Origin of the sequence: Pseudomonas sp. IzPS59, assembly GCF_014863505.1 — a bacterium.
In the GTDB taxonomy this organism is placed as follows: Bacteria; Pseudomonadota; Gammaproteobacteria; order Pseudomonadales; family Pseudomonadaceae; genus Aquipseudomonas; species Aquipseudomonas kribbensis.
In genome coordinates, this window is sequence record NZ_CP062251.1 from 1,384,567 (window position 1) to 2,295,045 (window position 910,479).

Genomic DNA, 910,479 nt, shown 5'->3' on the forward strand with positions numbered 1-910,479 from the left:
TTCACCCTGAAGTTCTACCCCGACCGACCGCTGCCGTTTCCGACGGCGACGGTCAGCACGCAAAAAGTCCTGCTGATCAAGGCCGACGGTTTGCTCGGTTCGGCGGTGGCGCGCTTCGAACAGGCGATGACCCTGATCAAGGCCGCGCGGATCGGCATCACCAATCTGCGCAACAGCCTCACCGGTGTGTACGACGTGATCAAGGAGCAACTCAAACCGCTGATCGCGCAATACAAGCAGATCACCGAACTGGTCAGGGCCGTCAAGGAACTGCCCAAGGAAGTGGCGGCGGAGTTCAAGGGCTTGCTCGGCGATATCAAGGAGCTGAAGGAGTTCGCGAAGGAGGGTTACCGTGGCGTGATTGCCGACGTGTCCCAACAGATCGAAGCCATCCGCAAGGCCGACGCACCGAAAATCACCACCGGCAAGGACACCACCGCTGCGGCGCAGGCCCTGGCCAATCTGGTGCAGGACACCCTGATCGTCAAAGTGGCGCAGTGGGTGGCGTCGATGCCGGTGGCGTCGACGCCGGTGAAACTGTCGTCGACACCTTCGCTGGACCAGCAGTCGAAACAGCCGGTCAGCCGTCAGGAAGTGCCCGTCACGGATGATCTGCAAACGCTGCAAAAAGCGTTGAACGAAGTGCTGCAAATGGCTCAGGACAAGGCCGATCCCGCGCACTACCAGGCCATCGGCGATCTGAAGGAGGCGCTGAATGGGCACTTCAAGGCTGTGGCGTCGTCCGGTGTGCGACTGGTCAGCAAGACTTTCCAGGAAACCTTTCCGGCACTGGTCGTGGCCTACAAGCAGTTTGGCGACGCCACTCGGGTGACCGAGGTCATTCAGCGCAACGGGCTGTCTCACCCGAGCTTCCCACCCAACGAAGTCAAGGTTTCCAGGGAGTGAGCCATGAGCGAGACTGACAACCGCGTCACGCTCACCGTCGGCAACCTGGAATTCGGCGGCTGGAAAAGCGTGGAGATCACCGCGGACCTGGAGCGCCAGTTCCGCACCTTCAAACTCGACATCACCTGGCAATGGCCGGGGCAGACCGTGGATCAGCGGATCAAGGCCGGCGACCCGTGCGAAGTGCGGATCGGCCAGGATCTGGTGCTCACCGGTTATGTCTTCAAGGCCCCGATCAGTTATGACGGGCGGCAGATCAGCCTGAGCATCGAAGGCAGCTCCAAGACCCAGGATCTGGTGGATTGCGCAGCGCGAAACAACCCCGGCCAATGGCAGGATCAGTCGCTGCTGAGCATCGTCCAGGCCCTGGCCATGGAGTACGCGTTGATGGTGGTCAACGAAATTCCCGAGACCGCACGCCTGAGCAAACATACGATTGTGCCGGGTGAAACGGCGTTTCAATCGATCGACCGTTTGCTCTCGCTCTACCGGGTGTTTTCCACCGATGACGCCGAAGGCCGGCTGGTGCTCGCCAGACCCGGCAGCGGCGGCCGCGCCAGCGATGCACTGGAGTTGGGCAAGAACATTCTCTCGGCCAATGCGCCGATGGATTTCAGCCAGGTGTTTTCCGAATACCGGGTGATCGGCCAGCAGAAGGGCAACGACAAGAAGAGCGGGGCGGCGGCCAGCGAAGTGGAATCGACGGCGGCCGACCTGAGTTTCAAACGCCGGCGTACCACGATCATCAACGAAGGCTCGCAACTGACGTTCGAACTGGCCCAGCAACGGGCCCAATGGGAGAGCGCGACGCGCATGGGCCGGGCGCTGACCACGACTTATCAGGTGCAGGGCTGGCGTCAGTCCAATGGCGATCTGTGGCGTCACAACACGCTGGTGCGGGTCAAGGATCCGGTGCTTGGCTTCGATGAAGACATGCTGATTTCCAAGGTGACGTATTCGCTGTCGGCGCAAGGTTCGGTGACCACCCTGCAAGTGGCGCCACCGCATACCTTCGACGCGAATCCGACTCCCCCGAAAAAGACCTGAGCCCGCCACCGCCCTCCAAGGAAAACCCTATGAGCCTACTGACACGCCTGCTGGCGCGCGGCACTGTCGTGCTCGCCAGTTCGGCCTCCAAGCTGCAATCGCTGCAAATGCGCCTTACCGCCGGCGAAGTGAACGACGACATGGAGCACTTCGAACCCTACGGCTTCACCAGCCATCCGCTGGCCGGCGCCGAAGGTGTCGTCACGTTCCTCGGCGGCGACCGTTCCCACGCCATCGCCCTTGTGGTCGCTGACCGCCGTTATCGCCTGCAATCGCTGGCGGCCGGCGAAGTGGCTATCTACACCGACGAAGGCGACAAGATCCACTTCAAGCGCGGGCGGATCATCGATATCGAAACCGCCACGCTGAATATCCGCGCCAGTACGGCGGTGAACTTTGACACGCCGGTGATCAACCAGACCGGCAAGATCGTTTCCAAAGGTGATCAGCTGGCCGGCGGCATCAGCCAGATCAAGCACGTGCATGGCGGCGTGCAGGGTGGCAGCGGCCAGACCGGCGTGCCGGCGGGAGGTCAATGATGCTCTTCAGTCAAAACCTCCACGCCGCGCTGACCCGCTCGGTGCTGATCAGCCTGTTCTCCTGGCGCCGTGCGGCCGACGACGATGCCCTCGACGACGAGGAGCGTTACGGCTGGTGGGGCGACACCTTTCCCACCGTGGCCGACGACCGCATCGGCTCGCGGCTGTGGCTGCTGCGTCGGGTCAAGCTGACCCGGCAGACCCAGATGGACGCCGAGTTCTATGCCCGCGAAGCCCTGCAATGGCTGATCGACGACGGCCACTGCAGCGCCATCGACATCATCAGCGAACGCCTCGACGCCCAGCGCCTGAACCTGCGTACGGTCCTGACCCTGGCCGACGGCGAACGCCTGGACATCAACCCCGATAACAGTTGGCAGGTGATCTATGCCGTTTGAAACCCCTTCGCTGCCGGTGCTGATCAAGCGCACCCAAAGCGACCTGGCCGGCGATTCGCTGCGCCAGTCCGATGCGCAAGTCCTGGCCCGCACTGTCGGTGGTGCCGCTTACGGTCTGTATGGCTACCTTGACTGGATTGCCGAGCAGATCCTGCCCGACACCGCCGACGAATCGACCCTGGAACGCATCGCCGCGCTGCGCCTGAACCAGCCGCGCAAACCGGCGCAAGTCGCCACCGGCAGCGTCAGTTTTACTGCAACCGCGGGCGCGGTACTGGACGTAGATACGCTGCTGCAATCGAGCGATGGCCGTACCTACAAAGTCACCACCGCGCGCACCACCGTCAATGGCAGCAACACCACCACCATTGCGGCGCTGGATGCCGGCAGTCTCGGCAATGCCGACGCCGGACTGGCGCTGACCCCGGTGCAGCCGGTTGTCGGCGTTGTCGGCAACAGCTTTGTGGTGCTGGCGCCGGGACTCAATGGCGGTGTGGCACGGGAAAGCCTGGAGTCGTTGCGCTCGCGAGTGATCCGTTCCTATCGCGTCATTCCCCATGGCGGCTCGGCCAGTGACTACGAAACCTGGGCACTGGAAGTGCCGGGCGTAACCCGCGCCTGGTGCCGTGGCGGTTTTCTCGGGCCGGGCACCGTGGGCGTGTACATCATGCGTGATGACGACCCGCAACCGGTGCCGAATGCCGATCAACTGGCAGAAGTACAGGCCTACATCGAACCGCTGCGCCCGGTGACCGCCGAAGTCCACGTGCGTCCTCCGGTGCAGAAACCGGTGATCTATCAGTTGAAGCTGACACCCGACACCACCGCCGTACGTGCCGCCGTCGAAACCCAGTTGCGCGATCTGCACAACCGCGAAGCCGACCTGGGTGAAGACCTGCTGATCAGCCATATCCGCGAAGCGATCAGCAGTGCGGCGGGTGAAACCGACCACGTCCTTTCGGCCCCTGTGGCGAACGTAGCCGCCGGTGACAGCGAACTGCTGACCTTCGGGGGTTGCGTATGGCTGCCATAAGAACCGCCGCGCAATACCAGGCGCAACTGCGCGCCTTGCTGCCCAGCGGCCCGGCATGGGACCCGGAGCGGGTGCCGGAGCTGGAAGAGGTGCTGCAAGGCGTCGCTGCCGAACTGGCGCGTCTCGATGCCCGCGCCGCCGACCTGCTCAACGAGATGGATCCGGCCGGCGTCAGCGAACTGGTGCCGGACTGGGAGCAGGTGATGAACCTGCCCGATCCGTGCCTCGGCGCCACACCGCTGTTCGACGACCGCCGCCTCGCCGTGCGCCGCCGCTTGCTGGCGGTCGGCAGTCAGGCCGTCGGCTACTACCTGGAAATCGCCAAAAGCCAGGGTTACCCGAACGCCACCATCACCGAATTCGAAGCCCCGCGCATGGGCCGTTCGCGTTTCGGTGCGGCGCATTGGGGCACCTGGGAAGCGCAGTTCATGTGGACGCTCAACACCGGTGGCCGGCTGTTGCTCGGCCGGCGTTTCGGCGCGAGTTACTGGGGCGAACGCTTCGGCGTGAATCCGGGCTCGGCGCTGGAGTGCCTGATTCATCGGGCGGCACCGGCGCACACCAGGGTGCACATCAATTATGACTAGGGAATAACGTAATGGATTATCCGAAGAGTGTGCCCAGCGCCGGTCTGGTGGATGGGAAATTTATCGATGAAAACCCGCTGACCGGGACACCGGGATCGTTGATCCCGGCGAACTGGGGCAACGGTGTCACGCAGGAAATTCTTAACGTGATCACGGCCGGGGACCTGACTCCGGACGAGAAGAAATACGATCAGTTGTTGCAGGCGATTCGCAGCGTTTCGAGCAAGGGCTGGACGCTGGATTCGGCACTGCCGATTGGCTCGTTGCCGTTGCCGACGATCGCCAGTGCAGAGGGTCGACTTTCCGCGACCGGCAGCGCGGCGGCTACCAGTGGCGGCAAGGTCACGGTTCCCCCCGGTGTGCCGGTCAGCCTGGGCCAGGAGGTTGTGGACGGTCAGTTGGGCAGGTCGCGTACTTTCACCACGCAAAGCTGGACCAGTGCAGATCTTTTACCTAACACGGGGTATTTTTTGCGTGCTCAGGTGATCGCCGGTGCACTGACGTTTTATGTGCAGCGTGGTACGCCGACTGACACAGTGCCTGCTTCTCTCAAAGGCACTGCAGATGGGGTGGGAGGCGGCGGGTTTCCGTCTACCAGTCTGGATATGTGCGTTGCCTGGATTCTGACCGGAACCGTTGGAACCTTGCCTTCGGTTCTGACGATCTATAACCGGGCACGGCTCACCTGGAGCCAGACGGTCAATGGGACCGGCGTGATTTATCTGCCTCTGGATCCGCATGCACGAGCGGCACGACTGACGGTCGGCAATCCAACGCCGTCAGCCACGTTGGTAACGAACGTAGGGTTCTCGGAGGTCGGCTGGGTGGGGTCCAGTTACACCTTTCTTTCGCCTGGCACGCAGGCGATCTCGGGCAATCCGGCAGGATGGACTGGCAAATATCCAACCGTCATTACCACCAACAATGAGGTAGGGGATGTCACGGTATCGACATTGTCTGCCAGCTTTGATCATTCGCAACTCCGCTCGTTATGGCAGACGTTCCAGTCTCAGCATGGCCTTGGCTCCACGAGCGCATTGAAAGACGAGGCGTTGCATGGCATCGGCATCAAAAATCATCCTGTCACCGATTACACCTCGGGTATCGGGGTCAATTTCAGCAATGCCGTCAATGTTCATATTGTGTGGGAGTTGCTCCGATGAAAGTGATTCAGGACCTTCATCAGTTCGGTGACGAGTTGCGTACGCCACAACCTGCGCCCGACCACGAGTGGGACGGTCAACAGTGGGTGTCGAACCCTTTGAAACTGGCTGCACTCGAACAACAAGAGGCCGAGAGCCTTTGTTCCCGAGTCGATGCTGTCGCCGACAGTGCGCGCAGCGTGTTGGCAGGTGATCCGCTCAAGGCATTGGAGTACGCCCAGGCAGCTATTGACGCTCAGGTCTATCAGGATGCCGGCTACCCGAAAAAGGAAGTACCGCTGTCCGTTGCTGCCTGGGTCGCCAAAGGCCGGTCGGCCAGGCAGGCGACCGAGCAGATCCTCGACAAGGCTGCCCAGCTCAGCGAAAACCTGCTGAACCTGCGAACCGTGCGCCTGAAAGCCAAGACCCAGATCCGTGCGTACGCTAGCAAAAGCCAGATGGATCAGGCTCGCGCTGCCGCCGATGAGGCGCTGCAGGCCATTCGTGAACTGGTGGCGCCTCCAGCCCCGTAATCGCAGTCCGCCTTACCCAAGCCCACTTCATGTGGGCTTTTTATTTTCAGAAACAGAAATGTTTGCGCCGTTGCGAAATTCTTCGCGCCGCCACGTTTCATTTGTCATTACAGAGGAACGAGTACCCATGGATTACCCAAAAAGTGTCCCCAGCATCGGCCTTGTCGATGGCCGCTTCGTCGATGAAAACCCGGTGGCAGGAACGCCGGGCTCGCTGATTCCGGCGGTGTGGGGCAACAGTGTCACCGAAGAGTTGCTGGGGGTGATCAAAGCGGCCGGCATGACGCCGGCCGAAGGCATCAACGATCAACTGCTCTCGGCTCTCAAGAAGCTTCTGAGCCTGGCAAGCCCCATGACCTCGCGGGTGACGGAGGTGTCTGCCTCGAAAGCGTTGATCGCCGATGAGCTTGGGCTCGTGCTGATCAGCGCCAATGCGGCTGATACCACCATTACCTTGCCGGCAGTGAGTGCGCTGGCGGGAGTACGGGATGTGATCGTCCGTCGTACCGACAACAGTGCCAACCGATTGGTGGTTCAGGCCGCCGGTAACGACCGCATAAGGTTTCACACGCATTTGTCCGCCAGCGGTTATCCGTTTCTGGTGCTGGTGGGGGCGGGTGACTGGTGGCATCTGCGCAGCGACGGTTCGGGCAACTGGTGGCCGGTTGGGCGCTTCGATACGACGCCTTTGGGGCGGATTGTGTTCGAAAGTTCGACCAACTTGAACCCCGGTGGTTATGGCGCGTTGAACGGTCGGGAATTCCTGCGCGCCGAATGGCCGTGGTTGTGGGATCACGCCGTTCAATCCGGAATGCTGCGTGCCGAAGCCAGTCGTGCTGGCGGCTGGAGCAGTGGTGACGGCATCAAGACATTCCGCGGGCCGGAGGTTCGGGGCGAATTCATCCGGGTGCTTGATGAACAACGCAACATTGATACCGGGCGAGTGGCCGGCTCCTGGCAAAACGGCACCAACATAACCGGTGATAACGGATACGCGCCGGCCGTTCACGGGATCGGCGACCTTTCGACGGTCGGAACCGATCCGACAACGTTCGCGGGTCTGGTTTATTGGACCGGTGCTACGACGGCGGAAAATCTGGTGAGTGGCTATTGGGGGATGACCCGTCCCAGAAACGTTGCGTACCCCGGTCGATTGAAACTTATTTGAGGTGCATATGGCTTATTACTATGTGAATGAAAGAACACAGGAATTGAACGGCCCGGTCGAGTTGCCGGTCATCCCGGGCATGGGTGTCGTTCTTCCGGGCAACGCTATCGAATTGCCCGAGGTGCTGCCACCGGCCGAGTCGGGTCATGTCTGGGTGTGGCGTGACGGAGCGGCGTTGCAACTGATCGATTTGCGCAACCGACCGGTCTATCGCAAAGACAACGGCAACTTTTTCTACTGGAACGAACTGGGCCCGTTGCCCGAGTACCTGACGCTCAAACCGCGCCCGAGCGAATTTTACGTCTGGGGCACCGATGACTGGGTCCTGGATGTCGCGGCGGAGCGCGCGGGTAAAGTCGCCGAGGCTGACGTCGAGCGTGACAATCGCCTGCGTGAAGTGGTCATTCGTGTCGCACCGCTGCAATACGCCTATGAGTTGGGCGAGGCTTCCAACGAACAGTTGACCGCTCTGCAGGCGTGGAAACGCTACACCGTCAAGCTGGCCCAGATTGAGTTGCAAACGGATTATCCGTTGACCATCGACTGGCCTGTAGCACCGGCCAAAGCGGCTGTTTCGCCTGCTGCCTGACTGAACCTATCCCCTTATCAATCTCGCAGGCGGACGATTGCTGCCGGCATCCGGCTGCCTGTAGAACCTCGGAAGTGCAGACGTGGACTATCCAAAAAGCATCCCCGGCGTCGGCCTGGTCGACGGTGGTTTTATCGATGAAAACCCCGTTGCCGGCACGCCCGGATCGTTGATCCCCGCCGCCTGGGGCAACAGTGTCACGCAAGAAATTCTCAACGCCATCAAGGCGGCCGGGCTGACGCCGGACGAGAGCAAAACCAATCAACTGGCCACGGCCATCGGTGCGCTGGTTGACTTCACCAAACTGAAGAACACCCCGACCACCCTGGCCGGTTACGGCATCACCGATGCGGTCGGGCGACTGCTGGCGGTCAGGCAGATCGAAACCGTCGGGATCACGGTTTACAAGCCAAACCCGCGGGCGAAGCGGATTCGTGTGCGGTTGATCGGGGCGGGTGGTTCGGGTGGCGGCTGCGAACCTGTTCCGGCGGGTACCCAGATCCTCGGCGGTGGCGGCGGGTCCGGCGCGTATGCGGAAAGCCTGTATGACGTCACCGCACAAATGCTCGCCGGCGTACCGGTTTCGTTGGGCGCCGGGGGCGCAGTCAGCAACACCACGGGCCTTGCGGGTGGCGGAGCGTCCTTTGGTAGCTACATGAGTGTTTCGGGCGGCGGTGGCGGGCAGAAACTGGGGATCGTGGTCACAGGCACTTCGTCAGGATTCATTCAGGGCGGGGTAGGTGGGTTGCTGACTGGGGGCAATCTCTGCAGCGCTCGCGGTATCACCGGAGGTTTTGGAATGAGCAACGCCAATTGGGGATTGCTGTCGGGTTGCGGAGCTCCGAGTCCGTTCGACGGCGGCGGCTCTTTCAGCGGGTCAAACACCGTTGGCAATGCAGGTGTTCGAGGCTCGGGCGGCAGTGGCTCCTGCTCGATTCACGCTACTGCGTCAATCGTAAGCGGCGCCGGCGGCAATGCCTTCTGTGAAATCTGGGAGTACGAGTAATGGCCCGTTATGCACGTATTGAAAACGGTGTCGCGGTCGAAGTGATCGACACCGGTGACTACGCGATCGAGCAACTGTTTGCGCCGGCGTTCGTCGCGGCGATGGTGCAGGTGCCCGAAGGTGCTGATGTTGAAATCGGCGCGCCGATGTCTGAGTTGACGCCCGCTGTCGAGCCTCTGCGCGAACCGCCAGGTCCTGAAGTCGCTCAGGCCGCAACGGTTGAGGACAACGAGTCTTTGACGGCTGCGCGCGCCTGGCGCCAATCCGCACTTGCGGCCACCGAATGGCGGGTCACCCGCCATCGCGATGAGCAGGAGCTGGGGCGTGGGACAACGCTCAAGGCCCAGCAATACCTGGAGCTGCTCGAGTACCGCCAGGCATTGCGCGACTGGCCCGATTCCGGCGCATTCCCGTCATCCGTTTCTCGGCCATCAGCGCCGCAGTGGCTGGCCAACCCGATTGGCTGAAGCCGTCACGCTACCCATGTTTTCAGATAAGGAGATAAGCCTTGGACTATCCCAAGAGTGTTCCCAGCGCAGGTCTGGTGAACGGACAGTTTGTCGATGAAGACCCGCTCAAAGGCTCGCCGGGTTCATTGATCCCTGCGAGCTGGGGCAATGGTGTCACGCAGGAAATTCTTGGTGTTGTGCGTGCGGGCGGCCTGACGCCGAGTGAGGCGTCAAATACTCAATTGTTGGGTGCTCTTCGCGGTTCTCAACTGTTCCAGACCGCTGCGCCATTCGATGTCAGTCGTTCGGCGGCGACGTCCGAGTTTGTTCAGCGAGCACTTGGCAACTATGCCAGCGCGCGCGGTGTGTCTGCGGCCACGCAACTGACGGCTGCGGATGTCGGATGTTCAATCGGCCTGGGTGGCAATTCGTCATACACCGTGACCTTGCCGGACATCCTCAGTGTGCCCAACGGCGCGACGATCGGCTTTCACTGTCGCAGCAACGCAGCGATCACCATTGCCTGCATGGGCAGTACGCAGATAAGCCCGCAAGGCGCTTATCTGAGTTCGATTGTGATGAACAGTGGCGAGAGTGCCAACGTTGTCAAAGAGAACGGTATCTGGACGGTACACGGTACGGCCAGTCTGAAATATGCCCCACTGTTTTCCGGCCTGGTGGCCAATCCCGGTTATCAAAAGCACCTCAGTGGGAATATCGATCAGTGGGGCTCAGGTATGTCGAATGCCAGCGGGAATGTCGTGGTGACGTTTCCGATCTCGTTTCCCAGGGGATTCTTTTCGCTCGTGGCCACTCACGCCGGAGGTGATGCAGCGATGCTCGCGTTGATTGCAGTCAACCAACAGGGCTGCACGCTGAGAATCCGTGATGCGGCCGGCAGCCTCGCCGCCAATTGTTCCGTGAGCTATTTTGCAAAGGGCTATTGAATGAACCCCTTCAACGTGTTGTTCAGCGCCAGTACCCGGGGCGCCTATGTACCGGGTATCAACTCGTCGGACATTCCCGACGATGTCATCGAAATTCCTCAGGCCTACTGGACTTCGCTCCTGCAAGAGTTGGCGGTCACTGCGAAGGTGATTGGCGTGCGGGCGGATAACGGTTTTCCGGTGCTGGTCGATCCACCACCGCCGACGGCAGACGAAGCCGCTGACATCGAGCGCCGCTGGCGCACCACACAACTGGCAACCACCGATGGCCTGGTGGCCCGCGACCGCGATGAACTGGAGGATGGCGGCGGCACCACGCTGACCACCGAGCAATATGCCGAACTGCAAGCGTTTCGGCGCGCGCTGCGGGACTGGCCACAGGCTTCGTTTTTCCCGTTCAGCGAGCATCGTCCGGTGACGCCGCGCTGGTTGGCAACGGCACTCTGATGGACCAAGGAGACTGAAATGGATTATCCGAAAAGCGTTCCCGGCATCGGACTGGTGAACGGCAAGTTCGTCAATGAAGACGTCGTCGGCGGGTTGCCGGGATCGCTGATCCCCGCGACCTGGGGCAATGGCATCACCGATGAGCTGCTGAATGTCGTCAAGTCTGCCGGACTCGAACCCAGCGAAAACGATGCGACGCAGTTGTTGCTGGCGATCAGGAAAATCAGCCAGAGCGGTGAAGATAAACACGCAGCGGATATTGGCGCTGCCAACCTTTACATGGCCAATTATGTGCCGGCCATCAGTGCGTTGAAGGACGGGCTGACGCTGCGCTTCACGGCAGGCAATGCCAATACCGGAGCGAGCACTTTTGCGCCGAATGGTCTTCTGCCCAAACCGCTATTGAGTCTGGCGTTGAGTGCGTTGCGACCTGCGGAGATTGTTGGTGGCAGCATGTGTTCGGTGATGTACAGCGCAGCGCGGGACAGCTGGTTGCTGGTATATGCCAGCGGTGGCAACGCAACCAGTGGCCGCTTGTTGAATGTAAAAACCTTCACTGCATCCGGTGTCTATGTACCGACGGCGGGAATGAAAAATGTGCTGGTCAAGGTCGTTGGCGGTGGCGGTGGAAGCGCGGGCGTCAGTCCGGCGACTTCCACTCAGTATGGTGTTTCCGGTGGCGGCGCTTCTGGAAGTTATGCCGAGGCATGGCTGGATGCGAAAACGATCGGCATCAGCCAAGTGATCACCGTAGGGATCTCTGGAGCGGCAGGTGCCATTGCGAGCAGTGGAGCAAGCGGCGGGACAAGTTCCTTCGGCTCGCTGGTCAGTGCTCCTGGAGGTGGTGCGTCGCCCTGGATCGATCTGGTTTCACCGGGGGGTAATGGCCTGTATTTCGGCGGTACACCAGGCGCCGTCGCTTCCGGAGGGAACATCGTCAACTGTGCCGGCACATCCGGTGCGCCGGGCATCTCGGTTGCAGGCCCTACGCTCGCTGGACATGGTGCCAGTTCGCCGCTGGGCGCAGGAGGAACGGGCAACAGTTTCGGCGGCCCGACAAGCGTCGGAACCGGTTACGGTGCTGGCGGCGGCGGAGTTGCCAATGCCCCGAACCAGCCGGGACGATCCGGTTCAGCCGGCGCGCCCGGTGTCGTGATCATTTACGAGTACGCCTGATGAAAACCTACGCACGCATCGTCAACGACACGGTGGTCGAGCTGTTCTCGACCGACGGAAACATGGTCGAGATGTTTCACCCGGATCTGCTCTGGGTCGATATCACCGAGATCACTCCAGCACCACAAATCGACTGGTCGGCGAACTTCGGCACCCTCGGCTGGGTGTTTTCGTCGCAAGAAGACAGTGCCCCTGATGGCGCCCTGAAAACCCTGGCAAAGAAATGGCTGACCGGATTCGGTCTCCAGCCGTGATTCAATCGGCGCAATCCAGGGAGGATCAAGCATTATGCAAATCACTGAAAACAACCTCAGCAACATCATGCCCAACGCCCGCTCCCAAGCGGGCGTTTTTGTTTCACCGCTCAACGACGCCATGGCGCGTCATCGCATCGATACGCCCAAGCGCGTCGCTGCGTTTCTCGCCCAGGTCGGCCATGAATCCGGGCAACTGCGCTACGTGCGCGAACTGGGCAATAACCAGTATCTGAGCAAGTACGACACGGGGACGCTGGCCCTGCGTCTGGGCAATACGCCGGAAGCCGATGGTGATGGACAGAAGTATCGCGGTCGCGGGCTGATCCAGATCACCGGCCGCACCAACTATCGCCAGTGCAGTCTCGGACTGTTTGGCGATGAGCGTCTGTTGTCGTTGCCTGAATTGCTCGAGCAACCGCAGTGGGCGGCGGAATCCGCCGCGTGGTTCTGGGAGCAGAACGGTTTGAACGAACTGGCGGACCGCGATCAGTTCAACACCATCACCCGTCGAATCAACGGCGGGTTGAACGGCTTGCAGGATCGCCTGGATCTCTGGGCGCGGGCGAGGGCGGTGTTATGTCCATCTCCTGGCGTGTAATCGGTATTGCGTTGCTGGCCCTGGGGGCGGCAGCGCTGGCGTGGCAATTCCAGGACTGGCGCTACGGTCGCCAACTGGCCGAGCAGGCCCGACAGCATGCCGAAACCCTCAACCAACTGACTCAGGCTGCTGCCACGGCGCAACAGGCCGAACAGGACAAGCGCCTGGCCATGGAGCAACGGCTCGCGGCCAGTGAACAAACCCACTATCGAGCACTCAGCGATGCCCAACGTGATCAGGATCGCCTGCGCGATCGCCTTGCCACTGCTGATCTGCGCCTGTCAGTCCTCATTGACGCAGGCGACGCTGCCCAAGGCTGCGGTGTGCCAGCCGCCTCCGGCACCGGCGGCGTGGATCATGCAACCGTACGCGCCCGACTTGACCCGGCGCATGCTCAACGAATTATCGCCATCACCGGTGAAGGCGATCGCGGACTGATTGCCCTGCAGGCCTGTCAGGCCTATATCAGAGCGCTGGCGCCTGCACATTTTGAATGAGTCTGTGTATTGAAAGCGCAACCGGCTCGTGTACGGTGGTAGGCATTCCACCCGATCCGGAGAGTGCCGTGAAAGACCTCACCCAACTGGCGGCCGAACTTGGCCGACGCCTGCAGTTGCTCAATGCCCACGTCACCACGGCCGAGTCCTGCACCGGCGGCGGCATCGCTGAAGCGATTACCCGGATCCCGGGGAGCTCCGCCTGGTTCGAGGCCGGTTATGTGACCTACTCCAACAGACAGAAAACCCAGCAACTGAACGTGCCTGCCGAACTGTTCGGGACGGTGGGCGCAGTCAGTCGCGAGGTGGTCGAGGCGATGGTGCGCGGTGCGCAGAAACACAGCCGTGCGCGATTTGCCGTGGCGGTCAGCGGTATCGCCGGGCCGGACGGCGGCTCGCCGAACAAGCCGGTGGGCACGGTGTGGCTGGCGTGGGGTGTCGGCGACGCGGTTTCCAGCGAGGTGCAACACTTCCCTGGCAACCGCGACGACGTCCGCCGACAAACGGTGAAGGCCGCGCTAGAGGGGCTGCTGCGACTAGCGGCACGAGAAATCGAAAATCAGGGGTAGGCGATCCGCGAACGCTGTGGAATAATACTGGCTACTTATACAGGTGTTGGCCGTCAGGCCTTATTGATTACGTGAGGACTTTAATGGACGACAACAAGAAGAAAGCCTTGGCTGCGGCCCTGGGTCAGATCGAACGTCAATTCGGCAAGGGTGCCGTAATGCGTATGGGCGATCAGGACCGTCAGGCGATCCCGGCCATTTCCACCGGCTCTCTGGGTCTGGACATCGCGCTCGGCATCGGCGGTCTGCCAAAAGGCCGTATTGTTGAAATCTACGGTCCTGAATCTTCCGGTAAAACCACACTGACGCTGTCCGTGATCGCCCAGGCCCAGAAGGCCGGCGCGACTTGCGCATTCGTCGACGCCGAACACGCCCTCGATCCTGAGTACGCCGGCAAGCTGGGCGTCAACGTCGACGACCTGCTGGTTTCCCAGCCGGACACCGGCGAGCAGGCCCTGGAAATCACCGACATGCTGGTGCGCTCCAACGCCGTTGACGTGATCATCGTCGACTCCGTGGCGGCACTGGTGCCGAAGGCGGAAATCGAAGGCGAAATGGGTGACATGCACGTGGGCCTGCAAGCCCGTCTGATGTCCCAGGCGCTGCGTAAGATCACCGGTAACATCAAGAACGCCAACTGCCTGGTGATCTTCATCAACCAGATCCGCATGAAGATCGGCGTGATGTTCGGCAGCCCGGAAACCACCACCGGTGGTAACGCGCTGAAGTTCTACGCTTCGGTTCGTCTCGACATCCGCCGTACCGGCGCGGTGAAGGAAGGCGACGAAGTGGTCGGCAGCGAAACCCGCGTCAAGGTCGTGAAGAACAAGGTGGCTTCGCCGTTCCGTCAGGCCGAGTTCCAGATTCTCTACGGCAAGGGTATCTACCTGAACGGCGAGATGATCGACCTGGGCGTGCTGCACGGTTTCGTCGAGAAGTCCGGCGCCTGGTATGCCTACGAAGGCACCAAGATCGGTCAGGGCAAGGCCAACTCGGCCAAGTTCCTGGCAGACAACCCGGAAGTCGCGGCGAAGCTCGAGAAGCAACTGCGTGACAAGCTGCTGTCGCCAGCCGTGATCGCTGACTCCAAGGCTTCTGCGGTCACCGAGACCGAAGACGACCTGGCTGACGCTGACATCTGATTGCACCGATGACAACCGCCGTACTCGATACCCTCGTCGCGGTGCGGCGAACCGCAATGGACCTGCTCGCACGCCGCGAGCACGGTCGAGTTGAACTGACGCGTAAACTGCGTCAGCGCGGCGCTCCACCCGAAATGATCGAAACAGCTCTCGACCGATTGACGGAAGAAGGGCTGCTTTCCGAAGCCCGTTATCTGGAAAGCTTTGTTTCTTATCGCGCCCGTTCAGGTTACGGCCCGTTACGGATTCGTGAGGAACTCAGTCAGCGCGGCCTGCAGCGTGCCGATATCGAACTCGCCTTGCGTGAGAGCGCTATCAACTGGCAGGAGCAGCTGACAGACACGTGGCAACGGAAGTTCTCCGGACAGCTTCCCGCCGACGCCAAGGAGCGAGCCAGACAAGGCCGGTTCCTGGCGTATCGGGGGTTCTCGATGGAGATGATCAACCGCTTGTTCAGCGGCAGAGGGATGGACGATTAAATCGGTTCCAGCTTCAATCAAAAAATAAAAAAGCGGCCCGCTATCGAAATAGCGGGCCGCTTTTTTTTGCCTTCAGATTACCTTCGACGGTTCGCGGGAGGGTTGCGCCGTTTGTGGTCTGGATTGGGCCCAGTTCTCCGGCAGGTTGATGAAGTCCACCAGTTCCCGCAGGCGCCCATGGTCCCGGGCGTTGAAGGCGAAGGACAGTCGCGCCAGATGGCTGAATTGCGCCTCGTCGTGCTCCTCAGCGCTGTAGGCGTGTTGATGGAACCGGTCGCTCAGGCACAGATCGGCGAAGGCTTCCTGCATGTGGTCCAGTGCCCGGTCGCTGAGCCTGTTGTTCATGCGAATCACGAACTGCCGTTTGAGCCAGCGGCTGGAGTGGAAGTTGCCGTAGAACTGATTGATCTGTTCCACCGCCTCTTCAACGCTGTAGACCAGACGCATCAACTTCAGGTCAGTTGGCAGGATGTAACGGTTGTCCTCCAGTTGCTGGCGAATGAAATCCAGTGCCCCTTGCCAGAATGTGCCGCCCGGCGCGTCCAGCAGCACCACCGGCACCAGCGGGCTTTTGCCGGTCTGGATCAGGGTCAGCACTTCCAGCGCTTCGTCCAGCGTACCGAAACCGCCGGGGCACAGCACCAGTGCATCGGCCTCTTTGACGAAGAACAGTTTGCGCGTAAAGAAAAAGTGGAATGGCAGCAGATTCCCGGTGCCGTCCACGGTAGGGTTGGCGTGCTGTTCGAAGGGCAGGGTGATGTTGAATCCAAGGCTGTTGTCGCGGCCGGCTCCTTCATGGGCGGCGGCCATGATTCCACCACCGGCACCGGTGATGACCATCATGTCTGACCGGGCCAGGGCTGCGCCCAGTTCACGGGCCATGGCGTACAGCGGATGCTCGACGGGCGTGCGCGCCGAGCCGAATACGGTGACCTTGCGCCGGCCCTTGAACTGTTCGAGCGTGCGAAACGCCTGTTCCAGTTCACGCAGGGCTTGCAGGGTGATCTTGGCATTCCAGCGATTGTGATCTTCCTGGGCCATGCGCAGCACGGTCAGGATCATGTCGCGGTAGATGGGAATGTTCGGGCTGTTGGGGGAAACCAGGTTGAGTTGTTCTTCGACCTTGCCGGTAAGGTCGTGGCCGCTTTCCTGAAAATGACGGCTGAGCAGGTCATTCGGTTGGTAAGGCATGCAACTTCTCCTTCTGCACAGAGCCTTCGGCCCTGACGTGCGGCGTCAGTGCCGCGCTGCAAGAAAAACAAACGTCCGGCAGCTCCTTTCCTGCCGTTGATAAAATGATCGGGAATACTTTGAATCTAGACCCTCAAAGCATTTCTCGCTCATTGAGCATTGCGCCACAAAGTCTTGCCTGGCAACTGCTTATTGTCGTTTTGCGAAGTGCTTTCACCGCTCGTCCGATGGCGCACCGAGGGCAAAATGCTCTGATTTACTAAGTTAAAGGCGCCGTACGACAACTTTGCGTCAGCGAGCGTACGCAAGGTGCACGCGATTCAAGGATTTGCGGGTGGCAAGGAGGCGGGACACATGACCAGAGTCATTCTGGAGATCGATACGCAGCTGTATCGAATGTTGAAGGCATCGGCCGAGACCAATCGTGTCAGTCTCGAAGAGGAGTGCTGCCGACGTCTTTCGGGAGGGGAGCGCCGCTCGCGCTATCTGCAGGCCTTGCTGGCCGAACTGCGCGCCGAGGATGAACAGCGGCGCGCCAATTCTCGTTGATTACTTCTTCTTCGCCGGACCCGCTTTCGGGCAGTCCGATTCCTGATAGCTGGCCGAACCGATCGCCCGGTTGGTCTTCACTTCACTGAAGTCATAACGCATCACGGCGCCCTTGGCCATCAGCTTGCGGTACGACGGGTTGTTGCAGACCGAAGCACCCAGCTGGAAATACACGGCTTTGGGGTCGGCGCGCATCTTCTCGGCATGGCTTGCCTGGACGCTCAGGTGGTTGATCAGCGTGGTGCCTTCGACGGTGTAACCCTGATCGAGGATGTCTTCGTTGATCGCCCGTGGTGTACCGACGCTGCTTTGGGCGGCGACGTTTTGCAGCTCTTTGTTCAGGTTCTGCTCTTTCAGGGATGCAGCCTGTGCGCTGAAGGACAACGCCAGCGCAATGGCCGCGGTAGGAACGATAAGGCGCAGCATGAAACTCTCCTGATTCAGTGACTGGTGGTTCGACCAGCCCCGGGGCTGTGCGTTCAGTGGCGGCGAATTATAGGGGAGCCGGTCGGGAGGGTACAGGCTTGTGCCCGTTGCTCTGATAAACTGCCGGCCTTTATTGCCTTGCCGAGAGTTGTTCGTGTCGAGTTTTCCTGTCAGTCGGCGTCGCCCGCAATGAACCATGCCCCCAACGCCGTGGCCCGCCTGCGCGATCAGCGCGAGGACGAGGGCATCAAGCCGATTCAGGCCCGCGGCTTTCGCTCCGAGCGTTGCCGCGACTGCCGGGTGATCATCAGTCATTGCCTGTGCGCCTGGCGCCCGACCGTTGAAACCCGCTCCGGTGTCTGCCTGATCATGACCGGCAAGGAAGTGTTCAAGCCGAGCAACACCGGTTGGCTGATCGCCGACATCGTGCGGGACAATCATGCCTTCATCTGGTCGCGAACCGAACCTGACGAACAACTGCTGGCGCTGCTGAACGACCCGCAATGGCAGCCGTATCTGGTGTTTCCCGGCGAGTACGTCGAGCCTTCGCGGGTCACCAACACCGTGGATCTCGATAGCAGCAAGCGTCCGTTGTTCATTCTGCTGGACGCGACCTGGACCGAGGCGCGCAAGATTTTCCGCAAGAGCCCGTACTTCGATCGCCTGCCGATCCTCAGTCTGTTACCCGACAAACTGTCGCGTTATCGCCTGCGTCGTTCGACCCGCAGCGAGCACCTGTGCACCGCCGAAGTCGCGGCGCTGTGCCTGGAACTGGCGGGCGACACGGATGCCGCCTCGGCGCTGGACGCCTATTTCGATGTGTTCAGCCAGCATTACCTGGGCGCCAAGCAGCAGCTTGAGGTGAATGTGTCGACACCGGCCCATGCCGAGTTGCTGCCTTTTATAGCCAACCCGCAGCCGGTGCCGGCCTGATCCTGGCCCATACTGCTAAAGCAGTGGCCGTGTTGCTTGACCACCCCGGCTTCGCTGGGCATGCTTGGCGCCGATTGGGGTGCGGCCAAGGTTTGAAACGCCGTTTTTTGTCCGTGATTGGCGTTGAACGTGCCCCTGTGGATGCCGCTGCACAAGCGCCGGCATCTTGATTTGCCTTGGTGAGCCCCGAATGCATCGGGTCTGCCATCAAAAACAGGATCATTTGAAAAATGGCCACATACGACATCCTGATTGCCGATGATCACCCTCTTTTTCGTAGCGCACTGCATCAAGCGGTGACGATGGGCCTTGGTCCGGATGTACGAATGGTGGAAGTGGCGAGCATCGCCGAGCTGGAGACGCGCCTGACCGAGAAGGCCGACTGGGATCTGGTGCTGCTGGACCTGAACATGCCGGGCGCCTTCGGGTTTTCCGGGCTGGTGATGCTGCGCGGTCAGTACCCGCAGATTCCGGTGGTGATGGTCTCGGCGCAGGAAGAAGCTTCGGTGATGGTCAAGTCGCGGGAGTTCGGTGCCAGCGGTTTCATTCCCAAGTCGAGCGACCTGAGCGTGATTCAGGAAGCGGTGCGCAAAGTGCTGGATGGCGATGTGTTCTGGCCGCCCCAGGCGTTCGAAGCCGTCAGCGTATCCGACGAGGCCAAAGCCGCCAGCGATGGTCTTGCGAGCCTTACGCCCCAGCAGTTCCGGGTGTTGACCATGGTCTGTGAAGGCCTGCTCAACAAGCAGATTGCCTATGAGTTGAGTGTGTCGGAAGCGACCATCAAGGCCCACGTCACGGCGATCTTTCGCAAGCTGAACGTGCGGACTCGCACCCAGGCGGCTTTACTCTTGCAACAACTTGAGTCAATTCCAAGCCAGTAAAGGCTGGCGTCTTCACGCTTTTTTGACTTTCGTTGAACTAGCTTCCCCACTTCTTTTTGGTCGGTTGTTTACTTTATGTCACCTTTCAAGGGCCAGACGGGCCTGAAACGCATCCTCAACGCTTCCGGTTACTCGCTGGACGGCCTGCGCGCAGCCTTCACCGGCGAAGCGGCGTTTCGTCAGTTGGTGCTGCTTAACGTGGTGCTGATTCCACTGACGTTCTTCCTGAACGTCAGCCGTGTCGAGCAGGCGTTGCTGATTGCCGTGTGCCTGCTGGCGCTGATCGTCGAGCTGCTGAACTCTGCGGTGGAGGCGGCCATCGACCGCATTTCCCTGGAACTGCACCCGCTGTCCAAGAACGCCAAGGACATGGGCAGCGCCGCGCAATTCGTGGCACTGAGCATGATTGCCCTGGTATGGGCGGTGATTCTGCTTTAAGCGATTGTCGGCAGGACGATCTCGTCGCTGCGCTGGACCCCGGCGGTGAAGGCGCGGCACAGATCGAGAAACTCGCGCATGGCGGAAGTCTGGTACTTCTGTTTGTGCCAGATGAAATAGAACTGCCGCGCCAGATCCAGATCCGGCGTCTCCACCGGCACCAGGCTGCCGCGCCGAAAGGCATCGCGTAGTGCCAGGCGCGAGATGCAGCCAATCCCCAGACCAGATTCCACGGCGCGCTTGATCGCTTCCGTGTGTTCCAGCTCCAGACGAATATTCAGCGCACTGCGATGGTGACGCATGGCCTGATCGAAGGTCAGGCGGGTACCGGAGCCTTGTTCGCGCAGAATCCACGCTTCGTGGGTCAACTCCTCCATGGTCGCGCTGCCGCGTTTGGCCAACGGATGCTGCGGGGCGCAGAACACCACCAGTTCATCCTCGACCCAGCTCTGCACTTCGATGTCCGGGTGGCTGCAATCGCCTTCGATTAGACCCAGATCAATTTCGTAATGCGCCACTTGTTGCACGATATTGGCAGTGTTCTGCACATGCAGCTTCACCTGGCTTTCCGGGTGACGTTGCATGAAGCCGCCGATCAGCAACGTCGCCAGGTAATTGCCGATGGTCAGGGTCGCGCCCACCGACAGCGAGCCGAAACCGGATTTGCCGTTGAGCAGGTCTTCGATTTCCTTGGCCTGATCAAGCATGGCCACCGCTTGCGGCAGCAATTGTTTGCCGAGGGCGTTGAGGCTCAGGCGTTTGCCGGCGCGGTCGAACAGCTGGCAGCTGGATTGACGCTCCAGTTCGGTGATGGAAGTGCTGGCGGCCGATTGCGACAGGTTGAGCAGACCCGCAGCACGGGACACGCTCTCCTGCTGGGCGACAGCGACGAAGACTTGCAGTTGACGAAGAGTAAATCGCATATCGATATAACCGATAACCCTTATCTTAATAATCCAGTTAACAGATATTGTCGGCGCTATTAGAATGCGATGCAATTGCGCACCGTCGGCATCCTTCAACGCGAGCCGGGCAAGCGCAGATCAATCTCCAGGAGTCCCACGTACATGAGCAACATGAACCACGAGCGTGTCCTCAGTGTTCATCACTGGAACGACACTCTGTTCAGCTTCAAGTGCACCCGCGATCCGGGCCTGCGCTTCGAGAACGGTCAGTTCGTGATGATCGGCCTGCAACAGCCAAATGGCCGCCCGCTTATGCGCGCTTACTCGATCGCCAGCCCGAACTGGGAAGAGCATCTCGAGTTCTTCAGCATCAAGGTGCCTGATGGTCCGCTGACCTCCCAGTTGCAGCACCTGAAGGAAGGCGACGAGATCATCATCTCGAAGAAACCTACCGGCACCCTCGTTCTGGACGACCTGAACCCGGGCAAGCACCTGTACCTGCTGAGCACCGGCACCGGTCTGGCGCCGTTCATGAGCGTGATCCAGGACCCTGAAACCTACGAGCGCTTCGAGAAAGTGATCCTGGTTCACGGCGTTCGTTACGTCAACGAAGTCGCCTATCGCGAATTCATCACCGAGCACCTGCCGCAGAACGAGTTCTTCGGCGAGGCGCTGCGTGACAAGCTGATCTACTACCCGACCGTGACTCGCGAGCCGTTCGAGAATCAGGGCCGTCTGACTGACCTGATGCGCAGCGGCAAGCTGTTCAGCGACATCGGCCTGCCACCGATCAACCCGCAGGACGACCGCGCGATGATCTGCGGCAGCCCGAGCATGCTCGACGAGACCAGCGAAGTGCTCGACAGCTTCGGCCTGAAGATCTCGGCGCGTATGCGCGAGCCGGGTGACTACCTGATCGAGCGCGCGTTCGTCGAGAAGTAATCCCGACGATGCCAAAGAAAAGCCCGCGTTGCCTGAGAAGGCAGCGCGGGCTTTTTCGTGTTTGGAATTCAGTCAGCGGCGGGGATGACTTCCAGGACGCGGATCTGCTCCGGTGTCGGGTAATGCCAGCGCACGTCCAGATCCCAGAACTGCGCGCCGTATTCGCGCTCTGGCGCGGGCGTCTGATAGGCCGGGCGCGGATCCTGGGCCAGGCATTGCTCGATCAGCTCGACCAGAGGCTCGGCGAGGCGCTGAGCGTGTATGTGCGCCTGTTGCAGCGCCGCGTCCGTCCACTGCACGTCGATCAGGTGCGGCGCGGCACTGGCGATGCTGTTGGAGGCCTCGGGGATGATGTCGGCGTAAGGCACGTAGGGTTTGATATCGAGAATCGGCGTGCCGTCCAGTAGATCAATGCCGGAGATGAACAAACGATTGGCCTCGACCTTGTCCAGTTTCACCACTGACTGGCCGATACCGTTCGGCCGATGCGTGGCGCGGGTGGCAAACACCCCCATGGACTTGTTGCCGCCCAGGCGCGGAGGGCGGACTTTCAGTCGCGGCTTGTCTTCCAGCGCCTGATGGAACAGGAACAGCAGCCAGACATGGCTGACCTGCTCCAGTCCCTGCACCGCATCGCCCTGGTCGAACGGTGCCACCAGCTCCAGCACGCCACGGGCGGCGGGGGCCAGTTGCGGCTGGCGCGGGATGGCGAACTTCTCCTTGAAGCAGGAGCGGACGAAGCCGATGGGGGAAACGCTGTAAGTCATGGTTTGCATTCGAAACGGAGCAGGGCGGGCATGATAACCCGCCCGACCCGGTCACTGACCTAAAGACTGAACCCGCCATCCAGCGGTATCACATTCCCGGTCATGTAGGCCCCGGCGGTACTCGCCAGACTGATCGCCAGCGCCGCCATCTCTTCCTCGCGGCCCCAGCGTTTCATCGGGATCAGCGCGGTGTCCTCGGCCAGTGCCTGCTGGTCGTTGCCGATGTGCTGGGTCATCTTGCTCGGAAAACGGCCCGGCGCGATGACGTTGACGTTGATGTGCTGGCTCACCAGTTCCCGGGCAAGAATCCGCGACAGTTGATGCAGGGCCGCTTTGCTTGGCCCGTAGGCATAGGCCTGCTCGCCGAACGAAGAAATCCCCGCCACCGAGCCGATGTTGATGATCCGCGCCGGATTCGCTGCCGAACCGGCCTTGCGCAGCAGCGGTAGAAACTGCTGGATGCAACTGAACACCGAAGTCACGTTGAGCTGCATGACCTTCTCCCAGCCCTTGACCGGGTAGCTCTCCAGCGGCGCACCCCAGGTGGTGCCGGCGTTGTTCACCAGAATGTCCAGATGAGTGATCTGCTCGCCCAGCCGGGCCGCCAGTTCTTTTACACCCTCTTCGGTCGCCAGATTCGCCGCCACGCCCTCACAAGTGCCCAACGCACTGAGTTCTTCAGCGGTCTGATGACAGGCTTCAGCGTCACGGGAGCAGACGTAGACACGGGCGCCGGCCTCGACAAAGGCCTTGGCGATCATTTTGCCGATACCACGGGTGCCGCCGGTCACCAGGGCGGTGCGGCCTTGCAGGGAGAAATACGGGTGCATGGCGAATCCTGAGGGCTAGGGTTCAGTACACCCTAGTCGCCGGCCGCGAAAAGCGGAGCCACTATTTTTCGAGGGAATGGAGGGGCATGCATGAAAACGGCGACCGAAGTCGCCGTTTTTTCAAGGATCAGCCGCGAATGCGCAGCGTCAGGCCCTTGAGGAAATTGCGCAGCAACTGGTCGCCGCACGGGCGGTAGTTGGTGTGGCCGACCTTGCGGAACAGCGCGCTCAGCTCAGGCTTGGACACCGGGAAATCGGCAGCCTTGAGGATCGCATGCATGTCGTCTTCTTTCAGTTCGAAGGCCACGCGCAGTTTTTTCAGGATGATGTTGTTGGTCACCGGCACTTCGATGGGCTGCGGCGGACGGCTTTCGTCCTTGCCGCGCTTGAAGATCACCAGACCGTCGAGGAAGTGCGCGATGACTTCATCCGGGCAGCGCACGAAACCTTCTTCGTCTTCTTCTTTCTTGTCGAGCCAGGTCACCACGTCGGCGAGGGTCACGTCCATGCCGCCGAGTTTGATGATTTCGACGACTTTCTTGTCGCTGATGTCGAGCATGTAGCGCACGCTGCGCAGTACGTCGTTATGAACCATGTTTGCAATCCTGATCGTTCGCTGTGGGCACCGCGCAGGCGCGATGCCGGAATGTGTGGCGGCAACGGAGGCCTTAGAACTTCTCTTTGCCGGACAGGTAGCGCCATTGGCCGGCCGGCACCTTGCCGATCGATACGCCGCCGATGCGGATACGGCGGATGCCGACGACCTTCAGGCCGACCGCTTCGCAGAACTGGGCGATGATCCCCGGCTGCGGGTTCTTCATGGCGAAGCGCAGGCGGTTTTCGTTCTGCCAGCTGGCCTTGACCGGCGGCAGCTCCTTGCCCTTGTGGGTGAGGCCGTGCTGCAGGCGATTGAGGCCGTGGGCGACCATTTCGCCTTCGACTTCAACGACGTATTCCTGCTCGATCTTGGCCGCGTCGGCGGTGAGCTTGCGCAGCACCTTCCAGTCCTGGGTGAACACCAGCAGGCCGCTGGCCTTGGGTTGCAGGTCGGCGCTGGCGGTCAGGCGCAGGAAGTGCCCGCGCAGCGGACGCTTGCCGTAGCGGTGTTCTTCGCTGAGGGTGTCGGCGCTCAGCGACTGCATCGCAGTGTCGACATCCATGCCCGCCGGCACGTTGAGCAGGATGGTCACCGGCTCCGGCGCGGTGGCCTTGGCGTCCTTGTCGAGCTCGACTTTCTGGTCGCCGACCTTGAACTGCGGCTCGTCGATGACCTCGCCGTCCACGGTGACCCAGCCGCCCTCGATGAACAGCTCGGCCTCCCGGCGGGAGCAACCGACCAGTTCGATGAGGCGTTTGGAGAGGCGAATCGGGTCAGTCATGACAGGGCCGTAACAAAAAAGGGGTGGGCATTGTACCTGCCTGGCGCCGGTTAATCGCGATTGCATTTGTACCGTGTGGCTTTTAGCCGCGTACGGCCCGCTGTTCCGGCTGTTTCTGACGCATGTGCAGCAGAGGATAAGGCTGGCCCATGCCATCGACTTCCGACCGGCCGATCACCTCGAACCCCTGCTTGAAGTAAAAGCCCAGGGCCTGCGGGTTCTGCTCGTTGACGTCCAGTTCATCGGCGTTCAGGTGTTCCATGGCGTATCTCAGTAGCTTCTTGCCCAGGCCCTGGCCGCGATGCTCGGGGTCGATGAACAGCATTTCGATCTTGCCCGCCGCCACGCCGGCAAACCCGGTGATGCGCTGGTGGCTGTCCCTGGTGCAGATCAGCATCACCGCATCGAGGTAGCGGGTCAGCACCAGATTGCGCAGCAGCTCGATATAGCTGTCCGGCAGAAAATCATGTGTGGCACGAACCGAGGCCTCCCAGACCCGGGTCAGTTCCTGATAATCGCTGAGTTTCGGCGTGTGAATGACCGAATGGTGGCGCATGCCCGATAGCCTCTTTGTCATTTATGAGGGAGTCCTTCCCCTCACAAACGATAGCCGTAAAAAAGCCCCGCATCTCGTAAAAGAGAGCGGGGCTTTTTGTATTTTTCGCGTTTAGATCTGTTCGGCCCAGAGGTCGTATTCGTCGGCGTCGGTCACCTTGCACCAGACCTTGTCGCCCGGCTTGAGGTTGCTGCCGTTGTCGATGAACACGTTGCCGTCGATTTCCGGGGCGTCAAAGAAGCAGCGGCCGACTGCGCCTTGCTCGTCGACTTCGTCCACCAGCACTTCGATTTCACGGCCGATGCGCATTTGCAGGCGGGCCGAGCTGATTTCCTGCTGGTGCGCCATGAAGCGCTCCCAGCGATCCTGCTTGACGTCGTCCGGGACGATGTCGAGGTTCAGGTCATTGGCCGGTGCGCCTTCGACCGGCGAGTACTGGAAGCAGCCGACGCGGTCGAGCTGGGCTTCGGTCAGCCAGTCCAGCAGGTACTGGAAGTCTTCTTCGGTTTCGCCGGGGAAGCCGACGATGAAGGTCGAACGGATGATCAGGTCCGGGCAGATTTCGCGCCAGTTCTTGATCCGCGCCAGCGTCTTGTCTTCGAACGCCGGGCGTTTCATCGACTTCAGGACTTTCGGGCTGGCGTGCTGGAACGGGATGTCCAGGTACGGCAGGATCTTGCCGGCGGCCATCAGCGGGATCAGCTCGTCGACGTGCGGGTACGGGTAAACGTAGTGCAGACGGACCCAGACGCCGAGGGTGCTCAGCGCTTCGCACAGTTCGGTCATGCGAGTCTTCACCGGCGCGCCGTTCCAGAAACCGGTGCGGTATTTGACGTCAACGCCGTAGGCGCTGGTGTCCTGGGAAATCACCAGCAGCTCTTTGACGCCGGATTTGACCAGACGCTGGGCTTCGTCGAGCACGTCGCCGACCGGACGGCTGACCAGTTTGCCGCGCATCGACGGGATGATGCAGAAGCTGCAGCTGTGGTTGCAGCCTTCGGAAATCTTCAGGTACGCGTAGTGACGCGGGGTCAGCTTGATGCCTTGCGGCGGCACCAGGTCGATCAGCGGGTTGTGATCCTGTTTCGGCGGCACGACTTCGTGCACGGCGTTGACCACTTGCTCGTACTGCTGCGGACCGGTGACGGCCAGCACGCTCGGGTGCACGTCACGGATGTTGCCTTCTTCGACGCCCATGCAGCCGGTCACGATGACCTTGCCGTTTTCCTTGATCGCTTCGCCGATGACTTCCAGGGATTCGGCCTTGGCCGAGTCGATGAAGCCACAGGTGTTGACCACGACCACGTCGGCGTCCTGATAGGTGGACACCACGTCATAGCCTTCCATGCGCAGCTGGGTCAGGATGCGCTCGGAGTCGACCAGTGCTTTCGGGCAACCCAGAGATACGAAGCCAACCTTTGGATTGGCCGGCGCAGGAGTGGTGGACATGTCTAACCTCGGTATTTTGTGACGCCGCTTGCCTGATGGCGGAAGCCGACGGACGGGCGCTTGAACTGCGCCTCTGATCAAAAAGTGCGCAATTCTAGCGATGAGCAGCGCACTTGACCAGCTTTATGCAGGGAAATACGACGAGTGCTGCGCTATGCTTCGCGCCGTTGGGCTTTACCAATTTTTTACAGTCAACAAAACGACTGTAACAACAGGTAAAACAGCGCATGCTGCATCAAAAAGCATAGTGCTTCGTTCAAAGAAGCCGGTCTGGAAATCAGGAGTGTTGGATGGGTCAGGCAAGTAGTCAGGCGGCGGGCGCCGAGCATTCGGCTGCAAAACCGCTGAGCATGCTGGTCGCGGCAGTCGGGGTAGTTTACGGCGACATCGGCACGAGCCCGTTGTACACCCTCAAAGAAGTGTTTTCCGGCGGTTACGGCGTACCCGTCAATCACGATGGAGTGCTGGGCATTCTGTCGCTGATCTTCTGGTCGCTGATCTGGGTTGTATCGATCAAGTACATGATGTTCGTCCTGCGCGCCGACAACCAGGGCGAAGGCGGGATCATGGCACTGACCGCGCTGGCGCGGCGGGCGGCAGGGGAGCGCAGGAAGTTGCGTTCGCTGCTGGTGGTCTGCGGCCTGATCGGCGCGGCGCTGTTCTACGGCGACAGCATGATCACCCCGGCGATTTCCGTACTCTCGGCCATTGAAGGTCTGGGTCTGGCGTTTGACGGGATCGACCACTGGGTGGTGCCGCTGTCGCTGGTGGTGCTGGTGGGCCTGTTCCTGATCCAGCGTCATGGTACGGCGCGGATCGGCATTCTCTTCGGGCCGATCATGGTCACCTGGTTCCTGGTGCTCGGCGCCCTCGGCGTCTATGGCATCAGCCATTCCCCGGAAGTGCTGAAGGCGCTGAACCCGATCTGGGCCATCCGTTTCTTCATGGTGCATGCCGGCATGGGCGTGGCGATCCTCGGCGCCGTGGTGCTGGCGCTGACCGGTGCCGAAGCGCTGTACGCCGACATGGGCCACTTCGGTCGCAAGCCGATCGCCCGGGCATGGTTCCTGCTGGTGCTGCCGGCGCTGGTGCTCAACTACTTCGGTCAGGGCGCCTTGCTGCTGGACAACCCTGAAGCGGCGCGCAACCCGTTCTATCTGCTGGCGCCGAGCTGGGCGCTGATTCCGCTGGTGGGTCTGTCGACCCTGGCTACGGTGATCGCCTCGCAAGCGGTGATCTCCGGTGCGTTCTCCCTGACCCGTCAGGCGATCCAGCTCGGCTACATTCCGCGCATGTACATCCAGCACACCTCCAGCGATGAGCAGGGGCAGATCTACATCGGTGCGGTGAACTGGACGCTGATGGTCGGTGTGGTCCTGCTGGTGCTGGGCTTCGAGTCTTCCGGCGCCCTGGCCTCGGCCTACGGCGTGGCGGTGACCGGGACCATGCTGATGACCACCATTCTGGTTTCGGCGGTCATGCTGTTGCTGTGGAAATGGCCTCCGGTGCTGGCCGTGCCGGTGCTGATCGGCTTCCTGCTGGTGGACGGCCTGTACTTCGCCGCCAACGTGCCGAAGATCGTCCAGGGCGGTGCGTTCCCGGTGGTCGCCGGTATCGCCTTGTTCATCCTCATGACCACCTGGAAGCGCGGCAAGCAATTGCTGGTCGAGCGCCTGGACGAAGGCGCATTGCCGCTGCCGATCTTCATCAGCAGTATCCGCGTGCAGCCGCCACATCGCGTGCAGGGCACCGCCGTATTCCTGACTGCGCGCTCCGACGCGGTGCCGCATGCGCTGTTGCACAACCTGCTGCACAACCAGGTCTTGCACGAGCAGGTGGTGCTGCTGACCGTAGTCTACGAGGACATCCCGCGTGTGCCGCCATCGCGCCGCTTCGAAGTCGAGGCCCACGGCGAAGGCTTCTTCCGGGTGATCCTGCACTTCGGCTTCACTGACGAACCGGACGTGCCGCAGGCGTTGAAGCTGTGTCATCTGGACGACCTGGACTTCAGCCCGATGCGCACCACCTACTTCCTCAGCCGCGAAACGGTCATCGCCTCGAAACTCGAAGGCATGGCCCGTTGGCGTGAAGCGCTGTTTGCGTTCATGTTGAAGAATGCCAACGGCAACCTGCGGTTCTTCAATCTGCCGCTGAACCGGGTGATTGAATTGGGGACGCAGGTGGAGATGTAGGTTCTGCCTCGAATGAAAAGCCCCCGTCAGCCTTTTGGCTGGCGGGGGCTTTTTCGTTTCTGTGCCGTTTACATGCTTTCGGGCAATTCTGCTTCAGACTCGGTTTTCGTCCGCGTTACTCGTGGCATCAGGGATTTCGTCACATCATCCATCAAGGCCTTGCCCATGATTGTCAGGTAATGCGCAGCCCAGGCGTGGCGGTCGTTTTCCTTGTCATAGGCGGCATCCTCGGCGAAGGATTTGGCGAGGAACAACAGATCTGAAGCCTGTGACAGGGCTTCGAAGATGGGGACGCCAGAGCGGACGTTGAATAGCGCCATATCCGAGTTGTAGAGGAAAGAGGTAAAGCCGACTGTTGTGAGGTCTGAAGGTGATGAAGGACTTTGTTTGCTCATTGTTTCGCTCCATAAAACGAGGAGCTGCCGCATTCGTTACCACACGAATGGGTGGCAGCTGTACGCAGGGTGGTAAACCGGGGGAGCAAAGAAACCGGCAGACCCGAAGGTCTCCCACGCACAGCCGCCATGACTCGAATTGCAGGCGTAAAAACACCTGAGTCGTGTTGGGAATGCTGTTGCACTTTGCCTTGCCGGGTTACCACACCCGATCACTGAAATAGTCAGCGACCTCTGGAGAGTATCCCGTCGAAAAACAGCGCAACAGGGCGGCAAAGTGCCCAAACACGAGATTAGGAGTTTGCCTACAAGGTACTCGGACGTCATCTGATATTGCGCCACCGGAAGTAAGCGAAACTATGCGTCGGACAGAATCAATGCGCTAAGCAGGTGTTGATTCTTCAATTAGCTTCGCTTGGCAACTGTCCTTTGTTCCAGGACTGAGGGCAGTTCGAGTGAAAGGCGGCATCTTGGAAAAGGGTGTTCATGAAGAAATGCTTGAAACAAGAAAGGCTGGATGAACGCGAGAGTCTCCGGGTTAAAGAGGTAGCCGAGGCACGATTGATCAATTTCAATCCGGCTCAAGCAATTAGCCATGACGACATGCGGGCGAGGTATGTCCAAGAAGCGCTGACAGTCAGCTGAGTTCTGTATGGTTCTCTGTGGGAGCTCCGAGAATGAAAAAGCCCCCGCAACCGTGAGGTTGCGGGGGCTTTTCATTGGAGCGCCTCAGATCACTCTGCAGGCTGATCCTTGCTCTGACGCTTCTCGATCAGATCCACCAACCGCTTGGCCAGTGCCGGGTAGTTCTCGTCGAAGTGGTGGCCGCCAGGCAGCTTGACCGCTTCGCCCACCGCGGTCTTGTCGGTGCAGCCGCTTTCATCCTTCTCTTCTTCGCCGTAGATGCACACGACCTTGGCCGGTGGCAGCTTGGCCATTTCCGGGCCGGTGGCGGCTTCTTTGCCGGCGTTGCCGAGCCAGCCTTCGACTTCGATTTCGAAGCTGCCGGTGCGGGCGAAGGCAAGCAGGATGATTGCGTCGACGCGTTGCTGCTCGGTTTCCGGCAGGCGGTTGTAGATGGCCGGCAGGACGTCGGCGCCGAACGAGTAACCGGTCAGGATGAAGCGTTTGGTGCCCCATTTCTGGCGGTAGTGCTGCATCAGTTCGGTCAGGTCCAGCGCGCTCTGTTCCGGGCTCTTGTGTTGCCAGTAGTAGCGCAGGGTGTCGATGCCGACCACCGGATAGCCAATCTTGGCCATTTCACCGGCCACGTCGCGGTCGAGATCTCGCCAGCCGCCGTCACCGGAGAGGAACAGGGTGACGGTGTCCTTGGCCTGGCCGGCCGGGACTTCCACCACCGGGATCTGCAGGCCGCCGTTGGCTTTGTCGCCACCGACGAGGATCTTGCGCAGTTCGTTGTTCAGCACTTGCGGCAGGTTGATGTCGTAGTCGCTGATGCTGGTTTCGGCGTTCGGTTGATCACGCACGAAACCGGCGCTGGTGTCGTCCGGGTTGTCGTTCCAGGCCACCAGCCAGTGGCCGTGGGCGGCGGATTTTGGCAGCAGGTGAGTGCAGCCGCCTTTTTCCAGGGCCAGATCGACCGACACGGCCTGGGCCTTGTCGTCCTTCTGTTCCGACAGCCAGCGCCAGGCCAGCACCGCGCCAGGGCCGATGCCGCTGACCAGGGTCGCCGGGCCGTTCAGTTCACGCAGACCGCTTTGCAGTGCGCGGCTTTGCAGCAGGCAGTCCTTGGGCAGAATCACCTGGACGATCTGCGCCGAGGCGCTGCGGCTCAGGGTGGTCAGCTGATTGTCGGTGAGTTTCTTGTCGTCCTCGACCGCCACCAGCACCTGGGCCTTGGGCTTGGTGCCGGGGATGACCCGGGTCATGACCGTGCCGTCAGCCGGCGTGAGCTGTTCGAGGGTCGGTTCCGGTGCCGGGCGTTTGAGGTACCAGTAACCGCCGCCGGCAATCACGGCCAGCACGATCAGTGCGGCCAGGATGTACTTCAGGGAGCGTTGAATCATCAGCGTTTCACCAATCCAGTCAAGCCGCCCGCGATCAGGGCAGCAGTATCGGCCAGTGCCACCAGCGGATCGAGTCCGGCGGGCACTGCCATATAACGGGGTTCCCAGTCAGGCTGGAACTTGTCTTTGAAGCGGCGCAAGCCTTGGAAGTTGTACAGCTGCTCACCACGGCGGAAAACCATCGAGCCCAGACGCTGGGTCAGCGGTGCACCACGACGGGGTTGCAACCCCGACAACGGCACCATGCCCAGGCTGAAACGCGCGTATCCGTGACTCTTATAATGTTGAATCAGACCGACCATCAAAAACTCCATGGTCAGCTTGGGGGCGTCCGGGTGCGAGCGCATCAGGTCGAGGCTGGCCAGGTCATGGCTGTAGGTCTCGAGCAGGTTGGCGAACGCCACCGGGCGGCCTTCGAAGCGAATCACCGCGATGCGGAAATGCTTCAGGTAATCGTCGCTGAAACGGCCGAGGGAGAAGCCTTTCTCGCGTACGTTCTTGCCGGTCAGCCAGGCATCGGAAATCACCTTGAGCTCATCCATCGGCGCCTGGCCCGGCTCGAAGATCTCCAGTGACAGACCGTCGCGGGTACCACGGTTCCAGGTGTAGCGCAGGTCCTTCATCTCCTTGCCCTTGGCATCCAGGTCAAAGCGATGCAGATCGACCCGGGCTTCTTCGCCCAGCTTGATCGCGGTCAGGCCGATGTCCATGTAGTACGGCAGGTTCTCGGCGCGCACTTGATAGAACACGGGACGGGCATGGTGGATGTCGCACAGGTCGCGGAACTGCCAGATCATTTCCGCCCGTTGCTGGCCGGGGCCGATCGGGTCGTACAGCGCCACCAGACTGCGGCCGCGACGGGCGTACATCAGGAAGGCTTCGTCGTTGGGATGGAACAGCAGCGCCTTGTCACCGGTCAGGGCCAGGCCGCCGTCCGGTTGCGAGGAGGCCATCAGCACCTTCGAGGCGCGCTCCAGTTCGTCCGGGGTCGGAAGATGAATCACCGGGCGGGCGGTGCGCAGCAGCCAGGTCAGGGCGATCACCAGCAACAGCACCGCAGCACCGAGCAGCGAACGCAGACCGCGCGGGGCATCGGCGTCGAGGGTGAACTGCCACCACAACTGATGGCTGTACGGCACGTCCTGGTAGGCGAACAGCAACAGCCAGGTCGAAGCGCCGAGTACGCACAGGCTCGCCACCAGATACAGCGGCGAGAACGGTACTTCGGTCAGACGGCTCGGGCGATAGAACGAACGACGGAACACCCCCAGCAGCGCGGCGGTGAGGGTCATCAGCGTGGCTTCTTCCCAGTCGAAACCCTTGAGCAGCGAGAGCAGGGCACCCACCAGCAGCAGAATGGTGGTCAGCATCCACGCCGCCGACAGTCGGCGACGCAGGCCCTGGGCGAGCATCAGGCACAGCACGCCGATCAGGCTGGCGCCGAAGTGCGAGGCGTCGACCAGGCGATGGGGAATCAAGTAGGCGATGTGTTCCAGGCGCGTGTCGATTTCAGGGGTGGCGCCGGAGAACAGCAGCACCACGCCGGACAGGAACACCAGCACCGCGAGGATCGGTGCAGCCAGACCGGAGGCGGCGCGCATGGTCTGGGTCTGGAACAGGCGCTGACCTTCGTTGATCAGCAGCAGTACGCAGGCCACCAGCAATGGCAGCACAACATAGATCATGCGATACAGCAGCAGGGCGGCGGCCAGTGGTGCTGCGCCGAGCTTGTCGGCGAAGGCCGCCAGCAGAATCGCTTCGAATACCCCGACACCGCCCGGTACATGGCTGAGCACGCCGGCCGCCAGGGCCAGCAGGTACACCAGCAGGAATGCGCCGAATGGCGGTGCTTCCGGCAGCAGCATGTAAAGCACGGTGGCGGCAGCGGCGACGTCGAGGGCGGTGATGACCAGTTGCAGGAATGTCAGGCGGCGGCCCGGCAGGCGCAGGGTGCGGCGGCCGACCTTGACCAGCAGGTTGTCGCGATAAGGCTGTTCCGGCAGACGCCGACGATAAATGCCCATGGCCAGAATTGCGCCGAGCAACAGCACGGCTGAGGCAATGGTTGCTAGCAGTCCTTCGGACAGGCCCAGGGCCTGGGAAGCGGCTGGCAGGTCACTCAGGGTGGCCAGCGCCGCCAGCGGGGGCAGGGCGCAGCCCAGCGACAGGCTGGCAAACAGGGTCATGTGCGCGACTTCCGAAGCGCCCAGGCCAAGCCGTGCATATAAACGGTAACGCACCGAGCCGCCGGACAGCATCGACAGGCCGATGGCATTGCCGATCGCGAATGCCGTGAAGCCACCGAGCGCCAGCGTGCGCGGCGGGATGGTCACGCCGGCATAGCGGCTGGCCGACCATTCGTAGCCCAGCAGAATGATGAAGCCGACGACGGTCGCGCCGAAAGCGCCCAGCAGGGCCGGCTTCGGCACGTCGAGAATCGAATCGTGCAAGGCATAGAGGTCGAGTTCGCTGAGCAGATGGCGACAGGCAATCAGCGCAATAGCGAACAACAGCAAAGTGACCGCCAGACCAATCGGTTGCCGGTATTTGCTGATTCGATCCAGCAAGCGCATGCGCTCGGGCTTGATCGATGGATTCACGGTGAGGGTGTCTTGTGGATCAGACGAGTTGGCGCGCATCAATCACCTCTTGGATTGTGCGCGACAGGATGGGGGTATCCAGCCAAGTTACCAATCCCTGTAGAAAAAAATAATCACAAAATACTACGCCTCTCGTCGGGTATCGGCGAGGGCAGGTCCCGGATTGCAGACCTCTTGCCTGCGACTCAAGCATAGTCGCAACTCGGCGGGTCTGAAGATCCTGAGCGGTTCACTGCACAGTGACAGATCATTGTTGCGAAAGGACTTTTTCCACAGATACAAAAAAGGCCACTCTTTCGAGCAGCCTTTTTTGATGTTTGGTTGCGGGAGCCGGATTTGAACCGACGACCTTCGGGTTATGAGCCCGACGAGCTACCAGACTGCTCCATCCCGCGTCTGTGTGGCGGCATTCTACAGGCGAACGGCGGGGTGTCAACCGTTAATCCCGCGAAGGGTCAAATAAGCGTGAAATCGCGTCAATCCGTCGCAGGAGGGCGGTAAGTTTCGGAATTGCAAAGAATTCCTGTTTGGCCCATAAGGTTGCTCGAATGAAAAACAGACGCGCACAAAAAAGGCCAATCTTTCGATTGGCCTTTTTCGATGTTTGGTTGCGGGAGCCGGATTTGAACCGACGACCTTCGGGTTATGAGCCCGACGAGCTACCAGACTGCTCCATCCCGCGTCTGTGTGGCGGCATTCTACAGAGGATCGCCGGGGTGTCAACCTTGAATCCGGATAAAATCTGTTCTGGTTCAATTGGTTAGCTATTTTTTGAGGCCGCCGGCGGGGCCGCAGGTCAGGCAGGGCGCGGGTTTCAGCTCTATTGGTCAGCGATTTCCGATTGAGAAAATAAATTCAACGGACGTTTCCTACCGCTGGAAAAGAACCTTCATACCACTGGTGCTATATACAGGTGTCAGTGAGATACTGCCCATCCGGCTTGCCACGTTTCCTTTTCTGTCATGACCCAGCGAAAAATCATCCACATCGACTGTGACTGTTTCTACGCCGCCATCGAGATGCGTGACGATCCGCGTCTGGCCGGCAAACCGCTGGCGGTGGGTGGTTCGGCAGACCGGCGCGGGGTGATCGCCACCTGTAACTATGAGGCGCGGGCTTACGGCGTGCGATCGGCGATGTCTTCCGGGCATGCCCTGAAACTGTGTCCGGACCTGACCATCGTCAAACCGCGAATGGACGCCTACCGTGAGGCATCGAAGGAAATTCACACGATCTTTCGCGATTACACCGACCTGATCGAACCGCTGTCGCTGGACGAGGCCTACCTCGATGTCTCGGACAGTGCGCATTTCGGAGGTAGCGCCACGCGGATTGCGCAGGACATCCGGCGCCGGGTTTCCAATCAATTGCACATCACGGTCTCGGCGGGGGTGGCACCGAACAAGTTTCTGGCCAAGATCGCCAGCGACTGGAAAAAGCCCAACGGCTTGTTCGTCATCACGCCGGATCAGGTCGAAGACTTTGTCAGTGGTCTGCCGGTGAGCAAGCTGCACGGCGTCGGCAAGGTCACTGCGGACAAACTGGGCAAGCTCGGTATCAACGACTGCTCGCAACTGCGCGAGTGGGACAAGTTGGCGTTGGTGCGCGAATTCGGCAGTTTTGGCGAGCGACTCTGGAGTCTGGCCCGTGGGATAGATGAGCGGCAGGTGCATAACGATAGTCGTCGTCAGTCGATCAGTGTCGAAAACACCTACGACGTGGATCTGCCGGATCTGCGCAGTTGCCTGGACAAGCTCCCTGAACTGTTGGAAACCCTGAAAACCCGCATGGCGCGGATCGACAGCAGCTACCGGCCGGGCAAGCCGTTCGTCAAAGTGAAATTCCATGACTTCACCCAGACCACGCTGGAGCAGGCCGGGGCAGGGCGGGATCTGGGCAGCTATCAGTTGATGTTGACGCAGGCGTTCAATCGCGGTGGTAAACCGGTGCGGCTGCTCGGGGTGGGTGTGCGGCTGGAGGATTTGCGCGGCGGTTTTGAACAAATGGAGCTGTTCGAGCGGTAGCGTAAATAAAAAAGCCCGAAACAGGTTCGGGCTCTTCTATAAGCGTTGTCAGTTCGGACCGGGGTCCGCCACCAGTCGCCCGGCATCCTTAGTCAGCGACTTGAGGAACTCGGCCTGCAACTCGGGATCGTTGCGTGTCAGCTCGATCAGGCTCTGTTCCAGCTCGCTGGCTTCTTCTTCCAGACCCAGTTCCGAAAGACGTTTGACCCGGTGCACCCACTGGCTCACTTCGTCGTCTTCCAGATCGTCGTAAATCAGGCCGTGGGCTTCCAGCAGCTTGCCACGCAGGTGACTGCTGATCGTCAGGGACGAGTCGGAATGCACGTCATCCTTGGCATCCTCGACGCTGATCTGCAGTTTGCCGACATGGTTCAGATCGTTTTCGGCGAACGGACTGTCCAGCAGGTTCAGGCGCAGCACGCCGTTGCGGTCGGTGGTCATGTCGAAGGTCTGCTTGCCGGCCTTGACCTGCACCGGGCGCTCGCTCCACGGTAGGCTCGAATACTCCATGCGCTTGTCGCGCTGGACTTCATCGATACCGGCCAGGTTCTGCTGCGCACGACCGTGGGACTGCACGTTCATGAACGGGTTGAGCCCGGCGAACCCGTAGCTCAGCCAGTCCTTGGTCACGCTGTCCGGCAGGGTACCGAAGGCGAACACGTTGACCACGTTGGCCCCGACGCCTGCCACCACCGCCACGGCACCCAGCGGAATCTCGTAGATTTCGCGCCAGGGCTGATAAGGCGTGTAGCGGTCATAACGACGGGTCACTTCGTATTCAGTGACTTCGAAGGTTTTCTGCTCGTTGATCTTTACGCGTCTCTGCGGCAGCTCAAGCACCTTAGGCTCACCGACATCGATCTGCAGGCTGTGATCGAGCAGCTTTCGCTCGACCCGCTCTTCGTGCTCGCTGCGCTGTGACATGTGATTGGCACAGCCGCTGACCAGCAGGGTGCCGCACAGGGCGGCACCACCGAGGCCTAAGGTGTTTCGCTTGAACATGAGGACTCTATCTGGTTTCAGCGGCGGATACGGGCCTGCAGGAAGGACAGTACGTCGGCAACCGGCAGCGCTTGCGCCTGGCCTTCGGTACGGCTCTTGTATTCCAGGTTGCCTTCGGCGAGGCCGCGGTCGCTGACCACGATCCGGTGCGGAATGCCGATCAGCTCCATGTCCGCGAACTTGATGCCCGGGCTGGTTTTCTTGTCGCGATCGTCCAGCAGCACTTCGAAGCCGGCCGCGGTCAGTTCCGCGTACAGCTTGTCGGTGGCTTCGCGCACCTGCTCGGTTTCATAGCGCAGCGGTACCAGGGCGATCTGGAAAGGCGCCAGGGCGTCGCTCCAGATGATGCCGTTCTCGTCGTTGTTCTGCTCGATGGCCGCAGCCACCACGCGGGACACGCCGATGCCGTAGCAACCCATTTCCAGAGTCACAGGCTTGCCGTTCTCGCCCAGCACTTCGCACTTCATCGCCTTGCTGTACTTGTTGCCCAGCTGGAAGATGTGTCCGACTTCGATGCCGCGCTTGATTTCCAGGGTGCCCTTGCCGTCCGGGCTTGGGTCGCCAGCCACGACGTTGCGCAGGTCGGCCACGGTCGGAACCGGCAGGTCACGCTCCCAGTTCACGCCGAAGTAGTGCTTGTCGTCGATGTTGGCACCGATGCCGAAGTCGCTCATCAGCTCGACCGAGCGGTCGATGATGATTGGCAGCGGCAGGTTCAGCGGGCCGAGGGAACCGGCGCCGGCGCCGATGGCGTCACGCAGTTCGGCGTCGGACGCCATGACCAGCGGGCTGGCGACGCCAGGTTGCTGGGCAGCCTTGATTTCGTTCAGCTCGTGGTCGCCACGGATCACCAGGGCGATCAGCTTGCCTTCTTCCTCGGCGTGCACGATCAGGGTCTTGATGGTCTTTTCGATCGGCAGACCGAATTTTTCCACCAGGGCCGCGATGGTCTTGGTGTCCGGGGTGTCGACCAGACGCAGTTCTTCGGCCGGCGCAGCGCGGGAAGTTTCACGCGGTACGGCTTCGGCTTTCTCGATGTTCGCGGCGTAGTCGGAGCCGTTGCTGAAGACGATATCGTCTTCGCCGGACTCGGCCAGCACGTGGAATTCGTGGGAGCCGGCACCGCCGATGGAACCGTTATCGGCTTCCACCGGACGGAACTTCAGGCCCAGACGCGTGAACACATTGCAGTACGCCTCGTGCATGCGGTCATAGGTGACCTGCAGCGACGCCTGGTCGGCGTGGAACGAGTACGCGTCCTTCATGATGAATTCACGGCCGCGCATCAAGCCGAAGCGTGGGCGGATTTCGTCACGGAACTTGGTCTGGATCTGGTACAGGTTGATTGGCAGCTGCTTGTAGCTGCTCAACTCGTTGCGCATCAGATCGGTGATCACTTCTTCGTGGGTCGGGCCCGCGCAGAAGTCGCGACCGTGACGGTCTTTGATGCGCAGCAGCTCAGGGCCGTATTCTTCCCAGCGCCCCGATTCCTGCCACAGCTCGGCCGGTTGGGTGCTCGGCATCAACACTTCCAGAGAGCCGGCGGCGTTCATCTCTTCGCGAACGATGGCTTCCACCTTGCGCATTACCCGCAGGCCCATCGGCAGCCAGGTGTACAGGCCCGAGGCGAGTTTGCGGATCATGCCGGCACGCAGCATCAGCTGATGGCTGATGACGACCGCGTCGGAAGGCGTTTCTTTCTGTGTGGCGAGCAAAAATTGACTGGTGCGCATGGTTGGCCGTTGTCGGTTGCTATGACTGGAAATGACGGAGCAGTGTACCGGCGAGAGTTGCCGACGTACAGAAGTGCAGGCCCGGCGGAAACCCTTCCGCCGGGTGCGAGATGTCTTACGACTCTTCGGCGACGGGCGTCGACACGGGTTCCGGTGTCGGTGTCGGCCCTTCGCGGCGACTCTCCTGGAACCAGTGCAGGGCGATCAGCACCAGGGTCGGCACGCCGAGCGCCGCTGTGATGATGAAGAAGTTATGATAGCCGAACTTCTCCACCATGACCCCGGAGTAGCCGCCGATGAGGCGCGGAAGCAGCAGCATGATCGAGCTGAGCAGGGCGTACTGGGTCGCGGAGAACTTCAGGTTGGTCAGGCTCGACAGATAGGCGACGAACGCCGAAGTGGCCATGCCCGAGCTGAAGTTGTCGAGGGAAATGGTCACCACCAGCATCTGCAGGTTCGGGCCCATGTCCGCCAGCATCACGAACAGCAGGTTGGTGGCTGCCGACGCGGCACCGCCGATGAACAGGATCGGCAGAATCCCGAAGCGCACGATCAGCAGGCCGCCCATGCCGGCGCCCACCAGGGTCATGATCAGGCCGAAGATCTTGCTGACGCTGGCGATCTGGTCCTTGGTGAAGCCCTGGTCGATGTAGAACACGTTGGCCATCACGCCCATCACCGTGTCAGACATGCGATAGGTGGCGATCAGGCCGAGCAGCAGCAGGGCCTGCCAGCGGTAGCGCAGGATGAAATCGTTGACCGGCGTCAGCACTGGCGCCAGGCCACGGCGACCCATGGTCGACAGGCACAGGCCGGTCAACAGGGTGTAGAGAATGGCGCGCAGGAATGCCCGGTCTTCCAGCAGCAGGTCCAGCGGGCTCATGGTGCCGAACAGCACGCTGGCGAAATCGGTGTTGTAGAGCTGGGTGAACATGGCTGGTACGGAAACCAGCAGGACGATCAGCACGAACACCGACATCAGCTGGTGCATGAAGGTGTAGCGCCCGGCCTGCAACTGGGTACGCAGCGGCACTGGCGGCTCGCGCATCAGCAGGGTGGTGATCAGCGCAGGCACCATCAAGGCGCCGAACAGCGCGTAAGTGCCGGTCCAGGCGGAATGCTGGTAGTTGAAACCGGTGGAACCGAAACCTTCGGCGAAGAACAATGCGCCGGCTGTCGCCAGCAGAGCCGCGACCCGATAACCGGACATGTAACTGGCGGCCAGTGCGGCCTGGCGGTTGTCTTCGGCGATTTCCAGCCGGTAGGCGTCGACGGCGATGTCCTGGGTGGCGGAAGCGAAGGCGACGATCACGGCAATGGCTATCAGCCAGGACAGGTGTTTCTGCGGGTCGCAGAAGCCCATGCCGATCAGGCCGAGGATCACCAGCGACTGCGCAAGCACCAGCCACGAACGGCGTCGGCCGAGTTTGCCGAGCAGCGGCAGGCGCCACTGGTCGAGCAGCGGCGACCAGACCCATTTGAAGGCATAGGCCAGACCGATCAGGCTGGCATAGCCGATCGTCTCGCGGGCTACACCGGCTTCACGCAGCCAGACCGAAAGTGTCGAGAACACCAGCATGTACGGCAGGCCGGCGGCGAAACCCAGCAACAACAGCACGAGCGTCGAAGGACTGGCATAGGCGGCGAGCGCGGCGCGCCAGGTTTTACGGGGCATGGGCTGAAGTCTGCCTCAAGATTGCGAAAACAAAGCGCGCACTCTAACCGCTGTGCTCTACCGGACGCCAGCCATGGCGCCGAATATCCACACGATTGTTCAGGATCGTAACGCCCTCCATACGCAATCGTGCCCGCTGCTCATCACCCGAAGGGCTGCCTGCCGGAAGGCTGATCCGACCGCCGGCACCGAGTACGCGGTGCCACGGCAGCTTGGTGTCGCCCGGCAACTGGCTCAGGGTGCGGCCGACCCAGCGGGCGGCGCGCCCCAACCCGGCCAGTTCGGCCAACTGACCATAGCTGACCACCTTGCCCTCAGGTACCTGGGCAAGGGTCGAGTAGAGTGCCGTGCGTCGGATTTGCGGATCGTTTTCGCAGGCTTGTATCGGGTCTGTCACGTGCGCCGTTCCTGAACAGGGTCGATTCATGGATTAAAGGTTAATCCGTGATCGGGCAATTGAGAAATGAACTCAACAGAAATAGCCGGGTCACTCCTTGTCAGAGGATTATTCCTACGGATAATGCCGACCCTTTTTTTCGCAACCCCGAGCCCCAGATTCGCTTATGTTGTCCAGAACCCTGTTGTGCCTTGCTGTCTTCAGTGCGTCCACGCCCTTGCTTGCCGATACCGTCTGGTTGAAGAACGGAGACAAGCTGAGCGGCAAAATCACCCTGTTCGACGGCGGCAAGTTGCTGGTCCAGACCCAGTACGCCGGCGCGGTCACCATCGACTGGAAACAGGTGAAGACCCTGGAAAGCGATCAGGAACTGCTGGTCAAGCAGGACGCCTACAGCGGCGAGAAAGCCAAGTCGCTGACCGCCGCTGACGATGGCAAGGTCACCCTGGCCAACGGCGAGGCACCGAAAACCGTCGAGCTGGCGAGCATCCAGCAGATTCTCAAGCCCAAGCCGGTGGTCGAGGATCTGGTCTGGAAGGGCAATGTCGATCTGGCCCTGGATTATCAGCGTGCCGAAAAAGACACCAATGACTACGACATCGGCTTCAAGACTTCGGCGCGCCATGGCCGTTGGCGTCATACCGCTGAAGGCGAGTACAACCGTGAAGTCCAGGATGAGGTGGTGACCACCAACAACTGGCGCGCCGAATATGCACTGGACCGCTTCCTGACCGACAAGTGGTTCTGGCAGGGGCGATTGAACTACAAACGTGATTACGTCGAAGAGCTGTCGCGCCAGCGGGTGGTCGGTACCGGTCCGGGCTATCAGTTCTGGGATGACGAGCTGGGCGCGTTCTCCCTCGGCTCGCTGCTCAACCGCACCGATTACGAGTACAGCGACGGCGGCACGGACAACTTCTATTCCGTCGCCATGAAATGGGACTACAACCGCTACCTGATCGGAAAGAAGGTGCAGTTCTTCACCACCGGCGAGATTGGCAAGCCGCTGTCGGACGTTGCCAACTATGCCCTGGATTCGGAAGTGGGCCTGCGCTACAAGGTGACGGACTGGGCCTCGCTCAATCTCAAGGCCGAGCGTGACATCATCAGCGGCACCAAGGATGCGGATCTGAACAAGACCCGCTACACCGCCGGGTTTGGCGTGGCCTGGTAACGCCGCACACAAAAAACGCAGCCTTGGTCGGGCTGCGTTTTTTTTTGCCTGTACAAAACAGGCGGACACAAAAAAGCCCCGCTTTTAAGGGCGGGGCTTCTTAGCCAGGAAGCTACAAGTTAGATAACTTGTACTTCTTCAGCTTGCATGCCTTTCTGACCGCGGGTAGCGATGAAAGAAACCTGTTGGCCTTCTTTCAGGCTTTTGAAGCCGTCGGACTGGATAGCTTTGAAGTGAACGAACAGGTCGTCACCGGATTGTGGAGTGATGAAGCCGAAGCCTTTTTCATCGTTGAACCACTTAACGGTACCGGTTTGGCGATTAGACATGGTGTAACTCCTTGAACAAAGATAACTGCGACTCAGGAAGAACCCTGGCCGAGACTGAGTGCAAAGAGCAGGAAAAATTCTTGTAGATGGTTGGATCGAAATTCAACATATCGTGTAGAGATTCTCAGTGACACAAGCAGCACAGTGGCGCCACCTTAACCCTTTTTCCGGAACGTGCCAATGCTTCTTGCGAAGGTTTCTCCGTTTTAAGGATCGGCGGTGTGACGGTTCGTCGCGAAGCCGCGTATTTCCTGCATGTTCGGCGAGATTTGCACCCTGGACTTTGAACCCGGCGGCGCGCCCGGTAAGATGCCGGACAGATTTTTTCCACCTCGCTATTCAGGACACCCCGCCATGAGCATCAAATCGGACAAGTGGATTCGCCGCATGGCGCAGGAACACGGCATGATCGAGCCGTTCGTCGAGCGCCAGGTACGCGGCAGCGACGACAGCCGGGTGATCTCCTACGGTGTGTCGAGCTACGGCTACGATGTGCGTTGCACCAACCATTTCAAGGTGTTCACCAACATCAATTCGGCCATCGTCGATCCGAAGAACTTCGACGCCGGCAGCTTCGTCGATGTCCACAGCGACGTTTGCATCATCCCGCCGAACTCCTTCGCCCTGGCCACGACCGTTGAATACTTCCGTATTCCACGCAACGTGCTGACCATCTGCCTGGGCAAAAGCACCTACGCCCGTTGCGGCATCATCGTCAACGTCACTCCGCTCGAGCCTGAGTGGGAAGGTCAGGTGACCCTGGAGTTCTCCAACACCACCAACCTGCCGGCGAAGATCTACGCCAACGAAGGTGTGGCACAGATGCTGTTCCTGGAGTCCGACGAGGAATGTGAAGTTTCCTACAAAGACCGTGCGGGCAAGTACCAGGGCCAGCGTGGCGTGACCCTGCCACGTACCTGAGCCGTCCATCCGGCAGTTACCGGGAATTCTTCGGCGGGTAGACACTCTATGGGGTGTACTGCCCGTTTCGCGAACAGCGGGGCGGGCCTTCGCCGAGGAGTGCTCCATGAAGATCGATCCGCAAATCACTGCCGAACTGGCAAGGCTCGAGCCCAATCAGGTTGGCGTATTGGCCTGGTCGTTGCTGGCACACCCGCCCGTCACCCTGGCTGGCGGAATTCCTCACCAGCCTGATCCCGACACCCCCAACGAAGAACCGACCGAGCCCGGCGAGCCTACGTTGCCGGACAAACCGCCACCCGCGCCCGTCGCGTGATTGAATGTATGGCCCGTCGGCTGATTCCTGAACAGGACGTCAGCCGACGGGCCATATTTCGTTGTCGCCAATGACAAAGATCCGACAGCTGTCTTCTTTCTCCACCGGATAACCGCCGGTGAAGGCACCGAAGGCCGGTAGCAGGCTGATGCGTTCTCCCAGCCTGAAACACGCCAGCCGCAGACGCTGACGCCCCTTGCCGGTCAATCGATAAACCGGATGTAGATGTCCTGCGAGGACGTGGCGTTCAGGGTGCGGATCGGGTTCGTGCTGCAAGGCGAAGGGCCCGAGCAGCAAGGGCTCCGGCACCACACGAATATTCAGCGCCGTTGGTGGATCGCCGGCACGTTTATCGTGATTCCCGCGAATCAGCGTGATCGGCAGATCGGCGTGACGCACCCGCCACTGCGCCAGTGACTGCAAGGTGCCGGGGGCGTGGGAGCCGGGCCCGTGCAGAAAATCACCGAGGAAGATCAGTTGCCGACACGGCAGTTTCGCCAGCAACTGTTCGATCAGCGCAATGTTGCTGGCCGTGGTGCCCTGCGGCACCGGTTGTCCCAGGCGCCGGTAGGCGGCCGCCTTGCCGAAATGCACGTCGGCAATCAGCAGCGCCTGTTGCGCCGGCCAGTACAATGCCTTTTCCGGCAACAGCCAGAGTTCTTCGCCCGCCAGACGCACAGGGTAGGGCGCATTCATCAGGATTGACCCTTGTCGGCGGATTTCTCCAGATCGCCGACCATGCGCCGGATGCGATCGGCGAGTTTTTCCGAACTCATGCTTTCGCGCATGCGCTCCACCAGCAGCGGGAAGCCGAGCGGTGTAGGACGTTTGATCAGGTGCATGTCCAGTTTCATCCGGTTGATCCGTTCCAGCGTCTGTTCCAGTCGACGAATATCCAGTTCTTCTCGTAAGACTTCTTCCCCGGCCTGCGCCAGCAACAGATTGTCGGCGTCGTATTGTTTGAATACTTCGAAAAACAGTCCGCTGGAGGCCTGTACCTGACGGGTACTTTTTGGCGCGCCGGGGTAACCGGCGAACACCAGGCCCGCGATCCTCGCGATTTCCCGGAAACGCCGCAATGCCAGTTCGCCCGCGTTGAGGCTGGCAAGCACATCCTTCAACAAATCCTCGGGACTGAGCAGGGCGCCATCCAGTTGCACAGACCAGTCAACGGGCGTGGCGCTGAGCAGTTCCAGTCCGTAATCATTGACCGCAATCGAGAAGGTCACAGGCAGGCGCTGGCTGACCCGCCACGCCAGCAGGCTGGCCAGCCCCAGATGCACCTGACGTCCGGCAAACGGATAGAGAAAAAGGTGCCAGCCTTCGCGGGATTTCAGCACTTCGGCAAGCAGATTGTTGACTGTCGGCAAACCCGACCAACGCATCTGCGTTTCCAGCAGCGGGCGCAAGGCCTGCATTTCCGGGCCGGCAAACTCACCGTGTGCCGCCGCGCTGAACCGGTTGACCACCGCTTCAGCCAGTTCGCTGGACAGCGGCATGCGTCCGCCATTCCAGCGTGGCACGGCGGCTTTTTTCGCGGCGCTGCGTTTGACGTAGGCGGTCATGTTTTCCACGCGCACCAGTTCAAGCAAGCGTCCGGCGAACAGGAAACCGTCACCGGGTTTGAGGCGGGCGATGAAGCCTTCCTCGACGCTGCCCAGTTGCTTGCCGCCTCCGCCCTTGCTCCAGAATTTCAAATGGATAGAGGCGTCGCTGACGATGGTGCCGATGCTCATCCGGTGCCGCCGGGCCAACCGGGCATCGGGGACGCGCCAGATCCCGTGCTCATCCGGCTCGACCCGGCGGTAATCCGGGTAAGCCGTCAGCGATATCCCGCCATGGCGTACGAATGCCAGCGCCCAGGCCCATTCCACCAGCGTCAGGTCGCGATAAGCCCAGGCTCCCCGGACTTCTTCGTACAAGTCCTCGGGTAAAAAGCCACCGCCCAGGGCGATGCTGACCAGATGCTGTACCAGCACATCCAGCGGTTTGTGCGGTGACAGTCGCGGTTCGATCCGTCGCTGTGCCACCGCATCGCGGGCGGCAGCGGCTTCGATCAGTTCCAGACTGTGGGTTGGCACCAGGGTGACCCGCGATGCTCGACCGGGCGCATGGCCCGAGCGTCCGGCACGCTGCATCAGGCGCGCCACGCCTTTGGCCGAACCGATTTGCAGCACCCGCTCCACCGGTAGGAAGTCCACTCCAAGATCCAGGCTCGAAGTGCAGACCACCGCTTTGAGCTGACCATTCTTCAACGCCTGCTCGACCCAGTCCCGGGTATCGCGGGACAGCGAGCTGTGGTGCAAGGCAATCAGGCCGGCCCAGTCCGGTCGTGCTTCCAGCAAGGCCTGATACCAGATTTCCGACTGCGCCCGAGTATTGGTGAACACCAGGCTGCTGGCGCACACGTCCAGTTCGGCAACCACTTGCGGCAACATTTTCAGACCTATATGCCCGGCCCAGGGAAAACGCTCGATCTGCGGTGGGAGCAGGGTATCGACCCGCAGCGTTTTTTCGCTTTGCCCCTGAATACTCACGCCACTGCCCTGTGGGATCAGGACTTGTTCAGCGTGGGACTGATTGCCGAGCGTCGCAGAAACACCCCAGACGATCAGTCCCGGATGCCAGCGCCGCAGGCGGGCGAGGGCCAGTTGCAATTGCACGCCGCGTTTGTTGCCGAGCAGTTCGTGCCACTCATCCACCACGACCATGCGCAAGGTCGACAGCGCCGTTTGCGCGTCGGCGCGGGCGAGCATCAGGGTCAGGCTTTCCGGGGTGGTGATCAGCGTGGTCGGCAGGCGTCGGTTCTGGCGGGCGCGTTCGCTGCTGCCGGTGTCGCCGGTACGCAGGCCGACGCTCCAGGGAATGTGCAGATCGTCCAGCGGCGTTTGCAGGGCACGCGCGGTGTCGGCGGCCAGCGCCCGCATCGGCGTGATCCACAGGACAGTCAGCGGTTCGGCAGGCGGCGGGCGTTTGCGGGTGGTTTCAGCAACAGGCCCGGAGCGGGCAAATCGATCGAGCGCGGCAAACCACACCGCGTAGGTTTTACCGGCGCCGGTGCTGGCGTGCAGCAGTCCCGACTCGCCTCGCTTGACCGCCGCCCACACCTGCTTCTGAAAGGTGAACGGCTTCCAGTCGCGGGCGCTGAACCAGTGTTTGGCGAAGTCGGTGGAAGTGCCCATGCCGGCGACGTGTGCTCTGAAGGTGTTCCTTCAGTGACCGCGCCGGCCGGGCAATAGTTTTACTTGAGATTGCCGCTGAGGAATTGCTTCAGGCGTTCGCTTTTCGGATTGCCCAGCACGTCTTCCGGCGCGCCTTCTTCTTCCACCAGCCCTTGGTGCAGGAACAGCACCTGGCTCGACACCTTGCGCGCAAAACTCATTTCGTGGGTGACCATGATCATGGTCCGGCCTTCTTCAGCCAGACCCTGAATCACCTTGAGCACTTCGCCGACCAGTTCCGGGTCGAGCGCCGAAGTCGGTTCGTCGAACAGCATGACTTCCGGCTCCATGGCCAGGGCCCGGGCAATGGCCACCCGTTGTTGCTGGCCACCGGAAAGAAACGCCGGGTACTGATCGGCGACCCGGGCCGGCAGGCCGACCTTGTCCAGATAACGCCGGGCCCGATCGTCAGCCTCGGCCTTGCTGCAACCCAGCACCCGGCGCGGGGCCATGGTGATGTTTTCCAGCACGGTCATGTGGCTCCACAGGTTGAAATGCTGGAACACCATGGCGAGGCGGGTGCGCAGACGCTGCAGTTCCTCGGCGTCGGCGACGTGCATGCCGTGACGGTCGGTGACCATGCGGATCGCCTGGCCGTCGAGGCTCATCGCGCCGTCGTTGGGTTGTTCGAGGAAGTTGATGCAGCGCAAAAAGGTGCTTTTGCCCGAGCCGCTGGCGCCGATCAGGCTGATCACGTCACCGGTTTTGGCTTTGAGCGAAACGCCTTTGAGCACCTGATGGTCGCCATAGCTTTTATGCAGGCCTTCTACGGTCAGTTTGTACATGGGACAGGCATCCTCAAGGCGAAAGTAAGTAGCCGCTGCGATAGGCTTCGGCGCCCGCGACGTGGGCGATCACCATGCCGGCGGTGGCCATGCGCCGCAGCGAGCGGGCATAGAGCAGACCGGAAGCGGTGCAATGGACTGGCGTGACCCGATCGTTGATCGGGTCGATGATTTCGGCGATTTGCTGCCCGGCTTCCAGGTGCTGCCCGGGCGTGGCGGTGTACACCAGCAGGCCGCCGATCGGAGTGGTGACAGGTTCGACACCGGCCAGCGGAGTGGCCGGGAATGACAGCTCCGGCAGCGGTTTCGAAGCGCCGGCGATGGCACCGAAGTGAGTCAGGTAATCGAGCAGCGCCTGGCAGTCACGGCTGGCCACCGGATGGCTGACGTCGCCCTGGCCGCGCAGCTCGACCGTGACCGAGAAACTGCCGAGGGGGATCTCGAAGTGCTCGCCGAAGCGTTCCTTCAATTGCCACCACAACAGGGTGAAGCATTCGTCGAACGACTGACCGCCGGAGTCGGTGGCCAGCAGGCTCGCCTTCGACTCGATGTAGCGCGCCAGCGGCTCGACCTGGGGCCAGGCCTCGGGCGTGGTGTAGAGATGAACCACGGATTCGAAATCGCAGTGCAGGTCCAGCACCATGTCCGCGTCACAGGCCAGCCGTTGCAGGGTCAGGCGCTGGGATTGCAGTTGAGTCGTGGCGGTATGGCGGGCAAGGGCGCTGCGCAGGCTGGTGCGGATCAGTTCGAGGTTGCGCTGCGGGTCGTCGCACAGTTGCGATTCGATTTCGTTGCCGATCTCTTCGCTGAGGTCGACGAACCAGCGGTTGAAATTCTGCCCGCTCTCCAGCTCGTAGCGGCCCAGCGGCACGTCCATCAGCACTTGTTCGAGGCCGACCGGGTTGGCCACCGGCACCAGCACGATTTCGCTGATCAGGCGGCCGGCGGCTTCCAGCTCCGCCAGGCGTTGCTTGAGGTGCCAGGCCACCAGCATGCCGGGCAGTTCGTCGGCATGCAGCGAGGACTGGATGTAGATTTTGCCTTTGGCCTTTTCCGGGCCGAAGTGAAAACTGTGGATCTGTCGTGCGGTCCCCGGCAGCGGGGCCAGCAGGTCATGTATCTGGTGGCGCATTGCAGAGAGGTCCTAGTGAGTCGGCCCGAGGAAGGCCAGCCATCGGCGTTCGGCAAGACGGAACAGGCCGACCAGCGCAAAGGTGATGGTCAGGTAGATCAGCGCAGCGATGCCGAACGACTGGAAGGTCAGGTAGGTCGCCGAGTTGGCGTCCCGTGCGACTTTCAGGATGTCCGGGATCGTTGCGGTGAACGCCACGGTGGTCGAGTGCAGCATCAGGATCACTTCGTTGCTGTAATACGGCAGCGAGCGACGCAGTGCTGACGGCATGATCACGTAGGCATACAGCTTCCAGCCGGTCAGGCCGTAGGCCTTGGCCGCTTCGACTTCGCCGTGGTTCATGCTGCGGATCGCCCCGGCGAAAATCTCCGTGGTGTAGGCGCAGGTGTTGAGGGCGAAGGCGAGGATCGTGCAGTTCATCGCATCGCGAAAGAATGCATCGAGCATCGGCTGGGCGCGCACGGCGGCCAGGCTGTAGATCCCGGTGTAGCAGATCAGCAGCTGGATATAGAGCGGCGTGCCGCGGAACAGGTAAGTGTAGAACTGCACCGGCCAGCGAATGTAGAAGTGCGGGGAAACCCGGGCAATCGACAGCGGGATCGACACGATGAAACCGATGAAGATCGACGCACTGAGCAACCACAGGGTCATGGCCAGCCCGGTGATGTTGTTGCCGTCGGTATAAAGGAAGGGTTTCCAGTATTCCTGCAGGAGTTCGATCATCGTACGGCCTCCCGGGCACCGGCGGCGTAACGCCGTTCGAGCCAGCGCAGGATGACGTTCGAGGCACTGGTGATCAGCAGATAGATCAAGGCGGCGAGTACCAGGAAGTAGAACAGTTGATAGGAGCTTTTGCCGGCGTCCTGGGCGGCCTTGACCAGGTCCGCCAGGCCGATGATCGACACCAGCGCGGTGGCCTTGAGCATCACCATCCAGTTGTTGCCGATGCCCGGCAGGGCGAAGCGCATCATTTGCGGAAACACCACGAAGCGAAAGCGCTGGCCGCGTTTGAGGCCATAAGCCGTGGCGGCTTCAACCTGACCCCGTGGCACCGCGAGGATCGCGCCGCGGAAGGTTTCGGTGAAGTACGCGCCATAAATGAAGCCCAAGGTGATCACGCCGGCCGTGAAGGAGTCGATTTCAATGTAATCCCACTCCATGACATCGGTCAGCGCGGTCAGCCAGGTTTGCAGGCTGTAGAAGATCAACAGCATCAGCACCAGGTCCGGCACCCCGCGAATCAGCGTGGTGTAGAGCTGGGCAGGCAGGCGCAGCAGTTTTGATTTGGACAGTTTGGCACTGGCGCCCAGCAGGCCGAGCAACACGGCCACCAGCAGCGACAACGCCGACAATTTGATGGTCATCCAGGTGCCTTCCAACAGCAGCGGACCGAAGCCCTTGAGGCTGAAGGCGGAGAGCCCCAGATTTTGTAAGAGGTTTTCGAACATAAATCAGCAACCTGAGCGGATGAAAAAGGCGCCCATCGAAGGATGGGCGCCGGTGCATTATTTGCCGCTGTACAGATTCAGATCGCCAAAGTGTTTCTTTTGAATCTCGGCGTATTTGCCGTCGTCGTGTAACGCTTTGATACCTTTATCTAAAAGCGCCTTCAGCTCTTTGTTACCTTTCTTAATACCGACAGCGGTTTTGGCTGGCAGCAATTCGCTGTCAACCGGCTTGCTGACTTCGTATGCGGCACCGTCCGGCGACTTCAAAAAGCCCAGTTCGGCTTGCAGCATGTCCTGGATCGAGGCGTCGAGACGGCCGTTTTTCAGGTCGGCGTAGACCTGATCCTGGTTGGCGTAAGCCTGGATTTTCACCCCGGCCTTCTCCAGCACGGCCTTGGCGTAGGCTTCCTGGATGGTGCCTTGCTCGTAACCGACGGATTTGCCCTTCAGCGAAGCAACGTCATCGGTCAGGCCGGAACCCTTCTTGAACACGTAGGCCGTCGGGCCGGAGAACAGCTCGCTGGAGAAGTCGATGGCCTTTTCACGGGCCGGTGTTACCGTCATCGACGAGATCACGCCGTCGAATTTATTGGCGTTGAGGCCTGGAATCATGCCGTCGAAGTCGCTTTCGACCCACTTGCACTTGACCTTCAGCTCGGCGCAGATCGCGTTGCCCAGATCGATGTCAAAGCCCACCAGGCTGCCGTCGGCCGCTTTCGACTCGAACGGTGCGTAGGAAGGATCGACGCCAAAACGCAGCTCTTTGTATTCCTTGGCCAGCGCGGAGCCGGCGGCCATGCACAACGCCAGTGCAGAAAGGGTCAGCAATGCTTTTTTCATTATTCAATCCCTAAGAACCAATATGAGCGCTTGTGGCGCAGAATTATTGTTACTGGAACGCTTACGACTTATAGAAAGTAGCAATTTCCGAACCAGAGTCCCGAACAAGTGTTTTAAAAGGTGTAGGAAGGGAGGGCGCAGCGGGAGGAATGCCCGAAAACGGGCACGGAAAATCCGGTGCACCCTTTCAGCGCAGGAAGGGCTTTTCCGGGGCAGGAGTCAGACCAGCAGATTCTGCAACGTCGCCAGGTTGTCGGCTTCCTCCACGGTCTTGTCCTGGCGCCAGCGCAGCATGCGCGGAAAGCGCACGGCGATGCCGCTCTTGTGCCGGCGCGACAGGGCGATGCCTTCGAAACCCAGTTCGAACACCAGGCTCGGTGTCACGCTGCTGACCGGGCCGAATTTTTCCACGGTGGTCTTGCGCACGATGCTGTCCACCTCGCGCATTTCCTCGTCGGTCAGGCCGGAATAGGCCTTGGCGAATGGCACCAGGGCGCGGGCGCTGGAACCGGGCGGCCCGTCCCACACCGCAAACGTGTAATCGCTGTAGAGGCTGGCGCGCCGGCCATGGCCGCGCTGGGCGTAGATCAGCACGGCGTCGACACTGAACGGGTCGACCTTCCATTTCCACCACACGCCCATGTCCTTGGTGCGCCCGACGCCGTACATCGCGTCGCGGGCCTTGAGCATCATGCCTTCGACCCCCAGTCGTCGGGAGGCTTCGCGTTGCCGGGCGAGGTCGAACCAGTCGCTGCCGGTCAGCACCGGGGAGGGCAGCAGCACCGGGTTGTTGCAGCGGGCGATGACCTGTTCCAGTTGTTCGCGCCGTTTGATCTGCGGCTGGTTGCGCCAGTCTTCGCCCTGCCACTCCAAAAGGTCGTAGGCGAGGACCACCACGGGTACGTCTTCGAGGATTTTCCGGTCGAGTGTCTTGCGACCGATCCGTTGCTGGAGCAGGGCAAAAGGTTGCACCGCCGGTGGCGCCGTCGAATCCGGATCAAAGGCTTCGGCGTCAGGCCGGGTGTTTTTCCAGACCACGATTTCGCCGTCGATCACCGTACCGTCAGGCAAACCTTCAACCAGCGAGTCGAGTTCGGGAAAGCGTTCGGTCACCAGTTCCTCGCCCCGGGACCAGATCCACAACCGCCCGTCACGCTTGACCACCTGCGCGCGTATCCCATCCCACTTCCACTCCACCTGCCAGTTGCTGGCCGGGCCGAGCACGTCTTCGAACTGCTCGACCGGTTGCGACAGGCCGTGGGCGAGAAAGAACGGATACGGCTGGCCGCCACGCTGGGCGTGTTCGTCGCTGGACTCGGGGGCGATCAGTTTCAAGTAGCTGGCGGCGTTCGGCCGGTTGGACAAGTCGGTGTAACCCACCAGCCGTTGTGCCACGCGTTTGCTGTCCAGCTTGGCCATCGAGGCCAGAGCGCGAGTCACCAGTAATTTGGAGACGCCGACCCGGAAACTGCCGGTGATCAGTTTGATGCACAGCATCAGGCTCGGCCGATCCAGTTGCGCCCACAGCGCTGGCAGCTGACGAGCAAGGTATTCCGGGGTTTCACCGCGCAGCGGCAACAGCTTGTGCTCGATCCATTCGGCAAGGCCGGCTTCGGAGGTGTGCGGGTTTTCCGGGAGCACCAGCGAGATGGTTTCCGCCAGATCGCCGACCGCTTGATAGCTCTCCTCGAACAGCCACGGTGTGAGTCCGGACACTTCGACGGCGAGTTCGCGCAGGATCCGTACCGGCACCAGTTGTCGTGGTCGGCCGCCGGACAGAAAGTACACCGCCCACGCGGCATCTTGTGGTTCCGCCTGGGCGAAGTAGGCCTGCATGGCCGCCAGTTTCGCGTTGCTGGAGGTGGTGGCGTCGAGTTCGGCGTACAACCCGGCGAAGTCTTTCATGGTTGCACCTCGGCGACGACGGGTTCGACGGCGAGATTGTCCTGTTCATCATCACCGTATTCGGTGTTGAAGCCTTGGGCATCCAGTCCCTTTTCGCGCAGGTGGCGGACCAGCACACCGATCGAGCCGTGGGTAACCATCACCCGTTCGGCACCGGTCTGTTCGATGGCCCACAACAGGCCGGGCCAGTCGGCGTGATCGGAAAGCACGAAACCGCGATCCACGCCGCGCCGCCGACGGGTGCCACGCAAGCGCATCCAGCCGCTGGCGAAGCTGTCGCTGTAGTCGCCGAAACGCCGCATCCAGCTGCTGCCGCCGGCTGAAGGCGGGGCGATGACCAGCGCCTGACGCATCAGCGGATCGTTTTTCTTCACGTCGCCGGCGTAGATCGTCGGCGGCAGATACACCCCGGCCTCGCGGTAGACCCGGTTCAGCGGTTCCACCGCGCCGTGGCTGAGGATCGGGCCGAGGGTTTCGTCGATTCCGTGGAGGATGCGCTGAGCCTTGCCGAAGGAGTAGCAGAACAGCACGCTGGTTTTGCCCGCCGCAATGTTGGCCTGCCACCACTGATTGATCTCGGCGAACACCTGCGCTTGCGGCTGCCAGCGGTAGATCGGCAGGCCGAAGGTCGATTCGGTGATGAAGGTGTGACAGCGCACCGGTTCGAACGGCGCGCAGGTGCCGTCGGGTTCGATCTTGTAGTCGCCGGAGGCGACCCAGACTTCGCCGCCGTATTCGAGTCGCACCTGAGCCGAGCCCAGAACGTGTCCGGCAGGGTGAAAACTCAAGGTGACACCGTGGTGGGTCAGGCGCCGGCCGTACTCAAGTGATTGCAGGTTGATGTCCTGACCCAGACGCGCACGCAGAATCCCTTCGCCGGCGCTGGCAGCCAGATAGTGTGCGTTGCCGGTGCGGGCGTGATCGCCGTGGGCATGGGTGATCACCGCGCGCTCGACCGGGCGCCACGGATCGATATAGAAGTCCCCGGCGGGGCAGTACAGGCCTTCGGGGCGGGCGATAACAAGGTCCATGGCGTTACCGGAATGGAGGGACTTGTTAGCTATGAGGTTTGCGCGAAGTCAGAAGTTCGATTGATTTTGCGGGTCATTGCAAAACCCGTGTGGGAGCCGGGCTGGCTCCCACACGGGGATCGCATTTACTTGCCTGGAGTCAGCGTCAACCGCGTCTTCCCATACACCCGCTCAAAGTTCTGCGGCTGCATCGGCAAACCGATGTACTGACCCTTGAGCCACGGATCAATGCCGTTCAGGTAGTTCGGGCTGGCCGGGTTACCCGATTGCCCCGTGCCGTTCTGGCCCATCAGCGGTTCGCTCTGGCTGAAGTCGACGATGAAACGCATCGACGGCGCCCGGGTGGTGTTGAAGTCCTGCCCCCAGGCAAACGCCGCCGTGTTCAGAGTGGTGTGGTCACCGCCCGCTGCGACTGGACCGCGAACGGTCTGGCCGTTGGCATTCTTCCATTCGTAGCGGTGCAGTTTGCCCCACTGCCAGGCTTTGCGGTCGCCACCCAGTTGACTGTCGCCGGCGCTGATCGCCGCTGCCAGACTGCGGGCGAGGATGGTCGGTTTGTCTTCTTTCTGCGGCGTGCGGGCGTCGTCCCAGAACGGGCTGTCCTCGCGGCCCAGCAAGTGATCGGCCTGCGCCGAGTAGGACAAGTCGCCGTTGGCGATAAACGCTTTCCACGCCGGGCTGCTTTGCGGGCCGAGTTCGTCGAGGAAGATCTGCTTCATGCTTTCCTGCAGGAACAACTCGTAGATCGCGGCATCTGCAGAGGTCGGACTGAGCTTGCCGTCGAACGCCATCAAGCGGGTGTAGGCCTCGCGGGCCTTGCTGCGGTCGGCTTCCGGCAGGGCGTCGATCGCCTGTTTCAGCGGCTGCGCCATGCCCGGGGCTTCGAACATTTTCTTCAGCTTGGCGGCGAAGGTGGTGGTCTGGTCGTACTGCATGGCGATCATGCTGCGACCGTCCTGTTTACCGCTGCCGGCCAGTTCCGCGAGGCGCTCGCCACGCTCCGGCGCGGCCCAGGAGTTGGACAACTGCATGCCGTAGCCGTGAGGGATGACCCGCTGGTTGGCTGTGCCGAGCCAGCCTTGGGCAGGATCCTGATCGTACGGGTGCAGCATCGGGTCGGCGTAACCGTCCCAGTCGTAGCGACCGTCCCAGCCCGGCGACGGCAGCAAACCTTCGCCTTCGCGGCGGTTCGGGAAGCGCCCGGTGACCTGCCAGCCGATATTGCTGGCGTCGGCAAACACCAGGTTCAGCGCAATGGCGCGGATTTCCCGGCTGGCGTCCGAAGCGCGTTCAGCGGTTTGCGCGCGGCTCAGATCGAAAAACGCATCGAGGGATTTGTCGTCGGTGAAGCTCGGCGTCTGCAACGCCAGACCGAAACCAGCGCCCTGTGCAGCGGCCTGGGTGCTGTTGAGCAATGCGCCGTGGCGGGTTTCGTATACCGCCTCGCGAATCGGCCGCTGGCCTTTGACGAAGTAGGTTTCGTTGCGCACGCCTAGCGGCTGCCATTTGCCGTTGACCTCGTAGGTCAGGCTGCTGCCCTGGCGTCGGATTTTTTCCAGGAACAGGTCCTGGTTGTCGCCGAAGACGCTGGTCGCGCTCCACGCCACTTTGCCGTTGAAACCACCGAGCACCATCGGCAGACCGGCCACGGTCACGCCGGCGGCCTGGTATTTCGGCGCGTGAATCTGCACGAAACTCCACAGCGACGGTGCGGCCAGCGGGCCATGACTGTCGCTGGCCAACAGGCTCTTGCCGCTGCGGCTGCGTTGCGGGGCAATCGCCCAGTTGTTGGAAGTGCTGGCGCCGAGCAGGTTCATCGCCGCCAGTTGTTCGCTGGCGTTGCTCAGTTCGCTCAGGCCCGGAATCTGCCCGTTGAGTTTGATGCCTTGCAGCTTGTCGGCTTCGGCCACCGGCAGGTTTTCGTCGGGGGCGGACGGGGTCAGCCAGGCGAGCTTGTCGGTGGTGACGGTCTGCGCCAGTACCAGCGAAGCGATTTCTTCCGGCAGGTTGGCCGACTGGCTGAAGTTCAGCAGGCAGAAAATCAGCGCCGAGTCCTCAGGTTTCCAGTATTCAGGCTTGTAGCCGCTGGAGGCCAGATCCCCCGGCAGCTTGTCGGCGTAGCGGAACAGGTAGGCGTTGACGCCCCGCGCATAGACTTCGAAGAAGCGCTTGAGCCGTGGCGACGAGGCCTTGTACAGCTCGCCGGCGCTTTTCTTCAGGTTGACGGCGCGCATGTAGCGGTCGGCGTCGAGCATCGAAGCGCCGGACATTTCCGCCAGACGCCCCTGGGCCAGCAGGCGCAGGGTGACCATCTGATTGATGCGGTCGCTGGCATGCACATAACCGAGGGCGAACAAGGCGTCGTGGAAGCTGTTGCTTTCGATCAGTGGCATGCCCATGGCATTGCGGCGTACCGAAACGTTCTGCGCCAGGCCCTTGAGCGGCTGCACACCGGAGGTCGGCGGGAGGGAGTCCTGAGCGTTCCAGGTCTGGCAACCGGAGAGGCTCAGGACACCGGTCACTGCTGCGGCAACGCCGAACCGGGGAAGAAAGTGTGAAAGGGCTGGCGAGGCCATGGCAAAGCTCCTGCGGGGGTGTAGAGGCTGGGGGCGCAATAAAGCCGCTACGTTAGTGAGCAGGAGGGGGCCGCGCAAGCGGGGCGAGCGGTTATTTCTTCCCGTTGATCGTTCCCGCGAACGGGAACGATCAGGCCGGATGACTCAAGCCTTCGGCGGATTGATCTTCTGCACCAGCGCGTAGGCCTTCACGGTCGCCGGGCGATCCTTGATGTGGTTGAACCAGCGCTGCACATTCGGGAAGTCTTCCAGATTCTGGCTCTGCCATTTATGGGAGACGATCCACGGGTAGATCGCCATGTCGGCGATGCTGTATTCGCTGCCGGCGACGAACTCATGGTTGGCCAGTTGCTTGTCCAGAACGCCGTACAAACGTGCGGTTTCATCGATGTAGCGCTTGATCGCGTAGGGGATTTTTTCCGGGGCAAACTGGCTGAAATGATGGTTCTGCCCGGCCATCGGCCCCAGCCCGCCCATCTGCCAGAACAGCCATTGCAGCGCCACCTGACGGCCACGCAGATCCTTGGGCAGGAACTTCCCGGTCTTTTCCGCGAGGTACAGCAGGATGGCGCCGGACTCGAACAGCGACAACGGCTCGCCGCCATCGGCCGGCTCATGATCGACGATGGCCGGGATGCGATTGTTCGGCGCGATCTTCAGGAAGTGCGGCTGGAACTGCTCGCCCTGGCTGATGTTGATCGGGTGCACGTTGTAGCGCAGGCCGGCCTCTTCGAGGAACAGGGAAATCTTGTGGCCGTTGGGCGTGGTCCAGTAGTACAGGTCGATCATGGAAAGCTCCAAATCAGGAAAGGTACGGACAGCAAACGCCGGCTTCAGGTTGTCCTGTGTGCGTTCGATAGCTTGCTTAGTGACAGGAGGTGATGCTCAAGTACGGGAAATTCAATGACCCCGCGTGAGAAAAATCGCCATGGAGCTTCAGGCCAGCGCTGCACTGATCATCATCGACCAGCAAAAGGGCATTCTGGAGCCGCGTCTGGGGCGACGGAATAATCCGTTGGCCGAACAACGGATCCTCGAACTGCTGACCTTTTGGCGGCGCTGCGGGCGGCCAGTGATTCACGTGCAGCACCTGTCGCGCTCACCGGATTCAGTATTCTGGCCCGAACAGTCTGGGGTGGAATTTCAGGACAGGTTTCTTCCGCAGCACGGCGAGTGGCTGATCCAGAAACAGGTGCCGGACGCATTTTGTGCGACGGGGCTTGAAGTGAAATTGCGTGAGGCCGGGATCGGACAGCTGATCATCGTCGGCGTGGCCACGAACAATTCGGTGGAGTCCACGGCGCGCACGGCGGGCAATCTGGGGTTTGAGGCGTGGGTGGCGGAGGATGCGTGCTTTACCTTCGACAAGGCAGATTACTTCGGCACGCTGCGTTCGGCTGAAGAAGTGCATGCCATGTCGCTGGGGAATCTGGATGGGGAGTATGCGACGGTGGTCGGGGTTGAGCAGATTCTGGCAGCAGGCTGAAAGCTGCGGAGGAGAGTGCTATCGCGAGCTGGCCCGCGATAGCGATCTATCGGGCGAAACGAATGTCCGCCCGAAACATCAAGCGCCGTGGCACTTCTTGAATTTCTTGCCGTTGCCGCATGGGCAAGGGTCGTTGCGGCCGACGTCTTTCAGGGCGTTGCGCACCGGTTCCTGGTGGGCGTGGCCGCAGTTCGGGCCGTGGACATGGCCATGGTCGTGATCATGGTGATGGTCATGATCGTGGTTGCAGTCTGGGCCATGGACATGAGGTTGCTGGGTCATCGGGGTCACTCCGTAATCAAATCGGCGGGGATTATCACGCCATTGCGTTCCAGGTGCACGTAGTGAGCGATGAATAAACCGGTTTCCATCTCGCCTTGCAGCCGGTAGGGAACCTGCTGGTGCGGATTCTTCAGCATTTTCACCACGTCCTTGACCTTCGGCCACAGGTTGGTGCGGATCGGCACCTTATAGAAAGCACTGCTTTTGGCACCGACGGTGATCCAGTGCTCGTGCTCGCCCTCGGCCAGCAGCATGTCCGCCAGATGTACGCTGTATTCGAGGCCGCGCACGGTCAGCTCGCTGTCATTGGGATTGTCGATGCGAAAGTGCAGGATGAATTTCTGCTCGAGCAGTTTGGCGCGCACCACTTCGACTTTTACCAGGTGCACGGCGGGGTCGAGGGTGTCGTCGGCGAACCATGAGGCACAGCCGCCGAGCCCCAGAAACAGCAGCAGCGTGAAGGTTTTGAATGTGTGCCATTGACCGACCATCGCAGAACTCCCTTTTGCGCCCAGTCTAGTCGCCACTCACCTCACGCGCCGAAATAGCCCGCGCAACACTTTTTGAACTTCTGCCCGCTGGCGCAAGGGCAGCTGTCGTTGCGCCCGAGCTTGAGCTGTACGGTCGGGTCGATGAAGTACCAGCGTCCACTGTTCTGCACGAACGAAGACCGCTCGCGGTGACTGTGCTCACCCTGGCTGTCGTGCCAGCGCGCGGTGAAGGTGACGAAGGCGTGTTCCGGCTGGCCGCCGAAGACTTCCGAACTTTCCACGTTGAGGCCGAGCCAGGTGCTCGATGCGCTCCAGTTGCTGATCGACTGCCGATCAAGTCCGGCCTGCTGGGCGGGCAGGGTGGTCGACACCAGATAATCGATCAGGCCCAGCACATAGGCGCTGTAGCGCGAACGCATCAGGGCTTCGGCGCACGGTGCCGGATGGCCGGCGTGATAATGGCCGCAGCAGGCATCCAGCAGGTTGCCGCTGCCGCAGGGGCAAATGGCTGTACTCATTGCATTACCACCAGTATTTCCCGAAGTTTTCCGGATTGGCCCAGAACCGCGAATTGAGCCAGTCGGGGACTTGTTTGTAGTCAAGCAGATCATAGGTGAACAGGGTCAGCACCTGCTCATCCCGGGCGAAGCGTTCGCTGGCCTGCAGAGCCAGAGAATAGAAATCGGTTTCCTGCCAGCCACTGGCCGGCAGGTCGGCCAGCACGGCGATGCGGCTGGCGTTGAGGTTGCGGATCCCGCCGAGCAGATTCAGGCCATCACGCTTGGGCAAATGCTCCAGGCAATCGACCACCAGCGCCAGATCGAAACGCTGTGCGGCGAGGTCTGCGGGCAAGGCGCCGGGCGCGGCGTGAGCAACGCAAGTGTCCGGATGTGCATCCTTGAAAGCGGCCAGTGCCGGAAATTCGCTGGCGCCGATCAGCAGCAGACGTGCCGGGGCGTAGCGGTCGAGCAGAGCGGCCAGTGCCTGCTGTGGCGTGCGGGAAGAAATCGCGACGTTCATCGAAGCTCCTCAATCAGATCGCCAAGACTAGCCTGCCCGAGCGTCGAGGCCTAGATCTCTGTTCTGCGGGTTTGCGGCAAATGCATTGAAGCCCTGTGAACACGCTCGCAAACAGCAGTGGCCTATTGCTGGCGGAGATTAAAACTCCGGTCTTTACTCCCTGAATCGGTTCTAAGCCGATCCCTCAGGAGAAAACTAGATGAGCATAGTTCGGACAGCATTACCCTTGGTTCTGCTAACCAGTGTGTTGACTGGTTGCGCAGGTTTGCAGAAAACCGACTGGCCGACCTGTGCGGCAGTCGGCGGTGTCGTCGGTGCGGGTCTCGGCGCGACGGAAAGCTCTGCATGGGCAGGCTATGGCGCATTACTCGTTGGCGGTACGGCGGCAGCCTATTGCTGGGTGCACGGTGATGGCGATGAAGACGGCGACGGTGTGCCGGACAGTCGCGACAAGTGCCCGCACACGCCTCGCGGCACCAAGGTCGACGCAGACGGCTGCCCATTCCCGGCCCCTGCACCCGTGGTTGAAGAAGCTGTAGTGGTCAAGGAAGAAACCATCGTCATCCGCGATGTGCACTTCCAGTTCGACAAGGCCACCCTGACGCCTTCCGACAAGCTGGTTCTCGACAAGGTCGCCACGCGCCTGAAACAGGAATCGAGCACCGCGCGGCTGACCGTGACCGGTCATACCGACAGCGTGGGCAGTGATGCCTACAACAAGAAACTGTCGGATCGTCGTGCGCACTCGGTGGTGGAATACCTGATCCATGACGGTGTGCCACGTTCCAGCTTCGTTTCGGTGACCGGTGCCGGTGAAAGCCAGCCAGTGGCGGACAACAAAACCGCCGATGGCCGCGCGCTGAACCGTCGCACGGAGATCAAAATCGAGCGTTGATGCCCTCGCATCCGCGGCTTGTGCAGTCGCGGATGCGGGTCTTTACTCCTGTGTAACCGGTATGGGCCGGTGACACAGGAGCTTTCATATGAGTGTTCTCTCACGGTCCGTCTTACCGGTGCTGCTGGCAGGCAGCCTGTTGACCGGCTGCGCTACCCACAGCGATGGCACTGCCCCCCTCAATCAACGTACCTGGCCGATCTGCAGCGTCATTGGCGGACTGGTCGGTGGCGGACTCGGCGCCATTGAAAACGGTGGCTGGGCCGCAGGCGGTGCGGCACTGGGTATCCTCACCGGCGGGCTGATCTGTTATGCCCAGGATGGCGACGAAGACGGCGATGGCGTATTCGATCGCCGCGACCGTTGCCCTGACACCCCGGCCAACACCCCGGTTGACCATCGCGGCTGTCCGCTGCCGCAATACCCGGTCACCGAGAAGCCGGCCGAGCCGGCCCCGCAATCCGAAGTCATCACCCTGAGCGATGCCGGCAACGTGCTGTTCGCATTCGACAAGTCCGACCTGACCCCGGCCGCGAAAAGCCAGCTCGATGCGCTGATGGACAAGTTGCGCAATGCCGACGTGGTGAGCATCAAGGTCATCGGTCACACCGACAGCAAGGGCACCGATGCCTACAACCAGGCTTTGTCGGAACGTCGCGCGAGCAGCGTGGCGGCCTATCTGCTGAGCCAGGGGCTGGCGCCGGAAAAACTCACCAGTGAAGGGCGTGGCGAGCGCGAACCGGTTGCCGACAACGAGACCGAAGAAGGGCGCGCGCAAAATCGCCGCGTGGAACTGCACATCAATCGCTAGGACTCTTCTGTAGTCCGCAGGCTAGAGCTGTCGGTCGACGATCAACGTCGAACCGGCAGCCATCCGACGAGTGCCCGGAACTTTTTTATTTGCCCCTCTGGCTTATCCCGTACGGAAGCCGTTACTGTGCGCCCAAAGAATAATTCGCAACACGGGGGAGCGTATGAAGGTGTTCTGTGGGCTGGGGCGATTGTTGACCCTGGTGTTCTGCTGCGTGGTACTGGCCAATCAGCTGGTGCCGTTTGTTCATCCGTTGCATCTGCTGGTCAATGTGGCTGGCGTCCTGCTGCTGGCCATCCACCTCCTTGAAGTGCTGCTGTGCAACGCCAGCCTCAAAGGTCGGCCGCACCCGTGGCGTGATCGTGGCCGTGTCCTGCTGTTCGGCGTTTTCCACCTGCAAACCATCCCGGCCCCGGCCGCTCCGGAGGCTTCCCATGCGTAAACTCTGCCTGCTCGCTGCATTCATCAGTCCTCTGGCCTGCGCCCAGGTGGTCAGTGTCGAAGCCAACTCCCTGATGCGTCTGCCCAACACGGCCAGCACGTTGCAGCTGGAAAAACTGGTGGTCGCCGATTACGGCACCTTGCTGGTGCCCTCGAACGTAACCGAGCTGAGCGTCGGCGAACTGCAGCTGGGCCACGAAGCGCGGATTGCCATCGTGCCGGGCGAACAGGCGCTGGACATGAAGGTCATCCGCGCCCGGTTTGCCGACGGGAGCCGCATCACGGCCCACGGCGCGCCGGGCACTTATGAAAAAGCGGCTCGCGCCGGGCGTAACCTGAACCTGCAATTCAAGGCGCTGGAGGCTCCACGGCTGATTGTCGATGCCCGTGGCGGCACCGGTGCGCCGGGCTTTGTCGGGCTCGACGGGGCCAACGGTCAGGAACCGGGCTGCACCTGGGGCCAGGCCGGGCACGGCTTCGACGGCAGTGATGGCAGCAACGGCCAGCCGGGTGCGCCGGGCGCGCTGGTGCGGCTGGAAGTGCCACGGGAGTTTCCGGCGGAGCTGATCAAGGTCGATGTGGCCGGTGGTGCCGGCGGGCCGGCAGGGCCGGGTGGCAAACCGGGAGCCGGTGGCAAGTCCAAGGGCTGCCTGGTGTATCGCGCCGATGGCGGCAAGAGCGGCAAGCCGGGGGCTGACGGTCAGCCGGGGCCGGCCGGTGCGGCGGGTTCGGTTACGGTTCAGCGCCTGTAAGCGAATTTCTAAATGATCGTTCCCGCGTTGCGGGAACGATCAGCACCCCATCAGAACGAAGGTCGCGCCGCCGCAATTGCCACCAGCAGCACGCCGACCAGCAAATTGATCCCCACCACCCGACGAATCCGTCCCAGCACCGCCGCACCTGTCGGCCAGTCCTTCGCTGCAACCGCTGTGCGCAGCTCCGGCAGCATCAGCCCCTGAACCCGGATGAACAGCGCGGTCATCACCACGTATAACCCCATCATCACCTGCACGTACTTCGGCGCGGTCTCAAAGCCGATGTGCTGCAGATGCAACATGCCGACTCCGGTCACCGGCAGCAGAATCACCGCGCCCCATACCCAGCGGAAAAAACCTTGAAACACTTCCACCCACAGGGTCAGCCGTCCGGGGCCGTCCAAAGCCTTCACAGCCGCGGGGCGCAGCACCATCCAGGCGAAAAACATGCCGCCGACCCACACCAGGGCGGCGAGGACATGAAGGGGGTAAACGAGGCTAAAAGGTGTCATTGGGGTACTCCGTTCTGCGCGGGACTGATTAGCGGGGTATGATAGCCGCCGAACCGAACCACTGAAAATTTATCCAGCGTTTTTGCGCCCGACACTCAATGATCAGCACTGAACTCAAAACCACGATCCAGGGCGCCTACTCGCGTTTTCTAGAGGCCAAAAGCCTCAAGCCGCGTTACGGCCAGCGCCTGATGATCGCTGAAGTCGCCAAGGTCCTCGGGGATATCGACACCGACGACGAAGGCCGGCGCAGTGGCGACCCCGCGATTGTCGCTGTGGAAGCCGGCACCGGTACCGGCAAGACCGTGGCCTACAGCCTGGCCGCGATCCCGACCGCGAAACTGGCCGGCAAACGCCTGGTGATCGCTACCGCCACCGTCGCTCTGCAAGAGCAGATCGTCTACAAGGATTTGCCCGACCTGATGCGCAACAGCGGGCTGAATTTCAGCTTCGCCCTGGCCAAGGGCCGTGGCCGCTACATGTGCCTGTCCAAGCTCGACATGCTGTTGCAGGAAGGCCACGCGCAGACTGCCACGGCGCAGCTGTTCGAGGAAGAAGGCTTCAAGATCGAGGTCGATGAGGCCAGCCAGAAGCTGTTCACCAGCATGATCGAAAAGCTCGCCGGCAATAAATGGGACGGCGATCGCGACAGCTGGCCGAACGCGCTGGAAGACGCCGACTGGGCGCGCCTGACCACCGATCACAGCCAATGCACCAACCGTCATTGCCCGAACTTCGGCCAGTGCGCCTTCTACAAGGCCCGCGAAGGCATGGGCAAGGTCGACGTGATCGTCACCAACCACGACATGGTGCTGGCCGACCTGGCACTGGGCGGCGGGGCAGTGTTGCCCGATCCGCGCGACACCATCTATGTGTTCGACGAAGGCCATCACCTGCCGGACAAGGCCATCGGCCACTTCGCCCACTACACGCGCCTGCGTTCCACCGCCGACTGGCTGGAAACCACCGCCAAGAACCTCACCAAACTGCTGGCCCAGCATCCGCTGCCGGGCGACCTCGGCAAGCTGATCGAGCAGGTGCCGGAGCTGGCGCGGGAGATCAAGACCCAGCAGCAATTCATGTTCACCGCCTGCGAGCAGATCGCTGATTTCAAACCCGGTGAAGATGTCGAAGGCCGCGAGCGCCCGCGCCATCGTTTCATCGGCGGGGTGATTCCCGAGCACATGCGCGAGATGGGCATCGAGTTGAAGAAAGGCTACGCCCGTCTCAATGACCTGTTCACCCGCCTGACCGACCTGCTCAAGGAAGGCATGGACGGCGAGGTCAACATCGGCATCGCCAGCAACCAGGCCGAAGAATGGTATCCACTGTTCGGCAGCCTGTTGTCCCGTGCCTCCGGCAACTGGGAGCTGTGGACCGCGTTCACCGCCGAAGACCCGGAAGAGAGCCCGCCGATGGCCCGCTGGCTGACCCTGGCCGAAAGCGGTTCGTTGTTCGACATCGAGGTCAACGCCAGCCCGATCCTCGCTGCCGAAACCCTGCGCCGCAGTCTGTGGAACGTGGCCTATGGCTGTCTGGTGACCTCGGCGACATTGACCGCGCTCGGTACGTTCGACCGTTTCCGCATGCGTGCCGGCCTGCCGAAAAAAGCCGTCACCGCCGTGGTACCGAGCCCGTTTCATCACGCCGATGCCGGTGTGTTGCGAGTGCCGGACCTGAAAGCCGACCCGCGTGATGCCGCCGCCCACACCGCTGCGATCATCCGCGATCTGCCGGAGCTGGTCGAAGGCTCGCGAGGCAGTCTGGTGCTGTTCTCTTCGCGCAAACAGATGCAGGACGTGTTCGACGGTCTCGACCGCGACTGGCGCAAGCAAGTGTTCATTCAAGGCAACCTGTCGAAACAGGAAACCCTGAACAAGCACAAGGCGCGGGTCGATGGCGGTGATTCCAGCGTGCTGTTCGGTCTGGCCAGTTTCGCCGAAGGGGTGGACTTGCCGGGTGCCTATTGCGAGCACGTGGTGATCGCCAAAATTCCGTTCTCGGTGCCCGACGATCCGGTCGAGGCCGCGCTGTCGGAATGGATCGAAGCCCGGGGTGGCAATCCGTTCATGGAAATCTCGGTGCCCGATGCCTCGCTGAAGCTGGTTCAGGCCTGTGGCCGTCTGCTGCGTACCGAAGAAGACCGCGGCACCATCACCTTGCTGGACCGGCGACTGGTCACCCAGCGCTACGGCAAGGCGATCCTCAATGCGTTGCCTCCTTTCCGTCGTGAAATATCCTGAGACATCGGTGGGCAGTTTTGCCCGCCGCGTTGTCTATCTCTACGCCATCGCTTTTCCATTGGCCATTGCTGGTCGTTAGGGAGAAATCCGTTCTCATGATTCGTCGTTCGTTGCCTGCCCTTTTTGCCCTGGTTTTCGCTGCGCCTCTGCTGGCGGCACCTGCCGGGCAGCAGACCTTGTTCAACTTTGTCCGCCCCGCCGATGTGGTGAAAGTGGCGACCGAAAACGCCGACCTGCCACAAGCCAACGCCGAGCAGACCCCCGAGGGCGAAGTGTTGCGCCGGGTGACTTTCAACCCGGTGGCGCGCCCGACCCTGCGCCTGACTCCGCAGACCGGTGCCTGGGACTGGTCGCAGTCCGGGATGATGAGCCTGCGCATCCAGAGCGCGATGAACTGGGCGGTGACCGTTTACGTACAAATCCAGAGCAACGACGGTAAGACTCTGGTCAGCCGCGTCGATCTGCCGGCCGGACCGGCGCAGACCTTGCTCGTACCGTTGACCGCAACCTCGCCGCTGAGCCAGGGCATGAAGGCCGGGCCGTTGATGCCGATGACCATCGACGGGCAGCGCATCCTGCTGGCCAGCAGTTCCGGCGAGCTGGATCGCAGCCAGGTGGTATCCGTCAGCCTGTCGATGGATCAGCCGAAAGCCGCGCAAAGCCTGTTGCTGGAGCGCTTCGGCGTGCAGGACGAGGGCGAGGTGATCAAAGCCGCCTACGGCAATCTGGTGGATGCCTACGGTCAGTCGACCCGCAGCAAATGGCCAGAGAAAGTCGCCAATGACGAACAGCTGAAATCAGCCGCCGCCCGGGAACAGCAACAGCTGAAAACCTGGCTGGCTGAACGCGAGAAGTCGTCGCTGGACAAGTTCGGCGGCTTGAACAAAGGCCCGACGTTCAAGGCCAGCGGCTTCTTCCGCACCGAAAAACTCGACGGTCGCTGGTATCTGGTGACGCCGGAGGGCCATCCGTTCTATTCCCTGGGCGTAAACACCGTCAGCCCCGAGGTCAACCAGACTTACGTGGCCGGGCGCGAGTACATGTTCGAGTCCCTGCCGAAACCCGACGAACCACTGGCCGTTCACTTCGGTGAAGGCGACAACCGTGGCGGCAACGGGTCCGATCAGGGCCGTGGCTACGGCAGCGGACGCTGGTATGACTTCTATGGCGCCAACCTGCAGCGCCTCTATGGCGAACCTTGCGCAACGCCGGCGGCCACCGAGAAAGCGCCTGCTGCGCCGTGCAAGGCCGCCATCGACGAGCAGAAGTGGGCCAGCCATACCCTCGACCGCCTGCAGGCTTGGGGCTTCAACACCGTCGGCAACTGGAGCGCACCGCAACTGGGCGACGCCGAGCGCGTGCCGTACACCTTGCCGCTGTCGATCGTCGGCGATTACACCAGCATCAGCACCGGCAACGACTGGTGGGGCGGCATGCCTGACCCGTTCGATCCGCGTTTCGCCATGGCCACCGAACGCGCCGTGGCGATTGCCGCCCGTGATCATCGCGACGATCCGTGGCTGATCGGCTACTTCGCCGACAACGAGCTGGCCTGGGCCGGTCCCGGTGATGACCCGAAATCGCGTTACGCGCTGGCCTACGTCACGTTGAAAATGACCACCGACGTACCGGCCAAGCGTGCGTTCCTCAAGCAGTTGCGCGACAAGTACCGCAATCAGGCGGGGCTATCGAAGGCCTGGGGTATCGATCTGCCGGCGTGGGAATTGATGGAAGACCCGGGGTTCGAGGCACCGTTGCCGAATCCGGAACACCCGGAAATCGAGGCTGACTTCAAATACTTCCAGAAGGTCTTCGCCGACACTTACTTCAAGACCATTTCCGATTCGCTGAAATGGCACGCGCCTAACCAACTGCTGCTCGGCGGTCGCTTCGCCATCAGCACCCCGGAAGCCGTGGCCTCCTGCGCGCAGTATTGCGACGTGCTGAGCTTCAACATGTACACCCTGAAACCGCAGGACGGTTATGACTTCGCCGCGCTGCGCAGCCTCGACAAACCGGTGCTGATCACCGAATTCAACTTCGGTTCGACCGATCGTGGCCCGTTCTGGGGCGGCGTGACGCCGTTGAACAAGGAAGAGGATCGTGGCCCGGCCTACGCCAACTTCCTCAAGCAGGCGCTGAGCGAGCCGTCGATTGTCGGCGTGCACTGGTTCCAGTACCTCGACCAACCGGTGACCGGGCGTCTGCTCGATGGCGAAAACGGTCACTTCGGTCTGGTGGGCGTGACTGACTTGCCGTATCAGGGCTTCGTCGAAACCGTGCGCAAGAGCAATCTGGCGACTCTCGATCAGCTCGGCAAAGAAGCCGAGAAAGCCGCTGCGGCGGCGGACAAGGCCGGTCACGAGACCGAAGGCGGCCGCAAGGGCGAGGCCGGCAAAGGCCCGGGGCAGGGCGCCGGCCATACCGGCGGGCACTCCGGCAACGGTCATTAAGGCAGGACCGCCCGGCCCGCCGCTGTTCCCAAAACCCTCAAGGGCTGGAACAATGCGGGCCACTTTGTAGAGCGTTTTCGCGGGGGAGTTGCGGGTGCAGATTCAGGGACATTACGAGCTTCAATTCGAAGCGGTGCGCGAAGCCTTCGCGGCACTGTTCGACGATCCCCAGGAACGTGGCGCCGCGTTGTGCATCCGGGTCGGTGGGGAAACCGTCCTCGACCTCTGGGCCGGCACCGCCGACAAGGACGGCAGCGAAGCCTGGCACAGCGATACCATCGCCAACCTGTTCTCCTGCACCAAGACCTTCACCGCCGTCACCGCGTTGCAACTGGTGGCCGAAGGCAAGTTGCAACTCGATGCGCCGGTCGCCCGTTACTGGCCGGAATTCGCGGCCGCCGGCAAGGAGTCCGTGACCCTGCGCCAATTGCTTTGCCATCAGGCCGGCCTGCCGGCCCTGCGCGAACTGTTGGCCCCCGAAGCCCTGTACGACTGGCAAACCATGGTCGACGCCCTCGCGGCGGAAGCACCATGGTGGACGCCGGGCACCGGTCATGGTTATGCCGCAATCACTTACGGCTGGCTGATCGGCGAGTTGCTACGCCGTGCCGACGGCCGTGGGCCGGGAGAATCCATCGTGGCGCGGGTCGCCAAACCGTTGGGGCTGGATTTCCATGTCGGTCTGGCCGACGAAGAGTTTTACCGCGTCGCGCATATCGCCCGTGGCAAAGGCAATGTCGGCGATGCCGCCGCCCAGCGCCTGCTGCAAGTGACCATGCGTGAACCCACCGCCATGACCACCCGTGCCTTCACCAATCCGCCGTCGGTGCTCACCAGCACCAACAAACCGGAATGGCGGCGCATGCAGCAACCGGCGGCCAACGGCCACGGCAATGCGCGCAGCCTGGCCGGGTTCTACGCCGGTCTGCTCGACGGCAGCCTGCTGGAAAGCGAAATGCTCGACGAACTGACCCGGGAACACAGCCTCGGCGAGGACAAGACCTTGCTGACGCGAACCCGTTTCGGTCTCGGTTGCATGCTCGATCAACCTGATGTGCCGAACGCCACCTATGGCCTCGGCCCACGGGCGTTTGGTCATCCAGGCGCGGGCGGTTCCATCGGTTTTGCTGATCCGGAGCACGATGTGGCCTTCGGATTTGTGACAAATACCCTGGGGCCGTACGTCTTGATGGATCCGCGTGCGCAGAAGCTGGCACGGGTACTTGCCACTTGTCTGTAAAGCGTTACCCGAGGATCCAGGGCCGGAACCTCATACGATTTTTCGATTCAAAGCGTCTGTTTATCCGGGCGAAAGTCCTCTGATAGTCCATTACTAATTTTTGTGGGTTTCCAATGTCGTCCAAACAAACTCTCGCTCTGGCCCTGTGTTTCGCGATCACCGGTTGCGCTCAGACTCCCAAGAATGACGCCGATGGCGGCAGCTGGTGGCCGTTCGGCTCCTCCGACAAGGTCGCGGCCAAGGAGCCGGCTCCAGCGTCAGCACCGGTGAAACCCGCCGCTACCGCCCCTGTCGCCAAGACCGAGAGCAGCAGCCACTGGTACTGGCCGTTCGGCTCCGACGATTCGGCCGACAAGGCCAAGGCCGACGTGAAGCCCGAAGTCAAACCGCAAGCCGCGCCTGCTGTCGTTGCCAAGGCTGATTCCGACACCGGCACCAAGTGGTGGTGGCCGTTCGGCGGCAAGTCCCAGGACACCGCCAAAGCCGTGCCAATGCCCGACCCGAAAGTCACCCAGGCCTGGCTCGACGACTACGAGCCGCGCCTGCGTGAGGCGATCAAGGGCAGCAACCTGCAATTCGAGCGCCGTGAAAACGTCCTCGTGGTAACCGCGCCGGTTGAAGGCTCGTTCAACCCGAAACGCCCGGCCATGCTGTTGCCGGTGACCCTGAGTCCGTTCACCAATATCGCCAAGATCCTCGAAGCCGACCCGAAAACCGCGGTCCTGGTGCTGGGCCACAGCGACAACGCCGGTGTCGCGGCAGACAACACCAAACTGAGCCAGGAACGTGCCCAGTCGGTGGCGGCAATCTTCCGCCTCAGCGGCTTGCAGCGTGACCGCCTGATGCTGCGCGGCATGGGCGCCGATGCCCCGCGTGCGGCCAACGACAGCGTTGAAGGCCGTGCCCTGAACCGTCGCGTCGAGCTGCTGGTGACCCCGCAGAACACCATGGTTGCGCTGCTGAGCAAGTACAACATGCCGGCACCGAAGCCGGTGACCATGGTCGCTGCCCAGGACGTCAAGCCAGTCGCCAAGCCTGTGACTCCGGCACCTGCGGCGAAGAAAGCCGCTGTCCCGGCCACCAAAAAGGCACCGGCCAAGAAGGCTGCTGCCAAGGCTCCAGTGAAGAAGGCCCCGGCGAAGAAAACCGCTCCAGCCAAAGCCGCCGCCAGCGACAAGAAAGTCGCGGCGACCGACGCGGCAAAACAGTGATCCGCTAACGAAAAGGAATGCGCCATGACCCAGGCTCTGGCAGATATGCGTCGTGATTACACCCGGGATGGCCTGACCGAGGCGCAAGCCCCGGCCGAGCCTTTTGCGCTGTTCCACCAGTGGTTCGCCGACGCGGTGAAAACCGAGCAGGCGCCCGTGGAGGCCAACGCCATGACCCTGGCCACGGTCGATGCGGACGGGCGTCCGCACTGCCGCATTCTGCTGCTCAAGGGCCTGGACGAGCAGGGCTTCACCTTCTTCACCAACTACGAAAGCGCCAAGGGCCAGCATCTGGCCGCGAATCCGTTCGCGGCCATGACGTTCTTCTGGCCGACCCTGGAGCGTCAGGTGCGTATCGAAGGGCGGGTGGTGAAGGTCACGCCCGAGGAGTCCAACGCGTACTATCAAGTGCGCCCACTGGGCAGTCGTCTGGGCGCTTGGGCGTCACCGCAGAGCCGAGTGATAAACGGTCGGGGTGAACTGGAAGATTTGCTCAGGGCAACCGAGCAACGTTTCACCGACACCCAGCCCGACTGCCCGGAACACTGGGGCGGCTACCGCTTGCTCCCCGAGCGCATCGAATTCTGGCAGGGCCGCGCGAGCCGCCTGCACGATCGCCTCAACTACCGTTTGCAGGGCGCCGACTGGATTCTTGAACGTCTGGCACCTTAAGCAGTCTACCGAGCGGGATAGCCTGCCGCAGCGGCCTCAAGCCACTTCGGCAGATCCCGACGCCTGATCTTCTGTGATCGGGCTTGCGCCAGCCGTTCGAGCATGTAGGCGCGTTTGCCTTCATCCTTGCCGGCCAGCGACAATGCCAGATCGCGGTCCATCCAGCGTTTGATCCGCACGTACAACCACCAGTGGAAGTACAAACCGGCGACGGTTGTGACGACAATGATGAAGTAATCCATGAAAATCCTTGGGGTCGGCGGCGCAAGCTCTGTATTTTGGCGCTACTGTTGGGTGAGTTCGTGGAGGCCCTGTACCGGGCCTGAATGAAACCAAATTTATCCGGGCGGCGCCGTGACAGGCGTCAAGCTGCGGAGTTTAATGAATACCTGTCCTTTGGAGTTGATCCTATGCGTAAGTCTGTTCTGCTGGTTGCTTCCTTTTCCACGATGGCGATGTTGCTTACCGGCTGCCAATCGAGCCTGACCGGTGACTCCTACTCCCGTGACGAAGCGCGTCGCGTGCAGACGATTCGCATGGGCACCATCGAATCCCTGCGTCCGGTGAAAATCGAAGGCACCAAGACCCCGATCGGCGGCGCAGCCGGTGCAGTGGTCGGCGGTGTCGGCGGCAGCGCCATCGGCGGCGGTAAAGGCAGCATCGTTGCAGCCGTTATCGGTGCCGTGGCCGGCGGCCTGATCGGCTCCGCCACCGAAGAAGGCCTGACCCGTACCCAGGGTGTTGAAATCACCGTGCGCGAAGACGACGGCAGCATGCGCGCCTACGTGCAGCAAGTGCAGGAGAACGAAGTATTCCGCGTCGGTGAGCGCGTACGGATTTCGACTGTCGGCGGGACCAGCCGCGTTTCGCACTAAGCGGGAACGAGCGGTAAAGGAAAACCCCGATCAGGTGACTGGTCGGGGTTTTTTGTATACCTCCGAATTGACGAATCAATATTCGGCACGGGTGCCCACAAAGTACTCCAAGTCCTTTGGGAAACTGACGTTTAAAAGATTCTCTAGCGCGGCTATCTGATCTTGATTCAACAACAACTCGCCCGGCTCGACCTCGCTAAGAGGTTTGGATTCTGAGAGCTGGGCAACTTTTTCATTCATCTCACTACCCGTGATATCCAGTTCGAATTGCAAAGAGTCGTCTTGAACTTCATCAGGGAAAAAACCGGTGATCGAAAGGTAGCGCATTAAGGTCTATCAGCCTGTCTGTCGGTGTTAACTGTAGTCAAACGAAATTTGATAGTCGTTGGTACTCAGAGCGATTTGATGTTGAAAGTACGGCTGAATGGTCGCAACCCACTCTTCTACGACATTGAAGCTGCCATTATTGATGTTGCCCTCCACAGGAATGCCTAAGGCATTCAGTACTGATTCATCATCCCCCAGATCTTTCGACGACTCCTCGCCTTGGAATTGCTGGGTTGCTGTGTCGTACCACTCCAGTCTTAGTTCCAGTCCCATCTCGTCCTCACAGATATCTTTTTTTGATGCTTCTTTTTTTTATAGGCCCTTCGCGCTGCTCACCTGTGTAGGGATCGAAGGCTCCGAGGTGAGTTCCATCGCTTCGGTACATTTCTAACTCTCCATGTCTTGAGTCCCATTCGTAAATTGTCTTTCCTTTAGCATCAGTCCAGCGCTTGCGAAGTCCTCCTCCACCCTGAACCGGATTCATGTCTTTAACTTTTTTCAGGTCTGGAAATGCGGTGATTTGGTCGGTCTTCGGCGGTTTATGGTAGCTATGGCCTGCGGGTGCCAAGCCTTTGCGTGATGTGTTCAGTACAACGTATAACGGTTTTACCCCCGAACTTGCCGGAAAAACCAATATGAAATCCCGATACTCCGGCGGATAAACCGGATTCACCAGAATCCCGTCCGCCGCTTTCGTCGGCGGATACACCCAGATATGCGGTGCCTGCGGAGCGGCTTCCAGCGCGGGGATGCCGAGGATGTCGGAGCCGTCCACGGCGGGCGTCCAGATCAGTTCGATGCCTTCGCCGAGGTCTGCGACAAACCGGTTACCGCGTGCGGTGAACTGCACGACATCGACCATTTCCCAGTCGCGGTTCTTGCCGGTGTAGAAGCCGTAACCCTTGAGGCCGCCGTCGGCCTGCTGTTCGACGTGCAAGCGCACGCGGGTTCGGGCCTGTTTGAGGGCGAGCAACTGGTCTTCGGTGTAGAGGGCGCTGTCGCCCAGGTTCGATGGCATGAACATCGCCACCAACCCGATCAGCGGGGCCACGACAGCGGCGGAGGCCATCGCGGGCAATGCCTTGAACGCCTCACCGGCGAGAGCAAAGGTGCCCAGGCCAGCAGGAATGGCAGTGCCGCTGATTTTCTTGAGTGCAACGCCGCCGCTGTCATCGGCTTCACGTCCGCCGAGCAGGATCAGATCGCCGTAATCTTTCAGGCTGTCAGTCGGCACCATCCCCGAAGGATTCGCGTAATCGATGATCGCGTCCGGCAACTTGCAGGACTTGGCAAACGTGCAGCCGGCGCGTACCGGCTCAGGCTTGTTTGACGCGACCTCACGGCTGCGTTCGAAGGCGTCCTGCCGTGCCAGCATGGCGTCGTACTTGTTTTGTCGCTCGTCCTGATCGGCCAGCTCGGTGGCAGTCAGGTAGCGGTAGGTGACGTGATGCCCGTCGCCTGCCGGTGGGTTGGGAACCCGGGGAATGTCCTTTTGACCAGCCACTGATTGTCCTTTCGTTCATGCATCGGCAGCCCCTCGAAAGGGGCTGCACGACGTTAACGAAGCAGGAAAAGCGTGGCTGTAGGACGCGTCTCTAAAGACGTGGGGATTGTTCGCTACGGCATCATGAAGGCAGCGCGGTGTTCTTTCTGCTTGCCGCGAGGGTCACCGCATAACCGATCAATGCGGCGAACACCGAGCCGGTGAGAATGCCCATCCGGTCCATCCCGGCGTATTCACTGGCACCCGGCACGAAGGCGAGGGAGCCGACAAACAGGCTCATGGTGAAGCCGATCCCGCAGAGTATCGCCACGCCCAGCACCTGGCCCCAATTGGCGTTCTGGGGCAGGGCGGCGATGCCGGTTTTCACGGCGAGCCAGGTCAGGCCGAACACGCCGATGGTCTTGCCCAGCAGCAGGCCGACGGCGATGCCCATCGGTACGTGGTGGGTGAAGCTTTCGGCGGTCACACCGGTCAGCGACAAACCGGCGTTGGCGAAGGCGAACAGCGGCAGGATGCCGTAAGCCACCCACGGGTGCAGTGCGTGTTCCAGAGTCAGCAGCGGCGAAGGTTCGGCGTTTTTCGTGCGCAGCGGAATGCAGAACGCGAGAGTCACGCCGGCCAGCGTTGCGTGGACACCGCTCTTGAGCACGCAGACCCACAGGATCAGGCCGATGATCATGTACGGCCCGAGCTTGACCACCCCGAGCCGGTTCATCGCCACCAGCGCCGCAATGCACGCCGCCGCCAGACCCAGCGACAGGGTCGAGAGTTCGCCGGAATAGAAGATCGCGATGATTACGATGGCGCCAAGGTCGTCGATGATCGCCAGGGTCATCAGGAACAGCTTCAGCGACACCGGCACCCGCTTGCCGAGCAAGGCCAGCACGCCGAGGGCGAAGGCGATGTCGGTGGCGGTCGGAATCGCCCAGCCATCGAGGGCGGCCGGGTTGTCACGGTTGAGGAACCAGTAGATCAGCGCCGGCACAAGCATGCCGCCAATGGCCGCCGCACCGGGCAGGACGATCTGTGACGGTTTCGACAGCTGGCCGTCGAGCACTTCGCGCTTCACTTCCAGGCCGATGAGCAGGAAGAACAGCGCCATCAGGCCGTCGTTGATCCACAACAGCAGGGGTTTGGCGATTTTCAATGCGCCGATCTGCGCGACCACCGGGGTGTCGAGCAGGCCGGTGTACAGCCACGACAGCGGCGAGTTGTTGATGATTAGAGCCAGGATGGCCGCGGCGATCAGTAACAGACCGCTGGCAGCTTCCAACTGAAAGAAACGCGTGAAAGTGCTACGCAGAGGCAAGGTCGCTCTCCATCGATAAAGTCAAAAGGTGGGACACCCTAACCCGTACTGTTAGTTGTTAAAACAAAAGTTATATTCTTTTTTGTTATATATGGTTACAAGGCGCATGCCAGACCTGCAGCAGAGCCTAGCAGTTGCCGACGGTATTGAAGTTCAGCTGTATCTGTCAGTGCGGTGGGATTTTTCCTAAGCTTGGGGGCTAAGCCTGTGAAGGCACTTCTGCCCGATTCAACGAGAACGACAGCCATGAGCGACAACCGACAGTGGGCCCGCGAAGCCATCCGGATCATCGAAGCGGACTTCCAGCGCAGCGCCGACACCCACCTGATCCCATTGCCGCTGCCGGGGTTTCCGGGTATCGAGTTGTACTTCAAGGACGAATCCAGCCATCCCACCGGCAGCCTCAAGCATCGCCTGGCCCGTTCGCTGTTTCTCTACGCCTTGTGTAACGGCTGGCTCAAGCCCGGCGCGCCGGTGATCGAGGCCTCCAGCGGTTCGACGGCGATTTCCGAAGCGTACTTCGCGCGGATGCTCGGGCTGCCGTTCATTGCGGTGATGCCGGCGACCACCTCCAAGGAAAAGATCGCCCAGATCGCCTTCTATGGCGGCAAAAGTCACCTGGTGGACGATCCGACCCAGATTTACACCGAGTCTGAACGCCTGGCCCGGGAACACGACGGCCACTTCATCGACCAGTTCACCTACGCCGAGCGCGCCACCGACTGGCGGGCGAACAACAACATCGCCGAGTCGATCTTCCAGCAGATGCGCTACGAGCAGCACCCGTGCCCGGCGTGGCTGATTTCCAGCCCCGGCACCGGCGGTACCACCGCGACCCTCGGCCGTTACGTGCGCTATCGCCAGCACTGCACCCGCGTGCTGTGCGCCGATGCCGAGCGTTCGGTGTTCTTCGACTTTTACCAGACCGGTGATGCCAGCCTGCGTCTGGACCACGGTTCGCGGATCGAAGGCATCGGCCGGCCTCGGGTGGAGGCGTCGTTTCTGCCCAAGGTAATCGATGCGATGGTCAAGGTGCCGGATGCCTTGTCGCTGGCCGCCATGCATTACCTGGCGCAGCGTCTGGGCCGGCATGTGGGCGGGTCGAGCGGCACCAACCTGATCGGCGCGCTGATGGCGGCGCAGCAGATGAAAGCGGCGGGGGAGTCGGGGTCGATCGTGGCGATCCTGTGCGATGGTGGCGAGCGCTATGCGGACACCTATTACGATCAGGCGTGGCTCAAGGCGCAGGGCTATGAGCTGGAGGGATTGATGGCGGCCGTGGCGGCGAGTGCCGAGAAGGGTGAGGCACTGCCGGCCTCGGTTCTGCGTGCCAATATCTGACGCAGAATACGACTGTGGGAGCGAATTCGCTCCCACAGTTTTTGGTATCGCTTCAGGTGTGGCGTATCAGGCCTCGAGGCCCAGGATGTCACGCGCCACAGCTTCCGCAATCCGGATCCCGTCAACACCCGCCGACAGAATCCCGCCCGCATAACCCGCGCCTTCACCGGCCGGGAACAGACCTTTGACGTTCATGCTCTGCAGCGACTCGTTGCGGGTGATCCGCAGCGGCGACGAAGTCCGCGTCTCGATCCCGGTCAGCACCGCATCGTGCAGCGAATAACCGCGAATCTGCTTCTCGAATGCCGGCAGGGCCTCGCGGATCGCCTCGATGGCGAAGTCCGGCAACGCCAGGGCCAGATCGCCCAATGCCACGCCCGGTTTGTACGAAGGCTCAACTTCGCCCAGCTCGGTGGAAGGCGTGCCGTTGATGAAGTCGCCGACCAGTTGCGCCGGCGCCTTGTAGTCGCTGCCGCCGAGGATGAAGGCGTGGGATTCCAGACGCTCCTGCAACTCGATCCCGGCCAGCGGACCGCCCGGATAATCGACTTCCGGCGTAATGCCGACGACGATGCCGGAGTTGGCGTTGCGCTCGTTACGCGAGTACTGGCTCATGCCGTTGGTGACCACGCGGTTCGGCTCGGAAGTCGCCGCCACCACGGTGCCGCCCGGGCACATGCAGAAGCTGTAGACCGAACGGCCGTTCTTGGCGTGGTGCACCAGTTTGTAGTCGGCGGCGCCGAGTTTCGGGTGACCGGCGTACTTGCCCAGTCGCGCACGGTCGATCAGTGATTGCGGGTGCTCGATGCGGAAACCCACCGAAAACGGCTTGGCTTCCATGAACACGCCACGGCTGTGGAGCATACGGAACGTGTCACGGGCACTGTGGCCCAGCGCCAGGATCACGTGTTTCGAATGCAGGGTTTCGCCGCTGGCCAGCTCGACGCCGACCAGTTGGCCGTCTTCGATCAGCACGTCGGTGACGCGTTCCTGGAAGCGCACTTCGCCGCCCAGGGCACGGATCTCTTCACGCATGGTTTCGACCATGCCGGTCAGACGGAATGTACCGATGTGCGGCTTGCTGACGTAGAGGATTTCTTCCGGCGCGCCGGCCTTGACGAACTCGTGCAGGACTTTACGGCCGAGGAATTTCGGATCCTTGATCTGGCTGTACAGCTTGCCGTCGGAGAACGTGCCCGCACCGCCTTCGCCGAACTGCACGTTGGACTCGGGGTTGAGTACGCTTTTGCGCCACAGGCCCCAGGTGTCCTTGGTGCGCTGGCGCACTTCGGTGCCGCGTTCGAGGATGATCGGCTTGAAGCCCATCTGCGCCAGCAGCAGGCCGGCGAAGATCCCGCACGGGCCGAAACCGACCACGATCGGGCGCTGGCTCAGGTCGCTCGGCGCCTGGCCGACGAATTTGTAGCTGACATCCGGCGCCACGTTGACGTTGCGGTCATCGGCGAACTTGCCCAGCACCTTGGCCTCGTCGCGCACTTCGAGGTCGATGGTGTAGATGAAGCACAGTTCGGAGGACTTTTTGCGCGCATCGTAGCTGCGCTTGAACAAGGTGAAATCGAGCAGGTCATCGCTGGCGATGCCCAGGCGTTGCACGATTGCAGCGCGCAGGTCTTCGTCGGGATGGTCGATCGGCAGCTTGAGTTCAGTGATTCGTAACATGACAGGATCCGGTTCGCGGGGCGCACAACTGCGCCAGGGCGTTTGAAGGCGGCGATTATAAGCCGCAACGGCCGGATCCCGTGAGGGTAAAACGATCAGTCGTTGCGCGAACCGCCGAAATACCCGCAGCCGCGCTGCACCTTGCCGTCGATACGCAGCTCGGCGCTCATGTGCTGCACGCTGCCGGTGTTGCTGTCGACGCAGCGCTGCGGCGCCACCCACAACTCGATGCGCTGGTTGTTGGCTTCACTGCTGAGGTTGAAACGGCCGTCGCCCAGTTGCTCTTCGACATAGGGCACAGCGAGCGGTGGCTGGCCTTCGCGATCGATGACCATGCCTTTGCCGCTGACCTTGACGTTCCATTCCGGGCCATGGCCGGCGGCGCGCAGGATCAGTTGCTTGAAGTTCGGATCATCGCAAGCGGTGCCGGAGCGTTCGACGCGGTATAGCTGGGTCAGGTCGAGACGGTCACCGGCGATCTTCCCGCGCACGTCGGCGAACAGCTTGCCCTGCTGATCGGCCAGGGTGGCGGCCTCTTGCAGAATGCTGGTGCCGCCGATGTCGTTGACCACGTACTGGCGCTGCTCGCCGCACGACTGAAACACCAGTTTGCCGTCGGCAGCGGTCAGTTGGCCCTGCATCCGCGTCTGGCCGACGTGGGAGGCGCTTTCCCGCGCGCCATCGAACAACTGGCACGCGGCAAACAGAGGGAGCAGGGCAACAACGATCAAGGAACGGGCAACACGCATCTTCGGCTCTCCAGACAAGTGCCGTCACGTTACGCAGGCTGACCGCTTATCACAACCTTGAGTTGAACTTGCCACGTAGCGGAAACATTTGGCTTAACTTTGGAAGTCGGGACGAAGGACATTTGGCCGTACCTTGTCCGCCTTTTGGATGCGCGAGGTTTTTATGAAAGGATCAGGCAGGGTGCTATTGGCGGTACTGGCAATGATGGCTGCATGGCCGTCGATGGCGGCAGAAATTGCTTTTTCATCAGAGGCGGATTTCTCCGAAATGAGCCTCGAGCTCAAACGAATCGATGATCCGAATCCGCAAGCCGTCATGCTCAATGTTACGTTGAGCCCGGATGCGCAGCGTCGCCTGCAGCAGGTGACGATTGAGGGAATGCACCAGCCCCTGCTGTTGTCCATCAACGGCGTTCAAGTGTCGAGCGCAACGATTCAATCGGTGATCAATGGCCCGAGCCTGAGAATAGCCGTGCCCCGCGAGGTCGCCAGCAAGCTGCTTCCGACGCTGCTGGAGCACTGAAACCTTGATGCGACGCTAACCCAGCGCCGCATGCCGAGGCTTTTCAGCCCACGTGAAATGTCTGACCTGTCTGCAGGCCTTCGACACTTTTGGCGTAGGCCAATGCCACATCCGCCGCAGGAACCGGCTTGTAGCCGCGGAAGTACGGGGCGTAGCTGCCCATGGCTTCCACCAGCACGGTCGGGCTGATCGAGTTCACGCGCAGGCCCCGTGGCAGCTCGATGGCGGCGGCACGGACGAAGCTGTCCAGTGCACCGTTGACCAGTGCTGCCGAAGCACCGCTGCGGATCGGGTCGTGGCTGAGGACGCCGGTGGTGAAGGTGAACGATGCGCCGTCGTTGGCGAATTCACGGCCGATCAGCAGCAGATTGACCTGGCCCATCAGTTTGTCTTTCAGGCCGAGGGCGAAGCTGTCTTCGTTCATGTCGCCCAGCGGGGCGAAGGTCACGTTGCCGGCGGCGCAGACCAGTGCGTCGAACTTGCCGGTCTTTTCGAACAGCTTGCGGATCGATGCGCTGTCGCTGATATCCACCTGGAAATCGCCGCTGCTGCGGCCTATGCGAATGACTTCGTGACGCTGCGACAGCTCTTTGTCCACGGCCGAACCGATGGTGCCGCCGGCGCCGATCAACAGAATTTTCATCGTGCTTGCCTCAAGTGATTGAACGAGCTTTCAGTCTAGAGTGGTTTTTTCCGCTGATAAGCGCGCTAATGGGCAACCTTTGGTTTTCAAATGGAAACAATCCATGAGCGAGATGGATGATCTGGCGGCGTTCGCGGTATTGATCGAGGCCGGCAGTTTTACCCTGGCGGCGCAGCAACTGGGGTGCAGCAAGGGACAGCTGTCCAAGCGCATCAGTCAGCTGGAGGCGCAGTTTTCCGTGGTGCTGCTGCAACGCACCACACGTCGGCTCAGCCTGACGGCGGCCGGTGCGGCGCTGTTGCCCCAGGCTCAGGCGCTTGTCGTCCAGGTCGAAAGGGCGCGTCAGGCATTGGCGCGTTTGAAGGACGATATGGCAGGCCCGGTGCGGATGACGGTTCCGGTGTCGCTGGGGGAAACTTTCTTCGACGGCCTGGTGCTGGAGTTTTCGCAGAAATACCCCGAAGTGCAGATCGAGCTGGAGCTGAACAACAGCTATCGCGATCTCTCCCGCGATGGCTTTGATCTGGCGATCCGCACCGACGTCGCCAACGACGAGCGTCTGGTGGCCAAGCCTTTGCTGGCCTGGCAGGAAATGACCTGCGCCAGCCCGGCCTACCTTGAGCGTTTCGGCGAACCGGCGACGCCACAGGCGCTGGCCGACCATCGTTGCCTGCTCAACAGTCACTACGGCGGTCGCGAAGAATGGCTCTATCACCAGCAGCACGAACTGTTGCGAGTGCGGGTGTCGGGGCCGTTCGCCAGCAATCACTACAGCCTGCTGAAAAAAGCCGCACTCGCTGGCGCCGGCGTCGCTCGCCTGCCGTCCTATCTGTTGCAGACGGAATTGGCTGACGGCCGATTGCGCTGGCTCCTGCGGGATTTTCAGACCCGGCGCATGCCGATGTACCTGGTGCACCCGTATCAGGGCGGGCTGCCGAAGCGCACTCAAGTGCTGGCGGACTACTTGATCGACTGGTTCAAGCGCAGCGGCGAGGCCCTGGACCGGCTTCAGCGGTAACGTCGGGCGATCAGATGATCGATCGACAGTTTGCCCGGACCGGTGGTCATCAGGTACAGCAACACTGCCGCCCAAGTTCCGTGGGTCGGGTAGGCGTCGGGGTACACGAACAGCTCGATGACCAGCGTCATGCCCAGCAGTGCCAGCGCTGAAAACCTTGTGGCGAAGCCGACGAGGATCAGGATCGGGAAAAAGTGTTCGGCGAACGCCGCCATGTGCGCGGCGATTTCCGGTGACAGCAGCGGCACGTGGTATTCGCTCTGGAACAGCGGAATCGTCGAATCGGCCAAGTGCGGCCAACCGACCTGGAACGTGCCGTCGATCAGGTCGATGGCCAGGCCCTCGACCTTGGTCTGCCCGGATTTCCAGAACACCGCCGCGATGGAAAAACGGGCGATGAAGGCGATCAGGCTGTGCGGGATTTTTTCCAGCAGCGCAATGGCGCGGGCAATGAGGCTGTTCATGGCGAAACCTTGTGATGTAAATGGGTAATGGTCTGGCGGCTGATCAACAGGGCCAGGGTCTGGCTGAGATCGAAGGCGTCTGCGGATGCCAGCGCCTCGGTCAGTGACAGGCCGGCCTTTAGCTGGCCGATGAACTGGCTGACGCCGGGATCCACGGCGAACACCTCGACCTCCAGGCCGTTGCGCAGGATCAGCGCGTGCTGGGCCTGATTCAGATCGATCCCGGCCAGCGTGGCGTCGTGCTGGTGCGCGGCCCAGATATCCACCACGGGAAAGACTGAGTCGAGTATGTGCAACGAAGGGTGCAGGCCGATTTGCAAGCGCCTCAGGCCTTCCTGATCCGCGAAGGCCGCAGCGATCCGGTCCTGGCTGAGCGGCGCGATATCGGCGGCGTGATAGGCCAGCGTGCGCAGGCGTTCCAGTCGCGCGACATCGGCCAGATAAGGCACGCTCGACGCCGGTTCGAATCCGCTGATGAAGTCCGCCAGATCACTGCCGTAGTCGCTCATCAACGGGCTTCGTGGCGGGTGGTTTTGAATGAAAACGCCGGCCATGGCGCGGAAGAATTCTTCTCCCACCAACTGCCTCACCACGGGATAACTGTCGGCCAGTGCATTGCTCAACGAGCCTTGCACATTGTTGCGGTACACCGCGAATCGACTGGCCGGATCGGCCCCGTTGGTGCTGCACAATCCGTCGGGGCAGGGCAGGCCGATATCGAGCAGTGCGGCGCTGAACACGGCTTGGGTGCTCATGGCCGACCTCCTGCGCAAAGCAGAAGCTCGTCGGCCTGTTGCGCTTCGGCCAGCAGCACGTCGAAGGCCGGCACCTGATTGTCCCGTTCGATCAGCGTCGCCACCGGGCCGACGCGTTCCAGCGCCTGCCGGTACAGCGACCAGACGGCCTGATCGATCGGTGCGCCGTGATCGTCGATCAGCAAGCGATCACCGAGGCTGTCGGAGTCTTCGGCAAACCCCGCCAGGTGGATCTCGCCAACTGCGTGCAGCGGCAGTGCGTCGAGGTAGGCCAGGGGATCGCGCTGATGATTGATGCACGAGACGTAGACATTGTTTACGTCCAGCAACAGACCGCAGCCGCTGCGCCGGATGACTTCACGGATGAAGTCCGCTTCGTCGATTGTCGAACGCTCGAACGCCAGATAGGTCGCCGGGTTTTCCAGCAGCATCGGACGCTTGAGGGTGTTCTGCACCTGGTCGATGTGATCGCAGACGCGATTCAGCGTCGGCGTGTCGTAGGCCAGGGGCAATAGATCATTGAGAAACACCGGGCCGTGAGTCGACCAGGCCAGGTGTTCGGAAAAGGAGTGGGGTTGATAACGCTCGATCAGCGCGCTCAGGCGTTTGAGGTGTTGCACATCCAGCGGGCCTTCGGCACCGATGGACAGGCCGACGCCATGCAGCGACAGCGGATACGCCTCGCGGATCAAACCCAGAAAGTGATGAAACGGGCCGCCGGCCACCATGTAGTTTTCGGCGTGGACTTCGAAGAAACCGATGTCCGGTAGAGAACCGAGCACTTCACGGAAGTGCCCGGTCTTGAGCCCCAGTCCGGCACGGGGCGGGAGCCCGGTGAGGGCTGCCCGAGTGCGGGGGGAGGCATGGTCGCAGGAAGTGATCATGATCGACACTCGGGCAGCCTCCGGATCAGGACTTGGCCTTGAAGGCTTCCATCTGACCGAAACCGGTCGGCGAGGTTTTGCTTTCGGTGGTGGTGCAGGTGCCTTTCGGAACGAACTTCCAGGAGTTGGCCTGGTAATCCATTTTTGCAGTGCCTGCACAGGTGGTGCCGGCGCCGGCGGCACAGTCGTTATGACCTTTCATGGCCACGCCGAAGCATTTTTCCATGTTGCTGTTGTCGGCCGCCTGAACGGTCGAAACGGCGGCCATGCTCAGGGCGGAACCAAGGGCCAGAACCAGGGCGGTGGCGGACAGGGTACGGGTGGTAGCAGTCATGATGTTTCTCCGATTTTTGCTTGGGTTGGAACAAGCGATGTGCGCTTGCTTACCCCACTAGAGAAACGACCTGGCGATGCGTTACAGCGAAAGGCAAAATAATTTATCGAATACAAAAAAACGGCCCGAAGGCCGTTTTTTTGTTTGAAGCGATCAATCAACCGCCGAGGTACGCCTCGCGCACTTTCGGGTCGGTCAGCAGCGCTTCGCCGGTGCCTTGCATCACCACCCGGCCGTTCTCCAGAACGTACGCGCGGTCAGCGATTTTCAGCGCCTGGTTGGCGTTCTGCTCGACCAGGAACACCGTCACACCGTCCTTGCGCAGCTGTTCGATGATGTCGAAGATCTGCTGGATGATGATCGGTGCCAGACCCAGCGACGGCTCGTCGAGCAGCAGCAGCTTCGGCTTGCTCATCAGCGCCCGGCCGATGGCGAGCATTTGTTGTTCGCCGCCGGACATGGTGCCGCCGCGCTGGTTGAAGCGTTCTTTCAGGCGCGGGAAAAGTCCGAGAACCTTGTCCATCTGTTCCTGATAGTCGCCCTTGTCGGTGAAGAATCCGCCCATGGACAGGTTCTCTTCGACAGTCAGTCGGGCAAACACCCGGCGGCCTTCCGGCACCACGGCGATGCTCTTGCGCATGATCTGCGACGAGTCCTGGCCGACCAGTTCCTCACCCATGTAGCGGATGCTGCCGCTGTGGGCCTGCGGCGAACCGCAGAGCGTCATCAGCAGGGTGGACTTGCCGGCACCGTTGGCGCCGATCAGGGTCACGATCTCGCCCTGGCGGACTTCGACGTTGACGCTGTGCAGGGCCTGGATCTTGCCGTAGAAGGTGGAAACGTTTTCGAACTGCAGCATTTACGCTTCCCCCAGATAGGCTTTGATCACTTCAGGATTGTCGCGGATCTGTTCCGGCGTGCCGTCGGCCAGAGGCGTGCCCTGGTTGATCACGACGATGTGGTCGGAAATGCTCATGACCAGTTTCATGTCGTGTTCGATCAGCAGCACGGTCACGTTGTGCTCTTCACGCAGCACGCTGATCAGCGCCTTCAGGTCTTCGGTTTCCTTCGGGTTCAGACCGGCGGCCGGTTCGTCGAGCATGAGGATCCGTGGACGGGTCATCATGCAGCGAGCGATTTCCAGACGACGCTGCTGACCGTAGGCCAGGGTGCCGGCCGGACGGTTGGCGAACTCCTTGAGGTTGACCTTTTCCAGCCAGTATTCGGCGTATTCCATGGCCTCGCGCTCGCTTTTGCGGAACGCCGGGGTCTTGAACAGGCCGGACAGGAAATTGGTGTTCAGGTGACGGTGCTGGGCGATCAGCAGGTTCTCGACCGCCGTCATGTCCTTGAACAACCGCACGTTCTGGAAGGTACGCACCACGCCCTTGAGGGCGATCTTGTGGCCAGGCAGGCCTTCGATCGGTTCGCCATCGAGCTTGATGCTGCCGCCGCTCGGCTTGTAGAAACCGGTCAGGCAGTTGAACACGGTGGTCTTGCCCGCGCCGTTAGGCCCGATCAGCGCCACCACTTGTTTCTCTTTCACGGTCAGGGCCACGCCGTTGACCGCCAGCAGGCCGCCGAAGCGCATGCTCAGATTTTCGACTTTCAGGATCTCGCGGCTCATTTGCGCAGCTCCATGTGAGGACGTTGCATGGGCAGCAGACCTTGAGGTCGCCAGATCATCATCAGCACCATCAGGGCGCCGAACATCAACATGCGGTACTCACTGAACTCACGCATCATTTCCGGCAACAGGATCATCACGACCGCGGCCAGTACCACGCCCAGCTGCGAACCCATGCCGCCCAGCACCACGATGGCGAGAATGGTCGCCGACTCGATGAAGGTGAAGGACTCCGGCGTCACCAGACCCTGACGGGCAGCGAAGAAGCTGCCGGCGAAACCGGCGAAGCAGGCACCCAGGGTGAATGCCGAAAGCTTGATGATCGTCGGGTTCAGACCCAGCGCGCGGCAAGCGATCTCGTCTTCGCGCAACGCTTCCCAGGCACGGCCCAGGGGCATGCGCAGCAAGCGGTTGATGACGAACAGCGCGAACAGCGACAGCAACACCGCGATCAGGTAAAGGAAGATCACCTTGTTCACCGGGTTGTAGGTCAGGCCGAAGTACTCGTGGAAGGTCTGCATCCCCTCTGCGGCCGTCTTGTCGAAGGTCAACCCGAACAGCGATGGCTTGGGAATGTTGCTGATGCCGTTCGGGCCGCCGGTGATGTCGGTGAGGTTACGCAGGAACAGACGGATGATTTCACCGAAGCCCAGCGTCACGATCGCCAGATAGTCACCGCGCAGACGCAGGACCGGGAAACCGAGCAGGAAGCCGAAGGTGGCCGCCATCAGTCCGGCGATCGGCAGGCAGATCCAGAAGCTCAGGCCGTAGTAGTGCGACAGCAGCGCATAACTGTAGGCGCCGACGGCATAGAAGCCGACGTAACCGAGGTCGAGCAGGCCTGCCAGGCCGACCACGATGTTCAGGCCCAGGCCGAGCATCACGTAGATCAGCACCAGCGTCGCGATATCCACCGCGCCGCGAGAACCGAAGAACGGCCAGACCAGTGCACCGATGATCAACGCAATGATGATCCAGCGCTGAGTGGTCGGCAGGGTCAGGAAGCTGCTGGCCTTGGCCGGCATCTTGGGCAGGCTCGGCGAGGATTTCCACGCCGCGCCGATCTGCTGGTCGAACAGCACGCGCAGGAACATCAGTACCGAGCAGACGGCAATGGTGATCAAGGTCGAGGTACTTGTGCCATGCACTTCGAGGTTGATGCCGACGATGGTCAGCTTCAGACCGAGTACCGGGTAGGCCACCGCCCACACCAGCAGGGCGCTGAACAGCGCCTGTTTAAGATTCCTAGTCATACTTTCTCAACCTCCGGACGACCCAACAGGCCGGTTGGCCGGAACAACAGCACCAGAACCAGCAGGCCGAACGCCACGACGTCCTTGTACTGGTCGCCGAAGATATCGGCACCAAAGGCTTCCGCCACACCGAGCACCAGCCCGCCGAGCATGGCGCCGGGGATGCTGCCGATGCCGCCCAGTACCGCGGCGGTGAAGGCCTTGAGGCCGACGAGGAAACCGGCGTTCGGGTTGATCACGCCGTATTGCATGCTCAGCAGCACGGCCGCGATGGCCGCCAGCGCAGCACCGATGACGAAGGTCAGGGCGATGATGTTGTTGGTGTTGATGCCCAGCAGGTTGGCCATCTTGATGTCTTCGGCACAGGCGCGGCAGGCGCGGCCCAGGCGAGAGCGGGAGATGAACAGCGTCAGGCCGAGCATGGCGACCAGGGTCACCACGAACACCACGATTTGCATGTAGGAAATCAGCACTTCATGTGCGCCACCTGGCCCGATGGAAAAGTTTCCAGGGATCAGGTTGGGGATGGATTTGTCCTTGGAGTCTTGCGCCAGCAGAACCGTGTTCTGCAGGAAGATCGACATACCGATGGCGGAAATCAGCGGGATCAGACGGTTGCTGCCGCGCAAGGGGCGGTAGGCGACCCGTTCGATGCTGTAACCGTAGGCACTGGTCACGACGATGGTTGCGAGAAAAGCGGCGGTCATCAACAGCGGAACGCTGTCGAGTCCCATCATGGACAGCCCGGCGATGGCGATGAATGCCACGTAGGAGCCGATCATGTACACCTCGCCATGGGCGAAGTTGATCATTCCAATGATGCCGTAGACCATCGTATAGCCGATGGCGATCAGGGCATACGTGCTGCCAATGGTCATGCCATTAACCAGCTGTTGGAAGAAGTGATAGATGTCAGGCATTACAGCGCTCCTAAAAACCTGATACGCATTTCACTGGTGGAGTCATTTTCCCGCCCGGCCCCGTGGATCTTTATCCACTTCGAATCCGGGTTTTGCCAGCGAACCGCTGATGACGGTTTTGAGATTTTCAGGTGGGGAGACTGGCGGATCACGCCAGCGCGGCCCAATACATTCGTAAAACAAAGCCCACGGCACGCCGTGGGCTTTATTGGCAGTCAGTCAGGCAGCGCCTTACTGAGGCGAAACTTCGGTTTTAGGTTTGCCGAAGTGCCACTCGTAGACCACGAATTTGAAGTCCTTCAGGTCGCCCTTGGCGTCGAAGCTCAGATCGCCGGTCGGGGTCTTGAAGGTGCCTGCGTGAATGGCGGCCGCCACTTTGGCAGGGTCTTCGGATTTGGCAGCGGTGATACCTTGTGCAATCACTTCAACCGCCGAGTAGGACGGGAACACGAACGGGCCGCTCGGGTCTTCTTTCTTCGCCTTGAAGTCTTCAGCCAGTTTCTGGTTGGCCGGATCCTGGTCGAAGGACTTCGGCAGGGTCACCAGCAGGCCTTCGGACGCATCCTTGGCGATCTGCGAGATGGAGTCGTTACCCACGCCTTCCGGACCCATGAACTTGGCTTTCAGGCCTTTTTCCTGGGACTGACGCAGGATCAGGCCCAGCTCAGGGTGGTAGCCGCCGTAGTAGACGAAGTCGACGTTGGCTTGCTTGAGCTTGGAGATCATCGAGGAGAAGTCTTTGTCGCCGGCGTTGACGCCTTCGAACACGGCAACCTTGACGCCTTTGCCTTCCAGGGTTTTCTTCACGGCGGTGGCGATGCCTTCACCGTATTGCTGTTTGTCGTGCAGGACAGCAACGATTTTCGGTTTCACGTGATCGGCAATGTAGTTACCGGCGGCAGGGCCCTGGGCGCTGTCCAGACCGATGGTGCGGAACACCATTTTGTAACCACGGCTGGTGATGTCCGGGCTGGTGGCAGCCGGGGTGATCATGATCACGCCTTCGTCTTCGTAAACGTCCGAAGCAGGCTGAGTGGAGCTGGAGCACAGGTGACCGACCACGAACTTGACGCCGTCGTTGACGACCTTGTTCGCAACGGCTACCGCTTGTTTCGGGTCGCAAGCGTCATCGTATTCAACGGCTTCGAGCTTCTTGCCGTCGACGCCGCCCTTGGCGTTGATCTGTTCGATGGCCATTTTGGCGCCACTGAACTGCATGTCGCCGTACTGGGCTACCGGGCCGGTTTTAGGGCCGGCGATACCGATCTTGATGGTGTCAGCTGCGAACGAATGGCTGGCAACCCCGGCCAGTACCATAGCGGCAAACAGTTTGGAAATCTGCTTAGTAGCCTTAGTCATAGTGCTCCACTCTTACTGTTGTATTTTTTTAGAGTCCTGACGCCGTAGCAGCAGAACCGGGCTGGATATCTTCGCGATACCTTCCGGAAATGCCCCCGGCAACTGTACCGGTACAGTGTAGAGCGCCGGTTGTTGGCCTGGGAAGCTGGCGCCCAGGGGCAAATTCTGGAGATGTCGCTTTAATGAAAGAAAAAGACAGAATTGCGGCGGGGCTTTCAGAGGGCTTATGCCCCAATCATCAGCATTCCTTGGCTTTCCTGCGCTTTTCGTTCGGTACAGCCTTTTGCTACCGGGTTTTTCTGCCGGACCACCGACGTTATCATTCGCGCCGATTTCTTTTCCGGACAGTCCCATGAATCAAGAACCTAGCACCCTCTATGCCAAGCTGCTTGGTGAAACCGCATCTATTACCTGGAAGGAGCTGGAGCGCTTCTACGCCCAGGGTGCCCTATTGTGGGTCGACGCTGACCTGGATTTGATCGCCGTGGCCGAGGCCGTGGCATCGGATCAGGGCGAGAAAGTCGCTGCCTGGCTGGCCGAAGACAAGGTCGCCAAGCTGTCTGAAACGCGGGCGCTGGATATTTTCGAACGTGATCCCGAGATGTGGGCGGTGGTGGTCCGGCCGTGGATTCTGGTCCAGGAAAGGGCGTCGGCCTGAGGGGTTGCACCTCGTTGGTGCGCATGATGGCCGAGGAAAAGTGTGTAGCCGAGTAGCGTGATGGCACGTTGCCGTAGAGAAATGCCACAAGCGCGGGTGGCATAACGGTGACGTAAACGTAACGGGCACAGTTTAGTAAGCAGCCTAACGGCTGCTTAATTGTTTCGGGATGTTGGAAAGGCTGAAATTTTCATCGAATTTGAAGGCCTCTTCGCGAGCAAGCCCGCTCCCACATTCAACCGCGTTGTGTCAGTAGACATACGGTCAAATGTGGGAGCGGGCTTGCTCGCGAATGGAGGCTACTCGGTCTTCGATCAGACCGAGTAAGTCTTGCCGGTATGGTTATTCAGCGAAATAACCTTGGTCTTTCCGATCCGGTGGCGATAAATCTCGCGCAGGTACTTGATCGACTTCTTCACGCAATCGCGCGACAGACGAATGTCGTTGATCGAGACAAACTTCTCTTTGTCGTTGATCAGTTCGCGGTACTTCTTCTCGTACATCGGTTTGATCGCGTACCAGTTGGTATCGAGGATCTTCGCCGGGTTCTCGAACTCGTTGAGCAGGTCGTCGATGCGTTCCTCGTCGAATTCTTCATTGATGATGAAGTCGAGGATCGAGTTGTCGAGGGTCTCGTCGAAACGGTACGGATTCTTCGCGAAGCAACGCTTGATGAACGCCACGATCAGGGTCAGGAAATCGTCCGACAGGCACGGGCTCTTGGCGATCAGGGTGGTCAGCGACAGGTTGGCCGAAGCGCCGATCACCAGCGCGTAACGCTTGAGCGTGGTGTTGGGGAACAGGCTGTTGAGGTGGGTCTTCAACCGGTTCAGGTCCATGTACGACAGCTTGTAGTCTTTCGGCAGCGAAACGATCGAGACCACCGACGAGCAATTCTTGAAGAAGTGCAGGTCATGCAGCGCGGCGGCGTCGTAGCCGGAATTCTTGTACTGCTCCAGCGAGGCGCGATAACGCTTGGATTCGATCGGCAGCAGGCTGATGCCTTCGATGGCCTGGGTGACCTTGTTGAAGTGCGGCAGGTCGATCGAGCGGAAGAACAGGTCGTCGATGTTCAGGCGCTGTGGCTCTTTGTCGAACACCTTGAACTTGTCGCTGCTCGGCGGCGGCGTTTCCGGCACCACGGATTCGGCGTAGGCAATGGCGACCGGGCCGGCCAGACTCATGAACAGGTCGTTGGCGTCCAGGCGAATGGTCTCGCCGATGTCGATGCCGGCGCGACGGAAATAGTTCTGGTCGTAGTCGGTGGTGACGGCCTGGGCCGTCAGGATGTTGAAGATCTGCTGCGAGATGTACTGGTTGGCGTGCTTTTCCATCGCATTGACATCAATGTTCTGGATGTTGCCGTCATCGCTTTCTTCGGCGTAACGCATGATGTCGTTGGAGATCAGCATCATCGCGTTCCATGGACGGATACGGCCCATGACGCTGGCTTCGCTGCTGTCTTCGTTGGCGAAGTTGTACGAGAAATCCCATTCTTCCGACAGGTATTTGCACAGCAGGCGACCGGCGTTGATGTGCAGCGCCTCGGACATTTCGCTGCGGTGGTCGGAAATGTTCGGCAGCACGCAGATGCCGCTGGTGAAGATCGGCTCGAACACGAACGAATGACCGCTCTTGCCGTCATGTTCGTCCATCGGCTTGGTGTCGAACGTCTTGTTCATGTACGAGTGCTGCTGGGCCAGGCCGAATTCCGAGGCCATGCCCGAACCGGTACCGCCGCCGGCACTGAAGATCGAGAAGTACAGGCGCGACTGGTTGGCCTTGATGCCGCAGCTGTCGATCAGGTACGAGTGGATCATTTTCCAGTCGGGGCTGGAGAAGCGCTGGGTATCCTTGTTCAGGATGATCTTCGCCAGGTACTGGCCGAGAATCGGCGCGTTACCGGCGCCACCGGCGTGGACTTCGGACAAGTCCATGATCTTCATTTTGCTGTAGTCGCGCAGGAAGCCGCTCTTTTCGCCCTTGCGCGAGAAACGGATGCGTCCGGCAATGTCCTTGTCCAGGTCGCCGAGCATCACCAGCGGCTCGACCAGGAACACCGGTTTGGTCGACTTGTTCGGGCCGATCCGCAGGTTCTGCTTGATCCACTGGGCCGGGCTGTAGCCTTTGTCGGAGGCCAGGCGACGGTCAGCCACGCGGTCTTCGTTGTTGAATTCGTTGAGGTAGAACTTGCGCGCGTTGTACACCAGCTCCGCCACGTCGAGGGCGATGTTGGAGCCGCAACGACCGAGGCCGATCAGGCACACCGACGGGAATTCCTGGTCGTTGTGCTGCTCGTTGTCGCCTTCCAGGTGCGGTGGGCGCGGGAATACCAGGTCACGCAGGCCGTCGAGGTTGTCGAGGATGCGGTCGGTGTTGGTTTCGGTGAAGTACAGGTATTGCTGGGTGCCCAGAGGGCGCGAAGGAGGCAATGGCTTCATCGGGGCAGGGCTGTTCGCCGCAGGGCTCAGGGTCAGATCGGATACCGCAGTGGCCGGATTGTTTTTAGAAGTCATTGTGCGCCATTTACCTGGACTGGTTGGCTCGGCGACCACTGTCGTCGAGCCTCACGGAATGGGAATCTCGCGTCTTTTTGCTGCGCGTATTTGGCCCGTGCGTCAGGTGCTTTGCCTGTGTGTCGCACGGGGGAATCCTTTCCTGATTGATGATGGATCGGCCATTATTCGGCGATCTTTAATCAAAAGGAGGCTAAATGATGTCAACGCTACCTTCGTTGGGGTTTGCCGGAATCGGACTGATGGGGCTCCCGATGTGCCGGCGTCTGCTGGCGGCGGGTTATCCGCTGACGGTGTGGAACCGCAACCCGGACAAGTGCGCGCCGCTGGTCGAGGCGGGTGCCCGGCAAGTCGCGACCCCGGCCGAACTGTGCGGGCAGGCCGACGTGGTGATGCTCTGCCTGGCCGATACGGCGGTGGTACGCGAAGTAGTGTTTGGCCCGGCCGGTGTTGCTGAAGGCGCAAGAAACGGTCAGCTGCTGGTGGACTTTTCCAGCCTTGAACCGACGGCGACTCGCGAGATGGCAGCAGAACTGGCGCAAAAGACCGGCATGGCCTGGCTCGACTCACCGGTGTCCGGCGGTGTCGTTGGCGCGGAGGCCGGCAGCCTGGCGATCATGGTCGGTGGTGAGGCCGCAGATCTTGATCGGGTTCGCCCGGTGTTGCTCGCCCTCGGTCAGCGCGTCACGCACATGGGCGGCATCGGTGCCGGCCAGGTGACCAAGGCCTGCAACCAGATGATCGTTGCCTGCAATGCGCTGGTGATCGCCGAAGTGGTCGCGCTGGCCGAGCAGTCCGGCGTCGACGCCAGCCTGATTGCCGAGGCGCTGGCCGGTGGTTTTGCCGATTCGAAGCCGCTGCAGATCCTCGCCCCGCAAATGGCCGAAAGCCGTTTTGAACCGGTGAAATGGCATGTGCGCACGCTGCTCAAGGATCTCGATACGGCGGTGAAGTTTTCCCGTGAAGTCGGCTCGGCCACGCCGATCAGCGGATTGGCCGCACAACTGATGCGCCTGCATGGGGCGCAGGGCTTTTTGGAGAGAGATCCGTCGACACTGGTGAAAATGTACCGCGAGCCAGCGTCAGCGGATTGACCGAGTGGGCGTGTTTGCGCTGATTGATCTCTTCGAGGACCGGGCGCAGTTCGTGCAGCGGCACCGGACGGCTGAGCAGGTAACCCTGAATGAAGTCGCAGCCGGAACGCTCGAGGAATTCATATTGCTCCAGGCTTTCCACGCCTTCGGTGACGACCTGCAAGTGCAGGGTGTGGGCCATGACGATGATCGCCTGCACAATTTCCATGTCGGCGGTGGCCTTGGGAATGTCGAGGATGAAGGAGCGGTCGACCTTCAAGGTGTTGAGCGGCAGTCGTTTGAGATAGGCCAGCGACGAGTAACCGGTGCCGAAGTCATCGATTGACAGCGACACGCCCAGGGCACGGATCTGCCGCAACAGCACCAGCGTATTGGCGATGTTGCCCATCAGGGCGTTTTCGGTGACTTCCAGTTCCAGCCGTTCAGGGGCAACCCCAGCGCTGCGCAAGGCGCGTTCGATTTCATTGGCCAGTTCTTCCCGGGCCAGATTCAGAGGTGAGCAGTTCCAGGCGATCTTCAGGTCGCTGCAGCCGTGGCGCGACAGTTCGCCAAGGTCTTCACAGGCCTTGCGCAGCACCCAATTGTCCAGTTCGGCGATCAGGCCATTGTTTTCGGCGATGGCAATAAAACGGTCCGGGGTCAGCAGGCCATGTACCGGATGCTGCCAGCGAATCAGCGCTTCGAGCTTGGTGACCTTGCCGGTCTTCAATTCGAAGATCGGCTGGTAATACAGCATCAGCCCGTTCTCTTCGCGCAGGGCATGGCGCAGTTCTTCCTCCAGTTGCAGTTCCAGGCTCGCGCGGTTTTTCAGGTTGGAATCGAAAAAGTGCACGCCGTTGCGCCCGGCGCCCTTGGATTGATACAGCGCCAGGTCCGCGTGCTTGAGCAGTTCATCGCAGGTGGTGCCGTCTTCAGGAAACAGACTGATACCGATGCTGGTGGTCATCACCATGCGCCGCCCGGCCAGTTCGATCGGCTCCTTCATCTTGAGCATGATGCGCTGGGCCAGGTTGCGAGCCTCCTCGCGGTCGCGCAGGCCGATGAGGATGCAGAATTCATCGCCGCCAAAACGCGCGACTACATCTTCATGGCCGCGCACCGAGCCTTTGATGTGCTGGGCGATGACCTTGAGCAACTCGTCGCCGGCGTCATGACCGAGGCTGTCATTGATGCGCTTGAAATGGTCGATGTCGAGAAACATCACCGCGAGCATGCCGCCCTCGGTGGATTTCTGGCTGAGCTTCTCGGCAAAGAGCTGGTTGAAGCCGCGACGGTTGATCAGGTTGGTCAGGGCGTCGTAATTGGCGGCCTGTTGCAGCGACATCCGCGCCTGGTCGAGCTGGCTCAGCAGCATGTTGACCCGGCGCAGGTCTTGCTCCTTGTTCTGCAGTTTCTTGTCGGCGAGTGCGGCGCTGATGGCGCTGCCGAGGATCAGCAGGGTGATGAAGGCGACGGTGAGCCCCAGCTGCAGGTGGCTGGTTTCGGCCCTCAGTGTGGGAATGCTTCCCTCCGGCAGGACCAGATGCAAAGCCGCCATGCCGGTGAAGTGCATGCTGATGATGCCGGCCCCAAGAATCAGGGTGGCCACGTATTTGAGCATCTGGTTATGCAGGCCGCTGCCTTCACGCAAATTCCCGGCCACCCACAGGGCGGCGAAACTGGCACCGATGGCAATCAGGATCGACAGTCCGAACAGGGTCGGCTCGTAGTAGGCCGTGGCCGCTGATTGCATGGCGGCCATGCCGACGTAGTGCATGCCGGCGATGCCCAGGCCGATGACGATGGCGGTCTTGAAGTATTGCAGCAGACTGGGCTGCGGTTCGCTGAGGGTGTGCATCGCCAGCCAGGACGCCAGCACGGCGATCACCAGGGAGAACAGGGTAATGGCCAGGTCGTACTGGATGTCGATCGGTGTCTGGAACGCCAGCATGCTGATGAAATGCATGGCCCAGATACCGCCGGCCAGGCAAGTGGCGCCGATCCAGCGCCAGAGCCTGCGCGATCCGGGGTCTTCGGCATGGCCGACGCGTTCCGCCATGTCGAGGGTCGCGAAGCTTGCGGCGCAGGCCACCAGATAGGCGACCAGCACCAGCAAGGGGTTGTGTGTGCAATTGAGAATGACCTGCCCGCTCTCCGGCAGCTCGGCAACAAACTGCAAACCAAGCCACTCCATAGCATGCCCCGTCTCTGAGTGCTTCCTTACTGCGTCATCAACGCAGGCGAATGAATGCAGTATAGAGGCCGATTTCGGGGCGCAAGCCGTGGTGGCACATTGGTTCTAATGATTTTGGCATGAGCGCCATAGCGATTGGCGCTAAGGCTCAGGCGACCTCGTTCCAGTGCGGTTGCAACGGCGGCAGGCCGAAGCGGGCACGGGCCTTGTCGCAGTCAATGTTCTGCTCGCCGTTTTCCCACGATGCCTCGAACTCGCGGCAGGGGCTGGAGCGCTTGTCGTAGATCGTGCAATTCACGGCTTTTCCGACTTCGCCTTCCAGCGCGGTGCAGCGCGGCGCCTTGCGGTCGGTACCGATCATGGCGACCCGGCTGGGCGTGATCTGGGTGACCAGTTTATCAGGCACGGTTCCACCGGAGGATGCGCATTCACCCCAGAAAAATGACACACGAAAATGGGAACAGCAGGCACCGCAATTCAGACACGGACTGACATCGGACATGGGAGGGGCATCAAAGGGATTGATCGGCTGGATCCGGACGGATCCGGCGGCCATTCTAGGCTTTGCCACGGCGTTGGGAAGGGGGGCGCGAAAGTATTTTTTCATTGCCGGATTTTTCCGTAAACCCCCCCTGTTTTCGGGGGATTCGAGCCTTTTCAAGGGCTTACGTTTCGTTACAGTGCCATGGCTCCCTATCAGGCTGGCGAATGATCACAGACAGCCCCGACGGCCGTGACTAGATTGCAGGTTCCGGGCTCGGATGCGTCGGCAGTGAAGCCCTATAACAATAAAAGAGACGGACCCATGCAGAACTCGACCCAAGCGGCGAATGCCTGGCGCATTCTGTTCCTGTTGTTCCTCGCCAACCTGTTCAATTTCTTCGATCGCACCATTCCGGCAATCATCATCGAGCCGATCCGCATGGAGTGGCACCTCAGCGACTTTCAGCTGGGGATCGTCGGCACCGCGTTCACCATCGTCTACGCCATTGCCGGTCTGCCATTGGGGCGCATGGCTGACACCGGCTCGCGCAGCAAACTGATGGGCTGGGGCCTGGCGACCTGGAGCGCGTTGACCGCAGTTAACGGACTGGTCGGCAGTTTCTGGAGTTTCCTGCTGGTGCGCATGGGCATCGGCATCGGTGAGGCCAGTTACGCGCCCGCCGCCAACTCGCTGATCGGTGACCTGTTCCCGGCCCACCGTCGGGCGCGGGCCATGGGCATCTTCATGCTGGGCCTGCCGTTGGGGCTGTTGCTGGCATTCTTCACCATCGGTGCGATGGTCAAGGCGTTCGATAGCTGGCGTGCGCCGTTCTTCATCGCTGCGGTGCCGGGGCTGCTGCTGGCGGTGTTCATGTTCTTCATCAAGGAACCCAAGCGCGGCGCGGCGGAAACCGTGCAGGTGTCGCAAGAAAAAGTCGACAAGCCGATCCGCCGGGTGCTGGCGGTGCCGACGTTCCTGTGGCTGGTGCTGGCGGGGTTGTGCTTCAACTTTGCGACCTACGCCTGCAACTCGTTTCTGGTGCCGATGCTGCAGCGCTATTTCCTGATGCCATTGCAGGAGGCGGCGGTGGCCACCGGGATGATCGTCGGGGTGACCGGCTTGATCGGCCTGACCCTGGGCGGCTGGATCGCCGACAAGATTCACCAGCGCGTGGCCAGCGGCCGGCTGTTGTTTGCGGCGTTCAGCCTGATCATCTCGACGGTGTGCACCGCCTGGGCGCTGCATGCCGGACGGATCGAGATCGGTGTGTTTGTCGCGCTGTTCAGTGTCGGCTGGCTGTTTGCCTATAACTTCTACACCTGCGTCTACACGGCGATCCAGGACGTGGTCGAACCGCGTCTGCGGGCTACGGCGATGGCGCTGTTCTTTGCCGGGCTGTATCTGCTCGGCGGCGGTCTGGGGCCGGTAGTGGTGGGTGGTTTGTCGGATCATTTCGCCAAGTCGGCCATGATTTCGGCGGGGGCCGAGCAGATGACCGAGGCGTTCAAGGCTGTCGGCCTGCATGACGCGATGTACCTGATCCCGGTGGCGCTGTTCTTTACGATGGTGTTTCTGTTTCTGGCATCGCGGTGTTTTGTGCGGGATGCGAAGCGGATGAAGGAGGGGTTGTCGGCAGTGGTGGAGCCGGATGGCGCAGCGGTGACTGCGTAACCTCAGACAAACAAAAAGGCCCGCATCGCTGCGGGCCTTTTCGTTTTTGGCGATGGAGCAGGGCGGTTTAGCCTGCGACCAGCACCCGAATCGCTTCCAGTCGCAGCGCAGCCTTGTCGAGCATGGCCAGGCCTTGCTCGCGCTGTTTGCGCAGGGCCACCAATTCGCTGTCGCGCACGGTCGGGTTGACCGCCTGCAACGCGGTCAAGCGTGCCAGTTCTTCATCGGTATCGGCTGCCAGACGACGGCGGGCCTCGGCCACGCGCTCGGCGTGACGCGGGGTGACCTTGTCTTCACCGGCGTTGATCCGTGGCGTCAACTGATCGCGCTGAGCCTGGATGAACTTGTTGGCGCTGGCGCGCGGCACGCTTTCCAGCTGATCGTTCAGGGTTTCGAACGCCACACGGGCCGACAGGTCGTTGCCGTTGGCATCGAGCAGGCAGCGCAGGGCGGCCGGCGGCAGGTAACGGCCCAGTTGCAGCGAGCGCGGCGCAACCACTTCGCTGACGTACAGCAGTTCCAGCAGTACGGTGCCCGGCTTGAGCGCCTTGTTCTTGATCAGCGCGACGGCGGTGTTGCCCATCGAACCGGACAGCACCAGGTCCATGCCGCCCTGCACCATCGGGTGTTCCCAGGTGATGAACTGCATGTCTTCGCGCGACAGCGCCTGGTTGCGGTCGTAGGTGATGGTCACGCCTTCGTCGTCGCCCAGCGGGAAACTGGCGTCGAGCATCTTCTCGCTCGGCTTGAGGATCAGGGCGTTTTCCGAATGGTCTTCGCTGTCGATGCCGAATGCGTCGAACAGGGTTTCCATGTAGATCGGCAGGGCGAACTGATCGTCTTGCTCGAGGATGTCCTCGACCAGCGCGTCACCTTCGCCGGCACCGCCGGAGTTCAGCTCAAGCAGACGGTCGCGACCGGTGTGCAGCTCGGCTTCCAGACGCTCGCGCTCGGTCCGCGCTTCGTCGATCAGCGTCTGCCACTCGCCGTCGTCAGCCTCTTCCAGCAGCGGCAGCAGGCGCGGGCCGAACTGGTGCTGCAAGGCGTTGCCGGTCGGGCAAGTATTGAGGAACGCGTTCAGCGCCTCGTGATACCACTGGAACAGGCGCTCTTGCGGGCTGGTTTCCAGGTACGGCACGTGCAGTTCGATGATGTGTTTCTGGCCGATCCGGTCCAGACGACCGATCCGCTGCTCCAGCAGGTCCGGGTGCGACGGCAGATCGAACAGCACCAGGTGGTGAGCGAACTGGAAGTTGCGGCCTTCACTGCCGATTTCCGAGCAGATCAGCACCTGTGCGCCGAACTCTTCGTCGGCGAAGTAGGCGGCGGCGCGGTCACGCTCGAGGATGTTCATGCCTTCATGGAACACCGTGGCCGGGATGCCGGAACGTACGCGCAGGGCGTCTTCCAGGTCCATCGCGGTCTCGGCGTGGGCGCAGATCACCAGCACTTTGGTGCGCTTGAGCATTTTCAGCTGATCGATCAGCCACTCGACGCGCGGGTCGAATTTCCACCAGCGTTCTTCTTCGCTGGCGTCCGGCTGGGCCTGGAAGCTGACTTCCGGATACAGTTCGGCGTGATCGCCCAGTGGCAGTTCGAGGTATTCGTCCGGGCACGGCAGCGGGTACGGATGCAGTTTGCGCTCCGGGAAACCCTGCACGGCGGCGCGGGTGTTGCGGAACAGCACGCGGCCGGTGCCGTGGCGGTCGAGCAGTTCGCGAACGAGGCGGGCGCTGGCTTCGGTGTCGCCATCGTTGACGGCGGTCAGCAGGGCTTCGCCTTCGTTGCCGAGGAAACCGTGAATGGTCTTGTGCGCTTCGGCCGAGAGACGGCCCTTGTCCAGCAGTTCCTGAACGGCTTCGGCTACCGGGCGATAGTTCTCGCTTTCGGCGCGGAAGGCGGCCAGGTCATGGAAGCGGTTCGGGTCGAGCAGGCGCAGACGGGCGAAGTGACTGTCCTGGCCGAGTTGTTCCGGGGTGGCGGTGAGCAGCAGCACGCCCGGGATCGTCTCGGCAAGCTGCTCGACCAAGGAGTATTCCGGGCTGACCTTGTCTTCGTGCCACACCAGGTGGTGCGCTTCGTCGACCACCATCAGGTCCCAGCCGGCGGCGAACAGCGCGTCCTGGGCCTTTTCGTCTTCAACCAGCCACTCCAGGGCCACCAGGGCCAGCTGGGTGTCTTCGAACGGGTTGGAGGCATCGCTTTCGATGAAGCGTTCTTCGTCGAACAGCGCAACCTGCAGGTTGAAACGGCGGCGCATTTCCACCAGCCATTGGTGCTGGAGGTTTTCCGGCACCAGGATCAGCACGCGATTGGCGCGACCGGAGAGCAACTGGCGATGGATCACCAGACCGGCTTCGATGGTCTTGCCCAGACCCACTTCGTCCGCCAGCAATACCCGTGGCGCGATGCGGTCGGCGACTTCACGGGCAATGTGCAACTGGTGCGCGATCGGCTGCGCACGCACGCCGCCCAGGCCCCACAGGGAGGACTGCAACTGGCGGCTGGTGTGTTCCAGGGTGTGGTAGCGCAGGGAGAACCACGACAGCGGGTCGATCTGCCCGGCGAACAGACGGTCGCTGGCCAGACGGAACTGGATGAAGTTCGACAGCTGGGTTTCCGGCAGGGTGACGGCTTCGTTCTCGGCGTTCAGACCGTGGTAGACGAGCAGGCCATCGGCATCCTCGACTTCGCGCACGGTCATCTTCCAGCCTTCGAAGTGAGTGATGGAGTCGCCCGGCGAGAATCGCACGCGGGTCAAAGGCGCATTCCTTAGCGCGTACTGGCGGGTTTCGCCAGTGGCCGGGTAAAGCACGGTCAACAAGCGGCCGTCCTGTGCCAGAACGGTGCCTAAACCAAGCTCTGCTTCGCTGTCACTGATCCAGCGTTGCCCCGGTTGATACTGCTGCGCCATGCTGCCTGACTCCCACCTTGAAAAAGCGGGCTATCTTAACGGAATGAGGCCCTGAGGCCAAAGGATTAGGCGTCGTTGCGGCCATTAAATGCCGACGGCCGACTGAGGGAAGATTAGGTCATGCGTCGGTTCCAGGAGCGCTGGCGGCACGATTGAGTGCCAACCCGGTCACAAGTTTTCGACCGATGGCTCAAGGCCCCGATGCCGCAGCCGATAGCCTGCTGACAGGAGACCCTTCATATGCTGCCACCGATGCTCCCCTTGAGCGCCGTGCCGATCACATCCCAGCAGGATCCGATCCGACAGCGGCCGGACATTCCCCCGGTGGTGCCGGTGCAGGAAAGCTCCAACGAAAGCACCATCGACCTGCAAAAGCGCGATCCGGAAGAGGATGGTTATCTGCTGCGCGAGGAGCAGCGGCGCCAGCAGGAGCGTGAGCGTCGCAAGCGCGAAGCCGACGAAGATCCGGAAGAACACCTCGCCGTGCCGGGCACCGAACTCAATGCCGACAACACCGTGCCGGTGGTACCGCTGATGGAAGACCAGCCGCGTCAGGGCCTGTGGGTCGACATCGAGATCTGAGGCTGCCCGACCACCGCGTCTTGAATACACGATTTGTTGTACGTCGATGGCTGGTCAGCGCCGGCGTGAGGCCGCATTATTGGCGCAGTCCTGTCGGCGATCCGGCAGTTGTGATTCAGTCCAAGCGATGCATCGAACGCCATGAGCCAAGACGACAAACTGATCGACCTCAGCACCGAACGCGCCAAGCGGGTTCACGACCTCAACGAAAAACGCCTGAATGAAGTGCGCAAGGCCTTCGAACAGGCCATGCCGTTGGGAAAACCGAAGAAAAAGTCGAAAAACAAACCGAAAAAGCGTTGATCTCCCCCTGTATCCGTTGATGCAGGTCAGTTATTTCCCTTCCTTTCCTCCGCACCTTGACCGGTATTGATCCCGGTCAATTCCTGCGCCTGCCTGATTGGTTAACTTAGCTCCATCGCAGCAAAGCAGGGGCCAGGAGGCCAGTCATGTTTTTCGATAACGTGGTGTTTGCCGGGGTTCTGACGGTGGGGCTCATGGTTCTGTTTTTTGCAGGGTTTGGATTTTTTATCTGGAAGGATGCGAATAAGCGCAAGAAGCCTTAGTTCTTCCGGGTTTGATGAGCACGCAAGGCATTTTGGGCAACTTCGGTTGCCCTTTTTTTTTTGTGTCTTGGCGGCCTTTGGGCCGACCATGCTTTGGGTTGTTTTGGGTGAATATCCGTTTCTTTGGGTGTTGCGGCTGGCGGTTTCGCCCTTACGGCGAGTCACTTTTTCAAACGCCAAAAAGTAACCAAAAGGCTTGGCCCCGGCGTTCGGCACCTCGCTGAGGCTCGGCGTTCCTTCGTTCCGGGATTCATCCGGGGGCATCGCCTCCGGTTTGCTTCGCTGCACCTCCTCTCGATGTGTTCGACTTCGTCGAACGGCGCTACGCGCCCACCCCCGGATAAATCCCTCCACTCAGCCTTCCGATGGGGCCGGCACGTCAAAAGCTTTACTCGAGCTAACGCTCATCGTGTTGAGTGGTGGAAGCCAAAGCCAAAGCCAAAGCCAAAGCAGGTGCGGGATGTGGGCTTTTGAGGACCGGAGTTCACCTCGGTATCTCACGTCGGCGTATTTCTCCAAAACACCTCGGTCAGTCCCCTCTCCCTACGGGCGGTCCGACGTTTCGGGAGGGCTAGGGTGAGGGCGCTTTTGATGTTAACCATTCCACGCTCTGTATTCCCTTTCTAAAACCAACAAAAAAGGCGTGATCCTCTCGAATCACGCCTTTTTCATTACCACGATCTATCAGCTACCCAGCGCCTTCGACGCCAGCCAGAACAAGCCGGCCGACAGGGCCACGGTGGCCGGCAGGGTCAGGACCCAGGCCAGCAGGATGGTTTTCACCGTGCCGCCTTGCAGGCCGCTTTTGTTGGCGACCATGGTGCCGGCCACGCCCGAGGACAGGACGTGGGTGGTGGACACCGGCAGGCTGAAGATGTTGGCCAGGCCGATCATGCTCGCAGCGGTGATCTGTGCCGACATGCCCTGGGCATAGGTCATGCCTTGCTTGCCGATTTTTTCGCCGATGGTCAGCACTACGCGTTTCCAGCCGATCATGGTGCCGAGGCCCAGGGCCAGGGCGACCGCCAGAATCACCCAGAACGGGGCGTATTCGGTGGTGGTGGTCAGGTCTTTGCGCAGCTTGTCCAGGTCGGCCTTTTCACGAGCCTCAAGGCCCGGGAGTTTGGCGACTTTCTTCGCGGTGTCGTCCAGGCAGAGCAGGTAGCGGCGCACTTCGATGCGGCTTTCCGCCGGCAGCGAGTGGTAGTCCGATACACCTTTGAGGGTGTGGAGCAGGGCGGAAATGGTCGGTTCGGTCTGCTGCGGGTTGCAGCGGAATTTCTCCGGCAGGTCGCCTTCTACGCTTTTGCCCAGGGCCAGGAATTCGCCAAGGGTGGCGGCGTTGCGCTGGTAGAACTGGCTCAGGTGCAGGGTCGCGTCGCGGGTGCGTTCGATCTGGTAGGTGGTGCTGTTCAGGTCGAGCACGAACTGCGCAGGCACGATACCGATCAGGACCAGCATGATCAGGCCGATGCCTTTCTGACCATCGTTGGAGCCGTGCACGAAGCTCATGGCCATGGCGGACATCACCAGCACTAGGCGATTCCAGAACGGTGGATGCTTCTTGTCGTCGATCTTGCGGCGTTGTTCCGGGGTCTTGTGCATCTTCGACAGCGGGCGCCACCACTTCAGGCCGATCAGCACCAGTGCGGCTACCAGGAAGCCAGCCATCGGCGAGAACACCAGCGAAGCACCGATATCGATCGCTTTCTGCCAGTTCACGCCATCACCCAGCGGAATGTCGTTGATCAGGGCATTGGCCAGGCCGACACCGAGGATCGAACCGATCAGGGTGTGGGAACTGGAAGCCGGGATACCGAAGTACCAGGTGCCCAGGTTCCAGGCGATGGCGGCGGCGAGCAGCGAGAACACCATTGCCAGACCATGGCCGGTGTTCACGTTGATCAACAGTTCTACTGGCAGCAGGTGGACGATGGCGTACGCCACGCCGACGCCGCCCAGCAATACGCCGAGGAAGTTGAACACGCCCGAGAAGAACACCGCCAGGTGAGGCGGCATCGCTTTGGTGTAGATAACAGTGGCTACCGCGTTAGCGGTGTCATGAAATCCATTGATGAACTCGAAGGCGAGGACAAATGTCAGGGCGAGCAGGAGGCTCACAAGCACCCAGGCATCCAGTCCGCTGAATAAATCGATCATGAAGGTTTTCTGACCCGGTCATAAGGGGGCGCGATTATGCCAGAAAAGACTGGAAATCGATCCCCTACCTGCTCATCGGTAACCTTCTTCGCCAAATTAATTTGTATCAAGGTGCATTACCCAAGCTTTTTACAGGGTTTTGCAAGGCATTGATTCGATTGATAAAAATGCGAATAGCCGGCGGATCGACCGGGGGGCGGGAGGGGGCAGAAGCTTGTATGAAATATCTGAGAAACGTGTCTGACATGCTCCAGACCTGTGCAATACAGGGGAGTTGGCCGCTGCCCGCGGGTAGCGGGCGCGCAAGGCATCGTCAGTCCACCGTGCTTGTAACCCGGTGAGTACGCTTACCCTCGAAAGTCTCAAAGGAAGGCATCAAGGCTCTTCGGCTTTGAGTTCCTCTTCCATTTTTTTCAGTTCTTGCTGGAAGACCTGATCCTGAACGGTCGGGCGTTTACGCCAGGCTTTGCGTTCCGGTTCCGGTTGAGCGGCGTAGGTGGTGACTTCCCCGCCGTAAACTTCCTTGTAACGTTGTTCCTGGCGCTCAAGTTCCGCGCGCAGTTCGTCTTTCGTCACAGTGCTACCTGTATGAGTTGAGATAAATGTCTGGTGAAACGCACTGCAACGAATCAATTGAACCGGTTCGCCAACAAGACGCGGCCTGAACAGGCAGCGGTGTTGTCGGCAGGGCGGTCAAGACTTCCATGTTGCAGGCGGCTACGGCACCAGATTAAAACTGACGCAGCATCAGTTTCCTGTTTCAGCGAGCGCGCTGGCGGTGCATGGGTAATGAACATCAGGCGCTGGCCGGGGCTGAAGGCAATGGACATTGCCTCAGCGAATGACGTCGACGGCCAATAAAAGTGCGACGCCATTGAGGTGCATTATAGCGGCCGATTCGGGATTGACTATCTTTGCCAAGTTAAAAACGGTTCCGGATGTGTGATTGTTTTGTGACTCGCAACTTTTACCGGTAGTTGCGTCGTTGTTGCCGGGTGTTGTGTTTCTGGCGTCATTTAGTCGATCAACTAAGGGGGCGGGCGCATGAGTGATATCGCGTTGGAAACTTTACAGAGTCGCTTCATCCGGGTCGGAGGGCGCGTTTGCGATTATCGGTCGACGGTTCGATAATCGCCCGGTGTTGGCGATCTGGCGCTTGTGCATCTGTCTGCGAGCCGCTTGTATAGCCGTTGATCCGAACAAGAAAAAAGGACCTGACATGAACGATCAAATGCGCAATTCCTTCACCTCGGTAGCGCCGCCGATCGTCGCCTCGCCGGCCAAACGCATCCAGGCCCTGACCGGCGATCCGGACTTCATGACTTCCCTGGCCCGCGGCCTGGCCGTGGTCCAGGCGTTTCAGGAGCGCAAGCGCCACCTGACCATCGCCCAGATCAGTCACCGTACGGAAATCCCCCGCGCTGCCGTACGCCGCTGCCTGCATACCTTGATCAAACTCGGTTACGCCACCACCGACGGCCGTACTTATTCGTTGCTGCCCAAAGTGCTGACCCTTGGTCACGCCTATCTGTCTTCGACGCCGCTGGCAGTCTCCGCCCAGCCGTACCTCGACCGCATGAGTGAGCAGCTCCACGAGGCCTGCAACATGGCCACGCTGGAAGGCGACGACATTCTTTACATCGCTCGCTCGGCCACCACCCAGCGCCTGATTTCGGTGGACCTGTCGGTGGGCGGGCGGCTGCCGGCGTATTGCACGTCCATGGGGAGGATTCTGCTGGCGGCGCTGGACGACACGTCGCTGCGTGAATACCTCGACCATGCCGAACTGGTGGCCAAGACCAGTCGCACGCTGCACACCCCCGAGTCCTTGCTCGAATGTCTGCAGGAAGTGCGGCAGCAGGGCTGGTGCATCGTCGATCAGGAACTGGAGCAAGGCCTGCGTTCGATTGCCGTGCCGGTGTATGACGCCTCCGGCCAGGTGGTGGCCGCGCTCAACGTCAGCACCCACGCCGGTCGCGTCAGCCGTACCGAACTGGAACAGCGCTTTCTGCCGGGTCTGCTGAGCGCAAGTCGCGACCTCAGCGCGCAGTTGTTCGCCTGATGAAGCTGTTCGATAAACGCACAGAGTTGCGTTTATCGAATTGACGCTAAAACCCCCGGATCATTAATGTCGCGGCAGCGTCATCCGGCGCTGTTGTGAATGAGCCCGCCGGATCGTCGACTCCCATAATAATGACAAGAGGCAACTTCCCATGCGCACGTTCCCCGACTGTCGCCGCTCCCGTTCCTGTTGCCGGTTTTAGCGCAACGCCCGATTTCCTCCTTATATGCTTGTGTCCGTGCCAGTCTTTGGCCGGTCGCCGTTCGACTGCGTTTTTTGCGTGGAATAAAAATAATGAACCAGCCTCAGTCCGCTGTAGGTCACTGCCTCGACGTGCAGTCCTTTATCAATGCCCAACCGATCTCGCGCTATCAGTGGCGGGTGGTGATTCTGTGTTTCCTGATTGTGTTCCTCGATGGTCTCGACACGGCGGCCATGGGTTTCATCGCGCCGGCCCTGTCCCAGGACTGGGGCATCGATCGTGCGAGCCTCGGCCCGGTAATGAGCGCCGCGCTGATCGGCATGGTCTTCGGCGCCCTGGGCTCCGGGCCGTTGGCTGACCGCTTCGGGCGAAAAGTCGTACTGGTCGGCGCGGTCTTTCTGTTCGGCGCTTTCAGCCTGGCGTCGGCCTACGCCACCAACGTCGAGCAATTGCTGGTGCTGCGTTTTCTCACCGGTCTGGGGCTGGGCGCCGGCATGCCGAACGCCACCACGCTGCTGTCGGAATACACCCCGGAGCGCAAGAAGTCGTTACTGGTGACCAGCATGTTCTGTGGCTTCAACCTTGGCATGGCGGGTGGAGGATTCATCTCGGCCAAGCTGATTCCGGCGTTCGGCTGGCACAGCCTGTTGCTGATCGGCGGGATTCTGCCGCTGATCCTCGCCGTGGTGTTGCTGCTCTGGCTGCCGGAATCGGCGCGTTATCTGGTGGTGCGTAACCGAGGCACCGACAAAGTGCGCAAGACCCTCGCGCCGATCGACCCGGCCACCGTCGCCCAGGCCGCAAGTTTCAGCGTACCGGAACAGAAAACCGTAAAAGCGCGCAACGTGTTCGCGGTGATTTTCTCCGGCACCTACAGCGTCGGCACGTTGCTGCTGTGGCTAACCTACTTCATGGGCCTGGTGATCGTGTATCTGCTGACCAGCTGGCTGCCGACCCTGATGCGCGACAGCGGCGCGAGCATGGAGCAGGCGGCCTTCATCGGCGCATTGTTCCAGTTCGGCGGGGTGTTGAGCGCGGTCGGCGTAGGCTGGGCGATGGACCGGTTCAATCCGCACAAGGTCATCGGCATTTTCTACCTGCTGGCCGGGGTGTTTGCCTACGCGGTCGGGCAGAGCCTGGGCAACATCACGTTGCTGGCGACGCTGGTGCTGGTGGCGGGCATGTGCGTCAACGGTGCGCAATCGGCGATGCCGTCGCTGGCGGCGCGGTTTTATCCGACGCAGGGCCGGGCGACCGGGGTGTCGTGGATGCTCGGGATCGGCCGTTTCGGTGCGATTCTCGGCGCATGGATGGGCGCGACCCTGCTGGGCCTGGGCTGGAATTTCGAACAGGTGCTGACAGCTTTGGTGATCCCCGCCGGGCTGGCCACGGCTGCGGTGGTGATCAAGGGTCTGGTCAGTCACGCGGACGCGACCTGATACCGGGGTGATCATTAGGTTGATAACAATCTGTTCGATAAACGAACACTCAGTCGATTATCGGATTGTTTGGCGAAAATCAGCGGCTTAATCTTCAGTGACTCCGGCGCACAACCTCGCGCCTTTTTATCACTGGCGATCCACTACAAAAACGGGAGCCCGCTCCATGGCTGAGATCCTTTCGCTGCACGACGCGGTGAAGCAATTCGTCAATGACGGCGACACCGTCGCGCTCGAAGGCTTCACTCACCTGATCCCTACGGCGGCGGGTCATGAAATCATTCGTCAGGGCAAGAAAGATCTGACCCTGGTGCGGATGACGCCTGACCTGATCTACGACCAACTGATCGGCGCCGGCTGTGCACGCAAGCTGATCTTCTCCTGGGGCGGCAACCCGGGTGTGGGGTCGCTGCACCGACTGCGCGATGCGGTCGAGAAACAATGGCCACACGCGCTGGAAATCGAAGAACACAGCCACGCCGACCTGGCCAACGCTTACGTCGCCGGCGCCTCCGGCCTGCCTTTCGCGGTGCTGCGGGCCTACGCCGGTTCCGACCTGCCGAAGGTCAACCCGCTGATCAAGTCCGTGACTTGCCCGTTCACCGGTGAAGTGCTGGCGGCGGTGCCGTCGGTGCGCCCGGACGTGACCGTGATCCACGCCCAGAAGGCAGACCGTCAGGGCAACGTGCTGCTGTGGGGCATCCTCGGTGTGCAGAAAGAAGCCGCGCTGGCCGCCAAGCGTTGCATCGTCACCGTCGAAGAGATCGCCGACAACCTCAACGCGCCGATGAACGCCTGCGTGCTGCCGACCTGGGCCCTGAGCGCAGTCTGCCATGTACCCGGTGGCGCGCATCCATCCTACGCCCACGGTTACACCGAGCGTGACAATCGTTTCTATCAGGCGTGGGACCCGATCGCCCGCGACCGTGAGACGTTTACCGCGTGGATCAACGAATACATCCATGGCTGCGCTGACTTCAGCGAGTTCCAGGCCAAGTTGGCCGCTGCTTCGGAGGCCAAGTAATGACTTACACCACCAATGAAATGATGACCGTCGCTGCGGCCCGTCGCCTGAAGAACGGCTCGGTGTGCTTCGTCGGCATCGGCCTGCCGTCGAAAGCCGCCAACCTCGCGCGCCTGACCTCGTCGCCGGACGTGGTGCTGATCTACGAGTCGGGCCCGATCGGCGCCAAGCCAAGTGTGTTGCCACTGTCGATCGGTGACGGCGAACTGGCGGAAACCGCCGATACCGTCGTTCCGACCGGTGAGATTTTTCGCTACTGGCTGCAGGGCGGACGCATCGACGTCGGTTTTCTCGGTGCGGCGCAGGTCGACCGTTTCGGCAACATCAACACCACGGTGGTCGGCGATTACCATCAGCCGAAAGTCCGTCTGCCGGGTGCCGGTGGTGCGCCGGAGATCGCCGGTTCCGCGAAAAGCGTGCTGATCATCCTCAAGCAGTCGGCGCGTTCGTTTGTCGACAAGCTCGATTTCATCACCTCGGTCGGCCATGGCGAGGGCGGCGATTCGCGCAAACGCCTGGGCCTGCCAGGTGCAGGTCCCGTCGGCATCATCACTGACCTGTGCATCATGGAACCGGAAGAGGGCACTCACGAATTCGTGGTCACCGCACTGCACCCGGGCGTGACCCGTGAGCAGGTGGTCGCCGCCACCGGCTGGGCCATCCGTTTTGCCGACAGTGTAGCCACCACCGCCGAACCGACCGAGGTCGAGCTGACCGCTTTGCGCGATCTCGAAGCCCGCACCGCAGCGGCCCACGGCCAGGCACCGGGAGAAGCATGATGCGCGACGTTTATATCTGCGATGCGATTCGTACCCCCATCGGTCGTTTCGGTGGCGGTCTGGCGGCTGTTCGCGCCGACGACCTGGCCGCCGTGCCGATCAAGGCCCTGATGGATCGCAATCCGTCGGTGGACTGGAGCGCCCTCGACGAAGTATTCCTCGGCTGCGCCAACCAGGCCGGCGAAGACAACCGCAACGTGGCACGCATGGCGTTGTTGCTGGCCGGTCTACCGGAGAGCGTTCCCGGCGTCACCCTCAATCGCCTTTGCGCGTCGGGCATGGACGCCATCGGCACGGCGTTCCGCGCCATCGCCAGCGGCGAAATGGAGCTGGCGATTGCCGGCGGTGTCGAGTCGATGTCCCGCGCGCCGTTCGTAATGGGCAAGGCTGACGCGGCGTTCTCGCGCAACATGAAGCTGGAAGACACCACCATCGGCTGGCGTTTCATCAACCCGTTGATGAAGGCGCAGTACGGCGTCGACGCAATGCCGCAGACCGCCGACAACGTCGCCGACGACTATGAAGTGTCGCGCGAGGATCAGGACGCTTTCGCCCTGCGCAGTCAGCAGCGGACGGCCGCCGCCCAGGCTGCCGGCTACTTCGCCGAGGAAATCGTCGAAGTGCGGATCTCCCACAAGAAGGGTGAAACCGTGGTCAGCCAGGACGAACATCCTCGCGCCGATACGACTATTGAGGCCCTGACCAAACTGAAACCGGTCAATGGCCCGGACAAGACTGTTACCGCCGGCAACGCGTCGGGTGTGAATGACGGTGCCGCCGCGCTGATTCTGGCCTCGGCCGAAGCTGTAAAAAAACACGGTTTGACCGCTCGGGCCAAAGTGCTGGGCATGGCCAGTGCCGGGGTGGCGCCACGGGTGATGGGTATCGGCCCGGTGCCGGCGGTGCGCAAACTCACCGAACGCCTCGGCGTGGCGGTCAGCGATTTCGATGTGATCGAACTCAACGAAGCGTTTGCCAGCCAGGGTCTGGCGGTATTGCGTGAGCTGGGGCTGGCGGATGACGCGGCGCAGGTCAACCCGAACGGCGGGGCGATTGCCCTCGGCCATCCGTTGGGCATGAGCGGCGCACGTCTGGTGCTGACTGCCCTGCATCAGTTGGAAAAGACCGGTGGCAAGAAAGGTCTGGCGACCATGTGCGTCGGTGTCGGCCAGGGTCTGGCCCTGGCCATCGAACGCGTCTGACGCAAGCCGTGACGAACAAGAACAGAGGAAAGCGAAATGACTGACAAGCCTGGTTACCGCCGCCCACAGGAAGGCACCCAGCCGCCGTACCTGCACCCGAATTATCAATCCACCAATCTGCGCTCACCGTCCAAGCCGTTGGTGTTTCTGCCGCATTCGCTGTCGGAAATCACCGGCCCGACCATCGGTGCCGAGCGAGTGGCCGACACCGACAACGATCTGACCGCCCAGCATCAGGGCGAACCGCTCGGCGAGCGAATCATCATTCACGGCCGTGTGCTCGATGAAGACGGTCTGCCGGTGCCGGGGATTCTGGTGGAAATCTGGCAGGCCAACGCCGCCGGTCGCTACAACCACGCCCGCGACCTGCACGACGCACCACTGGACCCGAATTTCACCGGCACCGGCCGCACCGTGACCGACGCCGACGGCTGGTATCAGTTCCAGACCATCAAGCCCGGCGCCTATCCGTGGGGCAATCACCATAACGCCTGGCGCCCGGCCCACGTGCATTTCTCGCTGTTCGGGCCGAGCATCCTGACGCGTCTGGTCACGCAAATGTATTTCCCCGGCGACCCGCTGCTGCCCTACGACCCGATCTACAACTGCGTGCCGGACACTTCGGCCAAGGAACGCCTGATCGCCGCTTTCGATCTGGAAAAAACCATTCCGTCCTACGCCCTCGCTTATCGCTGGGACATCGTGCTGCGCGGCCGCGAAGCCACGCCGATGGAGAAATGAGATGACCCTGACTGCGACCACGTCCCACACCGTCGGGCCGTATTACCACATCGGCCTGACCTGGCTGAACCGCGAACACCTCGCCAACGAGTTGACCCTCGGCCAGCGCGTGGCGATCACCGGGCAAGTGGTGGACGGCAACGGCGATGTCGTCAACGACGCCATGCTCGAAGTCTGGCAGGCGAACGCCGCCGGCAAATACGATCACCCGGAAGACGAGCAGGCCAAACCGCTGGACCCGAATTTCGAAGGTTTCGGCCGGGTGCCGGTGGACGCCGAAGGGCGCTTCCGATTCACCACCATCAAACCGGGCACGGTCGAAGGCCTGAAAGGCTCGACCCAGGCGCCGCATCTGGTGGTGCTGGTGTTTGCGCGCGGTCTGGTGAAGCACTTGCTGACGCGGATTTATTTCGAGGGCGATCCGGCGAACGTGAATGATCCGCTGCTCGAATGCGTACCGGCCGAGCGCCGCAGCACGTTGCTGGCGAAGCCGGATGCAGAGGGTGTCTATCAGTGGAATGTGATTCTGCAGGGCACTGATGCGGAAACCGTGTTCTTCGATTACTAGAACACCACTTAACCCTGTGGGAGCGATCTTGCTCGCGATGGCGGTAGATCAGTGACCTATGTGCTGAATGTCACACCGCATCGCGGGCAAGCCCGCTCCCACAGGGATTTGCAGCGCTTGAGTATCTGTGGAACGGGACTGTTGCGAAGTGTGTCTAGACTCTCACTGTCCCTATCGAGTGAAAAACAATGACAACCACCACCTCTCATTACACCGGCGAAGAGCGCAGCAAGCGCATCTTCGCCATTGTCGGCGCCTCGTCCGGCAACCTCGTCGAATGGTTCGACTTCTACGTCTACGCCTTCTGCGCGATCTACTTCGCCCCGGCGTTCTTCCCCTCCGACAACCCCACGGTGCAGCTGGTCAACACCGCTGGCGTGTTCGCCGCCGGATTCCTGATGCGACCGATCGGCGGCTGGATCTTCGGCCGGGTGGCGGACAAGCACGGGCGCAAGAATTCGATGCTGATCTCGATTCTGATGATGTGCTTCGGCTCGTTGCTCATCGCCTGTCTGCCGACCTACAACAGCATCGGTGTCTGGGCGCCCGTGCTGTTGCTGTTCGCGCGTCTGCTGCAAGGCTTGTCGGTGGGGGGCGAGTACGGCGCCACGGCGACCTACATGAGCGAAGTCGCGCTCAAGGGCCAGCGCGGATTCTTCGCCTCGTTCCAGTACGTGACCCTGATCGGCGGGCAACTGCTGGCGGTGCTGGTGGTGGTGATCCTGCAGCAGTTTCTTTCTGAAGACGAACTGCGGGCCTACGGCTGGCGGATTCCGTTCGTGGTCGGGGCGGTGGCGGCGCTGATTTCGCTGTTCCTGCGTCGCACCCTGAAAGAAACCACCAACAAGGAAACCCGTGAGCACAAGGACGCCGGCAGCATCGCTGCGCTGTTCCGCGATCACAAAGCCGCGTTCATCACCGTGCTGGGTTACACCGCCGGTGGCTCGCTGATTTTCTACACCTTCACCACGTACATGCAGAAGTACCTGGTGAACACCGCTGGCATGCACGCCAAGACCGCCAGTTTCATCATGACCGGCGCGCTCTTCTTATATATGTGCATGCAGCCGCTGTTCGGCATGCTCGCCGACAAGATCGGCCGGCGTAACTCGATGCTCTGGTTCGGTGCCCTCGGTACGCTGTTCACCGTGCCGATCCTGCTGAGCCTGAAAAGCGTCAGCAGCCCGTTCCTGGCTTTTGTGCTAATCACCGTGGCGCTGGCGATCGTCAGCTTCTACACCTCGATCAGCGGCCTGGTGAAAGCCGAAATGTTCCCGCCGGAAGTGCGCGCCCTTGGCGTCGGCCTGGCCTATGCGGTGGCCAACGCGATCTTCGGCGGTTCGGCGGAATATGTGGCTCTGAGCCTCAAGGCCGGGGGCATGGAAAACGCCTTCTACTGGTACGTCACGGTGATGATGGCGGTGGCGTTCCTGTTCAGTCTGCGCTTGCCGAAACAGGCCGCGTATTTGCACCACGATCTCTAAACCGAAGTGCGCGGGCCGCGATGGCCCGCGCCGGCAAGGACTGTTTATGACTCAGCGACCGGGCAATCAATTGTTCGATGCCTACTTCACTGCCCGCGAAATGCGCGAGGTGTTCTGCGATCAGGGCCGGGTGCAGGCGATGCTCGATTTCGAAGCCGCGCTGGCCCGGGCCGAAGCGCGGGTCGGGGTGATTCCGGATAGTGCTGTGGCATCCATCGAGAATGCATGTCGCGCCGAGCTGTTTGATTTCGCAGCCTTGGGCGAAGCCATCGCCACGGCGGGCAACTCGGCGATTCCGCTGGTCAAGGCGTTGGGCAAGCGGATCGCCGCATCCGATGCTGAAGCCGAACGTTATGTACATCTGGGCGCCACCAGCCAGGACGTGATGGATTCCGGGCTGGTGCTGCAATTGCGTCAGGCGCTGGCGCTGATCGAAGCGGAGCTGGCGCAACTGGCCGACTCCCTCGCCACCCAGGCGCAGCGCCACGCCGCGACGCCATTGGCCGGACGCACCTGGCTGCAACACGCAACGCCGGTCACTCTCGGTATGAAGATCGCCGGCTGGCTCGGGGCTGTGACCCGCAGCCGTCAGCGTCTGCGCGAGCTCAAGCCACGGCTGCTGGTGCTGCAATTCGGCGGTGCGTCCGGCACCCTCGCGGCGCTGGGCGAACAGGCGTTGCCGATTGCCCGTGCGCTGGCCGAAGAACTGCAACTGACCTTGCCGGAACAACCCTGGCACACCCAGCGCGATCGCATCGTCGAGTTCGGCGCAGTGCTCGGTCTGATCGCCGGCAGCCTCGGCAAGCTCGGCCGCGACATCAGCCTGTTGATGCAGACCGAAGCGGCGGAAGTGTTCGAACCGTCGGCGCCGGGCAAGGGCGGCTCCTCGACCATGCCGCACAAACGCAACCCGGTGGGCGCGGCGGTGCTGATTGGCGCAGCCACCCGCGTGCCGGGGCTGGTCTCGACCTTGTTCAGCGCCATGCCCCAGGAACACGAGCGCAGCCTCGGCCTGTGGCACGCCGAATGGGAAACCCTGCCGGACATCTGCTGCCTGGTGTCGGGCGCGCTGCAACAGGCGCGGCTGTTGGCCGACGGTCTGGAGGTCGATGCCGCGCGGATGGCCCGCAACCTGGAACTGACCCAAGGCCTGGTGCTGGCCGAAGCGGTGAGCATTGTGCTCGTGCAACGGGTTGGCCGCGACGCCGCGCATCATCTGCTCGAACAATGCTGCAAACGGGCGGTGGCCGAACAACGCCATCTGCGTGCGGTACTCGGCGATGAACCGCAGGTGACCGCCGAACTCAGCGCAACCGAACTGGATCACCTGCTCGATCCCGCCCGTTACCTCGGTCAGGCGCAGGTCTGGGTCGAGCGGGCGCTGGCCGAACACAACGCATTGTCTGACTGAAAGGAGAGGGCTGTGGCTTTCATTCAACTCGCCGATGGCGAACTGCATTACTCATTGGAAGGCCCGGTCGATGCGCCGGTGCTGGTGCTGTCCAACTCGCTGGGCACCGACCTGCATATGTGGGACGCCCAGATGCCGGCGTTCACCGAGCACTTTCGGGTGCTGCGTTTCGATACTCGCGGTCACGGCCAGTCGCTGGTGACGCCGGGCCCTTACAGCATCGAGCAACTGGGCCACGACGTGCTGGCGCTGCTGGATGCGCTGCACATCGAACGTGCGCATTTCTGCGGTCTGTCCATGGGCGGCTTGATCGGGCAGTGGCTGGGAATCAATGCCGGCCAGCGTCTTAACAAACTGATCGTGTGCAACACGGCTGCGAAAATCGGCGATCCGTCGGTGTGGAATCCGCGCATCGAAACCGTGTTGCGTGACGGCCCGGCGGCGATGGTCGCGTTGCGCGATGCTTCGATTGCCCGTTGGTTCACGCCCGATTTTTCAGCGGCCAATCCGGCAGCGGCCAAGCAGATCACCGACATGCTCGCGGCCACCAATCCTGAAGGTTACGCCGCCAACTGCGCCGCGGTGCGCGATGCGGATTTCCGCGATCAACTGGCGTCGATCACGGCTCCGTTACTGGTGATCGCCGGTACCGAAGATGCGGTGACGCCACCGTCCGGCGGGCATTTCATTCGGGAGCATGTGCGGGGCGCCGAGTACGCCGAGTTCTATGCCGCACATCTTTCCAACGTTCAGGCCGGCGACGCGTTCAGCGACCGCGTGCTGACATTCCTGCTGGCCGCTTGAGGGGACTTTTGTGGACGAGAAACAACGTTATGACGACGGCATGCAAGTACGCCGTGCGGTTCTGGGTGATGCCCATGTCGACCGCAGCCTGACCACGCTGACCGAGTTCAACTCGGAGTTCCAGGAGATGATCACCCGTCACGCCTGGGGCGACATCTGGACCCGTCCGGGTCTGCCGCGCCACATCCGCAGCCTGATCACCATCGCCATGCTGATCGGCATGAACCGCGAAGGTGAACTCAAGTTGCACCTGCGGGCGGCGGCCAACAATGGCGTGAGCCGTGGCGAGATCAAGGAAGTGATCATGCAGAGTGCGATTTACTGCGGGATTCCGGCGGCGAATGCAACCTTTCATCTGGCCGAATCGGTGTGGGATGAACTGGGTACCGAATCACGCGAGTAATCGTTGAATTCGAGGGATCGCAGCCTGTGGAAGGCTGCGATCCTTTGAATTTCACACCTTGGCAACAAAGAATATCCGCTTGAACGCAAACAGCGTATGCCCGTTTTCCTCCTGCGGATAATACGCATGCAGACGCATCAAGTAGTGATAAATGAAGCGTGCCTGTTCCTCCGGCGTCAGTCCCTGCATCACCGGCCGCAGCGCCGACACCTTCACCCAGTCATAAACCGGCGACTTGCCGTCGACCACCTGCAATTGCTCGGTTTCCCAGATATCCAGCGACCGGGTCAGCGGTGCGAGCAAACGGTAGTAATCCTCCAGCGACAACAACGGCCGCGCCGCCATGCGCTGGCGCAGTTGCGGGCTGCCCAGCGGTTGGCCACCGGGGCCGGCATCCTCGAGGGTCTCGAGCATCAGGCGATACCAAAGCGCATCACGCCAGTCGGGCATATGGGCGGCCAGGCAGCCGCCGGGGTTGAGGTGGCGGAGCAATCCCGGCAACAGCGTTTGATGGTCATCGATGAAATGCAACACGGCTGCGGCGAACAGCAGGTCAGCCGGCTTGCGGGGTTTCCAGTGTTGCAACTCGGCGTGTTGCCAGCGCGCCTTGATCGGCAGGCAGCGCGCGACCTGAAGCATGTCTTGCGAACTGTCGATGCCCTTGATATCTGCCCGGGGCCAGCGATCTGCAAGAACCTTCGTGGCAATTCCGGTGCCGCAACCGAGATCGTAGATGCGTTGAGGATTGTGCAGATCGACGCGACCGAGCAGTTCATCGACCGGTTGTTGCCTGAGACGGGAAAACTGCTGATACGCCCTGGCATCCCAATCGGGAGCCGGTTTGACTCGAGTGATCATGAGGTGGTCCTCCGATGATCGGCAGTGTCTTCCGGTGACAGCCTGGCTCAAGTCCCGGGGGACCAACATCAACAGATAACGGAAGCGGGAAGGGTGGAGCGCCTGAGTCCTTCAGGTGCATCCACTGTACTCAACGATGGGTGACGATCCGTGAATCCTGACGGATGGCGCAGCCCTCTAGAGCAGGTTGATCGGGTAGCTGACGATCACCCGGTTTTCGTCGAACTCGTTATTGCTGTAGTCACGGCGCATGGTCGAGTTGCGCCACCGCACATTCAGGTTCTTCAGCGTGCCGCTCTGCACGGTGTAGCCCAGTTCCGATTCGCGGCCCCATTCCTTGCCGTCGGTGATCGTGCCTGTATGGACGTTGTCACCGCTGATGTAGCGGTTCATCAGGGTCAGCCCGGGAATGCCGAGGGCGGCGAAGTTGTAGTCGTGGCGGATTTGCCAGGAGCGCTCCTGAGCGTTGTCATAGCTTGAGTTGTAGCTGTCGTTGGCCAGGGTTCCGCCGCTGGTGCCATTGACCCGCATCCAGTTGCTGTCGCCGGTGAGTTTCTGCAGGCCGACATAGAAGGTGTTGCCGCCGTAGCGCGCGGAGAACAGCCCCGACCAGGTCTTGTTGTCGAGCTTGCCGGCCCGGGCGCTGCCGTCGTCCTTGCCGTAGAAGAAACCGAGGTTGGCGCCCAGGGTCCAGTCGCCGAGCGGCTGGCTGTGGATCAGGTTGATGTATTGCTGGCTGTAGATGTCCTTGAGTTCGGCGTTCCACAGGCCGATCTGCGTGCGCTTGCCGTTGAACGCGTATTCACCGCCCTGGAAGTTGAAGCGATCCGAAGTGAACGCCGCTTTGCCGAACATCGACATGTCGCTCATGCTGCTGTCGTCGCGCGGGCTGTTGGCGCGGAACTGGCCGCCGTACAGGGTCAGGCCATCGATTTCCTTCGAGGTGATCTGCCCGCCGCGAAAGGTCTGCGGCAGTGAGCGACCGTCGTCCGAGCGCAGGATCGGCAATACCGGCATCCACTCGCCGACCTTGATTTCGGTCTGCGACAGTCTGGTCTTGAACGCCACGTTGGTGCGGCCGAAATTGTCCGCCGGGCGACCGTCATGATCCAGCGGCAATAGTTGCGTGCCCCCCGTGCCTTTGCCGCCATCGAGTTTCACCGAGTACAACCCCAATACGTCCATGCCGAAACCGACGGTGCCCTGGGTGAAACCGGATCTGGCGTCGAGGATGAAACTCTGCGTCCATTCCTGCGCCAGGCCCTGGGCCTTGGTCGGGTTGGTGAAGTTGCGGTTGATGTAGAAGTTGCGCAGGTTCAGGTCGGCCTTGGCCCCGTCGATGAAACCCGTCTCTTCGGCGGCCACCGGCAAAGCGATGCCGGTCAGTGCCAGGGCGATCAGACTGAGTGCGCAAGGTGTTGTAGAACGTGTCATGGGCTCGGGTCTCTCTAATTGTTTGGGATGAAGCGGTTCGCAGCCGCAACCGGAGGTTGCAGACAGGAAACGGAGTCGATGAAACGAAGGGCGGGATCAGCCCGAGCGGGGAGGACGCGTGATCATGGGGGTGAACCTGTTTTTATTGGTTTTGTTGGTGTGGGCAATGGTGAGGGGGATCGGCACGGGGATTCAATCGGGGTAAACAGGGTTTTGTGCGATTATCGAACGCTAATCGGAGAGGGTTATATTTTTTGTTCTCAGCGCATTCTTAATGAAATCCCGTGTTTATGTTTCGTATTAAAGAGTTGCTCCGGCGGCGTTCTATTAATGGCGATTGTGGATGTGCTTATTTCTTTAGTGGTAGGAAATTACCTACAGTAATTGTTGCAATAAAGGCTCTCTCAATCATCGCTGGTTCAACTTAATAATTGGCGTTATCGCTTATCGTGAAAAGGTTTAACGGGAAGTTGTGTTGTAACTGGCAAAGGAAACAGGCATTGCTATATTCAGAATTCTCGAAAGGGGCAGGGAGGTTAATTGTCCCTTTGAGAGGATTAATTATTGATAACAAGGAGAGATAACATGCCTGCAAAAGTGAATCAGGAACGTCTCGCGACGGTGGTCGGTCGTGCCCTTATTGATAAGGACTTTGCGGAACAGTTGCACAAGGATGCTGAAGGCGCGGCCAAGGGCATCGGTGTGCATCTGAGCGCATCCGAACTGGGCGCCGTCAAGAGTATTGATGTAGCAAAACTGGGCACCGCCGGGGCGGGTATTCGCGACAAGCTGGGAGCGGCTGCGATATTTGACCAGCAACAACAGGTTCAGGCACGGATGGACTGATGCCCGGGGGGCTGTTTGGCGTGTCGTGGAGCGGCGATCCGGCTCTGCGTGCGCCAAATGGCCCGATTGCAAAGTGCTTGCACAGGGAGTGAGCGACGTATGTCAGTCACCTTGATTCCCATGGACGACGCGGACTTTGTGACGTTCACCGAAAGGGCGATCGAAGAGTACGCCCAGGGCATGGTCGCCTCGGGAGAGTGGAGCCAGGCAGAGGCCCCACACCGTTCCGCCACGGCTTTCACACAGTTGCTGGACAAGGGAAGGCTGACCGAAAACCATCAGCTCTGGGTGATCAGGGCCAACCAGCGACGCATCGGTGAGTTGTGGATTGCCCGCAGGCATGTCGGTGCAAAGCCGATTGCCTTCATTCTGGATATCTACATCGAACCCGGCGAGCGCCGTCAGGGTCATGCCCGGCAATCGATGCTGGCCGCCGAAACCTGGGCGCGCCAGAACGGCTGCGAGGAAATGCGTCTGCATGTGTTTGGCCGCAACCTGCCGGCGCGCGGTCTTTATGAACAATTGGGCTATGACATCGCCAGTCTGACCATGGCGAAACCATTGCCGCCTGCCTGAAAGGATGGTTGAAAAATGGATATTGGAAACCACGGCGAATTTGATTCGACGGTTGATGACTTGTTTAAAGGGAACACATTTCTTGCCGATGCCAGATATTCAAGGTTTGAAATATTACTTGAACATGTCAGTCGCAATCGTTTCACCATCTTCATGGTTTTATATGCCGAGTTATTCAAGTTGTTTTCCGGGGAGTCGCGGTTCTCGGTGTTTTTCGATCAGGCGGTGGAACTTGTATTGCTGCCACCCCGTGAGCAGGCGTCGATTATCAATGACCCGGTCTTTCAGATATGGACCGGGCAGGCGTTTCGTTTAACCAATCACTTTCTGGTCGGAAAGTCAGAGAGTGCTGCCGAACTGGAAAAGACATTATTCGAGTTTCCCGAGATGCTCGACAGGGTCAAGGCCCGAAGCAAGTCGGTCGTGGTTCAGAACGATCCGCCGGTGTACCGGTTCGACGCCGATCCGCTGATCATGAAGGCCACGCCGCCCAGTTATGAATTCCCGGAAGACGAAGCGACCCGCAAACGTCTGGAGCGCGGCGGTGTTTCCAGCCGGTTCTTCGCTGACGTAGTGAAGATTGCCTTGTTGCGGATCGAACACACCTGGCCGGCCTGCCGTGAACAGATGAAGTCTCTGATCAAATCCATTTGTTACCTGCCGGACGGAACCTTTCGCAGTTGTTCGGCTTCGCGCTACACCGGCGTCATCCTTCTGGCGAGCCGGGATGACTCGATTCTCGATCTTGAGGAATCCCTGGTGCATGAGGCGACTCACCAGTTGCTTTATCACGTCGTCGAGGTGTCTGCGATTGTCGACCCTGGTGCTTCACAGGAGGCGTCATTCAGCTTGCCGTGGTCGGGCCAGAAACGTGACCTGTATGGCTACTTTCATGCGTTTTACGTGTACATCGCGCTGGTCAAGTACATGGAGCGGGTGCGGTCGCGTTCTGCCGAGGAATTGCAGCGGGCGCAGAACCGTCTGCTGTTCATTCTGCGCGGGCTGATCCGGGCCTTGCCCGACCTTCAGGGCTGTGAGGATTTCACGCCCCATGGGCGCCAGTTGCTGGAAAACCTTGCCGCCGAGGTGCGGGCCATGGAGAGCAAATACGCCGGGCGGCTGGCCGCTGCGGCGCCACTGCCGACGACGCCACCGGTATTGGGTGCGACGGCTTGAGCCCGGGAGGCAATCATGACGATGTTCGATGCTTCGCGGTTTCCCGAGGCCGGGGTAGGGCTGGAGTATCACTTGCCCCGGCACCGGGTGGTGGATCATGCAGTCGATCCGGCCCTCGAACGGATCCTCGCCGAAGGGCTGCCGCATTTCGATTACCTGGAGTTTCAGCCGACCCACAGCATCCTCGAACCACGCCTGCTTGAAGTGGGGGAGCAGACGCCCAGTCTGTTGCATTCCTCCAGCCTGTCTCTCGGCAGTGTAGGGATCGCGATGGATCGCGAGTTTCTGCAGATGACCCGGCGGCTGTGCGACAGAACCCGCTCACCCTGGCTGGCGGAGCACATTTCCTGGTCGCGGTTTCATGGCGGCGACACCCAGCACTTCATTTTGCCCACCCTGGCAGCGGAAGTGGCCGACACGGTGGTCGCCAACGCCCTGGAACTGCAAGCACTGACCGCGACGCCGCTGGTACTGGAAAACGCGCCACGACTGTTTTCATTGGTCGACGCCCACGAGCAGCCGGAAGGCGAATTCATTTCCAGCGTGGTGCAACGCAGCGGTGCGGGGTTTCTGCTGGATCTGGACAGTGCCATTACCACTGCCAAAGCGCTGGGTTACGACCTCAAGGACTATCTGCGTTCGTTGCCGCTGGACCGGTTGATTGAAATCCACACCGGGCATCCGCGTCGGGACTGGGATCTGTTGGCGCAGCTGTTTGCGGTGTCTCCCGTCCGGGCGGTGACGCTGGAGTGGGACATCGCCGACAGGGCCGGTGATGCGCAACTGGAGGTCTTGATTCGCGACATCAAGCGTCTCAAGCCCAGGGATATGTTCTGGCAGGGCCGCGAGCCGCCGCCAGCGCCGGACACTCAGGCCCTCGAGCCCGGCTCGTTGCTCAAACTCAGGGAAAGCGTGTGGTTCAGTGTCGGGTCTTCATTCTTTGTGATGCGGGATCGGCAGTCGGGCCTGAGTCTGGAGTTCTGCCAGACTTTGTTGCCACTGTTGAACCACTTCATGACTCCGCACACGCTGGAAAGTGCGCTGATGCTGCCGGGCGTTTTGAACAGCCCGGAGCAGGGCAGTCATCTGGCTTTTTTGCAGGCGCTGGTGAGTTACGGCATTGTGCAAACGGTAGACGGCCCGACGGACGGGGCGCACAGGCAGCCGCTCCAGCTCTGGTCCCGCTGGGAAGCAGCGCTGGAGTTTTACCTCAGCACCCGCACCGGTTTGCAGACGCCCTATGTCAGCGTCGTCGAGCTAGAGGCCGAACTGGAACAGAAAGCCTCGCAGCAGCGTCAGCCGTCATCTTTCAAGGACTATCACTCTCATCCCTTCATTGCTCTGGAAAATCCGCTGCTGGTGCCCGGCGAGACCCTCGCTGAGACGACGCTGCTCGATTCGCTGTGTGCCCGGCGTACGTCTCGGGCATTCAGTGGCAAGCCGTTGACCCCGACGCAGTTGTCCTTGCTGCTCTATTACACCTGGGGCGTGACGGCGATGGAACCGAACGGTATGGGTGACTTTTTCCTGAAGAAAACCTCGCCTTCCGGCGGCTCGCTGCAAGCCACCGAGGTGTATGCGGTGCTGATGAATGTGCAGGGTTTCGAGCGAGGGCTCTACCACTACTCCGTGCGCCGGCATGGACTGGAATTGCTGTCGCGGGAGGATCCTCGGGCCTGGATCAGTGAAGCCTGCGGCGGACAACCCTGGGTGAAGGACGCGGCCGCGGTGTTCGTGTCCACCGCGCGGGTCGAGCGGTTGGCCTGGAAGTACGAGTTCAGCCGGGCGCTGCGGGTGGCGTTGATGGATGCCGGGCACCTGAGCCAGACGTTTTCACTGATGGCCACGGCGCTGAACCTTGGGTGTTTCACCACGGCGGCGCTGCGCGATGAAATGTTCGAAAACCGCCTGGGGCTCGATTATCTGGAAGAACCGGTGTTTTTGCTCAACGGTGTCGGCGGCTGAAGGCGTTGCGCAGACAACAAAAAGCCCACCGGATGGTGGGCTTTTTGTTTATCGCGAGACGATCAGAACAACTTCATCTTCGGCGCTTCTTCTTTCAGCGGCTCGTTCTGCGCGGTTTGCGCATTCCAGCCGCCACCCAGGGCCTTGTACAGGTTGACCGCACTGGTCAGCTGCGCGAGGCGGTCGGTGATCAGGGCCTGTTGGGCGCTGAACAGCTGACGCTGGGCATCGAGGAAGGTCAGGTTGCTGTCGACGCCGATGCGGTAGCGACGTTCGGCCAGACGGTAGTAATCCTGGTTGGCCTGAACGAAGTCACGCTGGGCCTGCAGCTGCTCGGTGTAGGTCTGGCGCGCGGCCAGGCCGTCGGCGACTTCCTGGAAGGCCGTTTGAATGGACTTCTCGTAGTTCGCCACGCCAATGTCCTTCTGGATCTTGGCGTAGTCGAGGCTGGCGCGCAGGCTGCCGGCGTTGAAGATCGGCAGGTTGATCTGCGGCTGAAACAGCCACGTGCCCGAACCGCCCTTGAACAGGCCGGACAGGTCCGGGCTCAGGCTGCCTGCGTTGGCGGTCAGGCTGATGCTCGGGAAGAACGCTGCACGGGCCGCGCCGATGTTGGCGTTGGCGGCCTTCAGGTTGTATTCGGCCTGAAGGATGTCCGGACGACGCTGCAGCAGATCCGACGGCAGACCGGCCGGCACATCGCTGAGCAGGTCATCCGACAGCGGTTTGGCCGCTTGCAGGTTGGCCGGCACGCCGGTGCCGAGCAGCAGGGTCAGGCTGTTTTCGTCCTGGGCCACCTGGCGGGTGTAACGCGCCAGTTGGGCACGGGCGTTCTCGACCGAGGTACGCGACTGCGCCAGGTCCAGCGCCGAGGCCACACCGACCTCGTTGCTGCGACTGGTCAGCTTGTAGCTTTCCTCGAAGGCACCGAGGGTGTCTTGAGTCAGCTTCAGCAGTTCCTTGTCGGCCTGCCAGGTCAGGTAGGCGTTGGCCACGCTGGCCACCAGGCTGATCTGGGTGCTGCGGCGCGCTTCTTCGGTGGCGAAGTATTGTTGCAGCGCTTGTTCGCTCAGGCTGCGAACCCGACCGAACAGGTCGAGTTCGTAGGCGCTGATGCCGACGGTGGCGGTGTAGGAACTGGTGATGTTCGCTTCACCGGTCTGCGATGCACGGGCCGGAACCCGCTGACGGCTGCCGCTGGCATTGGCCGACACGGCCGGGAACAGGTCGGCACGCTGGATGCGGTATTGAGCCGCGTAGGCGTCGATGTTCAGCGCCGCGACGCGCAGGTCGCGGTTGTTTTCCAGGGCAACCTGGATCAGCTGTTGCAGGGCAGGGTCATGGAAAAACTGCTTCCAGCCCTGCTCGGCAGCGGCCTGCGCCGGTGCCTGGGCCGGCGAGTACGCAGGCCCTTGCGGGAATTGCGCGGCCACCGGTGCTTCAGGCTGCTGATAATCCGGTATCAGCGAGCAACCGCTCAGCACGAAGGCGGCGACTGCGATGGAGAGTAGCGACTTGCTCATTGGCCAGCCTCTTTAGGAGTTTCTTTGGTGTCATCCTCGCCAGCGATTTTGCGCTGACCCATGGACGACACAGTGACGAAGAACAGTGGGACCCAGAAGATCGCCAGGATCGTGGCAGTGATCATACCGCCAATCACCACAGTGCCGATTGCGTGCTGGCTACCCGAGCCTGCCCCGGTGGAAATCGCCAGAGGCACCACGCCGAGGATGAACGCCAGGGACGTCATGATGATCGGACGCAGACGCATGCGGCAAGCTTCGATGGCGGCATCGCGCAGGCTGCTGCCCTGTTCGTGCAGTTCCTTGGCGAATTCGACGATCAGAATGGCGTTTTTCGCCGCCAGACCGATGGTCGTCAACAGACCTACCAGGAAGTACACGTCGTTGGACAAGCCGCGCAGGCTGGTCGCCAGCAATGCCCCGATGATCCCCAGCGGTACGACGAGCACGACTGCAATCGGAATCGACCAGCTCTCGTAGAGGGCGGCCAGGCACAGGAACACCATCAACAGCGACAGCGCGAACAGTGCCGGCGCTTGCGAGCCTGCCAGACGTTCTTCATAGGACAGACCGGTCCAGGAGATACCGACACCTTTCGGCAGCTTGGCGGCAATCGCCTCGACCTCGGCCATGGCTTCACCGGTGGAGTAGCCAGGCGCCGGGGCGCCGAGGATCTCGATTGCTTCCACACCGTTGTAACGCGACAGCTTCGGCGAACCGTAGATCCACTCGCCCTTGGCAAACGCGGAGAACGGAACCATGGTGCCGGCGGCGTTGCGCACGTACCACTTCTTCAGATCCTCCGGGCTCATGCGCGAGTCCGGCTGGCCCTGCACGTACACCTTCTTCACCCGACCGCGGTCGATGAAGTCGTTGACGTAGCTACTGCCCAACGCAATCGACAGGGTGTTGTTGATGTCGGCGATGGTAATGCCCAGTGCACTGGCCTTCTCGTCATCGATTTCCAGCTGGAACTGCGGCTCGTCGTTCAGACCGTTCGGACGTACCTGCGACAACACCTTGCTCTGAGCAGCCATGCCAAGGAACTGGTTGCGCGCGGCCATCAGCTGATCGTGACCGATACCGGCACGGTCTTGCAGGAACACGTCGAAACCGGTGGCGTTGCCCAGCTCCAGTACCGCTGGCGGGGCGAAGGCAAACACCATCGCATCGCGGAAGGTAAAGAAGTGCTGCTGGGCGCGGGCGGCGAGTTTGAACACGCTGTTGTCGGCGTTCCGTTCGTGCCACGGTTTGAGCATGATGAACGCCATACCCGAGCTCTGGCCACGGCCGGCGAAGTTGAAGCCGGTTACGGTGAACACCGACGCTACGGCATCGCCTTCACCGCCATCCTTGGTCGGACGCAGCAGGAACTCGCGCATTTCATCCACGACCACCTGAGTGCGCTGGGCACTGGAACCGGCCGGAGTCTGCACCTGGGCGAACAGCACGCCCTGGTCTTCTTCCGGCAGGAAGGAAGATGGAATACGCAGGAACAACCAGATCATGCCGACGACGATGATCAGGTAAGCCAGCAGGTACGGGGCCTTGTGACGCAGGATGTTGCCAACGCCACGCTCATAGCTTTTGACGCTGCGGTCGAAACCACGGTTGAACCAGCCAAAGAAGCCTTTTTTCGGGGTGCCGTGTTCGCCGTGCGGAATCGCCTTGAGCATGGTGGCGCACAGCGCCGGGGTGAAAATCAGCGCAACCAGTACCGACAACGCCATGGCCGACACGATGGTGATCGAGAACTGCTTGTAGATCACACCGGTGGAGCCGCCGAAGAACGCCATAGGCAGCAATACCGCCGACAGCACCAGGGCGATACCGACCAGGGCGCCCTGGATTTGCCCCATGGACTTCTTGGTAGCTTCCTTGGGTGACAAGCCTTCTTCGCTCATCACCCGCTCGACGTTTTCCACCACGACGATGGCGTCGTCCACCAGCAAACCGATGGCCAGCACCATGCCGAACATGGTCAGGGTGTTGATGCTGAAACCGGCGGCCGCGAGGATGCCGAACGTACCGAGCAATACCACCGGCACGGTCATAGTGGTGATGACCGTGGCGCGGAAGTTCTGCAGGAACAGGAACATCACCAGGAACACCAGCACGATCGCTTCGACCAGGGTTTCAACCACACCCTTGATCGACTCGGTCACCACGGGGGTGGTGTCGTACGGAAACACCACTTCCATCCCTTGCGGGAAGAACGGCTTGAGGCTGTCGATGGTGTTGCGCAGTGCCTTGGCGGTGTCGAGGGCGTTGGCGCCGTTGGCCAGTTTTACCGCCAGACCGGAGGCCGGGCTGCCGTTGAACTGGGCGCTGATCGCATAGTTCTCGCCACCCAGGCCGACGTCGGCGACGTCTTTGAGGCGAACCTGCGAGCCGTCCTTGTTGACCTTGAGCAGAATCTCTTTGAATTGCTCGGCGGTCTGCAGACGGGTCTTGCCGATGATCGTGGCGTTCAGTTGCTGGCCCTGCACGGCTGGCAGGCCGCCGAGCTGACCGGACGAGACCTGGACGTTCTGCGCTGCAATCGCGGTTTTCACGTCGACCGGCGTCAGGTTGAAGTTGTTCAACTTGGCCGGGTCGAGCCAGATCCGCATCGCGTACTGGGCACCGAAGACCTGGAAGTCACCGACACCGGCGGTCCGCGAAATCGGGTCCTGCATGTTCGACACGATGTAGTTGGACAGGTCGTCCTTGCTCATGCTGCCGTCACGCGACACCACGCCGATCACCAGCAGGAAGTTCTTCACTGCCTTGGTCACGCGGATACCCTGTTGCTGCACTTCCTGCGGCAACAGCGGGGTGGCCAGGTTCAGCTTGTTCTGGACCTGGACCTGCGCGGTGTCGGAGTTGGTGCCTTGCTCGAAGGTCGCAGTGATGGTCATGCTGCCGTCGGAGTTACTTTCCGAGGACACATAACGCAGGTTGTCGATACCGTTGAGCTGTTGCTCGATCACCTGCACCACGGTGTCCTGGACCGTCTGAGCCGAAGCACCCGGATAGGTCACGGAGATCGCAATGGCCGGTGGCGCAATGCTCGGGTACTGGTTGATCGGCAGTTTCAGGATCGAAAGTGCCCCGACCAGCATGATCACCAGGGCAATTACCCAGGCGAAAATCGGACGGTCGATGAAAAATTTTGACATGGATTACTCCCCTTTGCCGCCGGCGGCTTTGTCAGCTGCCTGAGCGGGGGCCGGGTTCTTCTTGCCGACGTTGGTCGCTTCGGTCGGTTTGACCTCAATACCCGGTTTGACGAATTGCAGCCCTTCGGTGATCAGACGATCGCCGGCTTTCAGGCCGTCTTCGATCAGCCATTGGCTACCGACGGTGCGGCTGGCCTTGAGCTGACGCAGTTCGACCTTGTTGTCCGGGCCGACGACCAGTGCGGTCGGGGTGCCTTTGAGGTCGCGGGTAACGCCTTGCTGCGGTGCGAGGATCGCGGCGCTGTTCACACCGGCCTGCAACTGCGCGTGGACGAACATGCCCGGCAACAGGGTGTGATCCGGGTTCGGGAACACGGCGCGCAGGGTCACGGAACCGGTGGTCTGATCGACCGACACTTCGGAGAATTCCAGCTTACCGTCAAGCTTGTACTGGCTGCCGTCTTCCAGGGTCAGCTTGACCGCAGCGGCGTTGTCACCGGCCTTCTGCAGACGGCCGCTTTCCAGTTCGCGACGCAGTTCCAGCAACTCGACCGAGGACTGGGTGACGTCGACGTAGATCGGGTCCAATTGCTGGATCACGGCCATTGCGTCGGTCTGTCCGTTGCTGACCAGTGCACCTTCGGTGACCGAAGAGCGACCGATACGCCCGGAGATCGGCGCGTAGACCTTGGTGTAACGCACGTTGATCTGCGCGCTCTGCAGCGAAGCTTCCGATTGCAGGCGGTTGGACACGGCCGTGTCGTATTCCTGACGGCTTACGGCCTGCTCGTCGACCAGTTGCTTGTAGCGATCGGAGATCGACTTGGTCGAACGCAGGTTGGCTTCGGCGCTTTTCAGGGTCGCTTCATATACCGACGGATCGATCTGATACAGCTGCTGGCCGGCTTTGACATCGCCGCCTTCCTTGAACAGGCGCTTGAGAATGATGCCGTTGACCTGCGGACGGACTTCAGCGATGCGGAACGCACTGGTGCGGCCCGGAAGTTCCGACGTGAGGGTAAAGGCTTGTGGTTGCAGGGTGACGACGCCGACCTGAGGAGGTGGTGCGGCGGGAGCCGCCTCTTCCTTTTTACATCCGCTGAGCAGCGATGCCAGGGCGACGGCAGTGACCAGAGCGGTAACAGCTGGCTTGAATTGCATGAAGATCCTCGGGTCAGGCGCGCGAAAAGCGCACAAGAAGTGTGGAAGGGTAAAAAATGAGTGCCGGGTGGATAAGTAGCTTGCTAAGGAATATACTTACGTTCATGGTTGTTTGTAAACACCTTGGCTGCGTACCCACTTGGTTACAAAAGTCGTGGCAAGGTCTGAAATTGTAGGCCGGGGGAGTCGATCCGCGAGAGATCCACCCCTTTTTATTCAGCGGATATTCAGCCATCCCTGAAACATCCTGTTTGAGGTTTTACTGCCATGGTTCGTCGCACCAAAGAGGAAGCTCAGGAAACGCGAAGCCAGATTCTGGAAGCCGCCGAAAAAGCTTTCTTCGAGAGGGGAGTGGCCCGCACGACGCTCTCCGATATCGCGAGCCTGGCCGGCGTGACGCGGGGTGCCATCTATTGGCACTTCAGCAACAAGGCCGATTTGCTGCAGGCGATGCTCGATACGCTGCATGAGCCGCTGGATGAGCTGGCCAAGGCCAGCGAAAGTGAGGACGAACCCGACCCGCTGGGCTGCATGCGCAAGCTGCTGATTCATTTGTTTCATCAAGTTGCGCTGGACCCGAAGACCCGGCGTATCAACGAAATTCTGTTTCATAAGTGCGAATTCACCGATGAAATGTGCGACCTGCGCCAACAGCGCCGGACCGCCAGCCTCGATTGCAATGTGCGGATCGCGCTGACATTGAGTAATGCGGTCAATCGTGGGCAACTGCCGGCGGACCTCGACACCGCCCGCGCTGCCATCAGCATTCACGCCTTTATCGATGGCATCCTGTATCAGTGGCTGCTGGCCCCGGACAGTTTCGAGCTGTACGCCGAAGCCGAGCGCTGGGTCGATACAGGGCTGGACATGCTGCGCTGGAGCCCCAGCCTGCGCAAATGAAACAAAATGCGTAATTGGATCAGGTTATGTCAATGAAGCAGGCGGATGAAGATCCCTGTTCGATCGCCTCGCCGCAGTGGATTGCTTTTATATACCTCAACCCATCGAGTTGATACGTAGCGAACTACGTATTTTGTAGGGATTTTGTGTCAAACCTGTGAGCGATTCGCGAACCCCGCGCCCAATAAAAAGCCCCCGGCTCTCACGAGTCGGGGGCTTTTTGCGTTTCTGCGGTGCGATTTACAGCGTCGGGTAGTCGAGGTAACCGACTGCGCCTTTGCCGTAGAAGGTTTCCGGGTGCGGTTGGTTCAGCGGCGCGTCGGCCTTCAGACGGGCCGGCAGGTCCGGGTTGGCAATGAACGGGATGCCGAACGCCACGGCGTCAGCCTTGCCCTCGGCCAGCCACGCGTTGGCGCTGTCCTTGGTGAAGCGCTCGTTGGCGATGTACGCGCCGCCGAAAGCTTCTTTCAGCTGTGGGCCGAGGCTGTCGGCGCCTTCTTTCTCGCGGGAGCAGATGAAAGCAATGCCACGCTTGCCCAGTTCGCGGGCAACGTAGGTGAAGGTCTCTGCCAGGTTGTCGTCGCCCATGTCATGGGAGTCGGCACGTGGTGCCAGGTGTACGCCGACACGGCCGGCGCCCCAGACTTCGATGGCGGCGTCGGTCACTTCCAGCAGCAGGCGGGCACGGTTTTCCAGGGAACCGCCGTAGTTGTCGGTGCGCTGGTTGGTGCTGCTTTGCAGGAACTGGTCGAGCAGGTAACCGTTGGCGCCGTGGATTTCCACGCCGTCGAAACCGGCAGCCTTGGCGTTTTCCGCACCGACGCGGTAGGCATCGACGATGTCGGCGATTTCAGCGGTTTCCAGCGCGCGTGGCGTCGGGAAATCGGCCAGTGGGCGAACCAGGCTGACGTGGCCTTTAGGCTGGATGGCGCTCGGTGCAACCGGGGTTTCGCCGTTCAGGTACGACGGGTGGGAAATCCGGCCCACGTGCCACAGTTGCAGGACTATCTTGCCGCCTGCCGCGTGAACAGCCTTGGTCACGTTGGTCCAGCCGCGCACCTGATCGTTGGACCAGATGCCCGGGGTGTCCGGGTAGCCGACGCCCATCGGGGTCACCGAGGTGGCTTCGCTGAGGATCAGGCCGGCGGAGGCGCGTTGTACGTAGTACTCGGCCATCAGCGCGTTCGGCACGCGGCCTTCGTCGGCGCGGCAGCGGGTCAGCGGCGCCATGATGATGCGGTTGGACAGCTCGAGGTCGCCCAGTTTGATCGGATCGAAAATTGTTGCCATGAGATACAACCCTCGTGAAGTAAGTGAGTGAATCAGTTAGCGGTGGCCAGCTCGGGATTACCGTTCCGGCGGAATGTGATCAGGGTTACCAGCAGTGCCAGGATCGCCAGCGCCGCAGCGGCGAGAGGTACGCTGGTCAGGCCGTAGCCGTGGGCGATGACGCTGCCGCCGACCCAGGCGCCGAGGGCGTTGCCGACGTTGAAGGCGCCGATGTTCAGGGTCGACACCAGGTTCGGTGCGGCCTGGCCGTAGGTCACGACGTTCACTTGCAGGGCCGGCACGGCGGCGAAACACGCGGTGGCCCAGAGGAACAGGGTGATTTCGGTCGGGATCAGCGCGACGCTGGTCCAGGTCAGGACGGTGGAGGTCACGGCCATGGCGATGAACACGCCGATCAGCGTCGCGGCCAGGCCTTTGTCGGCCATCTTGCCGCCGATGATGTTGCCGACGGTCAGGCCCAGGCCGATCAACATCAGGGTCCAGGTCACGCCACGGGGCGAGACGCCGGTGACATCGCCCAGCAGCGGTGCGACATAGGTGAACAGGGTGAATACCGACGCAGCGAACAGTGCAGTCATGCTCAGTGACAGCCAGATACCGGCGCCCTTGAGCGCGGCCAGTTCGGCGCGCATGTCGAGTTTTTCTTCGTCACGCTTGGCCGGCAGGAAGCGGATCAGGCCGATCAGCGCGATCACACCGATCACGGTCACTGCCCAGAAGGTCGAGCGCCAGCCGGCTTCCTGACCGAGGGCGGTGCCCAGCGGTACGCCAAGGACGTTGGCCAGGGTCAGGCCGGTGAACATCAGGGCCACGGCCGAAGCACGTTTGTTAGGCGCCACCAGGTTGGCCGCGACCACCGAACCGATGCCGAAGAACGCACCGTGGCAGAGGGCGGTGACCACTCGGGCGAACATCAGCACCTCGTAGTCAGTGGCGATGGCGCAGAGCAGGTTGCCGATAATGAAGATGCCCATCAACGCCACCAGTGCAGCCTTGCGCGGCAGTTTGGCGGTTGCCATCGCCATGAACGGTGCACCGATGGCCACGCCCAGAGCGTAACCGGTCACCAGCCAGCCGGCGCCGGGAATCGACACGCCGAGATCCGCCGCCACATCGGGCAACAGGCCCATGATGACGAATTCCGTGGTGCCGATGGCGAAGGCGCTCAGGGCGAGTATGAGGAGCGAGAGGGGCATCATTTAGTCCTTTTCGGCTGGCTGACGTTAAGGGTCAGAGCTCTTTACTGAGAGTGCTGAGGAACGCCTGGATCACGTCCTCGTTGCGTTTGAAAAAGTGCCACTGCCCGGCCTTCTGGCTGCTGATCAGCCCGGCCCGTTGCAGGGTGGCCAGGTGGGCGGAGACGGTCGATTGCGACAGGCCGCAGCGTTGATCGATCTGCCCGGCGCAGATGCCGTACTCGTGGTTGTGGATCTGTTCCGGAAACTGGGCTTTCGGGTCTTTCAGCCAGTTGAGGATGTCTCGCCGTACTGGGTGTGCCAGGGCTTTTATTATTTCGTCGAGGTCAATGTTCATGGCTGGTTGCTCGTGATGTGTGTAGCGCTATATCGCGATGAGGCGAACTTTAAATCGGTATTTCGCGATATACCAATATGAATTCGATCTGACGACCGCATAAATCGGTATATCGGGTTATAACGATATGTGAGGTGTAAACAAACGCGGGCGCGGTGCTAAGCTGCGCCCATGAACTATCTCGCACATTTGCACCTCGGTGGCCAGCGCCCCGGTCAACTGCTCGGCAGTCTGTATGGCGATTTTGTCAAAGGACGGCTGCAAGGGCAGTTCGATCCGGAGATCGAAGCGGCAATTACCTTGCATCGTCAGATCGATGTGTTCACCGATCGCCACCCGTTGGTCGACGCTTCGCTGGCGCGGTTTTCCATGACCCGCCGCCGTTACGCCGGCATCGTCCTCGACGTGTTTTTCGACCATTGCCTGGCCCGAGACTGGACGCTCTACGCCGACCGGCCGCTGGGACAATTCACCACGGACGTTTACCGCGTGCTGTCCAGCGAGCGGCAATTGCCCGAGCGCCTGGCGAAGATCGCCCCGCACATGGTGGCCAATGACTGGTTGGGTTCGTATCAGGAATTCGAAGTGCTGGAACAGGTGCTGCGCGGGATTTCCCGGCGCCTGAGCAAACCTGAAGAACTGACGGGGGCGATGCAGGAATTGCGGCGTCTGTATGAACCGCTCAGTGATGACTTTCGCTTGTTCTACCCACAGCTGCAGGACTTCGCCGGCCGGCAGCTGTAGGCAGAGGATGACGATCAGGCAGCGATCAGCTCGCCTGTACGACGCGGCTCGGCCGGTTTGGCCACCTCGCCGAACAACGCTTTCTGCACCGCTTGCTGGGCTTCGTACGCCAGTGCTGCACGTTCCCGACCCTGACAGGCAATCGGCTTGAGCAGGTGAACTTCCACCTCGCCGCAATCGTTGCTGAACAGACGCATCAGGTGCGACAGCAGATCATCGTCACCAATGAACGGTGCCAGCGTATCGATTTCGCCGTCGCGCAGATAACGGATCGCCACCGGTTGCAGCATCACTTCGGAATCAATCGCCGCCGACAGCAGGCGACCATGGAAGGTACGCAGCGAGCGGCCGTCGGTGGTGGTGCCTTCCGGGAACATCAGCAGCGGATGATCGGTTTGCAGGTGACGGGTCATCTGCTTGCGGATCAACTGGCTGTCGCCCGAACCGCGACGAATGAACAGGCTGCCAGCCTTCGCCGCCAGCCAGCCGGCCACCGGCCAGGTGCGCACCTCGGCCTTGGACAGAAACGACAGCGGCGTGAGCATGCCGAGCAGCGGAATGTCAGTCCACGACACGTGGTTGCTGACCCACAGCATTGGCTGCTTCGGCAGTTCACCATGGACGGTTACGCGAAAGGGCAGGGCATTGCTCAGGCGCGCCATGAAAAAACGCGACCAGCGCTGCCGGCGTTGCATCGAATGGGCCAGCCCCAGACGTTCGAAAACCCCGAAGACACTGGCCATGCTCAGGCCCAGCGTCACCACCAGCAGCACCCGCGCGATCCGCGCGTACACCCGCAGCCGGCTCATCACACGGCCGCCTTGAAGTGCTTGGCGTAGCGCGGGCAGAGTTCGTCGCGCTTGAGCAGGATGAACACGTCGGCGACCTGGAAATCCTCGTCCCAGCATGGCTCGCCGCAGATCTTCGCGCCCAGGCGCATGTAGGCCTTGAGCAGCGGTGGCATTTCGGCGATCACGTTCGAAGGAAGATCCAGCGTTGGCAGCGGATTCTTCGGCTCGGCGCGCAGGTGTTCGGTGCACAGGTAACGTTCGCGCAGGCGTTGCATGATCGCGTGGGCCTGTACGCCGCCGTCCTGCATCGGAATGCTCGCACAACCCATCAGGTAGCTGTAGCCGCCCTGATTGAGGACTTCGGCCAGTTCGCCCCAGAGCACGGCGATGGTGCCGCCGTTGCGGTAGGCCGGGTCGACGCAGGTGCGACCGATTTCCAGGATCGGGCCTTGCAGACCGGCGAGGCCGTGCAGGCTGAATTCTTCTTCACTGTAGAACTTGCCCAGGCTGCTGGCGGCGGTGTGATCGAGCAAGCGGGTGGTCGCCACCAGGCGGCCGGTGTTCAGGTCACGCACGCCGATGTGGCTGCAGTGAACATCATAGTCATCCATGTCCAGACCCAGTTCCGCGCCTTTCAGCTTGGCGTTGAACTCGCCGCTGAACACGTTGAAACGCAAGGCCTGGGCTTGCTGCAAGGCCTCGGCGCCGATCAGGCGTTCGGCTTGCAGGCGGCGTTCATTGCCGGTGTCGCTGATGCGGGCGATCTGAGTCATTTGAATCTCCGTACGGGCCTTTAACCCGTCGTGGGTTACAGCCGATCGACTTTCTTTATGCAGCTGTGTTGTGCAAAGTCAGGCTATGTAGCCCCGGTGTCATCGCCATGAATGTTTGGTGATGCTTATATGACAGCCCACGAGGAGCCTCTGATGACCTGGTCGACCCTGCTTGAATGTCGCGAACGCCTGCCCGCCGTTGCCGATCTGGCGGAGGGTTTCGCCACGCTGCTGCATCAACTGGGCAGCGTCACGCCGTTCGAACTGGCGGTGGCGGGAGGGCGGCGGATGGCGACGCCGGGGCTGGCATTTCTGGTGGGCTATCAGGCCGCGTTGCGCATGCTTTGGCCGAGCGCACCGCCGAGCCTGGGCGCGTTATGTGCGACCGAACAGCGCAGCCTGCGCCCGGCGGACATGCAGACTCGGCTCACGGATCTGCGCCTCACCGGGCAAAAGGATTTCGTTACCGCCGGCGACGCGGCGGACTGGCTGCTGATCGCCGCCCGCAGTGAACAACCCGGCGAATCACCGCGCCTGAGCCTGGCGGTGGTGTACCCCGGCGAATCCGGTGTGCGTGTGGAAAAACTCCCGGCACTGCCGTTGATGCCGGACATCAGCCATGGCCGCTTGCACCTCGACGACGCCCTGTGCGAGCTGCTCGCCGGGGACGGTTGGGACGCTTACGTCAAACCGTTCCGCACCCTTGAAGATGTTTACGTGTTGAGCGCAATGACTGCATGGCTGTACGGCGTAGGTCAGGACAGCGGCTGGCCGCAGCCGCTGCAATTGCGCTTGCTGGCGCTGTTGGCCGGGTGTGCGGAAGTCAGTCGCCAGCCGCCGAACAATCCGGCGGGGCATGTGTTGCTCGGTGGCTTGTTTGCCCAGTTCGACGGGCTTAAACCGGAAGTCGATCAGGCGTTGCGCGACAGTCATCCGGAGTGGGCGGCGATGTGGCAGCGTGATCAGGCGCTGATGCAACTGGCAGCAGGCGCACGGGCCAAACGACTGGCCAAGGCGCTGGCGGCAAGCCAAAACACATCTGTCATGAACGCCGGCTAGTCTTGGCAGGTTCATCCCCAGAGCCCTCACCATGTTCAAAGGCCTGTCCCTGTTTCTGCTGTTGATCAGCTTCACGGTTCAGGCCGAACAATGGCCGGGTGAGCAGTGGCCGACCGGTCCGAAAATCGCCGGCCAGGCCGTCGAGGCACTGGAGGCCTACGCCTTCCCGACCCGCGATGACAACACCCGCAAAGGCATCCGCACCGATGCGTTGCTGGTGATCCGCGACGGCCAGCTCATCTACGAACGCTACGCCGCTGCAACCACCGCCGACACCCCACACCTGACCTGGTCGATCAGCAAAAGCCTGATGGCCACGGTGTTTGGCGTGGCCTACGGCGAAGGCTTGTTCAAGCTCGATGATCCGGCGGCGAAGTTTTACCCGGTGCTGGAAAAACACCCGGCCATCAAAATCCAGGATCTGCTGCACTGGGCCTCGGGCATCGACTGGCAGGAAGACTACGAATATGCCCCGCTGAAATCCTCGGTGGTGGCGATGCTCTACACCCGTGGTCATCGCGACATGGCCGCCTTCACTGCCGATCACGACAGCTACGCGCCAGCGGGTCAGGCGTTCCGCTATTCCAGCGGCGACAGCAATCTGTTGGCAGCGGCGCTGAAAACCATCGTCGGCCCGCAGCGCTATCCGGACTATCCATGGACAGCGCTTTTCGATCCGCTGGGCATCCGCCACGCCACCTGGGAAACCGATGCCACGAGCACTTTTGTCGCGTCTTCCTATGCCTATCTGACCGCCCGGGATCTGGCGCGAATCGGCCTGCTGATGGAACGGGACGGACGCTGGAACGACCGGCAGTTGTTGCCCAAGGATTGGGTTGCCTTCAATCGACAACCCTTCGCCGGCTACAAGGCCCATCAGGACGAAGCCGTGCCCGGCGGCCACTGGTGGCTCAATCGCCCGGCGGACGGCGCCGCTTCGCCGTGGCCCGACGCACCGCCCGACACCTTCGCCGCCCTCGGCCATTGGGGCCAGGCGCTGTACGTGATCCCGAGCGAAAAACTGGTGATCGTGCGCTACGGCGATGACCGCGACGGCAGCTATCGCCACAACGAATTGCTCAAGCGTGTGCTCGCGGCGGTGCGACCATGAAACTGTTCAGACGCATCCTGCTGGTGTTGCTGGTCGTGCTGCTGGGCTGGGGCTGGCATGAACGGGAAAATCTGTGGGCCTTCCCCGACATCATCAGTGCCTATACCGCCAAGGAATACTGCTCGTGCCGCTACGTGATGAACAACGACGCCGAGTATTGCCGAGGCTACGTCAAGCAGTGGTTGCCCAGCGAATTGACCGATGACAGCACGCAAAAACTCGTCAGCGCCAGTGGCATGGGCCGTAGCAACAGCGCCCAATGGCAGGGCGAACGTCAGGGCTGTCGCCTCAAGCCCTGATCCGAAAATGAACTACCGGTTTGCATCCCGGCTTCAGGCAGTTAAGGTTCGTGCAGGTTTATCGGCCCCACGAGTCTTCAATGTTCAACCGTTCTCTGTGCAACGCCTTCGCCGGCCTGCTGCTGGGCGCCGCTGCGCTGCCGGCCCAGGCCAACTGGTATCTGGACGGCGAGTCATCGCGGCTGTCGTTCGTCAGCACGAAAAACGCCAATATTTCCGAGGTGCAGCGCTTTCTGGTGTTGCACGGCAAGGTCGATCCCGATGGCCGCGCCGAAGTCGAGGTCGAGCTGGACTCGATCAACAGCGGCATACCGCTGCGCGACGAGCGCATGCGCAAGGAGCTGTTCCAGATCGAGCAATTCCCCGAGGCGACCATCACCACGCAAATCGACCTGCGCCCGATCAATGACCTGGCCCCCGGCGCGCAGCTTGAATTGCGCCTGCCGCTGACCGTCAACCTGCACGGCAAACAGCACGAATACCCTGCCGAACTGCTCGCCACGCGTCTCGATGACCGACGCTTTCAAGTGGTGACCCTGGAGCCGCTGGTGATCAGCGCTGAGGATTTCGATCTGCTGCCGGGCCTGGAAAACCTGCGAAAAATGGCCGGCCTGTCGGCCATCAGTCTGTCGGTGCCGGTGGGTGCGGTGCTGATCTTCACGGCGCGCTGACATGCGTGGCGCAGTGTTCCCGTGGCGGGACGGCAATCGCTTCGAACTGTTGATCGACGGTCCGCAATTTTTCCCGCGCATGCTGGAGGAAATCGCCGCCGCTCGTGAGCAGATCGAACTGGAGCTGTATCTGGTGGAGGCCGGCGCCTGCGCCGAAACCGTGATTCAGGCGCTGGTGCTGGCGGCCGAGCGGGGCGTGCGGGTGCGTTGCCTGTTCGATGATTACGGCAGTCTCGCGCTCACTCTGACCCTGCGTCAGCGCCTGACCCTCGCCGGGGTCGAGCTGCGTTTCTACAATCGCTTGAGCTGGCGGCGCTGGGTCGGCAATTTCTATCGCGATCACCGCAAACTGTTGCTGGTCGACCAGCGTCTGGCGGTGGTCGGCGGCACCGGGCTCACCGACGAGTTCTGGCAGCCGGGCCACGACACCAGCGAATGGCACGAAGTGATGGTGCACATCACCGGCCCCCTGGTGCTCGACTGGCAGTTGCTGTTTGACCGCCAATGGATCGCCAACCGCCATCGTCGCGCCTGGAAGCCTCACGCGAATTTCGGCCTGCCGCGATTGCCGCGTGTACCTGACACGGGCGAGGGCATGGGCCGCGTGGCCTATGCCGATGCCCGCCAGCATCGCGACATTCTGCAATCGCTGTTCCGTGCCCTGAACAGCGGCCAGAAACGCATCTGGCTGGCCACGCCGTACTTCCTGCCGACCTGGAAAATCCGCCGCTCCCTGCGCAAGGCCGCCGCCCGTGGCCTCGACGTGCGCCTATTGTTGACCGGGCCGCGCACCGATCATCCGTCGGTGCGCTACGCCGGGCATCGCTACTATCCGCGCCTGCTCAAAGCCGGGGTGAAGATCTTCGAATACCAGCCGTGTTTCCTGCACCTGAAAATGGTGCTGGTGGACGATTGGGTGAGCATCGGTTCGTGCAACTTCGACCACTGGAATCTGCGCTTCAATCTTGAGGCGAATCTGGAGGCGCTGGATCCGTCACTGACGGCAGCGGTGGTGGCGAGTTTCGAGAAGGACTTCGGCCTGAGTCAGCAGGTGAGTCTGGAGGAATGGCAGCGTCGGCCGTTGTGGCGGCGAGTGAAGCAGCGGGTGTGGGGCTGGGTGGATCGGGTGGTGGTCAATCTGCTGGATAGACGCGGATAGTCGCCAACTCCCGATTGATCGTTCCCACGCGGAGCATGGGAACGATCGGAGCGGAGAGAGGATTACAGCAACTCAAAGCTCTGCTGCGTCACATCCTGGGAGTCCAGGCCGATCTGCACGTTGAACTTGCCAGGTTCTGCCGCGTACTTGAGCTGGGCGTTGTAGAACTTCAGGTCATCTTCGCTGATGGTGAAGTGCACGACCTTCTGCTCGCCGGCCTTGAGCATGATCTTCTGGAAGTTCTTCAGCTCCTTGACCGGACGGATCATCGAACCGGTGACGTCCTGGATGTACAGCTGCACCACAGTTTCGCCGTCACGCTTGCCGGTGTTTTTCACCGTGACACTGGCGTCGAGCTTGCCGGTGGCGTTCAGGGTGGTCGACGACAGCGCCATGTCGCTCAGGGCGAAATCGGTGTAGCTCAGGCCGAAACCGAACGGGAACAGCGGCCCGGTGGTGTCATCGAAATACTGCGAGGTGTAGTTACCCGGTTTGCCAGGCGTGAACGGCCGGCCAATGCTCAGGTGGTTGTAGTAGGTCGGGATCTGGCCCACGGAACGCGGGAAGGTCACCGGCAGTTTGCCCGACGGGTTGTAGTCGCCGAACAGCACGTCGGCAATGGCGTTGCCGCCCTCGGTGCCGCTGAACCAGGTTTCCAGGATCGCGTCAGCCTGTTCTTTTTCCTGAAGGATCGTCAGCGGACGGCCGTTCATCAGCACCAGCACCAACGGCTTGCCGGTGGCTTTCAGGGCGCGGATCAGCTCACGCTGGTTTTCCGGGATGTTCAGGTCGGTACGGCTCGACGACTCGTGGGACATGCCACGGGACTCGCCCACGGCCGCCACCACAATGTCGGCGTCCTTCGCGGCTTTTACCGCCTCGTCGATCAACACATTGGCCGGGCGCGGGTCATCGACCACTTCCGGCGCATCGAAGTTGAGGAAGTTCAGGTAATCGAGGACTTTCTTGTCGCTGGTAATGTTAGCGCCACGGGCGTAGATCAGGTTCGACTTGTCGCCGATCACGTTGCTCATGCCGTCGAACAGGGTCACCGATTGCGCCGGACGGCCGGCGGCGGCCCAACTGCCCATCATGTCGATCGGGGCCTTGGCCAGCGGGCCGACCAGGGCGACTTTGGCGGTCTTCTTCAGTGGCAGGGTTTCGTTCTGGTTCTTCAGCAGCACCAGGCTGCGACGCGCCACTTCGCGGGCTTCGGCGCGGTGCAGGCGGCTGTCGGCGTAGGTGTCCGCCGGATCGTCTTCTGCCTTGCCGATGCGCAGGTACGGATCCTTGAACAGGCCCATGTCGTACTTGGCGGCGAGGACTTCACGTACGGCGTTGTCGATGTCTTTCTGTTCGATTTCGCCGGACTTGAGCAGCCCCGGCAGCTCTTTGCCGTACAGGGTGTCGTTCATGCTCATGTCGATGCCGGCCTTGATCGCCAGCTTCGCCGCTTCGCGACCGTCGGCGGCCACACCGTGCTTGATCAGCTCGAAGATCGCGCCGTGGTCGCTGACTGCCAGACCCTTGAAGCCCCATTCCTTGCGCAACAGGTCGTTCATCAGCCAGGTGTTGGCGGTGGCCGGGATGCCGTTGATCGAGTTCAGCGCGACCATCACGCCACCGGCGCCGGCATCGATCGCGGCGCGGTACGGCGGCAGGTAGTCCTGGTACATCTTCACCGGGCTCATGTCCACGGTGTTGTAGTCGCGACCACCCTCGACCGCGCCGTACAGGGCGAAGTGCTTGACGCTGGCCATGATGCTGTCGGCCGCGCTCGGTGTGTCGCCCTGATAGGCCTTGACCATGACTTTGGCGATGCGCGAGGTCAGGTAGGTGTCTTCACCGAAACCTTCGGAGCTGCGGCCCCAGCGCGGGTCGCGGGAAATGTCGACCATCGGCGCGAAGGTGATGTCGAGGCTGTCGGACGCCGCCTCTTTGGCGGCGATGCGCCCGGACTGGCCGATGGCGTCCATGTCCCAGCTCGATGCCAGGGCCAGGGGAATCGGGAAAATCGTACGGTGACCGTGGATCACGTCGTACGCGAAAAACATCGGGATCTTCAGGCGGCTGCGCATGGCAGCGTCCTGCATCGGACGGTTTTCCGGGCGGGTGATCGAGTTGAACGTGCCACCGATGTTGCCGGCGGCGATCTCTTTGCGGATCAGCTCGCGGGGCATTTCCGGGCCGATGCTGATCAGGCGCAACTGGCCGATCTTCTCGTCGAGGGTCATTTGTTTCATCAGGTTACTGATGAACGCGTCCTTGTTTTCCAGAGGTACCGGGGTCGTGGCGGCCAGTACCTGATGACTGGCCAGGCTGACGAACAGGCCCAGCAAACACAGCTTCTTCATGAATAGTTTTCTCAAGGGCCTAAACGGCGTTACAACGCCGGCCAGCCAAAATTTAGGGAGCGACTATTGTTGTTCGGGTGCTGATTCAAAAAACGACAGCCGAATGTACGTCGACAGTTTCGGCGACGTGATCGCGCAGGGCCTCTTTTTAGCCCATCGGCCCGCTGCAATCCAGTGGCGCGGGCGATTATGCCCCAAGAGCCGGTCCAGAAGGTTTCACGCGTGATCATTCATGAAATGTGCAAGGGAGCTCCCGAACGATGAATGTCAGTCCTGTCTACCGCTCGCGTTTGCAGGTCGCCACCTTGCTGGTGCTGGCCGCGTTGTTGACCGCTTGCGGCATCAATAACATTCCCACCCTGGATGAACAGGCCAAGGCCGCCTGGGGACAGGTGCAGAACCAGTACCAACGGCGTGCCGACCTGATTCCCAACCTGGTGGAAACCGTGAAGGGCTATGCCAAGCATGAAGAGGCCACGCTGACGGCGGTGGTCGAGGCCCGGGCCAAGGCGACGTCGATCCAGGTTGATGCCAGCACCCTCGACAACCCGGAAAAGCTCAAGCAGTTCCAGCAGGCCCAGGATCAGCTGACCGGTGCCTTGAGCCGGTTGATGGTGGTGTCCGAACGTTATCCGGACCTGAAGGCCAACCAGAACTTCCTCGCCCTGCAATCGCAACTTGAAGGCACGGAAAACCGCATCGCCGTGGCTCGCCGGGATTTCATTCTGGCGGTGCAGAAGTACAACACCGAGATCCGCACCTTCCCCGGTCGCCTGTGGCACAGCGTGATGTACAGCGACTTGCCGATCCGCGAGACCTTCGAAGCCACCAGCCTCGGCGCGGACAAGGCCCCGGAAGTGAAGTTCTGAGCCGGTGATGCCCATGCGCGTGTTGAAGATGGGCCTGGTGCTGATGCTGTGGCTGTTCGCCGTCAGCGCCCGGGCCGAGTTGACCTTCCCGGCGCTGACAGGGCGGGTGGTGGACGATGCGCAGATGATCGAGCCGGCGGTGCGCGCGCAGTTGAGCCAGCAGTTGCAGGCCCATGAGCAGGCGACCGGCGAGCAGATGGTGGTCGTGACGTTGCCGAACCTGCAAGGCGCCACCATCGAGGACTACGGCGTCGAACTCGGCCGGCACTGGGGCATCGGCCAGAAGGACAAGAACAACGGCGCCTTGCTGATCGTCGCCCGGGACGAGCGCAAGTTGCGCATCGAAGTCGGCTATGGGCTGGAGGATCGCCTGACCGATGCCCAGAGTTCGGTGATCATCCATCAGGTCATCACACCGGCGTTCAAGGCCGGCAATTACAGCAAGGGCATCAGCGACGGTGTGGCGGCGATGCTGGTGGTGCTGGGCGGCAATCCGCTGGACGAGCCTTCCACGGTGTACGAATCGTCCGGCGATCCTTCGGACGACTTTGTCTCGCGGCATCCGGGAATTTTCGTATTTCTGGTGATGTTGTTCATCCTGACTGTTTTTGTCTGCCAGATGCTCGGTATCCTTCCCGCCGGCCGTGGTGGCTCCGGAGGAGGGGGCGGCTTCGGTGGCGGTGGTTTTGGCGGCGGCGGTGGAGGCGGGGGCTTCAGCGGCGGCGGTGGCAGTTTCGGCGGGGGCGGTTCCTCCGGCGGCTGGTGATAACAATAATGAGCAGGCACTTTACGACATGGCATTACTGACTGAACACGAACAACGCAAGGTCGCCGAGGCCATCGCCCGGGTCGAGCGCGACACCGACGCCGAACTGGTGACGGTGCTCGCGGCCCGCGCCGATGACTACGCGTACATTCCGTTGCTGTGGGCCAGCCTGCTGGCGCTGGTGGTGCCGGGCGTCCTGCATTACCTGACCGGTTGGCTGACGATGCATAGCCTGTTGCTGGTGCAATGGATCAGTTTTGTCGTGCTGTGCCTGGTGTTCCGTCTGCCCAGGATCACCACCCATCTGATCCCGCGTCACGTCCGGCACTGGCGCGCCTCGAACCTGGCGCGGCGGCAGTTTCTCGAACAGAACCTGCATCACACGGTGGGCAGCACCGGCATGCTGATCTTTGTCTGCGAGGCGGAGCGGTACGTGGAGATTCTGGTAGACGAAGGGATATCCAGACGGCTGGACGACAAGAGCTGGGACGCGATTGTCGCGGCGTTTACCGAGCAGGTGCGCCAGGGCCAGACGTTGCAGGGGTTCGTGACCTGCATCGAGGCGTGCGGCGAATTGCTCAAGGTGCATGTGCCGGTGACGCAGGTGCGCAACGAATTGCCCAATCGCCTGGTGGTGCTGGGATAAGCCGTTCGGGAAATTAGCCGTGCCCTCGAACGCCATCCCCCCTAAACTAGCGGCCATTCCCGATTTGCCCGTCCGAGGCCGTTTTCTGCATGTCTGCCACCGCCGTTTCCACCCCCGATCACCACACCCGGTTCATCGAGCTGCTGCAAACCAGCCTCGAACAGAACGGCTTCATCAAACTGGTGCTGGCCAAGTACGTCGGCGAAGAAGCGGACCTGCAGCGGATCACCATCAAACCGGTGACGGTCAAGGCGCAGCCGAACCTGTCGTTCGTGTATCGCTACAAGACCCGCGACATCACCAAGAACCTGCCGTTGGACGAGGCGGTGGCGACGATCGCCGAGCTGCTGCCGACAGCGTTCAAAAATGCGCATTTGCTCACATTGACCGACGAAGCCCAGCTCGAATACAGCAAAAAGGGCAAGAGCTCGCTGTTCATGAGCAAGCCCCAGCAATTGCGTGAAGTGCCGTCCGCCGAGCACAACCGCGAGAAAAACCGCTTCCTCGAGTTGAGCCGTCCGTTCCTCAAGGATCTGGGCGTGACCAATGCGCAACACGAGCTGATCCCGGCGATGTCGCGCAAGTGGAAGCAGATCAACAAGTTCATCGAAGTCTTCAGCCATGCCCTGACGTCCTCGCCGCTGGCTCTGGACAAACCGGTGCGGGTGGCGGATTTCGGTTCGGGCAAGGGTTACCTGACGTTCGCCATTCATGACTATCTGCGCAACACCCTGAAGGCCGAGGGCGAAGTCACCGGCGTTGAATTGCGCGAAGAGATGGTCAACCTGTGCAACACCGCCGCACAGAAACTCGACCACCCGGGGCTGGTGTTCAAGTGCGGTGATGTGCGCAGCGTGGCGCCGAGCGAGCTGGAAGTGATGATCGCTTTGCATGCCTGCGATATCGCCACCGACTACGCGATCCACACCGGCATCCGTTCTGGCGCCTCGATCATCATGTGCTCGCCGTGCTGCCACAAACAGATTCGCCTGCAGATCCAGAGCCCGGCGCTGCTCAAGCCGATGCTGCAATACGGTCTGCATCTGGGCCAGCAGGCGGAAATGGTCACCGACAGTCTGCGTGCGCTGTTCCTCGAAGCCTGCGGTTACGAAACCAAAGTGTTCGAGTTCATCTCGCTGGAGCACACCAACAAGAACAAGATGATCCTCGCCGTGAAGCGCGCCGAGCCGGTGGACCCGGCCCAGTTGCTGGTGAAGATTCAGGAACTCAAGGCGTTCTACCAGATCAGCGAGCACTGCCTGGAAACCCTGCTGCTCGCCGATGGATTGCTGCCGCTCAAGGCTTGAGCTGAACCCCGGCCGGTAAGGTGCCCGGTTGAGCCGGGCGCACTGCGGTCTTGCGCCCGAGCATCACCGTCGCGATCACCCCGCAGGCGAACAGCCAGGTGATCGGTTCCACATGTTCGCCGAAGAACAGCGCGGAAAAGGCGATGGTGAAGAAAATCTGCAACAGCTGGATCTGACTGACCCGGGCAATGCCGCCCATGGCCAGCCCGGCGTACCAGGCGAAGAACCCCAGGAACTGCGAAAACAGCGCGACGTAACCAAAAGCCCACCAGGTCTTCGTCGACACCGCGCCCTGATGCTGGATCGCCAGGTACAGCACCGGGCCGATCAGCAACGGCGTCGACAGCACCAGCGCCCAGCAGATCACCTGCCAACCGCCCATTTCCCGTGCCAGGCGTCCGCCCTCGGCATAACCCAGACCGCCCACCGCAATCGCACCCAGCATCAGCAAATCACCGGCCTGAATGCTGCCGGCGCCGGTGTACAACGCATAACCCAACACCAACGCACTGCCCAACGCGGCGCAGGCCCAGAAGGCTTTTGATGGTCGTTCATGGGACAGCCACGCGGCATACAGCGCCACGCACAGCGGCTGCAAACCGTTGACCAGCGCGCCGTGGGATGCCGGCAAGGTCTGCATGGCCCACGCCGACAGCACCGGGAAACCGAGAATCACCCCGGCGATCACCAGGCTCAGGCCTTTGACCTGCTGCCGGGTCGGCCACTTTTCCCGGCGCCACAACAGCAGCAACGCCGCCGGAATTGCCGCGAACAATGCGCGGCCCAGACCGTTGAGAAGCGGGTGCAGCTCCTGCACCACGATGCGGGTGAAGGGCAAGGTAAGGCTGAAAATCACCACGCCGAGCAGGCCGAGGGCCATGCCGGTGTTTTCGCGCGAAGACATTTTGGCAACCAGATTCGAAAGTGGCAGGGAGGTGCATTCATCTAGCCACAAACCATGGCAACCGGGCTGTTACAGCTGAGCGCAGACTTATCCATACAGTTTGCGAACGCCATCGCGGTCCTTGGACTACTTTGAATACTCCTGTGCATTCACCAGAGGAGTCCTGTCCATGGCCGCGAAAAAGATTCTGATGCTGGTCGGCGATTACGTCGAAGACTACGAAGTGATGGTGCCGTTCCAGGCCCTGCAAATGGTCGGGCACACCGTGCACGCCGTGTGCCCCGATAAAGCCGCCGGCAAAACCGTGCGCACCGCGATTCATGATTTTGAAGGCGACCAGACTTACAGCGAAAAGCCCGGTCACCAGTTCGCCCTGAACTTCGATTTCGCCAAGGTCGACGCCAAGGACTATGACGCGCTGCTGGTGCCCGGTGGTCGTGCGCCGGAATACCTGCGGCTGAATGAAAAAGTCCTGGAATTGGTGCGAGCCTTCGACAAGGCCGGCAAGCCGATTGCTGCCGTCTGTCACGGCGCACAACTGCTGGCGGCGGCGGGGATTCTCGAAGGCCGCGAGTGCAGCGCCTATCCGGCCTGCGCCCCGGAAGTACGCCTGGCCGGCGGCACTTACATCGATATCCCGGTCACGGACGGCCATGTCCAGGGCAATCTGGCCACCGCTCCAGCGTGGCCGGCGCACCCGAAATGGCTGGCCGGGTTCCTGGGTTTGCTCGGGACTAAAATCACCCTGTGACCCATCGATAAGGAGACGCAGCATGTCCGGATGGTATGAATTGAGCAAAAGCAGCAACGGCCAGTTCAGGTTCGTGCTGAAAGCGGCGAATGCCGAAACCATTCTGACCAGCGAGTTGTACACCTCTCACAGTGCCGCCGAAAACGGTATCGCGGCGGTGCAGGGCAACAGTCCGCTGGATGAGCGCTACGAGAAGAAAACGACGAAGGACGGGCATCCCTATTTCAACCTCAAGGCGGCCAATCACCAGATCATCGGTAGCAGCGAGTCCTATTCGTCGGAAGCGGCGTGCGCCAAAGGCATCGCCGCTGTGAAGGCCAATGGACCGACCAAGGTGATCAAGGACAAAACCCTGCCGGTACTTTGAATCCAGCACAAAACCCTGTGGGAGCGAGCTTGGTCCCACAGGTTTTTTTGTGTTGCGTGAAATCAGCGCAGGGTTTTGAGAATGGCCTGCAACTGAGTGCGCCCGGCCTCACTCAACGGGGACACCGGCAGGCGTGGATCACCGACTTCCAGCCCGGTGTCACGCAGTCCGGCCTTGATCGTCGCCGGCAAACCACCCTTGAGGATGAAATCCAGCAGCGGCAACTGGCGGTAGAACAGCTCCCGCGCCTTGCCCAGATTTCCCGCCAGCGTGGCTTCGTACAGATCCAGGTTGAGTTGCGGAATCAGGTTCGGTGCCGCCGTGCACCAGCCCTTGGCTCCGGCCGCGAAGGCTTCCAGCGCCAGCGGGTTGCAGCCGTTGTAGAACGGCACCCGGCCTTCGCCGAGCAGTTGCAGCTTGTGCATGCGCTGGATGTCGCCGGTGCTCTCCTTGACCATGGTCACGTTTTCCACGCCGTTGACGATGCGCAGAATCAGTTCCACCGACATGTCGGTGCCGCTGGTGGCCGGGTTGTTGTAGAGCATGATCGGTACGCCGATGCTGTCACCGATGGCGCGGTAATGGGCGAGGATTTCTGCTTCGGTGAGCTTCCAGTAGGACGCCGGCAGCACCATCACCACGTCGGCGCCGTGGGCTTCGGCGAAACGTGCGCGACGCACGGCGTTGGCGGTGGTCAGGTCGGACACGCTGACCACGGTCGGCACCCGTTTGGCCACGTGCTTGATGCTGAATTCGGCGACCTGATCCCACTCCGCATCGCTCAGGTAGGCGCCTTCGCCGGTGCTGCCCAGTGGCGCGATGGCGTGGACGCCGCCGGCGATCAGGCGGTCGATCGAACGGCCGAGGGCCGGCAGATCAAGACCTTTGCCGTTGGCGCCGAACGGGGTGATGGTGTAGCCGATGATGCCGTGAATGTTGGACATGAGAGTGCTCCGCAAGGATAGGGTATTCAGTTCAGGCAATCGGCGTGCTGGCGCAGGTTCTGCCGGGCGTAGTAGTTGAAGGCAGCGGCGTGGCGTTTGGGTTTCGAGACCCAGTCATGGGCCTCGCGACCCAGTTCGGGAATGATCGGTTTGATCGTCCCGGCGGCCATGGCCAGCAATTGCAGTTTGGCGGCGCGCTCGATCAATTGCGCGATGACACAGGCTTCCTCGATGGTCGTGCCGGTGGACAGCTGACCATGGTGGGAAAGCAGGATCGCCCGTTTATCGCCCAACGCCCCGGCAATCAGTTCGCCTTCTTCGTTACCCACCGGAACGCCTGGCCAGCCTTCAAGGAACGCGCAGTCGTCGTACAGCGGGCACAGGTCCATGTGGGAAATCTGCAACGGTACTTCCAGCATCGACAGCGCGGCAATGTGCGTCGGGTGGGTGTGGATGATGCAGTTCACATCCGGCCGGGCGCGGTACACCCAACTGTGGAAACGGTTGGCCGGGTTGGCCATGCCGTGACCTTCGAGCACTTCCAGGTCTTCGTTGACCAGCAGCAGGTTGCTCGCGGTGATTTCATCGAACCCCAGCCCCAGTTGCTGCGTGTAGTAAGTGCCCGGCTGCGGGCCACGGGCGGTAATCTGTCCGGCGAGGCCCGAATCGTGGCCGTTTTCGAAGAGGATCCGGCAGGTCAGGGCCAGCTTTTGCCGGTCCGTCCACGTATTATCCGCCAGGCTTTTTTGCATCTGGGTCAGCGCTTGCTTGACCAGTTGGTCTTTGGGTAGTGCTAATGTCTTCGCCATATCCGTGTCCTGTGGTGGTTGCCATGGATGACACTTAAGAGGCTATATGACACTTTGTGTCATTGGCAAGGACAAATCGTCTTTCCTTTGCTGGAATAATCGCTTCGCATGTCTATCCGTTTGAAATTATTGAGAAAAAAACTTGGCGTAACCCTTGAGGCGCTGGCCGAGAAATCCGGCATGACCAAGAGTTATCTGTCGAAAGTCGAACGCGGGTTGAACACGCCTTCGATTGCCGCCGCGTTGAAACTGGCGAAAGCGCTGAACGTGAAGGTCGAGGAGCTGTTCTCCGAAGACAACGTCAGCCTTGACAGCTACAGCCTGGTGCGCAGCCACGAACGCCAGTCACTGGCGGCCAACGATCACAGCCCCGGTTACGCGGTGCTGGCCCATCAGGTCAGCGAGCGCAGCCTGCTGCCGTTCATCATCTATCCGCCGACTGAATTCACCGACAAGACCTTCAAGGAGCATTTGGGCGAGGAGTTTTTGTTCGTCCATGAAGGCCGGGTCGAAGTCGACTTCATGAACGAACGGGTACTGCTGGAGCGGGGCGACGCGCTGCACTTCAATGCGCAGAAACCGCACCGGATCCGCTCGGTGGGCGAGGAGCAGGCACAACTGCTGGTGGTGGTGCACAGCAGCGAAGAGTGATCAGACCTCGACCGGCACCGACAGCTTCGGATTCCCCAGCGCGTGGCTCTTGGAATCAAAGAACCGCAACTCGGCGCCCGTGCCCTCGAACACCTTCGCGTAATGCCGCTTCTGGTGCTGGATGAACGCCGCGCTGCGCGGGTAGATCGAGATCGCCACGGTTTTCGGTTTCGCCAGCCGCAGGGCACGCACGATGTGGCTGTCCTGCTCGCCCAGGGCGTGGCCGAAGATGCACAGACTGTCGCCGTGCGCGAGTAGCTGGTCGTAGCAGAACGACAGATAATCGGAGCTGCGGATGGTCTTGAGCTTGTCCGCGCTCGGACCTTCGTTGACGAACAGCGGCACATCGTCGAGGGTCTTGAGGGTGTTGTTGATCGCAAAACTGCCAAGCAGCGTGCCTTCGGTCGCGGTCAGTTTACGGGCGCTGCCGTCCTGGTTGCGCACCAGATGCAGACCGCCGTGCAGGTACAGCAGACGCGGTTTTTCAGTGTGGCTTTCGCACAGGTCGAAGCTGGCGTCGGTGCCGTTGAACAGATCGTCGATGGCCTCGCCCTGATGTTGCAGGGCCCAGTAGTTGAGCAGGTCGTAATTGGTGGTGAACACCGTGCGATAACTGGCCAGTTCGCGGTTCAGGATCGTCAGGGTCGACGCTTCGACCAGTCGCCACGGAATGTGCAAATCGTGGACGGCGTTGATCAGCGCCTCCTTGATCGCGTAATAGCGATTGCGCGGCGCGGCGGAGCTGACGGCCAGTGCCTTGTTGACCCGGCTGGTGGTTTTCAGCGCGCCGAGCACCTGCTCGAAACTGCGCGTCTGCAGGGCGTCGAACACGCTCAGTTCCGACGGGCTCAGGGGTTTTTCTTCCACCGTGCGCGCGTTTTCGAACAGCGAGTCGTAGCCGAAATCGTCCCACACCGCGCGGCTGGCGCCGTTGCCCACCAGCAGACCACTGAAGTCGGTGGTGGCGCGCAACGCGTTCCAGTCTTCGAGGGTGGCGTCGACATCCAGAAAATCGGTCATTGCAGGGCACGTCTCAAAACAAGGGGCAGATGGGCGGCGACTTTATCACGAGCGGGCATTGAGCCAGATCAACATCCGCCGTGACCGATCGGTCGATCCTGTATGCATCCGCCGGATCGCAGGAGTCGATCCGGCCCCTGTCAGGAGACGCGCCATGAGCAGCACCTTTTTCATTCCCGCCGTAAACATCATGGGCAGCGGCTGCCTCGACGAAGCCATGAATGCCATCCGCAACTACGGTTTTCGCAAGGCGCTGATCGTTACCGACGCAGGCCTGGCCAAGGCTGGCGTGGCGACGATGATCGCCGAGAAACTGGCGATGCAGGACATCGATTCGGTGATCTTCGACGGCGCCAAACCCAATCCGAGCATCGCCAATGTCGAGGCAGGGCTGGCGCTGCTCAAGGACAGCCGCTGTGATTTCGTGGTGTCCCTCGGCGGCGGTTCGCCCCATGACTGCGCCAAGGGCATCGCCCTGTGCGCGACCAACGGCGGGCAGATTCGCGACTACGAAGGAGTCGATCAATCGGCCAAGCCGCAACTGCCGCTGATCGCCATCAACACCACCGCCGGCACGGCCAGCGAGATGACCCGCTTCTGCATCATCACCGACGAAACCCGCCACGTAAAAATGGCCATCGTCGACCGTAATGTCACGCCGCTGCTGTCGGTCAACGACCCGGCGCTGATGGTCGCCATGCCGAAAAGCCTGACCGCCGCCACCGGCATGGACGCACTGACCCATGCGATCGAAGCCTACGTGTCCACGGCCGCCAACCCGATCACCGACGCCTGCGCGCTGAAGGCGATGACCCTGATCAGCAACAACCTGCGTCTGGCGGTACGCGACGGCAGCGATCTGGCGGCGCGGGAAAACATGGCGTATGCGCAGTTCCTCGCCGGTATGGCGTTCAACAATGCGTCCCTTGGCTACGTGCATGCGATGGCGCACCAGTTGGGCGGTTTTTACGATCTGCCTCACGGGGTGTGCAACGCGGTGTTGTTGCCCCATGTGCAGACGTTCAACGCGCTGGTCTGCGCCGATCGCCTCACCGATGTGGCCCACGCCATGGGCGCCGACATCCGTGGTTTCAGCCCGGAGGAGGGCGCAAAAGCTGCGATTGACGCAATCCGCTGTCTGGCCAAAGACGTCGACATCCCCGGCGGCTTGCGTGACCTAGGCGCCAAATGCACCGACATCCCTGTTCTTGCCGCCAATGCCCTGAAAGACGCCTGCGGTTTCACCAACCCGCGGGCGGCGGATCAGCGGCAGATCGAGGAAATTTTCCGCAGCGCGTTTTAAGCGCACTGGCGCTCGGGCGTGAACCTCGTGCAGAGCACCGCACCCGCCGCCAGAACGCAACACAGCAGCGACAGCGGCCACGCGTGTGGACCGGCCAGCAGGCTGGCCACCGCGCCGATCAACGCGGCCATCAATTGGTGGATGAAACCGCTCAGGGCCATCGCGTAAGCACCGGCAATCGGCGCGCCATCGTTGGCCCGTGACAGGCTGATCGGATAGTTCAGCGACTGGCCGAACACGGCGACGCAGTAAGGCAGCCAAAGCAGCCAGGCAACGGAGCTGGCCAACAGGCTGCCAGCCAGCATCACCCCGCTTCCGGCCATCACCAGGCCCACACCCAACGCCATCAACCGATGCTGACCGGTACGCAGCACAAAGCGATTGACCGCCAGCGCCCCCAGAAAATACGCCGCACTGATCGGCCAGCCCAGCAGTCCGTATTCGGTTGTCGACCAACCGAACGGGCCTTGCAGAATCAACGGCGCAGCGCTGTTGAACGCGATGATCACGCCATAACCCAGACCGCCCGCGAGCGCAGGCAGAAGAAACGCCCGATGGCTCAGGATCGTTTGGTAGACCGCCCAGGGCGACGCGGTTGTCGGGGCTTCGACGAGCTCCGGAAAGCTCAGGCGCGAGACAATCGCGGCCATCGACAGGCTGACCGCACCCAGCAGATAGAAGATCGCCTGCCAGCCCAGCGTCACCTGAATCAGCGAGCCGGCGTATTGGCCGATCCCGAGCGCGACAACGAACGAAATCGAAATCCACGACAACGCCTTCGCCAGCAGATCGCCCCGGAAACTGTCTCGGATCAGCACCCGCGCCATCACTGAAATACCGCTGGCGCCGATCCCTTGAAGCAGTCGCAGCAGAAGGAACGACTCCAGCGTCGAACCCAGCGGCAAAGCCAGATTTGCCAACCCATAAATCCCCAGCGCCGCCAGCAACACCGGTTTGCGCCCGATGCGTTGTGCAAGGCTGCCCCAGAGCAACATCGGCAATGCCATGCCGATCAGGTACAGCGACAAGCCCCAGGCCACCTGCGTTGCATCGACCTGCAAATGCCCGGCGATCTGCGGCAACGCCGGCAGGTAAATGCTCATGCCCAGTTGAGCGAGGAACACAGTGGAGCAGGTGATGAGCAGGATGAGTCCGGGGTTCATGAGTCGTCCGTGAAGGTTCAGCGGTCGCGATGGCCGCCGTAAGTCAGTAACAGTCCGGTGATCAAATCACAGAAGTGATGGATCAGTGTCGATTCCATGTCGGCACGCAGGGTCACGCGGATCGCGGCTTTACCTTGCGCCACCACCGGGAAGAACACGGCGCTGGTGAAAAAGCCGTGTTCGGCCAGTTCAACGGCGATTCGAGTGGCCAGGGCGGCCTCGCCGCAGTTGATCAAACGGATGGCCATGGGGCTGCCGTGCTGTTCGGTGCACAACAGGCTGTCGAACAGGCGAATATTGGCCTGGAGCCGAATCTGCAACGCGCGCAGCTCTGCACTGCGATGCAGCTGGATCGAGGCCAGGCCTGCACCGATGGCCGCGCAATTGAGGCTTTGCGACCAGTTGCTCGGCCCGCCGTAACGCTGGATCAGTTTCCGCTGCCGCTCATTGCCGAGCATCACCAGACCGCCGCTGGCCCCGAACGATTTGGCCAGTGACGCGACGATCAGACAGTCCTCATCCAGCGTCGGCATTCTTGGCCGTACCAGACCGGCGCCGTTACTGCCGACCGCCGACAACGCGTGGGAGTCATCGAGATAAAGAAACAGTCCGTAACGTTCTTTCAGATACAGCAGACCGTCCAGATTGGCCACGCCGCCCATGCTGTAGGCACCGTCGGCTATGTAGGCGACCGTTGTGTGGCGCTGGCACACCGACTCGAGAAAATCCATGTCGTTGTGGGGGCAGGTCAGCACGCGGGTTTCATCGGCGCAACTGGCCTTCAGGTGATTCATCGAATAATGGGCCAGGCGATCGAACACCATCACTGGTGGACGACCCTGGGTAAACACACCGCTGGCCAGCAGCGGCAGGATCCCCGCACTCGCGGCGCTGCAGGACAGAGTGCTCAGACACACGGCACCAAACAATTGCGACAGCTCGCTTTCGTATCGCTCGAGCAGCGCCAGTTTGCAGCGGTTTTTCGAATTGGCAACGCGCAGTGTGCCGGTTTCCCGTAACGCCGCGATGGCGCCTTCCAGCAGGGCGGGATGGTGATCGAGACCCAGATAGGACGTAGTGCAGAAGTGATGGAACCGGCGCCCGTGCTGATCGAGCAAATGGTTGCAGCCTTTGACTTCGACGTTTAGAGCGGCGATTTTTCCGGCTTCGGCGGCCTCCCAGTCGTGGTCGGCCAGCGCGATGACTTTGCGGTAGTTGGTGAAGGTGTGGGCGGTGGTATCGGGCAGATGGTTCAAAGCAGCTCTCCTTGAGCATGGCAATCCATGGGGTGTTTCAATTTGTGTGTGTTGCCAGACTTTACAGAGAGCGATGCGGGGTCAGAATCGGCCATATCCGATAGCGCTGAGGGCTGTTGGAGTTTTGCTTGTAGGGCGATACCTCGCAGGGTTGTAAGGCGGTGAAATGCCCGACAACCCTGGTAGTGAAGGGCTTACCTTTGCCCTGTTATCCAACGGCGGTGGCGCTCTTTTCCAGCGCCGGGGAAAACTGGATCAGCACCACGCCCGCCATCAGCAACACCGCGCCGAATACCCGGGGCAACGTGAGTTGCTTCTCCAGCAGCCCGAACATCCCGAAGTGATCCAGCACCATCGAAGCCAGCACCTGTCCGGCCAGTGCCAGCGCGACAAAGCCCGATGCCCCGAGTTTCGGCACCAGCATCACCGCCAGTGCCACAAAGCACACTCCGAACGCGCCACCGGCCCACATCCACAGCGGCGCCTTGCCGATGAATGCCAGCGATGGCAATGGCAAGCGCAGCGCGATAATCACCGGCAACAACACCAGCACGCTGACCAGCAATGACGCCAACGTCGCCCACAAGGGATGGCCCAACCCTCGGGCCAGATTGGTATTGATTGCACTTTGAAACGGGACGACAGCCCCGGCCACTGCCGCCAGTAGCAACAGACCGGCCCACTGCAACGTACTCATGATCGTTCTCCAGCAAAGGTTTTGCTGGACTCTAGGGTATTCGTCGCGCAGATTTAAATTCTGTTTTCTCATGCGGAACATGCATCAGATGAATGATCTTCGGCGCATCGATCTCAACCTGCTGGTGATCCTCGACGCTTTGCTCAGCGAGCAGCACGTCACCCGCGCTGCCGAGCGTCTGCACTTGAGCCAACCGGCGGTCAGCCATGCGCTGGCCCGATTGCGCGATTTGCTTGGTGATCCGCTGCTGGTGCGGGCCGGTTCGGGGCTGGTGCCTACCGCCCGGGCGCTGGAACTGGTTGCACCTCTGGCCGAAGCCCTGGCCCAGGTGCAATCGCTGCTGGCGCCGAACACCTTCGACCCGGCCAGCGCGCGTCGGACCTTTCGGCTTGCGATGTCGGATTACGGAGCGGCAATTATCCTGCCCGGCCTGATTCGCACGTTGCGCGCGGAGGCTCCGGGCATTGATCTGCAAATCAGCCATGCCAGTCGCGAAGGGATGGTCGAGGGGCTGCTCAACGGCGACATCGACCTGGCTGCCGGTGTGCTTCCGGAATTGCCCGGTGAGTTGTGCAGCACGTCGCTGTTCGAAGAACGTTATGTCTGCCTGCTGGATCGCCAGAGCCTTCCCGCCGAAGGTGTTCTCGACCTGCCAACCTACCTTTCCCGACCCCACGTTCTGCTGGAAATGCGCGGCAGCGGCACGCCGGAAATCGAACGTACCCTGACCGCCCTGCGCGAGCGCCGCCGAGTTGCCGTCAGCCTGCCGCACTGGAGCGTCGCGCCGCAGTTCATCAGTGGCACGGATCTGATCCTCACGGTGGCTTCGCGGGCGTTGAATGATATTGATGAGGAGGCGCTGATCGTCGTGCCGCCGCCGTTCGAGATCGCACCATTTACCTTTGTCTCGGCGTGGCACAAGCGGCGGGGTGGGGATCAGGCGTTGAACTGGTTGAATCGGCGGATCGGGGAGGGGATAGTGCGCGGCTGAAAAACATCAAGGAGTGGGGCGTGACAGTGAAGTCTGGGGTGATGGGGTGTCTGGCGCTTTGCGGGGCGTTGATGGCGGGGCAGGTGTTGGCTGATTGTGTGCCTGCGCCGGTGACCGGTGATTTGGATTTCTCCGTGTGCAAGGAGTGGCCGGCGTATCCGGGGCTGACTATTGGCGCCAAGGCTCTGTTCAAGCGCAAACCTACGCCGGGTGGCGTCGACTCGAACGGCATCTATGACTTCGACTTGTCAGTTTTTCAGGACGGCAAAACAGAGCCACTTGCTACCTATCACCAAGCCGCTGCGTTTGAGCAGAATGGTGTGGCGGTGTATGAGCTGACTCTTGATACTGCCCGTTACAAGCTCACTTCCGACCTTCGAGCGTTTGGTGTCCGAGTGCGGCTTTCAAACGGATCTCGCCTTACTCCGGTGGATGAAACTCAACTCTCGCTCTATGTGAAAGAGGGCGAAAAACTACGCCCGGTCCTGCGTCAGTTGGTTGTTTCTGAATATGGTGGCGAATGGGATGGCAATTGCGATAGCCAGCGCTTTGAGGTTTCGAGGACAGTCGAAATCGCTAAAACCAGCTCCCATGGTTATGCGGATTTGATCGTCAAAACCCAGCAAACAAATACGACCAGTGTGGGAGAAGGGGATGCCTGCGAAGATAAAACCAGTGTCAGCAGCCCTGAACTGACAACCCTTCGCTACGACGGAAAATCCTACGTCTTGCCTAAAGGTTTCCAGGCCATCGAGTGATACAGAACCAACGCGACTTTTATCAAGGAAGAACAATGCTCACCCCAACCCGACTTTTCATCGCCCTCGGTTTTCTGGCTATCACCACTCAGGCCCACGCCGCCTGTGAGGTCAAGAAACTCGACGGCCATTCCCTGTCACGCTGCAAAGTGTGGCCGGCCTTCCCGGACAAGGCGATCTCGGCGAAGTCCACATTCGTGTCCGACTCCGAAGGTGATCACGACGGCGTGTTCGATCTGGAGTTGTCGCTCCTCAACGCCGCGAATGCCAAGCCGTTGGCGACTTACGCCAAGCCTGGAGCCTACAACTCCGATGCCATCCGTTTCGAGGACCTGACCATCGACACGGCTCGCTACCGCCTGGCGTCCGACGTTCGCGCATTTGGCCTGCGCTCAAAGTTTGCCGATCAGCTTTCCCGGGCCAACCCCTACGCAAAAACCGATCTGGCGCTGTATGTGCGCGAAGGCAGCAAGTTGCGCCCGGTGCTGGAAGGTCTGGTTATTCGGAAGGAGTTTGGCGAGGGCACTGGTGAGTGCGATACCAAGGACACGAAAATCCTCAGGACTGTGGAAATCGGCCCGGCCAGCCATAACGGTTTCGCTGATCTGATCGTTTCCTCAAGTGGTGTGGTGTACACCTCGACCCAATCAGGCAAAGAGTGCGTTTCCAAAACCACCGACCTGAAAAACACCCAAATCACCCTGACCTACGACGGCAAGCAATACACCATCCCCGAAGACCTGCGAGGTTACTGACCGATGCTCACGGGCCTCAACCACCTGACCCTCGCCGTCAGCGACCTGGACCGCAGCCTGGCGTTTTACCGCGACGTCCTCAAGCTGCGAGTCGAGGCCACGTGGGACGCCGGTGCCTACCTGTCGCTCCCGGGCCTGTGGTTGTGCCTGTCCCTCGATGCGCAACGCCAACCCGAGCCCGCCGCCGACTACACCCACTACGCCTTCAGCCTCGGCGCTGCGGATTTCCCGCTGTTCGTGCAGCAGCTTCGTGCCGCGAACGTGCAGGAGTGGCGCGACAACCGCAGCGAAGGTGCGTCGTTCTACTTCCTCGACCCGGACGGTCACAAGCTCGAAGCCCATGTCGGCGATCTGGCCTCGCGACTGGCCGCGTGTCGGCAAAAGCCCTACGCGGGGATGCGTTTTTTCAACGAGTCGTGAATATTCACAAACCGCTGGGATAGACTGGCGGCCACGTTTTCCGGCGCTTGCAGGTATTCCATGACTCCATCGTTGCTTATGGCCGTGCTGGCCTCGGGTTTCATCTACGGCATCACGCCGGGGCCGGGTGTGCTGGCGGTGTTCGGCATTGGCGCCGCGCGCGGTCGTCGGGCCGGGGCGGGATTCTTGTGCGGGCATCTGCTGGGCGATGTGATCTGGTGCAGCACTGCGCTGATCGCGATTGTCGGCGCCCGGGAAATCGGCAGCACTGCGTTCGATGTGCTTGGCGTACTCAGCGGTCTGTACCTGTTCTGGCTCGGCTGGCGTGCGGTGCGGGCCAAACGCAGCAACGGCGATCAGCCCCAGGGTGCGGCGCGTCAGCCGTTCTGGCACGGCATCCTGTTCGGCCTGACCAACCCCAAGGCCTACCCGGTGGCGGTGGCGACGTTCACCGCGCTGCTGTCGAGCCGTGCCGAACTGCTCAACTGGTCGATGCTGCCGATGCTGATCGCCTTGAGTTTCCTCGGCGGATTGCTCGCCTACGCTATTCTCATTGGCGTTGTCGGCGCCCGTCAGGTGCGCACGCTGTATCAGCGCCATGAACTGGCCATCACCCGGCTGTGCGGGGTAATGTTCATCGGTTTCGCCATCAATGCTCTGGTGCACGCGTTGCCGGGGCTGATGCCGAGCAAGACTTGAAGAAAATCGCTGGGACGCGAGGTCGAGGTCAGGGACGGTTGATCAGTGCTGCATTGCCCGGACACCCACGCTGAACCATGGAAAGCCGAAATTCTGCGCCCTTGGCGAGTTACATCGATCTGTTGCTGGACGCCGTTTGCGCGGTCGACAAACAAGGTCGCTTCGTTTTTGTCAGCGCAGCCTGCGAGCGGATTCTCGGCTACACCCCTGACGAGCTGGTCGGCCAGTCGATGATCGACTACGTCTATCCCGCCGACCGTGAACGCACCCTGGCCGCCGCCAGCGACATCATGGGCGGCGAGCCCAAGCACAATTTCGAAAACCGCTACGTGCGCAAGGACGGCAGCCTTGTGCACATACTCTGGTCCGCACGCTGGTCCGAAGTCGATCAACTGCGCATCGCCGTGGCCCGGGACATCACCGAGCGCAAACTGGCCGAGTCCCGTCAGGCCGCGTTGTATGCGATCTCCGAAGCGGCCCATGCAGCGGAGGATCTGCTGGCGCTGTTCAAACGCATCCACCTGATCATCGGCGAGTGGCTGCCGGCGCTGAATTTTTCCGTGGCGCTGTACGACGAACACTGCGCAAAACTGAATTTCCCCTACCACGTCGACGATGACGAGTTGCAACCGGAGCAACCCGGCACCGTGACCGGTCGCCTGTGCGCCGAGGTCATCCGCAGCGGCCAGCCGATCCTGCTGACCCCGGATTGCCCGCAGGCCCCGGCAGGCTTCGAAGCGCTGGTGGCAGGGCAGCAATCACCGTGCTGGCTCGGCGTACCGTTGAACTCGAAGAACGGCACCATCGGCGCCCTGATCGTCAAAAGCCTGCCCGGCGGCGAACGCTACACCGAGCGCGACAAGGAACTGCTGCAATACGTCTGCGCCCAGGTCGCCACCGCCATCGAACGCCAGCAGTTGCACGCCCGCCTGCGGCGCATGGCGCAATACGATCAATTGACCCAATTGCCCAATCGCGAATTGTTGCGTGATCGGCTGAAGGCGGCGCTGGCCAGCGCGCGGGAAACATCGGGGCACATGGCGCTGCTGTATGTCGATCTGGACCGCTTCAAGCAGGTCAACGACACCTTCGGCCACGGCGTCGGCGACATGCTCCTGCAGACCGTGGCCAACCGCCTCAAGGGCTGCGTGCGCGAGACCGACACCGTGGCGCGGATCGGCGGCGACGAGTTCGTGGTGCTGCTGCACAGCGTCCACGCCCCCGACGATGCCGACAGCGTGGCGGAAAAGATCCGACAGGTGCTGGTGCAACCCATGCGTCTGGATGGGCACAACCTGCACATCGAGCCGAGCATCGGTGTCGCGCGTTTTCCCGAACATGGCCATCACGAGCAGCAGCTGTTTCGTCACGCCGATCAGGCGATGTACGCCGCCAAACGGGAAAATCATCGGGCGCGGGATATCTGACTGGCGGTCGCCGTTCGTCGCGGCAACGGCAACTTTTCTAAACCTTTGGGGGCTGGCGAATTCTCAATCCAGGCGGGCAGTTGCTCGCTGACGATCAATACCAAGAGGAAGAGAATCATGCCTAACTCAAGAAACTCGAACTCGGGAAACTTTGCCAACGATCGAACGAAGGCCTCTGAAGCCGGTCGCAAGGGTGGGAAAACCACCACCACGACTGTCGATAAAGAGCCTAAAACTGAAATGGGCCGCAAGCCCGCTCAGAAATCGAAGTAGTCGGCGAAGGTTGTTTTGATTGAGAGGCGGGGGCGCAAGCTCCCGCTTGAATTTGCCGAGAAGGAGGGCGCGACCATGAGCCGGATGGCCACCCGAGTACGCAACATCAGTTTTGTCACCCTGCTGGGCCTGAGTGCCGGCAGCGCATTTGCCCAGTCGCCCGCCGACTTCATCAACGAAGCCTCGGCCAAAGGCATGGCCGACATCGAGGCCAGCCGCCAGGCCCACAGCAAGGCCGAGTCCAAAGAGGTCAAGGATTACACCATCGTGGTCATTAACGACCGCACCACGGCCAACCAGCATCTGGCGAAAATCGCCAAAAAACTGGACCTGCCCATCGCCCCCCGTGAAGAAATCGCCGACAAGGCCAAGACGCTGATCCCGGAAGTAAAGGACGGCGCGTCTTTCGATCAGGCCTATGCCGCGAGCCAGGTCAAAGCCACGGAAGAAGCCATCGAACAGATCCAGCAGGAAGCCCAGACTACCGACGTGCCGGAGATCAAGGCTTTCGCCGACGAGACCCTGCCGAAACTGCAAAGCCACCTGGAAATGGCGCGGGCGCTGCAAGCCAGTCGCTGAAACCGGGTCGAACAAAAACGGCGCTCAAGGCGCCGTTTTTTTGCTCAGCAGTCATTCAGGTCCTGCTTCGGTTTGCTCTTTTCACCCAACCCGTCAAGGTTGAAAACCTCGCCTTCACCCAATGCCCGGTAGTGTTTGCGCAACGCTTCAAGTTGTTTGAGATCCAGCGCTTCAAGCCCGAGCATCGCGTTCTGCGCTTCTTTGGTTACCAGCAACAACTCGTCGATCTTCAAATGCAGGATGTCGGTATCGCGGTTCTGGGTGTTCTGGATCAGAAACACCATCAGGAACGTGATGATCGTGGTCGAGGTGTTGATGATCAGCTGCCAGGTGTCATTGAAATGAAAAATCGGCCCGCTCAACCCCCACAACCCGATCAGAATCAAAGCCCCCATGAACGTCTTCGGACTGCCGGCCCAGAGTGCGAGCGTCTGGGAAATCTTTGCGAATTTCATGGCGGTGTTCCTTGTGGGGGGAGCTTGAAATTCAGACAGCGGGGGAGGGAGGAAAATTCTGCTTACAGTTTTCTGTTCTCTATGGAAGTCGCCGCAGACCGTAATCCCGGCGATATCGGACGTAGGTAGGGGAAGGCAGATAAACACGTTCGTTGTATCGTGACGGCAGCCGCTTTTTCCACGTTTCGCCAAAACGTCCAAGACAGGAGAACGCAATGACCTGGTCCGCCAAACAATACGTCGCTTTCGAAGATGAACGCACCCGCCCGGCCCGTGACTTGCTGGCGGCGATTCCCACGCGGGAGGCGCGTTCTGTGGTCGATATCGGTTGCGGCCCCGGCAACTCGACCGAGCTGCTGGTGGAGCGTTTTCCGGGGGCGAAAGTGCAGGGTCTCGACAGTTCGCCGGACATGATCGACGCCGCGCGCAAGCGTCTGCCGCAGTTGCAGTTCGAGGTGGCGGACATTGATAAATGGGCGGATGCGGGGCCGTTCGATGTGATCTTCGCCAACGCGGTATTGCAGTGGGTGCCGGATCACGGGACGTTGTTGCCGGCACTGGCGGGCAAGCTGGCGCAGGGTGGCAGCCTGGCGATTCAGATGCCGGACAACCTCAACGAGCCGTCCCACAGGCTGATGCGTGAAGTGGCTGCCAACGGGCCGTGGGCCAGCAAACTGGCGGGCGCGGCGGGGCAGCGGACCGAGATGGCGGATGCCAGTGCTTATTTCTCGATGCTGCGTCCGCATTGCTCGCGGGTCGATGTGTGGCGTACGACCTATCACCATCAGTTGGCGGGCGGTGCTTCAGGTGTTGTCGAGTGGTTCAAGGGCAGCGGACTGATTCCGTTCCTCAGTCCGCTGACGGAAACGGAGCGGGCGGAGTATCTGGCGCACTATCTGGCGGAGGTTGCGAAGGCTTATCCGGCGCTGGCGGATGGTTCGGTGTTGTTGCCGTTTCCGCGATTGTTCATCGTCGCCACGCGTTGAAATGAAAAAGGGCCGATTTGATCGGCCCTTTCTTTTTGCGGTCAGCGCTGTACGGCGACCAGCATCATCATCGGCCGCTCGCGTTCTTCGGCGAGCGCCGGTTGCGCGGCCACCTCGGCATCGCTCGGGCCCCATTCGTTGACGTGTTGAATCGTGAAGCCTGCGCCAATCAACGCGTTGAGCAGTGTCCCGACCGTGCGATGTTGCTTGATCACACCGTCCGCCAGCCAGTTCGTAACCCGTTCGCCTTCCATCTGATAGCTGTCCAGCGGCCAGCGCTTGTGGCCTTCGCTGTCGACCAGCCAACCCGGATTGCGCGGCGCCATGAAGATCGGGTGCTCGATGGAAAACACGAAATGCGCACCGGGTTTCAGCGCCGCATGCAGCTTGGCGAACAGCCCCGAGAGATCCTTGATGTAGTGCAGGGCCAGCGAGCTGTAGGCCAGATCGAAAGTGCACGCAGGCAAGTCGAGCTGTTCCAGGTCGGCACGTTCGTAGCGGATGTTCGCGGCCGAGGTGGGTTCCTTCGCCCGTTCGAGCATTTTCTCCGAGACATCCAGCCCCAGCACTTCAGCAGCGCCTTGCTCGCTGGCCCAGCGGCAGAACCAGCCATAGCCGCAGCCCAGATCCACTACCTGCAAACCGTGGAGGGAGGGCAACAAGGCTTTCAGCGCCGGCCACTCCGGCGCGGCATCGAGGCCGCCGATGGAGCGGTTCATCTGGCTGTAGCCCTGGAAGAATTCGGGGTCGTCGTAGATGTTCTGGGTCATGGTTTGATGCTCATCTGAATTTGATTTGGGTGGCTCAACGGCCACGATTTGAAGTCCCTCGAAACGTGATGGCGCGTATTCGTCGATGGCCGCGCAGGGGGAGGGTGGTGGGTGATGGGGAAATGCTAGCGGGTCGTGGCGAGTGTGAGAACAGAGGGAGTGTTGGGGATCTGTAAACGCGGTTTTTCGATTCGGGATGTTTAAAGAATGGGTCCTGTTTACTGATCCTTCCCACAAGGTTTTCAGGTTGTCCGTCGGAAGTGCGGGCTCTAGCCTGTGAAGGTCGCTGATGAATCGGCGATCGGGATTGGAACCCCGCGGAGAGTTGGAACGTACAATCGTTATTCATGACGTATGCTGCGCACCTTGAATGTGTGCACTCTGTTATGGCGGCTGTGCGCGGGAGACCTTCGGGTCTGCCGGGTTGTCTCTCCCCGGGTTCCAACCTGCGTACAGCTGCCTCCTTTCGCGTGGAACCGAATGGGTCAGCTCAAACTTGTACTTTGAGAGATGAAATCATGTTCAAACCAACTCCGAACCCACCTGAAGTCGAAACCGACCCGACGTCCCCCTACACCTCAATCGACTCCAGAAAACTCAACGACGCCGCCAACCGCGCCCTCGATCACTATCTCTGTCCCGGCACCCATGTCATGGGCACGACCAATCAGCCTGAACCGATGTTCCTCGCCAACCCGGCCTACAACACCGAATCCCTGCTCGCCAACGCCTGCGAATCCCTGGGCTCGGCCAGCGAAATGCTCAGCAACTTCGCCGCCGTGCTCGAACCGTCCCATCGTAAGACGGCACTGGGGATCGCGCAGGTCGTGATGCTGGGAGAATTGGCGGTGAATCAGGCGCTGGATCATGTTGAGGTGAAGAGCTGAATTGCAGTTGTTCTGGCAGGCATAAAAAAACCGGCTCATTGAGCCGGTTTTTCTTTACGAAGGTTGTCTCGTATAAATCTTCAAGGTGAGCAGGGCTCCAGCTGATCGACATCAGTGCCACTGCCAGCGCTACGGTCAACCTCGCCATTGTTCCCGATATGAATTTTAGTCGCGGGCCATTTCGGAGTGATCCTGATGCAATGGTTCTGCCCGGAATTACGCCAATCAAATTCCATAAAAAAATCATCATCGGGAAACAGATGCCCTGGTCCGCCCGTAGACTCTCCGGGGGCAAGGTTTCCGTGAAAGATCTCATTTTGCGTATTCAGCACAAACCTCAAATCCCCTGTGCCTTCTTTCGAGAAATCAATCTCGACGCGTGGCACTGCGACGTACCAAACCAGATACGTCAACACCACCAGAATAAGTAACCGCATAACGATATAGAGCGGGTGTCGCTTACTTGCATTCGTGGACACTGACTCCATCTCCCCATGTCCTGGCAACGGGCAAACGTGTTTATCGCCCAAGCGTGCGGAAGAAAGCATGAGCCGTCCTTGTTGAGTACGTCCGTTAACCCCAAGCGTCCTCTTGGGCGTGCGAATGCTAGCGGAATCTCAAGAACTGATCGCTGGGAAACGTCTGAAAACATGGCAAGCATCAAGCCATGTTTATGTGCGGCGATTCCTACAGGATTACTGGTCGGCCGTTCGGATGTCGTTTATTTCAGTGGGCATTGGATAGTGCTCGTTCTCATATTGCTCGATAAGCACTGCGAGGTTTTCCAGTTCATTTCCATCGGACGATCCGGGCTCAGCCCCCCAGAGCTTTTCCATCCGTACAAATGCAATGTTCAAGTCTTGTCGGTTACGGATGGTTTCGCTGTTCATGGCAGATTCTCCGTGCAGATCAGATCCATCGGGGTCGATAGACTATTCACGAGCTCAACATACGTAACGCAGCCGAAGCCAAAAACGCGGAACGACTCTTTTCCTCCGAATGCTGGCTGACGTGAAGGTCAATGCGGCTCAACAAATAGCCTGGGAGTGTGATGTTGACCTTTTGCGTATTCCCCAGGCACTGACTGATGTCCACATCCACCAACGCCCATACGCAGTTTTCAAACCTCGGATCGGAAACATGGTTACTGATCTTGCTGGCGGCAGGTATCACGGCACCGCTCTCAGCGAGAATCGCGATGTGGGTTTCTATCGCCTCTTTGGCCATTTCCAACGCATGGTCCTGATCGTTTCCGGCGGAGAAACAACCGGGGAGGTCCGGTACTTCAACACCCCATGTTGAGTCGCCTTCGCTGGAAGATATTGCGATTGGATAAAGCATGCGGATTCGCCCCTGAATATGGTTCTACATATTGGACTCCGCCTCATAGGACGGATTTAGGTCTCGGGTGGAAGCCTAAGGCGGAGTAGGGGATCTGCAATCAACGCTTTGTTTCTGAATTATTCAATGGAGCAAATCACGCTCTGTATTTGATGAAACCCTGCAAAAACACTTTTTTAGACGGTTGAAAAATCTTAAGCGGTAAGGGGCGTAGGGCAAGGACTCAGCAGGCAACCTTATTTTGGTCGGGGCTCCCATTCTTATTTCGAAGCTGGGAAAGGGTGAAGTGTTTGTGGGCAGTTGGGCCAATAGCTTCTTTGGCGCCCAGGCGCCGCTGCAAATCTCCACGGAGCTATTCGACGGCTACCAGGGCAATCTGAGCGCGATGATCGCGACCCTTCCCGGGTTGCGACTGCGACCAGGTGCAACGGTCAACAACGGCGAGCGCGTCACCGGCTAAATTTCAGGTTAAGTCAGTGACGATATAATGTTTTAACTTGGTAAGGGCTTGAGGTTAGTTTGTCAATGTCTTGTTGTATTGACACCAAAAGCTCTCCCAATTCACTAGTCATAAACTTGAGTCCGTTCGCAGTTCCACCCATTCCAAGTTGCTTGGCTTCTTGTTCAATATAGAAATCGTGGTATTCATTGATCCTTCTCGCGCCATCTTCATCTATGGCTTGGCCATCAGAAATTGCTTTGCCTATGAGATTCTGAACCGCGTAGCGCCCGGCATTGTAGGCAGTTTGACAGTCTGCATTATTAAGTTTAATCATTGTGATTAAGCCCTTAATCCTCATATAAATTCTTACAATTTTCGCGGATATTGCTGGATCTACACTTGCCAAACACGGAGGCGCCGAATCATAGATGGGAAAAGTGTTATCACCAATTGGCAGCATTATTATATATGGCGTATCCTCAGGCACAAGAATCAAGCCCTTGCCATATTCAAACATGTAAATATCCCATGCCGTTGTCAGTTCGGCCCTTATAAGTCGCAGCGTGTTGTGAGTTAACTAAACTTCTTCTCTTTTAGACTTCTGAGTCGCAAGCTCGTGCGATTGCAAGGCAGCTTTACTTGTTGCTCTAGCACCGATATATGCAGCAATGAGGGCAATAGCAACTTCTTTAGATAAAAGAGCTTCGAGTAAATCTTTCACGATTTCAACGATCTGCATGCTTAATCTCCAAGCGAAATCCGCCATCATATACCTAATAGCCATCTACCCCTAAAGACTGCAATATTGACCTGCGGGGGTCTCCAAGCTTCCTCGATATCTCACAGAAGTATGCCGAAACCTCTAAATCTTTTTGATCGATTCCAGGCCAAAAAAAAGGAACATTTTGATTTTCAAGACTTTCAATAAACATTATATGAACCAGGCAAATGAATACTCTGACAAAGTTTGCTGGGCTCTTAAAATCATTCTTGAGCAAGTGCATTATGATATGCCGATTAAATCCATCAACCTCCCCGTAACTTGGCTTGTATAAAATATTTTTAAAATAAAGTCTGAACGCATTGATTACATCCGATTGCGGGCAGATGTGCGTTAGAAAATCGATTTCCATTATCTGGCTAGAGTTAAGTCCCGGATACCAAACGTACGCCCCCAGCCTTCGCCGCCCCCAAGCAATTATTAAGTCTCTGAGGTAGCGCTCAAATTTTTCACCGCTAATATTGTTTGGTTCAATCTTAAGACGTGAGTTTTGAATGTTTCTTAGTCCAGCCTCGAACACTGGTATTAGAGACATGATCGCCACATGATCCATGCCGATATAGTAGGCTTCAAGTGCCTCGAAAACGATAAGTCGATAATCACTCAGCGAATCGCTTTTGGAGAAAAGCTTATTAAAGTACGCAGCTGCAATTTCTGGAGCAAAGTATTCTTGTAGCCAAGTGTCTGCTGCTTCTTTTGGATTCTCGGCCCTATTCATTTCATGTATTGCCTTAATCAATGTTCCTTCACCTACAACATGAAGTGGTACTGGAAAAGACAAAGGCAAGGCTTGTTCTTGCGCCCCAGTTATCCGTCCGCACCTTTCGTTGTAAAACTCTATCGGACGTTCCGTGATAAAGCACAGGCCAACATCGGTCGCGATCTCAAATCCTGGCTTTCCTATATCTTTTGTACAGACATCAACATCTTTATCATCGTATTTGTTGAAAGCTGCAACTATTAACTCTTCCGTTAGCTTTGGGGATCTACTCAATTTCTTAAGCGTTCTTTCATACTTCATTCCGAAATCCCTTTTGATGAAGAGTGAATTTTTTGTAGAACTGGAATCACCCTTCGCGACACCACCATGATTGAGCATAGGCACAGCCATCAACGTATTCGATCCACTGAGAACAAATCCGGTAACTGCCGTTCCTGCAAGCGTGGCATCCAGTAATGGTGGAAATGGATCAGGATCAAGTGGCATACCTACGCCAATCCGAGCCATATTTGTAGCATGACCCAAGAGATCACAGACCTTAGAGTTGACGGATTTAAAGGGGACTGACCCTAAAAATATCCAAAAACCGGTACAAGACCAGTTGGATTCGGGGGGGGGGGGGGGGACTACTGCGGCACCGCGAACACTGCACTGGCACGGGCAACCATTCGATCACCGACATGCAACCCGACAGTGGCAAACGCAAGTTGCCGTCCTTTCTTGGAGTGCTCAACGCGTACCTCGAGCCATTCATTGATCTGCACCGCGCTGAGATAGTCCAGGGTCATACTCGCCGTGATCAATGGCAGGGGAGGGTCGCTGGAGAATGCCATGGCGTAACCCATGCCGACATCCGCCAATGTCGCCAATACACCGCCATGCAACGTGCCCCGTCCATTGGCATGTCGTGAGTCTGTCCGCAGACCGATTTCAAGTTGCAAACCGGTGCCTCTGGTATAGATCGGGCCAAGCAAGTCGAGCAGCGGGCTGCTGCGAGTCAGTGGAGTGAAGCCCTCGGGAATAGCAGTGTCGTTCATGGTCAATCCCTGTGCCGGTTGGTTACCGGCTTCTTTGGCCTGAAAACGGAGCGTTGCTTATGAGGGTTTAAACCTGACTTCGCCGTCGGAGAAGGATCATACGTATGCGGAATTTGCAGCGATAAGCTGATCACGATGGAGCAGTAAGGGCAGCAGCCCCATGGTTCGTGCTGAACCACAAAGCCTCACAACCCGAGACTGAGCGGAAAAAGCACAACTACGCACATCCATTAGGTGAGCGTTGGACGGAAGAAGCGTGGCGGACGGCGTCGGTGCAGCCGCTCATCAAAGAGAATACATCCCAAGCCGCTGAGTAATGTGAGACCTCCGCCAACAATGTCAGATGTACACCAGAGCACGTAAAACACGTCAACGGCAGAATGAAAAAGCCCGGCACTTGGCCGGGCAGTTTTGGAATCCACTAACGTAATCAGGCTTGCTTTTCACGTGCAGCCAGCATCACTTCATTCTGTTTTTTGGTGGCTTCGGTCAGCACTTCACTGTAAACGCGCTTTTTTTCTTCCGATTTCGCATTACGAATGAAGTCTGCGAATGGACTCGTGGACTCCTTTGGGGATCCGAGTTTCATGGAAAACATGGGGTTACTCCGTTATTTATCCCAAGCATGACCATCAGGTCGTGTTTCGTATGCTTCTCCGGGATATGGTAGTCGATCTTGTCAACACCAGCCTTGTAGAGACGGCCAGAATTATCAATGTGCTTCACAAGCAGATCGACATGAAGATCCTTGCCAAACTCTAGCTTAAGCATGTTAACCACGTCACGTGCTGCAAAATACTGGTCGACGAAATGCTCCGGTCGAATCCTCCGTCCTTCGGCTTCCTCACGAGCCGTGACAAAAGACCAAGCAAGCCTGGGGTCTTGATAGACATAGAGAATTTGAACGAATCTCCCCTTGTCCAGGCAACGCCGCACATTGTTCCTTGCGATCTCTATATTCGAAAGCGTCCCATCGAGCAGGAAAGATTGGTTTCGATCCAGGGCAAGATCAATCAGCTTCCCTACCAGAATTGAAACGGCGCCTTGGAAAAGCCAGGCATTGCCCCCTTGGTAGGCTTCAAATTCGGTTCTGAGTTCGTCTGGATCAATTCGCAGGATGGGCGTATCAGAGAAAAGGTTCAGCAGGGCTAATGATGCCTCTGTCTTGCCAGCGCCGGGCGATCCAGCCATAAAAACTGAAACAGGCTCTTTTTCGGGCGGATACCGGGTCTGATCCGTGAGTCGCTTGCCAATAGCCTTCTTGTTTGATCTTGCGAACCTGATCGCATCGTCCCAGATGGCCTGTTCCTCATCCGTCATTCCAAGCCTTTTGTCTTCCTGCACTGGATATGAACCCTCTGCGGTTGAAAGGTCATTTACCGTTTGCGCTCTGGATTTACCGCGGTGTGGTGGCTTCCAATCGGTCAAAGCCTTGATGGGAAAACCGTGCGCATGGATCATTCCTTTGAGCAAACTGTATTTTTTGTCGCTGGAGAGAATGAAGAGTAGAGAGGGATACGGTATCTGCAATCAACGGTGTGTTTCTGAATTGTTCTTTGCCGGACGAGCAGCAGACCTCAAACCCCAGACACAAAAAAACCGGCCATCAAGGCCGGTTTTTTCTGTTTGCGCATTCCCCGTCAAACCACGACGCAGGACATGAATTCGATTGGAGCGGGTGAAGGGAATCGAACCCTCGTTATCAGCTTGGGAAGCTGGAGTAATGCCATTATACGACACCCGCTCAGAGCGGCTGACTTTGTACCAGACTCGGCCACGGATTTGAAGTTTTCTTTGCGTGTGGCGAGCGGAAAAGCCTGAATCAGAGCCGGATCGGTCAATCGCGGGCAAGCGTTGCGGGCTGGAGGACGGCTATATCTCAGACCCGTAGGCTTGCTCGCGACGACACTGTTTCAAACGGCCAATGCATGGTGATCCTGAGTAAACGGGTGACGCGTTCGGCTGATAGGCTGCTGTGCAGGTTTCAGGAAGCCGAGCAGGGCGTTCTGGCTGTCCCGGCAAGCGGACTTGTGTTCCATGTCGAGGAAGTGCCCGGTGGCCTGCAGGGTGGTGAAGGTACTTTGCGCCACGTGGTTGCCGAACAGCCGGGCGTCTTCGGCGGCGGTGTATTCGTCCCATTCGCCATTCATGAACAGCACCGGCACGTTGATCTTCTTCGCCGCGTTCAGATAGCACTGGCGATCACTGTTCAGCACGTTGCTGATGTGAAAGTGCATCTGCCCGTATTCGTGTTCGGCGAGGCTGCTGACGTGGCGATAGTTGAAGCGCTTGAACAGCGACGGCAGGTGCTTGCCGATGGTGTTGTTGACCAGATGGCCGACCCGGTCGCCGTCGCGTTTGCCGAGGCATTCGACGCCGCGCTCGAGGTAATCGAGCATGTGCGCGTTGACCACCGGAGAGAACGAGCTGATCACGGCTTTTTCGATGCGCCGGGGCTGGTGCGCGAGGGCGACCATGGTCGCGGCGCCACCCCAGGAAAACGACAAAACATGTTCGGCGGCGAAGTGGTCGATCAGCTCCAGCAGGATCAGGCCTTCGACTTCTTTCGTCAGATGTTTCTCGTGGCGATTGTGAATTTTCGACCTGCCCGCGTAGGGCTGGTCGTAGCAAACCACGTTGAATTGCGGGTGCAGATTTTTCACGGTCTGTGCAAACGACGCAGTCGTGGCCATCGAGCCGTTGACCAGAATAATGGTCTTTTCCGCGGCGTCTGCGCGATAGAACTCCGTGTAAACCCGATACTGACCCTGTATATCCAGCACAGCGATTTCTGGCCTCATGTCATAAGACTCCTGGCAAGCGGGTATGCGCGCAAATAGAGATTGCACGAGCTTTGTGACAGGTAGGCATACGCCTGGAATTTTGGAGCCCATGTCGATCCGGAACGGCAGGTCGACGGGTATTGTTATTGGCGGGCAATCTGCCGGCTGAGGCGGAGCCCTGAGGGCTCTCTACCGGCAAAAGGTTTCTTAGAAGTTATGTGTGACTCATCGGTCACAATTTGGCCGACGTCCTGATTCAAGCAGGGGGATCCGGATCGCGCAAGTGCCGTTGGTAAATTGTTCGACAACTTCTGCTGAGCGGTCGGCGGCTTAGAACAAATGGATCTCTTCGGTGCGCAGGGCGCGGTATTCGCCTGGTTTTAGCGCGTTATCCAGGTGCAGCAGGCCCATGGATTCGCGGTGCAGGCGCAGCACTTTGTTGTTGAAGTGTCCGAACATGCGCTTCACCTGATGGTAGCGACCTTCGACGATGCTCAGACGCGCCGTTCGCGGTCCAAGCACTTCCAGCTGCGCCGGTTGCGTGGTCAGGTCCTCGAAGGCGAAGTAGATCCCTTCGGCGAACTTGACCGCATATTCCGGGCCGATTTCCTGTTCGGTCTCGACGTAATAGACCTTCGGCATTTTGGTCTGCGGCTGGGTCAGACGCCGCGACCAGGTGCCATCGTTGGTGATCAGCATCAGACCGGTGGTGTTGAAATCCAGGCGCCCGGCAATGTGCAGGTCATCCTTGTCCGGCTCATGGATCAGGTCGAGCACGGTCGGATGCTCGGGATCGCGCGTCGCGCTGACGCAGCCCTGGGGTTTGTGCAGCATGAAGTAGCGCGCCGGTTTCCCCGTTTGCAGCACTTCGTCGTCGACTTCGACGCGGCTGAATTCCAAGACTTCGCTGTGGGGATCGCTGACGACTTTTCCGTCAATGCGCACGCGCTTTTCCACCAGCAACAGGCGAACCTGCTTACGGTTGTAGCGGGGCAGGTTACTGAGGAAACGGTCGACGCGCATGATCAGGAATCGGCAGGAAGCGGGGCGCGCATCTTACGGGATCGATGGCTTGGCCGCTTGCAGTTGCGCCTCGACCCGGGCGCAACGCGGGCACAGGCAGGACTTGTCGCGCAGGTCCGCTGGCAGCGCTTCGAGCACTGCCGGGTCAATGGACACGCCGTAGCACCAGCAGGCGCGGTCGGCGGTGCGCGGATCGGCCAGGGCGCAGTCGTTGCGGGCGCCGCAGGCCGGGCAGAGGTCAGGTTTGTTCATGAGGCTCAGGCATAGGTCGATTGATGCATTTCCACGCAGATGCGGTTGCGGCCGGTCTGTTTGGCCCGGTACATCGCATGATCGGCCCGGGACAGCAGGCTGTGCAAGGTGTCATCCCGTTGCAGAGTGGTGGCGCCGATGCTGACCGTCAGATTCAGGGTGTGACCGTTGTAGGCATATTCATGCTGTTCGACGTGCTGGCGGATCTTTTCGGCAATCTTCTGACCGGTCTCGCCGTCGGTGTCCTTCAGCAGAACGATAAATTCCTCACCGCCCCAACGGCAGACGATGTCGGAATGCCGCAGGCAGCTTTGCAGGTCCCGGGCAAAACCGATCAGCACCTGATCGCCGGCCATGTGCCCGTAGGTGTCGTTCAACACCTTGAAGTGATCGAGATCCAGCAGCAGCGCCGTCAGCGGTTTCGGCTCGCGATGGGCTTCCTGCAAGGCCTGCCCGGCGAGCAGGTCGAAGCCCCGGCGGTTGGGCAGTTCGGTGAGGCTGTCGAGGGTGGCCTGAGCGTGGATCTTGTCCTGATAGCGTTTGATCAAGCGATTGACCAGCGCCAGCACGATCAACGTCACCAGCAGGCAGATCAGCAGGTTGAGGTACAGCGACTGGCGAATCTCGCTCAGGGCCCCGTCTTCGCGTTTATCGACGAACAGGTACCAGTTCAGCTCCGGAATAAACCGCACGTTGAGGAAATGTCCCTGGCCGTGGGCGGAATATTCGTAGCTGCCGCTGTGGGGTTTGGGTAACTGGCTGACCAGACCTTTCATGCTGTCGAGATCCGTCAGGCTTTTCCCGACCCGCGCACCTTCCGGCCCGCCTTCGGCGCCGGTCAGTACCAGTCGGCCGAAAGTGTCGACGAAGTAAACGCTGCGTTGATAACGCTGCTGGTACTTGTCGATCAGCTTGATGACCGCGTCCACGGTCAGTCCCACGCCAGCGGCGCCGATGAAGCGATCGTTGTAATCGAAGACCTTGTAGTTGATGAAGAAGGTCATGTTGTCTTTGTTGGCCAGATCCGGGTCGACGTTGATCTCGTAGGGATCTTTCATGTCGCGCACACGGAAGTACCAGGCGTCGCGCGGCTCGTCGATCTTCACCTGCTTGAGCACACCCTTGGCGTGGTAGTAGGTGTGACTGCTGTTGGAGACGAAGAACGCGGTGTAAGCGCCGTAGTGGGTCATGACCTCGTCGAGGTAGCGGATCATCTGATCGCTGTCTTTCTCGCCGTTCACCACCCAGTCGCGCATGAAGGTGTCGCGAGACATCATCGAGGAAATCAGGATCGGTCTGACAAGGTCTTTCTGGATTTCCGAATAGACGGTGTCGGAAGTCAGCGGCAGTTCGGTGTTGACGATGTTGTCGCGGATCGAGGCGCGCGAGGCGTAGTAGCTGAGCAGCGAGGTGGCGAGGAAGCCTGCGCCGAGGAGGGCGACCAGCGTCAATACCAGCGAACGTTGGGAGTAAAACGCAGATCTGAGCGGCATTGGCAATTCCGTTGACGGTGGCCCGATGGCAGCATTCTAGTGGCAGTGACGGGGAAAAGGTTGCGGCATATTTGCCTGAAATGAGCAGCCTGTTGCGCCGCTGATCCGACGGGCGATGGAAGTTGGCACTCGGCAGCGGTCAGCCAGTCAAAACTGTTGTCAGCCGGTCTGTGCCGACTGCTGTCACAGGTCTTCCAGGAGGCCGTCATGAGAACTGCAAAATTGCTGCGTCGGGTGCTGCTGGGAGCAGTGCTCGGTCTGGGGCTGTCCGGCTGTTATTACTACGGTGGCGGCTACGACGTTTACTCCGCGCCTTATTACTATCCAGGCTATTACTCGCCCTATTACTACGGTGGCTACTACGGCCCGCGCTATTACGGTGGCGCCCGTTACTACTATGGCGGTTACGGGTATCGAGGCTACGGGCGAGGTTATCGCGGCGGCTATCACGGCTGGCATCACTGATCGGTGGCTGAGTGCGGCGTCGTTTTCGTGAACAAGGTTTCATCAATCACATGTTTCAAGTTGTTACAGAAACGCACCAGATTCCGAAAACGCTGTCAGATATTTCGTCAGTCGCCGAATGAAAGACTGACGCCTGCCAGCGTCGCTGGTGTGGCTACCCGCGGTCCAGGAGGCCGCCATGTATCGCCGAATTCTTCTGCTTGCCGCGTTGCTTTTTTCCGTTGCCGGTTGCGTCCCTTATTCCTACGGAGACAGCTATTACAGGTCAGAGGTCTACACATCCCCCGCACCGGCTTACTACACAGGTGGCGGCACTTATTACAGCGGTGGCAGCACCTATTACTCGGCCCCGCGTTACTACCAGCCAGCACCACGCTATTACCAACCGGCGCCACGTTATTACTCGGCGCCCCGGTACTACCAACCGGCCCCGCGCTACTACGAGAGCCGCCGCTGGCACGGCGATGATCGTGGACGCTGGGATGGCCACCGTCGTGGTGGCTGGGACGATCACCGCGGTCGTGGTAACCATGACCGTGGCGATCACTGGCGCGGTAACCGCTGGTAACCCTCCGCAAAAAAGCGGCGCATTGAGCGCCGCTTTTTTATGCCCGGATTTCAGTAACTGGAGAGATCCGCCAACGGATGCCGCCCCTCCCAGACCTTGTGAAAGTGCGCCTCGACCACCGCGTCCGGCACCCGTGTGATGTCCGGCCAATGCCAGTGCGGTTTGTGATCCTTGTCGATCAGTCGCGCGCGAACCCCTTCGCTGAACTCCGGATGCCGGCAGCAATTGAGGCTCAGGGTGTATTCCATCTGAAAGACTTCGGCCAGTGACAAGTGGCGGGCGCGGACGATCTGTTCCCAGACCAGATGCGCGGTCAGTGGTGAACCTTCGCTCATGGTTTTCGCCGCCCGGGCAATCAACAGGTCGTTGCTGTCCCGTTGCAGGCTGATGGCTTTCCAGGCGCAGGTCACGTCGCTGACATCCAGCAGATCATCGATTGCCTGACGACGCGGCAGCCATTGCGCCTCAGGCATTTGCGCCACAGCTTCCTGCTGCAAAGCCTTCAGCAAGCTGTTGAGCTGCATCGCGGTCTGTTCCTGCCAGTTCAATTGCAACAGGCCATCGATCAGTTCCTGTTGCTGTTCGTCGAGCAGGAAGCGGTCGGCCAGATCCAGGTCCAGCGCGTCACGACCGTTCATGTGCGCGCCGGTCAGGCCCAGGAACAAACCGAGCTTGCCTGGCAGGCGCGACAGGAACCAACTGGCACCGACATCCGGGTATAGGCCGATGCTGATTTCCGGCATCGCCAGTCGACTGCTTGGCGTGACGATCCGGATGTGTGCGCCTTGCAAAAGGCCCATGCCGCCGCCGAGCACATAACCATGGCCCCAGCAGATCAACGGTTTCGGGTAGGTGTGGAGGCTGTAGTCGAGACGGTATTCCGCGCTGAAAAACTGCGCGGCCAGCGGCGGTACTTCGCCGGGATGGGCGCGGCAGGCTTCCACCAGGCTGCGCACTTCGCCGCCGGCACAGAAGGCCTTGGCGCCGTTGCCGCGCAGCAGCACGCAGACGATTTGCGGATCCTTGGCCCAGGCGTTCAGTCTGTCGCTCAGGGCGTGGATCATCGGCAGGGACAGCGCGTTGAGCGACTTTTCGGCATCCAGAGTGGCCATGCCGATACGCGCGCCGTCGGTGCCGGTCAGTTCTTCGAAGTGCAGATTCATCGTGACCTCGATCGGGAATTTGAACGATCAGTATGATCGCTGTGTGGGAAAGTGCCGGATCTGCGTCAGATCAATTGACAAGCGTGGTCGGCTTTCCTAGGGTTCGCCCCATTGTTTTTGCCGGGTATGACCATGACTGCTGACGACCGTATCAAACTCGAACCGAGCTGGAAGGAGGCACTGCGTGCCGAATTCGACCAGCCCTACATGGCAGAGTTGCGCAATTTTCTGCAGCAGGAGCGGGCGGCCGGCAAGGAAATCTATCCGCCGGGCCCGCTGATTTTCAACGCGTTGAATTCCACCCCGCTGGACAAGGTAAAAGTGGTCATCCTCGGCCAGGACCCGTACCACGGTCCGGGCCAGGCCCACGGCTTGTGCTTCTCGGTGCAGCCGGGCGTGCCGGCGCCGCCGTCGCTGGTCAACATCTACAAAGAGTTGAAACGCGACCTGAACATCGACATCCCCAACCATGGCTATCTGCAGAGCTGGGCCGATCAGGGCGTGTTGATGCTCAACACCACCATGACCGTCGAGCGCGCCAATGCCAACGCGCACAAGGACAAGGGCTGGCAGTTTTTCACTGACCGGATCATCGAAGTGGTCAGCCAGCGGCAGCCGCATCTGGTGTTCATGCTCTGGGGGGCCCATGCCCAGAGCAAGCAGAAGCTGATCGACGCCACCAAGCATCTGGTACTGACTTCGGTGCATCCGTCGCCGCTGTCGGCCTATCGCGGCTTCCTCGGCTGCGGGCACTTCAGCCGCACCAACAAGTTCCTGGAGCAGAACGGTGAAGCGCCGATCGAGTGGCGCCTGCCGTCGGTGGTCTGAAATTCAGGGCTGGCGGCTAATCTCGTTCCCACGCTCCGCGTGGGAACGATCACTAACCGGATCAGGCTTCGGGATTACGGTTCCAGTATTTGAACAACGGTTCCGCCAGAAACAACACGAACAACAGCCGCATCACCTGCATCGCCGTCACCAGCGGCACCGACAGTTGCAGGGTTTCCGCCGTCAGGCTCATCTCGGCGATTCCGCCGGGCATCATGCCCAGGGTCAGCGAACGCAGATCCAGATGGGTCATCGCACTCAACCCCAACGCCGCCAGGGTTGCGATCAGCATGGTCAGCGCCGTGCCGATCAACGTACGCCCCATGAACGACGGCGCGCGACGGAAAAACTGCCGATTGAAGTGACAGCCCAGTCCGCTGCCGATCAGCCACTGACCAATCTGGCTGCCGCCGTTGGGCAGGCCGATATGCAGATCCCAACCGATGCTCACCGCCGCGCTGACCAGCAACGGCCCGAACAGCCATGGATTGGGCTGGCGCAAACGTTGCCAGAGCCAGGCGAGCAAACCACCCGCCGGAAACAGAATCGCCAGCCAGCGCCAATCGACGCTGCCGGCGTGAGAAATCGGGGCGCCATCGCCCAGCAGATATTTGAATGCCGCCGGCACACACAGCACCACCACCAGCACCCGCAGGCTTTGCCCCGCCGCGACATGGCTGAGCATCGCGCCGTTGCGTGCGCCGAGGTTGACCATCTCGCCGGAGCCGCCGGGCATGCTGGAGAAAAACGCCGTGGCGCGATCCTCGCCGGTGCGGCGCATCAGCCACACGCCGACTACCGCCGACAGGCTGGTGACCAGCGCGCCGAAGAAGATCAGGCCGAAGTGGCTCAGCACCTGCTCCATCACCAGCGGGGTGAAGTGCAGGCCGATGCCGATCCCGACAATCCACTGGCCGCACTTGCGGCCGCCAGGGATTTCGGTGAGTTGCCACGGGGTCAGGCAGCGCACCAGGATGATCGCCAGCAACGAGCCGACCATCCACGGCAGCGGCCAGCCGATCTGGCTGGCGATGAAACCGCCAAGCAGACCGACCAGCGGGGTTCCCCACCAGGTTTTGAAGGACCGATCAAACATCGGCGATTGCGCGTCGGGCGACCGAACGTTTGCGCCAGATCCGCAGCAGCGGCATCAGCAACATGATCGCGGTCAGCACCCAGACGCCGAAGGTGATCGGGCTCGACCAGAGGATTTCCAGCGCACCGTTGGAGATCGACAGCGCACGACGCAGGTTCTGCTCCATCAGGCCACCGAGGATGAACCCCAGCAGGACCGGCGACAGCGGGAAGTCCAGCTTGCGCAGGATGTAGCCGAATATGCCGATGCCGACCATCAGGAACAGGTCGAACGTGGTGGCATGCACGGCGTACACGCCGATCCCGGTAATGATCGCGATCACCGGCACCAGCGCCCAGTTCGGCACGGCGAGGATGCGGGTGAAGATGCGGATCATCGGGATGTTCAGGATCACCAGCATGATGTTGGCGATGAACAGCGAGGCGATCAGGCCCCAGACGATGTCCGGTTGTTGCTGGAACAGCAGCGGGCCCGGAGTGATGTTGTACAGCGACAGCGCGCCGATCATCACCGCCGTGGTGCCCGAACCCGGAACACCGAGGGTCAGCATCGGCACCAGCGCGCCGCAGGCGGATGCGCCGATGGCGGTTTCCGGGGCGGCGAGACCGCGCTTGTCACCTTCACCGAATTTACCGTCGGCACCGGCGATGCGTTTCTCGGTCATGTAGGCCACGGCACTGGCCAGAGTCGCGCCGGCGCCCGGCAATACGCCCATGATGAAACCGAGCAGGCCGCAACGGATGTTCACCACGAACACCGACGCCGCTTCCTTGAAGTTGAACATCATCCGCCCGGTGGCTTTCACTGCTTCCTGGCCGCGATGGGTTTTCTCCAGCAGCAGAAGGATTTCGCTGATCGAGAACAGGCCCAGCACCAGCACCACGAACTGAATGCCGTCGGTCAGGTGGATGTTGTCGCCGGTAAAACGGTACACGCCGCTGTTGGCGTCGATGCCGACGCTGGACAGGAACAGGCCGATCAACGCTGCAATGAACGTCTTCAGCGGTCGGTCACCGGCCATGCCGCCGAGGCAGACAATCGCGAACACCATCAGTACGAAATATTCCGCCGGCCCGAAGGCAATCGCCCATTTCGCCAGCAGCGGGGCGAACAGCACCATGCCGCAAGTGGCGATGAACGCACCGATGAACGAGCTCCACGCCGACAGCGACAGCGCGACCCCGGCCAGACCCTGGCGCGCCATCGGGTAGCCGTCGAGGGTGGTCATCACGGTGGAGGCTTCGCCGGGAATGTTCAGCAGGATCGAACTGATCCGGCCGCCGTATTCGCAGCCCAGGTACACCGCCGCGAGCAGGATCAGCGCCGACTCCGGCGGCAGGCCAAGGGCGAAGGCGATCGGAATCAGCAACGCCACACCATTGATCGGGCCCAGGCCCGGCAACAGGCCGACCACGGTGCCGATCAGCGTACCGGTCAGCGCCGTGACCAGGTTGTACGGGCTCAGCGCGACGCCGAAGCCCTGTCCCAAATATCCGAGCGTATCCATATCAGTTCTCCAGAACGTCGAGCAGGCCGAGGGGCAGCGGTACGTCCATCAGACGGTCGAACAGCAGGTACAGACCGATGGCCATCAGCGTGGTCACCACGATGCTGGGCAACCATCGGCCGCCGTACAGGCGCGCCATCGGGATGCCGATCAGGCAACTGCTGAGGATGAAACCCAGCGGCTCGAACAGACCGGCGAACACCAGCAGCAACAGCACGCAGATGCTGATCTTGGTCAGGGTTTCGCGGTCCAGCGGCGGCTCGTCTTCGCTGTGTTTGATCGGTGCCGGGCGAAACACCATGTACAGCAGCGCCAGGCTCATCAGGCCGAGCATCAGCAGAGGAAACGCCCGCGGGCCGACCGGCTCGTAGGAAAACGCAGCCTGATAGGGCCAGGCCATCAGTGCCAGGCCGGCACAGGCCAGCAGCAACACCGAGGCAAAAATGCGTTGAATCAGCATGAGGAACTCCTGGGCCATGGCCTCGATGCGCGAGGCCATGGCCGCTAGACAGAGACGATCACTGGATCAGGCCGAACTCTTTGGCCAGCACTTTGTAATCCGCGACTTGCTTCTTCACGTAGGTGTCCAGCTCCGGGCCGGTCATGGCGAACGGGAACAGTTCACGCTGATCGCGCAGCTTGGCGAACTCTTCGGAAGCCAGCAGTTTGTCGAAGGCGCCTTTCCACCAGGCGTAGTCTTCATCGCTGACTTTCGGCCCGAGGTAGAAGCCGCGAACCACCGGCCAGACGATGTCGTAGCCTTGCTCGCGAGCGGTCGGGATGCCTTTCATTTCCGGCTCGTCCAGACGGTTTTCAGCGAACACGGCCAGCAGGCGCATGTCACCGCTCTGGATGTGCGGCATGGAGTCGGAGATGTCGGTGCTGCCGACCTGGATGTGGCCGCCGAGCAGGGCGGTGGCGATCTCTCCGCCACCTTCGAGGGCGACGTAACGCAGGTCGCGCGGGTTGATCCCGGCGGCTTTGGCGATCAGTGCGGTCTGCATCCAGTCCTGGCTGCCGACGGTGCCGCCGGAACCGATGACCACGGCGCTCGGATCTTTTTTCAGTGCCTGAACGAGATCATCAAGGGTTTTGTAGGGCGAATCGCTTTTCACCGCGATGGCACCGTAGCTCGTGCCGACCGCCGCCAGCCAGCGCACATTGGTTTCATCGAAACGGCCGAACTTGCCCTGCGCCAGGTTCAACAGCGAGCCGCTGGACCAGGCCACCAGCGTACCCGCGTCCGCCGGGCGCTGCGCCACAACGGCGTTGTAAGCCACCGCGCCGACACCGCCGGGCATGTAGGTCACGCGCATCGGTTTGGTCAGCAGTTTTTCGTTGACCAGCGCGCTTTGCGCCAGTTTGCAGGTCAGGTCGAAACCGCCGCCGGGGGAGGCCGGGGCGATGCATTCCGGACGTTTCGGTTCAGCCATCAGTTGACCGGCGAACAGCATGACGCCAGCGGCCAGAGCGACTTTACGCAGTGATAAGTTCATCTATGTCTCCTTGGGAGTTGTTGTTATGGACGTACTGAATTACCAAAGGGCAACGCTATAGCTCACCAGCAGACGCACTTCATCGGCATCGCGAGCGGAGTAGTTGGAACGGTAAGTGGCATTACGCAAACGCACGGCAACGTCCTTCAGGGCGCCGCTTTGTACTACATATTTGATCTCGGTGTTGCGCTCCCACTCCTTGCCTTCATCGCCGTTCTTGAGCTTGATGTTGTCACCGCTCAGGTAGCGGCTCATGAAGCTCAGGCCGGGGATGCCAAGGCGTGCGAAGTCGAAGTCGTAGCGCGCCTGCCACGAGCGTTCTTCAGCGCCGGCGAAGTCGTTGATCTGCACGAAGTTGACCAGGTACGGGTCGCTGCCATCGACATAGGGGAAGGCGCTGTCGCCGGACATGTGCTGATAACCGGCGGTGAACTTGTGGCCGCTCAGGGCATAACTGACCAGACCGTTGAGGGAGCGGTTGTCGATCTTGCCGCCACGGGCTGCGCCTTGATCGTCACTGACGGCGAAACGCAGGTCGGTGGCGAAGGTTCCCGGGCCCATCGGCCGCGACGCGACCAGTCCGAAGAAGTGCTGGTTGTAGACGTCATCGAGCTGGGCGAAGTGGTAGCTGCCGGTGATCTTGTCGGTGAACTTGTAGTCCACGCCGGCAAAGTCGAAGTGCTTGCCGGCGACGGTGCCGGCGAAACGGCCGTTCTTGTTGTTGAGGGCAATGTCCTCGAAATCGGTGCTGTCGCGGTCCTTGGCCTTGTCCAGGCGTCCGCCGGTGAAGGTCAGGTTCTTGATCTCTTTGGAGGTCAGCAAACCACCTTCGAAAGTCTGCGGCAGGATGCGCCCGTCGTTCGGCTTGAGGATCGGCAGTTCGGGAATCAGGCTGCCGATTTTCAGTTCGGTGGCGGAGATCTTCACTTTGCCGGTCAGGCCGACCTTGGAGTATTCGTTTGCCGCGCGCCCGTCATCGTGGGTCGGCAACAGGCCGGTGCCGGTGCGGTCCGGGCTTGAATCGAGCTTGACCCCCAACATGCCCAACGCATCGACACCGAACCCCACGGTGCCGTCGGTATAACCCGATTGCAGATTGAGCATGAAACCCTGGGCCCACTCGTCGCGCTTGGACTGTTGGGCGCTGGTGCCGTCGCGGAAGTCGCGGTTGAAATACATGTTGCGGGTTTCGAAGGTGGCGGAACTGTCTTCGATGAAATCGGCGTAGCTCATCGGTGCAAAACCGGCGAGGGCGGCGGCACTGGCAAGGGCGGTGTGGCTGAAACGGGAAGGACGGACAGGCGTAGGAGCCTTGGTCTGCAAGGACGGCATGCGGGGTGTACTCCGTTTATTGTTCTTATTGGTCGAAAACGCTTCGAGGCGTTTTTCGTATCGCTGTGTGGCAGCAGCGACGGAAGCCGAAACATTCCGTAACCCGACTCTATCGGCCAAACCTTTCGCTAACCTTTCAGCGGGTTTTAACGCGTTTTCGGGCTTCACAGTGGCGGTTGCGGCTGTAAACTCCGCGGCAAAGAATGGCGCCGGCCATCCCTGAATGAGGTAGAGATCCATGCGTGTTCTGCTCGTCGAAGACCATCTGCAACTGGCCGAAAGCGTCGCCCAGGCGCTCAAGAGCACCGGTCTGACCGTGGACGTGCTGCACGATGGCGTGGCCGCCGACCTCGCGCTGGGCAGCGAGGAATACGCGATGGCGATCCTCGATGTCGGCCTGCCGCGCATGGACGGATTCGAAGTGCTGGCGCGCCTGCGGGCCCGGGGCAAGAATCTGCCGGTGCTGATGCTGACGGCCCGTAGTGACGTCAAGGATCGGGTCCACGGGCTCAACCTCGGCGCCGACGATTATCTGGCCAAACCGTTCGAACTGACTGAGCTTGAGGCTCGGGTCAAAGCCCTGCTGCGTCGCAGTGTGCTCGGCGGTGAACGCATCCAGCGCTGTGGCGTGCTGGCCTATGACCTGGAGACCCGGCGCTTCACCCTCGGCGAAGAATTGCTCACCCTGACGTCCCGCGAACAGGCGGTGCTTGAGGCCTTGATCGCGCGTCCGGGGCGGGTGATGAGCAAGGAGCAACTAGCGTCGCAAGTATTCGGGCTCGACGAAGAAGCCAGCCCCGACGCCATCGAAATCTATGTGCATCGCTTGCGCAAGAAACTCGACGGTCATGCAGTGGCCATCGTGACCTTCCGAGGCCTGGGCTACCTGCTGGAAAGCCGCGATGCATAAGCCCAGCAGTCTGCGCTGGCGGTTACTGTGGAACCTCGCGCTGTTGCTCGTGGTGTTGATGCTGGCCAGCGGCCTGAGCGCTTACTGGAACGGTCGCGAAGCTGCTGACACCGCTTATGACCGCACACTGCTGGCGTCGGCACGGACCATTGCCGCCGGCCTTTCGCAGCGGGACGGCAGCCTCAGTGCCGACGTGCCTTACGTGGCGCTCGATACCTTCGCCTACGACAGCGCGGGGCGCATCTATTACCAGGTCAACGACATTCACCAGAAGCTGATTTCCGGTTACGAAAACCTGCCGGGCCCGCCGCCGGGAACGCCGAGAACCGACAGCTATCCGGCACTCGCGCGCTTTTACAACGCCACGTATCAGGGCCAGAACGTGCGCGTCGTCAGTCTGTTGAAAGCGGTGACCGAGCCGAACATGAACGGCATGGCGGAAATCCGTGTCGCCGAGACCGACGAGGCACGCGTCAGCATGGCCCGCAGTCTGGCGGCCGATACTTTGTTGCGGCTGGGCATGTTGGCAATCGGCGCATTGCTGCTGGTGTGGTTTGCCGTCAGCGCTGCATTGCGTCCGATCGAGCGTTTGCGCACCGCGGTCGAAGAGCGTCAGCCCGACGATCTGCGGCCCTTGCCGTTGGTGGAGGTGCAGCACGAATTGTGGCCGTTGGTGCGGGCGCTCAATCACTTTACCGAGCGCTTGCGCGGGCAGTTCGAGCGGCAGGCGCAATTCATCGCCGATGCGGCCCACGAACTGCGCACGCCGCTGGCGGCGCTCAAGGCGCGTCTTGAATTGGGGTTGCGCTCGAGCGAGCCGCAGACCTGGCGCGACACGCTGGAATCATCGGCACAAAGCACCGATCGCCTGACCCATCTGGCCAACCAGTTGCTGTCGCTGGCCCGGGTGGAAAACGGCGCCCGGGCGATTGCCGAGGGTGGCGCGCAGTTGCTCGATCTGAGCCAGTTGGCGCGGGAGCTGGGCATGGCTATGGCGCCGCTGGCTCATGCGCGCGGCGTGGCGTTGGCACTGGAAGCGGACGAACCGGTCTGGCTGCGCGGCGAGCCGACCTTGCTCAACGAGTTGCTGAGCAATCTGGTGGACAACGCGCTGGCCCACACGCCGTCGGGGGGCAACGTGATTTTGCGAGTGAAGTCGCCGGCGGTGCTGGAGGTTGAAGACGACGGCCCGGGCATTCCCCAGGATGAGCGTGACCGGGTGTTCGAGCGTTTTTACCGGCGAAATCAGCAGGTCGCCGGTTCCGGGCTGGGTCTGGCGATTGTCGGGGAAATCTGCCGCGCGCATCTGGCGCAGATCACGCTGCATGATGGCGAGCAGGCGGGGTTGAAGGTGCGGGTGAGTTTTATCGCGGGTTGAGACTCAGTAGAACATCGACCGCGATTCTTCCAGATCCGCGCACAACACCTTGTTGTCGATGTCGATCCCGAGCTTGCGAAAGGCCGGCACGCTGAGCGGGTCGATCCGGGCGAGGGGATGATCGCTGTCCTTGTGGCAATACAGGCTGGCCACTTGCACCAGATCCACGTAATCGACCTGGGGCGATTCGCGTTTCAGATCCTGATACAGCCCCGGCAACTCCACGAGGCGCTCGGGGAATTCCCAGACCCGCAGCAACTTGTCGCCGATCAGCGGATGAATGTGGTCGATCACATGATTGAGGCTGACGGGGTCCGACAGCAGTTCGTAATGGTCTTCGGCGTAGGTCAGGATCGGCAGCACGCCAATCTGATGCACCAGTCCGCCCAGCGCAGCCTGGTCGGGCTTGAGCTGGGTATAGCGGCGGCACAGGGCATAGCTGACCCCGGCGATTTCCAGACTCTTGCGCCAGACTTCGCGCATTTTCTGTTCCACTACCTCGGAGCGGGCGTGGAAGATCTGCTCCATCACCAGACCGATCGCCAGGTTACTGCTGTAGTTGACGCCCAGCCGGGTGATCGCGGTGTGCAGGTCGGTGACTTCCTGGGTGGCGCGCAGCAGCGGGCTGTTGACCACTTTGATCAGGCGCGCCGACAGCGCCGTGTCACGGCCGATCACTTTGCTCAGGTCGCTGACGCTGATATCCGGGTCTTCGGCGGCCTTGCGAATCTGCAGGGCCACTTCCGGTAACGTTGGCAGAACCAGGTCATCGTTATCGATGGCCTCAACCAAATCCTGTTGGACCTTATCCGCCAGATCACTCATGTCATTTCTCTAGGGTGTTGCAACAAATGCTGCGATCAACGCTGGATTTCGCGGTCGCGATCCAGTTCGTAAGGCAGGTCGAGCAAGTGCAGCGCCGGACCTTCGGCCGTGCCCAGATGCAAATCGCCTGCGTCGGCAGCTTCGGCCTGCAACACCGCCAGCAGTTCAATATTTTTCTCGGCGCGGGCGGCCAGTACCACTTCGCCGATGGAACTGCCGTGGCTCGGGGCGAACAGCGGGGTGCCCGGTTCCGGCAATTCACTGGCGTCCAGTTGCACGCGGTACAGGCGACGCTTCAGCTTGCCCAGATACTGCATGCGCGCAACGATTTCCTGGCCGGTGTAGCAGCCTTTCTTGAAGCTGACACCGCCGACGGCCTGCAGATTGAGCATCTGCGGGATGAACAGTTCGCGGGTGCTCGGCATGACCTGGCCGATACCGGCACGGATCTGGCCCAGCAGCCATTGATTGAGTTCGGCTTCGGTCAATTGCGCAGACAGCTTGCCTTTGATGGCGTCGGCCTGATCGGCTGGCGCCCAGAGTTCGGCACGGTCGGGGGAGACGCGAATCGCGATCAGCCCTTCGTGGCGAACCACGCTGTCGGTGTCCGACGGCAATTCCAGACCCAGGCTGCTCAGGGCTGCGTCCCCATGCTCCAGACCGAAGCGCACCCATGAGGCACTTTCGTCGGTCAATTTCGATTTGGAAAACACCGCGTACTTTTTCAGGTCCGCCAGTTGCGGCTCCAGCAACTCGCCGGCCATCGCCAGCAGCACACCGTCGCTCTCGAGCACAATGCGGAAACTCGACTGCATCCGGCCTTTCTGCGTGCAACGGGCGCCGAGGCTGGCCCGGTCGTCACTCAGGTAATTGATATTGCAGGTCAACTGGCCTTGCAGGAATTTGCCGGCATCCGCGCCGCGAACCGCGAGAACGCCTTCATGAGAAAGGGTGCAGAAAAAAGCAGAATCGGCCATGGGTCATCGCAGGGTAAATAGACTGGGGCACATCATAAGGGGGTGGTGTTGAAATGGGTAGTTCATAAAGGATCGGTGGTGCCCGACCAAAGCCGACTGTTCGACCCGTCTCGGGCCTGTATACTTGCGGCCTATTTGAGGAGCGCTCCATGGTCGAACAAGTTGAACTGAATCGCCTCTTTTGGCACAGCCGCCGCGGCATGCTCGAGCTTGACGTGTTGCTGGTGCCGTTCGTGAAAGAGGTCTACTCGAATCTGAACGAGGTGGACCGCGCGCTGTATGTCCGCCTGCTGGAATGCGAGGATCAGGACATGTTCGGCTGGTTCATGGAGCGCAGCGAATCCGAGGATCCCGAGCTGCAACGCATGGTTCGCATGATTCTGGATCGTGTCCAGCCCAAGTAACACGTTCGAATGCCGCTGGCAGGCCTCACGGCAGTTGCTGGCGGCGTATCTCCTGGCCCAGGCGTTCGCCCTGTGCGCCCTGTTTCTGCTTGTCATCCCTTTCTGGGTCAGTCTGCTCGGTGGTGTCGCTTGCCTGATCCATGCGGCCTGGGTGTTGCCCCGCCAGATTCTGCTGAGTCATCCCAAGGCATTCTGCGGATTGCGCCGCGACGCCGATGGCTGGCAATTGTGGAATCAGGCCGATGGCTGGCAGCCGGTGCAGTTGCGCCCGGACAGCCTGGCGCTGCCACTGATCGTGGTGCTGCGCTTTCGGTTGCGCGGCGAGCGTCGGGTCAGGTCGATCTGCGTGCCCCGGGATGCGCAGGCGGCGGATCTGCACCGACGCCTGCGTGTGCGGCTCAAGTTCAGCCGGCGTAGGTGGGCGGCACCAGAATAGTGTCGAGGGCCTCGGGCAGCAGATCCGGGTAATCGAGGGTGTAATGCAGGCCTCGGCTCTCCTTGCGCTCCATGGCTGAGCGGATCATCAATTCCGCCACTTGGGCCAGATTGCGCAACTCGATCAGGTCGCGGCTGACCTTATAGTTGCTGTAGAACTCGTCGATTTCGTCCAGCAGCAGGCGCACGCGATGTTGTGCCCGTTGCAGACGTTTGTTGGTGCGCACGATGCCGACGTAGTCCCACATGAAACGCCGCAGCTCATCCCAGTTGTGCGCGATGATCACGTCTTCGTCGGAGTCGGTTACCTGGCTCGCATCCCAGGCTGGCAGGGCACGAGGGATGGCGACGTCGGACAGTTGTTCGAGAATATCCGCGGCTGCCGAACGGGCATAAACGAAGCACTCCAGCAGCGAGTTGCTGGCCATGCGGTTGGCGCCGTGCAGGCCGGTGAAGCTGGTTTCGCCGATGGCGTACAGTCCTGGCACGTCGGTGCGGCCCTGTTGGTCAACCATGACGCCGCCGCAGGTGTAGTGCGCCGCCGGGACGACCGGGATCGGCTGCTTGGTGATATCGATGCCGAATCCGAGGCAGCGCTCGTAGACGGTCGGAAAGTGCGATTTGATGAAGGCTTCGGGCTTGTGGCTGATGTCGAGATAGACGCAATCGACACCCAGACGCTTCATCTCATGGTCGATGGCCCGGGCGACGATGTCCCGTGGCGCCAGTTCGGCGCGTGGGTCGAAACGCTGCATGAAGCGTTCGCCGTTGGGCAACTTCAAATGTGCGCCTTCACCGCGCAGGGCTTCGGTCACCAGGAAACTCTTGGCCTGCGGGTGATAGAGGCAGGTGGGGTGGAACTGATTGAACTCCAGGTTCGCTACCCGGCAACCCGAACGCCAGGCCATGGCGATGCCGTCACCGCAGGCGCCATCGGGGTTGCTGGTATAGAGGTAGACCTTGGCGGCACCGCCGGAAGCCAGAATCACGAATCGGGCGCCGTAGGTATCGACTTCGCCAGTCTTGCGATTGAGCACGTAGGCGCCGAGGCAGCGGTCGCCGTCCAGGCCCAGGCGGCGTTCGGTAATCAGGTCCACCGCGACCCGCTGCTCCAGCAGTTCGATGTTCGAACGCTGTTTGGCCTGGCTCAGCAAGGTTGTGAAGATCGCGGCGCCGGTGGCATCGGCGGCGTGGATGATGCGGCGATGGCTGTGGCCGCCTTCGCGGGTGAGATGGAATTCGAATCCGCCGTCTTCAGTCCCGGACTGTTCATCACGGGTGAAGGGTACGCCCTGGTCGATCAGCCACTGGATCGCCTCTTTGCTGTGCTCGACGGTGAAACGCACCGCATCTTCATGGCACAGACCGCCGCCGGCATTGAGGGTGTCATCGACGTGGGATTCGACGGTGTCTGTGTCGTCCAGCACGGCCGCCACGCCACCCTGGGCCCAATAAGTCGAACCGTTGGCAAGATCGCCCTTGCTCAGTACGGCGATGCGCAAGTGACCGGGCAGGGTCAGCGCGAGACTCAAACCGGCAGCGCCGCTGCCAATCACCAGAACATCGTGTTGAAACTGTTGGCTCATTTCAGGATTCCGCTCAATGCGACCCGGGTCGGGGTTGGCGCAAGACAGGCGGATGGGCGAGTCGAGACAGCCACACAGCCCACTAGTATATAGAGGGGTGGGGCGGCACAATAGCCGGGTGGATATGGCATTGTGAAACTACTGTGACGGTCAAATGCCGACACTTTGTCGGAAGATTTTTCCGCCGGTTTTGGGAAAAAGCGACTGTATCGCAGATGAAACATGCTTTTTCCGCTCACGGTTGCCCAATGTCGGCGTGGCCCGTCTATAAATATTTGGAACTTTTGCCAGAGGCCCAAGATCAATAGACAGTTGCCCGAAACAAGGGACAGTGTCGGCTTCAATGCAGAACCTGCGGTTGGGTTCTAGCCGGTGAGCCGATGAAAAGATTATTCGCGCAGCCGGTTTATCCCGCGCTGCGTTTTTCGTGCGTGCCAAATCAGAGCCCGCAGGAAACTTGCTTGGAGGGGGAGAACTTTTGCGAAAAGCCCGAGTCTATGTTTGCAAGTCCGGTCGTTTAGTCATGCAAGCTTCCTCCGAGTTTATCGAGGAGTGTTCATGCTAACCCAGGAAGAGGATCAGCAGCTGGTCGAGCGCGTTCAGCGCGGTGACAAGCGAGCTTTCGATCTGCTCGTGTTGAAGTATCAACACAAAATTCTCGGGTTGATCGTGCGTTTCGTGCACGACACCCATGAAGCCCAGGATGTTGCTCAAGAAGCCTTTATCAAGGCTTACCGGGCACTAGGAAATTTTCGCGGAGACAGTGCGTTTTATACGTGGCTTTACCGCATCGCCATCAACACGGCGAAAAACTATCTGGTTTCACGCGGCCGCCGGCCGCCGGATAGCGATGTCAGTTCCGAAGATGCAGAGTTCTATGACGGCGATCACGGCCTGAAGGATCTCGAATCTCCTGAACGCGCATTGCTGCGGGATGAGATCGAAGGCACTGTCCATCGAACCATTCAGCAACTGCCAGAAGATTTGCGCACGGCATTAACTTTGCGCGAATTCGACGGTCTAAGTTACGAGGACATCGCGAGCGTCATGCAATGTCCGGTTGGTACCGTGCGCTCCCGGATTTTCCGCGCCCGGGAGGCCATCGATAAAGCCCTGCAGCCGTTGTTGCAGGAAAACTAAAGACAGCGGCGACAGCCAAGAGAGGAACGCCATGAGTCGGGAAGCCCTGCAGGAATCGCTGTCCGCAGTGATGGATAACGAAGCGGACGAACTGGAATTGCGTCGAGTGCTCAACGCACTGGATGATGTTGAAACCCGCGAAACCTGGGCTCGTTACCAGATCGCTCGGGCAGCCATGCACAAGGATCTGCTGCTCCCACGCCTGGATCTCGCTGCGGCAGTGTCTGCTGCGCTGGAAGATGAAGCCACTCCAGCCAAAGTGTCCCGCGGTCCATGGCGCAGCCTGGGTCGTCTGGCCGTTGCAGCCTCGGTGACCGTTGCAGTTCTGGCAGGCGTTCGTCTGTATAACCATGACGAAATTGCCGGTGTCGAACTGGCGCAGCAGTCCAATCAGCCAGCGCTGGCGACTCCTCAGGTCAAGGGGCCGGCTGTACTGGCAGGCTACAATGAGAGTTCTGAAGCCACTGGTCCTATGGCCAATGGTGTGCTGCAAGGCCAGCCAGGCTGGCACGATCAGCGTTTGCCGGGTTACCTGCGTCAACATGCTCAGCAAGCTGCGCTGAAAGGTACTGAAAGCGCACTGCCTTATGCACGAGCAGCCAGTCTGGAAAACCGTTAAGGAGGATCATGCGCGCCATACCTCTACTTTCGCTTCTGCTCAGTGGCTGGTTCATCGTTCCAGCCCAAGCCGATGAGGCCCAGGATTGGCTGACCCGCCTGGGCCAGGCCGAGCAGCAGCAAAGCTTCCACGGCACATTCGTTTACGAGCGTAACGGTAGTTTTTCTACCCACAGCATCTGGCATCGCGTCCAGAACGGGCAGGTTCGCGAGCGGTTGCTCCAGCTCGACGGTTCGGCACAGGAAGTCGTACGCATTGATGGACATACTCAATGCGTCAGCGGAACCCTGATTGCGGGGCTGGGAGATTCTCCAAATTCTGCCGCTCGTCCACTCGATCCACAGAAGCTGAAGAATTGGTATGAGCTTGCCGTGATCGGCAAGTCGCGTGTGGCCGGGCGTGACGCGGTAATCGTATCGCTGACGCCACGGGATCAGTATCGCTACGGATTCGAACTGCACCTGGACAAGGAAACGGGATTGCCACTCAAGTCGTTGCTGCTCAACGACAAGGGCCAGTTGCTCGAGCGGTTCCAGTTCACTCGACTCGATACTGCCGAGGTTCCATCCGACAAGGATCTTCAGGCAGCCTCCGACTGCAAGCCTGTCAACCTCGACAGTGACAAGGCTTCAGCCGTCAAGACCGCACAGGTCTGGCGATCCGACTGGTTGCCGCCGGGTTTTGAACTCACCAGCAGTTCCTCGCACAAGGACCCAGACACCAAGACCCAGGTCAACAGTCTGCTGTATGACGATGGTCTGGCGCGTTTCTCGGTGTTCCTGGAACCACTGAACGGTGCCGTCGTCACGGATACCCGCACTCAATTGGGTCCAACGGTTGCCGTATCCCGCCGTCTGACGACGCCCCAGGGCGAGATGATGGTGACGGTGGTCGGCGAAATTCCAATCGGTACTGCCGAACGGATTGCCTTGTCGATACGCAACGATGGCGCTGCAACCAGCAAGCAGTGAGCTGATTTCAGCAGTTTCCACTTCGTGTTCGAGACATGAAATGTTTGCTGAGCATTTTCATTTGCAAATAATCCGAAAATTTTTTATAGGTCAGAGCCTCACGGCTCTGGCCTTGTTTTGTTGTTCCCGGAACAAAAATGCCGGCCTGTAGTTCCCGGTGTTCCTTGCTCCATATCGCTTAACCCTGCTCGTCGTAACGGGAGCTGTATGTCGATACCAAGCTTGAAGTCTTATCTCTCCATTGTCGCCACCGTGCTGGTGCTCGGTCAGGCTGTTCCTGCAGTCCAGGCGGCTGATGCGGCCAGTCCGGTCAATCTGCCGGATTTCACCCAGCTGGTCGAACAGGCCTCGCCTGCGGTGGTGAACATCAGTACCACGCAAAAGCTGCCGGATCGCAAAGTGAACCAGCAGATGCCTGATCTGGAAGGCTTGCCACCGATGCTGCGCGAGTTCTTCGAACGGGGCATGCCGCCGCAACAGCGTTCGCCGCGTGGTGATCGCCAGCGTGAAGCGCAGTCGCTGGGGTCGGGCTTCATCATCTCGCCCGACGGCTACATCCTGACCAACAACCACGTGATTGCCGATGCTGACGAAATCCTCGTTCGTCTGGCCGATCGCAGTGAAATGAAAGCCAAGCTGATCGGCACCGACCCGCGCTCCGACGTGGCCCTGCTGAAAATCGAAGGCAAGGATCTGCCGGTACTCAAACTCGGCAAATCCCAGGATCTGAAAGCAGGGCAGTGGGTGGTCGCGATCGGCTCGCCGTTCGGCTTCGATCACACGGTGACCCAGGGCATCGTCAGCGCCGTTGGCCGCAGCCTGCCAAACGAAAACTACGTGCCGTTCATCCAGACCGACGTGCCGATCAACCCGGGTAACTCCGGTGGTCCGCTGTTCAACCTGAATGGTGAAGTGGTGGGGATCAACTCGCAGATCTACACCCGCTCCGGTGGCTTCATGGGCGTCTCCTTCGCCATCCCGATCGACGTTGCCATGGATGTATCCAATCAGCTGAAAAGCGGTGGCAAGGTCAGCCGCGGCTGGCTGGGCGTGGTCATCCAGGAAGTGAACAAGGATCTGGCCGAGTCGTTCGGTCTGGAAAAACCGGCCGGTGCGCTGGTGGCTCAGATCCAGGATGACGGCCCGGCTGCCAAGGGTGGTCTGCAAGTGGGTGACGTGATTCTGAGCATGAATGGTCAGCCGATTGTCATGTCCGCAGACCTTCCTCATCTGGTCGGTGCACTGAAGGCTGGCGCCAAGGCCAATCTGGAAGTGATTCGTGAAGGCAAGCGCAAGAATATCGAGCTGACCGTCGGCGCGATTCCGGATGAAGACAAGGAGCTGGATGCCCTGCCGAAATCCGGTGTCGAGACCAACAGCAATCGCCTCGGTGTTTCGGTCGCTGAACTGTCTGCCGAACAGAAGAAAACCTACGACCTCAAGGGGGGTGTGGTGATCAAGGACGTGCAGGACGGTCCAGCCGCCCTGATCGGCCTGCAGCCAGGCGATATCATTACTCACTTGAACAACCAGGCCATCAGCTCGGCCAAAGAGTTCTCCGAGATCGCGAAGGCGCTGCCGAAGAATCGCTCCGTGTCGATGCGGGTTCTGCGTCAGGGTCGTGCCAGCTTCATTACATTCAAGCTGGCTGAATGATCCAGTAGCGGTTGAGTAAAAAGAAACCGCCTCGAAAGAGGCGGTTTTTTTTGTGTCCGGAGTTTTTCCTGGATCGGGCTTATCCCATCATGTCCTTGATCATGCGTTCCTGTTCCATCAGTTCGCGCTGACGCGCATCGATCCGTGACGACAGCGGGAAATTGCTGCCAGCCTTGCGTTTGGCGAAGTCCAGTTGCTGGATGGCCTGGCGGTAATCGCCGACCAGCGCGAAGTACTCGGCGCGGGCCTGATGCAGGCCGATGATGTTGCCGGACAAGCCGCGGGTCTCCGCCACCTGATACCAGACGTCCGGATCGTCCGGGCGCGATTTCAACAGGCCTTCCAGGGCCTTTTCCGCATCGGCGGTACGGTTCTGTTTCAGCAACAGATCGACGCGTACCTGATTCAGCGGGTAGTTGCCTGGGTATTGAGTCAGCATGCGGTCGACGCGCGACTGCGCATCCGCCAGACGATTGTTGGTGATATCCAGATCGACCTGGGCGAGGTTGTAGATGATCTCGTTCGGGGATTTTTCCAGCAGTTGCTTCAGGTTTTCCCGTGCTTCATTCAACTGGCCACCCTTGATCTGGGCAATCGCCAGGCCGTAACGGGCCACATCGTTTTTCGGGTTCTCGTCCAGTTGTGCCCGGAAGCGCTTGGCACCCATTCCCGGGGTTTCTTCGTAGATCAACTGTACCCGTGCGCGGATCAGTTGATAGCGCATGCTGTCTTCAATGCCGCCGGGCTTGGCCTGTTCTGCACGGTTGCGGGTGTCGGCGATCCGCGATTCGGTCACCGGGTGAGTCAGCAGGAATTCGGGAGGCTTGGCGTCGTAGCGATACTGGCGCATCAAACGTTCGAACATGGTCGGCATCGAACGCGGGTCGTAACCGGCTTTTTCGAGGTTGAGGATGCCGATGCGGTCGGCCTCTTGTTCGTTCTGGCGCGAGAAAGTCCGTTGCGACTGGATCGCCGCTGCCTGGGTGCCTGCAATAGTCGCGATCCCGGCCTCGCCGCCACCGGCGGCTGCAATGACGATCCCGGCCAGCAGCGCGGCCATCATTGGCACCTGCATCCGCTGCGACGCTTCGACGCCTCGGGCGAAGTGGCGTTGGGACAAGTGAGCCAGTTCGTGCGCCAGTACCGAGGCATATTCACCTTCGGTCTGGGCATTGAGGAACAGGCCGCCGTTGACCCCGACAATCCCGCCCGGTGCCGCGAAGGCGTTGAGCTGCGGGCTGTTGATCAGAATGAATTCCAGGCGTCGGTCATTGACCTGGCTGGTTTCAACCAGCTTATAGACGCTGGACTCGACGTAGTCCTTGAGTTGCGGATCGTTGAGCTGTGAAACCTGGCTGCGCAGCAATGCCAGCCAGGCGCGGCCCAGTTGGTATTCCTGTTGTGGCGAGACGATGGCAGAGCTGGCGTCACCGAGTGACGGCAGGTCGTCGGCGAAGCCCGGTGAGGCGAGCAGGCAAGCGAGCGTCAGCAGGGTAGGGCGCAAAAATGTCATGCACAAAGCCTTAGTCGACAAAGACCTTACTGTAGCCGGACACCGGGCCTGCGACCAGATATTCTAGGCAGCCTGACCCTCTGAACCGGAGTAACGCATGACCGACGCTGTAGCCCACGACTGTGAACTGGACGCCAGCGGCCTGAATTGCCCGTTGCCGTTGCTCAAGGCCAAGATGGAGCTGAACAAGCTGCCCAGTGGCGCAGTGCTCAAGGTGATCGCCACTGACGCTGGCTCGCAGCGCGACTTTCGCACCTTTGCCCGGTTGGCCGGTCATACGCTGCTGCGTGAAGAAGACGAGGCTGGCGTTTACCGGTACTGGTTGAAAAAAGCCTGAAATCGACAGCGTAAAAGACCTAAGGATTATTGATGTTCAAAGTGTTACGCGACTGGATTCAGCGCTACTTTTCCGATGAAGAGGCGGTGGTGCTGGCGGTGTTGTTGTTTCTCGCCTTCACCGCCGTGCTTACCCTTGGCGGAATGCTCGCGCCCGTGCTGGCCGGGATGGTGCTGGCGTATCTGATGCAGGGGCTGGTGGTCACGCTTGAGCGCCTGCGCATGCCCGGTGGCGCGGCGGTGGGGCTGGTGTTTGCGCTGTTCATGGGCGTGCTGCTGTTGTTCATCGTTGTGGTGCTGCCGCTGCTCTGGCATCAATTGATCACGCTGTTCAACGAGCTGCCGGGCATGCTCGCCAAGTGGCAATCGCTGCTGTTGCTGCTGCCGGAGCGCTATCCGCATCTGGTGTCCGACGAGCAGGTGCTGCAAGCCATCGAGGCGGCGCGCGGCGAGATCGGTAAATTCGGCCAGTGGGCGCTGACGTTCTCGTTGTCGAGTCTGCCGCTGCTGGTGAACATCATGATCTACCTGGTCCTGGTGCCGATCCTGGTGTTCTTCTTCTTGAAAGACCGGGTGATGATCGGCGAATGGGTACGCGGGTATCTGCCGCGTGAGCGAGCGCTGATCACTCGGGTTGCCGAGGAAATGAACCGGCAGATTGCCAACTACATTCGCGGCAAGGTCATCGAGATCGTGATCTGTGGCGGGGTGACCTACATTGCATTCGTCGCCCTCGGGCTCAACTACGCGGCACTGCTGGCGTTGCTGGTGGGCGTGTCGGTGGTGGTGCCGTATGTCGGGGCGGTGGTGGTGACGGTGCCGGTAATGCTGATTGCGCTGTTCCAGTGGGGCTGGAGCGATCAGTTCATCTATCTGATGGCGGTCTATGGGATCATCCAGACACTGGATGGGAACGTATTGGTGCCGCTGCTCTTTTCCGAAGCGGTCAACCTGCACCCGGTGGCGATCATCTGCGCGGTGCTGTTGTTCGGCGGATTGTGGGGCTTCTGGGGTGTGTTCTTCGCGATTCCGCTGGCGACGCTGTTCAAGGCTGTGCTCGATGCGTGGCCGCGCAAGGAACCGGTGGTGGCGCCATTGCTTTGAAAGTAATTCGGCGCCCGCCAGGGCGCCGAAAGGATCAGGCCTTGTTCAGCGTCTGAGCAGCGGCCAGCACTGCATCCACGTGACCCGGCACTTTCACGCCGCGCCATTCCTGACGCAGAACGCCATTCTTGTCGATCAGGAACGTGCTGCGATCTACGCCCAGGTATTCCTTGCCGTAGAGTTTTTTCAGCTTGATCACGTCGAACAGCTGGCAGACGGCTTCGTCCTTGTCGCTGATCAGCTCGAACGGAAACTCCTGCTTGCACTTGAAGTTTTCGTGCGACTTCAGGCTGTCGCGGGAGATACCGAAGATTTCCGTGTTGGCAGCCTTGAACGCGGCGTACTGATCGCGAAAACCCTGGCCTTCGGTGGTGCAGCCCGGGGTGCTGTCCTTCGGATAGAAGTAGATCACCACTTGCTTGCCCTTGAGGGCCGAGAGGCTGACGGTCTGCCCGCTGGTGGCGGGCGCTTCGAAGTCGGCAACCGGTTGATCGATAGCTACGGCCATGAAAGCTTCCTTACATTGGGTTCTGTGGGCGCCACGGTTCGATCAGCGCGTCGAGGTTCATGGCATCGGCGAAGTCCAGGAACTGGTCGCGCAGCCAGCTGATCTGGGTACCGGCCGGCAAGGTCACGGTGAACGTGGCGTTGAGCATGGTGCCGCCGGTCTGTGGTGCCTGATAGGTATCGCAGGTCAGGTTTTCCAGCTCGACGTTGTGATCCATGAAGAACTGGCACAGCTCGTTGATGATGTCCGGGCGGTAGGCCGACGACACGTAAGCCACATACGGCAGGGCTTGCGGACGGTTTTCCAGGGCGGCACTGCGCACCACGTTGACCGTGAACGAGTGACGTTTGGCCAGGGTCGGCAGGCTGCCTTCCAGGCGGGCCAGGGCGTCCCAGCTGCCGGAAACTTCGAGCACCAGTGCACTGCACTCGCCGTGGCGGGTCAGGCGCGAAGTGACGACCGCGCAGCGGTTTTCATGGCTGGCGCGACACAGGACGTTGGTCAGCTCCATGGGATTGGCGCCGAGGGCACTGATGACAAGGAATTGTTCGCGAACTGTGGGGGTGGACATGCAGCATTCCTAAAGCGATGAGCGGTCGGTAGGGTGAGGGCGTTGAGTGCCGGGACATACCTGTCCGGAAGACCCGGTTCGCCTGTCGCCACGGCTCCAATAAAGGAAGCGTAAGGCGGCGACGCTGGAACGGGGTCTGGAAGGCCGAAACGGGGGGCAGGAACCCGGCGCACAAGCTGATCAGTACCGATCAAAGTCTGAAGGGTAGCGAAAAGCGGCGCCAAGGGGAATGGCGGCGCAGTACTTCGCTTGTGCAAGCATCTTGGCGCCAGTACCATTACCGCTCTCTTTTTCCGGCAGGAGCGGTTTCATGATTGCGGGCAGTATGGTGGCACTGGTCACACCCATGGATGCACAAGGGCGTCTTGACTGGGACAGCCTCAGCAAACTCGTGGACTTCCATCTCAAGAACGGCACCCATGCCATTGTCGCGGTCGGTACAACCGGCGAGTCGGCAACCCTTGATGTAGAAGAACACATTGCCGTCATCAAAGCCGTGGTCAAACAGGTGGCAGGCCGCATTCCGGTGATCGCCGGTACCGGCGCCAACTCGACCCGCGAAGCCGTCGAGCTGACCCGCAACGCCAAGGAAGCCGGCGCCGATGCCTGCCTGCTGGTCGTCCCGTACTACAACAAGCCGACCCAGGAAGGCCTGTACCAGCACTTCAAACACATCGCCGAAGCGGTCGACATTCCGCAGATCCTCTACAATGTTCCCGGCCGCACCTCCTGCGACATGCAGGCCGAGACCGTGATCCGCCTGTCCACCGTGCCGAACATCATCGGTATCAAGGAAGCCACTGGCGACCTGAAACGCGCCAAGGCAATCCTCGACGGTGTGAGCAAGGATTTCATCGTGCTGTCCGGCGATGATCCGACCGCCGTAGAACTGATCCTGCTGGGCGGCAAAGGCAACATCTCCGTCACCGCCAACGTCGCCCCGCGCGAAATGGCCGACCTGTGCGAGGCCGCGCTCAAGGGCGACGCCGAGACCGCACGGGCCATCAATGAAAAACTGATGCCGCTGCACAAGGACCTGTTCATCGAAGCCAACCCGATTCCGGTGAAATGGGCTTTGGTCGAAATGGGCCTGATGCACGAAGGCATTCGCCTGCCGCTGACCTGGCTGAGCGCTCCTTGTCATGAAACGTTGCGCTCGGCTCTGCGCCAGTGCAGCGTCCTGGTTTAATTGAGGAAGTACAACGCATGAAGCGAATGGCCGGACTTTCCGCACTTGCCTTGATTATCTCCAGCACCAGTGGCTGCGGATGGATCTGGGGCCCGGAAGGTTATTTCCGTGACCGTGGTAGCGACTACCTGGAAGCGAAACAGACTGCACCGATGCAACTGCCAGAAGGTGTCAGCACCTCCAAGCGTCTGGATCCGCTGCTGCCGATCCCGCGCAACGTCGCCGACGACACCGCTACCGGCGAATACGTGGTTCCGCGTCCTCAGCCGCTGTCGGCGATTGCCGACGCCAGCGACTACTCGCTGCAGAAGAGCGGTGATTCGCGTTGGGTCATGGGTCAGCATCCACCGGCCGAAGTCTGGCCAGTGGCTGTGCAGTTCTTCCAGGACAACGGTTTCCGTCTGGATGAACAGCGTCCGCAAACCGGTGAGTTCACCACCACCTGGCAGCATTCCGACGAACTGTCCGCCGCCATGGCCAAGCGCCTGAGCGCCGCCGGCGTCGGTGCCGACAGCGAAACCCGCGTGCGGGTGCGCATCGAGCCGGGCGTGCAGCGCAATACCAGTGAAATCTACGTGGTCAGCGCCGAGCGTCCTGCCGGCAGCACCGCCAATGTCGATTTCACCAACCGTTCGGTCAACACTGGCCTGGACGCTGCCCTGGTCGACGACATGCTCGCGAGCATGAGCCGTACTTCCGAGAAGGGCGGTTCGGTGTCGATGCTGGCATCCCGTGATTTCGATACCCCGAGCCGCGTCAGCCTCAGCGAAGACGGCAGCGGCAACCCGGTGTTGAACGTCGGTTCGGATCTGGATCGTGCCTGGTCGAGCGTCGGTCGTGCGCTGGAGCAAGGTCAGTGGCGCGTTGAAGACATCAACCGCAGCCTGGGCCTGTACTACATCAACCTGGCCGAAAAGGCCGAGAAGAAAGACGAGAAGCCTGGTTTCTTCAGCAGCCTGTTCGGCAGCGCGCCGACCAAGGAAGAAGTTGAAGCCCGTGCCGAGCGTTATCAGGTTCGCCTGAGCAAGGTTGGCGACAGCGTTCAGGTCACCGTCGAGAAAAACATCAACACCGTTGCCCCGGCCGATGTGGCCCGCAAAGTGTTGAGCGTGATTCAGGACAACCTGGGCTGATCCAATGCGTTTTGCCGTTCTCGGCAGCGGTAGCCAAGGGAACGGCACGCTGATCGCCAGTGCTGATACGTATGTGCTGGTGGATTGTGGTTTTTCCCTGCGGGAAACCGAAAAACGCCTGTTGCGCCTGGGTGTGAACCCGGCGCAACTGAGCGCGATACTCGTGACCCACGAACATGCCGACCACGTGCATGGCGTGGGTTTGCTGTCTCGGCGCTACAATCTGCCGGTCTACCTCAGTCGCGGCACACTGCGCGGGATGCGCAAACCGATTGAACCCGCAGGCTTCGTGGCCGGCGGCGAGCAACTGCAGATCGGTGCTCTGGACATCCGGGTCATTGCCGTGGCCCACGATGCACAGGAACCGACCCAGTATGTCTTCAGTGATCAGGAACAGCGGCGCTTCGGCCTGCTGACCGATCTGGGTTCATACTGTGAGCAGGTGCTGGACGGTTATCGGGACCTCGATGCGTTGATGATCGAGTCCAATCATTGCCGAGACATGCTGGCCCGTGGTCATTACCCGTACTTTCTCAAGCAGCGGGTGGGCGGCGAGCTGGGACATCTGAACAACCATCAGGCGGCATTCCTGGTGGCCGAGTTGGGCTGGCAAGGCCTGCAACACCTGGTCCTGGCCCATCTGAGCAGCAAGAACAACCTGCCGCAGCTGGCCCGGCAATGTTTTGTCGACACCCTCGGGTGCGACCCGGACTGGCTGCAACTGGCCGATCAAGATTCAGGGCTCGACTGGCGCCACATCGCCTAGCCCATCTACTTAGCAAGCGGAGCCCATCATGGAAAAACGTGAAGAACTCTACCGCGGCAAAGCCAAATCGGTTTACAAGACCGACGACGCTGACCGCTTGATCCTGCTGTTTCGCAACGACACCTCGGCGTTCGACGGCAAGCGCATCGAGCAGCTCGACCGCAAGGGCATGGTGAACAACAAGTTCAACGCCTTCATCATGCAGAAACTCGAAGCGGCCGGCATTCCGACCCAGTTCGACAAGCTGCTGGCCGATAACGAAGTACTGGTGAAAAAACTCGACATGATCCCGGTCGAGTGCGTCGTGCGTAACTACGCCGCCGGCAGCCTGGTCAAGCGCCTGGGCGTCGAAGAGGGCATGAAGCTCAACCCGTACACCTTCGAACTGTTCCTGAAGGACGACGCCAAGGGCGACCCGTTCATCAACGAATCCCACGTTGTGGCATTCGGCTGGGGCACCGCCGAGCAACTGGTTCGCATGAAAGAACTGTCGCTCAAGGTCAACGAAGTCCTGAGCAAGCTGTTCGACGACGCAGGCCTCTTGCTGGTGGACTTCAAGCTTGAATTCGGCGTGTTCAGCGACGGCTCCATCGTCCTGGGCGACGAGTTCAGCCCGGACGGCTGCCGTCTGTGGGACAAGGACACCAAGAAGAAGATGGACAAGGACCGCTTCCGTCAGGGCCTCGGTGACGTCATCGAAGCCTACGAAGAAGTCGCCAACCGTCTGGGCGTACCGCTTTAATCGACGCAAGCATCTGATAGCACGGAGAAATTTTCGAAAGAGGGTTTGCTTTCGATAAAAGTGTTGTTATGATGCGCGCCGTTGGAGAGATGCCAGAGTGGCCGAATGGGACGGATTCGAAATCCGTTGTACCTTCACCGGTACCTAGGGTTCGAATCCCTATCTCTCCGCCATACATAGAAAAAGCCCCGTAGATGAAGATCTACGGGGCTTTTTTTCTGATCAGTCCACCCTGCACCAATGTACGGAGCGCAATGCTCCAGCGCATCCAGGCCGCTCACACTCCGAATTAACTGACTAAACTCCTGCATTCCAGCTCATGGGCCGCCAGCCATCCGGCGGTCAGCCCCTTCAATGCATGAGGTTCGGTCATGGCAAAGGGAAGGAAGAAAGACTCACCCAAAGACACCCCCGCAGATCGCCCGAAGCTGTCGAGCAAAGACTATCTGGCGGAGTTGCGTCGACTGCACGTTGAGCTCGTCAAGCTGCAGGAATGGGTGAGGGCCGAGGGCATCAAGGTTTGTGTGATTTTCGAGGGGCGTGACGGGGCGGGGAAGGGGGGGACGATCAAGGCGCTTACTGATCGGGTCAGCCCTCGGGTGTTCCGGGTGGTGGCGTTGCCGGCACCGAGCGAGCGTGAGAAGAGCCAGATGTACATGCAGCGTTACCTGCCTTATCTGCCGGCGGCGGGTGAGGTGGTGATCTTTGATCGCAGTTGGTACAACCGCGCCGGCGTCGAGCGGGTGATGGGGTTCTGTACCGAGGATCAGGCCGAAAAATTTCTCAGGACGGTTCCTCTGGTGGAGCATGCCATCGTCGATTCCGGGGTGATTCTGCTCAAATACTGGTTGAACGTCAGTCAGGAAGAACAGACCCGTCGGCTGGAAGAACGTATCAAGGACGGTCGAAAAATCTGGAAGCTCTCGCCCATGGATCTCAAGTCGTACAGCCGCTGGTACGACTACTCGTGGGCGCGTGACGATATGATCAAGGCAACCGATACCGAATATGCGCCATGGCTGGTGGCCGATTCCAACGACAAACGGCGAGCGCGCCTGAATATCATCTCCGATCTTCTCAGCCGCATTCCGTACAAGAGTGTTTCGCGCGAGAAGGTCGAACTGCCCAAGCGGCAAAAACCGGGTGGTTACAAGGAATCGGATTATCCCTACAGGCACATCCCTGAAAAATTCTGAAGAGTGTTTTTCCATCGCTATTCAAAAAGCCCCGCAGATGAGAATTCACGGGGCTTTTTCATTTCTGCAGGGTAATCAGCCAGCCCTCAAATCTCCTTCACCGGCGTATCCCCCTGCACGCCCTTGATCAACTCGATCACGTGCAGGCAATCCGCCTTGTTCACATACGACTCGCCACTGGCAACCGTCTCATGGTTCCCTGCCCGTAGCCGCCAGCGCCACTGGCCTTTGCCGGTACTCGGGGTGCCTTTGGATTGCCTGTAAATCTCGAAATACATTCAGTTCGCTCCATGCGATGGGATATTGCGACAAGCTGTTTGACGCATGCTCGCAAGCCTAGCGGAGCTTTCTCATTTGGCTATCGGGGATTTGTTTCCAATCGTTCGACAATGTTTCTGCAAGGCGCGGGGCAGAGCGTCGGGATCAGCCTTCGGATTGGCGAGTACGTCCTTTTTTCACCCTTGCATGAGCACCAGTGGTGCTGCTTAATACGGGGCGGCTCATGGCGTCGAAATTTGTTCGGCGACCGACAAACACTATAAGAAAAGAGCAGTCCATTGACCCATTCGCATGGAACGCAACATGCGGGCCCGGTGACGTTGTCGCTGGTGGTTCCCGTATTCAATGAAGAGGACAGCCTCGACGGCTTTCTCCTGCGCATTCGTCAGGTGTTCGAGCGTGAGGCGCAGATCAGCCTTGAGTTGGTGTTCGTCAACGACGGCAGTACCGATTCGACACTGGAGCGCCTGCTGCTCTGCCAGCAGAGCAATTCGCAGATCCGTATCGTCGATCTGAGCCGCAACTTCGGCAAGGAAGCAGCGCTTTCCGCCGGTTTGCAGACGGCCACCGGGCAGATTGTGGTGCCGATCGATGTCGATCTGCAGGATCCGCCCGAGGTCATTCTGCAAATGATCGAGCGCTGGCGTGAAGGTTATGAAGTGGTGCTGGGGCATCGCATCAGCCGCCGCAACGACTCTTGGGCCAAGCAGACTTCCGCCACCTGGTTCTATCGTCTGCACAACCGGATCGCCGATCAGTCACTGCCCGAGAATGTCGGCGATTTCCGTTTGATGGATCGTTGTGTGGTGGACGCGCTGCTGACGCTGCCAGAGTCCCGACGGTTCATGAAAGGCCTGTTTGCGTGGGTCGGATTTCGCACCACCCAGATCGAGTACGAGCGCCCGGAACGGGCGGTCGGAACGAGCCGGTTCAATGGCTGGCGGCTGTGGAATTTTGCGCTCGAAGGCATCACCAGCTTCAGCACCGAGCCGTTGCGGATCTGGACGTATCTGGGAGCGCTGGTGTCCCTGATATCGTTCGCCTTTGCCATGTTCATTGTGGTCCGCACGCTGATGTATGGCATCGACCTGCCCGGTTATGCGTCGCTGATGGTCGCCGTGACCTTCCTTGGCGGCTTGCAGTTGATCGGCATCGGTGTGCTTGGCGAGTATCTGGGCCGCACTTATATCGAAGCGAAGCGCCGGCCGGTTTTCCTGGTGCGCCGCATTTATGACCCGAAGGACTGAAGCATGGATCTCAAGGAAACCGACATCCTCGGCGACAGCATCGGCGAGCATTGGTATTACTGCTCCAAAGCGGCAGCGACCCGCCGATTGCTGGGTGAGGCACCGATCAAACGCATTCTCGACGTCGGCGCCGGTTCGGGGTTCTTTTCCCATCATCTGTTGACTCACACCGCCGCGCGAGAAGCGTGGTGCGTGGACATCAGCTATCCGGCCGACTCCAGTGCCACCACTGTCGGCAAACCGGTTCATTACCGCCGCTCGATCGACGCCGTGGACGCCGATCTGGTGTTGCTGATGGATGTGCTGGAGCACGTCGATGACGACCTCGGCCTGCTCAAGTCCTACGTCGACAAAGTGCCCTCCGGCAGTCGCTTCCTGATGACCGTGCCGGCGTTCCGGTTCATGTGGAGCGGGCACGATGATTTCCTCGAGCACAAACGTCGCTATACCCTGGGACAGTTCGAGTCTCTGACAAGGAACGCCGGACTGATGGTCGAGCGGGGCACCTACTACTTCGGTGCGGTGTTCCCGATTGCCGTCGCGTCACGCCTGATACCTGGCGCTTCACGCGGTTCGGCGCCACGTTCGCAGTTGAAAAAGCACCACCCGCTGGTCAATACGCTGCTGAAAACCCTGTGCCGTCTCGAGTTGCCGTTGATGGGCATGAACCGTCTGGCCGGTCTCAGTGTATTCGTGCTGGCGCGCAAACCCTGATGGCGACACAGCGCTCCGAACTTATCCGGCGCGGCTTGCGCTTTGCCGTGACGGGGCTGTTCGTCACGGCCCTGCATGCGCTGGTGGCCGTGTTGTTCATCAATTTCGTGAGCCCTCAACCGCCGCTGGCCAACGGCGTGGCTTTTGTCGTGGCGACGGTGGTGTCCTACGTGATCAACACCACCTGGAGCTTTTCCGCGAGGTTGCATGGCAAGACCCTGCTGCGATTCCTGATGGTCTCGGCAGGAGGCTTCATGCTGGCGATGTTCGTGGCCTGGGCCGCCCAGATGGCCGGCCTGCACTATCTGCTGGGAATCGTGGCGGTCGCGCTGACCATTCCGGCATTCACTTTTGTATTGCATAACTTCTGGACGTATCGATGAAGGACTCGGCAAGGCGCCTGGCTGTCACTCTATTGCCGTTGATGATCGGCGTCCTGGCCTTTTTCATCGTGGTCGGCCCGCGCGCGCTCAACCCGCAGAACATTGCCTGGCTGGGGCAGGGGGATCCTGCAACGCATTATCTGGGGTGGGTGTTCTTCCGTCAGTCACCCTGGACCTTTCCGCTGGGCCTGAACCCTACCTATGGGCTGGAACTGGGCAACGGCCTGATCTTCTCCGACTCCAATCCGCTGCTGGCATTGTTGTTCAAGCCTTTCGCCGGGTTATTGCCCGAGACGTTCCAGTATTTCGGCCTGTGGTTTCTCGGCTGTTTCATGCTGCAATCGTGGTTCGCCTGGAAACTGCTGGGGCTGATCACGCCAAACGTGACCTTGCGCGCCTTGGGCGCTGCGCTGTTTCTGTTTGCACCGCCGATGATCATGCGCATGCCGATACATCTGTCACTGGCCGGACATTTCTTGATTCTGGCAGCGCTATACCTGGCGCTGCGTCCAGGCGATGAGCGCCGGCGTCTGGCCTGGGGAGTATTGCTGGGATGTACGGCGCTGATTCACGCCTATTTGCTGGCGATGGTCGCGCTCATCTGGGTGGCGGATCTTGCTGCCCGTTGCTTCAAAAGCAGAATGACGGTGCGCAATGCAGCGGTCGAGCTGGTCGCGCTGTTTGCTCTGGTCAGTGTCTGTTGCTGGCAAGCCGGGTATTTTTCAGTGAGTGGTGCCGATGCAGCGTCTGATGGTTTTGGTTTGTACCGGGCCAATATCCTGACTCTGTTCAGCGCCAATGCATGGTCTTACACCCTCAAAGACATACCGGGCAGCGTGGGGGACCTGGAAGGCTTCGGGTTTCTCGGGCTGGGGCTTTTGCTGTTGGCCATCTGTGGGTTAGTCGGTGGGTTGCAGGGGCAGACAGGCGTGGGCACGAGATTGCGCCGATATCCTTTTTTGCTGCTGGCCATGGTCGGACTGACTGTTTTTGCCGTGTCCAACAACATTGCACTGGGGCCGTTGAATTTCTCTTATCCGTTGCCGGAAAAAGTCATCGCGATCGCCAATATTTTCCGGGCTTCAGGGCGGATGTTCTGGCCGGTCTACTACGCAATCATCCTGCTGATCATTTTTCTGGTGATTCGTGCCAACAAGCCGCGCACGGCAATCTGTCTGCTGGCATTGGCCCTCGTGGTTCAGGTCGCGGACACCCGTAGCGGCTGGTCTGTGGTACGCAAGCATCTGATGGTCGAGCCGTCGGCTCAGTGGGCCAGTCGTTTTGTCGATCCGTTCTGGAGAAGCGCGGCCGCGCATTACCCGAAGATTCGCTGGATCCTGCCGCAGAACTACTCACCGCAATGGCTCGATATCGCCGCGTTTGCCGCGAGCCATGGTTTGTCGACGGATGCGGTTTACCTCGGACGCATGAGCACCGGGCAACGAGTTCGCGCCGATCAACACACGTCCGAGATATTGGCGTCCGGGCACTACGATGCCGACTCGTTGTACCTGGTCAGTGATCGCGCTCTGTTGCAGGCGGTTCAGACCGTCAATACCCAAAACGATCTCTTGACCGAAATCGATGGCTTCACCGTGCTGGCGCCGGGCTGGAAGCAGTGCCGAGAGTGTTTGCAGTTGCCCGCTGGAAAAGCCCCGCAGCAACTGATCACTGAACTTCCGGCCGGTCAGAAGACGCCGTTCGGCTTTGGCGCTGCCGGCAATGTGTTTCTTGCACAGGGCTGGTCGGTTCCCGAGCCGTGGGGCGTATGGTCCAGTGGCCAGGACGCTGAACTCGTGATGCGGATCCCGGAATCGGCTCGAACGCTGCACCTTGAAACCACGGCGTTCCTTGCACCGTTCCATGTCCGCCAGGGTGTCGTGGTCAGGCTCAATGGCCTCGAGGCACTGTCGACCTCACTGGACAAGGCTGATGGCAACACGCTCGAACTGAGCTTGACCCCGGCAATCCGCCAACGGATCAAAGAAGAAGGTTTGCTGCGATTGCAGTTGCAGTTCGCCGACGCGATCAGCCCCCAACAGTTGGGCATGGGGCAGGACCCGAGAAAACTGGCCCTGGGATTGAAGACGCTGACCGTCAACTGATCCATGGGCGCATAGACGATATCGGCGGGGCTTTCTACACTGCCCGCATTCCGGGGACAGGGGGCAATGGATGAACCGCAATGAACTTCGCAAGGCCGACATCAACCTGATGGTGGTGTTCGAGACCTTGATGCTCGAACGCAACGTGACCCGGGCCGCCGAAAAGCTGTTTCTCGGACAGCCGACCATCAGCTCGGCGCTCAATCGCCTGCGCACCATGCTCAACGATCCGCTGTTCATTCGCGTCGGTCATCGCATGGAGCCGACGGCCCGCGCCGAAGATATCTATCGCCATTTGAAACCCGCGCTGGACTCGTTGTCGGTGGCGCTGAGCCTGACCCGTGATTTCGATCCTGCCGTCAGCACCATGACCTTTCGCATCGGCCTGTCGGACGACGTCGAGTTCGGTCTGTTGCCGCCGCTGTTGCGCGCCTTACGCCAGGAAGCACCGAACGTGGCGTTCGTGGTGCAACATGTCGATTACTGGCGAATTCCCGATTTGCTGGCCGCTGGCGACATCACCGTCGGCATCAGCCAGACCCGTGGCCTGCCGGCCAATGCCAAGCGCAAACTGCTCCGGCATATCCAGCCGAGCATCCTGCGCGCCGACAAGTCCGCCACCCCGCTGACCCTAGACGAATATTGCGCACGGCCCCATGTGCTGGTTTCCCACACGGCCAATGTCAGTGGTTATGCCGATGAGTGGCTGGCGGACCTCGGTCGAACCCGTCAGGTGGTGTTGTCGGTGCCGCAATACAGCGCACTGCCGGCGCTGCTGGCGGGCACCGATCTGATCGCCAGCCTGCCGGACTACACCGCCGAAGCCATGGCCGCCTCGGGCCTGCTGTTCAAGGAACCGTTTCCGTTCAAGACCCCGACGCTCGACCTGTCGATGGTCTGGCTCAGCCATGTCGACAGCGACCCGGCCGAGCGCTGGCTGCGCTCGCGGCTGGAGCAATTCATGAGCGAGCGGCCCCACTCGCCGCTCTGACTTGCCGAGCTGTGGTCCGGCTGCTTTGCTGAGTAACATCTGAATTCGGCGGAGCCTCGACCCATGAGCATTTCCCGTGGTTTGTTGCGTGGGCGCGGCAGTCTCGACAGCGGCAAGGTCGGCATGGTCGAGCTGTTCTTCGATCTGGTGTTCGTGTTTGCCGTGACTCAACTGTCCCACACCTTGCTCGCGCACTTGTCGGTTATCGGTGCGGTGCAGGTGACGCTGATGATGGTCGCGGTGTGGTGGGTGTGGATCTTCACGTCCTGGATCACCAACTGGCTCGACCCGGAAAAACTGCCGGTGCGCCTCGGGCTGTTCGGTCTGATGATCGCCGGTTTGCTGCTTTCGTCTTCGATTCCCAAGGCATTCACCGAGCGCGGCCTGATGTTCGCGGCGGCGTTCGTGTTCATGCAGGTCGGGCGCACGCTGTTCGCGATCTGGGCGGTGCGCGGCGAGTCGCTGAACATGACGCGCAACTTCCAGCGCATCCTCGCGTGGCTGACGTTGTCCGGGGTGTTCTGGATCGGCGGGGCGTTTGTCGAAGGCGAGCAGCGACTGCTTTGCTGGGCGCTGGCGCTGCTGATCGAACTGATTTCGCCGTCGCTGTATTTCTGGGTGCCGGGGCTGGGACGCTCGTCACTGAGCGACTGGAATGTCGAAGGCAATCATATGGCCGAGCGTTGTGCGCTGTTCGTGATCATCGCTCTGGGTGAGTCGTTGCTGGTGACCGGTGCGACCTTCGCCGAGCTGGTTCCGGGCCACGATGGACTGCTGGCGTTTCTGGTGGCGGTGCTGGGCAGCATCGCCATGTGGTGGGTGTACTTCGACAGCGGTGCCGAGCGCGCGCACCACCGTATCGCCCATTCCGCCGACCCCGGGCGCCAGGCGCGAATCGCCTACACCTACTTGCATGTGCTGATTGTCGCCGGGGTCATCGTCAGTGCGGTGGCCGACGAACTGGTGCTGGTGCATCCGGATCACGCCAGCGACGCCGGTATCGTCGTGATCATCGCCGGGCCATGGCTGTTTCTGCTCGGCAATGCGCTGTTCAAGTGGGTCATGGCTGACCGACCGTTTCCACCCCTGTCCCATGTATTCGGGCTGGTGGTGCTCACGCTGTTGTTGCCGCCGGCACTGAATCACTGGTTTTCGGCGTTGGCGCTGGGTGCGTTGACCACAGCAGTCGTGGTGCTCGTGGCGATCTGGGAAACCCTGGCACTGCGTCGGGAGCTTCCCGTTCCTGTGTCGGAAAAAGCCGCAGGAGAGTAGGGCGTAGCTGTGTTATATGTACGGCCTTTCTGCCGACCGACTGGAGTCTTGCGATGCCACACCTGCACATGGAATACACCGCCAACCTGCCGCAACTGAACGCCGATGTGGCGTTGATCCGGCTCAACAACACCCTGGTGGGTTCCGGTCAGTTCGCGGCGGAGTTCGATATCAAGAGCCGTGCGGTCAAGGTCGAAACCTTCAAGGTCGGCACCGCCATGAGCGAGCGGGCCTTTGTGGCGGTGAGGCTGGCGCTGCTCAGCGGTCGTTCCCCGGAGATCAAGAAGCAACTCTCGCAAAACCTGTTGGCGGTGCTGCAGGACCTGTGCGAGTGGCCGGCCGGTGTCGAAGTGCAGTTGAGCGTGGAACTGCTCGATATCGACCGTGAGTCCTACAGCAAAGTCGCCATCGGCGTGTAAGACTCAGGCCGCCTCCAGCTCCGCGCAGGTCTTGATCACCTGCTCGCGCAGCCAGAGGTTGGCGCTGTCCTGATCGACGTTGTGGCTCCACTGCATGTCGAGGGTGAACCCCGGCAGGCCATTGGGGGCCTCGCAGTGATTGAACACCGCGTCGTTGGTCAGCAAGCGCTGGATCCGCCGGGGCAGGGTGAGGATGAAATCGGTGCCGGTGATCATCTTCAACGCCGCGCTGTAACTGTTGGAGCGGGCGACGATCTGGCGTTTCTGCGCCTGCCGCGCCAGCCAGCCATCGACCATGTTGGTGGTCGACGTCCACGGTGTCGGGAACACATGTCGGCGTTCGGTGAAGGCCTGCAGGCTGAGGCGTGGTTCCAGCGGCGTCGCACGTTTGTCGAAGACGCAGACCAGATCATCCTCCAGCAGCATTCGCGATTTCAGGTCGGTATGGCTGCGGTGGAAATGCGGGCCGAAACAGATCACCAGATCGAGGCTGCCATCGCGCAACTCTTGCGCCGGCACGTCGGTTTCGAACTTGTGCATGTTGACCATCACCGGCAGATCGTCGAAGTCGAAACGTTTCAGCATGCGCGGCAGGATCAGCTGTTCGAAGTATTCCGGGGCGCAGATGTTGAAGGTCACCGGTTGCGCCATCGGGTCGAAGGTCGGGGCGCCGGCGTGGCACAGGTTGATGCTTTCGAGGATTTTCTGCACATGGCCATACATGCTGCTGGCCTTGTAGGTCGGGCGCATGCCCGTGCGGGTGTTGACGAACAATTCGTCTTCAAAACTGGTACGCAGTTTCTTCAGGCAGTAACTGACGGTGGACTGACTGACAAACAGCGCCTCCGACACATCGGTGACGCTGCTTTGCTCATACACGGCGACAAACACCATGAGATCCTGCATGTCGAGCTTTCTAAGCAAGTTACTGTTCAGCATCCGTTCTGTCTCGCTGTGCTCCTTGCGCCGAATCCGCGCAAACGTGTGCGCATGATCGTAACGGAACGATGGTGCCAGGAGAAAGCCCTGTAGGATTTTTCACGGACAGTTGTGGGACAGAAAGTTTTAGTAATACGACGTGCCAAAACGATCCTGTAAAAGATGGCCAGAAGCCTTTAGCCAGAGGGGTGAAGCACCGTGCACAACGCCCGATCAGCGAAAGTGCCGGGGGTATTGTCGAGGGTCGAAACGCAGCACGATCAGCAGCATGACCACCATCACAGCCGTCAGCGACCACCAGGCCCATTCGAAGCTGCCCAGTCGATCGCGGATCACCCCGGCCAGCAGCGGCGACAGGCCGGCAATCAGGTAGCCGATGCCTTGCACGAACGCGGTCAGCCCGCCGGCGCGCTGCGGGTTGTCGAGGTGATCGAGGGAGACGATCAGGCTCATCGGGAACAGCCCGCCAATTCCCAGACCCAGCAGGCACGGCCACAACAGGCTCAAGTGTTGCGGGCTGAGGATCAAGCCGCAGAACCCGGCAATGATCAGCACCAACAGGGCACCCAGCACCAGACGCCGGTCACGGCTGCGGTTGGCGATAGCGGGAACCACCAGACCGGAAAGAACCTCCATGGCCGTCAGAAAACCCAACAGCAGACCGGCATTCTGTTCGCTCCAGCCGTTTTCCACGTAGTACGGCGCCAGCCACGCGAGTACACAGGTGTAGGACGCTGTCCCCAGACCGAAGAAGATGGCGAGCAGCCAGGCGCGGGAATGGGTGAAGAAGGCCTCTTTTCTCACCGCACTGGCTGCGACGGGCGGTGCGTCATCGCGTTGTGACAACCAGAACAGCAACGCGAGCAACGCCAATGCCGCCCAGACCGCCAGCCCCGCCCGCCAGCTGCCGGTACCGAGCATCACCTGAGGTGCGAACGAAGCGGCCAGCGCGGCGCCGCCCATGATCGACGTGACATACAGCCCCATGCACAGCGCCACGTTGTCGGGAAACCGAGATTTGATCAGGGCCGGCATCAACGCCTGAATCAGCGCGATGCCGATTCCGGCGAGCACGGCGCTGACGATCAGTTGCGCCGCCGAGTCGAGAAACAGCCGCGACAGGGTCGCCACACCAATGATCAGCAATGACAGCAGCACCGTGCGTCGCTCGCCCAGACGCTGGCTGATGCCGATCCCGAAAAACATCGCCAGCCCCATGGCCATCACCGGCAGCATGGTCAGCAGCGAGGCGAGGCTGAAGCTCAGCGGAATATCGCCACGAATCGCCGACAGCAAAGGCCCGACGGCGGCCATCGACGGGCGCAGGTTAAGGGCGACCAGGACGATACCGAGCATCAGCCAGACGGCGGGGCGGGCAGTGGCGCGAACGTTTTCCATCTTCAGACCTTTGAATCAGAGGCCGTCGATTAGGCGGGCGCGCTACCGGCGCCGGCAAATCAGAAAATCCCGAGGGGTATTTAAAAAGTCGATACGCGTCCCGTGTGCTTTGCCGGAGCGAGCTGTACTTTTTCTGAATCACACCTGACGAATGTCCGGATTTCATGGTTATTTCATGAGCCAACTAATCGTTGGCTTCTTTTTCACAAAAAATTGATGGGGGGCTACGTAGAGTTTTCATTGCCCGGGTCAATGAAGTTTTCACAATTGGCCACGGCGCTTCTTTTCAGGAAATAGCCCCCCTCATATGTTGAAGTTAAAAGCCGTGCGCCCGGAATGGGTGACGTTGTTTGCCAGCGCCTTTCTTTTGATCGGATTCAATTTCGTACTTTGGCAACATCTCCTCGAGATCACCGCTGCCGACGGCATCGCCATGGGCATTGCGTTCGGAGTGATGATCTTCGCGGCCTACAACATCGTGCTGACCTTTCTGGCGTTTCGCCCGGTATTGAAACCGGTGTTGACGGCGCTGTTTCTGATCAGTGCCGGTGTGGCTTATTTCATGAGTCAGTATGGCGTGATGATTGACGCCGGCATGTTTCGCAACTTCGCTGAAACCAATGCCACGGAAGTTCGTGATCTGCTGTCGTTGAAGTTGTTCGCCTATCTATTGTTTCTGGGCGTATTGCCGTCGTGGTTGTTGTGGAAGTTGCCCGTTGACTATCGTCGCTGGCACCGAGAGTTATTAAGCAAAGTTGTGGTGTGTGCAGCATCGGTCGCTGTTATTGGCGGCGTTGCACTGGCCAACTATCAGGGCTTGTCCTCGCTGTTTCGCAACCACCACGAATTGCGCCTGATGCTGGTGCCGAGCAATTACATCGGCGCATCGGCCGGCTATCTGCGCGAGCAGGTGGTTTCCGCCCGGCAACCGTTCATCAAGATCGGCGAAGACGCCCAACGTAACCCGGCACTGCAAAACCGTTCGCGCAAGTCGCTGACTGTGCTGGTGGTGGGTGAAAGTGCCCGGGCGGAGAACTTCGGCATCCTCGGCTACAACCGCGACACCACGCCGAAACTGGACAAGGAAGCCGGTCTCATCGCGTTCACCGACGTGCATTCCTGCGGTACGGAAACAGCGGTCTCGGTGCCGTGCATGTTCTCCAACATGAGTCGCCAGGATTACGACGCCAGCAAGGCGAAGAATCAGGAAGGGCTGCTGGACGTGCTCAAACGCGCCGGCATCGATGTGATCTGGCGCGACAACCAGTCGGGCTGCAAAGGTACCTGCGATCGCGTCACCCTGCAGGACGTGAGCAATCTGAAAGACCCGGCGCTTTGCGCCAACAGCGAATGCCGCGACGAAATCCTCCTGCAAGGCCTGCAGAGTTTCATCGATCACCTGGACAAGGACACCGTGCTGGTGCTGCACCAGATGGGCAGCCACGGCCCGGAATACTTCAAGCGTTACCCGGAGGAATACGAACACTTCACGCCAGTGTGTGAAAGCAACGCGCTGAACAATTGCAGCCGCGAAAGCATCGTCAACGGTTACGACAACACGCTGGTGTACACCGACCATGTGCTGTCGAGCCTGATCGATGTGCTGCGCAGCAATCAGGAGAAAGTCGATACCGCCATGCTGTACCTCTCCGATCACGGCGAGTCCCTGGGCGAGTACAACCTGTTCCTGCATGGCACGCCGTACATGCTGGCGCCGGAACAACAGAAACATGTGGCGATGCTGGCGTGGTTCTCCGACAGCTATCAGAAGTCCTACTCGGTCGACACCCATTGCCTGCAATTGAGCCGCGACAAACCGTTGAGCCAGGACAACCTGTTCCATTCGATGCTCGGTCTGCTGGAAGTGCAGAGCAAGGTCTATCAGCACGATCTGGATCTGTTCGCCGGTTGCCGTGGTGCGGTCATCGACGGCGTATTGGCCAAGGACTGATCCGTCGGAATTGTTCTGTAAGACTATTCTTGCTGGCAGGCAGGAGATTTCATCAACGCTCTTGCCCTGCACAGGCGCGGAAAGCGCCGGTGGCGATATATACTGCGCGCCATTCTTGAAGGGAGAGCCGTGTGGCCATCGATATTCACTGGATTCGCGACAACGATAGCCTCGCGCAGTTTTGCGCCGAGTGGCAGCAGTTGCCTTTCGTTGCCCTCGACACCGAATTCATGCGGGTCGACACCTTCTACCCGATTGCCGGCCTGTTGCAGGTCGGCGACGGCAAACGCGCCTATCTGATCGACCCGCTGACCATTGACGCCTGGCAACCGTTGGCGGCGTTGCTGGAAAACCCGGCGGTGCTCAAAGTCCTGCACGCCTGCAGCGAAGACCTCGAAGTCCTGCTGCGCCTGACCGGCAGCCTGCCGGCGCCGTTGTTCGACACGCAACTGGCTGCGGCCTACCTGAACCTCGGGTTCTCGATGGGGTATTCGCGTCTGGTGCAGGAAGTGCTCGGCATCGAACTGCCGAAGGGCGAAACCCGTTCCGACTGGTTGCAGCGTCCGTTGTCCGACACGCAAATCAGCTATGCCGCCGAAGATGCCGTGCATCTGGCGGAGGTTTTCGTACAACTGCGTCCGAAGCTGTCCGACGACAAATACGCCTGGGTGCTGGAGGATGGCGCCGAACTGGTCGCCAACCTGCGTCGCGAGACCGATCCGTACGAGGTGTATCGCGAGGCGAAACTGGCGTGGAAACTGTCCCGCGCACAACTCGCCGTTCTGCGCGAGCTATGCGCCTGGCGTGAGCGCGAGGCCCGTGCCCGCGACCTGCCGCGCAACCGTATCGTCCGTGAGCATTCGTTGTGGCCGCTGGCCCGCACGCAACCGGACAACCTCAGCGCGCTGGGCAAGATCGAAGACATGCACCCGCGTACCGTGCGTCAGGACGGCGAGTTTCTGCTTGATCTGATCAAGCGCTCTGGCAGTGTGGGGCCTGATCAGTGGCCACCAGCCGTGCCGGAGCCGCTGCCGATCGAAGCCGCCGCGCTGATCAAGCAACTGCGCGCGCTGGGCCAGGCCGAGGCTGAACGCCTGGACATCGCGCCGGAACTGATGCTGCGCAAGAAAACCCTCGAAGCCCTGGTCAAAAGCGGCTTCCCCGAGGGGCCTTACCAATTGCCTGATTCGCTGCGTGGCTGGCGCCGCGAATTGATGGGCCAGAAGCTGCTCGACAGCCTGGCCACTGCCGGAGAACAGCCTTGAAACGTATTTGCTCCATTTACCAAAGTTCGAAGAAAAGCGGCATGTACCTTTACGTGCTCAAGAGTGATGCGCTGGAGCGTGTGCCGGAAGGCCTGATGGCGGCGTTCGGCAAGGCGAAGCACTCCTTCGATCTGGTGCTGACCCCCGAACGCAAGCTGGCCAGCGAAGACATCGCCGTCGTCCTGGAGAACCTCGACAAGCAGGGCTACCACCTGCAGATGCCACCGGCCGAGGAAGAGTACATCGAGCACTTGCCGGAAGAGTTGCTGCGACGCAACGACCCGGTCTGACCTGCGAGGCCCGGTCCCGGGCCTCTTGTAATCCCTGGAACTGTTTTTACGGCGACGACCGCCACGAAGTGGGCGGCCGTCTGCACGGTTTGCGAAAGGTTTGAACATGCGCGTTCTGATTGCTGAACACGACCACGCGATATACGCCCGGCTGCTGCGTCAGGTGGCCCCGGAGCTTGAAGTGCTGACCAGCGGTGACTCCGCCGAACTGGCTCGCCAGGCCGTCGATTGCCCGGTGTGGCTGGGGCAGCCGGATCTGCTGGCGACCCTGCTGCGTCAGGGCCACCAGCCACAATGGCTGCAATCGACCTGGGCCGGCATCACGCCGCTGCTGGCCGACGGCTTGCGCCGGGATTACCGCCTGACCCGGGCGGTCGGCATTTTCGGTCAGGTGATGGCCGAGTACGTGCTGACCTACATGCTCGGTCACGAGCGTGAAGTACTGGCGCGTCTGGTCAGTCAGGTCGAACGCAAGTGGGACAGTCGCACCGGCCAGAGCCTGGTCGGGCGCAAGGTGCTGATCGTCGGCACCGGTGATATTGGCCAGAGCGTCGCGCAGTTCCTGCGGCCATTCGGCGTCGAGTTGTACGGCATCGCCAGCAGCGCCCGGGAGCAGGCGCCGTTTGTCGAAGTCGGTTCGATGGCGGACCTGCCACGGCTGGTGGGTGAAGTGGATTACGTGGTCAATCTGCTGCCCAACACCGAGCACACTCACGACATTTACGACGCGGCGCTATTCAAGCAATTCAAGCCGACCGGGTTGTTCATCAACGCCGGGCGCGGTGTGGCGGTGGTCGATGCGGATCTGGTGGAGGCGCTGAAGGAAGGCCATCTGGCGGGCGCGGTGATCGACGTCTGCCGTCAGGAACCGCTGCCGCAACGCCATCCGTTCTGGACCGCGTGGGGTTTGCTGTTGACCGGGCACAGCTCGGCACCGACCTCGCCGCCGATGATGGTGCAGTTGTTTCTGGATAATTTGCGGGCGTATCAGGCGGGCGAAGCGTTGCGTGGGGAAGTGGATTTCGCACGCGGTTACTGATTCCTTCGAGATCGTTCCCACGCGGAGCGTGGGAACGATCAAACGATGTGGCTTACAGGGTGAAATCCCCTTCAGCCGCCAGCTCGCTCAACGGACGACGCGGGCTCGGCGTTTCCCGCGCTTGCAGGTAATCCGCCAGGGTTGCCTTGTCACCCAGCTTGCCCACCGCAACGGCGGCGTGCAGCGCATAACCTTGCGGAATGTTCAGCTCCTTGCGGGTCAGCTCCTGATCGAAGCCGGCCATGCCGTGGGTGTGCCAGCCGCTCAGGCTCGCTTGCAGTGCCAGATGGCCCCATGCGGAACCGGTGTCGAAGGTGTGCCACAGCGCCGGTGTTTCTTCGGTGGCGCCCGGTGCGGTGAAGGTGGTTTTCGAAATCACTATCACCAGTGCCGAGGCGTGCTGCGCCCAACTGCGGTTGAATTCGTTGAGCAGGCCCAGGTAACGCTCCCAGTTCGGCGTGTCGCGACGGGCGTAGAGAAAACGCCACGGCTGCGAGTTGTACGCCGATGGCGCCCAGCGCGCGGCTTCGAAGAAGCTCAGCAGGGTTTCCTCGGAAATCGCTTCGCCGGTAAAGGCGCGGGGCGACCAGCGATCGGTGAACTGCGGGTGAATGGCGTATTCGGCAACGCGAGGGTTGGCACTCATCGAGAGATTCCTTGCTACGTTTGAGGACAGGTTTGAAGCAAAACCCGGCGGGATCAGTTGGGCTGAACGATGGGGGTTGAATCCGAAGCCGTGCAGTTCACCGGAATGCAACGCGGTCGAGCGTTAATGGCACCCGGCCAGGGCTTCTTGAGAACGGCAAAGCTACTTGGCCGCGCAAAAACTGACAAGCCCCGCACAACCGGCAGTCGCCAGCGCTTGGCCCACGGGGCCCTGGGCACTAGACTGGCGGCCTTTTCACCACCTGATGTTGATGCTTGAGCCATGGCCGCCAAAGTCGAACCGTTCTGGAAACGCAAAACCCTCGATCAACTGGATCACGAGGAATGGGAATCGCTGTGCGACGGATGTGGCCTGTGCTGCCTGCAGAAGCTCGAGGATGAAGAAGACAACAGCGTCTATTACACGCGCATCGCCTGCAAACTGCTGGACCTGAAAACCTGTCAGTGCAGCGATTACCCGAACCGCATCAAGTTTGTCCCGGACTGCATCCAGCTCACCCCGGGCCAGGCCGAAGAATTCAAATGGCTGCCGCCGACCTGCGGTTATCGACTGGTCAGCGAAGGCAAGGACCTGCCGTTGTGGCATCACCTGGTCTGCGGTGATCGCGACGCCGTGCACCACGAGCGGATTTCCCAGTCCGGGCGCATGCTCGCCGAAGGCAGCGTGCCGGAAGACGATTGGGAAGATCACCTGATTTTCCGCGCCGGCTAAGCCCCTCGAGGATCCAGGCCTCGAGGATCGAGTTTCAACAAGGAGTGTGTATGGCTGTGGGATTACGCCGGACGCTGATCGTCGGAACGCTGATGCTGAGCGCGCCGGTGTGGGCGGCAAAGAAGGTCGATCTGGATTACCACGTGCGCCTGTTGCCGCAAAGCGATCAGGCGGAAGTGCGCCTGACCCTGGCCAAGGGCGAGGCCGTGCGCAGTCTGGATTTCGATCTCGGCGACGGTAGCCACTACAGCGACTTCAAGGCCGACGGCCAATGGCAACTGACGCCGGGCCAGCACGCACGCGGCGTGTGGCGCCCGACGGCGGACCAGGCCAGCCTGACCTACCGCGTTCGCATCAGCCACGGCCGCAAGAACGGCAGCTTCGACACGCGCATGACCCCGACCTGGGCGCTGATGCGCGGCGATGAATTGGTGCCGCCGGCGAAGCTTGATCAGCAGGATGGCATTGAACTGATCTCTCGCCTGCAATTCGAACTACCCGACGGCTGGAAAAGCGTCGAAACCGCCTGGCCGCGCATCGGCAAGAACAAATTCCGCATCGACAATCCGTCCCGTCTGTTCGACCGGCCCACGGGCTGGATGCTCGCCGGTCACCTCGGCAGCCGTCGCACGCGGCTGGGTGAGACGGAAGTGACGGTAGCGTCGCCGCAAGGGCAGGGCATGCGCCGGATGGATGTGCTGACGTTGCTGACGTTCGTCTGGCCGCAGGTGCAAGCGGTGTTTCCCCGCCATCCGGGCAAACTGCTGATCGTCGGCGCCAACGACCCGATGTGGCGCGGCAGCCTCGCAGCGCGGGAGTCGATCTACCTCAACACGCGGTTGCCGCTGGTCAGCGAAAGCGGCAGCAGCCCCTTGGTCCGGGAGCTGGCGCAGGTGTTCGGGCGGATCAACGACGAGCAGCGCAGTGACTGGATCAAGGAAGGGTTCGCCGAGTATTACGCCGTCGAACTGGTGCGTCGTGCTGGTGGCATGAGCGACGAACGTTATCAGGCGTATCAGGTGAAACTGGCGAAGGACAGCCAGAAAGTGACGACGTTGCGCGGCGAGCAGATCAGCCCGGCGCAGGCCTCCAAAGCGGTTTTGCTGTTACAGGAACTGGATCGTGAGATCCGTCTGAAGACCCGCAACAAACGCTCGCTGGATGATGTGCTGCGCGGGGCGATGCATCTGGGGACGGTCGATACCAAGGCATTTGTACAACTCGCCGAGAGTGTCATCGGCGAGTCGTCCAAGGTGCTTGATACCGGGTTGATTCAGTAGCGATCAGACCCCGGCTTTGGGCGACTTCACCGAATCATTGCCGGTCACGGTGGCGGTCTTGGTCGCCGCTTCGGCATTGGCTTTGAGCTTGCTCAGCTCTTCACCGGCGCGCTCGATCTTCGTGCGCACGTTGTTCATGTCCTGACGGCTTTTCTCCAGCAGGCTTTTCACCGAGCTGTGGCCGGTGATGCCACGGGCCATGGCCACGCCGCCAATCGCCACCTGGATCAGACCGAACACGCCGCCACGGCGCAGGCCCTTGCCGACCATGATCACGCCGCCGGCCAGCGAGCCGATGCGCTCCCAGCCTTCGACGTTCTGTTCGGAACGGGTCTGGAACGGGGTGGATTCGATACGCTCGACGCGTTTGAGCTCGGTCATGATCTTTCTCCAGGCAATGAGTGATGGATAAACAAGCTGACTGCACTGGCGGTCAGCTCGTTCCATCGGATGTGCGGCGTTTCAGCGGAATTTCGGCCCGGAACGGGTGTTCAGGCCTTTGGCCATGCGGTCGTAGAGCACGACGTTGACCGTGGCGGCGAGGTTCATGCAACCGGTGGTCGGGATGTACACGACGTCTTCGCACCAGTCGCGGATTTCCTGATCCAGCGAGCCGTCTTCGGGGCCGAAGATGTACAGGGCGCGATCCGGGTGGGTGTATTCCGGCAGCGGACGGGCGCCGTCGACCAGTTCCACGGCGACCGGGACGCAATTGAGCGGCAGGATCTTTTTCAGGTCGTCGATGCCGATCAGCGGGATGTCGTAGTGCACGCGCTTGGTGTCGGTGACGAAATCGGCGGCGCGCTCATAGCGCTTGCCGGTGTAGAACACGGTCGACACGCCATAGCAGCCTGCGGCGCGCATCACCGAACCGACGTTTTCCGGTGATTTGGGGTTATACAAACCAATGCAGCTGTACCGTTTGTCTGCCACGAGCGGGGTGCCTTCGGGAAAAAGAGGGCGATTATACGGGGATTGGGGGAGGGCGGGCAGATTCAAGACTTGCGGTGTCTGTCCCGGCCCATTCGCGGGCAAGCCCGCTCCCACAGTGATCTCGGCCGTTCACAAATTCTGAGTACACCAGAGAAACCTGTGGGAGCGGGCTTGGTCCGGGCGGCGATCCGACGAAGAGGCCGGTGTGGCCAATGAAGATTTTCAGTCTTCTTTTTTCATCAGGCCGGCCAGCGCCGCAAACGGGTTGTGCGTAGCCTTGGCGATTTTTGGCGTGCTCAGGGAGCCTTCGCCGAAATACTGCTGGTCGGTGTAGCGCGAGTGTTCGTTGTCGTGGCAGTACAGGCACAACAGTTCCCAGTTGGAACCGTCCTGCGGGTTATTGTCGTGGTTGTGATCGCGGTGATGCACGGTCAGCTCGCTCAGACGCTTGCCGGAGAACTCACGGGTGCAGCGGCCGCACACGTGCGGATACATCTTCAGGGCCTTGTCGCGGTAGCCCATTTCCTTGTCGCGCTGGTTGTCGGCGAGGATGCGATCCAGCTTCGAAGTGTTGGTCGGGGTGGACGAACTCATGGGTTCACCTTTGTAGAAAGACTAATGACGGTTATGACGCAAGTTTAGCTCAGCCCTTGAGCTTCTCGGCAATCCAGATCGTGTGGCGGGTGCCCTTGTTGCCGTGGGCGAAGACCTGCACTTCCTCGGCCTTGAAACCGGCCTTCTTCAATTTGTCGGAAAACTGCCGGTCGGCGCTGGCGGACCACACCGCCAGCACGCCTTTGGGCCGCATCGCCCTGGCACAAGCGGCCAGACCGGCGGCGGAATACAGCCAGCTGTTGGCCCTCTGGGTCAGGCCTTCGGGGCCGTTGTCGACGTCGAGCATGATCGCGTCGAAGCCGTTTGGCTCGCTTTGCAGCACCTTGGCCACGTCTTCCTGGCGGATCACCGTGCGTGGGTCGAGCAGCGGGCGCCCGGACTTTTCACCGAGCGGGCCGCGGTTCCATTCAACGACGCCGGGCACCAGCTCGGCGACCACCACTTCGGCACTTTTACCCAGATGCTTGAGCGCGGAGGCGAGGGTGAAGCCCATGCCCAACCCGCCGATCAGCACGCGCGAGTCAGGTCGGCCGGCAACCTTGCGGCACGGAATCTCGGCCAGCGCGTCTTCGGAACCGTGCATGCGGGTGTTCATCAATTGCCCGCCGTCGCCGCCCTGGATCTTGATGACGAAGTCCTCGCCATACTCGAACAGGCACAGGGCGCCGCCGTTGTCAGGGATCGGCGTGGTGTCGAGCAGAACGAAACGTTTCATGGAAATCTCTACAGGGGGGAAGGCAAGCAGGCGCGTTGGGAGTAGCCTGAGAGCAGACTTCAGGCAACGGAGCCCTTGATGAAGCGCACCATTCTAACGGTCATTGCCCTGGCCGCGCTCTCGATTACTGCAGTGCAGGCCCAGCAGGCGATTCCCGCCAGCCCGACCCCGCAACCGGGTTCGCCCGGCACCGCAACGCCGACACCATATCCGCAGATCAGTCCGGTATCGATTCCCAAGGCCGGCTCCGGCAGTGGCGGGCCACCGCTGGTGCCGATCGAGATGCCCAGCCCGCCATCCAAGGATCAGCCGCTGCCGGGGATCGAACAGCCCGAAGGTAAAACCAAATCCCCCGGCGGCTAGATCTGCTGTGCCGCCAGTTGGCCGTCGGCCATGCGCAGACGTTTGGAGAGGGAAACGGCGAGGGCGCGGATGATCTTGGCGGCGATCTTCGGCGCGTCGTTGAGCATTTTTTCCAGTGAGTCCTTGCCCAGGTTGAGCAACTGACAGTTGCTCGCCGCCACGCAGGTCGCCGAGCGGCGTTCGCCATCCAGTACGGCCATTTCGCCGAAGGCCCGGCCGCTGCGCAGAGTGGCCATGGTGATGACCTGGCCGTCAGCGCCGGTTTTCTGCACGGCCACCTGGCCGGTGTGGATGATGCACATGAAACTGCCGGCATCGCCTTCGCGAAAGATCGCCTCGCCCTCGGCCACGGTGCTGATGCTGAAGTAGCCCGAAGCGGCGGCGAAGTCCGCCAGTTGCAATTGATCGAAAAGGCCGCAGTCCATCAGCCAGTCACGGATTTCGTTGTTCAGTAAGGTCGGTTCTGACATGTCATCGCGGTCTTTTTGTTGTGTCGGGTTACAGGCTCGCCACCGGGAGCCGACTTGATTATCGGCTTCCGGTGCCCGGAATTAAGACCCAAGTGACCGGCGGAGTTCCTCAGGCGATGCCCAGAACCTTGAAAACAAATGCATATTCGAGCGCTACGTCACGTAATCCCTGATAACGCCCGCTCATGCCGCCGTGGCCGGCGCCCAGTTCGGTCTTGAGCAGCAGCGGGTTGTCGTCGGTCTTGGTCGCGCGCAGTTTCGCCACCCACTTCGCCGCTTCCCAGTACTGCACGCGGCTGTCGTTGTAGCCGGCGATCACCAGCGTCGCCGGATACGCCTGCGCGGTGACGTTTTCGTACGGCGCGTAGGCCTTGATTCGCTCGTAGACGTCAGACTCTTCCGGATTGCCCCACTCGTCGTATTCGGTGACGGTTAGCGGCAGATCCGGGTCGAGCATGGTGTTGAGCACATCGACGAACGGCACTTCGGCAATCGCCACGCCGAACAGATCCGGGCGCTGGTTAAGCACCGCGCCGATCAGCAGGCCACCGGCGCTTCCGCCGCTGATCGCCAGTTGCGGCGCGGTGGTGATGCCGTTGAGGATCAGGAATTCGGCGCAGGCAATGAAGTCGCTGAAGGTGTTTTGCTTGTGCTCCTGCTTGCCGGCGCGATACCAGGCTTCACCCAGTTCGCCGCCGCCACGCACGTGGGCGATGGCGAACGCCATGCCGCGATCCAGCAGGCTCAGGCGGGCGTGGGAGAACCACGGGTCGAGGCTCGAACCGTAGGCGCCGTAACCGTAGAGGTACAGCGGCACCGGTTTGCCGAGCATTTCGCGTTTCATCACCAGACTGATCGGCACCAGCGTGCCGTCCGGGGCCGTGGCCCACAGGCGCTGGCTGACGTAGGCGTCGGCGTCGAACGGGCCGAGCACCGGGGTTTCCTTGAGCACTTCCTGTGCGCCGGTGGCGAGGATCAACTGCCGAACCTGGGCCGGGCGATTCAACGCCTCGTAACGCAGGCGAATGCGGTCGCTTTCGAATTCCAGACTGTTTTGCACATAGAGGCTGTAGGCCGCGTCCGGCAATTGCACACGATAAGGCGCCAGACCGTGTGGGCGCACTTCGATGATCGGCAGCCCGCCTTCGCGCAGGCTCAGGGTCAGGGCTTCGGCGTTGAGGGTCACGCCATCGAGCATCACCGAATCGCTGTGGGGAATCAGGTTCTGCCAGTCGGCTTCGCTCGGCGCGATGCCGGTGTCCGGCGCCTGATACAGCGCGAAGTTGATGCCGTCGCGGTTGGTGCGGATGAACCAGGTCCATTCGCCATCAAGTTTGCCGTGGTCGACATCGTATTCGTGATCTTCGACCCGTGGCGCCAGGCAGGTGAACGGCTGGTGCGGCTGGTTGGCATCCAGCGCCCAGACTTCGCTGGTGGTCTTGCTGCCGAGCGACAGCAGCAACTGCTGTTCGGAGCTGGCACGGTAGCAATGCAGGAAGAAACGTCCGTCCGGCTCGTGGAACACCTCTTCGGCGGCAGTGCCGTCGAGGCGGTAGCGGAACAGCTTGTGCGGACGATGGGTGTCGTCGAGCACGCCGAAGAACAGCGTCAGGCTGTCGTTGGCCCAGGTCATGCTGCCGTCGCAGTCCTGGAATTCCAGTTCGCTGATGCGCTCGCTGGCCAGTTCCTTCACGAACAGCGTGTAAATCTCGTCCCCCGAGGCATCGACGCTGTAGGCCAGACGCTGGTGATCCGGGCTGATGCTGAACGCGCCCAGGGAGAAAAAACCGCCATTGGCCAGGGCGTTCGGGTCGAGCAGCAGTTGCTCGCGGCTTTCGTCGAGAGTCAGGCTATCGTCGGTCGGGCGCGGGCAGCGGTAGTGGCGCGGGTATTCGTCGCCGGCCGTGGTGCGGGTGTAATACAGATACGGACCCCACGGCGACGGCAGGGACAGGTCGGTTTCGAGGATCCGGCCCTTGATCTCCTCGAACAGGGTTTCGCGCAATTCGGCCTGATCGGCGGTCTGCGCCTGCTGGTAGTCGTTTTCGGCCTTGAGGTAGTCGAGCACCGCGTCGGTGTCGCGTTCCTGCAGCCAGGCGTACGGGTCGTGACCGGCATCCTTGCGGGCAATCGGGGCGCTGGTGACGTTGGCGGATACGGGCATGGAGGGCTCTCGAACATGACAAATGAGGACCGCACGGACGGCGGGGAAGCCTGATGTGCGAAAAGTCGTTACTATAAGCGCCTCTTTGCCTGCCTTGCCATGGACACCATGACCGAGAACGACTATCTGATCGCCTGGGGCCTCTACGCCTTTGCTGCCGTAGGCTGCCTGTTGGTATGGATGCGCATGACCCGCTGGATGTGGCGCTGGCTGCGCGAGCCGCTGCGTGTGCTGATGGCGGTGTTGCTGTTCAGCCCGACCATCATCGATCCGGTGAAGGAAAAATTCGCCCCGGCCGTCGCCATCACGGCGCTGGACCTGGCGTTCAAGGTCGGCAACAACGCCTGGCGCGCAATTTCCGAATTGCTCATGTACGCGATGATCGCGTTCGGCCTGTACCTGATTTTCGTGTTGATCCGCTTCCCGATCGAACGCGCTTCGAAAGCGCGCAAGGAACAGGCCGAGGCCGCCCGCGCAGCCGCCCGTGCCGAAGACGAGCGTGACGGCGATCAACCGTTCGGCGGTGCCGGCGATGATCGTTACGGCCGTCCACCGCTGCCGAGCAATCCGCAGCGCGGACGCGTCGAGCCGCGTCTGTAATCACGAGAGCCCGCACATGTGTGAACTATTGGGCATGAGCGCCAACGTGCCGACCGATATCGTGTTCAGCTTCACCGGGCTGATGCAGCGCGGCGGTCGCACCGGTCCGCACCGCGATGGCTGGGGCATCGCCTTCTATGAAGGTCGCGGGCTGCGGCTGTTTCAGGACCCGGCAGCCAGCTGCGAGTCGGAAGTCGCCAATCTGGTGCAGCGTTATCCGATCAAGAGCGAAGTGGTGATCGGTCATATCCGTCAGGCCAACGTCGGCAAGGTCTGCCTGTCCAACACCCATCCGTTCGTCCGCGAACTGTGGGGACGCAACTGGTGCTTCGCGCACAACGGCCAGCTCGCCGATTTCACCCCGATCAAGAGTTTCTACCGCCCGGTCGGCGATACCGACAGCGAGGCGGCGTTCTGCGATTTGCTCAACCGCGTACGTGCAGCGTTTCCGGAACCGGTCGATATAGAAGTGCTGCTGCCGGATCTGGTCGCCGCGTGCGCCGAATACCGCAGCAAAGGCGTGTTCAACTGCCTGCTCAGCGATGGCGACTGGCTGTTCTGCTATTGCTCGACCAAACTTGCGCAGATCACCCGGCGCGCACCGTTCGGCCCGGCGCGGCTCAAGGACGTCGATGTGATCGTCGACTTCCAGGCCGAAACCACGCCCAACGACGTGGTCACGGTGATTGCCACCGAACCCTTGACCGAAAACGAAACCTGGACCCGCTACGAACCGGGCCAATGGAGCCTGTGGCGACGCGGCGAATGCGTCAGCCAGGGCACGACCGAATAAAGGATCTCTCCTCGATGTTGCTCAGTTATCTACGGCTGGTGTTGTTTGCGGCGGGCCTGTTGATCGGTGTCCAGGTGCCGGGATTCATCAACGATTACGCCAAGCGGGTCGAAGCGCATCTGATCGAGGCGCAGACCGGTCTGCGTGGCTTCCAGGGCACGGCCGAGCAGTTCTTCAAGGGTGATCTGCAGGCGCTGGTCGCTCACTATCGCGCCAGCGAGGACCCGGTGTTTCGCAGCGATGCCGACAGCCTGAGCACCTTGCTCAACCGTCAGCTGGCGCTGGACAAGCAATTCCAGGCGATGCAAGGGCCTTGGTACATCCGCTTCCTGCAAGTGGTGCTGGCCGCCGATCCGGATATCCGCAAGGAAACCTGGAACGGCTACAGCTACCAGATTCTGCTGACACCGGAAGCAATGATCTGGGGCATGAGCGGCGCGCTGTTGCTGTCGTTCGGCCTCGAATGCCTGTTCCGACTGATCGACTGGGTGGTGCTGGGCGGCAAGCGCCTGCGCCAGAGCCGGCCGATCGAAGACCGGGATGTGCGCGGGCTGTAAACCTCGATGCATCGTTCCCACGCCGTGGGAACGATCAACTCAGAACGATGTAATCCGTACCCACCTTGCGCGCATACCCCTCCAGCACCTGCTGACACAGCGTCACAATCTCCTCGACCCATTCCACACCCACCCGCCACGACACCACCACTTGTAGAGCGGGTGGTCGTTGATCGATGTCGAGCAGGGTCAATTCGCCCCGCGCCAGTTCCTCGGCCACCAGTACTGGCGGCAGCGCGCCGATACCGAAGCCGTCACGCAGCAGCCGGGTGATCGCCGACACCGAATTCACACAGTTCAAGCGTGGCGCCAGCACGCCTTGGGCCTGCATCAGCGCCAGAATGTCCTGATGCGGCCGGGAGTTTTTCGAGTAGGTGATGATCCGCTCCTGCGCCAGGTCGGCGAGGCTTTGGTAGTCGCGGTTGTAAATCGAATTGCTGGCAACGATCCAGCCGATGGGATGGCTGGCCAGTTCCAGACTGCGCACGCTTTCATGGCGCACCAGATCGGTTTGCAGAATCAAGTCGAGAAAGCCTTTTTGCAGTTGATCGCAGAGGTTAAGGGACGTATCCGCCACCAGCTCGATTTCCACCCGTGGGTACAGATCGGTCATCTGCGCCACCAACGGGCTGAGCCAGGTGTGAATCACCGTGTCCATCACCCCGATGCGCACCCGGCCAACCTTGCTCGATCGGGTTTCGATGGACTGCTTCAGCGCCTGCATCGTGTCGAGCATCTGCTCGGCATAGTCCAGCACTTTCAGGCCTTCCGGCGTCAGGCTCACACCGCGCGAATCCCGCACAAACAGCTTCACCCCAAGCTCGCCTTCGAGCACCGCGATCCGGCTGGAGATCGAAGCCTGAGTGGTGAACAGCTTGTCGGCGGTCAGGCGAAAACTCTTCAGCCGGGCGACCCAGACGAAGGTCTCGAGAAACTTCAGGTTCATGGCAACAAATTTTTCTTATGTCTTGGGCGGGTTTTTATTCGTTGGACGCGACCGGGTGACGCACCCAAGAATCGACGCATCCGGTTCCCACGATAGGCGTCGTCGGAGCTTCGAACAAGACCAATAAAAGCCTGCGGAGACATGCCATGAGTGCGCCCGACACCCTCGACCTCCCCAAGACCACGGCCCGTCCCGGCCCGTTCGACTGGTATCGCAATATCAATCAGCAGGAGCGCCGCACCTTCTGGAGCTGCAAGATCGGCTACGGTCTGGACGGCATGGACACCCAGATGCTCAGCTTCGTGGTGCCAACCCTGATCGCGATGTGGGGCATCACCACCGGAGAAGCCGGGCTGATTCACACAAGCACCCTGATCGCCTCGGCCATCGGCGGTTGGGTGGCGGGGATTCTCTCCGACCGCATCGGCCGCGTACGCACCCTGCAACTGACGGTGCTGTGGTTCGCCTTTTTCACTTTCCTCTGCGGTTTCGCCCAGAACTACGAGCAACTGCTGATCGCCCGCACCCTGATGGGGTTCGGTTTCGGCGGCGAATGGACCGCCGGCGCGGTGCTGATCGGTGAAGTGATCCGCGCCAAGGATCGCGGCAAGGCGGTGGGCATGGTGCAATCCGGCTGGGCGCTCGGTTGGGGGCTGACGGCAATTCTCTATGCGCTGCTGTTCTCGGTGTTGCCACCGGAAGATGCCTGGCGCGCACTGTTCATCCTCGGCATCGTGCCGGCGGTGTTCGTGATTTTCGTCCGTCGTCTGGTGAAAGACCCCGAGATCTACCGCGAGGCGAAAGCCAAGCAAACTCCGGACAGTCCGTCGAAATTCTACGAGATCTTCGCCCCCGGCATGCTCTTCACCACGTTCCGCGCCTCGTTGCTGACCACCGGTGCCCTCGGCGGCTACTACGCGATCACCTCCTGGCTGCCGACCTTTCTGAAGAACGAGCGCGGCTTGAGCGTACTCGGCACCGGCGGTTATCTGGCGATGGTGATCATCGGTTCCTACGCCGGTTATGTGATCAGCGCCTATTTGACCGACCTGCTGGGGCGCAAGAAGAACTTCATCCTGTTCGCGGTCGGCTCGTTCACCATCGTTCTGCTCTACACCCAATTGCCGGTCAGCAATGGCGTGATGCTGTGGCTGGGCTTCCCGTTGGGTTTCTTCGCCTCGGGGATTTTCAGTGGCATGGGGGCGTTTCTGACTGAACTGTTTCCAACCCGCATCCGCGGCTCGGGGCAGGGCTTCTGCTACAACATCGGCCGGGCGCTGGCGGCATTGTTCCCGCTGCTGATCGGGCTGCTCAGCCAGAAAGTACCGCTGAGTGTAGGCATCGGTGCCTTTGCGGCAGTGTCCTACGGCGTGGTGATCCTGGCGGCGTTGAGCCTGCCGGAAACCCGTGGCAAGCAACTGGACGCGCAGTAACTGATAACCTGCGACAACGCCCTACGATAAAAAAAGACAAAAGCTACAGGAGTGTTCACCGTGAGCCGCCTGCTATTGAACTGTGACATCGGCGAGAGCTTCGGCAGCTGGACCATGGGTCTGGACGCGGAAGTCATGCCCTTCATCGATTGCGCCAACATTGCCTGTGGTTTCCACGCTGGTGACCCGAGCATCATGCGCAAGACCGTCAGCCTGGCCCTGAGCCACGGCGTACAGATAGGTGCGCATCCCGCCTATCAGGATCTGGTGGGTTTCGGCCGGCGCTCCATGGCGTACACCGCCCAGGAACTGCAGGACATCCTGCATTATCAGATCGGCGCCCTCGACGGTATTTGCCGTGCCCAGGGTGGCAAAGTCAGTTACGTCAAACCCCACGGCGCGATGTACAACGACATGATGGCCAACCCCGCGCAGTTGCGGGCAGTGATCCAGGCCGTCGCGGCCTACGACCGCAGCTTGCCGCTGATGCTGATGGCCACCCGCGACAACACGGCCGCGCAACAGCTCGGCGACGAATACGGCGTGACCCTGTGGTTCGAAGCCTTCGCCGACCGTGCCTACGACAGCGCCGGCCGACTGGTCTCGCGGCAACTGCCGGGCGCGGTGCATCACGATGCCGAAACCATCATCGGGCAAGCGCTGACCATCGCCCGGGGTGACAACCTCACCGCCAGCGACGGCAGCGCGCTGCACCTGCAAGCCAACACCTTGTGCGTACACGGCGACAACGCCAGTTCGGTTGCGGCCGTGCAGCGCATTCGTCAGGCCTTGAACGAGCAGAGCGCGCCATGAATCCGCGGGTCGAAGTGGTGGCACTGGATTGCCTGATGCTGCGCCTGTTCGATGAAATCGCCGAAGCCAACATGCCGTGGATGCTCGCCGCCAGCGAGCGGTTGCGCACAGTGTTTGGCGCGCATCTGATCGATCTGGTGCCGTCGTACACCACGTTGATGGTGCATTACGACCTGACCGAATTGAGTCCGGGTCAGGCTCGGGAATTGATTGCCGAAGCCTTGATCGACCTGTCGCCGAATGCGCGAACCGGCGGCCAGTGTCATGTGCTGCCGGTGTGGTACGACCTTAGCGTCGGACCGGAATTGAGCCTGTTGTCGCAGCGCAGCGGGCTGGCGGTGGAAGACGTGATCCGCCGCCACAGTGCCCGGGAATATCAGGTATTCGCCTTGGGTTTTGCGCCGGGTTTCGCTTTCATGGGTCTGGTGGAAGAGGTCCTGGCGGCACCGCGTCTGAATACACCACGCAAGAAAGTCGCCGCCGGCAGCGTCGGCATCGCAGAACGGCAAACTGCAGCGTATCCGGTGGTGTCCCCCGGCGGCTGGAACCTGATCGGCCGCACGCCGGCAAAACTGTTCGACCGTGAACGCGATGGCTACAGCCTCATGCAGCCCGGCGATACCGTGCGTTTCGAAGCGGTGAACCATGCAGAATTCATCAACCTCGGCGGTGATGACACCCCTCTGGAGGCGTTGTCATGAGCCGACTGACGATTGAAGCGAGCACGCCGCTGTGTCTGTTGCAGGACGCCGGGCGGTTTGGCGTGCGCCATCTGGGTGTGACCCAGGGCGGGGCGGCGGACTGGCGGTCGATGGCCTGGGCCAACTGGTTGCTGGGCAATGGCCTGGATTTGCCGGTGATCGAAATCACCCTCGGCGGGTTTGCGGTGGTGGCGCAAGAGGATTGTCTGCTGGCGCTGGCCGGTGCCGACCTGGGCGCACAGATCGACGGTGAGGCGTTGGCACCGTGGCGCAGTTTCAAGTTGTGCAAAGGGCAGACCTTGAGGTTCACCCAGCCATTGCTGGGGGCTCGGGCCTATCTGGCGGCGCCCGGCGGTTTCAACGCGCCGAAAGTGTTGGGTAGCAGTGCCACGGTGGTACGCGAGGAGCTTGGCGGTCTTGATGGATTCGGCTTGCCATTGAGCAAGGGCGCAAGCCTGAGTTATCAGGGCGAAACCCTGTTGGTGCGTGAGGTCCCGGCACAGCATCGACCGGATCTGCGCCTCGACGCGCCGCTGGATCTGGTGCTGGGCGCGCAGATTGGTCAGTTCAGCGGGCAGAGCCTGTTCGATGCCTTCAACAGTACCTGGACGCTGGACAGTCGCGCCGATCGCATGGGCATTCGGCTGCTGGGGACTGCGTTGCAGTATCAGGGCCAGCCGATGATTTCCGAGGGCATTCCGCTGGGCGCGGTGCAGGTGCCGCCGGACGGGCAGCCGATCGTGTTGCTCAATGATCGGCAGACCATTGGCGGGTATCCGCGATTGGGCGCGTTGACGCCGTTGGCGCTGGCGCGACTGGCACAGTGTCTTCCGGGGGCGAAGGTCAGATTGCGCCCGGTGGTGCAGGACGTCGCGCACCGGGAGCATATCGAGTATCTGAAGCGCTTTTGATCGTTCCCCCGCCGCTGGCGGGGGAACCATTGCGGATTACTTGGAAAGAAACCGCATCCCTTCTTCGAGCCCGCGCAGGGTCAGCGGATACATCTGATCCTCGATCAAATCCCGCACGATATTGGTCGACGAGGTGTAGCCCCACGTATCTTTCGGATATGGGTTGATCCAGATGAGCTTCTTGTACTTCTCCATGAAGCGCTGCATCCAAACATAACCCGGCTCTTCGTTCCAGTGCTCGACGCTGCCGCCGGCCTGGGTGATTTCATAAGGCGCCATCGCGGCGTCACCGATGAAAATCACTTTGTAGTCGGCACCGTACTTGTGCAGCAGATCCTGGGTCGAGGTGCGCTCGGAAGTGCGGCGCATGTTGTTCTTCCACACCGATTCATAAATGAAGTTGTGGAAGTAGAAGTACTCCAGATGCTTGAACTCGGTCTTGCAGGCCGAGAACAGTTCCTCACAGATCTTCACGTGGGCGTCCATCGAGCCGCCGATGTCGAACAGCAGCAACAGCTTCACCGTGTTGCGCCGTTCCGGGCGCATCTGGATGTTCAGCAGGCCGGCGTCCTTGGCGGTGTGGTCGATGGTCCCGTCGATATCCAGCTCTTCCGCCGCGCCCTGGCGCGCGAATTTGCGCAGGCGGCGCAGGGCGACCTTGATGTTGCGGGTGCCCAGTTCCACGGAGTCGTCGAGGTTCTTGTACTCGCGCTGATCCCAGACTTTCACCGCTTTGCCCTGGCGCTTGCCGGCGTCGCCGACCCGGATGCCTTCCGGGTTGAAGCCGCCGGAGCCGAACGGGCTGGTACCGCCGGTACCGATCCACTTGTTGCCGCCGGCGTGACGTTCCTTCTGTTCTTCCAGGCGTTTCTTGAACTCTTCGATCAGCTTGTCCAGCCCGCCGAGGGACTGGATCTGCGCGCGTTCCTCATCAGTCAGCGAACGCTCGAATTCCTTGCGCAGCCAGTCTTCGGGGATCAGCGCCTGCAAATGATCGTCGAGCTTTTCCAGGCCATTGAAGTAGGCGCCGAACGCCCGGTCGAACTTGTCGAAATGCCGTTCGTCCTTCACCAGGATCGCCCGGGACAAGTAGTAGAACTCGTCCATGTCGGCGAAGGTCACGCGCTGTTTCAGCGCGTTGATCAGGTCGAGCAGCTCGCGCACCGAGACCGGCACCTTGGCTGCACGCATTTCATTGAACAGGTTGAGCAACATGGCGTCAGCCTCTTAGCGGGTGCCGCGACGGCTCATGAACGCCAGACGTTCCAGCAGTTGCACGTCCTGTTCATTCTTCACCAGCGCACCGGCCAGCGGCGGAATGGCCTTGGTCGGATCGCGTTCGCGCAGCACCGCTTCGCCGATGTTGTCGGCCATCAGCAGTTTCAGCCAGTCCACCAGTTCCGAGGTCGATGGCTTCTTCTTCAGGCCCGGCACCTTGCGCACGTCGAAGAACACGTCCAGCGCTTCGCTGACCAGGTCTTTCTTGATGTCCGGGTAGTGCACGTCGACGATTTTCTGCAGGGTGTTGCGATCGGGGAAGGCGATGTAGTGGAAGAAGCAGCGGCGCAGGAAGGCGTCCGGCAGCTCTTTCTCGTTGTTGGAGGTAATGATGATGATCGGACGCTTCTTGGCCTTGATCGTCTCGTCGATCTCGTAAACGTAGAACTCCATCTTGTCGAGTTCTTGCAGCAGATCGTTGGGGAACTCGATGTCGGCCTTGTCGATTTCGTCGATCAGCAGGATGACGCGTTCTTCGGACTCGAACGCTTCCCAGAGCTTGCCCTTCTTCAGGTAGTTGCGCACGTCGTGGACTTTTTCATTGCCCAGTTGCGAATCGCGCAGGCGGCTGACCGCATCGTACTCGTACAGGCCCTGATGGGCCTTGGTGGTGGATTTGATGTGCCAGGTGATCAGCTTGGCGCCGAACGATTCGGCCAGTTGCTCGGCGAGCATGGTCTTGCCGGTGCCCGGTTCGCCCTTGACCAGCAGCGGCCGCTCCAGGGTGATGGCGGCGTTGACCGCCAGCTTCAGGTCATCGGTGGCGACGTAGGCCTGGGTGCCTTCGAACTTCATCTGCTAATCCTCGAACGGTAACGCCGACCTGAACGGGCAGGGCGGGGGCGAAATAATCGGATGCCCGACTATAACGCGCGGCCCGGTCGACTGTGAACGCAGACGGCTTATTCAGTCTCTGAATGGGGCGTCACATGTTGACTCAGTTTCGGCGCAAAGCCAGCATTCAGCGATCATCGGTTTGGAAGTAGCCTGCTGAACATCTCTGAAAGAGGATCGGAACCGATGCTACCCAGGAAACGCCCTCGTTTATCGTCTGTAGAACCTTTGGCGGATTTTTGTCTGGCGCTGACCTTTGTTGATGGTCAGCAGTTGTGTGTCGATTTGAGCCAGGATCTTCAAAGGTATTCGGGCCTCAAGCCATTACTTGATCCAGAGGTGTTCTGCGCAGTAACCCTCGGAGATGAGGGTTGGACCGTGGAATGGCTGGATCCGGATATTCAGCTCGGCGCAGATACCTTGTATCTGGATGCGCTCGCGCAAATACCTAGCCCGCATCCGGCTTCGGCCGTTCATACCGGGCATTGAATGCCTGGATGAATCCATTGCGCAAAATCTGTAAAAACGCTTCGAATGCGCTGATATCTTGCTGATGGACGCTGCCGCTGAGTTCAACCTTGGTTGCGAACTGGTTTTTGGCCTGATTTTTCAGCACGGTTTCAGTACCGCCGACCAGTGCCTCCCAGACTGAGCGGAAGATGCTTTTGTTCTTGTTTTCCACGTCCTGCTGCCAGTTGAACACTTCAACGTCGCGCAGCAACGGCTTGATATAGCCGGTGAGCTGGGCCTTTTTGGCCTGGGCCTCGATGACCACGTCGCCGTGGCCGGCGTTGAAGTCGAATTTGCCGTAGGCCGAGGCGAAGTCGTTCATGCGCTTGAGTTCGAGGTCGCGGGCCCGCAGGCGGAACTCGAAGTCTTCGAAGTTGCTTAGCGGGTCGAATGTGGCGGAGGTTTCCAGTGGTGCCTGACCGAGCAGCAGGGCCTTGCCTTCGAAGCGGGCATCGCGTTTGCCCTTGGTGTCCACGACGTTGGTCAGGTTGTAAATACTGGCCTCGACGTTGGTGGCATTCATGTTCACGGGCGGTTTGGAGTTGAAGTTGCGGAAGCTGATACGGCCGTCGTGGATCTGCACTTCATCGAGGGTGATCGGCAGCAGCTTGCCCAGTTGCGCGCGCCAGTCGGTGCCCTTACCGGTCTGGGAATTCTGCTTGTTGGCACCGCCATCGACGAAGTTGACTTCAGGTTTGAAGAACTTCACCTGGGCCACCACCGCATGGTCGTACCACAGTGAATGCCAACTGACGGACAAGTCGATCAACGGAGCGTTGACGAACGGCACCGGGACCTTGCCGTCGACCTTGACGATTTTCAAGCCGTTGATCTTGTAGGCGCCACGCCACAGAGCCAGATCGACATCGGTGATCTGGCCACGGTAGTCGCCCATGTTGGCCAGCTTGTCATTCAGGTAGTCGCGCACGACGTAGGGCAGGGCGATATGCAGGGCGATCAGCAGTACAACGACAGTGGCGAGGATCCACAACGGCCAGCGGTAGCGACGCTTCATGGCGGAAATTCCCGAACGATGTAAAGCGATTGACTGCCGGCGGTTGCAGACGTTCGACCCGACTGGACTGGCAGGAGCAACAGGCTTACCTTGGAGAGCTGAATTCAACGCTGCACAAGGACCCAGCCATGAGCCGTATTTTTGCTGACAACGCCCATTCCATCGGCAATACGCCGCTGGTACAGATCAATCGCATTGCGCCCCGTGGCGTGACCATTCTGGCCAAGATCGAAGGTCGCAACCCGGGTTACTCGGTGAAATGCCGGATCGGCGCGAACATGATCTGGGACGCCGAAAGCAGCGGAAAACTCAAGCCGGGCATGACCATCGTCGAGCCGACTTCGGGCAATACCGGCATCGGCCTGGCCTTCGTGGCGGCCGCTCGTGGTTACAAACTGATGCTGACCATGCCTGCCTCGATGAGCATCGAACGGCGCAAGGTGCTCAAGGCATTGGGCGCTGAGCTGGTGCTGACCGAGCCAGCCAAGGGCATGAAAGGCGCAATCGAAAAGGCTGCCGAGATCGTTGCCGGCGACCCGGGCAAATACTTCATGCCGGCCCAGTTCGACAACCCGGCCAACCCGGCCATCCACGAAAAAACCACCGGCCCGGAAATCTGGAATGACACCGACGGCGCCATCGACGTGCTGGTGGCGGGCGTGGGTACCGGCGGAACCATCACCGGCGTATCGCGGTATATCAAGAATACGGCGGGCAAACCGATCATCTCGGTGGCGGTGGAGCCGGTGTCTTCGCCGGTGATCACCCAGGCGCTGGCCGGTGAAGAGATCAAGCCGAGCCCGCACAAGATTCAGGGCATTGGCGCCGGTTTTGTGCCGAAGAACCTGGATTTGTCGATGGTGGATCGGGTCGAGCGCGTAACCGACGAGGAGTCCAAGGTCATGGCGCTGCGTCTGATGCAGGAAGAAGGGATTCTGTGCGGAATCTCCTGCGGTGCGGCGATGGCTGTCGCGGTGCGCCTGGCGGAAACCCCGGAAATGCAGGGCAAGACCATCGTGGTGGTACTTCCGGACTCCGGTGAGCGTTATCTGTCGAGCATGTTGTTCAGCGATCTGTTCACCGATCAGGAGAATCAGCAGTAAGCGTCCCGTTGATTCAGATCAGCCAGGGTTCAGGCTCGTTATGTTAATTAGTGCTTTGTTGCGCAATTCTTAACACTGAATCTTGGGTCGGGCGGGTTTTTCCCGGAGCCGGTAGTGTTTATCATGGCCGGCCGCCATGTCGGGTAAATGACATTGGGTGGCGTTGTCTTTTTTCAAGGAGTCGTTGATGACCTTTTCGTTGGCCGCCAAGGTGTTGGTGTTGCTGCTGTTCGTGAGCAGCATCCTCTACGTGCATTTGCGCGGCAAGGCGCGTTTGCCGGTGCTGCGCCAGTTCGTCAACCATTCGGCGCTGTTCGCTCCGTACAACGCCTTGATGTACCTGTTTTCCGGTGTGCCGTCCAAACCGTACCTGGACCGCAGCAAGTTTCCGGAACTGGACGTGCTGCGCGACAACTGGGAAACCATCCGCGACGAGGCGATGCACCTGTTCGACGAGGGCTATATTCGCGCTGCCGAGAAGAACAACGACGCCGGTTTCGGCTCGTTCTTCAAGAAGGGCTGGAAGCGTTTCTACCTCAAGTGGTACGACAAACCGCTGCCTTCGGCCGAAACCCTGTGCCCGAAAACCGTGGCACTGGTGAGTGCCATCCCCAACGTCAAGGGCGCGATGTTCGCGCTGTTGCCGGGTGGCAGCCATTTGAACCCGCACCGTGATCCGTTCGCCGGTTCCCTGCGTTATCACCTGGGGCTGTCGACGCCGAACTCCGACGATTGCCGGATCTTCGTCGACGGTCAGGTCTACGCCTGGCGTGACGGTGAAGACGTGATGTTCGACGAGACTTACGTGCACTGGGTCAAGAACGAAACCGAACAGACCCGCGTCATCCTGTTCTGCGACGTCGAGCGTCCGCTGAGCAACCGCCTCATGACCCGCATCAACCGCTCCATCAGCGCCTGGCTGGGCCGCGCCACCGCACCGCAGAACCTCGACGACGAGCGCGTCGGCGGGATCAACCAGGCCTATGCCTGGACCAAGAACTTCAGCGACCGGTTCAGCGGCGTGGTCAAGCAGTGGAAGCGCCGCAATCCAAAGGCCTACCGTGTGATGCGGCCAGTGCTGGCGGTGGTGGTGTTGACGTTGCTGGGGTATTGGCTTTTTGGTTGAGGCTGGATGCAGGCAATAAAAAACCGCTCGTTTGAGCGGTTTTTTTTGCTTTCTGAATCAGGGACGGCCAGCCAGCAAGCTTGGCTCATCGATATCGGTACCGGTTGCAATGATCTGTAAGAGCTGCCGTTGACTGGCTGTCAGTACCGTCGGATCAGAGTCACACTTCATTGCGTGCGCTTTTTTCTTTCTGGGGGATTTTTTTATTTCTTTGCGCATGTTCCCACCTTGGTTGATCAATATTTGAGCGCTTTTCACAATACTAGCCTCCCTACTGTTTTGACAAGGCGACCCTCGCTATCCAAACCGAAGCCGAGTTGTTCGTAAATGGGTATTGCTCCCTGGAATGGCTCTTGAGCTTCGATCAAACTGCTTCCAATGATGCGGGCGTATTGCTCGATAGCCAGAACGGATAACGGTGCAACACGGTTCTTCAACGGATGGGGTTCTCTTGGCCGTCCCTCAAGACGTACGATTCGAATGCGTCGTCGACTTTTATTCGGGTTGGCAAAACACAGTCCGCACAGTTCAGATTCAAACCAGATTGCGATGTCGAAAGCGAGAGGTTCGCGTGCTTTCCATCCAATGACGTCTACCCATGAAAAATGCGGGTTCTCCCAACATTCAAAGGCACTCAGCGCCAAAGAGTCGATAGGTTCGAAACGTACTTTCGACAGGTCAAGAGTTGTGGGGCCTGCCATCTCCAGGTCAATCTGGAGTTGAGTTGTGGCAATGCTGGCAAGCTTCCTGGCTTGCGATTTGTACAACTGATACCGCAGATGATTCCGTTCCCTTGGCATGTGATCTCGCGCATTCCATATCCCCTATCGATGGTCGTTGCAATTGCTAGGAGCCTATGCGCCTGCTCTCAGCCTGTCGCTAGCGGCCCTTTGCCCAACTCATTGCAATCCATGTCGCAGGCTGGTTATAGTCGGCGCTCGTGAGTTCTACGGCTCACCTTTCAACCCTTCAAGAAAGATCAGCCCAGATGCCTGCATCCCTCATCAACGCGGTAGTCGATTCAGCGGTCAACGCTGGCGTCGTGCCGTGCGGGAATCAGCAGCCTGTGCAGATCAGCCATTACCCTCCACCTGTCAGTAGCACGCCGGTGTGCGCAGTCGTATCACCGCCGGGCGTTGGCGTTTCGGGCTGATCAGCATCTTCTGCTGACCCCTGTGCCCGCCTGAAAAAACCTACTGAATTTCAGCTTCGGCTGAGTTGGCTATTTGCCTGACTACAGGTGGTATTCATGTTTGTCCTTTCGAAAAAGTCCGCGCTCGCGGCGGCGTCCACGAGCCTGTTCGTTCTGCTGTGGAGTAGCGGGGCGATCTTCTCCAAATGGGGGCTGGCTCACGCTTCGCCCTTTGCCTTTCTGCTGATCCGTTTTGTGATTGCCCTGTGCGGGCTGGTGCTGCTGGTGCCGTTGCTCAGGCTGAAACTGCCCAAGGGCGGCCGGCCGATGCTGTATGCGATGGCTACCGGGGTGGTGCTGTTGGGCGCTTATCAGATCTTCTATCTGCTGGCGCTGGACCTGAAGGTCACCCCCGGGGTGATGGCGACCATCATGGGCGTGCAACCGATCCTCACCGTGGTGATCATGGAGCGCCAACGCTCTGCGAGCCGGATCTTCGGTCTGGCGCTGGGGCTGGCCGGTCTGATCATGGTGGTTTACCAGGGCATCGGCCTGGCCGGGATGTCGCTGGCGGGAATGCTGTTCGGCCTGCTGGCGCTGGCGAGCATGACGTTCGGCTCGATCATGCAGAAACGCATCACCGACAATCCCCTTGGCACGCTGCCGGTGCAGTATCTGGCAGGACTGTTGCTGTGCGGGATCTTCGTGCCGTTCCAGCCGTTCCACTTCGAGCACAGCGCCGGATTCATCGTGCCAGTGTTGTGGATGGGACTGGTGGTTTCCGTGCTGGCAACGTTGCTGCTGTATCGACTGATCGCCCGGGGCAATCTGGTGAATGTCACCAGCCTGTTCTATCTGGTGCCGGCCGTGACGGCGGTGATGGACTATTTGATCTTCGGCAACCGCCTGGCCGTGTTGAGCGTGCTGGGGATGCTGTTGATCATCATCGGTTTGGTATTCGTGTTCCGTAAATCGGAATAACAGCCGCACATAAAAAAGGCCCGGGAGGAAACTCCCGGGCCTTTTTGCATCTGCCGATCAGCGAGTCGCGACTTCTGCCGGTTTCACCGCCGCCGGCTTCAATACCAGCCACAACGCAATCGCGATCAACACCCCGCCATACACATGGGCCATCGACAGCGGTTCGTCGAGAAACAGCGCGCCCCACAACACGCCGAACGGCGGGATCATGAAGGTCACCGTCATCGATTTCACCGGCCCGATGGAACTCAGCAGGCGGAAGTAGATGATGTAGGCAAACGCGGTACAGCCCAGACCCAGGCCCAACAGCGACAGCCAGACATTCCAGCCGCCCCAGCTCACAGGTGGCTGGGTAATGACGCTGTAGCCGAACAGCGGCAACAGGAACAGCGTCGCACCGAGCATGCTGCCCAGCGCCGAAAGTCGACTGTCGAGCCCGCCGGCCTGATCCAGCCAGCGCCGGGCGAGGAAACCGGCGAAGCCGTAGCAGGTCGTTGCGAGCAGACAGGCGACAGCGCCCATCAACAGCGGCAGGTCGAACGCGACCGGGCCGGCGCGGGTCAGCACACCCACGCCGAGCAGGCCAAGGAAAACCCCGGCAAGCTTCGCCGCCGTGAGTCTTTCACTGAAAAACAGCCCGCCGATCAACACGCCCATCAGCGGCGTGGTGGCATTGAAGATGGCGGAGTACCCGGCCGGCAGCACCTGGGCGGCGACGGAATACAGGGTGGCCGGAACGCCGGAGTTGATCACCCCCAGCATCATTACGGTCTTGAGTTTGCCTTTGAAATCCCAGCTGATACGCATCAGACCGAGGATCACCAGCAAACCGACCGCCGCGATCGAGACCCGGAAAAATCCGGTCGGAACGGTGCCGATCGCGGGGGCGATGATGCGCATGAACAGGAAGCTCGCACCCCAGATCGCAGCCAGCGACAACATGCGGAAAATATCGACAGGGCTCACGGGTAACTCCTTCCTTGATGGGGACGAGAGTGTTGCCGAGCGCCCTGACGATGGCAACCGCTAATCGGGCATTTAATTTCCCCGTCAGAGCACGAAGCGCGTCACCAGACCGTTGAGGTCTACGGCCAGGCGCGACAGTTCCTGACTGGCGGCAGAGGTCTGGGTCGCGCCGGCGGCGGTCTGGGTCGACAGATCGCGGATGGTCACCAGGTTTTCATCGACTTCCCGGGCCACCAGCGCCTGTTGTTCGGCGGCGCTGGCGATCACCAGATTGCGCTGGTTGATCTGCGAAATCGACGCGGTGATTTTCTCCAGTGCATGGCCGGCGCTGTTGGCCCGGCGCAAGGTCTGGCTGGCCTGTTCGGCGCTGCTTTGCAACGCGCCGACCGTGGCACCGGTGCCTTGCTGGATGCTGCTGATCATCAGCTCGATTTCTTCTGTGGAGTTCTGCGTGCGCTGGGCCAGCGAACGGACCTCGTCGGCAACGACTGCAAAGCCACGTCCTGCCTCACCGGCCCGCGCCGCTTCAATGGCGGCGTTGAGCGCCAGCAGGTTGGTCTGGCCGGCGATGCCGCGAATCACTTCCAGCACCTTGCTGATGTCCTGGGCCTGGGTCGCCAGGCCTTCGGCCTGTTCGGACGCACCGAGCACCGCGCTCACCAGTTCCTGAATCGAACTGATGGTCTCGCTGACCTGCACATGCCCGTGCTTGCTGTCCTCGTTCGAGGCTTCGGACGCTTCGGCGCTGGACACCGCGTTGGCCGCGACTTCATCCACCGCCGTGCTCATCTCGGTGACGGCCGTGGCGGCCTGTTCGATCTGGTCGTTCTGCTGCTGCAGGCCACGGGTGCTTTGCTCCATCACCGAACTCATTTCTTCAGCGGCGGAGGCCAGTTGCTGGGCCGACTCGCTGATACCGCGAATGGTCGAGCGCAGATTGCCCTGCATCTCGGCCAGTGCCGTGAGCAACTGCGCCGCTTCATCGCGGCCCTCGCTGTCGATGCGGCCGCTGAGATCACCGGAGGCAATCCGCCGGGCCACGTTCAACGCCTGATTGATCGGCGCGGTGATGCTGCGGGTCAGCAGCCAGGCCAGCAGCAAGGTGGCAATCAGGGCGATGACGATGATTGTCGCGACGATCCACAGTGACTGCTGATAGGTCGCGGCAGCGGATTTTGCGGCGGCATCGGCGCCTTGCTGATTGAGGGTGATCATTTGCTCCAGGGTCTTGTCGAGCACGCTGCCCTGAGGCGCCAGTTCAGTGGTCAGCCGCGTGTAGGCCTGATCGTTCTGCCCGGCGTCGATCTGTTTGATGATCTGGTCAAGGATGCTCAGGTACTTGGCGGTGTCGGCTCCCAGACCTTCCAGCATCGCCCGTTCCTGATCGTTGGCGAGCAGGGCTTTGTGATCGTCAAGGCGCTTGAGCAACTCCTGACGCTGCGCCGTGAGAATGCCTTTGCTGCGTTCGCGCACAGCGGCCTGGGTACTGGTGATCAGGCGCAGGGATTCGAGGCGGATGCTGGCGATGTTCGCGGCTGCGTCATGGATGCTTTCGATGCTGGGCATCCACGATTCTTCGATCACCGCTGCGCTTTCACGCAGGGCCTTCATCTGGCCCAGACCGAACAGGCCCACCACCATCAGCAGGCTGGCCAGAACGGCAAAACTCAAACTGGCGCGCAACCCTATGCGCAGATTCCGGATAGACATCAATGTGCTCCTTGAACGTTGAGAAAGAGGGCGTCCTCGTGGGCCGAGGATCTTGTTGTGAGGCGGGTGATGGCGGGCTGTATATCAAAGTGCCATCACCTTGGTAAGGTCACTCAGCAATCAAGGTCACGGACGATGGACAGGAATGCGCAGGTGGGGCAAAGCCGCGGAATAGAGATGTCACGGTTTGATTGGATCCGAAACCCAGAGAATTCGCGGGCTGGCGCCGAACGGCGGGAACGACCGGTTGATGTGTTTGCTGACCGAACGGTCGATTAAAAAAACTTTGATAAAAACTGTGTCGCTGTACAACGCCGTCGCGGATTTGGCAGAAATTACGCTTCTCCTGTCCCCGGTTCCGTGGCTAAGCTCAGGCCTTCGAGCACAGATTCTTCAATTCCCGCAGAGGTCTCATCTATGCCGCAGCAATGGCCTGCCACCGACATCGCCCGCATGATCCTCGATGGCTTTGACGATTACCGCGAGCATTTCCGGCGGATCACCGATGGCGCCCGGGAGCGTTTCGAACAGGCGCGCTGGCAGGACACGCAAACCGCGTCGGCGGCGCGGATCAACCTCTACGAAGACAAGGTCGGCGAAACCGTCGCGCGCCTGCGTGAGCATTTCGAGGCGGACACGCTGATGGAGGTCAGTTGCTGGCCGCTGGTGAAAAGCGCCTACATCAGCATCATCGACCTGCGCTTCGACGATGAGCTCTCCGAGACCTGGTACAACTCGATTTTCTGCGGCCTGTTCAGCCACGATCTGATCAGCGATGGCTGCATGTTCATCCACACCACCCGGCCAAGCCTGCGCCGCGCCCGGGCTGCGCAAACCCGTACCTACAAGCCGCAAGGACAGTTGTCGGGCATGCTCGCGAGCATCTTTGCCGATTACCGTTTCAGTGAGGATTACGCCGATCTGCCCCGGGATCTGCAGCGTCTGGAAGCACAACTGCGCGAGAACCTGCCGGACTGGGTGTGCAAGGACCCGGAACTGAGCGTCGAGCTGTTTTCCTCGGTGCTGTACCGCAACAAGGGCGCCTATCTTGTCGGACGCATCTACACCAACGACGATCAGTGGCCGCTGGTGATTCCGCTGCTGCATCGCGAGGGGCGGGGGATTCAGATCGACGCGCTGATCACCGACGAAGCCGATGTGTCGATCATCTTCTCGTTCACCCGTTCGTATTTCATGGTGGATGTGCCGGTGCCGGCGGAATTCATCGGCTTTCTCAAGCGCATCCTGCCGGGCAAGCACATTGCCGAGTTGTACACCTCGATCGGTTTCTACAAGCACGGCAAATCCGAGTTCTACCGCGCGCTGATCAACCACCTGGCCAATACCGACGACCAGTTCATCATGGCCCCGGGCGTGCGCGGCATGGTCATGAGCGTGTTCACGCTGCCGGGCTTCAACACCGTGTTCAAGATCATCAAGGACCGTTTCTCACCGTCGAAAAACGTCGACCGCGCCACAGTGATCGAGAAGTATCGACTGGTAAAAAGCGTCGACCGCGTCGGGCGCATGGCCGATACCCAGGAGTTCGCCGATTTCCGTTTTCCCCTGAGCAAGTTCGATCCGGCGTGTCTGGCGGAGTTGCTGGAAGTCGCGCCGTCCACGGTGTCGCTGGAAGGCGAAACCGTGCTGATCCGCCACTGCTGGACCGAACGCCGGATGACCCCGCTGAACCTGTATCTGGACAACGCCAACGAAGCCCAGGTACGCGAAGCGCTGGAGGATTACGGTTTGGCGATCAAGCAACTGGCAGCGGCCAACATCTTCCCCGGCGACATGCTGCTGAAGAACTTCGGCGTCACCCGCCATGGCCGGGTGGTGTTCTACGACTACGACGAAATCTGCTTTCTCACCGAGGCCAACTTCCGCCATATCCCGCCACCGCGCACGCCGGAAGATGAAATGGCCTCTGAGCCTTGGTATTCGATCGGGCCGCTGGACGTGTTCCCCGAGGAATTTCCGCCGTTTCTGTTTGCCGATGCGGCGCAGCGCAAACTGTTCGATCAGTTGCATGGCGAGCTGTACAACGCCGATTACTGGAAGGGGTTGCAGGAGGCGATTCGGGCCGGAAAGGTTATCGATGTCTTCCCGTATCGGCGCAAGGGCCTCGATAACGAATAAAGCCACCACAAGCAGCAAGCTACAGGCCCGGCTTTCAACTTGCGGCTTGTAGCTTGGCGCTTGTAGCTGCTTTTCTGCGACAATCGCGTCCTTGCGCCACTAGACGACCGAATTGCGTACCCGATGACCGACGAATCGCCCTCCATCGACAAACTGCTGAAAAACCTCGATCACGCCATGCTCGCCGACCGCCACCGGCTGCGGCGGCAGTTGCTTGAGCTGCGCAAGAAACCCGACGAGGCCAAGCTGGCCCAGTGGGTGGCGCGCATGCAGGCGTCCTGCGATCAGGTGCTGGCGCGCAAGGCCAGCCTGCCGGTGATCCGTTACGACGACAGCCTGCCGATTGCGGCCAAGCGTGACGAAATCAAGAAGGCCCTGGAAAAGCACCAGGTGCTGATCATCGCCGGCGAAACCGGCTCGGGTAAAACCACGCAGTTGCCGAAAATCTGCCTGGAAATCGGTCGCGGCCAGCATGGTCTGATCGGCCACACCCAGCCTCGCCGAATCGCGGCACGCAGTGTGGCCAGCCGGGTCGCCGAAGAACTCGGTACGCCGCTGGGCGCGCTTGTCGGTTATCAGGTGCGCTTCGAAGATCAAAGCGATGCCAACACCCTGATCAAACTGATGACCGACGGCATCCTGCTGGCGGAAACCCAGAACGACCGCTACCTCGAACGCTACGACACGATCATCGTCGACGAAGCCCACGAACGCAGTCTCAATATCGACTTCCTGCTGGGTTACCTGAAAACCCTGCTGCCGCGTCGTCCGGACCTGAAAGTCATCATCACCTCGGCGACCATCGATCTGGAGCGTTTCTCCAAGCATTTTGATGATGCGCCGATTGTCGAGGTGTCCGGCCGCACTTTCCCGGTGGAAACCTGGTATCGCCCGCTGACGCTTGAGCAGGACGAAGAGGGCAACCGCGTCGAAGACGACCTGACCGTGGATCAGGCGATCCTCGCTACCCTCGATGAAATCGCCGCTTACGAGCGCAGCGAGCGCCGCAGCCCCGGCGATGTGCTGGTGTTCCTGCCCGGCGAGCGTGAGATTCGTGACGCTGCCGACATGCTGCGTAAAGCCCAGCTCAAACACACTGAAATCCTGCCGTTGTACGCGCGCCTGTCGCCGGCCGAGCAGCAGCGGATTTTCCAGTCCCACCCGGGCCGTCGTGTGGTGTTGGCGACCAACGTTGCCGAAACCTCGCTGACCGTGCCGGGCATTCGTTACGTGATCGACAGCGGCACTGCGCGCATCAGCCGCTACAGCTACCGCGCCAAGGTGCAGCGGCTGCCGATCGAAGCGATTTCCCAGGCCAGCGCCAACCAGCGTAAAGGTCGCTGCGGCCGGGTCGAGCCGGGTATCTGCGTGCGCCTCTACAGCGAAGAGGATTTCCTCGGTCGCCCGGAATTCACCGATCCGGAAATCCTGCGTACCAACCTCGCAGCAGTTATTTTGCAGATGCTGCATCTGCGCCTCGGCGAGATCACCGCGTTCCCGTTCATCGAGCCGCCGGACGGCAAGGCGATCAGCGACGGTTTCAATCTGCTGCAAGAGCTGTCGGCGGTGGATCGCAACAGTCAGCTGACCCCGCTCGGTCGCCAATTGGCGCGCCTGCCGGTGGATCCGCGCATGGGCCGCATGCTGCTGGAAGCGGCGAAACTCGGCAGCTTGCAGGAAGTGCTGATTGTCGCCAGTGCCATGTCGATTCAGGATCCGCGCGAGCGTCCGCCGGAGCGTCAGCAAGCCGCCGATCAGGCCCATGCGCAGTGGAAGGACGCCGATTCGGACTTCGCGGCGCTGGTCAATCTGTGGCGTGGCTTCGAAGAACAGCGCCAGGCGTTGACTGCCAACCCCCTGCGCAACTGGTGCCGCAAGAATTTCCTCAACTACCTGCGCTTGCGCGAATGGCGTGATTCCCATCGCCAGTTGAGCCTGATCTGCCGCGACTTGCAGTTGAGCCTGAACAAAGAGCCGGCGGATTATCCGAAGCTGCACAAGGCTGTGCTGGTCGGTCTGCTCAGTCAGATCGGTCAGAAAACCGAGGACGGCGACTATCTTGGCGCCCGTCAGCGGCGGTTCTGGATTCACCCGTCGTCGGGCATCGGCAAGAAGCGCCCGCAGTGGGTGATGACCGCCGAACTGGTGGAAACCACCAAGCTCTACGCGCGGATGGTGGCGAAGATCGACGCCGACTGGATCGAACCGCTGGCCGGGCATCTGATCAAGAAGAACCACTTCGAACCGCACTGGGAGAAGAAGCGCGGCCAAGTCGTCGCCTTCGAACAGATCACCCTGTTCGGCCTGATCGTGGTCGGTCGTCGACCGGTGCATTACGGGCCGGTTGATCCTGTGGTTTCGCGGGAACTGTTCATCCGCGAAGGCCTGGTGCGTGGCGAGATTCAGTCCCGGGCCAAGTGCCTGACTGCCAACAAGCAACTGCTGGAACAACTCGACGAACTGGAAGCCAAGGCCCGTCGACGGGACATTCTGGCCGACGAGGAAACCCTCTACGCGTTCTACGATGCGCGACTGCCGGCGGAGATCCACCAGACCGCGACGTTCGACAGCTGGTATCGGGTCAACAGCCAGAAAGACCCGCAACTGCTGATCATGCGCGAGGAAGACGTGCTGGCCCGCGAAGCCAGCGAAGTCACCGCCCAGCATTACCCGGACACCCTGCACATCGGCGATCTGGAACTGGCGCTGAGTTACCACTTCGAACCCAATCACCCGCGCGACGGCGTGACCCTGCGTGTGCCGGCGCCGCTGTTGCCGATGCTGCCGCCGGAGCGCCTGGAATGGCTGGTGCCGGGGCTGATCGAGGCCAAGTGCATCGCGCTGGTGCGCAACCTGCCGAAGGCCCTGCGCAAGAACTTTGTGCCGGTGCCGGACTTCATCAAGGCTGCCCTGCAACGCATGACGTTCGCCGAGGGGTCGTTGCCGCAAGCGCTGGGCCGCGAACTGCTGCGCATGACCGGTGCGCGGGTCAGTGATGAGGCCTGGGCTGAAGCGGCGCAGCAAGTCGAAAGCCATCTGCGGATGAACCTGGAAATCGTCGACGGCCAGGGCAAGTTCCTCGGCGAAGGGCGGGATCTGGCGGAGTTGACGGCGCGTTTCGCCGAAGCCAGTCAGGCCGCATTGGCCGTGCCGCAAAGTGCCAAGAGTCAGCAACCGGTGGAGGCCAAGGTCTTCGCGCCGGTGGCGGAAAAGACTCAGCAGAAGATTGCCGGGCTGTCGATGACGGTCTATCCGGCGCTGGTGGAAGAGGGCGGCACGGTCAAGGAAGGGCGCTTCTCGACCCCGGCCGAAGCCGAGTTCCAGCACCGCCGCGCCTTGCAGCGTCTGCTGATGCAGCAACTGGCCGAACCGGCCAAATTCCTGCGCGGCAAGCTGCCGGGCCTGACCGAACTGGGCCTGCTGTACCGCGAACTGGGCCGGGTCGATGCGCTGGTCGAAGACATTCTGCTGGCGAGCCTCGACAGCTGCATTCTTGATGGCGAAGACCCGTTGCCTCGCGACGGCGCAGGGCTGGCGGCACTGGCCGAGCGCAAGCGTGGCAGCTGGACCGAGCATGCGGAGCGCGTGGCGCGTCTGACCCTGGAAATCCTCAAGCTCTGGCACGGTCTGCAAAAACGCTTCAAGGGCAAGATCGACCTGGCTCAGGCGGTGGCGCTTAACGACATCAAGCAGCAGCTCAGTCATCTGGTGTATCCGGGTTTCGTCCGAGAAACGCCGATGCTCTGGCTCAAGGAGTTGCCGCGCTATCTGAAGGCCGTCGAGCAACGTTTCGAGAAGCTTGGCGCGCAGGTGCAGAAGGATCGGGTCTGGAGCGGCGAGCTCGCCGGGCTCTGGACGCAATACCAGACACGCGCGGCCAAGCATGCGCAGGAAGGCAAGCGCGATCCGCAGCTTGAGCTGTATCGCTGGTGGCTGGAGGAGTACCGGGTGTCGCTGTTCGCCCAGCAGTTGGGGACGAAAGTGCCGATCTCCGACAAGCGCCTGAACAAACAGTGGACGCAGGTCGAGGCCTGACCTCCGATCCTGCAAAAGGCGCCAAATGCCAAGGTTTATGGCAAACTTCGCGCCTATAAACGCCGGCCCCGCGGTTTTGAGCCTTGTCAGCCGCGGGCGAGGTCGGAATAAAGCGATGCCAGGTTTTTGCGTCCCCTCTATGGGAATAGACCCTTTGCGTGTTGGCACGTCGGTGCCAGCACTTTCTGCCTGAACAGATTAGAGAAACGACCATGCATAACGTCGTCATCAGCGGCACCGGCCTGTACACCCCGGCCAACAGCATCTCCAACGAAGAGCTGGTGCAGTCTTTCAATACCTACGTCGCGCAGTTCAACGCGGACAACGCTGACGCCATCGCCAGCGGCGAGATCCAGGCCCTGACCGAATCCAGCGCCGCGTTCATCGAAAAAGCCTCGGGCATCAAGAGCCGCTTTGTCATGGACAAGGATGGCATCCTGGATCCGCAACGCATGGCACCACGCCTGCCGGAGCGTTCCAACGACGAATGGTCGGTGCTCTGCCAGATGGCCATCGGCGCTGCCGAACAAGCCCTGCAGCGCGCCGGCAAGACCGCTGCCGACATCGACGGTGTGATCGTCGCCTGCTCCAACCTGCAGCGCGCCTATCCGGCCATCGCCATCGAAGTCCAGGAAGCACTGGGCATCCAGGGTTTCGGTTTCGACATGAACGTTGCCTGCTCGTCGGCGACCTTCGGCATCCAGCAAGCCGCCAACACCGTGCAACTGGGCCAGGCCCGGGCGATCCTGATGGTCAACCCGGAAGTCTGCACCGGTCACCTGAACTTCCGTGACCGCGACAGCCACTTCATCTTCGGTGACGCCGCCACCGCCGTCGTCATCGAACGGGCCGATACGGCAACGTCGAAGCACCAGTTCGACGTGGTCAGCACCAAACTGCTGACCAAGTTCTCCAACAACATCCGCAACAACTTCGGCTTCCTCAACCGCGCAGCGGAAGAGGGCATCGGTGCCCGCGACAAACTGTTCGTGCAGGAAGGCCGCAAGGTGTTCAAGGACGTATGCCCGATGGTGGCCGAGCTGATCGGTGAGCACCTGGAAGAGAACAAGCTCAACGTCGGTGACGTGAAGCGCTTCTGGCTGCACCAGGCCAACCTGAGCATGAACCACCTGATCGTGCGCAAGCTGCTGGGCCGCGAAGCGACCGAAGAAGAAGCCCCGGTGATTCTCGACACCTACGCCAACACCAGCTCCGCCGGTTCCGTGATCGCGTTCCACAAGTATCAGGACGATCTGGCGGCCGGTTCGCTGGCGGTGCTGAGTTCGTTCGGTGCCGGTTATTCGATTGGTAGCGTGATTCTGCGCAAGCGCTGAGTCCGTGTTAAAAGATCGCAGTCTGCACGCTCCTTCGGGAAACGCTGCAGGCTGCGATTTTTTTTGCCCGCGAGGTATCGATGGCTGCAACGGATGACTCTCAATTGCTCGAACGCCTGCTGGCCGGTGAGCAAAAGGCTTTCAAGGAACTGGTCACCACCTACCAGAGCGCCATGCGCGCGGTGGCCTATGCGATTGTCGGCCAGCGCCACGTCGAAGAAGTGGTGCAGGACGCCTGGCTGTCGGTGGTGCGCCATATCGGCAGTTTCGAAGGGCGCTCCAGTCTCAAGACCTGGTTGCTGACCATCACCGCCAACTCGGCCAAGGGCCGTTACAAGCAGAATCGCCGCGAAGTGCTGATGGATGATCTGCCGGCTCCCCACGGCACCATCGACGACGACCGCTTTTCTCCCGGCGACGGCCACTGGTTGGTGGCGCCGTTCGCCTGGCATCAGGACACGCCCGAAGCGCTGCTGACCGAAAATGAACTGCGCGAATGCCTGGAGCACACGTTGCTCAGCCTGTCAGAACTGCAAAGCAGTGTGCTGTTGCTGCGCGAGCGTCAGGGCCTGGAGCTGGAAGAGATCTGTAATCTTCTGGAGATCTCGCTCTCCAATGTCCGTGTGCTGCTGCATCGTGCGCGGCTGAAAGTCTTCGCCACCGTGGAGCATTTCGAGGAGACCGGCGAATGCTGACCTGTAAAGAACAAGTGGCGCGCTCCAGCGATTATCTCGATGGCCAGTTGAGCTTTCGCGAGAAGCTGATGGTGCGTCATCACCTGATGTTCTGCCGAAATTGCCGGCGCTTCATCCGCCAGATGCGTTTGATGCAGGCGACATTGCGGGTGATGCCGGAGAAACCGGAGGAGGGTGTGGATGCGTTGGCCGAGCGGCTGGCGGCGCAGCGCCGCAAAGACAATTCCTGAGGCAAAAAAACAGCCCGGCGTAACAGCAGCGAACGGATGATGGGGATCGCTGCTGCTGCGCCGGGCTGTAGGATAACTTCAGCTTGAAGCTTCAAGCTTCAAGCGAGGCATTCACTTGAAGCTTGCCGCTTGTGACTGCTGTTTTAGAACTTGGCTTCAGCATCCAGTTGCAGGGTGTTGATGTCGGAGTCGGTCTTCTTCAGGCTGGCGTTGGTGTAGTCCGAGTTAGCCATGAAGTAGGTGGCGCCGAGGGTGAAGTTCTTGTCCAGCTCGTAGCTCACTTTCAGCTTGCTGCCGCGGGAACCGGTGTAGCCGTTGGCGAAGTCGGAGTCGGTGAAGGCACCCACCACCGCGTTACGCTGTACGTCGCGGTAGTTGTAATCGATACCGAAGCCGTAAACCTTGGTCTTCACGCCGGCCAGCCAGCCAGTGTCCTGGTCGTTGCTGGCATCGTTGTTGTTCACGTATTGACCGTAGATCGACAGCGGAACCGGCAGGTTGGCGATGTCCAGCTGACCGAAGCCTTCGTACAGTTTGAAGGTTTCGTTCGGGCTGTTGCCGTTGACGGCCAGGGCGCATGGCGCAGTAACGGTGCCGCTGGTAGGGCAGGCGCTGTCCTTGTCGTTGTCGTAGGAGTAGATGCTGCCGCCCAGGGTCAGTTTCAGGCTGTCGGTCAGCGCGAAGCGACCGCCCAGCTGGCCAGCGTACAGACGCAGGTCGTGCTTGAACTGCACGCCTTCGCCGTCGACGTTGTCCTTGAGGGTGTAGTGACCGGCGCTACCGAACAGTTCGGCGCTGCCGTTCAGCGGGTACTTGTAGGTGACGGCCAGGCCTTCCGGGTTGATGTCGCTGTCCCAGATGATGTCGCCCATGCTCACCCAAGGCTGGTTCATTTTACCGGCGATCAGGTGCAGGTTCTTGACCGCGTCAGGGTGGTAGTCGACGTAGCCCAGGTCGAGCCAGATCTGCTTCTTGTCGAAGTAGTTGTTCAGGTCCTGGTTGGTGGAGCGGGCGTCATCGCTGCTGCCGGTGGCGATACGGATACCGGTATCAACCTGCGGGTTGATTTCGGTGTAGGCACCCAGACGGGCACGAATGCGCTGACGGTCCTGGTCCTTGGCGTTCGGTACGCCATCGTTCTTCACGGTTTCCTGACGGAAACGTACGTCGCCCTTGAACTGGGTCTTGGCAGCCCAGGCCAGCTTCTGGTCGAAGCTGCTCAGCTCGTTGGTTTTCTTCGCGGTTGCCGCGATTTGCTCGTTGGTCTCTTGCTGCGCCTGCTGCGCGATTTGCTGGGCCTTCTGATCCTGGGCCAGTTCGGTTTGCAGTTCTACGTACTGCGCCTGGGTGATGGAACCGTTAGCCTTGAGCATGTCGAGCAGTTTGGCGTCGACTGCGGCACTGGCCGGAACACTCATGGCCAGCAACAGGCCACCGCACAGGGCCGCCGCAGTTTTCGTGGAAGCAAGACGCATAGCAATCTCCGAAGATGAGAGGGATGGCTGAACCATCCTGGGCACAACCGACGATTTGAACGTCGGAAAACTGTGTCCGGGTAGAACCCGGCGCTCTAAAAACAGGCGCCAGTATCGCGATGGTTTATGACAGAGCAGTGGCACGGTGATGGCAGGTTGATGACGATACAAAACTTGCGTGAACTATTGATCTAGAGCGCTGTCGCGCAATCGGACGTGGGCAAGACCGGGCCGATCAGCGATACTCGCGAGGCTTTCAGGGCCAAAAGTGGAGAGGAAAATGCCGTTGCAGCGCCTGCAAAAACTGTCGGAAATCGAACCGGCACTCTGGGATGCACTGGTGCCGGACAACCAGCCGTTTCTGCGCCATGCCTTCCTCGGCGCGCTGGAAGACAGCGGCAGTGTCGGCCCGCACACCGGCTGGCAGGCGGAGCATTTGCTGCATGTCGAAGACGGCCGTCTGATTGCGGCGCTGCCCGGTTATCGCAAGTGGCATTCCTACGGCGAATACGTCTTCGATCACGGTTGGGCCGATGCCTGCGCCCGTGCCGGCATCGATTACTACCCCAAGTTTTTGAGTGCGGTGCCGTTCAGCCCGGTTACCGGGCCGCGCCTGTTGGCGGCGAACGTCGAGGATGGATTCGAACTGCTCAAGAGCCTGCCGGGTTACCTGGAGATCGAAGAACTCTCCGGTGCCCACATCAACTTCACCGATGCCTTCACCGATGCCGCAATGGCCGAGCAGCCGGGCTGGCTGCAACGCATCGGCTGTCAGTACCACTGGCAGAATCGCGGTTATCGCGACTTCCAGGACTTTCTCGACGTGCTCAGTTCGCGCAAGCGCAAGCAGATGCGCAAGGAGCGCGAGCAAGTGGCGGGGCAGGGCTTCGAATTCGAATGGCTGGAAGGGCGAGAGCTGGATGAGGCGCAGTGGGATTTTGTCTACGCCTGCTACGCCAACACTTATGCGGTGCGTCGTCAGGCACCGTACCTGACGCGGGAGTTCTTCAGTCTGCTGGCCGAGCGCATGCCGGAATCGATTCGTGTCGTATTGGCCAAACAGGGCTCAAGGCCGGTGGCGATGGCGTTCAGTCTGGTGGGCGGCGACAGTTTCTACGGGCGTTACTGGGGATGTCTGGCCGAGTACGACCGGCTGCATTTCGAAACCTGTTTCTACCAGGGCATGGACTACGCGATTGCCCAGGGTTACCAGCGTTTCGACGCCGGCGCCCAGGGCGAGCACAAACTGATTCGCGGCTTTGAACCGGTGATCACTCACTCCTGGCATTACCTGCGCCATCCCGGCCTGAAAGCTGCCGTGAAGGATTTTCTTCAGCAGGAACGCGCCGGTGTACTGGCTTACGCGGAAGAGGCGAGGAACGCCTTGCCGTATCGGCAAGCCTGATCCTCGCCGCTGCCTTCAACTGTCTTCCTTGCCCAGCCAGCGATAGACCACGCCGCCGACCACCGCGCCCAACAGTGGCGCGACCCAGAACATCCACAACTGCGCGATTGCCCAGCCGCCGACCATCAGCGCCGGGCCCGTACTGCGGGCCGGATTGACCGAGGTGTTGGTCACCGGAATCGAGATCAGGTGGATCAGCGTCAGGGCCAGGCCGATGGCAATCGGTGCCAGTCCTGCCGGGGCGCGTTTGTCGGTGGCGCCGAGGATGATCACCACGAACATGGCGGTCATGACCAGTTCGGTGACGAACCCGGAGGCCATCGAGTATTTGCCCGGCGAGTGCTCGCCATAACCGTTTGAAGCAAGGCCGGCGGCGATGTCGAAACCCTCCTTGCCGCTGGCGATGTGATACAGCAGCGCCGCTGCCAGAATCCCGCCGATCACCTGGGCGATGATGTAGGCGGGGAGTTCTTTGGCCGGGAACCGACCACCGACAACCAGACCGACCGACACGGCCGGGTTGAGATGACAGCCGCTGATGTGGCCGATGGCAAACGCCATGGTCAGCACCGTCAGGCCAAACGCCAGGGCCACCCCCAGCACGCCGATCCCCACCGGTGAGGACGCGGCGATCACCGCACTGCCGCAACCACCCAGCACCAACCAGAACGTACCCAACAACTCCGTGGCTGAACGTTTTAACAGAGACATGAGAGAGTCCTTGATAGACGCGCTATCGAGACTGCATCGAGTTGTGCTTCCTTGCAATTACGACAGGTTCATCTCCAGAGCCTTCGCTGAGTACAGCAGGGAATGCGGGGATTTCCAGCAGCCATGAAAAAACCGCCAGAGCCCGTGGTGGAAGGGCTGTGGCGGTTTTTGCGTTTCGTGCCGGATCAGTCGATGCCGACAAACCCTCCGGTCTGGTGCGCCCATAGCCGTGCGTACAATCCGCCATGGGCCAGCAGTTCGGCATGGTTGCCGGTCTCGGCGATTTTGCCGTTCTCCAGCACCACCAGTCGATCCATGCGGGCGATGGTCGAAAGACGGTGAGCGATGGCGATCACGGTCTTGCCCTGCATCAGGGTTTCGAGGCTTTCCTGGATTGCCGCTTCAACTTCCGAGTCCAGCGCCGAGGTCGCTTCGTCCATGATCAGGATCGGCGCGTCCTTGAGCAGCACTCGCGCAATCGCGATCCGCTGGCGCTGGCCGCCGGACAGCTTCACCCCGCGCTCCCCGACATGGGCATCGAATCCGGTGCGTCCTTCGGCATCCGACAGCAGCGGGATGAACTCGTCGGCACGGGCCTTGCGCACCGCTTCCCAGAGTTCAGCGTCGGTGGCATCGGGTTTGCCGTACAGCAAGTTGTCGCGGATCGAACGGTGCAGCAGCGACGTGTCCTGGGTGATCATGCCGATCCGCGCACGCAGGCTTTCCTGGCCGACTTCGGCGATGTTCTGGCCATCGATCAGGATCCGCCCGCCCTCGACGTCGTACAGCCGCAGCAGCAGGTTGACCAGGGTCGATTTGCCGGCGCCGGACGGGCCGATCAGGCCGATTTTCTCGCCGGGTTTGATGGTCAGGTTGAGGTCGCCGATGATGCCTTTCTTCTTGCCGTAGTGAAAATCCACGTGCTCGAAACGCACCTCACCACGGGCCACGGCCAGCGGTTTGGCCTGTTCGCGGTCGGTGACGCTGACCGGTTGCGAGATGGTCTGCAGGCCGTCCTGGACCATACCGATGTTCTCGAAGATGCCAGTGACCACCCACATGATCCAGCCGGACATGTTGACGATGCGGATCACCAGGCCGGTGGCCAGGGCGATGGCGCCGACACTGATCACCGATTGGGTCCACAGCCACAGGGCCAGCCCCGTAGTGCCGACGATCAGCAGGCCGTTCATGGTGGTGATGGCCACGTCCATGCTGGTGACCACGCGGCCGGCGAGCTGGGCTTTTTCGGTCTGCTCCTGAATCGCTTCGCGAGCGTAGTGCTGTTCGAAGTTGGTGTGGGCGAACAGCTTCAGGGTGGCGATGTTGGTGTAGCCGTCGACGATGCGCCCCATCAGCTTCGAGCGCGCGTCGGAAGCGGCGACGGAGCGGTCCTTGACCCGTGGCACGAAGTAGTAGAGCGCGCCGATGTAGGCAGCGATCCACGTCAGCAGCGGGATCATCAGGCGCCAGTCGGCTTCGGCGAACAGCACCAGCGAGCTGATCGCATAGATCAGCACGTGCCACAACGCATCCACCGCCTGCACCGCGGAATCACGCAGCGAGTTGCCGGTCTGCATGATGCGCTGGGCGATGCGCCCGGCGAAGTCGTTCTGGAAGAAATTCAGGCTCTGCTTGAGCACGTAACTGTGGTTCTGCCAGCGGATGAGGCTGGTCATGCTCGGGCTCAGGGTCTGGTGCACCAGCATGTCGTGCAGCGCCAGGAACAGCGGTCGCAGGAGCAGGGCCACCACGGCCATCCACGCCAGTTCGGCGCCATGCACCTTGAAGAAATCGACGTTCGGCGTGCCTTGCGCAAGGTCGATGATGCGGCTCAGGTAGCTGAACAGCGCCACTTCGATCAGGGCACCGAACAGGCCGACGATCAGCAGGGCGGCGAAACTCGGCCAGACCTGCTTCAGGTAATAGGTATAGAAGGGCAGAACACGGTCCGGCGGGGATGCCGTAGGCGCGTCACGGAATATGTCGATCAGTTGTTCGAAACGGCGATAGAGCATCAGATAACCGCCCGGAGTACGGGCTCTCCTTTTATCAGTGTGAGCGGCGCAGTTTTAAGCTGCAGCCGCTCGATATGCCCTGTAAAGCTTAGTCGATGCGCTTGGCCGACTTGATGATCACAGGGTCGACAGGCACGTTTTGCATGCCCTGTTTGGTGGTGGTCTGGGAGTTGACGATGATGTCGACCACGTCCATGCCCTTGACCACTTTGGCGAACACCGCGTAACCGGCGTCGCGCCCCGGATCGAGGAACGCGTTGTCGGCGACGTTGATGAAGAACTGGCTGGTGGCCGAGTTCGGATCGGAAGTGCGGGCCATCGACAGGGTGCCGCGAACGTTGTGCAGACCGTTGCTGGCTTCGTTCTTGATCGGTGCCTTGGTTTCTTTCTGTTGCATCTGCTGGGTGAAGCCGCCGCCCTGGGCCATGAAGCCCGGAATCACGCGGTGGAAAATGGTGTTGGTGTAGAAACCGCTGTCGACGTACTCAAGGAAGTTCTTGGTACTGATCGGCGCCTTGACCGGGTCCAGCTCGATTTCGATGGTGCCGTTGGTGGTCACCAGTTCGACGTGTGGCGCCTTGGCCGGCGTGGCAGCCATCAGGTTGGCGGCGAACAGCACGGTGCCGGCGGCGAGGGCGAGTTTTTTCAGCATGGTTCAGTGATCCTGAGGGTGAATATCGGCTGTGGCGAGAAACGCCAGCAGCGTTTGATTGAAGCGTTCGGGTTGATCGAGCGGGGTGGCGTGGCGCGAATCGGCGATCACCACCAGCCGCGCATCGGGCAGCAGTCTGACATAGGTTTCTTTCAGCGAGACGGGGGTGTAGTCCCGGTCGGCGCTGACGACGAGCGTTGGACAGGAGATCCTCGAAAGTCGTTCCTGAACCCCCCAGCCAACAATCGCATCGAAGCTGGCGAGATAAGCACGTTTGTCGTTTTTTGCCCAGCGCTCGGCCATCTTCTGTCGCAATTCCGCCTGCTCCGGTTTGGGGAACAGTCTGGCGCCAAGGGCCTTGCCGATGGTGGCGAGGCTCAGCAGGCGCATCAGGCTCCAGCGCTTGAACCACTGCCAGTAGTCGTCGCGGCTGCGCACCTTGACCTCGGGCGCGCTGTTGACGATGGTCAGGCTCTTGAGCATCTGCGGCTGATCGACAGCAAACTGGAAGCCGATCATGCCGCCCATGGACAGTCCGGCGTAGTGCACCGGGCCGAGTTTCAGGTGCTCGATCAGGGCGACGATGTCGGCGCTGAAGCCGGCAATGCTGTAGCGCTCGCGGGGCTTGTCGGAGCGACCATGGCCCCGCACGTCCGGGACGATCACCCGGTATTGCGCGGCCAGTGCCGGAATCTGCATTTCCCAGTCCAGGGTGCTGGAGCCGAGACCGTGAACCAGCAGCAACGGATCGCCGTAGCCATATTCCTCGTAGTGCAGGTTGCAGCCTTCATGCTCGAAATACGCCATCGGTGAACTCCGTGTCAGGCTTGTTCGGGGGCGGCGAACGGTGCGTCCAGCGGCAAGGTGTCGAAGGTGCGCAGCAGTTCGACGAGGATCTGCGAAGCCGGGCCCAGCGGTTTGTCCTTGTTCGAATACAGATAGAAACTCGGATTGCGGCTGCCGCCCTGATCCAACGGTAGCAGCTTGAGCAGGCCTTCCTTCAATTCCCGTTCGATCATGTGCCGTGGCAGCCAGGCAAAGCCCAGTCCGCTGGAGACGAAATTGGCGGCGGTGGCGAGGCTGCCGACGGTCCACCGCTGCTCCGCACCGAGCCAGCCGACGTCCCGGGGTTGCTGGCGGCCGGAGTCGCGGATCACCACTTGCATCTGGGTTTCCAGATCCTGGAAATTCAGTTCACGGTTCAGCCGATGCAGCGCGTGTTCGGGGTGGGCGACGGCGACGAATTCAACGTCGCTCAATTCCGCACCGAGATAACCGGGAATGCTCAGGCCGGTGATCGCCAGATCGGCCACGCCTTCGAGCAACACCTCCTCGACACCCGACAGCACTTCTTCACGCAGACGCACGCGGCAGCCTCGGCTCTGCGGCATGAATGCGGTCAATGCGCGAACGAGGCGGGCGCTCGGGTAGGCGGCATCGACCACCAGCCGCACTTCGGCTTCCCAGCCTTGCTCCATGTGATGAGCGAGGTCTTCCAGTTGGCTGGCCTGTTTCACCAGTTGTCGCGAACGCCGCAGCAACACGCCGCCGGCTTCAGTCAGTACGGCTTTACGGCCGTCGATGCGTAACAACGGCACACCGAGCTGATCCTGCATGCGGGCGACGGTGTAGCTCACCGACGATTGCGAACGGTGCAGGGCCTCGGCCGCCTGGGCGAATCCGCCGTGGTCGACCACCGCCTGCAACGTTCGCCATTGATCGAGGGTCACGCGGGGCGCTTTCATCGATAGCTCCTCTTGTCCTAAGCTGGCTGTCCCTCATGGAGACTGCCGAATGAAAAAATTCTGTTGTGTGGTACTGGCGTTGCTGCCGCTGACCGCGTTTGCGTATCCGATCGATGTGCAGAAGAATCTCAATGGCCTGAAGATCGATTACGAGTCCTTCGATACCGATAAAGACATCGGCTCCATCCGGGTCGCCAACTACGGCGAGGTCGACGCGGTCTGTAAAGTCGTGTTCAGCAATGGCCCGGAAGCGCCGCGCACCCGCAATATCGAAGTCCCGGCCGGCAAACACACCAACGCCACCGCCAAGTTCTCCCGCGAGATCATCAAGCTGCGCGTCGAACTGACCTGCAACCCGAAATAGCGGTTTTGCCTCTCTGTAGGAGCGAGTCAGCCCGCTCCTGCAGGTGTAGCTTGCATCTAAACGAATATTTCGATGGTTTGCAGCAATTATTTGCGCTTTTTCATCGATACGACTCTGTTTAACCTTCACTCCATCGACTTACAACATTCTCGGATGGAGGCTACACACCATGTCCCGCGTTCTGATCATCGAAAGCAGCGCCCGCCAGCAAGACTCGGTATCCCGTCAACTGACCCAGACCTTCATCAGTCAGTGGAAAGCTGCACACCCGGCCGATCAGATCACCGTCCGTGACCTCGCCGTGAACCCGGTGCCACACCTGGACAGCAACCTGCTGGGCGGCTGGATGAAGCCCGCCGAGCAGCGCAACGCCAACGAACAATCCTCGCTGGACCGCTCCAACGAACTGACCGATGAACTGCTGGCCGCCGACGTGCTGGTGATGGCCGCGCCGATGTACAACTTCGCGATTCCAAGCACCCTGAAAGCCTGGCTCGACCACGTGCTGCGTGCCGGCGTGACCTTCAAGTACACCGAAACCGGTCCGCAAGGCCTGCTCAGCGGCAAGCGTGCCTACGTGTTGACTGCTCGCGGCGGCATCTACGCCGGCGGCCCGGCGGATCACCAGGAACCGTACCTGCGTCAGGTGATGGGTTTCATCGGCATCCACGACGTGACCTTCATCCACGCCGAGGGCATGAACCTGGGCGGTGACTTCCAGGAGAAAGGCCTCAACCAGGCCAACGCCAAACTGTCCCAGGTCGCTTGATATGTTAATCGCCAGATAATCGCCGATTGTTCTAGTGACCTGGCGCAACCCCTTCAAGGCTCTACGCGCATCGAACCTCCCTTTGCACTTGTTGCTCCTGAGTGCTGTAGCCCGATTGAACGCTTTAGCGAGATCGGGCTTTTTTTTGCATTTTTTACGGAGCGGCTGCTTCGCGCGTGACAATGCCATTGTGCCGTCATGCTCGCGCTCGTGTTCGGCCGGCTTTATACTCGTCCACATGCATGGGGCTCGAGCCCCAAGGAAAGCTGCAGGTACGCAGGCGCACACCGCCAATAAAGCGGGCCAGCGCGAACAAATTTTCAGGACGATCTTTGCACCTATGTTGCTTAGCCATCAGCTTCAATCACTCGCTTCAGATGCAGCCTCTCTCTCCGCTGGCACTGCTATTCGTTGTGCTACCGCAAACCATCGCTGGGAAGACGCGGTCTCGGATGAGCGCGCATCTGAATACAGTGTGTATGTTGGTGATGTCACTACCCATACAGACTGGAAGGCAGAACACAAAAGTTATCTGGGGTCATTTGTCCATGTTCCTCTGGACCTGCCGAGAAGTGCCGAGACCTTCATGGCAGTCAATAGCCGAGCGCATTTGAGCGAACAACTCGACAACACCTATTTGCTGCGTTTGGAATCGTTGGGCTTTTTATTTGATAATCCGTTGATTTCTGGCATTTCCACCAACTTCTGGCAGCGTTTTTTCAACTCGCAAAAAGATCTGCGCAAAGACACGTTGTCCGATTCGGATGAGGCATTGCGTATTGAATTCATGGCACAGTGGAATACCCAGCGAACACAGGCGCGTCCTTTGTTTGCAACTTTTTTGAACGATTTTGGAGGTGATCTGGCCGGGTTGATCAAGGATGACTGGCCGCATCTGTTACGCGATCGTCTGGGTTTGACTCACTGGCCTAGTTCTTCAAACCAGGCGCTTCCTGTAGCCTTGATGTGCTACACATTGGATGATGTGCGGCAGGCTCGGTCAATGGCAACCAAGAAAGGTGCCGTCGCAAGTTTTACCCGCCCCACGGTGCTGGACGCTGAAATGTCGGCCGCTTTTATTCCCGCACCACTTCAACCGGGTGGTGAAAGTTACGGCTACACGCTGGATTTGGCCAACCATTCAGCAGTACCGGAAACCTTTACCCCGGAACTGCTTACTTTTCCGATCGAGTATCAGCCACGGCACATTAAAGCGCTTGGTTTCATTAGCTCAGAACATGCTCTACTTGAGGATGAAGCCATATTCGACGCCCGCAACCGTCACGTGCAAGGGTTACAAAAATTGTCGGGCTGCGACAGATTCGGCGAGGTATTAGCATGAGTTGGCAGCATTGGGCTGAACAGCTACGTAACGCACCGGAGCAGGCCGTGAATGATTTGTTGCGCGGTGCTGCGGATATCGGTCCTTTTGAGCGCGTTTCTCCGCACGAATTTCTGCTGGCGGTGTTGCCACGAAAAGATCGCAGTGTGTCACGCACGTTACTCGGAGAACCTGATTCAGGCATCATTGAGGCTGAACAGGGTGCTGGCCTTTGCGATTATCTGGATATCGGTTTGTCGGCCTGGCTGAGGTCAGAGCGTGATGCCCCTTTACCATCTGCGCGAAAATTCGGCGCTTATAGCGCCCGAGTATGTGAAGCCATGCAATGGCCTCTTTTTTTTATGCTGCCGAGAACCCAGGCAACGTTGCGTACAGATCGAGCCATATGGCTCCAGTGGCTGAGATCGCTCACACTCTCGGCATTTCGCGATCCTGAATATGATTACTGGCAGGTACTGGCTGCTCAACAAGCCGATAACCAATTGCAGTTTTTCTGGCAGTCTTTTGCGATCGAGGCCGGACGTACGCGCTCCACACGTTATCTCAATCTTGGCTTGTTGGCGTTGGCCAAACTCCCTTTGTCGGAAGAGGACAGCCTGCGCAATCTGAGGTTGCAAGTACAAGCACTTGTCAGTCGTTACCAACACCGAAAAAACCTGGGTGTACTTGCTCAAGAGGAGTTGGCGCACTGTCTGAATAGTGTAATGGTGCGCAACCCAAGTTTGAGCGCAGCCCACTATCGAGACTTTCTGGCAACTTTTCTCACTACGCTGGGCAATGATAAGGCCGAGTCGGTATTGCGCTTGCTGGGGTTCTCAAGCACACAGGGGACTCGACGATATGCCAGTACTTCCCCCCGACCCGATTACGGGCTTAAACCTCCGGGACAGCCTGGAGACACTGATCAGGTTATTGAATCGATTCGGCACTCCAAAAGTCTGTTGCAAGCTTGGCAAGCCATTCATCGCTTGATAAGTGCTCATGAGGACTTTCTGCATAAGTCGGGGGATGCTTACCACTTTCTGCGGGTTCTAGATCGTGGCATTCGTGTACTGAGTGACAAATATCCTCTTAATGATCCTGAGATTCAGTCTCGAGTGTTCCATTGGATTCGTCTGGCCTTGCGCCTGGACCCTGACGAACCTAGACGATGGATGCTGTGGGAGTTGGTCTTGCGGCGTACAGACCAGCCGCAACGTGCGCAATGGGTCTTGTGGGAAATGACACGGCGTTTTCCAGAGAATGTGCATTGCCGTCTGGAACTAGCACGGTTGCTTGCGGAGTCCAGTCCAAATGATGCTTTACCTCAAGCTCATCATCTCTTGCAGCAAGTACTACAACTGGACTCTGAAAATTTACACGCACTTTCTACTTTGGCTCAGATGGCCATTCGTCGAGAGGACTGGCCGCAGGCTTTGGAACTCAGTCAGAAAGGTTTGCAGATTGATCCAAGCGACGCTGCATGTACTCTGCTGTTGGCCAGTGCCTATGCCAGGCGCGGAAAGCAGGGCGACTTGCAAACAGCTGTTGAACAATTACAGCGCTACAACAATCGCTACTCTACGAACAAGTCTGTTGAAAATTACATTCGGAGATTACAGAAGCGTTTGGTGCAGGGCTCTTCTTGGTACATCGAAGACGAAAAACCGAAAGCTCATGAAATTGTAGTGCCTGAAACTGATCCAGCCTGGCTTGGTTTCGTCGAGTCGATTCGCTCCTGGAGCGCAGCACTGACTACTGGTGTGGAGGCTGAATTGCACTCAGACGATGCGCAATTTATTGATCGCGTGCTGCCTCTGCCGCTGGCGTTACGACAGGCGCTGGCAAAAAAACAGTTGGATAGTGATGTGCTCTCGAACTATGAGGCAGCCACTCAACTGGAGTTCCCGCTGGAGACCAGTTTGTGGCGTTACTTGCAAACTTTGAATTCGATCGAGTCAAGTCCAAGCGATCGCAATCGGGCGAAAAAAGCCGTTCAAGCAAGGATTGAGTTTGAGGCACGTGACGCTGAAAGGGAGAAATCTTCCTGGTCGTGCTACTTGACCAAAGAGTGGAACGTTCTGAACTCAAGTGATGATTCGGCATTAGCTACGGGTACGAAGTGGCTCAAGGAACTACTTGGGCGATATCAGCCTCTGCCAGCACCATTGTTTGCGTGAAACATCCGGTCTGATAAGACAACGCAGGATTGGCTGTCCGTGTTGATTACCATGTTCGTGTGTGCAACTTCTTTCGGTGTTTTTGACAGGAGGGCGTTTTTTTTTCCTGAGACTCAGCGTTGGCCGGGAAAAACCGCTATCGTCGCCGCCATTCGAAATCGAGGCGACCATGGGCTATCTACTTATTGTCACGCTGATCCAGGCGTTTTCCTTCAGTCTGATCGGCGAATACCTGGCCGGGCATGTCGACAGCTACTTCGCGGTGCTGGTGCGTGTAGTGCTGGCCGGGCTGGTGTTCATCCCGCTGACGCGCTGGCGCTCGGTGGAGCCGGCGTTCATGCGCGGCATGCTGCTGATCGGCGCTTTGCAGTTCGGCGTGACCTACGTCTGCCTGTACCTGAGCTTCCGCGTGCTGACGGTGCCGGAAGTGCTGCTGTTCACCATCCTCACGCCGCTGCACGTGACGCTGATCGAAGACGCGCTGAACCGCCGTTTCAACCCGTGGGCACTGATCGCCGCACTGGTGGCGGTCGCAGGCGCGGCGGTAATTCGCTACGACCGGATCAACCCGGACTTCTTCATGGGTTTCCTGTTGCTGCAACTGGCCAACTTCACCTACGCCGCCGGGCAGGTGCTGTACAAGCATCTGGTGGCGAAGCACCCGAGCGATCTGCCGCACTACCGGCGCTTCGGATTCTTTTACCTCGGCGCACTGGCGGTGGCACTGCCGGCGTTCCTGCTGTTCGGCAAATCGAATTTCCTGCCGGAAGCGCCGCTGCAATGGGGCGTGCTGGTGTTCCTCGGTCTGGTTTCGACCGCACTCGGCCTGTACTGGTGGAACAAGGGCGCCTGCCTGGTCAACGGCGGCACCCTGGCGGTGATGAACAATCTGCATGTGCCGGTGGGGTTGCTGCTGAACCTGTTGATCTGGAATCAGCATGAGGAACTGGGGCGGTTGTTCCTCGGTGGCAGCGTGATTCTGGCGGCGGTGTGGATCAGCCGGTTGGGGATTCGCAAGCCGGCGCCAGTTGCCCCACCAGAAACTCGATAAACGCGCGTGTTTTCTGCGGCACCCGTCGCGCTGACGAATACACCGCGTTGATGGTGATCGCCGGGGCTTGCCATTCGCACAGCACCGGCACCAGTCGCCCGGCCGCCAGCGCCTCTTCGACGATGAAGTCCGGCAGCAGCGCAATGCCCATGCCGGCCTCGGCCGCTTGCGCCAGCAAGTCACCGTTGTTGGCGTGCAGCGGGCCGGTGACGTTGACTCGTTGGGTTTCCTTGCCGTTGCACAGTTGCAGGCTGACGCCGCTCTGCAGATAGCCGTAATTCAAGCATTGATGCGAGCGCAGATCCTGCGGGGTCTGCGGCGTGCCCGCGCGTTCGAGGTAAGCGGGGGAGGCGACCATGATTCGCGGTGCTGGCGCCAATTGTCGGGCGATCATGGTCGAGTCAGGCAGGCTGGCGATGCGGATCGTCACGTCGAACCCGCCGCGCACCGGATCGACCTGCTGGTCGCTGAGCACCAGTTGCAGCTCGATATTCGGGTGCTGCTCGTGGAACAGCGGAATCAGCTTGCCCAGCCGCCGCAGGCCGAACGACATCGGCGCGTTCACTCGCAGCACCCCACGCAATTCGCCCACCCCGTCCCGGGCTCGCTGCTCGGCCTCGTCCAGCGCCGCAATCACTTCCCGCGCCGCTTCGAAATACTCCGCGCCAGCCTCGGTCAGGTGCAGGCTGCGGGTGGTGCGTTGCAACAGTTGCACGCCGATGGCTTCTTCCAGCGCCTGAATCTGTTTGCTGACTTTCGAGCGGGGCACGTCCATGGCCCGGGCGGCGGCTGCAAAGCCGTTCTCGCCGACCGTCACCACGAAGGCGCGCATGCATTCGATGCGATCCATGATTGTCCCTTTTTTAGAATCAATGATTCTCGATTTTAGGGAATTGTCCCTTTATCGGCCAGCCCCTAAAGTGACATCCAAGCCGAGACAACAACGCCGAAGACGGCAAGCCACTCGACTCACCCATTACCCAATCGAAACGCTGAATCGACATCAAAAGGAACGCGCCATGTCTATCCGTGAACTGCTGAACCCAACCAACTCCGCCCTGATCCTGATCGACCACCAGCCGCAAATGGCTTTCGGCGTGCAGTCGATCGACCGTCAGACCCTGAAGAACAACACCGTCGGCCTGGCCAAGGCCGCCAAGATCTTCAACGTGCCGACCATCTACACCTCGGTCGAAACCGAAAGCTTCAGCGGCTATATCTGGCCGGAACTGCTGGCAGTACACCCGGAGCAGAAGCCGATCGAGCGCACCTCGATGAACTCCTGGGAAGACAAGGCGCTGGTTGACGCGGTGAAGGCCACCGGTCGCAAGAAGCTGATCATCGCCGCGCTGTGGACCGAGGTCTGCCTGACCTTCCCGGCCCTGGAAGCCCTGGCTGAAGGTTACGAGGTTTACATCGTCACCGACGCATCCGGCGGCACCACCAAAGAAGCCCACGACATGTCGGTGCAGCGGATGATTCAGGCCGGCGCCGTACCGGTGACCTGGCAGCAAGTACTGCTCGAGTACCAGCGTGACTGGGCGCACAAAGACACTTATCAGGCGGTGATGGACCTGGTGCTGGAGCACAGCGGCGCATACGGCATGGGTGTCGACTACGCCTACACCATGGTGCACAAGGCACCGCAGCGTCAGGCCTGACAAGTCAGCCGGACAAAAAAAGACGCAACCTGGGTTGCGTCTTTTTTGTTGCGCTCAAGAAAGCTCTACATCACATGTTTTTCGGCTTCTGGAATGTGGCTCGCGCCGAGGACTGCCGGCAATATCCCGGAACGCAAATCCCCACCACTCGGCTGCTGATACAGACTCAGCCCGAACTCCGGCAGCACCGCCAGCAGGTAATCGAAAATATCCCCCTGGATCCGCTCGTAATCGGCCCACACCGTGGTGGTGGTAAAGCAGTAGATTTCCAGCGGAATACCCTGGGCCGTGGTCTGCATCTGGCGAACCATGCAGGTCATGTTCGGCTGGATCTCGGGGTGGCTCTTCAGGTAGGCCAGCGCATAGGCGCGGAAGGTGCCGATGTTGGTCATGCGCCGGCGGTTGGCCGACATCGCTGCGACGTTGCCCTGGGCTTCGTTCCAGGCCTTGAGCTCGGCTTTCTTGCGGCCCATGTAGGCGGTCAGCAGGTGCACCTGGGACAGTTTTTCTTCTTCATCGTCGCGGATGAAACGCACACCGCTGGCGTCGATGAACAGACTGCGCTTGATCCGCCGCCCGCCGGACTGCTGCATGCCGCGCCAGTTTCGGAAGGATTCGGACATCAGGCGCCAGGTCGGGATCGAGACGATGGTCTTGTCGAAGTTCTGCACCTTGACCGTGTGCAGGGTGATGTCCACCACATCGCCATCGGCGCCGACTTGCGGCATTTCGATCCAGTCGCCGACCCGCAGCATGTCGTTGCTGGTCAACTGCACGCTGGCGACGAACGATAGCAGGGTGTCCTTGTAGACCAACAGGATCACCGCCGACATCGCACCCAGACCGGACAGCAGCAACAGCGGCGAACGGTCGATCAGAGTGGCGACGATGATGATCGCGCCGAACACGTACAAGACCATTTTCGCCAGTTGCACGTAACCCTTGATCGAGCGGGTGCGGGCATGTTCGGTGCGGGCGTAAATGTCCAGCAGCGCGTTGAGCAGGGCGCTGACCGACAGCAGCAGGAACAGAATGGTGAACGCCAGCGCGACATTGCCGAGGAACACCATGGCGGTCTTGCTCAGCTCCGGCACCAGGTGCAGGCCGAACTGGATCACCAGCGACGGCGTCATCTGCGCCAGGCGCTGAAACACCTTGTTATGCCGAAAGTCGTTGATCCAGTGCAGCGCGGGCTGGCGTCCGAGCATGCGGCTGGCATGCAGGATCAGGTAACGCGCCACTCGTCCGAGGACCAGCGCGATCACCAGCAGCAGGATCAGTGCCAGGCCGGCGTGCAGGAGCGGGTGCTGATCGAGGGCACCCCAGAGGTCTTGGGCGTTGAGCCAGAGCTGTTTGAAATCCATGAGGGCAACGATTCTTCTGTAGGACGCGACGGGCGATTAGAGCATTTAAGACGCTGTGTATTACCGTTGGAGACAAATCGAGCAACAAAAAAGCCACTGATTGCGGCTGATTTCATAAAGAAACTCGGCCTGAGCGCTCGAAACCGGTAACCTATGCAGCTGTTTTTCTGCATATCTTCGAGGTAGCACCCGTGTTTTCCCAATTCGCCCTGCACGAACGCCTGCTCAAAGCCGTGGCCGAGCTGAAATTTGTCGAGCCAACGCCTGTGCAAGCCGCGGCCATTCCGCTGGCGCTTCAGGGGCGTGACCTGCGGGTGACGGCGCAAACCGGTAGCGGCAAGACCGCCGCGTTTGTCCTGCCGATCCTCAACCGCCTGATCGGCCCGGCCAAGATCCGCGTCAGCATCAAGACCCTGATCCTGCTGCCGACCCGTGAGCTGGCCCAGCAGACCCTGAAGGAAGTCGAGCGCTTTTCGCAGTTCACTTTCATCAAGTCCGGCCTGATCACCGGCGGTGAAGACTTCAAGGTCCAGGCCGCCATGCTGCGCAAGGTGCCGGACATCCTGATCGGCACTCCGGGCCGGATGATCGAGCAACTGAACGCCGGCAACCTCGATTTGAAAGAAGTCGAAGTGCTGGTGCTCGACGAAGCCGACCGCATGCTCGACATGGGTTTCGCCGAAGACGTGCAGCGTCTGGTCGACGAGTGCCCGAACCGTCAGCAGACCATGCTGTTCTCCGCCACCACCGGCGGTTCCGGCCTGCGCGAGATGATCGCCAAGGTGCTGAACAACCCTGAGCACCTGCAGCTCAACGCGGTCAGCCAGCTGAACGACACCACCCGTCAGCAGATCATCACCGCCGACCACAACCAGCACAAAGAACAGATCGTCAACTGGCTGCTGGCCAACGAGACCTATCAGAAGGCCATCGTCTTCACCAACACCCGGGCCATGGCCGACCGCATCTACGGTCGTCTCGTCGCCCAGGAATACAAGGCGTTCGTGCTGCACGGCGAGAAAGACCAGAAGGATCGCAAACTGGCGATCGACCGTCTGAAGCAGGGCGGCGTGAAGATCCTGGTGGCCACCGACGTGGCGGCCCGTGGTCTGGACGTTGACGGCCTGGATCTGGTGATCAACTTCGACATGCCACGCAGCGGCGACGAATACGTTCACCGCATCGGTCGTACCGGCCGTGCCGGCAACGACGGTCTGGCGATCTCGCTGATCTGCCACGGCGACTGGAACCTGATGTCGAGCATCGAGCGTTATCTGAAGCAGAGCTTCGAGCGCCGCACCATCAAGGAAGTCAAAGGCACCTACGGCGGACCGAAAAAGGTCAAGGCCTCGGGCAAAGCCGTCGGCGTGAAGAAGAAAAAGACCGACGCCAAGGGCGACAAGAAAAAATCCGCCGCCAAGACCCCGACCAAGCGCAAGAGCGCCAACCGTCCGAAGCCGGATTCTCTGGTGAGCAGCGACGGCATGGCCCCGCTCAAGCGCCGCAAGCCGGCAGCACCTGCGGCCGAGTAAGGCGTTTCAGGCAGGCAAAAAAACCCGGACACTGTCCGGGTTTTTTTATTGCCAGCGTTTATCAGCTGCCCAGCTGTCCACGGGTGTCGGCATCAAAGCGCTGCTTGGCCTGATCCGCCTTTGGTTTGAGCTGTGCAAGCAGGGCGGCCTCGGAGTACAGCCCAGTCAGGGCCAGCTCCTTGGGCGTCGGCTCGATCGGGATCAGCACATCTTCACCGGCCGCGTGCAGCCAGATGGCTACGACCTGCAGCGCCGAAACGAACAGGACTCGCAGCTCGACGGTTTTGCCCTGCAACTGCGGCGATTGCTCCGCCAGCTTCAGCGCATCGACCGTGGCGGTGGCCAGGTTGCCGTGGTTCAACGAGGCAAACTCGACGTGACCGCGGACTTCGGCCAATTGCGCATCGGCAATCGACACGCCGTCGGCAAACACCAAGTAATGCCAGTCGCCGAGCCGGGCGTCCTTCAGGCCTTTGCCCTGGCTCAGGTCCTCCAGGCTGAGCGAGTAGCCGCGATAAGCCTCGCTCAGGCTGATTTTCGCCGGTACAGCACTGGCGAACTGGCGATTGATGCCAAATCCCTGGGTTTGCAGCGCCGCTTGCAGCACCGGACGCAAGGTCTGTACGCCGTTGGAAGGCGCCTTTGGATAAGTCAGTTGCATGATGTCGCCCTCCTAGTTTTTCGCCGTGAAGTAAGTGTGGGTCCAGTTGCCGCCACCGTTGTAGGAACCGGGGAACGAGCTCAGTGCGCGGGTCGAATAGCCGTAGATCGAATCCGCGACCAGCACGTAGTTGCCGTTGGTGCCGTAGATCGTCAGGAAGTGCGCACCGCCGCCATACCAGGCACAGCGCAGACCGACGGGCCGGCCCATGTTTATCTGGTTCTGGATGGCCGACATCTGCAACGAGCCCTGATTCATCCCGTTGTAGCTGCGGGTGGTTTGCAGGGCCGAATCCAGATAGCCATAGACGTTGCACGGCCCCGGCTGGCTGCAGCAGTTGCGGTTCAATTGGGTGCTGGCAACCCCGCACTGGGTCCAGGACCCGGTGCCGTAATAGTTGCCGACCGAAGCGGAAACCGCGGCCCAGCACCAGTTGGTCTGGGTCTGTTGCTGCATTGTGAAGTTCAGGCTTGAGGCCGCCAGGGCCTCGGCCTGTGGCGCGGCTTCGACCTCGACCAGTTGCGCGTCGAGCAGATGGCCGGTCAGGCACCCGGGCAGGGAGTTGCCGGTGAATTGCGTTGTTTCAGTGGTTAACATTTTTCAATCCTCCATGAATGAAAACAAATGTCCTGCGTAGATTTGCGAGCCGTCGGCGGTTAAGGGGTGCCACTTCTGCGGCGGGTTCCGAGCAGGCTCGAGGTAACCCTAGGTCTGAATATGCATTTGTGCAAATAAATAAATGCACAAATGCAATTATACGGGCGAAAGGACACTGCTTTGAGCATGTCCTTTGTGGTGGAGGCTGAAGCCCGAGGCCGTTAACCCTCGGTTTTGTGCTCGGCCGAATCCAGCTCCTTCAAGCGCTGGTCGATCAACTGGCATTTGTCCGGCAGATCGGCAGAGGCGGTGCCCAGGTCCATCTTCTGCAACTCGGCATTGATTTCCTTGGCCTTGGTCGGGTTTTGCTCGGTGAGCTTTGCCACTTCCTGGGCCAGTTGTTCGCGTTTGGCGGTGGCTTCTTCGGGCGTGCAGGCCCACACGGGCAGGGCACAGGCGAAGGTGGTGGCGAGTGTGAGAGTGAGCAGGGTTTTCATGGGGGCAGGCCTCGGATCCGGTTAAGGCGGGTTAACCGGTTGAGGGCCGTGACCCGTGAAAAGTTCAGTGTCTTTGCCGGCTCAGTCGCCGTGGCAGCAACTGGATTTGTGCTCTCCGTCATACCGATCATGATGCCGCACCCACTCCATGATTTCGTCCTCGTTCCGCCCCTTGGGCGTGAGGTCGAGAAAGTTGTAGGCGCCCACCAGCATGTCCAGACCCCGGGCGTAGGTTGAGTAGGTGTGGAATATCTCGCCGTTATTGGCGCGATAGAACACGCTCAGCCCCGGCATTTCCTCTTCGCCACTGTCAGTCTTTTCATAGTTGTACGTGGCCTTTCCGGCTTCTGCGTCTTCAGCACGGGCGCACACGCCGAAGTCGTAGTTGAAATCGGAACCGTCCGACGACACCCAGTCGAACTTCCAGCCCATCCGCCGCTTGAACGCCTGGAATTCGGCGAATGGCGCGTGGGATACCGCCACCAAAGCAATGTCGTGATGGGCCAGGTGCAGATTGGCGCCGTCGAAGTGGTCGCCGAGGAACGAACAGCCCTGGCAGCCTTCTTCCCAGCCCTTGGCGAACATGAAGTGATAGACGATGAGTTGACTGTGCTGGCCGAACAGGTCGGTGAGTTTCAATTCGCCGTCCGGCCCCATGAAGCGATAGTCCTTGTCGACTTTCACCCACGGCAGCGCGCGGCGTTTGGCGCTGAGGCGGTCGCGTTCTTTGGTGAAGGCCTTTTCATCGGCAAGATGCTGCTTGCGGGCGGCGAGCCATTCTTCGCGCGACACCACCGGATGATTCTCAACGTTCATGATGATTTCTCCTGCGGGGTTGAAACCGTCTGTCTCAGACTAGTCGCTTAACGCCGTCGGAAATCGACAGACCGCCGGTCGGTCGGCGCCGCAAATCAAGCTGAACGGCTCTTGCCCGCTCGGGTCACAACCTAGGACAGCGCCATTAATCACGCGCACCGGAGGTTGAATCAGGATGACGACTTATAACTGGGATTTGATTGAACGCCTGCTGCATGAAGTGCAGAACGGCGCAGGCCACAGCTTTGCACCGCGTTCCTATGCCGAAGACTACGCAGCGGAAAAAGCCGCGGCAGGCGAGCCGATCGAGAATCTGGATCATCTGAAAACCATCGCCTGTGAATACGAACAGAAGCTGTTGCTGCGCGGTTTTATCGAACCCCGTGGCGACGATGAAGGCAGCACCGGCAACAATTTCAGCCTGACCCCGCGTGGCTCTAGCCTGTTGAGCCTGATCGACAGCAGCATTCCTGGTAATGATCATCCGCGTCAGGTGCTGGATGAACAGGAGGATGCGCTGGATGAGGCGACATTCGACCGTGTAGCGTCAAAAGCGCAGATTGCCTGAGCGCCTGCTGCGATCCCTCTGGAGCCGGGTTTCCGGCTCCCGCAGGTTCAATAAACCTCAGCCTGCTTTCGCCGCTTTCAGACACTTCAAATCATTGAAGTCCTTGCGCACCCCTTCGATTTTCTTCAACAGGCGCTGGCGTTGTTGCGGTGTGCTTTCGGCCATCAGATCCACCGCCAGCGAGCGCGCCTGAGCCTCGGTGTCGGCGTAGGCCTTGCGGTAATCCGCTGTCCATAAACGCTCGCGATAGACCAGAAGTGTCTCGATCCGCTGTGGGAAATCCGGACTTTTACGCTGGGCAACGGCGGCGCTGAACTGCTGTTGCCAGTGCGCACGGTTGGCGATCCATTGGGTGTTCTGGTCGCCCAATGCTGTCGACCACGCCATCACGCGTTGTTCCTGGGTGGGACTCAGTGGTCCGAGCCAGTCGTTGAGGCGTTTGTCCATGCGTGCGCCGCGTTCGGCAATCTGCTGGGCCAGGGGTGGCTTCACATACTCCTGCTGACGTTTGCGAAGGTCCTTGGCAAACGCATCGTTCATGTCGGCGACCTGTTTGTCGTCCAGCCCTTGCAGCAACTCGATGGCCGACGGGGTAATCTCCCGGGCGGTTTCGGCAATCGCCTGCTTGGCTTCCACGGTGCGGGCCTGGAGCGCGGCGTCGGTGACCTGATTGGTCTCGACCATGGTCTGCAGGCGATCCAGCCAGTCCAGATAACCCGGCAATTGCGTGGTGCAGTGCCAGCTCAGGTGTTCCTTCAGGCGTTCGTTGAACCAGCCTTTCTGCTCGCCGGTCATGTCCAGGTAGTCGCTGAGCGTCCATGGAATGATCACGTCGAGATTGCGGTAGGCCAGGCCGACGCGGCTGCACGCGCCGAGGGCAAGGGTGAAGATCAACAGGGTGGCGCAGTGTTTGAACCAGCGAGACATGAGCGAGTCCTTGCGAAAGCCTGGCGTCTGATTCTTATGTGAACGCAGGATGCTCCCGGCAGTTCAGCCAATCAATAGAACGCGCGTTCTGCCTTGAGCGTGACCAGTCCGTCGCACTGGCTGTTGTGCCCGGAATAGGCGGAGCAATCGCTGCCGCTGAGGCTGGAGTTGCTGTAGATCAGGTCCAGGTCGATGCCCATCACCGGCCGGGAAAACTTCACCGACCAGTCGGTAAAACTGCTGACATAACCGCCGTCCACCGAGACCGGCGTGTTGAGCTGATGGGTGGTGTATTTCATGCTGATCCCGATGCCGAACGGCTGGTTGCCGCCCAGATCGGCAAACAAAGTGTTGTTCTGTTTGTCCGGGTCGTTGCTCAGAGCGATGCCGAAACGGCTGCCGAGCAGGGTCAGTCCGCCGAACAGCTCCTGGCTGTCGAGGGTGTCGACCTTCGGATAGCTGTAATGGATCATCCCGACTTCGTAGCCGAGGGTTTGATCGAAGGGTTGTTTGAAACCGACGTAGGAGTCGATCTCCAGATTCTTGCCCGGCGTCAGTCCCATGCTCGGCGCGTACTGGCCGACGTAGAGGCCGCTGTCGTGGGTCAGATCGAGGCCGCCGTGAAACGAGCCGGCCGCCGAGGGCTTGACCAGACCCTGGGCCATGCTGCGGCTGGGCGTGGTGCCGAGCTTGAGGTCGAAGTCGCCGAGTTCACGCTGGAAAATCTGCGCGTGCGCCACCGGGCTCGCCAGCAGTCCTGCAAGAATTAAACTGAGAGGTTTGAGCATGCGTCACTCCTTGAACAGCGAGCGCAGGGCGACGTACCTGCTGAAACGCTTGATCCAGACGCGTGCAAGGATACCGGCGAATGATCGGCATCGAGGGCCGTTCGTCGATTTCTGATGTTTTGTCGGTTTGATTAAACGCGAGAGAGGTCTTGCGAGGGTTCCGGTCCAGACGCTTCGAAGCTCAAAGCGCCTTGGGACTGGGATGTTGCGGGGTGTTACTTCTTGCCCAGGCTGATCTGCTTGGACGGGCCGAACGTCTGGCCGCTGACGCCCTTGGCAATTTGCTGGATCTCGCCGCCGGACTTGAGGAATGCCGCGATCTGATCGTTGATCGATTCGCTGGTTTCAACGGCTGGAGCTGGCTTTGCTTTGCTGGTGGATGCTTTTACGCGCATGGCGGCCATTAACCTGTAGAAAAGTAACTCGGCCAGGCATCGTACAGGAATAACTTGACAATTGCTTGGTAAATATCCCCCGGAATAACCCAGCGTGCGGGTGGATTATTCTCGATTAATTATTAGAAATATCCCGCTAACCTGCTGTTTTAAATAACAACATTTATCGAGATCGGTGGCTTTTTCGCGGGGGCGTCGCGGCGCGAAGTCGCCGAGGTGGTCTGACGAGTGGCGTCTGCTCGGCGGCAAGCCAAGGAAAATCAAGGCTTCGCGCAATTTTCAGTTTGCGGGAGCATCTGCCGGCCAACGAACCCGGCAAAACCGGGTAGAATGCCGCCCACGCAATGAGGGTATTGGAAATGGCTTTAGTCGGGCGCTACAACAGTTTGCAAGTGGTTAAACACACTAACTTCGGTTTATATCTGGACGGCGGTGCCGACGGCGAAATTCTTTTGCCCAACCGTTATATCCCCAAAGATATTCCCAGCGAAGATGAAGACTGGCTCAATGTTTTCATTTATCTGGACAGCGATGACAAACTAATTGCCACCACTGAAAAACCAAAAGTTCAGGTCGGTGAGTTTGCCAGTTTGAAAGTTGTTGAAGTCAACAGCATCGGTGTGTTCCTCGATTGGGGTCTGCCGAAGGATCTGCTGCTGCCTTACTCCGAAGAAAAACGCCAGATGACCGCCGGCGAATACTGCGTGGTGCATGTCTACCTCGACAAACACACCCGCCGCATCACCGCCACCGCGCGTCTTGATCGCTACCTCGACAAGACCCCGGCCAACTACAGCGTGGGCCAGGAAGTTGATCTGCTGGTGGCCGAAGCCACTGACATGGGTTTCAAGGCCGTCATCAACAACAAGCACTGGGGTTTGATCCACAAGAATGAAATCTTCAAGTTCATGCGTTCCGGCATGCGCGAGAAAGGTTTCATCAAGGAAGTGCGCGCCGACGGCAAGATCAGCCTGAGCCTGCAACCGGTGGGGCAGGAAGCGGCCAGCAGCCTGAGTTCGAAGATTCTCGCCAAGTTGCGCGAAAGCAATGGCACCCTGGCCGTCAGCGACAAGAGCGATCCGGCGCTGATCAGCAGCCTGTTCGGTGTCAGCAAGGGCAACTTCAAGAAGGCCATCGGTTCGTTGTACAAGGAAGGCAAGATCGTCATTCATGCCGATCGCATTGAACTAACCTGAGCCTGACGTGGCCCATGTTGCATGGGCCAACCTGAGGTCGGGCAAATGAAAAAAGCGCTGATTGCCTACGTCGCCACGCTGCTGACGTTTCTTTTGCTCGACGGCCTCTGGCTCGGCGTGTTGATGGCGCCGACCTATCGCGAACTGCTCGGTCCGCTGATGCTCGAAAAACCGTTGCTGGTGCCTGCAGCGGTTTTTTATTGCCTGTACGTTTTCGGTTGTGTGGCGTTTGTGGTGTTGCCGGCGCTGAACTGGCAACGCGCCGCCCGCATGGGGGCGCTGCTAGGGCTGGTCGCTTACGGCACCTATGACCTGACCAACTGGGCGACGCTACGTGGCTGGTCGGTGCAGGTGACGTTGCTGGATTGGGCATGGGGGACGTTTGCCACGGCGCTGGCCTGTACGGTCGGATTTGTCGTGGTTGGCCGGTTGGGCAGATCAGCCAGCTGATTTCGGTTGATTGAACTGACGCCATCGCTGGCAAGCCAGCTCCCACAATGTCCCAGTCGTACACAAAATCTGTAAGCGCCGCTGATACTGTGGGAGCTGGCTTGCCAGCGATTGACGGCGCAGCCGTCAGCCATTCACTGCTGACGTTGCAGGAGCATCAAATGTCTCTTCCAGACGGCTTTTTCTGGCCAACTGGTTAATAATCCCCTAGACCATTTTTCGCCCCGGACGAAGAGCCGGGGCTTTGTTTTGACCATTGGAAAACTGCCATGTCGTGTGTGTTCGAGGTGTTGCGGTGAGCGTCAGTCGGCGCAGTGCCGACGGCTTTGCCCTGCAGGTGATGATCGGCCTGTGCCTGATCTGGGGTGTGCAGCAGGTGCTGATCAAGTGGGCGGCAAGCGATATCGCGCCGGTGATGCAGGCGGCTGGGCGGTCGGGGATTTCCGCGTTGCTTGTAGGACTGCTCATCTGCTGGAAGGGCGGCTGGGATCAGGTCGGTACGACCTGGCGCGGCGGCTTGTTGGCCGGTGCCTTGTTCGGGCTTGAGTTCCTGTTCATTTCCGAAGGTTTGCAACTGACCACTGCGGCGCACATGTCGGTTTTCCTCTACACCGCGCCGATCTTCACCGCGCTGGGCGTGCATTTCCTGTTGCCCAGCGAACGTCTGCGACCGGTGCAATGGCTGGGGATCTTCATGGCATTTGTCGGGATCGCGGTAGCGTTTGCCGGCGGCGTGTCATGGGACAACCTCGATCACCGCATGCTGCTGGGCGATGCTCTCGGCGTACTGGCCGGGGCCAGTTGGGGCGCGACCACCGTGGTGGTGCGCGCCTCGCGCCTGTCGGAAGCGCCGGTGACGCTGACGCTGTTTTATCAGCTGATCGTCGGTTTCGTCGGTTTGCTGTTGATCGCACTGCTCAGCGGCCAGATCACCCACGTCAGCCTGACCGCCGTGGCGGTGGGCAGCGTGCTGTTCCAGGGCCTGGTGGTGTCGTTCTTCAGTTACCTGACCTGGTTCTGGCTGCTGCGCCGTTATCTGGCGGCCAATCTGGCGGTGTTTTCCTTCATGACGCCGTTGTTCGGCGTCACGTTCGGCGTGGTGCTGCTCGGCGAAGAACTGAGCCTGAACTTCATCATCGGTGCCGTGCTGGTGTTGCTCGGCATCACCTTCGTCAGCGCGGAACAGTGGGTGCGTCGGCGTTTGCGCAAAGCGCTCGGCCAGTCGTAAGCGGCTTCCACGCCAGGCCACCGGCAATCAGCAGGCCGCTGCCGGCGATCACCAGCGCCGGTTGCAGGCCACCGCTGAAGTGGCTGCTGACCGCCGCCAGCAACGGCCCGCTGAGCTGACCGACAGCGAAGCACGCGGTGAGCAGGCCGGCGTTGCGCTGGGTGGCGTGGGGCGCCAGCTCCCGGGAGCGCTGCATCACCAGTTGCATGCAGGCCAGGAACGGCGTGCCGCACAGGATCACACCCAAAGCCAGGCCGAGGCCGCTGCCCAGCAGGCAGGCAAACACTCCGGCGGCCTGCAACCACAACGTCGCCATCAGCCAGTGACGGGTGGTGTCCGGGTCGTGTCGACGCAAGCTCACCAGCAACACGCCAATCGCGGCGCCGAGGCCGAAGCATGGCCAGAACAGATCCGCCTGCCATTGCCCGTGAAACTGCGCGTTGGCCATCTGCGACAGGAACGTGGCCGGAATGATGTAGCCCACGCCGTACAGGGCATACACCACTGCCAATCGCCCAATCCCGCGATTCGAATGATTGACGGCGGCAGGCGCGACGTTTGCACCGACGCCCGGTTGCGGCAGGATCCGCACGATCCCCAGCAACATCACCAGCGCCACGGCGGCATAGATCAGCCACAAAGTGGCGGAAGTCTGCTGCGCCAGATGCGAGAACAGCGCCAGCAACCCCGTCAGAAAGATTCCAAGGCCCGGCCCGGCAAACACCAGCGCTCCCAATCGCGGACGACCCGCCGCCGCAGCCAGCGGCTGACTCAGCGCCGTAATCATCACCAGCACCCAGGCACTCGCCACACCCGTGCCGAAGCGCAGCAGCAAGTGCGACCAGAAGCCGTTGGCCCAGAACGACGCCAGTGTCAGCAGTACACACAGCCACAAGCCACCATGCAGGCGCCGTTGCACCTGATCGGGCCGACGGGAAAACATCGCGTCCACGGCGCCGAGCAGATAGCCGAGGTAGTTCGCGGCTGCAATCAGACCGGCGGCAGTCAGGTCGATCTGCCCTTCGCTGATCAGGTGGGGAAGTTGCGGTGTGAGGGCGAAACGCCCGATGCCCATGGCCATCATCAGGGCAATGAAACTGGCGGATAAGCGAATCAGCGGCGACATGGTCTGGATTCCGTTGGAAGGTTCGATGACCGTCAGGCTAGGACTGATTGACTTTCTTTAAAATTGAATAATAGTGAGTAACTTGTTCTGTTCAGGAGAAAGGTTGTGGAGTTCAGCCAATTGCGGATCTTCCAGGCCGTGGCGGAGGAGGGCTCGATCACTCGCGCCGCCGAACGCCTGCACCGCGTGCCGTCGAACCTGTCGACCCGGCTCAAGCAGCTCGAAGAGCAACTGGGCGTCGAACTGTTCGTCCGCGAGCGTCAGCGTTTGCAGTTGTCACCTGCGGGAAAAGTCCTGCTGGACTACACCGGCAAACTGTTCGCCCTGCGCGATCAGGCCAGTGCGGCGGTGATGGGCGGGCAACCGGCGGGGGATTTCGTGCTCGGTACGTTGTACAGCACCGCCGCGATTCATTTGCCGGCGTTGCTGGCGCGCTATCACAAGCAGTATCCGGCGGTGAATCTTCAGGTGCAGTCCGGGCCCAGCGGCGAGTTGCTCGAAGGGCTGCTCACCGGGCGGCTCGACGCCGCGCTGGTGGACGGCCCGCCGCAACTGGCCGGGATCGACGGCGTGCCGCTGTGCAGCGAGCGGCTGGTGCTGATCAGCGAGGCCGATCACCCGCCGGTGCGCAGTGCCAAGGATGTCGAGGGGCGGGCGGTGTTCACCTTTCGTCATGGCTGCGCCTACCGCGCGCGGCTGGAGTCGTGGTTCGCCCACTATCACGCGGCGATGGGCCGGGCGATGGAGATCGAGTCCTACCAGGGAATGCTGGCTTGCGTAATTGCCGGCAGCGGCGTGGCGCTGATGTCGGAGTCGATGCTCGCCAGCCTGCCGGGGCGCGAAAGTGTCGCAGTGCACCCGCTGGCCGAACCTTTTGCCAGTGCGACAACGTGGCTCATGTGGCGCCGGGGCATGGTCGGGGCCAACCTCAATGCGTGGATTGAACAGCAGCAGGCGCTCTATCCCGTGGCTGGCGAAGATACCCGGGAAACGGCTTGAACGAACGGTCAGGGATTCTGATCCATTCAGTAACAGATCATTGCGGATTTCGCCGAGCATTGCGTAGGACTTCGGACTATTATCAGTGCGAAGCGGCTACAGAATTCCGGCCGCTCAGCACCACCCTGAAGGGGGCATGACGATGAAAGAGAAAATTCAGAACTGGCTGCACGATTTGGGTGTTGCCCTCGGCTTGATCGAACCGCCTCTGCAACCGGTCCCGATTCGTACTGACGACGAACAGCGTCGGCGTCAGCAGCGTCGGCGGTAATGCCTTCCGGCTTCAAGGATTAAAGATTAGAGAGGTCGCCGTTTCGGGCGGCTCCGGCAGAAAAGAAGCTGGAGCCGCCCGAAACGGCGACCTTTTGCTATTCAGTGTCGCCCGATTTCCAACAGAAACCGGCTCAAGTCATTCGCGGTTTTCGCGCTCTTGAGCATGCGGTCCTCTTCTGCGGTGAATGCCGTCAGTCCGAATTCATCTTCCAGGTGGAAGATCAGATCCTCGATGTCCGCCTTCTCCAGACCCAGCTCCGCCAGACTGGTGTTGTCATTGAAGTCGCGGTGTTCCAGCAGGCGTTTGATGAATCGGTGCACGGCGGCACGCACGGCAGCTCTTCTCATGGCAGATGTTCAAAAAGTGGCGGGATCTGACTGGAGTACAGCAGGCCTCAGGCGTGTCGGCGCAACCATTCGTCAATCATTGAACGTAAATGCTCTCCCGAGAAACTGCCGAAATGCCCGCCATGCACCGTGCGGATCTTCAGGGCCTGCAAGCGTCGCAAGCTGGCGGCGTAATCCTCGAGATTGGAGTGGTAGGCGTCTTCGATCAGCGGCCCGTCGTAGATGATGTCGCCGCTGAACAGGGTTTCGGTGGCGGCTTCATAGAGGCTGATACCGCCCGGTGAATGCCCCGGCGTGTGCAGCACCTGCAACGTGCGGTTGCCCAGGTCCAGCACATCACCGTCCTCGACAAACCCGGTGGCCGGCGCAGCCTTGACCCGGTATTCGGCGTAGCACAACGGGCAATCCGGGTGCGCTTCGAACATGTCGTCGCCGACGAAGGCCCGGCTCAAGTCATTCTCGCCATCCGGCGCAGCCAGAATGTCCGCCTCGGCGGGATGCACCAGCCGTTCGGCAAATTCGTGATGCCCGGCGATGTGATCGAAATGGCAATGACTGGCCACCGCCACCAGCGGCCGTTCGGTCAGCCACGGCAGTTGTTCGCGCAGGCTCACCAGTCCGGAACCACTGTCGAGCAGCAGATCCTTGTCCCGACCCTGAACATGCCACAGGTTGCAGCGGTAGAACGGGCGGATGTAGGGCTCGTGGATCAGGCGAATGCCGTCGCTCAGGTGCTGCACTTCGAACCATTGGTCCCGGGAAACAATCTTCATCGGCCATTTTCTCCAGACGAAAAAAAACGAGTGTGGCAACCGACGCCACACCCGTCGAAGAAAGCATCAAGTCGTTATGTTCAGCTTAGATCGCGCTGGCCACCACGTTTGGGCGGCGGGACATCAGGCTGACCACCACAAAACTCACCAGACCCACAGCCAGGCTGTAGTAGATCGGGGTGTTGGCGTCCAGACCGTCCTTGACCATGAACAGCAGGGCGGTAGCGAAACCCAGGCCCATGCTGGCGATGGCGCCGGCGGTGGTGGCGCGTTTCCAGAAAATCGCACCGATCAGCGGGATCAGCATGCCGCCCACCAGCAGGTTGTAGGCCAGGGTCAGGGCGCTGATCACGTCATTCACAATCAGCGCGATACCCAGCACCACAACACCGGTCAGCAGGGTGAACAGGCGGTTGATGCCGAGGCTCGACTGTTTGCCGCCACGCAGTTTCGGCAGCAGGTCTTCGGTCAGGGTGGTGGCGGCGGCGAGCAGGCCGGCGCTGGCGGTGGACATCATCGCGGCCAGGGCAGCGGCGATCACCAGACCCCGGATGCCGTCCGGCAGCGACAGTTTGACGATGGCGGCGAAGGCGTTGTTGACGTTATCCAGATCCGGGATCAGTACGTGCGCTGCCATGCCGATCAGGGCGCAGGCCAGACCGTAGAGGATGCAGTAGATGCCCGCGAAGCTGCCGGCGTACTGAGCCACTTTTTCATTCTTGACGGTGAACACCCGTTGCCAGATGTCCTGACCGATCAGGATGCCGAAGAAGTAGATCATGAAGTAGGTGATGATCGTGTCCCAGCCGATGGTGGTGAAGTTGAACGCCGCCGCCGGCAGCTTCAGCACCAGTTCGTCCCAGCCACCGACTTTGTACAGGCAGATTGGCAACAGGATGAACATCAGGCCCACGGTCTTGATGATGAACTGGACGATGTCGGTCAGGGTCAGCGACCACATGCCGCCGATGGCCGAGTACACCACCACCACGCCACCGCCGAGCAGTACCGAGACCCAGAACGGCAAGCCGAACAGCACTTGCAATACGGTGCCGATGGCGAGGATCGAGGTCACGCCGATCATCAGCGCGTAGGCCAGCATGATCGCCGCGCTCGCCGAGCGGGCCATCGGGTTGTAGCGTTTTTCCAGGACCTGGGTAACGGTGTAGATCTTCAGTTTCAGCAGCGGCTTGGCCAGGAACAGGTTCAGCGCGACGATGCCGCAACCCAGTGCCGCGCACAGCCAGAAACCGGAGATGCCGTGCACGTAGCCCAGACGCACGGTGCCGACGGTGGACGCGCCACCCAGAACGGTCGCGGCCATGGTGCCCATGTACAGGCTCGGGCCGAGGTTACGCCCGGCGACGAGGAAGTCCTCGTTGGTCTTGGCTTTGCGCATGCCGAAATAGCCGAGCAAGAGCATGCCGGCCGCGTAGATGAGGACGACGAATAAATCCAAAGCCATGATGGCGTGTCTCCGATTGTCTTTTTTATGGGGTGGAACACTGTGGGAGAAGGCTGACTCCCACAGGCGATTCGTTTCTTCAGGCGGCCTGACGCAGCGCCGCTTCAGCCGGCGCATGGGCGCCTTTGCTCCGTGGATCCTTCGGCCCGTAGACCAGCGCCGGTTCCGGGAACAGGCTCAGCAGCATCAGGTACATCACCGAGGCCAGACCGAGGGTCACCAGCAGGCTGATGTCGATGCCTCCAGCCAGTTCACCCAGCGGGCCGACGAACTGCCCCGGCAGGTTGACGAAGCACAGGCCGACCGCCGCGCTCGGGATCCATGCACCCAGGCCGCGCCAGTTCCAGCCGTGGCTGAACCAGTAGCGTCCGCCTTGCTCGCCGCGAGTGAACACTTGCAGGTCGTCCGGGCAGTAGAAGCCGCGACGCACCACCAGGCCGATGATCATGATCACCATCCATGGCGTGGTGCAGGTGATGATCAGCACGGCGAAGGTCGACACGCTCTGCACCAGGTTCGCTGCGAAGCGCCCGATGAAGATGAAGGCAATCGACAGCACGCCGATCAGCAGCGTCGCCTTGACCCGCGACAGCAGGCGCGGGAACACGCTGGACATGTCCAGCCCGGTGCCATACAGCGAGGTGGTGCCGGTGGACATGCCGCCGATCACCGCAATCAGGCATACCGGCAGGAAGAACCAGCTCGGCGATACCGCCAGCAGACCGCCGACGTAGTTGTTGGCCGCGATGTAGTCCGGTGCCTGGATCGCTACGATGGTGGCGGTGGTCAGGCCGAACAGGAACGGAATGAAGGTGGCGATCTGCGAGAAAATCACCGCCGCCATGATCCGCTTGCGCGAAGTCTCACGCGGGATATAACGGGCCCAGTCACCGAGGAACGCGCCGAAGGAAATCGGGTTGCTCATGGCCACCAGCGCGGCGCCGATGAACGCGGCCCAGAAGCCCGGCTGGCCGAGGCTGACGGTGCCGGCGTAGTGCGAATCGAAAGGACCGGCGAAAGCGAAGATGCCCAGCAGGAACAGCAGGCTCGCGCTCCACACCGCGACCTTGTTCACCCACAGCAGGAAGCGGAAGCCATAGATGCACACGGTCAGCACCAGCACCGCGAACAGACCGTAGGCCAGGCCCAGGGTCAGGTCGGTTTCCGGCAGGTCGATCAGGCGTTTCGCACCACCGATCAGCGCATCCCCCGAACTCCACACCGAGAGCGAGAAGAAGGCGATGGCGGTCAACAGCGACAGGAACGAACCGACGATTCGCCCGTGCACGCCGAAGTGCGCACCGGACGACACGGCATTGTTGGTGCCGTTGAGCGGGCCGAACAGGCCCATCGGTGCGAGGATCAGCGAGCCGAGCAGCACGCCCGAGACAATCGCCCAGACGCCCGCCTGAAAGGACAGGCCGAACAGCACCGGGAAACTGCCGAGCACGGCGGTGGCAAAGGTATTCGCGCCGCCAAAGATCATGCGGAACAAATCCACGGGACCGGCGGTGCGTTCGTTGTCCGGGATCTGCTCGACCCCGTGGGTTTCAATCTGCGTAAGGCTTTGGTCTTTGTTGTTGTTATTCATGATCTGCTCCGATCATAAAGGCGCGCTCATCGTGTCGTGAGCGTCACCTGTCTTGGCTAAGGGGGTGGCAGCCCTTCCGGCATTGCGGACAAATGTTCGTGGCAGGCCAGCCAATGGCCTTGTTGTTCTAGGCTCGACGCTTGTTTCCTGAAAACAATCGTCTCGCGCTCCTGGCTGAAGTGTTGCTCCCCTTGCATGCGCAGCTCGGTGGCCACGTCATGGATAAACACCGCCAAGTCACCCTGCAGGCTGACGAAGGCGTTGCTCGAAGTGCACGACAGCACTTCGAAGCCATCCTCGGCGCGCCAGCTGTCCCACAACGCCTGATAGGCATCGCGCGACAGCAGTGGCTGTTCGAGGGTGTAGAACACGAAGCTCGCATCGGCGCTGAACGCGCCGAAGTAGGCTTCGCGATCGTTGCGGGCGAAGGCGGACACCAGATCGGCGGCCGCTTTCAGAACCTGATCACGTTCGTTCATGACCCGACCCTCAGCGGTGGACCACGCCCGGCAGTACGCAGAGCATTTCGTACAGCAGGTTGGCGGCCAGCAGCGAGGTGTTGCCGGTGGTGTCATAAGCGGGCGAGACTTCTACCAGATCGCAGCCGATCAGGTCGAGGCCCTGGCAGCCGCGAACGATTTCAATCGCCTGAATGGTCGTCAGACCACCGATTTCCGGGGTGCCGGTGCCCGGTGCCCAGGCCGGGTCAATGCCGTCGATGTCGAAGCTCAGGTACACCGGGCCGCCACCGACTTTCTCGCGCACTTCGGCCATCAGTGGTTCCAGCGACTTGTGCCAGCACTCTTCGGCTTGAACAACGCGGAAGCCCTGATCGCGGCTCCAGTTGAAGTCGTCAGCGGTGTAACCCTGCGCACGCAGACCAATCTGCACCACGCGGTCGCAGTCCAGAAGACCTTCTTCGACGGCGCGACGGAAGGTCGTGCCGTGGGCGATCTTCTCGCCGAACATGTGATCGTTGACGTCAGCGTGAGCGTCGATGTGCACCAGACCGACCTTGCCGTGCTTTTTGTGGATGGCACGCAGGATCGGCAGGGTGATGGTGTGGTCGCCACCCAGGGTCATCGGGATCACGTTGTGCTCGAGAATGTTGTCGTAGGCTTCTTCGATGATGCGCACGGCGTCGAGCAGGTTGAAGGTGTTGATTGCCACGTCACCGATGTCGGCAACCGACAGCGAGTCGAACGGCGCGGCGCCGGTGGCCATGTTGTACGGGCGGATCATCACCGATTCGGTGCGGATGTCGCGCGGCCCGAAGCGGGTGCCGGGGCGCAGCGAAGTACCGATGTCCAGTGGCACGCCAACGAAGGCAGCGTCCAGGCCGGCAGCGGTCGGTACATGGGGGAGTCGGAGCATGGTGGCGATGCCGCCGAAGCGCGGCATTTCGTTGCCGCCCAGTGGTTGGTGAAGAATCTTGTCCACGGGTAGGGCCTCATCGTCTTTGTTTTATTTATGTCGGCGCGCCGCATTCGCAAGGTCACGGGCACCGCTGTGGGCCGATTCTGCGAAATGTAGTGAGGCGGAAGAATCGCTACGAACAAAAACTTAGTTCAGATTTTTCTAAACTAATCGAAAGGCTGGAGATAGACTTCTCGCCCATGCTCGTTGCCCGATCAGTGGAGTCCCCATGGCCAACGCTTTACCCGACCTGAAACTTTTGCGCATCTTCGTCAGCGTCGTGCGGCATCAGGGGTTTGCCAACGCGCAGCAGGAACTCAACCTGTCGACCTCGGCAATCAGTACCTACATGAGCCAGCTCGAAGCCGCCCTCGGTCTGGTGCTGTGCCATCGCGGGCGGGGCGGGTTCAGCCTGACCAGCAAGGGCGAGCTGTTCCATCAGGAAACCCTGCGCCTGCTCGCCGAACTCGAAGGCTTCGAGCAATACGCCGCCGCGCTCAAGGGCGAACTGCGCGGCACGCTCAATCTGGGGGTGATCGACTCCACCGTCAGCGACAAGGCCCTGCCGTTCGCCGAAGCCATCGGCGCCTACAGCCAGGAACACCCGGCGGTGCATTTGCACCTGTCGGTGATGAGTCCCTACGAATTGCAACTCGGCGTGCAGGACAACCGCCTCGATCTGGCCATCGGCGCGTTTTCCACGCGCATGAGCGGTCTGGTGTACATGCCGCTGTACCGCGAACAGCACTGGCTGTATTGCAGCAGCCGTCACCCGTTATTCAACGAACGGCGGATTCCCGAACAGGTCATCACCCAGCAACGCATGGTCGGGCGCGGCTACTGGAGCCAGGCGGAACTGGCACGCCACGGTTTCAAACACAGTGCCGCTACCGTGGAAAGTATGGAGGCGCAGCTGATTCTGGTGCTGTCCGGCGCATACATCGGCTACCTGCCGGAGCATTACGCCCAGGCCTGGGCCGACAAGGGCGACCTGCGGGTTCTGTTGCCGGCGACCTTCGGTTATCAGGCGCCGTTTTCCATGATCATGCGCCGTGGCCGCAGCCGCGAGCCGCTGATCCAGACTTTCCGTGACCTGCTCAAAGCGCAGCTCAATCAGGCATAAGAACATGTCCAGACCTCAATGCCCGCGCTGCCTGCGCCCACAAACCCACTGCCTGTGCCCGCTGATCCCCAGCCTCGACAGCCGCACCCGCGTGTTGCTGTTGCAGCACCCGAGCGAGGTCAATCACGCGCTCAACACCGCACGGCTGGCAGCGCTCGGTTTGAACAATGCCGAACTGATCGTCGGCGAGGTGTTCAAGGATCTGCCTGCGTTGCTGAACCGGCCGGGCTATCGGGCGCGGTTGCTGTTCCCGGCGGACGATGCACAGCCGATGCAGGCTTACACCGCGTCCGATGAACCGCTGTTGCTGGTAGTGCCGGACGGCACGTGGCGCAAGGCGCGCAAGATGCTGCACCTCAATCCGCTGCTGGCGGCGTTGCCACGGGTGACGCTGGCGCAGGGCGGGGTTTCACGGTATCGGCTGCGCAAGGCACCGGGGCCGGGGGCGTTGTCGACCATCGAGGCGATTGTTCAGGCGTTGCAGACCCTGGAAGCGCCAGCCTCTTTCGATCCGTTGCTCAAGCCGTTCGAGGCGTTGATCGAGGGGCAGATTGCGGCAATGGGGGAGGAGACCTTTCAGCGCAATCATTCTGAAAAATGATCATTGCTCCTGCTGGCCCCATCGCTGGCAAGCCAGCTCCCACAGGTTTAGCGTCGGACTCAGACTTTGTGCTCGAAAGGAACACTGTGGGAGCTGGCTTGCCAGCGATGAGGCCAGATTATTCACTACAAACTCCGGATCATCACTACCGCTCGCGCATCGCTTCGGTCCGGGCCTTCAGCACCGGTTTGAGCAAGTAATCCAGCACGCTTTTTTCCCCGGTAATGATGTCCACCGTGGCGACCATCCCCGGGATGATCAGCAACGGCTTCACATCCCCGCCCAAATGATTTTTGTCGGTACGCACCTGGATCAGGTAGAAGCTGTTGCCCTTGTCGTCGGTGATGGTGTCGGCACCGATCAGCTCCAGCTTGGCGCTGAGCCCGCCGTAGATCGTGTAGTCATAGGCGCTGAACTTGACCATGGCTTTCTGGCCCGGGTGCAGGAACGCCACGTCCTGCGGACGCACCTTGGCTTCGATCAGCAGGTTGTCTTCCAGCGGCACGATTTCCACCATGTCGCTGCCTGGCTGAACCACGCCGCCGATGGTGTTGACCTTCAATTGCTTGATCACCCCGTGTACCGGCGAGGTCACGGTGGTGCGGCTGACGCGGTCGTCGATGGCGATGCTCGACGCGGTGATTTTCGACAGGTCGGTGCGCTTCTGGTTGAGGTCCTTGGCGGCGTCGGAACGGAAGGTCTGTTCCGATTCGTCGATCTTGCTCTTGATCTCGTTGATCGCCGATTCCGCCCGTGGAATCGCCAGGGTCGTGGCGTTCAACGAGCCACGAATTTCCACCGCGCTGCGTTTGAGCCGCAGGATCTCCACCGGCGAAACCGCCCCGGTACCCACCAGCGGCGACGACATGTTCATCTCTTGCTGCAACAGCGCCAGGCTGGAACTGTATTGACCCTGCTTGGAGCGAAACTCCGCCAGTTCCTGAGTCTTCTGCCGCAATTGTTCGGTGAGGGTGCGCTGTTCGCTGGCCAGGCGCCGCTGGCGCTGGTCGTAGAGCGCGCGTTCGTCTTCGGCCACTTGCGGCGCCTTGCTGACGATCTCGTCCGAGAGCTTCATCGGCCGGCCTTCGGACTCCGCCGACAAACGCTCGACCTGCGCCATCAACGCGTAGCGATCAGCCTCGCTCTCGCCCTTGTTCGACAGAAACCGCGTGTCATCCAGACGCAGCAGGGTATCGCCCTTGTTCACCATTTGCCCTTCACGCACGAAGATCTCGGTGACGATCCCGCCTTCGAGGTTCTGGATCACCTGGACCTTGCTCGACGGAATCGCCTTGCCTTCGCCCATGGTCACTTCTTCGAGCACCGCAAACTTGGCCCAGACCAGCGCGCTGATCAGCAGCGCCGCTGCCAGCCACACGGTGATCCGCGACCAGCGCGGCGAATCCTGCAACGACGCGCCGGCGGTTTCCGGCATGAATTCGGCCTCGGCGCTTTTGCCGAAACTGTCGAAGTAACCGCGCGATTTTGAAGAAGAGGAAGCAGACATGGGCAACTCCTAGACTGCCGCCGAGCCGACCCGGCCCTTGCGCAGTGCATCGATGACCGCATCCTTCGGACCGTCGGCTACGATCCGGCCGTTGTCCAGCACCAGCAACCGGTCCACCAGGCTCAGCATCGAGGTGCGGTGGGTGACCAGCAGCAGCGTCTTGCCCTGCACCCAGCCGTGGAGCTTCTGGCGCAGGACGTCTTCGCTGCTGTTGTCCATGGCGCTGGTGGGTTCGTCGAGCAGCATGATCGGCGGATCGAGCAACAGCGCCCGGGCCAGCAACACCGCCTGGCGCTGACCGCCGGAGAGCAATTGCCCGCGTTCTCCCACCGGCCGGTCGAAGCCTTGAGGGTGCTGGCGGGCCAGTTCGGTGACGCCGGTCAGTTCGGCGACTTCGAGCATCCGCGAATCGCTGACGTAACGGGCGCCGAGGGTCAGGTTGTCACGCAGGCTGCCGGCCAGCAGCGGCAGGTCGTGGGCGACGTAACCGATCTGCTGGCGCAGGTCGGCGACATCCAGTTGCCGCAGGTCGAGGCCGTCGAGCAGCAACTGGCCTTCTTCCGGTTCGTAAAAACCCATCACCAGCCGCGCCAGGGTGCTTTTGCCGGAACCGCTGCGGCCGATGATGCCGATGCGTTCGCCGGGTTTGAGGCTGAAACTGACATTGCTCAGGGCCGGGGCATTCTGGCCGTTGTAATGGAAGGTCACACCGCTGACGTCCAGCGCGCCTTGCAGTTGCGTGCGTTCCAGGGGCCGCTGTTTTCCGTCGCGTTCCTGAGGCAGGGCCATCAGCGCGTCGGTGCTTTTCATGGTCAGTTGCGCTTGCTGGTAGCGGGTGATCAGCCCGGCGATCTGGCCCAGTGGTGCGAGCACGCGGCTGCCGAGCATATAACTGGCCACCAGCGCGCCGACGCTGAGGTTGCCGGCGATGATGCTATAGACCCCGGCCACAATCGTTGCCATCCCCGAAAACTGCTGGATGAACAGCGTGCCGTTGGTGGCCAGCGCCGAGAGATTGCGCGCATGGCTGTCGAGGCGGGTGAGGGCGCCGTGGGTGCTTTCCCATTTGTGCTGGCGCTCGCTTTCGGCGCTGCAGGCCTTGAGGGTTTCCAGGCCGCCGAGGGTTTCGATCAGCAGCGCCTGACGCTCGGCACCGAGGCTCAGGCTTTTCTGCACGGTGTCACGCAGGCGCGCCTGAATGATCATCGCGAACATGATCGTGATCGGAAACGCCAGCAACGGAATCACCACCAGCCAGCCACCGAGCAGGCCGATCACCACCAGCATCAACACCACGAACGGCAGGTCGATCAGGCTGGTCAGGGTCACGGCGGTGAGAAATTCCCGCAGCCCCTGAAAGTCATGAATGCTCTGGGCGAAGCCGCCGATGGTCGCCGGCCGGGCCTTCATCGCCATGCCGGTGATGCGCTCAAATAATGTCGCGGAAAGGATCACATCGGTCTTCTTGCCGGCGGTGTCCAGCAGGTGCGCACGTACCACCCGCAGCACCAGTTCGAAACCGGTGCCGATCAGCAACCCGATGGCAAGCACCCACAGGGTCGACGTGGCCTGATTCGGCACTACGCGGTCGTAGGTCTGCATGACGAACAGCGGCACCATCAAGCCCAGCAGGTTGATCAGGAAACTGGCGAGGATCGCGTCGCTGTACAGCCATTTCGACAGCTTCAACGTGTCGCGAAACCACGCCTGGACCCGTGGCACCAACGGTGAACGCAGGTCTTCCAGTTCATGCCGGGGCCGGGCGAACAGGGCTTGGCCGCTGTAGTGTTCGGCGAGTTCTTCGCGGCTGACCCACTGCTCGCCGCCGTCGGCTTCACTGGGCAGGATCAGGGCCTTGCCGTCGTCGGCAAAACGTCGCAACACCGCGGTGCGGCCATTGCCCAGCAGCAACAGCACCGGCAGGTTGAGCGGGGAAATGTCCTTGAGGTCGCGGCGCAGCAGCCGCGCCTGCAAACCGGCCCGGGCCGCCGCACGGGGCAGCAGGTCCAGGCTCAGGCGTTGTTTGTCCAGGGGCAGCCCGGCACTCAGGCTGGCGCGACTGACCGTCGCGCCGTGGAGTTTGCAGAGGATCAACAGACCGTCGAGTAACGGATCATCGAAGCTCAGCCGCGGATCGACCCCGGAAACACCGGGTTCCATGCTGGTCATATTGATCGCTCCCTGGCTACATCATCGGGACTACTTCAGTTCGGGCAAGCGCGCCTCGTTCTTCACTTCGGCAGCGGCAATCGCGTCGGCCGGCAGCACGACCCGTTGCTTGCTCAGTAACTGACCCATGTTCGCCAGCACGCGGTACATCGAAAATTCCTCGGTGTAGCGGATTTCGGTGTAGCGGCGATTGGCGTTGTACAGCTCGTTTTCACTGTCGAGCAGGTCGAGCAGGGTGCGTTGGCCGAGGCCGAACTGATCCTGATACGCGGCGCGCACACGCTTGGTGGTCTCGGCGTATTCGCGGGCGGTCGGGGTCTGCTTCTTGGCATTGACCATGGCGTTCCACGCCAGGTGAATGTTCTCGTTGAGCTGGCGCAGGGCGTTGTTGCGGATGTCCATCGCCTGGTTGATCTGATGCGCATCGGAGGCCAGCCGCGCCTTGTCGCTGCCGCCGCGGAACAGGTTGTAGTTCATCACCACGCCGACGCGCCATTCGTTGTCGTGGCCCTCGTCACCCTGCACGTTGTTGTTGGCGCCGACTGCCGCTTCGGCATCGAAGCGTGGATAGAACGGCGACTTGGCGACTTCGTACTGGCTCTCGGCCGATTGCACGTCGGCCTGGGCGGATTTCAGATACGGGTTGTTTTCGACCATGCTCTGCTGGGCTTCGGGCAGGGTGGCGGGCAATTCACCACGGGTCGAGGCCGGGGTTTCCAGCTCATCGGGCATGCGTCCGACGACGCTGTAGAAGTTCGATTCGGCGTCCGCCAGATCGACCTCAGCGGTGTCGAGGTTGTTCTGTGCCAACGCCTTACGGGCCACCGACTGGTCGGAGTCGGCTGTGCTGCCGATGCCGCGCTGGGTGCGCAGGCCGATCTGGTCGTTGACCCGCAGGTGCGCCTGCAGGTTGTTCCTGGCCAGAGTCACCAGTTCGCGGCGCTTGAGCACTTCGAGATAGACCTCGATGGTGCGCAGGGCCAGATCCTGAGCGGTGCCTTGCGCGTAATACGCGCGCGAGTTGGATACGCCTTTGGTGCGCGCGACTTCGTTGGACGTGTTGAAACCGTCGAACAGCATCTGGCGCAGGCGCAGCTCGGACTGGGTGTAGTTGAGGGTTTCAGTGTTGTGACCGCTCGGGGTCAGCGCCCGGGTGTTGGTGTTGTCGCTATAACCGCGCCCATAGGAAGCATTCAGATCGACGGACGGATAGTAGCCGCCCTTGGCGACGTTCACCTGTTCATCCGCCGACAGTTTCGCGTCGACGCGCGAAGCGAGATCCGGGTGGGTCGCAATGGTGCTCTGGATGGCTTCGGTGAGGTTCATGGCCTGAGCTTGGGATGTGCAAGCCATGGCCAGCAAAACCGCACTGCAGAGGGGGGTTAGAACGCGCATGGGTGCATCTCCCTGAGTCCTGATGGTATTCCGCTGTCGCCAATTTATTGACGATATTTTTAGTGTTTAGCGTCTCATCGCTGTTACAACAGAGCTAAGAACATCCTGAAGCGTAGCTAAGAAAAATTTTTCATATGGCTTATGCCAAAAAAAACTTATGCGCTTCGCCGAATCCGGCACATTGTTCCATTCGAAAGCCTTTGTTTTATGTGCTTTAGGGAGTGCATGAAGGCTTGAGGAAAGTTCCACTCACTTTGCGACATACGGGCGAAGTACTGCTAAAGGGGAGGGACGCGTAGCGGCAAATGAGCGACAGTTTTTTGTCACTCGGGTGATTCACCACCGTTACGTAGCGCTAGTGGGCGTGCTGCATCGATCAGGGATTCCAAGTGCCTGAGGGCGCTGGAGTTTCTGAACTTGCACAACCTGCGAAACGAACTGTCGAGGTGCGAGCGTCGCCCCGACAACCCGCTTGAGCCATGGGCTGCTTCGCGAACCAGTGCCGACGGTGGTCGGCAGCGGAGGAAATGCACATGGCAACGCTCATCGGGACCGTCACCAAAGTCATTGGTCAGGTTTTCGCTCAAGCCGCTGACGGAAGTCGGCGTGCATTGGTCGAAGGCGATCGGCTGTTTACGGGGGATCAATTGATCACCGGTGCGGAAGGGGCGGTCGCCGTCCATCTGCAAAACGGCCAGGAACTGACCCTGGGCCGCGACAGCAGCATGACCCTGACCGGCCAATTGCTGGCCAACCACGCGCCCCATGTGGATGCCCCGGAAGCACTGACCCCGAGCGATGCGCAACTCACCGACGTGGCACAGATCCAGAAAGCCATCGCCGCCGGTGAAGACCCGACCCAATCCGCTGAAGCCACTGCGGCAGGCCCCGATGCCCCGGGCGATGCCAATGGAGGCAAGGGCGGTGGCCACAGTTTCGTCTTGCTGACGGAAGTCGCCGGGCGGGTCGATCCGGTCGTCGGTTTCCCCACTGCCGGTTTCAATGGCATTCCCGAGTTCCCGCAAGAGCGGCACTACGCGGTGATCGACAACGGCGACAACACGCCGGCGCCGGTCATCCCGCCACCGGTCAACAACCTGGTCACCCTCACAGGCCTCGACGTGCCCGGGGGCGAACTGACGCTCAACGAAGCCAATCTGCCGGACGGTTCCACCGCCAATCCCGGCGCGCTGACCCAGGCCGGCAGCTTCAGCATCTCCGCGCCTGACGGTCTGACGAGCCTGAGCATCGGCGGTATCAACATCATCGTCGGCGGCGTGCCGGTCGGTTTCCCGCAATCGATCACCACGCAACTGGGCAACACCCTGACCATCACCGGTTACAACCCGGCGAACGGCACGGTCAGCTACAGCTACACCCTCAATGGCAACGACGCCCATCCTGCGGGGGATGGCGCGAACAGCCTCAGTGAACATTTCACGGTGATTGCCGGCGACAGCAATGGCGACACGGCGACCGGCTCGCTGGACGTGAACATCACCGATGACGTGCCCAAAGCTGTTGATGACAGCAACACCGGTACGGCTTCGGAAACCAACCTGAGCCAGACCGGTAACGTGCTGACCAACGACGTCCAGGGCGCCGACCGCATTCCCGTCGGCCCCAACAGCGGCCCGGTGGTCGCCGGTACGTTCACCGGGACCTACGGCACGCTGGTGCTGAACGCCAACGGGACTTACACCTACACGCTGAACACCAACGATGCGGATTTCAAGGCGTTGCATGGCGGCGGCAACGGCACAGAAACCTTTACCTACACCCTGCGCGATTCCGATGGTGACACCAGCACTGCAAACCTGGTTCTGCAGATCCACAACAATGACGATCCGGTGCTGATCAACGGGTTGAACGTCGAGGGTGGCGAGCTGACGGTTTTCGAGAAAAACCTTGGCACCGGCAGCGCGCCGGATGCTGCGGCTTTGACTCAGAGCGGCACTTTCACCATCACCGCGCTGGACGGCGTGACCACGCTGACCGTGGGAGGTATCGCGGTCGTCACCAACGGCGTGGCCGCAGGCTTTCCGCAATCGGTCACGACTCCGCTGGGCAGCACGCTGACCATCACCGGGTTCAACGCCGCCACCGGCGTTGTCAGCTACAGCTACACCCTGGATCACAACGACGCGCACCCGACCGCCAACGGCGCCAACACCTTGAGTGAGCAGTTCGCGGTCACTGTGGTGGATGACAACGGCACCACCGCCAACGCTTCTCTGGATGTGAACATCGTTGATGACGTGCCAAAAGCCGTGGACGACAGCAACACTGGCACGGCGTCGGAAACCAATCTCACGCTGACCGGGAACGTGCTGACCAATGACGTGCAAGGTGCCGACCGTGTGCCGACGGGCCCGGTCACCGCCGGAACCTTCACCGGGACTTACGGCACTCTGGTGCTGAATGCCGATGGTTCCTACACCTACACCGTCAACCCTAATGACGCCGACTTCAAGAATCTGCATGGCGGCGGCAACGGCACCGAGACCTTCACCTACACCATTACGGATTCCGACGGCGACACCAGCACCGCGAATCTGGTTCTGCAGATCCACAACAACGACGATCCGGTGATCATCAACGGCCTCGACGTTAACGGTGGTGAGCTGACGGTTTTCGAGAAAAACCTGAGCACCGGTAGTGCGCCGGATGCTGCGGCTTTGACTCAGAGCGGCACGTTCACCATCACTGCGCTGGACGGTGTGACCACGCTGACTGTCGGCGGTATCGCGGTCGTCACCAATGGTGTAGCCGCCGGTTTCCCGCAATCGGTCACCACGCCGCTGGGCAGTACTCTGACCATTACCGGATTCAATGCCACCACCGGAGTTGTGAGTTACAGCTACACCCTCGATCACAACGATGCGCACCCGACCGCCAACGGCGCCAACACCCTGAGCGAACAGTTCGCCGTAACTGTCGTGGACGATAACGGCACCACCGCTAACGCTTCTCTGGATGTGAACATCGTCGATGACCTGCCAAAAGCCGTGGACGACAGCAACACCGGTACGGCTTCGGAAACCAATCTCACGCTGACCGGCAACGTCCTGACCAACGACGTGCAGGGCGCCGACCGTGTGCCGACCGGCCCGGTCACCGCTGGAACCTTCACCGGAACTTACGGCACCCTGGTGCTGAATGCCGATGGTTCTTATACCTACACCGTCAACCCTAACGACGCCGACTTCAAGAACCTGCATGGCGGCGGAAACGGCACGGAAACCTTCACCTACACGATTACCGATTCTGACGGTGACACCAGCACCGCGAACCTCGTGCTGCAGATCCACAACAACGACGATCCTGTGGTTATCAGCGGCCTGGACGTAAACGGCGGCGAGCTGACTGTTTTCGAGAAAAACCTGAGCACCGGTAGTGCGCCGGATGCTGCGGCTTTGACTCAGAGCGGTACTTTCACGATCACTGCTTTGGACGGCGTAACCACACTGACCGTGGGCGGCATTGCCGTCGTCACCAACGGTGTGGCCGCCGGTTTCCCGCAATCGGTCACTACGCCGCTGGGCAGTACGCTGACCATCACCGGCTTCAACGCCACGACGGGTGTCGTCAGCTATAGCTACACCCTCGATCACAACGATGCGCACCCAACCGCCAACGGCGCCAATACCTTGAGCGAGCAGTTCGCGGTCACCGTGGTGGATGACAACGGAACCACCGCCAATGCATCGCTGGATGTGAACATCGTCGATGACCTGCCGAAAGGTGTGGACGACAGCAATACCGGCACAGCTTCGGAAACCAACCTGACGCTGACCGGCAACGTATTGACCAACGACGTACAAGGCGCCGACCGCGTTCCGATCGGCCCCAACTCCGGCCCGATCACCGCCGGAACCTTCACCGGGACTTACGGCACGCTGGTGCTCAATGCCAACGGCACTTACACCTACACACTGAACACCAATGATGCCGACTTCAAAAACCTGCACGGCGGCGGCAACGGCACCGAAACTTTCACCTACACCATCACCGATTCGGACGGTGACACCAGTACTGCGAATCTGGTTTTGCAGATCCACAACAATGACGATCCGGTAACCATCAGCGGCCTGGATGTGAACGGCGGTGAACTCACCGTCTTCGAGAAAAACCTAAGCACCGGCAGTGCGCCGGATGCTACCGCGCTGACTCAGAGCGGCACTTTCACCATCACTGCGCTGGACGGCGTAGCGACGCTGACCGTGGGCGGCATCGCCGTCGTCACCAACGGCGTGGCCGCCGGTTTCCCGCAATCGGTCACGACTCCGCTGGGCAGCACGCTGACCATCACCGGGTTCAACGCCACGACCGGCGTCGTCAGCTACAGCTACACCCTGGACCACAACGACGCCCACCCAACCGCCAACGGCGCCAACACCTTGAGCGAACAGTTCGCCGTCACCGTGGTGGACGATAACGGCACCACTGCGAATGCTTCGTTGGATGTAAACATCGTCGACGACCTGCCAAAAGCCGTAAACGACACCAACACCGGCACCGCCTCGGAAACCAACCTGACCCTGACTGGCAATGTCCTGACCAACGACGTACAAGGCGCCGACCGCGTTCCGACCGGCCCCAACGCCGGTCCGATCACCGCCGGAACCTTCACCGGGACTTACGGCACGCTGGTGCTCAACGCCAACGGCACTTACACCTACACAGTCAATCCGAATGATGCCGACTTCAAAGCCCTGCACGGCGGCGGCAACGGCACCGAAACCTTCACCTACACCATCACCGACTCGGACGGCGACACCAGCACCGCGAACCTGGTTCTGCAAATCCACAACAACGACGATCCGGTGATCATCAACGGCCTCGACGTAAACGGCGGCGAGCTGACGGTTTTCGAGAAAAACCTCAGCACCGGCAGTGCGCCTGATGCCACAGCCCTGACCCAAAACGGCACGTTCACCATCACTGCTTTGGATGGCGTGACCACACTGACCGTGGGCGGTATTGCTGTCGTCACCAACGGTGTGGCCGCAGGCTTCCCGCAATCGGTGACTACGCCATTGGGCAGCACGCTGACCATCACCGGGTTCAACGCCGCAACCGGCGTTGTCAGCTACAGCTACACCCTGGATCACAACGATGCACACCCAACCGCCAATGGCGCGAACACACTAAGTGAGCAATTCGCTGTCACGGTGGTGGATGACAACGGCACCACCGCCAATGCATCGCTGGACGTAAACATCGTCGACGACCTGCCAAAAGCCGTAAACGACACCAACACCGGCACCGCCTCGGAAACCAACCTCACGCTGACCGGCAACGTCCTGACCAATGACGTGCAAGGCGCCGACCGCGTCCCGACCGGCCCCAACGCCGGTCCGATCACCGCCGGTACTCTCACCGGGACCTACGGCACGCTGGTGCTCAACGCCAATGGCACTTACACCTACACCCTCAACACCAATGACGCCGACTTCAAAGCCCTGCACGGCGGTGGCAACGGCACCGAAACCTTCACCTACACCATCACCGACTCGGACGGCGACACCAGTACCGCCAACCTCGTGCTGCAGATCCACAACAACGACGATCCGGTGATTCTCAGCGGCCTCGACGTCAACGGCGGCGAGCTCACCGTCTACGAGAAAAACCTCGGCAACGGCACTGCACCGGACGTCACGGCCCTGACCCAAAGCGGCACCTTTACTGTCACTGCACTCGACGGTCTTCAAACCCTCACCGTCGGCGGCATCGCGGTGGTTACCAACGGCGTGGCCGCAGGCTTCCCGCAATCGGTCACCACGCCGCTGGGCAGCACACTGACGGTCACCGGGTTCAATGCCGCGACCGGCGTCGTGAGCTACAGCTACACCCTGGTGCACAACGATGCGCACCCGACCGGTAACGGCGCCAACAGCATCACCGAGAACTTCAACGTGGTGGCCACCGATGGCGATGGCAGCACCGCGTCGGGGCAGATCAACGTCAACATCGTCGATGACCTGCCGACCGCCAAGGCCGACACCGGCTCGGTGGTGGAGGGCGGCACGGTCAATATCAGCGTGCTGGGCAACGACGTCACTGGCGCCGACGGCCCGGCAGCGGGCGGTGCGGTGGTGGGCGTAAGGGCCGGCGGCGACACCTCGACCTCGGCCATTGGCGGCCTCAACAGCAACATCAACGGCACCTACGGCTACCTGACTCTGGATGGGGCGGGCAACGCGGTCTATCACAGCAACCCGAACTCGGTGAGCCCGCCGGGTGCTACCGACACGTTCACCTACACCATCCGCGACAGTGACGGCGACGAAAGCACCACCACCATCACCGTCAACGTCGCCGACAGCAAACTCGTGGCCTCGGTCGATCAGGACGTGACCGTCTACGAAAAAGCCCTCGACCTGACCAAGGACGGGCAAGACCTGGCCCCCGGCACGGTCATCGGCAGCGACCCGACCAACACCGGCGAAACCGCCAGCGGCACGCTGGTCGGCGCGGTCACCGGCGGCAGTGGCGCGATCACCTACACCCTGGTCGGCAGCGCCACCGGCACCTACGGACAGATCCTGCTCAACCCCGACGGCACCTACACCTACACCCTGACCTCGGCGCCGAAAACCACGCCAAACGCCAATGACGGTGCGAACACGCTAAGCGAAAGCTTCACCTACAAAGCCACCGATGCGCTGGGCAACAGCACCACCAGCACCATCGTGGTCAACATCGTCGACGACGTGCCCAAGGCTGTGGCGTCGGATCGTTCGGTGGCGGCGGTGGAGATCGACTCCAACATCCTGATCGTGCTCGACATCTCCGGCAGCATGGCCGACGCCTCCGGCGTGCCGGGCCTGTCGCGGCTGGACCTGGCCAAGCAGGCGATCAGTGCCTTGCTCGACAAGTACGACGATCTCGGCGATGTGAAAGTGCAACTCGTCACCTTCAGCAGCAACGCCACCGACCGCACTTCAGTGTGGGTCGATGTGGCGACCGCCAAGACCCTGCTCGCCGGCCTCAGCGCCGGTGGCGGCACCAACTACGATGCGGCCGTGGCGACCATGCAGACCGCGTTCAACACCTCGGGCAAGCTGACCGGGGCGCAGAACGTCGGCTACTTCTTCTCCGATGGCAAACCCACCACCGGTCAGGAAATCGGTACCGCCGACGAGACCGCGCTCAAGGCCTTCCTCGATGCCAACAACATCAAGAACTACGCGATCGGCCTGGGCAACGGTGTCAGCAACGCCAACCTCGATCCACTGGCATACGACGGCATCAGCCACACCAACACCAATGCCGTGGTGGTCACGGATCTCAATCAACTGAACTCGGTGCTGTCCGGCACCGTGGAAGGCGCACCGGTCACGGGTTCGCTGCTGGGGGACAGTGGTTCATTCGGCGCCGATGGCGGTTTCATCAAGTCCATCGTGGTCGACGGCACCACTTACACCTACGACCCGAAAGCCAACGGCGGCCAAGGTTCGCTCACCGCCAGCGGCGGCACCAACCACGGCACCTTCAACACGGTGAACAACACCCTGAGCATCGCCACCAACAACAGCGGCACGCTGGTGGTCAACCTCGATACCGGCGACTACAGCTACACCTCGCAGAAAACCACCACCACGGTGATCACCGAGAACATCGGCTTCACCCTCAGCGACAACGATGGCGACCTCGCCAGCTCCACGCTGACGGTGAAAGTGATCCCCAACTCGCCACCGGTCGCTGTGGACGACCACATCATCACCAACGTGCTGTCGAGCAACGTTGTGGTGCCAGGCGAGTTGCTGCTGGCCAACGACACTGATCCGGACGGCGATACCCTCAGTGCTTCGCCAACCACCTTCAACACCGGCTGGGCCGCCAAGGGCGCGGACTTCACCGGCAGCGGCGCGATCAGCTTCACCGGCACCAGCAACACCGCCGCCAACCAGAACCTGGCGGATGTACGCAATTCTTTCGCGGCCAACACGGCAGCCATGACGGCAGTGCTGGTGGTCAGTGGCTACCTGGGCGCGGTGACCAACGCCAATGCCAACGATGAAGACCTGATCACCGTCAAACTGAAACAAGGCGAGACCCTCAACCTCGATCACAACCTGGCGGCCGGGCACATCACCATGGAGTATTCGGTGAACGGCGGGGCGTTCGTCAGCATCGCCGACGGCGGCACCATCACCGCCAGCGCCGATGGCACGTACCAGATCCACATAACCAACATCACCAACACCAGCGGCAGCAACACCAACGCCGCGGAAAACTACCAACTGACCATGACGGTCAACTACGCCGGGGCCCACGACGTCACCCCGGACTTCCATGGCACCTACACCGCCAACGACAACCACGGCGGCAGCGACTCCGCCAACGTGACCATCACTTATCAGGACGGCCACACCCTCACCGGGACGTCCGGCGATGACGTGCTGGTGGCGGGCAGCGGCGACAACATCCTCAACGGTGGCGACGGCAACGATGTGCTGACCGCAGGTTCCGGCAACAACGAACTGCACGGCGGCGCCGGCAACGACTTGCTCTTCAGCGGCCCGGGCAATGACATCCTCGATGGCGGCACCGGTATCGACACGGTCAGCTATGCCCACGCGACGGCCGGGGTCACGGTCAACCTGAGCCTGCTCGGTGCGCAGAACACCCTCGGCGCCGGCATCGACACCATCAGCAACGTCGAAAACCTCGTCGGCTCGAACTTCAACGACACCCTGACCGGCGACAACAATAACAACGTCATCAACGGCGGCCTGGGCAACGACATCCTCAACGGCGGTGGCGGTGATGACCTGCTGATCGGCGGCATGGGCAACAACACCTTGACCGGGGGGGCGGGCGCCGACACCTTCCAGTGGCTCAAGGGCAACAGCGGCCACGATACGGTCACCGACTTCACCCCCGGCACCGACAAGCTCGACCTGTCGCAACTGCTGCAAGGTGAAAACGGCACGGCGGCGTCACTGGATGACTACCTGCACTTCACCGTCACCGGCAGCGGCGCTTCGGTGGTCACCACCATCGATGTCAGCGCCATGGCCGGCGCCACGCCGAACCAGACCATCGACCTGGCAGGCGTCAACCTCGCCAGCCACTACGGCGTGACACCGGGGGCGGGCGGGGTGATTGCCGGCGGACATGATACGGCGACGATCATCAACGGCATGTTGAATGATCATTCGTTGAAGGTGGATACGGTGTGAGCCGGGGCTGAAACGACAAAACCCGCCGGCCCGATCTAACGGGGCGGCGGGTTTTTTCTTTGCTCAGGCTACAGCGGCGCTTCAGTCTTCAGTTCCAGATTATCCAGCACCCGGTTCACCGCCAGTTCCGCCAGCATGATCAGTTGCCCGATACCCAACAGCACATGCCGCTGCGGCGTATCGATCATCCCGGCGAAATCGCTGGCCATGGTTTTGGCCGAGGTCAGGGTTTCGCAGGCGTCGGCCAGCAGCTCCTCGCTCGGGATGCCGGGGGCGATGAGGTAGCGGGTGTTGGGTTTGAGCAGCGGCTTTCTGGGGTGGAACGGATTGAGGTAGTGATCAAGGGCGCGTTCGGCGGCTTCGTGGAATTTCTTGGAATCTAGGGTTTCGTAGGGGGAAGTCGAATCGACTTCCGGCGGGTTTGGTGTTGGTTTGACCATGGCGAATCTCCGTGATTGGACTGAGCCGCCACGACTCATCGCTAAACAAGTAAAGGTGGCGGCTGTACGCAGGTTAGCGATCCGGGTCACAGAAACCCCGGGTAGACCCGAAGGTCTCCCACGCACAGCCACCATTACGCCAAGTGCAGAAAAGAGTCTGCAGTTGAGAGTGGGCATTGTTGCGTCTGTCTGGAGCCGGATCGCTAAACCCGATCGCTGATTTTCAGCGACCGCCAAACAATAGAACCCGCCCCCAAGGCGCACAAGCCGGCGGATTCTGGCGGATGCGTAGGCAAAGGCGCAAGGTGGCGTGGCTTTATGGACATGCTTTTAAACACTGTTCAACAGGCCGTCAGATTGATAAAACTTGACTCCGCCGGCCCCACTCGTCAGGACTTGCGCAACGTCTTCTGCCGCAAGATATAAACCGTCACCAACACCGCACTGGTCAACATGAACCCCCGCGCCCACGGCAGCGGCACCAGGTAGCACGAGAACAGAATGCTCGCCCACATCAGCCCGATCGCGTAGACCTTGCCCTTGAGCGGAATGCCGTTGCCGTCTAAATAATCGCGGATCCATGGCCCGAGCCGGGGATGCTCGACCAGCCATTGGTAAAAACGCGGGGAGCTGCGCGCGAAGCAGGCGGCTGCCAACAAAAGGAAGGGAGTAGTGGGGAGAACAGGCAGGAAGATCCCGATCACCCCCAATGCCACGCTGAGCCAGCCGATGGCCAGCAGGATGTAGCGCAACATCAGGGGGCGGTTGCCTATGGGGTTGTCCATAGGCCGGATCTTAGTGGTGACGTGGCTTGAGGATCGCCGGTTTTTCGTCAGGCGCCTGGCACAGCAGGTACAGCGCGGTCAGGGCTTCCGGGATCTGCACGATCATGTCGTCCATCAGGTTGGCGTCCTTGGCGATGTCTTCGAACTCAGGCTGTTCGTCGAACAGGCCCGAACCGACCATGATCGGCAGGAGCATTTCGCTGACTTCTTCCTCGGCGGTTTCAAACCAGGCCGCTTCGCGCAGGAACACGCCTTCCATGAAGCCGATGCACCAGCCGCGCAGTTCGGAATCGTCCGGCTCGTCGCCCAGGTCCAGCTCGCATGGCAGCTCGAATTCTTCGTCGGAGGCCAGTTGGCGAGCGATGTGGGCCTTGAGGCCGATCAGCGTGGCTTCGATCTCTTCGCGCTGAGCTTCGCTGCTGTAGTGAGGCTCTTCGGCGAACAGGGCGTCGATCCACTCACGGTCCGGCACCACGTCGGCGCAGATCGACAGCGCGGTCAGGTAACCGTGAGCGGCCACGTAGTCCAGCGCCTCTTCATGCAGCTCGTCGGCGTCGAGGAAGACTTGCAGGCGGGTTAGTTGCTCGGCGAAGGACATTAAAGGGCTACCTTGGGGGAATAAACAATGCGGGAATTCTAGGCCTTCTTGAGCCCTCAAGCCAGCCGCACGGCAGATTTGCCCGCTCAAGCTTCTTATCGGCGGTGCCCTTTGCCGGGGAGGGCTCGGGTATACTGCCGCGCTTTGCGATCCCTGCCGGTGTCGCGGCTGAATCTGTACGGCGTCATGCAATGCGCCCTTACGTTTTGTTTAAAGCAGCCTCGGCTGTCTTGAACCAGCCTGTGCAGGGATGTTTCGGTGGATTTTTGGAGTTTTTATGCTCGAACAGGCTCAACGCGTCCTCAAGGACATCTTCGGCTACGACAGTTTCCGTGGCCGTCAGGGTGCAATCATTGAGCGCGTGGCCAGTGGCGGTGATGCCCTTGTCCTGATGCCGACCGGCGGCGGCAAGTCGCTGTGCTTCCAGGTGCCGGCGCTGCTGCGCGACGGCCTGGCGGTGGTGGTGTCGCCGCTGATCGCACTGATGGACGATCAGGTCGCCACCCTCGAAGAGCTGGGCGTGGCGGCGGCCGCGTTGAACTCCACCCTGAGTGCCGAGCAACAGCGCGACCTCGCCAACCGGATCAAGCGCGGCGAAGTGAAAATGCTCTACCTGGCGCCGGAGCGTCTGGTGCAGCCGCGCATGCTGTCGTTCCTGCAAGGCTTGAACATCGCCCTGTTCGCCATCGACGAAGCGCACTGCGTATCGCAATGGGGCCATGACTTCCGCCCGGAATACCTGCAACTGGGCCAGTTGGCGGAAATGTTCCCCGACGTGCCGCGCATCGCCCTGACGGCCACCGCCGACAAGCGCACCCGGGAAGAAATCGTCACCCGTCTGCACCTGCAGAACGCCGAGCGTTTCCTGTCGAGCTTCGACCGGCCGAACATCTTCTACCGCATCGTGCCCAAGGAGCAGCCGCGCAAGCAGTTGCTGGCGTTCCTCGCCGAGCGGCGCAGCGATGCCGGCATCGTCTACTGCCTGTCGCGCAAGAAGGTGGAAGAGGTGGCCGCGTTTCTCACCGAACAGGGCTTCCCGGCGCTGCCGTACCACGCCGGTCTGCCCAGCGATCTGCGCGCCTACCACCAGAAGCGCTTCCTCAACGAGGAAGGCCTGATCATGGTCGCCACCGTGGCGTTCGGCATGGGCATCGACAAACCCAACGTGCGTTTCGTCGCTCACCTCGATCTGCCGAAATCCCTCGAGGCCTATTATCAGGAAACCGGACGCGGTGGCCGTGACGGTCTGCCGGCGGATGCGTGGATGGCCTACGGTCTGCAGGACGTGGTGATGCTCAAGCAGATGCTGCAGAACTCCGAAGGCGACGAACGCCACAAGCGTCTGGAGCAGCACAAGCTCGACGCCATGCTCTCGCTGTGCGAAGAAACCCGCTGCCGCCGTCAGGCGCTGCTGGCGTATTTCGACGAAGACATGCCGGAGCCTTGCGGCCACTGCGACAACTGCATCGACGGCGTGCAGACCTGGGACGCCACCGAGCCTGCGCGTCAGGCGCTGTCGGCGATCTATCGCACCGGCCAGCGTTACGGTGTTGGTCATCTGGTGGACGTGCTGCTGGGCAAGGACAACGAAAAGGTTCGCAGCTTCGGCCATCAGCACCTGTCGGTGTTCGGCGTGGGCAAGGCACTGGGGGAGAGCGAATGGCGTTCGCTGTTCCGCCAGTTGGTGGCCCGTGGTCTGGCGGACGTCGATCATGAAGGCTATGGCGGGCTGCGTCTGAGCGACACGTGCCGGCCGCTGCTCAAGGGCGAGGTGAGCCTGGAACTGCGCCGCGACCTCAAGCCACAAATCACCGCCAAGAGCGGCAGCAAGAGCCAGGCCAGCCAGCTGGTGCGTGGCGAAGAACGCGAACAGTGGGAAGCCTTGCGCGCCCTGCGGCGCAAACTGGCGGAAGAACATGGTGTGCCGCCGTACGTCATCTTCCCCGATTCGACCCTGCTGGAAATGCTCCGCAGCCAGCCGACTTCGCTGGCGGACATGGCCCGGGTCAGCGGCGTCGGCGCACGCAAGCTGGAGCGCTACGGCGAGGCCTTCCTCGAGGTGCTGGGCGGCGAGGCCGAGGCGCCGAAAGTGGTGGCCGACGTGCGCCACGAGCTGATTACCCTGGCTCGTGCCGGCATGACGCCGCTGCAGATTGCCGGTCAGTTGCAGTGCTCGGAAAAGAACGTCTACACCATGCTTGCTGAAGCCATCGGCAAGCAGCAATTGTCGCTGGAACAGGCGCTGGACTTGCCGGAGGACCTGATGGGCGAAGTCCAGGACGCGTTCCTCGACGGCGAAGGCGAGTTGCCGTCGGTCGCTGAAGTGGCGGAGCTGTTTGCCGGTCGCGTACCGGAAGGTGTGCTGTATTGCGTAAGGGCTGCGCTGCAATCTGAATTCGAGATGTGAGCATTTGCTTACACAAACCGTTATACGGATGTAACGATTCAGTACAGGGCAGCTCTTGCCTATAGCCAAATGTCATGCTTAGCTGACTAATAATTAGTTTTTCTCTATTTCTTCAGACTAACCATGAGTGTTTTATGCCGTTAACCGATCAACACCGCTTTGGCATGCAACTGGCCCAGATGTCCCGTGGCTGGCGTGCCGAACTGGATCGTCGGCTGGCCGGCCTGGGATTGTCCCAGGCACGCTGGCTGGTGCTGCTGCATCTGGCTCGCTTCGAAGAGGCGCCGACCCAACGGGAGCTGGCGCAAAGCGTCGGCGTCGAAGGACCGACCCTCGCACGATTGCTCGACAGCCTGGAAAGCCAGGGCCTGGTGCAACGCCAGTCCGTGATGGAAGATCGCCGGGCAAAGAAGATTGTGCTGTGTGCTCCGGCCCGCCCGCTGATCGAACAGATCGAAACCATCGCCACGCAACTGCGCAAGGAGTTGTTCGAGGGCATCGATGAGGCTGACATGAAGGTGTGCATGCGGGTTCACGGGCATATTCTGGCCAACCTGGAAAAATCTTGAGGCACAACGACGTGCCGTTTTTTTGAGGGATCGCGCTGGGCAGACTATAAGAACTACTGGGCAATATCGTGTTCGTACCGGATGTGCGAACCCATAGAAGTCGGTTTTGCTTATTTAAGGGATGCTCATGCTCGACAGTCGGCACGTAGTACTGCGTTGCGCCAATTCGCTGCTGGTGGCCGGTGTATTCACCTGGTCCACGGCATCACTGGCGCTGGGTCTCGGTGACATCACCGTGCATTCAGCGCTCAATCAGCCGCTCAAGGCCGACATCGCCCTGGTGGACGCCGCAGGGCTCAGTGCCGGCGAGCTTTCGGCCAGCCTGGCCTCGGCGGACGAGTTCGGCCGCGCCGGGGTCGAGCGGGTGTTCTTTCTCAACGACCTCAAATTCACTCCGATCCTGCATGGCAGTCGCAACCTGATCCGGGTGACCTCGACCAAACCGGTCAACGAACCTTTCCTGAATTTCCTGGTGCAGCTCAATCAGCCCAACGGCCACGTGCTGCGCGAATACACGGTGCTGATCGATCCGCCGGGTTCGCCGGGCATCGTGCCGGCCACCGACGAACCTGATGTGCATGCGCAGTCTTCGGAGTTTCCGACGCCCGAGGCGCCTGCCGCCACCCCCCAGAACAAACCTGCTGCAGCACCGGCCGCGCCGACGCCTCAAACGGCCGCGACCAACGACGCGCAAGCGGAACAGCTGGCGGCCAGTGTGCTGCTGAACCAGCAACTGCAGAAAACCATCGATGAGCTGAACCTGAAGCTTCAGGCGCAGGATGTGCAAATCGCCGACGGCAAGAAACAGCTGGCCGATCTGCAGGCGCATCTCGCACAGGTTCAGCAGGCACCTCCGGCGCCCGCAGCCCCGGCGGCGCCTGCTTCGATCCCGGCGCCGGTCATTGCGCCGGCGGAGAATCAAGAAGACTCCGTCAGTTGGCCATTGCTCGGTGGCTTGCTGGTGTTACTGGGTGGGCTGGTGGCCGGGCTGATCGTTCGCCGCCGACGTCAGCAGGCAGTGATCCCGGACGTGCCGGCACGCGTGCTGCCGCAGCGAAGCGAACCAGAGCTCAATGACAGCGAGCATGTTCATCCGAATGCTGCCCATGGCGCCGTCGAGCATCGAGACGAACAGACAAACGGCGATGTGTTGGAAGCCGTGGGCATTTATCTGGCCTACGGACGACTGGGCGAAGCGCTTGGATTGCTGCGCGACGCCTTGCAAAAAGAACCGGAGCGCATTGATCTCGGCGTGCAGTTGCTCGAGGTGCTGGGGCGCCAAGGCGATCAGGCGGCCTATGACGAACAGGAAAACCACTTGCGCCAGCTCGGTGTCGAGGAGCAGCGGTTGCACGAGATCCGCGCCCGATATCCGAAACTGGCCAGGACTGAACCGTTGGCTGCGGCGGCTCCGGTCATTGCCGCGTTACCCGTTGAGCAGGCCGCACCCACAACACCGCTGGCCGAAGATGATTTCGAGCTGAATCTGGAGCAACTGTCGATGGATTCCAGCTGGGATCTGGAAGACAGTCGCCCGGCAATGGACCCACAGTCCTCGGCGCCATCGGCACTGGGCTCGAGCCTGCAAGTCCTGCCGCAGGATTTCGAATTGCCGCAAACCGCCAGCGATGACGTTGAAACGACAGAGCTGGAGTGGATCGCCGAGCCGGAAGTTCAGGCTATCGATGAGGACTTTCTCAACGAGTTTGGCGATCCCGGTCAGTCACTGGCCCTGGAACCGCTGGACCTGCAGGCGCCGGAGCCCGAACCGGATCCGACAGAAGCCGCCAACGCCGGCAAGCTCGAACAGGCCCAGACCTGCATCGACGACGGCGACCTCGACAGTGCGATCGCCTTGCTCAATGAGTTGCTGAAAGAGGGCGACGAGCCGCTCAGGCAAACCGCCCGCACCCTGTTGGCGGGGATTCGCTGATCCGGTTCAGAAGGTCTGCCCCAGATTCAGATAAACCGCCTGTTCGTTGGCATCGTTGAGGCCATAGCTGAAATTCAGCGGCCCCAGCGGTGTGTCAAAGCCGATGAAAACGCTGGCCGCGTTGATGTAGCCGCTGTCGAACTCGTTGTCGTTGTTCCAGGCCCGGCCGCGCTCCAGCGAGCCGCCGGCATACAGCGGGAAATCCAGCGGCAGGTAGGCGCGTGGCGTCAGGCGGCGGTAGTACACGGCCCGCATCAGGCTGACGTTCTGCCCGGAGATGGCATCTTCGCGGAAGCCGGACAGCTGCCGGGCACCGCCGAGCAGGAAACTCGACGTCACCACATTGGCATCGTCCAGTGTGCGCCCGTAACGCCCGCCTAGAATCAGCGTGTTCGGGCCGCTGCTCATGGCCTTGTCCAGTTTGAATTCCCACTGCCGGTAGCGCGTGTCGGAACCCAGGCTCGGTTCGAATTGCATCAGGGTCAGGCTGACGTCCTTGCCGTCATGGGGGAAGTACACGTTATCCAGTGAGTCGAACGAATATTTCAACGCATAGAAACCTTCGTTGAAGTGTTCGCTCGGCAGATTCTGATCGCCGATCCGTACGTCAGCCTTGCCCCAGGCCTCGCCGACGCCAAAGCGGATTTCGCCGTTATTGCCGATCTGGCGGCCGACATTGAGGCCGAAGCCGTAGCGTTCCACCCGATATTGGGCGATCGGATCGTTGTCGAGCACTGAGTCGACGTTCTGCGCTTCGAACGCCGCATAGGGCGCGACGAAGTAACGCGAGCCGACGTCCAGCGGCTGGTAGAACTCGGTGTAGAGTTCCTGCTTGTCACCAATCTGCGCCCGGGTCAGCCATTCGGCACCGAGGCGGTTGATGCCGTTCATGCGGTAGCTGGCGCCGAGGTTGAAGGCGCTGTCGCCGCGCATGTCGTCCGACAGGTTCAAGCCCACCCGCAAGTAATCGGTGCCGCTGCGCTTGCCTCGGGCGCTGATCACCAGTGTGTGTTCCTGGCCCTTGTGCACGACGCGGTATTGCACCTGTTCGAAGTAGTCCAGGCCGTACAGGGTGCCCATGTCCGAGTGCAGGCGCCCAAGGTCCAGCGGCTCTCCGATGGGCTGGCGGATGTAGTAGCGGATCACGTCGTCGCCGACTTTCGAGTCATTCTCGACCTTGATCGCGGTGATGATCGGCGTGCGCTGGCCCGGTGCGCGGGCAGCGTTGAGCTCGGCGTCCTGAGATTCTGCGGGTTTCAAACGGGCGAGGCGGGCGTCGAGGGCCTTGGCTGCACGATAACCGGCATCGATCATTTCCTCGGCGCGACCGAAATCGGTGGCGCCGAAACTGGCCAGCGGCGGCTGGATCAGTACGTCGTTCGGGTGCAGCGCCGCCAGTTGTTCTTCGGAATTGCGCCGGGTCATCAGGGTGATCGACTGGTTCAGCACATCGACCACGGTGGCCAGTTGCTTGCGGTTGCGCAGCGGGGTGCCGATGTCGACCACGATGGCCACATCGACGCCCATTTCCCGGGCCACATCCAGAGGAATGTTATCGGTCATGCCGCCGTCCACCAGCAGTCGGCCATCCAGTTCGACCGGGGCGAACACCGCCGGGATCGACATGCTGGCGCGGATCACCTGGGGCAGGTGGCCTTTGCGAAACACCACTTTTTCGCCGTTGGCGATGTCGGTGGCCACGGCGCGGAACGGGATCGGCAGCTTGTCGAAATCACGGGTGTCGCTGGTGTGGGCCAGCAGGCTTTCCAGCAACAGTGCCAGGTTTTGCCCTTGAATTACTCCGAGCGGTAAACCGAGACTGCCGTCGTCGCGAAAGCTCAGTTTCTGCTTCACCAGAAAGTCGCGGTCATCCTGTTTGCGCCGAAACGGCACGTCTTCCCGAGGCGGCGCATCGGACAGGGCCTGCTGCCAGTCGATGTTCAGGGCGAGTTTTTCCAGTTCGTCGATCTTGTAACCCGAGGCATACAGCCCACCGACCACCGCGCCCATGCTGGTACCGGCAATTGCATCGATCTTGATACCTTGCTCTTCCAGCGCCTTGAGCACGCCGATGTGTGCCAGCCCACGGGCCGCGCCACCGGACAGCACGAGGCCGACTTTCGGTCGCGGCGCTTCACTGGCATGAACGAACAGCGGAAGGAAACCAAGCAAAAGGCAGATCAGCAGACGACGCATTGTGAGTCTCGGGGCGAGCGTTAAAGCCGGCTATTATAGCGGCGCCCTCTGGCTCAGGAGTTTCAGCGATCATGACCGCGACAAAACCGGAAATCGTCATCACCTATTGCACGCAATGCCAGTGGCTGTTGCGCGCCGCATGGCTGGCGCAGGAGCTGCTCAGCACCTTTGGCGATGACCTTGGCAAGGTGTCACTGGTGCCGGGCACCGGCGGGATCTTTCACATCAGTTGCGACGGCGTGCAGATCTGGGAGCGCAAGGCCGACGGTGGTTTCCCCGAGGCCAAGGTGCTCAAACAACGGGTACGCGACCAGATCGACCCTGACCGCGACCTCGGCCACAACGACCGCACTCAGTGAGACGCGGCCTCGGCCTCCACCGTTTTTTTGCTGGCGCTGCCTGACATCTGGCTCGACACCACGATGGCGACGATGATCAGCGCGCCACCGACCAGCATTCGCAGGGTCGGATTTTCATCGAACAGCAGCCACGCGACGGTAATGCCGTACACCGGCTCCATGGCGAACACCACCGCGGCGGTGCGCGCCTTGATCACCGCAAGGCTGGCAACGAACAGGCTGTGGGCGACGCCGGTGCAGAACACCCCGAGCAGGGCGATCCACAACCAGTCGATGGCGCGGACTTCGCTCAGCTGCGGCGCCGCCACCGGCAGCAGACACAACGCCACCACCACGTTCTGACACAGTGCTGCCTGCACCGCCGGAATGCGCCCGGAACTGGCGCGGTTGGTCAGCGACAGCAGGGAAAACAGCAGGCCGGACAGGATCGCCCAGAGCAATCCGGTAGTCGCACCGCTGGCCAGGTCGAACGCCGGGGTCACCAGCACCAGACCGACACTGACCAGTGCCACCAGAATGATTTCGTTGGCGCGGATACGTTCGCGGAAGATCAGCCCTTCAAGAATTACCGTGAAGGCCGGGAAACTGGCGAAACCCAGGGTGGCCACCGCGACGCCGGCCACTTTCACCGCAATGAAGAAACTCACCCAGTGGCCGGCCAGCAATACCCCGCTCAGGGCCAGGCGTCGCCAATCCACCGCCTGCAGTTTTTGCCAGCCGTGCTGACTGGCGAAACGGGCGAAAAACGCCAGCGCAAGAACGGCAAACGCGGCCCGTCCAAAGACAATGACCGCCGGGGTTGCGGCGGCGAGTTTGCCGAAGACGCCGGTGAGTCCGAACATCAATGCGCCAATATGCAGGGCGCCAAGGGCGGTACGGGGAGTCATTGCGGTCCTTTTTCCAAACACCATTTCAGACACACATTGAAGCCTGTGGCGGCCGAAAAGTCTGTCGGCAGACTATCGACTTTTGTCGTCAGCCTCGCGTCGCAATTGTGTAGGAGAGGTCCCGAACTCGCGCAGGACGGCGGCCGAGAACGCACTTTGCGATCCATAACCGACGCGGCTGGCCACTTCACCGATGGGCAGCGTGGTTTCCCGCAACAGCGCGACGGCCTTGTGCAGTCGTCGACTGCGAATGTAGTCCATGGGCGTTTGCCCGCATTCGGCGACGAACCGGGCATGCAGGCGGGCGCTGGACAATCCGGCGATGCGCGCCAGATCCGCGACTTGCAGCGGATAGGCCGCGTATTGCTCGATGTGCGCATCAAGGGCCGCGTAGGGCAGGCGACGGGCGCAGACTTCGGCAGGTTGCGCGTGATTCAGGCTCGCCAGCAACAGAACCGCACCTTGCTGCGCAATCAGTGGATCGTCCACCGGGCTGTTCGCCAGCCAATTGACCAGTTGGCCCTGGCCGGCATTTAGCGACAGGCGTGCGGTGTTATCCAGCAGACGGCGGCTGGCCTCGGCGTGATCGCCCAGCGAACGGGCCAGCCATTGCTCGTCGGGCACATCCAGCACCAGACAGCGGCTGCCCTTGGGGCTGCCGCAGGCGTGATGCGCACCGGAAGGAATCACCACGAAACTCTGCTGCAAGACCTGACTGCCGTGCCCTTCGACCTCGAAATCCAGCGCACCGGACAGGCCGAACACCAGTTGCGCGTGGTCGTGACTGTGGACGATCAGGTCGTGGGTGTAATGGCGCAGGGTCAGGATCGGTTGCATGGCGGTCTCCGGGCGAGACGCCAGTCTACACCGGCGCGAGAGCGCCGCGTTTGTCACAAGACTGACGCACACCTGTCATGGTCGATTAACCGGGCTCGCGCACAGTGGCGAAAACATCGCAGAGGGTTGCCCATGACCAGCGCCGAGCTCGCCAGACCCAGCCGTAAACAAAGGGTTCGCACCTTGTGGATCTCCGACGTGCACCTGGGCACGCGGGATTGCCAGGCCGAGCATCTGTCGCAATTTCTCAAGGGCTATCACGCCGACAAGATCTACCTGGTCGGCGACATCATCGACGGCTGGAAACTGCGCAGCGGCATGTACTGGCCGCAGGCGCACACCAACGTGATCCGTCGCTTGCTGACCATGAGCAAGCGCGGCACCGAGGTGATCTACGTCACCGGCAACCATGATGAATTCCTGCGGCGCTATTCGAAGCTGATCCTGGGCAACATCCAGCTGGTCGACGAAGCCGTGCACGTCACCGCCGATGGCCGGCATCTGCTGGTGATTCACGGTGACCAGTTCGACGTGATCACCCGTTATCACCGCTGGCTCGCGTTCCTCGGCGATTCGGCCTACGAATTCACCCTGACCCTCAACCGCTGGCTCAATCACTGGCGGGCGAAATACGGTTATGGCTACTGGTCGCTGTCGGCCTACCTCAAGCACAAGGTGAAGACTGCAGTGAGCTTCATCAGCGACTTCGAAGAAGCCATCGCCCACGAGTGTGTGAAGCGCGAGTTGCACGGGGTGGTCTGCGGGCACATTCACCATGCCGAGATCCGCAAGGTCGGCGAGGTGGATTACCTCAATTGCGGTGACTGGGTGGAGTCGTGCACGGCGCTGATCGAACACTGGGACGGCACGATCGAGCTGTATCGCCTGGCGGATGCGCAGGCGCGGGAGGCAGAGCTGAAAGCGGCCAAGATTGCCGAGCTGGCCTGAGTTTTTCAAATCAACTCAAGCCGGGGAGTGTTCCTCCATCGCGGCTTTGTAGATGGAATTCCTGGGCTGGGCGAACAGCCGTTCCATCATCGGTTCGAAGTAGCTCAGCGGCAGGGTGTCGTAGTCCGGGTCGAATGCCGCTGCGTCATATTTCGCGCAGAACTCCGCGGTCGCCTGATACTGCGGATGACCGCTGAACTGCTCACGCAGGTGCCGGTCCATGCCCAGGTGATGGAAGAAGTAGTAGCCCTGGAAGATCCCGTGCTTTTCCACCATCCACAGGTTCTCGGCGCTGACGAACGGCTTGAGAATGGCGGCGGCGATGTCCGGGTGATTGTAGGAGCCCAGCGTGTCGCCGATGTCGTGGAGCAGGGCGCAGACCACGTATTCCTCGTCGCGCCCGTCGCGATGGGCACGGGTCGCGGTCTGCAGCGAATGGGTCAGGCGATCCACCGGGAACCCGCCGAAATCACCTTCGAGCAGTTTCAGATGCGCCATGATCCGGCCGGGCAACTGACGGGCATAGGCGCTGAAATCCGCCGCGATGATCGCCCAGTCTTCCTGCGTACCATCCTTCATGTGGGTGAAACGGGCAGTGACATTCATCGGCAATTCTCTTGGTCAGGGTTTCTAGAACGCCACGCGGCCCAGGATCATGTCGCGGTACATGACGAAGTCGCCCAGCAGGCTGTAGAACGGATGCTGGAAAGTCGCCGGCCGGTTCTTCTCGAAAAAGAAATGACCGACCCAGGCGAAGCTGTAACCGGCCAGCGGCAGGGCCAGCAACAGCAGCCAGGCGCCCTTGGCGATGGTCATGGCGAGAATGAAGATCACCAGTGTCGTGCCGATGAAATGCAGGCGACGGCAGGTGCTGTTGCTGTGTTCGCTGAGGTAGTACGGATAGAACTCGGCGAAACTGTTGAAATGTCTGATGGTTTCCACGACTGCGATCTCTGTGGTTATTGTTCTGATTGCAAGTTGTTCGGCGGGTAGCTTATTTGAGTCTAGAGTGAACAATGGCGTCGGCCAGTGACAATCGGCGCCACTTTACTATCCTTGGGAAATCGGCCGTAGTATGCGGCTCACCATGTCATCCAAGAATAAACGCCATGAGCGAACGTACGACATCTGCAAGCTGGGCAATGGGGATTGTCAAGGCACTGGAAATGGACGGCCTGGATTGTCGGGTTCTGTTCAGGCAACTGGGGCTTGATTACGCGGCGCTGGAGGATCCGGACGCACGCTTCCCGCAGGACTCCATGACCCGACTCTGGCAACGGGCGGTCGAGTTGTCCGGCAACCCGGCGATCGGCCTGAACATGGGCAAGGTGGTGCGACCGGCCTCGTTCCATGTCGCGGGCTACGCGCTGATGTCCAGCAATACCCTGGCCGAAGGCTTTCAGCGACTGGTGCGGTATCAGCGGATCATTGCCGAAAGTGCCGACTTGAGTTTTCGCCTGCTCGACGAAGGTTATGCGCTGATCCTGACGGTGCATGGCGATCATCTGCCGCCGACCCGGCAAAGTGCCGAAGCCTCGCTGGCCTGCGCGCTGGCGCTGTGCGGCTGGTTGACCGGGCGCACGTTGCACCCGCGCAAAGTGCTGGTGCAGGGCGATGAACCCGATGATCTTGAACCCTACAAACAGGCCTTTCATGCACCGCTGGTGTTCAACGCGCCGTATGACGCGCTGATCTTCGAACGCGCCGACATGGAAGCGCCGCTGCCCACCGCCAACGAGGCGATGGCGTTGCTGCACGACCGGTTTGCCGGGGAATATCTGGCAAGGTTTTCCGAAAGCCGCGTGACCCACAAGGCACGCCAGGTGTTGTGTCGTTTGCTGCCCCAGGGCGAGCCCAAGCGCGATACGGTGGCGCAGACCCTGCACCTGTCCCAGCGCACCCTGCAACGGCGTCTGCAGGAGGAGGGCACCAGTTTTCAGCAATTGCTGGATGACACCCGCCGAGAACTCGCCGAGCAATACCTGGCGCAGCCAAGCATGACCTTGCTGGAAATCGCCTATCTGTTGGGATTTGCCGACCCGAGCAATTTCTTCCGCGCCTTCCGCCGCTGGTTCGACACCACGCCCGGTGATTACCGGGCGCGTCTGCTGGAGGCGCCGAACGCGATCAGTGACGCCAGAACGCCGGAATACACAGCACAAACACCGTAATGATCTCGAGTCGGCCGAGCAGCATGCCGAACGACAGGATCCACTTGGCCGCATCCGGCAAGGTCGAGAAGTTGCCCGCCGGCCCGATGGTTTCACCCAGCCCCGGGCCGACGCCGGACACGGTACTGGCCGCGCCGGTCAGCGCCGTCATCCAGTCCACACCGATCAACGACAGCAGCAGGGCGATCACACAGATGGTGATGGCGAAGAAGAACGAAAAGGTCAGGATCGAACGGACGATTTCTTCGTCGAGGCGATGGCCGTTGTACTTCTGCTTGATCACCGCGCGCGGGTGAATCAGCTGATTGAGGTTGGCCTTGAGCAGGATATAGGCGACCTGGAAACGGAAGATCTTGATCCCGCCCGCCGTCGAACCGGAGCAGCCGCCGACAAAGCCCAGATAGAAGAACAGCATCAGCGAGAAGTTACCCCACATGCTGTAGTCACCCAGGGCAAAACCGGTGGTGGTGACCACCGAGGTCACGTTCAGCGCCACATGGCGCAGCGCGTCCAGCCAGTGCAGGTCGGTGGTCCACCAGTACCAGGTGCCGAGTACCAGCCAGGTCACCAGCAACATGCCGAGCAAACCCTGCACCTGTTGATCCTTGATCAGAGCCCGGCGATTGCCACGCAACGTGGCCACATACAGGGTGAACGGCAGGCTGCCGAGGATCATGATCACCACCGCGACCCAGTGCACCGCCGGTTGCGTCCACTTGGCCAGGGACTGGTCGGAGGTCGAGAACCCGCCGGTGGAAATCGCCGACATCGCGTGGTTGATCGCATCGAACGGGCTCATCCCGGCCCACCAGAACGCCAGGCTGCCGAGAATGGTGATGCCGATGTAGGTCACCACGATCAGCCGCGCCACCATGTGCGAACGGGGCATGACCTTTTCCGAGCGGTCCGAGGACTCGGTCTGGAACAGACGCATGCCGCCGATGCGCAGCAGCGGCAGAATCGCCACCGCCATGCCGATGAAGCCGATGCCGCCGAGCCAGTGCAGCAGCGAGCGCCACATCAGGATCCCGGGAGACATAGTGTCCAGGCCGCTGAGAACGGTCGAACCGGTAGCGGTGATGCCGGACATGCTTTCGAAGAACGAGTCGGTGTAGCTGATGTGCTGGGTCAGCAGAAACGGCAGCGCGGCGAAAATGCACACCACCAGCCAGCTGGTGACGGTCAGCAGGTACATGTCGCGGGGGCGCAGGTGAATGTGTTCCGGGCGTCCCGGAATCACCAGCGCCAGGCCGGCGACGAAGGTGATCATGCTCGCCCAGAGGAACGACGGCAGGTCGCCGGTGCGGTCGAAAATCACCAGGGTGGCCATGGGCACGACCATGGCGATGGCCAGGGTGATCAGGAAGATGCCGATGATGAAACCAATGATCCGTAAGGTCGGCAACGCCATGAAGTCCGCTCGGGCTGATGTGGGAAAGGCGCCATTCTACCTGCGGGGCAAGGCATGTAAACCGACGCGGCCGGATCACTTGCAGCTAGAATAGCCGGACATTTTTTTCAGGAGGTGGCCGATGCAGGCTCTCGACGCTTTGCTCAACCGTGTTTCCGTTCCACGACTGATCGACCCGGCCCCCACCGCCGAACAGCGCGAAGTGCTGTTTGCCGCCGCGACCCGTGCACCGGATCACGGCCATTTGCAGCCGTATCGTTTCCTGACCGTCGAAGGCGCGGCGCGTGAGCAGATGGGCGAGTTGCTGGCTGAAGCGGCGCAGATGCAGGAAGGCGAAGTCACCGAAGCGATGATCGACAAGGCCCGTAACGGCCCGCTGCGGGCGCCGCTGGTGGTCGTGGTCATCGCCAGATTGCAGGATCACGTCAAATACCCGAAGGCCGAACAGTTGCTGGCCGCAGGCTGCGCCGCCCACGGGATTCTGCTGGCGGCCTACGCGCAGGGGATTGGCGCGGTGTGGCGCACCGGTGATCTGGCTTATTCGAAACACGTCGCCAAAGGCCTGGGCCTGACGGACGACGAAGAGGTGATTGCCTTCCTGTACCTCGGCACGCCGCAGAAAGAACCGCGAGTGGCGGAGAAGGTTGATCTGGCCGAGTTTGTCAGTGCCTGGCCGGGTAAAGCCTGACACTGAAAACCCCATCAGGGCTGGACAATCGCACCCGGCTCCAGCGGCAACTCAAGACTGGCCACAAACCCGCCCTGCGGGTGATTGGCCAGTACCAGCGTCCCGCCATGGCGCTCCGCTGCCCGCCGGGCAATCGCCAGGCCCAGGCCGTGCCCGGCAGCGGTCTGCCCCGGCGCCCGATAAAACGGTTCGCCCAACTGGCTCAAATGCTCGGCCTGCACCCCCGGGCCATGGTCGCGCACGCTGACCACGATTCGCTCGCCCTGACGTGAAGCCTGCATTTCGATCGACTGCCCCACCGGGTTGAAGCGCTGGGCATTGCGCAGCAGGTTGTCCACGGCGCGTTCGATCATGGTCGGCCAGCCGGTCAGATTGAGCTGCGGTTCGGCTTCCAGGCGTACGGTCTGCTCCGGGGAGCCGAGTTGCGCGTCTTTTTGCAGAGTGCCCAGCAGGGCATTCAGATCCACGGCTTCGGCGCTGGCATTGTCGGCATCGACCCGCGCCAGCACCAGGATTTCACTGATCAACGCTTCCAGCCGGTCACACTCGCGGGTCAGGCGTGGCCAGAGTTTTTCCCGTTCTTCCGGGCTCGCCCGCTCCGCCAGTGCCAGCGCGATGCGCAGTCGCGCCAGCGGGGAGCGCAATTCGTGGGACACGTCGCGCAGCAACTGGCGCTGGCTGCCGATCAGGCTTTGCAGACGTGCGCCCATGCGGTTGAAGTCGTTGGCCAGCACACCGAACTCATCGCGGCGGTTGGCCAGTTTCGCCAGGCTGTTCTGCTGATAGGTAGTCTGCCCCAGATCGTGCACTGCGCCGCGCAAGCGGTTGAGCGGGCGAGTGATGGAGAGTGTCACCAAAAGGCTGAACAGCGTCAGCACCACCAGCGCGATCCCCAGCGCACTCAATGGCCAGAGCAGACTTTCACGGTGCCAGGCGTCGAGTTCCGGGTGCGGGATGCGATAGATGAACAAGTAGGTGTCACCGGTCTTTTCACTGGTGAACTCATCGGTCAGGCGCCGCCAGGGCAGGCGTCGGTCATCGTTGTTCTGCCGTGCCTCGAAGGCGGCCGCGCGACGGGGGAAGGTGCCGCGCACCACCGGGTCGCCGCTTTCGTTCAGCACCTGGACGTCGATGTGATACTGGCGTTTGCGCTGCTGGAGGATGTCCTGAGCGGCGTCCTCGCCCTGGGATTCGTAGGTTTGCGTCCAGTCGGCGGCCAGCGTGTTCAGGCCCGGATGGCGGCTGAGGATCCATGCGTCCTGATTGAGCATGTGCCCCAGCAGGATGGAAAGCCCCGCAACCAGAGCGATGGCCAGCCAGAAGCTCGCGAGAATACGCCAGAACAATGAACGCACAATGATTCCTCAGAACAAACACAAAACCCTGTGGGAGCGAGCTTGCTCGCGATAGCGGTGTATCAGACAAAGCTGAGCTGTCTGACATAACGCTATCGCGAGCAAGCTCGCTCCCACATTGGACTGGGTATAAAAAGACCCGACGGTCTGAACCGTCGGGTCATTACATTATTGCGCCTTTTGTGGCTGTTGCGCTTTCCAGGCCTTGAACTCGGCCCATTCAGCACGACGCTCGGCCTGTTTCTTCTGGATCTCGTCGAATTTCTTCTGTTGATCCGGTTTCAGCACGGCGCGGACATCGGATTCGGCTTTCTTGTGGTTGGCCGCCATCTCGTCCTTCATGGCTTTCTGGTCGGCTGGCGAGAGTTTCTCCAGGTATTTTTCGACCGTCTGCTTACGTTCGTGCATCTGCTCGCCCATGATCTTGCGGATCTGCTCGCGCTGTTCACGGGAGAGGTCCAGCTGGCTGTACGGGCCTTTGCCGTGCATGCGGTGCATCTGACCGCCGTGGCTCCAGCCGCCGTCCGGCCCACCCATCGGGCCACCATCTTGCGGCACGGCCATGGCGACGGTTGGCAGAGCGGCAGCGAACATCAGAGCGATAAGAGTCTTGCGCATGGTGTATCTCCTTGTCTCGTTCCCGGTACGTTCCGGATGAGTACAGATTACGGAGATCAAGGTCAGCGGCGGTCAGCGCTGGGTAAAGCTTGGGTAAAGACGCTTTGTCATCGAACTGACAAAGCGTCTGCGTACGGAGGATTCAGAGGCTGTAATAGTAGCCGCGGCTGCGCAGGGCCACGATGCGCGGGCGGCCGTCGGCGTGGGGGCCGATCTTCTTGCGCAGGTTGCTGACGTGCATGTCCAGGCTGCGGTCGTACAGTGTCAGCTTGCGGCCGAGGGCGATCTGCGCCAGTTCCTGTTTGTCCAGCGGCTCGCCCGGCTGCTTGAGTAAAGCTTCGAGCAGACGACTTTCGGAAACGGTAAGGGTGAATTCCTTTTCGTCGATGCTGACCACGCCGCGTACCGGGCTGAAGCTCAGATCGCCCAGCTCGAGCTGGGTCGACACGGCGGCCGGATGACTGCGACGCAGCACGGCGCGCAGGCGGGCGGTGAGCTCTCGCGGATCGCAGGGTTTGGCCAGGTAATCGTCCGCACCCAGTTCCAGACCGAGGATCCGGTCCAGCGGTTCGCCACGGGCCGAAAGCATCACCACCGGCAGATCGGCGTGTTCGCTGCGCAATTGCTTGAGCAGTTCCAGACCGCTGCCATCGGGCAACATTACGTCCAGCACCACCGCGGCGGGGGCGGATTCGGCCAAAGCCTTGCGGGCGCTCTGGCCGTCGTGGCACGCACGGACCTGAAAGCCTTCCTGGCTCAGCCAACTGCTCAGAAGCTCACACAGCTCCTGGTCATCATCAATCAGTAACAGCTCGCTCATGACTCACTCAATTTAGCCATTGTCGACGTTTTCGACTTGCACCACTGGCAAAGATACCGCAGAGCAGGGCCAATAGCGCTACCCCGGCGCCGGTGACGAACCATTGCTGCTGTTCGGTGAGCAGGCGCGGCAGCGGGCTGGCCTGGGCTTCCTTGAGTTGCAGCTTCAAGCGCTGGTTCTCCTGGCGCAACCGGGCAAGCTGGGCGCTTTCGCGGGTGTTATCGGCATTCTGCAGTTGTTTGCTCAGTTCTTCCCGCTGCTGCTCGCTGGCCTTCAGGCGCTGCTGCAACTCGGTGATCTGGCTGCCGGCGCTCAACGAAAGCGGCGTGGAATTGCCGCTTTCGGTGCTTTCTTCGCCATGGGCGGGCGCCATGATCGACAACGTGACCAGCATCAGACACAACGGACCCTTGCGCATCGCGACTCCTGTTACCAAATGGATATTGGGCAGGTTGTCGGCCGGCAAACGAGAATAATGAGCGATTGAGAACGCGATGAACCGACAAGGTTCATCGCGCGGGGAAGGATTACGGCAGGACTTGCTTGAACGGCTTCACGACAACGTTGGCGTAGACGCCAGCGGCGATGTAAGGATCGGCGTCGGCCCAGGCCTGCGCGGCGGCCAGGGAGTCGAATTCGGCAACGATCAGGCTGCCGGTGAAACCCGCTGCGCCCGGATCATTGCTGTCGACCGCCGGGTGCGGGCCGGCCAGGACGATGCGGCCTTCGCCCTTGAGCACTTGCAGGCGTTCAAGGTGGGCCGGGCGGGCGGCGAGGCGCGCGTCCAGGGAGTTGGCGACGTCGGTGGCAATGATTGCGTAGAGCATGTCAGTCCTCGGTTTTTGGCGTTGTGGTATCGGCGTCGTGCAGGTGACGGGACAGGTAGATGCCCTGGGCGACCAGGAACAGCACGGTCAGGCCCAGGCTGCCGAACACCTTGAAGTCCACCCAGTAGTCCTGGAAGGTGAATGCGACGAACAGGTTGGCGGCGCCGCAGAACAGGAAGAAACCGATCCAGGCGATGTTCAGTCGGGTCCAGACGGCGTCCGGCAGGGTCAGCGCGTGGCCCATGATGCGCTTGATCAGCAGGCGGTCACCGATGAAGTGGCTGCCGATGAAGGCCAGGGCGAACAGCCAGTTGACCACCGGGGCTTTCCACTTCAGGAAGGTTTCGCTGTGGAAGGCCAGGGTCAGGCTGCCGAACACGAGGCAGGCGATCAGGGTCAGCCACTGGCTCTTTTCCAGCTTGCGCTGCTTGATGAAGAGCGCGCCATAGACCACCAGGGAGCTGATGATCAGCACGGCGGTGGCGCTGTAGATACCGCCTACGGTCAACTCATGGCCGGCAACGTCGACGGTGCGTGGATCGAGTTTGTAGACGATGAAAAACAGCAGAAGCGGGATGAAATCGATGAATTGTTTCACAGTGAGAGCCAGAAGCTGGATGTGGCGGCATAATAACAAACATATGGGCGCGCGATAGCGCCAGCTGATTTGAGGTTACACATCCCCGTGAATGTTGATTTGCACTGCCACAGCACGGCCTCCGATGGCGCCCTGGCGCCTGCGGCACTGGTTGCGCGTGCGTTCGAAAACGGCGTGCGAATCCTGGCCCTGACCGATCATGACACCCTCGAAGGCCTCGCCGAAGCGCGCACGGCCGCCGAAGCGCTGGGCATGCAACTGGTCAACGGCGTCGAACTATCCTGCACCTGGGGCGGCGCGACCATTCATGTGCTGGGCTACGGTTTCGACGTCAACGCCGCGCCATTGGTCGAGGCGATCGCCAGTCTGCACGATGGCCGCTGGCTGCGGTCTGAAGAAATAAGCCGCAAGCTCGCTCTCAAAGGCATGCCCGGCGCCCTCGACGGCGCGCGGCAGATCCAGCAGGAACTGGGCGACAGCGGCAATGCACCGGCCCGCCCGCATTTCGCCGACTGGATGGTGCGTGAAGGTTTCGTCAAGGATCGCGCCGAGGCGTTTCGCAAATGGCTCGGCGCCGGCAAGCTGGGGGACGTCAAGCAACACTGGCCGACCCTCGAAGACACCGTCGGCACGCTGCGCGCCGCCGGGGCCTGGGTCAGCCTGGCGCATCCCTGGCACTACGATTTCACGCGCAGCAAGCGCCGAAAGCTGATTGCCGACTATATTCAAGCGGGCGGACAGGCGCTCGAGGTGGTCAACGGCCATCAGCCTGCGGAACAGGTGGGTAGCCTGGCGATCCTTGCCCGTGAGTTTGGTCTGCTGGTCAGCGCCGGCAGTGATTTTCATGGCCCTGGAGGCTGGTCGGAGATCGGCCAGTACCGGCCGCTCCCTGAGGACCTTCCACCCCTGTGGTGTCGGTTCAAACATGACACAGTTATTGCCGCCGTCTGAACAGGTAGAGAATGTGAGTCAATTTTTCCAGATCCATCCGGAAAACCCGCAAGCGCGCCTGATCAAACAGGCCGTCGAGATCATCCGCAAGGGCGGGGTGGTGGTCTATCCAACGGACTCTTCCTACGCAATCGGCTGCCAGATCGGCGACAAGAACGGCATCGAGCGCGTTCGACGCCTGCGTCAGCTCGATGAAAAGCACAACTTTGCGCTGATCTGCAGCGACCTGTCGCAACTGGGCAATTACGCCAAGATCGACACCGGCACCTTCCGTATTCTGAAAGCCCACCTGCCGGGTCCTTACACCTTCATTCTCAACGCCACCCGCGAAGTGCCCCGGCTGTTGCTGCATCCGAAGAAGCGCACCATCGGCCTGCGCGTACCGAGCCACCCGATCGCGCTCGCGCTGCTTGCCGAACTGGGCGAACCGCTGATGAGCGTGACCCTGATCATGCCCGGCGATGAAGACCCGCTGAGCGATCCGTACGAAATGCGTCAGTTGCTGGAGCATCAGGTGGACCTGATCATCGACGGCGGTTTCGGCGGTATCAAGGCGTCGACCGTGATCGACCTGACCGGCGACGATCCGGAAGTGGTCCGCGTCGGTTGCGGCGATCCTGCGCCGTTCATGGTCGAGGCCTGAATGTCCGCAGTAGAAACCGTTGATCCCCAGGCCGGTGCCCAGCAGGAACTGCCGTTTGCCATGGTCTATGGCCAGGCCGTCACGGAAATGCCGCTGGACCTGTACATTCCGCCGGACGCCCTGGAAGTCTTCCTCGAAGCCTTCGAAGGCCCCCTCGACCTGCTGCTGTACCTGATTCGCAAACAGAACATCAACATCCTTGACATCCCGGTGGCGGAAATCACCCGCCAGTACATGGGCTATGTCGAGCTGATGCAGTCGGTGCGTCTGGAGTTGGCCGCCGAATACCTGGTGATGGCCGCGATGCTGGCCGAGATCAAGTCGCGGATGTTGCTGCCCCGGGCCGAAACCGTCGAGGAAGAAGAGGAAGACCCGCGGGCCGAACTGATCCGCCGATTGCAGGAATACGAACGCTTCAAGGCTGCGGCCGAAGGCATCGATGGCCTGAGCCGGGTCGGTCGCGACGTGATCGTGCCCAAGCTCGACGCCCCGCAGGTCACGGTGCGCAAGTTGCTGCCGGATGTGGCGTTGGAAGAAATCCTGATGTCCATGGCCGAAGTGCTGCGCCGTGGCGACATGTTCGAAAGCCATCAGGTCAGCCGCGAGGCACTGTCCACCCGCGAACGCATGAGCGATGTGCTGGAGCGGCTCAAGGGCGGCGGCTTTGTGCCGTTCGTCGAGCTGTTCACCGCCGAGGAAGGCCGGCTCGGTGTGGTAGTGACCTTCATGGCGATCCTTGAACTGGTCAAGGAATCGCTGGTCGAGCTGGTGCAGAATGAGCCGTTCGCCGCGATCCACGTGCGAGCCCGAGTCGAATAACGAGTCCGAACATGAACCTGAGTGAACCCCGCGAGCTGGCGCCCCTGCTTGAAGCCTTTCTGTTGGCCTCGGGAAAGCCGCAAACCCTTGAACGCCTGTACGAGTTGTTCGAGGAAGGCGAGCGGCCGGAGCCGCCGGTCTTCAAGAAAGCCCTGACCCTGCTCGGCAAGTCCTGCGAGGGGCGGGCGTTCGAGCTCGTGGAGGTCGCGTCCGGCTATCGCCTGCAGATCCGCGAGAAGTTCGCACCGTGGGTCGGCCGCCTATGGGAAGAACGCCCGCAGCGTTATTCCCGGGCCCTGCTGGAAACCATGGCGCTGATCGCCTATCGCCAGCCGATCACCCGCGGCGAGATCGAAGACGTGCGGGGCGTGGCGGTCAACACCAACATCGTCAAGACGCTGATGGAGCGCGAGTGGATTCGCGTCGTCGGTTACCGCGACGTGCCGGGCAAACCGGCGATGTTTGCCACCACCAAGTTGTTCCTCGATCATTTCAACCTCAAGAGCCTCGATGAACTGCCACCGCTGGCGGAGTTGCGCGAGATCGAGCCGGACCCGGTACTCGACTTCGACGACGCCCCCGTGCCTGCGGGCTTGCAGGAGCTGGCCGATGCCAGCGCCGAGCCGGAAGAGCCGAAGGAGGAAACCAGTTTCCACTCGCTGCTGCTGGAACTGGACAGCATGGAGGAGGGGATCAAGACCGACTTCGACGATTTGCTGCGTGATGTCGCGGATGGCGAGCCGATGCCGTCCGGGTTTGAGTCAGATCCGGTCGAGCCGCCAGCCGACGTTGAGTTCGAAGCAGAGGCTGAGGTCGATTTTGAGCCTGAATCGGAGTTTGAGTCCGAGCCTGAGCCTGAGCAGGAAGACGACGCGCTCGGCGTGGCCGAAGCCCGTGAAAAACTGCTGGCCGCCGTTGCTCGCCTCGAACAACCCGCACCAGAGCCCGAGCCAGAACTGAGCGAAGAAGAAGCCGAAGCCCGCGCCCTGGCCGAGGCCATCGAGGCCGAACGCCGCGAGTTCGAAGATTGAGCCAGAGCTCGACCAAAGATCCGTGCATCAGCCTCTGCAAGTTCAGCGATGACATCTGCCTCGGCTGCGGTCGCAGCAAGCGCGAGATCAGGGCCTGGAAGAAACTCGACAAGGACGACAAGCGCACGGTGCTCGCCGAAGCCGCGCTGCGCCTGATCAAGCTCGGCAGCGCCGGTCGGCGGAAAAAGAAATAACCTGGCCTCGATAGACTAGTCTCTGATGCGCGAACGAACACATCCGCGTATGATTCGCGACCCTTCGGCGATCCCTTCGCCCGAAAACCCAGATTTCAATGCTTCGGCAGGCCCGATCCAGAGCCGCTGAACAGATCACACCGGGAGGTGCACAGATGAGTGACAACCAGAAAGACGACCAGGAAATCGGCCCAGCAGGCGAAAAACTGCAGAAAGTCCTCGCCCGTATCGGCGTCGGCTCGCGCCGTGACGTGGAAGCGTGGATCAGCCAAGGCCGGATCAAGGTCAACGGCGCAGAGGCGACCCTCGGTCTGCGCGTCGACATGCACGATGCAATCACCATCGATGGCAAGGTCATCAAGCGCGAAGAGGCCGCCGAATCGGTCCGCCGCGTGATCATGTACAACAAGCCAGACGGCGAGATCTGCACCCGTGACGACCCGGAAGGCCGTCCGACCGTGTTCGACAAGCTGCCGCGTCCGAAAGAAGGTCGCTGGATCAACATCGGCCGTCTCGACATCAACACCACCGGCCTGCTGATGTTCACCACCGACGGTGAGCTGGCCAACCGCCTGATGCACCCGTCCTACGAGATGGACCGTGAGTACGCAGTCCGTGTTCGCGGCGAAGTCGATGACGAGATGATCGAGCGCCTAAAGGCCGGCGTTGTGCTGGAAGACGGCCCGGCGCGTTTCACCGACATTCAACAGGCACCGGGCGGCGAAGGCTTCAACCACTGGTATCACTGCGTGGTGATGGAAGGTCGCAACCGTGAAGTGCGTCGTCTGTGGGAATCCCAGGGCCTGGTGGTCAGCCGCCTGAAGCGCGTGCGTTTCGGTCCGGTGTTCCTCAACTCCGACCTGCCGATGGGCCGCTGGCGCGAAATGAGCCAGTACGAAGTCGACGTGCTGAGCGCCGAAGTCGGTCTGACCCCGGTGGCCATGCCGCAACTGAACGCCAAGAGCAAAGACAAGCTCGACCGCATGCAGCGCAAGTCGTCGCGCCCGATGCCTCGTACCGAGCGCGTACGTACCTTGCGTCCGGCCAACGGCGCACCGGCGGCTGCCGGCCCGCGTACCGTGCGTGAGCCGCAGATCGAAGGCGAGCGTCCGGGTCGCAAGCCGGTAGCGCGTCCGGATGGCGAACGCGCTCCGCGCGGCCGTACCGAGCGCGGTGAAGGTCGTGCACCGGCCGGTCGCGGTACGCCGGTGGCGGATCGTCCTGCCGAGACCAAGCGTCCGGCCAAGCCTGCGCCGAAGCGTCCAGGCATCAAACTGGCTGACGATGACAAACCGTCGGGCAAGCGTCGTGGCGCCCCGGCCGGTTCCGGCCAGCGCCCGGGTTTCGGTCGCAAGAAGCCGGAATAAGGCAGTTGTAAGCGTCGAGCGGCAAGCTTCAAGCTGAAAACAGAAACGCCAACCTCAGGGTTGGCGTTTTTTTTTGGATTTTTTATTTCTTTTTTGGGGGTGTTTTTTTCTTGTTTTAAAACAAAAAAATTGACGTCTTTCAGATAGTTAGCCAGCTAACGTCAAGCATCGCTCTCGGCTTCGACGGGTCTGGAGTGGAAACTTTACGTTACGCACTGTCAGCAAATTTTTACGAAAAACCCTGCGAAGTCCCGTGGATCCTGTGCCACTGCCAGGCTGTAAGGAAAATCTGCCGAAGCCCCGTCCGCCGGGCCTGGCGCAAGGCTCTGGCGTGCTTGTTTCAGGTTCGATTGAGAGGTGAGATGCGCCCCATGCCTGTCGTGCAGGTGCATAACAAGAAGGAGGCGCAATGAACGCCGATATCCATTTTCACTTCTCCACGTGGGGCGGATTTTCCATCGTCCACGCCGATGGCCTGCAAAGGCCTGACTCAATTTTTGCAGCCGCCCGAGCCTCTCGGGGCGGACACACGCAATCCCGGCAACCGACACGCTGATCCAGCGGGGTCTGGCAGCAGGGGGTTAGCGGTGTACAATGCGCCGCGTTTTAACTGTGACCCTCTGCGTAATCGCGCAAACCTCAAGGATTATCCGCCTTGTTCACTCCGCCGCGTCACAAGCGTGTCGGGTTCGATTTCGTCACAGATAAAAACAAACAGGTGACGCATGACCGTTGTAAGAAAGCTGAATTCCTGGTGCCTGCGCTGGGGTTTGATCAAGGTTGGTTGAAATCGCAACCTTGCAGCAACGTCTACTGAACATCATCAAACCTTGCGTGAGACCTTTTTCATGAGTGGACAAAACTCGCAATCAGGCGAGCTGAAACGCGGCCTGAAAAATCGCCATATTCAACTGATCGCCCTCGGTGGCGCGATCGGTACCGGATTGTTCCTCGGCTCGGCCGGGGTGCTGAAATCCGCCGGCCCGTCGATGATCCTCGGCTATGCCATCTGCGGCTTCATCGCTTTCATGATCATGCGCCAGCTCGGCGAGATGATCGTCGAGGAGCCGGTGGCCGGTTCCTTCAGTCACTTCGCGCACAAATACTGGGGCGGTTTCGCCGGTTTCCTGTCGGGCTGGAACTGCTGGATCCTGTACATCCTGGTGGGCATGTCGGAGCTGACCGCGGTCGGCAAGTACATTCACTACTGGGCCCCGGACATTCCGAGCTGGGTCACCGCTGCGGCGTTCTTCCTGCTGATCAACGCGATCAACCTGGCCAACGTCAAAGTCTTCGGTGAGGCCGAATTCTGGTTCGCGATCATCAAGGTCGTGGCGATCGTCGGCATGATTGCCCTGGGCAGCTACCTGCTGGTCAGCGGTCACGGTGGCCCGCAGGCGTCGGTGAGCAACCTGTGGTCTCACGGCGGCTTCTTCCCGAACGGCGTCAGCGGTCTGGTGATGGCCATGGCGATCATCATGTTCTCCTTCGGCGGTCTGGAAATGCTCGGTTTCACCGCAGCCGAGGCCGACAAGCCGAAAACCGTGATTCCGAAAGCGATCAACCAGGTGATCTACCGGATCCTGATTTTCTACATCGGTGCACTGGTCATCCTGCTGTCGCTGACCCCGTGGGACAGCCTGCTGGAAACCCTCAACGCGTCGGGCGATTCCTACAGCGGCAGCCCGTTCGTGCAGGTGTTCTCGATGCTCGGCAGCAACACTGCCGCGCACATCCTCAACTTCGTGGTCCTGACCGCAGCGTTGTCGGTGTACAACAGCGGCACCTACTGCAACAGCCGCATGTTGCTGGGCATGGCCGAGCAGGGCGATGCACCGAAAGGCCTGGCGAAGATCGACAAGCGCGGTGTACCGGTGCGTTCGATCCTGGCTTCGGCAGCGGTAACGCTGGTGGCTGTGCTGCTCAACTACCTGATGCCGCAGCACGCGCTGGAGTTGCTGATGTCGCTGGTGGTTGCAACGCTGGTGATCAACTGGGCGATGATCAGCTTCTCGCACTTCAAATTCCGCCAGCACATGAACAAGACCAACCAGAAGCCGCTGTTCAAGGCACTGTGGTACCCGTACGGCAACTACATCTGCCTGGCGTTCGTGGCGTTCATCCTCGGCGTGATGCTGCTGATCCCGGGCATCCAGATCTCGGTGTACGCGATTCCGGTGTGGGTCGTGTTCATGTGGGTCTGCTACGTGATCAAGAACAAGCGCGGCGATCAACGCGCGTTGGTCGGTTCTGCGATCAAGTAAGTAATGGATGACAACAAAATAGCCGGCGTCTGCCGGCTTTTTTGTGCCCGGTCCTACGCGAAGTGACGATAGACTGCCGGCGCCAATTGAATCGCGAAGGAGTCGGGCATGGAACAGGTGCAAACGCACTGCGAGGTCGAGGGAGACGCGCTGACGCGTGAAGATGTGCTGGCGTTGATCGAGTCTCAGCGCTTGCCGCTGCGGTTTGTCGGAGTGGATTTCACCGATGTGGATCTGTCGCGCCTGACGCTGGATCGCGCCGAGTTTCAGCGCTGCATTCTGCTGCGCACGCAATTTTTCGGCGCTCGCCTGGAGGCTACCCAATGGAAGGGCTGTCGGGGTGCTCATGCGGTGTTCGAAGCGGCCCAGTTGCTGGAGGCCTCGTTCAGCAGTTGTGATTTGAACAACACACGCTGGCAACGGGCGAAACTGGCGCAGGTCGCTTTTACGGAATGCAAGTTGACCGGTGCCAATTTCAGCCACACATCCAGTTTGGGTCTGTCATTCACTGAGACCCGGCTCAACAGCGCGTTTCTGTCCGGGATGTCGTTCGCTCGCACGACATTGAGCGGGTTGGACTTCTCTGACGCGGACTTGAGCGATGCGGATTTTCGTAAAGCCGAATTTATCGAATGCAGCCTGGCTCACGCACGCATCAACGGCGCAAGATTTACCGATGCCGACCTGCGCGGCGCCGATCTGAGCGGTTTTCGGCTCAATGATGCCAAACTGTTTAAAGGGGCGGTGATTTCCCGGGCGCAGGCGTCGATGTTGTTGTCCGAACTGGGCTTGTCTGTCGCTTAGCGACTTGAAGGTAGTGTTTCCATGCTGGTGATTTCCAACAACGTGCATCTGCCGGATGCCGAAATCGAACTGACGTACATCCGCGCCCAGGGCGCCGGTGGGCAGAACGTCAACAAGGTCTCCAGTGCCGTGCACCTGCGCTTCGACATTCCGGCCTCGTCCTTGCCCGAGTTCTACAAGGAGCGGCTGCTGGCGCTGCGCGACAGTCGCATTACCAGTGAAGGCGTGTTGATCATCAAGGCGCAGCAGTACCGCACGCAGGAACAGAATCGCGCCGATGCGCTGGAGCGCCTCACCGAGCTGATCCTCAGCGCCACCAAGGTCGAAAAGAAGCGCCGGCCGACCAAGCCGACACTGGGCTCGAAGAAGCGTCGGCTGGAGTCGAAGACCAAGCGCGGCAGCATCAAGGCCGGGCGCGGCAAGGTGGATTTCTAGTCTTCGCGGTACTTCGACGTGTGGCGGTACAGATAGACGCTCAACGCCAGGCCGCTCAACGCGGCGATCGCGGCGAACAGGAAGATCGAGGCAAAACCGAAGCCCGCCGCGATCGCCCCGGCCAGCGGCCCGGTGATCCCCAATGACAAGTCGATGAACAGCGAATAGGCGCCGACCGCCGCACCACGGCTGGAGGCCGGTACCAGGTTCACCGCTTCCACGCCCAGCGCCGGGAATACCAGCGAGAAGCCGAAACCACTCAATGCCGCGCCAGCCAGCGCCCAGTGTGCATCCGGTGCGATCCATAGCAGCAACAAGCCCAGGGTTTCTACCGACAGGCAGGCAATCGCTACGCGAAAGCCGCCGAGGCGGTTGATCAGGTTGCCGAACAGTAGTCGCGCACCGATAAAGCTGGCGCCGAACAGGCTCAGGCACAGCACGGCGTTATCCCAATGCTGGGTGGCGTAATACAGGGTGATGAAGGTGGCGATGGTGCCGAAACCGATCGAGCCCAGCGCCAGGCCGCAGCCGTGCGGGAAAACGCGACCCAGCACGTGCATGAAAGGCAAACGCTCGCCGGCGACAATCGGCGCAGCCGTCTTCGGCCAGGCCAACAGCAGGCCCAGCGATGCGAGCAACAGAATGCTCACGCCCATGCTCCACAGACCGAAATGGCTGACCAGCCACACCCCCAACGGCGCCCCGATGGCCAGCGCGCCATAACTGGCGATGCCGTTCCAGGAGATGACTTTGGCCGTGTTGGCCGCGCCGACGCGACCGATGCCCCAGCCGATCGATCCCGAGCCGACAAGACTTTCCGCGCTACCCAGCACCAGTCGCCCGACGAACAGGCTGATCAGGCTGAGCATCGGCAGATTGGGCGTCCACGCTGAAATCAGCATGAACACACCGCTCAAGCCGCAACCGGCCAGACCAATCATCACCGCACGTTTGCTGCCCTGGTTGTCGATGATCTTGCCGGCATACGGGCGACTGAGCAGGGTGGCGAGGTATTGCACGCTGATCACCAGACCGGCAATGACCGCGCCGAAACCCAGATCGCTATGGACGTAACCGGGCAGCACGGCCAGCGGAATGCCGATATTCAAATAGCCGATGAAGGTGAACAGGACGATGGAAACGACTTGCAGCGTGACCGCCAGGGGGCGCTGGGGTTCTGGCATAGAGGACGACATGGGTAACGATCCACGGGGAGAGCAGAATAGATAGGCTGCTCATGATACCGGCGTGGACGATGCTGCGGCGGGGAAAAGTAAAACTATTTGGCCGGGGCGACCAGTTGCGTGGTGACCAGCGCCGCGAGGGCGTTTTCTTCGCTGCCGAAGCGGGCGAGCAGGGCGGCCTGTTTCTCGGGCGAGAGGCGGCTCCAGATCTCGATCATCTTCTCGGTGGCGCCGATGAGGATTTCAGCCTGGTGTTCGTTGAAGGATTCGTCGGTCATGGCGGGCTCGGTTTCAGGCAGTGTGGAAAGCGCATGTTAGCGCTTTCCACACGGTCTGTACGGCGGGTGTTACTTACTCTTCGCTGTCGGCCTGGCGGCTCTCGGCGGCTTCTTTCGGCTCGGGCTGTTGGGCGCCGGCTTGTTGCGTGGTCGTCTGCTCAGGTACGTGCAGGCTTGGGAAGGGGAGATTGGGAATCTCGTGCATGGTTGCGCTCCTCGCTAAGTCTGTTGATAGATCTGGTAGATCCGCGCTTTCAGAAAGCCTGCGAAGGATACAGCAGTAAAAATGACAAACAGATTTTTAATTCCGCTTGTTGCGACGGGCGGGATTGTCTAGACAAGTGCGACAGGGTGACGCAGGGCAAATGTGGGAGCGGCGGTGTGCCCGCCGCCCCTGACATTTGTTTATTTGCAGACGTTGGCGATCGCTTCGGCCAGCAGGTCGAGGCGCGTCGCATCGATCCCGGCGACGTTGGCCCGGCCCGAGCTGACCATGTACACGCTGTGATGCTCGCGCAGGTTTTTCACCTGTTCCGGCGAGAGGCCGGTGTAGGAGAACATCCCGCGTTGCACGCCAATGTGCGCAAAACGCTCGCGCAGACCGTGGGGCTCCAGCGCTTCCACCAGGCCACTGCGCAACTGGGCGATGCGCAGACGCATGGCTTCCACTTCGTCGGCCCAGCGGCGTTTCAGCTCCGGGTCGGCGAGGATCGTCGCGACCACAGCCGCGCCGTGATCCGGTGGTGTCGACCATAGGTTGCGGGCGATATGCGCCAGCTGGCTGCGGATGTCGATGAGCTTGTCGGCGGTTTTCGCGCAGACGATCAGCGCACCGGTGCGGTCGCGATACAGACCGAAGTTCTTCGAGCAGGAACTGGTGATCAGCAGCTCGGGCAACTCGGCGGCGAACAGCCGGGTTGACCATGCGTCCTGCTCCAGACCGTCGCCGAAACCCTGGTAGGCAAAGTCGATCAGTGGCAATAGATTACGGCTGCGCACCACGTCCAGCACGCGGTGCCAGTCGTCGTGACTCAGATCGAAACCGGTCGGGTTGTGGCAGCACGCGTGCAACAGCACCACATCACCTTTCGGCACTTCACTGAGCACGGCGAGCATCGCATCGACATCGAGGCGGTTGTCGCTGCCGACGTACGGGTAATGGCTGATCTTGACCCCGGCGGCCGCGAAAATCGTTTCGTGGATTGGCCAGGTCGGGTTGCTCAGCCACACGCCTTTGCCCGGCAGACATTGCGCGATGAAGTCCGCCGCCAGACGCAGGGCACCGGTGCCGCCCGGCGTCTGGGTGGCGCCGGCACGCTGCTGGGCGATCAGTGCAGAATCGGCACCGAGCACCAGCTCATTGATGACCTTGCCGAACAGCGGATTGCCGTGGCCACCGATGTAGGTCTTGGTGTCCTGGCTCTCGACCAGACGCGCCTCGGCGATTTTCACCGCTTCGGGAATCGGCGTCAGGCCCTGGGCATCCTTGTAGACGCCCACGCCGAGGTCGAACTTGCGCGGGTTGGAATCCTGCGCGTAGGCCTCCATCAGGCCGAGTATCGGGTCGCCGGGCACCCGGCCGATGGCGTCGAAGTGCATTACTTGCGTCCTTCTGCAGTCTTGGCCACTTCGTCAGTGCGCGCGGCCATGATGAAGTCGTTGCGGTGCAGGCCCTTGATCGAGTGGCTCCACCAGGTCACGGTGACTTTGCCCCACTCGGTCAGCAGGCCCGGGTGGTGACCTTCGGCCTCGGAGATCTCGCCGACGGCGTTGGTGAAGGCCAGGGCGTGCTTGAAGTTCTTGAACAGGAAGACTTTTTCCAGCTGCATGATGCTGTCGCGTACTTCGATGTTCCAGTCAGGGATCTGCTTGATCAGGATCGGCAATTCTTCATCGCTGACCTGTGGAGCATCGGCACGGCACGCTTCGCAATGGGCTTGGTTCAAGGTGGACATGGTGTACTTCCTGAAATCTAGAGGTGTTTTTTTATATTGGCTGACAATGTCGTCACGCTAAACCAAAGCCGCGACGACTGACAGACTCACTTGTAAGTAAAAGCCACGGTTCACGCAGCTTTTGGTTTCGGCGGAAATTTCGGTGCGTGCAGACCCAGCTGCATGCCTTGCTTGACCATGCCCATGATGTCTTCGTGGGCGAGATCGAACAGGCGCTTGAGGTTCGGCAGGACAAAATACAGCGGTTGCAGGATGTCGATGCGGTACGGCGTGCGCATCGCTTCCAGCGGATCGAAGGCCTGGTGTTCAGGTTCGTCCGACAGCGAGTAAACGGTTTCCTTTGGCGAGGACAGGATGCCGCCGCCATAGATGCGTTTGCCCTGCGGGGTGTCGACCAGGCCGAACTCGATGGTCATCCAGTACAGGCGCGCCAGGTAAACGCGTTCTTCCTTGGTTGCTTGCAGGCCGAGCTTGCCGTAGGTGTGGGTGAATTCCGCGAACCACGGGTTGGTCAGCAGCGGGCAGTGGCCAAAGATCTCGTGGAAAATGTCCGGTTCTTGCAGGTAGTCCAGTTCTTCACGGGTGCGAATGAAGGTGGCCACCGGAAACTGCTTGCTGGCGAGCAATTCGAAAAAGGTCTGGAAGGGAATCAGCGCCGGGACGCGGGCGACCTGCCAACCGGTGGTCTCGCCGAGCACCTTGTTGATCTCGCCCAGTTGCGGGATGCGGTCGTGGGGCAGGCCGAGTTTTTCGATACCGTCCAGGTATTCCTGGCACGCCCGACCCTCGATCACTTTCAGCTGGCGGGTGATCAGCGTGTTCCACACCGCGTGTTCTTCGGCGGGGTAGTCGATAAAACCTTGCGCATCGGGCTCGCGGGCCACGTATTGCGTCTGCTTCATACTGCTCTCCTGCGAGGGGAATTCGTTCTTGTTATGTCCTGCTATGGACTGAGAAATACCCCAGAGCGTGCCGTGTTGCAGCAGGTTGAAGAACCGTCGGGTAGGAAAAGTCTCTTTAAATCGTAAAATTATCGTTACGCTTTGTGCGATAAGTCGTGATTGCGGTGATTCGCGGGTTTGAAACGACCTGTGTCTGTCACATAATCTTGACGACTATCTTGTGGGCGGCACAGAAAAATCCGCCCCTTTACCTGTTTCGGTCCTTTATATGCGTATCAAAGTCCACTGCCAGAACCGCATCGGCATCCTGCGCGACATTCTCAATCTGCTGGTGGAGTACGGGATCAACGTCGCCCGCGGCGAGGTCGGCGGTGAGCACGGCAACGCGATCTATCTGCATTGCCCGAACCTGATCAACCTGCAGTTCCAGGCGTTGCGGCCGAAGTTCGAAGCCATCGCCGGGGTGTTTGGTGTGAAGCGGGTAGGGCTGATGCCCAGCGAACGCCGGCACATGGAGCTGAATGCATTGCTCGGTGCGCTGGAGTTTCCGGTGCTGTCGATTGACATGGGCGGCTCCATTGTTGCGGCGAACCGGGCGGCGGCGCAGTTGCTCGGCGTGCGGGTGGACGAGGTGCCGGGGATTCCGCTGTCGCGTTACGCCGAGGATTTCGACCTGCCGGAACTGGTGCGCGCCAACAAGTCGCGAATCAACGGCATGCGGGTCAAGGTCAAGGGCGACATCTTTCTGGCCGACATCGCTCCCCTCCAGTCGGAGCACGATGACAGCGAGGCCATGGCCGGTGCGGTATTGACGCTGCACCGGGCGGACCGGGTCGGCGAGCGCATCTATAACGTGCGCAAGCAGGAGTTGCGTGGCTTCGACAGCATTTTTCAGAGCTCGAAAGTGATGGCGGCGGTGGTGCGCGAAGCCCGGCGCATGGCGCCACTGGATGCGCCGCTATTGATAGAAGGCGAAACCGGCACCGGCAAGGAGTTGCTGGCGCGGGCCTGTCACCTGGCGAGCCCGCGCGGCCAGTCGCCGTTGATGGCGCTCAACTGTGCGGGGCTGCCGGAGTCGATGGCCGAGACCGAGCTGTTCGGCTACGGCCCCGGTGCCTTCGAGGGTGCGCGGGCGGAAGGCAAGCTCGGGCTGCTGGAACTGACGGCGGGCGGCACGCTGTTCCTCGATGGTGTCGGCGAAATGAGCCCGCGCTTGCAGGTGAAATTGCTGCGCTTCCTGCAGGATGGTTGCTTCCGGCGGGTGGGCAGTGATGAAGAGGTTTATCTGGATGTGCGGGTCATCTGCGCCACTCAGGTGGATCTGTCGGAGCTGTGTGCGAGGGGGGAATTCCGCCAGGATTTGTATCACCGCCTCAACGTGCTTTCCCTGCACATTCCGCCATTGCGCGAATGCCTCGACGGTTTGACGCCGCTGGTGGAGCACTTCCTCGATCAGGCCAGCCGGCAGATCGGTTGCCCGCTGCCGAAACTGGCACCAGCGGCGATGGACCGGCTCAGCCACTACCACTGGCCGGGCAACGTGCGGCAACTTGAGAACGTGCTGTTTCAGGCGGTTTCGCTGTGCGATGGCGGGACGGTCAAGGCCGAGCATATTCGTCTGCCGGACTATGGTGTGCGTCAGCCGCTTGGCGATTTCTCCCTCGAAGGCGGGCTGGACGAGATTGTCGGGCGCTTCGAGAAAGCGGTGCTGGAGCGTTTGTATTCCGAGCACCCGAGCAGTCGGCAACTGGGTAAGCGGCTTGGGGTTTCCCATACGACCATTGCCAACAAGTTGCGTGAATACGAAGTCGGCAAAGACGCGTCCGAGTGATCCCGACCGGCCTGGTTGATTGCCGCGAAGCGGCATGACACCGCCGGTTTTTCGTCTTCGATACATTTCCTTCTTTCCCGCAAAACCCCTCAAGTCCTTTGTTTATCGGCTTCCTGGCTGTCAGAAAAAAGTTGGTCTGCAAATTGCTTGTGGCTCAGCAGTACAGCGGTGGGCGGCAAACGTCCGGCATGCAGAGGAAAGAGTGTGGACAAGTACCTTTATGTGGCAATGACCGGCGCCAGCCAGAACGCACTGGCGCAAAAGGCTCATGCCAACAACCTGGCGAACATCTCCACCAATGGTTTTCAGCGCGACCTGGAGCAGGCGCGTTCGATGCCGGTGTTCGGTGACAGCTTTCCGGCGCGTGCGTTTGCCATGAGCGAACGGCCTGCCACCGATTTCACTCCGGGCTCCCTGGTGCAGACCGGGCGTGACCTCGACGTGGCCGTCAGCGGCAACGGCTTCATTGCCGTGCAGAACCCCAACGGCGGCGAAAGCTACGTGCGCACCGGCAGCCTGAATATCGACGCCCTTGGCGTGCTGCGTGCCGGCAACGGCATGCCGGTGCTGGGCAATGGCGGTCCGATTGCCATTCCGCCGGAGCAGCAAGTGGAAGTCGGCGAAGACGGCACCATCAGTATCCGTGCGATGGGCGAAGGCCCGCGCGTCATGGCCGAAGTCGACCGGATCAAACTGGTCAACCCGGACATCAAGAACATGAACAAGGGCCTGGACGGTTCGATCTACACCAAGGACGGCCAACCTGCGCCGGCCGATGCCAACGTCAAGCTGGTGTCGGGTTTCCTGGAGTCGAGCAACGTCAATGCCGTGGAAGAGATGACCTCGGTGCTGGCCCTGGCCAAGCAGTTCGAGTTGCACGTCAAGATGATGAACACCGCCAAAGACGACGACCAGGCCATGGCTCGGGTCTTGCAGATCAGCTAATTATCAGAACGTCGCGCCGTAAAACAGGCGCACGAGGAGAATCGAATGCTTCCGGCTCTATGGGTTGCCAAAACCGGTCTGTCCGCCCAGGACACCAACCTGACCACCATTTCCAACAACCTGGCCAACGTGTCGACCACGGGTTTCAAACGTGACCGCGCCGAGTTCCAGGACCTGCTGTATCAGATCAAGCGTCAGCCAGGCGCCCAGTCGACCCAGGACAGCGAACTGCCGTCGGGTCTGCAAGTGGGTACCGGTGTGCGCATCGTCGGCACCCAGAAAAACTTCACCGCCGGCAGCCTGCAAACCACCGAGCAGCCGCTGGACATGGCCATCGACGGCCGTGGTTTCTTCCAGATCCTGCAGCCGGACGGCACCACGTCCTACACCCGTGACGGTACTTTCCACCTCGACTCCAATGGCCAGATCGTCAACGCCAGCGGTTTCGCGCTGGAGCCGGCGATTGTCATCCCGAACAACGCCCAGACCTTCACTGTCGGCCGTGACGGCACCGTGTCGATCACCGTTGCCGGCAACGCCGCGTCCCAAGTGATCGGTAACCTGCAGACCGCCGACTTCATCAACCCGGCCGGCCTGCAGGCCGTGGGCAACAACCTGTTCCTGGAAACCGCCGCTTCCGGCGCGCCGCAAGTCGGTACTCCGGGCCTGAACGGTTTCGGCACCACCCTGCAGAACACCCTGGAAACCTCCAACGTCAGCACCGTGGAAGAGATGGTCAACATGATCACCACCCAGCGCGCTTACGAGATGAACTCCAAGGTGATCTCCACCGCCGACCAGATGCTCTCGTTCGTAACGCAGAATCTGTAATCAAGTCTATGAGGCGGCCATGATGCCGCCTGCAACACCGTGAGGTAAGGGTCATGAAACGCTTCGTATCTGTTCTGGCATTGGGTGGGGTCGTCTCGCTCGCGGGCTGCGTCGCTCCGACGCCCAAGCCCAATGACCCTTACTACGCCCCGGTATTGCCGCGTACGCCGTTGCCGGCGGCCGCCAACAACGGCTCGATCTATCAGGCCGGTTTCGAACAGAACCTGTACAGCGACCGCAAGGCGTTCCGGGTCGGTGACATCATCACCATCACCCTGAACGAGAAGACCCAGGCCAGCAAGAACGCCAACTCGCAAGTGGCCAAGAACAGCAAGACCGGCATCGGCCTGACTTCGCTGTTCGGCGGCAGTGGCACCACCAACAATCCGTTGGGCGGTAACGATCTGAGCCTGGACGTCGGCTACAGCGGCGACCGCGCGACCAAGGGTGACAGCAAGGCGGCCCAGGGCAACACCCTGACCGGCTCGATCACCGTGACCGTCGCCGACGTGTTGCCGAACGGCATCATCGCCGTGCGTGGCGAGAAGTGGATGACTCTCAACACCGGTGATGAACTGGTGCGGATCGCCGGCCTCGTACGCGCCGATGACATCGCCACCGACAACACCGTGTCGTCGACCCGGGTCGCCGATGCGCGCATCACCTACTCGGGCACCGGTTCGTTCGCCGATGCGAGTCAGCCAGGCTGGTTCGACCGTTTCTTCCTCAGCCCGCTGTTCCCTTTCTAGGTGGCCAAGTTGAATTTCAAGAGCCTCATGGTGGCTGCCGTTTTGTTGTCGGCGGCCTTCAACGCACAAGCCGAGCGGCTGAAAGATATCGCCAGCATTTCCGGCGTGCGTTCCAACCAGTTGATCGGCTACGGCCTGGTGGTCGGGCTTAACGGCACCGGTGACCAGACGACGCAAACCCCGTTCACCCTGCAGACCTTCAACAACATGCTCTCGCAGTTCGGCATCAAGGTGCCGCCGGGATCGGGCAACGTGCAGTTGAAAAACGTCGCGGCGGTGTCGGTGAGTGCCGATCTGCCGGCGTTCGCCAAGCCGGGTCAGCAGGTCGATATCACCGTTTCGTCCATCGGTAACTCCAAGAGCCTGCGCGGCGGCACCCTGTTGCTGACCCCGCTCAAGGGTATCGACGGCAACGTCTACGCCATCGCTCAGGGCAACCTGGTGGTGGGTGGTTTCGATGCCGAAGGCCGTGACGGTTCGAAGATCACCGTCAACGTTCCGTCGGCCGGTCGCATTCCGGGCGGTGCCTCGGTCGAGCGTTCGGTGCCGAGCGGTTTCAACCAGGGCAACAGCCTGACGCTGAACCTCAACCGTTCCGACTTCACCACCGCCAAGCGCATCGTCGACAAGATCAACGACATGCTCGGCCCAGGCGTGGCCCAGGCCATCGACGGCGGTTCGATCCGCGTCACCGCGCCACTCGATCCGAGCCAGCGCGTCGACTATCTGTCGATCCTGGAAAACCTCGAAGTCGACCCGGGTCAGGCGGTGGCGAAAGTCATCATCAACTCCCGTACCGGCACCATCGTCATCGGCCAGAACGTGAAGGTTTCGCCGGCCGCCGTGACCCACGGCAGCCTGACCGTGACCATCACCGAAGACCCGATCGTCAGCCAGCCTGGCCCTCTTTCCAACGGCCAGACCGCCGTGGTGCCGCGTTCGCGCGTGAATGCTCAGCAGGAAGCCAAGCCGATGTTCAAGTTCGGCCCGGGCACCACCCTCGACGAAATCGTCCGTGCGGTGAACCAGGTCGGCGCGGCACCGGGTGACCTGATGGCCATTCTCGAAGCACTGAAGCAGGCTGGCGCGTTGCAAGCCGACCTGATCGTGATCTGAGGACGCCGCCCATGGATATGCGCAAAAGCGGTCTGGTCAGCAGCAGCGATTCGGGTTCGTACTCCGACCTCAATCGTCTGAACCAGCTCAAGGTCGGCGACAAGAACAGCGACGGCAACATGCGCAAGGTTGCGCAGGAATTCGAATCGCTGTTCCTCGGTGAGATGCTCAAGTCGATGCGCTCGGCCACTGAAGCGCTGGGCCAGGACAACCCGCTCAACACCCCGGCGGCCAAGCAATATCAGGAAATGTACGACCAGCAACTGGCCGTTTCCCTGTCCCGCGAGGGCGGTGGTATCGGTCTGGCCGACGTGCTGATGAAGCAGATGTCGAAGAACAAACCGATGGCGCCGGGCGAGGCTGCTGCCGCCTCCGCTGCCAAGCAGCAGGAAGTGCTGGCCAAGGCCGCTGCGGTGGAAACGCCGATTGCTGCCGGCACCGTGGCCACCAACGGTCCGCTGTCGCGCCTCAATGGCGAGCGTCCTTTATGGGCTTCGCGTTCGGTACATGCGCCGAACACCCAGCTGGCCCATCGCAATGACATGGAAATGATCAACCAGCGTCGCCTGGCACTGCCGCCGAAACTGGCTGATCGCTTGCTCGCCGGTCTGGTGCCTTCGGCCACGAACTCGGCAGCCAATCAATTGCCGCAGCGCGACACGATGGCTGCCGCCACCGGTTCCGGCCCGCTATACAACGGCGACTGGCTTGCCCGCGCCGAGGCGGACAAAGCCTCCGGCGGGCAGATGCAGATTTACGGTCGGGCCATGGCGCAGATTCCGCTGGCACCGGCGAAGAAAGCGTTCAGCAACGCCGACGAATTCGTCAACACCATGCTGCCGATGGCCAAAGAGGCGGCGGCGCGCATTGGTGTCGATCCACGTTATCTGGTGGCTCAGGCCGCACTCGAAACCGGTTATGGCAAATCGGTCATGCGCGCCCAGGACGGCACCAGCAGCCACAACCTGTTCGGCATCAAGGCCAGCAGCAACTGGAAGGGCGATTCGGCCCGGGCGATCACCAGCGAGTTCCGCAATGGGCAGATGGTCAAGGAGACGGCCGAATTCCGTTCCTACGCCTCGTACAAGGACAGCTTCCACGATCTGGTGACTTTGCTGCAGAGCAATAATCGCTATCAAGATGTGCTGAAGTCGGCCGATAACCCAGAACAGTTTGTACGCGAGTTGCAAAAGGCCGGTTACGCAACCGACCCGAACTACGCAAGCAAGATTTCGCAGATTGCCAGGCAGATGACGGTAAATCAGAACTACGCTGCGGCCGGCGTTTCAACAACGCCTTTATAAACACAAGGTAAGGTTTGAATCATGAGTTTGCTCAATATCGGGATGTCGGGGTTGGCCGCGAGTTCGTCCTCTCTGGCTGTGACAGGTAACAACATTGCCAACGTCGACACCGCCGGTTATTCACGCCAGCAAACCGTGCAGGGCACCAAGTCATCGATCCAGACTGGCAATGTGTTCATCGGTACGGGCACGACCCTGGCCGACGTGCGCCGGGTGTACAACTCTTACCTGGAAACCCAGCTGCATACCGCCACGTCGCTCAACAGTGAAGCGGCTGCCTACGGTGGCCAGGCGACGGCCCTGGACAACTCGTTGTCCGATACCAACACAGGCCTGACAGGCGTGCTGCAGAAGTTCTTCACCTCGATGCAGGGTGTGGCGACTTCGGCGACCGACGACACGTCCCGTCAGTCGGTACTGACCGGCTCGCAAGCGCTGACCAGCCGCTTCAACGCCCTGGCCAAACAGCTGAACGATCAGAACACCACGATCAATGGCAACCTCGGTGACATGGCCGCCCAGGTCAACAAGCTGGCCACCTCGATTGCCAATCTCAACCAGAAGATCGGTGAAGTTTCCACCAGCGGCGGTCAGCCGAACGATCTGCTCGACAGCCGTAACGAAGCGGTACGTCAGCTCTCCGAACTGGTCGGCGCACAAGTGGTCGAGCGCGGCACCAGCTTCGACGTCTACGTCGGCAGCGGTCAGCCGCTGGTTGTCGGCAACACCACCAACACCCTGAGCACCGTTCCGAGCAAGGACGACCCGTCGCGCATGGGCATCCAGATGGATCGTGGCTCAAGCACCATCGACATCACTTCGGTGATCAGCGGCGGTGAAATCGGCGGTCTGCTGACCTATCGCAATGAGGTGCTCAACCCGTCGCTCAACGAGCTGGGCCGTGTAGCACTGGTCATTGCCGACCAGATGAATCGCCAGCAAGCCCAGGGCATCGACAAGAACGGTGACTTCGGCGCGCCGATCTTCAATGACATCAACAGTGCCGCGCTGATCAGCCAGCGCAGCATTGCCTCCGCAGGCAACAGCGCGGGTTCGGGCAACCTGAACGTCACCATCAAGGACACCGGCAAGCTGACCACCAGCGATTACCAGGTCACCTTCACCAGCGCCACCAACTATTCGGTCAAGCGCTCCGACGGCACCGACATGGGTTCGTTCAGCACCACGACCACGCCACCGCCAGTGATCGACGGCTTCACCCTGGCCTTGAACGGCGGCGCGATGAACGCCGGTGACACCTTCAAGGTGACCCCGACCCGTGACGCGGCCACCAACATTCAGACCGTGCTCACCGATCCGAAGAAAATCGCGGCGGCGGCACCGTTGACCGGCGTGGCCAGTGCCAACAACTCCGGCAGCTACACCCAGCCGACGCTGGTCGACACCCTCGACATCACCAACCCGGCTTCCCAGGCCGAGTTGCAGAACGCGCTCAAGTATTCGACGCCGGTCAAACTGGTCATGGGTGCGGTCACCAGCGGCAGCCAGTCGTACAACATGGTCGATGCCAAGGGCAACACCATCGGCACCGGCACCATCGTGCCGGGCCAGGCCAACACCCTGAACCTGAAGATTGGCATGGTCGATTCCACCGGTGCTCCGGTGATGGATACCTCGGTCACGCCGAACGTGCAGAAAACCTTCACCGTGCAGACCACCGTGGGCGCGACGCCGAAGCCAGGCGAAACCTTCACGATCAACCTGACCGGCGCCGCTTCTTCGGACAACCGCAACGCGCAAGCGCTGGTCGGCCTGCAGACCAAACAGACCGTGGACACCGGCACCGGCAGCAAGGGCATCAGCCTGACCGACGCCTACAACAAACTGGTGACGAACGTCGGTACCAAGGCGGCCCAGAGCAAGTCCGACAACGACGCCACCTCGGCGATCCTCGATCAGGCCAAGGGCGCGCGCGATTCGCTGTCTCAGGTCAACCTGGATGAAGAGACCGGCAACCTGGTCAAGTATCAGCAGTACTACACAGCGTCTTCGCAGATCATCAAGGCTGCGCAGGAAACCTTCGCCACGCTGATCAACAGTCTTTAAGGAGTCGTAATTCATGCGCATTTCCACCGCTCAGTATTACGCGACACAAGCTTCCCAATATCAGCGTAACTACAGCAAGACTGTTGCCACCGCGAACGAGGCGAGCAGCCTGCAGCGCATCAACACCGCCGCCGATGATCCGATCGGTGCCGGGCGCCTGCTCAAGCTGGGCCAGCAGGCCTCGATGCTGGAGCAGTATCAGGGCAACATCGACACCACCAAGAGCGCGCTGACCGTGCAGGAGTCGACGCTGAGCTCCATCACCACGGCTTTGCAGCGCGCCAAGGAAATCGGCCTGGCCGCCAACAACGGCATCGCCACCGACGCAGACCGCAAGGCTTACGCCGACGAGTTGAGCCAGATCCAGCAGCAGGTGCTGGGTCTGATGAACTCCAAGGACGCCAACGGCAATTACCTGTTTTCCGGTTCCAAGACCGATACGGCGCCGTACTCGCAGAACGCCGATGGCACCTACACCTACAACGGTGACCAGACCCAGATCAGCCTGAACATCGGCGATGGCATGTCGGTCGGCACCAACACCACCGGTTGGGATGCTTTCCAGCAGACCATCAATACCAACCGCACTCAGACCACCATGACCGCTCCGGCTGTCGATGACGGTCGCGTGGTATTGACCGACGGTATCGTCGGTTCCAGCGCCACCTACAACGCCAAGTTTGCCGGTGGTCAGCCGTATACCGTCAGCTTCGTCAGCAGCACCCAGTTGAAAATCACCGATGCCCTGGGCAACGACGTGACCACTGAAGCCAGCCAGAACGGTCTGATCAGCAACAGCAACGGTGCGAACCAGACCGTCAGCTTCCGCGGCGTCGATCTCAAGTTGAACATCAACCTCAAGGCCGGCGACACCAACCCGGATGCCGTCATCGCCGGTCACAGCTTCCAGCTGTCGGCCACGCCTGACTCGTTCACCACGGCGCGCAGCCCGGGCAACCCGTCCACCGCGGTCATCACCGGCTCCGGCGTGACCAACCAGGGCGCTTACGACGCCACGTTCCCGTCGGGCGGCGGTGCGATCCTGAAGTTCACCAGCGCCACCAACTTCGATCTGTACGCGGCGCCCGTCACCGCTGACAGCAAGCCGATTTCGTCGGGCACCATGGTTGGCGCAAACGCCACGGCGGCGGGCGTGACCTTCACCATAGGCGGTACGCCGGGCGCAGGTGATCAGTTCTCGATCCAGTCCAACAACCACCAGACCCAGAACGTGCTCGATACCCTGGGCCAGATGGTCACTGCACTGAAAGCGCCGATCGATGGCGATCCGGTAGCCAAACAGAAATTCCAGGGCCAGATGGAGTCTGCGCTGGGCAACATCGAGAGCGCGTCCAATCAGATTGGTACGGCGGTGACGTCGATCGGTGCGCGCGGGCAGTCGCTCGACGACCAGAACACCACCAACCAGAGTCTGATCCAGGCCAACACCACGACCCAGGGTTCGATCCGTGATTCGGATCCGGCCGAGGTGATGACGCGCCTGACCTTGCAGCAGACCATGCTGCAGGCCTCGCAACTGGCGTTCAGCAAAATCAGCCAGCTGGGCCTGTTCAACAAGATCTGATACTGGCCGGGCGCGCGAGCGCCCGGTTGCTCTGACCGTTCTGTATTTTCTGTTTTCTTTTGCGGTTTCAAAGGGCTCGCTGTTCCGGGCGGGTTCCCGCCGCTTGCGAGTCCGCCGTGAATTCACTCCCCCTTGTCAGTCTCGTCATTCCCGCCTTCAATCCGCGTTTTTTCGAACGGACTCTGAACAGTGCAGTGAGCCAGACCTATGGTCATCTGGAGATCATTGTCTGCGATGACAGTCGTGGCACGGAGATCGAAAGCATTGTTGCGTCCGTAGTGGCGGAGTCCGGGGTCGAGGTGCGTCACGTGCGCAATCCGCGCACGCTGGGCATGATCGGCAACCTCAAGGCTTGCCTGGATCAGGCGCGGGGCGAATTCATCAAGTTTCTCTGTGATGACGATCATCTGTATGCCGACTGCATCAAGCAGCAGGCACAGGAAATGCTGCGTGAGGAAGTCAGTCTGGTGCTGGCCCAGCGTCTGTTCTGGGATGCCCAGGACATCATCCTGCCGGCGCGTCTGGAGAACACCTCGCTGTCGCCGCACAGCGGTCTGTTCAAGGGCGACGATCTGCTGGGGATCTTCGAGAAATTCCCGGTCAATGTGCTCGGCGGGTTTACCAATGCATTGTTCCGCCGTGCAGATGTCGAAGAGCTGTTGCCGGCCCTGACTCAGGACGGTCATTGCTTCGTCGCGTCCCTGGACTTTGCCTTGTATGTCTGCCTGCTGCGACGCGGCAATCTGGCGGTCTCCAATAATGTGCTCAGCGCGGAGCGGCTGTACCCGGAGCGTCTGAGCGCGCAACAGCCGATGAAGGATGCGCTGGAAGTCGAGCGCGAGTGGATTCTGCAGATGCTCAAGGCGCGCAGCGGCGAATCGGCACCTGCGCCGGGATGGGTGCGATATGTTCCGTTGGCCAAGGCCGATGAGTCGCCCCGGGTCTGGGAAGAACTGCCGCTGAGTCGCACCCTCGGCACCAAGCAGAGTCGCCAGGAGTGGAGCGTCGGCATCGACAGCTGGAGCTTCGGCGAACTCTATGCCCATTGGCTCGAGTGTCGGGTGCTGACCGAAGGGCAACGTGCGTTGTTGCCGGAAACGCTTTCCGGCTGGTCGCATCAGCCACGGATCGTGCCGATCGTCATCGACGGCAAGGGCAGCCGTGACAGCGTCGAGCGCACGCTGGAATCGCTTGCCGTCCAGGATTATCCGCCAGAGCTGATCCTCGTGCTGTCCGCCTCCTGCACCGAAGCCGGACTGGACGGGCGCGTGTTCCGCATGCCGCTGCAGGACGATGGTCTGGCGCAGATCAACACCTTGCTGCCGCAACTGGAAGGGGCCGACTGGTTCTACCTGCTGCAGGCCGGCGATCGTCTGGTGGCGCCGGCGCTGTTGGTCATGGCCGAGCGCATCGTCAATTCCCCGTCGTTCAAGTGTCTGTACAGCGATGAGGGCAGTCTGCGCAACGGAGAGTCGGCGGAGCCTGCATTCAAACCGGATTTCAACCTCGACCTGATGCGCAGCTATCCCTATGTCGGGCGGACCATGGCGTTCGAACGTGAGCGCTTCCTGGCACTGGGTGGTTTTGCATCGGAGTTCGCTCAACTGGCGCCGCACGATGTGTTGTGGCGCATGGTCGAGAACGACGGCACACAGGTTGTCGGGCACGTCGCCGAAGTCTTGCTGGAATCGTCTTTCGACTTGTCCGGATGGCTGATGGAGCCTGGCGTCATCGAGCAGAACCCGCGCGTGCTGGAAGCGCACCTGCGACGTCTGGGCATTGATCATGAAATTCGTCGTGGCAGCTCCGAACTGCTCAACCGTGTCGACTATCACCATGCCAGACGTCCGCTGGTGTCGATCGTCATTGTGACCAAGGACCAGACCGCTGCCTTGCAGCGCTGTGTCGAAACGCTGCTGGAAAAGACCGCCTACACCGAATACGAACTGCTGCTGGTCGACAACGGCAGTACCAGCGCCGAAGCACTCGCATGGCTGGAGGGAATGGCGCAACTGGGCAGCGACCGGGTGCGTGTGCTGAGTTTTGCACAACAGGGCAATGCTGCCGCTACCCACAACTTTGCGGTGGGGCAGGCGCGCGGCGAATACGTGCTGATGCTCAATTCGTTTGCGGTCATCACCCATGCCGACTGGCTGGACGAACTGCTCAATCACGCACAGCGCCCGGAAGTCGGGGTGGTGGGTGCCAAGTTGTATAACCCTGACGGTTGCGTGTTGCACGCCGGTCTGATTCTGGGCATGCAAGGGGCGGTGGGCCTGCCGTTCTATGGCCAGTCGCTGCAGGCGGACGGTTACATGTTCCGCTTGCAGGCGGCCCATGACCTGAGTGCCGTGGGCAGCGATTGCGTGATGATTCGCAAGGCGGCCTACGAGGCGGCAGGACGGCTTGACGAGCAACATCTGGCGCAGTCACTGAACGTCGCGGATCTGTGCCTGCGCATCGGCCAGGAAGGTTATCTGGTGGTCTGGACGCCTTATGCGTTGCTGGCGCTGGGCGCGCGACCGGCAATCGAGGCCTCGGCAGACGAGCAGCAACAACAGCTTGAAGAGCACGAAACGTTCTACAAACGCTGGCTGCCGCTCATTGCGCGGGACCCTGCATTCAACGTCAATCTGGCGGTGCAGGGTGTCGGTGCCACCAGCTTCAGCCTGGAGCCGGGCCTGCGCACCGGCTGGAATCCGTTTTCCCGTACACAGTTGCCGAATGTGCTGGCGGTGCCGATCAACGCTTCTGCCATCGGCCATTACCGCATCAGCCAGCCGATGATTGAACTGGAGGCCGCCAACCGGGCCGAAGGGCGCATTTGTTACGGACTGCCGTCGATCATCGATATCGAACGCCAGTCCCCTGACGTGATCGTGCTGCAAGGGCGATATTCGGAAGGCGCCATCGAGGAAATTCCGCCGCTGAAGAACTTCTTCAATGCCCGGCGGATCTACGAACTCGATGACTATGTCATCGATGTTCCACACCGCAACGCGCACATTCGCAACATGCCGAACAAGCAGGAAATGGAGCGACTGGTACGGCGTGCGATCAGCTTCTGTGATCGCGTCGTGGTGTCGACCGAGCCGCTGGCCAACGCGCTGTCGGACATGCACCACGACATTCGCGTCGTACCGAACATGCTGTCCCGGCACTTGTGGACCAGCCTGCGCAGCCAGCGTCGAACCTCGAAAAAACCACGGGTCGGCTGGGGCGGCGGAACCAGTCACCACGGTGACCTGGCGGTGATCGCCGATGTCGTGCGCGAACTGGCCAACGAGGTCGACTGGGTGTTCTTCGGCATGTGCCCGGACGACCTGCGTCCGTACATGCACGAGTTCCATGGCGTGATTCCGCTGGACGTCTACCCGGCAAAACTGGCCAGCCTCAATCTCGATCTGGCCCTGGCGCCGCTGGAGTTCCACATCTTCAACGACTGCAAGAGCAACCTGCGTCTGCTGGAGTACGGTGCCTGCGGTTACCCGGTGGTGTGCACCGACACCGAGGCCTATCGCGGCTACCTGCCATGCACCCGAGTCAAGAGCAACACCACGGACGAATGGCTGCAGGCAATCCGCATGCACCTGGCCGATCCGGACGCCAGCTACCGCATGGGCGACGCATTGCGCGAGGTGGTGTTGCGCGACTACGTACTGCGTGACGACAACCTGCGGCACTGGGAAAACGGCTGGCTGGCGGACTGATCGATCCGCGCTTCACGCTCTGAAAAACAGGCGACTTTCGAGTCGCCTGTTTTTTTTTGCGTCTTGAACACCCCATTTGTATCAGTCTCGATACTTTTTTCGCCGGACAGCCTCAAGCATCGGGATTTGCGTGTCGATACTTCTCTATTCGCTGACCTCGGACGGTTGATGCTGGCGCGATCGGCTTGTGCCCCGGAGGCAGGATCCGGATTCAACAACAAAGCAAGGAAGACGCAAATGTCAGTAGTGAATGGAACGAGTGATGCGGATGTCCTGTGGGGCACCGACGGCAATGACGAACTCTATGGAATGGAGTCCGATGATCTGTTGCTCGCCACCGCGGGATCAGACGTACTGGACGGCGGTGAAGGGTTTGATGCGGCGAACTATTTCGCAATGGGGGCGGGAATCAGCGTCGAGTTTGGCGCCGGTGCGACAACGGTCACCGGGGCTGATGGCAAAGTCGATACGTTGCTGTCGGTGGAAAAGGTCTTCGGCACTTATAACAACGACACGTTTTCCGCTTCCGTGTCCGGCGTGACGCTGGAAGGCAGTAGTGGTGACGATGTGTACGTCGTCGACGCCGAAGGTGTGACCATCATCGAAGAATTCGGCCTCGGCTACGACGAACTGCGCACCAGCCTCAACACCAGCAAGATGGATCCGTTCATCGACCGGCTGACCTTCACCGGCACCGGTGACTTCAAGGGTTACGGCAATGCCAGCGACAACGAAATCATCGGTGGCGCCGGCAACGACTGGCTTTGGGGCGGCGCCGGTGCCGACCACTTTGTGGGTGGCGATGGCTTCGATACCGTGAGTTACGGCGACAGCCTTGAAGGTGTGAGGGTTTCTGACTGGTCCAACGACGGATTGACCATTGCCTATGGAGATACCTTCACCAGCATCGAAGCGATTGAAGGCTCGAAATTCGATGACCAGATTTATCGCTACGAAGGATCAATGGTCATTGATGGTTCCGATGGCTTCGACACCGTGAGCTATTTCAATTTTGCCGGTGCGGTCAACATCGAGATCGGCAATGGCGTCAGTGCAGTGGGCGACACGTTGTTGAATGTCGAAAAAATCATTGGCACCGGTATGGGCGATCACTTCACAGCCAATATCGGCGGTGTGACTTTCGCGGGTGGCGGAGGTGACGATGTCTACACCATCAATAGTGCCGGCGTAACCATCGAAGAAGTCGAGGGTTACATGGGGGGAACCGATCACGTCTACACCAGCCTGTCGGAGATAAGGCTGAGCGCGTTCATTGAGAACCTGACCTATACCGGCAGCGCAGACTTCATCGGTTACGGTAACGACGAGTCCAACACCATCATCTCGGGCGCCGGCAATGACGTGCTGTACGGTGGCGCCGGCGGTGACAGCTTTGACGGCGGGGCCGGGATCGACATCGTCAGTTACGACGACAGTACCGAAGGGTTGAGCGCTTCCCTGCAATGGGGGCCGCGCAGCGGTATTGCGCTTTACGATAGCTACATGAACATCGAAGGCCTGCGCGGCAGCCAGTTCAATGACGTTCTGGACGGCGATTTTTTCGACAACATCCTCGAGGGCGGGGCTGGCGATGACCAGATTACCGGCGGCGATGGCAACGACCACATCTATGGTGGTCTCGCGTCCGGTCTTGATGACGCCGGGCAGTCCGACACGCTTTATGGTGGCAAGGGTGACGATGTCATTGTCGGAGCGAGCAATGACCGGCAGACCTTTGCCGATGGTGGCGAAGGCAATGACATCATCACGCTGGGGCAGGGGATAGCCTTGGGCGACAGCGGCAACGACACCATCACTCTGAACAAGGGATCGGCTTCCGGCGGTGACGGTGACGACGTGCTGACCGGTACGGGCAGTGGCTACGTACTCAATGGCGACTCCGGCCAGGACATCCTGATCCTCAACCTCCCGGGCCAGACGATTGCGGGCGGCACCGCTTACGGTGGCTATGGCGAAGATACTTACGTGGTCAACACCACCGGCCTGGTGACAATTCAGGATATCGGCTGGGACCAGCACGACACCCTGATCCTCAACACCATCGCCAACGCCAGCCAATTGAGTGTGACCCGCATCGGCGACGACGCTTACCTGCACAGCGCCAATGATGCCAGCACCGGTGTCCCTGACAACGGCGTGAAGCTGGCAGGCTGGTACGCAGGCTTCAACAACATCGAACACCTGCGGACCGCTGACGGCCAGACCTATGATCTGCCGATGTCCGGTGACGCGTTCGCGATGTTCGGCTGACCCTGAATCAAGCACCTGCAATCGCGCAACGCGGTTGCAGGTGTGTGTTTGACGCCTGAAAGGCGAACGCTGTTTTCAACCATGCAAGGAAGAAGCAAATGGCAGTAGTGAATGGAACGAGTGATGCGGATGTCCTGTTGGGCACCGACGGTGATGACCAACTCTATGGACTGGAGTCGGATGATGTGTTGCTGGCAAGCGCCGGCAATGATCTGCTGGATGGCGGGGAAGGGTTTGATACGGCGAATTATTATGCCTTGTCCTCGGGCGTGAACGTCGAGTTCAACAGTGCTTCGACGACTGTCACTGCCGCTGATGGCAAGGTCGATACGCTGGTCGGCGTGGAAAAAGTCTTCGGCACTTTTCAAAATGACACCTTCACCAGCAATGTGGCCGGCGTGACGCTGGAAGGCAGTGCCGGTGACGATGTGTATATCGTCGGCAGCGAGGGCGTGACGATCATCGAGGAAAACCATCTCGGCTACGACGAGCTGCGCACCAGCCTCAACACCATCAAGATGGACCCGTTTATCGAGAAGCTCACCTTCACCGGCACCGGCGATTTCAAGGGTTACGGCAATGCCAGTGACAACGAGATCATCGGCGGCGCCGGCAACGACTGGCTGTGGGGTGGCGCCGGCGCTGATCACTTCGTGGGTGGCGAAGGCTTCGATACCGTCAGCTATTCCGACAGCCTCGAGGGTGTGAGAGTCCAGGACTTCGAGAACTACGACGCATTGACCATCGCCGCTGGCGACACCTTCACCGGTATCGAGGCGATTCAGGGGTCGAATTTCGATGACGTGGTGTATCTGCTCGATAACGCCATGATCGTGGATGGCGCCGATGGCTACGACACCGTGAGCTACCGTCACTCCTTTGATGGCGTCAGTATCGGCATCGGTCAGCAGGCAGGTCCGGATGTCACGTTGCTGAACGTCGAGAAAGTCATCGGTACTTCGTTCGATGACCGATTCACCGCCAACGTCGCGGGCGTGACGCTGGAAGGCGGAAGAGGCGACGATGTATACATCATCAACAGCGCCGGTGTGAGCATCGTCGAGACGGACCTCTTTGGTGGTACCGACCACGTGTACACCAGCCTGTCGTCGATGCACATGGATCCGTTCATTGAAAACATGACCTACACCGGCACGGCGGACTTCACCGGCTACGGCAATGACGGGAACAACGTCATCGTTTCGGGCGCCGGCAATGACGTCCTGTTGGGTGGCGCGGGCGGTGACCGCTTTGAAGGCGGGGCCGGTATCGACATCGTCAGCTACGAGGACAGCACCGAAGGTTTGAGCGCTTCCCTCAACTGGGGCGCGCAGAGCGGTATTGCGCTTTACGACACCTTCATCGACATCGAAGGCCTGCGTGGCAGTCATTTCAATGATGTGCTGGAGGGTGACTCGGGCGACAACATTCTGGAAGGCGGTGCCGGCGACGATGTCATTCACGGCGGTGCCGGTGCGGACATTCTTTATGGCGGGCTGGCTTCCGGTCTGGATGGCGAGGGGCCACAGAACGATTCGTTGTTTGGTGGCGAGGGTGATGACACCTATGTGGTGAATACCGCCGGCCTGGTAACGATTCAGGATGTGGGCAGCAGCTACAACGACACCTTGATCCTGAACACCGTCGCCAATCTCGGTCAGTTGAACGTCACTCGCATCGGTGATGACGCCTACCTGCATGGCGCCAATGACGGCAGCATCGGCGTTCCGGCCAATGGCGTAAAACTCCAGGGCTGGTACGCCGGCTACAACACTGTCGAGCACCTGCAGACGGCCGACGGTCAAGTCTACGACCTGCCGGCGACTGTCGACGGGTTTGCCATGTTCGGCTGATCACTTCGATCCGCTGACGTGAGCCACATGGAGGGATGAGTCCGGTAACGGACTCATCCCTTTTTTGCGCCCGGATGCCGCCGCCGACGCAGGGCTGGCGGAGCTGGCGCGTTTCCTGCAAGTCCCCCTCAAATCGCCATAAAACGAGCGCTCGCGGTGATTCACCTGCGCCCGGACTGGCAAAGGTTCAGCCGCAAAGGCCTGCAACAGCGAGGCCGAGCCCTGTGACGTAGAAGAGGGGAGACGATGAAGGCAGTTATTTTGGCGGGTGGCCTCGGCACGCGCATCAGTGAAGAGTCGCACCTCAAGCCCAAGCCGATGATCGAGATCGGCGGCAAGCCAATTCTCTGGCACATCATGAAGCAGTATTCCGCCCACGGAATCCACGACTTCGTGATCTGCCTCGGCTACAAGGGCTACGCGATCAAGGACTTCTTCGCCAACTACTTCCTGCACACCTCCGACGTCACGTTCGACATGCGCAACAACCGCATGGACGTGCACCAGAACTACAGCGAGCCGTGGAGCGTCACCCTGATCGACACCGGCGAGGAAACCATGACCGGTGGCCGTCTGCTGCGTGCCGGGCGTTACCTCAAGGATGAAGAAGCGTTCTGCTTCACCTACGGCGACGGCGTCTCCGACATCAACATTGCGCAACTGGTGGACTACCACAAAGGCCACGGCCGTCTTGCCACCGTCACTGCCGTGCAGCCACCGGGCCGCTACGGCGCCCTTGAACGGCATGGCGATCAGGTACTCGGTTTCACCGAAAAACCGCGTGGCGACGGCGGCTGGATCAATGGCGGCTTTTTTGTGCTGTCGCCAAAGGTGCTGTCCTACATCGCCGGCGACGAAACCACCTGGGAAGCGGAGCCCTTGGCTCGACTGGCTCAGGACGAACAACTGAAAGCCTTTGAACACGAAGGCTTCTGGCATCCGATGGACACCCTGCGCGACAAAAACCATCTCGAAGCGCTGTGGCAGAGCGGGGAGGCCCCATGGAAGCAATGGGCCTGAGTCCGGAATTCTGGCGCGGCAAGCGGGTTCTGGTCACCGGTCACACCGGTTTCAAGGGCAGCTGGCTGACCCTGTGGCTGCAAAGCCTCGGCGCGCAAGTCAGCGGTTTTTCCCTCGATCCGTCGACCGAACCGAGCCTGTTCGAACTGGCGCGGGTGCACGAAGGCATCAACGACCAGCGCGGCGACCTGCGTGACCTCGGCGCCTTGCTCGAGATCATCGCCGACACCGAGCCTGAAATCGTCCTGCACCTGGCGGCCCAGCCACTGGTGCGTGAAGGCTATCGCGATCCGCTCGGTACTTACTCCAGCAACGTCATGGGCACCCTGAACCTGCTCGAAGCGATTCGTCAGGTCGGTTGTGTGCGCGCCTGCGTGTTGGTAACGACCGACAAGGTTTACGCTAACAAGGAATGGCTGTGGCCGTACCGCGAAGATGAAGCCCTCGGTGGCCACGACCCTTACAGCAGCAGCAAGGCGTGCTGCGAGTTGCTGGCGCAGTCTTATGCCGCGTCGTTCTTCCCGGCCGACAAGTACGCCGAACACGGTCTGGCCCTGGCTACGGCGCGTGCGGGCAATGTGTTGGGCGGCGGTGACTTCGCCCCTGAACGGCTGATTCCCGATGTACTGAAAGCCTGGTCTGCAGACGAGCCGGTGACCCTGCGTTATCCGCAAGCCGTGCGCCCATGGCAACACGCGCTGGAGCCGCTGGCCGGCTACCTGCAACTGGCTGCCGGGCTTTATGAAGAAGGTCCGGAATACGCCGGGGCGTGGAACTTCGGCCCGGGTGAAACGGACATGTGCAGCGTCGGCGAAGTAGTCGAATTGCTCGCCAATCGCTGGCCTCAGGCCCGTGGTCTGCGCATCGAACCGAGCGAACTGCACGAGGCCGGCCTGCTGCGCCTGGACAGCAGTCGCGCCCGTCAGGTGCTGGGCTGGCAACCGCGCTGGTCGCTGCAGCAATGCCTGACCCAGACCCTCGACTGGCACCTGGCGTGGCAGAACGGTGACGACATGCGCACCGTGACGCTCGGCCAACTGAACCTGTACCGGGGCGCGCTGTGAGCGAGTTTTCCTTGAAACAGTTACCGCTGGCCGGGTTGTTCAGCGTCCAGCACAAACGCTTCGAAGATCAGCGCGGGCACTTCGCCCGGCTGTTCTGCGAGGGCAGCCTGAAGGCGTTTGGCAGTGAATTCCACATCCGCCAGATCAACCATTCCTGCACTCGCGAGAAGGGCAGCGTGCGCGGTCTGCATTATCAGAACGCCAATGCGCCGGAAGCCAAGCTGATCACCTGCCTGCGCGGTGAAGTGTGGGACGTGGCGGTGGACCTGCGTCCGGACTCGGAAACCTTCCTGCACTGGCACGCCGAGCACCTGAAGGCCGGCGACGGTCGCAGCCTGCTGATTCCGGCCGGTTTCGCCCACGGTTTCCAGACCCTCACCGACGATGCCGAGCTGCTTTACCTGCACAGTGCCGATTACGCGCCGGAGCACGAGGGCGGGCTGTCGGTGAACGATCCACGGCTGGCGATTGCCTGGCCGTTGCCTGTCAATAATTTGTCAGCGCGTGATTCCAGCCATCCCGCGCTCGATCAACACTTTGCTGGAGTGCGTCTATGAATTGCCGTGGGTGCGCCGCACCGCTGAGCCTGCCGCTGATCGACCTCGGCACCTCGCCGCCGTCCAACGCCTACGTGCATGCCGATCGGCTGGAACAGGCCGAGCAATGGGTGCCGTTGAAGGTCGCCGTGTGCCAGCAGTGCTGGCTGGTGCAGACCGAGGATTACACCAGCGCCGACAGCCTGTTCGACGCCGAGTACGCCTATTTCAGTTCGTTCTCCAGCACCTGGCTGGCCCATGCCGAGCGCTATGTGGCCGAGATGGTCGAGCGCTTCGGTCTGTCCGCTGACAGTCGCGTGGTGGAGGTCGCGGCCAATGACGGCTACCTGCTGCAGTACGTTGCCGGTCGCGGCATCCCGTGCCTGGGCGTCGAGCCGACCCGCAGCACCGCACAGGCAGCGCGGGAAAAAGGCCTGGAAATCCGTGAGCTGTTTTTCGGTCGCGACACCGCCGCGCAGCTGAAAAGCGAAGGCTGGGCCGCCGACCTGATGGCCGCCAACAACGTGCTCGCTCATGTGCCGGACATCAATGACTTCCTCGGTGGTTTCGCCGCGCTGCTTAAACCGACCGGCGTTGCCACCTTCGAATTCCCGCAACTGCTGACGCTGATGGCCGGCGCGCAGTTCGACACGCTGTATCACGAGCACTATTCCTACCTGTCCCTGACCGCTGTGCAGACGTTGTGCGAGCGCAATGGCCTGGAAGTGTTCGACGTCAGCCAGTTGAGCACCCACGGCGGATCGCTGCGGGTGTTCGTGCAGCGCAAGGACGGCGAACGCCGCGCCGTGCAGCCAGCGGTACAACAGCAGTTGCAGGCCGAACTCGACGCAGGTGTGAAAACCACCGAGTACTACGCCACGCTGGCGCCTGCCGCCGAACGCATCAAGCATGACCTGCTGCGCTTCCTGTTGCAGGCTAAGGCCGATGGCAAGCGTGTGGTCGGCTACGGCGCTGCGGCCAAGGGCAACACCTTGCTCAACTACGCCGGGGTCAAACCGGATCTGCTGGCCTGGGTCGCCGACGCCAACCCGCACAAGCAGGGCAAGTTCCTCCCGGGCAGCCGCATTCCGATCGTGGCACCGGCGCAGATCGATATCGAAAAACCGGACTACGTGCTGGTGCTGCCATGGAACCTGCTGCACGAAGTCAGTCAGCAACTGGCCCAGGTGCGCCAGTGGGACGGCCGCTTCGTGATCGCCGTGCCTGAGTTGAGCGTGCTGTGAAGGTTCTGGTCACCGGAGCCACCGGCTTCGTCGGTCGCCATCTGGTCGCGGCATTGCTGAACCGTGGCTGCACGGTGCGGGCGGTTGCGCGTGATGCACAGAAAGCTGCGGGCATGCCGTGGATCAATGACGTCGAGTTCGTCAGCGCGGATATTCACGCAGCGGACCTGAACATCGGCGCGCTGACCGAAGGCGTCGATGCACTCGCACACCTCGCGTGGCCGGGGTTGCCGAACTATCGGGCGCTGTTCCATTTCGAGCACAACCTGATGGCCGACTACCGTTTCATCAAGGGTGCGGTAGACGCCGGCGTGAAGCAGGTGCTGGTGACCGGTACCTGCTTCGAATATGGCATGCAGAGTGGTCCGCTGAGCGAGCATAACGATGCGCAGCCGGCCAATCCCTACGGTCTGGCCAAGCACACGCTGCATCTGTTTTTGCAAAATCTGCAGCAGGAACATCCGTTCACTCTGCAATGGGCGCGACTGTTTTATCTGCACGGCGCCGGGCAGAACCCCAACAGTCTGCTGGCGGCGCTGGACCGGGCAATCGATGCCGGCGATGCGACGTTCAACATGTCGGCCGGTGAGCAACTGCGCGATTTTCTGGCGATTGAAACCGCTGCCAGTCATCTCGCCGCGATCCTGCACAACCGCGATTTCGACGGCACGATCAATTGCGCCAGCGGCCAGCCGGTGTCGGTGCGGGCGCTGGTCGAACAGCGCGTACGCGAGCGCGGCGCGACCATCGGCCTGAACCTCGGCCATTACCCGTATCCGACCCACGAACCGCTGGCGTTCTGGGCGGTGACCGAGCGTCTGCAACAGTTATTGGGAGAGCCGCAATGAGGCACGAGTTGTATCGGGTCACCGACCTGCCGGTGCTGCAGAACCGAACCTTTGCCGATCCCGAGTCGGCGAAGGCATCAGCCAGCGCCGACATGTTGCTGGTGCAGGATGAGCGCAGCGGTCTGATCTTCAATGCGGCGTTCGACGCCGACAAGCTCAGCTACGACGCCGACTACCAGAACGAGCAGGCGCATTCCGGCCAGTTCCAGAAACACCTGAGCGATGTCGAAGGCATCATTGCCCGGCACTTCAAGGGTCAGGAACTGATCGAAGTCGGCTGCGGCAAAGGCTATTTCCTCGAGCTGCTCAAAGGTCTGGGCTACCGCATCACCGGCATCGATCCGGCCTACGAAGGCGAGAATGCCGACGTGATCAAGGCGCCGTTCAGCCGTGGTCTGGGCCTGGAAGCGGACGCCATCGTGCTGCGTCATGTGTTGGAACACATCCAGGATCCGCTGGGTTTTCTGGCGGTGATCGCCGAGGCCAATCAGGGCGGCGGGCAGATCTACATCGAGGTGCCGTGCTTTGACTGGATCCTCGAACACCGCGCCTGGTTCGACCTGTTCTACGAACACGTCAATTACTTCCGCCTCGATGACCTGCGCCGGATGTTCGGCACCGTGCACGAGGCCGGCCACCTGTTCGGTGGCCAATACCTGTACATCGTCGCCGACCTTGCGACGCTGCGCCTGACCCCGGAACAACCGGTGCCGCGCCTGGCGTTGCCGGACGACTTCACCGCCAGCCTTGAACGCGCGGTACAGATCATCCAGAGCGCACCCGAGCAGGGTTCGGCGATCTGGGGCGCGTCGTCCAAAGGCGTGATCTATTCGCTGTTCCTGCAACGGGCCGGCGTGGCGGTGGATCGCGTGGTCGATATCAACCCGGCCAAGCAGGGGCGTTACCTGCCCCTGAGCGGCGCCCGGGTGTCCTCGCCGCAAGAGGCGATGGACGCGTTGCCCGAGGGCGCCAACCTGTTTGTGATGAATTCCAATTACCTCGAAGAGATCAAGCGGATGACCGGTGGACGTTACGTCTATCACGCCGTCGACAGCGCTTCGTTCCAGTGACCCTTGAGATTTTGAAAATGACCGACAACAGCATCAACAAAGCTTTCGAAGCCGAATGCCGCGAGCAGATCGCCCAGCAGGGTGACGACCAGAAACTCACCGGCCTGGCCCGTGACTTCTTCAACGAATCGGCCAAGCACAAGTACAGCTACCACTTCTCGTGGATGGGACGTCCGATCATCCAGCTGCCGCAAGACATGATGGCGATGCAGGAAATCATCTGGCAGGTTAAGCCGGACCTGGTCATCGAGTGCGGCATCGCCCACGGCGGTTCGATCATCTACTACGCATCCCTGCTGGAGCTGCAAGGTCACGGCGAAGTGCTGGGCATCGACCTCGACATCCGTGCCCACAACCGTGAAGCCATCGAAAGCCACCCGATGAGCAAGCGCATCAAGATGATCGAAGGTTCGAGCATCGACCCGGCCATCGCCGCTCAGGTTCGCGCTGCTGCCGAAGGCAAGAAAGTCATTCTGGTGCTCGACTCCAACCACACCCACGACCACGTGCTTGAAGAGCTGCGTCTCTACGCACCACTGGTGTCGGTCGACAGCTACTGCGTGGTGATGGATACCGTGGTTGAAGACATGCCGGCCGACTTCTTCCCGGATCGTCCATGGGGCCCGGGCGACAACCCGAAGACCGCCGTGTGGAAATACCTGGAAGAGAACAAGGATTTCGAAATCGACGTTCAGTTGCAGAACAAGCTGCTAATCACCGTGGCGCCGGACGGTTATCTGCGTCGCGTTCGTTAATTCGCAAATCAACAAAGCGTCATTTTGGCAAATTGCCGGTTGTGGGGAGAGGTTATGCAAGGCAAGTACAGTTCTGAACAAGCGCTGCCGCTCAATGAGCTGTTGACCGTGGTGCTGATTACTCACAATCGTCCGGCGTTCCTGCGCCGGGCGGTGAAGTATTACAGCAGCCTGCCCTGCAAGATCATGGTGCTGGACTCCACACCCGAGCGCCCGGAAGGTGACTTCTCTGCGGTCGATTACCATCACGTGCCACAGTTCGCCTACTGGGGCATGCAGGCCAAACTGGCCTATGGCGTCGAGCAGTTGACCACGCCGTACATGGTGCTGGCCGCTGACGATGATTTCATCCTGCACGATTCGCTCGCCGAGTCGGTGGGCTTCCTGCAAGCCAACCCCGACTACGGCATGTGCCACGGCTACTGCATGATGTACCTGACGCTGGCCGGTGGCGTGAGCTACTACCGCCGCGACAAGAAAGTGCAGGAAGACTATGCGTCCGAGCGGGCGCAGGATCGCGTCGTCGACTACATGAGTCAGTACATCCCGCCATTCTATGCGGTGACCCGTACCGACCTGATGAAGACCTGGCACTCGGCGCTGCCGCCGGGCACCAGTTTCCAGTGGCAGGAAATCGGCCATGTGTACTTCCTGCTGGCCAGTGCCAAGGCGCGGATCCTGCCGATTCCCTACGTGGTGCGCGAGATCAACTACGGCAACTCCGAACACAGCACAGAGGTTTACCACTCGCTGACTTATGTCGATCCAAAATCGGTGGCCGAGCGTGAGGCGTTTGCCGGGTTCCTGGCGGGTTTACCGACCGGGATCAAGGACTTGAACCCGGAGCAGGGCAAGGCGTTCGCCCTGCAAAGTTTCGAGGCGATGGTCGACAGCCTGCAAACCAATCGGGCGCTGACGGCGGAACTGATCATCCAGTCCACCTGGAACCAGGCGCTCAAACATCCGGATCGCCGTTTCGGGCCGTTGCAGTACGTCGAAATGCCGTTCTATAACCAGGTCTTTTTCGATCGCCTGGCGCAGTTCGAATTCATGCTGCACGCCATGCCCGCCGGGCGCATTCAGCTCGAAGGCCTCGAAGGCGTATGGACGCGTCAGGCTCACCTGATCGAGGCGCGCAACAACGACACTCCGGAAAGCGTGCTCGACCGTTTGTGGCAGGCCCACGATCTCAATGCGTTCAACCGCACGGTGGCCAAGCGTCTGGCCGCGCAACTGGAACTGTCCGGCGAGGCCGAGGAAGCGCAGACAATGCGCGACTGGATCGCGCGCCTGGAAACGCTGACCGTCGCCGATCACCATCCGGTGTTCGACAAGATGCAATCCGGTCGCTTGCTCAAGTGGCTGGATTCGCGTCAGCCGGTTGCGACACAGCGCGAGTCGATTGCCGAACACCTGGCGGTCAATGGCGGTGGCCCGCAATTCGGTATTTTCCTGCTGGATCTGGACAACGACATCGACAAGCTGCAGGTCAGTCTCGACAGCCTGCTCGAAGGCCAGTGCAAGGCATTCAGGATTGTCGTGTTCACGACCGGTGAAGCACCGGCAGCGACCACGGCGCAAAATACCCTGCACTTCGTGCGCGTCACGCCGGGCAATCTGGTCGACAAGCTCAACCAGAGCGCCCGTCAGTCGCCTTGCGACTGGGTGCTCCTGGCCGAGGCCGGTGACGAGTTCACCGCCAGCGGTCTGCTGCGCGCCAGCCTGGAACTGATGAACGCCGGTGGCTGCAGCGCCGTTTCCACGGATGAGATCCAGCGCAAGGAAAACGGCGCGCTGGTGGACGTGTTCCGTCCCGGCTTCAACCTGGATCTGCTGCTGAGCCTGCCGGGCATGATGGCTCGCCACTGGCTGATCCGTCGCGAGACACTGGTCGAGGTGGGCGGTTATTCGGCGGACTTCAGCAAGGCCCTGGAGTTTGATCTGCTGTTGCGCGTCATTGAGCACGGTGGGTTGAACAGTCTGGCGCACCTCGACGAACCGCTGTTGATCACTGAGGCGCCAGAGCTGGAAGAGAATCCGGACGAGCGTCTGGCTTTGCTGCGCCATCTGGGCAATCGCGGCTACAAGGCCAAGGTCACTTCGTCTATTCCGGGTATCTACCAGATCGACTACCACCACAGTGATCGCCCTCTGGTGTCGGTCATTGTTCCGGCGGGCAATAACCTTGCGGCCCTGCAACGTTGCCTGGAAGGCGTGCAATTGCGCACGCGCTATCACCGCTATGAAATTCTGGTCGCCACTTCGGGCGCCGAGTCCGCCGAGGTCAATGACTGGCTCGGCACTTATCAGCACCCGAAGGTCAGCGTGTTGCGCGCCGAGCGTTCCCTCGGCCTGCCGGCGCTGGTCAACGCTGCCAGTCAGCAGGTGCAGGGTGAATTCCTGGTGCTGCTGGCCGCTGACGCGGAAGTCGTCAACCCGAACTGGCTCGATTCCCTGCTCAACCATGCGCTGCGCCCTGAAGTCGGCGTAGTCGGTCCGAAACTGGTGGATCGCGACGGCAAGATCAGTCAGGCCGGTCTGATACTCGGCATGAACGGTGGTGTCGGCTCGGCATTCATCGGTGAAAAGCACGACGCCGAAGGCTATTTGTACCGGTTGTCCGTGGATCAGAACTACTCGGCCGTCTCGAGCGTGTGCCTGATGGTACGCAAAGAACTGTTCGATGCGCTGGGTGGTCTGGACCAAGCTACGTTTGCCGACGGCTTCAGCGATGTCGATCTGTGTCTCAAGGCTGGCCAGGCCGGTTACCTCACGGTGTGGACGCCGTCGGTACAGGTCATTCATCAGGGCGACATTGCCCAGGCAACCCATGCATTGCTTGCCCTCCGGGAAAAGTGGGCAGCGGCTTTCGCCCAGGATCAGGCGTACAACGCGAACCTGAGCCTGAGCGGCAAAGGCTTCGCGCTCAACGACGGCGCTTCGCTGGATTGGGCGCAGTTGATTGCCTAGGTCGACAGGGAACGGGACTCAAGACATGTTCAACGGTAAATCGATTTTCATCTCCGGTGGCACCGGCTCGTTCGGGCGCAAATTCATTGCCCGCCTGCTCGAGCAATACCAGCCCAAGCGCGTGGTGGTGTTCTCCCGGGATGAACTCAAGCAATACGAAATGCAGCAGACGTTCAACGCGCCGTGCATGCGTTATTTCCTCGGTGACGTGCGCGACGCCGAGCGTCTGCGCCAGGCCATGCGCGGCATCGATTACGTGGTGCATGCCGCGGCTTTGAAGCAGGTGCCGGCGGCGGAATACAACCCGACCGAGTGCATCCGTACCAACGTCAACGGCGCGGAGAACATCATCGCCGCGGCCATCGACAACGGCGTGAAGAAAGTCGTCGCACTGTCCACCGACAAGGCGGCGAGCCCGATCAACCTGTACGGCGCCACCAAGTTGCTGTCGGACAAGTTGTTCGTCGCGGCCAACAACATTGCCGGTGAGCAACAGACGCGTTTTGCCGTGGTGCGCTACGGCAACGTGGCGGGTTCGCGCGGGTCCGTGGTTCCGTTCTTCAGCAAGCTGATTGCCGATGGCGCGACAGAGCTGCCGATCACCGACGAGCGCATGACCCGTTTCTGGATCACCCTCGATCATGGCGTGCAATTCGTCCTCGACAGTTTTGCGCGAATGCACGGCGGAGAAGTGTTCGTGCCGAAGATCCCGTCGATCCGCATTGTCGATCTGGCCCGCGGCATGGCCGAGCATCTGCCGCACAAGAACGTCGGTATCCGTCCGGGCGAGAAGCTGCACGAACTGATGGTGCCGCTGGACGATGCGCGGATGACCCTGGAGTTCGAAGATCACTATACGATCCAGCCTTCGATCCGCTTCACCAGCGTCGATGTCGATTTTGCCGTCGATAAACTCGGCGAGCACGGGCGGCCGGTGGGCGAGGACTTTGAGTACCGCTCCGACACCAACCCGCACTTTCTTTCGGTGGGGCAGATCGCCGACCTGCACGCGAAGCTGTCGGTATGATTCCCTACGGTCGGCAAAGCCTCGACCAGGCGGACATCGACGCAGTCGTCGAGGTGTTGCAGTCCGACTGGCTCACTCAAGGCCCGACCATCGAGCGCTTCGAGCAGGCGATGGCCGAGCGTTGCCAGGCGGATTTCGCGGTCGCGGTGTGCAACGCCACGGCGGCGCTGCACATTGCCTGTCTGGCCGCAGGGCTGGGGGCGGGCGACCGTTTGTGGACCACGCCGAACACCTTTCTCGCGTCGGCCAACTGTGGCCGTTACTGCGGCGCCGACGTTGATTTCGTGGACATCGATCCGCTGACCTGGAACCTCGATGCCGAGGTTCTGGCGTCGAAACTCGACGCTGCCGAGCGCGACGGCGCCTTGCCCAAAGTGCTGGTGGCGGTGGCGTTCTCCGGGCAGAGCTGCGACATGCGGCGCATTGCCGAACTGGCCGAGCGCTACAACTTCACCGTGATCGAAGACGCCTCCCACGCGGTTGGCGCCAGCTACGCCGGGCGTCCGGTGGGGTGCGGTGAGTTCGCGGCGATGACGGTGTTCAGCTTCCACCCGGTGAAGATCATCACCAGCGGCGAAGGCGGCATGGTGCTGACCAATCGCCCGGAACTGGCTGAGCGTCTGCAACGCCTGCGCAGCCACGGTATGACCCGCGATCCGCAACAGATGACCGAACCCAGCCACGGGCCGTGGTACTACCAGCAGGTCGAGTTGGGCTTCAACTACCGGATCACCGACCTGCAAGCGGCGCTGGGCCTGTCACAGTTGAGCAAACTGGACGACTTCATCGCCCGTCGCCGGGAGCTGGCCGCACGTTACGATCGATTGCTGGCGTACTTGCCGGTTACCGTGCCGGGCATCCAGCCGGACGCCGCATCGGCCTGGCACCTTTACGTGGTGCGCTTGCAGACCGATCGCATCAACCTCAGCCACCGTCAGGTGTTCGAAGGCATGCGCGCCGCCGGGATCGGCGTGAACCTGCACTACATTCCGGTGCACCTGCAGCCGTACTATCGTGAACTGGGTTTCGCCGAGGGAGACTTTCCCGAAGCCGAGCGTTATTACGCCGAAGCGATCAGCCTGCCGCTGTTTCCGTTGCTGAGTGATCAGCAACAGGATTTCGTGGTCGAGCAATTGCGTCGGTTGACTGAATGAGTGCCGCTGCGGCGGTGGATGGAAAACGGCAATGCGTGATCTGAGCGAACAGGAACAATTCTGGCAGGGCGAATTCGGTAACCAGTATGTCGACCGCAATGTCGGGCAGCCGCTGGTGGCCGCCAATCTGGCGTTGTTCGCCAAGGCACTGACCCGGGCCGGGCGGATCGACAGCCTGCTGGAACTGGGCACCAACGCCGGCAACAACTTGCAGGCGCTGCGTCAGCTGTTGCCGCGCTGCGAACTGTTCGGTGTCGAGATCAATGCCAGCGCCTGTGCCCAGGCGCGGACGCTTAATATCGCGCAGATCTGGCACGGCTCGCTGTTCGACTTTCCCCGTGAACGCCAATACGACCTGACGCTCAGCAAAGGCGTGCTGATTCATCTGGCCCCGGAGCTGTTGCCGACCGCTTATGCGCAGTTGTACGAACTGAGCCAGCGCTACATTCTGATCGCCGAATACTACAATCCGTCGCCGGTGGAAGTGTCCTATCGCGGCAACAGCGGCAAGCTGTTCAAGCGCGATTTCGCCGGGGAAATGCTCGATCGCTATCCGGATCTGCAACTGCTGGATTACGGCTTCGGTTATCACCGTGATCCACAGTTCCCGCTGGATGACGTCACCTGGTTCCTGCTGGAAAAACGCCCTTGAGCAACGTCGCAATCATCCCGGCCCGCGGCGGAAGCAAACGCATTCCGCGCAAGAATCTCAAACCGTTCGACGGTGTGCCGATGATTGCCCGTTCGATTCGCACGGCACTGGATTCAGGGTTGTTCGACCAGGTGGTGGTCAGCACCGATGATGAGGAGATCGCCGAGCTGGCGCAGGCTCATGGTGCGCAAGTGCCGTTCTTGCGCCCGGCGGATCTGGCCGATGACTTCACCGGCACCGCAGCGGTGATCGTGCATGCCTTGCAGCAATTGCCGCACTTTGATTACGCCTGTTGCGTGTACGCCACGGCGCCGTTGTTGCAGCCGCGGTTCCTGCGTCAGGGGCTCGAGTTGCTGGAGCAGCATCCCGACAAGTCCTTTGCCTTTTCGGTCACCGATTTCGGCTTTCCGGTGCAGCGCGCCTTGACCCTCGACGGGGAGGGCGCGGTGACGGCGTTGTACCCCGAGTTTCGCAATACCCGTTCGCAGGATCTGCCGGTCGCCTTTCAGGATGCCGGCCAGTTCTACTGGGGGCACAGCGAGGCCTGGCTGCGCGGCGAGGTGCTGTATTCGCCGGCCAGCCTGCCGGTGATCCTGCCCCGGCATCTGGTGCAGGACATCGACACTGCCGAGGACTGGAAACGCGCCGAATACCTCTATGCCGCACTCAAGGCCGGCGGGGAGCTGCAATGAGAGTACTGATCCGCGCCGACGCCTCGCCGACCATCGGCAGCGGCCACATCGCCCGATGCCTGACGCTGGCGCGAGTGCTGCGCACGCAGGGCAGTCATGTGGCGTTTGCCTGTCGGCGCTTGCCGGGGCATCGTCTCGATGCGTTGCAGGCTGAAGGTTTCGAGACTTTTGCGTTGCCGGATCGCTACGCCAGTGAAGACCCGGAGCAGGCCATCGAGTCGATGCTGCCGTGGCAGGCGGATATCGATGCGCTGGCGACGCAACTGGAAGGACAGGCCGAATTCGACTGGGTCATCGCCGACCATTACGGCCTCGATCATCACTGGCAGACCGCTGCCCGCCGCTTCGCACCACGGATCGCCGCTGTCGACGATCTGGCGACCCGTCGCTACAGCGTAGATCTGCTGCTCAATCAGAACCTCTCCGGCCTCAGTGAAAACTATCAGCCGCTGCTGCCGACAGGCTGCCGAACGTTGCTCGGCCCGCGCTTTGCCATGCTGCGCGAAGAGTTCAGCGGCCCGGCCATCGAGATCAAACCCGTGGCGCGACGGGTGCTGGTGAACTTCGGCGGCTTCGACGCTGCCCGCCAGACCCATCACGCGATGCTGGCACTGGCGGATTTTTCCGGGTTGGAAGTGGACTTTGTCGCGGGTGCCGACAACCCGGCATGGGCAGAGATGCAGGCACTGGCCGAGACGCGCCCGAACTGGCGCCTGTACAGTTTTGTCAGTGACTTTCATCGACGCATGACCGAAGCCGACCTGTTCATCGGTGCCGGTGGTGGCACCAGTTGGGAGCGCGCGGCGCTGGGGCTGCCGACGATCTGCATTGCCGTGTCGAACAACCAGCAGAACAACGGCGAGGTGATGGCGGCGGCCGGGGTCCATGTGTTCATGGGCGCACGGGAGCGGGTGAGCGTCGAGCAACTGCGTGATGCCATCGGTTTTGTCGTCGACAATTTTTACCTGCGCCAGAGCCTGGCCGAGCGTTCACGACAACTGGTCGACGGGCGTGGGGCGTTGCGGGTCGCCGCGGCATTGGCGGGTGCAGTGCTCAAAATGCGTGAGGCAACACTGGACGATGCGCAGTTGCTGTTTGACGGGCGCAATGCCGAAGCGGTGCGTCGCTGGTCGCTGGAAAGCGGCGCGATCGAGTGGTCGCAGCATCTGAACTGGTTGAACGCCAGTCTGTGTAATCCTCAACGGCTGTTGTTGATCGCCGAGGCCGATGACGGGCCGGTCGGGGTGTTGCGCTACGATCTGCGCGGTTTCGAGGCCGAGGTTTCGCTGTATCTGCTGGAGGGGCGTTTCGGTCTCGGCTGGGGCAGGGCGCTGCTGACGCGGGGCGAGGCATTCGTCACGACGCACTGGCCGCAGATGACCGCGATCAGCGCACAAGTCTTGCCGGCCAATCAGGCCTCATTGAATGTATTTCGTGACGCCGGGTTCACCCAAAGTGCCTGCGCGTTCACCAGGGATTTGAAGGAACACCGTTCATGAACAGTTTCAAGATTGGCGATCGCCTGATCGGTGCCGACGCACCGCCGTTCATCATTGCCGAAATGAGCGGCAACCATAACCAGTCGCTGGACGTCGCCCTGCAGATTGTCGAAGCGGCGGCCAAGGCCGGTGCCCACGCCTTGAAGCTGCAGACCTACACCGCCGACACCATGACCCTGGATCTGGCGGAAGGTGAGTTCTTTATCAAAGACCCGAACAGCCTGTGGGCCGGCACCTCGCTGTACGATCTGTACGAAAAGGCCCACACGCCGTGGGAATGGCACGCACCGATCTTTGCCCGGGCCAAAGCGCTGGGCATGCTCGCGTTTTCAACGCCGTTCGATGACAGCGCCGTGGATTTTCTCGAAAGCCTCGACGTGCCGGCCTACAAGATCGCCAGCTTCGAAAACACCGATCTGCCGCTGATTCGTCGCGTCGCGGCGACTGGCAAGCCAATGATCATTTCCACCGGCATGGCCAGCATCGCCGAGCTCGACGAAACCGTGCGTGCTGCCCGTGAAGCCGGGTGCAAGGATCTGGTGCTGCTCAAATGCACCAGTACCTACCCGGCGACACCGCTCAACAGCAATGTGCGCACCATCCCGCATTTGCGTGAGTTGTTCAGTTGTCAGGTGGGGCTGTCCGATCATTCGATGGGTGTTGGCGTGTCGGTGGCCGCTGTGGCGCTCGGGGCTACGGTGGTTGAAAAGCACTTCACCCTCGACCGCGCGGCGGGCGGGGTGGACGCTAGTTTTTCGCTGGAGCCGGCGGAAATGGCCAGCCTTGTGGTCGAAACCGAGCGCGCCTGGCAGGCCATGGGGCAAGTACATTACGGCGTGACCGAGGCTGAGAAAAAGTCTCTGGTTTACCGTCGGTCGCTGTATGTCACGGCCGACATGGCGGCCGGTGAGCCCTTCACGGCGGCCAATCTGCGCGCCATTCGTCCCGGTCTCGGTCTGCCGCCCAAACACACCGATGCCGTCCTCGGCCGCCGTGCGCGCGCGCCGATCAAACGCGGCACGCCGCTGGACTGGTCGCTGGTCGAATAACCCGATCTGCACCGATTCGGCAAAATAGCGTGACCTGCGAGTCATAACGCGCATCTTCACTGTATTGTATTGACCGGGGAGATGGCGCCTGGCCCGTTAGCGGTTCCAGTGATAGCCCTTTGCGCTCCCCGTGGCTGCCCGTTGTGGCGGCCGTTTTCTGTTTGTCGGCGCCCCTCGAAATCCTTGCGAGCGGTGGTATTGGGCTGTTTATTATTGGGAAGCCGTAATGATTGGCATAAAAAGCATTGCGAGCTACGTTCCTGTAGCCGGCGTGGACAATTACGCACAAGGTGCAAAATTCGAGAAGGATGAAGAATTCATCCTCGGCAAGATCGGTTCGGCCTTCCTGCCACGTAAAGACGCAGAGCAGGAAACTTCCGATCTGTGCGTTGAAGCGGCCAATGCGCTGTTTGCCAGCAACCCTGAGCTGAAGCGTGAATCCATCGATGCGCTGATCGTCGTCACCCAGAACGGTGATGAAGAAGGTCTGCCGCATACGGCAGCAATCGTGCAGGACAAGCTCGGCCTGCCAACCAATGTCGCTGCGTTCGACATTTCCCTGGGCTGCTCCGGTTACGTCTATGGCATCTACGCGATCAAGGGCTTCATGGAAGCCGCCGGCCTGAAGAACGGCCTGCTGATCACTGCCGACCCGTATTCGAAAATCGTCGACCCGGAAGACCGCAACACCACCATGCTGTTCGGCGATGCGGCCACGGCGACCTGGATGGGTGAAGACCCGGTATGGGCGCTGGGCAAGGCCAAGTTCGGCACCGATGGTTCGGGTGCGCCGCACCTGAAAGTCACCGATGGCGTGTTCTTCATGAACGGTCGCCAGGTGTTCAACTTTGCGCTGCTGAAAGTCCCGGCACACTTGCATGAGTTGCTCGACGACTCCGGTCTCAACGCCGATGACATCGATGCGTTCTGCATTCACCAGGGCAGCGCGGCGATTGTCGATGCCGTGGCGCGACGCTTCGAAGGCGAGCCGGAGAAGTTCATCAAAGACATGGTCGAGACCGGCAACACCGTGTCATCGAGCATTCCGCTGCTGCTGGAGAAGCACGCGCTGGATTCCAGCTGGAACCGAGTGGCGCTCAGCGGTTTCGGCGTCGGTCTTTCGTGGGGTTCGGCGATTATCTATCGTCCTTGAACCCGCCAAAAACGACGGATACAAAAATAGCGTTCAAGGGGTAACCTTGAACGCTATTTTTTTGCCTGAATGGAGCGCGGGGCATCATGAGCGAGTTTTTCCACGCCAACGCTGAAGTCATCGAGCGACGCTGGCCTGCGCTGTTCGCACGGTTGATGAGCGAAGACAGTTCGACGATCCAGGCCGAGCTCACGCAAGGGCTGGGTTCGACACTAAGCATCGGTGGCATTCAGCTCACCAGTCGCCATGACCGCATCCATGAAGCCCGGATTCAGGCCGAGAGCCTGTCAAAGGACAAGCCGCAATTGCACGTCTACGGCACCGGCCTCGGGGATTTGCCAACCTTGCTGCTGGAGCGTGCCGGGCTTGAGCGTCTGTACGTGCACATCCTCAATGGCGCGCTGTTCGCCCTGGTGTTGCAACTGATCGATCAGCGGCAGTGGCTGGAAGACTCGCGGGTGGAGCTTCTGTACGCCGGGGACTTGCCCGACATCTGCACGCCGTTTTTTGCCTTGCCGGCGGAGATGCTGCTGGCCGACGACTTCAACGCGAAGATCCGTGATCGGCTGGTCAGTGAAGTGCACCTGAGCTTCAACAATCGGGAATTCGATCCGCAGTCGCCTTTCATTCAACAGCGTCTGCAGGACTGCCTGCCGGTGCTGCTCGCTGACGACGACGTGGCGCAATTGTTCGGCACTTGCGCTGGCCGGGAGATCTACGTGATCGGCACCGGGCCGACCCTTGAGCAGCATTTCGAGCGACTGGCCGCCATTCGCGAGCGAGACGAGCGCCCGCTGTTCATTTGCGTCGATACCGCTTACCGGCCGCTGCGTGAGCACGGGATCGTGCCCGATTTGGTGGTGAGCATCGACCAGCGCATCAGCTTCCGGCATTTGCCGTTCGAAGAATCAGACGGCATCCCGCTGGTGTATCTGCCCATGAGCGACCCCGAGGTGCTGCGGGCCTGGAAGGGCAAGCGCTACGGCGGCTATTCGCTCAGCCCGGTCTATGCGGCGTTGCGTGAGCAACATCCAAGGGCGCTGCTGCATGTGGGCGGCAGCGTGATTCACCCGGCGGTGGATCTGGCGGTGAAGATGGGTGCCGCGCGGATCACTCTGTTCGGCGCCGATTTCGCGTTTCCGATGAACAAGACCCATGCCGGCTGGAATGACGGTGACCTGGGCCCCTCGGTGAATCAGGCGCGGCACTGGGTGCGTGACGGTTTCGGTGAGCGTGTCAGTACGCAGCTCAATTTTCGCGGTTATCTGTGTGTGCTTGAGCGATACATCGCCAGTCAGCCGCAGGTGGAGTTTTTCAACAGCAGCCGCTCAGGCGCGTTGATTGCCGGGACGCGTTTCAATCAGGAGTTCGTGCAATGAGTGCGGTGCAGGGTTGTGTCGACGAGTGCCGGCGCTGTGCCGGGCTATTTCGCCTGGGGCGGGATGTCGAAGCGGCGCTGGAGATGGTGGATGTATTCGAGGGGGCGCAGCATTTGCTGGTGTCCGCTTCGCCGGATATCCAGCAGTCGTGGGCGCAAGTGCTCTCGCAAATGCTCGATTGCCAGGAACGTCAGGACTGGCTCGGTCTCGCCGATTTCATGGAGTACGAATTGATCCAGTTGCTGGAAAGTTCTTTGGCCTAAAAGAGCACCGACAGCACTGGCCCGCAGCTTTGCGCGGCGGACGGTTTTATGGCGTCATTTTTTTCGAGGGTGAAGTGCTGCTAAGTCTTTGTTTTCTCGGGGGTGGCAGGGTGATGGCAAAAATTTTCAAAAAAGCCCTCAAGCAACCTGCAAACCCGACGATAACTATTACGAAGGTTCTCTAGGCCATACCCGGCGGTTGCCAGGGCCGGAAGCCGCAGTACCCAACCAACGAGGAATTCGTCATGGCTTTAACAGTAAACACCAACACCACGTCGTTGAACGTTCAGAAAAACCTGAACCGCGCCTCCGACGCTCTGTCGACTTCGATGCAGCGCCTGTCTTCCGGCCTGAAAATCAACAGCGCTAAAGACGACGCCGCTGGCCTGCAGATCTCCAACCGTATGTCTTCCCAGATCCGCGGTAACACTCAGGCTATCCAGAACGCCAACGACGGTATCTCCGTTGCCCAGACCGCTGAAGGCGCTCTGCAAGCTTCGACCGACATTCTGCAGCGTATGCGTGAACTGGCTGTTAAAGCACGTAACGGTACCAACGGCACTGCTGACCAGACCGCTACCAACGCTGAATTCGCTCAGATGTCTGACGAAATCACCCGTATCTCGGCTGCTACCAACCTGAACGGCAAAAACCTGCTGGACGGTTCGGCTGGTACTGTAACTCTGCAAGTTGGCGCAAACACCGGTTCGGCTAACCACATCGACCTGGTACTGAGCTCCAAGTTCGACGCCGTAAGCCTGTCCGTAGGTAGCGGTACTGTAGTTCTGACCGGTACTTCGGGTACTGGTGCTGGTTCTGCTTCGCAGAACATCGACAACGCGATCACTGCAATCGACGCCGCTATCGCTGCAATCGGTGCAACTCGTGCCAGCCTGGGTGCTTCGCAAAACCGTCTGACCAGCACCATCCAGAACTTGCAGAACATCACCGAGAACACCACTGCTGCACAAGGTCGCGTACAAGATACCGACTTCGCCGCAGAGACTGCTAACCTGACCAAGCAGCAAACCCTGCAACAGGCTTCGACCTCTGTTCTGGCTCAAGCCAACCAACTGCCTTCCGCTGTACTGAAGCTGCTTCAGTAATTCCGGAATGAGTTTTGGCGGGGGAGTGCGCTTGCGTGCTCTCTCGCTTTTTACATTAAGAGGTGATGAGCATGGACATGAGCGTAAAGCTTAACCTGTCTTATCCGGCGCCAAAGCCAGCCAATACCGTCGCCGACAAACCGTCGGAAACCAAGCCTCAGGCCGTTGATACCGTTACTGACGTCAAAAAGAGCCAGGAATCGGACGAGACCAAGCTGAAGCTGGCGGTGCAGGAGATCGAGAAGTTCGTTCAGTCGATCAAGCGCAACCTGGAATTCTCGATCGATGAGCATTCCGGAAAGGTCATCGTCAAGGTGATCGCAAGCGAGACGGGCGAGGTCGTACGACAGATCCCATCCGCAGAAGCTCTCAAGCTGGCAGACAGCCTGGCCAACGCGAGTCACGTGTTGTTCGACGCCAAAGTCTGATAGCTGGCATGAATCGTGTTTGAAGTGCTTTAGACCCCACAAGGGTCAAAAGACTGGCAACAACCCCAAGGGAGATGCACATGGCAAGTCCAATTTTACCGGGTTCGGGCCTGGGTTCCGGCCTGGACATCGGTGCGATCGTTACAGCGCTGGTCAATGCCGACAAGTCGCCAAAGCAGACGCAGATCGATTCCGCTACCAAAACCAACACGCTGAAGATCTCCGGTGTCGGTACTCTGAAGAGTGCATTGACTGCATTCCAGACGGCGATGACCAACCTGGGCAGCAAGACCAGTCCTGCGTTTTCCGGTTACACGGCGACTTCGGGCACGCCTACCGTTCTGGGTGCGACTTCGGATAACACCGCGGTCTCGGGCACTTACAGTGTTGTTGTGAATAATCTGGCTACCGGCTCGAAAATAGCCAGTGCGTCCTTTGCCGGCGGTGCTGCCAGTGCCATTCCGAGTGGTACCCTGAAAATCAGTCAGAATGGCACTGATTACAATGTCGACATTCCGGCCAACTCCACCTTGCAGAGCACCCGTGATGCCATCAACAAGGCACAGGGCGCCAATGGTATTTCCGCCAACATCGTGACGGACAGCACCGGTGCATCGCGTCTGGTCATCAGTTCGAGCAAGACGGGCGCTGGCTCGGACATGACGGTCAGCGGTATTGCCGGTCTGGAAATCGATGGCACCAAGCCGATGAGTGCCACGCCGGCGGCGGGTGATTCCGGAGCGGTCAACGGGCTCGCACAAGATGCTTCGCTGACCATCGACGGCCTGAAGGTGACCAGCAAGAGCAACAACGTGACGGGTGCCATCAGTGGTTTGACCATGAACCTGCTGACGGTTCCCAATCCGCCAGGCACGCCTGTCGTGGTGACTGTCGATGCCAACACCAAGAACCTGCAGACGTCGGTTCAGGCGTTCGTTGATGCCTACAACACCCTGAAGACCACTATTGACACCTTGTCCAAGGCGACCCCGGACGAAGATGGCAAGCTGACCGTTCAGGCGGCATTCACCGGTGACTCCCTGCCGCGTTCGTTGATTGCCGATATCCGCAGCCAGCTGACCATTCCGAGTGGTGATAGCAAAGGCCCGATGGCTTACCTGTCGCAGTTGGGTGTGATGACCGACAAGCTCACCGGTAACCTGACGTTCGACACGGTTGCTTTCAACAAGACCATGTCCACGCCGGGCATGACCGGTCAGGTTCAGCAGTTGTTCACCGGAACCACTGATACCGACGGTCTGCTGGTTCGCATGAGCAAGGCCGTGGATCCGTATCTGAAGGCCCCGGCCGGTAGCAGCCCTACCGCCACAGGCTTGCTTGATCAGCGCATGGCCATCCTGAACAACAACACCAAGAGCCTGACCAGCCAACAGCTGGCGCTGGATCTGCGTGTTGCCAACCTGACCAAGACGCTGACTGCCAAGTACAACGCCATGGACTTGCTGGTAGGGCAGATGAAGGCAACGGCCAGCAACATCACGTCGTTCTTCAGCTCGCTGAACGCTCAGCAATCCGCGAAGTAACATGCAAGAGCGACAAAAACCCGGCTACGCTTTCGAGCGTGTGCCGGGTTTTTGTCTTGTGGTCTAAAGTTTTTCGGCTCGCTGGCGATACACTGGTCATACGAGTCATTGTGGCAAATGAGGTAGAACATGAATCCGATGTTAGCCCTTCGGCAATACCAGAAAGTTGGCGCCCACGCTCAGACGTCCGAAGCGAGCCCTCACCGTCTGGTGCAAATGCTGATGGAAGGTGGCCTGGCACGTATTGCCCAGGCCAAAGGTGCGATCGAACGCAAGGACATTCCTGCCAAGTGCACGGCGATCAGCAAGGCCATTGGTATCGTCAGCGGCTTGCGTGAAGGCCTGGATCTGGAGAATTCCGCCGATACGCTGGCTGATCTGGACGGGCTGTATATCTACATGATGAAGCGTCTTGCCGAGGCCAACATCAACAGCGATCCGCGTATTCTGGATGAAGTCGCCGGCTTGCTGAGCACGGTAAAAGAAGGCTGGGATGCCATTGCTCCTACGCCTGCTCCTCAGTTTTAAGGAGATCACCATGAGTCTTGTATTGCAGCGAATCGAAGAAACCCGAGTGGCGTTGGTCGGTGCCCTGGCCGAGCGCAACTGGGAGGCGATCGGTCAACTGGACCTCGATTGCCGTTCCTGCATGGAAGATGTCTTGAGTGAGGCTTCGCTGGATGAGGTCGCGCTGCGTGACAATCTCGAAGAGCTGCTCCATGTCTACAAAGAGCTTCTCGAGGTCGCCATGGGTGAGCGTCAGGCGATAGTCGACGAGATGTCGCAGATCACCCAAGCGCAGAACGCGGCAAAGGTTTACCATCTGTTTGGTTAATTAACCCTCAGTTAATCCAGACATGTGCGCCATAAATTTGACTGTGCACGGTTTTTTGACTTAACTAGTGGCTGTTTTCAGATTTCAGGCGTCTACAGGCACGAAGTGTCCTGCAAGCGTCTCGCTTGCCCCTCGTTTCGGGCATTGAGTTGACTAGGGAAGTTGCTATTGCATGTGGCGTGAAACCAAAATTCTGCTGATCGATGACGATAGCGTCCGCCGCCGCGACCTGGCGGTGATTTTAAATTTTCTTGGCGAAGAAAATTTACCCTGCGGAAGCCATGACTGGCAGCAGGCAGTCGGCTCTTTGTCGTCTAGTCGTGAGGTCATTTGCGTACTGATCGGGACGGTCAATGCTCCTGGTGCGCTTTTGGGCCTGTTAAAGACACTCTCGACCTGGGATGAGTTCCTTCCGGTTTTGCTGATGGGCGATAATTCTTCGGTGGACTTGCCCGAAGACCAACGCCGCCGGGTACTTTCGACTCTCGAAATGCCGCCGAGCTACAGCAAATTGCTGGACTCCCTGCACCGTGCCCAGGTCTATCGCGAAATGTACGACCAGGCCCGCGAGCGCGGCCGTCATCGCGAACCCAACCTGTTCCGCAGCCTCGTCGGCACCAGCCGGGCGATCCAGCATGTGCGCCAGATGATGCAGCAGGTGGCCGACACCGACGCCAGCGTGCTGATCCTCGGCGAGTCCGGCACCGGCAAGGAAGTGGTTGCGCGTAACCTGCATTACCATTCCAAGCGTCGTGATGCGCCGTTCGTGCCGGTCAACTGCGGGGCGATCCCGGCAGAGCTGCTGGAAAGCGAACTGTTCGGCCACGAGAAGGGCGCCTTCACCGGCGCGATCACCAGCCGTGCCGGCCGCTTCGAGCTGGCCAACGGCGGTACGCTGTTCCTCGACGAAATCGGCGACATGCCGCTGCCGATGCAGGTCAAGCTGCTGCGTGTGCTGCAGGAACGCACCTTCGAGCGCGTGGGCAGCAACAAGACCCAAAGCGTAGACGTGCGCATCATTGCCGCGACCCACAAGAATCTCGAAAGCATGATCGAGATCGGCACCTTCCGCGAAGACCTCTACTATCGCCTGAACGTGTTCCCGATCGAGATGGCGCCGCTGCGTGAGCGCGTCGAAGACATTCCGCTGCTGATGAACGAACTGATTTCGCGGATGGAGCACGAGAAGCGCGGCTCGATCCGTTTCAATTCCGCCGCGATCATGTCCCTGTGTCGTCACGGCTGGCCGGGCAACGTCCGCGAACTGGCCAACCTGGTGGAGCGCATGGCGATCATGCATCCGTATGGGGTGATCGGTGTGGTCGAGCTGCCGAAGAAATTCCGCTACGTCGACGACGAAGACGAGCAAATGGTCGACAGCCTGCGCAGCGATCTGGAAGAGCGCGTGGCAATCAACGGCCACACGCCGGACTTCACCGCCAACGCCATGCTGCCGCCGGAAGGTCTGGACCTGAAGGACTACCTCGGTGGTCTGGAGCAGGGCCTGATTCAGCAGGCGCTGGATGATGCCAACGGCATCGTGGCCCGGGCCGCCGAACGCCTGCGTATCCGCCGCACCACGCTGGTGGAGAAAATGCGCAAGTACGGCATGAGCCGGCGTGAAGGTGATGAACAGGCGGATGATTGACGCCTGTTTTTCAACTGCTTCATTTATAAGCGGTTTTTTTTAGGCACGGGTATTGCTACATCCCTCGCAACGTTCCGTTTAACTGACGGTCAGCCAAGCGAGAGAGCACAATGCCCCAAGCCTCCCAGATGTCTTCTGTTCCCGAGTCCTCGGGGCAACTGCCGTCCGTAGAGCAGGCCAGTCGGCAGGGTCTTGAGCAGGCGTTCGCGCTGTTCAACCAGATGTCGAGTCAATTGACCGACTCCTACAGCATGCTCGAAGCGCGGGTCACCGAGCTCAAGGGCGAACTGGCCGTGGTCAGCGCCCAGCGCATGCAGGAACTGGCGGAAAAAGAACGTCTGGCCAATCGTCTGCAAAATCTCCTGGATCTGTTGCCCGGTGGTGTCATCGTCATCGACGGTCACGGCATCGTGTGCGAGGCCAACCCGGCCGCCATCGATCTCCTGGGTCTGCCGCTGGAAGGCGAGCTGTGGCGCCATGTCATTGCCCGTTGCTTCGCGCCCCGTGAAGACGACGGTCATGAAATCTCTCTGAGAAACGGTCGACGCCTGTCGATTGCCACCCGCTCGCTGGATGCTGAGCCGGGGCAATTGGTGCTGCTCAACGACCTGACTGAAACCCGTCACTTGCAGGATCAGCTCGCACGCCACGAGCGCCTGTCGTCGTTGGGACGCATGGTCGCCTCGCTGGCCCATCAGATTCGCACTCCGCTTTCCGCCGCGCTGCTGTATGCCAGCCATTTGACCGAGCAGGCGCTGCCGGTCGCCACCCAGCAACGGTTTGCCGGGCGCCTCAAGGAGCGTCTGCATGAGCTGGAGCATCAGGTGCGCGACATGCTGGTGTTCGCTCGCGGTGAATTGCCGCTGACCGACCGCATCACGCCCAATGCGCTGATGCAGTCGTTGCAGGCGGCAGCGTTGACCCATGTGCAGGATCTGCCAATTCGCTGGCAGTGCGACAGCCATGCGGGCGAGTTGCTGTGCAATCGCGACACGCTGGTCGGGGCAATCCTCAATCTGATCGAAAACGCGATTCAGGCCGGTGGCGGTGATGTGCGTCTGAAAGTGCATTGCTACACCCGCGACAACACCCTGCGCCTTTGCGTCAGCGATAACGGCGGCGGTATCGAGCCGGCGGTGCTGGCGCGGCTGGGCGAGCCGTTTTTCACCACCAAGGTCACCGGCACCGGCCTGGGCCTGACCGTGGTCAAGGCCGTGGCCCGTGCGCATCAGGGAGAATTGCAGCTGCGCTCGCGGGTCGGGCGCGGCACGTGCGCGCAGGTCGTCCTGCCGATGTTTTCCGCTGTACAGGGAGCTGAGTGAAGGTCATGGGCATCAAGGTTCTGCTGGTCGAGGATGACCGTTCATTGCGCGAGGCGCTGGCCGATACGCTGCTGCTGGCCGGTCACGACTATCACGCCGTGGGTTCTGCCGAGGAGGCGCTGAAAGCCGTGGAGTGCGAGGCGTTCAGCCTGGTGGTCAGCGACGTCAACATGCCGGGCATGGACGGTCACCAGTTGCTCGGCCTGCTGCGCACCCGCCAGCCGCAATTGCCGGTGCTGCTGATGACGGCTCACGGCGCCGTCGAGCGCGCGGTCGATGCCATGCGCCAGGGCGCGGCGGACTATCTGGTCAAGCCATTCGAGCCCAAGGCGCTGCTGGACCTGGTTGCGCGCCATGCCCTGGGCAACCTCGGCACAGCTGACGCAGAAGGGCCGGTTGCGGTCGAGCCGGCCAGTGCGCAGTTGCTGGATCTGGCCGCGCGGGTCGCCCGCAGCGATTCCACTGTGCTGATTTCCGGCGAGTCCGGCACCGGCAAGGAAGTGCTGGCGCGCTACATTCACCAGCAATCCCATCGCGCCAGTCAGCCGTTCATTGCGATCAACTGCGCGGCGATCCCGGACAACATGCTTGAAGCGACATTGTTCGGTCACGAGAAGGGTTCGTTCACCGGCGCCATCGCGGCGCAGGCGGGCAAGTTCGAACAGGCCGACGGCGGCACCATTCTGCTCGACGAGATTTCCGAAATGCCCCTGGGGCTGCAGGCCAAGTTGCTGCGAGTCTTGCAGGAGCGTGAAGTGGAACGGGTCGGCGCACGCAAGCCGATCACCCTCGACATTCGTGTCGTCGCCACCACCAACCGTGATCTGGCGGGCGAAGTGGCGGCGGGGCGGTTCCGTGAAGACCTCTACTATCGCCTGTCGGTGTTTCCGCTGGCCTGGCGTCCGCTGCGTGAGCGGACCGCCGACATCCTGCCGCTGGCCGAGCGTCTTTTGGCCAAACACGTCAATAAAATGAAGCATGCGATGGCGAAGTTCTCGCCCGAGGCGCAGGCGTGCCTGATCGGTTATCCATGGCCGGGCAACGTGCGCGAGCTGGATAACGCGGTGCAGCGGGCGTTGATTCTCCAGCAGGGCGGGCTGATCCAGCCGCAGGATTTCTGTCTCTCCGGGCCTGCGTTGTTCGCTCCATTGCCAGTTGCAGTACCGGCAGCGGCGGTCATTCGTGAGGTCGAGATCGAAGCGGATTCGGCCGGGGCGCTGGGCGATGATCTGCGTCGTCGCGAGTTCCAGATGATCATCGACACCCTGCGTACCGAACGCGGTCGACGCAAGGAAGCCGCCGAAAAACTCGGTATCAGCCCCCGTACATTGCGCTACAAACTGGCGCAGATGCGCGATGCCGGAATGGACGTCGAAGGGTATCTGTTCGCCACGTAAGCGGTGGCGCAAACGTTTGAAAACGCATTTCTCGAAGCGGTGCCCGTGAGCTGGCACCGTTGTTGCTAACACCTGAGTACCCGCCGAGTGAGTGTCAAAAAATTGCGGGCCGCCCAAGAGAGTAGACCATGAGCCAAGGTATTGAATTTAATCGGTTGATGATGGACATGAAGGCCATGCAAATGGACGCCATGTCGAAGCCGAAATCGACTGCAGCCGTCCCTGAAGTGGCGGGCAGCAGCTTTTCCGACATGCTCGGTCAGGCCATCAACAAAGTGAACGATACCCAACAGGCTTCGAGCCAATTGGCCAACGCGTTCGAAATCGGCAAGAGCGGCGTCGATTTGACGGACGTGATGATTTCCTCGCAGAAGGCCAGCGTGTCGTTCCAGGCTCTGACCCAGGTGCGCAACAAACTGGTTCAGGCTTATCAAGACATCATGCAGATGCCGGTTTAAGGACGAGATTGAGTCATGGCAGAAGCAGTCGCCGATAACGTTCCGGCCAAGGCCACCCCGATAGACGGCAAACCGCCGCTGTTCGGCCTGTCCTTCCTGGAAAACCTCTCCGAGATGACCATGCTGCGTCAGGTGGGCCTGTTGGTCGGCCTGGCTGCGAGCGTGGCGATTGGCTTTGCCGTGGTGCTGTGGTCGCAGCAACCGGACTACCGGCCTCTGTACGGCAGCCTTGCCGGTATGGACGCCAAGCAGGTCATGGACACCCTGGCCTCCGCCGACATTCCCTACACCGTCGAACCGAATTCCGGCGCCTTGCTGGTCAAGGCCGATGACCTGTCCCGTGCGCGACTGAAACTCGCCGCTGCTGGTGTCACTCCCAGCGACGGCAACATCGGTTTCGAGATTCTCGACAAGGAACAGGGTCTGGGCACCAGCCAGTTCATGGAAGCGACCCGCTACCGTCGCGGCCTCGAAGGCGAACTGGCCCGCACCATCTCCGCCCTGAACAACGTCAAGGGCGCACGCGTTCACCTGGCGATCCCGAAAAGTTCGGTGTTCGTGCGTGACGAGCGCAAGCCAAGTGCTTCGGTACTGGTCGAGTTGTATTCCGGCCGTTCGCTGGAGCCGGGCCAGGTCGTTGCCATCATCAACCTGGTGGCCACTTCCGTTCCCGAGCTGAGCAAGTCGCAGATCACCGTCGTCGACCAGAAGGGCAACCTGCTGTCGGATCAGGCGGAAAATTCCGAAATGACCATGGCCGGCAAGCAGTTCGATTACAGCCGCCGCATGGAAAGCATGCTGACCCAGCGTGTGCACAATATCCTGCAACCGGTACTGGGCAACGATCGCTACAAGGCTGAAGTGTCGGCCGACGTAGACTTCAGTGCCGTCGAATCCACCGCCGAGCAGTTCAACCCGGATCAGCCGGCGCTGCGCAGCGAGCAGTCGGTCAACGAACAACGTACCGCCAGCAATGGCCCGCAAGGCGTCCCGGGTGCCCTGAGCAACCAGCCGCCGTCGCCAGCCTCCGCGCCGCAAACCACCGGCGGTGCCCAGGCTTCGACCGGCATGGTGCAGCCAGGCCAGCCACTGGTTGATGCCAACGGTCAGCAGATCATGGACCCGGCCACCGGCCAGCCGATGCTCGCGCCGTACCCGGCAGACAAGCGTCAACAATCCACCAAGAACTTCGAACTCGACCGTTCCATCAGCCACACCAAACAGCAGCAGGGTCGCCTGAATCGCCTGTCGGTGTCGGTGGTGGTGGACGATCAGGTCAAGATCAACCCGGCCAACGGCGAAACCACTCGTGCGCCGTGGAGCGCCGACGAATTGGCGCGCTTCACTCGCCTGGTGCAGGACGCCGTCGGTTTCGACGCCAGCCGTGGCGACAGCGTCAGCGTGATCAACATGCCGTTCTCCGCCGAGCGCGGCGAAGTGATTGCCGACATTCCGTTCTACTCCCAGCCATGGTTCTGGGACATCGTCAAACAAGTGCTGGGTGTGTTGTTCATCCTGGTGCTGGTGTTCGGCGTGCTGCGTCCGGTGCTCAACAACATCACCGGTGGCGGCAAAGGCAAGGAACTGGCCGGTCTGGGCGGTGACGTGGAACTGGGTGGCATGGGCGGTCTGGACGGTGAACTGTCCAACGATCGCGTCAGCCTCGGCGGCCCGACCAGCATCCTGCTGCCGAGCCCGAGCGAAGGCTATGACGCTCAGTTGAACGCAATCAAGAGTCTGGTGGCAGAAGACCCGGGTCGTGTGGCCCAGGTCGTGAAAGAGTGGATTAACGCAGATGAGTGATAACCGAGCCGCCGTCGCCAAACTGTCCCGGGTCGATAAAGCCGCGATTCTGCTGCTGTCCCTGGGTTCGACCGATGCTGCACAAGTGCTGCGCCACATGGGCCCGAAAGAGGTTCAGCGAGTTGGCGTGGCCATGGCCCAGATGGGCAACGTCCACCGTGAGCAGGTCGAGCAGGTCATGAGCGAGTTCGTCGACATCGTCGGCGACCAGACCAGCCTGGGCGTCGGCTCCGACGACTACGTGCGCAAAATGCTCACCCAGGCCCTGGGTGAGGACAAGGCCAACGGCCTGATCGACCGCATTCTGCTGGGCGGCAACACCAGCGGCCTCGACAGCCTGAAATGGATGGAGCCGCGCGCCGTAGCCGACGTGATCCGCTACGAGCACCCGCAGATCCAGGCGATCGTGGTCGCGTACCTCGATCCGGACCAGGCCGGTGAAGTGCTGGGCAACTTCGACCACAAGGTGCGTCTGGACATCATCCTGCGTGTCTCGTCGCTGAACACCGTGCAGCCGGCCGCACTGAAAGAATTGAACCAGATCCTCGAGAAGCAGTTCTCGGGCAACTCGAACGCCTCGCGCACCACCCTGGGTGGCATCAAGCGGGCGGCGGACATCATGAACTTCCTCGACAGCTCGATCGAAGGCCAGCTCATGGACTCGATCCGCGAAGTCGACGAAGACCTGTCCGGTCAGATCGAAGACCTCATGTTCGTGTTCAACAACCTGGCCGATGTCGACGACCGCGGTATCCAGGCACTGTTGCGCGAAGTGTCCTCCGATGTGCTGGTGCTGGCCCTCAAGGGTTCGGACGAAGGCGTCAAGGAAAAGATCTTCAAGAACATGTCCAAACGTGCTGCCGAACTGCTGCGCGACGACCTCGAGGCCAAGGGCCCGGTGCGCGTCAGCGACGTGGAGACCGCGCAGAAGGAAATCCTCACCATCGCCCGCCGTATGGCCGAAGCCGGAGAAATCGTGCTCGGTGGCAAGGGCGGCGAGGAAATGATCTAACACCATGGGCAAGAACGACGACGATGTGACGGACCTGATCCGTGCCCGGGACGTGCGCGGTTTCGAAACCTGGGCAATCCCGAGTTTCGATCCGCCGCCACCGGAACCCGAGCCGGAACCGGAGCCCGAACCGCCGGAAATGGAAGAAGTGCCGCTGGAGGAAGTCCAGCCACTGACCCTGGAAGAACTCGAAAGCATCCGTCAGGAGGCTTACAACGAGGGCTTCGCCATCGGCGAAAAAGAAGGTTTCCACAGCGCCACCCTCAAGGTGCGCCAGGAAGCCGAAGTGGTTCTCACCGCCAAGGTCAACAGCCTCGAGCAGTTGATGGCGAACCTCTTCGAGCCCATCGCCGAGCAAGACACGCAGATTGAAAAGTCGCTGGTCGACCTCGTGCAGCATATCGCCCGTCAGGTGATCCAGCGCGAACTGGCCATCGACTCGACGCAGATCGAACACGTCATGCGCGACGCCCTCAAGCTGTTGCCGCTGGGTGTGGGCAATGTGCGGCTGTACGTCAATCCGCAGGATTTCGAGCAGGTCAAAGCCCTGCGCGAACGCCATGAGGAAACCTGGCGTATCGTCGAGGACGAATCGCTGCTGCCGGGCGGTTGCCGCGTTGAAACCGAACACAGTCGGATCGATGCGAGCATCGAAACCCGTGTCGGCCAGGTCATGGCCAAGCTGTTCGATCAACTGCACGAACAGGCCCTGCACCCGGCCGAACCGGATCTGAGCCTCGACTTGCCGGAAACGCCGAAACCGGCCCCTGTCACCGACGAGCCGCTCGCGGACGCCCCCGATGCGCCTTGAACGCACCAGTTTCGCCAAGCGCCTGAGCACCTATGCGGAGGCCACCGAAATCCCCGGTGCGCCGATCCTCGAAGGGCGCCTGCTGCGCATGGTCGGTCTGACCCTCGAAGCCGAAGGCCTGCGCGCCGCCATGGGCACGCGCTGCATGGTGATCAACGACGACAGCTATCACCCGTCGCAGGTTGAAGCCGAAGTCATGGGTTTCTCCGGCAGCAAGGTGTTCCTGATGCCGGTCGGCAGTGTTGCCGGTATTGCGCCGGGTGCCCGTGTGGTGCCGCTGGCCGATACCGGTCGTTTGCCGATGGGCATGAGCATGCTTGGTCGTGTGCTGGACGGCGCCGGACGTGCGCTGGACGGCAAGGGCGGCATGAAGGCCGAAGACTGGGTGCCGATGGACGGCCCGACCATCAACCCGCTCAACCGTGACCCGATCAGCGTACCGCTGGATGTCGGCATCCGATGCATCAACGGTTTGTTGACGGTCGGTCGTGGACAGCGTCTGGGCCTGTTTGCCGGTACCGGTGTCGGTAAGTCGGTGCTGCTGGGCATGATGACCCGCTTCACCGAGGCCGACATCATCGTCGTCGGCCTGATCGGTGAGCGGGGTCGAGAAGTTAAAGAATTCATCGAGCACATTCTCGGTGAAGAAGGCCTCAAGCGTTCCGTGGTGGTTGCGTCCCCTGCGGACGATGCGCCACTGATGCGTCTGCGCGCGGCGATGTACTGCACGCGGATCGCCGAGTATTTCCGCGACAAGGGCAAGAATGTCCTGTTGCTGATGGACTCCCTGACCCGTTTCGCCCAGGCCCAGCGGGAAATCGCCCTGGCCATCGGCGAGCCGCCGGCAACCAAGGGTTATCCGCCTTCTGTTTTTGCCAAGCTGCCGAAACTGGTGGAGCGCGCCGGTAACGCGGAGAAGGGCGGTGGTTCGATCACCGCGTTCTACACCGTATTGTCCGAAGGCGATGACCAGCAGGACCCGATCGCCGACTCGGCGCGAGGCGTGCTCGACGGCCACATCGTGTTGTCCCGGCGTCTGGCCGAAGAAGGGCATTACCCGGCCATCGACATCGAAGCGTCGATCAGCCGGGTCATGCCGGCCGTGGTGCCGCCCGATCACATGGTCCGGGCGCAATTCTTCAAGCAGCTGTGGTCGCGATATCAGCAGAGTCGCGACCTGATCAGTGTCGGTGCCTACGTCGCCGGCGGTGATCGCGAGACTGACCTTGCCATCAATCTGCAGCCACAACTGGTCAGATACCTGCGCCAGGGTCTGAACGACAGCATCAGCCTGGGCGAAAGCGAGGCCTACCTCGAAACAATTCTCGCCCCTGCGACCGGCGGGTAACCGGCCATGGCCCTGAGCCGCGCCGCGCGTCTGGCACCGGTGGTGGAAATGGCCGAAAAGGCCGAGAAAACCGCCGTGCAGCGTCTCGGGTATTTCCAGGGGCAGGTAAAAGTGGCCGAAAGCAAACTCGCCGACCTGCATGCCTTTCGTCTGGATTACTCCGAGCAATGGATTGTGCGCGGCAGCACCGGGGTGACCGGGCAGTGGTTGCTCGGGTTCCAGGGGTTTCTGACCCAGCTCGATACGGCGGTCGACCAGCAACGGCAAAGCCTGCAGTGGCACCAGAACAATCTGGACAAGGCTCGCGAGGCCTGGCAACAGGCGTTTGCCCGGGTCGAAGGCTTGCGCAAACTTGTACAGCGCTACCGCGATGAAGCCCAGCGAGTCGAAGACAAGCGCGAGCAGAAGCTGCTGGACGAGTTGTCCCAGCGCCTGCCGCGCCGTGATGCCTACTGACGGGTTGATCTCTGACAGTTTGCGGTGACTTCCTGCCTTGCCCCTTACCCTTGCAAGTGCTAAACCTTGTACAGGTTCGTCAATGACAAGGAAGCCAGTACATGTCAGTCGTTACAGAAGTTTCTCCGGATGGCCAAAAGCTGACGATCTCGATCAAGGGGCGGTTCGATTTCGGTCGCCATCAGGAATTTCGCGAGTCCTACGAGCGACTCAATAAAAAGCCCGACTCCATCGTGGTGGATCTCAAGGATGCCACCTATCTCGACAGCTCGGCCCTGGGCATGCTGCTTCTGCTGCGCGACCATGCCGGCGGCGACGACTCGGACGTGCGGGTGGTCAACAGCAATTCGGATGTGCGCAAGATCCTCGCCATCTCCAACTTCGACAAACTGTTCGACATCAGTTGACGGCCATGCAGCCGCAAGAACCCCTGACGATCCTGATCGCCGAGGACAGCGCCGCTGACCGGCTGCTGTTGTCGACCATCGTGCGACGCCAGGGGCATGCGGTACTGACGGCCACCAATGGGGCCGAAGCGGTCGAGGTGTTTTCCCGTCAGCAGCCGCACCTGGTGCTGATGGACGCGATGATGCCGGTCATGGACGGCTTCGAAGCCGCACGGCAGATCAAGGTGCTGGCCGGTGAGAATCTGGTGCCGATCATATTCCTCACGTCGCTGACCGAGAGTGAAGCCTTGGTGCGATGCCTTGAGGCTGGCGGTGACGACTTTCTGGCGAAGCCGTACAACCAGGTGATCCTGTCCGCCAAAATCAAGGCGATGGATCGCTTGCGTCGCCTGCAAGCCACGGTGCTGGAGCAGCGCGACCTGATTGCCCGGCACCACGACTACCTGCTCAACGAGCAGCGGGTCGCCAAGGCGGTTTTCGACAAGGTCGCGCATTCCGGTTGCCTGAGTGCGCCGAATATCCGCTACCTGCAATCACCTTATGCGCTGTTCAACGGCGATCTGCTGCTGGCAGCCTACACGCCGGCCGGCGACATGCATGTGTTGCTCGGTGACTTCACCGGTCACGGTCTGCCGGCGGCGGTCGGGGCCATGCCGCTTGCGGAAGTGTTTTACGGCATGACTGCCAAGGGGTACGGGCTGGCCGAAACCCTGCGGGAAATGAACGCCAAGCTCAAACGCATCCTGCCGGTGGACATGTTCTGCTGCGCCACGCTGCTCTGCCTGAGTTTTCAGCGGCGCAGCGTGGAGATCTGGAACGGCGGCATGCCCGACGGTTATCTGCATCGCATCGCCACGGGCGAACGGGTACCGCTGGCGGCGCGGCATCTGCCTTTGGGTGTGCTCAGCCCGCAGGCCTTTGACGATCAAACCGAAGTGCTGCCGATGGCGGTGGGTGATCGGGTGTTCCTGTTGTCCGACGGGGTGATCGACACCTGCGACGCCAATGATCAGTTGTTCGGTGTCGAGCGCTTGCAGCGGGTGTTTGCCGGCAATCGCCAGCCGGATCGGTTGTTCGCCGAGATCGAACAGGCGTTGCAGGATTTTCGCGGCGAAGCCCGGGACGATGTGAGCATGGTCGAGGTCAGCCTGCTGGAAATGGCGCAGGTCAATCCGTCGGCACCGGTGTACTCCGACAGTGGCCAGTCGTGCCCGCTGGACTGGTCGGTGAGTTTCGAATTTCGCGGCGCCACGCTCAAGCGCTTCAATCCGCTGCCCTACCTGCTGCAATTGCTGCTCGAAGTGCATGGCTTGCGCACGCAGAGTGGCGCACTGTACAGCGTGCTCGCCGAGCTTTACTCCAATGCGCTGGAGCATGGGGTGCTGGGGCTGGATTCCAGCCTCAAGCGCGACGCTTCGGGTTTCGCCCGTTACTATGAGCAACGCAATGCGCGCCTCGATGCCCTGAAGGATGGATATGTGCGCGTGCATCTGGAGGTTCGTCCGGAGGGCGAGGGCGGTTGTCTGGTCGTGCGTGTCGAAGACAGCGGCAAAGGCTTTGACGTGGCTCGGGTGATGGAGCGGCCCCTCGACGGTGTCCGCCTGTCGGGGCGCGGCGTCAGTCTGATCCGGCAATTGAGCAGGAATCCAAGCTGGTCGGACGATGGTCGTAGTGCTCGCGTGGAGTTTTTCTGGGAGGCTCTGGCATAATCCGCGCATTCTTGATCAAGGAGTGAACAAGTGACTGATGCCTGTGTAGATCGCGACGTACTGAGTGCGTTGCAAGAAGTCATGGAGGATGGCTATCCGGAATTGCTGGATACGTTCCTGGCAGATTCCGAAGCGCGCCTGCGTGAATTGCAAAAAACCGCCGATGCCGACGCCTTGTCGTCGGTGGCTCATAGCTTCAAAGGCAGTAGCAGCAATATGGGGGCGACCCGTCTTGCTGAACTTTGTCAGGAGCTTGAGCAGCACGCCAGGGACAAGAGCCCGTCCGAAATCATCAAGCTGGTGGCCGACATCCATGACGAGTTCGCGGATGTGCGCCCCGTCTATGAAGCCGAGCGACAGCGCTCTCCCGCCCATTGAGTCAACCGTCCGGCGTTTTTATCCGGCGCTGGACGAAACTGGCCCGGCACTTGCAGTCATCTCGTTCAACTGTACCTACGATCCCAGTGCAGCGGAGACCGTGCCATGCCTGCAACCCCTAACATTCTTATTCAGACTGCCGCCCAGGCCAAGGCGCAAGCCGCCTCTGCCAAACCGTCAGTGGTGGCCGCAGGCCCCGGGGACAAGGCTTCGAGCTTCGCTCAGGTGTTTGCCGATCAGGGGCAGAACAAGCCTGCCGTCACGGTCGACAACTCGGTAAAACCCGCACGCGACAAGGTCGCCGACAACAGCGGCAAGAAGGACGCCGGCAAGGATCAGTCTGCCGCTCCGGACGCGACGGTTGCCGATAGCGGCAAAGCCTTGCCCGCCGACAAAACGTCATCGACAGCTGCGGACGACAAGGTCGCCAGCGACGATACCTCCGATACGCCGACCACGCCGGTCGCCGACACCGCCCCGGTTGTGGATCCGACGCTGGACCCGGCGCTGATGCAGGTCGTGCAGCCGGTCGTCACGCCGCCGGTTGTTGCTGCGCCGGTCGTTGAAACACCTCCGGTGAAGCCTGAGACCCAGGCGCCGGCAGTGGCGGCATTGCCGGCTGCTGCCACGGCAGCGCCTGTCGCCGAAAGTGATTTCGATCCGGAGGCTGATCCACTCGATTCGATGCCGGCCTTGCGCATGGCGATGGAGCAGAGTGGTCACATTTCCGCGTCCAGCCAGTCGCAGCCCAAGGCGACGCCGGCCCAGACACAGGCTGACGGCGAGCTGACCTCGGCTCAGACCTTCGCTGCCGGCATGGCCAGCATGCTGGATGTGCAAGCCGACAAGGACAGCACCAGTCAGGGCGGCGAAAAAGCCTTCAGTGGTCTGATCGATGATGGTCTGAAAGACCTGAAATCCGCCACCAGCGATACCCGCGTCGATGATTTCGCCAACCGTCTGGCGGCACTGACCCAGGCGGCCACACCGAAAACCGCCAACGCGGTGCCGGTGAACCAGCCGATTGCCATGCATCAGAACGGCTGGACCGAAGAAGTGGTCAACCGCGTCATGTACCTGTCGAGCAACAACCTGAAGTCTGCCGATATCCAGTTGCAACCGGCTGAACTGGGTCGCCTGGATATCCGGGTGAACATGGTGCCGGACCAGCAGACCCAGGTGACCTTCATGAGTGCTCACCCGAGCGTTCGCGAAGCCCTCGACGGCCAGATGCATCGCCTGCGTGACATGTTCACCCAGCAGGGCATGGGGCAGGTCGATGTCAACGTTTCCGACCAGAACCGTGGCTGGCAAGGGCAGGGTCAGGAGCAGGCGCAACAGGGCCAGACGGGGCGCACCAGCACCGCCGGCGGTCGCCTGGACTCTTCGGAAGAAGAGCTGACGTCTGCGGCCGTGGCTGAAGCGGCTGCTGCCACCACCCATGTGATCGGTTCCAGCGCCGTCGACTATTACGCCTGATTTAAAGCACTCACAAAACCTGTGGGAGCTGGCTTGCCAGCGATGGCTGCAGCACATTCAAAATACAATGTGTCAGACAAATCGCTATCGCTGGCAAGCCAGCTCCCACAGGGAGTTGCATCAGTTCACCATTTCCTCTCTTCTTCCCTCCGACACTTCTGGCATAACACTTGCTCTTGCCTTGCCGTGCGACTGTGAAAACCCGATTAGTGACGGATTATTGGCATGGCGAAGAGCGAAGCAGCAGCAGTAAAAGACCCCGCAACCAAAGGCAAACTCAAGATGATCATTGCGATCGTGCTCGGGTTGCTGCTGGCCATCGGTGCGTCTGTGGGGGCGACCTGGTTCTTCATGCACAGCGCCCAGAGCAAACCTGCGGCTGCCGTGGAAACCGCTCCGGTCGGCAAGCAGCCGGCGATTTTCGAGCCGATGGCGCCGGCCTTCGTGGCCAACTACAACCAGAACGGCCGTCAGCGCTACATGCAGGTGAGCATCACCATGCTGGCGCGCAACCAGGCCGATCTTGAAGCGCTCAAAGTGCACATGCCGGTGATCCGCAACAACCTGGTGATGCTCTTCTCCGGTCAGGATTTCGCCACTTTGGCGACCCCGGTCGGTCAAGAGATGTTGCGCCAGAAGGCCACAGCCAGCGTCCAGGAAGTGGCGCAGAAAGAGCTGGGCAAAGTGGTGATCGAACAGTTGCTTTTCACTAATTTCGTACTGCAGTAGGAACACGACATGGCCGTGCAGGATCTGCTGTCCCAGGATGAAATCGACGCGCTGTTGCACGGCGTCGACGATGGTCTGGTACAGACCGATAACGCTGCCGAACCCGGCAGTGTCAAAAGCTACGACCTGACCAGCCAGGATCGCATCGTCCGTGGACGCATGCCGACTCTGGAGATGATCAACGAGCGTTTTGCCCGCTACACCCGCATCAGCATGTTCAACATGCTGCGCCGCTCGGCGGACGTTGCCGTCGGTGGCGTGCAGGTGATGAAGTTCGGCGAATACGTGCACTCGCTGTACGTACCGACCAGTCTCAACCTGGTCAAGATCAAACCCCTGCGCGGCACCGCGCTGTTCATCCTCGACGCCAAACTGGTGTTCAAGCTGGTGGACAACTTCTTCGGCGGCGACGGCCGTCACGCGAAGATCGAAGGGCGTGAATTCACCCCGACCGAACTGCGCGTGGTGCGCATGGTGCTGGAGCAGGCGTTCGTCGACCTGAAAGAAGCCTGGCAGGCGATCATGGAAGTCAACTTCGAGTACATCAACTCGGAAGTGAACCCGGCCATGGCCAACATCGTCGGCCCGAGCGAAGCGATCGTGGTCTCCACGTTCCACATCGAACTCGACGGCGGTGGCGGCGACCTGCACGTGACCATGCCGTACTCGATGATCGAGCCGGTGCGCGAAATGCTCGACGCCGGTTTCCAGTCGGACCTCGACGACCAGGACGAGCGCTGGGTCAACGCCCTGCGCCAGGACGTGCTGGATGTCGACGTGCCGATCGGCGCGACCGTGGCTCGCCGCCAGTTGAAACTGCGCGACATCCTGCACATGCAGCCGGGTGACGTGATCCCGGTCGAGATGCCGGAAGACATGATCATGCGCGCCAACGGCGTGCCGGCCTTCAAGGTCAAGATGGGCTCGCACAAAGGCAACCTCGCGTTGCAGGTGATCGAGCCGATCGAGCGCCGCTGAAGCGGCGCAACACCCCTTACGCCTTTAACTGAATTGTTGCCCGCCGAGGACAAATGATGAACGACGAAATGAACGCCCAGGACGATCAGGCACTGGCTGACGAGTGGGCTGCCGCCCTGGAAGAAACCGGTGAAGCCGGGCAGGCCGACATCGACGCGCTGCTGGCCGCCGACGCTGGCGTTGCGAGCTCCAACCGTCTGCCGATGGAAGAGTTCGGCAGCGTGCCGAAGAGCAACGAGCCGGTCAGTCTGGACGGTCCGAACCTGGACGTGATTCTCGACATCCCGGTGTCGATCTCGATGGAAGTGGGCAGTACCGACATCAACATCCGCAACCTGCTGCAACTCAACCAGGGTTCGGTGATCGAGCTCGATCGTCTGGCCGGTGAGCCGCTGGACGTGCTGGTCAACGGCACCCTCATCGCCCACGGCGAAGTGGTCGTGGTCAACGAAAAGTTCGGCATCCGCCTGACCGACGTGATCAGCCCAAGCGAACGCATCAAGAAGCTGCGCTGAGTGAAAAAGGTTCTGGGTTCCTTGCTGGCCGCGGTGCTGGCGCTGCCATTGACGGTCATGGCCGCCGAGCCTGCGGCCGCGACTGCCGCTGCGGCGTCTCCTGCGGCGCCCGCGATTGCTCCGGCGGTCAGCAGTGGCGTCGCCGGGCAATTGACGCAATTGGTGTTCGGCCTATTGCTGGTGCTGGGGTTGATCTTCTTCCTCGCCTGGCTGCTGCGCCGGGTGCAGAACGCAGGGCCGGCGGGCAAGGGGCAGGTGATCGAGCTGATCGGTTCCCGGGCGCTCGGTCCGCGTGATCGCTTGATGCTGGTGCAGGTCGGCAACGAGCAGATTCTGCTTGGCCTGAGTCCCGGCACCATCACTGCGCTGCACGTACTCAAGGAGCCGGTGGACGTCCCGGCCACCTCCGAAAAAGCGACTCCGGAATTTGCCCAGCATCTGTTGAAGATCCTCGGCAAGGATCAGAAGGATAAGAAGTAATGGGTGCGTTGCGCATCGTCTTGACCCTGGCCTTGATGTTGGCCGCGCCACTGGCGTTCGCCGCCGATCCGTTGTCGATCCCGGCGGTCACCCTGGGCACCAACGCCAACGGGGCGCAGGAGTATTCGGTCAGCCTGCAGATCCTGCTGATCATGACGGCGCTGAGCTTCATCCCGGCCGCCGTCATCCTGATGACCAGCTTCACCCGGATCATCATCGTCTTCTCGATCCTGCGTCAGGCCCTCGGCCTGCAACAGACGCCGTCGAACCAGATCCTCACCGGCATGGCGCTGTTCCTGACCCTGTTCATCATGGCGCCGGTGTTCGACCGGGTGAACAACGATGCGCTGCAACCGTATCTGGCGGAGAAACTCACCGCCCAGCAAGCGGTGGAAAAGGCTCAGGTGCCGATCAAGGACTTCATGCTCGCGCAGACCCGCTCCAGCGATCTCGAGCTGTTCATGCGCCTGTCCAAGCGCACCGACATCGCGACGCCGGATCAGGCACCGCTGACCATTCTGGTGCCGGCGTTCGTTACGTCCGAGCTGAAAACCGCGTTCCAGATCGGCTTCATGATTTTCATCCCGTTCCTGATCATCGACCTGGTCGTGGCCAGTGTGCTGATGGCGATGGGTATGATGATGCTGTCGCCGCTGATCATTTCCCTGCCGTTCAAGATCATGCTGTTCGTGCTGGTTGACGGATGGGCGCTGATCATCGGCACCCTGGCCAGCAGTTTCGGAGGTGTTTCGCCATGACCCCAGAAGTAGCGGTCGACATCTTTCGCGAAGCCTTGTGGCTGACCACGATGATGGTCGCGATCCTGGTGGTCCCGAGTCTGCTGGTGGGCCTGCTGGTGTCGATGTTCCAGGCGGCGACGCAGATCAACGAACAGACCCTGAGCTTTCTGCCGCGTCTGCTGGTGATGCTGGTGACCCTGATCGTCGGCGGTCCGTGGATCATCCAGACCTTCATGGAATACATCATCCAGCTGTACAAAAACATTCCGCTGGTCATCGGCTAGGCCATGCAGTCGCTGCTTCAGTTGACCGACACCCAGATCAGTACCTGGGTGGCGACGTTCATGTTGCCGCTGTTTCGCATCGGCTCGATGCTGATGGTGATGCCGGTCTTCGGCACCACGCTGGTTCCCAAGCGTATCCGCCTGTACCTCGCACTGGCGATCACCGTGGTGATCTCGCCCAACCTGCCGCCCATGCCGGCGGTCAGTCCTCTCGATCTCAGCGGCTTGTTGTTGATCGCCGAGCAGATCCTGGTCGGTGCCGTGCTGGGCTTCTCCTTGCAGTTGTTCTTCCAGGCGTTCGTGGTGGCGGGGCAGATCGTTGCGATTCAGATGGGCATGGGCTTCGCCTCGATGATCGACCCCACCAACGGCGTGTCGGTGGCGGTGATCGGGCAGTTCTTCACCATGCTGGTGACGCTGCTGTTTCTCGGCATGAACGGTCATCTCGTGGTCTTCGAGGTGCTGACTGAAAGTTTCACCACGCTGCCGGTCGGCGCCGGTCTGATGACTGCGCATTACTGGGAGCTGGCCGGCAAGCTCGGCTGGGTGCTCGGTGCGGCATTGATGCTGGTGCTGCCGGCGGTCACCGCGCTGCTGGTGGTCAACATTGCGTTCGGCGTGATGACCCGGGCGGCGCCGCAACTGAACATCTTCTCCATCGGTTTCCCGCTGACCCTTGTGCTCGGCCTGTTCATTGTCTGGGTCGGTCTGGCGGACATTCTCAACCAGTATCAGCCGCTGGCCGTCGAAGCCTTGCAGCTGCTACGCGAACTGGCACAGGCGCGCTGAGTCATGGCAGAGAGCGAGAGCGGTCAGGACAAGACAGAAGACCCCACGGAGAAGCGCAAGAAGGACTCCCGGGAAAAGGGTGAGATTGCGCGCTCCAAGGAGCTCAACACTCTGGCGATCATGCTTGCCGGTTCCGGCGCGCTGCTGGTGTTCGGCGGCATGCTCGCGCAGGACCTGATGGAGCTGATGCGCATGAACTTCACGCTGTCGCGGGAAGTGATCATGGATCAGGGCGCCATGGGCAAGTTCCTGATGAATTCCGGCCTCACTGCGCTGGTGGCGATTCAGCCGATCATGATCACGTTGCTGCTGGCTGCGTTTCTCGGGCCGATCGCCCTCGGTGGCTGGCTGTTCGCCGCCGGCTCCCTGGCGCCCAAGTTCAGCCGGATGAATCCCGCCTCCGGCCTCAAGCGCATGTTCTCCGCGAAGTCGGTGATCGAGCTGCTCAAGGCGCTGGCCAAATTCCTGATCATTCTGGCCGTGGCGCTGGTGGTGTTGTCCGGTGATGTCGACGACCTGCTGCGCATTGCTCATGAGCCGATGGACCGGGCCATCATTCACAGCCTGCAAGTGGTGGGCTGGAGCACGCTGTGGATGGCCTGCGGTCTGATCATCATCGCGGCCGTCGACGTCCCGGTGCAGCTCTGGGAGAGCATCAAAAAGCTCAAGATGACCAAGCAGGAAGTGCGCGACGAGCACAAGGACCAGGAAGGCCGGCCGGAGGTCAAGCAGCGGATTCGCCAGGTGCAGCGCGAGATGTCGCAGCGGCGGATGATGGCGGCCATTCCTGATGCCGACGTGGTCATCACCAACCCGACCCACTACGCCGTGGCGCTCAAATACGACTCGGAGAAGGGCGGGGCGCCGGTGCTACTGGCCAAGGGCAGCGACTTCCTGGCGCTGAAGATCCGCGAAATTGCCGTGGCCAACGAAGTCATGCTGCTCGAATCGCCAGCCCTGGCGCGTTCGATCTATTACTCCACCGAGCTGGAAGAAGAGATTCCCGGCGGCCTGTACCTGGCGGTCGCTCAGGTACTGGCCTACGTCTACCAGATCCGCCAGCACCGCGCGGGCAAGGGCAAGTTCCCGGAGCCGCTCAAGGACGACCTGCCGATTCCGCCGGATCTGCGGCGCGATTCCTGACTTTTGGTGATGAAAAAAAACCGCCTTCCGATTGAATTCGGAGGCGGTTTTTTTATGCCTGATGACCTGTGCCGCTTGTGAGGCCGCTCCCACAGGGAAATGCATTCCAAATGTGGGAGCGGGCTTGCCCGCGAAGGCGTCAGTCGCTGCGACGCATTTCTCAAGCCTTTACACGGAGGTCTGCGACGGCGTTAGTTCCAGATTATTCAGCACCCGATTCGCTGCCAGTTCCCCAAGCATGATCAATTGCCCGATGCCCGTCAGCGTCCTGCGTTGCGAGGCGGGCATGAGGTGGGCGAAGTCATTGGCGATGGTTCTGGCGGAGGCGAGGGTTTCGCAGAGCTCGACCAGCAGCTCTTCGTTTTTGAAGTCTGCGGTGACGGCAAACATTCGGCGGGTTCTGCGCGGTGGTGGCGTGGAGCCGGGCGGGCAGAGGTAGTGATCGAGGGCGCGGTCGGCGGCTTCGTGAAGCTTTCTGGAGTCGAGGGATTCGTAGGGCGAGGCGGGATCGGTTTCGGGTGGGTTGGGTGTTGGTTTGATCATGGTGAAGCTCCTATAAAGTGGAGCCGCCCGGAACTGTCGCTAAACAGTAAGGTGGCGGCTGTACGCAGGTTAGCGAACCGGTTATAGGCACCCGGCAGACCCGAAGATCTCCCGCATACAGCCACCATAGCGGAGTTGCAGACATTGAATCTGCCACAAGGCATGGAGCGCTGGTGCACCTATTTATGATTCGAGTCGCTAAACCCGATCGCTGATTCGTCAGCGACCGATCCACAATAGAACCCGACCCCAAAGCGCACAAGCCGGCGGATTCTGGCGTAGCTGTAGGCAATGGCGCAAGAATTCGTAGCCTTCAAGGCGTGTCTGAAGGTGTCTTTTAAACATCCGAGTTTAGAAGGCACTTTTTGCTGACTTCCTGCGAAGGCGACACCCCGCCCAGCAGAAAAAACACACTCAAACCCCTCTGTTTCAATCATCGGCAAAAGTTGGAAGGCTTCTTGCAGTAGCCGCCGTGCGTCCGCTCTGGGCGTCAAAAGTTTGCTTTAAAGGAACGGGGAAAACCGGTGGATCGCTCTCAGTTAATCAACAGTGCTCGCTCGAACATTGCCGACCTCAGTCGGGGCAATCTGGGTGTGCCGCTGTTGCTGCTGGTCATGCTGGCGATGATGATGTTGCCGGTGCCGCCGTTCCTGCTCGACGTGTTCTTCACCTTCAACATTGCCCTGTCGATCGTCGTGCTGCTGGTCTGCGTGTACGCCTTGCGGCCGCTGGATTTTGCGGTGTTCCCGACGATCCTGCTGGTGGCGACGCTGTTGCGGCTGGCGCTGAACGTGGCGTCGACGCGGGTGGTGATGCTCCACGGTCAGGACGGCCACGCCGCTGCCGGTAAGGTGATCCAGGCCTTCGGTGAGGTGGTGATCGGCGGTAACTACGTGGTCGGTATCGTGGTCTTCGCGATCTTGATGATCATCAACTTCGTCGTGGTGACCAAGGGTGCCGGGCGGATTTCCGAGGTGAGCGCGCGCTTCACCCTCGACGCGATGCCCGGCAAGCAAATGGCGATCGACGCCGACCTCAACGCCGGTTTGATCGACCAGACCCAGGCCAAGGCCCGCCGTCAGGAAGTGGCCCAGGAAGCAGAGTTCTACGGTTCGATGGACGGTGCCAGCAAGTTCGTGCGCGGTGACGCCATCGCCGGTCTGCTGATTCTGTTCATCAACCTGATCGGCGGCATGGCGGTCGGTATCTTCCAGCACAACATGTCCTTCGCTGACGCGGGCAAGGTTTACGCCTTGCTGACCATCGGTGACGGTTTAGTGGCGCAATTGCCATCACTGTTGTTATCTACAGCTGCAGCGATCATGGTGACCCGTGCTTCCGGTTCGGAAGACATGGGTAAGCAGATCAATCGCCAGATGTTCGCTTCGCCGAAAGCGCTGGCGGTGGCGGCCGGTCTGATGGCGGTCATGGGCCTGGTGCCGGGCATGCCGCACTTCTCGTTCCTGACCATGGCCGCACTGGCTGCCGGTGGTGCTTACCTGTTCTGGAAGAAGCAGAACGTGGCCAAGGTGCAGGCGCTGGAAGAGGTCAAGCGTCAGCAGGAACTGCTGCCGTCGCCAGCCCGCGCCATGGAAACCAAAGAGCTGGGCTGGGACGACGTGACGCCCATCGACATGATCGGCCTGGAAGTCGGCTATCGCCTGATTCCGCTGGTGGACCGCAATCAGGGCGGCCAGTTGCTGGCGCGGATCAAGGGCGTGCGCAAGAAGCTCTCGCAGGATCTGGGCTTCCTGATGCCGACCGTGCACATCCGCGACAACCTCGATCTGGCACCGAGCGCCTATCGCCTGACCCTGATGGGGGTGATTCTGGCCGAGGCCGAGATCTACCCGGATCGCGAACTGGCGATCAACCCGGGGCAGGTCTACGGCACGCTCAACGGCATCACCGCCAAAGATCCGGCTTTCGGCCTGGAGGCGGTGTGGATCGAAGTCAGCCAGCGCGCCCAGGCGCAATCGCTCGGTTACACCGTGGTGGACGCCAGTACCGTGGTCGCCACCCACTTGAACCAGATTCTGTACAAGCACTCCAGCGAGCTGATCGGCCACGAGGAAGTGCAGCAACTCATGCAATTGCTGGCCAAGAGCTCGCCGAAACTGGCGGAAGAGCTGGTGCCGGGTGTGGTCACGTTGTCGCAGCTGCTGAAAGTGTTGCAGGCGCTGCTCGCCGAACACGTGCCGGTGCGCGACATCCGCAGCATTGCCGAAGCCATCGCCAACAATGCCGCCAAGAGTCAAGATACCGCCGCTTTGGTGGCCGCTGTGCGGGTTGGCGTATCCCGTGCAATCGTCCAAAGCATTGTAGGGACTGAGTCCGAGCTGCCAGTCATCACGCTGGAGCCAAGGTTGGAACAAATATTGCTCAATAGTCTGCAGAAGGCAGGACAAGGCTCGGAAGAGGGCGTTCTGCTGGAGCCAAGCATGGCCGAGAAGCTGCAACGTTCGCTCATCGAAGCGGCGCAGCGTCAGGAAATGCAAGGTCAGCCGGTGATCCTGTTGGTAGCAGGCCCGGTTCGCGCGATGCTCTCGCGCTTTGGTCGCCTGGCAGTTCCCGGACTGCATGTGCTGGCCTACCAGGAAATTCCGGACAACAAGCAAGTGACCATCGTTGCGACAGTAGGGCCCAACGGCTGAGGTAGTGGTTTATGCAAGTTAAGCGTTTTTTCGCCGCCGATATGCGTCAGGCCATGAAGCTGGTTCGTGATGAGCTGGGCGCTGATGCCGCCATCATTGGCAACCGCCGCATTGCCGGCGGCGTCGAGCTGACGGCGGCGCTGGATTACAAACTGTCGGCGCTGGCGCCACGGGTTCCGAACATGGAACTCGAAGACGAGCTGCGCAAGACTCAGTCGCGCATCGTCACCGCCCAGGCCGAGCTGAGCATGCGTGGTGAGGCCGACGGCAACACCAATCGCCAGTTGTTCTCCGGTCTGCCATTGACCGCCGGCCTGCCGCTGACGGCTGCCGAGCCTCTGACAGAACCGACGTACGCCGCACCGGCCCGTCCAGCCCCGGCACCTGCGCCGGCTGCCGCTGGCGTCGATCCGCGTGCGCTGGATTCGATGCGTTTCGAACTCAACAGCCTGCGCGAGCTGATGGAAGTTCAGCTCGGCACCCTGGCCTGGAATCAGCTGCAAGGCAGCCGTCCGGCTCAGGCGAATCTGTATCGCCGTCTGCAGCGCATCGGCTTGTCCGGTCCGTTGTCCCGCGACCTGCTGGCACTGACCAGCGATATCGAAGAGCCTCGTCAGGCCTGGCGCATGTTGCTGGCGCACCTGGCGCGGATGATCGCCACACCGGAAGTCGAGCCGCTGGAAGAGGGCGGTGTGATTGCCATGGTCGGCCCGGCCGGCATGGGCAAGACCACCACCCTCGCCAAACTGGCTGCCCGCTACGTACTCAAGTACGGCGCGCAGAACATTGCGCTGGTGAGCATGGACAGTTTCCGCATCGGCGCTCAGGAACAGTTGAAAACCCTGGGCCGGATCCTCAATGTGTCGGTGACCCACGTCGACCCGGGCCAGTCCCTGGTGCAGGCGCTGGATCCTCTGCTGCGCAAACGCGTGGTGCTGATCGACACCGCCGGCCTGCAGGCCAGCGATCCGGCACTGCGCATGCAACTGGAAAGCCTGGCCGGTCGTGGCATTCGGTCGAAAAATTATCTGGTACTGGCAACCACCAGCCAGAAACAGGTTCTAACCGCCGCTTATCACAGTTACAAGCGTTGCGGGCTCGCCGGGTGCATCCTGACTAAACTGGATGAGACGGCCAGCCTTGGCGAAGTGCTGAGCCTGGCGATCAGTCATGAACTGCCGGTCGCCTACCTGACCGATGGCCCACGGATTCCGGATGATCTGCATCTGCCGCGCCGTCATCAATTGGTCAGCCGCGCCGTCAGCGTGCAAATGCAGGAAGAACCCAGCGAAGAAGCCATGGCTGACATGTTCGCTGATATCTACCACAGCCCGACCAAGCAGGTTGGCTGAGGTAATGAACAGTTTTTGTACCTACATCGATGGTCTGCCACGCATTGTTCCGGTTGTGAACGCGCAGCCAGTAATGTGGCCTCCGTCTATGCAAGACAAGGTAAAGAAATAACATGGGCAGCATGCATCCCGTACAGGTGATCGCGGTGACCGGCGGCAAAGGTGGCGTCGGCAAGACTAACGTGTCAGTGAACTTGTCCCTGGCGCTGGCAGAGCTTGGCCGTCGGGTCATGCTGCTGGATGCCGACCTGGGTCTGGCGAACGTCGACGTTCTGCTGGGCCTGACGCCCAAACGTACTTTGGCCGATGTGATCGAGGGCCGCTGCGAGCTGCGCGACGTGCTGTTGCAAGGTCCCGGCGGGATCCGCATCGTGCCGGCCGCTTCCGGCACGCAAAGCATGGTTCACCTGAGCCCGGCCCAGCATGCCGGTCTGATTCAGGCATTCAGTGACATCGGCGACAACCTCGACGTGCTGGTGATCGACACCGCTGCGGGTATTGGTGACTCGGTAGTCAGTTTCGTTCGCGCGGCGCAAGAAGTGTTGCTGGTGGTCTGCGACGAGCCGACCTCGATCACCGACGCCTACGCACTGATCAAGCTGCTCAACCGCGATTACGGCATGAACCGCTTCCGCGTCCTGGCCAACATGGCCCAGAGCCCGCAGGAAGGTCGCAACCTGTTCGCGAAGTTGACCAAGGTCACGGATCGCTTCCTCGACGTCGCCTTACAATACGTCGGTGCGGTGCCTTACGACGAAAGCGTGCGCAAGGCGGTGCAGAAGCAGCGTGCGGTCTATGAAGCCTTCCCGCGTTCCAAGTGCGCACTGGCATTCAAGGCGATCGCGCAAAAGGTCGACACCTGGCCGCTGCCCGCCAACCCGCGCGGCCATCTCGAATTTTTCGTCGAGCGCCTCGTGCAGCAAACGGCAGGACCTGTGCTATGACCGCCAGCGGTATGAACCTTTACAAAAAGTCGGCGCGTGACGCGCAGTACGAGCTGATCGAGCGTTACGCGCCACTGGTCAAACGCATCGCCTACCACTTGCTGGCGCGGTTGCCGGCCAGTGTGCAGGTCGAAGACCTGATTCAGGCCGGGATGATCGGCCTGCTCGAAGTCTCGACCAAATACGACGCCAGCAAGGGTGCCAGTTTCGAAACGTACGCGGGCATCCGGATCCGCGGCGCGATGCTCGATGAAGTACGCAAGGGGGACTGGGCACCGCGCTCGGTTCACCGCAATACCCGTATGGTCAGCGACGCGATTCGCTCGATTGAAGCTAAAACCGGCCGTGACGCTAAAGATCACGAGGTTGCGGCCGAACTCCAGTTGAGTCTCGACGATTACTACGGGATTTTGAACGACACCCTGGGCAGCCGACTGTTCAGTTTCGACGACCTGTTGCAGGACGGCGAACACGAAGGGCTGCACGAGGATGGCGCCAGTGCTCATCTTGAGCCGTCACGCGATCTGGAAGATGAACGCTTCCAGGCGGCGCTGGCGGACGCGATTGCCAATTTGCCGGAGCGTGAGCGACTGGTGTTGGCGCTGTACTACGACGAAGAGCTGAACCTCAAGGAAATCGGTGAAGTCCTTGGTGTCAGTGAATCGCGGGTCAGCCAGTTACACAGCCAGTGCGCGGCCCGCTTGCGGGGGCGTTTGGGGGAGTGGCGAGCGCGCTGAAGGCAGTGTGGGGACACTGCGAACGAGGCTGGTGCGGTGGTGAACGGCACCGGTCTTGCTCTGTTGTGCTCCAGACAGTCATCGAGTGCTTTGCCGGATTGATTGAAATGGCGCGTTCAGGTGCTGGACGCGTTTAAGACTGCTTGGAGGTCGAATTGAACAAAGACATGAAAATCCTCATCGTTGATGACTTCTCAACGATGCGGCGGATCATCAAGAACCTGTTGCGTGACCTCGGGTTCACCAACACCGTTGAAGCCGACGATGGCACCACCGCCATTCCGGTGCTCAACAGCGGCAGCATCGACTTTCTGGTGACCGACTGGAACATGCCCGGCATGACCGGTATCGACCTGCTGCGTCACGTGCGCGCCGATGAAAAACTCAAGCACCTGCCGGTGCTGATGGTGACCGCTGAAGCCAAGCGCGAGCAGATCATCGAAGCGGCCCAGGCCGGCGTTAACGGCTACGTGGTCAAACCTTTCACGGCTCAGGCGCTGAAAGAAAAAATCGAGAAGATTTTCGAACGCATCGGCTGATGACGCGCGGGGGAGCTATGGAGCATAAAGAATCTTCACAGGGCGACTTCGAGTCGACGCTGAAAAAACACGCGGTCGAACTGGTCGAAAGCCTTGAAAAAGGCAGGTTCGGCGACGCTGTGCAACTGATCCATGAGCTCAATCAGACCCGTGACCGTGGCCTGTACCAGGAAGTCGGCAAGCTCACGCGCGAACTGCACAGTGCAATCGTCAACTTCCAGATCGACCCGCACATGCCGCAGGCCGAGGAAGTGTCGCAGATCACTGATGCGACCGAGCGCCTGGGCTATGTGGTCAAGCTGACCGAAGCTGCGGCCAACCGCACCATGGATCTGGTGGAAAGCGCCACGCCGGTGGTCAATGGTCTGGCTGATGAAGCCCAGGCGTTGAGTGCCGACTGGGGACGTTTCATGCGCCGCGAAGTCGGGGCTGAAGAGTTCCGCGAACTGGCGCGTCGGGTCGACGGTTTTCTGGCACGCAGCAGCGCGGACAACCGCGCGGTGTCGAGCAACCTCAACGACATCCTGCTGGCCCAGGATTACCAGGACCTCACCGGTCAAGTGATCAAGCGCGTGACCCAACTGGTCACCGAAGTCGAAAGCAATCTGCTCAAACTCGTCCTTATGGCCAGTCAGGTTGACCGCTTTGCGGGCATCGAACATGACCGTGCGGCGATGCTCGCTGAAAAAGATCCACAAAAACATCTCTCGCAGGGTGAAGGTCCGCAGATTCATGCCGATAAACGAGAAGACGTTGTGTCCGGTCAGGACGATGTGGACGATTTGCTATCCAGCCTTGGATTTTAGTTTTCTGGGTTTTTAGACCTGTAGGAGCACCCCATTAATGAGCTTCGGCGCCGATGAAGAGATCCTTCAGGATTTCCTGGTTGAGGCCGGCGAGATTCTTGAGCAACTGTCCGAACAACTGGTCGAGCTGGAAAGCCGCCCGGATGACGCAGATCTGCTCAACGCAATTTTTCGCGGTTTCCACACTGTAAAAGGGGGCGCCGGCTTCCTTCAGCTCAACGAGCTGGTGGAGTGCTGTCACATCGCCGAAAACGTGTTCGACATCCTGCGCAAGGGTGAGCGTCGCGTAGATGCAGAACTGATGGACGTGGTGCTCGAAGCGCTGGACGCGGTGAACAGCATGTTCAGCGAAGTCCGCGATCGCAGCCCGATTACCGCTGCAACCCCGGAACTGCTGGCCGCCCTGGCGCGCCTGGCCGAACCGCAATCGGCGGACGAAGCTCCGGCTTCGCCTGTGGCCGAGATGATCGAAGAGCTGGTCGTTGAAAACGAAACCGGCGACTCCGGCGACATCACCGATAACGAATTTGAACAGCTGCTGGACTCGCTGAACGCCGTCAAGGCCGAAGCCGAAGCCCCGGCGGCTGCCGCTGCGCCTGCTTCCGATGAAGCGGCCAGCGATGAAATCACCGACGCCGAGTTCGAGTCGCTGCTCGACCAGTTGCACGGCAAGGGCCAGTTCGCGGCCGACGCCGTGGCACCGGCGGCCGCGGCGCCTGCGGCTCCGGCGGCGGGCGATAGCTCGGACATCACCGACGACGAATTCGAAGCCTTGCTCGATCAGTTGCACGGCAAGGGTAACTTTGCTGTCGATGCGCTGGAGTCGGCGATTGCGTCCGTCCCTTCGAATGCAAATGCTGCTCCGGCAGCGGCTGCAGCCGGTAGCGATCTGATCACCGACCACGAGTTCGAATCGCTGCTCGACGATCTGCATGGCAAAGGCAAGTTCACTGACGTCGCCACCGGTGCCGTCGTGACGGCCGGCAATGCTTCGGCTGTTGCAGCGCCTGCCGCCAAGGCCCCGGCCGCTGCGGCAAAACCTGCTGCAAAAGCGCCTGAGCCTAAAGCCGAACCGGCCAAACCGGCTGCCGCTGCCGCACCGGCTCCGGCCCGTGCTCCGGCGACTCCGCCACCGGAAAAACCGGCGAGCGAAGCCGAGACCACCGTGCGTGTGGACACCGCACGTCTCGACGAAATCATGAACATGGTCGGCGAGCTGGTGCTGGTGCGTAACCGTCTGGTGCGCCTGGGCCTGAACAGCGGCGACGAGTCGATGCAGAAGGCCGTGTCGAACCTCGACGTGGTCACCGCCGACTTGCAGACCGCAGTCATGAAGACCCGGATGCAGCCGATCAAGAAAGTCTTCGGCCGCTTCCCGCGTCTGGTTCGCGACCTCGCGCGTCAGCTCAAGAAAGAAATCAACCTGGAACTGGTGGGCGAAGAGACCGACCTCGACAAGAACCTCGTCGAGGCACTGGCCGACCCGCTGGTCCACTTGGTGCGCAACGCGGTCGACCACGGCATCGAGTCGCCGGAAGAACGCGAAGCCTCGGGCAAGGCCCGTGGCGGCAAGGTGATCCTGGCCGCTGAACAGGAAGGCGACCACATCCTGCTGTCGATCTCCGACGACGGCAAAGGCATGGACCCGAATGTCCTGCGCGCCATCGCCGTGAAACGCGGCGTGATGGACAAGGATGCCGCCGATCGCCTGAGCGACACCGAGTGCTACAACCTGATTTTCGCTCCGGGTTTCTCGACCAAGACCGAGATCTCCGACGTGTCCGGCCGTGGTGTCGGCATGGACGTGGTGAAGACCAAGATTTCCCAGCTCAACGGTTCGATCAACATCTACTCGACCAAGGGCGCCGGCTCGAAGATCGTCATCAAGGTGCCGCTGACGCTGGCGATCATGCCGACCCTGATGGTGATGCTCGGCAACCAGGCGTTCGCGTTCCCGCTGGTGAACGTCAACGAAATCTTCCACCTCGACCTGTCGACCACCAACGTGGTGGACGGCCAGGAAGTGGTGATCGTGCGGGACAAGGCGCTGCCATTGTTCTACCTCAAGCGCTGGCTGGTCAGCTCCGCCGCTCACGAAGAGCAGCGCGAAGGCCATGTGGTGATCCTTTCGGTGGGCACTCAGCGGATCGGCTTCGTCGTCGATCAACTGGTCGGCCAGGAAGAAGTGGTCATCAAGCCGTTGGGCAAAATGCTGCAGGGAACCCCGGGCATGTCCGGCGCCACCATTACCGGTGACGGCCGCATTGCGCTGATTCTCGATGTTCCAAGCATGCTCAAGCGTTACGCCGCACGGCGTATTTGAATCCGGGGCAGCGGGGCGACAACGTCCCGCTGCACCTAATGGAGTGTTTATGGCAGTCAAAGTCCTGGTGGTGGACGATTCGGGTTTTTTCCGCCGCCGCGTCTCGGAAATTCTTTCAGCGGATCCGAGCATCCAGGTTGTCGGTACGGCAACCAACGGTAAAGAGGCGATCGATCAGGCCCTGGCCCTCAAGCCGGACGTGATCACCATGGACTACGAGATGCCGATGATGGATGGCATCACGGCGGTGCGGCACATCATGCAGCGCTGCCCGACCCCGGTGTTGATGTTCTCCTCGCTGACCCATGAAGGCGCCCGGGTGACCCTGGATGCGCTGGATGCCGGCGCGGTGGATTTCCTGCCGAAGAATTTCGAAGACATCTCCCGCAATCCGGAGAAGGTCAAGCAACTGCTGTGCGAGAAGGTGCACAGCATCTCGCGCAGTAACCGTCGTTTCAGTGCCTACAGTGCGCCGGCGCCAGCCGCTGCACCGGCACCTGCGCCGACTCCGGCTGCGGCGCCGTCGAGCTTTGGCAGCCACAGTGCACCGGCTCGTCCGGCACCTGCGCCTGCACCGGCTCGCGCTCCGGCAGCCAGCGCTTCGTCGCCGGCGCCGAAACGCAAGGCCTACAAGCTGGTGGCGATCGGCACCTCGACCGGTGGCCCGGTTGCGCTGCAACGGGTTCTGACCCAGTTGCCGGCCAACTTCCCGGCACCGATCGTGCTGATCCAGCACATGCCGGCCGCGTTCACCAAGGCCTTCGCCGAGCGTCTGGACAAGCTGTGCCGCATCAGCGTCAAGGAAGCCGAGGATGGCGACATCCTGCGTCCGGGCCTGGCGCTGCTGGCACCGGGTGGCAAGCAGATGATGATCGACGGCCGTGGCGCGGTGAAAATCCTGCCGGGCGACGAGCGTCTGAACTACAAGCCTTGCGTGGACATCACCTTCGGTTCCGCGGCGAAATCCTACAGCGACAAAGTTCTGGCGGTCGTGCTGACCGGCATGGGCGCCGACGGTCGCGAAGGCGCGCGTCTGCTCAAGCAGGGCGGCAGCACCGTCTGGGCCCAGGACGAAGCCAGCTGCGTGATCTACGGCATGCCGATGGCGATCGTCAAAGCTGACCTCGCGGATGCGGTGTACGGTCTGGACGATATCGGCAAGCACATCGTCGAGGCGTGTATCTGATGGATGTTCTAAGCCTTATCGGGATCATCATGGCGTTTGTCGCCATCATCGGCGGCAACTTCCTTGAAGGCGGTCACCTCGGCGCACTGGCCAACGGCCCGGCGGCGCTGATCGTGCTCGGCGGGACCATCGGTGCCGCCTTGCTGCAATCGCCGATGAGCGCGTTCAAGCGTGCCATGCAGATCCTCGCCTGGATCTTTTTCCCGCCCCGTGTGGATCTGGCTGGCGGCATCGACCGTGTCGTCAACTGGAGCCTCACTGCACGCAAGGAAGGCCTGCTGGGCCTGGAAGGCGTGGCGGATGCCGAACCCGACGCCTACTCGCGCAAAGGCCTGCAACTGCTGGTCGACGGCGCCGAACCGGAAGCGATCCGCAGCATTCTCGAAGTGGATTTCTACACCCAGGAAGCCCGCGACATCGAGGCCGCCAAGGTCTTTGAAAGTATGGGCGGCTATGCGCCGACCATCGGTATCATCGGTGCGGTAATGGGCCTGATCCACGTGATGGGCAACCTGGCCGATCCGTCGCAACTGGGCAACGGCATTGCCGTGGCATTCGTCGCCACCATCTACGGTGTGGCCAGTGCCAACCTGGTGTTGCTGCCGGTCGCTGCCAAGCTCAAGTCAATTGCGTTGCGGCAGTCGCGTTATCGCGAAATGTTGTTGGAAGGTATTTTGTCGATCGCTGAAGGTGAAAACCCACGCTCCATCGAGTTGAAGCTTCAGGGCTTCATGGATTAAGGGACTAACCTCATGGCACGTCGTCGCCAGCATGAAGAGCACGTAAACCATGAACGTTGGCTGGTTTCCTACGCCGACTTCATCACCTTGCTCTTTGCCTTTTTCGTGGTGATGTACTCCATCTCGTCGATCAACGAAGGCAAGTACAAGGTCATCTCCGAAGCGTTGATCGGGGTCTTCACCGACTCCGACCGCTCGCTCAAGCCGATCCCGATCGGTGAAGAACGCCCGAAAACCGTGACCCCGGCCAAGCCGCTGGTCAAGGACTCCGAACAGGTCGATGCCGGCATCGCCGGGGCCAGCGATCCGCTGAAAAGCATCGCCGACGATATCAGCGCCGCGTTTGGCGACCTGATCGCGAGCAACCAGATGACCGTGCGCGGCAATGAGCTGTGGGTCGAGATCGAACTCAACTCCAGCCTGTTGTTCGGCAGCGGTGATGCGATGCCGAGCGACATCGCGTTCAACATCATCGACAAGGTCGCGGCGATCCTCAAACCGTTCGACAACCCGATCCACGTCGAAGGCTTCACTGACGACCAGCCGATCCGCACGGCGCAGTACCCGACCAACTGGGAACTGTCTTCGGCGCGTTCGGCGAGCATCGTGCGCATGCTGGCGATGCAGGGCGTCAACCCTGGCCGCATGGCTTCGGTGGGTTACGGCGAATTCCAGCCGGTGGCCAACAACGCCACCGCCGAAGGCCGGGCGAAGAACCGTCGCGTGGTGCTGGTGGTGTCGCGCAATCTCGATGTTCGCCGCAGCCTCACAGGCACCGGAACCGCCAATGCAACACCGGACGCCGCGTTGAAGCGTGCTGGCACACAAACTGCACCGACCCCGGTCAAGACGCCGGGACGCGAGAGTGCCGTCAATTCTCCGTCGCCCGCATTAATACGCTGAGCCATGTCTCGGCCGAGCATCTCGGCCGGGAGGAACAATCCGAATGAGAGTCTGGGCAGTCGCCAATCAAAAGGGTGGTGTTGGTAAAACCACTTCTTCCATCGCTTTAGCCGGTTTGCTGGCCGAGGCGGGCAAACGCGTGGTCGTGGTCGATCTCGACCCGCACGGCTCGATGACCAGCTATTTCGGTTACGACCCCGACAGCCTGGAACACAGCAACTACGACCTGTTTCTGCACAAGGGCAGTGTGCCGCAGGGCCTGCCGGGCCAGTTGCTGCTGTCCACCAGCGATGAACGCATTTCCCTATTGCCGTCGAGCACCGCGCTGGCCACCCTCGAGCGTCAGTCGCCGGGGCAGAGTGGCCTGGGCCTGGTGATCGCCAAGAGTCTGGCGCAGCTGTGGCAGGACTTCGATTACGCAATCATCGACAGCCCGCCGTTGCTCGGCGTGCTGATGGTCAACGCCCTGGCCGCGAGCCAGCAACTGGTGATCCCGGTACAGACCGAACACCTGGCCGTCAAAGGCCTGGAACGCATGGTCAATACCCTGGCGATGATCAACCGTTCGCGCAAACAGGCGCTGCCGTTCAGCATCGTTCCAACCCTGTTTGACCGCCGCACCCAGGCTTCGATGGGCACCTTGCGCGTGCTGCGCGACAAATTCCCCGACGAGATCTGGCAGGGTTACATCCCGGTCGATACCCGTCTGCGCGACGCCAGCCGTGCCGGTGTCACGCCTTCGCAATTCGACGGCAAGAGCCGTGGCGTGCTGGCCTACCGCGCGCTGCTCAAGCATCTGCTGGCGCAGCAACTCGTTCCGCAGGTGGCCTGAGCATGAATCGGCCGATCAAGCTGACATCGAAGCCGCAACTGGCGCTGCAGTCCTATCTGGACGGCTTGCTGCAGGAAGTGACGGACGAGGTCGAGCAGGAAGTCGCAGCGCCGGTCGAGGTGGTCGAGGTGGTCGAGAACACCGCCGTACTCGATGAATTCCAGGCCGCCGTGCTTGAAGAACAGGCCCGCGATGCGCAGCAAGCCGCCCGGCCGGTCGCCCCGGTTGCAGCGCCTGCGGCTGTGGTAGCGAAGGCACCTGCAACTTTGATCAAAGAGCCTGAGCCGGTGCGCGTGATCTCGACGCTGGCACCGCTGCTGCAAACCCAACTTCTGCAAACGCCGCCGGTTCCGGCGGCGCCAGCGCCCGAGCCTGAAGCGCCTGCGCCAGCCCCGGTCGAGCCGACCCTGGTTGCGCCGCTGGTCGAGGTGCATCTGCCACCGAGCAATACGCCGCCACCGGTGGAAACCGATGGCCGCCCGGCCTGGGCTTCGGAGGCCTTCGAATGCCTGTTGTTCGACGTGGCCGGGTTGACCCTGGCCGTGCCGCTGGTGTGCCTGGGCTCGATCTATTCGCTGGCCGGCCATGAGCTGACACCGCTGTTCGGTCAGCCGGAGTGGTTCCTCGGCATCCTGCCAAGCCAGGCCGGCAACCTGAAGGTGCTGGACACCGCACGCTGGGTCATGCCGGATCGCTATCGCGATGACTTCCGTCAGGGCCTGCAATACGTGATTTCGGTACAAGGTTACGAGTGGGGGCTGGCGGTGCATCAGGTCAGCCGCTCGTTGCGCCTGGACCCGAATGAAATCAAATGGAGAAGTCACCGGGGTCAGCGGCCATGGCTCGCGGGCACGGTGATTGAACACATGTGCGCCTTGCTCGACGTCTCCGCACTGGCCGAGCTGATCGCCAGCGGTGGGGCAAAGCACATGTCCGGCAGTAAGCCGAACCACAAACCGACATAACACTTACATAACAGACAGCACCGGCATACGCATGGCGGCGCACAGAACACACACCGCCAGGCGCGGTTTTTCGAGGGGCTAGGGTATGAACGACAAGGCTACGGCGGCAAAGGGTTCCGAAGATCCGATCCTGCAATGGGTGACCTTCAAGCTGGACAACGAAACCTACGGCATCAACGTGATGCGCGTTCAGGAAGTCCTGCGCTACACCGAGATCGCTCCGGTTCCGGGTGCACCAAGCTACGTGCTGGGTATCATCAACCTGCGCGGCAACGTGGTGACCGTGATCGACACCCGTCAGCGCTTCGGCCTGATGAGCGGCGAGATCAGCGACAACACCCGTATCGTCATCATCGAAGCCGACAAGCAAGTGGTCGGCATCATGGTCGACAGCGTGGCTGAAGTGGTTTACCTGCGTCAGTCGGAAATCGAGACCGCACCGAACGTCGGTAACGAAGAGTCGGCCAAGTTCATCCAGGGCGTGTGCAACAAGAACAACGAGTTGCTTATCCTGGTCGAGCTGGACAAGATGATGAGCGAAGAAGAATGGTCGGAACTGGAGAATATCTGATTGATTCTCGAGGTAGCGGTCATTGTCCTGTTCCTGTTCTGGGCAGGCACGCTGGCGATGTTTCTGGCGTACATCAAGGCGCAGCGCGTGATCGCTGCGCAACAGGCCCAGGGCGATGCGCTGCGTGACCAGCGCATCAAGGACCTGGCCAAGCGTGTCGACGATTACCAGAACGGCAACGTGCGCATGGGCGAAGCCCTGCACGAGCTGCGCGCGGTCGTCAGTCCGATCCCGGACAAGATCACCCAGCTCGAACAGCGTGATCCTTCCAGCCTGTCGTTCGCCCAGGCGGCGAAACTGGTGGGGATGGGCGCGAGTGTCGATGAGCTGACTCAGTCTTGCGGCTTGACCCAGGCTGAGGCGGAGTTGATGCGCAAGCTGCACAGAAGCAGTTAAGAGTTTCGAGCGGAACAAAAAAATCGCAGTCGATGACTGCGATTTTTTTTGCCTTCAGTAATCGTCGCCGCGATCGGTGATGTCCTTCTCGACCATCGGTGCATCCGGGTCATGTCCTTGCGGGAACTTGCCCTTGAGGTTCCAGGCAAACGCGATGATCTCGGCAATCGTCAGGTACAGCTCCTGCGGGATGCTGTCGCCCAGTTCCATGCGCGCCAGCAATTTCACCAGTTCGGCGTTCTCGTAGATCGGCACTTCACAGTCGCGGGCAATCCGCAGGATTTCCTCGGCCAGTTCATCGTCGCCCTTGGCGGTAAGGGTCGGGGCGTGGCTGCCGTCGTACTTGAGGGCGATGGCCTGGCGTGGAGCAGTGGAATCGTTCATGCGGTTTCGTCGACCCAGCGGTGTTCGAGACGGGTTTGGATGCCTTGCGGCGGGGTGCCGAGGTGGCAGTCGAGATCGCCGACGTTGAGCCCGCGATCCAGCAGGCGCTGACGCAGTGCGGCCAGATTGGTTTCGATCAGGTCGGCAGTGTACGGTCGTTCGGCCCATAGCTGGCTCGACAGGCTGCCGTTGATCAGTTGCGCCTGAACCTGCATCGGCCCCAGCGGTTCCATGTCGAAGGCCAGATCGACGCGCCACAGTTGCTGTTTGGTTTCGCGCTCGCTGTCACGGCGTTCGTTCTGTTTTTCGTCTTGTGGCGCTTCTTCGCGCTGGAATTTGACCTGCAGCGGCACGATGTCCTGCAGGTTGCGCATCGGGATTTCCAGTTGCCAGGTGCTGAGCAGGCGTCCGTCGTCGGTCACTCCGGTCTGTTCCAGGCTCGACAGTTGATGGCTTTGCAGGCGCGAGACCGCGGCGGCGGCCAGGCGCAGCAAGTGTTCCAGATCGCCTTCACCTTCCAGGCTTTGCAACAGCCGATCCGGCAGCGGGAAACTGCCCGGCACCGGTTTGGCGCTGACCTGGCCGAGCATGCCGAGGGCATTGCGCACGAAGCTCGGCATCGCCTGAGCCAGAGTGTTGGCAGCGATGATCGCATTCAGATTGGTATTGCCGGGCAGGCCGGGGGTGAGTTGCGCGATCAGCTTGAGCAGATCGCCTTTCATGTCCGGGGTCAGGGTCGGGTTTTGCCCGGCGAGCAATTTGGCTTCGAGAAAGGCGCCGCTATTGAGCAGCGCCTGGGCCAGGCCTTTGGGTGTGCTCAGTTGGCCGACGTCCGGCAGGTTCGCCAGCAGCCGGTCCACGGCCGCGCGCAGATCACTGGAGGTCTGATCGTCGGCGGGCGGCAGGCTCTGGAGCATTTTCAGCAAGCCGTCCAGCGAACCCTGGCGGCTTTGCTGGCTGACCAGTTGCTGACTGACCACCAGTTGTTCCTGACGATTGCTCAACGGCAGGAATTTCAGGGTCTGGGAATCCTGCACCAGCGCCGACAGCAGGGTGCCGATGCGCAACGGCTGCGGGCTGTCGATGCTCAGGGTGCTGCCGCTCAACACCGTGTTGAGCAGGCTGACCGTCGAGCGGAACACCGTCGGCTGCCCCGGCACCTGCGGCAAGGCCTGATTGGTCAGCACCTTGCCTTGCAGCAGCGTCCCGACCGGCAATTGCGCGGTATCGATGCGGGTGAGGGTAGCGACAGCCGTGGCGATGGCCTGTTGTACGGTGACCGCCAGATTGCCCGCCGACGGCTGGGTGACCGCCAAGTTGGTGCCTTGCGGCAGCGGCAGGGGACTGGTCGCCTGCACGGTAGTCTGGCGGCCGCCGTCGAGGGTGACCTTGAGCAGTACCTGAAAGGCCTGGTCCGCCGGTTTCAGCGACAATACCTCGGCCTTGGCGCTCTGGCCGGCGGCAATCAGCCCGTCCATCGGCGTCAGCAACTTGAGCAGCTCACCGACCTGCGGGCGAGCGGTCGCCGGGGTGGTTGGCGGGAGCGGGAGGATGTTCATTTCGCCTGTCATACGCGGACACAACCTGAGGAAAATGCACTCGGGAGAGCAGGGGACGCCATGTATAATGCCGCCCGTCCTTCCGTTCGTTCAAAAAAACATAGCAATTGTTTGACCCAGCTCTCTGGATTGAGCCGTCATTGCATTTATGCTGCAACTCTTTAACGGCCGCCCCAGAGCCGACTTGAACCGTATAAGGCCCGTGAACCCTTGACCAGCCCTGTCCTGCAAACCGTTGGCCTCGCCTGTGAGCGCGATCTCAGACTGCTCTTCGAGAATCTCGAATTGAGACTGGCCAGTGGCGATATGGTGCAGATCAGCGGTCCCAACGGCAGCGGCAAGACCAGTCTCTTGCGCCTGCTGGCCGGTCTGATGCAACCGACCGACGGTCAGGTGCTGCTCAACGGTCAACCCCTGGCCGAGCAACGCAGCGAACTGGCGCGCAACCTGCTGTGGATCGGCCATGCCGCCGGGATCAAGGATCTGCTGACCCCGGAAGAAAATCTCGCCTGGCTCTGCGCCCTGCATCAACCCGCCGGACGCGACGCGATCTGGCAGGCACTGGCGGCGGTTGGATTGCGCGGTTTCGAGGATGTTCCCTGTCATAGCCTGTCCGCCGGTCAGCAGCGCCGCGTGGCGCTGGCACGGTTGTATCTGGACAGCCCGCCGCTGTGGATCCTCGATGAACCGTTCACCGCCCTCGACAAGCAGGGCGTGGCGCAACTCGAAGAACACCTGGCCCATCACTGCGAGCAGGGCGGTCTGGTAGTGCTGACCACTCACCACACGCTGAGCCGGATGCCGGCCGGTTATCGCGATATCGATCTTGGGAACTGGGCAGTATGAGTGTGTTCGGCCTGCTGGTTGCCCGTGAATCCCGACTGCTGTTCCGCCGCCCGGCGGAGCTGGCCAATCCGCTGATTTTCTTTGCCATCGTCATCGCGCTGTTCCCGCTGGCCGTCGGACCGGAAACTCAAGTATTGCAAAACTTGTCCCCGGGGTTAGTCTGGGTGGCGGCGCTTTTGTCGGTCCTGCTCTCGCTGGACGGGCTTTTCCGCAGTGATTTCGAAGACGGATCCCTTGAACAGTGGGTCCTTTCGCCGCACCCCCTGCCACTTCTGGTGTTGGCCAAGGTGCTGGCACACTGGCTTTTTTCCGGGCTGGCACTGGTTTTGCTCTCGCCGTTACTGGCGTTGATGCTCGGGTTGCCGGCTGCGTGTCTGCCGGTATTGCTGCTTTCGTTGTTGCTGGGTACACCGGTGCTGAGCTTGCTCGGCGCGGTGGGCGCGGCGCTGACGGTCGGTCTGAAACGCGGTGGCCTGTTGCTGGCGCTGCTGATTCTGCCGTTGTACATCCCGGTGTTGATCCTCGGCAGTGGCGCCTTGCAGGCGGCACTGCAAGGCATGCCGGCGACGGGTTATCTGTTGTGGCTTGGCAGCCTGACCGCCCTGGCGATAACCCTGACACCTTTTGCAATAGCTGCTGGCCTGAAGATCAGCGTCGGCGAATAATGAGGTCTGGTTAAAAATTAACCAGCAAAGACCCTGAGACTGCTCACACCGATGAGCGGCACCCGTGATGGAAACAGTATGAACTGGACCTGGTTTCACAAGCTCGGCTCGCCCAAGTGGTTCTACGGCATCAGCAGCAAGTTCCTGCCGTGGCTGAGCATTGCAGCGTTGCTGCTGATCGCTGTCGGCGTCGTCTGGGGCCTGGCCTTCGCGCCGCCGGACTATCAGCAAGGCAACAGCTTTCGCATCATCTATATTCACGTTCCCGCCGCGATGCTCGCTCAGTCGATCTACGTGATGCTGGCGGTGTGCGGTGTGGTCGGGCTGGTGTGGAAGATGAAACTGGCCGACGTCGCACTGCAATGCGCCGCACCGATCGGTGCCTGGATGACCGCCGTGGCGCTGGTCACCGGGGCGATCTGGGGCAAACCGACCTGGGGTTCGTGGTGGGTCTGGGACGCGCGGCTGACCTCGATGCTGATTCTGCTGTTCCTGTATTTCGGGGTGATTGCGCTGGGCAACGCCATCAGCAATCGCGACAGCGCCGCCAAGGCTTGCGCGGTGCTGGCCATCGTCGGCGTGATCAACATTCCGATCATCAAATACTCGGTGGAGTGGTGGAACACCCTGCACCAGGGCGCGACCTTCACCCTCACCGAAAAACCGGCGATGCCCGCCGAGATGTGGCTGCCGCTGCTGCTGACGGTGCTGGGTTTCTACTGTTTCTTCGGCGCCGTGCTGTTGCTGCGCATGCGCCTTGAAGTGCTCAAGCGCGAAGCCCGCGCCAGCTGGGTGAAAGAAGAAGTGCAGAACAGCCTGGAGGCCGCTCGATGAGTTTCGCGTCATTCGGCGACTTCCTCGCCATGGGCCATCACGGCCTGTACGTCTGGTCGGCCTACGGCATCTGTCTGGCGGTACTGATCCTCAACGTGGCGGCGCCGATCGCGGCCCGCAAGCGTTATCTGCAACAAGAGGCGCGTCGTCTGCGCCGGGAGAACGGCAAGTGAATCCGCTGCGCAAAAAACGCTTGATCATCATTCTGGCGATTCTGGTCGGGGTCGGCGCTGCCGTCGGCCTGGCCCTGAGCGCCCTGCAGCAGAACATCAATCTGTTTTACACCCCGACCCAGATCGCCAACGGCGAAGCGCCGCAGGACACCCGCATCCGCGCCGGCGGCATGGTCGAGAAAGGTTCGCTGCAACGCTCCCCGGACTCCCTGGACGTGAAATTCGTGGTCACTGACTTCAACAAGTCCGTGACAATCACGTACCGCGGCATCCTGCCGGACCTGTTCCGCGAAGGGCAGGGCATTGTTGCTCTCGGCAAGCTCAACGCCGACGGCGTCGTAGTGGCCGATGAAGTGCTGGCCAAGCACGACGAGAAATACATGCCGCCGGAAGTGACCAAGGCCCTGAAGGACAGCGGTCAATCCGCGCCGACCCAAGCGAAGGAGGGTTGATCGATGACGTCCACCATTTTCATTCCCGAGCTTGGCCATCTGGCGATGATCCTGGCGCTGTGTTTCGCGCTGGTGCAGGCCGTGGTGCCGTTGCTCGGTGCCTGGCGCGGCGATCGTCTGTGGATGGGGCTCGCCCAGCCGGCAGCGTGGGGGCAGTTCGCGTTTCTGCTGTTCGCCTTCGGCGTTCTGACCTATGCCTTCATGACCGATGACTTCTCCGTGGCCTACGTCGCGATGAACTCCAACAGCGCGCTGCCGTGGTACTACAAATTCAGCGCCGTGTGGGGCGCCCACGAAGGTTCGTTGCTGCTGTGGGCCTTGATCCTCGGCGGCTGGACCTTCGCGGTGTCGGTGTTCTCCCGACAGTTGCCGCAAGTCATGCTCGCCCGCGTGCTGGCGGTGATGGGCATGATCAGCACCGGTTTCCTGTTGTTCCTGATCCTCACCTCCAACCCGTTTTCGCGGATTCTGCCGCAGATCCCGGCGGACGGTCGTGACCTCAATCCGTTGCTGCAGGATATCGGTCTGATCGTCCATCCGCCGATGCTGTACATGGGCTACGTCGGTTTCTCCGTGGCCTTCGCGTTCGCCATCGCCGCACTGCTCGGCGGTCGTCTCGATGCGGCGTGGGCACGCTGGTCGCGTCCGTGGACGATTGTCGCCTGGGCCTTTCTCGGTATCGGCATCACCCTCGGTTCGTGGTGGGCTTACTACGAACTCGGCTGGGGCGGCTGGTGGTTCTGGGACCCGGTGGAAAACGCCTCGTTCATGCCATGGCTGGTGGGCACGGCGCTGATCCACTCGCTGGCGGTCACCGAGAAACGTGGCGTATTCAAGAGCTGGACGGTGTTGCTGGCGATTGCTGCGTTTTCCCTGAGCCTGCTCGGGACGTTCCTGGTACGTTCCGGTGTGCTGACGTCGGTACACGCGTTCGCCTCGGATCCTGAGCGCGGTGTGTTCATCCTGATCTTCCTGCTGTTCGTGGTCGGTGGTTCGCTGACGCTGTTTGCGCTGCGTGCGCCAGTGGTCAAGAGCCAGGTCGGCTTCAACCTGTGGTCGCGGGAAACCCTGCTGCTGGGCAACAACCTGGTGCTGGTGGTGGCGGCGTCGATGATCCTGCTTGGAACGCTGTATCCGCTGATTCTGGATGCCATCAGCGGCGCCAAGCTGTCGGTCGGCCCGCCGTACTTCAACGCGCTGTTCATTCCGTTGATGGCCTTGCTGATGGTGGTGATGGCAGTCGGTGTGATCGTGCGCTGGAAAGACACGCCGGTGAAATGGCTGGCCAACATGCTGACCCCGGTGCTGCTGGGCAGCGTTGCAATGGCAGTCGTTGCCGGTGTCGCCTACGGCGATTTCAACTGGGCCGTGATCGCGACCTTCCTGTTGGCGGCCTGGGTGTTGCTGGCCGGTGTGCGCGACATCTTCGACAAGACGCGCCACAAAGGCCTGATCAAAGGCCTGCCGACCCTGACCCGCAGCTACTGGGGCATGCAACTGGCCCACATCGGTATCGCCGTGTGTGCGCTGGGCGTGGTGTTGTCGAGTCAGAACAGTGCCGAGCGCGACCTGCGTCTGGCGCCGGGCGAGTCGATGGAACTGGCCGGTTATCAGTTCGTGTTCGAAGGTGCCAAACACTTCGAAGGCCCGAACTTCACCTCTGACAAAGGCACCATCCGGGTGATCCGCGATGGCCGTGAGGTCAGCGTGCTGCACCCGGAAAAACGCCTGTACACCGTGCAGAGTTCGATGATGACCGAAGCCGGGATCGACGCCGGTTTCACCCGCGACCTCTACGTTGCTCTGGGTGAACCACTGGGCGACGGCGCCTGGGCGGTGCGGGTGCATGTGAAACCGTTTGTGCGCTGGATCTGGTTCGGCGGTCTGCTGACCGGTCTGGGCGGGATGCTGGCGGCGCTGGACCGGCGTTACCGGGTCAAGGTCAAAGCCAAGGTGCGTGAAGCGCTGGGCATGGAAGGAGCCGCTGCATGAGACGTTGGTTGATGCTGGTGCCGCTGGCGATTTTCCTGCTGGTGGCGGTATTTCTTTATCGCGGTCTGTACCTGGATCCGGCGGAGCTGCCGTCGGCGATGATCGGCAAACCGTTCCCGGAGTTTTCCCTGCCGGCGGTGCAGGGCGACAAGACCCTGACCAAGGCTGACATCCTCGGCAAACCGGCGCTGGTCAACGTCTGGGGCACCTGGTGCATTTCCTGCCGGGTCGAGCATCCGGTGCTGAACAAGCTGGCCGAGCGTGGTGTGGTGATCTACGGCATCAACTACAAGGACACCAACGCCGATGCGTTGAAGTGGCTGGCCGAGTTCCACAATCCGTATCAACTGGATATCCGCGATGACGAAGGGTCCCTGGGCCTGAACCTCGGTGTCTACGGCGCGCCGGAAACCTTCTTCATCGACGCCAAGGGCATCATCCGCGACAAGTACGTCGGGGTGATCGACGAGCAGGTCTGGCGCGAAAAACTGGCGGCCAAGTATCAGGCGCTGGTCGATGAGGCCAAGCCATGAAGCGCTTTATTGCTGCCGTGGTACTGGGGCTGAGTCTGGCCGGCGTGGCCCACGCCGCCATCGACACCTACGAGTTTGCCAAAGAGGGCGATCGCGAGCGTTTCCGCGAACTGACCAAGGAACTGCGTTGCCCCAAGTGCCAGAACCAGGACATCGCCGACTCCAACGCACCGATTGCCGCCGACCTGCGCAAAGAGATTTTCCGCATGCTCGGCGAGGGCAAGGACAATCAGCAGATCATCGACTTCATGGTCGACCGCTACGGTGATTTCGTCCGCTACAAACCGGCGCTGAATGCCAAGACTGCGCTGCTGTGGTTCGGCCCGGCGGGATTGTTGCTCGGCGGTTTTGTCGTCATCGCCGTGATCGTCCGCCGCCGTCGCGGGCAACGCGCCGAGACTCCGCAATCGCTGTCCCCCGAAGAGCGTCAGCGCCTCGACCAACTGTTGGATAAAAACCAAGAATGATTGATTTCTGGCTTGCCGCAGGGCTGTTGCTTCTGGTCGCCCTGAGTTTTCTGCTGATCCCTGTTTTGCGCGAACGTCGCGCCCAGCGTGAAGAGGATCGGACTGCCCTGAACGTCGCGCTGTATCAGGAGCGCGTCGCCGAACTGCAAGCGCAGCAGGCTGAAGGTGTTCTCGATTCTGCGCAAATGGACAGCGGCCGTGCCGAAGCGGCGCGGGAATTGTTGGCCGACACCGAAGGCGTGGCGCCGGCGCGGGTTTCGCGTCTGGGCAAACCGTTGCCGTTGTTGGCAGCTGTGCTGGTGCCGGTATTGGGCCTCGGTTTGTACCTGCATTTCGGTGCCGCCGACAAAGTCGAACTGACCCGCGAGTTCGCCCAGGCACCGCAGTCGATGGAAGAGATGACCCGGCGGCTGGAGCGCGCCGTGGCCGCGCAGCCGGATTCTGCCGAAGGCCTGTATTTCCTCGGTCGTACCTATATGGCTCAGGATCGTCCGGCGGACGCGGCGAAGATGTTCGAACGCGCCGCCAACCTGGCCGGTCGTCAGCCGGAGCTGCTCGGCCAATGGGCGCAGGCGCAGTACTTCGCCGATGGCAAGAAGTGGTCGGACAAGATCCAGGCCCTGACCGACGAAGCGCTCAAGGCTGATCCGAAAGAAGTCACCAGCCTCGGCCTGCTCGGTATCGCCGCGTTCGAAGGTGAGCGCTATCAGCAAGCTATCGACTACTGGAACCGCTTGCTGGAGCAACTGCCAGCGAATGACAAATCCCGCGAAGCCCTGCAGGGCGGTATCGCGCGAGCGACCGAGAAACTTGAAGCCAGCGGCGGCAAGGTGGCTCAGGCGCCGGTGGCGAAAATCGCGCGGCTCAAAGTCAGCGTCGATCTGGCCAGCGAGCTCAAAGGCAAGGTGCAACCGGGCGACAGCGTGTTCATCTTCGCCCGCGCCGTTTCCGGCCCTCCAGCGCCGCTGGCCGCCAAGCGTCTGACCGTTGCCGACCTGCCGGTGACCGTCGAGCTGGGTGATGCCGATGCAATGATGCCGCAGTTGAAACTGTCGAACTTTCCTGAAGTCCAACTGGTTGCGCGCGTCTCCCGTGCCGGTCAGCCGACCGCTGGTGAGTGGGTAGGCCGCAGCGGGCCTCTGGCCAGCAGCACCACCGCGCCACAAAAACTGACCATCGACAGACCGGACAAATAGCCGGAACCCACAGGAACGCACCGCCATGAACGCCATCGCCCGAATCACAGTCCTCACACTGGCCCTGGGCTTGAGCGCATGTGCGGTGCAACGGCCGGAGCCGACGACACGTCTGCCGCCGATCCCGCCGTCACAGCCGAGCCCGACCCCGTCGACCAGTCCGACGCCGGGCAAACCGGGCATCCCGGCCAAACCCTCGAAACCCGCCCCGCGCACCTCGGCAAGCTTCGCCCCGCCACCGGGCGGCAACAGCCACTGGGACCAGAAACTGGGCGTGTACGTGCTGGATGACCAGCCCAACACCTTCTACCGCCAGCGCACCTACTACCGCTGGAACAACGGCTGGAGCCGCTCGATCAGCCCGAACGGACCGTGGGAGGACACCAATATCCACGGTGTGCCGGCGGGGTTGGGCAAGCAGTTCGGGGAGTAATGAAAAACGGCGATCTTTGGATCGCCGTTTTGCTATCCAGGGTCATGAGCTTTCAAAGAATCGAGTGATAGCTGCTTAGTGCCTGGACCGATTTAGTCAGGCCTTGTCGTTGCAGTAGATCAAGAAAGGGTTCGACGTCCATGGCAGGCATTTTCAGCTGCCGACGCTGCTTTTGGGCCGCTGCAACCACTGCTGCCGGATCAAGCCCCAAGAGGTTGTCGACGAACTCGTCCGGATGCTGCGCTTCGATGCCGAAAGGCTCCAGCGATCTGCAGGGAAAGTCTTTCTGGTTGAACGTCACTATCACGCTTGCGCCGCAGCGGATGGCCGCTGCCAGAACGTGACGATCATCGCAGTCGGGCAAGGTGAGGCCGGCAATCAGGTCTTCATAGTCATGGACGCAGGCGTCGGGTATTGCTTGATCCATAAGGTTTGAGGTGCGATCCAGCTGCTCCATCGTCAGGTCCGGGCGGTTCTTCAGCAGATTGCGTTTCCATTCGCAGTGAATCTCCTGGGTCCATCGCGCCCGAAATCGTCCCGAGAGCGCAAGCCACATGAGGAAGTCTCTCAAGGGGGCGGGGTACAAGACGCATGCATCGTACAAAGCGGTAAAAGAGGAATGCCTCACTCGTAACCTGTCCTTAACGCCTGAGCTTGCTCTGCGAGAAGCGCCATTGCCTGCTCGCTGGCGGTGGTGCGCCGGGTCTTATAGTCCATCAGATCGGCAAAACGCACACGTCGGTGCTTGCCTGTTTTGTGGTAGGACAACTCGCCGCTTTCCAGCAGTTTTATGAGGTGTGGACGTGAGACGTTGAGCAGGTCGGCGGCTTCCTGAGTCGTCAATTCAGCATGCACCGGCACGACCTGGACCGCGTTGCCGGCTGCCAGCTCCGCCAGAATGTCGATCAGCAGGCGCAAGGCCGAGGTGGGCAGTTCGACGCGATGAGCTTCATTCTGCTCGTCGAAAATCTGGATGTGTTGGGTCTCGAAATGGGTCGCAAGGTAAGCAGCCAGGGCACGCTGCCCTTCAATGGCGGCTTTGACTTCACGTTCTACGGGGAGGCTGATGGAGGGATGAATAACGGTCGACATGGCGAGTCCGGCTTTGGAAATGAGTAATGCCGGGAACGTTATTCGAAATAAGCGAAAATCGCAATAAACGAAACGAGTGCTGGTTTTACAACGCTCGCGCCAACAACCCCTGCACATATTCAACAAACACCCGCGCCTTGGCGCTGGCCATCCTGCCCGTCGGAAACACCGCCCATAGCTCCTGCTTCGGCAAAACCCAATCGCTCATGACAGCCTTCACTGCGCCACTGGCCAGTTCCGGTGCGAACATCCACTCCGAGCCCAGCGCCAGACCCTGATGGGTCAGAACCGCCTCACGCAAACCTTCGGCAGCGCTGACGCGCAGGCGGCCATTGACGGTCACGGACTGCTCTTCGCCATCCCTGTTGAAGTGCCAGGTCGCGCCGCCGCCACGGTGGTAGATGACGGCGCGGTGTCGGCTCAGATCGGCAGGGCAGGCGGGTTCACCGTAACTGGCGAAGTAGGTCGGAGTGCCAGCGATGACGCGCCGGCATTCGGCGATCTTGCGCACGGTCAGGCCTGAGTCGCTGAGCGGGCCCAGGCGCAGGGCGACGTCGATGCCTTCCTCCACGAGGTTGATGTTCTGGTCGTCGAGCAGCAGATCGACATTGAGTTGCGGGTGCTGATCCAGAAATGGCCCCATGTGTGGCACCACATGCATCCGGCCGAAGGTCACGGCCGTGCTGACCCGCAGATTGCCGCTCAGGCCGCCAGCCACGCCACGGGCAGCGTTGTCAGCCTCGTCGGCTTCTTCGAGCGCACGCCTGGCCCGTTCGAAAAATGCCAGACCGGCCTCGGTCGGCGTCAGGCCTCGGGTCGAACGCAACAGCAGGCGCACGCCGAGGCGGGTTTCGAGTTGGGCGATGGTTTTCGACACGGCGGGCTGACCGATATTCAACCGCCGGGCGGCGGCGGAAAACGAGCCGGTTTCCACGACGTAGACGAAGGTTTCCATGGCGGCGAGGCGGTCCATCGGCGGTCCTGTGCAGTCTTGTTAAAAAATTGTGAGTCTTCGTACCCAGTTTTGCCTTACGGCTGAGGAGGTCAAAACATCCTGCAAAACAACCAACGTTGTGTCACCGACTTCCGCAGGCTACTAAAGGTATCTCTAGAGTTACTTTAATGGGCGAGGCAATTTCACAATGCAATACCCAATCTGCATCGAGTGGGGCGACGAGAACACCGCCATCGGTATTCAGATCCCCGATATTCCCGGCGCGGTAACGGCCGGTGATACGTTTGAGGATGCCTACAACGCAGCTGTCGAGATTGCCCACATCATGCTGCAGGAGATCGCGGCGGATGGTGATCCGATTCCGATGCCGACCTCGGCGGCCACCCACCGCAACAATCCGGAATTTGCCGACATGGGCTGGGGCATGCTGGAGCTGGATATTTCGCCGTACATGGGCAAGACCGAAAAGGTCAACGTGACGTTGCCCGGTTATGTCATCCAGCGTATCGACCGCTATGTGCGGGAGCACAACGTGAAAAGCCGTTCATCTTTTCTGGCGGATGCTGCCATGGAGAAACTGGTCCGGCATTGAGCGTCGGGCGCTGCCGGTGGGCAGCGCCTCGCACCTTTCAAGCAGTCGCCATGACTGCTTTCTGCGAAACACTCAAAAACCGCACCAGCGCCAGCAGCGGAAACGCACTGCCAACAATCACGATCCACAGCCAGCCGCCATGTTCGTACACCGCACTGGCCACCGACGAGCCGAAGGCGCCGCCGATGAAGATGCTGGTCATGTACAGCGCGTTGAGGCGGCCGCGGCTTTTGGCATCGAGGGAGTAGACCGCGCGCTGGCCGAGCACCATGTTCATCTGCACGCAGAAGTCGAGCACCACGCCGGTCACGGCCAGGCCGATCACGCTGTAGGCCGGGTGAATGAAGGCCGGCAGAAAGCTCAGGCTGGCGAACAGCATGGCCAGCAGCGAGGCGACGCGGGTGTGGCCGGCGTCGGCCAGGCGTCCGCTGATCGGGGCGGCGATGGCACCGATGGCGCCGACCAGGGCGAAGATCGCGATCTCGCTCTGGGACAGGCCATGGTTGCGCGCCAGTTCCAGCGGCACGGCGGTCCAGAACAGGCTGAAGGTGGCGAACATGCAGGCCTGGTAGAACGCCCGCTGACGCAGCACCGGTTGCTGGCGCAGCAGCGTCCACAGCGAGCCGATCAACTGGCCGTAGGAGGCGCTGTGATCAGGCTGGCGCTTGGGCACGGTCAGGGCCAGCACGATGCTGATCGCCGCCATCAACGCCGCCGCGATCATGAACATCGCCCGCCAGCCGAGATGGTCAGCGACCACACTCGACACCGGGCGCGCCAGCAGAATCCCCAGCAGCAGACCGCCCATGATCCCGCCGACCACCCGGCCACGGGACTCCTCCGGCGCCAGATGTGCCGCCAGCGGAATCAGGATCTGCACCGACACCGAGCTGAAGCCCACCAGCAGCGAAATCAACAGGAACACATTGGGCTGATCGGTAAACGCCGCCCCCAGCAGGCTGGCAATCGCCACCACCGTGGTGATGATCATCAGACGGCGGTTTTCCAGCAGATCCGCCAGCGGCACCAGGAAGAACAACCCCAGCGCATAACCGATCTGGGTCAGCGACACGATGAAGCTGGCCATGGTGTCGGTCAGGCCGATGTCCGGCGCGATCAGGCCGATGATCGGCTGGGCGTAGTAGATGTTGGCAACGATGGCGCCGCAGCAGAAAGCGAACAGCAGCACCATGCCTCGGGTCATTGCGTGAGTTGTGGCGGTCATAGGGTTTCTCGATCCAGCGAAAAGGAATGCGGTGAGGCTAAGGGACGAAACGGGCGGGCGGTAGAAGCCCTGGATCGATATCAGTTATTCCGTTGCGGAATAGATCGCGTCGAACAATCCGTCGTCCATCGGCGAACCTTGCGTCCGACCGAAGAGGGGCGATGATACATTCACTTACATCTTGTTCGATAGCGTGCTTATGTTGCGCCTTGGTTTCCATGTGCACTCAACGGGAGGATTGCGATGTTTCGTCAGTTGCTTCGCCACACCACGACTCTTTTGATGATCGGCGTACTCAGTGCCGGCAGCGTCTGCGCCGGCGAGGCCCCGGGCATGCGCATGGGCATACGCGGCGAAATCACCGGGGTCAGCCCCGACTCCCTCAAAGTCCACGTCAACACGGGTGAAAATGTGGTGGTCCAGTTGACCCCGGACACCAAGGTCCGCGCCGTCACCCTGGCCAACATCGAAGACATCAAGCCCGGCAGCTACATCGGTTCGGCAGCCATTCCCCAGGAGGATGGCACGCTCAAGGCGCTGGAAGTTCACGTCTTCCCGCCGGAGCTGGCCGGCAGCGGCGATGGTCATCGGCCATTCGACCTGGCCAAGGGCAGCAGCATGACCAATGGCAGCGTCGGCGATCTGGTGGTGAGCAACGGCCGGGTGCTGACCGTCAACTACAAGGGCGGCCAGCAGAAGATCCTGGTGCCGGAAGACGTGCCGATCGTCAACCTGACGCCGGGGGATCGCAGCTTGCTCAAGGTTGGCGTGAAGATCGTCACCTTCGTGACCCAGAGCGCGGACGGCACATTGACCGCGCAATCGATCTCGGCCGGTAAGGATGGCGTCAAGCCGCCCATGTAGCCGGCCACAAAAAAGGCGACCTCTTCAGGTCGCCTTTTTCATGTCAGCTCACGCCTTACTGGCCGTTGTAGATCTGGTCGAAGGTTCCGCCGTCGTTGAAGTGGGTCTTCTGCACGGTGCGCCAGTCACCGAAGGTTTTCTCGACCGACAGGAAGTCGACTTTCGGGAAACGGTCGGTGTACTTGGCCAGTACCGCCGGGTCACGCGGACGCAGGTAGTTGGCGGCGGCAATTTCCTGACCTTCCGGCGACCACAGGTACTTCAGGTATTCCTCGGCGGCGGCGCGGGAGCCTTTCTTCTCGACGACTTTGTCGACTACCGAGACCGGTGGCTCGGCTTCGGCGGAGACGCTCGGGTAGATGACTTCGAACTGGTCGCGGCCAAACTCGCGGGCGATCATTTCGGCTTCGTTCTCGAAGGTCACCAGCACGTCGCCGATCTGGTTGGTCATGAACGTGGTGGTGGCGGCACGGCCACCGGTGTCCAGCACCGGGGCCTGCTTGAACAGCTTGCCGACGAAGTCCTTGGCCTTGTTCTCGTCACCGCCGTTTTTCAGCACGTAGCCCCAGGCCGACAGGTAGGTGTAGCGGCCGTTGCCCGAGGTTTTCGGGTTCGGCACGATCACTTGCACACCGTCCTTGAGCAGGTCCGGCCAGTCTTTCAGGGCTTTCGGGTTGCCCTTGCGCACGATGAACACGGTGGCCGAAGTGAACGGCGCGCTGTTGTTCGGCAGACGGGTGACCCAGTCCTTCGGCACCAGTTGACCATTGTCCGCCAGGGCGTTGATGTCGGTGGCCATGTTCATGGTGATGACATCAGCCGGCAAACCGTCGATCACGGAGCGGGCTTGCTTGCTCGAACCGCCGAAAGACATCTGCACCGTGATGTTTTCGTTGTGTTCGGCCTGCCAGTGTTTCTGGAACGCAGTGTTGTAGTCCTTGTAGAAATCGCGCATCACGTCGTAGGAAACGTTAAGCAGGGTCGGTGCGGCCTGAGCCACGCTGCCGAAGGCAAGACCAGCGGCGAGAAGTGAGGCGCCAAAGAGTTTTTTCACTACGCATTCCTTGTTCTGTGGGGGTGTTTTTACAATGGTGAGGCCATTTGCCAGCGACTATAGCGGGGCGCGCATAGTCGCTTAAAGATTAAAAAGAACTTTGCTTATTCCATTTTCTTGAACAGCGCATTGCCGCAACGGGAGCAGAACGAGGCTTCGTGTTCATGGCTGTTTTTCTTGCACACCGGACAGTCGTGCTGCAGCTGACCGCCACGCATGGCGGTGGCCAGTTCGGCGGTGAAAATCCCGGTGGGCACGGCGATGATCGAATAACCGGTGATCATCACCAGCGACGAAATCACCTGGCCCAGAATGGTCCTCGGCACGATGTCGCCATAACCCACGGTGGTCAGAGTCACGATAGCCCAATAGATGCCTTTGGGAATGCTGGTGAAGCCATGCTCCGGGCCTTCGACCACGTACATCAGGGTGCCGAACACCGTGACCAGAGTGCAGACGCTGAGCAGGAACACGAGGATTTTCTGCTTGCTGCCGCGCAGGGCGTCGAGCAGGTAATGCGCCTGTTTCAGGTAGGGGCCGAGCTTGAGTACACGGAAGATCCGCAGCATCCGGATCACCCGGATGATCAGCAGGTATTGGGCATCGCTGTAATACAGCGCGAGGATGCCGGGCACGATCGCCAGCAAGTCCACCAGCCCGTAGAAACTGAAGGCGTAGCGCAGCGGCTTGGGCGAGCAATACAGGCGCAGCAGGTACTCGCCGAGAAAGATGACCGTGAAGCCCCACTCGATGTACGCCAGCACATCGGCGTAGTTCTGGTGGATGTCATCGATGCTGTCGAGGATCACCGTCACCAGACTGGCGAGGATGATCAGCAGCAGGGTCTTGTCGAATCGACGTCCCGCTACTGTGTCAGTCTGAAAGATGATCACGTACAGGCGATCACGCCACGTGTTGTTGCCGTTCATGCGAATCGCCCTGGCCATAAATCAGCGCAGCCTAGGTTGATTCTCCCCGTCAGCGCAAGGCGCCGCGTTCAACTCGGGTTGGCGCATCAGGCGGATGCCGGTGCGCAGCAGCCAGCAGGCGAGAATGAACGGCGCGGTGAGGGTCGCAAGGCCAAGGGCACCGAACAGCGGGGTCACCAGCAGCGCCAGGCCGATGCCGAACAGCGGCAACCACGGTTGCTGGCGCTGGGTGCTGAAGGCGAGAGCGGCGAGCACCGCGTTGTAACCACCCAGACCGAGCAGCGCGACCTGACTGTCGTGGTGCAACAGGCTGGAACCCAGACCAATCGCCGATGCCGCCATTGCCCAGGCAAATGCCCGGCGATCGGCGATCAGCAGACCGGCAGCGATCAATGCACCGGCCAGCGGGTGGTCGAGGAACATCACCTGGCCCAACCCCTTCAGCGCGGCGCCGAGCAGGTTCAGCGTGTTCAGTTCAAGCGCCGGAGCCGGCGTCGAAGGCTCGGCGAAACACAGGAACACCCAGCTCAGCAACACGAACGGCGCAGTGTAAGCCGGCAGGTATTCAGTGAGGCGCGCGCGTTTGAGCCACTGCTGCGTGATCATCGCGCTCAGGCCGCCGGCCGCCAGAATCAGCGGTGGCAACATCGGCGACCAGGGGAAATACAGGCTCAGCAACAGGCCGACCAGCACGCCGTTGTAGCTGAACAGTCCGGCCTGGCGATCAGCCTTGGCGTAGTTGCGTCGTTGCGCGGTGAGCAACCCGGCGACCGCGCCGAGCAGCGCGCCGGCGAACAGCACCGGCGCGGTGAATAAAATGGCCAAAAGGCACAGCAGGCCACACAAAGGGTGGCGCTGGAGGAAGATCTGACTGAAGCCGTTGAGCAAGGCTTCGGCCCAGTCGGGGCAGTGGGTGTTGAAATGGTTGGCAGGCATGTCTGGACAATCTGGGCAGTAGGACAATCAAAAGGTCTTGCTTGAAGCTGTGGCGAGGGAGCTCATGCCCGGTGAATGCGGTGTCTCTTGTGGAAACCGTCATGCCGAGCGACGGGAGCACGCTCCCTCGCCACACAGGTGTTGCTTAAATCAATGTTTCGATCCGCAGCGAATTAGTCGACCCCGGCTGCCCAAACGGCACACCCGCGGTGATCAGCAACGTATCGCCACGCTCGGCCATTCCTTGAGCCTGAGCGATTTCCAGCGCGGTCGAGCACACTTCATCCACCTGACGCAGGCGATCATTGACCACCGAATGAATGCCCCACGCCACGCTCAAGCGGCGGGCGGTCTGCAGGTTCGGTGTCAGGTTGAGGATCGGCGCCTTTGGCCGCTCCCGCGCTGCACGCAGACTCGATGCGCCGGACTCGCTGTAGTTGACCAGCACCGCCACCGGCAGCACGTTGCTGATCCGGCGGATCGCGCAGCTGATCGCATCGGACACGGTCGCCTCGGCTTTCGGCCGGCTGACGTCGAGTTGGGTCTGGTAATCCGGACCGTTCTCCACCTGGCGGATGATCTTGCTCATCATCTGCACGGCTTCCAGCGGGTATTCGCCGGACGCGGTTTCGGCCGACAGCATCACCGCATCGGCACCTTCGGCCACGGCATTGGCAACGTCCGTGACTTCGGCGCGGGTCGGCGCCGGCGAGAAGCGCATCGACTCGAGCATCTGCGTCGCCACCACCACCGGTTTGCCGAGCTGGCGGCAGGTGGTGATGATGTTTTTCTGGATCTGCGGCACGCTTTCGGCCGGCACTTCCACGCCCAGGTCACCGCGGGCCACCATAATCGCGTCGCTCAGCTCGGCGATTTCGCGCAGTTGTTCGACGGCCGACGGCTTCTCGATTTTCGCCATCAGGAACGCCTTGTCGCCGATCAGCTCGCGGGCCTCGATGATGTCTTGCGGACGCTGCACGAACGACAGCGCGACCCAGTCCACACCCAGCTCCAGGCCGAAGCTCAGGTCGCGGCGGTCCTTGGTGGTCAGCGGGCTCAGGTCGAGTACCGCTTGCGGCACGTTCACGCCTTTGCGGTCCGACAGTTCGCCACCGTTGAGCACAGTGGTGTCGATCGCATCGCTGTATTTGGTCACGACCCGCAGACGCAGTTTGCCGTCGTCGAGCAGCAGATCCATCCCGGCTTCCAGCGCGGCGATGATCTCCGGATGCGGCAGGTTCACCCGGCGTTCGTCGCCCGGTGTCGCGTCCAGATCGAGGCGGAAGGCCTGACCACGATGCAGTTGAACCTTGCCGTCTGCGAACTTGCCGACCCGCAGTTTCGGCCCTTGCAGGTCCATCAGGATCCCGAGCGGATAGTTGAGCTGGCGCTCGACTTCGCGGATCCACTGATAGCGTTTGGCGTGGTCGGCGTGATCGCCGTGGCTGAAGTTGAGGCGGAAGATATTGACCCCGGCCTCGACCAGCTCGCGGATGTCTTCGATGCCGTCGACGGCAGGCCCGAGGGTGGCGAGGATTTTGACCTTTTTGTCAGGCGTCATGATTTAGAGCTCTCGAGGATCAGGATGGCGCGGAAGTCGTTGACGTTGGTGCGGGTCGGCTCGGTGACGATGAGCGCATCGAGCGCCGCGAAGTAGCCGTAGCCGTTGTTGTTATCCAGCTCGTCGCTGGCGCTCAGGCCGAGGGCGGCGGCGCGGGCGTAGCTGTCCGGGGTCATGATCGCGCCGGCGTTGTCTTCCGAGCCGTCGATGCCGTCGGTGTCACCTGCCAGCGCATAGACACCGGGCTGGCCCTTGAGGCTGTCGGTGAGGCTGAGGAGAAATTCGGCGTTGCGTCCGCCACGGCCATTGCCGCGCACGGTCACGGTGGTTTCGCCGCCGGAGAGAATCACGCACGGTGCTGCCAGCGGCTGGCCGTGATGAATGATCTGGCGCGCAATGCCGGCGTGGACTTTCGCCACTTCGCGGGATTCACCTTCCAGGTCACCGAGGATCAGCGTGCTGAAACCGGCCTGACGGCATTTCACTGCTGCCGCGTCCAGCGATTGCTGAGGGCGGGCGATCAATTGGAAATGACTGCGGGCCAGGCTCGGATCACCGGGTTTGACGGTTTCCGATTCCGGGCTTTGCAGCCAGGTGCGTACGGAGGCCGGGATCTCGATGCCGTAGCGCTTGATGATTGCCAGTGCTTCGGCGCTGGTGCTCGGGTCGGCCACGGTCGGGCCGGAGGCGATGACCGTGGCGAGGTCGCCCGGTACATCGGAAATCGCGTAGGTATAAACAGTTGCCGGCCAGCAGGCCTTGCCCAGGCGTCCGCCCTTGATCGCCGAGAGGTGCTTGCGCACGCAGTTCATCTCGCCGATGGTCGCGCCGGATTTGAGCAGGGCTTTGTTGATCGACTGTTTGTCGGCCAGGGTGATGCCTTCGGCCGGCAGCGCCAGCAGGGCAGAACCGCCGCCGGACAGCAGGAAGATCACGCGGTCGTCTTCGCTCAGGTTGCTGACCAGTTCCAGCACGCGTTTGGCCACGGCCAGACCGGCAGCGTCCGGGACCGGATGCGCGGCTTCGACCACTTCGATTTTTTCGCACGGGGCGCCGTGACCGTAGCGGGTCACCACAAGGCCCGAGACTTCACCTTCCCAGCAACGCTCGACCACTTGCGCCATGGCAGCGGCAGCCTTGCCGGCGCCGATGACGATCACGCGACCTGTGCGATCGGCAGGCAGATGGGCTTCGAGGACCTGGTTCGGATGGGCCGCGTCGATGGCTGTGGCAAACAGCTCGCGCAGCAGTTGTTGCGGATCGACCGACATGGCGGGCTCCCGGAATTCTTGTTATTGGAAGGGCAACTCGGTCCGGTGTGGAAGCAGGGCTGCTTCCACACCGGGGGCGGGGCAGGGCTTACTTCTTGTCGCGAATCGAGAAGTTGGCCATGTGTTCCAGGCCCTTGATCAGCGCCGAGTGGTCCCAGTTGCTGCCACCGATGGCCGCGCAGGTGCTGAACACTTGCTGGGCGTTGGCGGTGTTCGGCAGGTTGATGTTCAGCTCCTTGGCGCCTTGCAGGGCCAGGTTCAGGTCCTTCTGGTGCAGGCTGATGCGGAAGCCCGGATCGAAGGTGCCCTTGATCATGCGCTCGCCGTGCACTTCGAGGATCTTCGAGGAGGCGAAACCACCCATCAGCGCTTCACGCACCTTGGCCGGATCGGCACCGTTTTTCGAAGCGAACAGCAGCGCTTCGGCAACGGCCTGAATGTTCAGGGCAACGATGATCTGGTTCGCCACCTTGGCGGTCTGACCGTCGCCATTGCCGCCGACCAGGGTGATGTTCTTGCCCATGGCCTGGAACAGCGGCAGTGCGCGTTCGAAGGCATCGGCATCGCCACCGACCATGATGCTCAGGGTCGCAGCCTTGGCACCGACTTCACCACCCGACACCGGAGCGTCGAGGTACTGCGCGCCTTTTTCGTTGATCTTTGCGGCGAAAGCCTTGGTGGCGGTCGGCGAGATCGAGCTCATGTCGATCACGACTTTGCCTTTGCCGATGCCGGCAGCAACGCCGTCGGCGCGGAACAGCACGTCGTCGACCTGCGGGGTATCCGGCACCATGACGATGATGAATTCGGCTTCCTGGGCCACTTCGCGCGGGTTGGCCAGGGCGACGGCGCCAGCGGCGACCAGATCGGCAGGGGCGGCGTCGTGGTGCGCCGACAGGAACAGGCTGTGACCGGCTTTCTGCAGGTTCGAAGCCATTGGGTGGCCCATGATGCCGGTGCCGATAAATCCGATTTTAGCCATGAGAAATTCCTCTTGTTTTTGTCTTGCTCAAGCAAATAGGGGGTCAGATCGCGTTGTGGGTCTTCAGCCAGCCGAGGCCCGCTTCAGTGGTGGTCAGCGGTTTGTATTCGCAGCCGACCCAGCCCTGATAACCGATGCGATCGAGGTGTTCGAACAGGAAGCGGTAGTTGATCTCGCCAGTGCCCGGCTCGTTGCGGCCCGGGTTGTCGGCCAACTGCACATGGTTGATCTCGGCCAGGTGCGATTGCAGGGTGCGGGCCAGATCGCCTTCCATGATTTGCATGTGATAGATGTCGTATTGCAGGAACAGATTGGCGCTGCCGACCTGCTCGCGAATCGACAGGGCCTGCGCCGTGTTGTTCAGGTAGAAACCCGGGATGTCGCGGGTGTTGATCGCTTCCATCACCAGTTTGATGCCGACGGCTTGCAGCTTTTCGGCGGCGTACTTGAGGTTGGCGACGAAGGTCTTTTCAACGGTGGCATCGTCCACGCCCTGCGGACGGATACCGGCCAGGCAGTTGACCTGGGTGTTGCCCAGAACCTGGGCGTAAGCGATGGCCAGATCGACACCGGCACGGAATTCTTCGACCCGGTCCGGCAGGCACGCGATACCGCGCTCGCCCTTGGCCCAGTCACCGGCCGGCAGGTTGAACAGCACTTGGGTCAGGCCGTTGGCGTCGAGTTTGGCCTTGATTTCGGCGGAGCTGAAATCGTACGGGAACAGGTACTCGACACCGCTGAAGCCAGCCTTGGCGGCGGCGTCGAAACGGGCAAGGAAATCCTGTTCGGTGAACAGCATGGACAGGTTGGCTGCGAAACGCGGCATGGTGGTCTCCTAAAACAAAATGTCTGACACAACGCAATCAGTCCCCTCTCCTAGGGGAGAGGGACTGTAGCCACCCTCTCCCAAAGGGAGAGGGAGCAGGTTACGTTCAGTCGAGCAGCGAAATCGCGGTAGGCGCATCGTTGCCGACCAGCGCCAGGTCTTCGAATTCGTTGACGGCGTTGATCTCGGTACCCATGGAGATGTTGGTCACACGCTCCAGAATGATCTCGACGATCACCGGCACCTTGAACTCTTCGATCAGCTCTTCGGCCTTGCGCAGGGCAGGGGCGATGTCAGCCGGTTCGAACACACGCAGCGCCTTGCAGCCCAGGCCTTCGGCGACTGCGACGTGGTCGACACCGTAACCGTTGAGTTCCGGCGCGTTCAGGTTATCGAAGGACAGCTGCACGCAGTAGTCCATTTCGAACCCGCGCTGTGCCTGACGGATCAGACCCAGGTACGAGTTGTTCACCACGACGTGGATGTACGGCAGATTGAACTGAGCGCCGACCGCCAGTTCCTCGATCATGAACTGGAAGTCATAGTCCCCCGACAGGGCCACGACTTTCCGGTTCGGATCGGCCTTCACCACGCCCAGCGCTGCCGGAATGGTCCAGCCCAACGGACCGGCCTGACCGCAGTTGATCCAGTGACGCGGCTTGTAGACGTGCAGGAACTGCGCGCCGGCAATCTGCGACAGACCAATGGTGCTGACGTAGCAGGTGTCCTTGCCGAACACCTGGTTCATTTCTTCATACACGCGCTGCGGCTTGACCGGCACGTTGTCGAAGTGGGTCTTGCGTTGCAGGCTGGACTTGCGCTGCTGGCAGTCCTGCAGCCATGCACTGCGGTTTTTCAGTTTGCCGGCGGCTTGCCATTCACGGGCGACTTCGATGAACACGGTCAGCGCGGCGGCGGCGTCGGAAACGATGCCCAGGTCCGGGGTGAACACGCGGCCGATCTGGGTGCCTTCGATGTCGACGTGAATGAACTTGCGACCTTCGGTGTACACGTCGACCGAACCGGTGTGACGGTTGGCCCAGCGGTTACCGATGCCCAGCACCACGTCGGATTTCAGCATCGTGGCGTTGCCGTAACGGTGCGAAGTCTGCAGACCGACCATGCCGACCATCAGCGGGTGATCGTCCGGAATGGTGCCCCAGCCCATCAGGGTCGGGATCACCGGGATGCCGGTCAGCTCGGCGAATTCCACCAGCAGATCGCTGGCGTCGGCGTTGATGATGCCGCCACCGGCCACCAGCAATGGACGTTCAGCCTGATCGAGCAGCGCCAGAGCCTTTTCAACCTGCACGCGAGTGGCGCTCGGCTTGGCCAGCGGCAGCGGCTGGTAGGCGTCGATGTCGAATTCGATTTCGGCCATTTGAACGTCGAACGGCAGGTCGATCAGCACCGGGCCCGGACGGCCGGAGCGCATTTCATAGAAGGCTTTCTGGAACGCATAAGGCACCTGGCCCGGCTCCAGAACGGTGGTCGCCCACTTGGTCACTGGCTTGACGATGCTGGTGATGTCGACGGCCTGGAAGTCTTCCTTGTGCATACGGGCACGTGGCGCTTGCCCTGTGATGCAGAGAATCGGGATGGAGTCTGCGGAGGCGCTGTACAGACCGGTGACCATGTCGGTGCCGGCAGGGCCGGAAGTACCGATGCACACGCCGATGTTGCCGGCCTTGGTGCGGGTGTAGCCCTCGGCCATGTGCGAGGCGCCTTCAACGTGGCGAGCGAGGACGTGATCGATGCCACCGACTTTCTTCAGGGCGGAATACAGCGGGTTGATCGCAGCACCCGGAATGCCAAAAGCGGTATCAACCCCTTCACGGCGCATCACCAGAACGGCGGCTTCGATTGCTCTCATTTTGCTCATGGTTTTGTGCCTCTTTACGTTTTGTAATTGTATACAAGTGGCTTTGCGCAGAGTGTATTCACGGCGGACGGCGCAGGTCAATCCATTTTCTCAAGCGCCTGTTTCATTCGTCGGAAGCCGTATCTACTGTGGCTTTTCGTCGCATGGGGCGCTTTTCGAGAATTATTGTATACAAAAAAATAATTCATTGTGTTCTATTTGTTGCGTCGGGCTGCGGCACAAACGCGCAGTCCAACGGCTTTCCCAATAACAAAATGAGGACGGCACCATGAGCGCTTTAACCTTGAAAGTCGCAGTCAACCTGGTCAACGAAGCCATCAGCGCAGGGCGGGCGATCTCCGCCGCACCGCTGACCATTGCAGTACTGGATACCGGCGGCCACCTGGTCACCTTGCAACGCGAAGACGGCGCCAGCCTGCTGCGCCCGAACATCGCTATCGGCAAAGCCTGGGGTGCCATCGCCCTGGGCAAGGGCTCACGCCTGCTGGCGCTGGACGCGCAACAACGCCCGGCGTTCATCGCCGCGCTCAACAGCATGGGGCAGGGCAGCGTCGTCCCGGCACCGGGTGGTGTGTTGATCCGTGATCAGGCGGGCAACGTGCTGGGAGCGATCGGCATCAGCGGCGATCTGTCGGATGTCGATGAGCAGGTGGCGATCAAGGCTGTGGAGGCTTTGGACCTGCGGGCGGATGCGGGGGTGGCTGCTTGATTTGCGGCGTTTGATCGAAAGTCATCGCTGGCCGGCTCGCTCCCGCTCCTTGTTCGTTGAATTCAAATTCTGCGAACGGCACAAAACCCTGTGGGAGCTGGCTTGCCAGCGATGGCAATCTTGCTGACACATCAAGATAAAAGACTGGCCCGGTCAAACGGGTAATGGAGGTCTAGCCTTCTGATGAACTCATCAGCTAGGGGCAATGGATTGCCTGATCTTCCCGCGTCACATCGTCTGCGAACCGGCCGCTATGCCGAGCCGAATCAAATCTATTTACTGACTTCAAACACTCTTGATCGAGAACCAATCTTTGCCGATTTCGCCTTGGGCCGACTGACTGGTTGTTCATCAACTTCGTCGCGCACAGGACAAGGGAATGGCTAAATCGTTGGCGTGGGTTGTCATGCCCGATCATTTTCACTGGCTCGTCGAGCTGGAAAGTTGCTCACTCCGCAAACTGATGCGAGAGACCAAATCCCTGATTACGCGAGAGGTTAATTTGCGCAGTGGCAGAAAGGGGCCGCTATGGCAGCAGGGCTACCATGACCGGGCGTTGAGGCGGGAAGATGACTTGGTGAAAGTGGCGCGGTATGTCGTGGCCAACCCGTTGCGGGCTGGACTGGTGGAAAAGCTTGGTGACTATCCGCTGTGGGATGCCGTTTGGCTTTGACAACTGTGCACCGAGTTGCCTTCATCGCTGGCAAGCCAGCTCCCACAGGGATTTGTGTTGAATACAAGATTATTGATCGACACAGCTCCCTGTGGGAGCGGGCTTGCTCGCGAAGCAGTCAACGCGGTCTATCAGTCCGGCTCGCAGCCCTTGAGCACCAACCGGATGATGGTTTGTGCTGCCGACTCGTAATCCGCTTCGTCGAGCTTTTCCTTGCCGGTCACGGCGGAGATCTGCCAGTCGAAGTCGGCGTAGGTCTGGGTCGCGGCCCAGATGCTGAACATCAGGTGGTTGGGGTCGATCGGGGCGATCTGGCCGCGGTCGATCCAGCTCTGGATGCAGTCGATGTTGTGCTTGGCCTGGCTGTTCAGTTGCTCGACCAGGTCGGCGCTCAGGTGCGGGGCGCCGTGCATGATTTCGCTGGCGAACACCTTGGAGGCAAACGGCAGGTCGCGGGAGATGCGGATCTTCGAGCGGATGTAGCCGCTCAGCACTTCGCTCGGCACGCCGTCCGGGTTGAACGGGGTCGAGGCCTGCAGGATCGGCACGATGATGCTTTCCAGAACCTCGCGGTAGAGGTTTTCCTTGGACTTGAAGTAGTAGTAGACGTTGGGCTTGGGCAATCCCGCCTTGGCGGCGATGTCGCTGGTTTTGGTCGCAGCGAAGCCCTTGTCGGCAAACTCTTCACTGGCGGCACGCAGGATCAGTTCTTTGTTGCGCTCGCGGATTGTGCTCATAAACCCGGTGGTTCCTTGCCTGTTCTGGCGGTTGCGCATGGTAGCACCGGCCTCGCGCGGCGCTCAACAATGCCCGTCGGTGGCGCTCGTCGCGTCAGTCTGTCGCCTGCCTGAACAAATTCGCCATGCCCCGCGATGGCTGTCGGGACGCTGCTAGAGTCAAGGCAGACGCGGGGGCAAGAGGCGGGCGGTCATGGCGAAACGCAGGCGCGGCAAAGTCCTGTTGATCATTGGCATTGTGCTGTTGCTGGGGCTTGCCCTGTGGTTCTACCTGAGCGCCGGTCAGCGTCGGGTCAAACCCCCGCCGGCCGCCGAGCCGGTCGCGACGGTCCCGGTCAGGTTGCAGGACGTGCCGGTCTACATCGACGCCTTGGGCACGGTGACCCCGACCCGCAGCGTGACCGTGGTGACCCAGGTCAACGGCATTCTCAGCTCGGTCGAGTTCAAGGAAGGCCAGCACGTCGCCAAAGGCCAGGTCATCGCCCGCATCGACGACCGCGCACTGAAGGCGCAACTGGCGGTGGCCAAGGGCACGCTGATGCACGATCAGGCGCTGCTCGCCAACGCCGTGCGCGATCTGGCGCGTTATCGCGAACTGATCAAGGTCGGCTCCACCACTCAGCAAACCCTCGATACCCAGGCCTCGCTGGTGCAACAACTGCAAGGCACGGTTGCTTCGGATCAGGGCAGCGTGCAGAACCTCGAAGTCCAGTTGAGCTACTGCACGATCACTTCGCCGGTGGATGGCGTGGTCGGTTTGCGCCAGGTCGATCCCGGCAACTACGTGACCACCACCAGCACTACCGGGATTGCCGTGATCACCCAGATGACCCCGGCCACCGTGGTGTTCGCCGTACCCGAGGACGACTTGGGTGCGATCAATCAGGCCATGGCCAAAGGCACGGTGACGGTACTGGCCTACGATCGCAACAAACACAACCTGCTGGCCACCGGCAATCTGCTGGCGCTGGATAACCAGGTCGATACCAGCACCGGCACGATCAAGGTCAAGGCGCAGTTCGACGATTCCGGCAAGGCGCTGTTTCCCAATCAGTTCGTCAACGCCCGGCTCAAGGCTGACACTCTGAGTCAGAACCCCGTGGTGCCGACCCGGGCGATCCAGCACGGCAGCAAGGGCGATTTCGTCTTCGTCGTGGTCGACCCCGGCAACAAGGTCAGCCTGCGCAACATCAAGACCGGGCCGGCGACAGGCGATGTTTCGGCGGTGCTCGACAACGGGGTGAAGGAGGGCGAGCAGGTCGTCACCGAGGGCGCCGACAAACTCGACGATGGCTCGGCGGTGAAAGTCGTCGCGCAATAGGAGGCGTAGCCCATGAACGTCTCGCGCCCCTTCATCGAACGCCCGGTGGCCACCACGCTGTTAATGGTCGCCGTACTGTTGCTGGGCCTGCTGGGTTATCACTTGTTGTCGGTGTCGGCGTTGCCGGAGGTGGATTACCCGACCATTCAGGTGTTCACCCAATACCCCGGCGCCAGTCCCGAGGTCATCAGTTCGTCGATCACCGCGCCGCTGGAACGCCAGCTCGGCGAGATGCCGGGGCTCAAGTCGATGAACTCCACCAGCTCCGACGGCGCCTCGGTGGTGACCCTGCAATTCGATCTGTCGTTGTCTTTGGATGTCGCCGAGCAGGAAGTGCAGGCCGCGATCAACGCCGCCGGCACCTTCCTGCCGGCGAACCTGCCGTACCCGCCGGTCTACAGTAAGGTCAATCCGGCCGATGCGCCGGTGCTGACGTTGTCGCTGACCTCCGACGTATTGCCGCTGACCAAGGTTGAAGACCTCGCCGACACGCGGCTGGCGCAAAAGATTTCGCAGATCACCGGCGTCGGCCTGGTCACCCTCAGTGGCGGTCAGCGCCCGGCGGTGCGGGTCGAGGCCAACACCTCGGCGCTGAACAGTCTGGGGCTGTCCCTCGATGACCTGCGCACCTCGCTGGGCACGGCCAACGTCAATCAGGCCAAGGGCAATATCGACGGCAAATATCAGGCGTATTCGATCGGCACCAACGACCAGTTGCAGTCCGCCGAGGAGTACCGCGATCTGGTGATCGCCTACAAGAACGGCGCGCCGATTCGCCTGTCGCAGATCGCTTCATCAACCCAGGGCCCGGAGAACCCACGGCAAGCGGCATGGACCGACAGCACCCCGTCGATTGTCCTGAACATCCAGCGTCAGCCCGGGGCCAACGTGATTGATGTGGTCGACCGCGTACAACAACTGCTGCCCAAGCTGCGTGCCAGTTTGCCGGCGACGCTGAAGGTCAACGTGCTCACCGACCGCACGCAAACCATCCGCGCCTCGGTCACCGACGTGCAGTACGAACTGGCGGTGGCGGTGTTGCTGGTGGTGATCGTGATCTTCCTGTTCCTGCGCAACGTGGCGGCGACGATCATCCCGGCGGTGACCGTGCCGTTGACCTTGGTCGGCACTCTGGCGGTGGCCTACGCGGTGGGGTTTTCGCTGAACAACCTGACGCTGATGGCGCTGACCATCGCCATCGGTTTCGTGGTCGATGACGCCATCGTCATGATCGAAAACATCACCCGCTACATCGAGGCCGGCGACTCGCCGATGCAGGCCGCGCTCAAGGGCGCGGAGCAGATCGGCTTCACCATCATTTCGCTGTCGGTGGCGCTGATCGCAGTGATGATTCCGCTGCTGTTCATGGGCGATGTGGTGGGCCGCCTGTTTCGCGAATTCGCCATGACGGTGGCGGTGACCATCGTCATCTCGGCGCTGATCACCCTGACCCTGACGCCGATGATGTGTTCGCGGATGCTCAAGCACAAACACGAGGAACGCCGGGTCGATTTCTTCGACCGGGTCAACGGCTATTACGTCAAAGGCCTGGACTGGGTGCTGCTGCATCGCGGGCTGACGCTGATCTCGGTGGTGCTCACCGGGCTGCTGACGCTGTTGATCATCGTGATCATGCCCAAGGGCTTTTTTCCCGAGCAGGACACCGGGCTGATCCAGGGCATCTCCCAGGCCTCGCCAGGCATTTCCTTCCAGCAGATGCAGAGCGAACAGCAGCGGCTGGCGGCGCGGATTCTCAAGGACCCGGCAGTGGCGAGCCTGTCTTCGTTCGTCGGCATCGACCAGACCAACCCGACGATCAATCAGGGCAATCTGCTGATCAACCTCAAACCCCACGGCGACCGTGACAGCAGCGCAGCGGTGATTCGTCGGCTCTCCGACGCCAATGCCGACGACGCCGGGATTCGCCTGTACCTGCACAGCGTGCAGGACCTGACGCTGGACGCCACCGTCTCGACCACCAGTTACCGTCTCGGCCTGCAAGCCACTGACCCGGGCGAACTGGAAATCTGGACCAACAAGCTGCTCACGGCGATCAAGCAGGACCCGATGTTCACCGACGTGCAAAGCCAAGCGATGCAGTTCGGCAATCAGATCCAGCTCAACTTCGACCGCGCCACGGCGTCGCGTCTGGGCATCACGCCGCAAGCCATCGACGACGTGCTGTACGACGCTTTCGGCCAGCGTCAGGTGTCGACCATCTATACCCAGCTCAACCAGTATCACGTGGTGATCGCCACCGACCATCCGCCACACAATCTGGCGGATCTGTTGACCGGGCTCTACGTCGACATTCCCGGCGGCGGGGTGGCGCCGCTGTCGAGCATGGCGACGATGCAGGTGATTCGCGCGCCGGTAACCATCAATCGTCTGGGACAGTTTCCCTACGCCGATGTCTCGTTCAACCTCGCCCCCGGCCAGACCCTCGGCGCGGCGGTGACGCGGCTCAAGGACATCGAAACCCGGGCCGGCCTGCCGCTGTCGGTGCAGGCCAATCTGGAAGGGGCGGCGGCGACGTTCGAGGCGTCGTTGTCCAATCAGGTGTTTCTGGTGCTGGCGGCGATCATCGTGGTGTACCTGATGCTGGGGATTCTCTACGAGAGCTTCGTGCATCCGGTGACGATTCTCTCGACCCTGTTGTCCGCCGCGCTCGGCGCCTTGCTGGCGTTGCTGATCACCGGCACGCAGTTCGACATCATCGGTTTGATCGGCATCGTGCTGTTGATCGGCATCGTGATGAAGAACGGCATCATGATGGTCGACTTTGCCCTGGAGCTGGAACGCAAGGGCGGGCTCGATCCGGTGGCTGCGATCCGTCAGGCTGCCGAGCTGCGATTCCGGCCGATTTTGATGACCAGCATGGCCTCGCTGTTCGGCGCGGTGCCGCTGGCATTGGGCACCGGGATCGGCTCGGAGCTGCGCCATCCGCTGGGGATCGCGATCATCGGCGGCTTGTTGCTCAGCCAGTTGCTGACGCTGTTTTCGACCCCGGTGATTTTCCTCGCCATGCATGGCCTGGAGCAGCGCTTCACCCGGCGCCGGCCAGTGGCGGCCGAGGCCTTGCGCGATGAACCTTAGCGCGCCGTTTATCCAGCGCCCCATCGCCACCACGCTGCTGGCGGTCGGGCTGGCGCTGTTTGGTGTGCTGGCGTTCAACCTGCTGCCGGTGGCGCCGCTGCCGGAGGTGGATTTCCCGACCATCAGCGTGCGTGCGTCGTTGCCCGGTGCCGACCCGAGTACGGTGGCGTCGTCGGTGGCGACGCCGCTGGAACGTCAGTTCGGGCAGATCGCCGGGGTCACCGAAATGACCTCGTCCAGTTCGCTGGGGGCAACCCGCATCACCTTGCAATTCGACCTCAATCGCGACATCGATGGCGCGGCGCGGGACGTGCAAGCGGCGATCAACGCGGCGCGCAGCAGCCTGCCGAGCGATCTGTCCGGCAACCCGACCTACCGCAAGGTCAACCCGGCCGATTCGCCGATCCTGATTCTCAGCCTGACTTCCGATTCGGCGACCCGTGGCCAGATGTACGACGTGGCCTCGACCCTGCTCGAACAGCGGCTGTTGCAGACCACGGGTGTCGGCGATGTCACGGTGGGCGGCGCGGCACTGCCAGCGGTGCGCATCGAGCTCAATCCGGACCGGCTCAATCGCTACGGCGTCAGCCTGGAGCAAGTGCGGCAGGTGATTCAGGCGTCCAACGTCAATTTGCCCAAAGGCACGGTGTCGGTCGGCGATCAGTCCTATGGCCTGAAGGCCAACGACATGCTCTATCAGGGCAGCGATTACGGGCCGTTGGTGGTCAAGCAGCGCAACGGCGATCTGGTGCGCATTTCCGATCTCGGTGACGTCAGCGAAGACGTCGAAGACCTGCGCAACTTCGGCCTGTCCAACGGCAAACCGGCGGTGTTGCTGGTGGTGTTCAAGCAGCCCGGGGCCAACGTCATCGACACGGTGGATGCGGTGAAGGCCGACCTGCCGTTCCTGCAGAGTTCGATCCCCTCGGCGATCAAGATCAACATCCTGATGGACCGCACCACCACCATTCGCGCCTCGCTGCACGACGTGGAAGTGACCCTGCTGATTTCGATCGCGCTGGTGACGCTGGTGACCTTCGGCTTCTTCCGCGATTGGCGCAGCACGCTGATCCCGGCCATCGTCGTGCCGCTGTCGCTGCTGGGCACTTTCGGGGCGATGTATTTTCTCGGCTACAGCCTCAACAACCTGTCGCTGATGGCGCTGACCATTTCCACCGGGTTTGTGGTGGACGATGCGATCGTGGTGGTCGAGAACATCATGCGACATCTGGAGAAAGGTGAAAGCCGTGTGCAAGCCGCACTGGCCGGAGCGCGGGAGGTGGGTTTCACGGTTATGACCATCAGCGTGTCGCTGGTGGCGGTGTTCATTCCGTTGCTGCTGATGGGCGGGGTGGTCGGGCGGCTGTTTCGCGAGTTTTCGATTTCGCTGTCGGTGGCCATCGTGATTTCGATGCTGGTGTCGCTGACGGTGACGCCGATGCTGGCCAGCGTGCTGCTGCGCACTCAACAGCAGAGCGGCAAGGGTGATGATCATCCGGATTCGTACTTTCACCGGTACTACGACCGCACGCTGGGTTGGGTGGTCGAGCATTCGTTCCTGATGGGCCTGCTGACGCTGCTGGTGATCGTGCTGGCGTGCGTGCTCTATGTGCTGGTGCCCAAGGGTTTTTTCCCGCAGGAAGACACCGGGCGCATGTCCGGCAGCATCATTGCGGCGCAGAGCATTTCCTTCGGCGCGATCCAGTCGAACTTCAGCGAGATTAATAAAAAGGTCTTGAGCAATCCGAACGTGGCGACCGTCGGCGGGTTTGTCGGCGGCGGTGGCGGGATCGGCGGGGCGGTCAACAGTGCGCAGCTGTTCATCACCCTCAAGCCGCTGGCGGATCGCAAGGACGGCGCCGATCAGGTCATCGGCCAGATTCGCCGCACCCTTGGCGACATGCCCGGCACGCGCCTGTATCTGCAATCGGCGCAGGACATCACGGTCGGCGGCCGGCAGAGCGGGGCGCAGTATCAGTACACGATGACCGCCGACGACCAGAGCACCCTCGACGAATGGGTGCCGAAAGTCGTCGCGGTGCTGCACGGCTTGCCGCAACTGACCGATGTGAACACCGATCAGCAGGACAACAGCCTGATGTCCAGCGTGACGGTCAATCGCGACGCTGCCGCCCGGCTCGGGGTCAGCATGTCGGCCATCGACCAGACGTTTTACGACGCCTTCGGTCAGCGGCAGGTTTCGACCATTTACCGTTCCGCCAACCAGTATCACGTGGTGATGGAAGTGGCGCCGGCGTACTGGGCATCCCCGGCGACCCTGAAGAACGTTTACGTGCCGGTGGGCACCGCTGCTGTCACGACCAAGGGCGCTGCGGCAGCGCCGAACCTGAATGCCAAGGTCTCGCAGACGCTGGTGCCGCTGTCGGCGCTGGCGGATTACTCCGTGGGGCGCACGGCGATTTCGATCAGTCATCAAGGGACTTTTCCGGCAGTGACCGCGTCGTTCAACCTCGCGCCGGGCGTCTCCATCGGCCAGGCAACGGCGCTGGTGGACAATGCCGTCAAACAATTGCGCATGCCGGCCAGTGTGGTCGGGCAGTTCGCCGGGACGGCGCAGGTTTTCCAGTCTTCGGTGGCCAGCGAGCCGTTGCTGATCGTCGCGGCGCTGCTGTCGGTGTACGTGGTGCTGGGCATGCTCTACGAGAGCCTGGTGCACCCGCTGACGATTCTTTCGACCTTGCCGTCGGCCGGTGTCGGCGCGCTGATCGCTTTGCTGCTGACCGGCACTGAACTATCGATCATCGCGCTGGTGGGGGTGATTCTGTTGATCGGGATCGTCAAGAAGAACGCGATCATGATGATCGACTTCGCCATCACCGAGCGCCGCGAATTTGGCCTGAGCGCCAAGGACGCGATCCGTCGCGCCTGCCTGATTCGTTTCCGGCCGATCATGATGACCACGCTGGCGGCGATCCTCGGCGCACTGCCGCTGGTGCTGGGCAGCGGTTATGGCTCGGAGCTGCGCCGGCCGTTGGGGATTTCGATCATTGGCGGCTTGCTGTTCAGCCAGTTGCTGACGCTGTACACCACGCCGGTGATCTACCTTTGGCTGGACCGGGCGTCGCAGCGCCTGAAGCGTAAGGAGCGATAAATGAAACGTCGCCTGTTCCCCGTGGGTGCCTGCCTTGTGCTGAGCCTGCTCTTGAGCGGTTGCATGGTCGGCCCGGACTACCACAAGCCTGCGATTGAACTGCCGACTTCGTTCAAGGAAGGCACGCAATGGCAGCGCGCACAGGCCAATCCGCGGGGCGCGTTGAACAGTCAATGGTGGCGGGTCTATCAGGACCCGATACTCAACGATCTGATCGAGCGTTCGGCCAAGGCCAACCAGTCGATCATCGGCGCCGAAGCGGCGTATCGGCTGGCGCAGGCGCAAGTGGCGTCGAGCCGCGCCGGGTTGTGGCCGACCGTGGGCGTGGGATTGTCCGGCGCTCGCGGTGTCGGCGGCGGGGCCAGCGGCAGCACCACCAGCGGTTTGACCGGCAGCAGCGGCAGTACCGTCGAACAAACGGTCAGCGCCACCCTGACGGCCAGTTGGGAGCCGGACCTGTGGGGGCAGGTGCGGCGCGGTATCGAGTCGAGCCAGGCTTCGCTGCAATCCTCTGACGCATTGCTGGCCGGCGTGCGGCTGTCCATCGGCGCCAGCGTGGCGACCAATTATCTGGGGCTGCGGCAACTGGATATCGACATCGACCTGTTGCAGCAACAACAGGCCATCAATCAGCAACTGCTGACGATGATTCAGGCGCAAACCGTTCAGGGCACGGCGACCAACGATCAATTGCTGGTGGCGCAGGATCAGCTCAGTACGGTAATCACGGCGCTGCAAACGGCGCAGCGTTCGCGGGAGCAGGCCGAGCATGCGCTGGCGGTGTTGGTGGGCATGGCGCCGGCGCAGTTCGATTTGCCCAAGGTCTCCGACTATCGCTTCACGACGCCCATGCCGCCGCCGGTGTTGCCGTCGAATCTGTTGCTGCGTCGACCTGATGTGGTGTCCGCCGAACGTCTGGCAGCAGCGGCCAACGCGCGGATCGGCGTGGCCGAAGCGGCATTCTTTCCGACTCTGAGCCTGACCGCCGAAGGTGGCTTCCGGGGTTCGGCGCTGGGCGGCCTGTTCTCTGTGCCCAACCGCATCTGGACTCTAGGGCCGGCGCTGGCGGAAACCATTTTCGACGGCGGTGCCCGGCAAGCGGCCAAACAGGAAGCTGAAGCCACTTACGATCAGGACGTGGCCACGTATCGCGGCACGGTGCTCGGGGCGTTGCAGAACGTCGAGGACAATCTGTCGGCGATCAATCATCTGCATATTCAGGCGCAAGCCTTTGATCAGATGTTCCAGCGCAATCAGCAGTTGTTCGGCAGTCAGCAGGCGCAGCAGCGGGCGGGGACGGTCAGCCAGCAAGCGGTGCTGACCCAGCAATTGGTGCTGTTGCAGGCCGAGCAGAATCTGTGCGATACCCAGGGCTTGCTCAGTCAGGGCAGTGTCGCGCTGTTCCAGAGCCTGGGCGGTGGCTGGCAGGTGCCGTAGCCTCTCGCTCCCTTGAGTGGCGCACGGTATGCTGCGCGCACTTTTTTTTTCGTAGGGAAGCCTGACCCATGGCAGGAAGCAGTTTGCTGGTGCTGATCGACGACATCGCCACCGTTCTGGATGACGTTGCGTTGATGAGCAAAATGGCCGCCAAGAAGACCGCCGGGGTACTCGGCGATGACCTGGCGCTCAATGCCCAGCAAGTCTCCGGCGTACGCGCCGAACGGGAAATTCCCGTGGTGTGGGCGGTGGCCAAGGGCTCGTTCGTCAACAAACTGATTCTGGTGCCGTCGGCGCTGGCGATCAGTGCGTTCGTGCCGTGGCTGGTGACGCCGCTGCTGATGGTCGGCGGCGCCTATCTGTGCTTCGAGGGTTTCGAGAAACTCGCGCACCCGCTGCTGCACGGCAAGGATGAAGATCAGACCGAACATGCGCAGCTGACCGAGGCCGTGGCCGATCCTGCGACCGATCTGGTGGCCTACGAGAAGGACAAGATCAAAGGCGCGATCCGCACCGACTTCATCCTCTCGGCGGAAATCATCGCCATCACCCTCGGCACCGTGGCCGAGGCTTCACTGACCCAGCAAGTGATCGTGATGTCGGGCATCGCGGTCGTCATGACCGTGGGCGTCTATGGTCTGGTGGCCGGCATCGTCAAACTCGATGACCTCGGCCTGTGGCTGACCCAGAAGCCCGGCGCTGCGGCGAAACGCATCGGCAACGCGATCCTGCGCGCCGCGCCATACATGATGAAAGGCCTGTCGGTGATCGGCACGGCGGCGATGTTCCTGGTCGGCGGCGGCATCCTGACTCACGGCGTACCGGTGGTGCATCACTGGATCGAGAGCGTTGCCGCAGCGGCGGGCAGTGCAGGGTTTGCAGTGCCGGTGTTGCTCAATGGCGTGGCGGGGGTTGTGGCGGGGGCGGTGGTGCTGGCTGTTGTGTCGGTCGTCGGCAAAATCTGGAAAGCGCTGAAGGGCTAAAAACTCGCGCTTCCCACATTTCTTTCAGATTGTTCCTACATTGTTGTTTTGAGGACATTCGTAGACTCCGCACCGCTGTTTCTCCAGTAACGGTTGGAACAGATTTTTCGGTAGCGAAGGGATTCTGGAATGAAATGGTATTTGCAGGTATTGAGAAAGTACGCAACGTTCAAGGGGAGAGCCAGCAGAAAAGAGTTTTGGATGTTTTTTCTGATAGAAACCTGTTTGCAGGCGGTATTTCTTGCGATTGGATACGCTACGGAACTGAATAGAGAACCTTATTATTTGCTGGCACTGCCAATTTATGGCGTGTTGACCTTGAGCCCTCGTCTGGCAGTGATTTGGCGCAGGTATCACGACATGAATAAGAGCGGACTCAATATATTCTGGGCGGCTGTTCCTTTGGTCGGGCCGTTCATTCTTCTGATCACGTTGGCGGCAAGCGGGACTAAAGGGGAGAACAGTCACGGCCCGGACCCAAGGGAGCCAAAGGTTGTTCATGCTTGAAAGTTCAATCTGTAAGGATTGATCACCGTGAAATAAAAAAGGCCATTCGATTTGCATCGAATGGCCTTTTTTTGTGGCTGCCGGTTTTATTCGGCGATCTGCAGCTTGCGCGATTCGGTGTACACGTAGCGCACCTTCTCGTACTCGAACGGCGAGTTCATCTGGCCGTAGCGGAAGCGGGTCTGATAACGCTTGTCGACTGCCCGCAGCGCCCAGATTTCCGGGTGGTTTTCGCTGACTTTCGACACGTTCAGGTAGTTGATCGCCGATTCGGCGGTGTAGTCCACGGCGAGGCCGGCGGTATCGCGGATGTTCGACGGGCCGAGGATCGGCAGTACGAAGTAGGCGCCGCCCGGTACGCCGTAGAAGCCCAGGGTCTGGCCGAAGTCTTCGTTCTGGCGCGGCAGTCCCATGGCGGTGGCCGGGTCCCACAGGCCGGCGATGCCGATGGTGGTGTTGAGCAGCAGGCGCGCGGTGGTTTCCATCGAGCGCTTGCCCTTGAACTGCAACAGGCTGTTGACCAGGTTCGGCACGTCGCCGAGGTTGTTGAAGAAGTTGCTCACACCGGAGCGCACGAAACCGGGCGTGACGTAGCGATAGCCATCGACCACCGGCAGGAACACCCATTGGTCGAAGCGGTAGTTGAAGTGGTAGACCCGGCGGTTCCACGACTCCAGCGGGTCATACACGTTCAGTGCGTTGAGCGTCGAGCGTTCGAATTCGCGCTGGTCCAGGCCCGGGTTGAACTTGAGTTTGGACAGTGGCTCCTTGAAGCCGTCACTGTCGACCACCACCGGTGCGTTGGCTTTGCTGTTGTCGGCCTGGGCCACGCCTGCACAGAGTAACGCTGCAAACAGCAGGAGATATTTAGCCACGGAAGAACTCCAGCATGGCGTCGCTGTTGACGCGGTAGTTAAGGTTGCCGCAATGGCCGCCCAGTGGATAAACCGTCAGGCGATCGCCGAAGGTCTTGCGCAGGAAACCGAGGTCGCCGGGGCCGAGGATCACGTCGTCGGCGTTGTGCATCACGGCGATTTTCGGGCTGTCGTGCAGGTAATCCTTGAGGGCGTACAGGCTGACCTGATCGATCAGTTGCAGCAGGCTGCCGCCGTCGGTGCGGGCGCGCCACATCGGGATCACCTGCTCGGTCAGGTAGCAGTCGAAGTCGCATTGCAGCGCACGCTTGAGGAACGGCGTGAGGCTGGTGCCTTCGGTGATCGGGAATTTCGGCGGGGTGATCAGGCCGCGACGGTTGATCAGGTCCGAAGTAAAGGCGATGTCCGCCGCCGAGAAGCGGAACGAGGTGCCGATCAGCATCGCCATCTGCTCGTTGCTCAAGTGCTGCTTGGACTGCTGGAAGTCATAGAGCAGTGCATCGTTAAGGTCGATGTAGCCTTTCTGCTGGAAGTAGCGGGTCAGCTTGGCCAGCACCAGTTCATAGAACGTGGTGCTGTTGTTGATGCCCTTGACCTCGGTCTGCACCAGCTTGTCGAGGTTGGTGATCGAGGTGTACAGGTTGACCGGCGGATTCAGCAGCAGGACTTTCTTGAAGTTGAAACTGCGGCGGGTTTCGTCCAGGTGAGCGACGAACGCTGCGTCCAGCGCACCGAGGCTGTAGCCGCTGAGGTAATAGTCGGTGACCGGCACTTTCGGGTTTTGCGCCCGCACGGCCTGCATCACCCGGTACATGTCTTCGGCGTCTTCCTTGGTCACGCCGGGGGTGGCGAAGCGCGAGGCGGCGCTCATGAAGTCGAAACTGGTCGGGGAGGACAGCTGTACCACGTGGTAGCCGGCCTTGTAGTAGAGCTTTTTCAGGTACTCGTTGAGGCTGCTGTCATAACGTGCGCCGGTGCCGGCAATCAGGAAGATCAGCGGGGCTGCCTTGTCCTGGGTGGCGATGCGATAGGTGAGTTTTTTCACTGCCCAGAAATTGTCCGGCAGGATGAACTCGCGTTCCGGGCGCAGGGTGACGCTGCGGTCGGTCTGATTGATGTCGTCGTCCGACGGCAACTCCGGACGCAGGTCCGGCGGCGTGGTGGCGATGGTTGCTTCAAACGGGTTGGTCAGTGGATAGCCGTAACTGGCGGCGTCGATATCCACCGCCAGCGCGGACGCACTCAGGATAAGGCCGCCAAACAGGGCGGCGAAGCGCAAGGATCGGAGCATGAGTGAATCCCTTAAAGGAAGGTGCCGAATGAGGTTCGCAGGCTATGACCACTGGGTTAGCGCCAAAGTGCCATGCATCGGCACCAATCAGACGGAATTCGGGGTAATAGTAGCCGGACGATACACTTTGCACGGATCGAATGACCAGTTAAGAGTTGTTAGTTCTTGCACACGGCTGGCAGGCGATTAAGCTGGCCGCCGATTTCCTCGTTTGGAGTGTTCCATGTCCCGCCGCTTGCCCGTGATTCTGCTGCTCGTTCTGTTGCCGTTATGGCTGGCCGCCAGTTATGGCGCGCGTTATGGCTTCATGGAGGACGCGCAATGGGTGGGCATCTGCGTTGACGAGGCGAGCCGCTGGGAATGCTCGGTGCGCTCGAACCTGGGCCTGATGATTCATTTCCAGATGCTCGGCTGGGCGGCGGTCGCGGCTGCCGTGATCGGTTTTGTCGTGCCGGGACGGGCAGGGTGGTGGCTGGCGGTGCTGGCGCTGGTGTTCGGGTTTCCGGCGCTGGCGTTGTACAACACCACGCTGGCGGTGTTTGCGGTGGTGATTGCGGGGTTGCGGTTGGTGCGGGAATCGCGCAGCGTCTGACAGTCAGTCATCGCGGGCAAGCCCGCTCCCACAGGGGTGCGTGGCGCACACAAAACCCGAGCTTGACTCGGTCACTGTGGGAGCTGGCTTGCCAGCGAAGAGGCCGGTTCAGCCTCTGAAGATCAGCGGTTGCGAACTCGCAGGCAGCGCCACAACGCGGCCACCATCAACCCGCTGACCAGCGCCCAGCCCCAGGCCTGCTGATTCTGCAGGCCTTCACGGAACAACTGCGGCGCAATGCACGCGCCGATGCTGAAGGTCAGCAGGGCAATCTCCCGGCGGGCCACCGGCACCGGGCGGCACAGATAAACCAGCGCCGGCAGAATGAACGCCGCACTCGCAAAGCTGCGATAGCGTGGATCGAACACCATCTCCAGCGCCATCACCGCTGCCGCAAAACCGGCCGCTGCAACCAGCCAGCCGGCTTGTCGTTCGAACGCATTGAAGGCGCGGTCACGCCAGCCGCTGCGGGCGCTCAAGGTCAGCGCGGCGTGCGCCAGCACCAGCAGATTCAACGCGGTCAGCAAGCCGACCCACACCCATTCGCTGGCGAAGCGCGTGGTCAGCCATGCCAGATTGCCCCAGGCGCCGATTGAGCAAGCGGCGAGGGCGCCGAGCAATGGCAGCACCAGCGCTGAGCCCGTGGTGCGAACCCGACCGCCAAGAACCAGCGTGCCGAGGAAGATCAAACTGCCGAGCGCCAGCCAGCGCGACCAGTCAGGTACGTTGGATACTGGCCCGGCCAGCACGCCTTTGTCCTGGCGATCCGCATCGAACAGCCCCCAGTAGCCACCGACCGCGCCTTCACTGCCGCGTTTCCACGGCTGGTCGAAGGCTTCGATCAGGTTGTAATGCCAGCCTTGCTGTTCGGCCAGGGTGACAAAACCACGAATGAACCTGGCTTCGTTGACCCGGCTCGGCAGCGCAGTCTCACGCTGGCGACCTTCGCTCGGCCAACCGGTTTCGCCGATCATCACGTCCTTGGGCGCGAACTTGTTGCCGAACACCTGGCGCACATCGGCCACGTGTTGCAGGGCAGCGTCGATGTTCGAAGGATCATCTTCCCAGTACGGCAGCAAATGAATGGTCAGGAAGTCCACCGCCGGCGCGACTTCCGGGTGCTTGAGCCAGAACTCCCAGACATCGGCGTACGTCACCGGTTGCTTGATATGGCTTTTGACCTTGTTGATCAGCTTCGCCAGTTGCGCCCCGGTGACTTCCTTGCGCAGCAAGGCTTCGTTGCCGACGATCACCGCGCTGACCACGTCCGGGTTGGCGTTGGCCGAGGCGATCAGCAGATCGACTTCTTTCTCGGTGTCCACCGGGTTGCTGTTGACCCAGGCGCCGATCATCAGCTTCAAACCATGCTTGCGCGCCAGTTCCGGCAGGGCTTCGAGGCCGGTCATGGAATAGGTGCGGATGCATTCGAAGCGGGTGGCGAGCAGGGCGAGGTCGGCGTCCATGCGCTCCGGGCGCAGTTTGAACGGCACGTCGAACGGCGACTGATCCTTGTCGAACGGCGTGTAGGAGGCGCATTGCAACTTGTGGGTCGGGGTGGCGACGTCCGGCAGAATCACCGGTTTGCCGAGGCCGTACCAGAAGCCGCAAAGCGCAAACAGGCCGAGCAGGCAGGCGAACAGATAAGGAAGAAAAGGGAAGCGGGAGGATGCGGACATGGTCAGGCCGAGTGGCTGCAAAGCGACGCATGTTACCTGCATTTATAGAGGGGTTGGTGGCCTGCATGTTTTTGACATGCAAAGTTCGGGCGGATTGTCTGGCGTCAAATATTCAGACGCAGTTAATGGCTTTCTGATGTCGTTTCTCGTTGCTTCGAGGTCGCTGGCAGAGCAGGTCGCTGTGTGCGTCAGGTTGATGATCAAAGCCATCAGTACTCCGCTGATGTTCGAACGAGTTTGCGGTCAGGCGTGATGGGGGCGCTGTGCACCATAACAATACGTTGACGATGCCCGGCATCCGTCGGGCGCAGCATTTCGGGGAAGTAACGATGAAGATGCGACGACTTTTAGGCGCAGGTGCCGCTCTGGTGCTTGCGATGAGCTCCACTTTCGCCAGCGCTGAAAAACAGACCCTGAACATCGGTTACGTTGACGGCTGGTCCGACAGCGTCGCGACCACCCACGTGGCGGCCGAAGTGATCAAACAGAAACTCGGCTACGACGTGAAGCTCCAGGCCGTCGCCACCGGGATCATGTGGCAGGGCGTTGCCACCGGCAAACTCGACGCCATGCTGTCGGCCTGGCTGCCAGTGACCCACGGCGAATACTGGGCGAAGAACAAGGATCTGGTCGTCGATTACGGCCCGAACTTCAAGGACGCGAAAATCGGCCTGATCGTGCCCGAGTACGTCAAAGCCAAATCCATCGAAGACCTGAAAACCGACGACAGCTTCAAAAATCGCATCGTCGGCATCGACGCCGGCTCAGGTGTGATGCTCAAGACCGACCAGGCGATCAAGGATTACGGCCTGACCGGTTACACCCTCAAGGCCAGTTCCGGCGCCGGCATGATCGCCGAGCTGACCCGTGCCGAGAAAAAGAACGAATCCATCGCCGTGACCGGCTGGGTGCCGCACTGGATGTTCGCCAAGTGGAAACTGCGCTTCCTCGACGACCCGAAAGGCGTGTATGGCGCGGCTGAAACCGTGAACAGCATCGGCAGCAAAGAGCTGGATGCCAAGGCGCCGGAAGTGGCGAAGTTCCTGAAGAACTTCCAGTGGGCCTCCAAAGACGAAATCGGTCAGGTCATGCTGGCGATTCAGGACGGTGCCAAACCTGAAGCCGCCGCCAAGGACTGGGTCGCCAAACACCCGGACCGCGTGGCTGAATGGACCAAGTAATATAAGTCGAAGCGTCTAGTCTGCGCTTCCCAGGGCCGCCCGGCATTTACGTCGGGCGGCCTTTTTTATGGCCCTTCCTTTAATGGCGGATGCGCACCTTTTTCGGGCCGTCTGGAAATTGGCAAAAACGCCATGGCGTTCTACTACTAAGGTCGTCTGGAAGCCGGCTCGCAGCCGCATACAGTGGATACGTTCCAAAAATAAAAATCTGTGCTGCGAGGATAAAAACAATGAACGACAGCATTTACCTCTCTATTCAGAACAGCCCGCGCTTCAAGGAGCTGGTGAAAAAAAGGGAAAGGTTCGCCTGGATACTCTCGGCGATCATGCTAGGGCTCTACTCCGGATTCATCCTGCTGATCGCGTACGGGCCACAAGTGCTCGGGACCAAGATCAGCGCCGGCTCATCCATCACCTGGGGCATCCCCATCGGTGTCGGGCTGATTGTCTCGGCCTTCATCCTGACCGGTATCTACGTGCGCCGCGCCAATGGCGAGTTCGACGACCTGAACAATGCGATTCTCAAGGAGGCTCAGCAATGATCCGGCGTCTACTGGCTCTTTTGAGCATTGCAGCGTTCGCTCCGGCCGCGTGGGCCGCTGACGCCCTGACCGGCGAAGTCCATAAACAACCGCTCAACGTTTCCGCGATCGTCATGTTCGTGGTGTTCGTCGGCGCGACCCTGTGCATCACCTACTGGGCCTCCAAGCGCAACAAGTCGGCTGCCGACTACTATGCGGCGGGCGGCAAAATCACCGGTTTCCAGAACGGTCTGGCAATTGCCGGTGACTACATGTCGGCGGCGTCCTTCCTGGGGATTTCCGCGCTGGTGTTCACCTCCGGCTACGACGGCCTGATCTACTCGATCGGCTTCCTGGTGGGCTGGCCGATCATTCTGTTCCTGATCGCCGAGCGTCTGCGCAACCTGGGTAAATACACCTTTGCCGACGTGGCGTCCTACCGTCTCGGGCAAACCCAGATCCGCACGCTGTCGGCCTGCGGTTCGCTGGTGGTGGTGGCGTTCTACCTGATCGCGCAAATGGTCGGTGCCGGCAAGCTGATCCAGCTGCTGTTCGGTCTCGACTACCACGTCGCGGTGATTCTGGTGGGTATCCTGATGTGCCTGTACGTGCTGTTCGGCGGCATGCTGGCGACCACCTGGGTGCAGATCATCAAGGCCGTGCTGTTGCTGTCCGGTGCTTCGTTCATGGCGCTGATGGTGATGAAGCACGTCAACTTCGACTTCAACACCCTGTTCTCCGAATCCATCAAGGTTCACGCCAAGGGCGAAGCGATCATGAGCCCCGGCGGTCTGGTGAAAGACCCGATCTCGGCGTTCTCCCTCGGCCTGGCGCTGATGTTCGGTACCGCTGGCCTGCCGCACATCCTGATGCGCTTCTTCACCGTGAGCGATGCGAAGGAAGCTCGCAAGAGCGTGCTGTATGCGACCGGTTTCATCGGCTACTTCTACATCCTGACCTTCATCATCGGCTTCGGCGCGATCCTACTGGTCAGCACCAACCCGGCCTTTAAAGATGCGGCGGGCGCTCTGCTCGGCGGCAACAACATGGCGGCGGTGCACCTGGCCAACGCCGTGGGCGGCAGCATCTTCCTCGGCTTCATCTCGGCGGTGGCGTTCGCAACCATTCTGGCGGTAGTGGCCGGTCTGACCCTGGCCGGTGCTTCGGCGGTGTCCCACGACCTCTATGCCAGCGTGATCAAGAAGGGCAAGGCCAACGAGAAGGATGAGATCCGTGTTTCGAAGATCACTACCGTCGCACTGGGCGTGCTGGCCATCGGCCTGGGCATCCTGTTCGAAAGCCAGAACATCGCGTTCATGGTCGGCCTGGCGTTCTCCATTGCGGCGAGCTGCAACTTCCCGGTCCTGCTGCTTTCGATGTACTGGAAGAAACTGACCACCCGTGGCGCCATGATTGGCGGCTGGCTGGGTCTGGTGAGTGCGGTGGGGCTGATGATCCTTGGCCCGACCATCTGGGTGCAGATTCTGCATCATGAGAAGGCGATCTTCCCTTACGAGTATCCGGCGCTGTTCTCGATGATCATTGCGTTTATCGGGATCTGGTTCTTCTCGATCACTGATAAGTCGGCGGCGGCAGAGAACGAGCGTGCGCTGTTCTTCCCGCAGTTTGTGCGTTCGCAGACTGGGTTGGGGGCTAGTGGGGCGGTTTCGCACTGAGGCTTTTTGTGTAGGTTGAGTTGAATGGAAATGCCCTGGTCGAGAGATTGGGGCATTTTTTATGGGCGGTTATCGGATGTTCTTGGGGATTGGGTGTATATCCGTTGCTGCGGTAACGGCTTCTTAGGGTTCCGCCCTTACGGCCATCCCTTTCAAGGTCTTTTCGTTTTAGCGGCCTTGATTACCCGGTCCGTTGAAACATGTGCATGCACCGCAGTGCCTTGCACCCATGTTTTGGGTTTAGGCACCTTGGGGCCCCGTGGACTTTTCGCAACTTGTTTGGGTTGGATGTTTCTGGCCAGTTCCAACAAGCGCTGGGCCAGTTTTTCCAGAGGTATGACGGGAAAATATTCCAGGGGCAGCGCGATTTGCAGGCCTTCATAACCACTCCGGACCTGAACCGCCAAGTGATAGGTTGAGGCTTCCCAGCCGTCAGGCTGAGTATCCTGATGGGCTTGCTCGACGCTTCGCTTGAGTACGGCCAGGACGTTGTAGGCCAATACCGCGGTAGCGAACCCGAGCAATGCAGCCTTTGGACTACCAAGGGTTTCGATTTCGCTTTCCAGGATTGCTTCCAGTCGCTGGAACATGCCTTCTATGCTCCAGCGACGGCGATAGAGTTCCGCGATCTGCTGTGCGCTGATGCTTTCAGGCAGGTTGCTCCAGAACATCAAGCTGCTGTCACCCGAGTCCGTTGGCGAGTGAAGCGTCAGTTCAACACGCCGACACTGGTAACCGCCTCTGACCTGAATAATCTGCTCACGCACAGTGCCCGTGTTTACAGGCACTGGTTCTTGCCAATGCCCCTCTTGAATCAGGCGTGGATGCTTGGCTTGTTGACGAATGACAAAGGAGGTTTTGACCTGCTCGCAAGCCTCCATGACCGGGAGCGTGCAATAGAGTCGATCGGCCAGCCACACCTGGCCCGGCTCGGCATCGGCCAAGAGAGGCAACACGCAAACACGCTCGCTTGCGTAGGCATCCTCGCACGCCTGCAGGTCGATGACCTGGTCCAGGTCGGGGTCGTAGACAACCACCGAGAAACCGGGTCGAGCGGCACCACGCTCGTGGCGTAAAGCCCCCAGTCGTTTCTCGGTGGATGCCAAGTGATTACCGTCTACCACCCGGACCTGCCACTCCGGCAGCATCTGCGTGCAACCCAACTCCTTGATGGTTGGAGCCAGGCGCTGCGCACAGCCCGTGACCAGTGCGCGCAACAGAGCTGGCTCGGTACGACTGATCTTGTCGTAGAGCGCCGCCAGACTGACAGGAAGATCTTCCAGTTGCCGCGCGGCGGCGTGCAGGGAAGGCTTCAAGCCCAATGAAACAAGGGACATCAGCTTGATAATGGTCGAGAACAACAGCTCACGAGAATACTGCCGTTGCCGATGTTCTTCGAAGACCTGATCAACCCACTCAGGGGCAATAGCGTGCTCCAGTGCCAATTTGGCCATAACGCTGGCAGGTGCTTTTTTCTCGAACCTCGCTAAAACCTCTGCCCACATCGCTTCGTCGTCCTGACTGAATTTTTGGGGCATTTTAACCAAAGACCTTGAAAGGGATGGCCCTTACGGCGGGTCACTTTTGACAAACGCCTCAAAAGTAACCAAAAACGCTTGCTCCTACGTCCGGCCCGCTCGCTGGGGCTCGGGGTTCCTTCGCTCCGGAATTCATCCGGGGGGCATCGCCTACGGTTTGCTTCGCTGCACCTCCTCTCGATGTGTTTGGCTTCGCCAAACGGTCGCTGCGCTCCCACCCCCGGATAAATCCCTCCACTCAGCCTTCCGACGTCGCCCGAAGATCAAAAGCGGTACTTGAGCTAACGCTCATCGTGTTGAGTGTTGAGTGGTGAGCAGGGGGATGCTCTTGATGTGGCTTTTGATTTTTTGCCCCTTCGGCAGGCCGAGCGGAGGTGTTCATCAGGGGGTAGGCGCGCAGCGCCGTGCGGCGTAGCCGCATACATCGAGAGGAGGTGCAGCGAAGCAAACCGTAGGCGATGCCCCCTGATGGACGCCGTAGCGAGGGAACACTGAGCCTAAGCGAAGTGCCGTACGCCGGGGCAAAGCCTTTTGCTTACTTTTCGGCGTTTGGAAAAGTGAGTCGCTGTAAGAGCGAAACCGCCAGCGGCAGCACCCGAAGAAACGGATATGTACCCAATCTACAAAAAACAGTCGGCCCAAAGGCCGCTGAGATACCCCAAACAAAAACGGCCCCCATTCACATGGAGGCCGTTCTCGTTACAACTTAAGACGTTATCGCAAGACAAGTCTTATTTGCGGTCTTCCAGCTTGGTGATATCCCGCGACTCATAACCAGTGTACAGCTGGCGCGGACGGCCAATCTTGTACGGGCTGGAGAGCATTTCCTTCCAGTGCGAGATCCAGCCGACAGTACGTGCCAGGGCGAAGATCACAGTGAACATGCTGGTCGGAATGCCGATCGCCTTGAGGATGATCCCCGAGTAGAAGTCGACGTTCGGGTACAGCGAGCGCTCGATGAAGTACGGGTCGGTCAGGGCGATCTCTTCCAGGCGCATGGCCAGTTCGAGTTGCGGATCGTTCTGGATGCCCAGTTCCTTCAACACTTCGTCGCAGGTCTGCTTCATCACGGTCGCACGTGGGTCGCGGTTCTTGTAGACGCGGTGACCGAAGCCCATCAGCTTGAACGGATCGTTCTTGTCCTTGGCCTTGGCGATGAACTTGTCGATGTTCGAGACATCGCCGATTTCATCGAGCATGGTCAGCACGGCTTCGTTCGCACCGCCGTGGGCAGGGCCCCACAGTGCGGCGATACCGGCGGCGATACAGGCGAACGGGTTGGCACCCGAGGAGCCCGCCAGGCGCACGGTGGAGGTCGAAGCGTTCTGCTCGTGGTCGGCGTGGAGGATGAAGATCCGGTCCATGGCCTTGGCGAGTACCGGGCTGATCGGTTTGATCTCGCACGGGGTGTTGAACATCATGTGCAGGAAGTTTTCCGCGTACGACAGGTCGTTGCGCGGGTACATCATGGGTTGGCCCATGGAGTACTTGTAAACCATCGCGGCCAGGGTCGGCATCTTGGCAACCAGGCGGATCGCGGAGATTTCGCGATGCTGCGGGTTATTGATGTCGAGGGAGTCGTGGTAGAAGGCCGAGAGGGCGCCGACTACACCACACATGACGGCCATCGGGTGGGCGTCACGGCGGAAGCCGTTGAAGAAGGTTTTCAGCTGCTCGTGAACCATGGTGTGGTTCTTCACGGTGCCGACGAACTGGGCCTTTTGCTCTGCAGTCGGCAGTTCGCCGTTCAGCAGCAGGTAGCAGGTTTCCAGGTAGTCCGACTTTTCAGCCAGTTGTTCGATCGGGTAGCCGCGGTGCAACAGGATGCCGTTGTCGCCGTCGATATAGGTGATCTTCGATTCGCAGGAAGCGGTCGACATGAAACCGGGGTCGAAAGTGAAGCGGCCCGTGGCCGTCAGGCCCCGAACATCGATTACATCGGGACCAACGGTGCCGGTTAAAATGGGCAGCTCGACGGGGGCTGCGCCCTCGATGATCAACTGCGCTTTTTTGTCAGCCATGTGGCCTCCTATTTATGCTTGAAATCATCAGACAGACCCCCCACGCAGGGCCCGCACCACTATAGTGAGATAAATTCGAATGTCAATTTGCCTAAAGTCTTGCTCCAGAAGGCTTTAACCGCACTTTTTCCTCGAAATTGCCTGCCATTTACGCCTTTTATACAACTTGTGCAATCAGCTATTGGGGGTAGGCGATTGCGTTGTCATTAGTAGCCTAACTGTCTATACTCGGCGACCGACCGCCAAGGGCTTTTGGGCTTGCTTTCATTGGGGGTCGCATCCCTGGGTGGTGGTTACCTGACCAGTGCACTCCCCAACAACTTTGCCCTGATTGTTAGGGGCTCTTCAGTGTGAAAAAAAAGCCGTGAAAAGCCAACGACCTGTAAACCTAGACCTAAGGACCATCAAACTCCCCATCACCGGCGTTACGTCGTTTCTTCACCGTGTTTCCGGCATCATCCTCTTCCTGGGCCTCGGCATCATGCTTTATGCATTGGGCAAATCCCTGGGTTCCGAGGAAGGTTATGTCGAGGTGAAGGCATGCTTGACCAGCCCGCTGGCCAAGTTCGTAGCATGGGGCCTCCTGTCCGCTCTGCTGTATCACCTGGTTGCCGGTGTGCGCCACTTGATCATGGACATGGGCATCGGTGAGACGCTGGAAGGCGGCCGCCTGGGCTCGAAACTGATCATCGCCGTTTCCGTGGTGCTGATCGTTCTGGCAGGAGTTTGGATATGGTAACCAGCGTTACAAACCTTTCGCGTTCGGGCCTCTATGACTGGATGGCACAGCGTGTGTCTGCGGTCGTTCTCGCGGCTTATTTCATTTTCCTGATCGGCTACCTCGCCGCTCACCCGGGCATCGGTTATGAACAATGGCATGGCCTGTTCGCCCACAACGGAATGCGTATCTTCAGTCTGCTGGCACTGGTTGCCCTGGGCGCTCACGCCTGGGTCGGCATGTGGACCATCGCGACCGACTACCTGACGCCGATGGCGCTGGGCAAGTCCGCGACTGCAGTACGTTTCCTTTTCCAGGCAGTATGCGGCGTCGCGATGTTCGCTTACTTCGTCTGGGGTGTGCAGATTCTCTGGGGTATCTGATTCATGGCTAACATTCCAACGATTTCTTTCGACGCCATCATCATTGGTGGCGGCGGTGCCGGCATGCGCGCTGCGCTGCAGCTGGCACAGGGCGGTCACAAGACTGCCGTGATCACCAAGGTCTTCCCGACCCGTTCGCACACTGTATCCGCCCAGGGCGGCATCACCTGCGCCATCGCGTCCGCTGACCCGAACGATGACTGGCGCTGGCACATGTACGATACCGTCAAGGGTTCCGACTACATTGGTGACCAGGACGCTATCGAATACATGTGTCAGGAAGGCCCGGCTGCCGTTTTCGAGCTGGACCACATGGGTCTGCCGTTCTCGCGTACCGAAACCGGCCGTATCTACCAGCGTCCGTTCGGCGGTCAGTCGAAGGATTACGGTAAAGGCGGGCAGGCTGCCCGTACCTGCGCCGCTTCCGACCGTACCGGTCACGCGCTGCTGCACACCCTTTATCAGGGCAACCTGAAAGCCGGTACCACGTTCCTGAACGAGTACTACGCTGTCGATCTGGTCAAGAACGACGCAGGCGACTTCGTCGGTGTGATCGCAATCTGCATCGAAACCGGTGAAACCACCTACATCCGCGCCAAGGCCACCGTACTGGCGACCGGCGGTGCAGGCCGTATCTATGCGTCCACCACCAACGCCCTGATCAACACCGGTGACGGCGTCGGCATGGCTCTGCGTGCTGGCGTACCGGTACAAGACATTGAAATGTGGCAGTTCCACCCGACCGGCATCGCCGGCGCCGGTGTACTGGTTACCGAAGGTTGCCGTGGTGAAGGTGGTTACCTGATCAACAAGCACGGCGAGCGTTTCATGGAGCGTTATGCTCCGAACGCCAAAGACCTGGCTGGTCGTGACGTGGTTGCCCGCTCGATGGTTAAGGAAATCATCGCTGGCAACGGTTGCGGTCCGAATGGCGACCACGTAATGCTCAAACTCGACCACCTGGGCGAGGAAGTGCTGCACAGCCGTCTGCCAGGCATCTGCGAACTGTCGAAGACTTTCGCTCACGTTGACCCGGTGGTTGCTCCGGTTCCGGTTGTTCCGACCTGCCACTACATGATGGGCGGCGTTGCCACCAACATTCACGGCCAGGCGATCACCCAGAACGCCGAAGGCGTGGATCAGATCATTCCTGGTCTGTTCGCCGTAGGTGAAGTGGCTTGCGTATCGGTTCACGGCGCCAACCGTCTGGGCGGCAACTCGCTGCTCGACCTGGTGGTCTTCGGTCGCGCTGCCGGCCTGCACCTCGAGAAGGCTCTGACTGACGGCATCGAATACGATGACGCCACCGAAGCCAACATCGAAGCTGCCCTGGCACGCCTGAGCGCGCTGAACAACCGTACCGACGGCGAAGACGTCGCTACCCTGCGTCGCGAGCTGCAAAGCTGCATGCAGAACTACTTCGGTGTATTCCGTACCGGCGAATACATGCAGAAGGGTATTGCCCAGCTGGCCGATCTGCGCAAGCGCATCGCCAACGTGAAGATCAACGATAAGTCGCAGGCGTTCAACACTGCACGTATCGAAGCGCTGGAACTGCAAAACCTGCTGGAAGTGGCTGAAGCTACCGCCATTGCTGCCGAAGTGCGTAAAGAGTCCCGCGGCGCTCACGCCCGTGAAGACTTCGAAGACCGTGACGACGAAAACTGGCTGTGCCACACCCTGTACTTCCCGGGTGAGAAACGTGTCGCCAAGCGTGCCGTGAACTTCTCGCCGAAGACTGTTCCGACTTTCGAACCAAAAGTCCGGACTTATTAAGGGTGACCGCCATGTTGAAAGTCAGTGTTTATCGTTACAACCCTGATCAGGACGCTGCGCCGTTCATGCAGGAATTCCAGGTCGATACCGGTGGTAAGGACCTGATGGTGCTGGACGTGCTGGCCCTGATCAAAGAGCAGGACGAGGGTTTCTCCTATCGTCGCTCCTGCCGTGAAGGTGTTTGCGGTTCCGACGGCATGAACATCAACGGCAAGAACGGCCTGGCGTGCATCACGCCGCTGTCCGCTGTCGTCAAAGGTAACAAGTTGGTCATCCGTCCTCTGCCAGGTTTGCCGGTTATCCGTGACCTGGTCGTCGATATGAGCATCTTCTACAAGCAATACGAGAAGGTTAAGCCATTCCTGCAGAACGACACGCCGGCTCCGGCCATCGAGCGTCTGCAGTCCCCTGAAGAGCGTGAAAAGCTCGACGGTCTGTACGAGTGCATCCTGTGCGCCTGCTGCTCGACCTCTTGCCCGTCCTTCTGGTGGAACCCGGACAAATTCCTGGGTCCAGCTGCTCTGCTGCAAGCGTATCGCTTCCTGGCAGACAGCCGTGACACCAAGACGTCCGAGCGTCTGGCGTCCCTCGATGACCCGTTCAGCGTCTTCCGCTGCCGGGGCATCATGAACTGCGTCAACGTATGTCCGAAAGGCCTGAACCCGACTAAGGCCATCGGTCACATCCGTAACATGCTGCTTTCGAGCGGCGTGTGATTCAGAAGCTGTAACTGCCGCTGTAAAAAGCGGCATCGCTGCACCGTACAGGTCAAGGCGCGGGCTTCAACCCGCGCCCTGGCTATAACCAGAGCAACAGCCATAAGCTGCGGCTCTTATTTTGAAGAAATGAGACAAGCAGGGGCATCCGGGCTGGTACCCGGACTATCAGTGTGATCCTAAGTGGCTTGTTTTGGTCGCTGCATTCGGACTTCTGCAAGTTTGCTCGGTGTCGACACCGATGGTGTTCCCCTAACCGAGGGTGACCAAGCATGCAAGAAAGCGTGATGCAGCGCATGTGGAACAGCGCCTACCTTTCAGGTGGAAACGCTGCCTATGTGGAAGAGCTTTATGAGCTCTACCTGCACGACCCTAACGCTGTGCCAGAAGAGTGGCGCACCTACTTTCAGAAGCTGCCCGCCGACGGCGGCTCTGCCACCGATGTTTCGCACTCCACAATTCGCGATCATTTCGTGCTGCTGGCGAAGAACCAGCGCCGCGCCCAACCGGTTTCCGCCGGCAGCGTGAGCAGTGAGCACGAGAAGAAGCAAGTTGAAGTGCTGCGATTGATCCAGGCCTACCGTATGCGTGGCCACCAGGCAGCCCAGCTTGACCCGCTGGGGCTGTGGCAGCGTCCTGCACCTGCAGACCTGTCGATCAATCATTACGGCTTGACCAATGCCGATCTTGATACGACCTTCCGTGCCGGCGACCTGTTCATCGGCAAAGAGGAAGCGAGCCTACGCGAAATTCACGAAGCGTTGCAGCAGACATATTGCCGCACCATCGGCGCTGAATTTACGCACATCACCGATTCCGAGCAGCGCCAGTGGTTCCAGCAGCGTCTGGAAAGCGTACGTGGCCGTCCGGAATACTCCGCGGACATCAAGAGCCACCTGCTCGAGCGCGTGACTGCCGGTGAAGGCCTGGAAAAATACCTGGGCACCAAATACCCGGGCACCAAGCGTTTCGGTCTGGAAGGCGGCGAAAGCCTGATTCCGATGCTCGACGAACTGATCCAGCGTTCCGGCTCGTACGGCACCAAGGAAGTCGTCATCGGCATGGCCCACCGTGGCCGTCTGAACGTGCTGGTCAACACCTTCGGCAAGAACCCGCGCGAGCTGTTCGACGAGTTCGAAGGCAAGAAGAAGGTCGAGCTGGGTTCCGGTGACGTTAAATACCACCAGGGCTTCTCGTCCAACGTGATGACCGCCGGCGGTGAAGTTCACCTGGCCATGGCGTTCAACCCGTCCCACCTGGAAATCGTTTCCCCGGTGGTCGAAGGTTCGGTACGTGCCCGTCAGGACCGTCGCAACGACGCGACCGGCGAAAAAGTACTGCCGATCTCCATCCACGGTGACGCTGCATTCGCAGGTCAGGGCGTGGTGATGGAAACCTTCCAGATGTCGCAGACCCGCGGTTTCAAGACCGGCGGTACCGTGCACATCGTGATCAACAACCAGGTCGGTTTCACCATCAGCAACCCGCTGGACTCGCGTTCCACCGAGTACGCCACCGACGTTGCGAAGATGATCCAGGCGCCGATCCTCCATGTGAATGGCGATGATCCGGAAGCCGTACTGTTCGTTACCCAGCTGGCCATCGACTACCGCATGCAGTTCAAGCGTGACGTAGTGATCGACCTGGTCTGCTACCGTCGTCGCGGCCACAACGAGGCCGACGAGCCAAGCGGCACCCAGCCTCTGATGTATCAGCAGATCACCAAGCAGCGCACCACCCGTGAGCTGTACGCTGATCGTCTGACCCAGGGCGGTGTGCTGGACGCAGAGCGTGTTCAGGCGAAAGTCGACGAATACCGCAACGCGCTGGACAACGGTCTGCACGTAGTGAAATCGCTGGTCAAAGAGCCGAACAAAGAGCTGTTCGTGGACTGGCGTCCGTATCTGGGCCACGCCTGGACTGCGCGTCACGACACTCGCTTCGATCTGAAGACCCTGCAGGAACTGTCCGCCAAGCTGCTGGAAATTCCGGAAGGCTTCGTGGTTCAGCGTCAGGTCGCGAAGATCTACGAAGACCGTCAGAAGATGCAAGCCGGCGGCCTGCCGATCAACTGGGGTTACGCCGAAACCATGGCGTACGCGACCCTGGCGTTCGAAGGTCACCCGATCCGCATGACCGGTCAGGACATCGGCCGCGGTACGTTCTCGCACCGTCACGCTGTTCTGCACAACCAGAAAGATGCCGGCACCTACATTCCGCTGAAACACCTGTACGAAGGTCAGCCACGCTTCGACCTGTACGACTCGTTCCTGTCGGAAGAAGCGGTACTGGCATTCGAATACGGTTACTCGACCACCACGCCAAACGCGCTGGTGATCTGGGAAGCCCAGTTCGGCGACTTCGCCAACGGTGCACAGGTTGTTATCGACCAGTTCATCACCAGCGGCGAGCACAAGTGGGGCCGTCTCTGCGGTCTGACCATGCTGCTGCCGCACGGCTACGAAGGCCAGGGCCCTGAGCACAGCTCGGCACGTCTTGAGCGTTACCTGCAGCTGTGCGCCGAGCACAACATTCAGGTGTGCATGCCGACGACTCCGGCGCAGATCTACCACTTGCTGCGTCGTCAGGTGATCCGCCCGCTGCGCAAGCCGCTGGTAGTCCTGACTCCGAAGTCGCTGCTGCGTCACAAACTGGCAATCTCGACGCTGGAAGATCTGGCCGAAGGTTCGTTCCAGACCGTTATCCCGGAAATCGATGCACTGGACCCGAAAAAGGTCGAGCGCGTGGTTCTGTGCAGCGGCAAGGTCTACTACGACCTGCTGGAAAAACGCCGTGCCGAAGGCCGCGAAGATATCGCCATCGTGCGTATCGAGCAGCTGTACCCATTCCCTGAGGACGACTTGAAAGAAGTCCTGGCTCCTTACACCAACGCCAAAGCGGCTGTCTGGTGCCAGGAAGAGCCGATGAACCAGGGCGCCTGGTACTGCAGCCAGCACCACCTGCGTCGCAGCATCAGCAACCTCAACAAATCTCTCGTACTTGAGTACGCGGGTCGTGAGGCTTCTGCTGCACCTGCATGTGGTTACGCATCGATGCACGCCGAGCAGCAGGAAAAACTGCTGCAAGACGCGTTTACCGTTTAACGCCTTCGCGCACCTGAAACCGAATTTAAGGAACCACAGACAATGGCTATCGAGATCAAAGCCCCCACTTTCCCGGAATCGGTTGCCGATGGCACCGTTGCCACCTGGCACAAACAACCGGGCGACGCCGTCAAGCGTGACGAACTGATCGTCGACATCGAAACCGACAAGGTCGTACTGGAAGTGCTGGCCACCGCCGACGGCGTGCTGGGCGCAATCGTCAAGGGCGAGGGCGACACCGTCCTGTCCGACGAAGTCCTGGGCTCCATCGTTGAAGGCGGCGCTGCTGCCGCTGCTCCGGCTGCCGCTGCTGCTCCGGCCGCTGCTGCCGCTGCCCCGGCTGCTGCCGGCGCTGACGAAGACGCGATCGCTGCTCCGGCTGCTCGCAAGCTGGCCGAAGAAAACGGCATCAACCTGGCTTCCGTAAAAGGCACCGGCAAAGACGGCCGTGTGACCAAGGAAGACGTGGTTGCCGCTGTTGAAGCGAAGAAATCCGCTCCGGCTGCTGCACCGAAAGCTGCTGCTCCGGCCGCTGCCGCTCCTGTGTTCGCCGCTGGCGACCGCATCGAGAAGCGCGTTCCGATGACCCGCGTTCGCGCCACCGTTGCCAAGCGTCTGGTTGAAGCCCAGTCGAACATGGCGATGCTGACCACTTTCAACGAAGTCGACATGACCGAAGTCATGGCCCTGCGTTCGAAGTACAAGGATCTGTTCGAGAAGTCCCACAACGGCGTACGCCTGGGCTTCATGTCGTTCTTCGTGAAGGCTGCCACCGAAGCGCTGAAACGCTTCCCGGCGGTCAACGCTTCGATCGACGGCAACGACATCGTTTACCACGGTTATGCCGACATCGGCGTTGCTGTTTCCAGCGACCGTGGCCTGGTAGTTCCGGTTCTGCGTAACGCCGAACACATGAGCCTGGCTGAAATCGAAGGCGGCATCGCCACCTTCGGCAAGAAGGCCCGTGACGGCAAACTGTCGATGGACGAGATGACCGGCGGTACCTTCACCATCACCAACGGTGGTACCTTCGGTTCGATGATGTCGACCCCGATCGTCAACCCGCCGCAGGCAGCGATTCTGGGCATGCACAACATCATCCAGCGTCCGATGGCCATCAACGGTCAGGTCGTTATCCGTCCGATGATGTACCTGGCACTGTCCTACGATCACCGTCTGATCGATGGCAAAGAAGCTGTGACTTTCCTGGTGACCATCAAGAACCTGCTGGAAGATCCGGCTCGTCTGTTGCTGGATATCTGATAGAAGCAGCCATGAGCTGCAGGTTTCAGGCTGCCGGAGACGGCAGTCTGGCTTGCAGCTTGCGGCTTGAAGCTTTTCGCTAAAGAGGATTTTTTGAATGTCGCAGAAATTTGACGTAGTAGTGATCGGTGCCGGCCCTGGCGGCTACGTAGCTGCCATCAAGGCCGCGCAACTCGGTCTGAGCACTGCCTGCATCGAGAAGTACACCGATGCTGAAGGCAAGCAAGCCCTGGGCGGCACCTGCCTGAACGTAGGCTGCATTCCGTCCAAGGCGCTGCTGGACAGCTCCTGGAAATACAAGGAAGCCAAAGAAAGCTTCAACGTTCACGGTATCTCGACCGGCGAAGTCAAAATGGACGTCGCTGCGATGGTTGGCCGCAAGGCCGGCATCGTCAAGAACCTGACCGGCGGCGTTGCCACCCTGTTCAAGGCCAACGGCGTTACTTCGATCCAGGGCCACGGCAAACTGCTGGCCGGCAAGAAAGTCGAAGTCACCAAGCCGGACGGCTCGGTTGAAGTCATCGAAGCCGAAAACGTCATCCTGGCGCCAGGTTCGCGTCCGATCGACATTCCACCGGCTCCGGTTGATCAGAAAGTCATCGTCGATTCGACTGGTGCCCTGGAATTCCAGGCCGTACCTAAGCGTCTGGGCGTGATCGGCGCTGGCGTGATCGGTCTGGAGCTGGGTTCGGTATGGTCGCGTCTGGGTGCAGAAGTGACTGTCCTGGAAGCCCTGGACACCTTCCTGATGGCAGCGGACACCGCTGTTTCCAAGGAAGCGCTGAAAACCCTGACCAAACAGGGTCTGGATATCAAGCTGGGCGCTCGCGTAACCGGTTCGAAAGTGAACGGCGACGAAGTCGTTGTGAACTACACCGATGCCAACGGCGAACAGACCATCACTTTCGACAAGCTGATCGTAGCCGTTGGTCGCCGTCCGGTGACCACTGATCTGCTGGCTGCCGACAGCGGCGTGACCCTGGACGAGCGCGGTTTCGTGCACGTTGACGATCACTGCGCCACCACTGTACCGGGCGTTTACGCCATCGGTGACGTGGTTCGCGGCATGATGCTGGCTCACAAAGCCTCGGAAGAGGGCATCATGGTTGTCGAGCGCATCAAGGGCCACAAGGCCCAGATGAACTATGACCTGATCCCTTCGGTTATTTATACTCACCCGGAAATCGCATGGGTTGGTAAAACCGAGCAGGCCTTGAAAGCTGAAGGCGTTGAAGTTAACGTCGGCACCTTCCCGTTCGCAGCATCCGGCCGTGCCATGGCCGCCAACGATACCGGTGGTTTCGTCAAGGTCATCGCCGATGCCAAGACTGACCGCGTATTGGGCGTGCACGTGATTGGCCCGAGCGCTGCAGAACTGGTTCAGCAGGGCGCGATCGGTATGGAATTCGGCACCAGCGCTGAAGACCTGGGCATGATGGTTTTCTCTCATCCGACCCTGTCCGAAGCCTTGCACGAAGCAGCTCTGGCAGTGAATGGCGGCGCCATCCACATTGCCAACCGCAAGAAGCGTTAAGACACAATAAGAAACCACGGCGGTACGGCCCGTCGTGAGCCTTGCGTGCAAGACTCACCGCGGAATGTCCGCTGGACGCAGCCTTGCGTAGCTGCACCGGGTATCCGGAAAGGCTACGCAAGCAGCAGTCACAGGTGGCGCGGCACTCATCAAGAGCGCAGCGCCGAATGCGCAGTACCTAACGAAGACGGTAAAAAGCATGAATCTTCACGAGTATCAGGGTAAGCAGCTGTTCGCTGAATACGGCCTGCCAGTTTCCACTGGTTTCGCAGTAGACACCCCGGAAGCAGCAGCAGAAGCTTGCGACAAAATCGGCGGCAACGAGTGGGTTGTCAAAGCCCAGGTTCACGCCGGTGGTCGCGGTAAAGCGGGCGGCGTCAAGCTGGTTCGCAGCAAAGAAGACGCCAAAGCCTTCGCACAGCAGTGGCTGGGCAAGCGTCTGGTGACTTACCAGACTGATGCCAATGGCCAGCCAGTCACCAAGATCCTGGTTGAATCGTGCACTGATATCGCTAAAGAGCTGTACCTGGGCGCTGTCGTTGACCGTTCGAGCCGTCGCATCGTGTTCATGGCTTCCACCGAAGGTGGCGTGGACATCGAGAAAATCGCTCACGACACTCCAGAAAAAATTCTGAAAGCCACTATCGATCCACTGGTTGGCGCTCAGCCGTTCCAGGGTCGCGAGCTGGCATTCCAGCTGGGTCTGGAAGGCAAGCAGGTTGCTCAGTTCGCCAAGATCTTCGTAGGTCTGGCCAAGCTGTTCAAGGATCACGACCTGGCTCTGCTGGAAGTGAACCCGCTGGTGATCAAGGCTGACGGCGATCTGCACTGCCTGGACGCCAAGATCAACATCGACGCCAACGCAATGTACCGTCAGCCTAAGCTGAAGACTTTCCACGATCCGTCCCAGGACGATCCGCGCGAAGCGCACGCTGCCAAGTTCGAACTGAACTACGTAGCGCTGGAAGGCAACATCGGCTGCATGGTGAACGGTGCCGGCCTGGCCATGGGTACCATGGACATCGTCAACCTGCACGGCGGCAAGCCAGCCAACTTCCTCGACGTAGGTGGTGGTGCTACCAAAGAACGCGTTACCGAAGCTTTCAAGATCATTCTGTCCGACAGCAATGTCGCTGCAGTACTGGTTAACATCTTCGGCGGCATCGTTCGTTGCGACATGATTGCCGAAGGCATCATCGGTGCAGTGAAAGAAGTCGGCGTGAAAATCCCGGTTGTTGTTCGTCTTGAAGGCAACAACGCTGAACTGGGCGCTAAAGTACTGGCAGAAAGCGGTTTGAACATCATCGCTGCTACCAGCCTGACCGACGCTGCTCAACAAGTCGTTAAAGCTGCGGAGGGCAAGTAATGAGCGTCCTGATCAATAAAGACACCAAAGTAATCTGCCAGGGCTTCACCGGCGCGCAGGGTACTTTCCACTCCGAACAAGCCATTGCCTACGGCACCAAAATGGTTGGCGGCGTGACTCCAGGCAAAGGTGGCACCACTCACCTGAACCTGCCTGTGTTCAACACCGTGAAAGAAGCCGTAGAAGCCACTGGCGCCACCGCCAGCGTGATCTACGTTCCGGCTCCTTTCTGCAAGGACTCGATCCTGGAAGCGGCATTCGGCGGCATCAAGCTGATCGTCTGCATCACCGAAGGCATTCCTACCCTGGACATGCTGGACGCGAAAGTTAAGTGCGACGAGCTGGGTGTTACCCTGATCGGCCCTAACTGCCCAGGCGTGATCACTCCGGGCGAGTGCAAGATCGGCATCATGCCAGGTCACATCCACTTGCCAGGCAAGGTCGGTATCGTTTCCCGTTCCGGCACCCTGACCTACGAAGCTGTGAAGCAGACCACTGACGCCGGTTTCGGTCAGTCGACTTGCGTCGGCATCGGCGGTGACCCGATCCCGGGTTCGAACTTCATCGACATCCTGAAGCTGTTCCAGGAAGACCCGAAGACCGAAGCGATCGTAATGATCGGCGAGATCGGCGGTTCGGCTGAAGAAGAAGCGGCTGCCTACATCAAGGCCAACGTGACCAAGCCGGTTGTTTCCTACATCGCTGGTGTGACTGCTCCTCCGGGCAAGCGCATGGGCCATGCTGGCGCAATCATCTCCGGCGGCAAAGGCACTGCAGACGAGAAATTCGCTGCTCTGCAAGACGCAGGCGTGAAAACCGTGCGTTCGCTGGCAGACATCGGCAAGGCCCTGGCCGAGCTGACTGGCTGGGAAGTGAAGAAGTAAGCTTCGGCTGACTTTTCAGCTCCAGCAACAAAGGCCACCTTCGGGTGGCCTTTGTCGTTTCTGATGTTCGGTTTGACGATGGCGATTTATAGGCACCTGCCCAATTACATGCAAAAACGCGACACAGACACGTCGCGTATCGGATAGTTCGCCCTCAAACAGTGCGTTTGTCAGACAAATTCGTTAGGCTAGCAGCCATTTTTGCGTCTGCCGCCCACAAGGCATGCAACGCGCTAAACGGGTCAGTCTTATACGGATTGACAGCATTTCCCTAACCCCACAGGGAAATCCCCCTCTAAATTCCGATTCAGTAGTGTGGTATTTCCTTAATGAAAGTTTTGAAAGGTCAGGACATCCTGGCACTTGGCTTTATGACATTCGCCCTGTTCGTCGGGGCCGGCAACATCATCTTCCCGCCTATCGTCGGTTTGCAGTCCGGACCCAACGTCTGGATGGCGGCGCTGGGCTTCCTGATCACGGCGGTCGGTCTGCCAGTGATCACCGTTGTCGCGCTGGCCAAGGTGGGCGGAGCGATGGATGCGCTGAGCACGCCGATCGGCAAGATTGCCGGTGGTGTGCTGGCAGCCGCGTGCTATCTGGCGGTCGGCCCGTTGTTCGCCACGCCGCGTACCGCGACCGTGTCCTTTGAAGTGGGTCTGGCGCCGCTGACCGGCGAAAGCCCGCTGGCGCTGTTCCTTTACAGCTCGGTGTACTTCCTGCTGGTGTTCTTCATTTCGCTCTATCCGGGCCGTCTGCTGGATACCGTGGGGCGTTTCCTCGCGCCGCTGAAGATCATCGCCCTGGCGGTACTCGGCATTGCCGCGTTCGCGCTGCCGGCCGGTGACATCGGTGTGGCCACTCCGGAATACGTCGCTGCGCCGTTCTCCCAAGGCTTCATCAATGGTTACCTGACCATGGATACCCTGGGCGCCCTGGTGTTCGGCATCGTCATCGTCAACGCGATCCGCTCCCGTGGCGTTGAATCGCCGGCACTGATCACCCGTTACGCGATCATCGCGGGTCTGATCGCCGGCGTCGGTCTGGCGCTGGTGTATGTCAGCCTGTTCCGTCTGGGTTCCGGCAGCCATGAAGTGGCCGCAGGGGCAACCAACGGCGCGGCGGTGCTGCATGCTTACGTGCAACATACCTTCGGTTCGCTGGGCAGCGGTTTCCTCGCGGTGCTGATCTCCCTGGCGTGTCTGGTGACTGCGGTCGGCCTGACCTGTGCCTGCGCCGAATATTTCAGCCGCATCGTGCCGCTGTCCTACAAGACGCTGGTCATCATCCTTGCGGCGTTTTCGCTGCTGGTGTCCAACCTGGGCCTGACCAAGCTGATCGCGTTCTCGATCCCGGTGCTGACCGCGATCTACCCGCCGTGCATCGTGCTGGTGGCCCTGAGCTTCTGTGCCGCGTTCTGGCATGAGCAGAGCCGCATCATGGGCCCGGTGATGCTGGTCTCGTTCGTGTTCGGCACGATTGACGCCTTGAAAGGTGCCGGCCTGGCCGACTGGATGCCATCGCAACTGTCCCACCTGCCGCTGAGCGAGCAGGGCCTGGCGTGGCTGGTGCCATGCGTGATGACTCTGGTGGTCGCAGTGGTTTGTGACCGCCTGCTGGGCAAGCGCGCCGAAGCCCTGGCTTAAGATTGCCGGCCCGTCACAAGCGGGCTTGAGCGATTAAACAGAAATGCCCCGTATCAATCGATACGGGGCATTTTTTATGGGCGTCAGGCAGTGTCTTTTCCTTTCGGCTAACGTCGAAGGGGAGCCGAAATCTTCCACACAGGAATTTGCATGTCGTTCATCCAAGCCAACCTGATCCACCTGCTTGCCGCGCTCTGGTTCGTCATCTGCTGGGGCGGTTACACCCGTTATGCCACCTGGAAGGCCCGTGACACCGCGTGCCTGGCCAGCGTGTTGCACCTGTACCGCGAAGACTGGATGCGCCGCATGCTGCTGCGTGACAACCGCATTGCCGATGCCAGCGTGATCGGCAACCTGGAGCGCAACGCCTCGTTCTTCGCTTCCAGCACACTGATCATCCTGGCCGGCATCCTGACTGTGCTCGGCGCCTCGGAGCGTGCAGTGTCGTTGCTGGCGGACATCCCGATGGTGCAGCAGGCCTCTCAGGGCATGTCGGAGATCAAGCTGCTGTGCCTGGCGCTGGTGTTTGTCTATGCCTTCTTCACGTTCAGTTGGTGCATGCGTCAGTACAACTTTGCGGCGGTTCTGGTGGGCTCGGCGCCGATGATCGGTGAGCGTCAGGTGTCCGAGCAGGAGCGCAAGGCGTTTGCTTCCCGGGCGGCGCGGGTGATTTCGATGGCGGCGAACCAGTTCAACTTCGGTCTGCGCTCCTATTACTTCGGCATGAGCATGCTGGCGTGGTTCGTCAGCCCGTGGCTGTTCATGCTGATGAGTGCGGGTGTGGTACTCGTGTTGTATCGCCGCGAGTTTCATTCCGACGTACTCGATGTAATGGTCTATACCCCTACAGAGGCGCCGTTGCCCGAAACGATCAAAGAGGCTGCTTGATGAGTATTCCGTTCTGGTGTGTGTTTATCAGTGCATTGTTGATTTACGTGGCGCGCATGCCCGTGGGCAAGGCCATGAAAGAGCAGGGCGGTTACAACAACCACTTGCCGCGTCAGCAACAGGCGCAACTCACCGGCTACGGCGCCCGGGCACTGGCGGCACATCAGAACAGCATTGAAGCGTTCATCCCGTTTGCCGTGGGTGTGCTGATGGCGCATACCACGCAAACGGCGGGATGGTTGATCGATACGTTGGCGATCATCTTTGTGATCGCACGGATTCTCTATCTGTGGTTCTACCTGGCCGATATTCCCAAACTGCGCAGTCTGGTGTGGCTGATCGGCTTAGTGTGTTCATTGTTGCTGATGATTAGTCCGACTTTTAAAACCGCATTGCTCTAACAAGGCATTACCAGAAAATGACAGGCAAAAGAAAACCCGCACTTGGCGGGTTTTCTTTTTTGCCATCGAGAAGCGACTTATTGCTTCTTGGCAGCTTCATCTGCAGCGGCAGCGTTCGATTCGGCCTGATCTTTGGCGGCTTCGGCGTTTTCTTTCGCCGCGTCGTTCACTTTATCCTGAGCTTCATTCATTTTCTGCTGAGCTTGTTCAGCATGTTGGTTGGCATCTTGAGCTTTGTCCTCGGATTTTTTATCGCAGGCAGCGAGACCGAGGGAAGCGGTCAACATCAAGGCAATAGCTAAAGTCTTACGCATGGGGTGTTTCTCCTTATGGAAAATAACTACTGGCCTTAAGAGCGCAGCCCCAAGGGTTAAGTTCCTCATTTCTCACAGATATATAAGTTTGTTTTGCAATGGAACTTTTGCTGTTCTTTCCACTACCGGGAACAGTGACTAACAAGAGTAATGATCAAATGGCCGAAAACCCTGTTTTTGAGCGTGCGACCCGCTTTCTCTCGGCCCTGCGCCACTGCCAGGTACTGGGTTTGAAAGTGCACAGCGCCAGCAGCGAAGGCCTGACGGTGGTCTTGCCGTACAGCGCACAAATCGTTGGCAACCCGCTGACCGGCGTGGTCCACGGCGGGGCGATCACGTCGCTGATGGACACTGCGTGCGGCATGTCCACCTTGTGCGTGCTGCCGGAATTCGAAGTCTGTCCGACCCTGGATTTACGCATCGACTACATGCACGCCGCCGAACCGCACAAAGATGTCTACGGTTTCGCCCAGTGCTACCGGGTCACCACCGACGTGATCTTCGCCCGGGGCTTCGCCTACCAGGACGATCCCGAGCAGCCGATTGCCCATGTCGTCGGAACATTCATGCGCATGGGCAAGGGGCTCAAAGGTACGAAAGGCTTTGGTGGCGCGATCAAGGGAGAAAACCCATGAGCGATGATTTCAAGCAGCAACTGCAAGAAGCCCACGAGAAGGGTGACTATGCGCCGCTGCTGGCGTTGATTCCCTATGCCGGACTGATCGGCGTCGAGTGCGCTCGGGTCGGTGATGACCTGCTGTTCAAGTTGCCGGCGAACAAGGACAACATTGGTAACCCTTTATTGCCGGCGATCCACGGCGGAGTGATCGCCGGGTTCATGGAGCTGTCCGCTGCGCTGCATCTGCTGATTTTCACCGGTGCGCCCGGCGTGCCGAAGATCATCGACTTTTCCCTGGATTACCTGCGGGCCGGGCAGTTCCGCGATACCTGGGCCCGGTGTCAGGTCTGCCGTCAGGGGCGGCGGGTGGCCAACGTCGCGGTCACGGCCTGGCAAAGCACCGAAAGTGAACCGATTGCCACCGCCCGCGCCCACTTCAAAATCGACGAGCCCTTGAAATCCTGAACACCGCCCCCAACTCAGTGAACAACCCGCCGCAGACCATCTGGGTCGCGGCCAATGCCATCTGATTGGAGTTTGATGACCATGAGTGTGGAAACTCAAAAGGAAACCCTGGGCTTCCAGACCGAGGTGAAGCAACTGCTGCACCTCATGATCCATTCGCTGTATTCCAACAAGGAAATCTTCCTTCGCGAATTGATCTCGAACGCCTCCGACGCCGTCGACAAGTTGCGCTTCGAAGCCCTGGCCAAGCCTGAGTTGCTCGAAGGTGGCGCTGAACTGAAAATCCGTGTGAGCTTCGACAAGGACGCCAAGACCGTCACCCTCGAAGACAACGGCATCGGCATGAACCGCGACGATGTAATCACCCACCTGGGTACCATCGCCAAATCCGGCACCGCCGATTTCATGAAAAACCTGTCGGGCGACCAGAAGAAGGATTCGCACCTGATCGGTCAGTTCGGCGTGGGTTTCTATTCCGCTTTCATCGTTGCCGACCAGGTTGACGTATACAGCCGTCGCGCCGGCTCCGCTGCCAGCGAAGGCGTGCACTGGTCGTCGAAAGGCGAGGGCGAATTCGAAGTCGCCACCATCGACAAGCCAGAGCGTGGCACCCGTATCGTTCTGCACCTGAAATCCGGTGAAGACGAGTTTGCCGATGGCTGGCGCCTGCGCAACATCATCAAGAAGTACTCCGACCACATCGCGCTGCCGATCGAGCTGCCGAAAGAAGTGGCCGCTGCCGAAGGCGAAGAGAAACCTGAAGTTGAATGGGAAACCGTCAACCGCGCCAGCGCCCTGTGGACCCGTCCTCGCACCGAAGTGAAGGATGAGGAATACCAGGAGTTCTACAAACACATCGCCCACGACTTCGAAAATCCGCTGTCGTGGAGCCATAACAAGGTCGAAGGCAAGCTCGAGTACAGCTCGCTGCTGTACGTGCCGGCCCGTGCCCCGTTCGATCTGTACCAGCGTGAAGCGCCGAAAGGCCTGAAGTTGTACGTACAGCGCGTGTTCGTGATGGATCAGGCCGAGTCGTTCCTGCCGCTGTACCTGCGCTTCATCAAGGGCGTGGTCGACTCCAACGACCTGTCGCTGAACGTGTCGCGGGAAATCCTGCAGAAAGACCCGATCATCGACTCGATGAAGTCGGCGCTGACCAAGCGCGTGCTGGACATGCTGGAAAAACTGGCGAAGAACGAGCCTGAGCAATACAAGGGCTTCTGGAAAAACTTTGGTCAGGTCATGAAAGAAGGCCCGGCTGAAGATTTCGCCAACAAGGAAAAAATTGCCGGTCTGCTGCGTTTCGCATCGACCACCGAAGGCGACGGCGAGCAGATCGTCGGTCTGGCCGACTACCTGGCCCGCGCCAAGGAAGGTCAGGACAAGATCTACTACCTCACCGGCGAAACCTACGCGCAGGTCAAGAACAGCCCGCACCTGGAAGTCTTCCGCAAGAAAGGCATCGAAGTGCTGCTGCTGACCGACCGCATCGACGAGTGGCTGATGAGCTACCTGAGCGAGTTCGACGGCAAGAGCTTTGTCGATGTCGCGCGCGGTGACCTGGACCTGGGCAACCTGGACTCGGAAGAGGACAAGAAGGCCGCAGAAGAAGTCGCCAAGTCGAAGGAAGGTCTGGTCGAGCGCCTGAAAACCGCGCTGGGCGAGTCCGTTGCCGAAGTCCGCGTTTCCCATCGCCTGACCGATTCTCCAGCCATTCTGGCCATCGGCGAGCAGGATCTGGGTCTGCAGATGCGTCAGATCCTCGAGGCCAGCGGGCAGAAGGTGCCGGATTCGAAGCCGATCTTCGAATTCAACCCGAGCCACCCGTTGATCGCGAAACTCGACAACGAGACCAGCGAAGAGCGTTTTGGCGACCTGTCGCACATCCTCTTCGACCAGGCCGCCCTGGCGGCGGGCGACAGCTTGAAAGACCCGGCTGCTTACGTAAGCCGTCTGAACAAGCTGCTGGTTGAGCTGTCGGCTTGATCGAAATGTAGAAAAACCCGCTTCGGCGGGTTTTTTCATTCTGGTATTCAACCCATCAGGAGTCAGAAATGAGCCAAGTCACTGTACGTTCCGTGGTCTATCAGATCGATGGCCAGCCTTATGAAGGTCGTCTGGCGTTCGACGCCGAGCACAAAGGCGCACGTCCGGGCCTGTTGATGGCACCGAACTGGATGGGCGTCAGCGCTGGCGCGGAAGAGATCGCCAAATCCGTGGCGGCCAAGGGTTATGTGGTGCTGATCGCCGACGTGTACGGCCAGGCCGTGCGTCCGCAGAACGGCGACCAAGCGGGTGCGGCGATGATGCCGCTGAAAAATGACCGTGCATTGCTGCGCAAGCGTATGCAGGCAGCCTTCGAACAGTTGCAGAAGCAGGGCGAAGCCGCAGTCGATACCTCGAAACTGGCGGTGTTCGGTTTCTGCTTCGGCGGTTGCTGTGCGCTGGATCTGGCCCGTACCGGTGCAGCGGTCAAGGCTGCTGTGTCGTTCCACGGCACGCTGGATTCGCCGAACCCGGCGGACGCGAAGAACATCAAGGGCTCGGTGCTGGTGCTGCACGGTGCTTCCGATCCGCTGGTGCCGAAAGAGCAACTGCCGGCATTCGAAGACGAAATGAACGCGGCTGGCGTGGACTGGCAGTTGCTGAGCTACGGCGGCGCGGTGCACTCGTTCACCGATCCGCACGCCAATGTGCCGGGCAAGATGATGTACGACGCGAAGACCGCCAAGCGCGCTTTCAAGTCGATGCATGATTTGCTGGAAGAAGTGTTCAACGGCTGAAGCCTGAAGAGCAAAAGCCCCTCACCCTAACCCTCTCCCGAAGGGAGAGGGGACTGATTGGGGGATGCTCAAGTATTACACCGACCTGAAATGGCTGTGTTGAATCCATAATCGCCAAGATTTTTCAGGTCGGTGTATAACGCAAGACAGCTCGGTCGGCTCCCTCTCCCCCTGGGAGAGGGCCGGGGTGGGTAAAGACCGGGTACATCCTTTACGTTTGAGACCGGGGACATGGTTTACAGGTATCAATCATGGTCAGGAGGTACTGACCATGCCCTGGAATCAAGAGTCCCCGATGGATCAGCGAGTGAAATTAGTCAGCGACTGGCTCAGCGGCAGCTACACCAAGAGTCAATTGAGCCGGCGTTACGGCGTCAGCCGTCCAACTATCGATAAATGGCTGGATCGGTATGCAGCGCTCGGCGTGGACGGCTTGAAAGAGCAATCCCGCAAGCCTTTGAACTGCCCTCATCAAACCCCGGATGAAATCATTGCCACATTGCTGGCCAAGAAAAACGAGCATCCGGATCGAGGTCCCAAACAGATCATTGATCGCCTGCGAAAGTCCGATCCACAGATCCCATGGCCGGCCGCGAGCACTGCTGGGGCGTGGTTGAAGAAGGCTGGCTTGGTCATTGCGCGGCGCCCCTATCCTTTGCGCCCGCGTGCCCCGACGCATTTACGCCCGGCCGATGAACCCAACCAGACCTGGTGTGCCGACTTCAAAGGGCAGTTCAGGATGCAGGACGGTAATTGGTGCTATCCGTTGACCATTACCGATCAGATGAGCCGCTATCTGCTGCTCTGCCGGGCGCTGCCCGGCACGCACAGTGAGCCGACGCGACAGGGGTTCGAATGGGCTTTCCGGGAGTTTGGATTGCCGGACGTAATCCGCACCGATAACGGGGCACCTTTCGCATCGACCGGTTTGGCGCGGCTATCGAAGCTGTCCGTCTGGTTCATCAGGCATGGCATCCACATCGAGACAATCACGCCAGGGCGTCCTGACCAGAACGGTCGACACGAACGGATGCACCGCACCCTAAAAGCAGCGGTACTACGGACACCTGCGGAAAATCTCGTGCGCCAGCAACTGGCCTTTGAAGAGTTCGTACAGGACTTCAACCATGATCGACCACACACCGCGCTGGGCATGAAGCCGCCGGCTTCCGTCTACAGACCTTCGTTGCGCCCATACCCGGGCTACTTGCCTGCGGTCGAATATGGCCCTGATGTTGAGGTACGCAAGGTTCGCTCGAACGGCGAGTTCAAGTGGAAGGGGCAACGAATGTTTTTGGGCGAGGCGCTGATCGGCGAGGACATCGCACTGAAGGAAGTGGCTGATGACGTGTGGGAGTTGTACCTTTGCAACTTCTGTTTAGGCAGGCTTGAACGCGGTGCCAAGCGCGTATCAAGCCTGTAAAAGGTGTAAACGATGTCCCCGGTCTGATGTGTAAAGGATGTACCGGTCTCTACAGTGAGGGCAGGTGGTTTAACGCGGCAATTCAATCCGCTCGACTTCCCCCGGCACCGTCGGCCAATCTCCAGCCGCCCATTTGCGCCGGGCCTCGTCGATCACCGCCGGATCGCTCGCGACGAAATTCCAGTTGATCCGCCGTGGCCCGTCCAGTGGCGCGCCGCCGAACAGCACGGCGTGACTGTCGCTCTCGGCGAACAGGCTCATCTCTTCCCCGGTCGGCAACACCACCAGATCGTGGGGCTCCACGGTTTCTCCGTTCAATTGCACATCACCACTCAACACATACAGCGCCCGCTCTTCATGTTCGGTCGGGATCAGCAGTGTGGTCGCCGTTTGCATTTTTACTTCCGCGTACAACGTCGGAGAAAGCACCGGCACCGGCGATTCCAGACAAAAGCCTGACCCCGCAATCATGCGGATCTGCACGCCGAGGTTATCGCTGACCGGCAGCGTCGACGCCGGGTGATGGCTGTAATGTCCCGGACCTTGCTCGTGATCCTTGGGCGAGGCGAGCCAGACCTGCAGCCCGTGCATCTTGAAGCTTTGTTTCCATAGCGGTTCGGGGGTGCGCTCGACGTGAGCGATTGCCGTGCCCGCGGTCATCCAGCTGACATCGCCGGCCTTGACCACCTGGTCCGAGCCCAGGCTGTCCTTGTGCTGGATCTGCCCCTCGAACAGATAGGTCAACGTCGACAGACCGATGTGCGGATGCTGTCGGATGTTCATCCCTTTGCCTGCGGGATAAAGCGTTTCAAGCATGTGATCGAAAAATACGAAAGGCCCGACGCTGCGGCATTTGGCTGACGGCAGCGGGCGCAGGATCGGCTGGCCTTCGACGTCTTCGGCGCGCGGGCGGATGATCAGGGGTTGGGTGTCCATGGTCCATTCCAGGCTGGGCGGGTGATGCGTGGAGCATAACCCGCCGGTGTCATCGTGGTGATTACTGGCTGTCGAAGCCTTGTGGGGCGTGGGTTTCGATGGTGACTTCGCTGGTGGTCATCAGTTTGTGAATCGGGCAGCGATCGGCGACGCGCAGCAGTTCTTCACGCTGGGCATCGGTGAGCACGCCTTTGAGTGTCAGGGTGACGTGCAGGGCGTATTTGCCTTTCTGTTCCTGGCTGTTGTCGCGTTTAACCTCTACACCGACGCCTGTGAGCGGGATGTCTTTTTTCTTCGCATACAGCTTCAGGGTCAGGGCCTTGCAGGCGCCAAGGGCGGCGTCGAAATAGTCGTGGGGTTCAGGCGCGGAGCCTTCGCCACCGGCCGTGGTCGGGACATCGGTAAACAGTTCGTGCTCATCGATCTGTACGGTGTGACGGAAACCTTCGGCGGACACGGTATTGACGGTAACGGTCATGTGAACCTCGCAAGCAGTAGGAAAAGTCATTCGATCAAATAAGACCTTGCAGGTATAGAGCATTCCCGCAGAGGCGCGTTCCACTTTCTTGCCGGCGTACGGCAGAGCGTCAGGTTATGCCGGTGAGTCGAGGAATACTTGTGCCGGTGTTTCGTCTGCTGATCTGCTTGAAGGTTTTCAGGTAACTTGCCGTTGATCTTGCGGCGAACAGCGCTCAAGTCCGGCAAAACCGTCGCTGAATCGTTAATGCCGCGGGTTCGAAGTATTAAGGCCTTTTGATATCACCTTTTGGTCTTACGCAAATTTTCGCCGGGCCGATACCTTCTAAAGCAGCCAGCTGCAGGGTTGATGCAGCGCTTTTGGAAGGAACCAGAGCAATGAGTATCCGCAGTCTCAATATTGCCCCCCGTGCCGGGCTGGGCTTCGGTCTGTTGGCGCTGATGGTGTTTGCCCTCGGGGCGTTCGCCCTGCTGCAGATGTCGAACATGCGGGCCCAGTCCGACGAGGTCGACAAGAACTGGCTGCCCAGCGTGATGGCGGTGGGCGAAATGAGTCAGGACATGCTGCGTCTGCGCGCCCTGACCATGCGTCTGTTGCTCAATCGCGATCCCCAGGCCCTGGACCAGAATGTCGCCAAGCTCAATGAGCTGCGCAGTGTGCTGAGCGAAGCTCAGCAACGTTACGACATATTGATCGTGCTGCCAGAAGAGCGAGCGTTGTTCGACCGTTTCAAAGTCGCGGAGCACAAATACCTTGAATTGCAGGCCCAGGTGATGGCGTTGTCTGCTCAGGGGAAGGTGGAAGATGCGGCAAGCATTCTCAATACCCAGATGAACCCGCTGGCCGACGACATTGCCGCAACCCTCAAAGAGCTGGTGGAACTGAACAAACACAATGCCAACCTCGCCACCGAAGCAGCGCGACTGGTGTTCATCAATTCGCGGGTCTGGGTCGGGGTGATGATCGGTATCACGGCGCTGATCACCATTGGCCTGGCACTGCTGCTGACCCGCAGCATCGTGGTACCGCTCTCGCAATCGCTGGGGGTTGCCGAAGTAGTGGCCGGCGGCGATCTGACCGGTGATATCAGCATCATCGGCAAAGATGAGCCGGCGCGGCTGCTGCATGCGCTCAAGAGCATGCAACACAGCCTGCGCGACACCATCCGGCAGATTTCGGAATCGTCCAGCCAATTGGCCTCGGCCTCGGAAGAGCTGAGCTGCGTCACCGAAGATGCGACGCGCGGGTTGCATCAACAGAGCCTGGAAATCGAGCAGGCTGCCACGGCGGTCAATCAGATGACCGCCGCCGTTGAAGAGGTCGCCAGCAACGCCGTGGCGACTTCCGAGGCATCACGGGAATCGGACCGCATTGCCCAGCATGGTCGCGAGCAAGTGCAGCAGACTGTGTCGTCCATCGAATTGCTGGCGGATGACGTTACCGCCAACGCCACGCAGGTGGAGGATCTGGCGCAGAAGGTCTACAGCATCAGCAAAGTGCTGGAGGTGATCCGTTCGATTGCCGAGCAGACCAATCTCCTTGCGTTGAACGCGGCGATCGAAGCGGCCCGTGCCGGTGATGCCGGGCGCGGCTTCGCAGTGGTGGCCGACGAGGTGCGGGCGCTGGCCCATCGGACCCAGCAGTCGACCCAGGAAATCGAACAGATGATCGGCGGTATTCAGCAGGGCACCGATTCGGCGGTCAGTTCGATGCAGCAGAGTAATGTTCGTGCGCGCTCGACGCTGGAGCTGGCGAAAGCGGCTGGCGTGGCGCTGGAGGAAATCGCTTCTGCATTCACCTTGATCAACGAACGCAATCTGGTGATCGCCAGTGCTTCGGAAGAGCAGGCTGCCGTGGCGCGGGAAGTGGATCGCAACCTGATGAATATCCGCGACCTGGCGATGCAGACCTCGGCAGGGGCCAATCAGACCAGTGCGGCGAGCCAGGAATTGTCGCGGCTGGCGGTGGACCTGAACAACATGGTGGCCAAGTTTTCGGTCTGACTGTTGCTCGATTTCTGTGGATTTCATGCCTGTCTGTCCCGACGCCCGATGCTTGCATCGGGCGTTTTTCATTTCGAATGGCAGATCGTTTTTTTCACCTTGTGGTGAATTAAATTATTCGATTTTATTTTATTAAACGGTTATTCAATAAATTAAAGGAATAAAAAAACAGCAAACGACTGAAAATAATCTATTTTTTCATTTGTTAACTGGCTAGATAATTATTTGAAATTCCTTTTTAAGGGAAATAGTCTGTCATTTCTCGTCAATTGTTGATGAGTTATCAGCTTTATTTCACGTATTGGTGAATAAAGCGGCATATGACATTCCCCGATGAAGGAAACAACGTGAACAAGATCCCGATCGGCGTCATTGGCGCAGGCTTGATTGGCAAGACCCACATCGAACGTGCCATGGCCCAGGAAAACGTGGAACTGGTCGGCATTGCCGATCCCACACCCGCCGCGCAGACACTGGCAGCTTCTCTTGGCGTGCCATGGTTCGAGCATTACGACACCATGCTGCAAGTGGCAAAACCGCGTGGTGTCGTGGTGGCCACGCCCAACGTCACCCATGCCGATGTGGCGGTTGATTGCCTTGAGCGAAAGGTGGCGGTGCTGGTCGAGAAACCGATCGCCGACACTCTGGTAAACGCCCGGCGCATCTGCGCGGCCTCCGCCGCCCACGGCGTACCCGCGCTGGTCGGCCATCAGCGGCGCTACAACCCGATCATGCGGCATGCCAAATCGATCGTGGATGCCGGGCTGCTGGGGCGACCGGTCAGCGTGACGGCGTTGTGCACCTGGCTCAAACCGGACGACTACTTCGAGACGGCGTGGCGCCGGCAGGCCGGTGGTGGGCCGGTGCTGATCAACCTGATTCATGACATCGACCTGCTGCGCTTTCTGTTCGGCGAGATCGAGAGCCTGCAAGCCATCACGTCCAGCAAAGTCCGACGCTTCGAGGTAGAGGACACCGCGGCGGTGCTGCTGCGTTTTCGCAACGGCGCGCTGGGCACCGTATCGGTCTCCGATGCCACAGCGGCGCCATGGAACTGGGATCTGTCGGCGGGCGAGGCCGAGCGTTTTCCGCGTCAGGATGATGTCAATTCGCACTTCTTCTCGGGCACCGAAGGGTCGCTCACCTTGCCGCGACTGGAACTGTGGCGCTATCACGGCCAAAAGGGCTGGCATGACGCGATTACCATGGAGCGCTCCGTTCCGCATATCGGCTGTCCTTATGCCGAACAGATGCGCCATTTTTGCGCGGTCATCGCCGGCAACGAGCGCCCGGTGTGCTCCGCCGAGGACGGCTTCCGTACCCTTGAAGCGACGCTCGCTGTGCATGCCGCCGCTCGCACCGGTGCCGTCGTACGCCTGGAAGGAGGAACGTCATGGGGCGCCTGATCGGCCTGGCGCCGCTGTCGCACCTCGAGCTGTCGCCGGTGGAAATGGTCGAGTGCGCGGCGGTGGCCGGTTACGACTGCGTCGGGCTGCGCCTGATCCCGGCGACGGATCAGGAACCCCAATGGGATTCGGTCGGCGATACAGCGTTGATCCGGGATACCGCGCGCCGTTTGCGCGACACCGGGATCGTGGTGTCGGACATCGAGCTGTTCCGCTTGCAGCCGACCACGGATCTCAAGACTTTTCGTGCGGCTCTGGAAACCGGAGCGCTGCTCGGTGCGCGAAATGCCGTGGTGTCCGGGCAGGTCGCGGATTTTTCGCAGATGACCGATCTGTTCGGCGGTTTTTGCGAAATGGCGGCCGGCTATGGCATCAGCGCAAACCTGGAGCCGACACCCTGGGTGGCGGTCGGCAGTGTGGCGGCGGCGGCACGTCTGATCGAGGCAGCGGATTGTGCCAATGCGGGAATTCTGATCGATCCAATCCACTTCGACCGGGCCGGCGATCGCGTCGAGGTGCTTGCCGGGCTGCCACCGCAGTACTTCCGGTTGATGCAGCTTTGCGATGCGCCGGCACAGCGTCCGGTCGATCTGAACACCTTGCTGCATCAGGCCCGGGCCGAGCGGTTGATGCCCGGAGATGGCGGTCTGGACCTGCAACGCCTGCTCAGGGCGATGCCGCGTCAGATCCCGCTGAGCCTGGAGGTGCCCATGCGCAGTCTCGCCGCTCAATGGCCGGCAGTGGAGCGTGCCAGGCGAATGCTGGAGAAGACGCGGGCACTGCTCGTCAGCCTGGAGCTGGACGCCTGGGGTGATCTGGATGAAGCACCCGCCGTTTGTCACTGATGCATGCGATCACGGCCAGACGCCGGATCATAAGGGGAGGGTTTCATCCACTGACCTGACGATCGACGCACAGGTGCGCCTTGCGGGCTCGCACCAGACTCAACAACAAAAACAACAAGGCATCCACGGCGCCGGTTTTTCCCGGCAGCCGTCGGGCAGTCGATAAAGCGGTAGCGGAGGTAGCAATGAATACCCAGGCAACAAAAACCAAAAAAACGCCGGGCAAGGCAGCATTGGCGGGTTGGATTGGCAGTGCGATGGAGTACTACGACTTTTTCATCTACGGCACGGCGGCGGCGCTGGTGTTCGGCAAGGTTTTCTTCCCGGCGTCGGAGCCGGCCACCGGCGTTCTTCTGGCCTTGGCCACCTTTGGCGTGGGTTACATCGCGCGCCCTGTGGGTGCCTTGTTTCTGGGGCATCTGGGCGACCGCTTCGGACGCAAGCGAGTGCTGGTGCTGACTCTGCTGTTGATGGGTATTTCGACCTTTCTGGTCGGGTGCCTGCCAAGCTACGACAGTATCGGGATCGCGGCGCCGATCATGCTGGTGATTCTGCGCCTGTGTCAGGGCTTCTCGGCATCAGGGGAGCAGGCGGGGGCCAACTCAATGACCCTCGAACATGCACCGTCGCGACAACGGGCGTTCTTCACCAGTTTCACCTTGAGCGGCACCCAGGCCGGGCTGATTCTGGCGACACTGGTGTTTCTGCCGATTTCCGCGATGCCGGAAGAACAGTTGCTGTCCTGGGGCTGGCGTATTCCATTCTGGTTGAGCGTGGTGGTGTTGGTCGTGGGTTTTCTGATCCGGCGCAACATCGAGGAGACCCCGGTGTTTCAGGAGGAGCGTGAGCGCAATCAGACCGCCCGGATGCCGCTGAAAACCCTGTTTGCCGACTATCGCAGTGATGTGGTGCGGGTGGCGCTGGCAGCCATGGTGTCCACGGTCAGTACCGTGTTCGGGATCTTTTCCCTGTCGTATGCGGTGAACATTGCGGGTGTCGAGCGCAGCACCATGCTCTGGTTGACGATCATGACCAATATCGTGGCCCTGTTCGCGATTCCGTTGTGGGCAATGCTCGCCGACCTGATCGGGCGCCGGCCGGTCTATCTGTTCGGGGTGCTGGCCAGCGGTTTGCTGATGTTTCCTTACCTGTGGTCGATCGAGCAGCACAACCTGCCGCTGATGTTTGTGCTCGGTGTGTTGATGTCGGGGATCTGCTTCAGTGCGGCGAACGGCATCTGGCCGGCATTCTTCGGTGAGATGTTCAGTACCCGCGTGCGTCTGTCGGGTATGGCGATCGGTACTCAGGTCGGTTTTGCGCTCTCGGGATTCGCGCCGATCATTGCGGCGGCGTTCATGACTTCGATCCAGCGCCCCTGGCTGCCGGCGGCCTGTCTGACGTTACTGGCCTGTGCAATTGCGGCTCTGGCGACATGGAGCGCCCGGGAAACCTTTGATGTGGACATGCAAGACCTGGGGCGAGACACGCCGCGCGACGAGCCACAAGTGAAACCACAGGGTGTGTTTCTGGAAGGCGTTGACTGAGGCCGGTCCGGGCTGTGAGGGGTGGCCAGGGATTTGGCCTCCACCGCCGCTACGGACTTCGGGTATTCTCCAAAGCTTCACTCCACAGGATTTCGGCCACCGACTCGCCCATGACCGACTCTATCAATGAAGTGACGCAAACCAAGCGTTCACGCAATGCCAAGCGCTCCCAGCAAACCATCCTCGAGGCTGCCCGTGGCGTATTTGCCGAGCAGGGGCTGGAGGGCGCGCGTTTTGAGGAGATCGCCGAGCGTGCCGGCGTCGACAAGCGACTGATCTATTACTACTACGCCAACAAGGAAGAACTGTTCCTGTGTGTGCTGGAGGAGGGTTATCTGCAGTTGCGTCAGGCCGAGCGTGAACTCGATCTGGAGGCGTTGCCGCCGATGGATGCGATTCGCCGGTTGATCGAGTTCTCGTGGCGTTTCTACAACGACCATCCGGAATTCATGGCGCTGGTAAACAATGAAAACCTGCACCGGGCGCGGCACCTGGCGGGGTCGAGTCGTTTGCCGGAGCTGGCGTCTCCGCTGGTGGACAATCTCGGGCGGATTCTGGAGCAGGGGCGTGTCGAGGGTGTTTTTCGCGGAGGGGTCGATCCGGTTCAGCTGTATTTCACGCTGGTGGGGCTGACCTATTTCTATCTGGCCAATCAGCACACGCTGTCGACCATTCATGGTCGCGATCTGGTGACGCCCAAGGCGCTCAATGAGCGTCTGTCCCACGTCACCGAAGTGATCCTGGGCTTTCTGGTGCGCTGAGTCTCGAATCGAAGGCGAAAAAAAGCCCCGCGTTTACGGGGCTTTTCGTTGAATCAGCTGCCTTTGACTGTCTTGCCGTTGACCGTGCCGTCCTGGAGCATGATGTTGTACTCCTTGCCGTCGGTCTCGACCTGTTGCAAGCGGACCAGCAGGTAATCCCAGTCCTTGGCGAACCACATGACAGTGGTGCGCTTGCTTTGTGTCGGATCACGCACGCGCTCGACCTTGATCGCGTCGATCTTGCCGGCCTTGGTCTCGACTTTCTCGGTACCCAGGACGCGGAAGTCATAGGTATCGACATCGCCACCGTCGACCACCTGATAGCTCATGGTCTTCTTGCCGGAGGCGACATCATGCTGCAGCGCCAGCTGGTAGGTGGACTTGTCGACCATGCCACGGTTCAGCGGGACTTTGACCGCGTCGCCACGGTCGGTGCCGGTGACCAGTTTGTTGTTCCAGTCGAAGTCCAGATCAGCCTTTTTCGCCTTGCCCAGGCCACCACGTTCGAAGTGGTAGGACTGCGGAAGCAGGGTGTCCTTGTCCAGGGTCAGGGTGCTTTCCTCGGACAGGCTGGCGATCATCATCGAAGCCTTGAAGCTGAGCTTCCAGACGCCGTTGGCTTCCTTGGTCAGGCTGCGTTCGGCGGTACCGCTCATGGGCAACTGTTTCCAGTCGGCGGTGTAGCTGGCGGAGAACGGTTGAAGGTCTGCCGCCTGGGCGAAAGGCAGGGCGAGCAGAGCGCAAGCGAAGAGCAGGGCGCGACGCATAAAATCTCCTAGTTTCGAATCAAGTGACCGCTGGCCCCGAGTATCTGGCCATCCAGTAAAGCACCTTGCTCGCCGAGGGTCAGCCGTCCTTCGGCAAACCAGCGTACGGCCATCGGGTAGATCAGGTGTTCCTGAACGTGAACCCGTTGCGCCAGACTCTGCGGCGAATCGTGCAACTCTACCGGTATTACTGCCTGTACGACCAGTGGTCCGCCATCGAGTTCCTCGGTGACGAAGTGCACGGAGCAGCCGTGTTCGGCGTCGCCGGCTTCCAGCGCACGCTGATGAGTGTGTAACCCTTTGTATTTGGGCAGCAGCGACGGATGGATATTGAGCAGGCGACCCTGATAGTGCCGGACGAAGTCAGCGCTGAGAATGCGCATGAAACCGGCCAGTACCACGAGTTTCGGATTGAATTCGTCGATCAGTTCGATCAGGGCGGTATCGAAGGCCTCGCGACCTTCGAAACCCTTGTGATCCAGCGAGCGGGTGGCGATACCCGCGTCACTGGCGCGTTGCAGGCCGTAGGCGTCGGCGCGGTTGGAAATCACCGCAGCGATGCGGACCGGGCTGTCGCCGGTCCGCGTGCTGTCGATCAGGGCCTGCAAGTTACTGCCGGTGCCGGACAGCAGCACCACGACATCACAGGTATTAGGCATTAGTGAGCCTTGAGGTTTTTCAGCTCGACCTGGGCAGCGCCTTCGGCGGCGACACCAATCTGGCCGATGACCCAAGGCTGTTCACCAGCTTCACGCAGGGTGTTCAGGGCAGTTTCAACGTGCTCCTGAGCCACGCAGATCACCATGCCCACGCCGCAGTTCAGTACGCGGTGCATTTCGGTCTCGTCGACGTTGCCTTTCTCTTGCAGCCAGTCGAAGACGGCCGGGCGATTCCAGCTGGCCACGTCAACCACGGCTTGAGCGCCTTTTGGCAGAACGCGCGGGATGTTGTCCAGCAGGCCGCCACCGGTGATGTGGGCCATGGCCTTGACGGCGCCGGTGTCCTTGATCAGCTTGAGCAGCGGCTTCACGTAGATGCGGGTCGGGGCCATCAGCAGATCGGTCAGCGGCTTGCCGTCGAGCTGAACGGTTTCGATGTCGGCGCCGGACACTTCGATGATCTTGCGGATCAGCGAGTAGCCGTTGGAGTGCGGGCCGGACGATGGCAGGGCGATCAGGGCGTCACCGGTGGCGACTTTCGAGCCGTCGATGATTTCGGCTTTTTCCACGACGCCGACGCAGAAGCCGGCCAGATCGTAGTCTTCGCCTTCGTACATGCCAGGCATTTCAGCGGTTTCGCCGCCGACCAGCGAGCAGCCAGCCAGTTCGCAGCCTGCACCGATACCGGTGACCACGGTGGCAGCTACGTCGACGTTCAGCTTGCCGGTGGCGTAGTAGTCAAGGAAGAACAGTGGCTCGGCGCCGCACACCACCAGGTCGTTGACGCACATGGCGACCAGGTCCTGGCCGATGCTGTCGTGCTTGTTCAGGTTCAGTGCCAGACGCAGCTTGGTGCCGACGCCGTCGGTGCCGGAAACCAGTACTGGCTGCTTGTAGCCGGCCGGGATTTCGCAGAGGGCGCCGAAACCGCCCAGGCCGCCCATGACTTCCGGGCGCGCAGTGCGCTTGGCGACGCTCTTGATGCGTTCGACCAATGCTTCACCGGCGTCGATGTCTACACCGGCGTCCTTGTAGCTCAGGGAGGGTTGCTTGCTCATGATCCAGGCCTTTAGGGGAGGGGATTCAGGGGTAACGACCGAGTTCAGCGGGAACTTCGAAATCGAGGGGGCGATTGCCTCACGCGAGTTTCGAGGTGCCCGGCTGTTGCCGGTCTGCGAAGGCGCGCGATTTTATCAGGCTTGAGGGGCAGCGGCCATCCTCGCGCCGACGGGCAGGGGCATATCGGCCGAAATTTTTTGCAAATGAAGCTGTGGGTGACATCACGGGTGCCTGTATAAGGAACCGTCTATCGTTAGGGCTGTGCAAAAACTTATCGCCAGCGTGTGAATGTTTTGCAACGGCCAGTGGTCACAGGCTTGCTCAATCCGGTTCACGCGGCCTGTTCCAGCCGCTCTTGTCGACGGGAATTCTCCATGCGTTTGTGTAAATTGCTGTTAGTGGGCTGCTTGTCTCTGGTCAGCCTGGCTAGCCAGGCCGAAAACGTCAAAGGGCTTTATCAGGTGCGCGAGCCGGTCAACGGCCAGTCACCGGAGGAGCGTGATCGTGCCACGCAAGCGGCGCTGGATACGCTGGTGCTGCGTCTCACGGGGGATCCGAAGGCACCGCAGAATCCCGGGCTGGCGCCGATCCGCAAGGATCCGCAACAGATCATCAGCCAGTTCGGTTTCGATGCCGGGCCGCCGGAAGTGTTGAAGGTCGACTTCGACCCGGCTACCACCGAACAGGCGTTGCGCCGTGCCGGGTTATCGCTGTGGGGCGCGAGCCGGCCGTCGATTCTGAGCTGGTGGCTGAACGACTCCACCGAAGGCTCGAGCCTGGTGGGCGACGGTCAGGCCAGTGCGGCGCCATTGCGACGTGCCGCCCAGCACCGAGGGTTGCCGTTGCGTCTGCCGCTGGCGGATCTGAGTGAGCAACTGGTCGCGACCGCGCCGACGCTCGAAGGCACCGATCCGGCGCCGCTTCATGCGGCGTCTGAACGCTACAACGCTGACGCCTTGCTCGCCGTGCATGCCCGTGAGGAGGGTGGTCAGTGGCAAGCCAAATGGCACTTGTGGCTGGGTGATCAGAAAGAGGCGGGAAGTGTGCAGGGGGCGGATCAGGCCGCTGTTGCAGATGCCGTGATGCTGGCGGTGGCCGAGCGGCTGGCGCCGCGTTTTGTTGCCAAACCGGGTGCTTCGGGGCAGCAGACGCTGGAAGTGCAGGGCATGAATCTGGAGCATTACGCGACGTTGTTGCGGATGCTAGAGCCCTTTGGTGTGCGGCTGCAGAGTGTCGATGCTGATCGCATTGTGTATCGGGTCAACGGCAGTGCCGATCAGTTGCGGGCGCAATTGTCGCTGGCGAAGTTGCAGGAAATGCCAGCCGAGGCGCCAGCTCCGGTGGCTCCGCAGCCTGCAGTGCCAGGCGGGGCGCCTGTCGTTGCGCCGGCGCCGGTACCTGCGGCGCCGTCGTTGCGATTCCGCTGGTAGGTTTTTCTTTCATATATAGAAGCAATGGAGTGTTACATGGCCGATACGCGGCGTTGGTTCTGGCTCGGTGGGGTGCTCCTGCTTTGCGCGTTTGTCTGGTTGCTGCATCCGATCCTCACGCCGTTTCTGGTGGCGCTGTTGCTCGCTTATCTGTTCGACCCTTTGGTGGATCGTCTTGAGCGGCTCGGCTTGTCCCGCACCTGGGGCGTGATAGCGGTATTCGCCTTGTTCACCCTGATCTTCACCACGTTGCTGCTGGTGCTGGTGCCGATGCTCGCCAAACAGTTGCTGCGTCTGTACGAACTGGCGCCGCAGATGCTCGACTGGCTGCAGCACACGGCGTTGCCATGGGCGCAGTCGAAGCTGGGGCTGTCGGATGGCTTCTGGAAGTTCGACAAGGTCAAGGCAGCGATCACCGAGCACATGGGCCAGACCACCGACATCGTCGGCGTGGTGCTGAGCCAGGCCACCGCTTCCAGCCTGGCGCTGATCGGCTGGCTGGCGAATCTGGTGCTGATTCCGGTGGTGAGTTTCTACCTGCTGCGTGACTGGGACGTGATGATGGCCAAGATCCGCAGTCTGTTGCCGCGTGATCGTGAAGAGCGCGTAGTGGCGCTGGCAGGCGAATGTCACGAGGTGCTCGGGGCGTTCGTACGCGGGCAGTTGCTGGTGATGCTGGCGCTGGGCGTGATCTATGCGGCGGGGCTGATGATTGTCGGCCTGGAGCTGGGCCTGTTGATCGGCCTGATCGCCGGTCTGGCGGCCATCGTGCCTTATATGGGGTTTGTGATCGGGATTGGTGCGGCGCTGATTGCCGGGCTGTTCCAGTTTGGCGGTGACCTGTACCCGATGATCGGGATCGTTGCAGTGTTCATGGTCGGTCAGGCCCTGGAAGGCATGGTGCTGACGCCTTTGCTGGTGGGTGATCGAATCGGCCTGCATCCCGTAGCGGTGATTTTTGCGATCCTTGCCGGCGGTGAGCTGTTCGGCTTCACCGGTGTGCTGCTGGCCTTGCCGGTGGCCGCGGTGATCATGGTGTTGGTGCGCCACGTCCATGATTTGTACAAGGACTCCGAAATGTATAGCGGAGTCGATGATCCGAAGCTGTAAGGCGAGGTAGGGCCGCCCGGTGAATTGCCGGGTTGGCCCGTCTCGTGCAGGCAATGCTGGCGCCTGTGCGCCAAAGAAACTGTCATAAAACCAGTGTGTTAACGCAAACCTTTGATTTTGCTTGGGGTCTGTCGCATTGTGCGCTCCGCTTCACGGGTATAAACTTCGCACACTTTACACAGAGGCCACTAACGGTTCCTTGGGAACTGTTCAGTCAGCATGAAACCGATTCAGCTGCCCCTAGGTGTGCGTCTGCGTGACGACGCTACCTTCATCAACTACTACCCAGGCGCCAATGCCGCTGCACTCGGCTATGTCGAGCGTCTATGCGAAGCCGACGCCGGCTGGACCGAAAGTCTGATCTATCTGTGGGGCAAGCACGGGGTAGGGCGTACGCATCTGTTGCAGGCCGCGTGCCTGCGTTTCGAACAGATGGGCGAACCGGCGGTGTACCTGCCGCTGGCCGAGTTGATGGATCGCGGCATCGAAATCCTCGACAACCTCGAACAGTACGAACTGGTCTGCCTGGATGACTTGCAGGTGATTGCCGGCAAGCCCGACTGGGAAGAGGCGATGTTTCACCTGTTCAACCGTCTGCGCGACAGTGGTCGTCGATTGCTGATCGCCGCCTCCACCTCGCCGCGTGAGTTGCCGGTAAAACTGGCTGACTTGAAATCGCGCCTGACCCTGGCGCTGATTTTCCAGATGCGTCCTCTCTCCGATGAAGACAAATTGCGTGCCCTGCAATTGCGCGCATCCCGTCGTGGTCTGCATCTGACCGACGAAGTCGGGCATTTTATTTTGACTCGCGGTACTCGCAGCATGAGCGCGCTTTTTGACCTGCTCGAGCAGCTCGATCAGGCCTCTTTGCAGGCTCAACGCAAGCTGACCATTCCCTTCCTGAAAGAAACCCTGGGCTGGTAAAACCGGGGCTTTCAGCGGGTTTCGGCATATTTCAGGCGCCAGAAAATCCGCTTTCCTGCGCACTGCGCAGGCCGCGTCTCGATTCAAATAGGCTTAAGCGCTTAGATGTAAACGAGAAACCGGGAAGTCACAAAAAGATCGATTGAATTTGCAAATGAGGCTGATAGCGGGCATAGTCTCGGCTTCTTTACAACTATCAGCCACGGTCGTGCCCATGCTAAAGCGCTTCGCACCCCTCGTGCCTCTCGCACTCGTCACCCTGTTGTTCGGTTGCGCTGCTCATTCACCTGTTCAAGAGCAGCAACAACAGGCTAAAAATTCTGCCACCGCCCAGTCTTCCGTTATTTACCAGGAAGAGCTGGACACCGAAAAGGAACTGGCCGCTTTCAACGGCAAGAAGCCTTACCAGCTTCCGGTTCTGGCCGACAGCATTCTTGAACGCGGCATGTCCCTGATCGGTACCCGTTACCGTTTCGGCGGTACCTCTGAAGCCGGGTTCGATTGCAGCGGTTTCATCGGCTACCTGTTCCGCGAAGAAGCCGGCATGAACCTGCCGCGCTCCACTCGCGAAATGATCAACGTGGATGCTCCGCTGGTATCGCGCGGCAACCTCGAGCCGGGCGATCTGCTGTTCTTCGCCACCAATGGTCGTCGCGGTCGTGTCAGTCACGCCGGGATCTACCTGGGCGACAACCAGTTTATTCACTCCAGCAGTCGTCGCAGCGGCGGTGTCCGTATCGACAGCCTGGGTGACAGCTACTGGAGCAAGACCTTCATCGAAGCCAAACGCGCTTTGGCGAACGCTCCAACCGTGGTTACCGCTCGCAAGTAATCACGCTTTTGTCGCCACGCTCGTGGCGACAGGCGGTCCTTCAGAGGCAATAGACTTAAACTTTACAAGGTGAAGTTAAAGTCTTACTTGAAGTTTGCCGCGTAGCCGCTAGAATCCTGATCTATATTGATGGCAAACCGCCTGCGTCCCAACGCAGGCGGTTTTGTTTTCTGTCGAATCGGCAGTAAAAGCCGCAGCCAGATCAGGATGTTCTGCTTATGACGATGACGGCCCGCCTTGCCCTGATGTTCTTCGCAGCGCTGCTCAGCGCTTGCGCCAGCCGCACTCCGCCGCCAGCTCCCGTGGTTCGCGCGCCGATTGTGTTCGGATCCTCCCAGGCGTTCTCTCCCGCTGCCGAAGACGTGCTGTTCCGCGCGCTCGGGCTCGTAGGTACGCCTTATCGCTGGGGCGGCAACACGCCGGACTCGGGCTTCGATTGCAGCGGCCTGATCGGTTTCGTCTACCGTGATGCGGCCGGCATCAGCCTGCCGCGCTCGACCCGCGAGATGATCGTCATGCAGGCGCCGAATGTCGGCAAGGAAGGGCTGCAGACCGGCGACCTGATCTTCTTCGCCACCAATGGCGGCTCTCAGGTCAGTCATGCGGGAATTTATGTCGGGGAAGGGCGTTTCGTTCACGCTCCGGCCACTGGCGGTACGGTGAAGCTGGACAGCCTTTCGAAAGCGTATTGGCAGAAAGCCTATCTGAGTGCCAAGCGCGTTCTGCAGCCGGAGCATCTGGCGCACAACCCGTAAAGCTGCGTATCAATAAAAAAACCGTGGGAGCACATTGGCTCCCACGGTTTTTTTGTTTCAGGGCGTGGGCTATTTGGCCGCCGACACCCGCCACACCTTGTTCCCCACATCGTCCGCTACCAGCAATCCACCTTGCTGGTCGATTACCACGCCAACCGGGCGACCCAAAGCGTTTCCGTCTTTGTCGAGGAATCCTGTCAGTACGTCTACAGGCGTTCCGCTCGGCTTGCCGGCGCTGAACGGTACGAAGATCACCTTGTAGCCACTGTGTGGCTTACGGTTCCACGAGCCATGCTGGCCGATGAATGCGCCTTCCTTGAATTGCGCCGGCAGTGTATTGCCCTCGGCAAAGGTCAGGCCCAGTGAGGCGGTGTGCGGGCCGACGGCGTAATCCGGAGCGATGGCCTTGGCCACCAAGTCCAGGTTTTGTGGTTCGACGCGGACATCGACGTGCTGGCCGTAATAGCTGAACGGCCAGCCATAGAAACCGCCATCCTTGACCGAGGTGATGTAGTCCGGCACCAGATCGCTGCCGATCTCGTCCCGCTCGTTTACCGCAGTCCAAAGTGCGCCGCTTTTCGGCTCCCAGGCCAGGCCGTTGGGGTTGCGGATGCCCGAGGCGAAGATCCGGTGATTGCCGGTCGCCCGATCGACTTCCCAGATCGCCGCGCGACCTTCTTCCTGATCCAGGCCGTTTTCGCCGACGTTGCTGTTCGAACCGACGGTGACGTACAGCTTGCTGCCGTCCTTGCTGGCGATAACGTTTTTGGTCCAGTGATGGTTGAGCGGGCCACCCGGCAGATCCACGACCTTGATCGGCTGGCTCTTGATTTCCGTTGCGCCGGGTTCGTAGTGAAAGCGCAGCAGGCGGTCGGTGTCGGCGACGTAAAGATCGTTGCCGACCAGGGTCATGCCGAACGGCGAATTCAGGTTCTGTAGAAACACTGTGCGCGTCTCGGCCACGCCATCGTGATCGGCATCACGCAACAGAGTGATGCGGTTCGGGCTTGGTACGCCGGCACCGGCGCGGCCCATGACTTTTTTCATCACCCAGCCGCGTATGCCTTTGCCGTCGTCCGGTTTAGGCGGGGCATTGGTTTCCGCCACCAGCACATCGCCGTTGGGCAGTACGTAGAGCCAGCGCGGGTGATCGAGATTCTCGGCAAACGCCGCCACCAGAGTGCCTGCCGCTGGCGTCGGTTTCGCGCCGGCCGGCCAGCCGATCGCCGGGGCGATGTTCACCGTCGGGATCAGGGTCTTGTCCGGTTCGGGCAGTTTGGGGGACGGGCCGGTGCCGTCCGAGACTTGCAGGCTGGAGGATTCACCACAGGCGGTGAGCCCTCCGGCGAGTGCGATGACGAAAACGAGGTGGGGCTTGCGCATTACTGATCTTCCCTATGAATGCATTCCTAATCATAGAGAAGCACACGAGCCCGATGGTTCAACCCCTCAGCCGCGTGCCTCCTTGAACAGCACGGCAATACCGGGGTGATAGTTGCCGGCCTCGCTGCGCAATTTGCGGTAGGCGTACGGGAAGTACCAGGCGACGGCGCAGGTGTGTTCCTTTTGCAGGTCGTCGACCATGTCCTGCAGTTCTTCCGGGCTGGCGCTGTGCTGGGCTTTCTGTGGGGCGACGAACAGGCAGCCGAGTTTGAGATCGCTGGCGTAGCTGATGCGCTTGGCGTCGCTGGTGATATCGGCCAGGGCCTGAGTCAGGTTCAGGCTGTTGACGCGCGGCCAGCGCTGGGTCGCCTGGATGTAGGCGCGATCTTCGGCGCCGGCCAGGAACAGGTCGGCGCGGGCATTACGCTCGCCTTCCTCGTTCTGTTTGCGGGTGGCGGTGTCGCGCAGGGTGACCAGTTCGGCCATCCATGCGGCGGCGGACAACAGGCCGAGGTTGGCTTTTTCGTCGTGCCAGTAGGGTGTGTCGTTGTCGCCGCGCACGGCGTTGTAGCGGTCGATACAGTCAAACCATCGCTCCAGCACCGGGCGCAGGAATTCCAGCCGCGGATTGCTGATGATCATGCCTTGCATGGTGCTCTCCCTTGTTATTGTGATGTGCTCTCTGCAGTCAAAAAGCATGGCTCTTTGATATCACTGCTGACAGTGTGGCACAAGATTGGCGTCAGATAATTGATCGACGGCAGTTATTTGCCGCACGACCCCCTCTTCATTTGACGCTCCACCCCCAACCCTCTAACCTTCGCGGCTTGTTTCAGGTGCTCTGTGACCGCTGTCGACAGAGTGAAACAGGGAAGCCGGTGAGGATTGTCTTCAAGCGAAGAGCCATCACGATCCCGGCGCTGCCCCCGCAACGGTAAATGAGTGAAAGCTGCGTCGGATGCCACTGCTGCAAAGCGGGAAGGCGCGCAGCCAGGCGAACGCCGCTCATGAGCCCGGAGACCGGCCTGATCCATCCAGCGGCATCACGGTGGGCGATGCCAGGCTTGTTGCCGTCTATTCTTGTGCCTGCCCGCCGTTATTCAGCCTCAACGGAGAGCTCCCCCATGACTGATTCCCCCGAACGCGACGAGCGCCACCTGGCGCGCATGCAGCGCAAAAAAGCCGTGATCGACGAGCGCATCGCCAATTCGCCAGACGAATGCGGCCTGGTGCTGGTGCTGACCGGCAATGGCAAAGGCAAAAGCAGCTCGGCATTCGGCATGCTCGCCCGCGCCATGGGCCACGGCATGCAGTGTGGCGTGGTGCAGTTCATCAAGGGCCGCAACAGCACCGGGGAGGAGCTGTTCTTCCGCCGCTTCCCGGAGCAGGTACGCTTTCATGTGATGGGCGAGGGCTTCACTTGGGAAACCCAGGATCGCCAGCGCGACATCGCCGCTGCCGAAGCTGCATGGGAAGTGTCCCGCGAACTGCTGCGTGATCCGTCGATCGGTCTGGTGGTGCTCGATGAACTGAACATCGCCCTCAAGCACGGTTACCTCGATCTGGATCAGGTGCTCAGCGATCTGCAGGCCCGTCCGCCGATGCAGCACGTGATCGTCACCGGTCGCGCCGCCAAGCCGGAAATGATCGAGATGGGCGACACCGTCACCGAAATGGGCATGATCAAGCACGCCTTCCAGGCCGGCATCAAAGCGCAGAAAGGCGTCGAACTTTGAATCAACCACGTCACTGCCCGGCGGTACTGATCGCCGCGCCGGCTTCCGGTCAGGGCAAGACCACCGTTACTGCTGCACTGGCCCGCTTGCATCGCAATCAGGGCCGCAAGGTCCGCGTATTCAAGTGCGGCCCGGACTTTCTCGACCCGATGATCCTCGAGCGCGCCAGCGGTGCGCCGGTCTATCAACTGGACATGTGGATGGTCGGCGAGCAGGAAAGTCGTCGTCTGCTGTGGGAAGCCGCTGCCGAAGCGGATCTCATCCTGATCGAAGGCGTGATGGGCTTGTTCGATGGCACGCCATCGAGCGCCGATCTGGCGCGGCATTTCGGCGTGCCGGTACTCGGCGTGATCGACGGCACGGCCATGGCTCAGACCTTTGGCGCCTTGGCGCTGGGCCTGGCGCGCTATCAGTCTGATCTGCCGTTCGCCGGGGTGCTGGCCAATCGTGTCGGCACGGTGCGTCATGCGCAATTGCTCGAAGGCAGTCTCACCGAAGGTCTGCGCTGGTATGGCGCGTTGTCCAGGGAAACCGGGATCGAACTGCCAAGTCGCCATCTCGGCTTGGTGCAGGCCAGCGAACTCAATGACCTCGATGTACGTCTCGACGCCGCCGCCGAAGCGCTGGCCGGCACTTGCGAGGTAGCGCTGCCACCGGCCGTGGAGTTCGCCGCACCGGAAAGCGTGAAGACCGAAAGGCTGCTCGAAGGCGTGCGGATTGCCGTCGCCCGTGACGAAGCTTTCGCCTTCACCTATGGCGCCAGTCTCGATCTGTTGCGGGCGATGGGTGCGGAGCTGAGTTTCTTCTCGCCGATTCGCGACACTGAATTGCCTGAGGCTGACAGTCTGTATCTGCCCGGCGGTTATCCGGAATTGCACCACGTTGCCTTGTCGCAGAACGCCGGCATGCTCAAAGCGATCCGCGCGCATCACGCCGCCGGTAAACCGCTGCTCGCCGAATGTGGTGGCATGCTCTATCTGCTGGATTCGCTGACCGATGTCGAAGGCACCCGCGCCGAACTGGTCGGTTTGCTCAAGGGGGATGCGGTGATGCAGAAGCGTCTGGCAGCCTTGGCACTGCAATCCGTCGAACTGCCGGAAGGCTTGTTGCGTGGCCACACCTATCACCATTCCCTGACCACCACCGAACTGACGCCGATTGCCCGTGGCCACAGCCCCAATGGCGGGCGCGGCGCCGAAGCGGTGTATCGGGAAGGGCGGATGACTGCCTCGTACGTGCACTTTTACTTTCCGTCCAATCCGTCGGCGATTGCCGCACTGTTGGTGCCATGACCGACAACGCCTTCACTGAAACCGAGCGCGCAGCGGTCTACCGCGCCATCGCCGAACGCCGCGACATGCGCCACTTCAGCGGCGGCACGGTCGAGCCGGAACTGCTGCGCCGTTTGCTGGAAGCCGCGCATCAGGCGCCGAGCGTCGGCCTGATGCAGCCGTGGCGCTTCATCCGCATCAGCGACCGCGCCTTGCGCGGACAGATCCAGAATCTTGTGGAAGAAGAACGGGTACGCACCGCCGAAGCCCTCGGCGAGCGCAGCGACGAGTTCATGAAGCTCAAGGTCGAAGGCATCAACGATTGTGCGGAAGTGTTGGTCGCAGCCTTGATGGACGATCGCGAGCGGCACATTTTCGGCCGCCGCACGCTGCCGGAAATGGACATGGCCTCATTGTCCTGCGCGATCCAGAACCTGTGGCTGGCGGCGCGCGCCGAAGGCTTGGGCATGGGCTGGGTGTCGCTGTTCGAACCGCAGGCGCTGGCGGATCTGCTGCAACTGCCGGCCGGGGCCAAGCCGCTGGCGGTTCTTTGTCTGGGGCCGGTCAAGGAATTCTATCCGGCGCCGATGCTGGTACTCGAAGGGTGGGCGCAGGCGCGTCCGCTCAATGAGCTGCTGTATGAAAATTTCTGGGGAGTGAGTCAATGAGTGTGGCGTTGCTGAGTGTCGCCGCGGTTGCGCTGGACGCGCTGCTGGGTGAACCGAAACGCTGGCATCCGCTGGTGGCGTTCGGCAATTTTGCCGGACGCATCGAGCAACGATTCAACACCGGCGGGCGCGGCTGGCGCAGCCATGGTGTCACCGCGTGGGTGATCGCGGTGCTGCCGCTGACGTTACTTGCCACGGCATTGTCCTGGGCGCCGTATGTGGGCTGGATCGTCGAGATCGTCGCGCTGTATTGCGCGCTCGGCATGCGCAGTCTCGGCGAGCACGTCGAGCCGGTGGCCAAGGCCCTGCGCAGCGATGATCTGGAGGAGGCGCGCAAACGCGTGGGGTATCTGGTCAGCCGCCAGACCAGTGAACTGGACAACACCGCCGTCGCTCGCGCCGCCACCGAATCGGTGCTGGAGAACGGCAGCGATGCAGTGTTCGCCGCGATCTTCTGGTTTGTCGTGGCCGGTGCGCCGGGCGTGGTGCTCTATCGCCTGAGCAATACGCTCGACGCGATGTGGGGTTATCGCAACGAACGCTTCGAGCGTTTCGGTTGGGCCGCGGCAAAAATCGACGACGTCCTCAACTACATTCCTGCACGTCTGGTGGTGTTGACCTACGCGCTGCTGGGCAAGACTCGACTCGCGCTGAAATGCTGGCGCACCCAGGCGCCGAAATGGGACAGCCCGAACGCAGGCCCGGTGATGGCTGCCGGCGCAGGTGCCTTGGGCGTCGAGCTGGGCGGGCCGGCGATCTATCACGGTGAGCTGCACGAGCGTCCGCAACTGGGCGAAGGTGCGCCGGCGGATGCCGATTCCATCGATCGCGGCTGGCAATTGGTCCAGCGCGGGGTATGGTTATGGCTGCTGATTCTCTGCGTGGGGGCTGAATTCTATGCTTGAGCACGGTGGCCGGCTGCGCAGGGCGGCGCTGGAATACGGCATCGCCGAAGAAGACTGGCTCGACCTGTCCACCGGGCTGGCGCCGTGGCCGTTTCCGGTCCCGGAGATCCCGCTGCGGGCCTGGGCGCGCTTGCCGGAAATCGATGACGGTCTGGAGCAGGCGGCGTGCGACTACTACGGTGCCGCGCAGGTGCTGCCGGTGGCCGGTTCGCAGATGGCCATTCAGTTGCTGCCGCGCCTGCGCCGGGCCGGCAAGGTCGGTGTGCTGTCGCCGTGTTATGCCGAGCATGCCGAGGCTTGGCGGCGCAGCGGTTACATCGTGCGCGAGGTGCTGGAGCAGGAAGTCGATTTCTTCCTCGACAGCCTCGACGTGCTGGTGGTGGTCAACCCGAACAATCCCACTGGCCTGAGCCTGACGCCGGCGAAGTTGCTCGACTGGCACGCGCGACTGGCCCAGCGCGGCGGCTGGCTGGTGGTCGATGAAGCGTTCATGGACAACACCCCGCAATTAAGCCTGGCGCCGCATACCCATCAGGTCGGACTGATCGTGTTGCGTTCGTTCGGCAAGTTTTTCGGCTTGGCCGGTGTTCGACTCGGGTTCGTGCTGGCCGAGCGCAAGTTGCTCCGTTTACTGGCCGAGCAGGTGGGGCCCTGGGCTGTCAGCGGGCCGACCCGGGTGCTGGGGCAGGCCTGCCTGCAAGACACTGAAGGCCACACTCGTCAGCGAATTCGCAGCGATGAAGCCAGCGAACGACTGGCCGCGCTGCTCGAACGCTACGGCTTCAAGCCTCAGGGTGGCTGCGCGCTGTTTCAGTGGCTGATCACCGAGCATGCTCACGCACTTCACGAATTCATGGCCCGTCGCGGCATCCTCCTGCGTCTCTTTACGCACAACAGCAGCCTGCGTTTCGGTCTGCCGGCCAATGCCGCCGATGAGGCGCGTCTTGAGCAGGCCCTGCAAGCGTTCGCCGTGGACCGCTCTATGGACAAGAAACCCGCATGACTACGTTAATGGTGCAAGGCACCACCTCCGATGCCGGCAAAAGTACGCTGGTGACGGCGCTGTGCCGCTGGGCGACCCGCCAGGGTGTTGCCGTGGTGCCATTCAAACCGCAGAACATGGCGCTCAACAGCGCGGTGACTGCTGACGGCGGTGAAATCGGCCGGGCACAAGCAGTGCAGGCGCAGGCCTCGCATCTTGAACCGCATACCGACATGAACCCGGTGCTGCTCAAGCCCAACAGCGACACCGGCGCCCAGGTCATCATCCACGGGCGTGCGGTCACCAGCATGAACGCCGTTGCCTATCACGACTACAAAGCCATCGCCATGCAGGCTGTACTCGCCTCTCACAAGCGCTTGAGCGCCGCGTATCCGCTGGTGATGGTCGAGGGCGCGGGCTCGCCGGCTGAGATCAATCTGCGCGCCGGTGACATCGCCAACATGGGTTTCGCCGAAGCGGTGGATTGCCCGGTGCTGCTGATCGCCGACATCAATCGTGGCGGCGTGTTTGCCCATCTGGTGGGCACGCTGGAACTGCTGTCATCGAGCGAGCAGGCCCGGGTGAAGGGCTTCATCATCAACCGTTTTCGCGGCGATATCGCCTTGCTGCAGCCCGGCCTCGACTGGCTGGAACAGCGCACCGGCAAACCGGTGGTGGGCGTGTTGCCGTACGTGATGGATCTGCACCTGGAGGCCGAGGACGGCATCGATCAGCGCCAGACTGACAAGGCCGAGCAAGTTTTGAAGGTGGTGGTGCCGGTGCTGCCGCGCATCAGCAATCACACCGATTTCGATCCCCTGCGACTGCATCCGCAGGTTGACCTGCAATTCATCGGCCCGGGGCAAGCGATCCCGCCGGCTGACCTGATCATCCTGCCGGGCTCGAAAAGCGTCCGTAGCGATCTGGCTTATCTGCGCGCCAATGGCTGGGAAACCGCCATCAATCGTCACCTGCGTTACGGCGGCAAGCTGCTGGGAATCTGCGGCGGTCTGCAAATGCTCGGCGAGCAGGTGCACGATCCGCTCGGCCTGGAAGGCGCGCCGGGCTCCAGCGCCGGTCTGGGGCTGCTGGCATTCGAAACGCAGCTCGAAGCCGAGAAGCAGCTGCGCAATGTGCGCGGGCGTCTGGCGCTGGAAGATGCCGAGGTCAGCGGTTATGAAATTCATGCGGGTGTGACGACCGGATCTGCGCTGGAAAACGCCGCTGTCCATCTGGACGATGGCCGTTGCGACGGCGCCCAAAGCTCTGACGGCCAGATTTTCGGCACCTACCTGCACGGCCTGTTCGAATCGCCGGCGGCCAGTGCGGCGCTGTTGCGCTGGGCCGGTTTGAACGATGTGCAGGAGGTGGATTACCACGGCCTGCGCGAACGCGATATCGAGCGGCTGGCGGATCTGGTCGAGAAGCACCTGGATACCGGGCTGTTACGTGAACTCTGTGGAATCTTCCCATGCTCCAGTTGATCCTAGGCGGCGCCCGCTCCGGCAAAAGTCGCCTGGCCGAAAAACTCGCCACTGACAGCGCGCTGGCCGTGACGTACATCGCCACCAGCCAGCCGCTGGATGGCGAGATGAATGAACGCGTCGCCCATCACCGGGCGCGACGTCCTGCCGAATGGGCATTGATCGAAGAGCCGCTGGAACTGGCCCGTGTGCTGCGCGAAACCGCCAGCGCCGAGCGTTGCCTGCTGGTGGACTGCCTGACGCTGTGGCTGACCAATCTGCTGATGCTCGAAGACGCCGAGCGTCTCGCCGCCGAACGCGAAGCCCTGCTCGAATGCCTGGCGTCGCTGCCGGGTGAAATCATTTTTGTCAGCAACGAGACCGGAATGGGTGTCGTGCCGCTGGGCGAATTGACTCGCCGCTATGTCGATGAAGCCGGTTGGCTGCATCAAGCTCTGGCCGAGCGTTGTCAGCGAGTCGTCCTGACCGTCGCCGGCCTGCCCCTGACTCTGAAAGGACCTGCGTTATGACCCAAGCCTGGTGGCTGAACCCGTGCAAACCGGTGGATACGCACGCCGTTGAAAACGCGGCGGCGCGTCAGCAGCAATTGACCAAACCTGCCGGCTCCCTCGGGCAGCTGGAATCGGTGGCGGTGCAACTGGCCGGATTGCAGGGCCGGATCAAGCCGACACTCGATCAGGTCTGGATCGCGATTTTTGCCGGCGACCACGGTGTTGTCGCAGAAGGCGTTTCGGCGTTCCCACAGGAAGTCACTGGCCAGATGTTGCTGAATTTCGTCAGTGGCGGCGCGGCGATCAGCGTGCTGGCGCGACAACTCGGCGCGCAGTTGGAAGTGGTGGATCTGGGCACCGTGACCCCGTCGCTGAACCTGCCGGGTGTGCGTCATCTGAGCATCGGCCCGGGCACGGCGAATTTCGCCAAGGGTGCGGCGATGACTCAGGCTCAGGGCGAGCTGGCCTTGCAGGGCGGGCGCGACAGCGTGCTGCGCGCGAAGGCGGCGGGTGCGCAATTGTTCATCGGCGGCGAAATGGGCATCGGCAACACCACGGCTGCCAGTGCGCTGGCCTGTGCGCTGCTCGATTGCCCGGTAGCCCACCTGACCGGCCCCGGCACCGGGTTGAATGCCGAAGGCGTCAGCCACAAGGCGCAGGTGATCGAGCGGGCGCTGGCACTGCACGCGGCGCAACGTGGGGATGCGTTGCAGACTCTGTTCAATCTCGGCGGCTTCGAGATTGCGGCTTTGGTCGGCGCGTATCTGGCGTGTGCTCAGGAAGGTGTGGCGGTGCTGGTGGACGGTTTTATCTGCACCGTTGCGGCGCTGGTGGCGGTGCGGCTGAATCCTGCCTGCCGTGAATGGCTGCTGTTCGGCCATCGCGGCGCCGAGCCGGGCCATCGTCATGTGCTGGAAACCCTTGGCGCCGAACCGCTGCTGGAACTGGGCCTGCGTCTGGGCGAGGGCAGCGGTGCGGCGCTGGCGGTGCCGTTGCTGCGCCTGGCCTGCGACCTGCACGGGCAGATGGCGACCTTCGCCGAAGCGGCGGTGGCGGACCGCCCGGCATGACCTTGCGTCTGGACCTGCTGCGACACGGTGAAACCGAACTCGGCGGTGGCCTGCGCGGCAGTCTTGACGATGCGCTGACCGAAAAAGGCTGGGCGCAGATGCGCGAAGCGGTGATCGGGCAGGGGCCGTGGGATCGGCTGGTCAGTTCGCCGTTGCAGCGTTGCGCGCGATTCGTTGATGAGTTGGGCGCGCGACTGGATCTGTCGGTGTCTCTGGACAAGGATTTCCAAGAGCTGCATTTCGGTGCCTGGGAAGGGCAGAGCGCGGCGGCGTTGATGGAGACCGATGCCGAAGCGCTTGGACTGTTCTGGGCAAATCCTTATGGGTTCACGCCGCCGCAAGGTGAGCCGGTGACCGAGTTTTCAGCGCGGGTGCTGGCGGCGGTCATGCGTTTGCACGCGGCACATGCGGGGGAGCGGGTGTTGCTGGTCAGTCATGGTGGCGTCATGCGTCTGTTGCTGGCCCGTGCCCGTGGTTTGCCCCGTGAACAACTGCTCAATGTCGAAGTCGCTCACGGCGCGCTGTTTTCGCTGATCGTCGAGGCCGATGGTTCGCTCAAGGAAGTTTGCTGACATGCTGCCCCTGTGGATCGCCCTGCAATTTCTCAGCAGCCTGCCGATTCGTCTGCCGGGCATGCCGGCGCCTGAACAGCTCGGGCGCTCGCTGCTGTTTTATCCGCTGGTGGGGTTGCTGTTCGGCGTGATTCTCTGGGCGCTCAACATCGCTCTGGCCGGCGCACCCTTGCTGTTGCATGCCGCGTTGTTGCTGACGGTGTGGGTGCTGCTCAGCGGCGCGCTACACCTCGATGGGCTGGCGGACAGCGCCGATGCGTGGCTTGGCGGCTTCGGTGATCGCGAGCGCACGCTGACGATCATGAAGGATCCGCGCAGTGGGCCGATCGCAGTGGTGACACTGGTGCTGGTGTTGTTGCTCAAATACGCCGCGTTGCTGGCTTTGATCGAAAAACACCAAGGAATGGCGTTGATCATCGTGCCGCTGATTGGCCGGGCAGCGCTGCTCGGGCTGTTTCTCACCACGACCTATGTGCGGGCCGGCGGATTGGGGCAAGCGCTGGCCGATCATCTGCCACGCAAGACGGGTTGGCAGGTGCTGGTGGTGAGTGCGGCGGTATGCGCGCTGATCGCCGGGTTCAACGCTGTCGTGGCGCTGCTGCTGGCGGTCGTGGTGTTCATCTGGCTGCGGCATCTGATGGTGCGGCGACTCGGCGGGACCACGGGCGATACGGCGGGTGCGTTGCTGGAATTATTGGAGATGTCAGTGCTGGTCGGGCTGGCCTTGTTTTGATAAGTAACTTTGATCTGTAACTTGATTTAATACAGTCGCGGGTATATACACGCATCATGCTTCCTTCTCAGTGTTTGTGCACCAACCTGCGTCGCGCCGCCCGTGGCGTCAGCAGGCATTACGACGGCGCTCTCGACGGCTTCGGGATCAACGTTGCCCAGTATTCTCTGCTGTGCAACCTGCAGCGTCTGGATCAACCGAGCATTTCCGAACTGGCCGAAGCGATGGGCCTGGATCGCAGCACCCTCGGGCGCAATCTGCGGGTGCTGGAAGGCGAAGGGCTGGTGGCGCTGGCCGAGGGCGAAGACATGCGCAATCGCATCGTCCGGCTGACTGAAACCGGCGCACAGCGTCTGGCAGCGGCTTTACCGGCCTGGGAAGCGGCGCAACAGCGGTTGATCGACCGGCTGGGTGCCGAGAAGCGTGAAACCTTGCTGCGGCTGTTGGATGAACTGGCCTGAGGGCCGGTTTTTCCGAGTTTAAGCGGGTATATACCCGCGACTGGAGAATAACAATGAGTTCGATGTGGCGTACGTGCGGTTGGGTGTTGCTGGGGAGTGCGCTGATTCTGGCGTTGTCATTGGGCGTGCGGCACGGCTTCGGGCTGTTTCTGTCGCCAATGAGCGCCCAGTTTGGTTGGGGGCGTGAGGTGTTCGCCTTCGCCATCGCATTGCAGAACCTGATCTGGGGCCTGGCGCAACCCTTCACTGGCGCGCTGGCTGACCGCTTCGGCGCGGCAAAAGTGGTGCTGATCGGTGGCGTGCTCTACGCCTTGGGCCTGGTGTTCATGGGGCTGTCGGAGACCGCTTTGGGTCTGTCCCTGAGTGCCGGCTTGCTGATCGGTATCGGGCTCTCAGGAACTTCTTTCTCGGTGATTCTCGGGGTGGTCGGTCGTGCGGTTCCGCCGGAAAAACGCAGCATGGGCATGGGTATCGCCAGCGCCGCCGGGTCCTTTGGCCAGTTCGCGATGCTGCCGGGCACCCTCGGCCTGATTGGCTGGCTGGGCTGGTCGGCCGCGTTGCTGGTGCTGGGTTTGCTGGTGGCGCTGATCGTGCCGCTGGTGAGCATGCTCAAGGACAAGCCACTGCCAGTGCTTGGGCATGAGCAGACCCTGTCCGAAGCGTTGCGTGAAGCCTGCTCGCACTCCGGGTTCTGGCTGCTGGCTTTCGGCTTCTTCGTCTGCGGTTTCCAGGTGGTGTTCATCGGTGTGCACCTGCCGGCCTATCTGGTCGATCAGCATTTGCCGGCCACCGTCGGCACCACGGTGCTGGCGTTGATCGGGCTGTTCAACATCTTCGGCACCTACACCGCCGGCTGGCTCGGCGGGCGCATGTCCAAGCCGCGTTTGCTGACCGGGCTGTACCTGCTGCGGGCGGTGGTGATCGTGCTGTTCCTCTGGCTGCCGGTGACGACGACTACGGCGTATCTGTTCGGTATGGCGATGGGGTTCCTGTGGCTGTCGACCGTGCCGTTGACCAACGGTACGGTGGCGACCTTGTTTGGCGTACGAAACCTGTCCATGCTCGGCGGGATCGTGTTCCTGTTCCATCAGCTCGGCTCGTTCCTCGGCGGCTGGCTGGGCGGGGTGGTGTATGACCGGACCGGGAGTTACGACTTGATCTGGCAAGTGGCGATTCTCTTGAGCCTGTTGGCGGCCGCGCTGAACTGGCCGGTGCGCGAGCGTCCGGTCGAGCGTCTGCAGGCCCGTACGAGCGCGGCATGAAGCGAATCTGGCCACGAATCGCTATCACCGCACTCGGCGCTGTCTTGCTGGCGCTGGTGTGGTGGGGCTGGCATCAGGGCGGCCTGGCGCTGATGCAGTTGGGCATGGGCGCTTGCCTGTAGGCTCTGAGGGCGAGTAACGTCGGGTTCTGACGACTGCTCAAGGATGCCCGACATGCTCAAGCGCTGGTGTGCTGTTCCCGCGTTGCTGATGGCGTTGACCGGACTGGCCCAGGCCGCGGACTGTCCGGAATTGCTGCAAGGTTCGCTGCCCAAATTGCGGGCCAAGGAATCCATCGACCTGTGCCAGCGCTACGCCGACAAGCCGCTGGTGGTGATCAACACCGCCAGCTTCTGTGGTTTCGCCCCGCAGTTCGAAGGCCTCGAAGCGCTCAACCAGCGCTACAAGGCGCAAGGGCTGGAAATGCTCGGCGTACCCTCCAATGACTTCAAGCAAGAGTCCAAGGACAGCGCCGAGACCGCCAAGGTCTGCTACGCCAACTACGGCGTGACCTTCACCATGACCGAGCCGCAGAAAGTCCGTGGTGACGGTGCCACCCACCTGTTCCAGGTACTTGCCGCGCAAAGCAGCGCGCCGAAGTGGAATTTCTATAAATACGTGGTCGATCGACAGGGCAAGGTGATCGCCAATTTTTCCAGCCTGACCAAGCCGGATGATCCGGAATTTCTCGCGGCCATCGAGAAAGCCATTGCGTCGAAACCGCTGAAACCCTGATCGACGCCCACTAAAAAGCCCCGCCTCTGCAAAGAGAGCGGGGCTTTTTTGTGAGCGAGGCCTCAAATGATGAAGAGCTCAGCCTCGCCGTGCAGCATCAGAAGCGGTAGGTCGCACCGACACCGAAACCGTTTGCCGAGTTTTCATACTTGGCATCGTAGGTCTGGCCACGATCGTTTTCGTTGCGGATCTTGACGGCTTCTTCCTTCAGGTAGGAGTAGGCCACGTCGATGGTCAGGTCATCGGTCGGGCTCCAGCCGGCACCGATGCTGAAGATGGTCCGGTCACCGGTCGGGATGCGCGGCGAACGATCGACGTTGTTGGTCGGCGACTGGTCGAAGGTCAGACCGGTACGCAGTACCCATTCCTTGTTCAGCTGATAGGAAGTACCGACGGCGTAAGCCCAGCTGTCATGCCAGTTCTGCTCTTCGGTGATCTCGCCGAACTGACCGGCCAGCAGAGGCTGTACACCGGAGTTCTTGACGGTGATCTTTTCCAGCTGGCTCCAGCGGGTCCAGGTGGTACCGGCGTAGACGTTCCAGCGGTCGTTGATTGCCTGGGTTACCGAGAAGTCCACGGATTCAGGCGTCGTGATCTTCAGCGAAGCGTCGTACTTCTGGCTGGCGCCCAGACCGACTGCGGCCAGTGCGCCGTAGTTGACCTTGGTGTTGCCTTCGAGCTTGTAGTCGACTTTCGAGTGGTAAGTCAGGCCCAGGCGAGTAGTGTCGGTCGCTTGTACCAGAACACCGATGTTGTAGCCCAGCGCGGTGTCGTCACCCTTGATCTTGACCTTGCCATCCGGCGCGGCCTGAGTGACCGACAGGTTGGATTCCAGGGTGCCGTCGATACGGTTGATGGTCGGACCGAAACCGATCGACACCACGTCGTTGAACTTGTAGCTGACAGTCGGCTGGAAGGTGATGACCTGTACTTCGGACTTGCTGCCGAAGTAGCGGCCGGCAAAGCCTTTTTCATAGTCGGTAATCAGGCCGAAGGGTACGTACACACCCAGGCCGAATGCCCAATGCTCATCGATCGGCTTGACGTAGAAACCCATAGGAACTGAGGTGAAGGGCACCATGTCGCCTTTGTTGCTGCCGCCGTTGGGGCTGGAGCTGGCGTCGCTGATATCGGTCTTGGCATCGAGGAATGCAACGCCACCGGTGACTTGTTCGCGAGTGAGGCGCGACATGCCGGCAGGGTTGCCGTAAACAGTGCTTGCGTCGTCGGCAGAAGAAGATCGCCCGGCGTACCCGGTCCCCATCCCGCTGATGCTGTGTTCGTTGATGGCAAAGCCAGCGGCGAAAATCTGCGTGGATGCCAGGGAAACGGCGAGGCTGATGGTGGTTTTGAGCATTACTTTTTTCATTATTAGAACTCCTGGTGATCACCGGGGCGAAAATTACCAACATTTTCGTCCCAGCGCTATAGTCCGTATGGCTTGAGTTAGAGCGGTTTTGTAGGACAATCCGACCAGATTCGCGACCCGTTGGCCGATCTTGCGAAACCGGTGAGTCAGCACGCGACCTGATTCAGCGGTGAAACACAGGTCTGCCATGCACAGGTGAAGTCGCGCAGGCGACCCTGGGGTTGAAAGGTCTGACGCCAGATGCGGGCCATTGCGAGCAGGTCGTCCGGGTCGGGGAGGGTGGGGGTCTGTTCTTCCACCAGCAGCCAGGCAATGGCAGTGGCGTAACGCAGGTTGACGGTCAGTTCGAGGTGCGGACTGCTGAGAAAGGCATGCTGGCTGGCGAGGCCGCGAACCAGGCTGGCGCGCTCCGGATCGAGCGCCAGGTAATGGTCCCACAGCGCCTGGTGGCGATGCTCGGCAATCCGGTACAGGCCATGGCCACGGCGGTCATGCAGGGCTGAACCCAGGGCGGACTGGCTGGCGGCGATGCCCAGCAGCAGGGATTCGGCGGTGGCGCAGTGACGTCCCAGATAAATCAGCGTGGGACGGATCACATAGCGGCACAGTTCGCTGGCAGCGATACCCATAAAACCCTCGGATCTTGTTATTGGGCGGCGAGACCTGAAGGGGAGCTTGGCAGCTGTGGATCGAATCAGGCCCGCCGGAAGCGGATCACGCCGCTTGAGTTGAAGTGTAGTGTCATCTTCGCGACGTAAAGGCCTGTTTTTAAAATATTTCCGGCGGGCAGTTATAACCGTTATATCGGTTGGTGCTTAACCGGGAAGGGTAAAAAGAGAAACATCGGGCAATAAAAAGCCCCGCTTTTCAGGCGGGGCTTTTGCTTTTGCAGCCATTTCAGCCTCTCAGGCGATCAATGCCTGGCGGGTGCGATCAATCACGGCCTGCAGCGGTTCGGCGCTGGAGTATTGATCAGGGTACAGACGCTCGCTGTGGCGGGCGATCCCGTGTTCATTGACCACGGTGAAGCTGAAGCAGCCTTTGCGAGCGGCCATGATCAGGCAGTTCATTGGAGCAAAAGCGTTGGTTAGGGTGCGAATGGCATCCTGAGTCTGGATTTGAGTAGACATAGTTATTAGGTGTTCCTACAAATGACACGGATAAGAACCGTGCAACGTTAAAACGTTCCAGTAACGCAGACCACCATTGGTCGAACGAAGAACCCGACTGGAACAAAGCAGCCAGTTTGAAGCGCTGACAAGTTGGCGCGCTTGGGCTGGCAGGTAGGTACTTAGGAGGACAGGCAACACATCGAGGGCAGAGGTTCTGGGCCCGGGGTGAAGATCCTGATCAATTTGCAGGTTGGTTCGGTCAGAGTAAGAGGTCTTTGCAACATCCTTTGATTCGATTCAAAGGCTGTGTCGTCGCAAGATTTACCTGGAAACCATCGAGGGGTCGGGCCCGCTTTGTCGGTGGAGGCTTCTCTGAGAGAAGGCTGACCGTGGGGGTTGTTCGACCGGAATTGACTTTCAGCTTGGTACTAACGCCGCGGATACTAACGGAACACGTCGAGGAAGGCAAACCTGATTTTTAAAAAGCAGCGGGCGGACTGTTCCTTGAGTGTAGGCCCCGCCCTGATTTGGCTCACATTCCGACCGTCGGTCGTCACGGTAGGTGAGCCGAATCAGCACAGCGCAAGGGCTTATCCCCAGTCCGACTGGCAAAACGACCCGAAAAAGCGCACCGATATAACCGCGTAACAGGTACTTGTGCACATTAGTTGCGCGGACGGTAACGACGCTGTCACATCGAACCTGACCCCGGTGGCTGCCTGTAACGAAAGTTTAAGTCAATGAAAAACATCGCTTTTTTTTACTGGTGAAAAAATCGTCAGTTTGACTGCGGGCCCCATTCCACAAGGCTTTGCGGCGAGTCGGGGGCGGTTGTCCACTGAGTTATCCACAGCTTCTGTGGATTGTCCCGAGCGCTTGCTCTAGCACGGGCGTGCCGGGTTTTTTTCGACTTTACCTGTGCGAAAAAAAGAGTAGAGTGGCGCGCCCTCCGATCTGTCCCACAGTGCTTTATGAAGTTTCGTTCATCTCCAGATTCTGTTACTTCCCAACCCCCTCGTGTTACCGCTCCCAAGCGATTTTCCGTGCGCGTGGCCGAATGGCTGCTCGACAGCCCGCGCCTGGGCGACAGCCAGAACGCCAAACACCTCGCCGGCCGCCTGCTCAAACAACCGGCCCGGGAAGGCGTGGTCGCGGCGCAAAGCCGCCTTGGCCAGTTGATGTGCCGTGAGTGTGGCAACGCGCGGGATCGTCGTATCGGCCAGGATCTGCTGCGTCAGGCCGCCCGTGCGGGTGATCGGCGTGCGCAACAGGAACTCGGCCTGATCGAAGACTGAGCTGTCCAAGACCTGACGCCTTGGTTAACCTTCAGGTTTTATAGGATCGGCGGGAATCACTATGGCGATGGACTTGACCAGCATCTTGCTCGGCTTGGCAGGCGCGGCGTTACCGCTGCTGGCGCTGGCCTGGCAACTGCAGCGCCGGGCCAGTCATGGCGAGTCTGAAGTTGCATTGCTCGAAGAACGACTGGCCACGGCGCAAATGGCCCAGGACGGCCTCAACGCCCAGCTCGAAGCCTGTCGCGACGAAATCGCCGACCTCGGCCAGGCCAATGCCGCCAAGCAAGCCGATCTTGCGGCCGTGCGCCGGGAAGTCGAACTGTTGCAGATCGAGCGCGACGATGCCCGTGACGCTGCCCATGCCTGGAGCCTCGAACGTGCCAGCAAGGAAGCCGAACTGCGGCGCCTGGATGCTCAGGCCGCTTCCCTGAATGCCGAATTGCGCGAACAGCAGGAAAGCCATCAACAACGTCTCGATGACCTGCAAGGCTCCCGCGACGAGTTGCGCGCCCAGTTTGCCGAGCTGGCGGGCAAGATCTTCGACGAGCGTGAACAGCGTTTCGCCGAAACCAGCCAGCAGCGCCTCGGCCAATTGCTTGATCCCCTGAAAGAACGCATACAGTCCTTCGAAAAACGGGTCGAAGAAAGCTATCAGGCCGAAGCCCGCGAGCGCTTCTCCCTGGCCAAGGAACTGGAGCGTCTTCAGCAACTGAACCTGCGCCTGAGCGATGAAGCCACCAACCTGACCCGCGCCCTGAAAGGCCAGAAAACCCAGGGCAACTGGGGCGAACTGATCCTCGAGCGAGTCCTCGAGCATGCCGGGCTGGAGAAGGGTCGCGAGTACCAGACCCAGGTCAACCTCAAGGGGCCGGACGGCGAGCGCTTCCAGCCGGACGTGATCATTTACCTGCCGGGCGACAAGCAGGTGGTGGTCGACTCCAAGGTCAGCCTCACGGCGTACCAGCAATATGTGGCGGCCGACGACGATGCGATTGGCCAGATCGCCATGAAGCAGCATGTGCTGTCGCTGCGCAGCCACGTCAAAGGCCTGGCCGGCAAGGACTACAAACGTCTGGAAGGCCTGCACAGCCTTGATTTCGTCTTGCTGTTCGTGCCCATCGAAGCGGCGTTTTCCGCGGCGCTGCAAGCCGAGCCGACGCTGTTCCAGGAAGCCTTCGACCGTAATATCGTGATCGTCAGCCCGACCACGCTGCTCGCCACCCTGCGGGTCATCGACAGTCTGTGGAAACAGGAACGCCAGAGCCAGAACGCCCGGGAAATCGCCGAACGTGCCGGATGGCTGTACGACAAGTTCGTGCTGTTTATTCAGGATCTGGACGAAGTCGGCAATCGCCTGCAGCAACTGGACAAAGCCTACAGCGCAGCGCGAAACAAACTGACAGAAGGGCGCGGCAACCTGGTCAGCCGCAGCGAGCAGCTCAAACTGCTCGGCGCACGAGCGAGCAAGAGCCTGCCGGCGGATCTGCTGGAGCGTGCAATGACCGATGCCGACGGCCTGGTCGAACTGCCTGAATAAGCCGCTCTTCTAGAGCGGCAAATAGCGACTCAACAACGCCCGCAACGCCGCCGGTTTCACCGGTTTGGCCAGGTAATCCAGCCCCGCTGCATGCACCTGCGCCACGGTCTCCGGATGCCCGTCGGCGCTGATCACCACGCCGGGCACCGGTTCGCCCAGGCTTGTACGCAACCAGGCCATCAGATCGGTGCCGGTCTCGCCGTGATCGAGGTGGAAGTCCACCAGCGCCAGTTGTGGCCGCACGCCATCGTTGAGCAGCGCCGCGCATTCCTCGCGGTTGCGCGCCGTCCACACCTGACAACCCCAACGCGTGAGCAGGCTGTTCATGCCGATCAGAATGCTGTCTTCATTGTCGATGCACAGCACCTGCGCGCCGCTGTGCAGCTTGCCGTTGAGTTCGACCGCAGCGCTCGGCTGTGCAGTCTGCGTCCGCGCCAGCGGCACCCGCACACTGAACACGCTGCCGCGCCCCGGCCATGAACGTACGCGCAAGGTGTGCCCGAGCACCCGGCACAAGCCGTCGGCAATCGCCAGCCCCAGGCCCAGGCCTTTCTCGGCGCGGGTCTGATGGCTGTCGAGGCGTTTGAACTCTTCGAAAATCACCTGCTGCTTGTCTTCCGGAATCCCCGGCCCACGATCCCAGACCTCCAGGCAAACCTCACCCCGGCGCCGGCGCACGCCCAGCAACACCGGACCTTTGGCGTAGCGGAAGGCATTGGTCAGGAAGTTCTGCAGAATCCGTCGCAGCAGCTTGATGTCGCTGTCGATGCGCAAGTGACTGCCGCGCACCCGGAAGTTCAAACCCTGCTCCTGCGCCAGAACCTTGAACTCGGCACCAAGGGTGTCGAACAGCTCATTGACCGCGAACGGCTTGCGATCCGGGTTGATTTTGCCGTTTTCCAGGCGGGAAATGTCCAGCAGGTCGCTGATCAGGTCTTCGGCCGAACGCAGCGAGCTGTCCAGATGCTGCACCAGTTTCTGCGCCTCGCCACTCAAGCCATCGTCCTGATGGGAGAGGGCGGCGGAGAACAGCCGCGCCGCGTTCAAGGGTTGCATCAAGTCGTGACTGACCGCTGCAAGGAAGCGGGTTTTCGATTGGTTGGCGGCCTCGGCATTGCCTTTGGCCTCTGTCAACGCGACGTTGAGTTGCGAAAGTTCCTGAGTCCGCTCGCTGACCCGTTGTTCCAGCCCTTCGTTGGCCTCGGTCAGTGCCTGCTCAGCCTCGCGGAACGCGGTGATGTCAGTGAAGCTCATGACGAAACCGCCGCCGGGCATCGGGTTGCCGATCAGCTCGATCACCCGGCCATTGGGGAACAATCGCTCGGAGGTGTGGGCGCGGCCCTGACGCATCCAGTGCAGGCGCCGGGCGACGTGGACTTCCGCTTCGCCGGGGCCGCACAAACCACGCTCGGCGTTGTAGCGAATGATGTCGGCAATCGGCCGACCAACGCTGATCAAGCCGTCCGGGTAGTTGAACAACTCCAGATAGCGCCGGTTCCAGGCCACCAGTTTCAGCGACTGGTCGACCACGCTGATGCCCTGGGTGATGTTCTCGATGGCGCCTTGCAGCAGCGCGCGGTTGAACTGCAACACTTCCGAGGCTTCGTCGGCGATCCGCACGACGTCCTCCAGCTGCATTTCCCGACCTTCGATGGCGGCTTTTACTACAGCTCGCGTCGAAGAAGCGCCGAGGACACCGGCCAGCAATCGCTCGGTGTGGGCGATCCATTCACCGTCGGCGTTCTGGTTCGGGTTGAAGCCTTTGCCTTGGCGATAAGCGAAGCGGATGAAGCTCTGGCGTGCGCGCTCTTCACCGACAAACCGTGCCGCCAATTGCAGCAAGTCGTCGATCTGCACCGCCAGCATCGAGCGTGCGCTCGGCCGGGCGCTGATTTCCTGACCGATGAAGCGCCCGGCCTGCCAGTGCTCCGACACTCGGGTGCGCGACAGTACCGAGACCCAGGCAAACAACGTGAAGTTACCCGCCAGCGACAGCACCACGCCTTGGGTCAGCGGAGTGATCGGCAGGTTCAGCGGATTGCTGTGCAGCCAGGCAAGTCCCGGGAACGTCTCCAGCGGCACGCCGAGGCTGCGAGCTGCAATCGGCAGGATCAAAGTGTAGAACCAGAGGAACGTGCCAGCGGCGAGGCCGGCGAATACACCGCGGCGGTTGGCCTGTTTCCAGTACAGCGCACCGAGCATGGCTGGCGCCAGTTGGGTCACGGCGGCGAAGGCGATCTGGCCGATGGTCGCCAGGCTCGCGGTGGAACCGAGCAGGCGGTAGCTGACGTAAGCCAGCAACAAAATGACCACGATGCTGACCCGACGCACCGAGAGCATCCACTGGCGGAACACTTCGAACGGCCGCTCGGCGTTGTTGCGGCGCAGCAGCCACGGCAACAGCATGTCGTTGGAGACCATGGTCGACAGCGCCACACTCGCGACGATCACCATGCCGGTGGCCGCCGAGGCTCCTCCAATAAACGCCAGCATCGCCAGCGCCGGGTGGGCCTGGGCCAGCGGCAGGCTGATGACGAAAGAATCCGGGAGGACGGAGCTGGGCAGCATCATCTGACCGGCCAGGGCGATCGGGACTACGAACAGCGCGGCCAAGGCCAGATAAGTCGGAAACACCCACTTGGCCAGGCGCAGATCCTGCGGGTCGATGTTTTCCACCACGGTGACGTGGAACTGACGGGGCAGGCAGATGATCGCCATCATTGCCACGCCGGTCTGCACCACCATCGACGGCCAGTTGATGGTTTCTTTCCAGTATTCCTCCAGGCGCGGGGCGAGCATCGCCTGATTGAACAGGTCGTCGAAGCCGTCATACAGGCCATAGGTGACGAAGGCGCCGACGGCGAGGAAGGCGAACAGCTTCACCAGCGACTCGAACGCAATCGCCAGCACCATGCCCCGGTGGTGCTCCGTGGCGTCGAGGTTGCGCGTGCCGAAGACGATGGTGAACAGCGCCAGCACCAGCGACACGATCAGTGCGGTGTCCTGAGCGCGGGTGCCCATGGCGTCGGCGCCGGCGCCGATCAACAGGTTTACGCCGAGGACAATGCCTTTGAGTTGCAAGGCTATATAAGGCAGAACGCCGACCAGACAGATCAGCGCGACCACCACCGCCAGCGATTGGGATTTGCCGTAACGGGCGGCGATGAAGTCGGCAATGGAGGTGATGTTCTCCTGCTTGCTGATCATCACCATTTTTTGCAGGACCCACGGTGCGCCCAGCAACAGCAGGATCGGCCCGAGGTAAATCGGCAGGAATGACCACAATTGTTCGGCGGCCTGACCGACCGCGCCAAAGAACGTCCAGCTGGTGCAGTAGACCGCCAGCGAAAGGCTGTACACCCAGGCGCGCATCCGCGGCGGCAACGGTGCGCTGCGACGGTCGCCGTAGAAGGCGATGGCGAACATGATGGCCATATAGGCCAGGGCGACGGCGGCGATCAGCCCGGTGGACAACGACATGGAGCACTCCCGACAGAATACGACCGGACTCGCGCCCGGCCAGACAGTCTCGCATGTGCGCGGCGGTTAGTCAGTGTCGACCAAGGTCGTGGCGTGGCGGGGTGTCGCAGGAACAGAACCGGGCGGTTCCGTGGTCAGTCCGGCTTGAATGCGATGTCGATCAAGCGGTGAAGTTCTTCGACTTCCAGCGGCGCTGCCGAAAATAGAATGCGGAACACCACCGGGGACACCACCAGATTGATCAGCCGATCCACGCTCGGCGCCGGTTCTTCGGGGTGGCGCTCGATGATGGTCTGCAACTGCGCGCCGATGATCGTCACGCAATAACCTGGCGTCGCGCTCGCCTGCACGTCGCGCATCATGTTACGCCCGGGTTCCGAACTCATTTCGTCGAGATATTGTTCGGCCCACGCACGGATATCGCTGCGCAGGCTGCCGGTTTCAGCCGGCTCGCTGTCGGGGCGCATGCGGGCGAGGGCGACGTCAGCCAGCAAGGCGGCCAGATCGCCCCAGCGTCGATAAATCGTCGACGGCGTCACGCCCGCACGCGCCGCGATTTGCGGGACGGTCACCGTTGAGCGCTCCTGTTCTTGCAGGAGTGCGCGGACTGCCGAGTGAATCGACTCTTGCACCCGGGCACTGCGACCGCCCGGGCGTAAACCTTCTTTAATAGCCATGCGGCAGACCTTAACACAAAGAATTTGCTTTAAGCGCAAGCCAAGAGCACACTCCGCAAAAGCAAAAAATTAGCTTTTGCGGAGTGTGCCCATGACCAGCCTTGCTTCCCACCGTTCCAGCCTGTGGTTTCTGGCGATCACCTTACTCAGTTTTCTCGCCGCTTCCACCGCGCCGACGCCGTTGTATCACCTGTATCAGGACCACCTGCATTTTTCGGCAGCGGTACTGACCCTGATTTTCGGCGTCTACGCGCTGAGTCTGCTGGCCGCGCTGCTGACGGTCGGCTCGTTGTCGGATCATTTGGGACGCAAGCCGGTGATTTTCACCGCGGTTGCCCTGAATGTCCTGGCGATGTTGCTGTTTATCTACGCCGACAGCGTGGGCTGGCTGATCGGCGCGCGAGTGCTGCAGGGATTTGCCACCGGCATGGCTACCGCCGTGTTGAGCGCGACGCTGCTGGACACTGACCGTCAACAAGGGCCGCTGATCAACAGCGTGGCACCGTTGCTTGGCATGGCGCTAGGTTCGATGGGCTGCGGTTTGCTGGTGGAATTCGCGCCTGCACCGCTGCAACTGACCTATTGGCTGCTGCTTGTGCTGTTTGTGTTGCAGGGCATTTATGTCTGGCGCTTACCGGAAAGTGTCTCGCCGCAAGCCGGAGCATGGGCCTCGCTGCGGCCGACCCTGCATGTGCCGGTTCAGGCGCGCTCGACGCTATGGCGAGTGTTGCCGCTGAACACCGCGACCTGGGCGCTCGGCGGTTTCTATGCCTCGCTCGCTCCATCGCTGGTACGCACGGCGACCGGTTCCACTTCCAATCTGATCGGCGGCGCGACCGTGGCGGCATTGACCGTTACCGGTGCCCTGATGATTTTCACTCTGCGCAATCGACCAGCCTCCCGGGCGCTGCAACTCGGCGCAAGCCTGCTGCCGGCCGGCATCGTGCTGATGCTGCTGGGCGTGCACAGCGCCAGTCTGTCGTTGTTCTTCTTCGGTACGCTGGTCGCCGGTTGTGGATTCGGCTCCGGGTTTCTGGGGGCGGTACGCAGTCTGGTGCCGCTGGCGTTGCCCCATGAGCGCGCAGGGTTGATGTCGGCATTCTATGTACTGAGTTACCTGGCGTTCTGTCTGCCGGCGTTGCTGGCCGGGCACTTCACCCACAGCCTGGGCCTGCTGGCGACCACCGATGTGTATGGCGCGGTACTGATCGTACTGGCGGTCGGCGCGCTGTTGATGAGTTTCCGTGCGCAGGCGGCCAAGACCTGCAGCGCGCCATAAGCCTGCGGATTCGGTTAGCCTTGGCCAGCCAACTCTTCTCACGGATCGACTCATGAAGATTATCCGCAGCAAGTCCTTCACCGCCGAGCGTGCCTGGGGCGCGCTCGACATCGCCAACATGAACGGCATCACCACGCGATTGCACTGGACCGACCAGCCGTACAAATGGCACGTCAACGACGGCGAGGAAGTGTTCGTGGTGCTCGACGGTCAGGTGCTCATGCACTACCGCGAAGAGGGCGAAGAAAAGCAGGTGCAACTCGATGTCGGTGACATCTTCTACGCGTCCGTCGGCACTGAGCATGTTGCCCATCCGCAAGGCGTCGCGCGGATTCTGGTGATCGAGACCGAAGGCAGCGTTTAGGCCTTTATCTACAAAATAGATAACAGTTAGAGAAATTACCCGTTATATAGATATTCGATTCAGTTCTACCATGGACTCAACCTCACCTGAGGACAGGAGTTCATGATGATTTGCCCCAACAGTGCCAAACCCGGTATCAAGCCTTTCAGTCAGCTTCAGCACCCGCGTGAAGTGATCCGTCAATTCACACCGAACTGGTTCGCCGCGACCATGGGTACCGGTGTGCTGGCGTTGGCGCTGGCGCAACTGCCCGTCGCCATCCCGGGGCTGCACGCCGTGGCCGAAGGGCTGTGGCTGTTCAACATTCTGTTGTTCGTGCTGTTTACCGCTGCCTACGCCGCACGCTGGATTCTGTTTTTTGATGAGGCGCGGCGGATCTTCGGGCACTCAACGGTTTCGATGTTCTTCGGCACCATTCCCATGGGCCTGGCGACCATCATCAACGGTTTTCTGCTGTTCGGCCTGCCGCGCTGGGGCGAGGGCGTCATTCATCTGGCTGAAGTGCTGTGGTGGCTGGACGTGGCGATGTCGCTGGCCTGTGGTGTGCTGATTCCCTACATGATGTTTACTCGCCAGGAACACAGCATCGATCAGATGACCGCCGTCTGGTTGTTGCCGGTGGTGGCGGCGGAAGTGGCGGCGGCCAGCGGTGGACTGCTCGCGCCGCATCTCGCCGACGCGCACTCGCAATTGGTAGTGCTGACGACCAGCTACGTGCTCTGGGCGTTTTCCCTGCCGGTGGCGTTCAGCATTCTGACCATTCTGCTGTTGCGCATGGCCCTGCACAAACTGCCTCACGAAAACATGGCCGCTTCGAGCTGGCTCGCTTTGGGGCCGATCGGCACCGGTGCCCTGGGCATGTTGCTGTTGGGCGGTGATGCGCCAGCGATCTTCGCGGCCAACGGTCTGCCGGGGATCGGTGAAATCGCTTCGGGCCTGGGCCTGGTGGCCGGAATCACGCTGTGGGGTTTTGGTCTGTGGTGGATGTTGATGGCACTGCTGATCACCGTGCGCTACCTGCGCGACGGCATCCCGTTCAATCTTGGCTGGTGGGGTTTTACCTTCCCGTTGGGCGTGTATTCGCTGGCGACCCTGAAATTGGGCAGCACGCTGAACCTGACTTTCTTCAGCGTGGCCGGTTGTGTGCTGGTGACGTTGCTGGCGGTGATGTGGCTGATCGTCGGCAAGCGCACATTGCAAGGCGCCTGGCGCGGCGAGCTGTTTGTTTCACCGTGCATTGCAGGTTTGAAGAAATAACCTGAAAAGTTTAGGTAAGGTGTGGCCTGGATCGCGGATCGACATTCCAATAAGCGTATCCAGGCCACTCGTTACCCAACATCAGGGACACACGGAAGATGAGTCACCCCTCACAGTTCAACCTGCTGCGTACCCGGCGCTTCCTGCCGTTCTTCATCACCCAGTCGCTGGGCGCGTTCAACGACAACGTGTTCAAGCAATCGCTGATCCTCGCCATTCTCTATCGGCTGACCATCGAAGGTGACCGCTCGATCTGGGTCAACCTGTGTGCGCTGCTGTTTATTCTGCCGTTCTTCCTGTTTTCGGCACTGGCGGGGCAGTTCGGGGAAAAGTTCGCCAAGGATGCGCTGATCCGTCTGATCAAACTGGCGGAAATTGCCATCATGGCCGTGGGATCCGTCGGCTTCCTGTTCGATCACCTGTCGTTGATGCTGGTGGCACTGTTCGCCATGGGCACGCACTCGGCGCTGTTCGGGCCGGTGAAGTACTCGATCCTGCCGCAGGCCTTGCACGAGGATGAGCTGGTTGGCGGCAACGGTCTGGTGGAAATGGGCACGTTTCTGGCGATTCTGGCCGGCACCATCGGCGCCGGGGTAATCATGTCCTCGTCGCACTATGCGCCGCTGGTATCGACCGCGATTGTCGGCATCGCCGTACTCGGTTACCTCGCCAGCCGCAGCATTCCCCGGGCGGCAGCCGCCTCGCCGGAAATGCGCCTGAACTGGAATATTTTCAGCCAGTCCTGGGCCACGCTGAAACTCGGGCTGGGCCAGACGCCTGCAGTGTCGCGCTCGATTGTCGGCAACTCGTGGTTCTGGTTCGTCGGGGCGATTTATCTGACGCAGATCCCGGCTTATGCGAAGGAATGGATGCACGGCGACGAAACCGTGGTCACCCTGATTCTTACCGTGTTTTCGGTCGGCATCGCCCTCGGGTCGATGCTTTGCGAGAAGCTTTCCGGGCGCAAGGTCGAGATCGGTCTGGTGCCGTTCGGCTCGTTCGGCCTGACGGTTTTCGGGCTGTTGCTGTGGTGGCATTCCGGTGGAATCCCGGAGAGCGCCGTTGGCCACAGCTGGACTGAAGTCCTCGGTTTCGGTCACGCCTGGGCTGTGCTGGTCGACATCCTCGGCCTCGGCATCTTTGGTGGTTTCTATATTGTGCCGCTGTATGCGCTGATCCAGTCGCGCACCGCCGAGAACGAGCGGGCGCGAGTGATCGCTGCCAACAACATTCTCAACGCGCTGTTTATGGTGATTTCGGCCATCGTCTCCATCGTGTTGCTGAGCGTGGTCAAGCTGTCGATTCCGCAGCTGTTCCTGGTGGTGTCGCTGCTGAACATCGGCGTCAACGCCTACATCTTCAAGATCGTCCCCGAGTTCAGCATGCGCTTCATGATCTGGCTGCTCAGCCATTCCATGTACCGCGTCGAGCATCGCAACCTTGAAGCGATTCCCGACGAGGGCGCGGCGTTGCTGGTGTGCAACCACGTTTCGTTCGTCGATGCCTTGCTGATTGGCGGCGCGGTGCGTCGGCCGATTCGCTTTGTCATGTACTACAAGATCTACAACCTGCCGGTGCTGAACTTTATCTTCCGTACGGCGGGGACGATTCCTATCGCCGGACGCCAGGAAGACATTCAGATCTACGAAAAGGCCTTCACCCGGATTGCCCGGTATCTGAAGGACGGTGAGCTGGTGTGCATCTTCCCCGAAGGCAAGTTGACCGCTGACGGTGAGATCAACGAGTTCAAAGGCGGGCTGACACGGATTCTCGAAGAAACGCCGGTGCCGGTGATTCCGCTGGCGTTGCAGGGGTTGTGGGGGAGTTTCTTCAGTCGCGATCCCAATAAAGGGCTGTTTCATCGGTTGTGGTCGCGGGTGACGCTGGTGGCGGGTTCGCCAGTGGCAGTCGAGTCAGCTCAGCCTGCCGAGTTGCAAGCGCTGGTCGGAGAGTTGCGCGGGGCAGTCAGGTAGCTGATGTGGGTGAAGCCGCCATCCCCGAAGGATGGCGGCAACGGTTCAGGCGCTGACCTTGAGCCCGATCAATCCGGTGATGATCAGTGCAACGCTGGCCAGCCGAATCAATGCCATCGACTCACCGAACAGTATGATCCCGGCAATCACCGTGCCCACGGCACCGACGCCAGTCCAGATCGCGTAAGCCGTGCCCAGCGGCAGTTCCTTCATCGCCAGACCCAACAGTCCAAGGCTGACTGCCATGGCTGCGACGGTGAGAACGGTCGGAAGTGGGCGAGTGAAGCCATCGGTGTATTTCAGGCCGACGGCCCAGCCGACTTCGAACAGACCGGCGAAAAACAGAATGATCCAGGACATGAAAGACCTCCATCGATTGACGGGGCCGTCCCCGGATTGAAAACTCGATTGAGCCGCAGGGTCGTCCCCGCGTGGCGCACATAGTACCTAATAATGTGCGCCGGGGACCCGGTCAGTCGGCAGGCTGCTGAGCCAGAGCCTCACGATCTTCCTTCTCACTCATCCGGCGGAAATACGTCGAAAGCAGCGCCCCGGAAATGTTGTGCCACACACTGAACAGCGCGCTCGGAACCGCCGCCAATGGTGAAAAGTGCGCACTGGCCAGCGCGGCACCCAGCCCCGAGTTCTGCATCCCGACCTCCAGCGCCAGGGACTTGCGCTGCGCCAGCGGCAAGCCGAACAGGCGTCCAGTGAAGTAACCCAGCAAGTAGCCGAAGCTGTTGTGCAGCATCACCACCGCCATAATCAGCAGGCCGGATTCGGCGATTTTCGCCTGACTGGCAGCCACCACGGCGGCGACGATGATCACGATGCTGATCACGGACACCAGCGGCAAAACCTCCACCGCGTGACGAACCCTGTCACCGAGCAGTCGTTGCGCCACCACGCCGAGTACGATCGGTAGCAGCACCACTTGCAGAATCGACCAGAACAATTCCATGAACGAAACCGGCAACCAGGCCGAGGCCAGCAGCCAGATCAGCGCCGGCGTCAGCAGCGGGGCGAGGAGGGTGGTGACGGCGGCGATGGCTACCGACAGCGCCAGATCGCCCCGGGCCAGCCAGGTCATGACGTTTGAAGAAGTGCCGCTCGGACAGCAACCGACCAGAATCACCCCGACGGCGATTTCCGGCGGTAGATGGAAAATCTGGCAGAGCAACCACGCCATACCCGGCATGATCACGAAATGCGCAACCACGCCCAGAGCCACTCGCCACGGATGGCGGGCGACGGCGGCGAAGTCGTCGAGTTTGAGGGTCAGGCCCATGCCGAACATCACCAGCCCGAGCAGCGGCACGATTGCGCCTTTCAGGTTGAGGAACCACGCCGGTTGCAGAAACGCGACCACGGCGAAAATCAGAACCCAGTAAGCGAAGGTGTTGCCGACAAAACGACTCAGTGCAGCCAGTGCGCGCATGGCCTGTTCCTTATTATGTGAAAACGCCACCGAAGCGGTGGCGTTTGAAGATAACTCAAAGACTGCGCAGAGGCTTAGATCCCCTGCGGCGTCTCTTCACCACCCAGTGCTTCAACCAGTGCCGGCAGGAAGTCGCCGAACGTCAGCATCATCAGGGTGAAGCTGGCGTCCAGTTGGCCGAGGGCTTCGTCGCCGCCGTCCTGTTCCGCCTGATCCTGCAGCAGGTCTTCGAACTTCAGGCGTTTGACGGTCATCTTGTCGTCGAGCATGAACGACAGTTTGTCCTGCCAGGCCAGCGACAGTTGAGTCACCACTTTGCCGGTGCTCAGGTGCAGCTGGATCTCTTCGCTGGTCAGGTCTTGACGCTTGCAACGCACGATGCCGCCGTCTTCGTGGGTGTCGCGCAGTTCGCACTCGTCCAGCACGAAGAAGTCCGGGGCGGCTTGCTGGGTGGTGACCCATTCGGTCATCACGGCGGTCGGCGCGGTTTTCACGGTCAGCGGGCGAACCGGCAGGGTGCCGATCACTTCGCGCAGGGTGGAGAGCAGGTCTTCGGCGCGTTTCGGGCTGGCCGAGTTGACCAGGATCAGGCCCTGTTTCGGCGCGATGGCAGCGAAGGTCGACGAGCGGCGGATGAAGGCGCGCGGCAGGAACGCCTGGATGATTTCATCCTTGATCTGATCGCGTTCCTTCTTATAGACCTTGCGCATCTGCTCGGCCTCAATCTCTTCGACCTTCTCCTTGACCGCGTCACGCACGACGCTGCCTGGCAGAATGCGTTCTTCCTTACGGGCGGAGATCAGCAGGAAGTCACCACTGACGTGCACCAGTGGCGCATCTTCGCCCTTGCCGAATGGCGCGACGAAACCGTAGGTGGTCAACTCCTGGCTTGCACATGGACGCGCCAGTTTGGTGGCCAGTGCAGTTTCCAGCGCCTCGGCATCGACAGGCAGGTCTTGGGTCAGGCGATAGATAAGCAGGTTCTTGAACCACATGGGGTGAGTCTCTCCTTTATACAAAGGGGGGCATTATTGTCTTCGCCGGGTCATAGGCCAACCCTTCTCTAAGCCTTTGGAAGGCCTGAGAAAATTATTTAAAAAAGTGCTTGCCAGAGGTTGGGTCGCTCCGTAGAATGCGCGCCACACCGAAGCGAAGGGTGATTAGCTCAGCTGGGAGAGCGTCTGCCTTACAAGCAGAATGTCGGCGGTTCGATCCCGTCATCACCCACCATTCGTTTCAAGTGTTTAGCGCAGCGGTAGTTCAGTCGGTTAGAATACCGGCCTGTCACGCCGGGGGTCGCGGGTTCGAGTCCCGTCCGCTGCGCCATATTCGGTAATCTGGAACACTGAACGCCAGGTCACCACGGAAGAACCCGCCAAGGCGGGTTTTTTTCTGCCTCGAGTTGTACATGCGGAATGTGTCGTTTCACCGGTTTTCGGATTTATTTGAAAAAAACTTCAATTAAATCAACACTTTACGAAAACTTGTGGCATAATGCGTCCCGTAACGAAGCGAAGGGTGATTAGCTCAGCTGGGAGAGCGTCTGCCTTACAAGCAGAATGTCGGCGGTTCGATCCCGTCATCACCCACCATTCGTTTCAAGCGTTTCGCGCAGCGGTAGTTCAGTCGGTTAGAATACCGGCCTGTCACGCCGGGGGTCGCGGGTTCGAGTCCCGTCCGCTGCGCCATATTCGGTAACCTGGAACACTGAACGCCAGGTCACCACGGAAAGCCCGCCCAGTGCGGGCTTTTTGCTGTCTGGTGATTGGCTTTTGGCTCGTTCGGGCAAAAAAAAGCGACCTGCGGGTCGCTTTTTTCGTTTCTGCGGTTTGTTACTGGCTGGCGTTGCGACTGTGCCGGTAATCACTCACTGCTTCATACACCGCTTTGCGCAGGCGATTGATCCCGCCAATCGGGCGATGGGCCTCGATGCCGAACCATGGATTGAACGACAGGTTGTCGCATTGCAGGTTCAGGGCCGGGGTGTCGAAGTCCTGCGGGGGCAGGGTGATTCTGGCTACGGTTTGGAACGGACTGTCCTGTTCGCGCCATTCGATGCTGGTGTCTTCGATCGGCATGTACTTGTTCGCGTCCTGACGCTGGATCTGCAACACAAAACAGGCGGGCACCCGATCCGTGGACAGTTGCTGATTCAGCGCACTGCGCAGGAAGTTCGGCAGATCCTGGTTTTGCTTCGGCAGCGTGTACGCCGGGCAGTTGTCCGGATCCGGCATCACCCGGAACTTCGCATTGGCCTCGCCGAACTTGTAAGGCGATACCGAAAAGTAGGTCGTACGCGTCGGGCTCTCTGGCGGCGGAGAAAGCGTTGCCAGCGCAATGAACAAATGCCTGATCTGCCAGTTTCGCGGGTCCCAGCCCGGAAAGAACGCCATGACCTTTTTGCCGTCAGCCTGCGCCGCCACATTCTGACGATATTCAGCGACATCGCTGACGAAGAAATTCGGATGGCTGAACATCACGAAATCCTGCTCGTGCAGGCCCTGACGGTCACCCAGCAACTGTTTGCCCGGCACATCGAGCAATTTTATCGCCATGCCCCGGGCATCGCGGATGCTGTCGAATTGCGGATAGGCGTTACCGTTGGACAGACGCATCGTCGCCTGCCAGATCTTGCCCGGCTCGCTGAACACACCGCGCCGCAGATCCTGAGCCAGATCCGGCAGCACTTGCACGTCGGCCTTCACACAACCGTGAGCCTTGGCATGGGCGTCGCGCAGAAAACGCGTACTTTCCCGGTGCTGATCGACAATTCGCACAGCGGTCTGGATCACGTCCTGCGTCATGGCCGCTTCACCGTCCGGAATCTGCTCCAGTGCCGATACCGGTCCCCGGTGCTCCCAGGTAAACCAGGCGGTTGCCAAAGCCCAGCCGATCAGTCCGATCAACAGCAAAAACAGCAGGGTTTTACCCAGCAACCGCCCCAGCCACAACCAGAATCGCGCCAGCATCGATGGTTTCTTGAACGAATTGAAGATCATGGCAATTGCGCCTCCAGCGGGCCGCCCAGCACTTTCAGATATTCCAGCAGCGCCCAGCGCTCCTCAGGCTGCAACAATCGTCCGATGACCCCGTTACCACGCTCGCCGGCGCGAAATTCATGGCCACTGTTGTGGTTGCCGGTGATGCGCGTGTCGAACAGGAAAGCGTTGGTAAAGGCTTCGGTGCGATAACCCAGATGGCGAGGGTCGTATTCCAGAGTGCCTTTATAGAAAGTGGTGGAGCGTTCATCCTGCGGCGACAGCAGTTGATACAGGCTCGGCACCGAGCCGTTGTGCAGGAATGGCGGGGTGGCCCACACGCCAGCGAGCGGACGAGCCTTGTAGGCGACTTTCTCGCGGACGCCGATGGGCAGGCCGAAACCGTCGAGTTCTGGTTTTTCCTGCGCTGTGACGCCCGCTTCACGATAAGCGCGGTTTTCAACGAACGCCGTCACGTAAGCCAGGCCCTTGGCCACGGATAACTGGCTGAGATCGAGTGGTTCTTTGGGCGTGGGATGCAACTTCACGTCCATTTTCTCCAGTTCCGCCAGATTCCATTGCAGCGCTGTCAGGTCGAAACGGTGGTTGGCGATGTTGTTGGCCGCATTCGGATCGGTGCCGATGACGTCCACCGGCAGCATGTGCAGATGCTGGACCCAGCGTTCGCCTTCTTGCGTCACCCGAGGCACATGGCAGCCAGCACAGTTTTCGGCAAACAGTGTTCGACCCTTGGCCGCCAGTGGTTTGTCGACTTTGCCAAACAGTTCTTCTGGCCATGCGGGTGGCTGAAGCTTTTGCAGGGTTTCTTCGATCTTGTGCAGATCGCGTACGCGCACGCTCGAGGCATAACGTTCATCGCCCTGCAGCGGCTGGCCGTTGGCATCGAAGAAATTCAAGGTCGCGCCAACCCCCAGCGCCTCGCCGATGTTGCGCGCCATCGGCTGCTGCGCCGAGCCATTCCATTGCACCCAGTCAAAGGTCCACATGTCCCACAGTTGCGGGTAATCCACTGGAGCGTTGGCCACGCGATAGTTGGTGGGGGAGATTGCATCGCCGAAGGTTGCGTTGGCGATGCGCCCGAATGCATCGGTGCGTCCCGGGCCTTCCTCGGTGGGGTAGAGGCCGCGATGGGTGTCGTTCCACGCCACTTTCAGGAATGTATTCAGCGAGCTTTTGAAATCTTTGCGCAATTGTTCGTGCCGCGCGTCGTAGTCGTTACCCAATACGTTCCGGGCGAAGCGTTCAAATTTCCAGGGGTTGTAGTAAGTGGAAGCCAGACTGGCAACCAAGGCCTGTCCGAAACTGCCTCCGCGCAATGTAGGAACGCTGGAAGGCAACACGTGCTGCGCCGAGCCGCCGTCGATGCGCACCGCCTGGCCATTGAGATGCAGTTCACCGGTGTGGCAGGCCGCGCAGGTGATGTCCAGATATTGCTCAGCGCTGCCCGGATTCTGATGTCGGGTGAAACCCACCGGCAGATTCCCCGGGTTGTTCGGCGTGGCTTTTTGCTGCGGATCGACCAGAAAACCGAAGCGTGCGAGGTATTCCGGGGAGGCGAAACGTTGCTGCGAGAACGGCAGTTCCAGGGCCTGGAACCACTCATAACGTAGCCCTTTGACCTGGGTGCCTTGCGGCGTGAAGTAATAGGTTTGACGCTGTTCATCGCTCCATTGCTGGAGGTAATGCACCTGTTTTACGGGGGCGGGGAAGGGCAGTTTCGGATTGGCGACATAGTAGAGAACCACCGCCAGGACCAGTCCCAGCAGTACCACGATCAGCGTCAGCACACGGAATAAGAGGCGCAAGATGAACATCCTTGTCGAGTTGTTGCGCTGTTATGCCTGAGCCGAGTCGTGTGCGGCAAGTGGCCATTACGCCAAGTGTTGTGGGAAGGGGCATCGGTCACTGTCAGGGCAAGATGACAGAAGCTTCATCATGGCTTTGCTCAAATGCTTTTTAATCCCTGAACTTATCGGAAGATTCCTGCTCTCATGCCGGTAGCCATTGGTCGTGGCGGCCTGATAAGCTCGCGGCTTTACTCGATTGCCCTTTCGGCGCATGAACAAGGAAATAGCATGAAACAGCATCGGTTGGCGGCGGCGGTTGCCCTGGTTAGCCTGGTCCTCGCGGGTTGTGATTCGCAGACCAGCGTAGAGCTGAAAACCCCGGCGCAAAAAGCTTCCTACGGTATCGGCCTGAACATGGGCAAGAGCCTTGCTCAGGAAGGCATGGATGATCTGGACTCCAAAGCGGTAGCCCAGGGCATTGAAGATGCCGTCGGCAAGAAAGAACAGAAGCTGAAAGATGAAGATCTGGTCGAAGCCTTCGCTGCACTGCAAAAGCGTGCCGAAGAGCGCATGGCCAAGATGAGTGAAGAGTCGGCAGCCGCCGGCAAGAAATTCCTCGAAGAAAACGGCAAGAAAGCCGGCGTGACCACCACCGCTTCCGGTCTGCAGTACGAAGTGGTCAAGAAAGCCGACGGCCCACAGCCCAAGCCTACCGACGTAGTGACCGTTCACTACACCGGCAAGCTGACCAACGGCACCGTATTCGACAGCTCCGTCGAGCGCGGCAGCCCGATCGATCTGCCGGTCAGCGGCGTGATCCCGGGTTGGGTCGAAGGCCTGCAACTGATGCACGTTGGCGAGAAGTACAAGCTGTACATCCCTAGCGATCTGGCTTACGGCGCCCAATCGCCAAGTCCGGCGATTCCGGCCAACTCGGTCCTGGTTTTCGACCTGGAACTGCTGGCCATCAAGGATCCATCCAAGGAAGACGCCGCAGCCAAGTAATTGGCCCCGGTTTCGACAACAACGCCTCGCTAATGCGGGGCGTTGTTGCATCTGGTCGGCGCCCGGCGTAAACAGAGCGAACCGACAGGCGCCACGACAGTCCTAGACTTTGTAGCTGCCCGCGCTAGACGCCCTGAGCCGCCAAGTCAATGAAATATTGGGGTTTTTTATGTGAGTAAAAAACGCCCGATCTGAGCGCAGCCCTTATGAACCGGGGCTCTCAGCGTTGAAATGCAGCTCTGTTCACAAGGTTATCCACAATTTGTGTGGATAACATTTCAACGGGAGAAATAGATGAAAGCTCCATGGAATTTCGCCCGATTCCTGCCGTTGGCCGGACGACTCCTGGCCCGTGGCCGCTTGCCGACGCTGTTGTTTGCCGTGGCCAGCAAAGGCGCCGCCCAGGGTAATCGTCTCGGCAAACTGAAGGATGATCTGCGATTGCTCCAGGCCCTGTGCCTGGCGTACTGGCGTGGCGAGTATCGCGCAATCAGTCCCAAGGCAATGATTTCGGTCGTTGCGGGCCTGATGTACTTCCTCAGCCCGGTGGATGCGATCCCGGATTTCATTCCCGTTTTCGGCATGCTTGATGACATAGCCGTCCTTGCCTGGGTGATGAAAACCCTCGACGACGAGCTCAGTGCGTTCCGTTTGTGGCGCCAACGGCAGGCGCCGGAAAAGCTAAGAGTTGTCGAACGCCTGCCCGATACGCCCGAACAACTTCAGCTTCAGGGTCCGAAAAAGTCCTGAATCGCGACAGCCTCTTATACAGATAGATACCCCCCACGACCTTGGCCGCTGTTAGGATTACACTTCTAGGGAAAAGTGCCGACTCGCTAAGCGTTGTTGTCCTACGGGGTAGTCATGGATATTCAGATAATTGCACGCGATGGCGAACCCGAATATGCGGTTCTGCCATGGGCTCAGTATCAGGCTCTACTGAAAGCAGCAGGCATTAACGAAGCACCGTCGCAACCGGCTCCAGCGCCGCTTGCGGCCACACCGGACCCGATTCTTCCAGGTCTGGATCAGTTACGCAGTTTGCGCGAAGGGAAGGGCATCGCCATCGAGGCGCTCGCCCGCACGGTAGGCATCAGCCCGTCTTACCTGGCCATGATCGAAAGCGGTGAGCGTCTGCCCGACGCTGCGATTCGCCGCAGCCTGGCCTGGGAGTTGACGGTGCCAGGGTGGAGGGAACAATCGTGAGCGTACGCATCAGTCGTCAACATTGGGACGGATTGCTGGGGGAGCTGGACCAGGCGCGCAGGCAGCGCCATCTTCTGACCTATCGAGCCTTGCTCGAACGTCTGCAACTGCCGACGCCGGCGATGCAGACCCTGACTGCTGCACTGGAGCATCTGGCTGCGCTGGACGCGAAAGCCGAACAACCGTTGCGCAGTTCGCTGGTGATCAGCCAGGGCGCCAGTCGCCTGCCACGCACCGGTTTCTTTGAATGTGTCGAGCGTCTGGGGCGATTTTCCGGCCCGTCCGATGGTGTTGCCGCCGCCTCATGGCATGCCTCGGAAGTGGTGCGGGTCTTTGAGTACGAGTACCCGGAATCGGCGGAGGCCTGAGTGTTTTTACGACTCAAGGCGCGGGCAAGTTACTGGCTGGCCCGCAGGCTGTTTCACTGGTCGTGGTTTGTCCGTCAGCCCCGAGGCTGGCGTTGGCTCGAAGGGCAGTTTGCGCGCATGGCCAACCTGGGTGATGTTGGCGCGCAAAGCTTCTACGGGCACATCCTGACGTTTCGCGGTGTTGGCCTGGGGGCGCGTGAGGAGGGTGTCCGGTTGCTGCGGCTGGCGGCGCTGGCCGGGGATGGCAAGGCCGCGTATCAAGTCGGTGTCATCAGTCTTGCCGGTACACCGAGCAAGGCTCCGGACCCTTTGGAAGCGGCTCGTTGGTGGACCATGGCCGCCAAGGCCGGACATCCGTTGGCAGAGCTCAAATTGAAAGAGCTGACCGGCCGGCATTCTTCTTCGTAAATAGTCATCTGTTCCGCGAGCGGGGCGAGAGGGAAACCTCCCGCCCCGTTTTTGCGTCCGCTGTTCGATAAAGTTCAGTTACAGACTTCTCCTACATCCTTCGCCTACTCGCCTGACTTCTTTTCTGTTTGATCCCCCGCAAAGTCCTTCGCCTGATTTTTGCGCGAGGGAACGCCCATGTTCGACCCGGTTTTTCATTTCGTCATGCGCATGGGAATGCGTTGATGGAGGCCATCACCCGCATCGAGCAGGAGCTCGACAGCTTTCCCCGCACCCTCGATCTCTATCGCGAACAGCTCAGGCACTGGTTGAGCCGCTCGGCAGACAGCATCAGCCATGCGGCCGATCTGCCGTCACTGATGGGGATGGAGCGGATCATCCGTTTCGGCGCACACAGCACAGCGGTCGCCATTGACGACAAGCATTTCTCTTCGGCCGTCGTGCAATGCCCGGAAACCGGGCGGATGGAGATCGAGAGCAAGTTCGAGTCGGTGTACGACATTCCGTTGGGCGACATCGTTGTTGATGTGGTGGCGGTGGGTGGTGGCGAGGTCAAGTCGATCACGCTCGATGCTCAGGGCAAGGGTTTGTTCACCGGTGAGCCGGGCAAGTTCTATCGGGTGGTGGTGCACGGCGGCGCCAGCGAGCAACAGGGTGATGAGCTTTTCGAGTCCTACGATGACCTGACTCGGCAACTGGACAGTTGGCTGCGCAGCGAGTGGCAGGGCTTCAAGCCGCAGTGGTCGCAGTCGGTGGCGACGGCGGCGGGCAACGGCTTGCTGGCCGGGAGTTGGGCGGCGATCGAGGGGGTGTGGGACAGCATTGGGTTGCTGTCGGAGATTCTCAAGGATCCTCTTCAGTTTGCTGACCGGCTGGGAGATAGCGCGACCGCGTTGGCCGAATTCGCGGCGTCGATGCCGGAGAAAATGGAGCAGTTGCAACTGCTCGTCAGTGACGAAGCGGCGCTGTGTCTGTTGTTGCGCACGGCCAGTCTGTGGCTCGAGATGCTGCCGCCCGGCGAACTTGCCGGGAAAACCGCCGAAGCCGTCTCGATGGTAGTGGTGCAACTGCTGATTGATGTGTTGATCGGCGTTGTGCTGACTTTCGTGGGCGCCGGGGCGGGGATTGCGTATCTGACCTTGCGCCTGGTGGATCGTGGCGCTCAGTTGTTGTCGGCGGTGACGCGTCTGGTGAAGGCGTTGTTCGGCATCGTCGGCGCCGTCATCGACTACGTGAACCACTACAAATCCGTCGCTGCACGAGGTATCGCAGCCGGCGTGAAGAAGGGCCGCATGCAATTGCGTTGGGATGCCAGACGCAACGCTTCCCTGAAAAAAGACGAGCATCACGACGACAAGCCTGATCAGGCGAAGAATCCCAACGGCGACAGCGCCGATTGCGTCCCCCGCACCTGCACCAACGGTTGTCCGGTGTCGATGGTCACCGGCGAGGAACTGCTGACGCTGACCGATGGGGTGCTCGATGGGCTGTTGCCGTTTGAGTTCAGCCGGTTGTATCGCACCAGTGCGGCGGAAATCGATGTCGGGTTGGGGTTTGGCTGGAGTCATTCGCTCGCACATCGGCTGGAAGTTGATGGCGATGGCGTGGTCTGGGTTGACCACGAGAACCGGCGGACGCGGTTTCCGCTGCCGAGCATTGAGCGGCCGGCGATTCACAACAGTCTGTCGCGGGCGGCGATCTTTCTCGGGGATGAGCCGGAGGAACTGATTGTTGCGCTGGCGGGGGATGCGGCGCGGTTTTATCACTTTCGGGCTGGGCGTCTGACGGTTGTCAGCGATGCGTACGGCAACCGGTTGCGTATTACCCGGGATCGTCTGGATCGCGTTGAGCGCCTCGACAACGGGGCCGGTCGTTGTTTGTTGATGCGTTACGAGCGGGCGCATCTGGTCGCGGTCGATTATCAGATTTTTTGTGAATCCGCCTGGCGCACCGAGCAGACGCTGGTCAGCTACCGCTTCGATGCCCGTCATCGGTTGATCGAGGCGACCAACGCCGTCGGCGAGAGCGAGCGTTACGACTACGACGATGCCCACGTCATCCTGCAACGGCAGTTAACCGGCGGCGCGAGCTTCTTCTGGGAGTGGGAGCGTTCCGGCAAGTCGGCGCGCTGCGTGCGGCACTGGGCGTCGTTTTCGCAGATGGACACGCGTTACGTCTGGGATGACGCCGGCAGCGTGACGGTGCAGTACGTCGACGGCCGCGAAGAGGTTTACGTCCACGACGACACGGCGCGTCTGGTGCGTCAGGTCGCGGCCGACGGTGGCGAGCAGCTCAAGGCTTACGATTCGGCGGGCCGGCTGGTCGCCGAGCAGGATGCGCTGGGGGCGGTCACCGAATACCGCTATGACGATGTCGGACGGCTGATCGCGCTGATTCCGCCGGACGATGCGCCGACGTCCTACGAGTATCGCAACGGTTTCCTGCACCGCCGTAGCCGGGGCGAGGCGGAGTGGACCTACCGGCGTAATGCCCAGGGCGACATCACCGAAGTCGTCGATCCCGACGGCCATGTCGCCCATTACCACCACGACCCGCAGGGGCGGTTGCTGTCGATCCGTTATCCGGACAGCGGCCGGCATGTGTTCGTGTGGAACGACCTCGGGCAACTGGTCGAGGAAAGCCTGCCCGACGGTGGAGTTCGGAAGTTTTCCTACGACGCGTTGGGGCGACGGATTACTGCGCAGGATGAACACGGCGCCGTCACCCGTCATGTGTGGGACGCCGTTGGCCGCCTGATCCAGACCACGCTTCCAACCGGAGCCACCCGCGCCTGGTCCTACAGCGCCTACGGCCAGATCACCGCCGAACGCGATGAACTAGGTCGGATCACCCGCTACGAGTATGACGACGATCTGCACCTGGTCAGCCGGCGGATCAACCCCGATGGCACGCGGCTGCAGTACCGCTATGACCATGCGCAGTTGCTGTTGACGGAGATCGAGAACGAGTCCGGCGAGAAGTACCTGCTGGACTACACGCCCACCGGACTGATCCGACAGGAAACCGGTTTTGATGGGCGGCGCATCGCGTATGCCTATGACCGCAACGGTCATCTGCTGGAGAAGACCGAGTACGGCGATGACGGCTCGACGCTGGTCACCGGCTATCAACGTGATGCCGCTGGGCGTCTGCTGCTCAAGACCCTGCCGGACGGAGTTGAGGTCAGCTACCGCTACGACCGTCTCGGTCGTTTGGTCGGTGTGGACGACGGCCAGAACCATCCGCTGGCCTTCGAATACGACCTGCAGGACCGCCTGGTCCGTGAGCACCAGGGCTGGGGCACGCTGCGTTACACCTACGATGCTTGCGGCCAACTCACCCGGATGCGTCTGCCGGACAACAGCAAGCTCGATTACCACTACGCCAAGGGCGGCGCGCTGACCGTGATCGACCTCAATGGCGCCTTGCTCACCCGCCACGTCTACCAGAACGGTCGCGAAGAGCAGCGCCAGCAGGGTCTGTTGCTCAGCGAATATGCCTACGACGAACAGGGCCGCTTGCTGTCCCACGCTGTCGGCCATCAACGCAGTGCGCTGTACCGCCGCGACTTTGCGTACAGCGCCAACGGCAACCTCGAACACATCACCGACACCCGCCATGGCCAGCGCAGCTACCAGTACGACGCCCTCGACCGGCTGATCCGCGTGCGCCACACCCGCGACGATGTGCCGGAAAACTTCGCCCACGACCCGGCCGGCAACCTGCTGCTGCAGGAACGCCCGGGCCCGACACAGATCAAAGGCAACCGCCTGCTGATGCAGGGCGACCGCCACTACGACTACGACGCCTTCGGCAACCTGATCCGCGAACGCCGTGGCCGCGCGCAAACACTGGTCACTGCATACCGCTACGACAGCCAGCACCGCCTGATCGGCCTGACCCGCCCCGACGGCAGCACCGCGAGCTACCAATACGACGCCTTCGGCCGCCGCATCCGCAAAACCGTCGACGGCCAGACCACCGAATTCTTCTGGCAAGGCGACCACCTGATCGCCGAGAGCAGTAAGGAACAACACCGCAGCTTCATCTACGAACCCGGCACCTTCCGCCCCTTGGCCCTGCTCGACGGCAAAGGCCCGAAACGCGCCTGCCCGTTCTACTACCAGCTCGACCACCTCGGCACCCCGCAGGAACTGACCGACTACAGCGGCGACATCGTCTGGTCAGCCAAATACAGCGCCTACGGCAAGGTCACCTCGGTGGAACTGGCGACCGACGATTACCTCGACCAGCCGCTGCGCTTTCAGGGGCAGTACTTCGATGCGGAAAGCGGACTGCACTACAACCGGCACCGGTACTACGACCCGGACGTTGGACGGTACCTGACGCCGGATCCGGTGAAGCTGGCGGGTGGGTTGAACCAATACCGGTACGTGCCGAATCCGACGGGGTGGGTGGATCCGTTGGGGTTGAGTTGTACTTGCCCGCCGCCGACCCCGCGCCGTCCGATGCGATACGAAGCGGGTCGCGTGGTCGTCGAAGAGGGCGCGCCCCCTCTGCCAAAGATGACAGCGCAGGAGCGGCGGGCGAGGATTGATGAGGTAGCTGAGGAAAACGCCAAGCGACGGGTAACTGAATATGAAGACCTTTATGATATGCACACCATCAAAAAACATAGTTCTGAAATTTCTGATCCGGCACTTAGGCAGCGAGCCATCGATGGTACTGATCCTCACACTGGCGTCACCCCAACACCACCCAGAGGAAATCCAAGCTCACAGTTTCATAACTGGCGAATGCATTTGGGTGCATTAAATAAGGCGATGACTAGGGATGAAAATGGCTTAATCAGGCATACGGGAAAGGATCAGAATGATAATCCGATAGTTAGGTTTGAATTGCCTGGAGCAGGGCGGGGGTATAAACCAAATAGGACAGATCCGCAAAGTCCGATACTGAATGAGAATATGAACTGGTTTGAAGTTAAGTTTGATGAAATAAACACGCAAAAACCATTTACAGGCTTCCCGTCGGAGAAAAAATAATGCTGAAAGATCCCTATTTGAATGAGCGATTCGAACCAAGATTCACCTGGTTTATTGGCGTTTTCGATGTTTATGATCGAGAGGAGACTCGAGGCCTAGAACTAGCTGTATATAATCCGAATATTCCTGAGGATAGAGAGATTCTCATCAGGAAGTATTGTCTGAACCTGCCATACCTTTCATATAGACATAAGCTGGTTTTGGTTGAAGCCTTAAAAGTAGCGTTAGATGATTCAAGCTATGATTTTAGTAGTCTCTTTTATATTGATGAGTGCGAGACGTCTAGCTGGCCTAGGGGGGAATGGTATGCGTTAGACAGTTCGCGTTGTTTTTTTAAAGAGGTCTACCGTTTGGCGGGAGATATCTGGAGGGAAGACCTTGAACTCGCAGCGAGTGAGGATAGATCCACATGGTGAGTGTGACTGTTAAAATTAAAATAAATAATTGGAGTTATTGGCTTTGTTTGCTGAGTTAGTGTTTGGGTAATTAATTAGTTAGTTGCGTTAACCTACCCTTCGTGTGCAGCCCTGCTTCCGCGGGGGACGTGGTCTGGGCTCAGCGTTGACCCATTAGTTGCGGAGAATGAAGCTCGGGAGCGGCGAGACTATCAATCACATGCACACTATACCCCGGCACATTCTTCGCATGATGCTTCGCCTGTGAAGCCATCTCTGCCAACTGGCTCGCATCCAGCTGCGCACAAGCCTCAGGATGCAAATGCACAACGCCAATGGACAGTGACAACAACGGAAACTCCTGCCGAATGCCTTGCCGATTCGGCGCAACAAAACACCCAGCCTCAAGGTGTTCCGGGCGATAAAACCGTCGGCATTGGCTCTGAAAATCATCAAGTAATTGGTTCAGCCGTTTGCGCCAATCCTCCGGGCCGAGCACCAACAGGAAATCATCCCCGCCAATATGCCCGACGAAATCACGGGAGGGGTCGACGCGTTCGTTCAGGCATTGCGCCAGACACAACAACACCTCATCCCCCCGCCCATACCCATAGATATCGTTAAAGGGTTTGAAGCTATCGATATCGACATAGCAAATAACCGACTCCCGCCCCTGTTGCAGCAACCGTGTCAGGCATTGCTGGATCGGTACGTTGCCGGGTAGCAGAGTCAGCGGGTTGGCATACCGAGCCTGCTGAATTTTCAGTTCGGTAATCAGTTTAAGCACATCGATCACCCGGCCCAGGCCCAGGTAGCTGCCGTTGAGGGTGATGATGAAGTCTTCTTCGATGCGTTGCCGGGCGCGGCTGGTGATCAGGCGGCTGACTTGTTGCAGCGACTGGCTCATTTCCACGGCGAGGAAGTCGTCGTTCATCAGGCGGCTGATCGGTTTGCGGGCGAACAGGTCGGTGGCGAACGGTTTGAGCAAGGCATCGGACAATGAATGGCGATGCACGATGCCGCACGGCTGGCCCTGTTCGTCGAGCACTGCCAGCGAGTTCAGGTTGGCCTGACGGCGAAACGCTTCGAGGACTGTGGCGGTGGGTGTGTCGCGATTCACGGCCGGCTGATCGTTGAGCAGGGCGCTGAGGTCGCTGCCTTCGTCATTCAGCGCCACTGCGCTGCTGTCGTGTTTGGGCATCAAGGCCCGGGCGTCGCGTGGCGGGTGTTCTTGCGGGCGTCCGAGCAGGTAGCCCTGGACCAGATCGACACCCATTTCGGTCAGCACCGCCAGCTCTTCCGGCAATTCGATACCTTCGGCAATCACCTGGGCCCGGGAGGCCTTGGCGATTTGCAGGATCGATCCAACGAATTCGCGCTTCAACGCGTCCTGATGAATGCCGTCGATAAAGTGTCGATCGATTTTCACGTAATCCGGCCGCAACTCCGACCACAGGCGCAGACTTGAATAACCCGCGCCAAGATCGTCCAGTGCAATCGAAAATCCCATCGCCCGGTAGTGATGCAGCGCCGTTTGCAGCAACTGAAAGTCATCGATCGGCGTCTGCTCGGTGAGTTCGATCACCACCTGGCTCGGTGGAATGCCAAAGTCCTGTAGCAGTTGCAGCGTGCGCCCCGGCTGGTGTGCGGCTTCGAGCAGGGATTCGGGAGAGACGTTGAGAAACAGTTTGCCCGGCAGTTGCTGTTCGTTGAAACGGCGGCAGGCGCTTTGGCGGCAGGCGATTTCCAGTTCGCTTAAACGCCCGGCCTGACGAGCCACGGCGAACAGGGCAATGGGGGAGTGCAGCGGGCTGTTGGACGGGCCGCGAGTCAGGGCTTCATAACCGAGAATGCGTCGTTCAGAGAGGCAAATGATCGGCTGGAACAGGCTGTGCAAACCGCTTTGAGTCAGGATCGAGCTCAAGGCACTCAGCTGTTCGGTCGTGGTCATGGCAATCTCTGGCGATAAAAAAAGGACTGGGAGCGCTCTCGATGAAGAGAACCGCTCCCAGTCCTTTATTGCACGACAGAATGATGACTGTTTGATGACGATCCGGGGATCGTCACCATTAAATTGCCATCACCTTACTTCTTGGCCACCTGATTGCTCAGCTTCAGGTAATCCAGCAGCACGCGCCCGGTCTCGCTCAGGTAGGCGTCGTCTTCCGGTTTGACCTTGTCCGGCTCGGCTGCCGCGAGGGCGTCGTCGTCTTCTTTCTTCAGCTCTTTGAGCGGTTCTTCGCCTTTGGCCTTGCGACGGATGTTTTCCATCGCCAGTTGCTTGGCGTCGATGTCGGCGTGCTGGGCACGACGATCGGCTTCATTGAGGCTGACGGTTTTCTCTTCCAGCAGCTTCTGCGCCAGGGCCAGCTTGTCGCGGATGAACACGAACTCCGCGTCCTTGGCCGAACGGGCGTCATGCTCGGACTTGAGCTGGGCCAGATACGGCTTGAACGGGTCGACCGCCGGTTTGATCGCCGCGCGGATGGTGTCCCACGGCATGGCTTCCGGCAGGGCGCTCTCGCCGATTTCCTTGGTGTCGATGATCGACGGGTAGTCGATGTCCGGCAGTACGCCCTGATGCTGGGTGCTCTGGCCGGAAACCCGGTAGAACTTGGCCAGGGTCAGTTTCAGTTCGCCATGGTTCAGCGGCTGGATGGTCTGCACGGTGCCTTTGCCGAAGGTCTGGCCACCGATGATCAGCGCGCGGTGGTAGTCCTGCATGGCGCCGGCGAAGATCTCCGAAGCCGAGGCGGACAGGCGGTTGACCAGCAGCGCCATCGGGCCTTTGTAGAACGCGCCCGGGTTTTCATCTTCGAGCACATCGACCCGGCCATCGGCATTACGCACGAGCACGGTAGGGCCCTTGTCGATGAACAGGCTGGTCAGCTCGGTGGCTTCCTGCAGGGAACCGCCGCCGTTGTTGCGCAGGTCGATGACCACGCCGTCGACTTTCTCTTTCTGCAGTTCGGTCAGCAGTTTCTTGACGTCGCGAGTGGTGCTCTTGTAATCCGGATCACCGGCACGGAACGCCTTGAAGTCCAGATAGAAGGCCGGAATCTCGATCACGCCGAGCTTGTAGTCCTTGCCGTCCTGTTTGAGGCTCAGGATGGATTTCTTCACGGCCTGGTCTTCGAGCTTCACCGCTTCACGGGTGATCGGCACGATCTTGCTGGTCTGGTCGTTCGGCGCATTGCTGGCCGGGATGACTTCCAGACGCACCACAGTGCCTTTCGGACCACGGATCAGCTTGACCACTTCGTCCAGGCGCCAGCCGACCACGTCGACCATCTCTTTGTTGCCCTGGGCAACGCCGATGATCTTGTCGGCAGGAGCAACTTGTTTGGTCTTGTCCGCAGGACCTGCCGGCACCAGACGCACAACTTTCACCTGATCGTTGTCGCTCTGCAACACGGCGCCGATGCCCTCGAGGGACAGGCTCATGTTGATGTCGAAGTTTTCCGCGTTATCCGGCGACAGATAGTTGGTGTGCGGATCGTAAGACATGGCGAAGGTGTTGATGTACGCCTGGAAGATGTCTTCGGCACGGGTCTGGTCCAGACGCGCCAACTGGTTCTTGTAGCGCTTGGTCAGGGTTTCCTGGATCTGCTTCGGCTCTTTGCCGGCGATCTTCTGCCGCAGCACTTCGTCCTTCACGCGTTTGCGCCACAGGTCGTCAAGTTCGGCGGTGGATTTGAGCCACGGGGCGTCCTTGCGATCGATCAGCAAGGTTTCCTTCGTGGTGAAGTCCATCTTGTCGACGCCTTTGTCCAGCTCGGCGATGGCGAAGTCCAGACGCGCCTTCACGCGGTCCAGATAACGCTTGTAGATGGTGAAGCCGGCGTTGAGGTCGCCGCTCTTGAGGAAGTCGTCGAACTGGTACTTCCACTTGTCGAATTCGGCGATGTCGCTGGCCATGAAGTAGCTGCGCGACGGGTCCAGCAGCTTGATGTAGCTGTCGTAGATGATCGCCGAGCGCGCATCGTCGAGCGGCGGCTTGCTGTAGTGGTGGCGCTTGAGCAACTCGACGACGTTCAGACTGGCAATCACTTCATCGCGATCAGGCTGCAACTTGTCCCAGCTGTTGGCTGCGAATGTGCTGCCCGACACCGGCAAGAGGCCGATACCGATGAAAAGAGCGAGGGCGGTGCTGGGGAGCAGATGCTTCATGCTGATTCGACGCGGGGACAATTGATAACGCATATTAGGCCGTCTTTGAAGTCGCCGGTACCTCTACGCTCTGTACGATAACTGCTGTTCAGCGATCGTTCAGACCCCAGGGCCGGTCGCATAATGCAAAAAGCCCGGCGCTACAGCTTCGGGCTCAGTCCAGACTCACTATGGAGGCACTGTGAAGGCATTGCAAGGCGTTGAAGGTCAAGTGGCATGGGTTGATGAACCAAGTCCTACGTGTGATGTAGGACAAGTTCGCATCCGGGTGGCGGCAGCGGGCCTCAATCGCGCGGATTTATTACAGAAGGCGGGCCTTTATCCACCGCCGCCGGGTGCCAGTCAGGTGCTGGGGCTTGAATGCTCCGGAGTCATCAGCGAAGTCGGCGCCGGCTCGTCCTGGCAGGTCGGTGATCGGGTCTGCGCCTTGCTGGCCGGGGGCGGGATGGCCGAAGAAGTGGTCGTCGACGGGCGGCATGTGCTGCCGGTTCCGGACGGTGTGTCGCTGATCGAAGCGGCTGCACTGCCTGAGGTGTACGCGACCGTCTGGCTGAATGTGTTTCAACTCGCTGCGCTCAAACCGGGTGAGAAAGTTCTTCTGCATGCCGGCGCCAGTGGCATCGGTTCTGCCGCCATTCAACTGTGCAAGGCGTTTGGCAATCCGTGCTGGGTCAGCGTCGGATCGGCCGAACGTTTGGCCTACTGTGAAGCGCTGGGCGCCCAGGGCGGTGTGGTGCGCACTGACGATCTGGAAAGCCTGCGGGACTTTGGGCCGTTCGATGTAATCCTGGATCCGGTCGGCGGCAATTATTCCGCATTGAATCTCAAGCTGATGGCTCAGGACGGGCGTTGGGTGCTGATCGGCCTGATGGGTGGCCGCGAAGCGAAACTGGATCTGGCCCAGGTGCTGGCCAAGCGTGTGCAACTGCTGGGCTCGACCCTGCGCAGCCGTGACGATCAGTTCAAGGCGGATCTGTTCAGCGATCTGAGCCAGCACGTGTGGCCGCTGTTTTCCGAAGGGCGCCTGAAACCGCAACTGGCCAGGACTTTTGCGATCAAGGATGCCGAAGCGGCGTTCGCCGAGCTGGCGAGCAACACGGTCGCCGGGAAGCTGGTACTGGTGATCGACGACAGCCTGAGCTGATCATCGAGGCTTGTGGGAGCCAATGTGCTCCCACAAGACAATCGCTTACTTCCAGAGATGGATCGGCCAGCCAGCTTTCTCGGCCTGCTCGCGCAACACCGGATCCGGATTGACCACGTGCGGGAAATCCACCTTCAGCAGCAGCGGCAGGTCATTGCGTGAGTCGGAATAGAAACTCGCGCCCTCAAGGTTTTCCTCTTCGGCGTCCAGCCATTCCAGCAGACGGGTGATCTTGCCTTCGCGATAGGTCAGGGTGCCTACGGTGTGGCCGCTGTACACGCCATGGGCCACTTCAAGTTCGATGCCCAGAACTTCATCGATGCCCAGTCGTTCGGCAATCGGTTTGACCAGGTGCGTGCCCGAGGCCGAGATCACCAGAATCCGGTCACCGGCCTTGCGGTGGGCGGCGATGGTTTTGGTCGCGTCACTGAAGATGATCGGTTCGATGAAGTCTTCCACCCAGGGCCCGACCAGATGCTCGACTTCTTCCGGGGTGCGACCGATCAGCGGTTCGAGGCTGAACTCCATGTAGTCTTCCATGCGCAACTTGCCATGGCTGTAGGCGTCCATGAGTTCATTGTTCTTGCGCATGAACGACTCGGGATCGACCCAGCCCAGGCGGCCCATCTGCTCGCTCCAGAGGGTGGCGCAGTCGCCGTGGATCAGGGTTTCGTCCAGATCAAAAATTGCCAGGGCCATCAGTGCAGTTCTCTCTTCAACGTCAGCAAAGTCATCAGGCTACCTCACACAGGGCTGTCGGATCGATGGAAAGCGCCAGGCGCTGACCGTCGGGGTGCAGATCCGCCGCCGAACGGTTGAGCACATCCACCACCAGTTCCACGCCCCGGGCCTCGATGCGGTAGCGGATCACGTTGCCCAGCAGGCTGTGGCTGCGAATCTGTGCATCGAGTTCGCCGTTCAGGCTCAGCTCGATGGCCTCCGGGCGAATCGCGATGCGGTGGTTGATCGGCCGCTGCAACAGCTTCGACGCACTCTCGGCATCCAGCAGGTTGTAGTTGCCGATGAAGCCGGCGGCGAACACGTCGACCGGTGCGGTGTAGAGGGTTTCGGCGTCGCCGCTTTGTACGATCTTTCCCTGATTCATCAGGAAAATCCGGTCAGACATGGTCAGGGCTTCTTCCTGATCGTGTGTGACGAAGATCGTGGTCAGGCCGAGCTCGCGCTGGATCTGACGGATTTGTTCGCGGAGGTGTTTGCGAATCCTTGCATCAAGAGCCGACAGTGGCTCATCCAGCAATAACAGGCGCGGACGGGTGACCAGCGAGCGGGCGAGGGCGACACGCTGACACTGACCGCCGGAGAGCTGATGCGGATAACGACTGGCGAAGTCGTTGAGTTCAACCAGTTTCAACGCCTCGGTAACACGCTTGTGGCTGTCGTCCGGGTTGACCTTTTGCATGCGCAGACCAAAGGCGACGTTCTGCTCCACGGTCATGTTGGGGAACAGCGCATAGCTTTGGAACACCATGCCGATCCCGCGCTTCTGTGGCGTCAGCGGCACGATGTCGACGCCGTCGAGCAGGATTTTGCCGCCATCCACTGGTGTCAGGCCGGCGATGCAGCGCAGCAGGGTGGATTTGCCGCAACCGGACGGGCCGAGCAGGGTGACGAATTCACCCTTCTGGATTTCGCAGTTGATGTCGCTGAACACCGTGGTGCCGGCGTAGTTTTTTTGCAGGTGTTGGACGCTGACATAGCTCATTCGCTTTTGTCCTTGTTCAAGATGTTGGCGACCCAGGTCAGGACCAGCACGAAAAAGAAGTAGGAAATCACCAGCGCACTGGTGAAGTGGCCGCTGCTGTTGCGCATGTTGTTCAGATAAACCTGCAGGGTTTCGTAGCGGGTGCCGACCAGGATGTTGGCGAACACGAACTCACCGAACAGGAACGAGAACGACAGCAGCAAAGCGACCATCAGGCCCTTGCGCAGGTTCGGCAGCACCACCAGGAAAGCCGCCTGGAAGGTGCTGGCACCGAGCAGTTGGGCGGCGTCCATCAAGTCACGGAGGTTGATCGCTTGCAGGTTGTTGGTGATCGCCCGGTACATGAACGGCAGTGCCACGGTGAAGTAGCAACCGATCAGGATCCACGGCGTGCCGACCATCGCGAACGGCCCCGAACCGTAGAGCTGCAACAGACCCACCGACGACACCACCGGCGGCACCGCGAAGGGCAGCAGGATCAGGATGTTCATCAGCGCATCGAGTTTCGGGAAGTGGTAATGCACCACGAACAGCAGCGGCAGGATCAGCACCACCGACAGAATCAGCGCGCCGACACACACCAGCAGCGACTGGCCGAAGGCGTGCAGGAAGCGCGGATCACTCCACAACTGGATGTACCACTTGAAGGTGAAGCCGCTGGGCAGCACGGTGGCCGACCAACTGCTGGCGATCGAATAGATCAGGGTGCCCAGCAGCGGCAGCAGCAGAATGGCGAACAGCAGGTAGACCACGACGCGGTGGTAGACGCCGGCCGGGCCGGATTCAGCGCGAGACATGGTAGCTCCTCTTCAGCAGCAGTTGATGCACGACGGTCACCAGGGTCATCAGCGCCACCAGCACCACGGCCAGGGCGCTGGCCAGGTTCGGATCGAGGGAAATGTCGCCGGAGACCATCGCCGCAATGCGGATCGGCAGCACGTTGAAGTTGCCGGTGGTCAGCGCGTACACCGTGGCGTAGGCACCGAGGGCGTTGGCCAGCAGGATCACGAAGGTGCCGAGCAGGGCCGGGGTCAGCACCGGCAGGCCGATGTGACGCCAGAACTGCCAGCCGTCAGCGCCGAGCAGCGCTGCGGATTCACGCCAGTCTTCACGCAGGGCATCGAACGCCGGGTACAGCAGCAGGACGCCCAGAGGAATCTGGAAGTAGGTGTAGAGGATGATCAGCCCGGTTTTCGAGTACAGGTTGAAATCCTGAATGATCCCGGCCTGTTTCAGCATGATGGTGATGCTGCCGTTGAAGCCGAGCAGGATGATGAAGGCAAAGGCCAGGGGGACGCCGGCGAAGTTGCTGGTCATGTTGGCGAAAGCGTTGACGAAATTGCGCAGTTTCGAATCGACCCGACGCAGGGAGTAGGCGCCGAGCACCGCGATGATGATCCCGAACACGCTCGACCAGAAACTGATTTCGAGGCTGTACTGGATCGCCTGCAAATAGAACTTCGAATTGAAGATCTTGCTGAAATTGGCGAAACCCCAGCCGAACTCTTCCGATTGCAGGCTGTTGATCATCACCCAGACCAGCGGGGCGATTTCGAACACGATAAAGAACAGGGCGAAGGGCACCAGGCACAGGGCGGCCAGCCATTTGCCGCGAGTCATTGAGTTCACTTGAGCAACTCCCGGCACACAGGTTTGTCGTGAGGTACGCCGAGCAACTCGCAAACGGTGCCGCAGAGGTCGGTCTGCTTCGGTGTGGCGTCCGCGTTCAGGCTGAAGGCATCACCGAGCACAAACAGCGGCACCTGGCGTTCTTCCGGCAGCAGGCCGTTGTGCGAGCGGTCGTTGTTCATGCCGTGGTCGGCGGTCACCAGCACTTGATAACCGGCGTCGAGCCAGCCTTGCAGGTAGTCGGCGAGGATGATGTCGGCGCTGCGTGCGCTGTTGCGGTATTGCGGGGTGTCGAGGCCGTGCTTGTGGCCGGCGTCGTCGATGTTCATCGGGTGGATCAGCAGAAAGTCCGGGGCGTGGCGCAGGCGCAGGTTTTCGGCGTCGGCGAACAGGTGCGAGTCCGGGTAGTGATCGTTCCAGTAGAAGTGGCCGTGCTGGATCGGCAGCGTCGGGTCATCGGTGTGACGATCCCGGGCGGCTACGAACGGCGAGCGGTTGTAGAGCTCGCTGACCCAGTGGTACGCCGCGGCGGCGGTTTTCAGACCGGCATCACGGGCGTAGTGATAGATGCTGCGCTGGTTGGACAGGCGCGAGACGTTGTTGTGGACGATGCCGCTGTCGATCGGTGGCACGCCCGTGAGGATGCATTCGTAAAGCGGTCGGGACAGGGCCGGCAGCTCGCACTCCAACTGGTAGAGCGCGGCGCGTCCTGCGCCAACGTAAGCCTGCAGATGCCCCATGGCGTGACGCGCGACCTCGTAGTTGAGGCCGTCGAGCACGACAAGGATGACGTTGTGCTTCATAGGGGCAAAAACTCCGCGAAACAATAAAAACGGGAAACTCGAAATCGACACGGATCCTGTGGGAGCGGGCTTGCCCGCGATGGCAATTTCACATTCAACACATGGGTTGAATGATATGACGCCTTCGCGGGCAAGCCCGCTCCCACAGGGTTTTGTGCCAGACCCAGTGGGGATCTATCGGCTTACTTCATCTCTACGATGACTTCTTCGTTCCACTTCTGCGGCAGAGCCTTGGAGGTTTTTTCCCACGCATCAGCATCCTTGATCGGGGTGACCTTCTTGTACTGCTCGTTCGGCAGCAGCTTGGCTTTCACGTCTTCCGGCAGGGTCAGGTGCTCGGCGCGGATCGGACGGGCGTTGCCACGGGCGAGGTTGGTCTGGCCGGCGTCGCTGAAGATGTATTCGCGGGTCAGCTTGGCGGCGTTCGGGTTCTTCGCGTATTTGTTGATGATGGTGGTGTAGCCGGAAATCACCGAGCCGTCGGACGGGATCAGCACCACGTAGTCATCCGGGTTGGCCATCTTGGCCTTGTAGCTCAGGCCGTTGAAGTCCCAGACCACGCCGACTTCGATCTCGCCTTTTTCCATGGTGGCGATGGTCGGGTTGGCCATCGACAGGCGACCCTGCTTGGCGATGTCTGCGAACAGCAGCAGGGCAGGCTGGATGTTTTTCTCGTCGCCACCGTTGGCCAGTGCTGCGGCAAGTACGCCGTTGGCCGCTTGTGCAGCGGTGCTCACGTCACCGATGGAGACCTTGTATTTGCCGCCCTTGAGGTCAGCCCATTTGGTTGGCACTTCGGAGCCGTGCAGCAGCTTCTTGTTGACGATGAAGGCGATGGTGCCGGTGTAGGCCAGCGCCCAGTTGCCGTCCTTGTCCTTGGCCCATGCAGGCACCTGATCCCAGGTGGTCGGCTTGTACGGTTGCACCACGCCTTGCTTGACCGCGATCGGGCCGAAGGCCGCGCCGACGTCGCCGATATCGGCGGTGGCGTTGTCTTTCTCGGCAGCGAACTTGGCGATTTCCTGGGCCGAGCTCATGTCGGTGTCGATGTGTTTCAGGCCGTAGGTCTTGGCCAGGTCTTCCCAGGTGCCTTTCCAGTTGGCCCAGTCATCGGGCATGCCGACGCTGTTGACGGCGCCTTCCGCTTTCGCAGCGGCTTCGAGGGTTTTCAGATCATCAGCCGCCATGGCGGCGGTGCACATGGCAATGGTCGAGCCTAACAGTGTTGCCAGGAAAAGCTGTTTCATTCCGAAGCTCCTTGGTCGTGTTCAACGCTGCGATTGCGGTTTGTGTTGGTCTAGGTCAGCAATACCTGAGCCAATGTAGGGGGGCTGGATGACACTTTGATGTCGGCGCGTGCCTGACCAGCGATTATTTTCTCCGGTATCTACGGCTGCCCGGTAAGCGTAGACCACCCTCAAAGTCCCGGCTGGCAAGGGACTTGGCCGATGTATTGCAAGTTGTCAGCGCGACCGCTCGGTAGTTTTGTCATCTCTCGGTCATCTGCACTGCCTAGGCTTGCAACACGACCGAGCGGCGCAATAGTCGTGCGGTTTTGCCCCGAAACAGTGCTGGTCTAGTCCAGATAGGTAACGTTGATGCGCGATGAGGCAACAAAAGCGGTGACAGCCATTGGGCAGATCCTTCAGGAGCAACTCGACCACGGTTTGCTCGTGGCGGGCAGCAAGTTGCCGGCCGAGCGCAAGCTCAGCGAGTTGTTCGGCACTACGCGCATTACTGTGCGTGAAGCCTTGTTGCAACTGGAGGCGCAAGGGCAGATTTATCGCGAGGAGCGTCGGGGCTGGTTCGTGTCGCCACCGCGGCTGGCCTACAACCTGATGCAGCGCAGTCACTTTCACGCGATGGTCAGTGCGCAGGGGCGGGTGCCGTCGACCGAGGTGATTTCGGCGCGCTTGCAGCCGGCGTCAGCGGCAGTCTGTGCGTGGTTGCAGTTGCCGGCGTTGTCGAGTGTGATTCAGATCTGCCGGTCGCGGCGGATCGATGGGCGGCTGGTGTTGTATGTGGAGCATTATCTGAATCCGCAATATTTCCCGGGGATTCTGGAGTTTGATCTGAATCAGTCGATTACCGAGCTGTATGCGCGGCATTACGATTTGCACTATGGGCGGGTGCGGTTCGAGATTGTGCCGACTTCTTTATCGGTCGATGCGGCGGCGGCTTTGCGGGTGTCGGTGGGGAGTCCGGGGTTGCGGATTGCTCGGGTCAATTATGATCAGTCGGGGCGGTTGATTGATTGTGATCTGGAGTTTTGGCGGCATGATGCGATTCACGTCGGTGTGGATGTTGTTTGACCTTGGCGGCCTTTGGGCCGACCAGGTTTTGGGTTGTTTTGGGTGAATATCCGTTTTTTCGGGTGTTGCGGCTGGCGGTTCCGCTCTTACAGCCATCCCTTTCAAGGTCTTTGGTTAAAATGCCCCAAAAATTCAGTCAGGACGACGAAGCGATGTGGGCAGAGGTTTTAGCGAGGTTCGAGAAAAAAGCACCTGCCAGCGTTATGGCCAAATTGGCACTGGAGCACGCTATTGCCCCTGAGTGGGTTGATCAGGTCTTCGAAGAACATCGGCAACGGCAGTATTCTCGTGAGCTGTTGTTCTCGACCATTATCAAGCTGATGTCCCTTGTTTCATTGGGCTTGAAGCCTTCCCTGCACGCCGCCGCGCGGCAACTGGAAGATCTTCCTGTCAGTCTGGCGGCGCTCTACGACAAGATCAGTCGTACCGAGCCAGCTCTGTTGCGCGCACTGGTCACGGGCTGTGCGCAGCGCCTGGCTCCAACCATCAAGGAGTTGGGTTGCACGCAGATGCTGCCGGAGTGGCAGGTCCGGGTGGTAGACGGTAATCACTTGGCATCCACCGAGAAACGACTGGGGGCTTTACGCCACGAGCGTGGTGCCGCTCGACCCGGTTTCTCGGTGGTTGTCTACGACCCCGACCTGGACCAGGTCATCGACCTGCAGGCGTGCGAGGATGCCTACGCAAGCGAGCGTGTTTGCGTGTTGCCTCTCTTGGCCGATGCCGAGCCGGGCCAGGTGTGGCTGGCCGATCGACTCTATTGCACGCTCCCGGTCATGGAGGCTTGCGAGCAGGTCAAAACCTCCTTTGTCATTCGTCAACAAGCCAAGCATCCACGCCTGATTCAAGAGGGGCATTGGCAAGAACCAGTGCCTGTAAACACGGGCACTGTGCGTGAGCAGATTATTCAGGTCAGAGGCGGTTACCAGTGTCGGCGTGTTGAACTGACGCTTCACTCGCCAACGGACTCGGGTGACAGCAGCTTGATGTTCTGGAGCAACCTGCCTGAAAGCATCAGCGCACAGCAGATCGCGGAACTCTATCGCCGTCGCTGGAGCATAGAAGGCATGTTCCAGCGACTGGAAGCAATCCTGGAAAGCGAAATCGAAACCCTTGGTAGTCCAAAGGCTGCATTGCTCGGGTTCGCTACCGCGGTATTGGCCTACAACGTCCTGGCCGTACTCAAGCGAAGCGTCGAGCAAGCCCATCAGGATACTCAGCCTGACGGCTGGGAAGCCTCAACCTATCACTTGGCGGTTCAGGTCCGGAGTGGTTATGAAGGCCTGCAAATCGCGCTGCCCCTGGAATATTTTCCCGTCATACCTCTGGAAAAACTGGCCCAGCGCTTGTTGGAACTGGCCAGAAACATCCAACCCAAACAAGTTGCGAAAAGTCCACGGGGCCCCAAGGTGCCTAAACCCAAAACATGGGTGCAAGGCACTGCGGTGCATGCACATGTTTCAACGGACCGGGTAATCAAGGCCGCTAAAACGAAAAGACCTTGAAAGGGATGGCTCTTACAGCGGGTCACTTTTTCAAACGCCAAAAAGTAACCAAAAGGCTGGGCCCCTGCGTTCGGCCCCTCGCTGAGGCTCGGGGTTCCTTCGTTCCGGGATTCATCCGGGGGCATCGCCTACGGTTTGCTTCGCTGCACCTCCTCTCGATGTGTTTGGCTTCGCCAAACGGCGCTACGCGCCCACCCCCGGATGAATCCCTCCACTCAGCCTGCCGATGGGGCCGGCACGTCAAAAGCGGTGCTCGAGCTAACGCTCATCGTGGTGAGTGGTGAGTGGTGAGGTTGGGCTATTCCTGAGTTTGGCCACCACCGCCTGCGGTAATCACCTGCACATTCATCCTCGGTGTCGCCAGATCCAGCCCTGCCTCATCCAGATGCCGTTTCAGCGACAGGTTGAATGCCCGTGAAACTTCCCACTGTTTGATCGGGGCGGTCTTGAACCGGGCGCGCAATATTGCGTTGCCGGATTCGAAGCTTTCCACCCCCTGAATCTCCAGTGGCGACCAGATATTGCGGCGCTGCAGCGGGTCGGTGCGCATTTTCTGACCGACTTCGCGCATCAGTTTGATGGCTTCGTCGATGTTCATGTTGAACGGCACCGCCACGCGGAAGATCGCGTAGCCGAATTCCCGGGAGTAGTTCTTGATGCTTTTGATTTCGCTGAACGGGATGGTGTGGACGATGCCGTCGATATCCCGCAGGCGTACGGTGCGGATGGTCAGGCCTTCGACGGTGCCGAGGTGCCCGCCGACGTCGACGTAGTCGTCAATGGCCAGGGAGTCTTCGATGATGATGAACAGGCCGGTGATCAGGTCGGCCACCAGTGACTGCGCGCCGAAGCCGATCGCCAGGCCGATCACACCGGCACCGGCCAGCAGTGGCGTGACGTTCATGCCCATGTTCGCCAGGGCCACGATCAGGGCGATGATGAAGATCGCCACGAACAGCACGTTGCGGATCAGCGGCATCATGGTTTGCGCGCGGGCGTTGGCCAGGCCTTTGCGGGAGCGGGTGAGGGCGTGGTGGACGGCGGTGTCGCTGAGGATCCAGATCAGCCAGGCGAAGATCAGCGTACCGATCAGGCTGAACAGTTTGACGCTGATGTCGTGGCCTTCGCCTTCGGTGAAGCCGATCAGTGACATGCCCCAGACCCGCAGGCCGAGTTCGATGAAGGCCAGCCACACCAGCAGATGCGCGAGAGTGTAGAAGAAGCTTTTCAGGCGTTCGGAATACAGCGCGTGGCGTTTCGGCCCGCGTTGGGGTTTGAGGGCGTGGCGGCGGACGAGGCCGTTGATGACCATGCACAACACCAGCAGCACGGTGCAGATCAGCGACTGGCGCAAGGCCGTGCTGGTATCGCCGGCGGAGACGAAGGTGGCGAACAGGGAAATTCCCACCAGTACCAGCGCCGGCACGTACCAGAAGGTGCCGAGGATATCGATGGTGTCGCTGAGGGCGCGGCGGGTCAGGCGGCGGGACAGTGGCTGGTTGCGGATCAGGTGCGCGATGGGGCGGCGGAAGCGCAGGATGAACAGTCCGGTCGAGAGCGCCGCCAGCACATTGGTGACGGTGGCGGCGGTGTGGGCCAGGTGTACGCCCAGACCCGCCACCAGACGCGGATCGTTCAGCCCTTCACCGAATGCGGCGAAACTGCCGATCAGCCACAACGGGCGGAAGGCCTGATGCCGCAGGATGTACAGCGCACGGTGGCGGTGCGGGCCGTCGAGTACGGAAAAGGCAATCACGCAGATCGCCGAGAAACAGGTGCCGACCACCAGTGCGTAAGCCAGCACCATCGCCAGGCTTTTGCCCAGGGACGATGGCAGCGCGTAGCTCATGTAGACGGTGATGACCAGCGCGATCATCCACGGCCCGAGCTTGCGCAGGGCGAAGCGCAGCATGTCGAGGGCCTGGGGATGTTGCGGCAGTTCTTCGGTCAGGCCGAAGCGCATGCGCACCCGGTGGCCGAGCCAGATCAGCGCGGCGGCCAGCAGGCTCCAGACCATCAGGATCATGGCGAAGCCGAAGATGATCGGCAGCCATTCGCTGGCCGGCATTATCAGGGCGGACAGTTCGTCCTTGGCCAGTTCGAATTCGGCGGACCAGCGATTGAGCGGGCTGTCGCTGCCGGTGAACTGCTTTTCGAAATTGGCCAGGGTGCCGCCGATCAGGCCCAGCACGCCTTCTTCCGGGGTGGCCTGGGCTTTTTTCGTGGCGTCGCGCAGTTTTTTCAGGTCGCCCAGCAGCTGGGTGCGCTGCTGATCGTTTTCCAGGGACTTGATGACTTCGTCGAGAGACTGGCCGAGCGGTTCCTGGGCCTCGGGCTGCGCCTTGTTCGAGCCATTGAGCAGGCCGGGCAGGCTCACCGCGTGGGCAGGCGCCGATGGCAACAGCGTCATCAGGCAGACGAGGAAAAGGCAGGGCAGGGCAAAGAAACGAGCGAACACTAGGCGGTCAACCTCGCAAGGGGCGGATCGGGCGAGTGTACGAGCCCGCCAGAATCAATGCGAGCCGGGCGCGGATTTATTCGTTGAGTTTGGCGAGGATCTTGTAGACCACGGTGGCCAGGATCATCAGCATGCCGATCCACATGGCGAGCACGCCGGCGTTCTTGTCGCGGAAGTTGAAGCCGATCGCCAGCAGAATCATTCCGGACAGGATCGGAATGAGCATGGAGTGGAACGCAGACATCGAGATCATGGCGACAGCCTTGTCGAAGGGGATGATTTGAGTCTAGGTCGCTTTTTGCCGACCGGTGGTGATGTGTATCAGAAATGAGCCGGTTTCGCAGGGCAGGGGATCGCAACGCGGAGTTGCGATCCCCATGGTTTCTACGGCAGTTCGCGGCAGGCGTAGAACGCGCTCAGTACTTTCACCAGATGCGCCAGGTCATGGCTGCCGCACAGTTCGCGGATCGAGTGCATGGCGAACGTCGGCAGGCCGATGTCGACGGTGCGCACGCCCAGGTGGCTGGCGGTGATCGGGCCGATGGTCGAGCCGCAGCCCATGTCGCTGCGCACCACGAAGCTTTGTACCGGGACTTCTTCGGCCATGCACAGATGACGGAAGAACCCGGCGGTTTCGCTGTTGGTGGCGTAGCGCTGGTTGCTGTTGACCTTGATCACCGGGCCGGCGTTGAGTTTCGGGCCGTGGTTGGCGTCGTGCTTCTCGGCGTAGTTCGGGTGTACGCCGTGGGCGTTGTCGGCCGAAACCAGCAGGGATTTCTGGATGGTGCGAACGAACTCGTCACCTTCCGGCAACAGGCGACGCAGGGTCTGTTCCAGCATCGGGCCGTCGGCGCCGCAGGCCGAGCAGGATCCGACTTCTTCGTGGTCGTTGCACACCAGCACGCAGGTTTCTTCGGTGTCGGCGGTCAGCAGGGCTTGCAGGCCGGCATAGCACGACAGCAAATTGTCGAGGCGGGCGCCGGCGATGAAGTCACCGTTCAGGCCGATGACCGCAGCGCTCTGGGTGTCATAGAAGCTCAGCTCGTAATCGAGCACCACATCGGCATTCAGACCGTGTTCGCGGGCCAGTTGATCGGTCAGTACCGCGCGGAAATCTACGCGTTCGTCACCGGCGAACTGCGCGAGAATCGGCGGCAGTTCGGTCTGGGCGTTGATGGCCCAGCCCTGGTTGGCTTCACGATTGAGGTGAATCGCCAGGTTGGGAATGATCGCGATCGGGGCCTTGAAGTCGATCAACTGGCTCTCGACCTTGCCGTCACGACGGAAGGTGACGCGGCCGGCCAGCGACAGATCGCGGTCGAACCACGGCGCCAGCAGCGCGCCGCCGTAGACTTCAACGCCCAGTTGCCAGAAGCCCTGGCGCTGCAATTCCGGTTGCGGCTTGACCCGCAGGCATGGGCTGTCGGTGTGGGCGCCGACGAGACGGATGCCGTCGTGCAGCGGGGAGTTGCGGCCCATCTTGATCGCGACGATCGAGGAGTCGTTACGGGTGACGTAGTAACGGCCATTGGCTTCGGTGTGCCAGGTCTCGCGCTCGTCGAGGCGCACATAACCGGCGGCCTCCAGGCGTTGAACAAGGCTGGCGGTGGCGTGGAACGGGGTAGGGGAGGCCTTGAGGAAGTCGATCAGGCCTTGGTTCAACTCTTCGCGCATAAGAAGCTCCAGACAGCAATGGGCGGGAGTTTAACGCATCGGCCTGATGCTTGGGACATTGTGGTGGGGTCAGAACGGCGCCGGACAGTCGAAGCGCAAGCGCTCACCGGTTTGCGGGTGGGTGAAGCTGAGCATGCTGGCGTGCAGGCACAGACGCGGCCAGGCGGCGAGGGCTTGTTCGTGAGCGTAGAGCCCGTCACCGAGCAGCGGATGACCGATGGACAGCATGTGTACGCGCAACTGGTGCGAACGGCCGGTGATCGGCGTCAGCTCGACGCGGCACCAGTCGCCGCAACGTTCCAGCACGCGCCAGAAGGTCAGGGCGTGTTTGCCGAACTCGTGGTCTACGACGTGGCGTGGTTTGGTTGGCGGGTCGTAGCGCAGGGGCAGGTCGATGCTGCCGCTGTCCAGTTCCGGCTGGCCCCAGGCCAGGGCGGTGTAGGCCTTTTCGGTTTCGCGGTCGTGAAACTGCCGCGACAGTTCGCGGTGGGTATCGGCGTCGCGGGCCAGCAGGATGATGCCGGAGGTTTCCCAGTCCAGACGATGGACAATACGCGCTTCCGGGTAGCCGTTTTCCTGCAGGCGAGTGATCAGGCAGTCCTTGTTGTCGTCGGCCCGGCCGGGCACCGAGAGCAACAGGGTCGGTTTGTTCACCACCAGTACGGCGGCGTCCTGATGGATGATGTGGATGTTGGACAGCGGCATTAAAACAGCCTCGTAACAAATGCCAACGGCGGCTCAGGGCCCTTCCGGTGTCGGAAGGGCCCTGAGCCGCCGTCGTTCCTGCCGGATCGACTCAGCGATCGGGCAGGGTGATGTTGAGTTCCAGAATCGAGCAGCTGCCCTGGCTTTCCAGTGCCACGTGTACGTCGTCGTTGCCGATGTTGACGTACTTGCGGATCACTTCCACCAGTTCCTTTTGCAGGGAAGGCAGATAGTCAGGGGTGCTGCGCTGGCCGCGTTCATGCGCCACGATGATCTGTAGACGCTCTTTCGCGACCGAGGCGGTACTTGGCTTTTTGTTGGCACGAAAGAAGTCAAAAAGGTTCATTACCTACCTCCAAACAGACGCTCGAAGAATCCCTTCTTCTCGACATTCAGGAACCGGTGTTCTTTTTCCTTGCCCAGCAAGCGATCAACGGTATCGCTGTAGGCCTGGCCGGCGTCGCTCTGGTCGTCGAGGATAACCGGGACGCCCTGGTTGGAAGCCTTGAGCACGGCCTGGGATTCCGGAATGACACCCAGCAGGCGCACGGCGAGGATTTCCTTGACGTCTTCGACGCCCAGCATTTCGCCTTTTTCGACGCGCTCCGGGTGGTAGCGAGTGATCAGCAGGTGTTCCTGGATCGGCTCTTCGCCGCGTTCGGCGCGACGGGACTTGCTGGCCAGCAGGCCGAGCATGCGGTCCGAGTCACGTACCGAGGACACTTCGGGGTTGGTCACGACGATCGCTTCGTCAGCGAAGTACATGGCCAGGTGGGCGCCTTTCTCGATGCCCGCCGGGGAGTCGCAGACCACGAACTCGAATTGCTCCTTGAGCTCCATCAGGACTTTTTCCACGCCTTCCTGGGTCAGCGCGTCTTTGTCGCGGGTCTGGCTGGCGGCCAGTACGTAAAGGTTTTCCAGGCGCTTGTCTTTGATCAGGGCCTGTTGCAGGTTGGCTTCGCCGTTGACCACGTTGACGAAGTCATACACCACGCGGCGCTCGCAACCCATGATCAGGTCGAGGTTACGCAAGCCCACGTCGAAGTCGACGATTACTGTTTTGTGGCCGCGCAGAGCGAGGCCGGTACCGATAGCGGCGCTGGTGGTGGTCTTACCCACACCACCCTTGCCGGATGTAACCACGAGAATCTTGGCCAAGGTGTTTCACCCCTAAGGAAGAAGGACTGTTCAGCCCCTGAAAAACATCTCTTGAAAACTACTGCAGTCGGACAGCCTTGGCTGGAATTCGGCTTTTGGCCTTTTTCCTACTTCGTTTGAGCCGTTTTCGCTACGTTTTAGAGATGCTTGGAAAATGCGGCAGTATCCGTTAAAGCCGAATGATGTTCAACACGTCGCCCGACAGGCTGACCTGTACACCCGAACCCCACATCGGATCGCGACGCAGGTCTTCGGAAACCTTGTAATGGCCTGCGATGGAGATCAGTTCAGCGCTCAATTGCTGACAGAAAATCCGCGCCTTGGTGTCACCCTTGACCCCGGCCAGCGCACGACCGCGCATCGGGCCGTATACATGGATGTTGCCATCGGCGAGAAGTTCCGCCCCCGGACTGACCGAGGACACCACCACCAGATCGCCACCTTGCGCATATATCTGTTGGCCACCACGTACTGGCGTGGTGATGACGCGGGTCGGTTTGACGGTCGGCTCCGGCGGCTTTTCCGGCTTCTTCGGTGCAACGGGTTCGGCGGTTTCCAGCGGCCGTTCACGGGCGCCGGACGGCGGCAGCACCGGAATGTCGATGGCGATGGCGGCAGCGATGTCTTCGATGCGACTGGCGCGGATCGCCAGGGTGCGCAGGCCGTGCTGGCGGCACACGCGCATCAGGCCCGGCAGATCGACCGCGCCTTCGCTCGGCGGCAGTTTGTCCAGCGCCAGGACCAGCGGCGCGTTGCTGAAGAAATTCGGTGCCTGGGCGACTTTGGCGGCCAGTTGCCGATCGAGGCTGTCCAGGTCGTTACGGGACAGCTCGAGCACCGTGATGGCGAGCATGCTGCCCTTCAACTGGAACACGGGATCTTGGTCTGGCGATTCGTTTTGGCTCATGTCGGCATACAACGGCTTGTCACTAAAAGTGCCGAGACTTATAACGAGAACGCCCGCCAGCCGCAAGCCGGGCTGAACGATGTAGAATGCGCGGCCACTTATTTACGGAAGCTTTAATGGATCGCCCGCGTTTTCGAAAAGCATTTCTCGCTCCGCGCTTCTGGCCGCTCTGGTGCGGCCTGGGGCTGTTGTGGCTGACGGTGCAGTTGCCCTATCCGGCATTGCTGGCCATCGGTCGTTTTCTCGGCGCCCTGATGTATCGCTTCGCCGGCGACCGGCGGCGCATTGCCAAGCGCAATCTGGAACTGTGTTTCCCGGAAAAGTCCGCCGCCGAGCGCAAACGCCTGCTCAAGGAAAACTTCGCCTCCACCGGCATCGCGTTCTTTGAAATGGCGATGAGCTGGTGGTGGTCCCGTCAGCGTCTGGCAAAACTGGCCCACGTCGAAGGCCTCGAGCACCTGCAAAAGGCCCAGCGCGAAGGCAAAGGTGTGATTTTGATGGCGGTGCATTTCACCACCCTGGAAATCGGCGCGGCGCTGCTCGGCCAGCAGCACACCATCGACGGCATGTACCGCGAGCACAAGAACCCGTTGTTCGATTTCATCCAGCGTCAGGGTCGCGAGCGGCACAATCTCGATTCGCTGGCGGTGGAGCGCGATGACGTGCGTGGCATGCTCAAGCTGCTGCGTTCCGGGCGCGCGATCTGGTACGCGCCGGATCAGGACTACGGCGCCAAGCAAAGCATCTTCGTGCCGCTGTTCGGCATTCAGGCCGCAACGGTCACCGCCACCAGCAAGTTCGCCCGACTGGGCAAGGCGCTGGTGGTGCCGTTCACCCAGGAGCGTCTGGCGAACGGCAGCGGCTATCGTCTGGTGATCCATCCGCCGCTGGAAGGTTTCCCGGGGGAGACCGAAGAAGCCGATTGCATCCGCATCAATCAGTGGGTGGAAGGCGTGTTGCGCGATTGCCCCGAGCAATACCTGTGGGCGCACCGGCGCTTCAAGAGCCGTCCGCCGGGCGAGCCGAAGCTGTACGCCAAACGTCGTTGATTCACCCCATCCCATAAGCACCACGGAGCGTTGCGATGAGCCCAGCTGAACCGGTCACAGGTTTGATTCTTTCCGGCGGCGGGGCTCGGGCGGCGTATCAGGTGGGGGTGCTGGCGGCGATTGCCGAACTGCTGCCGCTGGGCGCGGACAATCCGTTCCCGGTGATCGTCGGCACGTCGGCCGGGGCGATCAATGCGGTCAGCCTGGCCAGCGGCGCCACTGACTTTCGGGCTGCCATCGAACGCCTGACCCTGTTCTGGCAGGGCTTTCGCAGCCATCGCGTGCTGCGCAGCGACTGGCCCGGGGTGATCCGCCAGGCCAGCCGTTTCGTCAGTCACAGCCTGCTGGGCATGGGCCGGCAATTGCCGGTGGCGCTGCTCAACAGCTCGCCGCTGCGCCATCTGCTCAATGAAAAACTGCACATGCCCGGCATCGCCGAATCCATCGCCCGCAAGCAGTTGCATGCGGTGGCGGTGACTGCATTCGGCTACGAGTCGGGGCAAGCGGTGACCTTCTATCAGGGCGGCGGCAGCATCGATGCCTGGCTGCGCCATCGACGCATTGGTGTGCCGACGCAATTGACCGTGGAGCATTTGCTCGCCAGTTCAGCAATTCCGCTGTTGTTCGCGCCGGTGAAAATCGGCGAGGAATACTTTGGCGATGGCGCGGTGCGGCAGTCGGCGCCGATCAGCCCGGCGCTGCACCTGGGTGCGAGCCGGGTGCTGGTGGTGGGCGTCAGCGGCAACCCGCGCGGGTTCGATCCGGCACAACCGCTGGAGCGCACCTACACCGGTCAGCAGCCGACGCTGGCACAGATCGGCGGGCACATGCTCAACAGTACGTTCATTGACAGCCTGGAAAGCGATATCGAGCTGCTCCAGCGTCTGAACCAGTTCAGCCATCTGATGCCCGAGGGCACGCCGATACGCACGCTGGGCGTGGCGCCGGTGGAGGTGCTGGTGATCTCGCCAAGTCAGCCGATCGATGAAATTGCGGCGCGGCATCGTCAGGAACTGCCGGCAGCGTTGCGGCTGTTCTTGCGCGGGCCGGGGGCGACTAAAACGAGCGGGGCCGGGGTGTTGAGTTACTTGCTGTTCGAGGCGGGGTATTGCAGCGAGTTGATCGATCTGGGGCGGCGCGATGCACTGGCCAAGCGCGATGAGCTGTGCCGGTTTCTCGGGATTGGCGAGGCGGTGGTTCCGGCCTGAAATTTGCGGTGCAGCAATCGCTGGCAAGCCAGCTCCCACAGGTTCTTTGGCGTACACAACAGCTGTGAACGACCCATGACCCTGTGGGAGCGAGCTTGCTCGCGATGGCGTCCGTGAGGACGCCGCCGGATCAGAAGTGGAACTTCACCAGGAAGCTGGTCACGTTCTGATTGGTGGTGAAGCCACGGGTGTCGTCGATCCCGTACTTGTCTTTCCAGTAGTCGTATTCCACACCGACGTACAGCTGCTTCTCGCCGAAGTTCAGCGCCTTGCCCAGGTCGTATTTGACCTGCGGGTTGAAGTGCAGGTTGGCGTGGTATTCGCCTTTGCTGTTGACGTCGTTGTCGACCACCCAGTCCATGTAGCCGTCGATCAGCACGTTCGAGTTGCCGACCGGAATTGTGTAGGACCAGACCGGCGTAATCTGCCAGACGTTGTCACCCGGACGCGAACCTTCGGTGTGACGCTGGTAGAAGTTCAGCTGGAAGTAGTCGAAGCCCGGAATCGCCAGGTCGAAGCCTGGACCGATCAGGTAGGACTCGACGTCGCCTTCGCCGAACTCGTAGGTCATGGCCAGCAGCACGTCTTTGATCGGGCCGAATTCGATCTTCTGGTCGAGCACCTTGCCCAGCGAGATACGTGGCTGGAACTCACCGTAATAGGTGTTGTTGCCGACGCCGCCGTCAGGCTTGCCGTTGTAGAAAATCTTGTCGACGAACAGGAAGTTGTCGCCGTACTTCCACGCATCGGCGTGCTCGAAGGTGACGGTCTGCTGGATGGCCGGGTTGACCTTGAAGTCTTTGCCGTACAGGTAGGTCAGGCTGTTGTTCTGCCATTGCAGCAGGCCGTCGGCCATGGCCTGGCCCCCCGCCAGCATGGTTCCCGCAAGCATCAGGCTGGTGCTCATACGTTTCATTCGGTTGCTCCCAAAGTAGGTATTCCACGTTTATTTTTTTGAGTCGGCGCTCTGGTGTGGCGCCTTTTTTCGTTACCGCAAAAATCATCCATTCGGTCAGCTTTGATGCTGTTAGCAAGAGCTGAGCCAAGGCTTTTCGAAAAGCAAAAAAACGCCCGTCGGCTGCTGAAAAACAGTCGATTGAGCGTGTTTTCGGGACGCCTCGGTACTGACCGGGGCCGGGATAAGTTGGCCCGTCGGTCAGGAATTAAATCCGGGCTTTTTTTTAGACCGAATTCAGGAGGCCGCGGAGAATACTGACTCAACGGCCAGGCCTCAAGTGCCCCGCAACAGAGCACCGACGACAGGTAGGCGGCACGGTTGCGGGTCATCTTAGAAGTGCACCTTCACCAGCAGGCTGGCGGTGTTCTGATTGGTGTCGAGGTTGTGGCTGCTTTCGACCCCGTATTTGTTCTTCCAGTAGCTGTATTCGGTGCCGACATACAGCTGCTTCTGGCGCCAGCCGAGAGCTTTGCCCAGGTCGTATTTGATCTGCGGATTGATGTGCAGGTTGGCGTGATAGGTGCCGCGGGAGTTCTCGTCGTTGTCGACGACCCAGTCGAGATAGCCGTCGATCAGCACGTCGGAATTGCCCAGAGGAAAGCTGTAGGACCAGCCCGGAGTGATCTGCCAGACACCATCGCCCGGGCGCGGGCCTTCGGTCTGGCGGCGGAAGATGTTCAGGGTGACGTAGTTGAAGCCCGGCACTTTCAGGTCGAAACCGGGGCCGATCAGATAGGCCTCGCTCTCGCCTTCGCCGTACTCGTAGGTCATCGCCAGCAGCACGTCCTTGATCGGGCCGAATTCGATCTTCTGGTCGAAGATCTTGCCGAAGGAGAAGCGCGGGGTGAATTCGCCGTAGTAGGTGTGCGGGCCTTTGTTGCGGTCTTCCTTGCCGTTGTAGAAGATCTTGTCGACGAACAGGAAGTTGTCGCCGTACTTCCACTTGTCGGCATGCTCGAACGTCACCGTCTGCTGGATCGACGGGTTGATCGCGAAGTTCTTGCCGTACAGGTAGCTCAGGCTGTTGGTCTGCCACAGCAATAAATCGCCGGCCATGGCTTGTGTTGCGGCCAGCAGGCCGCCGCTCAACAACACGTTGGTTTGAGTCCGGGTCATCTGTTGCTCCCTCTTGTTTTTATTGTTTGAGGCAAAGCTGTCGCGAGGGGGCAGGCTTGGGCGAGCCCCCTTTTTTACTCTTCGGATCAGTGCGGGTGTGCGTGACAGTCGTTGATGGCCGCGCGCTCGGCGCCGCCCAGGATGTTGAACAACAGGTTCAGCGTCAGCGCGCTGAGGGTGGCCATGGCGATCCCGCTGTGGGTGATCGGGCTCATCCACAACGGCAGGTGGGCGAAGAATTCCGGGCGTACCACCGGGATCAGGCCCATGCCGATGCTCACCGCCACCAGCAACTGATTGCGTCGGTCACCGATGTCGGCTTCCTGGAGGATCTTGATACCGGTGGCTGCCACCATGCCGAACATCGCAATCGCCGCACCACCAAGTACGGCTGGTGGAATCGACGCCACCAGGAACGCCGCTTTCGGCAGCAGGCTGAGGACGATCAGCAGACCGCCGGCAACGATGGTCACCGAACGGCAGCGCACGCCGGTCATTTGCACCAGGCCGATGTTCTGCGCGAAGGAGGAGTGGGTGAAAGTGTTGAAGAAACCGGCAACGAACGATGCGCCGGCATCACACAACAAGCCGCGACGCAGCATGCGCGGGCAGACTTCCTGGCCGGTGATCTTGCCCAGCGCGAGGAACATCCCGGTGGACTCGACAAAGATGATCACCACCACCAGACACATCGACAGGATCGGCGCCAGTTCGAACTTCGGCATGCCGAAATGCAGCGGGGTGACGAACTGAACCCATGGCGCGTTGGCCATGCCGCTCAGATCGACCATGCCGATGGCACCGCAGAGCACGTAGCCCAGGCACATGCCGATCAGCACGGAAATGTTGACCCAGAAACCGCGCATGAAGCGGTGGATCAGCAGAATGGTCGCCAGCACCAAAGCGGCGATGGCCAGATAAATCGGCGAACCGAATTGTGCGGCGCCAGCGCCGCCACCGGCCCAGTTCACGGCCACGGGGAACAGCGACAGACCGATCGAGGTGATGACCGTGCCGGTCACCAGAGGAGGAAAGAAGCGCACGACCTTGGACATGAACGGCGCGATGATCATGCCGAAGAACCCGGCGGCGATGGTCGCGCCGAAGATTCCCTGCAGACCGATGCCGGGCATGCCAGCCATGGCGACCATGCTGCCGACGGCGGCGAAACTGGCGCCCATCATCACCGGCATGCGGATGCCCATGGGGCCGATCCCCAGGGACTGCACGATGGTGGCGATGCCGGCGACCAGCAGGTCGGCGTTGATCAGGAAGGCGATTTCTTCACGACTCAGGCCAGCGGCCTGTCCGATGATCAGCGGTACCGCGATGGCGCCACCGTACATCAGCAGAACATGTTGCAAACCGACCAGGATCAGTTGCAAAAGGGGCAAACGCTGAATGGCGGGTGCGTCGGGGATGCGCGCTTTGGACAGCTCGGACATGCAACACCTCGGATCTTTTTTATTCTTGTGATTGAACAGCTGCCGGGTTGCTCACAGCTGTTTCTTTGCATCAGGTAAACCGCGTTGCGGCAATTCGCCGGCAAGCCAGCTCCCACACAGGCAGTGCAAAACCCTGTGGGAGCTGGCTTGCCAGCGATGCTTTTACTGCTTAGTTGGTCTGGGCTCCCTGGGCGATCCATGCACCGATCAGGTCACGTTCCTGCTGGGTCATCTGTGTGATGTTGCCCAGTGGCATGATCTGCGTGGTGATGGCTTGCGCCTGGATCCGCGCCGCGTTCTGGCGAATCTGCTCGGGGGTGTCGAACATCACACCGGCCGGGGCAGCGCTGAACAGCGGGCTGGTCGGTTTGGCCGAATGGCAGACCGCGCAGCGTTCCTGGATCACGTTGTGCACCTTGTCGAACGCAGGCCCGGCGTTGGACGCCTGAGCCGGAGCAGCGGCCGGTGCAGCAGGTGCGGCCGGTTGTGCCGCTTCAGCCGGTTTCGCGCCACCACCCAGGGCCGTTTCCGGCAGCGGCTGGTACTCGATTTTCGCAGGAGCCTTGGCCACTTCCGGCGCGGTCGGCATCGGCGCAGGGCCGGTGACGTAAGCCAGGGTGATCATGCCCACCGCTGCCACCGGCAGGGTCCAGGCAAACTTGTGGCTGTCGTGACGGGTGTTGAAGTAGTGACGCACCAACACCGCCAGCACCGCGATCCCGGCCAGGATCAGCCAGTTGTACTGGCTGCCGTAAGTGCTCGGGAAGTGGTTGCTGATCATGATGAACAGCACCGGCAGGGTGAAGTAGTTGTTGTGACGCGAACGCAACAGGCCTTTGGCCGGCAGCGCCGGATCCGGCGTGCGGTTCTCGGCGATCGCAGCCACCAGTGCGCGCTGTGCCGGCATGATGATGCGGAACACGTTGCCGACCATGATGGTGCCGATGATCGCGCCGACGTGCAGGTACGCACCACGACCGCTGAACACCTTGCTGAAGCCATACGCCGCGCCGATGATCAGCACGAACAGGATGAAGCCGAGCAGGGCAGGTTTTTTGCCGAGGGGCGAATCGCAGAGGAAGTCGTAGATGAACCAGCCGGCGATCAGCGAACCGATGCCGATAGCCACGCCTTCAGGGCCGGTCAGGCCGCTGCCGGGTGCCACGAGGTAGAGCACGGGGTTGGAGTAGAACACCACGCAGAGCAGCGCGATCCCCGACATCCAGGTGAAATAGGCTTCCCATTTGAACCAGTGCAGGTTCTCCGGCATCGACGGAGGGGCCAGTTTGTATTTTTCCAGGTGATAGATACCGCCGCCGTGGATCGCCCACAGATCACCGGCAAGACCGGTTTTCGGGTTGACGCGGTTGAGGTTGTTCTCCAGCCAGACGAAGTAGAACGACGCGCCGATCCAGGCCACGCCAGTGATCATGTGAACCCAGCGCACGCTCAGGTTCAGCCATTCCAACAGATGTGCTTCCACAGTCTTTACCTCTCGCCCGTCACTCTTGTTGTCGAGTGATCGGACCTTCTCTTATTGGTGGGGGGCGAGGATCAAACGCTCATCCTCTTTGAAAAAATGCTCATCGCAGTTATTGCCTGTGCCACTGCGATCAACCACCAGGAAGTCATCCCGCTTTTCGATCGTCAGCACCGGGTGGTGCCAGACGCCGCGATGGTAATTGATGCCCTGCCTGCCGTTGGTGACGAAGGCGCGGACCAAGCCTGATACAGGTACATCGCCAAGTGGCGCGACCACGATCAGAAAGGGGTTGCCGAGCAGCGGAATGAAAGCCTGGCTGCCCAGCGGATGGCGTTCCAGCATGCTCACGGTCAGCGGCATGTCCTGCGCGTCGGCGCGGAAGATGCTGATGATCGCGTTGTCCTCGGGCGTTGCGGTTTCGACCGTCGCCAGTTTGTGGAAGCGCATGGTCGAACCGTTGTTGATCATGAAGTGATCGCTGCCGTCGGTTTCGATCACGTCACCGAAGGGGGCAAAGGCTTCTTTGGTCAGCGGTTCAATCGTCAGTGTGCGCATGCTGTTCTTCTTATCCAAAATTCTGTGTTGTTAGAACTATCGCCATCGCGGGCAAGCCCGCTCCCACAGTGGGCTGTGGCGTTCACAAAACCTGTGGGAGCTGGCTTGCCAGCGATTGGGTTCACCCTTATTTAGCGACCTTGCCGAACAGGCGCAGGCGGCTCACACCACCATCCGGGAACACGTTCAGACGGATGTGGGTGATCGGGCCCAGTGCCTTGATCTGCTCGACGAAGGTGTGTTCGGCGTGCATTTCCAGCTTCTGGCTCGGCAGCAGTTCGCGCCAGAACAACGACTGGGTTTCGATCTGGCTGTCGGTGCCGCCTTTTACGAACGCGCCCTGGATCGAGCAGCTGTCCGGGTAGTTGCCCTTGAAGTGCAGGGTGTCGACGACGATTTTCTCGATCTCGCCCGGGTGGCCCAGCGCGACGATGACCCAGTCATTGCCCGGGGTACGACGACGCGCGGTTTCCCAGCCGTCGCCCATGTTGATGCCACGGCCCGGGTTGAGGATGTTGCTCATGCGGCCGAAGTGTTCGTCGGAGCAGGCGAGGGCGCGGCCACCGTTGAGGGCTGCTGCCAGGTCGACTTGCTCGTTGTCGCCAACTGCCGACCAGTCGCGGAACGGAATGCCGTACACGCGCAGACGGGCAACACCGCCGTCCGGGTAGATGTTGAAGCGCAGGTGGCTGAACGCCTTGTCGTTGCTGATTTCGTGGTAGTGGTGGCTGTTGCCTTGCAGCTCGACGGCCGACAGTACTTCAGTCCACTGGGTGTTTTCGTCCGGCTCGCCCGAGGCCAGGAAGCAGGCTTCCAGCGAGGCCGATGGCGGGAAGTTGCCGGTGAAGAATGAAGTGTCGATGTCCACGCCTTTGATCGAACCCGGTACGCCCAGGCGGATTACCGCGCTGTCGTAGCCTTCGAAGCGCTTGCGGCGGGATTCCCAGCCGTCCATCCACTTGCCGTTGTCGTCGAACACGCCCTCCTTCCACACGGCCGGGGTCGGCTGAAACAGACGATTGGCGTCTGCGAACCAGTCATCGGTGACCGAGATGATTTTGGTGCCCAGACGGGCATCGGCCAGGTTGACGAACTTCTCGAAAGGTACGGCGTAAGCTTTCATTCTTCTTGTCTGCCTTTAAATAAGTGGCTGGGGATGCTTGCGAGGCCCTGGGCGTTCTCCGCGTCTGACACGCTCGGGCCAGGCTTGCTAAAGAGTCAGTAAACGGAACAGGGCAATCTTGTTGATCTCCGCCAGCGCGCATTTGAACTCGGTGTCGACCGGGTTGTGAATGCGCGTTTCGAACGCCGCGAGGATCTGATGCCGGTTGCTGCCTTTTACCGCCATGATGAAGGGAAACTTGAACTTGGCCTTGTAGGCGTCGTTCAGCTCGGTGAAGCGAGAAAACTCTTCGGCCGTGCATTGGTGAATACCGGCGCCAGCCTGTTCATTGGTGCTGGCTTCGGTCAACTGGCCCTGGACGGCAGCTTTGCCGGCCAGGTCCGGGTGAGCGTTGATCAGTGCCAGCTGACTGGCGTGATCGGCGCTCAACAGGATGTCGCTCATGCGCTGGTGCAGGGTTTCGATCTGGTCGATCGACGCGTCCTGGCCCAGGTCGAAGGCCTTCTCGGCCACCCATGGCGAATGTTCGTAGATGTCGGCGAAGGCTTTGACGAAGGCGTCGCGGCTCAGGGTCGACGGTTTCAGGGTTTGAAAGGTGCTCATTTGGCAGCCCCTTGGTACGGGTGGGTTTCGTGCCAGTGACGCGCGATGTCAACGCGACGGCTGAACCACACCTGCTCATGACTTTTAGCGTATTCGATAAAGCGTTTGAGCGAAGCCAGACGCGCCGGACGGCCCACCAGACGGCAGTGCAGACCGATCGACAGCATCTTCGGTGCTTCGGCGCCTTCGGCGTACAGCACGTCGAACGCGTCCTTGAGGTATTCGAAGAAATCGTCGCCCTTGTTGAAACCCTGGACCTGGGTGAAGCGCATGTCGTTGGTGTCCAGGGTGTACGGGATCACCAGGTGCGGCTTGCCGGTCGGGTTGTTCGGTTCCCAGTAGGGCAGGTCGTCGTCGTAGGTATCGCAGTCGTAAAGGAAACCGCCTTCTTCCATCACCAGACGACGGGTGTTCGGGCCGGTGCGACCGGTGTACCAGCCCAATGGACGCTCGCCGGTGAGTTCGGTGAGGATGCGGATCGCTTCGAGCATGTGCTCGCGTTCCTGCGCTTCGTCCATGTACTGGTAGTCGATCCAGCGGTAACCGTGGCTGCAGATCTCGTGACCGGCCTCGACCATCGCGCGGATCACGTCCGGGTGACGCTGGGCGGCCATGGCCACGGCGAAGATGGTCAGCGGAATGTCGAATTCCTTGAACAGTTTCAGGATCCGCCAGACGCCGGCACGGCTGCCATACTCGTAAAGCGATTCCATGCTCATGTTGCGCGCGCCTTGCAGCGGCTGAGCGGCAACCATTTCAGAGAGGAAGGCTTCGGATTCTTTGTCGCCGTGCAGAATGTTGCGTTCGCCGCCTTCTTCGTAATTGAGTACGAACGACAGGGCGATCCGGGCATTGCCCGGCCAGTGTGGGTGAGGAGGGTTACTGCCGTAACCGATCAGGTCGCGTGGGTAGTCAGCGCTCACTGCAGTCTTCCTTCTTATTCGTTGACAGATTGTGTGGCGCCCTGAAGTTTGGATGGCATGCTGGCGTCACAGCGATGGGCTGATTGTATACAACTTTATTCTCAATTTGTAAGCCTGAATTTTCGCATTTTTCACCGGCTGTCATCTTTTGCTGTTAATGGCGTGAACCTGCAAGAAACCTGCCTGACCAGTCAGCTAATGGTTCAAGGGTTCAATGAATGCCTGGTTATCGGGCAGATCCCCGGGAAAACGCGGGATGGCGGAGTTGAGCGGAAAAATGTCGTTTTTATTGTGTACAATTTTTTTGAAAAGTGTCTTAATCAGTCGCTCGCCGCAGCTTTTCGTGCTCCGAAACGGTGCGGTCTCCTTTTCAACTGACTTCGGGAGGCGCGAAGTCTGACTGCTCCACGCAGGCAGGCGCGCAGAATCAATGGGACGTTTGACAACACACGTTTTGGACGCTGCACACGGTTGCCCGGGCAGCTCGATCAAGGTCGAGCTGTACCGCGTTGAAGGTTCGCACCTGGAATTGGTCGCCAGTGCGCTTACCAACAGCGATGGCCGGGTCGATGCGCCGCTGCTGCAAGGCGATGACTACCGCACCGGTGTCTATCAGGTTCAGTTCCACGCCGGCGATTACTACCGCGCCCGTGGCGTCCAGTTGCCGGAGCCGGCATTCCTGGACGTGGTCGTGCTGCGGTTCGGCATTTCTGCCGAACAGGATCACTACCACGTACCTTTGCTGATCTCGCCTTACAGCTATTCCACGTACCGGGGCAGCTGACCCCCAAGCAGCTGCCTCCACCGGGAAGCGACTGCGCATATAGCTTCTTTGGTCTTTCGCCCGCTCACACTGCGGGCTTTTTTTCGTCTCGCGGATTACAGGTCGGCAAGGGTTGCGAGCCTCGACTCATCATCCCTGACGATGAAAATACTGTCCGGTTGCGAAGCATGAATCTGAGATCCACCCTTGAGCCACACCAGTCTGTTTTCAGCGTGCGCCTGGAGGATTTCCTGCAGTGCCGGGTACCCGACCTGGGTGTTCAACCGGACGTCGGCTGTATCGGGACCGGAATTCAAGGGCTGATGAATTTTCTTGCCCCTGACGCGATACAGGCTGACGAAAAAGACAAAGGGATGATTCTTCCGGCGAAACACCAAGGCCGGAAAGGAAGATGAAGGCGTTGGCGTGAAAACATCATAGCCCTGGCGATTCAGGATGTTGGCCATGAGCCGCTTGAGCTCAACGCCTGACTGCGTCGTTTTGAAATAATCCCACTCTTGCCTTGTCAGGTCGAAGTCCAATCGCTGCAGGGGGCCTTCCGGGGTCAGGGCTGGCAATTCCAGAGTGCGGCTGAGCCCAGGCCCGCCGCTGGATGTAGCCAGCGTTGGCAGCATCAGCAATGGATCGGCCAGTGGCGGATGAGGCGTGCTGTTACCGCGTTTCCAATCGTTGAACGTTTGCCTGAGGCGTGTCAGGCCCACGCCGGTTGCCATATCCCCATCGTTGGCCAGGCCGAACTGATGTCTGGCCACCTTCTTCACCGAGGTCTCCGACAACAGCGGAAAATAAGTGGCGATGTACTGCTTCAGCGGGTGTTGAAAGGGCAGGTTCGGATCGATCTCCCACTGATTGGCAGGCGGAACGCGGATCGCACCTCTGGGTTGCTGCATCAGGTCAGTTCCGAGGATGCGTTCCATGTAGTCGAAGTCATACACCCAGTGTTCCGGATTCTTGATGTAGACGATCGGGTGATCCGGGTCGGTACCGCGCGGCACCAGCAGAAAGCGGATGCCATCGACTTCAATACTGCCGATGGATGCCTGCTGGGGAGGCGCGTCCCATTTTTTCCAGGGATCGGACCATTCCTCACCCGTCGAGGTGGAAGAACGTTTGGACGCGACAACTTCTTGCGGATCATCATCCGGGTTTCGCAGGCGCTTGAGCGTCAATCTGGAATCGCTGCCGCCGGCACCCTCGTCGCTGGGTTTCACGCGCCAGGTAAGGGTGCCTTCCACCCGTTCGAGTCGTGGACCGGAAGGTCTGTAGTCGCTGTTCAATCTGGCCCGGAATTGGTTCTCCGAATCAATGCCCAGCAACACGGTTCCCCCTTCCTGAAGATCCACGAAGTTCCTCTGCGTCCCGATTTCCCGAATGCCGGAAAGCGCATTCGGCTCCGGAAGTCTGGATAGCTGATTGGGCGCAAGGAAAAAGTGCTCGATCGGCGCATGGACTACGACAGGGGTGATATGGGTCTCGGCCGGAAGGTCGACGATCTCCAGAGGTGCATGCCGGGAGGAGCTTGATTGATCCGACGTCCTCGGGTAATCGACAGATACTCGGTCTTCGCCGTGGGGCGCGATGTTCAGCGGCAACCTGTGGAGTGCCGGAGGCCCGATGTCGGGAAGGATGAAAGGTGTTTCGGGGGAGGTGGTCGATGCACCGGGTTTTATCGGTCGTTTGGGGCTCATGGATATTTCACTCGCAAGGTCGATTCACGTTGATCTGGCCAGAAGAGGCCGGATGTTCGGTGAATCAACGCTGCGAGGTGCGGTACTTATATCTATGCGCCAGGCGAAAAATTTCCGGGTATTGCCCGCTCTCGATGGCCTCAGTGACTGCTCAACAATGACGCTGCACCTGCGCCGCCAAACAGTCCAGCACTGATGCGGTTGAACCAGCTCTGGCCCTTGCCGCTGCGCAGGTAGCGAGCAGCACCGTGGGCGCCGAGGCCGTAGGTCAATTTGCAAAGCAGATCAAGCACGGTCCAGGTCGCGATCATCACCAGCAGTTGTGGCAGAAATGGCTGTTCGGCGCTGAGGAACTGCGGCAGAAACGCGGCGAAGAACAGGATGTCTTTCGGATTGCTGGCGCCCAGCATGAATGCACGTCCGAAGAGTGCGCGAAAGCGTGGAACCGGTGCCGCCTGCGGCACTTCTGCGCCAACCGAAGGCTGACGCGATTGCTGCCAGCTCTGCCAGGCGAGGTAGAACAGGTAAATTGCACCGACGATCTTCAGCGCGCTGAAGAGTTTTTCCGATGCCAGCAGCAGGGCGCCCAACCCCAGTGCCGAAGCGCTGAGCAGACAGATCGACGCACTCACGCCACCGAGAAACGCCGGGTAAGAACGACGCAAACCGTAATTCAGGCTGTTGCTGATCATCAGCAACGACAGTGGCCCCGGAATCAGGATCACCACCAGCGCAGCGCCGCTGAACAGCAGCCAGGTTTCCAGACTCATCACTTTCTCCTTTTTATCGTTATCAAGAATGTGCAAAAGCCCCACCCGCAAGGGTGAGGCTGTTTTGACGCTCGAACCGCGTGTTGCTTACAGGAAGATGAACTTGGCGATGAAGATCGCGCAGAGCACCCACAGGCTGACCGAAATCTCTTTGTACTTACCGGTGCCGGCCTTCAGCGCGACATAGGTAATGAAGCCCAGCGCGATACCGTCGGCGACCGAGAAGGTCAGTGGCATCATGATCGCGGTGACGATGGCCGGAATACTGTCGGTCGCCTCGTCCCATTCGATGTGCGCCATGCCGCCCATCATCAGCATCGCTACATAAATCAGCGCGCCGGCGGTGGCATAGGCGGGAATCATGCCGGCCAGCGGGGCAAAGAACATCGCGGCTATAAATAGCACACCTACGGTCACTGCGGTAAGACCAGTCCGACCACCAGCCGCTACGCCGGCGGCACTTTCCACGTAGCTGGTGACCGGCGGAACGCCGACCACTGCACCGAATACGCTGGAAGCGGAGTCGGCTTTCATGGCTCGGGACAGGTTTTCGATGCGGCCGTCAGCGCCCACCAGATTGGCGCGCTGGGCAACGCCCATCAGGGTGCCGGCGGTGTCGAACATGTGCACGAAAAGGAAGGCGAGCACCACGCTGATCATGCTGACGTTGAACACGCCGGCGACGTTCATGGCCATGAAGGTCGGCGCCAGGCTTGGCGGAGTCGACATGATGCCTGAGTAGTGCACGATGCCCAGGCCCCAGCCTGCCAGGGTCACGGTGATGATGCTGATGAGGATTGCGCCGAATACCCTGTGGTAGCTGAGGATCGCGATCATCAGGAAGCAGATGGCGGCAAGAAGCGGGCCGGGTTCACGCAGCGAGCCGAGCTTGATCAGCGTGGCCGGGCTGTCGACGACGATGCCGGCGGTTTTCAGGCCGATCAGCCCGAGGAACAGACCCACACCGGCGCCCATCGCAAAGCGCAGGCTGACCGGGATGCTGTTGAGCAGCCATTCGCGAATCCGCGAAAAGGTCAGGATCATGAACAGCACGCCCGAGACGAACACCGCACCGAGGGCGGTTTCCCAGTTGTAGCCCATGGTGCCGACCACGGTGTAAGTGAAAAACGCGTTGAGGCCCATGCCCGGCGCCAGGCCCACCGGCCAGTTGGCGTACAGGCCCATCAGCAGGCAGCCCAGCGCGGCGGCGATGCAGGTGGCGACGAAGGCTGCACCGTGATCGATCCCGGCATCGGCCATGATGTTCGGGTTGACGAAAATGATGTAGGCCATGGTGATGAAGGTTGTCAGACCGGCGATCAGCTCGGTCTTCACCGTGGTGCCATGCAAGCTGAGTTTAAAGAGGCGCTCCAGCAGGCCATTGCGTAACGGCGGCGAGAGTTCCAGCGTCGATGCTTCGGATTTGCGGCTTTCCACAGCGAGTACTCCTCAAGAGTTTTATTGTTATTTCCAGGGCCGGATCCTATGAGGGGGTGGCAGCGGCCCTTTGAGGCATACGCGAATTTGTTGACCATGCGGTCAGGAACTCGCACGCAGTGGATTATGCTTTTGTGTACAAATAAAGCAAATATTGTTTTTGATTTTGTAGACGAAAGTTTTGAGGATCGCGCTATATCACTCGGCCGAGCGGTTTTTCCCCAACGCCATATTCACCGCCAGCCAGCCATTCACCGCGGTTTCGCCGGCCTCGGCAAACACCCGTTCCAGTAATTTCACCTGCTCGCGGCGCAATGCCTGCTCAAATTTCGCGCCTTCGACGGTCAACGTCAGAAGCCGTTTACGTTTGTCTTCTTCGGACGCCACGCTTTCCACCAGATACATTTCCTGCAACTGACGCAACGGCATGTTCAATGCCTGTTTGCTCACGCCGAGCAGCGCGAGCAACTCCTTGACGCTCAGATTCGGATAACGGGCAATAAAAAACACGATGCGCTGATGCACACGGGACAGGCCACGGCGCTCAAGCATTTCGTCAGCCTTGGCGGTAAACGCCTGGTAACCGAAGAAGAACGCTTCCATGGCTTGTTGTTGGCTGGCGCAGTTTTTAAGGTCAAGCATATTGACGCTTCCAGTGAGGGTGACGTAATTTCAGTCAACAAGTTTGACTCATTTTTCTCATGCCTCGCTAGCGGTGACTTCCATGGCTTTTTCCGAACGTGTCTCGCGTCTCAAAAGTTCTCTGATCCGTGAAATCCTTGCTGCGGCCCAGCGCCCGGAAGTGATGTCCTTCGCTGGCGGTCTGCCGGCTGAAGTCATGTTGCCGAAGGTCGAGTGGGCCGACATGCCGCTGTCTCTCGGCCAATACGGTATGAGCGAAGGAGAGCCGGCGTTGCGCGAAGCGCTGGCAGCAGAGGCGAGGGCGTTGGGTTTGCCGTGTGAGGCGAGTCAGGTGCTGGTGGTCAGTGGTTCCCAGCAAACACTCGATCTGGCGGCCAAGCTGTACATCGACAAGGGCACCGAAATCCTGCTCGAAGCACCGACCTATCTGGCAGCCTTGCAGATTTTCCAGCTGTTCGGCGCCGATTGCCTGACCGTGCCGCTGGAGGCTGACGGCCCGAACCTGGCGCAGTTACGCCAGCGTCTGGAGCAACATCGTCCCGCGTTCATTTACCTGATCCCGACCTTCCAGAACCCGTCCGCCGTACGCTATAGCGAAGCCAAGCGCGAAGCTGTCGCGGCGCTGCTCGACGAGTTCGGCGTAACCCTGATCGAAGACGAGCCTTACCGCGAACTGACCTTCGACGGCGGCAGCGCCCGACCAATCGCCGGACGCTTGAAGAAATCCAGCTGGATCTACACCGGCACCGTGTCGAAAACCCTGTTGCCGGGCCTGCGCGTCGGCTACCTGATCGCCAGCCCGGATCTGTTTCCACATCTGCTCAAACTCAAGCAGTCAGCGGATCTGCACACCAACCGCATCGGTCAATGGCAGGCCTTGCAGTGGATCGGCAGCGAAAAGTATCAGCAGCACTTGAGTGCATTGCGCGGCTTCTACCGTCAGCGCCGTGATGCCTTTCAAGCGGCGCTGGAAACTCACTTCGCCGATCTGGCGGACTGGAACACGCCGCAGGGCGGGCTGTTTTTCTGGCTGACCCTTAAACAGCCGCTGGACACGCGCACCTTGCTCAATACCGCGCTGGCCAACGATGTGGCGTTCATGCCGGGCGAACCGTTTTTCCCCGAGCCGGATCGCAATCACGGTCATTTGCGCCTGAACTTCAGTCACATTGACCCGGCCCGCCTGGACGAAGGCCTCAAACGTCTGGCAGCGGTGGTGCGCCAGGCACAGGCCGAACAGGCCGCATAAAAAACCGGCCATCAGGCCGGTTTTTTTGATTCAGACCGCGGCGAACCGCTTGTTCAGGTATTCGATGATCGTGTTGGACTCATACATCCAGGTGGTCTGTCCGTTCTCTTCGATGCGCAGGCACGGCACCTTGATCTTGCCACCCTGTTCCAGCAGGGTCTGGCGATCCTGCTCGTTGTTCTTCGCATCCTTCAGGGCCACCGGCACATTCAGGCGACGCAGGCTGCGGCGGGTCTTCACGCAGAACGGGCAGGCGTGGAACTGGTACAGGGTCAGATCCTTCGCGGCGGCGTCGACCTGGGCCTGGGCAGCGGCGGGGCGCTGCTTCTTGCCCGGGCGGGTCAGGAAGTCAACGAAGATGATCAGTTGGCCGAGGCCGACACGAAGCGCTTTGACGAACACGTTACAAGCCTCACAGGGACATTGAAGAAGGCGCGCAGCTTACCCGATTTTTCACGGACGAAAAAAAACCGGCGATCAACGCCGGTTTTTTTGTGTCACGAATTACTTGATCAGGCTGAGAAACTCGCTGCGGGTCGCCGCGTTTTCGCGGAACTCACCGAGCATCACCGAGGTGATCATCGACGAATTCTGTTTCTCCACACCGCGCATCATCATGCACATGTGCTTGGCCTCGATCACCACCGCCACGCCCAGCGCACCGGTAACCTGCTGGACCGCATCGGCGATCTGGCGGCTGAGGTTTTCCTGGATCTGCAGGCGGCGGGCGTACATGTCGACGATTCGTGCGACCTTAGACAGGCCCAGCACTTTGCCGCTCGGGATATACGCGACGTGGGCCTTGCCGATGAACGGCAGCAGGTGGTGTTCGCACAACGAGTACAGCTCGATGTCCTTGACCAGCACCATTTCGCTGTTGTCGGAGCTGAACAGGGCACCGTTGGTGACCTCTTCGAGCGTCTGTTCATAACCGCGGCAGAGGTACTGCATGGCTTTGGCGGCACGCTTTGGCGTGTCGAGCAGGCCCTCGCGGGACACGTCCTCGCCCAGTTGGCCGAGAATCGCGGTGTAATTCTGTTCCAGGGACATGAAACTACCTGTGGGGATTTTCGCAAAGGGCAAGGGTACGGTGGCGGACACGACCCTGCAAGTTCGGTGTGACGGGATTATTCGTCGCGGCCTTCCATCATGGTGCGTTTGAGCATCACGTAAACCGCGCCGGCACCGCCGTGTTTCGCCTGGCACGAGCAGAATCCGAGCACTTGCGCATGCTGGCGCAGCCAGGTGTTGACGTGGCTCTTGATCATCGGCCGCTTGCCGTCCAGTCGCACCGCCTTGCCGTGGGTGACGCGTACACAGCGGATTTCGAACTTGGTCGCTTCGGCCAGAAACGCCCAGAGGGTTTCCCGGGCCTTTTCGACGCTCATGCCGTGCAGGTCGAGGCTGCCTTCGAACGGGATCTGCCCGATCTTGAGCTTGCGCATCTGGCTTTCCTGCACGCCGTCGCGGGCCCACATCAGTTCGTCTTCCGGCCCGACGTCGATCACGAACTGGTCGGACAGACCGTCAACGGTGGTGGTTTCGGTGCGGATGGTCGCGGACTGGCGCAGCTTGGCGATATGTGCGCGGTCAGTCTTGGGTTTGCCGGTGTCGGCGCGGTCGTGCTTGATCGGCTTGACGCCTTGGATCGCACTTTTGAACAGGGAAAAATCGTCGTCTTGCATATCAGCCTCCGCGAAGGGCGGCCAGTTTACCCAAACAGACACAAAACGGCCCGGCAAAAAGCCAGGCCGTTGATTCAGTCGTGTTTTTTCATCAGGTGCGGGGACATGTTCAGCTCCCGCGATTGCCGTGCGCGACGCCGGCAACGACGCCACAGGGCCACGCCGAAATACAGGAACAACAGGCCGACGGCCAGAATGATCGCCGAGCCCATCGGCGTCGCATTCAAGTCGCCGAGTGCCGGCGGATGCCCGATCAGGCTGGCAGCCCCGGCCATCGCCAACAGCACACCGAACGTCGCCAGAATGGCGGCGATCGCTGCGCCGAATCGAAAACGCCAGTTGCTTTGGCCTTTGGGCCGCAAGCGGCGTGCGTCAAATCCATCGGATAACTTCATTCCGACCTTCCTCAATGGGTATCGGCCCTTCGACCGGGAGTTGACCGGGTTGTTCCTGAGGCTAGGGTAATTGAAGCAAATGCGAGGCTTTTGCGGATGAGCGGCGGGCCGGGCCGCTCATTGGCGGTCGATCAGATCAGGTCATTGGTCAGCGCGAGGGTGGCGAAGTTGTCGGCCATGATCGCCATTTCCGCCTCCTGAACCTGTTCGGCACTGAGCACGCGGCCTTTGAACGGCAGATCGCGGGTGGCGCAGGCGTCTTCGACCAGGGTGCAACGGAAACCCAGGTTTTTCGCGGCACGCACGGTGGTGCTGACGCTGGAGTGGCTCATGAAACCGCAGACAATCAGGTCCAGCGAACCGATGGTTTGCAGGCGATCGTAGAGTTCGGTGCCGTGGAAAGCGCTCGGCAGCAGTTTGCCGATGATGGTTTCATCGCCCTGGGGTTCCAGACCGGGGATGAATTCGCCGCGTTCGCCCTGCGGGTCGAACAGACCGCCGACGGTGCCGAGGTGGCGTACGTGCACGATCGGACGGCCGGCTGCGCGGGCGGCGGCAACCAGTTGTTTGATGTTCGCGACAGCCGCGTCCATGCCGCTCAGGGCCAGCGGGCCGCTGAGGTACTCTTTCTGGGCATCGATGATGACCACGGTGGCATGGCTCAACGTGGCCGCTGCGTAACCGCGACCGCTGAGTTGAAACATCGTTTTTGGAACGGACATTCTGGGGCTCCTTGGGGTGGGGCTTTTGCGACATTGTCCTCTGGCTGAGCGGTTCTGTGAATCGCTACCATCGTAGGCACCGTCGTTACTGGCCTGCAGCCTCGTCAAGTTACACGTTCTGTTCAATAGCCGATAAGGAATTCGGAACACTCCTACCGTCGGCCCGGGATTTTTCCTGCGTCGTCGTGGCGCGTTTTGGCTGGTAGAATCGCCAGTCGTTTTTTCTGGAGTTCTGCCCCGTGATCACTTCCCGACTTCGTACCCTGCGCGACCACATCCGTTGGGCCGTCAGCCGCTTCCATGGGGAGGATCTGTTTTTCGGCCATGGCACCGACAATGCCTGGGACGAGGCCCGGCAACTCGTGCTCGGTGCCTTGCACCTGCCATGGGAAATCGCCGACAGCTATCTGGACTGCGCGTTGGAAGACGACGAACTGGTCAACCTGCAACGCCTGCTCAAGCGCCGCATCGAAGAACGCATTCCGACCGCCTACCTGTTGGGCGAGGCGTGGTTCTGCGGCATGTCGTTCATCGTCGATGAGCGCGTGCTGATCCCGCGTTCGCCGATTGGCGAGTTGATCGAAAACCGCTTTGCTCCATGGATCGGCGACGAGCCTGCGCGAATTCTCGACCTGTGCACTGGCTCCGGTTGCATCGGTATCGCCTGCGCCTACGAGTTCCAAAATGCCGAAGTGGTGCTGGCGGATCTGTCGTTCGAAGCGCTGGAAGTGGCGAACCAGAACATCGAACGCCATGGCGTCGATGAGCGCGTGTTCACCGTGCAGGGCGATGGTTTTGATGGCCTGCCGGGTCAACGTTTCGACCTGATCGTGTCGAACCCGCCCTACGTCGATGCGGAAGATTTCGCCGACATGCCGGACGAATATCAACACGAGCCGGAACTGGGTCTGGCCTGCGGTGATGACGGTTTGAACCTGGTGCGCCGGATGCTCGCCGAAGCGGCAGATCACCTGACCGAGAAAGGTTTGCTGATCGTCGAGGTGGGCAACAGCCAGGTACACGTCGAAGCGTTGTACCCGGAAGTCGATTTCGCCTGGCTGGAATTTCAGCGCGGCGGACATGGCGTGTTCATGCTGACCGCCGAACAGTGCCGAGACCATCAGGCCCTGTTCGCTTCCCGCGTCTGACCTGAACCGATCGTTCCCACCTCGGTGGGAACGATCATTGGCTTAGCGGTGCGTGGCAATCCAGATCAGCAAACCGGCCTGGAACACCGCAAACGCCACCAGACACGTAATGGTGAAGCGCAAACCCGCATCTTCACGCTTGAACTTGCTGACCTTGTCTTCCTGCTTTTTCAGCTTCACTTCCTGCTCGGCCAGGTTCTGCTCGGCCTGCTGCAGCATCTGCGCGGCTTCGAGAATCTCGACGATCTGCAGCTTTTCGCTGTTCCAGTCGCCCAGCAAGTCACCGACCTGAACTTCCTTGACGCTGCCCTTCAAATGCTGGGCGTCGGCGTACACCACATCAAAGCCATGCACGCGCAGAAAGTGATCGCGGCGCAGGCGCGTGTCTTCGTTCAGCGCGTCCTTGTTGTTCAAGTCCATGCCGTCGACGGTGTAGGTGGGCCAGCGTTTTTTCGCCCAATTGATGCCTTGAGCGGCCATGAAGCGGCCGATGCCACGGTTCAGCGGTTCGATCTGCAAGCCGCTGTCGGGGCCGAAGTGCACGCGTTTGGTCTTGTGGTCGACCCACACGTCGAGCTGATTCTGTTCCTTGCGCACACGCTGCGCGGGCAGCTTGATCGCCATGCGCATCAGGCTGTGTTCTTTGCTGTTGCGCTCGGCGTAACCGAATTCGACGAAGCGCAACGGCCGCCCGCCGGTGTTGCGGTCGGTCTGCAGCGGCGCCAGGCGGAGCATCTTGTGGTGCTCGACGTGGACATCCGCCCATGGCAGCTCGACCGCTGGCGGTGTGTCTTTTTCAGCGGTGGTGTCGGGTGAAGTCTGGGTATCAGTCATAACGGCGAGATCCTGTCCAAGCTGCTTGTCGCCAGCCAGTACGCTGGCGACAAAGGCTTATCGGCCGTTTTTTTCAGGACTGGAGGGTGAAAAGACCTTAACGGGTGCGAAGTCCGTCAATAAATTCGAGGATCCGGGTCCCCAGTTCCGCCGCCAGGGGCAAATTCGGGTCCTTGTAGGAGGCCATTTGCCGCTTCACGTCGTTGGGCACGATGCGCATCACGTGGTTCATGCCTTCGATCAATGCCAGGGTCGCGTCGGGTTTTGCCGCCTTGAGCAGGTTGGCGTCATCGACCTGCACCTGAATGTCGTTGCTGCCCTGGACGATCAGGGCCGGCATTTTCAGTTGGGCGAAGGCGGCGGACGGATCCTGCCGGAACAGCGAAATCAGATACGGCTGCACGCTCGGGCGGAAAATTGCCTGCAAGGGCGCCGGCACGTTGTCGTCGGTATGGCCGGCCTTGAGGCTGTCGAGCAGCTCGTTACTGCGTTGCATCAGTGGCGGCGGAAGACTGCGGGCCAGTTGCCGGCGCAACACCTGATCGATTGGCCGAGCCGTGCCGGACAGCGAAATGACCGCAGCGGCGTCGACTTTCGGTGCGGCCAGGCTGGCGATCAGTGCACCCTCACTGTGACCCAGCAGGATCAGCGGGCCGAAACGCGGATCAGCCTTGAGCTTCTGGCCCCAGGCCACGGCGTCCGCGACATAGGCGTCCACCGACAGATTGCGCTCATCCGGCGTCGCGGCCAGGCTCGCGGCCACCCCGCGCTTGTCGAAACGCACGCTGGCGATATTGTGTTTGGCCAGCACCCAGGCCAGCCGCTTGAGGCTGTCGTTGCGCCCGCCGTCGGGGTTGTTTCCGTCACGATCCGTAGGACCCGAGCCAGAAAGAATGAGGACAACCGGCACCGGATTGTCAGACTTTGGCAGCAACAGCGAGCCGAAAAGTTCGCCGCTGCCGGTGTCCAGAGTCACCGGACGTTGCAGGACAGTTGCCTGGACGAAGCCAGTAAACAGGGTAAGGCTCAAGATCAAAACTCGCAGCATCATCACGCCATCATTTGCCAAGGTGCCGGTTGGACTCACCAACACCGCCAAGGTTCGAGGATGAACTACTCGGTTAGCCTGCGTATACTGGCGCGCATCATGAATTTGGGTTTGATTTCACGGAGCGTCCTGCATGTCCGGCAATACCTACGGCAAGTTGTTCACTGTCACCACCGCGGGCGAAAGCCATGGTCCGGCGTTGGTCGCCATTGTCGACGGCTGCCCGCCGGGCCTGGAGATCTCCCTTGAGGACCTGCAGCGCGACCTCGATCGCCGCAAGCCGGGCACCAGCCGCCACACCACCCAGCGTCAGGAAGCCGACGAAGTCGAAATCCTTTCCGGCGTGTTCGAGGGCCGCACCACCGGCTGCTCCATCGGCCTGCTGATTCGCAACACCGACCAGAAGTCCAAGGACTACTCGGCGATCAAGGATCTGTTCCGTCCGGCCCACGCCGACTACACCTACCACCACAAATACGGCGAGCGCGATTACCGCGGCGGCGGCCGCAGCTCCGCGCGGGAAACCGCCATGCGCGTGGCGGCCGGTGCGATTGCCAAGAAATACCTGGCGACCCAGGGCATCGTCATTCGCGGCTACATGAGTCAGCTCGGCCCGATCGAAATCCCGTTCAAGACCTGGGAATCGGTCGAGCAGAACGCTTTCTTCAGCCCGGACCCGGACAAGGTTCCGGAACTGGAAGCCTACATGGACCAGTTGCGCCGCGATCAGGACTCGGTCGGGGCCAAGATCACCGTGGTCGCCGAAGGTGTGATGCCGGGTCTGGGCGAGCCGATCTTCGACCGTCTCGACGCCGAACTGGCCCACGCGCTGATGAGCATCAACGCGGTCAAAGGCGTGGAAATCGGCGCCGGTTTCGCCTCGGTCGCCCAGCGTGGCACCGAGCACCGCGATGAAATGACCCCGGAAGGTTTCCTCAGCAACAACGCCGGCGGCATCCTCGGTGGCATCTCGTCCGGTCAGCCGATCGTCGCGCACCTGGCGTTGAAGCCGACGTCGAGCATCACCACCCCGGGCCGTTCTATCGATATCTATGGCAACCCGGTCGAAGTGATTACCAAGGGCCGTCACGATCCGTGCGTCGGCATCCGCGCCACGCCGATTGCCGAGGCGATGATGGCCATCGTGCTGATGGATCACCTGCTGCGTCACCGTGGCCAGAACGCCGACGTGCGCGTGAACACCCCGGTTCTGGGCCAGCTCTGATGGGTCAACTCACAGCCGCTGCGGTCTGACCGTGGCGGCGCTCCCGTACTGGCGGCTGTCCAGTTTCTATCTGTTCTATTTCGCCTTGCTCGGCTCGACGGCGCCGTTTCTGGCGCTGTACTTCGATCACCTCGGATTCAGCGCCGCGCGCATCGGCGAGCTGGTGGCGATCCCGATGCTGATGCGCTGTGTGGCGCCGAACATCTGGGGCTGGCTCGGCGACTACACCGGCAGACGCCTGGCCATCGTGCGCTTTGGCGCGGTGTGTACGCTGCTGACCTTCTCGCTGATTTTCGTCAGCAAGACTTACGCCTGGCTGGCGATGGTCATGGCGCTGCATGCGTTCTTCTGGCACGCGGTGTTGCCGCAGTTCGAAGTCATCACGCTTGCACATTTGCAGGGCCAGACCTCCCGTTACAGCCAGATCCGGCTATGGGGCTCCATCGGTTTCATCATCACCGTGGTCGCGCTCGGTCGCCTGTTCGAATGGCTGAGTCTCGACATCTACCCGGCGGCGCTGGTGCTGATCATGGCCGGCATTGTGCTCAGCAGTCTGTGGGTGCCGAACGCGCAGCCACCGCAGGGCAACCGGCCGACGGGCGAGGGTTTTCTCAAACAGTTGCGCAGTCCCGGAGTGCTGGCGTTCTACGGTTGCGTGGCGCTGATGCAGATGAGCCACGGGCCGTATTACACGTTTCTGACTTTGCACCTCGAGCGACTGGGTTACAGCCGTGGCGTGATCGGCATGCTCTGGGCCGTTGGCGTGGTGGCGGAAGTGCTGATGTTCATGGCGATGAGCCGGATCCTTGCGCGGTTTTCCCTGCGCCGTGTGCTGATGGCCAGTTTTCTGCTGGCGGCGTTGCGCTGGTTGCTGCTAGGTTCGTTCGCCGAATTCCTCTGGGTGCTGCTGTTTGCCCAGGTATTGCACGCCGCGACATTCGGCAGCTTTCATGCATCTGCCATCGCGTTCGTGCAACGTAGCTTCGGTGCACGCCAGCAAGGGCAGGGCCAGGCGTTGTACGCAGCACTGGCCGGCACCGGTGGTGCGCTCGGCGCTTTGTATTCCGGCTACAGCTGGAATGCCCTCGGCGCGACATTGACCTTTAGTATTGCCAGTCTCGCAGCGCTCGCCGCTGCCGTTATCATTGCCATTCGAATGCAAGAGGACAGGCCATGAGCCTTACCCGTGAACAGCTTGCCCGGCAAATCGTCGATGCCGGGCGTTTTCTTTATGGTCGCGGCTGGTCGCCGGCCACCAGCAGCAACTATTCGACGCGCCTGTCGCCGAGCGAAGCGCTGCTGACCGTGTCCGGCAAGCACAAGGGCCAGCTCGGTCTGGACGATGTGTTGGCGACCGACCTGTCCGGCAACAGCCTGGAACCGGGCAAAAAGCCGTCCGCCGAAACCCTGTTGCACACCCAGCTCTATAGCTGGCGCCCGGAGATCGGCGCGGTGCTGCACACCCACTCGGTGAACGCCACGGTGCTGTCGCGTCTGACGCCGGAAGATTTCATCGAGTTCGAAGACTACGAATTGCAAAAAGCCTTCAGCGGCATTTCGACCCACGAATCCCGGGTACGTGTGCCGATCTTCGACAACGATCAGGACATTGCGCGCCTCGCCGCCAAGGTGCAGCCTTGGCTCGACGCCCATCCCGATTGCGTCGGTTATCTGATTCGCGGCCACGGTCTTTACACCTGGGGCGCACAGATGAGTGACGCGTTGCGGCAGATCGAGGCCTTTGAATTCCTGTTTGAATGCGAGTTGAAGACCCGCAGCGTCATGAACCGCCAAGGCTGACTTCACCAGAACCAGCCCATTTGCCTGATGAATGCAGTGCCCGACCGGTCTCGAAGAACCGGACGGCAAGGCCGATACCGAGGAATTGCCCCATGAGCAGCCTGTCCGTCTATCACGTTTCCAGCCCTGAAATTCCGAACAAGGTGCTGACCCATTTTGAAGACATCGCTTCGACCCTGGCCGAGCAGGGCGTGCGTTTCGACCGCTGGCAAGCCGCCGCGAAGATCCAGCCCGGTGCCAGCCAGGAAGAAGTGATCGGCGCTTATAAAGAGCAGATCGACAAGCTGATGACCGAGCGCGGTTACATCACCGTCGATGTTGTCAGCCTCAACAGCGATCACCCGCAAAAAGCCGAACTGCGCGCCAAGTTCCTCGAAGAACATCGCCATGGTGAAGACGAAGTACGCTTTTTCGTTGCCGGCCGTGGCCTGTTTACCCTGCACATCGACGATTACGTCTACGCCGTGCTCTGCGAGAAGAACGACCTGATTTCGGTGCCCGCCGGCACCAAACACTGGTTCGACATGGGCGAGAACCCGCATTTCGTGGCGATCCGCCTGTTCAACAACCCTGAAGGCTGGGTCGCCAACTTCACCGGCGAAGACATCGCCGGCCGCTTCCCGCGTCTGGAGGACTGAGCCGATGTCGATCAAGGTCATCCTCACCGATATCGAAGGCACCACCAGCGCGGTGAGTTTTGTGTTCGACGTGTTGTTCCCGTATGCGGCGAAACATCTGCCGGACTTTGTTCGCCAGAACGCCACACGCGCCGACGTCGCCGAACAGCTGGACGCCGTGCGCCGCGACAGCCACGAACCGCAGGCAGACGTTGAACGGGTGGTGGACATTCTGCTGGCCTGGATCGCCGAGGATCGCAAAGCCACGCCACTGAAAGCGTTGCAGGGCATGGTCTGGGAGCAGGGCTATCAGGCCGGTCAGTTGAAGGGGCATGTTTACCCGGACGCCGTCGAAGCGCTCCAGCGCTGGCATGAGGCCGGGTATCAACTGTTCGTTTACTCGTCCGGTTCGATCCAGGCCCAGAAGCTGATCTTCGGCTGCTCGGAAGCCGGGGATCTGACGCCGCTGTTCAGCGGTTACTTCGACACCACGTCCGGCCCCAAGCGCGAAGCGCAGTCCTACAGCAATATCCAGCAGGCCATCGGCGTTGAACCGCAGGAAATCCTGTTCCTGTCCGACATCGTGCAGGAACTCGATGCCGCCCAGGCCGCCGGCCTGCAAACCTGTGGCCTGGCCCGTGAGGGCGGGGAGCTGGAAGGGCATGTGACCGTCGACAGCTTTACCGGGATCGAACCGGAAGCGTTCTGACTCCAGAAAATCGATGCGCAAAAAAAACAGGCCGTGAAGCGAAAGCTCCACGGCCTGTTTGTTTATGGGGTGTTCGTATTACATCGAGTGATAGGTCGGCAGGGCAAAACGCTGCTGACTTTGCAGCATGCCGATCTGCGGCAGTTCGCTGGCCTGTTCCGCCAGGTCACGGCGAATCGCGCTGATCGCCCACGACAGTTGGTCACCGGCATGCAATTGCTGATAGGTGAGCGCACGTTTGAACACTTTGCCGTCGGCGCTCTTCAGCGTCAGCAGGATCCCGCCATCGGGACGCGGTTGGGTGGTGACTGCGAAGTTGGAGAACAGGGAGGTAAATTTTTCTTGGATCAGGCTCATGTCTTTCAGCTCCGTATGCACTTGAATGGCAAGCATGCGGAGGAGGTTGCAGCGATTGTGCCAGTATTTTGTTTTTATAAAATCCTTATAAATCAATAAGTTATAAATTATGCAAATTCAGCGCGTCGTGCATTCTGCATGAATGGCCATCGTGCATCCTGCATTTTGCGGGATCGCTGTCGATCCGATTGAACCATTCCCTGCAGCCGCAATCACGTGTCGCCTTGTTGCGCTGGCGGATACAAAACATTGCAAAAACCGCGTGTACAGCCCGAGAAGCCCTGACGTATTTTCGGCCTCGACCCTCGCTCGAGAAGCGCCGGTTGCCTCACCCGATTGCCCGACAATAAAAATCCGGCCTGCACGTCAAGGTCGAACGGGAGCTGCCATGAGTCACGCGCCTAGCGACACGATTACCTGGGGCATGATGCTCCGCAAACTGCCGATGATCGCCAAAGCCATCCCTCGGGTGGTGAAAGGCATGAAGGTGGCCAACGTCAAGGATCCGACCCAAACCTGTGGCCTGGGCTGGACATTCGAGCAAGCGACCCTGCGCAATCCGGATGGCCCCGCGCTGTTGTCGGGCGAGGTGGTGCTGAGTTATTCACAGGTCAACCAGTGGGCCAACCGCATCGCCCACTATCTGATCGGGCAGGGCATCGGCAAGGGCGACGTGGTGGCTGTGTTCATCGAGAACCGTCCGGAACTGCTGGTGACGATTCTGGCGCTGGCCAAGGTCGGCGCCGTCAGCGCGCTGCTCAATACCTCACAGACCCGCGACACGCTGATCCACAGCATCAATCTGGTGGCGCCCGTGGCGATTGTCGTCGGCGAGGAGTTGCTGCCAGCCTTCGCGGCGGTGCGCGAGCAAGTGTCGATTCCGGCAGCGCGCGTCTGGTTCGTCGCCGATCAGGACACGTTCAGCCATCCGGGCATTGCGCCGGAGGGTTACACCAATCTGATCAGCGCCAGCGCCGATGCATCGGGCGACAATCCGGCCAGCAGCCGGCAGATCTTCTTCGATGACCCGTGCTTCTACATCTACACCTCCGGCACCACCGGTTTGCCCAAGGCCGGGGTGTTCAAGCACGGACGCTGGATGCGCAGCTCGGCGAGCTTCGGCATGATCGCCCTCGACATGCGCCCGGACGACATCGTCTATTGCACCTTGCCGCTGTATCACGCCACCGGGCTTTGCGTGTGCTGGGGTTCGGCGGTCAATGGCGCGTCGGGTTTCGCGATTCGCCGCAAGTTCAGCGCCCGCCAGTTCTGGAGCGACGTGCGCCGCTACCGCGCCACCACCATCGGCTACGTCGGCGAGTTGTGCCGTTATCTGGTGGATCAGCCGGTCAGCAGCGATGACAGCCGCCATGACGTGCGCAAGATGATCGGCAACGGTTTGCGGCCAGGTGCCTGGGCCGAGTTCAAGACCCGGTTCGCGGTGGACCACATCTGCGAACTGTACGCGGCCAGCGACGGCAACATCGGCTTCACCAACATTCTCAATTTCGACAACACCATCGGCTTCTCGCTGATGGCCTGGGAACTGGTCGCTTATGACCAGGACAGTGGCGAGCCGATTCGCGGCGCTGACGGCTTCATGCGCAAAGTCGGCCGGGGCGAGCGCGGCCTGTTGCTGGCGCGGATCGACGACAAAGCGCCGCTGGACGGCTACACCGACCCGCAGAAAACCGCGAAAGTCGTGCTGCAAGATGTGTTCACCCAGGGCGACCGCTTCTTCAATACCGGTGATCTGCTGCGCAACATCGGTTTCGGTCATGCGCAGTTTGTCGATCGCCTCGGCGACACCTATCGCTGGAAGGGCGAGAACGTCTCGACCACCGAGGTCGAGAACCTGCTGCTCCAGCATCCGCACATTTCCGAAGCCGTGGCCTATGGCGTGGAAATCCCCAGCACCAACGGTCGCGCCGGCATGGCGGCGATCACCCCGGCCGAGTCTCTGGCGATGCTGGACTTCACCGAGTTGCTGGCCTTCGCCCGTCAGCGCATGCCGGCCTATGCGGTGCCGCTGTTCCTGCGGGTCAAGGTGAAGATGGAAACTACCGGCACCTTCAAATATCAGAAGACGCGCCTGAAAAACGAAGGTTTCGACCCCGGCCAAACAGGCGATGACCCGATCTATGCCTGGTTGCCGGGCACCGAAACCTACGTGCAGGTCACGGATGAAATCCTGGCGGACATCCAGGCAGGCAAGTTCCGTTATTGATATTGGCTATCGGCTGCCTTGGAAAAAAGGGGGTGACAGCTATCGCCGCGCTCGGGAAACTAGCGGCTTTCCGATTGACCGAAAGTGGAGTTGCCCCATGTCCGACCAAAGCCGCCAGATGACCCCTGAAGAAGCTGCCGAATTCACCGAGCAGGTATTCAACAAGGCGCGCGAAGGCGATGCGGTGATGCTGGACCGCCTGATCACCGCCGGTCTGCCGGTGAACCTGACCAACAGCAAGGGCGACACCCTGCTGATGCTCGCCAGCTACTACGGGCACGTGGACGCGGTGCAAGTGCTGCTCAAGCACAAGGCCGATCCGGAACAACGCAATGGCAACGGTCAGAGCCCGATTGCCGGCGCGGCGTTCAAGGGTGATCTGGCGGTAGTCAAGGCGTTGGTGGCCGGTGGCGCGCAGATTGAAGGCGCCTCTTTCGATGGCCGTACGGCGCTGATGATGGCAGCGATGTTCAACCGCGTTGAAATCGTCGAGTTCCTGATCGACCAGGGCGCCGACCCGAAAGCCAAGGACGCCAACGGCGTCACCGCGCTGGACGCGGCTCGCACCATGGGCGCTGTGGACACCACCGCGCAGCTGGAAAAACTGCTGGGCTGACACCGTCGGTCCGCAGCCGGCTCTGTGGCGAGGGCGAGAATGCGCTATCCTTCGCGCCCTCGAAATTCCCCAAGCCACAGGACCTGCCCCCATGAAAGCCGCACTCGCCGAACTCATCAGCAAAATCAGCTCCGGCTGCATGGGCGACGACGAGATTCAGAAGGTCGCCGATGAAGCCGCACAGGCCTACGCCGATGCCGACGCTTTTCTGACCGCCAATCCGGACATCAACTACGACGACACCTTCCCGATTCCGCTGGGCGAGTGGGTCGTGGTAGGTAGTCTGCCGGAGACCGTGCTGTTCCAGGCCGACACCTACGTCGACCTGTTCGCGCAGATCGTGGCGTCGTTCGGCCCGGGCGTGGAGTTCAACCTCAAGCCCAAGCAACTGGCCAAGACCGAAGCGCTGACCGCGCTCAACCGCATCCAGGTGCAGATGAGCAGCCTGAACAAGGAAAACGGCGGTTACACGCTGATGAACTTCAGCCAGTTGCTCGACGACGAACTGCAAGTGGTGCTGGTCTACGGCAACGACGTGCCGCGCGTGCTGGAGCTGTGTGCCGAAGTCGGCATCGCCGCCGCGCCGTCGCTGGAAGCCTTGAAGGTCGCCGTTCACGTCTGAACGCAATAAAAGGGAACCCTGCGCGCGACCGTCTATCCTAAAAGTGCATGCCACTATTCTGGAGCGACACCATGGGTTCCACGTTCAACGGCCTGATCGGCCTGATCATCCTTGCCCTCGACATCTGGGCAATCATCAACGTGCTGAAAAGCGGCGCCGAGACCGGGATGAAAATCCTCTGGGTGCTGTTGATCATCCTCCTGCCGGTATTGGGCCTGATCATCTGGGCGATTGCCGGGCCGCGGGGCAATGTGCGGATCTGACCGTTCGCACCATGGATTGCGCGGGGCCGATGAACTGAGGTTCGACCTGTCATCTTCGGCAACGTAGAATGCGCGCCTTTCCCGGGCAATCGAACCTGACGATTGGCGCCCGCGCATTCATCGGAGCACTTCACCATGACCGTCACCAAGACCAGCGAATACCTGGAAACCCTCTACGAAGGCTACGGCCAGCGTTTTCGCATGGAAAAACTGCTGCACGAAGTGCGCACCGAGCACCAGCATCTGGTGATCTTCCAGAACCCGCGCATGGGCCGGGTGATGGCGCTGGACGGCGTGATCCAGACCACCGAAGCCGATGAATTCATCTATCACGAAATGCTCACCCATGTGCCGATCCTCGCCCATGGCACCGCCAAGCGCGTGCTGATCATCGGCGGCGGCGACGGCGGCATGCTGCGCGAAGTGACCAAGCACGCCAGCGTCGAGCACATCACCATGGTCGAGATCGACGGCACCGTGGTCGACATGTGCAAGGAGTTCCTGCCGAACCACTCCAAGGGCGCCTACGACGATCCACGTCTGAACCTGGTGATCGACGACGGCATGCGTTTCGTCGCCACCACCACTGAAAAATTCGACGTGATCATTTCCGACTCCACCGACCCGATCGGCCCGGGCGAAGTGCTGTTCTCGGAAAACTTCTATCAGGCCTGCCACCGCTGCCTGAACGAGGGCGGCATCCTCGTGACCCAGAACGGCACGCCGTTCATGCAGATCGACGAAGTGAAGACCACCGCCGGTCGCCTGCGCAGCCTGTTCCCGGACTGGCACTTCTACCAGGCGGCCGTGCCGACCTACATCGGCGGTTCGATGACCTTCGCCTGGGGCTCGACCAACCCGGCCTACCGCAAGCTGAGCCGTGAAGTCCTGCAACAGCGCTTCATCGGCAGCGGCATCGTCACCCGTTACTACAACCCGGAAATCCACATCGGCGCCTTCGCCTTGCCGCAATACGTGCTGCAAGCGGTGAACAAGCCAAGCAACGACTGATCAATCGGTCGTCATCTGCGGGAGCGGGGCGATTCGCTCCCGTAGATGAAAGGTTTTTCATGTTTCATCGGTGTAAAGCTTTTGAACGATCAATCCTGACAAAAGTCGAGATAGATGTAAGCCCATTTGCGGGTTTGTTCGAGGAGGCTCCAATGCAAAAGTGGAAAGTCACTTTCGTGGATGATCACGGTGAAATTGTCGATGAAGTCTTCGAGCGTGCGGAATGCCCCAGCGATGATGAGGCCGCACGACTGATCAAGGAACGACTCCTTCCTGTCGCCGCCGCACTGGATCTGAACGATCTGGAAGGGCGCACCTCCGATGCAGGCGCCAAAAGCCTGAAAACCCAGAACAGCATTGAAATCCGCAGCATCACACCCATCTGAAAATCTTCTTGTCAGTAACGCACCAGGCCTTGGCAGCGGCTCTATCTTGGGGCTACTCTGCAAGCGAGATCAGCGAACGGATCGCTAAGGTCTGGTCTTGTCAGCTACATGCTTGTTTCCCGTCGGCAACACGGTTGCCGTAACGCCTGAGCCGTTCGGCCATGCGCAGGGAATACGGAAAGTCTATCCATCTATGCGAGGGGGACGTTCATGAGCACAGCCTATCAAGAAGACATCAGCAGCAACGTGCTGCGCCGCATGAAAGAAGGCGGTTTTGATTTTTCCCGATTCCATCCCATCGAGTTCTACGCCATTTTCCCGGACGAGGAGCGGGCGCGCAGGGCGGCAGGCAAGTTTCGCGGTGAATCCATCAATGCCCAGGTCAGTGCGCGCGACGACGGCGCGTGGTCCCTGGAATTGAGCAAGGTGATGTACGCAACCTACGACGACATCGGCGATTTCGAACAGGGCTTTTCGGCAGTGGTCGAGCCTCTGGGCGGCATCATCGAAGGCTGGGGCGTGAAGCAGGAGGTGCGCAACCGTCATCGTTTGAACTGATCACCCTCGCAACACGTCGAGCAACGGCTGACCTTCGGGTCGGCCGTTGTCGTTTCTGCACCTTGAACAATGCACGGCAAAACCCTGAAACAAGAATCCGGCGCAAAAAAAAGCCACCAGGAGAGGTGGCTGAAAGGGAAGACCGGAAGGAGAGGAAACCGGTCAGGGTTACGGCCGGGAGGGCTGCCGGGGCAAGCCATGTCAGTTGGGCTGCGTGCTTCGTCAGGGACGTTTTGCAGCGGATGTGCGGATTATCCGCAGCCGGCGCCGGGCAGTGAAATCAACTCTGACTATGCTGGTGATAGGCGACAGGACTGCGTCGCAATGAAGCGGGGGCGATCAGGTTGGGGCATTTGCCGCACAGGAATGGTGCGGTGCGTGTGGCGTGAATATCCAACCGATTGAAATCAAAGCGTTTATGCCGATGGCACGGGCCTTGCGAAGGCCTGTAGGTCCGGGGTGACAAGGAGTACGGCATGATCCGCACCTATTTTGATGAAATGTACGATGCCGGCGGCCAGGTCCGCCCGCATTACCGGGAGTTTGCCCGCTGGCTGGCGGACACGCCTGACGAACTGCTGGCCCAGCGGCGACGCGAGGCCGATCTGCTGTTCCATCGTGCCGGGATCACTTTCACGCTCTACGGGGACGAGCAAGGGACAGAACGCCTGATTCCCTTCGACACCATTCCGCGCAGCATTCCCGCCAGCGAATGGCGGATCGTCGAGTGCGGCTGCATCCAGCGGGTCAAGGCGTTGAACATGTTCCTCGCCGACCTTTACCACGAGCAACGAATCATCAAGGCCGGGATCATCCCCGCCGAGCAGGTGCTGGCCAACGAGCAATACCAGTTGGCAATGCAGGGCCTGGATCTGCACCGCGATATCTATTCGCACATCTCCGGCGTCGATCTGGTGCGCGACGGCGACGGCACCTATTACGTGCTCGAGGACAATCTGCGCACGCCCAGCGGCGTGAGCTACATGCTCGAAGACCGCAAGATGATGATGCGCCTGTTCCCCGAGCTGTTCGCGGCCCAGCGCATCGCTCCGATCGACCATTACCCGAACCTTCTGCTCGACACCCTGAAAAGCTCAAGTCCGATCGACGACCCGAGTGTGGTGGTGCTGACACCGGGGCGGTTCAACAGCGCGTTTTTCGAGCATGCGTTTCTGGCGCGGGAAATGGGCGTGGAGCTGGTCGAGGGCGCCGATCTGTTCGTGCGCGACGACAAGGTCTTCATGCGCACCACCGACGGCCCGAAAGCGGTGGACGTGATCTACCGCCGGCTCGACGACGCGTTTCTTGATCCATTGGCGTTCCGCCCGGATTCGATGCTCGGCGTGCCGGGGCTGCTGTCGTCCTATCGTTCCGGCAACGTGGTGCTGGCCAATGCCATCGGCACCGGGGTGGCGGATGACAAGTCGGTGTATCCGTTCGTCACCGAAATGATCCGTTTCTACCTCGATGAAGAGCCGATCCTGAAGAACGTGCCGACGTGGCAATGCCGCAATCCGTCTGAACTTTCCCATGTGCTGGCCAATCTTCCGGATCTGGTGGTCAAGGAAACCCAAGGCTCCGGCGGTTACGGAATGCTCGTGGGGCCGGCAGCGACGACTGCGGAAATCGATGTGTTCCGCGAGCGGATCAAGGCCAAGCCCCACGCGTACATCGCGCAACCGACGCTGTCGCTGTCGACCTGTCCGACCTTTGTCGAAAACGGCATTGCGCCGCGCCATATCGACCTGCGCCCGTTCGTATTGTCCGGTCGCGAAACCCGGGTCGTGCCCGGCGGTTTGACCCGTGTCGCCCTGCGTGAAGGCTCTCTGGTGGTGAACTCATCCCAGGGCGGCGGAACCAAGGACACCTGGGTGGTCGAGGATTGAAGGAAGCCTGCCATGTTAAGTAGAACTGCCTCGGATCTGTACTGGATGTCGCGTTACCTGGAGCGGGCGGAAAACCTCGCCCGCATGCTGGATGTGAGCTATTCGCTGTCGCTGATGCCGCAGGACGGCCGTGGCGACGGTCTGCACGAACTGGCGATGCCGCTGATGATCACCGGCACCCTGGACGATTACCTGGAACGCCACGGCGAGCTGCATGCCGAGCGATTGCTGCATTTCTTCGCCCTCGACGCCGCCAACCCGGCGAGCATCTACAGCTGTCTCGGTGCGGCGCGGGCCAGTGCCCATGCGGTGCGTGGGCGGATCACCGCCGACATGTGGGAGAACATCAACGCCACCTGGCTGGAGATTCGCGGGATCGCCAATCAGGGCCTCAGCCGTTATGGCATGAGCCGATTCTGCGAGTGGATCAAGGAGCGTTCGCACCTGTTCCGTGGCGCGTCCTACGGCACCATCATGCGCAACGACGCGTTCCGCTTCATTCGCCTGGGTACGTTCATCGAACGGGCGGACAACACTTTGCGCCTGCTTGACGCCCGTTACGAAATGGCCGGCGATCAGGCCGAAGCGGTCAGCGACGGCACCGCCCACGCCTATTACCAGTGGAGCGCCTTGTTGCGGGCCTTGTCCTCGTTCGAGGCTTACACCGAAATCTACCGCGACGCGCCCGGCGCCCGGCACGTCGCCGAGTTGCTGCTGTTGCGCGCCGATGTGCCGCGTTCGCTGCGGGCCTGCACCGAAGAGATCGACCAGATCCTGGCGCAACTGCCGGGGGCCAACGGTCGTCCTGCGCAACGGCTGGCGGCGGAAATGGACGCACGCCTGCGCTACACCGGCATTCAAGAAATCCTTGAGGAAGGGCTGCACGCCTGGCTCACCGAGTTCATCCCGCTGGTGCGCCAGCTGGGCAACGCCATTCACAGTTCCTACCTGGAGGCCGCATGAGACTTTCCATCAGCCACGAGACCACCTATCACTATGAAGATCAGGTGCGGGCGAGCATCCAGTATCTGCGCCTGACACCCCACGACAGCGAGCGTCAGCACGTGCTGAGCTGGCAGCTCGACCTGCCGCGCCCGGTGCGGGCCCAGCTCGATCCGTTCGGCAACATCCTGCATGTGCTGACCATGGACGAGCCCCACGAAGCGATCATCATCGGTGCCCGTGGACAGGTCGATATCGACGAATTGCGCGAAGCGGAGCACGAGAGCCAGTCGGCGCTGCCGTTCCTGCGATTTACCCGGCTGACCGAGGCTGACGAGGCGCTGCGGGCGTTTGCCGAGAAGTCCTGCAAACAACGACGGGACCGCAACGCTTTGATTGACCTGATGCATGGGCTGAATCAGCACATGACCTACACGCCGGGCTCCACCGAAGTCGACACCAGCGCCGCCGAGGCATTCGCCGGGCGGGCGGGTGTTTGCCAGGACCACACCCACGCGTTTCTGGCCTGCACGCGCAGCCTCGGGGTGCCGTCGCGGTATGTGTCGGGTTATCTGTACAGCGAGGATTGCGAACACCTGGCCAGTCACGCCTGGGCCGAAGCCTGGATCGATGACGCCTGGTACAGCTTCGACGTGACCAATGAGCTGGCGCGGCCGGAGCGGCACCTGAAATTGGCGGTGGGACTGGATTACCTCGACGCCTGCCCGGTGCGGGGCATGCGCCGGGGCGGCGGGTCAGAGCAGATGCATGCGAAAGTGCTGGTGTCGCCGACGCCTGCGCCAGCGCCAGTCATCTCGGTGCAGCAGCAGTAAGATCCGGAATACCGTATCGCTGGCAAGATTCGTCGCACCGCAGCTCCCACAGGTTATGCGCTGATCCTGTGGGAGCGGGCTTGCCCGCGAAGAGGCCAGTGAGAGCACTGCAAGACTCAAGTGATCAAGGCTTAACCTTGCGCCCGGCCATGTGCTGCAAATATCCGATCAGTTTCTGCAGATCCGCGTCCGGCAACACCTCGGCGGAAAAGCCCGGCATCTTCGCCTGCGGCCACTGACGCAGGCTCTGCGGATCGCGGATGTAGCGCTTGAGGAAGTCCGCGCCGAAGTACTCGGTCGGGTTGTACGGAATATTCAGGTCCGGCCCGAACTGCGCATCCCCTGCGCCATTCAGGCGGTGACAGGCCAGGCAGTTTTTCTGGAACAGCGCAAAACCCTGATTCACCGGGTCATCGGCCTTCAACGCAGGATCCGGCAGCAGGGCAGGGAAACGCTCGGCCACCGGCGCCATGCGCTTGATGCTGGCAACTTCGAACGGCCATTGTTCCGGGCTGATATTGCCGGCCTGCGGATCGGTCCACACCAGATAGAACGGCCCGGCGCTGTGCTTGCCCTCCGACAGCGGCGGCCAGGGGTGGGCCGGGTCTTCAATGGCCAGCCAGGCGCGTGAGCCTTTGTTGTTCAGTAGCGGCGCGGCGGACAGCTCTGCGGCAAAACCGTCCAGCGCTACGGCTTGCAGGTGATCTTCGGGTTTGATGCCGGTCAGCAGCGCGGCAATCGGCACGGCGCGATAAGTCATGTCCTGCTTGTAGGACACATCATTCTTGATCGTGAGGGTTTGCACCTGAGGATGCTTGAGCAGTTCCTCGGTCTGCCAGGTGCGGCTGTTCTCGCCCAGCTCCAGGTTCAGCTGTGCGGCAGACAGGGGCAGGCTCAGCAGCATGGCCCCGAACAGAATGAGCGCTTTCAAGTGATCGCCGTCCATGTCGTGGAAGTGCGCAGAGATTGGCACAGCCACGCTGGCCCGGGTAGCGGGCCAGTCACATTTTCAGTGGCGATGAACAATACCTGCCGCTTGAATCAGCCGATGACCTTGGTCAGATTCGGCAAAATCAACAACAGCGTCGTGGCGAAAAGAATGAGCCCTGCTTGACGAACTTTCGGTTGTTTGAACATGGCTTTACCGCCTTTTTTGTTATTTCCTGATGCCTGCCTGCATATCCATGACGGCAAGCGCTGCACTTCCTGTTGAAGAACGCCTGCCTCGGCAAAACCCGACGACAACGACGTACATGTTCACCTTAGGGCCCGCGTCACGCTTGGCTTAGATCCATTTCATATGTATTTGCTACCAGTCGCGATTAAAAAGGCATGAGGCCCATTGCCAGCTTCTTTGCCGCCCTTTTGCTAGACAGCTCGGTGACCTGAACCGGTTAACCTGGCCGGGAATGACCGTCCGTCTGAGCGTGCACGTCAACGTCATTGAGCGCTGTGGTCATTGAATCCGTGACCGTCCCGGCCAAGAGTGGAGGCACGAATTTCACTCACCGCACAGGTTCGAGAACGCCATGACCCAAGCTTTGATTTTCGACGCATTACGCACGCCCCGTGGCAGAGGCAAGGCCGACGGTTCGCTGCACAGCGTCAAACCGGTGAACCTGGTGGCCGGGTTGCTGACCGCGCTGCAGGCGCGCACGGCGCTGGACACCAGCCAGGTCGATGACGTGGTGCTCGGTTGTGTCACGCCGATTGGCGATCAAGGCTCGGACATCGCCAAGACCTCCGTGCAGGTGGCCGATTGGGACGTCAGCGTCGCTGGCGTGCAGATCAACCGCTTCTGCGCCTCGGGGCTGGAAGCGGTGAACCTGGGAGCGATGAAAGTGCGTTCCGGGTTCGAAGAGCTGGTGGTCGTAGGCGGCGTCGAATCCATGTCCCGCGTGCCGATGGGTAGCGACGGCGGCGCCTGGGCGCTGGATCCGCAAACCAACCTGCACAGCCATTTCACCCCTCAAGGCGTCGGTGCCGACCTGATCGCCACCCTTGAAGGCTTCAGCCGTCAGGACGTCGATGCCTACGCGCTGCATTCGCAACAGAAGGCCGCCCGGGCCCGGGCCGACGGTTCGTTCAACAAATCGTTGGTACCGGTGCAGGATCAGAACGGCATCATTCTGCTCGATCACGATGAGTTCATTCGCGCCGAATCGACCCTCGAAGGCCTGGGCAAACTCAAGCCGAGTTTCGAAATGATCGGCCAGATGGGCTTCGACGCCACGGCGCTGCGGGTCTACAGCCATGTCGAGCGCATCAACCATGTGCACACACCGGGCAACAGTTCGGGAATCGTTGATGGTGCGGCGCTGATGCTGATCGGCTCCGAAGCCAAGGGGCGCGAGTTGGGCCTGCAACCCCGGGCGCGAATCGTTGCCACGGCGGTCACCAGTACCGACCCGACCATCATGCTCACCGGCCCGGCGCCGGCCACCCGCAAGGCACTGGCCAAGGCCGGGCTGCGGGTCGAAGACATTGACCTGTTCGAAGTCAACGAGGCGTTTGCCTCGGTGGTGCTGAAATTCATCAAGGACATGGCTGTCGACCCGGACAAGGTCAACGTCAATGGCGGTTCGATTGCGATGGGCCATCCGCTGGGCGCCACCGGTTGCGCGATTCTCGGCACCTTGCTCGATGAACTGGAAGCCCGTCGCCTGCGCTATGGCCTGGCGACGCTGTGCGTCGGCGGCGGCATGGGCATCGCCACCATCATCGAACGCCTCTGATTCCAAGGAAACCTGTCATGACCCAAGCCATTCGTTACGAAAAAGGCCAGGACGGCATCGTCCTCCTGACCATCGACATGCCGGGCCAGAGCGCCAACACCATGAACGCGGTGTACCGCGAAGCCATGGCCGAAAGCGTCGCCCGACTGCTCGCGGAAAAAGATGACATCGCCGGGGTGATCATCACTTCGGCCAAGAAAACCTTCTTCGCCGGTGGCGACCTGAATGAACTGATCAAGGTCGGCAAGCCCGAAGCCAAGGCCTTCTACGACATGGTGCTGACCCTCAAGGGCCAGTTGCGCACCCTGGAAACCCTCGGCAAACCGGTGGTCGCGGCGATCAACGGCGCGGCGCTCGGTGGCGGCTGGGAAATCTGCCTGGCCTGCCACCACCGCGTGGCGCTGGACGATGCTTCGGTGCAACTCGGCCTGCCGGAAGTGACCCTCGGCCTGTTGCCGGGTGGCGGCGGAGTGGTGCGCATGGTGCGCATGCTCGGCATCGAAAAGGCCCTGCCGTATCTGCTCGAAGGCAAGAAAGTCCGTCCGCAGCAGGCGTTGCAGGCGGGTCTGATCGATGAGCTGGCGGCGGATCGAGATGAGCTGCTGGCCAAGGCCCGTGCCTGGATTCTGGCCAATCCTGCGGCGGTGCAGCGCTGGGATGTGAAGGGCTATCAGATTCCCGGCGGCACGCCGTCGAACCCGAAAGTCGCACAGATGCTGGCGATTGCGCCGTCGATCCTGCGCACCAAGACTCAGGGCACGTTGCCGGCGCCGGAGAAGATTCTCTGCGCGGCGGTGGAGGGCGCACAGGTCGATTTCGATACCGCGCACCTGATCGAAACCCGTTATTTCACGGAATTGACCACCGGCCAGATCTCGAAAAACCTGATTGGCACGTTCTGGTTCCAGCTCAATGAAATCAATGCCGGCGGTTCGCGTCCGCAGGGCTTTGCGCCTTATGTGACGAAGCGCGTGGGCGTCCTCGGCGCCGGGATGATGGGCGCGGGAATCGCCTACGTCAGCGCGGTGGCCGGAATCGACGTGGTGCTCAAGGACATCAACCTCGCGGCTGCCGAAAAGGGCAAGGCGCATTCGGCGGCGTTGCTGGACAAGAAAGTCGGCCGGGGGCAGATGACTGCCCAGCAGCGTGAAGCGGTGCTGGCGCGTATCAGGACCACTGAAAATGACGCCGATCTGGCGGGTTGCGATCTGATCATCGAGGCGGTGTTTGAGGATCGTGAACTCAAGGCCAAGGTCTCGGCAGCAGCGCAACAGGTGGTTGGCGCCGACGCGGTGATTGCCTCCAATACTTCGACCCTGCCAATCACCGGGCTGGCGGCTGCGGTGCCGGATCAGAGCAAGTTCATCGGCCTGCACTTCTTCAGTCCGGTGGAAAAGATGCCACTGGTGGAAATCATCAAAGGCGCGCAAACCAGCGACGAAACCCTCGCACGGGGGTTCGATTTCGTACTGCAAATCAAGAAAACTCCGATCGTGGTCAACGACAGTCGCGGCTTCTTCACCTCGCGGGTGTTCGGCACTTTCACTAACGAAGGCATTGCCATGCTCGGGGAAGGCGTCAGCGCGCCAATGATCGAGACTGAAGCACGCAAGGCCGGCATGCCCATCGGGCCTCTGGCGATCTCCGACGAAGTTTCCCTCAGCCTGATGAGCCATATCCGTCAACAAACGGCCAAAGACCTGCAAGCAGAAGGGAAACCGCTGATTGAGCACCCGGCGTTCGCCGTGATTGACTTGCTGCTCAACGAATACAAGCGGCCGGGCAAGGCGGCAGGAGGCGGTTTTTACGAGTACCCGGCGGGCGGCCAGAAACACTTGTGGTCGGAGCTGAAAACCCGTTTCGAGAAAGCCGACGGGCAGATTTCGCCGAAGGATGTGCGTGACCGGTTGCTGTTCGTACAGGCCATCGAAACCGTGCGCTGTGTGGAGGAGGGCGTGCTGACGTCGACGGCGGACGCCAACGTCGGCTCGATCTTCGGCATCGGTTTCGCGGCGTGGACGGGCGGCGCGTTGCAGTTCATCAATCAATATGGCGTGAAGGACTTTGTCGCGCGGGCGCAGTACCTGGCTGAACAGTACGGCGAGCGTTTCGCACCGCCAGCGCTGCTGCTGCAAAAGGCTGCCAGCGGCGAGCTGTTCTAGCGGGTCGGGGAAGCATTCCGGGGCTTGCCTTGCCGGGTGGTTTCAGGGCAGGCTCTGGGGTGTGCATTATTCCCATCACGTGTCAGGAATTTTTTATGTCGCTACGCATCTGCATTCTGGAAACCGACATCCTGCGTCCGGAACTGGTCGATGAATATCAGGGATACGGGCAGATGTTCCAGCGCCTGTTCTCGCAACAGCCGATTGCCGCCGAGTTCACGGTGTACAACGTGATGCAGGGCGACTATCCAAGTGATGACCTGACCTTCGATGCGTACCTGATCACGGGCAGCAAGGCTGACTCGTTCGGCACCGACCCGTGGATCCAGACCCTCAAGCAATACCTGCTGACCCGCTATGAGCGCGGCGACAAACTGCTGGGCGTGTGCTTCGGCCATCAACTGCTGGCGCTGTTGCTGGGTGGCAAGAGCGAGCGTGCGACCCAGGGCTGGGGCGTCGGTACTCACAACTACAAACTGGCGGCCAAGGCTCCGTGGATGAGTCCGGTGCGTGAAGAGCTGACCTTGCTGATTAGCCACCAGGACCAGGTCACGGCGCTGCCGGAGAACGCCACGGTGATTGCTTCCAGCGATTTCTGCCCGTTTGCCGCGTACCACATCAATGATCAGGTGCTGTGCTTCCAGGGGCATCCGGAATTCATTCACGATTATTCGCGGGCGCTGCTGGATCTGCGTCAGGAAGCGCTGGGCGAACAGATCTATAGCAAGGGCGTGGCCAGCCTTGAGAGCGATCACCACGGCACCACGGTGGCGGAATGGATGATGCGTTTCGTGGCGCACAAGCCAGACGCCGCTTGAGTCCGAAAGCCCCCGTGTCCTGCACGGGGGCTTTTTCCCTTACAGCCAGCCTGATTTCTTGAAGCTCGCCCACAACCCAACGCAACCCACGGTGATAAAGCCCAGCACGGCGAAATAGCCGTAGTGCCAGCTCAGCTCCGGCATGTTCTGGAAGTTCATCCCGTAGATCCCGGCGACCGCCGTCGGGAACGCCAGAATCGCCGCCCATGCCGCGAACTTGCGCTGCACCACGCTTTGCCGTGACGCCTCCAGCAGTACACCGATCTCGATGGTCTGACTCGCAATGTCAGCCAGGGTGGTCAGGTCTTCCATCTGCCGCGTGACATGGATCTGCACATCGCGGAAGTAAGGGCGCATGTTCTTGTCGATGAAGGGGAAGCTCAGCTTCTGCAACTCTTCGCCGATTTCCACCATTGGCGCCGCGTACCGACGCAAGCGCAGCACATCGCGGCGCAGGCCATGAAGCTTCTGGATGTCGTGCTCATTCAGCGCGCTGCACAACACGTTGCGCTCCAGTTCATCGATCTCGGCGTGGATCGCTTCACCCACCGGCTGGTAGTTTTCGATCACGAAATCCAGCAGCGCATACAGTACGAAATCTTCCCCGTGTTCCAGCAACAGCGGCCGCGCCTCACAGCGTTGGCGGACATGAGCGTAGGACGCCGAATGGCCATTGCGGGCGGTGATGATGTAGCCCTTGCCGGCGAAGATATGAGTTTCGATGAACTGCAGAATGCCGTGTTCGCGCACGGGCGAGTAGGTGACGATGAACAAGGCGTCGCCGAAGGTTTCCAGTTTTGGACGGCTGTGTTTTTCCAGGGCGTCCTCGATGGCCAGTTCGTGCAGGTTGAACTGGCGTTGCAGGTTGGCCAGCTCCTGGGCGTTCGGCTCTTCGAGGCCGATCCAGACAAAGTGCCCGGTCTTGGCGGCCCAGGCGGCGCCTTCATCGAGGGAAATATTAGTGACTTTCTTACCGGCGCTGTAAACCGCAGCAGCAACAACTCGACCCATGGTGGTGGTTCACTTCTTCTTGGCAGATGGCAGGGGAGGCATGGCTTCAGCTTAGCCGTGTCGTTGCTTGAGAGTCAGTGAAATCTGCACAGTTCACCGGGCAAAAGAAAACCCGCACAGGGCGGGTTTCTTTTTCACGCAGCTTGAAGCTGCCGATCCATCGCATCGATGCACTCGCGCATCTGTTCGCGGCACTGGCTGATGAGCATGGGCATGTCGTCCATGGTCAGGCCTGCGGTAGGGATCGCCGGCAGCGAGCGTATGAGAATTTTCCCGCTGCGCCAGCGGTTCAGGCGCATGTGCTTGATGTAGCTGCTGACACACACTGGAACGATCGGCACACCGGCGGCGATGGCCATCTGAAACGCGCCTTTCTTGAACGGCAGCAGTTCTTCGCCCAGGTTGCGCGTACCTTCCGGGAACACCCAGATCGAGGTGTCTTTGTGCTGCAAGGTGTCTGTGGTCGTCAGCATCGACTGGCGCGCCTTGTGCGCGTTCCCACGATCGATCAACACGTTGCCGGCCAGCCAGAACAACTGGCCAAACAGCGGCACCCATTTCAGGCTTTTTTTGCCGATGCACACGGTACGACGCGGCACCACGTTGCCGAACACGAACAGGTCATAGTTGGACTGGTGGTTGGCGATGATCACGCAGCTGTCGGGCTTGTTCATCAATTGACCGACGTCGGCCTTCACTCGCAGGCGCAGAATGCACATTGCCGGCAGGGCATAGAGACGGGCGCACAGGCGACTGTTGTCCGGATTGAATGGCCGGCACAGCCCGAGAATCACCCCGAGTACACCCGCCAGCATAAAGTGCAGGCCCATCAATAACATACGAAACACGAACAGCATTTTCAGGCCCACCGGGACAAAAGGTGGCGCAGTGTACGGATGTGCACTGTTTTCGGCAATTGCCGCTATAGAGTCAGGAGATGGGCGATGTTTAAGCGCATGTTTCCGACTTGTCGGTCAGAGGCGTCCTAGAGCTGCCGAAGAGTTTTAAACCGCGCATGTAAGAAAAAGCCCGACACGACGGTCGGGCTTTTCTTTAGATGAGCAAAGGGGATCAGCCCAGGTGTTCCTGATCCTGAATGATCGCGTTATCCAGGGTTTCCAGCAGCGCCTTGCGCACTTTGAGCTTGGTGTTCTTGTGCGCGGTCATGTTGATCTTCTTCAACTGACGCGCGGCGGCGAGGGCGGCACCTTGCAGTTCTTCGGCAGAAACCACCTTGTCGAGGAAACCGGCATCCACAGCGCTTTGCGGATCGAACATTTCGCCGTTGATCACCGAACGGTGGAAAGCCGAGCGACGCAGACGATCACGAGCCAGCTCGATGCCGGCGTGGTGCATGGTCATGCCGATCTGCACTTCGTTCAGACCAATGCTGAACGGGCCATCGACACCGATCCGGTAATCGGCGGACAACAGAATGAAAGCGCCTTTGGCCACGGCATGACCTGGGCAGGCAACGATCACAGGGAACGGGTGCGACAGCAGACGACGGGCGAGGGTCGAACCAGCGGTTACCAGGGACACGGCTTCTTTAGGGCCGGCGGTCATCACTTTCAAATCGTAGCCGCCGGACAGAATGCCCGGCTGGCCAGTAATGATCACGATTGCACGATCCGCCACCGCCTGATCCAGCGCCGCGTTGAAGGCCGCGATCACGTCCGGGGAAATGGCGTTGACCTTGCCGTTGCTCAGGGTCAGGGTCGCGATACCGTCTTCGAGGTGGTAGGCAATCAGGTCGCTCATGGCGCAATTCCTTATAAGAAAGATGGGCAGACGTTACCCACCGTCGCCGGTCAGGTAAAGCACTGTGACTGACCCGCCGGTCACCCTTGAGCGGCTGATCCGCCGCAACGTGCCCCACGACAAACGCCTGCGCACCTATATAGAAGGGCCGCGCCCACCCGAGATTGGCCGGATCGCCATGGCCTATCGATGACGGAAACGACTTTTTCTCTTAACCGCATGAAAATTCTGAAAAAAAGTTTGCCATCAGAAAAGCTTTCGACTACATTAGCGCGCCTCGACAGACAGAACATGTTTGAAGAGATACGGTGAAGTGTCCGAGTGGCTTAAGGAGCACGCCTGGAAAGTGTGTATACAGGAAACTGTATCGAGAGTTCGAATCTCTCCTTCACCGCCAAATTCGATGTAAACAAAACCCCTGGTTTCGCAAGAAACCAGGGGTTTTGTGCATTCAGGCGTCCGGATTTTTTTGCTCACAGAGTTGGGTTCGGCGTCTTTTGGCCGGGGCAGTACAATCGCGGTTTTATCTGTATGTAAAAGGACGACTTCCATGATCATTTCCACCACTCACTCCATCGAAGGCCGGCAGATCACGGCGTATCTGGACATTGTCAGTGCCGAGTCGGTGCAGGGCGTGAATGTGATTCGCGATATGTTCGCCGGGATGCGGGACTTTTTCGGTGGACGTTCGCAGACGCTGGAGCGGGCGTTGAAGGAGGCGCGTGTTCAGGCGACCGACGAAATCAAGGAACGGGCGCGGGCGTTGCAGGCGGATGCGGTGGTCGGAGTGGACTTCGAGATCAGCATGCCGGCGGGGAAGGGCGGTATGGTTGTGGTGTTTGCGACCGGTACGGCGGTCAAGCTGCGTTGATCGTTGGTTTAGCGTGTGTGAGCCCATTCAACGGAATGGGCTCGTTGCTGACAATCAGCCCTGTGGTTTGAGTACGACAGTGCCTTTAGAGTCGTAGGTCAGGGGGGTATCGATTGCAACCATCGGCGTACCGCCAGGCTGGACCGGGTCTGGATGGTAGATGACGCCAGGTTTACCAGGCTGTACAGGACTAGGTCCGTCGAGCGGCTTGATGACGATCTCGCCTGAGGCAAGCTTCTCCTTGAATTTTTCCGCCCCGGCTTTACCAGCGGCGATCTGCTCGTCCGTGAGCTTTACAACAGGCATCGGTGGGAATCCTTTGATTTCCATGTTCTCTCCTTGAGATTCATTGCGTAGGAAAAAGGGCAACGGCCTGTGGTTGGGAATCTTTAGCTCCGTAGGACCAGTGGTCTGAACATTGTGTTTAATTTCTGTAGGCCATTCGTCGGGCTTCGGGTGATCTGAATCACAAGTCCAGGAATGACCGGCTAGTCTCAAAAGCCTTGGAGGTCGATATTTTTTCAGGCAAAAGGGTCTTGCCGGTATCGGCCCGCTTTTGAAAGGGGTGAAGAGATGACTGATCCGTACATCGAAGACGACGGGGCTGAATTTCCATTCAACAATTGCGTGCGCTGTGGCCAGACCGAGTATCAGGCGGGCTTTGGCGAAGATCCGGTGCAGACCGGCAAGATCAAGTCGACAGCACCCAAGGGGCCGAAAGCAAAATTTCTGCCCAAGGTGACGACACGTTCCAGGAAGTAATCCGGATGCCACAGAACCCCGCCATTGAGCGGGGTTTTTGATTGCTGATTTTATAGAGAAGCGTCCTACGGAAATTGCGGAACCGTCCGGTTTCTTTCACAAACTTTTCACACCGGTCTACGTAGGGTGAAGCCATCCGTTAGAAAGCAAGTCTCCAGCCCGTCTCCCCAGCGGGCTTTTTTTTGCCTGCGATAAAACCTTTTCCAAAATCGCTGTCCAATCGGCGCCAAGTGCGCTGTGGCACTGGACATTGCCGCGGTAACAGCATTCAATCTGCGCCCTTTTTCTTCCTTCTTTTGAGGTTTTCGTCATGCGTTTAACTCTGCCTGCTCTGGTTCTGGGGCTTCTGGTCGCTCAAGGTGCAATGGCCGGTGATGGTACCGCCGCACTGGGTGGTGGCCTGGGTGGCGCGCTGGGTAATGTGGTCGGCCAGAAAATGGGCGGCAGCAGCGGCGCGGCCATCGGCGCTGGCCTGGCCGGCGCGGCTGGCGGTGCTTTGGCAGCGAAGAAAGGTGCTCGCACCAAAGCGGCCATTGGCGGCGGTGTAGGCGCGGCAGGTGGTTCGATCATCGGCAACAGCCTGGGTGGCAAGAACGGCGCGACCATCGGCGCCGGCCTGGGCGGCGCAGCGGGCGGCGCGGTGGGCAGCAACCTGTCCAAGGGCCACAAGCGTCACTGATTGCGAATGCATGTCTGAAAAGGCCCGGCTTTATGCCGGGCCTTTTCGTTGCTGAACGTTTTTCCGGAATTCGCCTCCAATTCCGTATAGCCCCTTCCGGGCGTACCGTCCCGATCCGGGACCTGCGAGGTCTGTATGCGATCGACTTTAACTGCGTTGGTTTTAGGATTGCTCGTGGCGCAAGGCGCCATGGCTGCCGGCGATGGTTCCGCGGCGGTCGGTGGTGGTCTGGGGGGTGTGCTGGGTAACGTGGTCGGCGGACAACTCGGCGGCAGCACCGGCGCCGCAGTGGGCGCGGGCGTTGGCGGTGCAGCCGGCAGTGCCGTCGGAGCGAACAAGCGTAATCGTACGGAGGCCGCGATTGGTGGCGGTCTTGGCGCGGCGGGTGGTTCAGTGCTGGGCAACAGCGTCGGTGGATCTACCGGCTCGGCTGTCGGTGCCGGACTCGGCGGCGCGGCAGGTGGTGCAGTGGGCAACAGCCTGGGAGGCGATGGCGGAAAATCGCATTCCGGTGGTGGCCACAAGCACAAACACAAATATCGTCACCGCTGAGCAAGCGGAGTTACTGAAACCCGGCCTTGTGCCGGGTTTTTTGTGTTCGCACGTAATGCGCCGGAACGTTTAGCGACCATACTTTTCGAACGTCTACACGCTGAGCTTCCGAGGTGCATCATGACTCCCGAAACCGAAGGCAAGGAAGAAAAAGGCCCGAGCGGGTTGCCGTTTATCAATGATCCGGGGAATGAAGATCCGGGGTCGTTGATGGATGATGCGACGGTTCCGCTTTGGGAGGGTGAGGGGGAAGAGCTTGAGTATGAGGATTTTGATGATGATGAGTGATGGGCTTTGAATGTGTGATTTCGAGCTTTGAGCGGGCCTTTGTTACAGGCCCTTTGAGAGTCGAGGTCTGGAAAGTCTTCCTTGGATTATTGATTCGCAACCCAGTTATTTTAGAGGCCGATGGAGAGCTGTTAGACAGCATTACCTGACGGTTTTATTTTTTCGTTCAGCTTGCTCATGATGTGCAGTAGCCATATTTCACCAGACCTCCAATCATTCCAATAGCAGTAGTAGCAACTGAGCTCGGATAGCAGATAGCTCCTGAGAGCTGCCTCATTCTTTCCCCAGTTAATCAACGTCTGCAGTTCGTTCCTGATTAGTATCAATTCTGCTTCACCTGCCTCATCAAGAAAGCTTGTCAATACAAGGTCGGCACTATCGTGCTCCATCATCCAGTCCTGATGGAAATACGCCCCAAAAAAATCGTGCAGTTCGGGAAGGTCTTTGTTCATAACTCTGGGAACCCGGTTAGTAAGAAATATCCCAAAGGTAACTGGGCATCCCGTTTTAGCACCAAAAGTAATTTTGTTGCAGGTAAGGAGTGAGGGTGCCCATTGGGCATGCTTACACCCACCGGTATCTGCAACTGATGTGTGATAGTTGTTTTCCCTTTGTTACTAGCCAAGAAGTCTCTTATTTTCACTGAGTTCGCCGATATAGCTTCCGATACAGCAGCCTCTGCAGATGCTCGATCACGAAAGGTTGATGCTGCCGGAATGTTCGGCTCGGCTAGCAATCTTTGAGCTAGCTGAGTATCTGTTCTACCCACGTGTTTGAGAATGAGGTGGCCTCCTTGTGCTTCATGAGTCGCCAAACCCCCGCCAGGAACAATCTCACTGTAAGGCCCATCGGCTGTCTTCGATCCCGGGCACGGATTGCAACTCAACCCCAACGGATCCACCCACCCCGTCGGATTCGGCACGTACCGGTACTGATTCAACCCACCCGCCAGCTTCACCGGATCCGGCGTCAGGTACCGTCCAACGTCCGGGTCGTAGTAGCGGTGCCGGTTGTAATGCAGCCCGCTTTCCGCATCGAAGTACTGGCCTTGAAAGCGCAGCGGCTGGTCGAGGTAATCGTCGGTCGCCAGTTCCAGCGAGGTGACCTTGCCGTAGGCGCTGTATTTGGCTGACCAGACGATCTCGCCGCTGTAGTCGGTCAGCTCTTGCGGAGTGCCGAGGTGGTCGAGCTGGTAGTAGAACGGGCAGGCGCGTTTCGGGCCTTGGCCGTCAAGCAGGGCCAGGGGGCGGAAGGTGCCGGGTTCGTAGATGAAGCTGCGATGCTGTTCCTGGCTGCTTTCGGCGATCAGGTGGTCGCCTTGCCAGAAGTACTCGGTGGTCTGGCCGTTGACGGTTTTGCGGATACGGCGGCCGAAGGCGTCGTAGTGATAGGTGGCGCTGGTGCCGTCCGGGCGGGTCAGGCCGATCAGGCGGTGCTGGCTGTCGTAGCGGTATGCAGTGACGAGTTGTTGGGCGCGGCCGCGGCGTTCGCGGATCAGGTTGCCGAAGGCGTCGTAGTCGTAATGGCGATCACCCTGCATCAGCAGGCGATTGCCCTTGATGCTGGTCGGGCCTGGACGGTTCTGCAGCAACAGGTTGCCGGCCGGGTCGTGGGCGAAGTTTTCCGGCACGTCGTCGCGGGTGTGACGCACGCTGGCCAGACGGTCGAGAGCGTCGTAATAGTAACTGCGTTGACCGTGACGGCTGTCGGCGATAGACGCCAGGTTGCCGTTGACCGCGTAGCTGTAGTGACGCAAGTACAGGGCTCGGTCATGTTGATGAACCGAATGCACTCGCAAGCGGCCCTGCTCGTCGTAGGCATATTCGCTGAGCAACAGGCCTTGCTGGCGCTGCTGTTCACGGCCGTTCTGGTAGACGTGGCGGGTCAGCAAGGCGCCATTAAGGTCGATCGCGGTCAGCGCGCCACCCTTGGCGTAGTGGTAATCGAGTTTGCTATTGTCCGGCAGACGCATCCGGCTGAGCTGGCCGCAGGCGTCGTAGGTGTAACGCAAGGTGCCCCAGCCCTGATGCTCGCGCACCAGGCGGTCCTGCAGGTCGTATTCGAAGGCCAGCGGATGATCCTGGCCGTCGTCCACACCGACCAGCCGACCGAGGCGGTCGTAGCGGTAGCTGACCTCAACCCCGTCCGGCAGGGTCTTGAGCAGCAGGCGTCCGTCACGGTCGCGTTGGTAAGCGGTGACCAGCGTCGAGCCGTCGTCACCGAACTCGGTTTTTTCCAGCAGATGGCCGTTGCGGTCGTAGGCGTAAGCAGTGCGCCGCCCATCGAAGCCGGTTTCCTGTCGGATCAATCCGGTGGACGTGTAGTCCAGCAGGTACTTTTCGCCGGATTCGTTCTCGATCTCTGTGAGCAGCAGCTGCGCGTGGTCGTAGCGGTACTGCAGCCACGTGCCGTCGGGGTTGATCCGCCGGCTGACCAGGTGCAGGTCGTCGTCATACTCGTAGCGGGTGATGCGCCCCAGTTCATCGCGTTCGGCGGTGATCTGGCCGTAGGTGCTATAGGACCAGGCGCGAGTGGCACCATTTGGCGAGGTGGTCTGGATCAGGCGGCCAACGGCGTCCCACGCATGACGGGTGACCGCACCGTGTTCGTCCTGCGCAGTAATCCGCCGCCCCAACGCGTCGTAGGAGAATTTCCGCACCCCGCCGTCTGGCAGGCTTTCCTCGACCAACTGGCCAAGGTCGTTCCACACAAACACATGGCGACCACTGTCCGGATAACGGATCGACAGCAGCCGTCCCTGCAGGTCGTAGTGGTAATGGGTGACATGACCGTCGGGATCGACCGCCTCGGTGATATCGCCCTGGGTATTGCGCCGGTAGGTCCACTCCGCCTCGCCCCGGCTACGGCTGTGCAGGAAACCATTGCGGTACTCGTAGGATGTCGGTGCATCGTCCGGCGGAATCAGCGCGACCAGCCGTCCGACGTCGTCGTAGCGGTACTCGGTGACCGCCCCCAGCGCATCCTGCTCGGCGACCAGTCGGCCCGCCGAATCGTAGGCCTTGAGCTGTTCACCCCCGTCGGCGGCGACCTGACGCACCAGCCGCGCCGTGTCGTCGTGGACGTAAACCTCTTCACGGCCATCGACGTACTGCACCCGAACAGAGCCGGCATCATCCCAGACGTAACGCGTGTCCATCTGCGAAAACGACGCCCAGTGCCGCACGCAACGTGCCGCCTTGCCGGAACGCTCCCACTCCCAGAAGAAGCTCGCGCCGCCCGTTAACTGCCGTTGCAGGATGACGTGCTGGTCGTCGTAGTCGTAACGCTCGCTTTCGCCAACGGCATTGGTCGCTTCGATCAACCGATGACGGGCATCGAAGCGGTAGCTGACCAGCGTCTGCTCGGTGCGCCAGGCAGACTCAGAAAAAACCTGATAATCGACCGCGACCAGATGCGCCCGCTCGTAGCGCAGCAACAAACAACGACCGGCCCCGTTATCGAGGCGCTCAACGCGATCCAGACGATCACGCGTAATACGCAACCGGTTGCTGTACGCATCGCTGACGGCAGTAAGACGCCCAGCCCGAAAGTGATAAAACCGCGCCGCGTCCCCCGCCAGCGCAACGATCAACTCCTCCGGCTCATCCCCAAGAAAGATCGCCGCCCGCGACAGACTGTTGTGAATCGCCGGCCGCTCAACGCTTGGGATTGGAAACCGCGTCCGCCGGTTCTCATGGTCAACCCAGACCACCGAAGCACCCTCGACCTCCAGCCGATGCGCCAGCGAATGGCTCCAGCCAAACCCCAGTCCGACATCAATCTCAACCGCACTGGTGCGATACAAGCGGCTGAACTCGAACGGCAGCAATCCATCCAGCACGCCATCGGTCAGCGTCAGCAGCTCTTCGCCAGTGACCATCGACACCGGACAACCGTTGGTGCAGGTCCGGGGCACACAGTCGGCGCTGTCACCGTTAGGGTTTTTCGCCTGAGCCGACGCATCATCGCGAGGCTCATGCCGCTCCATTCGGGTCGAGCCGTGGGACTTGTTACGTGCAATGGCCGCCGGGTTGGGCACCGTCAACACCCGCGCATCCGCCGTGCGAATCTCCAGCGGAACCGCAGGTGTCGGCCGCAATGGTGCCGGACGTGCATTGATCATCAGCGGTTTCAAAGCGCCCGCATGCCGGGTCAGATCGGGCGCCGAAGTCAGTTCCGCCAACCGCAACGCTGATGCCGCCAGCCATTCCCGGGCGCGCGGCGACTTGACCTTGCCGAGTACCTTGGCGCTCAACCGCATCGGTACACCCATGCCGCCCGACACGCACATCAGCAGAAAACTGACCAGCAACTCCGCCCGAACTTCAGCCACCACCTCGGCGAGGTACTGCGGCGGCAGCATCTTCAGCCAACTGGTAAAAGCTGCCAGATGAATGAACAGCAACGGCTCGTCGCTGAGCATCAGCAAGCCATTGGCGATGGCTTCGGAGGAGGCCTCAAGCAAGGCTTCCAGCTCGACGCCGGACAGGTATTGCAGCAGTTTTTCGCTGTTGGCCTGCAGGTCGGCGAGCAGGGCGAACAGCTGTTTCACGTCATCCCAGACGCCATTCAGCGCCGTTTCGAAACCGCGCCAGTCGGCCTGCTGCAATTGACCGTAACGCTCCAGGAAACCCGCGCTGGAAAACTCCGCCCATTGCGGTTGAAACCCGACCCATTCCTCACGCAACCATTTTTCCAGGCCATCGATAAGCCCCTGATACGAGGCATACAGCGTCTGGACATGCGCGGTGGAAACATCGGGAAAGAAGGTGATGCGATAACGCTGGCCCCGGTCGCAGTTGTCGACCTCGAGAATGCCGCTGGGGCCGATGGTGTAATGCTGCGGTTCGCCGAATGACAGGACACCGCCGACATCGGAAATGACCGGTTCCAGGGTCACCGGCGTATCGCCGATCGGCACGAAGCGCGCGGCTTCGAACATGTGCACCAGCGTCAGGGAGCCAGTGGCAGAACACATGGCCACTGAGGAGCTGATGGGTTTTCGGCTGGCAATCGGAGCACTGAGCTGGACATCGTTGCCGACCTTGAACACCTGGTCGACATCCAGCGCGGTTCCCGTCCAGAACTGCTCGGCCCAGCTTTCATAGTTGTTGAGGCAGAGGCGGAACTCCTGAAACAGCTTCTCGGCGTCGGGCTGATCAGGGTTCAGCGCAGCGACCACCAGCAAACCAATGCTGTTGTTCAGTTTCAGGAGTCGATCGGATGGAAGCATTCGCAGTCACTCGCGCGCATCAAGGGGATGGCGCGAAACTTTGCGGGGGATCAAACAGGAAAGAAGTCAGCCGAGTAGGCGATGTCTGTAGGGCAATTCTCTAAATGTGTCAGGGGACGTTCGGCGGACAACCGACATTGCCCGTTGCTCAACCTCGGCCGCGCTCGCTATGCTGCTGAACCCTTTAATCAGATCCGAGCAGCGGTACCCGATGCCGCCTGGGATGTTTTTGATAACGGATCCGATGATGAATGCACCGATGAAGGCGTTCGGCCCGATCAAGGCCGTGATTTTCGATATGGACGGCTTGCTGCTGGACACCGAGGGCATCTACACCGAGGTCACCTCGCTGATTGCCGAGCGTTACGGGCGTACCTTCGACTGGAGCATCAAGCAGAACATCATTGGTCGCGGTGCCGGAGATCTGGCGCGCTATGTGGTTGAAGCGCTGGATCTGCCGATCACCGCCGAAGAGTTCCTGGTGATTCGCGAGCCGCTGATGCGCGAGCGTTTTCCCACCGCGCAAGCGATGCCGGGTGCCGAGGAACTGATCCGTCACCTCAAGGCGCACAACATTCCGATTGCCGTCGGTACCAGTTCGTCGCGCCAGTCGTTCGGTCAGAAAACCACGTTGCACCGCGACTGGTTTGCGTTGTTCGACTTCATCGTCACCGCCGACGACCCGGAAGTCGGCGCGGCCAAACCGGCGCCGGACATTTTCCTCACCGCCGCTCGCCGCCTCGGTGTGGCGCCGGAAGATTGTCTGGTGTTCGAGGATTCGCCGTTCGGCGTGACAGCCGCGAAAGCAGCCGGCATGACCGCCATCGCCATTCCCGATGCCGCCATGGCCGATGAAAAATACGCACACGCCGACGGGATTCTTCGTACGTTGAAAGCGTTCACGCCGAGTGCATGCGGATTGCCGGCGCTCGATTGGGCCTGACCAGACCGCAGATAAAAACGCCGCCCCTCTATTAAAAGAGGGGCGGCGTTTTTCGATCACTCGAAACAATCAGGCGCCGAAACCACCGTCGATACTCAGGCTCGCACCGGTGATGTAACCGGCTTCCGGGCCTGCGAGGTAGGCGACGAAGCTGGCGATTTCCTCGGCTTTGCCGTAACGACCGACCGCCATCAGCGGAATCAGGCTTTCGGCAAAGTCGCCGTGGGCCGGGTTCATGTCGGTGTCCACCGGGCCGGGCTGCACGTTGTTGATGGTGATGCCCCGTGGGCCGAGGTCGCGGGCCAGGCCTTTGGTCAGGCCCACCAGGGCGGATTTGCTCATCGCATACACGCCACCGCCGGCGAAGGGCATGCGGTCGGCGTTGGTGCTGCCGATGTTGATGATGCGCGAGCCTTCGCCCATATGTTTGGCGGCTTCCTGGCTGGCGATGAACACGCTGCGCACGTTGATCGCCAGGGTCTGGTCGAAGTCTTCCAGTTTGAAGTCTTCCAGCGGGGCGACGGCCAGTACGCCGGCGTTGTTGACCAGAATGTCGAGGCGGCCAAAGGTTTCGACGGTCGCATTCACGGCGTTGCGGATGGCACCGGCATCAGCGCTGTCGGCCTTGATCGCCAGGGCTTTGCCGCCGGTGGCGGTGATGCTGTTTTGCAGTTCTTCAGCCTTGGCGGCGGAGCTGACGTAGGTGAAGGCAACCGCGGCGCCTTCGGCGGCCAGGCGCTTGACGATGGCGGCACCGATGCCGCGAGAGCCGCCTTGAATCAGAGCGACTTTACCGCTGAGGTGTTGAGTGGTCATGTTCGATCTCCAGAAGTTTCAAGGCAGGCTGCCTTGGTGTGGTGTCGAGTATCTGCCCCTCGCCACCGGGCGAGTAGACCGTGGTTGCTATAGTCTGTGTAAACCAAAAGTTTGGAATGGCGGCCATGGAAACCTTCAGCAGTATCGAATGCTTCGTTCGCAGCGCCGAAGTCGGCAGCTTTGCCGAAGCCGCGCGTCGCCTGAGCCTTACACCGGCCGCCGTGGGGAAAAGCGTGGCGAAGCTGGAAGCGCGCCTCGGCGTGAGGCTGTTCCAGCGTAGCACCCGAAGATTGACCCTGACGGAAGCGGGGCAATTGTTTCTGAGTGAGGTCAGCGGCAGCCTGACCACCATCCAGAATGCTGTGAGCAATCTGGCCAGCGCCGGCGGTCAACCGGCGGGTACGTTGAAAGTCAGCATGGGCACGGTGTTCGGCCGCTTGTACATCGTGCCGTTGCTGGGGGAGTTCCTGACAAGGTTCCCGGCGATCAACCCGGACTGGCATTTCGATAACCGACAGGTCGATCTGATCGGCCAGGGTTTCGATGCGGCGATTGGCGGTGGCTTCGAGCTGCCCCAAGGCGTGGTGGCGCGCAGGCTGACGCCGGCGCATCGGGTGTTGGTGGCTTCGGCGGATTATCTGGATCGGCACGCGCCGATCAGCGAGCCGGACGATCTCAAGCTGCACGAGGGCATCCTGATCCGCTCACCGCAGACCGGTCGCGTGCGTTCCTGGCAGTTGACCCATCGCACGCAGCAACACAGCCCGTTGACCCTCACGGCGCGAATGACCATGAGCGATTCCGAAGCCGCCTGCGCCACGGCGGCGCAGGGGCTGGGGATTGCGTTGGTGAGCATGCCGTTTGCTGTCGGCTATCTGGAGGCAGGCACGTTACAACGGGTCTTGCCCGACTGGTACGTCGATGACGGCAACATCTCCATCTATTACGCCGAGCACAAACTGCTGCCGGGCAAGACCCGGGCGTTCGTCGATTTCATCATCGAGCAATTTTCAACCCAGGGTCTCGCCGAGCGGTTCAACGCGCAAAACGTGCTGGCCAGCCGATGATGGTTTTTGGCCGCGGCGTCGCATAGGTCCGCACCTTGGACGTCGACAGACCCAGGCGCACCAGCGACTCGGCGATGGTGACGGCAGCGGTGACGCCATCGATCACCGGTACGCCGGTACGCTGACGAATTTTTTCATCGAGCCCGGCCATGCCGCCGCAACCGAGGCAGATCACTTCGGCTTTATCCTGAGTCACCGCCAGTTCGGCCTGATGCACGATCGCTTCCAGCGCCCGCTGCGGTTCGTGCTCCAGCTCCAGAACCGCCAGGCCGCTGGCCCGCACTGAGGCGCAGCGATCCCACAGGCCCGAGAGTTTCAGGCGATCCTCGATCAACGGCACGGTGCGATCCAGTGTGGTGACCACCGAATAGGCGTGGCCCAGAAACATCGCGGTGCTGGCCGCCGCATCGGTGATGTCCACCACCGGCACATTGAGCAATTCCTGCAAACCTTCGCGACCGTGTTCGCCGTAGCCGGCCTGAATCACCGCGTCGAACGGCTGGTCGTAGGACATCACCCGATCCATCACGGCGATGGCCGCCAGATAACTTTCGAAATTGCCTTCGACTGAATCGGCGCCGAAGTACGGCGTCAGGCCGACGATCTCGGTGCCGGGGGAGGCCACAGCCTGCGCCGAGCGGGCGATGGCTTGGGTGATGGATTCGGTGGTGTTGACGTTGACCACGAGAATTCGCATGGGAAGTCCTTATTACGGTTGGTTCTGCGGCCCCGCGAAGGGCCGCCAAAAGATTCAGTGGCTGACGTTGTCGACGGCGATGGCTTCGCCGTCCACGTCGGCGTAGTGCGGCTGGCGTTTGGCGACGATCAGATAAAGCATCCCGGCGATGCCGGCACCGATCAGCCAGGAGAAGGGCGAAACGCTGTGGAAGCCCGGCACCAGTGCCAGGACGATGGCGATCAGCGCGGCCGGAATGAACGCCGCCACGGCTCGCAGATTGACCCCGCGGCTGTAGAAATACGCGCCGTTCGGGTCTTCGCTGTACAGCTGCGGCACGTGGATCCGGCCTTTGCGGATCAGCCAGTAGTCGACCATGATCACGCCGTACAACGGGCCGAGCAGGGCACCGAGGCCGGACAGGAAATACACGATCACCAGCGGGCTGTTGTAGAGGTTCCACGGCAGGATCAGCACCGCAATCGTTGCGCTGATCAGCCCGGCCCGGCGGAAGGTCAGGTACTTCGGCGCCAGGTTGCTCAGCACGAAGGCCGGGGCAACGAAGTTGGCCATGATGTTCACCGCCACGGTGACGATCAGGAACGCCAGGCAGCCGAGCACCAGAAAGAACGTGTTGGGGATCGACGCGATGATTTCGGTCGGGCTCTCGATGATCCGCCCGTTGATCTGAAATTGCGCGCCGCACAGCAGGACGGTGATCCCGGCGAACACCAGAATATTCACCGGCAGGCCCCAGAAGTTTCCGATCTTGATGGTTTTGCGGCACGGCGAGGAGCGGGCGAAGTCGCAGAAGTTGAGGATCAGCGTGCCGTAGATCGCCAGCCACAAGGCGCCGCCGGCAAAGATGTTGCGCCACATCTCGCCGCCGGTCAGCGGTTCGCGGATCGACCAGGCAATGGTCGCGTTGGCCTGGGTGTACATCCACGCGGCGAGGCAGGCGACGGTCAGCAGAATCACCGGACCGGCGAAGGCTTCGTAGCGGCGGACCATTTCCATGCCGTAGGCCAGAATTCCCAGTTGCACGAACCAGATCGCCACGAAACACACCCAGCCCAGGCTCGACAGGCCGAGGATCGAGTTGTGGTCGTAGTCGGCGAAACCGGGATGGATCGCCGTGAGTAACACGCGAAATACCACCGACGCCAGGTACGTCTGAATCCCGAACCAGGCGATGGCAATCACCGCCCGGATCAACGCAGGAATCTGCGCCCCGTGGATGCCGAAACTGATCCGGCTGATCACCGGAAACGGTACCCCGGTTTTCTGTCCCATGTAGCCGGACAGGTTCATGAAGAAATACACCAGCGCCGCGCCGATCCCCAGCGACAGCAGAATCTGCCAGCCGCCCAGGCCCAGGGCGTACAGACCGATGGCAAACGAGTAGTTGGCGATGTTGTGCACATCGTTGGTCCACAGGGCGAAGATGCTGTATTTGCCCCAGCGCCGTCCTTCGACCTTGGTCGGTGCGAGGTCGCTGTTATGCAGGCGCGGGCTCAGTTGCAGCGGTTCGGCGATGCCGTCACCGGGCACGGTGTGATCGAGGGTTGAGGAGGAGGGCAGATTCAGCGCGATGTTGTTGTTCGAAAGACTCGTACGCATTCCGGCAGGCTCCTGATGTTCGGGCCGCGATGACTGTGCATGAGCGCTCGGGCTCGGCAGATCTTCGTCGCGACGCTGAAACATCACTGGTTACGGGGCATCTGCAGCCTGTACGGGATAGGGCGCTTCAGGCTTGCGGATCGAAAGTGTGGGTTCATGTTTTGTGGTTTTGTATACAAAACATGTATGCACTTAAGCCAGATCTGTGCCAGTCAGCGATCTATGAAAACCACCACTGATTTCGAAAAGTTATTGAATAGCGCCAAGTCACTGAAATTCAGGCGATATAAATTGACCGTTCGAACAGGTATTTATTTTTCGGAAGGGATTTTGGCGGACGCCGGAAGTGATCGCTTTGGCAGCGGAATGTAACTTTTCAGGGCGTAGAAATGAAAAGTGCACACATAAATGGCACCGATGGTGACATTCGTGTGTACACATTTTTCATGTCTGTCAGAGACAACTGTGGGGCGAGCGGTTTACGCCTTGCTGATGATATTCCCGGCGTGCAAGCCGCATTCTTTCTGCGTCGCTTCTTCCCACCACCAGCGGCCTTCGCGCTCGTGCTGGTTCGGCAGGACAGGGCGGGTGCACGGTTCGCAGCCGATGCTGATGAAACCGCGCTCATGCAGGCTGTTGTACGGCAGCTCCAGCATGCGGATGTAGCCCCAGATTTCCTCGCTGGTCATCTGCGCCAGCGGGTTGAACTTGTACAGCGTCCGCTCCGGGGTGGAGAACGCGCTGTCGATTTCCATCACTGCGACGGCACTGCGGGTACCGGGGCTCTGGTCGCGGCGCTGGCCGGTGGCCCAGGCTTTGACGCCGGACAGTTTGCGGCGCAGCGGCTCGATCTTGCGGATCCCGCAGCACTCGCCATGGCCGTCCTTGTAGAAACTGAACAGGCCTTTTTCCTTCACGAACGGTTCAAGTTTCGTGTAGTCCGGCGACACCAGCTCGATGTCGATCTTGTAGTGCTCGCGCACCTGATCGATGAAACGGTAGGTTTCCGGGTGCAGACGACCGGTGTCGAGACTGAACACCTTGACGTTCTTGTTCAGCTTCCAGGCCATGTCCACCAGCACCACATCCTCGGCGCCGCTGAAAGATATCCACAGGTCATCGCCGAACTCGGCGAATGCGAGTTTGAGGATGTCCTGGGCGGATTTGTTGGCATAGGTCGTGGCGAGTTCCACGACGTCGAACGTTGGGCTCATCAGGGCGGCTTCCTACAGGTCGGTGGCGCTGGGCGCTCTATATGGCGGCGATGTTAACAAAAAGCAACGCCCGCCGGGGCGGCCTCTGCGTTGCACGGTCCAGGTCGAGCCGCTAGAGTTCGGGCTCGCTCGACTCAATAAACATTACAAACGGAGTGTCCTGTGGAAATTGCCTGTCTTGACCTTGAAGGAGTGCTGGTACCGGAAATCTGGATCGCCTTCGCCGAAAAAACCGGAATCGAATCGCTCAAGGCCACCACCCGGGACATTCCCGACTACGACGTGCTGATGAAGCAGCGCCTGCGCATCCTCGACGAACATGGCCTGAAGCTTTCGGACATTCAGGAAGTGATCGCCACCCTCAAGCCGCTGGACGGCGCGGTGGAGTTCGTCAATTGGCTGCGCGAGCGGTTTCAGGTGGTGATTCTGTCGGATACGTTCTATGAGTTTTCCCAGCCGCTGATGCGTCAGCTGGGTTTCCCGACCTTGCTCTGTCACCGACTGATTACTGACGAAAGCGGGCGGGTTACCGGCTACCAGTTGCGTCAGAAAGATCCGAAACGTCAGTCGGTCCTGGCTTTCAAGAGCCTGTATTACCGGGTGATTGCGGCGGGGGATTCCTACAACGACACCAGCATGCTGGGCGAGGCGGATGCGGGGATTCTGTTCCATGCGCCGGATAACGTGATCCGCGAGTTCCCGCAGTTTCCGGCGGTGCACAGCTTTGCCGAGTTGAAGCAGGAGTTTCTCAAGGCTTCGAACCGCGATCTGAGTCTGTAAGTCATGCTGTGGCGAGGGCGCAACCGCCCTCGCCACACTCGTCAGAGGTTTTGCAGCGTTTCGAGCAGAACCCTGACCTTGGTAATCGATTCCTGATACTCCGCCTCCCAATCCGAATCGGCGACGATCCCGCCGCCACCCCAGCAGCACACCTGCCCATCCTTCACCAGCAGACTGCGAATGGCGATGGAGCTGTCCATCTCGCCGCGCACGTCCAGGTACAGCAACGAACCGCAATACAAGCCACGTCGGGTCGGCTCCAGTTCATCAATGATCTGCATCGCACGAATCTTCGGCGCGCCGGTGATCGAGCCACCGGGGAAGCTGCCGGCGATCAGGTCCAGGGCATCGCGATCCTCCGCCAGCTCACCGGTCACGCTGCTGACCAGGTGATGCACGTTCGGATAGCTTTCCAGGCTGAACAGCTCCGGCACCCGCACGGAGCCGATGCGGCAAGTGCGGCCGAGATCGTTGCGCAGCAGGTCGACGATCATCAGGTTTTCCGCGCGGTCCTTGGGGCTGGCCAGCAATTCGGCGGCGTTGGCCGCGTCTTCGGCCGGGGTCGCGCCACGGGGGCGGGTGCCTTTGATCGGGCGGGTTTCCACCTGGCGCTGGCTGACTTTGACAAAGCGCTCGGGCGAAAGGCTCAGCACCGCATTGCCGTCAGGCAGGCTCTGGAACCCGGAAAACGGCGTCGGGCAGGCCTCGCGCAACGCACAGTAAGCCAGCCATGGGTCGCCTGCGCACGGCGCGCGGAAACGCTGGGCGAAGTTCACCTGATAGCAGTCGCCGGCCTGGATGTATTGATGAATGCGTTCGAGCGCCTGGCGATAGTCGTCGGCCGACAGGTCGGCGGTCATTGCCGTGTTCAGCTTGAACGGCGTCAGCTTGGCGGCTACCGGTTGGCTGCACAGATCGATCAACCGTTGTTTCTCGCTGTCGCTTACCGATGGGTGAAACACCAGTTGGCTGGTGGCTTTCTGGTGATCGCTGATCAACGCCCAGTCATACAGGCCAAAACGCGCATCCGGCAGTTGCAGATCATCCAGCGCCTGACTTGGCAGATTTTCCAGATGCCGACCGAAGTCGTAACTCAGGTAACCGATCAGGCCGCCGGCGAATGGCAGCTCGTATTCCGAAGGCAACTGTGCCTCGCCGAGGTGCGCCAGATTGTCCCGCAGGCGTTGCAGGAAATCGTCACCGCGCTCGTCGGGCATCACCGCCAGTTGTTCCAGCGGCCAGGCGCTGAGCAAATCATAACGGCCACGGTCGGCACTCGGCCGGCCGCTGTCGAGCAGCACGGCGCCGGGCGCATGGCGGATTGCCGCGAAATAGTCGGCGGGGTTGGCGCGGTAGGGCAGTGGGTGTACGGAACAGGTCAACATGGGCGGGGCAGATCGGCCATCGAGGCGGGGTGGGGATTGTAGTCCCCTCGGGGAATTGCTCCTAGAGGGGATGTCGGGGATTGGCAGATCGGGGGCCGGTAACGCGACTCAGCCCTCGACCACCGGAATATGCCCGAACAGTTCCTGAGCAAACGCCACCCGCTCTTCAACCGTTTCAGTCACACCGCGGGTCTTGAGATCCTCCAGATGCGCTTCCACCGCATGGGTCCGTGCCGTCAGCCCGCAGTCATTGGCAATCTGGATATTCAGCCCCGGCCGCGCATTCAGTTCCAGAATCAGCGGGCCTTTCTCCTGGTCCAGCACCATGTCCACGCCGATGTAGCCCAGGCCGCACAGCTCATAGCAACCGGCGGCGAGCCTCATGAAGCCGTCCCAGTAGGGCAGTTGCACACCATCCACAGCGTTGGTGGTGTCCGGGTGTTTGGCGATGATGTTGTTCAGCCAGGTGCCGCGCAGGGTCAGGCCGGTCGCCAGGTCGACACCGACGCCGATGGCGCCCTGGTGCAGGTTGGCCTTGCCGCCGGACTGCCGGGTCGGCAGGCGCAGCATGGCCATCACTGGGTAGCCCATCAGCACGATGATGCGGATGTCCGGCACGCCTTCGTAGCTGATGCTCTTGAAGATCTGGTCCGGAGTCACGCGATATTCGATCAGCGCCCGATCACGGTGGCCACCGAGCGAATACAGGCCGGTGAGGATGCTGGAGATATGGTGCTCCAGCTCTTCGTGAGTGAGGATCTTGCCCGACACCGTGCGATAGCGACCTTCAAAACGGTCGGCGATGACGATGATGCCGTCACCGCCGGCGCCCTGGGCCGGCTTGATCACGAAGTCGTTGCGCCCGCCGATGATCTCGTCGAGCTTGTCGATTTCCTTCTCCGTGGAAATCACGCCATACAGTTCCGGCACATGGATGCCGGCCTTGATCGCGCGCTCCTTGGTGATGATCTTGTCATCGACGATCGGGTACAGACTGCGCTTGTTGTACTTGAGCACGTAGTCCGCGTTACGCCGATTGATGCCCATGATGCCCCGGGCTTCCAGGGCCTTCCAGGTCTTCCAGAAACCGAACATCAGGCGTCAGCCTTCTTCAGGAAAGCCTTGAAGCGCACCAGTTCGGTCAGGCGATAACCGCGATAGCGACCCATGGCCAGCATGAAGCCCACCAGAATCAGCAGGATCGCCGGGAAAGTGAACACGAAGTACACCAGTTCCGGAACGGTCATGATCAGATGCGCGAGGGACGCCGCGAACAGCGTGCCGATCGCCACTTTCAAGGCATGGCTGGCGCCGCGTTCTTCCCAGGTGATCGACAGGCGTTCGATGGTCATGGTCAGAATCACCATCGGGAACAGCGCCACCGACAAGCCACGCTCCAGACCGAGCTTGTGGCTGAACAGGCTGATCGCCGCGATCAGCACCACCACGAAGGTCAGCACCACAGAGAGTCGCGGCAGCATTTGCAGCTTCAGGTGTTCCAGATACGAGCGCAGTGACAGCCCAAGCGCGGTGATCACGGTAAACAGCAGGATGCCGAAGCCCAGCTGCGTCTCGCGGAAGGCCAGGGCGATCAGCACCGGAGTGAATGTGCCGAGGGTCTGCAGGCCGACCAGATTGCGCAGGATCAGGATCACCAGCACGCCGATCGGGATCATCACCATGATCATGAACGTCTGCTGGGTCTGCAGCGGCAGGCCGTACAGCGAATATTCGAGGAAGTTGGCGTCGGTGTTTTCGTCGGTCAGCTTGGCCAGACGAATCGCGTTCATCTCGCTGTTGTTCAGGCTGAACGTCACGTTGGCTTTCTTCGCACCGTCGACGGTGATCAGGTTTTCATCGCCGGTCCACCACAGCAGGCGGTCGGTCGGCAGGCCTTGTTCGCCGGTTTCCGGGTTGAAGTAGAGCCAGTCATTGCCGTTGAAGCTGCGCAGCCACAGTTCAGGGGTTTGCGGCTGATCGGCGACGAGGCGAATGGTGTGGACCTTCTCGACAGGAACGTGGGCGATGGACAGCAGCAGTTCAACGATTTTTGCCTTGTGGGCGGTCGACGGATCACCGGCCAGCAGCAGTTTCACATTGTCGTCGTTGGTGTTGTTGACACGTTTGATCGCTTCGCCAATGAAGGTCTCGACGTCCGCCGAGTGCTGGCGGATCGGCGCGAGCAGGGCTTCGGCGGCGATTTTTTCCGGGCCTTCGATGGCCATGCTGTCGCGGAAGGTCGGGCCTTTGACCTTGGTTTTCTCGGCGGTGTAACGCTTGGTCAGCACCAGACGGTAATAAAGGGTCTGGTTGCCCTTGGCCCGGCGGGCCGACCAGGTGACCTTGCGGTTGCCGTCGACGCGGTTGACCGCCACGCCATAGTTATTGGAGATAAAGCTTTCATTGAGACTGACGTAATCGCGGCTCAGGGGCGGCACGAACATCTGGATCTTCACCGGATCCTTGGTGCTGGCGACGAACTCGACCTTGGCGTCGATGTTCCACAAGTCGTCGGTGGCGTCTTCGGTCACCGGGATGCCGAGCACGAAAATCTGATAGGCCGTAACCGAAACGCCCAGGAGCACCAGGATGGTGATCAGGATTTTCAGGTGGAAGGTTAGAGAACGCATGGAAATTACTCGGCGGTATGAGCGGCGATGGCGCAGGCGGGTTTGCCGGCAGCGTATTTAAGACTGGGATCGACCAGCGCATCGAAGCGTTTCAGCGCCTCGGAGCCGATCAAAAGCGGGTATTGGAACGCACTGCGGTCGGTCAGGTTCACTTCGATGCTGCGCATCGCCGAACCCATGCAGATATCCAGCTCGATCACCGGGCGCGCGGTGTACTTCTTGCCTTCTTCCGGGTCGTAGTCGCCGGCGCGGCGCTTGATCTTGCTGACCCGGGCCAGCGGCCGTTCGATCGGGTGCGAATGCGCAGCGTCGATGGCCAGGTAGAAACGCACCCAGGACTCGCCGTTGCGCTTGAAGCGTTTGATGTCGCGGGCGCTCAGGGAGGCGGTTTTCGCCCCGGTATCGAGTTTCGCCGCCACTTCCAGGTTGATCCCGTCGAGGGCGGCGTACTCGTTGAGGCCGTACACAGTCTTTTCCCCCGCCACAGCCAGGCCGGGCAGGCAAAACAGATAGAAAAAGGTGGGGAAGGGCTTGAGTCTCATAAATCCTGGCGAGCAGCGTTCCGTTCTCGGTTCAGGGCCACGGCATCAGGAGATCCTGCCTGCGCGCGCCTTCGTGTGCCTATCAGCTTTTTATGACAAGCCGTGCAAATGACTCGCAAATGCGGGCGGCATTCTAGCACGGTGGTTTTATGGCGCCAGCGCCCGAGCGGGTCTATAACCCTTGGGGCTGATATCGGGCGTTATTAGACGATTGTCGACAATATCCATTTATCCTTTGACTGGTGCCGGCTGATTCGCTAGTTTTTGCCGCATTGGATTTAAAGGTGTCGACAATATGTTGGATCAACTCGATCCCCCGGTCATCAGCGGCGACGATTCGGAAACCCTGTCCGAAAACGTCTTCCGGCGTATCCAGGCCGCCATCGTCAAAGGCGAAATCGCCCCGGGCAGCAAGATCTCCGAGCCGGAACTGGCGCGCACTTATGGCATCAGCCGCGGGCCATTGCGCGAGGCGATTCATCGACTGGAAGGTCAGCGTCTGCTGGTGCGCGTGCCGCACGTCGGCGCGCGGGTGGTCTCGTTGAGCCACGCCGAACTGCTCGAACTCTACGAAATCCGCGAATCCCTCGAAGGCATGGCCTGCCGTCTGGCGGCCGAACGCATGAGCGTCGAAGAAATCGACGAACTGCGCCGGGTGCTGGAAACCCACGAGCGCGATGCGGCGTTTCAGGCCGGCGTCGGCTACTACCAGCAGGAAGGCGATTTCGACTTTCACTACCGGATCATCCAGGGCAGCGGCAACCGCACCCTGACCCAGATGCTCTGCGGCGAGCTGTATCAACTGGTGCGCATGTACCGCATCCAGTTTTCCACCACGCCCAACCGCCCGCGCCAGGCCTTTGCCGAACACCACCGGATTCTCGATGCCATCGCCGACCGTGACGGCGAGCTCGCGGAATTGTTGATGCGCCGCCACATCGGCGCCTCGAAACGCAACATCGCCCGTCATTACCAGGACGGCGCCGACAATAAGACAGCCACTGAACGAGGTGAGTCATGAGTTCCAACAAGAGCACTCCAGGCCAGCGTTTCCGCGATGCGGTCGCCAGCGAACATCCGTTGCAAGTGGTCGGCGCGATCAACGCCAACCACGCGCTGCTGGCCAAGCGCGCCGGTTTCAAGGCGATTTACCTCTCGGGTGGCGGGGTAGCCGCCGGCTCCCTCGGCGTGCCGGACCTGGGCATCACCGGCCTGGATGATGTGCTGACCGACGTGCGCCGCATTACCGACGTCTGCGATCTGCCGCTGCTGGTGGACGTCGACACCGGTTTCGGCGCCTCGGCGTTCAACGTGGCGCGTACCGTGAAGTCGATGATCAAGTTCGGCGCCGCTGCGATCCACATCGAAGACCAGGTCGGCGCCAAACGCTGCGGCCACCGCCCGAACAAAGAGATCGTGACTCAGCAGGAAATGGTCGACCGCATCAAGGCCGCCGTCGATGCCCGTACCGACGACAGCTTCGTGATCATGGCCCGCACCGACGCGCTGGCCGTTGAAGGCCTGGAGTCGGCACTGGATCGCGCCGCCGCGTGCATCGAGGCCGGTGCCGACATGATCTTCCCGGAAGCCATCACCGAACTTGAGATGTACAAGCTGTTCGCCAACCGCGTGAAAGCGCCGATCCTGGCCAACATCACCGAGTTCGGCTCGACGCCGTTGTACACCACCGAGCAGCTTGCCGGAGCGGATGTGTCGCTGGTGCTGTACCCGCTGTCGGCGTTCCGCGCGATGAACAAGGCGGCAGAAAACGTCTACACCGCGATCCGTCGCGACGGCACCCAGCAGAATGTCATCGACACCATGCAGACTCGCATGGAGCTCTACGATCGCATCGATTACCACACCTTCGAGCAGAAGCTCGACGCGTTGTTTGCGGCGAAGAAGTAAGCCGCAACCGTACTCCCTAACAAATTCAAGATTGGAGACAACAATGGCCGAAGCAAAAGTACTCAGTGGCGCCGGGCTCCGGGGCCAGGTTGCCGGGCAAACCGCACTGTCCACCGTGGGCCAGGCCGGTGCCGGGCTGACCTATCGCGGCTACGACGTGCGCGAACTGGCAGCAGACGCACAATTTGAAGAAGTGGCGTACCTGCTGCTCTACGGGGAGCTGCCGACCAAGGCCCAGCTCGCCGAATATCAAGGCAAACTGAGCAAGCTGCGCGATTTGCCGCAAGCGCTGAAAGAAGTGCTGGAACGCATCCCTGCCGACGCCCACCCGATGGACGTGATGCGCACCGGTTGCTCGTTCCTGGGCAACATCGAGCCGGAGAAGGATTTCTCCGAGCAACGCGACAAGACCGACCGCCTGCTGGCCGCGTTCCCGGCGATCATGTGCTACTGGTATCGCTTCAGCCACGACGGCAAACGCATCAATTGCGTGAGCGACGAGCCGTCCATCGGTGGCCATTTCCTGCACCTGCTGCACGACAAGAAGCCGAGCGAACTGCACGTTAAGGTGATGAACGTCTCGCTGATTCTCTACGCCGAGCACGAATTCAACGCCTCGACCTTCACCGCTCGCGTCTGTGCTTCGACCCTGTCCGACCTGTATTCCTGCGTCACCGCAGCCATCGGCTCGCTGCGCGGCCCGCTGCACGGCGGCGCCAACGAAGCGGCGATGGAAATGATCGAGCGCTTCTCGTCGCCGGAAGAGGCGATCAAGGGCACCCTCGGCATGCTCGAGCGCAAGGACAAGATCATGGGCTTCGGCCACGCGATCTATAAGGACAGCGATCCGCGCAATGAGGTGATCAAGGGCTGGTCGAAAAAACTCGCCGACGAAGTGGGCGACAAGGTGTTGTTCGCGGTATCGGAAGCCATCGACAAGACCATGTGGGAGCAGAAGAAACTGTTCCCCAACGCCGACTTCTACCATGCCTCGGCGTACCACTTCATGGGCATCCCGACCAAGCTGTTCACCCCGATCTTCGTCTGCTCGCGCCTGACCGGCTGGGCAGCGCACGTGTTCGAACAGCGCGCCAACAACCGCATCATCCGTCCAAGCGCCGAGTACGTCGGCGTCGAACAGCGCAAGTTCGTGCCGATCGAACAGCGCTGACCGGGGAGGGCGCCGGTACAGGCGCCCCCTCTTTGAAACTACCGTGACCGAGTCCTGACCGATGAACACAGAATTTCGCAAGAACCTGCCCGGCACGCCGCTGGACTTTTTCGACGTCCGCGCGGCTGTCGATGCGATCCAGCCGGGCAGCTACGACACCCTGCCGTACACCTCTCGCGTGCTGGCGGAAAACCTCGTGCGTCGCTGCGACCCGGCCACGCTCACCGATTCCCTGAAACAACTGATCGAGCGCAAACGCGACCTCGACTTCCCGTGGTTCCCTGCTCGCGTGGTGTGCCACGACATTCTCGGCCAGACCGCGCTGGTGGACCTCGCCGGCCTGCGCGACGCGATTGCCCAGCAGGGTGGCGACCCGGCGCAGGTCAACCCGGTGGTGCCGACGCAACTGATCGTCGACCACTCGCTGGCGGTCGAGGCGGGCGGTTTTGACAAGCAGGCGTTCGAGAAGAACCGCGCCATCGAAGACCGTCGCAACGAAGACCGTTTCCACTTCATCAACTGGACCAAGAAGGCGTTCAAGAACGTCGACGTGATCCCGCCGGGCAACGGCATCATGCACCAGATCAACCTGGAGAAAATGTCTCCGGTGATCCAGGTGCGCGACGGCGTTGCATTCCCGGATACCTGCGTCGGCACCGATAGCCACACCCCGCACGTCGATGCACTGGGCGTGATCGCCATCGGCGTCGGTGGGCTTGAAGCCGAGAGCGTGATGCTCGGCCGTGCGTCCTGGATGCGTCTGCCGGAAAGCGTCGGCGTCGAACTGACCGGCAAGCTGCAACCGGGCATCACCGCCACCGACATGGTGCTGGCGCTGACCGAATACCTGCGCAAACAGAAAGTGGTGGGCGCGTGGCTGGAGTTCTTCGGCGAAGGTGCTTCCGCGCTGACCCTCGGCGACCGCGCGACCATCTCCAACATGGCTCCGGAATACGGCGCTACTGCCGCGATGTTCTACATCGACCAGCAGACCATCGATTACCTGAAACTCACCGGTCGTGAAGACCAGCAAGTGCAACTGGTCGAGCAGTACGCCAAACAGATCGGCCTGTGGGCCGACAGCCTGAAAGGTGCGCAATACGAGCGTGGCCTGACCTTCGACCTGTCTTCGGTGGTGCGCAACATGGCCGGCCCGAGCAACCCGCACGCTCGCGTGGCGGTATCGGATCTGGCGGCCAAAGGCATTTCCGGGAAATGGGAAGACGTGCCCGGCCAGATGCCCGACGGCGCGGTGATCATCGCCGCCATCACCAGTTGCACCAACACCAGCAACCCGCGCAACGTGATCGCTGCCGGACTGCTGGCGCGCAATGCCAACAAGCTCGGCCTGACCCGCAAGCCTTGGGTCAAGTCGTCGCTGGCGCCGGGCTCGAAAACCGTGGCGCTGTACCTCGATGAAGCGGGGCTGACCACGGAGCTGGAGCAACTCGGTTTCGGCGTCGTCGCGTTTGCCTGCACCACTTGCAACGGCATGTCCGGCGCGCTGGATCCGGTGATCCAGCAAGAGATCATCGACCGTGATCTGTACGCCACCGCCGTGCTGTCCGGCAACCGCAACTTCGACGGCCGGATTCACCCTTACGCCAAGCAGGCATTCCTCGCTTCGCCGCCGCTGGTGGTGGCCTACGCGATTGCCGGCACCATCCGTTTCGACATCGAAAAAGACGTGCTCGGCGTGGTCGACGGCAAGGAAATCCGCCTGAAGGACATCTGGCCGAGCGACGAAGAAATCGATGCGGTGGTGAAATCCTCGGTCAAGCCGGAGCAGTTCCGTCAGGTCTACATCCCGATGTTCGCCATCCATGAAGACACCGGCCCGAAAGTCACGCCGCTGTACGACTGGCGCGAAATGAGCACCTACATCCGCCGTCCGCCGTACTGGGAAGGCGCACTGGCCGGAGCGCGTCCGCTCAAGGGCATGCGCCCGCTGGCGGTGCTGCCGGACAACATCACCACCGATCACCTGTCGCCGTCGAACGCGATCATGCTCGACAGCGCCGCCGGCGAATACCTGGCGAAAATGGGCCTGCCGGAAGAGGACTTCAACTCTTACGCGACCCACCGTGGCGACCACCTGACCGCACAGCGCGCGACGTTTGCGAACCCGAAACTGTTCAACGAAATGGTCGTGGAAAACGGCAAGGTCAAGCAGGGCTCGCTGGCCCGTGTCGAGCCGGAAGGCAAAGTGATGCGCATGTGGGAAGCCATCGAAACCTACATGGAACGCAAGCAGCCGCTGATCATCATCGCCGGCGCCGACTACGGCCAGGGTTCGTCCCGGGACTGGGCGGCCAAAGGCGTGCGACTGGCGGGTGTGGAAGCGATTGCCGCCGAAGGTTTCGAGCGCATTCACCGCACCAACCTGGTGGGCATGGGCGTGTTGCCGCTGGAGTTCAAACCGGGCACCGACCGCAAGACCCTGGGCATCGACGGCAGCGAAACCTACGACGTGATCGGCGCCCGCACGCCACGCGCCGACCTGACGCTGGTGATCCATCGCAAGAACGGCGAACGCGTCGACGTGCCGGTGACCTGTCGCCTCGACACCGCCGAAGAAGTGTCGATCTACGAGGCCGGCGGCGTGCTGCAACGCTTCGCCCAGGACTTCCTCGAAGAGTCGGCGGTTGCCGTTTAAATCAATCGATGTGGGCATGGGATTTTAAGTCCCATGCCTTCGTTAAGGAGCACCATGGCTCACGCAGCTAAGTTCGCACCGCAGATCAAGATCCCCGCCACCTACATGCGCGGCGGCACCAGCAAAGGCGTGTTTTTCAGCCTCAAGGATCTGCCCGAAGCGGCGCAGATTCCCGGCCCGACCCGCGATGCACTGCTGCTGCGGGTAATCGGCAGTCCCGACCCCTACGACAAGCAGATCGACGGCATGGGCGGTGCCACGTCGAGCACCAGCAAAACCGTGATCCTGTCGAAGAGCATCAAGGCCGATCACGACGTCGATTACCTGTTCGGTCAGGTGTCCATCGACAAGCCGTTCGTGGACTGGAGCGGCAACTGCGGCAACCTGTCGGCGGCGGTCGGTTCGTTCGCCATCAGCAACGGCCTGGTGGATGCCAGCCGCATTCCGCACAACGGTGTGGCGGTGGTTCGCGTGTGGCAGGCCAACATCGGCAAGACCATCATCGCCCATGTGCCGATCACCAACGGCGAAGTCCAGGAAACCGGTGATTTCGAACTCGATGGCGTGACCTTCCCGGCCGCCGAAGTGCAGGTCGAATTCATGGACCCGGCGGCGGAAGAAGAGGGCGGCGGTGGTTCGATGTTCCCCACCGGCAACCTGATCGATGAGCTGGAAGTGCCGGGCGTCGGCACGTTCAAGGCGACCATGATCAACGCGGGTATCCCGACGATCTTCGTCAACGCCGAAGACATCGGCTACACCGGCACCGAACTGCAGAGCGCGATCAACAGCGATCCGAAAGCCTTGCAGATGTTCGAGACCATCCGTGCTTACGGTGCGTTGCGCATGGGGCTGATTTCCAACATTGACGAAGCGGCCAAGCGTCAGCACACGCCGAAAGTGGCTTTCGTGGCTCGGCCTGCGGATTACGTGGCGTCCAGTGGCAAGGCGGTTGCGGCCGGGGATGTGGATCTGCTGGTGCGGGCGTTGTCGATGGGCAAGTTGCACCACGCGATGATGGGCACGGCGGCGGTGGCGATTGGTACCGCAGCGGCCATTTCCGGCACCTTGGTGAATCTGGCGGCCGGCGGCGTTGAGCGCAATGCCGTACGCTTCGGACATCCGTCCGGGACGTTGCGCGTCGGGGCCGAGGCCAGTCTGGAAAATGGTGAATGGGTCGTGAAGAAAGCGATCATGAGCCGTAGTGCGCGGGTACTGATGGAAGGCTTCGTCCGCGTGCCTGGAGATTCGTTCTGACGAACAGTCGCCGAGAGCGAGCCTGATCGCTCTCGGCGCTTTGCGTATTTCAATAACAAGAAAAATTAGCCCTGAACCGAGGTCCCATCAACGAACCACTTTCAAGAGTGAATCGAACATGAGCGCCAACGTCGACCTGAACAACCGCCCCGACTACGACCATGTCCTGCAGGACATCGCCGATTACGTCCTCACCTACAAGATCGAATCCACCGAAGCCCTCGACACCGCCCGCAACTGCCTGATGGACACTTTGGGCTGCGGCCTGCTGGCCCTGCGTTTCCCCGAATGCACCAAACACCTCGGGCCCATCGTCGAGGGCACCGTTGTCCCGTTCGGTGCCCGCGTGCCGGGCACTTCCTATCGGCTCGATCCGGTAAAAGCCGCGTGGGACATCGGCTGCATCGTGCGCTGGCTCGATTACAACGACACCTGGCTCGCCGCCGAATGGGGGCATCCGTCGGATAACCTCGGCGGGATTCTCGCGGTGGCCGATCACCTTTCGCAAAAGCGTCTGGCCAATGGCGAAGCGCCGCTGACGGTGCGTGATGTGCTTGAAGCGATGATCATGGCCCACGAGATTCAAGGCGTGATCGCCCTGGAAAACTCCTTCAATCGCGTAGGTCTCGACCACGTGATTCTGGTGAAAGTGGCCTCGACAGCCGTTGTCGCCAAGCTCATGGGCGCCAATCGCGAGCAACTGCTGTCGGCGTTGTCCCATGCGTTTGCCGATGGTCAGGCGTTGCGCACGTACCGCCATGCGCCGAATGCCGGTTCGCGCAAATCCTGGGCAGCGGGGGATGCTTCGAGTCGCGGGGTGCGTCTGGCGGATATCGCGATGCGCGGCGAGATGGGCATTCCCGGCGTGTTGACGGCCAAGCAGTGGGGCTTCTACGACGTGCTGTTCAGCCACACCAACAACGATCTGGCGCTCAAGCCCGAAGGCAAACGCGCCTTCAGCTTCTCGCGTCCTTTCGGCAGTTACGTGATGGAAAACGTGCTGTTCAAGATCAGCTTCCCCGCCGAGTTCCACGCGCAAACCGCCTGCGAAGCCGCCGTGACCCTGCACCCGCAGGTGCGCAATCGTCTGCATGAGATCGACCGGATCGTCATCACCACCCACGAATCGGCGATCCGCATCATTTCCAAGGTCGGCCCGTTGGCCAACGCCGCCGATCGCGATCACTGCATCCAGTACATGACCGCCGTGCCGCTGGCGTTCGGCAATCTGGTGGCCGAGCAGTACGAAGACGATTTCCACATGGCGCATCCGATCATCGATGTGTTGCGCGAAAAAATGGTCATCGTCGAAGAGCCGCGTTTCACCCGCGAATACCTCGAAGCCGACAAACGCTCGATTGCCAACGCGGTGCAGGTGTTTTTCAAGGACGGTTCCAGCACCGAAAACGTGGTGGTGGAATACCCGATCGGTCACCGTCGGCGCCGGGCCGAGGGCATTCCGTTGCTGGAGGACAAGTTCAGGGCGAACCTGGCCACGCGTTTCACCGGCCAGCGCAGCGCCGAGATCCTTGCGCTGTGCAAGGATCAGGCGCGACTTGCGGCGACGCCGGTGCACCGTTTTGTCGACTTGTTCGTGATCTGAACGCCGGAATTGTCGAGGGCTACAGGCTGCCCTCGACATCCTCCAGGCTGAACGTTTCGGTGTGGTCGTCGTAGGAGAAAATCTCCGCATAACGACCCCAGGCGATCACGATTTCCAGGTTTTTCTCGACGAAGGCTTCGGTCAGCGAGTCTTCCAGTTCCTGCTCGAAACGCACCCGTGGCGCCCGGTGGCCGTTGCGTTCCAGCAGGACCTGGCGGATCCGCGCGGCCAGCGGTATGTAGCGGATCAGGTGTTCGGCGAACAGAGTCTTGCGCTCTTGCGTGCCGTAGTCAGCGAACAGTTTGCCGGCGTCGGTCAGGGTGATGTCCGCGCCCTTGAGTTCGGCGAAGCCCAGGAATTCGAGCATCTCGGCCACCGGGAACAGGTCGTCCACTTCCAGCAAACGCCGCTCGGCCACGGTGGGCAGGCCGGCGTGGCCGTTGTAGGGCTCGGCCGCCAGGGTTTCGATCAGACCCGCCATCAGGTTGGTGGACACTTCCTGCAGCGGGCTGCTGATCTTCAGTTCGGGTTTGCCAATGCTGGCGTCGGCGCTGCGGCGGTCGGTCATCTGCGCGTAGATGTCATCGACCATCTGCCGGAAGGCCGGATCCAGGCGATTGCGCGGGTGGGCGAAGGGCACCTTGATTTCCGCCACCAGCCGCCCCGGATTGGACGACAGCACCATAATGCGGTCGCACATCAGCACCGCTTCTTCGATGTTGTGGGTGACGATCAGGATCGATTTGATCGGCAGTTGCTTGCCGCTCCACAGGTCCAGCAGATCGTTTCTCAAGGTTTCGGCAGTCAACACGTCCAGCGCCGAAAAGGGTTCGTCCATCAACAGCAGCGTCGGGTTGACCACCAGCCCGCGAGCGAAACCCACGCGCTGGCGCATGCCGCCGGACAGCTCCCGAGGGTAGGCGTTTTCGAATCCGTCCAGGCCGATCAGGTCGATGGCCGCCAGCGCACGCTTGCGCGCTTCCTTGCGTTCGACCTGCAGGGCTTGCAGGCCGGCCTCGACGTTTTCCAGCACCGTCAGCCACGGGAAAAGGGCAAATGTCTGGAACACCATGGCCACGCCTTCGGCCGGGCCATCCAGCGGTTTGCCGTTGTACAGGACCTCGCCCGACGACGGTTCGATCAGGCCGGCGATGATCCGCAGCAGGGTCGACTTGCCCGAGCCGGAGCGGCCGAGCATGCCGACGATTTCGCCTTCGTGCAGGGCCAGGTTGACCCCGCTGAGCACTTGCAGCTCGTCCTTGCCCTTGCCAAATACCCGGTTCACGTCGGTGAGCGAGTAGATTTCGGGTGTGGCGCCAGTGTGTTCGGTATAGGTATTCATCACATCGAATCCCGTCAGTTCAGGCGAAGTTTGTTTTCGGCCATGGCGTACATCGGCCGCCAGACCAGGCGATTGAAGGCCACGACAAAAAACGCCATGACCACCACGCCGAGAGTGATTTTCGGGAAGTCGCCGGCGGCCGTGGTTTGCGCGATATAGGCGCCGAGGCCATGGGCGACGACCTTGTCCTGTCCCCAGGAAACGAATTCGGAAACGATGCTGGCGTTCCACGCCCCGCCCGAGGCGGTGATGGCGCCGGTCACGTAGTACGGGAAGATCCCCGGCAGCATCACCTTGCGCCACCACAGCCAGCCGCGAATGCGGAAGTTGGCGGCGGCTTCCTTGAAGTCATTGGGGAAGGCGCTGGCCCCGGCGATCACGTTGAACAGGATGTACCACTGCGTCCCGAGCACGATCAGCGGGCTCAGCCAGATATCCGGGTTCAACTGGTAACGCAGGATCACGATGACAAACACCGGGAACAGCAGGTTCGCCGGGAACGCCGCGAGGAACTGCGCCAGCGGCTGGATCTTTTCCGCCAGGGCCGGACGCAGCCCGATCATCACGCCCAGCGGCACCCAGATCAGCGAGGCGATAAAGATCAACCCGGCGACCCGCAACAGGGTGTACAGCCCCAGCAGCAACACATGCCCGACCTCGGCGAATGTCACTTCCGTGCCGACATACAGCACGATGTGGTACAGCGCATACGCGGTCAGCAGCGCGATAAACGTGCCCCAGATCCAGTCGATGGCCTTGGTGGTGGCGGGGCTTTCCGAGGCCATGACCTTGCGCGCCGTGCGCGGCAGGTTCAGGCGCATGTTGCCGAGTCGGCTGATGGCGCGGCTGATCGGACGCAGAATGCGCTGGATCATCCGGGTGCGCTGGATCAGATTCAGGACCCAGGATTCCGGCGCAGCGGTCTGCGAGGCGGTGTTCTCCATGCGGAACTTGTCGGCCCAGGCCACCAGCGGGCGGAACAGGAACTGGTCATAGATCAGGATGACCACGATCATCGTCAGGATGACGTAGCCCACGGCGTGCATGTCTTTTTGCGCGATGGCCAAGGCCAGGAACGAGCCGATCCCCGGCAGGGTGATGGTCTGGTCGCCGACGGTGATCGCTTCCGAGGCCACCACGAAAAACCAGCCGCCGGACATGCTCATCATCATGTTCCAGACCAGCCCGGGCATCGCGAAGGGCACGTCGAGCTTCCAGAATTTCTGCCAGCCGGACAGTTGCAGGTTGGTCGACACCTCCACCAGATCCCCCGGCAGCATGCGCAGCGACTGGTAGAAGCTGAACGTCATGTTCCACGCCTGACTGGTGAAAATGGCAAAAATCGCAGCGAATTCCGCGCCCAGAACCCGGCCGGGAAACAGCAACAGAAAAAAGGTTACGGTGAAGGAGATGTAACCCAGCACCGGCACCGATTGCAGGATGTCCAGCACCGGCACCAGCAGTTTTTCGGCTCGGCGGCTTTTCGCGGCCAGCGTGCCGTAGAGCAGGGTGAACACCAGTGCCGCGACCATCGCCGCAAGCATGCGCAAAGTGGTGCGCATGGCGTATTCCGGCAAATTGGCCGGGTCGAGTGAAACCACTTCACTTTGCAGCGTGCCGATCGGCGCCCAGGTTTCCCGGGCGCCGATCGAGAAAAACAGCAGGAAGCCGATCACCAGCGGCATGGCGATCAAGTCCCAGCGATTGGGCAGCAGGCGTCGGGTCGAGGCCGGTATGTAGTGACGGAACACTTTATTCATAAGCAGTGATTCCTGCAGTGCTCTGAATGGAGGCGCGGCAGTCTGAGCGTAGCTTCAGTCTGCACGGCGCACCCGGGAATGAACGGACGCTCATTCCTTGACTTCAATAGGGAGGCTGGATGCTGCGGGCCCGTTGAATTCAGCGGGCCGAGAGGGTTGGCGCATCCGGTTTGTGGCCGGATACGCAACTTGCGCGGATTGTATATTTCGGAATGTTACAGAGGCGTAAAAAACACGGCCCGGGGCCGGGCTTGTGATACTTCATTCAGCCTGCGGACAGGTTGGGAGCGTCGGGGTTACTTGAACCGCCGTTCCACGCCTTTTTCCACCAGGATCTTGGCCGAAATCTCTTCCACGGAAAAATGCGTGGAGTTGATGTGCGGGATGTTTTCGCGGCGGAACAGGTTCTCCACTTCGCGCACTTCGAATTCGCACTGGGCGTAGCTCGAATAGCGGCTGTTGGGTTTGCGTTCGTTGCGGATCGCGGTGAGGCGGTCCGGATCGATGGTCAGGCCGAACAGCTTGTGCTGGTGGGCGCGCAGGGCGGCCGGCAGTTGCAGGCGCTCCATGTCGTCTTCGGTCAGCGGGTAGTTGGCCGCGCGGATGCCGAACTGCATCGCCATGTACAGACACGTCGGTGTCTTACCACAACGCGACACCCCCACTAGTATCAGGTCGGCCTTGTCGTAATAGTGGGTGCGCGCGCCGTCGTCGTTGTCGAGGGCGAAGTTCACCGCCTCGATCCGCTCCATGTAGTTGGAGTTGTGGCCGATCGAGTGGGATTTGCCGACGGTGTAGGAAGAATGCTCGGTCAGTTCCTGTTCGAGCGGGGCGAGGAACGTCGAGAAAATGTCGATCATGAAACCATTGGAGGTTGCGAGAATCTCACGAATGTCCTGATTGACGATGGTGTCGAAGATAATCGGCCGGAAACCATCGGTTTCAGCGGCTTTGTTGATTTGTTGTACCATGGCCCGCGCTTTGTCCGCGTTGTCGATGTAGGGCCGCGTGAGTTTGGTGAACGTAATGTTTTCGAACTGCGCCAGAAGGCTTTGACCCAGGGTTTCGGCAGTAATGCCGGTGCCATCGGAGATAAAGAAAGCAGATCGTTTCATTTGCACCTTGGGCCTTAAGCTAATGAGTATTTCTGGATATGATAGGCGCGATTTGTCGGCCGCCAATGGCCCGCATTCTCACTTATTTTCCAGGTCCAGGCCATACAACCGGCCGATGCTCCCCCGAGCCGCCGGTTTCTGAGCTTTTCCAACACAGTTAGTGGAGAGATCACCTTGGTAGAGTACGTAGTTTCCCTCGATAAGCTCGGCAAACACGATGTTGAGCATGTGGGGGGCAAGAACGCATCCCTGGGCGAGATGATCAGCAACCTGGCCGGTGCCGGTGTGTCGGTCCCCGGCGGCTTCGCCACCACCGCGCAGGCCTATCGCGACTTTCTCGAGCTGAGCGGCCTCAACGACCAGATCCACAAGGCTCTCGACGCCCTGGACGTCGATGACGTCAACGCGCTGGCCAAGACCGGCGCCCAGATCCGCCAATGGATCATGGAAGCCGAATTCCCTGAAAAACTGAACACCGAGATCCGCACCGCATTCGCCGCGCTGTCGGCCGGTAATCCCGATGTGGCCGTGGCCGTGCGTTCCTCCGCCACCGCCGAAGACCTGCCGGACGCTTCGTTCGCCGGTCAGCAGGAAACCTTCCTGAACATCCGCGGTGTGGAAAACGTCATCCGCGCGGCCAAGGAAGTATTCGCTTCCCTGTTCAACGACCGTGCCATTTCCTACCGCGTGCACCAGGGCTTCGACCACAAACTGGTCGCCCTGTCTGCCGGCGTGCAGCGCATGGTGCGTTCGGAAACCGGCACTGCCGGCGTGATGTTCACCCTTGATACCGAATCCGGCTTCCGTGACGTGGTGTTCATCACCGGCGCCTACGGCCTGGGCGAAACCGTCGTACAAGGCGCGGTGAACCCGGACGAATTCTATGTCCACAAGGGCACGCTGGAGGCCGGTCGTCCGGCGATCCTGCGCCGCAACCTGGGCAGCAAGGCCATCAAGATGATCTACGGCGACGAGGCCAAGGCCGGTCGTTCCGTGAAGACCGTCGATGTCGACAAGGCCGACCGCGCACGTTTCTGCCTGACCGACGCCGAAGTCAGCGAACTGGCCAAGCAGGCGATGATCATCGAGAAGCACTACGGCTGCCCGATGGACATCGAATGGGCCAAGGACGGTGACGACGGCAAGCTGTACATCGTGCAGGCCCGTCCGGAAACCGTGAAGAGCCGCACCCAGGCCAACGTCATGGAACGTTACCTGCTGAAGGAAACCGGCACCGTGCTGGTGGAAGGCCGTGCCATCGGTCAGCGCATCGGCGCGGGCAAGGTGCGGATCATCCGCGACGTGTCGGAAATGGACAAAGTGCAGCCGGGCGACGTGCTGGTCTCCGACATGACCGACCCGGACTGGGAACCGGTGATGAAGCGCGCCAGCGCCATCGTCACCAACCGTGGCGGCCGTACCTGCCACGCAGCGATCATCGCCCGTGAGCTGGGTATTCCTGCAGTCGTCGGTTGCGGCAATGCCACCCAACTGCTGAAGGATGGCCAGGGCGTGACTGTGTCCTGCGCCGAAGGCGACACCGGTTACATCTTCGAAGGCGAACTGGGCTTCGACATCAAGAAGAACTCCGTGGACGCCATGCCGGAGCTGCCGTTCAAGATCATGATGAACGTCGGCAACCCTGACCGCGCCTTCGACTTCGCGCAGCTGCCGAACGCCGGTGTGGGCCTGGCCCGTCTGGAATTCATCATCAACCGCATGATCGGCGTCCACCCGAAAGCGCTGTTGAACTACGACGGCCTGCCGCAGGAAATCAAGGAAAGCGTCGACAAGCGCATCGCCGGTTACGACGATCCGGTCGGCTTCTACGTCGAGAAACTGGTCGAAGGCATCAGCACCCTGGCGGCTGCATTCGCACCGAAGAAGGTCATCGTGCGTCTGTCGGACTTCAAGTCCAACGAATACGCCAACCTGATCGGCGGCAAACTGTACGAACCGGAAGAAGAAAACCCGATGCTGGGCTTCCGTGGCGCTTCGCGTTACATCAGCGAATCGTTCCGTGACTGCTTCGAACTCGAGTGCCGTGCGCTGAAACGAGTGCGCAACGAGATGGGCCTGACCAACGTCGAAATCATGGTGCCGTTCGTCCGTACCTTGGGCGAAGCCAGCCAAGTGGTCGATCTGCTGGCCGAAAACGGCCTGAAGCGCGGCGACAACGGCCTGCGCGTGATCATGATGTGCGAACTGCCGTCCAACGCGATCCTGGCTGAAGAATTCCTCGAATTCTTCGACGGTTTCTCGATCGGTTCCAACGACCTGACCCAGCTGACACTGGGCCTGGACCGTGACTCCGGGATCATCGCGCATCTGTTCGACGAGCGTAATCCGGCGGTCAAGAAGCTGTTGGCCAACGCGATTGCCGCGTGCAACAAGGCCGGCAAGTACATCGGCATCTGCGGTCAAGGCCCTTCGGACCACCCGGACCTGGCCAAGTGGCTGATGGAACAGGGCATCGAAAGCGTGTCCCTGAACCCGGACACCGTGCTGGAAACCTGGTTCTTCCTGGCCGAAGGTCAGGCGGAATAAGCCGTGAATGAAGCCCCAGCCTGATGAACCGGGCCGGGGCTTTAAGATTGAAGTAGGGCGAGCTCTCCGGATGCCGCCCTTTTTTGTGCAAGAGCATTATGCAAAGCAGCAGCAACCTTTTTCCTGTCGCTTTGATCAGCGCCGAACGCCGCGGTGATCTGAGCGAAGACATCTACCGTTTGAAACCGGGCAACAGCCCCGACTGGTCCGTGGAAATCGCGGTAACCCGTCTCGGCATGGCCGATGAACCGGCGACACGCGGTGTGCCGGTGATCTTGCTGCATGGCAGCTTCTCCAACCGACGTTTCTGGTTCTCCCCGAAAGGCCTGGGGCTGGGCGCTTACCTCACGCGCCTGGGGTTCGATGTATGGATCCCGGAGATGCGCGGCCACGGCATGTCCCAGCGTAACGAGGACTACCGCCGCAACCGTGTCGCCGACTACGCCCGTTACGATCTGCCGGCCATCGCCGCGTTCGTGCGTGAACAGAGCGGGCAGATTCCGCACTGGATCGGTCATTCGCTGGGCGGTATTACGCTCGCGGCCGCGCTGGGCGGCGAATACCTCGGTGAGCCGGCCGTGGCGTCGGCGGCGTTTTTCGGCACGCAGGTCAGTCGTACCTACTGGCCGCTGAAAATTCCGCCGGTGGAGTGGAGCGGGCGCTTCATCCTCAAGCGCTTTGCCCAGTTGTCCGGCTCGCGGCTCAAGCGTGGCCCGGAGGACGAGCCGATCGGTCTCGCGCTGGAAAGCATGCGCTGGTACGGCCTGTTCGGGCGTTTCGGCGACAAGGACAAGGATTGGTGGGCGGGGCTAGCCGACGTTCAGGTGCCGGTTTTGGCGGTGACAGCGGCGGGCGATCATCAGGATCCGGCCTGGGCCTGCCGCAAGCTGTTCGAGCAAATCGGCTCCGAGCACAAGCAATTCATCAATCTGGGACGTGAGCAGGGCTTCAGCGAAAATTTCGGCCATGTCGAGATGCTGGTGAGCAAGGCCGCCCAGGCTGAAGTCTGGCCGCTGGTGGCGCGCTGGTTGACTGACCAGCACACGCCATTACTCGGCGAAAAGGTGGATCTGGCGGCGGCAGGATGAGTGGAAGGCTCTGAAAATGGCATTTCGTTCGAGTCGGCTTGCGGCTAAGATATGACGCATTGGACGGTTCCGGTCACATTTGGTGACTGTTTCGCTATTACGTTTCAGCTTGTGTTCAGGTTCGCTCAGCGACCATTGCATGAACTAAGGTAAACAGCGACCGCCGGATCTCGTTTCAAAAGAGTGCGACATCCTTGATCGTCTTCCTTGTTACAGGAGTTATTCGATGAACCATTACCTTACGCCTGACCTGTGTGACGCCTATCCGGAGCTGGTGCAGGTGCTGGAACCGATGTTCAGCAATTTCGGCGGCCGTGATTCCTTCGGCGGCGAAATCGTGACCATCAAGTGCTTCGAAGACAACTCGCTGGTCAAGGAACAGGTCGAACTCAAGGGCAACGGCAAGGTGCTGGTGGTCGATGGCGGCGGTTCCCTGCGGCGTGCGCTGCTGGGCGACATGCTGGCCGACAAGGCCTCGAAAAACGGTTGGGAAGGGCTGGTGATCTACGGTTGCATCCGTGACGTGGATGTCATTGCCCAGACCGATCTCGGCGTGCAGGCATTGGCCAGCCACCCGATGAAGACCGACAAACGCGGTATCGGCGACCTCAACGTGCCGGTGACTTTCGCGGGTGTCACCTTTCAACCGGGCCAATACATTTATGCGGACAACAACGGCGTGATCATCTCGCCGAGCCCGCTGAAAATGCCTGAATAAATCGCGGCAAGAACCGGAGTGAGGATGTTCGAGGAAGAAAACGCGCAATGGGGGCTGGTGCATGCCCTGGTGCTGGACGGTAAAGGCGGTGCGCGTTCGATAGCCCGGACTGAACTCGACGATCTGCAGCTGCAGGCCCATGAAAGCCTGTGGCTGCACTGGGATCGCAGTCATCCGCAGACCCAGACATGGCTGCGTAAATCCAGCGGGCTCAACGAATTCACCTGCGATCTGCTGCTGGAAGAGAACACCCGCCCGCGGCTGTTGCCGTTGCCCGATTCCGAATTGCTGCTGTTTTTGCGCGGGGTCAACCTCAATCCCGGTGCCGAGCCGGAAGATATGGTCTCGGTGCGGATTTTCGCGTCGGCCCAGCGTGTGATTTCCCTGCGTTTGCGCCCCTTGCGCGCCACCGATGAACTGCTGGCGATGCTGGGGGAGGGCAAGGGCCCGAAAACCTCGTCCGAACTCATTCTCTATCTCGCGCAATACCTCACCAACAAGGTGCAGGATCTGGTCACTTGCCTCTCGGAAGTGGTCGATGATGAGGAAGAAAAGCTGGATGCCGACGAACGGTATACCCCCGAGCACGGAGCGGTTTTGCACATCCGTCGCCGGGCGGCCGGACTGAAGCGTTTTCTCGCACCGCAGCGGGATATTTTCGGACAGCTGACGCGGATAAAACTGCCATGGTTCGTCGATGACGACGCGGACTACTGGAACGAATTGAACAACAGCCTGACCCGCTATCTCGAAGAGCTCGAATTGACCCGAGAGCGCGTGGGGCTTGTGCTGGACACCGAAGACCGGCGTTTGAGCGTGCGCATGAATCGCACCATGTACCGCTTCGGGATCATCACCGGGATCTTCTTGCCGATGAGTTTTCTCACCGGCCTTCTGGGGATCAATGTCGGCGGAATTCCGCTTTCCGGAAACCCTTACGGCTTCCTGGTGGCGTGCCTGCTGATGGTTCTGGTGGCCCTCGGACAATGGTGGTTGTTCCGCCGATTGCGCTGGGTATGACGATGCATCATGTGACCCGACCAAATCTGCCCGCGTCTTTCACAGACATCACGAGAGGTGCGTATGCACGATCCGTTTGAACAGTCTTTGCGCGACATGCTCAACGCCTCGCCGTCCGGCCGCGACGACGATGCCTGCCTGGGCCGCGTACTCAAAACCGCCAACCGCCAGGTCGGCGCCGGTGATCTGTTCAGCCTGCTGGGCCGCTGGCTGCCCGCGCTGATGATCGCCCTGAACAACGGCTCGGCTCATGTCGCGCCGGTTTCCCGTCTCCGTAAACCTAACGCTCGCACTGCTGATAAGGCTGATTGAATATGGAACTTGATCTCTGGACTCAGAGCCTCGTCACGGCAATGACTGCGTTGTGGACCAAAGTCGCTAATTTCATCCCGAACCTGTTCGGCGCACTGGTGGTGCTGCTGTTGGGCTTCGTCGTGGCCAAGTTGCTGGACACCCTGCTGTCCAAACTGCTGGCCAAGCTCGGTCTGGATCGCCTGATGGGCGGCACCGGCCTGACCAAATTGATGTCCCGTGCGGGACTGCAAGTGCCGATTTCGACCCTGATCGGAAAAATCGTCTATTGGTTCGTTCTGCTGATTTTCCTGGTTTCTGCGGCAGAATCCCTTGGGCTTGAGCGAGTTTCAGCTACGCTGGACATGTTGGCGCTGTATGTACCGAAAGTTTTCGGTGCTGCGCTGGTGCTGCTGGTGGGTGTATTGCTGGCACAACTGGCCAACGGTCTGGTGCGCGGTGCGGCAGAAGGCGTCGGACTGGACTACGCTTCAGGACTTGGGCGAATTGCCCAGGGCCTGGTGATCATCATCAGTATCTCGGTCGCGATCAGTCAGCTCGAGGTCAAGACCGACCTGCTGAACCATGTGATCGTCATCGTATTGATTACCGTTGGTCTGGCGGTTGCGCTGGCCATGGGTTTGGGAAGCCGGGAAATTGCCGGTCAGATTCTTGCGGGAATCTATGTGCGTGAGTTGTATCAGGTTGGGCAACAAGTGCGTGTTGGCGAGGTCGAAGGCCAGATCGAAGAGATCGGCACGGTTAAGACCACATTGCTGACCGATGAGGGTGAGCTAGTCTCTCTCTCCAATCGGATCCTGCTGGAACAGCATGTGAGTAGCCGCTAATCCGGCAAACCCTGCTAATGTATGCCGCCGCAAAATGCCAGCTGATGCTGGCAGCGGTGGACATTGACCTGACTGTCGGCACGACTTGTTTTGAATAAAGCCCAAACGCTATCCACGCGCTACGACCCCCGCGAGCTCTCTGACGAGGAGTTGGTCGCGCGCTCGCATACCGAGCTGTTTCACGTGACGCGCGCCTATGAAGAACTGATGCGGCGTTACCAGCGAACACTATTTAACGTTTGTGCGCGGTATCTTGGGAACGATCGCGACGCAGACGATGTCTGTCAGGAAGTGATGTTGAAGGTGCTGTACGGCCTGAAGAACTTCGAGGGGAAATCGAAGTTCAAGACATGGCTATATAGCATCACTTACAACGAATGCATCACGCAGTATCGGAAGGAACGGCGAAAGCGTCGCTTGATGGACGCACTGAGTCTTGACCCCCTCGAGGAAGCGTCCGAAGAAAAGGCGCCGAAACCCGAGGAGAAGGGCGGACTTGATCGCTGGCTGGTGTATGTGAACCCGATTGACCGTGAAATTCTGGTGCTACGTTTTGTCGCAGAGCTGGAATTTCAGGAGATCGCAGACATCATGCACATGGGTTTGAGTGCGACAAAAATGCGGTACAAACGTGCTCTTGATAAATTGCGTGAGAAATTTGCAGGCATTGCTGAAACTTAGTTCGGCGCAAATATCTCTTACGTGTAGGCAAGTTCTGATAGACTTGCCGCCGAGTTGTCCCCCGGTTTGCGGGACTGCTTCACAATCACCAGATGGGGATTTAACGGATGAAACTGAAAAACACCTTGGGCTTGGCCATTGGTTCTTTGATTGCCGCTACTTCGTTCGGCGCACTGGCACAAGGCCAAGGCGCAGTTGAAGGCGAACTGTTCTACAAGAAGCAGTACAACGACAGCGTTAACCATGTCGAAGACGGCTTCAACCCAGGCGCCTCTATCGGTTACTTCTTGACCGACGACGTGTCGTTGAACTTCACCTACGACAAGAACAACCACACCCGTTCGAACGACGGCACTGGCAGCCAGAAGCTGGATGGCGACAACTTCGGCCTGATCGCTCAGTACCACTTCAACAACGCTGGTGACGCTCTGCGTCCTTACGTTGCTGGCGGTGTGAAGCACGGCAGCCTGACCAACGTAGCCGCTGACGGCCACACCGGTCGCGACCAGTCGACCTACCTGAACGCTGGCGCTGGCGTTAAGTACTACTTCGCTGAAAACTTCTACGCCCGTGCTGGTGTAGACGCTGACTACAAACTGGACAACGGTCGCTGGAACTACGCTCCAGTAATCGGTCTGGGCGTGAACTTCGGTGGCGGCAACAAGCCTGCTGCTGCTCCAGTTCCAGCACCAGCTGAAGTCTGCTCCGACAGCGACAACGATGGCGTTTGCGACAACGTTGACAAGTGCCCGAACACCCCGGCCAACGTAACTGTTGACGCTGATGGCTGCCCGGCAGTTGCTGAAGTTGTTCGTGTAGAGCTGGACGTGAAGTTCGACTTCGACAAGTCGGTCGTCAAGCCAAACAGCTACGCTGACATCAAGAACCTGGCTGACTTCATGAAGCAGTACCCATCGACTCACACCACTGTTGAAGGTCACACTGACTCCGTCGGTCCTGACGCTTACAACCAGAAACTGTCCGAGCGTCGTGCAAACGCCGTTAAGCAAGTTCTGGTTAACCAGTACGGTGTTGAATCGTCCCGCGTTCAGTCGATTGGCTACGGCGAAACCCGTCCAGTTGCTGACAACAAAACCGAAGCTGGCCGCGCCGTGAACCGTCGCGTAGAAGCTCAGGTTGAAGCTCAAGCTAAGTAATTAGCTCGCTGCTTTGAGAAAAGCCCGGCTTATGCCGGGCTTTTCTTTGTCTGCAATTTGGTAAAAACCAGATGATCAGGCTGACTGATCGGCTGGCCAGGCGAGCAAGCCGGGTCGGGCCGCAGAGGCTGCCACTGCACCAATCACCAGAATGGCCGGACTCTTGAGCTGGAATCTGCTGGCCGCTTCCTCCATCCCCGTCAGATCGCTCCGGCATTCCCGCTGCTGCGGCAGGGAGGCGTTCTCGATCATCGCCACCGGCGTCTCCATCGCCATCCCGCCTGCCAGCAATTGCTCACGAATCTCGCTGAGCCTGGCGACTCCCATGTAGATCACCAAAGTCGTTCCACCCTGCGCCAGCGCTTGCCAGTTCACCTGACTGTCATCCTGAGTGTGCGCGGTAACCAGCGTCACACCCCGCGCCACGCCGCGCAAAGTCAGCGGAATATCACACTGCGTCGCCCCGGCCAGTCCGGCAGTAATGCCATTGACCAACTCCACTTCAACCCCGCGCTCACGCAGCCACTGCGCTTCCTCGCCGCCACGGCCGAAGATGCAGGGATCGCCACCCTTGAGACGAACCACGCATTTGCCCTGACGTGCATAACGCAGCATCAGCCGATGAATGAATGCCTGAGGCGTCGAGCGGCAGCCGCCGCGCTTGCCGACCGGAATGATCCGCGCGTCAGGGCAGTGCTCCAGCACGGCGTCATTGACCAGATCGTCGATCAGCACCACCTCCGCTTCGTGCAAGGCACGCACGGCTTTGAGCGTCAGCAATTCAGGATCGCCAGGACCTGCGCCCACTAGCCAGACTTTTGCGTTCATGGTGTTTTCCTCTTCAGATAACGGCGACCGGCCGTGCTTCGGCGGCCAGCAAACGCTTGATTTCCGGGACGCAGGAACCGCATTGCGTGCCGCAGCCCAGTGTGTTTTTCAAACCCTGCAAATCCAGACCTTCACGAATCCCGGCGCAGACCGCGCTATGGCTGACGTTCCTGCAATTGCACAAGGTCTTGTCGGTAACGCTTTGCACACCGGCATTGCCCGGCGGCGCGCTCATCGGCGCCAGCAGCCAGCGCCGCAGTTGTTCGTCCGCGCGGCCCTCCAGCCACAGGCCTTGCAGCCAATGCTGGGCGAGGGTTTCACCGGCGAGGCGGATCGCCGTGATTCGCCCGCTCTCGATACGTACCCGTTTGCCGATGGCCCGGCGCGGATCTTCATAGGCCAGCACCGGGCCCTCGATCAGGGCCAGGCACTGATCGATTTCGCGCAGCAATTGCGGATCGGGCGCGGCGGCGCTGGCAGCGCGTATCAGCAACGCCGGACGCTCGCGACCGACAAGGCTGAGGCTGACGTAGGAAAACGCCTCACACAGCGGTCGAAGCGCCTCAAAGTGCCGTTGAACATCGCCCTCGATCAGTGCGAAAAGCTGCCAGGGCAGATCCACCGGCTCCAGGCGTACACCGCTGTGCTTGAGTTCCGGTTGTTTCGACAAGGGATCGAAGGCGGGCAGGGTCAGGCAATTCACGCCGCCTTTGAGAAAACGGTCGCCCCAGTGCATCGGCAGAAAGGCCTGGCCCGGACGAACACTGTCATCGCTGGCGACCGCCACGATCACCGCTCCCCGGCGGCTCTTCAGATTCACCAGATCCCCCGGCTGCAAACGGTGCCGGCGCAATTCGTCCGGGTGCAGACTCAGCACGGCTTCGCTGACATGCCCGAACAACTGCGCTGCTGTGCCGGTGCGGCTCATACCGTGCCATTGATCGCGCAGACGGCCGGTGATCAGGGTCAGTGGAAAGCGCGCGTCCCGTTGCTCCTTGGCAGCGCGGTAGGGGTCGGCAACGAACTGCGCGCGACCGCTGGCCGTAGGAAATACGCCGTCGCAGTACAGGCGTGGAGTGCCTTGCCGGGCGCCCTGAGGAAACGGCCATTGTTGCGGACCGATTTCATCGATCAACTCGTGGCTGATGCCGGACAGGTCCAGATCGCGGCCACGGGTCAGTGCCTTGAATTCATCGAACAACTGCGCGGGGCGGTCAAACGCAAACAGGCTCGGCTGTTGCGGACGCAGCCGTTTCTCCAGTCGTTGTGCGAAATTTACCGTGATCGCCCAGTCCGGCCGTGCTTCACCCGGTGCGGCAATGGCTTTGCGGACGTGGGAAATCCGCCGTTCGGAGTTGGTCACCGAGCCTTCTTTCTCGCCCCAGCTGGCCGCCGGCAACAGCACGTCGGCAAACGCTGCGGTTTCGGTGGTGCGAAACGCTTCCTGCAACACCACGAACGGACAAGCCTGCAGCGCAGCCCGCACAGTATTCTGGTCCGGCATCGATTGCGCCGGGTTGGTGCAGGCAATCCACAGCGCCTTGATCTTGCCGTTGCGCACCTGTTCAAACAGTTCGATGGCGCTGAGCCCGGTATTTTCCGGCAGCTTATCCACACCCCAATACGCCGCCACTTCGGCGCGATGCTCCGGATTGGCTACTTCACGATGGCCTGGCAACAGGTTGGAAAGGCTGCCGGTTTCCCGCCCGCCCATGGCATTCGGCTGACCGGTCAGGGAGAAAGGTCCTGCACCCGGCCGGCCGATTTGGCCGGTGGCCAGGTGCAGATTGATTAGCGCACTGTTCTTCGCGCTACCGGCGGTGGACTGGTTCAACCCCATGCACCACAGCGACAGGAAACTCGGCGCGGTACCGATCCACTCGGCGCATTGCTGCAACTGCTCGACGCTGATCCCGCACAACTGCGAAACCATGGCCGGGGTGTAATCGCGCACCAGGCTTTTCAGCTCGGCAAGGCCTTCGGTATGGGCCTTGATAAAGTCGCGGTCGATCCGGTCTTCCCACAACAACAAATGCAAAATCCCATGGAACAAAGCGACATCGGTGCCCGGCAGAATCGCCAGATGCAGATCTGCCAAATCACAGGTATCGGTGCGCCGTGGGTCGATGACGATGACTTTCATCTGCGGGCGGCGGGATTTGGCCTCTTCGAGCCGACGAAACAGTACCGGGTGGGCGTAGGCCATGTTACTGCCGACGATCATCACGCAATCGCTCAGCTCCAGGTCCTCGTAGCTGCACGGTGGTGCGTCGGCGCCGAGGCTGCGTTTGTAGCCGACCACGGCCGAAGACATGCAAAGTCGCGAGTTGCTGTCGATGTTGTTGGTGCCGACCAGCGCCCGCGCCAGCTTGTTGAAGGCGTAGTAGTCCTCGGTCAGCAGCTGTCCGGAGATGTAGAACGCTACGCTGTCGGGGCCGTGTTCGGCGATGGTTTCGGCGAACACGTTGGCGGCGTGTTCCAGCGCGGTGTCCCAGTCGCAGCGGCTGCGCGCAAGTCCTTTGCCCAGGCGCAATTCCGGGTACAGCGCCCGCGCCGCCAGATCGCCGGTCAGGTGCAGGGTCGAGCCTTTGCTGCACAATTTGCCGAAGTTGGCCGGGTGCGCCGGATCGCCGCTGACGCCGAGAATGCGCTCGCCGTCATGCTCGATCAGCACGCCGCAGCCGACCCCGCAATAACAGCAGGTCGAGGCGGTCGTCTGGCGGTTCATCAGACGGCGTCCCGCAGGGCCAGTTGCACGCGGCCGTTTTCGACCCGGGCCGGATGATGGTGCGCGCAACCGACGTCCGGTGCCTGGGCTTCGCCGGACTGCAGGTCGATCTGCCAGTTATGCAGCGGGCAGGCCACTCGCTTGCCGTAGATCAGGCCCTGAGACAGCGGGCCACCCTTGTGCGGGCAGCGGTCATCGAGTGCGAAAACTTCGTCGTCGCTTGTGCGAAAGATCGCGATGTCACCTTTGGGCCCGGCAATGATCCGCGAACCGAGGGCATTGATCTCTTCCAGGGCACAGATATCGAGCCAGTTCATGCCGGCACCTCCAGGTTTTTCACGGGGATCACGTCGAACTCTTTCTTCAGTTGCGGCTGGGCGAGGCGTTCTTTCCACGGGTCCTGTTCGAACGACAGGGAGAATTGCAGGCGCTCGTTCAGGGCCTTGCGGCGCTCGGGATCTTCCAGCACGGCTTTCTTGATGTGCTCCATGCCGACCCGTTGCAGGTAGTGCACGGTGCGTTCGAGGTAGAAGGCTTCTTCGCGGTACAGCTGCAGGAACGCGCCGTTGTATTCGCGTACTTCCTCGGCGGTCTTGAGCTTGACGAAGAACTCGGCGACTTCGGTCTTGATCCCGCCGTTGCCACCGATGTACATCTCCCAGCCGGAATCGACGCCGATAATTCCTACGTCCTTGATCCCTGCTTCCGAGCAGTTGCGCGGGCATCCGGAGACCGCCAGCTTCACTTTGTGCGGCGACCACATGTTGAACAGGTCATGTTCGAGGTCGATGCCCAACTGAGTTGAATTCTGTGTGCCGAAGCGGCAGAACTCGCTGCCGACGCAGGTTTTCACGGTGCGGATCGACTTGCCGTAGGCGTGGCCGGACGGCATGTCGAGGTCTTTCCACACGCCGGGCAGGTCCTGCTTCTTGATCCCCAGCAGGTCGATGCGCTGGCCGCCGGTGACCTTGACCATCGGCACCTGATATTTGTCCGCCACGTCGGCGATCCGCCGCAGTTCCGACGGGTTGGTCACGCCGCCCCACATCCTCGGCACCACCGAGTAGGTGCCGTCCTTCTGGATGTTGGCGTGGGCCCGCTCGTTGATCAGGCGCGACTGCGGATCGTCCTTGGCTTCGCCGGGCCAGGTGGAAATCAGGTAGTAGTTGAGGGCCGGGCGGCAGGTGGCGCAGCCGTTCGGGGTGCGCCAGTTGAGGTAACTCATGGTGTCGGCGATGGTCAGCAGGTGCTGCTCGCGAATGGCCTGGCGGATCTGGCCGTGGTTGAGATCGCTACAACCGCAGATGGCTTTTTCGCTTTTCGGTTTGACGTCCGCCGCACCGCCGACGGTGTTGATCAGGATCTGCTCGACCAGCCCGGCGCAGGAACCGCAGGAACTGGCGGCCTTGGTGTGTTTTTTCACCTCGTCGACGCTGAACAGCCCGTGTTCCTGAATCGCCTTGACGATGGTGCCCTTGCACACACCGTTGCAGCCGCAGACTTCGGCGTTGTCGGCCATGCTCATGGCTTTGTCCTGGCCCTGATGTCCTACGTCGCCTAAAGCATTTTCGCCAAACATCAGGTGATCGCGGATCTCGCCGATGGCGTGATTCTCACGAATCTGTCGGAAATACCAACCGCCATCTGCCGTATCGCCGTACAGACAGGCACCGACCAGCACGTCATCCTTGATCACCAGTTTTTTGTACACCCCGCCGATCGGGTCGGAGAGGGTGATGGTCTCGGTGCCTTCGCCGCCCATGAAGTCGCCGGCGGAAAACAGGTCGATGCCGGTGACTTTCAATTTGGTCGACGTCACCGAACCCTGATAGCGGGCGAAACCCAGTTGCGCCAGATGGTTGGCGCAGACCTTGGCCTGTTCGAACAGTGGCGCGACCAGACCGTAGGCGATGCCACGGTGGCTGGCGCATTCGCCGATGGCATAGATGCGCGGGTCGTAGGTCTGCAGGGTGTCGTTGACCAGAATCCCGCGGTTGCAGGGGATGCCGGCCTTTTCCGCCAGTTCGGTATTGGGGCGAATGCCGGCGGCCATCACCACCAGATCGGCAGGAATGATGTCGCCGTTCTTGAATTGCACCGAGCCGACGCGGCCGTTGCCGGCGTCGTGCAGGACCTGGGTCTGTTCGCACAGGCGAAAGTGCAGGCCACGGGATTCGAGCGCGGTTTGCAGGAGCTGGCCGCTGGTCTTGTCCAGTTGCCGCTCCAGCAGCCATTCACCGAGGTGCACCACCGTGACGTGCATGCCGCGCAGCATCAGGCCGTTGGCCGCTTCGAGGCCGAGCAGGCCGCCGCCGATCACCACGGCGTGCTTGTGGGTCCTGGCGGTGTCGATCATCGCCTGGGTGTCGGCGATGTCGCGGTAACCGATCACGCCCTGCAAGGTGTTGCCGGGGATCGGCAGGATGAACGGGGTCGAGCCGGTGGCGATCAGCAGGCGATCGTATTCGGCCTCGGTGCCGTCCTCGGCGATCACCCGGCGCTTGACCCGGTCGATCTCCACCACTTTGCGGTTGAGCAGCAATTTGATGCCGTTTTCCAGGTACCAGTCGAGGTCGTTGAGCACGATCTCTTCGAAGGTCTGTTCGCCGGCCAATACCGGCGACAACAGGATGCGGTTGTAGTTGGTGTGGGGCTCGGCGCCGAAGACCGTGATGTCGTACAGCTCGTTGCTCAGCTTGAGCAGTTCTTCCAGGGTACGGACCCCGGCCATGCCATTGCCGATCATCACCAGTTTGAGTTTTTTCATCAGGTTCTCCGGGGAGCTTCGGGCTTGCCTCTTGTGGGCAGTCAGGCCTTGCTCGACAAAAATGGCGCAAACAAAAAAGGCGTCCCGCCAGTTACCTAGCGAGGACGCCTTTGTCCTTGTCCCGTTCTCTCGGGAAGCCTGGCCTTCGTCGTTGAAGGTCGGGCTTTATGTCAGTTGAGCACGTTAATGCAGTGGTTGTGCCAAGTCGCGGTGAGCCGCGAATTCATTGGGTTAGTGCTGGAATTGGCCAGATGTTCATTGTGGTTTTTGCACTGAATGGAAGCGGCACGCCCGTTAATGGAGCGCCGCATCAGCCGTGAAACAACAGAAACAGCAGCACCAGATTGCCCAGCAGCGCCAGTAACGCCAATGTCCGCCAGACCTTCAGCGGTTCCCGTTCGAGCAAAGGACGAGGGCGTACATTCAGGCTGCGGCGTTCACCCTGCTCCAGCGTGAACAACCATTCCTCGGCGGTTTCATAGCGTTGCAACGGATCGGCCGAGACGCCACGTTCCAGACTCTGCGCCAGCCATTCCGGCAGATCCGGCCGATATCGAGCCGCACTCACCGGCACCCCGAAACGCGGACGCTGGAAGGCTTCGATTTCTCCGTAGGGGAAGTGTCCGGTGAGCAGGAAATACAAGGTCACGCCCACCGCGTACAGATCCTGACGAGCCTCGGGTGCATCGCCACGAAAAGACTCCGGGGCGATATAACTCGGGGTTCCCGGCAGTGTCGACGGCGTGTCTTGCGAAAGGCCGGGGCAATACGCCAGACCGAAATCCAGCAAGCGCAACTCGCCGTCGTCCCCCAGCAGCAGGTTCTCCGGTTTGATGTCGCGGTGCAGAATCTGCCGCCGATGCAGCAGGCCGACGGCCCGCAACAGGCGTTCGGCCACGTCCTGCCACTGAGGCAGGGGCAGCGGACCGCTTTGCTCGAACAGACGCGCCAGTGTGATCCCCGAATATTCACGCATCACGTAGTACAAATGCTGACGCTGACTGGCGCTATGGACTTCAGGGAAATGTCGCCCGGCCACGCGTTTGAGAAACCATTCTTCCGCCAGCAAGGCCTGACCTGCGTGGGCATCGTCCGCCAGCCGTGTGGGCAAGGTTTTCAACAGCCACGTCTGGCCTTGGTTATCGAGGACGCGATACAGCAGCGATTGCTGGCTCTGACCAACGATGCCTTGCACCTGCCAGCCCTCGAAGGTCTGGCCCGGTTTGAGCAATGGGGGCAGCGGCCATTGCTGCAACTGGATCAGCGCATCGCCGATGCTCGCTTCCCCCACGGCATCGACCCGCACCAGCAAGGCGCTGGCGTTGTCCTGGCTGCCGGCCAGATGCGCGGCGTTGACCAGTGTTTGTGCCGCACTGTGCAGATCCGGTTGATCACGCAGAATCCCGGCGATGGCCGTGTCGCCGAGCGCGGCCCAGACACCGTCGCTGAGCAGCACGAAGTTCTCGCCCTCACGCAGCTCGCCGTCGAGAAAATCCAGTACCAGATGTTGGTCCAGGCCTAGTGCACGCTTGAGCACGTGCTGCATGCCCGGTTGCTCCCAGACGTGATCCTCGGTGATCCGCTGCAGGCTGTCGGTATGCCAGCGATAGACCCGGCAATCCCCCACATGCGCCAGTGTGAAGCGTCTGCCGCGCAGGACCAGCGCGCTGACGGTGGTGAGCAATGGCTGGCCACCGCCATTGGCCTGCAACCAGCGATTTTGCGCGAGCAACAGGCGATCCAGTGCCTGGGCCACGCTCCAGGTCTGCGGGGTGGCGTAGTAGTCCAGCGCCAGTGCCTGCAAGGTCGAGCGCGCAGCCAGACCGCCATCGGCGCACTGGCTGACGCCGTCGGCGATGGCGAACAGAAACCCTTTGCTGGCGGCCAGCGCCGGGGCCGGCGTGACCAGGCGCAAGGCGTCCTGATTCTCCGCGCGCGGGCCGGTGGCGCTGGCTTCGGCGAAGCTCAGTTGCAGGGCCATGCGGGCCTCAGACCCGGGCAGCGGTCACGGCCGCCGAACCCCAGGTGGTTCTCCAGCGACGTTTGACGCCGTGCAGGCCGAACCATGCCAACACGCCAAGGCTAGCGAACAACCACAGCGCCAGTTGATAACTGCCGGTGCTCTGTTTGATTGCGCCCATGCCGGCCGCCAGGGCAAAACCGCCGATGCCACCGGCCATGCCGATCAGCCCGGTCATCACGCCGATCTCGCGGCGAAAGCGTTGCGGCACCAGTTGGAACACCGCGCCATTACCCGCGCCGAGACCGAGCATGGTGCAGACGAACAGTGCCAGCGCCGCGTAGGAACTGGGCAGGTTGAAACCGACGGCCGCGATGCAGATCGCCGCCACCGTGTACATCGCCAGCAGCGTGCGAATCCCGCCGAAACGGTCAGCCAGCGCACCGCCCAGCGGTCGCATCAGGCTGCCGCCGAACACGCAGGCGGCGGTGTAGTAACCGGCGGTGACCGGGCTCAAACCGTATTGATCGTTGAAGTAGCCGGGCAGGGCGCTGGCCAGGCCGATGAAGCCGCCGAAGGTGACGCTGTAGAAAAACATGAACCACCAACTGTCGCGGTCGCCCAGAGCCTTGAAGTAGTCGGCCATGGATTTGGCTTTTGGTCGCTCCGGCGCGTTTTTCGCCAGCCAGGCGAACAGCACCAGGGTCAGGATCAGCGGAATCAGGGCGAAACCGAACACGTTGCTCCAGCCGAACGACGCGGCCAGCACCGGGGCGATCAGCGCGGCGAACACGGTGCCGGAGTTGCCGGCGCCTGCGATGCCCATCGCCTTGCCCTGATGCTCCGGCGGATACCACTGCGAGGCCAGCGGCAGCGCCACGGCAAACGAAGCGCCGGCCATGCCGAGGAACAGGCCAAGCAGCAGGGCCTGTTCGTAACTGTGAATGCCCAGCTTCCAGGCGCCGAACAGCGCGCAGATCACGATCACCTGGCCGATCAGCCCGGCGGTTTTCGGCGACAGGCGATCGGCAAGCATGCCCATCGCAAAGCGCAGCACGGCGCCGGCCAGGATCGGCGTGGCCACTACGAGGCCGCGCTGTTGGGTGGTCAGGTGCAGGTCGGCGGCGATCTGCACCGCCAGCGGGCCGAGCAGATACCAGACCATGAAGCTCAGGTCGAAATACAGGAAGGCCGCGAACAGGGTCGGGGTGTGGCCGGATTTCCAGAAGCTTTTATTCATCGCGCACCTCAGCGGTAGAGAATCTCGAGAAGGAGTCAGAACCAGCACAGTGGGGCGCCGCCACGGCCGCACCACCGGCCCCGGTCAATGGGGCCAAAACGCAAAAACGCCGCTACCCGGATCGCCGAAAGGGGCGAAGAAGGTGAGCGACGTCTTTGTCGTGGGTGGGGCAACCGCCGTTGGTTACCTGTAGGGATTGCTTAGCGAGATTTGTGCCAGCTCAGCCAAGCAACTCGCTCATGGCAATGATCTGCTCCGCGACCTGTATCAGTTTCTGCTGGCGGCTCATGGCCTGGCGGCGCATCAGGGTGTAGGCCTCTTCTTCGTTGCAGTCCTTCATTTTCATCAACAGCCCTTTGGCCAGTTCGATGCGTTTGCGCTCGGCCAGTTGCTGGTCGCGGGCCTGAAGCTGGGCGCGCAGGGCCTGGTCGCTTTCGAAGCGGGCCATGGCCACGTCGAGAATCGGCTGCAAACGTTGTGCGTGAATGCCCTCGACAATGTAGGCACTGACCCCGGACTTGATCGCCTGACGCATCACACCGGGGTCGTGCTCGTCGGTGAACATCACGATCGGCCGGGGCTGGTCGCGGCTGACCAGTACCACTTGTTCCATCACATCGCGGCCCGGTGACTCGGTATCGATCAGGATCACGTCCGGGCGCACCGTTTCGACGCGCGCCGGCAGGTCGATGGTCAGGCCGGACTCGTCGATCACCTCGAAACCGGCCTCGGTCAGCGCAGCTTTCAGGCGCCCGACTTTTTTCGCCGTGTCGTTGATCAGCAGAATGCGCAGCATGTTTGCGGTCTCCTGTCAGCGACGGGCGAGAAGAGGGGCGGTGTTGCTTAGCGCGTGCAGCTTGAAGCTTTGCGCGTAGGCAGCCGGGTCGCTGCCATCCCAGACCTTGCCGTCGATCAACTGGCTGCTGCGGATGTCCTCCGTGCCGACTGGCACACCAACTGCGCTGGCGGCGTCGCGGTACAGCGCCAGTTGTTGCACCTGGCGGGCGACGGCGAGGTAATCCGGGTCGTCACGCAGCAAACCCCAACGGCGAAACTGGGTCATGAACCACATGCCGTCCGACAGATACGGCAGATTCACCGCACCATCGCCGTGAAAGCGCAGGGCGTGCGGATCCTGCCAGCGGTTGCCCAGACCGTCGTCGTAGGCACCGAGAAAACGCGGCTCGATGCAGGAATCCGGGGCGTCGAGGTACTCGGCAGCGCTGAGCAGTTGCGCGGTGCTGCGGCGGTTTTCCGGGCTTTCTTCGATGAAACGGCTGGCTTCGAGGATCGCCATCACCAGCGCCCGGGCCGTGTTGGGGTATTGCTCGACAAAGGCGCGGGTGCAGCCGAGGACTTTTTCCGGATGGTCGGGCCAGATGGTCTGGCTGGTCGCCAGGGTGAAACCGAGATCCTGCTGCACGGCGCTGGCGGCCCACGGCTCGCCCACGCAGAAACCATCGATGCGACCGGCCTGCAGGTGCGCGACCATTTGCGGCGGCGGCACCACCACGCTGTCGACATCCTGCAACGGATGGATGCCCTGGCTCGCCAGCCAGTAATAGAGCCACATGGCATGGGTGCCGGTGGGGAAGGTCTGGGCGAAGGTCAGCCTTGCGCGGGTTTGGTGCACATGACGGTCCAGCGCCTCAGGACCGGTCACGCCCAGCCCTTGCAAGCCGTGGGACAGGTTAAGGCTCTGGCCGTTCTGGTTCAGACCCATCAGCACCGCCATGTCGGTGGAAGCAACGCCGCCGATGCCCAGGTGCACCGCGTAGATCAGGCCGTAGAGGCTGTGGGCGGCATCGAGTTCGCCGCTGACCAGATTGTCCCGCAGGTTTGCCCATGAGCTCTGGCGCTTGAGGTTCAGGGTCAGGCCGTAAGGCTGGGCAAAGCCCTGGGTGGCGGCGACCACCACCGAGGCGCAGTCGCTCAGGGCCATGAAGCCGAGGTTGATCGCGCTTTTTTCCGGGGCATCGCTGCCGTTGACCCAGGCCAGTGGCCCGACGGAGGTTTGAGTCATGAAAAACCACCCTCAAAAAAAACGCCGTCCGAGGCTTTGCCCGCGCAAAACCGAGAGACGACGCCATTGTCCTTGCCTGCACACCACCATTGGCCTGCGGGCTGATGCAGGAGCAGGTGCAAGGCATATGCCAGCGCAGCGGATTTGCGCATGCGCCTCGCGCGGCAGGGCGATGCCCGGCTATAATCGCCGCCTCTTTTCGCCGCCCGAGTCATAGCCGCCCATGTACACCCTGGCCCGTCAGCTGTTGTTCAAACTTTCCCCGGAAACCTCCCACGATCTGTCGCTGGATCTGATCGGCGCGGGCGGGCGTTTGGGCCTCAACGGCTTGCTGTGCAAGGCGCCGGCGTCGCTGCCGGTGAACGTCATGGGCCTGCAGTTCCCGAACCCGGTGGGTCTGGCGGCCGGTCTGGACAAGAACGGCGCGGCCATCGACGGCTTCGCGCAGCTGGGTTTCGGTTTTGTCGAAATCGGCACCGTGACCCCGCGCCCGCAGCCGGGCAACCCGAAACCGCGGATTTTCCGCCTGCCGGAAGCCGAGGCGATCATCAACCGCATGGGTTTCAACAACCTCGGTGTGGATAACCTGCTGGCGCGGGTGGCGGCGGCCAAATACAAGGGCGTGCTGGGGATCAACATCGGCAAGAACTTCGACACCCCGGTCGAGCGGGCGGTGGATGACTACCTGATCTGCCTGGACAAGGTTTACGCCCACGCCAGTTACGTCACGGTCAACGTCAGTTCGCCGAACACCCCGGGCCTGCGCAGCCTGCAATTCGGCGATTCGCTCAAGCAGTTGCTGGCGGATCTGGCCACACGTCGCGCCGAACTGGCCCTGCGTCACGGCAAACATGTACCGCTGGCGATCAAGATCGCGCCGGACATGACCGACGAAGAAACCGCGCAAGTCGCGCAAGCGCTGATCGAAACCGGGATGGACGCGGTGATCGCCACCAACACCACCCTCAGCCGCGTGGGCGTCGAAGGCATGGAACACGGTGACGAGGCGGGAGGTTTGTCCGGTGCACCGGTGCGTGAGAAGAGCACTCACACCGTGAAAGTGCTGGCGTCCGAGCTGGGCGGCAAGCTGCCGATCATCGCAGCCGGCGGCATCACCGAAGGCAAGCATGCGGCCGAGAAGATCGCTGCCGGCGCGAGCCTGGTGCAGATCTACTCCGGCTTCATCTACAAGGGCCCGGCGCTGATCCGCGAGTCCGTGGACGCCATCGCCGCCAAGCGCTGATCGTCGGACATAAACGGCAGGCATAAAAAAGGGCTCCTCGAAGGAGCCCCTGGGCCGTAGCCCGCCGTCCGGGAAGGACGTGCATGGTGATCAGGGTGTTGCGAAATCAGATTGTCGTGTCGGAATAAATGCCCTGTGTCAGCCGACGGCGTGAAGTTCGTTGAGTCTGTGGATTCCCGCAGTGCCGGTCATACCGTCCCAGTTGTCGCCGCGTCCTTCTCGCCAGCCGTTGATCCAGGCTTGACGTACCGACGGTAGAGTAAATGGGCAAAGCTCACGGGATTTGCCACCAACGCCATATTGATATCCGCGCAAAAATGCTCTTTCCAACGGATCACGCTTAAGTCTTCTCATAGGGTGTTTCCCTCACTTGTTGACTGTTTTTGTCGCGTCGACCTCAATTGAGGTCTGGCAGAAAAACTCTGCCGTTGGCGGCTCGCTGCCGGCGTGGCGAGCCAAGGTGTTGACGCCGTTGCGACGTCAACCTGTGTCCAGTTCTAACCAATGAGTCACATCGAGGGAATGACCGTTTTGTCATAAGGACGTAACGAAAAGGGTGCTATGGCGATAAGTAACGCCAGGTTTCATGAATGTTTATTCACCAAACCCCGGTATGATCGGCCCTGCGCTGTATGACAGGTTTAATGCCTTAGTGAGAATGACCCACGTTTACCGTCGGGTACTTTTCGACGAAGGGTTGCTTTGAGTCATTTTGTTGCATCAACTTTTTTATCTGTCCCGGCATCTAAGCTCTTTTAACCCGAGCAGCGGGGATGGAACGGCACACCTTCGTGCCACGCGGGCGCTCTTGTAGAAAAGCGCCTGATTGAAAACCGGATCGGCAATGCGTTGCCGGTTCATTAGCCAAAGGCTCTGGAAAAACCATGTCCGACCGTTTCGAACTCTTCCTCACTTGCCCTAAAGGCCTTGAAGGCCTGCTCATCGAGGAAGCCGTCGGGCTTGGCCTTGAAGAAGCCCGCGAGCACACCTCCGCCGTGCGTGGCATGGCGACCATGGAAACCGCTTATCGCCTGTGCCTCTGGTCGCGTCTGGCCAACCGCGTGTTGCTGGTGCTCAAGCGCTTCCCGATGAAAAACGCCGAAGACCTGTACCACGGCGTACTCGACGTCGACTGGCAGGATCACATGCTGGCCGACGGCACCCTGGCTGTTGAATTCAGCGGCCACGGCTCGGGCATCGATAACACCCATTTCGGCGCCTTGAAGGTCAAGGACGCCATCGTCGACAAACTGCGCACCCCACAGGGTGATCGCCCGAGCATCGACAAGCTCAACCCGGACCTGCGCATTCACCTGCGACTGGATCGCGGTGAAGCGATTCTGTCCCTCGACCTCTCCGGCCACAGCCTGCACCAGCGCGGCTACCGCTTGCAGCAGGGCGCTGCACCGCTGAAGGAAAACCTGGCAGCCGCGATCCTGATCCGTTCCGGCTGGCCGCGCATTGCCGCCGAAGGTGGCGCGCTGGCTGACCCGATGTGCGGTGTCGGCACGTTCCTGGTGGAAGCCGGCATGATCGCTGCCGATATGGCGCCGAACCTGCGCCGCGAGCAGTGGGGTTTCACCGCGTGGCTCGGTCACGTCCCGGCGCTGTGGAAGAAACTGCACGAAGAAGCCGTCGAGCGCGCCGCTGCCGGTCTGGCCAAGCCGCCGCTGTGGATCCGTGGTTATGAAGCCGACCCACGACTGATTCAGCCGGGCCGCAACAACGTCGAGCGTGCCGGCCTGAGCGAATGGATCAAGATCTATCAGGGCGAAGTGGCGACCTTCGAACCGCGTCCAGACCAGAACCAGAAAGGCCTGGTCATCTGCAACCCGCCGTATGGTGAGCGTCTGGGTGACGAAGCCAGCCTGTTGTACCTCTATCAGAACCTTGGCGAGCGCCTGCGTCAGGCCTGCCTGAACTGGGAAGCCGCGGTGTTCACCGGCGCGCCGGACCTGGGCAAGCGCATGGGTATCCGCAGCCACAAACAGTATTCGTTCTGGAACGGCGCGCTGCCGTGCAAGCTGCTGTTGATCAAAGTGTTGCCGGATCAGTTCGTCACCGGCGAGCGTCGTACTCCGGAGCAACGCCAGGCCGAGCGCGAGCAAGCCGAATACGATCAGGCGCCGAACGAGCCGCAAGAGCGCAAGTACAACAAGAACGGTAACCCGATCAAACCGACGCCGGCCCCGGCTCCGGTGATCGAGCAACCACGCCTGAGCGAAGGCGGGCAGATGTTTGCCAACCGCCTGCAGAAGAACCTCAAGGCCATGGGCAAGTGGGTCAAGCGCGAAGGCATCGACTGCTACCGCGTCTACGATGCGGACATGCCGGAATACGCCATGGCCATCGACCTGTATCACGACTGGGTGCACGTTCAGGAATACGCCGCGCCGAAGTCGATCGACCCGGAAAAGGCCTCGATCCGCATGTTCGATGCGCTGGCGGCCATCCCGCAGGCACTGAACATCGACAAGAGTCGCGTGGTGGTCAAGCGCCGCGAGCGTCAGAGCGGCACCAAGCAGTACGAACGTCAGGCGGCCCAGGGCAAGTTCAACGAGGTCACAGAAGGTGGGGTGAAGTTGCTGGTGAACCTCACCGACTACCTCGACACGGGGCTGTTCCTCGATCACCGGCCGATGCGCATGCGGATCCAGAAAGAGGCGGCCGGCAAGCGCTTCCTCAACCTGTTCTGCTACACCGCGACCGCCAGTGTGCACGCGGCCAAGGGCGGTGCGCGCAGTACCACCAGCGTCGACCTGTCGAAAACCTATCTCGACTGGGCGCGCCGCAACCTGTCGCTCAACGGTTTCTCCGACAAGAACCGTCTGGAGCAGGGCGACGTGATGGCGTGGCTGGAAAGCAGCCGGGACGAGTACGACCTGATCTTCATCGACCCGCCGACCTTCTCCAACTCCAAGCGCATGGAAGGAATCTTCGACGTGCAGCGTGACCAGGTACAGTTGATCGACCTGGCCATGGCGCGTCTGGCAGCCGGCGGGGTGTTGTACTTCTCCAACAACTTCCGCAAGTTCCAGCTGGAAGACAACCTGGCCGAGCGTTATGCGGTCGAGGAAATCACCGCCAGCACCATCGATCCGGATTTCGCCCGCAACGGCAAGATCCACCGCGCCTGGAAAATCACGGCTCGTTGACGCTCTGCATAATTGGATCCACAGAGCCTTGATTTTAAAGGTTCTTGGATCCGATCAGAGCTAGCCAAATTAATGGCTAATAGCTATAACTCACTCACGGCCAATGGGGTTATCCCGTAAGTACTGGCGTAGTGAGTGGCCCATATGTCGTTGCACCCCGTGCGCCCCAAGATCCTGGGTTTCATCAGCGAAGAAGTCTCGGCCTGGCTGGTCGCGCTGCTGGTATTGCTCGCCGGCGGGATTCTCACGGGGTTGCTGGCCTGGGCCACCCTCAATCAGTTTCACAGCCAGTTGCGCCAGCGTTTTCAACTGCTGGCCAACGAGCGTTACAGCCGTATCGAAGAACGCTTTCAGGATCAGGAACAACGCCTCGACGGCCTGCGCCGGTTCTTCGCCAACTCCGAATCGGTGTCCCGCGCCGAATTCGACGGCTACACCCAACCTTTATTACTGCGCACCCAGGCCTATTCGTTCGCCTTGCGGGTGAGCGGTGCCGAGCGCGCCGCGTTCGAGCAACAGGTGCGTGAGGAAGGCATTACCACCTTCAGCGTGCGCGAACTCAATACCCGCGGCGAACTGCAACTGGCCGCCGCCCGGGATGAATACGTCGTCGTGGTGTACAGCCAGACCCAGAGCCGCCTGGGTTCCCCACTGGGTTACGACTTGCTGGCCCAGCCGCTGCGTCGTTCGACCCTGGAGCGTGCCGACCAGCTCGGCGGCCTGGCGGTGTCGCAGCCGATGCATCTGGTCAGTATCGAACCGGCCTATGCGCGGGGCGTGCTGCTGGTGGCGCCGGTGCGGCGCGAGGGTGAGCCCAAGTCCTTCGGTTATGTGATGGCGGTGATCAGCATGCGCCAGTTGCTTGCCGACGGGCTGCCTGACGCGCTGCATGATTACCTCTCGGTGCGCATCCTCGACCTGTCGACCAATGATCAGCACGAGGTGCTGTTCGAGTCGACCAATGATCCGGCGCCCAGCGATCTGTCGACCACGCGGCTGGTGCGCATGGCCGACCACGACTATCAGGTCGATATCTCGCCCAGCGAGTCCTTCCTGCAGGCCAACCATTCGTCGGTTGGCAGCGTGGTGGTCCTCGGCGGTTTGCTCAGCCTGCTGCTCAGCGCGCTGCTGTATGTGTTGGTCAGCCAGCGCCAGCGAGCCTTGCGGATGGTCGAGCTGCGAACTCAGGAACTGCATGAGCGTGAACAGGAACTGCGGGGCACCCATGGCCAGTTGCGCGGGGTGCTCAACGCGGCGACTCAAGTGGCGATCATCGCCACCGACCTGCGCGGCGTGATCAACACCTTCAATCCCGGCGCGGAGCAGATGCTCGGCTATCGCAGCGCCGAGGTGGTCGGCCATATGACCCTGGAAAACCTGCATTTCCCCCGGGAGCTGATCACCCGTGCGGCGGAACTGAGCGCCCGCTATGGCAAGGCTATCCCGACCTGCCAGGCGATGCTGGTGGAGGGCGGCGAAGTCGGCGGGCATGAGGCGCGGGAGTGGACGCTGGTGCGCAAGGATGGCAGCCATCTGCCGGTGAACATGCTCGCCACCCCGGTGCTGGATGAGCAGGGGCTGTGGGTCGGGCACCTGGCGATCTGCATCGATATCACCGAACGCAAGCGCGTACACGAGGCCCTTGCGGCGCGGGACGTGCTGCTGAAGAAACTCAGCGCCCATGTTCCCGGCGGCATCTATCAGTTCAAGATGGAATTCGACGGGCGCTTCAGCGTGATTTACGCCAGTGACGGCATTCGCGAGATCTACGAGCTGGAACCCGACGTGTTGCTGCTCAATGCCGAATCAATTTTTACCCGGATTCACCCACAGGACGTCAGCCGCGTGCGCAAGTCGATCCGTGCCTCGGCGGACAATCTCAGTCCGTGGCGTGAAGAGTACCGCGTGCAATTGCCCGAGCGCGGCCTGCGCTGGGTGCGCGGCGAAGCGACGCCCGAGGAACTGCCGGGCGGTGGTGTGCTCTGGCATGGCTACATTTCGGACATCTCCGACCTGAAGCGCGTGGAGGAAGAACTGCGCGCACTGTCGGTGACCGATGCACTGACCGGCATTCACAACCGGCGCTATTTCCAGGAGCGCCTGACCACCGAAATGGCCCGGGTCGAGCGCGGGGGCGGCGAATTGTCGGTGATCATGCTCGATATCGACCACTTCAAACGGATCAACGATCAGTACGGCCACGCGGTCGGCGACCGGGTGTTGCAGGCGGTGTGCGAGCGCATCGGCCATCGGCTGCGGCGTACCGACGTGTTCTGTCGTCTCGGTGGCGAAGAGTTCATGGTGCTGTGCCCGGACATCGACGGCGATCATGCGTATATGCTGGCCGTGGAGTTGTGGCAAGGCTTGCGCGGGGCGCCGGTGGATGTGGTCGGTGTGGTGACCGCGAGTTTCGGGATTGCCAGCTGGCGGCCGGGAGAGGGCGCCGACTCGCTGTTGTTGCGGGCGGATTCGGGGGTTTACGCGGCGAAGCAGGGCGGGCGGGACCGGGTCGAGCGGCAGATGCACTGATCCGGTTTGCCGCTGAATACCTGTGGGAGCGAGCAAACTCGCTCCCACAATGTTTTTTGGTGTGCTTACAAAACCGAAGCCGTCTGCGGCGCTCGCGGCTGTTTGTAGAGATCCAGCAGCACCTGATCCAGAACCGACGACGCGCCGAACGGTGCCTTGTCGTTGAGGATCGCCACCACCGCCCAGGTGTTGCCGTTGACGTCGCGGCTGAAGCCGGCGATGGCGCGCACGGTGTTCAGGGTGCCGGTCTTGACGTGGGCTTCGCCGCGCATCGCGGTGGTCTTCAGGCGTTTACGCATGGTGCCGTCCATGCCGGCGATCGGCAGCGAGCTGATGTACTCGGCCGCGTAAGGGCTGTGCCACGCGGCTTGCAGCATCGCCGCCATTTCCCGGGCGCTGACCCGCTCGGCACGGGACAGGCCGGAACCGTTCTCCATCACCAGGTGCGGCGCGGTGATGCCTTTTCTCGCCAGCCACTGGCGGACCACGCGCTGCCCGGCCTTGGCGTCATCGCCGTCGGCTTCGTTGCGGAATTTCTGGCCAAGGCTCAGGAACAGCTGCTGGGCCATGGTGTTGTTACTGTATTTGTTGATGTCGCGGATGATTTCCGCCAGGTCCGGCGAGAAGGCACGGGCCAGCACCTTGGCGTTGCTCGGCGTCGGCGCCAGACGGTCCTTGCCCTGGATGCTGCCGCCCAGTTCCTTCCAGATCGCCCGCACGGCGCCGGCGGTGTAGGTCGCGTGGTCGAGCAGCGACAGATAAGTCTGCGAGCTGCAGCCTTCACCCAACTGACCGGCAACGGTCACCGTCACGCTGCCATCGGCCTGCGTTACCGGGTTGTAGCGCACGCCGCCGGTGCATTGCTTGGAGTTGAGCGCCTTGACGGTGTTCTCGATCTTGATGCTGGCAATCGGCGGTTCTACTGAAATCAGTACCCGGCCGCCGTCATTGCGGGCCACGAAACGCAGGGCCTTGAGGTTGACCAGCAGCGAGTCGGGCTTGACCAGGAACGGCTTGTTCTCGTCATTGCCGTCATCGTTGAATTCCGGCAGTTGCGGCTGAATGAAGAAGCTGCGGTCCAGCACCAGGTCGCCGGTGATCTGGGTTACGCCGTTGGCGCGCAGGTCGCGCATCAGCAGCCAGAGTTTTTCCATGTTCAGCTTCGGATCACCGCCACCCTTGAGGTAGAGGTTGCCGTTGAGGATGCCGCCGCTCAGGTCGCCGTCGGTGTAGAACTCGGTTTTCCACTGATGGTTGGGGCCGAGCATTTCCAGCGCCGCGTAGGTGGTGACCAGTTTCATGGTCGAGGCCGGGTTGACCGACACATCGGCGTTGTACACGGTCGGTGTGCCCGGGCCGTCCAGCGGTACCATCACCAGCGACAGGGCAGTGGGCTGCAGCTTGCTGGCCTTGAGGGCTTTTTCGACGTTGGGGGTCAGGGACGTGTTGATGGTGGCAGCGGAGACGGGCAGGGCCAGGGGAAGAAGAAGGCCGGCCAGGAGCAGAGGACGCAACGATTTGATCATATGAAATAAAACCCTACAGCCGAGGGGAAAAAGACGAGGACATGGATGAAAAGGCCCTCAGTGGTCATGAAAGTGTCGGCATTATGCCCCAAGGTGTAACAGCTTGTGCCTTTCCCAAGGGGCCCAATCGGTTATTTTTTTACGGGCGGTCGTACGCACGTCCCGGATAGGCGGGCAATCGCCGCCTTAAACTGGTAAAGTGCCGGCCGTTATTACTTAAGAGGATTGTTCCAATGGCGACTAACCGTTCCCAGCGTCTGCGCAAAAAACTGTGCGTCGATGAATTTCAAGAGCTGGGTTTCGAACTGAACCTGGGCTTCAAAGAAGACCTGTCCGAAGAAGCCATTGACGCTTTCCTCGAAGCATTCATCAAAGAAGCCATGGAAGCCAACGGTCTGGGCTATGTCGGCGGCGAAGACTTCGGTCTGGTTTGCCTGCAGAAGCGTGGCTCGGTGTCCGAAGAACAGCGCGCTGCCGTTGAAGCCTGGCTGAAAACCCGCTCCGAGCTGACCACCACTGAAATCAGCCCGCTGCTGGACGTCTGGTATCCGGAAAAGCCGATCAACGCGGCCAAGTGATACTGAAAAAAACGGCGACCTGAGGGTCGCCGTTTTTTTATGCCTGCTTTTTAACGAATCATGCCTTGCGCCAGTTGAGGATCAGCAAGGTCAGCACCCCCGCAACAATCCCCCAGAACGCCGAGCCGATGGAAAACAGCGTCAGCCCCGACGCCGTGACCATGAAGGTGATCAGCGCCGCTTCCCGTTCCTTCACCTCGGTCATGGCGATGCTCAAGCCGTTGATGATCGAACCAAACAGCGCCAGCGCGGCAATCGACAGCACCAGCTCCTTGGGCAGCGCGGCAAACAGCGCCGCCAGCGTGGCGCCGAACACCCCGGCAATCCCGTAGAAGATCCCGCACCACACGGCGGCGGTGTAGCGTTTGTTGCGATCCTCATGGGCGTGGGGGCCGGTGCAGATCGCGGCGCTGATCGCTGCGAGGTTGATGCCATGGGAACCGAACGGCGCCAAAAGCAGCGAGGCAATGCCTGTGGTGGTGATCACCGGCGAAGCCGGGACGTTGTAGCCATCGGCGCGCAACACGGCGACGCCAGGCATGTTCTGCGAGGTCATCGCTACGACAAACAGCGGAATGCCGATGCTGATGGTTGCCGCGAGAGAAAAATGCGGCGTGGTCCAGACCGGCGTCGCCACTTCCAGGTGAAAACCGCTGAAATCCAGCAGCCCCATGAAGCCCGAAAGCGCGGTGCCGATCAGCAGCGCGGCGAGTACCGCATAACGCGGCGTCAGGCGTTTGACCAGCAGATAAGTGAAGAACATCCCCAGTACCAGCCCGGTGCGGTGCTGCGCGGCGACGAAGATTTCGCTGCCGATCTTGAACAGAATCCCCGCCAGCAGCGCGGCCGCCAGCGATGCCGGGATCTTTTTCACCAGGCGTTCGAAGCTGCCGGTCAAACCGCAGATCGTCACCAGCAACGCGCAGGTAATGTAGGCGCCGATGGCTTCGCCGTAGGTAACGCCGCCAAGGCTGGTGATCAGCAGCGCTGCGCCGGGGGTCGACCAGGCAATGGTGATCGGTGTGCGATAGCGCAGCGACAGGCCGATCGAACACACCGCCATGCCGATGGAAATCGCCCAGATCCACGAGGAAATCTGCCCGCTGGTCAGGCCCGCAGCTTGCCCGGCCTGGAACATCAGTACCAGCGAACTGGTGTAACCGGTCATCATCGCGATGAATCCGGCGACGATGGCGGAGGGCGATGTGTCCGCGAAGGGGCGCAGTCGGGTGTGGGTGATTTCGTTCATGACAGCGGCGTTCCTTGTTCAAGCCACGGATTTCGGGTTTAAGCCTAAACTCAAACGTAACGATGCGTTGCAATACAGCCGAAGTCACAAATAGCCGTACAGTCGTGTTGCCACCTTCCATTGTGTACAATCGCGCTGTTTTTTACGCGATACTTGCCAGCGACCCACTGTGCCGTATTACAGTCACGGTCAATTCGCCGCCGCTCTTCCCGACTCGAGTGCCCATGAACGAACAGTTGCAACCCCTCAAGAAACAACCGCGAGCAGGCAAAGCCGGCCGCAGCGGAACCCAGGACGATATTGTCTATGCGCATATCTTCGAGGCCATCCTCGAACAGCGCCTGGCGCCCGGTACAAAGTTGAGCGAAGAAGCGCTGGGGGAAATTTTCGGGGTCAGCCGCACCATCATTCGCCGCGCGCTCTCGCGTCTGGCCCATGAAGGTGTGGTGCTGTTGCGGCCGAACCGTGGCGCGGTGGTGGCGAGCCCGAGCGTCGAAGAGGCGCGTCAGGTGTTCCTCGCCCGGCGTCTGGTGGAGCGCGCGATCACCGAGCTGGCGGTGCAGCACGCCACCGCCGAGCAGATCGCCGAGCTGCGGCAGATGGTCAACGACGAACGCGACAGTTTCTCCCGTGGCGATCGCGGCGCCGGCATCCGTCTCTCCGGCGAATTCCACCTGAAACTGGCCGAAGCGGCGAAGAACGCGCCGTTGATCAGCTTCCAGCGCAGCCTGGTTTCGCAGACTTCGCTGATCATTGCGCAATATGAAAGCGGCAACCGGTCGCACTGTTCCTACGACGAACACACCCAGTTGATCGACGCCATCGAAGCGCGCAACGGCGAGCTGGCGGTGGACCTGATGATGCATCACATGGATCACATCGACAGCAAGCTCAACCTCGACGAGGAAAGCGCGTCCGACGATCTGCATGCAGTGTTCTCGCATCTGTTGCAGACCAAGAAGCCGGGGCGGCCGGCGGCCAAGCTCTAAGTCAGACCGAGTTGGCCCCAATCGCTGGCAAGCCAGCTCCCACAGGATTCGCGGCGTGGCGCAATTCTGGTGAACACCATAAAACCCTGTGGGAGCTGGCTTGCCAGCGATAGCAATTCGACAGGCAATAAAAATCCCCCGGGGTGAACACCGCCGGGGGATTTTTTTGTCTGCGGAAAACTAGCGCTGGTGCACCAGCGCACCCGCCGCGTAGGTCTGGGCCACGGTGCGGTCATCGCCCAGGGTCATCAGCACGAACAACGTTTCGGCAATGTTGTTGGACTGCTTCAGGCGGTAGCTCAGCAGCGGCGTGGCGTTGTAATCCAGCACCAGGAAGTCGGCGTCGGAGCCCGGTTGCAGGTTGCCGATCTTGTCTTCCAGGCGCAGCGCCCGCGCACCGCCGAGAGTAGCGAGGTACAGCGACTTGAACGGGCTCAGGCGCGCACCTTGAAGCTGCATCACTTTGTAGGCTTCGTTCAGGGTCTGCAGCAGCGAGAAACTGGTGCCGCCGCCCACGTCAGTGCCGAGGCCGACGTTCAGTTTGTGCTTCTCGGCCATCGGCAGGTTGAACAGGCCGCTGCCGAGGAAGAAGTTCGAGGTCGGGCAGAACGAAATCGCCGAACCGGTTTCCGCCAGACGCGCACATTCGTCGTCGCACAGGTGCACGCCGTGGGCGAACACCGAGCGCTCGCCGAGCAACTGGTAGTGATCGTAGACGTCGAGGTAACCCTTGCGCTCCGGGAACAGCTCCTTGACCCACTCGATTTCCTTGAGGTTTTCGCTGATGTGGGTCTGCATGTACAGATCCGGGTATTCGGTCAGCAACTGGCCGGCGAGGGTCAGTTGTTCCGGGGTGCTGGTCGGGGCGAAGCGTGGGGTGACCGCATAGTGCAGACGACCCTTGCCGTGCCAGCGCTCGATCAGCGCCTTGCTGTCGACGTAGCTGGATTCAGCAGTGTCGGTCAGGTAGTCCGGGGCATTGCGGTCCATCATCACCTTGCCGGCGATCATCCGCAGATCAAGCTTCTCGGCCGCTTCGAAGAACGAGTTCACCGACTGCGGGTGCACGCTGCCGAACACCAGCGCGGTGGTGGTGCCGTTGCGTAGCAGTTCCTTGATGAAAATGTCCGCCACTTCATCGGCGTGGGCCTTGTCGCCGAACTGGCTTTCGCACGGGAAAGTGTAAGTGTTGAGCCAGTCCAGCAATTGCTCGCCGTAGGCGCCGACCATGCCGGTCTGTGGCAGGTGGATGTGGGTGTCGATGAAACCCGCGGTGATCAGCGAATCCTTGTGATGTGTGATCTCGATGTCCGCCGGCAGGGTCGGCAGCAATTCGCTGGCGTGGCCGAGGGCGCTGATCTTGCCGCCATCGACCACCAGCAGGCCGTCTTCGAAATACTCGTAGGAGGCTTCGATGCCGACCTCGGCAGGGTCGGCGATGCTGTGCAGGATGGCGGCGCGGTAGGCTTTGCGAGTCAGAGGCATGAGGGTTCTCTAATCAGTTTGAGGCTTTGAGTGTGGCGGCCTGACTGCGGCGCGAAACCGGCAGCAGTTTGGCAATCGGTTCGGCGCTGGCGGTGTGCTGGCCGAAATTGGCGTTATAGGTGGCGATGATTTCGCCGGCGATGGAGATGGCGATTTCCACAGGCAACTTGCCTTTGACTTCGCTGATGCCCATCGGGCAGCGCATGCGTTGCACGACACTGGCGTCGAAACCACGGTCACGCAGGCGATGTTCGAACTTGGCCCGTTTGGTCTTCGAACCGATCAGGCCGAACCAGGTGAAGTCGTTGCGCTTGAGGATCGCGGCGGTGAGTTCCAGATCCAGCTGATGGTTGTGGGTCATGACGATGCAGTAGCTGCCGGCGGGCAAGTCGTCGATTTCATCCACAGGCTCTTCGGCGACGATTTTACGCACGCCGTGGGGAATCTGTTCGGGAAATTCCTCTTCCCGGGAATCGATCCAGCGCACCCGGCAGGGCAGGCTGGCGAGCAGCGGCACCAAGGCGCGGCCCACATGACCGGCGCCGAACACGGCGATTTGCGCCTGTACCTGGCCCATCGGCTCGAACAGCAATACCGTGGCGCCGCCGCAGCACTGGCCGAGGCTGGCGCCGAGGCTGAAGCGCTCGAGGTGAGTGTCCTGCCTGCCGCTGGCGAGCATTTCGCGGGCGATCTGCATGGCTTTGTATTCCAGGTGCCCGCCACCGATGGTGTCGAATGTCTGGCGGGCGCTGACGACCATTTTCGAGCCGGCATTGCGCGGCGTCGAGCCGAGCTCTTCGATGATCGTCACCAGAACGCAGGGTTCGCCCTGGTTCTGCAGGTCGGCGAGGGCGTCGATCCAGTTGTACATGTTCACCTCGACATCTTCGTTGTCTGTTCGGGCCCCATCGCTGGCAAGCCCGCTCCCACAGGATTTGCGGTGTAACGCATTTCGGGTATTCACCACAAAACCCTGTGGGAGCGGGCTTGCCCGCGATGGCCGCGCCTCGTTCCTAGAGCGGAGCCAACTCGGTTTCAGCTTCGACGGCCTTCACCGCCTTGAGCTGACGCATCTGCTCGCAACCCCACAACACCCGCTCCGGGGTCGCCGGCGCGTCGATTTTCGGCTGATGCTTGTAGTCGCCCAGGCTGGCCACCGCATCCTTGATCGCACACCACGCGGCGATGCCGAGCATGAACGGCGGCTCACCCACAGCCTTGGAGTGGAATACGGTGTCTTCCGGGTTCTTGCGGTTTTCCACCAGCTTCACCCGCAGGTCCAGCGGCATGTCCGCCACGGCCGGGATCTTGTAGCTGGCCGGGCCGTTGGTCATCAGCTTGCCCTTGTTGTTCCACACCAGCTCTTCCATGGTCAGCCAGCCCATGCCCTGGACGAAACCGCCCTCGACCTGACCGATGTCGATGGCCGGGTTCAGCGAGGCGCCGACGTCGTGGAGGATGTCGGTACGCAGCATCTTGTACTCGCCGGTCAGGGTGTCGACGATCACTTCGCAGCACGCCGCGCCGAAGGCGAAGTAGTAGAACGGACGACCACGGGCCTGGCTGCGGTCGTAGTAGATTTTCGGGGTCTTGTAGAACCCGGTGCTCGACAGCGACACCTGATTGAAATACGCCAATTGAATCAGCGCTTCGAAGGTCATGATGTGGTCGCGCACACGGACGTGGCCGTTGTGGAATTCCACGTCTTCTTCGCTGACCTTGTAATGCCGCGCAGCGAACTCGACGAGGCGCTGCTTGATGATCTCGGCGGCATTCTGTGCAGCTTTGCCGTTGAGGTCGGCACCGCTGGACGCCGCCGTCGGCGAGGTGTTTGGCACCTTGTCGGTGTTGGTCGCGGTGATCTGCACGCGGTCCATTTCCACCTGGAACACTTCGGCCACGACCTGCGCGACTTTGGTGTTCAGACCCTGACCCATTTCCGTACCGCCGTGGTTCAAGTGGATGCTGCCGTCGGTGTAGACGTGCACCAGGGCGCCTGCCTGGTTGAGGAAGCTGGCGGTGAAGGAAATACCGAACTTCACCGGGGTCAGCGCCAGGCCTTTTTTCAGGATCGGGCTGTTGGCGTTGTAGCGACGGATCGCTTCGCGGCGCTCGGCGTACTGGCTGCTTTCTTCCAGTTCGGCGGTCATCTCTTCGAGCATGTTGTGCTCGACGGTCTGGTAGTAATGAGTGACGTTGCGCTCGGTCTTGCCGTAGTAGTTGGCCTTGCGCACGGCCAGCGGATCGAGGTTCAGGTGACGGGCGATGGCATCCATCACTTCTTCGATCGCGACCATCCCCTGCGGGCCGCCGAAACCACGGTACGCAGTGTTCGACGCGGTGTTGGTCTTGCAGCGGTGACCGTTGATGGTCGCATCGCCGAGGTAGTACGAGTTGTCCGAGTGGAACATCGCCCGGTCAACGATCGAGGCCGAGAGGTCAGGCGAGCAGCCGCAGTTACCGGCCAGATCCATGGCGATCCCGTGCAGGCGGCCGGTGCTGTCGAAGCCGACGTCGTACTCGACGTAGAACGGGTGGCGCTTGCCGGTCATCAGCATGTCTTCGACCCGTGGCAGGCGCATCTTGGTCGGCTGGCCGGTGAGGTGTGCGACCACGGCGCACAGGCAGGCCGGGCTCGCGGCCTGGGTTTCCTTGCCGCCGAAACCACCGCCCATGCGGCGCATGTCGACGACGATTTTGTTCATCGAAACGTCGAGGACTTCGGCCACCAGCTTCTGCACTTCGGTGGGGTTCTGGGTCGAGCAGTAGACGATCATGCCGCCGTCTTCGGTCGGCATTACCGAGGAGATCTGCGTCTCCAGATAAAAGTGCTCCTGACCGCCGATGTGCAGCGTGCCCTGAATACGATGCTCGGCCGTGGCCAGAGCGTTGGCCGAATCGCCACGCTGATGGGTGTGGCTGTCGAGCACGAAGTGGCGTTTGCGCAGGGCTTCGACCACGTCCAGCACCGGTTCCAGATCTTCGTATTCGATGATCGCGGCCATGGCGGCCTTGCGTGCGGTTTCCAGATCCTTGGCGGCCACGGCCAGCACCGGCTGACCGACGAACTGCACGTCATCGATGGCCAGCAGCGGATCGCCCGGCAGCAGCGGGCCGATGTCTTTCAGGCCCGGCACGTCTTCGTGGGTGATGGCGATGCGCACGCCTTCGAAGGCGTAGCAGGGCTTGGTGTCGATGCTGATGATTTTTGCGTGGGCGCGATCCGACAGCCGTGCGTAAACGTGCAACTGGTTGGGAAATTCCAGGCGGTCATCGATGTACTGCGCTTCACCGGACACATGCTTGGCGGCGCTGTCGTGCTTGACGCTGCGGCCGACACCGGTGGTCAGGTCTTTGGCGAACAGTTCAGCCAGTTCAGCTTGAGTTTTCTCTACGCCGTGATGGTTAGACATAAGCGGTCACCCGAGTCTCGATGTGCGGTGTTTGCAGTTCGATGAAGTATTTGCGCAGCAGGTTCTGCGCGCTGAGCAGGCGGTATTCCTTGCTGGCGCGGAAGTCCGAGAGCGGGGTGAAATCCTCGCCCAGTGCGGTGCAGGCGCGTTCCACCACCGCATTGTTGAACGGCTGACCGAGCAGCACGGCTTCGCAATGAGCGGCGCGTTTCGGGATCGCGGCCATGCCGCCGAAGGCGACGCGGGCGTCGGTGATCACACCGTTTTCGACGCGCAGGTTGAACGCGGCGCAGACGGCAGAAATGTCATCGTCCAGACGCTTGGAGACTTTGTAGGCGCGGAAGCGCTGCTCGGCTGTGGCGCGAGGGACGATGATTTTCTCGATGAACTCGCTTTCCTGACGCGCGGTGACCCGGTAATCGATGAAGTAATCTTCCAGGTTCAGCGTACGGCGGGTCTCGCCCTTGCACAGCACGATCTGCGCGCCGAGGGCGATCAGCAGCGGTGGCGAGTCACCGATCGGCGAGGCGTTGCCGATGTTGCCGCCCAGGGTGCCCTGGTTGCGGATTTGCAGCGAGGCGAAGCGGTGCAGCAGTTCGCCGAAGTCCGGGTACTCGGCATTCAGCGCTTCGTAGCAGTCGGAGAGGGCGGTGGCGGCGCCGATTTCGATGCGGTCTTCGAAGTGCTCGATGCGCTTCATTTCGGCGACGTTGCCGACGTAGATCATCACCGGCAGGGTGCGGTGGAACTGGGTGACTTCCAGCGCCAGATCGGTGCCGCCGGCCAGCAACCGGGCCTGTGGATAAGCGTCGTAGAGATCAGCCAGATCGGCCACGGTCAGCGGCACCAGGCAGCGTTTGTCGCCGCTGTTGAGTTCGCCGATCGATGTTGGGGCAATGGCTTTGAGGCGGGCGATGGTTTCCGCTTCACGGGCGTCGAACTGGTCCGGCTGCTTGCCGCAGCAGGATTGTTCGGCGGCGGCCAGGATCGGCCGGTAGCCGGTGCAGCGGCAAAGGTTGCCGGCCAGTGCTTCGTGGGCCTTGGCATGGTCCGGTGCATCGCTGTTCTTTTGCAGGGCGAACAGCGACATCACGAACCCTGGGGTGCAGAAGCCGCACTGGGAGCCATGGCACTCGACCATGGCTTTCTGCACGCTGTGCAGTTCGCCCTGGTGCTTGAGGTCTTCGACGCTGATGAGTTGTTTGCCGTGCAGCGACGAAACGAACGTCAGGCACGAGTTGAGGCTGCGATAGCGAATGTGCTCGCGGCCGTCGTCATCCGTCTGCAACTCGCCGACCACCACCGTGCACGCGCCGCAGTCACCGCTGGCGCAGCCTTCTTTGGTGCCGGATTTGCCCACGTGTTCACGCAGGTAGTTGAGCACAGTCAGGTTCGGGTCCAGGGCGTGCTCGCTACGGAGTTCCTGGTTGAGTAAAAACTGGATCACGGAAGGCCTCGCAGACTCATTATTGTTGTTAAGCGACTTGAGCCGAATTTAGCAGGTCTGACTTTTCGGTCAATGGTTTTCTGACTTAAAGGTCAGGAAAAGCCGTTTTGTCGCTTTGCAACGTGTCTCTTCAGTATTGACCCTCATTGGATCAAGCGCTTTTTTGCGGGATTCGTGCCAAAAACCGCTGTGCGGGCACTCCGCCATGAACGCGCATTGCGCTACACTGCGCCGCTTGTGCAGATCGAAGAGTTTGAAGGACAACCATGACGTTCAAGGCGCCGGACAGCCTCGCCGAGCAAATCGCTCACCACCTCGCCGAACGGATCATTCGCGGCGAAATGAAGCCGGGAGAGCGTATCCAGGAACAGAAGGTCACGCTGGCGCTGAACGTCAGCCGCGGCTCGGTCCGCGAAGCCTTGCTGATCCTCGAGCGCCGTCATCTGATCGCGATCCTGCCGCGCCGCGGCGCCCACGTCACTGAGCTGACGGCGCACAAGGTGCAAAGCCTGTGCACGTTGATGAGCGAGCTGTACATCCTGCTCGGCAACGCAGTGGCCAATGGCTGGCAAGTCCAGTCCGACATGGCGCCGTTCGTGCAGATCCAGCAGCGCCTGACCGCCAGCTACGAGCGTCAGGACATCCGCACCTTCGTCGACGACAGCTTCAACGTGATGCGCGCCGCGTACCCGTTCGCCAACAACCCGTACCTGCAGGAAACCGTCGAAAACCTGCAACCGGCCATGAGCCGTGCGTACTTCCTCGCGCTGGAACAGCGCAAGGCCGAAATGAGCGAGTTCCTCGAACTGTTCGAGCGCTTGCTGGCCGCCGTCCTCGCCCGTGACCTGCCGCAGATCCGCATCGTGCTGACGGCTTACGCCCAGCGCAGCTGCGATCTGGTGGTGTCCGCCCTGACGGTTGCCTGACCTTGCGCCTCAAGTGCATCAAGCTGGCGGGGTTCAAATCCTTCGTCGACCCGACCACGGTGAACTTCCCCAGCAACATGGCGGCGGTCGTCGGGCCGAACGGTTGCGGCAAGTCGAACATCATCGACGCCGTACGCTGGGTGATGGGCGAAAGCTCGGCGAAGAACCTGCGCGGCGAGTCGATGACCGACGTCATCTTCAACGGCTCGACCAGCCGCAAACCGGTGAGCCAGGCGAGCATCGAGCTGGTGTTCGACAACTCCGACGGCACGCTGCTGGGCGAGTGGGCGGCGTACGCGGAAATTTCGATCCGCCGCAAAGTGACCCGCGACAGCCAGACCACTTATTACCTCAACGGCGCCAAATGCCGTCGTCGCGACATCACCGACATCTTCCTCGGCACCGGCCTCGGCCCGCGCAGCTACTCGATCATCGAGCAGGGGATGATCTCCAAGCTGATCGAGTCCAAACCGGAAGATCTGCGTAACTTCATCGAAGAAGCCGCGGGTATTTCCAAGTACAAGGAGCGCCGGCGCGAGACCGAAAACCGCATCCGCCGCACCCACGAAAACCTTGCCCGTCTGACCGACCTGCGCGAAGAGCTCGAACGTCAGCTCGAACGCTTGCACCGCCAGGCCGAGGCCGCGAGGAAGTATCAGGAATTCAAGGCCGAAGAGCGTCAGCTCAAGGCGCAACTGTCGGCCCTGCGCTGGCAGGATCTGAACGATCAGGTCGGCCAGCGCGAATCGATCATCGGTAACCAGGAAATCAGCTTCGAAGCGCTGGTCGCCGAGCAACGCAACGCCGACGCTGCCATTGAACGCCTGCGCGACGGTCACCATGACCTGTCCGAGCGCTTCAATCTGGTGCAAGGGCGCTTCTATTCGGTCGGCGGCGACATCGCCCGGGTCGAGCAGAGCATCCAGCACGGCCAACAGCGCTTGCGCCAATTGCAGGACGACCTGAAAGAAGCCGAGCGTGCGCGCCTCGAAACCGAATCGCATTTGGGCCACGACCGCACCTTGCTGCTGACCCTCGGCGAAGAGCTCGATCAACTGACCCCCGAGCAGGAAATCACCAACGCCGCCGCCGAAGAAGCCGCCGCAGCGCTGGAAGATTCCGAAACCGTCATGCACGGTTGGCAGGAGCAGTGGGACGCCTTCAACCTGACCGCCGCCGAACCGCGCCGTCAGGCCGAAGTGCAGCAGTCGCGCATCCAGCAGCTGGAAACCAGCATGGAGCGTCTGGCGGATCGGCAAAAACGTCTGGGCGAAGAGCGCGCGCTGCTCTCGGCCGATCCGGAAGACGCGGCGATCATGGAACTCAGCGAGCAGCTCGCCGAGTCCGAAGCCACCCTTGAAGATCTGCAGACCAGTGAAGAAGCCCAGGTCGAAAAACTCGAGCAACTGCGCCAGGAATTGCAGCAAGCGCTGACCGCACAGCAACAGGCGCAGGGTGATTTGCAGCGGCTCAACGGTCGCCTCGCATCGCTTGAAGCCTTGCAGCAGGCCGCGCTCGATCCGGGCACCGGCACCGCCGAATGGCTGAAGGAACACAACCTCGCCGAACGCCCGCGTCTGGCCGAAGGCCTGAAGGTCGAGGCCGGTTGGGAGCTGGCGGTGGAAACCGTGCTCGGTGCCGACCTGCAAGCGGTGTTGGTGGATGATTTCGCTGGTTTCGATTTGTCCGGTTTTGCCCAGGGCGATCTGCGTTTGCTCAGCCCCGGCAATGACGGCGTGCGCGTGGCCGGCAGCCTGCTGGACAAGGTCGAGGCACAGGTGGATCTGTCGCCATGGCTGGGTCAGGTCAATCCGGTCGACAGCCTTGAGCAGGCACTGGCTTTGCGCGGCCAATTGGCTGCCGGCCAGAGCCTGATCAGTCGCGACGGTTACTGGGTCGGTCGGCACTTCCTGCGGGTACGCCGCGCCAGCGAAGCCGAAAGCGGCATGCTTGCGCGCGGCCAGGAAATCGAATCGTTGCATGCGGAACGCGAAGAGCGCGAAGCCACGGTCGAAGCCATGGAAACCCGTCTGCAAACCCTGCGCGCGCAACAGCGTCAGCAGGAAAACGGTCGCGAACATCTGCGTCGTTTGCTGCAGGACGAAGCTCGTCAGCAAGGTGAATTGAAAGCTCAACTGTCCGCCGGCAAAGCCAAGGCCGAGCAGTTGACGCTGCGTCGTACTCGTCTCGACGAAGAACTGGTCGAGCTCGCCGAGCAGCGCGAACTGGAACACGAAAACATCGGCGAAGCGCGGATCCAGTTACAGGACGCCCTCGACGCCATGGCCCTCGACACCGAGCAGCGCGAGTTGCTGCTGGCCCAGCGCGACAGCCTGCGCGAACGCCTCGACCGCGTGCGTCAGGAGGCTCGTCAGCACAAGGACCACGCCCATCAATTGGCCGTGCGTCTTGGCTCGCTGCGCGCACAACACGATTCGACCCGCCAGGCCCTTGAGCGTCTGGAAATGCAGGCCGAGCGCCTCACTGAAAAACGTGAACAGCTCAGCCTGAATCTGGAGGAGGGCGAGGCGCCGCTGGAAGAGCTGCGCCTCAAACTTGAAGAGTTGCTCGACAAGCGCATGAGCGTCGACGACGAACTCAAGACTGCTCAAATCGCCCTGGAAGACGCCGACCGCGAACTGCGCGACGCGGAAAAGCGCCGGACCCAGGCCGAGCAGCAATCGCAATTGATCCGTGGCCAGCTCGAACAGCAACGCATGGAATGGCAGGCCCTGACCGTGCGCCGCAAGGCCCTGCAGGATCAACTGCTGGAAGACGGCTACGATTTGCACGGCGTGCTCGATACCTTGAACGCCGAGGCCAGCGAGAAGGAGGCCGAAGAAGAACTGGAACGCATCGCCGCACGTATTCAGCGCCTGGGCGCGATCAACCTCGCGGCGATCGACGAATACACGCAACAATCCGAGCGTAAACGTTATCTGGATGCCCAGGACGCCGATCTGGTGGAAGCCCTGGAGACGCTGGAAAACGTCATCCGCAAGATCGACAAGGAAACCCGTAACCGTTTCAAAGATACCTTTGATCAGATCAATGGCGGTTTACAGGCGCTTTTCCCGAAAGTTTTCGGTGGAGGACGCGCGTATTTGGAACTGACGGGCGAAGATCTACTCGATACAGGGGTGACGATCATGGCGCAGCCGCCCGGAAAGAAGAACAGCACCATCCATTTGCTGTCCGGCGGCGAAAAAGCCCTGACCGCACTGGCACTGGTTTTTGCGATCTTCAAGTTGAATCCGGCGCCGTTCTGCATGCTCGATGAGGTTGACGCGCCACTGGATGACGCTAACGTTGGACGCTACGCACGCTTGGTCAAAGAGATGTCGCAGACCGTGCAGTTCATCTATATCACCCACAACAAGATCGCCATGGAAATGGCCGAGCAGTTGATGGGCGTGACGATGCACGAGCCGGGATGTTCGCGACTGGTAGCCGTGGATGTCGAGGAGGCGATGGCGATGGTGGATGCCTGAGCCGGCGCTGTCGGAAAAGGTATTTGCAGTCTGTAGGACATATTTACCGGCTTCGACTTGCTGGCCAATCGACATAATCGCGCAAGCCAATGAGACAGACGGTGTAAAGTTGTCTTTGGTCGTGCTAGTTTAATGTCAATTTTTCGTATACGTGGGCAAAACGCCTGTCAGAACATAGAGTTGGCGCCACGTTTTAAAGCGGTTTGCACAGTGTAAACCCCTTATTTTTCAGCATTTTTTATAGAGGCACGGGATTACATGGAAATCGGTCTGCGCGAGTGGCTGATCGTCATCGGCATCATTGTGATAGCCGGTATTCTTTTCGATGGCTGGCGCCGTATGCGCGGCGGCAAGGGAAAACTGAAATTCCGTCTTGACCGAAGTCTGTCCAACCTGCCGGACGAGGACACCAGCGCCGAGCTGTTGGGCCCGGCCCGCGTGCTGGATACCCATAAAGAGCCGCAACTGGACGAACATGATCTGCCATCGGTGAGCATGCCGGCCCGCGAACCACGCGAGCCTCGCGAATCCGGTTCCAAGCGCGGCAAGCGTGGCAACAACGGTCCGGCGCAAGGTGACCTGAACCTCGATCTGGACCTGGACGGCGGCCCGAGCTTCAGCAGCCGTGACGATGACTTCATCGAGCCGGTCGCCAAGTCGTCGCCGACCGTTGCCGACAAGGATCAGCCGCAAGCCGAAGAAGTACTGGTGATCAGCGTGATCTGCCGCGATCCGGCCGGCTTCAAGGGCCCGGCACTGCTGCAGAACATTCTGGAAAGCGGTCTGCGTTTCGGCGAGATGGACATTTTCCACCGTCACGAAAGCATGGCCGGCAACGGCGAAGTGCTGTTCTCCATGGCCAACGCGGTCAAGCCGGGCATCTTTGATCTGGACGACATCGACCATTTCAGCACCCCGGCAGTGAGCTTCTTCCTTGGCCTGCCGGGTCCGCGTCATCCGAAGCAGGCCTTCGACGTGATGGTCGCGGCAGCCCGCAAGCTGTCCCAGGAACTGAACGGCGAGTTGAAAGATGACCAGCGCAGCGTCCTGACCGCGCAGACCATCGAGCACTACCGTCAGCGCATCGTCGAATTCGAACGTCGCGCCCTGACCCAGAAGCGTTGATTGAAAAGGTTGCCTCGCAATAAAGGGGCAATCGGCAAAATAGATTGAGCAGCCTCGGCTGCTCTTTTGCTTTATGAGAGAACACCCATGACTGCCGCCAAAGACCGCATTCTAGAGCTGCGCGCTGAACTCGATCAGCACAACTACCGTTACCACGTCCTCGATGAGCCGAGCATTCCGGATGCCGAGTACGACCGGTTGTTCCACGAGCTCAAGGCGCTGGAAGCGGCCAACCCGGAACTGATCACCAGCGACTCGCCGACCCAGCGCGTCGGCAGCGTGGCGCTGACCGCATTCACTCAGGTGCGTCACGAAGTACCGATGCTCAGCCTCGGCAACGCCTTCGAAGAAACCGACATGCGCGAGTTCGACCGCCGGGTGACCGAAGGTCTGGACCTGCCGGCCGGTGATCTGTTCGGTGGTGGCGCGGCGGTGGAATACAGTTGCGAGCCGAAACTCGATGGCCTGGCGGTCAGCCTGCTGTATCAGGACGGCGTGCTGGTGCGCGGCGCCACGCGCGGCGACGGCACCACCGGCGAAGACATCAGCGTCAACGTGCGCACGGTGCGCAACATCCCGCTGAAGCTGCACGGCGAAGGCTGGCCGGCGACCCTGGAAGTGCGCGGCGAAGTGTTCATGTCCAAGGCCGGTTTCGAACGCCTCAACGCTTCGCAACTGGAGGTCGGCGGCAAGACCTTCGCCAACCCGCGCAACGCGGCGGCCGGCAGCTTGCGTCAGCTGGATTCGAAGATCACCGCCAACCGCCCGCTGGAATTCTGCTGCTACGGCATCGGCCAGGTGTCCCACGACATCTCCGACACACACATCGGCAATCTCAAGCAACTGCAAGCCTGGGGCATGCCGATCAGCCATGAACTGAAACTGGCCAAAGGCATTGGCGAATGCCTGGATTACTACCGCGATATCGGTGAGCGCCGCAACTCGCTGGCCTATGAAATCGACGGCGTGGTGTTCAAGGTCAACAGCATTGCCGACCAGCGCGAACTGGGCTTCCGCGCCCGCGAACCGCGCTGGGCCATCGCCCACAAATTCCCGGCCATGGAAGAACTCACCGAACTGCTCGACGTGGAATTCCAGGTCGGCCGTACCGGCGCCGTCACACCGGTGGCGCGCTTGAAACCAGTGAAGGTTGCCGGCGTCACCGTGGCCAACGCCACACTGCACAACATGGACGAAGTCGCGCGGCTGGGCCTGATGATCGGCGACACGGTGATCATTCGTCGCGCCGGTGACGTGATCCCGCAAGTGGTGCAAGTGGTCATCGATCGTCGCCCGGAAGATGCGCGGCCGGTGCAGATCCCCGAGAGCTGCCCGGTCTGCGGCTCCCACGTCGAGCGCACGCAACTGGTCAAGCGCAGCAAGGGCAAGGAAACCATCAGCGAGGGCGCGGTGTATCGCTGCGTCGGCCGACTGGCCTGCGGTGCGCAGCTCAAGCAGGCGATCATTCACTTCGTTTCCCGTCGGGCGATGGATATCGAAGGCCTCGGTGACAAGAGCGTCGAGCAGTTGGTGGACGAAGGCCTGGTCAGTTCGCCAGCCGATCTCTACGCGCTGAAGTTCGACGACATCGTCGACCTGGAAGGCTTTGCCGAGGTGTCGAGCAACAAGCTGCTGGCCGCCATCGAAGACAGCAAGAAACCGGGCCTGGCGCGCTTCATCTACGCGTTGGGCATCCCGGATGTCGGCGAAGAGACCGCCAAGGTGCTGGCCCGCTCGCTGGGGTCGCTGGAGCGCGTCAAGCAAGCCTTGCCGCAAGTGCTGACGTACCTGCCGGACATCGGCCTGGAAGTGGCGCATGAAATCCACAGCTTCTTTGAAGATGCGCACAACCAGCAGGTGATTACCGAATTGCTGGGCCATGGTTTGCAGATTCAGGATCAGGGCGAACTGGGCGCAGAGTTTGCCGCCAGCACCACGTTGGGTGGCTTCCTCGACAAGATGCACATTCCTTCGGTGGGGCCGGGCGGGGCGCAGAAACTGGCAGACAAGTTCGAAACGCTGGAAGGGGTGATGAACGCTGACTGGCTGGACATGCGCCAGGCATTGCCGGAGAAGCAGGCGAACTCGGTGCGTGAGTTTTTCGAACTGCCCGAGCATCGGCAATTGGCGGAAAGTGCCGAGAAGCAACTGCGCGATTTCGGCATGCACTGGCAGAGCGAAAAGAAAGTCGTCGAAGGCCTGCCGCTGGCCGGAGAAACCTGGGTACTGACCGGCAAGGTCGAGCTGATGAGTCGCGACGTCGCCAAGGAACACCTGGAAAGCCTCGGCGCCAAGGTCGCCGGCTCCGTGTCGGCCAAGACCCACTGCGTGGTCGCGGGGCCGGGCGCCGGGTCGAAGCTGACCAAGGCTAACGAGCTGGGCGTGAAGGTCATGGACGAAGAGGCGTTTATCGCGTTCCTGAAAGGACACGGCATTTCCGCCTGACGCAACACGCGGGAACGATCGACTCGCGGGAATGATCTAGTCTTGGCAAGCCCCAGGGAGAGATCGCCATGTACCGCTTTTTCGAGCAGTTGAGTTCCCGCATCGTCGCGCCGTTCATGTGCGAATCCTCGCGCAACAGCAAAGTCTGGCCGTGCCGCTGCGGCCAGTCGCTGTTCTTTCGCAACAGTCAGTGCCTGGCCTGCAATGCGGCGTTGGGTTATCAACCGGAGCACAGTCGGCTGACCTCGCTGCAACCGGGGCCGCAAGAGGGCACCTGGACGCTGGATGCCGCCCCCGAGGCCGGCCTGTTCCGGCGTTGTGCCAATCTCGATACCCCGGCGGCCTGCAACTGGCTGCTGCCCGCCAACGATCACGACACCCTGTGCGCGGCCTGCGATCTGAATCGCACCATTCCCGATCTGTCCCTCCCGGAAAACTCCGAACGCTGGCGCAAGGTGGAAATCGCCAAGCGGCGACTGGTGGCGCAACTGATCAGCCTTGGTCTGCCGGTCGTCCCGAAAACGGTCGATGAAGACACCGGCCTAGCCTTCGATTTCATCGGCGTCGATCTGGAAGGTAATGCACCAATGACCGGCCACGCCAACGGCCTGATCACCCTCGACATCGCAGAAGCCGACGACGCCCACCGCGAACAGGTCCGGGCGCAGATGCATGAACCCTATCGCACATTGCTCGGGCATTTTCGCCATGAGGTCGGGCATTACTACTGGGATCGACTGATCGCCAACGGCCCGTGGCTCGGTTCGTTCCGCAACCTGTTCGGCGACGAACGCGCCAGTTATGCCGAGGCGCTGGAGCGGCACTATCAACAGGGTGCGCCGGCGGACTGGTCGCAGCATTACGTCAGCGCCTACGCCACCATGCACCCGTGGGAAGACTGGGCGGAAACCTGGGCCCATTACCTGCACATGATGGATGCGGTGGACACTGCGCTGGGTTTCGGCATGAGCGCCCGGGAGATGGACCTCGATTACCAGCCGTTTCCGTCGAGCACGTTGTACGACCCCGAACATCCCGGCGGCGCGGCGTTCCTGTCCTTCGTCAACGCGTGGATCGAACTGGCCGGCATGCTCAATGAGCTGTCGCGCAGCATGGGCCAGCCGGATTTCTATCCGTTCGTGTTGCCGCCGGCGGCAATCGCCAAGCTGCACTTCATTCATCTGGTGATCCAGCAAGAGGGCGGTCGCGCGGACGAGGTGCTTCAGGCGCAATAGCAAGTGCTTGAAGCCCTTCATATTTTTTATCTACAACCAGCGGTTGTAACTTCGTCTCAGATAGGTACAATGGCGCGGCTCGCCGACAGGTGAGCGTCGTTATGGTGACCCTATCGGTCCCCCCGCAACGATTACCCGTGAACCTGGTCAGAGCCGGAAGGCAGCAGCCACAGCGGGAACATTGTGTGCCGGGGTGTGGCTGGTAGGGTTACCACCTTAACGAACATCGAACGAATCAACGCCGAACTGCATGGGTTTCGCCCACTGCGGTTTTTTTATGCCTGCGATTTGGCGGTTCGTTCCCAAACCCCTGCTCGCGCGGGCGCCGACACGGGGTAATCATTTGCTCTCCAATCCCGCATACTCGCAGCCACCGAAATAAATGAAGAGTCTGGCCAGGATCGACCAAGTAGGTTTGTGCCCTGGCCGCGAGGTTTTATGCTCCCGGAACATTCCGATCTATCCAGCCCCGTGTTCTTGCCCGTCACGGATGAAACCTGCGCAAACCTGTTGCAGGCGAGTGGCACCAAAGCCCTCGAAGCCCTGACCGATCCGGAGTTGGCGGCAGTGCTGGTCATCCAGAATCTGGTGCAGACGACAGAGCAGGATCTCGGTGCCGTGGCGGCAGAAAAGATTCTGGCCAAGCTCTTGTCCTGGGCTGCCGAAAAGCGACAGTCAACGACGGCGGGCCTGCTGTCGGAAGCACAGCGACTGTTCGACCCGCGCAAACTGTATTTCGGCCTCAAGGTCCTCCAACCGCTGAACCTGCGTTTTCTACTGGCCGAAGAAGTGTCCGCACGCGACTATTTATTGCCCGATGGTCAGTGGGATTTCGAATACAAAGTCCGGCGCCATCGCAGCCATGACCCGTTCAGTCAGCCGATCGTGACGCCCCGGCAGCGCGAGCGCTGGTTGAGCCCGGCACAGGACAAACTGGTCAGGACCTTCCGCGCCAACCTGGACGAAGACCTCCACGTTCAAGGTTACGCGGGGATCGGCAAAAGCCATTTATTGGTAGCGTTGCTGGAACACCTGCGGCCGGAAAAGACCCTGTTGCTGGCGCGCACCCCGGCCAAGCTGGAAGTGCTTCGCCAGCGCATGGTGGGGCCGGGCGAGAAAAAGGCCGGCAAGACCTTCCTGGCGTTTGCCCAGTCGCTGATGCTCGGTCGCAGGCCTCAGGCGGAGGGGACGCGAATCCCGAGCCGGCAGGCGCTGGCGCAGGAACTGAACATCTACGGTTTTCGCCACCACGACGGGCAGGCGACCCTTGAACTTTGCCTGAAGGTGATCGAACGCTACTGCCGCTTCCGAGATCACACCTTTTCCGCGAAGCATCTGCCGCATTTCAACCAGCCGCTCTCCAGCGTGGACGCGCAAGTGTTGCTGGAGTATTCGAGCCGGCTGTGGGGCTACCTCGAGCTCAATCCGGCGTGGGGCAGCCAGACCGGTTTCGAAGCGCTGCTGATGATCAAGCGCGCGTGCATTGCCGGTTGCGTGGTGCCGGCGCGCTACACGCACGTGCTGATCGACGAGAGCCAGGACATTCCCGGCTCGCTGTTGCAGATCATCGAACGCGGCCGCCAGGTGCTGATCACCCTCGGCGACGAGTATCAACAGGCCAGCGGCGTGCCGGTCAAGCGCCACCGTGAGGTTCGCCAAAGTGATATCAGCTATTCCGTGCGCTCGGGCCGCAACGTCGAACGGCTGGTCAACCCGCTGATCGCCCGGCACTCGCAGAAGGGCAAAATTCCGTTCGAAGGCGCCAGTGACGCCGACGTCGTCATCAAGGAGTACCCGGAAGGCTTCGTGCCTTCCGAAGGTTGCGTGGTGCTGACGGCATCGCCGTGGGACACCATGATCTGGGCCATCCACCTGCACGATTCCAACTGCAAGTTCAGATTCCCGGACAAGCGCACCCAGGATGATCTGAAGCATTTCATGGCCACGGCAATCGAGTTGTTCAAGCCGGATTTCTACCGTTCCGAATTCAGCGAAAACGGCGTGCATCCGTACTTCAGCGACCTGCCTGACTGGCAAGCGGTGTGCGACGCCAACCGGTTCGACGAGTCGTTTCTGCAGGTCAGGGCCAAGCTGGAAAACGGCTTCATGATCGCCGACCTGACGCGTCTGAACCGAATGATCGACAGCACTGGAAACGGCTGCATGCTGATGCTGGCGGAAGAGGCGGGAGGCATGGAATTTGACAAGGTGCTGCTGACGCCGGGGCTGCTGACCAACGAGAAATTCAAGGATGCCTACGCGTTCGATCAACGGATCTGCGCCGTGTACATCGCCATCTCCCGCGCCAGGCTGAAGCTCTACGTTCCGTACGATGTGGTTGCTTGGGTCGAGTATCACGAGTACCAGAAATTCCGTGATACGGCGGGGCATTGATCGAGCGATTCAAAAGCTCATGGGGCGCTTTCGGGGGTACCGGTATACAACCGGATAATGTCATCAATCTCCCCCGACATTTTCATCTGCAGCAGCGTCCGTAATATCCTCTGCACCGGCACTTTCGGATCGTTGCTCACGTAACAGCCGACCTGCTGCTCCTGCAACACAGCCACCCCTTGCAGTTGTTGCCCCGGCAGCAGGCGCTGGTTGAACCAGTCCAGGGTCCATTGATTGCTCACGGCGTAGCGGTAGCGACCGGCCAGGAGTTTGTCCAGTACCTGTTCCTGATTGCGTGCGTCTTCGCGCCATAACCGGTCGGCGTCGAACAGCGGTTGCAGCGTGGGGTAGCTGTAGCCGAGCACGGTGCCGATCGACTGGCGGGGCAGGTGGGCCGGATCGACGCTGGAGGGTTGATCCTGGTGGCTGATCAGCAGGTCGCGCTGGAAAAAAGCGGAATGCTCCAGATGTAATCGCCGGACTGGTTCGGCAGCCAGGATTGTGCGGCGTAACAGCGCACGTCGACTTCACCGTGTTCCATGGCGTTCTGCACCCGGGTGCGGGGCAGGACGTGAAATTCTGCCGGTACGCCGACCTGGGTCGCGAGGCTGAGCATCATGTCGTAAAGAATGCCCTGGGTCGGTCGGCCACGTTCGTATTGCACCAGCGGCATCGCCCAGCTGTCGGCCATGGCAAAACGCAGCGGCGGCTGTGCGGCCATCGCGTTCAGGCTGATTCCCAGTATTGCCCCCACGGCCCACCGCATAAATGCTCCGGTAATTCCCGTTCCCGTGCCGACAAATGCCTCCGCCCATGCAGCTTAGCCAGAATAGAAGAGCGCACCGGATGCAATTTTGCCCTTGCTCCGCTAGCATTAGCCGCTTCTGCTTCCTTTGCCGCGACGGTTTTCGATGAGTTATCAGGTTCTTGCACGTAAATGGCGTCCGCGCTCGTTCCGCGAAATGGTCGGCCAGACCCATGTGCTCAAGGCTCTGATCAATGCCTTGGACAGCCAGCGCCTGCACCACGCCTACCTGTTCACCGGGACGCGGGGCGTCGGCAAGACGACGATTGCGCGGATCATCGCCAAATGTCTGAACTGTGAAACAGGTATCACTTCAAGCCCTTGTGGCGAGTGTTCGGTGTGCCGCGAGATCGATGAAGGGCGCTTCGTCGACCTGATCGAGATCGACGCCGCGAGCCGGACCAAGGTCGAGGACACCCGCGAGCTGCTCGACAACGTGCAGTACGCCCCGAGCCGCGGGCGCTTCAAGGTCTACCTGATCGACGAAGTGCACATGCTCTCCAGCCATTCCTTCAATGCGCTGCTGAAAACCCTCGAAGAGCCGCCGCCCTACGTCAAGTTCATCCTGGCGACCACCGACCCGCAGAAACTTCCGGCAACGATTCTGTCGCGATGCCTGCAGTTCTCCCTGAAGAACATGACGCCCGAGCGTGTGGTCGAGCATCTGACCCACGTCCTCACCGCCGAAAACGTACCGTTCGAAGACGACGCCCTGTGGCTGCTCGGCCGTGCGGCCGACGGTTCCATGCGCGACGCCATGAGCCTGACCGACCAGGCCATTGCCTTCGGTGAAGGCAAGGTTCTGGCCACCGACGTACGGGCGATGCTCGGCACGCTGGATCACGGCCAGGTCTATGACGTTCTGCATTCCTTGATCGAAGGTGACGCCAAGGCGTTGCTCGAAGCCGTGCGCCACCTGGCCGAACAAGGGCCGGACTGGAACGGCGTGCTCTCGGAAATTCTCAACGTGCTGCACCGCGTCGCCATCGCCCAGGCCTTGCCGGAAGGTGTCGACAACGGCCACGGCGACCGTGACCGGGTGTTGGCACTGGCCCAGGCCTTGCCGGCCGAAGACGTGCAGTTCTACTACCAGATGGGCCTGATCGGCCGCCGCGACTTGCCGCTGGCGCCGGACCCGCGCGGCGGTTTCGAAATGGTCCTGCTGCGGATGCTGGCCTTCCGGCCGGCGGACACGGCGGATGCCCCGAGGCAACCGCTAAAGCCAGTGGGGATCAGCCAGGCCACAGTTGATTCCGCAAACTCAGTGGCTGCCGCGCCGAAACCTGCGCCGGTAGTTGCTGCGGCTGTTGCGCCGGCTCCGGTGGTTGCACCTGCACCTGCACCTGTTCCTGAGCCCGCGCCGGTTGCCCCGGTGATTGCGCCTGAGCCCGTGCCTGAACCAGAGCCCGAACCGGTCGCTGTCGAGGAAGTCGTCGATCTGCCGTGGAATGACCCGGTAGAACCGGCGCCTGTGCAGCAGCCAGCGGTCGAGCCGGTGCTGGAAACGGCCGCCGAGCAGCCAGAGCTGCCACCGATGCCGCTGCCGACCCCGGACAGCGTCGTGCCGGATGCCCCTGAATGGGCCGCTGCGCCGATCCCTGAGCCGTCCGTGGCCGAAGTCGATGCCTTTACGCCAGGCATGGACATGGACGACGAGCCGCCGCTGGACGAGGACTACATCGAGCCGGACATGGATTCGGCCTACAGCTACCTCGACGATCTGGCCAGTGAACACGCGGCTGATCCGGTTCCGGAGCCCGAGCCGGAACCCGCCGCCGCGCCGGCCACCGGTCTGGCCCTGCAATGGCTGGAGCTGTTCCCAAAACTGCCGATTTCCGGCATGACCGGCAGCATCGCCGCCAACTGCACGCTGATCGCGGTCGATGGCGACAACTGGCTGATGCACCTGGACCCGGCCCACAGCGCCTTGTTCAACGCCACTCAGCAGCGCCGTCTGAACGATGCCTTGAATCAGTATCACGGTCGTACGCTGAACCTGAGCATGGAGCTGATCAAGCCCGAGCAGGAAACCCCGGCCCAGGCCGCATCCCGGCGCCGTGCCAACCGTCAGCGCGAGGCGGAGGAATCGATCCACGGCGATCCGTTCATCCAGCAGATGGTCCAGCAGTTCGGTGCGGTCGTGCGACACGATACTATTGAACCTGTCGACGCCCTGGTCAGTCAGGGCTAATAACTGAAGGCGTTCGGCTGAAATGGCCGGGCGCTGTATTGATCCAAGTACTTTTGAGGTGATTACCATGATGAAAGGTGGCATGGCCGGCCTGATGAAGCAGGCGCAGCAGATGCAGGAAAAAATGGCCAAGATGCAGGAAGAGCTGGCCAACGCAGAAGTCACCGGCAAGGCCGGCGGCGATCTGGTCACCGTGGTGATGACCGGCCGTCATGACGTGAAAAAAGTCAGCATCGATCCAAGCGTGCTGCCGGGCCTGGACGAAGACGACCGTGAAGTGGTCGAAGATCTGGTGGCCGCTGCCGTCAACGCCGCCGTGCGTCAGATCGAAGCCAACAGCCAGGCGAAAATGGGCAGCATGACCGCTGGCATGAACCTGCCGGCCGGTATGAAACTGCCGTTCTGATTCGCCTTGGCGGGTTGGATGAGCTACAAAAAATGCCAGGCATCGCGCCTGGCATTTTTGTTTCCGGCTGACGAAACATCGAACGCGCAATAGCTGCAACGGTCTGCTCCCTATACCACCGAATTCACTATTCACAGGAGACGCTGACATGTCCGACCCTCTCACTCTCAACCAACGCTTCGTGCTGGCCTCGCGGCCGGTGGGCGCGCCGACGCCCGAGAACTTCCGTCTGGAGCGCGAGGCGTTGCCGGATCTTGAAGACGGCCAGTTGTTGCTCAAGACCCTTTACCTGTCGCTCGATCCCTACATGCGCGGGCGTATGAGCGACGCTCCGTCCTACGCGGCGCCGGTACAAATCGGCGAGGTGATGACCGGCGGGGCTGTCAGCCGGGTCGAACAATCGCGTCATCCGAAATTCCAGGTCGGCGATCTGGTGGTCGGCGCTACGGGCTGGCAAAGCCACAGCCTCAGCGACGGGCGCAATATCATCCCGATCCCGTCCGGGCTGCCGAGCCCGTCGATGGCCCTCGGTGTGCTGGGCATGCCGGGCATGACCGCTTACATGGGGCTGATGGATATTGGCCAGCCGAAAGCAGGGGAGACCCTGGTAGTCGCTGCTGCGTCGGGCGCGGTCGGCTCGGTGGTGGGTCAGGTCGCCAAGATCAAAGGCCTGCGCGCCGTCGGCGTGGCCGGAGGGGCCGAGAAGTGCAAGTACGTGGTCGAGGAGTTGGGTTTCGACGCCTGTATCGATCACAAGGCGCCTGACTTTGCCGAACAACTGGCCAAGGCCTGCCCGAAAGGCATCGACATCTATTACGAGAACGTCGGCGGTCATGTCTTTGATGCGGTCGTCCCGTTGCTCAATCCCAAGGCGCGGATCCCGTTGTGCGGCCTGATTGCCGGCTACAACGCCACGGAAGCGCCGAAAGGCCCGGATCGCTTGCCTGCCTTGCAACGCACCCTGCTGACCAAGCGTGTACGCATTCAGGGCTTCATCGTGTTCGACGACTACGGCGACCGTCAGCCGGAATTCATCAGCGCCATGGTGCCGTGGGTGCGCGATGGCAAGGTGAAATTCCGCGAAGACGTGGTCAATGGCCTGGAGCAGGCGCCGCAGGCGTTTATCGGTCTACTGGAGGGGCGCAACTTCGGCAAACTGGTGGTGCGGGTCGCCCAGGACTGAGGATTTGACGCTGGCCGGAGGCGCGGGTATAAACCGCGTCTCGTTGTTTTGTCGGACTTTTTCCCCATGAGCTTCAGCCCTTTGATTCGCCAACTGATCGACGCCCTGCGAATTCTGCCGGGCGTGGGTCAGAAAACTGCCCAGCGTATGGCGTTGCAGTTGCTCGAACGTGACCGCAGCGGCGGTACGCGCCTGGCCCAGGCCTTGAGCCAGGCCATGGAAGGGGTCGGACACTGCCGTCAGTGCCGCACGCTGACCGAAGACGATCTGTGCCCGCAATGCGCCGACACGCGCCGTGACGACACGCTGCTGTGCGTGGTGGAAGGGCCGATGGACGTCTATGCGGTCGAGCAGACCGGATTCCGCGGGCGCTACTTCGTGCTCAAGGGGCACCTGTCGCCGCTGGATGGTTTGGGTCCGGAGGCCATCGGCATTCCGCAGTTGATGGCGCGGATCGAAGAGGCGGGCACCTTCACCGAAGTCATCCTTGCCACCAACCCGACCGTGGAAGGTGAAGCGACCGCGCACTACATCGCGCAATTGCTCAACAACAAAGGCCTGATCGCCTCGCGCATTGCTCACGGCGTACCGCTGGGTGGCGAACTGGAACTGGTGGACGGCGGCACGCTGGCGCACTCGTTTGCCGGGCGCAAGCCGATTTCTCTCTGAGCCACACAATCCTGTTGAAAACCAAGCAAGCGCTCGGTTAAGTTCGGCGAACCCTTCCATGGAGTTCGCCGATGCCCGCCTTCCAGGAATACTTCGACCCCAGCCACCAAATGGTCCGCGACAGCGTCAGACGTTTCGTCGAGCGCGAGATCCTGCCGGACATCGATGTGTGGGAAGAAGCCGAAAGTTTCCCCCGTGAGCTGTACTTCAAGGCCGGTGCGGCCGGCATCCTCGGCATCGGTTATCCCGAAGCGCTGGGCGGCAGTCACGAAGGTGACCTGTTCGCCAAGATCGCCGCCAGCGAAGAACTGATGCGTTGCGGCTCTGGCGGCCTGGTGGCCGGGCTCGGCTCACTGGATATCGGCTTGCCGCCCATCGTCAAATGGGCCCGCCCCGAAGTGCGTGATCGCGTCGTACCTCTGGTACTCAGCGGCGAGAAGATCAGCGCGCTGGCGGTGACCGAGCCGGGCGGCGGCTCCGACGTCGCCAACCTGCAGACCCGCGCCGTACGAGATGGCGATCACTATCGGGTCAGCGGCAGCAAAACCTTCATCACCAGTGGCGTACGCGCGGATTACTACACCGTCGCGGTGCGTACCGGCGCGCCGGGTTTTGGCGGCATCAGCCTGCTGCTGATCGAGAAGGGCACGCCGGGTTTCACCGTCGGCCGGCAGTTGAAGAAAATGGGCTGGTGGGCGTCGGACACGGCTGAATTGTTCTTCGACGATTGCCGGGTGCCTGTGGGAAACCTGATCGGCGCGGAGAACATGGGGTTCGCCTGCATCATGGGCAACTTCCAGAGCGAGCGTCTGGCGTTGGCGCTGATGGCCAACATGACCGCGCAACTGGCGCTGGAAGAGAGCCTGAAGTGGGCGAAGGAGCGGCAGGCGTTCGGCAAGCCCATTGGCAAGTTCCAGGTGATCAAGCATCGTCTCGCGGAAATGGCCACGGCGCTGGAAGTCTCCCGGGAGTTCACCTACCGGCAGGCGGCGAAGATGGCGGCGGGGCAGAGCGTGATCAAGGAAATCTCCATGGCCAAGAACTTCGCCACGGACACCTCGGACCGCATCACCACCGAAGCGGTGCAGATTCTCGGCGGGCTGGGTTACATGCGCGAAAGCCTGGTGGAGCGGCTGTATCGGGATAATCGCATCCTGTCGATTGGCGGCGGGACGCGGGAAGTGATGAACGAGATCATCAGCAAGCAGATGGGGCTTTGATCCTGGGTGTTGCGGCTGGCCCCATCGCGGGCAAGCCCGCTCCCACAGTTATCTCGGTCGTTCACAAATATTGTGTACCCCCAAAAAACTGTGGGAGCTGGCTTGCCAGCGATGGCGTCAGTTCAGGCGCAGAATTACTTATCAGTCAACGCAAACTGCGTCAGGCAGAACGTAGGAATCCCCATGTCCTCCAGACGCTGCGAACCACCCAGCTCCGGCAGATCGATGATCGCAGCCGCTTCATGAACGCGGGCGCCCATGCGGCGGATCAGGTTGGCCGCCGCGATCAGCGTGCCGCCGGTGGCGATCAGGTCATCGAACATCACCACCGAATCGCCTTCGCACAGGCTGTCGGCGTGCACTTCGAGGAACGCTTCGCCGTACTCGGTCGCGTAGCCTTCAGCCAGCACGTCCGCCGGCAGTTTGCCTTGCTTGCGGAACAGCACCAGCGGCTTGTTCAGCTGATAGGCCAGCACCGAACCGATCAGGAAACCACGCGCGTCCATCGCGCCGATGTGGGTGAAATCGGCTTCCACATAACGGTGGGCGAAGCTGTCCATCACCAGGCGCAGGGCCTTGGGTGACTGGAACAGCGGGGTGATGTCGCGAAAGATCACGCCCGGTTTCGGGAAATCGATCACAGGGCGGATCAGGGATTTGATGTCGAAGGAGTCGAAGACCATCGTCGAGGTGTCCTGGCAGGGCTGCAAACGGCGCAGTATACCCGCGGCTGAAACGATACGCTCGGCCGCGGGTCGAGATCAGACTTCGAGCGAGCCGCCAGCCAGGGCGCAGAGCTGGATCGGGTCGAGGATATGGATTTCCTTGCCCTCGGCGGCGATCAGCTCGTTCTGCTGGAAGCGGGTGAAGACCCGGGACACGGTTTCCACCGCCAGCCCCAGATAGTTGCCGATTTCATTGCGCGACATGCTCAGGCGGAACTGATTGGCCGAAAAGCCGCGAGCGCGGAAACGCGCCGACAGGTTGACCAGGAAGGTGGCGATGCGCTCGTCAGCGGTTTTCTTCGACAACAGCAACATCATTTGCTGGTCGTCGCGAATTTCCCGGCTCATCACGCGCATCAACTGACGGCGCAGCTGCGGCAGTTGCAGGGCCAGTTCGTCGAGGCGTTCGAACGGAATCTCGCAGACCGAAGTGGTTTCCAGGGCCTGGGCAGAAACCGGGTGTTTTTCGGTGTCCATGCCGGACAGACCGACCAGTTCGCTCGGCAGGTGGAAACCGGTCAATTGTTCTTCGCCGGTGTCGCTCAGGCTGAAGGTCTTCAGGGCGCCGGAGCGTACTGCATAAACGGAATCGAAGGTGTCGCCCTGGCGGAACAGGAACTCACCCTTTTTCAACGGGCGGCCACGTTTAACGATTTCGTCCAGCGCATCCATGTCTTCCAGATTCAGCGAAAGTGGCAGGCAGAGAGGGGCCAGGCTGCAATCCTTGCAATTAGCCTGGTTATGAGCGCGCAGTTTAACTGGCTCGGACATTTCTTAAATCCTTGTGGGAAAACACACATAAGGCGTAAGGGTAACCCAGGGGAGGACATTCAGGCCAGCCTGTGGCGAGATTGCCCCAACGGCATAAAGCCGCAGGAATGACGGCCGATAACCAGGTATCTGACGGCATGCAAGGAACCGCTTCGATGACTGCTATTGGCACGCTGACCCCCGGTAACAGTGGCGTTGCGTCGTTGCTGGAAAGTGCTGAAACCTCCGTTGACGATGAGTCCGGCACAGACGCGGCATCGTTGGGAACCCCGACCTTGGTCGAGGGCGTCAAAGTGTCGCTGTCCGGTGCCGCCATTGCAAAATCCGCCGGTGTCGGCGGGAAAAACAGCGATATCGATGAAAGCGGCTTGCCGGAAAACGTCCAGCAATTGCTGAAGATGATTCGCAAGTTGCGCCAGCAGATCGCCGAAAAGAACGCCCAGATCAACGCGCTGATGGCTAACAAGACCCTTTCCAACGAAGAGCGATTCGCCAAGATCGCGGCTCTCAAAGGCGCCATTTCCGCCCTCAACAACGGTCTGATTACCGCCAACCTGTCCCTGGCCAAGGTCATCGACCAATCGGGCCTGACCGCGGACCAGAACCTGAAAACCAATACCTTGCTGATGAAGAGCTAGATCACCCGCGAAAAACGCTGGCGGTTCTGCTGTTCCAGATACGCATCGAACACCATGCACACCGAACGCACCAGCAGGCGCCCGGCCGGCAGCACATTGATTCGTTCGCGATCCAGTTCGATCAAGCCGTCCTTTGCCATGCCTTGCAACTGCGGCCAGAGCGCGCCGAAGTAGCCCTGAAAATCGATGTTGAAACTGCGCTCGATCTCGGCGAAATCCAGGCTGAAGTTGCAGATCAGTTGCTGAATCACCGCGCGACGCAAGCGGTCGTCAGCATTGCACACCAGGCCACGACTGGTGGCCAGTTGCGCGCCGGCCAGGGTGTTCTGGTAGTGATTGAGGTCGCTGCTGTTCTGGCAGTACAGATCGCCAATCTGGCTGATGGCCGACACGCCCAGACCGATCAGGTCGCAATGACCGTGGGTGGTATAGCCCTGGAAGTTGCGTTGCAGGGTTGACTCTTCCTGGGCAATCGCCAGTTCATCGTCGGGCAGGGCGAAGTGGTCCATGCCGATGTAGCGGTAGCCGGCGGCGGTCAGTTGTTCGATGGTGCGTTGCAGCATTTCCAGTTTTTGCGTCGGGCTCGGCAGTTCGTTGCCGTTGATCCGCCGCTGCGGCATGAAGCGTTCCGGCAGGTGCGCGTAGTTGAACACCGAGAGCCGGTCCGGTTGCAAACTGATGACTTCTTCGACGGTGCGGGCGAAGTTGTCCGGGGTCTGCTTGGGCAGGCCGTAGATCAAATCGATGTTGATCGAGCGAAATTGCAGGGTGCGCGCCGCGTCGATCACCGCACGGGTTTCTTCCAGGCTTTGCAGGCGATTGACCGCCCGTTGCACCGCCGGGTCGAGGTCTTGCAGGCCGATGCTGACCCGGTTGAAGCCCAGTTCCCGCAGCAGGCCCATGGTCGACCAGTCGGCTTCGCGCGGGTCGATCTCGATGCCGTAATCGCCGGAGTCGTCATCCAGCAGATTGAAATGCTTGCGCAGGTGCGCCATCAACTGCCGCAATTCATCGTGGCTGAGAAAGGTCGGGGTGCCGCCGCCGAAGTGCAGTTGTTCGACTTTCTGCGCCGGGTCGAGGTGGCAGGCGATCAACTGGATCTCCTGCTCGAGCCGTTGCAGGTACGGCAAGGCGCGGCCGCGATCCTTGGTGATGACCTTGTTGCAGGCGCAGTAGTAGCAGATGTTCGCGCAGAACGGCACGTGCACGTACAGCGACAGCGGGCGCAAGGCCTTGCGGCTGTCGCGCAGGGCGTGGAACAGGTCGAAGGTGCCGACCTGACTGTTGAATTGCACGGCCGTCGGATACGAGGTGTAGCGCGGCCCCGCCAGGTCGTAGCGGCGGATCAAATCGGTGTCCCAACGAATGGCGTCGAGCATGCGGGCATTCCCCCGGATAGGCTGGCAGTGTGAGCGAGTCTAGGGGAGGGCGCGGCGGGGCATCTTGATTTGCATCAAGCCTGGGTCAGTGGCCCATCAGCCAGTGCTGGTGCGGCCCCGGCAGGGTCCAGATACCGAACAGGATCACCAGCAGACCGCCGGCCATGCGCACGCTGCGCTTGCGCAACAGCGCCGTGACCCGCTCGGCAGCGAGGCCTGTCGCGAGTAAAACCGGCCAGGTGCCGAGCCCGAAGGCGAGCATCAGCAAGGCGCTGTCCAGCGCATTGCCCTGACTGGCCGACCACAGCAACGTGCTGTAAACCAGCCCGCACGGCAGCCAGCCCCACAGCGCGCCGAGCAGCAGGGCCCGGGGCAGGCTCGACACCGGTAGCAAGCGGTTGGCCACTGGTTGAATGTAGCGCCACAGTCCGCGACCGAGGCTTTCGATGCGGGTCAGGCCGCTCCACCATCCGGCCAGGTACAAGCCCATGGCGATCAACAGCAAACCCGCGATTACGCGCATGAACAATGCCGCAGGACTGTTGGCCACTGCCCATCCCGCCAGCCCGATCAGCAATCCGGCCGTGGCATAGCTGAGGATTCGCCCGAGGTTGTACGCCAGCAGCAATCGAAAGCGTCGGCTGCGTTGTTCCTTGGGAATCGCCAGGGTCAGCGCGCCCATCAAGCCGCCGCACATGCCCAGGCAATGCCCGCCGCCGAGCAGGCCGAGAATCAGCGCAGACACCAGCAGCGGCGCCAGTTCAAGCATGGGGTGGCGCCTTGTCGTCCGGTCTGGTCGGGTTGGCTTCGTCCACGGCGGCGGTGTGCTTCGGGTCCTGGTCGTCGAACAGGATGCTGTGGGCCGGGCCGTCGAGGTCGTCGTACTGGCCGCTGTCCACCGCCCAGAAGAAGATGTAGACGGCGATGGCCACGATCAGCAGCGCGGCCGGAATCATCACGTAGAGAGCTGGCATCTGTACTCCATGCCCGCGCGGCTCAGGCCGGCAGCGGGCGGGTTTCTGACGAGGCGTTGACGGCCGGCGCACTCGGCAGGCGAGTCAGGCGCAGGGCGTTGAGCACCACGGTCAGGGAACTGATCGACATGCCGACGGCGGCCCACACCGGAGTGATCCAGCCGAGGGCGGCGAACGGCAACATGAGGCCATTGTACAGCGCGGCCCACAACAGGTTCTCGATGATCACCCGGCGCGTGCGGCGGGCGAGCGTGAAGGCTTGCATCAAGGCGTCGAGACGGTTGGACAGCAGCACCGCGTCGGCACTGGTTTTCGCCAGATCCGTGGCTGAACCCATGGCCACGCTGATGTCGGCGGCAGCCAGCACCGGCACATCGTTGACCCCGTCGCCCAGCATCAACACCTTGCGGCCGGCCTTGTGCAGTTGTTGCAGCACTTGCAGTTTGTCGTCCGGACGCAGACCGCCCCGGGCTTCGTCGATGCCCAGTTCGGCGGCGACACTGGCGACCATCGGCGAACTGTCGCCCGACAGCAGCAGCGTGTGCCAGCCGCGCGCCTTGCACGCGGCGAGCAGGGCTGGGGCGTCGGCGCGCAGGCGATCATCGAGGACGAACCAGGCCAGCGGTCCCTGAGCGTCACCGAGCAATAGCCATTGGCCCGGTTCGTCGGGCATCGTCGGCACAGGCGCGGCGCTGAGGTCACAGACAAACTCCGCCTGGCCAATGCGTAAACGCTGTTCGCCGACCAATCCCTCTAGCCCCAGCCCCGGTGTGCTGTGCACCTCTTCGGCGGCCAGCGGCGCCCGGCCAAAGGCGCGGGCAATCGGGTGTTCCGAACGGTTCTCCAGCGCAGCAGCCAGACTCAGGCACTGATCGCTGTCGAGGGCGCCGAGCGGGCGGATCGAACGCAATACCAGACGCCCCTCGGTGAGGGTGCCGGTCTTGTCGAAAATCACCGTGTCGATCTGGTTCAGGCCTTCCAGCACATGGCCGCGCGTGAGCAACAGGCCAAGTTTGTGCAGGGTGCCGGTGGCGGCGGTGAGGGCGGTCGGCGTCGCCAGTGACAGTGCGCACGGACAAGTGGCGACCAGCATCGCCAAGACAATCCAGAACGCCCGCGATGAATCCAGCTCCCACCACAGCAGACCGATGGCCGCCGCCGCGATCAACGACAGCAACAGGAACCACTGCGCGGCGCGGTCGGCGATTTCCGCCAGCCGAGGTTTTTCCGCCTGGGCGCGATCCAGCAGGCGGACGATGGCCGACAACCGCGTGTCCTGACCCAGCGCCTGCACTTCGACGGTCAGCGCACCTTCCACATTCAGCGTGCCGGCGGTGACAGCATCGCCCAGTGTGCGCGGTTGCGGCAGGTATTCGCCGGTCAGCAGCGATTCATCGATACTCGACTGGCCGTCGAGGATCTTGCCGTCCGCCGGAAGCACAGAACCCGGTTGAACCAGCACCCGGTCGCCAAGGCGCAGCTCGCTGAGCAGAATGCGTTCACTTTGGCCGGCGTCATCGAGGCGCAGACATGAGGCCGGCAACAGATTGACCAGTTGTGCAGTGGCGGCGGCAGTGCGTTCCCGGGCGCGGCGTTCCAGATAGCGCCCGGCCAGCAGGAACAGCGCGAACATCCCGACTGCGTCGAAATACAGCTCGCCGACCCCGGTGATCGACGTCCAGATCCCGGCGACGTATGCCGCGCCGATCGCCAGCGATACCGAGACGTCCATGGTCAGATGACGGGTGCGCAGGTCGCGCATGGCGCCTTTAAAAAACGGCGCGCAGCTGTAGAACACAATCGGCGTGGTCAGGAACAGCGCGACCCAGCGCAGGATGGTGTGCAGCTCGGGGCTGAGGTCGATGTTGAATTCCGGCCAGGTGGCCATGGTCGCCATCATCGCCTGAAACCACAGCAGCCCGGCGACCCCGAGTTGGCGCAGGGCGAGGCGGTTTTCGCTGGCCAGTTGTTCGCTGGCGCGGTCGGCCTGATACGGGTGCGCGGCGTAGCCGATGTGGCGCAGTTCGCCGAGGATCTGGCTCAGCGGCAATTGTCCGTCGGCCCAGCGTACGTGCAGGCGATGGTTGGACAGGTTCAGCCGCGCCTCGGCCACGGCGGGCAGCGTGCGCAGGTGTTTCTCGATCAGCCAGCCGCACGCGGCGCAACTGATGCCTTCCATCAACAGCGTGGTTTCGGCCAGTTCACCTTCGTGGCGGACGAAAGGTTGCTGCACGTCGGCGCGGTCATACAGCGCCAGCTCGTCCACCAGTTGCACCGGCAGCGCCTCGGGGTTGGCCGAGGCTTCGCTACGGTGCTGGTAATAACTTTCCAGCCCGCCGGCGACAATGGCTTCGGCCACGGCCTGGCAGCCCGGGCAGCAGAACTCGCGGGACTCCCCGAGCACGACAGCGGTGAAGCGGCTGCCCGTCGGAACGGGCAGGGCGCAGTGGTAACAGGGGAGTGGGGTGGTCATCAGGAGAGTTGCTTACTTGTCCAGGTCTTCCGCGCCTTGCAGCGGTTCGTCACCGAGCAACAGATCCTTGTCATGGCTGACCACTTCTTCCTCGAACATGCGCCACACCTGGTCACCTTGCGATCCGAGCAACTCGACAAAACGACGGCCTTCGACCTTGTCGTTCACCTGGCCAATGTAACGACCCTGCTCGGTTTCGCTGCGGGTCAGGACAATCTTGCGATCCTTGTCCGGCTGGGTCGGCGAGATCAGGTTCAGTTCCAGGGTTTTCGGCTGGCTGTCGCCACTCAGGCGTAGATCGACTTCCCCGGTCACGTCGTCCAGATGAACGTTGGCGCGCATTTTCAGGTTTTGCGCGAGCATTTCACGGTCCAGCGAACGGTTGATGCCCTTGCCGGCCTCGTAGTAGTTGTCGTTGACCAGGTTGTCCGGGTTGTTCACCGCAATGGTCACCATGGACAGCGTCAGGGTCACCGAGCAGGCCAGAATCCCGATGATGATCCACGGCCAGAGATGCTTGTACCAGGGGCTTGCGGCGTTTGCTGCGGGCATGTTCAGTTCTCTCAACGATTTTGTGGGCCGATGAACCGGCTCTTGGCTTCTACGTGGACGCTGTCGTCATCGGCATCCTTGAGGATGAATTTCACCTCGTTGGTGCTCGACGGCAGTTGTTCGGGCGCGCTCGACAGCTCGACCGGCATGCTGAAGATTTCCCCGGCGGGCACCTTGATCTCGCGTCTGCCTTGCAGGCGCAGATCCGGCAGACCGGCGGCTTCCAGCACATAGGTGTGGTCGCGCTGATCCTTGTTCATGATCTTCAGGCTGTAGACGTTTTCGATCCGGCCTTCGGCGTTCTCGCGATACAGCACGCGGTCCTTGCTGACGTCGAAACCCACCAGCGAGCGCATGAAGAAGGCCGTCACCAGCAGGCTGATCATCGCCAGCAGCACCACGGCATAACCGATCAGGCGCGGACGCAGTTTATGGGTTTTCTGACCGGACAGGTTGTGTTCAGTGGTGTAGCTGATCAGCCCGCGGGGGTAGTCCATCTTGTCCATGATGCTGTCGCAGGCATCGATGCACGCGGCGCAGCCGATGCACTCGATCTGCAAACCGTCGCGGATGTCGATGCCGGTTGGGCAGACCTGGACGCACATGGTGCAATCGATGCAATCGCCCAGGCCCTGGGCCTTGTAATCGACGCCTTTCTTGCGCGGGCCACGGCTTTCGCCGCGACGCGGATCATAGGAAACGATCAGCGTGTCCTTGTCGAACATCACGCTCTGGAAGCGCGCATACGGGCACATGTAGATGCACACCTGCTCACGCAGCCAGCCGGCGTTGCCGTAGGTGGCGAGGGTGAAGAAGCCGACCCAGAAATACGACCAGCCATCGGCCTGGCCTGTGAAAAAGTCGAACACCAGTTCGCGGATCGGCGAGAAATAGCCGACGAAGGTCATGCCGGTGACGAAGCCGATCAGCAGCCACATGGCGTGCTTGGCGAATTTGCGCAGGAATTTGTTGGCGCTCATCGGCGCCTTGTCGAGCTTGATGCGCTGGTTGCGGTCGCCTTCGGTGACCTTTTCGCACCACATGAAAATCCACGTCCACACGCTTTGCGGACAGGTGTAGCCACACCAGACCCGGCCGGCGTACACCGTGATGAAGAACAGGCCGAACGCGGCAATGATCAGCAGGCCCGAAAGCAGGATGAAATCCTGAGGCCAGAAGGTGGCGCCGAAGATGAAGAACTTGCGCTCCGGCAGGTTCCACCACACGGCCTGGTGGCCGCCCCAGTTCAGCCACACCGTACCGAAATACAGCAGGAACAGCGCCGTGCCGCCCATCATCCGCAAATTGCGGAACAGGCCGGTGAAAGCACGGGTGTAGATTTTTTCTCGAGAGGCGTAAAGGTCGACGCTGTTGTTCGCGTTCTTGTTGGGGGGCGTGACGTCGTGTACCGGAATCTGATTACTCATCATTGCATCCCACGGCAGTGGAAAAATGCCTCGGTCGATACGTGCCGGCCGGGGTCAGAAAGGGTGTTGCAGTGGCGCAATGATACGCCTGTGATGCCGACGAACGGGTGCGACCTTTGGTCGCGTTGGGGAAAAAACCTGAATGGTGTAGCGAATGTAACAAAGCATGATGCAGATCAATTGACTTGCTAAGTATGGACGGGTTTGCGAGCGGCGTCGTTCGCTGGTCCCGCATTCCTGGCCGACGTTGAGACGAAATCAAAAGGTATCGGCATTTCTGCTGTCCCAGGGATTGATCAATGCAACGCCACTGGATTCAAAGTCGGCGATATTGCGAGTGACCACCGTCAGGCCATGCACCAATGCCGTTGCAGCAATCAACGCATCACTTTCATTGGCCCGATCTGGCACATGAAGGCGCGCACATCGCAAGGCGACAGCAGCATTGACCGGCAGGATTCTCGCGTCGAAGGCCGGCATCACGTGGCGCTTGAGCCAGGTGCGCAGTACCTTGCCCTGAGCCGGGTCGCGGCGCTCCATGCGAAGGACGCCGGTCTCCAGCTCCTTCAAGGTAATGGCCGAGATGAACATGCGAGGGGCAATGACTGTTCTGGCCCAGGCGACAACGTTCTTGTCGGCCTGGGGTTTGCGCAGTTCGGAAATCACATTGGTGTCGAGCAAGTACATTCAGGACAGATCCACGGGGCGGTGAGTGATCACGGCACGCTCGGTTTCGAACTCGATGTCTGCCGCTTCAGGCATGACCAGCAGATCGACGATGCTCGCGTTGAGGCCGGTGAGTTTTTCGTACTCCTCAATGCTTAGCAGTACGTGGGCGGGCTTGCCACGGTCGGTGATGATTACAGGCCCGTTGCGCGTGGCTTTTTTGGCACTGCTTGTGTCCTGATTGAATTCGCGGCTGGAAATGGTGGTGATGGCCATCATTGCGACCTCTCCTGAAGAAGGAATGTAGCAACGTTACTACCGCTTCTGGTGTCTCACAACCGGGAAGGCCTGACGAGCCTGACCGCTGGTCGGCCATTCAAGGGCAGAAACAAAAAGGCCCCGCCAGTTCTCACCGGCGGGGCCTTTTTTTGCTTCAAGCGTCGGCCTTACTGCGCCTCTGCTTCCGGTGCTTTTTCACCATGGGACAGGCTGTAAACATAAGCCGCCAGCAGGTGAACCTTGTCGTTGCCTTGCAGTTGTTCCTGGGCAGGCATCTGGCCCTGACGGCCGTAACGGATGGTCTGCTGCAGCTGCGCGAAGCTCGAACCGTAGATGAACGCGGCCGGGTGGGTCAGGTTAGGGGCGCCCATTGCCGGGGTGCCTTTGCCTTCCGGACCGTGGCAGGCCACGCAGTTGGCGGCGAACAGTTTCTGGCCGTTGGCCGGATCTGCCTTGGTGCCTTCCGGCAGCTTGCGACCATCGAGGTTGGTCAGCACGAATGCCGCCACGTCGGCCACGCCTTGTTCACCGATCACTTCAGCCCAGGCCGGCATTACCGCGTGACGGCCGCCCATGATGGTGGTCTTGATGGTTTCCGGCTCGCCGCCCCAGCGCCAGTCGGCGTCGGTCAGGTTAGGGAAGCCATAAGCGCCCTTGGCGTCGGAACCGTGGCAGACCGAGCAGTTGGAGGCGAACAGACGGCCACCCATTTTCAGGGCTTGCGGATCCTTCGCGACTTCTTCGATCGGCATGGCCGCGAACTTGGCGAAGATCGGACCGAACTTGGCGTCCGAGCGAGCCATTTCCTTTTCCCACTCGTGAACGCCGGTCCAGCCGGTCTGGCCGTTGGCGAACGGGGTCTGCTTTTCGTTATCGAGGTAGTTGTAGCCCGGCAGCAGACCTTTCCAGCTGCCCAGGCCCGGGTACAGCACCAGATAACCCAGAGCGAAGACGATGGTGCCCACGAACAGCATGAACCACCATTTCGGCAGCGGGTTGTCGTACTCCTCGATCCCGTCGAAGGAGTGGCCGACCGTCTCGTCGGTCTGCTCGGTGCGCTGGCCCTTGCGGGTCGACAGCAACAGCCAGGTCAGGGAAAAGATCGTACCGAGACTGAGGACTGTGACGTACAGACTCCAGAATGTAGTCATTCTTTGTTACTCCTAGAAGCTTGCTCGACGTGCTTGATGGCTTCGGGATCATCCGCGAAGGGCAGCAAGGTCGCGTCTTCAAACTCCGACTTGCGCTTGGGGCTGAACACCCACAACGCCAGGCCGATGAAGGCAACCATCACGACAACGGTGCCCAGGCCTCGAATCATCCCGATATCCATTAAGAATCACCGTTTGCTTTTGATGATGGTGCCCAGGCCTTGCAGATAGGCCACCAGCGCGTCCATTTCGGTTTTACCCTTCACAGCGTCTTTTGCACCGGCAATGTCTTCGTCGGTGTAAGGGACGCCGAGCGTGCGCAACACTTCCATTTTCTTGGCCGTGTCTTTGCCGTCGAGCTTGTTTTCCACGAGGAACGGGTAAGCCGGCATTTTCGACTCAGGCACGACGTTGCGCGGGTTGTACAAGTGCGCACGTTGCCAGTCATCGGAGTAACGACCGCCGACACGGGCCAGGTCCGGGCCGGTACGCTTGGAACCCCACAGGAACGGGTGATCCCAGACGCTTTCACCGGCGACCGAGTAGTGGCCGTAGCGTTCGGTTTCGGCACGGAACGGACGGATCATCTGCGAGTGGCAGCCGACACAGCCGTTGGCGATGTAAACGTCGCGGCCTTCCAGTTCAAGGGCGGTGCGCGGCTTCATGCCTTCGACCGGCTTGTTGGTGACGTCCTGGAAAAACAGCGGAACGATTTGGGTCAGGCCACCGACGCTGACGGCGATGACCATGAAGAAGGCCAGCAGGCCAATATTCTTCTCGACAGCTTCATGCTTCATCAGTGAGCTCCAACTACGGCGATCTTGGCGGCGGCTTCAGCTTCAGCCGGGTCCGAGGCGCGAACGGTGCGCCACACGTTGTAGGCCATCAGGAACATGCCGCTGGCGAAGAATGCACCGCCCAGGGCACGAACGATGTAGCCAGGGTGGCTGGCCTGCAGCGCTTCGACGAACGAGTAGGTGAGGGTGCCGTCGTCGTTGATTGCACGCCACATCAGGCCTTGGGTGATGCCGTTGACCCACATCGAAGCGATGTACAGCACGGTACCGATGGTCGCGAGCCAGAAGTGCGCGTTGATCAGACCGACGCTGTGCATCTGCGCGCGGCCGAACAGTTTCGGGATCATGTGGTAGATCGCGCCGATCGAGATCATCGCTACCCAGCCGAGCGCGCCGGCGTGTACGTGGCCGATGGTCCAGTCGGTGTAGTGCGAGAGCGAGTTGACGGTCTTGATCGCCATCATCGGACCTTCGAAGGTCGACATGCCGTAGAACGCCAGCGATACCACGAGGAAGCGCAGGATCGGGTCGGTGCGCAGCTTATGCCAGGCGCCCGAGAGGGTCATCATGCCGTTGATCATGCCGCCCCAGCTTGGTGCCAGCAGGATGATCGACATCGCCATGCCCAGCGATTGTGCCCAATCCGGCAGTGCGGTGTAGTGCAGGTGGTGCGGGCCGGCCCAGATGTACAGGGTGATCAGTGCCCAGAAGTGCACGATCGACAGGCGATAGGAGTAGATCGGGCGTTCGGCCTGTTTCGGCACGAAGTAGTACATCATCCCCAGGAAGCCGGTGGTCAGGAAGAAACCCACGGCGTTGTGGCCGTACCACCACTGGATCATCGCGTCGGTCGCACCGGCGTAGGCCGAGTAGGACTTGAAGAAACTGACCGGCAGCGAGGCGTGGTTGACGATGTGCAGCATCGCGGTCACGACGATGAACGCGCCGTAGAACCAGTTACCGACGTAGATGTGTTTGGTCTTGCGCTTGGTGATGGTGCCGAAGAACACCAGACCGTAGGTGACCCAGACAATGGCCAGCAAAATGGCGAGGGGCCATTCCAGTTCCGCGTATTCCTTGGTGGTGGTGTAACCCAGCGGCAAGGTAATGATCGCGCCGACGATCACCGCTTGCCATCCCCAGAAGGTGAAGGCCGCGAGGCTGTCGGAAATCAGTCGCGTCTGGCAGGTTCGCTGCACGACATAGTAGGAAGTGGCAAACAGTGCACAACCACCGAAGGCGAAAATCACCAGGTTTGTGTGCAACGGGCGCAGGCGTCCAAAGCTCGTCCACGGCAGACCGAAGTTCAACTCCGGCCAGACCAGTTGCGAGGCAATGAAGACACCGAGCCCCATGCCAAGGATCCCCCAGACCACCGTCATGATGGCGAACTGGCGGACTACCTTATAGTTATAAGCAGTCGGACTGATTGCTGTGCTCATTCTAAGGTTCCACGGTTTGGGTGTTTTATTAGGATTAAAATCGGCCGCAAGTATGTAGAAAGCAGGGGGTCAATGCAACGCGCCATGACCTGGGTCAATGCTTTCCAACGCTGATTCTGCGGCCTTTCCATGCGCCGCGTAAGGACAAAATTGCCCTCGGGCAAAATGTCGCAGCGGACGAAAAAAGCGAGGGGTCCCAGTCGGATGTAACGGGGTGTGTTCGAACGCTCGGTTCGGGTGACGGACGGTAATCGGCACGACAGCCGGTATCTACCGGCCTTTGCGGCCATGTCAGTCAGCCGATTCGTTCAACGCCTCGCTCGGGGTCGACCTGGAACCGGCACGGGCCAGTCCGCATCGAGCAAGCGTAGACCCGAATCCGGGGAACCGAAAGGAGAGGGCAAGAAGGGGTGCGACAATGCGTCGCAAAGAGGCTGGAAACTGCCGCACTGGAAACGTGCGGCAGTGTTGTGCTCAATGATTACTGTTTGTTGTCTTCAGTAATCAGTTTTTCTGTATTCAATCCATGGCTAAGGCTGTACACATAAGCGGCCAGCAATTGCACTTTATCGTTGCCCAGCAGCTCGTTCTGAGCCGGCATGTGGCCCTGACGACCATGGCGAATGGTCTGTTCAAGCTGGGTCAGGCTGGTGCCATAGATAAATCCGGCCGGGTGCGTCAGATTCGGCGCACCCATGGCTTCAGTGCCCTGGCCGGTTGCCCCATGACAGGCTACGCACATGGTGCTGAACGTCTGCTGTCCGGCTTGCAGGTCGGCCTTGTTGTCCGCCGGCAGTGGCAGCCCGGCCAGTTCGTGACGCACGTAAGCGGCGACGTTTTTCACGCCCACCTCACCGAGTGACTCGCCCCAGGCCGGCATCGCCGCGATCCGGCCACCCATGATGGTGGTCTTGATCGTCTCGGCACTGCCGCCCCAACGCCAGTCCTGGTCGGCCAGGTTAGGGAAGCCGAAGGCACCCTTGGCGTCCGAGCCGTGGCACACCGAGCAGTTGGAGGCGAACAGGCGGCCACCCATTTTCAGTGCCTGCGGATCCTTCGCCACTTCTTCCACCGGCATGGCGGCGAATTTGGCGAAGATCGGCCCGAACTTGGCGTCGGCCTTGCTCATTTCCTTTTCCCACTCGTGGACGCCGGTCCAGCCGTTCTCGTAGCCGGGCAGGATACCTTTCCAGTTGCCCAGGCCCGGGTAGAGGATCAGATAGCCCACGGAAAACACCAGCGTGCCGGCGAACAGCATGAACCACCACTGCGGCAGCGGGTTGTCGTACTCCTCGATGCCGTCGAAGCTGTGGCCCATGGTCTGGTCGACGCTGCCCTTGGTCTCGCCCCGACGGGTGCCGACCAGCAGCCAGGTCAGGCCGATCAGGCTGCCGATGGTCAGTACGCAGATCCACGTACTCCAGAAGGTGGTCATGGCCGGGTACTCCTTGTTTCATTAGCTTGGGTAGTGTCGGGTTGCGGCTCGTCGGCAAACGGCAGCAGGCGCGCTTCGGCGAATTCCGGTGTGCGCTTGCGGTTGAACACCCAGAGGGTCAGGCCGACGAAGGCCACGAACACCACGACCGTGCCGAGGCCGCGTATCAGCCCCGCGCTCATTTCAAAGGCCATCTCAATCACCTCTTGCTCTTGATCGCAGTGCCAAGCACTTGCAGGTAGGAGACGAGGGCGTCCATTTCGGTCTTGCCCTTGAGGCTGGCCACCGCGCCGCTGATGTCGTCGTCGGTGTACGGCACGCCGAGGGTGCGCATGACCTTGAGCTTGGTTTCGGTGTGGCTGCTGTCGACCGGTTGGGTGACCAGCCATGGGTAGGCCGGCATTTTCGATTCCGGTACGACGTTGCGCGGGTTGTACAAGTGCGCGCGGTGCCAGTCATCGGAGTAGCGCGAACCGACACGGGCCAGGTCCGGACCGGTACGTTTCGAGCCCCACAGGAACGGGTGATCCCACACGCTCTCGCCAGCCACCGAGTAGTGGCCGTAGCGTTCGGTTTCGGCGCGGAACGGACGGATCATCTGCGAGTGGCAGCCGACGCAGCCTTCGCGGATGTAGATGTCGCGGCCTTCCAGTTGCAGCGCGGTGTAGGGCTTCATGCCTTCCACCGGTTTGTTGGTCACGTCCTGGAAGAACAGCGGGACGATCTGGGTCAGGCCGCCGATGCTCACGGCGAACACCATCAGCAGCATCAGCAGGCCGACGTTCTTTTCAATCGTTTCGTGTTTCATGGCGGACTCCTCAGGCCATCTGCGCGGCAGCAACGACGTCAGCAGGCTGCGAGGCCCGCACGGTGCGCCAGGTGTTGTAAGCCATCAGGAACATGCCGCTGAGGAAGATCGCCCCGCCAATCAGCCGCACGACGAAGCCTGGGTGGCTGGCCACCAGGGTTTCGACGAAGGAGTAGGTCAGCGTGCCGTCCTCGTTCACTGCACGCCACATCAGGCCCTGGGCGATGCCGTTGACCCACATCGAAGCGATGTAGAGCACGGTGCCGATGGTCGCGAGCCAGAAGTGCGCGTTGATCAGGCCGATGCTGTGCATCTGCTCTTTGCCGAAGACTTTCGGGATCATGTGATACAGCGCGCCGATGGAAATCATCGCCACCCAGCCGAGGGCGCCGGCGTGTACGTGGCCGATGGTCCAGTCGGTGTAGTGGGAGAGGGCGTTCACGGTCTTGATCGCCATCATCGGACCTTCGAAGGTCGACATGCCGTAGAACGCCAGCGACACCACGAGGAAGCGCAGGATCGGGTCGCTGCGCAACTTATGCCAGGCGCCCGAGAGGGTCATCATGCCGTTGATCATGCCGCCCCAGCTCGGTGCCAGCAGAACCAGCGACATCACCATGCCCAGCGACTGCGCCCAGTCCGGCAGCGCGGTGTAGTGCAAGTGGTGCGGACCGGCCCAGATGTACAGGGTGATCAGCGCCCAGAAGTGCACGATCGACAGGCGATACGAATACACCGGACGTTCGGCCTGTTTCGGCACGAAGTAATACATCATCCCGAGGAAACCGGCGGTGAGGAAAAAGCCTACGGCGTTGTGACCGTACCACCATTGCACCATCGCGTCGGTCGCGCCGGCGTACACCGAGTAGGACTTGGTGAAGCTCACCGGCAACTCGAGGTTGTTGACGATGTGCAGGATCGCCACGGTGATGATGAACGCGCCGAAGAACCAGTTGCCCACATAAATGTGCTTGGTCTTGCGCTGCATGATCGTGCCGAAGAACACGATGGCGTAGGCGACCCAGACGATGGTGATCAGGATGTCGATCGGCCATTCCAGCTCGGCGTACTCCTTGGAACTGGTGTAACCCAGTGGCAGGCTGATGGCTGCCAGGAGGATCACAAGCTGCCAGCCCCAGAAGCAGAAGGCGGCGATTTTCGGCGCAAACAATTGCGTCTGGCAGGTGCGCTGCACCGAGTAGAACGAACTGGCGAACAAGGCACAGCCGCCGAACGCGAAGATCACCGCGTTGGTGTGCAGCGGGCGCAAGCGTCCGAAGCTGGTCCACGGCAGGTTGAAGTTGAGTTCGGGCCAGACCAATTGAGCCGCGAGAAAAACCCCGAGCCCCATGCCGACGATGCCCCACACCACCGTCATAATGGCGAATTGGCGGACCACCTTGTAGTTGTAGGCGGTACTGATAGAAGTGTTCATGGTTCCCCATCCACGGTTCAGCCGAAGTGAGCGCGCGCAGAAAACGCCGCGAATCCTTCGCCTGGAGTTATAGGCAGACTAAAAGCGAGGCAAGCATGGACAAACAGCACAAGGCCAGTATTGACGGGGATCAATGGGCGCAGTGCCTGCGGGATCATGGGTGGCTTTGGGATGCGGCCAGTGGTGAGGCTTCGGCGACGCTCATTCTTGCCCATGGGGCGGGGGCGCCGATGGATAGCGACTGGATGAACGATATGGCTGGGCGCCTTGCCGGGCTTGGGGTGAATGTGTTGCGGTTTGAGTTTCCTTATATGGCGCAGCGGCGGGTTGATGGCAGCAAACGTCCGCCGAATCCGGCGCCTAAGTTGCTCGAATGTTGGCGTGAGGTTTATGGCTTGGTGCGACTTCATGTCGCTGGGGTTTTGGCGGTTGGCGGGAAGTCGATGGGGGGGCGGATGGCCAGTTTGCTTGCCGATGAGCTTGGCGCTGATGCATTGGTTTGTCTGGGGTATCCGTTTTATGCGGTTGGGAAACCGGAGAGGCCTCGGGTTGAGCATTTGGGTTCTTTGCGGACTCGGACGTTGATTGTTCAGGGGGAGCGGGATGCGCTTGGCAATCGCGAGGCGGTCGAAGGTTATTCGTTATCGCCGGAAATTGAAGTGTTTTGGCTGGCGGCGGGGGATCATGATTTGAAGCCGCTCAAGGTTTCCGGGTTTACGCATGAGCAGCATTTGGCTTCGGCTGCGGAGAAGGTTGCCGGGTTTCTTCGTTGAGGTTTGGTTTTGGGGTGTATATCCGTTGCTGCGGTTATGGCTGCTTAGGGTTCCGCCCTTACGGCGGGTCACTTTTGGCAAACGCCCCAAAAGTAACCAAAAGGTCTTGCTCCTACGTTCGGCCCGCTCGCTAAAGCTCGGGGTTCCTTCGCTCCGGGATTCATCCGGGGGGCATCGCCTACGGTTTGCTTCGCTGCACCTCCTCTCGATGTGTTTGGCTTCGCCAAACGGTCGCTGCGCTCCCGCCCCCGGATAAATCCCTCCACTCAGCCTTCCGACGTCGCCCGTGGATCAAGATCAAAAGCGGTACTCGAGCTAACGCTCATCGTTTTGAGTGGTGAGAAGCGGATGCGGGCTGCTTTTGTTTTCTGTGGGAGCCAGCCTGCTGGCGATGGCGGCCTGACAGCCGACCAGTTTCTTGCAGACTTCACGCAATCCCTGTGGGAGCGAGCTTGGTCCGGGCGGCGATCCGACGAAAGCGGTCTGTCAGAACACATCAAAAGAGCAGGGTAATGCCCGGCCGTTTTTTGCACATAAACGTAATCCAGCAACCATGTTTAAAGTACACGAACCGTTACGCCATAAGGGCTACAACACCTTGCGTCGTTGCCTACGCGTACGCCAGAATCCGCCGGCTTACGCGGCTTGGAGAGGGCTATATCGTTTCCCTGTCACTGAAAAACAGTGATCGGGTTTGGTAGCCCGCTTCGTTTACGGTCGTATGGCATCACCTTATGCAGCCTCTTTTTTGCGGCTCAGTTTTATATGGTGGACATGCGTGGGGCTCATTCGTGAGCGCCGGGTTCCGTACTCGACCGGTCTACCAACCCGCGCATGGCCGCCACCCATCGTTTGGTAGCGTGGGTGATGGCTCCTATTTTTCGATACGGAGCTTCATATATGTTCAAAGCCACACCTAACCCACCAGAAACCGATCCAACCTCCAACGACCCCGCGCTCGAATCCCAAAAGACAAAAGAAGCCGCCGACCGCGCACTCGACTTTTACCTCGGCCCCGAAATCCCGAAGTACTTCCCACCCAAGGCCCGCCCCATCTACATGGTCGATCCCACGCTCGATGACGAAACGCTGCTCGTCGAAGCCTGTGAATCGCTGTCGTCAGCCAACGCCATGGCCGGCAATATCGCCAACTCGGTGAAAGGCCCGGAGCGCAAACCGCTGCTGGCGCTGCAACAGCTGATCATGTTGAACGAGCTGCTGGTGAATCGATTGCTGGATAAGCTGAAGTTGCCAAAATAGTTTCGCTGGCTGTTATGGTCTCTTCGCGAGCAGGCTCGCTCCCACAGGGGATTGGTTTCTGGCGCCTAATCCGTGATCACCGCCGATCCAATATAGGAGTGAGCCTGCTCGCGGTGACGGCTTGCCAGACTCCACGAATTCCAGCTCAAAACAAAAAGCCCGGACACTGGGGGGTATGTAATGCTGGTGCGAGACGCGTTTGAGGTCAAAGTCCAATTGCAGCTGGGTCATAGGCGCTCTATAAGGGTAGTCAGGCGAGTCTTAGCGATTCGCCCGACGGGCTCAGTGGGCCGCAGGGCCCGATACGTCTTTTCAAAGCCCAGCGTCGAAATCAGTGGCCTTACTGGGCGCCTGGATGTTCAGCCGGCACTGTAGCGCCATGCCATAGGCCGTCCCCAAATGCGTGGCTAGCGAGCCCCCCATTGCGATATGTTGAGAAATAACCAACTGGTGATCCGCATCCGTAAGGACATTGGTGAAAATGAGCCAAGAATGCATGTGAGGAGTTGTCTGCGTTATCGCTTGAGCAACGCTTTCTGAAAGCGCTTTGGCTTTGCGATCATCAGTGATGAAGGCTTGACGAATCCTGCTTGCAAAAGCGATTGATGATAGCTCGCCCTTACCTAGTTTTTTTCGGCTTTCAAGGCTTGCAATGGCTTGGAGATCGTCAATGCTGCAGGAGTGAGAAGCAAATTGACCCTTGGTTTGCTCTTGCTGGAGGCGCTCTCTCAACTCTAGGTCGGCTTCGGTAGGGGCTGTGCGAGGCTTGACCAAGCATTCGTAAAGAACGAAACCCGTCATGCAGAACTCGCATTTGGCTTCTTGAGCCGCCGCGTACAGTCGGCGCGAAGACAAAATGTTCCACACCGAGCAGGTGTCGGCCACATTGATCTTGTGGAATTTCGATGGATCAATAGCCATGTATTGTCCTGCCATACAGGGAAGCAAGCGCCGTCAGTTCGCCGTAGCCGCAAAGGAGAGCTTCGGCGAGCCTACCGAGGCTGATGATGCCTTGGCTATGCGCATCCAAACATAGCTTCACGTAGTGATCGGACAACCCGCGTTCGAGTAGCGCAGCTTTCCTGGCGCGTTGTTGGGGGGTGAGGCTCTCTGGTAGTTCGGGATCTATCTTGGCTTGACGAGTAACACGGTAACCTCGGATACGTCGACTGGTTTCAAGGTCAGCGCGCTTTGAGATTTTCAAGGCGATTCCTAAGGCTTCACAGCTAACTCGAAACTTATTCGCCCACTCTAGAGCGACCTCTTCAGACCAGGTAGCTGGGTCGGAAAGCAAGCGGAGTGTTTCCGGAGGCATGAGATAGCAGGAGGCAAACCTGTTTGCCCGCACCTCTCTCATGTCTTTATCTCCTGGGATGGTCACGCTTGCCCCTTCGTCGCTGTCAAAAATACAGTGAGCCATTTCGTGTGCTGCACTGAATCGTTGTCGGTAAACGTCCTCGGTGTAGTTGACTAAAATGCATTTGCCAGCGACAGGGTGCATTACAAACAGGCCTGAGATTTTGGAGTTGGATAGCTTTCGTCTGAAAACATGCACGCCTACTGAGCGAAACTCGGAGTAGATGTCGCGAGGCACCTCTCTGTCGGTATGACCCATTTGCTGACGAAATGCCTTCGCCGCACCTTCGGCATGAGCGAGGAGGTAAGTACCTCGTGGCGTGTAGACAAATGTGCTGGCAGTACCACGTAGCTCTTGGGTTAAAAATTCTTCGGTTTCGCAGAGGTATAGAAACTCTTGAATGGCAGAGCGATCCTCTTTTGAGAACTCTCGGCCATGCGCCCGATAGAGCGTTTCAGTTTGTTCGAACGGAGCGACTTGTTCGTTTGAGATGAAGAATTTGAAATCGCATCGATAGTAGTCTGCGAGGATGAGCACCTCGTCTCCGGTAGGTTCCAACTCACCTTTCTCGATACTACTCAGGCGCTCAGCGTTGATAGCAGTGAAGGCTGCGACTTCGTCAACGGATCGCTGAAGCTGAATACGGTAGCGTTCAAGCTTGTTGCCAAGGGCCTGGAGATTCATGTGCTTTTTTGACGTCCTGTTAGGCGATGCACCGAGACATCATAGTCGGTTTTTGTTGCGAAAACGCCCATGGAGTTTCGGCTACGCAAGGGGGGAGTCTTGTATCTCGCCCAAACCTTTTGAGGGGAAGCGAGGCTTGACGGTGGCTCGCTTTTTTTCCATTATGCATTAGCGCCATTGACGGTGGCGTTCAGCCCTAGCTTGGAAAAGCCTCTGCACCGTCGTTTCAACTTCCTCTCCCGCCACCTTGAATGGTCAGCTGATACTAGGGCTTAGCGTTGACCGTGAGAGGCTAGGCTATGAATTTCCCTGATACCCCTTCGCTTGCTGCTTTCAAGTCGGATGCTACTGTTCTGCTTCATGAACTACGTAGTGGCTGTCGCTCTGCATTAGACAGAGCAATCCGTGCTCAGTTGATCAGTTCGGGCCCTGCTAACAGAGATATCTGTCTTCGTATTCTTGCTAAAGAATACGGTGTGACCTACACAAAAATTGTCGCTAGAGATCGGATGATTTCGCGATACGTGGCCCATTGTTTTTCCCAGGGCTTTTGGCGGCAGCCCTATAGCGGAGTGTTTCGTCGAGCCCGTTTTTTACTGCAGTTTGATGCGCTTGTTGAGTGCCTACGTGACCAAGTTCCTCTCGCAGTAGCTGCGGACAAACGGGGCGTGGATTTCAGTGGTTTTCATTTTAGTTCGTTGCTATTTAGCAGAATTGGGTGCGTCCTCAAACGCAAGAAAGTCCCTGATTTCAGCTATCTTCAAGCGCCTGGGAGCTTAGTGCACTATCACTGGTTTCAGGATGTTCAGAAGGCGAGTCACTCGAACTTCAGCAATGCAAAGTTTTACTCGATTTCTGCAGATCCTGTAGTTCAACCTGGCGCCTATGGCTGGGAGACAGACTTCAGCCAAGCAGATTTGAGAGGTGTTGATCTTCGTGGAGCCTATCTTCGAGGAGCCTGCTTTTTGGGGGCTAAACTGGACGGAGCTGATCTACGCAATGCAAATATCAACCAGTGCATATTTACCGGGGCCAAGGGGGCGTTCGTGAGCGGCGAAATTCTTTACCACAATTGGGACGTTGGCCCGAAGGGGGTTATCCCGTGGCTGCCAGACGATGAGGTCTAAATCGTAATTCCCAGCTTCTGATGTCCCACCCACGCGCCCAGATTGAACACTGGGCGTCGTGGGGCGGCGCAGGTTGGCTAAAGATTTAGCGTGTGCATACCCTTCGCATAATGCGGCCCTACGCAAAGTGCAGTTTTGTCTAGCTCTGGGTCAACCATGGAGGTCGTCATGATGACCTGATAAGGCGTTGAATCGTGCTGCGATAGCGACTCTACCAAGACACGCTGAAAATTTTGACTGCGTTCGGAGTTCATTCCCTTGTCTTCTGTGTTGTCCAGCAACAAAAGTCTAGGATAACGCATAGTCTGATCTTCCAAAGACTCCAGCAGGATCGCAAGATGAAAGCTGTTCTTAAGGATAGTTTCCGAACTTGCGGAGAATTTTGAACGACCGTCAACCAGCATAAAGTCTTTACCGAAATCAAACATGACAGCTCCGGCGTCGTTAAAGGCCGGCTCGAAACCACCATCCTGCTTCAGCAACTCCACTGTCTTTTCGGAAATGCGGCTTTCTACGGTTTCCCGACGCGTGCTTGTTTGACTTCTCTTAATCTTAATATCTTCTCCCAGATGTAGAATCGCCTCGTTAAGAATCCGTTTCTTCTCGATGAGACCCTCTATCGCAGCAACCAGCTTGGCTTTGGTGTCGTAATTTTTGATACGCTCCTCAACGCTCCCGATTTTTGCAGAGACCTCATTAAGTTGCAGAGTTCGGTCGGAGCTTATACGTAGAGTCGTGACGTGCTTGGCTCTTAATGCTTGGAGTGCTAGCTGGTTGGATTCCAGATAGTGGGAGTGCTCACTAAACTTTGTCCTCATTTCAAGTAATACTTGAGTGCTTTCCTTTTTTTGGAAGATGAGTTCGTTCAAAGCTGCTAAATAAGAAGCCTCTCTAGAGTTTGTATCAATTTCGGTTTTGCACAGGTGGCACTGATCTCTCTCATGATTAGTAATGGCGGAAAGACAGCTTGGGCAAAACTTAAATCTTACTTCGCCAAAAAAGTCATAGGCAGTCTTCGACTCTTTAAGGGATTTGATTCTTGAGTCTATTGCAGAAATAAAAAGCTCGGATTCTACTATTTCATTCACCATCTCCGCCTGCTTAGCAGTTCGAATGTCGATCTCCTTGGAGAGTTCACCAATGGCTTTGGCTGCCTTCTCAGCCTCTACATTAAGCGCCGTGTCAGAGGTCTCTTCAGGCTGGACAATCAGGCGCTCGCGTTCCGCAAGAAGCTCCTGTAGTTCGATATTGGCATTCTTGATGGCAGTATTGAGTGAGGTCTCACGCAACGTGCCTTCGGATGGCGACACGTATCTGTAGATTGAGTCCAATTGCCCGTCAATTTTGGCGAATTCTGATTCGGCTTTTGCGAGCTTTTGCTTCAGCGAGTAAATCCCGAGATCATCAAGGCCGAGTAGGAAGTCACCTATCGCTTGGCGCATGCTAGGCTTGTCAAAGGTTGTGTGCTCAGCTCTCAAGATCTTGTTTACTGCGGTGCCTTGGTCGACATAAATCAGTCGTAAGACCTGATGAATAGTCAAGTTGGAAAAGTCATCAGTTTGGTCGTGAGGCCAATCTAGTAATTCAAAAATTTGTTGAGAAAAGCTTAATTTTTCATCGGTTCGAACCAACCCATATTTTTGCCATACGGCTGATGTACCTGCTTCGCAGAGTTCATTGTATGACCCTCCGAAAAAGCTCATGGGTGGCTTCTTTCCAGGCTCTACTGTCCTGTGTATGGTCATCACATGACCGTTAATTTCAATTTCAGCGAAAACCCCATCACAGGTTTGTGCTTCTTCATTCCACCGATCTTCAGCAATATCCCCACCCAAGCAGCTAAACAGAAAGTCCATGATTGTTGACTTTCCAACACTGTTCGCGCCTCGGATTATATTGACGCCCTTGTGGAACACTGCGTCATACACCGCTTTCCTCGAACGGGTAATTATGAATCGGTTCACAAATAATGTTGAAGGCTTAGAGGTCATAAATGAATTCCATTAGGCCGGAGCGAGATTTGAGTCCGTTCGATCCGTAAAAAGGTGTTTCTGGCAGGCCTTTTGTAATGACTATGAATGCGTCGCTCCTCAAAAACTCATCGGTTTCAAGGAGTGCAATATAACCGGGCGGCAAAGCGTCTGGCTCTAACTGCATGAAGCCTTTATCGAATTCGGATTTCGATAAACAACCTTTCGCAATGAGTTCAAGTGTTGCTGCCTTTTGGAAACTTTGGAGGTCAAAGAATGTGCGAGCGGGATTTGTCAAATCTTCAAACTGATCTTGAATGTTAGTGGTTTTTGATTTGTACTTGCCGATTTCCCTGGGCCACGGTTTTATAGCCTTAAGCTGGCTAGGGAACAAATAATAAAAATCAAGCATGCGAAACAGGGGCCAACTAATCGGCGTGCTACCAGTTGCATTGAGAATTGATACTATTCTGTAAAGACAGTGGTTCGCATCGAAGGCTGGGTGGTACATCAGCATTTTGGCTTCTCCCAGATCAAGTGGCACTTCCCAGTGAGAAAATATAACATCCCTGAAATTATGTACTGATCTATTGTGAAGTCTTCCGCCATAACCTCCCGGTAAATGGTATCGACAATTCCGTTGAGGATTACCCCATCGATAACATCGTTCGGGGCACCTTGTTTTATTAGCGGTCGAATAGATTCTTCGAAGCCAAAACTAATTTTTTGGAGAATGTAGAGAAAGATAGCCTGTCGTCTTCGATTGAGCTGGGACTTCATCAATCTCTTCGCAAAGGCATCTTTGCGCTCGATTGCTACCTCTAGCAAATCCTCACGCCCTCCGTTTTTGAGTTTTTGCTCCAGACCGATCATCGGAGACTGAGTTTTCTGGTTGGTAAAAAAATCCAGACGTTCGATGAAGTACATAAAATCTTCATCGTGCTCACTCAACTCCTGGATTCTTGCAAGTGCGCGAGTAATTGCAGTCGGATCTGCAGGGGGTAGGTTGATGACGTAGTTGGTTTCATCACCCACACGCACGCCGCCCTGGATGTTGGAGCCCCAAATGCTTGCTTTATTCATTTGGGCGAGTTTTTTGTGTCGTTGCCGGCCCGTACTGAACCATGAACTGTGGAGCCCTTGATGTTCACGGTATTGCTTCCAGGGCGTCCTTTTGTGCCTGCATTAATCAATGCCGCGCATAATGCGAAGGTCACAACTACCAGAAGGCACATCAGAGCGAACAGTTCGGTATGCGTCAGATTTTTGAGGTAAGGCGAGGAGATGATTTGCGGATAAACCGTGTACCCCAACAGGCCGGCTAGCGCCGCACTGCCACAATACTTGACGGCGCTTTTCCAAAATTCGTCCATGATGAATCCAGGCTGGTAGTCAAAACGCTATCATCGTGTATCTGATGGCCCTCGTAAAGTCACGTAATCTCGAATCAGCTTGCGTATAACCGGCATTGCTTCGGTAGTGCCGAAACCAAGCGATTCCTGGTGCTTCCGGCGAGCAATCCATGTGACTTCGCGGCAGCCGAATTCTTCGCCCAAGCTAACATCCAGATGCTGTTCGGTGAAGCCGGCTTTTTTGAGAAAAGTGAGGGTGAGAGGCTGCAAGAGGTGCTGGGTAACATCTTGTAGAAGTTGGCGAAGCCGCTGCTCAGTCTATGAATGCCAACTCGGTTTGCAACGAGGTTGGCATCACAGCTCCAGGCGCGCCTCGCCTCTTTCTTCAGGCATTGAGATGGTGGGTGTCTTCAGCCGGCTTAGTCATCGTGTAACCGCCACAGTGGGGGGGCGTGGCTCAGATTTCGAGTTCATGCCAATCAGCCATAGTTCGGTCATCTACCTGCTGCGGTTTGCGCTCAATCAGCCAAGCAACTGCATTGATGACCTGCCCATGTGAATATACAGCGATGTTTTGTTCAGGGCGATCCGAAAGCCTACCTAGAAAAGCCCGAGCCCAGGCTTTGAAATCTAGAAAAGACTCCGTACCGGCATTGTCCACGATCGTAGGATCCGATCTAGACAAGTACACTTCGCCCCAACTTCGCCTCTCGGCAACGGTCGTTTTCACAGCGCGAGAGAACAGAGAGGCAACGGTCAGATCGGGAACACTGCGAAAGGAGCAGGCCACCAAGAACGCTTGCTCAACCCCTTTCGGCGTAAGAGGCGTTCTCGCTTGAGCCAGGTTGGCTTCGCCGGCGTTGGCAGCGCTTTCTCCATGGTGGATCAGCCTGACCTGTCTCATAACCAAATATCCTCCAATTCAATCTCGCCCGTAGGTGATCTTGTGAGCTGCCGCACGCTGCGATCTTTTTGATTTACTTGGTAGCGGGTAGGCTGCCAGAGATCACAAATTCATCGAACGTCTTCTGCCCATCACGCGCAGCTCGCCGCACATCGAGGAGTGTCAGATCACCCCGGACTTCCTTTCTCTCCGGTTTGTCGGTCCTGACCATCGGATTCTGCGTAGGAGGTGGTTTCATGCTGGCTAGCCCGTGTGAATAGGTTTGAACGACAAAGTAGAGCCGGGCTTCAACGCGCGCCAGTCAGTTGGGTCTGATTCAGTTGTAGGCACTGTCCGCGCTTGCCAGCAGGCAGGGCCTCTTCGCGGGCAAGTCCGCTCCCACAGGGATAGGTGGTGGACACAAAATCTGTGAACGCCGTTAACCCTTTGGGAGTGGGCTTGCCCTTGCAGACAGGCAATAAAAACCCCGGAAGCTTTCGCTGTCCGGGGTTTCTTTATTGGCAGAACAATCAGCGGTTAAACCGCTCCACCAACGAGTATTGCGTGTTGGCAGTCTTGGTCAGCTCTTCACTCAGCAACGCCGAGTTATGCGCCTGTTCCGAGGTCTGGTCCGCCAGTTCCGAGATGTTGCTGATGTTGCGGCTGATTTCTTCAGCCACGGCACTTTGCTCTTCGGTCGCGGCGGCGATCTGGGTGGTCATGTCGGTGATGTTGGCCACCGCTTCGCTGATGCCCACTAGGGCCTGATCCGCTTCCAGTACCCGCGCGACACCTTCTTCCGCCTGGCGATGGCCGGCTTCCATGGTTTGTACGGCGCTGGATGCAGTCTGTTGCAGCTTGGCGATCAGGGCGTGGATCTGGCCGGTGGATTCGCTGGTGCGTTGTGCCAGTTGGCGGACTTCGTCGGCGACTACGGCAAAACCCCGGCCCATCTCGCCGGCCCGCGCTGCTTCAATCGCAGCGTTGAGCGCGAGCAGGTTGGTCTGGTCGGCGATGCCTTTGATCACGTCGACCACGCCGCCGATTTCGTCGCTGTCCTTGGCCAGTTGGGTGACGGTCAGGCCGGTTTCACCGACGACAACCGACAGGCGCTGGATGGCTTCGCGGGTTTCGCCGGCGATGTCGCGGCCGCGGCCGGTCAGGCGGTTGGCTTCCTGGGTGGCGTCGGCGGTGCGTTGGACGTGGCTGGCCACTTCTTGCGTGGTGGCGGCCATCTGGTTGACGGCGGTGGCGACCTGTTCGGTTTCCACGCGCTGACGTTCCAGGCCGCTGGAGCTGTTGTGCGCCAGGGCGTCGGACTGTTTGGCCTGATCGGTCAGGTGCTCGGCGGTGTCCTGCAGACGGGTCAGGCAGGTTTTCAGGCGGGCTTCCTGGCTGAGGATCGACATTTCCAGACGCGCCTGGGCGCCACGGCTGTCGGTGTACATCTGCGCGATCAACGGGTCGGACGTGGTCTGCTCGGCCAGACGCAGCAGGCGCTTGAGCCCGCGTTGCTGCCATTGCAGGCCCAGCAGGCCCAGCGGCACCGACAGACCGGCGGCGAGGGCGAAGCCCCACTGCGAGTTCAGGGTGGCGCCGATCATGAAGCTCAACTGGCTGACCAGAATGAACGGCAGCCAGTCCTGCACGATCGGCAGCCATTTGTCGCTCGAAGGAATCGCCGACTTGCCCTGGTTGATGCGTTGGTAGAGCGCTTCGGCACGGCGGATCTGTTCGGCGGACGGCTTGACCCGCACCGACTCGTAACCGACCACCTGACTGCCATCGAACACCGGCGTTACATAGGCGTTCACCCAGTAATGATCACCGGTCTTGCAGCGATTCTTGACAATGCCCATCCATGGCAAGCCTTGTTTCAGTGTGCCCCACATGTGCGAAAACACCGCAGCCGGGACGTCGGGGTGACGAACCAGGTTGTGCGGCGCACGGATCAGTTCCTCACGCGAAAACCCGCTGATTTCGACGAAAGCGTCGTTGCAGTAGGTGATCACGCCTTTGGCGTCGGTTGTGGAAATCAACCGTTGCTGAGCCGGGAAAGTCCGTTCGCGTTGTGTAATGGGCTGGTTATTACGCATGGTTTTTCAATCCGCAAGGCTTTGAAAGGTTGTCGGCGGGGTCGGCGATTTGTTGAAGTTTTTTTTCATTTATAAGTACGGCGTCGCAAAACGGGGCTTGCCTCAGCCCGCAAGCATCGGATAGGTGAACAGGCCGAAATGCAGCAGGTTCAGACCAAAGTGCGTGGCGATCGCGGCAGCAAGCCCGCCAAACCGGTAGGCCAGACCATAGCCGACACCCGCCAGGCCCGCCAGCAACACCCACTGCCAGCCGGCGCCCACATGCACCAGGCCGAACAGCAGGGACGCCAGCAGCAGCGCGAGGTTGTCGCCGTAGGGCAGGTGTTTGAAGTGCCGGCTCAGGCCGCCCTGTATATAGCCGCGAAACAGCGCTTCTTCGACCAGCGTCACCAGCAGCAGGTTGTTCAACACCCACAACCACGCCTGATCCGGCCATTTCGGCGCCCAGGTGATCATGCCCAGCAACACCGCGCTGCCGAGGGCCAGTATCACGCTTAACGTCAGTGCCAGCGCGGTGGCATAAACGGTCAGGCGCAACGAGCGCCGCGCGACGATCCACGGGCAGACCAGCAACAGCCAGAAGCCGATCAGCGGTTTATCGAGATTCACGAACATCGAGAACGGCACGGCGTTGTCGGTGAAGCGCTGCGCCGGGATGGCCCGGCCGTTATAGAAGCCCGGTAGCCAGTGCAGGGCCAGCGCCACGGCCAGCACGATAAACAGGCCATGACCGAGAAAACGCCCGACCGGCACGGTTTGCTGGCGCACGGCGTAACCGGCGAAAACCAGCAGTGCAATGGAGATCAGCGCCAGCCAGCCGAGCTGGCCGAAACTCAGCGCCAATCCGTAACCAAGGCTGAGAAGCCCGAGATAGAGCCATGGCAGAGCTGTCATGGAAAGTCCTTGTGCACGATTTGTGGACAGGCTTTCTACACGGGTGGGGGCTAGGGGACAAGTGAAGGTGCAGGGGAAAACCGGGACGCGGGCCCTGTGGGTTGATCCCCACAGGGCCTGTGCTGCGCACGAATCAGCGCAGATTGAGCTTCGCCGCCGCGCGCTCGGTGATTTCCCGGCGTATTTTCAGCGAAGGCGCCGCACGCTTGCGCGCCTCATCGACAATCCCGCTCGGCGCCGTCTCCGGGCTGCCCGAATCAAACGGCGGCGCCGGTGCATATTCCAGCTGCAACTGCACCAGTTGCGCCGTGTCGAGGCCGACCAGTTCTTGCGCCAGCGTCAACGCAAAATCGATCCCGGCCGTGATGCCACCCCCGGTAAACAGATTGCCGTCACGCACCACCCGATCCTTCACCGCAATTGCGCCCAGTGTCGGCAACAGATCGTGATAAGCCCAGTGCGTGGTAGCCCGTTTGCCCTGCAACAGTCCCGCCGCGCCGAGCACCAGCGAACCGGTGCAAACCGACGTAACGTACCGAGCCTGTGCCGCTTGCGACCTGATGAAGTCCAGCGTCTGCTCATCCTCCATCAACGGTCCGACCCCGGCGCCGCCGGGCACGCAGATCACGTCCAGATCCGGGCAATCCTCGAAGGTGGTGGTCGGTTTCAGCAGCAGCCCGGTGCTGGCGGTGACCGGCACCAGATCCTTCCAGACCAGATGCACCTCCACGTCCGGCAACGAGGCCAGTACGTCATACGGGCCGGTCAGGTCGAGTTGCTGCACCTGGGGAAACAACAGAAAACCGATCTGCAATGCCATGATTCATCTCCGTGAAAAGGGGGGTGGACGGCTTCACTGTAGGCGCGTAGGTTTTGGCGCATACGCCAATCAGCCCTCGAATTACGCCAAATGCCGAAAACCATCCACGTCCTCGCGTTCGCTAATGTGCAATTGCTTGATGTCACCGGGCCGTTGCAAGTCTTCGCCTCGGCCAACGACATCGCCCGCCAGCAGGGTTTGCCCGCGCCGTACGCGCCAACGGTCATCGCCAGTGGCGGTGGGGCGGTGAACTCTTCGGCCGGGTTGGCGATGTTGGCCGAGCCGTTGCCGAAACAGCCAAGCGATACGCTGATCATCGCCGGAGGCTGGGGCGTGTATGCGGCTTCCGAAGATGTCGAGTTGGTGAGTTGGGTGCGCGAACATGCCAGCGGCTGCCGGCGCGTGGCCTCGGTCTGCACCGGGGCATTTCTGCTGGCGGCCAGCGGCTGGCTCGACGGCCGCCGCGTCGTCACCCACTGGACCCGCTGCGAGCAACTGGCACAGCAACACCCACGCTTGCAGGTCGAGCCCAATCCGATCTTCATCAACGACGGCCCCGTCTGGACCTCGGCGGGCGTCACCGCCGGCATCGACCTGGCGCTGGCCATGGTCGAAGACGACCTCGGCCGCGACATGGCCCTGGACGTCGCCCGGCAACTGGTGGTGTTCCTCAAGCGCCCGGGCGGGCAGTCGCAGTTCAGCGTGACGCTGTCACTGCAAAAACAGGGCAACCGCTTCGATGATCTGCACGCGTGGATCGCCGAACACCTGACTTGCGATCTGGGCATCCCGACCCTCGCCGAACAGGCCGGCATGAGCGAACGCAGCTTCGTGCGCCACTACCGCGCCGACACCGGCCAGACCCCGGCCCGGGCCATCGAACTGATCCGCGTCGAAACCGCGCGTCGGTTGCTGAGCGATACCGGATTGCCGATCAAACGGGTCGCGGCCAATTGTGGATTTGGCAGTGAAGAGACGTTAAGACGCAGTTTCCTGCGGGCCATGGGTGTGACGCCGCAGGCGTATCGGGAGCGGTTTTCGGTCAGCGCTGGAGCAGATCCAGTAATGCCTTGAGCGTCTGGCCCGGCGCTTCCTCGGGAATGTTATGCCCGACACCGGCCAGCACCCGCCGCTCGTAAATCCCGGTGAAGTGGTGCGCATCTTCATCGTCTTCGGGTGCCGGGCCGACACCATCATCGGTACCGCACAGCGAAATCGTCGGAACGCTGATCGCCGGTTGTTTCTCCAGCACCTGCTCCATCCACTCCAGCGCCGGATCGCCCGGCGCATACATGAAGCGATGGCGATAAGAGTGAATCACCACGTCAACAAAATCCGGGTTGTCGAACGCCGGTGCGCTCAGCGGAAAACGCTCGGCGTTCCGCGCCCAGGTCGGCGACCACAATTGCCACAGCAGCTCGCACAGTTCCCGACGATTCTGCGTCAGCCCTGCAACGCCACGGGGCGTGTGGAAGTAATACTGATACCAGAAACGATGCTCGGTCTCGGGATCCAGCGGCTGGATCGAATGCGGAATGTCTTGCAGATTGTAGCCATCGCCCGTCACCAACCCGCGCACCCGCTCGGGAAACAACGCCGCCACAATGCACGCCGCCCGACCACCCCAGTCGTAACCGCAAAGCGTCGCCTGCTCGATACCCAGTGCGTCCATCAGATCCAGCAGATCCTGAGCCAGCGCCGCTTGCTGGCCGGAGCGCAGCGTGTCCGGGTTGTTGAAACGGGTCGGTCCGTAGCCGCGCAAGTACGGCACGATCACCCGGTAACCCTTGGCGGCGAGAGGCGGGGCGATTTCGTCGTAGGCGCGGGGGGAGTAGGGGAAACCGTGGAGCAGGATGACCGGCGTGCCGCTTTCCGGGCCGTGATGCTCATAGGCGATGGTCAGACTTTCGGTCTTGCAACACTGCATCACGGCTTGGGTCATACGAGATTCCTCAAGTTTCGGCTTCCGCCACCTGATTGAAATACTTGCTGCGATCCGGCGTAAACGTCACCACCATTTTCGTCCGCGAGCAGGTCATGACCCGCTCTGCACCCAGATCGATATCCAGATCTTCCCCACGCAACCCCTGCCATTGGGCGAGGTATTTCAACGATCCGTACTTTTCATTCTTCTTCAGGCTGCGACTCACGCCACCTTTCCAGCCCAGTACCGGCAGTTCATCGGCACTGCAGCGTTGTGCGAGGTCGGGGAAGCGGGCGGCGCGCTGGCGGCCGATTTCCCAGCATTTGATCAGGCCCTTGTCGGCGCCTTCCCACAGTTCGTCGCGGGTCAGGCCAGACCTCAATGGGGAATCGATGGGGCGGTGGATGCGTTGGCTCATTCTGGTTCCTTGAATCGGGTTTTTATTGGACAGCTCCGCTGTGCCCGTTGCGGTGGATGGTAGGGGGGGATGTAACAGCTGGCAACAAGGTATTTCGGGGTGTAAGTGCGAGTTGCAAGCCAAGCGTTAAACGGGGTTGGCAGGTTTTTGTAGGCCTTGCCATCAACCAGTTGTATCGAAAGGAATCGATTGTGTGGGCCAGCCCTGCAACGACAAGGCTCGGGAGTGTTTGCCGCTCGTAGGTGGCAATCCTACAAGCGGCGATTGGGATTGAGATCTTTCTTACAGGCTCTGGCGAATAAGGATGACTACGGCTGCCAGTAATTCTTCTCCCCACTCAACTTGCGATCCAGGAAACTCGCCGCGCTGATCAGCGCCAGGTGTGTCAATGCCTGTGGCGTATTACCCAGATGCCGGCCACGGTTGTCGAATTCCTCCGCGTACAACCCCAATGGATTGGCGTATCGCAGCAGTTGCTCGAACTCCAGGTGGGCCTTTTCCAGTTGCCCGGCCCTTGCCAGACATTCGACGTACCAGAACGAGCACGCGGCGAAGGCGCCTTCGGTGCCGGACAAACCGTCGATCCCCGAATCATCATTGCGATAGCGGTAAACCATGCCGTCCCGCACCAGATGTTTTTCGATGGCTTCCAGCGTCGCCAACCAGCGCGGGTCCTTGGCACTGACAAAACGCACCAGCGGCATCAGCAGCATCGAACCGTCCAGCGCGGTGCCGCCCTGGTATTGCACGAAATGCCCGCGCTCTTCGTTCCAGAAGTTGTCCCAGATGTCGGCGTGGATCGCCTGGCGGGTCTGGTCCCAGCGGGCGAAGGGCGCCGGCAGCGAGCGTTTCGAGGCGAGGCGGATCGCCCGGTCCAGTGCCACCCAGCACATCAGCCGCGAATGCAGGAAGTGATGTTGCTCACCGCGCATTTCCCAGATGCCTACGTCCTTGGTCTGCCAGGTCTCACAGACCTGATCGACCACTTCCATCACGTGTTTCCAGCCTTCGTGGGAAATCGCGTCGCCGTATTTGTTGACCAGATAAACGGCGTCCATCAGTTCGCCGAAGATATCCAGTTGAATCTGGTCGTAGGCGCCATTGCCGATGCGCACCGGTTTCGCGCCGCCGTGGCCTGACAAGTGCGTGAGTTCGGTTTCCGGCAGTTCCTGGCGGCCGTCGATGGCGTAGAGGATGTTCAGTTTCATCGGTTGTCCGCTGCAATCGCTGACCCGCCCGCGCAGCCAGCGCATGTAGCCGTTGGCTTCATCGACAAAACCCAGGCGCATGAAGGCGTAAACGGTGAACGAGGCGTCGCGGATCCAGGTGTAGCGGTAGTCCCAGTTGCGTTCGCCGCCGGGTGTTTCCGGCAGGCCGAAGGTGGCGGCGGCGAGGATTGCGCCGTGCTGGCGTGAGGTCAGCAGCTTCAGGGCGAGGGCCGAGCGGTTGACCATTTCCCGCCAGCGCCCGCGATAGTTGGACTGGCCGATCCAGTCGCGCCAGAACTTCAGCGTGCGTTCGATGCACAGCTTGGCGGCCCCTTCGGCAAAACGCGGATCGTCGCTGGCGCCGAGCATGAACGCTGCCGTTTCATCCTGCTTGAGGGTGAATTGCCCGACTGCCGCATCGTGATCGACGCTCAAGGCTTGATCCGAGGCCAGCCGCAGTGTCGGCTGCCCGCTGGCGCTGAACAGCACATCCTTTTTATCGAGTACTGCGTGCGTTTCAGCGCGGGCATAGTCATGCCGGACGGCGCAACGCAGGTGAAACGTTGCCTGCCCGCTGACCACTCGAACCCGGCGGATCAAAACCGGTAATGCCTCATCATTGTCGCCAATGGGCAGCAGATCGGTGATTTCCACCACGGCGTGATCGCTAAGCCAGCGGGTCTGCAGGACGTTGGTGTCCGGTAGGTAAATCTGTTCGCGGCGGGCATCGGGCAGGTCCGGGGCCAACTGGAAAATCCCCGCGTCGGGCGTGTCCAGCAGCGAACAGAAGATCGACGGGCTGTCGAACTCCGGCCAGCAGAAGAAGTCCACGCTGCCCTTGTCATTGACCAGCGCCGCGCTGCGCATGTCGCCAATGATGCCGTGGGCGTCTATGGGGCTTTGTCGTTCGGAAGGATGCTCAGCCATTGCCACGGAACTCCGGATAGAGGCTCATGCCGCCGTCGATGAACAGGGTGGTGCCGACGATGTAGTCAGAGGCATCGGAGGCGAGGAATACCACCGCGTTGGCCACGTCCTCGACATCGCCGATGCGCCCGTAAGGAATGAGTTTGAGCAGGGCCTGGCCGGCGTCGCCTTCGGTGGCTTCCTTATTGATCGCCGTACGAATCGCCCCCGGCGCGATACCGTTGATGCGGATGCGCTGGTGGCTGACTTCCTGGGCCAGGGTCTGCATCAATTGATCGACCCCGCCCTTGGACGCCGCGTAGTTCACATGCCCGGCCCAGGGAATGCGCTGGTGCACCGAACTCATGTGGATGATCTTGCCGGCAGCCCGGGACACGCCTTCGCGAATACCCTGGCGATTGAAGATCCGCAGCGCGGCGCGGGCGCAGAGGAACTGGCCGGTGAGGTTGACGCCGATCACCGTGTTCCAGTCGGCCAGCGACATATCCACAGCGGCCGCGTCCTTTTGCAGGCCGGAATTGGCCACCAAAATGTCCAGCGTGCCGAAGGCGTCGAGGGTCTGCCGGAACAGTCGCTCCACGTCCTCTTCCTTCGAAACATCCGCACCGATGGCGATGGCCTGGCCACCGTCGGCGACGATCTCTCGGGCCAGCGCTTCGGCGGGTTCAGCCTGGCGGTTGTAGTTGATGACCACGGCGGCACCGGCGGCGGCCAGGGCTTTGGCAGCGCCATGGCCGATGCCGGAACTTGCGCCGGTGACCAGTGCCACCTGACGAGCGAGGGAAATCTGCATGCAGGGTCGCGCCTTGGGTTGAGGGCTTACTTAGCTGACTGATGGCTGGCGACGAGAGTTCATCCGCAGACATGAAAAGATCGACAGCTTCGTGCCACAGCGATTGGCCCTGCACACCACAGGGACTTCACATTCCACCAACAATTCCTCGCTTTCCCGCCCTTCAGGCTTTGTGGCAAGTTGGCCGCCCCTGATGAGGCAACAACCGATGGCAAACCCTTACCGCGAACTGTTCAACGCCCCCGGCGCCCGGGCCTTTGTGATGGCCGGGATGATCGCGCGCATGCCGATTTCCATGACCGGCATCGGCGTGATCACCATGCTTTCGCAGTTGACCGGCGGCTATGCGCTGGCCGGTGGCGTGGCGGCGACCTTTGCCTTGGCCACGGCATTCTGTGCGCCGCAGGTGTCGCGGCTGGTGGACCGTTACGGTCAGGGGCGGATCTTGCCGGTGTCGGCGTTGATCGGTGGCGGGGCGTTGCTGATGTTGTTGCTGTGCACCCGTTTGCAGGCGCCGAACTGGACGCTGTTCGTCTGCGCCGCGCTGGCCGGTTGCATGCCGAGCATGTCGGCGATGGTGCGGGCGCGCTGGACGGAAATCTATCGCGGCCAACCGCAATTGCAGACCGCTTATGCGCTGGAATCGGTGCTCGATGAAGTCTGCTTCATTGTCGGGCCACCGCTGTCGGTGGGGCTGTGCGTCGGCGTGTTTCCCGAGGCCGGGCCACTGGCAGCGCTGATAATGCTGGCCATCGGCGTGACGGCATTCGTTGCACAGCGCGGCACCGAGCCGCCGGTGCATCCGCATGAATCGCATCATCAGGGTTCGATCATTCGTTCCACCGACGTGCAATGGCTGCTGCTGTTGATGGTCGCCATGGGCATGATCGTCGGCGTGGTCGATGTGGTCAGCGTCGCGTTTGCCCAGCAGCAGGGGCAGCCGGCGGCGGCGAGCATCGTGTTGTCGGTGTATGCCATCGGTTCCTGTCTGGCCGGCATCGCGTTCGGAGCGATGCGCTCGAAGCTGCCGTTGCCGCGCCTGTTTCTCTACGGTGGATTGGCGACCGCAGTGACCACGCTGCCGCTGTTGCTGGCGACCAACATCTTCGGTTTGGCCCTGGCGGTGTTCATTGCCGGACTGTTCTTCTCGCCGACCCTGATCGTGGCGATGGCGTTGATCGAACGCATCGTGCCGCCGGCCAAACTCACCGAAGGCCTGACCTGGCTGGTGACCGGCCTGAGCATCGGCGTGGCCATCGGCGCTGCCGGTTCCGGCGCGCTGGTGGATGCGTTCGGCGCCCGCAGCGGATTCTGGCTGGCGATAGTGGCCGGGGCGGTGGTGCTGGCGTCGGCGGTGCAGAGTTTCCGTCACTTGAAGTGATCGTCGCAGTGGACTAATTCCCGTCGTACCTCATCCGTTCTCTTTTACAGATAACCCATTGAGGTAAACGCGGTGACAAAGCTGACACTGCTGTGCCTGCCCTATTCGGGCGCCAGCGCCATGGTCTACAGCCGCTGGCGGCGCCAACTGCCGTCGTGGATGCAACTGCAACCGGTGGAGTTGCCCGGGCGCGGCGCGCGCTACGACGAACCCCTGCAAATCGACATGCGGGCGCTGGCCCGGCAACTGGCCCGTGAGCTCAAACCCACATTGCAAACACCGTATGCGTTGTTCGGGCATAGCCTGGGCGCGTTGCTGGCGTGCGAGCTGGCCCATGCCTTTCGCGATCTTGGCGCGCCCGAAGCGGTGGCGCTGTTCGCGTCCGGCACGGCGGCCCCGAGCATGCGCAGCGATTACGACCGCGGTTTTGCCGAGGCGCGCAGTGACGAGGAATTGATCGACCAGTTGCGCACCTTTCAGGGCACCAGCGAAGAAGTGCTGGCCAACCAGGAGCTGATGAGCCTGACGCTGCCGGTGCTGCGTGCCGATTTCATGATGTGCGGCCGCTTCACGCCTGTAGAACGGCCACTGCTCAATTGCCCGGTGCATGTGCTGGGCGGCAAGGAAGACCGGGCGACCACCGAACAATTGATCGGCTGGAGCAAAGAGACCCTTGGCAGCTTCTCGGTGGACATGATGACCGGTGGGCACTTCTTCATTCATGAACATGAAGCCCGGGTCATCCGCACGCTCAAGAGTCACCTGGAAGTCCATCACCGGCGCCATGCGCTGTCGGCGGCACCGGCGCTGTGAGGCGCGGTTCACCTATCGAGTGTTTTGAGGAGGCCAGTCATGGCTGTTGCTGAGGGATTTTCCGTCCGTCCGTTGTTGCCGCAGCGCGGTCGCCTGCCGTTGCTGGTGGAGGCGAGCGATGCCGATACGGATCTGCTGGCGGTGTTCGATGAGCTGAAAGAGCTGGTGGATGAGCATTTGCTGCGCGATGGCGGCCTGCTGTTTCGCGGGTTCCGTCTGGACGGTGCAGAGCGCTTTCGCGAATTCGCGGCGAGCTTCGGCCATCCGCTGCTGAACTACGAGTTTGGCTCCACGCCACGCACCAACGTGACCCAGGGGGTCTACACCTCCACCGAATACCCGGCGCACCAGAGTATTCCGCTGCACAACGAGCAGGCCTACTCCCGGGACTGGCCGATGAAGATCTGGTTCTACAGCATGATCGCGGCCAGATCCGGTGGCGAAACGCCGATTGCCGACAGTCGCGAAGTGTATCGGCGGATTCCCCAGGCGATCCGCGAACGTTTCGTCAGCAAGGGCCTGATGTACGTGCGCAATTTCGGCAACGGGCTGGATGTGGCCTGGGAGGATGTGTTCAACACCGACGATCAGGCTGAAGTCGAAGCCTATTGCCAGGCCCACGGCATCGTTTGCGAGTGGAAGGACGACGGAGAACTGCGCACCCGCCAGACCTGTCAGGCCGTGGCGCAGCATCCGGTCACCGGGGACATGGTCTGGTTCAATCAGGCGCACCTGTTCCACATTTCCAACCTGCAACCGGAGGTGCGCGAGAGCCTGCTGGACATCGTCGATGAAGAGGACTTGCCGCGTAATGTCTACTACGGCGATGGCTCGCCCATCGAGGATGAGGTCCTGAGCCAGATCCGTGCGGTGCTCGACGACTGCGCCATCAGTTTCCCGTGGCAGGAGGGCGATGTGCTGATGCTCGACAACATGTTGTCGGCCCATGCCCGCTCGCCGTTCGAAGGCCCGCGCAAGGTCATCGTCGCCATGGCCGAGGGGCATTCACAGGACGCGCTCTGAACGGTCGCGCCGCTTGAGTGACAGGGTGTCGAAGCCGGTTCTGTACCGGCTTCGGCATTTGCGTGTCGATCCCTTTGGTTATCGCCCGGGGATTGCCCGGCCCCGCTAAATCATTGCGTTTGTCATTCGTTCTTGTTGATACGACCGGGCCTCCTGGTCACGCCGCCGATCAGCAAGGACCCAATGCATGAATGCCGCAGACGCACAGAAACTAGCCCGCCGCTTTATCGAATTGCCTCAGGACAAACGCCGTTTGTTCCTCGCCGGCATGGCCCGTGAAGGGATCAATTTTGCGCAGCTGCCCATGACCGCCTGCATCGGGGTCGCCGAGCGCGACGGCCTGTCCTATGCCCAGCAGCGGATGTGGTTTCTCTGGCAGATGGACCCGCAAAGTGCCGCCTACAACCTGCCGATGGCCGTGCGCCTGAGCGGTGAGTTGCAGCCCGAGGCGCTGGAGCAGGCGTTCAGTCGGTTGGTGGCGCGGCATGAGTGCCTGCGCACGACGTTCGGTCAGGAAGGCGAACAGGCTTTCCAGAAAGTCGCCGAACCGCAGCCCGTCAAGCTGACCCTCACTGACCTGAGCGCGTTGCCCGAGGACCAGCGCTGGCCGCTGGCCCGGCAGCACATGATGGCCGAGGCCACGCAAGCCTTCGATCTGGAGAACGGGCCGTTGCTGAGCCTGCGCCTGCTGCGGCTGGACGCGCAGGAACACGTGCTGTTGCTGACGCTGCATCACATCATCGCCGACGGCTGGTCGATGAACATTCTCATCGATGAATTCATGCGCACCTACGCGGCACTGGTGGCGGGAGCGGAGCCGCAATTGCCGCCGATCACCGTGCACTACCGCGACTACGCGCTGTGGCAACGCAGTTGGCTGGAGGCGGGCGAGGGCGAGCGTCAGCTCGATTACTGGCGTACGCAACTGGGTGACGAACACCCGGTGCTTGAACTGCCGACCGATCGCGCCTACCCGGCCCAGGCCAGTCACCGTGGTGCACGTCTGGAAACGGTCATCGACGCGGGCCTGCGGCAGGAACTGAAAAACCTCGCACAACGTCAGGGGGTGACCCTGTTCGTGGTCTTGCTGGCGGCGTTCAAGACGTTGTTGCATCGCTACAGTGGCCAGACCGACATCCGCGTCGGTGGCCTGATCGCCAACCGTACCCGCAGCGAAACCGAAGGCCTGATCGGCTTCTTCGTCAATACGCAGATCCTGCGCAGCGTGGTCACTGCCAATACCCGCTTTGCCGATCTGTTGCAGAGCGTGCGCCAGGCCGCCGCCGGCGCGCAGTCCCATCAGGACCTGCCGTTCGACGCTCTGATTGAAGCCTTGCAACCGGCTCGCAGCCAGAGTCACAACCCGCTGTTCCAGGTGATGTTCAACCATCAGCCGCTGGTGACGGATTTGCAGCAGGCGCAACTGACGGCCGGCTTGCAGGTCGGTTACCTGACCGAAGAACAACTGACCGGCAGCGGCCGCGAGCATGCGGCCACCAGCGACCTGATGCTCGATACCCGGGAAGAGGGCGAGCAATTGTTCGCCGCGTTCACCTACGCCACCGACATTTTCGACGCCTCCACCATTGCCGCGCTGGCCGGGCACTGGCGCAACGTGCTGGTGTCGGTCTGCCGCGATCCGCAGCAGTTGATCGGCGAGGTTTCGATGCTGGCCGCTGCCGAGCGCGAAGGCCTGATTCAGGTCGCCGAAACCAGCCCTCCACAGGCCAGCATTCAGGCCCTGTTCGAAGCCCAGGTGGCGCGTACGCCCGAGGCATTGGCGGTGGTTCTGGCGAACGAGTCGGCGCCTTCAATCAGCTATGCCGAACTGAATCAACGCAGCAATCGTCTGGCCCACCAACTGCGCGCCCGGGGTGTTGGCCCGGACGTGCTGGTCGGCGTGGCGCTGGGGCGTTCGCTGGAACTGGCGGTCGCCTTGCTCGCCGTGCTCAAGGCCGGCGGCGCCTATGTGCCGCTGGATCCGCAAACCCCGCCCGAGCGCCTGCGTCACGTGCTCGACGACAGCGGACTGAAACTGTTGCTGACCGACCGCCAGACGCTGTCCGCTCTGCCAACCCTCGACGGCGTGGAAAGCCTGTGCCTGGACACGCTGCCGGACAGCGGTGCCAGCGACAATCTGCCGGTGACCGTCGCGCCGCAAAACCTGGCGTACGTGATCTACACCTCCGGTTCGACCGGCCGGCCAAAAGGCGTGGCGATCAGTCACGCCGCCCTGAGCGAGTTCATCGAGCGCGCCATCGACTACAGCGACCTGCGCGAAGGCGACCGGGTGCTGCAGTTCGCGACCAGCAGTTTCGACGGCTTCGTCGAGCAGTTCTTCCCGCCGCTGTGCCACGGCGCCGGTGTGGTGCTGCGCGACGGGCGTCTGTGGGACAGCGCGACGTTGCATCAAGCCATCCTCGAACACGGCATCACCCTGGCCGACTTGCCGGCGGCGTACTGGTACTGGCTGGTGCAGGAATACGCGGCCAATCCGCCGCCGCACTTCGGTGCGCTGCGCCAGATTCACGTGGGTGGCGAGGCCATGGCGGTGGACGGTCTGCGTCTGTGGCAACAGGCCGGGCTGGGTCATGTGCGCCTGCTCAACACTTACGGGCCGACCGAGGCCACGGTGGTGTCGACCATCCATGACTGCTCGACGCTGACTGCAGACGCCGTGTCATGGCGTGGCATTCCGATTGGTCATGGCCTGGCTGGCCGTCGCCTGTACGTGCTGGACGATGATTTGAACCTGCTGCCGCAAGGCGCGGTGGGCGAGCTGTACATCGGCGGCCCGGGCCTGGCGCGGGGTTATCACCGCCAGCCGATGCTGAGCGCCGAACGTTTCATCGCCGATCCGTTTGCCTGTGGCGAACGCCTGTATCGCACCGGGGATCGTGCCCGTTTGCGCGCCGACGGTGCCGTGGAATACATCGGTCGGGTCGATCATCAGGTGAAGATCCGTGGCTTCCGCATCGAGCTGGGCGAGATCGAGTCGCGCCTGCAGCAATGCCCGGGCATCCGCGAAGCGGTGGTCCTGGCCTTGCCGCTGAACGGCAGCCAGCAATTGGTGGCGTATCTGGTGGTCGATCAGGACGTGCTGGAGGGCGTGGCGGGGCAGTCGGCGTTCCGTCAGCAGATCAGGACGGCGCTGCAGGCCAGGCTGCCGGACTACATGGTGCCGGGTCATCTGCTGCTGTTGGCGCAATTGCCGCTGACCCCGAGCGGCAAGCTCGACCGCAAGGCCTTGCCGGCACCGGACGTGAACCAATTGCAGGTCGACTACCGGGCCCCGCAATCGGAGATCGAACAAGCCCTGGCGAAGATCTGGGCGGATGTCCTGCAAGTGCCCCGGGTCGGGCTGGACGATCACTTCTTCGAACTCGGCGGCCATTCGCTGCTGGCGGCCCAGGTGATCGGCCGCATCAAGAAACAACTGAACGTGGTGTTGCCGCTGCGCAACCTGTTCGAACAACCGTTGCTCGGTGATCTGGCTCAGGCGGTGGCACAGCTGGCCGAGGGTGCAACGGATAACGACTGGTCCGACATGGACCTGTTCATGAATGAATTGGAAGGAGAAGAAGTATGAGCGGCAGCATGGCGGAACGCATCGCTAAAAGGTTCGTCGGTTTGCCGCTTGAGCAGCGCCGGCAGTTTCTGGCGAAGCTGCGCGAAGATGGCAAGGACTTCAGTCTGTTGCCGCTGCCGGTCAGTCGTCACGACTGTGCGCAGATCCCGTTGTCGTTCGCCCAGCAGCGTCTGCTGTTTCTCTGGCAGCTCGAACCGCAGAGCGCCGCATACAACATGGCCGCCGGCCTGCGCCTGAAAGGGCGTTTGGACGAGTCGGCGCTGACCCGCTCGCTGGATCACCTGATGGCGCGTCATGAAGTGCTGCGCACGGTGTTTCGCACCGACGGCGACCAACCGCATCAGGTGATTCTCGAATCGCAGGGCGTCGCACTGGAACGCATCGACTTGACCGGTGTTGCCGCGCAGGAACGTGAGCAGGTACTGGCCGAGCAGGTGCAGGAGGTGACGGCGCAGCCGTTCGATCTGCGTCATGGTCCGCTGTTGCGCGCCAGTCTGTTTTGCCTGGCCGACGACGAGTTCGTGCTGGTGGTGAGCATGCATCACATCGTCTCCGACGGCTGGTCGATGGACGTGATGGTCAAGGAGTTCGTGCAGTGCTACCAGGCGTTCAGCCTGGAACGTGAGCCGCAATTGCCGGAACTGGCCTTGCAATACGCCGACTACGCCATCTGGCAGCGGCGCTGGCTGGAAGCCGGCGAGGGCGAACGTCAGCTCGATTACTGGCGCCGGCAACTGGGCGAGGAACATCCGCTGCTGGAAGTCGCCCCGGACTTTGCCCGGCCGCTGACTCAAAGTTTTGAAGGCCGGACCCTGAGCTTCGATTTCGGCGCGGATCTGTCGCGTCAGCTCAACGGCTTTGCCCGTGCGCAAGGCATCAGTCTGTTCATGCTGGTACTCGCCGGTTTCTCGCTGTTCCTGTCGCGTCAGGCCGGGGAGCGTGACATTCGCGTCGGCGTACCCAACGCCAACCGCAGCCGCGCCGAAGTCGAGGGGCTGATCGGTTTCTTCGTCAACACCCAGGTGCTGCGCTGCGAGGTGGACGAGCGGGGCAGTTTCGAGGACCTGCTGGCGCGGGTGCGCGAGGCCTCGTTTGGCGCCCAGGCCCATCAGGAGCTGCCGTTCGAACAACTGGTGGACGAACTGATCGCCGAACGCACCCTGGGACATAACCCGTTGTTCCAGGCCAAGTTCAACCAGAACGTCGGCATGCAGAAACAACGCTCGATGGCGCTGCCGGGCCTGAGCGTGGCGGAATACCCGCTGGACAAGGACGGCACCCACTTCGATCTGGCGCTGGACATCACCGACGACGGCACGCTGATCCACGGGCAGATGACCTACGCCAGCGACCTCTATCAGCATGCGACCGTCGAAGGTTTCGTCCCGGCGTTGCTCAGGTTGTTCGGTGCGCTGCTGAAAGCACCAACGGCGCCGTTGCATACGGTGGCAACGGTTACGCCAACCGCTCTGGCGGCACCGCGTGAACCGGCACCGTCGGTGCTGCAGCACTGGGCTCGCGAAGTCGCGCGCCAGCCGCTGGCAATGGCTGCCCGTGACCTGAACGGCGGGCTGAGCTTTCAGGCACTGGATCAAGCGTCCAATCGTCTTGCGCATCATCTGCTGGCCGAGGGCGCGGTCGCCGGTCAACCGGTCGCCGTGCTGCTGGAGCGCTCGCTCGACTGGCTGACCTGCGTGCTGGCGATTTTCAAGGCCGGCGCGGTGTACATGCCGCTGGACGTCAAGGCACCGACGTCGCGCTTGCAACTGATGCTCGGCGCTGCCAAGGCGCGGGTGCTGGTGTGCGCTGAAGGTGATTCGCGGGTGACGGAACTGGCGGTTGCCGATTGCCGGGGCCTGGTATTCGAGGCGCAGCAATGGCAGCAACAGCCGGATTCGGCGCCTGTCTGCGCGTTGTCGGCACAGTCCCCGGCCTATGTGATTCACACCTCCGGCTCCACCGGTCAGCCCAAGGGGGTTCTGGTCAGCCACGGTGCGTTGGCCAGCTATGTGCGCGGGGTACTGGAGCGTCTCGAACCGGCACCGGACACCAGCATGGCGCTGGTCTCCACCATTGCGGCGGACCTGGGTTTCACCGTGCTGTTCGGCGCGTTGTGTTCCGGCCGCTTGCTGCACGTGTTGCCGGAAGAGCTGGGCTTCGATCCGGACCGTTTCGCCGAGTACATGGCCAGCCATCGGGTGGGCATGCTGAAGATTGTTCCGGGGCATCTGGCCGCGTTGCTGCAGGCATCCCGCGCGGCAGACGTGCTGCCGGAGCAGGCGCTGATCGTCGGCGGCGAAGCCTGTTCGCCGGCGCTGGTGGAGCGTGTGCGGCAACTCAAGCCGGGCTGCCGGGTCATCAACCACTACGGCCCGAGTGAAACCACCGTGGGCGTGTTGGCCCATGAAGTCGGCTCGCTGGAAACCGGTGTGCGCAGCGTTCCGGTCGGCACGGCGCTGGCCGGGGCCCATGTGTATGTGCTCGACGATGTGCTCAACAGCGTGGCCGATCAGGTTGCGGGTGAGCTGTACATCGGCGGTGACAGTGTCGCCCTCGGCTATCTCGGTCAACCGGGGCTGACGGCCGAACGTTTCGTGCCTGATCCGTTCGGGCCGGCCGGTGCGCGGGTGTATCGCAGCGGCGACCGGGTGCGCCGCAATCGCCGGCAGGCGGTGGAATTCATCGGTCGCGCCGACGATCAGGTCAAGGTGCGCGGCTATCGGGTGGAGCCGGCGGAAGTCGCCCGGGTGCTGCTGGGTCTGGACGGTGTCAGCGAAGCGGCGGTGCTTGCACTGGCGCTGGATGACGACGCGACGCGCCTGCAACTGGTGGCCTGGTGCGTGCCGGCGGCGGGTGCAACGTTGAAGCCCGAAAACCTGCGCGAACAACTGCAAGCCTGTCTGCCGGATTACATGGTGCCGGCGCAGATTGTCGTGCTGGAGCAATTGCCGCTGACGGCCAACGGCAAACTGGACAAGCGCGCCTTGCCGGTGCCGGGTGTGGTGACGCAGCGTTATGTTGCGCCGGTAGGCGAGGTGGAGGAAAAGCTCGCGACGATCTGGGCCGATGTGCTCAAGCTGGAGCGTGTGGGCAGCACCGACAACTTCTTCGAGCTGGGCGGGGACTCGATCCTCAGCCTGCAAATCATTGCCCGGGCCAAACGTCAGGGCATCAAGCTGAGCCCCAAGCAATTGTTCGAGAAACAGACCGTCGGCCAACTGGCGGCGGTGGCCAAGCTGATCGAAGCCAAACCCGTGGCGGCAGCGCCGCAGAAGGTCGGCGGGCAACTGGCCTTGTTGCCGATTCAGGCACGCTTCTTTGAAACCCCGATTGCCCGGCGCGAGCACTGGAACCAGTCGCTGATGCTGCAACCGCAGGTGCCGCTCGATGCCGGACATTTGCAAGCCGCCCTGGCGGCCATGGTCGAGCAGCATGATGCGCTGACCTTGAATTTCCAGGCGACGGGCGATGGGTGGCAGGCCACTTTCCAGACGCAACGCGATCCCGAACTGTTGTGGGTGCGCGAGCTGGACAACCTGGAGCAACTGACCGAGCTGGCGGATCTGGCGCAGCGCAGCCTGGATCTGCAGCAAGGTCGATTGCTGCGTGCGGTGCTGGCGAATCTGCCGGGCGGTGAGCAACGCTTGTTGCTGGTGATCCATCACCTGGTGGTCGATGGCGTGTCCTGGCGCATCCTGCTGGAAGATCTGCAATCCGCTTACACCGCGCTGGCCGCCGGCCAACCGCTGGTGTGGCCGGGCAAGAGCAGCTCGCTGCAGAGTTGGGCCGAGCATCTGCATCGTTATGGGCAGAGTGAAGCGCTGAACGCGGAGCGCGCGTATTGGCTGAAAACCCTGAGCGACGGCGACGCCGAGTTGCCACGGGACTTTGCGCAAGATATGCAGACTCAGCAACAGGCACAACGCGTCAGTTCACGCCTGAGCCAGGCGCTGACTCAAAAATTGCTCAAGGTGGCACCGGCGGCCTATCGCACGCAGATCAATGATCTGTTGCTCACTGCGCTGGCGCGGGTGTTGTGCGACTGGAGCCGGCAGCCGTCGGTGCTGATCCAGCTGGAGGGGCATGGTCGCGAGGATCTGTTCGACGACCTCGATCTGAGCCGTACCGTGGGCTGGTTCAGCAGCCTGTTCCCGGTACGCCTGACGCCACAGGCGACGCCGGGCGAATCCTTGTGCGCGATCAAGGAGCAACTGCGCGCCGTGCCGGGCAAAGGCATCGGCTACGGCGTGCTGCGTTACTTGAGTGACGCGGCCGAGCTGCGTTCGCTGGCCCCGCCACGGGTGACGTTCAACTACCTGGGGCAGTTCGACGGCGATTTCAGCGCCGCCGAGGGTGCGCTGTTCGTGCCGTCCGGTGACAGCACCGGGGCCAATCAGGACGCTGCGGCGCCATTGGGCAACTGGCTGAGCATTGATGGTCAGGTGTATGGCGGCGAGCTGGAACTGACCTGGACGTTCGGTGCGCAGATGTACCGTGTCGAAACGATGCAGGCGCTGGCCGACGCTTACCGGGTCGAGCTGGAGCGCCTGATCGAGCACTGCTGTGACAGCGGCCATGCTGGCGTCACACCGTCGGATTTCAGTCTGGCGACCCTGACTCAGGCGCAACTCTCGGCACTGCCGATCCCGGCCCGGGAAATCAGCGACCTCTATCCGTTGTCGCCGATGCAGCAAGGCATTCTGTTCCACAGCCTCAACGATCCCGACAGCCCGGCGTACACCAATCAGTTGCGGGTCGACGTGCAGCATCTGCAGATCGAGCGTTTCCGTCAGGCCTGGCAGCAGACCCTCGACGCCCACGACATTCTGCGCACGGCGTTTGTCTGGCCGGGCGATGCCGCTGCGGCGGTGCAAGTGGTTCGCCAGAACGTGCAGATGCCATGGAGCGTGCAGGACTGGCGTGGCCGCAACGACCTCGACAGCGCTCTGGAGCAACTGGCCGGCGACGATCTGGCCAACGGTTTCGAGCTGACCGGTGCGCCGCTGTTGCGGGTTGCCCTGGTGCGTACGGACGAGTCGACGCATCACCTGATCTACACCTGTCACCACATCCTGATGGACGGCTGGAGTACTTCGCAGTTGTTCGGCGAGGTGTTGCAGCGTTACGCGGGCATGACCCCGGCCATCGCTCAGGGGCGTTACCGCGATTACATCGAATGGCTGGGCCAGCGTGATCAGCCGGCCAGTCAGGCGTTCTGGAAACAGGCGCTGGCCGAGCTTGAAGAGCCGACGCGACTGGCCAGTGCCGTGCCTGCGCCGCTGGCCGGCGCCAGCGGTTATGCCGATCACCAGCATGTGTTCAGCGAGCAACTGACGGCAGATCTGAATCGCTTCGCACGGGAGCAGAAAGTTACCTTCAATACCCTGGTGCAAGCGGCGTGGCTGGTGCTGTTGCAGCGTTATACCGGTCAGGATCACGTGGCCTTCGGGGCCACGGTCGCCGGTCGCCCGACCGACTTGCCCGGCGTCGAGCAGCAGATCGGCCTGTTCATCAATACCTTGCCGGTGGTGGCCGCGCCGTCCGCCGACCTGTCGGTGGAACAGTGGTTGCAGCAGGTGCAGGGCCTCAACCTGGCGCTGCGTGAACACGAGCACACGCCGTTGTATGACATTCAGCGCTGGGCCGGACTTGGCGCCGGGGCGTTGTTCGACAGCATTCTGGTGTTCGAGAACTATCCGATGGCCGAAGCCCTGCAACAGGGCCCGGACACGGGTCTGGTGTTCTCGGCGATCCGCCGGCAGGAGCAGACCAACTACCCGTTGACGCTGGTGGCGGTCACCGGTCGTGAGTTGAGCCTGGGCGTCAGTTACGATCAGGCCTGTTTCTCGGCCTCGACCATTTTCGATCTGAGCCGACAGCTCGAACGTCTGCTGCGCCAGTTCCTCGACAACGCCACCCAGGCACTGGGCGCGTTGCAATTGCTCGACGACTCGCAGCGCGAGCAAGCGATCGCCTGGGGCAATGCGGAAGTCACGGCGCTGACGCCGCGCACGGTGCTGGAGTTCATCGAAGAACGCGTCGCGCAACGACCCGACGCACCGGCGGTGGTGTATGCCGAACAGCAGATCGACTATCGCGCGCTCGACCAGCGGGCCAATCGTCTGGCGCACAAGCTGCAAACGCTGGGCGTGGGGCCGGAAGTGCGGGTTGGCGTGTGCATGCGCCGCACCCCGGACATGCTGGTGGCGCTGCTGGCGATTCTCAAGGCTGGTGGCGCCTATGTGCCACTGGACCCGGACTACCCGCAGGAACGTTTGCTGCACATGCTCGACGACAGCCGTGCAGCGGTGCTGCTGACCGAACCGGCAGCGCAGGCGATGCTGCCCGAGACATTGAGTGCCCGGGTGGTGCTGGTGGAGGCGGGCGAGCAGTGGCTGGCCGGTTATCCCTCCACCGCGCCGGTGGCCGGTATCACCGGGCAGAACCTGGCCTATGTCATCTACACCTCGGGTTCCACCGGCAAGCCGAAAGGCGTCGCCATCAGCCACGCCAACCTCTCGGCGTTGATCCAGTGGTCGCAAGGGGTCTACCGCGAGGAACAATTGCGCGGCGTGCTGGCGTCGACGTCGATCTGCTTCGACCTGTCGGTGTGGGAGATCTTTGTCACCCTGGCCAGCGGCGGCTGCATGGTGCTGGCGGACAACGCGCTGGCCCTGGCGGACTTGCCGGCCCGGGAACGGGTCACGCTGATCAACACGGTGCCGTCGGCGATTGCCGCGCTGCAACGGGCGGGGCAGATTCCGGCGTCGGTCACGACCATCAACCTGGCCGGTGAACCGCTGAAGCAGAGTCTGGTGGACATCCTGTATGCGACCACGGCGGTCCGGCAGGTCTACGACCTGTACGGGCCTTCGGAAGACACGACCTATTCGACGTTCACCCTGCGCACCGCGCAAGGTCAGGCCAATATCGGCCGGCCGCTGGTCAACACCGTGGCGTACCTGCTCGACACTCAGCTGAACGTATTGCCGGCCGGCGTGGCCGCCGAGCTGTACCTGGGCGGTGCCGGCGTGACCCGGGGCTATCTGATGCGACCGGGCCTGACCGCCGAGCGCTTTGTGCCCAACCCGTATGCCGGCAACGGCGAGCGGCTTTACCGCACGGGGGATCTGGTGCGCGAGGGCGCGGATGACAACATCGAGTACCTCGGACGTGCCGACCATCAGGTGAAGATCCGTGGCTTCCGTATCGAACTCAGCGAGGTCGAAGCGCGGTTGCTGGAGCAGGACGAGGTTCGCGAAGCGGTGGTGCTGGCCCAGGACGGCGCAGCGGGCAAGCTCCTGCACGGTTATGTCGTGGCGGCGCAAGCGGTGAGCGATCCGGCGGCGCTGATCGAACGACTGCGCGGGGCATTGGCCAGTCGTTTGCCGGCGCACATGGTGCCCGGGCACCTGCATGTGATCGAGGCGGTGCCGTTGACCCCGAACGGCAAGCTCGACCGCAAGGCGCTGATGGCCCTGGGTACCAGTCCGGCGCAGCAGCAATACGAAGCGCCGCAGACGGACCTGCAACGGGAAGTGGCGACGGTCTGGCAGGAGGTGCTGGAAGTCGAACGCATTGGCCTGGCGGACAACTTCTTCCAGCTCGGCGGCCATTCGTTGCTGGCGACGCTGGTGGTGACCCGGATCAAGGAGCGTCTGGGCGACAAGGTGCCGCTCAAGGAACTGTTCGAAGCCGATACGCTGAAAGCGTTCTGCAACCGGATAGAGGCGCTGCGCGTCGAAATGTCGCCGGTTCAGGATGAATTGGCTAAATCCCTGGAGGCCCTCAAACGTCTATCCCTCGATGATCTGGAAAAACTGATTTCTTGAGAGGGAAAAACGCGTGCAAGAGTTAATCGAGTCGGTAGGACAACTTTCGGCTAAGCAAAGAAAGGCTCTGGCGGTTCTGCTCAAGCAGAAAGGCGTCAACCTCTTTGACATTGCCCCGGTTTTCAAGCGCACGGCCGAAGAGCCGCTGCTGCTGTCCTACGCCCAGCAGCGCCAGTGGTTTCTCTGGCAATGGGCGCCGCACAGCGCGGCCTACAACATTCCCACGGCCCTGCGCTTGCAGGGCCCGCTGGATGTGTCCGCGCTGGAGCGCAGCCTTCAGGCGCTGATTGAACGACACGAAACCTTGCGCACGGTGTTCTCCCAGGAATCTGAGCAACCGCTGCAAACGATCCTGCCGGCAGGGTCGTTTGCACTGGAGACTTACCCGCTGAGCCCTGAGCTGGCGAGCGACCCGGATGCCTCGATCCAGGCGTTCGTCCAGACCCAGAGCCAGAAGACTTTCGATCTGCAGCAAGGCCCGCTGTTGCGCGCGGCCCTGCTGCAGGTCAACCCGAACGACCATGTGCTGGTCCTGACCTTGCACCACATCGTCTCCGACGGCTGGTCGCTGCAAGTGATGATCGAAGAACTGGTGCAGCTGTATGCCGGTTTCAGCCTCGGTCACGACGCCGGCCTGCCGGCCCTGCCGATTCAATACGCCGACTACGCCTTGTGGCAGCGCCAGTGGATGGAGGCCGGTGAGCAGGCGCGGCAACTGGCGTATTGGCAGGAAAAACTCGGTGGCGAACAGCCGGTGCTGGAACTGCCGCTCGACCGCGCCCGCAGTGTCGATCAGAGCTTTGCCGGGGCCAGCCACAACCTGATTCTCGATGCGCAAATGACCCAAGGCCTGAAAGCCTTCGCGCGGCAGGAAAACGTCACCCTGTTCGTCTTGCTGCTGGCGTCGTTCCAGGCGCTTTTGCACCGTTACAGCGGCCAGTCGGACATCCGTGTCGGCGTGCCGGTGGCCAACCGTGGCCGGGTGGAAATCGAGCGTCTGATCGGCTTCTTCGTCAACACCCAGGTGCTCAAGGCCGACATTGACAGCCAGACCCCGTTCGTCGAGTTGCTGCGTCAGGTCAAACAGACCGCGCAGGAAGCCCAGGCCCATCAGGACTTGCCGTTCGAGCAGCTGGTGGAGGCGCTGGAGCCGGGCCGCAGCCTGAGCCACAGTCCGCTGTTCCAGGTCATGTTCAACCATCAGGCGGAGCGCCGCAGCAGTGTCGAAACACGCCTCAACGGCCTGAGCATCGAGCCGCTGGAATGGCAGAGCCAGACCGCCCAGTTCGACCTGACCCTCAACACCACCGAACAGGCCCACGGCATCGAAGCGGTGCTCAAGTACGCCACCGACCTGTTCGACGCCAGCACCATCGAGCGCCTGGCCCAGCACTGGAACGCGCTGTTGCAGGCCATCGTCGAAGATCCGTCGCGTTGCATCGGCCAGTTGCCGATGCTCGATGACGCGCGTCAGCAGCAGTTGTTGACCCAATGGAACCCGACCCGGGTCGAGCATCCGGTCGAGCAGTGCATCCATCAGGTGATCGAGGTTCAGGCCGAGCGGCATCCCGAGGCGGTCGCCGTGACCTGTGCCGGGCAACGACTGACCTACGCCGAACTCAACCGCCGGGCCAACCAGTGGGCCCATCGCTTGATTGCAAACGGAGTCGGTCCGGATGTGCGGGTCGGTGTCGCCGTCGAGCGTTCGCTGGACATGATCGTTGCCATCGTCGCCGTGCTGAAGGCCGGTGGTGCCTACGTGCCGCTGGACCCGAGCTACCCGCAGGATCGTCTGAGCTACATGATCGAAGACAGTGGCATCGCGCTGCTGCTGACCCAGGGGCACTTGCAGGCACAACTGCCGATTCCGCCGGGACTTGCCTGCCTGGACCTGAGCCAGCCGCCGGAGCAGGGCAACAGCGAAAACCCGGTCTGCCGGACCACGCCGGACAACCTGGCGTATGTGATCTACACCTCCGGCTCCACCGGCAAACCCAAAGGCGCATTGCTGCCGCACAGCAACGTCATCCGCCTGTTCAGCGCCACCGACCACTGGTTCGGTTTCGGCCCGGACGACAGCTGGACGCTGTTCCATTCCTACGCATTCGACTTCTCGGTGTGGGAGATTTTCGGTGCGCTGCTGTACGGCGGCAAACTGGTGGTCGTGCCGCACGACATCACCCGCTCGCCGGAAGATTTCTACACGCTGCTGTGCGATGAAAACGTCACGGTCCTGAACCAGACGCCGTCGGCATTCAAACCGTTGATGCAACTGGCCAGCGAGTCCTCGCGCGACAACGCATTGCGTTATGTGGTGTTCGGCGGCGAAGCCCTGGAAGTGCAGAACCTGCGCCCGTGGTTCGAGCGCTTCGGTGACCGCGCACCGACGCTGGTGAACATGTACGGCATCACCGAAACCACGGTGCACGTGACTTACCGTCCGCTGTCCATGGCCGACCTTGAGCAAAGCCACAGCAGCCCGATCGGCGAGCCGATTGTCGACCTGTCGTGGTACTTGCTCGACAACGCGCTGAACCTGGTGCCGCAAGGCTGCATCGGTGAGTTGTACATTGCCGGGGCCGGCCTGGCCCGGGGTTACCTGAATCAGCCGGGCATGAGCGCCACGCGTTTTGTTCCGGACCCGTTCAACCCGCAGGCCGGCGAGCGTCTGTATCGCACCGGCGACCTGGCGCGCCTGCGGGGCGACGGGGTGATCGAGTACATCGGTCGTATCGACCACCAGGTGAAGATCCGTGGATTCCGTATCGAGCTGGGGGAAATCGAAACCCAACTGCTCAAGCACCCGGCCGTGCGCGAAGCGGTGGTGCTCGCGGTGGACGGCCCGAGCGGGCAGCAACTGGCGACCTGGATCGTAGCGAACGAGACGCTGGACGCCGATGCCGAGGCGACGTTGCGCGAGTCGATCAAGGCCCGGTTGCGCGATGACTTGCCGGATTACATGGTGCCGGTGAGCTGGGCATTTCTTGAACGCCTGCCGCTGACCGCCAACGGCAAGCTGGATCGCAAGCAACTGCCGCAGCCGCAGGTCGTTCAATCCCAGGAAGCCTACGCGGCCCCACGCAATGAGCTGGAGCAGCAACTGGCGGCGATCTGGCAGGACGTGCTGAAGGTCGAGCGTGTCGGCCTCAACGACAACTTCTTCGAACTGGGCGGCGATTCGATCATTTCGATTCAGGTGGTCAGCCGCGCGCGTCAGGCGGGCATTCGCTTCACGCCCAAGGACATCTTCCAGCATCAGACCGTGCAGCGTCTGGCCACGGTCGCGCAGCAGAGCGATGGCGTGCTCGCGACCCAGGGCGATGTGCTGGGCGAGGCGGTGCTGACGCCGATCCAGCAGTATTTTTTCCACAACGATATTCCGGCGCGTCATCACTGGAACCAGTCGATCCTGCTGACCCCGGCCTCGCCGCTGGCAGCTGCACCGCTGGAGCAGGCGTTGCAGCATTTGCAACGGCACCATGACGCGTTGCGTCTGCGTTATCGCGACACCGGGGACGGCTGGCAACAGACCCACGCTGCAGTCGAACCGAGCGCGGAACTGCTGCGCACTGTCACCTTGCAGGACGGTGCGGCGTTGCCCGCGTTGTGCCAGGAATTGCAACGCAGCCTCGATCTGCACGATGGTCCGTTGATCCGTGCGGCGCTGGTGGATCTGCCGGACGCCAGTCAGCGCCTGTTGCTGGTGATCCATCACCTGGTGGTCGACGGGGTGTCCTGGCGGATCGTGCTGGAAGACCTGCAAACCGTTTATCAACAACTGACATCGGGCCAGGCCGTGCGCCTGCCGGCCAAGACCACGGCGTACAAGGACTGGGCCGAGCGCCTGCAAAAACATGCGCACAGCGCCGGGCTGGAAGCCGAGCTGGATTACTGGCGCGGGCAACTGGAAGGGGCCGCTATCGAGCTGCCGCTGGACAACCCGCAAGGTCAGTCGAGCAACCGTTTCGAGCGCAGCGTCGATACCCGTCTGGATACCGAGCGCACCCGGCAGTTGCTGCAACAGGCGCCGGCGGTCTATCGCACCCAGGTCAACGACCTGTTGCTGACCGCCTTGGCCAAGGTGTTGTGCGAGTGGACCGGCGCCGAGAGTGCCCTGGTGCAACTCGAAGGCCACGGCCGTGAGGACCTGTTCGACGATATCGACCTGAGTCGCACGGTGGGCTGGTTCACCAGCATGTTCCCGGTGCGCCTGACTCCGGGCGCCGGTTTCGAAGCCTCGATCAAAGGCATCAAGGAACAACTGCGCGCGATCCCCGACAAGGGCATCGGCTATGGTCTGTTGCGTTATCTGGGTAGCGCCGAAGCACAAGCCGCACTGGGGGGCGCAGCGCAGCCGAAAGTCACGTTCAACTACCTCGGCCAGTTCGACAACAACTTCGATGAGGGCGCGCTGTGGGTGCCGTCCACCGAAGACAAGGGCGCGGGGCAGGACGAACACGCGCCGATGGCCAACACCCTGAGCATCGACGGCCGGGTTTACCAGGGGCAACTGAGTCTGACCTGGACCTACAGCGGCGACGTGTTCGAAGACTCGACGATTCATGCCCTGGCACGGGCTTACGAAGAGGCGCTGGCCGAACTGATCGAGCATTGCCTGAGTCCTTCGAGCGGCGGCCTCACACCGTCCGACGTACCGCTGGCCGGGTTGTCCCAGACGCATCTGGACAGCCTGCCGATCACTGCCCAGCGGATCGAAGACATCTATCCACTGGCGCCGATGCAGCAGGGGATTCTGTTCCACAGTCTCTACGACGCCGATGCCAGCGCTTATGTCTATCAGATGCTGCTGGACATCGAAGGGCTCGACGTGGCGCGTTTCCAGCAAGCCTGGCAGCGGGTCGTCGACCGTCACGAAGTGCTGCGTGCCGGCTTCATCTGGGGCCGCGACGGCCTCGATACGCCGCTGCAAGTCATCCATCGCCAGTTGACCCTGGAAATGCCGGAAGTGGACCTGCGCCACGAGCCGGACCAGGTCGTGGCCATGGAATCCCGCGCACGGGCCGACCTGGAGCGCGGGTTCGATTTGCAGAACCCGCCACTGCTGCGTCTGTGCCTGTTGCGCACGGCGGATGATCGCCATCGTCTGATCTTCACCTGCCACCACATCCTGATGGATGGCTGGAGCAACTCGCGGATGTTCGGTGAAGTGCTGCAGGATTACGCCGGCCATCCGGTGCCGGGCGCGCAGGGGCGTTATCGCGACTTCCTGGCCTGGCTGCAAGGCCAGGACAAAACCGCCGCGCAGGATTTCTGGCGCGGGCAACTGGCCGAACTGGACGAGCCGACGCGACTGGCCTCGGCGTGTCCGGGCAAGGTTCAGCCGGGCGCGGGCAAGGGCGTGCATCGCCTGACCTTCGACGCCGCGTTCACCCGTCGCTTGAACAGCTTCTCCCGGCAGCAGCAAGTCACCCTCAACAGCCTGGTGCAGGCGGCGTGGCTGCTGATTCTGCAACGCTACACCGGTCAGGCCACGGTCGCTTTCGGCGCCACGGTGTCCGGGCGTCCGGTGGACTTGCCGGGCATCGAGCAGCAACTGGGGCTGTTCATCAACACCTTGCCGGTGATCGCCAGCCCGCAGCCGGGCATCAGCGTGCGCGACTGGGTGCGCAGCGTGCAGGACAAGAACCTGTTGCTGCGCGACTTCGAACAGACGCCGCTGCAGGACATTCAGCGTCTGGCCGAACTCAATGGCGAAGCGCTGTTCGACACCTTGCTGGTGTTTGAAAACTACCCGGTTTCGGAGACGCTGGAAGCCAACCCGGGCGGCCTGCGCTTCGGTGGTCTGGAACACCGCGAGCAGACCAACTACGGCCTGACCCTGATCGCCGGTGCCGCCGAGGTCCTGAGTCTGGACTTCAACTACCTGACCGAGCAGTTTTCCGAGCGCGGCGTGGTCGGACTGGCCACGCACCTGGAAACTGTTCTGCAGCAGTTCCTCGACGCACCGCAGCGGTTGCTGGGTGAAGTCGCAATGCTGTCGAGTGCGGAGCACACCACGCTGGCGCAGTGGAACGACAACCACGCCGCGTATCCGTCGCAACGCCTGATTCATCAAAGCTTCGAGGCGCAGGTCCAGGCCCGTCCGCAGGCTGTGGCCCTGAGCCATGGCGGTGTGGCCCTGAGTTACGCCGAACTCAATCGCCGGGCCAACCAGTTGGCCCGTCATCTGTCGACGCTGGGCGTCGGCGCCGAGGTTCGGGTGGGTGTGGCGATGCCGCGCTCGGCGGAGCTGGTGATTGCCTTGATGGCGGTGTTCAAGGCCGGTGGCACCTACGTGCCGCTGGATCCGGACTACCCGGCCGACCGCGTGGCGTACATGCTGGAAGACAGTCAGGCGAAGGTCCTGCTGACGCAACAATCGCTGCTGGCGCAACTGCCGCAGACCGACGCTCAGGTGGTGTTGGTAGAGGTGGGCGGCGCGGCCTTTGCCGACATCGCAAGCGACAACCTTGAAGTGCGCAATGACTCGGCGAGTCTGGCCTACGTGATTTACACCTCCGGCTCCACCGGCAAGCCCAAAGGCGTGGCGATTGCCCACCGTAACGTCCAGGCATTGATCCACTGGTCTGCCGACGTCTACAGCGAGGCTGACCTGCAAGGCGTGCTGGCCTCGACCTCGGTGTGCTTCGACCTGTCGGTGTGGGAGATTTTCGTCACCCTCGCGCGCGGCGGTTCGATCGTCATGGCGCGCAATGCCCTGGAACTGCCGGACCTGCCGGAGCGCGATCAGGTGCGCCTGATCAACACCGTGCCGTCGGCCATCGCGGCCTTGCACCGCGCCGGACATATTCCAGATGGCGTGCGCATCATCAATCTGGCCGGCGAGCCGCTCAAGCAAAGTGTGGTCGACAGCCTGTACCGCGAGACGTCGGTCGAGCACGTCTATGACCTGTACGGGCCGTCGGAAGACACCACGTATTCGACCTGGACCCGCCGCGAAGCCGGCGGCCAGGCGAACATCGGCCGCCCGCTGGTCAACACCACGGCGTACCTGCTGGACGGGCAACTGCAAGCGGCGCCGATCGGGGTGGCGGCCGAGCTGTATCTGGCCGGCGACGGCATCACCCGCGGTTACCTGTTCCGTCCGGGCCTGACCGCCGAGCGTTTCGTGCCGAACCCGGCCTCGACAACCGGCGAGCGGATGTACCGCACCGGCGACCTGACGCGCCTGGGCGACGACGGCCGGATCGAATACGTGGGGCGCATCGACCATCAGGTCAAGGTGCGTGGTTTCCGCATCGAACTGGGTGAAATCGAAGCGCGCCTGCTGGCCCATGACAGCGTGCGCGAAGGCGTGGTGCTGGCGGTGGACGGCCTCAGCGGCCAACAGCTGGTGGCGTATGTGGTGCCGGCCCATTCCGGCCTCAGCCTTCAGGAACAGGATGAACTGAGCGAATCGCTGCAGTCCGCTCTCAAGGCGCACCTGCCGGATTACATGGTGCCTGCGCAGTGGCTGTACCTCGACGCGCTGCCGCTGACCCCCAACGGCAAACTGGACCGCAAGGCCCTGCCGGCACCGGACGTCAATCAGTCGGCCCGGGACTATGTCGCCCCGTCCACGGCACTCGAGCAGCAACTGGTCGTGGTCTGGCAAGACATCCTGAAGATTGACCGGGTCGGTGTGACCGATAACTTCTTCAGCCTGGGCGGCGATTCGATCATCTCCATCCAGCTGGTCAGCCGTGCGCGCCAGCAGGGCATCCGCTTTACTCCCAAGGATCTGTTCCAGCAGCAGACCGTGCAGAAACTGGCGATGGTGGCGTCGCTGGAGTCCGCGCAGCAGGCCGACGGCACGCCAGACAACTACCCGCTGGCGCGACTGGAGCAGGCGCAGCTCGATGCGTTGCCGGTGCCGGCGGATCTGATCGAGGACGTTTATCCGCTGTCGCCGATGCAGGAGGGCATGCTGTTTCACACGCTCTCGGACAATGGCAGCAGCCTGTACGTCAACCAGGTCAGCCTGCCGATCCAGGGCCTGGATGTGGAGCGTTTCCGGGGCGCCTGGGAGTTTGTGATCGAGCGCCAGGCGATCCTGCGGACCAGTTTCCACTGGCAGGACGGGCTGGCCAAGCCGTTGCAAGTGGTCCATCGCCAGGCCCCGCTGCAAATGCAGGTGCTCGACTGGCGCGACCGTGAGGTCAGCGATGAGTTGATCGCCGGGTTCGCCAGCGATGATCGTGCCCTCGGCTTCGACCTGTCCCAGGCACGCCTGCAGCGAGTGACGCTGTTGCGCCTGAGCGATGACCGCTATCAGATGATCTGGACCAGCCACCACATCCTGATGGACGGCTGGAGCAGTTCGCGTCTGTTCGGCGAAGTCCTGCAGTACTACTCCAAGGGCAAGGTCAGCGGTGAGAACGGTCGTTACCGTGACTTCATCGCCTGGTTGCAGGCACAGGACCAGGACGCGCAGGAGCTGTTCTGGAAAGCGCGTCTGGCGGCGGTCAACGAGCCGACGGCGTTGAGCCAGGCGATCCATCCGCGGCATTCGGCCGATGTCTCCGGCCACGACGCGATCTACTCGAACTGGGATCAGGCGCAAACCGCGCGCCTGCTGCAGTTCTGCCGCGACCTGCGCATCACCCCCAACACCTTGATTCAGGGTGCCTGGCTGCTGCTGTTGCAGCGCTACACCGGGCAGCGCACGGTCACGTTCGGTGCCACGGTTTCGGGACGTCCCGAAGGGCTGGCGAATGTTGGCAACATGCTGGGTCTGTTCATCAACACCTTGCCGATCATCCAGACGCCGCAGGCCGATCAGCGTCTGGCGGACTGGCTGGGCGACGTACAGGCCTACAACCTGGACATCCGTGACTATTCCCAGGCGCCGCTGGCCGATGTGCAGCGCTGGTCCAACCTCGGTGGCCAGGCGCTGTTCGACAGCATCATCGTGTTCGAGAACTTCCCGATCGATGATCGCCTGCAAGAGGAAAACGACACCGACCTGACCTTCGGCAAATCCATCGGCCACGGCGTGACCAACGTACCGATGGACCTGGCGGTGATGCTCGGTGACGAGCTGTCGATCGAGTACCTGTACCTGCGCAGCCACTTCAGCGCCGAGGCCGTGGAAGGCATTCGCCTGACGCTGGAAAACACCCTCGAAGCGATGATGCGTGCGCCTTACGAGCGACTGGGCAATCTGCAGCGCCTGTCGCACGAGCAGTGGCAGGCGATCCAGGCCTGGAGTGCCGAACCGGTCTCCAGCCACGAGCCGGTGTTGCTGCCGCAGCTGATCAGCCGGCATGCGCAGCAGCAGCCAGAGGCTATCGCCCTGCAGTGCGCCGGATTGAGCCTGAGCTATGCCGAACTCGAACAGCGGGCCAATCGTCTGGCCCACTGCCTGACCGAACACGGGGCAGGTCCGGAAGTGGTGATCGGCGTGGCGCTGCCGCGCTCGCTGGAGATGGTCGTCAGCTTCCTCGCCGTGCTCAAGAGCGGTGCGGCGTACGTGCCGCTGGACATCGATTATCCGCCTGAGCGACTGGCGTACATGATCGAGGATTCGGGCATGGCCCTGTTGCTGACCCAGAGCAGCCTGCGCGCTACCTTGCCGGCGCCCGAGGGACTGCTGCGCCTGGAGATCGATCATCTCGACGAGACCCGTTACCCCGATCACGCACCGGTCTGCCGCGTCCAGGAGCAAGGGCTGGCGTATCTGGTCTACACCTCCGGTTCCACCGGTCGGCCAAAGGGCGTTGCGGTCACGCAAGGGCCGTTGAGCATGCACTGCCAGGCCATCGCCGAACTGTATGAAATGGACGCCAGCAGTTGCGAGCTGCACTTCATGTCATTCGCCTTCGACGGTGCCCATGAGCGCTGGTTGAGCACGCTCTACAGCGGTGGCCGTCTGGTGATTCGCGACGGTTGCCTGTGGACACCGGAACAGACCTACGCCGCCCTGCACGAGTATGGCGTCACCATCGCCTGCTTCCCGCCGGCCTATCTCAAACAGTTGGCGGAGTACGCGGCGGCCAGCGGCATCGCGCCGCCACCGGTACGCATCTACTGCTTCGGCGGCGATGCGGTGCCGGACCAGACTTTCGAACAGGTGAAAGCGGCCCTGCGTCCCGAGTACTTCACCAACGGTTATGGCCCGACGGAAACTGTGGTCACGCCGATGCTCTGGAAGGTGCCGGTCAGCCAGCATTGTGAAGCGGCCTATGCACCGATCGGGCGTGCCGTCGGCGCGCGTTCGCTGTACGTGCTGGACGAAGATCTGAACCCGCTGCCGCCAGGTTTTGCCGGTGAGCTGTATATCGGCGGTTACGGGGTTGCCCGTGGTTACCATGGCCGTGCGGATCTGACCGGCGAGCGCTTCGTACCCAATCCGTTCGCGGCCGGCGAGCGCCTGTATCGCAGCGGCGACCTGGTGCGTTTGCGTCAGGACGGCGTGGTCGATTACGTCGGGCGCATCGACCATCAGGTCAAGGTGCGCGGTTTCCGCATCGAGCTGGGTGAAGTCGAGGCCAGCCTGCGTCAACTGGAGGGGGTGACCGATGCGCTGGTGATTGCCCGAGACAATGCGTCCGGCAAGCAACTGATCGGTTATGTCGTGACGCCAACCGGAGAAGATGTGGGCGATGAGCTGAAGGCCGGGCTGCGCGCCTCGCTGCCGGAGTACATGGTGCCGGCGCAGATTGTCTGCCTGAGTGCTTTCCCGGTCACGCCCAACGGCAAACTCGACCGCAAGGCGCTGCCGGAGCCGGACTTCAAGAGCGAGGAATATGTCGCCCCGCGCAACGAGCAGGAAACACTGCTGGCCGAGATCTGGGCCCAGGTGCTGCAAGTCGAGCAGGTGGGCATCACGGATAACTTCTTCGAACTGGGCGGCGACTCGATCCTCAGTCTGCAGGTCATTTCCCGGGTCAGGAACCACCCGACCTTGCAGATGGAACTGAAGCTGCGCGATCTGATGCGCTATCAGACCATCGCCGGCATCGTCGAACAGAACGTGACGAAGGAGGGCGCCGGACAGCCGCTGGTGGACGTCACGCAAGTGGCGGGCGAGGGGTTGTTCAATCTGTTGCCGATCCAGGAGTGGTTCTTCGCCGAGGGCATGCCCGAAGCCCATCACTACAACCAGTCACTGCTGTTGAGTGCGCGTCAGCCACTGGATCTGGATGCGCTCGAACAGGCCCTGGGCTGGATCGAGCAACACCACGACTCGCTGCGCCTGCGCTTCACTCAGGAGGGCGGGCGCTGGCTGCAACGTTACTGTACCGCCAGAGAACAGGGCGATGCGGTGCTCTGGCGCCGTGAAGCCGAAAACAGCGAACAGGTCGAAGCGCTGGCCAACCTCGCCCAGCGCAGTTTGAAGCTGGACGACGGGCCGGTCTGGCGAGTGATGCATGTCGCCCTGCCTGACGGCCAGGCGCGACTGCTGGTGGTGATTCATCACCTGGTGGTCGACACCGTGTCCTGGCGGATCCTGCTCGATGACCTGAAAACCGCTTATGAAGCGTGTGTGCAGGGTCTGGCGCCGCAACTGCCGATTCGTACCAGCAGTTATCGTTCGTTTGCCGAAGCCTTGCAGGCCCGGGCCCCGGCGATTGCCGAGCAGGAACTGGCGTACTGGCTGGAGCAACTGGATCAGCCGGGCGTCGATCTGCCGTGCGACAACTACCGTGGCAAGAACCAGGTGCGCCAGCAGGCGCAGGCGCGGCTCAAGTTGTCCCGCGAGCACACCGAGCAATTGCTCAAGCAGGCGCCGGCGGTCTATCGCACGCAAATCAACGACCTGCTGCTGTCGGCACTCGGTCGGGCCCTGTGCCGCTGGAGCGGCCAGCCATCGGCGCTGATTCTGCTGGAAGGGCACGGCCGCGAGGATCTGTTCGAGTCCATCGACCTGAGCCGCAGCCTTGGCTGGTTCACCAGCATGTTCCCGGTACGGTTGCGTCCGGACAGCGACGATATCGGACGTTCGATCATCGACGTACAGGCGCAACTGGCGGCGGTGCCGCAGAAAGGCATCGGTTATGGCGTGCTGCGTCATCTGGCGGGCGCCGAGGTGTCCCGGCAACTGGCGGACCTGCCGCAGGCGCGGGTGACGTTCAACTACCTGGGGCAGTTCGACCAGAGCTTCGACGAGCAGGCCCTGCTGGTGCCGGCGCTGGAAGAAACCGGTGACAACTACAGCCTGAAGGCGAACCTGGGCAACTGGCTGGAAATTGTCGGCCAGGTGTATGACGGCCAGTTGGCGTTGCGCTGCATCTACAGCAGCCAGCGTTACCGGGCCGGCACCATGGACGCCTTGATGCAGGATTACCAGCGTGAACTGGAAGCGCTGATCGAGCATTGCATGGCGCGTGTGGGCTGACCCTCGCACGCTGGATCATTTTTGGGGGGCGTTGCCGAGGCGCGCCCCTTTTTTGCTGATACAAGGATCTTCGCGATGTCGTTACACCCTGATCTGGAAGCCTTTCTCGACCTGGCTCAAGACAGCCAGGAGGCCGGTCTGCCGGCGCTGCACCAAATGACCCCGGCTCAGGCCCGGGACACCTTCGAACAGACCACCGCGCAGTTGCGATGGACGGCGCCCGAAGACCTGGACGTGCAAGCCATCAGTGCGACTGCTCGGGACGGCGCGCCTTTGGCGCTGCGCCTGTATCGCCCGCACGGTGAGTCAGCGCCAATGCCGGTGCTGGTGTATTTCCACGGTGGCGGGTTTGTGGTCGGGAGCCTGGATTCCCATGACGGCGTGTGCCGCGAGTTCTGCCGGCGCACGCCGTGCGCGGTGCTTTCGGTAGGCTATCGACTGGCGCCGGAACACCGTTTCCCGACGGCGCTGGAAGACGGTGAGGACGCCTTGTCGTGGCTGGCCGAACACGCAGCGTCGTTGGGCCTGGACCCGGGCCGGGTCGCGTTCGGCGGTGACAGCGCCGGGGCCACGCTGGCCACGGTACTGGCGGTGCAAGCGGTGGTCCAGCCGCACACCGTGGCCATCGCGCCCAAGGCTCAGTTGTTGTGCTATCCGGTTACCGACGCCTCGCGTGCCCATGATTCGCGGGCCTTGTTCAGCGAAGGCTATCTGCTGGAAGACGAGACACTGGACTGGTTTTATGGGCATTACGCGCGCACCCCGGAAGATTATCTGGACTGGCGTTTCTCGCCGTTGCTGGCCGACGATCTGCGGGGTGTCGCCCCGGCCATTGTGGTGCTGGCCGGGTTCGATCCGCTGCTCGATGAGGGGCAGGCGTATGTCGACAAGTTGCGTGAGCACGGTGTGAGCGTCGAGCTCGAACACTGCCCGGGGCTGACGCACGACTTGCTCAGGTTGGCGTCGGTGATGCCCGATGTCCTGCAGGTACACGAAACCCTGAGCCGGGCGCTGCATCGCGCCTTGAACTGAGCCACAGACCAGATCGCAGGCCAAAAAAAAACCCCGCAATGCGGGGTTTTTTCATGATCGCTGCAATCAGAAGTCGGCTTTGACCGACATCACGAAGTTGCGCGGATCGCCGTAGAAGTTACCGAAACCTTCGGTGCCCACAGTGGCGTAGTAGCGTTTGTCGAACAGGTTGTTGCCATTGAGGGCGACGGACCAGGTGTCATCGATGCGGTAGCCGATGCGACCGTTCCAGACCGCGTAACCCGACTGGGTGATGTTGTCACCGCCCAGTGGCGAGGTGCGGTAGTTGCCGCTCTGGGCGTTGACGCCGGCACCGATGGTGACGCGATCCAGAGGGCCGCTCAGGCTGTAGTCACCCCAGACGCGCAGCAAGTGGCGCGGCACGTAGGAGTTGTAGACCACGCCGTCCTGGGTGGCGTCGGCATCTTCCAGCACTTTGGTCTGGGTGTAGGTGTAGCCGGCCAGCAGTTGCAGGCGATCGATCACTTCACCGCTGACTTCCGCTTCGAAGCCCTGGGCGCGGACCTTGCCGGAGTTCAGCGAGCAGGAACTGTCTTCGCAGCGCGGGTCATCCTGGGCCGCATCTTTCTGAATGGTGCGGAACAGGTTGAAGGAGCTGTTCAGGCGACCGTCGAACCACTCGCCCTTGATCCCCAGCTCGTAGCTCTGGCCGATCAGCGGTTTGAGGGTGCCGCCGTCGATGGTCTTGTAGCCGCCCTGCGGGGTGAAGATATCGGTGTAGCTGGCATACGCGGTCAGGTTGTCGTTGAGATCGAACAACAGCCCGGCAAAGGGGGTGACCTGTCCGGTTTCGGTGGACTTGGTATTGACCGGGGTGCCTTCGCCGCGGAAGTACTGCACGGAGTCGGAGTCGGACTTGTACCAGCTGACACGGCTGCCCAGTACGAAGGTCAGTGGGTCGGCCAGTTTCAGGCGGGCGGTGGAGTAAACGCCGTATTGCTTGATGCTGATGTCTACCGGACCGCCCCGGGAGGCATTGGCCAGGTAGTAGCTTTCGTCAGGCTTGGGCAGGTGATGGTTCGGGTCCAGCACGTTCTGGCGCTGTGGCAGGGCCGCCACGGCGTAGAAGTCATCCTTGCGGGAGCGGCTGGCGTTGGCTCCGACGGTGATTTCGTGCTGCTGGCCGAACGCGTCGAATTTGCCGTCCACGTAGGCATCGAAGCCGTAGTCGGTCTGCTCGTAGTCGTAGATGCTCCCCAGCATCAGCGTGTTGGAGCTGGTGGCGCCGACCGGCACCGCGCCGCTCGGGAACGCGTATTCCATGTCCTGGGTGTTGCGCGAGAAGACCCCGGCCACCTTCAGGGACCAGTCGTCGTTGAACTGGTGCTTCACGTCGCCGAAGTAGGTGGCGCGTTTGCTGCGCTGGTTGTTCCACGAGGTGTTCAGGCAGGTGGAGCGCTTGAGGTGCAGGTCGGAGCCGTCGGCGTAGCGCGGCAGACCGCCCCAGCAAGGTGTGGCGTCGACGTCTTCATAGGCCATGCCCAGGCCCAGCGTGGTGTCGGGGTTGAGGTCGAAGTCCAGGGCGCCGTAGTAGATCTGGTCCTTGCGGCTGGCCACGTCATAAAAGTACTGACGGGTCTGCTGGGTGACCACGGCGCGGCCACGGATGGTGCCGGCGTCGTTCAGCGGGCCGCCGGTGTCGACCTGACCGCGATAGTTGTCCCACGAGCCTGCCGAAAGCGACAGTTGGGTGTGCGGGGTGTCCTGGCCGCGCTTGCGCACGAAGTTGACGCCACCGGCCGTACCGCCTGCGCCTTTCATCATGCCGGCGGCACCGCGCAGCACTTCGACGCGGTCATAGATGGCCATGTCGCTGTTGAAGCTGTCGGCCTGTACGTAGCTGCTGCCGATGTCCAGCGGCACGCCGTCGTACTGGTACTGGCCGCTCATGCGGAAACCGCGGGAGTAGAAATACTTGCCGCCCATGGGCGAATCGTAAACGGTGATGCCCGGGGTCTTTTCCATCACTTGTTCGATGGTGTTGAGGTTCTGGTCATCCAGCATCTTGCGGGTCATGACCGTGACCGACTGCGGGGTCTCCTTCAGCGAGTGCACGCCCTTGCCGATGGTCACGCCGCCGGTGGTGTAGGAGTTGCTGCCTTCGGTGGTCTCTGTCAGGCGCTGGCCGTTGATGTTGGTCGGTGCCAGTTCCATCGCGCTGCCGGTGGCGGGTGCCAGCAGGGTCACGGTGTTGCCGTCACGCTGATGACGGATGCCGGTGCCCTTGAGCATGGCCGCGATTGCGCTGTCGTCTGCGTATCGGCCGCTGAGGGCGGTGGAACGCAGGCCTTGCAGGCTTTCCGGGCTGTAGATGATCTGCAGGCTGGTCTGCTGACCGAGCGATTGCAGGGCCTGGGCCAGTGGCTGCGCCGGGATGTTCAGGGTCCATTCCTGGGCCTGGACATACGGGGTGACGGCCAGCGTCATTGCCAGTCCCAGGCCGGTGGTGGCCAGGCGAGAACGGGTGGCACCGTGCATGAGCAGGGCTCGGGTCAGTGGTCGAAGCATGAAGCGGGATGCGGACATGTGATTAAGACCTTGGCAGGTATAGTTGTTAATGGTTCTTATTTGTCTGATTGAGACGAGGAAGCCGCGGTAAACCGGAAATATTTTTTCCGGTCTGGCCGCGGCTTCATCGATCAAGCGGTTTGCAGTTCGCTTTTGACCTTCCCGGCCTCCATGCGCACCAGTTGATCGGCGACGTCGAAGTAACGGTCATCGTGGGAAATCACGATGATGGTCTTGCCCAGCCGTTTCAGGTCGGGCAGCAGTTCGGTGTAGAAAATCCGCCGGAATGTCGGGTCCTGGTCGGCCGCCCATTCGTCGAACACCAGCACCGGACGCTCTTCGAGCCAGGCATTGACCAGCGCCAGGCGCTTGCGTTGGCCGGTAGACAGGTCGGTGGTGCTGAAGGCGCCGTCACGCACGCTGACCTTGTGCGCGATTTCCAGCCGTTCGAGGTAGCGGGTGGCGTCCTGCGGCACTTCGCGGTCACCCTGGATCAGATCGTCGAACAGGTAGTAGTCGGCAAAGATCGTGGTGAAGTTCTGTCGATAGTCGTCGCGGTTCAGGGCGGTGATCGGCTGGCCGTTGACCCGGATTTCACCTTCGGTGGGCGCATACAGGCCCAGCAGGAGTTTGATCAGGGTGGTCTTGCCACAACCGTTCTCACCGACGATGAACACGATGTCGCCTTGTTCGATGCGCAGGTTGACCGGCCCGAGGCGGAACGGCTCGCTGCCGGGTACGGGCGGGAAGGCGTAGCGTACGTTGTTCAGTTCCAGGTGGCTGACCACACCGGGTTTGCTGCCGTGATCCTCCAGCAACAGGTGGGGCTCGGGCGAGGAGAACTGCTCGCTCAGTTCGGCAATTCGGCGGAACGCGATCTGTGCGCGGCTGATGATCGGCAGCGTGCCGACCAGATGTTCCAGCGGGCCTTTCATGTACAGCAGCACCAGCACGAAACCGCTCATCACCGCCTGGTCACCGCTCGGCCAGAACGATTGCAGGGCCAGCGCCATGCCGATCACCACGAAGAACAGCATCGAGCCGAACGACTTGGCGATCACGAAGGTGTTGATGGAGCGGATCTGGGTATCGCAGATCTTTTCCGCGGTTTTCTGGATGCCCGAGACAAACATGCGCTGGCGGCGCGGACGGTGGATGCGCAGTTCCTTGGCGCCTTCGGCAATCGCGTTGTAGTGCTTTTGCAGTTCGTCCTCGGAGTCGCGCGCGGCGTAGAAACCGCGCATGCCCTTGGCCCGGGCAATCGCCTGGATGGTGGTGCCGATGGCAATCGCCACCAGCATCATCAGGAACATCGGCCAGGACAGCATGGCCAGGTAGCCGAGGCAGCCCAGGGTCACCGTCATGGAAATGGCCAGCGGCGCGAACGCAAAGGCGAAGTCGCTGATGGTGTCCACGTCATGGGTCAGCACGGGGATCAGGCGATGGCTGCGGTAGCGCTCGATCTGGTCGATCGGTGCCGACAGCACCTTCTCCCCCAGCTCCTTGCGCAGGCGGGCGATGATGTGTTGACCGACATAGTTGGTGCCGATGTCGGACAGGATCGTGGTCAGCAAGGCCAGGGCGCACAGCCCGGCGAAAATCATCACCACGGTGCGGGTCAGTCCGTCGGACGAGTGCAAGGCGTTGTTGATGGTCGCCAGCAGCACGGTGACGCTCAGGCCGCCGATCATGCCGAGCACGATGGACACGCAGACAATCAGGCGGAAGGGCTTGAGCAGGGCGAACAATTCGTTGATCGCCCCACGCGTTGGCTTGGTCATGGAGGATTCCTGCTTCGGTGCGGAGGGAGTGCCGGTATGTAAGGAAAACGAATGGTCACGGGGTTTCTTTAACAACGACCGCAGACGGGCTGCGGTCGCCGACAGGCCGGATCAGAGGTCGCGCACTACGCGAAAACCGAGCCAGTCGCCCTTGCTGGTCGGCCAGCTGCTGTTGCGGTTGCCCGAGCGGGAAAACACCGGTGCTTCGCCCCAGTCGTTGCCGCGCATGACCTGGCGTTCGCAGTTCTCCTGGGTCCATGGACGGCCGTCGTCGGGCACGCCGGAGTAATCCTTGTGATAGCAGTCGGCGGTCCACTCGTAGACGTTGCCGTGGGCGTCGTACACGCCAAAGGCGTTGGCCGGGAAGGTGCCGGCCGGGGAGGTGAAGTTGTAACCGTCGGCGGCGCCGTAAGTGTTGGCATGTTTGGAGATCTGGTAATCGCTGCCTTCATCGAACGGGAAGGGGAACGGGCCGGTGCTGCCGCCACGGGCCGCGTATTCGCGGATCGACTCGCTCGGCAGGCGATAGCTGTGGCCGGTCTTTTTCGACAGCCAGTCGATGTAGCCCTGGGCTTCGGCGACGTTCATGCACACGGCCGGATCGCGTTTTGTCTGCTTGAACTCTGGCTTGCCGGCGGTGCAGCGACGGCCCGGACGATCATCGAAGTCATAGGGCTTGGCGCCGGTCTCGCGGACGTAGGCGTCCCACTCGCCGACCAGCACTTGAAAGCGGCTGATGGCGAATGGTCGGGTGAAGGTCACTTGATGGCGCGGGCCTTCGTCGGGTTCGCGGCCGACTTCGTCGTCCGGTGTGCCCATGGTGAAACTGCCGGTCGGCAGGACCACCATTTCCGGGCAGTCCTTGCAGTCCTTGAACACCTTGCCGGGGGCCGGCGGGGTGGCGGCCGAGGCAGTGCCGGGCAGAAGGGCCGCGCACAGTGCGGTCAGGGCCAGGGCGGGCAACGCCTTGAAGGCGGTTGAGGCATGAGGCTTTTTCATGGGTCGTCTCTGTGTAAAGGAAACCGGGGCGCAGGGTTCAGGCGCGCAGCGTCTTGCCCAGCAAATCGAGGAAACGGTCTACTTCGGCTTCAGTGTTGAGCAGGCCGGGCGCGGTACGGATCACCGGGCCGACGTCGCGGCTGACGGCATCGCAGACCACGCGGTTTTTCATCAGGCGGGCGGCGATGTCATCGCTGTCGCGACCCTTGACCCGGAAGAAACTGAAACCGGCGGAGAACTTCGGATCGACCGGCGTTACCAGTTCGATTCCTGGCTGCTCCTGCAAGCGCAGCTTCAGGTAACTGTTGAGCTGATGGATGCGGGCCTGCACGTCGGCCTTGCCCAGTTGCAGGTGCAGCTTGAACGCTTCGTCCACCGCCCAGCGGTGTTCGAAGGCGTGATAGCCGCCCGGCGTCATGGTGTTGGCGAAAGTCGTGGCTTCGGAAAAGGTCGGCACGCTGGGGCTGACATATTTCACTTCGTCGCTGCGACTGCAGACGATGCCGGTGCCGCGCGGGCCGAACATCCATTTGTGCGTGCCGGCGATGAAGAAGTCGCAATTCATCTGTGGGAAATCCAGGTCTTCGACGCCGAAACCGTGCACGCCGTCGACCACGTAAATGATCCGGTCCTTGTCGTCCCGATTCCGGTTGTGTTCGTCGACGAGGCGGGCGATGTCGCCGATCGGCAGCTTCACGCCGCTGCCCGAATGCACCCAGGTCATGCCGAGGACGCGGGTTTCGGGGCGGATATTGCGATTGATAGTGTCGAGCACCTGATCCATCGACACGTCTTGCGGGTTCTCGAACAACTTGAGTTTGCGCACCCGGGTGCCGTCGCGGGCGGTGCGGAAATCGAGGATGTTGCGGGTCGAGTAATGCTCGTGAACCGTGGTCAGGATTTCCTGGTCCGGGCGCACCTGCACACTGCCGTAGATCATTGCCAGGCCTTCGGTGGTGCTGCCGGTGAGGGCGATCTGGCTCGGCCTGGCCTGCAGGTATTTACCGGCCCAGACTCGCACGTTCTCCTCGCGTTTTTCGGTGACGCCCAGATCCCAATCCATGGCCAGACCCGGATTGCGGTCGATGTCCGCACGGTAGCGAGCGATGGCTTCGCGCACGGGTCTTGGATGGGAGGTGACGAGGAAGTTGGCGAAGTGGATCGACTGCGGATCCTGTTCGAACATCCCGCGCAGGGTCGCCCATTTGTCTTGCGGCGAGGCCTGCGGATCGGCCGCCCGGGCCGGTGCAGCCAGGCTGACGCCCAGCGGCAGGGTGGCCGCCAGTACGCCGGCCTGTTTCAGGAAAGTGCGGCGGTCGGTCATGGTCGGGTCGTGTCCTGGCGGGAGAGCAGCGCAGGTTTGGCGGCTTTCTGTACCTGTTCCCAGACCCGCAGGAAGTTGCCGCCCCACAGCTTGGCGATGTCCGCTTCGGAGTAACCGCGCTGGATCAGTTCGGCGGTGACGTTGCGGATCTCGCCGACGTTCTCCCAACCCTTGATGCCGCCGCCGTCGTTGAAGTCGGAAGCGATGCCGACGTGGTCGATGCCGATCTTGCGCACGGTGTAGTCGATGGCGTCGCCAAGATCCTTGAGGGTGGCTTTCGGTTCTTCTTCGAGTATCCCGTACAGGCCGCTGGCGTACTGGCCGAGTTTCTGTTCCGACCAGGCGGTGATGATCGGGTCGCCCGGCATCAGGGCCATGGCCAGGTTCGGCAGCGGCGGCAGCTCGAAACGTGCACGCAGCGCGTTGAGCTTGTCCTGAGTGCCCTGGGTCAGTGGCTTGAGATATTGCGAAAAGCCGACCACCTGCACCACGCCGCCGCTGTTCTTGATCAGTTGCAATTCCTTGTCGCTGAGGTTGCGCGGAATGTCCACGGCCGCTCTCGGCGCCGAGTGCGAAGCCACCAGCGGGGTGCGGCTCAGTTGCGCGACCTGTTCCAGGCCCTTGGTCGACATCTGCGAGACATCGATGATCACGCCCAGGTCATTGAGGCGGTGCACGGCCTGTTTGCCGATGTCGGAGAGACCGTCGAGCGCATCCGGGGAATCATTGAAAAACGGCAGCGGGCGCGAAGAGTCCGCCCAGCTGTTGTTGCCGATGTAGCTGAAGCCGAACATGCGCATGCCGCGACCGGCCCACAGGTCCAGTTTGCTCAGGTCGTTGCCCAGCGGGTAGGCGTTGAGCATGCTGATGAAGATCGCAAACTTGCCTTCGCCGTGCAGTCGGCGGAAATCGTCAGGGGTGTAGGCGATGCCGACCTGATTGGGAAAGTCGCGCACCAGTCCGGAAATGATCTTGTAACGCACCTCCTGCTGATTGCGCGCTTCTTCGACGAAACCGTCGGTAGGGCGGTGCGGCGCGTTCGGGCCGTTCCACATTTCCGGCCAGCCGAACACGGTCAGTGCCGCGCCGGACAACCGCCCACGATTGGCCTTGATCAGGTCGAACTGCCCGGAGCCATCCTTGTCGGCTTCATTGCCGTGAGCGCCGAAACTCAGGGGCACGGTGATGTGGCTGTCGAACGACAGGATCCGGTCCTGCAGTTCGGTGGCCTGTTTCATCACCTTGACCGGGTAGCCGGGGTTGTCCCTGAACCAGTAATCCCAGGCCAGGAAGCCTGCGCCGGCACTGATTGCCATGGCCAGCGGCAGGCCAATGTATAGAGCCTTTTTCGAACGCGGTTTTGTCATTGCCATCTCATTCAGGTTCGCCGTCGAGTTACAGGCGCAGGGGCCTTTGCTATCTGGGAGGAACGACTGAGGCGACAAAGAATTTAGCGTGGCGGCAAAACAACGGGCGAAGACAGCCGGGCATGAAGAGGTTCTTTTCGGACAGCGATAAATTTACCGATCCAGCAAACGTTCTAGCTTGGATAAAGCCTGCTTCATGGCTGACACAGGTAGGGCAATGACGATCTCTCGACGCTGGTTCATGGCGGGCATGGCACTCACGGGCGCTGCGCTGCCTGCCGCTTTTTATGCACATCGTGAGCTGACCCGCGAGGAGGAGCCGATCACGCCGGGCGAGGCCACGGTCGATCTTGCGGACACCGCCGGGCAGCAACTGGCCGACAACCTGCGCGGAATCTGGGACATCCGCTTCACGGGGGCCAATGCCGGACTCGACGGCTTGCCCCGTGAAGGCCTGGAGTTGTTTCTCGATATTGCCCAGCGCGGGCGCGGTTTGCGCGGGTGTCTCGATACCGGCCCTCGCTTGCGTAGCGACGGCTCGCCGCACTATGAGGTCATTGGAGATCTGGCTCCGGGCAATGGCGCGGAGCTTTACTGGCGCCTGATGCGTACGGACATGCCGCAAGCGCCGGCAGTCTATGAGTTCAGGGTCAAGCTGGACGAAGTCTGGGCGGCCTTCGGCAATGCCGGCAGCGGCACGTTTACCGGGCAGGTGCTGCGGCTGGACCGGCCGCTGGCTCTGCCGGAACTCGACAATCGTTTCATCGCCATCAAGCGCCGCTTCCCCGAGGCCCGCGAGCGGACCGGCCTGAACCCGACATTGCTGGCGTGGCTGGTGTCGCCCGAGCATCGCCTGTTTCACCAGCTCTGGCATGCCTCGCGGGACAAGTGGCACAAACTGTCGGAGAAAAAACGCGACGCGTTGCGCGGTATCGGCTGGCAACCCGGCCCCCGGGACAAGGAGCGCGACGCGCGTGGCCCGCGCAAGGATCGCAACGGTTCGGGCGTCGACTTTTTCTTCATGCATCGCCACATGCTGGGCGTCGCCCGTTCGATGCAGGATCTGCCGTCGTGGTCGAGATTCCCCGCGCCGCAACCGGAGCTGGAACGTGACCGTCAGGGTTTTGCCCGCTACTTCGACAACCACGACGGCAACGCCTTGCCACCGACCTGGCTGGCGGAGGGCGATGACGAATACACAAAGTGGGTCAGCGACATCAAGGCCGCCGAGACCTATCACAGCAACTTCCAGGTCTGGGAGTCGCAGTACACCGATCCGCGCTATCTCTCGAAACTGACCCTCGGCCAGTTCGGCTCGGAAGTCGAACTGGGCCTGCACGACTGGCTGCACATGCGCTGGGCGTCAGTGGCGCGCGATCCTTCCAACGATATTCCGCTGCCGATGGCCCGGGACCAGGCGGACTTCGCGGCCCGTTGGTACGCCGCCGAAAACGACTTCCTCGGCGACCCGTTTTCCTCCCATGTGAACCCGGTGTTCTGGCGTTTCCATGGCTGGATCGACGACCGCATCGAGGACTGGTATCGCGCTCACGAACGCTTCCATCCGGGTGAAGTGAGCCGCATGCAGGTCAATGGCGTACCATGGTTTGCGCCGGGGCGATGGGTCGAGGTCGATGACCCGTGGCTCGGCCCGGACACCCATGGTTGCAGCACCGTTCCCGGCCTGCAGGTGGGGCGCTCGGTGGAGATGGACCCGGAAACCATGAAACTGGCGCTGCGCATCACCTTCGGCGATGAAAACAACATGGCCGATCTGTTTCGCCGGATTCCGCAGCGGCCGTGGTACGCCAGGCACCTGAAGGTCAAAGGGCGACAGCTCTGAAGACAAAAAAATCGCAGCTCTCGGGCTGCGATTTTTTTTGCCTTGAACCGGGCTGTTTTCAGATCACTTGCCAGCCCCCGCCCAGTGCCTTGTACAGCGCAATGCTGGCCTGCAGGCGTGACAGCCGCAGTTGCACGTTCAAGTCCTGGGCGGCGTACAGCGTGCGCTGAGTTTGCAGCACCGTCAGCAGATCCTCGGCGCCCGCCTGATAGCGACTCTGGGCAATGTCGAACGCGGTCTGTGCCTGGCGCAGTTCTTCGCTTTGCCACTGACGTTGCTCATCGAGGCCGCGAATGCTTGTCAGGGCTTTCTCGACGTCCGCAAAACCATTGATGATCGCGCCGCGATAGGTCTCCAGCAGCTCTTCCTGACGCGCCGTGGCCTTGTCGCGCTCGGCGCCGAGGCGGCCATTGTTGAAGATCGGCGCCACCAGGCCCGACGACAAATTGTAGAAGGTGGTACGCAGCAAATCCGCCGCGAGGTCGGCGCCGGTGCCCAGGCTGGCGGTCAGTGTCAGCTTGGGCAGCATGGCGGCGCGGGCAACGGTGACATCCGCCTGGGCGGCGGCCAGTTTTGCTTCGGCGGCGGCGATGTCCGGGCGTCGTTGCAGCAGGTCGCTGGGTACGCCGCTGGCAATGTCCGGCCATTGCAATTGGGCGAACGACTGCTTGGGCGACGGCAATTCCTGCACGGGTTGGCCGAGCAGTGCCGCCAGGGTGATCAGGGCCTCACGCGCTTGTTGCTGAGTCAACGGCAATTTGCGTTGTTGCTCGGCGACCAGGCTTTTTTGCTGAGCCAGCTCCAGCGCCGTGGCGCCACCGGCGTCGTAACGGGTCTGCACCAGATGCAGCACGCTCTGCGCATTGGCCAGGTTGAGCTCGGCAATTCGCGCCTGCTCACGCAGCGCCAAGGCCTGGGTGTAGCTGTTGGCAACGGCGCTTTGCAGGGTCAGTTCCACCGTCGAGCGATCAAACTCACTGGCCTGCACGGCGAACACCGCGCTGTCCCGTGCGGCGCGTTTACCACCCCAGAAATCGATTTCGTAACTGGCGCTCAACTCGGCATCGTAATAATCCAGCGAGCGTTTGTTCGGGTTCACATCGAGCTGGCTATAGCCTTTACCGTGCAGGAGTTTCTGCCGGTTGGCATTCAGACCGGCCTTGATTTCCGGCAGCAGCGGGGCGCCGGCGATGGTCGCACCGGCCTGGGCCTGGCGGACCCGGGCGACGGCGGCGGCCAGGTCATGGCTGCCCAGTCTTGCCTGATCAATCAGTTGATCGAGCTCCGAGCTGCCGAAGTGCGTCCACCATTGCCGATCGCTCTGGCTGGCGCCGGGATGTTGCGGCGATTGCCAGGTTGGCGGTGGTTGCAGGCCGCTGTCGGGGCGCGGCACGGGGCTGCCGCAGGCCGCCAGCAAAACGCTGGCGGCGAGAAGTGTCAGGTGGGCTTTCATAGGTCGATCATTCACTGGTGAGGGCCTTGACCGGGTCGAGCCGGGCGGCCTTGCGGGCCGGCATGAAGCCGAAGATGACGCCGGTGGCCAGCGCGCAACCGAAGGCGCCGGTCACGGCGATCCACTGGAACGCCATGGCCACACCGCTGAGTTGCAGCACGCCGCCGACCAGCATCGCCAGGCTGATGCCGGCAATGCCGCCGACCACCGAGAGCATCACGGCTTCGGTCAGGAACTGGCGCAGGATGTCGCGCTGACGGGCGCCGGTGGCCATGCGGATGCCGATTTCCCGGGTGCGCTCGCGCACGGTCATGAGCATGATGTTCATCACGCCGATACCGCCCACCAACAGGGAAATGGCGGCAATCGCCCCGAGCATCAGCGACAGTGTGCCCTGGGTGCGAGCCTCGGCCTGGATCATCGCGGCATTGTTGGTCAGCTCGAAATCCTTCTTCCCGTTGTGCCGGCGCAGCATCGCTTGTTCGATGGCGTGCTCGGCTTCCTTGACCCGGCGCGCATCCCGCGCGGCAATCACCACGTATTCCGGATTGCGGCTGCCGAACAGGCGCATGCTGGCGGCGGAGTAGGGCACGGCGATCCGGTTGTCACTGTCCGAATCGCCGGAGCTGGAGCCTTTTTCCGCGAGTACACCGAGGACCTGGAACGGCACGTTTTCGATCAGGATGTACTGACCGACAGGGTCGGCGACGTCCTTGAGCAGTTTGTCGCGCACCTTGGTCCCGATCACCGCAACGGCCGCGGCGCTGTCTTCATCGGCCTGGGTGAAATAACTGCCCTGGATCACCGGCCAGTTGAAGATGGTCGGGAAGTTGGTGTCGTTGCCACCCACGTAACTGGTGTGGTCGGCATTGCCGAAACGCACGCCGGCGGTGGCGCCGTTGACCGGCATGATGCGTTCAACCTGAGGCAGGGCGGCCAGTTCGGCGACGTCATCGAGGGTGATGATGCCCGGCGGTGTGCGCGGGTTGGGCGCCGCGCCGCTGAGATAGATGATGTTGGAGCCGAATGCCCCCATCTGCGCCATCACCTGGCGCTTGCTGCCTTCGCCCACCGCCAGCATGACCACAACGGACGCGACGCCGATGACGATCCCCAGCAGGGTCAGCGCGGTGCGGAAGCGGTTGACCCACATGACGCGCCAGGCCGCTTGCACGGAATCCACCAGTTCGCCTTTCCAGGCGCCGCTCTGGGTGCTGCCGGTGGTCAGGCGCTCGCGCAGGTCCACGGCTTGCAATGTGCCGGAGCCGGAGGCGGTTGTGGCAGGCGATTGTGGGGCGGCGGTATCGCTGATGATCAGGCCGTCACGGATTTCGATGATGCGCTTGGCGCGTTGCGCGACTTCGCGGTCGTGGGTGATGAGAATCACCACGTGGCCCTGATCCGCCAGTTCGTCGAGCAGGGTCATGACCTCGGCGCCACTGTGGCTGTCCAGCGCACCAGTGGGTTCGTCGGCAAGAATAATATGGCCGCCATTCATCAGTGCGCGGGCAATCGACACCCGTTGCTGTTGTCCGCCGGAAAGCTGGTGCGGGCGGTTGGCGGTGCGGCTGGCGAGGCCCAGGCGGGTGAGCAGGGCGTGGGCCCGGGCGTGACGTTCGGCGGCCGGTGTGCCGGCATAGATTGCCGGCATCTCGACGTTTTCCTGGGCTGAACCGGACGGAATCAGGTGATAGCCCTGGAACACGAATCCGAACGCTTCGCGGCGCAGCCAGGCCAGGGCGTCGGTGTCCAGCCGGGCGACATTTTCCCCGGCAAACAGGTACTCGCCGCTGCTGGGACGGTCGAGGCAGCCGAGGATGTTCATCAGTGTCGATTTGCCGGAGCCGGAGGCGCCGACGATCGCCACGAATTCGCCGGCATGAATCGACAGATCAATGCCGCGCAGCACTTCCACCAGCGGGCTGTCGCCGCCGCCGTAGGCTTTGCGGATCTGCCGCAGGTCAATCAGGGGCGTTTGCATTCAGCCTCCGTTGCCGGTGGCCGGACTGCTCAGGACGTGATCGCCTTCGGCAAGCCCTTCGAGGATTTGCGTGCGCAAGCGGTCGCGGATGCCGATCCGGACTTCCCGGGATTGAATCTCGCCATTGGCGGCGACGACCTGCGCCGATTGCCAGTCTGCACGGCTGCTGCGCTGCAGGGCGGCGGTGGGCACGGTCAGGGTGTTTTGCGCCTGCTGTGAAACGAAGAACACCTGGGCCGTCATGTCGGTCATCAGGCTGTTGTCGGTGTTTTCGACATCCAGCAACACCGTGTAAAGCACCACCCGTTCGCTGCCGCTGCGACCGCTGGTGGGACTGGCGCCCTGACTTTGCTCGAGCGGACGCGGCGGCACCGGCAGGATCTGCCGCACGGTGCTGCTCCAGCGCCGGGTGCCGCCACTGAGGGTTGTGAAGTACGCCGTCATGCCTGGCTTGACGTGACCGATGTCGGCTTCGGAAACCTCGGCCCACACGGTCATCGGTGAAAGCCGTGCGATCCGCAGGATCAACGGGGTCTGTTGTTGCGCGTTAAGTGTCTGGCCTTCCCGGGCACCCACGGCCACCACGGTGCCGGACATCGGCGCGTAGATGCGTGTGTAGCCAAGCTCGGCCTCGTCACTGCGCAGACTGGCCTGGGCCTGACGGATCTGTGCCTGGAACATGTCGATCCGGGCCTGGGTGGCGCGTACTTCGGCCCGGGCGGTCTGGACGTCTTCCTCGCGGGTGGCGCCCCCGGCAGCGAGTTTCTGCTGACGCTGGTATTTCTGCTGCGCCAGCTCATGCTGGGCGCGTTGTTCCTGCAATTGCGCCTTCAGGTTCTCGATGGAAAACCGGCCAGCGTCGAGCTTGGCCTTTTGCGTGGAGGGGTCGATTTCCACAAGCAACTGGCCCTCCTTGACCACATCACCGGCCTCCACATGAATTTTCTGGATCTGCCCGGACGCCTGCGCACCGACATCCACATAGCGGCGTGGTTGCAGGGTGCCCAGGGCGGTCACGCTGTTTTCGATGTCGCCACGGGTCACTTGAACGGTGGCAAGCGTTTCACGTCCGGGCGGCAGTACTTGCCACGCGGCAACCGCGATGACGGGGATCAGGCAAAGGGCAACGAACAGGGCACGGCGGGCGGGGAGGGGACGTTTCATGCAGGGTTCCGGCCAGTGGAATTCGGCCCGTCGTTCAGCAGGTGAGCAGGTTCGGTCGGTCGCTGAACGCTGTCGCAAGGCACGACAGACACGGGGGAGCTGTCCTGTAAACGATGCATGCGCAAGGGAATTTAAGTGTTCACACACGAAGTTACAGGTTGCCGGAACGGGCTATTTGTCAGCGAAGGAGAATCACCACTTTAAATCTATATGAGAATTACTATAAATTACGCGCCTCACGTTGCCACCATCCTGCTACCGCCTCGCGGGGCCCGGAAAAACGGTGTGCTCAAGGACAGAACCCGCACTCAAGCGGCCGGGAGTCATGTTGGAAAACTACTATCGCGAGCTGGTGTGTTTCCTGAACGCCAAGCTCGGCAACCGACAGGTGGCCGAAGATGTGGTGCATGACGCCTATGTGCGGGTACTGGAGCGTTCCAGTGATACGCCGATCGAACAACCCCGGGCCTTCCTCTATCGCACCGCACTGAATCTGGTGATCGACGATCATCGACGCAATGCCCTGCGTCAGGTCGAATCGCTGGAAGTGCTCGACAGCGAAGAGCGCTACTTCACCCCGTCGCCCCACAGCACCCTCGACCATGGCCAGCGCCTGGACATGTTGCAACGCGCATTGGCCGAGCTCGCGCCGCTGTGCCGCGACAGTTTTCTGCTGCGCAAGATCGAAGGCATGTCCCATCCCGAGATAGCCGAACACCTTGGCATTTCCAAGGCCCTGGTGGAAAAGCACATCGTCAATGCCATGAAGCATTGCCGCCAGCGAATCAAGCAATGGGATGCCCACTGAAGCCCCTGCGTTAAATTTTATTTCACTGTCCTCGTTCCTACTCAACAGACGACCTGTTGTCCTGTCCCGGGCCGGCCGGTCACCCAAGCTCTTCCTCCGCGCTGTTCGGGGGTTCATCCAGAGGACACTGGAAATGACACAGGCAATTGCATCGCCCATCGTTCACGATCTGATCGGCGTCGGTTTCGGCCCTTCGAACCTGGCGCTGGCCATCGCTCTGCAGGAGCGTGCCCCGACCCTCGGCGAGCTGGATGTGCTGTTTCTCGACAAACAACCGACCTACAGCTGGCACGGCAACACCCTGTCGACCCAGAGCGAATTGCAGATTTCCTTCCTCAAGGATCTGGTGACCCTGCGCAACCCGACCAGCCCGTACTCGTTCGTCAATTACCTCAAGCACCACGGTCGTCTGGTGGACTTCATCAACCTCGGCACCTTCTACCCGTGCCGCATGGAGTACAACGATTACCTGCGCTGGGTCGCCGCGCAGTTCACCGAACAGAGCCGTTATGGCGAAGAGGTGCTGACCATCGAACCGGTGCTGCACAACCATCAGGTTGAAGCGTTGCGAGTGATTTCCCGTGGCACCGACGGCCAGCAATTCGTGCGCACCGCGCGTTCCGTTGTGGTCAGCGCCGGTGGCACCCCACGCATTCCCGAATCGTTCAAGGCGCTCAAGGGCGATGCCCGAGTGTTCCACCACTCGCAATACCTGGCCGAGATGGCCAAGCAACCGTGCGTCAACAACCAGCCGATGAGCATCGCGATCATCGGCGGCGGCCAGAGCGCGGCGGAAGCCTTCATCGACCTGAACGATTCGTTCCCGTCGGTGCAGGTCGACATGATCCTGCGCGGTTCGGCGCTGAAGCCGGCGGACGACAGCCCGTTCGTCAACGAAGTGTTCTCGCCGGAATTCACCGACCTGATCTTCCAGCAGCAGAGCAGCGAGCGTGAGCGTCTGGTCAACGAGTACCACAACACCAACTACTCGGTGGTGGACATCGACCTGATCGAGCGCATCTACGGCATCTTCTATCGCCAGAAAGTCTCCGGCGTTGCGCGCCACGCGTTCCGCACTCTGACCACCGTCGAGAAAGCCACCGCTACCGAGCGCGGCATCGAACTGGCAGTGCGCAACAACGCCACGGGTGAAGTTACCGTCCGCGTCTACGACGCCGTGGTGCTGGCCACCGGTTACGAGCGTCAGATGCACCGCAAACTGCTGGCGCCGCTGGAAGAGTACCTGGGCGACTTCGAGGTCGATCGCAACTACAAACTGATTACCGACGAGCGCTGCAAGGCCGGTCTGTACATGCAGGGCTTCTGCCAGGCCAGCCACGGTCTGAGCGATACGCTGCTGTCGATCCTGCCGATCCGTGCGGACGAGATTGCCGGCTCGCTGTATGAACATGGCAAGAACCGCGGGCACAGCCGTTCGGTGATGGATTTGTTGCTGGCGACTGCCAGCTGATGACTTCCTGATGACTCCCGCGCCGAGCGCGGGAGTCGTTTCGAGGCCAATCCTGAACCCTTCCTGAACACCCGCCACATTCGCCGACTCACTTCCTTTTGCGGGTTTACTCTCCAGACATCGGGGCGTAAGCTTCGCGCGTTTTCATCAATAGCGGAGACCCACAGTGGGTACTTGTTCGAGTGACAGTTGTCGGCCGGTCCTTGTAACCGGCAGATTCTCGGCAAGATAACGCGCATTCCTTTGTGCCGTTGTCTCGCCGAACAGCGAGCAGCGGCATCCCGATCATGGTCAGCTGAGACCATGTCCCGACGTCCTTCTCATCGACGCTGAAAAGAGCGTGGTTTCGACTTCATTGTCGCAATCGCAGCCCTATCGACACGCCTGTCTTTTTTGACTGGCGCGCCAACCCTTGCCGTGCCGAATTTTCGGTGCAAGAGGGCTGGACGTACCTGCTTGACGGTTTCCCGGCTGACCATAGGGGCAACAGCCATGAAACTTACGCTCAAGGAATTTTTCGCAGGCTTCCTGCGGACCCGTCACATCGCCCGGCACTTCCGTCGTCTGGCCGTGCTGGAAAGTCTTCGCGACACCACGGTCAGCCGTGAAGTGCCGCCCACCCTGGCCAACACGCTGGTGGACGCCGCCCATTGCGACAGCGGCGTGCTGCTGTCGAACCTCGGCACGCACACCGACGGCCTCACCGATTTCGAAGTCGATGTGCTGCGTGCACAGCATGGCCTCAACGAAGTCGAGCATGAGCAACCGCTGCCGTGGTGGACCCACCTGTGGCACTGCTACAAAAACCCGTTCAACCTGCTGCTGACCCTGTTGGCGGTGATCTCGTGGCTGACCGATGACTTGAAAGCCGCCACGGTGATCTTCTCGATGGTGGTGCTCTCGACCCTGCTGCGCTTCTGGCAGGAAAGCAAATCCAACCAGGCGGCCGACGCGCTCAAGGCGATGGTCAGCAACACCGCCACCGTGCTGCGCCGGGATGCGCCGCGCACTGAGCTGCCGATCAAGCAACTGGTGCCGGGCGATCTGATCGTGCTTTCGGCCGGCGACATGATTCCCGCCGATTGCCGGGTGCTGAGCGCCAAGGATCTGTTCGTCAGCCAGGCCGCGATGACCGGTGAATCGATGCCGGTGGAGAAATTCCCCCGTCAGGCGGATCGCGATACGCGCAACCCGCTGGAGTTGGAAAACATCCTGTTCATGGGCACCAACGTGGTGTCCGGGACTGCGGTGGCGGTGATTCTCACCACCGGCAACAGCACCTATTTCGGTGCGCTGGCGCTGCGGGTCGGGGCAACCGATCGGGCGGTGACTTCGTTCCAGCAAGGGGTGAACAAAGTCAGCTGGCTGTTGATCCGTTTCATGTTCGTCATGGCGCCGCTGGTGTTGTTCATCAACGGTTTCACCAAGGGTGACTGGACCGAAGCGCTGCTGTTCGCACTGTCGATCGCCGTGGGCCTGACCCCGGAAATGCTGCCGATGATCGTCACCTCGACCCTGGCCAAGGGCGCGGTGTTCCTGTCGCGCAAGAAAGTCATCGTCAAACGCCTGGACGCGATCCAGAACTTCGGCGCCATGGACGTGCTGTGCACCGACAAGACCGGCACGTTGACCCAGGACAAGATCTTCCTGGCGCGCAATGTCGACGTCTGGGGCGAGGACTCCGACGACGTGCTGGAAATGGCCTATCTGAACAGCTACTACCAGACCGGTCTGAAAAACCTGCTCGACGTGGCGGTACTGGAACACGTGGAAGTCCACCGTGAGCTGAAGGTCGGTACGGCGTATCGCAAGGTCGACGAGATTCCGTTCGACTTCAATCGCCGGCGCATGTCGGTGGTGGTCGAAGGACACGGCCAACCGCATCAGCTGATCTGCAAAGGCGCGGTGGAAGAAGTGTTGTCGGTGTGCACCCGGGTTCGTCACGGTGAAGTCGACGAAGCCTTGAGCGATGAATTGCTGGCGAGAATTCGTCAGGTAACAGCAGCATTCAACGCTGAAGGCTTGCGCGTGGTAGCGGTGGCGGCACGGTCGATGCCGGAAGGTCGCGACACTTACAGCCTGGGCGACGAGCAGGAGCTGACGCTGATCGGTTACGTGGCATTCCTCGATCCACCGAAGGAAAGCACCGCGCCGGCACTCAAGGCGCTGGCCGAACACGGCGTGGCCGTGAAAGTACTGACCGGCGACAACGAGCTGGTGACTGCCAAGATCTGCCGCGAAGTAGGCCTGGCGCAGCAAGGCCTGTTGATGGGCAACGACATCGAGCGCATGAGTGACGCGGAGCTGGCCAAGGCGGTGGAGACCACCAACGTGTTCGCCAAGCTGACGCCGACCCACAAGGAACGCATCGTGCGCATCCTCAAGGGCAACGGTCATGTGGTCGGGTTCATGGGCGACGGCATCAACGACGCACCGGCATTGCGCACCGCGGACATCGGTATTTCCGTGGACAGCGCGGTGGACATCGCCAAGGAAGCGGCCGACATCATCCTGCTGGAAAAGAGCCTGATGGTATTGGAGGAGGGCGTGCTGGAAGGGCGCCGGACCTTCGCCAACATGCTCAAGTACATCAAGATGACTGCCAGCTCGAACTTCGGCAACGTGTTCTCGGTACTGGTGGCCAGTGCGTTCATTCCGTTCCTGCCGATGCTGCCGATGCACCTGCTGGTGCAGAACCTGCTGTATGACATTTCGCAGATCGCGATCCCGTTCGACAACGTCGACGACGAAATGCTGAAACAGCCACAGCGCTGGCAGCCAGGGGATGTCGGACGCTTCATGCTGTTCTTCGGCCCGATCAGTTCGATCTTCGACATCACAACGTTCGCCTTGATGTGGTACGTGTTCGATGCCAACACCCCGGATCACCAGACCCTGTTCCAGTCCGGCTGGTTCGTGGTGGGGCTGCTGACCCAGACGCTGATCGTGCACATGATCCGCACGCCGAAGATTCCGTTCCTGCAAAGCCGCGCGGCCATGCCGTTGCTGGTGATGACCGGAATCATCATGGCCGTGGGCATCTTCCTGCCGATGGGGCCGCTGGCGCACTACTTCAAACTGCAAGCGCTGCCGTCGATGTACTTCGTGTTCCTGCCGGTGATCCTGCTGGCGTACATGGCACTGACCCAGGCCGTGAAAGGCTTCTACATCCGCCGGTTCGGCTGGCAGTAACAGGAAAGATTCCCCCCTTGTGGGAGCAAGGGGGGCGGTTTCAAGGAGTTCAACATGCAAGCCATCAACAACATCAACCTCGATTCGCTGCTCGATACCCTGGTCAGCCTCAGCGCGGCCTTCATCCTTGGCGGGCTGATCGGTTTCGAGCGCCAGTACCGGCAACGCACGGCAGGCCTGCGCACCAACGTGCTGGTGGCGGTCGGTGCGGCGATTTTCGTCGATATGGCCAACCGGCTCGGCGGGGCCGAAGGCGCGGTGCGGGTGGTCGCCTACGTGGTGTCCGGGATCGGTTTTCTCGGCGCCGGTGTGATCATGCGCGAAGAGGGCAATGTACGCGGCCTCAATACCGCCGCCACACTCTGGACCTCGGCTGCGGTCGGCGCCTGTGCCGGCGCCGACTTGCTGGCCGAAGCCGTGCTCGGCACCTTGTTCGTGCTCGCCGCGAATACCTTGCTGCGGCCGATCGTCAACAACATCAACCGCCAGCCGCTGGATGTGGTTTCGGCGGAAGTCACCAACATCGTCTACGTCATCGCCCGGCGCTCGCAACAGACGGCTGTGTTCGCCTTGCTTGAAGCCGAGCTCGAACGCAGCAACTACCCGGCCAGTGACGTCGATGTGCACGCCTTCGGTGCCGACGAAATCGAGATCGAAGCCACGCTTGCAACGACCTCGGTGGACGGCGATGAACTGGACGCACTGGTGAAGCGGATTTCCACGTCGAACCTGGTGGTTCAGGCGTTCTGGAGTCCGAGTACCACGGAGTAACCTGGCGAAAGCCCATCGTCCGGCAATGGCATGGGTGGCCGTCAATCCGGATGAGTGACGGTTATTTTCGGAATAGTCCTACAGAGCATGCCTCGATGCTTGGGTAGTCTTGCCGCCACTTGAAGCGACTGGCGGGACTTCCACGATGGCCGACAAAACCTTGCGTATTTTGATCGCCGACACCCGGCACTTTCACCGGATGAAGATCGAGTGGATGTTCAATACCCTCGATTACTACCGCATTGCACCGGTGCAGAACTTCATCGAACTGTTGTCACTGATCGATTTCGGCTGCGAGCCGTTCGACGTACTGGTGACCGATTCTCAACTGGCAGGTGGAATGCCGGATCTGCACGGATTCCTGTTCGATCTGGCGCAGGACCGGCATGCACTGGTCTATGGCGAAGCGCTGAACTCATCGGCTGTTCCCGGATACTTTCGGGCAAAGATCACCACCTGTAACGAAGCGCTGCCCTCAATGAGCGCCATCTCGCAATTGATGACATCAGTCGATGCTTCACGTGAGCGTTCCTTGTGTATGTGCCCGGCAAAATCCCTCGCGTGATGGAGCGCCGGTTCACAGATCGGCCGATGGCGCAACTGTCAGGTCTGACAGGTGTTTCGCCATGCGTCCCGTGCAACAGTTGTAGCGCAGCTACCCGTCGTCCCGTTCATGCAGGATCGGTGGCGTCATCGTCATGTATTCGCCCGGGAGTGATCATGGATTCAGCATTGATCGTCGACGATCACCCGGTGGTTGTCGGTGCCGTCAGAATGGTTCTGGAGTCACTGGGCTATAAACCGATTCATGTCGCTTCGAGTGGCGTCGACGTCGTGCCGATGATCCGTGCCCACGCGCCGACACTGATCGTGCTCGATTTGAAGCTCAAGGGCATGGGCGGTCTTGAAGTGCTGGACCGGATCAATGCCCTCGGGCTGGTCTGCAAAATCGTGATTTTTTCATCGGCCGACCCGCACAGCTACCTGGTGCGTTGCCGACGTGCGGGTGCAATGGCTTTTGTGGCCAAGTCTGCCGAGTTGCAGCAGTTGCAGAGTGCGATCAAGGCAGTCCGCTCGGGTTACAGCTATTTTCAGGAATTGCCTGAGGTCAACGCAGGGCAATCCGGTGTGCACAGTGACGAGCGACAGCAGATCGAAGGATTGTCCAATCGCGAGTTACACATTCTCGTGCAATTGGCGCATGGCAAGCCCAACAAGGACATCGCTCGGGAGATGAACCTGAGCCACAAAACCATCAGTACCTACAAGACTCGCCTGATGCTCAAGCTCGGGGTCAGCTCACAGGTGGTGTTGCGTGAGTTCGCCAGACGCAACCATCTGCTTTGAGAGCCTGTCCGATGATGAGGCCGCTGCGATGCATTCTTCTGATGATCTTCCTTTTGGCAAACGCTGTGCAGGCATTCGGGGCTGTGCAAAAACTGGAAATCATCTCTCGCACCCGGCTGGAGGGCGTGCAGGTACGCCTCGACGAGCAGGATCGGCAGTGGCTTCGGGCACACCCGGTATTGCGCATCGGCGCTTCCGGGCCGGACTATCCTCCCTTTGAATTGACCCGCAACAGGTATGAACTGGAAGGCCTCACGGCCGAGTACGCCGACGCGATCGCACAGGTGCTGAATGTCCGGATCGAGGTCTGGTGCTACCCCGACCGCGAAAGCGCCATGGCTGCGCTCAAGGCCGGGGAACTGGATTTGCTGGGCACCTCGAACAACTATGAGATTGCCGATCCCGAGCTGATGCTGTCTCGCGCCTATGCCGAAGATCAGCCGATGTGGGTGACCCGGCTCGACGAACCGTTGCCCGATGATCTGGCAGGCAAGCGCATCGCCATGGTGGATGACTACCTGCCGGCTTCGACCATCGAGAAGGCTTACCCGCAAGCCACTTTGCAGCGTTATCGCTCGATTCTCGATGCCCTCGGCGCCGTGGCATTCGGGCGAGATGACCTGTACCTCGGCGATTTCATCAGCGCCAGCTATCTGATCAACATTAACTTCCACAACGACTTGCAACTGGCCGGCCCTTCGGGCCTCGACGCCAACCCGTTCGCCTTTGCCCTGACTCGCAGCAACACACGCTTGAAACGACTGGTCGACAAGGCCTTGCTGGCCATTCCCATGGAGCAGCGCCTGGCCATGGAACTGCGCTGGAGTGCCGGACGGGCGGACATGTCGGGACAGGCGCGGGTAAGTCTCAGTGGCAGTGAACAGGCGTGGCTCGACCGGCATCCGAGCGTACGTGTCGGTGCGATCGAAGATTTCGCCCCGTTGACGTTCTTTGATGCCGAGGGAAAAGTGCAGGGGCTTGCGGCGCAGTTGTTGAGCCTGATCAGTCAGCGCAGCGGCCTGAAGTTCGAGATCGTGCGGGGGCAGTCACTGGACCGACAGATCGAACAATTGAAGGCCGGGGAACTTGATCTGCTGCCCGTGGTGACACCCAGCAGCGAGCGTGAACTCGAAATGCGCTTCTCCCGGGCCTATCTGAACAATCCGTTCGTACTGGTCAGCGGGGTATCGGCGTCGAGTGTGAGAACCCTGGATGACATGGCCGGCAAACGGCTGGCGATCTATCGCGGTCATCCATTGCGCGATTATCTGCTGGAGCGAGTACAGCAGCTCAGATTGGTCGAAGTACCAAGCCCGGCAGCCGGGATGGAAGCGATTGTCAGCGGGCAAGCCGATGCCACACTGAGCTCGTTGATGGTGGCGCGCTATCTGATTTCCCGTCAGTACCGGGGGCGTACCCGGATAGTCGGTACGGTGGGGGACCAGCCCGCCCGGATTGCCCTGGCCACCGCACCGGATGCATTGGTGCTGCATTCGATTCTGAACAAGGCACTGTTGAGCATCGCCCCCAAGGAACTCGACGATCTGGTCGAGCGCTGGGGCCGTGACGCGGTTGCCGATGACAGTTACTGGCAGCGCCACCGACGAGAGATCCTGCTTGGATTCACCGTTGCGTCCGGGCTGTTGCTGCTGGCGTTGGGCTGGATCGGCTTTCAGCGCTGGCAGATTCGCCAGCGCCAGCAATGGCTGCTTCAACTGCAGGAAGCCAAGGACGCGGCGGATGAAGCAAACCGGGCCAAGAGCACCTTTCTGGCGGTCATGAGTCACGAAATCCGTACGCCGATGAATGCCCTGCTGGGCATGCTGGAACTGGCGCTCAAGCATGCCGATGAAGGCGTGACCGACCGTGGGGCCATCCAGGTGGCGTCCACGGCGGGGCAGCAACTGCTGGCATTGATCGGCGATATTCTCGATATCGCCCGCATCGAATCCGGTCATCTGTCGCTGGCACCCGAACGCGTCAATCTGCGTGATTCGGTGTTGTCGGTGTGTCGGATTTTCGAAGGAGTGGCGCGCCAGAAGCAGTTGTCGTGGCATGTCGAGCTGGATGAGCGCAGCAATGTCGAGGTGGTGCTCGACGCCTTGCGTTTCAAACAGGTGTTGTCGAATCTGCTGAGCAATGCGATCAAGTTTACCGATGAAGGCGACGTGAGCCTGCGATTGCGAGTGTTCGCCGAGCGGGACGGGCTGCTGGAAATCGGCGTTGTCATCGAGGACAGCGGACGGGGCATCAGCGCCGAAGATCAGCAACGCCTGTTCAGCCCCTTTGTGCAGGTCGGCAGTCAGCCGTTGTCGGTCCGCAGCGGTTCTGGTCTGGGGCTGGTGATCAGCCGCAGCCTGTGCCGGATGATGGGCGGCGACTTGTGGATGACCAGCGAACCCGGACGAGGTACACGAGTCATGCTGCGCCTGGAACTGCCCGTGCTGGAGTCACCCGGTCAGGAGGACGTTGTGACGCCGACAGTGACGGCGGCAAAGCCGCTGGATGTACTGGTGGTGGACGACCACCCGGTGAATCGTCTGCTGCTGTGTCGGCAGTTGAGCGAGCTCGGGCATCGCGTTGTCGACATCGGGAGTGGTGAACAGGCGCTGGCTCTGTGGCGCGGTCAAACTTTCGATGCGCTGATCACCGACATCAACCTGCCCGGGCTCAACGGTTATGACCTGGCGCGAGCGATTCGCGAAGAAGAGACGGCAGCGGGCAGGGTGCCTTGTCTGATTCTGGGGTATACCGCCAATGCACAGCTGGAGGAAAAGCAGCGATGCCTGGCAGCCGGAATGGATGATTGCCTGTTCAAACCGGTTTTGCTGCGGGAACTGAGCCTGGCGCTGATGGCCGCAGAGCCTGACGAAATACAGGTCGCAGATGTGAAGGAGCAGGTATTGCCCGGTTTCGATCTGAGTTCGCTGTTGCAACTGGCGGGAGCGGATAACCCGCTTATCGGGCAGTTGCGTGAGGAAGTGCTGAGTAGTCTGCGCAGCGATCTGGAGCGTCTGGAGGAATCAGGGCGGGAAGGTGATCGTGCAGGTCTGAAGGATCTGGCACATCACATCACAGGCGGGGCGCATGTGATCGGGGCCGAGCGTGTGGTTTCGGCGTGCCGGGTACTTGAACAGGCCTGCGGGGACGGTGAGCCCGAGGCCGCATTGAACGTTGCAATCGAATTGCTGCGCGTGGCCATGTACGACCTCGCGCAGCAACTTCAGGCCTGAGCGGTCAGTCCCACAGCGGCGCGATACCTTGGGGGCTGGTCAGGCGATGGCCGCGATCCAGAGTCGCAATCAGCGCCATGTCCGCGTCGCTCAGCGTCAGCGCGGTGGCGCCGAGGTTGCCTTGCAGGTTGGCGCGCTTGGTCGACGATGGAATTACCGCGTAACCCGATTGCATCGCCCACGCCAGCGTGACCTGCGCCGGAGTCGCTTGCAGGCGCTCGGCAATCTGCACGATCAGCGGATCCTTCAGCACTTCGCCATAGGCCAAGGTCATGTAGGACGTGATCTGGATGCCCTGGCTCCGGGCAAATTCCACGACCTTGCGGTTTTGCAGGTACGGGTGCAATTCGATCTGGTTGGTGGCGATGTTTTCTGCGCCAACCGCTGCGATGGCTTGTTTCATCAGGTCGATGGTGAAGTTGGACACACCGATCTGCCGGGTCAGGCCCAGGCGTTTGGCTTCCAGCAGGGCGCCCATGAATTCTTCCACCGGCACCTGATCTTCCGGCGACGGCCAGTGGATCAGTGTCAGGTCGAGGTAGTCGGTCTGCAGCTTTTGCAGGCTTTCCTTGAGGCTCTCGATCAGACGGTCACCGGCGAAGTTGGCGATCCAGATCTTGCTGGTGATGAACAATTCGTCGCGAGGGATGCCGCTGGCGGCGATGGCCTGGCCGACCTCGGCTTCGTTCTCGTAGATTTGCGCGGTGTCGATGACCCGGTAGCCCAGCTCGAGGGCGGTGCTCACCGAATCGATGACCACCTGACCTTGCAGGCGAAACGTACCAAGACCGAAAGCGGGAACAGACATCTAGAACTCCAGGGTTGCAGTGGGAATGGACGGAGTATCCGCTGCTGCTTCCTTGAGAAAAACCGCTGTCGGGGCAAAGTACTGTTGACTGAAAGTCACGAATCGCTGTGATGCGGTATCGTTCCATCAGTAGAACGATGAGGACGGTTTTGGCTGACTAGTGCTAAATACGTGGCGAATTTAAGATCAGTCCATGATCAATCTCAATTCGGAGCCCGCCATGAAAAACCTCATCGGTATCTACACCAGCCCTCGCGGCCACTGGGTCGGCGATGGGTTTCCGGTTCGTACACTGTTTTCCTACGACAACCTGGGCAAGCACATCAGCCCGTTCCTGCTGCTCGATCACGCGGGTCCCGCGCATTTCACCCCGACCACTGAACGACGTGGGGTAGGGCAGCACCCGCACCGTGGTTTCGAAACCGTGACCATCGTTTATGACGGCGAAGTGGAGCATCGCGATTCCACGGGCAGCGGCGGCAAGATTGGTCCGGGCGATGTGCAATGGATGACCGCTGCTTCCGGAATCCTGCACGAGGAGTTTCACTCCGCAGATTTCGCCAGAACGGGTGGCAACCTGGAAATGGTGCAGCTGTGGGTCAATCTGCCGGCCAAAGACAAAATGGCTGAACCGGGTTACCAGACGATTCTCGACAGCGATATCCCGAACGTCGCCCTCCGGGACGGTGCCGGCAACCTGCGACTGATCGCGGGTGATTTCGACGGTCACAAAGGACCTTCCCGGACCTTCACGCCCATCGATGTCTGGGATCTGCGCCTCAATGCCGGCAAGTTGCTGACGCTGGAGCTGCACGAAGGCCGCAACACTGCGCTGGTGGTGCTGCGTGGCTCGGTCCGGATCAACGGCGAGGAGTCGGCGGGCGTTGGGCAACTGGCGTTGTTCGAGCGTGAAGGTGACCGCCTGACGCTTGAGGCCAGCGAGGACGCGATGGTGTTGCTGCTCAGTGGTGAGCCGATCGATGAGCCGATCGTCGGTCACGGTCCGTTCGTGATGAATACCGAGCAGGAAATTCACCAGGCGTTCGTTGATTTCCAGTCTGGCCGGTTCGGACGGATGCCCGCGTAGATCGACATTGTGGGAGCCAGCGTGCTGGCTCCCACAGCTTTTTTTCTTAGGGGCTTTCAATAGCCCTTATCCCGCCAAATCAATTGCTCCTACACTAAGCCCAATCTGTGCGATCTTCTCGCGATTGACCTCTGTCGGAGTCGTTTGATGCTGTCACTGCTGACTGAACATCCGTTGTTCTGCGCGTTGATCCTGATCCTGCTCGACCTGGGCCTGTGGCGCCTGATCAGCTCCCACGGCAGCGAATGGAAGCTGCTGGTGCGGGTGCTGATTTTCAGCCTGTTCAGCGTGCTGCTGTTCAACGAAGGCCTCAATCCGATGGAGCCGGCGCCGTGGGCCGACAACGTGCCGCTGCATCTGGCGGCGACCGGGTTGCAGATCGGCTGGTGGCTGTTCGGCGCACGCACGCTGACGGTGTTGATCGGCGCGGTGATGATGCAGCGGGTCGGCCACACCGGGCGGCTGTTGCAGGATCTGCTCGGCGCGGTGATTTTCCTGATCTCCATCATTGCGGCGCTGGCCTATGTGCTGGACCTGCCGGTCAAGGGCGTGCTGGCCACGTCCGGAGCACTGGCGATCATCGTCGGTCTGGCGTTGCAGAGCACCCTGAGCGATGTGTTCTCCGGGATCGTCCTGAACACCACCAAGCCCTATCAACTCGATGACTGGATTTCCATCGACGGCACGGAAGGGCGGGTCACCGACATCGACTGGCGCGCCACGCGCCTGCAAACCTCTCAGGGCAGCATGGCGGTGATTCCCAACTCGCTGGCGGCCAAGGCCAAGATCATCAACTTCAGTCGGCCAAGCAACATGTTCGGTGTTGCCGTCAGCGTGCAGGTCAGCCCCCATGCGCGGCCGAACTCAGTGATCGACGCCCTGGAGCGGGCGATGCAGGGTTGTCGCCCATTACTGGACAACCCGGCGCCGAGCGTCGCGTTGAAGAGTTCGAGCAGTGCCGGTGCGGAATATGAAATCAGTGGTTTCGTGGCGTCGATGAGCGAGAAGCGTGCGGTGCGCAATCAGTTGTTCGATCTGGCTTACCGGCATCTGCAAGCGTCCGGAGTCAATCTGCTGTCGAGCGATGAACCCGCCGCCCCGGCCCACCTCTCACGGCCACGGGCGCTGCTCGACAGCTCGCCGATTTTCTCCACCCTGCGTCAGGAAGAGAAAGAGACCTTCAGCCAGAACATGGCCCTGCAAACCTTCCGTGCCGGCGAGATCATTCTGGCGGGCGGCGAGGTCAGTGATCACCTGTTCATCATCGAGTCCGGCGTGGTTTCGGTGACGTTGAACCGGCACGGCGTACCGTTCGAATCAGGGCGCATGGGGCCGGGGGAAGTGATCGGCGAGGCCGGGATCCTTTCCGACACCTCGTTGCCGGCCGACTTTTCCGCCAAGACGTTCTGCGCCCTGTATCGCATCGAGAAGTCTTATCTCAAGCCTTGCCTGGATGCTCGCCATGACATCAACGATGCAATGAAGGCGCTGCTCGATTTCCGCCTGCTCAAGGCGCAGGCGCTGACTCAGGAAGCGCCGGTAGCCGTGCCGAAAAGAGGTTTCCTGCAGTGGCTGCGCCATCGCGCCTGAGCGGGATCAGCGGCGTTCGTATCCGACGAGTTTCTGTTCGAGGTTCTGGCGCACCTGCGGCCATTCGTCATCGATGATGCTGAAGCGCACCGAGTTGCGCTTGCGGCCGTCGGGCATGATCCGCTCGTGTCGCACGATGCCTTCCTGCTGTGCGCCCAGACGCAGGATCGCATCGCGTGATTTCTGGTTGTTTTCGTCGGTGGTGAATTGCACGCGCACGCAATCGAGCACTTCGAAGGCGTGGCGCAGCATCAGGTACTTGGCTTCGGTGTTGACGAAGGTTTTCTGGAAGCGCGCCGAGATCCAGCTGCTGCCGATCTCCAGTTTGCGATTGAGCGGATCTATCTTCCAGAAACGGGTCGAGCCGATCACCTCGCCGGTTTCCTTCAACACGATCGCAAATGGCATGACTGTGCCGGCCTCACGCCCGTCGAGGGCCTTTTTCAGATAGCTGTCGACAGTGCTCGCCGACGGCACCACGGTGACGGTGAGATTCCACAGCTCGCCATCTGCGGCGGCGTGGAGCAGGGCGTCGGCATCGGAATATTGCAGGGGGCGCAGGACGATGCCCTGGCCTTGCAGTGTGATGTGCATGGGGCGTGGCTCTCGGTAGTTCGGGCGAGGTCTTATTACGCCGCATCGGGCAGCGTCGTTGCAACCGCCGGTTCAGGCACCAAGGCTGATTGGTGAAATCAATTGTCGATTCAATGCCCGGATCCCGTATACATGGCGACCATCGGCGGAACGATCCGCGTCTCCATGCATAAGGACCGAGCAATGAGCGAGCCACGCCTGACGAATCTGAAACAGTATCTGCAACGGTTGGGGTTCGACACGCCCCCGGTACCGACCCTTGAGACCCTGCGTTTGTTGCAGTTGCGTCATACCGGTGCCTTTCCCTTCGAGAACCTTTCGACGCTCAGCGGCGAACCTGTACTGATCGATCTGCCGTCAATACAGCGCAAGGTTCTGGAGGATGCCCGTGGCGGTTACTGCTACGAACTCAATAATCTGTTTCTGGCCTTGTTGCTGGAACTGGGTTTCGATGCGCGGGGCATCAGCGGCCGAGTGGTCATGAATCAGCCCGAAGGCAGCTGGACGGCGCGCACTCACCGCTTGAGCCTGGTGACCCTCGACGGCGTGCGCTACATCACCGATGTCGGTTTTGGCGGCATGGTGCCGACCGCGCCGCTGATTCTGGACACTGAAGCCGAGCAATCCACGCCGCACGAGCCGTATCGCATCGAAGTGCAGGCCGATGGCTACATGCTGCGGGCCAGGGTCGCCGGCGAATGGCGGCCGATGTACCTGTTCGACCTGCAACGCCAGGAAGACATCGATTACACCCTTGGCAACTGGTACGTCTCGACCCATCCGGAATCACCGTTCGCCCAGCGCCTGATGGTCGCGCGTACGGGCGACGGCTGGCGGCGTACGTTGAACAACGGCAGTTTCGCGATTCACCGCATCGGTGCCGAGAGCGAGCGGCGCGAAGTGACGGATGTCGACGAGCTGATCGAATTGCTGGAGCGGGAGTTCGGCCTGCGCTTGCCGCACCAGCCTGGTGCGCGTCTGGCGCTGGCGCGCTTGATCCAGCCGAACTGAAACCTATGGTTTTACATCCGGCTCCAGTACCCGCCGGATTTCATTCACGGCCGCCGACAGTTTTTTCTCAAGGCTCTTGAGGTCGGTGGCGGTGATGCCTTTCTTGAATTGCCCGATGGAATGCTCGAGTTCATCGGCTGTGGCATGGCCGTCGAGCAAGGCATGGCGCAGGGTGTTGTTGATTACGGTCTGATAGCCATAGCCCTCGCTTTCAGCGACCCCGCGCGCGGCCTCGATGACCGCGTCATCGAGCATGATGGTGATGCGGGTCTTGCCCTTGTTGGAGGCGATGGCGCCGCGTTTACCTTGGCTGAAATCGTACTCATCCTTCATTGATCAAGTCTCCGGAAAGTATTGGCGTCGCTCGCTGGGCGTTGCGGTGCGCGCGGAAATGATTCGAACAATATTCGGCTCCCGATAGCTGTACACAACGACCAGCAAACGTCCCTTGGCGTCGGTGCCGAGTGTGATCCAGCGTTGTTCGTCATGGTCGTTATCCTCAATCGTCAGTGCTCGCTCATCGTGAAAGACCGGTTCGGCCTCGGCGAGGCTGATCCCTCTGTGCTTGAGTTTGTTGGCAGCATTCTTGCTTTTGTCGAACTGAATCTTGAATGACTTCATTATGCATACTTTATATGTATAAAAAAGAGCACGGCCGCACCGTCGGTCGCCATGAACACTTCAGCCTAGTTGGATAAAACGCGGGCCAGTTAACGATGTGTTGCCGGATTTGTGGGGGATGGAAGCGGCGGGATAGAAGGTTGGATGGCTACCTATCCATAATGTGACTGATAAGTTGTATACAACTCTATGGACATTTGTCACGACTATTGAATACAGTGTGCGCATAACAAAAACCAGGGAACCCCCCACCATGAAAACGCCCCATGTTTCACACCAACGGCCCGAGGACGAAAACCTCGGGGTCGGCGCGAATATGGCTTACGGCCTGCAACATGTTCTGACCATGTATGGCGGTATCGTCGCGGTGCCACTGATCATCGGTCAGGCTGCCGGGTTGTCGCCGGCGGACATTGGTCTGTTGATTGCTGCTTCATTGTTTGCGGGGGGGCTGGCCACGTTGCTGCAAACCCTGGGTCTACCGTTTTTCGGATGTCAGCTGCCGCTGGTGCAGGGCGTGTCGTTCTCCGGTGTTGCCACGATGGTGGCGATTGTCAGCAGTGGCGGGGAGGGCGGCTTCCAGTCGGTGCTCGGGGCGGTGATTGCCGCGTCGTTGATCGGTTTGCTGATCACGCCGGTGTTCTCGCGCATCACCAAATTCTTCCCGCCGCTGGTCACGGGCATCGTGATCACCACCATCGGCCTGACGCTGATGCCGGTGGCCGCACGCTGGGCCATGGGTGGCAACAGCCACGCTCCGGACTTCGGCAGCATGCAGAACATCGGTCTGGCGGCGGTCACGCTGGTGCTGGTGCTGCTGCTGAGCAAGGTCGGCAGCTCCACTATCTCGCGTCTGTCGATCCTGTTGGCCATGGTGATCGGCACGGTGCTGGCGGTGTTCCTCGGCATGGCGGACTTCTCCAGCGTCACCCAAGGGCCGATGTTCGGCTTCCCGACACCGTTCCATTTCGGCATGCCGACCTTCCACTTCGCTGCGATTCTGTCGATGTGCATCGTAGTCATGGTGACCCTGGTGGAAACTTCGGCGGACATCCTGGCGGTCGGTGAAATCATCGGCACCAAGGTCGACTCCAAGCGCCTGGGTAATGGTTTGCGGGCGGACATGCTGTCGAGCATGTTTGCGCCGATCTTCGGTTCGTTCACCCAGAGCGCCTTCGCCCAGAACGTTGGCCTGGTGGCCGTGACCGGAATCAAGAGCCGTTATGTGGTGGCGACCGGCGGCATCTTCCTGGTGATTCTCGGCTTGCTGCCGTTCATGGGCCGGGTCATCGCAGCAGTGCCGACTTCGGTACTGGGCGGCGCCGGTATCGTGCTGTTCGGCACCGTGGCGGCGAGTGGCATCCGCACGCTGTCCAAGGTGGATTACCGCAACAACGTCAACCTGATCATCGTTGCCACGTCGATCGGCTTCGGCATGATCCCGATTGCCGCGCCGAACTTCTACGATCACTTCCCGAGCTGGTTTGCGACCATTTTCCATTCGGGCATCAGTTCGTCGGCGATCATGGCGATCCTGCTGAACCTGGCGTTCAACCACTTCACGGCGGGTAACTCGGATCAGCAGTCGGTGTTCGCGGCGGCAGAAGAGCGGACCCTGCGTTATCGGGATCTGGCGGCGCTGCGCGAGGGCGACTACTTCAGCGACGGCAAACTGCATGACTGCGACGGCAATGAAGTGCCGGTGATCGATCCGGATTCGGATCACGGTCATGGCGCACCGAAAGTGCATGCCAAGAGCAGCGAGCACGTCTGACCGCTGTTTCTGAAACAGAAAAGGGCCGATCAGTTGAGAAACTGATCGGCCCTTTTTATGGCACGCATTTTTTCAACGCCCACAAAAAAGCCCCTGAATCTTTCGATTCAGGGGCTCTGTATTTGGCTCCACAACCTGGACTCGAACCAGGGACCCAGTGATTAACAGTCACTTGCTCTACCAACTGAGCTATTGCGGAATTGGTGCGTATGTTACTGATTTAAAAAGACTAGTCAAGCTTTGCCGGATATTTTTTTGCTGAACGGTTTTCAGCCGCCGAATGTGAAGGTGCCCATCAGCAGTTTGGCGTACAGCGCTGTGGCCGCCAGTTGCACCAGCCAAAGGGCCAGTCCGCCGAGAAACACGCCGGCCGCCACTTGCAGCACCAGGCTCTTTTCGCGTTTGCCTGAGGTGCGGGGTGGATAGTAGTCCAGCTCATCGCGGTCGGCGCGCAGGTCATCGTTTTTCATGTCGGCTCTCTGAAATATCGTCTGTGTGCAGTCTAGAGGGTGTTGCGGCTTTACTTCAGACAAATAAAAAACGGGAAGCCCGAAAGCTTCCCGTTTTCAGTGTTGCGCCGGATCAGATGACCTGAACGATGGCGTCCGTCACGGCTTCGATGTTGCTCTGGTTCAGCGCGGCGACGCAGATGCGGCCGGTGTCCAGGGCGTAGATGCCGAACTCGTTGCGCAGGCGGTGAACCTGCTCGGTGGTCAGGCCGGAGTAGGAGAACATGCCACGCTGACGACCGACGAAGCTGAAGTCACGCTGCGGGGCTTTCTTCGCCAGCAGAGCAACCATCTGCTCGCGCATGCCGCGAATGCGCAGGCGCATTTCGGCCAGTTCGGCTTCCCACTGGGCGCGCAGTTCCGGGCTGTTCAACACAGCGGCGACAACGCTTGCACCGTGAGTCGGCGGGTTGGAGTAGTTGGTGCGGATTACACGCTTGACCTGCGACAGAACGCGGGCGCTTTCTTCTTTCGATTCGCTGACGATCGACAGCGCACCGACGCGCTCGCCATACAGTGAGAACGACTTGGAGAACGAGCTCGAGACGAAGAAGGTCAGGCCGGACTCGGCGAACAGACGCACGGCAGCGGCGTCTTCGGCGATGCCGTCACCGAAACCCTGGTAAGCCATGTCGAGGAACGGCACGTGACCTTTGGCCTTGACCGCTTCCAGCACGTTGTTCCAGTCCGCCGGGCTCAGGTCGACGCCGGTCGGGTTGTGGCAGCAAGCGTGCAGCACGATGACCGAGCCGTTCGGCAGGGCGTTGAGGTCTTCGAGCAGGCCGGCACGGTTCACGTCGTGTGTGGCCGCGTCGTAGTAACGGTAGTTCTGCACCGGGAAACCGGCGGTTTCGAACAGCGCGCGGTGGTTTTCCCAGCTCGGGTCGCTGATCGCCACAACGGCGTTCGGCAGCAGTTGCTTGAGGAAGTCGGCACCGATTTTCAGTGCGCCGGTCCCGCCGACGGCCTGAGTGGTGACCACGCGGCCCGCGGCCAGCAATGGCGAATCATTACCGAACAGCAACTTTTGCACGGCCTGGTCGTAGGCAGCGATGCCGTCGATCGGCAGGTAGCCACGGGAGGCGTGCTGAGCAGCGCGAATGGTTTCGGCTTCGATAACGGCGCGCAGGAGTGGAATTCGCCCCTCTTCGTTGCAGTACACACCCACCCCGAGGTTGACCTTATTGGTCCGGGTATCGGCGTTGAATGCTTCGTTGAGGCCCAGGATTGGATCGCGGGGTGCCATTTCGACAGCGGAGAACAGGCTCATTTTTACGGCAGCTCTAATGGAGAGTGGAGGGACGTGTGGCGCTCCAGCCGAATGCACTAGAGCGGTGCACAAACGGGGAGCTAGTATAGAGGCCATCATCGATCAATGGCGACAGGCGAATCGGGTTTTCAGGTAAGTTTTTCCGATTATTTCTCGACCGTTAGTCGAATGGACTTGTCGGAGACTTTACCGGATGTAGGACGTTTGCCTTGAAAGGCGAGGCAATCGGCTCCACATTCAGCACAATCTTCGTTTTTCCTTGCGCGACATCGGTCGTTTGCGGTCTTTCTCGTGGTGCTGCGGTTTGCCGCCAGCGTCGCGATTCCAGAGGTGTTTATGTCTGAATTCCAGCTCGTCACCCGATTCGACCCTGCCGGCGATCAGCCTGAAGCCATTCGCCAGATGGTCGAGGGCATTGAAGCAGGGCTGGCGCACCAGACCCTGCTCGGTGTGACCGGTTCGGGCAAGACCTTCAGCATCGCCAACGTGATTGCCCAGGTGCAGCGTCCGACCCTGGTGCTGGCGCCGAACAAGACCCTGGCTGCGCAGCTTTACGGCGAGTTCAAGTCGTTCTTCCCGAACAACGCCGTCGAGTACTTCGTCTCCTACTACGACTACTACCAGCCCGAAGCCTATGTGCCGTCGTCCGACACCTTCATCGAGAAGGATGCATCGATCAACGACCACATCGAGCAGATGCGCCTGTCTGCGACCAAGGCATTGCTGGAGCGCAAGGACGCGATCATCGTCACCACGGTGTCGTGCATCTACGGTCTGGGCAGCCCGGAAACCTATTTGAAAATGGTGTTGCACGTCGATCGCGGCGACAAGCTCGATCAGCGTGCGCTGGTGCGGCGACTGGCCGACCTGCAATACACCCGCAACGACATGGATTTCGCCCGTGCGACGTTCCGGGTGCGCGGCGACGTGATCGACATCTATCCGGCCGAGTCCGACCTCGAAGCGATCCGCATCGAGTTGTTCGATGATGAAGTGGAGAGCATTTCCGCGTTCGATCCGTTGACCGGCGAAGTCATCCGCAAGCTTCCGCGCTTCACCTTCTACCCGAAAAGCCACTACGTGACGCCCCGGGAAACCCTGCTCGATGCCATCGAGGGGATCAAGGTCGAGTTGCAGGAGCGCCTGGAATACCTGCGCAGCAACAACAAACTGGTCGAAGCCCAGCGTCTGGAGCAACGTACCCGGTTCGACCTGGAAATGATCCTCGAACTCGGCTACTGCAACGGCATCGAAAACTACTCGCGCTACCTGTCCGGACGCCCGGCCGGTGCGGCGCCGCCAACCCTCTACGACTACCTGCCGGCCGACGCCTTGCTGGTAATCGACGAGTCCCACGTCAGCGTGCCGCAGGTCGGCGCGATGTATAAGGGCGACCGTTCGCGTAAAGAAACGCTGGTGGAATACGGTTTCCGTCTGCCATCGGCGCTGGACAACCGGCCAATGCGTTTCGACGAGTGGGAAGGGGTAAGCCCGCAGACGATTTTCGTCTCCGCTACGCCCGGCAACTACGAAGCCGAACACGCCGGACGAGTGATCGAGCAAGTCGTACGCCCGACCGGTCTGGTCGACCCACAGGTGGAAGTGCGTCCGGCGTTGACCCAGGTTGACGATCTGCTTTCGGAAATCACCAAGCGTGTGGCGCTGGAGGAGCGGGTGCTGGTCACTACGCTGACCAAGCGCATGGCCGAGGACCTGACCGATTACCTCGCCGATCACGGCGTGCGCGTGCGGTATCTGCACTCGGACATCGACACCGTCGAACGGGTGGAAATCATCCGCGACCTGCGCCTCGGCACCTTCGATGTACTGGTGGGGATCAACCTGCTGCGTGAAGGTCTGGACATGCCGGAAGTGTCGCTGGTGGCGATTCTCGATGCGGACAAGGAAGGCTTCCTGCGTTCCGAACGTTCGCTGATCCAGACCATCGGTCGCGCGGCACGTAACCTCAATGGCCGGGCGATTCTCTATGCGGATCGCATCACCGGTTCGATGGAGCGCGCCATCGGCGAGACCGAGCGCCGTCGTGACAAACAGATCGCCTTCAACCTGGCCAACGGCATCACGCCGAAGGGCGTGTTCAAGGATGTCGCCGACATCATGGAAGGCGCCACCGTGCCCGGTTCGCGCAGCAAGAAGCGCAAGGGCATGGCCAAGGCCGCCGAAGAAAACGCCAAGTACGAAGCCGAATTGCGCTCGCCAAGCGAGATCACCAAGCGCATCCGCCAACTGGAAGAGAAGATGTACCAGTTGGCCCGCGATCTGGAATTCGAAGCGGCGGCGCAGATGCGCGACGAGATTGCGAAAATGCGCGAGCGGCTTTTGGCAGTCTGATTCGAGTCAGTGTGCCTCGCCGGCCTTCAGGCCGGCGGGCAGCTTCTTGGTCAGCAAGATCGCCAACATGCTGATCCCCAGCGCAATCCCGACAAAATGAAACGCATCGTTGTAGGCCATGATCAGCGCCTGCTGATGGACGATGTCACTCAATTTTCCCAGCGCCGCCGTGTCACTGCCAAAGCGATCGGTCATCGACGCCAGGCGTTCGGCCACCTGCGGGTTGGTCGGCACCACTGCTTCACGCAGGTAATCGAAGTAGGTCTTGGTGCGTGCATCCAGCAACGTTGCTAGGAGGGCGATGCCGATGGCGCCGCCGAGGTTGCGCAGGATGTTGAACAGGCTCGACGCCGAACCCGCATCCTGCGGCAGGATATAAGCCGTGGCGATCAGCGAAATGGTCACCATGATCAGCGGCTGGCCGAGGGCGCGGATGATCTGGATCTGGTTGAACTGCGGCCCGGCAAAGTCCGGGTTGAGCACGCCGGATGAGAAACTCGCCAGCCCGAACAGCCCGAACCCCAAAGTACACAGCCATTTGGGCGACACGAATTTCATCAGCTTCGGCACCAGCGGAATCAGGAACAGCTGCGGCACGCCCATCCACATGATCACTTCGCCGATCTGCAAGGCGTTGTAATTCTGGATCTGCGCCAGATACAGCGGCAGCAGATAGATCGAGCCGTACAACCCGACGCCCATGCCGAGGCTGGAGATGCTCGACAAGCCAAAGTTGCGATTGCGCAGGATGCCGAGATTGATCAGCGGGTTGGGCTTGGAAATCTGCACGATCACGAAGGTGATCAGGCTCAACAGCGCGATGCTGCCCAGCGTCACGATCAGGCTCGATTCCAGCCAGTCCTTGCGATGACCTTCTTCAAGAAACACCTGCAGGCAACCAAGGCCGATGCCCAGCGTGAGAATGCCGGTGTAATCGGTGCTTTTCAGCAGTTCCCAATGGGCTTCTTTCTTCTCCAGGCCGTACATCAGCCCGGCGATCATGATCAGCCCCGGCGGGATGTTGATATAGAAGATGTACTCCCAGCCCCAGTTTTCCGTGAGCCAACCGCCCAGGGTCGGACCGATGGAAGGGGCGAAAGTGGCGGTCATGGCGAACATTGCCATGCCTTTGGCGCGGTGATGTTCGGGGAGTTTGATCAGGGTCAGGGTGAAGGCCAGCGGAATCAGCGCGCCACCGGTAAAACCCTGCATGGCGCGAAACACGATCATGCTGTCGAGGCTCCAGGCCATCGAGCACAGCAAGGACGAAATCAGAAACCCCAGCGAGACCCACACCGCCAGCCGTCGCGCCGAAAGCAACTGCACCAGCCACGCGGTCAGCGGGATCATGATGATTTCCGCCACCAGATACGAGGTGGAAATCCACGAGCCTTCTTCCAGGGTTGCCGACAGGGCGCCCTGAATGTCTTTGAGTGAGGAGTTAGTGATCTGGATATCGAGCACCGCCATGAAGGCGCCGAGCATGACACTCATCACCGCGATCCAGTCCCGCCGGGTCGGTTCGCCGACCGGGCGGATCAGTTGATCACCGGCCATTGTCTGGGGCGTCTTTGATATTCACGGTGGCGGTGACCGACATGCCCGGACGGATTTTGCCATGCAGCGGGTTGTCAGCCTTGAAGGTCAGTTTGACCGGAATCCGTTGTACGACCTTGGTGAAGTTGCCGGTGGCATTGTCCGGCGGCAACAGGCTGAACTGCGCGCCGGAAGCCGCGAACAGGCTGTCGACCCGCGCTTCGATCGGCGTATCGCCATAAGCGTCGAAGACCAGTTCGGCCTTCTGGCCCGGCTGCATGTGGCCGATCTGGGTTTCCTTGAAGTTGGCCTGCACCCAGATGTCTTCGTCCGGGACGATCGACAGCAGGTACGCGCCGGCCTGAACAATCTGGCCATTGCGTGCAGCACGCTGGCCGACGAGGCCGCTGATCGGTGCGTGGATTTCGCTGCGGGTCAGGTTCAGTTCGGCCTGGGCGAGGTCGGCGCGGGCGTTGGCGATCTGCGCATCAAGGCGCTTGATCTCGGCATTCAGTGCGCTGACCTGCTGGCGTTGGCTCTGCGCATCGGCCTGGGCCTTGGCCACTTGCGAGCGGGCAATGTGATTGTCGGCGGAGAGGGTGGTGACCCGCTCCTCGGAAACGAAACCGGGTTTGCGCAGGGCTTCTGCGCGGGACAGGTCAATCTGCGAGCGGCCCAGTGTCGCTTGCGTGGTTGCCACTTGCGCTTCGCTGGCAGCGATCAGGCTGGATTGTTGAGTCAGTTTGCTCTGAGCCTGCAGGCGCTCGGCTTCACGGGTGGCGAGGGCGGCATTGGCGCGATCGACGGCGAGGCGGAAGTCGTCGCCTTCGAGACGCACCAGCAATTGGCCTTTTTCCACGTGCTGGTTGTCCTGCACCAGGACTTCGTCGATGCGCGCGCTCAACTGGCTCGACACGCGGGTGATCTCGCCCTGGACATAAGCGTTGTCGGTGCTTTCATAAAAGCGTCCCTTGAAAAACCAATGAGCGAAAAAGCCCCCGGCAATCAGCAGGACGAGCAATAGGAAAATGAACAGGCGACGCTTGAGTTGGGCAGGCATGGGCAAACTGTAGTCGAGGAATTGTAAGGAAAGTTATCAGCAGGCGAATCTGGCATACAGCCGATGAACGGTAAATGCCGTCTGCTGATATTCAGCCATTCACCACGGCCTACGGGCGTTACAGACGCAAAATTGGCTTAAATGCCCTGCCCGCTGGAGCGGGGCGGGTGTCGCCTGTTACCATTCGCCGCTTGATTGTTCTTTGCTTTTCATTCTTTTCGAGACATGCCATGACCACCGTCCGCACTCGCATCGCGCCATCGCCTACCGGGGATCCCCACGTAGGTACCGCTTACATCGCATTGTTCAACTACTGCTTTGCCAAGCAGCACGGCGGTGAGTTCATCCTGCGCATTGAAGACACCGATCAACTGCGTTCGACCCGCGAGTCCGAACAGCAGATTTTCGACGCTCTGCGCTGGCTCGGCATCGACTGGAGCGAAGGCCCGGACGTCGGCGGCCCGCACGGTCCTTATCGTCAGAGCGAACGCGGCGATATCTATCAGAAATACTGCCAGCAACTGGTCGACATGGGCCACGCTTTCCCGTGCTTCTGCACCGCTGAAGAGCTGGATCAGATGCGCGCCGAGCAAATGGCGCGCGGCGAAACCCCGCGCTACGACGGCCGTGCGCTGTTGCTGTCCAAGGAAGAAGTCGCGCGCCGCCTGGCTGCCGGCGAACCCCATGTGATCCGCATGAAAGTGCCGACCGAAGGCGTCTGCGTGGTGCCGGACATGCTGCGGGGCGATGTCGAGATCCCGTGGGATCGCATGGACATGCAAGTGCTGATGAAGACCGACGGCCTGCCGACGTACTTCCTGGCCAACGTGGTCGACGACCATCTGATGGGCATCACTCACGTTCTGCGCGGTGAAGAATGGCTGCCATCGGCGCCGAAACTGATCCTGCTCTACGAATACTTCGGCTGGGAACAACCGGAGCTGTGCTACATGCCGCTGCTGCGTAACCCGGACAAGAGCAAGCTGTCCAAGCGCAAGAACCCGACGTCGGTGACGTTCTACGAGCGCATGGGCTTCATGCCGGAAGCGATGCTCAACTACCTCGGCCGCATGGGCTGGTCGATGCCGGACGAGCGCGAGAAGTTCTCGCTGCAGGAAATGGTCGACAACTTCGACCTCAAGCGCGTGTCGCTGGGCGGGCCGATTTTCGACATCGAGAAGCTGTCGTGGCTCAACGGCCAGTGGCTGCGTGACCTGCCGGTGGAAGAGTTTGCCGCTCGCGTACAGAAGTGGGCGTTCAACTCCGAATATATGATGAAGATCGCGCCGCACGTCCAGGGCCGCGTCGAAACTTTCAGTCAGGTCGCACCGCTGGCCGGTTTCTTCTTCGCCGGTGGCGTGAATCCGGATGCCAAGCTGTTCGAATCGAAAAAGCTCTCGGGTGATCAGGTTCGTCAACTGATGCAGTTGATCCTGTGGAAACTGGAAAGCCTGCGTCAGTGGGAGAAGGACAGCATCACCGCGACGATTCAGGCGGTGGTCGAATCTCTCGAGCTGAAGCTGCGTGATGCGATGCCGTTGATGTTTGCGGCGATCACCGGTCAGGCGAGCTCGGTGTCGGTGCTCGATGCGATGGAAATCCTCGGGCCGGACCTGACCCGTTTCCGCCTGCGTCAGGCGATTGACCTGCTGGGCGGCGTGTCGAAGAAAGAAAACAAAGAGTGGGAAAAGCTGTTGGGCGCTATCGCCTGATTGCGTTTGACTCAGCAGGACGCGCCGCAGGCCAGGATCTTTTGATCCCGTCCTTCGGCGTTTTCCCCCGAATTTACGGGGGGAGGGCGGTAAGTGATTGTTATGCCGACAAAAAATTTTGAAATTTTTCAAAAATAAGTTTGACAGGCTTTCGATACGCCCTTAAGATTCGCCCCGTCCTCAGCGATGACATCAACGATGAGGGGCTATAGCTCAGCTGGGAGAGCGCTTGCATGGCATGCAAGAGGTCGACGGTTCGATCCCGTCTAGCTCCACCAATTTACACTTCGAAGCCTGGCCACACCGGCTTCGAAGCGATCAACACTCAGCGTTGATCAGTTGTATAGAAGGGTTTGCGTCCCCTTCGTCTAGTGGCCTAGGACACCGCCCTTTCACGGCGGTAACAGGGGTTCGAGTCCCCTAGGGGACGCCAGTTTTACAGAAGCGATGTTACAAGTAGTCGCTCCGCCGCGAGGCGAAAAATCCGGGGCTATAGCTCAGCTGGGAGAGCGCCTGCATGGCATGCAGGAGGTCAGCGGTTCGATCCCGCTTAGCTCCACCAATTTACAGTTCAAGGTCTGGCCACACCGGCCTTGAATCGATCAGATCTCAGCACTGATCAGTTGTATAGAAGGTTTGTGTCCCCTTCGTCTAGTGGCCTAGGACACCGCCCTTTCACGGCGGTAACAGGGGTTCGAGTCCCCTAGGGGACGCCACGATTACCCGCCTTGCGGGATTTATAAGGGTCATTCAATTATTGAATGACCCTTTTGTTTGTCTGGCGTTTGGCCAAATCTCCTTTTTCCTTAAACTGTGCTTCAGACCAGCGGTCATATTTTCGACTTGCAGAATATTATTATGAGAATAATATTCCAATCGTAATATTCGGAGGCAACGATGAACGACAAAAAAGCTCAAACCCGCGAACGCATCCTCAAGGCTGCCAGCGCCGCTCTGATCCAGCGTGGCCCGGCCGAGCCGAGCGTTGGTGAAGTGATGGGCGCCGCCGGCCTGACTGTCGGTGGCTTCTATGCGCACTTCGAAAGCAAGGACGCGATGATGCTTGAGGCGTTCAAGCAGTTGCTGGGTCGCCGTCGCGACCTGATTGCTGACATGGACTCCGAATTGACCGGCGAAGAACGTCGCGCCCTGGTGGCCGCGTTCTACCTGTCGCGCAAGCACCGTGATTCCAGTGACTCGGCCTGTCCGATTCCGGCCTCCATCGGCGAGCTGGGACGGCTGCCGGAAGAATTCCGCATAGCGCTGAACGAGCACCTGGAACTGATGATTGCGCAGTTGGCTTCAAGCCCTGAAGACATCGATAAAGCGTTGGCCGACGTGGCCCTGATGGTAGGTGGTCTGGCGCTCGCAAGGGCGTTGGGGCCTGGTGATTTGTCCGATCGATTGCTGCGCGCTGCCAAGTCGGCGGTGCGTTGACCTGAAGGCAGCAAGCCTGAGGAGAGAGCGATGAGCACGTTGAAGTGGGTTCGCGGCGTTAATGGCACCTTGGGCTGGTTTGCACCGAAACTGGTGGCAAGCAAAATGCGGCTGGCATTCATGACACCCCGCGCAAACTCGCCACGGGATTGGGAATTGCCGCTGTTGGCTAAATCCGAGCGGATCACTTTGCGTTTCGGCCTCTCTGCTCTGCGCTGGGGGCAAGGGCCGACGGTTCTGCTGATGCACGGTTGGGAAGGGCGGCCGACCCAGTTTGCCGCGTTGATTACCGCGCTGGTCGAATCAGGTTACACCGTCGTCTCTCTCGACGGCCCGGCCCACGGGCGATCACCGGGGCGCGAAGCCAACGTCGTGCTGTTTGCCCGGGCCATGCTCGAAGCCGCCGCTGAATTGCCTCCCCTGCAAGCCGTCATCGGTCACTCCATGGGTGGCGCCAGCGCCATGCTCGCCGTGCAACTGGGCCTGCGCACCGAAACCCTGGTCAGCATTGCCGCGCCCGCCAGGATTCTGGGCGTATTGCGCGGGTTTGCCCGCTACGTCGGCATGCCGCCCAGAGCTCGCTCTGCCTTCATCCGCCAGGTCGAACAGGACGTCGGCATGCGCGCCGCGACCCTCGATGTCGCTCACTATCAACTGGATATGCCTGGCCTGATCGTGCATGCCGAAGACGACACGTTCGTCTCGGTCAAGGAATCCCAACTGATCCACGAGTCCTGGTTTGACAGCCGACTGCTGCGTCTGGAAGCCGGCGGTCATCAGCGCGTGCTGGCCGACCCTCTAGTCATTGATGGCGTGTTATCACTGCTCGCCGGGCGCAGCCTTCAGGCGCGGCAATCGGCCTAGTCATCCGTTACACTGCCTCGGTTGAATCATTTGACCGGGAGTAGGGCATGGGCTGGGATCGGGCAACGCCGTTTACCATTGATCTGCAAGTGGGCGCCGAGGACATCGACGGGCTGGGACACGCGAACAACGCGGTTTACGTCTCCTGGCTCGAACGTTGCGCCTGGCGTCACTCGCAGCGGCTGGGTCTGGATCTGGTCGAGTATCGTCGTCTGGATCGGGCGATGGCGGTGGTGCGACACGAAATCGACTACCTGGCGGCCGCCTACGAAGGTGACGAACTGCAACTGGCGACCTGGATCGTCGATTGGGATCAGCGCCTGAAAATGACCCGACACTTCCAGTTGATCCGCCCCAGCGACAACACCACGCTGCTGCGCGCCCAGACCACCTTCGTCTGCATTGAGCTGTCCACCGGCAAGCCCAAGCGTATGCCCGCCGAGTTCATTGAAGGTTACGGCCCGGCCATCCAGACAGCGGACATGGGTTTAACCCGCGAAACCCAGTAAACTGCCGCACGTTTTTCCTTGAGTGTGTGTTTCCCATGCAAATTGCTCTGGCGCCGATGGAAGGGTTGGTCGACGACATCCTGCGCGATGTCCTGACCCGTGTCGGCGGTATTGACTGGTGCGTGACCGAGTTCATCCGCGTCAACGACCAGTTGCTGACCCCGGCCTATTTCCACAAGTTCGGCCCTGAACTGCTCAACGGTGCCCGTACTGCTTCCGGCGTACCGCTGCGCGTGCAATTGCTGGGTTCCGACCCGGTGTGCCTGGCGGAAAACGCTGCGCTGGCCTGCGAGCTGGGTTCTGAAGTGATCGATCTGAACTTCGGCTGCCCAGCGAAAACCGTCAACAAATCCCGTGGTGGCGCGGTTTTGCTCAAGGAACCGGAACTGCTCAACCAGATCGTCGAACACGTGCGACGTGCCGTACCGGCGCACATCCCGGTCACCGCCAAGATGCGCCTCGGTTTCGACAGCCCGGACGGCTCGCTGGTGTGCGCCACGGCGCTGGCCGAGGGTGGCGCCGAGCATATCGTGGTTCACGCCCGGACGAAGATGGACGGCTACAAGCCGCCGGCCCATTGGGAGTGGATTCCGCGCGTACAGGATGTGGTCAAGGTGCCGGTGTTCGCCAACGGCGACATCTGGAGCGTTGAAGACTGGCGTCGTTGCCGGGAAATCAGCGGTGTCGAAGACATCATGCTCGGTCGTGGTCTGGTTTCGCGTCCCGATCTGGCCAAGCAGATCGCTGCCGCCCGTGCTGGCGAGGAAGTCGTCGAGATGACCTGGGCCGAACTGATGCCACTGATCCAGGACTTCTGGCTGCAAGCCAAAGCGCAGATGACAGCGCGCCAATCCCCGGGCCGCCTGAAGCAATGGCTGGCGATGCTGACCCGCAATTATCCCGAGGCCACCGAGCTGTTTACCGTGCTTCGCCGCGAAACCGAGCCGGACCAGGTCTCGCGTTTGCTGGGCTTGCCGGTCGCCGAAGCCGCCTGAAAAAATCTTCGAATAATCTCTTGAAAACAAAATGCAGGTCCCTATCTAAGGGTTACGCGATGCCGAATTCGGGTCGCGGAGACAAAAAACCTTGCTGATTGTTTTCAGGAGATTTGAATCATGAGTACTGCATTTTCCCTTGCTCCACTGTTCCGTTCCTCGGTAGGTTTCGATCGTTTCAACGACCTGTTCGAAACCGCCCTGCGCAACGAGCCAGGCAGCAGCTATCCTCCTTACAACGTCGAAAAACACGGTGACGATCAATATCGCATCGTCGTGGCGGCGGCCGGTTTCCAGGAAGAAGACCTGGAGCTGCAAGTCGAGAAAGGCGTGCTGACCATCAGTGGTGGCAAGCGTGACGCGAACGAAGGCGTCACTTTCCTGCACCAGGGCATCGCCCAGCGTGCATTCAAGCTGTCCTTCCGCCTGGCCGATCACATCGAGATCAAGGCCGCCGGCCTGAGCAACGGCCTGCTGAGCATTGATCTGTTGCGCGTGATCCCGGAAGAAGCAAAAGCCAAACGCATCCCGATCAACGGGACGCAGAAGCCGGCTCTGCAACACTGATTCACTTGCAGAAACAAATCGCCTGAACGGGCGATAAGCCGCTGAATGAAGGCCCCGATACGTCGGGGCCTTTTTTGTGGGCGCAGGAAAACTGCGGTTCAGCTTTGCCACCCGCGGCGGTTTCTCTACAATCCGCCGCAGTTTTGTCGACCCCCATCCTTACCGGTCGGCCTGGAGCCTTTTCTCATGGACGATATTCAACAGCGCTGGCTGTGCGCCCTCTCTGCGCCTATGGCAGCGCTCAACACCGGCGCCGGGTACGACGACCCCGCGTTCTGCGATGACCATTACATCGATCTGAAAGACAGCTGGGGCATCGATGACCGGCGGCAGTTGTTCGACATGCTTCAATGGATGACGGACGACGGTCATGCCAAAAACCTGAGTGGAGCCTATCTGGCGTGGCAGCGTTGTTTGCCGAGTCAATGGCACGCCTTGCTTGAAGATCTGAGTCCTCGCGAGCGTGTCCTGCATGAGTTTGCCAGTCGCACTTTCGGCAGTTGCGGCCCAGGAGGGATTTTGTCCTGGGACTATGGGCGGATGGGCTTTCTCTTGCGTTGCGCGGTGCGCAATCAGTGGATAGATCTGGTCGAAAGCAACTGGCTGCACAGCCGTTTGGCTGTCAGGGCGCAATTTCACTACGGTAACTGGATGTCCTACTTCAATGGCTTTGTTGTGGGGCGCACCTTTTGGTGCTGCTTGAGCAAAAGCGACGACGAACTGGCTTTCGAGCTGGAGCGGCAAGGGGACAGCGCTCATAACCTGCGAATCGTCCGTGGCCTCGCCCAGAACATCCCGCACTTTCTGGCGGACTTGCCTTGGCACATGGAGATTGATTCGTTACCCCGTCCGGCATCGCTCAAGGAGTTCGACTGGTCATGAGTTGCTGGATTCGCCTGGGCATCGAGCCCACTTCCGACGAAACCCTGATTCGCGATGCCTACCGCGCACGTCTGCCGTCGCATCATCCGGAAACCGATCCTGAAGGATTTCAGGCGCTGCGCATGGCCTACGAAAACGCCTTACGCCTGGCGCGTGAAGACGAGGAAGACGGGCCAGAAGAAGGCATTGAAGAGTCAGAGCAGGAGCTTGTCGAGGTCCCGCAGGCGTTCATGGATTTCTGCGAGTTGCTTGATGATCCCGCGCGACGGTTCAATGTCCAGGCGTGGCAGGCGTTTGTCCGGGCGCTGGATGAGCTGTCGCTGGAGCACCTTGATGAACTCAGTTGGGGGCTCTACCACCGGATGGCCGACGCCGGTCCGCTGTCCTATCGTTGCGCGAATCTGTTGGCCAGGCGTATGGCCTGGGACCAGCAGTTACTGGATCTGGAATTCAATGACGCTCATCGGGTGGAAGCCTTTCTGCGGCGAATCGAAACGCCTGATCCGTTTGATACCGATCTGATGAGCACCTGGTCAGAAGCCGCGCAGACCGAATCACTCTGGTACGCACGCAGTCTCGACTTCATCTTCACCAAGCGTCCTTTCCATGAGTTCGCCGATTTCGCCAGCCAGCACACCTGTCTGCCCTTGCCGGATGATGCTGCGTTCATCAAGCGTTTGCTGGTGCAATTCACGCAGGCGAGCATCGGTGCGCCGACATTCTTGCAGTGCTGTGTCGAACGGCAACTTGAATCACCCGATGATGTGGACTGGCTGTACCTGGTGGCCTGTCAGAGCAGTCTGCTGGGGTATGACGATCAGGCATTGCCGTACTGGATCCGGTTGTGGAATGAACATCGCCATCCGATGGCCGAAAGTCGTCTGCTGGAACTGTGTACCAAGCGGCAACCGACTTTTCTGCCTCTGCTGATTCAGGCGTTCGATTGTCTGGGCGATTTTTCTGACTGGCCTGCGGATCTTGGGGATGACGCCCAGGTGTATGGCAGTCCCTCACAACGCCCCGAGACGCTAAACCGTTGGTTGGGTGTCGGGCGGTTGAAGCTTGATAGCCTGGCGCAGAGTTTTGTCGGGTGGCGCATGACGGGCGATGAGCTCCCGTTGCTGGCGCAATTGCTGGGTGAAAATGCCGACAGCCGACTGCTGCATCTGTACCGACATGCGTGGGCGCTGCATCGGGGTGATGCGATCTTGCTGCAGAGGATTCTGGACCAGCCGCTTCCGGTCGATGCGCTCGAATGCCTGGTGTTGAGCGGGTTCAAGGCTCAGGCCGGGCAGCACCTGCGCTGGTTGAGCGATGCGCCGATTGCGCAGGCGATGAATGCCTTCAGCGAAGCGGATTCAACACCGCGACAATTGCCGCAGGAACTGACAAAAGGCGAGCAGCACAAGGTCTGTCGCCTGTGGCTGCGTCGCTCGCGGCCCTACAGTGATGCCGCGCTGGAGCGAATCGCCGAAGCATTCAGGTTGGGTGCCGTCAAAGACGACTGTGACTTGTCCGAGCTCGATCTGCTTCTTCAGTTGAGTCGTCGCGGGACAGGGTTGCCGCCGGTCGGGCTGGGTGAGGCAGCCGGGGAGTGGCACGCGCAGACCCTGTTTTTACTGGCGTTGCTGGATCAGCCGGAGCGCTGGCTGCAACTGATCGATGCGCAGTGTCTGGAGCGTCTGCCTTTCAATCCGGCTCATCCTTTGAGTCGATTGCAGCCACTGTTGCGGCGTTTGCAACGTGAGCAAGGTAATTGCGACGGACTGCTGGGCTGGCTGCAAGGCAATGACCCGGTACACGGCTTGTTGGTGCAGCAATTGTTCAGTGTGCAACAGGCACTCGACAGCGCCCGATTGCCATCCAATACCCTGCTTTACACCTGTATCGAAAGCGACCGCGCTGCATGTGGCGACGATCTTCTGGGTTTGTTGATGTTCTGGGGCGTGCTTTATCACGACCCGAGCCTGAGCGCCGAGCAGCATCGTGTCTTGCTGCAATCGATTGCGTCGGTCAGTTGCGAAGACGACTGGTTCGAGGGTTTTCGCGACGCCTTGATCAAGGGTGAACCGGTGTGGCCACCGCGCAAGGTGTTGACGGATTTTGGTGTCGACAAACTGTTGGCGTACGAGGCGCTGGATGCGCTCAAGGGCATGGTTCGCCATGGCGCTGCCGGTGTGCCGAAAACCCGGGTGTTGCGCCAATTGCAGCAGGGCAAGGATGATATGCAGAACAGTGTCGGTTTGCGCCTGGCGCTGTGTGCCCTGCTGTCCTGGTCGGAGCGTTTGCTGCTGGCCAAAAGTGATATTCAACCGGTACCGGCGGGGGCGATCTGGCGCCTGGGGTCGCGGCTGGGACGCAAGGCTTTTATCGCTCAGGTCCTGGGGTGCGTGGTGATTGCGCCGGTGGCAGGTCTGATCAGTGGTACCACGCTCTTTGGGATTCTGATCCTGTTGCTCGGTATTCTGTTGTTATTCGGCGCCACTCTGCGCCGATTGCACGACATGGGGCGAGGCCTGCCCACGCTGCTGATATTCATGGCGCTGTCACCGGTCTTGCCGTTCCTGCCGCTGCTGCTATTCGGTTTTCCCGGTGACAAGCTGCCCAACCGATATGGCGTGCCGCCGGACAGCGGCAGTGACGAGATGCTCTCCGGCGGCCTGCAGGCTGCGCTGCGGCGACTCAACGGTTAAAGGCGCAGTTGATCCAGAGCCTTGTTGATTTCCGAGCGATGGCTGGCGATCTCTGCCGGCTGCTGTCCGCTGAGTACCGTAGTGAAGTGGTGCAGCCACTCGGCAATGTGTTCTCGCTGCGTGCCCAGACTCTGCATCCATGCCCGCTCCAGGCGGGCCAGCAGGGTGCGGTTGGGCAATGCATCACGCGGATGGACCTTCAGCGTTGACAGTCGGTTATGGCTGTCTCTGCGCGCTTGTTCATCCAGTCCGGTGGGGCTGCGATCGATGCTGTGGCTGTGCCGTTCGCCGGTCTCGAGCAACGTGACGTCGACTTCGAGCAAACCGTTGATGTCGTAACTGAAGCGTACGTCCAGCTCCTGGATGTTATCGCTCGGCGTCAAGGTGACATCGAAAGCGTCGATGAGGATGTTGTCACGTACCCATGGCCGCTCACCCTGGTAAACGGCAATGCGCAGCAGCTCCTGCCGGGGATGGGTTGTGTGGTAGCGCTCCACCCGTGACGTTGGAATGATGGTATTGCGTTCGATGATCGGCGAAAAAGCCCCGTCGATGCCTTTGCCACGCATGGTCTCGATGCCCAGCGTATACGGGCAGACATCGGTCAGGATCAATTCTTCAATTGCGCTATCACGCGCCTTGCACGCCGCTTGCGTGGCAGCACCGAGCGCGACAATCGTGTCCGGATCAAGATGTCGATAAGGCAGGCGTCCGAACAGTGTGGCGACCAACTGTTGCACCGCAGGCATCCGCGTTGCGCCGCCCACCAGCACCAGACTGTCGAGATCCCGTGGTTTCAGGCGCGCATCGCGCAGAGCCTGTTCGATCGGCGCGCGCAATCGGGTCAGTAGCGGTTCCCAGATTTTCACGGCAGCGGCTTCATCCAGCGACCATTCATACAGTTTGTCGGCATGGCGCCAGCTCAACGATTGAGTGCCTTCGCCGAGTTTGCATTTGAGTTGTTCCAGAGCATCGCCCAGGCTGGCCATGCCTTGCGGATCAATCATCGACGGGGTCAGTTGCCAGTTTTTCAGACAGGCGTTCAACAGTGCGGCGGTAAAGTCTTCGCCACCCAGAAAGTTGTCACCAGTGGACGCATGCACCTCGATCAGCGGCAAAGCATATTCCAGCACCGTGACATCGAAGGTCCCGCCGCCCAGATCGAAGATCAGTGTGCGTTCGAATTTCTGTTCATGCAGCCCGTAGGCCATGGCGGCAGCGGTCGGTTCGTTGATCAGTCGGGAGACTTTCAGGCCCGCCAGTTCGGCAGCGAACAGCGTGCGTTTACGCTGCTCGTCACTGAAATACGCCGGCACGGAAATCACCGCTTCAGATACCGGGTGGCCGAGAAAGGCTTCGGCGTCCTGCTTGAGTGAGCCGAGCACCAGTGCCGAGAGTTCTTCCGGGCTGAATGAGCGCCCGCCGAGTTCCAGACGCTTGTCACTGCCCATGAAGCGCTTGAACGCCGCCGTTGTGCGTTCCGGGTGGGTAGTCAACCGGGCGCGTGCCGCTTTGCCTACCAGAATGCTGTCGTCTTCATCGAGACTGACGACGGAAGGTGTGAGCACGTCGCCGAGGGCGTTGGGAATCAACCGGGCCTGACCGTCCTGCCAGACGGCGATCAGACTGTTGGTGGTGCCAAGGTCAATGCCCAGCAGGGCCGGGCGGGGGAGGGTTGCATCCTGCATGATCGATCTCGAAACAGCGCGAAAAAACGCGACCCTACAGGTTGCCGGCAACACTGGCAATTCCCGGTCCTGCGTCAACACCGGCGGTATGCAACTGCAGGTGTCTGCTTACTCCAGCAAGCCTTTCAACACCTCCAGCGCCACCGGCCGACTGTGCAGATAACCCTGATACAAATGGCAACCCAGCCCCTGCAGAAACGCCAACTGCTCCGGAGTTTCCACACCCTCGGCGATCACCTCCAGTTCCAGGCTGCGGGCCATGGCGACGATGGCGCGGATGATCTCGGCGTCGTTGGGGTCGCTGGTGGCGTCGCGGATGAAGGACTGATCGATCTTCAGGGTGTCCACCGGCAGGCGCTTGAGGTAGGTCAGCGATGAATAACCGGTGCCGAAATCGTCCATGGCGAAGCTCACGCCGAGCTTTTTCAGACGGCGCATCTTGCTGATGGTGTCTTCCAGGTTCTGGATCACGATGCCTTCGGTTATTTCCAGTTTCAGCAGCGAGCAAGGCAGGCCATGACTGGTCATGCTGTGTTCGATGCGTTCTACGAAGTCGTTCTGGCGGAACTGCCGGGGACTGATGTTCACGCACAGGCTGAACGCCAGAGGATCGATCAGGCCTTCGGCGATCAGTTGTTTGAAGGCATCGCAGGCCTCATCGAGAATCCAGGTGCCGACCTCGAGGATCAGCCCGCTGTCCTCCAGGACCTTGATGAATTCTGTGGGCGATTGTGCACCGAGTTCCGGGTGATTCCAGCGCACCAGTGCTTCTGCACCGATGATGCGGTTGTCCCGGGCATCCACTTGCGGCTGGAAATGCACGTTGAATTCGCCACGGGACAGCGCCAGTCGCAAATCGGTCTCCATGCGCAGCCGTTCGCTGGCCGCTTTCTGCATGGTGTTGTGATACATCTGCGTGGTGTTGCGCCCGGAGTCCTTGGCCCGATACAGCGCGATGTCCGCGCGTTTGAGCAGGTCGGTCGGGGTCGAGCCGTGATCGGGAATCAGCGCCACGCCGATGCTCGGCGTCACTTGCAGGCGCTGGCCATCGAGGAACATCGGCTCCGACAGCAGTTCGCGGATGGTGTCGGCCAGCTCCCGCACCTGAACGCTGACCTCGTTGCGCGTGCCTTCCAGGCCGCTGAGCAACACCACAAATTCATCGCCACCAAGCCGCGCCACGGTGTCTTCCATGCGCACACTGGCTTCGAGACGTGCGGTGATGATCTTCAACACCGTGTCGCCGACCGGATGGCCGAGCGAGTCGTTGATGTGTTTGAAGTGGTCGAGATCGAGAAACAGCAGCGCGCCGCGCAAATTGTGGCGTTTGAGCAGGGCGATCTGCTGGCTCAGGCGATCCATCAGCAGTGCGCGGTTGGGCAGGTTGGTCAGCGGATCGTGATAGGCCAGATGGCGGATCTGCGCTTCGGCGTTCTTCAGCAGGCTGACGTCCCGGGCGGTCATCAGCAGGCAGGCGATTTCGTTGAGGGTGATCGGCTCGACCGAAACTTCCACCGTCAGCAATTCCCCGCGCTTGTTGCGCCCGAGCATTTCCTGATGATGCACGCGGCCCTTGATCTGTAGCTCGGCGAGTAACCCCGAGCGCTGTTTTTCCTCGGCCCAGATGCCGACCTGATACACGGTTTTGCCCACCACTTCGTCGGCGCGGTAGCCGGTCAGGCGACAGAAACCGTCGTTGACCTCCAGATAACGCCCGGTGTCGCGCTCGGTGATGGTGATCGCGTCGGGGCTGGAGTGAAATGCCTTGGCGAACTTCTCTTCACTGGCCTTGAGCGCTGCTTCCGAGCGCTGTTGCTGGGTGATGTCACGCAGCGTGGTGACGATGCACGGCTGGTTGCCGACGCTGATCTGGCGGCTGGAAATCACACAGGTCAGCGATTGGCCGTCCTTGTGCTGGACGATGATCGCGACATTGCTCAGGCCCTGTTCGCGGATCACCCGCTCGATGCGTTGCAGGCTTTTCGCCGAGGCGTCCCACAGGCCGATTTCTTCAGCGGTATGACCGATGACGTCAGTGGCGCTCCAGCCGAAAGTCTGGGTGAAGCTGGAGTTGATCTCGATGAACTCCCCGGTTTCCTGGCGGGTCACGCAGATCGGGTCGGGGCTGACCTGGAACAGCGTGGCGAATTTTTCTTCCGAGGCCACCAGCCGTTGTTCGCGTTCGACCTGATCGGTGATATCGAACAGGGTACCGGCCATGCGCAGCGGCGCGCCGTTTTCATCGCGATAGAGGCGGGCGCGGCTTTCCAGGTAGCGCGAGCTGCCGTCCGGCAGTTGCACGCGATACGTCAATTGATAGTTGCCCGCCGGGCCTTCGCGCAGGCTGCGGTAGGCGTCGCGCATGCTGTCGCGCTCCTCGCCGGGTACGCCTTCGAAGAATTCGTCGAACGATTCGTGGAATGGAATCGGCTCCAGCCCGTGCAATTGCGCGGCCCGGGCCGAGCCGTAGAGCATGCCGCTGGGAATGTGCCAGTCCCAGGTGCCGAGTTGCGCCGAGTCCAATGCCAGATCGAGGCGTTCCTGGCTGTCCTTGAGCGCATGTTCGGCGGCTTTGCGTTCGGTGGTGTCGAGAAAGGTGCTCAGCAGATAAGGCTGGCCTTCGAGTTCGACTTTCTGTGCGCTGAGAATGCCGTCGTGGACCTGGCCATTGCTGGCGCGGAACTGCACTTCCATGCTGATCAGTTCGCCCTTGGCCTTGGTCTTCTTGACCAGCTCCGCCCGTTGCTCGGGATGCACCCACAGGCCAAGTTCCAGGGTGGTGCGACCGATGGCGCTCTGCACCGGCCAGCCGAACAGGCTTTCGAAATACTGGTTGGCCTCGCTGATCAGGCCGTCTTCCTGGCGGGTCAGCAGCACCATGTTCGGGCACAGATGAAACAGTGTGGCGAAACGTTTCTCCGAGCTGCTGAGCGCCTGTTCCCGTTGCCGCTGGTGGGTGATTTCACGGATCACCCCGATCATTCGGGGGCGGCCATGCTTGTCCGGCAGCAGGCTGCCGTTGATCTCCAGCCAGTGCAGGCTGCCATCGGGCCAGCGAATGCGGTGGTGCATCGCCTGTTCCAGCGGCGCGCCGGCAATCACCGCGTGGAAGGCACGAATGGTTTTCGCCCGGTCTTCCGGCGGCAGCAGGTCAAGGTATTCCAGGTCTTCGGGCAGTGGTTGCCGTGGATCGAAGCCGAACAGGGCCTGAGTGCCTCGAGACCAACTGATCTGCCCGCGCTCGATATCCCAATACCAGGCGCCGAGGCGGGCGCCGTTGAGCGCCGCGAGCAATTGCGGCGCGCTCTCCCAGCTCTGTTCTGAACGCCGTGGATCAATGGCCTGAATACGCGGCATCGGCGGAATACGGTCAACAGATTTCGGCATTGTTAAGGGGCCTTGAGCTGATTTGGGCGTTAGGCACAGGGGACGGCAGCTCTATAGGAGTAGCACAAGTCAGCCGAGAGTCCCTGGCAGATCGATTTGCGCGTCCAGCAGGGCCATAAAAGCCCGTGCAGCATTCGACAGCGTCCGTTCGGTGTGCAGGATATAGCCTAGCTGGCGACTGAGCTGTATGCCCGGCAAAGGTATGCGCGCCACCTGTTCATCGAGCATGGTGCGCGGCAAAACGCTCCAGGCCAGGCCGATCGAGACCATCATTTTGATGGTTTCCAGATAGTTAGTGCTCATGGCGATGTTCGGCGTCAGGCCCTGAGCCTCGAACAGGCGTTGGACAATATGGTGGGTAAAGGTGTTGCCGCCGGGGAAAACCGCCGGATGACCGGCAATATCCGCCAATGTGACAGCGCCGTTGCTGATCAATGTGTGTTCCGGGGCGACCACGAAATCCAGCGGGTCATCCCAGACCGGCGTGGCCTTGACCAGTGTGTGCGGCTCCGGCGCCAGGGTGATGACCGCCAGCTCTGCGCGGCCATGGAGAATCTCCTCGTAGGCCACTTCCGAATCGAGGAACTGAATATCCAGCGCCACCTGTGGGTAACGGCGGGTGTATTCCCGCAGTAGAGGCGGCAAACGGTGCAGGCCGATGTGGTGACTGGTGGCCAGGGTCAGGCGGCCGGTGACTTCGCCGGTGAGGTTGGTCAGGGCGCGGCGGGTGTCATCGAGCACGTTGAGAATCTGATAGGCCCGTGGCAGCAGGGCCCGGCCGGCCTCGGTCAGGCCCACTTCACGGCCCAGCCGGTCGAACAGCCGCACATTCAATTGCTGCTCCAGCCCGGCGATGCGTTTGCTGATCGCCGGTTGCGTCAGGTGCAGGCGTTCACCGGCGCCGGAGAAGCTTCCGGACTCGGCAATCGCGATAAAAGCATTGAGGTTGGCCAGATCCATGTTCGTATTCCAGTTGGTTATCCAAAGCATAAAAAATATGAATTTGAGTTATTCAATCTAACCCCATAGGATCGGCCTCACAAGCCAAAGGGTTATTGATAAGCCCAGGGCATAGAAACAAGCTGATGAGGAAACGTCTGATGGCCGGCAAAACGCTCTACGACAAGCTCTGGGATTCGCATTTGGTCAAGCAGCGCGACGATGGTTCGGCGCTGATCTATATCGATCGTCACATCATCCACGAAGTGACCTCGCCGCAAGCGTTTGAAGGCCTGCGTCTGGCCGGGCGCAAGCCGTGGCGCATCGATGCCAACATCGCGACCCCGGACCACAACGTACCGACCACCCCGGAGCGCAAGGGCGGCATCAGCGCCATTGCCGACCAGGTCTCGCGTTTGCAGGTTCAGACCCTCGACGACAACTGCGACGAATACGGCATCGTCGAATTCAAGATGAACGACGTGCGCCAGGGCATCGTCCACGTGATCAGCCCGGAGCAGGGCGCGACCTTGCCGGGCATGACCGTAGTTTGCGGCGACTCGCACACCTCGACCCACGGCGCATTCGGTGCATTGGCCCACGGCATTGGCACCTCCGAAGTCGAGCACGTGCTCGCCACCCAGTGCCTGGTCGCCAAGAAAATGAAGAACATGCTGGTGCGCGTCGAAGGCCAGTTGTCGTTCGGCGTGACCGCCAAGGACATCGTCCTCGCGGTGATCGGCAAGATCGGCACCGCCGGCGGTAACGGCCATGCCATCGAATTTGCCGGCAGCGCGATTCGCGATCTGTCCATCGAAGGCCGCATGACCATCTGCAACATGTCCATCGAAGCCGGCGCCCGTGTGGGCCTGGTGGCGGCGGACCAGAAGACTGTGGATTACGTCAAGGGTCGTCCATTCGCACCGAAAGGCGCCGAGTGGGATCTGGCGGTCGAATCCTGGAAAGACCTGGTGTCCGATGCCGACGCGCATTTCGACACTGTGGTTGAACTCGACGCTGCGCAGATCAAGCCGCAAGTCAGCTGGGGCACTTCCCCGGAAATGGTGTTGGCCGTTGATCAGAACGTGCCGGACCCGGCCAAGGAGATGGATCTGGTCAAGCGCGACTCGATCGTCCGCGCCTTGAAATACATGGGTCTGACCGCCAATCAGGCGATCACCGACATCCAGCTCGACCGCGTATTCATCGGTTCCTGCACCAACTCGCGCATCGAAGACTTGCGCGCTGCTGCGGTGATCGCCAAGGGCCGCAAGGTCGCGTCGACCATCAAGCAGGCCATCGTGGTGCCGGGCTCGGGTCTGGTGAAGGCGCAGGCCGAGGCCGAAGGTCTGGACAAGATCTTCCTCGAAGCCGGTTTCGAATGGCGTGAGCCGGGTTGCTCGATGTGCCTGGCGATGAACCCGGACCGTTTGGAGTCCGGCGAGCATTGCGCCTCGACGTCCAACCGTAACTTCGAAGGCCGTCAGGGCGCCGGTGGCCGTACCCACCTCGTCAGCCCGGCCATGGCCGCTGCGGCGGCGGTGAACGGTCGTTTCATCGACGTTCGTGAATTGATCTAAGGAGCGCAGCATGAAAGCTTTTACCCAGCACACTGGTCTTGTCGCGCCTCTGGATCGTGCCAACGTTGACACCGACCAGATCATCCCGAAGCAATTCTTGAAGTCGATCAAGCGCACCGGTTTCGGCCCGAACCTGTTCGATGAGTGGCGTTACCTGGATGTCGGCCAGCCGTATCAGGACAACTCCAAGCGTCCGCTGAACAAGGAATTCGTGCTCAACGCCGAGCGTTATCAAGGCGCCAGCGTGTTGCTGGCCCGCGAAAACTTCGGTTGCGGTTCCAGCCGTGAACACGCGCCGTGGGCGTTGGAAGAATACGGTTTCCGCAGCATCATCGCGCCGAGCTACGCAGACATCTTCTTCAACAACAGCTTCAAGAACGGCTTGCTGCCGATCATCTTGAGCGACGCGGAAGTCGACGAACTGTTCAAGCAGGTCGAGGCCGCGCCGGGCTATCAGTTGCAGATTGATCTGCACGAGCAGACCGTGACCAGCCCGAGCGGCAAGGTGTACCGCTTCGAGATCGACGCGTTCCGCAAACACTGCCTGCTCAACGGCCTGGACGACATCGGCCTGACCTTGCAGGACGGCGATGCGATTGCGGCGTTCGAAGCCAAGCATCGTGCGAGCCAGCCGTGGTTGTTCCGCGACGCGTGAATTTGAAAGGTTGAAACCCCAAAAAAGGAAGTCCCCATGACCAGCACCGCCCAGCACAGTCAGGTTGTACAGAAGCAATTCGGTGAACAGGCCGCCGCCTACCTGAGCAGCGCCGTTCACGCTCAAGGCACTGAATTTGCGCTGCTGCAGGCTGAGCTGGCGGGGCAGGGCGAGGCTCGGGTGCTGGACCTGGGGTGCGGCGCCGGGCACGTGAGTTTTCACGTCGCCCCGCTGGTGAAGGAAGTGGTGGCCTACGACCTGTCGCAGCAGATGCTCGATGTGGTGGCCGCCGCTGCGGTTGATCGCGGGTTGAACAATGTGTCCACGGTCAACGGTGCCGCCGAACGCCTGCCGTTCGCCGATGGCGAGTTCGACTTCGTGTTCAGCCGTTATTCGGCGCACCATTGGAGCGACCTCGGCGTGGCCCTGCGTGAAGTGCGTCGGGTGCTGAAACCGGGTGGGGTGGCGGCGTTCATCGATGTGCTGTCGCCGGGCAGTCCGCTGTTCGACACCTATTTGCAGAGCGTCGAGGTGCTGCGCGACACCAGCCATGTGCGCGATTATTCTGCCGGTGAGTGGCTGCGTCAGGTCAGCGAGGCCGGACTGCACACCCGCAGCACCACGCGTCAGCGCCTGCGTCTGGAGTACAACAGCTGGGTCGAGCGCATGCGCACGCCCGAGGTGATGCGCGCCGCGATCCGCCAGTTGCAGCAATCGATGGGCAACGAAGTGCGCGAATATTTTGAGATTGAGGCCGATGGTTCGTTCAGTACAGATGTACTGGTGCTCTGGGCCGAGAAATAACTTTAGAACGACAAGCATTTTTCCGGGCGCGCCAGTCGATGGCGCACCGACTGAAGACACGAGGAAAGCATGAGCAAGCAGATTCTGATTCTCCCAGGCGACGGTATTGGTCCGGAAATCATGGCCGAAGCGGTCAAGGTGCTGGAGCTGGCCAACGACAAGTACAGCCTGGGCTTCGAGCTGAGCCATGACGTGATCGGTGGCGCCGCCATCGACAAACACGGCGTGCCGCTGGCCGACGAAACCCTCGACCGTGCCCGCGCCGCCGACGCTGTGCTGCTGGGCGCCGTGGGCGGCCCGAAATGGGACACCATCGAGCGTGACATCCGCCCTGAGCGCGGCCTGCTGAAAATCCGTGCGCAACTGGGCCTGTTCGGCAACCTGCGTCCGGCAATCCTGTATCCGCAACTGGCCGATGCCTCGAGCCTGAAGCCGGAAATCGTTTCCGGCCTGGACATCCTGATCGTCCGTGAGCTGACCGGTGGCATCTATTTCGGCGCGCCGCGTGGCACTCGCACCCTGGAAAACGGCGAGCGTCAGTCCTACGACACGCTGCCGTACAGCGAAAGCGAAATCCGCCGCATCGCCCGTGTCGGTTTCGACATGGCCATGGTTCGTGGCAAGAAGCTGTGCTCGGTGGACAAGGCCAACGTGCTGGCGTCCAGCCAGTTGTGGCGTGAAGTGGTCGAGCAGGTGGCCAAGGATTACCCTGCGGTCGAACTGAGCCACATGTACGTCGACAACGCCGCCATGCAACTGGTGCGTGCGCCGAAGCAGTTCGACGTGATCGTCACCGACAACATGTTCGGCGACATCCTGTCCGACGAAGCGTCGATGCTCACCGGCTCCATCGGCATGCTGCCGTCGGCCTCGCTGGATGCCAACAACAAGGGCATGTACGAGCCTTGCCACGGCTCGGCGCCGGACATCGCGGGCAAAGGCATCGCCAACCCGCTGGCGACCATTCTGTCGGTGTCGATGATGCTGCGTTACAGCTTCAATCTGCACGAAGCGGCGGATGCCATCGAGAAAGCGGTCAGCGTGGTGCTGGATCAAGGCCTGCGCACCGGCGACATCTTTTCGACCGGTTGCACTAAAGTCGGTACGCAGGAAATGGGTGACGCAGTAGTCGCCGCGCTGCGGAATCTGTAATCTCTCGGGCCCGCTGCGAAATTCAATACAAAGCAGCGGCCCACTTTTCAAGAAGGTGTAGTTGCGATGAAACGTGTAGGTCTGATCGGTTGGCGCGGTATGGTCGGTTCCGTGCTCATGCAGCGGATGCTGGAAGAGCAGGATTTCGATCTTATCGAGCCGGTGTTTTTCACCACTTCCAATGTCGGTGGCCAAGGCCCGTCCGTGGGCAAGGACATTGCTCCGCTCAAGGACGCTTACAGCATTGAAGAGCTGAAGACCCTCGACGTGATCCTGACCTGCCAGGGCGGCGACTACACCAGCGAAGTGTTCCCGAAGCTGCGCGAAGCCGGCTGGCAGGGTTACTGGATCGACGCGGCCTCGAGCCTGCGGATGAACGACGACGCCGTCATCATCCTCGACCCGGTCAACCGCAAGGTCATCGACCAGCAACTGGACGCGGGCACCAAGAACTACATCGGCGGCAACTGCACCGTCAGCCTGATGCTGATGGGCCTGGGCGGTCTGTTCGAGGCCGGTCTGGTCGAGTGGATGAGCGCGATGACCTATCAGGCGGCCTCCGGTGCCGGCGCGCAGAACATGCGTGAACTGATCAAGCAGATGGGCGCGACTCACGCCGCTGTTGCCGATCAACTGGCCGACCCGGCCAGCGCGATCCTCGACATCGACCGCCGTGTGGCCGAAGCCATGCGCAGCGACGCGTACCCGACCGAAAACTTCGGCGTACCGCTGGCCGGCAGCCTGATCCCGTGGATCGACAAGGAACTGCCGAACGGCCAGAGCCGCGAAGAGTGGAAGGCCCAGGCCGAGACCAACAAGATCCTCGGCCGCTTCAAGAGCCCGATCCCGGTCGACGGCATCTGCGTGCGCATCGGCGCCATGCGTTGCCACAGCCAGGCGCTGACCATCAAGCTGAACAAAGACGTGCCGATCGCCGACATCGAAGGGCTGATCAGTCAGCACAACCCTTGGGTCAAACTGGTGCCGAACCAGCGCGAGATCAGCATGCAGGAGCTGAGCCCGACGAAAGTCACCGGCACCCTGAATGTACCGGTCGGTCGTCTGCGCAAACTGAACATGGGCTCGCAGTTCGTTGGCGCGTTCACCGTCGGCGACCAGCTGTTGTGGGGCGCGGCCGAGCCGCTGCGTCGCATGCTGCGGATCCTGCTGGAGCGTTGATCGCTTGAAGCAATGAACGAACCCGTGCCTTGCAAGAGGCGCGGGTTTTTTTTGCCTGTCTGGCGGCCACCCGGTAAAGTGCCGCTCCCCCCGTTCCACCAGAGGTCGCACCATGAGCCAGCCCATTGATATTGCCGTGATCGGCGCCACCGGTATTGTCGGCGAAACCCTTGTGCAGATTCTCGAGGAGCGCGACTTTCCGGTCGGCAACCTGCATCTGCTGGCCAGCAGCGAATCCGCCGGCAGCTCGGTGCTGTTTCGCAACAAGAACGTGCGCGTGCGCGAAGTCGACGAGTTCGATTTCAGCAAGGTCAAACTGGCGTTCTTTGCTGCCGGTCCGGCCATCACCCTGAGCTACGCGGCTCGCGCCCATGCGGCGGGTTGCTCGCTGGTCGATCTGTCCGGCGCCTTGCCGGCGGATCAGGCGCCGCAAGTGGTGCCGGAGGCCAATGCCGATGTACTGGCCGGTTTGAAAGTGCCGTTCCAGGTCAGCAGCCCGAGCCCGTCGGCCACTACGCTGGCCGTGGTGCTGGCGCCGTTGCTCGATCTGGTCGATCTGCAATACGTGCATGTCACCGCCAATCTGGCCGTTTCCGCCCAGGGCCGCGAAGCGGTTGCCGAGCTGGCCCGTCAGACGACGGAGCTGCTGAACATGCGTCCGCTGGAGCCGACATTCTTCGATCGGCAAATGGCCTTCAACCTGTTGGCTCAGGTCGGCACGCCGGACGCGCACGGCCATACGCTGCTGGAAAAACGTCTGGTGCGCGAGCTGCGCCAGGTGCTGGCCAAACCTTCATTAAAGATTTCCGCAACTTGCGTTCAAGCCCCGGTGTTTTTTGGCGATAGCTTTAGCGTGACCTTGCAGTCAACGAATGCCGTCGACCTGGAAAAGGTCAATGCCGCGCTTGAAGACGCCGAGGGGATCGAGCTGGTCGAGGCCGGCGATTATCCGACCGCCGTCGGTGACGCGGTGGGGCAGGACGTGGTCTATGTCGGGCGGGTTCGCGCCGGTGTCGACGAGCCGTCGGAACTTAATCTGTGGCTGACGTCAGATAACGTACGCAAAGGCGCGGCGCTCAACGCGGTGCAAGTGGCCGAGTTGTTGATAAAAGACCTGCTGTAAAAGATACTTGGCAACAATTTGTCGACTGATTCTAGCCGGGCGCTATGCTTGGCCAGACCGCTTGATAACGTAATACCCTCCGGGACTTTCCGGGGCATCAAAGAAATGATCGCGCGCGGCATGCTGTCGTCGTCGCGCGCAATGCCTTACGGCAGCGACAATCAACATCTTCTCGCTGGCCGAGGAACGTTCAAACAAAGGAAGAGGCTATGGTTCAAGTTCGCAAACTGGTGTTAGCAATAGCGGCCGCCTCGGCGCTGTCCTCCGGTATGGCGCATGCCCTCGGGCTCGGGGAGCTGACCCTGAAGTCGACCCTGAACCAGCCGCTGGTGGCGGAAATCGAGCTGCTCGATGTCAAGGAACTCACCGCTGCCGAAGTGGTGCCGAGCCTGGCCTCGCCCGAAGATTTCGCCAAGGCCGGCGTCGATCGCCAGGCCTTCCTCAATGATCTGACCTTCACCCCGGTGCTCAACGCCAGCGGCAAAAGCGTGCTGCGCGTAACCTCGAGCAAGCCGCTGTCGGAACCGATGGTGAAATTCCTCGTGCAGGTGATGTGGCCGAACGGTCGCCTGCTGCGCGATTACAGCGTGCTGCTGGATCCGTCGAAGTTCTCGCCGCAGACCGCTGATGCCGCTGCTCAGCCAGCGCCGGCACAAACCATCACCGCGCCGACCACGGGTGCAACGCATTCGAGCCACACCACCACGCCGCGCGACACCCTGTGGGAAATCGCAGCCAAGGCGCGCACTGGCGGTTCGATCCAGCAGACCATGCTGGCCATTCAGGCTCTGAACCCTGACGCATTCATCGACGGCAACATCAACCGCCTGAAAACCGGCCAAGTGCTGCGTCTGCCGGATCAGGTGCAAAGCACTGCGCTGCCGCAGTCGAAGGCGATTGCCGAAGTGGCCGCGCAGAACGAGGCCTGGCGTCAGGGTCGTCGTTACGTGGCCAAGCCAGGCACCGGTCAGCAACAGCTCGATGCCACCAAGCGTGGCCGCGCCAATGCCGGTGCTGCACAGAATGCCAAGGACAACCTGAGCCTCGTTTCCGCCGAAAGCGGCAAGGCTCGTGGCAAGGGCCCGGCTGGCGATGCCAAGGCTCTGAGCAACAAGCTGGCGGTGACCCAGGAAAGCCTCGACACCACCCGTCGTGACAATGCAGAGCTGAAAAGCCGCATGGCCGATCTGCAAAGCCAGCTCGACAAGCTGCAACGCCTGATCGAGCTGAAGAACAATCAACTGGCGAAAATGCAGGCTGAAGGTCCGGGCACAACCCCGGCGCCGGCAGCTGACGCGGCTGCGCCAGCCGTTGCGCCGGTTCCGGCCATTACTGCGGAACTGGCTGCGACTCCACCGGCGACTCCGGCCGAGGCGGCACCTGCCGCACCTGCGCCCGACGTCGCCGCACCGGCACCGGTTGAGCCAGTGGTCGAGCCGAAGCCTGCTGCCGACGAAGACAAGACCTTCAACGAACTGCTGACCAACCCGATCCTGCTGGGTCTGGTCGGTGGTGGTGCGGTGGTGTTCCTGCTTCTGCTGTTGCTGCTGGCCCGTCGCCGCAAGGCGCAACAGGAAGCCGAGAAACACCTGCGCATGGCCCGCGCCCTGGAAGAGCAGTCGTTCTCGCCAGAGCTCGATCTGCCGGAAGACAGCTTCGAAGGCCTGGAAGTGCCGGCGGCAAGCGTCAAGCTCACGCCCGCTCCGGCCCCGGCCCCAACCCCGGCACCTGCCCCTGTGGTGGCTCCGGTGGTGATGGCCGAGCCGATCGCCGCGCCGCTGGTAGCCCCGGCAGCCGAGCGTTCCGACGACGTGCTGGACAAGGCGCAGTCGCACATCGATGGCGGTCGCCTGAATCAGGCAGCAGCGTTGCTGGAGGAGGGCGTCAGCCTGGAGCCGCAGCGCAGTGACCTGCGTCTGAAGCTGATGGAAGTCTACGGTCGCCAGGGTGATCGCGATGCCTTCGTCGGTCAGGAGCGCCAACTGGTTGCCAATGGCGACAACTTCGCCAAGGTCGAAGAGCTGAAAAAACGCTTCCCGGCCATGGCGGTCGTTGCAGCTGCCGGTCTGGCGGCAGCGGCCATTGCGGCCGAGCTGGACGAGGATTACGTCAAGGAACTGCTGCTTGATGAGCCGGAAGTGCCTGCCGCCAAGGCGGACGACGATCTGGACAGCGCTTTTGACCTGAGCCTGGATGATCTCGACAACATCAAACCGGTGGAGCCTGTCGCTCCTGTGGCTGCTGTCGAACCTGAAGCGCCGGTCGAGCTGGACGAATTCCCGGCCGATGACGACCTGAGCTTCGAGTCGGTGCTGCAGCAACAGACCGAAATCAAGGAAAACCTCGACGATCTGTCTGACTTCGATCTGGACCTGGATCTCGGCGCCGATCCTGCGCCTGTGCCGGTTGAACTGGCTGACGACGATTTCCTGCTGGATCTCGACGAGAGCGTAAAGGATCTGCCGCCGGTCGAGCCGCCAGTGGTGGCTGAAGCCCCTCTGGATGATCTGGAGCTGCCAGCCGATTTCGACCTGTCCCTGGCCGACGAAATGGATGCGGCCCCGGCCGAACCGGATGCCTTCGCCGCCGAGCTGGACGACGTCAATGCCGAGCTGGATCGCCTGTCAAGCAGCATCAACGAGCCGAGCTTCACCGAAGCCGACGCAGCGTTGGGCGGTGATCTGAACGACGAGGACTTCGACTTCCTCGCCGGTACCGATGAAGCCGCCACCAAGCTCGATCTGGCCCAGGCCTACATCGATATGGGCGACAACGACGGCGCACGCGACATCCTCAACGAAGTGCTCAGCGAGGGTGACGACAAGCAGAAGAGCGAAGCGAAGGAAATGCTTTCGCACCTGGCTTGATATTGAGCTAATCCAAAAGCGGCAGCCCATTTAAGGCTGCCGTTTTTGTTTGTGCTGGACTCTATAGTGCTTGAACTAATGCCATCGCTGGCAAGCCAGCTCCCACAGGTCTTTGCGCGCCGCAGAAATTGTGGGAGCTGGCTTGCCAGCGATGAGGTCGGGTCGGTCGATAGAGAACTCTCTGGTATCCCCGGATAGCCGCCTTATAATGCCCGCCTTTGTAGATCAGCAGGCTGTACCGACTTGGCAAACATAGATAATCCGGCCGCCGAAATGGCCCCCGAAGGCTTTTTTCGCGTCGCCCTGGGCGTTGAGTACAAGGGTTCGCGCTACAGCGGCTGGCAGCGCCAGTCCACGGGTGTGCTCACCGTGCAGGAAACCCTGGAAAAAGCCTTGTCGAAGGTCGCCAATTCGCCGATCTCGCTGCAATGCGCCGGGCGCACCGATGCCGGTGTGCATGCCTGCGGGCAGGTCGTGCATTTCGACACCCAGGTCGACCGCTCGCTGAAAGCCTGGGTCATGGGTGCCAATATCAACTTGCCCCACGACATCAGTGTCAGCTGGGCGAAGGTCATGCCTGCGCACTTTCATGCGCGGTTCAAGGCTATTGCCCGGCGCTATCGCTACGTGATCTACAACGATCAGATCCGTCCGGCACATCTCAATGAAGAAATCACCTGGAATCACCGTCCGCTGGACGTGGAACGCATGGCTGAAGCCGCGCAGTACCTGATCGGTACTCATGATTTCAGTGCGTTCCGTGCCGGCCAGTGCCAGGCCAAGTCGCCGATCAAGCAGATGCATCATCTGCGTGTGACCCGTCACGGCAAAATGATCGTGCTGGACATCCGCGCCAATGCCTTCCTGCATCACATGGTGCGCAATATCGCCGGGGTGCTGATGACGATCGGTGCTGGCGAGCGGCCGCCGGAGTGGATGAAAGAAGTGCTGGAAAGCCGCGAGCGGCGCTCCGGTGGGGTCACGGCGCATCCGTTCGGGCTGTATCTGGTGCAGGTCGAGTACCACGACGAGTTCCCGTTGCCCGAGCGTTTCATCGGGCCACATTTCCTTACGGGTTTCTCGGAACTTGACGGCTGACGCCCTCGAATGCATTTGTTACCATCCGGGACTTTCCCGGATTTGCCTTGAGGTTTTTATCGACATGTCGGCCGTTCGCAGCAAGATTTGCGGGATTACCCGCATGGAAGATGCGTTGGCAGCCGTCGAGGCCGGGGCCGATGCCATCGGGTTCGTGTTCTACGCTAAAAGCCCGCGCGCGGTGACTGTGCAGCAGGCGCGGGCGATCATCGCCGCGCTGCCGCCGTTCGTGACCACGGTGGGACTGTTCGTCAATGCCAGCCGTTGCGAGCTTGGCGAAATTCTCGATGCCGTGCCGCTGGATCTGCTGCAATTTCACGGCGACGAGACCGCTGCCGAGTGCGAAGGCTGGCACCGGCCATATATCAAGGCCCTGCGGGTCAAGGCTGGCGATGACATCGCCGCCGCCTGCAATGCCTACCCGAGCGCCAGCGGCGTGCTGCTCGATACCTACGTCGAAGGCGTGCCCGGTGGAACCGGTGAGGCGTTCGACTGGTCATTGATTCCGCAGGGTTTGAGCAAGCCGCTGATTCTGGCCGGCGGCCTGACCCCGGAGAACGTCGCTGACGCCATTGCCCGGGTGCGGCCATATGCCGTGGACGTCAGTGGTGGGGTAGAAGCGAGCAAGGGCATCAAGGATCACGCAAAGATTCGGGCGTTCATCAGCGCCGTACGTTGATGTGACGGCTGGCAGACTGCCGCCGTCCACAGCTCTGTAGAAAAGAGGCTGAGGGTCTTTTCGGGTTGTACGCAGGTCAGTTCCGCTGACCCGGCAATCCATCGATCATCGCCACACATGAATTTAGCTGAAGGGCATACGCGGGGCCGCGAACCAGAGCGTTCGGGCCGCCGGTACTGGAGAAAGAAAGCATGAGCAACTGGTTGGTAGACAAGCTGATCCCTTCGATCATGCGTTCGGAGGTCAAGAAGAGCTCGGTGCCTGAAGGCCTGTGGCACAAATGCCCGTCCTGCGAGGCCGTGCTGTATCGTCCGGAGCTGGAAAAGACCCTGGACGTTTGCCCTAAATGCAATCATCACATGCGTATTGGCGCACGTGCGCGCATCGACATCTTCCTGGATGCCGAAGGCCGTGTTGAGCTGGGCGCCGACCTGGAGCCGGTTGACCGTCTGAAATTCCGTGACGGCAAGAAGTACAAGGATCGCCTGGTGGCTGCCCAGAAGCAGACCGGCGAGAAAGACGCACTGGTTTCCATGAGCGGCACCCTGCTGGGCATGCCTGTCGTGGTTTCGGCGTTCGAATTCAGCTTCATGGGCGGCTCCATGGGCGCCATCGTCGGTGAGCGCTTTGTGCGCGCCGCCAACTACGCCCTGGAAAACCGTTGCCCGATGGTCTGCTTCTCCGCCTCCGGTGGCGCGCGGATGCAGGAAGCCCTGATCTCGCTGATGCAGATGGCCAAGACATCGGCCGTGCTGGCACGTCTGCGTGAAGAAGGCATTCCGTTCATCTCCGTACTGACCGACCCGGTCTACGGCGGCGTTTCCGCCAGTCTGGCAATGCTCGGCGACGTGATCGTCGGCGAGCCGAAAGCCCTGATCGGCTTCGCCGGTCCGCGCGTGATCGAGCAGACCGTTCGTGAAAAACTGCCGGAAGGCTTCCAGCGCAGCGAGTTCCTGCTGGAACACGGCGCAATCGATCTGATCATCGACCGTCGCGAGCTGCGTCCACGCCTGGGCAATCTGCTGGCGCAACTGACCGGCAAGCCGACGCCGACCTTCGTTGCTGCGCCGATCGAGCCGATCGTCGTTCCGCCGGTGCCTGCCAACGTATGACCGAGCGCACCCTTGGCGAGTGGCTCGCCTACCTTGAGCAGTTGCATCCCTCGGCCATCGACATGGGGCTGGAGCGTTCGCAACAGGTAGCGTCCCGCATGGGGCTGGGCCAGCCGGCGCCTCGGGTGATTACGGTCACCGGCACCAACGGCAAGGGTTCGACCTGCGCTTTCGTGGCTTCGCTGCTGCGGGCGCAGGGCCTGAGCGTTGGTGTCTACAATTCCCCGCACCTGCTGCGTTACAACGAGCGGGTGCAGCTCAATGGCGTCGAAGCCACTGACGCACAGCTGTGCGAAGCCTTCGCGGCGGTCGAGGCCGGGCGTGGCGAGACTTCCCTGACTTACTTCGAAATGGGCACCCTGGCGGCGTTCTGGCTGTTTCAGCAGGCCGGGCTTGATGCGGTGGTGCTGGAAGTCGGTCTGGGCGGGCGTCTGGACACGGTCAACGTGGTCGATGCCGACATCGCGCTGGTCACCAGCATTGGTGTCGATCATGCCGATTACCTGGGCAACACCCGCGAGTCCGTGGCTTTCGAGAAGGCCGGGATTTTTCGTCAGGGCAAACCTGCGCTGTGCGGCGATCTGAATCCTCCACAACCTTTGCTGGACAAGGCGCGCGAGCTTGCTTGCCCGTTCTTCCTGCGCGGGCGGGATTTCGATCTGGGCATCACTGATCAATTCTGGCAGTGGCGCGGCACCGATGCCGATGGTCAGGTCGTCGAGCTGCGGGATTTGCCGCTGCTCGATCTGCCGATGGAAAACGCCGCGCTGGCGTTGCAGGCTTATCTGCTGCTGGGTCTGCCTTGGGATGCTCAACAAATTGTTGCGGCCTTGCAGGCGACTCGCGTGGTTGGTCGTCTGGATCGTCGCTCGTTCGAATGGGACGGCAAGCGCCTGAACCTGTTGCTGGATGTCGGGCATAACCCGCACGCGGCGGAGTATCTGGCCCGGCGTCTGGCGGCTCGCCCGCCGGTCGGCAAGCGCCTGGCGGTGTTCGGCCTGCTTGCGGACAAGGATCTGGACGGTGTGGTCGGTGAGCTGAATGCCAGCGTCCAGCATTGGGCGGTGGCGCCACTGGATTCGCCGCGAGCGCGTCCGGTGGCTGAATTGAATGTTGCATTGCAGAACCTTGGTGCGTCGGTCACGTCTTATGACAGCGTGGCGGCCGCTCTGGAAGGGCAGTGTGCAGTGGCCACCAGCGACGACGAGATCTTGCTGTTCGGATCATTTTATTGTGTCGCCGAGGCCCTTGAATGGCTGGCCCGGCGCTCCACGGAGGAAGCGGCAAATGGCTTTGCTGGATAAAGCGTACAAACAGCGCATGGTCGGTGCCCTGGTGCTGGTGGCGCTGGCGGTGATTTTCCTGCCGATGCTGTTTTCCCGTCAGGACGAACAGCGTCAGGTGACCGTCGATGCGCCGGCTGCTCCGAAGGCACCTGCCGTGGCGCAGATCCAGATGGAGACGGTCGCGGTGCCTGAGCCACAGGTTCTGCCTCAGGAACCAGTGCCGAGCGATTACGAAGTTGCCGAGCAAACGGCGCCAGCGGCACCGATTGCGCCAGCGGCTCCAGCTCCTGCGCCGGTAGCCAAGCCAGTCGCAGTCGCTCCGGCGCCTGCACCCGTGACCAAGCCTGCTGCAGCCCCGGCCCAGCCGATCGCTGCACTGTCTGCCAAGCCGGATACCACCCAGAGCCGCGTCGATGCCAATGGCCTGTCGGTAAGTTGGTCGGTACAACTGGCGAGCCTGTCGAGCCGCGCCAGCGCCGAAAGCCTGCAGAAAACCCTGCGCAGTCAGGGCTACAACGCTTACATCCGCTCCGCCGATGGCAAGAATCGGGTGTTTGTCGGTCCGCTGATCGAGCGTGCCGAAGCCGATCGATTGCGCGATCTGTTGAGTCGCCAGCAGAACCTCAAGGGTTTTGTGGTGCGCTTCCAGCCCGAGCGTGGCTGAAAACTATCACCTCGATTGAAATGCACTGACAATCGCAGCTTACCGACAGCCATGCGCTCTGCTAAAATGCGCCGCCTTATCCGTCTGTAGGCTGCACTGTGCCATTTACCTGGGTTGACTGGGCGATCGTTGCAATCATCGCCATCTCCGCTTTGATCAGTTTGAGCCGCGGCTTCGTCAAGGAAGCACTATCGCTGGTGACCTGGATCATCGCAGGAGCGGTTGCCTGGATGTTCGGTGGCTCACTGTCCGAGTACCTCGCCGGATACATTCAAACTCCATCGGCTCGTGTGATCACGGGCTGTGCCATCATGTTTGTCGCCACACTGATCGTGGGCGCAATGATCAATTATCTTATCGGCGAGTTGGTTCGCGTCACCGGGTTGTCCGGGACCGATCGATTCCTCGGCATGGCCTTCGGCGCTGCGCGTGGCGTGTTGCTGGTGGTCGTGGCGGTCGGGCTGTTGAGCCTGGGGCCGGTACAGCAGGACGGGTGGTGGAAAGAATCACAGCTCGTGCCAAAGTTTCTATTGGTCGCCGACTGGTCCAAGAACCTGATTCTCGGGTGGAGCAGTCAGTGGCTTGCCAGCGGAATCAGCGTACCCGCTGATATTCCGTTCAAGGAGCAACTCTTGCCGTCGGCCAAAACGCCTCAGTGAGTGTTGTTCAGTTCAGATCCATTAAGTAGGGGTTGCGTCGCATGTGTGGCATCGTCGGTATCGTCGGTAAGTCGAACGTCAATCAGGCGCTGTATGACGCGCTAACCGTGCTCCAGCACCGCGGCCAGGACGCTGCCGGTATCGTGACCAGCCATGATGGCCGGTTGTTCTTGCGCAAGGACAATGGCCTGGTGCGTGACGTGTTCCAGCAGCGTCACATGCAGCGCCTGGTCGGCCACATGGGTATCGGTCACGTCCGTTACCCGACTGCCGGCAGCTCGACCTCGGCCGAGGCCCAGCCGTTCTACGTCAACTCGCCGTACGGCATCACCCTGGCGCACAACGGCAACCTGACCAACGTTGAACAGTTGGCCAAAGAGATCTACGAATCCGATCTGCGTCACGTCAATACCAGTTCCGACTCGGAAGTGTTGCTCAACGTGTTCGCCCACGAACTGGCCCAGCGCGGCAAGTTGCAACCGACCGAAGAAGACGTGTTTGCTGCCGTGACCGACGTGCACAACCGCTGTGTTGGCGGCTATGCCGTCGTGGCGATGGTGACCGGCTACGGCATCGTCGGCTTCCGTGACCCGCACGGCATCCGTCCGATCGTGTTCGGCCAGCGTCACACCGACGAAGGCGTCGAGTACATGATCGCGTCCGAAAGCGTTTCGCTGGACGTGCTCGGCTTCACCCTGATTCGCGACCTGGCGCCGGGCGAAGCGGTCTACATCACCGAAGACGGCAAGCTGCACACCCGTCAGTGCGCGACCAACCCCTCCCTGACCCCATGCATCTTCGAACACGTCTACCTGGCGCGTCCGGATTCGATCATCGACGGCGTTTCGGTCTACAAGGCCCGTCTGCGTATGGGCGAGAAGCTGGCCGAGAAGATCCTGCGCGAGCGTCCAGAGCACGACATCGACGTGGTCATCCCGATTCCGGATACCAGCCGTACTGCTGCACTGGAGCTGGCGAACCACCTGGGCGTGAAATTCCGCGAAGGCTTCGTCAAGAATCGTTACATCGGCCGTACCTTCATCATGCCCGGCCAGGCCGCGCGCAAGAAATCGGTACGCCAGAAGCTCAACGCCATCGAGCTGGAGTTCCGCGGCAAGAACGTGATGCTGGTGGACGACTCGATCGTTCGCGGCACCACCTGCAAGCAGATCATCCAGATGGCCCGCGAAGCCGGCGCGAAAAACGTCTACTTCTGCTCGGCCGCTCCGGCTGTGCGCTTCCCGAACGTGTATGGCATCGACATGCCGAGCGCTCACGAGCTGATCGCGCACAATCGTTCGACTCAGGATGTCGCTGACCTGATCGGCGCTGACTGGCTGATCTATCAGGACCTGCCTGACTTGATCGAAGCGGTCGGCGGCGGCAAGATCAAGATCGAAAACTTCGATTGCGCGGTGTTCGACGGCAAGTACGTCACCGGCGACGTCGACGAGGCTTACCTGAACAAGATCGAACAGGCACGCAACGATGCCTCGAAGGTCAAGACCCAGGCGGTCAGTGCGATCATCGATCTGTACAACAACTGAGTTTCAACCGGCCCTTAGGGGCCGGTTTTGTATCTGGCAAAAGACTTTTATTTATCGAGAACAGGGCAAGGAGTGACAGCATGAGTCAGGAATGGGATGCCGGTCGGCTGGACAGCGACCTCGAAGGCGTAGCGTTCGATACCCTGGCCGTACGTGCCGGTCAGCACCGTACGCCGGAAGGCGAGCACGGTGATCCGATGTTTTTCACTTCCAGCTACGTGTTCCGTACCGCCGCCGACGCCGCCGCACGGTTTGCCGGGGAAGTGCCGGGCAACGTTTACTCGCGTTACACCAACCCGACCGTGCGCTCGTTCGAAGAGCGCATTGCTGCGCTGGAAGGCGCCGAGCAGGCCGTAGCCACGGCGACGGGCATGGCCGCGATCATGGCGGTGGTGATGAGCCTGTGCAGCGCTGGCGATCATGTGCTGGTGTCGCGCAGCGTGTTCGGTTCGACCATCAGTCTGTTCGAGAAGTACTTCAAGCGCTTTGGCGTGGAAGTCGATTACGTTCCGCTGGCGGATCTGTCGGCCTGGGATGCGGCGATCAAGTCCAGCACCAAATTGCTGTTTGTCGAGTCGCCGTCCAATCCGTTGGCTGAGCTGGTGGATATCACCGCGCTGTCGGAAATCGCACACGCCAAGGGCGCGATGCTGGTGGTCGACAACTGCTTCTGCACGCCTGCCTTGCAGCAGCCGTTGAAGCTCGGTGCGGACATCGTTGTGCACTCGGCCACCAAGTTCATCGATGGCCAGGGCCGTTGCATGGGCGGCGTGGTGGCCGGTCGCGGCGAGCAGATGAAAGAAATCGTCGGCTTCCTGCGCACTGCCGGCCCGACCCTGAGTCCGTTCAATGCCTGGATCTTTCTCAAAGGCCTGGAAACCCTGAATCTGCGGATGAAGGCGCACTGTGCCAACGCCCAGCAACTGGCTGAATGGCTGGAGCAGCAGGACGGCATCGAGAAAGTGCATTACGCCGGTCTCAAGAGCCATCCGCAGCATGAGTTGGCCCAGCGTCAGCAGAAGGGCTTTGGCGCGGTCGTCAGCTTCGAGGTCAAGGGTGGCAAAGAGGGCGCCTGGCGCTTTATCGACGCGACCCGTTTGATTTCGATCACTGCCAACCTGGGTGACAGCAAAACCACCATCACTCACCCGAGCACCACGTCCCACGGCCGTCTGGCGCCGCAGGAGCGTGAAGCGGCGGGGATTCGTGACAGCCTGATCCGCATCGCGGTCGGTCTGGAAGACGTCGCTGACCTGCAAGCCGACCTGGCGCGCGGTCTGGCGGCGTTGTGATCGAGTTGTCCACGCCAAATACGGGCACCCATGGCCGCGTTGCGCTGGTCACGGGTGCCGCTCGCGGCATTGGTCTGGGGATCGCAGCGTGGCTGATCAGCGAAGGCTGGCAAGTGGTGCTGACGGACCTGGATCGGGCGCGAGGCTCGAAAGTGGCGAAGGTGCTGGGTGAAAACGCCTGGTTCATTGCCATGGACGTGGCGGATGAAAGCCAGGTGGCGCTCGGCGTCGCGGAAGTGCTGGGGCAGTTCGGTCGTCTGGATGCGTTGGTGTGTAACGCGGCGGTGGCCGATCCGCACAACATCACTCTGGAAAGCCTGGATCTGGCCTACTGGAACCGGGTGCTGGCGGTGAATCTCAGCGGGCCGATGTTGCTGGCCAAGCACTGTGCGCCGTATCTGCGGGCGCACAACGGGGCGATCGTCAATCTGGCCTCGACCCGTGCGGCGCAGTCAGAACCCGATACCGAAGCCTATGCAGCGAGCAAGGGCGGTTTGCTGGCGTTGACTCATGCGTTGGCAATCAGCCTCGGGCCGGAGATTCGTGTCAATGCGGTCAGTCCGGGCTGGATCGACGCGCGGGATCCTTCTACACGGCGCGCCGAACCGCTGACCGATACCGATCATGCCCAGCATCCGGCGGGCAGGGTAGGGACGGTCGAGGATGTGGCAGCGATGGTGGCGTGGCTGCTGTCGAAGAATGCCGGGTTTGTGACGGGGCAGGAATTCGTGGTCGACGGCGGTATGACCAAGAAGATGATCTACTCGGAATGACATGTTTTTGTCTTTTTGAGAAAAACTTCAATCCTGCTATTGACTTAGGTTCGCTACCTGCGTAAATTTCGCGGCCTCGGAGATGCAAACGGGTGATTAGCTCAGCTGGGAGAGCGTCTGCCTTACAAGCAGAATGTCGGCGGTTCGATCCCGTCATCACCCACCACTCCCGAGAGACTTGCGAAAGCAAGAGGTAGGCTGAAAGTGCCTCCACCGACGCGCAGCGGTAGTTCAGTCGGTTAGAATACCGGCCTGTCACGCCGGGGGTCGCGGGTTCGAGTCCCGTCCGCTGCGCCATATTCAACGAGTCAGGCACTGTCTGGTTCGCGATTGAAAAGCACCGAAGCTTTCAGTCAAACGAGTTACTTGAGCATCAGCTCAAAGCGATACGCAGCGGTAGTTCAGTCGGTTAGAATACCGGCCTGTCACGCCGGGGGTCGCGGGTTCGAGTCCCGTCCGCTGCGCCATATCTGTTTCAAGGACCACTGAACACCTTGAAACACCGAAAGCAACCGTTGGTTGATTCGGAATCGATAGCAAAGACCCTGGTCGAAAGACCGGGGTTTTTTGTGTCTGAAATTTGACCTTTCCAAAATTCCTCCTCCAGTTGCCTCGCGACGACTGCACGTTGTCCGCGCGGCAATATCCTCTGCGTCATCCGGTCGCTGCGATGCATTGCCACATTGATTTTTGATTCTTTAGTCAGATTTTTGTAACTGGTTGTTTGCTGCGAGCGCAGAAACCTTTAAAGTTAACCTTTCGGTCAGCTTTGCACTGTCATCACGCCCTTTGTTTAGCCAAAAAGGGCTTCTGCAAGACTCGAGATTCCCAGTAGATAACCAGAAGGGCGGATCCATAACCGCCCAGAGGATGATCCATGTCCAACCGTGAAATATCCCGGCGCTCGTTCCTTCAGGGCGGGCTGGTGGCGGGTGTGAGCGTTACGCTCACGCCGCTCAGCAGTCAGGCGCTGGCTGCCTTGATGGAAAACAGCGTGACCGTGCCGTCCGAGCAGTGGCTCGGCAACAACGGCAAGGCGCGCCAGCGTAACGATGCCTTGTCCAAGGTCTGCGGCAGCAAGGTTTTTGCCCGCGACATCCGTTCCAAGGACATGCCGGGCTGGCCCCAGCAGCAAGGCCATGCCATGTTGCTGAAAACCATCAAGGCCGACCGCATCTACGACGGCTATGACCTGTCGTGGCTCGGCGCCGACCTGCAGCCTGACCGCATTGTCACCGCGGCCGACCTGGACAAGGACGGCATCGTGTTCCCTGAAGAGCACGCGCCGGATCCATTGCTGCCGGAAGGCAAGGTGCCGATGTTCATTGGTCACCCGGTGGCCATCCTGATCTGGAACGATTTCGAGCGTTTCCGTCAGGCCAAGAACAAACTCAAATTCAATGACAAAGCGATTCGTTACGGTGCAAAAGTGCCGTTCTACGAAGGCGATCCCTATGGCAGTTTCCGCTACGTGCGCGTCGGTGGCCCGACGTCGGCGGACGAAGACGAATTCGCCAGCCTCAAGGACTCGATCCTGTTTCCGATGCTGAAAAACCGTCGCCCGGTGTGGAATTCCCAGCCGAACCTGCACGGCAACCTGACCGAGCGCGGTCTGTTCTACGCCGACCGCATGAAGAAAGAGATCGACACGCCGCCGGACAACTGGCTGGTGTTCGACGAGCGCTACAAGACCCCGTCGATCGAACCTGCCGCGATGGAGCCGGACAACGGCAACGGCTGGTACGACCCGGCCACCAAGACTCTGCATTTCGTCGTCGCCACCCAGTGCCCGCTGGAAGCCGCCACCGAGACCGCGAAGATGATCTCGCCGTCGCGTTTCGGCCTGGCCAACCTGAACATGCACCCGGGCTACACCGTCGGTTACGGTTCCAAGGACCACAACATTTTCGTCTACTACGCGGCCCTGGCAGCGTTGTACGGCGCAGGTGTGCCGATTCGCCTGGCCAACGACCGCTACGAGCAGTTCCAGAGCGGCATCAAGCGCCACCCGTTCGACATCCGCTACCAGCTGGCGGTGGACAAGACCGACCACAGCTTCAAGATTTTCCGCGCCGAAATGAGCGTCGATGGCGGCGGTCGTATCAACTACAGCCCGTCGGTGGCTGCGGTTGGCGCAACGGCGGCTCAGTCGATCTACTACATGCCGCAAAACGATCTGCAAGTCACCGCTTACCACTCCCGTGGTGTTGAAGCCGGTTCGATGCGTGGCTACGGTACGCTGCAGAGCATGGCTTCCACCGAAATGATGGTCGATGAAATCGCCGATCGGCTTGGTGTCGACGCCATTGATCTGCGTCGCAAGAACGCGTTGCGTTCTGGGATGAAAAACACCCAGGGCGCGATCCCGGCCGGTGCACTGCGCCTGCACGAGATTCTCGACAAGGCTTCGCTGCACGAAGTCTGGAAGAACCGCGACGCGATCAAGAAACAGCGCGAAGCGGCGGATCCGGACAACTGGTACGGCGTCGGTTTCGCCATTTGCCAGAAAGACTTTGGCACCGGTTCCGAAGCGCCGATGGCCAGCATCGAATTCACCGCTGAAGGGCGCATTTCCCTGCGTCACATCGGCATCGAGATCGGCACTGGCATGTCCACTTCGCAAGCCCTGGTGGTCGCCGATTTCCTCGGCAGTCCGGCGCACGACGTGAAGACCGGCGAAACCGAATGGAAGGAAATGCAGCTGGTCACCGCCGGCAACCCTTACATCATGAGCCAGGCCGAGCAGGACAACTTCCTGCGCAATCCGCGCTGGGTCGGCAAATTGGCGTCGGCCTCGTCCGCAACCAACTCCGCCTACTACTTCAGCCACGCCACCCGTGAAGCGGCACGCGTGCTGTTCAACCACGGTCTGTGGCCGGCAGCGCTGGAGATCTGGCGTCAGGGCCCGTACGGCGGCCAGGCCAATCCTTACGTCGTGCGTCGCGAAGATGCGCATTGGGTCGACGGCAAACTGACGGCCAACGGCATGCAGCCGCTGACTTTCGAAGAACTGGCCAAACGTGCTCACGAGCGCGGTCTGGTCACGGCTGCCACGGTTCACGGCTTCAACCGCTGGAGCTGGGCAGAAGCCGAATACAGCATCGACGGCGTGCGCGAGCGTCTGCCGCTCGACGGTCTGGCCGTGAAGTACGGTGACGGCGCCCCGAAAGCCAAGAAAGCGCAAATGACCAGCGACGGTTTCCACCTGCTGGATCGGCAGAACATCGCCTATCCGGTGGTTCAGCTGAACAACGCTGCTGTGACCTATTACAGCCCGGTAGCGACGCTGGTCGAGTTGAAGGTCAACAAAGGTTCGGCAGAAGTTGAAGTGCTCAACCATCACTCGTGGCTGGAATGCGGTCGGGTGCTGGTCGAAGAACTGGTTCGTGGCCAGCTCGAAGGCGGGATCGCCATGGGCATCGGTCACGCCTTGATGGAAGAGATGCCGCTGTACGAAGGCGGGCCGGGGGAGGGGGACTGGAACTTCAACCGTTATCGCCTGCCGATGGCGCGCCATGTGGCGGTGTGGAAGCAGACGTCGGAAATCCTGCCGCCGCTGTCGCCTAGCGACCCGTCCAAAGGCATCGCCGAAGTGGTGATGATCCCGGTGGTCGGCGCCATCGGTAATGCCGTGGCTCACGCCATCGGCAAACGTGTCCGCGATCTTCCAATCACTGCTGCGCGCATCAAGGAGGCCCTCAATGGCTAACCGTCCGCTTCAACTGACCCTCAACGGTCAATCCGTCGGCCCGGTGGACATCCCTGATGACCTGCCGATGATCGATTATCTGCACGAATACAAGAACCTCACCGGTTCGCGCCTGGGCTGCGGCCAGGGCATCTGCCACGCCTGTGTGGTGATCGTCGACAACCCGGACGGCACCAGCGAAGAAGTGCGCACCTGCATCACCGGCGCGCATTACTTCGAGGGCAAGAAAGTCCGCACCATCGAAAGCCACGCCAAACGCGACGAGCAAGGTCAGGTCACCGAGCTGAACTCGATCCAGCAGCGTTTCGTCGATGAGTTTGCGTTCCAGTGCAGCTACTGCGCACCGGGCTTCGTCAACGCCGCGACCGTGCTGGTGGAAAAGCTGCAACGCCAGCCGATCGTCAAAAGCAAACTGGAGCAAGTCATCGAGGACAGCCTCGGCCATCACATCTGCCGTTGCACCGGGTACGTGCGTTACTACAACGCCACCCGCAACGTGCTGACCGATCTCGGCCTAGTCAAGGAGGGTTAAGCATGAAGCGTTTATTGACCCGCCTGGCCCTGGCGGTCGGGTTTGCCGTGCCTGTTCTGGCGGCTCATGCGGATGATCAGGTCAAGCGCGGCGAATACCTCGCCCGCGCCGCCGACTGCATGGCTTGCCACACAGCGCCGGGCGGCGCACCGTTTGCCGGTGGCCTGCCGATCGTGTCGCCATTCGGCACAATCTACGGCACCAACATCACCCCGAGCAAAGAGCACGGCATCGGCCTGTACAGCGATGACGAATTCTTCGCTGCGCTCACCGAGGGCAAGCGTCGTGACGGCGCCAATCTTTACCCGGCGATGCCATACACCTCGTATCACTTGATGCCGCGTGCGGATTCGGATGCGATTCATGCGTATCTGAAAACCATCGAGCCGATCGAGCGCGCCGCGCCAGTCACGAGCCTGAGCTTCCCGTTCAACGTGCGTCCGGGCCTGATCGGCTGGAACATGATGTACGGCAAAGCCTTGAAGCTGGAGCCGGCCGAAGGCAAAAGTGACGCCTGGAAGCGCGGCCAGTACATGGTCGAAGTGCTGGGTCACTGCGGCGAATGCCACACGCCACGCGGCTTGCCGGGCGCGATGCAGCTGGACAAGCGCCTGACCGGCGGCATCCTCAACGGTTACCTGGCACCGAGCCTGCTGGCAACGGATCTGGCGGCCCGCGGCTGGAATCAACAGGACCTGAGCACGTTCCTCAAGCACGGCATGAGTGCCCAGGGCACGATGTTCAACGAGATGTTCCCGGTGTTTCACAACAGCACCCAGGGCCTGAATGATCCGGATCTGGCAGCGATGGCAACCTTCCTGCTCGGTGACAAGCCGCCGGCAGCGAAAGAGCTGACCGACGTTCCGGTGGAGAAACTCAGTGCCAGTGCCCAACGCGGCCGTCAGGAATACTTGAACGTCTGCGCCGGTTGTCACGCGGCCGGTGGCGAAGGCAAACCGCACATTGCGGTGGCCATGCGCGGCAATACCACGCTGCGCCTGGAAGATCCGCGCAATCTGGTTCGAGTGATCGAGGACGGTATCGGCGAGCAGAAATTCGCCGGATTCGAACACATGCAGCCGATGCCGGGTTTTGCCGACAAGCTCAGTGCCGAACAACTGACCGATCTGCTGAACTACCTGCGTCAGGGTTGGGGCGGTCAATCTGCTGAACTGGCGGTGGGCGATGTGCAGAAGCTTCAGGCTGACGCGCCGTCCATCGAGCACAAGGCGCACTGATCATGCAGCATCTCGATCTGCAGGTTGTGCGTCGGGCGCTGGAATGGTCGACGGCGGGGCAGCGCATCTGGCTTTGCACCGTGCTGACCACCTACGGTTCGGCGCCTCGTGCGCCGGGTTCGCTGCTGGCGGTGAACGACGGCGGGCAGTGGATCGGGTCGCTGTCCGGTGGTTGTGTCGAGGAAGATTTTCTCGAACGCGTCGCCGAAGGTGCGTTTCTCGATGCAATCAACGTCGTGCGTTATGGCGAAGGTGACGATCCGCGCTCGCGGGTCAGCCTGCCCTGCGGCGGCATTCTCGATGTGCTGGTAGAAAAATTTGACGCCGGTTGCGATGTGCAGGCGCACCTGCGCGAACTCGAATCGGCATTGCTGGGGCAACGCCGGTTGATTCGCGAGGTCGATCTGACCACGGGGGCGCGCAGCCTGTTTGCGGATCGTGAGCAGGGTGCGCGGATCGAGCGTGAAATCGATCGCGTGCGGATTCGCATTGGTGCCGCCCAGCGTTTGCTGCTGGCGGGGTATTCCAGTGTGGCGCAGGCCTGTGCGGAGTTCGCGGTAGGTCTCGGCTTCGAAGTGATTCTCTGCGATCCGCGTGATGAAGTGTTGGAAGGCGTGGTGCTCAATGGCGTGGAGATTCGCCGGCAACTGCCGTCGGTGTTCATTGCCGATGGTGGTTGCCACCGTGATACCGCAGTGGTGGCATTGACCCACGATCCACGCATCGACGATCTGGCGATGATGGAGGCTGTTCGCACTGAGGCGTTCTACATCGGCGTGATGGGCTCGTTGCAGACATCACAGAAACGCTTCGAGCGTTTGCGCCGGATTGGCGGTCTGGGGGAGGGCGAGCTGGCGCGGATTCATGCGCCGATCGGTCTTAACCTTGGCAGCAAGACACCGTCGGAAATCGCTTTGGCCGTGCTCGCGGATATTCTGCGGATTCGCAGCGGGATTACGCGAGATCAGCTGTAAGCCGTGCTGGATGTAAAAGGGGCCGCTTTTCAGCGGCCCCTTTTTTTGCGCGTCAGAAACCGAGCTTGTCGCGCAGTCCGTAGTACCACGCGCCTAGTGCGGCAAATGGCGTGCGTAGGAGTTGCCCGCCGGGGAACGGGTAGTGCGGCAGATCAGCAAAGGCATCGAAGCGCTCGGCCTGGCCTCGCAGCGCTTCGGCCAATACCTTGCCGGCCAGGTGCGTGTAGGTCACACCATGGCCGCTGCAGCCCTGAGAGTAATAGATGTTGTCGCCCAGACGCCCGACCTGAGGCAGGCGCGACAGGGTCAGCAGGAAATTGCCGGTCCAGGCGTAGTCGATCTTCACGTCCTTGAGCTGCGGGAAAGCCTTGAGCATTTTCGGGCGGATGATCGCTTCAATGTTCGCCGGATCGCGCGCGCCGTACACCACGCCGCCGCCGAAGATCAGGCGTTTGTCGCCGGTGAGGCGGTAGTAGTCGAGCAAGTAGTTACAGTCCTCGACGCAGTAGTCCTGTGGCAGCAGGGATTTCGCCAGTTCATCGCCGAGCGGTTCGGTGGTGATGACCTGAGTGCCGCACGGCATCGACTTGGCTGCCAGTTCCGGCACCAGATTGCCCAAGTAGGCGTTGCCGGCAACGATAATGAATTTGGCCCTGACCTTGCCCTGCGGCGTATGTACGACCGGATTGGCGCCGCGTTCGATGCGCACGGCCGGTGACTGTTCATAGATAGTGCCACCCAGGGATTCCACGGCAGCGGCTTCGCCAAGTGCCAGATTCAGCGGGTGGATGTGACCGCCGCTCATGTCGAGCATGCCGCCGACATATTGATCGCAGGCGACCACTTCGCGGATGCGGCGCTGATCGAGCAGTTCAAGTTGAGTGTGGCCGAAGCGTTCCCACAGGCGCTTCTGAGATTCCAGGTGGCCCATCTGCTTGGCCGACAGGGCTGCGAATACGCCGCCGTCCTTCAAATCGCACTGGATATCATATTTGGCGACTCGCTCACGAATGATCCGGCCGCCCTCGAACGCCATCTGCCCGAGCAACTGAGCCTGCTTCGGGCCGACGCTGCGTTCGATCACGTCGATGTCACGGCTGTAGCTGTTGACGATTTGCCCGCCATTGCGTCCCGAAGCGCCGAAGCCGACTTTGGCGGCTTCCAGCACGGTCACGCGAAAGCCGTTCTCCAGCAGGAACAGGGCCGAGGAAAGTCCCGTATAACCAGCGCCGATCACACAGACATCCGTCTCCACGTCATCCTGCAGGGCAGGGCGTGGTGGTACGGCGTTGGCCGACGCAGCGTAATAAGACTCTGGGTAAGGGGTGTTCGCCATCCTGCAGCCTCTGTTTAATATATTTTACGAGTGCGACGATCCTACCCGAGTTGAAAAACCTCCGCCAGCCACCGGGAAATCTTCTTGCGGAGGGCTGAAATTAAATATTTTGCATATTCATAGGGTTAGGTGAAAAAAAGGTGTTGACACCCCTCCGGAATTCCGTAGAATGCCGCCTCACAGCAGGCACGTAGCTCAGTTGGTTAGAGCACCACCTTGACATGGTGGGGGTCGTTGGTTCGAGTCCAATCGCGCCTACCAAACAAAATCCGCTCTGCTGGGCGGTCTGGAAGGGCTCACCGAAAGGTGAGCCCTTTTTTGTTGTCTGCGATTTCTAAGGCCCGGCCTTGAAGCGTCAACTCGGTTCATGACGGCTACACTCCGGCGAGCGTCAGCTGTGAGGGAGTGAGTGCGTGAGTCGCCAAGTCAGACAAGCCATTCGGGGCGATATCGAAAGCCTGTTGCAGATTGATCCTGTCGCCGGAAGAGATGACAGCCGCCGAAAATACATTGCGAGGGCTGTCCAGGCGGGGGAGTGTTGGGTTGTCTGCGAGCGGAACGATCCTGGTGCTCCTGTCGGCTACGGGTGCCTGGATCGAAGTTTTTTTGGGGAATGGTTTATTCCGCTTGTGGTTGTCTCCAGTGAGGTCAGGCGTTCCGGCGCAGGTCGGCAAATCCTGAGCTATATGGAGTGCCACTCTTCGGCAGAAAAGATCTTTACCTCGACCAATGTGTCCAACTTGCCGATGCGACGGCTTTTGGAGGGGCTTGGTTATCAACACAGCGGAAGGGTGGAGAATCTGGATCCGGGCGATCCTGAGCTCGTTTTCGTGAAATTCTTGAGTTAAACGCGTGCCGCCGTTCGTCGCCGAAAGCCTTGGCGTCCATTTAAAAAGTGTGGATATTCAAGTGGTTACGGTTTTTTTTAACTGGCCGGTTATCAAAAATACGTTGTTACACACTGAGAAAATCAGTAATATCCACCCCGCGTTCACCACCACGGTTTATGCATTTTTAAATCCCAAGCTTCCATCAGCTGCTTGGGATTTTTTTTGCCTGCGATTTACCTCTCCTCACGCATTCGCCCCGTCGACTTTCTCAGCCAGCGCTGCCTTTCAGGTGGGCATCGGGCAAGTCCATATTTTTTCGACTACTACTGTCTGGCCGATTTTCATCTCAGTCTGACGGGAGTTCATCAATGCTGGTTCATTGGTTTCTGGCTGCGGTTCACTTGCTGGCATTTGCCTTGGGTTTCTGGGCCGTGCTGACGCGCGGAACGGCGTTCAGCCGCCTGGCTGTCGGGACGGGTGAGGTTAGGCGGGTTTTGCTCGCTGACAATCTATGGGGGATATCTGCGCTGGTGCTGCTGGTGACGGGCGGTATGCGAGCTTTTGGCGGTTACGAAAAGGGCACCGATTACTATCTGCATCAGCCGCTGTTCCATTTGAAGATGACGCTGTTTGTGCTGATTCTGCTTCTGGAGCTTGCGCCGATGATTACATTGATCAAGTGGCGTATAGGTCTGGCGCGGGGAAATCCTCTCGAGACAGGGCGAGCAAAGGTGTTTGCACGAATCAGCCATGCTGAGGCGTTGTTGCTGGTTCTGATGGTGATAGCGGCCACCGGGATGGCGCGTGGGGTGACGTTCGGCTAGGTGGGCGCAATTCCCGGCTTTGATTCGGAAACGTCCGACAGCCAGCCATTGAAATGATGGTTAGTATCGATGGCGAAGAAGGGGGAGGGAATTGCAGCAGGAGGAGAAATAGCCTGCGCCGTCACCAATGAGGTGGGGGGATGGCAATACGGCGCTCGGATCTTTAGCCAGTCATTACGCGAAGGTGAACAGACTGGCTACTGACTGCGAAAGGGCTCAGGGGGTTTGTGGCTTGTCCGGTGCGGTCAGGCCAGCCTGAATGCGCTGGTAAATCTCTTCGCGGTGTACGGCAACGTTCTTTGGAGCGTTGATGCCGATGCGAACCTGTTGGCCGCTTACGCCGAGGATGGTGATCGTAATGTCATCACCAATGTTTATGCTTTCACCGACTTTGCGGGTGAGTATCAGCATGGTCTTCTCCTTGATTGCTTTGTAGGGCACCTGATTCAGACAGTGCAGAGGTCGGTGGTACGTATAGATTAGTGCGAAGTCTCACGGTTTGGGTGCCTCTTTCTGACGCGCAGATGTGGCATTAATTCCCAGCGCGTAACTATACAGGTGCGGCAATCATCAATCTCGTAGTTTTGTGCCCATTTTGCTGGGCTCTGAAAGTATTCGCGAATGTTAAGATCCCCCTTTCGAGAATTCAGAGGGAAGCGTTGTGCGCAAATTGGTCTGGTTGGTCGCAGCACTGGCATTGGCGGGATGTGGTGAAGGCAAGAGTGTGGATGTTCAAAAGCCAAAATCGGTAGCGGTGGCAGCGCCGGCAGTCGTGTCCGGGCCGCAGTGGGATCTGGAGGTGCGCGGCGAAACACCTCAAGCCGTCAGTGATCTGAGCGGCTGGTTGATCGAGCATGCGTTTATTGCCAATGTCATCAAGGATGCCAATGGAAAGACCCGGATCCTGCTGGGGCCATTCAATTCCAAAGCCGAAGCCGAAGCGAAGCAGGCCGATGTGAGTGCGGCGCTGATCAAGGCGAAAAAACAGAACATCGAGACGCTTGTGATCGAGCGTACAGCAGCACAGTAAACATTCCTTTCAGCGGAGCTGACTAAAGGGCGTCCGGTGTGATTCGTTTTTACAGGAGTCACCAAAGATTCCCAGAAGGAGCTCCGCATGGCCTCCGCCAGTCCCTACAAGTTGTTCGACGTTGTTTTGCGGCACAAACATCAGCTGAGTCCGCACCTCATGCGGATTACGCTCGCCAGTCCGGCCGTAGCCGAAATGGCGACCTGGGCGCCTGATCAGCGCGTCAAACTGTTTTTCCCGGCCGCGGACGGTTCGCCAGCCCGGCTCTCTCAGGGTGAGGGTTGGTACGCTCGTTTTCGCTCAATGCTGGCGGATCGACGCCCGGCGATGCGCACCTACACCATTCGCCACTTGCGTGCCGATCGGGGCGAAGTCGACCTCGACTTTGTACTGCATGGCGAAACCGGGCCGGCTTCTCGTTGGGCTCTTCGATCGCAGCCGGGCGAGTCGTTGCAGATTCTGGCGCCCGATAAGCGGTTCTCGGCCGAGGAAGCGGGTGGCTTTGAGTGGAAGCCGCCGCGAACCCTCCAACAACTCTTGCTGGTCGCCGACTCAACGGCATTGCCCGCTGCAATGGGAATACTCGATGAACTGGCCGCGCTTGCAGAACCACCCCAGACTCAAGTGTTCTTCGAGGTCGACAGTGCGCAGGACATGCTCGCAGTCCCGGACTGGCCCGGATTATCGGTACAGTGGTTGATTCGAGAGCGGGAGGGAGCGGCGGTTGCCGGGACGCTGATGGTAGAGGCAGTGCGAAAGGCTGTGCTACCTGTCGACGCATCGACGGTCAATCAGGCGGTAGAACTGGCCGACGTCGATATCGATCAGGAGATCCTCTGGGAAATCGCCGAAACCGCCACTGACGGTTTTTATGGCTGGATTGCCGGTGAGTCTGCGGCGGTCATGAATTTGCGCCGATACCTGATCAAGGAGCGCGGTATCCCGCGAGATGCGCTCAATCTGATGGGCTACTGGCGATACAACAAGCCCGGCGGCTGACCACAAAAAAGGCCTCGAGCTTGAAGCGCGAGGCCTTTTCTTTTGTGCGGTCGATCAGCCGCAGGCTTTCATGTTCACCGGCCCGACAAACTCATTGCCGCGCCCCATCACGCACGCCACGCTTTGATTGCGCTGACGCTCCCAGTCTTGCACCGGGTACGTCTTGTCCCACGCTTCATACAGTTGGCGATCCTGCTTCGACAGGCGCAAACCGTATTGCTTGCTCATGTAGAAATAGGTGCGAGCGATCATGCCGCGAATCGAAGGGCGGGGCATGACCTTCTTCGCCTTGAAGTCGACCTGGGTCAGGCAGGAGCCATATTGACCCTTTTCGACCGGTAGCCAGCCATAGCTGAAGTTACTGCGATCACCGTTGACCTCGCCGATGCTCGGTACCAGGTTGTGCAGGTCGGCTTCGGCTTTCTGGTAGCTCGGGTCATAACGCGTGCAATTCTTGCGTCCGCCTTCCTGCCAGCACTGGCGCTGATGGCCGAACTCCCAGGCCGGGACAATGTGCTCCCATTCAATTCGGGCGGCGCGCTTGGCATTTTTACGCGGTACATAACCGCAAGCCGCCAGGTCGACCTTGTTTCCCGTGTATTTGCACCCGCAATAAAACTCGGTGGATTGTGGTGCGTACAGCTTCCAGGCGACCTTCTTGGCTTCGGTGAATGTACGGGGCGCGCCAGCCTGGGCGCCCAGGGAAATGAACAGTAAAAGCAAAGCAAAAAAACGGACAATCATTGAGTCAATCTTCCTTCGGTACAACCCAGAAAATCTGCACGCCACCATCGTCTCGGTAGGCGAGGGTGACGTTGTCGTTCTCGTCGATCTCTTCCAGCAGGCGCTCCCACTCATCGATCGGCTCATCCTGAAGACGGAAGATCAGAGCGGCTTTGGCTTTTTGTGCGGTGGGGGAGTTGATGATCTTTTGAACGCGCATGCCCATGCGTTCGTAGGCATCGGGAGCATCAGAGGAAGTGGCCACGAGGTTATCCTTATTAAGCTGTACGTGCATACAGTATTTAACTGTAGGCATTTTCGCAACTGCTTAAAAATCAAGAAAATCCTCTGACAGCGGTTTTCCGGTTTTGATGTGGCTCATCCGAATTTTTTGTGCAGGAAAGAAGCAGGGGCGGTGTAGGTAATTGCACCACCCACCAGGGCGGCGAGTGGTGAGGCAAGTGCCCGGCCGAGATCCGGCCGGGCGAGGGTGAATCAGTACTCCCAGAACATCCGTTGCAGCTCTTTGCTGTCATTGGTTTTGGTCAAGGCGACCATCGCCAGGATGCGGGCCTTTTGCGGGTTCAGGTCGTGAGCCACGACCCAGTCGTACTTGTCGTCAGGCTGTTCGGCGTTACGCAGAACGAAGCCGCCGGCATTGACATGGGAAGAGCGAATGATCTGAACGCCATCCTTGCGCAGAGCCTGCAGGGCCGGGACGACGCGAGAAGACACCGAACCATTGCCGGTGCCAGCGTGAATAATGGCTTTGGCGCCGGACTGGGCCAGGGCTTTGTAGGCGGTGTCGCCGACATTACCGTAGGAATAGGCGATTTCTACGTCAGGAAGGCTCTTGATGTTCTTGATATCAAATTCCGAATCCATGGTATGGCGCTTGGCTGGCAAGCGGAACCAGTAGGACTTGCCTTCGACCACCATGCCCAGCGGGCCCCATGGGCTCTTGAACGCTTCGGTCTTGATGTTGATCATTTTGCTGACATCGCGGCCGGACTGGATTTCATCATTCATGGTCACCAGCACGCCTTTGCCGTGGGCCTCTTTGCTGCTGGCGACGGCGACGGCGTTGTACAGGTTGAGCATGCCGTCCGCCGACATGGCAGTACCTGGGCGCATGGAGCCGACAACGATGATCGGCTTGTCGGTTTTTTCCACCAGGTTCAGGAAGTAAGCGGTTTCTTCCAGGGTGTCGGTGCCGTGGGTGATGACGATGCCATCGACGTCTTTGCTGTCGGCCAGCTCGGATACGCGGCGGCCCAGTTGCAGCAGGTTTTCATTGGTGATGCTTTCCGACGCGATCTGCATGACTTGCTCGCCACGCACGTTGGCCAGTTTGCTCAGCTCGGGAATGCCGGCAATCAATTGCTCGATGCCGACCTTGGCGGCCTGATAGGTAGCGCTGTTGGCCGCACTGGCGCCGGCGCCGGCAATGGTGCCGCCCGTAGCGAGAACCACCACGTTGGCCAGTTTAGTCTGGGTTTCGACTTCTTTTGCCTGAAGAGCGGAGGGCAGGAGCAGCATTAGGGCCAAAGCGCCCGGAACCAATGTCTTGAAAGCAGATTTCATTATTTTTCTCTCTAGTAGTGAGACGGTGCTGGTGCAGGTTCATCTAGATGCACCCCGGGCCGATCTGAATGCCAGGGGTGCAGGGAGGGAGCAGGATCTGTACCAGCCGTACTTTGCGTTAGAGAAATGTTTAACCTGATGATTTATATCAACATTTTATGGATTGGTGAGTCCCGGGCCGAATTGCTGATCCGGTATTCCGAACATTGGAGGCTTTCGTGTTCGGCTCTCCGAAAAGGACTACGTCTTTTGCAGGACAAGTGAGGTTGCCGGATTTGCATTCTCTGCTAAAGAAAGCTTCCAGCAGGCCGATGGGTGATGAAGGAAACTGGAATTGAGGGAGTTCACATGTCACTGACGATCGGTTTTTCCAACCCCGGTGCTGTCACCATCGGCGGCAAAACCGCAGCTACGATCAACGCGATGAGTGATGCGCAAGCGGACGCTTCTACCGAAGCGCTGGGCGCAGAAAAACCGGAGAGCAATCAGGTCAGGACCGGCGGTCCCGCGCAAGAAGACAGCAAGACTGAAGGAGGTGGCGATAACCTGAGTGTCACCGTCAAGATGCTGCTGAAGCGGATGCAGGAATTACAGAAACAATTGCAGGAGCAGCAGCAACGATTGGCTGCGGCACAAGCTGCGAGCTATCCGACTCCGGAAGCGAAGTCGCAGGCGGTCATGGCCGTACAGGGCGAGATCGCCGAAACCAGCGGCGCGCTGCTGGAAGTCTCGGCCGCGCTGGTCAAGGAAATGTCGAAAGGTTCTTCCGCCGGTAACGTGGTCAACACCACGGCTTGAGCACTCAAGGGGCGAATCTGCAGATTCGCCCTACAATCAATACCGATTTCTGATTGTTGACAAACGTAGGCAGGATTCGCATAGTTCGGTCTACGCAAACGTTTGCGCGGCTTTCCCGAGACCCTGTTGTCTGGAAGATGCCGACGAAGCTTATGCCAGCGCAAGCGTTGCTCACAATAATCATAAGATCGGAGTGAACCCATGAAGCTGCCATTCGCTGGACGTCTTCTCGCTGTCGCCATGCTGGCTGCCGCGTCCGCCGCACTGCCTGTCTCTTCGGCTTTCGCCGAGTCCCCCGAAAAACCCAAGGTCGCACTGGTCATGAAGTCTTTGGCCAACGAATTCTTCCTCACCATGGAAGACGGCGCCAAGGCTTACCAGAAAGAACACTCCGCCGATTTCGACCTGATCTCCAACGGCATCAAGGACGAAACCGACACGGCAGGCCAGACCCGCATTGTCGAGCAGATGATTCTCGCGAAGGTCAATGCACTGGTCATCGCGCCTTCTGACTCCAAGGCCATGGTGCCGGTGATCAAGAAAGCCGTCGACGCCGGTATCACCGTGATCAACATCGACAACCAGCTCGATCCCGCCGTCATCAAAAGCAAGAATATCTCCGTACCGTTCGTAGGCCCGGACAACCGCAAGGGTGCACGTCTGGTGGGCGAGTACCTGGCCAAGCAACTGAAGGCCGGTGACGAAGTCGGCATCATCGAGGGCGTTTCCACAACGACCAACGCCCAGCAGCGTACCGCTGGCTTCAAGGATGCGATGGAAGCTGCACAGATCAAGGTGGTTTCCCTGCAGTCCGGCGACTGGGAAATCGACAAGGGCAACAAGGTTGCCGCTTCGATCCTCAGTGAATACCCGGACGTCAAGGCGTTGCTGGCCGGTAACGACAGCATGGCGGTCGGTGCTGTTTCCGCTGTACGTGCGGCCGGCAAGGCCGGGCAGGTACAAGTGGTCGGTTATGACAACATCAACGCCATTAAACCGATGCTGCAGGATGGTCGCGTACTCGCAACGGCTGACCAGTTCGCTGCCAAACAGGCCGTGTTCGGTATCGAAACCGCGCTGAAAATCATCAAGGGCGAGAAAGTCGACAGTGGCGCCACCGGCGTCATCGAAACCCCGGTCGAGCTGGTCACCAAAAAGTAGTCCTTCGGCGACACAACGGCGCTCGTCCGTCCGGGCGAGCGCATGGAGAGTTTTTTATGTCAGTTTCCGCCCCGAACGCTGTCCTCTCGGTCAGCGGTATCGGTAAGACCTATGCGCAGCCGGTGCTCACCGGCATCGACTTGACGCTGATGCGCGGTGAAGTGCTGGCACTGACCGGCGAGAATGGTGCCGGTAAGAGTACACTGTCGAAAATTATCGGTGGTCTGGTGACCCCGACCACCGGGCAGATGCAGTTCCAGGGCAAGGAATACCGCCCTGGCAGCCGTACCCAGGCCGAAGAGCTTGGCGTGCGCATGGTCATGCAAGAACTCAATCTGTTGCCGACTCTTTCGGTAGCGGAAAACCTGTTTCTGGACAACCTGCCAAGCAACGGTGGCTGGATCAGTCGCAAACAGCTGCGCAAGGCTGCCATCGAAGCCATGGCCCAGGTCGGCCTGGATGCCATCGATCCCGACACGCTGGTTGGCGAGCTGGGTATCGGTCACCAGCAAATGGTCGAGATCGCGCGTAACCTGATCGGCGATTGCCATGTGCTGATCCTCGACGAGCCGACCGCAATGCTCACCGCTCGCGAAGTTGAAATGCTCTTCGAGCAGATCACCCGGTTGCAGGCGCGAGGCGTTGCGATCATTTATATCTCCCACCGTCTCGAAGAGCTGGCCCGAGTCGCACAGCGCATTGCTGTGCTGCGTGACGGCAATCTTGTTTGCGTCGAGCCGATGGCCAATTACAACAGCGAGCAACTGGTCACCCTGATGGTCGGTCGCGAGCTGGGCGAACACATGGACATGGGCCCGCGCAATATCGGTGCTCCTGCGTTGACGGTGAAAGGCCTCACTCGTTCCGACAAGGTTCGCGACGTGTCCTTCGAAGTGCGTGCCGGTGAGATTTTTGGCATTTCCGGATTGATCGGGGCAGGGCGCACGGAACTGCTGCGCCTGATCTTCGGCGCCGATCTCGCCGACAGCGGCAGCGTTGCTCTCGGTTCACCGGCGCAGGTGGTGAGTATCCGCTCGCCGGTCGACGCTGTGCGTAACGGCATCGCCCTGATCACTGAAGACCGAAAGGGTGAGGGCCTGCTGCTGAGCCAGTCGATCAGCGCCAACATTGCCCTGGGCAATATGCCGGAAATTTCAAGCGGTGGTTTCGTCAACAATGGTGATGAAATTTCTCTGGCCAAACGGCAGATCGATGCCATGCGCATCCGCAGTTCGAGTCCGACTCAACTGGTCTCCGAGCTGTCCGGCGGCAACCAGCAAAAAGTGGTGATCGGCCGCTGGCTGGAGCGCGACTGTTCGGTGTTGCTGTTCGATGAGCCAACTCGCGGTATCGACGTCGGCGCCAAGTTCGACATTTATAACCTGCTGGGTGAACTGACCCGGCAGGGCAAGGCGCTGGTGGTGGTCTCCAGCGACCTGCGAGAGCTGATGCTGATCTGCGACCGCATCGGGGTGTTGTCGGCGGGGCGTCTGATCGACACGTTCGAACGCGACAGCTGGACCCAGGATGACTTGCTTGCCGCCGCGTTCGCCGGCTACCAAAAACGTGATGCGTTGCTCAATGAAGCAGCGCCTAGGGATCTCCCATGAAAACTGCATCTTCTGCCGGTAAACGTAGTGGCAACTTCTACGGTCTGGGCACTTACCTGGGCCTGGCCGGTGCCCTGCTGGCGATGGTTGCGCTGTTCTCGGTCATGAGCAGCCACTTCCTGTCGTACAACACCTTCAGCACCCTGGCCAACCAGATCCCCGACCTGATGGTGTTGGCGGTGGGCATGACCTTCGTGCTGATCATCGGCGGGATCGACCTGTCGGTGGGCTCGGTGCTGGCACTTGCGGCATCGACCGTCAGCGTGGCGATCCTGGGCTGGGGCTGGAGTGTCCTTCCGGCTGCGTTGCTTGGCATGGCAGTGGCGGCATTGGCCGGCACGGTGACCGGCTCGATCACGGTTGCGTGGCGAATTCCGTCGTTCATCGTTTCGCTCGGCGTGCTGGAGATGGCCCGGGGCCTGGCGTATCAGATGACCGGTTCGCGCACGGCCTACATCGGTGACTCGTTCGCGTGGCTGTCGAACCCGATCGCTTTCGGCATTTCGCCGTCGTTCATCATTGCCTTGCTGGTGATCTTCATTGCTCAAGCGGTGTTGACCCGGACCGTGTTCGGTCGCTACCTGATCGGTATCGGTACCAATGAGGAAGCGGTGCGGTTGGCGGGCATCAACCCAAAACCGTACAAGATTCTGGTGTTCAGCCTGATGGGGCTGCTGGCCGGCATCGCGGCGCTGTTCCAGATTTCCCGCCTGGAAGCGGCCGACCCGAATGCCGGTTCAGGCCTTGAGCTGCAGGTGATCGCTGCGGTGGTCATCGGCGGTACCAGCCTGATGGGTGGCCGTGGTTCGGTCATCAGTACGTTCTTCGGGGTCTTGATCATCTCCGTTCTGGCGGCCGGTCTGGCGCAGATCGGCGCAACCGAGCCGACCAAGCGCATCATCACCGGTGCAGTGATCGTCATCGCGGTAGTGCTCGATACGTATCGCAGCCAGCGCGCAAGCCGGCGGGGCTGAGACATGGCGACAATCAAGGATGTGGCGGCGCTTGCGGGAATTTCCTACACGACCGTCTCCCATGTTGTGAACAACACCCGGCCAGTGAGCCAGGAAGTGCGGCTGAAAGTCGAGGCGGCGATCAAGAGCCTCGACTACGTGCCGAGTGCCGTTGCCCGATCGCTGAAGGCCAAGACCACTGCCACCATCGGCTTGCTGGTGCCCAACAGTCTTAACCCGTACTTCGCCGAACTGGCCCGGGGGATCGAGGATTATTGTGAGCGTAATGGCTACTGCGTAATTCTCTGCAACTCCGACGACAATCCGGAAAAGCAGCGCAGCTACCTTCGGGTGCTGCTGGAGAAACGCATCGATGGCTTGATTGTCGCTTCCGCTGGCGGTGACAGTGGCCTGGTACAAGGTCTGGCCGGAGTCAAGACGCCGATGGTGATCGTTGACCGGGGGCTGGAAGGTGTGGACGCCGATCTTGTGCGCATCGACCATGAATATGGCGCCTATCTGGCAACGAGGCACCTGATCGAACTCGGCCATCGCGATATCGCCACGATTGGCGGTCCGGCGAGTACCAGTGTTGCGCAAATGCGTCGGGCAGGATTTTGCCGCGCCTTGAAAGAGGCCGGTATTGAAGTGCCGTCATCGCGGATGCTCGAAAGCGATTTCACCAGCACGGGCGGTTACAACGCAGCGGCGGTTCTGCTTGAAAGCAATCCCCCCAGTGCAATCTTTGCCGGCAACGACATGATTGGTATCGGTGTGCTGCGCGCCGCCGCCGAGCGCAATGTGCGCGTACCTGCGCAGTTGTCGGTGATCGGTTTCGACGATATCCAGATGAGCCGTTACGTGTACCCGGCGCTGACCACTGTGGGGCAGTCGATCCTGCAGTTGGGCGAGATGGCGGCGGAAGTGTTGCTGCGAAGAATTGCCACCCCGGATCTGGCTACGGATCAGCGGATCGTGACCCCGAGTATTGTCTTGCGAGAGTCGACTGCGCCGCTGGCTGGCGTGTTTACCGAATATCGCTGAAACCGAATTGATGAGTAGTGGTGTATGCCTGCAAATGTAGTGGTAATAGGCAGTCTGAACATGGACCTGGTCACTCGGGCGCCTCGTTTGCCCCGGGGTGGCGAGACACTGATCGGACATTCGTTCGCGACTGTGTCAGGTGGCAAGGGTGCCAACCAGGCGGTGGCCGCCGCCCGGCTGGGCGCTCAGGTGTCGATGGTCGGCTGTGTCGGCAATGACGACTATGGCGTGCAATTGCGCGAGGCATTGCTGGTCGAGCAGATCGATTGCCAGGCGGTCAGCGTGGTCGAGGACTCCAGTGGCGTAGCGCTGATTGTGGTCGATGACAACAGTCAGAACGCTATCGTCATCGTTGCCGGAGCCAACGGTTCGATGACGCCTGCGGTGATCGACCAGTTCGACGCGGTCTTGCAGGCAGCGGATGTGATCATTTGTCAGCTGGAAATTCCCGATGCCACCGTCGGTCATGCGCTCAGGCGCGGTCGTGAACTGGGCAAGACGGTCATCCTGAATCCGGCCCCGGCCAGCCGTCCATTGCCGGCGGACTGGTTTGCTTCCATCGACTACCTGATTCCCAATGAAAGCGAAGCCGCAGCCCTCAGCGGCTTGCCGGTGGACTCGCTGGAAAGCGCTGAAAAAGCAGCTGCACGACTCATTTCCATGGGCGCCGGCAACGTGATCGTCACGCTGGGTGCTCAGGGTGCGTTGTTCGCCAACGGCTCGGGTTACCAGCATTTTCCTGCGCCCAAAGTGAAAGCGGTCGATACCACGGCTGCCGGGGACACCTTCGTCGGCGGTTTCGCAGCGGCGCTGGCCGCCGGCGAAACCGAGGTCGAGGCCATTCGCTTTGGTCAGATAGCCGCGGCGCTGTCTGTTACTCGTGCGGGTGCCCAGCCGTCCATTCCCACTTCATCCGACGTACAGGCGTTCAAACCCGCATGAAAAAGACTCCATTGCTCAATATCGCGCTGTCTCGGCTGATTGCCTCCCTCGGTCATGGAGACATCGTCGTGATCGGTGATGCCGGCTTGCCCGTGCCACCGGGTGTCGAGTTGATCGACCTCGCGCTGACCCACGGTGTTCCGGATTTCGTCAGCACCCTGAAGGTCGTGCTCAGCGAAATGCAGGTGGAAAGTCATGTGCTCGCCCAGGAAATCTTCGACAAGCAACCCACTGCGCTGGCTTCGCTGGACGTATTGAATGAAGAAGGTGCGCTGGGGCGGCGCGATCTGCTCAGTCATGAGCAATTCAAGGTTCTCAGCCGACAGGCGCGAGCGGTTGTCCGTACAGGCGAATGTCAGCCGTACTGCAACATCGTGCTGGTGGCCGGGGTAACGTTTTAACGGGGCTCAGTCCCTTTTCCGATTTCAAATGCACAAGGAATGCGCCATGCACCGCTATGCTCAAAAAATTCACCAACTGATCCGGAGCCTGCTGCTTTTGTCTGTGATAACCGCGACCGGCGCCCAGGCGGCGGAAAAGATCGATCTGATCATCGATACCGATCCAGGTGCCGATGATGTGGTGGCCCTGTTGTTTGCTCTGGCATCGCCGGAGGAGCTGAACATTCGCGCGCTGACCACCGTGGCTGGCAACGTGCGTCTCGACAAGACATCACGCAATGCGCGACTGGCCCGCGAGTGGGCCGGGCGTGAAGAGGTGCCGGTTTATGCCGGTGCACCGAAGCCGTTGATGCGCACACCGATCTACGCCGAGAACATCCATGGCAAGGAAGGCCTGTCGGGTGTCACCGTGCATGAACCGAAAAAAGGCCTGGCTGAAGGCAACGCGGTCAACTACCTGATCGACACCCTGAAAAAAGCCAAGCCGCACAGCATCACCATTGCCATGCTTGGGCCGCAAACCAACCTGGCATTGGCGCTGATCCAGGAGCCGGAAATCGTTCAGGGCATCAAGGAAGTGGTCATCATGGGTGGCGCGCACTTCAATGGTGGCAACATCACACCAGTGGCCGAATTCAACCTGTACGCCGATCCGCAAGCGGCTGAAGTCGTGCTCAAGAGCGGCGTGAAACTGACTTACCTGCCGCTGGATGTCACCCACAAGATTCTCACCAGCGATGCACGCCTGAAGCAGATCGCGGCGCTGAACAACAATGCGAGCAAGATTGTCGGCGACATCCTCAATGAGTACATCAAGGGCGATATGGAGCACTACGGTATTCCGGGTGGCCCGGTGCATGACGCCACGGTTATCGCTTACCTGCTCAAGCCGGAACTGTTCACCGGTCGTTCGGTGAACGTGGTAGTCGACAGTCGTGAAGGTCCGACCTTCGGGCAGACCATCGTCGACTGGTATGACGGCCTGAAAGCCCCGAAAAATGCCTTCTGGGTGGAAAACGGTGATGCTCAGGGCTTCTTCGATCTGTTGACCGAACGCCTGAAGCGTCTGAAGTAATCAACAGGCCCGCAGGTGCCAGCCTGCGGGCCTTTATTATTCTTTCTCGATGTCCGATGTGCCTTTGAAGTCATCCGGATACTTCTCGAACAGCTGGGCAATAAATGATTGCGCGGCTTGTGTTCCCAGCGTCTTGACCAGCAGGTCGATGCTGATCAATGCCAATTCCTCCGGGCTGCCCGGACTGTAAGAACTATGGCCTTGTGGCCAGTGGGCCTTGATGTCGGCTGAGATGCTTACGGTCGTCATGATGGGCTCGGAAGGTTCGGGACTGGAGTCTTGAGTTAACCACTTTGTCCGGTGTTTGGCACTGCGACTTAGGCATGAGCGCAGGGCTATGCGACACTTGGTCGTCTTCGAAATAACCAAGGACCTGCGCTGTGCAAATCGATTTGAATTCCCCCGGCGGCCTGACGCTGGACGCCGTGCGTCTGATGCTGGCTTCGGCCAGCGACGATGAGCACACCCAGTTACGCGTGACCAAGGGCGGCATTGCGTATATCTCTTCGGGTGTCACGGGTGGCCAGGATATCGAAGGCTTGTCGTTTCGCCTGGAGACCTGGGCCAAGGGCTCGGGTTATGTGGGCAACGTTGCGGCCAGCGATGAGGTCTGGGTGATGCAGATTTTCAATGCGCTCAAGGAAAACTGGCCGAATCCGCCCTTTGACTACATCGATGTCTACTGAGCACTGGTCATATTCAGTGACGATTGTGTGAAGAAGTATCAGGCGTTGCTGAGGCAAACTCGCCGTTTTTCTGATCGTGGGGCAGGGGAGTGGCGCAGGTCATGAAACCAAACGCTGTATTGGCGGTCGCACAATGTTCGCTCAACTATTGAAAAAAGGAGGCTTCATGCCTTGGAAGCTCGCGTCACTGGGTACTCTGATGGCAGTTGCCATGCTGGCTGGCTGCACTACCACGTCCAGCGAGTCGCAGAAGGATCCTGTGGCGACCGAAACCGGTCACAGTCGTTGCGAGGCAACCGCTGCGGAGTTCGCCGTCGGCAAAAAGGCTTCGCCGGAATTGCTGGAGCAGGCGCGCAAAAAGGCCGGAGCGCAGAATGCCCGATTCCTCAAGCCTGACGACATGATCACCCTTGAATACCGGTCTGACCGGCTGAATCTCAATACCGACAATAATCTGGTGGTCACCCGGGCCAGCTGTGGCTGAGTTGTACAGACTTTTGTCACGCGCATAAAAAACCCCGTCACATGGACGGGGTTTTTTTAGTGCGCCGGGAAATTACTCTGGGCGAACTTGTGCAGCTTGCATACCCTTTTGGCCTTTCTCAGCCACGAAGGAAACGGTCTGGCCTTCTTTCAGGCTTTTGAAACCGTCGGATTCGATAGCTTTGAAGTGTACGAACAGGTCGTCACCGCCACCTTGAGGAGTGATGAAGCCGAAGCCTTTTTCATCGTTGAACCATTTAACGGTGCCGGTTTGGCGATTAGACATGGTGTATCTCCAAGAAACATATATTTTCAGTAGTACTGTGCTGCTCAGGCCAACTGGGCACACCGGGGTATCATAGTCGAAATGTTCGCTTTGGTAGCCCCCCGAACGTGCTGTTTGCTTTCATATTGCAGACGCTTCGACAGTTTGAATGTCTGTAACCCCCGGTTTCAGAGGCTTTCAGCCAATTCGGCGGGGTGTAAAAAAAGCTATAAAACCTGCATAAAATATCGGATTCGGGGGCATTCTGGCCGTTTTTTGCTCGCCGAATGCCCGTAAATCCGTTTGTCAGGGATTATTTCTGCACTCGGCAAACCGAGATTTCCTTCAGTGCGCGCTGACCCAGCTCACCGCTCGGCGGGGTGTTCTTGTCCATCAGCTGAGAGATTTCCTGGGTGGTGAATTTCTTCTCCAGGACATCAGCGCCACAGGTGCAGTGTTGTTTGGCTACGGTCGGGTTGACGCTTTGGCTGGCCGCTTTGGTGCAGTCGTTCATGTATTGCTCTTTGACGCCTTTCGGCCAGGCAGCCTGCGCGCTCAGCGGCAACAGCAGAACTAAAGGGACGACTGCGGCGAATAGGGTGTTCAGACGCATGCGAGGATGCTCCTTGTGGGTCGATGTCTTGTTATCTGATGGCTGAGTGGCCGATCAAGTTCATCACTCTGGCATAAAACTGACGATTTGCCTGCCGGTAAAACCAGAGTGCGTGTGTGACCGTTCATCTGTGCTAGCATGGCCGACTCGGGCGTTCGCAGGCTCCGGATGACCTTCAGTCCCGGCAGCGGCGACGTGCGAATACTCTGATTTGAATCCCAGTCACTCTGGTTCGGTTTTCCGGTTGGCCGCAAGGCTCCTGCCGCTGTAAGGCAGGCGTTCGTCATTGAATGGCCTGGATCGGATCTTGTACTGGCTCATCCCAACCCACGTGACCTTTGGTAGGGGTCACCACTAGGAGAGGAGGCGCCATGCCAACTATTACTCTTCCCGACGGCAGTCAACGTTCATTCGATCACCCGGTTTCCGTAGCCGAGGTCGCCGCATCCATCGGTGCAGGCCTGGCCAAGGCCACCCTGGCCGGCAAGGTGAACGGCAAGCTGGTCGACGCCAGCGACATCATCGACAGCGACGCAACGCTGCAAATCATTACGCCAAAGGATGAAGAGGGGCTGGAGATCATTCGCCACTCTTGCGCCCACCTGGTTGGCCACGCGGTCAAGCAGTTGTACCCGACGGCCAAAATGGTCATCGGTCCGGTCATTGACGAAGGCTTCTATTACGACATCGCCTTCGAGCGTCCTTTCACTCCGGACGACATGACTGCCATCGAGCAGCGCATGCAACAGCTGATCGATACCGAATACGACGTCATCAAGAAAGTCACTCCGCGCGCCGAAGTGATCGAAGTGTTCAAGGCCCGTGGCGAAGATTACAAGCTGCGCCTGGTCGAGGACATGCCGAACGAGCAGGCCATGGGCCTGTACTATCACGAAGAATACGTCGACATGTGTCGCGGTCCGCACGTGCCGAACACTCGCTTCCTGAAATCCTTCAAGTTGACCAAGCTGTCCGGCGCCTACTGGCGCGGTGATGCCAAGAACGAGCAATTGCAGCGCGTTTATGGCACCGCATGGGCTGACAAGAAGCAGCTGGCAGCGTACATCCAGCGAATCGAAGAAGCTGAAAAGCGCGACCACCGCAAGATCGGCAAGCGCCTGGGCCTGTTCCACACCCAGGAAGAAGCGCCGGGCATGGTGTTCTGGCACCCCAATGGCTGGACTCTGTACCAGGTACTCGAGCAGTACATGCGCAAGGTGCAGCGTGACAACGGCTATCTCGAGATCAAGACGCCGCAAGTCGTTGACCGTAGCCTGTGGGAAAAGTCCGGGCACTGGGCCAACTACGCCGACAACATGTTCACCACCGAGTCGGAAAGCCGCGACTACGCGATCAAGCCGATGAACTGCCCTTGCCACGTGCAAGTGTTCAACCAGGGTCTGAAGAGCTATCGCGAGCTGCCGATGCGTCTGGCCGAGTTCGGTGCCTGCCACCGTAACGAGCCGTCGGGTGCGTTGCACGGCATCATGCGCGTGCGTGCATTCACTCAGGACGACGCCCACATTTTCTGCACCGAAGAGCAGATGCAGGCCGAATCCGCCGCGTTCATCAAGCTGACCATGGATGTTTACCGCGATTTCGGCTTCACCGACGTCGAAATGAAACTGTCCACTCGTCCGGAAAAACGCGTTGGTTCCGACGAGCTGTGGGATCGCGCCGAAGCGGCCTTGGCCGCGGCCCTTGATAGCGCGGGTCTTCCGTACGATCTGCAGCCGGGTGAGGGCGCTTTCTATGGTCCGAAGATTGAATTCTCGCTGAAAGATTGCCTCGGTCGCGTGTGGCAATGTGGTACTTTGCAGCTCGATTTCAACCTGCCAGTGCGTCTCGGTGCCGAATACGTCTCCGAAGACAACAGTCGCAAGCATCCGGTCATGTTGCACCGTGCGATCCTCGGTTCGTTCGAGCGTTTCGTCGGGATTCTGATCGAGCATTATGAAGGTGCATTCCCTGCGTGGCTGGCGCCAACCCAGGCAGTGATCATGAATATCACTGATAAACAGGCAGATTTTGTTGCTCAGGTCGAAAAAACTCTCAACGAAAGCGGGTTTCGTGCCAAGTCTGACTTGAGAAATGAAAAGATCGGCTTTAAAATCCGCGAGCATACTTTGCTCAAGGTTCCATATCTCTTGGTTATTGGGGATAAGGAAGTCGAGATGCAGACTGTCGCTGTGCGTACTCGTGAAGGTGCTGACCTGGGCTCGATGCCCGTCGCCCAGTTCGCTGAGTTTCTCGCGCAAGCGGTTTCCCGGCGTGGTCGCCCAGATTCGGAGTAATTATTATTAAGCGTGAAATGAGACAAGATAAACGAACTGCACCGAAAGCCCCGATCAACGAGAATATCTCGGCACGCGAGGTTCGGTTAATTGGCGCTGACGGCGAGCAGATTGGCATCGTCTCGATTGATGAAGCGCTTCGTATCGCTGAAGAAGCAAAGCTTGATCTGGTAGAAATCTCTGCAGACGCAGTCCCACCGGTTTGCCGTGTGATGGACTACGGCAAGTCGATCTTCGAAAAGAAGAAGCAGATTGCTGCGGCGAAGAAGAACCAGAAGCAGATTCAGGTAAAAGAAATCAAGTTTCGTCCAGGGACGGAGGAAGGGGATTACCAGGTAAAACTGCGCAACCTGGTACGTTTCCTGAGTGACGGGGACAGGGCCAAGGTATCCTTGCGATTCCGCGGCCGTGAGATGGCCCACCAGGAGCTGGGGATGGAACTCCTCAAGCGGGTTGAACAAGACCTGCTCGAGTACGGTTCGGTCGAACAGCATCCTAAGATGGAAGGACGCCAGCTGATCATGGTCATCGCCCCGAAAAAGAAGAAGTAATCAACAGGGCACGGCAGGCCTTCTGATTATGTTTATCAACTGAATGCGGAGTATCCGAACATGCCAAAGATGAAAACCAAAAGTGGTGCTGCTAAGCGGTTTCTGAAAACTGCTAACGGTATCAAGCACAAGCACGCTTTCAAGAGCCACATCCTGACCAAAATGTCGACCAAGCGTAAGCGTCAACTGCGCGGTAGCAGCTTGCTGCATCCGTCTGACGTGGCAAAAGTCGAGCGCATGCTGCGCCTTCGTTAATTTTTGGATCAAGAATAGAGGAAGTAACTCATGGCTCGTGTAAAGCGTGGCGTCATTGCCCGTAAACGTCACAAAAAAATTCTGAAACTTGCTAAAGGCTACTACGGCGCTCGCTCGCGCGTATTCCGTGTTGCCAAGCAAGCGGTAATCAAGGCAGGCCAATACGCCTACCGTGACCGTCGTCAGAAAAAGCGTCAGTTCCGCGCTCTGTGGATCGCTCGTATCAACGCTGGTGCTCGTGTTAACGGTCTGTCCTACAGCCGTTTCATCGCTGGCCTGAAAAAAGCGTCCATCGAGATCGACCGTAAGGTTCTGGCTGATCTGGCAGTGAACGAAAAAGCGGTGTTTGCCGCGATTGTCGAGAAAGCTAAAGCCACCTTGGCTTAAGTACCCCCGACAGTCACCCGGCCTCACCTCTGTGGGGTCAGGTGGTAAACGTCATAAATAGGGGAAGAGCCTTCAAGCTCTTCCCCTATTTTGTATCTGGAGTCTGTACATGGAAAACCTGGATGCGCTGGTCTCTCAAGCACTAGAGGCTGTGCAAAGCGCTGAAGATATCAATGCCCTGGAGCAAATCCGGGTTCAATACCTTGGCAAAAAGGGTGAATTGACTCAGGTGATGAAGACCCTGGGGAATTTGCCGGCAGAGGAGCGTCCGCAGGTCGGCGCCCTGATCAACGTTGCCAAGGAACGTGTCACAGGCGTTCTCAATGCGCGCATGGCGCTGTTTGAAGAGGCCGAACTGGCTGCCAAACTGTCCGCCGAATCCATTGACGTAACCCTGCCGGGCCGTGGCCAGACCTCCGGTGGTCTGCATCCGGTAACCCGGACTCTGGAACGTATCGAGCAGTTCTTCACCCGCATCGGCTACGGCATTGCCGAAGGCCCTGAGGTCGAAGACGATTATCACAACTTCGAGGCGCTCAACATCCCAGGCCATCACCCGGCCCGGTCGATGCACGACACCTTCTATTTCAATGCGAACATGCTGTTGCGCACCCATACCTCGCCGGTACAGGTCCGCACCATGGAATCGCAGCAGCCGCCGATCCGCATCGTCTGCCCAGGCCGTGTGTATCGCAGCGACTCCGATATCACCCACTCGCCGATGTTCCACCAGGTAGAAGGCCTGCTGGTTGATCGCGACATCAATTTCGCCGACCTGAAAGGGACTATCGAAGAGTTCCTGCGGGTGTTCTTCGAAAAAGAACTGGCGGTGCGTTTCCGTCCTTCCTACTTCCCGTTCACCGAGCCATCCGCTGAAGTCGACATGGAATGCGTGATGTGCAGCGGTAAAGGCTGCCGCGTCTGCAAGCAGACCGGCTGGCTGGAAGTCATGGGCTGCGGCATGGTTCACCCGAATGTGCTGCGCATGTCCGGGATCGACCCGGAAGAGTTCTCGGGCTTCGCCTTCGGCATGGGCGTCGAGCGTCTGGCCATGCTGCGTTACGGCGTGAACGACTTGCGTCTGTTCTTCGACAACGACTTGCGGTTCCTCGCGCAATTTCGCTAGTCGTAACGAATTCTTAGGAGAGCAGGATGAAATTCAGTGAACAATGGCTGCGTGGCTGGGTTAGCCCGCAGGTAAATCGCGACGAGCTGGTTGCCCGTCTGTCGATGGCCGGTCTTGAGGTCGATAGCGTTACGCCGGCCGCCGGTGCATTCAGTGGTGTAGTGGTGGGCGAGGTTCTGAGTACCGAGCAACACCCCGACGCCGACAAGTTGCGTGTGTGCCAGGTGAGCAATGGTGCGGAAACCTTCCAGGTCGTGTGCGGTGCGCCAAATGTGCGTCCGGGCCTGAAGATTCCGTTCGCCATGATCGGTGCCGAGCTGCCGGGCGACTTCAAGATCAAGAAAGCCAAGCTGCGTGGTGTCGAGTCCAACGGCATGCTGTGCTCGCAAACCGAGCTGCAGGTCGGTGAAGGCAATGACGGTCTGATGGAGCTGCCGGCCGATGCGCCGGTGGGCGAAGATTTCCGCGTTTATCTGGATCTGGAAGACGCCAGCATCGAGGTCGACCTGACCCCGAACCGCGGCGACTGCCTATCCCTGGCGGGTCTGGCACGTGAAGTGGGCGCGTTGTACGACGCTCCAGTCACTCGTCCGGTGGTGATGACTGTTCCGGCTGTACACGACGAAGTGCGCTCGGTTGAAGTGCTGGCGCCTGCTGCGTGCCCGCGTTACCTGGGTCGTGTCGTCCGCAACGTTGACCTGTCCAAGCCTACGCCGCTGTGGATGGTTGAGCGCCTGCGTCGCGCCGAAGTCCGCAGCATCGACGCCGCCGTCGACATCACCAACTACGTGATGCTTGAACTGGGTCAGCCGCTGCACGCTTTCGATCTTGCCGAGATCAACGGTGGCATCCGTGTGCGCATGGCGGAAGAGGGCGAGAAGCTCGTTCTGCTCGACGGTCAGGAAGTCAGCCTGCGTAGCGATACGCTGGTGATTGCCGACCACACTCGCGCTCTGGCCATTGCCGGCGTGATGGGTGACGAGCACAGCGGTGTTTCCGCGACCACTCGCGACGTGTTCCTGGAGAGTGCGTTCTTCGACCAGATCGCTGTGGCGGGCAAGGCTCGCTCCTACGGTCTGCACACTGATGCTTCGCACCGCTACGAGCGTGGCGTGGACTGGCAACTGGCCCGTGAAGCCATGGAGCGCGCCACTGGCCTGCTGCTGGAAATCACCGGTGGCGAAGCCGGTCCGATCATCGAAACCGTCAGCGAGCAGCACCTGCCGTCGATCGCGCCGATCACTCTGCGTGCTCAGCGCATCACCCAGATGCTGGGCATGGAAATGGATTCGGCCGAAGTCGAGCGTCTGCTCAACGCTTTGGGTCTGAAGGTTTCCGCCGACGGGGCAGGGCAATGGCGCGTAGAAGTGCCGAGCCATCGCTTCGATATCAGCCTGGAAGTCGATCTGATCGAAGAGCTGGCACGTCTGTACGGTTACAACCGCCTGCCGGTTCGTTACCCGCAAGCTCGTCTGGCGCCGCAAGCCAAGGCTGAAGCGCGCAGCGATCTGCCGGAACTGCGTCGTCTGCTGGTCGCTCGTGGTTATCAGGAAGCGATCACCTATAGCTTCATCGATCCAAAGCAATTTGAGCTGTTCAATCCAGGTGTCGAGCCACTGCTGCTGGCGAACCCGATCTCCAATGACATGGCGGCCATGCGTTCGTCGCTGTGGCCGGGTCTGGTCAAGGCGCTGCAGCACAACCTGAATCGTCAGCAGGATCGCGTTCGTCTGTTCGAGAGTGGTCTGCGTTTCGTCGGCCAACTGGAAGGTCTGAAGCAAGAGCCAATGATCGCTGGTGTGGTTTGCGGCAGCCGCCTGCCGGAAGGCTGGGCGCAAGGTCGCGATACCGTCGACTTCTTCGACGTCAAGGCTGACGTGGAAGCGGTGCTGGGTTTTGCCGGTGCGCTGGATTCGTTCGCTTTCACTCCGGGCAAGCACCCGGCGCTGCACCCGGGTCAAACCGCGCGCATCGAGCGTGAAGGGCGTGAAGTCGGCTTTATCGGTGCGATTCACCCTGAACTGTCGAAATCCTTGGGGCTCGACCGTCCGGTCTTCGTCTTCGAGCTGGTTCTGGCTGAAGTCGCGCTGGGTAAAATGCCGAAATTCCACGAGTTGTCGCGCTTTCCTGAAGTGCGTCGTGACCTTGCACTGATTGCGCACAAAGACGTTGCAGCCTCGGCTGTACTGGACGTAATCCGTGAAAATGCAGGCGAATGGCTGACAGACCTCAGGCTATTTGACGTGTATCAGGGTAAAGGTATTGATCCTGATAGAAAAAGCCTTGCAGTCGGCTTGACCTGGCAGCATCCATCGCGCACTCTTAATGACGATGAGGTGAATTCGACGACGCAAAATATCCTCACCTCGCTCGAACAAAGGTTGAACGCCACGTTAAGGAAGTGACGTATGGGGGCTTTGACGAAAGCTGAGATGGCGGAACGTCTGTATGAAGAGCTGGGCCTGAACAAGCGGGAAGCCAAGGAATTGGTCGAACTGTTTTTCGAGGAAATCAGGCACGCTCTTGAAGACAACGAGCAGGTCAAATTGTCGGGTTTCGGCAATTTCGACCTTCGGGACAAACGCCAGCGGCCTGGCCGCAACCCGAAAACGGGGGAAGAAATCCCGATCACGGCTCGCCGTGTGGTCACCTTTCGTCCAGGGCAGAAGTTGAAGGCCCGAGTTGAGGCTTATGCTGGAACCAAGTCATAACGACGAACTACCCGTCATCCCGGGCAAACGCTACTTCACCATTGGTGAAGTCAGCGAGCTGTGTGCGGTAAAACCGCACGTGCTGCGCTACTGGGAGCAGGAGTTTCCTCAGCTCAACCCCGTCAAACGCCGCGGAAACCGCCGGTATTATCAGCGCCAGGACGTGCTGATGATCCGGCAGATCCGCGCGCTCCTCTACGATCAGGGTTTCACTATCGGTGGCGCGCGTCTGCGCCTGTCCGGTGATGAAGCCAAAGACGATACAACCCAATACAAGCAAATGATCCGCCAGATGATCGCCGAGCTCGAAGACGTTCTGGTGGTCCTCAAGAAATAATTTCCTGCTTTTAAATACTTCCAGTTTTCAAAAGCTTGCGATATATTCTTGAGCGCTCCTCGAGATGAGGAGCGAATTTCACGCCTAGTCGGGGCGTAGCGCAGTCCGGTAGCGCACTAGCATGGGGTGCTAGGGGTCGAGTGTTCGAATCACTCCGTCCCGACCATATTTTTCAATGACTTAGCCCAACTTTAGCGAGTTGGGCTTTTTCATGCGTGTGATTTTTGCGGAGGGACACCCCTGTGTTCTCCTCACGATGGTCAGAGCAGACCCTCTCCTCAATTGCCGACATGTTGTTTGCCGCCTTAAACAACGTTTCTAGAGAGTACAGTGGCTCGTATGCCGCCAGGTAGTGCCTGGTTCGCTGCACGATGCCTACTGCCATAGGGGCTTGAGAGGGTGAACTCTTAAGGGCTGAACCCTGGAATGGACGGGTGACTCGTGTTCCTTTTCCCGTCAGTGTTCACCAAGGGCATTTGCCATGCCTACAGTGATAGCCCTAAAAAGCTCCCGCTTGCTGGTGGAACTACCTCCTCAGGGAGGTAGTTTTCACGCATTGTTCTTTATCCTGGTTGATGACTACCACTGCCCCAGGTAGAGGCTGGAGTAGGTGTATTGCGGGCTTGCCATCGTGGTCGTCGATATGGAAAAGAACAGAGTTGCAGACACTACCAGCGCCATAATAATCAACAGCCAGTGCCGGCGGAGCAGGGCTTTTATTGATTCAGGTTCGGTGGTAAAGGCCAGGCAGCAATAGATTGCAAGATGCAGAGCAAGGAAGAAGCGAGTTTCGATAGCACCAGGAATAATGGCAAGGACCGGCAGCAAAATTAGTAAGGCCCAAAAAGCGCTCTTGAATTTCTGCTCGGCTTTTACCCGCTGAGTGGCAATGGCCAGTGTCATTACGAGTAAGCCTGAGAACAGAACCAAATAGTTGAACAGTGCCAGCGATGTTCGTTTTCCCGGATGCCCTACGGTATAAACTTCGCCATCACGCAGATCCAGACCGCTTACGATATGCCTGCCATAAATCCCTGCAAAATCCACTGGGTTTTGCAAAAGCAACGTGAAGTATGTACTGACTTCAAAAGGTCCGGAACCGATTTTGTTATCGATGAAAAGCTGCTCTCCGGCTTTGTCCATGTAAAACACAGCAGGTCCGGGTGATGTTTCGTCGATGGACGTTTCATAGCGCTGCATTGTTATTCCCCAGAGGAGCTGACTGGCGAATAACGATCGGTTGTAGGGGGATGTGGTGATGACTAGCGGAGAAAATGAATCATGGTTTTTATGATTGGCAATCACTTGCGGTATGCTTGCGATGGAGGCTCCGCAGAGAAAGATAACGGTTGCGAGTAGTCTGATACGCTTCGAGTGTTTGTTATAAACAACCAGCGATATGGCGAGCGTTAGCAGGATCGCCGGAAAAAGATAAATGGTTCTGGTGTTATAGGCGCCGTAAGCCATCAGGCCGGCGAATGCAAGTAATGCGCACTGTTTAAAACCCGTCGCCTTGTTGGCGGATGAAATAACGCAAACCGACGCGCTAACCATCAAGGCCAAGGCCGGCAGGTCGCTCAGTGTGTAAATGATGATCCCGGGGAACAATAGTGACACCAGAATCGGTGTAATCAGACGGCGCTGGAAGGTAGCCTTCCCCCCGAATAGATGCAAATAGAATTCCGGAAGCAATACGGTGAAAAAATAGGCGTATATCACCGAAGACATAATTCTATAGGGGAAATAGCCCAAGACGTTGAATGTGTCGGAGAGAAATCTTGCTGGCGTCAATAGGGCAGGGTAAAAATAACCTCTTATATCCTTTGGGAAGTCGAAAAGAAAGTCAGCGGCACTAAGCTTCCAATAGGTGCCCGCGTCCCAAGGAAATACTGAAACACCCTTTACCTTGTGCAAGGCTATGAAGAACAGTGTAGTTACAATGAAAGCTGCCAGTTTTTGATGCCGATGGAGCAGGTTGGCGATACTGCTTTCCTTTGTGGCCAGGCTGTATTCCATTTGGGTCATATAATACCGTGTGCTTGTAAGATTTGATGGTGGGCTGTTTGGGTTACTGTTTGTAAGTATTTTTATACGGTGTTAATGGAAGTTTTTGCCGTTTTCAACTGGTTTCCAATATGCGGATAAAGAGAGTAATCACGCCAATCAAATGCCCTGCGCTGAGCAGTTCAGTCCTCTCCATGAGTTTCACAGCCCTCTCATTTATTTTCCGAAATGATTCTACACCATTCGTTTTGGTTGTTTCGGCTGCATTGAATGATTGCCCGCCATCGATCTGACGGACTGAGCTCGACGACAGAGAGGCCGGCGATGGGCTCGAAATGAACCATCAGGCGGCAAATTGCTGGCCCCCTAATGTTTTCAGTGACGGCAAACTCGCTTTTTTTCAAAAGGTTAGGCTGGCTATATGCGGACGACTGTCATCACCGTTGCGACGCTTTCCCTGGCTCTGTTCACCTTCGGAGCCGAAGCGAGGGAGTTAAGCAAGAGTCATCGTTTTGCTTGTACCTGGGGATCGGACATCGCGGCCGGTGCGCAGCAATCGAAGCTGTCGGGGATTTCCCTGTATGGCGCCCGCAAGCGCCTGCAGGTACGCAGGTTTCAACAACCGTGGATGCGCATGACTGCGATGGGCATCACCGAACAAACCTACAACAGCACCTCAAGGCTCAAGCCCGCAGCCGTCAAGCAAACCTATTACGAGCAGTGCGTGAGGCATGAACTGGCTCAGCGATAAACAAAAAGCCCGACCTCAAGAGGTCGGGCTTTTTCATGTACTGGACATTCCACGCATTACTTGTCGCTTTCGCAGTTGACCATCCATGACACTCCGAACCGATCCACCAGCATGCCAAAGCGAGCGGCCCAGAATGTGGCTTCCAGCGGCATATCGACGCGCCCGTCTCTGGCCAGAGCGTTGAACACTCTTTCAGCTTCGGCGATGTTGTCGACATTCAAGGAGATTGAGCAACCGCTCATGCCCTGGGTCGGACGGTCAGGTGTGGTGTCCGAGGCCATCAACATCTGGTCGCCGACTTTCAGGCAGGTATGGATGATCAGGTTGTGATGCTCTTTCGGTACATGTTCTGCGGCCGGTGTTTCGCCAAAGGTCATCATCGCTTCGAGCTTGCCTTGCAAGGCTTGCTCGTAGAACGTGAAGGCCGCGCGACAATCGCCGTTGAAAATAAGGTACGGATTGATTTTCATGAAAGTGCTCCCGAACAGGCAGTGAAGCGTGGCGCGACCGGGTGTGTCGTGGCCACGAGGGTTTGACCCCATCCAGCAAAGCGTCAGATCAAGGAATTGCCAGCGATTACTGCAATTATTTTCCTCGAAATGACCGACGGCCTCCGTTCTCAGGAATCGCCTGGACCGTGATTGAGCGTCGCGCCCGCCACGCGTGCGGCAGGTCGTGTCTGCATCAAGGCGTCTATGGCCTTGCGATAATTCTGCCCACCCAGTGCCATGCTGTTGTTGTGGGTTGCGCCGGGAATCAGCAACAGACGTTTCGGTTGGCTGGCGGCTGCGAACAGCTGCTCGCTGAATCGCGACGGCACAAATGTATCCGCCAGACCGTGCACTACCAGCAACGGCATATGGATGTCGGCAATCTTGTCTATGGAGTCGAATTTCTGCGACAGCAGCCAGCGAACGGGGAGGGAAGTATTGGCCACGGCAGCAGCCACATCCGCCAATGATGTAAAGGTCGATTCGATGACCAGGCCACGAACCGGCAGTGGCGTGTGGTTTCGGTTGGCGTCCCGGCCCAGTTCAGCGGCCAGGTCAATGGCAACTGCCCCGCCCAGGGAGTGTCCGTAAATAAGGCGTTTGTTCGGGTCGGGCTGCAACTGCTGGAAACGTCCCCATGCTACCCGAGCGTCCTCATAGACCGTGCTTTCCGACGGCAGATCGCCATGACTCTGGCCAAAACCACGATAGTCGATGGCCAGAACCGAATAGCCCGCCGCGCGTAGCTGCTCGATGCGAAACAGCTGCCCGGTCAGGTTCCAGCGCACGCCATGCAGATAGAGAATGGCCGGAGCATTGGCCCGCTCCGCCGGCCACCACCAGGCGTGAATATTCTGCCCGGCCTTGAAACGCTTCGGTTGCAGATCAAGTTCCTGAACACTGCCGGGCAAGCCGTGATACCAACCTGCGGTGCCCGGTTCGATGCGAAACAGCAGCTTGCGTTCGGTGTGCTCCAGTACGGCGCAACTCGTCGGCAGGCCGATGATCAGGGCGGCCATGCAAGCGAACGCCAGTCGACGGCGTCGGAGTCGGGTCATGAAGGCAAGGAACATGGACGGTTTCACCACAGCACGGACAAAGAAGGCTTTTTACCAGATGCCTTGATTCCCGCGTGACAATTTCGACCGTCGCCCACCAGCAATCTTTACAAAACGATGCTGTGACTCATGCCACGTTGAGCACAATCTTGCCGATGTGATCGCCTGCCTCCATGTGCGCGTGGGCCCGGGCCGCGTCGGTGAGCGGGTAAATCTTGTCGATGATCGGCAGGCAACGCCCGGCGGCCAATACCGGCCAGACATGCTCGCGTAATTGATCGGCGATGGCCGCTTTTTCCGCGGAAGTGCGAGCGCGCAACAAGGAACCGGTGACCACGGCCCGTTTGCCGAGAATGGTCAGCAGGTCGACATCGTTGGCACGGGCACCGCCAAGGAAACCCAACATCACCACACGGCCATCCATTGCCAGGGCGCCGAGGTTGGCGTTCAGATACGAGCCGCCCATGATGTCGAGGATTACATTGACGCCCTGGCCGTTGGTTTTCTCGGCGATCACGGCAGCGAAATCCTGCTCCCGATAGTTGATCGGCTCACCGCCCAAAGCACGGATAGCCTCACATTTGTCGGCGCTGCCGGCGGTGGCGAAGGCTTCGATGCCGAACTCGCGGCACAGCATCAGTGCGGTGGTGCCGATGCCACTGGTGCCACCGTGAATCAACACACGCTGGCCACGGCTGGCACCACCGAGACCGAACAGGTTTGCCCATACCGTGAAAAAGGTTTCGGGGATCGCCGCGGCCTTGACCCAATCCATTCCATCCGGGATCGGCAGAGTCTGGCCCGCCGGAACGGTGCAGTATTCGGCATAACCACCACCATTGGTCAGCGCGCAAACCCTGTCGCCTATGGCAAAAGTGCTGACACCCGCACCCAGCGCCACGACTTCTCCAGCCACCTCCAGACCGGGGATCGGGTTCATGCCGGGTCTCATCGGATACTTGCCCGCGCGTTGCAAGGCGTCCGGCCGATTGATGCCGGCAGCGTGCACGCGGATCAGCAGCTCGCCCTGCGCGACGACCGGCAGCGGCACGCGCCGAGGTTGCAGAACGTCGGGAGCACCAGGTTCGGTTATTTCGATTCGGGTCATTTCGGTGGGCAAGGTCATGTCGGTTCCTGTCGTGCTTTGGGGCGTTTGGCCCCGTGAAAGGTTCATGACGTCCAGCATATCGGCTATCGTGGCTGCATAAATGCAGCGATTTTGCTTGCTGGTGATGCGATTTTGCATCGTGAGAGGACAGCATGAACTGGGATGATGCACGGGTGTTTCTGGCGGTCTGCCGCGAGTCGACATTACGCGGTGCTGCGCGAGTATTGAGGGTAGACCAGGCCACGGTCGGGCGGCGTATTGCGGCACTGGAAAAGTCGCTGAATGCCACGTTGTTCCTGCGGACTTCCGAGGGGTATGCACTGACTGCAATGGGCGAAGCCGCCCTCAAGGCAGTCGAGAATATGGAGCATTCGGCGCTGGAGCTGGAGCGGCAGATCCAGGGCCTGGATGATCGCCTGACCGGAAACGTGAGGGTCAGCACCACCGATTCGCTGGCCATCGACTTCCTGATCCCGGCCATCGCGCGCTTGCATGGGCAACACCCTGACGTGCGTGTGCAACTGGACGCCTCCACGCAGATGCTCAACCTGGCCAAGCGCGAGGCTGACATTGCCGTACGCAACGCCCGACCGGAAAACCCTGACCTGATCGCCCGACGCCTGGCACGCTGGCCTGTGGGGTTGTTCGCATCCCGGGGCTATGTGGATGTCCATGGCGTGCCAACGCCAGGCACCGCGTTCGAGGGCCACGATCTGGTGGTCTACCAACCGTACCTGCAAGGCAACAAGGAGATCACCCTGGCAGGCGAGCCGGTGAATTGCGGGCGTATCGTCGCAAGCCTGAATTCCAGCCTGTTGATACGACGCTCGATTGCGGCCGGTCTCGGTGTAGGAGAAATTCCGATATACATGGGAGAACGCGATGGCCTGGTCAGGCTCTGGCCGGGGCGTACGCGACTGCTTCCCTATGAGGTGTGGCTGGTGACCCATGCGGATTTTCGCCATACGGCGCGGGTGAGGGCGGTGATCGAGCAGATTGTCGAGGCGTTTGCGCTGGAAAATGAATAGCTCATTCAGACCGTGTAGGACGGCTACGTAACCCGGCGACATTGCCTACATCCGCGCCAGAATCCGCTGTCTTGTCAGTTTTTTGCCCGAGTTCTATCGTTTCTCAAACCTTGAGCGAGCAGGCAAAGCGCTCCAAGGTCATCAATCAGGGAAGTATTGATAAACGTCAGAGGTGTGGAGTTGATTGCAAGGGAATTCAGCCAATTTCAAACAGGTGGCATGGTCGGGCAAACGGACAGTGCGGAATCTATGAACTACATAACGCGAGACGAATTCAGCGCCAGAGTCGAGATCATCGAGACCAGAATCGATGCACGGATCGAATCGATGTCCGCGAAAATCGATGGGTTTCTCATCGAGCAGGCCGAGCGAGACAGGGCACGACTGGAGCAGGAGTGCATCCAGGAAAATGTGCGGCTGGAGCGAGAAAAGGCTCGGCAAGAGGATTGGCGGAAGGACGAGAAGGCTCGGCAAGCCGATTGGCTGAAGGAAGAGAAGGCTCGGCAAGCCGATTGGCTGAAGGAAGAGAAGGTTCGGCAAGACGATTGGCTGAAGCGAGACAAGGCTCAGGAAGAAGTGCGTCTGGCCAGGGAGCGGCATCTGGAGGAGATTCGGCAGGAGAGGGAAAAAGCTCGACTGGAAAGGGAAGAAGAATCCAGAAAGGCCTGGCAGGAACGCGAGAAGTCACAGGAGAAACTCCGTCTGGAGCAGGAAAAGGCTCACCTTGAGCGTGATGCACGTTATGCGTCCATGGCGGCTCGCTCGGATCGGGCTATGGAGCGATTGGACGAGTCAATGAGAATGGTCTCGACAATCAAGGCGAACTACTGGGCGGCGACTACCGTTCATTTTCTGGGGATGGTTGCCATTCTTGTAGGCTCCTACTACGCGAATCAGTCAAATGTGCTTGTGACGATGCAGACCACCCTGGCAATGGTCCAGTCAGTGAAGGAGGCTGGAAATCCCGTACCGGCGGTTTCGACAACCTTATCCGCAGAATGAAAAACGGCCTTCAACGAAGGCCGTTTTTTGTGCTCGATGAAAACCAGAATGCTTCATGGCATTTCCGGCAACTCCTGTGGCCGCAGATCAAACACCAGTACTTCGGCATCCTGGCCATTGCTCAGGGTCAGCGCCTGTTCTTCGCGAACCCGGACACCGTCACCTTCCTTCAACTGCACACCGTTCAGTTCAACACTGCCGCGAGCAACGTGCACATAGGCATAGCGGTTTGCAGGCAGCTCGAGTGTGGCGCTTTCCTGGCCATCGAACAGCCCGGCATACACCCGTGCATTCTGGCGAACTTTGAGCGAGCCGTGGCTGCCTTCGGGCGAGATGATCAATTGCAGGCGACCGCGTTTTTTCTGTTCGCTGAAGTGCTCTTGTTGATAACGCGGTTTTGCGCCGCTCACGTCCGGCACGATCCAGATCTGCAGGAAGTGCACAGGCTTGGTCGCCGAATGGTTGAACTCGCTGTGGGCCACGCCACTGCCGGCGCTCATCAGTTGCACGTCTCCAGGGCGGATGACCGAACCGGTACCGAGGGTGTCCTTGTGTTCCAGCGCACCTTCGAGCACATAGGAGAAAATCTCCATGTCGCGGTGCGGGTGCTGGCCGAAGCCTTTGCCGGCGGCGACGCGGTCATCATTGATCACCAGCAGGTCGGAGAAACCCTGCTCGCGCGGGTCGCGATAACTGGCGAAAGAAAAGGTGTGGAACGACTTCAACCAGCCATGATTGGCCAGACCACGGTCGGAAGCTTTGCGAAGGGTCAGCATGATGAAATCTCCTTTCAGGACGTTGATTCGTCCTAGTGAGGAGAAGGTTACTGGTTACTCTGATGTGCAATAAGTAGGTGAAAATTGAAATACTGTCCCTTCAGAGTTGACAGTAGTGTGCGTCAGTTCACGCATTCTTTTTCAACGTTGGCGCTGTACTTGGCCATAATGCGGCAACTTATAACCGTTCATTGATTTCAGTGATGTCTGCTCATGAAAACCGTGGCAATGGTGTTGTTTCCCGAGTTTCTACTTCTCGATATGGCCGGGCCGCTGGAAGTGTTTTCGGTTGCCAACCGATATCTGAAGCCGGAAGACCACTATCAACTGACGCTCCTGGGGACTGAACGCGGGCCGCTGCGTGCTTCCAACGGTGTGCTGGTGCATACCGACCGGCATATCGACGAAACCGGCGATCGCTATGACCTGCTGCTGGTGCCGGGCGGCCCCGGGGCCTACAACGAAAAATGTCCGCCGCTGCTGGCCTGGCTGCAAGGCGCGGTGGGGCGTGCCGAGCGCTACGGCTCGATTTGCACGGGGGCTTTTGTACTGGGTTACGCTGGATTGCTCGACGGTTATCGCGTGACCACGCACTGGAATTACACCGAACGCTTGATCAAGGGTTTTCCGAAGGCGGATGTCGCCACCGACCAGATCTTTGTCGAGGACCGCAACCTGATCACCTCTGGCGGCGTCACCGCCGGTATCGATCTGGCGCTGGCGGTGGTAGCCCGCGATCACGGCAAGAAACTCGCCCAGGACGTGGCCAAAGTGCTGTTGGTGGTGATGAAGCGTCAGGGCGGGCAGGCGCAATTCAGTCCGTTGATGGCGGCGGTTTCGCCCCAGGAAACCCCCATCACCCGGGTACAGAATCACGTTCTGGAACACCTTGAAGAAAGCTTCACCATCGAGCGCATGGCAAGCCTTGCGAACATGAGCGCTCGCCATTTCGCCCGGGTGTTTGCCCGCGAGGTCAACATGACGCCCATGGAGTTTCTGCAAAGTGCGCGCATCGATTGCGCGCGCAATCTGCTGGAAACCAGCGATCTGCCGTTGAAGACCGTGGCCTACAAAAGCGGTTTCGGCAGTGTGCGGCATATGCGTTTTCTGTTCGGCGAAAAACTCGGGCTGACCCCGGCCCAGTACCGCGAACAGTTCAGCTAGAGCGGTTTTGTCCGTTACGGGCATCCGGATGTCCGTGCCGGGCCCCGTGTGGTGGTTGTACCGTCATTGAGGCCTGCCAAGATAACGGACATGAACAGCCTCGACGAATTGAGCTCGGCGTCGGTCCTGCGTTTCGGACCGTACGCGTTCCACTTGCGCCAACGGCTGATCCTCGAAGGGGATCGGCAACTGCGCATGGGCGGTCGTGCGCTGGACATTCTGCAAGTGCTGGTCGAACGCGCCGGGCGAGTGGTGAGCAAAGAGCAATTGATCGCGCTGGTGTGGCCGAATTCGGTGGTCGAAGAGATCAATCTGCGGGTGCACATCGCGGCGTTGCGTCGGGCCCTCGGCGATGGCGAAAGCGGGCAGCGCTACATCGTCAACGTGCCGCAATGCGGGTACAGCTTCGTTGCGCCGGTGCAGGGTGACAGCGTCGCGCAAGTGGTGTTCGAAAGCCTGCAAGTGCCACAGCATAATCTGCCCGCACGGCTGACCCCTGTTACGGGGCGTGATTCACTGGTCGGCGGTCTGGTGCGGCAACTGCCGCTGTCCCGACTGATTACGGTGACGGGGCCTGCCGGCGTCGGCAAAAGCACCGTGGCACTGCGCGCAGCGGAACTGCTGCTGCAACATTTTCGTGATGGCGTGTGGCAGGTGGACCTGTCGCTGATCGACAAAGACATTCCGCTTCTCGATCACCTGCTGAAAACCCTCGACATCGATTTCCCCACACTGGCAGCGCGCCACGCCTTGCTGGTGCTGGACAACTGCGAGCACTTGCACGGAGCCTGCCGGAGCCTGCTGCAAACACTGCTCGATGCCGCGCCCCGACTTTCGATCCTGGCCACCAGCCGCGAGCCGTTGCGTCTCGGTCTGGAAGTCCTGCAGCCACTGCCGCCTCTCATCTCTCCTAAAACTTCGGCGCTCAACAGCGTCGACGAGGTCATGGGCTATTCGGCGGTGCAACTGTTTGTCAGTCGTGCCCGTGCGCGTCAGCACGGCTTCCATTTGCGTGAACAGGATCTGGAAACCGTGCGCGATATCTGTCGCCGGCTCGACGGCCTGCCGCTGGCGATCGAACTGGCAGCGGCGCAGATCGATGCACTGGCGTTGGTCGGCATGCAGGCGCAACTGGACCACAGTCTGCAAGTCTTGAGTCACGGCCGCCGGACCGCCGTGCCACGCCATCAGTCGATGTGTGCCGCGCTGGACTGGAGCTATCAGCGCTTGAGCGAGCAGGAACAGCGTGTGCTACAACGCTTGTCGGTGTTCAAGATGGCATTCACCCTGGATGCTGCCATCGGCGTGATCAGTTGCGCGCAGCTGCCACCTTCGATGCTGGTGGCAGTGGTTGAACAGTTGGCGGCCAAGTCGTTGCTGACGGTGGATCGATCCAGCGGGACGCTGCGCTATCGCATGCTCAACACCACGCGCCGTTATGCCCGCGAACGGCTGGAGCAGGGCGGCGAACTGAATGATGTCGAGCGTCGGCACGCGCGCTACCTGGGCCGCACCCGGCCAGCCTCAAGCAGCAGACTGACCGCGCAATTCGTCGAGCAGTAAACGCACTTTGCGCAAGTCCGGGGTAGCGTAGCCTTCGGTGAAGCGCTGGTAGATCGGAGTGAGCAATTCAAGCGCCTCACGATAGCGCGACTGGCGTTGCCACAACCGGGCCAGCGACGTTGCGCTGCGCAGTTCCCAGGCCAGGGCGCCTTGTGTCCGCGCAATCGCAAGGGACTGCTGCAAAGCGCTTTCGACCGTGTGATGGCAGGGCGATTCAGCGGCCAGCAATCGCTCGGCCCGGGCCCGCAAAATCTCCGCCGTGCTCCAGCCGGCCGCGCCGCTCTGTGCCCGTTCAAGCAAGGCGTCATCAACGAAACCCGGATCCAGCGTGACCATGATTTCCCTGACCAGACCGCTATCGGCAGGCGGAATTGCGGGGGCTCTATCGGCATCGATCACCTGCGCATAGTGTCGCGCCCACGTGTAGAACAGCAGCACCGAATGCTTCTGCGCCTGTTCCAGCAACAGTTGCAGCAGTGCGCGGGCGTTTTGCACATCGCCGTTGTAATGGGCGATCAGGCACGAGGCGAGGGCCAGGGTGTAGCAGATCGAGGTGCCATGGTTGATCTGCACCGCGATATCCAGTGCCTGCCGTGCGGTGCGCCAGGCCTGCTCGGGAAAACCTTGCAGCCATAACACCCGGGCGAGGACAGTCAACGAGGCGACGCTCTGATCGTATTGCACGCCGAAGCCGTGGGTGAAACGGTTGAGGTGGCCGCTGTGGGCCATGCGCTGGATCACCTGTTCGGCGTGGATCCGCGCCTGATGCTGATCGCCGGCGTAATGCAACGCCAGCACCCGCAAACGATGGGTACTCAAGGACAACTGCGCATCGCCATGCAGGCCGAGGCTTTCGAATTGTTCGCTTTGCTCCAGCGCCATCCGGTAATGGCCGCAACTGAGGTTGACCGCCATGTGTCCCGACACGGCGCGCAATTGGCCAGCCATGTCATCGTGCTGTTGCGCCAGCCGTCGGGCGCTGACGAAGGCTTCGATGGTTTCCGGTGTGCCGCCCCAGGTGTGATAGCAGGCGCTGCCGAGGGCCAGTTTCAAGGCGATTTCCAGCCGTGGGCAAGATTCTACGGAGGACTCCAGCAATTCAAGTGCCCGGCGCACATGTACTCCGTATTCCTTGAGCAGGGACAATTCCTGCCACAACGGCGCCGACGTCGCCGTCAGCCGCACGCCAAGAGGACGCGAGCCTTCATCGTTCAGTGTCCACTCCAGAGCCGCTCGAAGGTCTTCGAGGCCTCGGGCGTAGCGCTCGATCCAGACGGCGGTCGGCGTGTTCTCCCAATCGGCCTGGGCCTGATGCATCAGCGCCAGACAGCGTTCGGCATGACGTTCGCGGGTTTCGCCGAGCTCGGTGGCCTGATCGAGTTTTTCCAGGGCATAGCGGCGGGTGGTATCGAGCAGGCGATAGAACACCTCCTCATCGCCGACCTCGACGTTGAGCAGCGACTTGGCGACCAGTTGCGTGATCGAGGCGAACACTTCGCCCGGCTCGATATGCTGGCCAACGATGACTGCCGCCGCGGATTCCAGCGTGAACGCACCACGAAACACACCCAGTCGGCGCAGGCCGGTCTGTTCGCAGCCGTTGAGCAGGTTGAAGCTCCAGTCCAGCGTGGCCCGCAGGGTTTCATGCCGACCGAGATGAGTCTGATTGCCGGTCGGCAAGCGCCCCTGAAGCTGACTCAGCAAACCGTCCAGCCCCAGGCTCGCCACCTGCGCGGCCGCCAGTTCCAGCGCCAGCGGGATGCCATCCAGCCGCCGACAGATTTCGATGATCAAGGGCAGGTCGGCATTGTCCGGCTCGAAGTGTTCGTGGGCGGCCATCGCCCGTTCGACGAACAGTTGCAGCGCGGAAAACCCCATCGCCTGATCACGGTCGAGCACCGCAATCGGCGGCGGGCAGTCGAGGGATTCCAGGCGCTGCACGTACTCGCCCTCGGCACGCAGGCTTTCGCGGCTGGTGGCCAGGATGTGCACCTGCGGTGCGCCGCGCAGAATGCTTTCGCCGAGCAGCGCCACGGCGTCGATCAAGTGCTCGCAGTTATCGATCACCAACAGCAATTGCCGCTCGCGCAGGCTGTTGATCAGACAGGCCATTGGTTCATTGTCATGCAGCGAAAGGTCCAGCAGGGCGGCGAGGTGCGAGCAGATCGAGCCCGGATCGTTGAGCGGCGCCAGATCCAGCAGACGGATGCCGTCGCGATAGCGGCCGATCAACTGTTCGGCGACACGCAGGGCCACGGTGGTCTTGCCGATGCCGCCGGGGCCGACCAGGGTGATGCAGCGCTGGCGCGGCAGTTGCATCATCAGGCTGTCGACCACCGACTGGCGCCCGATCATCCGCGTGCGGCGCAGCGGCAGGTTATGCCGGCCGAAGTTATCGGCAGCGGGGCGTTGTTCGATGGATTGCAGCAGGACCGGCGCGACGAAGCTGTATCCGCGTTGCGCCACCGTGACGATGTAACGCTGCCCGGCCTGACCGTCGCCGAGGGCCTTGCGCAGCGCTGCCATGTGCACCCGCAGATTGATGTCTTCCACCACGCTGTCCGGCCAGACCCCGGCGATCAATTGCTGCTTGCTCACGACCTCGCCGGCGTTGGCCAGCAGGATCAGCAGAATGTCCATGGCACGGCGGCCCAGGCGCAAAGGCTGGTCGCCTTCAAGCACCAGCCGCTGGCCGGGGTGGATCCGATAGGGGCCGAAACCGATGGCCTGATTCGGGGAAAGACTCAACCGCTCACTCCTTCGACGTTTTTTATGATCCTGGTCCGTCGGGGTGAAGAATCCGTGACGGGCAGGGCGGTCAACAACTTGAGGGGCACGCAAGCCGTCTGATCCGCAGTATCCGGGCATATTCCCCATGATCGGTCGTCGAAGCAACGTGTACAAAGGGCAAGCGCTTGCACACGGGGTGTCGCCTGCTGCAATAACCACTGTATTCAAAGGCCGAAACCTGTGCCGGCCCGCCCGACAGCCGGGAAAAATTAACAACGATTAACTCGTCCGCGCCCGCGTCAGAGCCAAAACTCCGGGGCAATGGAATGCATACGTCCGGAGGACGCTGCGATGAGCAAGGTAGTGGTGGTCTATCACAGTGGCTACGGGCACACCCGCGTCATTGCCCAGGCAGTGGCCCAGGGTGTGGAGCGCCACGTGGGTAGCACCTGCCTGTTGCTGGCGGTGGAAGACGTGGAAACCCACTGGGATGACCTGCACCGCGCCGACGCCATCATCTTCGGCGCGCCGACCTACATGGGCAGCGCTTCGGCGGCGTTCAAGCAGTTCATGGAATCCACGGCCTCGTTCTACCTCGCCCGACCGTGGCGCAACAAACTCGCGGCGGGCTTCACCAACTCCGGCAGCCTGTGTGGCGACAAGCTCAATACCCTGCTGCAAATGGCGGTGTTCGCCGCCCAGCATTCGATGATCTGGGTCGGGCTCGATCTGCTGCCGGCGCGTGCACGCGAAGGTGTTTTCGACGGCCAGTTGAATCGCCTCGGCAGCTCCCTCGGCGCCATGTCCCAATCCTCGGTCGAACAACCGCCCGAACAGGCACCTCCGCTGGAAGACCAGTTGACCGCCGCACACTTGGGTGAACGGGTAGCGCGACTGGCTCAGCGGATGGCTCGGGGCTGAAACCGCCTCAGCGGTTTTTCATGACCTGACACCGCCACGCAAACGGATTGATCCCTTCGCTGCGGGTGAAGATGTGGCAGAAGTGCGCCTGATCGCAGAAACCGCATTCCAGGCTGATCTGCGTCAGGCTGTGGTTGGTGTGCTGGATCAACAGCTTGGCCCGGGCGATCCGCTGGGTGCGAATCCAGTCTTGTGGCGAGAGCCCGGTGCTGCACTTGAATGCCCGGGAAAAGTGACTGCGAGAGAGTGAGCAGGCGCTCGCCAGTTCGGTCACTTCAAGGCTGTCGCCCAGGCGTTCGAGGATGAGTTGTTTCACCAGCCGCTCGCGCTGCGGGCTGAGGCCGCCGGTACTGGTTTTGCGGGGTTCGCTGGCAGGGGCGAGGGCGACGGTTTGCTGTGAGTGAGCCATGGCCAATGTCCGTGTCGAGGGGGGAAGGCACGGTCAGCGCTTTCCCTCAGGTCAATAAAACAACGCTGCGCAGAGGGATTCATTGTTTGGCGAGGGGCGAAGGCTGACGAGTTAAACGTTGTTAATTCCGCCGCCAAAGCTGATTTCGAATGGCCGCCGATCAAGTAAAGTGCGTAGCACTTGCGCCTGGCCAAAAAGGAAAACACGCCCATGAACCGAAACGATCTGCGCCGCGTCGACATGAACCTGCTGGTGATTTTCGAAGCCCTGATGTTCGAAAAGAACCTGACCCGCGTCGCCGAAAAACTGTTCATGGGCCAACCGGCGGTGAGCGCGGCGCTGGGCCGCCTGCGCGATCTGTTCGACGATCCTCTGCTGCTGCGCAACGGTCGCGGCATGGAACCGACGGCACGGGCGCTGGCAATTCTTCAGGAGCTGCAACCGGCGATGGACGTGATTTCCGGCGCGGTCAGCCGGGCCAAGGAATTCGATCCGGCCACCAGTTGCGACGTGTTCCGCATCGGTCTGTCGGATGACGCCGAGTTCGGTCTGTTTCCACCGCTATTGCGCCAGTTGCAGGAAGAGGCACCGGGGATCGTGGTTGTGGTGCGGCGCGCCAACTACCTGTTGATGCCGACATTGCTGGCGTCCGGGGAAATCTCCGTCGGCGTGAGCTACACCACCGATCTGCCGGCCAACGCCAAGCGCAAGAAGCTGCGCGACATTCCCTGCAAAGTCCTGCGCGGCGATGACCGCCCGGGCCCGCTGACCCTCGACGAATACTGCGAGCGACCCCACGCGATGGTGTCCTTTTCAGGTGACCTGAGCGGCAACATCGATGTGGACCTGGCCAAGGTCGGCCGCAGCCGCCGTGTGGTGCTCGGCGTGCCGCAGTTCAGTGGGTTGCGCGCACTGCTGGCGGGCACCGAGATGATCGCAACCGTGCCGGATTACGCCGCGTGTGCGTTGGTCGAAGGGTGTGCGTTGCGGGCCGAGGATCCGCCATTTCCGATTGATGCGGCGCAATTGTCGATGGCGTGGAGCGGGGTACATGACAACGATCCGGCAGAGAAATGGCTGCGCTCGCGGATCAGTCAGTTCATGTCGGTGTCGCTGGATATTCCGGCCTGACACGACCTGAGTCGCAATTAGTTCATCGCCTCATAACCCTGTGGGAGCGAGCTTGCTTGCTCCCACAATAATTTGTACCGCTCGTGCGTTCTGTGTGTTCTAGCAAAGAGAGCACACCCATCCAATTTCCCCCCGATCAATCGTTGCACCATTGCCTGCAATGATTGATCAAGGATGGGCCCATGAACGCTGTACAACGCAATGATCAGGCGCAAGACCTCGGCCTGCTGTTCCTGCGGGTCTCCGGCGGGTTGTTTCTGCTGTTTGTCCACGGCTTGCCCAAGCTGCTGGACTTCACTGCACAGCTGCAGCTGATTGAAGACCCGTTTCACCTCGGTGCCCACCTCACGTTGATTCTGGCGATCTTCGCCGAAGTCCTCTGCCCACTGCTGATCGTCGCCGGGTTACTGGTGAGATTGGCGTGCTTGCCTATTCTGTTTGTGCTGCTAGTGGCGCTGCTGATCGTGCATCCGCAATGGAGTGTGGCCGAAGGGCAGTTCGGCTGGTTGCTGTTGATCCTCTTCACCACTGTTCTGATCGCCGGGCCCGGACGGCTGGCGCTCAATGCCCGTTTGCCCGGAGTACTTCGCTATGCCTGATACCCAGTCCCTGAGAAAACCGGGAACCGATGAAATCGTGACGCTGATCGTCAAGCACCGGGTCAAAGCCGGTTTTGAACAGCCGTACGAAGCCTGGCTGCGCAATATCGTCAGCGTGGCGGGGCGTGAAGAAGGGCACCTGGGCGTGGACGTGATGCGCAGCAAACAGGGTGGCCTCGCGCTGTTCACCTGCGTGCTGCGTTATTGCTCGACCGAAGCGATGCAGCGCTGGCTCGACTCGCCGCAGCGTCAGACGCTGATCGAAGAAGCCGCGCCGATGCTCGCCGACGGCGACCAGACCGAGGTCAATGCGGCCAACGAATTCTGGTTCACCCCGCTGGCCGACGCCGCCACGCCACCACCACGCTGGAAGCAGGCGGTGGTCTCACTTTTCGTGATCCTGCCACACACCTTGCTGGTGCCGTTGATATGGGGACCGTTGCTCAAGCTCAACGGATTTCTTTCCAACTATGTGGTCGCGACGTTTCTGATCACCCTGACCATCGTGGTGTCAGTGGTTTACGTCTGCATGCCGGCCGCGACTCGTCTGTTCGCGCCATGGCTGGCGGCCAGTCAGTCCCATGAACACCTGGAATCCAATGCCAATCCGCCGCGCTGAGCCGGCGGGTATGGGCTTCGTTTCACTTATCTCGAAGGAACTGCGATGAACGCCGATCTGATTCTGTTCAATGGCCAATTTCATACGGTAGACCGCGAAAAACCTCTCGCCAGTGCCGTGGCGATCAAGGACGGACGTTTTGTCGTCGTCGGTAACGATACGCAGGCCATGGCCCTGCGCGGTGCCGGCACCCAGGTGGTCGACCTCAAGGGCCGCTGCGTGATTCCCGGCCTCAACGACTCGCACTTGCACCTGATCCGTGGCGGCCTGAACTACAACCTCGAACTGCGCTGGGAAGGCGTGCCGTCGCTGGCCGATGCGCTGCGCATGCTCAAGGATCAGGCTGACCGCACGCCGACTCCGCAATGGGTGCGTGTGGTCGGTGGCTGGAACGAATTCCAGTTTGCTGAAAAGCGCATGCCGACCCTCGAAGAGATCAACCAGGCGGCGCCGGACACCCCGGTGTTCATCCTGCACCTGTACGACCGTGCGTTGCTCAACCGCGCCGCGTTGCGCGTTGCCGGTTACACCCGCGACACGCCGAACCCGCCGGGCGGCGAGATCGTGCGCGATGCCAACGGCAACCCGACTGGCATGCTGGTAGCGCGACCGAACGCGATGATTCTGTACTCGACCCTGGCCAAGGGGCCGAAGCTGCCGCTGGAATATCAGGTCAACTCGACCCGTCAGTTCATGCGCGAGCTCAATCGTCTTGGCCTGACCAGCGCCATCGATGCCGGCGGCGGTTTCCAGAACTACCCGGACGATTATCAGGTGATCGAACAACTGGCAAAAGACGACCAGTTGACCGTGCGTATCGCCTACAACCTGTTCACCCAGAAGCCGAAAGAAGAGCTGACCGATTTCCAGAACTGGACCGGCAGCGTCAAGTTGCATCAGGGCGATGACTTCCTGCGCCACAACGGCGCCGGGGAAATGCTGGTGTTCTCGGCGGCGGACTTCGAAGACTTCCTCGAACCGCGCCCGGACCTGCCGCAGACCATGGAACAGGAGCTGGAGCCGGTGGTGCGCCACCTGGTCGAACAGCGCTGGCCGTTCCGTCTGCACGCCACCTACAACGAATCCATCAGCCGCATGCTGGATGTGTTCGAGAAGGTCAACCGCGACATTCCGTTCAACGGCTTGCCATGGTTCTTCGACCACGCCGAGACCATCACCCCGCAGAACATCGAGCGGGTGAGGGCGCTGGGCGGCGGCATCGCGATTCAGGATCGCATGGCGTTCCAGGGCGAATACTTCGTCGATCGCTACGGCAAGCAAGCCGCCGAAGCCACGCCACCGATCAAACGCATGCTCGCCGAAGGCGTGCCGGTCGGCGCGGGTACCGATGCCACCCGAGTGTCGAGCTACAACCCGTGGACTTCGCTGTACTGGATGGTCAGCGGTCGCACCGTTGGCGGTCTGGCGCTGTACGAAGAGGGCTTGCCACGCACCACTGCGCTGGAACTGTTCACCCACGGCAGCGCCTGGTTCTCGTCCGAGCAGGGCAAGAAGGGCCAGATCAAGGTCGGGCAACTGGCGGATCTGGCGGCACTGAGCGCGGACTTCTTCCATGTCGAAGAAGAAGCGATCAAGTGGATCGAGTCGGTGCTGACCGTGGTCGGCGGCAAGATCGTTTATTCCGCCGGCGACTTCGAAGACCTCGGGCCGCGTGCCTTGCCGGTACTGCCGGACTGGTCGCCGGTGGTCAAGGTTCCTGGCCACTGGCGCCCGAATTCGCCATTGCAGGCCCAGGTGCACCAGTGCAGCGGCCCGTGCGCGGTGCATACCCACAGCCATGAAAAAGCCCGGATGTCGAATGCGCCGGTCAGCGACTTCGCCGGTTTCTGGGGCGCGTTCGGTTGTTCCTGTTTCGCTTTCTGATCCCGTAAACGGCGCCGGTCTTCGTGGCCGGCGCTTGCCGCATCACCCATCCCCGAGGAGTTTCACATGAGCAACGTTCCTTACAAACGCCTGAACAAAGACGACGCCGTGGTGCTGCTGGTCGACCACCAGACCGGTCTGATCTCGCTGGTGCAGGATTTCTCGCCGAACGAGTTCAAGAACAACGTGCTGGCCCTGGGCGACATCGCCAAGTTCTTCAAGCTGCCAACCATCCTCACCACCAGCTTCGACAGCGGCCCGAACGGCCCGATCGTGCCTGAGCTGAAAGCACAATTCCCGGACGCGCCGTTCATTGCCCGCCCTGGCCAGATCAATGCCTGGGACAACGAAGACTTCGTCAAGGCGATCAAGGCCACCGGCCGCAAGCAACTGATCATCGCCGGTGTGGTGACTGACGTGTGCGTGGCGTTCCCGACCCTGTCGGCCATCGCTGAAGGTTTTGAAGTGTTCGTGGTAACTGACGCTTCCGGCACTTTCAACACCACCGTGCAGCAAGCTGCCTGGGCGCGTATGTCGGCTGCCGGTGCGCACCTGCTGAACTGGTTTGCGGTGGCGTGCGAGCTGCAGGTTGACTGGCGCAACGATATGGAAGGCCTGGCGAATCTGCTGTCGGAACGCCTGCCGAACTATCGCAACCTGATCAACAGCTACACCAAGTTCACTGCCAAGTAATTGGTAGAAGAAAAAAATGCCCGCTGAAGAGCGGGCATTTTTTTGTCTGCCGAAAAGGGCTCAACGCTTTTGCAACCACCCCAAAAACCCACCCTTGCGAACCGGCACAGGCTTGGCCATCAACGCCAGCCGACTGTTCTGCTGCCGTACCGCCTGCAGCTTGTTCAACGCCTGGCCGACTTCACTGCGCTGTTCCATGCACTGGCGGGTCAGGTTCTTGTCGAGCCGATAAATGATCGAAGACGTCAGCGCCGTGAACGTTGCCTGCGAAGGTGTATCCGCAAGAATGCTCTGCTCGCCCATGACTTCGCTCGGGCCCATGCGCCCGGCTTCGGTGAAACCATTGCCGTCCGGCACGCTGGCGCTGACCACACCGGTGGCGATCACGAACAGGCTGTCGGGGACTTCCTCCAGACCGAGCACCACCTGCCCGGCGCTGTACTGCTGCGCGACCATCGATTCAGCGAGGCGATCGCGCTCTTCATGGCTCAGCGAGCGGAAGATTTTCACTTCATCGAGCAAGGCACGGGCGCGGGTCGAAGGCTCTATCACGCCGTCCGGATGCCGCGAAATGCCGGCCGCTTCGAGATGGCGGTGGGCGAGGTCGAACAGTTGATTGCGCACTTCGCCTTTCTTGCCCAGTTCAGCGATGAAGCCGCTGGCCACGTATTCCGACATTTCTTCGCCGGCCTCTTTCAGCAGCGCTTTCGGCGCAGGCGACAGCAACAGACTGCTGCTGCCTTGCAGCGTGCGGTCGAGGGCGTCGAGTACCCGGCGCGGGCGGATGTGGTTCGGCACCTTGATGCTGATCGACACGCCGTGCAGGTTGTTCGGGCGGCTGAGGTTGACGATCTTGGCCTTGGCCGCCACCGAGTTCGGCACCACGGCCAGGGTCCCGGCGCTGGTCAGCAGGTGCGTGGCGCGCCAGTCGATGTCGAGCACCTTGCCTTCGACGCCGTCGATCACCACGAAATCGTCCACCTGATACGGCTTGGTGGTGTTGAGCACGATGCCCGAGAACACGTCGGCCAAGGTGCTTTGCAGCGCCAGACCGACCACGATGGCGAATACCCCGGAGGTGGCGAGCAGGCCTTTGACCGGCAGCTCAAGCACGTAACCGGCCGCCGCGACGATGGCCGCCAGAAACACCAGCGCACCGATCACGTCCTGCAACAAACGACCGCTGTGGCCGATGCGACGCATCAGGATCAGACCGATCACTTCGGTCAATGCCCGCGCGGCGTACAGCCACCAGAAAATCCCCAGCGCCGTCGCGCCCAGTTGCGCCACCTGATCATCGGCAAAGACTGGCGCCTGCAACGGGCTGACGCCGGCATTGATGATCAGCGCGCTGAAGGCCAGGAACAGCACCAACCGCACACCGACCCGTTGCGCGCGATGCTTGAACGGGACGAGATGCCAGAGCAGGGCATCGAGCACCAGCAGCAGGGCGCTCCAGGACAGCAGATGGGCAGAAAAAAGGCTCATGGGATGAACTCCGGCGGGCACAAAAGAAAACGCCACACCCGAAGGTGTGGCGAGGGGTTGCACTCAGTTCAGATGGGTCTTGAGTTCTGCCGCGGCCTGGCGCACGGCGGCCTTCACTTCTGGAATCCCGTTCAGCGGGTTGAGCAGACCGAAGTCGTGAATCATCCCGTTGTAGCGCACCGAGGTCACCGGTACACCGGCGGCGTCGAGGTGGCGGGCGTAGCCTTCGCCTTCGTCACGCAGCACGTCGAACTCGGCGGTCTGCACCAGCGCGGCGGGCAGGCCCTTGAGCTGTTCGGCACTGGCATTGAGCGGCGAGGCATGGATCTGCGCACGTTCGGCCGGGTTGGTGGTGTAGTTGTCCCAGAACCACTGCATCATGCCTTTGGTCAGGAAGTGGCCCTCGGCGAATTGCTGGTACGAGCCGTTATCGAACCCGGCATTGGTCACCGGCCACATCAGCAACTGGAAGCGCAGGGCCGGGGTTTTCTGTTCCTTGGCCATCAGTGCCACGACCGCTGCCATGTTGCCGCCGACGCTGTTGCCGGCCACCGCCAGACGCTTGCCGTCGACACCGATGTCCTTGCCGTGTTCGGCCACCCATTTCGTTGCGGCGTAGGCCTGATTGATCGCGGTCGGGTACTGCGCTTCCGGCGACGGGATGTAATCGACATACACCGCGACCGCGCCGGAGCCCACCACCAGATCACGAATCAGGCGTTGGTGTGTCGGGAAATCGCCCAGCACCCAGCCGCCACCGTGGAAGAACATGAACACCGGCAGCTCGCCCTTGACCTTGGCCGGGCGCACCACTTTCAGGTTGATCGTCTGGCCATCGACCTTGATCACCTTGTCGCTGACTTCAACACCGGACAGGTCAACCTTCACCGAAGCCTGGGCGCCGGTCAGCACCGCACGGGCGTCTTTCGGGCTCAGTTGCTCGAGCGGTTTGCCACCGCCGGCGGCGAGGGCATCGAGGAAGGCCTGGGTGTTGTGTTCGACGCCAGTGCCTTCGGCGGCGAATGCGTTGCCGATGGACAGGGCGAGGAGGGAAGCGGCGAGGGTTTTCTTGATGTTCATGTGCAATTCCTTTTTAAGTCGTTTGAGTTTTTGTATGCCTTGGGATCGGGCTGCTGTGGCGCTGGGCTTCATGCCTCAGCAACACCGTGAGCACAGATTAATGAGGTGCCGGAAAGTGAAAAAGCGGCTATAAAGCGTTTAACTGTCAACCAGGGAGTGACAATGAACCCGTTCGAAGACATGCGTATTTTTTGCCAGGTGATGGACTCCGGCAGCTTCACGGCGGCGGCCGATCAATTGGGCCTGTCCAAGCAGTTCGTCAGCCGTCGGTTGATGCAACTGGAGGAGCGCCTCGGCGTACGTCTGCTCAATCGCTCGACCCGGCGCCTGGACGTGACACCGCTGGGCCAGAGCTATTACGAATCGGCGCTGCGGCTATTAAGCGAAGTCGAACAGGTGGAGCAGGGCATCGCCGGGCAGACCGCCGAGCCGCGCGGAACGATTCGTGTGAGCGCGCCGCTGTCGTTTGCGGTGGCGCATCTGGGGTGTCTGCTGCCGCTGTTCCTGCAGCGTTATCGCGAGGTGACGGTGGAGGTCGATCTGAGTGACCGCCCGGTGGACTTGCTCGGCGAAGGCTATGACCTGGCGCTGCGCATCGGCGTACTGGAAGACTCGACCCTGATCGCCCGACGCATCGCGGCCATCGAGCGGGTGTACTGCGCCAGTCCCGCGTATCTGGCCGAGCGCGGCACACCGGTCAAACCGGAAGATCTGCTCAGTCATGACTGCCTGCCTTACGGTCACGGGCGTTCGGTACAGTGGCGGTTCAATGCAGGGCAGGGCAAGCCGCAACTGGTGAATGTCACCGGGCGGATGCGGGTCAACAACGGTGAGTTGCTGCGGGATGCAGCGGTGGCGGGGATGGGGATTACCTACCTGCCGACGTTCATTGTCGGGGCCGCGCTGAAGGACGGACGGTTGGTGCCGGTGCTGGATGATTTGCGCCCGGAGCCGTTGATTCTGTCGGCGGTGTACCCGCAGCACCGCCAGGCATCGCGGCCGGTGCAGGCGTTGATCGAGTTTTTGCGTGAGCGGCTGGATCAGACAAAAGGCGTTTTGTAGGCGCTACAAAACACTGTGGGAGCGGGCTTGCCCGCGATAGCGGTGGGTCAGGCAGCGATGCTTTATCTGACCGGGCCCTATCGCTGGCAAGCCAGCTCCCACAGGGATCGTGAGTCAGTTGGCGCGCCTGTCATCGCCCGGCTCGCCGCCGACATGCACGCCGCGATCATCACCGACTTCTCCGGCCCGATGGGCCCCATGTTCATCACCTACTTCGCCTGCACGATGAACACCATGATCATCGCCAGCTTCGGCGTGGGTGCCGTTGCGTCCTGATGAGGCGCTGTCGCCGGAATGGCCCGAACCATGGTCGCTGCCGCTGTGGCCACTGCTTCCACCGCCGCCGCTACCACTGTTGCCGCCACTGCCGCTGCCACCGTGGCTACCGCCATTGCCGCCACCGCCACTACCACCGTTGCCGCCGCCCCCTCCGTTGCCACCACCGCCACCGCCATTTCCGCCTCCACCACCGCCACTACCTCCGCCGCCGCCACCGCTTCCTCCACCTCCACTGCCACCTTCCTTGGCCTGAACGCTGGACACCCCGGACAGGTTGTCCGGGATCAATACGGTAGACGCCGACAGGACTGCGCCGATGGCCATTGCGAGCATGAGCTTTTGAATGTGCATATCGTTCTCCGTCTTTGTTGTCTTGGTTGGGAACGTGGATGTGCCTTGTTTGCGTGTGATCCGACCCGTTCCCGAGGTCAGTGGATACTCGAAGCGAGTTCGAAGATCGGGATGTACATCAGGATCACGATGACCCCGATCAACAGGCCGATGAAGGTCATCAGCAGCGGTTCGAACAGCCGCACGAACCACTCGATCCAGCGGCTGATTTCCTCGTCGTAGAAGTCGGCGCTGCGCTCCATCATTTGCCCGAGGTTGCCGGACTGCTCGCCGGCGCGCAGCAGGCGCAGGGAAACGGGCGTCACCAGTCGATTGAGCTCCAGCGCGGTGGACAGCGATTGCCCCTCGCGCACTCGCTCGCAGGCCTGATCCAGTCGCGCCCGCGAGGCCACGGTGAGCAGGCCGCGCACCATGCCCATGGCCGTCACCAGCGGAATCCCGCCTTGCAGCAGAATGCCCAGCGAGCGATAAAACCGCGCCAGCTCATACATGAAGATTCGCTGGTGCACGGCCGGCAGTTTTTCCACCAGCCGGTCCAGCCCACGGCGAAACGCCGGTTGTTTCTGCAACACGGCGAGGGCGGTGATGATCGCCGCCAGAATCCCGAAAAACTCAGCCTGATGCGCGTGCAAAAACATCCCGCTGCTCATCAGCATCTGCGACAGCCACGGCAGGTTCGAGCCCAGCCCTTCGAATACCAGACTGAAGCGCGGCACCACGTAACCCATCAGAAAAAGCACCACGCCGCCGCCGACCACCAGTAGCAGCAACGGGTAGATCGAGGCGCTGACGATCTTCTGCCGCACCTCGTCCATGCGCTGGCGATAGCTGACATAACGCCCCAGCGCATCGCCGACCGCGCCGGTTTTCTCGCTGGACTGTACCAGCGCCACGTACAGCGGCGGGAAGACCGCCGACAACTGGGCCAGTGCCTGGGAGAACGACTTGCCCTCGTACAGCAACCGTACCAGCTCGCTCAGGGTTTTGCGCGCAGCGGGGGCGGTTTCCTTTTCCGCCAGACTTTCCAGTGCATCGATCAACGGCAGACCGGCATTGAGCAACGTGGTCAGCTCCTGGCTGAACAGCACCAGGTTGAAGGTCTCGCGCTGGCCCAGGCGCAACGAACGCCAGTGCCGTTCGGCGTGCAGGCTGACCACGCGCAGGCCCTGATCCTCGGCGATGCGCCGCGCTTCGCTGTGACCGGGTGCCTCGATGTTCAGCGACACCACGCCGGCCTTGCCCACTGCCTTCAGATGAAAACGCATGCCCGGTGCTCCGCTTATTGCCAGTTGGTGATTTCGGCGTTTTCGCCTTCGCCGCCGGGCTGGCCGTCCTTGCCCATCGACAGCAAGTCGTACTCGGCGTTTTCGCCGGGGTAGCGGTAGGTGTAGTTGCGACCCCACGGGTCCTGCGGGAGTTTTTTCTGCAAGTACGGGCCGGTCCATTTCGCTTCATCGCTCGGTGCGGTCACCAGTGCCTGCAAGCCTTGTTCGGTGGACGGGTAGTGGCCGACTTCCAGCCGATACAAGTCCAGCGCCTTGCTCAGGCCTTCGATCTGCGCCTTGGCGACTTTCACTTCGGAGCGCCCCAGCTGGGCGAAATATTTGGGCGCGACGATCCCGGCCAGCAGGCCGAGCACCACCAGCACCACGAGCAATTCGAGCAGGGTGAAACCCCGTTGGGCGCGCGGACGAACATGCAGCTTCATGATGACCTCCGGTGAGTGGCAGCCGAGTCGCCCCAGGGCCTATGCAATTGCCATGCTCAGCCCCCGATAAATCCAGCATGTGGGCTGAAGCCCTTGTAATACGGGCCTCTGAAGAGTCGGCACAGTGCTTGCGTACGGCTGAATCACGACAGGTCAGTGGGGCATTTCCCCCAATTTTTCGGGCCTGTCAGGGGAGGCCCAATGCTCAATCCAATCTGCGCAGGACTGCTTGGCTGCATGCTGCTGACCGGCATCGCCGAAGCCGATGTGTTTGTCTCCGTGGACGCCAAGGGCAGCTATGTGCTGTCCAACGTTCACCGCCCCGGACGCACCTACGAACGGGTGATTCACGAGGCGCAAATGCCCGTGGTCAGCCTTGACCGGCAACCGCAATTGATCGCCAACCAGCCCTACGCGGAACTGGTGTCGGCGGCGGCCACGGCCAATCACTTGCCCGAGGCACTGCTGCACGCGGTGATCAACGCCGAGTCGAACTACAACCCCGGCGCCACCTCGCCCAAAGGCGCCGGCGGGCTGATGCAACTGATGCCCGACACCGCCCGGGAACTGGGGGTGACCGATGTCTATGACCCCAAGGCCAACATCCAGGGCGGGGCCCGGTATCTCAAGCGCCTGATGACCCTGTTCGACAACGATATCGCGCTCGCCGTGGCGGCCTATAACGCCGGCCCCGACGCGGTGCTCAGCCGTGGCCGGATGATCCCGCCGTTTGCCGAAACCCAGCGTTATGTGCCCAGCGTCCTGCGCCAGTACCGGCGTTTGCAGGGGCTGGCGGCGGACGCGCCCTTGTAAACCTTCAACCCGGTTTTCCCCAACTTCGGGGCAAATCCGCCGGGTCGGAAAAACGGGGAATCGGGTGGGGAATATCCCCCGGACTCTCAAATGATTTCTGTAACTGATTGAACAGAAACATGATTTTTTGTGGCATGCGGATTGCTCCAGCGGGTTTGTCGAGAATCATTCCCTGTGAGCACCCACTACGAGGTTTCCGATCATGGTTGGCATTCACCACGCACCGTCCCTGTTGAACTGGCTGCTGTTGCTGGCCTCGATGCTCAGCGTCGAACTGGCCAGCGCCACCGTGCGCTGCGAACGCAATCTGGTGGCCAACGTCGTGGCCTTCGATCAGCCGCTGATGTTCAACCGCCTCGGCGCGCAGAACGTCAACGGCATGATGTTCGCCTTGCGCCGCGATGTGGTCGATGACCATGACCGGTCACTGGCCCAGGGCGGTTCGGCAGTGCCGGGCAAAGTGTCGCTGCGCCCGGACAAGCGTCCACGGCCGCTGGTGCTGCGCGTGGCAGCGGGAGATTGTCTGACCATCAATTTGCAGAATCTTCTGGCGTATCAGGCCAACCCCCATCATCACGCCGAGCCCGAGGGCGAAGCGGAAAACGCCAACGTCGGCGAAGCCTTCAAGGCCGACGAGCAAGTCGCCGACCGGCATGTCGGTTTCCAGGTCAACGGCCTGCAAGCAGTGAACAGCATCGATGACATCGCCTCGTTCACCGGGCGCAACGCCAACAGTCTGGTTGCGCCCGGTGCCAGCCGTTCCTATCTGTTGTACGCCGAGCGCGAAGGGGCGTTCGATGTCAGCAGCCGTGGCGCGACGTTCGGCGGGGAGGGCGCGGCCGGCAACAATGCCAATGGCCTGTTTGCCCAGGTGGTGGTCGTGCCCAAGGGCGGCCGCACTTACCGCAACACCCTCACCGAAGAAGAAATGCGCCTGGCCAGCACTGGCCGTACTCCCGCCGGACACCCCATCGTCGATTACCAGGCCCGCTATCCGCAGCGCGAGCCGTGGCTGCGCGAAGGCAAGGCCGGCTCGCCGATCATCAGCATGGTCGACGGCAGCGAAATCATCTCCAGCGAAAGCGACGCCATTGTCATGGGCAGCAACCCCGACGGCAGCTTTCCGCCGATCACCTATCCGCTGGAATCGGTGGGCAAACGCAACCCGGCTCTGCCCAACCGGCTCGAACCGTTCCGCGATTTCGCCGCGCAGTTCCAGGATGAAACCGCCGTCACCCAGGCGTTCCCGGCGTACTTCGCCGACCCGGTGATGGGCCATGTGCTGGAGCCGACCCGCGATTCCTTCATGATCAACTACGGCGCTGGTGGCATGGGCGCCGAAGTGATTGCCAACCGTCTGGGCGTGGGGCCGATGCACGATTGCCTGTCCTGCGCCTACGAAGAATTTTTCCTCAGCTCGCACACCGTCGGCGACGTGGCGATGCTGGTGGATGTGCCGGCCAACACCGGGCTTGAGAACATCGCCCCCGGCCAGACCCCGCGCGCCGATCAGGTCGGCGTCAAAGCGACGATGGCCCTGTATCCGTCGGAGCCGTCGAACGTCGCTCACAGCTACATCGGTGACTTCGTCAAATTCCGCAACACCCATAATGGTTACGAGCACCACATCTTCCACTTGCACGGCCACCAGTGGCTGTTCAACCCCAACGACGACAACTCCGATTACGTCGACGCTCAGGGCATCGGGCCGGGCGCCGGTTACACCTATGAAATCGCCAATGGCGGCTCGGGCAACCGCAACCGCGTGGCCGGCGATGCGATTTACCATTGCCACTTCTATCCGCACTTCGCCCAGGGCATGTGGGCCATGTGGCGGGTGCACGATGTGTTTGAAGAAGGCACCCAACTGGAGGTTTCCCAGCAGGGTGCCGATGGTTTCCACAGCGAACCCTATGCGCTGCGCAGTGGTAAACCCGCCGCCGGTGCCCGCGCCTTGCCCGATGGCGAAATCATTGCCGGCACGCCAATCCCCGCCATCGTGCCGCTGCCGGGCAAAGCCATGGCGCCGATGCCGGGCAAGGTTGTCGTGGTGCCGAAAATCGGCGAAACCCTGGTCGCCGGCAACGATGACGACGATGAGGAAGAAGAGGGCGACGATGATCACCACGGCGGCAACGCTGGCGCTCAGGCTGTTGGTTCTCTAGCCCTGGTGGATCGCAGCGAAGCCAACCGCAACGCTGACGGCAGCCTGAAAAACCCCGGTTATCCGTTCTGGATCGGCGGCATGGAAAGTTCGGTCGGGCAACGTCCGCCGACACCACCGCTGGACATGCTCGACGCCGCTACCGCGCAAACGCTCAAAGCCAGTGGCAAGGCGCTGTGGGCCAACCTTGATCCGTTGCAATCCGGCGGCTGGGACGGGGGGTTGCCGCGTCATGCACTGGACGGCAAATCCGCCGGCGGCGAAGCGCACACCGTGACCACGTCGCTGGATTTCTCCAAGGAAGTCACCCGCGCCAAACCGATCTATCTGCCCGAGGAAGGCACCGAAGTCGAACAGGCTGCCATGGCCTTCCACGCGAAAAAGGATCACCCAAGCTTTGCCTTGCTGCCCGGTAATCAAATTGTGGCCAAGGCCTTCCGCACCAATGGCGCTCTGCCGATTGCCGGCGCGCCGTACTACGAACCGTGCATGGACGACCGGCAAAAGCGCCTGACCAGCAGCGCCGGCAGCGGCGAATTCAACAGCGGCGAGCGTATCGATGGCATGTCCTTCGTCGGCGCCTCGGCCTTCACCGCCGACCGACCACGGGTCTACAAAGCGGCCAACATCCAGTTCGACGCGGTGTACAACAAGGTCGGTTATCACTTCCCGCAAGCCCGGATTCTGGCGCTCTGGGAAGACGCCTGGCCGGTGATCACCAAGCAGCGTCCGCCAGAGCCGCTGGTGATGCGCATGAACACCTTCGATTGCGTGCAATACCAGCAAACCAACCTGGTGCCGGCCGTCTACGAGATGGACGACTATCAGGTGCGCACCCCGACCGACGTAATCGGCCAGCACATTCATTTGCCGAAGTGGGACCTGACGGCGGCCGACGGTTCCTCCAACGGCTGGAACTACGAGGACGGCGTGCTTTCTCCCGGCGCCGTGCAGGAGCGCGTGCACGCCATTCGCGAGTTCAACCAGTGCGCCGGCACCGACCCGCGCGACGGCACTCCGGCCTGCCCGAAAGCCAAGGCGCATCCGTTCTTCGGCCAGTACGGTCGCAGTGACTGGATGGGGGCGCGCACGGCGATGCAGCGCTGGTTCGTCGACCCGGTGATCAACAGCAAAGGCGTGGATCGCGGCCTCGGCACGATCTTCACCCACGACCACCTCGGCCCTTCGACGCACCAACAGATCGGCCTCTACGCCACGGTGCTGGCTGAACCGGCCGGTTCCACCTGGTTCCACGCCGAAACCGGCGAGCCTCTGTACAGCGGCGCGCGGCAGGACGGCGGGCCGACGTCGTGGCAAGCGGTGATCAACACCGGCGACCTCGACGGCGACGGTTTGAACGACAGCTTCCGCGAGTTCTTCCTCGAGTACAGCGACTTCCAGCACGCCTATGAAGCCGGGGTGTATGTGGGCGCCGGCCCGAACGGCATCCCGAATGCGCAAGCGTTCCCGGCCACGGCCGACAGCTTCCGCTTTGCGATCAACCCGCCGGTGCGCAACAACGCCGGCAACCTGCTCGAAGCGGTGGTCGAGGCGCGCGGCGGGATCAAACCGGGCTGCCCGAGCCGGCCGTGTCCGCAGGCGATTTCCGTGGATGACCCCGGCATGTTCGTCGTCAACTACCGCAACGAACCGCTGGGCCTGCGGGTGTTCGACCCGAACAAGGTCGGCCCGGACGGCAAGCGCGGCATGCAGGCCGACGGCCTCGGCGGTGACCTGGCGTACGCCATGCAGAGCCGCACCGACCGGGCGATCCCGGCGCTCAACCTGGCACCTAACCAGATCAGCTCGGCCAACGGGCCTACCGGCGGCACCACGCAATTTCCGCCGCACATCAACAAGGGCGGCGCCGAACCCGGTGATCCGTTCACACCGATGCTGCGCACCTACACTGGTGACAACGTGCGGCTGCGGGTGCATGCCGGTGGTCATGAAGAAGAGCACAACGTCACCCTGCACGGCGTGAAGTGGCTGCAGAGCGGTTCCGGGTTCGGCAACAGTTCCAACTCCGGCTGGCGCGCTTCGCAGATGGTCGGGATCTCCGAGCAGATGGGCTTCATCGCGCCGGTGTCGATGCTGTCGAGTTCGGCGGCGACCACCGGGGATTATCTGTACTCGATGGACGCCTCGATCGAAGGCTACTGGAACGGCATCTGGGGCGTGATGCGCAACTACACCGCGCAACGCAACGACCTGTTCGCGCTGCCGAACAACCCGAAACCCACTGGCATGCGCAACACCGTGGCATTCGAAGGCAGTTGCCCACGGATCAGCGCCAACCCCAACGGCATCGGCACCCGGCCCACCGTGCAGCGCAACTATGAAGTGGTCGCGGCGCTGGCCAACGACATCCTGCGCAACCCGCTGGGGCTGACCATCGGCGATTCGGCCGGACTTGGCCAGCACGTCGGCGGGCCGTTGAATCCGGTCGGCGGCACGCTGGTGTTCAACTCGCGGTCGGTGAGCATTCCGCAGGTGACAGTGACCGACCCCGAGGATGGCGAGACCCTCACCGTTGGCGGTCAGAGCGGGCCGATCCATGACCCGACCGCGATCCTGTACGTGCGCAAGGCGGATCTCGATCCGGCCAGCGGCAAGCTCAAACCCGGCATTCCGGTCGAGCCGCTGGTGCTGCGCGCCGCTGCCGGCGACTGCATCAACATCACCCTGGAAAACCGCCTGCCGAGCGTGATGCCCGACCTGGCGCAGACCGCAATCATGCAGGGCCTGGTCAAACGTGATCGCAACGGTGGCGACGGCTCGACGACCTTCAACAACAACCTGCTGCGGCCGTCCAGCCACGTCGGACTGCACGCGCAACTGCTGGCCTACGACATCACCAAATCCGATGGCGTGAACGTCGGTGCCAACCCGATCCAGACCGTGCCGCCGCGTGTCGGCAGCACCGGTGCTTACCCGAGCCGTACCTATCAGTACTACGCCGGGCACCTGGAGCGCGAAGGCAAACCGGTCACCCAACTGGGACGCAGCGTCGACAACATCAACGCCACGGCGGTGGAGTTCGGCGGCCTCAACTTCACCCCGGCGGACGTGATCAAGCAACCGCAAAAAGGCTTGGGCGGGGCGATGAGCATCCTGCCAGTCGGCGCGACCTGGGTGGATGACGTGCGCAAAGTCAGCGCCACGGTGACTGCGGCCGGGCAGACGGCTTATCGCGACTTTGCGATGGTCTGGCAGCGCGCCCTGAACCTGCGCTGGGCCAATGGCCGGCCAGTGGAAGGCATCGCCTCCGAAGGCATGGGCGTGCCGAACGATCCGAAGGACAACGCCGGCATGGCCATCAACTACAAGGCCGAACCGCTGTGGTACCGCTTTGGTCTCGCGCCGGATGCACCGTTCGGCCGCGCCGACGGCCATGGCTACGGCGACGTGCCGAACGCGCACATGGCCTACAGCAATGCGCTGGTCGGCGGCGATCCGCAGACCCCGGTGTTCTACGCCAGACCGGGTCAGCCGTTCCGCACCCACATCCTGATGCCGACCGGCGGCAGCCGTGGCTCGACCTTCCAGCTCGACGGGCATCTGTGGTCGGTCAATCCGTTCCAGTCGGAGAAGAGCGATGTCGGCGGCTACCCGATGAACACCCCCGGCGTGGGTTCGGTGAAGTTTGGCTACAACCCGATGTCGATGTACATCGGCGCCCGCGAGAGCGTGCTGCCGGCGGCGCACTTCAGCTTCATGTTGCCGAGCGCCGGCGGGGCCAATGCGATAGCGGGGGACTACCTGTTCCGCGACAACGCCCCGTTCGGCAACACGGCGGGGTTGTGGGGGTTGCTGCGGGTGACCAATGAGGCCGAGCCGGCACCGCCCGCTCAGTAGCCGGACGGGAATGGATTTGCAGGGGAGAGCGACATGAACAGGATCATCAACATCATCGGCGTGTGTCTGCTGACCATCGCAGGTGCGCTGCTCACGCTCGGCGAGCTTGCCCTGGCGCAGACGCTGACCCGTGATGGCGTGTCCATCAAGTTCAACCTGCAACCGCTGGCCCGCGACGGCAAATTGCGTGAAGGCGAGTTCGCCGACGTGCAGTTCCGCGTCACCGATGGCGCCTCCGGCCAGCCGCTGTCCGGGGTGGCGCCGGGGGCCTGGATCGATCCGGAAACCGTTGCCGCCGACCAGGCTCAGGGCCGGGAAAAAAGCTGCAAATCCCGGGTCGGGACGTTCCTCAAATCCAACATCGGCGCGCGGCCGTTGCTCGATCTCAACAGCTATTTTTTGCTGGTGATGAACCGCGATGCCAGCGTTTCGGTGATTGATCCTTCGGTGTCGGTCGGCGGCATCACCAGTACCCTGGCGCGGATCGAACTCAAGCAACCGCCGATGGACTGGGTCACGCCCAGGGACAATAAACGGGTGTTTGTGTCGATGCCGGCAGCAGGCGCAGTGGCGGTGATCGACAGCGAACAATTCAAGGTCCTCGACTCGGTGGCCGCCGGCAGCCAACCGGTACGGGTCGCGCTGCAACCGGACGAACGTCTGCTGTGGGTCGGCAACAACGCGAACAAGGCTGAAGAGTCCGGGGTCACGGTGATTGACACCCAGAGCCTCAAACCGCTCAAACATCTGGCGACCGGTCGCGGCCACCACGAAATCGCCTTCAGCAAGGACAGCCGCTTCGCCTTCGTCAGCAACCGCGACGACGGTACGTTGAGCGTCATCGACATCGCCAGTCTGAGCCTGTTGCAACAGGTCAAAACCGGTTCCAGCCCGTTGTCGGTGGCGTACTCGCCGCTGTCCGGCGCGGTGTATGTAGCCGATGGCAAGGACGGCACTGTCACCGTGATCGACGCCAACAGCCGTGCCGTGCGGCGGGTAATCAGGCTGAAACAGGGCCTCGGGCCAATGGGCTTCAGCGCTGATGGTCGCTTCGGCGTGGTGTTGAACACGATGGAGAACCGCGCCACGGTCATCGATGCGGCCAACGATTCAGCGATCCATGATCTGGACGTCTCGGCCGAACCCTGGCAAGTGGTGTTCACCAAGGCCTACGCCTACGTGCGCGGGCTGGCGTCGCCGAAGGTCACGATGATCAATCTGGCGTCGCTTGGCGAAGGGCGTCAGCCGATTACTCAAGGCTTCGAAGCCGGTCCGCAACCGCCACGGCTGGCCGGGGATCTGCCGCTGGCATCGAGCCTCGCCGTTTCGCGGGACGACAACGCGGTGTTCGTGGTCAACCCGGTGGACAACACCACCTATTTCTACGCCGAAGGCATGAACGCGCCGATGTCCGGTTACCCCAATCGGGGGCAGGTGGCGCGTGCGGCCATGGTCGTCGACCGCAGCCTGCGCGAGGTATCGCCGGGGCTGTACAGCGCCCGGGTGAAACTGCCGGCGGCGGGGCGTTTCGACGTGGCGTTCCTGCTCAATCAGCCGAACATCATTCATTGCTTCAGCGCCCAGGTGGAATCCGACGGCGCGGCTGAAAAACACGTCGGCCCGCCGCAAGTCGAGTTCGTGCCGGGCAAGACTGTCGTGGCGCTCAACGACCCGTACGTGGTGCGGTTCCGCATCGTCCAAGGCAAACAGAAGGTGCAGCGCACAGGCGTGAAAGACGTGCAGTTGCGCTACTTCCTCGCACCCACATCCCGGCCCCGAGAAGTGGCGGCGCTGGAAGTCGCCGACGGTGTGTACGAAGCCCCGCTGACCCTCGACCGCAGCGGCGCCTGGTACCTGCATGTGCGCGCGGCATCGCTGGGCGCCGGTTTCGATGACAAGACATTTGCCAGTGTCCGGGTGTTGCCCGGCCAGACTCAGTGACGAGGACAACGCCATGAACCGATTCGCATCATCCGGCCTGCTGGCCTTGTGTCTGTTGGTCGCCGGCATTCATCAGGCCCAGGCCCATTCGGCGGACGAACACGCGGGGCACAAGGCACCGGCCGCCAGCACGCAGGAACACACTCAGGTCAAATTCATCGACGTGCCGCTGCTCGATCAGAACGGCAAGACCGTGCACCTGGAACAGGATCTGGTGCACAACAAAATCGTCGTCATGAGCTTCATCTACACCAGTTGCACCACGGTTTGCCCGGTGGTCTCGTCGATCATGGGCAAGGTGCAGAAACAGCTGGGTTCGCGGGTCGGCGGCGAAGTGCAACTGGTGTCGATCAGTATCGACCCGCAGCGCGACGACCCGAAACGCCTGCAGGATTACGCCCGCTCTTTCCAGCGCGGGCCGGGCTGGAGCTGGCTGACCGGTTCGCCGCAGTCTATCAACGCCACCCTAAAGGGCCTCGGCAGTTTTAGCGGCGACTTCAAGAACCACCAGCCGTTGATCCTCGTCGGTGACGGCAACAGCCGCCACTGGATGCGCTACTACGGCTTCACCGACCCGGCGCTGCTGGCCAAGGAAGTGGAAAAACTCAGCGGCCTGCGCACCCACGCCAGACACACCGCGATTGCCATGGAGCAACAGCCATGAGAATGCTCGACTGGATCTCTCTGACAATCTGTTTCCTGATTCTCGGCAACGTGGCGTTTGCCCACGAAGGCCATGTACCCGAGGCTCCGGCACCGGTTGCCGCCGCGCCGGCCAAAGGCACCCACGACGCAAAGACCTGGTTCACCGACACGCCGTTGCTGGATCAGCACGGCAATACTCAACGCTTCTACAGCGACGCCCTGCAAAACCGCGTGGTGCTGCTCAACGTGATCTTCACCAGCTGCAACGATGCCTGCCCGTTGATTACCCGTAAGCTCAAGGAAGTCCGCGCGCTGCTGGGCGACAAGGCCGACGGCGTCACTTTCATTTCCCTTACCAGTGATCCGCTGCGCGACACGCCGGCGGTGCTCAAGGCTTACACCTTGAAGCAGGGTGCCGATGATCCTCACTGGCTTTTCCTTACCGGCGACAAGGCGCAGATGGATCTGGTGCTCGGTCGCATCGGCCAGATCGTGCCGACGCCGGAGCAGCATTCGACCCAGTTGATCGTCGGCGATGTCGCCAACAAACGCTGGAGCAAGATCCGTCCCGACGCCCCGGCGGCTGCTATTGCCCAGCGCTTGCAACTGCTGACAATGCCCGTGGCCGGCCGCTGAGTCCGCGCCATGAGCCTGCGCCGCGTCTTCGCCCTGATCCTGCTCGCTGGCGCCAGCCTCGGCGCGGCTGCGTTGCCGCTGACCGATGAAGAAAGCGCCGGCAAGCGCCTGTATCGCGAAGGCCTGTCGGCCAGCGGCGAGGCGATCATGGCGCGGGTCGGTGCAGCGGACGTGTTGCTGCCGGCCACGAGTCTGCCGTGCGCCAACTGCCACGGCGCCGACGGCCTCGGCCGGCCTGAAGGCGGGGTACGGCCGCCGGAGCTGAACTGGTCGCGGCTGACCAGCATTCACGGTCAGCAGCGGGTCAACGGGCGTAGCTACCCGGCGTACAACGACAGCAGTCTGGTGCGGGTGATTCAGGAGGGGCGTGACCCCGGCAACAATCGGCTCGACCCGAGCATGCCGCGCTTTCTGCTGTCGATGAAGGATCAGCGCAACCTCACCGCTTATCTCAAACGCCTGGCTGATGATCGCGATCCGGGGCTCGATGACCAGACCTTGCACCTGGGCACCTTGCTGCCGAGCCAGGGACCGCTGGCCGAGGAGGGCGCCACCGTCGCGGCTGTGCTCAACGGCAGCGTGGCGCGGATCAATCAGGCCGGTGGCATTCATGGCCGACAGTTGCGCCTGACCGTGGTCGATCCCGGCCCGGACCGCATCAGTGCTGAGCTGGCCCTGCAACGGCTGATCGACGAGGAAAAGGTCTTTGCGCTCATTGCTCCGTTGGCTCCGGCGCTGGACAACGAATTGGCACCGCGTCTGGAGCAGGCCGGTCTGCCCCTGATCGGGCCGTTGTCCTTGATGGGCTCGGTGCAGGCCAGTGCGCAGATTTTCGAACCGCTGCCGGGATTGCGCGAGCAGTTGATCGCCCTGGCCGATTACGCCGCCGCCAGCCTGAAAGTGCTGCAAGGACCGACGCTGATCGCCTATCCCGACGACCCGGCTCAGGTGCAGGCCGCACAGGCGCTGGGGCAATACTTGCAGGATCACGGCTGGAAAAAGGTCCGGTTGCAGGCCTACGACCCGGCGGCGGACAGCTTGCCGCTGGGCTCGCGCTCAGTGTTCTACCTGGGCAGCGGCAGCGGTTTCAGTCAACTGGCGGCGGGGCTGCAGCATGCCGGGCAAGTGCCGTATCTGTTCGCGACGTCGGGCCAGGTGGCGGGCGACCTGCTGCAAGTGCCCGAGGGCTTTTCCCGGCGCGTGTTTCTGGCCTATCCCTTTGTGCCCAGCGACTGGACCCAGGCCGGGCGCATGGCCCTGACCCTGCTGCGTGAACATCAGGGCCTTGGCGCGCAGCATGCGGTGCTGCAAGTCGGCGCCTACGCCTCGATGCTGCTGTTCAGTGAAGCCATGAAGCAGGCCGGGCGCGACGCCAGCCGCGAAAAAATGGTGACGGCTCTCGAAGGCCTGCACGACTTCGACACGGGTCTGACCCCGCGCCTCAGCTTCGGCCCCGGACGACGATCGGGCTTGAGCGGGGCGCATGTGGTCACCGTGGATTTGCCCGATCAGCGTTTCTATCTGGTCGCGCCCTACAAACCGATTCTCGCGAGCCCCTGAACGGAGGCCTTGATCATGAAGCTCATAAGCGTGTTGTGGCTGCTGGCGTGCTGGTTGCCGATGGCGTTCGCCAGTACGGAGCCGGTGGCGGCGCGGGTCAATGGCGAGGTAATTTCCGAGTTTCGTCTGGAACGGTTTTTCGCCGAATACCTGGAAGACCGGGGCCGCGCCGTCGCGAGCATCCGCAGTCCCAAGGCCTATAAACAGCTGCGTCAGGCCGCGCTGGACACGCTGATCGACAAGGAGCTGCTGTGGCAGGAGGCGCAAAAACGTGGCTTGAAAATTGACGATCAGGCAGTGCAGCAACAGGTCGAGCAGATTCGCGTGGCTATCGGCGGCCGCGATAACTTCTTGCGGCGCTTGCAGGACGCGGGGTTCGACGAGGCCTCGTTCAGCGAGTACACCCGTCGCGAACTGGCGGCGCAGCAGATGTTCGCCACGTTGATCCGCGCCAACACCTTGCAGGCTCGGCATCTGCTGGTTCGGGTGGCACCGGGTGCAGATGCCGCCACAGACGCAGCGGCGCGTCTACGCTTGATGCAGATGCGCGCCTCCGTGGTCGAGGGCGCAACGTTCGCCAGCGATGCTGTTCGCTCGCCATTCGGCTGGCATTTGATTTATTTGCCGAACCACTTGGAGGCAGCCGATGTCCCAGAGGTGCAGGGGCTTGCAACAGTCCGGGTACAGCGTGCCCGACAGCAACAGGCCCTGGCTCGTCGCCAGGTGCTCGCGCAATTGCGGGCGCAGAACAGGATCGAACGAATTGACGACGATTGAAGGTTCCCCCCCAATAGTGGGGAATGGCTTCGATGCCCATTCAGGTGCTTCCCCGTTTCTGGGGAACGGGGTACCGGGACGAGCGGGCATTGTCATCAAATTCAAGGACATGAAGACCAAAATTTACCGGCACTCGGCCTGGCATGAAGTGTGCGTTACCTCTTGTGAGGCGCACTCCAGCAGGTTCGGGCAGTTGATGTGAAGAGGCCGGATTTGTAGCTGCAAGGAGTTCACCTTGGTTAACAAAGTACTGGTTGTCGAAGACGAACTGCTGCTTGCACAGAACCTTCAGGATTATCTGTCGGCGCAAGGGCTGGACGTCCGGATTGCACATGACGGCGCAGACGGAATCGGCCAGGCCGAGACCTTCGCTCCCGACGTGCTGGTGTTCGATTACCGCTTGCCCGATATGGAAGGGTTCGAGGTGCTCGACGCGGTCCGCCAGAACAGGACGTGCCATTTCGTGCTGATAACGGGTCACCCGACCGCTGAAGTCTGTGAGCGGGCGCGGCAACTGGGGGTCAGTCACATCCTGTTCAAACCGTTTCCCTTGGCGGAACTGGCCCGAGCTGTCTGCGACCTTCTGGGGATCCAGCGCGAAGCGAAACCCGGTGCGAGCCAATCCGAAGGCTTCGTCGAACGACGCCAGAGCAGGACCGAGAGCTTCCCGTTGCAGTTGTACGATGGCAGTTGGGTGCTGGCGGACCGCCGACGAAACCGGTCGGAGGTCATGGCACCGGACGACGATCAAATGCTCACCGGGGAGTAATGGCGCGATAGACGTTCCGGCACTCGCCGAACTCGCCTCCCGCGCCGTCAGGGCCTCAAGCCCCGGGTGTTGGAGAGCAAGCCATGGAACGTCTGTCCGTTGTCGTCGATGCGTTGCAGCCTGCGTGTGCCCCGACACGCTTCTCCAGTGAACAACTGGCCCAGGCCCGGGCGCGGGCCGGCACTTGCGGGGAACGGGTACTCGACGCCCTCAATGTCCTTTGCGAACTGGCGCCGATGCCGTTCATTGCCAGCCTCGGCGCCACTCTGCATTACCCGGTGCTCGACACCGACACCCTGTTCCAAGCGACCCCGGTGTTCGACCGGGTCACCCTCGCGCAATGCCTCAAACGTGAATTCATCCTGCTGCGGCACAACGACGAAGTCATCGGCGTGTTCGCCGACCCCTTCGACACCGCACGCCTGGCCTGGATCGACGAATGCCTGCACGGCGCGCCGCTCTATCTGGTGCACGCCGACGACCTCAAGGCCTATCTGGCCCGCCATGAAGAAAGCTTCCACGCCGTCGAATCGCTCAACGCCCAGGCCGACGCCGGCAGCGAGGTCGACACCCTGCAAAGCCTGTCGCTGACCAGCATCAGCGAAGACTCGAGCGTAGTGGTGAAACTGGTCAACTCGACCCTCTACGACGCGCTGAAAATGCACGCCAGCGACATCCACCTCGGCACCACCGGCAATGGTCTGGTGATCAAGTACCGGATCGACGGCGTGCTCAACAACATCAGCAAGATCCAGGGCAGCGAGTTCGCCGAGCAGGTGATCTCGCGGGTGAAGGTCATGGCCGAACTGGATATCGGCGAAAAACGCGTGCCCCAGGACGGTCGCTTCAAGATCGGCATCAGTGGCCGGCAGATCGACTTCCGGGTGTCGATCATGCCGAGCATCTTCGGCGAAGACGCGGTGCTGCGGGTACTGGACAAACAGGACCTGGCTGACAAGGTCTGCGGCGTGCAGCTGCAGGCGCTCGGCTTTGAAGACGAAACCCTGCGCCAGCTGCGGCGTCTGGCCGCCGAACCCTACGGCATGGTGCTGGTGACCGGCCCCACCGGCAGCGGCAAGACCACCACGCTGTACGCGATGATCACCGAGATCAACCACGGCGTGGACAAGATCATCACCATCGAAGACCCGGTGGAATATCAGTTGCCGGGCGTGCTGCAAATTCCGGTCAACGAGAAAAAAGGCCTGACCTTCGCCCGTGGTCTGCGTTCGATCCTGCGCCACGACCCGGACAAGATCATGGTCGGCGAGATCCGCGACCCGGACACCGCGCAGATCGCCGTGCAATCGGCGCTCACCGGGCACCTCGTCTTCACCACCATTCACGCCAACAACGTGTTCGACGTGATCGGTCGTTTCACTCAAATGGAAATCGACCCCTACAGCCTGGTCTCGGCGCTCAACGCGATTCTCGCCCAGCGCCTGATCCGCCTGGTGTGCAGCCACTGCAGCGCACCGGCCACCCCGAGCGATGAAGAACTGCGCACTTCCGGCCTCGACCCGCTCAAGGTCGGCCACTACCACTTCGTCCACGGCAAGGGCTGCGGCCACTGCCGGGGCAGTGGTTATCGCGGGCGTACCGCGATTGCCGAACTGCTGCACCTGGACGACGAACTGCGGCAGATGATCGTCGAGCGTCAACCCATCACCCGAATCAAGGCCCTGGCCTGTTCCCGTGGTTTGCGCCTGTTGCGCGAATCGGCGCTGGAACTGGTGGAGCACGGTCGGACCACGCTGGAGGAGATCAATCGTGTCACTTTTATCGCGTGATCAATTTGTCGCCGTGCTCGGCGCCAGCGGTGTCGGCCTCGGCCAGCGCCGGGGCAGCGACACCCTGTGGCTGGGCAGCGTCGGCTACATCGACGAAGGCTTCCACAGCTACGCGGTGGCACTGGATACCCTCGACCGGTTGCTCGGCGAACACTCCCGCGCAGGTTCGGAGTTGAGCGTGGTGATCTCGGGGCATTTCAGCCGTTTCTGCCTGGTGCCGTGGAGCGAGCAGATCAGCAGCCCTGAAGAACTGCGCGGTTTTGCCCAACTGTGCTTCGAAGACCTGTTCGGTGTACCGACCCAACCCTGGAGTCTGGTGTTGTCCGCCGAGCCGGCTGGTCACGACCGGATCGCCAGCGCCTTGCCGCAGGATCTGCTCGAACGTCTGCGCACCCTGGTCAGCGGTCGCAGCCTGCGTCTGCGCTCGGTGCAGCCGTACCTGATGAGCGCCTTCAACCGCTTCGACAAAAGCCTCGACGCTGGCGACTTCCTGTTCGTGGTCGCCGAGCCGCAACGCAGCGTGTTGCTGCTGGCAAGGGAAGGGCGCTGGGCGTCGGTGCGATCGGTGGGCGGCAGCGACAGTGACTCGGCACTGAGTGCCTTGATCGGTCGCGAACGGCAACTGCAAGCCTCCACCAGTGAACGCGCGTTCAACGTTTACCTGCATGCCCCGGCGCGCCTCGATGCACAACCGGATGTAGCGGGGGTGCACCTGCGCACCCTCGAAGACGACTCGATGACCGTGCGAGACGCCTTGTACGTCATGTCCCGGGCGGTGGCCTGAGATGCGCGCCCTGAACCTCGACTTCCAGCCCCGTCCGCGTTCCGGCCCGTTGGGCTGGAGCCTGCTCGGCGGCGGTGTGTTCCTTGCGCTGGTGTGCTTCGGCGTGCAGCAGCACCTCGGCAATCAGGCCGAACAGCAGCAAGGTCACTTGCAACACACCCGGCGCCAGCTCACCGGCGACAGCGGCGCCAAAACAACATTGAGCCCGGCGGAAACCCGCGAGCAGGCGCAGAACCTCGCCGAAATGCGCAAGGTCTCGCAGCAGTTGCGCCGCCCCTGGGAACGCCTGTTCGCCATGCTCGAAGCCATGCCGCGCGACGACATCGCGTTGCTGACCCTGACCCCGGATGCCCGCAAGGGCCAGGTGCGGATCAGCGCCGAGGCGCGGGACCTGCAAGCGATGCTGGATTTCCACAAGCGCCTGGAGGCCAGCGACGAGCTGTCCGACGTGTCGCTGCTGAGCCACGAAATCGTCGTCAAATCGCCGGAGCAACCGGTGCAGTTCAACCTGTCGGCAACCTGGGAGATGGGCGATGCGAATCCCTAGACTGATCGTCCACGAATACCTGCAGGGCCTTGGCGTTCCAGGCCTGGCCGGGTCGGCGCTGCTGCTGATCAGCGTCGCCTGGGCGCTTGGTGGTTTGCTGCCGGGCTGGCAGTCGCTCCAACAGCTCAGCCAGCAGACCCAGGAAGCTACCGAGTATCTGGCCAAGGTCGAGGATGGCAGCATCGCCCCGCCGGTGGTGCCGCAACGTCAACTCGATGATTTTCGCAACAAGCTGCCGGCCCAGCCGCAAGCCACCGTCGCTATCGACCGCATCTACGCCCTAGCCGCGCAGGAGCACATCACCCTGGCGCGCGGCGAATATGCCCTCGGCGTCGATCCCAAGACTCATCTGGCGCGTTATCAGATCCTGCTGCCAGTGCGCGGCAGCTACCCGCAACTGCGGCGCTTCCTGCACGCCTTGCTCGGCCAGTTGCCGGCGGTGGTGGTGGAAGACGTCGAGTTTCAACGCAAGAAGATCGCCGACACCGACCTCAGCGGCCGGATCCGTATGACCCTTTACCTGTCGAGGTCGTGATGAACACCAAGCGCGTAACAGGGTGGGTGGCGTTCTTCGGCGTGGCGGCGGCACTGGCCTGGTTGCCCGAATATTTTTCGCCGAGCGACGACGCGGACGCCACTGATGTCGCCGTCTCTACCCCGACCAAAGCCACCGCCCGTGGCGCCTTGCCGGCCAGCAATGCCAAGGCTGGCGCAGCGCCGATCAAGGACCTGAGCCCGGCCGGCGACCTGTTCGCCGCCAAGTCCTGGAAGGCCGCGCCGACCCTGGCCAGCGTCACCGAACAACCCGTCAACCTGACCCCGGTGGTGCAAGCCCCGAGCCTGCCACCGGTGCCATTCCAGTTCGTCGGCCGTCTGCATGACCGCAGCGACCTGCAGGTGTTTTTGCAGGACGGCGAAAAAATCTACGTCGTGCGCAACGGGGATGTGATCGACGACACCTGGAAGATCGCGGCGATTTCCGACGCGGAACTGAGCCTGGTCTACCTGCCTCTGCATTTGTCGCAGACCTTGTCTGTGGGGAGTACGCAATGAACAGATCCCGTTTGCTGATGAGCCTCGGCTTGGTTGCCGGGCTGGCCGCGTGCAGCTCCGCGCAGGTCGCCAACAAAGAGGCCGCCGACCTGATCGAACAGGGTCAGTACGAGGCGGGCCTGGCCCGGATCGAAGAAGGCCTGCGGGAAAATCCACGGGATACCGAGCTGCATCTGGCGCTCAATCAGGGCCGTGCCAAGGCCATCACGGCCTTGCTGACGGCGGCGGACACCGACCGTTCGCGGCGGGATTTTGCCTCGGCGCGCATTGCCTACGCCCGGGTGCTGACCATCGAGCCGAACAACCGCCGCGCCCAGGATGCACTGCGTCAGATCGACTACCTGCGCAGCATGGACGAGAAGCTTGAACTGGCCCGAGGCGACCTGCGCCGGGGCGACATCTACGGCGCCGACCGTCAGGTCAAGCAGATCCTCGAACTCGACCCGACCAACGAAGGCGCCGCCGAGCTGCAAGGCAACATTCGTCTGGTGCAGAGCCGCAACGTAGTCCAGTACCCGCAGCTGCGCACCCGGCTCGATCGTCCGGTGACCCTGGAGTTTCGCGACGCCAATCTCAAGACCATTTTCGAAGTGCTGTCCCAGGTCGCCGGGTTGAATTTCATCTTCGACAAGGACCTGCGCCCGGACATGAAAGCCACGATCTTCGTGCGTGACGTGCGTATCGAAGATGCGGTGGCCTTGCTGCTGCAACAGAACCAGTTGCACCAGAAAGTGGTGAACGAAAACACTTTGCTGATCTACCCGGACTCGCCGCAGAAGCTCAAGGATTATCAAGAGCTGGTGATGCGCACCTTCTACCTGACCAGCATCGACGCCAACACCGCGCTGAACATGATCAAGACCATGCTCAAGACCCGCGACGTGTTCGTCGACGAACGCCTGAACACCCTGACCATGCGCGACACCGAAGACGCGATTCGCATGGCGGAAAAACTCCTGCAATCCCAGGACCAGTCCAACCCCGAAGTGGTGCTGGAAGTGGAAGTGATGGAGGTCGCCCGCCAGCGCATTCTCGACCTCGGGCTGCAGTGGCCGAACACCTTCGGCGTGCTCAACAGCAACGGTCAGCCGGCGTCAGTGCTTGATCAACTGAAGGGCATCAACTCCAGCCGTATCTCCATTTCGCCGGCGCCCCAGGCCAAGATCAACGCCGCCGACAAGGACATCAACACCCTGGCCAGTCCGGTGATCCGCGTCAGCAACCGTGAACAGGCGCGCATTCACATCGGTCAGCGCGTGCCGATCATCAGTGCCACTTCGGTGCCGTCGACCCAAGGCCCGGTGATCACTGAAAGCGTGACCTATCTCGATGTCGGTCTGAAGCTGGAAGTGCAGCCGACCGTGCACCTGAACAACGAAGTGGCGATCAAGGTGGCGCTGGAAGTCAGCAACGCCACGTCGCTGGAGCCGACCCGCCAGGGCACCATTCCGGTTCAGGTCGACACGCGCAACGCCCAGACCACGTTGCGTCTGCACGATGGTGAAACCCAGATCCTCGCCGGGCTGGTGCGCAACGACCATGGCAGCACCGGCAACAAGATTCCCGGGCTGGGCGACATTCCCGGTCTGGGCCGCTTGTTCGGCAGCAACCGCGACGACGTCAGCAAGTCGGAACTGGTGCTGTCGATCACCCCACGGATCGTGCGCAACCTGCCGTACCAGAGCCCGTCGGACATGGAGTTCCCCACCGGCACCGAAACCAGCATGCACATCCAGGCGCCGGATCGCTCGCAGAACTACGCGATGCCAACGCCTGCCGCGCAACCTCGTGCCATCGGTGAGGCCGCTGTGGCAACGACTCACGTTACTGTCGAGAAGCCTTGATCATGAACGCCTCCCAGCGCGGTTTTACCTTGATCGAAGTCGTGGTGACGCTGGCCCTGATCGGCCTGCTGGCCGGCATGGCCGCGCCGCTGACCGAGACCCTGGTGCGGCGTGGCAAGGAGCAGGAACTGCGCACCGCGCTGTATCAGATCCGCGATGGCATCGACGCCTACAAGCGGGCCTTCGATGCCGGCTACATCGAGAAGTCGCTGAACAGCAGTGGTTATCCGCCGAACCTCAAGGTGCTGGTCGAAGGCGTGCGCGACGTGCGCAGTGCCAAGGGTGCCAAGTTCTACTTTCTGCGCCGGATACCCCACGACCCGCTGGTGCCGGCCAAGCGTGACGACAACGGCGGTTGGGGCCTGCGGGCCTACGACAGTTCGGCCCAGAACCCGCGCGATGGCGAGGACGTGTTCGACGTCTACTCCCACGCCAGGGGCCGTGGCCTCAACGGCATCGCTTACCGCGAGTGGTGACTCTCATGGGCCGGCAAAAGGGTTTTACCTTGCTCGAACTGATGGTGGTGATGGCGATCATCGCGACCCTGATGACCATCGCACTGCCGCGCTACTTCAACAGCCTGGAAGCGTCGAAGGAAACCACCCTGCGCCAGAGCCTGTCGGCCATGCGCGAGGCACTGGATCACTACTACGGCGACACCGGGCGCTATCCCGACTCCATCGAGCAACTGGTGGAGCTGCGCTACCTGCGCAACGCGCCGCTGGACCCGATCACCGAGCGCAAAGACCAGTGGGTGCTGATTGCGCCGCCGGACGGCGTGGCGGGTGGCGTGGCCGACATCAAGAGCGGTGCTACCGGGAGGGCGCGTGATGGCAGCCAGTATTCCGAGTGGTAAGCACGCGGAGCAGGGCGGGTTCACCTACCTGGGCGTGCTGTTCCTGATCGTGATCATGGGCATGGGCCTGGCCAGTGCCGGCGAGTTGTGGTCGACGGTGTCGCGCCGCGATCGCGAGAAGCAATTGCTGTGGGTCGGCACTCAATACGCCCAGGCGCTGCGCAGCTACTACCGCAGTTCGCCGGGGTTGGCGCAGTACCCGAAAGACCTGGCCGACCTGCTGCAGGACGAACGTTTTCCTGAGCCCCGGCACCACCTGCGCCAGCTCTATCCGGACCCGATTGGCGGCGGTGAATGGGCGCTGCAACGGGGCTTCGATGGACGTATCACTGGCATCAACAGCCCGTCCACCGAGGTGCCGTTGAAGCAGGCGGACTTCCCGTCGCAATGGTCGGATTTCGAAGGCATGCAGCGTTATTCGGACTGGCAGTTCGTGGCCGAGAAAGCCTTTCTCGATGGCACCGGCCCTGGCAACGGGTCCCCGGTCAAAGGCCAGTCGGCGCTGCCACAGGCGTTGCAGCCATGAGCCGCCAGTGGTGGTGCGCGTTGATCTTGTCGTTGGTGGCGTGCTGCGCGTGCGCCGGCGAGGAAGACGAAATGATGGGCTTCATCGTCGACGACACGATCTCGCACATCGGCCACGACTTTTACTACTCGTTCAGCGAACGCCTGCGCGACACCAGCCCGATGGATTTCAACCTGGTGGTGCGCGAGCGCCCCGACGCGCGCTGGGGGAGCCTTGTGACCGTGGAATATCAGCAACGCCTGGTGTATCGGCGCTTCCTGCCGCCGAACACCGTAGAACTGAAGGACGAGGCCTACGAGGCCGCCGACTCGGTTCGACTGGAGGTCGTCCGGCGCAAGCTGGAAGCCTTGTTGCAGGACACCACCGACCTTGAGAAGGACGAACTATGAACACGACAACGTTCTCACGGCACTGCGGATTGTGGATCCCGGGGTTGTTGATCGGGCTCGCCGGCGCTGCCGCCGTCCAGGCCACCGAACTGGTGTACACGCCGGTCAACCCGTCGTTCGGCGGCAACCCGCTCAACGGCACCTGGCTGCTCAACAACGCCCAGGCGCAAAACGATTTCGACGATCCCGATTTGAAGAAACGTTCGACGGTGGCCGGCACCTCGGCCCTTGAACGCTTCACCAGTCAATTGCAGTCGCGGCTGCTGGGGCAACTGCTGGACAACATCTCCACCGGCAACACGGGGAGCCTGTCCACCGATGCCTTCATCGTCAACGTGGTCGACGACTCGGGGGCACTGACCATTGAAGTGACTGACCGAGCGAGCGGGCAGGTTTCGGAAATTCAGGTGAACGGCCTCAACCCATGACGGGATGACGGTTTCGGGGAGTGCAGGACATGAAAAAAATAATAGCGCTAGGGCTGATGTTGGCGGCATTACAAGGGTGTGGTCTGCGCGAGCCGATGCCGGCCGAGCAGGACACCGACACTCCGACCCTGACCCCCAGGGCCTCGACCTATTACGACTTGCTGAAAATGCCGCGACCCAAGGGCCGGCTGATGGCGGTGGTGTACGGCTTCCGTGACCAGACCGGGCAGTACAAACCGACGCCGGCCAGCTCGTTTTCCACCAGCGTCACCCAGGGCGCGGCGTCGATGTTGATGGACGCCTTGCAGGCCAGCGGCTGGTTTGTGGTGCTGGAGCGGGAAGGGCTGCAGAACCTGCTGACTGAACGCAAGATCATTCGTGCGTCGCAGAAGAAGCCTAATACGCCGGTGAACATCCAGGCCGAGCTGCCGCCGTTGCAGGCGGCGAACATGATGCTTGAGGGCGGGATCATCGCTTATGACACCAACGTGCGCAGCGGCGGGGAAGGGGCGCGGTATCTGGGGATCGATCTGTCCCGGGAGTACCGGGTGGATCAGGTGACCGTCAACTTGCGCGCGGTGGATGTGCGCAGCGGGCAGGTGCTGGCGAATGTGATGACCAGCAAGACGATTTATTCGGTGGCGCGCAGTGCCGGGGTGTTCAAGTTTATCGAGTTCAAGAAGTTGCTCGAGGCGGAGGCTGGGTACACGACCAATGAGCCGGCTCAGCTTTGTGTGTTGTCGGCTATCGAGGCGGCGGTGGGGCATTTGCTGGCGCAGGGGATTGAGCGGCGGTTGTGGCAGGTCGCGGGGGATAATTCTTCGCCTGCGGGGGATGAGACTTTGAATCGGTATCTCACCCAGAACAAAGTTGATCCTGAGGCTGAGTGAACTTGGCGGCCTTTGGGCCGACCAGGTTCTGGCTGATGTATCCGGTTCAAATTGTGGGAGCCAGCCTGCTGGCGATGGCTATTTTTCAGACGCGGGCGTTATTGCGAATGTACCCGGAACCTTGTGGGAGCTGGCTTGCCAGCGATGGCGCCCGGTCAGTCGATGGGGGGCTTTCTGGCTGGGTACATATCCATTTCTGCGGTAACGACCACCTAGGGTTCCGCCCTTACGGCGGGTCACTTTTTACAAACGCCTAAAAAGTAACCAAAAACGCTTGCTCCTACGTCCGGCCCGCTCGCTAAAGCTCGGGGTTCCTTCGCTCCGGGATTCATCCGGGGGGCATCGCCTACGGTTTGCTTCGCTGCACCTCCTCTCGATGTGTTTGGCTTCGCCAAACGGTCGCTTCGCGCCCACCCCGGATGAATCCCTCCACTCAGCCTTCCGACGTCGCCCGAAGATCAAAAGCGGTACTCGAGCTAACGCTCATTGTTTGGTTTGGTGAGGGTGCAAGGCTGGGTTTCATTGTTTGGTTTGGTTTGGTTTGGTTTGGTTTGGTGAGGGTGCGAAAATGTGTAGATGGGTTTGGTTTTGATTTTTTTGTTTTGAAAGCTTGAGTTCAACTCGATGGTTCAGGTCGATGTAACTCGAATGAACAACTCGGTCGGCTCCCTCTCCCCCCGGGAGAGGGCTGGGGTGAGGGCCTGCGTCCTAAAGTCTGTTTAAAAACGTGTCTGAATACACCGAACCTTCCCACAAGGTTTTCAGGTTGTCCGTCGGAAGCGCGGGCTCTAGCCTGTTTCGGTCGCTGCCAATTCAGCGATCGGGATTGGAAACCCCGACTAGAACCGAGCGCACAAGCGCTTTTCATAACGTATGCTTGCGCACCTTGAAAAGTGTGCACTCCGTTATGGCGGCTGTGCGCGGGAGACCTTCGGGTCAACCGGGTTCTCCGTTCCCCGGGTTTCCAGCCTGCGTACAGCTGCCACCCATTCGTTCGGAAACCGAATGGGCCAGCTTCATTTCAGGATCGGAGATTCACTATGTTCAAACCAACACCAAACCCACCCGAAAACGAAGCCAACCTCGAAACCGACCCAACCTCCCCATACACCTCCACCCAATCTAGAAAACTCCACGAAGCCGCCGAGCGCGCCCTCGATCATTACCTTTGCCCCGGCGCCCACATCATGGGCAGCGTCAACGAACCCGCCCCGATGTACCTCGCCAACCCGGCCTACAACACCGAATCCCTGCTCGCCAACGCCTGCGAGTCCCTGGGCTCCGCCAGCGAAATGCTCAACAACTTCGCCGCCGCCCTCGACCCCGGCCACCGCAAGACCGCGCTGGGTATCGCACAGATCCTCATGCTGAGTGAGCTGGCCGTAAATCAGGCTTTGGATCACGTCGAGCTGAAGGACTGATCAAGCACCGTCCCCAATAAAAAAACGCGACCCGGCAATGGGGTCGCGTTTTTCACATTCAAATTGGAGTCACCATGGATTCCCTGATCTCCACAGTCGTTTCAGACTTCGAAAGCGAAGAGCAGGCCGCCAGCTACGACCGCTGGTTCCGTGCCGAAGTCCAAGCGTCAATCGATGACCCGCGTCCAAATATCCCGCATGAGCAAGTGATGGCTGAAATGCAGGCATTGATGGAAGAGGCACAACGCAAGTACGAGGCACTTGAGGCGTCGAACAAGAACTGCACCGCAGCACTAGATTGATCGTTCCCACGCTCTGCGTGGGAATGCAGCCCCGGGCGCTCTGCGTCAAATTCGCGAGCTGGAACGCGGCGCGTCCCTCGAGGCATTTCCCACTGAGTCGGTTCGACGTTGGAACGATCAATGACTCAAGCACCAGCGAAAAAAAACGCCCCCAAAAGGGAGCGCATTTTTTGCTTCAGTGGGGTCATTCATTCTGTGACCGAGCGCCACATGACGGATATTCCTGACGTGCGTGCACAACGCCCAGAATATTTATCCGGCCCACCGCTTGGTAAATGAGCAGGTAGTTGGGATGTACGACCATCTCACGAGTGCCGGGAGTTCGCCCCACTCGATAGAGGTGTGGATGTTTGGTAAGGGTAACCGTGGCGGCTTCGATAGCGTTTGAGAGCTTGTTAGCCGCTTTGAAATTACGGTCACTGATGTAGTCAAGAATGTGCAGGAGTTCAGCCCGAGCTTCGGGCTGCCACTCAACCTGCATCGTATTTTTTACGCTTTGCTTCCATCAGGGCATGCATTTCGGCCATCACCTGGTCATTAGGAATGCTCGGGCGTGGGTCATTCATGGAAGCTTGTATTTTGGCGATCAACCAACGGTCATAACTCGCAGCCTGCTCCTCGGGACCAAGATCCGAAACAACCGGGCACAGTGGGTCGATCAAAGACGGGTCGATCATGGAACCTCCGGGTTTGGTGCCAGGAAGTCTATTCGGTAACGGTATTGCTGTCGTCGCTGTCTGGATGAATTGCATGTTGGCCAAGCTCCGTGGGGATCAAGTTGTCCCGGCAAATCCTAGAGCCTGCACTTCCGACGGCCAACCGCCAGAATTCGTCAGAAAAGTCCCCGAATTTCGGAAAACGTTCCGTTTTCCGTAGGACGCCACTCAAGCGTCAGCGCAAAAAAAACCGCGACCCTCAAGATCGCGGTTTTCCAACACCCAACCCTTACTGCTGCAAAACCGTCGCCTGGTTAGCCGACCCGAACTGCTGAATATTCGCCGTCTGCGTCATTCCGCTCTGATCCACATTGGCAATGTTCCCCGTCCCGCCCTGGGTCACGTACGCCACGTTCATGGTGTCAGCCTGCTTGACCGTGATCATGTTGTCACTGCCATACAGCTGCGCGGTGTACGCCTGGTTGCCGGTGCCGGACTGGTCGAATTCGGTGCTGTTGCCCGAGCCGTTCGAGGTGCCCTGGGCCAGGTTGGTGGTGCCGCGTTGATCGGAGATCAGGATGTTGTCGCTGCCGTTCTGGTCGAAGTACAGCTCGTTGTAGGAATCGGCCTGGCTGACCGTGGTCTTGTTGCCGGTCCCGGTCTGGTGGGTGGTCATGGTGTGGCCGACGCCGTCCTGGGTGAAGCTGGCGATGTTGCCGTTGCCGGCCTGATTGACGGTGGCGCGCTGGTTGCTGCCGAACTGGCCGCCGTGTTGCGGGCCTTTCCAGTTGCTGGCGTAGACCTTGTTGTCGTTGCCCACGGACGTGGCGTTGAGCGTGTGACCGTCGCCGCTCTGGTAGGTGTAGTGCACGTTGCCGTTGCCGACTTGATACAGCGCCAGCGCCGAGTTGACCGATTCGAACTGGTCGGCATAGATGGCGTTGGTGTTGCCGACCTGGGTGACGGCGGCGGTGTTGTTTTCGCCATAGCTCTGGTCGACCACGGTTTCGTTGCTGTCGCCGTACTGGTTGACGGTGGCCTGGCTGGCCAGTTGCGAGTCCTGCCAGATTTCGGTGCCGTTGAGGTTGCCGAACTGGTTGATGGTGATGTTGCCGCCGGTGCCGTTGCGCTGGTCGCCGTAGGCGTAGTTGTTTTCGCCGGCCTGGTTGATGCCGATCTGCCCGCCGTTGTGAGTGACCTGTTCGGCGGTGCCGTAGTTGGCGGTGCCGTATTGGGTGATCACCGAGCTGTTGCCGCTGCCTTCGTACAGTTGCTCGATGTTGGCTTCGTTGCTGTCGCCGAACTGGAAGGTCTTGCCTTCGCTGCCGTTCTGCGAGTCCTGGTAGACGAACGAGAAGTTGCCGGTGCCTTGCTGCTGTTGCAGGGCGGTGTTGGGGGCGCCAAAGCCCAGCGACTGGCTGGCGTGGGTGGTGTTGAAGGCGCCGGTCTGTTGCTGGGTGATGGTGCCGTTGTCTTCGTAAAGTTGTTCGGCATAGGCGGCGTTGTAGTCGCCGACCGCGTCCTGGGTGATGACGCTGCTGGCGGTGTCTTGCACGGCGGCGGCGTCGTTGCCCTGGCCCAGTTGGGTCTGGGTGGCGCTGCTGAACGGGGCCTGGGTCTGCTTCACATCGGCGATGTTGGCAGTACCGACCTGGCTCTGGGTGGACAGGCTGTCGTCGGCCATGGCCTGGGCACTGATCATGACCAGGATGGCGGCGGTGAGGGGCGTCAGTTTGAACATGATGAACTCTCCGATGATTGCAGTGCTTAGCGGTATTGCTTGACCGAAACGCTCATACCGTTGCCCGACTGGGTCACGGCGCTTTGCAGCCCCGTGCCGGCCTGCTCGATGCTGGCGTCGTTGTTGTTGCCGTTTTGCGAAATCTGCGCGCGGTTGTGGCTGCCGTTCTGGGTGATGGATGCGGCGTTGCCGGAGCCGTTTTGCGTGATCAACGCCATCAGGTCG

The 910,479-nt window shown here is 60.8% G+C and carries 841 protein-coding genes, 19 tRNA genes, 1 other RNA gene, 3 pseudogenes and 1 riboswitch (2 of these 865 cut by a window edge); of the genes and pseudogenes, 510 read left to right on the forward strand and 354 right to left on the reverse strand.

Features of this window, described 5'->3' with window-relative positions; translation table 11 throughout:
• The 21 genes from IF189_RS06075 to recX all read left to right on the forward strand — a co-directional run.
• Positions 1-906: the 3' portion of a DNA circularization protein gene (locus tag IF189_RS06075; protein ID WP_134825674.1), read on the forward strand. Its footprint begins 330 nt before the window's first position; 906 of the gene's 1,236 nt are visible here — the last part of the coding sequence; its start codon lies off the left edge, out of view; its stop codon occupies positions 904-906.
• Between the two features lie 3 nt (positions 907-909).
• Complete coding sequence (locus IF189_RS06080) at positions 910-1,953, forward strand: phage baseplate assembly protein (protein WP_134825675.1); 1,044 nt, start codon at positions 910-912, stop codon at positions 1,951-1,953.
• Positions 1,954-1,982: 29 nt separating this feature from the next.
• Complete coding sequence (locus IF189_RS06085) at positions 1,983-2,492, forward strand: phage baseplate assembly protein V (RefSeq protein WP_134825676.1); 510 nt, start codon at positions 1,983-1,985, stop codon at positions 2,490-2,492.
• A complete protein-coding gene (locus tag IF189_RS06090; RefSeq protein ID WP_096819584.1) occupies positions 2,492-2,890 on the forward strand; it encodes a phage GP46 family protein in 399 nt (132 codons plus the stop codon). The genes IF189_RS06085 and IF189_RS06090 overlap by 1 nt, the downstream gene beginning before the upstream one ends.
• On the forward strand, positions 2,880-3,923 hold the full coding sequence (locus tag IF189_RS06095) for a baseplate J/gp47 family protein (protein WP_192552982.1): 1,044 nt from the start codon (positions 2,880-2,882) through the stop codon (positions 3,921-3,923). The genes IF189_RS06090 and IF189_RS06095 overlap by 11 nt, the downstream gene beginning before the upstream one ends.
• Positions 3,911-4,510 (forward strand): YmfQ family protein, encoded by a 600-nt coding sequence (locus IF189_RS06100; RefSeq protein ID WP_134825678.1) that lies wholly within the window; start codon positions 3,911-3,913, stop codon positions 4,508-4,510. Before IF189_RS06095 ends, IF189_RS06100 begins: the two co-directional genes overlap by 13 nt.
• A gap of 11 nt (positions 4,511-4,521) precedes the next feature.
• Complete coding sequence (locus tag IF189_RS06105) at positions 4,522-5,673, forward strand: phage tail protein (RefSeq protein ID WP_192552983.1); 1,152 nt, start codon at positions 4,522-4,524, stop codon at positions 5,671-5,673.
• Positions 5,670-6,185, forward strand: coding sequence for a phage tail protein (locus tag IF189_RS06110; RefSeq protein ID WP_134825680.1), 516 nt, complete (start codon positions 5,670-5,672; stop codon positions 6,183-6,185). The genes IF189_RS06105 and IF189_RS06110 overlap by 4 nt, the downstream gene beginning before the upstream one ends.
• A gap of 127 nt (positions 6,186-6,312) precedes the next feature.
• Positions 6,313-7,353, forward strand: coding sequence for a phage tail protein (locus IF189_RS06115; RefSeq protein ID WP_134825681.1), 1,041 nt, complete (start codon positions 6,313-6,315; stop codon positions 7,351-7,353).
• A 7-nt stretch (positions 7,354-7,360) separates the two neighbouring features.
• Positions 7,361-7,942, forward strand: a complete 582-nt coding sequence (locus tag IF189_RS06120) for a tail fiber assembly protein (RefSeq protein WP_134825682.1) — start codon at positions 7,361-7,363, stop codon at positions 7,940-7,942.
• Positions 7,943-8,024: 82 nt separating this feature from the next.
• On the forward strand, positions 8,025-8,948 hold the full coding sequence (locus IF189_RS06125; protein ID WP_134825683.1) for a hypothetical protein: 924 nt from the start codon (positions 8,025-8,027) through the stop codon (positions 8,946-8,948).
• Positions 8,948-9,415, forward strand: a complete 468-nt coding sequence (locus tag IF189_RS06130; RefSeq protein WP_134825684.1) for a phage tail assembly chaperone — start codon at positions 8,948-8,950, stop codon at positions 9,413-9,415. The genes IF189_RS06125 and IF189_RS06130 overlap by 1 nt, the downstream gene beginning before the upstream one ends.
• Before the next feature lie 41 nt (positions 9,416-9,456).
• Complete coding sequence (locus IF189_RS06135) at positions 9,457-10,344, forward strand: phage tail protein (RefSeq protein WP_134825685.1); 888 nt, start codon at positions 9,457-9,459, stop codon at positions 10,342-10,344.
• On the forward strand, positions 10,345-10,791 hold the full coding sequence (locus tag IF189_RS06140) for a hypothetical protein (RefSeq protein ID WP_134825686.1): 447 nt from the start codon (positions 10,345-10,347) through the stop codon (positions 10,789-10,791).
• Positions 10,792-10,809: 18 nt separating this feature from the next.
• On the forward strand, positions 10,810-11,967 hold the full coding sequence (locus tag IF189_RS06145; protein ID WP_134825687.1) for a hypothetical protein: 1,158 nt from the start codon (positions 10,810-10,812) through the stop codon (positions 11,965-11,967).
• On the forward strand, positions 11,967-12,221 hold the full coding sequence (locus IF189_RS06150; protein ID WP_192552984.1) for a hypothetical protein: 255 nt from the start codon (positions 11,967-11,969) through the stop codon (positions 12,219-12,221). The genes IF189_RS06145 and IF189_RS06150 overlap by 1 nt, the downstream gene beginning before the upstream one ends.
• A gap of 34 nt (positions 12,222-12,255) precedes the next feature.
• A complete protein-coding gene (locus IF189_RS06155; protein ID WP_134825688.1) occupies positions 12,256-12,822 on the forward strand; it encodes a glycoside hydrolase family 19 protein in 567 nt (188 codons plus the stop codon).
• Complete coding sequence (locus IF189_RS06160; protein ID WP_134825689.1) at positions 12,801-13,319, forward strand: lysis system i-spanin subunit Rz; 519 nt, start codon at positions 12,801-12,803, stop codon at positions 13,317-13,319. The genes IF189_RS06155 and IF189_RS06160 overlap by 22 nt, the downstream gene beginning before the upstream one ends.
• A 68-nt stretch (positions 13,320-13,387) precedes the next feature.
• Entirely contained in the window at positions 13,388-13,888 is a 501-nt protein-coding gene (locus IF189_RS06165) for a CinA family protein (protein ID WP_134825690.1), read from the forward strand.
• A gap of 83 nt (positions 13,889-13,971) precedes the next feature.
• The gene (recA, locus tag IF189_RS06170; protein WP_085712898.1) at positions 13,972-15,030 is read left to right on the forward strand and encodes a recombinase RecA; all 1,059 of its coding nucleotides are present in this window, start codon (positions 13,972-13,974) and stop codon (positions 15,028-15,030) included.
• Positions 15,031-15,038: 8 nt separating this feature from the next.
• Positions 15,039-15,509: a recombination regulator RecX gene (recX, locus tag IF189_RS06175; protein WP_134825691.1), complete on the forward strand. Its 471-nt coding sequence runs from the start codon at positions 15,039-15,041 to the stop codon at positions 15,507-15,509.
• Between the two features lie 72 nt (positions 15,510-15,581).
• Here the strand turns inward: recX and IF189_RS06180 are convergent, their stop codons facing one another.
• Entirely contained in the window at positions 15,582-16,700 is a 1,119-nt protein-coding gene (locus IF189_RS06180; RefSeq protein WP_134825692.1) for a TIGR00730 family Rossman fold protein, read from the reverse strand.
• Between the two features lie 354 nt (positions 16,701-17,054).
• Between IF189_RS06180 and IF189_RS06185 the strand changes: the two genes are divergently transcribed.
• On the forward strand, positions 17,055-17,249 hold the full coding sequence (locus tag IF189_RS06185; RefSeq protein ID WP_134825693.1) for a hypothetical protein: 195 nt from the start codon (positions 17,055-17,057) through the stop codon (positions 17,247-17,249).
• Here IF189_RS06185 and IF189_RS06190 read toward each other — a convergent pair whose 3' ends face one another.
• Positions 17,250-17,675 carry a PA3611 family quorum-sensing-regulated virulence factor gene (locus tag IF189_RS06190; RefSeq protein ID WP_085712902.1) on the reverse strand — a complete coding sequence of 142 codons (426 nt, stop codon included), beginning with the start codon at positions 17,673-17,675 and terminating at the stop codon, positions 17,250-17,252. It abuts the gene before it with no gap.
• A gap of 189 nt (positions 17,676-17,864) precedes the next feature.
• Between IF189_RS06190 and IF189_RS06195 the strand changes: the two genes are divergently transcribed.
• The 3 genes from IF189_RS06195 to IF189_RS06205 all read left to right on the forward strand — a co-directional run bounded on the left by IF189_RS06195 (position 17,865) and on the right by IF189_RS06205 (position 19,927).
• Positions 17,865-18,608 carry a tRNA-uridine aminocarboxypropyltransferase gene (locus tag IF189_RS06195; protein WP_085712903.1) on the forward strand — a complete coding sequence of 248 codons (744 nt, stop codon included), beginning with the start codon at positions 17,865-17,867 and terminating at the stop codon, positions 18,606-18,608.
• Positions 18,609-18,838: 230 nt separating this feature from the next.
• Complete coding sequence (gene erdR, locus IF189_RS06200) at positions 18,839-19,489, forward strand: response regulator transcription factor ErdR (protein WP_007954938.1); 651 nt, start codon at positions 18,839-18,841, stop codon at positions 19,487-19,489.
• Between the two features lie 75 nt (positions 19,490-19,564).
• Entirely contained in the window at positions 19,565-19,927 is a 363-nt protein-coding gene (locus IF189_RS06205; protein ID WP_003222276.1) for a diacylglycerol kinase, read from the forward strand.
• Here IF189_RS06205 and IF189_RS06210 read toward each other — a convergent pair.
• Positions 19,924-20,850, reverse strand: coding sequence for a LysR family transcriptional regulator (locus IF189_RS06210; protein ID WP_085712905.1), 927 nt, complete (start codon positions 20,848-20,850; stop codon positions 19,924-19,926). The two genes, IF189_RS06205 and IF189_RS06210, sit on opposite strands and share 4 nt — an antisense overlap.
• Before the next feature lie 144 nt (positions 20,851-20,994).
• Between IF189_RS06210 and fpr the strand changes: the two genes are divergently transcribed.
• Positions 20,995-21,774: a ferredoxin-NADP reductase gene (fpr, locus tag IF189_RS06215; protein ID WP_003222277.1), complete on the forward strand. Its 780-nt coding sequence runs from the start codon at positions 20,995-20,997 to the stop codon at positions 21,772-21,774.
• 68 nt (positions 21,775-21,842) lie between these two features.
• Here fpr and tsaA read toward each other — a convergent pair whose 3' ends face one another.
• The 6 genes from tsaA to rimO form a co-directional block, all read right to left on the reverse strand.
• Entirely contained in the window at positions 21,843-22,541 is a 699-nt protein-coding gene (gene tsaA / locus IF189_RS06220; protein ID WP_192552985.1) for a tRNA (N6-threonylcarbamoyladenosine(37)-N6)-methyltransferase TrmO, read from the reverse strand.
• 59 nt (positions 22,542-22,600) lie between these two features.
• Complete coding sequence (locus IF189_RS06225) at positions 22,601-23,371, reverse strand: SDR family oxidoreductase (RefSeq protein WP_134825696.1); 771 nt, start codon at positions 23,369-23,371, stop codon at positions 22,601-22,603.
• 127 nt (positions 23,372-23,498) lie between these two features.
• Positions 23,499-23,966, reverse strand: coding sequence for a DUF1456 family protein (locus tag IF189_RS06230; RefSeq protein WP_114881683.1), 468 nt, complete (start codon positions 23,964-23,966; stop codon positions 23,499-23,501).
• A 73-nt stretch (positions 23,967-24,039) separates the two neighbouring features.
• Positions 24,040-24,750, reverse strand: a complete 711-nt coding sequence (locus tag IF189_RS06235; protein ID WP_134825697.1) for an rRNA pseudouridine synthase — start codon at positions 24,748-24,750, stop codon at positions 24,040-24,042.
• Between the two features lie 82 nt (positions 24,751-24,832).
• Positions 24,833-25,306, reverse strand: coding sequence for a GNAT family N-acetyltransferase (locus IF189_RS06240; RefSeq protein ID WP_192552986.1), 474 nt, complete (start codon positions 25,304-25,306; stop codon positions 24,833-24,835).
• A 111-nt stretch (positions 25,307-25,417) separates the two neighbouring features.
• Complete coding sequence (rimO, locus tag IF189_RS06245) at positions 25,418-26,755, reverse strand: 30S ribosomal protein S12 methylthiotransferase RimO (RefSeq protein ID WP_085712910.1); 1,338 nt, start codon at positions 26,753-26,755, stop codon at positions 25,418-25,420.
• A 350-nt stretch (positions 26,756-27,105) separates the two neighbouring features.
• On the opposite strand from rimO, the gene IF189_RS06250 reads away from it, so the two are divergent.
• Positions 27,106-28,947, forward strand: coding sequence for a potassium transporter Kup (locus IF189_RS06250; protein ID WP_412546958.1), 1,842 nt, complete (start codon positions 27,106-27,108; stop codon positions 28,945-28,947).
• Between the two features lie 68 nt (positions 28,948-29,015).
• Here IF189_RS06250 and IF189_RS06255 read toward each other — a convergent pair whose 3' ends face one another.
• From IF189_RS06255 to IF189_RS06275, 5 genes are all read right to left on the reverse strand, one after another.
• On the reverse strand, positions 29,016-29,342 hold the full coding sequence (locus IF189_RS06255; RefSeq protein ID WP_134825699.1) for a DUF3077 domain-containing protein: 327 nt from the start codon (positions 29,340-29,342) through the stop codon (positions 29,016-29,018).
• Positions 29,343-30,076: 734 nt separating this feature from the next.
• On the reverse strand, positions 30,077-31,369 hold the full coding sequence (locus IF189_RS06260) for a virulence factor family protein (RefSeq protein WP_114881688.1): 1,293 nt from the start codon (positions 31,367-31,369) through the stop codon (positions 30,077-30,079).
• Positions 31,369-34,008 (reverse strand): bifunctional lysylphosphatidylglycerol flippase/synthetase MprF, encoded by a 2,640-nt coding sequence (gene mprF / locus IF189_RS06265; RefSeq protein WP_085712914.1) that lies wholly within the window; start codon positions 34,006-34,008, stop codon positions 31,369-31,371. Before mprF ends, IF189_RS06260 begins: the two co-directional genes overlap by 1 nt.
• A 279-nt stretch (positions 34,009-34,287) precedes the next feature.
• Positions 34,288-34,364, reverse strand: a tRNA-Met gene (locus IF189_RS06270).
• A gap of 210 nt (positions 34,365-34,574) precedes the next feature.
• Positions 34,575-34,651, reverse strand: a tRNA-Met gene (locus IF189_RS06275).
• 280 nt (positions 34,652-34,931) lie between these two features.
• Between IF189_RS06275 and dinB the strand changes: the two genes are divergently transcribed.
• A complete protein-coding gene (gene dinB, locus IF189_RS06280) occupies positions 34,932-35,993 on the forward strand; it encodes a DNA polymerase IV (RefSeq protein ID WP_114881690.1) in 1,062 nt (353 codons plus the stop codon).
• Between the two features lie 48 nt (positions 35,994-36,041).
• On the opposite strand, the gene IF189_RS06285 is transcribed toward dinB, so the two are convergent.
• From IF189_RS06285 to IF189_RS06300, 4 genes are all read right to left on the reverse strand, one after another.
• The gene (locus tag IF189_RS06285; RefSeq protein WP_085712916.1) at positions 36,042-36,995 is read right to left on the reverse strand and encodes a hypothetical protein; all 954 of its coding nucleotides are present in this window, start codon (positions 36,993-36,995) and stop codon (positions 36,042-36,044) included.
• Between the two features lie 17 nt (positions 36,996-37,012).
• Positions 37,013-38,728 (reverse strand): proline--tRNA ligase, encoded by a 1,716-nt coding sequence (locus IF189_RS06290; RefSeq protein ID WP_085712917.1) that lies wholly within the window; start codon positions 38,726-38,728, stop codon positions 37,013-37,015.
• Positions 38,729-38,843: 115 nt separating this feature from the next.
• Positions 38,844-40,403, reverse strand: a complete 1,560-nt coding sequence (locus tag IF189_RS06295; RefSeq protein ID WP_114881691.1) for an AmpG family muropeptide MFS transporter — start codon at positions 40,401-40,403, stop codon at positions 38,844-38,846.
• Positions 40,404-40,446: 43 nt separating this feature from the next.
• Positions 40,447-40,830 carry an MGMT family protein gene (locus tag IF189_RS06300; RefSeq protein WP_162803463.1) on the reverse strand — a complete coding sequence of 128 codons (384 nt, stop codon included), beginning with the start codon at positions 40,828-40,830 and terminating at the stop codon, positions 40,447-40,449.
• Between the two features lie 136 nt (positions 40,831-40,966).
• On the opposite strand from IF189_RS06300, the gene IF189_RS06305 reads away from it, so the two are divergent.
• The gene (locus tag IF189_RS06305; RefSeq protein WP_114881692.1) at positions 40,967-41,974 is read left to right on the forward strand and encodes a DUF481 domain-containing protein; all 1,008 of its coding nucleotides are present in this window, start codon (positions 40,967-40,969) and stop codon (positions 41,972-41,974) included.
• A 119-nt stretch (positions 41,975-42,093) separates the two neighbouring features.
• Here IF189_RS06305 and IF189_RS06310 read toward each other — a convergent pair whose 3' ends face one another.
• Positions 42,094-42,303, reverse strand: a complete 210-nt coding sequence (locus tag IF189_RS06310; protein WP_002554837.1) for a cold-shock protein — start codon at positions 42,301-42,303, stop codon at positions 42,094-42,096.
• A 354-nt stretch (positions 42,304-42,657) separates the two neighbouring features.
• Here IF189_RS06310 and dcd point away from each other — a divergent pair, with 354 nt between their 5' ends.
• Together dcd and IF189_RS06320 are read left to right on the forward strand one after the other, a co-directional pair.
• The gene (gene dcd, locus IF189_RS06315; RefSeq protein WP_007954988.1) at positions 42,658-43,224 is read left to right on the forward strand and encodes a dCTP deaminase; all 567 of its coding nucleotides are present in this window, start codon (positions 42,658-42,660) and stop codon (positions 43,222-43,224) included.
• 106 nt (positions 43,225-43,330) lie between these two features.
• Positions 43,331-43,540, forward strand: a complete 210-nt coding sequence (locus IF189_RS06320) for a hypothetical protein (protein WP_065259270.1) — start codon at positions 43,331-43,333, stop codon at positions 43,538-43,540.
• Between the two features lie 39 nt (positions 43,541-43,579).
• On the opposite strand, the gene pdeM is transcribed toward IF189_RS06320, so the two are convergent.
• The 11 genes from pdeM to IF189_RS06375 all read right to left on the reverse strand — a co-directional run bounded on the left by pdeM (position 43,580) and on the right by IF189_RS06375 (position 57,267).
• Positions 43,580-44,236, reverse strand: a complete 657-nt coding sequence (gene pdeM / locus IF189_RS06325) for a ligase-associated DNA damage response endonuclease PdeM (RefSeq protein ID WP_134825701.1) — start codon at positions 44,234-44,236, stop codon at positions 43,580-43,582.
• The gene (locus IF189_RS06330) at positions 44,236-46,722 is read right to left on the reverse strand and encodes a ligase-associated DNA damage response DEXH box helicase (protein ID WP_192552988.1); all 2,487 of its coding nucleotides are present in this window, start codon (positions 46,720-46,722) and stop codon (positions 44,236-44,238) included. Before IF189_RS06330 ends, pdeM begins: the two co-directional genes overlap by 1 nt.
• Before the next feature lie 59 nt (positions 46,723-46,781).
• Positions 46,782-47,546: an ABC transporter ATP-binding protein gene (locus tag IF189_RS06335; protein ID WP_085712923.1), complete on the reverse strand. Its 765-nt coding sequence runs from the start codon at positions 47,544-47,546 to the stop codon at positions 46,782-46,784.
• A 13-nt stretch (positions 47,547-47,559) separates the two neighbouring features.
• Complete coding sequence (locus tag IF189_RS06340) at positions 47,560-48,678, reverse strand: succinylglutamate desuccinylase/aspartoacylase family protein (RefSeq protein ID WP_134825703.1); 1,119 nt, start codon at positions 48,676-48,678, stop codon at positions 47,560-47,562.
• 12 nt (positions 48,679-48,690) lie between these two features.
• Positions 48,691-49,401 (reverse strand): ABC transporter permease, encoded by a 711-nt coding sequence (locus IF189_RS06345; protein WP_085712925.1) that lies wholly within the window; start codon positions 49,399-49,401, stop codon positions 48,691-48,693.
• Complete coding sequence (locus IF189_RS06350; protein ID WP_065259276.1) at positions 49,398-50,126, reverse strand: ABC transporter permease; 729 nt, start codon at positions 50,124-50,126, stop codon at positions 49,398-49,400. The genes IF189_RS06345 and IF189_RS06350 overlap by 4 nt, the downstream gene beginning before the upstream one ends.
• A gap of 57 nt (positions 50,127-50,183) precedes the next feature.
• A complete protein-coding gene (locus IF189_RS06355; RefSeq protein ID WP_065259277.1) occupies positions 50,184-50,966 on the reverse strand; it encodes a transporter substrate-binding domain-containing protein in 783 nt (260 codons plus the stop codon).
• A 219-nt stretch (positions 50,967-51,185) separates the two neighbouring features.
• Entirely contained in the window at positions 51,186-52,871 is a 1,686-nt protein-coding gene (locus tag IF189_RS06360; RefSeq protein ID WP_192552989.1) for an ATP-dependent DNA ligase, read from the reverse strand.
• Entirely contained in the window at positions 52,868-53,902 is a 1,035-nt protein-coding gene (locus tag IF189_RS06365) for a ligase-associated DNA damage response exonuclease (RefSeq protein ID WP_192552990.1), read from the reverse strand. Before IF189_RS06365 ends, IF189_RS06360 begins: the two co-directional genes overlap by 4 nt.
• A gap of 125 nt (positions 53,903-54,027) precedes the next feature.
• Positions 54,028-56,478 (reverse strand): penicillin acylase family protein, encoded by a 2,451-nt coding sequence (locus tag IF189_RS06370; RefSeq protein ID WP_192552991.1) that lies wholly within the window; start codon positions 56,476-56,478, stop codon positions 54,028-54,030.
• 144 nt (positions 56,479-56,622) lie between these two features.
• Entirely contained in the window at positions 56,623-57,267 is a 645-nt protein-coding gene (locus tag IF189_RS06375; protein WP_134825707.1) for a glutathione binding-like protein, read from the reverse strand.
• A gap of 139 nt (positions 57,268-57,406) precedes the next feature.
• Here IF189_RS06375 and IF189_RS06380 point away from each other — a divergent pair, with 139 nt between their 5' ends.
• Complete coding sequence (locus tag IF189_RS06380) at positions 57,407-57,964, forward strand: cysteine hydrolase family protein (protein ID WP_192553561.1); 558 nt, start codon at positions 57,407-57,409, stop codon at positions 57,962-57,964.
• Positions 57,965-58,042: 78 nt separating this feature from the next.
• On the opposite strand, the gene IF189_RS06385 is transcribed toward IF189_RS06380, so the two are convergent.
• Genes IF189_RS06385 through IF189_RS06400 form a run of 4 tightly spaced genes read right to left on the reverse strand, consistent with a single transcriptional unit; the run spans position 58,043 to position 59,757 of the window.
• Complete coding sequence (locus IF189_RS06385; RefSeq protein ID WP_003198420.1) at positions 58,043-58,246, reverse strand: SEC-C metal-binding domain-containing protein; 204 nt, start codon at positions 58,244-58,246, stop codon at positions 58,043-58,045.
• 5 nt (positions 58,247-58,251) lie between these two features.
• Entirely contained in the window at positions 58,252-58,737 is a 486-nt protein-coding gene (locus tag IF189_RS06390) for an LEA type 2 family protein (protein WP_192552992.1), read from the reverse strand.
• 41 nt (positions 58,738-58,778) lie between these two features.
• Positions 58,779-59,255 carry a YchJ family protein gene (locus IF189_RS06395; RefSeq protein WP_192552993.1) on the reverse strand — a complete coding sequence of 159 codons (477 nt, stop codon included), beginning with the start codon at positions 59,253-59,255 and terminating at the stop codon, positions 58,779-58,781.
• Between the two features lie 4 nt (positions 59,256-59,259).
• A complete protein-coding gene (locus IF189_RS06400) occupies positions 59,260-59,757 on the reverse strand; it encodes a DUF6231 family protein (protein WP_065261926.1) in 498 nt (165 codons plus the stop codon).
• Between the two features lie 199 nt (positions 59,758-59,956).
• Here IF189_RS06400 and IF189_RS06405 point away from each other — a divergent pair, with 199 nt between their 5' ends.
• From IF189_RS06405 to IF189_RS06420, 4 genes are all read left to right on the forward strand, one after another.
• A complete protein-coding gene (locus tag IF189_RS06405) occupies positions 59,957-60,652 on the forward strand; it encodes an OmpA family protein (RefSeq protein ID WP_085712933.1) in 696 nt (231 codons plus the stop codon).
• Positions 60,653-60,740: 88 nt separating this feature from the next.
• Positions 60,741-61,463 carry an OmpA family protein gene (locus IF189_RS06410; RefSeq protein WP_134825708.1) on the forward strand — a complete coding sequence of 241 codons (723 nt, stop codon included), beginning with the start codon at positions 60,741-60,743 and terminating at the stop codon, positions 61,461-61,463.
• Positions 61,464-61,626: 163 nt separating this feature from the next.
• Positions 61,627-61,905 carry a DUF1145 domain-containing protein gene (locus IF189_RS06415; protein ID WP_134825709.1) on the forward strand — a complete coding sequence of 93 codons (279 nt, stop codon included), beginning with the start codon at positions 61,627-61,629 and terminating at the stop codon, positions 61,903-61,905.
• The gene (locus tag IF189_RS06420) at positions 61,898-62,656 is read left to right on the forward strand and encodes a collagen-like protein (RefSeq protein ID WP_134825710.1); all 759 of its coding nucleotides are present in this window, start codon (positions 61,898-61,900) and stop codon (positions 62,654-62,656) included. The genes IF189_RS06415 and IF189_RS06420 overlap by 8 nt, the downstream gene beginning before the upstream one ends.
• Before the next feature lie 50 nt (positions 62,657-62,706).
• On the opposite strand, the gene IF189_RS06425 is transcribed toward IF189_RS06420, so the two are convergent.
• The gene (locus IF189_RS06425) at positions 62,707-63,171 is read right to left on the reverse strand and encodes a CopD family protein (RefSeq protein WP_134825711.1); all 465 of its coding nucleotides are present in this window, start codon (positions 63,169-63,171) and stop codon (positions 62,707-62,709) included.
• Between the two features lie 98 nt (positions 63,172-63,269).
• Between IF189_RS06425 and dinG the strand changes: the two genes are divergently transcribed.
• The 5 genes from dinG to pdxH all read left to right on the forward strand — a co-directional run bounded on the left by dinG (position 63,270) and on the right by pdxH (position 70,990).
• Positions 63,270-65,414, forward strand: coding sequence for an ATP-dependent DNA helicase DinG (dinG, locus tag IF189_RS06430; RefSeq protein ID WP_114881706.1), 2,145 nt, complete (start codon positions 63,270-63,272; stop codon positions 65,412-65,414).
• A gap of 95 nt (positions 65,415-65,509) precedes the next feature.
• On the forward strand, positions 65,510-67,867 hold the full coding sequence (locus IF189_RS06435; RefSeq protein ID WP_192552994.1) for a beta-galactosidase: 2,358 nt from the start codon (positions 65,510-65,512) through the stop codon (positions 67,865-67,867).
• Positions 67,868-67,961: 94 nt separating this feature from the next.
• Positions 67,962-69,107 (forward strand): serine hydrolase domain-containing protein, encoded by a 1,146-nt coding sequence (locus tag IF189_RS06440; RefSeq protein ID WP_085712940.1) that lies wholly within the window; start codon positions 67,962-67,964, stop codon positions 69,105-69,107.
• 113 nt (positions 69,108-69,220) lie between these two features.
• Positions 69,221-70,318 (forward strand): OmpA family protein, encoded by a 1,098-nt coding sequence (locus tag IF189_RS06445; RefSeq protein ID WP_192552995.1) that lies wholly within the window; start codon positions 69,221-69,223, stop codon positions 70,316-70,318.
• 24 nt (positions 70,319-70,342) lie between these two features.
• Complete coding sequence (gene pdxH, locus IF189_RS06450; RefSeq protein WP_192552996.1) at positions 70,343-70,990, forward strand: pyridoxamine 5'-phosphate oxidase; 648 nt, start codon at positions 70,343-70,345, stop codon at positions 70,988-70,990.
• 5 nt (positions 70,991-70,995) lie between these two features.
• Here pdxH and IF189_RS06455 read toward each other — a convergent pair whose 3' ends face one another.
• Positions 70,996-71,232, reverse strand: coding sequence for a hypothetical protein (locus tag IF189_RS06455; protein WP_085712943.1), 237 nt, complete (start codon positions 71,230-71,232; stop codon positions 70,996-70,998).
• Between the two features lie 168 nt (positions 71,233-71,400).
• Here IF189_RS06455 and IF189_RS06460 point away from each other — a divergent pair, with 168 nt between their 5' ends.
• On the forward strand, positions 71,401-71,865 hold the full coding sequence (locus IF189_RS06460) for a glycine zipper 2TM domain-containing protein (protein ID WP_007969461.1): 465 nt from the start codon (positions 71,401-71,403) through the stop codon (positions 71,863-71,865).
• 75 nt (positions 71,866-71,940) lie between these two features.
• On the opposite strand, the gene IF189_RS06465 is transcribed toward IF189_RS06460, so the two are convergent.
• The 4 genes from IF189_RS06465 to nhaA form a co-directional block, all read right to left on the reverse strand.
• The gene (locus tag IF189_RS06465; protein ID WP_119427237.1) at positions 71,941-72,192 is read right to left on the reverse strand and encodes a pyocin S6 family toxin immunity protein; all 252 of its coding nucleotides are present in this window, start codon (positions 72,190-72,192) and stop codon (positions 71,941-71,943) included.
• A 27-nt stretch (positions 72,193-72,219) separates the two neighbouring features.
• A complete protein-coding gene (locus tag IF189_RS06470; protein ID WP_134825715.1) occupies positions 72,220-72,465 on the reverse strand; it encodes a colicin E3-like toxin immunity protein in 246 nt (81 codons plus the stop codon).
• 7 nt (positions 72,466-72,472) lie between these two features.
• Complete coding sequence (locus IF189_RS06475) at positions 72,473-73,696, reverse strand: S-type pyocin domain-containing protein (protein WP_192552997.1); 1,224 nt, start codon at positions 73,694-73,696, stop codon at positions 72,473-72,475.
• A 121-nt stretch (positions 73,697-73,817) separates the two neighbouring features.
• Positions 73,818-75,005, reverse strand: a complete 1,188-nt coding sequence (gene nhaA, locus IF189_RS06480; RefSeq protein WP_085729906.1) for a Na+/H+ antiporter NhaA — start codon at positions 75,003-75,005, stop codon at positions 73,818-73,820.
• 246 nt (positions 75,006-75,251) lie between these two features.
• On the opposite strand from nhaA, the gene IF189_RS06485 reads away from it, so the two are divergent.
• Entirely contained in the window at positions 75,252-76,346 is a 1,095-nt protein-coding gene (locus IF189_RS06485; RefSeq protein ID WP_134825717.1) for a PLP-dependent cysteine synthase family protein, read from the forward strand.
• 66 nt (positions 76,347-76,412) lie between these two features.
• Here the strand turns inward: IF189_RS06485 and IF189_RS06490 are convergent, their stop codons facing one another.
• Both IF189_RS06490 and IF189_RS06495 read right to left on the reverse strand, forming a co-directional pair.
• Positions 76,413-78,026, reverse strand: a complete 1,614-nt coding sequence (locus IF189_RS06490; RefSeq protein ID WP_085729908.1) for an NAD(P)/FAD-dependent oxidoreductase — start codon at positions 78,024-78,026, stop codon at positions 76,413-76,415.
• A gap of 95 nt (positions 78,027-78,121) precedes the next feature.
• On the reverse strand, positions 78,122-78,775 hold the full coding sequence (locus IF189_RS06495; RefSeq protein ID WP_134825718.1) for a COG3650 family protein: 654 nt from the start codon (positions 78,773-78,775) through the stop codon (positions 78,122-78,124).
• 163 nt (positions 78,776-78,938) lie between these two features.
• Between IF189_RS06495 and IF189_RS06500 the strand changes: the two genes are divergently transcribed.
• On the forward strand, positions 78,939-79,298 hold the full coding sequence (locus tag IF189_RS06500) for a hypothetical protein (protein ID WP_134825719.1): 360 nt from the start codon (positions 78,939-78,941) through the stop codon (positions 79,296-79,298).
• A gap of 43 nt (positions 79,299-79,341) precedes the next feature.
• Here IF189_RS06500 and IF189_RS06505 read toward each other — a convergent pair whose 3' ends face one another.
• Positions 79,342-79,941 carry a short chain dehydrogenase gene (locus IF189_RS06505; RefSeq protein ID WP_085712951.1) on the reverse strand — a complete coding sequence of 200 codons (600 nt, stop codon included), beginning with the start codon at positions 79,939-79,941 and terminating at the stop codon, positions 79,342-79,344.
• Positions 79,942-80,044: 103 nt separating this feature from the next.
• On the opposite strand from IF189_RS06505, the gene IF189_RS06510 reads away from it, so the two are divergent.
• Entirely contained in the window at positions 80,045-80,959 is a 915-nt protein-coding gene (locus IF189_RS06510; protein ID WP_134825720.1) for a LysR family transcriptional regulator, read from the forward strand.
• Here the strand turns inward: IF189_RS06510 and IF189_RS06515 are convergent.
• From IF189_RS06515 to IF189_RS06560, 10 genes are all read right to left on the reverse strand, one after another.
• Positions 80,950-81,423 (reverse strand): DoxX family protein, encoded by a 474-nt coding sequence (locus IF189_RS06515; protein WP_192552998.1) that lies wholly within the window; start codon positions 81,421-81,423, stop codon positions 80,950-80,952. The two genes, IF189_RS06510 and IF189_RS06515, sit on opposite strands and share 10 nt — an antisense overlap.
• Positions 81,420-82,178 (reverse strand): DUF2063 domain-containing protein, encoded by a 759-nt coding sequence (locus tag IF189_RS06520; protein ID WP_192552999.1) that lies wholly within the window; start codon positions 82,176-82,178, stop codon positions 81,420-81,422. The genes IF189_RS06515 and IF189_RS06520 overlap by 4 nt, the downstream gene beginning before the upstream one ends.
• On the reverse strand, positions 82,175-83,062 hold the full coding sequence (locus IF189_RS06525; RefSeq protein ID WP_192553000.1) for a DUF692 domain-containing protein: 888 nt from the start codon (positions 83,060-83,062) through the stop codon (positions 82,175-82,177). Before IF189_RS06525 ends, IF189_RS06520 begins: the two co-directional genes overlap by 4 nt.
• A 25-nt stretch (positions 83,063-83,087) precedes the next feature.
• Complete coding sequence (locus IF189_RS06530) at positions 83,088-83,396, reverse strand: DUF2282 domain-containing protein (protein WP_085712955.1); 309 nt, start codon at positions 83,394-83,396, stop codon at positions 83,088-83,090.
• Positions 83,397-83,553: 157 nt separating this feature from the next.
• Positions 83,554-84,255, reverse strand: a complete 702-nt coding sequence (locus IF189_RS06535) for an ABC transporter ATP-binding protein (RefSeq protein WP_003222380.1) — start codon at positions 84,253-84,255, stop codon at positions 83,554-83,556.
• Positions 84,256-85,023, reverse strand: coding sequence for a high-affinity branched-chain amino acid ABC transporter ATP-binding protein LivG (gene livG, locus IF189_RS06540; RefSeq protein ID WP_192553001.1), 768 nt, complete (start codon positions 85,021-85,023; stop codon positions 84,256-84,258).
• Entirely contained in the window at positions 85,020-86,276 is a 1,257-nt protein-coding gene (locus IF189_RS06545; RefSeq protein ID WP_114881719.1) for a high-affinity branched-chain amino acid ABC transporter permease LivM, read from the reverse strand. The genes livG and IF189_RS06545 overlap by 4 nt, the downstream gene beginning before the upstream one ends.
• Positions 86,273-87,196, reverse strand: coding sequence for a high-affinity branched-chain amino acid ABC transporter permease LivH (gene livH, locus IF189_RS06550; RefSeq protein ID WP_085729918.1), 924 nt, complete (start codon positions 87,194-87,196; stop codon positions 86,273-86,275). The genes IF189_RS06545 and livH overlap by 4 nt, the downstream gene beginning before the upstream one ends.
• A 231-nt stretch (positions 87,197-87,427) precedes the next feature.
• Entirely contained in the window at positions 87,428-88,555 is a 1,128-nt protein-coding gene (locus IF189_RS06555) for a branched-chain amino acid ABC transporter substrate-binding protein (protein ID WP_085712959.1), read from the reverse strand.
• 12 nt (positions 88,556-88,567) lie between these two features.
• Entirely contained in the window at positions 88,568-88,909 is a 342-nt protein-coding gene (locus IF189_RS06560; protein WP_192553002.1) for a hypothetical protein, read from the reverse strand.
• On the opposite strand from IF189_RS06560, the gene IF189_RS06565 reads away from it, so the two are divergent.
• Positions 88,908-89,213, forward strand: coding sequence for a DUF2288 domain-containing protein (locus IF189_RS06565; protein WP_085712960.1), 306 nt, complete (start codon positions 88,908-88,910; stop codon positions 89,211-89,213). The two genes, IF189_RS06560 and IF189_RS06565, sit on opposite strands and share 2 nt — an antisense overlap.
• Before the next feature lie 314 nt (positions 89,214-89,527).
• Here the strand turns inward: IF189_RS06565 and IF189_RS06570 are convergent, their stop codons facing one another.
• Positions 89,528-91,729: a hypothetical protein gene (locus tag IF189_RS06570; RefSeq protein ID WP_085712961.1), complete on the reverse strand. Its 2,202-nt coding sequence runs from the start codon at positions 91,727-91,729 to the stop codon at positions 89,528-89,530.
• A 197-nt stretch (positions 91,730-91,926) separates the two neighbouring features.
• On the opposite strand from IF189_RS06570, the gene IF189_RS06575 reads away from it, so the two are divergent.
• Entirely contained in the window at positions 91,927-92,823 is an 897-nt protein-coding gene (locus IF189_RS06575) for an NAD(P)-dependent oxidoreductase (RefSeq protein ID WP_192553003.1), read from the forward strand.
• Here IF189_RS06575 and IF189_RS06580 read toward each other — a convergent pair.
• A complete protein-coding gene (locus tag IF189_RS06580) occupies positions 92,714-94,996 on the reverse strand; it encodes a putative bifunctional diguanylate cyclase/phosphodiesterase (protein WP_134825725.1) in 2,283 nt (760 codons plus the stop codon). The genes IF189_RS06575 and IF189_RS06580 overlap by 110 nt on opposite strands.
• A gap of 148 nt (positions 94,997-95,144) precedes the next feature.
• Positions 95,145-95,498, reverse strand: coding sequence for a YkgJ family cysteine cluster protein (locus IF189_RS06585; RefSeq protein ID WP_134825844.1), 354 nt, complete (start codon positions 95,496-95,498; stop codon positions 95,145-95,147).
• Between the two features lie 303 nt (positions 95,499-95,801).
• On the opposite strand from IF189_RS06585, the gene IF189_RS06590 reads away from it, so the two are divergent.
• On the forward strand, positions 95,802-97,151 hold the full coding sequence (locus tag IF189_RS06590; RefSeq protein ID WP_119427253.1) for a spinster family MFS transporter: 1,350 nt from the start codon (positions 95,802-95,804) through the stop codon (positions 97,149-97,151).
• A gap of 67 nt (positions 97,152-97,218) precedes the next feature.
• On the opposite strand, the gene rapA is transcribed toward IF189_RS06590, so the two are convergent.
• Positions 97,219-100,065, reverse strand: a complete 2,847-nt coding sequence (gene rapA / locus IF189_RS06595; protein ID WP_192553004.1) for an RNA polymerase-associated protein RapA — start codon at positions 100,063-100,065, stop codon at positions 97,219-97,221.
• Between the two features lie 240 nt (positions 100,066-100,305).
• Here rapA and IF189_RS06600 point away from each other — a divergent pair, with 240 nt between their 5' ends.
• The 3 genes from IF189_RS06600 to ccoM all read left to right on the forward strand — a co-directional run bounded on the left by IF189_RS06600 (position 100,306) and on the right by ccoM (position 101,213).
• Positions 100,306-100,647, forward strand: a complete 342-nt coding sequence (locus tag IF189_RS06600; protein ID WP_085712966.1) for an aspartate-semialdehyde dehydrogenase — start codon at positions 100,306-100,308, stop codon at positions 100,645-100,647.
• A 141-nt stretch (positions 100,648-100,788) separates the two neighbouring features.
• Positions 100,789-100,950: a hypothetical protein gene (locus tag IF189_RS06605; protein ID WP_167443762.1), complete on the forward strand. Its 162-nt coding sequence runs from the start codon at positions 100,789-100,791 to the stop codon at positions 100,948-100,950.
• Positions 100,951-101,096: 146 nt separating this feature from the next.
• Entirely contained in the window at positions 101,097-101,213 is a 117-nt protein-coding gene (ccoM, locus tag IF189_RS29020; RefSeq protein ID WP_007959205.1) for a cytochrome c oxidase subunit CcoM, read from the forward strand.
• 684 nt (positions 101,214-101,897) lie between these two features.
• Here ccoM and IF189_RS06615 read toward each other — a convergent pair.
• Both IF189_RS06615 and IF189_RS06620 read right to left on the reverse strand, forming a co-directional pair.
• On the reverse strand, positions 101,898-103,373 hold the full coding sequence (locus IF189_RS06615) for an inorganic phosphate transporter (protein WP_085712967.1): 1,476 nt from the start codon (positions 103,371-103,373) through the stop codon (positions 101,898-101,900).
• A gap of 375 nt (positions 103,374-103,748) precedes the next feature.
• Positions 103,749-103,949 carry a hypothetical protein gene (locus IF189_RS06620; RefSeq protein ID WP_007957826.1) on the reverse strand — a complete coding sequence of 67 codons (201 nt, stop codon included), beginning with the start codon at positions 103,947-103,949 and terminating at the stop codon, positions 103,749-103,751.
• Between the two features lie 643 nt (positions 103,950-104,592).
• Here IF189_RS06620 and pcaR point away from each other — a divergent pair.
• From pcaR to pcaC, 11 genes are all read left to right on the forward strand, one after another.
• A complete protein-coding gene (pcaR, locus tag IF189_RS06625) occupies positions 104,593-105,435 on the forward strand; it encodes a pca regulon transcriptional regulator PcaR (RefSeq protein WP_007963153.1) in 843 nt (280 codons plus the stop codon).
• Positions 105,436-105,729: 294 nt separating this feature from the next.
• On the forward strand, positions 105,730-107,076 hold the full coding sequence (locus IF189_RS06630) for an MFS transporter (protein ID WP_085712968.1): 1,347 nt from the start codon (positions 105,730-105,732) through the stop codon (positions 107,074-107,076).
• 166 nt (positions 107,077-107,242) lie between these two features.
• Positions 107,243-108,100: a CoA transferase subunit A gene (locus tag IF189_RS06635; protein ID WP_192553005.1), complete on the forward strand. Its 858-nt coding sequence runs from the start codon at positions 107,243-107,245 to the stop codon at positions 108,098-108,100.
• Positions 108,100-108,879, forward strand: a complete 780-nt coding sequence (locus IF189_RS06640; RefSeq protein WP_007957829.1) for a CoA-transferase subunit beta — start codon at positions 108,100-108,102, stop codon at positions 108,877-108,879. Before IF189_RS06635 ends, IF189_RS06640 begins: the two co-directional genes overlap by 1 nt.
• Entirely contained in the window at positions 108,876-110,081 is a 1,206-nt protein-coding gene (gene pcaF, locus IF189_RS06645; RefSeq protein WP_192553006.1) for a 3-oxoadipyl-CoA thiolase, read from the forward strand. The genes IF189_RS06640 and pcaF overlap by 4 nt, the downstream gene beginning before the upstream one ends.
• 36 nt (positions 110,082-110,117) lie before the next feature.
• Positions 110,118-110,822 (forward strand): protocatechuate 3,4-dioxygenase subunit beta, encoded by a 705-nt coding sequence (gene pcaH / locus IF189_RS06650; RefSeq protein ID WP_007957831.1) that lies wholly within the window; start codon positions 110,118-110,120, stop codon positions 110,820-110,822.
• A 1-nt stretch (position 110,823) separates the two neighbouring features.
• Positions 110,824-111,390: a protocatechuate 3,4-dioxygenase subunit alpha gene (pcaG, locus tag IF189_RS06655; RefSeq protein ID WP_134825732.1), complete on the forward strand. Its 567-nt coding sequence runs from the start codon at positions 110,824-110,826 to the stop codon at positions 111,388-111,390.
• A 188-nt stretch (positions 111,391-111,578) separates the two neighbouring features.
• A complete protein-coding gene (locus IF189_RS06660; protein ID WP_114881728.1) occupies positions 111,579-112,874 on the forward strand; it encodes an MFS family transporter in 1,296 nt (431 codons plus the stop codon).
• 46 nt (positions 112,875-112,920) lie between these two features.
• The gene (locus tag IF189_RS06665) at positions 112,921-114,285 is read left to right on the forward strand and encodes a 3-carboxy-cis,cis-muconate cycloisomerase (protein ID WP_192553007.1); all 1,365 of its coding nucleotides are present in this window, start codon (positions 112,921-112,923) and stop codon (positions 114,283-114,285) included.
• A 12-nt stretch (positions 114,286-114,297) separates the two neighbouring features.
• Positions 114,298-115,089: a 3-oxoadipate enol-lactonase gene (gene pcaD, locus IF189_RS06670; protein WP_134825734.1), complete on the forward strand. Its 792-nt coding sequence runs from the start codon at positions 114,298-114,300 to the stop codon at positions 115,087-115,089.
• Positions 115,090-115,099: 10 nt separating this feature from the next.
• Positions 115,100-115,492 carry a 4-carboxymuconolactone decarboxylase gene (gene pcaC, locus IF189_RS06675; protein WP_192553008.1) on the forward strand — a complete coding sequence of 131 codons (393 nt, stop codon included), beginning with the start codon at positions 115,100-115,102 and terminating at the stop codon, positions 115,490-115,492.
• Between the two features lie 51 nt (positions 115,493-115,543).
• Here pcaC and IF189_RS06680 read toward each other — a convergent pair whose 3' ends face one another.
• Together IF189_RS06680 and IF189_RS06685 are read right to left on the reverse strand one after the other, a co-directional pair.
• On the reverse strand, positions 115,544-116,350 hold the full coding sequence (locus IF189_RS06680) for a methyltransferase domain-containing protein (protein ID WP_192553009.1): 807 nt from the start codon (positions 116,348-116,350) through the stop codon (positions 115,544-115,546).
• A 177-nt stretch (positions 116,351-116,527) separates the two neighbouring features.
• The gene (locus IF189_RS06685) at positions 116,528-117,784 is read right to left on the reverse strand and encodes an OprD family porin (RefSeq protein WP_192553010.1); all 1,257 of its coding nucleotides are present in this window, start codon (positions 117,782-117,784) and stop codon (positions 116,528-116,530) included.
• 585 nt (positions 117,785-118,369) lie between these two features.
• Here IF189_RS06685 and IF189_RS06690 point away from each other — a divergent pair.
• The 4 genes from IF189_RS06690 to IF189_RS06705 all read left to right on the forward strand — a co-directional run bounded on the left by IF189_RS06690 (position 118,370) and on the right by IF189_RS06705 (position 122,347).
• A complete protein-coding gene (locus IF189_RS06690) occupies positions 118,370-118,630 on the forward strand; it encodes an Os1348 family RiPP precursor (RefSeq protein ID WP_119427265.1) in 261 nt (86 codons plus the stop codon).
• Positions 118,631-118,729: 99 nt separating this feature from the next.
• Positions 118,730-119,206, forward strand: a complete 477-nt coding sequence (locus IF189_RS06695) for a GNAT family N-acetyltransferase (RefSeq protein WP_192553011.1) — start codon at positions 118,730-118,732, stop codon at positions 119,204-119,206.
• Between the two features lie 15 nt (positions 119,207-119,221).
• On the forward strand, positions 119,222-120,382 hold the full coding sequence (locus tag IF189_RS06700) for an aKG-HExxH-type peptide beta-hydroxylase (protein WP_192553012.1): 1,161 nt from the start codon (positions 119,222-119,224) through the stop codon (positions 120,380-120,382).
• Positions 120,383-120,397: 15 nt separating this feature from the next.
• Positions 120,398-122,347: a DUF692 family multinuclear iron-containing protein gene (locus IF189_RS06705; protein WP_192553013.1), complete on the forward strand. Its 1,950-nt coding sequence runs from the start codon at positions 120,398-120,400 to the stop codon at positions 122,345-122,347.
• A gap of 62 nt (positions 122,348-122,409) precedes the next feature.
• Here IF189_RS06705 and emhC read toward each other — a convergent pair whose 3' ends face one another.
• The 3 genes from emhC to emhA are packed head-to-tail and all read right to left on the reverse strand — an operon-like array spanning position 122,410 to position 128,192.
• Positions 122,410-123,870 (reverse strand): efflux RND transporter outer membrane subunit EmhC, encoded by a 1,461-nt coding sequence (emhC, locus tag IF189_RS06710; RefSeq protein ID WP_134825740.1) that lies wholly within the window; start codon positions 123,868-123,870, stop codon positions 122,410-122,412.
• Complete coding sequence (emhB, locus tag IF189_RS06715) at positions 123,867-127,031, reverse strand: efflux RND transporter permease subunit EmhB (RefSeq protein WP_134825741.1); 3,165 nt, start codon at positions 127,029-127,031, stop codon at positions 123,867-123,869. Before emhB ends, emhC begins: the two co-directional genes overlap by 4 nt.
• A 3-nt stretch (positions 127,032-127,034) precedes the next feature.
• Complete coding sequence (gene emhA / locus IF189_RS06720) at positions 127,035-128,192, reverse strand: efflux RND transporter periplasmic adaptor subunit EmhA (RefSeq protein WP_192553014.1); 1,158 nt, start codon at positions 128,190-128,192, stop codon at positions 127,035-127,037.
• Positions 128,193-128,459: 267 nt separating this feature from the next.
• Here emhA and emhR point away from each other — a divergent pair, with 267 nt between their 5' ends.
• Positions 128,460-129,092: an efflux system transcriptional repressor EmhR gene (gene emhR / locus IF189_RS06725; protein ID WP_114881735.1), complete on the forward strand. Its 633-nt coding sequence runs from the start codon at positions 128,460-128,462 to the stop codon at positions 129,090-129,092.
• Positions 129,093-129,332: 240 nt separating this feature from the next.
• On the opposite strand, the gene IF189_RS06730 is transcribed toward emhR, so the two are convergent.
• The 3 genes from IF189_RS06730 to IF189_RS06740 are packed head-to-tail and all read right to left on the reverse strand — an operon-like array spanning position 129,333 to position 131,915.
• Positions 129,333-130,382 (reverse strand): alkene reductase, encoded by a 1,050-nt coding sequence (locus tag IF189_RS06730; RefSeq protein ID WP_085712981.1) that lies wholly within the window; start codon positions 130,380-130,382, stop codon positions 129,333-129,335.
• 32 nt (positions 130,383-130,414) lie between these two features.
• Complete coding sequence (locus tag IF189_RS06735) at positions 130,415-131,578, reverse strand: MFS transporter (protein WP_085712982.1); 1,164 nt, start codon at positions 131,576-131,578, stop codon at positions 130,415-130,417.
• 34 nt (positions 131,579-131,612) lie between these two features.
• The gene (locus IF189_RS06740) at positions 131,613-131,915 is read right to left on the reverse strand and encodes an ArsR/SmtB family transcription factor (RefSeq protein WP_007957866.1); all 303 of its coding nucleotides are present in this window, start codon (positions 131,913-131,915) and stop codon (positions 131,613-131,615) included.
• A 171-nt stretch (positions 131,916-132,086) separates the two neighbouring features.
• Between IF189_RS06740 and IF189_RS06745 the strand changes: the two genes are divergently transcribed.
• Entirely contained in the window at positions 132,087-132,659 is a 573-nt protein-coding gene (locus tag IF189_RS06745) for an ACP phosphodiesterase (RefSeq protein ID WP_192553015.1), read from the forward strand.
• A gap of 14 nt (positions 132,660-132,673) precedes the next feature.
• On the opposite strand, the gene IF189_RS06750 is transcribed toward IF189_RS06745, so the two are convergent.
• Both IF189_RS06750 and olsB read right to left on the reverse strand, forming a co-directional pair.
• Positions 132,674-133,468: a lysophospholipid acyltransferase family protein gene (locus tag IF189_RS06750; RefSeq protein ID WP_192553016.1), complete on the reverse strand. Its 795-nt coding sequence runs from the start codon at positions 133,466-133,468 to the stop codon at positions 132,674-132,676.
• The gene (gene olsB, locus IF189_RS06755; protein WP_085712985.1) at positions 133,468-134,223 is read right to left on the reverse strand and encodes an L-ornithine N(alpha)-acyltransferase; all 756 of its coding nucleotides are present in this window, start codon (positions 134,221-134,223) and stop codon (positions 133,468-133,470) included. The genes IF189_RS06750 and olsB overlap by 1 nt, the downstream gene beginning before the upstream one ends.
• Before the next feature lie 153 nt (positions 134,224-134,376).
• On the opposite strand from olsB, the gene IF189_RS06760 reads away from it, so the two are divergent.
• The 5 genes from IF189_RS06760 (at position 134,377) to IF189_RS06780 (ending at position 138,522) form a co-directional block, all read left to right on the forward strand.
• Positions 134,377-135,282 (forward strand): acyl-CoA dehydrogenase family protein, encoded by a 906-nt coding sequence (locus IF189_RS06760; protein WP_134825745.1) that lies wholly within the window; start codon positions 134,377-134,379, stop codon positions 135,280-135,282.
• Between the two features lie 31 nt (positions 135,283-135,313).
• Positions 135,314-136,393, forward strand: coding sequence for a serine hydrolase domain-containing protein (locus IF189_RS06765; RefSeq protein WP_134825746.1), 1,080 nt, complete (start codon positions 135,314-135,316; stop codon positions 136,391-136,393).
• A complete protein-coding gene (locus IF189_RS06770; RefSeq protein WP_134825747.1) occupies positions 136,390-136,692 on the forward strand; it encodes an amidase in 303 nt (100 codons plus the stop codon). The genes IF189_RS06765 and IF189_RS06770 overlap by 4 nt, the downstream gene beginning before the upstream one ends.
• Before the next feature lie 80 nt (positions 136,693-136,772).
• Positions 136,773-137,363: a YceI family protein gene (locus IF189_RS06775; RefSeq protein ID WP_134825748.1), complete on the forward strand. Its 591-nt coding sequence runs from the start codon at positions 136,773-136,775 to the stop codon at positions 137,361-137,363.
• A gap of 1 nt (position 137,364) precedes the next feature.
• Positions 137,365-138,522, forward strand: a complete 1,158-nt coding sequence (locus IF189_RS06780) for a phospholipase D-like domain-containing protein (RefSeq protein WP_192553017.1) — start codon at positions 137,365-137,367, stop codon at positions 138,520-138,522.
• A gap of 62 nt (positions 138,523-138,584) precedes the next feature.
• On the opposite strand, the gene bglX is transcribed toward IF189_RS06780, so the two are convergent.
• A complete protein-coding gene (bglX, locus tag IF189_RS06785) occupies positions 138,585-140,876 on the reverse strand; it encodes a beta-glucosidase BglX (protein WP_192553018.1) in 2,292 nt (763 codons plus the stop codon).
• A 260-nt stretch (positions 140,877-141,136) separates the two neighbouring features.
• Here bglX and IF189_RS06790 point away from each other — a divergent pair, with 260 nt between their 5' ends.
• From IF189_RS06790 to IF189_RS06805, 4 genes are all read left to right on the forward strand, one after another.
• On the forward strand, positions 141,137-141,745 hold the full coding sequence (locus IF189_RS06790) for a LemA family protein (RefSeq protein WP_192553019.1): 609 nt from the start codon (positions 141,137-141,139) through the stop codon (positions 141,743-141,745).
• A gap of 13 nt (positions 141,746-141,758) precedes the next feature.
• Positions 141,759-142,511, forward strand: a complete 753-nt coding sequence (locus tag IF189_RS06795; protein ID WP_192553020.1) for a TPM domain-containing protein — start codon at positions 141,759-141,761, stop codon at positions 142,509-142,511.
• Between the two features lie 28 nt (positions 142,512-142,539).
• On the forward strand, positions 142,540-143,157 hold the full coding sequence (locus IF189_RS06800; RefSeq protein ID WP_192553021.1) for a TPM domain-containing protein: 618 nt from the start codon (positions 142,540-142,542) through the stop codon (positions 143,155-143,157).
• A gap of 89 nt (positions 143,158-143,246) precedes the next feature.
• Positions 143,247-144,464 carry a class I SAM-dependent methyltransferase gene (locus IF189_RS06805; protein WP_192553022.1) on the forward strand — a complete coding sequence of 406 codons (1,218 nt, stop codon included), beginning with the start codon at positions 143,247-143,249 and terminating at the stop codon, positions 144,462-144,464.
• Here the strand turns inward: IF189_RS06805 and IF189_RS06810 are convergent.
• Positions 144,454-145,368 (reverse strand): DMT family transporter, encoded by a 915-nt coding sequence (locus IF189_RS06810; RefSeq protein WP_192553023.1) that lies wholly within the window; start codon positions 145,366-145,368, stop codon positions 144,454-144,456. The two genes, IF189_RS06805 and IF189_RS06810, sit on opposite strands and share 11 nt — an antisense overlap.
• Before the next feature lie 169 nt (positions 145,369-145,537).
• On the opposite strand from IF189_RS06810, the gene IF189_RS06815 reads away from it, so the two are divergent.
• Positions 145,538-146,119 (forward strand): DJ-1/PfpI family protein, encoded by a 582-nt coding sequence (locus tag IF189_RS06815; protein WP_007957909.1) that lies wholly within the window; start codon positions 145,538-145,540, stop codon positions 146,117-146,119.
• 22 nt (positions 146,120-146,141) lie between these two features.
• On the forward strand, positions 146,142-146,486 hold the full coding sequence (locus IF189_RS06820; RefSeq protein WP_192553024.1) for a YegP family protein: 345 nt from the start codon (positions 146,142-146,144) through the stop codon (positions 146,484-146,486).
• 62 nt (positions 146,487-146,548) lie between these two features.
• On the opposite strand, the gene IF189_RS06825 is transcribed toward IF189_RS06820, so the two are convergent.
• Together IF189_RS06825 and IF189_RS06830 are read right to left on the reverse strand one after the other, a co-directional pair.
• Complete coding sequence (locus IF189_RS06825; RefSeq protein WP_134825757.1) at positions 146,549-147,430, reverse strand: dihydrodipicolinate synthase family protein; 882 nt, start codon at positions 147,428-147,430, stop codon at positions 146,549-146,551.
• 26 nt (positions 147,431-147,456) lie between these two features.
• On the reverse strand, positions 147,457-148,239 hold the full coding sequence (locus IF189_RS06830) for an aldolase (RefSeq protein WP_134825758.1): 783 nt from the start codon (positions 148,237-148,239) through the stop codon (positions 147,457-147,459).
• Positions 148,240-148,347: 108 nt separating this feature from the next.
• On the opposite strand from IF189_RS06830, the gene IF189_RS06835 reads away from it, so the two are divergent.
• Positions 148,348-148,890 (forward strand): helix-turn-helix domain-containing protein, encoded by a 543-nt coding sequence (locus IF189_RS06835; RefSeq protein ID WP_085710196.1) that lies wholly within the window; start codon positions 148,348-148,350, stop codon positions 148,888-148,890.
• On the opposite strand, the gene IF189_RS06840 is transcribed toward IF189_RS06835, so the two are convergent.
• Positions 148,891-149,910, reverse strand: a complete 1,020-nt coding sequence (locus IF189_RS06840; protein ID WP_192553025.1) for a DUF4917 family protein — start codon at positions 149,908-149,910, stop codon at positions 148,891-148,893.
• 154 nt (positions 149,911-150,064) lie between these two features.
• Here IF189_RS06840 and yiaY point away from each other — a divergent pair, with 154 nt between their 5' ends.
• Positions 150,065-151,213, forward strand: coding sequence for an L-threonine dehydrogenase (yiaY, locus tag IF189_RS06845; protein WP_114881759.1), 1,149 nt, complete (start codon positions 150,065-150,067; stop codon positions 151,211-151,213).
• On the opposite strand, the gene IF189_RS06850 is transcribed toward yiaY, so the two are convergent.
• The 3 genes from IF189_RS06850 to IF189_RS06860 form a co-directional block, all read right to left on the reverse strand.
• Positions 151,210-152,376: an MFS transporter gene (locus tag IF189_RS06850; RefSeq protein ID WP_192553026.1), complete on the reverse strand. Its 1,167-nt coding sequence runs from the start codon at positions 152,374-152,376 to the stop codon at positions 151,210-151,212. The two genes, yiaY and IF189_RS06850, sit on opposite strands and share 4 nt — an antisense overlap.
• A 17-nt stretch (positions 152,377-152,393) precedes the next feature.
• Positions 152,394-153,623: an aminotransferase class I/II-fold pyridoxal phosphate-dependent enzyme gene (locus IF189_RS06855; protein WP_413038524.1), complete on the reverse strand. Its 1,230-nt coding sequence runs from the start codon at positions 153,621-153,623 to the stop codon at positions 152,394-152,396.
• A 217-nt stretch (positions 153,624-153,840) separates the two neighbouring features.
• Positions 153,841-154,329 carry a DMT family transporter gene (locus tag IF189_RS06860; RefSeq protein WP_192553028.1) on the reverse strand — a complete coding sequence of 163 codons (489 nt, stop codon included), beginning with the start codon at positions 154,327-154,329 and terminating at the stop codon, positions 153,841-153,843.
• 79 nt (positions 154,330-154,408) lie between these two features.
• Here IF189_RS06860 and IF189_RS06865 point away from each other — a divergent pair, with 79 nt between their 5' ends.
• The 8 genes from IF189_RS06865 (at position 154,409) to IF189_RS06900 (ending at position 160,231) form a co-directional block, all read left to right on the forward strand.
• Positions 154,409-155,320 carry a LysR family transcriptional regulator gene (locus IF189_RS06865; protein ID WP_192553029.1) on the forward strand — a complete coding sequence of 304 codons (912 nt, stop codon included), beginning with the start codon at positions 154,409-154,411 and terminating at the stop codon, positions 155,318-155,320.
• Positions 155,321-155,340: 20 nt separating this feature from the next.
• Positions 155,341-156,078: a hypothetical protein gene (locus IF189_RS06870; RefSeq protein ID WP_192553030.1), complete on the forward strand. Its 738-nt coding sequence runs from the start codon at positions 155,341-155,343 to the stop codon at positions 156,076-156,078.
• 35 nt (positions 156,079-156,113) lie between these two features.
• Positions 156,114-156,833, forward strand: a complete 720-nt coding sequence (locus IF189_RS06875) for a hypothetical protein (protein WP_192553031.1) — start codon at positions 156,114-156,116, stop codon at positions 156,831-156,833.
• 3 nt (positions 156,834-156,836) lie between these two features.
• Entirely contained in the window at positions 156,837-157,253 is a 417-nt protein-coding gene (gene fos, locus IF189_RS06880) for a fosfomycin resistance glutathione transferase (protein WP_192553032.1), read from the forward strand.
• Positions 157,254-157,313: 60 nt separating this feature from the next.
• Positions 157,314-157,952: a LysE family translocator gene (locus IF189_RS06885; protein WP_085729973.1), complete on the forward strand. Its 639-nt coding sequence runs from the start codon at positions 157,314-157,316 to the stop codon at positions 157,950-157,952.
• A 77-nt stretch (positions 157,953-158,029) separates the two neighbouring features.
• A complete protein-coding gene (locus tag IF189_RS06890) occupies positions 158,030-159,379 on the forward strand; it encodes a bifunctional diguanylate cyclase/phosphodiesterase (protein WP_192553033.1) in 1,350 nt (449 codons plus the stop codon).
• A gap of 117 nt (positions 159,380-159,496) precedes the next feature.
• Positions 159,497-159,652, forward strand: a complete 156-nt coding sequence (locus IF189_RS06895) for a KGG domain-containing protein (protein ID WP_082302357.1) — start codon at positions 159,497-159,499, stop codon at positions 159,650-159,652.
• A 75-nt stretch (positions 159,653-159,727) separates the two neighbouring features.
• A complete protein-coding gene (locus IF189_RS06900) occupies positions 159,728-160,231 on the forward strand; it encodes a DUF4142 domain-containing protein (RefSeq protein ID WP_192553034.1) in 504 nt (167 codons plus the stop codon).
• Between the two features lie 44 nt (positions 160,232-160,275).
• Here IF189_RS06900 and IF189_RS06905 read toward each other — a convergent pair whose 3' ends face one another.
• Complete coding sequence (locus IF189_RS06905) at positions 160,276-160,686, reverse strand: low affinity iron permease family protein (RefSeq protein ID WP_085710209.1); 411 nt, start codon at positions 160,684-160,686, stop codon at positions 160,276-160,278.
• Positions 160,687-160,901: 215 nt separating this feature from the next.
• On the opposite strand from IF189_RS06905, the gene tam reads away from it, so the two are divergent.
• Positions 160,902-161,672: a trans-aconitate 2-methyltransferase gene (gene tam / locus IF189_RS06910; protein ID WP_192553035.1), complete on the forward strand. Its 771-nt coding sequence runs from the start codon at positions 160,902-160,904 to the stop codon at positions 161,670-161,672.
• A gap of 41 nt (positions 161,673-161,713) precedes the next feature.
• Here tam and IF189_RS06915 read toward each other — a convergent pair whose 3' ends face one another.
• Entirely contained in the window at positions 161,714-162,442 is a 729-nt protein-coding gene (locus IF189_RS06915) for a class I SAM-dependent methyltransferase (protein ID WP_192553036.1), read from the reverse strand.
• A gap of 518 nt (positions 162,443-162,960) precedes the next feature.
• Here IF189_RS06915 and IF189_RS06920 point away from each other — a divergent pair.
• On the forward strand, positions 162,961-163,329 hold the full coding sequence (locus IF189_RS06920) for a DUF6124 family protein (RefSeq protein WP_192553037.1): 369 nt from the start codon (positions 162,961-162,963) through the stop codon (positions 163,327-163,329).
• A gap of 80 nt (positions 163,330-163,409) precedes the next feature.
• On the opposite strand, the gene IF189_RS06925 is transcribed toward IF189_RS06920, so the two are convergent.
• The 3 genes from IF189_RS06925 to IF189_RS06935 form a co-directional block, all read right to left on the reverse strand.
• Positions 163,410-163,877, reverse strand: a complete 468-nt coding sequence (locus IF189_RS06925; RefSeq protein WP_225739950.1) for a hypothetical protein — start codon at positions 163,875-163,877, stop codon at positions 163,410-163,412.
• A 147-nt stretch (positions 163,878-164,024) separates the two neighbouring features.
• Entirely contained in the window at positions 164,025-164,219 is a 195-nt protein-coding gene (locus IF189_RS06930) for a hypothetical protein (protein WP_192553038.1), read from the reverse strand.
• A 46-nt stretch (positions 164,220-164,265) separates the two neighbouring features.
• The gene (locus IF189_RS06935; protein WP_192553039.1) at positions 164,266-164,670 is read right to left on the reverse strand and encodes a type II toxin-antitoxin system HicB family antitoxin; all 405 of its coding nucleotides are present in this window, start codon (positions 164,668-164,670) and stop codon (positions 164,266-164,268) included.
• Positions 164,671-164,944: 274 nt separating this feature from the next.
• Between IF189_RS06935 and IF189_RS06940 the strand changes: the two are divergent.
• Positions 164,945-165,130 (forward strand): annotated as a pseudogene (locus IF189_RS06940) (hypothetical protein); the annotation flags it as partial.
• Between the two features lie 13 nt (positions 165,131-165,143).
• Here IF189_RS06940 and IF189_RS06945 read toward each other — a convergent pair.
• From IF189_RS06945 to IF189_RS07000, 11 genes are all read right to left on the reverse strand, one after another.
• Positions 165,144-165,629, reverse strand: coding sequence for a hypothetical protein (locus tag IF189_RS06945; RefSeq protein ID WP_192553040.1), 486 nt, complete (start codon positions 165,627-165,629; stop codon positions 165,144-165,146).
• A gap of 60 nt (positions 165,630-165,689) precedes the next feature.
• On the reverse strand, positions 165,690-165,851 hold the full coding sequence (locus IF189_RS06950; RefSeq protein ID WP_192553041.1) for a hypothetical protein: 162 nt from the start codon (positions 165,849-165,851) through the stop codon (positions 165,690-165,692).
• A 34-nt stretch (positions 165,852-165,885) separates the two neighbouring features.
• Positions 165,886-167,100 carry a hypothetical protein gene (locus IF189_RS06955; protein WP_225739951.1) on the reverse strand — a complete coding sequence of 405 codons (1,215 nt, stop codon included), beginning with the start codon at positions 167,098-167,100 and terminating at the stop codon, positions 165,886-165,888.
• Between the two features lie 140 nt (positions 167,101-167,240).
• Positions 167,241-167,651: a PaaI family thioesterase gene (locus tag IF189_RS06965; protein ID WP_192553043.1), complete on the reverse strand. Its 411-nt coding sequence runs from the start codon at positions 167,649-167,651 to the stop codon at positions 167,241-167,243.
• A gap of 430 nt (positions 167,652-168,081) precedes the next feature.
• On the reverse strand, positions 168,082-168,249 hold the full coding sequence (locus IF189_RS06970; protein WP_167443763.1) for a hypothetical protein: 168 nt from the start codon (positions 168,247-168,249) through the stop codon (positions 168,082-168,084).
• On the reverse strand, positions 168,237-168,971 hold the full coding sequence (locus IF189_RS06975) for a zeta toxin family protein (protein ID WP_192553563.1): 735 nt from the start codon (positions 168,969-168,971) through the stop codon (positions 168,237-168,239). Before IF189_RS06975 ends, IF189_RS06970 begins: the two co-directional genes overlap by 13 nt.
• Positions 168,972-169,321: 350 nt before the next feature.
• A tRNA-Gly gene (locus IF189_RS06980) sits at positions 169,322-169,395 on the reverse strand.
• A 169-nt stretch (positions 169,396-169,564) separates the two neighbouring features.
• On the reverse strand, positions 169,565-170,452 hold the full coding sequence (locus IF189_RS06985; protein ID WP_085710215.1) for an alpha/beta fold hydrolase: 888 nt from the start codon (positions 170,450-170,452) through the stop codon (positions 169,565-169,567).
• A gap of 312 nt (positions 170,453-170,764) precedes the next feature.
• Positions 170,765-171,457 (reverse strand): pseudouridine synthase, encoded by a 693-nt coding sequence (locus tag IF189_RS06990; RefSeq protein WP_192553044.1) that lies wholly within the window; start codon positions 171,455-171,457, stop codon positions 170,765-170,767.
• Positions 171,458-171,490: 33 nt separating this feature from the next.
• Complete coding sequence (locus tag IF189_RS06995; RefSeq protein WP_192553045.1) at positions 171,491-171,709, reverse strand: cysteine-rich CWC family protein; 219 nt, start codon at positions 171,707-171,709, stop codon at positions 171,491-171,493.
• A 5-nt stretch (positions 171,710-171,714) separates the two neighbouring features.
• Positions 171,715-173,202: a sensor domain-containing diguanylate cyclase gene (locus tag IF189_RS07000; RefSeq protein WP_134825780.1), complete on the reverse strand. Its 1,488-nt coding sequence runs from the start codon at positions 173,200-173,202 to the stop codon at positions 171,715-171,717.
• 207 nt (positions 173,203-173,409) lie between these two features.
• Here IF189_RS07000 and IF189_RS07005 point away from each other — a divergent pair, with 207 nt between their 5' ends.
• Both IF189_RS07005 and IF189_RS07010 read left to right on the forward strand, forming a co-directional pair.
• Positions 173,410-173,667 carry a hypothetical protein gene (locus IF189_RS07005; RefSeq protein ID WP_192553046.1) on the forward strand — a complete coding sequence of 86 codons (258 nt, stop codon included), beginning with the start codon at positions 173,410-173,412 and terminating at the stop codon, positions 173,665-173,667.
• 178 nt (positions 173,668-173,845) lie between these two features.
• Entirely contained in the window at positions 173,846-174,235 is a 390-nt protein-coding gene (locus IF189_RS07010) for a hypothetical protein (RefSeq protein WP_085710220.1), read from the forward strand.
• Between the two features lie 50 nt (positions 174,236-174,285).
• On the opposite strand, the gene IF189_RS07015 is transcribed toward IF189_RS07010, so the two are convergent.
• Positions 174,286-175,398, reverse strand: coding sequence for an enoyl-CoA hydratase/isomerase family protein (locus IF189_RS07015; protein WP_192553047.1), 1,113 nt, complete (start codon positions 175,396-175,398; stop codon positions 174,286-174,288).
• Positions 175,399-175,530: 132 nt separating this feature from the next.
• Between IF189_RS07015 and ung the strand changes: the two genes are divergently transcribed.
• Entirely contained in the window at positions 175,531-176,226 is a 696-nt protein-coding gene (ung, locus tag IF189_RS07020) for a uracil-DNA glycosylase (RefSeq protein WP_192553048.1), read from the forward strand.
• A gap of 61 nt (positions 176,227-176,287) precedes the next feature.
• Here ung and IF189_RS07025 read toward each other — a convergent pair whose 3' ends face one another.
• The 5 genes from IF189_RS07025 to IF189_RS07045 are packed head-to-tail and all read right to left on the reverse strand — an operon-like array spanning position 176,288 to position 181,657.
• Positions 176,288-177,322 carry an AbrB family transcriptional regulator gene (locus IF189_RS07025; RefSeq protein ID WP_085710225.1) on the reverse strand — a complete coding sequence of 345 codons (1,035 nt, stop codon included), beginning with the start codon at positions 177,320-177,322 and terminating at the stop codon, positions 176,288-176,290.
• Positions 177,315-178,829 (reverse strand): tripartite tricarboxylate transporter permease, encoded by a 1,515-nt coding sequence (locus IF189_RS07030; protein ID WP_085710226.1) that lies wholly within the window; start codon positions 178,827-178,829, stop codon positions 177,315-177,317. The genes IF189_RS07025 and IF189_RS07030 overlap by 8 nt, the downstream gene beginning before the upstream one ends.
• A gap of 1 nt (position 178,830) precedes the next feature.
• The gene (locus tag IF189_RS07035; RefSeq protein WP_114886620.1) at positions 178,831-179,289 is read right to left on the reverse strand and encodes a tripartite tricarboxylate transporter TctB family protein; all 459 of its coding nucleotides are present in this window, start codon (positions 179,287-179,289) and stop codon (positions 178,831-178,833) included.
• Between the two features lie 58 nt (positions 179,290-179,347).
• Positions 179,348-180,325: a Bug family tripartite tricarboxylate transporter substrate binding protein gene (locus IF189_RS07040; RefSeq protein ID WP_085710228.1), complete on the reverse strand. Its 978-nt coding sequence runs from the start codon at positions 180,323-180,325 to the stop codon at positions 179,348-179,350.
• A gap of 39 nt (positions 180,326-180,364) precedes the next feature.
• Positions 180,365-181,657: an OprD family porin gene (locus IF189_RS07045; protein ID WP_085710229.1), complete on the reverse strand. Its 1,293-nt coding sequence runs from the start codon at positions 181,655-181,657 to the stop codon at positions 180,365-180,367.
• A 238-nt stretch (positions 181,658-181,895) separates the two neighbouring features.
• Between IF189_RS07045 and IF189_RS07050 the strand changes: the two genes are divergently transcribed.
• On the forward strand, positions 181,896-182,567 hold the full coding sequence (locus IF189_RS07050; protein WP_085710230.1) for a response regulator: 672 nt from the start codon (positions 181,896-181,898) through the stop codon (positions 182,565-182,567).
• Positions 182,560-183,945, forward strand: a complete 1,386-nt coding sequence (locus IF189_RS07055; RefSeq protein ID WP_085729999.1) for a sensor histidine kinase — start codon at positions 182,560-182,562, stop codon at positions 183,943-183,945. The genes IF189_RS07050 and IF189_RS07055 overlap by 8 nt, the downstream gene beginning before the upstream one ends.
• A 3-nt stretch (positions 183,946-183,948) precedes the next feature.
• Here the strand turns inward: IF189_RS07055 and IF189_RS07060 are convergent, their stop codons facing one another.
• Together IF189_RS07060 and IF189_RS07065 are read right to left on the reverse strand one after the other, a co-directional pair.
• The gene (locus IF189_RS07060) at positions 183,949-184,770 is read right to left on the reverse strand and encodes an HDOD domain-containing protein (RefSeq protein ID WP_114881789.1); all 822 of its coding nucleotides are present in this window, start codon (positions 184,768-184,770) and stop codon (positions 183,949-183,951) included.
• 35 nt (positions 184,771-184,805) lie between these two features.
• A complete protein-coding gene (locus IF189_RS07065; RefSeq protein WP_192553049.1) occupies positions 184,806-185,747 on the reverse strand; it encodes a YgfZ/GcvT domain-containing protein in 942 nt (313 codons plus the stop codon).
• Between the two features lie 149 nt (positions 185,748-185,896).
• Here IF189_RS07065 and IF189_RS07070 point away from each other — a divergent pair, with 149 nt between their 5' ends.
• Entirely contained in the window at positions 185,897-186,151 is a 255-nt protein-coding gene (locus tag IF189_RS07070; protein WP_065257636.1) for a succinate dehydrogenase assembly factor 2, read from the forward strand.
• Positions 186,135-186,587 carry a protein YgfX gene (locus IF189_RS07075; protein ID WP_134825786.1) on the forward strand — a complete coding sequence of 151 codons (453 nt, stop codon included), beginning with the start codon at positions 186,135-186,137 and terminating at the stop codon, positions 186,585-186,587. The genes IF189_RS07070 and IF189_RS07075 overlap by 17 nt, the downstream gene beginning before the upstream one ends.
• On the opposite strand, the gene nadB is transcribed toward IF189_RS07075, so the two are convergent.
• A complete protein-coding gene (gene nadB / locus IF189_RS07080; RefSeq protein ID WP_192553050.1) occupies positions 186,556-188,172 on the reverse strand; it encodes an L-aspartate oxidase in 1,617 nt (538 codons plus the stop codon). The genes IF189_RS07075 and nadB overlap by 32 nt on opposite strands.
• Positions 188,173-188,730: 558 nt before the next feature.
• Between nadB and rpoE the strand changes: the two genes are divergently transcribed.
• From rpoE to IF189_RS07100, 4 genes are all read left to right on the forward strand, one after another.
• Positions 188,731-189,312, forward strand: coding sequence for an RNA polymerase sigma factor RpoE (rpoE, locus tag IF189_RS07085; RefSeq protein WP_003172477.1), 582 nt, complete (start codon positions 188,731-188,733; stop codon positions 189,310-189,312).
• A 31-nt stretch (positions 189,313-189,343) separates the two neighbouring features.
• Positions 189,344-189,931: a sigma-E factor negative regulatory protein gene (locus IF189_RS07090; protein WP_114881793.1), complete on the forward strand. Its 588-nt coding sequence runs from the start codon at positions 189,344-189,346 to the stop codon at positions 189,929-189,931.
• Positions 189,932-189,939: 8 nt separating this feature from the next.
• The gene (locus tag IF189_RS07095; protein ID WP_192553051.1) at positions 189,940-190,902 is read left to right on the forward strand and encodes a MucB/RseB C-terminal domain-containing protein; all 963 of its coding nucleotides are present in this window, start codon (positions 189,940-189,942) and stop codon (positions 190,900-190,902) included.
• Positions 190,903-191,109: 207 nt separating this feature from the next.
• Entirely contained in the window at positions 191,110-192,558 is a 1,449-nt protein-coding gene (locus IF189_RS07100) for a DegQ family serine endoprotease (protein WP_114881794.1), read from the forward strand.
• A 79-nt stretch (positions 192,559-192,637) separates the two neighbouring features.
• On the opposite strand, the gene IF189_RS07105 is transcribed toward IF189_RS07100, so the two are convergent.
• Positions 192,638-194,071, reverse strand: coding sequence for a M48 family metalloprotease (locus IF189_RS07105; RefSeq protein WP_114881795.1), 1,434 nt, complete (start codon positions 194,069-194,071; stop codon positions 192,638-192,640).
• A 97-nt stretch (positions 194,072-194,168) separates the two neighbouring features.
• On the opposite strand from IF189_RS07105, the gene IF189_RS07110 reads away from it, so the two are divergent.
• Both IF189_RS07110 and IF189_RS07115 read left to right on the forward strand, forming a co-directional pair.
• The gene (locus IF189_RS07110) at positions 194,169-194,408 is read left to right on the forward strand and encodes a sulfurtransferase TusA family protein (RefSeq protein ID WP_007963279.1); all 240 of its coding nucleotides are present in this window, start codon (positions 194,169-194,171) and stop codon (positions 194,406-194,408) included.
• A 32-nt stretch (positions 194,409-194,440) separates the two neighbouring features.
• Positions 194,441-195,511: an AI-2E family transporter gene (locus tag IF189_RS07115; RefSeq protein ID WP_085710240.1), complete on the forward strand. Its 1,071-nt coding sequence runs from the start codon at positions 194,441-194,443 to the stop codon at positions 195,509-195,511.
• A 34-nt stretch (positions 195,512-195,545) separates the two neighbouring features.
• On the opposite strand, the gene IF189_RS07120 is transcribed toward IF189_RS07115, so the two are convergent.
• Both IF189_RS07120 and IF189_RS07125 read right to left on the reverse strand, forming a co-directional pair.
• Entirely contained in the window at positions 195,546-196,019 is a 474-nt protein-coding gene (locus IF189_RS07120; RefSeq protein WP_134825789.1) for a peroxiredoxin, read from the reverse strand.
• A gap of 10 nt (positions 196,020-196,029) precedes the next feature.
• Positions 196,030-196,590, reverse strand: a complete 561-nt coding sequence (locus tag IF189_RS07125) for a glycine cleavage system protein R (protein WP_085710242.1) — start codon at positions 196,588-196,590, stop codon at positions 196,030-196,032.
• A 310-nt stretch (positions 196,591-196,900) separates the two neighbouring features.
• Here IF189_RS07125 and dapA point away from each other — a divergent pair, with 310 nt between their 5' ends.
• From dapA to ppk2, 6 genes are all read left to right on the forward strand, one after another.
• Positions 196,901-197,779 carry a 4-hydroxy-tetrahydrodipicolinate synthase gene (dapA, locus tag IF189_RS07130; protein WP_085710243.1) on the forward strand — a complete coding sequence of 293 codons (879 nt, stop codon included), beginning with the start codon at positions 196,901-196,903 and terminating at the stop codon, positions 197,777-197,779.
• A 17-nt stretch (positions 197,780-197,796) separates the two neighbouring features.
• On the forward strand, positions 197,797-198,912 hold the full coding sequence (gene bamC / locus IF189_RS07135) for an outer membrane protein assembly factor BamC (protein ID WP_134825790.1): 1,116 nt from the start codon (positions 197,797-197,799) through the stop codon (positions 198,910-198,912).
• 4 nt (positions 198,913-198,916) lie between these two features.
• Entirely contained in the window at positions 198,917-199,678 is a 762-nt protein-coding gene (locus IF189_RS07140) for an MBL fold metallo-hydrolase (protein ID WP_085710246.1), read from the forward strand.
• A 28-nt stretch (positions 199,679-199,706) separates the two neighbouring features.
• The gene (gene purC / locus IF189_RS07145) at positions 199,707-200,420 is read left to right on the forward strand and encodes a phosphoribosylaminoimidazolesuccinocarboxamide synthase (protein ID WP_085710248.1); all 714 of its coding nucleotides are present in this window, start codon (positions 199,707-199,709) and stop codon (positions 200,418-200,420) included.
• A gap of 83 nt (positions 200,421-200,503) precedes the next feature.
• A tRNA-Ser gene (locus tag IF189_RS07150) sits at positions 200,504-200,593 on the forward strand.
• Between the two features lie 198 nt (positions 200,594-200,791).
• Positions 200,792-201,616, forward strand: a complete 825-nt coding sequence (gene ppk2, locus IF189_RS07155; RefSeq protein ID WP_192553052.1) for a polyphosphate kinase 2 — start codon at positions 200,792-200,794, stop codon at positions 201,614-201,616.
• Between the two features lie 86 nt (positions 201,617-201,702).
• Here ppk2 and IF189_RS07160 read toward each other — a convergent pair whose 3' ends face one another.
• A complete protein-coding gene (locus IF189_RS07160; RefSeq protein ID WP_064383113.1) occupies positions 201,703-201,894 on the reverse strand; it encodes a YegP family protein in 192 nt (63 codons plus the stop codon).
• 279 nt (positions 201,895-202,173) lie between these two features.
• On the opposite strand from IF189_RS07160, the gene IF189_RS07165 reads away from it, so the two are divergent.
• The 7 genes from IF189_RS07165 to IF189_RS07195 all read left to right on the forward strand — a co-directional run bounded on the left by IF189_RS07165 (position 202,174) and on the right by IF189_RS07195 (position 209,026).
• A complete protein-coding gene (locus IF189_RS07165) occupies positions 202,174-203,142 on the forward strand; it encodes a glycosyltransferase family 2 protein (protein WP_134825792.1) in 969 nt (322 codons plus the stop codon).
• A 3-nt stretch (positions 203,143-203,145) separates the two neighbouring features.
• Positions 203,146-203,856 carry a class I SAM-dependent methyltransferase gene (locus IF189_RS07170; protein WP_134825793.1) on the forward strand — a complete coding sequence of 237 codons (711 nt, stop codon included), beginning with the start codon at positions 203,146-203,148 and terminating at the stop codon, positions 203,854-203,856.
• On the forward strand, positions 203,856-204,239 hold the full coding sequence (locus IF189_RS07175) for a GtrA family protein (protein ID WP_225739952.1): 384 nt from the start codon (positions 203,856-203,858) through the stop codon (positions 204,237-204,239). The genes IF189_RS07170 and IF189_RS07175 overlap by 1 nt, the downstream gene beginning before the upstream one ends.
• Entirely contained in the window at positions 204,236-206,344 is a 2,109-nt protein-coding gene (locus IF189_RS07180) for a DUF6311 domain-containing protein (protein WP_192553053.1), read from the forward strand. Before IF189_RS07175 ends, IF189_RS07180 begins: the two co-directional genes overlap by 4 nt.
• A 70-nt stretch (positions 206,345-206,414) precedes the next feature.
• Complete coding sequence (locus tag IF189_RS07185; protein WP_085710257.1) at positions 206,415-207,335, forward strand: LysR family transcriptional regulator; 921 nt, start codon at positions 206,415-206,417, stop codon at positions 207,333-207,335.
• A 63-nt stretch (positions 207,336-207,398) separates the two neighbouring features.
• The gene (locus IF189_RS07190; RefSeq protein ID WP_134825795.1) at positions 207,399-208,607 is read left to right on the forward strand and encodes a low temperature requirement protein A; all 1,209 of its coding nucleotides are present in this window, start codon (positions 207,399-207,401) and stop codon (positions 208,605-208,607) included.
• Positions 208,608-208,660: 53 nt separating this feature from the next.
• Positions 208,661-209,026 carry a 5-carboxymethyl-2-hydroxymuconate Delta-isomerase gene (locus tag IF189_RS07195; protein WP_192553054.1) on the forward strand — a complete coding sequence of 122 codons (366 nt, stop codon included), beginning with the start codon at positions 208,661-208,663 and terminating at the stop codon, positions 209,024-209,026.
• 3 nt (positions 209,027-209,029) lie between these two features.
• On the opposite strand, the gene IF189_RS07200 is transcribed toward IF189_RS07195, so the two are convergent.
• Together IF189_RS07200 and IF189_RS07205 are read right to left on the reverse strand one after the other, a co-directional pair.
• Positions 209,030-209,965 (reverse strand): LysR family transcriptional regulator, encoded by a 936-nt coding sequence (locus tag IF189_RS07200; protein ID WP_085710261.1) that lies wholly within the window; start codon positions 209,963-209,965, stop codon positions 209,030-209,032.
• 213 nt (positions 209,966-210,178) lie between these two features.
• Complete coding sequence (locus IF189_RS07205) at positions 210,179-211,363, reverse strand: cyanate transporter (RefSeq protein ID WP_192553055.1); 1,185 nt, start codon at positions 211,361-211,363, stop codon at positions 210,179-210,181.
• Between the two features lie 307 nt (positions 211,364-211,670).
• Between IF189_RS07205 and IF189_RS07210 the strand changes: the two genes are divergently transcribed.
• From IF189_RS07210 to IF189_RS07225, 4 genes are all read left to right on the forward strand, one after another.
• Positions 211,671-213,314 carry a phosphoethanolamine transferase gene (locus tag IF189_RS07210; RefSeq protein WP_192553056.1) on the forward strand — a complete coding sequence of 548 codons (1,644 nt, stop codon included), beginning with the start codon at positions 211,671-211,673 and terminating at the stop codon, positions 213,312-213,314.
• Positions 213,315-213,445: 131 nt separating this feature from the next.
• Positions 213,446-214,579 (forward strand): ribonuclease D, encoded by a 1,134-nt coding sequence (rnd, locus tag IF189_RS07215; protein ID WP_134825799.1) that lies wholly within the window; start codon positions 213,446-213,448, stop codon positions 214,577-214,579.
• Positions 214,576-214,869 carry a YcgL domain-containing protein gene (locus IF189_RS07220; RefSeq protein ID WP_085703814.1) on the forward strand — a complete coding sequence of 98 codons (294 nt, stop codon included), beginning with the start codon at positions 214,576-214,578 and terminating at the stop codon, positions 214,867-214,869. The genes rnd and IF189_RS07220 overlap by 4 nt, the downstream gene beginning before the upstream one ends.
• A gap of 106 nt (positions 214,870-214,975) precedes the next feature.
• A complete protein-coding gene (locus IF189_RS07225; RefSeq protein WP_192553057.1) occupies positions 214,976-215,908 on the forward strand; it encodes a D-2-hydroxyacid dehydrogenase in 933 nt (310 codons plus the stop codon).
• A 52-nt stretch (positions 215,909-215,960) separates the two neighbouring features.
• Here IF189_RS07225 and IF189_RS07230 read toward each other — a convergent pair whose 3' ends face one another.
• A complete protein-coding gene (locus IF189_RS07230; protein ID WP_007958056.1) occupies positions 215,961-216,554 on the reverse strand; it encodes a nitroreductase family protein in 594 nt (197 codons plus the stop codon).
• Between the two features lie 282 nt (positions 216,555-216,836).
• Between IF189_RS07230 and IF189_RS07235 the strand changes: the two genes are divergently transcribed.
• Entirely contained in the window at positions 216,837-217,286 is a 450-nt protein-coding gene (locus IF189_RS07235; protein ID WP_003222605.1) for a YcgN family cysteine cluster protein, read from the forward strand.
• Positions 217,287-217,336: 50 nt separating this feature from the next.
• Positions 217,337-218,566 (forward strand): hypothetical protein, encoded by a 1,230-nt coding sequence (locus IF189_RS07240; protein ID WP_192553058.1) that lies wholly within the window; start codon positions 217,337-217,339, stop codon positions 218,564-218,566.
• Between the two features lie 3 nt (positions 218,567-218,569).
• On the opposite strand, the gene IF189_RS07245 is transcribed toward IF189_RS07240, so the two are convergent.
• The 4 genes from IF189_RS07245 to IF189_RS07260 all read right to left on the reverse strand — a co-directional run bounded on the left by IF189_RS07245 (position 218,570) and on the right by IF189_RS07260 (position 220,829).
• Complete coding sequence (locus tag IF189_RS07245; RefSeq protein ID WP_096819384.1) at positions 218,570-218,947, reverse strand: DUF2892 domain-containing protein; 378 nt, start codon at positions 218,945-218,947, stop codon at positions 218,570-218,572.
• Between the two features lie 81 nt (positions 218,948-219,028).
• Positions 219,029-219,499, reverse strand: a complete 471-nt coding sequence (locus IF189_RS07250) for an RNA methyltransferase (protein ID WP_007958066.1) — start codon at positions 219,497-219,499, stop codon at positions 219,029-219,031.
• A 222-nt stretch (positions 219,500-219,721) separates the two neighbouring features.
• The gene (locus IF189_RS07255; protein WP_192553059.1) at positions 219,722-220,093 is read right to left on the reverse strand and encodes a YajD family HNH nuclease; all 372 of its coding nucleotides are present in this window, start codon (positions 220,091-220,093) and stop codon (positions 219,722-219,724) included.
• A 49-nt stretch (positions 220,094-220,142) separates the two neighbouring features.
• Positions 220,143-220,829, reverse strand: a complete 687-nt coding sequence (locus tag IF189_RS07260) for a hypothetical protein (protein ID WP_114881810.1) — start codon at positions 220,827-220,829, stop codon at positions 220,143-220,145.
• 78 nt (positions 220,830-220,907) lie between these two features.
• Here IF189_RS07260 and IF189_RS07265 point away from each other — a divergent pair, with 78 nt between their 5' ends.
• Complete coding sequence (locus tag IF189_RS07265; protein WP_192553060.1) at positions 220,908-221,192, forward strand: hypothetical protein; 285 nt, start codon at positions 220,908-220,910, stop codon at positions 221,190-221,192.
• Here IF189_RS07265 and IF189_RS07270 read toward each other — a convergent pair.
• Both IF189_RS07270 and IF189_RS07275 read right to left on the reverse strand, forming a co-directional pair.
• Complete coding sequence (locus IF189_RS07270; RefSeq protein ID WP_085710279.1) at positions 221,189-221,662, reverse strand: cyclic nucleotide-binding domain-containing protein; 474 nt, start codon at positions 221,660-221,662, stop codon at positions 221,189-221,191. The two genes, IF189_RS07265 and IF189_RS07270, sit on opposite strands and share 4 nt — an antisense overlap.
• Before the next feature lie 109 nt (positions 221,663-221,771).
• Positions 221,772-223,826 carry a S9 family peptidase gene (locus tag IF189_RS07275; RefSeq protein ID WP_192553061.1) on the reverse strand — a complete coding sequence of 685 codons (2,055 nt, stop codon included), beginning with the start codon at positions 223,824-223,826 and terminating at the stop codon, positions 221,772-221,774.
• A gap of 99 nt (positions 223,827-223,925) precedes the next feature.
• Between IF189_RS07275 and IF189_RS07280 the strand changes: the two genes are divergently transcribed.
• Genes IF189_RS07280 through IF189_RS07290 form a run of 3 tightly spaced genes read left to right on the forward strand, consistent with a single transcriptional unit; the run spans position 223,926 to position 225,776 of the window.
• Positions 223,926-224,426: an MFS transporter gene (locus tag IF189_RS07280; RefSeq protein ID WP_085710282.1), complete on the forward strand. Its 501-nt coding sequence runs from the start codon at positions 223,926-223,928 to the stop codon at positions 224,424-224,426.
• A gap of 16 nt (positions 224,427-224,442) precedes the next feature.
• Entirely contained in the window at positions 224,443-225,219 is a 777-nt protein-coding gene (locus IF189_RS07285; protein ID WP_003222625.1) for a class II glutamine amidotransferase, read from the forward strand.
• Between the two features lie 14 nt (positions 225,220-225,233).
• On the forward strand, positions 225,234-225,776 hold the full coding sequence (locus tag IF189_RS07290) for a DUF2937 family protein (protein WP_085710286.1): 543 nt from the start codon (positions 225,234-225,236) through the stop codon (positions 225,774-225,776).
• 34 nt (positions 225,777-225,810) lie between these two features.
• On the opposite strand, the gene IF189_RS07295 is transcribed toward IF189_RS07290, so the two are convergent.
• The gene (locus IF189_RS07295) at positions 225,811-226,722 is read right to left on the reverse strand and encodes a LysR family transcriptional regulator (protein WP_192553062.1); all 912 of its coding nucleotides are present in this window, start codon (positions 226,720-226,722) and stop codon (positions 225,811-225,813) included.
• Between the two features lie 146 nt (positions 226,723-226,868).
• Between IF189_RS07295 and IF189_RS07300 the strand changes: the two genes are divergently transcribed.
• The 4 genes from IF189_RS07300 to IF189_RS07315 are packed head-to-tail and all read left to right on the forward strand — an operon-like array spanning position 226,869 to position 230,580.
• Positions 226,869-228,155, forward strand: coding sequence for an MFS transporter (locus tag IF189_RS07300; RefSeq protein ID WP_085710290.1), 1,287 nt, complete (start codon positions 226,869-226,871; stop codon positions 228,153-228,155).
• A 60-nt stretch (positions 228,156-228,215) separates the two neighbouring features.
• The gene (locus IF189_RS07305) at positions 228,216-228,968 is read left to right on the forward strand and encodes a 5-oxoprolinase subunit PxpA (protein WP_134825806.1); all 753 of its coding nucleotides are present in this window, start codon (positions 228,216-228,218) and stop codon (positions 228,966-228,968) included.
• Complete coding sequence (locus IF189_RS07310) at positions 228,965-229,669, forward strand: 5-oxoprolinase subunit B family protein (protein ID WP_192553063.1); 705 nt, start codon at positions 228,965-228,967, stop codon at positions 229,667-229,669. The genes IF189_RS07305 and IF189_RS07310 overlap by 4 nt, the downstream gene beginning before the upstream one ends.
• Positions 229,666-230,580 (forward strand): biotin-dependent carboxyltransferase family protein, encoded by a 915-nt coding sequence (locus IF189_RS07315; protein WP_192553064.1) that lies wholly within the window; start codon positions 229,666-229,668, stop codon positions 230,578-230,580. Before IF189_RS07310 ends, IF189_RS07315 begins: the two co-directional genes overlap by 4 nt.
• A 36-nt stretch (positions 230,581-230,616) precedes the next feature.
• Here the strand turns inward: IF189_RS07315 and IF189_RS07320 are convergent, their stop codons facing one another.
• A complete protein-coding gene (locus IF189_RS07320; RefSeq protein ID WP_007956512.1) occupies positions 230,617-231,795 on the reverse strand; it encodes a vWA domain-containing protein in 1,179 nt (392 codons plus the stop codon).
• Positions 231,796-231,807: 12 nt separating this feature from the next.
• On the reverse strand, positions 231,808-232,653 hold the full coding sequence (locus IF189_RS07325) for an AAA family ATPase (protein WP_085710298.1): 846 nt from the start codon (positions 232,651-232,653) through the stop codon (positions 231,808-231,810).
• 225 nt (positions 232,654-232,878) lie between these two features.
• Here IF189_RS07325 and IF189_RS07330 point away from each other — a divergent pair, with 225 nt between their 5' ends.
• The gene (locus tag IF189_RS07330) at positions 232,879-233,181 is read left to right on the forward strand and encodes a DUF2442 domain-containing protein (RefSeq protein ID WP_192553065.1); all 303 of its coding nucleotides are present in this window, start codon (positions 232,879-232,881) and stop codon (positions 233,179-233,181) included.
• Here the strand turns inward: IF189_RS07330 and IF189_RS07335 are convergent.
• The gene (locus IF189_RS07335; protein WP_134825809.1) at positions 233,141-234,217 is read right to left on the reverse strand and encodes a DUF748 domain-containing protein; all 1,077 of its coding nucleotides are present in this window, start codon (positions 234,215-234,217) and stop codon (positions 233,141-233,143) included. The two genes, IF189_RS07330 and IF189_RS07335, sit on opposite strands and share 41 nt — an antisense overlap.
• 128 nt (positions 234,218-234,345) lie before the next feature.
• Between IF189_RS07335 and cysK the strand changes: the two genes are divergently transcribed.
• Together cysK and IF189_RS07345 are read left to right on the forward strand one after the other, a co-directional pair.
• Positions 234,346-235,320 (forward strand): cysteine synthase A, encoded by a 975-nt coding sequence (cysK, locus tag IF189_RS07340; RefSeq protein ID WP_192553066.1) that lies wholly within the window; start codon positions 234,346-234,348, stop codon positions 235,318-235,320.
• A 187-nt stretch (positions 235,321-235,507) separates the two neighbouring features.
• Positions 235,508-236,446 carry an aspartyl/asparaginyl beta-hydroxylase domain-containing protein gene (locus IF189_RS07345; RefSeq protein WP_085710304.1) on the forward strand — a complete coding sequence of 313 codons (939 nt, stop codon included), beginning with the start codon at positions 235,508-235,510 and terminating at the stop codon, positions 236,444-236,446.
• A 57-nt stretch (positions 236,447-236,503) separates the two neighbouring features.
• Here the strand turns inward: IF189_RS07345 and IF189_RS07350 are convergent, their stop codons facing one another.
• Both IF189_RS07350 and IF189_RS07355 read right to left on the reverse strand, forming a co-directional pair.
• Positions 236,504-236,665: a hypothetical protein gene (locus IF189_RS07350; RefSeq protein WP_192553067.1), complete on the reverse strand. Its 162-nt coding sequence runs from the start codon at positions 236,663-236,665 to the stop codon at positions 236,504-236,506.
• 35 nt (positions 236,666-236,700) lie between these two features.
• Complete coding sequence (locus tag IF189_RS07355; protein WP_192553068.1) at positions 236,701-237,246, reverse strand: hypothetical protein; 546 nt, start codon at positions 237,244-237,246, stop codon at positions 236,701-236,703.
• 449 nt (positions 237,247-237,695) lie between these two features.
• Here IF189_RS07355 and IF189_RS07360 point away from each other — a divergent pair, with 449 nt between their 5' ends.
• A complete protein-coding gene (locus IF189_RS07360) occupies positions 237,696-238,559 on the forward strand; it encodes a DMT family transporter (RefSeq protein ID WP_192553069.1) in 864 nt (287 codons plus the stop codon).
• Between the two features lie 57 nt (positions 238,560-238,616).
• On the opposite strand, the gene IF189_RS07365 is transcribed toward IF189_RS07360, so the two are convergent.
• Both IF189_RS07365 and IF189_RS07370 read right to left on the reverse strand, forming a co-directional pair.
• The gene (locus tag IF189_RS07365) at positions 238,617-239,525 is read right to left on the reverse strand and encodes a DMT family transporter (RefSeq protein ID WP_085710308.1); all 909 of its coding nucleotides are present in this window, start codon (positions 239,523-239,525) and stop codon (positions 238,617-238,619) included.
• A gap of 84 nt (positions 239,526-239,609) precedes the next feature.
• The gene (locus IF189_RS07370) at positions 239,610-241,235 is read right to left on the reverse strand and encodes a methyl-accepting chemotaxis protein (RefSeq protein ID WP_192553070.1); all 1,626 of its coding nucleotides are present in this window, start codon (positions 241,233-241,235) and stop codon (positions 239,610-239,612) included.
• Between the two features lie 417 nt (positions 241,236-241,652).
• On the opposite strand from IF189_RS07370, the gene aceK reads away from it, so the two are divergent.
• The 5 genes from aceK to IF189_RS07395 all read left to right on the forward strand — a co-directional run bounded on the left by aceK (position 241,653) and on the right by IF189_RS07395 (position 249,668).
• On the forward strand, positions 241,653-243,374 hold the full coding sequence (gene aceK / locus IF189_RS07375) for a bifunctional isocitrate dehydrogenase kinase/phosphatase (protein WP_192553071.1): 1,722 nt from the start codon (positions 241,653-241,655) through the stop codon (positions 243,372-243,374).
• A gap of 123 nt (positions 243,375-243,497) precedes the next feature.
• On the forward strand, positions 243,498-247,409 hold the full coding sequence (gene hrpA / locus IF189_RS07380) for an ATP-dependent RNA helicase HrpA (RefSeq protein ID WP_192553072.1): 3,912 nt from the start codon (positions 243,498-243,500) through the stop codon (positions 247,407-247,409).
• 212 nt (positions 247,410-247,621) lie between these two features.
• Entirely contained in the window at positions 247,622-248,743 is a 1,122-nt protein-coding gene (locus tag IF189_RS07385; RefSeq protein WP_114881826.1) for a beta-ketoacyl-ACP synthase III, read from the forward strand.
• A gap of 80 nt (positions 248,744-248,823) precedes the next feature.
• Complete coding sequence (locus IF189_RS07390) at positions 248,824-249,438, forward strand: RNA polymerase sigma factor (RefSeq protein WP_134825816.1); 615 nt, start codon at positions 248,824-248,826, stop codon at positions 249,436-249,438.
• A complete protein-coding gene (locus tag IF189_RS07395; RefSeq protein ID WP_134825817.1) occupies positions 249,432-249,668 on the forward strand; it encodes an anti-sigma factor family protein in 237 nt (78 codons plus the stop codon). The genes IF189_RS07390 and IF189_RS07395 overlap by 7 nt, the downstream gene beginning before the upstream one ends.
• Positions 249,669-249,811: 143 nt before the next feature.
• On the opposite strand, the gene IF189_RS07400 is transcribed toward IF189_RS07395, so the two are convergent.
• A complete protein-coding gene (locus tag IF189_RS07400) occupies positions 249,812-251,143 on the reverse strand; it encodes a putative porin (RefSeq protein WP_114881829.1) in 1,332 nt (443 codons plus the stop codon).
• A gap of 280 nt (positions 251,144-251,423) precedes the next feature.
• On the opposite strand from IF189_RS07400, the gene IF189_RS07405 reads away from it, so the two are divergent.
• On the forward strand, positions 251,424-252,548 hold the full coding sequence (locus tag IF189_RS07405) for a GNAT family N-acetyltransferase (RefSeq protein WP_134825818.1): 1,125 nt from the start codon (positions 251,424-251,426) through the stop codon (positions 252,546-252,548).
• Between the two features lie 15 nt (positions 252,549-252,563).
• On the opposite strand, the gene aqpZ is transcribed toward IF189_RS07405, so the two are convergent.
• The 5 genes from aqpZ to IF189_RS07430 form a co-directional block, all read right to left on the reverse strand.
• Positions 252,564-253,259: an aquaporin Z gene (gene aqpZ, locus IF189_RS07410; RefSeq protein ID WP_134825819.1), complete on the reverse strand. Its 696-nt coding sequence runs from the start codon at positions 253,257-253,259 to the stop codon at positions 252,564-252,566.
• A gap of 185 nt (positions 253,260-253,444) precedes the next feature.
• Positions 253,445-255,277, reverse strand: a complete 1,833-nt coding sequence (locus IF189_RS07415) for an ABC transporter ATP-binding protein (protein ID WP_085710329.1) — start codon at positions 255,275-255,277, stop codon at positions 253,445-253,447.
• A gap of 88 nt (positions 255,278-255,365) precedes the next feature.
• The gene (locus tag IF189_RS07420; protein WP_134825820.1) at positions 255,366-255,929 is read right to left on the reverse strand and encodes a peptidylprolyl isomerase; all 564 of its coding nucleotides are present in this window, start codon (positions 255,927-255,929) and stop codon (positions 255,366-255,368) included.
• Between the two features lie 3 nt (positions 255,930-255,932).
• Positions 255,933-256,736, reverse strand: coding sequence for an alpha/beta fold hydrolase (locus IF189_RS07425; protein ID WP_134825821.1), 804 nt, complete (start codon positions 256,734-256,736; stop codon positions 255,933-255,935).
• A 14-nt stretch (positions 256,737-256,750) separates the two neighbouring features.
• On the reverse strand, positions 256,751-257,674 hold the full coding sequence (locus IF189_RS07430; protein ID WP_007956543.1) for a LysR family transcriptional regulator: 924 nt from the start codon (positions 257,672-257,674) through the stop codon (positions 256,751-256,753).
• A 49-nt stretch (positions 257,675-257,723) separates the two neighbouring features.
• Between IF189_RS07430 and IF189_RS07435 the strand changes: the two genes are divergently transcribed.
• From IF189_RS07435 to IF189_RS07455, 5 genes are all read left to right on the forward strand, one after another.
• Positions 257,724-258,038, forward strand: coding sequence for a 3-phosphoglycerate kinase (locus IF189_RS07435; protein ID WP_114881834.1), 315 nt, complete (start codon positions 257,724-257,726; stop codon positions 258,036-258,038).
• Between the two features lie 169 nt (positions 258,039-258,207).
• Positions 258,208-258,807, forward strand: a complete 600-nt coding sequence (locus IF189_RS07440; protein WP_134825822.1) for an FMN-dependent NADH-azoreductase — start codon at positions 258,208-258,210, stop codon at positions 258,805-258,807.
• Between the two features lie 340 nt (positions 258,808-259,147).
• Entirely contained in the window at positions 259,148-260,149 is a 1,002-nt protein-coding gene (locus IF189_RS07445) for a hypothetical protein (protein WP_134825823.1), read from the forward strand.
• A 47-nt stretch (positions 260,150-260,196) separates the two neighbouring features.
• Positions 260,197-262,308 (forward strand): tetratricopeptide repeat protein, encoded by a 2,112-nt coding sequence (locus IF189_RS07450; RefSeq protein WP_134825824.1) that lies wholly within the window; start codon positions 260,197-260,199, stop codon positions 262,306-262,308.
• Between the two features lie 169 nt (positions 262,309-262,477).
• The gene (locus tag IF189_RS07455; protein WP_134825825.1) at positions 262,478-263,359 is read left to right on the forward strand and encodes a carboxylate/amino acid/amine transporter; all 882 of its coding nucleotides are present in this window, start codon (positions 262,478-262,480) and stop codon (positions 263,357-263,359) included.
• Here IF189_RS07455 and IF189_RS07460 read toward each other — a convergent pair.
• Positions 263,304-264,209 (reverse strand): LysR family transcriptional regulator, encoded by a 906-nt coding sequence (locus IF189_RS07460; protein ID WP_085605645.1) that lies wholly within the window; start codon positions 264,207-264,209, stop codon positions 263,304-263,306. The two genes, IF189_RS07455 and IF189_RS07460, sit on opposite strands and share 56 nt — an antisense overlap.
• A gap of 169 nt (positions 264,210-264,378) precedes the next feature.
• Here IF189_RS07460 and IF189_RS07465 point away from each other — a divergent pair, with 169 nt between their 5' ends.
• Positions 264,379-265,020, forward strand: coding sequence for a hydrolase (locus IF189_RS07465; protein ID WP_007956548.1), 642 nt, complete (start codon positions 264,379-264,381; stop codon positions 265,018-265,020).
• Positions 265,021-265,085: 65 nt separating this feature from the next.
• On the opposite strand, the gene IF189_RS07470 is transcribed toward IF189_RS07465, so the two are convergent.
• Complete coding sequence (locus IF189_RS07470; RefSeq protein WP_114881836.1) at positions 265,086-266,384, reverse strand: mechanosensitive ion channel family protein; 1,299 nt, start codon at positions 266,382-266,384, stop codon at positions 265,086-265,088.
• 191 nt (positions 266,385-266,575) lie between these two features.
• Here IF189_RS07470 and IF189_RS07475 point away from each other — a divergent pair, with 191 nt between their 5' ends.
• A complete protein-coding gene (locus IF189_RS07475; protein WP_134825826.1) occupies positions 266,576-267,916 on the forward strand; it encodes a DEAD/DEAH box helicase in 1,341 nt (446 codons plus the stop codon).
• A gap of 61 nt (positions 267,917-267,977) precedes the next feature.
• On the opposite strand, the gene IF189_RS07480 is transcribed toward IF189_RS07475, so the two are convergent.
• The 4 genes from IF189_RS07480 to IF189_RS07495 form a co-directional block, all read right to left on the reverse strand.
• Positions 267,978-268,577, reverse strand: coding sequence for a hypothetical protein (locus IF189_RS07480; RefSeq protein WP_134825827.1), 600 nt, complete (start codon positions 268,575-268,577; stop codon positions 267,978-267,980).
• A 12-nt stretch (positions 268,578-268,589) separates the two neighbouring features.
• Positions 268,590-269,174, reverse strand: coding sequence for a papain-like cysteine protease family protein (locus IF189_RS07485; RefSeq protein ID WP_192553073.1), 585 nt, complete (start codon positions 269,172-269,174; stop codon positions 268,590-268,592).
• A 221-nt stretch (positions 269,175-269,395) separates the two neighbouring features.
• Positions 269,396-269,671 (reverse strand): hypothetical protein, encoded by a 276-nt coding sequence (locus IF189_RS07490; protein WP_085710342.1) that lies wholly within the window; start codon positions 269,669-269,671, stop codon positions 269,396-269,398.
• A gap of 81 nt (positions 269,672-269,752) precedes the next feature.
• Positions 269,753-270,487, reverse strand: a complete 735-nt coding sequence (locus tag IF189_RS07495) for a DUF899 domain-containing protein (RefSeq protein ID WP_134825829.1) — start codon at positions 270,485-270,487, stop codon at positions 269,753-269,755.
• Positions 270,488-270,662: 175 nt separating this feature from the next.
• Between IF189_RS07495 and IF189_RS07500 the strand changes: the two genes are divergently transcribed.
• On the forward strand, positions 270,663-271,055 hold the full coding sequence (locus IF189_RS07500) for a transcriptional regulator (protein ID WP_085710345.1): 393 nt from the start codon (positions 270,663-270,665) through the stop codon (positions 271,053-271,055).
• Between the two features lie 57 nt (positions 271,056-271,112).
• Here IF189_RS07500 and IF189_RS07505 read toward each other — a convergent pair whose 3' ends face one another.
• From IF189_RS07505 to IF189_RS07515, 3 genes are all read right to left on the reverse strand, one after another.
• A complete protein-coding gene (locus tag IF189_RS07505; RefSeq protein ID WP_134825830.1) occupies positions 271,113-271,982 on the reverse strand; it encodes a DUF6279 family lipoprotein in 870 nt (289 codons plus the stop codon).
• 71 nt (positions 271,983-272,053) lie between these two features.
• Positions 272,054-272,770, reverse strand: a complete 717-nt coding sequence (locus IF189_RS07510; RefSeq protein WP_134825831.1) for a TorF family putative porin — start codon at positions 272,768-272,770, stop codon at positions 272,054-272,056.
• Between the two features lie 215 nt (positions 272,771-272,985).
• Complete coding sequence (locus IF189_RS07515; RefSeq protein ID WP_016985943.1) at positions 272,986-273,174, reverse strand: hypothetical protein; 189 nt, start codon at positions 273,172-273,174, stop codon at positions 272,986-272,988.
• 350 nt (positions 273,175-273,524) lie between these two features.
• Between IF189_RS07515 and IF189_RS07520 the strand changes: the two genes are divergently transcribed.
• From IF189_RS07520 to IF189_RS07530, 3 genes are all read left to right on the forward strand, one after another.
• Complete coding sequence (locus IF189_RS07520) at positions 273,525-274,361, forward strand: S1 RNA-binding domain-containing protein (RefSeq protein WP_085710349.1); 837 nt, start codon at positions 273,525-273,527, stop codon at positions 274,359-274,361.
• Between the two features lie 45 nt (positions 274,362-274,406).
• Positions 274,407-274,811 carry a DUF2177 family protein gene (locus IF189_RS07525; RefSeq protein WP_134825832.1) on the forward strand — a complete coding sequence of 135 codons (405 nt, stop codon included), beginning with the start codon at positions 274,407-274,409 and terminating at the stop codon, positions 274,809-274,811.
• A gap of 295 nt (positions 274,812-275,106) precedes the next feature.
• A complete protein-coding gene (locus IF189_RS07530; protein WP_134825833.1) occupies positions 275,107-276,039 on the forward strand; it encodes a DMT family transporter in 933 nt (310 codons plus the stop codon).
• Here IF189_RS07530 and IF189_RS07535 read toward each other — a convergent pair.
• The gene (locus tag IF189_RS07535) at positions 275,984-277,165 is read right to left on the reverse strand and encodes an MFS transporter (RefSeq protein ID WP_134825834.1); all 1,182 of its coding nucleotides are present in this window, start codon (positions 277,163-277,165) and stop codon (positions 275,984-275,986) included. The two genes, IF189_RS07530 and IF189_RS07535, sit on opposite strands and share 56 nt — an antisense overlap.
• Before the next feature lie 105 nt (positions 277,166-277,270).
• On the opposite strand from IF189_RS07535, the gene ptrR reads away from it, so the two are divergent.
• Together ptrR and IF189_RS28965 are read left to right on the forward strand one after the other, a co-directional pair.
• Entirely contained in the window at positions 277,271-278,164 is an 894-nt protein-coding gene (gene ptrR / locus IF189_RS07540) for a putrescine utilization regulator PtrR (protein ID WP_192553074.1), read from the forward strand.
• Positions 278,165-278,306: 142 nt separating this feature from the next.
• Positions 278,307-278,435 (forward strand): PA1414 family protein, encoded by a 129-nt coding sequence (locus IF189_RS28965; protein ID WP_007914492.1) that lies wholly within the window; start codon positions 278,307-278,309, stop codon positions 278,433-278,435.
• A gap of 101 nt (positions 278,436-278,536) precedes the next feature.
• On the opposite strand, the gene IF189_RS07545 is transcribed toward IF189_RS28965, so the two are convergent.
• The 6 genes from IF189_RS07545 to speB all read right to left on the reverse strand — a co-directional run bounded on the left by IF189_RS07545 (position 278,537) and on the right by speB (position 284,054).
• Positions 278,537-278,785, reverse strand: coding sequence for a phosphopantetheine-containing protein (locus IF189_RS07545; RefSeq protein ID WP_085710356.1), 249 nt, complete (start codon positions 278,783-278,785; stop codon positions 278,537-278,539).
• Positions 278,786-278,832: 47 nt separating this feature from the next.
• A complete protein-coding gene (locus IF189_RS07550) occupies positions 278,833-279,558 on the reverse strand; it encodes an MBL fold metallo-hydrolase (protein ID WP_134825835.1) in 726 nt (241 codons plus the stop codon).
• An 85-nt stretch (positions 279,559-279,643) separates the two neighbouring features.
• Positions 279,644-281,023, reverse strand: a complete 1,380-nt coding sequence (locus IF189_RS07555) for a sodium:solute symporter (protein ID WP_085710358.1) — start codon at positions 281,021-281,023, stop codon at positions 279,644-279,646.
• Positions 281,024-281,102: 79 nt separating this feature from the next.
• Positions 281,103-282,614, reverse strand: coding sequence for a purine-cytosine permease family protein (locus IF189_RS07560; RefSeq protein WP_134825836.1), 1,512 nt, complete (start codon positions 282,612-282,614; stop codon positions 281,103-281,105).
• 56 nt (positions 282,615-282,670) lie between these two features.
• Entirely contained in the window at positions 282,671-283,093 is a 423-nt protein-coding gene (locus IF189_RS07565; protein ID WP_192553075.1) for a YybH family protein, read from the reverse strand.
• Between the two features lie 10 nt (positions 283,094-283,103).
• Positions 283,104-284,054 (reverse strand): agmatinase, encoded by a 951-nt coding sequence (gene speB / locus IF189_RS07570; protein ID WP_007956591.1) that lies wholly within the window; start codon positions 284,052-284,054, stop codon positions 283,104-283,106.
• A gap of 205 nt (positions 284,055-284,259) precedes the next feature.
• Between speB and IF189_RS07575 the strand changes: the two genes are divergently transcribed.
• Positions 284,260-285,153: a LysR family transcriptional regulator gene (locus IF189_RS07575; protein ID WP_007956593.1), complete on the forward strand. Its 894-nt coding sequence runs from the start codon at positions 284,260-284,262 to the stop codon at positions 285,151-285,153.
• A 4-nt stretch (positions 285,154-285,157) separates the two neighbouring features.
• Positions 285,158-285,754, forward strand: a complete 597-nt coding sequence (locus IF189_RS07580) for a tRNA-uridine aminocarboxypropyltransferase (RefSeq protein ID WP_192553076.1) — start codon at positions 285,158-285,160, stop codon at positions 285,752-285,754.
• A 145-nt stretch (positions 285,755-285,899) separates the two neighbouring features.
• Here the strand turns inward: IF189_RS07580 and IF189_RS07585 are convergent, their stop codons facing one another.
• From IF189_RS07585 to IF189_RS07595, 3 genes are read right to left on the reverse strand one after another with little or no spacing between them, the layout of a single operon-like run.
• On the reverse strand, positions 285,900-287,261 hold the full coding sequence (locus IF189_RS07585; protein WP_085710363.1) for an HlyD family type I secretion periplasmic adaptor subunit: 1,362 nt from the start codon (positions 287,259-287,261) through the stop codon (positions 285,900-285,902).
• Positions 287,262-287,270: 9 nt separating this feature from the next.
• Positions 287,271-289,430, reverse strand: coding sequence for a type I secretion system permease/ATPase (locus IF189_RS07590; protein WP_192553077.1), 2,160 nt, complete (start codon positions 289,428-289,430; stop codon positions 287,271-287,273).
• Positions 289,431-289,460: 30 nt separating this feature from the next.
• Positions 289,461-290,825: a TolC family outer membrane protein gene (locus tag IF189_RS07595; RefSeq protein ID WP_192553078.1), complete on the reverse strand. Its 1,365-nt coding sequence runs from the start codon at positions 290,823-290,825 to the stop codon at positions 289,461-289,463.
• 533 nt (positions 290,826-291,358) lie between these two features.
• Here IF189_RS07595 and IF189_RS07600 point away from each other — a divergent pair.
• On the forward strand, positions 291,359-300,016 hold the full coding sequence (locus IF189_RS07600; RefSeq protein ID WP_192553079.1) for a retention module-containing protein: 8,658 nt from the start codon (positions 291,359-291,361) through the stop codon (positions 300,014-300,016).
• Positions 300,017-300,084: 68 nt separating this feature from the next.
• On the opposite strand, the gene IF189_RS07605 is transcribed toward IF189_RS07600, so the two are convergent.
• The 3 genes from IF189_RS07605 to IF189_RS07615 all read right to left on the reverse strand — a co-directional run bounded on the left by IF189_RS07605 (position 300,085) and on the right by IF189_RS07615 (position 301,839).
• A complete protein-coding gene (locus IF189_RS07605; RefSeq protein WP_192553080.1) occupies positions 300,085-300,456 on the reverse strand; it encodes a DUF6124 family protein in 372 nt (123 codons plus the stop codon).
• A gap of 389 nt (positions 300,457-300,845) precedes the next feature.
• Positions 300,846-301,241 carry a YbaN family protein gene (locus tag IF189_RS07610; RefSeq protein ID WP_065260960.1) on the reverse strand — a complete coding sequence of 132 codons (396 nt, stop codon included), beginning with the start codon at positions 301,239-301,241 and terminating at the stop codon, positions 300,846-300,848.
• A 10-nt stretch (positions 301,242-301,251) separates the two neighbouring features.
• A complete protein-coding gene (locus IF189_RS07615; protein WP_085710385.1) occupies positions 301,252-301,839 on the reverse strand; it encodes a YecA family protein in 588 nt (195 codons plus the stop codon).
• A 277-nt stretch (positions 301,840-302,116) separates the two neighbouring features.
• Here IF189_RS07615 and recQ point away from each other — a divergent pair, with 277 nt between their 5' ends.
• From recQ to IF189_RS07630, 3 genes are all read left to right on the forward strand, one after another.
• Positions 302,117-304,246: a DNA helicase RecQ gene (recQ, locus tag IF189_RS07620; protein WP_134825850.1), complete on the forward strand. Its 2,130-nt coding sequence runs from the start codon at positions 302,117-302,119 to the stop codon at positions 304,244-304,246.
• Between the two features lie 134 nt (positions 304,247-304,380).
• Positions 304,381-304,815: a MarR family transcriptional regulator gene (locus tag IF189_RS07625; RefSeq protein WP_065260957.1), complete on the forward strand. Its 435-nt coding sequence runs from the start codon at positions 304,381-304,383 to the stop codon at positions 304,813-304,815.
• 127 nt (positions 304,816-304,942) lie between these two features.
• Positions 304,943-306,748: a FimV/HubP family polar landmark protein gene (locus tag IF189_RS07630; RefSeq protein ID WP_192553081.1), complete on the forward strand. Its 1,806-nt coding sequence runs from the start codon at positions 304,943-304,945 to the stop codon at positions 306,746-306,748.
• Positions 306,749-306,754: 6 nt separating this feature from the next.
• Here IF189_RS07630 and IF189_RS07635 read toward each other — a convergent pair whose 3' ends face one another.
• Positions 306,755-308,944 carry a patatin-like phospholipase family protein gene (locus tag IF189_RS07635; RefSeq protein WP_192553082.1) on the reverse strand — a complete coding sequence of 730 codons (2,190 nt, stop codon included), beginning with the start codon at positions 308,942-308,944 and terminating at the stop codon, positions 306,755-306,757.
• Positions 308,945-309,015: 71 nt separating this feature from the next.
• Between IF189_RS07635 and IF189_RS07640 the strand changes: the two genes are divergently transcribed.
• On the forward strand, positions 309,016-309,303 hold the full coding sequence (locus IF189_RS07640) for a SelT/SelW/SelH family protein (RefSeq protein WP_134825853.1): 288 nt from the start codon (positions 309,016-309,018) through the stop codon (positions 309,301-309,303).
• On the opposite strand, the gene IF189_RS07645 is transcribed toward IF189_RS07640, so the two are convergent.
• Complete coding sequence (locus IF189_RS07645) at positions 309,297-310,190, reverse strand: DMT family transporter (protein WP_085710393.1); 894 nt, start codon at positions 310,188-310,190, stop codon at positions 309,297-309,299. The two genes, IF189_RS07640 and IF189_RS07645, sit on opposite strands and share 7 nt — an antisense overlap.
• A 72-nt stretch (positions 310,191-310,262) precedes the next feature.
• A complete protein-coding gene (locus IF189_RS07650) occupies positions 310,263-311,027 on the reverse strand; it encodes a helix-turn-helix transcriptional regulator (protein ID WP_134825854.1) in 765 nt (254 codons plus the stop codon).
• A gap of 132 nt (positions 311,028-311,159) precedes the next feature.
• Here IF189_RS07650 and IF189_RS07655 point away from each other — a divergent pair, with 132 nt between their 5' ends.
• Complete coding sequence (locus tag IF189_RS07655; protein WP_134825855.1) at positions 311,160-311,975, forward strand: UDP-2,3-diacylglucosamine diphosphatase; 816 nt, start codon at positions 311,160-311,162, stop codon at positions 311,973-311,975.
• Positions 311,976-311,990: 15 nt separating this feature from the next.
• Here IF189_RS07655 and IF189_RS07660 read toward each other — a convergent pair whose 3' ends face one another.
• Entirely contained in the window at positions 311,991-312,581 is a 591-nt protein-coding gene (locus tag IF189_RS07660) for an HD domain-containing protein (protein WP_134825856.1), read from the reverse strand.
• Positions 312,582-312,605: 24 nt separating this feature from the next.
• Entirely contained in the window at positions 312,606-312,917 is a 312-nt protein-coding gene (locus IF189_RS07665) for a DUF962 domain-containing protein (RefSeq protein WP_119430022.1), read from the reverse strand.
• A 167-nt stretch (positions 312,918-313,084) separates the two neighbouring features.
• On the opposite strand from IF189_RS07665, the gene IF189_RS07670 reads away from it, so the two are divergent.
• Positions 313,085-314,146 (forward strand): AraC family transcriptional regulator, encoded by a 1,062-nt coding sequence (locus tag IF189_RS07670; protein WP_205884480.1) that lies wholly within the window; start codon positions 313,085-313,087, stop codon positions 314,144-314,146.
• Here the strand turns inward: IF189_RS07670 and IF189_RS07675 are convergent.
• A complete protein-coding gene (locus tag IF189_RS07675; protein WP_134825857.1) occupies positions 314,103-315,557 on the reverse strand; it encodes a TrkH family potassium uptake protein in 1,455 nt (484 codons plus the stop codon). The two genes, IF189_RS07670 and IF189_RS07675, sit on opposite strands and share 44 nt — an antisense overlap.
• Before the next feature lie 121 nt (positions 315,558-315,678).
• On the opposite strand from IF189_RS07675, the gene IF189_RS07680 reads away from it, so the two are divergent.
• On the forward strand, positions 315,679-316,245 hold the full coding sequence (locus IF189_RS07680) for a nitroreductase family protein (RefSeq protein ID WP_119430020.1): 567 nt from the start codon (positions 315,679-315,681) through the stop codon (positions 316,243-316,245).
• Positions 316,246-316,259: 14 nt separating this feature from the next.
• Here IF189_RS07680 and IF189_RS07685 read toward each other — a convergent pair whose 3' ends face one another.
• From IF189_RS07685 to IF189_RS07710, 6 genes are all read right to left on the reverse strand, one after another.
• A complete protein-coding gene (locus tag IF189_RS07685; RefSeq protein ID WP_134825858.1) occupies positions 316,260-317,600 on the reverse strand; it encodes a sensor histidine kinase in 1,341 nt (446 codons plus the stop codon).
• Positions 317,601-317,768: 168 nt separating this feature from the next.
• The gene (locus IF189_RS07690) at positions 317,769-318,218 is read right to left on the reverse strand and encodes an LTXXQ domain protein (protein WP_134825859.1); all 450 of its coding nucleotides are present in this window, start codon (positions 318,216-318,218) and stop codon (positions 317,769-317,771) included.
• Between the two features lie 142 nt (positions 318,219-318,360).
• Positions 318,361-319,038, reverse strand: coding sequence for a response regulator transcription factor (locus IF189_RS07695; RefSeq protein WP_085710405.1), 678 nt, complete (start codon positions 319,036-319,038; stop codon positions 318,361-318,363).
• Positions 319,039-319,045: 7 nt separating this feature from the next.
• Positions 319,046-319,456, reverse strand: coding sequence for a translation initiation factor 2 (locus IF189_RS07700; protein WP_085710407.1), 411 nt, complete (start codon positions 319,454-319,456; stop codon positions 319,046-319,048).
• 109 nt (positions 319,457-319,565) lie between these two features.
• The gene (locus IF189_RS07705) at positions 319,566-319,865 is read right to left on the reverse strand and encodes a YciI family protein (RefSeq protein ID WP_134825860.1); all 300 of its coding nucleotides are present in this window, start codon (positions 319,863-319,865) and stop codon (positions 319,566-319,568) included.
• A gap of 1 nt (position 319,866) precedes the next feature.
• Positions 319,867-320,463: a septation protein A gene (locus IF189_RS07710; protein WP_085710410.1), complete on the reverse strand. Its 597-nt coding sequence runs from the start codon at positions 320,461-320,463 to the stop codon at positions 319,867-319,869.
• Between the two features lie 87 nt (positions 320,464-320,550).
• Between IF189_RS07710 and IF189_RS07715 the strand changes: the two genes are divergently transcribed.
• The 9 genes from IF189_RS07715 to arfB all read left to right on the forward strand — a co-directional run bounded on the left by IF189_RS07715 (position 320,551) and on the right by arfB (position 328,971).
• Positions 320,551-321,414: a PHP domain-containing protein gene (locus tag IF189_RS07715; protein ID WP_114881867.1), complete on the forward strand. Its 864-nt coding sequence runs from the start codon at positions 320,551-320,553 to the stop codon at positions 321,412-321,414.
• A gap of 13 nt (positions 321,415-321,427) precedes the next feature.
• The gene (locus tag IF189_RS07720; RefSeq protein WP_096822250.1) at positions 321,428-322,057 is read left to right on the forward strand and encodes an L-threonylcarbamoyladenylate synthase; all 630 of its coding nucleotides are present in this window, start codon (positions 321,428-321,430) and stop codon (positions 322,055-322,057) included.
• Positions 322,058-322,177: 120 nt separating this feature from the next.
• Positions 322,178-322,876, forward strand: coding sequence for a segregation and condensation protein A (locus tag IF189_RS07725; protein WP_170931588.1), 699 nt, complete (start codon positions 322,178-322,180; stop codon positions 322,874-322,876).
• Positions 322,877-322,887: 11 nt separating this feature from the next.
• Positions 322,888-323,907: an SMC-Scp complex subunit ScpB gene (gene scpB / locus IF189_RS07730; protein WP_134825862.1), complete on the forward strand. Its 1,020-nt coding sequence runs from the start codon at positions 322,888-322,890 to the stop codon at positions 323,905-323,907.
• Positions 323,904-324,101, forward strand: a complete 198-nt coding sequence (locus tag IF189_RS07735) for a DUF1289 domain-containing protein (protein WP_134825863.1) — start codon at positions 323,904-323,906, stop codon at positions 324,099-324,101. Before scpB ends, IF189_RS07735 begins: the two co-directional genes overlap by 4 nt.
• A gap of 155 nt (positions 324,102-324,256) precedes the next feature.
• The gene (gene rluB / locus IF189_RS07740) at positions 324,257-325,468 is read left to right on the forward strand and encodes a 23S rRNA pseudouridine(2605) synthase RluB (RefSeq protein WP_134825864.1); all 1,212 of its coding nucleotides are present in this window, start codon (positions 324,257-324,259) and stop codon (positions 325,466-325,468) included.
• Between the two features lie 848 nt (positions 325,469-326,316).
• A complete protein-coding gene (locus tag IF189_RS07745; protein WP_192553083.1) occupies positions 326,317-327,732 on the forward strand; it encodes an amino acid permease in 1,416 nt (471 codons plus the stop codon).
• A gap of 108 nt (positions 327,733-327,840) precedes the next feature.
• Complete coding sequence (locus IF189_RS07750; protein WP_134825866.1) at positions 327,841-328,536, forward strand: pentapeptide repeat-containing protein; 696 nt, start codon at positions 327,841-327,843, stop codon at positions 328,534-328,536.
• 21 nt (positions 328,537-328,557) lie between these two features.
• Positions 328,558-328,971 carry an alternative ribosome rescue aminoacyl-tRNA hydrolase ArfB gene (arfB, locus tag IF189_RS07755; protein ID WP_134825867.1) on the forward strand — a complete coding sequence of 138 codons (414 nt, stop codon included), beginning with the start codon at positions 328,558-328,560 and terminating at the stop codon, positions 328,969-328,971.
• On the opposite strand, the gene IF189_RS07760 is transcribed toward arfB, so the two are convergent.
• The 6 genes from IF189_RS07760 to phhA all read right to left on the reverse strand — a co-directional run bounded on the left by IF189_RS07760 (position 328,968) and on the right by phhA (position 333,290).
• Positions 328,968-330,155: an MFS transporter gene (locus IF189_RS07760; RefSeq protein WP_192553564.1), complete on the reverse strand. Its 1,188-nt coding sequence runs from the start codon at positions 330,153-330,155 to the stop codon at positions 328,968-328,970. The two genes, arfB and IF189_RS07760, sit on opposite strands and share 4 nt — an antisense overlap.
• Before the next feature lie 95 nt (positions 330,156-330,250).
• A complete protein-coding gene (locus tag IF189_RS07765; RefSeq protein ID WP_085710421.1) occupies positions 330,251-330,433 on the reverse strand; it encodes a hypothetical protein in 183 nt (60 codons plus the stop codon).
• A 73-nt stretch (positions 330,434-330,506) separates the two neighbouring features.
• On the reverse strand, positions 330,507-330,638 hold the full coding sequence (locus IF189_RS28970; RefSeq protein WP_263860085.1) for a hypothetical protein: 132 nt from the start codon (positions 330,636-330,638) through the stop codon (positions 330,507-330,509).
• A gap of 200 nt (positions 330,639-330,838) precedes the next feature.
• Complete coding sequence (locus tag IF189_RS07770; RefSeq protein ID WP_134825869.1) at positions 330,839-332,032, reverse strand: amino acid aminotransferase; 1,194 nt, start codon at positions 332,030-332,032, stop codon at positions 330,839-330,841.
• Positions 332,032-332,388, reverse strand: a complete 357-nt coding sequence (locus IF189_RS07775; RefSeq protein ID WP_003222798.1) for a 4a-hydroxytetrahydrobiopterin dehydratase — start codon at positions 332,386-332,388, stop codon at positions 332,032-332,034. Before IF189_RS07775 ends, IF189_RS07770 begins: the two co-directional genes overlap by 1 nt.
• A 110-nt stretch (positions 332,389-332,498) precedes the next feature.
• A complete protein-coding gene (gene phhA / locus IF189_RS07780; RefSeq protein ID WP_041073052.1) occupies positions 332,499-333,290 on the reverse strand; it encodes a phenylalanine 4-monooxygenase in 792 nt (263 codons plus the stop codon).
• Between the two features lie 268 nt (positions 333,291-333,558).
• On the opposite strand from phhA, the gene IF189_RS07785 reads away from it, so the two are divergent.
• The 54 genes from IF189_RS07785 to flhB all read left to right on the forward strand — a co-directional run bounded on the left by IF189_RS07785 (position 333,559) and on the right by flhB (position 393,726).
• Positions 333,559-335,121 carry a sigma-54-dependent transcriptional regulator gene (locus IF189_RS07785; protein ID WP_085710425.1) on the forward strand — a complete coding sequence of 521 codons (1,563 nt, stop codon included), beginning with the start codon at positions 333,559-333,561 and terminating at the stop codon, positions 335,119-335,121.
• 204 nt (positions 335,122-335,325) lie between these two features.
• Positions 335,326-336,066, forward strand: a complete 741-nt coding sequence (locus tag IF189_RS07790) for a flagellar basal body rod protein FlgF (protein WP_085710427.1) — start codon at positions 335,326-335,328, stop codon at positions 336,064-336,066.
• Positions 336,067-336,111: 45 nt separating this feature from the next.
• Positions 336,112-336,897, forward strand: coding sequence for a flagellar basal-body rod protein FlgG (flgG, locus tag IF189_RS07795; RefSeq protein ID WP_007958342.1), 786 nt, complete (start codon positions 336,112-336,114; stop codon positions 336,895-336,897).
• 53 nt (positions 336,898-336,950) lie between these two features.
• Entirely contained in the window at positions 336,951-337,646 is a 696-nt protein-coding gene (gene flgH / locus IF189_RS07800; RefSeq protein ID WP_007965503.1) for a flagellar basal body L-ring protein FlgH, read from the forward strand.
• A 27-nt stretch (positions 337,647-337,673) separates the two neighbouring features.
• Entirely contained in the window at positions 337,674-338,762 is a 1,089-nt protein-coding gene (locus IF189_RS07805; protein WP_065260802.1) for a flagellar basal body P-ring protein FlgI, read from the forward strand.
• Positions 338,763-338,773: 11 nt separating this feature from the next.
• A complete protein-coding gene (gene flgJ / locus IF189_RS07810) occupies positions 338,774-340,066 on the forward strand; it encodes a flagellar assembly peptidoglycan hydrolase FlgJ (RefSeq protein ID WP_192553084.1) in 1,293 nt (430 codons plus the stop codon).
• A 21-nt stretch (positions 340,067-340,087) separates the two neighbouring features.
• Positions 340,088-342,133: a flagellar hook-associated protein FlgK gene (gene flgK / locus IF189_RS07815; protein ID WP_134825872.1), complete on the forward strand. Its 2,046-nt coding sequence runs from the start codon at positions 340,088-340,090 to the stop codon at positions 342,131-342,133.
• A 13-nt stretch (positions 342,134-342,146) separates the two neighbouring features.
• Positions 342,147-343,718: a flagellar hook-associated protein 3 gene (locus IF189_RS07820; protein WP_134825873.1), complete on the forward strand. Its 1,572-nt coding sequence runs from the start codon at positions 342,147-342,149 to the stop codon at positions 343,716-343,718.
• Positions 343,719-343,834: 116 nt separating this feature from the next.
• Entirely contained in the window at positions 343,835-347,428 is a 3,594-nt protein-coding gene (locus tag IF189_RS07825) for a glycosyltransferase (protein ID WP_134825874.1), read from the forward strand.
• Between the two features lie 237 nt (positions 347,429-347,665).
• Complete coding sequence (locus tag IF189_RS07830; RefSeq protein WP_192553085.1) at positions 347,666-349,699, forward strand: calcium-binding protein; 2,034 nt, start codon at positions 347,666-347,668, stop codon at positions 349,697-349,699.
• 98 nt (positions 349,700-349,797) lie between these two features.
• Complete coding sequence (locus IF189_RS07835) at positions 349,798-351,552, forward strand: calcium-binding protein (RefSeq protein WP_134825876.1); 1,755 nt, start codon at positions 349,798-349,800, stop codon at positions 351,550-351,552.
• Between the two features lie 246 nt (positions 351,553-351,798).
• Positions 351,799-352,572: a glucose-1-phosphate cytidylyltransferase gene (rfbF, locus tag IF189_RS07840; RefSeq protein ID WP_007958332.1), complete on the forward strand. Its 774-nt coding sequence runs from the start codon at positions 351,799-351,801 to the stop codon at positions 352,570-352,572.
• The gene (rfbG, locus tag IF189_RS07845; RefSeq protein WP_096822204.1) at positions 352,554-353,636 is read left to right on the forward strand and encodes a CDP-glucose 4,6-dehydratase; all 1,083 of its coding nucleotides are present in this window, start codon (positions 352,554-352,556) and stop codon (positions 353,634-353,636) included. Before rfbF ends, rfbG begins: the two co-directional genes overlap by 19 nt.
• Positions 353,633-354,193, forward strand: a complete 561-nt coding sequence (rfbC, locus tag IF189_RS07850) for a dTDP-4-dehydrorhamnose 3,5-epimerase (protein WP_085710436.1) — start codon at positions 353,633-353,635, stop codon at positions 354,191-354,193. Before rfbG ends, rfbC begins: the two co-directional genes overlap by 4 nt.
• Entirely contained in the window at positions 354,190-355,416 is a 1,227-nt protein-coding gene (locus tag IF189_RS07855; protein ID WP_134825877.1) for a class I SAM-dependent methyltransferase, read from the forward strand. Before rfbC ends, IF189_RS07855 begins: the two co-directional genes overlap by 4 nt.
• Positions 355,413-356,264 (forward strand): NAD-dependent epimerase/dehydratase family protein, encoded by an 852-nt coding sequence (locus IF189_RS07860; RefSeq protein ID WP_134825878.1) that lies wholly within the window; start codon positions 355,413-355,415, stop codon positions 356,262-356,264. The genes IF189_RS07855 and IF189_RS07860 overlap by 4 nt, the downstream gene beginning before the upstream one ends.
• Positions 356,261-357,334 carry a class I SAM-dependent methyltransferase gene (locus IF189_RS07865; protein ID WP_134825879.1) on the forward strand — a complete coding sequence of 358 codons (1,074 nt, stop codon included), beginning with the start codon at positions 356,261-356,263 and terminating at the stop codon, positions 357,332-357,334. The genes IF189_RS07860 and IF189_RS07865 overlap by 4 nt, the downstream gene beginning before the upstream one ends.
• A 17-nt stretch (positions 357,335-357,351) precedes the next feature.
• On the forward strand, positions 357,352-358,089 hold the full coding sequence (locus IF189_RS07870) for a cephalosporin hydroxylase family protein (protein ID WP_064378606.1): 738 nt from the start codon (positions 357,352-357,354) through the stop codon (positions 358,087-358,089).
• Between the two features lie 54 nt (positions 358,090-358,143).
• Complete coding sequence (locus tag IF189_RS07875) at positions 358,144-361,059, forward strand: TIGR00180 family glycosyltransferase (protein ID WP_192553086.1); 2,916 nt, start codon at positions 358,144-358,146, stop codon at positions 361,057-361,059.
• 25 nt (positions 361,060-361,084) lie between these two features.
• On the forward strand, positions 361,085-362,086 hold the full coding sequence (gene pseB / locus IF189_RS07880; protein WP_085710442.1) for a UDP-N-acetylglucosamine 4,6-dehydratase (inverting): 1,002 nt from the start codon (positions 361,085-361,087) through the stop codon (positions 362,084-362,086).
• The gene (gene pseC / locus IF189_RS07885) at positions 362,083-363,240 is read left to right on the forward strand and encodes a UDP-4-amino-4,6-dideoxy-N-acetyl-beta-L-altrosamine transaminase (protein WP_134825881.1); all 1,158 of its coding nucleotides are present in this window, start codon (positions 362,083-362,085) and stop codon (positions 363,238-363,240) included. Before pseB ends, pseC begins: the two co-directional genes overlap by 4 nt.
• A gap of 31 nt (positions 363,241-363,271) precedes the next feature.
• Positions 363,272-363,892 carry a pseudaminic acid biosynthesis-associated methylase gene (locus tag IF189_RS07890; protein ID WP_192553087.1) on the forward strand — a complete coding sequence of 207 codons (621 nt, stop codon included), beginning with the start codon at positions 363,272-363,274 and terminating at the stop codon, positions 363,890-363,892.
• Positions 363,889-364,584, forward strand: a complete 696-nt coding sequence (gene pseF / locus IF189_RS07895) for a pseudaminic acid cytidylyltransferase (RefSeq protein ID WP_192553088.1) — start codon at positions 363,889-363,891, stop codon at positions 364,582-364,584. Before IF189_RS07890 ends, pseF begins: the two co-directional genes overlap by 4 nt.
• Positions 364,581-366,083 (forward strand): UDP-2,4-diacetamido-2,4,6-trideoxy-beta-L-altropyranose hydrolase, encoded by a 1,503-nt coding sequence (gene pseG / locus IF189_RS07900; RefSeq protein WP_192553089.1) that lies wholly within the window; start codon positions 364,581-364,583, stop codon positions 366,081-366,083. Before pseF ends, pseG begins: the two co-directional genes overlap by 4 nt.
• On the forward strand, positions 366,080-367,132 hold the full coding sequence (gene pseI, locus IF189_RS07905) for a pseudaminic acid synthase (RefSeq protein WP_192553090.1): 1,053 nt from the start codon (positions 366,080-366,082) through the stop codon (positions 367,130-367,132). Before pseG ends, pseI begins: the two co-directional genes overlap by 4 nt.
• 226 nt (positions 367,133-367,358) lie before the next feature.
• The gene (locus tag IF189_RS07910) at positions 367,359-368,285 is read left to right on the forward strand and encodes a ketoacyl-ACP synthase III (RefSeq protein WP_085710450.1); all 927 of its coding nucleotides are present in this window, start codon (positions 367,359-367,361) and stop codon (positions 368,283-368,285) included.
• 86 nt (positions 368,286-368,371) lie between these two features.
• Positions 368,372-369,664, forward strand: coding sequence for a motility associated factor glycosyltransferase family protein (locus IF189_RS07915; protein ID WP_192553091.1), 1,293 nt, complete (start codon positions 368,372-368,374; stop codon positions 369,662-369,664).
• Positions 369,661-369,927 carry a hypothetical protein gene (locus tag IF189_RS07920; protein WP_192553092.1) on the forward strand — a complete coding sequence of 89 codons (267 nt, stop codon included), beginning with the start codon at positions 369,661-369,663 and terminating at the stop codon, positions 369,925-369,927. The genes IF189_RS07915 and IF189_RS07920 overlap by 4 nt, the downstream gene beginning before the upstream one ends.
• Before the next feature lie 245 nt (positions 369,928-370,172).
• Positions 370,173-371,033 (forward strand): flagellin domain-containing protein, encoded by an 861-nt coding sequence (locus tag IF189_RS07925; protein WP_115076997.1) that lies wholly within the window; start codon positions 370,173-370,175, stop codon positions 371,031-371,033.
• Positions 371,034-371,104: 71 nt separating this feature from the next.
• The gene (locus IF189_RS07930) at positions 371,105-371,461 is read left to right on the forward strand and encodes a flagellar protein FlaG (protein ID WP_134825888.1); all 357 of its coding nucleotides are present in this window, start codon (positions 371,105-371,107) and stop codon (positions 371,459-371,461) included.
• A gap of 80 nt (positions 371,462-371,541) precedes the next feature.
• The gene (fliD, locus tag IF189_RS07935; protein ID WP_192553093.1) at positions 371,542-373,005 is read left to right on the forward strand and encodes a flagellar filament capping protein FliD; all 1,464 of its coding nucleotides are present in this window, start codon (positions 371,542-371,544) and stop codon (positions 373,003-373,005) included.
• A gap of 129 nt (positions 373,006-373,134) precedes the next feature.
• Positions 373,135-373,533, forward strand: a complete 399-nt coding sequence (fliS, locus tag IF189_RS07940; protein WP_085710456.1) for a flagellar export chaperone FliS — start codon at positions 373,135-373,137, stop codon at positions 373,531-373,533.
• A gap of 10 nt (positions 373,534-373,543) precedes the next feature.
• Positions 373,544-373,840 carry a flagellar protein FliT gene (locus tag IF189_RS07945; RefSeq protein ID WP_085710457.1) on the forward strand — a complete coding sequence of 99 codons (297 nt, stop codon included), beginning with the start codon at positions 373,544-373,546 and terminating at the stop codon, positions 373,838-373,840.
• A 172-nt stretch (positions 373,841-374,012) separates the two neighbouring features.
• Positions 374,013-375,488, forward strand: coding sequence for a sigma-54 dependent transcriptional regulator (locus IF189_RS07950; protein ID WP_003222863.1), 1,476 nt, complete (start codon positions 374,013-374,015; stop codon positions 375,486-375,488).
• A 110-nt stretch (positions 375,489-375,598) separates the two neighbouring features.
• Positions 375,599-376,810: a sensor histidine kinase gene (locus IF189_RS07955; protein ID WP_119428823.1), complete on the forward strand. Its 1,212-nt coding sequence runs from the start codon at positions 375,599-375,601 to the stop codon at positions 376,808-376,810.
• A gap of 5 nt (positions 376,811-376,815) precedes the next feature.
• Positions 376,816-378,207, forward strand: a complete 1,392-nt coding sequence (gene fleR, locus IF189_RS07960; RefSeq protein WP_134825890.1) for a sigma-54-dependent response regulator transcription factor FleR — start codon at positions 376,816-376,818, stop codon at positions 378,205-378,207.
• A gap of 128 nt (positions 378,208-378,335) precedes the next feature.
• Positions 378,336-378,665 (forward strand): flagellar hook-basal body complex protein FliE, encoded by a 330-nt coding sequence (fliE, locus tag IF189_RS07965; protein WP_085710460.1) that lies wholly within the window; start codon positions 378,336-378,338, stop codon positions 378,663-378,665.
• A 15-nt stretch (positions 378,666-378,680) separates the two neighbouring features.
• Positions 378,681-380,468, forward strand: coding sequence for a flagellar basal-body MS-ring/collar protein FliF (fliF, locus tag IF189_RS07970; RefSeq protein ID WP_114881896.1), 1,788 nt, complete (start codon positions 378,681-378,683; stop codon positions 380,466-380,468).
• On the forward strand, positions 380,461-381,480 hold the full coding sequence (gene fliG / locus IF189_RS07975; protein ID WP_007958288.1) for a flagellar motor switch protein FliG: 1,020 nt from the start codon (positions 380,461-380,463) through the stop codon (positions 381,478-381,480). Before fliF ends, fliG begins: the two co-directional genes overlap by 8 nt.
• Positions 381,481-381,484: 4 nt before the next feature.
• Positions 381,485-382,291 carry a flagellar assembly protein FliH gene (gene fliH, locus IF189_RS07980; protein ID WP_192553094.1) on the forward strand — a complete coding sequence of 269 codons (807 nt, stop codon included), beginning with the start codon at positions 381,485-381,487 and terminating at the stop codon, positions 382,289-382,291.
• The gene (fliI, locus tag IF189_RS07985; protein ID WP_085710464.1) at positions 382,281-383,639 is read left to right on the forward strand and encodes a flagellar protein export ATPase FliI; all 1,359 of its coding nucleotides are present in this window, start codon (positions 382,281-382,283) and stop codon (positions 383,637-383,639) included. The genes fliH and fliI overlap by 11 nt, the downstream gene beginning before the upstream one ends.
• 6 nt (positions 383,640-383,645) lie before the next feature.
• Entirely contained in the window at positions 383,646-384,095 is a 450-nt protein-coding gene (gene fliJ, locus IF189_RS07990) for a flagellar export protein FliJ (protein ID WP_114881898.1), read from the forward strand.
• Between the two features lie 101 nt (positions 384,096-384,196).
• A complete protein-coding gene (locus IF189_RS07995) occupies positions 384,197-384,502 on the forward strand; it encodes an STAS domain-containing protein (RefSeq protein ID WP_119428818.1) in 306 nt (101 codons plus the stop codon).
• A gap of 5 nt (positions 384,503-384,507) precedes the next feature.
• The gene (locus tag IF189_RS08000) at positions 384,508-386,211 is read left to right on the forward strand and encodes a fused response regulator/phosphatase (RefSeq protein ID WP_192553095.1); all 1,704 of its coding nucleotides are present in this window, start codon (positions 384,508-384,510) and stop codon (positions 386,209-386,211) included.
• 30 nt (positions 386,212-386,241) lie between these two features.
• The gene (locus IF189_RS08005; RefSeq protein ID WP_085710468.1) at positions 386,242-386,589 is read left to right on the forward strand and encodes an Hpt domain-containing protein; all 348 of its coding nucleotides are present in this window, start codon (positions 386,242-386,244) and stop codon (positions 386,587-386,589) included.
• A gap of 105 nt (positions 386,590-386,694) precedes the next feature.
• Complete coding sequence (locus IF189_RS08010; RefSeq protein ID WP_192553096.1) at positions 386,695-388,068, forward strand: flagellar hook-length control protein FliK; 1,374 nt, start codon at positions 386,695-386,697, stop codon at positions 388,066-388,068.
• 225 nt (positions 388,069-388,293) lie between these two features.
• The gene (gene fliL, locus IF189_RS08015) at positions 388,294-388,797 is read left to right on the forward strand and encodes a flagellar basal body-associated protein FliL (RefSeq protein WP_085733741.1); all 504 of its coding nucleotides are present in this window, start codon (positions 388,294-388,296) and stop codon (positions 388,795-388,797) included.
• A gap of 9 nt (positions 388,798-388,806) precedes the next feature.
• Positions 388,807-389,775 (forward strand): flagellar motor switch protein FliM, encoded by a 969-nt coding sequence (gene fliM, locus IF189_RS08020; RefSeq protein WP_003222890.1) that lies wholly within the window; start codon positions 388,807-388,809, stop codon positions 389,773-389,775.
• A gap of 56 nt (positions 389,776-389,831) precedes the next feature.
• A complete protein-coding gene (gene fliN / locus IF189_RS08025) occupies positions 389,832-390,290 on the forward strand; it encodes a flagellar motor switch protein FliN (RefSeq protein WP_408987513.1) in 459 nt (152 codons plus the stop codon).
• On the forward strand, positions 390,291-390,770 hold the full coding sequence (fliO, locus tag IF189_RS08030) for a flagellar biosynthetic protein FliO (RefSeq protein ID WP_225739953.1): 480 nt from the start codon (positions 390,291-390,293) through the stop codon (positions 390,768-390,770).
• The gene (fliP, locus tag IF189_RS08035; RefSeq protein ID WP_085710474.1) at positions 390,770-391,528 is read left to right on the forward strand and encodes a flagellar type III secretion system pore protein FliP; all 759 of its coding nucleotides are present in this window, start codon (positions 390,770-390,772) and stop codon (positions 391,526-391,528) included. Before fliO ends, fliP begins: the two co-directional genes overlap by 1 nt.
• The gene (gene fliQ, locus IF189_RS08040) at positions 391,525-391,794 is read left to right on the forward strand and encodes a flagellar biosynthesis protein FliQ (protein WP_085710476.1); all 270 of its coding nucleotides are present in this window, start codon (positions 391,525-391,527) and stop codon (positions 391,792-391,794) included. Before fliP ends, fliQ begins: the two co-directional genes overlap by 4 nt.
• A gap of 3 nt (positions 391,795-391,797) precedes the next feature.
• Entirely contained in the window at positions 391,798-392,583 is a 786-nt protein-coding gene (gene fliR, locus IF189_RS08045; RefSeq protein ID WP_085710477.1) for a flagellar biosynthetic protein FliR, read from the forward strand.
• Positions 392,584-392,586: 3 nt separating this feature from the next.
• A complete protein-coding gene (gene flhB, locus IF189_RS08050) occupies positions 392,587-393,726 on the forward strand; it encodes a flagellar biosynthesis protein FlhB (protein ID WP_192553098.1) in 1,140 nt (379 codons plus the stop codon).
• A gap of 168 nt (positions 393,727-393,894) precedes the next feature.
• Here flhB and IF189_RS08055 read toward each other — a convergent pair whose 3' ends face one another.
• The gene (locus IF189_RS08055; protein ID WP_134825895.1) at positions 393,895-394,269 is read right to left on the reverse strand and encodes a DUF6124 family protein; all 375 of its coding nucleotides are present in this window, start codon (positions 394,267-394,269) and stop codon (positions 393,895-393,897) included.
• Positions 394,270-394,793: 524 nt separating this feature from the next.
• Here IF189_RS08055 and flhA point away from each other — a divergent pair.
• The 14 genes from flhA (at position 394,794) to IF189_RS08125 (ending at position 409,217) form a co-directional block, all read left to right on the forward strand.
• On the forward strand, positions 394,794-396,923 hold the full coding sequence (flhA, locus tag IF189_RS08060) for a flagellar biosynthesis protein FlhA (protein WP_085710483.1): 2,130 nt from the start codon (positions 394,794-394,796) through the stop codon (positions 396,921-396,923).
• Positions 396,924-396,934: 11 nt separating this feature from the next.
• Positions 396,935-398,275, forward strand: a complete 1,341-nt coding sequence (gene flhF / locus IF189_RS08065) for a flagellar biosynthesis protein FlhF (RefSeq protein ID WP_085710485.1) — start codon at positions 396,935-396,937, stop codon at positions 398,273-398,275.
• A gap of 113 nt (positions 398,276-398,388) precedes the next feature.
• Positions 398,389-399,219: a flagellar synthesis regulator FleN gene (fleN, locus tag IF189_RS08070; protein WP_003222917.1), complete on the forward strand. Its 831-nt coding sequence runs from the start codon at positions 398,389-398,391 to the stop codon at positions 399,217-399,219.
• Positions 399,216-399,956, forward strand: coding sequence for an RNA polymerase sigma factor FliA (gene fliA, locus IF189_RS08075; protein WP_007951959.1), 741 nt, complete (start codon positions 399,216-399,218; stop codon positions 399,954-399,956). Before fleN ends, fliA begins: the two co-directional genes overlap by 4 nt.
• 167 nt (positions 399,957-400,123) lie before the next feature.
• Positions 400,124-400,495, forward strand: a complete 372-nt coding sequence (locus IF189_RS08080; RefSeq protein WP_003183998.1) for a chemotaxis response regulator CheY — start codon at positions 400,124-400,126, stop codon at positions 400,493-400,495.
• Positions 400,496-400,512: 17 nt separating this feature from the next.
• Positions 400,513-401,301, forward strand: coding sequence for a protein phosphatase CheZ (locus IF189_RS08085; RefSeq protein ID WP_007951961.1), 789 nt, complete (start codon positions 400,513-400,515; stop codon positions 401,299-401,301).
• A 37-nt stretch (positions 401,302-401,338) separates the two neighbouring features.
• Entirely contained in the window at positions 401,339-403,624 is a 2,286-nt protein-coding gene (locus tag IF189_RS08090; RefSeq protein WP_192553099.1) for a chemotaxis protein CheA, read from the forward strand.
• A gap of 49 nt (positions 403,625-403,673) precedes the next feature.
• A complete protein-coding gene (locus tag IF189_RS08095; RefSeq protein ID WP_114881910.1) occupies positions 403,674-404,810 on the forward strand; it encodes a protein-glutamate methylesterase/protein-glutamine glutaminase in 1,137 nt (378 codons plus the stop codon).
• On the forward strand, positions 404,810-405,550 hold the full coding sequence (locus IF189_RS08100; protein WP_085710490.1) for a flagellar motor protein: 741 nt from the start codon (positions 404,810-404,812) through the stop codon (positions 405,548-405,550). The genes IF189_RS08095 and IF189_RS08100 overlap by 1 nt, the downstream gene beginning before the upstream one ends.
• A gap of 12 nt (positions 405,551-405,562) precedes the next feature.
• Positions 405,563-406,453, forward strand: a complete 891-nt coding sequence (gene motD, locus IF189_RS08105) for a flagellar motor protein MotD (protein ID WP_085710492.1) — start codon at positions 405,563-405,565, stop codon at positions 406,451-406,453.
• Between the two features lie 43 nt (positions 406,454-406,496).
• Positions 406,497-407,285, forward strand: a complete 789-nt coding sequence (locus IF189_RS08110) for a ParA family protein (RefSeq protein WP_007959220.1) — start codon at positions 406,497-406,499, stop codon at positions 407,283-407,285.
• Positions 407,286-407,287: 2 nt separating this feature from the next.
• On the forward strand, positions 407,288-408,250 hold the full coding sequence (locus tag IF189_RS08115) for a CheW domain-containing protein (RefSeq protein ID WP_134825897.1): 963 nt from the start codon (positions 407,288-407,290) through the stop codon (positions 408,248-408,250).
• Positions 408,251-408,335: 85 nt separating this feature from the next.
• Positions 408,336-408,821: a chemotaxis protein CheW gene (locus tag IF189_RS08120; protein WP_007959223.1), complete on the forward strand. Its 486-nt coding sequence runs from the start codon at positions 408,336-408,338 to the stop codon at positions 408,819-408,821.
• Positions 408,822-409,217 carry a DUF2802 domain-containing protein gene (locus tag IF189_RS08125; protein ID WP_085710496.1) on the forward strand — a complete coding sequence of 132 codons (396 nt, stop codon included), beginning with the start codon at positions 408,822-408,824 and terminating at the stop codon, positions 409,215-409,217.
• A 54-nt stretch (positions 409,218-409,271) separates the two neighbouring features.
• On the opposite strand, the gene IF189_RS08130 is transcribed toward IF189_RS08125, so the two are convergent.
• Both IF189_RS08130 and IF189_RS08135 read right to left on the reverse strand, forming a co-directional pair.
• Positions 409,272-409,601, reverse strand: coding sequence for an EscU/YscU/HrcU family type III secretion system export apparatus switch protein (locus IF189_RS08130; RefSeq protein WP_085710498.1), 330 nt, complete (start codon positions 409,599-409,601; stop codon positions 409,272-409,274).
• Positions 409,598-411,172, reverse strand: coding sequence for a flagellar hook-length control protein FliK (locus IF189_RS08135; RefSeq protein WP_192553100.1), 1,575 nt, complete (start codon positions 411,170-411,172; stop codon positions 409,598-409,600). Before IF189_RS08135 ends, IF189_RS08130 begins: the two co-directional genes overlap by 4 nt.
• 198 nt (positions 411,173-411,370) lie before the next feature.
• Here IF189_RS08135 and ccmA point away from each other — a divergent pair, with 198 nt between their 5' ends.
• From ccmA to IF189_RS08185, 10 genes are all read left to right on the forward strand, one after another.
• The gene (ccmA, locus tag IF189_RS08140) at positions 411,371-412,006 is read left to right on the forward strand and encodes a cytochrome c biogenesis heme-transporting ATPase CcmA (protein ID WP_192553101.1); all 636 of its coding nucleotides are present in this window, start codon (positions 411,371-411,373) and stop codon (positions 412,004-412,006) included.
• A complete protein-coding gene (ccmB, locus tag IF189_RS08145) occupies positions 412,003-412,671 on the forward strand; it encodes a heme exporter protein CcmB (RefSeq protein WP_085710502.1) in 669 nt (222 codons plus the stop codon). The genes ccmA and ccmB overlap by 4 nt, the downstream gene beginning before the upstream one ends.
• A 78-nt stretch (positions 412,672-412,749) precedes the next feature.
• Positions 412,750-413,505, forward strand: a complete 756-nt coding sequence (locus IF189_RS08150) for a heme ABC transporter permease (RefSeq protein WP_085733725.1) — start codon at positions 412,750-412,752, stop codon at positions 413,503-413,505.
• The gene (ccmD, locus tag IF189_RS08155; protein ID WP_011333085.1) at positions 413,502-413,678 is read left to right on the forward strand and encodes a heme exporter protein CcmD; all 177 of its coding nucleotides are present in this window, start codon (positions 413,502-413,504) and stop codon (positions 413,676-413,678) included. The genes IF189_RS08150 and ccmD overlap by 4 nt, the downstream gene beginning before the upstream one ends.
• Entirely contained in the window at positions 413,675-414,130 is a 456-nt protein-coding gene (gene ccmE, locus IF189_RS08160) for a cytochrome c maturation protein CcmE (RefSeq protein WP_065261104.1), read from the forward strand. Before ccmD ends, ccmE begins: the two co-directional genes overlap by 4 nt.
• A gap of 3 nt (positions 414,131-414,133) precedes the next feature.
• The gene (locus IF189_RS08165) at positions 414,134-416,122 is read left to right on the forward strand and encodes a heme lyase CcmF/NrfE family subunit (protein ID WP_192553102.1); all 1,989 of its coding nucleotides are present in this window, start codon (positions 414,134-414,136) and stop codon (positions 416,120-416,122) included.
• Positions 416,119-416,655, forward strand: coding sequence for a DsbE family thiol:disulfide interchange protein (locus tag IF189_RS08170; RefSeq protein ID WP_011333088.1), 537 nt, complete (start codon positions 416,119-416,121; stop codon positions 416,653-416,655). Before IF189_RS08165 ends, IF189_RS08170 begins: the two co-directional genes overlap by 4 nt.
• Entirely contained in the window at positions 416,652-417,122 is a 471-nt protein-coding gene (locus tag IF189_RS08175) for a cytochrome c-type biogenesis protein (protein WP_114881915.1), read from the forward strand. The genes IF189_RS08170 and IF189_RS08175 overlap by 4 nt, the downstream gene beginning before the upstream one ends.
• Complete coding sequence (gene ccmI / locus IF189_RS08180; protein ID WP_192553103.1) at positions 417,119-418,318, forward strand: c-type cytochrome biogenesis protein CcmI; 1,200 nt, start codon at positions 417,119-417,121, stop codon at positions 418,316-418,318. The genes IF189_RS08175 and ccmI overlap by 4 nt, the downstream gene beginning before the upstream one ends.
• A gap of 25 nt (positions 418,319-418,343) precedes the next feature.
• The gene (locus tag IF189_RS08185) at positions 418,344-418,751 is read left to right on the forward strand and encodes a hypothetical protein (RefSeq protein WP_085710507.1); all 408 of its coding nucleotides are present in this window, start codon (positions 418,344-418,346) and stop codon (positions 418,749-418,751) included.
• A 52-nt stretch (positions 418,752-418,803) separates the two neighbouring features.
• Here the strand turns inward: IF189_RS08185 and IF189_RS08190 are convergent, their stop codons facing one another.
• The 3 genes from IF189_RS08190 to IF189_RS08200 form a co-directional block, all read right to left on the reverse strand.
• Complete coding sequence (locus IF189_RS08190; protein ID WP_192553104.1) at positions 418,804-419,379, reverse strand: PIN domain-containing protein; 576 nt, start codon at positions 419,377-419,379, stop codon at positions 418,804-418,806.
• Complete coding sequence (locus tag IF189_RS08195) at positions 419,376-419,843, reverse strand: helix-turn-helix domain-containing protein (RefSeq protein ID WP_007959254.1); 468 nt, start codon at positions 419,841-419,843, stop codon at positions 419,376-419,378. The genes IF189_RS08190 and IF189_RS08195 overlap by 4 nt, the downstream gene beginning before the upstream one ends.
• Positions 419,844-419,928: 85 nt before the next feature.
• The gene (locus IF189_RS08200) at positions 419,929-420,816 is read right to left on the reverse strand and encodes a LysR family transcriptional regulator (RefSeq protein ID WP_192553105.1); all 888 of its coding nucleotides are present in this window, start codon (positions 420,814-420,816) and stop codon (positions 419,929-419,931) included.
• Positions 420,817-420,985: 169 nt separating this feature from the next.
• On the opposite strand from IF189_RS08200, the gene IF189_RS08205 reads away from it, so the two are divergent.
• Positions 420,986-421,390: a type II toxin-antitoxin system HicB family antitoxin gene (locus tag IF189_RS08205; protein WP_114881918.1), complete on the forward strand. Its 405-nt coding sequence runs from the start codon at positions 420,986-420,988 to the stop codon at positions 421,388-421,390.
• Between the two features lie 37 nt (positions 421,391-421,427).
• Here IF189_RS08205 and IF189_RS08210 read toward each other — a convergent pair whose 3' ends face one another.
• A complete protein-coding gene (locus IF189_RS08210; RefSeq protein ID WP_085710513.1) occupies positions 421,428-422,615 on the reverse strand; it encodes an MFS transporter in 1,188 nt (395 codons plus the stop codon).
• Between the two features lie 243 nt (positions 422,616-422,858).
• Here IF189_RS08210 and IF189_RS08215 point away from each other — a divergent pair, with 243 nt between their 5' ends.
• A complete protein-coding gene (locus tag IF189_RS08215; RefSeq protein ID WP_134825906.1) occupies positions 422,859-423,479 on the forward strand; it encodes a DUF5666 domain-containing protein in 621 nt (206 codons plus the stop codon).
• Positions 423,480-423,534: 55 nt separating this feature from the next.
• Here IF189_RS08215 and IF189_RS08220 read toward each other — a convergent pair whose 3' ends face one another.
• The 8 genes from IF189_RS08220 to gcl all read right to left on the reverse strand — a co-directional run bounded on the left by IF189_RS08220 (position 423,535) and on the right by gcl (position 432,920).
• Positions 423,535-424,533, reverse strand: coding sequence for a sulfate ABC transporter substrate-binding protein (locus IF189_RS08220; protein ID WP_119428798.1), 999 nt, complete (start codon positions 424,531-424,533; stop codon positions 423,535-423,537).
• Between the two features lie 104 nt (positions 424,534-424,637).
• The gene (locus IF189_RS08225; RefSeq protein ID WP_192553106.1) at positions 424,638-425,462 is read right to left on the reverse strand and encodes an ion transporter; all 825 of its coding nucleotides are present in this window, start codon (positions 425,460-425,462) and stop codon (positions 424,638-424,640) included.
• Between the two features lie 21 nt (positions 425,463-425,483).
• The gene (locus IF189_RS08230; protein WP_192553107.1) at positions 425,484-426,398 is read right to left on the reverse strand and encodes an urea transporter; all 915 of its coding nucleotides are present in this window, start codon (positions 426,396-426,398) and stop codon (positions 425,484-425,486) included.
• Between the two features lie 145 nt (positions 426,399-426,543).
• Positions 426,544-427,959 carry a pyruvate kinase gene (pyk, locus tag IF189_RS08235; RefSeq protein ID WP_085710519.1) on the reverse strand — a complete coding sequence of 472 codons (1,416 nt, stop codon included), beginning with the start codon at positions 427,957-427,959 and terminating at the stop codon, positions 426,544-426,546.
• Positions 427,956-429,230 carry a glycerate kinase gene (locus IF189_RS08240; protein ID WP_134825909.1) on the reverse strand — a complete coding sequence of 425 codons (1,275 nt, stop codon included), beginning with the start codon at positions 429,228-429,230 and terminating at the stop codon, positions 427,956-427,958. The genes pyk and IF189_RS08240 overlap by 4 nt, the downstream gene beginning before the upstream one ends.
• Before the next feature lie 88 nt (positions 429,231-429,318).
• Complete coding sequence (locus IF189_RS08245) at positions 429,319-430,212, reverse strand: 2-hydroxy-3-oxopropionate reductase (RefSeq protein ID WP_047292610.1); 894 nt, start codon at positions 430,210-430,212, stop codon at positions 429,319-429,321.
• 43 nt (positions 430,213-430,255) lie between these two features.
• Positions 430,256-431,038, reverse strand: coding sequence for a hydroxypyruvate isomerase (hyi, locus tag IF189_RS08250; protein ID WP_085699396.1), 783 nt, complete (start codon positions 431,036-431,038; stop codon positions 430,256-430,258).
• A 106-nt stretch (positions 431,039-431,144) separates the two neighbouring features.
• Positions 431,145-432,920, reverse strand: coding sequence for a glyoxylate carboligase (gcl, locus tag IF189_RS08255; RefSeq protein ID WP_134825910.1), 1,776 nt, complete (start codon positions 432,918-432,920; stop codon positions 431,145-431,147).
• Positions 432,921-433,188: 268 nt separating this feature from the next.
• Between gcl and IF189_RS08260 the strand changes: the two genes are divergently transcribed.
• Positions 433,189-433,629 carry a GlcG/HbpS family heme-binding protein gene (locus IF189_RS08260; protein ID WP_085710524.1) on the forward strand — a complete coding sequence of 147 codons (441 nt, stop codon included), beginning with the start codon at positions 433,189-433,191 and terminating at the stop codon, positions 433,627-433,629.
• A 210-nt stretch (positions 433,630-433,839) separates the two neighbouring features.
• Positions 433,840-434,302 (forward strand): annotated as a pseudogene (locus tag IF189_RS08265) (REP-associated tyrosine transposase).
• A gap of 131 nt (positions 434,303-434,433) precedes the next feature.
• Here IF189_RS08265 and IF189_RS08270 read toward each other — a convergent pair.
• The gene (locus IF189_RS08270) at positions 434,434-435,039 is read right to left on the reverse strand and encodes a TetR/AcrR family transcriptional regulator (RefSeq protein ID WP_085710525.1); all 606 of its coding nucleotides are present in this window, start codon (positions 435,037-435,039) and stop codon (positions 434,434-434,436) included.
• A gap of 193 nt (positions 435,040-435,232) precedes the next feature.
• Between IF189_RS08270 and IF189_RS08275 the strand changes: the two genes are divergently transcribed.
• From IF189_RS08275 to IF189_RS08300, 6 genes are all read left to right on the forward strand, one after another.
• Positions 435,233-436,360: an efflux RND transporter periplasmic adaptor subunit gene (locus tag IF189_RS08275; RefSeq protein ID WP_192553108.1), complete on the forward strand. Its 1,128-nt coding sequence runs from the start codon at positions 435,233-435,235 to the stop codon at positions 436,358-436,360.
• 12 nt (positions 436,361-436,372) lie between these two features.
• Entirely contained in the window at positions 436,373-439,456 is a 3,084-nt protein-coding gene (locus IF189_RS08280; protein WP_192553109.1) for an efflux RND transporter permease subunit, read from the forward strand.
• Positions 439,446-442,568 (forward strand): efflux RND transporter permease subunit, encoded by a 3,123-nt coding sequence (locus tag IF189_RS08285; RefSeq protein WP_192553110.1) that lies wholly within the window; start codon positions 439,446-439,448, stop codon positions 442,566-442,568. The genes IF189_RS08280 and IF189_RS08285 overlap by 11 nt, the downstream gene beginning before the upstream one ends.
• On the forward strand, positions 442,569-444,005 hold the full coding sequence (locus IF189_RS08290; protein ID WP_192553111.1) for an efflux transporter outer membrane subunit: 1,437 nt from the start codon (positions 442,569-442,571) through the stop codon (positions 444,003-444,005).
• A gap of 68 nt (positions 444,006-444,073) precedes the next feature.
• Positions 444,074-444,988 (forward strand): DUF808 domain-containing protein, encoded by a 915-nt coding sequence (locus IF189_RS08295; RefSeq protein WP_192553112.1) that lies wholly within the window; start codon positions 444,074-444,076, stop codon positions 444,986-444,988.
• 129 nt (positions 444,989-445,117) lie between these two features.
• Entirely contained in the window at positions 445,118-445,495 is a 378-nt protein-coding gene (locus IF189_RS08300) for a DUF805 domain-containing protein (protein ID WP_192553113.1), read from the forward strand.
• 86 nt (positions 445,496-445,581) lie between these two features.
• Here IF189_RS08300 and IF189_RS08305 read toward each other — a convergent pair whose 3' ends face one another.
• Positions 445,582-446,370 carry a VacJ family lipoprotein gene (locus tag IF189_RS08305; RefSeq protein WP_085710534.1) on the reverse strand — a complete coding sequence of 263 codons (789 nt, stop codon included), beginning with the start codon at positions 446,368-446,370 and terminating at the stop codon, positions 445,582-445,584.
• Entirely contained in the window at positions 446,363-447,661 is a 1,299-nt protein-coding gene (locus IF189_RS08310; RefSeq protein ID WP_085710535.1) for a serine/threonine protein kinase, read from the reverse strand. The genes IF189_RS08305 and IF189_RS08310 overlap by 8 nt, the downstream gene beginning before the upstream one ends.
• Before the next feature lie 223 nt (positions 447,662-447,884).
• Between IF189_RS08310 and IF189_RS08315 the strand changes: the two genes are divergently transcribed.
• A complete protein-coding gene (locus IF189_RS08315; protein ID WP_134825917.1) occupies positions 447,885-448,253 on the forward strand; it encodes a hypothetical protein in 369 nt (122 codons plus the stop codon).
• A 122-nt stretch (positions 448,254-448,375) separates the two neighbouring features.
• Here the strand turns inward: IF189_RS08315 and IF189_RS08320 are convergent, their stop codons facing one another.
• The gene (locus IF189_RS08320; RefSeq protein WP_192553114.1) at positions 448,376-449,971 is read right to left on the reverse strand and encodes a beta (1-6) glucans synthase; all 1,596 of its coding nucleotides are present in this window, start codon (positions 449,969-449,971) and stop codon (positions 448,376-448,378) included.
• A 287-nt stretch (positions 449,972-450,258) separates the two neighbouring features.
• Between IF189_RS08320 and IF189_RS08325 the strand changes: the two genes are divergently transcribed.
• The 3 genes from IF189_RS08325 (at position 450,259) to IF189_RS08335 (ending at position 453,307) form a co-directional block, all read left to right on the forward strand.
• Complete coding sequence (locus IF189_RS08325; RefSeq protein WP_085710539.1) at positions 450,259-451,110, forward strand: glycine betaine ABC transporter substrate-binding protein; 852 nt, start codon at positions 450,259-450,261, stop codon at positions 451,108-451,110.
• A gap of 230 nt (positions 451,111-451,340) precedes the next feature.
• The gene (locus tag IF189_RS08330) at positions 451,341-451,652 is read left to right on the forward strand and encodes a DUF485 domain-containing protein (protein WP_085710541.1); all 312 of its coding nucleotides are present in this window, start codon (positions 451,341-451,343) and stop codon (positions 451,650-451,652) included.
• Positions 451,649-453,307 (forward strand): cation acetate symporter, encoded by a 1,659-nt coding sequence (locus IF189_RS08335; protein WP_085710542.1) that lies wholly within the window; start codon positions 451,649-451,651, stop codon positions 453,305-453,307. The genes IF189_RS08330 and IF189_RS08335 overlap by 4 nt, the downstream gene beginning before the upstream one ends.
• Positions 453,308-453,459: 152 nt before the next feature.
• Here the strand turns inward: IF189_RS08335 and IF189_RS08340 are convergent, their stop codons facing one another.
• On the reverse strand, positions 453,460-454,761 hold the full coding sequence (locus IF189_RS08340; protein WP_134828704.1) for an IS4 family transposase: 1,302 nt from the start codon (positions 454,759-454,761) through the stop codon (positions 453,460-453,462).
• 815 nt (positions 454,762-455,576) lie between these two features.
• A complete protein-coding gene (gltA, locus tag IF189_RS08345) occupies positions 455,577-456,866 on the reverse strand; it encodes a citrate synthase (RefSeq protein WP_007959044.1) in 1,290 nt (429 codons plus the stop codon).
• Between the two features lie 364 nt (positions 456,867-457,230).
• Between gltA and sdhC the strand changes: the two genes are divergently transcribed.
• The 12 genes from sdhC to IF189_RS08405 all read left to right on the forward strand — a co-directional run bounded on the left by sdhC (position 457,231) and on the right by IF189_RS08405 (position 471,542).
• Complete coding sequence (gene sdhC, locus IF189_RS08350; protein WP_011333113.1) at positions 457,231-457,605, forward strand: succinate dehydrogenase, cytochrome b556 subunit; 375 nt, start codon at positions 457,231-457,233, stop codon at positions 457,603-457,605.
• On the forward strand, positions 457,599-457,967 hold the full coding sequence (sdhD, locus tag IF189_RS08355) for a succinate dehydrogenase, hydrophobic membrane anchor protein (RefSeq protein WP_085710546.1): 369 nt from the start codon (positions 457,599-457,601) through the stop codon (positions 457,965-457,967). Before sdhC ends, sdhD begins: the two co-directional genes overlap by 7 nt.
• 3 nt (positions 457,968-457,970) lie before the next feature.
• Complete coding sequence (sdhA, locus tag IF189_RS08360; protein WP_085710547.1) at positions 457,971-459,743, forward strand: succinate dehydrogenase flavoprotein subunit; 1,773 nt, start codon at positions 457,971-457,973, stop codon at positions 459,741-459,743.
• A gap of 11 nt (positions 459,744-459,754) precedes the next feature.
• Positions 459,755-460,459 (forward strand): succinate dehydrogenase iron-sulfur subunit, encoded by a 705-nt coding sequence (locus tag IF189_RS08365; protein WP_065260469.1) that lies wholly within the window; start codon positions 459,755-459,757, stop codon positions 460,457-460,459.
• Positions 460,460-460,731: 272 nt separating this feature from the next.
• Positions 460,732-463,563: a 2-oxoglutarate dehydrogenase E1 component gene (locus IF189_RS08370; protein WP_085710549.1), complete on the forward strand. Its 2,832-nt coding sequence runs from the start codon at positions 460,732-460,734 to the stop codon at positions 463,561-463,563.
• Between the two features lie 42 nt (positions 463,564-463,605).
• A complete protein-coding gene (gene odhB, locus IF189_RS08375) occupies positions 463,606-464,826 on the forward strand; it encodes a 2-oxoglutarate dehydrogenase complex dihydrolipoyllysine-residue succinyltransferase (protein ID WP_114881938.1) in 1,221 nt (406 codons plus the stop codon).
• A gap of 97 nt (positions 464,827-464,923) precedes the next feature.
• A complete protein-coding gene (gene lpdA, locus IF189_RS08380; protein ID WP_114881939.1) occupies positions 464,924-466,360 on the forward strand; it encodes a dihydrolipoyl dehydrogenase in 1,437 nt (478 codons plus the stop codon).
• Between the two features lie 199 nt (positions 466,361-466,559).
• Positions 466,560-467,726, forward strand: coding sequence for an ADP-forming succinate--CoA ligase subunit beta (gene sucC / locus IF189_RS08385; RefSeq protein ID WP_007959029.1), 1,167 nt, complete (start codon positions 466,560-466,562; stop codon positions 467,724-467,726).
• On the forward strand, positions 467,726-468,610 hold the full coding sequence (sucD, locus tag IF189_RS08390; protein WP_011333119.1) for a succinate--CoA ligase subunit alpha: 885 nt from the start codon (positions 467,726-467,728) through the stop codon (positions 468,608-468,610). Before sucC ends, sucD begins: the two co-directional genes overlap by 1 nt.
• Positions 468,611-468,939: 329 nt before the next feature.
• Positions 468,940-470,253, forward strand: a complete 1,314-nt coding sequence (gene brnQ / locus IF189_RS08395; RefSeq protein ID WP_085710552.1) for a branched-chain amino acid transport system II carrier protein — start codon at positions 468,940-468,942, stop codon at positions 470,251-470,253.
• A gap of 150 nt (positions 470,254-470,403) precedes the next feature.
• Positions 470,404-471,141, forward strand: coding sequence for a DUF599 domain-containing protein (locus IF189_RS08400; RefSeq protein ID WP_085710553.1), 738 nt, complete (start codon positions 470,404-470,406; stop codon positions 471,139-471,141).
• A complete protein-coding gene (locus IF189_RS08405; RefSeq protein ID WP_192553115.1) occupies positions 471,141-471,542 on the forward strand; it encodes an MAPEG family protein in 402 nt (133 codons plus the stop codon). Before IF189_RS08400 ends, IF189_RS08405 begins: the two co-directional genes overlap by 1 nt.
• A gap of 77 nt (positions 471,543-471,619) precedes the next feature.
• Here the strand turns inward: IF189_RS08405 and IF189_RS08410 are convergent, their stop codons facing one another.
• Positions 471,620-471,856 carry a hypothetical protein gene (locus IF189_RS08410; RefSeq protein ID WP_085682944.1) on the reverse strand — a complete coding sequence of 79 codons (237 nt, stop codon included), beginning with the start codon at positions 471,854-471,856 and terminating at the stop codon, positions 471,620-471,622.
• 158 nt (positions 471,857-472,014) lie between these two features.
• Here IF189_RS08410 and IF189_RS08415 point away from each other — a divergent pair, with 158 nt between their 5' ends.
• The 5 genes from IF189_RS08415 to IF189_RS08435 all read left to right on the forward strand — a co-directional run bounded on the left by IF189_RS08415 (position 472,015) and on the right by IF189_RS08435 (position 477,146).
• Entirely contained in the window at positions 472,015-472,491 is a 477-nt protein-coding gene (locus IF189_RS08415; protein ID WP_134825919.1) for a PaaI family thioesterase, read from the forward strand.
• Positions 472,488-472,940 (forward strand): PaaI family thioesterase, encoded by a 453-nt coding sequence (locus IF189_RS08420; RefSeq protein ID WP_085710558.1) that lies wholly within the window; start codon positions 472,488-472,490, stop codon positions 472,938-472,940. Before IF189_RS08415 ends, IF189_RS08420 begins: the two co-directional genes overlap by 4 nt.
• 81 nt (positions 472,941-473,021) lie before the next feature.
• Positions 473,022-474,926, forward strand: a complete 1,905-nt coding sequence (gene htpG, locus IF189_RS08425; protein WP_085710674.1) for a molecular chaperone HtpG — start codon at positions 473,022-473,024, stop codon at positions 474,924-474,926.
• A gap of 68 nt (positions 474,927-474,994) precedes the next feature.
• Positions 474,995-475,723, forward strand: a complete 729-nt coding sequence (locus tag IF189_RS08430; protein WP_192553116.1) for a dienelactone hydrolase family protein — start codon at positions 474,995-474,997, stop codon at positions 475,721-475,723.
• 271 nt (positions 475,724-475,994) lie between these two features.
• The gene (locus tag IF189_RS08435) at positions 475,995-477,146 is read left to right on the forward strand and encodes an integrase core domain-containing protein (RefSeq protein ID WP_134828705.1); all 1,152 of its coding nucleotides are present in this window, start codon (positions 475,995-475,997) and stop codon (positions 477,144-477,146) included.
• Positions 477,147-477,215: 69 nt separating this feature from the next.
• Here IF189_RS08435 and IF189_RS08440 read toward each other — a convergent pair whose 3' ends face one another.
• Together IF189_RS08440 and IF189_RS08445 are read right to left on the reverse strand one after the other, a co-directional pair.
• A complete protein-coding gene (locus IF189_RS08440) occupies positions 477,216-478,082 on the reverse strand; it encodes a pirin family protein (RefSeq protein ID WP_192553117.1) in 867 nt (288 codons plus the stop codon).
• Between the two features lie 61 nt (positions 478,083-478,143).
• The gene (locus IF189_RS08445) at positions 478,144-478,560 is read right to left on the reverse strand and encodes an OsmC family protein (protein WP_065260454.1); all 417 of its coding nucleotides are present in this window, start codon (positions 478,558-478,560) and stop codon (positions 478,144-478,146) included.
• Between the two features lie 377 nt (positions 478,561-478,937).
• Here IF189_RS08445 and IF189_RS08450 point away from each other — a divergent pair, with 377 nt between their 5' ends.
• The 5 genes from IF189_RS08450 (at position 478,938) to IF189_RS08470 (ending at position 485,119) form a co-directional block, all read left to right on the forward strand.
• Positions 478,938-480,563, forward strand: coding sequence for a methyl-accepting chemotaxis protein (locus tag IF189_RS08450; protein ID WP_085710562.1), 1,626 nt, complete (start codon positions 478,938-478,940; stop codon positions 480,561-480,563).
• A gap of 347 nt (positions 480,564-480,910) precedes the next feature.
• Positions 480,911-481,969 (forward strand): Gfo/Idh/MocA family protein, encoded by a 1,059-nt coding sequence (locus tag IF189_RS08455; RefSeq protein ID WP_134825922.1) that lies wholly within the window; start codon positions 480,911-480,913, stop codon positions 481,967-481,969.
• Positions 481,957-482,814 carry a sugar phosphate isomerase/epimerase family protein gene (locus IF189_RS08460; protein ID WP_134825923.1) on the forward strand — a complete coding sequence of 286 codons (858 nt, stop codon included), beginning with the start codon at positions 481,957-481,959 and terminating at the stop codon, positions 482,812-482,814. Before IF189_RS08455 ends, IF189_RS08460 begins: the two co-directional genes overlap by 13 nt.
• A gap of 302 nt (positions 482,815-483,116) precedes the next feature.
• Positions 483,117-484,358: an MFS transporter gene (locus IF189_RS08465; protein WP_225739973.1), complete on the forward strand. Its 1,242-nt coding sequence runs from the start codon at positions 483,117-483,119 to the stop codon at positions 484,356-484,358.
• A 110-nt stretch (positions 484,359-484,468) separates the two neighbouring features.
• Positions 484,469-485,119 (forward strand): TetR/AcrR family transcriptional regulator, encoded by a 651-nt coding sequence (locus IF189_RS08470; protein WP_114881947.1) that lies wholly within the window; start codon positions 484,469-484,471, stop codon positions 485,117-485,119.
• 53 nt (positions 485,120-485,172) lie between these two features.
• Here the strand turns inward: IF189_RS08470 and IF189_RS08475 are convergent, their stop codons facing one another.
• From IF189_RS08475 to purM, 3 genes are read right to left on the reverse strand one after another with little or no spacing between them, the layout of a single operon-like run.
• Complete coding sequence (locus tag IF189_RS08475; protein ID WP_085710569.1) at positions 485,173-485,886, reverse strand: DUF3108 domain-containing protein; 714 nt, start codon at positions 485,884-485,886, stop codon at positions 485,173-485,175.
• 8 nt (positions 485,887-485,894) lie between these two features.
• On the reverse strand, positions 485,895-486,545 hold the full coding sequence (gene purN, locus IF189_RS08480; protein ID WP_134825925.1) for a phosphoribosylglycinamide formyltransferase: 651 nt from the start codon (positions 486,543-486,545) through the stop codon (positions 485,895-485,897).
• Positions 486,545-487,603: a phosphoribosylformylglycinamidine cyclo-ligase gene (gene purM, locus IF189_RS08485; RefSeq protein WP_134825926.1), complete on the reverse strand. Its 1,059-nt coding sequence runs from the start codon at positions 487,601-487,603 to the stop codon at positions 486,545-486,547. Before purM ends, purN begins: the two co-directional genes overlap by 1 nt.
• A gap of 375 nt (positions 487,604-487,978) precedes the next feature.
• Between purM and IF189_RS08490 the strand changes: the two genes are divergently transcribed.
• The 5 genes from IF189_RS08490 (at position 487,979) to IF189_RS08510 (ending at position 492,655) form a co-directional block, all read left to right on the forward strand.
• Positions 487,979-489,034: a DUF2066 domain-containing protein gene (locus IF189_RS08490; RefSeq protein ID WP_134825927.1), complete on the forward strand. Its 1,056-nt coding sequence runs from the start codon at positions 487,979-487,981 to the stop codon at positions 489,032-489,034.
• Positions 489,035-489,070: 36 nt separating this feature from the next.
• A complete protein-coding gene (locus IF189_RS08495) occupies positions 489,071-490,144 on the forward strand; it encodes an AI-2E family transporter (protein WP_085710575.1) in 1,074 nt (357 codons plus the stop codon).
• A gap of 219 nt (positions 490,145-490,363) precedes the next feature.
• Positions 490,364-491,068 (forward strand): DnaA regulatory inactivator Hda, encoded by a 705-nt coding sequence (gene hda, locus IF189_RS08500; protein ID WP_025111852.1) that lies wholly within the window; start codon positions 490,364-490,366, stop codon positions 491,066-491,068.
• A 214-nt stretch (positions 491,069-491,282) separates the two neighbouring features.
• On the forward strand, positions 491,283-491,900 hold the full coding sequence (locus IF189_RS08505) for a C40 family peptidase (protein ID WP_085710576.1): 618 nt from the start codon (positions 491,283-491,285) through the stop codon (positions 491,898-491,900).
• A gap of 218 nt (positions 491,901-492,118) precedes the next feature.
• Positions 492,119-492,655 carry a C40 family peptidase gene (locus IF189_RS08510; protein WP_085710577.1) on the forward strand — a complete coding sequence of 179 codons (537 nt, stop codon included), beginning with the start codon at positions 492,119-492,121 and terminating at the stop codon, positions 492,653-492,655.
• A gap of 69 nt (positions 492,656-492,724) precedes the next feature.
• Here the strand turns inward: IF189_RS08510 and IF189_RS08515 are convergent, their stop codons facing one another.
• A complete protein-coding gene (locus IF189_RS08515; protein ID WP_192553118.1) occupies positions 492,725-494,038 on the reverse strand; it encodes a PQQ-dependent sugar dehydrogenase in 1,314 nt (437 codons plus the stop codon).
• A gap of 66 nt (positions 494,039-494,104) precedes the next feature.
• Positions 494,105-494,689, reverse strand: coding sequence for a hypothetical protein (locus IF189_RS08520; RefSeq protein WP_085710581.1), 585 nt, complete (start codon positions 494,687-494,689; stop codon positions 494,105-494,107).
• Between the two features lie 166 nt (positions 494,690-494,855).
• Positions 494,856-495,082, forward strand: a riboswitch (cobalamin riboswitch).
• An 80-nt stretch (positions 495,083-495,162) separates the two neighbouring features.
• Here IF189_RS08520 and cobO point away from each other — a divergent pair.
• Genes cobO through IF189_RS08585 form a run of 14 tightly spaced genes read left to right on the forward strand, consistent with a single transcriptional unit; the run spans position 495,163 to position 506,408 of the window.
• Positions 495,163-495,774, forward strand: a complete 612-nt coding sequence (cobO, locus tag IF189_RS08525) for a cob(I)yrinic acid a,c-diamide adenosyltransferase (protein WP_007950401.1) — start codon at positions 495,163-495,165, stop codon at positions 495,772-495,774.
• Positions 495,771-497,066, forward strand: coding sequence for a cobyrinate a,c-diamide synthase (locus tag IF189_RS08530; protein WP_134825929.1), 1,296 nt, complete (start codon positions 495,771-495,773; stop codon positions 497,064-497,066). The genes cobO and IF189_RS08530 overlap by 4 nt, the downstream gene beginning before the upstream one ends.
• Complete coding sequence (gene bluB, locus IF189_RS08535; protein ID WP_085710584.1) at positions 497,063-497,713, forward strand: 5,6-dimethylbenzimidazole synthase; 651 nt, start codon at positions 497,063-497,065, stop codon at positions 497,711-497,713. Before IF189_RS08530 ends, bluB begins: the two co-directional genes overlap by 4 nt.
• The gene (cbiB, locus tag IF189_RS08540) at positions 497,710-498,618 is read left to right on the forward strand and encodes an adenosylcobinamide-phosphate synthase CbiB (protein ID WP_134825930.1); all 909 of its coding nucleotides are present in this window, start codon (positions 497,710-497,712) and stop codon (positions 498,616-498,618) included. Before bluB ends, cbiB begins: the two co-directional genes overlap by 4 nt.
• Positions 498,611-499,621 (forward strand): threonine-phosphate decarboxylase CobD, encoded by a 1,011-nt coding sequence (gene cobD, locus IF189_RS08545; protein WP_134825931.1) that lies wholly within the window; start codon positions 498,611-498,613, stop codon positions 499,619-499,621. The genes cbiB and cobD overlap by 8 nt, the downstream gene beginning before the upstream one ends.
• A complete protein-coding gene (locus IF189_RS08550; protein ID WP_192553119.1) occupies positions 499,618-501,084 on the forward strand; it encodes a cobyric acid synthase in 1,467 nt (488 codons plus the stop codon). Before cobD ends, IF189_RS08550 begins: the two co-directional genes overlap by 4 nt.
• Positions 501,072-501,593 (forward strand): bifunctional adenosylcobinamide kinase/adenosylcobinamide-phosphate guanylyltransferase, encoded by a 522-nt coding sequence (gene cobU / locus IF189_RS08555; RefSeq protein ID WP_096822997.1) that lies wholly within the window; start codon positions 501,072-501,074, stop codon positions 501,591-501,593. Before IF189_RS08550 ends, cobU begins: the two co-directional genes overlap by 13 nt.
• Positions 501,590-502,645: a nicotinate-nucleotide--dimethylbenzimidazole phosphoribosyltransferase gene (gene cobT / locus IF189_RS08560; protein ID WP_192553120.1), complete on the forward strand. Its 1,056-nt coding sequence runs from the start codon at positions 501,590-501,592 to the stop codon at positions 502,643-502,645. Before cobU ends, cobT begins: the two co-directional genes overlap by 4 nt.
• The gene (gene cobC / locus IF189_RS08565; RefSeq protein WP_192553121.1) at positions 502,642-503,217 is read left to right on the forward strand and encodes an alpha-ribazole phosphatase family protein; all 576 of its coding nucleotides are present in this window, start codon (positions 502,642-502,644) and stop codon (positions 503,215-503,217) included. Before cobT ends, cobC begins: the two co-directional genes overlap by 4 nt.
• A 1-nt stretch (position 503,218) precedes the next feature.
• Positions 503,219-503,950 carry an adenosylcobinamide-GDP ribazoletransferase gene (locus tag IF189_RS08570; RefSeq protein WP_192553122.1) on the forward strand — a complete coding sequence of 244 codons (732 nt, stop codon included), beginning with the start codon at positions 503,219-503,221 and terminating at the stop codon, positions 503,948-503,950.
• A gap of 56 nt (positions 503,951-504,006) precedes the next feature.
• Complete coding sequence (locus tag IF189_RS08575) at positions 504,007-504,411, forward strand: MarR family winged helix-turn-helix transcriptional regulator (RefSeq protein ID WP_007950413.1); 405 nt, start codon at positions 504,007-504,009, stop codon at positions 504,409-504,411.
• Positions 504,412-504,464: 53 nt separating this feature from the next.
• Positions 504,465-505,673 carry an MFS transporter gene (locus tag IF189_RS08580; protein WP_085710595.1) on the forward strand — a complete coding sequence of 403 codons (1,209 nt, stop codon included), beginning with the start codon at positions 504,465-504,467 and terminating at the stop codon, positions 505,671-505,673.
• Complete coding sequence (locus IF189_RS28975) at positions 505,670-505,795, forward strand: hypothetical protein (RefSeq protein ID WP_256576024.1); 126 nt, start codon at positions 505,670-505,672, stop codon at positions 505,793-505,795. Before IF189_RS08580 ends, IF189_RS28975 begins: the two co-directional genes overlap by 4 nt.
• Before the next feature lie 52 nt (positions 505,796-505,847).
• On the forward strand, positions 505,848-506,408 hold the full coding sequence (locus IF189_RS08585; RefSeq protein ID WP_085710596.1) for a glutathione peroxidase: 561 nt from the start codon (positions 505,848-505,850) through the stop codon (positions 506,406-506,408).
• A gap of 97 nt (positions 506,409-506,505) precedes the next feature.
• On the opposite strand, the gene IF189_RS08590 is transcribed toward IF189_RS08585, so the two are convergent.
• From IF189_RS08590 to IF189_RS08600, 3 genes are all read right to left on the reverse strand, one after another.
• Positions 506,506-507,777 (reverse strand): OmpP1/FadL family transporter, encoded by a 1,272-nt coding sequence (locus IF189_RS08590; RefSeq protein WP_192553123.1) that lies wholly within the window; start codon positions 507,775-507,777, stop codon positions 506,506-506,508.
• Between the two features lie 146 nt (positions 507,778-507,923).
• The gene (locus tag IF189_RS08595; RefSeq protein ID WP_085710598.1) at positions 507,924-508,406 is read right to left on the reverse strand and encodes a hypothetical protein; all 483 of its coding nucleotides are present in this window, start codon (positions 508,404-508,406) and stop codon (positions 507,924-507,926) included.
• Positions 508,407-508,682: 276 nt separating this feature from the next.
• A complete protein-coding gene (locus IF189_RS08600) occupies positions 508,683-508,907 on the reverse strand; it encodes a hypothetical protein (RefSeq protein WP_007950419.1) in 225 nt (74 codons plus the stop codon).
• Positions 508,908-509,860: 953 nt separating this feature from the next.
• On the opposite strand from IF189_RS08600, the gene IF189_RS08605 reads away from it, so the two are divergent.
• Together IF189_RS08605 and rmuC are read left to right on the forward strand one after the other, a co-directional pair.
• Positions 509,861-510,184, forward strand: a complete 324-nt coding sequence (locus tag IF189_RS08605; protein ID WP_085710599.1) for a hypothetical protein — start codon at positions 509,861-509,863, stop codon at positions 510,182-510,184.
• Positions 510,185-510,359: 175 nt separating this feature from the next.
• Positions 510,360-511,724, forward strand: coding sequence for a DNA recombination protein RmuC (gene rmuC / locus IF189_RS08610; protein ID WP_167748735.1), 1,365 nt, complete (start codon positions 510,360-510,362; stop codon positions 511,722-511,724).
• A gap of 9 nt (positions 511,725-511,733) precedes the next feature.
• Here the strand turns inward: rmuC and IF189_RS08615 are convergent, their stop codons facing one another.
• Both IF189_RS08615 and IF189_RS08620 read right to left on the reverse strand, forming a co-directional pair.
• On the reverse strand, positions 511,734-515,204 hold the full coding sequence (locus IF189_RS08615) for a hybrid sensor histidine kinase/response regulator (protein ID WP_134825942.1): 3,471 nt from the start codon (positions 515,202-515,204) through the stop codon (positions 511,734-511,736).
• Positions 515,205-515,338: 134 nt separating this feature from the next.
• Positions 515,339-515,881 carry a TetR/AcrR family transcriptional regulator gene (locus IF189_RS08620; protein ID WP_192553124.1) on the reverse strand — a complete coding sequence of 181 codons (543 nt, stop codon included), beginning with the start codon at positions 515,879-515,881 and terminating at the stop codon, positions 515,339-515,341.
• 91 nt (positions 515,882-515,972) lie between these two features.
• On the opposite strand from IF189_RS08620, the gene IF189_RS08625 reads away from it, so the two are divergent.
• The 4 genes from IF189_RS08625 to IF189_RS08640 all read left to right on the forward strand — a co-directional run bounded on the left by IF189_RS08625 (position 515,973) and on the right by IF189_RS08640 (position 520,754).
• Positions 515,973-517,160 carry an MFS transporter gene (locus IF189_RS08625; RefSeq protein ID WP_134825944.1) on the forward strand — a complete coding sequence of 396 codons (1,188 nt, stop codon included), beginning with the start codon at positions 515,973-515,975 and terminating at the stop codon, positions 517,158-517,160.
• A 52-nt stretch (positions 517,161-517,212) separates the two neighbouring features.
• Positions 517,213-517,524, forward strand: a complete 312-nt coding sequence (locus tag IF189_RS08630) for a cupin domain-containing protein (RefSeq protein WP_134825945.1) — start codon at positions 517,213-517,215, stop codon at positions 517,522-517,524.
• 105 nt (positions 517,525-517,629) lie between these two features.
• Positions 517,630-518,781, forward strand: a complete 1,152-nt coding sequence (locus IF189_RS08635) for a TDT family transporter (RefSeq protein WP_192553125.1) — start codon at positions 517,630-517,632, stop codon at positions 518,779-518,781.
• Positions 518,782-518,879: 98 nt separating this feature from the next.
• On the forward strand, positions 518,880-520,754 hold the full coding sequence (locus tag IF189_RS08640) for an MFS transporter (protein WP_192553126.1): 1,875 nt from the start codon (positions 518,880-518,882) through the stop codon (positions 520,752-520,754).
• A gap of 45 nt (positions 520,755-520,799) precedes the next feature.
• On the opposite strand, the gene sugE is transcribed toward IF189_RS08640, so the two are convergent.
• The 3 genes from sugE to rdgC all read right to left on the reverse strand — a co-directional run bounded on the left by sugE (position 520,800) and on the right by rdgC (position 523,187).
• Positions 520,800-521,114 carry a quaternary ammonium compound efflux SMR transporter SugE gene (gene sugE / locus IF189_RS08645; protein WP_085682912.1) on the reverse strand — a complete coding sequence of 105 codons (315 nt, stop codon included), beginning with the start codon at positions 521,112-521,114 and terminating at the stop codon, positions 520,800-520,802.
• 112 nt (positions 521,115-521,226) lie between these two features.
• Positions 521,227-522,192, reverse strand: coding sequence for a bile acid:sodium symporter family protein (locus IF189_RS08650; protein WP_134825948.1), 966 nt, complete (start codon positions 522,190-522,192; stop codon positions 521,227-521,229).
• Positions 522,193-522,266: 74 nt separating this feature from the next.
• Entirely contained in the window at positions 522,267-523,187 is a 921-nt protein-coding gene (gene rdgC, locus IF189_RS08655; protein ID WP_007950430.1) for a recombination-associated protein RdgC, read from the reverse strand.
• A 159-nt stretch (positions 523,188-523,346) separates the two neighbouring features.
• On the opposite strand from rdgC, the gene IF189_RS08660 reads away from it, so the two are divergent.
• From IF189_RS08660 to IF189_RS08675, 4 genes are all read left to right on the forward strand, one after another.
• Positions 523,347-523,422, forward strand: a tRNA-Val gene (locus IF189_RS08660).
• Positions 523,423-523,441: 19 nt separating this feature from the next.
• Positions 523,442-523,518: transfer RNA gene (locus IF189_RS08665), tRNA-Asp, on the forward strand.
• 190 nt (positions 523,519-523,708) lie between these two features.
• Positions 523,709-523,784 (forward strand) — tRNA-Val (locus IF189_RS08670).
• A gap of 19 nt (positions 523,785-523,803) precedes the next feature.
• Positions 523,804-523,880: transfer RNA gene (locus tag IF189_RS08675), tRNA-Asp, on the forward strand.
• Between the two features lie 144 nt (positions 523,881-524,024).
• Here the strand turns inward: IF189_RS08675 and IF189_RS08680 are convergent.
• Together IF189_RS08680 and IF189_RS08685 are read right to left on the reverse strand one after the other, a co-directional pair.
• Complete coding sequence (locus IF189_RS08680; RefSeq protein ID WP_192553565.1) at positions 524,025-525,161, reverse strand: catalase family protein; 1,137 nt, start codon at positions 525,159-525,161, stop codon at positions 524,025-524,027.
• Positions 525,162-525,187: 26 nt separating this feature from the next.
• A complete protein-coding gene (locus tag IF189_RS08685; protein ID WP_192553127.1) occupies positions 525,188-526,996 on the reverse strand; it encodes a di-heme-cytochrome C peroxidase in 1,809 nt (602 codons plus the stop codon).
• A 270-nt stretch (positions 526,997-527,266) separates the two neighbouring features.
• Here IF189_RS08685 and IF189_RS08690 point away from each other — a divergent pair, with 270 nt between their 5' ends.
• The 7 genes from IF189_RS08690 to IF189_RS08720 all read left to right on the forward strand — a co-directional run bounded on the left by IF189_RS08690 (position 527,267) and on the right by IF189_RS08720 (position 535,387).
• Complete coding sequence (locus tag IF189_RS08690) at positions 527,267-527,983, forward strand: FKBP-type peptidyl-prolyl cis-trans isomerase (RefSeq protein ID WP_085710609.1); 717 nt, start codon at positions 527,267-527,269, stop codon at positions 527,981-527,983.
• A 294-nt stretch (positions 527,984-528,277) separates the two neighbouring features.
• Positions 528,278-528,733 carry a YkvA family protein gene (locus IF189_RS08695; RefSeq protein ID WP_114881973.1) on the forward strand — a complete coding sequence of 152 codons (456 nt, stop codon included), beginning with the start codon at positions 528,278-528,280 and terminating at the stop codon, positions 528,731-528,733.
• Between the two features lie 114 nt (positions 528,734-528,847).
• Complete coding sequence (locus tag IF189_RS08700; protein ID WP_007950435.1) at positions 528,848-529,189, forward strand: helix-turn-helix domain-containing protein; 342 nt, start codon at positions 528,848-528,850, stop codon at positions 529,187-529,189.
• Positions 529,186-529,557 carry a hypothetical protein gene (locus tag IF189_RS08705; RefSeq protein WP_003223109.1) on the forward strand — a complete coding sequence of 124 codons (372 nt, stop codon included), beginning with the start codon at positions 529,186-529,188 and terminating at the stop codon, positions 529,555-529,557. Before IF189_RS08700 ends, IF189_RS08705 begins: the two co-directional genes overlap by 4 nt.
• On the forward strand, positions 529,558-529,965 hold the full coding sequence (locus IF189_RS08710; RefSeq protein ID WP_134825950.1) for an SEL1-like repeat protein: 408 nt from the start codon (positions 529,558-529,560) through the stop codon (positions 529,963-529,965).
• A 224-nt stretch (positions 529,966-530,189) separates the two neighbouring features.
• On the forward strand, positions 530,190-534,971 hold the full coding sequence (locus IF189_RS08715) for an RHS repeat-associated core domain-containing protein (protein ID WP_192553128.1): 4,782 nt from the start codon (positions 530,190-530,192) through the stop codon (positions 534,969-534,971).
• Entirely contained in the window at positions 534,971-535,387 is a 417-nt protein-coding gene (locus tag IF189_RS08720) for a hypothetical protein (RefSeq protein WP_225739954.1), read from the forward strand. The genes IF189_RS08715 and IF189_RS08720 overlap by 1 nt, the downstream gene beginning before the upstream one ends.
• 139 nt (positions 535,388-535,526) lie before the next feature.
• Here the strand turns inward: IF189_RS08720 and IF189_RS08725 are convergent, their stop codons facing one another.
• Positions 535,527-537,317: a bifunctional diguanylate cyclase/phosphodiesterase gene (locus IF189_RS08725; protein ID WP_192553129.1), complete on the reverse strand. Its 1,791-nt coding sequence runs from the start codon at positions 537,315-537,317 to the stop codon at positions 535,527-535,529.
• A 134-nt stretch (positions 537,318-537,451) separates the two neighbouring features.
• Positions 537,452-539,536, reverse strand: coding sequence for a carboxy terminal-processing peptidase (locus IF189_RS08730; RefSeq protein WP_162803468.1), 2,085 nt, complete (start codon positions 539,534-539,536; stop codon positions 537,452-537,454).
• 181 nt (positions 539,537-539,717) lie between these two features.
• Here IF189_RS08730 and IF189_RS08735 point away from each other — a divergent pair, with 181 nt between their 5' ends.
• Positions 539,718-540,680, forward strand: a complete 963-nt coding sequence (locus IF189_RS08735) for a zinc-binding dehydrogenase (RefSeq protein WP_192553130.1) — start codon at positions 539,718-539,720, stop codon at positions 540,678-540,680.
• Positions 540,681-540,725: 45 nt separating this feature from the next.
• Here IF189_RS08735 and IF189_RS08740 read toward each other — a convergent pair whose 3' ends face one another.
• From IF189_RS08740 to IF189_RS08765, 6 genes are all read right to left on the reverse strand, one after another.
• Entirely contained in the window at positions 540,726-541,379 is a 654-nt protein-coding gene (locus IF189_RS08740; RefSeq protein ID WP_192553131.1) for an HAD family hydrolase, read from the reverse strand.
• Between the two features lie 34 nt (positions 541,380-541,413).
• Complete coding sequence (locus tag IF189_RS08745; RefSeq protein WP_134825956.1) at positions 541,414-542,403, reverse strand: ABC transporter ATP-binding protein; 990 nt, start codon at positions 542,401-542,403, stop codon at positions 541,414-541,416.
• Positions 542,400-543,200 carry an ABC transporter permease gene (locus IF189_RS08750; RefSeq protein ID WP_065261898.1) on the reverse strand — a complete coding sequence of 267 codons (801 nt, stop codon included), beginning with the start codon at positions 543,198-543,200 and terminating at the stop codon, positions 542,400-542,402. The genes IF189_RS08745 and IF189_RS08750 overlap by 4 nt, the downstream gene beginning before the upstream one ends.
• Entirely contained in the window at positions 543,187-544,023 is an 837-nt protein-coding gene (locus tag IF189_RS08755; protein ID WP_167748736.1) for an ABC transporter permease, read from the reverse strand. The genes IF189_RS08750 and IF189_RS08755 overlap by 14 nt, the downstream gene beginning before the upstream one ends.
• A gap of 5 nt (positions 544,024-544,028) precedes the next feature.
• A complete protein-coding gene (locus IF189_RS08760; RefSeq protein ID WP_134825957.1) occupies positions 544,029-544,835 on the reverse strand; it encodes an alkaline phosphatase family protein in 807 nt (268 codons plus the stop codon).
• 182 nt (positions 544,836-545,017) lie between these two features.
• Positions 545,018-546,082 (reverse strand): ABC transporter substrate-binding protein, encoded by a 1,065-nt coding sequence (locus tag IF189_RS08765; protein ID WP_085710620.1) that lies wholly within the window; start codon positions 546,080-546,082, stop codon positions 545,018-545,020.
• 351 nt (positions 546,083-546,433) lie between these two features.
• On the opposite strand from IF189_RS08765, the gene IF189_RS08770 reads away from it, so the two are divergent.
• On the forward strand, positions 546,434-547,147 hold the full coding sequence (locus IF189_RS08770) for a UTRA domain-containing protein (protein ID WP_134825959.1): 714 nt from the start codon (positions 546,434-546,436) through the stop codon (positions 547,145-547,147).
• A gap of 203 nt (positions 547,148-547,350) precedes the next feature.
• On the forward strand, positions 547,351-548,652 hold the full coding sequence (locus tag IF189_RS08775; protein WP_134828704.1) for an IS4 family transposase: 1,302 nt from the start codon (positions 547,351-547,353) through the stop codon (positions 548,650-548,652).
• 298 nt (positions 548,653-548,950) lie between these two features.
• Here the strand turns inward: IF189_RS08775 and IF189_RS08780 are convergent, their stop codons facing one another.
• From IF189_RS08780 to minC, 7 genes are all read right to left on the reverse strand, one after another.
• A complete protein-coding gene (locus IF189_RS08780) occupies positions 548,951-551,110 on the reverse strand; it encodes a mechanosensitive ion channel family protein (RefSeq protein WP_192553132.1) in 2,160 nt (719 codons plus the stop codon).
• A gap of 76 nt (positions 551,111-551,186) precedes the next feature.
• Complete coding sequence (locus tag IF189_RS08785; RefSeq protein WP_167443765.1) at positions 551,187-551,363, reverse strand: hypothetical protein; 177 nt, start codon at positions 551,361-551,363, stop codon at positions 551,187-551,189.
• 131 nt (positions 551,364-551,494) lie between these two features.
• Positions 551,495-552,784: a M18 family aminopeptidase gene (locus IF189_RS08790; protein ID WP_192553133.1), complete on the reverse strand. Its 1,290-nt coding sequence runs from the start codon at positions 552,782-552,784 to the stop codon at positions 551,495-551,497.
• Positions 552,785-552,853: 69 nt separating this feature from the next.
• A complete protein-coding gene (locus tag IF189_RS08795) occupies positions 552,854-553,489 on the reverse strand; it encodes an RluA family pseudouridine synthase (RefSeq protein ID WP_119428454.1) in 636 nt (211 codons plus the stop codon).
• A gap of 91 nt (positions 553,490-553,580) precedes the next feature.
• The gene (gene minE, locus IF189_RS08800; protein ID WP_007960071.1) at positions 553,581-553,835 is read right to left on the reverse strand and encodes a cell division topological specificity factor MinE; all 255 of its coding nucleotides are present in this window, start codon (positions 553,833-553,835) and stop codon (positions 553,581-553,583) included.
• Positions 553,835-554,647 (reverse strand): septum site-determining protein MinD, encoded by an 813-nt coding sequence (minD, locus tag IF189_RS08805; protein ID WP_064378705.1) that lies wholly within the window; start codon positions 554,645-554,647, stop codon positions 553,835-553,837. Before minD ends, minE begins: the two co-directional genes overlap by 1 nt.
• 169 nt (positions 554,648-554,816) lie before the next feature.
• Positions 554,817-555,554 carry a septum site-determining protein MinC gene (gene minC / locus IF189_RS08810; protein ID WP_085710676.1) on the reverse strand — a complete coding sequence of 246 codons (738 nt, stop codon included), beginning with the start codon at positions 555,552-555,554 and terminating at the stop codon, positions 554,817-554,819.
• A gap of 116 nt (positions 555,555-555,670) precedes the next feature.
• On the opposite strand from minC, the gene IF189_RS08815 reads away from it, so the two are divergent.
• The gene (locus IF189_RS08815) at positions 555,671-556,603 is read left to right on the forward strand and encodes a lipid A biosynthesis lauroyl acyltransferase (protein WP_134825961.1); all 933 of its coding nucleotides are present in this window, start codon (positions 555,671-555,673) and stop codon (positions 556,601-556,603) included.
• A 35-nt stretch (positions 556,604-556,638) separates the two neighbouring features.
• Complete coding sequence (locus tag IF189_RS08820; protein WP_134825962.1) at positions 556,639-557,811, forward strand: patatin-like phospholipase family protein; 1,173 nt, start codon at positions 556,639-556,641, stop codon at positions 557,809-557,811.
• Between the two features lie 130 nt (positions 557,812-557,941).
• Here the strand turns inward: IF189_RS08820 and IF189_RS08825 are convergent, their stop codons facing one another.
• The 8 genes from IF189_RS08825 to puuE form a co-directional block, all read right to left on the reverse strand.
• On the reverse strand, positions 557,942-558,727 hold the full coding sequence (locus IF189_RS08825) for an outer membrane protein OmpK (protein ID WP_119428451.1): 786 nt from the start codon (positions 558,725-558,727) through the stop codon (positions 557,942-557,944).
• A 372-nt stretch (positions 558,728-559,099) separates the two neighbouring features.
• Positions 559,100-559,885 carry an outer membrane protein OmpK gene (locus IF189_RS08830; protein WP_134825963.1) on the reverse strand — a complete coding sequence of 262 codons (786 nt, stop codon included), beginning with the start codon at positions 559,883-559,885 and terminating at the stop codon, positions 559,100-559,102.
• Between the two features lie 86 nt (positions 559,886-559,971).
• A complete protein-coding gene (locus IF189_RS08835) occupies positions 559,972-561,330 on the reverse strand; it encodes a nucleobase:cation symporter-2 family protein (RefSeq protein WP_085608811.1) in 1,359 nt (452 codons plus the stop codon).
• A 169-nt stretch (positions 561,331-561,499) separates the two neighbouring features.
• Complete coding sequence (locus tag IF189_RS08840; protein WP_134825964.1) at positions 561,500-562,813, reverse strand: urate hydroxylase PuuD; 1,314 nt, start codon at positions 562,811-562,813, stop codon at positions 561,500-561,502.
• A 51-nt stretch (positions 562,814-562,864) separates the two neighbouring features.
• Complete coding sequence (locus IF189_RS08845) at positions 562,865-563,368, reverse strand: ureidoglycolate lyase (protein ID WP_027613342.1); 504 nt, start codon at positions 563,366-563,368, stop codon at positions 562,865-562,867.
• Between the two features lie 127 nt (positions 563,369-563,495).
• Entirely contained in the window at positions 563,496-564,491 is a 996-nt protein-coding gene (alc, locus tag IF189_RS08850; RefSeq protein WP_085710633.1) for an allantoicase, read from the reverse strand.
• Between the two features lie 87 nt (positions 564,492-564,578).
• Positions 564,579-565,094, reverse strand: a complete 516-nt coding sequence (uraD, locus tag IF189_RS08855; protein WP_085710634.1) for a 2-oxo-4-hydroxy-4-carboxy-5-ureidoimidazoline decarboxylase — start codon at positions 565,092-565,094, stop codon at positions 564,579-564,581.
• Entirely contained in the window at positions 565,091-566,017 is a 927-nt protein-coding gene (gene puuE / locus IF189_RS08860) for an allantoinase PuuE (protein WP_007960032.1), read from the reverse strand. The genes uraD and puuE overlap by 4 nt, the downstream gene beginning before the upstream one ends.
• A 430-nt stretch (positions 566,018-566,447) precedes the next feature.
• Here puuE and uraH point away from each other — a divergent pair, with 430 nt between their 5' ends.
• Complete coding sequence (uraH, locus tag IF189_RS08865; RefSeq protein ID WP_011333195.1) at positions 566,448-566,801, forward strand: hydroxyisourate hydrolase; 354 nt, start codon at positions 566,448-566,450, stop codon at positions 566,799-566,801.
• 95 nt (positions 566,802-566,896) lie between these two features.
• On the opposite strand, the gene IF189_RS08870 is transcribed toward uraH, so the two are convergent.
• The 4 genes from IF189_RS08870 to IF189_RS08885 form a co-directional block, all read right to left on the reverse strand.
• Complete coding sequence (locus IF189_RS08870; RefSeq protein WP_192553134.1) at positions 566,897-568,489, reverse strand: hypothetical protein; 1,593 nt, start codon at positions 568,487-568,489, stop codon at positions 566,897-566,899.
• A gap of 140 nt (positions 568,490-568,629) precedes the next feature.
• Complete coding sequence (locus tag IF189_RS08875) at positions 568,630-569,259, reverse strand: LysE family translocator (RefSeq protein WP_134825967.1); 630 nt, start codon at positions 569,257-569,259, stop codon at positions 568,630-568,632.
• Between the two features lie 87 nt (positions 569,260-569,346).
• Entirely contained in the window at positions 569,347-570,696 is a 1,350-nt protein-coding gene (locus tag IF189_RS08880; RefSeq protein WP_114881997.1) for an NCS2 family permease, read from the reverse strand.
• Between the two features lie 198 nt (positions 570,697-570,894).
• Complete coding sequence (locus IF189_RS08885) at positions 570,895-571,338, reverse strand: MarR family transcriptional regulator (RefSeq protein WP_134825968.1); 444 nt, start codon at positions 571,336-571,338, stop codon at positions 570,895-570,897.
• An 82-nt stretch (positions 571,339-571,420) separates the two neighbouring features.
• Between IF189_RS08885 and IF189_RS08890 the strand changes: the two genes are divergently transcribed.
• The gene (locus tag IF189_RS08890; protein ID WP_134825969.1) at positions 571,421-572,587 is read left to right on the forward strand and encodes a PLP-dependent aminotransferase family protein; all 1,167 of its coding nucleotides are present in this window, start codon (positions 571,421-571,423) and stop codon (positions 572,585-572,587) included.
• Positions 572,588-572,617: 30 nt separating this feature from the next.
• On the opposite strand, the gene IF189_RS08895 is transcribed toward IF189_RS08890, so the two are convergent.
• From IF189_RS08895 to IF189_RS08915, 5 genes are all read right to left on the reverse strand, one after another.
• The gene (locus tag IF189_RS08895) at positions 572,618-572,989 is read right to left on the reverse strand and encodes a glutathione S-transferase N-terminal domain-containing protein (protein WP_007960011.1); all 372 of its coding nucleotides are present in this window, start codon (positions 572,987-572,989) and stop codon (positions 572,618-572,620) included.
• Between the two features lie 102 nt (positions 572,990-573,091).
• Positions 573,092-573,637: a GTP cyclohydrolase I FolE gene (gene folE / locus IF189_RS08900; protein ID WP_003204506.1), complete on the reverse strand. Its 546-nt coding sequence runs from the start codon at positions 573,635-573,637 to the stop codon at positions 573,092-573,094.
• A gap of 77 nt (positions 573,638-573,714) precedes the next feature.
• Positions 573,715-574,272: a Smr/MutS family protein gene (locus IF189_RS08905; RefSeq protein WP_192553135.1), complete on the reverse strand. Its 558-nt coding sequence runs from the start codon at positions 574,270-574,272 to the stop codon at positions 573,715-573,717.
• Positions 574,273-574,346: 74 nt separating this feature from the next.
• Positions 574,347-574,667 (reverse strand): hypothetical protein, encoded by a 321-nt coding sequence (locus tag IF189_RS08910; protein ID WP_085732350.1) that lies wholly within the window; start codon positions 574,665-574,667, stop codon positions 574,347-574,349.
• Between the two features lie 131 nt (positions 574,668-574,798).
• Positions 574,799-575,389 (reverse strand): cysteine hydrolase family protein, encoded by a 591-nt coding sequence (locus tag IF189_RS08915; protein WP_192553136.1) that lies wholly within the window; start codon positions 575,387-575,389, stop codon positions 574,799-574,801.
• 239 nt (positions 575,390-575,628) lie between these two features.
• Here IF189_RS08915 and prmB point away from each other — a divergent pair, with 239 nt between their 5' ends.
• Positions 575,629-576,537: a 50S ribosomal protein L3 N(5)-glutamine methyltransferase gene (gene prmB / locus IF189_RS08920; RefSeq protein ID WP_085710643.1), complete on the forward strand. Its 909-nt coding sequence runs from the start codon at positions 575,629-575,631 to the stop codon at positions 576,535-576,537.
• Positions 576,538-576,579: 42 nt separating this feature from the next.
• On the opposite strand, the gene IF189_RS08925 is transcribed toward prmB, so the two are convergent.
• Both IF189_RS08925 and IF189_RS08930 read right to left on the reverse strand, forming a co-directional pair.
• Positions 576,580-577,371, reverse strand: coding sequence for a hypothetical protein (locus IF189_RS08925; protein ID WP_192553137.1), 792 nt, complete (start codon positions 577,369-577,371; stop codon positions 576,580-576,582).
• Positions 577,372-577,468: 97 nt separating this feature from the next.
• Positions 577,469-578,422: an alpha/beta hydrolase gene (locus tag IF189_RS08930; RefSeq protein WP_192553138.1), complete on the reverse strand. Its 954-nt coding sequence runs from the start codon at positions 578,420-578,422 to the stop codon at positions 577,469-577,471.
• Between the two features lie 130 nt (positions 578,423-578,552).
• On the opposite strand from IF189_RS08930, the gene aroC reads away from it, so the two are divergent.
• From aroC to mtnC, 5 genes are all read left to right on the forward strand, one after another.
• Positions 578,553-579,644, forward strand: coding sequence for a chorismate synthase (gene aroC / locus IF189_RS08935; protein WP_134825971.1), 1,092 nt, complete (start codon positions 578,553-578,555; stop codon positions 579,642-579,644).
• A 31-nt stretch (positions 579,645-579,675) separates the two neighbouring features.
• Positions 579,676-580,821 carry an MFS transporter gene (locus tag IF189_RS08940; protein ID WP_134825972.1) on the forward strand — a complete coding sequence of 382 codons (1,146 nt, stop codon included), beginning with the start codon at positions 579,676-579,678 and terminating at the stop codon, positions 580,819-580,821.
• Entirely contained in the window at positions 580,818-581,444 is a 627-nt protein-coding gene (locus IF189_RS08945; protein ID WP_134825973.1) for a methylthioribulose 1-phosphate dehydratase, read from the forward strand. The genes IF189_RS08940 and IF189_RS08945 overlap by 4 nt, the downstream gene beginning before the upstream one ends.
• Positions 581,445-581,536: 92 nt before the next feature.
• Entirely contained in the window at positions 581,537-582,082 is a 546-nt protein-coding gene (locus tag IF189_RS08950; RefSeq protein ID WP_085710649.1) for a 1,2-dihydroxy-3-keto-5-methylthiopentene dioxygenase, read from the forward strand.
• A gap of 4 nt (positions 582,083-582,086) precedes the next feature.
• Positions 582,087-582,770 (forward strand): acireductone synthase, encoded by a 684-nt coding sequence (gene mtnC, locus IF189_RS08955; RefSeq protein WP_134825974.1) that lies wholly within the window; start codon positions 582,087-582,089, stop codon positions 582,768-582,770.
• A 78-nt stretch (positions 582,771-582,848) separates the two neighbouring features.
• On the opposite strand, the gene IF189_RS08960 is transcribed toward mtnC, so the two are convergent.
• A complete protein-coding gene (locus IF189_RS08960; protein WP_085710651.1) occupies positions 582,849-583,127 on the reverse strand; it encodes a DUF3509 domain-containing protein in 279 nt (92 codons plus the stop codon).
• Positions 583,128-583,515: 388 nt separating this feature from the next.
• Between IF189_RS08960 and IF189_RS08965 the strand changes: the two genes are divergently transcribed.
• From IF189_RS08965 to IF189_RS09010, 10 genes are all read left to right on the forward strand, one after another.
• Positions 583,516-585,354 (forward strand): long-chain-acyl-CoA synthetase, encoded by a 1,839-nt coding sequence (locus IF189_RS08965; protein WP_134825975.1) that lies wholly within the window; start codon positions 583,516-583,518, stop codon positions 585,352-585,354.
• Positions 585,355-585,451: 97 nt separating this feature from the next.
• Positions 585,452-585,970 (forward strand): ankyrin repeat domain-containing protein, encoded by a 519-nt coding sequence (locus tag IF189_RS08970; RefSeq protein ID WP_085710653.1) that lies wholly within the window; start codon positions 585,452-585,454, stop codon positions 585,968-585,970.
• Between the two features lie 91 nt (positions 585,971-586,061).
• Positions 586,062-586,592, forward strand: coding sequence for a hypothetical protein (locus tag IF189_RS08975; protein WP_134825976.1), 531 nt, complete (start codon positions 586,062-586,064; stop codon positions 586,590-586,592).
• Between the two features lie 71 nt (positions 586,593-586,663).
• Positions 586,664-586,855, forward strand: coding sequence for a PLDc N-terminal domain-containing protein (locus tag IF189_RS08980; RefSeq protein WP_003223221.1), 192 nt, complete (start codon positions 586,664-586,666; stop codon positions 586,853-586,855).
• A gap of 135 nt (positions 586,856-586,990) precedes the next feature.
• Positions 586,991-587,866, forward strand: a complete 876-nt coding sequence (gene speE / locus IF189_RS08985) for a polyamine aminopropyltransferase (RefSeq protein ID WP_085608797.1) — start codon at positions 586,991-586,993, stop codon at positions 587,864-587,866.
• 152 nt (positions 587,867-588,018) lie between these two features.
• Positions 588,019-588,252, forward strand: coding sequence for a hypothetical protein (locus IF189_RS08990; protein ID WP_085710655.1), 234 nt, complete (start codon positions 588,019-588,021; stop codon positions 588,250-588,252).
• A gap of 210 nt (positions 588,253-588,462) precedes the next feature.
• On the forward strand, positions 588,463-588,810 hold the full coding sequence (locus tag IF189_RS08995) for a ribonuclease E inhibitor RraB (RefSeq protein ID WP_007960698.1): 348 nt from the start codon (positions 588,463-588,465) through the stop codon (positions 588,808-588,810).
• A 476-nt stretch (positions 588,811-589,286) separates the two neighbouring features.
• On the forward strand, positions 589,287-590,696 hold the full coding sequence (locus IF189_RS09000) for a circularly permuted type 2 ATP-grasp protein (protein WP_192553139.1): 1,410 nt from the start codon (positions 589,287-589,289) through the stop codon (positions 590,694-590,696).
• Positions 590,697-590,708: 12 nt separating this feature from the next.
• Entirely contained in the window at positions 590,709-591,659 is a 951-nt protein-coding gene (locus tag IF189_RS09005; protein WP_085710656.1) for an alpha-E domain-containing protein, read from the forward strand.
• A complete protein-coding gene (locus tag IF189_RS09010) occupies positions 591,656-592,471 on the forward strand; it encodes a transglutaminase family protein (RefSeq protein ID WP_134825977.1) in 816 nt (271 codons plus the stop codon). The genes IF189_RS09005 and IF189_RS09010 overlap by 4 nt, the downstream gene beginning before the upstream one ends.
• Before the next feature lie 124 nt (positions 592,472-592,595).
• Here IF189_RS09010 and IF189_RS09015 read toward each other — a convergent pair whose 3' ends face one another.
• Complete coding sequence (locus IF189_RS09015) at positions 592,596-593,417, reverse strand: c-type cytochrome (RefSeq protein WP_134826184.1); 822 nt, start codon at positions 593,415-593,417, stop codon at positions 592,596-592,598.
• A 95-nt stretch (positions 593,418-593,512) separates the two neighbouring features.
• Positions 593,513-593,716, reverse strand: a complete 204-nt coding sequence (locus IF189_RS09020) for a hypothetical protein (RefSeq protein ID WP_192553622.1) — start codon at positions 593,714-593,716, stop codon at positions 593,513-593,515.
• Positions 593,717-594,000: 284 nt separating this feature from the next.
• On the opposite strand from IF189_RS09020, the gene IF189_RS09025 reads away from it, so the two are divergent.
• From IF189_RS09025 to IF189_RS09035, 3 genes are all read left to right on the forward strand, one after another.
• Positions 594,001-595,206: an acetyl-CoA C-acetyltransferase gene (locus IF189_RS09025; protein WP_134825978.1), complete on the forward strand. Its 1,206-nt coding sequence runs from the start codon at positions 594,001-594,003 to the stop codon at positions 595,204-595,206.
• 17 nt (positions 595,207-595,223) lie between these two features.
• Positions 595,224-597,368 (forward strand): 3-hydroxyacyl-CoA dehydrogenase NAD-binding domain-containing protein, encoded by a 2,145-nt coding sequence (locus IF189_RS09030; RefSeq protein WP_134825979.1) that lies wholly within the window; start codon positions 595,224-595,226, stop codon positions 597,366-597,368.
• Between the two features lie 95 nt (positions 597,369-597,463).
• Positions 597,464-598,186: an amidotransferase gene (locus IF189_RS09035; RefSeq protein ID WP_085710661.1), complete on the forward strand. Its 723-nt coding sequence runs from the start codon at positions 597,464-597,466 to the stop codon at positions 598,184-598,186.
• A gap of 39 nt (positions 598,187-598,225) precedes the next feature.
• Here IF189_RS09035 and IF189_RS09040 read toward each other — a convergent pair whose 3' ends face one another.
• From IF189_RS09040 to IF189_RS09050, 3 genes are all read right to left on the reverse strand, one after another.
• A complete protein-coding gene (locus tag IF189_RS09040) occupies positions 598,226-599,197 on the reverse strand; it encodes a magnesium and cobalt transport protein CorA (protein ID WP_134825980.1) in 972 nt (323 codons plus the stop codon).
• Between the two features lie 134 nt (positions 599,198-599,331).
• Positions 599,332-600,054, reverse strand: a complete 723-nt coding sequence (locus IF189_RS09045; protein ID WP_085710663.1) for a 1-acylglycerol-3-phosphate O-acyltransferase — start codon at positions 600,052-600,054, stop codon at positions 599,332-599,334.
• 214 nt (positions 600,055-600,268) lie between these two features.
• Complete coding sequence (locus IF189_RS09050) at positions 600,269-600,958, reverse strand: crotonase/enoyl-CoA hydratase family protein (protein ID WP_085732367.1); 690 nt, start codon at positions 600,956-600,958, stop codon at positions 600,269-600,271.
• A gap of 64 nt (positions 600,959-601,022) precedes the next feature.
• Here IF189_RS09050 and IF189_RS28980 point away from each other — a divergent pair, with 64 nt between their 5' ends.
• The 3 genes from IF189_RS28980 (at position 601,023) to IF189_RS09060 (ending at position 601,829) form a co-directional block, all read left to right on the forward strand.
• Positions 601,023-601,151, forward strand: coding sequence for a hypothetical protein (locus tag IF189_RS28980; RefSeq protein ID WP_263974457.1), 129 nt, complete (start codon positions 601,023-601,025; stop codon positions 601,149-601,151).
• A gap of 114 nt (positions 601,152-601,265) precedes the next feature.
• A tRNA-Ser gene (locus tag IF189_RS09055) sits at positions 601,266-601,355 on the forward strand.
• Between the two features lie 153 nt (positions 601,356-601,508).
• Positions 601,509-601,829 (forward strand): YbjQ family protein, encoded by a 321-nt coding sequence (locus IF189_RS09060; protein ID WP_007959944.1) that lies wholly within the window; start codon positions 601,509-601,511, stop codon positions 601,827-601,829.
• Between the two features lie 54 nt (positions 601,830-601,883).
• On the opposite strand, the gene IF189_RS09065 is transcribed toward IF189_RS09060, so the two are convergent.
• Entirely contained in the window at positions 601,884-602,159 is a 276-nt protein-coding gene (locus IF189_RS09065) for a hypothetical protein (RefSeq protein ID WP_169429541.1), read from the reverse strand.
• A gap of 243 nt (positions 602,160-602,402) precedes the next feature.
• Between IF189_RS09065 and IF189_RS09070 the strand changes: the two genes are divergently transcribed.
• From IF189_RS09070 to IF189_RS09085, 4 genes are all read left to right on the forward strand, one after another.
• Positions 602,403-602,591, forward strand: a complete 189-nt coding sequence (locus IF189_RS09070) for a hypothetical protein (protein ID WP_085701198.1) — start codon at positions 602,403-602,405, stop codon at positions 602,589-602,591.
• Positions 602,592-602,901: 310 nt separating this feature from the next.
• The gene (locus IF189_RS09075; RefSeq protein WP_085710666.1) at positions 602,902-603,270 is read left to right on the forward strand and encodes a bacteriocin; all 369 of its coding nucleotides are present in this window, start codon (positions 602,902-602,904) and stop codon (positions 603,268-603,270) included.
• 135 nt (positions 603,271-603,405) lie between these two features.
• Positions 603,406-603,822 (forward strand): hypothetical protein, encoded by a 417-nt coding sequence (locus IF189_RS09080; protein ID WP_085710667.1) that lies wholly within the window; start codon positions 603,406-603,408, stop codon positions 603,820-603,822.
• A gap of 120 nt (positions 603,823-603,942) precedes the next feature.
• Entirely contained in the window at positions 603,943-604,110 is a 168-nt protein-coding gene (locus IF189_RS09085) for a hypothetical protein (protein ID WP_167443766.1), read from the forward strand.
• A 131-nt stretch (positions 604,111-604,241) separates the two neighbouring features.
• Here IF189_RS09085 and IF189_RS09090 read toward each other — a convergent pair whose 3' ends face one another.
• Together IF189_RS09090 and IF189_RS09095 are read right to left on the reverse strand one after the other, a co-directional pair.
• Positions 604,242-604,562: a contact-dependent growth inhibition system immunity protein gene (locus IF189_RS09090; protein WP_192553140.1), complete on the reverse strand. Its 321-nt coding sequence runs from the start codon at positions 604,560-604,562 to the stop codon at positions 604,242-604,244.
• The gene (locus tag IF189_RS09095; protein ID WP_192553141.1) at positions 604,559-609,343 is read right to left on the reverse strand and encodes an RHS repeat protein; all 4,785 of its coding nucleotides are present in this window, start codon (positions 609,341-609,343) and stop codon (positions 604,559-604,561) included. The genes IF189_RS09090 and IF189_RS09095 overlap by 4 nt, the downstream gene beginning before the upstream one ends.
• Positions 609,344-609,590: 247 nt before the next feature.
• On the opposite strand from IF189_RS09095, the gene IF189_RS09100 reads away from it, so the two are divergent.
• Positions 609,591-610,286, forward strand: coding sequence for an HAD-IA family hydrolase (locus IF189_RS09100; protein WP_085732375.1), 696 nt, complete (start codon positions 609,591-609,593; stop codon positions 610,284-610,286).
• Positions 610,287-610,355: 69 nt separating this feature from the next.
• Here the strand turns inward: IF189_RS09100 and IF189_RS09105 are convergent, their stop codons facing one another.
• Complete coding sequence (locus IF189_RS09105) at positions 610,356-611,102, reverse strand: 3-oxoacyl-ACP reductase family protein (protein ID WP_192553142.1); 747 nt, start codon at positions 611,100-611,102, stop codon at positions 610,356-610,358.
• Between the two features lie 125 nt (positions 611,103-611,227).
• On the opposite strand from IF189_RS09105, the gene IF189_RS09110 reads away from it, so the two are divergent.
• Positions 611,228-612,169: a LysR family transcriptional regulator gene (locus IF189_RS09110; RefSeq protein ID WP_192553143.1), complete on the forward strand. Its 942-nt coding sequence runs from the start codon at positions 611,228-611,230 to the stop codon at positions 612,167-612,169.
• Here IF189_RS09110 and IF189_RS09115 read toward each other — a convergent pair.
• The 3 genes from IF189_RS09115 to IF189_RS09125 all read right to left on the reverse strand — a co-directional run bounded on the left by IF189_RS09115 (position 612,138) and on the right by IF189_RS09125 (position 615,679).
• Positions 612,138-612,866 (reverse strand): aspartate/glutamate racemase family protein, encoded by a 729-nt coding sequence (locus IF189_RS09115; protein ID WP_085711883.1) that lies wholly within the window; start codon positions 612,864-612,866, stop codon positions 612,138-612,140. The genes IF189_RS09110 and IF189_RS09115 overlap by 32 nt on opposite strands.
• Before the next feature lie 54 nt (positions 612,867-612,920).
• Positions 612,921-614,465 carry an NCS1 family nucleobase:cation symporter-1 gene (locus tag IF189_RS09120; RefSeq protein ID WP_192553144.1) on the reverse strand — a complete coding sequence of 515 codons (1,545 nt, stop codon included), beginning with the start codon at positions 614,463-614,465 and terminating at the stop codon, positions 612,921-612,923.
• Positions 614,466-614,944: 479 nt separating this feature from the next.
• Complete coding sequence (locus IF189_RS09125) at positions 614,945-615,679, reverse strand: phosphoadenylyl-sulfate reductase (protein ID WP_085711886.1); 735 nt, start codon at positions 615,677-615,679, stop codon at positions 614,945-614,947.
• A gap of 162 nt (positions 615,680-615,841) precedes the next feature.
• On the opposite strand from IF189_RS09125, the gene thrH reads away from it, so the two are divergent.
• Complete coding sequence (gene thrH / locus IF189_RS09130; protein ID WP_119428417.1) at positions 615,842-616,459, forward strand: bifunctional phosphoserine phosphatase/homoserine phosphotransferase ThrH; 618 nt, start codon at positions 615,842-615,844, stop codon at positions 616,457-616,459.
• 41 nt (positions 616,460-616,500) lie between these two features.
• On the opposite strand, the gene pabB is transcribed toward thrH, so the two are convergent.
• From pabB to IF189_RS09150, 4 genes are all read right to left on the reverse strand, one after another.
• On the reverse strand, positions 616,501-617,844 hold the full coding sequence (gene pabB, locus IF189_RS09135; protein ID WP_192553145.1) for an aminodeoxychorismate synthase component I: 1,344 nt from the start codon (positions 617,842-617,844) through the stop codon (positions 616,501-616,503).
• Positions 617,845-617,952: 108 nt separating this feature from the next.
• On the reverse strand, positions 617,953-618,939 hold the full coding sequence (locus IF189_RS09140; RefSeq protein WP_085711889.1) for an alpha-L-glutamate ligase-like protein: 987 nt from the start codon (positions 618,937-618,939) through the stop codon (positions 617,953-617,955).
• Positions 618,939-620,474: an inactive transglutaminase family protein gene (locus IF189_RS09145; RefSeq protein WP_085711890.1), complete on the reverse strand. Its 1,536-nt coding sequence runs from the start codon at positions 620,472-620,474 to the stop codon at positions 618,939-618,941. The genes IF189_RS09140 and IF189_RS09145 overlap by 1 nt, the downstream gene beginning before the upstream one ends.
• A gap of 5 nt (positions 620,475-620,479) precedes the next feature.
• Positions 620,480-621,016, reverse strand: coding sequence for an ATP-dependent zinc protease (locus IF189_RS09150; protein WP_065258027.1), 537 nt, complete (start codon positions 621,014-621,016; stop codon positions 620,480-620,482).
• A 298-nt stretch (positions 621,017-621,314) separates the two neighbouring features.
• On the opposite strand from IF189_RS09150, the gene IF189_RS09155 reads away from it, so the two are divergent.
• The 6 genes from IF189_RS09155 to prpD all read left to right on the forward strand — a co-directional run bounded on the left by IF189_RS09155 (position 621,315) and on the right by prpD (position 629,611).
• Positions 621,315-622,037 carry a GntR family transcriptional regulator gene (locus tag IF189_RS09155; RefSeq protein WP_169432611.1) on the forward strand — a complete coding sequence of 241 codons (723 nt, stop codon included), beginning with the start codon at positions 621,315-621,317 and terminating at the stop codon, positions 622,035-622,037.
• Complete coding sequence (gene prpB / locus IF189_RS09160) at positions 622,034-622,924, forward strand: methylisocitrate lyase (protein ID WP_085711892.1); 891 nt, start codon at positions 622,034-622,036, stop codon at positions 622,922-622,924. Before IF189_RS09155 ends, prpB begins: the two co-directional genes overlap by 4 nt.
• Positions 622,925-622,967: 43 nt before the next feature.
• Positions 622,968-624,095 (forward strand): 2-methylcitrate synthase, encoded by a 1,128-nt coding sequence (prpC, locus tag IF189_RS09165; protein WP_192553146.1) that lies wholly within the window; start codon positions 622,968-622,970, stop codon positions 624,093-624,095.
• 61 nt (positions 624,096-624,156) lie between these two features.
• Positions 624,157-626,751, forward strand: coding sequence for a Fe/S-dependent 2-methylisocitrate dehydratase AcnD (gene acnD, locus IF189_RS09170; RefSeq protein ID WP_134825991.1), 2,595 nt, complete (start codon positions 624,157-624,159; stop codon positions 626,749-626,751).
• Between the two features lie 54 nt (positions 626,752-626,805).
• On the forward strand, positions 626,806-628,008 hold the full coding sequence (prpF, locus tag IF189_RS09175; protein WP_192553147.1) for a 2-methylaconitate cis-trans isomerase PrpF: 1,203 nt from the start codon (positions 626,806-626,808) through the stop codon (positions 628,006-628,008).
• A gap of 118 nt (positions 628,009-628,126) precedes the next feature.
• A complete protein-coding gene (gene prpD / locus IF189_RS09180) occupies positions 628,127-629,611 on the forward strand; it encodes a 2-methylcitrate dehydratase (protein ID WP_192553148.1) in 1,485 nt (494 codons plus the stop codon).
• A gap of 19 nt (positions 629,612-629,630) precedes the next feature.
• Here prpD and IF189_RS09185 read toward each other — a convergent pair whose 3' ends face one another.
• The 3 genes from IF189_RS09185 to IF189_RS09195 all read right to left on the reverse strand — a co-directional run bounded on the left by IF189_RS09185 (position 629,631) and on the right by IF189_RS09195 (position 633,828).
• Positions 629,631-630,953 (reverse strand): AAA-associated domain-containing protein, encoded by a 1,323-nt coding sequence (locus tag IF189_RS09185; RefSeq protein WP_134825994.1) that lies wholly within the window; start codon positions 630,951-630,953, stop codon positions 629,631-629,633.
• A 14-nt stretch (positions 630,954-630,967) separates the two neighbouring features.
• Positions 630,968-632,713 carry an ABC transporter permease gene (locus IF189_RS09190; RefSeq protein ID WP_192553149.1) on the reverse strand — a complete coding sequence of 582 codons (1,746 nt, stop codon included), beginning with the start codon at positions 632,711-632,713 and terminating at the stop codon, positions 630,968-630,970.
• Between the two features lie 296 nt (positions 632,714-633,009).
• On the reverse strand, positions 633,010-633,828 hold the full coding sequence (locus tag IF189_RS09195) for a pyruvate, water dikinase regulatory protein (protein WP_085711899.1): 819 nt from the start codon (positions 633,826-633,828) through the stop codon (positions 633,010-633,012).
• Positions 633,829-634,002: 174 nt separating this feature from the next.
• Between IF189_RS09195 and ppsA the strand changes: the two genes are divergently transcribed.
• From ppsA to IF189_RS09235, 8 genes are all read left to right on the forward strand, one after another.
• Complete coding sequence (gene ppsA, locus IF189_RS09200) at positions 634,003-636,375, forward strand: phosphoenolpyruvate synthase (RefSeq protein ID WP_134825996.1); 2,373 nt, start codon at positions 634,003-634,005, stop codon at positions 636,373-636,375.
• Between the two features lie 98 nt (positions 636,376-636,473).
• Entirely contained in the window at positions 636,474-637,463 is a 990-nt protein-coding gene (locus tag IF189_RS09205) for an alpha/beta fold hydrolase (protein WP_134825997.1), read from the forward strand.
• A 226-nt stretch (positions 637,464-637,689) separates the two neighbouring features.
• Positions 637,690-638,181 carry a ribonuclease E activity regulator RraA gene (rraA, locus tag IF189_RS09210; protein ID WP_134825998.1) on the forward strand — a complete coding sequence of 164 codons (492 nt, stop codon included), beginning with the start codon at positions 637,690-637,692 and terminating at the stop codon, positions 638,179-638,181.
• Between the two features lie 24 nt (positions 638,182-638,205).
• Positions 638,206-639,201 (forward strand): zinc transporter ZntB, encoded by a 996-nt coding sequence (locus tag IF189_RS09215; RefSeq protein WP_085711903.1) that lies wholly within the window; start codon positions 638,206-638,208, stop codon positions 639,199-639,201.
• Positions 639,202-639,264: 63 nt separating this feature from the next.
• Positions 639,265-639,513 carry a CrfX protein gene (locus IF189_RS09220; protein WP_065259737.1) on the forward strand — a complete coding sequence of 83 codons (249 nt, stop codon included), beginning with the start codon at positions 639,265-639,267 and terminating at the stop codon, positions 639,511-639,513.
• A 2-nt stretch (positions 639,514-639,515) separates the two neighbouring features.
• Positions 639,516-640,340: a mechanosensitive ion channel family protein gene (locus IF189_RS09225; RefSeq protein ID WP_065259736.1), complete on the forward strand. Its 825-nt coding sequence runs from the start codon at positions 639,516-639,518 to the stop codon at positions 640,338-640,340.
• A 90-nt stretch (positions 640,341-640,430) separates the two neighbouring features.
• Complete coding sequence (sigX, locus tag IF189_RS09230; RefSeq protein WP_011333251.1) at positions 640,431-641,021, forward strand: RNA polymerase sigma factor SigX; 591 nt, start codon at positions 640,431-640,433, stop codon at positions 641,019-641,021.
• A gap of 107 nt (positions 641,022-641,128) precedes the next feature.
• On the forward strand, positions 641,129-642,178 hold the full coding sequence (locus IF189_RS09235; RefSeq protein ID WP_085711904.1) for an OmpA family protein: 1,050 nt from the start codon (positions 641,129-641,131) through the stop codon (positions 642,176-642,178).
• 75 nt (positions 642,179-642,253) lie between these two features.
• Here IF189_RS09235 and cobA read toward each other — a convergent pair whose 3' ends face one another.
• The 8 genes from cobA to IF189_RS09275 form a co-directional block, all read right to left on the reverse strand.
• Positions 642,254-643,006 carry a uroporphyrinogen-III C-methyltransferase gene (gene cobA, locus IF189_RS09240; RefSeq protein ID WP_134825999.1) on the reverse strand — a complete coding sequence of 251 codons (753 nt, stop codon included), beginning with the start codon at positions 643,004-643,006 and terminating at the stop codon, positions 642,254-642,256.
• A 13-nt stretch (positions 643,007-643,019) separates the two neighbouring features.
• Complete coding sequence (locus IF189_RS09245; RefSeq protein ID WP_192553150.1) at positions 643,020-645,734, reverse strand: nitrate reductase; 2,715 nt, start codon at positions 645,732-645,734, stop codon at positions 643,020-643,022.
• Entirely contained in the window at positions 645,734-646,051 is a 318-nt protein-coding gene (gene nirD, locus IF189_RS09250; protein WP_007951992.1) for a nitrite reductase small subunit NirD, read from the reverse strand. Before nirD ends, IF189_RS09245 begins: the two co-directional genes overlap by 1 nt.
• On the reverse strand, positions 646,048-648,501 hold the full coding sequence (nirB, locus tag IF189_RS09255; RefSeq protein ID WP_134826001.1) for a nitrite reductase large subunit NirB: 2,454 nt from the start codon (positions 648,499-648,501) through the stop codon (positions 646,048-646,050). Before nirB ends, nirD begins: the two co-directional genes overlap by 4 nt.
• Positions 648,502-648,811: 310 nt before the next feature.
• Entirely contained in the window at positions 648,812-650,482 is a 1,671-nt protein-coding gene (locus IF189_RS09260) for a bifunctional protein-serine/threonine kinase/phosphatase (RefSeq protein WP_192553151.1), read from the reverse strand.
• Between the two features lie 7 nt (positions 650,483-650,489).
• Entirely contained in the window at positions 650,490-651,701 is a 1,212-nt protein-coding gene (locus IF189_RS09265; protein WP_192553152.1) for a nitrate/nitrite transporter, read from the reverse strand.
• A gap of 220 nt (positions 651,702-651,921) precedes the next feature.
• Positions 651,922-652,497: an ANTAR domain-containing response regulator gene (locus IF189_RS09270; RefSeq protein WP_134826004.1), complete on the reverse strand. Its 576-nt coding sequence runs from the start codon at positions 652,495-652,497 to the stop codon at positions 651,922-651,924.
• A gap of 15 nt (positions 652,498-652,512) precedes the next feature.
• Positions 652,513-653,724, reverse strand: coding sequence for a CmpA/NrtA family ABC transporter substrate-binding protein (locus tag IF189_RS09275; RefSeq protein WP_192553153.1), 1,212 nt, complete (start codon positions 653,722-653,724; stop codon positions 652,513-652,515).
• A 223-nt stretch (positions 653,725-653,947) separates the two neighbouring features.
• On the opposite strand from IF189_RS09275, the gene IF189_RS09280 reads away from it, so the two are divergent.
• Positions 653,948-654,967 (forward strand): quinone-dependent dihydroorotate dehydrogenase, encoded by a 1,020-nt coding sequence (locus IF189_RS09280; RefSeq protein WP_011333259.1) that lies wholly within the window; start codon positions 653,948-653,950, stop codon positions 654,965-654,967.
• Positions 654,968-655,105: 138 nt separating this feature from the next.
• On the opposite strand, the gene rmf is transcribed toward IF189_RS09280, so the two are convergent.
• Positions 655,106-655,321 (reverse strand): ribosome modulation factor, encoded by a 216-nt coding sequence (gene rmf / locus IF189_RS09285; protein WP_003223300.1) that lies wholly within the window; start codon positions 655,319-655,321, stop codon positions 655,106-655,108.
• A gap of 530 nt (positions 655,322-655,851) precedes the next feature.
• Here rmf and rlmKL point away from each other — a divergent pair.
• Complete coding sequence (gene rlmKL / locus IF189_RS09290) at positions 655,852-658,122, forward strand: bifunctional 23S rRNA (guanine(2069)-N(7))-methyltransferase RlmK/23S rRNA (guanine(2445)-N(2))-methyltransferase RlmL (protein ID WP_134826006.1); 2,271 nt, start codon at positions 655,852-655,854, stop codon at positions 658,120-658,122.
• A gap of 144 nt (positions 658,123-658,266) precedes the next feature.
• Complete coding sequence (locus tag IF189_RS09295) at positions 658,267-660,651, forward strand: diguanylate cyclase (protein ID WP_192553154.1); 2,385 nt, start codon at positions 658,267-658,269, stop codon at positions 660,649-660,651.
• A 65-nt stretch (positions 660,652-660,716) separates the two neighbouring features.
• Here the strand turns inward: IF189_RS09295 and dacB are convergent, their stop codons facing one another.
• On the reverse strand, positions 660,717-662,177 hold the full coding sequence (gene dacB / locus IF189_RS09300; RefSeq protein WP_114882038.1) for a D-alanyl-D-alanine carboxypeptidase/D-alanyl-D-alanine-endopeptidase: 1,461 nt from the start codon (positions 662,175-662,177) through the stop codon (positions 660,717-660,719).
• A 233-nt stretch (positions 662,178-662,410) separates the two neighbouring features.
• Here dacB and IF189_RS09305 point away from each other — a divergent pair, with 233 nt between their 5' ends.
• Positions 662,411-662,755, forward strand: a complete 345-nt coding sequence (locus IF189_RS09305; RefSeq protein ID WP_085711916.1) for a YggL family protein — start codon at positions 662,411-662,413, stop codon at positions 662,753-662,755.
• Between the two features lie 58 nt (positions 662,756-662,813).
• On the opposite strand, the gene IF189_RS09310 is transcribed toward IF189_RS09305, so the two are convergent.
• Positions 662,814-664,004 (reverse strand): benzoate/H(+) symporter BenE family transporter, encoded by a 1,191-nt coding sequence (locus tag IF189_RS09310; protein ID WP_134826008.1) that lies wholly within the window; start codon positions 664,002-664,004, stop codon positions 662,814-662,816.
• Between the two features lie 224 nt (positions 664,005-664,228).
• Between IF189_RS09310 and IF189_RS09315 the strand changes: the two genes are divergently transcribed.
• A complete protein-coding gene (locus IF189_RS09315; protein ID WP_064378756.1) occupies positions 664,229-664,993 on the forward strand; it encodes a GntR family transcriptional regulator in 765 nt (254 codons plus the stop codon).
• Between the two features lie 180 nt (positions 664,994-665,173).
• On the opposite strand, the gene guaD is transcribed toward IF189_RS09315, so the two are convergent.
• From guaD to xdhA, 4 genes are all read right to left on the reverse strand, one after another.
• Complete coding sequence (gene guaD, locus IF189_RS09320) at positions 665,174-666,478, reverse strand: guanine deaminase (RefSeq protein ID WP_134826009.1); 1,305 nt, start codon at positions 666,476-666,478, stop codon at positions 665,174-665,176.
• 13 nt (positions 666,479-666,491) lie between these two features.
• Entirely contained in the window at positions 666,492-667,349 is an 858-nt protein-coding gene (gene xdhC / locus IF189_RS09325) for a xanthine dehydrogenase accessory protein XdhC (protein WP_134826010.1), read from the reverse strand.
• A gap of 142 nt (positions 667,350-667,491) precedes the next feature.
• The gene (xdhB, locus tag IF189_RS09330; RefSeq protein WP_134826011.1) at positions 667,492-669,891 is read right to left on the reverse strand and encodes a xanthine dehydrogenase molybdopterin binding subunit; all 2,400 of its coding nucleotides are present in this window, start codon (positions 669,889-669,891) and stop codon (positions 667,492-667,494) included.
• Positions 669,884-671,338 (reverse strand): xanthine dehydrogenase small subunit, encoded by a 1,455-nt coding sequence (gene xdhA, locus IF189_RS09335; protein ID WP_085711921.1) that lies wholly within the window; start codon positions 671,336-671,338, stop codon positions 669,884-669,886. The genes xdhB and xdhA overlap by 8 nt, the downstream gene beginning before the upstream one ends.
• A 266-nt stretch (positions 671,339-671,604) precedes the next feature.
• Here xdhA and IF189_RS09340 point away from each other — a divergent pair, with 266 nt between their 5' ends.
• From IF189_RS09340 to IF189_RS09370, 7 genes are all read left to right on the forward strand, one after another.
• Positions 671,605-672,264 (forward strand): GntR family transcriptional regulator, encoded by a 660-nt coding sequence (locus tag IF189_RS09340; RefSeq protein ID WP_007952019.1) that lies wholly within the window; start codon positions 671,605-671,607, stop codon positions 672,262-672,264.
• 2 nt (positions 672,265-672,266) lie between these two features.
• Positions 672,267-675,755 (forward strand): chromosome segregation protein SMC, encoded by a 3,489-nt coding sequence (gene smc, locus IF189_RS09345; RefSeq protein WP_192553155.1) that lies wholly within the window; start codon positions 672,267-672,269, stop codon positions 675,753-675,755.
• A 258-nt stretch (positions 675,756-676,013) separates the two neighbouring features.
• Positions 676,014-676,880 (forward strand): cell division protein ZipA, encoded by an 867-nt coding sequence (gene zipA / locus IF189_RS09350; RefSeq protein ID WP_192553156.1) that lies wholly within the window; start codon positions 676,014-676,016, stop codon positions 676,878-676,880.
• 87 nt (positions 676,881-676,967) lie between these two features.
• Positions 676,968-679,325 (forward strand): NAD-dependent DNA ligase LigA, encoded by a 2,358-nt coding sequence (ligA, locus tag IF189_RS09355; RefSeq protein WP_134826015.1) that lies wholly within the window; start codon positions 676,968-676,970, stop codon positions 679,323-679,325.
• Positions 679,326-679,393: 68 nt separating this feature from the next.
• Positions 679,394-680,560 carry a putative zinc-binding metallopeptidase gene (locus IF189_RS09360; RefSeq protein ID WP_192553157.1) on the forward strand — a complete coding sequence of 389 codons (1,167 nt, stop codon included), beginning with the start codon at positions 679,394-679,396 and terminating at the stop codon, positions 680,558-680,560.
• A 111-nt stretch (positions 680,561-680,671) separates the two neighbouring features.
• Positions 680,672-680,768: signal recognition particle sRNA small type (ffs, locus tag IF189_RS09365), an RNA gene on the forward strand.
• Positions 680,769-680,998: 230 nt separating this feature from the next.
• Positions 680,999-682,954 carry a hypothetical protein gene (locus IF189_RS09370; RefSeq protein WP_192553158.1) on the forward strand — a complete coding sequence of 652 codons (1,956 nt, stop codon included), beginning with the start codon at positions 680,999-681,001 and terminating at the stop codon, positions 682,952-682,954.
• 17 nt (positions 682,955-682,971) lie between these two features.
• Here the strand turns inward: IF189_RS09370 and IF189_RS09375 are convergent.
• Positions 682,972-683,720, reverse strand: a pseudogene (locus IF189_RS09375) (substrate-binding periplasmic protein).
• 145 nt (positions 683,721-683,865) lie between these two features.
• Between IF189_RS09375 and dnaX the strand changes: the two are divergent.
• The 5 genes from dnaX (at position 683,866) to IF189_RS09400 (ending at position 689,428) form a co-directional block, all read left to right on the forward strand.
• Entirely contained in the window at positions 683,866-685,950 is a 2,085-nt protein-coding gene (gene dnaX / locus IF189_RS09380; protein ID WP_192553159.1) for a DNA polymerase III subunit gamma/tau, read from the forward strand.
• Between the two features lie 67 nt (positions 685,951-686,017).
• On the forward strand, positions 686,018-686,356 hold the full coding sequence (locus IF189_RS09385; RefSeq protein ID WP_007951650.1) for a YbaB/EbfC family nucleoid-associated protein: 339 nt from the start codon (positions 686,018-686,020) through the stop codon (positions 686,354-686,356).
• 148 nt (positions 686,357-686,504) lie between these two features.
• Positions 686,505-687,539 carry an NADP-dependent oxidoreductase gene (locus tag IF189_RS09390; RefSeq protein ID WP_192553160.1) on the forward strand — a complete coding sequence of 345 codons (1,035 nt, stop codon included), beginning with the start codon at positions 686,505-686,507 and terminating at the stop codon, positions 687,537-687,539.
• Between the two features lie 66 nt (positions 687,540-687,605).
• Positions 687,606-688,208, forward strand: coding sequence for a recombination mediator RecR (gene recR / locus IF189_RS09395; RefSeq protein WP_085711931.1), 603 nt, complete (start codon positions 687,606-687,608; stop codon positions 688,206-688,208).
• Positions 688,209-688,279: 71 nt separating this feature from the next.
• The gene (locus tag IF189_RS09400; RefSeq protein WP_192553161.1) at positions 688,280-689,428 is read left to right on the forward strand and encodes an acyl-CoA dehydrogenase family protein; all 1,149 of its coding nucleotides are present in this window, start codon (positions 688,280-688,282) and stop codon (positions 689,426-689,428) included.
• A 134-nt stretch (positions 689,429-689,562) separates the two neighbouring features.
• On the opposite strand, the gene IF189_RS09405 is transcribed toward IF189_RS09400, so the two are convergent.
• Complete coding sequence (locus IF189_RS09405) at positions 689,563-690,111, reverse strand: adenine phosphoribosyltransferase (protein WP_003223345.1); 549 nt, start codon at positions 690,109-690,111, stop codon at positions 689,563-689,565.
• 78 nt (positions 690,112-690,189) lie between these two features.
• Positions 690,190-690,924 carry a fumarate/nitrate reduction transcriptional regulator Fnr gene (gene fnr, locus IF189_RS09410; RefSeq protein WP_007951654.1) on the reverse strand — a complete coding sequence of 245 codons (735 nt, stop codon included), beginning with the start codon at positions 690,922-690,924 and terminating at the stop codon, positions 690,190-690,192.
• A gap of 155 nt (positions 690,925-691,079) precedes the next feature.
• Between fnr and IF189_RS09415 the strand changes: the two genes are divergently transcribed.
• Positions 691,080-691,562 (forward strand): hypothetical protein, encoded by a 483-nt coding sequence (locus IF189_RS09415; RefSeq protein ID WP_119426416.1) that lies wholly within the window; start codon positions 691,080-691,082, stop codon positions 691,560-691,562.
• Here IF189_RS09415 and hemN read toward each other — a convergent pair.
• The 16 genes from hemN to ccoN (IF189_RS09495) form a co-directional block, all read right to left on the reverse strand.
• On the reverse strand, positions 691,559-692,941 hold the full coding sequence (hemN, locus tag IF189_RS09420) for an oxygen-independent coproporphyrinogen III oxidase (protein WP_085711935.1): 1,383 nt from the start codon (positions 692,939-692,941) through the stop codon (positions 691,559-691,561). The two genes, IF189_RS09415 and hemN, sit on opposite strands and share 4 nt — an antisense overlap.
• A gap of 85 nt (positions 692,942-693,026) precedes the next feature.
• The gene (locus IF189_RS09425) at positions 693,027-693,710 is read right to left on the reverse strand and encodes a sulfite exporter TauE/SafE family protein (protein WP_064378773.1); all 684 of its coding nucleotides are present in this window, start codon (positions 693,708-693,710) and stop codon (positions 693,027-693,029) included.
• Positions 693,703-693,915: a cbb3-type cytochrome oxidase assembly protein CcoS gene (gene ccoS / locus IF189_RS09430; RefSeq protein ID WP_134826023.1), complete on the reverse strand. Its 213-nt coding sequence runs from the start codon at positions 693,913-693,915 to the stop codon at positions 693,703-693,705. Before ccoS ends, IF189_RS09425 begins: the two co-directional genes overlap by 8 nt.
• A gap of 22 nt (positions 693,916-693,937) precedes the next feature.
• On the reverse strand, positions 693,938-696,388 hold the full coding sequence (locus IF189_RS09435) for a heavy metal translocating P-type ATPase (RefSeq protein ID WP_192553162.1): 2,451 nt from the start codon (positions 696,386-696,388) through the stop codon (positions 693,938-693,940).
• 12 nt (positions 696,389-696,400) lie between these two features.
• Positions 696,401-696,940 carry a FixH family protein gene (locus tag IF189_RS09440; protein WP_085711939.1) on the reverse strand — a complete coding sequence of 180 codons (540 nt, stop codon included), beginning with the start codon at positions 696,938-696,940 and terminating at the stop codon, positions 696,401-696,403.
• 11 nt (positions 696,941-696,951) lie between these two features.
• Positions 696,952-698,367, reverse strand: a complete 1,416-nt coding sequence (ccoG, locus tag IF189_RS09445; RefSeq protein WP_085711940.1) for a cytochrome c oxidase accessory protein CcoG — start codon at positions 698,365-698,367, stop codon at positions 696,952-696,954.
• A gap of 258 nt (positions 698,368-698,625) precedes the next feature.
• Entirely contained in the window at positions 698,626-699,054 is a 429-nt protein-coding gene (locus IF189_RS09450) for a type II toxin-antitoxin system VapC family toxin (protein ID WP_192553163.1), read from the reverse strand.
• Positions 699,055-699,309 (reverse strand): type II toxin-antitoxin system Phd/YefM family antitoxin, encoded by a 255-nt coding sequence (locus IF189_RS09455; RefSeq protein ID WP_065259746.1) that lies wholly within the window; start codon positions 699,307-699,309, stop codon positions 699,055-699,057. It lies immediately after the preceding gene.
• Between the two features lie 170 nt (positions 699,310-699,479).
• Entirely contained in the window at positions 699,480-700,463 is a 984-nt protein-coding gene (gene ccoP / locus IF189_RS09460; protein WP_085711941.1) for a cytochrome-c oxidase, cbb3-type subunit III, read from the reverse strand.
• Positions 700,460-700,645, reverse strand: coding sequence for a CcoQ/FixQ family Cbb3-type cytochrome c oxidase assembly chaperone (locus tag IF189_RS09465; protein WP_003175465.1), 186 nt, complete (start codon positions 700,643-700,645; stop codon positions 700,460-700,462). Before IF189_RS09465 ends, ccoP (IF189_RS09460) begins: the two co-directional genes overlap by 4 nt.
• Positions 700,646-700,651: 6 nt before the next feature.
• Positions 700,652-701,260, reverse strand: a complete 609-nt coding sequence (gene ccoO / locus IF189_RS09470; RefSeq protein WP_007905434.1) for a cytochrome-c oxidase, cbb3-type subunit II — start codon at positions 701,258-701,260, stop codon at positions 700,652-700,654.
• A complete protein-coding gene (gene ccoN / locus IF189_RS09475; RefSeq protein ID WP_085711942.1) occupies positions 701,260-702,702 on the reverse strand; it encodes a cytochrome-c oxidase, cbb3-type subunit I in 1,443 nt (480 codons plus the stop codon). Before ccoN (IF189_RS09475) ends, ccoO (IF189_RS09470) begins: the two co-directional genes overlap by 1 nt.
• 481 nt (positions 702,703-703,183) lie before the next feature.
• Positions 703,184-704,137, reverse strand: coding sequence for a cytochrome-c oxidase, cbb3-type subunit III (gene ccoP / locus IF189_RS09480; RefSeq protein ID WP_192553164.1), 954 nt, complete (start codon positions 704,135-704,137; stop codon positions 703,184-703,186).
• A complete protein-coding gene (locus IF189_RS09485; protein WP_192553165.1) occupies positions 704,134-704,331 on the reverse strand; it encodes a cbb3-type cytochrome oxidase subunit 3 in 198 nt (65 codons plus the stop codon). The genes ccoP (IF189_RS09480) and IF189_RS09485 overlap by 4 nt, the downstream gene beginning before the upstream one ends.
• Positions 704,332-704,336: 5 nt before the next feature.
• Positions 704,337-704,945 carry a cytochrome-c oxidase, cbb3-type subunit II gene (gene ccoO / locus IF189_RS09490; RefSeq protein WP_085700207.1) on the reverse strand — a complete coding sequence of 203 codons (609 nt, stop codon included), beginning with the start codon at positions 704,943-704,945 and terminating at the stop codon, positions 704,337-704,339.
• 10 nt (positions 704,946-704,955) lie between these two features.
• Entirely contained in the window at positions 704,956-706,380 is a 1,425-nt protein-coding gene (gene ccoN / locus IF189_RS09495; protein WP_011333291.1) for a cytochrome-c oxidase, cbb3-type subunit I, read from the reverse strand.
• A 95-nt stretch (positions 706,381-706,475) separates the two neighbouring features.
• On the opposite strand from ccoN (IF189_RS09495), the gene IF189_RS09500 reads away from it, so the two are divergent.
• Together IF189_RS09500 and IF189_RS09505 are read left to right on the forward strand one after the other, a co-directional pair.
• Positions 706,476-707,153 (forward strand): alpha/beta family hydrolase, encoded by a 678-nt coding sequence (locus IF189_RS09500; protein WP_192553166.1) that lies wholly within the window; start codon positions 706,476-706,478, stop codon positions 707,151-707,153.
• A 900-nt stretch (positions 707,154-708,053) separates the two neighbouring features.
• A complete protein-coding gene (locus IF189_RS09505; protein WP_192553167.1) occupies positions 708,054-708,413 on the forward strand; it encodes a DUF6124 family protein in 360 nt (119 codons plus the stop codon).
• Positions 708,414-708,725: 312 nt separating this feature from the next.
• Here the strand turns inward: IF189_RS09505 and IF189_RS09510 are convergent, their stop codons facing one another.
• Together IF189_RS09510 and IF189_RS09515 are read right to left on the reverse strand one after the other, a co-directional pair.
• Complete coding sequence (locus IF189_RS09510) at positions 708,726-709,334, reverse strand: hypothetical protein (RefSeq protein ID WP_192553168.1); 609 nt, start codon at positions 709,332-709,334, stop codon at positions 708,726-708,728.
• Entirely contained in the window at positions 709,324-710,454 is a 1,131-nt protein-coding gene (locus IF189_RS09515; RefSeq protein WP_192553169.1) for an XRE family transcriptional regulator, read from the reverse strand. The genes IF189_RS09510 and IF189_RS09515 overlap by 11 nt, the downstream gene beginning before the upstream one ends.
• 299 nt (positions 710,455-710,753) lie before the next feature.
• Between IF189_RS09515 and IF189_RS09520 the strand changes: the two genes are divergently transcribed.
• A complete protein-coding gene (locus IF189_RS09520) occupies positions 710,754-711,581 on the forward strand; it encodes a pentapeptide repeat-containing protein (RefSeq protein ID WP_225739955.1) in 828 nt (275 codons plus the stop codon).
• A 77-nt stretch (positions 711,582-711,658) separates the two neighbouring features.
• Here IF189_RS09520 and IF189_RS09525 read toward each other — a convergent pair whose 3' ends face one another.
• From IF189_RS09525 to inhA, 8 genes are all read right to left on the reverse strand, one after another.
• Positions 711,659-713,572 (reverse strand): hypothetical protein, encoded by a 1,914-nt coding sequence (locus tag IF189_RS09525; protein ID WP_192553170.1) that lies wholly within the window; start codon positions 713,570-713,572, stop codon positions 711,659-711,661.
• Positions 713,562-714,068 (reverse strand): ABC-three component system middle component 5, encoded by a 507-nt coding sequence (locus IF189_RS09530; RefSeq protein ID WP_192553171.1) that lies wholly within the window; start codon positions 714,066-714,068, stop codon positions 713,562-713,564. The genes IF189_RS09525 and IF189_RS09530 overlap by 11 nt, the downstream gene beginning before the upstream one ends.
• On the reverse strand, positions 714,062-714,634 hold the full coding sequence (locus tag IF189_RS09535) for an ABC-three component system protein (RefSeq protein ID WP_192553172.1): 573 nt from the start codon (positions 714,632-714,634) through the stop codon (positions 714,062-714,064). Before IF189_RS09535 ends, IF189_RS09530 begins: the two co-directional genes overlap by 7 nt.
• Positions 714,631-714,924, reverse strand: a complete 294-nt coding sequence (locus tag IF189_RS09540) for a hypothetical protein (RefSeq protein ID WP_192553173.1) — start codon at positions 714,922-714,924, stop codon at positions 714,631-714,633. The genes IF189_RS09535 and IF189_RS09540 overlap by 4 nt, the downstream gene beginning before the upstream one ends.
• A gap of 436 nt (positions 714,925-715,360) precedes the next feature.
• Entirely contained in the window at positions 715,361-715,807 is a 447-nt protein-coding gene (locus IF189_RS09545) for a histidine phosphatase family protein (protein ID WP_192553174.1), read from the reverse strand.
• A 509-nt stretch (positions 715,808-716,316) separates the two neighbouring features.
• Positions 716,317-717,882, reverse strand: coding sequence for a methyl-accepting chemotaxis protein (locus IF189_RS09550; protein WP_085711948.1), 1,566 nt, complete (start codon positions 717,880-717,882; stop codon positions 716,317-716,319).
• A gap of 102 nt (positions 717,883-717,984) precedes the next feature.
• A complete protein-coding gene (locus tag IF189_RS09555) occupies positions 717,985-718,776 on the reverse strand; it encodes a CPBP family intramembrane glutamic endopeptidase (RefSeq protein ID WP_192553175.1) in 792 nt (263 codons plus the stop codon).
• 133 nt (positions 718,777-718,909) lie between these two features.
• Entirely contained in the window at positions 718,910-719,596 is a 687-nt protein-coding gene (gene inhA / locus IF189_RS09560; protein WP_192553176.1) for an isonitrile hydratase, read from the reverse strand.
• A 90-nt stretch (positions 719,597-719,686) separates the two neighbouring features.
• Here inhA and IF189_RS09565 point away from each other — a divergent pair, with 90 nt between their 5' ends.
• The gene (locus tag IF189_RS09565; RefSeq protein WP_192553177.1) at positions 719,687-720,670 is read left to right on the forward strand and encodes a GlxA family transcriptional regulator; all 984 of its coding nucleotides are present in this window, start codon (positions 719,687-719,689) and stop codon (positions 720,668-720,670) included.
• Here IF189_RS09565 and IF189_RS09570 read toward each other — a convergent pair.
• The 4 genes from IF189_RS09570 to IF189_RS09585 form a co-directional block, all read right to left on the reverse strand.
• Complete coding sequence (locus tag IF189_RS09570) at positions 720,639-721,538, reverse strand: alpha/beta fold hydrolase (RefSeq protein WP_192553178.1); 900 nt, start codon at positions 721,536-721,538, stop codon at positions 720,639-720,641. The two genes, IF189_RS09565 and IF189_RS09570, sit on opposite strands and share 32 nt — an antisense overlap.
• 10 nt (positions 721,539-721,548) lie before the next feature.
• The gene (locus IF189_RS09575) at positions 721,549-721,938 is read right to left on the reverse strand and encodes a hypothetical protein (protein ID WP_192553179.1); all 390 of its coding nucleotides are present in this window, start codon (positions 721,936-721,938) and stop codon (positions 721,549-721,551) included.
• Positions 721,939-722,246: 308 nt separating this feature from the next.
• Complete coding sequence (locus IF189_RS09580; RefSeq protein WP_192553180.1) at positions 722,247-724,073, reverse strand: glycoside hydrolase family 15 protein; 1,827 nt, start codon at positions 724,071-724,073, stop codon at positions 722,247-722,249.
• Positions 724,066-724,866 carry a glucose 1-dehydrogenase gene (locus IF189_RS09585; RefSeq protein ID WP_192553181.1) on the reverse strand — a complete coding sequence of 267 codons (801 nt, stop codon included), beginning with the start codon at positions 724,864-724,866 and terminating at the stop codon, positions 724,066-724,068. The genes IF189_RS09580 and IF189_RS09585 overlap by 8 nt, the downstream gene beginning before the upstream one ends.
• A 208-nt stretch (positions 724,867-725,074) precedes the next feature.
• Between IF189_RS09585 and IF189_RS09590 the strand changes: the two genes are divergently transcribed.
• From IF189_RS09590 to IF189_RS09620, 7 genes are all read left to right on the forward strand, one after another.
• Positions 725,075-726,247 carry an MFS transporter gene (locus tag IF189_RS09590; RefSeq protein WP_114882068.1) on the forward strand — a complete coding sequence of 391 codons (1,173 nt, stop codon included), beginning with the start codon at positions 725,075-725,077 and terminating at the stop codon, positions 726,245-726,247.
• Between the two features lie 72 nt (positions 726,248-726,319).
• Positions 726,320-727,060, forward strand: coding sequence for a thioesterase II family protein (locus IF189_RS09595; protein WP_085711957.1), 741 nt, complete (start codon positions 726,320-726,322; stop codon positions 727,058-727,060).
• A 39-nt stretch (positions 727,061-727,099) separates the two neighbouring features.
• Positions 727,100-728,083 (forward strand): TauD/TfdA family dioxygenase, encoded by a 984-nt coding sequence (locus IF189_RS09600; protein ID WP_192553182.1) that lies wholly within the window; start codon positions 727,100-727,102, stop codon positions 728,081-728,083.
• A 187-nt stretch (positions 728,084-728,270) separates the two neighbouring features.
• Positions 728,271-731,672 (forward strand): non-ribosomal peptide synthetase, encoded by a 3,402-nt coding sequence (locus IF189_RS09605; protein ID WP_192553183.1) that lies wholly within the window; start codon positions 728,271-728,273, stop codon positions 731,670-731,672.
• Positions 731,669-739,504, forward strand: coding sequence for a non-ribosomal peptide synthetase (locus IF189_RS09610; protein WP_192553184.1), 7,836 nt, complete (start codon positions 731,669-731,671; stop codon positions 739,502-739,504). The genes IF189_RS09605 and IF189_RS09610 overlap by 4 nt, the downstream gene beginning before the upstream one ends.
• Positions 739,505-739,517: 13 nt before the next feature.
• A complete protein-coding gene (locus IF189_RS09615; RefSeq protein WP_192553185.1) occupies positions 739,518-751,844 on the forward strand; it encodes a non-ribosomal peptide synthase/polyketide synthase in 12,327 nt (4,108 codons plus the stop codon).
• 75 nt (positions 751,845-751,919) lie between these two features.
• On the forward strand, positions 751,920-752,876 hold the full coding sequence (locus IF189_RS09620; protein ID WP_134826041.1) for an alpha/beta hydrolase: 957 nt from the start codon (positions 751,920-751,922) through the stop codon (positions 752,874-752,876).
• Positions 752,877-752,942: 66 nt separating this feature from the next.
• Here IF189_RS09620 and IF189_RS09625 read toward each other — a convergent pair whose 3' ends face one another.
• From IF189_RS09625 to pvdM, 5 genes are all read right to left on the reverse strand, one after another.
• On the reverse strand, positions 752,943-755,423 hold the full coding sequence (locus tag IF189_RS09625) for a TonB-dependent siderophore receptor (RefSeq protein WP_134826042.1): 2,481 nt from the start codon (positions 755,421-755,423) through the stop codon (positions 752,943-752,945).
• Between the two features lie 113 nt (positions 755,424-755,536).
• Positions 755,537-757,186 (reverse strand): cyclic peptide export ABC transporter, encoded by a 1,650-nt coding sequence (locus IF189_RS09630; protein ID WP_085711964.1) that lies wholly within the window; start codon positions 757,184-757,186, stop codon positions 755,537-755,539.
• A gap of 111 nt (positions 757,187-757,297) precedes the next feature.
• A complete protein-coding gene (locus IF189_RS09635) occupies positions 757,298-758,185 on the reverse strand; it encodes a formylglycine-generating enzyme family protein (RefSeq protein ID WP_085711965.1) in 888 nt (295 codons plus the stop codon).
• 37 nt (positions 758,186-758,222) lie between these two features.
• Positions 758,223-759,509, reverse strand: a complete 1,287-nt coding sequence (locus IF189_RS09640; RefSeq protein ID WP_192553186.1) for an aminotransferase class V-fold PLP-dependent enzyme — start codon at positions 759,507-759,509, stop codon at positions 758,223-758,225.
• Positions 759,506-760,876 carry a pyoverdine-tailoring dipeptidase-like protein PvdM gene (pvdM, locus tag IF189_RS09645; RefSeq protein ID WP_192553187.1) on the reverse strand — a complete coding sequence of 457 codons (1,371 nt, stop codon included), beginning with the start codon at positions 760,874-760,876 and terminating at the stop codon, positions 759,506-759,508. The genes IF189_RS09640 and pvdM overlap by 4 nt, the downstream gene beginning before the upstream one ends.
• 217 nt (positions 760,877-761,093) lie before the next feature.
• Here pvdM and IF189_RS09650 point away from each other — a divergent pair, with 217 nt between their 5' ends.
• Positions 761,094-762,719, forward strand: coding sequence for a PvdJ/PvdD/PvdP-like protein (locus IF189_RS09650; protein WP_192553188.1), 1,626 nt, complete (start codon positions 761,094-761,096; stop codon positions 762,717-762,719).
• Between the two features lie 58 nt (positions 762,720-762,777).
• On the opposite strand, the gene IF189_RS09655 is transcribed toward IF189_RS09650, so the two are convergent.
• Genes IF189_RS09655 through IF189_RS09665 form a run of 3 tightly spaced genes read right to left on the reverse strand, consistent with a single transcriptional unit; the run spans position 762,778 to position 767,317 of the window.
• Positions 762,778-764,172 carry an efflux transporter outer membrane subunit gene (locus tag IF189_RS09655; protein WP_192553189.1) on the reverse strand — a complete coding sequence of 465 codons (1,395 nt, stop codon included), beginning with the start codon at positions 764,170-764,172 and terminating at the stop codon, positions 762,778-762,780.
• Positions 764,173-764,179: 7 nt separating this feature from the next.
• A complete protein-coding gene (locus IF189_RS09660) occupies positions 764,180-766,153 on the reverse strand; it encodes a MacB family efflux pump subunit (RefSeq protein ID WP_134826045.1) in 1,974 nt (657 codons plus the stop codon).
• Positions 766,154-767,317, reverse strand: coding sequence for an efflux RND transporter periplasmic adaptor subunit (locus IF189_RS09665; protein WP_134826046.1), 1,164 nt, complete (start codon positions 767,315-767,317; stop codon positions 766,154-766,156).
• Positions 767,318-767,642: 325 nt separating this feature from the next.
• Here IF189_RS09665 and IF189_RS09670 point away from each other — a divergent pair, with 325 nt between their 5' ends.
• The 7 genes from IF189_RS09670 to IF189_RS09700 all read left to right on the forward strand — a co-directional run bounded on the left by IF189_RS09670 (position 767,643) and on the right by IF189_RS09700 (position 778,139).
• Complete coding sequence (locus IF189_RS09670; protein ID WP_192553190.1) at positions 767,643-768,125, forward strand: sigma-70 family RNA polymerase sigma factor; 483 nt, start codon at positions 767,643-767,645, stop codon at positions 768,123-768,125.
• A 133-nt stretch (positions 768,126-768,258) separates the two neighbouring features.
• On the forward strand, positions 768,259-769,596 hold the full coding sequence (locus IF189_RS09675; RefSeq protein ID WP_114882083.1) for a lysine N(6)-hydroxylase/L-ornithine N(5)-oxygenase family protein: 1,338 nt from the start codon (positions 768,259-768,261) through the stop codon (positions 769,594-769,596).
• Positions 769,597-770,088: 492 nt separating this feature from the next.
• On the forward strand, positions 770,089-772,788 hold the full coding sequence (mgtA, locus tag IF189_RS09680) for a magnesium-translocating P-type ATPase (protein ID WP_192553191.1): 2,700 nt from the start codon (positions 770,089-770,091) through the stop codon (positions 772,786-772,788).
• A gap of 54 nt (positions 772,789-772,842) precedes the next feature.
• Entirely contained in the window at positions 772,843-773,559 is a 717-nt protein-coding gene (locus tag IF189_RS09685) for an MgtC/SapB family protein (protein ID WP_085711975.1), read from the forward strand.
• Positions 773,560-773,704: 145 nt separating this feature from the next.
• Positions 773,705-774,124, forward strand: a complete 420-nt coding sequence (locus tag IF189_RS09690) for a chemotaxis protein CheY (RefSeq protein ID WP_192553192.1) — start codon at positions 773,705-773,707, stop codon at positions 774,122-774,124.
• A gap of 155 nt (positions 774,125-774,279) precedes the next feature.
• A complete protein-coding gene (locus tag IF189_RS09695) occupies positions 774,280-774,906 on the forward strand; it encodes a response regulator transcription factor (protein ID WP_134826051.1) in 627 nt (208 codons plus the stop codon).
• A gap of 11 nt (positions 774,907-774,917) precedes the next feature.
• Positions 774,918-778,139, forward strand: a complete 3,222-nt coding sequence (locus IF189_RS09700) for an ATP-binding protein (RefSeq protein ID WP_192553193.1) — start codon at positions 774,918-774,920, stop codon at positions 778,137-778,139.
• 4 nt (positions 778,140-778,143) lie between these two features.
• Here IF189_RS09700 and dkgB read toward each other — a convergent pair whose 3' ends face one another.
• Complete coding sequence (gene dkgB, locus IF189_RS09705) at positions 778,144-778,947, reverse strand: 2,5-didehydrogluconate reductase DkgB (protein WP_192553194.1); 804 nt, start codon at positions 778,945-778,947, stop codon at positions 778,144-778,146.
• A gap of 220 nt (positions 778,948-779,167) precedes the next feature.
• Between dkgB and IF189_RS09710 the strand changes: the two genes are divergently transcribed.
• Entirely contained in the window at positions 779,168-780,034 is an 867-nt protein-coding gene (locus IF189_RS09710) for a pirin family protein (protein ID WP_134826054.1), read from the forward strand.
• Between the two features lie 147 nt (positions 780,035-780,181).
• Positions 780,182-781,624, forward strand: coding sequence for a mechanosensitive ion channel family protein (locus IF189_RS09715; protein WP_192553195.1), 1,443 nt, complete (start codon positions 780,182-780,184; stop codon positions 781,622-781,624).
• Positions 781,625-781,630: 6 nt separating this feature from the next.
• Here the strand turns inward: IF189_RS09715 and IF189_RS09720 are convergent, their stop codons facing one another.
• Positions 781,631-782,218: a GNAT family N-acetyltransferase gene (locus tag IF189_RS09720; protein ID WP_134826056.1), complete on the reverse strand. Its 588-nt coding sequence runs from the start codon at positions 782,216-782,218 to the stop codon at positions 781,631-781,633.
• Between the two features lie 183 nt (positions 782,219-782,401).
• Here IF189_RS09720 and IF189_RS09725 point away from each other — a divergent pair, with 183 nt between their 5' ends.
• The gene (locus IF189_RS09725; protein WP_134826057.1) at positions 782,402-783,229 is read left to right on the forward strand and encodes an arylamine N-acetyltransferase family protein; all 828 of its coding nucleotides are present in this window, start codon (positions 782,402-782,404) and stop codon (positions 783,227-783,229) included.
• 3 nt (positions 783,230-783,232) lie between these two features.
• On the opposite strand, the gene IF189_RS09730 is transcribed toward IF189_RS09725, so the two are convergent.
• Together IF189_RS09730 and IF189_RS09735 are read right to left on the reverse strand one after the other, a co-directional pair.
• Positions 783,233-783,562: a BrnA antitoxin family protein gene (locus IF189_RS09730; RefSeq protein WP_134826058.1), complete on the reverse strand. Its 330-nt coding sequence runs from the start codon at positions 783,560-783,562 to the stop codon at positions 783,233-783,235.
• Between the two features lie 3 nt (positions 783,563-783,565).
• Positions 783,566-783,850 (reverse strand): BrnT family toxin, encoded by a 285-nt coding sequence (locus IF189_RS09735; RefSeq protein WP_134826059.1) that lies wholly within the window; start codon positions 783,848-783,850, stop codon positions 783,566-783,568.
• A gap of 253 nt (positions 783,851-784,103) precedes the next feature.
• Between IF189_RS09735 and IF189_RS09740 the strand changes: the two genes are divergently transcribed.
• Entirely contained in the window at positions 784,104-785,624 is a 1,521-nt protein-coding gene (locus IF189_RS09740; protein ID WP_085711984.1) for a nucleobase:cation symporter-2 family protein, read from the forward strand.
• 123 nt (positions 785,625-785,747) lie between these two features.
• On the opposite strand, the gene IF189_RS09745 is transcribed toward IF189_RS09740, so the two are convergent.
• From IF189_RS09745 to IF189_RS09755, 3 genes are all read right to left on the reverse strand, one after another.
• Positions 785,748-785,823: transfer RNA gene (locus tag IF189_RS09745), tRNA-Asn, on the reverse strand.
• Between the two features lie 70 nt (positions 785,824-785,893).
• Positions 785,894-786,094 (reverse strand): hypothetical protein, encoded by a 201-nt coding sequence (locus IF189_RS09750; protein ID WP_065257405.1) that lies wholly within the window; start codon positions 786,092-786,094, stop codon positions 785,894-785,896.
• A 112-nt stretch (positions 786,095-786,206) separates the two neighbouring features.
• On the reverse strand, positions 786,207-787,403 hold the full coding sequence (locus IF189_RS09755) for an amino acid aminotransferase (protein ID WP_134826060.1): 1,197 nt from the start codon (positions 787,401-787,403) through the stop codon (positions 786,207-786,209).
• Between the two features lie 336 nt (positions 787,404-787,739).
• On the opposite strand from IF189_RS09755, the gene uvrB reads away from it, so the two are divergent.
• Positions 787,740-789,755, forward strand: a complete 2,016-nt coding sequence (gene uvrB / locus IF189_RS09760) for an excinuclease ABC subunit UvrB (protein ID WP_134826061.1) — start codon at positions 787,740-787,742, stop codon at positions 789,753-789,755.
• A 6-nt stretch (positions 789,756-789,761) separates the two neighbouring features.
• On the opposite strand, the gene IF189_RS09765 is transcribed toward uvrB, so the two are convergent.
• Both IF189_RS09765 and IF189_RS09770 read right to left on the reverse strand, forming a co-directional pair.
• Complete coding sequence (locus tag IF189_RS09765) at positions 789,762-791,252, reverse strand: MDR family MFS transporter (RefSeq protein ID WP_192553567.1); 1,491 nt, start codon at positions 791,250-791,252, stop codon at positions 789,762-789,764.
• 49 nt (positions 791,253-791,301) lie between these two features.
• Positions 791,302-792,351 (reverse strand): HlyD family secretion protein, encoded by a 1,050-nt coding sequence (locus IF189_RS09770; RefSeq protein ID WP_119427460.1) that lies wholly within the window; start codon positions 792,349-792,351, stop codon positions 791,302-791,304.
• A 230-nt stretch (positions 792,352-792,581) separates the two neighbouring features.
• On the opposite strand from IF189_RS09770, the gene gltX reads away from it, so the two are divergent.
• The 12 genes from gltX (at position 792,582) to IF189_RS09830 (ending at position 802,010) form a co-directional block, all read left to right on the forward strand.
• A complete protein-coding gene (gene gltX / locus IF189_RS09775; protein ID WP_085711989.1) occupies positions 792,582-794,063 on the forward strand; it encodes a glutamate--tRNA ligase in 1,482 nt (493 codons plus the stop codon).
• Between the two features lie 202 nt (positions 794,064-794,265).
• Positions 794,266-794,341 (forward strand) — tRNA-Ala (locus IF189_RS09780).
• Positions 794,342-794,420: 79 nt separating this feature from the next.
• A tRNA-Glu gene (locus IF189_RS09785) sits at positions 794,421-794,496 on the forward strand.
• Between the two features lie 53 nt (positions 794,497-794,549).
• Positions 794,550-794,625 (forward strand) — tRNA-Ala (locus IF189_RS09790).
• A 78-nt stretch (positions 794,626-794,703) separates the two neighbouring features.
• Positions 794,704-794,779, forward strand: a tRNA-Glu gene (locus IF189_RS09795).
• A 181-nt stretch (positions 794,780-794,960) separates the two neighbouring features.
• A complete protein-coding gene (locus tag IF189_RS09800; RefSeq protein ID WP_119427459.1) occupies positions 794,961-795,500 on the forward strand; it encodes a TetR/AcrR family transcriptional regulator in 540 nt (179 codons plus the stop codon).
• A 30-nt stretch (positions 795,501-795,530) separates the two neighbouring features.
• Positions 795,531-796,364 carry an alpha/beta fold hydrolase gene (locus tag IF189_RS09805; protein ID WP_192553196.1) on the forward strand — a complete coding sequence of 278 codons (834 nt, stop codon included), beginning with the start codon at positions 795,531-795,533 and terminating at the stop codon, positions 796,362-796,364.
• A gap of 47 nt (positions 796,365-796,411) precedes the next feature.
• Positions 796,412-796,873, forward strand: a complete 462-nt coding sequence (locus tag IF189_RS09810; RefSeq protein WP_134826065.1) for an acyl-CoA thioesterase — start codon at positions 796,412-796,414, stop codon at positions 796,871-796,873.
• A gap of 35 nt (positions 796,874-796,908) precedes the next feature.
• The gene (locus tag IF189_RS09815; protein ID WP_085711993.1) at positions 796,909-797,868 is read left to right on the forward strand and encodes a tRNA dihydrouridine synthase; all 960 of its coding nucleotides are present in this window, start codon (positions 796,909-796,911) and stop codon (positions 797,866-797,868) included.
• A gap of 120 nt (positions 797,869-797,988) precedes the next feature.
• Entirely contained in the window at positions 797,989-798,435 is a 447-nt protein-coding gene (locus IF189_RS09820) for an Hsp20 family protein (RefSeq protein ID WP_102621524.1), read from the forward strand.
• A 186-nt stretch (positions 798,436-798,621) separates the two neighbouring features.
• Positions 798,622-799,317, forward strand: a complete 696-nt coding sequence (locus IF189_RS09825) for a DUF1266 domain-containing protein (protein WP_134826066.1) — start codon at positions 798,622-798,624, stop codon at positions 799,315-799,317.
• Positions 799,314-802,010, forward strand: a complete 2,697-nt coding sequence (locus IF189_RS09830; RefSeq protein WP_192553197.1) for a J domain-containing protein — start codon at positions 799,314-799,316, stop codon at positions 802,008-802,010. The genes IF189_RS09825 and IF189_RS09830 overlap by 4 nt, the downstream gene beginning before the upstream one ends.
• On the opposite strand, the gene IF189_RS09835 is transcribed toward IF189_RS09830, so the two are convergent.
• The 3 genes from IF189_RS09835 to IF189_RS09845 form a co-directional block, all read right to left on the reverse strand.
• Positions 802,007-803,698, reverse strand: coding sequence for a molecular chaperone HscC (locus tag IF189_RS09835; RefSeq protein ID WP_134826068.1), 1,692 nt, complete (start codon positions 803,696-803,698; stop codon positions 802,007-802,009). The two genes, IF189_RS09830 and IF189_RS09835, sit on opposite strands and share 4 nt — an antisense overlap.
• Positions 803,699-803,806: 108 nt before the next feature.
• Positions 803,807-807,085, reverse strand: coding sequence for a PAS domain S-box protein (locus IF189_RS09840; protein ID WP_134826069.1), 3,279 nt, complete (start codon positions 807,083-807,085; stop codon positions 803,807-803,809).
• Positions 807,086-807,154: 69 nt separating this feature from the next.
• Positions 807,155-808,045: a LysR family transcriptional regulator gene (locus tag IF189_RS09845; protein WP_085711996.1), complete on the reverse strand. Its 891-nt coding sequence runs from the start codon at positions 808,043-808,045 to the stop codon at positions 807,155-807,157.
• Positions 808,046-808,185: 140 nt separating this feature from the next.
• Between IF189_RS09845 and leuC the strand changes: the two genes are divergently transcribed.
• The 23 genes from leuC to IF189_RS09960 all read left to right on the forward strand — a co-directional run bounded on the left by leuC (position 808,186) and on the right by IF189_RS09960 (position 832,947).
• Positions 808,186-809,604, forward strand: a complete 1,419-nt coding sequence (leuC, locus tag IF189_RS09850) for a 3-isopropylmalate dehydratase large subunit (protein WP_134826070.1) — start codon at positions 808,186-808,188, stop codon at positions 809,602-809,604.
• A gap of 10 nt (positions 809,605-809,614) precedes the next feature.
• Positions 809,615-810,259, forward strand: a complete 645-nt coding sequence (gene leuD, locus IF189_RS09855; RefSeq protein WP_134826071.1) for a 3-isopropylmalate dehydratase small subunit — start codon at positions 809,615-809,617, stop codon at positions 810,257-810,259.
• A gap of 36 nt (positions 810,260-810,295) precedes the next feature.
• Positions 810,296-811,063, forward strand: a complete 768-nt coding sequence (locus IF189_RS09860; protein ID WP_134826072.1) for a class I SAM-dependent methyltransferase — start codon at positions 810,296-810,298, stop codon at positions 811,061-811,063.
• A gap of 69 nt (positions 811,064-811,132) precedes the next feature.
• Complete coding sequence (leuB, locus tag IF189_RS09865) at positions 811,133-812,215, forward strand: 3-isopropylmalate dehydrogenase (protein WP_134826073.1); 1,083 nt, start codon at positions 811,133-811,135, stop codon at positions 812,213-812,215.
• A gap of 66 nt (positions 812,216-812,281) precedes the next feature.
• Positions 812,282-813,394 (forward strand): aspartate-semialdehyde dehydrogenase, encoded by a 1,113-nt coding sequence (gene asd / locus IF189_RS09870; protein ID WP_007956451.1) that lies wholly within the window; start codon positions 812,282-812,284, stop codon positions 813,392-813,394.
• A 112-nt stretch (positions 813,395-813,506) separates the two neighbouring features.
• The gene (locus IF189_RS09875; protein WP_134826074.1) at positions 813,507-814,517 is read left to right on the forward strand and encodes an aspartate-semialdehyde dehydrogenase; all 1,011 of its coding nucleotides are present in this window, start codon (positions 813,507-813,509) and stop codon (positions 814,515-814,517) included.
• A 209-nt stretch (positions 814,518-814,726) separates the two neighbouring features.
• Positions 814,727-817,384, forward strand: coding sequence for a FimV family protein (locus tag IF189_RS09880; protein WP_192553198.1), 2,658 nt, complete (start codon positions 814,727-814,729; stop codon positions 817,382-817,384).
• Positions 817,385-817,657: 273 nt separating this feature from the next.
• On the forward strand, positions 817,658-818,482 hold the full coding sequence (truA, locus tag IF189_RS09885) for a tRNA pseudouridine(38-40) synthase TruA (protein ID WP_085712002.1): 825 nt from the start codon (positions 817,658-817,660) through the stop codon (positions 818,480-818,482).
• A gap of 64 nt (positions 818,483-818,546) precedes the next feature.
• Complete coding sequence (locus tag IF189_RS09890) at positions 818,547-819,161, forward strand: phosphoribosylanthranilate isomerase (RefSeq protein WP_134826076.1); 615 nt, start codon at positions 818,547-818,549, stop codon at positions 819,159-819,161.
• 191 nt (positions 819,162-819,352) lie between these two features.
• Positions 819,353-820,273 carry an acetyl-CoA carboxylase, carboxyltransferase subunit beta gene (gene accD / locus IF189_RS09895; RefSeq protein ID WP_085712004.1) on the forward strand — a complete coding sequence of 307 codons (921 nt, stop codon included), beginning with the start codon at positions 819,353-819,355 and terminating at the stop codon, positions 820,271-820,273.
• On the forward strand, positions 820,270-821,577 hold the full coding sequence (gene folC, locus IF189_RS09900) for a bifunctional tetrahydrofolate synthase/dihydrofolate synthase (RefSeq protein ID WP_192553199.1): 1,308 nt from the start codon (positions 820,270-820,272) through the stop codon (positions 821,575-821,577). Before accD ends, folC begins: the two co-directional genes overlap by 4 nt.
• Positions 821,561-822,223, forward strand: a complete 663-nt coding sequence (locus tag IF189_RS09905) for an SPOR domain-containing protein (protein WP_085712006.1) — start codon at positions 821,561-821,563, stop codon at positions 822,221-822,223. Before folC ends, IF189_RS09905 begins: the two co-directional genes overlap by 17 nt.
• A gap of 98 nt (positions 822,224-822,321) precedes the next feature.
• Positions 822,322-822,882: a CvpA family protein gene (locus IF189_RS09910; RefSeq protein ID WP_007956464.1), complete on the forward strand. Its 561-nt coding sequence runs from the start codon at positions 822,322-822,324 to the stop codon at positions 822,880-822,882.
• 41 nt (positions 822,883-822,923) lie between these two features.
• Positions 822,924-824,429 carry an amidophosphoribosyltransferase gene (purF, locus tag IF189_RS09915; protein WP_007956466.1) on the forward strand — a complete coding sequence of 502 codons (1,506 nt, stop codon included), beginning with the start codon at positions 822,924-822,926 and terminating at the stop codon, positions 824,427-824,429.
• A gap of 80 nt (positions 824,430-824,509) precedes the next feature.
• Positions 824,510-825,721 (forward strand): O-succinylhomoserine sulfhydrylase, encoded by a 1,212-nt coding sequence (locus IF189_RS09920; RefSeq protein ID WP_134826079.1) that lies wholly within the window; start codon positions 824,510-824,512, stop codon positions 825,719-825,721.
• Positions 825,718-826,494, forward strand: coding sequence for an SDR family oxidoreductase (locus IF189_RS09925; RefSeq protein WP_134826080.1), 777 nt, complete (start codon positions 825,718-825,720; stop codon positions 826,492-826,494). The genes IF189_RS09920 and IF189_RS09925 overlap by 4 nt, the downstream gene beginning before the upstream one ends.
• A gap of 90 nt (positions 826,495-826,584) precedes the next feature.
• Positions 826,585-826,660, forward strand: a tRNA-Val gene (locus IF189_RS09930).
• Positions 826,661-826,714: 54 nt separating this feature from the next.
• A tRNA-Asp gene (locus IF189_RS09935) sits at positions 826,715-826,791 on the forward strand.
• Positions 826,792-826,884: 93 nt separating this feature from the next.
• Positions 826,885-826,961 (forward strand) — tRNA-Asp (locus IF189_RS09940).
• A 410-nt stretch (positions 826,962-827,371) separates the two neighbouring features.
• Positions 827,372-830,203, forward strand: coding sequence for a xanthine dehydrogenase family protein molybdopterin-binding subunit (locus tag IF189_RS09945; protein WP_134826081.1), 2,832 nt, complete (start codon positions 827,372-827,374; stop codon positions 830,201-830,203).
• Complete coding sequence (locus IF189_RS09950; protein ID WP_134826082.1) at positions 830,196-830,735, forward strand: (2Fe-2S)-binding protein; 540 nt, start codon at positions 830,196-830,198, stop codon at positions 830,733-830,735. The genes IF189_RS09945 and IF189_RS09950 overlap by 8 nt, the downstream gene beginning before the upstream one ends.
• Before the next feature lie 2 nt (positions 830,736-830,737).
• Entirely contained in the window at positions 830,738-831,973 is a 1,236-nt protein-coding gene (locus tag IF189_RS09955; protein WP_134826083.1) for a c-type cytochrome, read from the forward strand.
• A gap of 2 nt (positions 831,974-831,975) precedes the next feature.
• Positions 831,976-832,947, forward strand: coding sequence for an XdhC family protein (locus IF189_RS09960; RefSeq protein WP_134826084.1), 972 nt, complete (start codon positions 831,976-831,978; stop codon positions 832,945-832,947).
• 52 nt (positions 832,948-832,999) lie between these two features.
• Here IF189_RS09960 and IF189_RS09965 read toward each other — a convergent pair whose 3' ends face one another.
• Entirely contained in the window at positions 833,000-834,283 is a 1,284-nt protein-coding gene (locus IF189_RS09965; protein WP_134826085.1) for an NAD(P)/FAD-dependent oxidoreductase, read from the reverse strand.
• A 184-nt stretch (positions 834,284-834,467) separates the two neighbouring features.
• On the opposite strand from IF189_RS09965, the gene IF189_RS09970 reads away from it, so the two are divergent.
• The 4 genes from IF189_RS09970 to IF189_RS09985 all read left to right on the forward strand — a co-directional run bounded on the left by IF189_RS09970 (position 834,468) and on the right by IF189_RS09985 (position 835,937).
• A tRNA-Val gene (locus tag IF189_RS09970) sits at positions 834,468-834,544 on the forward strand.
• Between the two features lie 152 nt (positions 834,545-834,696).
• Positions 834,697-835,131, forward strand: coding sequence for a GNAT family N-acetyltransferase (locus IF189_RS09975; RefSeq protein ID WP_134826086.1), 435 nt, complete (start codon positions 834,697-834,699; stop codon positions 835,129-835,131).
• Positions 835,132-835,135: 4 nt separating this feature from the next.
• A complete protein-coding gene (locus tag IF189_RS09980; protein ID WP_192553200.1) occupies positions 835,136-835,468 on the forward strand; it encodes a hypothetical protein in 333 nt (110 codons plus the stop codon).
• A gap of 13 nt (positions 835,469-835,481) precedes the next feature.
• Positions 835,482-835,937, forward strand: coding sequence for a DUF2214 family protein (locus IF189_RS09985; RefSeq protein ID WP_134826088.1), 456 nt, complete (start codon positions 835,482-835,484; stop codon positions 835,935-835,937).
• Positions 835,938-836,153: 216 nt separating this feature from the next.
• Here IF189_RS09985 and csrA read toward each other — a convergent pair whose 3' ends face one another.
• Positions 836,154-836,348, reverse strand: coding sequence for a carbon storage regulator CsrA (gene csrA, locus IF189_RS09990; RefSeq protein ID WP_003179932.1), 195 nt, complete (start codon positions 836,346-836,348; stop codon positions 836,154-836,156).
• A gap of 250 nt (positions 836,349-836,598) precedes the next feature.
• Between csrA and IF189_RS09995 the strand changes: the two genes are divergently transcribed.
• Together IF189_RS09995 and IF189_RS10000 are read left to right on the forward strand one after the other, a co-directional pair.
• Entirely contained in the window at positions 836,599-836,967 is a 369-nt protein-coding gene (locus IF189_RS09995) for an SPOR domain-containing protein (protein ID WP_134826089.1), read from the forward strand.
• An 87-nt stretch (positions 836,968-837,054) separates the two neighbouring features.
• Positions 837,055-837,966 (forward strand): siderophore-interacting protein, encoded by a 912-nt coding sequence (locus IF189_RS10000; protein ID WP_192553201.1) that lies wholly within the window; start codon positions 837,055-837,057, stop codon positions 837,964-837,966.
• Between the two features lie 54 nt (positions 837,967-838,020).
• Here IF189_RS10000 and IF189_RS10005 read toward each other — a convergent pair whose 3' ends face one another.
• The 3 genes from IF189_RS10005 to IF189_RS10015 form a co-directional block, all read right to left on the reverse strand.
• A complete protein-coding gene (locus IF189_RS10005) occupies positions 838,021-838,710 on the reverse strand; it encodes an endonuclease (RefSeq protein ID WP_085712017.1) in 690 nt (229 codons plus the stop codon).
• 4 nt (positions 838,711-838,714) lie between these two features.
• The gene (locus tag IF189_RS10010; protein ID WP_192553202.1) at positions 838,715-839,005 is read right to left on the reverse strand and encodes a DUF1654 domain-containing protein; all 291 of its coding nucleotides are present in this window, start codon (positions 839,003-839,005) and stop codon (positions 838,715-838,717) included.
• A 179-nt stretch (positions 839,006-839,184) separates the two neighbouring features.
• Positions 839,185-840,273, reverse strand: coding sequence for an asparaginase (locus IF189_RS10015; protein ID WP_085732494.1), 1,089 nt, complete (start codon positions 840,271-840,273; stop codon positions 839,185-839,187).
• A 348-nt stretch (positions 840,274-840,621) separates the two neighbouring features.
• Here IF189_RS10015 and IF189_RS10020 point away from each other — a divergent pair, with 348 nt between their 5' ends.
• From IF189_RS10020 to IF189_RS10055, 8 genes are all read left to right on the forward strand, one after another.
• Positions 840,622-841,071 carry a hypothetical protein gene (locus tag IF189_RS10020; RefSeq protein WP_085712020.1) on the forward strand — a complete coding sequence of 150 codons (450 nt, stop codon included), beginning with the start codon at positions 840,622-840,624 and terminating at the stop codon, positions 841,069-841,071.
• A gap of 201 nt (positions 841,072-841,272) precedes the next feature.
• Positions 841,273-842,232, forward strand: a complete 960-nt coding sequence (locus IF189_RS10025) for a sugar ABC transporter substrate-binding protein (protein WP_134826093.1) — start codon at positions 841,273-841,275, stop codon at positions 842,230-842,232.
• Between the two features lie 56 nt (positions 842,233-842,288).
• Entirely contained in the window at positions 842,289-843,842 is a 1,554-nt protein-coding gene (locus IF189_RS10030; RefSeq protein WP_085732496.1) for a sugar ABC transporter ATP-binding protein, read from the forward strand.
• A complete protein-coding gene (locus tag IF189_RS10035) occupies positions 843,839-844,816 on the forward strand; it encodes an ABC transporter permease (RefSeq protein WP_025111208.1) in 978 nt (325 codons plus the stop codon). The genes IF189_RS10030 and IF189_RS10035 overlap by 4 nt, the downstream gene beginning before the upstream one ends.
• A 3-nt stretch (positions 844,817-844,819) precedes the next feature.
• Positions 844,820-845,839, forward strand: a complete 1,020-nt coding sequence (locus IF189_RS10040) for a LacI family DNA-binding transcriptional regulator (RefSeq protein WP_134826094.1) — start codon at positions 844,820-844,822, stop codon at positions 845,837-845,839.
• Between the two features lie 24 nt (positions 845,840-845,863).
• Positions 845,864-846,781: a ribokinase gene (rbsK, locus tag IF189_RS10045; protein ID WP_192553203.1), complete on the forward strand. Its 918-nt coding sequence runs from the start codon at positions 845,864-845,866 to the stop codon at positions 846,779-846,781.
• Positions 846,778-847,182: a D-ribose pyranase gene (gene rbsD, locus IF189_RS10050; RefSeq protein WP_134826096.1), complete on the forward strand. Its 405-nt coding sequence runs from the start codon at positions 846,778-846,780 to the stop codon at positions 847,180-847,182. Before rbsK ends, rbsD begins: the two co-directional genes overlap by 4 nt.
• Positions 847,183-847,228: 46 nt before the next feature.
• Entirely contained in the window at positions 847,229-848,257 is a 1,029-nt protein-coding gene (locus IF189_RS10055; RefSeq protein WP_134826097.1) for a nucleoside hydrolase, read from the forward strand.
• Positions 848,258-848,293: 36 nt separating this feature from the next.
• Here the strand turns inward: IF189_RS10055 and IF189_RS10060 are convergent, their stop codons facing one another.
• Positions 848,294-848,506: a hypothetical protein gene (locus tag IF189_RS10060; RefSeq protein ID WP_085712027.1), complete on the reverse strand. Its 213-nt coding sequence runs from the start codon at positions 848,504-848,506 to the stop codon at positions 848,294-848,296.
• Between the two features lie 131 nt (positions 848,507-848,637).
• Between IF189_RS10060 and IF189_RS10065 the strand changes: the two genes are divergently transcribed.
• The gene (locus IF189_RS10065) at positions 848,638-848,943 is read left to right on the forward strand and encodes a hypothetical protein (protein ID WP_192553204.1); all 306 of its coding nucleotides are present in this window, start codon (positions 848,638-848,640) and stop codon (positions 848,941-848,943) included.
• Positions 848,944-849,109: 166 nt separating this feature from the next.
• Positions 849,110-849,427, forward strand: a complete 318-nt coding sequence (locus tag IF189_RS10070; protein ID WP_134826099.1) for an I78 family peptidase inhibitor — start codon at positions 849,110-849,112, stop codon at positions 849,425-849,427.
• 72 nt (positions 849,428-849,499) lie between these two features.
• On the opposite strand, the gene IF189_RS10075 is transcribed toward IF189_RS10070, so the two are convergent.
• Positions 849,500-849,712, reverse strand: coding sequence for a cold-shock protein (locus IF189_RS10075; protein ID WP_003179963.1), 213 nt, complete (start codon positions 849,710-849,712; stop codon positions 849,500-849,502).
• Positions 849,713-850,004: 292 nt separating this feature from the next.
• Positions 850,005-850,304, reverse strand: a complete 300-nt coding sequence (locus IF189_RS10080; RefSeq protein ID WP_085712030.1) for a hypothetical protein — start codon at positions 850,302-850,304, stop codon at positions 850,005-850,007.
• Positions 850,305-850,675: 371 nt separating this feature from the next.
• On the opposite strand from IF189_RS10080, the gene thrS reads away from it, so the two are divergent.
• The 9 genes from thrS (at position 850,676) to IF189_RS10125 (ending at position 858,131) form a co-directional block, all read left to right on the forward strand.
• Positions 850,676-852,598 (forward strand): threonine--tRNA ligase, encoded by a 1,923-nt coding sequence (gene thrS, locus IF189_RS10085; RefSeq protein WP_085689202.1) that lies wholly within the window; start codon positions 850,676-850,678, stop codon positions 852,596-852,598.
• Positions 852,598-853,149, forward strand: coding sequence for a translation initiation factor IF-3 (gene infC, locus IF189_RS10090; RefSeq protein WP_170929631.1), 552 nt, complete (start codon positions 852,598-852,600; stop codon positions 853,147-853,149). The genes thrS and infC overlap by 1 nt, the downstream gene beginning before the upstream one ends.
• Positions 853,150-853,209: 60 nt before the next feature.
• Positions 853,210-853,404: a 50S ribosomal protein L35 gene (rpmI, locus tag IF189_RS10095; RefSeq protein WP_002553160.1), complete on the forward strand. Its 195-nt coding sequence runs from the start codon at positions 853,210-853,212 to the stop codon at positions 853,402-853,404.
• A 30-nt stretch (positions 853,405-853,434) separates the two neighbouring features.
• Positions 853,435-853,791, forward strand: coding sequence for a 50S ribosomal protein L20 (gene rplT, locus IF189_RS10100; protein WP_007913489.1), 357 nt, complete (start codon positions 853,435-853,437; stop codon positions 853,789-853,791).
• 109 nt (positions 853,792-853,900) lie between these two features.
• The gene (gene pheS / locus IF189_RS10105) at positions 853,901-854,917 is read left to right on the forward strand and encodes a phenylalanine--tRNA ligase subunit alpha (RefSeq protein WP_085712031.1); all 1,017 of its coding nucleotides are present in this window, start codon (positions 853,901-853,903) and stop codon (positions 854,915-854,917) included.
• Between the two features lie 26 nt (positions 854,918-854,943).
• The gene (gene pheT, locus IF189_RS10110) at positions 854,944-857,322 is read left to right on the forward strand and encodes a phenylalanine--tRNA ligase subunit beta (protein ID WP_192553205.1); all 2,379 of its coding nucleotides are present in this window, start codon (positions 854,944-854,946) and stop codon (positions 857,320-857,322) included.
• 3 nt (positions 857,323-857,325) lie between these two features.
• Positions 857,326-857,628 (forward strand): integration host factor subunit alpha, encoded by a 303-nt coding sequence (gene ihfA / locus IF189_RS10115; RefSeq protein ID WP_002553164.1) that lies wholly within the window; start codon positions 857,326-857,328, stop codon positions 857,626-857,628.
• Entirely contained in the window at positions 857,609-857,965 is a 357-nt protein-coding gene (locus IF189_RS10120) for a MerR family transcriptional regulator (RefSeq protein ID WP_003179985.1), read from the forward strand. The genes ihfA and IF189_RS10120 overlap by 20 nt, the downstream gene beginning before the upstream one ends.
• A gap of 89 nt (positions 857,966-858,054) precedes the next feature.
• Positions 858,055-858,131, forward strand: a tRNA-Pro gene (locus IF189_RS10125).
• Positions 858,132-858,544: 413 nt separating this feature from the next.
• On the opposite strand, the gene IF189_RS10130 is transcribed toward IF189_RS10125, so the two are convergent.
• Positions 858,545-859,981: a hypothetical protein gene (locus IF189_RS10130; protein ID WP_134826145.1), complete on the reverse strand. Its 1,437-nt coding sequence runs from the start codon at positions 859,979-859,981 to the stop codon at positions 858,545-858,547.
• A 409-nt stretch (positions 859,982-860,390) separates the two neighbouring features.
• Between IF189_RS10130 and IF189_RS10135 the strand changes: the two genes are divergently transcribed.
• Positions 860,391-860,720, forward strand: a complete 330-nt coding sequence (locus IF189_RS10135) for a hypothetical protein (RefSeq protein ID WP_134826146.1) — start codon at positions 860,391-860,393, stop codon at positions 860,718-860,720.
• A gap of 56 nt (positions 860,721-860,776) precedes the next feature.
• Here the strand turns inward: IF189_RS10135 and IF189_RS10140 are convergent, their stop codons facing one another.
• The 3 genes from IF189_RS10140 to IF189_RS10150 all read right to left on the reverse strand — a co-directional run bounded on the left by IF189_RS10140 (position 860,777) and on the right by IF189_RS10150 (position 863,395).
• Positions 860,777-861,190: a VOC family protein gene (locus IF189_RS10140; RefSeq protein WP_134826147.1), complete on the reverse strand. Its 414-nt coding sequence runs from the start codon at positions 861,188-861,190 to the stop codon at positions 860,777-860,779.
• Between the two features lie 149 nt (positions 861,191-861,339).
• Positions 861,340-862,284, reverse strand: coding sequence for an alpha/beta hydrolase (locus IF189_RS10145; protein ID WP_192553206.1), 945 nt, complete (start codon positions 862,282-862,284; stop codon positions 861,340-861,342).
• Positions 862,285-862,396: 112 nt separating this feature from the next.
• Positions 862,397-863,395, reverse strand: a complete 999-nt coding sequence (locus tag IF189_RS10150) for an NAD(P)H-quinone oxidoreductase (RefSeq protein ID WP_192553207.1) — start codon at positions 863,393-863,395, stop codon at positions 862,397-862,399.
• A 134-nt stretch (positions 863,396-863,529) separates the two neighbouring features.
• On the opposite strand from IF189_RS10150, the gene IF189_RS10155 reads away from it, so the two are divergent.
• On the forward strand, positions 863,530-864,405 hold the full coding sequence (locus IF189_RS10155) for a LysR family transcriptional regulator (protein ID WP_192553208.1): 876 nt from the start codon (positions 863,530-863,532) through the stop codon (positions 864,403-864,405).
• Positions 864,406-864,579: 174 nt separating this feature from the next.
• On the forward strand, positions 864,580-865,407 hold the full coding sequence (locus IF189_RS10160) for a hypothetical protein (RefSeq protein WP_192553209.1): 828 nt from the start codon (positions 864,580-864,582) through the stop codon (positions 865,405-865,407).
• Between the two features lie 53 nt (positions 865,408-865,460).
• Here IF189_RS10160 and IF189_RS10165 read toward each other — a convergent pair whose 3' ends face one another.
• Positions 865,461-866,183, reverse strand: a complete 723-nt coding sequence (locus IF189_RS10165; protein WP_134826152.1) for a pirin family protein — start codon at positions 866,181-866,183, stop codon at positions 865,461-865,463.
• Positions 866,184-866,396: 213 nt separating this feature from the next.
• On the opposite strand from IF189_RS10165, the gene IF189_RS10170 reads away from it, so the two are divergent.
• Positions 866,397-867,347 (forward strand): GlxA family transcriptional regulator, encoded by a 951-nt coding sequence (locus IF189_RS10170; RefSeq protein ID WP_134826153.1) that lies wholly within the window; start codon positions 866,397-866,399, stop codon positions 867,345-867,347.
• Positions 867,348-867,437: 90 nt separating this feature from the next.
• Entirely contained in the window at positions 867,438-868,910 is a 1,473-nt protein-coding gene (locus tag IF189_RS10175) for an ATP-binding protein (protein WP_192553210.1), read from the forward strand.
• Here the strand turns inward: IF189_RS10175 and IF189_RS10180 are convergent.
• Positions 868,872-871,658: an ATP-binding protein gene (locus IF189_RS10180; RefSeq protein ID WP_192553211.1), complete on the reverse strand. Its 2,787-nt coding sequence runs from the start codon at positions 871,656-871,658 to the stop codon at positions 868,872-868,874. The genes IF189_RS10175 and IF189_RS10180 overlap by 39 nt on opposite strands.
• A 333-nt stretch (positions 871,659-871,991) precedes the next feature.
• On the opposite strand from IF189_RS10180, the gene IF189_RS10185 reads away from it, so the two are divergent.
• Positions 871,992-872,561, forward strand: a complete 570-nt coding sequence (locus tag IF189_RS10185; protein ID WP_192553212.1) for a flavodoxin family protein — start codon at positions 871,992-871,994, stop codon at positions 872,559-872,561.
• Between the two features lie 7 nt (positions 872,562-872,568).
• Here the strand turns inward: IF189_RS10185 and IF189_RS10190 are convergent, their stop codons facing one another.
• The gene (locus tag IF189_RS10190) at positions 872,569-872,970 is read right to left on the reverse strand and encodes a helix-turn-helix domain-containing protein (protein WP_085712050.1); all 402 of its coding nucleotides are present in this window, start codon (positions 872,968-872,970) and stop codon (positions 872,569-872,571) included.
• Between the two features lie 210 nt (positions 872,971-873,180).
• On the opposite strand from IF189_RS10190, the gene IF189_RS10195 reads away from it, so the two are divergent.
• From IF189_RS10195 to ycaC, 5 genes are all read left to right on the forward strand, one after another.
• The gene (locus tag IF189_RS10195; RefSeq protein WP_134826157.1) at positions 873,181-874,101 is read left to right on the forward strand and encodes a LysR family transcriptional regulator; all 921 of its coding nucleotides are present in this window, start codon (positions 873,181-873,183) and stop codon (positions 874,099-874,101) included.
• A gap of 182 nt (positions 874,102-874,283) precedes the next feature.
• The gene (locus IF189_RS10200; RefSeq protein ID WP_134826158.1) at positions 874,284-874,700 is read left to right on the forward strand and encodes a DoxX family protein; all 417 of its coding nucleotides are present in this window, start codon (positions 874,284-874,286) and stop codon (positions 874,698-874,700) included.
• Complete coding sequence (locus IF189_RS10205; RefSeq protein ID WP_192553213.1) at positions 874,693-875,319, forward strand: antibiotic biosynthesis monooxygenase; 627 nt, start codon at positions 874,693-874,695, stop codon at positions 875,317-875,319. Before IF189_RS10200 ends, IF189_RS10205 begins: the two co-directional genes overlap by 8 nt.
• A 45-nt stretch (positions 875,320-875,364) precedes the next feature.
• Positions 875,365-877,203 (forward strand): amidohydrolase, encoded by a 1,839-nt coding sequence (locus tag IF189_RS10210; RefSeq protein ID WP_085712054.1) that lies wholly within the window; start codon positions 875,365-875,367, stop codon positions 877,201-877,203.
• Positions 877,204-877,269: 66 nt separating this feature from the next.
• Positions 877,270-877,896 (forward strand): isochorismate family cysteine hydrolase YcaC, encoded by a 627-nt coding sequence (ycaC, locus tag IF189_RS10215; protein ID WP_085712055.1) that lies wholly within the window; start codon positions 877,270-877,272, stop codon positions 877,894-877,896.
• Between the two features lie 60 nt (positions 877,897-877,956).
• On the opposite strand, the gene IF189_RS10220 is transcribed toward ycaC, so the two are convergent.
• The gene (locus IF189_RS10220) at positions 877,957-879,384 is read right to left on the reverse strand and encodes a mechanosensitive ion channel family protein (RefSeq protein WP_192553214.1); all 1,428 of its coding nucleotides are present in this window, start codon (positions 879,382-879,384) and stop codon (positions 877,957-877,959) included.
• Between the two features lie 63 nt (positions 879,385-879,447).
• Entirely contained in the window at positions 879,448-880,464 is a 1,017-nt protein-coding gene (locus IF189_RS10225; RefSeq protein ID WP_134826161.1) for an alpha/beta hydrolase, read from the reverse strand.
• A 162-nt stretch (positions 880,465-880,626) separates the two neighbouring features.
• Between IF189_RS10225 and IF189_RS10230 the strand changes: the two genes are divergently transcribed.
• On the forward strand, positions 880,627-881,526 hold the full coding sequence (locus tag IF189_RS10230; RefSeq protein WP_134826162.1) for a LysR family transcriptional regulator: 900 nt from the start codon (positions 880,627-880,629) through the stop codon (positions 881,524-881,526).
• Positions 881,527-881,640: 114 nt separating this feature from the next.
• On the opposite strand, the gene IF189_RS10235 is transcribed toward IF189_RS10230, so the two are convergent.
• From IF189_RS10235 to gspG, 3 genes are all read right to left on the reverse strand, one after another.
• Complete coding sequence (locus tag IF189_RS10235; RefSeq protein ID WP_167748730.1) at positions 881,641-882,156, reverse strand: hypothetical protein; 516 nt, start codon at positions 882,154-882,156, stop codon at positions 881,641-881,643.
• 77 nt (positions 882,157-882,233) lie between these two features.
• Complete coding sequence (locus IF189_RS10240; protein ID WP_134826164.1) at positions 882,234-883,421, reverse strand: type II secretion system F family protein; 1,188 nt, start codon at positions 883,419-883,421, stop codon at positions 882,234-882,236.
• A 14-nt stretch (positions 883,422-883,435) separates the two neighbouring features.
• Positions 883,436-883,864 carry a type II secretion system major pseudopilin GspG gene (gspG, locus tag IF189_RS10245; protein WP_085712061.1) on the reverse strand — a complete coding sequence of 143 codons (429 nt, stop codon included), beginning with the start codon at positions 883,862-883,864 and terminating at the stop codon, positions 883,436-883,438.
• A gap of 201 nt (positions 883,865-884,065) precedes the next feature.
• On the opposite strand from gspG, the gene IF189_RS10250 reads away from it, so the two are divergent.
• From IF189_RS10250 to IF189_RS10355, 22 genes are all read left to right on the forward strand, one after another.
• Complete coding sequence (locus IF189_RS10250) at positions 884,066-884,677, forward strand: lytic transglycosylase domain-containing protein (protein ID WP_192553215.1); 612 nt, start codon at positions 884,066-884,068, stop codon at positions 884,675-884,677.
• Between the two features lie 202 nt (positions 884,678-884,879).
• A complete protein-coding gene (mnxG, locus tag IF189_RS10255) occupies positions 884,880-890,699 on the forward strand; it encodes a manganese-oxidizing multicopper oxidase MnxG (RefSeq protein WP_192553216.1) in 5,820 nt (1,939 codons plus the stop codon).
• 33 nt (positions 890,700-890,732) lie between these two features.
• A complete protein-coding gene (locus tag IF189_RS10260; protein ID WP_192553217.1) occupies positions 890,733-892,640 on the forward strand; it encodes a YncE family protein in 1,908 nt (635 codons plus the stop codon).
• Between the two features lie 13 nt (positions 892,641-892,653).
• Positions 892,654-893,304 (forward strand): SCO family protein, encoded by a 651-nt coding sequence (locus IF189_RS10265; RefSeq protein ID WP_134826167.1) that lies wholly within the window; start codon positions 892,654-892,656, stop codon positions 893,302-893,304.
• Positions 893,301-893,921 (forward strand): SCO family protein, encoded by a 621-nt coding sequence (locus IF189_RS10270; RefSeq protein ID WP_134826168.1) that lies wholly within the window; start codon positions 893,301-893,303, stop codon positions 893,919-893,921. Before IF189_RS10265 ends, IF189_RS10270 begins: the two co-directional genes overlap by 4 nt.
• A 9-nt stretch (positions 893,922-893,930) precedes the next feature.
• The gene (locus IF189_RS10275) at positions 893,931-895,481 is read left to right on the forward strand and encodes an ABC transporter substrate-binding protein (RefSeq protein ID WP_192553218.1); all 1,551 of its coding nucleotides are present in this window, start codon (positions 893,931-893,933) and stop codon (positions 895,479-895,481) included.
• 15 nt (positions 895,482-895,496) lie between these two features.
• Positions 895,497-896,258 carry a SurA N-terminal domain-containing protein gene (locus tag IF189_RS10280; protein ID WP_192553219.1) on the forward strand — a complete coding sequence of 254 codons (762 nt, stop codon included), beginning with the start codon at positions 895,497-895,499 and terminating at the stop codon, positions 896,256-896,258.
• A 235-nt stretch (positions 896,259-896,493) separates the two neighbouring features.
• A complete protein-coding gene (locus IF189_RS10285; protein ID WP_085712069.1) occupies positions 896,494-897,027 on the forward strand; it encodes a response regulator in 534 nt (177 codons plus the stop codon).
• Between the two features lie 83 nt (positions 897,028-897,110).
• Positions 897,111-898,817, forward strand: a complete 1,707-nt coding sequence (locus IF189_RS10290; RefSeq protein ID WP_134826171.1) for a GspE/PulE family protein — start codon at positions 897,111-897,113, stop codon at positions 898,815-898,817.
• Complete coding sequence (locus IF189_RS10295) at positions 898,798-899,601, forward strand: hypothetical protein (RefSeq protein ID WP_192553220.1); 804 nt, start codon at positions 898,798-898,800, stop codon at positions 899,599-899,601. Before IF189_RS10290 ends, IF189_RS10295 begins: the two co-directional genes overlap by 20 nt.
• A 1-nt stretch (position 899,602) precedes the next feature.
• A complete protein-coding gene (locus tag IF189_RS10300) occupies positions 899,603-900,148 on the forward strand; it encodes a PilN domain-containing protein (protein ID WP_192553221.1) in 546 nt (181 codons plus the stop codon).
• Positions 900,135-900,683 (forward strand): GspMb/PilO family protein, encoded by a 549-nt coding sequence (locus IF189_RS10305; RefSeq protein ID WP_134826174.1) that lies wholly within the window; start codon positions 900,135-900,137, stop codon positions 900,681-900,683. The genes IF189_RS10300 and IF189_RS10305 overlap by 14 nt, the downstream gene beginning before the upstream one ends.
• A complete protein-coding gene (locus IF189_RS10310) occupies positions 900,683-901,201 on the forward strand; it encodes a hypothetical protein (RefSeq protein ID WP_134826175.1) in 519 nt (172 codons plus the stop codon). The genes IF189_RS10305 and IF189_RS10310 overlap by 1 nt, the downstream gene beginning before the upstream one ends.
• On the forward strand, positions 901,198-903,045 hold the full coding sequence (locus IF189_RS10315) for a secretin N-terminal domain-containing protein (RefSeq protein WP_134826176.1): 1,848 nt from the start codon (positions 901,198-901,200) through the stop codon (positions 903,043-903,045). The genes IF189_RS10310 and IF189_RS10315 overlap by 4 nt, the downstream gene beginning before the upstream one ends.
• 2 nt (positions 903,046-903,047) lie before the next feature.
• Positions 903,048-903,521: a type II secretion system protein gene (locus IF189_RS10320; protein ID WP_119427956.1), complete on the forward strand. Its 474-nt coding sequence runs from the start codon at positions 903,048-903,050 to the stop codon at positions 903,519-903,521.
• 5 nt (positions 903,522-903,526) lie between these two features.
• The gene (locus IF189_RS10325) at positions 903,527-903,901 is read left to right on the forward strand and encodes a type II secretion system protein (RefSeq protein WP_085712077.1); all 375 of its coding nucleotides are present in this window, start codon (positions 903,527-903,529) and stop codon (positions 903,899-903,901) included.
• Positions 903,876-904,427, forward strand: a complete 552-nt coding sequence (locus IF189_RS10330; protein WP_134826177.1) for a type II secretion system protein — start codon at positions 903,876-903,878, stop codon at positions 904,425-904,427. The genes IF189_RS10325 and IF189_RS10330 overlap by 26 nt, the downstream gene beginning before the upstream one ends.
• Positions 904,424-904,816, forward strand: a complete 393-nt coding sequence (gene csgE, locus IF189_RS10335) for a curli production assembly/transport protein CsgE (protein ID WP_134826178.1) — start codon at positions 904,424-904,426, stop codon at positions 904,814-904,816. The genes IF189_RS10330 and csgE overlap by 4 nt, the downstream gene beginning before the upstream one ends.
• The gene (locus IF189_RS10340) at positions 904,813-905,244 is read left to right on the forward strand and encodes a curli assembly protein CsgF (RefSeq protein ID WP_134826179.1); all 432 of its coding nucleotides are present in this window, start codon (positions 904,813-904,815) and stop codon (positions 905,242-905,244) included. The genes csgE and IF189_RS10340 overlap by 4 nt, the downstream gene beginning before the upstream one ends.
• 29 nt (positions 905,245-905,273) lie before the next feature.
• Positions 905,274-906,134, forward strand: a complete 861-nt coding sequence (locus tag IF189_RS10345; RefSeq protein ID WP_192553222.1) for a CsgG/HfaB family protein — start codon at positions 905,274-905,276, stop codon at positions 906,132-906,134.
• 1,040 nt (positions 906,135-907,174) lie between these two features.
• A complete protein-coding gene (locus IF189_RS10350) occupies positions 907,175-907,555 on the forward strand; it encodes a DUF6124 family protein (protein ID WP_192553223.1) in 381 nt (126 codons plus the stop codon).
• A 74-nt stretch (positions 907,556-907,629) separates the two neighbouring features.
• Positions 907,630-907,857 carry an antitoxin gene (locus tag IF189_RS10355; RefSeq protein WP_192553224.1) on the forward strand — a complete coding sequence of 76 codons (228 nt, stop codon included), beginning with the start codon at positions 907,630-907,632 and terminating at the stop codon, positions 907,855-907,857.
• Positions 907,858-908,041: 184 nt separating this feature from the next.
• On the opposite strand, the gene IF189_RS10360 is transcribed toward IF189_RS10355, so the two are convergent.
• The 4 genes from IF189_RS10360 to IF189_RS10375 form a co-directional block, all read right to left on the reverse strand.
• A complete protein-coding gene (locus tag IF189_RS10360) occupies positions 908,042-908,338 on the reverse strand; it encodes a type II toxin-antitoxin system RelE/ParE family toxin (RefSeq protein ID WP_192553225.1) in 297 nt (98 codons plus the stop codon).
• On the reverse strand, positions 908,328-908,534 hold the full coding sequence (locus IF189_RS10365) for an antitoxin (RefSeq protein ID WP_085613439.1): 207 nt from the start codon (positions 908,532-908,534) through the stop codon (positions 908,328-908,330). Before IF189_RS10365 ends, IF189_RS10360 begins: the two co-directional genes overlap by 11 nt.
• A gap of 268 nt (positions 908,535-908,802) precedes the next feature.
• Entirely contained in the window at positions 908,803-910,254 is a 1,452-nt protein-coding gene (locus tag IF189_RS10370) for a curlin (protein ID WP_134826194.1), read from the reverse strand.
• Between the two features lie 26 nt (positions 910,255-910,280).
• Positions 910,281-910,479, reverse strand: partial view of a curlin gene (locus IF189_RS10375; RefSeq protein WP_134826195.1) — the final stretch only. It continues 263 nt past the right edge of the window; 199 of the gene's 462 nt are visible here — the last part of the coding sequence; the start codon falls outside the window, past its right edge; the stop codon is at positions 910,281-910,283.

Excerpts from the sequence above, each read along its gene's own strand:
- rplT (WP_007913489.1), top strand. The coding sequence starts at position 853,435 with ATGGCTCGTGTAAAGCGTGGCGTCATTGCCCGTAAACGTCACAAAAAA.
- cobO (WP_007950401.1), top strand. The coding sequence starts at position 495,163 with ATGACTGATTCCCCCGAACGCGACGAGCGCCACCTGGCGCGCATGCAG.
- fliD (WP_192553093.1), top strand. The coding sequence starts at position 371,542 with ATGGCAAGTCCAATTTTACCGGGTTCGGGCCTGGGTTCCGGCCTGGAC.
- IF189_RS06700 (WP_192553012.1), top strand. The coding sequence starts at position 119,222 with ATGGATATTGGAAACCACGGCGAATTTGATTCGACGGTTGATGACTTG.
- IF189_RS10200 (WP_134826158.1), top strand. The coding sequence starts at position 874,284 with ATGAACGCTGTACAACGCAATGATCAGGCGCAAGACCTCGGCCTGCTG.
- IF189_RS06860 (WP_192553028.1), bottom strand. The coding sequence starts at position 154,329 with ATGAGTACGTTGCAGTGGGCCGGTCTGTTGCTACTGGCGGCAGTGGCC.
- uvrB (WP_134826061.1), top strand. The coding sequence starts at position 787,740 with ATGTCTGAATTCCAGCTCGTCACCCGATTCGACCCTGCCGGCGATCAG.
- fliG (WP_007958288.1), top strand. The coding sequence starts at position 380,461 with ATGAGTGATAACCGAGCCGCCGTCGCCAAACTGTCCCGGGTCGATAAA.
- IF189_RS06890 (WP_192553033.1), top strand. The coding sequence starts at position 158,030 with ATGGAAAGCCGAAATTCTGCGCCCTTGGCGAGTTACATCGATCTGTTG.
- fos (WP_192553032.1), top strand. The coding sequence starts at position 156,837 with ATGCTCACGGGCCTCAACCACCTGACCCTCGCCGTCAGCGACCTGGAC.
- IF189_RS07120 (WP_134825789.1), bottom strand. The coding sequence starts at position 196,019 with ATGGCCGTAGCTATCGATCAACCGGTTGCCGACTTCGAAGCGCCCGCC.
- IF189_RS07110 (WP_007963279.1), top strand. The coding sequence starts at position 194,169 with ATGACCGACGCTGTAGCCCACGACTGTGAACTGGACGCCAGCGGCCTG.
- IF189_RS09265 (WP_192553152.1), bottom strand. The coding sequence starts at position 651,701 with ATGAATAAAAGCTTCTGGAAATCCGGCCACACCCCGACCCTGTTCGCG.
- IF189_RS09095 (WP_192553141.1), bottom strand. The coding sequence starts at position 609,343 with ATGCTTCCATCCGATCGACTCCTGAAACTGAACAACAGCATTGGTTTG.
- ccoN (WP_085711942.1), bottom strand. The coding sequence starts at position 702,702 with ATGAGCACAGCAATCAGTCCGACTGCTTATAACTATAAGGTAGTCCGC.
- IF189_RS07805 (WP_065260802.1), top strand. The coding sequence starts at position 337,674 with ATGGTGGCTGCCGTTTTGTTGTCGGCGGCCTTCAACGCACAAGCCGAG.
- IF189_RS08960 (WP_085710651.1), bottom strand. The coding sequence starts at position 583,127 with ATGAGCCTGATCCAAGAAAAATTTACCTCCCTGTTCTCCAACTTCGCA.
- IF189_RS07030 (WP_085710226.1), bottom strand. The coding sequence starts at position 178,829 with ATGGATACGCTCGGATATTTGGGACAGGGCTTCGGCGTCGCGCTGAGC.
- IF189_RS07040 (WP_085710228.1), bottom strand. The coding sequence starts at position 180,325 with ATGAACTTATCACTGCGTAAAGTCGCTCTGGCCGCTGGCGTCATGCTG.
- IF189_RS08930 (WP_192553138.1), bottom strand. The coding sequence starts at position 578,422 with ATGATGCTGCGAGTTTTGATCTTGAGCCTTACCCTGTTTACTGGCTTC.
- IF189_RS08550 (WP_192553119.1), top strand. The coding sequence starts at position 499,618 with ATGACTACGTTAATGGTGCAAGGCACCACCTCCGATGCCGGCAAAAGT.
- IF189_RS10315 (WP_134826176.1), top strand. The coding sequence starts at position 901,198 with ATGAACAGATCCCGTTTGCTGATGAGCCTCGGCTTGGTTGCCGGGCTG.
- IF189_RS09905 (WP_085712006.1), top strand. The coding sequence starts at position 821,561 with ATGGCTTTGCTGGATAAAGCGTACAAACAGCGCATGGTCGGTGCCCTG.
- IF189_RS09520 (WP_225739955.1), top strand. The coding sequence starts at position 710,754 with ATGAATTTCCCTGATACCCCTTCGCTTGCTGCTTTCAAGTCGGATGCT.
- IF189_RS07930 (WP_134825888.1), top strand. The coding sequence starts at position 371,105 with ATGGACATGAGCGTAAAGCTTAACCTGTCTTATCCGGCGCCAAAGCCA.
- IF189_RS08630 (WP_134825945.1), top strand. The coding sequence starts at position 517,213 with ATGAAGATTATCCGCAGCAAGTCCTTCACCGCCGAGCGTGCCTGGGGC.
- IF189_RS08110 (WP_007959220.1), top strand. The coding sequence starts at position 406,497 with ATGAGAGTCTGGGCAGTCGCCAATCAAAAGGGTGGTGTTGGTAAAACC.
- IF189_RS09945 (WP_134826081.1), top strand. The coding sequence starts at position 827,372 with ATGTCCAACCGTGAAATATCCCGGCGCTCGTTCCTTCAGGGCGGGCTG.
- IF189_RS06730 (WP_085712981.1), bottom strand. The coding sequence starts at position 130,382 with ATGGCAACAATTTTCGATCCGATCAAACTGGGCGACCTCGAGCTGTCC.
- IF189_RS09145 (WP_085711890.1), bottom strand. The coding sequence starts at position 620,474 with ATGCGTTCTCTAACCTTCCACCTGAAAATCCTGATCACCATCCTGGTG.
- IF189_RS07760 (WP_192553564.1), bottom strand. The coding sequence starts at position 330,155 with ATGCCAGAACCCCAGCGCCCCCTGGCGGTCACGCTGCAAGTCGTTTCC.
- IF189_RS10235 (WP_167748730.1), bottom strand. The coding sequence starts at position 882,156 with ATGCACATTCAAAAGCTCATGCTCGCAATGGCCATCGGCGCAGTCCTG.
- pdxH (WP_192552996.1), top strand. The coding sequence starts at position 70,343 with ATGACCCAGGCTCTGGCAGATATGCGTCGTGATTACACCCGGGATGGC.
- IF189_RS08435 (WP_134828705.1), top strand. The coding sequence starts at position 475,995 with ATGCCCTGGAATCAAGAGTCCCCGATGGATCAGCGAGTGAAATTAGTC.
- IF189_RS06895 (WP_082302357.1), top strand. The coding sequence starts at position 159,497 with ATGCCTAACTCAAGAAACTCGAACTCGGGAAACTTTGCCAACGATCGA.
- IF189_RS09045 (WP_085710663.1), bottom strand. The coding sequence starts at position 600,054 with ATGCTGTTCGTGTTTCGTATGTTATTGATGGGCCTGCACTTTATGCTG.
- IF189_RS08825 (WP_119428451.1), bottom strand. The coding sequence starts at position 558,727 with ATGAAACGTATGAGCACCAGCCTGATGCTTGCGGGAACCATGCTGGCG.
- IF189_RS08830 (WP_134825963.1), bottom strand. The coding sequence starts at position 559,885 with ATGACCCGGACTCAAACCAACGTGTTGTTGAGCGGCGGCCTGCTGGCC.
- IF189_RS08280 (WP_192553109.1), top strand. The coding sequence starts at position 436,373 with ATGAACGTCTCGCGCCCCTTCATCGAACGCCCGGTGGCCACCACGCTG.
- IF189_RS09080 (WP_085710667.1), top strand. The coding sequence starts at position 603,406 with ATGCGATCGACTTTAACTGCGTTGGTTTTAGGATTGCTCGTGGCGCAA.
- IF189_RS06420 (WP_134825710.1), top strand. The coding sequence starts at position 61,898 with ATGCGTAAACTCTGCCTGCTCGCTGCATTCATCAGTCCTCTGGCCTGC.
- IF189_RS09620 (WP_134826041.1), top strand. The coding sequence starts at position 751,920 with ATGTCGTTACACCCTGATCTGGAAGCCTTTCTCGACCTGGCTCAAGAC.
- emhA (WP_192553014.1), bottom strand. The coding sequence starts at position 128,192 with ATGCAATTCAAGCCAGCTGTTACCGCTCTGGTCACTGCCGTCGCCCTG.
- emhR (WP_114881735.1), top strand. The coding sequence starts at position 128,460 with ATGGTTCGTCGCACCAAAGAGGAAGCTCAGGAAACGCGAAGCCAGATT.
- hda (WP_025111852.1), top strand. The coding sequence starts at position 490,364 with ATGAAACCGATTCAGCTGCCCCTAGGTGTGCGTCTGCGTGACGACGCT.
- fliM (WP_003222890.1), top strand. The coding sequence starts at position 388,807 with ATGGCCGTGCAGGATCTGCTGTCCCAGGATGAAATCGACGCGCTGTTG.
- IF189_RS09235 (WP_085711904.1), top strand. The coding sequence starts at position 641,129 with ATGAAACTGAAAAACACCTTGGGCTTGGCCATTGGTTCTTTGATTGCC.
- IF189_RS07240 (WP_192553058.1), top strand. The coding sequence starts at position 217,337 with ATGGCTGTGGGATTACGCCGGACGCTGATCGTCGGAACGCTGATGCTG.
- IF189_RS07175 (WP_225739952.1), top strand. The coding sequence starts at position 203,856 with ATGGCGACACAGCGCTCCGAACTTATCCGGCGCGGCTTGCGCTTTGCC.
- IF189_RS06355 (WP_065259277.1), bottom strand. The coding sequence starts at position 50,966 with ATGAAAAAAGCATTGCTGACCCTTTCTGCACTGGCGTTGTGCATGGCC.
- rpmI (WP_002553160.1), top strand. The coding sequence starts at position 853,210 with ATGCCAAAGATGAAAACCAAAAGTGGTGCTGCTAAGCGGTTTCTGAAA.
- flgH (WP_007965503.1), top strand. The coding sequence starts at position 336,951 with ATGAAACGCTTCGTATCTGTTCTGGCATTGGGTGGGGTCGTCTCGCTC.
- IF189_RS07435 (WP_114881834.1), top strand. The coding sequence starts at position 257,724 with ATGAAAAAATTCTGTTGTGTGGTACTGGCGTTGCTGCCGCTGACCGCG.
- fpr (WP_003222277.1), top strand. The coding sequence starts at position 20,995 with ATGAGCAACATGAACCACGAGCGTGTCCTCAGTGTTCATCACTGGAAC.
- IF189_RS09640 (WP_192553186.1), bottom strand. The coding sequence starts at position 759,509 with ATGACCGACCGCCGCACTTTCCTGAAACAGGCCGGCGTACTGGCGGCC.
- IF189_RS09740 (WP_085711984.1), top strand. The coding sequence starts at position 784,104 with ATGAAAACGCCCCATGTTTCACACCAACGGCCCGAGGACGAAAACCTC.
- ccoP (WP_085711941.1), bottom strand. The coding sequence starts at position 700,463 with ATGACTACATTCTGGAGTCTGTACGTCACAGTCCTCAGTCTCGGTACG.
- IF189_RS08515 (WP_192553118.1), bottom strand. The coding sequence starts at position 494,038 with ATGCGCAAGCCCCACCTCGTTTTCGTCATCGCACTCGCCGGAGGGCTC.
- IF189_RS07270 (WP_085710279.1), bottom strand. The coding sequence starts at position 221,662 with ATGTCAGAACCGACCTTACTGAACAACGAAATCCGTGACTGGCTGATG.
- IF189_RS09845 (WP_085711996.1), bottom strand. The coding sequence starts at position 808,045 with ATGGATCTGGCCAACCTCAATGCTTTTATCGCGATTGCCGAGTCCGGA.
- IF189_RS07500 (WP_085710345.1), top strand. The coding sequence starts at position 270,663 with ATGACGACTTATAACTGGGATTTGATTGAACGCCTGCTGCATGAAGTG.
- rfbG (WP_096822204.1), top strand. The coding sequence starts at position 352,554 with ATGGAAGCAATGGGCCTGAGTCCGGAATTCTGGCGCGGCAAGCGGGTT.
- IF189_RS08595 (WP_085710598.1), bottom strand. The coding sequence starts at position 508,406 with ATGGGTATCGCTGCCAGCGAACTGTGCCGCTATGTGATCCGTCCCACG.
- IF189_RS06945 (WP_192553040.1), bottom strand. The coding sequence starts at position 165,629 with ATGTTTGAATATGGCAAGGGCTTGATTCTTGTGCCTGAGGATACGCCA.
- IF189_RS07100 (WP_114881794.1), top strand. The coding sequence starts at position 191,110 with ATGTCGATACCAAGCTTGAAGTCTTATCTCTCCATTGTCGCCACCGTG.
- IF189_RS07700 (WP_085710407.1), bottom strand. The coding sequence starts at position 319,456 with ATGCGCAAGGGTCCGTTGTGTCTGATGCTGGTCACGTTGTCGATCATG.
- IF189_RS08310 (WP_085710535.1), bottom strand. The coding sequence starts at position 447,661 with ATGCTCCGATCCTTGCGCTTCGCCGCCCTGTTTGGCGGCCTTATCCTG.
- IF189_RS08460 (WP_134825923.1), top strand. The coding sequence starts at position 481,957 with ATGGGGCGCCTGATCGGCCTGGCGCCGCTGTCGCACCTCGAGCTGTCG.
- IF189_RS08570 (WP_192553122.1), top strand. The coding sequence starts at position 503,219 with ATGCTGCCCCTGTGGATCGCCCTGCAATTTCTCAGCAGCCTGCCGATT.
- IF189_RS07625 (WP_065260957.1), top strand. The coding sequence starts at position 304,381 with ATGCCGTTAACCGATCAACACCGCTTTGGCATGCAACTGGCCCAGATG.
- IF189_RS06310 (WP_002554837.1), bottom strand. The coding sequence starts at position 42,303 with ATGTCTAATCGCCAAACCGGTACCGTTAAGTGGTTCAACGATGAAAAA.
- minC (WP_085710676.1), bottom strand. The coding sequence starts at position 555,554 with ATGAGCCAAAACGAATCGCCAGACCAAGATCCCGTGTTCCAGTTGAAG.
- fliF (WP_114881896.1), top strand. The coding sequence starts at position 378,681 with ATGGCAGAAGCAGTCGCCGATAACGTTCCGGCCAAGGCCACCCCGATA.
- IF189_RS06665 (WP_192553007.1), top strand. The coding sequence starts at position 112,921 with ATGACTCAGCGACCGGGCAATCAATTGTTCGATGCCTACTTCACTGCC.
- IF189_RS06140 (WP_134825686.1), top strand. The coding sequence starts at position 10,345 with ATGAACCCCTTCAACGTGTTGTTCAGCGCCAGTACCCGGGGCGCCTAT.
- IF189_RS06415 (WP_134825709.1), top strand. The coding sequence starts at position 61,627 with ATGAAGGTGTTCTGTGGGCTGGGGCGATTGTTGACCCTGGTGTTCTGC.
- IF189_RS07005 (WP_192553046.1), top strand. The coding sequence starts at position 173,410 with ATGAGAACTGCAAAATTGCTGCGTCGGGTGCTGCTGGGAGCAGTGCTC.
- IF189_RS08290 (WP_192553111.1), top strand. The coding sequence starts at position 442,569 with ATGAAACGTCGCCTGTTCCCCGTGGGTGCCTGCCTTGTGCTGAGCCTG.
- olsB (WP_085712985.1), bottom strand. The coding sequence starts at position 134,223 with ATGACTCAGATCGCCCGCATCAGCGACACCGGCAATGAACGCCGCCTG.
- IF189_RS07210 (WP_192553056.1), top strand. The coding sequence starts at position 211,671 with ATGTTGAAGTTAAAAGCCGTGCGCCCGGAATGGGTGACGTTGTTTGCC.
- pheT (WP_192553205.1), top strand. The coding sequence starts at position 854,944 with ATGAAATTCAGTGAACAATGGCTGCGTGGCTGGGTTAGCCCGCAGGTA.
- IF189_RS07580 (WP_192553076.1), top strand. The coding sequence starts at position 285,158 with ATGTCCAGACCTCAATGCCCGCGCTGCCTGCGCCCACAAACCCACTGC.
- gltA (WP_007959044.1), bottom strand. The coding sequence starts at position 456,866 with ATGGCTGACAAAAAAGCGCAGTTGATCATCGAGGGCGCAGCCCCCGTC.
- IF189_RS09725 (WP_134826057.1), top strand. The coding sequence starts at position 782,402 with ATGAGCGAGCCACGCCTGACGAATCTGAAACAGTATCTGCAACGGTTG.
- IF189_RS08740 (WP_192553131.1), bottom strand. The coding sequence starts at position 541,379 with ATGGCCCTGGCAATTTTTGATCTGGACGAAACCCTGATCCACGGCGAC.
- IF189_RS09880 (WP_192553198.1), top strand. The coding sequence starts at position 814,727 with ATGGTTCAAGTTCGCAAACTGGTGTTAGCAATAGCGGCCGCCTCGGCG.
- htpG (WP_085710674.1), top strand. The coding sequence starts at position 473,022 with ATGAGTGTGGAAACTCAAAAGGAAACCCTGGGCTTCCAGACCGAGGTG.
- IF189_RS06750 (WP_192553016.1), bottom strand. The coding sequence starts at position 133,468 with ATGAGCCGGCTGCGGGTGTACGCGCGGATCGCGCGGGTGCTGCTGGTG.
- IF189_RS08335 (WP_085710542.1), top strand. The coding sequence starts at position 451,649 with ATGATCCGGCGTCTACTGGCTCTTTTGAGCATTGCAGCGTTCGCTCCG.
- ycaC (WP_085712055.1), top strand. The coding sequence starts at position 877,270 with ATGAGCAACGTTCCTTACAAACGCCTGAACAAAGACGACGCCGTGGTG.
- folE (WP_003204506.1), bottom strand. The coding sequence starts at position 573,637 with ATGTCCCTGGAACAGAATTACACCGCGATTCTCGGCCAACTGGGCGAG.
- IF189_RS09500 (WP_192553166.1), top strand. The coding sequence starts at position 706,476 with ATGGACAAACAGCACAAGGCCAGTATTGACGGGGATCAATGGGCGCAG.
- IF189_RS10140 (WP_134826147.1), bottom strand. The coding sequence starts at position 861,190 with ATGAAAATCAATCCGTACCTTATTTTCAACGGCGATTGTCGCGCGGCC.
- IF189_RS09360 (WP_192553157.1), top strand. The coding sequence starts at position 679,394 with ATGTACCGCTTTTTCGAGCAGTTGAGTTCCCGCATCGTCGCGCCGTTC.
- livH (WP_085729918.1), bottom strand. The coding sequence starts at position 87,196 with ATGCCTGACATCTATCACTTCTTCCAACAGCTGGTTAATGGCATGACC.
- IF189_RS07285 (WP_003222625.1), top strand. The coding sequence starts at position 224,443 with ATGTGTGAACTATTGGGCATGAGCGCCAACGTGCCGACCGATATCGTG.
- IF189_RS07495 (WP_134825829.1), bottom strand. The coding sequence starts at position 270,487 with ATGAACGTTGAGAATCATCCGGTGGTGTCGCGCGAAGAATGGCTCGCC.
- IF189_RS07115 (WP_085710240.1), top strand. The coding sequence starts at position 194,441 with ATGTTCAAAGTGTTACGCGACTGGATTCAGCGCTACTTTTCCGATGAA.
- IF189_RS06615 (WP_085712967.1), bottom strand. The coding sequence starts at position 103,373 with ATGATCGATTTATTCAGCGGACTGGATGCCTGGGTGCTTGTGAGCCTC.
- IF189_RS10240 (WP_134826164.1), bottom strand. The coding sequence starts at position 883,421 with ATGCGTTTTCATCTGAAGGCAGTGGGCAAGGCCGGCGTGGTGTCGCTG.
- IF189_RS07185 (WP_085710257.1), top strand. The coding sequence starts at position 206,415 with ATGAACCGCAATGAACTTCGCAAGGCCGACATCAACCTGATGGTGGTG.
- IF189_RS08205 (WP_114881918.1), top strand. The coding sequence starts at position 420,986 with ATGCAATACCCAATCTGCATCGAGTGGGGCGACGAGAACACCGCCATC.
- IF189_RS07200 (WP_085710261.1), bottom strand. The coding sequence starts at position 209,965 with ATGCTGAACAGTAACTTGCTTAGAAAGCTCGACATGCAGGATCTCATG.
- bglX (WP_192553018.1), bottom strand. The coding sequence starts at position 140,876 with ATGAAGAAGCTGTGTTTGCTGGGCCTGTTCGTCAGCCTGGCCAGTCAT.
- IF189_RS10365 (WP_085613439.1), bottom strand. The coding sequence starts at position 908,534 with ATGATCGACCCGTCTTTGATCGACCCACTGTGCCCGGTTGTTTCGGAT.
- IF189_RS07140 (WP_085710246.1), top strand. The coding sequence starts at position 198,917 with ATGCGTTTTGCCGTTCTCGGCAGCGGTAGCCAAGGGAACGGCACGCTG.
- IF189_RS07300 (WP_085710290.1), top strand. The coding sequence starts at position 226,869 with ATGAGTGCGCCCGACACCCTCGACCTCCCCAAGACCACGGCCCGTCCC.
- IF189_RS07420 (WP_134825820.1), bottom strand. The coding sequence starts at position 255,929 with ATGCTGAAAAAACTCGCCCTCGCCGCCGGCACCGTGCTGTTCGCCGCC.
- IF189_RS10030 (WP_085732496.1), top strand. The coding sequence starts at position 842,289 with ATGTCAGTTTCCGCCCCGAACGCTGTCCTCTCGGTCAGCGGTATCGGT.
- IF189_RS10185 (WP_192553212.1), top strand. The coding sequence starts at position 871,992 with ATGAGCAAGGTAGTGGTGGTCTATCACAGTGGCTACGGGCACACCCGC.
- IF189_RS06085 (WP_134825676.1), top strand. The coding sequence starts at position 1,983 with ATGAGCCTACTGACACGCCTGCTGGCGCGCGGCACTGTCGTGCTCGCC.
- IF189_RS08975 (WP_134825976.1), top strand. The coding sequence starts at position 586,062 with ATGAAAGCCGCACTCGCCGAACTCATCAGCAAAATCAGCTCCGGCTGC.
- pcaH (WP_007957831.1), top strand. The coding sequence starts at position 110,118 with ATGACTGACAAGCCTGGTTACCGCCGCCCACAGGAAGGCACCCAGCCG.
- IF189_RS09805 (WP_192553196.1), top strand. The coding sequence starts at position 795,531 with ATGAGCACGTTGAAGTGGGTTCGCGGCGTTAATGGCACCTTGGGCTGG.
- IF189_RS09340 (WP_007952019.1), top strand. The coding sequence starts at position 671,605 with ATGACGTTCAAGGCGCCGGACAGCCTCGCCGAGCAAATCGCTCACCAC.
- IF189_RS07950 (WP_003222863.1), top strand. The coding sequence starts at position 374,013 with ATGTGGCGTGAAACCAAAATTCTGCTGATCGATGACGATAGCGTCCGC.
- IF189_RS07000 (WP_134825780.1), bottom strand. The coding sequence starts at position 173,202 with ATGCCGCTCAGATCTGCGTTTTACTCCCAACGTTCGCTGGTATTGACG.
- IF189_RS06240 (WP_192552986.1), bottom strand. The coding sequence starts at position 25,306 with ATGCGCCACCATTCGGTCATTCACACGCCGAAACTCAGCGATTATCAG.
- rmf (WP_003223300.1), bottom strand. The coding sequence starts at position 655,321 with ATGAGAAGACTTAAGCGTGATCCGTTGGAAAGAGCATTTTTGCGCGGA.
- IF189_RS09435 (WP_192553162.1), bottom strand. The coding sequence starts at position 696,388 with ATGACCACCCCACTCCCCTGTTACCACTGCGCCCTGCCCGTTCCGACG.
- IF189_RS10075 (WP_003179963.1), bottom strand. The coding sequence starts at position 849,712 with ATGTCTAATCGCCAAACCGGCACCGTTAAATGGTTCAACGATGAAAAA.
- IF189_RS09710 (WP_134826054.1), top strand. The coding sequence starts at position 779,168 with ATGAAAAACCTCATCGGTATCTACACCAGCCCTCGCGGCCACTGGGTC.
- IF189_RS07335 (WP_134825809.1), bottom strand. The coding sequence starts at position 234,217 with ATGAAGCGTCGCTACCGCTGGCCGTTGTGGATCCTCGCCACTGTCGTT.
- IF189_RS08970 (WP_085710653.1), top strand. The coding sequence starts at position 585,452 with ATGTCCGACCAAAGCCGCCAGATGACCCCTGAAGAAGCTGCCGAATTC.
- IF189_RS08405 (WP_192553115.1), top strand. The coding sequence starts at position 471,141 with ATGAGTATTCCGTTCTGGTGTGTGTTTATCAGTGCATTGTTGATTTAC.
- IF189_RS07875 (WP_192553086.1), top strand. The coding sequence starts at position 358,144 with ATGCAAGGCAAGTACAGTTCTGAACAAGCGCTGCCGCTCAATGAGCTG.
- IF189_RS09305 (WP_085711916.1), top strand. The coding sequence starts at position 662,411 with ATGGCGACTAACCGTTCCCAGCGTCTGCGCAAAAAACTGTGCGTCGAT.
- IF189_RS08875 (WP_134825967.1), bottom strand. The coding sequence starts at position 569,259 with ATGAGTCTGGAAACCTGGCTGCTGTTCAGCGGCGCTGCGCTGGTGGTG.
- zipA (WP_192553156.1), top strand. The coding sequence starts at position 676,014 with ATGGAAATCGGTCTGCGCGAGTGGCTGATCGTCATCGGCATCATTGTG.
- ihfA (WP_002553164.1), top strand. The coding sequence starts at position 857,326 with ATGGGGGCTTTGACGAAAGCTGAGATGGCGGAACGTCTGTATGAAGAG.
- IF189_RS09075 (WP_085710666.1), top strand. The coding sequence starts at position 602,902 with ATGCGTTTAACTCTGCCTGCTCTGGTTCTGGGGCTTCTGGTCGCTCAA.
- IF189_RS09700 (WP_192553193.1), top strand. The coding sequence starts at position 774,918 with ATGATGAGGCCGCTGCGATGCATTCTTCTGATGATCTTCCTTTTGGCA.
- IF189_RS07660 (WP_134825856.1), bottom strand. The coding sequence starts at position 312,581 with ATGAATGTCACTGCCCGTTTCACCCACATGAAGGATGGTACGCAGGAA.
- IF189_RS06110 (WP_134825680.1), top strand. The coding sequence starts at position 5,670 with ATGAAAGTGATTCAGGACCTTCATCAGTTCGGTGACGAGTTGCGTACG.
- IF189_RS10170 (WP_134826153.1), top strand. The coding sequence starts at position 866,397 with ATGAAAACCGTGGCAATGGTGTTGTTTCCCGAGTTTCTACTTCTCGAT.
- IF189_RS06990 (WP_192553044.1), bottom strand. The coding sequence starts at position 171,457 with ATGCGCGTCGACCGTTTCCTCAGTAACCTGCCCCGCTACAACCGTAAG.
- IF189_RS08320 (WP_192553114.1), bottom strand. The coding sequence starts at position 449,971 with ATGCAGGTAACATGCGTCGCTTTGCAGCCACTCGGCCTGACCATGTCC.
- flhB (WP_192553098.1), top strand. The coding sequence starts at position 392,587 with ATGGCAGAGAGCGAGAGCGGTCAGGACAAGACAGAAGACCCCACGGAG.
- ligA (WP_134826015.1), top strand. The coding sequence starts at position 676,968 with ATGACTGCCGCCAAAGACCGCATTCTAGAGCTGCGCGCTGAACTCGAT.
- IF189_RS08185 (WP_085710507.1), top strand. The coding sequence starts at position 418,344 with ATGAACGCCATCGCCCGAATCACAGTCCTCACACTGGCCCTGGGCTTG.
- IF189_RS08440 (WP_192553117.1), bottom strand. The coding sequence starts at position 478,082 with ATGGACACCCAACCCCTGATCATCCGCCCGCGCGCCGAAGACGTCGAA.
- ccoG (WP_085711940.1), bottom strand. The coding sequence starts at position 698,367 with ATGAGTAATCAGATTCCGGTACACGACGTCACGCCCCCCAACAAGAAC.
- IF189_RS08870 (WP_192553134.1), bottom strand. The coding sequence starts at position 568,489 with ATGAGCCCCAAACGACCGATAAAACCCGGTGCATCGACCACCTCCCCC.
- IF189_RS06410 (WP_134825708.1), top strand. The coding sequence starts at position 60,741 with ATGAGTGTTCTCTCACGGTCCGTCTTACCGGTGCTGCTGGCAGGCAGC.
- IF189_RS10060 (WP_085712027.1), bottom strand. The coding sequence starts at position 848,506 with ATGACGACCGTAAGCATCTCAGCCGACATCAAGGCCCACTGGCCACAA.
- IF189_RS10225 (WP_134826161.1), bottom strand. The coding sequence starts at position 880,464 with ATGAACATCAAGAAAACCCTCGCCGCTTCCCTCCTCGCCCTGTCCATC.
- IF189_RS08790 (WP_192553133.1), bottom strand. The coding sequence starts at position 552,784 with ATGCGCGAAGAGTTGAACCAAGGCCTGATCGACTTCCTCAAGGCCTCC.
- uraD (WP_085710634.1), bottom strand. The coding sequence starts at position 565,094 with ATGAGCACCTTTCAAACCCTGAAACCGTCGACCCTGAGCCGCGACGCC.
- IF189_RS06570 (WP_085712961.1), bottom strand. The coding sequence starts at position 91,729 with ATGACTTCTAAAAACAATCCGGCCACTGCGGTATCCGATCTGACCCTG.
- IF189_RS09065 (WP_169429541.1), bottom strand. The coding sequence starts at position 602,159 with ATGGAAATCAAAGGATTCCCACCGATGCCTGTTGTAAAGCTCACGGAC.
- xdhB (WP_134826011.1), bottom strand. The coding sequence starts at position 669,891 with ATGTCTAACCATCACGGCGTAGAGAAAACTCAAGCTGAACTGGCTGAA.
- IF189_RS07640 (WP_134825853.1), top strand. The coding sequence starts at position 309,016 with ATGACCGCGACAAAACCGGAAATCGTCATCACCTATTGCACGCAATGC.
- truA (WP_085712002.1), top strand. The coding sequence starts at position 817,658 with ATGGCCCCCGAAGGCTTTTTTCGCGTCGCCCTGGGCGTTGAGTACAAG.
- IF189_RS08450 (WP_085710562.1), top strand. The coding sequence starts at position 478,938 with ATGAGTATCCGCAGTCTCAATATTGCCCCCCGTGCCGGGCTGGGCTTC.
- sdhA (WP_085710547.1), top strand. The coding sequence starts at position 457,971 with ATGGCTAACATTCCAACGATTTCTTTCGACGCCATCATCATTGGTGGC.
- IF189_RS09205 (WP_134825997.1), top strand. The coding sequence starts at position 636,474 with ATGCAAAGCAGCAGCAACCTTTTTCCTGTCGCTTTGATCAGCGCCGAA.
- IF189_RS09485 (WP_192553165.1), bottom strand. The coding sequence starts at position 704,331 with ATGGCCTTTGAAATGAGCGCGGGGCTGATACGCGGCCTCGGCACGGTC.
- leuC (WP_134826070.1), top strand. The coding sequence starts at position 808,186 with ATGGCCGGCAAAACGCTCTACGACAAGCTCTGGGATTCGCATTTGGTC.
- IF189_RS07105 (WP_114881795.1), bottom strand. The coding sequence starts at position 194,071 with ATGACATTTTTGCGCCCTACCCTGCTGACGCTCGCTTGCCTGCTCGCC.
- alc (WP_085710633.1), bottom strand. The coding sequence starts at position 564,491 with ATGAAAGCTTACGCCGTACCTTTCGAGAAGTTCGTCAACCTGGCCGAT.
- IF189_RS06380 (WP_192553561.1), top strand. The coding sequence starts at position 57,407 with ATGGAGCTTCAGGCCAGCGCTGCACTGATCATCATCGACCAGCAAAAG.
- IF189_RS08905 (WP_192553135.1), bottom strand. The coding sequence starts at position 574,272 with ATGCAAGACGACGATTTTTCCCTGTTCAAAAGTGCGATCCAAGGCGTC.
- IF189_RS08410 (WP_085682944.1), bottom strand. The coding sequence starts at position 471,856 with ATGCGTAAGACTTTAGCTATTGCCTTGATGTTGACCGCTTCCCTCGGT.
- IF189_RS09735 (WP_134826059.1), bottom strand. The coding sequence starts at position 783,850 with ATGAAGTCATTCAAGATTCAGTTCGACAAAAGCAAGAATGCTGCCAAC.
- IF189_RS09755 (WP_134826060.1), bottom strand. The coding sequence starts at position 787,403 with ATGAGCCTGTTCTCCGCTGTCGAAATGGCACCCCGCGATCCAATCCTG.
- IF189_RS06485 (WP_134825717.1), top strand. The coding sequence starts at position 75,252 with ATGAGCGACAACCGACAGTGGGCCCGCGAAGCCATCCGGATCATCGAA.
- arfB (WP_134825867.1), top strand. The coding sequence starts at position 328,558 with ATGCTGGTGATTTCCAACAACGTGCATCTGCCGGATGCCGAAATCGAA.
- IF189_RS09060 (WP_007959944.1), top strand. The coding sequence starts at position 601,509 with ATGATCATTTCCACCACTCACTCCATCGAAGGCCGGCAGATCACGGCG.
- IF189_RS10165 (WP_134826152.1), bottom strand. The coding sequence starts at position 866,183 with ATGCTGACCCTTCGCAAAGCTTCCGACCGTGGTCTGGCCAATCATGGC.
- IF189_RS09140 (WP_085711889.1), bottom strand. The coding sequence starts at position 618,939 with ATGTTCGGTTTCTGGAAGACCTGGAAGGCCCTGGAAGCCCGGGGCATC.
- IF189_RS06970 (WP_167443763.1), bottom strand. The coding sequence starts at position 168,249 with ATGTTTTCCATGAAACTCGGATCCCCAAAGGAGTCCACGAGTCCATTC.
- pheS (WP_085712031.1), top strand. The coding sequence starts at position 853,901 with ATGGAAAACCTGGATGCGCTGGTCTCTCAAGCACTAGAGGCTGTGCAA.
- cobA (WP_134825999.1), bottom strand. The coding sequence starts at position 643,006 with ATGAACGCAAAAGTCTGGCTAGTGGGCGCAGGTCCTGGCGATCCTGAA.
- IF189_RS08370 (WP_085710549.1), top strand. The coding sequence starts at position 460,732 with ATGCAAGAAAGCGTGATGCAGCGCATGTGGAACAGCGCCTACCTTTCA.
- IF189_RS10340 (WP_134826179.1), top strand. The coding sequence starts at position 904,813 with ATGAACACGACAACGTTCTCACGGCACTGCGGATTGTGGATCCCGGGG.
- IF189_RS06525 (WP_192553000.1), bottom strand. The coding sequence starts at position 83,062 with ATGATCACTTCCTGCGACCATGCCTCCCCCCGCACTCGGGCAGCCCTC.
- IF189_RS10135 (WP_134826146.1), top strand. The coding sequence starts at position 860,391 with ATGCGGACGACTGTCATCACCGTTGCGACGCTTTCCCTGGCTCTGTTC.
- tam (WP_192553035.1), top strand. The coding sequence starts at position 160,902 with ATGACCTGGTCCGCCAAACAATACGTCGCTTTCGAAGATGAACGCACC.
- IF189_RS09530 (WP_192553171.1), bottom strand. The coding sequence starts at position 714,068 with ATGCTGATGTACCACCCAGCCTTCGATGCGAACCACTGTCTTTACAGA.
- IF189_RS09625 (WP_134826042.1), bottom strand. The coding sequence starts at position 755,423 with ATGTCCGCATCCCGCTTCATGCTTCGACCACTGACCCGAGCCCTGCTC.
- IF189_RS09665 (WP_134826046.1), bottom strand. The coding sequence starts at position 767,317 with ATGAAACGTCCCCTCCCCGCCCGCCGTGCCCTGTTCGTTGCCCTTTGC.
- IF189_RS06375 (WP_134825707.1), bottom strand. The coding sequence starts at position 57,267 with ATGATCGACCTGTACTACTGGACCACGCCCAACGGCCACAAGATTTCC.
- IF189_RS08210 (WP_085710513.1), bottom strand. The coding sequence starts at position 422,615 with ATGACCGCCACAACTCACGCAATGACCCGAGGCATGGTGCTGCTGTTC.
- IF189_RS09605 (WP_192553183.1), top strand. The coding sequence starts at position 728,271 with ATGAATGCCGCAGACGCACAGAAACTAGCCCGCCGCTTTATCGAATTG.
- IF189_RS08510 (WP_085710577.1), top strand. The coding sequence starts at position 492,119 with ATGACGATGACGGCCCGCCTTGCCCTGATGTTCTTCGCAGCGCTGCTC.
- IF189_RS06290 (WP_085712917.1), bottom strand. The coding sequence starts at position 38,728 with ATGCGCACCAGTCAATTTTTGCTCGCCACACAGAAAGAAACGCCTTCC.
- IF189_RS07745 (WP_192553083.1), top strand. The coding sequence starts at position 326,317 with ATGAGTGGACAAAACTCGCAATCAGGCGAGCTGAAACGCGGCCTGAAA.
- guaD (WP_134826009.1), bottom strand. The coding sequence starts at position 666,478 with ATGCCTCTGACTCGCAAAGCCTACCGCGCCGCCATCCTGCACAGCATC.
- IF189_RS06365 (WP_192552990.1), bottom strand. The coding sequence starts at position 53,902 with ATGGACCTTGTTATCGCCCGCCCCGAAGGCCTGTACTGCCCCGCCGGG.
- IF189_RS07555 (WP_085710358.1), bottom strand. The coding sequence starts at position 281,023 with ATGGCTTTGGATTTATTCGTCGTCCTCATCTACGCGGCCGGCATGCTC.
- IF189_RS07945 (WP_085710457.1), top strand. The coding sequence starts at position 373,544 with ATGAGTCTTGTATTGCAGCGAATCGAAGAAACCCGAGTGGCGTTGGTC.
- IF189_RS08270 (WP_085710525.1), bottom strand. The coding sequence starts at position 435,039 with ATGAGCACAATCCGCGAGCGCAACAAAGAACTGATCCTGCGTGCCGCC.
- IF189_RS07870 (WP_064378606.1), top strand. The coding sequence starts at position 357,352 with ATGACCGACAACAGCATCAACAAAGCTTTCGAAGCCGAATGCCGCGAG.
- IF189_RS06390 (WP_192552992.1), bottom strand. The coding sequence starts at position 58,737 with ATGGTCGGTCAATGGCACACATTCAAAACCTTCACGCTGCTGCTGTTT.
- IF189_RS07865 (WP_134825879.1), top strand. The coding sequence starts at position 356,261 with ATGAGGCACGAGTTGTATCGGGTCACCGACCTGCCGGTGCTGCAGAAC.
- rpoE (WP_003172477.1), top strand. The coding sequence starts at position 188,731 with ATGCTAACCCAGGAAGAGGATCAGCAGCTGGTCGAGCGCGTTCAGCGC.
- cbiB (WP_134825930.1), top strand. The coding sequence starts at position 497,710 with ATGAGTGTGGCGTTGCTGAGTGTCGCCGCGGTTGCGCTGGACGCGCTG.
- dkgB (WP_192553194.1), bottom strand. The coding sequence starts at position 778,947 with ATGTCTGTTCCCGCTTTCGGTCTTGGTACGTTTCGCCTGCAAGGTCAG.
- IF189_RS09815 (WP_085711993.1), top strand. The coding sequence starts at position 796,909 with ATGCAAATTGCTCTGGCGCCGATGGAAGGGTTGGTCGACGACATCCTG.
- IF189_RS06180 (WP_134825692.1), bottom strand. The coding sequence starts at position 16,700 with ATGCCTTACCAACCGAATGACCTGCTCAGCCGTCATTTTCAGGAAAGC.
- IF189_RS07645 (WP_085710393.1), bottom strand. The coding sequence starts at position 310,190 with ATGACTCCCCGTACCGCCCTTGGCGCCCTGCATATTGGCGCATTGATG.
- IF189_RS06590 (WP_119427253.1), top strand. The coding sequence starts at position 95,802 with ATGCAGAACTCGACCCAAGCGGCGAATGCCTGGCGCATTCTGTTCCTG.
- IF189_RS06185 (WP_134825693.1), top strand. The coding sequence starts at position 17,055 with ATGACCAGAGTCATTCTGGAGATCGATACGCAGCTGTATCGAATGTTG.
- IF189_RS07225 (WP_192553057.1), top strand. The coding sequence starts at position 214,976 with ATGCGCGTTCTGATTGCTGAACACGACCACGCGATATACGCCCGGCTG.
- IF189_RS07310 (WP_192553063.1), top strand. The coding sequence starts at position 228,965 with ATGAATCCGCGGGTCGAAGTGGTGGCACTGGATTGCCTGATGCTGCGC.
- IF189_RS07345 (WP_085710304.1), top strand. The coding sequence starts at position 235,508 with ATGACCTTTTCGTTGGCCGCCAAGGTGTTGGTGTTGCTGCTGTTCGTG.
- mgtA (WP_192553191.1), top strand. The coding sequence starts at position 770,089 with ATGAAACTTACGCTCAAGGAATTTTTCGCAGGCTTCCTGCGGACCCGT.
- rraA (WP_134825998.1), top strand. The coding sequence starts at position 637,690 with ATGAACCATTACCTTACGCCTGACCTGTGTGACGCCTATCCGGAGCTG.
- IF189_RS10260 (WP_192553217.1), top strand. The coding sequence starts at position 890,733 with ATGAACAGGATCATCAACATCATCGGCGTGTGTCTGCTGACCATCGCA.
- IF189_RS08720 (WP_225739954.1), top strand. The coding sequence starts at position 534,971 with ATGCTGAAAGATCCCTATTTGAATGAGCGATTCGAACCAAGATTCACC.
- IF189_RS08170 (WP_011333088.1), top strand. The coding sequence starts at position 416,119 with ATGAGACGTTGGTTGATGCTGGTGCCGCTGGCGATTTTCCTGCTGGTG.
- IF189_RS10055 (WP_134826097.1), top strand. The coding sequence starts at position 847,229 with ATGCACCGCTATGCTCAAAAAATTCACCAACTGATCCGGAGCCTGCTG.
- IF189_RS09005 (WP_085710656.1), top strand. The coding sequence starts at position 590,709 with ATGTTAAGTAGAACTGCCTCGGATCTGTACTGGATGTCGCGTTACCTG.
- acnD (WP_134825991.1), top strand. The coding sequence starts at position 624,157 with ATGAACACAGAATTTCGCAAGAACCTGCCCGGCACGCCGCTGGACTTT.
- IF189_RS10040 (WP_134826094.1), top strand. The coding sequence starts at position 844,820 with ATGGCGACAATCAAGGATGTGGCGGCGCTTGCGGGAATTTCCTACACG.
- IF189_RS06885 (WP_085729973.1), top strand. The coding sequence starts at position 157,314 with ATGACTCCATCGTTGCTTATGGCCGTGCTGGCCTCGGGTTTCATCTAC.
- speE (WP_085608797.1), top strand. The coding sequence starts at position 586,991 with ATGACCGTCACCAAGACCAGCGAATACCTGGAAACCCTCTACGAAGGC.
- IF189_RS06465 (WP_119427237.1), bottom strand. The coding sequence starts at position 72,192 with ATGCGCTACCTTTCGATCACCGGTTTTTTCCCTGATGAAGTTCAAGAC.
- fleN (WP_003222917.1), top strand. The coding sequence starts at position 398,389 with ATGGGCAGCATGCATCCCGTACAGGTGATCGCGGTGACCGGCGGCAAA.
- IF189_RS08200 (WP_192553105.1), bottom strand. The coding sequence starts at position 420,816 with ATGGACCGCCTCGCCGCCATGGAAACCTTCGTCTACGTCGTGGAAACC.
- IF189_RS06545 (WP_114881719.1), bottom strand. The coding sequence starts at position 86,276 with ATGACTAGGAATCTTAAACAGGCGCTGTTCAGCGCCCTGCTGGTGTGG.
- IF189_RS09405 (WP_003223345.1), bottom strand. The coding sequence starts at position 690,111 with ATGGTCTTCGACTCCTTCGACATCAAATCCCTGATCCGCCCTGTGATC.
- IF189_RS09280 (WP_011333259.1), top strand. The coding sequence starts at position 653,948 with ATGTACACCCTGGCCCGTCAGCTGTTGTTCAAACTTTCCCCGGAAACC.
- IF189_RS07520 (WP_085710349.1), top strand. The coding sequence starts at position 273,525 with ATGGCTTTAGTCGGGCGCTACAACAGTTTGCAAGTGGTTAAACACACT.
- recR (WP_085711931.1), top strand. The coding sequence starts at position 687,606 with ATGAGCTTCAGCCCTTTGATTCGCCAACTGATCGACGCCCTGCGAATT.
- IF189_RS10330 (WP_134826177.1), top strand. The coding sequence starts at position 903,876 with ATGGCAGCCAGTATTCCGAGTGGTAAGCACGCGGAGCAGGGCGGGTTC.
- IF189_RS07605 (WP_192553080.1), bottom strand. The coding sequence starts at position 300,456 with ATGGTCAAACCAACACCAAACCCGCCGGAAGTCGATTCGACTTCCCCC.
- nadB (WP_192553050.1), bottom strand. The coding sequence starts at position 188,172 with ATGAGCCAACAGTTTCAACACGATGTTCTGGTGATTGGCAGCGGCGCT.
- erdR (WP_007954938.1), top strand. The coding sequence starts at position 18,839 with ATGGCCACATACGACATCCTGATTGCCGATGATCACCCTCTTTTTCGT.
- IF189_RS07915 (WP_192553091.1), top strand. The coding sequence starts at position 368,372 with ATGAGCGAGTTTTTCCACGCCAACGCTGAAGTCATCGAGCGACGCTGG.
- IF189_RS07585 (WP_085710363.1), bottom strand. The coding sequence starts at position 287,261 with ATGTCTGCTTCCTCTTCTTCAAAATCGCGCGGTTACTTCGACAGTTTC.
- IF189_RS08445 (WP_065260454.1), bottom strand. The coding sequence starts at position 478,560 with ATGACCGTTACCGTCAATACCGTGTCCGCCGAAGGTTTCCGTCACACC.
- rapA (WP_192553004.1), bottom strand. The coding sequence starts at position 100,065 with ATGGCGCAGCAGTATCAACCGGGGCAACGCTGGATCAGTGACAGCGAA.
- IF189_RS08755 (WP_167748736.1), bottom strand. The coding sequence starts at position 544,023 with ATGACTCGCGGCAAATGGCTGGCCGCCCTGTGCCTGGTGCCCTTCGCC.
- IF189_RS10360 (WP_192553225.1), bottom strand. The coding sequence starts at position 908,338 with ATGCAGGTTGAGTGGCAGCCCGAAGCTCGGGCTGAACTCCTGCACATT.
- IF189_RS10305 (WP_134826174.1), top strand. The coding sequence starts at position 900,135 with ATGCGAATCCCTAGACTGATCGTCCACGAATACCTGCAGGGCCTTGGC.
- IF189_RS28965 (WP_007914492.1), top strand. The coding sequence starts at position 278,307 with ATGAAAGAGAAAATTCAGAACTGGCTGCACGATTTGGGTGTTGCCCTC.
- IF189_RS08215 (WP_134825906.1), top strand. The coding sequence starts at position 422,859 with ATGTTTCGTCAGTTGCTTCGCCACACCACGACTCTTTTGATGATCGGC.
- IF189_RS08100 (WP_085710490.1), top strand. The coding sequence starts at position 404,810 with ATGGATGTTCTAAGCCTTATCGGGATCATCATGGCGTTTGTCGCCATC.
- rbsK (WP_192553203.1), top strand. The coding sequence starts at position 845,864 with ATGCCTGCAAATGTAGTGGTAATAGGCAGTCTGAACATGGACCTGGTC.
- IF189_RS06445 (WP_192552995.1), top strand. The coding sequence starts at position 69,221 with ATGTCGTCCAAACAAACTCTCGCTCTGGCCCTGTGTTTCGCGATCACC.
- rdgC (WP_007950430.1), bottom strand. The coding sequence starts at position 523,187 with ATGTGGTTCAAGAACCTGCTTATCTATCGCCTGACCCAAGACCTGCCT.
- IF189_RS09545 (WP_192553174.1), bottom strand. The coding sequence starts at position 715,807 with ATGAGACAGGTCAGGCTGATCCACCATGGAGAAAGCGCTGCCAACGCC.
- IF189_RS08625 (WP_134825944.1), top strand. The coding sequence starts at position 515,973 with ATGACCAGCCTTGCTTCCCACCGTTCCAGCCTGTGGTTTCTGGCGATC.
- pvdM (WP_192553187.1), bottom strand. The coding sequence starts at position 760,876 with ATGACAAAACCGCGTTCGAAAAAGGCTCTATACATTGGCCTGCCGCTG.
- IF189_RS09455 (WP_065259746.1), bottom strand. The coding sequence starts at position 699,309 with ATGGCCATCACCACCATTTCCAGCCGCGAATTCAATCAGGACACAAGC.
- IF189_RS08760 (WP_134825957.1), bottom strand. The coding sequence starts at position 544,835 with ATGAAGCACAACGTCATCCTTGTCGTGCTCGACGGCCTCAACTACGAG.
- IF189_RS06505 (WP_085712951.1), bottom strand. The coding sequence starts at position 79,941 with ATGAAAATTCTGTTGATCGGCGCCGGCGGCACCATCGGTTCGGCCGTG.
- IF189_RS06760 (WP_134825745.1), top strand. The coding sequence starts at position 134,377 with ATGACCTGGTCGACCCTGCTTGAATGTCGCGAACGCCTGCCCGCCGTT.
- IF189_RS08240 (WP_134825909.1), bottom strand. The coding sequence starts at position 429,230 with ATGTCGGTCGATCCGCAACAACTGCTGCGCGAGCTGTTTGCCACAGCC.
- mtnC (WP_134825974.1), top strand. The coding sequence starts at position 582,087 with ATGTCGATCAAGGTCATCCTCACCGATATCGAAGGCACCACCAGCGCG.
- IF189_RS09215 (WP_085711903.1), top strand. The coding sequence starts at position 638,206 with ATGTTCGAGGAAGAAAACGCGCAATGGGGGCTGGTGCATGCCCTGGTG.
- IF189_RS09770 (WP_119427460.1), bottom strand. The coding sequence starts at position 792,351 with ATGCCTGCCCAACTCAAGCGTCGCCTGTTCATTTTCCTATTGCTCGTC.
- IF189_RS09195 (WP_085711899.1), bottom strand. The coding sequence starts at position 633,828 with ATGAAACGATCTGCTTTCTTTATCTCCGATGGCACCGGCATTACTGCC.
- IF189_RS06765 (WP_134825746.1), top strand. The coding sequence starts at position 135,314 with ATGTTCAAAGGCCTGTCCCTGTTTCTGCTGTTGATCAGCTTCACGGTT.
- cobC (WP_192553121.1), top strand. The coding sequence starts at position 502,642 with ATGACCTTGCGTCTGGACCTGCTGCGACACGGTGAAACCGAACTCGGC.
- IF189_RS10345 (WP_192553222.1), top strand. The coding sequence starts at position 905,274 with ATGAAAAAAATAATAGCGCTAGGGCTGATGTTGGCGGCATTACAAGGG.
- IF189_RS10150 (WP_192553207.1), bottom strand. The coding sequence starts at position 863,395 with ATGACCTTGCCCACCGAAATGACCCGAATCGAAATAACCGAACCTGGT.
- pcaF (WP_192553006.1), top strand. The coding sequence starts at position 108,876 with ATGATGCGCGACGTTTATATCTGCGATGCGATTCGTACCCCCATCGGT.
- IF189_RS07060 (WP_114881789.1), bottom strand. The coding sequence starts at position 184,770 with ATGAGTGATCTGGCGGATAAGGTCCAACAGGATTTGGTTGAGGCCATC.
- IF189_RS06520 (WP_192552999.1), bottom strand. The coding sequence starts at position 82,178 with ATGAGCACCCAAGCCGTGTTCAGCGCCGCACTGCTCGATATCGGCCTG.
- IF189_RS08055 (WP_134825895.1), bottom strand. The coding sequence starts at position 394,269 with ATGATCAAACCAACACCCAACCCACCCGAAACCGATCCCGCCTCGCCC.
- IF189_RS07015 (WP_192553047.1), bottom strand. The coding sequence starts at position 175,398 with ATGAATCTGCACTTCGAAGAACTGACCGGCACCGACGGCGCGCGTATC.
- IF189_RS07160 (WP_064383113.1), bottom strand. The coding sequence starts at position 201,894 with ATGTATTTCGAGATTTACAGGCAATCCAAAGGCACCCCGAGTACCGGC.
- IF189_RS07050 (WP_085710230.1), top strand. The coding sequence starts at position 181,896 with ATGCGTGTTCTGCTCGTCGAAGACCATCTGCAACTGGCCGAAAGCGTC.
- IF189_RS07890 (WP_192553087.1), top strand. The coding sequence starts at position 363,272 with ATGCGTGATCTGAGCGAACAGGAACAATTCTGGCAGGGCGAATTCGGT.
- fliL (WP_085733741.1), top strand. The coding sequence starts at position 388,294 with ATGGCGAAGAGCGAAGCAGCAGCAGTAAAAGACCCCGCAACCAAAGGC.
- scpB (WP_134825862.1), top strand. The coding sequence starts at position 322,888 with ATGAACCTGAGTGAACCCCGCGAGCTGGCGCCCCTGCTTGAAGCCTTT.
- IF189_RS08400 (WP_085710553.1), top strand. The coding sequence starts at position 470,404 with ATGTCGTTCATCCAAGCCAACCTGATCCACCTGCTTGCCGCGCTCTGG.
- IF189_RS06900 (WP_192553034.1), top strand. The coding sequence starts at position 159,728 with ATGAGCCGGATGGCCACCCGAGTACGCAACATCAGTTTTGTCACCCTG.
- IF189_RS06600 (WP_085712966.1), top strand. The coding sequence starts at position 100,306 with ATGCTGCCACCGATGCTCCCCTTGAGCGCCGTGCCGATCACATCCCAG.
- IF189_RS07565 (WP_192553075.1), bottom strand. The coding sequence starts at position 283,093 with ATGAACGAACGTGATCAGGTTCTGAAAGCGGCCGCCGATCTGGTGTCC.
- IF189_RS28975 (WP_256576024.1), top strand. The coding sequence starts at position 505,670 with ATGAAGCGAATCTGGCCACGAATCGCTATCACCGCACTCGGCGCTGTC.
- IF189_RS10035 (WP_025111208.1), top strand. The coding sequence starts at position 843,839 with ATGAAAACTGCATCTTCTGCCGGTAAACGTAGTGGCAACTTCTACGGT.
- IF189_RS07630 (WP_192553081.1), top strand. The coding sequence starts at position 304,943 with ATGCTCGACAGTCGGCACGTAGTACTGCGTTGCGCCAATTCGCTGCTG.
- IF189_RS09715 (WP_192553195.1), top strand. The coding sequence starts at position 780,182 with ATGCTGTCACTGCTGACTGAACATCCGTTGTTCTGCGCGTTGATCCTG.
- IF189_RS08475 (WP_085710569.1), bottom strand. The coding sequence starts at position 485,886 with ATGCGTCGCGCCCTGCTCTTCGCTTGCGCTCTGCTCGCCCTGCCTTTC.
- IF189_RS06320 (WP_065259270.1), top strand. The coding sequence starts at position 43,331 with ATGAAGATCGATCCGCAAATCACTGCCGAACTGGCAAGGCTCGAGCCC.
- IF189_RS06925 (WP_225739950.1), bottom strand. The coding sequence starts at position 163,877 with ATGCTTTCTTCCGCACGCTTGGGCGATAAACACGTTTGCCCGTTGCCA.
- cysK (WP_192553066.1), top strand. The coding sequence starts at position 234,346 with ATGAGCCGTATTTTTGCTGACAACGCCCATTCCATCGGCAATACGCCG.
- IF189_RS07315 (WP_192553064.1), top strand. The coding sequence starts at position 229,666 with ATGAGCCGACTGACGATTGAAGCGAGCACGCCGCTGTGTCTGTTGCAG.
- IF189_RS06825 (WP_134825757.1), bottom strand. The coding sequence starts at position 147,430 with ATGTCCAACATTCACGGCATCATCGGCTACACCATCACCCCGTTCGGC.
- IF189_RS06190 (WP_085712902.1), bottom strand. The coding sequence starts at position 17,675 with ATGCTGCGCCTTATCGTTCCTACCGCGGCCATTGCGCTGGCGTTGTCC.
- IF189_RS08260 (WP_085710524.1), top strand. The coding sequence starts at position 433,189 with ATGAGCGCTTTAACCTTGAAAGTCGCAGTCAACCTGGTCAACGAAGCC.
- IF189_RS09260 (WP_192553151.1), bottom strand. The coding sequence starts at position 650,482 with ATGGCCCTGCAACTGAGCTTCGCCGAAGCCAGCGCCACCGGCCCGCGC.
- IF189_RS08130 (WP_085710498.1), bottom strand. The coding sequence starts at position 409,601 with ATGAACGATTCCACTGCTCCACGCCAGGCCATCGCCCTCAAGTACGAC.
- IF189_RS10250 (WP_192553215.1), top strand. The coding sequence starts at position 884,066 with ATGCTCAATCCAATCTGCGCAGGACTGCTTGGCTGCATGCTGCTGACC.
- IF189_RS09190 (WP_192553149.1), bottom strand. The coding sequence starts at position 632,713 with ATGAATAAAGTGTTCCGTCACTACATACCGGCCTCGACCCGACGCCTG.
- IF189_RS08230 (WP_192553107.1), bottom strand. The coding sequence starts at position 426,398 with ATGCCTGCCAACCATTTCAACACCCACTGCCCCGACTGGGCCGAAGCC.
- accD (WP_085712004.1), top strand. The coding sequence starts at position 819,353 with ATGAGCAACTGGTTGGTAGACAAGCTGATCCCTTCGATCATGCGTTCG.
- IF189_RS08815 (WP_134825961.1), top strand. The coding sequence starts at position 555,671 with ATGGATCGCCCGCGTTTTCGAAAAGCATTTCTCGCTCCGCGCTTCTGG.
- IF189_RS07405 (WP_134825818.1), top strand. The coding sequence starts at position 251,424 with ATGCCGTTGCAGCGCCTGCAAAAACTGTCGGAAATCGAACCGGCACTC.
- fliI (WP_085710464.1), top strand. The coding sequence starts at position 382,281 with ATGCGCCTTGAACGCACCAGTTTCGCCAAGCGCCTGAGCACCTATGCG.
- IF189_RS09985 (WP_134826088.1), top strand. The coding sequence starts at position 835,482 with ATGCTGGTTCATTGGTTTCTGGCTGCGGTTCACTTGCTGGCATTTGCC.
- IF189_RS09275 (WP_192553153.1), bottom strand. The coding sequence starts at position 653,724 with ATGACTCAAACCTCCGTCGGGCCACTGGCCTGGGTCAACGGCAGCGAT.
- IF189_RS09450 (WP_192553163.1), bottom strand. The coding sequence starts at position 699,054 with ATGTACTTGCTCGACACCAATGTGATTTCCGAACTGCGCAAACCCCAG.
- IF189_RS06460 (WP_007969461.1), top strand. The coding sequence starts at position 71,401 with ATGCGTAAGTCTGTTCTGCTGGTTGCTTCCTTTTCCACGATGGCGATG.
- recQ (WP_134825850.1), top strand. The coding sequence starts at position 302,117 with ATGCTCGAACAGGCTCAACGCGTCCTCAAGGACATCTTCGGCTACGAC.
- IF189_RS09370 (WP_192553158.1), top strand. The coding sequence starts at position 680,999 with ATGCTCCCGGAACATTCCGATCTATCCAGCCCCGTGTTCTTGCCCGTC.
- IF189_RS07325 (WP_085710298.1), bottom strand. The coding sequence starts at position 232,653 with ATGAAGTTCGAAGGCACCCAGGCCTACGTCGCCACCGATGACCTGAAG.
- IF189_RS07510 (WP_134825831.1), bottom strand. The coding sequence starts at position 272,770 with ATGCTCAAACCTCTCAGTTTAATTCTTGCAGGACTGCTGGCGAGCCCG.
- IF189_RS06260 (WP_114881688.1), bottom strand. The coding sequence starts at position 31,369 with ATGATTCAACGCTCCCTGAAGTACATCCTGGCCGCACTGATCGTGCTG.
- rluB (WP_134825864.1), top strand. The coding sequence starts at position 324,257 with ATGAGTGACAACCAGAAAGACGACCAGGAAATCGGCCCAGCAGGCGAA.
- IF189_RS28970 (WP_263860085.1), bottom strand. The coding sequence starts at position 330,638 with ATGCACGAGATTCCCAATCTCCCCTTCCCAAGCCTGCACGTACCTGAG.
- prpD (WP_192553148.1), top strand. The coding sequence starts at position 628,127 with ATGAGCGCCAACGTCGACCTGAACAACCGCCCCGACTACGACCATGTC.
- IF189_RS07320 (WP_007956512.1), bottom strand. The coding sequence starts at position 231,795 with ATGTTGCTCAACCTGTTCAATGAAATGCGTGCAGCCAAGGTGCCGGTC.
- IF189_RS09540 (WP_192553173.1), bottom strand. The coding sequence starts at position 714,924 with ATGGACGAATTTTGGAAAAGCGCCGTCAAGTATTGTGGCAGTGCGGCG.
- IF189_RS09505 (WP_192553167.1), top strand. The coding sequence starts at position 708,054 with ATGTTCAAAGCCACACCTAACCCACCAGAAACCGATCCAACCTCCAAC.
- IF189_RS09225 (WP_065259736.1), top strand. The coding sequence starts at position 639,516 with ATGGAACTTGATCTCTGGACTCAGAGCCTCGTCACGGCAATGACTGCG.
- tsaA (WP_192552985.1), bottom strand. The coding sequence starts at position 22,541 with ATGACTTACAGCGTTTCCCCCATCGGCTTCGTCCGCTCCTGCTTCAAG.
- IF189_RS06230 (WP_114881683.1), bottom strand. The coding sequence starts at position 23,966 with ATGGTTCATAACGACGTACTGCGCAGCGTGCGCTACATGCTCGACATC.
- IF189_RS07070 (WP_065257636.1), top strand. The coding sequence starts at position 185,897 with ATGGTCGAACAAGTTGAACTGAATCGCCTCTTTTGGCACAGCCGCCGC.
- IF189_RS10270 (WP_134826168.1), top strand. The coding sequence starts at position 893,301 with ATGAGAATGCTCGACTGGATCTCTCTGACAATCTGTTTCCTGATTCTC.
- IF189_RS06100 (WP_134825678.1), top strand. The coding sequence starts at position 3,911 with ATGGCTGCCATAAGAACCGCCGCGCAATACCAGGCGCAACTGCGCGCC.
- IF189_RS06255 (WP_134825699.1), bottom strand. The coding sequence starts at position 29,342 with ATGAGCAAACAAAGTCCTTCATCACCTTCAGACCTCACAACAGTCGGC.
- IF189_RS06490 (WP_085729908.1), bottom strand. The coding sequence starts at position 78,026 with ATGTTACGAATCACTGAACTCAAGCTGCCGATCGACCATCCCGACGAA.
- recX (WP_134825691.1), top strand. The coding sequence starts at position 15,039 with ATGACAACCGCCGTACTCGATACCCTCGTCGCGGTGCGGCGAACCGCA.
- IF189_RS07125 (WP_085710242.1), bottom strand. The coding sequence starts at position 196,590 with ATGTCCACCCCCACAGTTCGCGAACAATTCCTTGTCATCAGTGCCCTC.
- IF189_RS08690 (WP_085710609.1), top strand. The coding sequence starts at position 527,267 with ATGAAACAGCATCGGTTGGCGGCGGCGGTTGCCCTGGTTAGCCTGGTC.
- IF189_RS07440 (WP_134825822.1), top strand. The coding sequence starts at position 258,208 with ATGTCCCGCGTTCTGATCATCGAAAGCAGCGCCCGCCAGCAAGACTCG.
- flhF (WP_085710485.1), top strand. The coding sequence starts at position 396,935 with ATGCAAGTTAAGCGTTTTTTCGCCGCCGATATGCGTCAGGCCATGAAG.
- asd (WP_007956451.1), top strand. The coding sequence starts at position 812,282 with ATGAAACGTGTAGGTCTGATCGGTTGGCGCGGTATGGTCGGTTCCGTG.
- IF189_RS08120 (WP_007959223.1), top strand. The coding sequence starts at position 408,336 with ATGAACGACAAGGCTACGGCGGCAAAGGGTTCCGAAGATCCGATCCTG.
- IF189_RS08495 (WP_085710575.1), top strand. The coding sequence starts at position 489,071 with ATGGCCGATACGCGGCGTTGGTTCTGGCTCGGTGGGGTGCTCCTGCTT.
- IF189_RS07560 (WP_134825836.1), bottom strand. The coding sequence starts at position 282,614 with ATGAATAACAACAACAAAGACCAAAGCCTTACGCAGATTGAAACCCAC.
- ccoM (WP_007959205.1), top strand. The coding sequence starts at position 101,097 with ATGTTTTTCGATAACGTGGTGTTTGCCGGGGTTCTGACGGTGGGGCTC.
- fliN (WP_408987513.1), top strand. The coding sequence starts at position 389,832 with ATGAACGACGAAATGAACGCCCAGGACGATCAGGCACTGGCTGACGAG.
- IF189_RS08640 (WP_192553126.1), top strand. The coding sequence starts at position 518,880 with ATGAGTCACCCCTCACAGTTCAACCTGCTGCGTACCCGGCGCTTCCTG.
- IF189_RS09835 (WP_134826068.1), bottom strand. The coding sequence starts at position 803,698 with ATGCAGGATGCAACCCTCCCCCGCCCGGCCCTGCTGGGCATTGACCTT.
- IF189_RS07235 (WP_003222605.1), top strand. The coding sequence starts at position 216,837 with ATGGCCGCCAAAGTCGAACCGTTCTGGAAACGCAAAACCCTCGATCAA.
- IF189_RS07230 (WP_007958056.1), bottom strand. The coding sequence starts at position 216,554 with ATGAGTGCCAACCCTCGCGTTGCCGAATACGCCATTCACCCGCAGTTC.
- IF189_RS07575 (WP_007956593.1), top strand. The coding sequence starts at position 284,260 with ATGGCCAACGCTTTACCCGACCTGAAACTTTTGCGCATCTTCGTCAGC.
- IF189_RS06120 (WP_134825682.1), top strand. The coding sequence starts at position 7,361 with ATGGCTTATTACTATGTGAATGAAAGAACACAGGAATTGAACGGCCCG.
- IF189_RS10015 (WP_085732494.1), bottom strand. The coding sequence starts at position 840,273 with ATGAAATCTGCTTTCAAGACATTGGTTCCGGGCGCTTTGGCCCTAATG.
- IF189_RS07280 (WP_085710282.1), top strand. The coding sequence starts at position 223,926 with ATGGACACCATGACCGAGAACGACTATCTGATCGCCTGGGGCCTCTAC.
- IF189_RS09110 (WP_192553143.1), top strand. The coding sequence starts at position 611,228 with ATGGAAACCTTCAGCAGTATCGAATGCTTCGTTCGCAGCGCCGAAGTC.
- IF189_RS06770 (WP_134825747.1), top strand. The coding sequence starts at position 136,390 with ATGAAACTGTTCAGACGCATCCTGCTGGTGTTGCTGGTCGTGCTGCTG.
- IF189_RS07910 (WP_085710450.1), top strand. The coding sequence starts at position 367,359 with ATGATTGGCATAAAAAGCATTGCGAGCTACGTTCCTGTAGCCGGCGTG.
- IF189_RS08980 (WP_003223221.1), top strand. The coding sequence starts at position 586,664 with ATGGGTTCCACGTTCAACGGCCTGATCGGCCTGATCATCCTTGCCCTC.
- IF189_RS06705 (WP_192553013.1), top strand. The coding sequence starts at position 120,398 with ATGACGATGTTCGATGCTTCGCGGTTTCCCGAGGCCGGGGTAGGGCTG.
- IF189_RS08945 (WP_134825973.1), top strand. The coding sequence starts at position 580,818 with ATGAGCCTTACCCGTGAACAGCTTGCCCGGCAAATCGTCGATGCCGGG.
- IF189_RS07680 (WP_119430020.1), top strand. The coding sequence starts at position 315,679 with ATGCAGGCTCTCGACGCTTTGCTCAACCGTGTTTCCGTTCCACGACTG.
- IF189_RS07465 (WP_007956548.1), top strand. The coding sequence starts at position 264,379 with ATGTCTATCCGTGAACTGCTGAACCCAACCAACTCCGCCCTGATCCTG.
- ccmD (WP_011333085.1), top strand. The coding sequence starts at position 413,502 with ATGAGTTTCGCGTCATTCGGCGACTTCCTCGCCATGGGCCATCACGGC.
- IF189_RS09030 (WP_134825979.1), top strand. The coding sequence starts at position 595,224 with ATGACCCAAGCCATTCGTTACGAAAAAGGCCAGGACGGCATCGTCCTC.
- ung (WP_192553048.1), top strand. The coding sequence starts at position 175,531 with ATGACTGCTGACGACCGTATCAAACTCGAACCGAGCTGGAAGGAGGCA.
- fliR (WP_085710477.1), top strand. The coding sequence starts at position 391,798 with ATGCAGTCGCTGCTTCAGTTGACCGACACCCAGATCAGTACCTGGGTG.
- IF189_RS06090 (WP_096819584.1), top strand. The coding sequence starts at position 2,492 with ATGCTCTTCAGTCAAAACCTCCACGCCGCGCTGACCCGCTCGGTGCTG.
- IF189_RS07550 (WP_134825835.1), bottom strand. The coding sequence starts at position 279,558 with ATGAAGATTGTTTCCCGGGACCAATGGTTCGAAGTGCAGCACCTGAGC.
- IF189_RS08300 (WP_192553113.1), top strand. The coding sequence starts at position 445,118 with ATGAAATGGTATTTGCAGGTATTGAGAAAGTACGCAACGTTCAAGGGG.
- hrpA (WP_192553072.1), top strand. The coding sequence starts at position 243,498 with ATGACCGACGAATCGCCCTCCATCGACAAACTGCTGAAAAACCTCGAT.
- IF189_RS06780 (WP_192553017.1), top strand. The coding sequence starts at position 137,365 with ATGCGTGGCGCAGTGTTCCCGTGGCGGGACGGCAATCGCTTCGAACTG.
- aqpZ (WP_134825819.1), bottom strand. The coding sequence starts at position 253,259 with ATGTCTCTGTTAAAACGTTCAGCCACGGAGTTGTTGGGTACGTTCTGG.
- IF189_RS08910 (WP_085732350.1), bottom strand. The coding sequence starts at position 574,667 with ATGAAGTTATCCGATGGATTTGACGCACGCCGCTTGCGGCCCAAAGGC.
- IF189_RS06805 (WP_192553022.1), top strand. The coding sequence starts at position 143,247 with ATGTCTGCCACCGCCGTTTCCACCCCCGATCACCACACCCGGTTCATC.
- aroC (WP_134825971.1), top strand. The coding sequence starts at position 578,553 with ATGTCCGGCAATACCTACGGCAAGTTGTTCACTGTCACCACCGCGGGC.
- emhB (WP_134825741.1), bottom strand. The coding sequence starts at position 127,031 with ATGTCAAAATTTTTCATCGACCGTCCGATTTTCGCCTGGGTAATTGCC.
- IF189_RS09105 (WP_192553142.1), bottom strand. The coding sequence starts at position 611,102 with ATGACCACTCAACACCTCAGCGGTAAAGTCGCTCTGATTCAAGGCGGC.
- IF189_RS07515 (WP_016985943.1), bottom strand. The coding sequence starts at position 273,174 with ATGGCCGCCATGCGCGTAAAAGCATCCACCAGCAAAGCAAAGCCAGCT.
- IF189_RS07265 (WP_192553060.1), top strand. The coding sequence starts at position 220,908 with ATGAAGCGCACCATTCTAACGGTCATTGCCCTGGCCGCGCTCTCGATT.
- IF189_RS07545 (WP_085710356.1), bottom strand. The coding sequence starts at position 278,785 with ATGAGAAGAGCTGCCGTGCGTGCCGCCGTGCACCGATTCATCAAACGC.
- prpC (WP_192553146.1), top strand. The coding sequence starts at position 622,968 with ATGGCCGAAGCAAAAGTACTCAGTGGCGCCGGGCTCCGGGGCCAGGTT.
- IF189_RS09830 (WP_192553197.1), top strand. The coding sequence starts at position 799,314 with ATGAGTTGCTGGATTCGCCTGGGCATCGAGCCCACTTCCGACGAAACC.
- mnxG (WP_192553216.1), top strand. The coding sequence starts at position 884,880 with ATGGTTGGCATTCACCACGCACCGTCCCTGTTGAACTGGCTGCTGTTG.
- IF189_RS10010 (WP_192553202.1), bottom strand. The coding sequence starts at position 839,005 with ATGCCTACAGTTAAATACTGTATGCACGTACAGCTTAATAAGGATAAC.
- IF189_RS06115 (WP_134825681.1), top strand. The coding sequence starts at position 6,313 with ATGGATTACCCAAAAAGTGTCCCCAGCATCGGCCTTGTCGATGGCCGC.
- IF189_RS07480 (WP_134825827.1), bottom strand. The coding sequence starts at position 268,577 with ATGCAACTGACTTATCCAAAGGCGCCTTCCAACGGCGTACAGACCTTG.
- IF189_RS09390 (WP_192553160.1), top strand. The coding sequence starts at position 686,505 with ATGTCCGACCCTCTCACTCTCAACCAACGCTTCGTGCTGGCCTCGCGG.
- IF189_RS06865 (WP_192553029.1), top strand. The coding sequence starts at position 154,409 with ATGCATCAGATGAATGATCTTCGGCGCATCGATCTCAACCTGCTGGTG.
- IF189_RS09220 (WP_065259737.1), top strand. The coding sequence starts at position 639,265 with ATGCACGATCCGTTTGAACAGTCTTTGCGCGACATGCTCAACGCCTCG.
- IF189_RS06155 (WP_134825688.1), top strand. The coding sequence starts at position 12,256 with ATGCAAATCACTGAAAACAACCTCAGCAACATCATGCCCAACGCCCGC.
- IF189_RS08695 (WP_114881973.1), top strand. The coding sequence starts at position 528,278 with ATGAAAGCTCCATGGAATTTCGCCCGATTCCTGCCGTTGGCCGGACGA.
- flgJ (WP_192553084.1), top strand. The coding sequence starts at position 338,774 with ATGGATATGCGCAAAAGCGGTCTGGTCAGCAGCAGCGATTCGGGTTCG.
- IF189_RS06800 (WP_192553021.1), top strand. The coding sequence starts at position 142,540 with ATGGCATTACTGACTGAACACGAACAACGCAAGGTCGCCGAGGCCATC.
- IF189_RS08590 (WP_192553123.1), bottom strand. The coding sequence starts at position 507,777 with ATGAAAAAAGTAATGCTCAAAACCACCATCAGCCTCGCCGTTTCCCTG.
- flgG (WP_007958342.1), top strand. The coding sequence starts at position 336,112 with ATGCTTCCGGCTCTATGGGTTGCCAAAACCGGTCTGTCCGCCCAGGAC.
- IF189_RS06965 (WP_192553043.1), bottom strand. The coding sequence starts at position 167,651 with ATGAACGACACTGCTATTCCCGAGGGCTTCACTCCACTGACTCGCAGC.
- IF189_RS08775 (WP_134828704.1), top strand. The coding sequence starts at position 547,351 with ATGGCCAAATTGGCACTGGAGCACGCTATTGCCCCTGAGTGGGTTGAT.
- IF189_RS06235 (WP_134825697.1), bottom strand. The coding sequence starts at position 24,750 with ATGACTGACCCGATTCGCCTCTCCAAACGCCTCATCGAACTGGTCGGT.
- IF189_RS09415 (WP_119426416.1), top strand. The coding sequence starts at position 691,080 with ATGACTGCTATTGGCACGCTGACCCCCGGTAACAGTGGCGTTGCGTCG.
- IF189_RS06250 (WP_412546958.1), top strand. The coding sequence starts at position 27,106 with ATGCTGGTCGCGGCAGTCGGGGTAGTTTACGGCGACATCGGCACGAGC.
- IF189_RS06815 (WP_007957909.1), top strand. The coding sequence starts at position 145,538 with ATGGCCGCGAAAAAGATTCTGATGCTGGTCGGCGATTACGTCGAAGAC.
- IF189_RS07855 (WP_134825877.1), top strand. The coding sequence starts at position 354,190 with ATGAATTGCCGTGGGTGCGCCGCACCGCTGAGCCTGCCGCTGATCGAC.
- IF189_RS08995 (WP_007960698.1), top strand. The coding sequence starts at position 588,463 with ATGAGCACAGCCTATCAAGAAGACATCAGCAGCAACGTGCTGCGCCGC.
- IF189_RS08275 (WP_192553108.1), top strand. The coding sequence starts at position 435,233 with ATGGCGAAACGCAGGCGCGGCAAAGTCCTGTTGATCATTGGCATTGTG.
- IF189_RS09635 (WP_085711965.1), bottom strand. The coding sequence starts at position 758,185 with ATGAAAAAGCCTCATGCCTCAACCGCCTTCAAGGCGTTGCCCGCCCTG.
- gltX (WP_085711989.1), top strand. The coding sequence starts at position 792,582 with ATGACCACCGTCCGCACTCGCATCGCGCCATCGCCTACCGGGGATCCC.
- IF189_RS06345 (WP_085712925.1), bottom strand. The coding sequence starts at position 49,401 with ATGATCGAACTCCTGCAGGAATACTGGAAACCCTTCCTTTATACCGAC.
- IF189_RS06500 (WP_134825719.1), top strand. The coding sequence starts at position 78,939 with ATGAAAGGATCAGGCAGGGTGCTATTGGCGGTACTGGCAATGATGGCT.
- cobT (WP_192553120.1), top strand. The coding sequence starts at position 501,590 with ATGACCCAAGCCTGGTGGCTGAACCCGTGCAAACCGGTGGATACGCAC.
- IF189_RS09100 (WP_085732375.1), top strand. The coding sequence starts at position 609,591 with ATGAATGCACCGATGAAGGCGTTCGGCCCGATCAAGGCCGTGATTTTC.
- IF189_RS08575 (WP_007950413.1), top strand. The coding sequence starts at position 504,007 with ATGCTTCCTTCTCAGTGTTTGTGCACCAACCTGCGTCGCGCCGCCCGT.
- IF189_RS08730 (WP_162803468.1), bottom strand. The coding sequence starts at position 539,536 with ATGAAGCATCTGCTCCCCAGCACCGCCCTCGCTCTTTTCATCGGTATC.
- IF189_RS06080 (WP_134825675.1), top strand. The coding sequence starts at position 910 with ATGAGCGAGACTGACAACCGCGTCACGCTCACCGTCGGCAACCTGGAA.
- IF189_RS10275 (WP_192553218.1), top strand. The coding sequence starts at position 893,931 with ATGAGCCTGCGCCGCGTCTTCGCCCTGATCCTGCTCGCTGGCGCCAGC.
- recA (WP_085712898.1), top strand. The coding sequence starts at position 13,972 with ATGGACGACAACAAGAAGAAAGCCTTGGCTGCGGCCCTGGGTCAGATC.
- dcd (WP_007954988.1), top strand. The coding sequence starts at position 42,658 with ATGAGCATCAAATCGGACAAGTGGATTCGCCGCATGGCGCAGGAACAC.
- IF189_RS06605 (WP_167443762.1), top strand. The coding sequence starts at position 100,789 with ATGAGCCAAGACGACAAACTGATCGACCTCAGCACCGAACGCGCCAAG.
- IF189_RS10320 (WP_119427956.1), top strand. The coding sequence starts at position 903,048 with ATGAACGCCTCCCAGCGCGGTTTTACCTTGATCGAAGTCGTGGTGACG.
- IF189_RS06810 (WP_192553023.1), bottom strand. The coding sequence starts at position 145,368 with ATGTCTTCGCGCGAAAACACCGGCATGGCCCTCGGCCTGCTCGGCGTG.
- inhA (WP_192553176.1), bottom strand. The coding sequence starts at position 719,596 with ATGGCATTGCAGATCGGTTTTCTGTTGTTTCCCCAGGTGCAGCAACTC.
- IF189_RS07330 (WP_192553065.1), top strand. The coding sequence starts at position 232,879 with ATGCTACCCAGGAAACGCCCTCGTTTATCGTCTGTAGAACCTTTGGCG.
- sucC (WP_007959029.1), top strand. The coding sequence starts at position 466,560 with ATGAATCTTCACGAGTATCAGGGTAAGCAGCTGTTCGCTGAATACGGC.
- IF189_RS07415 (WP_085710329.1), bottom strand. The coding sequence starts at position 255,277 with ATGCTCTATCGCCGTTTCGAACAACTGATCGACATATTCCGTGACGCG.
- IF189_RS06160 (WP_134825689.1), top strand. The coding sequence starts at position 12,801 with ATGTCCATCTCCTGGCGTGTAATCGGTATTGCGTTGCTGGCCCTGGGG.
- IF189_RS08010 (WP_192553096.1), top strand. The coding sequence starts at position 386,695 with ATGCCTGCAACCCCTAACATTCTTATTCAGACTGCCGCCCAGGCCAAG.
- IF189_RS08795 (WP_119428454.1), bottom strand. The coding sequence starts at position 553,489 with ATGCCGCTGTCCAACATCCACATCATCCATCAGGACGCCGCCGTACTG.
- IF189_RS06510 (WP_134825720.1), top strand. The coding sequence starts at position 80,045 with ATGAGCGAGATGGATGATCTGGCGGCGTTCGCGGTATTGATCGAGGCC.
- livG (WP_192553001.1), bottom strand. The coding sequence starts at position 85,023 with ATGAGCCGCGAGATCCTGAAAGTCGAAAATCTGAGCATGCGCTTCGGC.
- IF189_RS09535 (WP_192553172.1), bottom strand. The coding sequence starts at position 714,634 with ATGAATAAAGCAAGCATTTGGGGCTCCAACATCCAGGGCGGCGTGCGT.
- IF189_RS08965 (WP_134825975.1), top strand. The coding sequence starts at position 583,516 with ATGAGTCACGCGCCTAGCGACACGATTACCTGGGGCATGATGCTCCGC.
- IF189_RS07835 (WP_134825876.1), top strand. The coding sequence starts at position 349,798 with ATGGCAGTAGTGAATGGAACGAGTGATGCGGATGTCCTGTTGGGCACC.
- IF189_RS09025 (WP_134825978.1), top strand. The coding sequence starts at position 594,001 with ATGACCCAAGCTTTGATTTTCGACGCATTACGCACGCCCCGTGGCAGA.
- IF189_RS07490 (WP_085710342.1), bottom strand. The coding sequence starts at position 269,671 with ATGAAAACCCTGCTCACTCTCACACTCGCCACCACCTTCGCCTGTGCC.
- IF189_RS08820 (WP_134825962.1), top strand. The coding sequence starts at position 556,639 with ATGAGCCCAGCTGAACCGGTCACAGGTTTGATTCTTTCCGGCGGCGGG.
- IF189_RS06575 (WP_192553003.1), top strand. The coding sequence starts at position 91,927 with ATGATGTCAACGCTACCTTCGTTGGGGTTTGCCGGAATCGGACTGATG.
- IF189_RS09890 (WP_134826076.1), top strand. The coding sequence starts at position 818,547 with ATGTCGGCCGTTCGCAGCAAGATTTGCGGGATTACCCGCATGGAAGAT.
- bluB (WP_085710584.1), top strand. The coding sequence starts at position 497,063 with ATGACCGACAACGCCTTCACTGAAACCGAGCGCGCAGCGGTCTACCGC.
- IF189_RS08700 (WP_007950435.1), top strand. The coding sequence starts at position 528,848 with ATGGATATTCAGATAATTGCACGCGATGGCGAACCCGAATATGCGGTT.
- dnaX (WP_192553159.1), top strand. The coding sequence starts at position 683,866 with ATGAGTTATCAGGTTCTTGCACGTAAATGGCGTCCGCGCTCGTTCCGC.
- pcaR (WP_007963153.1), top strand. The coding sequence starts at position 104,593 with ATGAACGATCAAATGCGCAATTCCTTCACCTCGGTAGCGCCGCCGATC.
- IF189_RS09860 (WP_134826072.1), top strand. The coding sequence starts at position 810,296 with ATGACCAGCACCGCCCAGCACAGTCAGGTTGTACAGAAGCAATTCGGT.
- IF189_RS10130 (WP_134826145.1), bottom strand. The coding sequence starts at position 859,981 with ATGGAATACAGCCTGGCCACAAAGGAAAGCAGTATCGCCAACCTGCTC.
- IF189_RS09950 (WP_134826082.1), top strand. The coding sequence starts at position 830,196 with ATGGCTAACCGTCCGCTTCAACTGACCCTCAACGGTCAATCCGTCGGC.
- purN (WP_134825925.1), bottom strand. The coding sequence starts at position 486,545 with ATGCCTAATACCTGTGATGTCGTGGTGCTGCTGTCCGGCACCGGCAGT.
- IF189_RS10220 (WP_192553214.1), bottom strand. The coding sequence starts at position 879,384 with ATGAGCCTTTTTTCTGCCCATCTGCTGTCCTGGAGCGCCCTGCTGCTG.
- IF189_RS06400 (WP_065261926.1), bottom strand. The coding sequence starts at position 59,757 with ATGAACGTCGCGATTTCTTCCCGCACGCCACAGCAGGCACTGGCCGCT.
- IF189_RS08085 (WP_007951961.1), top strand. The coding sequence starts at position 400,513 with ATGGAGCATAAAGAATCTTCACAGGGCGACTTCGAGTCGACGCTGAAA.
- IF189_RS06875 (WP_192553031.1), top strand. The coding sequence starts at position 156,114 with ATGCTCACCCCAACCCGACTTTTCATCGCCCTCGGTTTTCTGGCTATC.
- IF189_RS09150 (WP_065258027.1), bottom strand. The coding sequence starts at position 621,016 with ATGAGACTCAAGCCCTTCCCCACCTTTTTCTATCTGTTTTGCCTGCCC.
- IF189_RS08195 (WP_007959254.1), bottom strand. The coding sequence starts at position 419,843 with ATGTCGACCGTTATTCATCCCTCCATCAGCCTCCCCGTAGAACGTGAA.
- IF189_RS10290 (WP_134826171.1), top strand. The coding sequence starts at position 897,111 with ATGGAACGTCTGTCCGTTGTCGTCGATGCGTTGCAGCCTGCGTGTGCC.
- IF189_RS10000 (WP_192553201.1), top strand. The coding sequence starts at position 837,055 with ATGGCCTCCGCCAGTCCCTACAAGTTGTTCGACGTTGTTTTGCGGCAC.
- ccoN (WP_011333291.1), bottom strand. The coding sequence starts at position 706,380 with ATGAACACTTCTATCAGTACCGCCTACAACTACAAGGTGGTCCGCCAA.
- IF189_RS08835 (WP_085608811.1), bottom strand. The coding sequence starts at position 561,330 with ATGTCCGAGCTGTCCAAAGCGCGCATCCCCGACGCACCCGCCATTCAG.
- IF189_RS08315 (WP_134825917.1), top strand. The coding sequence starts at position 447,885 with ATGTCCCGCCGCTTGCCCGTGATTCTGCTGCTCGTTCTGTTGCCGTTA.
- IF189_RS08330 (WP_085710541.1), top strand. The coding sequence starts at position 451,341 with ATGAACGACAGCATTTACCTCTCTATTCAGAACAGCCCGCGCTTCAAG.
- mprF (WP_085712914.1), bottom strand. The coding sequence starts at position 34,008 with ATGCGCGCCAACTCGTCTGATCCACAAGACACCCTCACCGTGAATCCA.
- IF189_RS09425 (WP_064378773.1), bottom strand. The coding sequence starts at position 693,710 with ATGCTTGAACTGGCGCCGCTGCTGGTGTCTGCGCTGATTCTCGGCCTG.
- IF189_RS07045 (WP_085710229.1), bottom strand. The coding sequence starts at position 181,657 with ATGCCGTCCTTGCAGACCAAGGCTCCTACGCCTGTCCGTCCTTCCCGT.
- IF189_RS06585 (WP_134825844.1), bottom strand. The coding sequence starts at position 95,498 with ATGTCCGATGTCAGTCCGTGTCTGAATTGCGGTGCCTGCTGTTCCCAT.
- IF189_RS09090 (WP_192553140.1), bottom strand. The coding sequence starts at position 604,562 with ATGAACAAAGACCTTCCCGAACTGCACGATTTTTTTGGGGCGTATTTC.
- IF189_RS09125 (WP_085711886.1), bottom strand. The coding sequence starts at position 615,679 with ATGAGCCCAACGTTCGACGTCGTGGAACTCGCCACGACCTATGCCAAC.
- IF189_RS06295 (WP_114881691.1), bottom strand. The coding sequence starts at position 40,403 with ATGCCCCGTAAAACCTGGCGCGCCGCGCTCGCCGCCTATGCCAGTCCT.
- IF189_RS08090 (WP_192553099.1), top strand. The coding sequence starts at position 401,339 with ATGAGCTTCGGCGCCGATGAAGAGATCCTTCAGGATTTCCTGGTTGAG.
- IF189_RS06775 (WP_134825748.1), top strand. The coding sequence starts at position 136,773 with ATGTTCAACCGTTCTCTGTGCAACGCCTTCGCCGGCCTGCTGCTGGGC.
- IF189_RS08420 (WP_085710558.1), top strand. The coding sequence starts at position 472,488 with ATGAGCGATGATTTCAAGCAGCAACTGCAAGAAGCCCACGAGAAGGGT.
- IF189_RS06555 (WP_085712959.1), bottom strand. The coding sequence starts at position 88,555 with ATGACTAAGGCTACTAAGCAGATTTCCAAACTGTTTGCCGCTATGGTA.
- IF189_RS09085 (WP_167443766.1), top strand. The coding sequence starts at position 603,943 with ATGACTCCCGAAACCGAAGGCAAGGAAGAAAAAGGCCCGAGCGGGTTG.
- IF189_RS06385 (WP_003198420.1), bottom strand. The coding sequence starts at position 58,246 with ATGACCCAGCAACCTCATGTCCATGGCCCAGACTGCAACCACGATCAT.
- IF189_RS08885 (WP_134825968.1), bottom strand. The coding sequence starts at position 571,338 with ATGCTTGACCTTAAAAACTGCGCCAGCCAACAACAAGCCATGGAAGCG.
- fliJ (WP_114881898.1), top strand. The coding sequence starts at position 383,646 with ATGGCCCTGAGCCGCGCCGCGCGTCTGGCACCGGTGGTGGAAATGGCC.
- cobD (WP_134825931.1), top strand. The coding sequence starts at position 498,611 with ATGCTTGAGCACGGTGGCCGGCTGCGCAGGGCGGCGCTGGAATACGGC.
- IF189_RS06405 (WP_085712933.1), top strand. The coding sequence starts at position 59,957 with ATGAGCATAGTTCGGACAGCATTACCCTTGGTTCTGCTAACCAGTGTG.
- IF189_RS07455 (WP_134825825.1), top strand. The coding sequence starts at position 262,478 with ATGGGCTATCTACTTATTGTCACGCTGATCCAGGCGTTTTCCTTCAGT.
- IF189_RS09035 (WP_085710661.1), top strand. The coding sequence starts at position 597,464 with ATGTCGCTACGCATCTGCATTCTGGAAACCGACATCCTGCGTCCGGAA.
- IF189_RS06395 (WP_192552993.1), bottom strand. The coding sequence starts at position 59,255 with ATGAGTACAGCCATTTGCCCCTGCGGCAGCGGCAACCTGCTGGATGCC.
- prpF (WP_192553147.1), top strand. The coding sequence starts at position 626,806 with ATGGCTCACGCAGCTAAGTTCGCACCGCAGATCAAGATCCCCGCCACC.
- IF189_RS07090 (WP_114881793.1), top strand. The coding sequence starts at position 189,344 with ATGAGTCGGGAAGCCCTGCAGGAATCGCTGTCCGCAGTGATGGATAAC.
- IF189_RS07425 (WP_134825821.1), bottom strand. The coding sequence starts at position 256,736 with ATGGCGTATTTCGAGCATGAAGGCTGCAACCTGCACTACGAGGAATAT.
- IF189_RS10195 (WP_134826157.1), top strand. The coding sequence starts at position 873,181 with ATGAACCGAAACGATCTGCGCCGCGTCGACATGAACCTGCTGGTGATT.
- pseI (WP_192553090.1), top strand. The coding sequence starts at position 366,080 with ATGAACAGTTTCAAGATTGGCGATCGCCTGATCGGTGCCGACGCACCG.
- IF189_RS08430 (WP_192553116.1), top strand. The coding sequence starts at position 474,995 with ATGAGCCAAGTCACTGTACGTTCCGTGGTCTATCAGATCGATGGCCAG.
- IF189_RS10280 (WP_192553219.1), top strand. The coding sequence starts at position 895,497 with ATGAAGCTCATAAGCGTGTTGTGGCTGCTGGCGTGCTGGTTGCCGATG.
- IF189_RS06435 (WP_192552994.1), top strand. The coding sequence starts at position 65,510 with ATGATTCGTCGTTCGTTGCCTGCCCTTTTTGCCCTGGTTTTCGCTGCG.
- IF189_RS06950 (WP_192553041.1), bottom strand. The coding sequence starts at position 165,851 with ATGCAGATCGTTGAAATCGTGAAAGATTTACTCGAAGCTCTTTTATCT.
- IF189_RS08600 (WP_007950419.1), bottom strand. The coding sequence starts at position 508,907 with ATGTCTACTCAAATCCAGACTCAGGATGCCATTCGCACCCTAACCAAC.
- IF189_RS06225 (WP_134825696.1), bottom strand. The coding sequence starts at position 23,371 with ATGCACCCGTATTTCTCCCTGCAAGGCCGCACCGCCCTGGTGACCGGC.
- sucD (WP_011333119.1), top strand. The coding sequence starts at position 467,726 with ATGAGCGTCCTGATCAATAAAGACACCAAAGTAATCTGCCAGGGCTTC.
- IF189_RS06535 (WP_003222380.1), bottom strand. The coding sequence starts at position 84,255 with ATGCTGCAGTTCGAAAACGTTTCCACCTTCTACGGCAAGATCCAGGCC.
- fliP (WP_085710474.1), top strand. The coding sequence starts at position 390,770 with ATGGGTGCGTTGCGCATCGTCTTGACCCTGGCCTTGATGTTGGCCGCG.
- fliQ (WP_085710476.1), top strand. The coding sequence starts at position 391,525 with ATGACCCCAGAAGTAGCGGTCGACATCTTTCGCGAAGCCTTGTGGCTG.
- IF189_RS08295 (WP_192553112.1), top strand. The coding sequence starts at position 444,074 with ATGGCAGGAAGCAGTTTGCTGGTGCTGATCGACGACATCGCCACCGTT.
- brnQ (WP_085710552.1), top strand. The coding sequence starts at position 468,940 with ATGAAAGTTTTGAAAGGTCAGGACATCCTGGCACTTGGCTTTATGACA.
- IF189_RS09720 (WP_134826056.1), bottom strand. The coding sequence starts at position 782,218 with ATGCACATCACACTGCAAGGCCAGGGCATCGTCCTGCGCCCCCTGCAA.
- IF189_RS07470 (WP_114881836.1), bottom strand. The coding sequence starts at position 266,384 with ATGGATTTCAAACAGCTCTGGCTCAACGCCCAAGACCTCTGGGGTGCC.
- IF189_RS10350 (WP_192553223.1), top strand. The coding sequence starts at position 907,175 with ATGTTCAAACCAACACCAAACCCACCCGAAAACGAAGCCAACCTCGAA.
- ccoO (WP_007905434.1), bottom strand. The coding sequence starts at position 701,260 with ATGAAGCATGAAGCTGTCGAGAAGAATATTGGCCTGCTGGCCTTCTTC.
- IF189_RS06565 (WP_085712960.1), top strand. The coding sequence starts at position 88,908 with ATGAATCAAGAACCTAGCACCCTCTATGCCAAGCTGCTTGGTGAAACC.
- IF189_RS10205 (WP_192553213.1), top strand. The coding sequence starts at position 874,693 with ATGCCTGATACCCAGTCCCTGAGAAAACCGGGAACCGATGAAATCGTG.
- IF189_RS08505 (WP_085710576.1), top strand. The coding sequence starts at position 491,283 with ATGCTAAAGCGCTTCGCACCCCTCGTGCCTCTCGCACTCGTCACCCTG.
- IF189_RS09575 (WP_192553179.1), bottom strand. The coding sequence starts at position 721,938 with ATGAGCCAACGCATCCACCGCCCCATCGATTCCCCATTGAGGTCTGGC.
- IF189_RS09825 (WP_134826066.1), top strand. The coding sequence starts at position 798,622 with ATGGACGATATTCAACAGCGCTGGCTGTGCGCCCTCTCTGCGCCTATG.
- IF189_RS07485 (WP_192553073.1), bottom strand. The coding sequence starts at position 269,174 with ATGTTAACCACTGAAACAACGCAATTCACCGGCAACTCCCTGCCCGGG.
- IF189_RS08890 (WP_134825969.1), top strand. The coding sequence starts at position 571,421 with ATGGCTTTTTCCGAACGTGTCTCGCGTCTCAAAAGTTCTCTGATCCGT.
- gspG (WP_085712061.1), bottom strand. The coding sequence starts at position 883,864 with ATGAAGCTGCATGTTCGTCCGCGCGCCCAACGGGGTTTCACCCTGCTC.
- ccmB (WP_085710502.1), top strand. The coding sequence starts at position 412,003 with ATGAGTGTGTTCGGCCTGCTGGTTGCCCGTGAATCCCGACTGCTGTTC.
- IF189_RS09875 (WP_134826074.1), top strand. The coding sequence starts at position 813,507 with ATGAGCCAGCCCATTGATATTGCCGTGATCGGCGCCACCGGTATTGTC.
- IF189_RS08845 (WP_027613342.1), bottom strand. The coding sequence starts at position 563,368 with ATGCGCACACTGACGATTGAACCGCTGACCAAAGAAGCCTTTGCCCCC.
- IF189_RS08680 (WP_192553565.1), bottom strand. The coding sequence starts at position 525,161 with ATGCTGGCGCGATTCTGGTTGTGGCTGGGGCGGTTGCTGGGTAAAACC.
- IF189_RS10230 (WP_134826162.1), top strand. The coding sequence starts at position 880,627 with ATGAACCCGTTCGAAGACATGCGTATTTTTTGCCAGGTGATGGACTCC.
- IF189_RS06905 (WP_085710209.1), bottom strand. The coding sequence starts at position 160,686 with ATGAAATTCGCAAAGATTTCCCAGACGCTCGCACTCTGGGCCGGCAGT.
- IF189_RS07010 (WP_085710220.1), top strand. The coding sequence starts at position 173,846 with ATGTATCGCCGAATTCTTCTGCTTGCCGCGTTGCTTTTTTCCGTTGCC.
- IF189_RS07260 (WP_114881810.1), bottom strand. The coding sequence starts at position 220,829 with ATGAAACGTTTCGTTCTGCTCGACACCACGCCGATCCCTGACAACGGC.
- IF189_RS08150 (WP_085733725.1), top strand. The coding sequence starts at position 412,750 with ATGAACTGGACCTGGTTTCACAAGCTCGGCTCGCCCAAGTGGTTCTAC.
- IF189_RS07770 (WP_134825869.1), bottom strand. The coding sequence starts at position 332,032 with ATGCACTTCGACGCCATCGGCCGGGTGCCCGGCGACCCGATACTCGGC.
- IF189_RS08285 (WP_192553110.1), top strand. The coding sequence starts at position 439,446 with ATGAACCTTAGCGCGCCGTTTATCCAGCGCCCCATCGCCACCACGCTG.
- IF189_RS06150 (WP_192552984.1), top strand. The coding sequence starts at position 11,967 with ATGAAAACCTACGCACGCATCGTCAACGACACGGTGGTCGAGCTGTTC.
- IF189_RS07830 (WP_192553085.1), top strand. The coding sequence starts at position 347,666 with ATGTCAGTAGTGAATGGAACGAGTGATGCGGATGTCCTGTGGGGCACC.
- pabB (WP_192553145.1), bottom strand. The coding sequence starts at position 617,844 with ATGTTGACCTGTTCCGTACACCCACTGCCCTACCGCGCCAACCCCGCC.
- IF189_RS06210 (WP_085712905.1), bottom strand. The coding sequence starts at position 20,850 with ATGCGATTTACTCTTCGTCAACTGCAAGTCTTCGTCGCTGTCGCCCAG.
- IF189_RS09185 (WP_134825994.1), bottom strand. The coding sequence starts at position 630,953 with ATGAATACCTATACCGAACACACTGGCGCCACACCCGAAATCTACTCG.
- purC (WP_085710248.1), top strand. The coding sequence starts at position 199,707 with ATGGAAAAACGTGAAGAACTCTACCGCGGCAAAGCCAAATCGGTTTAC.
- csrA (WP_003179932.1), bottom strand. The coding sequence starts at position 836,348 with ATGCTGATACTCACCCGCAAAGTCGGTGAAAGCATAAACATTGGTGAT.
- IF189_RS09955 (WP_134826083.1), top strand. The coding sequence starts at position 830,738 with ATGAAGCGTTTATTGACCCGCCTGGCCCTGGCGGTCGGGTTTGCCGTG.
- IF189_RS07635 (WP_192553082.1), bottom strand. The coding sequence starts at position 308,944 with ATGCGTCGTCTGCTGATCTGCCTTTTGCTTGGTTTCCTTCCGCTGTTC.
- IF189_RS06690 (WP_119427265.1), top strand. The coding sequence starts at position 118,370 with ATGCCTGCAAAAGTGAATCAGGAACGTCTCGCGACGGTGGTCGGTCGT.
- IF189_RS09400 (WP_192553161.1), top strand. The coding sequence starts at position 688,280 with ATGCCCGCCTTCCAGGAATACTTCGACCCCAGCCACCAAATGGTCCGC.
- IF189_RS06920 (WP_192553037.1), top strand. The coding sequence starts at position 162,961 with ATGTTCAAACCAACTCCGAACCCACCTGAAGTCGAAACCGACCCGACG.
- IF189_RS10155 (WP_192553208.1), top strand. The coding sequence starts at position 863,530 with ATGAACTGGGATGATGCACGGGTGTTTCTGGCGGTCTGCCGCGAGTCG.
- IF189_RS06495 (WP_134825718.1), bottom strand. The coding sequence starts at position 78,775 with ATGCGTGTTGCCCGTTCCTTGATCGTTGTTGCCCTGCTCCCTCTGTTT.
- IF189_RS08650 (WP_134825948.1), bottom strand. The coding sequence starts at position 522,192 with ATGCGCGCACTGGCTGCACTGAGTCGTTTTGTCGGCAACACCTTCGCT.
- IF189_RS09660 (WP_134826045.1), bottom strand. The coding sequence starts at position 766,153 with ATGCAAACGCCCCTGATTGACCTGCGGCAGATCCGCAAAGCCTACGGC.
- IF189_RS06695 (WP_192553011.1), top strand. The coding sequence starts at position 118,730 with ATGTCAGTCACCTTGATTCCCATGGACGACGCGGACTTTGTGACGTTC.
- IF189_RS06735 (WP_085712982.1), bottom strand. The coding sequence starts at position 131,578 with ATGCCCCTCTCGCTCCTCATACTCGCCCTGAGCGCCTTCGCCATCGGC.
- IF189_RS06145 (WP_134825687.1), top strand. The coding sequence starts at position 10,810 with ATGGATTATCCGAAAAGCGTTCCCGGCATCGGACTGGTGAACGGCAAG.
- yiaY (WP_114881759.1), top strand. The coding sequence starts at position 150,065 with ATGAGCAGCACCTTTTTCATTCCCGCCGTAAACATCATGGGCAGCGGC.
- IF189_RS06340 (WP_134825703.1), bottom strand. The coding sequence starts at position 48,678 with ATGCGCCACCAGATACATGACCTGCTGGCCCCGCTGCCGGGGACCGCA.
- IF189_RS07460 (WP_085605645.1), bottom strand. The coding sequence starts at position 264,209 with ATGGATCGCATCGAATGCATGCGCGCCTTCGTGGTGACGGTCGGCGAG.
- IF189_RS09000 (WP_192553139.1), top strand. The coding sequence starts at position 589,287 with ATGATCCGCACCTATTTTGATGAAATGTACGATGCCGGCGGCCAGGTC.
- IF189_RS06580 (WP_134825725.1), bottom strand. The coding sequence starts at position 94,996 with ATGGAGTGGCTTGGTTTGCAGTTTGTTGCCGAGCTGCCGGAGAGCGGG.
- ccmI (WP_192553103.1), top strand. The coding sequence starts at position 417,119 with ATGATTGATTTCTGGCTTGCCGCAGGGCTGTTGCTTCTGGTCGCCCTG.
- IF189_RS09570 (WP_192553178.1), bottom strand. The coding sequence starts at position 721,538 with ATGACCCAAGCCGTGATGCAGTGTTGCAAGACCGAAAGTCTGACCATC.
- fliS (WP_085710456.1), top strand. The coding sequence starts at position 373,135 with ATGAATCCGATGTTAGCCCTTCGGCAATACCAGAAAGTTGGCGCCCAC.
- fliH (WP_192553094.1), top strand. The coding sequence starts at position 381,485 with ATGGGCAAGAACGACGACGATGTGACGGACCTGATCCGTGCCCGGGAC.
- ccoS (WP_134826023.1), bottom strand. The coding sequence starts at position 693,915 with ATGCCAGCTCTCTACGTGATGATTCCGGCCGCGCTGCTGATCGTGGCC.
- IF189_RS09515 (WP_192553169.1), bottom strand. The coding sequence starts at position 710,454 with ATGAATCTCCAGGCCCTTGGCAACAAGCTTGAACGCTACCGTATTCAG.
- IF189_RS09070 (WP_085701198.1), top strand. The coding sequence starts at position 602,403 with ATGACTGATCCGTACATCGAAGACGACGGGGCTGAATTTCCATTCAAC.
- IF189_RS08000 (WP_192553095.1), top strand. The coding sequence starts at position 384,508 with ATGCAGCCGCAAGAACCCCTGACGATCCTGATCGCCGAGGACAGCGCC.
- IF189_RS06335 (WP_085712923.1), bottom strand. The coding sequence starts at position 47,546 with ATGTACAAACTGACCGTAGAAGGCCTGCATAAAAGCTATGGCGACCAT.
- IF189_RS08605 (WP_085710599.1), top strand. The coding sequence starts at position 509,861 with ATGAAGTTTCGTTCATCTCCAGATTCTGTTACTTCCCAACCCCCTCGT.
- IF189_RS09585 (WP_192553181.1), bottom strand. The coding sequence starts at position 724,866 with ATGCAGATTTCCCTCGCTCGTCAGGTGGCACTGGTCACCGGCGCAAGT.
- prpB (WP_085711892.1), top strand. The coding sequence starts at position 622,034 with ATGAGTTCCAACAAGAGCACTCCAGGCCAGCGTTTCCGCGATGCGGTC.
- IF189_RS09010 (WP_134825977.1), top strand. The coding sequence starts at position 591,656 with ATGAGACTTTCCATCAGCCACGAGACCACCTATCACTATGAAGATCAG.
- IF189_RS06470 (WP_134825715.1), bottom strand. The coding sequence starts at position 72,465 with ATGGGACTGGAACTAAGACTGGAGTGGTACGACACAGCAACCCAGCAA.
- IF189_RS08415 (WP_134825919.1), top strand. The coding sequence starts at position 472,015 with ATGGCCGAAAACCCTGTTTTTGAGCGTGCGACCCGCTTTCTCTCGGCC.
- IF189_RS09810 (WP_134826065.1), top strand. The coding sequence starts at position 796,412 with ATGGGCTGGGATCGGGCAACGCCGTTTACCATTGATCTGCAAGTGGGC.
- IF189_RS09690 (WP_192553192.1), top strand. The coding sequence starts at position 773,705 with ATGGCCGACAAAACCTTGCGTATTTTGATCGCCGACACCCGGCACTTT.
- IF189_RS06680 (WP_192553009.1), bottom strand. The coding sequence starts at position 116,350 with ATGATCACTCGAGTCAAACCGGCTCCCGATTGGGATGCCAGGGCGTAT.
- hyi (WP_085699396.1), bottom strand. The coding sequence starts at position 431,038 with ATGCCGCGTTTCGCAGCCAACCTGTCCATGCTGTTCACCGAACAGGAT.
- IF189_RS08950 (WP_085710649.1), top strand. The coding sequence starts at position 581,537 with ATGAGCAGCCTGTCCGTCTATCACGTTTCCAGCCCTGAAATTCCGAAC.
- IF189_RS07995 (WP_119428818.1), top strand. The coding sequence starts at position 384,197 with ATGTCAGTCGTTACAGAAGTTTCTCCGGATGGCCAAAAGCTGACGATC.
- IF189_RS07820 (WP_134825873.1), top strand. The coding sequence starts at position 342,147 with ATGCGCATTTCCACCGCTCAGTATTACGCGACACAAGCTTCCCAATAT.
- IF189_RS07400 (WP_114881829.1), bottom strand. The coding sequence starts at position 251,143 with ATGCGTCTTGCTTCCACGAAAACTGCGGCGGCCCTGTGCGGTGGCCTG.
- IF189_RS07535 (WP_134825834.1), bottom strand. The coding sequence starts at position 277,165 with ATGTCGCCGCTGATTCGCTTATCCGCCAGTTTCATTGCCCTGATGATG.
- dacB (WP_114882038.1), bottom strand. The coding sequence starts at position 662,177 with ATGATCAAATCGTTGCGTCCTCTGCTCCTGGCCGGCCTTCTTCTTCCC.
- IF189_RS06360 (WP_192552989.1), bottom strand. The coding sequence starts at position 52,871 with ATGAAAGACTTCGCCGGGTTGTACGCCGAACTCGACGCCACCACCTCC.
- IF189_RS09295 (WP_192553154.1), top strand. The coding sequence starts at position 658,267 with ATGTCGTTGCACCCCGTGCGCCCCAAGATCCTGGGTTTCATCAGCGAA.
- uraH (WP_011333195.1), top strand. The coding sequence starts at position 566,448 with ATGGGACGTTTGACAACACACGTTTTGGACGCTGCACACGGTTGCCCG.
- IF189_RS07190 (WP_134825795.1), top strand. The coding sequence starts at position 207,399 with ATGAGCATTTCCCGTGGTTTGTTGCGTGGGCGCGGCAGTCTCGACAGC.
- IF189_RS06975 (WP_192553563.1), bottom strand. The coding sequence starts at position 168,971 with ATGACGGATGAGGAACAGGCCATCTGGGACGATGCGATCAGGTTCGCA.
- IF189_RS06635 (WP_192553005.1), top strand. The coding sequence starts at position 107,243 with ATGGCTGAGATCCTTTCGCTGCACGACGCGGTGAAGCAATTCGTCAAT.
- IF189_RS08715 (WP_192553128.1), top strand. The coding sequence starts at position 530,190 with ATGGAGGCCATCACCCGCATCGAGCAGGAGCTCGACAGCTTTCCCCGC.
- IF189_RS06660 (WP_114881728.1), top strand. The coding sequence starts at position 111,579 with ATGACAACCACCACCTCTCATTACACCGGCGAAGAGCGCAGCAAGCGC.
- IF189_RS07275 (WP_192553061.1), bottom strand. The coding sequence starts at position 223,826 with ATGCCCGTATCCGCCAACGTCACCAGCGCCCCGATTGCCCGCAAGGAT.
- IF189_RS06795 (WP_192553020.1), top strand. The coding sequence starts at position 141,759 with ATGCGCGTGTTGAAGATGGGCCTGGTGCTGATGCTGTGGCTGTTCGCC.
- flgK (WP_134825872.1), top strand. The coding sequence starts at position 340,088 with ATGAGTTTGCTCAATATCGGGATGTCGGGGTTGGCCGCGAGTTCGTCC.
- IF189_RS08080 (WP_003183998.1), top strand. The coding sequence starts at position 400,124 with ATGAAAATCCTCATCGTTGATGACTTCTCAACGATGCGGCGGATCATC.
- IF189_RS08915 (WP_192553136.1), bottom strand. The coding sequence starts at position 575,389 with ATGTCCGTTCCAAAAACGATGTTTCAACTCAGCGGTCGCGGTTACGCA.
- IF189_RS07445 (WP_134825823.1), top strand. The coding sequence starts at position 259,148 with ATGTTGCTTAGCCATCAGCTTCAATCACTCGCTTCAGATGCAGCCTCT.
- IF189_RS09555 (WP_192553175.1), bottom strand. The coding sequence starts at position 718,776 with ATGACAGCTCTGCCATGGCTCTATCTCGGGCTTCTCAGCCTTGGTTAC.
- IF189_RS06640 (WP_007957829.1), top strand. The coding sequence starts at position 108,100 with ATGACTTACACCACCAATGAAATGATGACCGTCGCTGCGGCCCGTCGC.
- IF189_RS09650 (WP_192553188.1), top strand. The coding sequence starts at position 761,094 with ATGACGATCTCTCGACGCTGGTTCATGGCGGGCATGGCACTCACGGGC.
- ppk2 (WP_192553052.1), top strand. The coding sequence starts at position 200,792 with ATGGCAAAGGGAAGGAAGAAAGACTCACCCAAAGACACCCCCGCAGAT.
- rimO (WP_085712910.1), bottom strand. The coding sequence starts at position 26,755 with ATGTCCACCACTCCTGCGCCGGCCAATCCAAAGGTTGGCTTCGTATCT.
- IF189_RS08340 (WP_134828704.1), bottom strand. The coding sequence starts at position 454,761 with ATGGCCAAATTGGCACTGGAGCACGCTATTGCCCCTGAGTGGGTTGAT.
- IF189_RS06305 (WP_114881692.1), top strand. The coding sequence starts at position 40,967 with ATGTTGTCCAGAACCCTGTTGTGCCTTGCTGTCTTCAGTGCGTCCACG.
- sdhD (WP_085710546.1), top strand. The coding sequence starts at position 457,599 with ATGGTAACCAGCGTTACAAACCTTTCGCGTTCGGGCCTCTATGACTGG.
- IF189_RS07600 (WP_192553079.1), top strand. The coding sequence starts at position 291,359 with ATGGCAACGCTCATCGGGACCGTCACCAAAGTCATTGGTCAGGTTTTC.
- IF189_RS07370 (WP_192553070.1), bottom strand. The coding sequence starts at position 241,235 with ATGTCTATCCGGAATCTGCGCATAGGGTTGCGCGCCAGTTTGAGTTTT.
- IF189_RS08745 (WP_134825956.1), bottom strand. The coding sequence starts at position 542,403 with ATGAGCTATGTCAGCGTCCAACACCTGCAAAAAAACTACGCCGGCACC.
- IF189_RS06285 (WP_085712916.1), bottom strand. The coding sequence starts at position 36,995 with ATGTTCAAGCGAAACACCTTAGGCCTCGGTGGTGCCGCCCTGTGCGGC.
- hemN (WP_085711935.1), bottom strand. The coding sequence starts at position 692,941 with ATGCTCGACGCCATTCGTTGGGACACCGATTTGATCCGCCGCTACGAC.
- IF189_RS09015 (WP_134826184.1), bottom strand. The coding sequence starts at position 593,417 with ATGGACGGCGATCACTTGAAAGCGCTCATTCTGTTCGGGGCCATGCTG.
- IF189_RS08095 (WP_114881910.1), top strand. The coding sequence starts at position 403,674 with ATGGCAGTCAAAGTCCTGGTGGTGGACGATTCGGGTTTTTTCCGCCGC.
- IF189_RS08635 (WP_192553125.1), top strand. The coding sequence starts at position 517,630 with ATGATTTGCCCCAACAGTGCCAAACCCGGTATCAAGCCTTTCAGTCAG.
- IF189_RS07920 (WP_192553092.1), top strand. The coding sequence starts at position 369,661 with ATGAGTGCGGTGCAGGGTTGTGTCGACGAGTGCCGGCGCTGTGCCGGG.
- IF189_RS06685 (WP_192553010.1), bottom strand. The coding sequence starts at position 117,784 with ATGACACGTTCTACAACACCTTGCGCACTCAGTCTGATCGCCCTGGCA.
- IF189_RS10265 (WP_134826167.1), top strand. The coding sequence starts at position 892,654 with ATGAACCGATTCGCATCATCCGGCCTGCTGGCCTTGTGTCTGTTGGTC.
- pdeM (WP_134825701.1), bottom strand. The coding sequence starts at position 44,236 with ATGAATGCGCCCTACCCTGTGCGTCTGGCGGGCGAAGAACTCTGGCTG.
- IF189_RS06820 (WP_192553024.1), top strand. The coding sequence starts at position 146,142 with ATGTCCGGATGGTATGAATTGAGCAAAAGCAGCAACGGCCAGTTCAGG.
- IF189_RS09675 (WP_114882083.1), top strand. The coding sequence starts at position 768,259 with ATGACACAGGCAATTGCATCGCCCATCGTTCACGATCTGATCGGCGTC.
- IF189_RS06790 (WP_192553019.1), top strand. The coding sequence starts at position 141,137 with ATGAATGTCAGTCCTGTCTACCGCTCGCGTTTGCAGGTCGCCACCTTG.
- IF189_RS07395 (WP_134825817.1), top strand. The coding sequence starts at position 249,432 with ATGCTGACCTGTAAAGAACAAGTGGCGCGCTCCAGCGATTATCTCGAT.
- IF189_RS07035 (WP_114886620.1), bottom strand. The coding sequence starts at position 179,289 with ATGCTGATTCAACGCATTTTTGCCTCGGTGTTGCTGCTGGCCTGTGCC.
- IF189_RS08585 (WP_085710596.1), top strand. The coding sequence starts at position 505,848 with ATGCTCAAGCGCTGGTGTGCTGTTCCCGCGTTGCTGATGGCGTTGACC.
- IF189_RS07025 (WP_085710225.1), bottom strand. The coding sequence starts at position 177,322 with ATGTTTGATCGGTCCTTCAAAACCTGGTGGGGAACCCCGCTGGTCGGT.
- IF189_RS09695 (WP_134826051.1), top strand. The coding sequence starts at position 774,280 with ATGGATTCAGCATTGATCGTCGACGATCACCCGGTGGTTGTCGGTGCC.
- IF189_RS06330 (WP_192552988.1), bottom strand. The coding sequence starts at position 46,722 with ATGGGCACTTCCACCGACTTCGCCAAACACTGGTTCAGCGCCCGCGAC.
- IF189_RS07705 (WP_134825860.1), bottom strand. The coding sequence starts at position 319,865 with ATGCTCTACGCAATCATTGCCACCGACGTCGCCAACTCCCTGGACGCG.
- IF189_RS08615 (WP_134825942.1), bottom strand. The coding sequence starts at position 515,204 with ATGTCGTTGTCCACCGGGCTGATCGCCGCCGTCGCCCTGGCCTATATG.
- fnr (WP_007951654.1), bottom strand. The coding sequence starts at position 690,924 with ATGTCCGAGCCAGTTAAACTGCGCGCTCATAACCAGGCTAATTGCAAG.
- IF189_RS08225 (WP_192553106.1), bottom strand. The coding sequence starts at position 425,462 with ATGAACGGCAACAACACGTGGCGTGATCGCCTGTACGTGATCATCTTT.
- IF189_RS10120 (WP_003179985.1), top strand. The coding sequence starts at position 857,609 with ATGCTGGAACCAAGTCATAACGACGAACTACCCGTCATCCCGGGCAAA.
- ccoO (WP_085700207.1), bottom strand. The coding sequence starts at position 704,945 with ATGAAACACGAAACGATTGAAAAGAACGTCGGCCTGCTGATGCTGCTG.
- pseC (WP_134825881.1), top strand. The coding sequence starts at position 362,083 with ATGATTCCCTACGGTCGGCAAAGCCTCGACCAGGCGGACATCGACGCA.
- odhB (WP_114881938.1), top strand. The coding sequence starts at position 463,606 with ATGGCTATCGAGATCAAAGCCCCCACTTTCCCGGAATCGGTTGCCGAT.
- IF189_RS09820 (WP_102621524.1), top strand. The coding sequence starts at position 797,989 with ATGAGTACTGCATTTTCCCTTGCTCCACTGTTCCGTTCCTCGGTAGGT.
- IF189_RS06915 (WP_192553036.1), bottom strand. The coding sequence starts at position 162,442 with ATGACCCAGAACATCTACGACGACCCCGAATTCTTCCAGGGCTACAGC.
- IF189_RS09385 (WP_007951650.1), top strand. The coding sequence starts at position 686,018 with ATGATGAAAGGTGGCATGGCCGGCCTGATGAAGCAGGCGCAGCAGATG.
- gcl (WP_134825910.1), bottom strand. The coding sequence starts at position 432,920 with ATGAGCAAAATGAGAGCAATCGAAGCCGCCGTTCTGGTGATGCGCCGT.
- IF189_RS06425 (WP_134825711.1), bottom strand. The coding sequence starts at position 63,171 with ATGACACCTTTTAGCCTCGTTTACCCCCTTCATGTCCTCGCCGCCCTG.
- IF189_RS10145 (WP_192553206.1), bottom strand. The coding sequence starts at position 862,284 with ATGTTCCTTGCCTTCATGACCCGACTCCGACGCCGTCGACTGGCGTTC.
- cobU (WP_096822997.1), top strand. The coding sequence starts at position 501,072 with ATGCTCCAGTTGATCCTAGGCGGCGCCCGCTCCGGCAAAAGTCGCCTG.
- nirD (WP_007951992.1), bottom strand. The coding sequence starts at position 646,051 with ATGAACTGGCTCGATATCTGTGCCCTGGAAGAGATCAATGCCCTCGGT.
- IF189_RS09800 (WP_119427459.1), top strand. The coding sequence starts at position 794,961 with ATGAACGACAAAAAAGCTCAAACCCGCGAACGCATCCTCAAGGCTGCC.
- IF189_RS06350 (WP_065259276.1), bottom strand. The coding sequence starts at position 50,126 with ATGTTCGAAAACCTCTTACAAAATCTGGGGCTCTCCGCCTTCAGCCTC.
- IF189_RS07385 (WP_114881826.1), top strand. The coding sequence starts at position 247,622 with ATGCATAACGTCGTCATCAGCGGCACCGGCCTGTACACCCCGGCCAAC.
- dinB (WP_114881690.1), top strand. The coding sequence starts at position 34,932 with ATGACCCAGCGAAAAATCATCCACATCGACTGTGACTGTTTCTACGCC.
- IF189_RS06515 (WP_192552998.1), bottom strand. The coding sequence starts at position 81,423 with ATGAACAGCCTCATTGCCCGCGCCATTGCGCTGCTGGAAAAAATCCCG.
- IF189_RS08990 (WP_085710655.1), top strand. The coding sequence starts at position 588,019 with ATGCAAAAGTGGAAAGTCACTTTCGTGGATGATCACGGTGAAATTGTC.
- IF189_RS09440 (WP_085711939.1), bottom strand. The coding sequence starts at position 696,940 with ATGCCCGCAGCAAACGCCGCAAGCCCCTGGTACAAGCATCTCTGGCCG.
- phhA (WP_041073052.1), bottom strand. The coding sequence starts at position 333,290 with ATGAAGCAGACGCAATACGTGGCCCGCGAGCCCGATGCGCAAGGTTTT.
- pyk (WP_085710519.1), bottom strand. The coding sequence starts at position 427,959 with ATGACGCCTGACAAAAAGGTCAAAATCCTCGCCACCCTCGGGCCTGCC.
- pseB (WP_085710442.1), top strand. The coding sequence starts at position 361,085 with ATGTTCAACGGTAAATCGATTTTCATCTCCGGTGGCACCGGCTCGTTC.
- leuD (WP_134826071.1), top strand. The coding sequence starts at position 809,615 with ATGAAAGCTTTTACCCAGCACACTGGTCTTGTCGCGCCTCTGGATCGT.
- csgE (WP_134826178.1), top strand. The coding sequence starts at position 904,424 with ATGAGCCGCCAGTGGTGGTGCGCGTTGATCTTGTCGTTGGTGGCGTGC.
- IF189_RS06930 (WP_192553038.1), bottom strand. The coding sequence starts at position 164,219 with ATGAACAGCGAAACCATCCGTAACCGACAAGACTTGAACATTGCATTT.
- rfbF (WP_007958332.1), top strand. The coding sequence starts at position 351,799 with ATGAAGGCAGTTATTTTGGCGGGTGGCCTCGGCACGCGCATCAGTGAA.
- IF189_RS06835 (WP_085710196.1), top strand. The coding sequence starts at position 148,348 with ATGTCTATCCGTTTGAAATTATTGAGAAAAAAACTTGGCGTAACCCTT.
- IF189_RS07170 (WP_134825793.1), top strand. The coding sequence starts at position 203,146 with ATGGATCTCAAGGAAACCGACATCCTCGGCGACAGCATCGGCGAGCAT.
- IF189_RS06745 (WP_192553015.1), top strand. The coding sequence starts at position 132,087 with ATGAACTATCTCGCACATTTGCACCTCGGTGGCCAGCGCCCCGGTCAA.
- IF189_RS07595 (WP_192553078.1), bottom strand. The coding sequence starts at position 290,825 with ATGCGCGTTCTAACCCCCCTCTGCAGTGCGGTTTTGCTGGCCATGGCT.
- IF189_RS07205 (WP_192553055.1), bottom strand. The coding sequence starts at position 211,363 with ATGGAAAACGTTCGCGCCACTGCCCGCCCCGCCGTCTGGCTGATGCTC.
- IF189_RS09730 (WP_134826058.1), bottom strand. The coding sequence starts at position 783,562 with ATGAAGGATGAGTACGATTTCAGCCAAGGTAAACGCGGCGCCATCGCC.
- IF189_RS07615 (WP_085710385.1), bottom strand. The coding sequence starts at position 301,839 with ATGTCCTTCGCCGAGCAACTAACCCGCCTGCAAGTCTTCCTCGACGCC.
- IF189_RS06630 (WP_085712968.1), top strand. The coding sequence starts at position 105,730 with ATGAACCAGCCTCAGTCCGCTGTAGGTCACTGCCTCGACGTGCAGTCC.
- IF189_RS06195 (WP_085712903.1), top strand. The coding sequence starts at position 17,865 with ATGAACCATGCCCCCAACGCCGTGGCCCGCCTGCGCGATCAGCGCGAG.
- IF189_RS08750 (WP_065261898.1), bottom strand. The coding sequence starts at position 543,200 with ATGTCTCGCGCTGAATCCGGCCCGGCCGGCGTCTACCACCGCGTCGTG.
- IF189_RS07650 (WP_134825854.1), bottom strand. The coding sequence starts at position 311,027 with ATGCAACCGATCCTGACCCTGCGCCATTACACCCACGACCTGATCGTC.
- purF (WP_007956466.1), top strand. The coding sequence starts at position 822,924 with ATGTGTGGCATCGTCGGTATCGTCGGTAAGTCGAACGTCAATCAGGCG.
- IF189_RS08725 (WP_192553129.1), bottom strand. The coding sequence starts at position 537,317 with ATGACCACGACCGAACAGCTGAGTGCCTTGAGCTCGATCCTGACTCAA.
- IF189_RS07690 (WP_134825859.1), bottom strand. The coding sequence starts at position 318,218 with ATGCGCAAGACTCTTATCGCTCTGATGTTCGCTGCCGCTCTGCCAACC.
- IF189_RS09465 (WP_003175465.1), bottom strand. The coding sequence starts at position 700,645 with ATGGATATCGGGATGATTCGAGGCCTGGGCACCGTTGTCGTGATGGTT.
- IF189_RS10025 (WP_134826093.1), top strand. The coding sequence starts at position 841,273 with ATGAAGCTGCCATTCGCTGGACGTCTTCTCGCTGTCGCCATGCTGGCT.
- bamC (WP_134825790.1), top strand. The coding sequence starts at position 197,797 with ATGAAGCGAATGGCCGGACTTTCCGCACTTGCCTTGATTATCTCCAGC.
- IF189_RS06370 (WP_192552991.1), bottom strand. The coding sequence starts at position 56,478 with ATGGCCTCGCCAGCCCTTTCACACTTTCTTCCCCGGTTCGGCGTTGCC.
- IF189_RS07355 (WP_192553068.1), bottom strand. The coding sequence starts at position 237,246 with ATGCCAAGGGAACGGAATCATCTGCGGTATCAGTTGTACAAATCGCAA.
- IF189_RS07525 (WP_134825832.1), top strand. The coding sequence starts at position 274,407 with ATGAAAAAAGCGCTGATTGCCTACGTCGCCACGCTGCTGACGTTTCTT.
- IF189_RS07925 (WP_115076997.1), top strand. The coding sequence starts at position 370,173 with ATGGCTTTAACAGTAAACACCAACACCACGTCGTTGAACGTTCAGAAA.
- IF189_RS08165 (WP_192553102.1), top strand. The coding sequence starts at position 414,134 with ATGACGTCCACCATTTTCATTCCCGAGCTTGGCCATCTGGCGATGATC.
- IF189_RS09315 (WP_064378756.1), top strand. The coding sequence starts at position 664,229 with ATGAACGAACAGTTGCAACCCCTCAAGAAACAACCGCGAGCAGGCAAA.
- emhC (WP_134825740.1), bottom strand. The coding sequence starts at position 123,870 with ATGAGCAAGTCGCTACTCTCCATCGCAGTCGCCGCCTTCGTGCTGAGC.
- IF189_RS10325 (WP_085712077.1), top strand. The coding sequence starts at position 903,527 with ATGGGCCGGCAAAAGGGTTTTACCTTGCTCGAACTGATGGTGGTGATG.
- IF189_RS10175 (WP_192553210.1), top strand. The coding sequence starts at position 867,438 with ATGAACAGCCTCGACGAATTGAGCTCGGCGTCGGTCCTGCGTTTCGGA.
- IF189_RS10190 (WP_085712050.1), bottom strand. The coding sequence starts at position 872,970 with ATGGCTCACTCACAGCAAACCGTCGCCCTCGCCCCTGCCAGCGAACCC.
- IF189_RS06935 (WP_192553039.1), bottom strand. The coding sequence starts at position 164,670 with ATGCTTTATCCAATCGCAATATCTTCCAGCGAAGGCGACTCAACATGG.
- IF189_RS10355 (WP_192553224.1), top strand. The coding sequence starts at position 907,630 with ATGGATTCCCTGATCTCCACAGTCGTTTCAGACTTCGAAAGCGAAGAG.
- IF189_RS06530 (WP_085712955.1), bottom strand. The coding sequence starts at position 83,396 with ATGACTGCTACCACCCGTACCCTGTCCGCCACCGCCCTGGTTCTGGCC.
- rlmKL (WP_134826006.1), top strand. The coding sequence starts at position 655,852 with ATGTCCGACCGTTTCGAACTCTTCCTCACTTGCCCTAAAGGCCTTGAA.
- purM (WP_134825926.1), bottom strand. The coding sequence starts at position 487,603 with ATGAGCAAGCAACCCTCCCTGAGCTACAAGGACGCCGGTGTAGACATC.
- IF189_RS07695 (WP_085710405.1), bottom strand. The coding sequence starts at position 319,038 with ATGAGCGAGCTGTTACTGATTGATGATGACCAGGAGCTGTGTGAGCTT.
- IF189_RS07350 (WP_192553067.1), bottom strand. The coding sequence starts at position 236,665 with ATGCGCAAAGAAATAAAAAAATCCCCCAGAAAGAAAAAAGCGCACGCA.
- IF189_RS09550 (WP_085711948.1), bottom strand. The coding sequence starts at position 717,882 with ATGCGTAATAACCAGCCCATTACACAACGCGAACGGACTTTCCCGGCT.
- IF189_RS08580 (WP_085710595.1), top strand. The coding sequence starts at position 504,465 with ATGAGTTCGATGTGGCGTACGTGCGGTTGGGTGTTGCTGGGGAGTGCG.
- IF189_RS10300 (WP_192553221.1), top strand. The coding sequence starts at position 899,603 with ATGCGCGCCCTGAACCTCGACTTCCAGCCCCGTCCGCGTTCCGGCCCG.
- IF189_RS08620 (WP_192553124.1), bottom strand. The coding sequence starts at position 515,881 with ATGGCTATTAAAGAAGGTTTACGCCCGGGCGGTCGCAGTGCCCGGGTG.
- IF189_RS08470 (WP_114881947.1), top strand. The coding sequence starts at position 484,469 with ATGACCGACTCTATCAATGAAGTGACGCAAACCAAGCGTTCACGCAAT.
- IF189_RS07245 (WP_096819384.1), bottom strand. The coding sequence starts at position 218,947 with ATGACCGAGCTCAAACGCGTCGAGCGTATCGAATCCACCCCGTTCCAG.
- IF189_RS10210 (WP_085712054.1), top strand. The coding sequence starts at position 875,365 with ATGAACGCCGATCTGATTCTGTTCAATGGCCAATTTCATACGGTAGAC.
- IF189_RS09565 (WP_192553177.1), top strand. The coding sequence starts at position 719,687 with ATGCCGAAAACCATCCACGTCCTCGCGTTCGCTAATGTGCAATTGCTT.
- IF189_RS06740 (WP_007957866.1), bottom strand. The coding sequence starts at position 131,915 with ATGAACATTGACCTCGACGAAATAATAAAAGCCCTGGCACACCCAGTA.
- ccoP (WP_192553164.1), bottom strand. The coding sequence starts at position 704,137 with ATGACCACCTTCTGGAGTACGTGGATCTGCGTACTGACCATCGGCAGC.
- IF189_RS09580 (WP_192553180.1), bottom strand. The coding sequence starts at position 724,073 with ATGGCTGAGCATCCTTCCGAACGACAAAGCCCCATAGACGCCCACGGC.
- IF189_RS08785 (WP_167443765.1), bottom strand. The coding sequence starts at position 551,363 with ATGATCTCGATGTCTGCGTTCCACTCCATGCTCATTCCGATCCTGTCC.
- xdhC (WP_134826010.1), bottom strand. The coding sequence starts at position 667,349 with ATGTACAACTGGATCGACGCCCTCGCCGACCTGCAGAACCAGGGCGAA.
- IF189_RS07775 (WP_003222798.1), bottom strand. The coding sequence starts at position 332,388 with ATGTCCACCTTGAACCAAGCCCATTGCGAAGCGTGCCGTGCCGATGCT.
- pseG (WP_192553089.1), top strand. The coding sequence starts at position 364,581 with ATGAGAGTACTGATCCGCGCCGACGCCTCGCCGACCATCGGCAGCGGC.
- IF189_RS09040 (WP_134825980.1), bottom strand. The coding sequence starts at position 599,197 with ATGGGTCGAGTTGTTGCTGCTGCGGTTTACAGCGCCGGTAAGAAAGTC.
- IF189_RS09590 (WP_114882068.1), top strand. The coding sequence starts at position 725,075 with ATGGCAAACCCTTACCGCGAACTGTTCAACGCCCCCGGCGCCCGGGCC.
- IF189_RS08490 (WP_134825927.1), top strand. The coding sequence starts at position 487,979 with ATGCGTTTGTGTAAATTGCTGTTAGTGGGCTGCTTGTCTCTGGTCAGC.
- IF189_RS06130 (WP_134825684.1), top strand. The coding sequence starts at position 8,948 with ATGGCCCGTTATGCACGTATTGAAAACGGTGTCGCGGTCGAAGTGATC.
- IF189_RS07750 (WP_134825866.1), top strand. The coding sequence starts at position 327,841 with ATGGAACAGGTGCAAACGCACTGCGAGGTCGAGGGAGACGCGCTGACG.
- IF189_RS08925 (WP_192553137.1), bottom strand. The coding sequence starts at position 577,371 with ATGACTGATACCCAGACTTCACCCGACACCACCGCTGAAAAAGACACA.
- IF189_RS07675 (WP_134825857.1), bottom strand. The coding sequence starts at position 315,557 with ATGGCGTTGCCGACCTTACGGATCATTGGTTTCATCATCGGCATCTTC.
- IF189_RS10020 (WP_085712020.1), top strand. The coding sequence starts at position 840,622 with ATGTCACTGACGATCGGTTTTTCCAACCCCGGTGCTGTCACCATCGGC.
- IF189_RS09510 (WP_192553168.1), bottom strand. The coding sequence starts at position 709,334 with ATGGCTATTGATCCATCGAAATTCCACAAGATCAATGTGGCCGACACC.
- motD (WP_085710492.1), top strand. The coding sequence starts at position 405,563 with ATGGCACGTCGTCGCCAGCATGAAGAGCACGTAAACCATGAACGTTGG.
- IF189_RS06995 (WP_192553045.1), bottom strand. The coding sequence starts at position 171,709 with ATGAACAAACCTGACCTCTGCCCGGCCTGCGGCGCCCGCAACGACTGC.
- IF189_RS06105 (WP_192552983.1), top strand. The coding sequence starts at position 4,522 with ATGGATTATCCGAAGAGTGTGCCCAGCGCCGGTCTGGTGGATGGGAAA.
- IF189_RS09840 (WP_134826069.1), bottom strand. The coding sequence starts at position 807,085 with ATGCCGAAATCTGTTGACCGTATTCCGCCGATGCCGCGTATTCAGGCC.
- IF189_RS07785 (WP_085710425.1), top strand. The coding sequence starts at position 333,559 with ATGCGTATCAAAGTCCACTGCCAGAACCGCATCGGCATCCTGCGCGAC.
- IF189_RS06205 (WP_003222276.1), top strand. The coding sequence starts at position 19,565 with ATGTCACCTTTCAAGGGCCAGACGGGCCTGAAACGCATCCTCAACGCT.
- IF189_RS07390 (WP_134825816.1), top strand. The coding sequence starts at position 248,824 with ATGGCTGCAACGGATGACTCTCAATTGCTCGAACGCCTGCTGGCCGGT.
- minE (WP_007960071.1), bottom strand. The coding sequence starts at position 553,835 with ATGAACCTTTTTGACTTCTTTCGTGCCAACAAAAAGCCAAGTACCGCC.
- IF189_RS06985 (WP_085710215.1), bottom strand. The coding sequence starts at position 170,452 with ATGAGGCCAGAAATCGCTGTGCTGGATATACAGGGTCAGTATCGGGTT.
- IF189_RS09670 (WP_192553190.1), top strand. The coding sequence starts at position 767,643 with ATGTTGGAAAACTACTATCGCGAGCTGGTGTGTTTCCTGAACGCCAAG.
- aceK (WP_192553071.1), top strand. The coding sequence starts at position 241,653 with ATGCCGCAGCAATGGCCTGCCACCGACATCGCCCGCATGATCCTCGAT.
- IF189_RS09965 (WP_134826085.1), bottom strand. The coding sequence starts at position 834,283 with ATGGCGAACACCCCTTACCCAGAGTCTTATTACGCTGCGTCGGCCAAC.
- IF189_RS07360 (WP_192553069.1), top strand. The coding sequence starts at position 237,696 with ATGTTTGTCCTTTCGAAAAAGTCCGCGCTCGCGGCGGCGTCCACGAGC.
- IF189_RS08765 (WP_085710620.1), bottom strand. The coding sequence starts at position 546,082 with ATGAAACAGCTTTTCCTGGCAACACTGTTAGGCTCGACCATTGCCATG.
- IF189_RS07095 (WP_192553051.1), top strand. The coding sequence starts at position 189,940 with ATGCGCGCCATACCTCTACTTTCGCTTCTGCTCAGTGGCTGGTTCATC.
- IF189_RS08520 (WP_085710581.1), bottom strand. The coding sequence starts at position 494,689 with ATGCAAGGCATGATCATCAGCAATCCGCGGCTGGAATTCCTGCGCCCG.
- rbsD (WP_134826096.1), top strand. The coding sequence starts at position 846,778 with ATGAAAAAGACTCCATTGCTCAATATCGCGCTGTCTCGGCTGATTGCC.
- IF189_RS07065 (WP_192553049.1), bottom strand. The coding sequence starts at position 185,747 with ATGGCCGATTCTGCTTTTTTCTGCACCCTTTCTCATGAAGGCGTTCTC.
- IF189_RS10310 (WP_134826175.1), top strand. The coding sequence starts at position 900,683 with ATGAACACCAAGCGCGTAACAGGGTGGGTGGCGTTCTTCGGCGTGGCG.
- IF189_RS07430 (WP_007956543.1), bottom strand. The coding sequence starts at position 257,674 with ATGAAAGCGCCCCGCGTGACCCTCGATCAATGGCGAACGTTGCAGGCG.
- fleR (WP_134825890.1), top strand. The coding sequence starts at position 376,816 with ATGGGCATCAAGGTTCTGCTGGTCGAGGATGACCGTTCATTGCGCGAG.
- IF189_RS08325 (WP_085710539.1), top strand. The coding sequence starts at position 450,259 with ATGAAGATGCGACGACTTTTAGGCGCAGGTGCCGCTCTGGTGCTTGCG.
- IF189_RS09120 (WP_192553144.1), bottom strand. The coding sequence starts at position 614,465 with ATGCGTACGAGTCTTTCGAACAACAACATCGCGCTGAATCTGCCCTCC.
- IF189_RS06840 (WP_192553025.1), bottom strand. The coding sequence starts at position 149,910 with ATGACCGATTTTCTGGATGTCGACGCCACCCTCGAAGACTGGAACGCG.
- IF189_RS08365 (WP_065260469.1), top strand. The coding sequence starts at position 459,755 with ATGTTGAAAGTCAGTGTTTATCGTTACAACCCTGATCAGGACGCTGCG.
- IF189_RS10070 (WP_134826099.1), top strand. The coding sequence starts at position 849,110 with ATGCCTTGGAAGCTCGCGTCACTGGGTACTCTGATGGCAGTTGCCATG.
- IF189_RS06300 (WP_162803463.1), bottom strand. The coding sequence starts at position 40,830 with ATGAATCGACCCTGTTCAGGAACGGCGCACGTGACAGACCCGATACAA.
- IF189_RS08135 (WP_192553100.1), bottom strand. The coding sequence starts at position 411,172 with ATGACAGGCGAAATGAACATCCTCCCGCTCCCGCCAACCACCCCGGCG.
- IF189_RS10005 (WP_085712017.1), bottom strand. The coding sequence starts at position 838,710 with ATGATTGTCCGTTTTTTTGCTTTGCTTTTACTGTTCATTTCCCTGGGC.
- IF189_RS07670 (WP_205884480.1), top strand. The coding sequence starts at position 313,085 with ATGAGCGAACGTACGACATCTGCAAGCTGGGCAATGGGGATTGTCAAG.
- nirB (WP_134826001.1), bottom strand. The coding sequence starts at position 648,501 with ATGAAAAAACTCAAACTGGTGATGATCGGCAATGGCATGGCCGGGGTC.
- IF189_RS06830 (WP_134825758.1), bottom strand. The coding sequence starts at position 148,239 with ATGGCGAAGACATTAGCACTACCCAAAGACCAACTGGTCAAGCAAGCG.
- thrS (WP_085689202.1), top strand. The coding sequence starts at position 850,676 with ATGCCAACTATTACTCTTCCCGACGGCAGTCAACGTTCATTCGATCAC.
- dinG (WP_114881706.1), top strand. The coding sequence starts at position 63,270 with ATGATCAGCACTGAACTCAAAACCACGATCCAGGGCGCCTACTCGCGT.
- IF189_RS07590 (WP_192553077.1), bottom strand. The coding sequence starts at position 289,430 with ATGACCAGCATGGAACCCGGTGTTTCCGGGGTCGATCCGCGGCTGAGC.
- IF189_RS09270 (WP_134826004.1), bottom strand. The coding sequence starts at position 652,497 with ATGCTGCGCATTCTGCTGATCAACGACACGGCGAAAAAAGTCGGGCGC.
- IF189_RS09610 (WP_192553184.1), top strand. The coding sequence starts at position 731,669 with ATGAGCGGCAGCATGGCGGAACGCATCGCTAAAAGGTTCGTCGGTTTG.
- IF189_RS09525 (WP_192553170.1), bottom strand. The coding sequence starts at position 713,572 with ATGACCTCTAAGCCTTCAACATTATTTGTGAACCGATTCATAATTACC.
- IF189_RS07765 (WP_085710421.1), bottom strand. The coding sequence starts at position 330,433 with ATGACCGACGAATCCTTCAACGAACACCAGGCTGAAATCCTCATCGGC.
- IF189_RS09920 (WP_134826079.1), top strand. The coding sequence starts at position 824,510 with ATGAGTCAGGAATGGGATGCCGGTCGGCTGGACAGCGACCTCGAAGGC.
- IF189_RS07295 (WP_192553062.1), bottom strand. The coding sequence starts at position 226,722 with ATGAACCTGAAGTTTCTCGAGACCTTCGTCTGGGTCGCCCGGCTGAAG.
- IF189_RS08770 (WP_134825959.1), top strand. The coding sequence starts at position 546,434 with ATGCGCGATGAGGCAACAAAAGCGGTGACAGCCATTGGGCAGATCCTT.
- IF189_RS07195 (WP_192553054.1), top strand. The coding sequence starts at position 208,661 with ATGCCACACCTGCACATGGAATACACCGCCAACCTGCCGCAACTGAAC.
- IF189_RS06955 (WP_225739951.1), bottom strand. The coding sequence starts at position 167,100 with ATGCCACTTGATCCTGATCCATTTCCACCATTACTGGATGCCACGCTT.
- IF189_RS06455 (WP_085712943.1), bottom strand. The coding sequence starts at position 71,232 with ATGGATTACTTCATCATTGTCGTCACAACCGTCGCCGGTTTGTACTTC.
- IF189_RS09960 (WP_134826084.1), top strand. The coding sequence starts at position 831,976 with ATGCAGCATCTCGATCTGCAGGTTGTGCGTCGGGCGCTGGAATGGTCG.
- IF189_RS09115 (WP_085711883.1), bottom strand. The coding sequence starts at position 612,866 with ATGCGAATTCTCGTGGTCAACGTCAACACCACCGAATCCATCACCCAA.
- IF189_RS09310 (WP_134826008.1), bottom strand. The coding sequence starts at position 664,004 with ATGAACGAAATCACCCACACCCGACTGCGCCCCTTCGCGGACACATCG.
- fliA (WP_007951959.1), top strand. The coding sequence starts at position 399,216 with ATGACCGCCAGCGGTATGAACCTTTACAAAAAGTCGGCGCGTGACGCG.
- IF189_RS07180 (WP_192553053.1), top strand. The coding sequence starts at position 204,236 with ATGAAGGACTCGGCAAGGCGCCTGGCTGTCACTCTATTGCCGTTGATG.
- IF189_RS09750 (WP_065257405.1), bottom strand. The coding sequence starts at position 786,094 with ATGAAAAACGATGACCTGCGCGCCGACCGCGATGAGCTGGACTACTAT.
- fliE (WP_085710460.1), top strand. The coding sequence starts at position 378,336 with ATGAGCCAAGGTATTGAATTTAATCGGTTGATGATGGACATGAAGGCC.
- IF189_RS06850 (WP_192553026.1), bottom strand. The coding sequence starts at position 152,376 with ATGAACCCCGGACTCATCCTGCTCATCACCTGCTCCACTGTGTTCCTC.
- IF189_RS08245 (WP_047292610.1), bottom strand. The coding sequence starts at position 430,212 with ATGGCTAAAATCGGATTTATCGGCACCGGCATCATGGGCCACCCAATG.
- IF189_RS06560 (WP_192553002.1), bottom strand. The coding sequence starts at position 88,909 with ATGGGACTGTCCGGAAAAGAAATCGGCGCGAATGATAACGTCGGTGGT.
- IF189_RS09245 (WP_192553150.1), bottom strand. The coding sequence starts at position 645,734 with ATGAACCGCCAGACGACCGCCTCGACCTGCTGTTATTGCGGGGTCGGC.
- lpdA (WP_114881939.1), top strand. The coding sequence starts at position 464,924 with ATGTCGCAGAAATTTGACGTAGTAGTGATCGGTGCCGGCCCTGGCGGC.
- IF189_RS07055 (WP_085729999.1), top strand. The coding sequence starts at position 182,560 with ATGCATAAGCCCAGCAGTCTGCGCTGGCGGTTACTGTGGAACCTCGCG.
- dapA (WP_085710243.1), top strand. The coding sequence starts at position 196,901 with ATGATTGCGGGCAGTATGGTGGCACTGGTCACACCCATGGATGCACAA.
- IF189_RS09630 (WP_085711964.1), bottom strand. The coding sequence starts at position 757,186 with ATGACCAAGCCAACGCGTGGGGCGATCAACGAATTGTTCGCCCTGCTC.
- sugE (WP_085682912.1), bottom strand. The coding sequence starts at position 521,114 with ATGTCCTGGATCATTCTGTTTTTCGCCGGTCTGTTCGAAGTCGGCTGG.
- IF189_RS08175 (WP_114881915.1), top strand. The coding sequence starts at position 416,652 with ATGAAGCGCTTTATTGCTGCCGTGGTACTGGGGCTGAGTCTGGCCGGC.
- leuB (WP_134826073.1), top strand. The coding sequence starts at position 811,133 with ATGAGCAAGCAGATTCTGATTCTCCCAGGCGACGGTATTGGTCCGGAA.
- IF189_RS07290 (WP_085710286.1), top strand. The coding sequence starts at position 225,234 with ATGTTGCTCAGTTATCTACGGCTGGTGTTGTTTGCGGCGGGCCTGTTG.
- IF189_RS09600 (WP_192553182.1), top strand. The coding sequence starts at position 727,100 with ATGGCTGTTGCTGAGGGATTTTCCGTCCGTCCGTTGTTGCCGCAGCGC.
- folC (WP_192553199.1), top strand. The coding sequence starts at position 820,270 with ATGACCGAGCGCACCCTTGGCGAGTGGCTCGCCTACCTTGAGCAGTTG.
- IF189_RS10080 (WP_085712030.1), bottom strand. The coding sequence starts at position 850,304 with ATGCGTCTGAACACCCTATTCGCCGCAGTCGTCCCTTTAGTTCTGCTG.
- IF189_RS08115 (WP_134825897.1), top strand. The coding sequence starts at position 407,288 with ATGAATCGGCCGATCAAGCTGACATCGAAGCCGCAACTGGCGCTGCAG.
- IF189_RS07955 (WP_119428823.1), top strand. The coding sequence starts at position 375,599 with ATGCCCCAAGCCTCCCAGATGTCTTCTGTTCCCGAGTCCTCGGGGCAA.
- IF189_RS07255 (WP_192553059.1), bottom strand. The coding sequence starts at position 220,093 with ATGAGTTCGTCCACCCCGACCAACACTTCGAAGCTGGATCGCATCCTC.
- pcaG (WP_134825732.1), top strand. The coding sequence starts at position 110,824 with ATGACCCTGACTGCGACCACGTCCCACACCGTCGGGCCGTATTACCAC.
- IF189_RS07610 (WP_065260960.1), bottom strand. The coding sequence starts at position 301,241 with ATGGACAACCCCATAGGCAACCGCCCCCTGATGTTGCGCTACATCCTG.
- IF189_RS09050 (WP_085732367.1), bottom strand. The coding sequence starts at position 600,958 with ATGAGCGACCTGATTGCCTACCACCTCGAAGACGGTATCGCGACCCTG.
- IF189_RS09685 (WP_085711975.1), top strand. The coding sequence starts at position 772,843 with ATGCAAGCCATCAACAACATCAACCTCGATTCGCTGCTCGATACCCTG.
- IF189_RS09655 (WP_192553189.1), bottom strand. The coding sequence starts at position 764,172 with ATGAAAGCCCACCTGACACTTCTCGCCGCCAGCGTTTTGCTGGCGGCC.
- IF189_RS07655 (WP_134825855.1), top strand. The coding sequence starts at position 311,160 with ATGACCAGCGCCGAGCTCGCCAGACCCAGCCGTAAACAAAGGGTTCGC.
- IF189_RS06095 (WP_192552982.1), top strand. The coding sequence starts at position 2,880 with ATGCCGTTTGAAACCCCTTCGCTGCCGGTGCTGATCAAGCGCACCCAA.
- IF189_RS10370 (WP_134826194.1), bottom strand. The coding sequence starts at position 910,254 with ATGTTCAAACTGACGCCCCTCACCGCCGCCATCCTGGTCATGATCAGT.
- IF189_RS07505 (WP_134825830.1), bottom strand. The coding sequence starts at position 271,982 with ATGTCTCGCTGGTTCAAACACTGCGCCACCCTGTTGATCTTCACCCTT.